Here is a 922746-nt window from a genome sequence, read left to right on the forward strand (position 1 = left end):
CGTGATGCAGTTTCCCCATCGACAGAGCCCGCACTGATAAATCAATGTCGTGCTGGCTGATGGCTTTGCCACTGGATGACAGATAAGCAGCGGGTGGCGCCACAAAAGCAATTTTCGGCGTGTGTTGGCGGCTCTTTGCTTCACTTAGTTCGCTGATCAGACCCATTTTAACCGCACCATATGCGCGGATAGTTTCGAATTTCTCCAGCGCTTTGGCGTCGCTATTGATGACATCCTGTAACTCAGTGCCGTGATAACCAAGATCAGCCGCATTGACAAAAATGGTCGGAATACCGGCGTTAATCATAGTGGCGGCGAAAGTACCAATGCCCGGCACATCAAGGTTATCCACCAGATTACCGGTTGGAAACATAGCACCACCACCGCCTTCTTCATCGGCGGCAGGGTCTAAAAATTCAATCACCACTTCAGCTGCGGGGAAAGTGACACCATCCAGCTCAAAATCACCGGTTTCCTGTACTTCGCCATGGGTCACCGGCACATGGGCAATAATGGTTTTGCCAATATTGGCCTGCCAAATTCGGACAATGCAAATGCCATTGTCCGGTACACGACTCGAATCGACCAGGCCATTGCTGATGGCAAAAGAGCCGACTGCTGCCGTCAAATTACCGCAGTTACCACTCCAGTCGATAAAAGCTTTGTCGATGGCCACCTGACCAAACAGATAATCCACGTCATGATCTGTTTTGGTACTTTTACTTAAAATCACGGTTTTACTGGTACTGGAGGTCGCTCCGCCCATGCCGTCAGTATGCTTGCCATAAGGATCCGGACTGCCAATCACCCGCAGCAATAACTGATCACGAGCCTCACCTGGCTGCTGCGCGGCCAATGGTAAGTCGGTTAAATTAAAAAACACGCCTTTACTGGTGCCACCACGCATATAAGTGGCGGCAATTTTGATTTGTGCTGCAAAAGTCATGACATCACCTTGTTAAAAAGCCGGCGTCTGCAATGCAAACCCCGGCTTGTACTAAAAATTAACAGTTGCTGCTTTACACAGCCCCTCCCAAAAAGTCTTTGGCAAAACGCTGCAATACCCCACCGGCGTCATAAATCGACACTTCTTCGGCGGTGTCTAAACGACAAGTGACAGCAACCTGCAATGTTTCGCCACTGCGACGATGGATCACCAAAGTTAAATCTGCTCTTGGTAAACGCTCGCCAATCACGTCATAACTTTCGGTGCCATCCAGCGCTAAAGTCTGACGGTTGGTGCCCGCTTTAAACTCCAGCGGCAGCACTCCCATGCCGACTAAATTGGTGCGGTGAATACGTTCAAAACCTTCTGCCACTATAGCCTCAACCCCGGCAAGCCGGACGCCTTTCGCCGCCCAGTCCCGCGATGAACCCTGACCATAGTCAGCACCAGCGATAATAATCAGTGGCTGCTTGCGCTCCATATAGCTTTCAATGGCTTCCCACATGCGCGTCACCACGCCTTCTGGTTCAATCCGCGCTAAAGATCCTTGCTTAACTTTGCCATCGACCAGCACCATTTCGTTGATAAGCTTCGGATTGGCGAAGGTGGCGCGCTGCGCCGTTAAGTGATCGCCACGGTGGGTGGCGTAAGAGTTAAAATCTTCTTCCGGCAAGCCCATTTTATGCAGATATTCACCAGCGGCACTATCAAGCATAATGGCATTAGACGGCGACAAATGGTCGGTAGTGATGTTGTCGCCAAGCAGTGCCAGTGGCAGCATGCCTTTTAGCGTGCGCTCACCGGCTAAGGCACCTTCCCAATAAGGTGGCCGGCGAATATAGGTACTCTGTGGCCGCCAATCGTAGAGCGGACTGATTTTTTCACCATAATCCACCGACAAGGCAAACATCGGCTCATACACTTTACGATATTGTTCAGGTTTGACGCTGCTTGCCACCACGGCATCAATCTCGGCATCGGTTGGCCAAATATCTTTTAAGCGGATTTCGCTGCCATCAGCACTAATACCCAGCACATCTTTTTCAATATCAAAACGGATAGTTCCGGCAATGGCATAAGCCACCACTAAGGCTGGTGAGGCTAAAAAGGCTTGTTTGGCATAAGGATGGATCCGGCCATCGAAGTTACGGTTGCCCGATAACACTGCGGTGGCATACAGATCGCGCGCAATCACTTCCTGCTGGATCAGCGGATCTAAAGCGCCACTCATACCGTTACAAGTGGTGCAGGCAAAACCGACGATGCCAAAACCCATCGCCTCCAGCTCGGTCAGCAAATTGGCTTCTTTGAGGTAAAGCTCCACCGCTTTCGAGCCAGGTGCCAGTGAGCTTTTCACCCAGGGTTTACGGCTTAAACCCAGCTTGTGGGCGTTTCGCGCCAATAAACCGGCTGCAATCACGTTGCGGGGGTTACTGGTATTGGTACAGCTAGTAATAGCCGCGATGATCACGGCCCCATCCGGCATCAAGCCCGGCTGATTTTCCACCACACCGCTAATGCCTTTAGCGGCTAAATCGCTGGTAGCAACCCGGGCATGTGGGTTAGATGGACCGGCGATATTGCGCACCACTGTGGATAAATCAAACTGCAACACCCGTGGATACACCGCCGTCACCAGACTATCGGCCCATAAGCCTGCAGTTTTGGCATAGGTTTCCACCAATTTTACCTGCGCAGCATCACGCCCGGTCAGGGTTAAATAGTCTAAGGTTTGCTGATCGATATAAAACATCGCGGCAGTAGCGCCATACTCAGGCGTCATATTGGAAATGGTCGCGCGGTCACCCAGACTTAAACTGCTGGCACCTGCACCAAAAAATTCCAGATAGCTAGACACCACTTTTTGCTTGCGCAAAAACTCAGTCAGTGCCAGCACAATATCGGTGGCCTGAATGCCAGGCTGGACTTTGCCAGTCAGCTCCACGCCAATAATATCCGGCAACCGCATCCAGGACGCCCGGCCTAACATCACACTTTCAGCTTCCAGACCACCGACACCAATGGCAATCACACCCAGCGCATCCACATGCGGGGTGTGGCTGTCGGTCCCCACCAGCGTATCCGGGAAAGCCACGCCATCAATGGCATGGATCACCGGTGACATCCGCTCTAAGTTGATTTGGTGCATGATGCCGTTTCCCGGCGGGATCACATCAACGTTTTTAAAGGCTTTTTTCGTCCAGTTAATAAAATGGAACCGATCATCGTTGCGTCTGTCTTCTATCGCCCGGTTTTTATCAAAAGCATCTTTGTCAAAACCGCCATATTCCACCGCCAGCGAGTGATCCACGATCAACTGAGTCGGCACCACCGGATTCACTTTGGCCGGATCGCCGCCCATTTGTGCGATAGCATCCCGCAAACCTGCTAAATCGACTAAAGCTGTTTGGCCTAAAATGTCATGACAAACCACGCGGGCCGGAAACCATGGAAAATCAAGTTCTTGTTTACCTTCAATTAATTGGCTTAAGTAAGCATTTAACTGGCTCGGTTCAGCGCGGCGGACTAAGTTTTCTGCATGCACTCTGGCGGTATAAGACAAGGTTTCAAAAGCGCCGGCACGTATGCGGTTGACCGCTTCCCGGGCATCAAAATAATCCAGCGCAGTGCCGGGTAACGGTTTACGGAATTCAGTATTCATCAGTATGCTCTCTGCAAAAGCAAGCGAGGGACGCGTTGCCGTCCCTGAATTATTATGGCTTAACCACGGCTGGCAATAGGTTGCACTTCGCGGGGTTCAACCCCGGTGTATTCGGCGCTTGGCCGGATAATACGATTATCAGCACGTTGTTCCATCACATGTGCAGCCCAGCCGGTTAAACGCGAACAGACAAAGATCGGCGTAAACAGCTTGGTTGGAATGCCCATGTAGTTATAGGCCGAGGCATGGAAAAAGTCGGCATTACAAAACAGTTTTTTCTCGCGCCACATCACGCTTTCACAACGCACTGAAACGTCATATAAATTGGTATTGCCACTGGCCTGCGCCAGTTGCTCAGACCAGGCTTTGATCACGGCATTACGTGGATCGGATTCAGCATAAATGGCATGACCAAAACCCATGATTTTATCTTTACGCGCCAGCATCCCCAGCAGCGTTTCTTCGGCATGATCCGGATTTTGCATGTTTTCAATCAGCTCCATCGCAGCTTCATTGGCACCACCGTGCAAAGGACCACGCAAGGAGCCAATAGCACCAGTGATACAAGAATGCATATCCGATAAGGTTGACGCACAAACCCGAGCAGTAAAAGTCGAGGCATTAAATTCATGCTCAGCATATAAAATCAGCGACGCTTGCATCACTTGAGTATGCAGTGGCAGCGGTTTTTCGCCATGTAAAGTCCAGAGGAATTGTTCAGCAATCGAATCAGCGCCCGTTTCCACCGCAATCCGCTTGCCGTGGTGGCTGAAGTTATACCAGTAGTTAATCAGACCTGGGAAAATCGCCAGTAAACGATCGGTGGCATCTTGTTGCTCAGCAAAACTTTGTTCAGTTTCTAAATTTCCCAGCATAGAGCAACCGGTCCGCATCACATCCATTGGGTGCGCCGTGGCAGGAATGCGTTCTAACACTTCGGTGAGTGCCTGCGGCAGGCCGCGCATATTTTTCAGTTTGGTTTTATAAGCACTGAGCTCAGAGGCTGTTGGCAACTCACCTTTTAAAATCAGATAAGCCACTTCTTCAAACTCACAATGCGCGGCTAAATCTTTCACATCATAACCACGATAAGTCAGGCCTGAACCTGTTTTTCCTACGGTCGACAGTGCGGTTTTCCCGGCGATCTGCCCACGCAGACCAGCGCCAGTTAACTGTTTTGCATTTGCCATGATGTTCTCCAGCTTTAAGTTGATAGTTGAAATAATTGATAAATCTGTTTGCTTCACTGCATCGCAATGAGGTTATTTATTTTTGTTATCCGCAAACAACGCATCGAGCTTTTGCTCATAGCTGTGATAATTCAGGAAATCGTACAGTTCCATCCGGGTTTGCATACTGTCGATGACCGCTTTTTGGTCGCCATCGGCTAAGATGTGCTGATACACATTCAGCGCCGCTTTGTTCATGGCCCGGAACGCGCTCAGTGGATACAACACCATTTTCACGCCAACATCGGCCAGCTCTTGTTTGTTAAACAATGGCGTCTGACCAAATTCAGTGATGTTGGCCAGCACTGGTACTTTGATCACCTTGGTGAAGGCCTGATATTGCTCCAGCGTGTAGACAGCTTCGGCAAAAATGGCATCAGCACCAGCTTCGACACAAGCTTGCGCCCGCTCAATGGCCGCTTGTAAACCTTGTTGCTGCAGCGCATCAGTCCGCGCCATAATAAAAAAATTCTCGTCAGTACGGGCATCGACTGAAGCTTTCACCCGGTCAACCATTTCCGCCAGACTGACAATTTCTTTGTTCGGTCTGTGACCACAGCGTTTTTGCATCACCTGATCTTCAATATGAAAACCAGCAGCGCCAGCACGCGTCATCTCCTGCACAGTACGGGCAATATTAAAAGCACCACCCCAACCAGTATCGGCATCCACTAACAACGGCAAAGTCGTGGCGCCAGTGATACGGCGGATATCTTCACAAACATCATTTAACGATGTCATGCCCAGATCAGGCAGGCCAAAAGAAGCGTTGGCCACGCCAGCACCAGATAAATATAAGGCCTGATGGCCAACCCGCTCTGCCATCATCGCAGTGTAAGCATTAATAGTTCCAACCAGTTGTAATGGCTGGTGTGCCGCGATTGCCTGACGCAGTTTCAGACCGGCGCTATGAGTTGCCATGTGCATTCCCCTGTTGTGTTAAATGTTGTTCAATATTGCGTCTGGATGCCGCCACATGCCGGCGCATCAGTAAATCAGCCAGTTCACCATCACGATTGGCGATGGCATTGATAATAGCTTTATGTTCGTCAAATGCTCGCGACACCCGAGGTCCATTCATGCCAAGCTGCACCCGGTACATCCGGACCAGAAAGTACAACTCATCACATAACAAATTGATTAGGTATGGATTTTTACTGCCAAGAATGACACGGTAATGAAAATCGACATCACCGGCCTCCTGATAATAACTTTCACCTTCGCGCACGCGCTGGGTCGATAAATGCTGGTCAAGTAACTGCCGGACTTCGGCAATTTCATGGTCGGTCATATGTTCAGCGGCTAAGCGGCAAGCCAGCCCTTCCAGCGTTTCCCGCAGTTGATACAATGAAATCAAACCGGCCACAGATAATTTCACTACTCTGGCGCCCGCATTCGGAATGCGTTCAATTAAATGGCAACGCTCCAGTCTAGCCAGCGCTTCGCGCAGCGGTGCCCGGCTTAGGTCAAAACGTTTGGCCAGTTCTGGTTCAGATATTTTACTGCCGGCGGGGATCTCCCCTTCGACAATAGCGCGCTGAATTGCCAGTTGTACTCGATCGGCGGCAGTCACCGGATCACGCCAGATAGGACTTTGCATCTAATTGTCGACAATTAAACTTGAATAATGCATTTTTAGCCTTTAGTGATGACCAAGTCAATAATATTGTCGACAAAAAGCTGGATAATGCTGATTTACACTGGCAGTTGTAACAAAAAACTGACAATCACTGGCAATTGCTGGGCAAATTAATTTTTTTAGAATATTTTATTCGCAATAAAAAACTAAATATTACTTTTTGATATGAGTTGACCTTTGACTGCTTTAGGCACAACTCAGCGCTAAGGCTGGATTGTTCAGCTTCGGCCTTGAATAAGCTGGGGATAACTCTGGGATAGACTGGGGAATATTTGGGGAAAACTTACAATTGCAGCACTTTTTCAACGCCTTGGCAGCTTGGCTTTTTAAACGCAAATTTTAAAGGCTTAGCTACACTGAATTCATGTCGCACCACAGCCAATTGCTGTGATGTTCCCCGGTAGCGCACGGCTCAGATGATGAGCCATTCCCCTAAGCCCAGAACAATGCGGATTGGTTCTGGGCTTCTTTTCTTTTAAAATAATCTATTGATTTAACAAGATTAACTTCAGGCGACTGCTCTGTTGGCAGCACGAAACAGCCGGTAAAAATTATCTGTGGTGATGGCTGCCAATTCGGCGACCGGCAAACCACGCAGCTCGGCCACTGCTGCCGCCACAGCACTGACATAAGCAGGTTGGTTGGTCTTACCACGAAATGGCACAGGGGCCAGATAAGGCGAATCGGTTTCAATTAATAATCTGTCGAGCGGTACCTGCCTGACGACATCCCGCAAGGCATCCGCATTGCGAAAGGTCATAATGCCGGAAAAAGAAATATAAAAGCCAAGCTCCAGTGCGGCTTTAGCAGTATCCCAGTCCTCGGTAAAACAATGCAAGACGCCGCCACAGCGCTCTGCCTGGTGTTCGCGTAAAATAGCCAAGGTGTCGGCTTTGGCATCGCGGGTATGCACGATCAGCGGTTTTTGTAATTGATTTGCCACAGCAATATGCGCAATAAAAGCTTGCTGCTGGGTCATTTTGCTATCCGGACTGTAATAATAGTCCAGACCTGTTTCCCCGACAGCGACAACTTCCGGCCTTGCGGCCAGCTGCAATAACAAATCGGCATCCAGCACATCGGTCTGATGGAGCGGATGTTCACCGCAGGAGACGGAAATTTGCCGATAAGGCGCAACTAAGGCCGCCATCGCAGGAAACTCCGCCAGACTGACCGACACACACAACATATGTTCCACTTGTTGCGCCCTGGCTGCGGCCAGCACAGCAGGCAAATCCATCGCCAGTTTATCCAGTTCCAACCGATCCAGGTGACAATGGGAATCTACCAACACAACAACTACTCCAGAATTCTAAGATTAAAGGGTATAACTACTGTCAGCAGAATTTTGTAAGCCACTGATCAGCTTTTCAATTTTATCGCGTAACTGATGTTTATCGTCAATAAAAGCCACGCCGACACCGGCCGGACTGTTGTTTTGTGCGCCCTGTGGGGTCAACCAGGCGACTTTCCCCGACACTGGAATTGCTTCTAATGCATCTGGTAAGGTCACACTTAATGCTAGGGATTGGCCCATTTTGTAACTGCGGGCTGTGCGGACAAATAAACCACCCTGCTTTAAAAACGGCATAAAGGAGCGGTTTAATTCCTTCAAATCAATAAAATCCAGTGGGATCTCTTCCATCATCTGCTCCTTCAGGCCAGCAGTCTGGGCAATTCCAGCAATAATGCGGTGTAAGACAAAGTCTTATTCTGCCCCAAAATCAGTTGCTCGTCACGGTTCCACTGCGCCAGCCGCTGAAACAACTTCAGACGTTGACTATGAAGTGGCTGGGTGGCCAATTGCTGCTTTATCACCCAATGCATTAACAACGGTGCTTCCGGCTCAGCTTCCAGCTGTTTGACCAGCTCGGCCAGCCCCTGTTGCCGCTCAAGATAACTTTGCAATTGCGCTACCAGTTGCAATAAACGCTCAGCACGGCCAGATTGCAGCAGACTGAGCGAACGCAGCGGCGCTCCGGCCGCATAGTGTTGGATAAAATCCAGCACCTCGGCGGCAATAGTTGCACTGTGCTGCTGTTGTAACCAGGCGCGACTATCGGCTGCTGCGACCGCTGGGATTAACCATTGCTGGCAACGGCTTAAAATAGTGGCTAACAGTTGTTGCGGCTGCGCTGTCTGTAACAATAAAAAACTATTTTGCCCCGGCTCTTCTAAGGTTTTGAGCAAAGCATTGCTGGCCGCTTCCGTCATCCGCTCCGCCGCTGGCATCAGCACGACTCTGGCGCCGCCCTGCTGCGGCGCGTGCTGCATAAAATGGCTCAGCTCCCGCACCGCATCAACGCCGATACTCTGCTCCCCGCTGATCGGTAGCAAATCCGGATGATGACCGGCCTGCACCAATAAACAACTTTTACAATAGCCACAGGCTTCGGCCGGCAATGGTTGCAGACACAACAACTGTTTAGCCAGCTGCGCCGCCAGATACTGTTTACCGACGCCGTTGATACCGGTAAATAACAGCGCATGATGCAGTTGACCGCATGATGCCAACTGACCTAATTGCTGTTGCAGCGGCTGCAGCCAGGGCAAAGTATTCACGGTAAATGCGCCTGCAAGGCTTGCAACAACGCTTGTTGCACTGCAGGCAACGGCTGACTGGCGTCAATCACCACAATGCCAGGCTCGCTGGCGGCAATCTGTAAGTAACGCGCCCTGGTGCGCTGGAAAAAAGCCAGCTGTTCTTGTTCAATCCGGTCCAGCTCACCACGGGCTCTGGCCCGCTCCAGTCCAATGGCTGGATCAATATCCAGATATAAGGTTAAATCTGGCCGTACATCGCCCAATACCGCCAGTCGAATACTATCAATCAGGCTATCCGGAATTTGCCGGCCGCCGCCCTGATAAGCACGGGACGACAGATCATGCCGATCGCCCAGCACCCACTGACCGGCAGCTAACGCAGGTTGGATCACGGTGCTGACTAATTGCACGCGCGCCGCATACATCAACAACAATTCTGTCGCAGGCGCCACGACTTCCTGTTGTACCGATTTAACTAAGGTACGGATTTGTTCTGCCAGCGGGGTTCCGCCAGGTTCACGGGTTTGTACCACCGGATGACCTTGCTGCTCCAGCCAGCGCTTTACCGTACTGATCGCTGTGGTTTTACCAGCGCCTTCCAGCCCTTCAATAACAATAAACTGGCCTTTTTTCATGGTTTTTTTCCAAAAATATACTGCTGAACTGCGGCGTTATGTTGTTTTAACGTCGCTGAAAACTGATGCGACCCATCCCCTTTGGCGACAAAATACAGCATCTCGCTCAGCAGCGGGCGGGCTGCTGCCTGTAACGAAGTTGCGCTGACCATGGCGATAGGTCCCGGCGGCAGGCCAAAATGGACATAAGTGTTATAAGGATGCGGATCTTTCAAATGCGCGCGGGTGATATCACCCTGATAACGATCGCCTAAACCATAAATCACCGTCGGATCGGTTTGTAACTTCATTTTTTGTTGCAAACGGTTGACGAAAACCGAAGCAATCAACGGTTTTTCCGCCAATTGACCGGTTTCTTTTTCAATAATTGAAGCCAGGGTTAATAACTGATATGGCGACTCTAACGGCAGCGCCGGATCCCGTTGTTGCCAGGCCTTGTCCAGTTGTTGCAACAAAGCTTTGTGTGCCCGCAGATAGAGTTGTGAGGCTTTACTGTGCGCCGTGTAATAATAGGTTTCCGGGAAAAACAGCGCTTCGACATTCACCGGTTGCCCCGCCCAAGCGGCCGGCCATTGCACTAATGCTTTTAACGCAGCAACATCCGCCAGATCATTGTGCAGATAGGGCGCTGTTGCCAGTTGCTGCAGGCTTTGCGCCACCGTCTCGCCTTCACGCAACATAAAACTGAACTGCGCGACTTTGCCACTGCGAAATAAGGCCAACTGCTGCAACAACAGATCCGGTTTCACCTGATAAACCCCGGCCTGTAACTTACGTAACTCGGGTTGCCACAGACTGAACAACTTCAGTTGCCAGCATTGGCGCCCGCTTAACAGTCCTTGTTGCTGCCAACGCTGGCATAAGGTTGACAAAGAAGTGCCTGGGGTAATTTCGAGGTAGGGACCACTGAGCGCCAACCGGCTTTGCTGAAACTGCTGAATATCATTGCGTACGCCAAAAGCAGCCACCGCCAGCAACAAGCTGACGACCAAAAATGTTCTGAACATCGTTATCATTTCACATCCGTTGAAGCTAGCCGTGCCACCGGCAATAGATCCCGACTGAAATAGTCAGTGGATAGCACGTTATTGTTCTGTTGATTGATAAAATTCACATAAGCCTGTTGCAATGGCCGTACTGGCGCCAGATCCAAGCTAAGGCCGGCAAATTGCCGGACCGGCACCAGTCCCATCAGCGCATTACAGGCCAGCATGGCTGTTGCCTGTTGTAACTGAGCTAACGGGTAACAGCCGGGCGTTATCTGCAGATAATCCAGCAACCATTGCCGGGTGACACCAGCGACACCTGCCTGATGCAACCTGGGGGTATGCCAACGACCCTGCTGATAAAAGAACAAGTTCGCCGCCGACAATTCAGTGACCAGGCCAGTGCTATCACAAGCCACTAAGTCATCTGCCTGACTGCGTTCAACTTCGGCTTTGAGCAACACAGTTTCCAGCCGACTGGTATGTTTGATGCCAGCCAGCAGCGGTTGGGTCCCCAGTTGCAGTGTGGCGACATCTAAGCGTAGCCCCTGTTGTTGCAGGCTTTGGTAATCCGGCATCGGACTGGCACTGCAATAACACTGCACTTGCGCAAAACCAGTCGGACTATAACCCCGGCCGCCCTGTCCTCGGCTGATGATGATTTTCAATACTTGCTCGGGCGCACTAATCTGTTGCTCAGCCTGTTGTTTTAACCAAATTTCATCCACCGCTGGCATGCCAAGGCGCTGCAAAGACGCACTCAGCCGCAGCCAATGATAAGGCCATAACAACAACTGGCCCCGGGAAACCCGGATCGTGGTAAAAACGCCATCACCATACTGAAAACTGCGATCAGAAATGCTTGGCTGCTGCACCGAAATCCCCCGCCGAAAAATAAAGTGGCAGTATGCCTGAAATTTTTCCTGCTGGAAATGCAAACGCCGCACCAGCTGGACTGCTGGTGCGGCGTTGTTGCTTTTGTCGGCAAGGTATTAGATTTTACGGAACAAAATAGAACCGTTGGTGCCACCAAAACCGAAGGAATTACAGAGTGCATAGTCCATCGACACTTGTCGGGACTCATGCGGTACATAATCCAGATCACAACCTTCACCTGGCTGGTCCAGGTTAATGGTGGGGGTCACCACTTGATCCTGTAACGACAAGATCGTAATGATCGATTCAACCGAGCCGGCAGCACCCAATAAGTGACCGATCATCGATTTACTGGAGCTGACCATTAAAGTATCGAGCGAATTGGCAAACACTTTTTTGATAGCCATCGTTTCTGCAATATCACCCGCCGGCGTCGAAGTACCGTGGGCATTGATATAGGCGACTTGCTCTGGCGCTACAGCTGCATCTCTGAGAGCGTTTGCCATCGCATTCGCGCCACCACGACCATCTTCAGGTGGTGAGGTCATATGATAAGCGTCACCGCTCATGCCAAACCCCACCAGCTCGGCGTAAATTTTGGCACCACGGGCTTTGGCGTGTTCATACTCTTCTAACATCACCACGCCGGCACCATCGCCCAGCACAAAACCATCACGGTCTTTGTCCCATGGCCGACTGGCTTGTTGCGGCGCATCGTTACGGGTTGATAAAGCTCTGGCCGCACCAAAACCACCCATGCCTAAATGAGTTGAGGCTTTTTCAGCACCACCTGCCAGCATGGCATCAGCATCACCGTAAACAATCATCCGGGCAGCATGGCCAATATTGTGCACGCCAGTGGTACAGGCAGTGACGATACTGATATTTGGTCCCTGCAGGCCTAGCATGATTGATAAATGACCGGCAATCATATTGATAATGGTCGAAGGCACAAAGAAAGGTGATAACTTACGCGGACCACTGGCCAGCAATTTTTCATGATTTTCTTCAATCAGACCCAGACCGCCGATGCCTGAACCGATAGCAGCACCAATACGACCAGCGTTTTGTTCAGTGATTTCAATGCCGGAATCGCGAAACGCTTGAATACCCGCCGCAACGCCATATTGGATAAACATATCCATTTTCCGCGCTTCTTTGGCTGGGAAAAAGTTTTCAACATTAAAATCTTTAATTAAACCGGCAAACTTCGTGCTGTAGGCTTCAGTATCAAAGTGCGTGATCAAACCGATACCGCTTTTTGCCTGCTGTAAGCCCTGCCAGGTAGATGTAACATCATTACCTAGGGGGGTCAGCATACCTAATCCAGTTACAACGACTCGACGTTTAGTCACTATTATCCTCCGCAAGGAAATTTACTTTCTCTGCTTTACTGCTGCAAACCCATGTTAGGTCAGTGGTTTGTCTGTGCCAGAAATGAAAACGGGTAGCTTAGCTACCCGTCTGCATCGCGCTTAGCTTATTCAGCGTGCGCCTTGATGTAGTCGATAGCAGACTGTACGGTCGTAATTTTTTCTGCTTCTTCATCAGGAATTTCAGTATCGAATTCTTCTTCCAGCGCCATGACCAGTTCAACTGTGTCTAAAGAATCGGCACCCAGGTCATCCACAAAAGAAGCTTCGTGTTTTACGTCTTCTTCTTTAACGCCTAATTGCTCAATGATAATTTTCTTAACGCGTTCTTCGATGTTGCTCATCTTTTCTTCCTTTTTCTCATATAAATCGCAACAATTCGTGCAATTTTGTGTGGCGGCTAGTTTAGTGGCAAGCGCGGTTCGATGCAAGCAATGAGGTGGTCATTTCCTGCTGGTCGAACCTGATTCGCTTAAACCATATACATGCCACCGTTAACGTGAATCGTTTCACCGGTGATATAAGCCGCCTGGCGGGATGCCAAAAAGGCGACCGTTGCCGCAATTTCTTCAGGTTGACCAAGACGATTCGCCGGCACCTGACCAAAGATTGCTTGCTTTTGCTCATCTGAAAGATCTTTGGTCATATCAGTATCAATAAAACCAGGAGCAATCGCGTTGACAGTTATACCACGAGAAGCTACTTCTTTCGCAAGAGATTTTGTAAAACCTAACACCCCGGCTTTGGCCGCTGCATAATTGGTCTGACCTGCGTTACCCATTGATCCAACTACAGATCCAATGGTGATGATCCGGCCATAACGTTTTTTCATCATACTGCGCAGTACCGCTTTGCTCATCCGGAATACCGACGTCAGATTGGTCTGCATAATGTCAAACCACTCTTCATCTTTCATCCGCATCAGCAGATTATCGCGGGTAATACCGGCATTATTCACTAAAATATCGATTTCACCAAAATTTGTTTTGATTTGTTCCAGGCATTGCTCGATAGACTCGGCGTTTGCCACATCCAAAACCAGGCCCTGACCAGTCCCCAAATAATCGGCAATTGCAGCAGCACCTTTTTCAGTGGTGGCTGTGCCAATCACTTTAGCGCCTAAAGCGGCCAACTGTTCTGCAATGGCACGGCCAATACCGCGGCTGGCTCCGGTCACCAGTGCGACTTGGCCTTCTAATGAAATAAAAGCTGTCATAATAATCCTTGCTTAACTTGATGCCGACTGTAATGCGCTTTGCAATGAAGCCACATCATTCACTGAACTGGTGGTTAAATTTTTATCAATACGTTTAATCAACCCAGCCAATACCTTACCAGCCCCTAGTTCAATTACATCAGTGACACCTTGTGCTGCTAACCATTCGATGGTTTCAGTCCAACGTACCGGGTTGAATAACTGACGGATCAGAGCATCTTTGATGGCATTTTGTTCCGTCGCCACAGCTACATCAACATTATTCACCACAGGTATGACAGTGGGATGAAAAGTTAACGCAGATAAATCAGATTGTAATTGTTCCGCCGCAGGTTTCATCAAGGCACAATGCGATGGCACGCTGACCGGTAAAGGTAAAGCTCGTTTGGCACCATAACTTTTGCAAAGTTCACCGGCACGTTCTACTGCAGCTTTGTGACCGGCAATCACCACCTGGCCAGGCGAATTGTAGTTGACCGGCGCGACCACTTCGTCAGCAGCCGCTTCAGCACAAGCTTTGCTGATCAATGCATCGTCCAGACCAATAATGGCGGACATGGCACCGGTGCCGGCAGGGACTGCCGTCTGCATATACTGACCGCGTTTCTCTACCAGTTTGACGGCATCTGCCAGGGGTAAAGCGCCGGCACAGACCAGCGCTGAATATTCACCCAGTGAGTGACCGGCAAAATAAGCCGGCACCACCCCACCTTGTTGCTGCCATAACCGATACACAGCCACAGAAGCGGTTAACAAGGCGGGTTGGGTCCGGTGCGTTTCATTCAGATCAGCTTCCGGCCCCTGGGATACCAGTTGCCACAGATCATAACCCAGCGCAGCTGAGGCCTCGGCAAAAGTATCACCGACAATCGCATATTCAGCCGCCAGTTCTGCCAGCATACCGACGGTCTGTGAACCCTGGCCTGGGAAAACAAATGCAAATTTGGTTGTCATAACAAACTCTCTTTTGATGTCAATGCAAGCGACCGTTGTTAATACTTCACCAGCGCTGAAGCCCAGGCAAAACCACCACCGAATGCTTCCAGTAATAACGTCTGGCCACGTTGAATGCGACCATCGCGGATGGCTTCATCCAGCGCAGTGGGTACTGTGGCGGCAGAGGTATTGCCGTAACGATCAAGATTGATCACCACTTGTTCCATCGGCAAATCCAGTTTGCGGGCAACGGCAGCAATAATGCGCAGGTTGGCCTGGTGCGGCACCAGCCAGTCGATTTGCGATTTATCCAGATTGTTCGCCGCTAAAGTCTGTTCAACCACTTCAGATAACTTGGTCACCGCAACTTTAAATACGTCGTTGCCTTTCATCACACCCCAGCTGTTGTGCACTGAAACTTCATCACCACGGCGTGGATTGTTGACATAAAGCAAATCAGAATATTTGCCATCAGAATGGATATGGGTAGACAAAATGCCTGGCTGTTCAGAAGCTTCCAGCACCACAGCACCGGCAGCATCACCAAACAAAATCACCATACTGCGATCTTCCGGGCTGATTAACTGCGACAGACAATCTGCGCCGATCACCAATATGCGTTTGGCCATGCCACTTTTAATGAATTGGTCGGCCACGCTCAAGGCATAACAAAAACCGGCACAAGCGGCAGAAATATCAAAGGCAGGAATATTGGGAATTTCCAGCTCGCGCTGAACTTCACAGGCCGAACTGGGTAAGGCTGTGGCACCACTGGTCGTCGCGAGCACAATCATGTCAATGCTGTTTTTATCAATGCCAGCTGCTTCAATCGCTTTTAATGAAGCCTGAGTACTCATGGTCGCCACGGTTTCGTGTTCACCAATAATACGGCGTTCGCGGATACCGGTACGTTCGATAATCCACTCATCGGTGGTTTCGACCATAGTTTCTAAATCGGCATTGGTACGGATTTGCGCCGGAAAATAACTGCCGGTGCCTATAATGCGTGAATACATGGGGACCTACGCTTTATCGATTAATACGTGTTCCAACCGGTCTTTTATTTTTGCAGGCACCTGGCGTTCAACCTCGCGCACTGCTTGCCGGATGGCACTTAGAAATGCTTCTTTAGTCGCATTTCCGTGACTTTTCACTACAATTCCGCGCAATCCTATCAGACTTGCACCGTTATAGTGGTCGGGGTTCACGCCGGATCCGATACTTTTTAGCAGTGGTTTGATCATCCAGCCGAATAAATGTGCAGACATGCTGTTTTTTAACGCATGTTCCAGCCGTTTGATAATAAGTTTTGCCACACCTTCACAGGTTTTCAGTGCAACATTGCCAACAAAGCCATCACAGACAATCACATCCGCTTTGCCAGAAAAAATATCATTGCCTTCAATGTAACCGATGTAATTGATATCCGGACATTCTGACAATAATAAAGAAGTGCGTTTGATCTGATCTGAGCCTTTGATTTCTTCTTCGCCCATATTCAGTAAAGCCACTTTGGGTTTGCAGATGCCTTCGACTTCTTCCGCCATCACGGCGCCCATCACAGCAAACTGAAATAGCGTGTCGGCATCACAATTGACGGTGGCGCCCAAATCCAGCATAAATACCGGGCTACCCACTGTGGTTGGTAAAGCACTGACCAAAGCCGGTCTTTCAACACCGCCCAGCATTTTCAGCACAAAATGCGCCATGGCAATTAAAGCACCGGTGTTACCAGCACTGACACAAGCCTGAACTTGTTGCTTTTCGACCAAATCTAACGCCACCCGCATCGAAGAATCACGTTTGGTACGCAAAGCCACTGAAGGCCGATCGGTCATCAGAACTTGTTGGGAGGCGTGTTTGATACTGAGTTGCGGATGGTCAGCATAACCGGCGTTGAGCAGTTGCTGTTGTAGTAACGTGCTGTCACCGCAGAGAATTAAATCAAGAAAAGGGAATTCGGCAACAGCGTCAATAGCTGCTGGAATAGTAGATAGGGGGCCATGGTCGCCCCCCATCATATCTAATGCTAAAGTAAGCCTTGATGGTTGCAACGAGTGCACCGCGACTTATTTAACTTTACGGCCTTTGTAGAAACCGTCAGCAGTGATGTGGTGACGACGATGCGTTTCACCAGTCGTTGCGTCTACAGACAGCGTTGGCCCAGTCAACGCATCATGAGAACGACGCATATCACGTCTTGCACGAGATTTTTTGTTCTGTTGTACAGCCATTGCTATTCTCCTAAATTACTTTTTCTTCAATTCTTGCAATATTGCAAATGGGTTCGGTTTTTCTGGTTCCGGCTCTATATGCCCGAAGCTCGTCTGCAACTTTGTTGGATCGCATTGATCAACATCATGCATCGGGAACAGCGGTAAAGCCAGAATTAATTCGTCCTCAACCAATTGCCTCAAGTTGACTTCGCCGTGTTCGTTTTTTTCGATCACGTCGTAGCGTTCCGGAATATCATCGTGAGCCGAATCATCCCCTTTAACAGGGGTATATGCAAAGCTGCTGTCAATCGCCAGTGACATGAAGTCACCACACCTTTCACAGGTCAGACTAACAGTACAGCGGGCTTGACCTTCAATGAAGACCAGTCCTTGTTCGTCGGTTCCGCAATTTATAAGCACAGCAACATCACCCGCTGAATCTGCCAGTAACTCGGTAAAACGAGTCAGGGTGTTCATCGGAATAATACCATCGTAACTGAGCCTTTTTTGCGCAGTCCGGGTTGGATCTATGGTGATTGGAATTTTTACCTTTTGCATAAGGCGCGCATCATATAGATCAAGGGCTGTACTGTCAAAGGGTTGATCCGATTTTTGTTAATTTTTCGCGCGCTAAGTGCTGAAAAAATCAGTATAGTGCCCGCTGCTGCTTTTTTACTGACTTTACCGGAGCCTGTTATGTCTGAAAATCTGTGGTTAGCTTCAACCTCTATCTACCGCAAAGCCCTATTGGAAAAGCTGACCCCCCATTTTAACACTGCGAAACCTGAGGTCGATGAAACGCCACAACCAGGCGAAAGTGCCGAGGCACTGGTTGCCCGTCTGGCGATCGCCAAAGCCAATGCTGTGGCCGGCGGGTTAAGCACCGGCCTGGTGATTGGCTCTGATCAAGTGGCGTTATTTGGCGATGAAATTCTGGGCAAACCGCATACTGTTGAGAACGCGGTAGCGCAACTGAGTAAATTTAGTGGCCACAAAGTGACGTTTCTGACCGGCTTAGCGGTAGTGAATGCCGCAACAGGCACTGTCAGCCATTGTGTCGAGCCTTTTTATGTCCACTTCCGACCGTTAACTGCTGAGGATATACACTGCTACGTCCAACGCGAACAGCCGCTCAATTGTGCGGGTAGCTTTAAAAGTGAAGGCCTTGGCATCACCTTATTCAGTAAACTGGAAGGTGATGATCCAAATAGTCTGATTGGCTTACCGCTGATCCGGCTGCATCAATTACTTAAAGCCCAGGGCCGCGATTTATTGCTACAGCCTTAGCGCTACTTGGCTTGCCAATGGATGGCAAGCTAAGTTATTAACAGTGCGCTGGTAACTCAGGCAACGAATCAATCACGGCTTTGGGGGCGAAAGGCGCAAAATCAGCCGGACCATGCACACCATGAGTGATTCCGACACGCGGCATCGCTATGGCATGCGCCATCGCCAGATCATGTACCGTATCACCCACCATCAAGGCTTGTGCTGGCTGCAATTTCAAATATGCCAGAATTTGCTGCAGCATTTGTGGATGGGGTTTAGACTGGGCTTCATCAGCACAACAACTGGCGGTAAAAAAATGCCCCGTGTCGGTTTCGTCCCACATCCGCTGCAAACCACGGCGCATTTTACCGGTCGCAACAGCTAACAGATACCCCTGTTGCTGCAACTGGCTGAACACGTCGCGGGCACCGCTAAACAAAGGTGTCGGTGTGTTGTCATGATGCTGATAGGCATCTTTATAAGCCTCTGCCAGCAACAACCGGGTCGCGGCGTCCGCTTGCGGAAATAATCTGGCAAAAGCCGGATCCAGGCTTAAACCGATAATTTGTTTGGCTTCGTCATAACCAGGCACTGCCAGCATATTTTGCGCTGCTGCCATTTGCACACAATTGACAATTTTGCCAACTGAATCCATCACTGTGCCGTCCCAGTCAAAAATCACTACTTTTACTGCTGACATTATTGCTTCTATCTCTTAGCTTACGGATTGGGCTATCGCGACGTGCAACGGGCGACGTAGCGGAAGCCATACATTATTTTTTAACCAATCGGGTCAGAATTTTTTCCAGTTCATGATCCAGCGGCGCTTCCCATTTCATCACCAAGCCGGTATTCGGATGAGTGAACGCCAGCGTTTTGGCATGCAGATATAACCGTTTCAGTCCCAGACTATTCATCTGTGCGGTAAATTCATTAACACCGTATTTATCGTCACAGGCAATCGGATGGCCCATACAAGCAGTATGCACCCGGATCTGATGCGTCCGGCCAGTCACCGGAAAAGCTTCGACCAAAGTACCCTCGGCATAGCGCTGTAAAATCTTAAAGCGGGTTTCTGAAGGTTTGCCTTCTTTTTCATCGACCCGTACCACCCGCTCGCCAGATTGCAGGGTATTTTTCTTCAATGGCGCCGTCACTTTTTTATCGCGCGCATCCCACTGCCCTGCCACCAGCGCCCAATATTTCTTTTCCACGGTTTTGAGCCGCAGTTGTTCATGCAAATTGGTCAGCACTGAGCGTTTTTTGGCTATCAATAAACAGCCTGAGGTATCACGATCCAGCCGGTGGACTAATTCAAGAAATTTAGCGGTAGGCCGCAGCGCCCGCAGTGCTTCAATGACGCCAAATTGCAAGCCGCTGCCACCGTGCACTGCCATGCCGGTCGGTTTGTTCAACACGATTAAATCATTGTCTTCAAATAAAATATGACTTTCTAAATTTTTCACCAGCGACAGTTTAGTCGACACCTGATCTTTCTCTGCTGCCACCACCAACGGCGGCACCCGCACCTGGTCAGCTGACTGTAACTTGTACTCAGGTTTGGTACGGCCTTTATTGACCCGTACTTCACCTTTTCGGATCACCCGGTAAATTACACTTTTCGGCACACCTTTGAGTCGCGTCAGCAAAAAGTTGTCCAGCCGCTGGCCGGCATATTCTTCATCCACATCAATATATTGGATTGGCGTTTTGATTTCATCTGTCATGGATATTTGCTGCTCTGCCGCTGGTAGAATTCACTACATTTAAGTTGCTATTAATGTCTGATTGGTGTGATAATCAGCCCGCTAATTGTGCCGGTGGTCAAGCCACATCAGGCCATTAGGGCGCTCAACAAGACGTAAGAGAAGCTGTGAGGCACCGTTCGGGAAACGGATCATACCTAATTCGTGGTGAAAACCAACGATTTTATCTTTCCTGAACGAGAATAAACGCCAGATGCTTGAGGTAATGCTGCGTAATCTGTTACCAATACCAGCACAACACCGCTTCCGGTCTGTGAGCACAAAAATTAAAAAGACAGCTATAACGCAGCGCTCGTAAGCGATGTGATTCAGAGCAAATTTGTAACACGGCTGGGGTTCCAATCCGGCCGGATTAGCAAGATTGATAATAACAATTGATAATTAATTGATTATTCAAGCATTCCAGTCGGGAGACTGCACCAGAAACATGTTTGACAACATCTGACACGCAAACGAAATGCGCGCTGTTGTTGTGGCTGAACGAACGAGTCAGACACAATGAAAAGAATGCTCATTAACGCGACGCAGGAAGAAGAAATCCGCGTTGCCCTGGTCGATGGCCAGAAACTGTACGACCTGGATATCGAAAGCCCAGGCCATGAACAAAAAAAGGCCAACATTTATAAAGGCCGTATTACCCGCGTAGAACCAAGCTTAGAAGCAGCTTTTGTCGACTATGGCGCTGAGCGTCATGGGTTCCTGCCGTTAAAAGAAATCTCCCGCGAATATTTCCCGCAAGGTTATTCCTTCGATGGTCGCCCGAATATCAAAGAAGTAGTGCGCGAAGGCCAGGAAGTTATTATCCAGATTGATAAAGAAGAACGTGGCCAGAAAGGTGCTGCGCTGACTACTTTTATCAGTCTGGCTGGTTCTTATCTGGTGCTGATGCCAAACAACCCAAGAGCAGGTGGCATTTCGCGCCGGATTGAAGGCGATGAACGGCAGGAATTAAAAGATTCATTAGGTCAGTTAGAAATGCCGGATGGCATGGGTTTGATTGTCCGCACCGCTGGGGTGGGTAAATCTTACGAAGAGCTGGATTACGACTTAAAAGCGCTGATGAAACACTGGTCAGCGATCACCACCGAAGCACAAAACCGCCCTGCCCCATTTCTGATCCATCAGGAAAGCAACGTGGTATTCCGGGCGATCCGCGATTACCTGCGGCGTGATGTTGGCGAAATTTTGATCGACAACAACCGAATTTTTGATGAAGCCAAACTTTATATCCAGCAATTCCGGCCCGATTTCGCCCATCGGGTGAAGATGTATCAGGGCGAAGTGCCACTGTTTATGCACTTCCAGATTGAAACCCAGATTGAAACTGCCTTCCGTCGCGAAGTCCGGTTACCTTCTGGTGGTTCTATTGTCATCGATTCCACCGAAGCTTTAACGGCGATTGATATCAACTCATCAAAAGCAACTAAAGGTGGCGATATTGAAGAAACCGCCTTTAACACCAACTTAGAAGCTGCCGATGAAATTGCCCGTCAACTCCGTCTGCGTGACTTAGGTGGTTTGATTGTCATCGACTTTATCGACATGACGCCAGTGCGGCATCAGCGTGAAGTAGAAAACCGCTTAAAAGAAGCGGTGAAACAAGATCGTGCCCGCGTCCAAATCGGCCGTATTTCGCGTTTTGGTTTGCTGGAAATGTCACGTCAGCGTTTACGCCCATCTTTAGGTGAGTCCGCCACGCATGTGTGTCCACGTTGTCATGGCCGCGGTACTATCCGCAGCACCGAATCTTCGGCGTTATCGATTTTACGCTTAATCGAAGAAGAAGCGATTAAAGACAACACCAGCCAGATTCATGCGCAGGTGCCGGTGTCAGTTGCCACTTACCTGATGAATGAAAAGCGTGAGTCTATCCGCCGCATCGAAAGCCGGTTAGGTGTACGCATTTATATCATTCCAAATGAACATATGGAAACGCCACACTATGAAGTGACGCGTATTCGTATCGATGAAGAGATCGAAGAATCCAGCTACAACATGGTGAAAGCCCCAGCGATGCAAAATGCCTTGTATCAGCCGGTGTCAGATGCGGTGAAAGAAAAACCTGCCATCGCAGCCATGTCGTTACAAGAAGCGCCAGCCACTGCTGCTGCCGCTCCTGTCGCGAAACCTGTGGTCAAAGCAGCCGCGGTAGCTGAAGTAACCGAGTCTGGTTTGATTGGCAAAATTACCGGTTTCTTTAAATCATTATTCGGTACAGCGCCAGCAACTGTTGAAGTGGAAAAAACCGAGCAACCACAACGCCGGGTCAATAACCGCGACAATAAAAACCGTCGTAATGGTCGTAACAACCCGAATCGTCGGCCAGAAGGCCAGGACGAGCGTGGTCAGCAGCGCGATGAACGGGTCCGTGAGGAGAAATCACGTGACGACAAACCGCGTGATGAGCAAAAAGGCAATCGGCAAGAACGACCGAACCGCGGCGAACGCCCGGTACGTCCTGAACGAACCGACAAGGCTGAACGTCCGGATCGTGCTGAACGTGTTGAGCGCACTGAGCGTACCGACCGGCCAGAACGTGCTGACAAAGCTGAACGTCATGACGGCAAGAAACCACAGGCTGAGAAATTGCCAAAAGTCGCAGTCGTCGATAGCGAAGAAGAACTGGTGAGTTCAAGCAAAGTCGCTGAGCGCCGGCAACGTCGCAATATGCGTAAATCAGTCCGGTTAGAAAAAGCCGTCAGTGCGGAGCAACTGGTTGTCGCAACTGAAGCTGTGGTGGCTGATGCTGCAGTGGTTGAAACTGTGGTCGCCGTCCCTGCTGCGGTGGCAGTCGCTGAAGTTGCTACTAACGAAGTTGCTGCTGACACTGCAATCAACAACATTGCAGTGCCTGTGACTGTCACTGAAACTGCCGTTGAAACTGTTGCTGCTGACGAGAGCCCTGAAGAAGTGGCTGAGACGGAACAAAACGCAGAAAATCGCAGCCGTTCGCGTCGCTCGCCACGGCATTTAAGAGCTGCTGGTCAAAAGCGGAAAAAAGAGCAACAAGCTGGTGAAAGCGATGAAGCGGTGACAGCCCGTTACCCTGCGGATGAAGCGACTGAAATTGCCGCCACTGCCGAGCAACAACTGGCGTTGCCGATTGAAACTGCCGTAGTTGACGCCGCTACTGATGTGACTGCACCTGTGGTCACTACCAGCATTGTCGCAGAAAGCCAGACTGCAGAGGTTGCCGTTGCGGTGTCGCCGGACAGCGATACTGCAAGCACCGACAGTACTACTGCTGTTGTGGCTGAGGCCACCGACGCAGCAGTTGAACCAACGCCAGCTAAACCACGGCAACGCCAGCGTCAGCGCCAGCCAGCTGTAGACCCTGTAATTGCGGTTGAAGCTGCGCCGGTGCAGCCGGAAGTCGTGACTGCAGAGACTGTAACCGCTGAAGTGGTGGCATCAGCTGTGCTTGCTGAAGTAGCTGTTGCAAGCGAAACGCCTGTGGAAGCAGTGGTCGTGGCCACTGAGACTGTTGCAGTTGCAACTGAAATCGCGGAACAATCCGCTGATGCAGTACCAACGACAGCAGCGGTGTCTGAAGTGGTGGTGGCGGCTGCACCTGTGGCCGAAGCTCCAGCTCCAGCTCCAGCTCCAGCTCCAGCTCCAGCTCCAGCGAGTAAAGCACGTGCCAACCGTTATGGCAATATGGTGACATCGACGATGACCAAACCTGCAGCAACTGCGGATGAAGTTGTGGTTGAAGCACCAGTGGCAAAACCTGCAGCAGAACGGCCGGTAGTGGTTTCCAGCAGCAGAACTGCTCGTCAGATCAGCACAGCGCCAATGACCAAACCACAATCAGTCGACGAGTAAGCAGACTGACGGAGCACAGCCGCCGCTTGATGTGAACGGCTGATGCAGCTAAAAAGGCCCAGACGGGCCTTTTTTTATGCGCTCTCGTTGCGAAGCCGGCATAGGAGACATCGTCAGCCGCAGCTCAGCAAATCTCCAGCGCTGAAATTCATCCGTCAGCACTCGCAATGTTACCGCCTATTGCAGCACTCAGTGCGGTGAACTTAGTAATAAATCCAACTGCTGGTTCTGTAGTTATAGCCCTTACGTGAATACTGACACTGACCCACTGCACCATACCAATCAATAATAGTGCCGTACTGGCTCGGGTTACCCACTTTTTCCTGATATAAAAACTGCCACTGGCAACTGCTGCTGGTCACAGCCGCTTTTGCAACTGCCGGCTGGGCGGCAGCACCAACTGAACACAAAACTAACGCACACACAGCAGCGCTGATAAATGCTTTCATACATATTCCTTCTGATTGTTGATATAAAACCTGGTGCAGCAGAGCCCTGCTTGTTGCGAAAATGACAACGCTGTCATTTTCTTTGATTAAAAAACCGGGCATATCCCGGTTGTGGCTGCGAACGATGCAGGTCTCTGTCATTGACAATATCAAGCGCAATGGCCGAAGTAATGCTGACAATGCAGTTATTAGTTATTTATCAAAAATTCATTTAAATGCAGCGATATAGCTGATTCTGTGATAATTCAGGCAAGTGGTCCTCTCAGCGTTGACGGCAGTGACCACATTCGGCAACACAACAGTTTGTGCTTACTGGCAAGCACAATATGCGACTGGCCGCTGTAGCAATTTAGCACTGCAACGGCCAGCCAGCAGCTTACTGGATATAACGGGCAAAAAACTGTTGTATGGCCGTCAGCGCCGGCAAACGGTATGCATCAGCTTCGATTAACAGCTCGTGGGCGGCGCCATCAATGACCTTGACCGCCCCACCTTCACAGTGCGGGCCTAACGCCTGACAAAACTGTTGCTGCGCTGCGGCCGTGACAATAGCATCGGCACCGGCCTGAAGTATCAGCACCGGCGTTTTGATTTGACCGGCAATCTGCGGTAATTCCGCAGCAACATGGCAAGCTTCCGTCAGCCAGTGCCAGCTCGGCCCACCCAATTGTACTTTAGGATATTGCTGATAAGCAGCCCGAAAGCGCTGATAACGCAGCTCGGAGTGGGTATAGGGATTATCACTGAAAGTCCCGGCCTGATAGGGCTTCGCAGAAAAGCCGGCATAACAGTCCGGACAAGTCCAGCTCAAAGCCGAAGCCAGGTAACAACCATCTGACGGACCAAACAGCAACTGCGTATTGGCCTGATGCATCGGCGACGCCATTACCGCCGCCTGAAAACTATCCGGATATTGCGCCAGATAGTAGCTCAGAATAGCGCCCCCCATCGAATGCGCCAGCGCCAGCGGTTGAGCACTGAACTCGGGTTGCATCTTTTGCATAAAAACGTGTAAATCATCGACATAAAGCTGGAAGTCTTCCACATGACCGAGCTGCGGATCCGCTAACATCCGGCCGGACAAGCCCTGACCCCGGTGATCATAAGCAAACACGGCATAACCCTGCCGGCTTAAGTCGTAAAACAGTTCCTGATACTTAATCACCGATTCAGTACGGCCAGCAATCAGCACAATACTGGCTTTTGCCGCCGCCGGTTTCACATAAGCAAAATGCAGCGGCACGCCACCTGCCCCATTAAAACTGCCTTGCACCACTTGTTGTTGCCAGAATTGCTCAATCTGCTGACTGTGGCTGGCGAGCTCAGTTTCAGTCAGCCAGGCAACAGCTGTCGCAGGCGCTTGCAATTGTTGCGCTGACAAGCCAGGTACTAGCAGCGTCGCCGATAACAAAACAGCCCGGCAACACAAAGATAAGCGCAATGTCATACTGCTTTTACCTGCCGGCTCAGCTTCAGCAATGCATGCAGTTGTTGCACTATCGCCGACTGAATACGCTCATCCGTTAAACTGCCGTCCGCAGCAAAGGTGCCGGCAAAAGCATTGGCAAAGACTTCTGGTTTGTTGACAAAATGTAAGTCAAGGAACACGCCAATCTGACGCAAATGATACTGAGCCCTGGAAGTTCCCATACCGCCACCGGCCCCCATGATAGCCGCCGCTTTGCCAGCCAGCAGATGATTATCTGGTTCACGTGATAACCAGTCCAGTGCATTTTTCAGCGCTGGCGCCACTGAATAATTGTATTCAGGGCAGCCAAATAACAATGCATCTGCGCTGGCAGCCTGAGCAATCAGCTGTTGTACTGCGGCTGGTTTTTCCGTCAAGTCCGCATTATAAAACGGTACTTGTTGTAAATCAGCCAGTACAATCTCGACACCTTGTGGCGCATGTTGCTGGGCATATTTTAATAAGGTTAAATTGTGTGATTTGGCGCGTAAACTGCCACAAATCGCCAGAATAGTCAGTTGGCTCATCTTCACTCCTTGCTGATTACCAAGCCGCAGCGTTGCGACTCAGGGTTGCGGTGACATTATTCAGCTTGCCAGCCACTGAAGTCAGCACTATGACATCAGTAACCAGGTCTCGCCGGTAAAAATCAGTATGAACGCCAGTGCCGTCACTGACAATGGCTGCTCGATGAAAATCAGCCGCTGGCTCAGCAACTTAAAACAGCCGTAGCGCTTAACGCGTGAGCGGCCATGGATAAGTAAACAAACACAGGTGACTAAAATTCAACAACGCATGGGCCAGTACGGCTAACCATAACCGACCGCTGTGCAGATAAATCAAGCCATACAACAGGCCTGCCACAGTGGCAAGCAGCGCATAAAGCCAGCCACCGGCCAGATGAGCCAGCCCAAACAAGCTGGACGCCAGCACTAAAGCGATCAGCGGACCAAACTTCTGCTGTAATTGCCGCTGCAGATAACCACGGAAAAATGCTTCTTCCACCAAACAGGTCAGCAACAAATTATTCAGTAAAAAAAGCCACCACCAGGTCGGTAATTTCAATTCAGGCCGGATAAAGTCTGCCGACAGCGCTAACGCACTGAGCGCTGTGATGGACAACAGCAGCAATAAGCCCCAGCGCAACCATTCTGCAACTGTCACTGCTGCAGTCGACGGCTGCCAACCGGTCAGCGTTAACCTGGCCTGGTGCTGGTTCAGCTCAGGCAGCATGTAGACTAAGATAAAAAGCGCCAGTGGTTTATCCAGATTCAGATACATAGACCAGAGCGCACTGTCGGCACCGGCTTGTACCTGCGACAGCACCAGCCAGTTATCAAAGCCGGGGATCAAATGCAAACTGAGCGCCAGACAAGCCGATACAGCCAGCAGATGCATCAGTACCAACCAATAACCACCACGCCACCGGCACCAGCGCAGCAGTACCAACAATAACAGCAAGCCGCACAGAGTCGTCCATTGCAACAGCGCAAACCATAACGCCAAGCCAACAGCAGCGCCCAGCAGTAACCAACTGACAGCGGCCGTATCGGTCAGACTGTGCTGAGCTGCACTAGTCAGCCGCAGCCGCGGCAGCCACTGCAACAACATAGCAGCAGCCATAAACAGCCAGACCACAGCTTGTGGCTGCATCAAATCAATCAATGGTCCTGTTACGGCCTCAGTCATGCTGTGGCCCCCGTCGCCTTGATATTAGATGGCAAATACTGCAACAAAATCACATCATTGCCGATAATTTCCAACGAAAAACCATCACGTGTCGCCAGGTATTGAAAAGTCTGCTGACTGAAAAAGCTGACATGAGTCGGGTCATTTTTATAATGCCAGCGTGCAAAATCAGCGGTTTGAGGTCTTAACTTCGTCATTAGTCCAAGCCAGCTACCCGCTTTGAGCATTTGCAGCCATAATTGCCATTCCTGTGCAGGCTGATAAAAATGTTCAATGGCTTCAGTACAGCAAATCACATCATACCTTTGCTGCAGCACGCTTTTGTCGGCGGCAAAATAGGGATCGTACACGGCCATCTGCAAACCTGCTTCGGCCAGCATTAAGGATAATGTCGGCCCGGGTCCTGAACCAAAATCCAGCCCCTGCCAAGGTTGGCTGCTGGCATCAGGCTGCGATGGCAACCTTTGCAATAAAGGCGTGGCCAATTTTGCCAGAAACTGGCGGTAACGCTGATCGGCCGGATCATTCTGATGTTGCTGATAAATCGCCAGCTCCGCCTGACTGTCGAGCAAACTGGCTGGATCGGCAAACACCAGATCACAACATGCACAAAGAAAATAACAGCGTCTTTGGTCCTGACTAAAGAAGCCGCTGTGCGGGCTTTGACAAAGTGGACAGCTCAAAACGCTGGCGTGTGGTAATACAGACATCAATAACCCCATCAACCGCAGAAATACAGCATGATAGCAGACAGACTTTATCTCGGCTGGCAGATTCTGTTCACCGTCAGATTCTGTTAGAATTGCCGCGCCTTTTTTCCATCGACAGAAGAAGTGAACATGACTCTTGCAACTCAGGTCCTGGCGGTCAACGACGATCTGCCGATCCGTACTCATTTACCGGTTCACTCCGGCAAAGTTCGTAGTGTGTACTGGCTGACTCCAGCTGACAGTGCTCGTTTAATCCGCGAAAAAAACTATCCGGTTCCGGCCGATACCGAACTGGCCATTATGGTGATCAGCGACCGCATTTCAGCCTTTGATTGCATCTGGCATGGTCAGGATGGTCTGGATGGCGTACCAGGCAAAGGCGCGGCGTTAAATGCAATTTCGAATCACTGGTTTTCGCTGTTTAAACAGCAAGGTCTGGCCGACAGTCATATTCTGGATATCCCGCATCCACTGGTGTGGATTGTGCAAAAAGCCCGTCCGGTGAAAATTGAAGCCATTGCCCGGCAATATATCACCGGCTCCATGTGGCGTGCTTACAGCAAAGGTGAACGCGAGTTTTGTGGCATCACGCTGCCGGAAGGTTTGCAAAAAGAACAGAAACTGGCAGACATTCTGATCACACCATCGACCAAAGGCATTCTGACAGGTCTGGCGGGTGTTCCTGAAGCTGATGATGTCAATATTGCCCGCAGCGATATCGAACGGCATTATCAGGCTTTTGGTTTTGCCCAAGTGTCGGATATCGATCTGTACGAAAAACTGCTCAAAGAAGGTTTTGCCGTCATTAGTCAGGCACTGCAAGCACTGGATCAGATGTTTGTTGATACCAAATTTGAGTTTGGTTATGTCAAAGCCGCTGACGGTAATGACCAACTGATCTACATGGACGAAGTCGGCACGCCGGACAGCTCACGGATTTGGGATGGATCTGCCTGGCGCGATGGCCACATTGTCGAACAATCGAAAGAAGGTTTCCGCCAGTGGTTACTCAACCATTTCCCGGATCCGGACATTCTGCTGAACAAAGACCGGATGCCAGAGCGCGCAGCGCTGGCGCGCGATAACGCCTTGCCAACCGAGGTGATGATGGATATTTCCCGCACCTATTTGGCCATCGCCGAAAAAGTCATTGGCAAGCCGATTGTGTTATCCGCCAATCCAAAAGCTGAAATTATTGCAGTGCTGACTGAACAGTATCAGTTGATTGATTAAGCTATTGCTTTAAATATGAAAAGCCCGCTTGCTGATGCGGGCTTTTTGTTGGCGGCTAAGCTGTTGGCCTTACATCGAAATACCACCGTCGATTTCGACCACCCGACCGGTGAAAAAATCGTTTTCAAAGATATATTTCGCGGTATGCGCAATCTCAGTTGCTTCACCTAACCGACCGACTGGTTTCATTTTTTCTAACCGATCACGGGCTTCAGGTTTCATCGCATCTGTCATCGCGGTACGGATCACGCCTGGTGCTATGGCGCCAACCCGGATGCCATAACGGCCTAACTCACGGGCCCAGGTCACGGTCATCGCAACCACCCCGGCTTTGGCTGCCGCATAGTTGGTTTGGCCCATATTGCCAGAGCGCGCCACGCTGGACATATTGATAATAACGCCCTGACGACCCCGTTGCACCATCAGGGCTGCCGCTTCACGGCCACACAGAAATACGCCGGTCAGGTTGACATCAATCACCGATTGGAACTGCTGCAATGACATTTTGCTTTGCAGTTGGCCGTCTTTATATTTCAGTAACAGACCATCGCGTAAAATACCGGCATTATTGATCAGGCCATCAATGCCGCCAAAATCGCGATCAATGGCGGTAAAAGTGGCTTCAACTTCGGCTTCGACAGCGACATTCGCGACATAAGTGCGGACAGTGACACCCGCAGCGGCTAAATCTGCGGCTGCATCGGCTAATTGTGCTTCGTTCATATCAATCAGTGCCAGATTGGCGCCGGCTGCGACGCACATCCGCGCCATCTCTAAACCAAGGCCCTGCGCGCCACCGGTGATCACAATAGTTTTGCCTGGTAAATTCATCTTCAACCTTTCTCATAATTGCCTGTACTACAGTTCCAGGCGGTGGATTAAAATCAGTAACCGGCAGTTCGCTGCGCTGGCAGAACTGGCTGTCAGCGCCTGCAGTGTCGGTTATTTGCGGCCAAACAGGCGGAAAATACTGGAGAAGTCCAGCTTGCCATTGCCCTGGCGCTGATGTGTCACATATAAATTGCGTGCCAGCGAACCGAGCGGGGTGGCCGATTGACTTAGCTGCGCACACTCGGCAGCCAGTCCCAAATCTTTTGCCATTAAATCGACCATAAAGCCGCCCTGATAATCGTTGCTGGAGGGCACGTTGGGCTGTACATCAGGGCAAGGATTATACAACTCCAGTGTCCAGTTGCGTCCTGAGCTTTTCAGCATAATTTCCGACAGTACTTTTGGATCCAGTCCGTTATCAATCCCAAGCTGTAATGCTTCACTGGTACCGGCCATTAAAATCGATAACAGCATGTTGTTACAGATTTTAGCCACCTGGCCAGCGCCAATATCACCGGCATGAAACAGGTTTTTCCCCATTGCCGTCAGTACTGTCTGCGCTTTGGCAAAATGCTCAGCACTGCCACCCACGATAAAGGTCAAAGTACCGGCTTTAGCACCGCCAACACCGCCTGATACAGGCGCGTCAATAAAAGCAATGCCCTTGGCTGCCAATCCGGCGCCGACCATACGGGCAGTCGCGGCATCAATAGTGGAACAATCCAGCACCAGAGCGCCTGGCGCAATGGCAGCAGCCACGCCTTGTTCACCCAGATACAAAGCTGCCACATGTTTGCCGGCTGGCAGCATCGAAATGACAAAATCAGCGCCCTGCACTGCCGCCTGCGCTGAAGCAGCCACCTGACAGCCTTCGGCCGCCACATGCTGCAGCGCCGCTGCAGATAAATCAAAAGCCTGCACCTGATGACCAGCTTTATGTAAGTTAATGGCCATCGGGCCACCCATGTTGCCTAAACCGATAAACGCGACTGTTGCCATCTTGTAGATCCCTGTTGTTTGCCGTTGACTGCTTGGGCAGTTCTATGCGCCGGCGCATGGTTAATCAAATGATGTCGAGCACCACCTCTGATGCATCAGAGGTGGAAGTGGCACCGGTAAGCTTTAATGCACCCGGCCCAGCTCCTGTAACGGATGGAGTTCAGCCGCCCAGGGGGAACTGAATAATTCGTCAATCACCACTGTTGGCACAGCTTCAACCGAAGGATAACGCCAGGCTGGCTTTTGATCTTTATCAATCAACAACGCCCGGACCCCTTCGGTAAATTCACCGAGCTTGCCACATTGCACACTCAGGCCAAGTTCCAGCCGGAAACTGTCGGCCAGAATTTTTGACTGCCCCAGTTGCAGCAGCCGGTAAACAATATGAGCAGTAATTGGACTGCCATATTGCAACGACGCTTTGGCTTTACTCAGCCATACATCTTCATTCGGCATCGCTAGAATCGCCTGCATGGCACTGGCTAAATCCTGACACTGGGTTAAAGCAGCAATACTTTGCTGATGTAACCGGATCTGACTGGCCGGTTGTTGATTGCGGGACAGTTCTTCCAAATGCAACAATGCATCGGATAATTTCTGATGATTCAGCGCCACTGTATTGCCCCAGCGAATGGTTGTTAATTTGGCAAAAACAGCCTCTTTTTGATTATGTGGAATAAAATGGTCAGCTAAATCAATCAGTTTAGCATCAGCGGCATTGATGGAAGCGCCAGTAAGTCCCAGAAACAAACCACAACCGGCTGGCATCCGGTTTAAGAACCAGCTACCGCCGACATCCGGATACAAGCCAATGGCCATTTCCGGCATCGCAATCCGTGACGTACTGGTCACAATCCGATGCGACGCGCCCGCCATCAGACCTAAACCACCGCCCATCACAATGCCGTTGCCCCACACCAGCACCGGCTTATCAAAGGTATGGATCAGATAATCCAGGTGATATTCTTTGGTAAAAAACTCTGTGACATAAGGCTGAAACACACCGGGTTGCTGTTGCATATTGTGGTATAAATCGCGGATATCACCACCGGCACAGAAGGCTTTGTCACCAGCGCCTTGCAGCACCACCAGCGCGACTTGCGGATCGTCTTTCCAGGCCTGCAACTGCGGTAATAACAACTCGACCATCGGCAGACTGAGCGCATTGAGTGATTTTTCGCTATTTAACGTGGCCAGGCCAATCAGCTTGCCATTGTCAGCGCGCATGGTCTCAAACAACACCACCTGAGATTGTTGCATAATGTCCGTCATCAGCCATTCACCCAGTTTGGCTGGCGTTTTTGTAAAAACGCATTGACGCCTTCAACCTGATCCTGACTGTCAAACAAGCCGACGAATAATTCACGCTCCAAAGGTAAAGCGGCATTAATGTTGCCACTGCGGCCTTGTTGGATCAGTTTTTTACAGGCGCTGACCGCCACCGGACTTTGCTCAGCCACTTTATCGGCCAGCAATAACGCGGACTCCAGCGCCAGGCCAGTGGCAACTACGTCCTCAACCAGACCAATTTGCAGAGCCTTGGCAGCCCCGATGCGCTCGCCGCATAAAATCATCCGCTTGGCCCAGCCTTCACCGACCAGCCAGGCCAGATGCTGAGTACCACCGGCACAAGGCAATAAACCGACTTTCGCCTCCGGCAACGCCAGTTGTGCCTGTTCTTCCGCAATCCGGATATCGCAGGCCAAGGCTACTTCTAAACCCCCGCCCATGGCATAACCATTGATCGCGGCAATAGACACACCACGAAATGCGGCCAGAGTTTCGAAAGCTTCACCAAAAATACGCGCCATATCGCCCGCCACAGCTTTGTCGCCACTGGCAAACACATTTAAATCAGCGCCAGCCGAGAAAAATTTCGGCCCTTCCCCGGTGATCACCAGTGCATAAATATTTTTATCCTGGGCCAGTGATTTCACCGCATCCCGCAATTGCGTGAGCGTCTCACGGGTCCAGGTGTTCGCTGGTGGATTGCTGATGGTGACAAGTGCGGTATGACCGCGTTTTTCCAGTTTCAGTTGCGACATGGCAATTCCTTGTTCTGGGCAGTACAGCAGCACAGAGTGCTGCTGTACTGCCTTAAGACTATTCTTAAAATAAGTTGCTGAATTTTATCAGCAATATTGCACAATAACCTTACAAAATGTCATTTGCTGCACTATCGAGTAAACGCCGGCCAATAATCAGTCGCATAATTTCGTTGGTGCCTTCTAAAATCTGATGCACCCGCACATCGCGGAAATGCCGCTCTAGCGGGTATTCTTTGATATAGCCGTAACCACCATGAATTTGTAAGGCCTGATCACAGACCTGGAAACCGACATCAGTGGCAAAACGTTTGGCCATGGCGCAATAGGCGGTTTTTTCCGCGTCGTCACAATCCAGTTTAAATGCGGCCAATCGCACCAGCTGTCTGGCTGCCACTAATTCAGTGGCCATATCAGCCAGCTTAAACTGTAACGCCTGAAATGCCGCTATGGGCTTACCAAATTGTTCACGCTGCAGCATATAATCACGGGCGGTATTTAATGCCTGTTGCGCCGTACCAATGGAACAAGTGGCGATATTGATACGACCGCCATCTAAGCCTTTCATGGCAAAGGTAAAACCTTCACCTTCATTGCCTAAAAGGTTGTGCGCCGGAATACGAACGTTATCAAAAGTCACTAACCGGGTTGGCTGCGCATTCCAGCCCATTTTTTCTTCGGCTTTACCGTAAATCACACCCGCCGCATCAGCTGGCACCACAAACGCAGAAATACCTTTAGGGCCGGCTTCGCCGGTACGCGCCATCACCACTAACACTTCAGTGGCGCCAGCGCCTGAGATAAACATTTTTGAACCGTTGATGACATAACTGTCACCGTCTTTTTTCGCGCTGGTGCGCAGAGAGGCCGCATCTGAACCTGATCCCGGCTCGGTCAAACAATAAGACGCCAGCTTTTCACCGGTCACTAAGCCCGGGCACCATTCGTCTTTCGCCGCTGCAGTACCCCAGGTGGCAATCATCCAGGTGGCCATATTATGAATAGTCAGCATTGCGGTGGTGGCGGTGCAGCCCATCGCCAATTGTTCGAAAATAATCGAAGCATCTAAACGAGACAGACCAAGACCACCGGCCTCTTCCGGCGTGTATAATGAGCAAAAACCGAGCTCACCAGCTTTTTGCAGCACGTCTTTCGGGAAATGATGGGTACTATCCCACTCGGCAGCAAAAGGGGCTAACTCAGTTTGAGCAAACTGACGGGCGGTATCGGCAAAAGCTTGTTGATCTTCGGTTAAATTGAAATTCATTGGGTTACCTTCTTCGTACTGATAGCAAATGACTATCGTTGAACTCGTACAACCTTCTTGTTGCTGCTGGTCAGGCGGACAATCAAAAGCCGTGGCGGGTCCGCCTGTCAAAGCCGCTCAGGCGGCTCTGATCCCCAGTGCAACATTAACGCAAGTTAATCGACATATTCGGCCCGGTCGCCGCCATATCATCTTCAAACCAACGGGCAGTAATGGTTTTGGTTTCAGTGTAAAACCGGACCGCTTGTTTGCCATAAGCATGTTGATCACCGTAGAAAGAGCCTTTCCAGCCAGTGAATGAGAAAAATGGCAGTGGCACCGGAATTGGGATGTTAATCCCGACCTGACCCACTTCAATTTCATGCTGATATTTACGGGCGGCATGACCGCTGGCAGTGAAAATAGCAGTACCGTTGCCATAAGGGCTGGCGTTGACTAAAGCAATAGCTTCATCCAGCGAATTAACGGTCATGGTATTGAGCACAGGGCCAAAGATTTCTTCTTTGTAAATTGCCATCTCTGTGGTGACATTAGCAAACACTGTCGGTCCCACCCAGTTGCCGTTTGGATAGCCGTCCACCACAATGGTCGAACCGTCAACCAGACAAGTGGCACCTTCCTGCTTGCCCTGTTCAATCAGCGACAGCACTCTGGCGCGGGCTTGCGGGCTGATTTGCGGGCCATAAGCTGCATTTGGATCGGTATAAACGCCAGGCCGGACTTTGGCAATAGCAGCAGCCACTTCCGGGATCCACTCGGCGGCAGCACCCACAAAGACCGCGACCGAAATGGCCATACAGCGCTGACCGGCAGCACCAACAGATGCACCGACCAGTGCATTGACTACCTGGTTTTTATTGGCGTCCGGCATAATCACCATATGGTTTTTAGCACCGGCAAAGGCTTGCACCCGTTTCAGATTATCAGTACCAGTTTTATAAATGTATTGACCGACATTGACTGAACCCACAAACGAAATAGCTTTGATATCCTTATGGTGCAACAACACATCGACTTGCTCTTTGGCACCATGCACCACTTGTAACACACCTTTTGGTGCGCCGGCCTGTTCAAACAGTTCGGCAATCCGGTTTACTGTCATCGGATCCTGCTCTGATGGTTTGAGCACAAAAGTGTTACCACAAGCAATAGCCATCGGGAACATCCAAAGCGGGATCATGGCCGGGAAATTAAATGGCGTGATACCGGCACAAACGCCTAGTGGCTGAATATAGCTATAGGTGTCAATGCTGCGGGCCACGTTTTCGACCGTTTCACCCATCATCAGCGACGGAATATTGGCCGCTTGTTCTACCACTTCAATGCCGCGCCAGACGTCACCTTTGGCATCTTCGACCGTTTTACCCAGTTCACGACAAATGATATCGGCGATATCGGCCTGGTGTTCTTTTAATAAAGCGGCAAAACGCATCATCAGACGAGCCCGCTCGGAAACCGGCGTTTCTTTCCAGCTTAAAAATGCCTGTTTGGCTGAACTGATCGCCAGCTCCATCTCGTCCATGGTGGCACAAGGCACCTGCGCGATCACTTCCTGCGTGGCAGGGTTGGTTACCGGGATGAATTTTTCACTGGTCGAGTGTACAAATTCGCCGTTAATAAACAGCTGAACCTTGGTCATAGCTTTGTCCCCGTTTGGTCCCGAGGCGAAACTGCTGCGGGACTGATCTTTGTTAGCATTTGTTAACGCTGTTGATTTAATTATTGTTTTGTATTCAGTCACCGGTTTGCATCAGCGCAGCAAAGCGGTGTATTGCGATAGACGCGCTTAGACTTCGACCGCCAGCGCGACCGCTTCACCACCGCCAATACATAAAGAAGCAATACCGCGTTTCAGGCCTCGGGCTTTTAACGCGTGGATCAAAGTCACTAAAATCCGCGCGCCAGAAGCGCCAATCGGATGCCCAAGCGCACAAGCACCGCCATTGACGTTTACTTTGGCGGCATCTAACGCCATTTCTTTCACCGCCAGCATCGTCACCATGGCAAAAGCTTCGTTGATTTCCCACAGGTCAACGTCTGTTTTATCCCAGCCGATCTGCTGCAGTAATTTGCTCATAGCGCCAACCGGTGCCACGGTAAACAGAGCAGGCTCCATTGAATGGGTGGCGTAACCCACCACTTTGGCCAGCATTGCGGTGCCTGCGGCTAAGGCATCCGCTTCGCGCATCAGCACCAGGGCGGCTGCACCGTCTGAAATTGAACTGGAGTTCGCCGCTGTGATAGTGCCGTCTTTGGCAAAAGCAGGTTTTAAGGTCGGGATCTTATCGACTTTGGCATTGCCTGGCTGTTCATCGACGGCAAATACCTGCTCGCCTTTACGGGTCTGAATAGTGACAGCAGCAATTTCCGCGACAAAGGCACCGCTGGCAATAGCTTGCTGGGCGCGGGTTAACGATTGCACCGCAAAGCTGTCCATCTGCTCGCGGCTAAAATCTTGCTCATTGGCGGTGTGCTGGGCAAAACAGCCCATCGCTTTACCATCATAAGCGTTCTCCAGACCATCCAGCATCATATGATCTTTGACTTCACCATGGCCCATCCGCATGCCGCTACGTGCTTTTGGCAACAAATAAGGCGCATTGGACATCGACTCCATCCCACCTGCAACAACCACATCGGCACTACCGGCTTTTAATAGATCAGCCGCTAACATCACGGCTTTTAAACCTGAACCACAGACTTTGTTGATCGTCGTCGCACCGGCTGACAGTGGCAACCCTGCTTTTAATACGGCTTGCCGCGCTGGAGCCTGACCTAAACCTGCCGGTAACACACAACCCATAATGACTTCGCTGACGTTCGCTGGCGCAATGCCTGACTGAGTTAATGCCGCACTGATCACTGTTGCCCCTAAATCAGTGGCCGAAACCTCCGCCAATCCACCAATAAAACCACCCATCGCCGTCCGTTTTGCTGCCACGATGACGATCTGTTGTTGCTGAGCCATGCATTTTTCTCCGCGAAAAGATTTTTGATAAATTGCCGATGAGCCTACACCAAATTTACGTTTACGCCAACGTCAAGCAGTGACAGAATTTACCAATTCCATCGCAGCCACAGCTGTGTCTGTCTGAAGTTTGACACAACAGTTGGCATCTAATCTTTACAATCAACGATTTTCCCAGCTTATTCAGACAGCGGTTGTCGGCTCCAACATGGCAGCTTGCCTTGCAGGTCGTTGAATTTAAAGCTCCGGCTAAAATTCAAATGTTTAAATTAAAACAAAAGTTTAGCGCCTTTGCTTGCACAACATAACCAAAGCCGACGGGTATAAACGCCATTGCCTGCTGCAATAGCAAGCGGCCACCAGCTTTACCTTTACGTAAACTTCACTTATAGTTGTCTGCGATTTTTACGGTGGCCGACATGACAGACAAAGACGATAAAACTTACAGCATCAGTGAACTCGCCAAAGAGTTCGACATTACCACCCGCAGCATCCGCTTTTATGAAGATCAGGGATTATTAACGCCGTTACGGCAAGGACAAACCCGGATTTACAGTAAAAGAGACCGGGTCAGGCTAAAACTGATCCTGCGAGGCAAACGTTTAGGCTTCAGTCTGGCCGAAACCGGCCAATTGTTTGAGTTGTACGATGCAGATAAATCCAGCGTCACTCAACTAACCATCATGCTGAAATTAATCGAACAGAAAAAAGCCGAACTCCATCAGCAGATGGATGACATTAAAGTGGTGCTGATGGAACTGGTCACTGTTGAAAAACGCTGCCGCGAAACACTACAGGGTGCCAAAACCACAGAACCTAAAACTCATAATTACGCGCAAACGGGGACATCTGATGATTAGCAATTATAAATCGCTTAACTTTGATCTGGGCGAAACAGTAGATATGATCCGCGAACAGGTGAATGCCTTCGCCCGGGAAGAAATTGCCCCCCGCGCTGCCCAAATTGACCATGACAATGAGTTTCCAGCCGATCTGTGGCGTAAATTTGGTGATTTAGGCCTGCTCGGCGTCACCGTCGATGAAAAATACGGTGGTTCAGGTTTAGGTTATCTGGAACATATTGTCGCGATGGAAGAAATCAGCCGCGCTTCAGCCTCAGTTGCCTTGTCTTATGGCGCGCATTCCAACCTTTGCGTCAATCAGATTTTCCGCAATGGTAACGAAGCACAAAAACTGAAATACCTGCCTAAACTGTGTTCCGGTGAACATATCGGCGCGCTGGCGATGTCAGAGCCCAATGCCGGCTCTGATGTGGTGTCGATGAAACTGCGCGCCGAACTGCGTGGTGATCATTATGTGCTGAACGGTAATAAAATGTGGATCACCAATGGCCCGGATGCTGACACTTATGTCATTTATGCCAAAACCGACATTCACGCCGGTTCAAAAGGCATCACCGCTTTTATTGTCGAACGTGGTTTTAAAGGCTTCAGCCAGGCCCAGAAATTAGACAAGCTGGGTATGCGCGGTTCGAACACTTGTGAACTGGTGTTTGCAGACTGCGAAGTGCCGGTGGAAAACGTATTAGGTACTGTTGGTTCAGGCGTGAAGGTACTGATGTCAGGCTTAGATTACGAGCGCTTAGTACTGGCCGGCGGCCCGCTTGGTATTATGCAGGCCTGTATGGATATCGTGGTGCCTTATGTGCACGACCGTAAACAATTTGGTCAGGCCATCGGCGAATTCCAACTGGTGCAAGGCAAACTGGCGGATATGTATACCCAGATGAATGCCGCCAAAGCTTATGCCTATACCGTGGCCAAAGCTTGTGACCGTGGTGAAACCACCCGCAAAGATGCCGCCGCCGTGATTTTATACACCGCCGAACTGGCTACTAAAATGGCGCTGGACGCCATTCAGTTACTGGGCGGGAATGGTTATATCAATGAATACCCGACAGGCCGGTTATTACGCGATGCCAAACTGTATGAAATTGGTGCTGGCACCTCCGAGATCCGCCGTATGCTGATTGGCCGGGAGTTGTTTAGCGAGTCGAATTGATTTAACGCGGTAATTTTCTATCAAGGGGATTGCCGCCTACAAAACGCCGACACGCCCATCAACCCCTCCCTGGGGGGCTCGGTTCGCAGCATCCATGCTGCTCAACGGTCGGCTTTTTTGTAGACGACATCCCCGGCGCCGATTGCTGCAGCTGGCGGTACTCTCATTCGACTCTGGGGCTGCGCCCCTGCTTTTTTGTAGCAAGAGCAAAGAGCGCAGTGACGGTGACAGGCACAGCGCGACTTCCAATTTTTTCTATAGGTGACAGAAGTGACCAGATTAACCAGCAAAGTAAATCCCAGATCTGCTGAATTTTTGCAAAATGCCGCGGCGATGCAGGCGGTGGTTGATGATTTGAATGCCAAAGTGCAGCAAATCAAACTTGGCGGCGGTGAAGCCTTGATTGCCCGGCATACTGCGCGCGGTAAATTATTTGTCCGCGATCGTATTCAGAAGTTGCTGGATCCTGGTTCACCATTTTTAGAAATTGGCCAGTTTGCCGCCTGGCAATGTTATGACGACTATGTGCCTGCCGCCGGTGTGGTCGCTGGCATAGGCCGCGTCAGTGGTGTGGAATGTATGATTGTCGCCAATGACGCCACTGTCAAAGGCGGTACTTATTATCCGCTAACGGTAAAAAAGCATTTAAGGGCGCAGGAAATCGCCGATCGTTGCCAATTGCCTTGTATTTATCTGGTCGATTCTGGTGGTGCCAATTTACCGCGGCAAGATGATGTCTTTCCGGATAAATTACATTTTGGGCGGATTTTCTTTAATCAGGCCACTATGTCAGCACGTGGCATCCCACAAATTGCGGTGGTGATGGGGCTTTGTACCGCTGGCGGCGCTTATGTACCGGCGATGGCGGATGAGTCGATTATCGTCAAAGAACAAGGCACTATTTTTCTGGCGGGTCCGCCGCTGGTCAAAGCCGCCACCGGTGAAGAAGTGTCCGCCGAAGATTTAGGGGGTGCCGATGTGCATTGCCGCATTTCTGGTGTGGCGGATCACTATGCCCAAAACGATGAACATGCGCTGCAACTGGCGCGCAATAGTATTTCCCGTCTCAATCGCGTAGCGCCCGAGCTTCGTGATGTAAAACCTTCGCAAGAGCCATTATTTGCTGCCAAAGAGCTGTACGGCATTGTTGGCACTGATTTGAAAAAACCGTTTGATGTGCGAGAAGTGATAGCGCGGATTGTCGATGGCTCGGATTTTGATGAATTTAAGCAGCTATATGGTGCTACCTTGGTTTGCGGTTTTGCGCGTATATTTGGCAATCCAGTTGGCATAGTCGCCAATAACGGAATTTTGTTCTCGGAATCAGCGCAAAAAGGCGCGCATTTTATTGAACTTTGTTGCCAGCGCAAAATCCCGCTGTTGTTCCTGCAAAATATCACTGGTTTTATGGTCGGCCAGAAATACGAAGCCGAAGGCATCGCCAAACATGGCGCGAAAATGGTGACTGCTGTGTCTTGCGCCAAAGTACCTAAATTCACTGTGCTGATTGGCGGCTCTTATGGTGCCGGTAACTATGGCATGTGTGGCCGTGCTTACGACCCCACCATGATGTGGATGTGGCCCAATGCCCGTATTTCAGTGATGGGCGGTGAACAAGCGGCTGGCGTGATGGCGCAGGTGACCAAAGATGGTTTAGCCCGCAAAGGCGAAACCTTGTCGGCGGACGCCGAAGCAGCGCTGAAAAAGCCCATCATCGAGCAATATGAGCAACAAGGCCATCCTTATTATGCATCGGGCCGGTTATGGGACGATGGCATCATCGATCCGGCGCAAACCCGGATGGTGGTTGGTCTGGCGTTAGCGGCATCCCTGAATGCGCCGATTGAAGAGACACGCTTTGGCGTGTTCCGGATGTAGGAGGCTGCGATGACCCACTCAGAAGCTACTTATCAATACATCGACGCGACGATAGATGCGCGCGGCGTCGCGCAGCTCGTACTCAATCGGCCTGACGTTCATAACGCCTTTGATGACATCATGATTGGCGAGCTGATCCAGGCGTTGGATAGCTTTGCTGCTCAGCCGCAACTGCGGGTATTGTTGCTGCGATCCATGGGCAAAAACTTCAGTGCCGGTGCCGATTTAGGCTGGATGCGCTCAATGGCGGACAAAAATTATGCCGAAAATTTGCAAGATGCCGCTGAACTGGCGAAATTGATGCAAAAACTCGACAACTTCCCTGCCCCAACCCTTGCTTTGGTGCAAGGCGCTGCTTTTGGCGGGGCTGTCGGTTTAGTCGCTTGTTGTGATATTGCGATTGCCTCGGATAAAGCCAGCTTCTGCTTAAGTGAAGTCAAAATTGGTTTAATCCCTGCCGTGATCAGCCCTTATGTGGTGCGGGCCATCGGCGAACGGGCCAGCCGCCGTTATTTTTTAACCGCCGAGCGTTTTTTTGCCGCCGAAGCTTTGCAGTTAGGTTTACTGCATAAGATGGTCAGCGACGATGAACTGCATAGCGTGTCAGATGCCATGGTACAAACCTTACTCGCCAATAGCCCGGCAGCGGTCAAAGCGGCGAAAGCGTTGATTTTTGCAGTCGCCAATCAACCGACGACACAAACACTGATTGATGAAACCAGCCGCCGGATTGCTGCCATTCGGGTATCCAGTGAAGGTCAGGAAGGATTATCAGCCTTTTTGCAAAAACGTGCACCGGCCTGGCAGCTTAGCCAAGCTGACGCTCGCGCAGCGACATATCCAGCACCAGGCGCAGCCACAAAACCCAAAGGACAGGCTTAATATGTTTGATAAAATACTCATCGCAAACCGCGGCGAAATTGCCTGTCGTGTGATTAAAACCGCGCATCAGTTGGGCATTCGTTGTGTCGCCGTCTATTCCGAGGCTGACGCCAACGCGCGGCATGTACAAATGGCAGATGAAGCCTATTTATTAGGCCCGGCGCCAAGCAAAGAGTCGTATTTACGCGCCGATAAAATTTTAGCTATCGCGAAAAAATCCGGTGCTCAGGCGGTTCACCCTGGTTATGGCTTTTTATCCGAGAATGAAGGCTTTGCAGCGGCTTGCGCCGACGCCGGTGTGGTATTTATCGGCCCGCCAGTGCCTGCAATTGCTGCCATGGGCAGCAAAAGCGCCGCCAAAGAAATTATGAGCCAAGCCGGTGTACCGCTGGTGCCAGGCTACCATGGTGATAATCAGGATGAAGCCTTTTTAGCCGCACAAGCCGACAAGGTCGGTTACCCTTTGTTACTGAAAGCCGCCTATGGTGGCGGTGGCAAAGGGATGAAAGTGGTCTGGCAACAAGCGGAGTTTTTAGAGCAACTGCAAAGCGCTAAACGCGAGGCGCTGAATGGCTTTGGTAACGATAAAATTCTGATGGAACGTTATCTGACCAAACCGCGTCACGTCGAAATTCAGGTGTTTGCCGACAACTTCGGCAATGCGGTGTATTTACACGAACGCGATTGCTCCATTCAGCGCCGCCATCAAAAAGTGATTGAAGAAGCGCCAGCACCGAATTTCTCGCACGAACAGCGTAAAGCCATGGGCGAAGCTGCAGTCAAAGCGGCGCAGGCCATTGGTTATGCCGGTGCCGGTACTGTAGAGTTCCTGTTTGACGAAGACGGTTCCTTCTATTTTATGGAAATGAACACCAGGCTCCAGGTCGAGCATCCGGTGACCGAAATGATCACAGGTCAGGATTTAGTCAAATGGCAGTTGTTGGTCGCAAGCAATCAGCCGTTACCACTAACACAAGATGAAATCCCGCTGGATGGCCATTCGATTGAGGTACGGGTCTATGCCGAAGATCCGGACAATAATTTCCTGCCAGCCACCGGAAAACTGACCTATTTACGCCAGCCAGATGCCAATCGTCATGTGCGGATTGATACCGGCGTGGTAGAGAACGACGAAGTATCGCCGTTTTACGATCCAATGATCGCCAAACTGATTGTCTGGGATGAAAGCCGTGATCGCGCCATCGCCCGGATGCGCCGAGCCTTGGATGATTACCGTATCGCCGGAGTGAAAACCAACCTTAATTTCCTCACCCGCTTAGTCGAACATCCGGCTTTTGGCCGGGCTGAGCTCGATACCCATTTTATCGAACATCATCAGGCTGAGCTGTTTGCACCTGAGCAAAATGAGCCAACGCAGGCGCTGATTTTAGCCGCGCTTTATCTGCTGCTAAAACAACAGCCGCAAACACAGGCGACTTCGCCGTGGCAGTCGGCTATTGGCTGGCGGATGAACGAAAATGCCAGCGTTAGTTTTAATTTAAGCCAGGGTGAGCAACAGCAAACAGTCTGCATCATGCAACAGGCGGATGCATTTGTGGTCTGTGTGGCAGACTTGTGCTTAACCATCAAAGCACAATTGCAGCAGGATGAACTGCTGGCCAATATCAGCGGGCATCAATGTAAAGTGCGGATCAGCCAGTTTGGCGAGACGGTTTCGGTGTTTATCAAGCAACAGCGCTTTGATTTTGATTACAAAACAGTTGTGGAAGTGGCGAGCTCAGATGAAAGCGCCGGCAGCTTAAAAGCGCCGATGAACGGCACTGTGGTAGCAGTGCTGGTAGAAAATGGTCAAGCTGTGGAAGCAGGCCAAACGCTAATGGTGATGGAAGCGATGAAGATGGAATATGCCATCAAAGCACCTGCCGATGGTGTCGTCAATGCGTTGTTTTATGCAACTGGTGATTTAGTCAAAGATGGTGCCGAATTGGTCGACTTTACCGCGACAGCCGAGGCCTAAGATGAGTCCGTCGAATTTAACACTAAATGACTTGCCCAAAGCGGTACGTATCGTAGAAGTTGGCCCGCGGGATGGCCTGCAAAACGAAGTCGCAGTGCCGTTAGCGGCAAAAATCGCCTTGGTCAATGCCTTAGCCGAAGCAGGTTTAACAACGATTGAAACCGGCTCTTTTGTCAGTCCTAAATGGGTACCACAAATGGCTGATTCAGCCGCAGTATTTGCCGGTATTAAGCGCAAAGCTGCTGTGACCTACACTGCCCTGACGCCAAATTTGCAAGGTTATCAGGCGGCTAAAGCTGCCGGTGCCGATGAAGTGGCGATTTTTGGCGCTGCTTCTGAAGCCTTTAGTCAGAAAAACATCAACTGCAGTATTGCCCAGAGCTTAGCGCGGTTTGAACCTGTCGTCGCAGCAGCAAAAGCAGACGGTTTAAAAGTGCGTGGTTATGTCTCTTGTGTAGTCGGCTGTCCTTATCAGGGCGATGTGGCACCCAGCGAGGTGGCACGGGTCGCCAAGGCCTTGCTAGAAATGGGCTGTTATGAGATTTCGTTAGGCGACACCATAGGTGTTGGCACTCCCGCCAAAGTGCTGGCGATGCTGGATGCCGTGCTCGAAGTGGTACCTGTTAACAAAATTGCAGTACATTTCCACGACACTTATGGCCAGGCGTTAACAAATATTTACGCCGCGCTAAGCCGCGGTGTCGCAGTGATCGATAGCGCTGTGGCTGGTCTGGGTGGTTGCCCTTACGCGGCCGGGGCGTCAGGCAATGTTGCCACTGAAGATGTGGTGTATTTACTGGCTGGGCTTGGCATTGCCCATGGTGTTGATTTAAATACGCTCGTCCAAGCGGGCTGGGCCATTACAGCAGCCTTGGGGAAAACTCCTAGTTCTAAAGTAGGATTGGCGCTTAAGGCCAAATGTCAGCAGAATTAAGCAGCTTCCGGGCAGCAAAGTGGCAACACAGAACATAAAATTAAGAGGACTTCAGATGGCAGGGTTTAATAAAGTCGTACAAAGTTACGACGAAGCGATGGCAGGCCTGCAAGATGGCATGACCGTGATCGCCGGTGGTTTTGGCCTTTGTGGTATTCCGGAAGGTCTGATCGCGCAAATTAAAACAATGGGTACCCGCGATTTAACCGTGGTATCGAATAACTGTGGTGTTGATGGTTTTGGCCTTGGCGTGTTATTGGAAGATCGCCAAATCAAAAAAATGGTGGCGTCTTATGTCGGTGAAAATGCCTTATTTGAAAAACAATTGCTCAGTGGCGAACTGGAAGTCGAGCTGACGCCACAAGGTACGCTGGCGGAAAAAATCCGCGCTGGTGGTGCTGGTATTCCGGCCTTTTTTACCGCCACGGGTTATGGCACGCCGGTGGCCGAAGGCAAAGAAACCCGCGAAATCAATGGCCGTCATTATGTGCTGGAACCGAGTATCAGCGGTGATTTTGCTATAGTCCGTGCCTGGAAAGCGGACCGCTATGGCAACCTGGTGTTTCGCCATACCGCAATGAACTTTAATCCGATGGTCGCCACCGCCGGTAAAATCACCGTGGCTGAAGTGGAAGAAATTGTTGAACCTGGTGAGCTGGAGCCGTCGCAAATTCATACCCCAGGGATTTACGTGCAGCGCGTCATTCAAGCCAGCTTTGAAAAACGAATTGAACGTCGGATGGTTCGCCCAACCGGTCATTCGACAAAAGGAGCAGAATAATGGCCTTATCCCGTGAACAAGTGGCGATGCGTGTGGCGCAAGAGCTCAAAGACGGTTATTACGTCAATTTAGGTATTGGTATTCCAACGCTGGTGGCCAACTATGTACCCGCTGGTATTGAAGTGATGCTGCAATCCGAAAACGGCTTGCTTGGCATGGGTCCGTATCCAACTGACGCCGAAGTCGACGCCGATATGATCAACGCCGGGAAAGAAACCGTCACCGCCATCAAAGGTGCAGCGATTTTTAGCTCAGCCGAAAGTTTTGCTATGATCCGCGGTGGTCATGTTGATTTAACTGTGCTGGGTGCTTTTGAAGTCGATCAAAACGGCAATATCGCCAGTTGGATGATCCCAGGCAAACTGGTCAAAGGCATGGGCGGTGCAATGGATTTGGTCGCTGGCGCGCAAAATATTGTGGTGACCATGACCCACGCTGACAAATACGGCAGTTCCAAGTTACTGCAAAACTGTACCCTGCCGCTGACTGGTGTCGGTTGCGTGAAAAAAATTGTCACAGATTTAGCAGTGCTGGAAGTCAGAGATGGGGCTTTCCATTTACTGGAGCGGGCCCCTGGCGTCACGGTTGCTGAAATTCAGCAAAAAACCGCCGGTCAATTAATCATTACTGGTGATATTCCAGAAATGCAGTTTAATTAACCTGAACTCGGGTTAATGAGTACCATGCTCAAAGATTCACATGAACAGCACGAATGAAAGGTATTGCTTAACCCGAGCTCAGGTTAATTAAGCAAAACCACCAGGCTGCAAACCTGCGTAGCGACAAGGACCACAGACCTTTGTCGCTACGCAGTGTTAAGGATGGCCAGCAATCATCCCCACCCGTTGAATATCACCGCTGATGAGCGCAATCATACCTGGGGTTCTCACCAGGGTAATTTCCTGGTGGTCGCCTATCAGCATGACAAAAGCCAGTTTTTGATTTTGCAGTAAATACCAACCAACTTTATAGCCGGGTAAATGAATGCCATTGACCACAGAATCCGGTGTAAATAAGCCCAGTTCCGAACTGTCCAGCACACTGATGTTACTTTCCGGTAACGTTAAGCCCGTGATATTGGCATGATAGAAGCCAGCTTTAAATTCCAGCCGGTTTTCAAACACCCAGACCTGATTATGACTAAGTGCCCAGGACAGCCACAAAAAGCCACTGGTCAGGCTTAACAGTGACCATAACACTGGCTTTAACAACTGTGGTTTAAAACGATAAAGAGCAATAGCCAGCAATGACGGCAAGGCGACCATCAACAGGAATAACAAAAAATAAAATTGCCAGCCGACACCCAACAAATCCATACATTCACAATTCGCACATATAAAGTTATAAAATTGTATCACAATCACGTCAGAACAGCTGACTACTTGCGGATTTTTTTTATATAGCCATTTAACTGTTCATTAAATATGCAAATATGCTTGTTTAGAATGTACTTTTTTTGTACGGCCATACCGAAAAAAACCGCTGAGGCAACCATTGGCTGTAAGCGGTTTCATTCTAAGCGATTGATTTTATTGAAAGCGCTTTATTAAACTGGAGGTGTCCAACCGGCCACCACCCTGCGCCTGTAATTCGGCATAAAATTGATCCACTAAGGCTGTCACAGGCAGTTGCGCGCCATTACGTCTGGCTTCATCCAGGGTGATAGCCAGATCTTTGCGCATCCAATCAATCGCAAAACCAAAATCAAAGCGCCCTTCGACCATGCTGTAACCACGATTCTCCATCTGCCAGGATTGCGCAGCACCTTTACTGATCACATCCAGCACAGCTTTACTGTCAAGACCGGCCTGAGTAGCAAAATGCAGCGCCTCAGCCAATCCCTGCACGACACCAGCGATACAGATTTGATTGACCATTTTTGCCAGTTGGCCTGAACCGGCACAGCCAAGCAAACGACAACTGCGGGCATAACTTTGCAGCACAGCTTCAGTGCGCTGATAAACCTCAGAGTCTCCGCCGACCATAATGGTTAATTGACCATTCTGGGCACCGGCCTGGCCGCCAGAGACGGGTGCATCCAGAAAACCCAGTTGGCAGTTGCGCGCTGCGGCAAAGAGTTCCCGTGCCAAATCGGCCGAAGCCGTGGTATGGTCGACCAGAACAGCACCAGGCTGCATGCTGGCCAATACGCCACTGTCCCCATACACCACAGAACGGACATCCTGATCATTACCGACACAAAGCATGACTACATCAGCTCCTGTCGCGGCCTGCGCCGGAGTCTGTGCAGCATTGCCACCATACTGAGCCACCCAGTCTTGCGCTTTACTGGCGGTGCGGTTGTATACAGTGACCTGATAACCACGTTGTTGCAGATGGCCCGCCATTGGGTAACCCATCACGCCAAGGCCAATAAAAGCCACTTTGATCTGCTGTGATAAAACTGCCATATAACTGTCTTAATTCTGTGAAACACTGCTCATCAGCTTACAAACTTATGATACAAATAGCAAAAGCCACTTTAACTCAAGCCAGTGTGCTGCTGCCATGGCTTGTGCCGCTGCTGCGTCGTCGTGCTGCTGTCGCACGATATCAACCAATGAATGCCGTTTCAGGAGGTCGCATGACCAATGTCCATCATTTTAAAGTCACCACCAGCTCAGGCGAGCTGCTGGATTTAAGTCAGTTTCGGGATAAAGTGCTGTTGATCGTCAATACCGCCAGCCAGTGCGGTTTTACCCCACAATACCAGGAACTGGAGCAGTTGCATCAGCAGTTTGCCGAACAGGGTTTGGTGATCCTGGCTTTTCCCTGTAATCAATTCGGCGGGCAGGAACCTGCGAGCAATCAGGAGATCCAACAATTTTGCCAACTGAATTTTGGCGTCAGTTTTCCGGTCATGGCCAAAATCCAGGTCAACGGCCCGGATGCCGAGCCTTTGTTTGAGTATTTAAAAGATCAGGCCCGTGGCTTGATGAAAACCCGAGCCATCAAATGGAATTTCACCAAGTTTCTGGTCAATAAAAATGGCGTGGTGGTCAAACGTTATGCGCCAAGAACCAAACCCAGCCAGTTTGTGCAAGCCATCGCAGAAGAACTGGCGTTGTTACCCCAGTCAACTGCTGAAGTGGCCGCAGCAGGCTAACAGGATCCGCAGCAAGCTTTGATCAGGCGCACAGACGGGACCATCACTTTAGGTTAGAGTAAACTTTTCCACCTTCAACGGAGTGTCCAATGAAAGTTGCCGTGTTCAGTGCGCAAAAATATGATCAACAAGGATTCACCGAATGGGCCGATCCAGCACTGCAATGGCGTTTTTTGTCGCAGCGGCTGGATGAAACCTCGGTGCAGGCCGCCGCCGGCTGTGACGCGGTCTGTGCTTTTGTCAATGATCAGCTCAATGCCGCCGTGTTGCAACAACTGCAACAACTCGGTATCCGTTTTGTCGCGCTGCGCTGCGCTGGTTTTAATCAGGTTGATGTAGCCGCCGCCAACAGCCTTGGCATCCAGGTTGCCAGAGTACCGGCCTATTCGCCGGAAGCTGTAGCAGAACACACTGTTGGGATGATGTTGTGTCTGAACCGGAAATTTCACAAAGCCTATAACCGCACCCGCGATAACAATTTTGATCTCAATGGTTTGCTTGGGTTTAATCTGCATGGCAAAACCGTGGGGTTAATCGGCACCGGTCGGATTGGACTAGCGACAGCGCGTATCCTGCAAGGCTTTGGCTGCCAGTTACTGGCATATGACCCAATCCCCGTCAGTCCAGCCCCAGTTGGCATGCGTTATGTCAGTCTAGACGAACTTTATGCCAGTGCCGACATCATCAGTTTGCATTGTCCGCTGACTCCGCAAAGCCTGCATCTGATTAACGCTCAGAGTCTGGCCCAAATGAAAACGGGTGTGATGCTGATCAATACCAGTCGTGGTGCTCTGGTGGATACCCAAGCTGTGATCCAGGCGCTGAAAAGTGGTGCCATCGGTTATCTGGGACTGGATGTGTATGAACAGGAAGCGGATTTATTTTTTAAAGACTTATCAGACCAGGTGATTGCTGATGAGATTTTTCAGCGGCTACTGACGTTTCCAAATGTGTTGATCACCGGTCACCAGGCGTTTTTTACTGCTGAAGCGCTGCAGCAAATCAGTCAGATCACGTCGGAAAACCTGCTGAACTTCGAACGGGGCCAGACTTCAGCCAATTGGTTAACCAAGCGTACTTGATCCCCATTACTCAGTTGCAGCCCCGCCCTGCCAGCGCAAGTCGGGGCTGCCAACTTGGGTTATGGTTTTTTGCTTGCTGACTGCCCGGCTAAAGTGCGGTCAAAAAAGCTGGTGATGGTTTTGTGCAAATGGGTTTGCACCTGCTGACCAAACATGGCGTGTTTGCTGCCAGGGTAAGTCATCATTTCAAACATTTTGCCCTGCTGCTGCAGTTCAGAAAACAGCTTGGTACTATTGCTGAACAAGACGTTATCGTCCGCCATGCCATGATAAATCAGTAAATCGCCTTTTAAACCCGCGGCATAAGGAAACACAGCACTTTGGCTGTAACCTTCGGCATTACTGGCCGGATGGCCCAGATAACGTTCAGTATAATGGGTGTCATACAAACTCCAGTCCGTTACTGGCGCCCCTGACACCCCGGCGGCAAAATAATCGCCGGCTTTAAACATACTCATAATGGCCATATAACCACCATAACTATGGCCATAAACCCCAATCCGGGCCGGATCCACAGCAGCTAAGCTGCGCAGAAATTCGACGCCAGTGATTTGATCTTCCACTTCAACCACGCCGAGTTTGCGATAAATTGGATCTTCGAATTTCTTGCCACGGTTTTCTGAACCACGGTTATCCAATTGGAAAATGATATAACCGCGCTGTGCCATATAATGGAAATACAGGTCACGGCCGCTCCAGCTATTGGTGACGCGCTGCGCCCCCGGGCCGCCATAGACACTGACAATCACCGGATACTTTTTCCCTGCTTGCTTGTCCTTGGGTTCAAACATGCGGTAATGCAGGGTCTGGCCATCTTTGGCTGTTAAAGTCCCAAAGGTCGGCTTGATTAAACCATCCCAATAAGGCGTCAGCGGATGATTCGCATCTAACTCATTGGCTTCCAGTACTGTCAGCACTTTGCCGTTGCGATCATTGAGCTGCACTTTAGGTAAGGCATTGACACTGGAATAACTATCCAGAAAACCACTGCCGTCTTCCGCCACCACGACAGCGTGGCTGGCAGCAGCGGACGTCAGTCGTTGTGGCTCGCCACCTTTGAGCGGCAAGCGGTACAAATGACTTTCCAGCACTGAATCTTTCCGACCGCTGAAATACAATTCGCCGGTTTTTTCGTTCACACTTTCCAGTTTGTTCACCACCCAATCGCCTTTGGTCAGCTGTTGTTTCAACTGCCCCTTCAGATCAAACAGATACAAATGCTTAAAGCCATCGCGCTCTGAAGCCCAGATAAACTCGTTTTTATTGGTCAGGAAATGTAAATCATCATGCAAATTGACCCAGGTATTGCTGGTTTCCGTCAGTAAAGTGCGTTGTTGACCGCTACGTAAATCCGCCAGCCGTAATTCAAGCTTTTGCTGATCACGGCTCTGCCATTGATAACTGAGCAGATTCGGATCCTGGGTCCATTGTACTCTAGGCAGATAGATATCCTGCTCTTGACCAAGGTCAACCCAATTGGCAGCACCACCGGCGACTGGCACCACACCAAGCCGGATTTTCACGTTCGCGGCGCCGGCATATGGATAACGCTGATTGTATAACTTGATTTCCGAGGCGTAGATTTCATTGCGTAATACTTCGGCAACACCAGACTCATCAAACTGGGTAAAGGCTATTTTGCTGTCATCCGGAGCCCACCAGTAACCGGTCATCCGCCCCATTTCTTCCTGTGCCACAAATTCTGCCATGCCGTTTTTGATCGGGCCCTGACCATCTTTAGTTAACTGCTGTTCCTGGCCGGTTTGCAAATCCAGTACATAGATATTTTGTTCACGCACAAAAGAGACAAAACGCCCTTTGGGCGATATTTGTGCATCTGTTTCAAATTCTGGCGTGTTAGTCAGTTTTCGCGACTTTTTACTGCCAAGTTCATAATAATAGACATCGCCGTTCAGCGGAAATAATAAGGCTTTACCGTCTTTTGACCAGCTGTAACTGACGATACCACTGGCAAATAACCGCAGCCGTTCACGACGAGCTTTTTCTTCATCCGATAAGGTTTCGACCCCACTGAACAAGCTATCTGAATCCACTAACAAGCTATGCTGACCGGATTTGATCTGGTACTGCCACAGATCAAGCCGGTTGGCATCACTGGCTTTGCCTTTGAGGTAAGTAATACGGCTACCATCCGGTGAATAACTCAGTGATTTTGGCGTTGGCCCACTCAGCGCCGGATCGGCAAATAACCGCTCCAGTACTAAGGGCTCTGCCGCATGTGTCAGTCCCAGATTTGCCGCAGTAAGTAACGCCAGACTAAGCCCGGCTACAGATTTTTTCATTCGGGTGTTCCTCGTTTTTATTCTGCTGCTATCTAATGTCAGCCGGCATTTTTTTGCAAGCCAATACCGGCTGAGTCACCAATTAAACCGGCTCATTCCTGCGAGATCTGCATTTAGGCGGCAATCTACAGTACAAAACGCGACGGATAGCATAACAACCACCGCTATTTTTTGTACAAATAACAGTCAGTACGATTTCTAGATATGCAGGCTGTTGAAAATTAAAGAAATGTTCCTGAAAAAGGATAGTTCTGTTTTTTAAAGATTATTTACGTTGGCAATTAGACAAGGCCAGAGTTGTTACCTATGGTTTGTCAGAACATAACAAAAATAATTGATTGGCAAACAGAGAATCAGGAACTTTTATGAAACAGCAAAATACGGTGAGTCCACTTGCCAAAGCAATCCACTATGCGCTGGCAACAAGTCTGTCTTTAAGCTTCTGTGCAGTGGCGCAAACCACTGAATCCAAAGCTGAGGACGATAAGATTGAAAAAATTGCGGTGGTGGGCTCCAGAGCAGCGCCCCGCTCTATCGCTGATTCGCCGGTACCCATTGATATTGTCGGCGCCGAAGAACTCACCAAATCAGGCAGCAGTGATATGCTGAATATGATTACCACCACTGTCCCTTCGCTCAATGTGCACTCCATGCCAATCAGTGATGCTGCGACTTTGATCCGCCCCGTTAATTTACGTGGCTTATCTTCAGATAGCACCTTAATCCTGACTAATGGCAAACGCCGGCATAAAGCATCTGTGATTGCACTGCTGGGCGGCGGTATCAATGATGGTGCACAAGGTGCTGATATTTCAGTGATCCCGGGTATTGCGATTAAACAGGTTGAAGTGTTGCGTGATGGTGCTGCTGCCCAATATGGTTCGGATGCCATCGCCGGGGTACTGAACTTTGTGCTCAAAGATGCCGATGATGGCGGCAGTCTGGAAGTTAAAACCGGTCAGTTTTATGAAGGGGATGGTGACAGTACAGAAGTTGCCGGTAACATCGGATTACCATTAACTGACAATGGCTTTGTCAACGCCAGCTTTCAATTAAAAAATGCCGATGCCACCAGCCGAAGTGTGCAACGTCAAGATGCGCTTGGCCTGGCTGCAGCCGGCAATACAGCGATAGCACCGCTGACCCAAGTCTGGGGCTCACCGGAAATTAAAGATGATATCACCATGTTCCTCAACTCCGGACTGGACTTAGGGGATGGCCGTGAAGCTTATCTGTTTGCCAACTACTCAGAACGGGATGTGATTGGCGGCTTTTATTACCGCAATCCGCATAACCGTGGTCAGGTGTATTCAAATGATGAAGGCAAAACCTTATTGGTGGCGCAGCTGAATCCAAATATTCCATGTCCGACCGTCAACATTACCACTGGCAATGTGTTAACCCAGGCGGATTACGCGTTAATTGCCGACAATAACACCGCTGTTGGCAAAAACTGTTTTGCCTTTAATGAAATGTTCCCAGGCGGTTTTACCCCAACTTTCGGCGGTAATGTCACAGATACAGCCTTGGCTATGGGCACCAAAGGCACCTTTAAAACCGGTTGGCTGCACGATGTGATGTACGATTTTAGCGGCACTGTTGGTCGCAATGAATCGACCTATAAGATGACGAACACTATCAACGCTTCACTTGGCCCTGAAACTCCGACTGAGTTTAACCCTGGTCGTTATATCCAGTTGGAAAAAACCTTCAGTGCTGATTTTGTTAAATTTGTGCCGGCTGGGTTATATGAAGATATGACGGTGGCATTTGGCTCACAATGGACCGAAGAAAGTTTTGAAGTCGTCGCTGGTGATGTCGATTCATACCTGGCAGGACCTTATGTGTCACAAGGCTTCAGTATAGGTTCGAACGGTTTCCCCGGTTTTAAACCAGAAGATGCCGGTATTTACACCCGACGTAACTATGCCGTTTATACCGATGTTGAAGCCGATTTTACGGAAAACTTCCTGGCTGGCGCAGCCTTACGCTTTGAAGATTATGATACCTTCGGCTCCACGCTGAATTACAAAATTCTGGCGCAATACCGGCTCAATGACGAATGGGCACTGCGGACCTCGCATAGCACCGGTTTTCGTGCGCCTACCGTAGGTCAGTCCAATGTCAGTAACGTTCAAACCAACTTGTCATCCGGCATGCTGGTAGATTCAGCATTATTGCCACCCACCAATCCGATCTCCAGAGAGTTAGGTGGTAAAGAATTAACCCCGGAAGAATCGGTCAGCTTTGCCGGCGGCCTGGTCTATACCGGCGATGATTTTTTCGTCACGATGGATTTTTACCATATTGAAGTGACAGACCGGATTACCCAGTCCAGTAAAATTAACCTGACACCAACCAACAAAGCTGCGCTCAAAGCCGCTGGGGTGAAAAACGTTGATTCAATTCAGCAAGTCAGCTTTTTTACCAACGACTTTGATACCACCACCCAAGGGATTGATTTTGTTGCAAGTTATAGCACTAATTGGTTCGATGGTGCGACCAATCTGAACTTTGCATATAACTGGACTGATACCAATGTGGATAAAGTAGGTGCGCCGATCGGCGGCCAAGCCATCACTGGTTTTGATAAAATTTCCAGACTTGAAAATGATTTACCCAATCATCGTGCCACTTTAACCTGGAGCCAAAGCTGGGCTGACTGGAACATGTTTGTCCGGCAAAACTATTATGGTGAGTATCAGGGCGTGCATGTCGATTGGGTCGGTACACCTGCTTCACCGGGTACCGAAAAGAACGCAGCAGCCAAAGTCACCTTCGATGTTGAAGTCAGTTATAACTTTAATAGCAACTGGGTCGTGTCAGTCGGTGCACAAAATATCTTTGACACTAAACCAGAGAAAATTGACCTTTCAGCAGCGAACACACCGAGTAATAACTGGGGTGGCTTATATTATGAAACGTCGCCGATGGGCATTAATGGCGGTTATTATTACGCCAAAGGTGTGTATCGTTTCTAAGCCATTTGTCACGCAAGCCCGGTTCCAGCCCATCGGACCGGGATTGCGGCCACAAGCGGCAACCATTGACTTGAATTCAACCCCGGAACATGGCATGGTTTTGCTTTTAGACCAGTTCCGGGTGTTGTGTGCAGTTAGAACGCTGGCAATTTCAAACAAATCGCGGTTTTACGTTGCGCGGTTTTCATTCCGTCCCTTCCGGCAAACCCTTGTTGCATATGCTGCATGGGAACGGTTTTTCCAGCCTGATGTATCAACCCTTGCTCAGCATGCTGAGCGAGCATTTTGATTTATTTTTATCTGATGCCCAAGGCCATGGTGATAGTGATCATGGCGGACTTTTTGTTGGCTGGAATCAAAGTGCAGAGCTGGCACTGGCTGCACTGCGGGCGCATTTGCCATTGTTTGGTGACGTGGAAATTTATGCCTTGGGCCATAGTTTTGGCGCTGTGTTAACAGCCATCATCAACAGTCAGGCCAACAGTCCTTTTCGTCAGGTGATTTTGCTTGACCCGGTGCTATTTACCCCCTGGATGCTCAGAACCATGCAAGGACTGGATCTGCTAGGCTTGTATCGCTTTAATCCACTCGCGAAAAAAGCGTTAAAAAGACGACAACACTGGCCGGATCCAACCCAGGCTGCACAGTATTTAAAGCAAAGAGCGTTATTTGCCAGTTGGCATCCGGATGCTTTATCGGCTTATATTCGACACAGTATGAGGCAGGATCAAGATGGGGTGCGGCTGAAATGCCGGCCTGAACGCGAAGCTGAGATTTTTGCCTCTTACCCGAAACGATTATGGCAGTCTTTACGTCAGCCCTGTAGCGAGACCTTAGTGCTGTATGGTGATCAGAGTTACCCTTTTGTTGCCAAAGCCGTCACGCGCTGGCAGCAATTGAATCAGGCCGTGCATATTCGTCAGGTCCGTGGTGATCATTGTTTTATGCAACAACAGCCCAGTCAAACCGCGGCTTTGATCCTGCAACACTGGCTACCAGCAAAAACAGGCTGAACCGGGTTAAAGATCCGACAAAAATCGCTGCCGGTCATCCGATACTTCCATTATAATGGCGGCAATTTTGTGTCAGCCAGAGCGAGTTGAAGTGATTAAACGTAGTTTCCTGTTAAGTGCCGTGTTGTTATCGGCCTGTACCACAGTGCCAGAACCTAAACCTGCGCCCGTCGCGGCCAAGCCAGCCGAACCCGTGGTGGTGAAGCCAGATCTGGTGCCGGATGAAGTGGTGCATTCTGACAATGCCCAGCCTATTGCCACCGATTTCGGGCTGATTTTCATTGAACGGGATATGACGTTTACCGGCACTTTGCCATGCAAAAAATGCCCTGGGGTGAACTACCACATTAACGTGTACCGGGATGGCAAATTTGAAGCCCGTCGTGAGTACATTGACCGCAATCAAATTGAACTGATCCGGGGCGAGTGGCAACTGGACCAACGCACTTTGCATTTTACCAGTCAGCACACCAGCATCCCTTCTTTCCTGTTTGCCAGTAATCGCCATCTGACCTTGATGGATAGCGCCGGTAAACCTATAGTTTCAGCTGAAAATCAAACGCTGACCCGCCAAAGTGAATTTAAAAAATTGGATAGCAGGTTGCCATTATTGGGCCTGTACCAATTAAAAGACAATCAGGCCAGTTTTACTGACTGCCGCTCTGGCACCAGCCATCAAATTGCCATGACTCAACATCATATGCCGATGATGCGTAGCTATCAGACCAACCCATCACTCAACGGTAAAACCGTGGTCGCGACTTTAACCGCGCGCAAAAGCCCGGAGCAGGACAATACCTTATTTATCGATAAATTCGAGCAGTTCTGGCCAGGTGCGACCTGCCCAGCACAACAAGGTGCTGATAAAGTTGAAGGTATTGTCTGGCGGTTAAACTCAGTGTCGCAGATTGGTGTGCCGCAGAAGCTGAATATCCGGCTGATGTTTGATCAAAATAATAAGGTGTACGGCTATTCCGGCTGTAATAACTTTAATGCCGGTTACCAGAAAAATGACAATCAATTAAAAGTGTTACCGCTGGCTATGACCAGAAAACACTGCGCTGATGCCAACTTCTATGAGCAGCAGTTCACCCGTCAGTTACAACTGGCAGACCGGGTTGAAGTTAATCAGCAAAAACTGCAGTTACTAAAAGATAATCAGGTGATTATGGAATTCAGTCAGGCTGTGAACTGACTGAGTTGCCGCTTGCAAGCTAACAGCTAAAGTGTGATATGACGATGGGGTTGGAATTTATGTGCTGATCCCATTTTTTGGTCATGAAATCACAGGTACAAAAAAGCCACCCGCAGGTGGCTTTTTTACTGCTCAGATTAATTAAGCAGTTAAAGCTTGTTTCGCTTTTTCAACTAAAGCAGCAAATGCGCCTTTGTCGAATACTGCGATGTCAGCCAGGATTTTACGGTCGATTTCAACAGATGCTCTTTTCAGACCATCGATGAAACGGCTGTAAGATAAACCGTTTTGACGTGAAGCAGCGTTAATACGCGCGATCCACAGTTGACGGAACTGACGTTTACGTTGACGACGGTCACGGTAAGCGTACTGGCCGGCTTTGATTACTGCTTGGAAAGCTACACGATAAACACGGCTACGGGCACCGTAGTAACCTTTAGCCTGGTTTAATACCTTCTTATGACGCGCGCGAGCGGTCACACCACGTTTTACTCTTGGCATTTCAGTCTCCTAAATATTATGCGTATGGCAAGCAGCGAGCGATACCAGCGACGTCAACTTTTGCAACTAACGTTTTTGGACCTAACTGACGCTTACGCTTAGAAGACTTCTTCGTCAGGATGTGGCGAAGATGTGATTGCTTACGTTTAAAACCACCAGAAGCGGTTTTTTTAAAGCGCTTGGCAGCGCCTTTGTTGGTTTTCATCTTAGGCATAGTTAAATAACTCGCATTGTTTAATTACAACGAATAATAAGGCGAAAAACCTCATCCCACCGCGTTACCACAGTGGAACAGGGCTTTTACTTGTATGCGCTTATTACTTCTTATTTGGGGCCAGCATCATGATCATCTGACGACCCTCAACCCGACTTGGGAAAGATTCACAAACAGCGATGTCTGTCATATCCTCTTTAATCCGGTTAAGCATCTCAATACCGATGTCCAGATGCGCCATTTCACGACCACGATAACGCAGTGTTACTTTAGCTTTGTCACCCTCTTCAATGAAGCGACGCAGGTTGCGTAGTTTTACCTGGTAATCGCCTTCATCAGTTCCAGGCCGGAATTTAATTTCCTTGATCTGGATCTGCTTTTGCTTCTTCTTCTGCTCTTTCGCAGCTTTACCCTTTTCGAAGAGGAACTTACCATAGTCCATTAACTTACAAACAGGAGGCTCAGCTGTTGGACTGATTTCTACCAGATCACAACCACCTTCTTCTGCCAATTTGATGGCGTCTGCGGTACTTACTACACCTAATTGTTCACCTTCCAGACCAATCAAACGTACTTCGCGGACGTTGATTTCTTCGTTAATACGATTCGGTCTGTTCGTTGGTAACGGTTTCTTTCCTACTTTAATGGTATGTTCCTCCAAGAATTAATATCATCAGACCCGGTTTTTGATTTCTGTCGTCAGTTTGTCAACAAACGCTTCTACAGTCATCTTGCCGAGGTCTTCGCCTTTGCGTGTTCTCAGTGCTATATCACCGGCTTCAACTTCTTTGTCACCGACGACAACCAGATAAGGAACACGTGCCAGCGTGTGCTCGCGGATTTTAAAGCCTATCTTCTCATTTCTCAAGTCCGAAGTTGCTCTAATACCGTGAGATTTGAAAGTTTTTACTAATTCCTTCACATAATCGGCCTGATTATCGGTAATATTCATCACCACAACCTGAGTTGGCGCCAACCATGCCGGGAACAGACCGGCATATTCTTCAATCAGAATACCGATAAAACGTTCCAGCGAGCCCAAAATTGCCCGGTGAATCATCACCGGAATTTGCTTCTCGCCATTCTCTGCCACATAAGTCGCCCCTAATCGGGCCGGCATTGAAAAATCGAGCTGCACAGTACCACATTGCCAGGCTCTGTCCAGACAATCATGCAAAGTAAATTCAATCTTCGGACCGTAGAACGCACCTTCGCCAGGTAAGTATTGGAATTCTATCCCTTTACTGTTCAGAACCTGCGCCAGGGCTTTTTCGGCTTTATCCCAGATTTCATCTGAACCCACCCGCTTTTCTGGCCGGGTGGACAGTTTCACCACAATTTTGTCAAAACCAAAAGTCTGGTAAGTTTCATACACCATGTCGATGCAAGCACCAACTTCAGCTTCAATCTGATCTTCAGTACAGAAGATATGCGCGTCATCTTGGGTAAAACCACGCACCCGCATCAAACCGTGCAATGAACCAGACGGCTCGTTACGGTGGCAGCAACCAAATTCAGCCATTCGCAGCGGTAAGTCACGGTAAGATTTCAGACCCTGGTTAAAAATCTGAATATGACCAGGGCAGTTCATCGGTTTAATCGCGTATTCACGTTTTTCAGATTCCGTGGTGAACATGCCGCCAGCGAACTTATCCCAGTGGCCCGATTTTTCCCACAACGAACGGTCCATCATCAGTGGGCCTTTTACTTCGTCATAATCAAAGGAGCGCAATTTTTCCCGGACAAATTTTTCCAGTTCAGTGTAAATAGTCCAGCCATCGTTATGCCAGAACACCATGCCTGGGGCTTCTTCTTGCCAATGGAATAAATCCAGGGCTTTACCGATTTTGCGGTGATCGCGTTTCTCTGCTTCTTCTAACCGGGTTAAATAAGCGCCGAGCTGCTTTTTATCGGCCCAGGCGGTGCCGTAAATACGTTGCAGCATTTTGTTTTTCGAGTCGCCACGCCAGTAAGCGCCGGCAACTTTCATAATTTTAAAGTGCTGACAGAACCGCATATTCGGCACGTGTGGGCCGCGGCACATATCAATATATTCTTCGTGATGGTACAAACCTGGCTGATCGTCCCGAGCTACGTTTTGCTCAAGGATTTCCATCTTGTAACTTTCGCCACGCGCGGCAAAAGTGTCATAGGCTTGTTGCCAGCTGACCTTTTTCTTCACCACGTCATATTCGGTTTTTGCCAGTTGCAGCATGCGCGCTTCCAGCGTCTGCAGATCTTCAGCGCTGATTGGCCGATCCAAATCGACGTCATAATAAAAGCCATTATCAATGACCGGACCAATCGCCATTTTGACGTGTGGCCACAGCTGTTTGATGGCATGCCCTAATAAATGCGCACAAGAGTGACGTAGAATTTCTAAGCCTTCGTCATCTTTCGTGGTGACGATAGCTAACTGGCTATCTTGCTTGATGATTTCACAGGCATCGACCAGTTGGCCATTGACTTTACCGGCAATGGTGGCCTTGGCAAGACCAGGACCAATAGATTTAGCAACGTCGAGGACAGATAACGGGGCATCAAAAACGCGCTGACTACCGTCAGGCAGAGTAATTACTGGCATAAAAATATTCCTACAGTGGTGACCCCCACAATGGGTCACATGATGATGTTGCTCCTGCTGGCAATAACGCCTTGCGGTCCAGTTGATGACCCCAACGAGTGGTCATTTGGTACACAGCGTGGCGGTATCGTGACTCCAGCCCAGAGTGAATGCCGACTTGGCGGGGGCAAGCTTAGCATGCTGGCCTTTTCTCGGCAAATAGCTGACTGTCAGTAAAAACGTGCTGCGCAGCGGCGAAATCTGCGGTTGTTGACCATACTGTGTTGCAATAACCAAAGGAGTATCTATGTGGCAGGCCATTGCAGAGCATATCAGTGCTGAACTGCAGCAAGACTTTCAGATCAGCCATAAACAGCAGCTACCCACCCATTCCGGTAATTTGTTGTATCAAATTCAAGGGCATTTGCAGCAGGGTCAGCACCGGCAATTTTTTGTCAAACTGAACCAGCGTGAAGTGCTGGATAGTTTTGCCACCGAAGCACTGAGTTTACAGGCGATTTCACAGCGTCACTGCCTGCGTACACCGCACGTGATTTGCCCGGGACAAACCCTGGATAAAGCCTTTCTGGTGCTGGACTATCTGCCACTTTCGAATGAACATCCTTATGGCTGGCAGGCGCTCGGGCATCAACTGGCATTTTTGCATCAGGCGGACGATCAGGCGATGTACGGTTTTGACTGGGACAATTATCTATCAGCCAGCTTGCAGCCGAATCAATGGCAAGCCAACTGGTCGACATTTTTCTCAGAACAGCGGATTGGCTGGCTGTTGCAATTGCTGGCTGAGCAGCAACAACTGTTTGGCAATATTGATTTAATTGTCGAGCGGGTGCGGCAGCGACTGCACGGCCATCAGCCTAAACCCTGTTTGCTGCATGGCGAACTGATGCGCAGCAATATCGGTTTTTTATCTGAAGTGCCTTTTGTGTTTGACCCGGCCTGTTATTTTGGTGATCGGGAAACAGATTTAGCCTTTGCCGGCTGGCTCGACCCATTACCGGAAGCTTTTTTTCAGTCCTATCAACAGGTTTATCCGCTGCCGGAGGGTTTCCTGCAGCGTAAAGATCTTTATAATCTGTACCATCTGTTACACCACGCTTATTTACGCGGTGGCCGTTACAGCTGGCAGGCCAAGGAGTACATCCAGCAACTGCTGGCCTAGGGGCTGCCCTGATGGAGTTGTATGTCGGTTCAGGCGGTCATTTTTGATATGGATGGCTTGTTGCTCGATTCAGAAGATTTCTGGCAACAAGCTGAATTTGAAATGTTTAGTTCACTGGGTGTACCACTAAGCCCAGCCGATACCCACAAAACGCTGGGTTGGCGCTGTGACGATGTGGTGCGTTTCTGGTATCAGCAAGCACCCTGGCAGACACCGACTCAGGCGGAAGTGGCTGACACTATTATCGATCGGGTGATTGCCCTTATCATCAGTCGTGGCAGGTTGTTGCCGGGCGCAGAGCAAGCCCTGCAGTTGTGTCAGACGGCGGGTTTACCGATAGCGCTGGCGACCTCGTCGAATCATAAAATGATGCTGGCGGTGCTGAACCATTTTGCACTGTCGCGCTACTTCCAGGCTACCTGTTCGGCCGAATTTCTGCCGCGTGCCAAACCTCATCCGCAAGTCTATCTGAATGCCGCAGCTGCGCTTGGGGTGGCGCCTGAATATTGTCTGGCGCTGGAAGATAGCGTCACCGGCGTGATTGCTGCCAAAGCCGCCCGGATGCGTTGTATTGCCGTGCCTGATGTCGCGCATCGGAGCGATGCGCGTTATGCCATTGCCGATAAAATACTGCGGTCACTGACAGAACTGCGGATGGAGGATTTCACAGCATGAGCCTGGCACAGACACAAAACCCCGCGCAGACACCAAACAAAGTTGCGCTGGTCACTGGAGCAGCCCGCCGGCTTGGCGCTGCGACAGTGCGGCAATTACATCAGGCCGGTTACCAGATTGTGCTGCATTATCGCTGTTCAGCTGCGGCCGCCATCGCACTGGCAAACGAGCTGAATGCACGGCGACCCGCTTCAGTGTTCTTGCTTGCAGCCGATTTGACCAGCCAAGCCGAACTGTTACAACTGGCCACTGATGCTGTGGCCGCTTATGGCCGGCTGGATCTGCTGGTCAATAATGCGTCCAGTTTTTATCCAACCCCGATGGGTAGCGTCACCGAAGCACAATGGCTGGATTTATTTGCCAGTAATGCCAAAGCGCCATTTTTTTTATCTCAGGCGTTGTTGCCGGCGTTAAGGGAGCACAATGGCTGTATTATCAATATGGTAGACATTCACGCCGACAAACCGCTGGCCGAACATCCGGTGTATTGTATGGCAAAATCAGCACTGGTGATGATGACCCGCGCGCTGGCACGCGAATTAGCGCCTACAATAAGGGTCAACGCAGTGGCTCCGGGCGCTATTTTATGGCCGGAAGCAGGTTTGCCTGATCAAGCCGTGTTACCCACACTGACAGAGCAGGACAAAACCGGCATTCTGGCACAAATTCCGCTTGGGGCTTTAGGTCAACCTGAAGATATAGCCCGGACCGTGTTGTTCCTGGCATGTTCACCTTATATCACCGGGCAAATTGTCGCGGTGGATGGCGGACGCAGCTTAGGGGCTGCCAGCAAAGCTTAGCTTAGCAGGCTGGTGCAGCACGCAGCGGGAAGGAGGCAGCATGGATTTGATCCATAAAACGATTCTGTGCCCGTTTTGCGGTCACCCAACCCATGTCACGCTGGATGTCAGCGGTGATGATCAGGACGATTTTGAAGATTGCAGCAACTGCTGCAATCCGATCCATATTGTCACCCACAAAGACGACTTGCACCGCAGTGTGCAAGTTTTTGTCGACGCCGATGATGAACAATTTTACTGACTGACCCGCTGTACAGGGTGGCAATGTTCAGAAGGCACTGGCAAAAAGTTATCTTCAGGCGCCGGAAAGCGCCGCCAAACCGCCCCCAGCCAGTAATTGTGTCACAGTCCGGTTGACGGTTTGCACTATGGTGATGGTCTGCTGATCAATTTCAATATTGACCCAATCGCCGACCTGACGCTGCCCCAGCGTGGTGATCTGCAGGGTTTCCGGAATAATATGTAACCAGAAGCGCCCTGCCGTCACAGCCCCGACCGTCAGGCTAATGCCATCGATGGCGATAAAACCTTTACTGAACAGATAAGGCTGCCATGGCGCGGCTAATTCAAACTCAATGGCCCAGTTATCGGCCGTCTGGCGGATCTCCAGCACTTTTGCCTGGGTGTGAATATGACCGGATAAAATATGACCGCCAATTTCACTCCCGACAGTCAGCGAGCGTTCAAAATTAACTTCAGCACCTGGAATGAGCGCGCCCAGATTGGTCAGCTTCAGCGTTTCATCAATCAAATCAAACTGCACCCAGCCATCGTCGGCTACGGACTCAGCCAGGCCAAAACCGGTGACGGTCAGACAAGTGCCATTGATGGCAATACTGGCCCCTTGCTGTAACTGCTGTAAGAATCGGTTGGCAACGGCCAGTGTCAGGGTACAAAAGCCGGGTCTGTGCTGAATTTCATCGACGCGGGCGCGGGTCTGGACTATTCCGGTAAACATTTACACCTCGGATTGTGCTAGATTAGGATTTTATATGGCAACACTGATAGTTACGGTGTAGCCACTGTCCGGATCTGTGTGAGTTGCCATGTTACCTTTTTCCCGCTTTGAAGCCAAAACCATTCTGAAACTGTCTGGCCCTATAGTGCTGGCGCAGTTAACCCAGACCATGATGTATGTGATTGATACGCTGATGGCCGGTCGCGTCAGCCCGGTTGATATGGCGGGCATAGCAGTGGCATCAGCCTTGTGGTTGCCGATTATCCTGACCTTTCAGGGTTTGTTATTGGCGTTAACACCGATGATAGCCCAGCATTATGGTGCGGGTCAGCGCCGGGAAGTGACCCAGGTCACCCTGCAGGGCGCTTATCTGGCCGGCGCACTGGCACTGCTGATTTTCCTGCTGATGCAGTTTATCGCCATTCCGGTCGGCATGATGCAGATGGACGATATGCTGCGGCAAAAAGCTTTAGATTATATGGGCTATATTGCCTTTGGTATTTTTCCGGCCGCTGGTTATATGGTGCTGCGCAATCTGTTTGAAGGTATCGGCTATACCAAAGCCACCATGTGGATCAGCTTTGTTGGCATCTTAGTGAATATCCCGGCCAACTATGTATTTATTTACGGCAAACTCGGTATGCCGGCTTTGGGCGGTGCTGGTTGTGGCTTGGCGACATCGCTGGTGTTTCTGGCACAGCTGATTGCAATCTGTATTTATGCCATGACCAGTCAGCGTACAGCACCATACCGGCTGAAACTGGCGTCCTATCGCGCTTCACTGCGCGAAATCTGGCAAATTATTGCGCTCGGTACACCGATTGCGTTTGCCATGTTTTTTGAAGTGACCTTATTCGCCTGTATTCCGCTGATGATTGTGCATCTGGGCCCGGCAGTAGTGGCATCCCATCAGATTGCCAATAACTACAGTGCCTTGGTCTTTATGTTGCCACTGAGTATGGGCATGGCGACCACAATCCGGGTTGGCCACCTGGCGGGAGCCAGAGATGTGCAGGAACTCAGAACAGCCATCAGCACCGCCATTGTCCTGTCGATTGGCATCGCCTTGCTGATTGCTGCATTCACGTACATCAGCCGTGGTCTGGTGGCGTCTTTGTACACCACAGATAGCGCTGTGATTGCAATGGCAAGTTCGATTCTGGTGTTGGCCTGTTTTTATCAGATTTCTGATGCCATCCAGGTGGTCTCCAGCTGCGCCCTGCGCGGCCTGAAATACACCAAACCAATATTTTTTATCACCTTTATCGCCTACTGGCCGATCGGCTTTGGCCTGGGCACAGTATTAGGGTTAACCGACTGGCTGACTCCGGCGATGGGCGCCCATGGCTTCTGGATCGGGATTATCATCGGTTTAACCGTGGCCGCGGTCTTGCTGGCTGCGATGCTAAAACAGCAATTAAACCGGCTGGAGAAAAGCTATGCAGCACAGGCGCTATCGGCACAGGCCACAGACTAAACCAAACCATCTTCAGCCCCTCAGTGCTGCACTCAGCGCTGTGGTCTGGTTATGCAGCCTGCTGTTGCCCATTTTACTCGGTGGCTGCAGTCCGGCTGCAGAATCTATTTTTGAGGATTACCACAGCAGAATGGCCAGAATTTTGCCCTTGCCTGCCCCAACAATCAATCCCATCGCAGCATTACCCGCACTGCCAGCTGTGCGCGAGGTACAGCAGCAATTGCCGGATTTACGGCTTGACTTGCTGGATCTGGTGGCGATCCGCCATTGTGGATTGCAGCAACTGGTGGCCAGTCGCAACAACAGTCTGGGTAAAGTGATGACAGCTGCCAATCAGCTCGGTTATGAACTTGAGTTATTACAGCAACTGTTACCTTGCCTGCGCCATCCAGAGCTCAGCCATCAACTACAACAACAGCTGCAACAGATGTATCAGCAAAAACGACAGGCGCTGCCGCTGGTGCTGTCCAATCTGCTGTTGACCGACGCAACGCTGCGCCAACAACTGCAAGGTTCGCAGCGTAGTCTGAACCCTGGTGCCGCCAGCCTTGGCAGTGATACCTTACAGGCATTACAGCAACTGCAATTGCTCCAGCAGCAGGTGCTAGCGCAAAGTGACACCAATTCAGCAGACACCACAGCAACGAATCAACAGCAGCCGCACATTCCTGAGTCCTGGCACGCAGAACGGATTAATCAGGCGCTGGCTTTGTTATACCAAGGCCAGCTGCTGGCAGATTTGCAATACAGTGTGCGTTACAGCAATAACCAACTACAAACGCTGAACCAGCAATTGATGGCGCTAGATTTGAGTCAATGGTGCGGCAAAGCACGGCTCAATGGTCAGATCGACATTCTGCTGACGGTGTTCGGGCAGATTTACTTAGGCCGGGTGCAACCCTATCTGGCAGAACTGGATAGCCTCAATCACCAGTTGATGCCAACCCTGACGGCGTTGTATCAGCACAGCCCTTTTCAACAGCTGATCACAGCGCGTTTTAACCAGCCAGCAGCAGAACTGCGCCACCAGTTGAAGACGCATGTCCGTTGGTGGCAGCAGTTGCAACAGCAATGTCAGTTACAGCTAACGGCTACACCGGCGCAATAAGCAACCTCCAGTCAGCCAAAGACCGGTCTTTCGCACAAAATAGCAGCAAGCAAGCGACAGAATTGAAAAAAGGCTTGCAATAGCAGGGACGCGAAAATACTATAGCGCTCGTTGTCAGCACAGTCAGCCAGACTGTGAACTATGAAATGCGTCCTTAGCTCAGTTGGTTAGAGCACCACCTTGACATGGTGGGGGTCGGTGGTTCGAGTCCACTAGGACGCACCACACTTCAGCAGAAGTGCGGCAGTTAAAACGATAACAGCGCAATATGCGTCCTTAGCTCAGTTGGTTAGAGCACCACCTTGACATGGTGGGGGTCGGTGGTTCGAGTCCACTAGGACGCACCAAACATTCAAATAAAATTCAACATCGTTTAGCCCAGCAATTTCTACTGCGATGGCGAAGGTAAACCACGGCCACTAGCCTTTTGCAACAATGTTTGTACTGGTTTAGTACTCTGAGCTGTGGTTTTAAACACACTGACCGCATGCATCATGGTTTCGGCTTGATCCCGCAGCGACTCGGTGGCAGCTGCCGCTTCTTCAACCAGCGCCGCATTTTGCTGGGTGACCTGATCCATATGGGTCACCGTCTGGTTTACCTGGGCAATACCAGCACTTTGCTCAATTGAGGCCTGGGTAATTTCACTAATTAACAACCGGACTTTTTCAATGCTGCGTTCAATTTCGGCCATGGTCAGTCCCGCCTGATTGACTTGCTGACTGCCGTGTTCGACCAAACCAACCGAGTTATTAATTAACACTTTGATCTCTTTGGCCGCCACCGCCGAGCGTTGTGCCAACTGACGAACTTCAGTTGCGACCACCGCAAAGCCTCTGCCCTGTTCACCCGCCCGTGCCGCCTCTACTGCTGCATTCAGCGCCAGAATATTGGTCTGGAAGGCGATACCGTCGATGACACTGATAATATCGACAATTTTGCGCGCAGCCTGCTGAATATCGCCCATAGTGTCGACCACTTGGCGTACCACACTGCCGCCTTCTTTGACGATATCCGCCGAAGTCGTCGCCAACTGACTGGCAGCTTTGGCATTTTCGGTATTCTGATGCACTGTGGTCGTCAGTTGCTCAGTACTGGCAGCCGTTTCTTCCAGACTGGCGGCCTGAGATTCAGTGCGGTGCGATAAATCGGCATTCCCCTGAGCAATTTCGGTGCTGACATGGTAGATGGTATGACTGGCACTCTGAATATCACCAACCAGATTTTGCAGGTTATGCACTGTGGTATTCACCGCAGCACTGGTTTCACCAAAAATCCCCGGATAACGGTTGTGAATACTATGCGTCAGGTCGCCATCTGCCAGCGCCGACACCACCCGCATCACATCCCTTAAGCCAGAATCGGTGACCCGCGACAATTGATTCAGGCTTTCGGCTAATTTGAGGGAAAAACCTTGTTTATCTGCGGTGGCAATTTGCACTGAAAAATCCCCCTGTTCAGCCGCAGCCGACACCATCTGATCAACTTCACCAATCACATTGCGTAAGGTAAGCACCGTTTGATTGACACCATGTTTAGTGCGGCCAAAAGTGCCGGGGAAATGTTGCTCGATGGTCTGAGTTAAATCGCCCTGCGCCAGCGCTTCAGAGACCCGCAGAATATGGCTAAACCCATCATCACAGGTCCTGATTAACAAATTCAGGTTTTCCAGCATAGTTCTGAACACAAATTGATGCTGGGTCGGATCTGTTCTGACACTGAAATCACCGGCTGCACCAGCAGCAGATAAACGCTGAATATCATTACTGATGGCCAGCAGCGCTGTTTTCACATCTGCCACCGAATGCGTGATTTGTTGCTTCTCACCGGGTAAATCAGGCATATCATGATCAAAGTTACCCTGCGAATAGTGGCCTATGATAAAAATGGTCTGGTTGATCACATTGATATATTCTTCAATAAGTTCATTGACCTGCTTAGCCATTTCGCCAAAAACCCCTGGATAACGTCCCGCTTCCAGCCGGGCTGTTAATTGTCCGGCGGAATGAAACTGCGTTAATTGCTGCTGAGCCTGCACAAAGTCCTGAATTGAGTTTTGCATTTGTTGCATGGCCAGCATCAATTGACCGGCTTCATCCTGCCGCTCGATGGTGATGATATTATCTAAATTGCCACTCGCTATGTTCTTGGCTATGTGCACAGCGCGGTTTAATGGCACTGAAATGGCACGGATCAGCAGAAAACCTGAAATGGCCGCCAACAATAAACCCACACCAATCAACACCAAGGATGTGTTTCTGACCAAAATATAGCTTTGCTGGGCGCTGGCATATTCAGTTTTAGCGACTGTTAACTGCAGATTAATCAACTCGCCGATTTTAGTGCCTATTGGGTCGATGGTGGCATAGAGCGGCCCATCAAAAGCGTTTAGCTGACCTTTCAAATCACCCGGCTGCTGCTTTAAGAAACTGACTAATTCCGCCACATGCTGATTGGCTGGTTTAAACAGCGCTTGCGCTTGTTGCGCCAGAGTTTGCTCTTGCTCGGTCAGCGTGGTCGACATATATTTTTGCCACTCCACATCGATTTCGTGCGCCGCTGTTTCAACCAGTTCCAGCGCCTCCTGACCAGAAGTTAAACCCGCATTGGCTTTATTCACGGCATCAATGACACTGACGGCATAATGGTCTGAAATGACCTTCAGTTGTTGTAATGGCACAACCCGATCTTCATACACAGTCTTGAGCGCATCATTGACATCAGACAGGGCGTAATTCCCTTTCGCGCCAATCACAATCAATATACTGGCCAGAAAAACGATGGTAATAATCAACCTTGATTTTATTGTAAGCTGCATATCATCCTGCCTCATCCTGCTGCAACTGAGCCTTGTTGGTTTTGCCTGAAATATGTACTGCCGTGACCATAGGTGTAGCTTAAGATGGTTGAAATATCAGGATAGCTGCCTGATTATTTATGCTCTGTGCGATTTAAACCCCAGATCTGTGGTATCTGCCATCATCACAAGGTCATCAAAGCGTCATAGCACGAGCCGCACCTGGAAAAAACATTCAACGCAGCTTTGCCAGTAACATATCAATCACCTGCTTACGCTGTTTTTCTGTTGCTATCGAATCTTCAAACAGCGCTGTCGCAGCTACCATGGAATCCCTGACCACAGTTAATAAGCGTGCTTCTTCATTTTCCAGCAGACTAAACTGGGTGATTTCAGCAATAATGTTGGTCTCCATATCGGCGATAATACGTTCGAACTTTTCCGACAAATTGACATTGCCCTGTTCAATTTCCAGCACCAGATTGGCCAGAATTTTATTCACTGAGGCAATTCGCTGCTGTTTTTCCAGCTCACTTTGGGCGATTAAAATACTGCGACAACGGGCATCAATGCCATTGAGCAACAAACAAACCTGATCTTTCAAAATGCCATAACGTTCTTCATCATCAATTGGCATATTTCTAATCAGTACGGTGAAAAGGTCATAGCTAAAAAAGGAGTATTTTTTCCAGGAAAACAAGCGGCCCTTTGCCCGGGCCGCCAGCATGGATTCAAATTCCAGCTGTGATTTATGTAGATCATCGCGAAAATAAGCCGGTGTATCCTTTAATAAAAACACAATGGTTGATTCAAGCTCAAAATTTCGTAGCGCCGCGAAGGACAAATCGGCCAGTAGCGAAAAATCATCTGCTTGATGGACTTCTTCATGAAAACGCAAAATAGCGCCTAATTCGGATGAGTTTTTCATCGCATCAAAGGCGATTTTCATTGCTGTGGTCGATTGCTCAACCGCATCAGATTGCTGCTGCTTTTGTTCAATTAATTTAGTGATTTTGATAGCAAGCTCATTCAGCCTGACCGGTTTGATCAAATAATCATCCGCCCCTGCGGCGAATGCTTTCATAATGTCTTCGTTATCCATCAAACCTGAGGTAAATAACACCGGCACATTGTCGGTCAGGAAGCCATCTTTGAGTAACTCACAGATTTCATAGCCCGATTTACCGGGCATATTGATATCAAGGATGACGATCGCGACCTTTGACTGACATTGCTGCCGGATCGCGTCAAGTCCCTGCTGCGGATATTTAGAAAAATGACAAAACCGAAAACCTTGCTGACCCAAAAATTCCATCACCAATTGCGCAACGGCCAGTTCGTCTTCGAAATATAACACCAGTAATTGATCTTCCATTGCTTTATCCTTGTTTACGGATCCCACGAATGTGCCCACGAATATCCTCCGCGAACGTACAAAGGCACTGACCAACCCCTCGCCATTCAAAGATAGTCGAAGTACGTCACTATCTGAGGTAAAAGATTGAATATTCTCAGCAAATTTTTAGTCAACTAAAGCTGCCAACTGGGTCACCGATAAACAAGGCTATCGGCAATACCTCACTTCAGCCAAGTGATAACAGGGACGAAACTCGTTGTAACAGTGTGGTCATCGGCACTGGTTTTGCTAAACGCTGTTCATACCATCCCTTTGAATCTTCATCGCAAATCATCGAACTGTCGGCAAAACCACTGATCAGCTGAATTTTTACCGCCGGGAAATCAGCTTTAATTTGCCTGGCCAGCTCTAAGCCATTCATCTGAGGCATCATGATATCCGATAGCAGCAACTGCACCGGCTGTGCTTGCAGCACTGCTAAGGCTTCAATACCACTGTGCGCTTTACACACCTGATAACCGGCCGACTCCAGCAATAATGCATGCATCTCAAGTAACTCTTCCTCATCATCGACCAACAAAATTGCGGCTTTGGTCTGCTGCTGGCGGGGACTTGCGTCCAGGGTTTGCTGCGCTTTAGCCACCCTTTGCTGACGCGCGCTGACAAGCGCCGGCGCAGATACCGCTGTGGGTACTGGGACAGTAGGCAGGTAAATATGAAAACAACTGCCCTGCCCCTCGACTGAATCTACCCTGATGGCACCGCCACAGCGCTGGATCATGCCATAGGCCTGGGCTAAACCCAGTCCGGTGCCCTGTTCACCTTTAGTGGTGAAAAAAGGTTCAAAAATCCTTTTGCGGATTTGTTCTGACATGCCACAACCATCATCGGCAATGGCGATATGGACATACGGATGGTCGGCTAAACCCAACTGTCCAGGTAAATCTGCGGCCTGAGTCAGACAAAGTGAAATGGTCAGGGTGCCATGGCCATTCATGGCATGATTGGCGTTCACCGCCATATTAATCAGCAAATTATCAAAGGCACTGAGTTCAACCTTGACACCGATAGCTTGAACAGGGACTTGCAGCACTAACACGACCCCAGACGCCACTGATTTTTCCAGCAAAGGCCGCAACGCATTGATGTGCTGTCCCAACTCAATGGCGGTGACATCGCGTGCTTTAGATGAAGAAAAATCCAGCAATTGACTAATCATCAAAGAGGCTCTGTCACTGGCTTCAATGATGGGTAAGGACAATCTGGCAACCTGCTCCCCCTGATGTTGCAACATCTCTGCATAACCACGCACAATGCCTAAAATGTTATTAAAATCATGTGCAATGCTACTGGTCAACTTGCCAACAGCGCCCAATTTTTCGCTATGAAGTAACTGCTCTTGCTGTTTTTTGATCTGACTAAGGTCATGACAACAACCGACAAAACGAAGTTGTTCCTGCTCACCAATCACAGCCAGCGATAACGCCACCGGGAAGTCGTCGCCATTGGCATGCAAAGCTTTTATTTCATAACTGGTGCTCAGTTGCCGCTCAGCCTGCGGCTGCGGTGTGGAACTGGCCTGGCGCAGATAATCCAGGATCTCAGCGGATAACAGGCTTGAAATAGGCTGATGCAATAATTGTTGTCGCTGGTAACCAAACATCCGGCAAGTCGCCGGATTCAGGTCCTGGATCAGTCCGTCGCGGTCCAGTGTGATCACGGCATCTGCTAAACTGGCCAGGGTGGCGGCTATTTCTTCTTGCAGTGCCAGCCGATGCTGCTCAGCAGCTTTAAGTTCAGTCACATCATGCAGTGCGCCAATCCAGCAATTTGCTTCATCTTCATTCGTCATCCGCCGGATATCTTTTAACCAGCGATACTCGCCACGTTGCTCCAGCCAGAATCGGTATTCAACCACCTGGACGGTATCAGGCACACCGGCTATCATCGCGCATGCTTTATCATCCGGATGAATATGTTGTTGCCAGAACAAACCTTCATTCAAAATATCATGCTGGCTCGAGCCTAAAATAGCCTCGCAATTTGGGCTGATATAAGTATATTGATGGAATGGCATTGAAATCATCTGGTAAATAATCACCGGGCTGGAATTGAGCAAAAACTGCATCTGCTGCTCCATTTCCATCATGACCTGTTCCAGCAGCGCGCGTTCAGTGACATCCTGCAAAAAAAATGTGCCGGTGGCTTTCCCTGTTTTAGCAGAATGATTGACCACGCCATTGACACTAAAAGTTTTCGGTTCGCCAGAGCCGATAAAGCAGGCATATCTGACATCTTTCAGATCTTGACCAGTGCTAAATATTTTTTTAAATGGTGACTCGCCAAATTTATTGTTCGCCCAATATTCGGCAGGGATCCGGACATTTTTCATGGCGTTTTTAATATCAAACCACTGTAACACCCTGTTATTGCAATAACTGATGTCTCCCTGCTCGTCGAGTAACAGCACGCCGACGTTACCAACGTTAATAATGCTTTCCAGAATATGCCTGCGTTCGTCAAGAATATCCCGCAGCCTGTACCGCTCTGTCACATCGTGAAAGGTTAAAATATAACTTGTCTGATTAAACAAGTTGCAACTGACCGAGAATAAAAATTGCCGCCGATGATTTTTAATATTTAAAATGTCGGTTTTCTTTTTATTGGACAAGGCACAATGTTGCACCAGGTCGATTAAAGAACGGCTGTTTTCCTGACTAAATACACAGCTCAAACTACGACCCTGGTCATTAAGCAGTTGCTCTAGTGCTTTTGGTAGTTGTTGTGCCAATGATAAAATGTGGCCATCACGCTCAACAATAAGATAGATGTCATCCAAATAAGGTAATATTTCTTGCTGCAGCTGAATTTGACCATTGTTTTGCTGGCGCAACAGCTCGTTTTCATTGCCACTGATATCGGTTGACATACTTTCTGCCAACCATTGCATAAATATTTTTTCATCTGGCAACACAGTTTTTGGTTTTGCACTCATCACACCAAAGCAACCCATAAACCGGCCATTGACTGATGTAATCCGGCAACACATAAAGAATTTGATCATCTGTTCAGAAGCCGCACTGAAAATACCCTGAAATGGTTTTTTCACTAGCTGGTCAGTCAACAAAATTTCTGCACCATTGATCAATTGTTCAATTAAGGCATCCGGCTTTACAAACTCATAGGATGAAAATTTCATATCCAAAAAAAGGTCGCCACTATCATTTAACAAGATGATAAACATGGCATGTTCAGGGAACAGCTGCTGCAGCAATTGATAGTATTTATGACAAATAGCACCGTCAGCACAATATGGGAAGTTTTCGACGAATCTTGCTGAAGAAAAATCAAATAACTGCATAAGCAACCATCCATATTAAAACATGCATTAAATCCGCGAATAATTGTTGTGAGCCAGCTTGGACATGGTATTCAAAGAATCAAATTCGATACGCTTGCCCCATTAAATTTAATAATTCGATTAAACGGTAACTGATTTCATCTAATGAACATATTTTCTTCACGCAGCCCGTTTTAATGGCCTCTTGCGGCATGCCAAAAATGAGCGAGCTGGCTTCATCCTGGGCTATGGTAAAACCTCCTTGCTCTGCGATACAGCGGATGCCAAAAGCACCATCTTTGCCCATGCCGGTTAAAATGACGGCAATTGCATTGCTGGCAACAGACTCAGCGACCGACTGGAACATGACATCCACCGAAGGTTTGTGGCCCGACACGCGGGGACCATCATCCAGTTTAATCAGGTAATCGGCGCCACTGCGCACCACTTTTAGATGTTGATCACCTGGTGATAAATAAGCATGGCCCGGCACAATTCGCTCCCCGCCTTGCGCTTCCAGCACCCGGATCCGGCATTTTGTATCCAGCCTTTTGGCAAAACTGGTGGTAAAACCTGGCGGCATATGTTGGGTGATGACGATGCCAGGACTATCAACCGGCATTTCAGTGAGCACCGCGCTGATGGCTTCAGTACCGCCGGTGGACGCGCCGATCGCAATGATTTTTTCTGTGGTCTTAAACCGCAGATGCGCAGTAGGTTTGCTGGGCCCTTTGGCAAATTTAGCAAGGTTAACCTGAGCTGCAGCTTTGATTTTATTCACAATGTCCTGGCGGTATTGCTCGATACCCCGGGCAATATCCAGCTTAGGTTTGGCCAGAAAATCAACGGCGCCTAACTCTAATGCCCGCAAGGTAACATCGGCACCTTGTTCAGTCAGACTGGATATCATCACCACAGGTGTTGGCCTGGCTTTCATCAATTTCTCTAAAAAGGTCAGGCCGTCGACCTTTGGCATTTCTACATCGAGCGTGATCACATCTGGACTAAATTGATTGACTAAATCCCGGGCGGCATAGGCATTGCTGGCAGCGCCGACTAAGACAAAATCGGCCTCCTGGCGAACAATCTCGCTGAGTAAACTTCGGATCAGGGCTGAATCATCGACAATAAGCACTTTAATCATCAAATAACTCCACATCATTGTCATGACTACCCACAGGTTTATTGCGCAGCTGCATCCGATAGGCGATTTCGCGATCCAAAATCGTGTTGTTATGCATATTTTTAATTTTCCGGATCAGCACCTGCCCGGTGTCGGGAAAAAAGTAGACTTTTCGCGGATAAACATCGAGCAAGTCCTTTGCAACCACCGGAATTCGTTCCAATTTTAAGTAGTCCAGCACAAACTCTGCGTTACGCTCACCGATGTTGATGGTCGAAAAACCTTTTAACACATTACCGCCACCAAACACTTTTGCTTCCAGTTGCTCTCGTCTGGCACCTAATTTGAGCAAATGGTTAATCAGAATCTCCATGGCATAAGCGCCATAGCGGGCGGACTCGGACAACACATTGTCCTGACAACTGCCATCATTGGGCAGTAAAAAGTGATTCATCCCGGCAATGCCGGAAATACGGTCGCGGATACAGGCTGAAACACAAGACCCTAACACAGTGACAATTAAAGTATCGGACTTGGTGGCAAAATACTCACCCGGCAGAATTTTGATGGCATCACGTGCAAAATGCCGGTCAAAATACCGATTGGGAGCCACATGCATATTCTCAGTATCAAAGGCAATCATCAGCTGGGCTTCGTCAAATTTGGCAGATAAATGGTCTGCCCTGCGGGCTTGACCAGGTGGCTGGCACTGGCAAAATTCTCGGAGTGTCCGGCGACATAAAGTCCGTGCGGCTGCAGCAGGCTGACCAGCCGTTGCAAAATAGCAAGCTGAGTTGATTTATCGAAATAAATCATCACATTACGGCAAAAAATAACATCAATAGGCCCGCGGATCTCCCAGTCAGGTTCCAGTAGATTTAACTGACGAAATTGCACAAGCTGCTGTAATTCTGGGACCACTTTGACCATGCCGGTATTTTTCCCTTTACCGCGATAAAAAAATTGCTGGCAGCGCTGCGCAGAGATGCCGGCAATACGACCAACGTCATACACGCCCTTCTTCGCAGTTTGCAGTACCTGACTATCGATATCAGTCGCAATGATGTGCACCGGCACATCAAAACGGCCATAGGTTTCCGCCACGACCATGGCTATCGAATAAGGCTCTTCCCCGGTACTGCTGGCGGCACACCAGATGGTTTTGGTCTCTGGATGCGCCATTAAAAATCGGGCAAGGATGTCAAAATGATGCGGTTCCCGAAAAAACGATGTCAAATTGGTCGTCAGAGCATTAATAAATTGTTCGGTTTCAACACTGTGTCGTTGCAAATAGTCCAGATACATTTGAAAACTGTTCAGTTGCAGGGTACGGATCCTGCGCGCTAATCTGCTGTAAACCATCGAGTCTTTACTGTCTGCCAGCCGTATCCCTGTCAGTTGATGCAGCATACGCCGCACCGCCTCAAAATCGGCGCGATTAAAACTAAACTCGCGCTCTGCCATCTGCCGCTCCTCGCTCAAAAGCTTTCCCACTCATCTTCATCCGGCGCGGCCGGTTTCAGTGGTTTGCTGGCCGTTTTGGTTACGGGCTTCGAAGCAGGTTTGGCAGCTGTTTTTGTTGCCACTTTCGCAGCTTGGCTACCAGGCTGCTTGGGTTGCATGACAGCTTTAACGGCAGCTTTCACCGGGCCATCATCCAGCGTAAAACGACCCACATTGGCAGCAAGCTGATCAGATTGCGATAACAGACTTTCTGCGGCGGCCGCTGCTTGTTCGACCAGCGCAGCATTTTGCTGGGTCATTTCATCCATCTGAGTGACAGCTTTACTCACTTCATCCAAACCTGCCGATTGCTCGGCAGAAGCTGCCGCAATTTCAGCCATGATGTCATTGACACGTTTAATGGAGATCACGATGTCTTTCATGGTGTTGCCGGATTTACCCACCAACTCATTGCCATTTTTAATTTTATTGACCGAGTCTGAAATCAGCGCTTTGATATCTTTTGCTGCATTGGCTGATCGTTGCGCTAAAGTACGGACCTCAGCAGCAACCACCGCAAAACCCCGGCCTTGTTCTCCCGCTCTGGCTGCTTCAACGGCGGCATTCAGCGCCAAAATATTGGTTTGAAAGGCAATACCGTCAATCACGCCAATGATGTCAGCAATCTTTTGCGCCGATTCATTAATAGCGGCCATGGTGTGCACCACTTGCTCAATTAAAGAGCCGCCTTCCACGGCAACATCAGCAGCTTTGGCGGCCAGGGTATTGGCCTGACGGGCATTATCAGCATTTTGACGCACTGTGCCGGTCAGTTCTTCCATACTGGCCGCAGTCTCTTCCAGACTCGAAGCCTGCTGCTCAGTCCGGCTGGATAAATCAATATTACCTTGGGTGATCTCACTCGACGCTGTATTGATCGAAGTGACAGCAGCACGAATTTCAGCCAGCATTTGTAGCAAATTTGCTGTGGTCTGATTACAGCCATCTTTAAGTGCCCCAAAGCTGCCCTGGTAATCTGCCGTCACTCTTTGCGTTAAATCGCCATGAGCCAGCGCTGCGAGTACGGTATTGATATCATTCAAACCATCTTCAGTGCTGCTCAGTAACTGGTTCAGGCCCTGCGCTAAGCTGAAGAAAAAGTCGGTTTTATGCTGGAGCTGCAAACGTGAGGAGAAATCGCCGGTCGCCGCAGTCTTAATCACCAGGTTTATTTCATTTTCAACCGTCACTTCGCCGGTCCGATCCAACCATTCCAGCACAACGCCGAGACGCTGACCTTGCGGCGAATAAATGGGGTTAGCGACCAATCTAAAATGTAATTTGCCCAGCTCAATATTGCTGATGAAGGTCTCCTGCATGCTTTCTAATCTACTGAGCAACTGCGACTGCTTGCTGAAAAATAGTTCTAGCTGCTGACCTATCAGTTTATCGACAACAAACTGCGGTAACACTTGCCTTAAATCAGAATCCAAACGTTGGAAAGTTCTATGAATTGTTTGATTAATATAAATAATTTTATGCTGATTATCGGCAATCATCACATTGGCCGAGGTGGTATTCAAAGCCCCCAGCAGCCGGCTTAGTTCCTGCTCGGCAGCGACTTCTTTGGTTCTGTCCTGCCATTCAACGACAGAGCCAATACGTTCACCTTTGGGCGTAATAATAGGATTGGCAATTAACCGAAAACTGCGCCCTGCCACTTCAATGTTACCGGTGTAAGTGTCTTTTAACTCGGCGAGTAAACGACGTTGATGGGCGGGATTTTTATGGAAGATATCCATACTGCTGCCAACAATGGTGCTGACTGAAAAATTAGGTAACGCCGTGCGTAAATCAGCTTCCGCCACCCGCAGCATTTTTTCCACGGCTTTATTCATATAAACAATAGTACGCTGCTCGTCCGCCACCATCACATTGGACGAGGTGGCTTCCAGCGCTGTGAGCAGTTGAGCAGTCAGAATGCTTTGCTTTTTAATGTCGGTGATATCCTGCCAGGTAATTGACGTACCCTGCCGGCGTTGCTGCTCGTCAGTTAACGGATTTAACTGCAGTTGAAAAGTTCTGCTCCCGATGACGATATCTTCGGTATGCATGCCGGACAATCTGGCATAGACATTTTGCAACTGGGTGGCATTTTTGTGGAACATATCGACAGAGCTTCCGACCAGCGCCGCCACTGAGAATTGTGGCAGCTCTTTACGCAAATCGGCCATGACCAGCTCAAACAGCTGATGGAGCGCTGTGTTGACATAAACAATAGTACGAGCCGGATCGATGATCATGACGGCAGCATGACTATGCGCCAATGCCATGGCCTGCAATTTTGCCGCAGCATCGCCCTTGAAACCAAACCAGGATTTTATCGTCATGACACCAGCTCCTGCGAAGACGCAGTCGCGTCAAATAAACCAAGTTCGGCACTAGAGATGAGTTTTTCAATATTGAGCAGAATGATCATCTGTTCATTCACTGGCGCTAAACCATGCAAATACTGACTATCAAAGGCAACACCAAACTGGGGTGGCGGTTTGACCTCATCAATACTGATATTGATCACATCCGACACCGCATCGACCACGATGCCAACGATACGCTCGCCGATATGCAGCATAATCACGATAGTAAATTCGTTATAAGTGGCATCTCCCACCGCAAACTTCAGCCGCAGATCAACAATAGGCACAATATCACCACGTAAATTCAGCACACCTTTGATAAAAGCCGGTGCATTGGCTATTTTGGTGACTGGCTCGTAACCCCGAATTTCCTTCACCTGCATGATATCCAGCCCATAATGCTCATCGCCTAAGGCAAAGGTTAAAAATTCAAGGCGTTTGCTGTCAGTCGCGAGTTGCGCTTTTGCTTGATTGTTCATCCTGCATCCTTTAGTCCTGACGTTGGCTGGACCTGGCTGGACAACGACTCCACATCCAGAATGAGTGCCACACTGCCATTGCCCATAATGGTGGCGCCGGCGACCCCTGGCACCCGACGATAATGTTGTTCCAGACTTTTGATCACCACTTGTTGTTGGCCGATTAAATCATCCACCTGCAGCGCAAACCGGGTTTTACTGGTTTCAATCAACACCAGAATGGCATCCTCGGGTGGTAGTTTTGCATCCGCAATGTGCATCACTGCATGCAGTTGCACTATGGGCCAGTAAGCATCACGCAGCTGCAGCATGGACTGATTAGAGATATATTTCAGTTGCTCCGGGGCTGGCTTCACCGACTCAATAATATTGACCAGCGGAACAATAAATAGCTGCTCGGCCACAGCCACCGACATGCCATCTAAGATGGCCAGTGTCAGTGGCAGGCGAATGTGAAAGGAAGAGCCGAAGCCGGCCACAGACTCAATTTCTAACCGTCCGCCCATCGACTCCAGATTGCGTTTAACCACGTCCATACCAACACCACGGCCAGAAACATCGGTAATTTCAGCTGCGGTGGAAAAACCAGGTGCCATAATCAGTTGCCAGACTTGTTGATCGGTCGGATTGGCTGGCAGTTCAATGCCTTGCTGTTCAGCTTTGGCTAAAATTTTCGCTCTATCCAGTCCACCGCCATCATCCAGCACGCTGATCAGAATATTGCCGCCTTTTTGCTCTGCTTTCAGGGTCAGCGTGCCGGTTTGAGCTTTGCCACGCTCTAATCGTGTTGCCGGTATTTCAATGCCATGATCCAGACTGTTGCGGACCAGATGGGTTAAAGGGTCAACCAAACGTTCAATTAACCCTTTGTCGATCTCGGTCTGGCCCCCTTCAATCACCAACGCCACCTGCTTATGCAACTTGTGCGATAAATCCCGCACCACCCGTGGAAAACGGTTGAAGACAAAGGACAAAGGCAACATCCGGATAGACATAATACTTTCCTGCAATTCCCGGGTGTTGCGGGCCAATTCCGTCAAAGCGGTTTGTAACCGCTCCGCCACCGCACCTTCAACTTCTGCCCCTAACAGGTTGAGCATCGATTGGGTGATCACCAATTCACCGGCCAGATTCACCAGATTATCCACTTTGACAATATCCACCCGAATACTGTTGGTTTCAACCGATTCTGGTTTGGCAACAGCCGGCGTTTTGGCCGCTAATGCCGCAACAGCAGCCACGGGTTTAGGCTCAGTGGCTGCTGGTTCTGATGTTGATGCTGGGGCAACTGTTGATGTTTCAGCCGCAGACGGTTCAGGTTCAAAAAAACCAAAAGCCTCGCTGTCAGTATTGACCAGCGGCGTTTTAAAAAAGCCATAACTGTCATCTTCAACTGCGACGGTATCCTGTGCAGTAAAAAAACCAAAACCTTCATCTTCCACTGGAACCGGCTGCAACAAAGCTTCAACCCGCAGGGTGGTTTGCTCCACCCTCGACCAATCCGGCTCAGCCCCTTCACTGTAACCACTTAATAAAGTGCGCAGCGCATCGACGGCTTGCAGTAACTCATCAATCACATGACTGGTAAACAGAAACTGGCCCTGACGGGCTTTGTCAAACAAGTTTTCCATCACATGGGTGACAGAAATTAATGCTTCAAAGCCAAAGATGCCACTCCCCCCTTTGATTGAATGGGCAGCGCGGAAAATGCTGTTCAGTTCTTCAACGTCAGGATGTTCAATCTGCAGGGCCATTAACAAGCGTTCGATATCATCCAAATGTTCCTGGCTTTCTTCAATAAAAACGCCATGAAACTGGCTCATATCTATTGACATCATCTAGCCTTCCATTGACAGATTAAGGATCTCAGGCGAGCACTTTGCCAGTCATTTGCAGTAATTTGGCCGGATCAAATGGCTTCACCATCCAGCCCGTGGCACCTGCAGCCCGTCCTCTGGCTTTCATATCGTCACTGTTTTCTGTGGTTAAAACGACAATCGGGGTGTTGCGGTAATCTGCCAGTTCGCGCAGCGATTTAACCAGCGTCAGGCCATCCATCCTTGGCATATTTTGATCGGTCAGCACAAAATCGTATTGCCCTTGCTGGCACAACTCGAAAGCTTCCTGACCATCCTTCGCGGCGGTGACCTTATACCTGGCTGTCTTTAAGGTCACTTCAACCATTTGCCGGATCGATGCAGAGTCATCAACAATGAGAATATGTTTTGTCATAAGCGTCCTCAACCGTCATCTTTGCGTCATTGCAAACAAAATCATCGGCTATTTCATCGTATAAAGACTGGCGATAGCTGCCAGTGCAAGAATAGCCGCAGCGCCCAAACCTTTATGTAACAGCGTCTGGCAACAAATTAATTCAGCAGGGCACCGTGAAAGGTGTGACGCCATCCTGCTGGCTGATTGGAGTAGAATGTCAGCGTGGTCACTTTGAACCAATTCAGCAGCGCCGCCATAAATCAGCAACGCATGCCATAACGGCTATTGTTATCCATGCACTTAGGTTTAATTCACCGCGGTATGTTTCACAAGTAAATACATAAATAAATTTATTGCCCGCAGCAGCCGTCGACGCAATAGACTGTAGGCACTGATATATCGGCAATCATGGCACATCGATGCAGAGGTGGGAGGAGAGCATCAGAGCAGGTTAATTAACGCTGATTGTTAGCGTTGTAAAAAAGCCGCTGACAGCAGCGGCTTTGACTTTAACGCTGTGCAAGCACAGCCATTAATCCAGCGTGTAACGCATGCCCAGTGTCAAACGTGGTGCGTACTGTCTGGCGAACAGGAACTGCTCTTCGAAACGACCGTAGCCGCGTTCGGTGGCATCGTTCAGGTTCACGCCTTCGAAGAACACTGTCAGTTCAGGTGTCACGTCATAATTGACGCTTAAATCCCACTGACCGTAAGTTTTGGCAAACTGTGGTGGTGCATCCGATGAACCCTGTGATTGACCGACGCCCAATAAGTACTTGTCACGCCAGGTATAAGTGACCTTCACTGACCAGCCATAGTTTTCATAAAACAGCTGCAGGTTGGCAGAGTCACTTAAACCCGTCAGCGGCGCTTGTTGCTTCAGACTGTTGACATCAAACTCGACGTCGCCATCGACAATAGTGCCATTGGCACCGACACCAAAACCGGTATCCCACAGCAGATGCTGGATAGCCATTTCAAAGCCGTCGACCGATTTGCTATCAGTATTGGCTGGCTGACTGATATTCCATACCATCAGTGGATCATCAGTTGCAGGTTCAATTTTACCTTCGGCATTACCGTTACCATTGGCCAGCATCTGAGCAAACACAGCACTGCTGGTGGCTTGCTCACCGCGGGCCTGCACATCAGCCACGGCCTTTAAATAGCGTGGGCCATTGAGGATATCGCGAATGCCAGGCACTGTGGTTTCAGTAATAGTGGTCTGAATAAAATTATCAACATCCTTTTTAAACCAGCCCAGTGCAGCATAACTGCCTTCGGCGTAATAATATTCCAGGCTTAAATCCAGGTTGGTCGACTCGAACGGCAACAGATTGGTATTGCCCTGACCACCGCTGCGGGCCCCTGGTTTTGGGCTGCCGCTTAAACTTCTGCCGCCGGCTAGTAAACCCAGTGGTGCACGGGAAATGCTTTTACCCCAGGAAAAACGCCCAATTAAATCGTCAGTTAATTCAGCTTTGAAATCAAACATCGGCAACACCACATCATGTTCGCCTTGTTGTTCCAGAAAGCTGGCATTATTACCCTGCTGGTATTTGGTGATCCACTCTGATGGACTCTCCCAGTTCACCTGGGTTTCAACCCGTTGCTTCACCAGACTGGTGACATCGGTTTTTTCATAGCGCACACCGACATTCAGGAATACCGGGATTTGACCGATTTCACTTTCCCACTGTGACTGCAGATAAATACTATCTGTGATTTCTTCTACACTGCTCTGACTGTCAATACCATCGATATAGGGGTCAATCGAATAGACATCGGCCCCCATCAGATCGGCGGTTAAAAACGCCAGTTGCCGCGCTACAGCTTCATCAAAGTTATAGCTGTAATAATAATCTGGTTTCAGCGCACTACCGCCGCCGTTAAAACGGTCAAGGAAATTGGCGGTACTGTGTTTGACAAACATCGCATCGGGGAAAATTTGTGGATACGCCGGATTAAAACCCGGACCGCCACGCAATCCGCTCCAGCCCTGATGGCCCCCCATAGTCTGTTCAGTACGGGCAATGCCCAGGTCAATCCGGGTCAGCGGGATCTTGAAGATGTTATTAGTCCAGCTGCTGTCCAACTGCGCCTGTTTAATCTTCGCTTCACCCGGTGAATGAGTAAACTGGCTGAAGTTCGAGTCAATTTCACCTGGCGTTAGTTGCTCAGTGCCATTTTTCCAAAGCACCAGCGCATGCGGAATCTCGCCCTGACGGAAATCATAAATTTTGCTGACCAGTTGATCAGAACCCAGGATCACCTGGCCCTGACTGCGCAGTCCTTTGTCAGCACCGTTGTCGACTTTATTACTGGAATCGTGATAATCCAGGCTCAGATTAAAATCTTCATGCAGCTGCCAGTCCAGATTCAGACCGACAGAATCGGCTTTGACTTCAGTACTGCCTTTGTTGGCGGTAAAAGAACCATCATTACCACCGATATCGGCGTACAAAGCTGTGCCATTGGCATCTAATTCATAGGCATTGATATTGCTACCAAATTCGTTCCAGATCCCCCAGCCAATACTTTCGCTGCCGGTCATAGCGCGGCTGGCAGTATAATCGACAGTGGCAGTAAAGTTATCGGTCGGCGCAAATTGCAGCGTTAACTGACCATTGCTGCGCTCGCGTTCGATATCTTCGATGCTGTAGTTCATATCTTTCGGGAAAAAATAATTGCCGCTTGGTTTGCCATCAGCACCAACCGGGCGGCCGTCTTTAATTTTGCTGGCCGCGAGATTCTCAGGCAGGCCGACATTGGCTTGCCAGCCCTGGATATTGGCTTGTTGTTTCTGGAAATCACGTTCCTGATGCGATAACGACAGTGCCACGCCAAACTTATCATCCAGCATGGTATCACTGAGCACCAGCGCCATTTCCGGCGTGACGTCATCGCCTTTTTCGTTCGAGCTATCGTAAATGCCTTTCGCCGAGAAAGAAGCCTGCAGACCCGGATTATTCAGCGGCTTGGTGGTAATAATATTCACCGTGGCGCCTAAACCACCACTCGGATTTTCCGCCCGGGCGGTTTTATACACTTCCAGCGCGCTGACCCCCTCGGAGGATAAATTCTCCAGGCTATAAGAGCGGGTATAACCTGTCCCCGGCATCTGGCGGCCATTTAACGTCACCAGGTTAAAATCCGGGCCAAAACCACGGACTGTGATTTGGCTGCCTTCACCATTCGAGCGGCTGACCGAGACCCCGGTGATCCGTTGTAACGATTCGGCCAAATTAGTATCCGGGAATTTACCCATTTCTTCAGCAGAAATGGCATCAACCACACCGCTGGCAGCACGTTTAACATCCATTGAGCGGATCAAACTACCGCGGATCCCTTTCACCTCAATCACTTCAACTTTGTCATCAGCTTTGGCTGTGGTGTCGGCGGCGGTTTGTTGGGCCAGCACCGGCAGAGCTAAACTACTGGCCAGCGCCAGTGATAAGGCGGTCGCGACCCGGCTTGGGGTCAAAATTGTTGTGCGCATAATTACACCTGTTTTAATATTGCTCAGTTTGATCAAGCAGCTTGTCGACCCAGCGGGTGCTGCTTTGAAGGTTGCATCAGTGTCCTGTCTGTGACCAAGCGTTAAGGCATGGAAATGCTGACATTATCCAGCCGATACACCGCGCCTTCGCCCTTGCCCCAGGCTGGGAACACCATCACCACATCAATCGCACTTAGATCCAGACCTTTGGCGGCCAGATCAGCAATCTTGAAGCTGTAAGTCTGCCACTGCCCCACCACCGGTGCTTTCCCTTCCACACTGGCGGTTAAATCAAGTTCAACAAATTCTTTGGCATTATTGGATTCAACTTTAAATTTCCACACTGCATCAGGTGCAGAAGGTGCACTGGTGACTTTCATCTCAAAACGGACCACGCCACCTGCTAATAACGCGGTGGCATCAAAAGCTTTGCCAGCACCACCGTTGGCGGTTTTACTGATAAAACCCATCACTGTGGGTGCTGCACCGATGCTAAATTCAGCCGTCATGCCATGATCGGCATCGTCCATTTGTTCGGTCGGTACTGAACCACCACAACAATCCCACATTGGCCAATCCGCGTTTTTCTGATCTTTAAACAGCAGCAGCGATTGAACCGGCGCGGCAATCTTGACATCATCAACCCGATAGACTGCACCTTCACCAGTACCCCAGGCCGGGAAAATCATCACCACGTCAATGGCAGATAAATCCAGACCGGCATCTGCCAACTTTTTCAGCGGGAAGGTATAAGTTTGCCACTGGCCAACCACTGGCGCTTTGCCTTCAGTGCTGGTGGTAATATCAATCTCTACTGCAGTGGTGGCATTATTACTTTCAACTTTGACTTTCCAGGCCGCGGCAGCATTATTCGGTGCCGATACCATCTGCATGGCAAAACTTAAACTACCGGTCAGCGCCAGTGGCGAAGCGTCAAATGGTGCTGCCACCCCAGCTGGATCTTTAATAAATTCAGATCTGTTGGTAAAACCATTCACAGTGGCAGCGGCGCCTACCTTAAATTCCATCACGCCACCACGGTCGGCATCAGTGACAACAGTAGGAGTTGAACCACCACAGCAGTCCCAGGCAGGCCAGCTTGGATTGATGGACTTGTCAAAAATACTCAGGTTACGAGCCACCCCATCTGAAGGGGGCACCGGAATTGGCGCTTTGCCTTCGACCAGGGCGTCTGTGGTTTTGTCATAACCAGCACGGATGGTTTCACAACCTTTACCTGTGGTCGGATTGGCTGCGCATTCATAGACCCGGACATAATCAATCACAAAAGCCTGACCCTTGGCAAAAGCCGTCGCATCAACACCTTTGTTATTGACATTTTCCGGCCAGTTGCCACCGACAGCGTTATTTAAAATCAGGAAAAATTTCTGATCATAAGGTGCGCTGGTCCAATAAGTGTTCAGCTTGCCACCGATTTGATCATAATATTCAGTAAACCAGCCACGGTGTTTCAGACCCACCGCCTCTTGCTTACTGTTGTAACGCACATCGGACTGGCGCTGCGTGGCATATAAATAGCCGTCGACATACCAACGGATCTCGCCTTCTTGCCATTCCAGCGCATAAGTGTGGAAATCATCAGCCGGATTTTTACCGCCAGGCAATGTATAGGCTTTACCGGAATTGACGTTATTGGGTGCAGCTTTGCCATAATGCAAAGTGCCATGCACGTTGGCTTCAGTTTTACCGTCGGCACCGGTCGTTTTCAGATTGACCGCTTCCATGATGTCGATTTCGCCAGAGCGTGGCCAGTCACCGTACACTGAGTCTGTTGGCATCATCCAGAACGCCGGCCAGCTGCCTTGCCCGGCTGGCAGCTTAGCGCGCATTTCAAAACGGCCGTATTTAAAATCGGCTTTCTTTTTGGTGGTCAAACGGGCTGAGGTATAAGGTTTTTCTGCACCAGCAGCTGCAGGTTTTGCCACAATATTCAGCATACCGTCACTGATAAAGGCATTGTCTTTGTCAGCGGTGTAACATTGTTTTTCGTTATTGCCACCGCCACTGCAATTGACTTCATAATTCCATTTTTTCTCATCAATACTGGCAGTATTAAATTCGTCGCTCCAGACTAAAGCCCAGCCGGTCGCAGGCTTGGTCAGATCAACGGCAGCAATATCAGTTTTAGTCTCACTGCCGCCACAACCTGCTAACAGCGCAGACAGCAAGCCTGCCTGACAGGCCCCGGCCAAAGGTGTTGTTATTTTCATCTAAATTGTCCTGTTGATTATTGTATCCCACAGGCCGGCCTGGCCGGCGCTGTCCGTACATCATGCTGTGTACTTTCAGGCGTTCAGTTAGGTACGCATATATGAAAGCGCTTACACAGAGTATTGTGATTCAACAGGAAGATCAATATGTCTGAAAAAAAAGGCTTTGTTGGAAAAGTGACCAGCGATTATTTGTGCTGAAAATAACCGTTGGCAACGACAGCACTGCTTAGTTGAAACAAGCAGCTGCGCGGTTAGAGCAACACAGATCCAGAGCTCTGGTTACCACAGTGACGCAACCGCCTGCAGTCGCTTTGGATCGCGCAGCCGATTGGATTGAACTTGTTGCCGGCCGTTTTCTGAGCGTAAAATTTGCAGTGGCAATGCTTCAATCCAGTCAGATAACAAAAAATTTACCGCTAATTTTCTCTGCCGATACAGATAATTTTTATAACTTTCAAGTGCGCTCAATTGATAAAAGTTAAAGCTTAAGCTCTGGCTGAGTTGCAGTTCGGCCCGGCCGGCCGGGGTCAGCGCCAGATAATCGGCCGAAGCTTCGAGATGCCGGACTGCCCAGTCCTCTGTATCCAATATCCGACTGACAAATCTCAGCACCAACTGCGGATAATGACGCCATAACAGGCTATCAACAGTCAATGGCTCACTCAACTGCAACTGGGACTGGTACCGGCTGATATCATACTCGGCGAGTGTGAGTTCAGCTCCCTGCGCTGACGTTTTCAATAAGGCTAATTGCTGCTGATCTAACAAAACGGCATCAAACTCATTATTGCATAGCCGCGCATAAAGTTGACCATTGGTTAATTCGATGCCTGACAGAGCAACACTCTGGCTGACCTGGCCAGCAGGCAACAGCGATATCAACTGTTCTGTTGCAAAACCCTGGAACTCAGTGCCTGGCCCGGTGAAGACAGCAAAACGGCATTGTCTGATATCGACTGCCGTTTGCAAGCTTTGGGCTGCAGATAACAACAAGTGCCAGCGTCTGGTCGTTGGCAATAAGCCAAGTAACAAACGACCGGGCTGACCCTGTTGCACATCGCTGGCTTGTTGCTGCAGCGTTGCAGTCAAATCACCTTGACCAAAAGTGGCATAACCGGACATGGCGCCGGTCGCAGCAATAGCGCAACAGCTAATCGCATCGGGACTAAACTCCTGTTCCAGCCATCCCAATTGACCCGCCAGTTGCATTGCTCCCGGGCCCTGACCTGACTGATACCAAATCACCCTGGGTTTATCCAAAGTTTGCAGCCTGGGCGCAATAGCTGAAGGACTATCATAACGGCCACCAAAATGACTCATGCCTGCACTCCTTGTGATTGTTGCACTAAAACCAGGGCTTAAATCTGAAAATCATGTTGGATCAGACGGTAATTTTCCCCCAGAAAATCTTTTTTCCCAATCGCCACGCCGTTATGTCGCAACAGGTTATACGAGGTGGTCAGATGGAAATAAAAATTGGGCAGGACCTCAACCAATAAATACTGACTGCCGTCCGGATATTGCCGCTGCCCAAGCTCATCAAACACGGTGATCGGCTGGATCGCAGCCGCCACAAACTGCTCAGGCTGATGAACACTCAGCAGAATGCGGCTTTGCTGCAATAACTCGATATGGCCTTGCAGGTTGTTTTTATCCAACTCATTCACCGCTTTGGGCTGGTTCAGTAGTATGGCCACCGCGGTTAAGGCTATCTCGCTACTTTGGCGCACTTGTCGTGACAGCTCATACATATCCGGATAAAACCGGCTTTGTAGCAACAATTCGACCGGGTAACCGCGCTGTCTGGCCTGATGACCAGCCTGTTGCAGCAAATGGATCAGATTGGTAAATCCTCTGATAAATACCGGGACTGTTAATTCATAAATGGGAAAACTCATCACATGCCCTTGATTCATTGCTGCTCATGTTGCCCGGTCCGGGTACCGCGCAACGGTTGCCGCGCAACGGGCGCCGAGCGCTGGGTGCCGCGCATCGGGTGCCGAGCGCCGGGTGCGTCACAGTGCTGATACCGCTTACTCAATGCGTACTTTTTCACTTTTTTCCACCTGGACCAGTCTGCCCTGATGAAAGACCAGTTCAACCTTGCCAAATTCAACCCGGCCAAGCAGTAATTCGACTTTTTGCTGCAGTTCAGCCACCAGTTGCTGCTGGTGGCTGGTTTTATTCGATTCCAATGCTTTCATGCTGCTATCACTATCCGTTTGTTGTGGTATGAGCATTAAAGCAGAGCTCAATAATAACCATAAATACCATTAAATTTCATTTATATTCCAAAATGGAATTAAAAACAAATCATGCATGATACTAAAAAAGCGGCCATAAATTGTAAATATCAATATATTTCAATTTTTTAAACTTAAATATCAGCAATGTTTAGCACTACAGTATCCTTCTGACGTCACTGCAACTTTGCCATGTACCCAATACACTGCTTCATATTCCAAATTGGAATATGTAATCTTTATTTCGTGCTTTTTAATTATCCAAAGGCTGCTTAGTATCCAGTTAAAGGATGTTTAGACGTCCACAACAAAAAACAACTGCACTGACCGGACCACCGGAAGTGGCTGTGTTACGACTCAATCACAAAACGGAGTATCTCATGTCAGTGCACACCGAACCTCAAGGGTATTACGGTACCCAGCGCAAAGCGCTTATCCATCCGACCCGCGGTTTTCGCCGCTTAACGCCCACCGCAGCCGCTGTCAGTCTGGTGCTATTGGGCACACTGCCGCCAACACAGGCTGCAGCACCAACAACGGCAGTCGAAGCCCCTGTACTGGAAGTGATCAAAGTCACGGCGCGTAAAAGAGAAGAAAATGTGCAGGATGTTCCTATTGCCATCTCGGTATTGACGGCACAGGATCTGGATAAAACCGGCACTTATTCCACTGAACAATTGACCCGGCTGCAACCTTCTATCCAGTTGATTTCATCCAATCCACGTAATACTGCGGTCACCATTCGTGGTCTGGGTAGCGTGATTGGCCTGACCAATGACGGCCTGGAATCCGGTGTTGGTTTTTATGTCGATGACGTCTATTACGCTCGTCCAGGCTCTGCGATGGTCGATCTGTTAGATATCGAGCGGGTTGAAGTACTGCGGGGTCCACAAGGTACCTTATTTGGTAAAAACACCACGGCCGATGCCTTAAACCTGTCGACCGCTGCGCCGACTTTTACCCCGGAAGGTAAAGCCGAAATCACTTTGGGTGAAGATGGTTATACCCAGGGCAAAGCCATTATTTCAGGTGCCTTAGTGGCAGATAAAGTTGCCGGTCGCTTGGCGGCATCCAGCACCCGCCGGGATGGCACAGTCAAAAACGTTACCACTGGTGCCAAACAAAACGATACCAATAGTCAGGCACTGCGTGGGCAGTTATTGATTGAAGCTTCCCCTGTGGTGAAAATCAAATTGTCAGCCGATTATGCCTATCAGGATCCAAATGCCAACACTCAGGTGTTTGTTCGCTACGGTGCTACCAAACGTTCTGCAGCCTCGCAATTCCCGGCCTTAGCGGCAGCTTTTAACTACCAACCGGCCAGTGAGAACCCCTACGATCGTTTAGTGGACGTCAATTCACCGATCCAGGCCCGGCAGATTTTAAAAGGTACCAGCGCCAAAGTTGATTGGGATTTGGGAGAGGTCAGTTTCACGTCAATCAGCGCGCTGCGCGCCTGGGACTGGACGCCACAGAATGACCGGGATTACACCGCGCTGGCCGTAAGAACTAAATCGAACAACCCTTCAGCGCAAGATCAATGGAGCCAGGAGTTCCGCCTCGCTTCCAACGGCAGTAGCGATGTTGACTGGGTGGCAGGTTTATACGCCTTTGGTCAGGATGTTGAAACCCACGGTACTGAACAATGGGGCAAAGACGGCGCCCGTTGGTTGATTGGTGCCAATGTGCCTTCCAACCTCATCGACGGTTATACCTCCAACACTGACGTCTATACCAGTACTGATTCTTTTGCGGCTTATGCCCAGGCGACCTGGCGGGTCACGGACGCGTTACGGATCACGCCAGGCGTGCGTTATACCAAAGAGGAAAAATCCGGTGACTTTACTCAGGTCGCAGCGGGTGGTTTGGCAACAACGGATACCGCGCTGATCACAGCCAAGCGAGGTATTGCCCGTAATCAGCAATATGCCGCAGATTTTTCTGATTCCAGCCCGACCGGACAGCTGAATATTGCTTATGACTTAGTTGAGGACCAATTAATTTACCTCAATTGGGCGCGTGGTTATAAATCGGGTGGCATTAATGCCGCTGGTATCCCAACGGATGCCGCCGGTAACCCTTCGCTGGTCAGCGCCACAGTGCAACCTGAAAAGTCGACCACGATTGAAGCAGGTTTAAAAACCCAGTGGCTGGAGCGACGGTTGACGGCAAACTTCGCGATTTACCATACCCAAGTCACCGACTATCAGGCCAACGTGGTAGATGCAGGACCTGGAGCCCTGCGTGGCTACCTGGCCAATATCGAAAAAGTCAGTGTGCGTGGTTTTGAATTTGACAGCAGAGCCCAACTGGCGGACAACTGGTCAATCTATGCCACTTACGCCTATACCGATGGAAAATATGATTCATTCCGTAATGGCCCACCGCCACTGGAAGAGCTGGCGTCCGGGACTTCAGCCTTTGACTTGTCCGGCCGGGCCTTACCTGGCGTTTCGAAAAATGCCGGTTCAGTGGGGACCGAATATAGCTGGGGCGGCTCGATAAGTGGCCCCTCATTGAATATCACGGGGGAGTGGTACAGCGCGGCGGATCTGAGTTATCGCTCTGACTGGAACTCGGATGCGTCGGTGTCGAAATATCTGCTGGTGGAAGGGTCAACCTTGGTCAATCTGCGTGTTGGCTTTCGTACCGAACAGGGCACAGATGTTTCGCTTTACGCCCGCAATGCCTTTAACGAAGATTATCTGAGCTTTTTAAGTATCCAGGCCGGTAATTCTGGTGCTGTGTATGGCCATGTTGGTGATCCACGTAACATTGGCATTCGGGTCAAAACTGAGTTTTAAGCTGTGCTCAGCGCACTGATGTCACCACGTCCCTGCAGCCAGGCTGCAGGGATTTTCAACGCGAATATTTTGTTTTTGGAGCACCCTATGAGCAAGTTAGCAACGTCTTTTCAACGCGCGACAGTCCTGTTATCGCTGGGCGTGGTTTTGACCAGCGCGCTGGGATTGAGCCAGGCCATGGCCAAGGAAATTACCTTACTCAATGTATCCTACGATCCAACCCGCGAGTTGTATCGTGATTACAATCAGGCATTTGCCAAATATTATCTGGCCAAAACCGGCGATACCGTCAAGATTGACCAATCCCACGGCGGTTCTGGCAGTCAATCCCGGACTATCATCGATGGCCTGAAAGCCGACGTCGCGACCCTGGCGTTGGCAGGCGATATCGACCCGATAGCTCGCATTGGCAAACTGCTGCCAGAAAACTGGATCAGTGCACTGCCGGACAATAGCGCCCCCTACACCTCAACCATCGTGTTTCTGGTGCGAAAAGGCAATCCGAAAAATATCAAAGACTGGGGCGATCTCGTTAAAGAGGGTGTTGAAGTGATCACGCCAAATCCGAAAACCTCCGGTGGCGCACGCTGGAACTATTTAGCAGCCTGGGCTTATGCTAAACAACAAACCGGCACTGAAGAAGGGGCTAAAGCTTTTGTCAGCAAACTGTTTAAACAAGTGCCAGTGCTGGATTCTGGCGCGCGCGGTGCAACCACCACTTTTGTCCAGCGTGAAATTGGCGATGTGTTGTTATCCTGGGAAAACGAAGCCTTTTTGGCGGTGAATGAACTGGGTGCCGACAAAGTAGAAATTGTGGTACCGTCAATTTCAATTCTGGCTGAACCTTCAGTCGCTGTGGTGCGCAAAAATACCGATGCCAAAGGCACCACGGCGGTCGCAACTGAATACTTGCAGTATTTATACAGCCAAGAAGGCCAGGAAATTGCGGCCAAACATTATTACCGGCCGCGAAATAGCGCTATTGCAGCGCAATATGCCAGTCAATTCCCACAAATTAAACTGGTGGACATCAGCAGCTTTGGCGGGTGGGATAAGGTACAACCCCTGCACTTTGCCGATGGCGGTATTTTTGATCAGATTTATCAGCGCTGAGATCTAAAGCTGCATAAACCCTACCAAGGTCGTCGCTACGAAAGTAGTGGCGGTGTAAGCAGCCATTGAGCTGCCAATCACGGCAAAGCCAAGGGCTGTTGAGCGGCGACCTGTTCGTTGAACGAGCAGGGATTTCGGTTGAAACACTCCCCTTGTGCTGCTGATTGCGGCTAAGCTGTTTGCACAACGATTTAGTTTCAGCTAGCTCATTTGCAGGGAGTTTGTGATGTCAGACCGTAAAACCGCCAAAGATTTTCCGCCGCAGACCTTGCAGCTGTTTGACCGTTATGTGCATGGTGAAATCAGTCGCCGCGACTTTTTAGCCGGGGCGGCCAAATTCAGCGTGGCTGGTATGACAGCTCTAGCAGTGCTGGAAGCCTTAACGCCCAATTATGCGCTGGGGCAACAAGTGAAACCGGATCACCAAGCCATCACCAGCAGCATTGTAGAATTTGCCAGTCCGGCCGGCTATGGCAAAGTGCGCGCTTATCTGGTTAAACCTGCTGTCAGTACGGGCCCACTGCCACTGGTGTTGGTGGTGCATGAAAACCGCGGCTTAAATCCGCATATTGAAGATGTGACCAGGCGTTTGGCGTTGGCCGGTTTTATCGCGTTGGCACCGGATGCCTTGTTTCCACTCGGTGGTTATCCTGGCAATGAAGATCAGGCACGTGAATTATTTGCCAGACTGGATCAGGACAAAACCCGGCAGGATTTCCTGCAAAGTGTGGCTTATTTGCAGCAACTTGGCACTGGCAATGGCAAAGTCGGCGTGGTTGGCTTCTGTTATGGTGGCGGTATCGCTAACTTTCTGGCGACTGAGCTGCCGACTTTAGCCGCCGCAGTGCCGTTTTATGGCCGCCAGGCGGATTTAATCAAAGTGGCCAACATTCAGGCACCACTGCTTATCCATTACGCCAGTAACGACGAGCGTGTCAATGCAGGTGCCAAAGCCTATGACGATGCACTGCAGGCTGCCGGTAAAACCGCGGTCAGTTATATCTACCCGGACACTGAGCATGGTTTTCATAACGATACCACGCCACGCTACGATAAAGCCGCCGCTGAGCTGGCCTGGCAGCGCACGCTTGCATTTTTCCGGCTGCATTTAACCGCCTGATTGTGCTTGCCTGGATCTGCTGCATGCAGACTCAGGCTGATTTTTGCTCATCATTGTTACTGCTCAACGCCGTATCGCTGCTTGGCAAGGTTGCCTGCATACGGCTAAATCTTAGTCAGCAGGTTGATCCTGCCGGTATTTTAGTGCCAATATCTGCTCAACAACCCAGCATTTGGGCAGCATAAAAGGATCTCAATGCAGCGTCGCAACCTGTCATTATTCAGCATTTTGTTCGTATGGCTCTGTAGTCTGCCATGTCTTGATACCAGCGCCGCCAGCAATATCCCAGTGTCGCAGTGGCAACATCGTTTTTGGAATCAGTCACATGGCTTGCCACATATTTCTGTTAATACCATGGCCTATGGCGCCGATGGTCGGTTGTGGCTCGGTACAGAACGTGGTTTGGCCAGTTTTGATGGCATCCGTTTTGATACCCTTTATGCCGCTGATGAACCTGCGCTGCAGTCCGACTGGATTAACCAACTGTTTCTCGACCGGCAACAACGTCTATGGGTAGGTACCTTAAAAAATCTGGCCGTGTTAGAGCAGGGTCAGTTTAAGGCCGTCAATCCGCCGACAGCTGGCCAAATTGGCAACATCAATGGCATCAGCCAGGCCGGCAATCAGATTTGGCTGGCCGCCGACCGGCTGTTTCAGGTACAGGATAATAAGCTGCACCCTCACCCAGACTGGCAAGGCAGCGCCAGCGCACTGTTAGCAGATCAAGATGGCTTGTGGGTGATTGGCCAAGGTAGCGGCGCTGATAATGAACTTTGGTACCTGCCCGCCGGTTCTTTGGCTGAGCAGTCAACAGCGGCTGTGAAATACCCTTTACCGCCCGACATGCGCAAGCTGCGTTTTATCGCGCTGGCCAAAACCGGTGACACCCTCTGGCTGGCATCCAACCATGGTTTATTTAACTTCAGTGCTGGTGTGTTTTCCCGCCAGCCCTTGCCACAGGCCGATCAGAATGTGCTGAGCATAGCAGCCGACCAACAGGACTTGCTGGTCAGTTTTAAGGATGTATTTTACCGGCTAGATCCGCAGCAAATTGTCGAGACCATTAAGGTCGGTGAACCTGCATTTCCAGTCTTCAGCCGCACCCTGCTGGTGGATAAAAACGGTCTCTGGAGTGGCAGTCAAACCGATGGTCTGCGTTATTCATGGCGCAGTGCCGCCAGAGTCGCGGGGCTCAGCGCAGGTCTGCCCAATACCATGCTGTGGTCGGTATTTGCCGAGCCGGATCGGATATTGATTGGCAGTCAGGATGGCGTTGCTCTCTGGCAGCAACAGCAAGCACAGCCGTTGATCAGCAGCGCAGATTTGCCAAATCCAATGGTTTATAACGTATTTTCCGATAGCAAAGGCCGCATCTGGGTTGGCACCCGCAGTGGTCTGGCTTGCTTTTCGGCCCAAGGCCAGGCGTTATTTCAGATCAAAGGATTAGAGGATGCCCAAATCAACGGTATGACGGAGGATCAGACCGGACAGTTGTGGGTGGTCAGTACCAAAGGTGTGTTTCAATTACAGCAAAATCAGGCGCTGCCGATGACAAGTCTGGGATTTTCGCCAGATCGATTTCGGGTGATTGCCAAAGGTCACGATCAGAGCTTGTGGTTCGGCTCAGATCATGGCCTTTATCAACTGCGTGGACCAAGCGCGAGCAAGGTTGACCACCCGATCCTGCAGCAGGCGATGATCACAGCTGTAACCGCATTTGGTACCGGTCAGCTTGCCGTCGGTACTTATGAACATGGCTTGTTTGTGCTGGACCAACATGGCTGGCAGCACTACCCAGGGCCCCCCCAGTTACCCAGTCAGACCATTTTTTCCTTGCTGGCACATCAGGATTATTTACTGCTCAGCACGCCGGAAGGCGCATTTCGGCTGTCGCAGGCTTCGTTGCAGCGCAACGACCAGACTCAGCCTGAGATAGCGTTAGAGGTCCTATTATATGATCCGGGGCAGCGTTATGGCCGTCAGACGCTGCGCTGCTGCAATGGTGCTGGCACCGGCAAAAGTGCCGTGCAAAATGGGCAGGCGTTTTTTCCTTCCACGCAGGGACTGATCCTCATCGATCTGACGCCAGTGTCACAGCAGCCGCCCACCAGCCTGATTTATCGTTATCAGACAGGTCAGCAGCGCTCGACCTACCAGGGACCGGCCACACTGAAATTAGGGGAACGGGCGCTGCGGGTCGATTTTGGTGCTATTGCCTTTACCGACGGTGATTTGTTGCAATTTCGCTACCGGTTAGTTGGCCAGCAACATCAGTGGCGTGAGTTAGCACAAACCGGCAGCATCTATCTGGACGATCTCAGACCCGGTGTATTGCAACTGGAAATCCAGGCCCGTCGTCCGCTCGGAGCCTGGGGCACCCCGGCAATATTAGCATTGACGGTCCCGCCTTATTTTCATGAAACCAAGCTTGCCAAAGGCCTGCTGGTGATCGGCATTTTACTACTGCTGGCGGCGCTGTGGTTTTGGCGCGAACGCCGGCACCAACGGCAAAAAACCGCGTTGGAGGCTCTAGTCAAGCTACGCACTGCCGAATTAACCGCCGCCAATAGTGCTTTGTTACATGCCAGTAATACCGACCCCTTGACGGATTTATCTAATCGCCGTTTTATTCAGGCGCAGCTGGAGAAACTCCAGGCACAACGGAGCCGGCAACAGCCGCAGACACAAAGCATGGGGCTGTTGTTGCTGGATATTGACCATTTTAAACAGGTCAACGATCAGCATGGCCATGCCGCCGGTGATGCTGTGCTTCGTGCTGTTGCTGCGGTGTTACAACAGCAGGTGCGGGAAAACGAATATGCTGTGCGCTGGGGCGGTGAAGAGTTTTTAGTCGTGTTGCCACAGATAGATCCAACTGAATTAAATCAGGTCGCGCAGCGGATCCGCTTAGCGGTGGCAGCGACGCCCTGTGAACCGCGCGTCACTGTGTCTGTTGGCATTGCCAGTTGGCCCAACCCGCTGCCGGAGCTGAGCTATCACTGGCAACAAGCGATCGAAGTGGCAGACTATGCTTTATATCAGGCAAAACAGGCTGGCCGAAACTGTTGTGTCAGGCTTAACTTCCAGTCCGTCGCAACTGGGCACTGGGATGGCCGTGTTGACTGCACTGTGCTTGAACAATGGCAGGGCGCTGGCTTGCTTGAGGTGCATGTTTTGCGCTGAACCATGCCGGATGCCCTTCTGTAGCCATCGGCTCGTCAGCGATTTGCCAGCGCATAGCGGATTGTGGCCATCATGGTCACATGGCATACAACCCATTCAGAAGGTGCAATAACTAAAAATAGAATAAGAAACAAAAAATAAATATTTTTTAGTTATAAAAAAGCATACTTCCGTCTTAAAAACGGGGCCAAAAAAGCTAAACCGCTGTATTTCATAAAGAAACAGTTCTTTCTAATAAAAAACTCATAAAAAACAGCACGTTGACTATAAAGCTGCCAAATAGTCTAATTCACTTAAGGTATTTAATTTAATTTTTTTATATCATTAAGGAATATAAAACATGCAGTTCCCCTCCCGTCTGAAAGTATCAGCACTGTTGTTGTTACAGGCAGGGCTAATCAGCCCGGCGCTGCTGGCAGCAGAGCAAGCCACAAAGCCTGAACCAGCCATTGAGCGCATCAGCGTTGTTGGTAGTAATCTGAAAAAACTGGCACAGGATCAAATCAATCCGGTGACCATTTTTAATCGTGCTGATATCGCCCGGACTGGCGCCAGCTCTGTGTCTGAAGCACTGGCGGCAATTTTACCGCGTGCCAGTTTAGAATATGGCACTGACGGCGGCCGTTTTGCACCTGGGGCAAACTCGGTTTCCTTGCGTCATCTGGGGGCGCAAAATACGCTGATTTTGCTCAATGGCCGCCGTTTCGCCGCCAATGCCTTTGCCAATCTGGATACCAGCGTGGTCAGCCTGAACAGTATCCCGCTGTCAGCGATTGAACAGATTGAAATTCTGTATGACGGCGCCGCCGCTATTTACGGCTCTGATGCGGTGGCTGGTGTGATCAATTTTAAAACCAAAACCAACTACACAGATACCGCGGTAGACGCCCAATATAGTCAATGGCAAGACGGCGATGGTGAGCGGTTGAATTTTGGCGTCGCCACAGGCATTGGTCAGCTACAACAAGAAGGCTACAACTTGTTACTGACGCTGGATGGCGTCAAACGGCTGCCCACCTTCCGGGCCAGACATGACAAACTGCGTGATTTGGATCAGCGGGCTATCGGCGGCTCTGACTCCCGTTTTACCGGGATGTCGCCGGCTGAATACAAAGTTGCCGGAGAACCAAGACAAGCGCCGGCAGATTGCCGTGGCAGCAAAGAAGCTAGTCCAACCAACCCGGTTGATACCCTGTGTTTATCGGAAGAAAACCTGTATCAGGACTCGACCACCAGCCGGATTAACGCCAATGCCTTACTGACCTGGCGTTTTAATGAACAACTGGATGGTTTTATCGAAACGGGCTTTAGTCAGGATAATCTGGATTTTGCAGGTTGGCCTATCAATATTCCGACGGCCAATGGCGTGATTAAACCGACAGATGCAGTGTACAAAACACAGCTGAACGGCAAAGCCACCCTTGGTAAAAATATCACGGTGTACCGGCGGTTATTTGAAGCTGGCCTCAGCCAGAACTCAGTCGACAGCGATGTCTGGCGATCTGTAGTCGGCGTGCGGGGCGTGCGTGGCGACTGGGATTATGAAAGCTCAGTGCTGCATCAGTTAAACCGCAGTCAGCAGTTTCGCGACAGGTTAAATACCACCGCCCTGGCCGACGCCTTTAAAACCGGCAGTTTTGACCCTTTTATTGTTAACCCGGCCAGCAACACCCAGGCGCTGATTGACCAGAGCAGAGCCGATGGCCGCAGCACCTTATCTGTCTTTGAAGTCAGAGCAGGCAACAGTCAATTATTCAGCCTCAGTGGTGGCGATGCCGGGCTGGCATTTGGGGTGGCACTGCAACATGAATCGGCCCGTGAAGCGCGCAATCTGGGCGTACCCAGTACCGATGCCAGCCGGGTGATCAGTTCGGTTTTTACTGAACTCAGTTTGCCATTGGTTGCTAAGCTGGATACTCAGCTGGCGGTCCGTTATGACAGGTACAATGATTTTGGTGGCTCGCTGAATCCAAAACTGGCATTGGCTTATCAATTGACAGAAAATCTGAAAATACGGGGTTCAGTCAATACCACCTATCGGGCACCGAGCTTGCAACAACTGAATATGGCCCCCACCGGCGCTTACTGGTTTTATAACGACTGGGCGCGTTGCAAACCTATGAGCAAAACCCCGGCGGCTTGTACGGCCAGAGTCGATATGAATAACGTCAGTAATGCGGATTTGCAGCCTGAGACCTCCGTCAATCAGACACTTGGCCTGATTTGGGATCTGCAGCAGCACTGGCGTGTCAGTCTGGATTGGTACAACATCCGTCAAACCGATACCATTTCTCGGCTGGATACCCAGTATATCCTGGATAACGAAGAGACCAATCCGGCGTTGGCGGCATTGATCCACCGCAATCCACTGGATCCGGACGAAGCACGGCGTTTTCCGGGACTGAGCAAAGGCACTATCGATGAAGTCGATATTCCGCTGGCGAATATTATCCGGCTGCAAACCTCGGGTTTTGATCTGATTGTGGCTGGTCTGTGGTCACTGGGTAATGCTGGCGAACTGACACTGGACAACAAACTCAGTTACCTGCTGAGTTACAAACAAGGTGATTTACCAACCTCGCCGGTGTTAAGCCGGCTGGAAGGCACCGACTACCCGGACTGGAAAAACCGCACTGAGCTGGCCTGGCGTTTCAGTGAATGGCAATGGTCACTGGTGGCGAAAATTACGCCGGGCAGCCGCGATATTGCCGATATCACGCAACTGGCCACCAACCCTGATGGTTATGTCGGTGCCTACACAGTGTTTGATAGCAACCTGAAATATCAATGGTCGACTGATCTGCGTTTTTCCGGCGGGGTGAAAAACCTGTTTGATAAAGTGGGACCTTATTCGACCAACTATGGCAGTTATCTGGGCCCGTCACAGGGTCGGCAGTTGTACCTGAAAGCTGAGTATGAATTCTGAATTGGAATATAAATATTCAATTTAATTCTTTTATAGAATATATAGAACTGACTACACTGCGCGCGGGACTTTGACTGTCCTGCGCGCAGTGTTGTATTCGCCCGGGCTGGTTCCCCGGCCCGGCGGGCGTACCGATCAGTTGGAGCAGTGTTGATGTTAGATTGGGCCTTTATGGCATCACAAGTACCGGATTATGCCAGGGCTATGCTGACCACGCTTGGCTTGGGTGGGCTGGCTGTGCTGTTATCCTGGTTACTGGGCGTCAGCAACGCCATCTGCTGGTATTTTGGCTATGGTCGCTGGCTGATTGGCGCTTATGTCGAGCTTGGCCGCAACACGCCATTATTGATCCAGTTGTTTCTGCTGTATTTTGGCTTACCGCAGCTGGGGATTTTGCTCAGTGCTGAAGCCTGTGGGGTACTGGCACTGACCTTTTTAGGCGGCGCCTATTTTACCGAAGTTTACCGCGCTGGTTTTGCCGGCATCCCGCTCGAGCAGGCCCAGGCTGCTACTGCACTGGGCTTATCCAAACCACAACTGCTGCAACTGGTGTTATGGCCACAGGTGTGGCAACGGCAATTGCCGGCAGCCGCCGCAACTGGCTGTTTTTTATTGCGTGAAACCACAGTGTTATCTGCCATTGCTGTGGCTGAAATCATGTATACCACCACCAATGGTATTGCCTTGTATTATTTAACTTATGAATTTTTACTGCTGATGACCCTGGCGTGTTTGCTGTTGTTTGTACCGCTCAGTCTCGGACTACGGCGGCTGGAGGCCAGACTGGCATGACCTTCACTGAAATACTCTGGCAATTGCTGCCAGGCCTGTGGCAAACCGTCAGCCTGACCGGACTAAGTTTGTTGCTGAGTTTACCGGGCGGTGTCGCTTATGTGCTGTTGTCGCAAAGCCGCTTTAGTTGGCTGGCAAGGCTTTGGCTCGAATTGTTTCGCACTATCCCGCTGCTGGTGTGGTTATTTTTATTATTTTTTGCTTTACCGCTCTGGACCGGACTGGATATCGGCGGGGTTGGCAGTGCGGTGCTGGTGTTTGTGCTCTGGGGCAGCACTGAAGCCGGTGAAGTGTTTCGCGGTGCCTGGCGCGCCCTGCCGCCAGCCCAACTGGAAGCGGCCGTCAGTCTGGGCCTGACGGCACGGCAACGCTGGCGTTATCTGTTGCTGCCGTTGCTGCTGCGCTTATCTTTGCCACCGCTGATGAATGTCGCTACCCGGCTGATTAAAACCAGTTCGCTGACCGTGCTGATTGGCGTCACTGAGCTGACCAAAGCTGGCCAGCAAATTATTGAACGGGAAGATAACGCGCTGCTGATCTACGGCTTGTTGCTGCTCGGTTATTTTGCCATTTGTTTTCCGCTCAGTCTGGCCGCCCGCCAGCTGGAGCGACGCTGGAGTCTGTTATGAGTCTGTTACAGCTGGAACAACTGAGTCACCATAAAGGCAGCCAGCCGATTTTGCAGGACATCAACCTGACCGTCAGTCGCGGTGATGTGGTCGTGATCCTGGGGCCCAGTGGCTGTGGTAAAAGTACTTTATTACGTTGCATCAACGGTCTGGAACCTTTGTCTGGCGGGCGTTTACAATTTGCTGGCCAGACGCTGGATGCCAGCAGCGACTGGACAAAACTGCGCCGCCAGATTGGCATGGTATTCCAGCATTATCAGCTCTTTCCCCATTTAACTGTACTGGACAATCTCTGCCTGGCGCCTGTGGTCAGCAAAGGTGAAGCGCGGCCAGAGGTAACACAGCGGGCGCTGGCGTTACTGGCTAAAGTCGGGCTGGCTGATAAAGCAACAGCACTGCCTCGTCAGTTGTCCGGTGGTCAGCAACAACGGGTCGCCATCGCCCGGGCGCTGTGTATGCAACCTCAGTTGATGCTGTTTGATGAAATCACCGCCGCGCTGGATCCGGAAATGGTGCTGGAAGTGCTGCAGGTGCTGCGTGATTTGGCCGATGACGGCATGACCATGCTGCTGGTGACACACGAACTCAGTTTTGCACAGGCGATTGCCGATCGGATTGTGTTTCTTGATGCCGGCCGGATTGTAGAAACTGGCGCGCCAGCACAGTTTTTCCAACAGCCAGACACCTTGCGGGCGCAACAATTTTTAAGTCATTTTCAACAATTACAACAGATGAAAAGGAAAAGCCGATGAAAAGGTTCATCACAGCCGTACTTGCCACCCTGCTTAGTGCCAGCGCGTTGCTGCCAACTGCACAGGCCGCTTCAGTGGCAGAAATTAAACAACGGGGCTGGTTAAAAGTGGGTATTTTTACCGACAAACCGCCTTTTGGTTTTGTCGATGCTAAAGGCAACTATGTTGGCTTTGATACCGATCTGGCCCGTCGTTTTGCGCTGGATTTACTGGGGGATGCCAACAAAATCGAGTATGTCATTGTTGAGGCTGCCAGCCGGGTGCCATTTTTACAAAGTGGTAAAGTCGATATTATTATGGCCAATATGACAGTGACGCCAGAGCGCGCCAGGGTGGTTGATTTTACCAACCCGAACCTTAGAGTCGCGACCCAATTGCTGGTGAAAACGGACAGTCCGATCCAAAGTCTGGCCGATCTGGCCGGTAAAACGGTAATTGTCACTAAAGGCACCACCGCCGATATTCATCTGAGCCGGCATTATCGCAGCACTAAACTTTTGAAATTTGAGAAAAATACTGAAGCTTTACAAGCGCTGCAGGATGGCAGGGCCGATGCCTATGCGCAGGACAACCTGATTTTACTGACCTTTCGCAAAAATCATCCGGATTATCGTTTAGTCAATGAGAAACTGGAAACGGATGCCGCCATCGCACCGGCGGTGCAAAAAGGCAATGACAGCCTCAGACTCTGGGTCAATGCCGAGCTGGCCCAATTAGCCAAGCAGCAGTTTTTGCGTCAGTTATATCAGCAATACTTAGCGCCTGGCCTGCCAGCGGATACTAGGGCCGAAACTATTATTGTCGAAGCAACGCACTAGCTCCAAATTTTCAGCCGCCATCGGTGAGTAAAACCCAGGGTTTACCCACCGATGCGGGGCACTTACGCCGTTGTCAGACCGGCGTCAAAAACAACTCACGCTCTGCTTTGCGCCGTCTGGTTAAGCCAGCCACCTGCATGCCACCGGCTTTATCCCAGCGCAGGAATTGCTCCGCCGCACCTGCTACATCGCCGCTGTTGAGTAATTTCAGCAAGGTGCTGTTTTGCAGACTACCAAGCCCAAGGTTATAGCTAAAACTAACCAAAGCATCAAACTGGTGCTGATTCAGCAAAAAAGTGACCAACCGCGCTACGCCCTGTTCAAATCTGCCTAAATCCGCAGCCAGCAATGCTTCAGCCTGGGCGGCACTGATACTGAGACCAGGTCTGACATCAGCTCCGGTGTGACCATAGCCGATAGTCCAGACTCCCACCATATCCTGATACGCCGTTAATTTTAAACCTTCGAAACTTTCGATCAGTTGCCGGCCTGCACTACTGGTGGTGAATTCGCTATTACTCATGTCGCTCTCCCTGTCATTGGCAGCCCTAAATTTAGCTGAAGTACCAAAAAGCGCCAGGCTGGTTTTGCTAGTGTGACCACGACTTTACCGAAAATATCATATTCATTTATGGAATAACCAACCTATATACAAAGCAAAAAAGGAATATTAAGATACATCCATCACTGCAGCAACATCACTGCCGCAGTGAGAGCGGCATGATTGCCATCTGTCATGGTGTTCTAGAGCACCGAACAGCGTAAAAAAGCGACAGCAGCCGTGGGCAAAATAGGACTCAGACAAGGCAAATTTCTGAAGGTTTAGTGAACTAAACCGAAGGAATTTAACGCAGTATGAGGTTATTTTGCCCCGGCCCTGCGGGAGCGCCGGAAAAACACGCATCCGGCGTTGGGCAAAATGAGCAATAGAATGACTATTGCTCAGTTTTCCCGCCTTGCCTGCGAGCTTTTCCGTCAGCTCTGCTGCTCGCTTTTTTAACTGCTCGGTGCTCGAAGTTGAACAGTGTTCCATGCATTCCTCGTCCTGTTGGTATGTTGGTTTATCTGGCATATGTTGCCCGCTGCTATTGCAGCGGGCTTTTTTTTATAACCAAATCAATAAGCCTGCCCACTGAAGCAGCAAACTGAGTTTCTTTGCGCACTTTTGACTCTTTTTAACCGCTGCCACTGGTAAGATAAACACCAACTGCTAACTTTGTACCTGAGCGACCGCCGATATCAATATTCTGGCGCGCTAAACCCTGTTCGCCCGCCGTTGTTACTGGATTTTTTATGCATGAGCAGTCACGACTTCAGATCATTGCCGATTTTGCGTTAGTTAAAGCACAAGAAGATCCAAGCCTCAGTGCCCTGCTGGCAGCATTGGCAACTTTATTTGACATGCCAATCGCACTGGTTTCCGTGATTGGCGAATATGAACAGTTTTTTAAAGGTCGGTATGGCCTGGCTGTCGATAGCACGCGCAAAGAGGATGCTTTTTGTCAGCATGTGGTCCAGCGCCAGCAACCGCTGGTGGTGGAAGATGCCAGCACTGATGCCACTTTTGCCGATAATCCGCTGGTGACAGGCGAACCCGGTATCCGCTTTTATGCCGGCGTGCCGCTGGTGTTGCAACAGATCACCGTCGGGGCTGTGTGTTTGATTGACCGTCAGCCCAGAACTATCACCGCCGCCCAACTGGCAGTACTCAACAACGTCAGTGCCCATGTCTCCCGCTATCTGGAGCTGCTGCGCGAGCATCTGCAATTACAGCAAGAACATAGCCTGATGGATAATTCGCCGGCTGTGTTGATGAAATGGCGACAGCAACGCGGTATGCAACTGAGTTATGTTTCAGCCAATATCGAAACCCTGTTCGGTTTGCCGCTGCAGGCATTACGCCAAAAAACGGCAATTTTTGAAGACTTTATCGACAATGCTGGCCTGAATGAATTTAACTTTCTGTTTAGTAATCATCATGCCGGCGTCAGTCGGGGTGAAACACATTTTCAGCTCAAAACGCCACGACAAAAAAATTATTGGGTCAAACTCATCACCAAAGCATTTTTTAGCGACGATGGCAGGCTGGACGCCGTGCACGCCATGCTGATCGACCACACCGCCAATAAATATATCGAACAAAAACTGACGGACACCAATCAGCAAATGCGATTATTGCTGGAAGCTTCAGGACTGGGCACCTGGGATTGGCACTTGCCATCCGACACCAACAAAGTCAACCAACGCTGGTGCGAGATGATTGGTGTCGATTATGAATTATTTGACTCTGGCAGTCAGTTCTGGCGGCAGTTGGTACATCCGGCTGATATCGGCAGGATTGAGCAAGAGTTGGCACAACATATGGCCGGCGACATGGCGGTCTTTAATACCAGCTACCGCATGCGCCATGCGCTGGGACATTGGGTATGGCTGGAAACTTACGGCAAAATAGTGGAACGTGACTCGCTCGGTAACCCGATCCGACTGGCCGGCACCCACCGCGATATCACCTATAAAAAAGAAGCAGAACTGCTGGAAACCAAACAACGGCAGTTGCTTAGTTTTATTAATAAAGCCCAGGCCGTGTATTTGCAGGGCCATGATTTATCCGCCGCTTGTCGCGAAATTATGCCGGAACTGACCGATATCGCTGACAGTCAGTTTGCTTTTATCGGCCAAATGCAGCGCAGTGAGGGACGACAACGACTTTATATTCATGCCATTACCGAAATAGCTTGGAATGCGCAAAGTGATCAACTGGTGGCCCTCTATCAGCAACGACAGTTGTATTTTGAAAATTTCGATAACTTGTTTGGCCAGGTCATTACCAGCCAGCAACTGGTATTGAGCAACGATCCAGCACAACATCCGGCAGCCCGCGGTACACCCAAAGGTCATCCGAAAATTTTCCGTTTCATGGGCTTACCGATCAAACTCAAAGGTGAACTGGTCGGCATGATTGGGCTGGCCAATAAATTCGCCGATTACAGCAGTGAAGATGCCCGTTTTTTACAGCCGCTCACCGATGCCCTGGCAGGGTTGTATTACGCAGTGGAACTGGAAGAAGCGCGACATAAAGCCGAGGCACAACTGAAAAACCTGGCGATGACAGATCCACTGACCGGTATCCCGAACCGGCGGGCCTTTATCGAACACTGCGCTATGCTGAAAAACTCACCATTTGGCTATGTGCTGGCCATCCTCGATATCGACCACTTTAAGCAAGTGAATGACCGCTATGGCCATGCCGCCGGCGATGAAGTGATCAAACTCGTCAGTCATTTATTGCAGCAACAACTCCGCTCAGACGATTATTGCGCCAGACTCGGCGGGGAAGAATTTGCAATTTTAATTGAAAAAACTGAGATTGATACCGCCAACTTACTGCTGGAGAACCTCAGGCTGATGGTGGCGGAAAACATTTGTCAGTTCGAGCAACAACAAATCAAGGTCACCGTCAGCATTGGCGCCCGTTATGTACCGGCCGAGGAGCAGGAAGATCTGAATAAACAGATGTCCGAAGCAGATCAGGCCTTGTACCTGGCCAAAGATAATGGTCGCAACTGCCTGATGTGGTTTTAGCTTTCGCCAGCACAGCACAAACTTGACAGCAGCAACAGACTGCTGCAGTCTGGCCACAATGTAAGCGCTTGCAAGGGATTTCAAATGGCTCTTTCCAGTTTAGGCTTGCTGCTGAGCCTCGTTACGGCACAACCATTAGCACCAACACCACCAGCGGCAACACCTGCTCTCACCCCGCCACCTACAGCACAAAGTGCCCAGGCCAGTTGCCAGGCGCCCAAGGGCATGCTGGCCATATCCCGCTCGCACTACCAAGCGCAGTTACAAGGTTTTTGGCTTGGGCTGAGTATTGGCAACTGGACTGGGTTGATCACCGAGATGGACAAGATTGGTGGTGCAGGTGCCAGCGGTCAGTTTTATCGGCGTACCGACTGGGGCGGCCCTGACCAGCCCAGTATCTGGGGTCAGGGTATTCCCAGCGAGTTGTCCAAAGTGATCGATTGGTATCTGGTGCAAGAGCCGCAGGCCTGGGGCTCTGATGATGACAGTGATATTGAATATATCTATCTGCAACTGATGCATCGGTTAAAACAGCCGTTACTCAATGCAGAGCAAATCCGCGCTGGCTGGCTGAGCCATATTTATACCGATCAGCAGACGCCACATCGGAATAAAGAAGGACAGCCAGAAAACTTTTTATGGGTGTCCAATCAGCAGGCCTTTGATTTGATGCAACAAGGTTTGCTACCCCCTTTCACCGGCATGGCCGCTTTTAATCCACATTACGATATGATTGATGCGCAGCTGACCACTGAGCTGTTTGGGGCTTTGGCACCGGCCAGACCAGACATCGCCTTGCAACTGGGTTATTTACCAACGCACACCACGGCGGCGGCAGAAGCGGCCGATATCGCTGCTTTTTATCAGTATTTACATGCCATTGTGGCGCAGCGCGCTGGCAACATGCCGCTCAAAACCCAAATGCTGCAGTGGGCTGATCAGGCAAGTACCATCCTGCCTGCCAATCAATATCCGGCCAAAATGTATCAGTGGGTGAAAGCCCAATATCTGGCCGGACTGAGTTGGGAGCAAACCCGCGATGATTTGTACCGTCGTTATCAACTGGAACAGCAGGATGGTTATCAGATCAGCGCGAAGCAGTTGTACTGCAATGGTTGTTTTGCCGCTGGGATCAACTTTGCTGCCAGCCTGATCAGCTATTTTTATGGCGCCGGTGATATGCAACAAACACTGAAAATTGCCGTGCTGGCGGGTTGGGATTCGGATAATCCGGCCGCAACCTGGGGCGGGCTCTATGGTTTAATTCTTGGTAAAAACGGTATTGAACAACTGTACGGTCAAGCCCTGTCGGACCGCTTTTTTATTCATCGCACCCGCCAGGGTTTTGCCAACAAGGGCATGGCTAGTTTTCACAACATGGCAAAACAAGGCGTCGAAATTATTGATGTCGTGGTCAAAGACCACGCCAGGGGGCAGCGCAGTCCGGACGGCAACTGCTGGTTTATCCCGCCACAGCCGCTGTCGCCAGTTCAAACCAAATAACAACAAAGGGCTGAGCGCGACCAGGCTGAGTTCAACCCTTTGCTCAGCCCTTTGCTCAGCCTTTGGTTTAGCCGCGTTACATCGACTCCAGTTTTTTGCCGCGGGTTTCGGTGACAAAACGCCAGACAAAAAAGATGCTGATAAAAGCCGATAAAGTATAAAAACCATAAGCACCGGCCAGACCGACACTACTGAGTAACATCGGAAAGGTCATGCTAATGGCAAAATTAGCCAGCCACTGCGCACTGGCAGCCACAGCTAAAGCCGCGCCACGGATCCGGTTATTAAAAATCTCCCCCAGCAGCACCCACACCACAGGCCCCCAACTGATACCAAAAAACACCACAAACAAATTGGCCATCCACAGCGCCAGTGTGCCCATATCTGCACTCAGCGCCAATTTACCATTGTCGGCAAAACCAGCATTGGCAAAAATCAGCGTCAGGGCGCCGAGCGTCAGTGCCATGCCGACACTGCCAATCAGCAGCAATGGTTTGCGGCCTATTTTATCGATCAGCGCGATGGCAATAAAGGTGGACACAATATTGGTGGTGCCTGCCAGCACATTAATAAATAACGACTCAGATTCGGCAAAACCGGCCGCCTGCCACAGCTCAGCGCCGTAATAAAACACCACATTGATGCCGACAAACTGTTGGAATACCGACAGCGCAATACCAACCCATAACACCGGATGCAGTTTGCCGGTGCCGCTGATGAACAAATCACGCAGGCCACGACTGGCTTCGCCGGTTAAAGATTGTTGCACTTCCTGAATTTGGCTGACTGCTGCTTGCTGTTGTGCGGTGTTGAGCACACCGGCCCCAGCGCCGCTGATGCGGACAAACACCGCCTGGGCTTGAGCGGATTGGCCCTTTGCCACCAGAAAACGCGGCGATTCCGGAATAAAAAATACCCCGAGAAAAAATAACAAGGCCGGCACTAATTCGACCCAGAACATCCAACGCCAGGCCGGGATCTCCAGCCAAAACAGCGCCTGCGCACCGCCCGCCACCGATGCAATCAGATAATTACTGACAAAAGCCGCAAATAACCCCAGCACAATCGCCAGTTGTTGCAAAGTTGCCAGCCGACCGCGTAAATGCGCCGGCGCGACTTCAGCGATATAAGCCGGAGCCAGCACCGAAGCGGCGCCAATGCCAAGACCGCCAAATACCCGGTACAAAATAAAAGCAGTGGCAGATTGGGCATCACCCGAGCCCCAGGCGCTAATAGCAAAGACCAGCGCCGTGATAATCATCACTGGCTTGCGACCATATTTATCCGCCAGTGGTCCGGCAATCAGCGCGCCAACAGCACAGCCTAATAACACTGAGGCAACATTAAAGCCGGTTGCAACTGAGTCGGATTGAAAGGCCTGGCTCAGGGCCGTCACAGTGCCATTGATAACCCCTGAATCAAAGCCGAATAAAAAGCCACCGAGCGCCGCGATGGCCGAGATAAAAAACACATAAACTGAAGTACCGCTTTCACCACTGTTGATGCTGGCTGGGGTATTTGATGTTGTGACCATGTCATTCCTTAGGCGCGTGACAGAATTTCTGGAACAGGCAGCACACCGTGCCTCTGCGCAATTGCTGCATTAGTCTGTTGGGGTAAAACCGCCATCGCAATCTGATAGATGGTTTGCAGCAATGGTATAGCGACAAAACAACGGGCTGAGCGCACTGAAACTTGTTCAGCAGGCCCAGCCCCACAGTACCAGGCAAGTATTACTTCAGATCAAACCGATCCGCATGCATAATTTTGCTCCAGATCCGGCCAAATTCATGGACGAATTTCTCTTTCGCATCCTGCTGGGCATAAACTTCGGCGTAAGCGCGCAGCACCGAGTTCGAGCCAAATACCAGATCAACCCGGGTGGCGGTCCATTTTACCTGGCCACTGTCGCGATCGATAATTTGATACAAATTGCGCCCGACCGGTTGCCAGCGATTGGCCATATCCAGCAGATTGACAAAGAAGTCGGTGCTGAGCACGCCAGGTGTATCGGTAAAGACACCATGCGCAGTCCCACCATAGTTGGTGCCGAGCATCCGCATGCCGCCGAGCAATACCGTCATTTCATGCGCGGTTAACCCCAGTAACTGTGCTTTATCCAGCATCAGCTCTTCCGGTTGCACCTGATAATCCTGTTTTAACCAGTTGCGAAAGGCATCATGCACAGGTTCTAACACCGCAAAAGATTCAACATCCGTCTGCTCAGGCAGCGCGTCACCACGACCCGGTGCAAAAGGCAGACTCAGGCTGACACCAGCAGCCTTGGCTGCTTGTTCTACGGCCGCTGTGCCACCGAGCACAATTAAATCTGCCAGACTGACCGGTGTGGTCAAGCTTGCCTGCAGCTTGGTCAGCGCCGTCAGCACTTTTTGTAACCGCTCCGGTTCATTACCCGGCCAGTCTTTTTGCGGCGCCAGCCGGATGCGGGCACCATTGGCCCCGCCACGGTAATCTGAGCCACGGAAGGTACGGGCACTGTCCCAGGCGGTACTGACTAACTCGGCCACCGACAATCCTGTTGCCAGAATTTTGGTTTTTAAATCAGCAATTTCAGCATCGGTCAGGCAATAACTGACGCTCGGGACAGGGTCTTGCCAAATCAAATCTTCCGCCGGTACATCGGCACCTAAATAACGGCTTTTTGGCCCCAAATCACGGTGGGTCAGCTTAAACCAGGCACGGGCAAACACGTCAGAGAAATAGGCCGGATCGGCATAAAACTTCTCAGAAATTTTGCGATACTCAGGGTCCATTTTCAGCGCCATATCGGCATCTGTCATCATCGGGTTACAACGGATCGATGGATCTTCCACATCAACCGGTTTGTCTTGCTCTTTAATATCAACCGGTTCCCATTGCCAGGCACCGGCCGGGCTTTTGGTCAGTTGCCAGTCGTAGCTCAGTAACAGATAAAAATAACCATTATCCCACTGTGTTGGATGGGTGGTCCAGGCGCCTTCAATGCCACTGGTGACGGTATCGCGGCCAATGCCTCTGGCTTGCTGATTGATCCAGCCAAAGCCCTGCTCACTCAAATCCGCCCCTTCCGGTGCCGGGCCTAAATTTGCTGCATTGCCATTGCCATGAGCTTTACCCACGGTATGACCGCCTGCGGTCAAGGCCACAGTTTCTTCATCATCCATGGCCATTCTGGCAAAAGTCACCCGCATATCCTGCGCTGTTTTCAGCGGATCCGGGTTACCGTCTACCCCTTCCGGGTTGACATAAATCAGCCCCATCATCACAGCCGCCAGCGGGTTTTCCAAATCGCGCTCGCCGCTGTAACGACTGCCTTTACCACCTGAAGGCGCCAGCCACTCTTGCTCCGAACCCCAATAAATATCTTTTTCCGGATGCCAGATATCTTCGCGGCCACCAGCAAAACCAAAGGTTTTCAGACCCATAGATTCATAAGCCATATTGCCGGCAAGGATCATCAAATCGGCCCAGGACAGTTTGTTGCCATATTTTTGTTTGATCGGCCATAGCAGGCGGCGGGCTTTGTCGAGGTTACCGTTATCCGGCCAGCTATTGAGTGGGGCAAAACGCTGATTGCCGGTTCCGGCGCCACCGCGGCCATCCGCAATCCGGTAGGTGCCTGCTGAGTGCCAGGCCATCCGGATCATCAAACCACCATAATGACCCCAGTCGGCAGGCCACCAGCTCTGGCTTTGTGTCATCAGGGCTTTCAGATCAGTTTTGACTGCCGCCAAATCAAGGCTTAAAAAAGCTTCGGCGTAGTTAAAATCGGCACCAAGCGGGTTGGTTTTTTGGTCATGCTGGTGCAGGATGTCTAGATTTAATGCCTTCGGCCACCAATGCATAGTTGCGGCCTGACTGGCGTTGCTGTTGGCACCGTGCATCACCGGGCATTTGCCTGCGCCTGAATGGGTTTGATCCATAGTGTAAATCCTCTTTGTGCTGCACTTAAATGCAGTCTGGGTCTGCTGAAATCGTCTGCCATGATTCGTTTCAGGTACTGATTTGACACAAAAACATGGCCGAACTGGGTCTGTCAGTTAAGATAGTCGTTAAAATATATGAACTAAATCAATTTAAATAGCAAAGAGTTATCGCTTAAATCGATTAGGAGAAGGCAAACCAGGCAGTCCGATGCTATTTTTGCCGTCAGTAGCGCCAGGTTGCCGCTTTATTAAAGCCGCTTTGGCAGGAACCGCAAGCTGCTAACGAGGATTAGAATTTGCGGTGGAGCTGGCCCCGGCGCGAAAAGATGCCAGCTTCGCCGCCAATTGCGCTTTGGATAACAGCCCGGCATGACCATCCACCAGGTTGCCCTGCTGGTCATAAATCAAGGTTAATGGTAACGCCTGTTGCCCCAGCCAGCGGCCAAACTGCCGGTTTGGATCCAGCCACACTTGTTGAAACTGCAATTGTTGTTGCTGCAAAAATTGCGTGACTTCGGCCGCAGTTTCGCCCTGATTGAGCAAAATAAACTGCCCTTGCGGATACTCAGCCTGACTTTGCATCAGCAATGGCATCTCGGCACGACAAGGCGGACACCAGCTAGCCCATAAATTCACCACAGTAAAAGCCGCTTTGCGCTGCGCTAAGAACCCGGATAATTGTTGTTCCTCGCCAGACAAAGTCTGAAAATGGTAACCGGGAGCCCCGGTTGGCAGCGGATAATAATGCCGGTACAGGGCAAAACTGCCAGCCACCCACAGCAGCACCAGCGGCAAACCAAGCCACAACAAGGCTCTGGCCTGGCGCTGTTGATAGCCGTATTGCAGCAGTAATAAGCTAAGCACCAGCATAAAACTATGGCCATCAAAACCACGATCCCGGATATCCAGCAGTTGCCACCAGTCGGCTTGATAAGCGCCGAGGTGCTGCAGGATAAACACCAGTCTGGACAGTAATAGACTCAGCAGCAAGCGCACTAATAGCGCATCGCTAAAGCCAGGCACTGCCGGACGTTTTAATTTATTGAGCAAGCTAAGTAAAAGCCAGCTACTGAGCAGCAATAAGGGTAATAACGGCAAGCTGAAGCCAGCCAGAGTGATAGTTTCCATCAGATGTGTTTGCTGCTGGTTGCCACCACCACCGACTCAGGACTCCACCGGATAACCGGCATCCAGCCAGGCCTGAAACCCACCCTGCACTGAAAACACCTGAGTAAATCCCATCTGTTGCAGACTTTGTGCCGCCAATGCCGAGCGGGCACCGGAGCGACAAATCAGATACAGCGGCTGCTCAGCGAGCGCCTGTAACGCCTGCTGGCTGTCACATTGTGCGGCCACGGCCGGATGCTGGTGTAATTTCATTTCCAGTACGCCACGCGGTAAATTCAGCGCGCGGTCGATATGACTTTGGCTAAATTCTTCCGGCTCCCGCACATCAATCAACCGGCTGTGGTGATCCTGCAGCAGGCTAAACAGCTGTTGCACTGTGATTTCCCGGATCTGGCTTTTAGCGGCCGCGACCAGTTGTTGGGCAGAAATAATCATACAATTGTCCTTCTGGGATGTCCTGGTTAGGCTTTCACCACCGGCATTTTTTGTGGCTGTATGGCCGGTAACCAGCGATAAAAACAACTGACCAGCAGCAGCGTCAACAGCACAGCGACCGTCACTGAGCTAATCCGGTATAAGGCACTGTACATTAAATCCTGATCCGGTTTCAGATACTGGCCAAAAATAATTGCCATGGTGGTCATGCCACCAAAAGCCACGCCTGAGCCTGGACCTTCCAACAGTTGGGCGCGGGCAAACAGCAACATACCAATAAAAAACGCCAGCATCGTCAGCGGCAAATGTTGATAGTTATCGTACAGCAACAACTGCACTGCAATAGCATAAGCGGATCCCAGTAACACGCCGGCAGCGCGTTTTAAACCCGCCTGGATAATACCGCTAAAACTGAGCGGCAACAGGATCAGAATACTGCTGGCTTGCGCTGACAATGAATCCTGTAAGTCCAGCAATTGAAAGCAAATAAAGGACATTGTTGCTAACAACGCCGCCACCAGGCTTTGTTGTTGTTGCTCGGCAACACTTTTCGCCGGCGGCAATTGCAGCGGAGTCTCTGGTAACGGAAAAAGGCTGAGCATCAGACCACAAATCAGCAATGCCAGCAGCACCGCGAGCAGCGCGTTACTGAGCATCTGGCCAGGGTCCATCGCAGGATAACTGGCAAAATGCAGAAAAATACTGCCGTTGATAATAGCGATCGCCGCAAACACAAAATAACTGCCTTGCGCCATCAGCCGGAATAACCAGAGAAAATAGCCAAACACCAGCAAGGTCATCAACACACTCAGAGCACCGAGCCAGCTGTACAGCAACACCATAGCCCCAGCCAACAGATTGGCACTGAGGTATTGCAGAATGACAAAAGGTGTCAAGCGTGGGATCAGCCCCAGCAATAACACCGGGCTAATCACAAAAAATACGCCCCACTGATCAGAATTAGTCAGCTTGGCCAGCAACAGCGCCAGACTGGCACCAAAGGCCAGTCGCAGCACGCGGTTAAAAGGATGGGCTTTGAACATCTGAGCTCCGTCGGTCGGTCGTCACCACAAGGGCCGGCTTAATATACATAATGCAGCAGACTAATCAGCCGGATCTGACTGCGCGCCAGCGCACTGAGCAGCGCATTGTCGGCTGGCAACAGTTGGACTGTGGCTTTGGAGCCGACCACTAAAGACGGCGGCATTTGTTCTGCCATCGCCAGATTGACCTTCAGCCGCTGCGCATCCCGCACCCAGCGACTGCTGCTGTCGGCTTTGGCAAGTTGCCCATCCGGGCTGCGTTGGCCACTGGCGACCCCGGCATCAATATCCCGCACCAAAGCGCTAAACACTTGACCTGGCAAGGCATCATAGGTAATGAGGGCCTGGGTGCCCTGTTTGACATGCAGCAGACTTTTTTCCCGAAATAACGCGCTGATCCAGCTTTGTTGCGCCGATACCAGCGCCACTGTCGGTTGCTGTGCTGATAAATTAGTCCCCACTTCCAGCTGCAGATCGCTGACAATACCGGCGACATCGGCGTAAACCCTGGTGCGTGCTAACGCCAGTTTCGCCAGTGCCAGCTGATTGCGGGCCTGTTTGATTTGCACCAGCTCTTCCGAGGGTAGCCCCAGCTCTGCTTCCAGTTGATTTAATTCCGCCGTGCTGGCCTGCAACCGGGCTTTGGCTTGCAACACTGCAGTCTGGCTTTGATCCAGCAATTGTTTGGCGATCAGTTTTTGCTGATAGAGCTGATGATAACGCCGATCTTCCCGCTGCAGATCCTCCAGCGCTAACCGGCTTTGCTCTACTCTGGCGGCGGCACTTTGCAGCCCGGCCGATAACTGGCGGTTTTGCTGTAAACTCTGCTGCAGCTGTAATTCTGCCAGCTCCACTTTTAACTGATAATCAGTGGGATCCAGTTCAAATAATAAATCGCCCCGTTCAACCGACTGATTATTCTGCACTGCGACCGAGACCACCCGACCTGACACTTGCGGCGCCACTTGCACCACAAAACGTTGCACCTGACTGTCGGTGGTCACCGGCAGATACAGATCAGCCAGGATGTAATAGGCAAACACGGCGACAAAAAGTGCCAGTGTGGCCTTGATCCAATGGCTAAATAATTGTTCAGCGTTCATGCTGCGACTCCGATTTACTATCTTGCGGCTGTTTGGCCACTTGTTGCAGTTGTGCCGCCTGTTGCAGCACTAAATCTAACAGCTGCGGCAACAGCTGTTGCTGCTCTTCGGTTAAGTTAGCCAGCAATTGTTGCTGCAGTAACTGGCGCTGCTGATGAATACTCTGCACCAATGGCGCTGCCGCTGGTTGCAATTGCAGCACTTTTTGCCGTCGGTCATGCGGCGACGGACAACGGGCAATCAATTGCATTTTTTCCAACTGATCCAGCACCGGCACCAGCGAAGGCGTTTCCACCCCTAAAAATTTCGCCAGTTCGGTTTGGGTCACGCCCTGATATTCCGCGATATAGGCCAGCGCAATGCCAGAGCTTTGCGTCAGTCCGAGACTGAGCAATTGTTTATCCAGTAAACAGCGCCATTGCCGCGACAGCAGATGAATTTGTAGCCCTATACTTTGAAAACTCATTATTCACCAACTAATAATTAGGAAACTAACTATATTATGCAGCCAGAGCACCCGACTGACAAGTAAAAATTACCATCACCGGCAAACAAGGAACCTGGGCGCTGTAAAGATCCTCGCACAGTTATGGCACACTCACTTGTCAAACTCAGTGAAAATCCTTATGCTTCAAAGCTATGCAACTTCGAATCAGCCTTGGCTTACAAGCCGTCTTACTTCCGCTGCTGCTGTGGCAACCCGCAGCCGCCGAGCCACGTCTGCGCTGGTGTCTGGACCATTTTCCCGGTATGCATGAATTTCTGCCCGGCCAAAAATCACCCAGCGGCCCTTCAGTGCAAATGATGCAACAATTGGCCAAACGCAGTGGTTTTGTGCTGGAGATCAGCCCACAAACCCCCAGCAGCCGCTGTATCCGAGAACTCGGTAACGGCAGCAGTGACCTGATGGTGAATTTGCTGTACAGCAAAAAAACGGCGCAGCAGGTATATTTGCTCAGATTTGGCGGCCGCTGGCCAGATCGGATTTATCTGGCGGCGCAGGATCAGCGGCAGTTGACGCAGGTTGCCGCCCTCAATCAAATGACACTGACCACGGTGCGCAATTACGGTGTACACCCTAAAATGCAGCCGGTACTGGCGGCTTTACCAAAGAGCCAATGGCAACCCGCAGCGACAGTGCAGTTGGCACTGCAAATGGTCAGCAAAGGCCGGGTTGATGCCGCCATTTTACCGCCCTCTCAGGTCAAACGTGTTTTTGAGCAACAGCCCGAGCTGGCCAGCCAGATCCGTGAAGTGCAGTTTCCGCTCACCATCCTCGAACCCCAGGATGTGTTTGTAGGTTTTTCTCGCCATAGTAAATACCCAGAGCTAAAACAGGTGCTCGAGCAACAGCTCAGTGCCATGCAACAAGATGGCAGTTTGGCGCTGTTACTCGGCAACAAAATGATCTTTACACCAGCGCCAGTCCAGTAACCCGGTCGCGCTATTGCCTTGAAAACGCTTGCTAAATAACCTGCTGCGACAATTTGCCGCATCGGCCTGCATCATCGGTTATGGGACAATAACAGCCATCTTTACTTTCGTTTTCAAGGCTGTGTTGACATGCAATTGTTTCGTTTATCCCTCTTCACGCTGGCTTGCCTGCCGGCATGGTCTCAGGCGGCGCCGCTGGCAGCGACTGTTGCCGCAAATGCGACCGCTGAACGCTCGCTGGAACGTTTAACCGTGTTTGGTCAGCGCCAGAACGACCAGTTTGGCAGTAAATCAGGCATTGCCCTCGCGAAGCTGCCGCAAAGTGTGCAGCTATTAAATGTCACTGAGCTGCGTGCCCAGGGCCGGCAATCCGTCGGCGAGTTATTACTCAATGTGCCAAGCGCTAATGCCGGTTATTCGCGGGTTGGCCCTTATCAGTCCTATAGTATTAAAATTCGCGGCTTTGGTGCCGATCAGCTCAGAAACGGCATGCGCCAGCGTTATTACGAAGATATTGATCCATCGGCGCTACACAATATCGAACGGGTCGAAGTGCTGAAAGGTCCCTCCGGCGTCTTGTACGGCCAGTCTGCCGTGGGCGGCGTGATTAATTTAGTCAGTAAAACACCGGGGCCGGATCACGCTGGCAGCAGCGCTCTGACACTCGGCAGCCATGCGCAAAAAATTGCCAATGCCGATTATAGTTTCAGCGCTGGCGACCAGGTGCAGGCGCGCCTGAGCGCTGAAATCGAGCGCTCCAATACCTTTGTCAGCAGACAACCGATTGACCGCAATCATTTTTCTCTGACATTGCAGCACCAGTGGACTGAAACCGCCACCGGTCATTTGCTGGCTGAATATATCCGCCGCGACAGCAAACGCCATGCTGGTTTACCTGTCTCTGTGGTATTGCCAGAGCAAGATCAGGAGCTGCTGGACGCTGGCAGTCAGTTCGGCGAACCGGCCTTTACCGATCTGAGTTCTTTTGCGCCGCTGTATCAGTACTGGCTGGATATCCGGCTCAATGACAACTGGACTTTAACGCCAAGACTGCAATATCAGGAATTTAACACGGTGTTTGGTCAGGTGAATTTACGGGCCCCGCTCAAAGATCAGCCTACCCTTATTAACCGCACCGGCCGGCATGGCCGCGAAGATGATGATTATAAAATCGCCCAGCTGGATTTAACCGGTACTTTGTCCACAGGTGCAATTGAACACCAACTGCTGCTTGGTTACGAAGGTGCCTGGGAACGTGGCCGTTTTATTCAGTCCAATATCCGCGCTGGCAGCCTGGCCGCTATCGATGTACGCCAACCGGTTTATCAATATGACAGCAAAGCGCCGCTGCTGGATTTTGCCTTTGATAACGCGTATCTGCTGGATTCCGATGCCTGGGTGTTGCAGGATCAATTAAAGCTCACTGAGCAATGGCAACTGATCGGCGCCGTCCGTTATACCGAAAGTCAGGCTGGCAGCGGTCCGTGGCAGAGCAGCATTGAGATGATCCCGGTGTCTTCCACCATCTGGCAACTGGGCATGACCTATCAGCTCACTGAGCACTGGACACTGTTTAGCGGCCATAACACTGGTTTTGATTTAGAAAGCAGCGCCGCTTCCCGCAGCCGCAGCGGCCAGCCGCTGGCGCCGGAAGAATCGGCCCAGCAGGAACTGGGGCTGCGTTTTGCCGGCAGCACAGTCAATGCCAGCCTGGCGCTGTTTCGCATCGAGCGGTTGAACGCGCTGACGGCGGATCCGGTCGATGCTGATTTTAGTGTCAATAGCGGCGAGCAGCAGGTTAATGGCATCGAAATTGAAGGTAACTGGCAACTGGGGGCCCAGCTGCGGTTGCAAGCGGGGTATGCCTATATGGATGGCGAAGTCACCGCCTCCAATGATGATGATCTGGGTCGACGCTTAGGCGATTTAGCCCGGCATCGGCTGAACCTGGCAGCCAACTGGCAAGTCAACGAGCAATGGTCAGCCTTTGTGCAAGGCAATTACAGCAGCGGCCGGCCACTGACCACCACATCGAACTGGCAACTGGATGGCTATCGTTTATTAAGCACCGGTCTGCGTTACCAGCAACCACAATGGTCAGCCCAACTGGCGGTGAATAACCTGCTCAATGAGCACTATTACACCGCCTCCGGCAACGCCTTTGTGGTCTACGCCGGTGAACCGCAACAGCTGAGTTTACAACTGCAGTATCAGTGGTAACAAAAACAACAGGCCGGGACTGTCCGGCCGGTTGCTCGCGCCACCGCAGTGACCTTGCACTGCTGTGCTGCGCTGGCAAGCCGGATCTATCCGGCGCGCAACTTTTACTCAGGCAAGGTTAATGCTATCCGAACCTGATGTGGCTGTTGATCGTCCTGTAACCAGATGCCATCGGCTTCGGTTGCAACGCCATCCAGCCACAGCAGCATCTTCCGCCTGGGGCTGGCCATCTCATCGCTGTAAGTAACCGCTTGCTGCTGTTGCGTGAGCTGCAACTGATATTCAGTCGAACCAAAACGATACTGCAACTGAAAACCCGGCCAATGCGCAGGAATACAAGGTGTTATCCGCAGGAAATCCCCCTCACGCTGGATGCCGGCGACAGAGCCGAGGATCAGCTGATACATCCAGCCGGCTGAGCCTGTGTACCAACTCCAGCCAGCACGACCGACATGCTGCGGCGAAGCGTAGACATCAGCCGCCATCACATAAGGTTCAGCCCGGTAAATGGCCACCCTGGCGGCACTATTGCCATGCTGCACCGGGTTGATTAAATTCAGCAACTGATAACAGCGTGCCGGATCGCCCAGTCGGGCAAAAGCCATAGCCGCCCAAATCGCTGCGTGCGTGTACTGACCGCCATTTTCGCGCACGCCTGGCAAATAGCCTTTGATATAACCCGGATCCAGCGTGGATTGATCAAAAGCTGGTGTTAACAATTGCATCAGGCCATCCCTGCGCCTGATCAGTTGGCTGTCCAAAGCATTCATCGCCTGCCACATCCGCGTTGGCTCAGTGGCACCGGATAATACCGCCCAGCTTTGTGCGATTGCATCAATCCGGCATTCACTATTGGCTGCCGAGCCAAGCACAGTGCCATCATCAAAATAAGCCCGCCGGAACCAGTCACCATCCCAGCCATGCAGCTGTAAATTTTGCTGTAATTGCGCGGCGGCTTGCTGACAACGGTCCACAAATGCCAGATCGCCCTGCGCCGTCGCCAGCGGCATAAACTCGTGCAAGACCTGATATAAAAAGAAACCAAGCCAGACACTTTCGCCTTTGCCTTTGACTCCGACTAAATCCATGCCATCGTTCCAATCACCCGATCCCATCAGGGGTAAACCATGCTCACCAAACTTTAAGCCATATTCAATCGCAAGGACACAATGCTGATACAGACTGGCGCTGACCACAGCCCTTTGTGGTAAATCATAATAAGAGGCTTCATCAGCATTCAGCGGCCGACCAGTCAGAAAACCGATGTCGGTTTGCAGGATCAAGGCATCGCCGCTGTGCCGGACATAACGGCAAGTGGTAGCCACCAGCCATAAGTAATCATCAGAACAACGGGTCCGCACACCACGGCCATAAGGCGGGTGCCACCAGTGCTGCACATCGCCGTTCTCGTACTGCCGCGATGCTGCCAGCACAATCTGTTGTTTTGCCAGTTGGGGGTCCGCATGCAGCAAAGCCTGCACATCCTGCAATTGATCGCGAAAGCCAAAAGCACCACCGGACTGATAATACCCACTGCGGGCCCAGAGCCGGCATGCCAGCGTCTGATAAAGCAACCAGCCATTGGCTAATACATTCAGCGCCGGATCTGGCGTTTGCAGTTGTACCCCATGCAGCGTCTGCGCCCAGAATTGTTTCACTTCAAACAGCGCCTGCGCTGCTTCGCCCGTCTGGCGACAGCGTAAAGCCAGCGCCCTGGCATCCGCCAGATCATGACCAGCGCCCAGCCGGAAAATAATCTGCCGCTGCTGACCTGGTGCCAGCGTAAAAGCCAGCTGTATTGCTGCGCATGGATCCAGCGCCGCGCCAACCCGACCTGACAAATGACTGCGACGCATCGCTTCGGGTGCCGCCAGACTGCCATTTCGACCAATAAACTCGGCCCGGTCTGCCGTCAGACTGCGACTGCTGTCATCGACATCAAAAAACGCCACCCGGCCGGAAAATTCACTGTGATAACTGTTGCGGGCAAATAAAGCGCCACTGCTGGCATCAATTTCGGTCACCAGCTGCGCCGCTGTTTTGGCCGCTAAATCACCCAATACCCACTGTACATAGCCAGTAGCAGATATTTTTCTGCGACGGGCCGATTGATTGCGCACTGTTAACACCGAAAATTTAACTTTATCGACTGGGTGCACATACACCAGCAACTGACTCTGGATGGCCCACTCTTCATGTTCAAACTGACTGTAACCAAAACCATGCCGGATCAGATAAGGTTGCCTGCCGCAGCAAGGCCAGGCGGTCGGTGACCAAAAATCACCACTGTCTTCATCGCGCAGATAAAATGCTTCGCCGCCGCTGGCCGCCACACTGTCATCACTCCAGGGCGTCAGCCGGAATTCATGTGCATTTTCGCTCCAGCTGTAAGCCAGGCCACTTTCGGTAATGACAGTGCCAAACTGTGGATTGGCCAGTACATTGGCCCAGGGTAAGGGCGTGGTCTGACTGTGGTTCGTCACCAGACAATACTCACGGCCATCCGGGCTGAAACCACCAATGCCATTGCCCAATTGTAAATCGGCTGGCAACAGAGTGCTGATGGCCGGTGACGGCTGCTGATGAGAAAAACGCTGCGGCTGCAACAAAGCAGTTTGCACCGGTAACAAAGCCCGCCGGTTCAATTGCTCTGCTAAAGTTCCTCGCTGCTCAACCAGAATAGCGCGGGCGACGGCTTGTAATAAAATGCGGTCTTCATTCGGAATTTGCTCCGACATCCGGACAAAAATACCGCCGGGCCTGTCAACCACCTGGGCTTCAGTGCCGGTTGCTATCAATCCCAGGATCTGTTCCTGCAGTTGTTGCCGATAACCGACATGATCTTCATTCCAAATCACCAAATCCACCGCCAGTCCTTTTAACCGCCAGTAGGCATGGCACTGGATTAACTGACGCGCCAGCTCCATCTGGTTGATATCACTGATTTTTAACAACACTATCGGCAAATCACCGGAAATCGCGTACCCCCACAAACCCGCCTGCCCGCGGCGATTTTGCAGCAAAATGCTGGCATCCGCTCTGAGCTGACTGTGGCTGTACAACACAGCACTGGCGAGGCGCCGGTATAACTCGGCATCCGCTTCACTGGCATTGATCTGGCGTAACATCACGGCACTGTGGGTGCCGGCAATATCAAACACCCGATCGGCAAAATGCCGATCCTGATATTTATCCACCAGCGCCAGACATTCAGCCCGGCTGGCAGCAACCCCCGTGATCCAGTCCAAAGTCGCTGTTTGTTCGGCATCTAAAGTAATCAGGCAACGGATCGCCACTATCGGATCCAGCACCGAGCCCTGACTGCCTGACAACGGCAACTGTTCAGCCAGCGCCTGCGGCGCCTGTAAGGTTTGACCCCGGCCGATAAACCGCATCCGGTCGGTTTCATAACTGACAGCCCCGACGGCGGTGCCATTTTGCGCCAATAAATGGAACATCCAGCAGTTCACTTCACCGGCCGAGCGCGGCCGGCGGGTACACAAAATGGCATGCCGCTCCGGCAGAATTTCGGTTTGCACAAACAAATTGCCAAAAGCCGTTTGCATATCATCTGCGGCTGCTGCAGCCAGCACCACTTCGCTGTAACTGGTCAGTTCGACAGTACGGCGACTGCTGGCTCTGTTGGTGATCCGCACCCGCCGCAGTTCGATATCATCTTCGGGCGATACCACAATTTCAGAATAGGTTTCAAAATCATGCTCGCGGCGACGATATTCGGCGCGGCCTTCGGAAAAGACCGCAGCATAACTGTCAGCCTGCACCAGCGTCGGCTGATGCGCAGCTGACCAGAAATAGCCACTGGCTAAGTCACGCACATATAAAAACGAGCCCCAATGATCACGGGTGCCATCTTCCCGCCAGCGGGTCAGCGCCAGTTGATGCCAGTGGCTGTAACCGCCACCGGCATTCGTCAGCATCACATGGTAACGGCCGTTTGACAGCAACTGTACTTCAGGCACCAGGGTGGCCGCGCCGAGGGGTCTTGGGATGGGCAGCACAGGCGCATCAAAAAAGGCGCCGCCTTGCGAATGTTCGGCCACATGGGCATGCACTATCGTCGATTTCGGCACTTTTTCCTGTAATAACAACAAAGTTGCCTGAAATTGCGGATCGGAGGCAAAACGTTTTTGCATTGGCTGGTCCAGCAGCACACTGGCTATCGCCAGCAACGACATGCCCTGATGATGCGCCATAAAAGAACAGACCAGACTACGACTCTGGCCCCGGCTGAGCCGGCTTGGCGTGTAATCAATGGCCTCATAAAAGCCATAGCGACCGGCAGCCCCCTCGGCACTCAGCCGCTGCAGATTCTGGCAAGCAGGGCTGGCATCAACCAGCAACGCCAGCATACTGGCATAAGGTGCAATCACAATATCTTCCGCCAGCCCGCGTTTTAAACCAAGGCCGGGCACGCCAAAGGCGTGATACTGATAATTCTGACTGGCATCCATAGTGCTGAAACCAGATTCGGACACGCCCCAGGGCAAGGATTGCTGCTGGCCGTAAGCGATCTGACGCCGGACTGCTACTCGGCAACTGTGATCCAGCAAAGTGCCGGGATAAGAAGGCATCACCAGCAGCGGCATCAGATATTCAAACATCGACCCGCTCCAGGACACTAACACAGCTGCGCCGGCAGAGCTGGTCAGCAGACGGCCCAGGGCAAACCAGCTTTGTTGCGGCAATTTGCCTTGCGATATCGCGACAAAAGTGGCCAGCCTGGCTTCAGATGCCAACAAATCGTAATAGCTGTTATCCCGGCGAAATTCATCGATATTGTAGCCAACTGCAAGCAAATGCCGGGATTTATCAAATAAGAACTCATACTCCTGATGGGAAAACTCCTGACATTGCTGCTGCAAAGCCTGACCAAGGTTTTGCCGCTGACCCGCTCTGAGCTGCGCACATTGCAGATACTGCAGCCAACTGGCTAATAAATGACGCTGCGACGCGGTTTGCTCTGACTGCAAGGCTGCAGCAAGCTGTGGTAACCAGCTTTGTGTCATTTGCTGTAACTGTACTAATGTTTCTACCTCTGCCATCGCCGCCACACAATGTTGCAACAAAACATGACTGTCCGGCGTGGCTTGTACCGGACTGCTGCGCTGCTCTGCAGCAGGTCCGGTGACAGTCGCACTGCGCTGCGGTCGTTCACCAGAAGCTAACCAGGGACAGAGCCAGCTCAGCTCCGCCAGCAACGCCTGATGCTGTGCCGACCAGGCGCTGAGCCAAAACTGCAGTTCGGTGCCGGCCTGCTCCGTCGGTGGCAAACCCGGCAACACCGGCAACAGCTGATCCTGGCGCTGTAATTGCTCTAAACAACAATAGCTGGCGGTTAAACTGTGCTCGCTTTGACTGGTAGCCATCGCCTGATCCAGCAACTGCTGCTGCCGGACCGACCATAAGCTGAAAGCCTTAGTCACGGTTAAGGACAATTGCTTTTTCTCAGCCTCAAAAGCAGCCTGCACTAATTGCAAACAGGTCAGTAAACCTTGCAGACTTTGCCGGGGCAACAAAGGTTCGGCCGGCAGGCTTTGCAGACCGGCTTTTAACGTCAGCAAATGACCGGCTAAATTACCGCTGTCCACCGCCGAGACGTAGCGCGGGGCCAAGGTCTGCAAACTTTGGGTATCGTACCAGTTACAAAAATGGCCCTGATAACGCTCAAGTTTCGCCAGGGTGGCAAAGGTATCGGTCGTGCGCTGTAACAGCGCGGCCGGACCAATAAAGCCAAAATCATAAGCGGATAAATTCGCCAGCAAAGATAAGCCTATATTGGTGGGCGAGGTGCGGTGCGCCAGCACCGGGCCTGGCTTTTGCTGAAAATTATCCGGTGCCAGCCAGTGCTGCTCTGCTGTGACAAAAGTCTGAAAAAAAGCCCAGGTTTGGCGGGCGCTTTGCCGCAGAAAACTGCGTTGCTCCGGCGCCAGACTCACCGCCTGCCGCTGCAACGGCCGACTGAGCCACCAGGCATACAGCGGCGCCAATGCCCATAACAATAACACCGGTAAGGCTGCTGGTAAGGCGGCCTGTTGCCAACTGCTGAGCAATAACAACATCAGCAGCGCCAGCAAAGGCGAAAGCCACATCCGTTGATAAAAGGACGCCAATTGCGGTTGTGCTACCGATTGAGCTACCGATTGAGCTAGCAATTGAACTACCGGCTGATCCGAGGAGGTCCAGTCTAATAACCGCCTTGGTGCCCACCACTGCCGGTAAAGGCTACAGCCAATGGCATGCAGGCTAAAACCAGCTTCATAGGGCAATACCGCGAGCTTAAAGCTGGCCTCCTGCAACACGCTGCCAATATGCTGGTAAACCGTATGAAAATGGTAACTCCAGCGCACATCGGCATGGCGGCAAAATAAACTGACCGCCGCAATTAACCAGCCAGGCAACAGCAGGAGCCCGCTCACTGTCAGAGTCCACAACAAGGGGCTGCTGGTCGCCAGCCAGCCAAACAGCAACAGACTCAGTAAAGTCGCCGGCACCAGACTGCGGCGTAAATTGTCAAAAATCTTCCAGCGCGATAACAGCGATAACGGATTGCGGACCTCACCATCGCGCAAGGTCGGTACCTTAGGCAGCAGCCAGGCCAGTAATTGCCAGTCGCCCCGGATCCAGCGCTGTTGCCGCTGCACATCCGTCTGGTAACTGGCCGGGTAGTCTTCATACAACTGCACATCACTGAGCAAACCAGAGCGCAGATAGCAGCCTTCAATTAAATCATGGCTCAGGATCCGGTTGTCCGGAAAACGCTGATCCAGCACCCGGATAAAAGCATCGACCTGATAAATACCTTTGCCAACAAAAGAGCCTTCGCCATACATATCCTGATAGACGTCTGACACTGTGCGGGTATAGGGATCAAGCCCGGCTTCGCTGCTAAATAAGCGGGCATAGCCTGAACTGTTGGCTCCGCTGAGGCTGGTCGCCATTCTGGGTTGCAGTAAGCCATAACCGCCCATCACCAGTGGCTTGTCGCTCTGGCCTGGATCTGCGGCAAACCTGGGTTGATTCAGTGGATGTGCCATAGTGGCAATAAATTGGCGGGCGGAATCACGCGGTAACTGGGTGTCCGTATCCAGCGTGATCACATACTGCACCCGGCCAAGGGCCGCCACATCCCCTACCACCAGCGAAAAGTCGGCCAGATCGCTGCCTCTTAACGCATGATTCAGCGCCGCTAATTTGCCGCGTTTACGTTCATAACCCATCCAACGCTCTGCTACCGCATTCCAGAGTCTGGGCCGGTGGAATAATAAAAACCGCGGCGCTTTCACCGCAGTTGGCTGGCTGCTGGCATCCTTGCAGGTTTCAAAAACGCTGGCATAACGTTGATTAAGCTGGCAAATCCCGGCCTGCATCCGGTCAAGTAACCCTTGATCAGCAGACAGGGTTTCGCTGTCCGCATCGGTAAAGTCGGTCAGTAACGCAAAATAAAGATAGGGATCCTGATTGCCCAAAAAACGCACTTCCAGCGCTTCCAGCAAAGCATCTGTCGCTGTCGCGCTGTGCAACAGCGATGGGATCACCACCAGCGTCGCCTCAGTGGCAGGTAAACCCAGGCTAAAATCAAGCCGCGGCAATGGACCGGGCCGGGTCAACAGTGTCGCCAGCCAGTTCACCAGTACCGAGGCCAGTTGACTGCCGGCCAGCAATAACAACAAGGTCAACAGCCCCAGTTGCCAGGGTGCCATGCCCGCCTGCACCGCCTGCCACAGAAAAAGCGTGGTGAAACCGCCTGTTGCAGTCACAATAGCGCCCGCTTGCAGCAAACCGATGAGCCTGGCTTGCTGTTGCTGACTGCGTTGCGGCCACCAGCGCCGGACAGCGGCAGCCTGCAGTAACAAAGCAAAGCCATCATCAATCAGATAATAACCAACATGCGCCTGATAGGCCTGAACACCATGCTGTTGCTGCGCACTGAGCGCCAGATTGATAGCCAGCTGCGCCAGCACCGCCTCTGCCTGGCCACTTTGTTTGGCTAATCTGTCTATCACCTGCCGGTAACAGTCGCGACTGGCAAAAGCCATTTGCCGGTACTGATCCTGCGGATCCTGCAACAGCAGCCGCTCCACCACACTCATTTGCTCGACAAAAACCCGCCAGTCGGAGGCACCAAGAAACCTTAAACTGCCAATGCTATTGCTGATGGAGACTTGATCGGCGGCTTGTTGCTGGGTTTCACTGCGAACCAGCTGTTCAATGGTCTGGCTGGATTCAGCCAGCCGCTGTTCTATCCAGGTCAGCGGCAACGCCAGCGCCGGTCCATGCCCCTGTAACCGCCGCGCCAGTTCAGCCACAAAAGGACTGACCAGCGGCGGTTGTGATCTGGCCATATCGGCAATCACCAGGATCAGGTTTTTTGGATCGCTTTCGGCCATCGTCATCATCTGATCGGCCCAGTTTTGCGCCAGAGCCTGCTGCTGCCTTGCAACGGCAAGCCTTGCACTGACCCGGCGCAGATTTTCCAGCAGCGCCAGCCGTAACATAATCGGAATGGCCCATAATTCACCCAGCGTCAGATCGGTGACGGTTTGATAAGCCAGTACAAAACGACTCAGCGCTTCATCATCGACCCGGCCATCGCCATGCGAAATCACCGTCAACGCCAAATCATACACCCGCGGTAAACCCGCCGAAGGCCCGGTGGCCAGCCTGGGTAATTCCCGGCTGTAACCTTTGGGTAAATGTTGCCGGGCAGTACTGATTTGTTCTTCAATCAGATAAAAATTATCCAATAACCATTCGCCGGCCGGCGCAATACGCTGCCGCGCTTGCACCGCCTGGGTTAACAAACTGCAGATCCTCAGCAGTACCTGTTCATTGTCGGCCAGCCGGCTTAACAGCAGCTCGCTACCGGCATGCGCACTTAACTGATGACTTTGTGCCAGCGCTTTACCGCGCAGTTCCATCTGCTCGGCACTGAGCAGTTGTTCCCGCAGTGGCAATTGCTCTGCCCCCAGTGGGGGGGATTGCCAGCGTTGTTGCCAGTTTTGCAGCCCGCTATGTAGCCAGCTTTGCAGCAAAGATCGCAGGCAGAACCATGGCCGCAGCCAGATGTTGGGTTGTTGCTGCGCAGCAGGCAAAGGTCTGTTGAACTGTTCCATATGATCCCTATGACAACCGACCTTGCAGTCGCGTTGATGATGGCTTGGCCGCAACCTGAGTGATCAGCCTGGCCTGGTGCAGCCAGATAGCCGGCGAGTTGAATGGCCAACTGAATCCGACCCTTCAGTAGTTGCAGTAAAACTATGACGGCAAAGCAACTGTCGCTTGAGTGCGAAGCTGCAAGTCAGTGCTGTGCCGGGGTTTATGCGGTTTGCAGTTAAAGCGCAAACAGCTGGCCGTTGCGAATGCTGACTTTATCGCCGGTGCGTAACTGGCCAATTTGCTGATAATCAAACTGCTGAAAAAAGCCGCCCGCCAGCTCGACAGTGACGCGATAAATTTGCTGGTTATGTGGTTGCTGCTGTTCGATGGCATTACCGGCCACCACGCCCCCGACAATACCGGCACCTGTGGCCAGAGCCCGGCCTGAGCCGCTGCCAAACTGATTGCCCAGCACCCCACCGAGCACTGCACCGAGTAAAGCGCCGCCGCCAGTGCCGCGATCACGCTGGGCAATAATCTGAATACTGCTGACAGTCCCGCGTTGATCTTGCGTCTGGACTTGCTGCTGCACGCCGCTGCGACCCGGACCATAACCACCGCCTGAGCTACAGCCAGTCAGCAGCAAGGTCGTGGTCAGCAAGGAAGCCAGTACCAGTCGCGACAGACCGCCACTGTCCATCAGCCTGTTGATCTTGGCAGTTAACGTTGACATCTTCATCAGACTTGTCCTGTCATGGCAATAAAGTACAAGCCTAACAAGCCGCTGCCAGCCCGTCTGTGCGCCACAGCACCCAGTGCAGCCGCCGCCACCACACCAAACTGTCGGCCCGGTACTAAGCCATAAGTCTAAGTTTCAGCCGCGGCTTTTTTCGCTACAGTAATCGAACAAAAACCAGACGCAGGATCTCAACCATGCACCCGACAGAATCAACAGACCAAGCCAGCCATAGCGCCAGCGGCTACCAGCAACATTATCAGCAGGCGCTGACCGATCCGGTCAGTTTCTGGCAACACCAGGCCGGCAAACTGGCCTGGTATCAAGCACCAACCCAAATCTTGACTCGGCAGGATCCGCATCATTATCAATGGTTTGCCGATGGCAGTCTGAACAGCTGTTATCTGGCGCTGGACCATCATGTCGAGGCCGGTCGTGGCGAGCAGACCGCGCTGATTTTTGATTCCGCCGTCACCGGCAGCCAGCAACAATTCAGTTATGCCGAATTGCTGACAGAAGTCGCGTTATTTGCCGGCGTGTTGCAGGCACAAGGGGTTGGCAAAGGCGATCGGGTGGTGATTTATCTGCCGATGATCCCACAGGCCGCCATTGCCATGCTGGCGGTCGCAAGGCTTGGCGCTGTGCATTCGGTGGTGTTTGGTGGTTTTTCCGCCCACGAACTGGCGCTGCGAATTGACGATGCCAGCCCCAAAGTCATTATCAGCGCTTCCTGCGGTATTGAAATTAACCGCGTCATTGCTTACAAACCGCTGCTGGATGAAGCGCTGCAACAGGCCAGGCACCCGGTGCCCTGCTGCCTGATTTACCAAAGGCCGCAATTACAGGCCGAGTTAGTGGCTGGCCGCGATTTAGACTGGCAACAGCAACTCAGTCAGGCCAGTCCGGCCGCCTGCGTGCCGGTATTAGCCACAGATCCGCTGTATATTCTGTACACCTCCGGCACCACCGGCAAACCCAAAGGCGTGGTGCGGGACAACGGCGGCCATGCCGTGGCGCTCAATTACAGCATGCAGGCCATTTACGACGTCGGCCCGGGCGATGTATTTTTTGCCGCCTCGGATGTCGGTTGGGTGGTTGGCCACTCTTATATTGTGTATGGCCCGCTGTTTGCCGGTTGCACCACAGTCTTGTACGAAGGCAAACCTGTGTTCACGCCGGACGCCAGCGCTTTCTGGCGGCTTTGCGCCCAGTATCAGGTGAAAGTGTTATTCGCCGCGCCAACCGCTTTTCGTGCTATTCGCAAAGAAGATCCGGAGGCGTTATTACAGACCTACGATTTATCCCGACTGAAATATATTTTTATGGCTGGCGAACGGCTGGACCCCGCCACTTATCACTGGGTACGGGAAAAAATTGGCAAAGCTGTCATCGACCACTGGTGGCAAACCGAAACCGGCTGGCCAATCAGCGCCAATCTGGCCGGTATTGAATTACTACCCGCCAAAGCGGGCTCTGCCACAGTGCCGGTGCCCGGTTTTGTGATCGACATTCTGGATGAAAGCGGTCAACCGCAGCCCGCAGGTCAACAAGGTTTTATCGGCTTGAAACTGCCACTACCGCCGGGCTGTTTAACCACCATTTGGGGCAATGACGACCGTTTTGTTGACGGTTATCTGTCCGCCTTTGCTGGTTATTACGCCAGCGGTGACGGCGGTTATCTGGACGAGGACGGTTATCTGTTTGTGATGGGCCGCACCGACGATGTAATTAATGTCGCCGGTCATCGGTTATCGACCGGCGAAATGGAACAAATTGTCGCCAGCCATCCGGCGGTAGCGGAATGTTGTGTCATTGGCATCCACGAACCAATCAAAGGCCAGCAACCGCTGGCGCTGGTGCTGTTAAAAAATGGTGCCGCCATCAGCGAAGCCGAGCTGGAAGCTGAACTGATTGCCCTGGTGCGCCATGAAATCGGCGCGCTGGCCTGCTTTAAAAAAGCCATCGTAGTACCCAGGCTGCCCAAAACCCGCTCCGGCAAAATTTTGCGCAAGTTACTACGCCAAATCAGCGCTGGCGATGAATATACGGTGCCATCGACCATAGACGATCCGGCCTGCCTGCCCGAACTGGCCGCCTTGCTGGCAGAGCGTCAGTTAATTCAGCAGAACTCGGATTAAGCAACCTTTTATCCGTGCTGGTCAGATGAATTTTTCTGCACTGTACTGATGAAGCCGAGTTCTGGTTAATTCAGCAGAACTTGGCTTTATCAGCAAATAATCAAGCTCATCATCTCTGTAAAAAAGCGGCGCTCGTGATCTCGCTAGCGCCGCTTTTTCCGCCACAGTAAAACGATCAACTGCGCTTATTTCACCTGTTCAATCTTCAACTGCTGCTTGTGCTGCACAGTAAAAACTGAACCGCGCGGGTCCAGCGACTGGATACGGTGCGCAGCTTGCAGCCGTTTAAACGAATGCGGTTTGCTCAACTCGATCAGCAAGGCATCACCGGCATCTGTATCATTCACCACCAGCGTCTGCTCCACCACATCAATAGTGGCACCATTTTCCAGGATCTTGTTCAGCACCTTATTGTTAAACTGGGCAGAATCAAACAGCACAGTTCCATCGCGATCAACCACCGCAATGCGGCCACTATCTTCTCTGATCAGCAGACAAGCTGGGTTCGACACACTGCTTAACATATCCACCCTGAATGAAAAATTGGCATCAGGTAACTGCCATCTGGTGTTGTCAGCCAATTTTGCCACTAACTTACGGTCCTGATTGATCACCACCAAACCTTGCGTCATCGCCACGGCCTGATAAATCGGCTGGGAAGCAAAGCTATACTGTTGTTTCACATCGAATTTGTCGCCTGAATAAAACGTCAGTTCACTGACACTACTGGCACCTGTAGAAAATGGCGCCATCACCAGCCCGGACAGATCTGGCGCGACTGACACTTTTCTGTTTTGTGAAGACTGCGGGATCAGCGCCGATTTCACCACACCTTGCAGTGGATCGATAATATGCAGCAGTGTGTCCTTGCTATCTGCCGCTTGTTGCACTTCTAACGCAAATCTGTTGCTGCCGGCAATTTGATGGATATTTTTAACATCCTGATATTCCTTTAAAATTTTACCATCTTTAATTAACACGGCCTGATTCGGCGCCGCTGGGTTGGGCGCAATTTTCAGCGCTGCAACCAGTACATAATTATCCGCTAAGGCCCAAATATGACTGGCTGGCCACTGCAAAGTGACAGTGGACATGCTGATTTGATCAGCAAAAAATTCGACTTGATCCCGCCGGTCCGCTTTAATCACTGCAATTTGATTGCCGTCCAGCACTTTACTCACCACAGCAGCAGAGCCGGCAAAATGTAATTTTTCAGCACTGAGGTTTAAACAACACAAAGCGGTTGAGGCGATGGCTAATTTTACCAATACATTCATCTGATTGTTCCTTCAATGAGAGGTTAAGGGATAGAGCCCAACACAGTGTCTGCGGTCCAGCTTAATTCGCCGGCAGAGACTGTTGTCGTTTGACAAAAATAAAGTTCCGGCAGCGTATTTGCCGGCAAAGGCAACATGGTTAACACAGCTCAACTTAACCACAAACCAGACAAGAAAGACCATAGACCATAGACCGTGACAAAACGTCACAGCGCACTGCTGAGCTGGCAGCTGTTTAATTTTTCAACCATTGACTCTCACTCCTTGCAATGCTCCACAGGTCCGTCTGTTTCATGTCGCCGCAGCTTCGCTGTATCAATAAGCGAAAAAACTGTCATCATTAAAATTTTATCAACATCAAATGTCAACTTGATAACAAATAAAGATGTGATAAATAACAGATAAACACCGCAAAAATGCTCCTTTATGCCTGCCAGCCTGCCCCAGCGCTGCGCTCTGGGTTCTGGGTTGGGCTGGGCTGGGCGTTACACGCCGAGCTTAGCCCGCCGAGCCAGCGCCAGCCGTAGCGCCTGATTTGGCTGCACAACCTGATGTGATGGTCTGCTCCCGCCTCGGCATCAATCTGCCATCACCGGCTGGCTACATAGCTGGATGCCAGCGCAGCGCAGGCGCGTCAGACCGCCGCATCCCCTTGTCGCCGCCACCACAGCCAGGTCTGATCAGTCAACTTATTGTTTAAAATTCAATCATGTATGACAAATCAATGACCATCACAACTTGCAATCGCAAATGATAATAATTATCATCCGCGCGCTTTTTTATGCAAACTCAACTTTGGAACCTCTGATGAAACTGCTTCAATTATCCAGCGCTATCGCCACTATCCTGGCCACCAACCTCAGCAGCCTTGCCTGCGCCGCCGAACTGCCGCGTAAACCAACTGCACAGGACAAAGACATCGAAGTGATCTATGTGCATGGTAGACAACAAAAAATAGCTGAGATCCAGTACAGTAAAGGCATTTCCAATGCCGATATTTTTAGTGGCAACCCCGCCATTGACAGCAATAACCTGCGCAACGAAGCCGGTGCGCTCGATATTGGCATCCGTGGTGTGCAGGGCGAAGGCCGGGTGCAGATTTTTATCGACGGTACTTTACAATCGACCCATACCAACCGCGGTTATATGGGCAGCTCGGATCGCAGTTATATCGACTCAGAGCTCATCAGCCAGCTGGATGTGGAAAAAGGTGCCACCAGCCGTGGCTCGGTATTTGGCGCCGGTGCCATCGGCGGCACTGTCAATATCCGCACCCTCGGCACGGCCGATATTCTGACCGCAGGCCAGAGCGCCGGCGCCCTGATCAAGCTAAAAACGCATAACAATAACCGGATGCCAGACGTCAGCGGCGATTTTCAGCAGCAAAGTTTTTACCAGGTTGGCAGCGAACAAGGCGTGCTCGATTTTCGCGGTGGCAGCGCCACTGTTGCCACCGCGCTGCAGCAAGACAAATGGTATGCCGTGGCTGCAATGAGCCAGAAAAAAGCCGGCAACTATTTTGCCGGTGAGCATGGTTTTGACAACTTTGTGCAGCGCCACAAAAACTATGATGAACTGCCGCCGGTGGATCGCAATGGCGAAGTGGTGAATACCAGCTTTGAAAGTAAGTCTTATCTGGCCAAATTCGGTTTTCAGTTGAGCGACGCGCATCTGCTGGAACTGAACAGCCGGCTGCACCGGCAGGAGGCAGGCGAAATGCTGGCCAGTTACTGGTATAAACTACGGGCCGGCGAAGAAAAACTCTGGTCTGAGCTAGATAGCAAAGGCAAAAAAGTGTGGAAATCGGCAAAAATTCCCGCTGGCGTTGCGCTGATGCCGCAGTGGAAACCCGGCACCGCCGAAGTGGACAGCCATAACTTACTGTATAACTTTGCGCCGCAGGGCAATGCGCTGGTCAATGCCAAACTGAACCTGTGGCACACCGCGGCCGATCTGGAGCAATACAATGCCCTGGGCAGCAATCTCGGACCAAACGCCGGCCAGTATTTTCACCGTTATCACAATAACCGCAGCGGCCTGGGTCTGTATAACAGCTCGACGCTGGCACTGGCCGACAGTGCCACAGTCACGCTGCTGTATGGTTTGTCGCGCCAGACCGAAGATCTGAAACCGGCCGCCAACTGGCTGGCTGATTTTAAACGACCCAACACACCGGCCGACTGGAAAACCAGCCCGACCACGCGCCATGGCCGCCAGCTGAAACAAAGTGTGTTTGCCAATGCCCAAATCGACTGGGAGCCGGTTGATCTGGCGCTCAACCTCAATCACCACGATTCGGTGAATACCGACCATCAGACCGGGCAACGGCTGGATTTTAAGCCAAAAACGGATCTGACACTGCTGGCCGGTTATCAGCTGTTCAGCCAGACTCGCCTGTTTGTGAAATACAGCAGCGCCTATCGGATGCCAAGCCTGTACGAATCGACGGTGTCCAATGAAGTGTTTTCATATTCGCCGGATTATCCGCTATCACCGGAACATAGCCTGTCATATGAAGCCGGGCTGGAACAGCAGTTCGAGCAGCTCGTGACAAGCCAGGATCAGCTGCAACTGAAGCTGAGCTATTTCCATACCCGGATTAACCAGATGATCGCCACCGGCTTTTTACCCAGCAAAGCCGCCGATGCCAGCCGCTGGGATCAGGTGTTCAGCTTTACCAACTACGACAAATTTATCCTGCCAGGCGCCGAACTGGAGCTGAATTACCGTCAGCAGAACTGGTACAGCCGCGCCGCTTATAGCTATTATACCGACGTCGAAATGTGCTCGGCGCTGGTGGCAGCCGCTGAAAAAGTACCGACCTGTAATCAGACCGGTTTTTCCGGTAGCCTGACGCCGCTGCGTATTCCACCGAACAAAAAATGGTTGCTCAGTGTCGGCCACAGCTGGTTAGAAGGTCAGTTAGATACCGGACTGACCTACCATGGCCATAGCAGCAAAAATCACCCGGGCGGCTTCCTGGCCGGCACGGCAGTGAAAGCATTAAAGCGGATCCCGGCAGGTTATCAGATTGATTTATATGCCAATTACCGCTTTAACCAGCAGTTTTCCGCCTTCGCCACCATCAATAACCTGACCGACAGATACAAAGTGTCCACCGGTTCAGTGGTCGCCATGCCAGAACCAGGTCGCACCATCACACTGGGCGCAGAAATAAAGTTCTAAGCAAAGGCGCAAAGGCTGGCACTTAGTTCAGCAAGCCTTTGCGCTTAGTGCCAAACCGCAGGTTTGATTAAGGTGCAGGCGAGTCAGACCTTGGCCATCGCAACACAAGGAAATGATTGAATAAAACCGCCAGCCACGTATAGTAGAAAGGCTTTGGCAGCAAGCCCCTCAGCTCTTTAAAAATTAGTAAGCAAACTGCTAAATAAATAGCTGATTTTGTTCCGAAAATCATATCAAGAAATTTTGGCTCTAACCTTTTGTTTTTATTGAAATAAAAAACGAGTTGGAGCCAAAGCACCGCCCCGCTGAATTAGGGGATTAAGACTTTTGGTTTGAGCTTGTATTCTTGTGTCGGTTGCCAAAGCACCGCCCCGCACAATGTCGGGATGGCCTGCGGCCGACCCCGACCTACCCGATCTTTAGCTGCTCATTTCAGTTGATGCCAAGCTATCGTAGATACTCTGACTCAGCCGCAGGCTAGTCAGACAATGGCAGCCATCACCCATCAACCACAGTACCCAGGCTTATTTGCGCCATGACATCCGGCTTATGGTATTGTCATGCACCAGGTGCTGATGATAAAGCGCGGCCAGAATATGCAGTCCGATCAAGAAGTAACCTGCGCTTGCCAGGCTTTCGTGGCAGAATTCGAAGAATTCGGCGCTGGCCGGATCGGCGGAGATCAAGGCGGGCAGTTGCAGGCCCAGCAAGGAAATTTGTTTGCCTTCGGCCGATAACAGCAGCCAGCCAAGCAGTGGCATCAGCAGTAAAAAACCGTAGATCAACAAATGTGTCAGCGCCGCCAGTTGATGTTGCCAGGCAGGTGGGGTTGGTACGATCGGCGGATAAGGCTGCCGAATTCGATTGAGCAGCCGCAGCACAGTGAAGACTAAAATGACCAAGCCAAATAAATAATGGCAGGCTTTCATCAACTCCCTGGGCTCCGAGCCGCGCTCAAATACCCCTTTAAATTCCATACTGGCGTAGGCCGCCACAATCAGCAAAAAACTCAGCCAATGCAGGGCTTTGGTCAACCCGGAATAATGATGTTGCATCTGTTGCTCCTTGCCAGCAGCGCTGGCTGATTTACAAATTATTGGTATTACCGCTTCAGCTTTGGCTGCGGTTAGCTTAAAAACTAAAGCTGAAGACATCCTTAAATCACAAGTGCATAGTACTGATTGCGCCGCCCCCATGTCGGCGGATCATGTCGGGATGGCCTGCGGCCGACCCCGACCTACCCGATCTATCGCTGCATATTTCAGTTGATGCCAAACCGCCGCAGGTCCGTCAACTACCCCTACACCGCCGTCAGCGACTGACGAAAGCGTTGCAGTGATAGCATAAAAAGCACCACGCCAATCAGCAGCATCCAGCACAGCGGTTGCCACACCAGCGCAAAATCGGCACCGCGATATAAAATGCCCTGCGCGGCCGCCACAAAATGGGTGGTGGGAGCCAGTAACATCAGTTGCTGAATAAATTCCGGCATACTTTCGCGCGGCGTCACCCCGCCCGATAACATTTGCAGCGGCAGTAAGGTCATAATCAGCAATAAACCAAACTGCGGCATCGATTTCGTTACAGTCGCCATAAAAATACCCAGCGAAGTGGTGGCAAATAAATGCACTAAGGCACAGAGCGCAAATAACGGCACCGAGCCCGCCACTTGCACCTGCAGCACATACTCAATCACGCCGTATAACGACAATACCGTGACTGTCAGCACCACCAGTGCCATCGACCAGATTTTCGCCAGCATAATTTCGGCCGGACTGACCGGCATCACCAGTAAATGCTCAATAGTGCCGTGTTCGCGCTCGCGAATAAGCGCAGCCCCGGTCAGCACAATCGAAATCAGCGTCACGGCATTAATCACTTCCATCAGCGAGCCAAACCAGCTGCCACTTAAGGTTGGATTAAACCTGGCCCGCAGCACTAAATCGACTTTAGGCTCGCTATTGCTGCTAAAACCAGCCAGAAAACGCTGCGTTTCCTGATTGACGATGCGGTCGATATATAAATTGCCGGAAAAAGCCTGGCTCATCCGGGTGGCATCAATACTGAGCTGAATTTTCGGCGCACTGTGCTGCGCCCGCCCTGCCAGCAACTGCTGCTGAAAATCCGGCGGGATTGTCAGCACAAAGGTATATTGACCACGGTCCAGCGCCAAATCCGCTTCGGCCTGGCTAATCAGTTCAGGTTTCAGAAAATGCGGCGGATAAAATGCATCCCGCAGCCGTTGCGATAACGCCGACTGATCTAAATCGACAATTGCCAGCGGTGCTTTATGTAAAGTTTCCGGCATGGCGGTGCCAGCGACATAAATATTCAGGCTAAAAGAGTACAAAATCAGCAGCAGCATCACCGGATCCCGCCACAAGCTCCATAATTCTTTGCCACCCAGCCGGTAAATCCGGTCCAGACTTTGCCAGCAGCGCCACAAGACTTGCCCTTTGCGGCGAGGCGGTGTCGAACTCGGGGTCGGTGTCGAACTCGGGGTGGAGAGAGGTGCCGTCATCTCAGCGCTCCTGTTTTGGTAATAACGCCATCGCCAGCAGCAACACCACAGGCCCGGCCAGCATGATGGCCAGCAGATCCGGCGCCAGCTCAGTCAAACCTAAGCCTTTGTTAAACACACCACGGCTGATGGTCAGAAAATGGCTGACCGGATGCAGCTCGCCAATCAGCCGGCCGCTGCCTTCCAGCGACGACACAGGGTCAATCATGCCGGCAAACTGAATCGACGGGATCATGGTGCCCAGCACCGCAATCACAATGGCCGACACCTGGCTGTTGGTAAAGCTGGAGGCCAGCAGGCCAAAACCAGTGGCAAAAATTACAAAAGCAAAGGCACTCCCCAGATAAAAGCCGAGCGAGCCGGTGAGCTGCACCTGAAATAACCAGCGTGCCAGCAGTAACATCAGGCCAAAACTCACCAGCGCCATGGCGATATACGGCAGCTGTTTGCCAAGCAGAAACTCAGCCCGGCTGGCTGGCGTGACATATAAATTAATCATTGAGCCCAGCTCTTTTTCCCGCACCACCGACAACGCCGTCAGCACCGCCGGGATCATCAGCAGCAACATCGGGATCACCGCTGGCACTATCGCCACTAAACTGCGCACATCCGGGTTGTAACGATAACGCGGCTCCAGCAACGAAACCGGCACTGTCACATCCTGCTGACTGGCCTGTTGCGCCAGCCATAACTGATGCATGCCATACACATACCCCTGCATGGTTTCGGCCCGCTTTGGCATAGCGCCATCCAGCCAGGCTGCTACAACCACCGGGCTGCCGCGCTCAAGATCACGGCCAAAATTCGGCGGTATTTCCAGCGCCAGGCTGATTTGATTGGCTTGCATCTGTTGATCAAGCTGCGCCAGACTGGTCAGCGCCGGCTGCTCAGCAAAATAACGCGACCCGGCCAGTTGTTGCACGTAAGTGCGGCTTTTCACGCTCTGATCATGGTCCAGCACGGCAAACCGGATATCAGCCACATCCATGGTAATGCCAAAGCCGATCACCACCATCAGCAGCAAACTGCCAAGCAGCGCCATCACAGCGCGGATCGGATCGCGGCTTAATTCCAGACTTTCCCGCCGGGTCAGTGCCCATAACCGCCGCAGACTAAACAGCTGCACCGGCGGCGGCTCGGCCTGGTGCTGTTGGTTTGAATTTGCTTGCGCAGTGTCCGCCGCAGCTTCTGCAGCGGCCGGTAACTGCGCATCGGCACCGGCGGCGCGCAAATACTGAATAAAGGCCTGCTCCAGCTCAGCAGTCCCACCCCCGCCAGCAATGGCTGTGGGCGTATCACTGATCAGCACTTTACCGGCGTGCATCAGCGAAATGCGATCACAGCGCATGGCTTCATTCATAAAATGGGTGGAAATAAAAATCGTCACCTGATCACGGTGCGCCAGCTCCAGCATCAGTTGCCAGAACTGGTCCCGCGCCACCGGATCAACGCCTGAGGTCGGTTCGTCTAAAATCAGCAGATCCGGCTGATGCACCATCGCCACCGCCAGCGACAAGCGTTGCCGCATGCCCAGCGGCAGTTGGTCCGGTAATTGCTCAGCCTGCGCCGTTAACCCAAAGCGCTGTTGCATGGCGTGCACCCGCGCTTCGATGTGCTCTGGCGCAACGCCAAATAACCGGGCATGTAGCTGTAAGTTTTGCCGCACCGTCAGTTCGGCATACAGCGAAAACGCCTGCGACATATAACCAACCCGACGCCGTAACGCCAGATCACCGGCCGCCAGCTTTTCGCCAAATAACCAGGCCTCGCCTGAAGTGGCCGCCAATAAACCGGTCAGCATTTTCATAGTGGTGGATTTACCACAGCCATTCGAGCCTAAAAAGCCAAAAATCTCACCGCGACGGATCTGAAAACTGACCTGATCGACCGCGGTAAAATCACCAAATTGCATACTTAATTGCTGCGCTTCGATGGCAATCTCAGTCGAAGGTTCGAGTGCTGGCACAGCCGCAAGCGGCGTGGTGTTCGAAGGACCGGCCGCTTCAGCGCTGGTGTTGGGTAACAACCGGATAAAAGCCTGCTCCAGATCCTGCGTCTGGCTGCGCTGATAAATTTCCGCCGGGCTGCCACTGGCCAGAATGTCGCCCTGATGCATTAGCAGCAACTGGTCAAACTGGCTGGCTTCATCCATATAAGCGGTGGCCACCAGCACGGTCAGCTGCGGCCTTTGTTGCCGGATGCGGCTGATTAATTGCCAGAACTGACTGCGCGCCAAGGGATCAACCCCGGTGGTGGGTTCATCTAAAATCAGCAGATCCGGATCATGAATAAGCGCACAGCATAAACCGAGTTTTTGTTTCATCCCGCCGGACAATTTACCGGCGGGTCGCGCTAAAAATGGCGCCAAGCCGGTAGCCTGGGTCAACTGCAAAATGCGAAGCTGGGCTTGTACCTGAGAATGGCCAAATAAACTGGCAAAAAACTGCAGATTTTCCGCCACCGACAAAGTCGGATACAGGTTTTTGCCCAGCCCCTGCGGCATATAAGCAATGCGCGGGCAGATGCGGTTGCGGTGCGCCTTTTGTTGCATATCGCCGCCCAGCACCTGCAACTTGCCCTGTTGCAGCTTTTTCGCGCCTGCTAGTAGCGCCAGCAAGGTCGATTTACCGACCCCGTCTGGCCCAATCACGCCAATGATCTGGCCGCTGTTAAAACGCAGACTGATGTTGCCAAGCGCCTGCATCTTGCCGTAGCTGTGGCGAATGCCACTCGCTTCGACGACTGCTAGCGCGGATGCACTCTGAGTGACCTGCTGCATCGTTATTGCACCAGCGGCGGTAACTCAGCAGGCCAGCTGTGGCTGGCATCCAGCCGCACCCAAACCACGCCGGGCAGACCGGTTTTCACTTGCTGAATATGCTTTTGCAACAAGTCAGCCGGAATTCTGGCTTTAACCCGGAACATCATTTTTTCCCGTTCACTGGCGGTTTCCACCGTTTTTGGCGTGAACTGCGCCACATCTGCGATATAACTGATGCTGGCCGGAATAGACCACTGCGGCAGCGCATCAACAATAATTCGGGCCTCACTTTGCAACGTCAGTTGACCGGCATAACGGGTTGGCAGAAAAAACGTCATATACACATCGGTCAGATCGAGCAAATTCAGCACCCGGCCACCGGCAGCGATCACTTCGCCCGGTTGCACTACCCGGTATTGAATACGGCCAGCTTTGGGGGCAAATAATTCGGTTTCTTTTAATTCAACTTCTAACCGCTGCACGCCCGCCGCTGCTGCTTCCTGGCTGGCTTTTGCTGCCAGCACCTGAGTCTGGGCGGCATGAATCGCGGCCTGATTGGCCTCAAGTTGCGCCTCGGCTGATGCAATGGCGGCATTGGCGGTTTTCACTGCCGTTTGCTGATCTTCGGCGCTTTGGGCTGACACAGCGCCGGTTTTCACCAGCGCTTCAGTGCGCCGGGCCCGGCTGCTGGCACCATCCGCTTCTGAGCGGCGCTGTAATAACAAGGCTTCTAACGCATGGCGCTCGCCCTGACGCTGCTGTACCAGACTCTCAGCATTGGCAATCTGGGTATCGACCTGGCGCAATTGCGCTTTGGCCTGCTCCAGCGCGGCCTGATGCGCCGCCGGATCTATTTTCGCCAGTAACTGCCCAGCCGCGACAAAATCTCCTTCGTTGACCAGAATTTCACTGACCCTTCCGGCAATTTTCGAGGCGATGGCCACTTCAGTGGCTTCAATCCGGCCATTGGCCTGCTGAAAAGCCAGCAATGCCGGATCCGGTTGCCACCAGGACCGGCCAAACCAGCCCACCGCCGCCAGCAACACGAACGCCGTAGCGCCAAAGCCAAAGCGCTGGGTGCTGATAAAAGGTGCAGGCGGCTTGTTGTTGCTTGCGGTCGTCGCAGGTTGAACTGTCATGTTGTGCTCCATAAATACAATTGCGGCGGTTGCGCTGCCACCGCTAAGTCTGACGGTTGCGGGCAGCCAATGCTGTCGGCTATGCCGCTTAACAAAGCGCCTAAGATAAGCGAAGCGGCAAAAACCGGTGTTGTTCTGCATCAATAAAAGCTGTTACAGGTCAGACCTTTTACAAGGGTTCCAAGCTTTGCTGCTCAGGGCTGGTCGCAATATTCATCCATCGCACCTGTCGGACTGCCCGGCCAGCCGGTCGAGTCCGACCTACTAAAATTTAATTAAATCCGTTGGTTGAAATATTGACCTGTATGCACTGAACGCAAATTCGTAGGTTGGACTCGACCAACTGCAAAGCAGTTGGGCAGTCCAACGCTTGGCGTCCAACGCTGGCGTCCAACGCTTGGCGGCCAGCAACTAAGTGACTTCAAGCGTTTTTGCTGTAACTGATCCTGGCCAGCCAGCAACAACTTTTGTTGCTGTTGCTGTAAGTGACCGACCAGCGGATGTCTGGCAGCAGGATCGATAATCGAACACAAATCGTTGGATTGTGGCACGTATCGCGCTGACCTTACTTGTGCTCGCAGTTGATATTGGTCCAAAGTTCGTGATAAGCACAGCAAAAGGCTTATTCACTCAGAACGGGCTACGCTCAGTCGGACCTGCAAGAGGCTACGGCACAAGCTGATATCGCGGCCCCATAAAGCGGGTCTGTTGCCTGATATCACATTCATGCAGGCAGCCTCGGATTATTCCTGCGAATAATAACGACGTTTGGCATTATTCATGATCTGGGCATCAAATTCCGCCACCATCGAGGTATAGTCGTCCGCATTGGGCAGACCATGTTGACGGGCAAACCAGGTTCGTTCACTGGCAAACTCAGACAAGGTTTCCACTATTTTTTTAAAATTAACCACCTTGGTAAAGTTTTCTGCTGTGACATCATACTCCCCCCAGTGATAACCCTCTTGATCCGGCCCACGCTCCTGCTCCAGCGCATCCAGCATGGTGGTGCTAAAGTTACTGGCTAAAGTGACCAGATCATCATTGCTATTTAACAAGGCCGTCAATTGCAATTGTTGTGCTTCAGTTAAATCCAGCCGCTGCCCTTGTGCGCGATTCACCGCCAGACTGCCGTCCGCCGCCACACTAAAACCCCAGCTTTTATTGTTCGCCAGCTCCGGATGCTTTGTTGCCAACTGCTGCATAAATTCACCAAAGGCCATTTTAATATTATGCAGCGACTTCAACGCCTTGGTTTGTTGTTTGGCCGCGGCTTGGATGCGGGCAAAGGCTTCTTCATTGCTTTCAGAGGGGATCTTTCTGGTCACCACAGGCCGGCGATACACCGGCGACTCCTGATCAGGCAGGGTTTGCGGCGTTAAACTAGCCGGTAGCTGGCTGATTTCTGCTTGCGCAGCGATCATTGGCGCTGGCACTGTCGGGCGTGGTGCTGAGGTGCGCTGTGCTGGGGTATCAGGGCCGACCATGGTCTGCAGATTCAATGAGGGCGGTTTAATATTCATCTTAGCTCCTTGCGATGATGCGGTGTTCCTTTTATCGGCAGCATTGTAATTTTATTTTACAAAAATCACATAATTTATAACCAAAACACCGCAATAAAAGCTGAAGGCGCAGATGTTGAAGCCCTAGATCATCACTTTTCGCAGCAACAGTCCAACCTTGTTGACGGCAAAACTTAGCCATTATGCTTGTCGGACTGTAATCCTTGCTGTGGTTGCCTGGCGGCCAGTAACTGAGTGACCTCGGTCAGCTTTTGCTGCAATAGCGCCATTTGCTGGGCCAGTTGTTGCTGGATAAAGGCTATCCGCTGCGCAGGATCGGTCACGCCAGCAATAGTCTCTGCCAGGCGCTGCAAACGTTTTTGCTGCAACTGGTCCTGGCCAGCCAGCAGCAACTGTTGTTGCTGTTGCTGTAACTGACCGACCAGCGGATGCCTGGCAGCAGGATCGATGATCGAAGACAAATCGTTGGATTGTGGCGGCACCACAAGATTGGGATCAAACGGAGGCTGTGACATCATTTTTCCGCGACTGCAAACACCGGCGGCAACTGGAAACACAGCCGTCAGACCTGAATTGGCTGTCAGTGTAAGCGGTTGCAGGACTAGAGCTTCTTGCGCCAGATCAACAAATTGGCTGTGGCCTTTAGTGCTCTGACCTGTTGAACTTGATGCTGATACGGATGACTTGGGCAACAGGCTTAGCCCAGTTCAAAAGTTGTTGTGATTCAGTTGTCGCAATGTGCCAGCACGCATAAAGTTTAAACCTCTGGCTCTGTGCACTTCTGCTCAGTATTCAGTAAATATTGCGGAATAAAACGACAGGTCAGCAGATGGCGGCCCTGGCTGGTTTGCTGCGTCTGCAATTGCGCTCTTAATTGCTGTGCCCTGTCCTGCAACACCTGCAACTGCTGCGAATATAAGGTGCCAACGCCATTGTCACTGATGCTCAGTTCCAGCAATTGATCCGAAACCAGTTGCAGTGTCACCACCACTTCACTGGCCAGGCTTTGCTGCACCAGTAACTGACAACACTCTTTGACCAGTTGCAGCAGATGAATTTCTTCATGACCATGCAACGGAATATTCAGCAACTGATAATGTAACTCAAATCGAATGCCTGACTGCTGTGCCAACTGCTGCAAGCTATGTTGCAGGGCCTGCTCTAAACCGCCACCGCTGATGGTTAGGCTAAAAGTGCTGAGTAGCTGATAAAACTGCCGGTACGCCACATCCAGGCTTTGGGACAACTCAGTGGCGACATCCAGCAGACAAGTTTGATCGTTCCGGGCCAGACACTTTTGCAATCGATTGGTCTGAATTTTCAAATAAGACAAGGATTGCGCCATTGCATGATGCAGTTCACCCGCAATTAAATTCCGCTCCTGTAACAAGGCCAAACGACAACTTTGATCCTGTTGTTGCTGCAAACTCAATTCCAGTGCCAGTTGAGCTGCAACCGCAGCTAACAACTGCTGCTGCCATTCGGTTAAGGGCTGGTCAGGCGTGGTGCGCGCCAGCAAAATACCAAAATGGCGGAATTCCCGTTGCAACTGAAAACGCCAGACCAAACTGTCTTTTTCCCGCAAACCAATGGCTGGCGCCTGCCGGCATTGCTGGCAATTCCGCTGCTGACAGCTAGTCGTCTGGCACAACTCTGTTTTGAGCTGTAAATAAGGTTCAACCCCATTTTCGGTCATCAGACAAAGTTCTAACTCCGCCACTGCCACCAACTGCTGCAAGTCATTTAATAATTGTCTGAGCTGGGCAGATCCAGCTTGCTGGTGTAAAAACCGCTGGCTTAATTCATATAAAAATTGCAACTGCTGGTGATTGCGCGCCAGGGTGTCACTCTGCTCTGCCACCTGTTGCGCTAAAGTGCCATAACGACTGGCCAGCGCAGCACTCATTTGATTTAACGTCAAAGCCAACAGGCCAAATTCATCCTGCTGTTGCTGCTGCAACCTGGCACTAAAATCCCCCTGGGTGATTTGTCTGGCCACTTGTGTCAGCGCCTGCAGCGGTTGCACCACCCGCTGTTGTAAACCCCGATAAATAATAAAAGCCACCCCGGCAAGCAGCAGCACAGCAATCAGTTGCACCCACCTCAGCAGCGCCAATCTGGACTCAGCGCCCTGCTGCACCTGAGTCACCAGTTGTTCAATCAAATCAACCTGCTGACTAAGCTGACTGACCAGTTCCTCATCGCTCAATAGCTGTTGACTGAGCTTGCCGGCTAACACCAGCCATTGGTAGCGTGCCTGTCGGAATAACTCACTTAGCTTTGCATCCTGATGTTTTAATTGATAAAACACCGGATGCTGCCAAGTGCTCAGCAACTGTTGTTGTGCGGCAGCCGCAGCGGCTGGGTCCGCTTGCTGCTGCAACAAGGCGACTTTATAAGTTTGCATCCGCAGTGAACCGGCAATATTCATCGCCAGCGCATCATCCTTTGCTTGCTGTGACAACCAGAAAGATAACAGCATGGTCGATACGGCCAGCACCACAATGCCAGTCAGGGCAAAACGCAGTTGCAGGATCACTGAAAAATTTTTCATCATAGACATCAACTTTCCCTGATCGACCAATCGACCCCAAACCAGCATCACTAAGGTAATCACACATTAAAGCAGTTGCACTTCGTAACTGGCTTGTGCCAGATCAAAGTTCGGTGCAAAGCGTTTTGCCCGCTGCGGCCGCTGCCAGCCTGCACAGTTTGCAGGGCTTCACGTTTGCTTCACGCTCGGGCTTCTAAGCTAAGAACCATCATCAGAAGGAAACAGCTCAGGAGTTTATGATGCGTCAGTTCAGTTTGTTATTTCTCGCTTGTACCGTCAGTACCCTGGTCGCTTGCGGCGGCAGTTCAGCCCCCACAGCAGCCCAACCAGCCACCACCACAGCACAAAGCGGTGACAACACCAGCAAGCAACCAGCTCAGCAGCCGTCTGCTAAAGTGCAACAAGGTTATTTAACCGAGGTCAATGCGAATAGCGTGTCTTTACTGGGACAACAGCTCACTCTACCGGCCCAGGCCGTGCAGTACGCCGGCCAGAACTTACCGAATCAGTTGTTAGTGCCAGGTTTTCAGGTTCAGACATTGGCAAGCTCAGCAGGAACTGCTTTGTTGCTAAAACCAGATCTGGCCGGTTATGTCAGTCACAGCAGCATTGACCAATTCCGGCTGCAGGATAACCAACTGCAAGCACCGGCACATCAACTGCGTAGCGGTGACTTTGTGTTACTGACGCTGCAACGCGATGCTGCCGGCAGACTTAGCAATCAGGTGCAAGCGGCTATTGTGCTGACCGGAAATCAAATTCCGTTGCAACTGGAAATGACAGGTGCGATCAGCGAGTTACAACCGACGCAACAACAATTCCGGCTCAATGGCCAAACCGTGAGTTATGCCGCTGCCACAACAAAGCCGGGCTTGCTGCAAAATGGTCGTTGGGTTGAAGTCAAAGGTCAGCTCGCTTCCAGCCTGTTAATTGCCGATAGCATCGAAGCAGAATCTTTGGCAGAACAGACGGAAACTGAAATCGGCGGGGTGCTGAGCTGGGTCAGCAGTGATTTGAGCAGCATTGAGCTGAATCAGCGGTTGCGGCTGCAACTGCCAGTGCAGGTCAAGTTTAGTGACGGCAACCACAGCGATCTGCAGATTGGTAAAACCGTTGCAGTGAGCCTGCAATCAAAACAAGGTGAAATGGTGGTGACCGAAATCGACTTTAGCGATGATGTCACCGGGCCAAACCAGGCCAAGCTGGATAAAGCACAATCGCAAGGCCGTAGCTTTCAGGTCATCACCCAGGCCAGCTTACAGGCGGAACAACTGCGTTTTCGCGGTTTTGCTGTGCAACTGGATGCCAATAGCAGCTTTGAGGATGGTTTGACTGCTGAACAATTGGCTGGCCAGTGGCTAAAACTGGAAGGTGTGATGACGGCTGATGGCCGTTATTGGTTGAAAGAAGTAGAAAAGGCTCAAAGCGTCTTAACAAACCAACGCATTGAATTAAAAGGTTTGGTTCAAAACAACACCCTATGGGGTTATCCAGTCAGCGACCAAAGTCTGTTGCCATATGAAGGTCAATGGCAAGAATTCGACTGCCATTTTGACGGTAATACCCTATCCGCCTGCGTCCGGGACTAAGCAGCTATCCGGCTCACTGCTGGGGCGATGCGAAGTCAGCATAGCCCCACAGCAGTTGCGATTGCTGCCACAACACAGGCGGTGGAGCGGATGACGAAGTTGGCATAAGTTCAATCTGATAAAGGGGTACTAATGCAAAACAAACTTGCTTACTCACTAAAGACTGCTAAATTTTTTCACTGAATGACCAACAATACCCAAAGCTGCATTGGTCCGCATCATGGTGAATGATAGGGAAAGTCAGATGAAAATAAAATTGCCCGTCTTAGCTGTTGTCATCAGTGTGTTTACCCTATATAGCTGCGCCAGTTTTAGCCCTGTGATCTTGGATGATCCCGACGCGGAAAACATAAAAAAAGCGCAGGCAATGTGCGACCAGCACCAAATAAAGAAAAAAATCTGCAACGCCCGACAATATTGAGGCAACAAAAAAATATAAACACGCCATTATCAATGGGTATAAGGAAACGAACGAATTTGATAATAATATTCTGGGGGCGGTAACATTAGGTGTCGCAGCAAAATTAGCAAGTGCTCATACTGACGTTTTTAATGTTTTAGCAGTAACTTTAGGTTACCAAACAGCCATCAAGACCTATAACAACCAGTCATTTAAGTTGCAGTTGTATTCAAATGTAATCAGAGCTACACAGTGTATTTATATCAACTCCGACAGGCTTGAAGCTGAAGCTCCAACTGCAGATATGATCAAAACCGCAAGAGACGAGTTTACTAGATTTCAAAACCTTCCCAGCCAGCGTTTAGAAACATTGAAGGGAGTGTATGCGCAGCACTTCGAAAGTAAGCAGGGGGATTTTTCGGAATTTGCGCTGAAAATATCCAAGGCTGAAGCATTAGCAGCGCAAGCGTTGGAGGTGTTTGGATCAGCAGATGTAACCATCATTCAAGCACTGCAAGAAATTGAAATAACAGTCATTCAGCGATTTAATGGGCAATTACCGGATATAAGCCGGATCAGTACCCTGCTTGAACAACAAATTACAGCGAATAAAAAGATTGAAGACGCTGGAACAGTTGCAGGTGTTGCAATTCCGGCAAATGTTAAGGAAAAACCAACTATCGGACTAATGTCTGCAGCGGTAGATAAAATAAATATCGAGAATGAGCACATCACACAGATTAATTCAGTCACCGACCAACTCAACAAACTTGCTGCGCTGCGTTTAGAGAGATACAGCGCTGATATCAACCTTATCAAAGCTTGTCCTACGTTACTCTAAAATGTGCGTACAAATACTCAGAATCACTGATTGTTCATTCTTGTCGTATCTGAGTATCATTTATTTGGTTTGTGTCAGACGCACTAACCCCTTCTGCTGCGGCTAGGTTCTGCGGGCATGCAGCGACAGGTTTAACATTTGCAACCAGTACAGAGCATGCCGGGCCATCCGCGTCGGCAGCTAAAGCCAGCTTGATGCTGCTGTTAGCGGTGAATAACACCGCTCAAAACCAGACTGAGTAATATCAACAAAAGTCCAACCCCCTGGATAAACACATCAATGGGTCGATAGTCGGTTTTGACCTGGAACAAGGTCGAAAACGATAACTTTCGGCTGAAAAAATCAGCAGGCATCAGCCGGATACTGGAATAGCCCAAACAAATAAAACCGGCAGTCTGAAGTAATAACGTTAACTTCTGCCCATTGAAAAAAGCCATCATTGCGGCAATGGCCAGCACAAACCAAAAGATGCTTGGCCAGTGTATCAATCGTTGTTTTTCCATCTTTAACACCTTTGATATCACAAACACAAAATGCATTGAACTTGATGATTGTCAGGTTAAAATTGCCCAGGCAGTCACCAATTTTCCGCTCCAGAACGCCGGCTGCAAATGACACTGATGGTCAACTGTTCCCAAGCATATATACACGAAGCTGTCGCTGCTCTCGCATAACATAAAGGACAAGTACACGCTGTGCATCCTCACGATAAAAAATGCGACATGATGGTACAACAACCTCCCTGTATACCGAATCTGTCAGCTCTGGAGGAATGAGTCCGGATTTGGGCAAACTTTTCAAACCCTCGACCTCATCGAAAACTTCCTTCACCAGAGCGCTTGCAGCCGCAGGGTTGTCCAAAGCGATGTACTCAGCAATGGCATCGAGTTGTTACAGGGCCGGTTCTGTCCAGATTACTTCAGCCATTTACCCATTTTCTCTTTGGCATCATTTTGGCTACAGTGTAGTAGCCTGGTCTGCTGTACTGGCCGCGTACAATGACCTCGTTACCGTTCTCGCCGCACTCGGGATTAAGCACCTTGCGGTTGCGCGAAATGACATCACTCAGCAGCCAAGCCCGAGGGCACTCAGTTTGAGTTTTTCACAGGATTTTCTCACAAGATTTTCCATTTGAGCAAGATGGCCGCCAACGCAGGAACGCCATACAACAGAAGCATAATCGGCAACTCTTCTGCGACCGAGTATCCTGCTTTATGAACACCTACCCACAGGTTGAATCCAGTAAGTGCCAGCCACAGCACCAAGAAGGCGGAGATGGCGAAGTTTCCCGCCGAGGGAAAGTAGTTCGAAAACAACTTTGCCATGATACCTATCACTGCCAACAGCAAAAAACCAGCGAGGATGAAAAGACCAGTGCGCATACTACTCCTTTTTAATGACATGATTAAAGTTGAGAAAACGATGGCGTCAATGACTGAGCGCCATCCAACCTCAGCCATTTGCTGCTTATCGGGTTGTGAAACCACCATTGACAAAAAGTGTCTGGCCAGTGACCCATTTGGAAGCTTCCGAACAAAGGAAGTCAACCACCGGAACTATGTCTTCGATCTTGCCGAGTCGCTTCGCAGGTACCGCTGCGCTTAAATACGCCACTGCTTCGGGTGTCTCTTGGCCATGAAAAAAAGCAGTATCAATTGGGCCCGGTGCTACCACGTTCACGGTGACGCCACGTGAACCGATTTCCTTAGCCAGCGCCCGGCTAAAATCTTCCAGAGGCGCTTTGCTGCCGGCATAAACACCGTAAAAGCCGGTAAAAGCAGCGAGCAGCGAGGTGCCTAAAGAGATGATCCGTCCGTTGTCTTCAATGCACTTAGCGGCCTCCCGCATGACCAGAAAGGCGGCCTTGGTATTCGAATTGAACGAGCAGTCAAAATCTTCATCGGTATATTCTGTAAACGGCTTCTTGATGACAACTCCGGCGCAGTTGATCACAACATCCACCCTGCCAAGCTCAGACTTGACCTTGGTAAATATCGCTGCGACAACGGACGAGTCAGAAAGCTCCCCGGAAACGATCATTGCCTTACCACCAACAGCTTCCACTTCTTTAGCTGCATCTTGCGCATCAGCCGCTGAGCTTGCAGAACGATAGTGGATGACGACAGTGGCGCCTCTTGTTGCGAGGGACACTGCGAAGGCACGCCCCATGTTTTTGGCCGAGCCGAAAATTATGGCAACTTTTGCTGTGAGGTCTTTATCAATTGTTGCGGTCATTTGGTTTTCCTTATTGGCTAATTGCTGATGAAACATGCTGTTTAGCATTGAGCTTCGTAAAGAATAATTCTTAACCGTCACTTGGATAAAGTAGCTAATTTTGCCATCATTAACCAAGTTTTTGGATAATCCCCTCTTTTTAAACAGGCTAACCTCATGACTGATCGGCTGACACAGCTCGAAATCTTTATGAAAGTCGCTCAGTTACAGAGCTTTCAGCAAGCGGCTGACCAGCTTGGAATGCCCCGGGCCACAGTATCCTATGCAATTCAACAGCTTGAGCGATATTTTGGCGTGAAGCTACTGCAACGAACCACCCGCTGCGTTTCGATCACGCTGGATGGTGAGCGGCTACTGCCCGAATGTGAAAGCCTATTAATGCACTTTGAGTCCATCGAACAACTGATCCGGCCACAGAGCGAGGAGCTGCAAGGTTTGATCAAAATCGATATGCCCTGTCGCATCGCCCATCAACTGGTCATTCCGGCCTTGCCAGGCTTATTACAGCTTCATCCGATGTTAAAAATCCATGTCAGTAGTAGTGATCATCAGACGGATATTGTACAAGCGGGTTTTGATTGTTTATTGCGGGTGGGCACACTGGAAAATAGCCGGCTGATCGCTAAAACGATTGGGAAACTAAAGATGATCAACTGTGTCAGCCCAAGTTATGTACAGCGTTACGGACTGCCCACTACATTAGAACTACTGTCACAACATTACATGGTGAATTACAGCAGCATGGCGACACCACAAGCTACTTTTGACTATCAACATCGGCAAGATCAAAACATGCATCGCTTGTCACTGCCGTACCAGATCAGCGTCAATAACACGGAAGCTTACATTAGTGCAGCTTTGGCAGGGTTTGGCATCATTCAAGTACCTCGTTTTGACGTGCAAGCACTACTCGACAGTGGTCAATTGATTGCAGTGCTCGCTGAGACAACCAGCCCACCATTGCCAATCAATCTGATTTATCCCTCTCGAGAATATATGCCGCGACGACTCAACCTGATGATGCAGTGGCTAAAAGATCTGATGCAGCCGCACTGTATGCAGGCATAGTCAGGTTAGGGATTGTGTTGTTTGACAGAAACTATCTGCCGCTGAGGTGGCGGCAAATTTAGTTTGGCAACCAAGGTCATCCCAAGGTACAGAGCACACAAAAGGCCGGACCTGAACCGGCCTGCCAAATTGATGCGTGCTTGTCCAGACGCTTTGCGAATGGGCCGCCACAGCGCAGCCAAAGCATATTGCGTGTTGTTATCTGCCACTACTCGTATGCCTTTAGCGTGTTAAAAATTTCCTGTGACAAGGTTGCAAATGCATTGTGTATAGCTTTAGAAAGCTCTTTATTATCGTCAAAGTTTGGCTTAGCAAGCAGCGTCACTTCGAAAATAGAATACTCCGGCATGATTTCCGGATTTACCCACTTCACACCTTTTAGCTCTTCCCAATATCGAATTTGCACAGCTTTCGTTTGTCCAAGCAGCCAAAGTTCGAAATGCGCCTGCTGATGGTTAAGCACAATGGCTAGCTTTAGCTTAGTCTTTTTTAAATAATCATTTTGCAGATAAAAGTAAGTGAAATCTATGTAACCATGCTGCACATTTGCAACTGAAAACTCATCTTTATATATTTTTGAGAATTCAGTTCTAAGGTTTTGAAAAATACTAACCAGACTTTGGTAAGTTTTCTGAAGCTCGCCGCTTGCGAAAGCCTCTTTGTAGGCTGATATCCGTGCGTTTAAACTTTGACCAGGCATGTTCGCTGTCCTCTGGCTTTAACTAACACATAACTATTGCCTAGACTGCGAGCAACTTTTTACCAGTACAACGGCCAAAGGCCGCTATGTTTAAGGCGTTCGTTATGAACTAAAACTAAAGTAAAAAGAAACTAAAGGCCCAACGCTAACAATAAGTCTAGCAATGTAACCCCAATAATTATTTTCAACATTAAAAGCACAGCGCCAAACGGAAACAATGCTCCAGAAAAGCACAGTTAAGCTAACTATTAAAAAAATCATTTGGATTGATAAATTTTTATCAATTATAAATTGGTCAACTAAATTTGAAACTGCTGCATTAATAGCAACAAAATTAATCCAGTAAGCCATCCATAATTTTTCAAGTCCGTTGAAGCTACGAAGGATGTAGTGTGACTTATGTTTATTTTGTTCTTGAGTCACATTTTCAGAAGTATCCATGTCAAATCCTACTGGTATTTATAACGCCGCAATAACCGGCGCGAAGCACAAGCGTCCGGCGCCGCAGGTGCAAAGTTAATTGCATTGTTATGCGTGCTTCCCAAGTAACTCAATAATATATGGATCATCTTTGCTTTCAGGCCTGCCAATATAATAGTCCGATCGCATTTCTTCTTGCTCGATATTGCCCCAGCCAAGGAGTCTTTCTTCAGGCTCATAATAGAAATTTGGTGGACGCCTATATGTTTCATAACAAAAAGGAGCTCGCCCATCTACAAGAAACGTAGTCTCTTTGTAACGACTAGGCGTGACATCAATATATTCATTATCTTCGCTTACCCACACTGCATGGTGCTGTGCATGAAACATGCTTTGCTGGAAGTCTAATACCCATCCGAAAACAATCTCACCACCATATTTTAGCTTATGCGCCTTACAGTTATACCAACAATACAATGGCTGATAAGGAGAATTTTCAAGTTTTTTTACTTGAATGATAGTTCCTTCATTAGTTTGATTAATCGATGACATTCCGCTGGCGGGAACAACCCTTTGTTTCAATAAAACTTTACTAAATTCTAAAATATCCACTTAATTCTCGACTTTGTATAGAGCATAACTTTTTAATAGAAGGCACAGAACCCGCAAGACGGAAATTTTCCTGCCTTCTTTCATGAATTTTACTCAAGCAAACTTAACCTTTTAACCACATTAAATCAACCAAATTGGAAACGTGGTGAAACGGTTTCTTGCCCACGAGACGGTGGTAAAAAACTCATACAGAGCAATGTATATAAAAGCAGCCCCCTGAGGCATTCCCAGAAGTTGTATCGGTAAAACAATAATTTAGGTGAGGAAGGAAACATTCATGGCAATTCCTGATCTGATCTTTCGCCAAAAACACCTAACCTAAGAACACGCCATGAATATTCCAGCCATGCTCGCCGATTTTCTCAAAATTGTCAGCCCAAAATCTTTCAACAAACATCTTCTGAACTCACTGACGGCATCCTTGCAAAGTCTGCTCACCAACGGTCAGTGCTCGGTCACTGCAATTGGCCTCGGCATTGAAAGTCTGGCGCAAGAAAAGCACTGCATTAAACGCGCAGACCGACTGCTCAGCCACACCACCATGCAACAGGACGTTCCTGTGTTTTACGCGGCAATGACTGGGGCTTTAGTCAAAGGAAAACAACCACTTATCCTGGTTGATTGGAGTAATGCCGACAAAGCGACCAGAAAAGCCAGACTTATGGCCTTGGCAGCAACGCTCATCGCACGAAAAAGAAAAGCCGGTTAGAAGTTCTGCTTCTGCTGGCTGCGCTGGCCAACTGGTTGCATTACATGATTGGGCTAGCAGCTGAATTGGCCGGTAAACACAGGTCGTTTCAAGCGAACTCAGTGAAAACTCGCAGAGTGTTATCGTTCAATTATCTGGGTAAACGACTATACCGATTAGCCAAAGTAGGCATCAGCAGCGAGGAGCTCCAAACTGCAGTCAGGCAACTGCTTGAATGGGCCCGTGTTTTTGACTGGTAAAATGCCAGGAAGGCAATTGCATGATATTGTTAGATTATTTCTGGGGATCCGTCAGCGCAGGCCCCCAGTATTTAGTTATTACTTCGCCATTTAAGGCTTTCTGAGCCTGGTACTGCGAAATGCCAAGCGGACTAAGACCACTGATACCAGAATAGTAAGGATAAAATGCAGGCGGTGTTGGGTACCAAGTACTGGGTACCAAGTACTGGGTACCAAGTGTTGGACCCCAGGTAATGCAGCAGCCGCCTGTAGCATAGCAAACCGCAACAGCAGCAAATGAGATGAAACTGGCGCTGCTTAATGACCAGTGCCGGAAAATAAATTTAATACCAACACGCCACTGATAATTAATGCCATCCCGAGCATGGCAGGCAGGTCAAGTTTCTGGTCATATAACAACCAGGACACCAGTGCTACCAACACAATGCCAAGGCCGGACCACACGGCGTAAGCAATACCCACAGGTAAGGTTTTCAGCGTCAGTGCTAAACAATAAAACGCGATGCCATAACCCGCCACCACCAGCAAGGTGGGGGCTGGCCGGCTAAAGCCGTTGCTGGCTTTTAAGGCTGAAGTTGCCACCACTTCGGCCACTATCGCCACCGCTAAATAAATCCAGTGCTGCATGTTTTCCTCAATAGTTGCCACGAGCAGCGGCGGTCAGGACAAAGTGATCTGATCCAAAGCTGCTGTCAAGACAACAAAGTCACAAAAGGTTTAGCAAAAGCGGCGGCTGGTAAGCCATCTTTGCCTTGCTCTCTGACCAGCCAGCCTTGTACCCGTAATTCTACACCCTTGGCATGGCGCTGAAAACTCAGGGTCAGGAAATGCTCCATGGTCCGGTCCCGCCAATAGGACGAGCCAGGCTGACCAGCTGCAACCGGCACCCGATAATCCAGATGGTAAGTCACAGGCTGCGGCATCACCCCTGCACACTGCTGCTCGGGAAACCAGGCCGGTTGCGCTGCTGCCGTGGCAGTCGCCAGACTATTGATACCGGTCAGATTGGATAACGGCGAGGATACAATTTCCAGCAAGCGCCGGCCAGACCCCGCCAATCTGACTTCAGCCAGCCTGGCAAAATGCACATCTCCGGATAATAACAAGATATCATGCGGTGCTGCGGCCAATGCCTGCACCAGCGCCTGATATTGCGCCGGAAAGCTTCTCAGATTACGTTCGGAGTGACTGAGCGTATCTAACAAGACTTGCGACATCACCAGCACACCGGGGCAAGTCAGTTGTTTGAGCCAATCCAGCAACTGTTGCAACACTAAAGGGGCGACAAAGCCGTCTTTAGTGCGGTATGAACGGACATCCACCAAACAAAAAGCCAGATCCTGCCCAAGGTTAAAGGTACAAAACGGCTGACTTTGCTGAATATTACGCACTGCATCCAATGCCGCCTGACGCCAGGCCCGCCGCACCGGGCTGAGCTTTAACATAAACAAGGTTGGCAGCAGACTGTCGTAAAAGGGGTAATCATTCCAGTACTCATGATCATCCGGCAACATCCAACTGCCGCCCCGGCTATGCATACTGCCAAGTGCCTGCCAATTCAACGCATAATCCTCGGCCACCCGCTGGCGGATTTCACGCGATAACGGTGATAACGAATCCAGCCCGATGTCCAGATACACCTGATCACCCAGCAACAACTTGAGATCGGGCGCCATAGCGCCACCCTGTTGGTACAAAGCTTTATAAGCAGCAGCGGCACGCCCCGCATCGCGGTGCTGGTAAAAACAACTTGCCAGCGCCAGCGTAAAAGGTTTGTCCTGCTGGCCAGGTAAACGGGCCGGTAAGGTGGAAAAATAACCTTGTTTGAGCAACTGCCATTGATCCTGGCCATCATAGCCAGGGCCTGCCAGTTGCTGATAAAAATCCAGCTGATAACAGCGCCCTGGCGTTAAACCCAAAAGCGGTAGCAACTGATAAAAACGCTGTTTTAAGCCTGAAATGGGTCGTTGCCACTGCTGTTGCTGCAAATCAATACGCTGAATTTCAACCCCATCCGCTTTGACAAGCAACCGGGCAAACTGGGGTTGACGCAAGGTAGCAAACAAGGTGCCGAGCCAGACTTGAGCTGTGGTTTGACTGACCTGATGGATCACCAGGCTCCAGTATGAAGTATTGCTATTTAATTCAACAATTTGCATCAATATTCCCTTGGCTTTTACGCCTAACCCGCTGCAGTGAGTCCGTCAGAACCAGCCGCGGTCTCCCCTCACTAAGCTACTGATACTAGCAGATACTTTAGGGCAAGCCAGTTGATAACCGCCGCAGTGGAGCGCTGCTCTGTCCGACAAAAACAGTCAATATTAGCCGTAAGTGTTAAACTTAGCGTTCAGTCGCTGTGCGCCACACTGAACAGCACACGGCATTTATGCAGTACATGGAGTTTTTATGCCACTAAAACAACAAACCCAGCTGATTGCCGACTGGCAGCATTTATTAACAAACTCAGCCGACTTGCTACCGACGTTAAGTCGTTTTATTACAGAGCATGCAGCCGCCCTGACGCAGATTTTTTATCAACAAATGCTGACCGATGAAGCCGCCCGCCAATTTTTATCCCATGATCAGGTTAAAAGCCGGTTGAGTGCTTCGATGGAATTATGGCTGCGGCAACTGGCTGATAGCAGCGATTTGGCGGCCACCCTGGCGCAACAAGTCCGGATTGGTGAAATTCATGCCAGAGTCAATGTACCGGTGCATGTGGTGCTGCGCGGCGCCCGCTGCCTGAAAAATCATTTTGCTGCTTTAGCGCTGGCAAAACCTGAGTTGCAGGCTTGCAGCCGGCTGTTTTCACAACTGGTGGATATGGCAATGGAAGTGATGAGTCAGGCTTATGCGCATTCGCATGATCGCAGCGCCCGCAACGAAGAAGCTTATCGGCTGTTTTCAGTGTCACAGAATCTGGCCGCTGAACGGGACCGGCAAAAGGCGTCTTTGTTAGACTGGGAAAATAAACTGATGTTTGATTGCGCCGTTGGTATTGCAGCGGCGCAATTACCGCGTTTGCAAAGTTCAGAGTTTGGCCTCTGGTACCGGCATAAGGGCGCCCATGCCTTTCAAGGCACGCCTGAGTCTGGTTTGATTATTGATACCATGCAACAGATTGACGAAGCCATTTTACCCTTGTTAAGCCACAATGCAGAATTACCCGAACAACATCTGCAGCGACTGAAAGAGTTGCGTGAACTGACGAAAAGCCTGCGCTACCACCTGGAACTGTTGTTTGAGCAAAACTCCAGCCTGGAAGCTGGCAAAGATGTGATGACCAGGCTGCTAAACCGGAAGTTTTTACCGGCAGTACTCAGTCGGGAGGTGCAATACAGCCGGCAAAATAACAGCCCCTTTGCCTTACTGGCACTGGATATTGATCACTTTAAGCAAATCAATGACAACTATGGTCACGAGGCCGGTGATATGGTGCTGCAACAACTGGCGGTGTTGATGACCAACAGTTGTCGTGGCGGCGACTTTTTATTCCGGTTAGGCGGAGAAGAATTTTTGCTGGTACTGGTCGATGTGGAGCAAGCTGCCGCCTTAGCCGTGGCAGAAAAACTGCGTAAACTGGTGGCAGCTGAAGCATTTTTATTGCCGGGTGGCGCGCAGTTACAAGTTACTGTCAGTATTGGTCTGGCGCTGCACAATGGTCACCCGGATTATCAGTTGACGATGCGCCGGGCAGATGAAGCTTTGTATCAGGCCAAACATCAGGGCCGGGATCAGGTGGTGATCGCAGGTTAAACTCAGCCAGTGCTGCCGTTGCATTGCAGGCCGCATCGGACTTAGGGTCGTTGCAGCCTGCAGCCTTGGGCCTGGTTGGTTTAGTTGTGGCTTAGATCGGTATTATTGTCCTGCATCATAGTGGGCCTGCACGCTTAATGTTTCCCAGAGACCATTCTGATAGAGCACATCGGCTGTGTAGGTTACAATGCCAGGTTTCTGCCGGAACGTTTTCGACGTACAAGTGGTGCCCTGACAAACGGTCTGGCCATTCCATATCACCTGACGAACATTGCCAGTTAAACCACCAATCGCAACATCAACATCTGCCAGCCATTTTTTGCCATCCAATTCAGCTCCCCAACATGGGCTGGCATAACCATTATTTTCAGCGGTAAACACCCTGCATTCCAGATGGGCAGCGGATGCCCATCCAGACATACACAAGGCAGATGTAGCTAACCATAGTTGTAAACGCATATAAATTCCTTTTGTGATCATGGCTGTCAATTACAGCCCCACCACCATAGGACATCCATTTGCAATAAACTTATTCATCAGAAAAATATAAATAAATTATAAAATTTCACTTATAACAGCCAAAAAAAGCTAAAAAAACACATTTAAAACATTAAGTTTACAGAATGCCTTTTATTACGATTTATCAGTGCTCTTCAGCGCCTGTTGCTTAGCCTGAACTACAGCTGGCAACTGTGGTTGCCCAGCCACAGCCTGAGGTAATAACACGGCAATATTGGCATTGGAAATGACTTTTTTTGCTGCTAATGATAAATAAACAAATAACTAACAGTGCGGGCTATCACTTAGACCTGCTCAAATTTCAGCGTTTTCGCTTGATCCTGTCAGGATAAATCAGACTGACAGGATAAGAAGGTGGTTGGTCAGCTTTCCGTTAGTACGCCAGTTCATCGGCAGCAGTGTAGGCAGCTTGCAGAAAAAACAATCCAGTTCGCAATCGTACAACTAACCATGTCATAAATCAGGCGCAGTGGTTTGTTGCACTGACGGCTGTGCTAATTGCTCAGTATTCATCCATAAAAACCATATTAATTAAAGACTTACTCATAACAGCATAAAGAGGCGACAAACTCAAGCGGTCCGCTGTTCAGAACAAAGCGCAACGCTTGCTGCATCGCTAAGGTAGCAGCAGCCGTAACCGGGCCAACTGCGCCGCAATCCTGCTGCGCAACTGATCCCTGAGCAGCAATACTGCCGGGGAAATCTGATTGCGATTGACGCACACCAGATGCAGTTGCTGTGGTGCCGGCAAAAACTCAGGCAGCAGGGGGACCACCCGGCCTGCCAACAGATCTTCCGACATATCCAGCGCCGATTTTAGCGCAATGCCCTGACCACTGACCGCCCAGCGTTTGACCACCTCGGCATCATTACTGATACGGTTGCCGCTGACACTGACGCTAAACGGCTGTTGCGGTCCCTGAAAATGCCAATTGGCAAATGCCCGTTGCTCTACCAGATACAACAAACAATTATGCTGTTGTAATTCAATCGGATGACTGGGTACGCCATGGCGGGCCAGATAAGCAGGTGCCGCACACAACACCCGAGGGATGCGGCCAAGTTCAAATGATACTAAGGAAGAGTCAGCCAGCTCGCCATAGCGGATCGCCAGATCGACCTGTTCACTTTGTAATGCCGAAATCTTATCCGACAACTCCAGCCGTACCGATAACGCCGGATATTGTTGCAATATCTCATCCAGCCACGGCAGCAGTAAATTCCGTCCCAAATCACTCGGCGCTGTTAATCTGAGCTCACCGGCAATCTGACCTGTCAGGCTTTGCACTTCATGCGCGCCCTGCTCCAGCGCCGTCAGCGCATTCTGACAATGCTGCAGAAATTTCTCGCCAGCGGCGGTCAGTTTTAACGAACGGGTACTGCGCACCAATAACGGCACTTGCAGATATAACTCCAGCCGTTTCAGCGCCGCTGAAGCTGCGGCTGGCGTTACATCAAATAAACGGGCGGCGGCACTGATATTGCCACTTTGCACAATTTGCCGAAAAAGTTTTAAGTCCTGAAGCTGCAGCATTTTCAAATAATAATTGAAAAAGAAGTTATATTTAGCCGGTTTTTCTTTACCAGTCAATCCAGCACAATAACGCCATCGCACCTGATAACCTTATTCTTCCTGGAGATTGCCATGCAACCAAGCACAGCTACAACTTTACCCGCCCTGATGCCAGCCGTCGGTTATTTTGAGAACTTAGCTGTCACGGACAGCGCAGCATTACAGGACCTGACTCTGCCACTGCCTGAGCTCAGACCCCATGATCTGCTGGTAAAAGTGGCGGCAATTTCGGTCAATCCGGTTGATTATAAAATTCGCAAAAACAGAGCACCAACCGCAGGCCAGCCGGAAATTCTGGGTTGGGATGCCAGTGGTATCGTGGTCGCAGTGGGGTCCGCCGTCAGTTTATTTCAACCCGGCGATGCCGTGTTTTATGCTGGCGCGCTGGATAGATCCGGTGCCAACAGTCAGTTTCATGCCGTGGATGAACGCTTGGTTGGCCGTAAACCAACCAATCTGACCGATGCCGAAGCTGCGGCATTACCGCTGACAGCGATCACTGCCTGGGAGCTGTTGTTCGATCGGCTGCAATTGCAGCAACCTGGCCAGCAGTTTAAACAAAAAGTGTTATTAATCAGTGGTGCCGCCGGTGGCGTAGGATCAGTGCTGATCCAACTGGCCAAATTAAAAACCGATGCGCTGGTCATCGCCACCGCATCGCGGCCAGAAAGTCAGTCCTGGGTAAAAAGCCTCGGCGCCGATGCCGTGATCAACCATCAGTTGCCACTGGCCGATGAATTGCAAAGAATTGGCGTCAGCGAAGTGAGCCATATTGCCAGCCTGGTCGATACTGCCGCTTATTATGATGACTTTATTCAGGCACTGGCGCCGCAAGGCAAACTGGCATTAATTGACGATCCGACTCAAGCGCTGGATCTGCGCCCATTAAAACTTAAAAGCCTGAGTTTGCACTGGGAGTTGATGTTTACCCGCTCTTTGTATCAGACGCCGGACCAGCAGCAACAGCATCAATTACTGAATGAAGTTGCCGCTCTGGTTGAGCTTGGCCTGCTCAAATCCACAGTGGGCCAACAACTTGGCCTTATTAATGCCAATAATGTCCGGCACGCCCATCAACTGCTGGAAAGCGGTCGCGTGATTGGCAAATTGGTACTGGCGGGCTTTTAAGCAGCACTGCAGTAAGTCCGGTATCTTGCTATCCAGAGGCGGCGCAGGCCGCCTTTTTGGCTAAATTTTCAGCATTCATCAGCTTTTCCTGTTATAAATTACCCTGATATAGGTCCGTAAGCTGTTGTTATGCGGTATATTACCTTACAAAATATAGGCTTATTTAACGCGGATTAATTCAATGAAACTGGCATATCTTGGCAAGATGTTACTGAGCATTCTCGGCCTGTTGTTGCTGCTCACTTGCCTCTTTGTGCTGGCTACTTTTTTACTGAATCGACAGTACCAACAACAAATGCAGCAGTTGCATCAACAAAGTCACACCATCAGCCAGCTCCAGCTGCATCATCTGCAACTGACTGAACATGCCCGCAGTTACCTCAGCACTGGTGACACTAAATTCCTGCATTTTTATCAACAGCTAGTGCAGCAGCAACCGAAACAATGGTCAGCAGCAACAACAGCCGCGCTACTGCCGTTACCGGCGCCAATCCGACAATTGCAGGATGCATTGCTGTTACAGGAACAACAAGCCTTGGCCTTGCTACCGCAACAGACCGAACAAGCCAAAACCCTGTTATTTGGTCCTGTTTATCAGCAACAAGTGGAGTCGCTCAGTCAACAACTGGCATTATTGGCCAGTACGGTGTCAACGCAAAAACAGCAACAACTGCATCAATTAGCCAGCCAGCTGAATATTGCCAGCTATGGCGCTGCCGTGCTGTTGCTGTTGTCGTTATTGCTGATTGGCTTGGTACTGCGGCGATTTTTCCAGGTCTGTGTGCTGACCCCACTGGCTGAACTGACACAAGCTGCGCTGCAACAAGATCAGCCGACGGCGCAACAACAACAGGCGTTACACCACTACCAGCAACGCAATAACGAAATTGGTGCCCTCAGCCGGGCGTTACTGGATTATCAGCGCAGTTTGCAACAACTGGCCGCTCAAAAAATCCGCCAGCAGCAGACCCAGGCCTGGTATCAGCAAATCATCGATTACGCGCCCGATGGCATGCTGATTGTGGATAGTGCCGGCATGATTCTGATCGCCAACCCCAAGGTGCATCAGCTACTCGAATTTGCGCCCGGCAGCCTGGTTGGCATGAATGTTGACGACATAGTGCCCGCGGATGTCAGGCCTCTGCATGCCCAGATGCGGCAAGACTTTATGCAAAACCGCCAGCATCGCAGTCTGGGTGGTGTGCATGGTGAATTCAGAGCTGTCACCAGTACAGGTCGGGAATTTCCGGTTGAACTTGGCTTAACCCGGTTACCGCCCGTCGATGAACACGGTCTTTGCGCTTGTGCCACTTTGCGTGACATCAGTCAGCGCAAGGCCAACGAAAAAACCATTCTTGACCAGTTGGAATTCCAGCGGGTATTACTCGATACCCTGCCCTATCCGGTGTTTTTTAAAGATCAGGCAGGGAAATATCTCGGTTTTAATCAGGCTTATCTGCAGGCTTTTGCCGTCAGCGCCGAGCAACTGATTGGCAAAACAGTGAACGACTTTGCTCAATTACCAGCGGCTGAAATTCCACTCTATCAACAGGCGAATCAACAGGTGCTGACGGAAGGCGGCAGCTTTAAAGCCGAAACTACCTTGTGTTATGCCGATGGGCAGTGGCATCCATCCTTGTATATGTTATCGGCTTTTTATGACAGTACCGGCCGCATCGCAGGTTCGGTTGGCACTTTAATTGATATCAGCGCGCAAAAAGCGGCCGAACAAGCCCACCAGCAAGCCCGTCAACTGGCGGAAGATGCCACCCGGCTGAAATCGGATTTTCTGGCCAATATGAGCCACGAGATCCGCACGCCGATGAATATTATTCTTGGCATGGCGCATTTGGCGCTGGAGCAACAACCGGAACGGCGGCAGCGCAATTATCTGGAAAAAATTCAGACCTCGGCGCAAAATCTGTTGGGGATTATTAACGACATTCTGGACTTTTCTAAAATCGAAGCCGGCAAAATGCATCTGGAACAGATTGATTTTTATCTGGAAGATATTTTGCAGCGGCTGGCAGATCAAGCCATGTTCCGCGCGCAGGAAAAAGGCCTGGAGCTGCTGTTTGATTTAAATCCGCAAGTGCCGACGGCGCTGATTGGCGATCCGCTGCGATTGAGTCAAATTCTGCATAATTTACTCAGCAATGCGATCAAATTTACCGAACATGGTGAAATCACCCTACGCATTCGGGTCGAACAACAGCAGGATCAACAAGTCTGGTTGCAGTTTGAAGTCAACGATACCGGCATCGGCATGAATGCAGAGCAACAACAACGTTTATTCCAGGCCTTTAGTCAGGCCGACAGCTCCACCTCGCGTAAATATGGCGGTACCGGGCTTGGGCTGAATATTTGTAAACAACTGACCGAGTTATTAGGTGGCAGTATCGGACTGGACTCTGAAGCCGGGGTCGGTAGCACCTTTTATTTCCGCTTGCCCTTTGCGCTGCAGCAACAGCAGCGGTTGTTAACGACCGACAGCACTGCGGTGCATGGCATGTCGGTGCTGGTGGTGGACGATAATCCGACTGCCCGCGATATTATTCAGGCTATGCTGCAATCGCTGAAATTCAATGCTGACACAGCTGCCAGTGGCCAGGATGCCCTGCGCCAAATTCAGGCCGCCCATAGTGCCGGGACGCCGTATCAGTTGGTGATGATGGACTGGAAAATGCCCGGCATGGATGGTATTGAAACGATCAGGCAGATCCAGCAACAAGCCGGCCAGCAAGCGCCATTTTTTGTGATGGTCACCGCCTACAACAGAGACGAATTGCTGGAAAAGGCCGCCGAATTATCCATTCAGGCGGTGCTGGTGAAACCGCTGACGCCTTCGACCTTGCTCGACAGTATTTTAACCGCCTTCGGTCAACAGGCACTGGTCTCACCGCGCCGGGTCAGTTCAGAGCAGGCTTACCGCCAGGCCATCACTGCACTGCAAGGGGCCTATCTGTTATTGGTGGAAGATAATCCGGTCAACCAGGAAATGGCAGCAGAAATTCTGCAAAATGCCGGTATTCGCGTCGATATTGCGAATAATGGCGCTGAAGCCATTGCTATGGTAAGCCGTATTCAATATGACGGCGTGCTGATGGATTGTCAGATGCCGGTGATGGATGGTTTTGAAGCCTGCCGCCGCATCCGCTTGTTACAACCCGATGCGAAGCTGCCGGTGCTGGCGATGACGGCCAATGCCATGGTGGGCGATAAAGAAAAATGTCTGGCCGCTGGCATGAACGATCATATCGCCAAACCTATCGAAGTCGAAAAACTGTTTCTGACTTTACAAAAGTGGATTAAGCCCGCCAGGCCCTATTCCGCCTTGGTCACAGCCCAGGCTGAGGTGCCGGCTATTGGCTTAATCCCAGGCCTGGCAGTAGACGCAGCCTTGCACCGGCTTGGCAATAATCAGGCGTTATATCATAAATTGTTGCTGCGGTTTTGCCAGACTCAGCAGGATCTGATGGCGCAATTGGCCTGCCTGCTGGATAACTGTCAGCAAGAGGATGCGGTGCGGCTGATCCACAGTTTTAAAGGCCTGGCGGGCAATATTGGTGCCCGTCAGCTCAGTGAATTGGCAGCAGCACTGGAAACGGCACTGCGTTTTACCGATCATGCACAAATTCAGCAGTTACAGCAAAAGTTATCCCCGCTGTTACAGCAACAAATCAATGCCATCAGGCAAGCGCTGGAGGCGGCGCAGTTACCGCATCCGCTTTCTACGCCAACCGACAGTGCCGAGTTGACTCAGACGGCAACCAGCGTCAGTGCCCCTGATTTGCCACAATTACAGCAATTGTTCCAACAATTACAGCAACTGTTGCAGGAAGCCGATGGCAGCGCCGCCGATTATTTGCTGCCACACCTACCGACGCTAGGGGTTTATCTGAATCAGGCGCAATTGGCAAGCTTACAACGACTGTTGTCGCAGTTTGATTATGATGCCGCTCTGCCCTTGGTCCGGGCGCTGCAACTGCAATTAACTGCGTTATGCCAGCAACAACTTAAGGATCAATAGATGGAACTTCACAATACTGAGCCTGTGCACACCATTTTGTTGGTGGATGATATTGCCGATAATCTGAATATTCTGAATGCCATTCTGGCGCCGTTTTATCGCACCAAAGTGGCAACCACCGGTGAAAAAGCCTTGCAGATTATGGCCGCCGGTCAGAAACCGGATTTGATCCTGCTGGATGTGATGATGCCGGGTTTATCCGGCTATGATGTCTGTAAAGTATTGAAACAAGATCCGGACACCAGTGCCATTCCGGTGATTTTTGTCACGGCGATGAGTGAAACGGCCGATGAACAATATGGCCTGGAACTGGGGGCGGTCGATTACATCACCAAGCCGGTCAATCCGGCCATTGTGCTGGCCAGAGTCAAAACTCAGCTGGCGCTTTATGATCAAAACCGGGCTTTAGAGCAAAAAGTCCGGCAACGCACCTATGAATTGCTAAAAACCCGCCAGCAAATTATTCACCGGCTCGGTCGCGCCGCCGAATACCGGGATAACGAGACCGGCAACCATATTATGCGAATGAGCTTGTACTGCCGCGCTATCGGCCAGGCCGCAGGGTTGAGTGAGCATAAAGTGGCGATGTTATTTCATGCCGCGCCCATGCATGATGTCGGCAAAATTGGCATTCCTGATCATATTTTACAAAAACCTGGCCAACTGACCACGGAAGAATGGGCCATTATGTGCCGTCACCCGGCCATTGGTGCCGATATTATTGGCGTACATCAGGATGAACTGCTGCAAGCGGCTTATACCATTGCACTGTATCACCATGAAAAGTGGGATGGCAGCGGTTATCCGGCCGGCCTGGCTGGCGAAGCGATCCCGTTATTTGCCCGCATCGCTGCTATTGCGGATGTGTTTGATGCCCTGACCATGGCCAGAGTCTATAAAAAAGCCTGGAGCGCGGACGCTGCCCGCGACTTTATCGCCGCAGAAGCTGGTAAGCATTTTGACCCGGCGCTGGTGGCGCATTTTCTGCAGATTTTTGCCCAAATATTGCAGATTAAACATAAATATGACGAAGAGCTGGGACTGGTGGAATCGGACGAGTTGTAACAAGGTCTGGTTTTAGCATACAAAAACGCCCTGCAAACCAGGGCGTTTTAATGAACTACAAACCAGCAAAAGTTGCAGTTACAGCGCCTGCATTTCTTTTAATAAATTGTCGGCTTTATCAACATACTGCATTTGCCACAGCATATAACGCAAATCAACCTGAATAGAACGGGTGTTATTGCTGTTAAAGTCCCAGTCGGAAATAATTGAATCCAGCGTCCCATCAAAGGCCAGACCGACAAATTCGCCTTTGGCATTCAGTGCTGCTGAACCTGAGTTACCGCCGGTAATATCCAGCGTCGCCAGGTAATTCACCGGTACTGACTTCAGACTATCCACGCCATAACGACCAAATACTTTGGCTTTAATGGCCTCAAGCTGGGCTTTAGGTGCATTAAATTCCCCCTCACCTGTGGCTTTGGCTGTGATGCCACGCAAAGTGGTAAAAGCAGTCCAGCTGGTGCCATCTGCGCCATGATCACGGCCTTTGACGTTACCAAAAGTGACCCGCAAAGTGCTGTTGGCATCCGGATAGACCGCCTGACCTTTGCTTTGCAGGAAGGCAATTTTGGCTCTCATATAACTGGCATACGCCTGCTGGATTTTACCGGCCAGCTCTTCTTCCTGTGCTTCACGCTTTAAATCAGCGGCAAATAAAGTGGCGGCGGCTTTCACGAATGGGTCGCTGCTGGCAGCAAAATCTGTTGTCTTGGCAGTCAGCAGTTTTTCCCGATCAGCTAAGTTAGTCAGCGTAGATGCCTGATACCAGCCAGCAATCAGCTGTTTCAGTTGGTCCTGGCTTAAACCATCGCGCAAACCCAGCGCTTTTTCAAAATCGGCATTACGCAGTTTTTTCGGCTGTGCCAGATAAATCGTCAGTTGATGTAAATCCAGTGCTTGCTCGACACTGACATCAAAACTACGTTCAAAGCGGGCGACAAAATCATAGTATCTTGGAATGTCACGTTGCTGGAAACCGGCTTTGCGTTCGGTATCCGGTTTAGTGCTTTCATGCGCCAACCGGTATAAAGCCCGGGCCGTGCCGAGCAGCCGTGGTGTAGCATTATTCAGCGCGAAATCAGCCCGGGTTACCGCATGACGCTCTGCCACTAAAGCTTCAATCAGCTGTAAATCTTTGCTGTAGGCTTTTTTATTGGCACTGTTGCTGTTGACCCAAGCCGTTAATGCCTGATGTTCCGCCGTTTTACGCGCCAGGAAATCACTTTCGCTGTAGCTGTCTAACATGCCCTGGCGGTTTTTCAGGTAGTTGTTAATACCGGCCACCCGGCTGGCATATTTTAACTCTGCATCTTTATTGCCGGCTGTGGCTTTGGCAATCACATCCAATGTTTGCTGCGAATTATCGACAAAAGCCGGGTAATTCCAGTCAAAAGTTTCAGCTACTTCGGACGGTAACCGGTGGCGGTTGGTGCGACCTGGGTAACCCAGCACCATCACAAAATCACCTTCTTTTAAACCATCTTTGGCCAGTTTCAGGTGATGATCAGGCTTATAAGGCACGTTATCTTTGCTAAACGCCGCTGATTTACCTTCCGGGCTGACATAAGCGCGGTAGAAACTGTAATCACCGGTGTGACGTGGCCACATCCAGTTGTCAGTGTCGCCACCAAATTTACCCACGCCAGCGGCTGGCGCGTGCACTAAGCGCACGTCTTTAATTTCCAACTGCTTGATCAGGTAATATTCCAGCCCACCATAAAAACTGGACACTGTACAACGATGGCCGGCATCTTGTTCACAGGCACTCACCAGTTGTTTCTGATTCTGTTCAATCGCATCTAAGCGCTTTTTGCCATTGAGTTTGGCGGTTTTGCTATCAATCACTTCAGCTGTGACGTTTTTCACATCCTTGGTGACAAAAATACGGCTGCCTGGCTCAGCTGGTACTTCTTCCGCCAGCGTTTTGGCTAAAAAGCCATTCGCCAGCAGATCGTTATCAGCCGTCGAATTATGCGCAATGCTGCCATAAGCACAGTGGTGGTTAGTGGCAACCAGACCCTGATCAGAGACAAAAGAGGCAGAACAACCGCCCAGACTGACGATGGCCGCCATTGGGAATTTGGTTAATTGGGTCAGATTATTTGGGTCCAGCTGTAAACCGGCCGCTTTTAATTCAGTAGCGATTTGTGGTAATTGTTGCGGCATCCACATGCCTTCATTGGCTGTTACCATGGAGCTGGCTAAGGCCAGCATGATCAGTGATTTTTTCATAGGACTCTGGTTCTTGTTAGTTTGAGGGTAAAAACAGCTTACTATGGAGTTAAAGTTAGCGTTTTGTAAAGTAGCGGCTGCCAAATTCGAGACCAATCTCCCTGATCAGCAGCTAAATCACCAGTTCCAGCGCGCGAAAAACCAGAACACAGCAAAAAAATAGTCAGCAATACTGCTAGGCGCACGGAAAGATTGCCTTTGTCAGCAAAATCTTCTACATTAACTGTAATTTTATACAGTTAACTTGTCGCATGATCCTTTATATTGCTGAAAAGCCCAGTGTTGGCCGCGCCGTCGCCGAAGTGCTACCAAAACCACACCAAAAAGGCGATGGCTTTATTAAAGTTGCTACCGGTGATGTTGTTACCTGGTGTATTGGTCACTTATTGGAGCAGGCTGAGCCAGAAGCTTATGATCCGGCTTATAAAAAATGGCTAAAATCACATTTGCCCATTATTCCGGTTGAGTGGAAACAGCAAGTTAAACGCGACACCAGCGCCCAACTGACGGTGATCAAAAAACTGATAAAACAAGCCGATCAGTTGGTGAATATGGGCGATCCGGATCGCGTTGGGCAAATTTTAGTGGACGAAGTCATCCATTATGCTGGTGTCAGCAAAGCCAAACGGGAAGCAACGCTGCGGTGTCTGGTGAACGATATGAACCCGGCCGCCATTGCAAAAGCACTGCGCCATCTTAGACCGAACAGCGATTTTGTTCCGCTGGCCACTTCGGCGTTAGCCCGGGCCCGGGCTGATTGGCTTTATGGTATCAATATGACCAGACTCTGTACTCTGCTGGGGCAGGAAGCAGGTTATCAGGGCGTGTTGTCGATTGGCCGTGTGCAGACCCCAGTGCTGGGTTTAGTGGTGCATCGTGATCAGGAGATTGAAAACTTTCTGTCCAAGCCATTTTATGAGGTATGGATCACCTTAGAAACCGCAGACCAGCAACGTTTTCAGGCCAAATGGCAGCCCAGTGCCGCCTGCGAACCTTATCAGGATGAAGATGGCCGGGTGCTGCTGAAAAAATTGGCCGAAACTGTGTTACAAAAGGTGCAGGGACAGAAGGGTCAGGTCAAAACAGTCAAACGTGAGCAGAAGCAACAGCCAGCGCCGTTACCTTATAGTTTGTCGGCACTGCAGATTGATGCGTCGAAACGCTTTAATCTCAACGCCCAGAAAACACTGGATATCTGCCAGCAACTTTATGAGCGGCATAAACTCATTACCTACCCCAGATCAGATTGCCGCTACTTACCGCAGGGCCATTTTGCCGAGCGCCAGGCGGTCAGCAGTGCCATTGCCAAAACGGCAACTGAGTTAGCCAATGCGGTGACCGAAGCAGATTTATCCCGCCAGAGCAAAGCCTGGAATGATAGTCAGGTCGGTGCCCACCATGCCATTATCCCAACATCCACCGCGCTGGATGCCAGCCGGTTAAGTCGAGAAGAGCTGCAAATCTATGCGCTGATTGCCAGACAGTATTTAATGCAGTTCTATCCGCCGTTTGTTTACGCTGAGCATCAAATTGATACCGAAGTGGCTGGCGGGCTTTTTATCGCCAGACAAAAAGCGCTGATTGCCAAAGGCTGGAAAACGCTGCTGACAACCCAAAGACCAGGCGATGACAATAACGAACAGGATGCCAACTTTGCGTCCAAGCCACTGCCAGATGTCAAGCAAGGCGACGCCTTGCGATGTGTCGATGGTCAGCTTGACGAAAAACAAACCAGTCCGCCAAAACACTTTACTGATGCCAGCCTGCTGGCGGCCATGACCGGCATTGCCCGTTATGTCACAGACGCGGCAGTGAAAAAAATCCTCCGTGACACCGACGGCCTTGGCACCGAAGCGACTCGCGCTGGCATTATCGAATTGCTATTTAAACGGCAATTCCTGACCAAGCAAGGCAAAGAGATTCGGGCAACGGAGATTGGCAAAAAGCTGATTAACAGCTTACCAGCACGAATCGTAGTGCCTGATATGACCGCCCATTGGGAAGCGCAATTAGAAGCAATCTGCGAAAAAAGGCTGTGCTATAACGACTTTATGCTGCCACTGGTGGCAGGATTAACCGCTTTACTGGGAGAAGTGGATAATCAGAAACAGCATTTCGCCGGGCTGCACGGCTTGGGCCAGGCCAGGTTTCAGCAACGAAAGTCCCGAGCTGCGAGCGCTGTAAAAAAGCAGCGGCAGCTGAGGACGAAATAGCGTTTAGCATAGTGTGACATCGCACAGCAGATCCCATACCAAGCCGCTGCTGCATCTGATTTGTCTGGTGCCCATGACCAGTCGTGCTGCTGCTCGCTGCCTTGTCAAAAAGTACCTTCGATAACAGCCGCCGTGACTGGGATCTATCTACAGGCAGCAGTATCGGTTATAGAATACAGCTGCTGCCAGGGTGCCAGCAGTTCGTCGGGAATATAATCGACCGACAATAAAAAACGGCACTTGGGGGATAACTCGGTGCGGTGCGGTAAATCATATGGCATCAGTTTCAGCGTGTCGCGATGTTTGGTTAACAGCGGCTTTAGCTCTAAGCCACGCCATAAGGCGGTGATGCATAACAACGTAGCGGTGTGGTAAACAAAACCTTTGACGCCGTTGTAGACAAAGCTACCGGGTTTAGCGGCTTTTTTAGCGTGATAAGCAAGAATTTCATCCATCGCAGCGGCAGCGGTGGGCGCATCGCCGGCAGCAATAGCCTGCAATGCGGCCATAGTGCCGGTAGGGTAGCGACTGGATTTTAATGCTGCGACTTTATCCATCGCTTTTTGATATAAAGCAAAATCGACGGGCTGGCCCAGCCAGAGGCTGGTTAATAACCGGTAAAAAGGCAAATAGTAGTAATAATGCTCTCGTTGATTAGGCTGCTGGCTTTTTTGTAATACGACAGCCCATTCACTTGCAGCTTTCGGATTGCCGCTGAATAGCGCATGTTTAAAGCAATTCATCAGCGAGTCGTAATACTCATAGGTATTGGCGTAGCCAAAAGCATGGCCGGCGGCCACCGATGCTTGCTGACGGGTGTCGTTTGCTTGTTCCGGCTGTTGCAATTGTTGTAACAACCAGCTGTGGTAAAACAGCTGGTTGGAGGTACTAAGCCAGCTCCAACTAAGCATTTCGGGAATAGCCGCAGTGGGATCAATGTCTAAAAAAAACAGGCTGGACTTGAGCCGGCATTGTAGTTCGTCCTGTAACGAGATGGTTGTTTGCATATTTTCCTTTGCTTGTTGTCATTGTGTTTTACACCTCAGCAACGGCTGACAGATGCCGCTGTGGTGTAAGCACTGCGCAGAGCTTACGCTGTATCCATGCTTCACTTATCGCTACAACCTAACCCCCAATTAGGTGACTAACCGTTGCTGTTGCCAGGGTGCCAGCAGTTCGTCGGGAATATAATCGACCGGTAAGATAAAACGGCACTTGGGGGAGAGTTCAGTGCGGTGCGGTAAATCCTGTGGCATCAGTTTCAGCGTGTCGCGATGTTTGGTTAACAGCGGCTTTAGCGCTAATCCGCGCCATAAGGCGGTGATACACAATAATGTTGCGGTCCGACAGACAAAGCCTACTGGGCCGTTGTAGATAAAACTACCAGGTTTGGCGGCCTTTTTTGCATGATAGATTAGGACCTCATCCAGTGCGGCGGCGGCGGACAGGGCATCACCGGCGGCAATCGCCTGCAGTGCGGACATAGTACCACTGGGGTAATAAGTGGCTTTCGTGCTGGCTATTTTGTCCAGGCCCGTGCAATAAGGGCTGAGATCAAGTGCGCCCCCCAGCCAAATGGTTGTCAGCGGCCGGAAAAATGGTAAAAAATAGAGTGTACAGTTGTATTGGTCAGGTTGCTGACTTTTTTGCAACAATGTTGCCCATTCGCTAGCTGCTTCTGCATTGCCACTAAAAAGGGAATGTTGAAAGCAATTCAGTAAAGCACGGTAGTATTCATATTCCTCAACATATCCGAAAGCGTGGCTGGCGGCCATGAAAGCCTGCCGGCGGGCTTCGCTGGCTTTTTCTGGCTGTTGTAATTGTTGCAAATACCAGCAGTGATTTAACAATATATTGGAATGGCCAAACCAAGCAAAATGGCGCATCCGGGGAATAGCAGTCGCTGGATCGTTCGCCAAAGACAATTGACTGGAATTAAGCCGGTACTGTAGCTCTGCCTCTAATGAAATTGTTGTTTGCATAACATCCTTTGCTTTTTAAAGCACAGCGGCATCAAGCCAGCCGCTGTGGTTTGACAACTAATTAAGGTTTAATCGGCAATTCAATAATTGTAACGCCATCAAGTTTTGACGAGCTATTACCACCGCCAAAATCCGGGTGTTTGCTAAATGCATCGGTGACGCCCAAACCGCGATGCTGTTCGGTTACAACCACAAACTGGCGCTTAACTTTTCCAGCCCTATAAGCATCACGTACCTCATCTTTTTGTTGTTGCGTTAAACCAGTGGTGCGGGCAAGAGCACTATCTGGACCACCGTCACGCGCATTACCAAAAATCCAATCATCCGACATCTGACGTTGGCCGTTGGTTGTTTTACTCAAAGATCCCATACCAAAATTGGAGCCGCTGCCGATAAACTTAGCTTCAAACACCACACAGTTACCCTGGGTATCTTTAAATACCGTATCCAGACCATTGCAGTTTGGATTACCGGTACCTAATACGCAGGTCAGCCCCAGTTGTTTAGTGGCATAATCCACCGTAGCGCGCTCACCTACCTGTGCTTAAGTGCCCAACCGTTGATGTTGCCAGGGGGCCAGCAGCTCATCGGGAATATAATCGACCGGTAAGATAAAACGGCACTTGGGGGAGAGTTCAGTGCGGTGCGGTAAATCATATGGCATCAGTTTTAACGTATCGCGGTGATTGGTTAATAACGGCTTTAGCTCTAAACCGCGCCATAAGGCGGTGATGCATAATAAAGTGGCGGTATGGTAGATAAAACCCTCTGGGTCGTTGTAGACAAAACTGCCAGGTTTGGCGGCTTTTTTGGCATGATAAACAAGGATTTCATCCAGAGCGGCGGCGGCGGCGGGCGCATCGCTGGCGGCAATTGCCTGCAATACGTCCATAGTGCCGGTTGGGTAGCGGCTGGATTTAATCGCGGCCACTTTATCCATCGTTTTTTGATATAAAGCAAAATCGACTGGCAGGTCTAGCCAGATACAGGTTAACAATCGGTAAAAGGGTAAGTAGTAATAAACACAGTTTTGTGGGTCAGACTGTTGGCTTTTTTGCAGCAGCACAGCCCATTCGCTTGCCGCTTGGGTATTGCCGCTAAACAAGGCATGTTTAAAACAATTCATCAGTCTGGGGTAATAGTCATAGGCGTTGGCATAACCAAATGCATGGCCAGCGGCCACCAACGCTTGCTGACGGGCTTCGATTGCTTGTTCCGGATGCTGCAACTGCTGTAACAACCAGCTGTGGTAGAACAGCAGGCTGGAGTGTCGGAGCCAGCTCCAACTGAGCATTTCGGGAATAGCGGCGGCAGGATTACTGTCTAAAAAAAACAGGCTGGACTTGAGCCGGCATTGTAGTTCCTCCTGTAACGAGATGGTTGTTTGCATATTTTCCTTTGCTCCTATAAACACAGCAGTGACCGGAGAAGGTCACTGCTGAGGCAAAACTAACTTAAGGCTTAATTGGTAACTCGATAAAAGTAACACCATCCAGCTTGGCCTGGCTATTACCACCGCCAAATTGCGGGTCTTTCGCAAATTTATCAGTCACACCCAGGCCACGGTGTTGATCGGTGACGACCACAAACTGGCGTTTGACCTTGCCGGCACTAAAGGCGGCAACCATTTCTTTTTTGACTTGGTCGCTTAGCCCAGGCGTGCGGGCCAGCGCACTGTCATTGCCGCCTAGTCCGTTACCACCAAACATCCACTGATCTGACATCTGGCGATAATCCTCTTTAGTTTTAGGCAAAGATCCCAAACCAAAATTAGCCCCTGTGCTCGAAAACTTGGCTTCCATCACCACAAAGTTACCCTGGCGATCTTTAAAGACAGTATCAAAGACATTGCTGTTTGGATTCCCGTTACATAATACGCAGGTGAGCCCGAGCTGTTTAGTGACATAATCCACCGTAGCGCGCTCACCTACCTGTGCTTAAGTGCTCAACCGTTGCTGTTGCCAGGGTGCCAGCAGCTCATCGGGAATATAATCGACCGGTAAGATAAAACGGCACTTGGGGGAGAGTTCGGTACGGTGCGGTAAATCCTGTGGCATCAGTTTCAGCGTGTCGCGATGTTTGGTTAATAACGGTTTTAGTTCCAAACCACGCCATAAGGCGGTGATGCATAACAACGTAGCGGTGTTATAAACAAACCCGCCAATGTCGTTATAAACAAAACTGCCGGGTTTAGCGGCTTTTTTAGCGTGATAAGCAAGAATTTCATCCATCGCAGCGGCAGCTGCGGGCGCATCGCCTGCAGCAATTGCCTGCATGATAGCTACGGTGCCGATTGGGTAATGGCTGGATTTTAATGCTGCTACTTTATCCATTGCTTTTTGGTAAAAAGCAAAATCGAGTGGCTGGCCCAGCCAGAGGCTGGTTAATAAGCGGTAAAAAGGCAAATAGTAGTAATAATACTCGTTTGGGTTAGGTTGCTGGCTTTTTTGCAATACGATAGCCCATTCAGTTGCTGCTTTCGCATTGCCGCTTAATAGCGCATGTTTAAAGCAATTCATCAGCGAGTCGTAATACTCATAAGTATTGGCGTAGCCAAAAGCGTTACCGGCGGCCGTCAGAGTTTGCAAGCGGGTAGCGGTAGCCGCCTCAACGTCTTGTAATTGCTCCAGCAGCCAGGCTAGCCTAAAAAGCTGATTTGAACGCCCGAACCAAGCAAAATTGCGCCTGTAATCGACTGCATTTTGCGGATCAATGTCCAACAACTGCTTAGAATTATTAAGCCGATAATTGAGTTCAGTTTCTAATAAAATAGTGGTTTGCATATTTCCCTTTGCTTTGCACTTTGTATGTAACACCACAGCGACGGCAGTTTTATTATGCTGCTGCCGCTGTGGCAAAAACTAACTTAAGGTTTAATTGGTAACTCAATAAAAGTGACACCATCCAGTTTGGCCTGGCTATTACCGCCGCCAAATTCTGGATCTTTTACAAATTTATCCGTCACACCCAGGCCACGGTGTTGATCGGTGACTACCACAAACTGCCGTTTGACCTTGCCGGCATTAAAGGCGGCAACCAGTTCTTGTTTGACTTGGGCGCTTAGCCCTGGTGTACGGGCCAGCGCACTATCTTGACCGCCGTCACGAGCGCTACCAAACATCCAAAAATCCGACATCTGGCGGAAACCGTCATTGGTTTTAGGCAAAGATCCCAAACCAAAATTAGCCCCTGTGCTCGAAAACTTGGCTTCCATCACCACAAAGTTACCCTGGCGATCTTTAAACACAGTATCAAAGCCATTGCTGTTTGGATTCCCGTTACATAATACGCAGGTGAGCCCCAGTTGTTTAGTGGCATAATCCACCGTAGCGCGCTCGCCTAACAGCGATTTGGTGGCGGTGTCCATAGGTCTTCTGGTGTCAATGCCCAGGCTGGCAGCATAACTATGGCCGTCTTTGACTGCAATATTATTAAACTGCAGATTGCCGCGTTTGGCACTGGTGCTGACGGCGTCAAAACTATTGGCCAGCCGCATTGACGTGACACTGCTGATATCAGCGTTTTTATGGAGGTTCGCCAGTGCTTTACTGCTGTCTGTCCCGAGAGATTCATACAAGCGGTGAGCATCAGCCTGACCAATATTGTCAAAATAACCCACTGATAGCTTGTGACCTTTTTTCGCCACATCAAACAAAGGCACTATGCCGGCGACTGCTAGCATCACAGAGCTGCCACTGCCGCCATTAAAGGCATAGTCCCAGCCCGTCATGGCAATGTTACGCACATCGCCGACCACCACCAGATCGGTGGCAAAGGCAGCCCCTTGGCTTAAATGGCGTTCCAGCGGTGTCTGATAGGCAGTACGATCAAACTCGCCATATAAAGCGCCGTTCAACGCAGCTTTGAGGGCATAACCAACATCCTGCAACAGGGTACGGTTGACCGCGGTCTGGTCCATTGGCGTAAAGCTTTGCCGGCCACCTGCCTGGCCGCCATTGATCAAAAAGCCAGCCGCCCCGGTTGTCGGATCCAGCACGATATAACCCAGCCCGAGCCATTTCCCCACTTTCAGTTGCTGTTTCGGCGTGATCACCACCCGCCCGGCAGCAACGGCCTGCTGTATGCTGGTTTTCAACTGCGCTGGTAAATCCAGCTTGGGCAATTGGGTATTGATATTGCTGCTGTTAATGCTGTAAATCGGCACTTCATGACTAGCAGCAAACCGCAGGTAAGAAATGGTCGATACCGACGGCCAGCCCGCTGTTTTTTCAAACACTGAGTGTTCCAGTGCAGAAGCACCATAGCCAACGGCCATCAGCGTCGCAGCCGAGTTAAACGCAGCATCATTGTTACTGCTGAACAAGCTGTAAATATTGCGCGGCGCGTCAATCCCGCGCTGACCAACAGACATCAGAAACTGGCCACTGCCATTGGGCCTGGCAGTCAGATCAATGGAAATCAGTGCTTCTGAAATCTGATGGAAAATAATGCTGTTGCTGCCGCTACCGATGTTGTCAATCACATTGTCTAACTGCCGGAAATACGACATGCCGAGAAAATGCAGGTATTCACCGGCAAAAGCTTCATGCAGCAGATTCTGCTGATATTGATCTTTCAGTTGATTCAGCGCAGTCAGCGAACGTTGCAGTTTGGTTGAACTGACGCGCTGAGTATCCAGTGCAACGGCATAGATACCGCCTGCGGTGACATTGTGATTGACCACATCCGTTCTGTTGTTGCCTTGCCAGAAAGCAACGCTCAGCGTCTGATAGGTACCAACACTGACGGCATTACCGGTGGCAACGACCACACCGGCAACACGCAACTGCGGTTTTAGATTGACCGCTTTATACTGCACATTCAGCAAGCCGCCTGCAGCATCAATTTTGCTCTGATCGGCGGGGGTTGCTGCGACATAATCGACCGTCAGCCGGCTGGCAGCAACTGCTGGCATGCTCAGCTTGTGGTTAAAGCCCGGCACTGCAACCTGCACATGCTGCCGCTCAGCATCCGTCAGACTGTCGAGCCGTTTTGGTGTGCCCTGAATGGTAAAAGGCAAGCTGACTGGCAGGCTGTTCACCGGCTGACTGACCACAGCCCGTTGCACCACCAGTTGTGCAGGGGTCAGATCAGGCCGTTGCCGGGCGTATTCCTGCATGCGTTCTTCATGCTGCTGCGCAATACTGTCAATCAGCTCCATATTAGGTTCGGCAATGCTGTCCCGCTCTGCAAACTGACCGCTGCGGTCCATCTCCTGCAACAGTTCGGCAGGGTTCAGCCCGGCATCCTGCGTCAGATTTGGCCCGCTGATCCGGCTGTGTGGTTTAAAGCTGACATCCAGCGCCTGCCAACTGCTGCTGGAGGTGTTATAAAACTCTACCCAGGTCCAGTTCAGTTCCAGCAGCACCGGGTTCTGCTGCGGGTCTCGGTACAGGGTTGGCTGGTAGCCGGCGGTTGCCAGGATATTGGCTGCGTTAATCACGTCGGCGGTACCAATCCAGCTTGCCAGTTGTGGTGCCGGGAAACGGACCCGGCCTGAGACATAACGGGCCTGCATACCAGCGGCTCTTAAGGTGGCGATCAGGCCTGAGCTGAGATCGACGTCGTTACCCGCTTGTTGCAGCAACGTTTCCTGCGCCCCTTTCAGTGAGCCTTTATAAAAAGGCTCAAAAGTGTATTGCTGTAAAAAGTGGCGATAAATTGCCAGCGGATCACGGTTTAGGCTATCAGCCAGTTGCTGGATATCGCTAGTGATGGTGGTCTCGACGCTGGTGACATTACTCAGACTGGCACGGCTGGCCAGTTGGGATTCGACAGGTTGCAGCGCACTGCTGGGTTGCAGACTGACCGGTTGTGACAGCAGTTGCTGTGTAGCCTGTTGCTGCCGATTTGAGTTCGGCAGGGTACCGGCATCGACAGCCCGTAATGGCCACAATTCGCCGGCAGCGAACCGGCGAGCTTCCACCGCCTGTTGTTTAGCGGCGACCGACGTATTGTGACGCTCAGCGCTGGTTGGATGATTTGCCGTGTCAGCTTGCGCTGCGGCGCTGTAGAGCGGAGGTAGCCACAAAGTGGCCAGAATGGGCATACAGCGCCACCAGGGGCTGCAGACTTTTCGTAACGACAACATAAACAACACTCCTTTTGTTACATGAAGGTGATAAATCGCTAAAATTGTTCCGTAATGGGAACGTGCCGATTCTAGTGTCGCTCAGATGCTGTAGATATGATGGCAATGAACAAAAATGTGATTACACAGTGATTTTTATTTAATATTTTTGTGACAAACATCGTTAGCCGGATGAACCCTACAGCGCAATCTGGCGAAGGATGAAAACACCAGACTAAACCAGGATAAGCGGCGGCTGACTGAGTGACTGGGTTAGTGACTGGGTTTGTGACTGCAGGCGAACCGCGAAGAGCTAAGGCTGCCGCAAAGGCTGAGCAGGGACGTCAGTTATTCCGTCCAGTACCAACTGGTGACGTTATAGCGCCAGAGGTCGGGGGCAGCATTTTGCAGCGGATTAACCCAATGCTCGGAGCCCGCGGAGCAAGGGTCAAATAACACACAACGGTTAAACAGCGGTGTTATCTGCAGCGGCTGAGCGGGTTTTGCGGCAAATACCAGCTCACCGCCCTGCCCCGGCTGCCAATCTTCATTTAAATACAATAACATGCATACTCCCCTGCCCGGTGAATCATCGGCATGCTGATTGATAAAATCACGCGCGCCAAGCCGGAAATAGTTGGTATTAAGCGCTGGATTGGCCAGGTTGAGGTCGGTAATAGCCACGCTAAACATTGCGCTTAATAGCGCCATAAATTCGCGACTGCGTAAAAAGGTCAAAAAATCCAATGCCACTGCCGCAGTTGCATCAGCATCCTGGCGCTGCCAGAGATCCCGTTGCACAAATCTTTGGCTTGGTGGCGTGATTTGCCACTTGGTTTCACTGACATATAACGCAGCATAACTATGTTTCTGCCCACGCCAGGCTTGTTCCTGCCGCAGCACCTGGCAAACTTGCCGCAGTTTGGCCGGATCAAACAAACCATCAATCACCAGATGGTTCGGACAGGTTTCAGTTAAGGTTTTCCGATAACCGGCAATAGCCTGTTCAGTGACAAGCGCTGCATTTAGCCACATGAGGAACGTTTACTCGAAATAGGTCCAAAAATTAACCCTTGCCAACAGCCAGCTGTTAGCAGACCGGCTGTGGCAAAGCGTTATAGCGCGTCAGGGCAACACATCAGGCCGGAAACTGCGCCGCCATCCGTTGCAGCGTGTCACCGGTGACGCGGTTAATGCGCCAATCGTGCAGCATCACAGCACCCAGTGACTGATAAAAATCAATCGCCGGTTGATTCCAGTCCAGCACCGACCATTCCAGCCGGCCACAATCCCGAGCCAGAGCCAGTGTCGCGAGATAAGTGATGAGCGCTTTGCCGATGCCTTTACCGCGCAGTGCCGGATCGACAAATAAATCTTCCAGATAGAGACCTGGTTTGGCCAGAAAAGTAGAATAGTTATGGAAAAACAGCGCAAAACCGGCCGGTTGGCCCTGGAATTCTGCTAACACTACCTCCGCAAAGGCTTTATCGCCAAACAAGGTTTGCTGCAGTTTTTGCTCAGTGGCAACCACTTGATCGGCCAATTTTTCATAGTCGGCTAAGGCCTGAATAAATTGCAAAATTTGTGGCACATCTGCCACAGTCGCCAGTCGTAATTGCAAACCAGCGATGGCGGTGTGAATGGTCGTCGGAACTTGTGTTTGCATCAATAGGTTCTCAAAAAGGCTGGTTAACAGGCCTGATGCTGTCAACAGCAGGCCAGCATAAACGCCATGTCGCCATGACGTCCGATGGGTCCGTTACGAGCGTTCGACAATACCGGCCTGACTAACGCCGCCAGTCAGTTCGACCGCTTTTAGCCGGGCCGCCAGTTCAACTGCAGCCCGATAACGTGGGCTTTGAGCCAGCATGGCGTCCGTCAGTGAGCTGCGATGTTTCAGTTTTTCCAGCCGGCGGCTACTATGCTGCCAGTACTGCTGTGGCAAGGTATCCAGCACTTCGATAGCGCCAGCGCTGTCGTTACACACCAGCACCATATCACAGCCAGCACTGAACGCCGCTTCGGCACGTTGCTGGTAATTACCAGCCTGATGCGCACCTTTCATTCCAAGATCGTCGGAGAAAATCACACCATCAAACTGCATCTCGGTGCGCAGTACGGTTTGTAACCAATAAGGCGAAAAGCCAGCGGCTTTGTCACAAAATGCCGGATAGACCACATGGGCTGGCATTAATGCATCCAGCACGCCGAGCTGCTGTAACTGCCGGAACACCGCCAGATCCAACTGTTCGATGGCGCTTTTACTGCGATTATCCACCGGCAGCACCAAATGCGAATCTTCTTTCACACTGCCGTGACCCGGAAAATGCTTGCCTGTAGTGATCATGCCTGCTTCGCGCATACCCTTGGCAAAGGCCTGCACCATGGCGACCACTTTGTCTGGGTCTGTATGAAAAGCCCGATTGCGGATCACATCACAGGCGCCCCAAATATCGGCCACTGGCGCAAAAGAAATATCAATATCCTGCGCCAGCACTTCGACCGCCATCAGCCAGGCCATTTCAGTGGCGTACTGCTGCGCCAGCTCCAGCTCACCGCCAGCACCAGGCCAAATTTGTCCCATCGCCGGAATTAAACTGAATTGGTGTTTAAAGCGCTGCACCCGGCCACCTTCATGGTCCACCGCCAGCAATAAAGGTTGTTTACTGGCCGCCCGGCTTTGCCGGACTAATTCCTGCAATTGGGCTTTATCATGATAATTGCGGCTGAAATAAATCACGCCACCGACAGCAGGATGCGCCAGGATTTCTTTTTCTTCTGCAGTAATTTCCGGACCTGCAAGATCCAGCATAACGGAGCCGATCATCAATAGGTTCTCTTCTGGTAAAAATACCACCCCGGCATTGGATGCCGGGGTCGTTGCTAAATGAGCGCCTTACTTTACCGGAAGCGCTTGCACAAAAAAACCTGTCGTCGGAAAAAATGCAGGCATCGGTGTTAGCACAGTCTGCAGTGCCCGTGTGAGCAAGGCTCATTTTTCAATTACAGCCTAAACTTCTGCACCAATCCCATTAAAATGGCGGCCATTGATGTCAGCTCCTGACTGGCGACATTGGTTTGATGCGCGCCGGTGGCGGTTTGCACTGATAAATCGCGAATTGTCACCAAACTGCGATCCACTTCCCGTGCGACCTGGGCTTGTTGCTCTGAAGCCGTAGCGATCAATAAATTGCGATCGTTAATATGGCTGATCGAAGTGAAAATTTGCTCCAGCGCCTGCCCGGCTTTACTGGCGAGCGTCAAAGTGACATCGGCGCGTTGTGAGCTTTGCTCCATCGCCTGCACCGCTTGTTGGGTGCCTTGCTGAATTTGCTGAATTAATTGCTCAATCTGACGGGTCGAATTCTGCGTGCGATGCGCCAGTGCCCGCACTTCATCAGCTACCACTGCAAAGCCGCGCCCGGCTGCGCCAGCTCTGGCAGCTTCAATCGCAGCATTCAGTGCCAATAAGTTGGTTTGTTCTGCCACAGCTCTGATCACATCCAGTACCTGACCAATATCTTTGGCCTGCGCCGACAGTTGTAACACCAGCTCGGTTGACTGCAACATCTCATCTGACATCAGCCGGGTTTCGGCAATAGTACGCTGCATTTCCTGCCGGCTTTGCTGCGCCAATTGATTCGAGGCCTGGGATGCTTCCGAAGTAGAGACGGCATTTTGCGCGACATCTTCGACCGCCACCGTCATTTCATTGACCGCAGTCGCTGCTTGCTGCAGTTCAGCATTTTGCACCGTCAAATTGCCAGAGCTTTGCTCAGTCACCACACTGAGTTCTTCTGCCGCAGCGGCCAGTTGACCGGCGGTCTGATTGATTTGGCTGATAGTGTCACGTTGACTTTGTTGCAAATGCTGCAACCCTTCGAGCAGGCGGCCAATTTCATTTTGATGCCTGTTATCAATCACCCGGCTTAAATCGCCGGCGGCCATCCAGTGAAAATGCTGCCCAGCCGCCTGCAGTGGCCGGATCAAACGCTGCTGAATGAACCACCAGCTTAGCGTCAGCATCAACAGGGTAAATAAGATAAATAGCAGCACCAGTGCTGTGGTCAGTTTGGTTCTGCTGGCCGACTGTTGCATCGACTCACTATTGGCCTGCTCGGCGAATTGCATAAACTGATGGACCTGCTCCTGACAAATGGCATTGGCATCGCGCGCCCGTAAATTGGCAGCGATATAATGTTCGACGGATCCGTCACTCAGTGCTTGCGCTGAGTCTTGAATCGCCTTGATATAACTGGCAAAAGATTGCTGTAGCTGCGTTGCCAATCCAGCTTGCTGGCCACTCGTTGCGACGGCCAGGAAACTGTCAAATTTAGCTTTAGCTTCGGTTAAAAACTTTTCTGAACGACCGGCACTAACTTCAGCTTTATCCTTTTCACCGGCCTGTAATTCAACAAAACCGGCGGCCAGCGCGATCCGGCTACGCATCAAGGTGCCATAAGCATCTGTCAGCGGATTCACCTGTAACGCAGAAAGCTGATACAACTCGGTGATACCTTCTTCACTGTGCTGGGCGTTGAGCCAGGCATAACCACTGATCCCAATCAGTGCGGCACCAAATGACAGCAACAACCAGAATATTCCGGCCCGGATGGATAAATGTTTCAACATGAGACTTCCTTTTAGTGGCGAAATCAGCCAAAGATGCCAGGCATCTGAGGCCGGGTGGCTGAACAAAGCGACGAAAAATGCACCAGACTAAAATGGATTTGTTAATTTTGCGGCAGAAACAAGGAATTATCGGATATAACCCTGCTAATAGCAGGGTTATTGGCAAGGCTAAACATTGTTAGCCACCCACAGCTTGGTGGAGCAGACAACTGATCTTACAAAGATTTTTACCGGGCTGAAATAACAAAGCCAGCAGATGCTGGCTTTGTTTAGGCAGGAAACGAACTTAACCTTTGATAGCTAAGCCTTCCAGTTCACCTGGTTTGAAACTATCGACGCTGATAGCAGCAAAACGCAATTCATTCATCTCGTCCAGTTGCGTAGCTTCGGCTGCTGTTAACACACCCAGTTCTAACGCCTTGGCAATAGTTTGCTGCAGCGGTAGCTTACGGGCAATTTTGCCCTCTTTTTGCGCGGCATAAATTTTCTTCATCAACGGCTGGGCCTGATGTACCGCCAGGAAAGCTTGTTCCATCGAGCCGGTCGGATCATCTTTATCTGTCCCCAGGTAACACAGATGAGTCAATCGATCACGGATCACACTTGGTTTAAGCAGTGCATCCGAAATTTGCATCGACACCTCGTCATCCGGCATCTGGTAACCAATACCAAATGGGAATACCAGTGTTTTTAGTAACCGGCCAACCACCGCATTCGGGAAGTTACTGAAGAAACCAGCAAAAGCACGGCCAATTTCATACAAATTACGCTGAATGCTGTAATGAACGAATGGTAAATCAGCAACCTGCCGGCCATTGTCTTCATAAAACTTCAGCACAGTTGAAGCGATATACAGATGGCTTAATACATCCCCTAACCGCGCCGACAGCATTTCTTTGCGTTTTAGATCGCCGCCCAGCATCAGCATGGAAAAATCTGCACTTAATGCTAAAGCTTTACTCATCCGGCTCAGTTGTTTGTAATACTTCGCGGTATCACCACCCACAGGTGAACTGTTAAAGGCTCCTGCCGTCAGGCCCTGGAATAAGGCACCAAAGGTATTGCCCAGTGCAAAACCAACATGTTTCAGTAACAGACTATCAAATTGTTTTAAACCAGCTTCCGCATCCGGATTGGCTGCCGCTTCCAGCTCTTTTAACACATAAGGATGGCAACGGGTGGCGCCCTGGCCGAAAATCATCAGGTTGCGGGTCAGGATATTGGCACCTTCCACCGTGATGGAAATTGGCACGCCCATATAACCATGCGCCAGATAGTTTTTCGGACCACATTGAATGGCACGACCGGCATGGATATCAAAAGAATCGTTGAGTAAAGTACGCGACATTTCGGTCATATGGTACTTGGCAATTGCCGTCACCACCGATGGGCTTAATTTCAGGTCAATAGCGCCTGCCGTCATCACCCGCATGGCTTCCAGGCTATAGGTTAAACCGCCGATGCGGCCCAAGGATTCCTGCACCCCTTCAAACTTGCCAATCGACATACCAAATTGTTGCCGGACATAAGCGTAGGCGCCTGTCATTCGGGTAGCTAAGTGCCCTGTGGCAGTGCCAAGTGCTGGCAGTGAAATACCGCGGCCTGCCGATAAACATTCCACCAGCATCCGCCAGCCACGACCTGCATACGATGGACCACCAATAATCCAATCCAGCGGAATAAACACATCTTTGCCGTAGGTGGTGCCGTTCATAAAGGCCATATTCATTGGGAAATGGCGATCACCAATTTCCACGCCAGGGTGCGAGGTTGGGATCAGGGCACAGGTAATGCCCAGCTCTTCCTTGTCACCCAACAGTTTGTCCGGATCGGATAACTTAAAGGCTAAACCCAGCACAGTCGCCACTGGCGCCAGTGTGATATAACGTTTATCCCAGTTCAGCCGGATCCCGACCACTTGCTGGCCATCAAATTCGCCCTGACACACCACCCCCGTATCCGGAATACCACCGGCATCAGAACCTGCTTCAGGACCGGTTAAAGCAAAACACGGCACTTCAGTACCAGCTGCCAGACCCGGTAACCAGCGGTCTTTTTGTTGTTGGGTACCATAATGCATCAGCAGTTCGCCCGGGCCTAACGAGTTAGGTACCATCACAGTGACAGCCGCCGTTAAACTGCGGGTCGCGATGCGCGATACAATCGTCGAGTTGGCAATGGCAGAAAATTCGCGGCCACCATAGGCTTTTGGAATGATCATGGCAAAAAAGCCATTGGCTTTGATGTAATTCCAGACTTCCGGTGGTAAATCACGTTGTTCATGCACAATTTTATAGTCGTCCAGCATTTTCAGCAGGGTTTCAACTTCATTCTGCATAAAAGCCTGTTCATCAGCGGACAGCTGCGGCTTTGGAATGGCATGCAGTTTTTTCCAATCCGGCTTGCCTTTAAACAGTTCACCATCCCACCAGACATCACCCGCTTCCATCGCTTCACGCTCAGTATCAGACAGCGGCGGCAGAATTTTCTTAAAAATGGCAAAAATAGGTTTAGTGATCAGGTTGCGACGGATATCCGTCACCCCCAACAACACCACCAGTGCGAGAATTAATACAAATAACATAAACATCGGGCTTATCCTTAATCGGAAGGTTTTAGTCAGACTGCAAAGGTGCGGCAATCCCGGCCGCCAGATAAGGGATTAAACGTTTAATCACCCCATCAATTTCCACCACTTCGTTAAAGTCGGCGGCTGCGATATCTTTTAACGCTTCATTGGAAGCCATAGTGAACACTATAGTCCCCAATGAAAAATGCAGACGCCAGAAAATCTCACTGGCAGGTAAATCCGGACAACTTTGCTGCACCAGCAACACAAATTTATCCAGCGTCCGGCCGTAATGATGATTAAAAAACCAGCGCAAGTGCCCTTGCACATCGGTATAACCCCGTCCCAGCAATTGCAGGAACAAGGTGGTCCCGCGTTGCTGAACTTTATTCAGTTCCAGCAAAGGTGCAATAAACACCGACAGCACTCTGGACAAATCGTTCGGCTGTTGTGATGCCAGCAATAGAGTAAATTCCTGATCCAGTCTTGGCATTAAAATCGCCAGATAACGTTGCAATACCGCCTGAATCAATTCTTTTTTGGAACCAAAATGATAGTTCACTGACGCCAGATTCACTTCCGCCATACTGGTAATTTGTCGCAATGAAGTGGCGGCAAAACCGGTTTCGGCAAATAAACGTTCCGCTGCATCGAGAATTTTTTGTTGGGTATTTTGCTTACTGGTCATATCAGTCGATAGATTTAAACAGGTGTTTGAAATGTACGTTTGAAAACATTGGAAGTCAAGATAGCGAATCAATTTTCTCTGCAGCAAAGCAGAGCGCATCCTGCCGATAAAAGCTTAACCGCCGTCCAGTTGCGGTAAATTTTTTGCTTTCCCACTCTTCATTTCCTGCTATTAATGCAATAATGCGAATTGTTATTATTAATAAGCTAACCAAGGTGTGATTGATGGCAAAGTTTTTCTTGCTGCTGTGCTTCTGTTGCTGGAGCTCTCTGGCGATGGCGTCCGATAAACTGATCCAACTGATTGAATATATAGGTGCTGATTATGCAGCCGCAGTGGATAAAGGTGTCATTATCAGCGCAGGTGAATATGCTGAAATGCAGGAATTCTCCAGCCTGATCCTGGCCGAAGCTGAACAAAACAACCTGACAACGCTGCAGCCGCTGGCGACAGAATTACAACAACTGATTGCAAATAAAGCGGAAGTGGCTGAGGTCGGCACTTTAACGGCAAAAATGCGTAAAACAGTGCTAGCTGGCATGCCACAATTGCCGCTGCCAAAGCAAGTGCCGGATTTGGCGCGTGGCCAGCAGCTGTTTAACGACAATTGTATCGCTTGTCATGGTCAAACCGGTCATGGCGATGGTCTCGCCGGCGCCCAAATGGATCCGGCGCCAACCAACTTCCACGAAGTTGAGCGTTATAGCAGCCGCAGTTTATTTGGTTTATTTAATACCATCACGCTGGGTGTCGCCGATACCGGTATGGTTGCTTTTAGTCAATTGGATGAACAAAGCCGCTGGGATTTGGCCTTTTATGTCGGCCATCTTGCCAGCAAATCGTTATCGACCACTGAAGCACCACAAGCACTGGTTCATTCAAGCCAAATCAAACAATTATTAACGGCAACCCCTGCGGATCTAGCGTTACAGTATCAGCAAGGTGGTACCGCCTTAATGGCATTATTCCGCCAACAACCTGCATTATTTTATCAGGCGAATACTGCCTCGCCCTGGGCTGTTGCGGTGAATAATCTGCAACTGGCTAAACAATTACTGTCAAGCAATGCCGTGGCCAGTTATGACCTGACTGTGGCGGCTTATCTGGATGGGTTTGAATTAGTTGAATCGCAATTGGATGCGGTCGACCGCCAACAGCGCAATGAAATCGAGCAGGCCATGATGCAGATCCGGGCCGCGGTTAAAAACGAGCCTACGGCACCTGCCACAGCGGCAGCTATCGATCAGGTGGTCACCGCTTTACAACAGGCTGAGCAGATGTTGGCCAACACCCAATTGTCGGCCCAGAGTATCTGGTTATTATCTTTATTGATTTTGTTGCGGGAAGGTCTGGAAGCTTTATTAGTGGTGGCAGCGATTTATGCAGTCGCCGTGAAAACTGGCCGTACCGAACTGAAAAAAACCGTCCACACCGGCTGGATCGCAGCGCTGGCCTTAGGTGCTGTCACTTGGGTTGCTGCCAGTTATCTGATTAATATTTCAGGGGCGACCCGTGAACTGACCGAAGGTTATACTGCCTTGGTCGCTGCTGCGATGCTGTTTTATATGGGCTTTTGGATGCATAGCAAAACCAGCGCCGGCGAATGGCAACGTTTTATTCAAAGTAAAGTGCAGACTGCTGTACAAGGCTCAACCCAATGGGCACTGGCACTGGTGGTTTTCCTGGCGGTTTATCGTGAAGTCTTTGAAACTATTCTGTTTTACCAATCACTCTGGTTACAGGGTGGCGCGTTGCATCAGACTGCCTTTATTGGCGGTATTCTATGCGGTCTGCTGTTGTTGGCTTTGGTCGCGGTTGGCATTTTAAAATATGCCGTCAAATTACCGCTGAAAACCTTCTTCGGTGGCACTGCCCTGCTGATGCTGCTGCTGGCCATTGTGATGACGGGCAAAGGGATCGCCGCTTTACAAGAAGCCGGTCAACTGACCGCTATCGCACTGCCTGTCCCTGCTTTTAGTTGGCTCGGATTCTACCCAACGCTGCAAGGCGCGATGGCGCAAGGCATTCTGCTACTGTTGGCGCTGGCCTTTTTGCTGTCGGCGCGTCGCAAGTAACAGCATTGATAATACCTGGCGGACTCGGTGTTTTACACCAAGTCCGCCCATAAAAATACGTTTTAAATCAGTTCATTAAGCTCTGCTCCCTGTCAAGCTGACCTGTTACGCCGGGTCCTGTCTGGTCCATTGTTCTACTAATGATGTTTATTGTGATGAGTCCGACTTTGGATGTTTAATCAATGGATGCTAAGACTCGAAAATACCAAGCGTTGGACGCCAAGCGTTGGACTGCCCAGGCAAAGCCTGGCGGAGACACCGAATGATGATTGTCGTGGTGAGTCCGACGATTCATTTCATCTAAATTAGTTGGTTAATTGCATGGAATTCATTCATAAAAAAACCGTGGCAAAAAGCCACGGTTTTTTCAGTCAAACAGCGTGATTATTTCGCGTACACTTCCAGTACTGTGCTGTCTTGCTCTTTGCCTTTGGCATCAAAGAAGCTGGCAACCCCCATGTATGGCAGGCCACCAGTCACCAGACCACGCGTGGTCACAGTGACGATATTTGGCCGGCCATCATTGGCACGGGTACTGGTATTGATAGCGCTGGTCGCCGTATTGGCTTTATCCACCACCCAATAAGCCATGGTGTAGTTGGCGCTGGCTGCACCTTTTAAGTCCTTGCCATGCACCCAAACTAAGTACACATCACCTTTGACATCATCATTGGCTGGTGCCGGATTGACCAGAGTCAGGTCTTCATTGGCTTTATCGCCAGTGGCAGCGCTGATAAATGAACAGCTCCAGTTAGCACATTTGTACAGGTGCATATCCAGGTTGGCATCCGCAACATTGGTCAGGCCATTACGCAGACTGAAACGCGCCACTTTAGTGCCGGCAGGAACTGTAAAGAAATGCAGACCTAAACCTGGCTCATTGAAAGTGAAAGCACCATCGGCATCTTGCGCCACAGTACCACGTGAACCAAAGGCTTGTTGCAGACCCACCAGCTTGGCACTGGTAGCACCGCTGTAGCTCATATTGGCCAGGAATGTCACCCGACCTGATTTAGCTGGCACTTCCACTGTCATGGACGCCGGTACATCAATCAGTTGTGGTTCCTGTGGTTTCACAGCGATTGGACTGCGAACTTTGTGCACGCCGTCACTCAGTGTCATGCTACCGAAGCTCCAGGCGCCAAAAGCCGCATCTGCTTTGCTGGTCAGCGTTAAGGCATACACTGCTTTACCTTCAGCTGGTACTTCCAGACTGTTGGCGGCAACTAATTGACCATCACTGTTCAGGGTTTTAAAGGTCACTTCCACACCGGCCGGCGCCTGGATGCTTGGCGTATAAACTGAAGCAGCACCTGAGACGTTGGTCACTTCACGCACGACAGTACGGCTGCCAATTAAAGAACCAACACCGATAGCCGGCTGATTCAACTGGGCAGATTCTGTCGCATAACCAGCTTCGGTGAAGGCTGCACAGCTATAACCAGATTGATCTTCGACAAAAGCAGTTTTACCGATACCACAAAGGAAAGCGAAGTAATCGTTAGCAGTCGTGTCGTACACCAGACCAGGCGTTGCTGCCAGAACCGGTTGTGCATGGCCTGAACCGAAGTCAAAAATATCAGCTGGTACTGCTGAACTTGCTTTCGTCACGTCTTGACCTGCACTGGTCATCAGCGCAGATTTAATCATGGCTGGTGTCCAGTCAGGATGCTGTTGTTTCAGCAAGGCTGCCATACCGGCAATATGTGGGCTGGCCATAGAAGTACCAGACATATAGGTGAAATTGTTGCCTTTTGGCTTGGTGAAAGTTTCCGGCGTACCAGCCGCCAGCACATTGACGCCAGGCGCTGTGATATCAGGTTTGATGATATCGTTCACTGCTTTGTTCGGGCCTTTTGACGAGAAATCAGCCATCGCATTGCTGACAAAAGATGGATCTAACGTCACAGCAACCGTTTCACCTGCAGTTGCAGCATTGGCAATAAGCTGACCATCCGCCAGGCTGACCATGACGCCAGGGATCACGTTCGCTGGATTGCTTCCGCCCATCGCAATTGGATTACCGGCCGCGTTGTTAAAGACCACCACAGCTTTGGCACCTGCGGCCTGAGCATTGGCAACTTTGGTGACAAAGTCACAAGCACCGCGCTGTAACAGCACCACTTTATCTTGCAGCGCAGCAGCATTGCTCAGTGGCGTACAGGCATTTAGTGGATTCGCGATGGCGATATCGCCAGTCACAGTCCCAGTCAGCGCCAGAGAACGGGTTGCACTGCCTTCGATCGCACTGAGTTTACCATTGACGGACGGTGATGTGGCTTCAATTGCATTCACGGTGAAACCTGAAGCGGCCACACTGATCACCCATGGTGCAGGCGTGCCAACAGTTTCAATGGTATTGTTGTCGCCATCATTACCAGCAGCAACGGCCATCACCACACCAGCCTGAGTGGCCCGTAACATTGAAGCCGCTGAAATAGTGGTTAAATCGGTCAGACTACCACCGATGGAGTAGTTGATGACATCAACACCATCAGCCACGGCCGCATCAATAGCTGCCATAGTATCGCCGTAGAAACAGCCGCGCTCTGCAGTACCATCCGGTGCCACATAATCACTGTTCCAACAGGCTTTATACACAGCAATATGGGCACGCGGTGCAATACCTGTCACTGAGCCTTGCGCTGCACCGCCGATATCAGCAGCAACACCGGCATTACCGGCAGCTGTTGCTGCAACGTGTGAACCGTGGCTGTCTGCATCGCGTGGCGAAATAAACTCACCAGGCTGGATTTCATAAGCAGATTCAAAAGATTCTTTGAAGTAACGGGCACCAATCAGCTTGTTATTACAGCTAACGGCCGGGCTTTCTTCACCAGCGTCACAAATACCTTTCCAGTTTTGTGGCATGGTATAAGTACCATCATCGGCAAAACTTGGGTTTTCTGGCCAAATACCGGTGTCCACAATACCTACGACAATGCCATCACCTTTGATGTTATTGGTGTGCTGACCGCCAGGACCGGTTAAGCCCAGTAATGCAGGCGTTCTGGACGTTTGTACTTGCTCTGGTTTATCTTCCCAAACCCCGATAACTTGCGGGTTGCGACGTAAATTTTCAGCTTGCTCGCCAGTCAGTTGAGCAGAGAAACCGTTAAAGGTGTGGGTGTATGAATAAAGTAAACCTGCACTGCCATATTGTGCAGCCAGTTGTTTATGCAGTTGCGACAGGCCGTTGTTGTGGGCTTTTACCTTCGAACTTTCACTGTTGTACTGGTTTAACGCAGCGCCCACTAACTGACTGGCTGATTTTAATTCGCCTAAATCAGCGGCTTTTTCGATACCAGTTTTACCAGCAACCTGCACGATATAGTTTTTGACTTGTTGATCAGCACCAGCGACGCTGAATTTGTTGGCATTTAATTTTACTTCATAACCATTTGCCGATACTTGTCCGGCAGTGAAGCTGGCTGCAACGGCAAGTGCCAGCAGGGTATATTTTGGTTTAGCCTGGAATTTCATCAAATCTCTCCAATTTGTTATTTTTTGCTGTGGAGTCTGTGGCAGAAACAACTTTCATCCTGCTGTCATGTTCTGGTTTTATACTGACTGCAGTTGCTTTTAATTCAGTGTTGTAAAAATTTCTGACAGACAACATCGCTTCCTTTAGTTACAAATAATTACGACTGTTATGCAGGTGCCACCTTTGCGGCTGGGTTGTTAACTATTTTTCCGTTATTTATTTCAACCCAACTGTAAAAAAAATAGACACCTAATACAGACTGCTAATTATTGTTGCGCTCTGCGACGCAGCATTAAGCCTGCAAAACCCATTAAAAACAGCGCTGCAGTAGCTGGAGCTGACACCACACGAGTGTCAGTTACACTGACACCATTGGCGAAAAGTTCATCGTTGGTGGTGGTGTTGTACAGATCAGCGGCGGCGATACCGTCGGTGTCACTGAAGAAACCTTTAAAGGTCACGTCGTTCAGTAAATCCTGCACATCAAATTGTAAAAAAGTGAAACCCGCTTGCAGATCATCGATATTAAATTCAGCGATGAAGTCGTAAGCGATATCAACTTCTTTGCCAAACAGGGTGAAGCTAGACCAGGTAAATGCTTGATAAATATTGTCAATCCACTGCTGACCATCATCAATATCTACTTTGACTGAACCAATCAGTTGCGAAGAACCATTGTCAAGATTGGCATAGAAATCTTTAACCAGAATGGCGCCAGCATGGGCAGGCTGCATGATACTGGCACCAGACAGGGCAACTACAAAGGCGCTTGCGATTAATTTTTTTAACATATGTTCCTCATTACTTTACTGGATTTTTATAATATTCGGGTAAAGCCGCGCAACGGCTTACAATGTCATAGCATGAAGGGTGCCAACTTTAAAGACAAAATTTACTTAGCACTTACAACTGCGCGTCATTTGTACAAAGGGCAGCTTTTGTGGTCAAAATTCGACCACCCTTTGTCGACATCAACAGAACTGTCGTGAACGCTGTCACAATACTTGATGGCAATTACCACAATCAGCTGCAGCAAAGGCAGGATAATATGAACATAGCCGTCACTGATAAAGCACTGGTGAGCTGCGCCGCTTTGGTTTAAAATACGCCCCCATTTTCTGCAAGGTGTTTTACTGATGTCGCAACCTAAAGTTGGTTTTGTTAGTCTGGGCTGTCCGAAAAATCTGGTCGATTCAGAGCGCATTCTGACGCAACTGAAAGTTGAAGGTTACAACATCGTGCCTTCTTACGATGATGCCGAGCTGGTCATCGTCAACACTTGTGGTTTTATCGACAGTGCGGTGCAGGAATCGTTAGACACTATTGGTGAAGCGCTGGCTGAAAACGGTAAAGTCATTGTGACTGGCTGTCTGGGTGCCCGCGAAGATGAGATACGTCAGGTGCATCCGAATGTGCTGGGGATCACCGGGCCACATGCATATGAAAACGTGCTGGATCAGGTGCATCAGTTTGTCCCAAAACCAAAGTATGATCCGTTTTTACAACTGGTGCCTGATACCGGCGTTAAATTGACGCCAAAACATTATGCTTATTTAAAAATCTCCGAAGGCTGCAACCATCGTTGTACTTTCTGCATTATTCCATCGATGCGCGGCGATTTAGTCAGCCGTCCTATCGGCGAAGTGCTGGATGAAGCAGCACGTTTACAAAAAGCCGGTGTGAAAGAGTTACTGGTCATTTCGCAGGACACCAGCGCTTACGGCGTGGACCTGAAACATCGTACCGGCTTCTGGAATGGTCAGCCGGTGAAAACTTCGATGCAGGCATTATGTGAAGCGCTGGCTGAGCTGGGGATCTGGGTCAGACTGCATTATGTTTATCCATATCCGCATGTTGACGATGTGATCCCACTGATGGCTGCTGGTAAATTACTGCCCTATCTGGATATTCCATTCCAGCATGCCAGTCCGCGCATCCTGAAACTGATGAAAAGACCAGGTCAGGCCGAGCGCACACTGGAGCGAATTAAAAAGTGGCGTCAGATCTGTCCTGAGCTGACCATTCGTTCAACTTTTATTGTTGGTTTCCCGGGCGAAACTGAAGAAGAATTTCAGGAACTGCTGAATTTCCTTGAAGAAGCCCAACTGGATCGGGTCGGTTGTTTTAAATACAGTCCGGTCGAAGGCGCCAAAGCCAATGAATTACCGGATCCGGTGCCGGAAGAAGTGAAAGAAGAACGGTACCACCGATTTATGGCGACGCAGCAGCGGATCAGTGCTGAGCGTTTACAAGCCAAAGTGGGCCGCACTATCAAAGTACTGATTGATGAAGTCGATGACGAAGGCGCTATCGGCCGTAGTTTCGCTGATGCACCTGAAATTGACGGCGCAGTCTATCTGAATGGTTTATTTGACGTGAAACCAGGCGATGTGATTGATGCAGTGGTCGAAGCGGCCGATGAATATGATTTATGGGCCAGCGTCAGCGCTTAATCCGCTATCTGCTTGCGAGTATCAGAGCCCGGTCTGCACCGGGCTTTTTTATTTCCGGCACCAGCCAGCGCTGTTTCGGCTGCGCTTGTGGTTAAATAAGCCTGCTGATATGTTGCCATTTTTACGTAATGTCAGTAACTTAACATCTTTTATCGCCTTATAAACCCGCTGGTTATTCAGATGCGCCAACTCAGTTTTGATGCTGTTATTTTTACCCTGCTTTGCCTGATCTTACTTTGGGCGCCAATTCCGCTTGGTAGTAACAGGCCTTGGGCCTGGTCGTTACTGGAGTTTATGATTGGACTGACTTATCTGCTGCATCTGGCCCATAGTTTTCGCGCCAACGGACCTGCTTTATGGCAAGGCTGGTCTTGGCCTGTGATGCTGCCAGTGGCGTTATTACAACTGTATTTAGCTCTGCAAATCAGTGGTTTAATACCCGGCATTAGTACGGCTGACGCTAAACAGACGGAAATTATGCTGATTAAAGGCATATTTTTCCTGCTCTGGTTACATTTGTTGCATACCTATCTGCATAACAATCAACGGCTGAAAATGCTGGTGCTGACGGTGGTATTGGCTGGTTTTATCCAGGCATTTTATGGCTCGGTATTAAATCTGGCGGATATCAGCCAGTCGCCGTTATTTAATTTGCAGGAAAATGGCCGCGCCCGTGGCTCTTTTGGTTATCAAAATCATTTTGCTAATTATTTATCGCTCTGCCTGGCACTGGCGATTGGTTTGTTGTTATCGCAGTTATCCAGTCAAAAAACGCAATGGCAATTGAAACTTATCCTACGCGATACCGTCACGAGTCTGTTAAGCAGCAAGCTCATGTTACGGTTAGCGATTGTGGTGATGGTGATAGGTCTGGTCCTTAGCCGTTCGCGGATGGGCAATGCCGCTTTTTTTGCTGCGCTCGGTCTGGTGGCCTGTTACAGCTTGTTTTTCTACAAAAGACCACCGGCATTATTAAAGCCGCTTATTATCAGTGTTTTGCTGTTAGATATGCTGATCATAGGTTCGATGTTCGGGCTGGAAAAATTGCAGCAAAGATATCAGGAAACGTCCTTTGCCTCGGAAGCACGGGATAACGTGGTGCTCGACAGCGTACCTCTGTTACAGCAACATGGCCTGGCCGGCACCGGCGGTGGTACTTTTTATACCGTGTTTCCGGCAGTGCAACCAGCGCCTTATTCCGGCTTTTATGATCACGCCCACAATGAATACCTGCAATTTGCCATTGAGTTAGGCCTGCCGGTAACCGCGATGCTTGGCTTGATGTTGTTGTGGTGTTTATGGCAGAACCTGCAGGTGATGCGTGTCAGCGATGACAAACTTCATCGCGGCCTGGCTTTTGGCGCTGCGATGGCCATAGTTCATATGCTGATCCATAACAGTGTCGACTTTAACTTACAGGCGCCAGCCACCGCCTTGTTATTTTTGACCATCCTGGCATTGAGCCAATGCCTGTATCAACGCCGGCTGCAGAAAGTAAGACGCTACAGCCCGCAGTGACCATGAACCATGGTTAGCTGGTTTGACGCTGGTTAAAAGCTGCAAAAGCCTGCTGTATTGCGGTGGCAGCTGTTGCAGCGCCGGTTTTCTGCAGCAACATGGCTGCACATTCCGCAGTGCACCACCCTGCCTGGCGCTGATTGCGTCTCAGCAGATAGGCTGAGCTGTGGCGGCTTTGTAACATCAGCGCGGGCATCTGCTGCAAGTACGGGCTTTGGTTATACATTTTCTGCGCCAGTTGCCAGGTAGCGTCCAGCAAAATCACGCTATGAATGGCATCAGGTAATTCCAGCATGGCAGGCTCATCACAATCCAGCATTGTGGCCTGCGCCGCCGGATACAACAGCGCATAACCTTGCTGGCGTTGTAAAGCAGGATCCGGCGCCACTCTGGACCAGCTCAACCTCTGCACCTGATGCTCGCCAAAAGCCGATAGCGCCGGTGCCAATAATGCACCGGTATTGCTGGCTTTGTTAAATTCGGTCGGATGCGTCAGTAACACCAGCTGCAATGGTCTGAATGTTGGCATTATCGCGTTAACAGCGGCACCAAATAAGCAGGCGCATTGGAAAACTGCAGTTGCGTTGGTGTTGCCGCAGCTTCTGCAGCCAGCGCTGGCAGCAGTTGAACCTGACAAACACGGGTCTGACACTGCACTCTGGATTGCAATGCAGCTGGCGCATGTTCCAGCACGGTATCGGCGTCAAAATGCAGACTGACACCGGTCATTTCCGGCAAAAAATATTTACCCAACCCGGCTAAATCACCTAATAACAATTGAAATTGCTGATGCATCCTGGCCAGTTGTGCCCAACTGATGTTGGCATCCAGCGGCATTTTACTGCGTAAACGGAAATTTAAATCACAGGGCTTAGCCGCTGGGGGTTGTTCAATCACAATCAGCGCTTTGCGGTTATTCAACAGCTCAGAATAAGGCAAAATCAGTTCGCCATTGCTTGCCAGTGTCAAAGGTTCAGCACTGATATCTGTGGTGATCATGGCTTTGTCGATTTGACAGGTATCTGTACTGCCTTGTTTTTGAAGTAAAAAAGCTAATGTGATATCACTGTACTCAGCTTTTTCACTTTTTTTCATCCGGGCGTAAAAGCCATCGTAATTAAACTGTGTATTGGCCGCAGCCGGTAAAGACATACTGGTCGCAACCAGTAACATTAGGGAAAACAAGCGCATTAACTTTGTTCCAGCAGTTTATCATTGGCCGCTATCATATCCTTTATTTCAAGCACATAGCGCTGGCCACGTTCAGAATAACGAATTAAACCGTGCACCAAATGTTCACCAGTCACTTCTTGCTGTTTAGCACGCAAATCTGCCCGGATGGCACGGAGGTCTTCATAGACATAAAAAGTATTCAGGTTATAAAAGTAGGCATTGACACTTTCGGCAATATGTTCAAACATCGCCACTTCATGATATTTACCGGCACTGCGGCGGCTTGGCACCACGCCACAACCCGCTTTAAAGCACCACTGACCGAAAAAGTTATAGCCTTCGGCAGCAAATCGACTGCTGCCCCAGCCAGATTCTTTGGCGGCCTGATTCAGCACTAAACTGACGGGTAATACATCGACCCGCGTCAATAAATCTTGTAAACCACGCGCGTCGGCTTCCGGATAATCCACTTTAAATTCATCAAACAAACTGTAAATAAAGGCATATTCTTCCAGCGTCCAGGCTTGCTGTAACCTTTGTTTCGCCTGTAACTCCAGCACTTGCTGGCGTAATTTGTGTAATCGGCTATTTTCACGTTCGATATAAGGCTCAAGGTAAGCAAAGAAAGCCTTTTTCCGTTCCAGATTATCTTTAATGGCGGCAAAATCCGGTACTGCGGTTAAAGCCGGCATATGATCAGGATAAGTCAGTCTGGCCAATAATTTTTGTTGATCAGCGCCCTGCAAGGCAGATAACTTAGTTGGCACCTGCCAGGGCGCCAGTTGTTGCGCCTCGGACATCACATCGGTGCGAAAAAATGGATAAGCCAGCGCAGCAACAACCGTGAGAGTGGCTGTTCCTTGTGCCAGTATTTTTAACCATAATTTCATCAATAAAGTTCCTAAAATATTTGCAGCATCCAAATTTTCATGTCGTCAGCTGCTTAATTTTTCGGCATGCATTGCAGACAAAAAAAGCCAGCTGCAGCAGCGTTTGGCACGCTATTTTAGCGGCTGAAACCTGTTTTTTCGACCAAAAATTACAAAATAACAGCAAAACCTGGTTATGCCAGAAGCTATCTATTTGAAATAACTAGCTTTAAATTTTGATTAAAAAACGCATGCGACCGCGCTAAACTGCCACTTTTTCGCTGAATGGCAGCTGAAAAAGCGAGCTTGAATTACTTTTTGACAACCGTCAAAAAGCCGCGCTAAAGCGCTGAAAAAACCAGCAACCAACACCAGCTCTGGCTGGCTAACCCACAACCTGTTGCCAGTAAATTTCAGTCCGCCAGTGCTGGCTTAATTCGGCTTTTAAATCAAAAAAACTAGTCACTGTATTGGCTCGTCCGGTGATACAACTACAGCAAAATCTGTGGCAGTTGTTCTGGAGCAGATCATAAGGCTGGTAACTATAAATAAGCTGACTGGCATGTTGGGCGACAGCCGGATTGGCGAAAACCCGTCCACTGGCATCACAGGCCACCAGTAAATGATTGCCGGAGCGGCCTTGTAAAAAGCGAGCGACCGAAATAGCCCTGACCAGTCCTGTGCCAGCTAGCTCCACAATCAGACCATCGCCAAGGTAAATGCCGCTATGTTCGAACAGGTGATAAATTTCACAAACCACTAAACTCCCGGCTGCGACGGCAGACAATTTCAACATCACTCACCTGAACCTTGCATCCGGCAACAACAGCAGATGCATTTTTTTACCAATTTTGCCTCAGTATGATTGCAAATGCCTGCCGGCTGTGTAAAAAGGTGTAAGGAAATTTTTTTCATCATGTGTCCTCTGTCACCCGGGGGCATCCAGTTAATCAGGCCGATGGAGGCAAAAAGGTAAGCGGTATGAAGCCAGTTGAGCGCTCGAAAAAATTAGATGGTGTTTGTTACGATATTCGTGGCCCCGTTGCCCGCGAGGCAAAACGGATGGAAGAGGAAGGCCACCGGATCTTAAAACTCAATATTGGTAATCCCGCCCCCTTTGGTTTTGAAGCGCCGGATGAAATTCTCAAACACGTCATCCATAACCTGCCCACAGCGCAGGGTTATACCGACTCACAGGGCATTTATCCGGCCAGAGTCGCAGTAGCGCAGTATTATCAGCAGCGCGGCATCCTGGGTGCCGGTGCTGATGATGTTTATATCGGCAATGGTGTTTCTGAGCTTATTCTGATGTCGTTACAGGCACTGCTGGATAATGGCGACGAAGTGCTGATCCCCTCCCCTGACTATCCGCTGTGGACGGCAGCGGTCAATCTGGCCGGCGGCAAAGCAGTGCATTATCGCTGCGATGAACAAGCCGACTGGTACCCGGATACGGCAGATATCCGTAGTAAAATCACCAGCCGGACCAAAGCTCTGGTGCTGATTAACCCCAATAACCCGACCGGCGCAGTGTATGACAACCAGATGTTGCTGGATTTGCTGCAAATTGCCCGCGAACATGGCCTGGTCGTACTCAGCGATGAGATTTACGACAAAATTCTGTATGACGGTGCCAGCCATACTTGTACTGCCGCACTGGCTGATGATTTAGTGCTGCTGACCTTTGGTGGTTTATCGAAAAATTACCGTATTGCTGGTTTCAGGGTGGGTTGGTTGTTTATTTCCGGTGCCAAGCAAGCCGCCCGGCATTATATTGAGGGCTTAAACATTCTGGCTTCAATGCGGTTATGTGCCAATGTGCCATGTCAGCATGCGGTGCAAACCGCGCTCGGCGGTTACCAGAGTATTAATGAACTGATAGTGCCAGGTGGTCGTTTGTATGATCAGATGGACTTAGCCCATCAGTTAGTGAATCAGATAGATGGGTTAAGTTGTGTCCGGCCGAAAGGGGCGATGTATCTCTTCCCGAAAATTGACCGGAAAAAATTCCCCATCAAAGACGATGAATTGTTTGTACTGGATTTTTTACGTCAGCATAAAGTGTTATTGGTGCATGGCCGTGCCTTTAACTGGCCGGAACCTGATCATTTTCGCATTGTGTTTTTGCCGCACAAAGAACAGTTAGAACAGGCGCTTAGTAAACTGGCGCAATTTCTGCCGGGGTATAGTCAGTGACCAGCCCAGTGGATGCGGACTCAGCAGGTCAGAGTCATTTTTTTGCCCAGTTATTTCGGATGAAATTGATCCAGCGCTGGCCTTTGATGCGCAATATCAGCAAAGAAAATGTGGCTGAACACAGTCACCAGGTGGCGATGGTGGCACATATGCTGGCCACTATTGGCCGTCAGCTGTATCAGGGCCAGCTAGCACCGGAGCGGGTTGCCACTTTGGCGTTATTCCATGATGCCAGTGAAGTACTGACCGGCGACTTACCGACGCCGGTGAAATACTTCAATCCACAGATTGCGGTCGAATATAAAAAAATCGAAGCCATCGCCGAGCAGCGGTTGCTCGCGTTATTGCCAGCAGAACTGCAACAGGCCTACCAGCCTTTGTTGCTCTCTGAGCAATACAGCAGCGCAGAAAAACAGTTGGTGAAAGCCGCCGATCATTTGTGTGCTTATGTCAAAACCATCGAAGAAATCAGCGCTGGCAACCATGAGTTTGTGCAGGCACAGCGTAGGTTGGAAAAGATGCTGCAAGCTTACCCGCAACCGGAAGTGCAATATTTCCTGCGGGTGTTTTGCCCTAGCTTTGCGCTATCACTGGATGAAATCAGTCAGGAAGACATATGAAACAAGGCGTCGGTTGACGCCTTGATTTTCCGCTCAAAACACAGCAGCAGGGATTGGCCGGCTCTGCATCAACATCCACGTACGGCAATCTACAGCTGTGGTTCAGTCCCTGGTCTTTACTGCTCACTATCGCGACACTCTTCATCCGGCGCTTCAAATTCAACAGTGGTATGCGCCAGCGCAAAAGGTTGTAATAATTGCCGGATCTGCTGTTTGTACTGTTTGAGTTGCTGACTATCAGTGTGTCCGTTTAATACCAAATGCACCGTCAGTACATGTTGTTCGCCATCTAGCGACCACAAATGTAAATGATGAACTTCACTGACAAAAGCTAAACTTTGCAGTTGTTGCTGGATAGCACTGTTGAGCGCCGGGTCCGGGCTGACCTGCAAAAACAGCTGTAAAGTCCGGCGTAAATTGCGCCAGACGTTCAGTAAAATAAAACCGGTAAAGCCAATGCTGAGCACCGGATCGATCCAGGCCCAACCGGTCAGATAAAGCAAAATACTGCCAATCAACACAGCAGCCCAACCCAACACATCTTCCAGCAAATGCCAGCTCAGCACCTGTTCATTCTGAGTTTTGCCAAAACGTAATTTATACACCGCAGCGCCGTTGACCAGCACGCCAAGAACCGCCAGCGCGATCATCCCTTCTGCCATCGGCAATTGCGGTTGCCATAACCTTGGAATGGCTTCAGCTAAAATCCAAACCGACCCCAGCACCAAAATCACACTATTAATCAAGGCACTGAGTAAGGACCAACGCCGATATCCATAGCTGTAGCTGGGGTTGGCAGCTTTACCGGAAACTTTACTGGCCAGCCAGGCAAATGCGATCGCCAGGCAATCGCCTAAATCATGCATCGCATCGGCCATAATCGCCACGCTGTTGGTCAGCCAGCCACCGACAAATTCAATCAGCGTGAAACTGAAATTCAGCCAGAATGCCACCGCGATATTGTCACTTTCATGATGATGGTGATGACCGTGCTGATGCGGGTGACTATGCTGATGGCCAGCATGAGGTGCCTCTTGTTCAGGGGATAGCGGTTGACGATCCGCAGCTGGCTGCGGCGGGGATAAATGTCCATCATGGGGCATAACGAATTCCTTCTGAAGCTATGCTGTTAAGGTATACAGAACCGGCCAGACTGGCAAGCAAAGGCTGGTCGGCCAACCACTGGCCAGTAAAGCAGCAAATTCACGGCATAGGCTCAGAAAAACTTGCAGCCAGCGGGTCGGCACTATAGGCTGGCGGCCTGAGTCTGTGCCGGAGTTTTCCTGTTGTTATCTTTTGTTATGAATGGTCTGTTAGCCGCGCCTTGCGCAAAACTCAACACCTCACCTGCTGTTGCGCTATGGCGTCGCAGCAACAGTGCTGTATTACTGGCACTGGCTGTATTTTCCGCCACTGCGCTGGCAGAGGCCCGTTTTGTCGCGGAAAAGCCCAGCCTGAACCCAGGTCAATGGCCTGATAACAGTCAGGATCTGTGTTTTGTCGCCAACGAAACCGCCAAATATTTGGCCAAGGGCCAGGCTTATGATCCGGCCGCCATCCATGGTGGCAAACTGCCGGGTTTGACGCCTCAGCTGAGTCGGGTACAAGCCACGCTGGCGTTTATTTGTCAGGTGCAGCAGCAAGATTTACAAGCCGGCCGGCCTTCCCGGCTGGCACAACCTGAATTTATCCAACAACACTTTGAATTTGTCCGCTGGTATCCGGACCGCACTGCTGCTGCGAAGCTAAGTAAAAATAAACCACTGCTCGCCAACATTCCGGCCGATAAAATATTGCAGACCAAATATTATGTCCGGATCGCCAGTGGCAGTGAGCAAAAAACCAACCAGCATAATCAGGCACTGTATGGCCTGCCCTTTGATGAAGCCGCCTTGCCGTTGGCAGAGGCCGATCAGCTTGGTAAAAAAATTACCCGTTTTCAGTTGGGTAAACAACAGATAGTGCAAGGCGCACTGGAACAACAGCCACTGCGAGCCCCTGCTTTACTCTGGCTAAGCCGGGCTGATTTGGAAGGTGCTTTATTACAGGGCACTGCTGTGGTGCCGGCAGCCAAAGGCTATCGTTATTTTAACGTGCATCGCCACAATGGTATCGGCTATGACCGGACTTTAACGCCGGAACAACAACAAAGGTACTGGTACTTTAAGGAAGTCAAAAGTGTGCTGGGGTATGGCAAAGATGCCGATTACAAAATACCGATAGCCCCTGAAGTGACTGTCGCCGGTGACATCAGCCATTTTGGGCTGGGGAAACTTGTGCTGCTGGCAACGACCGAAGGCGGAACATTGCATTACCGGCTGAATATTCTGGCTGACACCGGCGGCGCTTTTGCCAACAACCAGTTCCAGCTCGACTGGCTGAGCGGTTATTACCGCGACTGGGATCATTATTATCAGGCCAACAAACATCGTGCTGATTACAGCCAGGCCTGGTTCTTACTGAAAAAACCATAACCGGAGTGCGCTTGATGGCATCTGATGCACCAAAGTACGGCGTTTTGATAGCCGGCTTGCTGTTGGGTTTGGCCTGTAATGCCAATGCCAGCCTTGATTACGCGGCCTGGGCTGGTAGTAACAAAGATGGCAGTTGGACCCGGCAGGCTGAACGTGCTGTCACTGCGGCAGCTTTACCACGGCTGACGCCAGCTGATATTGGTTTTTTCTGCCCCCGCTACCCGGCATTAGCCAGACAGGAACGGCAAAAATTCTGGGTTGGCTTATTGTCCGCCATGGCCAAACCTGAAAGTAACTTCCAACCGCAAAGGTCGTACCGGGAAAAGTTTGTTGACCGGCGCGGCGAGCCGGTGATTTCGCGGGGCTTGTTACAGATCTCGATTGAAAGTGCCAATCAGAAACGCTACAGCTGTGCCATCCCCTACCCGGCAAAATTACATGACCCAGCCACCAATCTGCATTGTGGTGCGAAAATTTTAGCGCGCTGGGTCAGTACCGATGGTGTTATTGCCCACAGTGACGCATTGCCTGCCCGTACCGCCGCTCATCTGGGTGGGGGTCGTTACTGGTCAGTATTGCGGACCAATAAAGGTCATTTACCACAAATCGCCGCCTTTACCAGGCAGCTGCCTTTTTGTCAGTCTAACCGCCCGGCTCGTTACCCTTACGGCCGTTAAATTCGGCCTGCCGCCGGCAACAATTTGTATTTTACCCGTCAGCGACTAGCATTAAATCCAACAGGGACAAATGTTAATATGCACAAGGCAACGGGCGTCGATGAGGAACAGTATTCGCAGCATCAAGCTCAGGCTTACCGGAAAACTGATGGTGGTGATGGCAGCTTTATTGATGTGCTGCCAGCTCATCTTATCCTTATTGCATTTATACCAAAACCGGCAGCAATTGTTGCTGCAGCATCAGCATAAATTACAGAGCATCAGCCAGACCTTAACCCAGAGTATTGCCATTGATGTCTGGAATTTTAATCCGGCCAGCCTGGAAATGCTGGTTGGGCCTTATCTGACAGATCCCGCAGTGCGACAAATTGATATCAGTGATTTACAGGGCAATCATCTGCAATTACCTAATTTGCATTTGCAAGCGACACCTGTGGTGCAGCGCAGTTGGTTTTTACCACAAAGTGCAGCCTGGACTGAAAGCGCCATCCGGCTGAAACTCGCCGGTGATGAACAACTGGTCGGTCATTTCAGATTACAAACTGATCAGAGTTATATCAGTGCGCAGTTGTGGCGGAATATGCTGATCCAGACCGGTGAACTGATTGTATTGATCCTGATTTTGGCACTGGGCTTGTCGCTGGCATTGTCTTACCTGGTGTTACAACCGTTACGCAAACTTAATGCGGCTTTATCCAGCGCCATCCAAAGTCAGGACGGTGTGGTGCAAAACCCACTGCATGGCTTAGAAGATGAGTTTGAAGAAGTTGCGGGTAGTATTGCCGGTTTGTCCGTGCGACTGTCGCAGGATATCCAGCAGATCGGCGATGCCAAAACAGCCTTACAACAGGAAAAAGAAAAAACAGAACAGGCGCTGCTTGATTTGAAACAAACCCAGGATGCGTTATTACAATCCGAAAAACAAGCCTCACTCGGTGCGTTAGTGGCGGGGGTGGCCCATGAAGTGAATACCCCGCTCGGCGTGGTCATTACCAGTATCAGCTGTATTGCAGATAGCATTAATCAAGTGAAGTCTGAGGTAGATAATGGCAAACTGTCCAGGCAACAACTGGAACAGCAGTTAATACGGATGCGGCAAGCGGCTGATCTGACGATCAGTAATGCCAAAAGGGCCGCTGATTTGATTAACAATTTTAAGCTGCTGGCGCAGGAACAACATGGTGAGGCCGAACGCTGGTTTGATTTGGCCTGCTATATCCGCGATGTAACCGAAAGCCTGAGTGTGCCGTTAGCGCAATATCAAATCAAACTCCAGCTAGAGCTGGAGGAAGGCATCCATATCTATGCATCGCCAGGCTTGTTTGGCCAGATCATCAGTGCGTTATTATCCAATGTGATGCAACACGCATATCCACTGGATGTCGGTGGTATCTGCTGGCTGACCTTACAACGACGCAATCATCAGCTATGGTTATGCTGTCAGGACTGGGGAGATGGCATTGATTTAAAACTGCAAAAAAATGTCTTTGATCCATTTTTCACCACCAAGCTGGGGGTCGGCACCAGTGGCCTTGGCCTGGCGATCGTCTATCGGATAGTCAAATTTAATCTCAAAGGCGAGATTAAATTACACAGTGATGTGAACAAGGGGACAACATTTGAAATCTGGATCCCGGACAGCCAGCCGGCTGTTTAATACGCTTTGCTATGGCTGGATCTTGGCAACAGCAAGTTTTGCTGACAGTGCCCGCGCCGACCTGGAATTACATGGGTTTGGTTCAGTGCGGGTTGGTAAAATGTTGCCTTCCGCCAACAACCCAAGATTGGTTGATATGTACGCCACCGAGGGCTTGATTTGGCGTGATGAAACTTTATTTGCCCTGCAACTGAACCATGACTTAGGCCAGCAGTTGCGCCTGACCCTCCAACTGATGGCAAAAGGTTATGCTGATTTTGAACCGCAACTCAGTCTGGCTTTTTTAAGTTATCAATTGACGCCAAACAGCCAGTTGGATCTGGGCCGGATTGCCAATCCGCTATTTTCACAATCTGATACCCAATATGTCCGTTATGCCCACGACTATGCCCGGCTTCCCAAAGCGGTGTACTGGAATTTTGAATTTGAAACCATTGAAGGTCTGGCCTATCAGCACAAATGGTTATTGGGAGATTTAGCGGTGAAAACCCGGCTCGTCAGTGGTGAATTCAGCGGCAATACCTTTAAAAGCGTGACCCCAGCTGGCATCCCGGTGAAAATGCATCAGATTGTTAATCTCAGCAGCGAAATTTCCAGCCAGCACTGGAGCTGGTTCGGCGGCTGGATGCAAGCGGATGCTGACGGTACTGAAGTAAATAACCAGCTGATTTTTCCGCAAATATTACCAGCACTCGCGGCTTCAGGGAGCAGTCTGGCGGCACAACAACAACTTCTGGATGCCATTAGTTTGTCAAAAAAAGCCAGTTATTATTATCTGGGTGCACGTTGGCAATGGCAACACTGGAAAATTGAAGGCGAACGCGCCAGATATGGTGTCCGTGACAGTGCAGATCCGGAAAATACCGGTACTTATATCGCCATATCACGCCGCTTTGAGCCTTTTATCCTGACATTTCATCATGAATGGAACGAACAGGATATCAATGATTTTGGCTTTCTCGACTCAATTAGTGAGCCTGTCTTACGCCAGCTCGGCCAGCAGATCTACCAGCGGCTGGCCGCCCCCAACCGTTTTCGGATGAATGTGTTAACACTGCGCTATGATTTTCAGGACGGTGCCAGCCTGAAGCTGGATTATCTGCAGGGCCACGATAAACTAAGCACTGTTGGTGCATTCCGTGGCTTTAGTCTGGGGGTGGATTTTGTGTTCTAATCACCCTATCGGCAAAAGCATGCTGGCTGCACTGTGCGTCCTGTGGTGCAGTTGCCTGGCCAGCGTCAGCGCGACTGACAGCGGTACCATGCTAGCCGTGGTGGTCCACCCTGATAATACGACGGCACTTGATCAACAGCAGCTAATTCAGCTCTATCTGAATAAGATCAGTAGCTTTCAAAACGGCCAAACCGCCAAAGTGTTACATTTACCACGTAGTTCAGAACAACACCGCCAGTTTTGTCTGCAAATGCTGAATTTATCGGCCAGCCAATATCAGTCCTATTGGTCCAGAATGTTATTCACCGGCGTAGCCAGTGACATGATTTTTATCGACAACAACCAGCAACTGCTGAAATTGCTGCAAACGGATAAAAATGCCGTGGGTTATTTGCCTGCAAACGAAGCCAAAGGGGTACGGATCATTGGTTATCTACACCAGGGCCAATGGCAAGCTGTTAACAGCCAGACACATTAAAAGTGCCGTTCCATCTTAAGCTCTATGCGGAGGCAAATGGGTTGGCCGTCACAGGTCGAGACCTTGTAACTTAGGCAAATGTAACTTAGGCAGATCTGAATAAATAGGTAGATTAAATCAGCTGATAGAATTGGCAAAATGCTGAAAAATATATAAAAATGCGAAGTTATTGCAGTGGTACTGAAGAAGAGTTGGTGGAGCTAAGCGGGATCGAACCGCTGACCTCTTGCATGCCATGCAAGCGCTCTCCCAGCTGAGCTATAGCCCCATCATAATTGCTGCCAACTGGAATTGAGGCAACAAGATGGTCGTGCAGCTAATTTATACAATCACTGGTATAGCACCAAGTGGCGTCCCTTAGGGGATTCGAACCCCTGTTACCGCCGTGAAAGGGCGGTGTCCTAGGCCTCTAGACGAAAGGGACATCCTAGGTGTTGATAGCAGCGTGGCGTCCCTTAGGGGATTCGAACCCCTGTTACCGCCGTGAAAGGGCGGTGTCCTAGGCCTCTAGACGAAAGGGACACAGTGCTGTTATCGGTTGAATGTATTGGCGTCCCTTAGGGGATTCGAACCCCTGTTACCGCCGTGAAAGGGCGGTGTCCTAGGCCTCTAGACGAAAGGGACCCGCGGATACATTCGTGTCTTGTGTTTACTTGGCGTCCCTTAGGGGATTCGAACCCCTGTTACCGCCGTGAAAGGGCGGTGTCCTAGGCCTCTAGACGAAAGGGACACATGGTAAACTTTGGTGGAGCTAAGCGGGATCGAACCGCTGACCTCTTGCATGCCATGCAAGCGCTCTCCCAGCTGAGCTATAGCCCCACACCATCGGACTTGGCAGCATCATCGCTGATTCTGCTTCGTCACAAGACGAGGCGCATTCTATGGGGCAAGCTAAAATGTGTCAACAGCTTTTTTCGAAAGCTAAATTCGTTCGGACGTTTTTTGCCCAGCACGCACAAAATGTGCGCTAAAACAGTAGCATCCGCCGCATTTTTGCTAATTTTCAGCCAAATCCATTGCTTGGCGGCCGGATGCACTGTGCTATCATTCGGACAGTTTCGCATGCACTTCACAGGAATTGCATGCAGGTTCAATCAGGGAAAACAGACCGATGTACGAAGCGTATTACGGATTTTCAGCACGGCCCTTTCAGTTAACGCCAAATCCGCAATGGTTTTTTGCCAGTAAACTGCATAAACGCGCCCTCTCCTATCTGGAATACGGCCTCAATCAGGGCGAAGGTTTTATTGTGATCACCGGTGATGTTGGCACCGGTAAAACCACCATTGCCAATCAATTACTGGCCAGACTGGATCCACAAAAAATAGTGGCGCGCCAAATAGTCACCTCCAGACTGGGACCAGATGACTTATTACGGATGATTGCCTCGGTGTTTGAATTAACAGTGCGCGAGAACAACAATGCCGCTTATCTGGAAGCGATTGCCAATTATCTGACCTTATTACATCGACAACATAAGCGGGCTTTATTACTGGTGGACGAAGCGCAGAATTTACCGCTGGCATCCATTGAAGAGCTCAGGATGCTCTCTAACTTCCAAATTGCTGGCAAACCACTGCTGCAGAGCTTTTTACTCGGCCAAAATGAATTAAATGCCATTATTCAGTCGGATGATATGGAACAGTTCAAGCAGCGCATTATCGCCTCGTCCAATTTAACGGCGCTCTGCGAGGAAGAGACGCAGGCTTATGTTGAATACCGCATCCAGCAGGCGGGTGTCAACCGACCGCTGCTGGCAGCCAACTGTTATCCGCTGATCCAGCAATTTACCAATGGCATCCCACGTAAGATTAATAACCTGCTAGACCGCAGTTTGCTGTACGGCTTTTTAGAAGAAAAAACGTTACTGGATGCCGACGATTTACAACAGGTGATAGCAGAAATTAGCGGTGAAGTGGCGCAACAAAAGCCGATCCCCAAGCCGCCTGTTGCTGTGGCGACGCCTGACACTGCTGCCGTCAAGCCGGTAAATGCCATACCAGCAGCACAAATGAACCCTTATCAGGCGATGTTACAGGAATTATCCGGCTTATTAGACAGCTCACTGCAGCATAAAATTAAGATGGCCAAAGAGCTGGACACTTTATTAAACCAGCAACATCAGCAAATACTGCAACAGGAACAACGCCAGCACAATCAAACCAGTCATGAAGCACAGAATGCACCGACTGACACCAAGCATAAAGGCAGCTAAGGCTGCCTTTATGCTGATTGGTTGTCTCTGCTGTTAAAACTGAAAGCGAAACTCCAGCGATAACCGATTTTCCTGATAGTCATCCAAAGTTTCTTTAAAATCAACTTTGACATGTTTTGCGCTTAGCGTACCGGTCAGTTGCGGACTCATCCGCCGGATCAAAGCCAGTTCGGCACTGCCCTGCTGGCCTTCACGCTGACCAAAGCTACCACCAGCGCCCAGCTGATTGCCAAGGTATTTCACATCAGAAAACGAGGTATTCATCGACAAAGAATGACGTTGTGACAACAGCCAGTTTGCCGACAGATTGGCATAGTTATCTTTGGTTTCAGCATCTTGTTCCAGATAAATATCGCGCCGTGCACCAAGCTGCAACTGTAAGGTCAAACGGCTGAAGACATAACCCAGACTGAAACTGCCATTGCGGCGGATCACCAGTGACTCATTCAGGTTGCCGTTTTGGATGGGTAACAGCGGTATTAATACTTCCGGTAAACATTGATTCTGATAAGGTAAGAATCCCGGTGGGCAGTTCAGCACACCAGTCCCTGCCCCACTAAAACCTAACAGCGAATCGACTGAGTCAGAAAAACTCAGCTGCATATTCAGATTTTTCAGATTATAACTGCCGCTGACCTGCGCGGTACGGCCGAAAAAGCGCCGGTCAAAGTTGCCACTGAGTCGGGTGCGACGGGATGGCTGAAAACTGAATTCAGTACCGATATACTCAGTGCCGCCTTGTTGATCATCAATTTTGTTATAGGTCAGATTCCACCAGGAGCGCTCGGTAATTTTCCACTCTAAACCAGCGCCAACACTGTCATAATCGCGAAAATCGGCAAAGCGGTTGCCAGTACCAATATCGCTGTTACTTTCATAAGAGCCACGCCCAATCAGCGCCAGTCCCGAGAGCAGCGATACACCCAAGGTGGCCGAGCCACGGCGGTTGTAATAATCCAGTTCGTTTTCGCGGTCGGTTTTGGCCGCATTGATATCCAGATCCCAGAATACAGCGGAATTGCGACGGGCAGAATTCAGCGTGATATCGGCACTGTATCTTCTGTTACTCAAATCAAAGGCTGTTAAGCTTGGATCAAGCAGCAATGGATCATTAATTCTATCGGTCGAACTCTCATCCACACTGAGCGCAATCTTGCTGTTCAGCCAGTCAAGTTTATTGTTGGTAAACGCCATTCTGGCACTGTTATTATCCACGGTCGCCATTTGATCACCATTGGTGACCTCATCGGCATAGCGGGAAAACTGATTGCCAGCAGCGCGATGGCTGCGGGCTGAACTGAGTTGAAACTGCAATTGATCGCGTAAAAAACTGGCTCTGTTATCAAAACGAAAATTGCTATAACCACTATTTTCGCGTTGCTCATCACGGTAATAAAGCGCTTCGTGGTCAACACCCAAATTGGACTGTAACCAGGAGCCCTGATAACGTAAATTCAGTCCGGGGTTGATACTTTGCGCCATGCCGCGATCAGTGTCGGCGCCAGCTTGTTTCACGCCATAACCATAGCTGGCGAGACTCAGTGCCGGCATCAGCTCAATTTCTGCCGCCAGCGGCACGGAGAATAGCAGCATCAGCGCAGCCAGTGGCTGCAGAGTGAAACTGCGCTGTTGCCGACCGGAAGCACTGTGGCTTTTATTCCGCATAATATCCATAACCGTAGCCATATCCTTTATCGCGACTGTAATAAGCTTTATTGATGACAAAACCAACGGCCAAATCCTTCGGCAACAGGCTGATGGCTTTGTCCAGTTCATCCAGTTTGGTTTTATTCTCTTCCAGCACCACGACCGCCTGACCACACATGCCGGCCATGACCGACGTTTCATTAACCCCTAACAAGGGTGGCGCATCAAAAATGACGATCCGATCCGGATAGCGGGAAGCAAATTCCTGCACCAAATCAACCATTTTGTCACTGGCCAGTAATTCGGTGGACAAATGGTGTGGTTTACCGGCGGTAATGAGTTTCAACCGTTCGACATTGGTGCTGTACATAATATCGCTGACATCAAGCTTATCTGTACTGAGATAATCCGTCAGGCCACGTGGCGTCGAGATTTGCAGTGTTCTGGAAACATTGGGTCTGAGCACGTCGGCATCGACCAGTAACACAGTTTTATCCTGTTCCAGCGCGATACTCAGTGCCAGATTAACCGACGTAAAAGTTTTGCCTTCACCAGGTCTGCTACTGGTCACCAGGATCAGATTCGGATGCTTGAGCGAACTGCTGAGCGGTCCGAAGGCGTTATTAATCAGCTTGCGCTTAATGACACGAAACTCTTCATAAATCAACCGCCGCTCGGTGGCAATAGCCACAAAGTTGCGCTCACTGAGACTCTGTAAGTCTATTTCAACATAATTGCGATTGACTGCAGTTACTGCCTGCACCTCAGACTGAGCAGCTTTCACCATGGGCTCAGCCGCACCTGTCACGTGCTGCGGAATAACCTGTTCAGCCTCGACCACTGCAGCCAGCGGCACTGCCGTGGCTGCGGCAGACTCAGTTGCCGCTTCTGCAGTCGTCGCTGCAGACTCAGCCGGAAGTATCCCAGCATTGGCCTGCAGATTGCCCATTTTATCCAGCGCTTTTTCAATGGTACTCATAACAGGCGTCCTACAATTTGCGCGGCGGTAATGCCAAACACCAGTTCATTGGTGACTAACAGACAATAGCTGAAGATCAGCATGCCGCTGAGCAGTAAAAAGTACAGCAAGTGCTTTTTGTTCTGCCGTTGTAATTGCGCTTTGCTGGTATGAGAAACCAGACCAAACACCGGGAAGTCGGCAATAGTTTTCAGTTGCAAAGCACTGGTCACTACAGGTGAAATCTGACTGCGGGCGAAGGCCATAAAAATACCCAGTGCAGCCCCAGCCACTAATACCACAGTATAGAGCAAGACACGCGGTGGTCCTGACGGTTTCAGGGGGACATGGGGTGGTTCAATAATCTTAAACTGGACATCCTGCTGCGATTCATCGGCTTTTTGTGACAAGTCAATCGACTCACGCCGGCTCAGTAGTTCTTCATACTTCATTTTAGTAATATCGTAATCGCGGTTTAAACCGGCATAACGGGCTTCGATATCCGGAATGATATTGCGTTGCCGCTCCAGCGCAGCCAGTTTATCGGCATAATTTTGGACCCGGACATTCACCGACGCCATTTCGTTTTCAAGCCGGGCGGCATTTAATTTCATTTCCTGATAAACCTGGCTCTGATTTAAGCCAGAGGAGGCAGGTGATGTTTGCGCCTGTTGTTCCAACACGGCAATTTCTTCATCACGTTGCTGTTTCAGACTGTCCATCAGCCGACGGGTTTCCACCACATCAGGGTGATTGTCAGTAAAGCGGATCAACAAAGAATCCAGCTGGGACTGCAGGGTTTTAATCCTTTCATCAAACTGCGAGCTAAAACCGGCCGGTGCGCCAGAGTTATAGTCAAACATCACCGGATCTTCGCCTTCTAACTGACGTCTGGCCGAAGCCAGCTGACCTTCCAGCTCACGCTGCTGCAGCTGTGCCTCTTCCAGCCGCTGCTTCTCAGCTTCGATGCGGGCATAAAAACCTTGTTCAGCGCCCTGAGTTTCCGCCATCTGCGTTTTCTTAAATTCTGATAAACGGGCTTCAGCTTCAGCCAGCCGTTTTTCATAATCTTTGATTTGCGAGTCCAGGAAGTCGGCGGCTTTACGGTTGTCAGCGACGGCATTCCCCATCCGGCTTTCAACAAACTTATTGACTGTTTCCTGCACCAGCCGTTTCGCCAGTTGCGGCGAGGCGTTGGCATAAGAAATCACATAAAGGTTTTCACGGCCAGCCGAAGTTAGTTTGATATTGTCTTGCAGATTATCAATTAAGTTCTCGTAAGCCGCCTTATCACTGGCGGTAACATCCATATCAGTGGCGCGGGCAATGTCTTCTAAGTTAGGCCGGCTTAATAAAGTCCGTGCCATCAGTTGCACTTCTTCATCAGGGTCATTACGAAGCGTCAGACCTGCCAGAATTGGATCCAGCGCTGAGCGGGTCTCAATATAAATTTTGGCATTGGCTTCATAGGTTGGCGGCAGATTAAAAACAAACAACCAGCCAAGCGGACAAATCAGCCAAGCTGTGATAATAATATATCGCCGCCTCAGCCAAACGCCCTGCAGATAGATGAGCAACATCTCTATTGCCAGGTTTATTTCCTTCATCGAACTACTCCAGCAACAACTCTCAGAACCAGGCTTCCGGAATAATTACGATATCACCAGGCAACATATCAACATTGGCAGAAATATCCCCTTCCCGGATGAGATCATCCAGTTTGATCAGGTAACTCACTTGCTTACCATCGACCGTTCTGACCAGTTTGGCACTGTTGCCACTGGCAAATTCAGTCAAACCACCGGATGCAATCATTAAATCCAGCAGCGTCATATATTGACGGTAAGGATAAGCCTGAGGTTTGGCCGCCGCCCCAATCACCCGAACTTGTTCGCTGTAAGGGCCGACAAAGCCATTCACTGACACAGTGACCACCGGATCACGGATAAACTTGGCCAGAATGGTTTCCATTTCGCGGGCCAGTTGGGTTGGGGTTTTACCAGCAACCACGATGTCTTCAACCAATGAGGTGGTAATTTGACCATCAGGTCGCACAATAAAGGAGCCCGATAGCTCAGGGTTACGCCAGACAAAAATATTGACGGTATCGTTCGGTCCAATCAGATATTTATAATCTGTTACCGCAGTGGTCAGGGAGTTATGTACAGTAGCTGCCGGAAGGGATGAACTGCTACTGCAACCTTGCAACGCAAGGGCTGAGATAAGTGTAAGAAGGGTAAACCGACCAATTGTTGCATTCATATCTTGCGTCCTTATTGCTGATGCGAAAGTAATATAACTGAATTTGACATTGATGTGGCGACCGCCATAAAAAATTAATTTCAGTTTTAAAAACACGAGCGTATACTTCTCCAGCAAGTTCGCTTAGTCAAGCAGACAAAGTGGAAAACTGAATTAGCAGTAGCAAAACCAGGAAGATGTGTTGATGAATAAGGCTGTTCGATTTGGTAAAAATACGTTAGCTGACAAACTTTTTTTGCTCGGTGAGATGCTGTTGTTGTTGGTCTCAAGTTTTGCAGCTTCGTATGTCTATTCCCTGTACCAGCCTGTTGATCAGGAAATGGCCGCTATCAACGCAGTGCTGTTTACTGGCTGTGTGATGCTGTGTGCCTTATCTGTTGGTTTGTATGATCAGAAACTACGTGAAGACACCGGTGGTGTGTTCAAACGCGTGGTGATCACTTTAATACTGTCAGGTATTTTACTCGAACTGGTCATTTTCAGTATCGTGCCATCTTTACATCTGGGCATCAGCTATAGCCTGATCGCGGCATTTTTATCCATGCTGACGCTGACCGCTTTTCGGATGCTGTTTCACTATCACGATGTCACCAAAATCAGCCGGCGCAAGGTGTTGATCCTGGGTTCCGGTGAACGGGCATCTATTATCGAGCGTCGGATGCGACGTAACGTCGATAAACGTAATTTTGAAATTCATGGTTTTGTCTGGATTGAAGGGGACCAACCCGGCCATATTCCAGACAGTAAAACCATTCATTTTGATTATAAAAACACCTTGTATGACTATGCTTTCGAACACGAAATTGATCAGCTCGTCATTGCCTGTGATGAAAGACGCAACATGCTACCGGTTGAACATTTATTTAAATGCAAAACCCGCGGCATTGATGTTATTGAAATTCTTGACTTTATCGAGCAAGAGACCGGTCAAATTGCTGTGAATCTGATTTATCCGAGCTGGGTCATTTATTCCAATGGTTTTGAAATGAACCACAGATTCAAAACCAGTCTCGACCATCGGCTGAATGCCCTGCTGGCGATTTGTGTCTTACTCATTGTCTGGCCATTAATGCTAGTTACGGCTTTGGTGATTTATCTGGATGATGGTCGCCGCACCGGTGCTTCGGTGTTTTACCGTCAAATCCGTATTGGTATCGACGGCAAACCTTTTCAGATCCTTAAATTTCGCAGTATGCGGCCTGACGCCGAAAAAAATGGCGCCACCTGGGCCTCCATCAATGATGACCGGGTCACCAAAATTGGCGGTTTTATCCGTAAATACCGCATCGATGAACTGCCGCAACTGTTTAATATCATTATTGGTGACATGGGCTTTGTCGGTCCAAGACCAGAGCGGCCTGAGTTTGTCGAAAAGTTAGTAAAAGAAATTCCTTATTATAACCAGCGGCATAATGTAAAACCTGGCCTGACAGGCTGGGCGCAACTGAAATATCCTTATGGCTCAACCACTGAGGATGCCCAGGAAAAATTAAAGTTTGACCTGTATTACATCAAGCATCGGACCTTATTACTTGATTTGGTGATACTGATCCGGACCGTTGAAATTGTGTTATTTGGCAAAGGGCGCTGATACAGATGAGTCAGGCGTTGAAGTTTAATGCGTTAACCATTGATATTGAAGACTATTTCCATGTCGCTGCTTTTGAAAATAATATCAATCCATCCGATTGGGATCAGATGGTGCCCAGAGTTGATCGCAACACCCGGCAATTGCTCGATCAGTTTGAACGCAATGGCGCCACTGCGACGTTTTTCTTTTTGGGTTGGGTGGCAGAGCGTTTTCCGGACCTGGTGAAAGAAGTGTGCCGCCGTGGCCATGAAGTCGCCAGCCATGGCTATGCTCACACCCGCGTCCATCAGCAAACCCCAGCTGAATTCGCTGCCGATGTACACAAAGCCAAAGACTTACTGGAGCAATTAACCGGCCAGCCAGTACCTGGTTATCGTGCGCCCAGTTTTTCCATTAACAAACAAAGTGAATGGGCATTCCAGATTTTACGGGATGCTGGCCACAGTTACAGTTCCAGCACCTACCCGGTCAAACATGATTTATACGGCGTACCGGACTGGCCGCAACAACCTTATTTGCGGCCGGAAGGCATTTGGGAAATTCCGATGCCGACATTGACTATGTATGGCCGGCAGTTGCCGATTGCTGGTGGCGGTTATTTCCGCCTGATGCCCTATTGGTTGAGTAAAAGACTGATCCGGCGTTTTATCAACGATGATTTAATGCCTTATATGTTTTATTTTCATCCCTGGGAAATCGATCCGGCCCAACCGCGCATCGCCGATGCCGGGCAAAAATCTAAATTCCGCCATTATGTCAATCTGGACAAAATGGAACATAAGCTTGACCTGTTATTGCAGGATTTTCAATGGCGTAGTCTGGGCCAGGTGTATCAGCACACCTTAGCTGGCTAGCCTTTGCCTGCCCTGCCTGCCATTGGCAGGCAGTTTGATGCTTATTACTCGCGGCCTGGAATTGCGGGCTGCATAAAAAAACCAGCACATCAAGGGATCCAGATGTACCAGATTGCGACCTTAGCCATTGATGACCAACCACGACGTGCCCAGTGGGATGCTTTTGTTGATCAACGCGCCGACGGCACTTTTTTTCACTTGTCCGGCTGGCAGCAAGTCCTGCAGCTGACGTTAGGCCATCCCACTTATTATTTATATGCCACCCTTGATGGTGAAATTACCGGCGTCCTGCCACTGGCTTGGGTACACAGCAAACTGTTTGGCAATTCACTGGTTTCGACGCCATTTTGTGTCTACGGTGGTGCCGTCGGTGAACCAGAGGTCAGACGGTTACTGGAACAAAAAGCGGTCGAGATTGGCACTGAGCTCGGCGTTGACCAGGTGGAACTGCGTTATCGGCAGCCGCAAGACAACGACTGGCTGACCCGCAGCCAGCATGCCACTTTTGGTATGCCACTGGCGCAAGATGATGCGGCGATGCTGGCCGCCATTAAAAAGAATCAGCGGGCTTTGATCCGCAAAGGCCTGCAATCCGAGCTCAGTTGTCAGATTGAACAGGATCCGACTGATTTTTATGCCATTTATTCAGAAAGCCTGCGTAATCTTGGCACCCCGGTGTTTTCGTCGCAACTGATTAAAGCACTGCAACAAGCCTTTCCAGAGCGGACTGATATTCTGACCGTGCGTGCTGCGGGTCAGGCAGTGTCTTCGGTATTTAATTTTTATTATAAAAATCAGGTGTTGCCTTATTACGGCGGTGGTAAACCTGTCGCGCGTGAGCTGAAAAGTAACGATCTGATGTATTACCAACTGATGTGCCATGCCAGAGCCGCCAAAGGCTGTGACTTTTTTGATTTTGGCCGTAGCAAACTAGATTCCGGTGCTTTTAGTTATAAAAAACACTGGGGCATGCAGGATCAATTACTGCATTACCAATTTAAACTGGTGAAGGCGCAGCAACTGGCAAACCTCAGTCCAAACAATCCGAAATATCAGCTCTTTATCCGGTTATGGCAGAAATTGCCCTTGCCGCTAAGCCGCTGGTTAGGTCCGAAACTGGCACATTATCTGGGATAAATGATGGCAAAACCTAAACTGCTTTATTTATGCCACCGTATCCCTTATCCACCAAATAAAGGCGATAAGATCCGCTCTTTTAATATCTTAAAAGCGCTGGCAGTGCATTATGATATTTACCTCGGCTGTTTTATCGATGATGCCTTTGATTACCAATATGAAGCCCAGTTAGCCAATTGGTGCAGCGAATATTATTGCCGGCCACAACATAAGCTGGTCGCAAAATTAAAAGGGCTGAGCAGTTTTTTCAGCGCTAAACCTATTACCCTGCCCTATTATTTTGATCAAAAGTTGCAGCAATGGGTCGACCAAACCATCCGCGAGCAAAAGATTGATACTGTGTTTATCTATTCATCGGCGATGGCCCAATATGTTGATGGTAAAATGTATGCACATTTGCACCGGGTATTGGATTTTGTTGATATTGATTCGGATAAATGGCGGCAATATGCCGAAAAAAATCAGGGTCTGATGCGATTTATTTACCAGCGTGAATTTCGGTTATTAGCCCAGAAAGAACAATATTATTGCAAGACCTTCGATTACAGTTTGTTTGTGTCAGAAGACGAAGCCAGGCTGTTCCGCCAGCAAACGCCGGCCATTAGCCAGTCAAAAGTCAAAGCGCTGCTGAACGGCGTTGATACGGTATTTTTTGACCCGGCGTTTACTGACGCCCGCCAGAGCGAATCAGCACAACAAGAACTGCCCTGTCATCAGCCTTATCTGGTGTTCACTGGCGCGATGGATTATTGGGCCAATGTCGATGCCGTGCGTTGGTTTGTCAATGAAGTCTGGCCTGCGCTCAAACAGCAAAGGCCAGAACTGTGGTTTTATATTGTCGGTGGTAATCCAACGGCTGAAGTGGTGGCGTTGGCGCAACAAGCAGGCGTCGTTGTCACCGGCAGGGTGCATGATATCCGGCCTTATATCGCCAATGCGGCACTGGTGGTAGCGCCACTTCGCATCGCCCGGGGCATTCAGAATAAAGTGCTGGAAGCCATGGCGATGAACAAAGCAATCGTTGCCACCGGCATGGCCATGGAAGGGATTAATGCCCCAAACGGGCCTTATTTGCAACAGTCAGACGATGCAGCTGAGTTTGCCCGTTTTTGTCTGCAATTACTGCAACAAGATGCCAGCGGCAACCCCAACCGGCAATGGGTCATTGACCACTTTACCTGGCCTGCCACCCTGGCACCGCTGCTGAGTATGGTTGGCCGCCAATGAAGATATTATGGCAAGATAAAACTGCCTTAGCACTGCTGTTTCTGGTTATGGCCGGCTGGCTGCTGGTATTCTGGCCCAGTCTGGTGGCGATGGAGGCCGTCTGGCGCGGGTCTGATACCTATACCCATGCATATGCCGTCCCTTTCATTATTCTTTGGTTATTGACCACCAGTCAGCAACAGCTCAGTCAGCGTCCAACCGCAGATTGGCGCCTTAGCTTATTACTATTGCCGCTGCTACTGCTGTGGATAGTGGGTTATGCCGCCGAAGTCGCGGCGCTGAGCCAACTGGCGGCGGTATTGGCACTGCAACTTTTGCTGATCAGTTGGCTGGGACTGAAATTAGCCTGGCAGCTCAAGTTTCCGATTTTTTACCTGATCTTCCTGCTGCCTTTTGGTGAAGAGTTGCATCCGATGTTGCAGGATATTACCGCAGATTTAACGGTGTTTTTCCTGCAACTCAGTACCATCCCGGTGTTTCGGGAAGGTTTGTATATCAGCACGCCGGTTGGCCATTTTGAAGTGGCGGTGGCTTGTTCCGGTTTGCGTTTTTTAATCGCCTCGCTGGCAATTGGCACTTTATTCGCACATCTGACCTTTAAAAGCTTCCGCCGCCAGTGTTTATTTATGCTGGCATTAATTCTGGTGTCAGTGCTGGCGAACGGTTTACGCGCATTTGTACTGATCCTGATCGCGGAACAAACCAATATGGCTTATGGCTTTGGCGATGATCACTATATTTATGGCTGGCTGGTGTTTGGTTTGGTGTTACTGCTGATGTTTTATCTTGGCGGCAAATTTACTGACTTTCCAGCCAGCGCCGCCAGCGACCAGAACGCCACTGACAGCCTTGTGAGCGCAGACGCGGCAACTTTAGCGCAGTTGACTCCAGCACAGCCAAAAAGCTGGTTGCACGCTGCACTCAGTATCAGTCTGTGTGGCCTGTTTTGGTACTGGAGTCAGCAGTTACCGTTACAACAAGCCCCCCTTGCACCTGCGGCGGCTCTGCAGTGGTCTGGCAGTATCAGCCAGAATGGCAGCAGCGACAACTGGGGCATCCATTTTCCACACAGCCAGCGCCAGACTTTGCTGAGCTTGCCAGAGCATCTTGCAGTGTTTCGCGCTGAATTCGGCCATCGCCAATCCGAAGGTGAACTGATTGGCTGGGCCAATCGCTTATATCACCCCAAACACTGGACAGAAACTACCAGCCGTCCGCTGCAACTTGGTGTCATCGATGCAAAACTGACGGTGTTAAAAAGTCTCAGTGGTGAAACCAGGTTGTTGATCCATTGGTATCAGGTGGGTCGTTTTAGCGGCTACAGCGAGCTGAAAGTTAAACTGGCGCAATTGCAGGCGCTCCTCAGTGCAGATGCCAGGCCCGGCCAAATTAATGCAGTGTCAGTGCTGGTGACAAACCAGGCGGTTGACGAAGCCAGATTAGTGCAAGTAGCCACAGAGCTGGCCGCCACGCCTGCTTTACCGGCAGAGCAACCAGCAACGCCAACCCAACTCAGGATGGAACCTTAAGATGAATGTCAGCGCAGCAAGCCATCCGCCTGCCATCCACATCGTGCATTATGTCTGGGGCTTTCATACCGGGGGGCTGGAAAATGGGATCGTCAACCTGATTAACCGTTTACCAGCCGCGCAGTATCGCCACAGTATTGTTTGCCAAAAAGGCCATGATCCGCTGTTTTTCAGCCGGATCACCCATCCGGATACGCAGGTTTATCATTTGGATAAACAAGATGGCCTGGACTTGGCCTTACATTGGCGACTGCTGAAGTTGCTGCGCCAGTTACAACCAGACGTATTTCATAGCCGTAATTTAAGTACGATGGAAGGTCAGCTTGTTGCTGCGTTGCTGGGCGTGCCGCTGCGCGTTCATGGTGAACACGGCTGGGATGTCAATGATTTAGCGGGCAGTAATCTGAAATATCAGCGTCTCAGACGCTGGCTCAAACCGCTGGTGCATCAGTTTGTCGCCTTGTCGAGTGAAGCTGAAGCTTATTTGCGCGACCGCATTGCGGTGCCACCGGCACGACTGCGCCGGATCTGTAATGGTGTTGATGTCGATAAATTTGCCGCAGCGGCTGACAGCCAGGTATCGCCTGCGCTGCCGCTGCCACTTCAAAGCGATGATCTGGTGTTTGGCACTGTCGGCCGGATGGCCGTGGTGAAAAACCAGCAATTATTGCTCGAAGCTTTTATTTTGTTATGGCAACAATTCCCAAACTGGCAGGCGCGGCTGAAATTATTACTGGTCGGCGATGGCAGTGAGCGTGCCCGCCTCGAGCAACGCGTCAGCGATGCAGGCATCAGCGCAGCCGTGATCTTTGCCGGCAACAGCACCGATATCCCGGCGTTAATGGCGCAGATGGATATCTTTGTATTGCCGTCACTGGCCGAAGGCATTTCAAATACCATCCTCGAAGCGATGGCCGCCGGACTGCCAGTGATTGCCTCCCGCGTTGGCGGCAATCCGGAACTTATGCTGCCAGCACATCAGGCCAGCCATTTGTTCGACAGCAACGATGCGCCACAGCTTTGTCAGGCGATGGCGCTTTATCTTAAGGATCCGGCGCGGCAGGCCAGCGACAGTGCGCTGGTAAAAAAACACTGCCAAAACAACTTTAGTCTGGATACTATGGTGCTCAAATATCACCAGCTGTATCAGTCGGTCAGGAAAAAGGAACTTAGTTAGTATGTGTGGAATTGCCGGTATTTATTTGCCAACCAGTCAGCAACTGCCGGATGCAGAGATCCTGCGCCGGATGAATGACCGTCAGTTACACCGTGGTCCGGATGCCGGTGACTATTTCTTTGCGCCCGGTGTTGGCCTCGCACACCGCCGGTTATCCATCATCGACATAGACGGCAGCCCGCAACCGATGCGCACGCCGGATAACAGTGTCTGTGTGGTGTTTAACGGCGAGATTTACAACTTTAAAGAGTTACGCAGCGAACTGCAGGCTAAGGGCTATCAGTTTATCAGTCAGGGCGATACTGAAACTATTTTGCATGCCTGGCGCGAATGGGGTGTGGACTGTGTGCATCATCTGCGTGGCATGTTCGCCATCGGCATCTGGGATCAGCAGCAGCAAAGTCTGTTTTTAGCCCGCGATCGGCTTGGCGTCAAACCGATGTTTTATGCCCTGCTGCCAGGCAACGAGTTTGTGTTTGGCTCTGAGCTGAAAGTGCTGAAACAACATCCGAACTTTGACCGCACCTTGCGTCACAGCGCTATTGAAGATTATTTCAGTTTTGGTTATGTGCCTGAACCTCATACCATTTATCAGCATTGTTTTAAGCTCGAACCTGGCCATCGGATGTTACTGACGCCTGGCATCACCAGCCTGCCAGAGCCAGAACAATACTGGGACATCCCGACGCAGTGGCCAAGCGATATGCCAGCGGCCGAGGCTGAAGCTGAACTCATCAACCGTTTTAAAGAAGCCGTTGGGATCCGGATGGTGGCGGATGTGCCGCTCGGTGCTTTTTTATCCGGCGGTGTCGACTCTTCTGCGGTCGTGGCCATGATGTCGCAATTGCAGACCGAGCCCGTCAATACCTGTGCTATTGGTTTTGATGTGCCGACTTTTAATGAAACTGAATTTGCCCAGCTGGTCGCCGACCGTTATCACACCAATCATCAGGTCAAAGTCATCAGCCAGAATGATTTTGAACTGATTGACCAATTAGCCGGGCTTTATGACGAACCTTATGCCGACAGTTCGGCCATGCCAACCTACCGGGTCTGTGAAATGGCACGGCAACAAGTGACGGTGGCTTTGTCTGGCGATGGTGGCGATGAGTTGTTTGCCGGTTATCGTCGTTACAACATGCATATGAATGAAGACAAAGTGCGCAACACTTTACCACTGGGGCTACGTCAGGCCATATTTACGCCATTGGGCAAATGGTATCCGAAACTGGACTGGGCACCAAAATTCCTGCGTGCTAAAACCACTTTTCAGTCGATGGCGATGGATTCAGTGCAGGGTTATCACAACTCGATTTCAATTTTACGCGCCGATGAGCGCGCTAAACTGTTCTCCAGTGACTTTAAACAAAAACTGCAGGGTTACAACTCACTGCAGGTGTTTCGCCGCCATCAGCAAAAAACCAAACAGCTTGATGCGCTAAAAACAGTGCAATACATTGATTTAAAAACCTATCTGGTCGGCGATATTCTGACCAAAGTCGATCGGGCCTCGATGGCACATTCGCTGGAAGTGCGGGTGCCATTTTTAGATCACAAGTTTATCGAGTGGGCGTTCCGGCTGCAGTCTGATGCCAATCTGGCCAATGGCGTCGGTAAGCTGACGCTGAAAAAAACGCTGGAACCGCATTTGCCGGATGATGTGTTGTACCGCAAAAAGATGGGTTTTGCCGTACCGCTGGCTGACTGGTTCCGCGGACCGCTGAAGCAAAAACTGCAGGATGATGTGTTATCAAGCCGGATGTTAGCGTCAGGCATTTTTAACCCGCAGCAACTGCAGAAGCTGGTGGCTGATCATCTGAGTGGCTTAAAAGATAACAGCGCAGCGCTCTGGACCCTGATGATGTTTGATCACTTTTTGCGGTTGGAATAAGGTAGTACCTGATGAAAATCCTGCATTTATTTGATCATTCCATCCCGTTACATAGTGGTTATACCTTCCGCTCACGGGCCATTTTGCAGCAGCAACAAGCCGCCGGTTACCAGACTTGCCATGTCACCAGCCCAAAACAAGGCCCCTGTCAGGCCGATGTCGAGACCATTGATGGCCTGCAATTTTACCGCACCAAAGCACCAGAGGGCTTATTTAGCAAGCTACCGGTGCTGGATCAACTGGCGCTGATCCCTGCGATGAAAAAACGGTTGCTGGAAGTCATCGCCATCGAGAAACCCGATGTGTTGCATGCGCACTCGCCTGCCCTGAATGGTATGGCGGCCTTACTGGCTGGTCGCGAAACCGGTTTGCCGGTGGTGTATGAAGTGCGCGCCTTTTGGGAAGATGCCGCAGTCGATCATGGCACCTGCCGTGAAGGTGATTTACGTTATCGTTCGACCAAAGCGCTGGAAACTTATGTGCTGCGTCACGCCAATGCGGTGACCACCATTTGCGAAGGTCTGCGGCTGGATATGCTCAGTCGTGGTATCCGAAGCGATAAAATCACTGCCATCCCCAATGCGGTGAATGTCGAACAATTTCAATTACTGAGCGAAAAAGATCTGCAGCTACAGCATCAGCTTGGCCTTGCCGGTAAAAAAGTGCTGGGTTTTCTGGGCTCTTTTTATGCTTATGAAGGTTTAGATTTATTAGTCGCAGCCATGCCGGCTATTTTAAAACAACAACCGGATACCGTGTTATTGCTGGTCGGCGGCGGCCCGCAACAGCAAGCACTGCAGCAACAGATCCGCGATCTGGGCCTGGAGCACGCGGTGATTATGCCTGGCCGGGTGCCGCATACGGTGGTGAATAGTTATTACAGCCTGGTTGACTTGCTGGTCTATCCGCGCAAATCGATGCGACTGACCGAACTGGTGACACCGCTCAAACCCTTAGAAGCGATGGCACAGGGCAAATTACTACTGGCATCCGATGTCGGTGGCCATCATGAATTGATTGAACATGGTAAAACCGGCTGGTTATTTAAAAAAGATAATCTGGCCGATTTAACCAGCCAAATCAGCAGCATTCTGGCAGAACTCCAGCCTGAAACTGTGGTGCTGCCTGAGCGCTATCAGCAAATTCAGCAGCAGGCACTGGCCTTTGTCCGCCATCAGCGTACCTGGCGTAATTCTGTTGCCAATTACCAGCAAGTGTATCAGCGGGCTTTGGCTGCTTTATGAAAATACTGGCGCTGACTTCACTTTACCCCAATGCCAGCCAGCCACGGCATGGCATTTTTATTGAAACCCGATTACGTAAGCTCAAAGCCTTATACCCGGATCTGCAGCTGGAAGTACTGGCACCAGTGCCCTGGTTTCCACTGGCGGGTCGGTTTATCGCCAGTCGAAAAGCGTTAACTGCAGTGCCTGGCACCGAAGTCCGGCATGGCATCCGCTTGTATCATCCCAGATATCTGGCGATCCCAGGGCTTGGCATGTACAGCAACCCATTTTTTATGTTGCTGTCGTTACTCTGGTTTTATTGGCGCCAGCCGGAGGTGCTCAAGAGTGCCGACGTGCTGGACGGTCATTATATTTATCCGGATGGCGTGGCAGCTGGCTGGCTGGCTCGTCTGCTGAAAAAACCTTTGATGTTAACTGCCAGGGGCAATGATATCAGCTTGCTGCCCAACTACCCGGCGATCCGGCCCTTGATTGTCAGAGCGCTGCAACGGGCCGATGTTTGTGCCGGGGTCTGTCAGGCACTGGTTAATGAAATGCGCGAACTGGCACCACAGCAGTCGCATTATGCGGTGCTCCGTAATGGTGTTGATTTGGCATTGTTTAAACCGCTGGCAGCAGCTGAGCGCTCGCAGTTACGCCAGCAGCGCCAGCTCGACGACCAGTATGTGCTGCTTTGTGTGGGGCATTTTATCGAACGTAAAGGCCAGTATCTGATTATCGATGCCCTGGCAGCATTACCAGGCGCCAGCTTACTGCTGGCTGGTGACGGTGAGATGCAAACTGAGTTGCAACAACAAGTGGCACGGCTGGGTTTAACCACCCGAGTGCACTTTCTGGGTCATCGTACGCCTGAGCAACTGGTCAGCGATTATAACTGCGCCGACTTACTGCTGCTGCCGTCCAGCCGCGAAGGCTGGGCTAATGTGTTACTGGAGTCGATGGCCTGCGGCACCCGGGTACTGGCAACCAGCGTCTGGGGCACACCGGAAGTGGTAGCAGCTCCAGCCGCCGGTACTTTACTGCTTGAACGGACAGTGCTGGCACTGCAAGCAGCGGTTGCCGCAGAAATGCAGCAGCCGGCAGATCGGGCCGCCACCCGTCTGTATGCCGAACAATTTTCCTGGGATGAGACTGCGCATAAAATTTATGCGCTGGCGCAACAACTGAGTCAGTCAGATGCTCGATAGTTTGTTTTTACTACTCAACGTTGTGGCCATGATCTATCTGATTTTATGGTCGATTAAACACAATGATCAGGATAAATAACCATGCGTGATATTCTGATTGTGGCGTTATTTTTCTTTGTGATTTACCACTCGTTCCGCCGGCCTTATATTGGCGTTTGTGCCTGGATCTGGATAGCACTGACCGCCCCGACCGCCTGGGCTTTTGGTTTTTCCACCCATTTCCGGATGAACCTGACCATCGTTATTATCACTTTTTTGTCTTATTTGTTTGCCTACAAAAACAAAAGGTTCAGTATCGGTGGTGTTGGCTGGCTGATGCTGCTGTTTTTACTGCAAGCCAGTATTTCGACCATGGCGCACAACACGCTGGATGGTGCTGAAGTCTTTAAATACTTTACCGACCATATTAAAACGGCGCTGCTATTTATCTTTATTGTGCTGATTATCCGCAGCAAAGTAGAAATTATCACTTTTATCTGGTGCATTATTTTTTCTGTGTCAGCCTATGCCGCCATGGAAGGTTTAAAGTTTATTTTGTCCGGCGGCGGTCATGAAATCATTGGCCGTGCCGGCGTCGTGATTGACCGCAACGATTTAGCCGTCGCTATCAATATGAGTATTCCGCTGATTTTCTTTTTAATCAGCGTGACCGACCATAAATGGCTAAAACGTGGCTTATGGCTGCTGGCAATGCTGAATATCGTTGCGGTTGTCGGCACTTATTCCCGTGGTGGTTTTATCGGTTTATGTATTATTGCCGGCGCTGCCTGGCTGCGCAGTAAACACAAAATTGTGCTGGCATTGGCGGCTGCATTGTTGATACCAACGCTATACATGAATACCCCGGAGGAGTGGCGCGAACGTCAAAGCACGGTGTCAACCGCCGCCACGGAGGATAGCTCTTTTATCGGCCGGCTCTGGGCCTGGAAAATATCAACCCTGATCGCATTGAATGATCCAATGACAGGCGGTGGCTATCGTGCCGTGACAGATCCATCCTTATGGCACTATTATGGTGGTTTTACCCCGAACTTTGGCCCTATAGCAACACCGCCAATTCCGGACGAGCTTGCCCCTAAAGCTGCTCATAATATTTATTTCCAGGTGCTGGGCGATCATGGCTTTATCGGGTTAGTGCTGTTTTTACTGATCCTGGCCAATTCGTATTTGAATAATTTTCGCAATTATCGGTATGGCGTGCGGCACAATATTCCGTGGATGGCAAATTTATCCAGTGCGCTTAATGTCTCTTTTCTTGGCTATGGCATTACAGGGCTGAATGTCAGTCTGGCTTATTTTGACTTAGCTTATGCTTTATTAGGTCTTGTGGTGGTGGTGAATCTGGCCAAAGCGACGCATATGCAGCAACAACAGCAATCGGTCGCAGCCGATCGCCATCAGTTGCGGGCCAAGAAAATCAGGATTTAACAGCGCGAAATAGTCGGTAGCTCAGACTGTTACTGCTTAGCAACCAGTACAACCAGGAGCGACCAGGCATAAACCGGTGGCGGAAGCTCTGATAAAAGGCTGCAGCAGCCAAATCGGGCCTGCCACTCCAGAAACACTGGTAGCCATAAGTAAAATGTCGCTCCCCCAGATACTGGTTGACAGTTACATCTGGTAACGTCTGACCGGACGGGCAACTGGTGCCAAACTGTTGTAGGGCTGACTGCAATACTTCCAGACTATAATTACGCAAATGTACTTTATTGGTGGTACTGGCCGGATTCTGCCGGTACAGCGCAAACACCGGCCGCAACTTGGCGATTTGGCCGTAACGAGCCAGCCGCAGCCAGTAATGATGATCTTCACCAATGCGAAAATCTTCTGAAAACAGGCCGACTGCAGTCACCACTTCGCGCCGGATCAAGACCGTAATAGTATGCAGCAAAGACACTTTCAAAAGCGGCAGATACAACCAGCCTGAACCAGCGGTATCCAGTTCACTGGCAAGCTCAGTGCTGGCAGACTGCTGATATTCTGCATCGACTGCCCCACCATCCCACACCAGCCAATGACTGTAACAAGCGACATACTGCGGATGTTGCAGTAAAAAAGCGACCTGCGCGCTGACTTTACCTGGTAACCACAAATCATCACTGTCATGGAAAGCGACAAAGTCACCGGTCACATGACGTAACCCCTGATTCCGGGCCGCCGCAGGTCCGGCATTCGGCTGACAAATCAACCGGATCCGATCGCCGTAACTTTGTAAAATCGCTACACTGTTATCGCTGGAACCATCATCCACGACAATCAATTCCAGATTGGCATAATCTTGCTGCAACACACTGTCGATGGCAGTTTGAATGAAAGCTGCATTGTTATAACTGGGCATCACAACACTGACTTTCGGTAATACAGTGACAGCGCTGCTGTTGTTAACGTTCATGTTGCTGCCTCAGAAGTTGCGCTTTGGCCAATAATCGTTCGGTATTCGTCGCCAGTAAGGTATCGCTGCTTAAATGCCCTGTTGAACGAGTGGCAATCTCAGCCAATGCTGCTGCAGCTGCCTCCATCACCCTGGGACTTGACTGCGCCAACGGTGGTGCTTGCCAGCTATCACGCCAAATGGAGAGCGCTGCCAGTGCCCTTTTGGTTTTATTTTTCAATGTATCCATCGAACTGTACAGCTCATCACCACGATAGACCGGCACTAAGGGCCGAAAACTGGCCTGCACTTGTACTGAGTCCAGCCAGTCCTGCCATTTAAATTCAGAGATATGCGGATAAGCTTTGGCCGGTGTCCAGGGAACCCGGAAGGCATCTGCCAAAATAGCACCATGCATAGCTTCAGTGATCAGATGCTCACTTTGCTTGATTTGCAAAAACACCTCAAGAAAATCCTGGCGCGGGTCAATCAGGTTGACGCCAGCTAAGGCGCAAATTTGCTGCCAGTCACCAAGTCTGGCGCTATCACAATGCGGCATGTAAGAAACGCGGAATTTTTTCTCCGGCTGTCGCTGCTCAAACAAAGGCGCCAGCATGGCTGGGTCGGTGATCGCAAGCGCAGGGTCGAGTCCCAGGGCTTTGGCAGTGCCAGGCCCTCTGACACAATAAAAGGTCCAATCTGGCGTGACCTTCGGTAAACTGCCATAACCATGACCCGAGCCAAAGACCGACACCTTGGCAGCTGGCGGGATCCGATGATTTAATAAGGTGCCAATACCAACCAGTAACTCATCGGTATTGTCATCGAGCACCTGCGGAAATAGCTGACCAAATAACCATGGGTTTAAATCATCGCCGAAATTACCACCCTGGTCTTTAAAAAAATAAAGTTTCATCGCGCTCTCTTAAAACCGAAATTGGATAAGTTCCTGACACTGCCTGCGATTAAACCACCAACTCAGGCTGATATAACACACTAGACCCAGACTACCTTTGATCAGCAATTCCAATAATAACAACCAGTGTTCCGCCAGTTGCAGCTGTGGCAAGGTCAATCCAAAGCCAAAGGTCACGCTTTGTAAGCCCCACTGCAACAATACAAAGGTCAACACGGACAACAGGACAGGTTTATGCACATGTTGCCATAATAACGCCCAGCTAATGCCAGAACGACGGGTCAATAACCACAAAGCAAAAGCTAACATCAAAGGTGTGCTGAACAGCCAACCCCAGGCCAAAGCCATCAGACCATAAGGGGCTGCCAGCCAGGTCATAAGTGCCACCAGCACACAGGAGAAGCTCACATGTTGTAAACCTGTGGCAGGATAACCAAGCGCTTTGAGTAAGGGTGAAAACAGATTACTCAGCATCCGCAGCGGAATAGTCAGAAGAATGAGTTGTAATGGTGCGGCAGCAGTACGCCAGCCTTCCCCTAGCAGCAGCACCACTGCTGGTTCAGCAACAGCGGCAAATAACAAGAAAAATGGAAACACTGTCATGCTGGTCAGGCTCAGCACTTTGGCAAAAATACGTTGGCATTCTTCTGGTTGCTGGCGGATTTTAGCATACATAGGATAAGCAACTTCATTCACTAATGGCATCAATTTCGCCATCGGTAAAATAGCCAGATGCATGGCAAGTGCATAAAAACCCAGCGTTTCAGTCGGTAAAGTTAAACCCGCCAGCAGAATATCTACTTTCATAAACAAACCGAACATCAGGCTGGTAGCGGCCACTGTCAAACCAAACTTTAGCGCTGGCCACATGGTTGAAAAATCAACTAACGGCAGGTAAAACTTACCGATCAGCCAACTGTAACCAAGCGCTCTTAACAAGATATTGAGTAAATTTGACAATATCAGTGCCCAGAAGCCAAACCCCTGCCAAGCCAACACCAAAGATAACAAAGCAGTACCAACAGCGCAGTATAAATCCACCAGTCCGCGACTTTTAAAGTCCATTTGCCGCGCCAGCAAACTGGAGGCCAGCACCAACCAAGGCGTACAGAGAAAAACCAAAGCGCTGAGTCTGAGCACATCAATTAGTGCTTGCTGCTGATAAAATTGCGCCAGCATAGGCGCACTGAAAAACAACAGTGCTGACATCAGGGTTGTCAGACAAATCAACAGATTCAAAATTTTGCGATTAAATTTTTCTTCCGGTTGTTTTTGCTGGATCAGCACATCACCAAGTCCGGATGAACACAATAACAATACCAGGGTAAACACGATTTCGGTCAGTGCGACCACGGCATAATCGGCAGGGGTCAAAAATCTGATGATCAGCAATGAAATCAACCAAGTGACCAACTGCGACAAGCCGCGCAGATATAAAGTCCACTTAAATGCTTGTTTTGCCTGTGAGATATGGCCTGTCATCAATCAGATCTGTCCGGTTTTCATCAGTTCAGCACAACGCGGCAACCCCATCAGAGCGATTTCCCTTTGTGACGAAGCTGCTGTTTTAACCAAGGCAGAGGATAACCAAGCTGGTAGGCTTTTCGGGCATAAATGAGTGCATCATCGTGCTTTTTCAAGCGGAAATAATAAACACCCAACGCATAATTCAAGTCAGCCGATTTATCACGTTGCGCCGGGTCAACCGATAACAACAAATCAATGGCTGGCTGGAGCTGCTTGGTTTTGGCCAGTTGCCGGGATAACTCAATCTTCGCCGGCACATAAGTTGGTAGTTTTTGGATCAGTTGCTCCAACATGGTTTTACTGGCAGCAGCATCCCCGAGTAAAAATGCGGCTTTAGCCTGATTGAGATGGATTTCACCGTATACCCGATGATCTTCATGTACCTTGCGGGCACTAAAACTAATTTCATCCAGTGCTCTTTTATAAGTCGCCATTTTTTTGGCTTGGGATGCTTCTAAGCCAGCTCTGGACATAAAGACCAGACCAGCACAATAGTGCCAGGCCCCGCCCGCTTTTTCAGCATCGTCAAAGGCAGCACGAAAATCGGTCAGACTGTATTTCAGCGTGTAACTCAAATTGCGGCCAACCTGAGTCACCGAATAAAACTTTTTACAGTTCTCACTGAGCATTTTGAATTCGGTTTCGGTAAAAATGACGCTAAAAGCAAAACTGGCTGGACTGAAAAAAATGGCCAATAACGTAGCAGCAGAAAGAACTTTGAAAAAATGTCGCATAAAAGGTTCCTGTTACAGCCTGGCGCAAGCAGAGTCATGCTCTGTTTACCGCCCAAGCCTCCAGCTCAGACTGCCAAAATACCAGTTGAGGTGACTGAATTCAAATGAATAAAAACTGTCTGGTTGGATCCGGCAAGCGACAAAATTTGTCCAGAACGACAAATCGGGTTTGAATTGTGATGGTCCTAACCTGCATAAGCCGAAAAGCCACCGATAACGACCACGATAGCCAGATGACAACTTGGCGAATCTCGCTGGCAATGCTATGCAAATCGCTGGAAAAAAGGTAACTTATTCAGCAATTAAACTGTGCAGGGATATCTGAGTTTGTATGTGGATCCGCAATCAGGACAGCGCTGAGCGCCAGCTGAGTTTCAGTCGTCAGCAAGACGGGCAACAATACCAGTTTAATTGTTATGTCCGCGACCAATTGGCTGTTGCCGAAAATAGCGACGCTATCTTGTTGTTGTTTGGCCGGGTACGACCTTATGGGGCTGATTATGCCGCGCAGTCGCAGGCCGATTGGTTACTGGCGTTGTTACTGCAGCAACCAGAGCAATATTACCCACAGCTGGCTGGTTTTTTCAGTGCCGTGTTGCTGGATAAGCGCGATGGCAGTCTGCGCTTGATCAATGACCATGTCGCGGCAGTGCCGTTGTATTACCATTTGTCTGATGCCGCCAGCGGCTGGTGCAGTGATTATTTAAATCATCCGGCGGCCCGGGCTTTACCGCTGGCGCCGCAAGCGTTATTTAATTACTTTTTCTTTCATTGTATTCCATCCGGCCTGACGATTTACCAGCACACCTATAAATTGCCGCCAGCCACTGAACTGACGTTAACCAGCCATGGCCAGCAACAGCAACGTTTATTGTACCAACCGGCTTATGCGTTATCAGCGCAAAGCGCAGAGCAATTACAACAAAGCTGTCGCGAGGTGATAGCCAATGCCGTGCGCTTGCATGCCACGCCAACCGAAAACCAGGTCTGCGCCGCATTTTTAAGTGGCGGTCTCGATAGCTCCACCGTCAGTGGTTTTTTATGCCAAAATCAGCCGGGCGCCCGCACCTTTTCCATCGGTTTTGAAGCCAAAGGCTATGATGAAACTGAATATGCCTTGATTACCGCCAAACACTTTGGCAGTAATCATCAGGTGCACTATTTAAAACCGGCTGAAATCGTCGACAATTTTGTCGAAGTGGCCGGCTACTTTGATGAACCTTTTGGTAACTCTTCCGCCATGGCCGCTTTTATCTGTGCCCGTGTTGCCAAACAACAAGGCGTTACAGTGATGCTGGCTGGCGATGGCGGTGATGAAATTTTTGCTGGTAATGAGCGTTACGCCAAACAAAAAGTATTTGAACGTTATCAGCAAGTCCCTGCCCTGCTGCGCAGCCCGCTGGAACTGCTGCTGCACAGTCCGCTTGGTAAAGTGCCTGGCTTTAGCAAAGCTCGCAGTTACGTGCAACAAGCCAATGTACCATTACCGGATCGACTGGATAGTTATAATTTTCTCAACCGCTTTGCCCTTAACGAGATGTTTTGCCTGGAGTTTTTACGCCAGGTAGACACTGAACAACCGGCGGCTGCCAAACGGCAGCGTTATCAGGAGTGTCAGGCCACAGATCCGGTCGAACGGATGATGTATCTGGACTGGAAATTTACCTTGGCCGATAACGATGTTGTCAAAGTAAGCAGTATGTGTCAGAAAGCCGGTATTGACGTACGTTTCCCGTTGTTTGAAAAAGAAGTGGTCGATTTTAGTTGCACTGTGCCAACGGCGGTTAAATTACCGGGCAGCGAACTGCGCGATTTTTATAAAAACAGTTTCCGTGGTTTTCTGCCGGATGCAACCCTGGCCAAAAGCAAACATGGTTTTGGCTTACCCTTTGGGGTTTGGATGAAAGAACAACCGGCGTTGCAACAACTGACCCGCGACAGTCTGGCCAGTTTAAAACAACGGGGCATTTTACGGCCTGAGTTTATCGATCAGGCACTAACGACATATCAATCTGGCCATGCCGGTTATTATGGCGAGCTGATTTGGATTATGCTGATCCTGGAATTGTGGTTACAGCAGCATGGGAGCAAGCTCTGATGTTGCATTGGTTACTGCAGCAAAGTGGTCGCGTCCTCAGTCGCGGTAAATTATCTATTCTGATTTATCATCAGGTGCTGGCTGAGTTTGATCCAATGCGGCCAACAGAACCGACCGCGGCAGTCTTTGACTGGCAGATGCAGCTGTTAGCGCGTTACTTTACGCCACTGTCACTGGACCAGGCACTGCAGCATCTGGCTGACAATAGCCTGCCACCCAATGCCGTTTGTGTCACTTTTGATGATGGTTATCTGAATAACCTGACCGTGGCCGCGCCTATCTTGGCCAGATATCAAATTCCGGCCACTGTTTATATTGCGACAGCCTTTAGCACCGGCGCGAATATGTGGAATGACCGGCTGATTGATCTCTGCAGCGATGCAAATCGCAGTCAGTTACAAAGCCCACTGGGGCTTTTGCCGCTGACCAATGCTGCCAGCCGTTATCAGACGTCGTTGCAATTGATTAAACACTATAAATATTTACCGGTCACCGAGCGCCAGCAGGCCGTGGATAACCTGTATCAGCAAAATCAGGCCAGCGAATATCAGCCGCGAATGATGAATGCTAATCAAATTAAACAACTGGCTGCTGCAGGCATCACCATTGGCGCCCATACCAGGCAGCATCCTATTTTAAAAAGTATTCCGGCAACTGAACAACAACAGCAAATTGAGCAGAGTAAAGCCTGGCTGGAACAGCTGTTGGCAAGGCCGGTGCAACATTTTGCCTATCCAAATGGCGTCGAAGGCCGCGATTTTGATGACACCACCGTCAACCTGGTGCAACAAGCAGGTTTTTTAAGCGCCGTGGTCACTGACTGGGGCTATAACACAGCCAGCAGCCCAAGACTGAAGCTAAAGCGCTTTACGCCTTGGGACCAGCAACCGGTTAAATTTCAGTTGCGTTTACTGAAAAATCTGCTGTCATGACCAAGGTTGAAGTAAGCCAACGCTGGGAAATTAAAACTGCTGCCGAAGTAAGTAGCACTGACTTTACCAACTGGCAACAGCTGGTAGAACTGCATCATCAGGGCAATCTGATGCTCAGTGGCAGTTTTGTGCAGCATTTAATGCAAGTATTTCAACCTGAACATTATTTAGCCAGTTGCTATCAGGCCGACGAACTTAAGGTGATGTTATTATTGCAACCGGCTAAATATGGCATTTGGCGGTTAGCACAACCTTCTCAAGCACAATCGGCATTGATCGTCGGAACCCAACATTTTCAAGCTGATTTTGCGCTATTGTTAGCAGCCTTACCCGGTTTGGCTTGGCGTTTTGACTTTTTTTGCCTGGATCCACTGGATCATGCTGCTGTTATTGCATCACTACAAGGCCATTCAATCGAGAAGTCGTTGGATAATATTCAGGTTTCATGTTTGTCTGCTTTCGAAGATTATTGGCAACAACGCAGTAAAAATTTGCGCAAGAATATTCATCGTTACGAAAACAGGCTTCGAAATGAAGGAAAAAAATTTGAATTTGTCTTTCACAGCTCATTAGAAGAAGTAACCGTTGCCGTTGACCGTTATGGTATTTTGGAGAGTCAGGGTTGGAAAGGGAAAAACGGTACTTCAGTTCACCCTTCAAACCTGCAAGGAGTCTTTTATCAGCGCTTTTTAGCTCAACTTTGCAACAATAACCAGAGCTTAGTGATAGAACTTTTTATCGATGGTCAGTTAGCTGCTTCCCGACTTTGTTGTTTTAATAAGAATATTTTCATTATTTTAAAAACAGCATATGACGAAAATTTGAAAGCTTACGCACCTGGAAGATTGTTGTTGATGGAAGTGATCCGTTATGTTTTCGAAAAAAAATTAGCTATTTGTATCGATTTCTATACTCACGCCACCGAAGAACAAATTGACTGGTCAACTGACATCAGAGCCATGTACAACGGCAGCTACTACAAACATCCTGTATGGCTAGTCATGGAAAAACTCCTCAATAATCTAAAAAGAAAGTTCAAGTGAATAAGGATATCTACCCACATTTTTCCAAACTGCCGGCCTGGACACTAAGCGCTGCTAGTTTTTTTTTGCAACCACAATGGTTTGCCCTGTTTGAACGTTGTATTGGTGGGGAAGCTCAAGCTCAGTGGCTGACAACGCAACAAGGTGAGCAACTACAATCTTTACCCATGCTAGCCCGCCAAAATGGTGGTTATCGCAGCCTGCATAGCATGAGTAATTTTTACAGTCCGGAATTTACTTTATTAACAGAACCGGCCTGCACTGCAGCAAGCCTGAATCAGTTTGTCGGACAATTTGCCGCTGAACTGAAACAATATGACAGCATCCATTTATTGCCACTAAAACCAGACCAAGCGCAACTGTGGCAACAAGCGCTGTCAGGGCTGGGCTTTCATTGTCATCTGTATCAACATAGCACCAACTGGTATCAGTCACAGATCCAAAGTGTGCAGCAATATTGGCAACAAAGGCCAAGCCGACTGCTGCATACACTGGAGCGAAAAGGCGGCAAAATCCGCCGCAATCCCGACTATCAGTTGCAGATATTCAGTCAGGGCAGCAGAGACGAATTGATTCAAGCATTGATCCATTATCATCATTGCTACCGCAATAGCTGGAAAAATATCGAGCCAAACCCGGGATTTATTGATGCTATTGCTGAATATGCCTGGCAACAAGGTCAATTAAGACTGGGTTTAGTTTTTTATCAGCAACAGCCGGTTGCTGCACAGTTATGGTTTGTCCGTGATGGTATCGCGAGTATTTTTAAACTGGCGCATCATCAGGATTTTACCCGCCACAGCGTCGGTTCGGTTTTAACCGCGGCTTTGGTTGATCATGTGATTGCACAGGATAACATCCATTATCTGGACTTTTTGACTGGGGATGATGACTACAAAAAAGACTGGATGGATCAGCGACAACCCTTATATGGCTTGCAAGCTAGCAATTTAGCCCGTTGGCGGGGCCAGCTCAGTGCCTTACATAACTTATTGTCGGTGCTGACCAAGCCAGTACGAAAGGATTTATTAGCAGGTCTGAAATAATGACTGAGACTCCCCCTCACTTTGACAAGCCTATTGTTAAGCAAATAACCGGCTGATCCAATCAAGCTCGGCCCTGGTTAAGTTTTGCTGACAAGGAATTTGCACCAATCGGCTCCTATACTGCGCCGCGACTTCACAATTGGTTGGCGCCAACTCCTCCCAACGATAAATTTGCAGCCCTTGTTGTCTGAGCCAATCAAAACTAGCGGCATCATGCAATAAAAATGGCACGACATAAGGCGCCAGAGCTTGGTTATCGATCTGAGTCACAGACCATAACGGCTGACCCAAAGAGGAATGTTCAAGTACCTGCAGCAACTGCCTGGCATGCCGTTGGCGGCTGGCAAAAATAGCTGACAGATTGCTATGGCGCAATAACCACCGGGTCAGACGAAAACAATTTTGCTGCCGATCAATTTGTTGCAAATAACGAAAACTGCCTGCGGTTACGCCAGTTTGCGATTTTACAGCTGCAACTACCGGCCCTGAGTTTGCTGTCGCCAGCTGTCGCATCTTGCGTGGAGGCGATAACATCAAGCGGATAGTTCCCTCCAAACTTGTCTTTAGTCGCGCTGCCAAGGTTTTTAACTCTAAAGACCAGGATGGAGGCGATAACTGCACAGGATAGCTAGCAGAGAAAGCCGGACCGAGAGCTAATAAACCGCCATCTGCAGTAGGGATAAACTTTTTCAGACTACAGATCCGGGCATCCGCTTGCAGTTTAGACTGCAAGAAGACTGGTAAATCATGAGCACAATCATCAAAGGTCCGGATCCCCGCCTGTTGCAACTGCGCTAATAATTGTTCGGTTTGTCCACTATGACCAAAATATCGCACCAACAACACATGACTACAACCTTGTGCCAGTAATAGGTCAAATTCCGGCTGAGCCACCGATAAATCAGCTGCTAACGGATAAAATTCCAGTTGGTATCCCGCTGCAATAAAAGGTTCAACCAGAGCCGGGCAATGATACGCTGGCAACAAAATTTTGTTAAGACCTTCATTTTTTAATAAATTTGCGGCATGAAACAACGCGCTGCGGCCACTGCGATAAAATTGATAGTGTTGAGCAGCCAACCAAGCCGGATTGGAACGCCAGCTGTAGAATCGCCAGGAAAAGCCTGGATGGACTAGCAGTTGCGCAGGAGGATAATTGCTGGCATCCGCCAACGGCGCTGAAAAGTTAATTTGGGTCACAGTAGTCTAGTCCTGCTGATCTTAGCCATCGTTAAAATTTAATTATAAGGCCAAACCACAATACCACAGCCTGGTGTATATTACTGCCAGCAAATTTTGACATTTATGAGTAAAGCATTGCCATGCATAGTGAATTTATCTGTCTGCAGCAACGCCGACTGTTTGTAATCCAAAGCGACGCCAGCATGACAGCCCAGCAACCGACGGTGACAATACTGCTGGGCGCTTTCGCCGAAGAAATGAATAAATCCAGGCATTTATTTAGTCAATGCCGGCAACAATTAGCGGCAACTGGTGCCAGTTATATCCAAATGGATCCTTATGGCACAGGCGACAGCGAAGGCGATCTGGACCAAACCACAGTGCTCGAGTGGCGGGCCGATTTACAAGCGTTATTAGCGCTATTACAACAACGTGGTTATCAAGCCGTTAATTTTATTGCCATGCGCTTTGGTGCCTTGCAACTCTTTGATTTGTTAGCGCAAGCTGAGCCCTTGCCATTACAACTGCATAAAATTGTGTTGTGGCAGCCATATTTGCAAGCCAGCCAATTTTTACAACAGTTTTTCCGGTTAAAAGTGGCAGAGCAAATGGCATTGGGTGAAAAAACCAGCCAGCAGCAGTTGCAGCAACAACTGGACGATGGTGAAGTGCTGGAAATTGCCGGTTATCCGCTGACAGCCGCCTTTGTACAAAGTGTGAAACAGTTGACCGATGTCAATCAGTGGCTGACTACCCAAGCGCAGCTGATGACCCAAACCCATCAACCTGCGACAAAAACCCCTTTATTATGGCTGGAAACGTCTACCCTACCGAACTTAAGCCCGGTGGTACAAAAAAGTGTTGAACAATTATCGGCGCTGTTTGACACTCAGGTTACTTTATTAGCAGGCGCCCCCTATTGGACCGCCACAGAGCTGGTAGCTTGCCCTGAGCTGATTAGCGCCACCGTTGATTTTTTGCAGGAAGAATGATGCAGCACACTGAATTAGCCAGCAGCCAGCTGCCGCAACCAAGCACAGAACAAGCGATTCAATTTAGCAGCAATAAGCAGCAACTGAGCGGAATTTTTACCCCAGGTCAGCAGCCAACCGCCTTACTGCTGGTGGTTGGCGGCCCACAATACCGGGTCGGCAGTCACCGGCAGTTTGTCAAACTGTGCCGGGCTGTCGGCGCGGCAGGTTTTGCCAGTTTGCGGTTTGATGTGGCGGGCATGGGTGACAGTACTGGCGAAGCCAGCCCTTTTTACCTGCAACAAGCCGATATTCAGGCGGCCATCGACCAGCTGTTTTTATTGCAACCTCAGCTGAAGTCTGTGCTGCTGTGGGGCTTATGTGATGGTGCCAGTGCTATTTTACTCAGTCAGCGGCAACAACCAGATCCAAGAGTGAGTGCCATGGTGCTGCTTAATCCCTGGGTGCGGCAACAGCATTCTTATGCGCAAACCCTGGTTAAACACTATTATTTACAACGTTTTAGCCAAAAAGAATTCTGGCAAAAGCTATTTTCCGGTAAGTTTCAGCTGACCAAATCAGTGCAGGCCTTGTGGCAAAATCTGCGTCAGGCGCGTCAGCAAACCAAAGTATCCCCCGCCCTTGAGCACAGCAACGAACAGAATTATGTTGCGCATATGCAGCAAGGCTGGCAGCAATTTTATCAGCGTGCTGGCCAGGTGACTGTCATTACCAGCGGTAACGATTTAACGGCGCAGGAGTTTTTGGATCTCACCAAGGCCGACAGCCAGTGGCAGCAATTATTGCAACAGGCCAACCATCAGCATCTGCCACAGGCCAATCATACCTTTTCTAGTGCACTCTGGCGGCAGCAAGTGGAACAGATCACAATTGTCTGCTTGCAACAGCCTCTTCCTGCGTTTTCTTCTGTTCACAGATGAGGAGCGTTATACTCAAGGTCCCAGCGACAGAATCTGTCTCAAAGGGTATCAAAGGGCTAGAGATATATTTTGGAGTATAAAATGAACAAAAAAATTGAAGCTTATGGTGTTACCGCGGTAGAAAGACCAAAAATCAAAGCGGTCAAGAAACTTGATTTAACCGGCGATACCGGGAAGCAAATCGTCTTGTCAGAAACTAAGTTAGCATTGAGAACTCATAAAAACACCTTCAAAAAACTGGCTGATATGTAATGGATATCATCTGCTTTCCTTTGACTACCTGATTAGACAAAAACACAATCTGGCCATTGTTCAAATAAAGGATTCGATACATGCGCTGGCTAAAAAATTACTTGATGTTATGTGGCCTGTTGGGGCATTTATTGCTGGCTGCGCTCTGGTTGATCTGGCCTGAGTTGGTGCTCAACGCCAAACAAAAACTACGTTTGGAATTACAGGGTGTAGGCTTTATGGCTGCCCCCGCCGCTGTCGCACCTGTTGCCAGCGATTTGCCAGCGCAGATCAGTCAGGTGTTTAAAGCCTGGCAAGCCGATCCCCAGCCGCAACCTGAGAAAACCGGCATTTGGCTTAATCAGCAACAAGTCGCCGATTTAACCACCGCCATGCAACAACTAAAAAACGGCGATTTGCTACAAATTGGTGCAGGCACTTATCAGCAGGCACTGACGATTAACGCCGATGATGTCACCATTGAAGGTCTGGGCGCTGTGTTGTTCGAAACCGCCACCGTCAATGATAAGGCGATGTTTTTAATCAAAGGCAACCGCGCCACCCTGAAAAACCTGCAATGTCGCAATATTAAGGTCAGCGATGGCAATGGTTCTTGTGTCCGGCTGGAAGGCCAGGGCCTGACACTGGAGCATGTGTATTTTTATGCCAGCCAGTCTGGCGTACTGGAAACATCAGGCCAGGGCGGAACTCTGTATGTGAACAACAGCAGGTTTGAGCAACTGGGTCATGGCGGTCAGGCGCATGGGATTTATCTGAATAGTGCCAATTTACATTTTCACCGTAGTCTGATGATAGCGGCCAAAGATGGGGGGCATGGCATCAAAAGCCGGGGCGGTAACACTATTATTAGCGAAAGTATTTTGGCGTCCTTAGGTTCGGATGATAGCCGGCTGGTCGATATTTCGAATGGCGGTGAACTCAGTATCGAAGACTCAATTTTGCAAGAAGGTGCGCAGAGTCAGAATTTTCAACTGATTGGTTTTGGACTGGAGGGCTTGAAGCATTTAACCAACAAAGTACTGCTACAACGCAATCTGATTTTGTCTGACCGCGCAGGCCAGAGTCAGCTGATAAAAGTAGCCAATGACAGTGTCAGTGTTGTTGCTAAAGATAATCTGATCATTGGTGCTGTGTTGCAGGATTACCCGGATAACCGCCTGATTGAGAGCCGGCAACAAGCGGGTATTGCCCCGGCACCAGCACTGCCTTTGACTAAAGCGATTTGTGGTGCTGCCAGCCAGGGTAACCCGCGTTGCCCATTGCAACCCGTAGCCCCGGCGTCGTCTCCATAACAATCAGGGGTTGATGAAACACCCTATCGCCCGCGATCGGATGCGAGCTTGATAGGTAGGTTGGCTTCAGTGATCCGTAGGTTGGACTCGACCCAGTGCAACTGGGGCAGTCCAACACTTGGTGTCCAACACTTGGTGTCCAACACTTGGTGTCCAACGCGTGACGTCCAACATGTGACGTCCAACGCTGTCGTTGAACGCTTGGCGTCCAACAAACATGATGAATATTTTTTCCACCAGCCATGTCGGACTGCCCCGCCGCTGTGCGCCGGCTCGAGTCCGACCTACCAATTGCAGAAGTCAAACCACTGATTTTTATGCCATTTTAGTAGAGTAGGTTGGCTTCAGTGATCCGTAGGTTGGACTCGACCCAGTGCAACTGGGGCAGTCCAACACTTGGTGTCCAACGAGTGACGTCCAGCATGTGACGTCCAACATGTGACGTCCAACGCTGTCGTTGAACGCTTGGCGTCCAACAAACATGATGAATATTTTTTCCACCAGCCATGTCGGACTGCCCCGCCGCTGTGCGTCGGGTCGCACTTCGTGGTGAGTCAGACCTACGGCTAATATATTATAAATCAGTAGGTTGGGCGCCACATCTGTGGCAGCAATTACAATAAAATTTCGCTGACCGCCGGGTGGCCAAGAAAATCTTGTGGACTGGCGGTTGGCCCATAAGCGCCGGATTGAAACACAGCCACCCAATCCCCGACTGCAGCCACTGGCAATTCCATCCGATCAGCCACTATATCCAACGGGGTACATAGCGGCCCCACCACTGTCACTTGTTCGGTTGCTGCTTGTCCCATCCGATTGGCAATGGCCACCGGATAGTTTTTCCGGATCACCTGACCAAAATTACCTGAGTTCGATAAATGGTGATGTAAACCACCGTTACAGACCAGATAAGTGGTGCCGCGCGACACTTTTTTATCCAGCACCTGGCAGACATATAAACCGGCCTCGGCCACTAAAAACCGGCCTAACTCCATCACCAGTTCAATACCGGCAAAATCAGCCTGATACTGCTCGGTCAGTTGCTGTAAACAAGCGCCAATGGGTGCTAATTCCAGCCGTTTTTCACCCGCAAAATAAGGAATGCCAAGACCGCCGCCTAAATTGATCACCTCTGGCCGGTAGGGGCAAGCCGCAGTCAGCCTGGCTGCCAACGCAAAAGTTAGCTGATGGGCTTCCATCAAGGCGTCCGGCTTTAAATTCTGTGAACCACAGAAAATATGAAAACCACGCAACTTAACGGCATAACCGGAAAAATCAGCCAGCAGCGCAAATACTTGCTCTTCATCGATACCAAAAGGTTTGGCACCGCCCGCCATCTTCATACCAGAAGATTTAAGTTCAAATGCCGGATTGACCCGCAGTGCCACCTGCGGTGTTAAAGCGGCAGCGCGACCCAGCAAGTCAATACGATTGAGCTCACCGACAGATTCCACATGCAAGGTCACACCCAGTGTGATGGCTGACAATAGTTCAGCATCACTTTTACCTGGACCGGCAAAACTGATGTCCTTGACCGGCATGCCACTTTGCACCGCCAACAGCATTTCTTTTTGTGAGGCCACATCAAAACCGTCCACCAGAGGTTTTAAATGTTGCACCACCGGCGGATACGGATTGGCTTTCACCGCATAATGCAATTGAATACGTGCCGGCATGGCTTGGCGAAAACGCTGCACCTGGCTTGTGATCACCTGACGGTCATAGGCATAAAACACTTTTTTATCCAGGGCGGCACTAATTTGACTCATCGTCAGGCCACCGACAGTCAGCTCAGCACCTTGCTGCACAAACTGCGTCATATCATCATGTTGCGGCGTCTTCACTGTTTTGCTTAGCTCTGCACTCACTGGGCAGCTCCTGTAAAATAATCCTGATACTGACCTGCCAGTAATTTGCGATCAATTTTGCCATTGGCATTTTTTGGCATAGTGCCCACTTGTAACAACACCTTCGGCAACATAAAACCTGGCAAAGTGCGTTTGAGTTGCAGCAGCCAGGCCTGACTGTCAATCTCTACCTCAGCCTGACAGGCCACCAGCACCATAATCGCCTGGTCCAAATCCGGATGTGGCAAGCCTAAAGCCGCCACATCAACGATACGCCGATCCAGCGCATAGACGGCTTCTTCCACCTCAGTCGGACTGACTCTGTTGCCAGAGGTTTTAATCATTTCATCGCGCCGACCGATAAAATACAAAAAACCTTCGTCATCGTATTTCACCGTATCACCAGACCAAACCGCCAAAGGCCGATGCTGGACGCCGGCAGGCAGCACCGGATCAAACTTAAAGCGCTCAGCGGTTTTCTCCGGCGAATTCCAGTAGCCAAGACTGACCAGAGGCCCACGGTGTACCAGCTCCCCAGGTTCATTCGGTCCGCATAAAGAACCATCTTCGCGCACCACCAAAATTTCCGCATTCGGAATGGCCTTCCCCATTGAACCCCGTTTACGGGCTAAATGTTCAGGCGGTAAGTAGGTGGAACGAAAGGCTTCGGTCAAACCGTACATCAGATAAGGCTGGGCATTGGGGAAGATTTGTTCGAGTTGGCTCAATAACGCCTCCGGCATAGCGCCACCTGAGTTGGTCAGATAACGCACTGAGCTGGTGGCGCCCTCAGGCCACTTTGCTTTGGCCAGTTGCGCCCAGAGTGGCGGCACCGCAGCTAATCCGGTCACCTGATGTTGCGTGATGGCTTTGACCACATCCTGCACCAGAAAAAAGTCCAGCAACACCACGGTAGCGCCACGTAAAAATGCGGTGGTCAGTTGGCTGAGGCCATAATCAAAGCTAAGCGGTAACAGCGCCAACAACACATCATCGGCGGTATTACGCAAATAGTCCGACACACTATATGCACCCACAATCATATTGCGATGCGATAACACCACCCCTTTGGGCTTACCAGTGCTGCCTGAGGTATACAAAATAGCTGCCATATCGGCATCGGTCAGCGCCACCCGTTGCGAAGGCGCCGCCATTTGTGCTGGCTGGTGGAAAGCGGCAATATGCAAATGACCTAATTGTTGCTGATAAGAGCCCGGCACATCGACTAACAACACAGTGCGTAAATCAGGGCACAAAGCCAGTTCAGCTTGCAGACTGGTAAAACGATCCTGACTTGTCACCAGAATACGGACATTACAATCTTGCAAAATATGCTGCACTTGCGTCGGTTTCAGCGCCGGATTGACCGGAACAAAAACACCACCACAGATTGAACTGGCAAATAATGTCGTGACAGTTTCAAATTGTTTTGGCAAATAGACAGCAACTCGTTCCTGACGACTCAGCCCCTGCTGTTGCAAGGTTGCAGCTGCCGCCTGCACCATTTCGGCAAGTTGCAGATAGGTGATTGATTCGCTTTTAAATTTCAACGCAGTACGCGTTGAAAATTGCTGTGCGCCCGACAGCACAATATCATGCAGATTGATAATCATACGACCCTTAAGACAATTCACTTTTAGTCCTTTTGTGTGCAATAATAAAACACTTTAATCAGAAAGCCGACTGTATTTTTTGTTCAGATTTGATTTGTGCCGTGCATAATCATCTCAGGTGATTCAGTTGTTGCAAAAACCGCGCTACTCAAGGAACGATCCATGACACATCAATTACTTACCGATATTCTCAATTCTGTTTTACAAATTGATAAAAGCTATCAGACAGACACTGCTTTATTAGGCGCTATCGCTGAATTCGATTCAGTCGCCGTGATTAGCGTGATCACCACGTTGGAAGAGCAGCTTGGTATCAGTGTCGACGATGATGAAATTTCAGCAGAAATTTTTGAAACTTTTGGTTCATTACTGAGCTTTGTCGAACAAAAACAAGGCTAACAGGAATTGCTGCCGGCGCTGCGATGCCGCAGCTGACCGGCGGACACACTGGAAAACAGGATTTATGGATAATCACTCAGCCTGGCTGAGCCAACCGGAGTCTCGTCATGAAAACACGTAGTATAGTCGCAGCAGGGATCATCGCAGTTCTGAGTACCGGTTGCAGTCAAAAAGACAGCGCCGCGCACTTTGCTGATGCCCAGAAATTTTTACAGCAAGAAAACTATTCTTCCGCCGTCATCGAATTAAAATCTGCAGTGCAACAAGAGCCTGACAACAAAGACTATCGACTGGCGCTGGGTAAGGTTTATCTGAAATCTGGTGATTTGGCGGCAGCCAGTAAAGAATTCGAACGCGCCATTGAACTTGGCGTGGAAAAAGATTTGGTGGTCGCGGGTTTATTCCGCAGTTACTTTGGTAACAAAGACTACAAAGCGGTGCTGAGTAAATTCATCGATGACAGCGCCATTTCGCCAGCCCAGCATGACTATCTCGACTTATACCGCGCTTTGGTCGAAGCCGACTCTGATGATCAGGCCAAAGCTGAGGAAATTTTCCAGCGGCTGAGTAAACAACAACGCAATGCCGATGTCGCCATTTTTGCCGAAGCAGCCATCAACACTAACGCCAAAAACTTACCGGCAGCTATTGCGACTTTGGGCAAAATTACCGATGCCAGCTTGTTATATCCGGATGCTTTAGTGTTTAAAGCACGTTTGCAACAAAGCAATGCCGAAGATAAAGCGGCCATTGAGACCTTCAAAGCTTATTTAACAGTGATGCCGCGCGACTTTGCCGCCCAACTGATGATGACGCAAAGTATGGTGACGCTGGAACAATATGATGATGCTGAAAAAGAATTGGCATTTTTATTAAAAACTTTTCCGGAACAGCCTTTTGCCAACTTTTTAAAAGCTGTAGTGCTGTATGAGCGAAAAGATTTCACCGGTGCGAAAGAACATGCCGAACGGGCGTTAAACAATGGCATGAAAGACGACAGAACCCGTTTACTGGCGGCACTGAGTTCGTTAAACCTGAATCTGGAAACGCAGGCGCTGGTCCATCTGGATGCAATCAAGCATACTTTGGCTGCCAATCCGGAACTTGAAGCCTTACATGCGTCGTTATTGCTGAAAAACGGCCGTGCCGATGAAGTGAATAAAAATTTATTGGCCAAAGATCCAGCCAGTCTGGATTACCGGGTCATTGCCGCAACTTCATACCAATTGATGAAACAAGGCTCAGCCGGTGCCGCCCGTGATCTGATTAAGAAATACGAAAGCGGCGGTATTAAAGATGATGCCGCAGTCTCCATGCTGGCGACCGTCAAACTTGGGGTTGAAGGCCTGGAGCAACAGGGTCTGCAGGAATTGGAAAATGCGTTAAAAACCGATCCAAATGCCGATAGTACTCGGATTGTATTGGCGCAAAGCTATATCCGCAACCGCGAATTTGATAAAGCAGATGCGCTGGCGGATAAATGGCTGGCCGATCCGAAACAAGCACTGGTGGGTTATAACCTGAAAGCTTATATCGACCTGTTACAAAATAATCAGGCCGATGCCAGCAAGATGTTGGAGCTGGCGCAACAAAATACCGCCAATAATCCGTTTACTCTGATGTTGCAAGCCATGGTGGCCGCCCGTGAGAATAAACTGGAACAATCTGCTGCCCTGCTGAAAAAAGCCGTCACTGAAGATCCGAAGTATGTGCCAGCCTTGTCACAATATTATGCCATCAGCAAAGCGTTAAATAATACCGCCGATGCCGTCAAACTGAGTGAAGATGCAGTGGCAAAAAATCCGGACAATCCGGATCTGCGGCTGACTATGGCATCGATTTATTTGTCAGAACAAAAACCACAAGCCACTGTTGAAACACTGACCGGGCCTGGGGTCAAAATGAGTAACAAATCACCGCTGTATTGGGCTTTATTACTCAATGCGCACGCCCAGCAGAATAACCCGCAGCAAGTACTGGCGGTCAGTCGGGAATGGGTAGCTGCCAATCCGGAATCTGCCGATGCAGAGCTGTCATTTGCCAGCGCGCTGGCTGGCACCGGTGATTACAAGCGAGCGATTGAACTGATTGATAAAAACCTGAAAAAATTGCCAAATCATCCAAAATTGCTGCGCAGCAAAGCTTCTTACCTGGCTGAGTCCGGTGATTTTAAAGCCGCCTTGGCGACTATCGAGCAACTGGGTGCGGAAGAAAATAAAAATCCGGAAGTGATGTATCTGAAAGGCCGGTTATTTGCAGCGGCCGGTCAGCAAAGTAAAGCCATTGAATTGTTAGAACAAAGCTATCAGCAAGCGCCAAATCCGGCTGCATTGTCGGCACTGGCCGATCTGACCGCAGCGTACCGCTCGCCAGCGAAAGCGGCGGAAATGATCCAGGCCCATCTGCAGAAACATGGCGATAATGCATCCTTACGTGCTTTGTATGCTAACTATGTGCTGGCTGATAAACCTGAAGAATCCATTGCGGTGTATCAGCAAGTGCTCAAAGATGACAGTAAAGATTTTGTCGCGCTGAATAACTACGCCTGGTTGTTGTCTGAACAAAACAAGCTGGACGAAGCCGTGGTACAAATTCGCCGAGCGCTTAAACTGGTGCCAAATCATCCGGATGTACTGGATACTTACGGTAAAATTTTACTGAAACAGCAAAAATTCCAGCAAGCGGAAGAAACCTTTGCCAAGTCGCTGGAAATCAGACCGAAACATGCTGAAGTACAACTGCATTACGTGGAGTCGCTGATCAAAACCGATCAGAAAAACAAAGCCAAGGCAGTGTTAAGCACGATCGAAACCACAGACCAAGCCTTGTTAAAGCGTAAAGCTGAACTGGAAACGGCAATCTAAGTTAACTCCGATTCTGAACATTGGAAGCCTGGCTAAATGCCGGGCTTTTTTACATGCGCAGCAATAGGTCAGCTTCCAGGATGCGTAGGTTGAATGCCAAACCTTGGGCTTACCACGAAGTGCACCACCAAGTGCACCACGAAGTGCGACCTGTAATGCCCAATGCAGAGCGACAGTCCAACAGTTGATGGCTGAGTCGCGGTAAATGAAAAAGCCGAGGGAGTTTTGGTGCCTTCCAGCCCTTTGCAGAGCTCTGTCCTATTGACCGACCATTCACATTATCAACAGCATGAGGCTGGACGCCAAGCGTTGGATTGGACGTCAAGAGCATAAGCAGGAATAGCATGGGTTCTATCAGAGCAAAAAACCCGGCGAGAATGCCGGGTTTTTTATACTTGCGAAACTGTCGCACTGTAAAAACAGTGCGACAACTGGCAAATTATTGTGCTTTTTTGTTTCTGCGGCTGAAGCCTAAACCTAGCAGGCCTAAACCTAACACTGCAACTGAAGTTGGCTCAGGTACTGAGAACGACAGTGAACCGTCATGCAGGGCGCGAGCTAAAGTAAAGGTCTTAGTTCCGGCGTCATAACCAGTCACAGCTGGTAAGGCAGCTACGTTTTGGTCAACCAGAAAGTTAAACTTCTGCTGTAGACCGTCTAACGCCAACTCGTCATGCAATTCACGGAAAGATTTGTTCACACCATTTGAATTGGTGTTAAACAGATCGCCTGCAACTACACCATTGATACTGTCAGTGGTGTTAAAGTTGGTTAAATAACCAGCCAAAATGGTTGCGCTTGGAATGTTGCCACCAGTGGTCACACTCATATCAAACAACCGGGTAAAACAGGCTGTGTTATTTGCGATGGCACAAGATGACACGTTGGTGGTTGCATAGAAAGAAATAGTACCGCTAGTCCAGTTTACACCACCGAACGCATCGATAGTACCAACCAGATTGTCAAAACCAAAACTCAGTTCCCAGCCATTTTTATAACCATTATTGCTTGGACCAAAGGCGCCAAACTGTTGTGGTAAAAATGAACTGATGGAGTTGTTGCCAAACAAAGCGGCAAAGTTATTAAAACCTGAGCCTTTTAAACCACCGGTAGAAGTGATCACATCACCAGCATCGATAGTTAAGTTGTTGTTGGTATCAACCACTTTTGACCATGAGTTGTAGTTAAACTGCAGCTCTTCTAACCAGCCAGTGGTGGTCACACCATCGACTTTATTGGCGTTACCGCCATAGTTAGCTCCGATATCGATGTAGATTGGTTGCGCAAATACTGGTGCTGCTAACAGTGATGCGACTAACGCTAATGCTTTCACTTTCATTTGATACTCTCCGTTGAATTTGGGTCATGCTCTGCCTTTGCTTAATAGATAAAGCAAAGGCTGTGCCAAGTGTTAAATCATTGATTTTAAATGCATTTAAAAAGAGTGGTTTCACTACTGATAAAAAAGCTGACACCAGGTGAAAAGTTTTGGCCAGAATTATGGAACAGCGTTATCGCACTGGCTCGAGCCACCACCCGACTGAGATAGTACTGAACAAAGTTTAAGATGGCATTGTCTGACATCCCGCGCTGGCTATAAAAAAACAGCCATCATAATAAGGATGGCTGTTTTTGGTCTCTCAAGTCGATTTTGAAGCTGTCAGCTCATTTGCAGAATTTTTTTCAGCCGCCAGAACATATACTTTTGCAGCGGGTTTTTATTGCCAAATGGCCGCCAGGTTTTAATCAGTTTGTTACGATAGGCATCAAAATGTAAGCCGTGCGGCGCATGGATCACGTCGCCGCGTTGCAGAATGATTTTCAGCACATTGGTGCAAAGCACACCAGCTGCCAATGAAATACCCATACAAGTCGAAGGCACTTTTTTCTTGAAGAAATTGACAGAACTGCGTTCCACCAAATAATGCCGTTGTTGCACCGATGGCGAAACGCCAATCACAAAACGCATAATATTGTCGCTGAAGATTTGCTGCCGCTCGGCTTCTGTGGCATTTGCCGGCGTCGCTTGCATACAAAAGTATTCTTCAAAGGTCATCTGGCCCGGCATAAATACCAGCATGGCAGTGCCCATCCCCATCGGCGCTGCCGTGATACAAGGAATGCCTTTTTCATAACAACGTTGAAAAACTTTCCGCCGGATTTCCAGCGCAAAAATATCCAGGCTATCAATATAAATGGAGACGCCATCCAAAAACTCTTCCAGATTATCTTCATTGATACCCTGATCAAAATTACGGATTTTTGCTTCCGGATTGATATTACTCAGGGTTTGCTCCATCACCGCAGCTTTAGGCTGCCCCACCGTCAGCATAGATGCCCCGGCCTGGCGATTGAAGTTAGGAATATCGTAGGTATCCAGATCTGAAATATGAAACTGCCCTATGCCCAGCCTGGCACACACAATCGCATGGTCGCCACCGACACCACCCAAGCCACCGATAGCCACTTTGGTATGACGTAAAACTTGTTGTTCAGCTGCGGTGACCCAACCGATATTGCGGGAAAATGCTTCATTGTAATCAAACTTATACTCAGACACATCAGCCTCCTTGGCTGTTTGCTGCTATCAGGCTAAAGCAATCGCCCGACCAAAATAGTTATCTTCTGATTCTGCTGTCGTGCCATCGTTTCGGAATAAGTCAGCTTCGACACTTTCCAGCAATTTGACATAACCAGAACTCATGGTTTTTTTCAGCGATCGGGAGTCAACATAATAAGGTGCGCGCTTGCCATGAAATTCAATGGTTTCACCAATTTTGGTGAAATTAATACCGACAAAACTCAAACTACGGGCCAATCGCGGCTCCATCATCACAAACACATGATAACGTTTGGTTTTATAAGACATAGCTGCTGCAGCCATATACAAACAGATGGCAATAAAAGGGAAACAACGCAGTTCAGTGGCAGAAAACACCGATTCATCAATCACACCGGTCGCCCCACCTTCAAACTTATCAATTTGACGCTTGCGAAAGGCGGCTGGTACTGCCAAGCGTGACATTTCACAAACTTCTGAGCGGGCAAAATTTTTCGGATGCAGTTTTTCGTCAGTCAGTGAATGTGAACAAAATTGCTCCATTGGCAGCAATTCTTGATCGTCAGAAGAGGTTATCAACCGAACTGTGCCTGCCAGAGCAGAACTTTTCAGGTGACGAATAAAACAGTGAATAGCTCTTGGGTCAAACTCATCAAACTCTTCGTAACCTTGCCGGACATCTTCAAAATGCAATTCTTCACAGTAAACCTGATGTCTAAGCTTGTAAACTTCCCGACGAAGCTCGTCAGATTTAGCAATCTGTGGTTTTAGATACATCGAAAAGTGCTCTGCAATTGAGTTTGCTTCATTACTGGCAAGCGTAGACATGGCCTTTTTAACAAGGGGACCAATAATTGGTTTGTCCGCTAAGCCTTTCAGCTGTTTCATATGATACCTCGTTAAATTAGGATCAGGAAAACAGTATCACGCTGTTTTCCTGCTTTAGCCTGACAGAAAATACCTAACCCTATCTAACCACAACTAATATTTAATTTTCCAAAAAATAACTCTTTAACTTGATTGGAATCACAGAAAATGCCGTGTTGTAGCCAATATCGTACAAATGTTCTTTTTCTGCACTGGTCATATCAAACTTTACCGAAGAAATATGACCAGTATTAATCACCACAGTGTTATGCCAGAATTGCGCGTGTACATACTCTCTGGACACTGCATTCATAAAAGTCTGGATCAACATCAGCAGATAAGACTTAAGCGGAAACAACCTGCTGTGTCTGACCGGTCCAAACTCACTTTCACTTTTCAAACGGAAACATAACACCGGCACGCCCTGACAGGACCAGTCCTGATGTAAAGCATCTTCTGACAACACCACCCCATCCGTCATGATGTGGTCACCAAACTTTTTAAATGAAAACATCAGTGGAATGGACATCGAATAGCGCACCGCCAGCGACACTTTAAAATCCGGGGTATTTTTTTTATTAAATACCACAGGGCCACCACCATTAATATCTGTGGCTAATACATGTAAATCCAATTCCATGTCGGCAAAAGTACGACCACCTAATTGCTGATCCATCCATTGCTCAAAAAAATCACCACTGGACAAACCACCGGTTCGCAATAAGTTAATCAGCGAAAAGCCACGAAACTGACGGAAATCAGTCTCCAGCGCCAGTTGTTTTAATTCCACCAGACTTTTACCTGACGCCAGCAAAGCCGCCACAATACTGCCGCCAGACACCCCGACTACAGTGGTAAATTCCAGTTCTAACTGACGGAGCGCATTTAATATACCGATATAACAAGGGAGTCTGGTACCACCACCGGAAAAAATAGGCACAATTTCACGACTGTTGCCTGCGCTGAACGACGACATCCACACTCCTTTAGCCGGTTTTGCTGTCAAAGTCTGGTTTTGAGTATGAACCAAAATACTAAAGTTGCGAATTTGATTTCCTCAGCCAGCATCCGCGGTTACACTTATTTCCTGCAAAAATCTTAGCCTGAGATGGTATCGAAATGCAAAAAATTTTACTGTTTATCAGTATGTTATATTCATGTGCTCTGCAAGCGGCAGATTTAGTGTCTTTATTGCCTCAGGTCAAACCCGCCGTGGTGGCTATTGGCATCTATAATCCAACCGCAGCGCCAAGGCTGAAATTAATCGGCTCCGGTTTTGCCGTGTCGCCAGGGAACCGCATCGCCACCAACTTTCATGTGATAGAAAAAACACTCAATAGCAGTCAGAATGAAAGTTATGTGGTGTTATCTGGCCATGGCCCTCAACCAACCATGCATCGGATCCAGCACACAGTATCAAGTAGAGAGCATGATTTGGCGCTGCTAACGATAGCAGAAAAATTGCCTTTTCTGGCCCTGGCAAGTTCTGAGCTGATTGCTGAAGGTACCGAAATAGCCTTTACTGGTTATCCTATCACCGGCGTTTTGGGACTATACCCTGCCACCCACCGCGGCATTATCAGTGCAGTAACCCCAATTGCCATTCCGGCGGATCATTCCACCGCTTTAAATCCACGCACCTTGCGACAATTACAACAACCTTTTATGGTGTATCAGTTGGATGCCACCGCATACCCAGGCAATAGCGGTAGCGCCGTTTATCGTCAGTCTGATGGCAAGGTAGTGGCGATCATTAACATGGTGTTAGTCAAATCCAGCAGAGAAGCCGTATTAAGTGATCCAAGCGGCATCAGCTTTGCTATCCCGGTGACTCACTTACAACAGTTATTACAAAAACAATAACAGAGATTAAACCATGTTCGAAGCTCTTGAGTTTGGCCGTTATGGCTTTTTGACAGCAGCCGCTGGTTATCTGGTGTTTTTTGCCTTGTTGTTGACCGTCAGAAGCAAAACCGCGCATAAAAGCCTGCTCCTCAGCTATAGCCTGTTGTCGGTACTCTGGGCTTTGGCCAACAGTCAAATACAGTTTGATCCATATTCTGCGCATTATTCTTTTCTGGTAGAAAATCTGCAGAAAATCGCCTTGTTTTTTTTCTTATTTGCCGCGCTGAATAAAAAAGATCTGTCGTTGCGCGAACTGTTAATGCAGAAAAAAAGCCAGCTTTTGCTGCTGTTGTTTGGCTGCTGGCTAATCATGGGCTCGGTCGGACTTTTGGGTTTACAAATTCAACTCATGTCTGCGTTAATGCTGACCATAGTACTGATGGCACTGATTGAAACCATTTATCGGCAGTCGGCGCTACAAAAATGGCAATTTAAACCGTTAATTATTGCCCTGGGTGTGGTGCTGCTATTTGATTTTTATCTGCTGGCAGAAGCGACCTTGCTTGGCCGGATTAACCATCAGACCTGGCAGGCCAGAGGTTATGTCCACGTGTTAATGCTGCCATTTTTAGTAGTCGCGGTAAAACGGATTAAATCCTGGGGTATTAACGTTTATGTCTCCAGAGATATTGTGTTGCAAAGTTCACTGGTGCTGGCTTCAGGAGTGTACCTTTGTATTTTGGCTCTGGTTGGATATTACCTGAGTTATTTTGGTGGTGATTGGACCACCTTATTACAGGTCGTTTTTATCGTGGGTGGCTGTGTCATCCTGTCAGTGCTGCTGTTTTCTGATGCGATCCGCCGCAAGTATAAAGTTTTTATAGAAAAACATTTTTTTGCTAACACTTTTGACTATCGTGAAAAATGGGTAGCTCTGAGTCGGGAATTAAAACAAATAGAAATTGCCGATCAAAATGCCCCTGCCGTTTGTATCCAGGCCTGGTGCCATGCCATTGGCTACAGTCGTGGTGCTTTGTTACGCTTTGTGCAAACTAAAGCTGAAGTACTGGCAACCACAGCTGATTATCAACCCAACGAGCAGGATCTGGCACTGACCCTGTTATATCAACATAAATTTTCGAAGAAAAACTGGTTGCTTGACTTCGATGACCGCCACGACCCTGATGTGAAAGATTTTCTCCAATTGCAAGCCAGCCACAAACCGTCTTTTTCCTTGCTGGTACCAATCCAGCATAATGGCCAGCTTTGGGGCTGCTGTTTGTTATCGCCTGAAGTGAATGAACGGCTAAAACTCAACTGGGAACTGCGGGATTATCTGAATGCGGTCTCTGAACAAATTTCCAGTTCTTTGTTCATGAGCGAAGCCAGTAAAACTTTGTCAGAGAATGCCCAGTTTATAGCGTTCAGTCGGATGTCGGCCTTTGTGCTGCATGATTTAAAAAATGTCAAAGCACAAATCGATATGCTGCTTAAAAATGCGAAAAAACACCGGCATAATCCAGAGTTCGTCGATGATGCCTTTGACACTATCGAAGCTATGCAAACCCGGTTACAAAATATGCTGGCGCAATTGACCAATAAACAATCCGTTCAGGAACAAAAAAAACAGGTCCAGGTGGCCACCTTATTACAGAAACTGATTGATGAAAGATGCAGTCATCAGGAACCAGTACCGCAATTAATTGTCACTGAAGACTGTAAACTATTTCTTGATGCGGAACGTTTTACCAATGTGCTATTTCATTTGATCGATAATGCGCAACAAGCCACTGCAGCAGATGGTGAAGTCAGGCTGAAGCTGAGCGTGCAGGACAGTTGGCTGCATTTAACCATCAGCGATACAGGTTGTGGTATGAGCGCAGATTTTATTCGAGACCGTTTATTTAAACCTTTTGATACGACCAAAGGTAACGCCGGCATGGGTATTGGTGCCCACGATGCGCTGACCTTTATTCAGCAGCAACTTGGGGCGCTGGAAGTACACAGCGAATTAGATGTTGGTACTACCTTTACCATCAGGCTTCCATTACACTAAGAACACCTTAAACACGGAACGTTGTATGAAAACTTTACTCGCAATTGATGATGATGTAGGCATTCAGAAACAGTTAAAATGGAGTTTAACCGATTATGAACTTATCCTCGCTGGGGATCGTGCTTCAGCTTTACAGCAACTCAGACGTTATGAACCTGCAGTCGTCACCCTCGATTTGGGCTTACCGCCGGATCCGACCAATGCGACTGAAGGTCTGGCTTGTCTGACCGAAATTCTGCAACACAATCCGGACTGTAAAGTCATTGTCATTACTGGCAGCACAGATACAGAGCATGCGCTGCAAGCTGTGGCACTGGGTGCTTATGACTATTATCAGAAGCCGATTGATGTCGATGTGCTGAATGTGATTGTCAGCCGTGCTTTTAAGCTCAGTGAACTGGAAGCAGAGAATAAAGCGCTCAAAGCCAGTAACTATAAAAGCCAGGATATCATCGGTAACAGCGAAGCCATTCTGAAAGCCTGTCGCATGGTGGAGAAAATCGCGCCAACTGAAATCACCACCCTGCTGTTAGGTGAAAGCGGCACCGGCAAAGAAGTGTTTGCCCGCTCGATCCATAAACAAAGTCCCAGGGTAAGCAGACCTTTTGTCGCCATCAACTGTGCATCTATTCCGGATAATTTGCTGGAAAGCGAGTTATTTGGTTACGAAAAAGGTGCATTTACCGGTGCACACAAAACGACATTAGGTAAAATTGAAACTGCGAATGGTGGCACTTTAATGCTGGATGAAATTGGCGATATGCCACTGGCATTACAGGCAAAAATGTTACGTTTCCTGCAAGAGCGGGTTATTGAACGAGTTGGGGGTCGAAGTGAAATCGAAGTTGATGTTCGTGTCATCTGCGCCACCCACCGTAACTTAGCGGAAATGGTCGCTGAAGGCTCATTCCGGGAAGATTTATTCTATCGGGTGAGTGAGATCACCTTAAATATCCCGCCGTTGCGTAATCGTGGTCAGGATATTATCGTGATCGCCAAGTCATTACTGCAAAAGTTCAATGTTGAATTTAACACGAATATTCAGGGATTTACCGAGGATGCCATCAACGCTATGTTAGGGCATCGCTGGCCTGGTAATATTCGCGAATTACAAAATAAGCTAAAGTCTGCCGTCATTATGGCTGACAACAAGTTTATCTGTGCCGAAGACCTGGGACTATCGGCACAACAATCGTCAAGTCCCCCCACCATGACATTGCGAAAAGTGCGGGAATTGGCCGAAACCCAGGCCATTCGGCACGCTTATAATTTGTCAAATGGCAATCTGTCAAAAACAGCAGATGTACTCGGCGTAACGCGCCCGACTTTATATGCGTTAATCGAAAAGTATAAAATGTTGGATTTGCGCAGCTCCGAAATTGAAATCAGCAATGGCTCCGCTGCCAGCGAGGTCTGATAGCAGCAGATGCCGGTTTTATCATTTTTCCAATAGTTGGACGCCAAGCGTTGGACGCCAAGCGTTGGACGCCACGCGTTGGACGCCAAGCGTTGGATGCCACAAAGCCCAGCACTGCAACATTTTCTACCAAACACCTTTCTATGACAGCTGTCAGACTGCCCCGACGCTTTGCGCCGGGTCCAGTCCCTATGTGAACCTACTATATACTGCATGCAAATCAGTAGGTTGAGCTCGATGTGTGTAGCTCAACACGTTGCTGATTGCAGAATAAAAAAAACCTGCACATAAAGCACAGGTTTTTTATTTTACTACCTACTCAGCGGCAAAGATTACAGGCTAATGCCTTTTTTCTCTGCACGTTGGCGGATAATGTTTGACCAGCCGTTGGCAAATTTTGCCTGGCCGTTATCACGTGCTAATTGCGCATGACGATTGGCTTCTTTCAGTTTTCCCTGATCAAAATAGGCAACTAACAAATCAGCATGCACCTTGCCTTTATCTTTGACACCGTTTTCCAGTGCTTTTAATAAGGCATTGACAGCTGCATCTGTTTGATTCGCCAGCAACAGGGCATTACCCTGCCGACGGTATAAATCACCATCTCTTTCAGCCTGAGCGAGTTCACCGAAATAAGCAGCAGCTTTCTTAAAATCACGGGCAGCATTATAAGAACTGGCGATTGCCAGCATATTGGCACGGTCTTTTTTCACCAGACCGGCTTTCATATGCTTTTCTAATAATGCAGCAGATTTATAAGGCACATTGTTGTTGCTATACAGTTGCGACAACAGCTTAATTTCGTTTTCTTTCGTCAGATAACCTTGCTTATAAGCCATATTGAAAATAGCTAAAGCACGGTCATACTGTTCGTCCATCGCGTAGAACTGGCCTAAACTGATCCATGACATCTTTTCCTGAGGGAACAGAGTCACGATGGTTTCAAGCACTTCAATCGCTTTTTTGTTTTGCTTAAGTTCATAATAAGCAACGTACTTCATATCATAAGCAGCCTTTTTAGGCTCTTTGAAGTAAGCGATTGCCTTATCAGCATGCGGGATAATTTTAGCAAACTGTTTTAACTCGTAATAACAGTTTGCAATCCGCATCTCGACATCAGGATTCAGTTCACCAGTAAAATCCAGCCAGGCTGTATACAGCTTGATAGCCTTCTCATACTGTTTTTCCATCAAAGTGATGTCAGCTAAGGTCTTTAACGAAGCCGAATGGTCAGCAAAACTCAGCACATCAAGCTTGACTGCTTCTTCCAGAAAACGGGAAGCTTTGGCCGGATTTTTCTCAGCGTATAAAGAGCCGAGGAATCTGGCGCGAAATGCTTTGTCGAAATCTGTAGTGGCCTGAATCGGCTCCAGCAATGCTATAGCTTCTGCAATTTGATTTGCATTGTATAACTCATATGCTTTCGCAATGGCTTTACCAACTTTTTCACCAACAGCCTGAGATTTGCGCGCTTTACGTTCGGCAATTTTTGCCGCATCAGGTGCAGCAAAAGCTGAACTGACAGGTAAAGCAGCCACACCGACCACAGCAAACACCATCAACGCAGATGTAAGTTTATTAAATTTCATAATTAACCCCCACTGCTATCAAGGTTGAAGTCAAGCTGGATAGTCAGACCTGTTTGTTTTAAGGCCACACCATTTTCAACTTTCGCTGAATATTTCCAACGTTTCATTGCACGAATTGCTTCACGGTCAAATACCCGTTTTGGCTGCGCATCGATGACTTCAATTTCATCAACGCTACCATCTGGCATGATGGAAAAACGCAGTTTAACCCAGCCATTGATGCCATCACGTGCCGCTTGCGGCGGATATTTTGGTTCAATCCGAACGATCGGCGTCGCATCACCATCGCGCATCATCGCTGAAGAAGGATCGTTCAAACCAGCTTCTGCACCACCAATATCAACAGTAGGTGCATTAAAACCGATTGTACCGACATCATTCGTCTGCGTATCCTGCACCATTTGCTGCTTTGGCGGCTCAGGTGGCGGCGGTGGTGGCGGTGGCGGTACCCGAACACGAGTCTGAGCTTTTGATTCAGGCGGTGTCGAGTTTATTTCAATAACGATTTGTTCCTTTTTTGCATTGGTGAACGCATCATCCCCATCAACCAGGAACGCCATCAATACGTATAGGAAAAACGTTATTACCGCACCAAATAATAGTGAGAGTAATAACCTTACCATATTACTTATTCTCCGCAGCGATCGAGATCTTATCGATACCTGCCAGCTTGATTTGGTCCATGACTGAAACTACCACACCATGCTTCGCTTCTTTGTCCGCCAGAACGATTACAGTATCAGTTGGAGATTCAGCTAACAGTTTTTCTATGGTAGCGCCAACACGCTCCACGTCAACAGCACGTTTATCTAACCAGATTTCACCGTTTGCACGGATAGCAACGAAAATGGTTGCTGATGGTTTAGATTGTGCTTTTGCCGCTTTTGGACGGTTAACATCAATACCGGCTTCTTTCACAAATGACGTTGTCACAATGAAGAAGATCAGCATGATGAATACAACGTCCAGCATTGGAGTTAAGTCAATTGCTGCCTCTTCGGCTTCACGTCTGATTCTACGTGCCATAAATTACTCTCTATCAATGATGAGGCAAGCTGTCAGCCAATTTATGAACTGCTGACTTGACCTTACCTTCCAATTTGGACGATACAAATACGCCAGATAAACATGCAACCATACCAGCCATTGTTGGAATTGTTGCCATTGAAATACCTGCCGCCATCAGTCTTGGGTTACCAGTTCCTTGTACCGCCATAATTTCAAATACAGCGATCATACCGGTTACAGTGCCTAACAAACCAATCATCGGACAAACAGCAATTAAGGTATTAATTACATTCATCCGCTCTTTCAGTTTAGATTCAGCTTCTGACACCCACGCATCACGGATTTTATGCGCATACCATGAGGTTGTATCGGTGCGTGCGTTCCAGTCTGCGATGATCTTGTCACGCAGAACTGGATACTCACGGGCGATAAACCAAAAGCGCTCAATGATTAAAACCCACATCATAAAGAGCACAAAGGCGACGATATATAATACATCTCCGCCGGTTGCGATAAAATCCCTGACAGATTCCCAAAGCTCTATCAGGCTATGCATTATGCTTTCTCCTTCTCCGCATGAGCAGCGATGATACCAGCGCTTTGCTCATCCAGGATATGCAGGATTGAGTTAGATTTAGACTGTAACAGTGAGTGGATGAACAGCAGTGGTAATGCACACAGCAGACCCTGAACTGTTGTTACCAACGCCATTGAAATCTGACCAGCCATGATTTTCGGATCACCAGTACCGTGCAGAGTAATCATCTGGAACGCACCGATCATACCAACAACTGTACCTAACAGACCCAGTAATGGACCTACTGCAGCAATCAGCTTCAGAATACCGATACCTTTTTCGATAGCCGGAGTTTCGCGCATAATGGCTTCATCCAGTTTCAGCTCCAGGTTTTCTACGTCAACGTTTTTGTTGTCGTGGTAAACTTTCAGGATACGGCCCAGCGCGTTTTTCTCTGATGGGTTAGACAGGTTTTTCAGTTGACCATTGATACCAGACTGAGCGCTGGTCAGGGCAATGTAACGAACTGCTGCAATCAACAGACCGATGATTAACAGGACAGTGATTACGTAACCTGGAGTACCACCTGAGTGGAACTGTTCTTCCAGCGTAGCTTCCTGAGTTTTCAGACGCAGTAAGTTTCCGCCAGTTGGGTCAACATAAACTGGTGCAACAGAACCTGCAGCTGTGTTTTTGAAACTTACCGCATCAGCAACAATATAATCTTCTGGCTGTTTTGCCAGAGGTTGCATTTGCTGAGTTTCAGAGTTGAATACCAGGTAACCAGTATCAGAGATCAGGTTGAATGAACCAACACGGGTAATATTGCCCTGAGCAGTTTCACCTTCCAGTGTGACATAAGAAGAATCGAACTTAGTGACCTTGGAAGACTCTGTCATTTCAGTTTGCAGAGCGATCCACAGTTCTTCTAATTCATTGATAGTTGGTAATTCTTTTGCAACAGACAGTTTTTTCAGCAGTTCTTCACGGCCTTTATACTGTGCGCTGATGTTTGACGTAGAGATTGCACCGATAGTTTCAGTGGCGTTACCACGGACGATACCAAACATCTCACCTAAAGTACCCTGAGCAGCTTGTAACTCAGCTTCTTTAGCAGCCAGTTTGCCTTCATTGTCAGCAAATTTTTGCGTTAATGCTTTACCACGAGCTTCTTCAGCAGCAAAAGCGGCTTTGGCTTTGTTTAACAGTGCTTGTTTGTCAGCGCGGTCAGACAAAAACTCCTGCTCACGAGCAGTATCCAGTTTAGCTTCGGAAGCGCGGTCTTTTTTCACTTGCTCTAACAGCTGATCCAGCTTGGCTGTATCTGCTGCAGCAGATAAACATACGCCCGCTGACATGGTCATAGCAGCAGCAATGACTAAACCTTTAAACACTTTCTTCATTTATAATTACTCCGCTGCTAACACTGGAAGTTTTAATAAGGCTACCGGAGCTTGTTTACCGGCAACACGAATAGCTAACTTGGTTGACTGCAGGTATTCTTCACCCAGAGCTTCCCACTGATTCGTTTTCTTATTCCACATCCAGGCTTGTTTGTCATCCAGCGTCTGAGCTAAAAACGCAACACGACCAATCACCACGAAGTTTACGGTTTTCTCGCCGCCATCAACATTCAGTTTGTCAGTGTAAGTATTCAGTACTGTGCCTAACTGGCGTTCAGCCTGGTAAGCATCAATAACTAAACGATACATCTCAGAAGTTGCAAAGTTTGAATTTGTCAAGCTGTCACGAACACGTTGAATACGCGCCAGACGCTTTTCCAAGTCGATAGGCATATCAGCTTTCACGAAAGCTTCGAGCGTATCAATCATTTTGTACATTAAAGGAACGATGCCTTGTTTAGTACCTTCGATGGTGCCAATTTGCTTGTCAAAAGAAGCAAGGTTGGCATCCTGATCAGCCACCAGAGTTGCAACGTGGTCGTTGTAAATCTTCAGGTTTTCAGTTTGCTCTACCATAACACGGTATTCAGCCAGTAATTCTGCTGATTGTTCGTAGATGTTATTAACTTTTTCCTGAGACTGAGCTGAAGCTTTAGTGATTTGAACACCAACGTTGGTGATCTCTTTCAATGAAGATGCCTGAGCAACTCCACCGAACATGAAGGCACCAACGACTGCTGATGCGATCAGGCTTTTACGAATTTTATTGTTAGACATAGTTCCCAACCAATAATTGCTGATTAACGTAACCTGTATAGTGAAAGGTCAGACTTGTAAAAAAGTATGACCTGGTTAGAGGGTAAACCGTCCGCATCATTGCAGCAATTCCGGGGGTTGTCAATATAAGCACCACAGCTCCCAGCCGTTGTTTGCTGAAATTTTTGCTTGCAATTTACCCTTGCATGAATGTTTAAAATTTCTCAATTAAAAAATTAAAAAACCATTCATTTTTTAGTTTATTTTATGTTCGGCGTCAGTTTGCCTGAACTATACAACTTCACCATTTGCTCAAGTGAAATGGCTTTGATTTTTGACCCCTGACCAGCAGCGCCAAACGCCTGGTAGCGGTCTTTACAGATCTCAGTCATGGCCTTGACTGATTCCTGTAAATACTTGCGTGGATCAAACTCTGCTGGATTTTGCGCCATAAAACGGCGAATTGCACCCGTCGAGGCCAGGCGCAAATCGGTGTCAATATTGATTTTACGCACGCCGTGTTTGATGCCTTCCTGAATTTGTTCCACCGGCACACCATAGGTTTCACCAATGGCGCCGCCATATTGATTAATAATGGCCAGCCAGTCTTGTGGTACTGAACTGGAACCATGCATTACCAGATGGGTATCCGGAATGCGGGCGTGAATTTCTTTAATCCGTTCAATCGCCAGAATATCACCTGTCGGCGGCCGGCTAAATTTGTAAGCACCGTGTGAAGTCCCTACCGCAATCGCCAGTGCATCCACGCCAGTCGCTTTCACAAACTGCGCAGCTTCTTCCGGATCGGTCAGCATCTGGTCATGACTGAGCACACCTTCGGCGCCAATACCGTCTTCTTCACCTGCTGTACCTGTTTCAAGACTACCTAAACACCCTAATTCGCCTTCGACTGAAACACCACCAGCGTGAGCCATTTCTACAACACTGCGAGTTACATTGACGTTGTAGTCATAATCCATCGGTGTTTTGCCATCAGTCCCTAAGGAGCCATCCATCATCACCGATGAAAAGCCCAATTGGATCGCCTGTAAACAGACCGCCGGTGACGTACCGTGGTCCTGATGCATCACCACCGGAATATGCGGAAACTCTTCCACCGCCGCCAGGATCATATGGCGCAGGAAAGGCGCACCGGCATACTTACGAGCGCCGGCAGAAGCCTGTACTATCACCGGACTGTCAGTGGCATCTGCGGCCATCATGATGGCGCGGATCTGTTCTAAATTGTTGACGTTAAATGCAGGAACCGCGTAACCAAATTCAGCTGCATGATCAAGCATTTGCCGTAACGATATTAAAGCCATAAAGTTCTCTCTTTAGGTAGGGTGCAGAAATTAAGCACTGACGCCAGCGGCTGTTGCTACAGCGCAGCTTGCCGGTTGAACCGATCGTATGGCTGCCGTCAGTACCTTGTATGGTTTAGCCGTTTAAAGCCCGCTGTTGTAAGATTTCTACTGCCGGTAAGGTTTTGCCTTCGAGGAATTCCAGGAAAGCACCACCACCGGTGGAAATATAAGAAATCTGCTCAGCCACACCATATTTATCAATAGCTGCCAGCGTGTCACCGCCACCAGCAATAGAAAATGCATTACTTTGCGCAATCGCTTCGGCGATAGCCTTGGTGCCGGCGGAGAACTGCTCAAATTCGAACACCCCGACCGGACCATTCCAGACGATTGTACCGGCATTTTTTAAAATGTTAACTAACGCAGCAGTACTGTCAGGGCCTATATCAAAAACCATGTCATCGATGGAAATGTCCGCTACTTGTTTTAACTCTGCCACCGCATCTTCGCTAAATGCTTTGCCTGTCACAACGTCTGTTGGCACCGGAATATGGCCGCCATTGGCGGTCGCCGCCGCCATCAATCGTTGTGCTTCCGGGATTAAGTCATTTTCACAAAGGGACTTACCGACATTGTGGCCAGTTGCCGCAATGAATGTATTGGCAATACCGCCACCGACGACCAATTGATCAACAATGCCTGACAGTGACTCTAAAACTGTCAGTTTAGTTGACACTTTAGAACCACCCACAATAGCCACTAACGGCCGTTTTGGATTTTTTAACGCTGCAGCCAGTGCATCCAGCTCAGCGGCTAATAAAGGACCGGCACAAGCCACGGCGGCAAAACGTGCCACCCCATGGGTAGTCGCCTGCGCGCGATGCGCGGTGCCAAATGCATCCATCACAAACACATCACATAAAGCCGCCAGTCTGCGGGATAACGTCTCGTCGTTTTTGCCTTCGCCTTGGTTAAAACGAACGTTTTCAAACACCACCACTTCACCGGCTGCAACGTCAATCCCGTCCAGGTAGTCTGCGGCCAGTCTGACCGGTGCAGTTAATGCGTTTTGCAGATAGTCGACCACCGGCTGCATGGAGAATTCAGCCGCATAAACGCCCTCTTCCGGCCGCCCAAGGTGTGAACACACCATCACTTTGGCTCCTTTATCCAGCGCCAGTTGAATGGTTGGCAGTGCTGCCCGTAACCGGGCATCTGAGGTGACTTTACCGTTTTTTACCGGCACATTTAAGTCTTCGCGGATCAGCACTCTTTTTCCGGCCAAATCCAGATCAGCCATTTTAATTACCGACATGACAAGCTCCTTCTGAGAAATGAGATAAATCTGACTGCATCATGGCACAGGCGGTATCAATCATTCTGTTGGCAAAACCCCATTCGTTGTCGCACCAAACCAAACATTTTACCAACCGCTTATGACTGACTCTGGTTTGCGAGCCGTCAACAATGCAGGAATGTGGATCATGATTAAAATCAACTGACACTAAAGGCTCTTCAGTGTAGTCAAGAATTTGTGGCAATAATTGTTGCCGTGCTTGCATAAAGGCGGCATTAATAGCCTCGACAGTGACATCCTGATGCAGGGTGACACTTAAATCCATCGCTGTGACATTGACGGTGGGCACCCGCACCGCAATGGCTTCGAAACGACCGGCCAGATGCGGCATGATGCGCTCAATGCCGCGTGCCAGTTTGGTATCGACCGGAATGATCGACTGACTGGCAGCACGGGTCCGCCGCAGATCCGGATGGTAAGCATCAATCACCTGCTGATCATGCATCGAGGCATGAATAGTGGTAATAGTACCGCTTTCTACGCCAAAACTGGCATCCAGCACACTCAGCACCGGGATAATACAGTTGGTGGTACAGGAACCAGCCGACACCACCCGCATCGTCGGCGTCAGCTGTTGATGATTAATCCCATAAATAACAGTGGCATCGATATCCTGGCCAGCCGGATGAGAAAATAACACTTTTTTCGCCCCGGCCGTTAAATGCAACATGGCATCAGCACGGCTGGAAAATACCCCGGTACATTCCAGCACTATGTCAACATTCAGCTCAGCCCAAGGTAACAACGCTGGATCAGCCTGATGAAACAGCGCAATGGCATCACCAGCCACCATCAGGGTTTGTTGTTGCAAAACTACAGGAAAGGCAAAACGACCGTGAGAAGTGTCATATTTCAACAGATGAGCCATACCCCTGGCTTCAGCCAGCTCGTTGATGGCGACTACCTGAATTTTATGTTGTAAATTATTTTCATAAATCGCCCGCACTATATTACGGCCGATCCGGCCAAAGCCGTTGATTGCAACTCTGATGGTCATGCTGTTCCAGAACTATAAATAACCTGAACTCAGATTAAATAGACTGAAGGGGCAACATGCCCCTTCAAATTTGCTATTTTAACCTAACAAGGATTCCGCTGCCGCGAGTACTTTGGCGGTGGTAATGCCAAAGTATTCAAACAACTGCTCTGCAGGTGCTGATTCGCCAAAACTGGTCATGCCAATAATTTTACCGTTTAAACCGACATATTTATACCAACTATCGACAATACCAGCTTCCACTGCGACGCGCTTGGCGACAGCTGCAGGTAATACTGCTTCACGATAAGCGGCATCCTGCGCTTCAAACACATCAGTTGAAGGCATAGACACCACCCGAACCTGCCGGCCTTTGGCCGTCAGTTGGGCAGCAGCCTGCACCGCCAGTTCGACTTCGGAACCTGTGGCAATGAAAATCAGCTCAGGCGTGCCAGCACAATCGACCAGCACATAACCGCCTTTACGGATGTTCGCCACTTGTTCAGCTGTCCGTGCTTGCTGAACTAAATTTTGCCGGGTGAAAATCAGCGTCGTCGGCCCTTCGGTGTGTTCAATGGCTGCTTGCCAGGCCACCGCCGATTCCACTTGATCACAAGGCCGCCAGTTCATCAGATTTGGCGTCACCCGCAATGAAGCCAACTGCTCCACCGGTTGGTGGGTAGGACCGTCTTCACCCAGACCAATCGAATCGTGGGTGTAGACAAAAATCACCCGCTGTTTCATCAATGCGGCCATCCGCACTGCGTTGCGGGCATATTCCATAAACATCAGGAAAGTCGCGCCATAAGGCACGAAACCACCATGTAGGGCTATGCCATTCATAATGGCCGACATACCAAATTCACGTACGCCGTAATACAGGTAGTTGCCACTGGCATCTTCTGCACTCACACCTTTGCTGCCAGACCAGATGGTCAGGTTAGAGCCAGCCAAATCGGCCGAACCACCGAGCATTTCCGGTAACAATGGACCAAAAGCATTTAACGCATTTTGTGAAGCTTTACGACTGGCAATAGCCGCTGGTGTGGCTTGCAACTGAGCAATATAAGCATCTGACTGCTGACGCCAGTCGGCAGGTAACTCACCGGCCAGACGACGAGATAACTCAGCGGCCAGCTCAGGGTAAGCAGCAGCGTAAGCGGCAAATTGTTGCTGCCAGCTTTGTTGTAACTGCTGACCTTTGGTTTTGCCATCCCAAGCGGCATAAATGTCAGTTGGAATGTCAAAAGGCGCATGCTCCCACTGCAAAAACTCGCGACTGGCAGCAATTTCAGCATCGCCTAAAGGTGCGCCGTGGCAATCATGACTACCAGATTTGTTCGGGGAGCCATAACCAATAATGGTTTTGCAGCAGATTAAGGTTGGTTTGTCACTGTGAGCACGGGCTTCATCAATGGCTGCGCGAACAGCTTCGGCATCATGACCATCGACATCACGCACCACATGCCAGCCATAGGCTTCAAACCGGGCCGGGGTATTGTCGGTAAACCAGCCTTCGACATGACCGTCAATCGAAATACCGTTATCATCCCAGAATGCAATCAGTTTACCCAACCCCAGCGTGCCGGCTAATGAACAGGCCTCGTGCGAAACCCCTTCCATCAAACAACCATCGCCTAAAAAGGTATAGGTATAGTGATCAACCACGGCATGGCCAGGGCGGTTAAACTGCGCTGCTAATACTTTTTCAGCAATCGCCATCCCCACTGCATTGGTGACGCCCTGCCCTAATGGGCCTGTGGTGGTTTCGACACCAGGGGCATACCCATATTCCGGGTGGCCGGGCGTTTTAGAGTGCAGTTGACGAAATTGCTTTAAATCTTCAATCGATAAGTCATAGCCAGATAAATGCAACAGTGAATACAGCAACATAGAGCCATGACCATTGGAGAGAATAAATCGGTCACGGTTCGGCCAGCTCGGATCCTGGGGATTGTGATGCAGATAATCCCGCCACAGTACTTCGGCGATGTCCGCCATGCCCATAGGTGCACCCGGGTGACCCGATTTGGCTTTTTGTACTGCATCCATGCTCAGGGCACGGATGGCGTTAGCGAGTTGTTTACGAGATGGCATTGTCACTCCTGCTATTTTTGTCTGTTCTGAATTCCGGATGAAAGCCAGACATAATGATGAATAATGTACCCGAGCTCTGCTGGCCGTTTTGATACATTTAATTTTTTTTACATGGTCGCATTAGTTCGGCGGTATTTTCCCAGAGCCATGGCTATATGGCAAATTTTAATCTGCAAACGGGCCTGTTTCAGCTAAGTTTTGATCCAAAGCGCCGATACAGCGTATAGTGACGGCATGAAAGACGTCCGGGCGGCAGAAAAAACTGGCAAAGGACTAGCGCTTTTACTAGAATACACGGCCCAAATTTCCAGCGCCTGGCGCATTAACAACCAACTTGTGGAACTCGTTACATGGCACAACACATTTTTACCTCTGAATCTGTTTCTGAAGGACATCCGGATAAAATCGCTGACCAAATTTCTGATGCAGTGCTGGATGCCATTCTGGAGCAAGATCCAAAAGCCCGTGTCGCCTGCGAAACCTTCGTCAAGACCGGTATGGTGCTGGTGGGTGGTGAAATCACCACGTCGGCCTGGGTCGATATTGAAGAATTGACACGCAGCACTATTCGTGACATCGGTTATGTCCATTCTGATATGGGCTTTGATGCCAATTCCTGTGCCGTATTAAGCGCCATTGGTAAACAATCGCCGGATATTAACCAAGGTGTCGATAAAAAAGACCCGCACGAACAAGGTGCTGGCGATCAGGGTCTGATGTTTGGTTATGCCAGCAATGAAACTGATGTACTGATGCCTGCGCCTATCACTTTCTCGCACCGTTTAGTGCAACAGCAAGCGAAAGTACGCAAAGATGGTACCTTACCTTGGTTACGGCCAGACGCGAAATCTCAGCTGTCTTTTATTTATGAAAATGGCAAACCAGTGGGTATTGATGCTGTGGTGCTGTCTACTCAGCATTGCGACACCATCTCTACCGCTGATTTACGTGAAGCTGTGATGGAACATATCATCAAGCCAGTGTTACCGGCAGAATGGCTGAATCAAAGCACCAAGTATTTTATCAACCCAACCGGCCGTTTTGTCATCGGCGGCCCTATGGGTGACTGTGGTCTGACTGGCCGCAAAATCATCGTCGACAGTTACGGTGGCATGGCCCGCCATGGCGGTGGAGCTTTCTCGGGTAAAGACCCATCCAAAGTTGACCGTTCAGCGGCTTACGCCGCCCGTTATGTGGCGAAAAACATCGTGGCTGCCGGTCTGGCGGAACGCTGTGAGATCCAGGTGTCTTATGCGATTGGTGTGGCTGAGCCAACCTCGATTAGCGTTGAAACTTTTGGCACCAGCAAGCTGGCTGAAGATCAATTGATTGCGCTGATCCGTCGTCACTTTGATCTGCGTCCTTATGGTCTGATCCAGATGCTGGACCTGGAGCGTCCAATTTACCGTGCGACCGCAGCTTACGGTCACTTTGGCCGCAACGAGTTCCCTTGGGAGCAAACCAACAAAGCCGAGGCGCTGCGCGCTGACGCCGGTTTATAATTCTTTTCTGATGAAACATGGAGAGCTTAGCTCTCCATTTTTTTAACAGTAAAAACAAAAAACAATTTATTTACAATTGCCGATTTCTGTTGCTATCCGCCAAAGAAGTTTTTATAACTGTCTGCGGCATTGCCTGATGCCGATTGATTGCAGCAACACTAAAAAGGAAAAAATATGTCTGCACCTACCCAAGCTCACACGCCGCCGCAGGCGCAAAGCTGGTTAAACCGCTGCCTGAATGCTATTGAACGCGTTGGTAATAAACTGCCCGATCCAGCCATTTTATTTGGTCTGTTTATGGTGGCAGTCTGGATTATTTCCTGGGCGCTGTCTGGCACTAGCTTTAGCGAAATAGACCCGCGTACCGGACAACCGATCCAAATCACTAACTTACTGGCAGGTGATCAATTCACCTTGTTTATGTCAAAAATTGTCAGCACCTTTGTCAACTTCCCGCCTTTAGGTGTGGTGCTGGTGGCGATGCTGGGTCTGGGCGTGGCCGAATACACCGGTTTTATTAATGCTGGTTTGCGCTCAATTCTGGCGGTGACGCCAAAGCTACTGTTAACGCCGGTGTTAATTGCGGTCGGTATTTTAAGCCATGTCGCGGTCGATGCCGGTTATGTACTGGTGATCCCGCTCGGTGCGGTGATTTTTTACGCTGCTGGCCGCCATCCGCTAGCGGGGATCGCAGCGGCTTTTGCCGGTGTGTCTGGTGGTTTTTCCGCCTCTTTGTTTATCCCAAGCAGCCTGGATCCGATGCTGGCAGGTTTAACCCAAGCATCAGCCCGTTTATCCGCCCATCCGGCAGCAGCTGAACTAGTGGTCAATCCACTGAATAACTACTACTTCACTTCATTTTCCGCCATTTTAATTATTCTGGTCGGCTGGTTCCTGACCGATAAAGTCATTGAACCAAGATTAAAACAAACTGCGGTCGATGCCGATCCAGCCACTTTACCCACCATGGATCCATTGCAACCGCATGAACGCCGTGGTCTGCGATTTGCCATGCTGTCGATTTTAATCAGCGTGGTCGCGCTGGTCGTTTCTGCTTATCCGGAAACTTCGGCCTGGCGTGGCACGGACGGCAGTTTAACCCATAGCTCAGCCAGCCTGATGCAGTCGATTGTCGGATTGATCCTGCTGCTGTTCCTTATTCCTGGCGTGGTTTATGGCGTGGCTTCAGGCTCGGTCAAAAACCACCGTGATGTGGTGCAAGGCATGAGTAAAGCCATGAGTGGTATGGGTTATTACATTGTGATGGCGTTTTTCTGCGCCCAGTTTATTTATGCCTTTGGCCAGTCCAATCTGGGTGCCTTATTTGCAATTAAAGGCGCAGGTGCCCTGAAAGAAATGGCATTGCCGATGGGCGTGACGCTGGTGGGGATTGTGTTTTTAACCGCTACGGTGAATTTACTGGTTGGCTCAGCGTCGGCTAAATGGGCGCTGATTGGGGCTGTGATGGTACCGATGCTGATGGAGCTGGGCGTATCACCTGATCTGACGCAGGCGGCTTATCGGGTCGGTGATTCATCCACCAATATCATCACGCCGCTGATGCCTTATTTCCCATTGATCGTGGTGTTCTGCCAGAAATATGTCAAATCGACCGGCATCGGTACTTTAATCGCACTGATGTTGCCGTTTTCGGTGACCTTGCTGGTGTTATGGACCAGCTTCCTGCTCGGTTACTGGGCGCTGGGTTTTGACCTTGGCATTGGATCCAGTTATGTGTTTCCGGCCCAGCCTTAATGGTTGCGGTTTAAGTTGAGTTATCACCAACAGCAGGCGCCAATGGCGCCTGCTTTATAGCCGAAATCATCAAAGCTAACGTCCATCGCCCTGCCAGCGGAATAACCAGGCCGCCAGCGTCAGAAACAACAGTGTCATGCCAGCTAACATCAACAGTGGATAAGAAAGTTCCGCAAGCGAAGCGCCATCCGTCATAATTGCACGCGCCGCCGCCACTAAATGCGTCAGCGGCAGGAGATCAGCAAACCACAGTAATGCCGGTGGTGCCCCTTCTAAGCTAAACCAGACGCCGGATAAAATCATCATTGGCCAGCTTGCCATATTCAGCAGTCCACCGGTCAGTTCTTCCGAGCGTGAGCGACTGGCGATAACAAGCCCTAACGAGATCATCGCCATCGCCCCTAACACAGTGACCAGCATTAAATCGACATAACTACCGAGCATGACAAAATCAAACAATAGATCACAGCCGGTATAAATTAGTGTGGCGATCACCAGTACAATCAATAATCTGGAAATGACCTGCGCACTGATAAATTCCAAAGCAGTCAGAGGCGTTGCCTGCAGCCGCTTCAGCACCGAGTTTTTCCGATACCTCACCAGTACATAACCAACACCAAACAGGCAGGAAAACATCATATTCATACCAAGAATGCCCGGCAGCGCCCAGTCAACGTAGCGGATCTGCCGGCCCTGCACGATATTTTTCTGCAGCGTCGGCGCCGCTTGCAACAGCAATTTTTCCGCCAGGTAACCCTTCGCCGACTCTGCATTGAGCCAATAACTTTGCAGGTTAAAATCCACCAGCAGATCAAGCTGGTGGTGCTGCAATTTGCGCAGTGCCAGTTCAGCACTGGTGTATGGCACAAACTCCAGATAGCGGGTCTGCAAAAATGGCTGACTGTTGCTGTCAATCTGCGCCTGCGCCTGCACCACGCCAATCTTAAATTCAGCTTTATTGTTATTGCCAAACATCACAGCAAAACCAGCCACCAGTAACACCGGGAAAATAATATTCCAGGACAATGACGATTTATCCCGCCAGAACTCCAGATTGCGGGCTGTTAAAACGGCCAAAAAACGTCTTATATTCATTAAATTACCCTCATGCTGACAGACTATGGCCGGTTAATTTTAAAAATAAATCATCCAGATTCGCCGATTTGATATACAAACCTTCCAGCGAAAAACCTTGTGCCAGCAAAGCGGTGATAGTTTGTTCAATCTCCACGCTGTTAATCTGTAAATAGCCCCCAGCTCGGTGCCAGGAGGATGAGCGGGCTAACGCAGGATCCTTGCCCTGATCCGGCAACCTTAACAAAGCACCGTTAAAATGGGCCGCCAGCAGGCGCTCCGGGGTGTCATGGGCGATAATACTGCCTTTGTCCATAATCAGAATTTCATCACACAACTGCTCGGCTTCATCCATATAATGGGTGGTCAGGATCACTGTGCGGCCCTGCGCTTTAATCTGTTTAATCAGTTGCCAGAAATTGCGCCGCGCATGGGGATCAAGCCCGGTGGTCGGTTCATCTAAAAAGATAATTTGCGGCTGATTCACCAGCGCCAACGCCAGTAACAAGCGCTGGCGTTGACCGCCGGATAACTTACGATGATCCTGCTGTAAGAAGTCGGTTAAATCACAAAGTTGGATCAATTCGGTCAGATCGGCCGGCTTTTGATAAAAAGCGGCAAATAATTTCAGCGTTTCCAGCACGGTCAAATAATCCTGTAAGGCGGTTTGCTGAAACTGCACACCTAATTGCTGAAAATCCTCCCGCCGCGCTGGACGGCCGTGATAGCGGATCTCACCACTATCGGGTTGCAATAAGCCTTCGAGCATTTCAATGGTGGTGGTTTTGCCGGCGCCATTCGGACCCAGAATACCAAAGCAACGCCCTGCCGCCACCTGAAAACTGATAGTGTTGACCGCCACCAGATCGGCATATTTTTTGGTCAGCGCCCTGACTTCCAGAACATTTGTCATATTTCTCCCGGCTAATAAACCTGTTGTGCCGCCTTATGTTATACCTTTCATTGTCACTGCCTGCTACCATAGTGCTTTATTTTTCCGGAGTCTTATATGCGGATACCGCGAATTTATCAGCCAGGCACAGTGGCAGCCGGCCTGGAACTGGTGCTGGCAGAAGATGCCGCTAACCATGTCGGACGGGTGCTGCGCATGCAAACCGGCGCTGAACTGGTGTTATTTAATGGCGATGGCCAGAATTACCCGGCCGAGATTGTTGAGAGTAGTAAAAAACAACTGCGGGTGAAAATCCAGAGTGCTCAGCCCAATGCCGTGGAATCGCCGCTTCGGATCCATTTGGGCCAGGGCATTTCACGTGGCGATCGGATGGACTTCGCCATTCAAAAAGCAGTCGAGCTGGGTGTCACTGAAATCACACCATTATTTACCGAACGTTGTGGCGTTAAACTGGATGCCGAACGTTTAGAAAAGCGCACGGAACAATGGCAGAAAATTGCCATTGCCGCCTGTGAACAAAGTGGCCGCAGTGTGGTGCCCAAGGTGCATCCGGCGCTGAATTTGGATAAATGGCTGGCCCAACCCACCAGCGAATTAAAACTGACCTTGGATCCCTGGGCCAAAGACACCATTAAGACCTTAACGCCGGTGCCAGCGATACGGCTGGTGATAGGTCCGGAAGGTGGTTTTAGTGACCGAGAAGTCAGCCTGACCACCAGTGCAGGTTTTACCGCCGTGCAATTGGGCCCCAGAGTGTTGCGTACTGAAACTGCCGCCCTGACGGCCATCAGTGCACTGCAACTGCAGATGGGCGATTTAGCTTAAGAGACTGATGCTTTGTCAATTCAACAGTTTAGAAAGGAAAGTGCCGTGATTAAATTAGGTATTGTGATGGACCCTATTGGTTCTATCAATATTAAAAAAGACTCCAGTTTTGCCATGTTACTCCAGGCACAAAGCCGTGGTTATCAGCTGCATTATATGGAAATGGCTGACTTATATCTGCTGGAAGGTCAAGCCCGTGCCAGAACCCGCTTACTAAGTGTCGAACCGGATCCAACCGCCTGGTATCAGTTCAACGGTCAGCAGGATATTGCGCTCAGTGAGCTGGATGTAATTCTAATGCGTAAAGATCCACCTTTTGATACTGAATATATTTACGCCACTTATATGCTGGAACGGGCCGAAGATGAAGGCACCTTGATCGTGAATAAACCGCAGAGTCTGCGCGATGCCAACGAAAAACTCTACACCAGTTGGTTCAGCCAACATACGCCAAAGACGCTGGTAAGTCGGGATGCCGCCAGACTGAAAGCGTTTTATCAGGCTGAGCAGGATGTGATTTTAAAACCGCTGGATGGCATGGGCGGCGCCTCTATTTTCCGGTTAAAACCACAAGATGCCAATGTCAGCGTGATCATTGAAACCCTGACCGAACATGGCCAACGTTATGCAATGGCACAACGTTTTATTCCGGCCATTCAAGACGGCGATAAACGGGTGCTGGTGATTAACGGCGAGCCGGTGCCCTATTGCCTGGCACGTATTCCGGCCAGTGGTGAAACCCGTGGTAATCTGGCGGCTGGTGGTCGTGGCGAAGCCCGGCCCTTATCGGACAGCGATTGGGCCATCGCCAGAGCGGTAGGCCCGACGTTAAAAGCCAAGGGACTGATCTTTGTTGGCCTGGATATAATCGGCGACAAGCTGACTGAAATTAATGTCACCAGTCCAACCTGTATCCGCGAAATCGAAGCCGCCTTTCCAATCAGCATCACAGGTTTGTTGTTTGACCAAATCGAATTGCTGCTCAAAGCTCGGACTTAACAACGCTGAAGCAAACTTTAACCATCAGAGGAACTGCCAATGAGTGAACGCCAAATGCAAAGTTTGCAAAATCATTTACTGATTGCCATGCCTTCGCTGGAAGATCCGTTATTCGGCCGCAGTGTGGCTTATATTTGCGAACATAATCAGGATGGCGCTATGGGTATTGTGATCAATCATCCGATGCCACTGAATGTTTCTGAGTTATTGGCGCAACTGGACATTGAGCACAACAGGAGCAGCCCGGCAGCACAGGCTCAGGTTTGTGCCGGCGGGCCGGTACAACCGGATCGCGGTTTTGTGTTACACACCCCCAAAGCTGGCTTTGCCAGCAGTCTGCAACTGACGGATGAGCTGATGGTTACCACCAGTAAAGATATTCTGCAGCAATTGACCGGCGACAATTCGCCGGAAAAATTTATTCTGGCTTTGGGTTATGCCGGCTGGTCTGCCGGTCAGTTGGAACAGGAAATCGCCGATAACTCCTGGCTGGTGATCCCGGCCGATAACGGCATTATTTTTGATTTAAGCCATGCCGATAAATGGCAAGGGGCCACCCAGAAACTGGGGATCCAAACGTGGCAATTAAGCCCGGTAGCAGGACATGCATAAATGAGTGAAAAACCCAACGTACTGGCTTTTGATTATGGCCTGAAAAGTATTGGTGTTGCTGTGGGTCAGCCATTGACCGGCAGTGCCAGTACCCTCAAAGCACTGAAAGCTGTTGATGGCATTCCAGACTGGAGCCAGATTGAAAAGCTACTGGCAGAATGGCAACCTGGTTTATTGGTGGTCGGTTTGCCATTAAATATGGACGGCACTGAGCAGCCTTTTACCGCGCGGGTGCATAAATTTGTTAATCGGCTGCATGGTCGCTTTGGCGTCAAAGTCGTGACCCACGATGAGCGGCTGACCACCGTCGATGCCAGAGCGGATTTATTTGCCCAGGGTGGCTTTAAAAAACTCAGTAAAGATGCGGTGGATTGCTGGTCAGCCAAGCTTATCTTAGAAAGTTTTTTTGAACAGAGTTACGGCTCATGATTACACCAGGCTGGTATCGACATTACAAAGGCCAATATTATCAAGTACTTGGACTGGTACAACACAGCGAGGAAAATCAACCATATGTGTTATACCAACCCTTGTATGGTGAACAAAAACTTTGGGTACGGCCACTGCAGATGTTCTCTGAACAAGTGCTGGTGGATGGGCGATGGCTTGAGCGCTTTAGCAAAGTTGAGCATTTGCCTGCCGAGCTGATAGCCACCGCGGCCAACTCGCTTTGCCTGAAGCCAGCACGTGGTGATGGCCAATAAGGGTCCATGGCATGGACCTTTTGCTCGGCGGAGCAGTAGACTTTTGCTTTTTGGAATCCGTGACAACGGATGGTGTTTTGGTTTGTAGCCTACCGCTAAGGGCTAGATTTTTTTAGCTTGCAGCTTGCTGGTTTTGAAAAGCTTTCGCCTTTGGCGAGTTTCTTTCTTTTGCTTCGCCAAAAGAAAGAAACCAAAGAAAAGGCGACCCCGGGATCGCTCGAAAGCCCGCAATAAAATCAATAGTTTGAGGCGCTGGCGTAACTCGCAGTTCGCTAGCGTCGAACTGCTCAAACACCCGCCAGCTTAAAACCTCAAACCATTGTTTTATCGCGGCTCGCTATACGGGGATGAACATTACAAAAAAACTGCATCCATTAACATATGGATTTTAAAAGGTGTTTGACAGCAATGCTGTAGCTGCAGTCCAACATTTGAAATATCAGAGAGCCATTTTTTGAGCTGCCAATCTACAAACACTATAGCCAAAAGCAAGGACACCAGAAATTAAATTCATTTAAAATCAATCTATTACATAGGGGTTAACTCTTTCTGCTTTTGGTCCCCGTCAAGCGAGCCGTAATAAAATTGATGGTTTGAGGTTTTAAAACGCCGAGTGTTTGAGCGGGCTGACGCTAGCAGCCCGCGAGTTGCGGCGTTGCCTCAAACTATTGATTTTATTGCGGGCTTTCGAGCGATCAGGGGTCGCCTTTTGTTGGTTACTTATTTTGGCGAAGCAAAATAAGTAACTCGCCGCAGGCGAAACGCTTTTAAAAGCAGCCGGCTGCAAGCTGAACACAAAGCCAACTAGCAGCAAGCTAGAAGCCAAAATACCATCCGTTGTGTCACGGAACAAAGCAAAAGTCGGCTGTCCCGCCGACAAAAAAGGTGCTGCCAATGACCGCAATTGGCAATCCCCTAGCGCTCCGGCTTCTCCAGTCCATCCACAGTGACATTGGCCAGAAAACCGGCCCCAGCGGTTTCATTATTGCGCAGCTTAATCATCAGGCGTAAATCATTCGGTGAATCGGCATGATGCAGCGCGTCGGCATAACTGATTTGATTACGCTGATATAAATCATACAGCGCCTGATCAAAGGTTTGCATGCCAAGCTCTCTGGATTTACTCATCACCGACTTAATTTCGTCAATTTCGCCGCGTTTAATCAAATCTGCTACTAATGGCGAATTCAGCAATACTTCAATCGCCGCCAAACGTTTGCTGCCATCGGCGGTTGGGATCAGTTGCTGCGCCACAATAGCGCGTAAATTCAGCGCCAGGTCAAACAATAGCTTGCCGTGTTTTTCCTTTGGAACTAGGTGCATGATGCGGTCGATCGCCTGATTGGCGTTGTTGGCATGCAAAGTGGCGATACATAAATGGCCGGTTTCGGCAAATGACAGCGCATACTCCATGGTATCCTGGCTGCGGATTTCACCAATAAGGATCACATCCGGCGCCTGGCGCAACGAGCTTTTTAGCGCAGCCTCAAACGACTCGGTATCGATGCCGACTTCACGCTGTGTGATCAGACTTTTTTGATGTTGATGCACGAATTCAATTGGATCTTCGATGGTCAGAATATGACCCCGTGAATTCTTGTTGCGAAAGCCAATCAGCGCCGCCAATGAAGTCGATTTACCAGTGCCGGTACCGCCGACAAACAGTACCAACCCGCGCTTGGACATAATGACTTCTTTTAAAATTGGCGGCAGCCCCAGATCATCCGCTTCCGGAATAGTGGTCACGATGCGCCTTATCACCATACCGGCTTGATCACGCTGAAAAAATGCCGACACCCGAAAACGTCCGGCATCATTGGCAATGGCAAAATTGCATTCTTTACTGCGTAAAAATTCGGCCTGCTGCTTGTCAGTCATGGCAGCCAACACCAGTGCCAGCGCCTGTTCGGCACTGAGCGCTGCTTGCTCCAGTGGTAATAATTCACCATTAATTTTGGCCGACACCGGCAAACCGGCCGTCACAAACAGATCGGACGCTTTGGCCACGACCATTTTTTCCAGTAACGTAATTAACTGCACCATCGGCTCCTACATCCGTCCCATCATCCCAAAGGCATTTTTATCCTGCGCCTTGGCCAACGCATCTTGTTTGGTAATCAAACCCCGATTCACCAGGTTCAGCAGACACTGATCCATAGTCTGCATGCCATGGGCTGCGCCGGTTTGGATCACTGAATACATCTGGGCAATTTTATCTTCCCGGATCAAATTCCGGATCGCCGGTAAGCCAACCATCACTTCATGCGCGGCAATGCGGCCACCGCCGACTTTTTTCAGCAAGGTTTGTGAAATCACTGCTCTTAATGATTCGGACAACATCGACCGCACCATGGCTTTTTCTTCACCCGGAAAAACGTCAATAATCCGGTCGATGGTTTTTGGTGCCGAGGTGGTATGCAAGGTACCAAACACCAGATGACCGGTTTCAGCAGCGGTCATCGCCAGCCGGATGGTTTCCAGATCACGCAGCTCCCCGACCAGTATCACATCCGGATCTTCCCGCAGTGCAGAGCGCAGCGCGTTAGAAAAACTTAAGGTATCGCGGTGCACTTCCCGCTGGTTCACCAAGGACAGTTTGTTGTGATGGACAAATTCAATCGGATCTTCAATGGTCAGGATATGATCATGCCGGGTCATATTGATGTAATCGACCATCGCCGCCAAAGTGGTCGATTTGCCGGAACCGGTCGGACCGGTCACCAACACCAGACCGCGCGGGTTTTCGGCAATAGTACGAAATACCTCAGGTGCAGCCAAATCATCCAGACTTAACACTTCACTTGGAATGGTGCGGAATACCGCCGCTGCGCCCCGGTTTTGCACAAAAGCATTGACCCGAAACCGTGCCAGACCCGGCACTTCAAAGGAAAAATCCGCCTCCAGTTTTTCTTCGTATTCTTTGCGCTGCTTATCCGTCATAATGTCGTACACCAGCGCATGGACATCTTTGTGGGTGAGCGGCGGAATATTCAGTCGCCGGACATCGCCATCGACCCGGATCAATGGCGGCACACCTGCAGATAAATGCAGATCCGAAGCTTTATGCTGTACGCTGAAAGCTAATAATTCGGTGATATCCATGACAACATATACTCCTGTTTGCCAAATAGTTTTTTAAATTAACAAGAAGTCAGGCTTTTATGGATAACAACATAGCAGAACGACTGAATTCAGCCTACCGTCAACTGGCAGAATTTAGCCATCATCCGCAATGGGATGGGCAAAAACCACGGCTGATTGCCGTCAGTAAAACCAAAGCAGCCAGTGCTGTACTCGCCGCCTATCAGGCCGGCCAGCGTGATTTTGGTGAAAATTACCTGCAAGAACTGGTGAGTAAAGCCACTGAGCTGGCGGCACTTGGTGACCTGCAATGGCATTTTATCGGCCCCATCCAGTCAAATAAAACCCGGGATATCGCCCGTTTTGCCAGTTGGGTGCATAGCATCGAGCGTTTTAAAATAGCTGAGCGATTATCAGCCCAACGCCCGGCAGAGCTTGCGCCTTTAAAGTTACTGATCCAGGTTAATATCAGCGCCGAAGCCAGCAAGGCTGGGGTGATGCCAGCAGAAGTGCTGCCCCTGGCAGCGCAAATTGCAGCGCTACCCAATGTCGTGCTCAAAGGGCTGATGGCCATTCCGGCACCGGCCATAGGTCAGGACAACAGTGCGGCCTTTGCTGCCATGCAGCTGTTATCCCGCCAATTACAACAACAACATCCGGCAGCCACAGAACTGTCGATGGGCATGTCAGACGACTGGCAACAAGCCCTGACTTTCGGTGCAACTATGATAAGATTAGGCACAGCCATTTTCGGCGCGCGGGAAACTCAACTACATGAATGAAAATACTGTCGCTTTTATCGGCGCTGGCAATATGGCAAGAGCTGTGATTGCTGCCATGGTCAAACAAGGTTATCCGGCAGCCAATATCATCGCTGCAAATCCGGGTCAGGCGAAACTGGATGCACTGGCAACTGAATTTGCTATCCAAACCACCACAGACAATGTGCAGGCGGTACAACGGGCTGATGTGATTGTGCTGGCGGTCAAACCACAACTGATGGCCGAGGTTTGCCAGGATTTAATCGCCCAGGCGCCAGAAATTCAGGAAAAGCTATTTGTGACAGTGGCAGCTGGTTTACCGGTCAGTAAATATGAAAGCTGGCTTGGCGATATCCGGATAGTTCGTGCGATGCCAAATACCCCAGCCCAGGTTGGGCTTGGGGTGACAGGTTTATACCCAAGCCGTTGTTCAAATTATGAAAAATCTTTTGTCGACCAACTGTTCAGCCCTTGTGGCCTGACCGTCTGGCTGGATGATGAAGCTAAAATTAATGACATTATTGCCGTCAGCGGCAGTGCACCGGCTTATTTTTTCTATTTTATGCAGGCGATGCAGCAAATGGCAGAGCAGCTTGGCTTTGCGCCGGAGCAAGCGCAGGCCATGGTGCTGCAAACCGCGCGTGGTGCCGCCGCCCTGGCGGACGAGTCAGGCCTGGCTTTTGCCGAATTACGCCAGCAAGTCACTAGTAAAGGCGGTACCACCCATGAAGCTATTGAAAGTTTTCGTCGCGATGGACTGGAGCAAAGCGTGAAAAACGCCATGCTGGCTGCCATTCACCGCGCAGAAGAACTGGCCAGAACTTTATAAGCTTTGTTTGAGAGTTTGTTGATAACCGATGATTGGAATAGAACCATGACTGATGCTTTTGTGTTTCTGATTGATACTTTGTTTAATCTGTATTTGATGGTAGCGTTATTGCGGTTATGGCTGCAATCGGCACGGGCTGATTTTTATAATCCGCTCAGTCAGTTTGTGGTCAAAGCCACCAACCCGCTGCTGATCCCGCTGCGTCGTTTCATCCCCAGCATGGGGGCGCTGGATACTGCATCCTTAGTGCTGGCGCTGTTGGTTGCCACTGCCAAGTTACTGACTTTACAGTTACTGGCCGGCAGTGTTTCTGTGCAGCTCACCCTTGTCGGTGCGCTGGCCTTGCTGGTGGCGGAAGCCTTTAATTTAGTGTTTTGGGTGGTGATTATTCGCGCCATTCTGAGCTGGTTCAGCCAGGGCAGAAATCCGATGGAGCATTTGTTAAGCCAGTTAACTGAGCCACTGCTCAGTCCAATCCGTAAAATCATTCCACCGATTGGCGGGCTGGATTTATCCGTCTTGGTGCTGTTGGTTGGCATGCAATTTTTGCAAATTTTACTCAAAGGTTTACTCAGCGGTTTGCTGTGATGTCAAACCTGGCAGCAAGCACTGAAAGCGCCATCCGCTATCAGGGGCAGGATTTGATTTTACAGTTGTATGTCCAGCCCAAAGCCAGCCGTGATCAGTTCATCGGTTTGCATGGCGCTGAAATTAAACTGGCCATTACGGCTCCGCCGGTGGATGGTAAAGCCAATGCCCATATTCAAAAATTATTGGCAAAAATGTTTGCGGTCAGTAAAAGCCAGGTGTTGCTGACCAAAGGTGAACTCAGCCGGCATAAACAGGTGCAGATCATCGCGCCTTTTGTGCTGCCCGCTGCAGTTTTGTCATTAGGAATTTTACCGGAGACTGACTGATGAAAATTCGTACCCTGCTCGGCTCTGCGCTGTTACTGGCAGTACTGAGTCCACTGGCATCTGCCGAGCAAAAACAAAAACTCGGCCCTTGGGATGTGCATTATATCGCCATGCCTTCGACCTTGATTGAACCGCAAATTGCCGCACAGTATCAAATTACCCGCAGTATTCAAAATGGCCTGATCAATATTTCTGTCCTTGCCAGCACTGATCAGCAAGCACAGCAAGTGCGGATCAGCGGTCAGGCGAAAAATTTGCTGGGTCAGATCAAAGAGCTGAATTTTCAGGAAGTCCGTGAAGGCAAAGCTATTTATTATCTGGCGCAACTGCCATTTCGCGGGGAAGAAAAAGTCAGTTTCAGCATTGACATCAGTCAGGGCACTGAACAGCAACAACTGAAATTTGATCATACTTTTTATCAGGAAACGCTTTAAACCAAGCTGGTGTTTACTATCCATCCCAGCCAGAAGAGATGTTGTATGCAAAAAATTGTGCTCGCGACCGGCAATGCCGGCAAAGTCACTGAACTCGCCGCCATGCTGGCACCGTGGCAATGTGACGTTATTCCGCAAACGGCCTTTGCCGTGCCGGATGCTGATGAAACCGGTCTGACCTTTATTGAAAACGCACTGATTAAAGCCCGTCATGCCGCAGAGCTCACTGGTTTGCCAGCCATCGCGGATGATTCCGGTCTGGCGGTCGATGCACTCGGCGGTGCGCCTGGCATTTATTCTGCCCGTTTTGCCGGGGTCGGTGCCAACGATCAGACCAATATCGCACTGTTACTGGAAAAAATGGCGGCGGTGCCGGATGGGCAGCGCCAGGCACAATTCCACTGTGTACTGGTGTATCTGCGCCATGCCACAGATCCAACGCCACTGATTAGCCACGGTATCTGGCATGGCACTCTCACCCATAGCCCGGTCGGCAGCAATGGTTTTGGTTATGATCCAATCTTCTGGCTACCTGAGCTCGGTTGTACCTCAGCGCAACTGACCAAAAGCCAGAAACAACAACTGAGCCACCGCGGTCAGGCACTGCAGCTGTTACAAAACCAGTGGCAAGCCAGGAATGCCGGATGAGTGCGTTACAACTACCACCGCTATCGCTCTATATCCATATTCCCTGGTGTATTCAGAAATGCCCATATTGCGATTTTAACTCCCATGCCGTGAAACAAGGCATCCCTGAGTCTGAGTATGTCGCCCATCTGTTGGCCGATCTGGCGCAGGATCTACCCTATGTGCAAGGCCGGCCGCTGAGTAGTATTTTTATCGGCGGAGGCACGCCAAGCGTCTTTTCGGCCGAAGCCATCGCACAAATCCTGGCAGGTGTGCAGGCAGCTATTCCTTTTGCCGCCGATATTGAAATTACCATGGAAGCCAATCCGGGCACAGTCGAAGCAGACCGTTTTGCCGGTTATGTCAAAGCAGGTGTCAATCGGTTTTCGATTGGCGTGCAAAGCTTTCAAAATCAACAGTTGCAAAAACTGGGGCGCATTCATCAGCGTGATGAAGCCTGCCATGCAGCCAGACTGGCGCAGCAACTTTGTCAACACAGCAGCCTGCAAAGCTTTAACCTGGATCTGATGCACGGTTTGCCAGAACAACAATTAGCAGATGCCTTGGCTGATTTACAGCAAGCGATTGAGCTGGCGCCACCGCATTTATCCTGGTATCAGTTAACGATTGAACCCAATACCGCCTTTGCTTCCAGGCCACCAACCTTGCCACAGGATGAAACCTTGTGGGACATTCAGGAGCAAGGTCATTTGCTGCTGACAGCGGCTGGTTACCAGCAATATGAAACCTCGGCTTACAGTAAAAGCGGCTATCAATGCCGGCACAATCTGAACTACTGGCGCTTTGGCGATTACCTGGGCATCGGTTGTGGTGCGCATGGCAAAGTCACGCAAGCTGCTCGGCAACAGGTGCTGCGCACGGTAAAAATCAAGCACCCGAAAGGTTATATGGATTTGAGCAAAGGCTATCTGGATTCGACCCAGGCTGTTGCCAGCGAGGATTTAGCCTTTGAGTTTTTTATGAACAGGTTCCGCTTACTCGAAGCTTGCCCGCAAGCGGATTTTACCGCTTATACCGGGCTTTCTGTCGCAACAGTCAGTCCTGCGATTGAAAGAGCGCGCCAATTAGGGTTAGTTACAGTGCAAGCCGACCATTGGCAAATTACTGCTCAGGGTGTGCGTTATTTAAATGAATTACTGCAGTTGTTTCTGGACTAACCACTGCACTGGCCGGGCGCTGCCGATAGGCGGCCTGCTCGCAGCTGCCATTTTGCAAGCAAACAACCATAACAAGAGGACATTATGCAACTGACCCACATCGCACTGGCCGTCACGGCCGCTTTTTTGCTGGGCGCTTGTTCGCCGGCGCAAAATCCGGCCAGCGACAGCAACCAAACCAGCACCAGCCAGCCGGCAACAACCAGCCAAGCCAATCAAACTGAAAACGAACGGCTGATGGCATTTTTTGAACAGGCTTTTAACGACCAGGTGGCGCTGAGCCCGACCATGCAGACCCAACTAGGCCTGAAAACAGATCAAGACAAGTGGGATCAGCTGACGGATGAACAATACCAAAAGTCGCTGCAACTGGTGAAAACTCAGCTGCAACAACTGGAACAATTTGATTTTAAAGCACTGGATGCACAAAATCAGTTGAGTTATCAGTTGTTTAAACAGGATGCTGAGCAGCAACTGGCTGACGAACAATGGCGGTTATACAACTATCCGGTCAACCAGATGTATGGCACTCATACCATGGTGCCGTCGCTGCTGATTAACCAGCATCAGATCAGTGATGAAACCGACGCCAAGGCTTATATTGCCAGGCTCAATGGTGTGTTGCCATTATTTAACCAGTTAACAGCGCAACTGGATAAAAGAGCCGAACTTGGTATTATTCCGCCAAAATTTGTCTTTGCCCATGTACTCAGTGCCAGCAACAATATCATTCAGGGCGCCCCATTTACCGAAGGGCCGGATAGTACTTTATTAGAAGATTTCCGCCGTAAAGTCGATGCACTGACCCTGGATGCTGCCGCCAAACAAATGCTGGTGAAAGAAGCCGAAATCGCGCTGGTCAGCAGTGTAAAACCGGCGTACCAGCATTTAATCAGTTATCTGACGACCTTAGAAACCAAAGCCGGTGACGACGATGGCGTCTGGCGTTTTGTCCGTGGTGCTGAATTTTATAATCATGCACTGGCCCGCACCACCACCACCACCATGACCGCCGACCAAATCCATGATTTGGGGCTGGCTGAAGTCAGTCGCATTCATCAGGAAATGCGCGCCATTATGGACAAAGTGGGCTTTAAAGGTGATTTACCGGCGTTCTTTAAATTTATGCGTGAAGACAGCCAGTTTTATTATCCGGACAATGCCGAGGGCAAAGCCGCTTATCTGACAGAAGCGACCCGGGTGATTGACGATATGAAGTCTAAACTCGATCAGCTGTTTATCGTCAAGCCAAAAGCCGATATGGTGGTTAAGGCGGTAGAACCGTTCCGTGAAGCCTCAGCTGGCAAAGCTTTTTACGAAGCGCCATCGATGGATGGCAGCAGACCTGGTATTTATTATGCTAACTTGTACAAGATGTCTGGCATGCCGAAATATGAACTGGAAGCTTTGGCTTACCATGAAGGTATTCCAGGCCATCATATGCAAATCGCTATCGCGCAAGAGCTGGAAAACATTCCTAAATTCCGTAAGTTTGGTGGTTATACCGCTTATATCGAAGGCTGGGGTTTGTATACCGAGTTGTTACCAAAAGAAATTGGCTTATATCAGGACCCCTACTCAGATTTTGGCCGCTTGGCGATGGAACTGTGGCGTGCTTGTCGGTTAGTGGTCGATACCGGCATTCATGCGAAAAAATGGACCAGAGCTGAAGCCATCAGCTATCTGGCCAGTAATACGCCGAATTCGCAGTCTGAAGTCGACAATGCCATTGAGCGCTATATTGTGATGCCATCCCAAGCCACCGCTTATAAAATTGGCATGCTGAAAATTATCCAGCTGCGCGACAAAGCCAAAGCGGCGCTCGGCGATCAGTTTGATATCCGCGAATTCCATGATGTTGTGCTGAAAAACGGGGCTGTGCCACTGGATACCCTGGAACAACTGGTCGACAGTTATATCAGCAGCAAAAAAGCCAAAGCTTAACGCTGTCACTGCGCTGGCAGCGCCTGCATCTGAAGGGCGCTGCTGCGATTGCCCCCTCTGCTGTTGCCAGCCTGAGCTAGCCTCTATCTGATTAATCAAGGAGTTGCCTGATGATTCAGTTGCATTTGTACAACCCACAAACCGACAGCTGGCAAAGTGGTGAGCTAAGTTTGCTCAAACTGCCGTTGCATGGCGACGAAAAAGCCTGGATCAACCTATCTGCAGCCAGCCCGCTGGAACAGCAGTTACTGTTAAAACAGCTTGCTATCCATCCGGTGATTGCTGAGGATTTTTTACGCGAGCGCCATCCGCCAAAACTGGAAGCCAGTGATGAGTTTACCTTGCTGATCATGCGGGCTTTTGCCGGTAAAGATTTTTATGATTATCCGGGGCACGCCCAATTAAGTTTGTTGTTTTCCAAACAAATTCTGCTTTATAAGTGCCAGTTACCGGAACAATCTTATGCCTATGCCTTACCCACATTTAACGTGCATCAACCTGTGATGCCGATTAAAGACTGGGTGAAACATTATATCCACGCCGTCTCGGCCAGTTATTTGGAAAAATTGATCAACTTTGAAGATGAGCTGGGTGATTTTGAAGACTTAATGCTCAGTAATGGTGATGACCATAAAATGGCGCAGATCATGCGTTATCGCTCGGTGTTTCGAAAATTGGATCGCAATCTGGCTTATCAAAAAGAAATGTTTGCTGATTTATTAACACCTGATCAGGAACATCCGTTTATTTCACAGTTCCACAGCTCAGAACTACGCGATTTTTATGAAAAATTTGAACGGCTGCACAGTATGACGCAAATGTATTATGACCAGCTCGGCGATTTGGTCAGTGGGTATATGTCAACCTCGTCGCATCAGATCAACGAACGGATGAAGCTGCTCACCATGGTGTCGACGGTGTTTATTCCGCTCACTTTTATCGTCGGCATGTATGGGATGAATTTTGATAATATGCCGGAATTACATCTGGAAACCGGTTACTATTGGACCCTTGGTGTGATGTTGCTGCTGGCGCTGGCCATGCTGTTAGGTTTTAAAATTAAACGTTGGTGGTAATGCTGCTGGTTGGTCCAGCGAAATATTCAGAAAAATGTCGTTGAATTGACTATAAATCCAAACAACAGCTGCGGTATTATCCGCAACCTTTCTTCATATGGTCTGGCGCTGCCGGATCCGTCAAGAGTATCGCCATGGCTGAAAATCAACTGCTGGATATCAAAGATATTGTTCGCGATAGTTTCGACGAACAGGAAGTTGAGCAGCTTGGTGTTAAACTCAGCCAGTTAGAGCCGGAAGAAATCGCCGTTGCACTGGAGGCCATGCCGCTGGAGCAACGGATCAGCACCTGGCAAAGCCTGTTGCCGGATGAACAAATCCATGCCCTGACCTACATGCGCGATGATGCGCGGCAAAATATTTTTAAGCAGCTTGAAGATAACGAACTGTCCGCGCTGGTGGCGCGGATGGATGTGGACGATCTGATTGAGTTGCTGGATGAATTACCGGCAGCAGTTTATCAGGAAGCATGTTCTAAGCTCGATGCCAGCGAAAAACTCTGGCTGGCTACCGCATTGGCTTATACCGATGAACAGTGTGGTCGTTATGCCGACCATGATGTTTTGACTATCCGTAATAACGCCAAAGTCCGGGATGCCATCCGGTTATTTAAGAAGCTCAATGAAGACGCCGAATATCATGATGCGCTGATGGTGGTCGACCGCACCGGTCGTTATGTCGGTTTGCTGCTGGCAACCAATTTACTCGGCGAGCCAAGTCACTTACCTGTAGTCTCTTTTATCGATACCGAAGCGCCGGTGGTCGAAGGGGTGCTTGAGCTTGGTACAGGCTCTGACATTGTGGCCCGCTCCGGTTATACTGCGCTGGCGGTGATTGACGATGAAGGAAAATTGCTGGGTCGGTTATCCATCGGCGAAGCTCTGGAAAACGTGCGGCGTGATTTAGAAGGCCAGTTTATGCATACCGCCGGTTTGCATGAAACGGAAGACTTGTTTGCGCCGGTCGCGGATAGCGCAAAAAGACGGGCGCTGTGGCTTGGCATTAACTTACTCACTGCTTTTCTGGCAGCCTGGACCATAGGCCTGTTTGAAGCCACCCTGCAACATGTGGTGGCGCTGGCTGTATTGATGCCGATAGTCACCAGTATGGGCGGTATTGCCGGCAGTCAGACGCTGACGCTGATTATCCGGGGTCTGGCGCTGGGTCAAATCACGCCACAAACTTATTGGCCCTTATTGCGCAAAGAGCTTGGCGTGGGTTTACTCAATGGCCTGCTGTGGGCTGCAGTCATCGCCGCTGTCACTTATCTGTGGTTTGATGATTGGATCATCGGCATGGTGATCGGACTTGCCATCATTATTAATATTCTGGTGGCGGCAGCCTCAGGTGTGGTCATTCCGGTGTTACTGGAAAAAGGCAAAATAGATCCGGCGCTCTCCGGTTCAGTGATCCTGACCACCATTACCGATGTGCTGGGCTTTTTTGTGTTTTTGGGGCTGGGCACATTATTGCTGTTGCCCTGAAGCTGGTTGATCTTTGCAAAAAAATCCACGTAAAACAAAACGCTGTGCTGTTTTTTTCCAGTCAGCGCTCTACACTGTGTCAAGTTAAAGGCGATGTGCAGGTCACAGCTGCCCCGGAGTCTGCATGAAAATTGCTTTGTTATCCCGTAATGCTGAATTGTATTCAACCAAACGTCTGGTGGAAGCTGCACAGGCCCGCGGTCATCAGGTTGAAGTGATAGATCCGATTTTGTGTTACATGAACATCAACCACAATGCGTTATCGATCCATTACAAAGGCGAAGCCTTGAGTGGCTTTGATGCGGTGCTGCCAAGAATTGGTGCCTCCATTACCTTTTATGGCAGTGCCGTGCTGCGCCAGTTTGAAATGATGAACGTGTATTGTCTGAATAACGCTGCCGCAATTGGCCGTGCCCGCGATAAACTGAATTCACTGCAGTTATTAGCCCGGGACGGCATCGGCCTGCCGATCACCGGCTTTGCCGACAAACCCGGTGATATTCCGGATCTGATAGATATGGTCGGCGGAGCCCCTTTGGTGATCAAGCTGCTGGAAGGCACTCAGGGCATTGGCGTGGTGCTGGCTGAAACCCGCACCGCGGCAGAAAGTGTGATTGAAGCCTTTATGGGGCTGAATGCCAATATCCTGGTGCAGGAATATATTCGCGAAGCTCAGGGTGCTGATATCCGTTGTTTTGTGGTCGGTAACAAAGTCATTGCCGCGATGAAACGCCAGGCCAAAGCGGGCGAATTTCGTTCCAATCTGCATCGGGGGGGCACCGCCAGTAAAGTGAAATTATCGGCCGCTGAGCGGCAAACGGCCATTAAAGCAGCACGTTGTATGGGTCTCAATGTTGCTGGGGTCGATATACTCAGAGCCAAGGATGGTCCGGTCGTGATGGAAGTGAACAGTTCACCCGGACTGGAAGGCATTGAAGCTGCCAGTGAAGTGAATGTGGCCGATCAGATTATCAGTTATCTGGAACAGCAAGTAGAGCGCCACCAGAGCAAAACAGGAGCCTGCTGATGATAGCTACCGATGAAAATGCAGAACCAAGCCTCACTGCAGCAACAGTGTCTGAGCCTGCGCTGAGCAGCAACACAGCCCTGACAGTGCAGCCTTTTGCTTTTGGTAACAGCATTATCGCCCCGGGCGAGCGGATGGTGGTTGATATCCCCTTTGGCAAACTCTATACCCACACCGAACTGAATATCGGTGCCCATGTGCTGCATGGTAAAAAGCCGGGGCCGGTGCTGCTGATCACGGCGGCCTTGCATGGCGATGAAATTAACGGCGTGGAAATCTGTCGGCGTTTGCTGAAACTGGTGAAAGTGGGCAGTTTACGCGGCACTTTAGTGGTGGTCCCCATCGTCAATACCTACGGTTTTGTCCAGCAATCGAGGTATTTGCCCGACCGACGGGATTTAAACCGTAGCTTTCCCGGCAGCGAAAAAGGCTCACTTGGCAGTCGGATGGCCTGGCAATTTACCGATCGCATTTTAAAAAAATGCACCCATGTCATTGATTTGCACACCGGCGCTATCCACCGTTCCAACCTGCCGCAAGTCCGCGCCACCTCAAGGGATAAAGTATCGCTGAAAATGGCAGAAAGTTTTAACGCGCCTATCATCATCAAAGCCGCCAGCCGCGATGGCACCATGCGGGGTACTGCCAATAACCTTGGACTGCCGATCATTTTATATGAAGCCGGTGAAGCACTGCGTTTTGATGAACCTTCGATCAAAATTGGCGTCCGTGGCATTCTGAATGTGATGCATAGTCTGGGCATGCTTAGAACAGTGCGCAAACAAGATAAAACCAAATCACTGTTTTCGAAAAAAAGTAGCTGGCTCAGAGCCGAGCATGATGGGATTGCCCGCTATTATTTTGGCCTCGGCCAAAAAGTGAATGCCGGCGATACTCTGGCCCATATCTATTCGCCATACTCCGACTTTGAGGTGGCCGTGGTGGCCAGTTTCAGTGGCATTATCATTGGCCGTAACAACTTGCCACTGATTAACGAGGGTGAAGCTTTATTTCATATTGCCGAAGTCAGCGAACTGGAAGAAGCAGAGAAAACCATTGATGCGATTAGTGATGAGGCGGACAGTGCCATGCCGGCAGTACTGGGCAAAGATTTAGGGTTGGTCTAAGCCGGACCAGCTTCGCCGTCTGGCCCGCAACCTTGGCCACACCACAAAGAGCGGCTATTTACTGGTGACGACATCATAAGCAAGCAGTTGTGGCACTTGTTGCTGTAACTGCGTTTCGATTTGATCAAGTTCCAGTAAGCGCTGACAGAACAACACAGATTTAGTCTCCATCTCTTCTGCTTTGGCATCCAGTCCCTGATTAATTTTTTCAATCAGTTGCTCCACACTCTGCCAGCCCTGACTGTCAGTGCGTTCAAAATTATCATCTGTCTGGCGCAAAGCATCCCGCAACGCCCCCCAGACCGCACCCACCGTATTTTTCGCCAGCCCGGTCAGATTGGTTTTCAGTTCGCCATGTAAAAATGCATCCATTTCATGCAGGCTTTGTGGCGCCAGATAAAAATGCTCACCGCTGCGGACAAAACGCGACATCAGTTGATAAGTGGTTTCCCGCACCAGCGCTTGCCATTCTTCCTGCTGCGATTTGTTACCGACGCCAATCAGCATCCCTTCAATCGCTGATAACCCCAGTTCGACACTGTCAACGGCAATCCCCACTACCTGCGGCACAAACTTGCGCATGCCCTGGCTGTACAACGCCAGTAACTCGGTATCCTGTTCAGATAAGGTGATCCATTCGCCCTGAATAAACAATTGCTTATCGTGGTTTATCTGAAACTGAGTCCGATCGTTGGTCAGCACGCGGATTTGTTCCGGTGAGATTAAAATACCATGCCGAAAACCCATCTGACATTCATTGGCAATCACAGACCAGCTGAGTAAACAGAGCACACAATATAACAAACGCAACAGACACCTCAGCACCGGCAAATAATCACCATGGCAGCATACGCCAAATCAGCCTGCAGCACAGCTTGCGATGTCGCATTGATGCAGCCTTTGGTCGCTTTCAAAGCAGAACGGTAGCCAAGGCTGTTTGGTTATAACAGGGGTTCAATCTTCAAATCGCCCGCCAGCACTTTAATCTGACTTGGACCATAACCACGTTTGATCGGTAAGCGCTCACTACCCACAAAGATTTCAACCCCGGCAAACAGCCGTTGTTTCACAATAATCGCAGTTTCGGCCATCAGGCTTTGCCGCTCTGCTTCCAGTCGTTTGATATCCTCAATCAAAGCCACGGCCACAGTTCGCTGCGCATCAAATTCTTCGACAAAGGCGTTGATATGTTCGGTGGTCGCTTCGGATTTTTCCAGTTTTTTCAACTGGTCAATACCGAGCTTAATTTGCTCCATTTCCTGTTTAACCGCGCTGAGATTTTGCCGCAACGCCTGCTGTTTGGCCACCACAGGATCTATCCGGCGATTTAAATCCAGTTGCAAACTACTTTCGGAGGGCGAACCTAACACCCCGCCTTTTAAGCCCAGATCCAGATAAAAACGCCCCCCCACCACTTTACCACTGAGTTTATCCTCTGGCCCTGCCACCACCATTCTGGCATCGACATGACAATGATTGATTTGTTTGGTGGCATGAAAATCACCTTCACACTCGATCCGGACATACTGCGCCAGCAGACAACGGACATCGCCTTTGGCACGCACTATGGTGCTGAAATGTTCGCCTGCGCTATCCTGACTGACCTGATGACCTATCACAGAACCACCAATAGACACATCACCACCGGATTCGATTAATGCGCCTTCCATGGTACCTTTGATAAATACGTTACCACCCGCAACGACTTTCATACTCTCAGTGACGTCGCCATTGACAACAACGCTGCCACGAAATTGCACATGGCCAGTGGATAAATCGACTTTATTGACGGCATACACTTCGTCGACGGTAGCGCCTGCTTCCAGAATACGCGGCATGCCATCCCGACTGGCAAGTAACAGATCGGCATCATTCGGACTGACAAGGACACCCTCGGCTTGTTGCCACTCGACTTGCTGGCCTGGCAACGCCGGACTCACAGCACCCAATACATCGACGCCATCAACGCCGGGGGTTGGCGGCAATCGCCGCACTATAGGCTCTCCCTGCCGCACGGATGGGATCACACCAAAATCACGCAAATCACTGCGGCTTTGACTGGTCATCACAGGTTTATTTAACCGCACCGTCATACCTGGTACCAAGGGTTCGAATCTGGCATTCTGACCAGGCTGCATTACCCGACCCACAGCAATCACTGCCTGCTGACTAATCCCAGCTTCGGCACGACTGGCCGTCGTCACCAGCTGTACCAACTGTTCTTTCAAAAAGCCAAAACAAATACCTTGTTCTTGCGCCGCTTTGACCAGTTCATTAGCAGACACCGGACTGCCGCCCCAAGCCGCAATAATGGTCGCCTGCGCCGTCATGCCATCAGGTGCAATATCAAACTTCAGTTCAGCATTTTTACGTTGCGCAATCCGGCGTTGCATCCGGTAGCCGGGCGGGATTTTTTGCTGTTTTAAATCACCTTGCAGCACCTGATAATCTGCCAGCAAGTTCGTCATTAAATCGGGGACGATGTAACAGCGGCCAAAACCAGCTTCAGACATAGCTTCTCGCACCAACGCAGCGGTTAATGGCAGCAGGGAGATTTCGACGCCAATCGAGATAACGTCTTCTTCGCGACTAAATTGCATTGAAATAGAGTTCACACCGAGATCACAACTATTACCAGAGATAACGGCTACTTGAACAAATTTTTGACAGAAAGGCAAGCCCTGCATGCAATGCAGGGCAATGGCAGACTCGATTAAATGTAGTTTTCCTGATGCACCCGGATAAACAGATCTGTACCGACTTTGCTGTAATCAATTTTATATTCTTTGTTATTCAGCGCCTGTACAAACAATAATGTTTTGGTTTCACCAAACACATCAGAACTACCGATATCAACGATATCCATATAACGTTCTTTTGCTTCCATCCGGTTAACCGGTACTGATTCAGTAAAAATTTTAGCGCCCATTCTGGAGATAATCACCACTGGATCAGTGTCATTATTCACAATAATTAAATCGAGTTTTTTCTGTTTATGAATAATTGTATTCCGACCACTGACCAGAAATGGTCTTTCATATGTACTCATTGGCTCACTCACCTACTTTTGGCATGCTGATGTCAGCATTATGATACAGGTGTAAAAATGTGTCTAGGTTTGGCTATTCTTTAAATAACCCGAGTTCAGGTTAAATAACCTGAACTCGGGTTAAGCAATACCTTTTCATCCGCATCTTTTCGCGCCTATCTGTGTTGCTTTTTCTAGCCATAGCCAGCTATGGCGTACGAAAAAGCGCCTTGATATCCACGAAAATCTACGCATGAAACCTTTCATTCGTGCTGTTCATATGAATCTTTGAGCATGGTACTCATTAACCCGAGTTCAGGTTAAATAGATCAACCGGCTTTGATTGACTTGCTGGCAAAATTCGGCAGCCGGCAAAGGCAAACCCGCAGTTGGAATAAAAAGCTCTAATCCCAACAAAGTCGAGCAATGCTGCATCCGATGGGCAAACATGGCCTGCACCCCATGATACAAGCGGGTTTTGCTTTGATAAGGACCAATTTCCAGCATCAGCTCTGAGGGGCAAGTACCGCTTGGGCAGTTTTGCCTCAGCGCAGTTAACAATAAATGCCTTTGTTCAATCAACAATTTAACAGCAAGCCGTAGCGGTAAGTGTGGCAAAAAATGGTCAATCGCTGTGACTTTAAAACCGATAAAAGCCAATTCGCCCTGCCCGGGTAATTCTGCCACTCTGGCATAAGCAAAAGCCTGCCAGGGTAATAACCAACTGCCAGCGCGATGATGATAAATTAAGCCCGCCGGGCTCAGTTCCACCAAAAACCAAGGCGCGGTCAGTTTATGGTAAGCGACGGCACCAGCCAGTATCAGCAGCATAAATAACATCACCCATGCCTGCGTGGGTGCCAGCTCTGGCATGATCGCCAGCAATATAATCAGACACAATAATACCAGCGCGCTGCTGCACAATAATGCAGCACCACCACGATTACTTTGATCACGATAAAGGTAACGCATTTGTTATTATTTATAAGTCGAGATAATAAAATGTGAAAATTGTCATCAAAATGGTCCAGACCAGATAAAACCGGATCATCTTGCATCTTTCACAACTTTTTTCTGCCATATTCAGCTCCTGATACGACCAACGCCAGCAGTGATGCGATAACTTCAACATCCAGCTCGCCAACTATTCCATACAATACCGCAGATTATTTATTTCTGACAGTAACTGGAGTCAAAGTGCAACCACAACAATCCCGGCTTATTTGGGTCCTCTTCGTGATTTTAGCTTGTTTTATTGCTTATCTCGCACTCGATAACAGCAATAACCAACCCCAGTCCCGCCAGGGCGGCAGTGACATCAGCGTCAAAACTGCCAAAGCTGATTATCAGATGTGGCAACGGCAAATTGGCACGCTGGGCACTGCACTGGCTTATGATTCCGCCAAAATTGTCAGTGCGACCAGTGATTATCTGACCACTCTGGACATCAATGAAGGTCAGCCAGTCAAAAAAGGCAGCCTGATAGCGCAGCTCAATGACACAGAAGAGCAAGCCAGAGTCAATGAATTAACAGCTTTATTAACAGAGCAGAAGCGTCAATTAATGCGACTGAAAAATCTGACGCGGACTCAGGCCAGCGCGCAATCACTGCTGGATGAGCAACAGGCCAAAGTCAACGCCACCCAGGCCCAGTTGCAAGCATTGCAAGCCCGCCTGTCTGAAATGCGGATTTATGCGCCCTTTGATGGGGTGTTGGGGTTACGTCAGGTCAGCGCTGGTGCCTTTATCAGTGCCGGTACCGTATTGACAACGCTGGATGATATTTCAAAACTGAAAGTCGAATTTAATGTTGCTGAGCGTTATATGGCGGATTTGCAACCGAACATGCCGATCCAGATCACCCATATTGCCTATGGTAAGGAAGTGTTTAGCGGCAGTATTCAGGCGCTGGACCCGCGGATTGACCCACTGACCCGGACCATCAGGGCTCATGGCGTGATTGAAAATGCAGATTTGAAATTACGCCCGGGCATGCTGCTAAATGTCACTGTCACCCTGGCGACCGCAAAAGTACTGACCATTCCGGAAAAAGCTTTAGTGCCACTGCAAAATAAACAATATCTGTTTGTGGTCGGCGCGGATAACACAGTGAATCAAGTTGAAGTGATCCTCGGTGAGCGTCAGCCAGGCTGGGTCGAAATTACCTCAGGTTTAACTGCAGGGACTGAAGTGGTGATAGAAGGCACGCAAAAACTACGGACCGGCGTTAAAATCGTTCGGGTGGAGCAATAACAATGTGGTTATCTGATGTCTCGGTAAAAAGACCCGTTTTTGCTACTGTGGTCAACCTGGTGCTGATGATTTTTGGGATTGTCTGCTTCAGTATGTTACCACTGCGCGAATTTCCCGATATTGACTCACCTGTGGTGACCATCAGTACTGATTATCCCGGTGCTTCGGCGGAAATTGTCGAATCAAAAATAACCCAGCCGATCGAGGATATGATCAGTGGCGTGGAAGGGATTAAAAATATCAGTTCCAACAGCCGGGTTGGCCGTTCGAACGTGACTATCGAATTTAATATCAATCGCGATATAGACGCTGCAGCCAATGATGTGCGGGAGCGGGTGTCCAGAGTGATGGACAACTTACCGGATCAGGCGAGGGCCCCTGAGGTGTTTAAAGCCAATAGTGATGACGATACCATCGCCTGGTTTTTGCTCAGCAGTGAAAGTATGACCAATCTGGAGCTGACCGATTACGCCGATCGTTTTATCACTGAACGTTTTTCCGTGGTGGACGGCGTCGCCCGGTTGCAGATTGGCGGTGAACGTAAATATGCGATGCGGATGTGGCTGCACAAAGATGCCATGGCCTCACGCGGCGTAACAGTGCAGGACATTGAAAATGTGCTGCGCAATGAAAACGTCGAATTACCGGCCGGCAACGTGAAATCGGCCGACCGCGACTTTATCGTCCGGGTGGTTCGTACTTATAAAAGTCAGGATGATTTTCGCCGTTTGGTGGTGAAAAAAGGTGACAACAACTATTTGGTACGTTTAGGTGAAGTGGCTGATGTGGTGCTGGCTTCAGAAAACGAAGAAAGCGAATTTAGAAGCGACGGCAAAAGTGTGCTTGGCATTGGTATTATCAAACAATCCAAAGCCAACACCTTAGATGTGGTGAAAAATGCCCGGGCTGAGGCAGAACGCATCAAAGCTACGTTACCCGCAGGCACCAGTATTGAACCTGGTTATGATTCTTCCTTGTTTATTGCCGAATCTATCCGCGAAGTTTACAACACCTTAGGCATTGCGCTGGTGCTGGTGGTGGTGGTGATATTCTCTTTCCTCGGCAGTTTAAGGGCTACTTTTATCCCGGCGGTAACAGTGCCAGTGGCACTGATCAGTGCGGTCACTGTGTTGTTTGCGCTGGACTTTTCTATCAACCTGTTGACCTTGCTGGCCATGGTATTGGCCATCGGCCTGGTGGTGGATGATTCCATCGTCGTGCTGGAGAATATTTACCGCCGGATTGAACAAGGTGAACATCCGCTACTCGCCTCCTACAATGGTTCACGTGAAGTCGGCTTTGCGGTGGTCGCCACCACCCTGGTGCTGATTTCAGTGTTTGTACCGCTGGTATTTATGCAAGGCGATTTAGGCAAACTATTCACTGAATTTGCTTTGGCTGTGGCAGCAGCTGTAGCTTTTTCTGCGGTGGCGGCACTGACGCTGACGCCGATGCTCTGTAGCAAAATGCTCAAACAGGATAAAAAAGAAAGTGGTTTTAGCAAAGTTGTCCATCAGTTCTTTATTCGGGTTGAACATGGCTACCGCGCCCAGTTACAGCACGCCACCCGGCAAAAATGGCCAACGATGCTGTTGTTGTTATTGTGTTTTATCGCCAGTGGTTATTTATTAAAACTGTTGCCATCAGAACTGGCTCCGGCCGAAGATCGAGGCACCTTTTTTGTCATGATGAGTCCGGTCGAAGGTGCCAGCTACAGCAGCAACAGTAAAAATATGCGGCTGGTTGAAGATATTTTATTGCCCTACTACGAAAAAGGTGAGCTGAACCGTTTGTTGATCCGGGTGCCGGGTTTTGGTAACAGTGGCGGTATGGCGATCGTCGGCAGTGAAAACTGGCACAACGGCCAGCGCCGCACGGCCGAATTATTGCCCGAAATCGCCGACAAGCTCAATGCGCTGCCGGATATCCGTACTTTTATTAACCAGCGCAGTGGTTTAAGTGGCGGTCGTGGTGGCGGCGGCCGGCCGGTGCAGTTTGTCATTCAGGGCAATACCTATGAAGAGCTGGCGCGCTGGCGCGATCTGGTGCTGGAAAAAGCCCAGCAGAATCCAAAGTTGTTGATGCTGGATCATGATTATAAAGAAACAGTGCCGCAGGTTTTGGTCGAGATTAACAGTGAGCGGGCAGCTGATCTCGGTATCTCAGTGGGTGTGGTGGGTCGGGCACTGGAAGCCATGCTGGGTGGACGTCGAGTCACCACTTTCCTGGATCGGGGTAAAGAATACGATGTCATTCTTGAAGGTACCGATGCTGATTTCAGTCAGCCAGGCAATATTTCCAATGTTTATGTCCGTTCCAGCGGTACCAATCAATTGATCCCACTGGATAACCTGGTGACCTTGCGCGAAGAAGCCACCTCTTCCACCCTGAACCGATATAACCGGATGCGTGCTATCACTATTTCTGCCAATCTGGCACCAGGTTATAGTCTTGGCGAAGCGCTGACATTCCTCGAAGACATAGTCCGGACTGAAATTGATGTGCCTGTTGGTATCGAGTACAAAGGCGAATCGATGATGTTCAAAGACAGCGGTGAATCAACGGTGATGATTTTTGCGCTGGCACTGATCATTACCTATTTGGTGCTGGCAGCACAGTTTGAAAGTTTTATCCACCCGCTGGTGATTATGCTGACAGTCCCGCTCGGTCTGGCTGGTGCGCTGGGAGGCTTGTATCTGGCTGGCATGACGCTGAATATTTACAGTCAGATTGGTCTGGTGATGATTATTGGTCTGGTGGCCAAAAACGGCATTCTGATTGTCGAATTTGCCAATCAGCTGCGTGATCAGGGGGTGGAATTCTTAGAAGCAATCCACCAGGCTTCTGTGCAACGATTAAGACCAATCGCGATGACCGCCTTTACCACAGTGATGAGTAGTATTCCGCTGATTATCACCACTGGCCCTGGTTCAGAAAGCCGGATGGTGATTGGCATGGTCATTTGCGCCGGGGTTGGTTTTGCCACCCTGCTGACCTTGTATGTGGTTCCTGTGGCTTATGTGGCACTGGCCCGTAACACCAGTTCTCCGGAGACCATTGCCAAGCAACTTGACGAACTGGCAAAACAAAAATCAGCTCGGTAACAGGCAGATTTATCTTCAGTGCCGGCCAGACTCCAATGCTGAGTCTGGCCGGCACTATTTTGTCAGTCCGGCACCAATGAACTGAAATATAAATTTTATATAAAAACAGAAACTTGGCTAAAGTCGCGGCATAATTGTCAAGCTCCAAGTACAATCTTGCGCAGCACCGCTGAAATAAACCGCAAATAAAACTATAGTTTTGCCAGTAACCGCCGATAAAACACACAGATTTCCACCAACCAGTATGCATAGGGACCGACCATGAACCTGCAGCCACTCAATAGCAAAACCACCCCAGTCGCCGCCAGCACTGAAGATAATCAGGTTGTAAAGCAAGAACAACGAGAGCTGACGGGCACGGAAAAATCCCAGGCCAATAAGCAGCAACTGAATGCCACTATCATTCAAAGCCAATTTGAACTGAGCTTAAAGTCTGACAATAAATCACTGAATTTATTGTATAAATCAGTTATTTCTTCGCTAGCTACTGAATTTGAAGATTATCTGCAAAAGGCCACTGAAGCCGGTAAAACCGGTGAAAAGGTCACCAATCCTTACGGCACTGATACCGACACCTCACCTAAAGCCACGGCCGATCGGATCCTGACTTTCGCCACCGGCTTTTATGACACTTTTAAAAAGCAGAATCCAAACTTGTCAGAAGAAGAGGGGCTGGAGCAATTTATCAGTAAAATCAGTGCCGGTATCGATCAGGGATTCGGTGAAGCCCGCGATGTGCTGGATAGTCTGAAACGGCTGGATGGCAAAGTGAAAACCGATATAGATGAGACTTACGACTTAATCCAAAAGGGTTTAACCACCTTCAGGGAAAGTTTTAATAAAAAGCCGGATGATCTGGTGACCACCCAGCCAGTGAAAGACGCCTCGGCATAACGGCCGCAATCAGCTGACCTACCAGCAACCGGTCAAGGTTCATAGCGACGCTGACCGGCTGCCAGTTCAATTGGCTCAACGGCAACAATAAGTGGCCAGCGCCCGCTGTACACCAAGAATATTGCCATCTTTACTGAAAGTTTTGCTGATCGGCTCTGCAGTACTGCTGAGCCAGATTTTCAGCTCGGCATCCAAATCAAAGTGACCTTTGGTTTCAGCACTGAACCTGATCACAGACCGATAAGGGATCGACTGATATTCTTTTTTGCTGCCAGTGAGACCCTGCTTATCCACCAGAATGAGCCGCCGATTAGAGCGTGTTGACCTTTGGTGTGTGAATTTTGTTCAATCGGGGGCCGCCAGCCCGCGAAAGGAGCTGCGAAGCTTAGTGATCTAAGCGAGTAGCGAGTGACAAAGGGCTGGCGAGTCCCCGGTTGAACCCTGCGGGCAGCGTTTGGCTGACCTTTCTACGGCGTTATCGCCCGCTCATGTAGAATAACTACACATCGCGGGCTCTGCCTTGTATAAAAGCCAGCCAAACAGCTGCAAAAACATACACCAAAGGTCAACACGCTCTAGTAAACACAATCAGGTCCCGCACCAGTTTATACACTTGTTCAGGTTTTTCCCCTTCCGCCAAAATGGCTTCCAGTTCAGTTTCCACATCACTGACATCAATGGCTCCGGCTGAGCCTAATAAACTACTGAATAATCCCATTGGCGACTCCCTGAACTTTGTTGCATCGCAGCATCGACCTGACATCTGCTGTTCGCCAGCATAAAAGTATGCAGGCATTGAAGCAATAGTGCAGTTGAATGCCGCCCGCAGTCAAAATGGCAACACCTGACCATCCCAATGCAATAAACATCCATGTTGCGCTGGCGTTAGCCTTGCTGCAACCGCCCATAACCTGCTGGCAGTTGATGCTGGGGCCTGTAGTTGCCCGGCAGGCAGATTACGCAGGAATGGTTCAGCCAGCGCTGTGGCAGTGGTGCCAGGATGCACAGCCACCAGCAGAGTTGCAGGCTGCAAACGCCGCAGCTCAATGGCCGTTGTTTTCACCAGCATATTCAGTGCAGCTTTCGCCGACCGGTAACTGTACCAACCACCCAGTTGGTTATCGCTGATACTGCCGACTTTGGCACTGAGCACCAGCATCCGTACCTGCTGCTGTGACAAATAAGGCAACAATATTTTCAGTTGCAGTGCCGGTAATAAATAATTGACCCACCAACTGCTCAATGCCGCCCTAATTTCGAGTTGACGCAGTGATTTCTCCGCTTTTACTGCATCTTGCTGCAATAAACCCTGACAGCTGATAATGAGATCAGGCTGAAATTGCTGACAAAGTCTGGGCAGCAACTCAGCCAATACCTGCTCAGTCTGTTGCATCTGCAGCTCGCTGCACTCAACATCAGCAACTGTCGCAGTCTGATATGCAAACCAATGCACCCGGGCATCCAGTCCAACCGGCCTTGTTTGCCGGCTGACCGCAACGGCTTGCACTCCTTGGGCGACCGCTTCAGCCAGCAGTGCCTGACCTATGCCACTGCCTGCGCCTAACACCAGCACAGCTCTGGCGATGACATCACTCATAATCTGGCCCCTGCTTGCCCGCTCAGTAACAAAGTAGCGGCTTGCTGCCCCGACAGCCAGGCATTTTCCACCCGACCGCCTAAAGTCCAATCACCGGCGACAGCCAGTCGTAATTTCTGATCAAACAGCACACCACAAGGCGGAACCGTTTCATCATAACTGGCATATAACCAGCGATGGGCCAGCGCAGCTTGCACCTTGAGCGGAAAAGCAAGCACTTCAGCTAAAGCTTGGGTGGCTGCGGCTATCACCTCGTCACTACTGGCTTGTAACAAAGCAACACTGGCTTCGGCAGTCAGATGCACCAACCATTGTTCAGCTGGCTCAGTCGTATGATTGCTCAGACTAAACGGCAAGCGGCCTGGTTTATCATTTTGCCGGGCAGCAAAGCGCAACTTGTGGTCACGGATAAAGATGGCGTCTGCCGGATGTGAAGTCGCCTCTGACAGCTCCAGTAACACAGCCCAGCAAGGTAACAAAGGTTGCTGCGGAATTTGACTGGCCAGCGCCGCGCCTGTTAACAACTGCTGACTTTGCTGCGCCGGGCAGGTTAACAGCAAGGCATCAAAACCACTAAACAGCTCGCCATCTTCCGTGGCAAGTTGCCAACTACCGGCGAGTGCCCGGTCATAAACAAAGCTCAGCTCAGTGATCCGACTGTTATATCTGGTCTCTACGGCACTGAATACAGGCTTAAGTAATTGCTGCAGTTGCGGCACCGCAATAAAACGCTGTTGTTGATCCGGGGAAGACCGCAAGCCGGCTTGGTCATAACAATAAATAGCATCAGGCCACAAACGAACCTGCTGTTGTTGTTGCCACAGACTAAGCTGTTGCAAAAAGGCCGGTTCACGAGCGGTAAAATACTGGGCGCCAAAATCAGCATAACCGGGTTGACATGCTTCACCCGCAGTGACCAAAGCCTGCCCTACTCTTTTGCTGCTAAAACGACCACCCGGACCGCGGGATTTTTCGAACACTGTCAGCTGACAGCCTTTGGTTTTCAGTACTTCAACTGCAGCAGCTGCACTCAGCCCTGCCCCTACCACCGCAACTTTCACATCAGATCCTTTTTCACTGCAACTGACCGCACAGGCGGCAGACGATGGTTGTGATTACGTGATAAGCTCAAACCCAGATCAATACCTCAGCTTCACTCCATCACAAAGGTAATCCCGAATGAACACAGAGATTGCAACTTTTGCCGGCGGCTGCTTTTGGTGCATCGAAGGCGCTTTTAATCGTCTAAACGGTGTCCACAGCGCGGTCAGCGGCTATATGGGCGGTCATAGCCCCAACCCGACCTACGCTGATATTTGCACTGGCCAAAGCGGCCATGCCGAAGTGGTGCAACTGCATTATGATCCTGCTGTTATCAGCTATGCCCAATTGCTGGAAGTATTTTTTTATCTGCACGATCCAACCCAGTTAAACCGCCAAGGCAATGACATCGGCACTCAATACCGCTCGGCGATTTTTTATCATCAGCCCCAACAACAGCAACAAGCTGAAACGTTCTGTCAGCAGTTGCAACAAAGTGGTGAGTATGCACAGCCCATAGTCACCACCATCAATGCTGCCAGTCAGTTTTATCCGGCAGAGACTTACCATCAGGGTTATGCCGCGCAAAATCCACAGCAACCCTATTGCCGCTTGCTGATCGCGCCGAAAATGGCGGCATTTAGCCGACAGTTTGCCGATTTATTGCGAGGATAAATATCGCGTTGTCAGACGCGATAACGTTGCAGCACTTGATCAAAGTGTTGCGCCAATTGCTGCAGTTGCTGACTGGCTGACATGGTCGTTTGAGCGTGGCCAGCATTCTGGCGGGCGCTTTGCAAAATCTGGCTGGTTTGTTGCCGGACTAAAGCCGCCACTTGCACCTGTTCCGCCGCTGCGCCAGCAATACCCGTGTTTAACTGATAAATTTGTTCGATACTGCCAAGCACCTGCTGCATCGCATGACAAGCGGCTTTAGCCTGAGTTTCATGTTGCAGCACATTGTGTTGATATTGCTGATTTTGCTGTTGAATCGCCTTGACCACCAACTGTAACTGCTCAATCATCCGTTTGATTTCGCCGGTTGAGGCCTGAGTGCGCCCTGCCAGCAACCTGACTTCGTCCGCGACCACACTAAAGCCTCGCCCTTGTTCACCCGCTCTGGCGGCCTCAATGGCCGCATTTAACGCCAGTAAGTTGGTTTGTTCGGCAATGCCATTAATCACATCCAGCACTCTGCCTATGTCCTGACTGCTTTGGGCCAGAGTCTCAATCGACGTTGCCGATTCGGCTGCTGCCGCCAGTTGCTGCTCCGTCCCTTCGGCAGCCAGTTGCAGGCTCTGCATCGCCTGCGCTGTCGTTTGCCGGACTTGTTGCGTCGTTTGCTCGGCATCACTGGCATGATTGGCCACCATCTGCGCAGCATCCGCCAGCCTGGAAACGGCATCGCTGGCCTGCTCGGTTTCGTGAGTTTGACGGTTCACTTCAGATCCGGATAGTTGCGCGATATCACTCAGCGCAGCAGCTGATTGTAATAACTGCTTGGTTTGACCGCCTAAAGTCCGGATCGTATCTGCCAGTTGCTGCAACAGCAAATCAAAACTGCGGGCCATAGCGCCAAACTCATCCCGACTGTTGTTATTCAGCCTTTTGGTTAAATCACCACCGCCTTGGGTAATGCCATCAATAGCGACAATACTTTGCTGGACTTTTTGCACCACAATTTTCTGCAGCAAAACAAACACCAGCAGCACTGTAGCAATGCCGCCCAGCACGACAAAAAATGACGTCAGCATCACATCATACCGGACCGTGGCATTGAGCTCCGCCTGGTTGTATCCCAGCACCAGACGGTATTGCCATGGGGCGAATTCATCATGACGTAACTGCCAGCCTGAGGGCTGTGCCACAATCTGGCTGACTTGTTCAGCAGTCAGATGGGCCGAATGGGCGCGGACCACCCCATTGCGATCGAGCAAAGCAACAAACCCTTGTTGCAACAAACGACTATCGGCAACCAGTTTACTCAGGGCTTGTAAATCAGCTTTATAACCAACATAGGCAATCCCTATCACTTGCTGCTGTGCATCATGTAACGGCTCATAAGCGGTGATAAAAGGATTACCCAGAATATCCACTGCGCCATAAAAGGACTGATCCTGCATAATAGCCTTGATCGCAGCGCCATCCGGGGCCAACAAAGTGCCGATCGCCCGTTGATTATTGGTGACCACATTGGTTGAAATGCGGACAAATTTATCGCCATCACGGCTAAATAAAGTGGCGGTGCCGCCAGTAATCGCCGTCAGTTCATCCACCAGTTGAAACTGATTGGCTTGCGGCTGTGCTGCTATCAATAAATCGGCGACCTGCACAGCGCCCACCTGTACCGCAGCCCCCTGACTGACGGCCCCGCTCTGCCGGATGCGTTGTTGCAATAATTTCATACTGCTTTGCACTTGCTGACTCAGCAAAGAGTCGGTCAGCGCCAGACTGTTTTGCAATTCCCGCGCTAACAAAGCACTTTCCCGCTCCACTTGCTGCCGGAGTTCACTCATCCGGCTGATACTGAAAAACACAATGGCCAGTAACGTCACCACACTGACTAACGCGACCAAGGACCAGATGAACTTACGTTGTACAGACATCACACACTCCGAAAATTGTCAGTCAGGGATTAAAAGGTGTTCTTCAACTGTCAGTCCTTGCCACAAAAATTGCCGTCAGAACCTGCAGCAACTAAATTGTTGTTTAGCATAGTCGAATTCAAAGCCATATCAGTGGTTTTTCAGCAGTCATGATGGCGTGAGCCGAACATCAGTTGAAGCAGTGGTTCATCGCATGAAGCCGGCGTGACATGCTGATTGCGCTCGCGCGCAAGGCGCCGTGCCCGGCGCACCAACGAAAAAAGCCAGGCCTGGCGGCACTGGCTTGATAGACTTCATCATTTCATGAAGTTAGAAGTTCAACATTTGTACCGATAAGCCAAACTCACGACCCGGCTGCAGATAATTCTGGTTGGTCTGGTAGGTTTTATTCAGCAAGTTATCCAGTGTCAGCCGGATGGTCAGATCCTTGCTCCAGTCATAACTGACGCCGGCGCCAATTAACAGCACACGGCTTAACACAGTTTGCGTATCCGCGGCGTTGCGCAAGCGATCGCGCTGTTGCAGGTTGCCACTGAACTGCCAGGCATCCCATTGATAAGACGCCAGATAGGTCAATTTATGCTTCGGAATATTTGGCACTGCGCTGTTATCGCTCAGGTCCTGCGGGTTGGCATAGGTCAGATCCAACTGATGATAAACCCCTGCCAGGGTTTTACTCAAACTATATTCAAAACCGTCAACCTGAGCTAAACCAATATTCTGTGACTGCCGCGCCTGAATGTTATAAACAATCATATTGGTCAGATCACGCCGGAAATGCACCACATCCAGTTGGAAAGCACCTTGATAACGTAAGCCAAGCTCCCGCGATAAACTATCTTCCGGTAACAAGTCAGGATTACCGGATTTTGGCCAAAATAACGCATTAAAAGTCGGCACCTTAAAGCCAGTGCCCTGATTAAAGCGTAATTGCAGCGGCGCAATCAGCTGATAAGCCAGGCCCCATTGATAACTGTTATTGCTGCCGTAAGCAGAGACGTTGTCGTTACGCAGCACCAGATCTGTGCTCCAGTCACCGAATTGGGCATCTGCACCGACAAACACAGAATTGCTGATCCGATCGGTTTTGGTGTATTGGGTGCTTAAGCTTTCAACTTCAGCGTTGATGTGACTGAGGCCGGCCAGCACATTCAGCTCAGAACTCAGGGCATAACTGGCCTGATAATCCAGTTCCTGCCGCACTGTTTCATAGCGGGTTGCCGCGCTGTTATTGCCATAATTCAGGCTATCATCGCGGCTGAATGCCAAATGGGCCTGATGCGCTAATTGCCGGTTGGCACCTAATTGCTGCGGGTAGCGCCATTGCAATTGATGTAAATCTTGCTGGCTCTTTGACTCATCGGTACCACCAAAAGTCGGATTGGCATCATATTCACTAAAACCACGATTGAGTTGGCTGTTCCACTGTAAAAAGCCCAGCGCAGTTTCAGCAGAAGCGCCTAATTTAGCGAACCTTTGCTGAAAACCATCACGGTCCGGATCGGCCTTGTCCAGCACATGGATACCATCGGCACGACTGTAACCAACCGAGGCAAATAATTGCGCAGCATCGACCTGATAACGGCCATGCACTGCGGTTTCGGCCAAACCATTGCTGCCGGTTTTCACATTCAGCTCAGTGCTTTTGACTTGCCGGGTCGTGATCGCAATCACACCACTAATGGCATCGGAGCCATAATGCGCTGCCCTGGCGCCCCGGATCACCTCAACTTTTTCAATCAGTTCGATCGGCAACATCGTCAAATCCTGATATCCCAGCGTGGCTGAACCGGTCCGCACGCCATCAATCAGTACTAAGGTATGTTGGGTCCGGCTGCCGCGGACAAAAATGGAACTCACCTGGCCTCGACTACCACTGCGGGCAATCTGAATACCTGGCACCAATTGCAATAATGCGACGAAATCTTTCGGCTGCAGCAGTTCAATATCGGCCCGATCCAACACAGTGACACTGGCATTCACATCCTGCAACGGTTTAGCCTGGCGGCTGGCGTAAATACTGATTTTTTCGATGTTTTGTGCGGTATTGGTAACAGTTGAGGCTGAAGTATCGGCAACTGCGGCATAACTAAGACTACTGAACACGGCTGTGGTCAGCAAAGAGAACTTAAACATTGTAACTCCATGGAGCACGCCCACCGCGTGCAGTTGGTGAATGATATTTTCAGGCCGGTCTCCGGGCTGCACAGGTGGATCTCTCGTTCCACCGACACCAACCTTCCCATCCGAGGACAGTGGTTTTGTGGTATCTGCTGAGTCATCAGCATGTGTTACCGTTGCGGGGGCAGCTCTGGTTTTACACCAGATTCCCTGTTTCACTGTATCGACCGGGTTGTTTTGCCAACAAAACAGCCCTGCCATACAGCACCTGAAAAAAGCGGCCTCAGTGTAGCGGCCGCACCTTGAAAGTCAACAGAAATCCAGATGGCTAATACCACTGAGCACTGACCGAAAGTGGCCAAGCACGCATAGTGCCGAAGGTAAATGAGGGAGTTAAATCAGCCTGGCAATGCAGAAGATATTCGCGCGCGCAATAGTTTCGCTTATAATGGTGCTCTACGTTTTAACCGAAAAAGAGAACCCCATGCCTTCATTTGATATTGTTTCAGAAGTTGATATGAATCAAGCAAATAACGCTGTAGAAAACGCCAAACGCGAACTTGAAACCCGCTATGATTTTCGCGGTGTTGATGCCAAAATTGAGTTTAAAAAAGACCATATTGAACTGACCGCAGAAGCCGATCAGCAAGTGATGCAACTGTTTGATATTTTTGCCACCAAAGCCAGCAAGCTGCAGTTAGACGTCAGTAGCTTTAAACTGGAAAAAGAAGACCGTCACGGCAAATACATTACGCGCCATGTCGTTTTAAAGCAGGGCATTGACAAAGAGATGGCGAAGAAAATCGTTAAAATCGTCAAAGAAAGTAGCTTTAAAGTACAAGTCGCTATTCAGGGCGAAGAGTTACGTGTCACCGGAAAAAACCGTGACGACCTGCAAGGCGTGATGCAATTGGTGCGCAGCAGTAACCTTGGCCAGCCGTTCCAGTTTAAGAACTTTAGGGACTAGTGAGTTCTGTAGACCCCAGTTCATTAAAGCTACGTAACCCTATCAAACAGCTTTCGTTTATTGCAGTGAGGCAGACATTGCCTCGCTGCGGTTGGGTCAACATTGAGCAACAGATAACTGTTGCGATTGATTGTAGCGAGGAAGACCCTATAATCCGAGCATCAGTTTGAGTTGGGAGCTGTCATGTTGTTGACGCCACGGGTTTGCCGCAGCATTTTTTTGCTGTTACTGGTTTTTTGCAGTTATGCCTTTTTAAAAGATGTCAGTGGTATCCCTTCGAGCTGGATGCCAAACGATAAACTGATGCATGCGCTGGTGTTTTTCGCTTTGATGCTGCTGTGGCAAGCAGGCTTTGCCGGCTATGCGCTGCTGGGAATAGTCAGTCTGACCTTATACGGCGGTTTGGTTGAGTTAGCGCAACATTATTACACCAATCGGATGGGTGACTGGTGGGATTGGCTGGCCGACATCAGTGGCTTGCTATTGGCGGTACTGCTATGGCGCTGGTCATTTCAGCATTGGTGGCAGCAATGGCAACGCAACTAACCCCTGTTGTGCCAGCCAGCAAGAGTCTCTGGTGGGTGCTTGGCCGTGGAGCTATTGGTTTACTGGCCGCCAGCCGTTGGACCTTGGCCGGTCAGCCGGTCAGGCTTTGGTTAAAACAACCACAAATGACAAGTTATGGTTATACCTTTAGCGCACAAGACTGCGACATCCCGCTGCAACTCGACTGCAGCCGGCAAGGGCCGGTAGAGCTGGTGCTGTTACCGCTGAAAGCTTTTGATATTCTGCCGGCGTTAGAGCAATTGCTGGCTGCGCTGAGCCCGACCGCACAAATTGTGTTATGCCACAATGGCATGGGCACGATTGACGCCGCCAGGGCGTTGTTACAACCCAGCCAAGGGCTGTGGTTTGCCAGTACCACCCATGGTGCTTTTAAGCCCAACCCGCAGCAAATTTGTCACAGCGGTGTTGGCAGTACAGTGCTGGGTCCTTGTAATCCAGCAGCCCGTCACACAAAAGAACCCATAGCGGCTATGCTGGATCAGGCCTTAGGCCCAGTCCGGCAAGTGGACGATATTGAGCGTTTTTTATGGCGTAAGCTGGCAGTGAATACAGTGATCAATCCACTGACTGCGCAGCATCAGTGTCGCAATGGTGCGCTGGCCGCTGCGGCTTTCAGCCAGCAAATAACCGAGTTACTGACTGAATTCGCCCAACTGGCAGCCGCTGCCGGTCAACCGTTACCACTGCCAGAATTGCAAAGCTTGGTCAAGCAGGTAATCGAGCAAACGGCAGAAAACTATTCGTCGATGCAACAAGATGTCGCTGCCGTCAGACGCACTGAATTGGCCGCCATCAGCGGTTTTGTGTTGCAACAGGCCAGCCAGTTGCAGTTATCGCTGCCAGCCCATCAGGCGTTATACCAACAACTCACCAGCAGACTCGCGCCCTGGCAGTATCAGTAGCAGCCGGATGTTGCTTCTGGCATCAAGGTTTTTGATACACCGAGACATTGGCAAAGCCTTGCTCTTTTAACAGCAAAGCTTGTAAGCGGCTCATCACACCCCGATCACAATACAGATAATAGTGCAGCGACTGATCCAGTGCCGCAAAACCACTGGCAATTTTATAAAATGGCAACAGCTGAACCTGGTGACTATCCAGCTGCAGTGGCGCGCGCTCGGCTTCATCCGGCGCCCGCACATCCAGCACTACCGCGCCTGCCGGCAGCACAGCTTCGGTCAGCACAGTACTGATTTGCTGACTAGCCTGATACTCCACAGTACGGATATCCAGCACTTTGGCAGCAGCACTGACCTGCTGCAGAATGGCAAAATCAAACTGAGCTTCAGCCGCATTCACTGCTGACAGCACCGCATTGACGGTCGGGCTTTTTGAAATCACACCACAGTATTCCGGCATCGTTTTAGCGATATCTTCCACCCCAATAGCGCGGGCTATATCAATAATTTCTTGTTTATCCTGATACACCAGCGGTCGCAAAATCAGCATCTCAGTAACACGGTCAATCACGTTCAGATTGACGATAGTCTGACTGGCAACCTGACCAATACTTTCGCCTGTCACCACTGCTTTGATATTCAGGCTCTCAGCCACAGTGGCGGCAGCACGCATCATCATCCGTTTAAGCACAACGCCCATCAGACCCGAGTCGATCTTTTCTAAGATTTCCGTCACCACCGGGGCAAAATCCACTGAGACGAATTTCACTTTGTGCGACAAGCTGTATTTTTGCCACAGATAAAATGCCATTTGCCGTACGCCGGTTTCATGGGCGGCGCCGCCTAAATTAAAAAACAGAAAATGGGTGCGCAACCCTTTGCGGATCATCAGATAACTGGCAACGGCCGAGTCAAAACCACCAGAAATCAGTGACAATACGTCGCCTTGGGATGGCAACGGAAACCCACCCATGCCCTGGTACATTTGCCGTACCATGATCAACTTATCTTTGCGGATCTCCAATTGCACTTTGAGATCTGGTTGTTGTAACCGCACTGTCGCACTGGCGATATGCTGATTTAAACCGCCGCCAATATAACGCTCTGCTTCGGTCGAAGTAAATTCGTGGTCGCCCTGGCGTTTAACCCGCACCACAAAAGTTTTCCCCTGCAATTGGCTCTGGTAGACTGCCAGCACCTGTTCGAAAATATCGTGCAACGAGCTAAAAGCCGCAGATTGCATCCGGGCAAATTGCACAATGCCTGGAATACATTGCAACTGCTCAGCCATTCGCGTTGCCAGTGCTTCATCCGCCAGATCCAGTGTCACTGTTAAATGATCAAACAGATTGCGAACCACCACCTCAGGGTGCAACTGCAATAAAATCGTTTTCAGATTTTGTTCCAGCAACATCGTCTGGCGCTTGCGCACCGATTTACTTTTAATCGAGATTTCTGGGTGGAGCTTAATAATAAATTCAATCATCAACAGGGCTGCCGGTAAAAACAAGGCGCGTATTATAGCGCTAACAGCGCTGCGGGGCAAAATTGCTGCAGATGCGTTGGCTTAAAGCACTCCCGCTGCGGCAAGCCGGTCAGCGGGAGTTGAAGTTAATGCGACCGCATCAGCCTTGCTTCGCAGGGGGCTGTTCGCTGGCAGGCGGCGGCACAGGATTGTCGCGCAATTGCAGCGGTTGTGACTCTTTTGCTTTACCTTGCAAGATTGAAATCTCTACCCGGCGGTTACGGCGCCGATTCTGATCGGTATCGTTCGGCACCAAAGGTCTGGTGTCAGCCCGGCCGACCACCACCAAACGATCTTTTTCCAGGCCGGTCCCTTTGAGCATTTCAGTCGCAACCGAAACGGCCCGTTTTGCCGACAATTCCCAGTTGTTACTGTTCAGTTCATCTGAAACCTGCTCATTATCGGTATGACCGGAGATGGTAATTTCGCCCGGAATATCGCGTAAAATGGCGCCAACCTGCTGAATAATTGGCTTAAAGCGCGGTTGTAAAAAAGTAGAACCGGATGGGAAAGCACCACTTTCCCGCACTCGAATAATAATTTGCTGACCTAAAGACTCCAGTTCGATAGCACCATCCTGGATCTGTTCCTCCATTTGTTCAGCAATTTTTTTCACCATTTCATTGACCTGTTCCTGCATCTCCGCAGTTTCAGGCTCACTGGGGGACTGTTGAGTCTGCTCATCGGTACTATCACTGGCACCACCGGTTTTATCTTCCCGTTGTTCCTGACGTCCGCCAGCAGAATCTTCCTCGCCAGCCTGAAACTCCATTGTTTGCTGAGTCATATCAATGGTTTGCTGCTGTATGGTATCAATTGGAGTTGGGTCAGGCCGCCCAGGTCTGAACTCCATCGCAATCACGCTGGTACCTTTGGGAATGTCTTTGACTTCAATTTTATTTTGCACACCAAAAGCAAAAGCCATCGAACCGGCGATTTGCTTAAATTTCTGCACATCCATTTCGGAAAAAGACAACAACAACACAAAAAAGCACATCAGCAATGACATTAAGTCAGCAAATGTACCCATATATGCAGGCAGACCCGGTGGCGGGCACTTTGGACATTCAGCCATAGGACCCCCTATTCACCATCAACTTTTGCTTCACGTTTTTTCGACATCAAATAATTACGTAATACCCCTTCGATAACTTTGGGATTCTGTCCATCCTGAATGCCCATAATGGCATCCAGAATAAGTTGATTGCTGGTTTTTTCTTCTTCGTTACGTATCGCCATTTTATCAGCAAGCGGCATACACAGACAGTTCGCTTGCACAGCACCGTATAATGTAGTTAATAAGGCAACGGCCATTGCAGGACCAATCGCTTTTGGATCGGACATATTGGCTAACATGGCAACCAGACCTATTAAAGTGCCGATCATTCCCATTGCTGGGCCTAAATCCCCCAGTTGCTTGAAGATTGCAATATAAATGCCGTGTCGGTTATAGGTTTGCTCAATATCCTTTTCCAGGGTGCCACGGACCACATCAGCATCATGACCATCGACCAACATATTGATGCCTTTTTGCATAAACTCATTCGGTATTTCAGCCTCCTCTAACGCCAAAAAGCCACCTTTTCGGGCAGAATCCGCCAACTGCACCGCTTTTTCAATCAGAACTTCGGGCGAATCGATTTTGAACATAAAAGCTTTGCCAGCAGCTTTAAAACTACCTCCCAACTGCGACAAAGTAAACTTCATGAATACAACGGTAATGCTACCGCCGAACACAATAACAATAGAAATGAAATCATAAAACATCGCCAAATCGCCAGAGGCGCTCAGATACATAGCCCAAACCATCATACCGATAGTGGCGACTAACCCGAGTATTGTTGCTAAATCCACAGAAAACTCCTGATGCTGAGTAAAGCTAAATACTTAAACGATAATAGCTTATCGTGGTTTATCGGCCATTATCCGTCAAGCGTTAAAAAAATTTCCACCGCCAGCTGATTTTAGTTGCCGGACCGACCAATCTGATTGACCATAACACTTTGCTAAGGTAACTTTGCGCACACTTTTATAAGGGGCGGATGATGAGTAAAAAGCAGGCAAATCAGCCACAATTCGAACAAATGATTGCAGATTTGGCATCGATAGTGCACCAGTTGGAACAAGGTGATTTATCACTTGATGATGCCCTGCAGCAATTTGAACGCGGCATTTTACTCGCACGGCAAAGCCAGCAACAACTACAGGCGGCGGAACAAAAGGTACAAATCCTGTTACAGCCCGCCCAACTGGTGCCATTTCAGCCGGAACAAGGAGAATAACGTGTCTTTGCTTTCTTTATCTGTGTTTCAGCAACGGGTTGAACAACAGATGTCGGCTCTTTTGCAGCAACAGCCACGCAATGACCAGATGCTACATGATGCTATGGTCTACAGTCTGCTCAATGGCGGCAAAAGGATCCGGCCTTTTCTGGTGTACAGCTGTGGTGAAATGCTGGGGGCCAGTCTGACTGATTTAGATGCTCCGGCAGCAGCGATTGAATGTTTACATACTTATTCGCTGATCCACGATGATTTACCCGCGATGGATGATGATGATTTACGCCGCGGTCAACCAACCTGCCATAAAGCTTTTAATGAAGCCACCGCCATCTTAGCAGGTGATGCGCTGCAGGCTTTGGCCTTTGATATTCTGGCCAGCCATCCTTATCAACAGGTCAGCGCAACCAATAGGCTGGCGATGGTGCAGCAACTGGCTAAACTAGGCGGTTATCAGGGCATGTGCGGCGGCCAGGCCATTGATTTGGCGCATACCAATAAACAGATGACAGTGACAGCGCTGGAAGCGATGCATCAGTTAAAAACCGGTGCTTTAATTGAATGTACGGTCCGGATGGCCTGGCTTTGCAGCCCGAAACAAGACGCGGCTGAATTAGCTGCGCTGATCCAGTATGCCCGGGCGCTGGGCCTGGCCTTTCAGGTGCAGGATGACATCCTGGATATTGAAGGTGATACCGCCGTGCTAGGTAAACCACAAGGTTCAGATCAACAGGCCAATAAAGCGACTTACCCGGCTTTGTTAGGCTTGTCTGCGGCAAAAGCCAAAGCTCAGCAACTGTTTGAGCAAGCCAACACCGCACTTTCTGTGTTACCTTACGATACCCAACAACTCAGCGCATTTGCTCATTACGTAATTGCACGCAGCTTTTGACCAAGGTTCAGACGATGGCGCCAGATATTCTTGATTACCCTTTATTAGCCAAAGCCAATCTGCCGGCTGAGCTTCGCCAGCTGCCGCAAGACCAGTTGACTCGTCTCAGTCACGAGCTGAGAGATTATTTACTGAAATCTGTCAGTCAGAGCAGTGGCCATTTCGCCTCAGGTCTTGGCACTATTGAACTGACAGTCGCTTTACATTATGTCTATAACACCCCCTTTGATCGGCTGATCTGGGATGTGGGTCATCAGGCTTACCCGCACAAGATTCTGACCGGTCGCCGTGAGCGGATGCCAAGCATCCGGCAATTGGATGGTTTGCATCCGTTTCCTTGCCGGGAAGAAAGTGAATTCGACACCCTGACTGTGGGTCATTCCAGCACGTCCATCAGTGCCGCTCTTGGCATGGCCATCGCAGCCAAAGCCGAACAGCAAAACCGCAAAGTGGTTGCTGTGATTGGTGATGGCGCTATTACCGCCGGCATGGCGTTTGAAGCACTGAACCATGCTGGTGAAGTCAAACCCGATATGCTGGTGATCCTCAACGACAACGAAATGTCAATTTCGGAAAATGTTGGCGCGCTGAACCGTTATTTTGCCAGAATTTTATCCGGTAATTTTTATACCAGCCTGCGCGAAGGCGGCAAAAAGATTTTAAGTGGGGTACCGCCGTTACATGAGCTGGCTAGCCGTGCTGAAGAGCATTTTAAAGGCATGGTCACGCCAGGCACCTTTTTTGAAGAGCTGGGTTTTAACTACATTGGCCCAATTGACGGCCATGACGTGAATAATCTGGTTGATACCATTCGCAATATGCGACAGTTAAAAGGCCCACAATTGCTGCATGTGGTGACCAAAAAAGGCAAAGGTTATGCACCGGCCGAGCAAGATCCAATTGGCTACCATGCAGTCAGTAAATTTGATCCGACTAATACCAGCCAACCAGCGAAAAAAGCTGGTAAACCAACATTTTCCAATATCTTTGGCCAGTGGATTTGTGACATGGCAGCCGCAGATGCCAAATTGCAGGCCATCACCCCAGCCATGCGGGAAGGATCAGATTTAGTGCAGTTTTCTAAATCTTACCCGGATCGTTATTTTGATGTCGCTATTGCCGAGCAGCATGCAGTCACACTGGCTGCAGGCATGGCAATCGAAGGTTTAAAACCTGTGGTGGCGATTTATTCCAGTTTTCTGCAACGCGGTTATGATCAGTTTATTCATGATGTGGCGCTGCAGAATCTGGACGTGCTGTTTGCCATTGACCGGGCCGGCATTGTCGGTGCCGATGGCGCCACTCACCAAGGTGCTTTTGATTTAAGTTACCTGCGCTGCATTCCCAATGTCGTGATTATGGCGCCGTCCGATGAAAATGAATGTCGCCAGATGCTGTATACCGGTTATCAGCACCAAGGCCCTGCAGCTGTGCGTTACCCGCGTGGTTCAGCCACAGGTATAGCCCCGGAATCACAGATGCAGTTGCTGCCGGTGGGTCAAAGCCGTACCATCCGTCAGGGCACAGGCGTCGCCTTACTGGTATTTGGAACTTTGTTACAAAGCGCCAAAACAGTGGCAGACAGCCTCAATGCCACTCTGGTCGATATGCGTTTTGTCAAACCACTGGATTTAGCGCTGTTACAACAACTGGCAGCAGACCACCATAGTCTGGTGACTATTGAAGACAATGCCCTGGCCGGCGGAGCTGGCTCTGGCGTGAATGAAGCGGTTGCAGCACTTCGTTTAAGCTATAAGCTACTGAATTTAGGCTTGCCTGATCAGTTTATCCGCCATGGCAGTCAGGACGAGTTATATGCAGAGCTGGGGCTGGACAGTGCCGGCATGTTGCGACAAATCCAGCAGTTTATCGCCGGTTAACTGCAGTGCTAAACTGAGTTGAATGCAGACTTGTAACGACAATGGGGGCTCAGGCCCCCATTGTCGTTATTGCTACTCAGAACTTGTCTGGCATTTCAATAATACGGCCTTGCCCGACTTTCCCCAGTGTTAACTCAAACCAGGCCACCCCATCAGCCAGAAACTTCTCAACCTGAGCCTCGATATGTTTACTGTCTTCAAACTCAAACGCATCGACTTGTTGATCAAATACAATGGTGGCCACGCCATTGCGACCAGAATTTTTCACATGAAACAACGCCAGTTCAGCCAGCTGTAATGAAATTTCCCAGCCAATCAACTGACCACCCAGCAATTCCAGCGGATAAATCGCATAACCGACCGAACAATTCACCCTGACCACCCGACCGTCTGGTAATTGGAAGGGCTCCAATGCAATTAATTCATTCAGCCGCAGGGCAAATTCTTTCACCAGATCCAGCGGTGTATCCCTGAGCACCAGCATAAATTGCTCACCGGCATAACGCACTACATAATCTGAGCCGCGGGTTTCCCTAATCAATAAACCGGAAATTTGTTGCAGCAGGCCATCACCGGCACTATTGCCGTATTTATCATTCACGACTTTGAAATGATCTAAGTCCAACTGGATCAGGGCAATACACTTGTTTTGCGCCAGCATCGAATCCCGATTGCGTTGATAATGTTCGATATCTTTGGGCAACTGTTCAAACATAAAACGACGATTGCGCAAGCCGGTCAACGGATCTTTATGCGTTAGTTGGGATAACTGTTCGTTTAACTCATTGAGTTTTAAATTGCTGTTTTCCAGTTCCAAGGTGCGCTGCTTCACCAGTTTGGTCAGCGATATTTCCCGCGCCTGATTATTGCGCCGGAACAACCAGAACAAGCCATATAAAATGACCAACAACAATAACAACCACAGGCCACGATAAATCGCGGTTTCGTCAAATCGTTTTGGGATCACCAACGTCAGCTCGGTTTGCTGCGCCAGCTCCCAATTCTGATTATTCAGCCGGCTTTGCAGCTGAAACAGATAACTCCCTGGCGGTAAATTGGTATAAATCGCTTCGCGCCGGCTTCCGACATGATGCCAGTCCGTATCAAAGCCCTGCAGTTTATAGCGAAACTCCTGCGCCGCTGGCATCAAAAACTCAATCGCCGTGTAATGCACCGTCAGATTTCGTTCATCAGTGTCCAGCACCAGCCGTTGTTGCAATGGCTCCAGCAGATAATCCCGCACCGAAGAAATTTTTTGGATCAGTGGCTGGTAATACTGATTCTGAATGGTTTTAAAGTTCAGTGGCACTGTCACCATGCCTTTGAGCGTCGGGTACCATAATTGTTGGTCTAACAGCGCCACTTTACTGTGACCCAAACCATTACAACAACGACCTGGCGCAGTGCCGAGCTGCCGGTCATAGGGGGTCAACACCTGCTCGAACAAGTTTTTATTTTGTTCCCATCGGCCCACATCGGCCGGATGAAAACGAAAAATGCCTTCGAGGGTACTGGCCCAGACAAAACCAGAAATATCGTCCGAAATCAGACTCACCACAGGTTCGTAAGGCAAACCATTGGCGCGGTCAAACTGTTGCCACTTACCGTCAAAAGTCCGGATGAACAAACCATCATCCATAGTGGCTACCAGTAAAGTCCCATCTTTTAATAGCAACAAACTGCTGATGAATGCGTTATATAAAGGCGTGCCAAGCCCAAGCCGGATAAGTTTCTGTTGCTGATACTGATAACCGCCCCTGGTGGTGCCGAGCAGAATTTTGTCTGTCCGGTCATCGATATAAGTGATGACAGAAGACTCCAAATCTTTGTTGGCGGCAAAAGGGGTTAATTGTTGCTGATCATAGCTGTACAGACCGTTGGCGGTACCTAGCCAAAAACCACCGGCTGGCCGCGGTTTAATGACCCGGGTTTTCACGCCGCGCAAACGATCATCAAGCAAGGTTAATTGATTGCGACCGGTGTCAAACCGCATCGGGCCGCTGTCGGTAGCAAGTAACCAGTTGACACCTTCAGGTTGCATATCCTGCACAATAGATAAAGGTTCTTTATTACTCAACTGAACAGGCGTGAACTTGTGATTGGCATCAAGAAAACTCAGATTACTTTGGGTCGCCAGTAATAATCGTTGGTCCGGACCCACAGCCACACTGCGCACCACTTCATCCTGCAACTGTTTATCCAGCACTCTTTTGATTTTACTGCGCGAAGCACGATATAAACCATCACTGAAACTGCCTAACCAGACGTTTTGTTGTTTATCCTGATAAATATCATTAAACAGGGTAGAACTGCCTAAATCGTCGCGGCTAATCACCTGCCAGTTCTGACCTTGATGGCGATGGAATAACTGACTGAAACTGGACACCCAATCGGAATTCTGATGATCACGGAACAGCTTGTAAACCTGAGTGCCGGCGGCAACAGGTAAACTGCAGCGTTCAATCACGCTGCCAGCTAAATGAAAATAACCTTGCTCTGTCGCCAGATGAAGTTTGTCATTGATCAGCAACAAGTCATACACCGGGCGCTGGGCGATATCTGTTGGCAACGGGATTTTCTCCACCAGCCCATTGCGGTCAATTTTATATAACCATTTATTACTGGTCACCCAGACATGATCGCCATCAGCTTCCAACTGACTGACCTGCTCTTTGATTTCATCGACCCTGCTGATTTTGCCAGCTTTGAGCCGAAACAGGTGATCAGCTGCCACCCAGATTTCATCCGGAGCAACTTCGACGATAGCACTGACTTCAGCCAGAATGGAGTAACGATCAAATTTCAAGGTGTCGGTATTAACACCGGATAAACCCGACCGGGTACCTATCCAGATATAACCCTGACTGTCGGTCAGCAAGCGGGTGATGGCATTACTAACCAGATGACGGCTGTTCTGACTGGTAAAAACTTCAAACTTGTTGCCATCAAACCTATTTAAGCCGGTCAGTGTACCGATCCATAAATAACCCTGGCGGTCTTGGGTCAGTGCCCGCACCGAATTATTTGACAAGCCATCGACCGATGTCCATTGCTTAATATCATAATCATAAATGGATTGTGGCTGGGTTACAGCCAACAGCAGAGCAGAATAGAAGCAACAGCATAACAGCAACAAAAACCGGACAATCATAACAGCCTGCAGGATTCAGTCAGATGAACTAAGCAAAGACTAACAATACACCATGCATCAGGCCGCAAGCCAGTATTCCGGCAACAATATCATCCGCCATCACACCAGCACCGCCACCGATGTTGCGGTCACACCAGCCAATGGGTCCTGGTTTAGCAATATCCAGTAACCGGAACAGGCCAAAACCAAGCAATAAAGTCCACCAGCTCAGTGGTACCGCCCACATGGTCAGGGCAAAACCAATGATTTCATCAAACACGATGGCGCCGTGATCTTCAGCCCCAATATCGCGGCTTACCCTGTCACATAACCAGCAACCAAACCAGCTCCCTAGCAGTAACAGCAGCAAAGCAACCGATGCGGGTAAAAAACTCAGGCCATACACCAGCGGAACTGCGGCCAGGGTGCCAACGGTGCCGGGAGCTTTGGGGGACAAGCCACTGCCAAATCCAACTGCCAGCCAGTGTTGCCATTTGGTTAAATCAAACGGATGTGCTGCCATCAGAAATGTTGATAACCCTGATGTTGATAGGCAAAAGCAACATCACCTTGTTTGAGTTCCAGTTTACCCGCCAAGCCGGTGATCCGGCCAATGCAGGTTACAGGAACACCATAAGGTGACAATAATACTTCCAGCGCGCCTCTCTTGTTTTCTGGTACTGTGAACAGGAGTTCATAATCTTCACCACCGGACAAGGCACAATGTAAAGCACTTTGCCAGTCACAGCTGTCTTTCAGGGCCTGCGACATCGGAATCTTACTGACATCAACGATAGCACCGACTTTAGAACGCTGCAGAATATGCGGCAAATCACCACATAAACCATCAGAAATATCCATGGAGCTGCTGGCAATAGTACGTAATGCCTGGCCGAGCGCGACACGGGCAGTTGGATAATGAAAACGTTGTAAAATGTGGGCACGATGTTTTTTACTGACTTCGACCTGATTCTGCACCAGCTTCAACCCAAGCGCGGCATCCCCAAGTGTGCCAGTCACATATAGATAATCACCTACTTTAGCGCCGGCACGGGTCAAAGCTTTGCCTTTTGGCACCAGACCTTTGGCAATAACAGTCAAGGTCAATGGACCCCGGGTGGTATCACCACCGACCAACTGACAGTTGTAATAATCGGCAGTTTCACTTAAACCTTCAGCAAAGGCCTGCAACCAGACTGGGTCGACTTTTGGTAAAGTAATAGCCAGTGACAACCAGCTTGGTTCGGCCCCCATCGCAGCCAAGTCGCTGACATTGACCGCCACCAGCTTGTGGCCAAGTGCTCTTGGATCCACATCCGGAAAAAAATGTACCCCTTCCACCATGGTATCTGTGGTCACCACCAAATCAAAACCATCACGGACCTGCAATACCGCACCATCATCACCCACGCCAATAATCACGTCTGCACGACTGCGACCGGCCTGGCTGAAACATTCTGCTATTAGTTCAAATTCGCCCATAAAAAAGCCGACTTTCGCCGGCTCTCCATCAATTTGGCCGCAGTAGTTTGACTGCTTTATCAAGAATACCGTTGACAAACTTGTGGCTGTCATCGGCAGCAAAGGCTTTCGCCAGTTCTATGCCTTCATTGATAATGACTTTATAAGGCACATCCAAACGGAACTTCAACTCATAGGCTGAGACACGTAAAATGGCTTTTTCCACCAAATCAATTTCTTCAAACGGACGGTCAATAAAAGGCTTAACCGCTTCATCCAGCACGGCAAAATTCACTGCCACACCGCGCAGGATATCCTGAAAGTAACCGACATCAAGGTGTTTGGTGTTTTGTTCCAGCAGCAGCTGTTGTTCAATATCGCCAATCGGGTTTTTGCTGACTTGCCAGCTATAAACCCCCTGGACAGCCAGCGAACGAGACTGGCGACGAGCATTTGGTTTCATCTAAAAATCCTACAGTTGTGCTAACACGTTAACCATTTCCAGTGCAGACATAGCGGCTTCACCGCCTTTGTTGCCCATCTTGGTGCCAGCACGTTCAATCGCTTGTTCAATACTTTCAACGGTTAACACGCCAAAAGCGACCGGAGTGCTGTATTGCATTGAAACCTGGGCAATGCCTTTGACACATTCACCAGCGACATATTCAAAATGCGGCGTGCCACCGCGGATCACTGCGCCCAGCGCAATGATGCCATCATATTTGCCACTGGCGGCGACTTTCTGCACTGCTAACGGCAGTTCAAAGGCGCCAGGGATCCGCACCACGGTAATATCCTGCTCAGCAACATCGCCGACCCGCTTCAGAGTATCCAGTGCACCTTCAAGCAGACTTTCCACAATAAAGCTATTAAAACGTGCCACAACGATGGCAAACTTTTTACCTTTGGCGGCTAAACCTGCTTCAATCACTTGCATGGGTAATCCTCGTATCGTGGGGAGTTGTTCGAACTGTTGCTAAAAAGGCCGCATATGATAACACAACAACGGCCTCATCCGACTAGTGTTTCTTTACTATTGGCATGAAGCTATTATTCGGAAACGTAATCCACCACTTCCAGGCCAAAACCTGACAAAGCATGGTAACGTTTCGGCTGGCTGAGCAAGCGCATTTTACGCACCCCCAGACTGGCCAGAATTTGTGACCCCACCCCAACATTACGCGAAGTGCCTTTCCAGGGGGCTGAGACTGGTTTTTCGCCTTTATCTTCAGCTTCAAAATTCTGCACTGTGGCTATCAGATCTTCGGTACTTTCATGTTTACCGAGTAATACCAGTACCCCACCCTCGTCATTGATCCGCTGCATGGCACTATGTAATGAAAAACTGCGGTTTGCGGCTCGATCAGCCAGCAGTAAATCACTAAAAGTGTTATGTAAATGTACCCGAACTAAGGTTGCTTGTTCCGGCTGGATCTCGCCCTTGACTAGAGCAAAATGGATTTGGTTATCAATGGTATCGCGGAACGTCACCAGGTCGAATACCCCAACTTCAGTCGGTAACTTGCAACAAGCCACCTTTTCGATGGTGGTTTCATGCAGGTTACGATATTCAATTAAATCGGCGATAGTGCCGACTTTGATGCCGTGCTTGGCAGCAAATTTTTCCAAATCCGGCCGGCGCGCCATGGTGCCGTCGTCATTGAGGATTTCCACAATCACCGCTGCAGGTTCTAATCCTGCCAGCCGGGCCAAATCACAACCCGCTTCAGTATGACCGGCCCGCACCAGCACACCGCCATCTTGCGCCATCAATGGGAAAATATGCCCAGGCTGCACAATATCACTGGCTTTGGCATCCCGCGCCACCGCGGCTTTCACCGTTCTGGCGCGATCGGCGGCAGAGATCCCCGTGGTGACGCCTTCAGCGGCTTCAATCGACACGGTAAAAGCGGTGGCAAACTGCGATTTGTTTTTATCCACCATCAAAGGCAAATTCAGCGTTTTGCAGCGCTCGCGGGTGAGAGTTAAGCAAATCAGACCACGACCATGAGTTGCCATAAAATTGATGGCATCCGGGGTAACATAATCTGCCGCCATCACCAAATCACCTTCATTTTCCCTGTCTTCATCATCCATCAGAATGACCATTTTGCCATTGCGGATATCATCGATAATTTCAGCCGGTGTATTTAATTGCATAACTCACCTTAAGGTTGTAACCAGGGTCGGTTTCAGAGGAAACCGCGTTGTTGTAATAATTCCAGACTGACAGCTGATTTGGCCGTGGCGGTTTGGCCTGTCAGCAGCCGCTCTAAATAACGCGCCAACACATCCACTTCCAGATGCACCTGCTGACCTGGCGCCAGTTGCTGTAACGTGGTTTGCAAAGCGGTATGCGGTACTATGGTCAGCCGGAACTCATCCGCCAGCAGCTCATTCACCGTCAGACTGACACCATCAATAGTGACTGAGCCTTTGTGGGCGATATATTTGGCAAGAGCTGGCGGAGTTTTCAGATAAATGTGCCAGGCACGGCCGGTTTTTTCCAGCCGGCTCACGACAGCCACGCCATCCACATGGCCACTGACCAAATGCCCACCCAGCCTTGTGGTCGGCAATAACGCTTTTTCCAGATTAACGCGCTGGCCAGTTTTGTAACTAGAAAACAACGTCAACGCCAGACTTTCGGTGGATAAATCCGCACTGAACCAGTCCTGACCCAGTGCCGTCACCGTCAGGCAAACGCCGTTACTGGCGATACTGTCACCAAGTTTGACATCGGAAAAATCCAGCGTTGTACTCTGGATCCGCACCGTCAAATCACCAGCTTGCGCTCTGAGCTGACTGATCACGCCTGTCGCTTCAATAATTCCGGTAAACATTCGGACTCTCCTGTTAAACGCGCAACTAACCGCAGATCATCACCAATACGACACACATCCTGCCACTGCCAGCGTTTTGCCTGCGCTAAGCTGGTTAATGGCGCTAGCGGCATCATGGGTAATGCACCCAGCCCAAGTAACAATGGCGCCTGGTACAACACAAATTCGTCAACCAGACCTTGTTGCCAAAATGCGGCGGCTAATGTGCTACCGGCTTCAACCCAAAGCAGATTGATCTGTTTGCTGGCCAGCAGGTCCAACAAGGCAGGTAAATTAAATTTGTGGTCGGCATCCAGCGCCACCTCAGCCACTGAAACTTGCCGCTGCGGTGTGCTTAGCTCAACTGGCTCAGACCCGGTCCCAGGCGGGCGTATTAACAAAATATCGCCACCGGTTTGAAAAAGTGCTTCTTGACCGCTTAACTGCCCCTGCCGATCCAGGATCACCCGCAACGGCTGACGGACCTGACCATTGTGCAGTGGCGTCACCTGGTTGGAGCGGACATTCAGCTGCGCTTGATCCGCCAGTACAGTACGGGCCGTGGATAAAATGGCACAACTTTGCGCCCGCCACAGCTGCACATCCTCTCTGGCGGCGGCACCTGTTAACCATTTGCTGTCGCCATTGCCAAGCGCTATAGCGCCATCCACACTGGCCGCCAGTTTCAACCGAACCCAAGGCCTTTGCCGTTGCATTCGCTGTAAAAACCCCGGATTAAGCGCTCGTGCTGCACTTTCCTGACAGCCAACGTCGACCTGAATGCCGGCATCTGTCAGCAGTTTAACTCCGCGGCCAGACACTTGCGGATTGGGATCCTGCATCGCCATCACAACACGGGCTACACCAGCCTCAATCAAAGCCAGCGCACAAGGCGGTGTCCGGCCATAATGACTACAAGGTTCCAGCGTGACATAACAAGTCGCTCCGCATGCCTGACTGCCAGCCTGTTGCAATGCAAACACTTCGGCATGTGGCCCACCCGCCTGCTGATGATAACCTTCACCAATAATCTGGCCATCCAGCACCAGCACAGCACCGACATTCGGATTTGGCGAGGTGGTATAACGACCCAAAGCTGCCAATTCGATGGCGCGCTGCATAAACTTTTCATCATCAGAGCTAAATGGCAATTATTCGTCCCCTAACCTGGCAATCTCTTCACCAAATTCGCGAATATCTTTAAAAGAACGATAGACTGAAGCAAACCGGACATAAGCCACTTTATCCAGTTTCACCAGACCATCCATAATCAGATGACCAATCAGCTCACTTTGCACTTCGCGCTCGCCGGTGGCACGCAATTGTGACTCCACTTTGCTGATCAATAACTCAATGTGCTCGGTCGGCACCGGCCGTTTTTCCAGTGAACGTTGTAAGCCACTTCTGAGTTTATCTTCGTTGTAAGGTTCACGCGAGCCATCACGTTTGATGATACGCGGCATTACCAGCTCGGCAGTTTCAAAAGTGGTGAAACGTTCATGACAAGCGCCACATTCCCGACGCCGCCGTACCTGATGGCCTTCAGCGACTAAACGAGAGTCAATAACTTTGGTGTCGTCAGCACGACAAAACGGACAAAACACAAAGGTGTTCCTTAAAAAAATGGCCGCAGTAGCGGCCATCATATCACTTTTGACAACTGTCTTGCCAAATCAGGCATAAACCGGGAAGCGGGCACAAAGTTCAGTCACCTGACCTTTCACCCGTTCAACGACACCTTCATCACCCAGATTGTCCAGCACATCACAGATATAATTTGCCACCAGACGGCTTTCAGTTTCACCAAAACCACGGCGAGTGATCGCCGGTGTACCAATACGCAAACCAGAAGTGACGAATGGTGAACGTGGGTCATTTGGTACTGAGTTTTTGTTCACAGTAATGTGAGCACGGCCTAACGCGGCATCGGCATCTTTACCAGTGATATTTTTGTCAATCAGATCAAGCAGGAATAAATGGTTCTGAGTGCCGCCTGAGACCACTTTGTAACCACGCGCCATAAATTCATCACACATGGCGACAGCATTCACCAGCACCTGCTGTTGATATACTTTAAATTCTGGTTGCAGCGCTTCTTTAAAAGCGACCGCTTTGGCAGCGATCACATGCATCAAAGGACCGCCCTGACCACCAGGGAACACGGCTGAATTGAGTTTTTTCTCAATTTCTTCGTTTTTGCGAGCCAGGATCAGACCACCGCGTGGACCTGCCAGCGTTTTATGCGTCGTGGTCGTCACGACGTCTGCCACTGGTACCGGGTTCGGATACAGGCCAGCGGCAACTAAACCTGCCACGTGCGCCATATCAACCATCAGGTAGGCACCGACTTTGTCCGCAATGTCACGGAACCGCTGCCAATCAACAATGCCTGAGTAAGCAGAGAAACCAGCAATAATCAGCTTTGGCTTATGTTCCAGCGCCAGTGCTTCAGCCTGATCATAATCAATCACACCAGTATCCGGGTGCAGACCGTATTGTACAGCTTTGTACAGTTTGCCAGATGAACTCACAGTCGCCCCATGCGTTAAATGACCACCGTGCGCCAGGCTCATACCCAGAATGGTATCACCGGCATTTAACAGCGCCAGAAAGACTGCAGAGTTGGCTTGTGAGCCAGAATGAGGTTGCACGTTGGCGTAATCAGCACCAAACAACTCTTTGGCGCGGGCAATCGCTAAATCTTCAGCAATATCAACAAACTCACAACCACCGTAATAACGCTTATGCGGATAACCTTCGGCATATTTGTTGGTCAGTTGTGAGCCTTGGGCTTCCAGCACACGTGGGCTGCAGTAGTTTTCAGAGGCGATCAGTTCAATATGGTGTTCCTGACGCTGAGTTTCGTCCGCAATGGCTTTGGCTAATTCCGGATCAAAATCGGCAATGGTCATATCACGCTTTAACATGCTTACTCCTGCGACGAGGCTGAGGTTAGATTCAAGGATCAACAGATAGAAAAAACTGGGCGCTATCATACATTGAATCAGCGCTCGTTGCACCCATAAAATAGCCATCTAAACTTCCATGTCGGACTATTATGCTGGTTCCAGTACTGGCCTGAGCTGTCATTATTGTAAAGTATTCATTGCAAATCAGCATGTTAGTAAATCTTACTTGACAGAACCGAATTCAAGCGCACAATAAGCTGTATAAACATACAGTTTATTTCTGGTTACCTGCTGATGCGTAAAATCATTCATATTGATATGGACTGTTTTTTTGCTGCCGTTGAAATGCGCGATAACCCGGCATTACGGCAGGTTCCTATCGCTATTGGTGGCAGTCGCACTGAACGCGGTGTCATCAGCACTTGTAATTATCCGGCACGGGCTTATGGTGTCCGCTCGGCAATGCCGACCGGACAAGCGCTGAAACTTTGCCCGCAGCTGATCTTACTGGCGGGCCGGATGGATAAGTACAAAGAAGCCAGTACAGCCATTCAGGCTATTTTCCATCGGTACACCCACTTAGTTGAACCCTTGTCCTTGGATGAAGCTTATCTGGATGTCAGCGACAGCAGTCACTTTGGTGGCTCAGCCACGCTGATTGCTGCCGATATTCGTCGTGCTATTTTACAGGAAACGGGTTTAACCGCCTCAGCTGGAGTGGCGCCAAATAAATTTCTGGCCAAAATAGCCAGTGATGAAAATAAACCAGACGGCTTGTTTGTATTGCCGCCGGATAAAACAGCTGACTTTGTTGCGACCTTGCCACTGCGAAAAATTCCTGGAGTTGGACAAAAGACCGCTGAAAAACTCGCCAGACTGGGTCTGCACTTATGCCGGGATATTCAGCAGGCAGATCTCACTTTGCTGGTGAAAGAATTTGGTAGCTTTGCCGAAGTGCTGCTTGAACGCAGTCAGGGCATTGATCCCAGGGCTGTAGAGCCGGAACGGGAACGCAAATCTGTCGCGGTCGAACATACGTTCAGCCAGGATTTACTCCATCTGGAACAAGGGCATGCCTCGCTGGCTGAGCTTTACCAGAAATTGATCCGCCGGATTGAACGTTGTGAAGCGCAACATCAAATTCAAAAAATTGGGGTAAAACTTAAATTTCAGGATTTTCGTCAAACCACGATTGAACGACAACATCCGGAACTGAATTTCGAAATCCTGCAGCAGTTATTACAACAAGCCTGGCAACGTGGCGACGGCCGCTCTGTGCGCTTAGTTGGCATTCATGTCGGACTTAAAAGTACTGAAGCGCAAGCTCAACTTGGGTTTGGCTGGTAAATTTTCACTGCGCAAGCTGTAGCAAAAAATAGCCCCTGCGGTGACCGCTCAAACACCACATCTCATCTTTACAGCTGACACATTTCGAACGGAAACCTATATCTTCGAAGGGTCAACATATGGTTTGCTGAGAATGGCCTGTAATGCGCAACAAAGCAGTTGTTGATCAGCCGCAGATACCAAGGCTAAATCGCAAACCGCGGTTTACTCAAAATCACTGCATTTTTGGCAAAATTTAAAGACAAAAAGCCGGCTACATGAGCCGGCTCTTTACAGAAACTTGGACTATAGATTGCTATTAAGCAACTACAGTTACGTTCTCAGCCTGAGGACCTTTTTGGCCTTCAGTTACTTCGAAAGTCACTTTCTGACCTTCAACCAGAGTACGACGACCAGTGCCGTTGATAGCGCGGAAGTGAACGAAAACGTCTTTGCCGCCTTCACGCTCGATGAAACCAAAACCTTTATCTTCGTTGAACCACTTAACGGTACCGGAAATTAATTGTGACATAACATTCTCTTACTTTAACTAGATTTGCCATACAACTGGCGACTTAAATATTACCGGCCACGTTCGAGCTAGTACATATTACGACCCCATTATCAGTGAACCTTATAATTGGGTCAATAGGTATTGCTGTTCCAACAGAAAATAAATTCCCTGTGTTCTGACCGCTCCGATTGTCTGAAAAACTTACGTTTACAAACAATATCTTGCCATCAAACTTGTTTGGTTTTTAAGCAGATGACGGAACGAGTGTAGCACTATTTTGTGAATAAAAAACAACCAAATCAGATTATTTTTGCTTTTTTTTCAGTGGTGCTGAACCATCGTCGCCACCCTGGAAAAATTTTGGCGTTTTCTTCACGGCAGCTGTTGCCGCTGTTTTCTCCACTGCACGCTGCGGTTTTTTTACCTTACCGGGGGTGGCATCTGCTTTCTTTTTACTAACAGCTGTAACTGGTTTGACACCATTAAACCTGGCAGGCAAAGTGTCCACAGTCGCCATGTCCAGTGGTCGGCGCAAAAATTGCTCAATCCGGACAAAACTATCCCAATCTTTCGGTCCAACTAAAGAATAAGCTTTTCCTTGTTGACCGGCGCGGCCAGTCCGGCCTATCCGGTGCACGTACTCTTCCGGGTGCTTTGGCATGTCAAAGTTGATCACATGCGATACCTGCAGTAAATCCAGACCGCGCGAAGCGACGTCTGTGGTCACCAACACCTGGTATTTGTGCGTCGCAAATGCCTGCATCACACTATTGCGCTGCGCCTGCGTCAGTTTGCCATTCAAACCTACCGCCGCCAGACCGGTTTGCTGAACCAATTGTGCCAACCGGTCGGTATCCTCGCGGGTCGCAGTAAAGATAATCAGTTGTTTGATAACTTCATGCTTGAGGAAATATCTGAGCAAGGCTTCTTTATGCGTCAGACTGTCGGAGAAATAACATTGTTGGCTGATATCTTTGTGCGGGTCATAACCCGCACCTAAGGCAACCCGATAAGGATCATTTAATAATGACAGCGCCAACTCATTTACTTCGGCGTGATCCAGGGTAGCTGAGAACATCAGCGTCTGGCGTAATCTGTGGCTGGCGGCTTTGTGGATCGCATTCAGTTGCGGCATAAAACCCAAGTCGAGCATCCGATCTGCTTCATCCAGAATGAGCATTTCAAGACCCTGAACAAAAAAGCTTTTATGCTCCAAGTGATCAGCCAAACGACCTGGTGTTGCCACAATAATATCAGGCTGGCGTTTTAAGATTTTTTCCTGATCATTAAAGTTTTCACCACCAACAATAAAAGCAGACGTTAGCCGGGTATTGGCAACAAATAAACGCAACTGTGCATAAATTTGTGATGCCAACTCACGGGTTGGCGCCAGAATGACCGCCCGGGCGTCTTTTTGTGACAAAGGTCGGCTTTTCAACAGCCGTTGCATCATCGGTAATAAATATGCCAGGGTTTTACCCGACCCAGTTTTAGACGATACGATCAAATCTTTACCCACCATCACGGCCGGAATGGCATCTTGCTGGATAGGCGTGGGCTCAGTGAAACCAAGGTGCTGAATGGAACGAATAAGACGTGGGTCGAGTTTTAAATCTTGAAATTGCAAAGCGCGCTCTCTTGGGCTGACATAAACCCTGATAGCATAACCGAAAAGCGCCCTGCCCGTCAGCTTTTCGCTAAGATGCAGCTACTTTGCAAGGCCAGCAGAACATGAAACAATAGCGCTATTCTTCCCGATACCGGATGTAAAGATGAGTAAATCACTGCAAGAACAATTACTAAAAGCGGGCCTTGGCAATGCCAAAAAATTAAATGCCATTAAAAAAGAAAAACATAAAGAGCGGGTGCAGGCTGGCAAACATGGTGTTGTGGTCAATGAAGCCGCAGTGTTGGCCGAAGAAAGCCGGCAAGCACAAATCAGCCGCGATAAAGAATTAAACCGTCAAAAAACCGAAGCGCTGGCGCACAAAGCGTTAGCGGCGCAAGTAAAACAGATTATCGAGTTAAACTCCCTGCCTTATAAAGGTGAGATTGCTTTTAACTTTACCGACGGCAGCTTAGTCAAACGGCTGCATGTCAGCAGCAAAATTCAGCAGCAGTTGGTGAAAGGCCTGATAGCTATCGCCAGATTGGGTGAGCATTACCACCTGATCCCCATTCAGGTGGCCGAAAAAGTGCTGCAGCGACAGCCTGAAACCATTATCGTGCTGAATCAGCAAGATGAAGCCATGCCTGAAGATGATCCATATGCAGACTTTAAAATTCCGGATGATTTGATGTGGTAACCGCATGGTTAAACGACAGGAAAAGGCTCAGACAAGGCCAGGAGCAAGCGCGTGCAGTTTAGTCGCAGTAAAACCAGTGTGATGGCATGGCTGTTGTTTGTATTTTGCAGCCTGGTGGCCAGCCTGATCAGTTTGAGTGCTGGGGTATTTAACCTCAGTTATGCGTTGCCGGCCATGCTGATTGGTTTGACCCTGCATTGGTTGCGTACGGATCGGCGTTATTACAGCCAACCGTTTTATCGTATCGCCTGGCGGGTCAATCTACTGCAGCTGCTGGCACTTGGATCCATTCTATTGTGCTGGCAACTGGACTGGCCGGTCGGTCTGGTTTCGGGTTAACATCATGAATTCAATCCAATTTGATTGGCCACTAGCGCTAACTTTAGCCAGCCCGGATGATTGTGCTGGCCTGATGCTGCACTTTAATTCCCTGCAAGAACTGACAGACTGGGGTGGCGAAGGCTTTCGTTTCCCACCACGCCGGCTGGAATTTTTGCAGCAACTGTACAAAAAAGACAGCCAAAGTTTTATGTTGTCACAACCGCAGGGACCGGTCGCTTTTGGCCAAATTTGCCAGCGTTTTGACCGCCATCACCTGGCACGATTGCTGGTATTACCGCAGTGGCGTGGCCAAGGTCTTAGCCAAGCCTTGTTGTGGAGTCTGATTGCACGCGGTTATCAGCAGGACAGCCAAAAAGATTTTTCCTTATTTGTCTTTAAACACAATCTACGCGCTCAGCACTGCTATCAGACTTTTGGTTTTACCCCTGCCCCCCAACCAGCCACTCCGCATCCAGGATTGCTGTTTATGCAATTGAGCCAACATCAGGCAAAAACCATGTTACAACATCAGCCTAACATCAGTTTGACATCATTATTCACCGGGAACCCTTGACTATGCTCATTTGGATTGATGCCGACGCTTGCCCGAAAGTCTGTCGCGACATGTTATGCCGAGCCAGTGAACGCACCAGGACCGAACTACGATTTGTGTCCAATCATGCCATTCCACTCCCTGCCAGCCCGCTGATTAAAGCTATCCGGGTGCAAGCCGGTTTTGACCGGGCTGACGCCAGAATAGCCAAAGATATTCAAGCAGGGGAATTACTGATCACCCAGGATATTCCACTCGCGGCGCAGGTTATCGCGGCCGGTGCAGTGGTCTTGACGCCCAGAGGTGAATTGCTTAATCGTGATAATATTGCTGACCGGCTGACACTGCGGAATTTTCAGGAAGAATTGCGTGGCAGTGGTGTGCCGTTAGCTGGACCCGCTGTACTGGACAACAAGGATAAACAACGTTTTGGCAATGCGCTGGACTGCTGGTTACAACAACAATAGCAATAGCAACGGCTCCGGACACCATCGGCCTGCCTCAAAGCCTTTGCCTGGCGCTGATCCCTTTCACTGCCGGATTAAAACTATTGGTGAGTTGCCATTTGGGTTTGATTGGCGTCAAGGGTAAAGTGCGTTTACGCGCCACCATCACATAAGCTGCTCCAAAATAGTGCAGATGTTGATCTGCCCAATGCCGGAAGGCTGGCATTGGATTATGCTCAGAGAACAGACTGGAACAGAACAATCGTTGTTCGTATAAAATTTCAAAACCAAGCAAGTGCAACCAGTCCTTCACCCGCGATAGCGTAAAAAAACGTCCGCTCCAGGGTAATTGATGCTGTAACCCTGGCCAGAGCTTTAATAAGCCACAGCTACTGAGCGGGTTAAAACCGCTCAGTAATAAATAACCATCGGGCATCAGCACCCGGTGCGCTTCCCGGATCACATGATGTGGATCCTGGGCATATTCCAGGCAATGCGCTAACAACACAGCATCAACGGCATGTGCGATAAAAGGTAAATCATCCGGATCGGCCACAACTGTTGCCAATGGCGAGGATGCTGCTAACTGAATTTGATGTTTGATGCTACAGGCACTGGTATCGATAGCACAGCTTAACGCCCCCACTTTGAGCAAGTGATAACCAAAAATACGCGGCCACCATAAATTAAACTGTGCCTCCAACTGATGCGCTAGTTGTTGACCTTTGGCAAAATCCTGCCAGTTTTGCGGTACTATGGCCGGCGTTTGTCTGTTTAATGCTGGTTTCATCAAGAACTGACCTTATAATAGCGACCTTGTTGTGACGGGCGTCATCAACCTACTTCCTGGAGCTGCCTGATGTACCATAGCACTGCTTTGCCAGCATTTAAAGACAACTATATCTGGTGTATTCATCATGATAACCTGCCAGCGGCACTGGTGGTTGATCCAGGCAGTGCTGCAGCAGTGCAGGCCTTTCTTGCCAGCCGGCAATTACAACTGGCTGCCATTCTGATCACCCATCATCATTGGGATCATGTTGACGGCATCATCGAGTTGCAACAACAATTCCCTCAGTTGCAGCTGTATTTGCCGGCGGCAGAACAGCATAAAATTCAGCATCTGCCGCAACAGGTAACGCTATTACAAGGTGGCGATGTGCTGCAAATCGAGGCATTGCAACTGAACTTTCAAGTACTGGCGGTACCTGGTCATACCTTGGGTCATCTGGCTTATGTCTGTCATGATGCAGCGACCACGCCTTGGTTATTTTGTGGTGATACCCTTTTTAGCGCCGGATGCGGCCGGTTATTCGAAGGCAGTCCGGCACAGATGTACCAGTCGCTGCAACTTTTACAACAATTACCGGCAAGCACCCAAATCTTCTGTACCCATGAATACACGCTCAATAATCTGAAATTTGCAGCAGTGGTTGAACCTCAGAATCAACAGATAGTCCAATACCTGCAACAACTGTCAGCGCAACTGGCTGACGGTCAAATATCATTACCTTCGACTTTGGCGTTGGAGCAAAAAATTAACCCTTATTTGCGTTGTCAACTGCCGCACTTACAACAGCAATGGCAACAACCGGATGCACTCAATCTGTTTAGCTTTCTGCGTGATTGGAAAAATCAATTCTGACAGAAACTTGCAATCAGCATCACAGCAGGTAACATAGCGGTCTTTTTTTGCTGCCGGCCAGGTGTCGGGTCGTCTCCAAAAAGGTCGTTTTGATGATTAAAAAACTCAGTGGATTATTGTTGTTATGTTGCTTGGCCAGTTGTGTGTCGGCGCCTTTCCCACGACCAGAGTTACCCGCTGAATCAGCTGAAATCAGCAGTGCTGTCCCAGAAGACGGTGAAATGTTGGAAGCGGAACCGCTGCAACCCCCGACTGCAGTGGAACTGACGGACACCAGTATCAGCCAGAGTGACAATGTTGAACTGGCCAAACTGCCTGATGTGTGGCAACGCATTCGCCAGCAAAGCCGGATCGACATTCCAGATAATGCTGAAGTGCGTAAATACCGCCAGTTTTACCGCCGTTATCAGAGTTTTTATGACCAGGTTGCCCTGCGTGCAGACCCCTTTTTATACCACATCGTGATTGAACTGGAAAAACGCCAGATGCCGGTTGAACTGGCCTTGCTGCCGGTGATTGAGAGTGGCTTTAATCCACTGGCGCAAGCTGGTGCACCGGCAGGCTTATGGCAAATGGTGCCGCAGACCGCGAAAAACTTTGGTTTAAAACGCAATCAATGGTATGACGGCAGAAAAGATCCAATTGCATCCACCACGGCAACGCTGGATTACTTACAGTATCTCTATAACGAACTTGGCGAAGACTGGCTGAATGCAGTGGCTGGTTATAATGCCGGTGAAGGTAAAATTCAACAGGCGATTGCCGCCAACAAGCGTGCTGGTAAAAGTATTCATTTTTGGTCATTACGGATCCCATCCCGTCACACCAGCACAGTACCGAAGTGGCTGGCGTTGATTGATATTCTGCAAAACTCCGAGCAGTACGGTATCCGCTTTACCCCAATCCCGAACCGGCCGCGAATCGCTATCGCGTCATTATCAGGCCAGGTTGAACTGGCTGCTGCCGCTAAACTGGCTGGAATTCCATTGGCGGAGCTTAAAAAATTAAATCCGGCGTTTCGTGGTGCTGTCACTTCCGCTTCCGGTCCGCACCGACTGGTATTACCTATCGATAAAGTCAGCTTGTTTGCCAGGCAAAGCCATCAATTACCCCAAGCCAAACATCAGTCAGCCAGCACGGCATGGGCAGATGAAGAACGTACTGGCAAAGCGATAACCACAGCTGGGCGGTATCAGGTGAAAGCCGGTGATAGTCTGAGCCTGATAGCGCAAAAAAATGGCATCAGTGTAAAAACTATCAAACAGCTGAATCAGTTAAGCTCAGACCAGCTGAAAATAGGTCAGTTGTTACGGCTCAGTACCTCGGCCCAAAATCAATCCGTATCCGCAGCTACAGGTGCTCGCCGCAAACTCGATAGCTATCAGATCCAATCTGGCGATAATCTGTGGGATCTGGCGCGTAAATTTAAAGTCGATGTGGCGGCGCTGAAAAAATTAAATAACCTGACTGATAAGTCGGCATTAAAACCTGGTCAAAAGTTAAAAATTCCTTCGTCCACCAAACGTGACAACAGCAGTCAGCGTAGTTATACCGTGCAGAAGGGCGATTCACTGGATAAAATCGCCCGTTCTCATAAAATTAAACTGGCTGATTTGCTGAAATGGAACCAGCTGCAAGCCAAGAGTGTGCTGCAACCCGGCCAACAACTGTTGATTGCTCCCAGCCAGAGCTGAGCGAGGTTGTGCGATGAGATGGTTTTATGCTTTATGTTACCTGTTCACAGCCACCCCGTTACAAGCCGAGTATGAATACGCCGGTCATGGCCATTATATTGATGGCAATGGCAAATCACATCAATTCGATTTCGGTCTGGCGTTGCAAAAACAACAGCATCACTACATGTTCCGTTTGGGTCAGCAGCAGATGGCTGTCGCCGAAAGTCCAAGACGTTATACACTGGCGCTGGTGTTAAATGAACAGCAACAAGTCTGGGTGCCAGATTTCAGCCCAGAGCCAGTATCAGGCTTTAATTGGCAGCTAGGGCAACATCACATTAAGCTTTACAAAGATGCCATCAGCCAGCTGTACCAGCTGCAAATTGACCAACATCTGTACCAGTTTACTTCGAAAAAACGTGGCCAAATTCACTTTGTCCTGTCTGAGACAGGCATCAAAGAAATCCGCGTTGAATCGATGCTGATGCAAAGCCGCTAAAATTTTTGTCGATAAGGTTGAGGCGCTTCACGTTGTAGTTGTAAAGCGGGTAACAAAGCCCACAACAAACAAATCAGCGGCCCCAACCAGCCATACCAGGGTAACTGTAACCAGGTTTGATGGACAAACCAGCCAAACACCAAGGCCGTCAGTTGAAAAATCAAACCGCAGCAGCCCATATAAAATAAAGCCGCATTTAATTTTCGTTTGGGTACCTGCAAAGCCATGGTGCTTTCCTTGATTCAGAACTGCTGTAACCGGCTAAACTCATCCGTTAACTGAAATTGCTGCAAAGCTGTCCAGCATAACACTGGTAGTTGTTCGGCTTGTTGCCGACGAAACAACAACACATAGGAACTCAAATGCATAATCGTTTGCAATAAAGCCGGTTGCGCGACCTGTTGCAAGCTGAGGCGATACATCACGGCTTCACAGACATCTTCAGTAAAACCCCATAATAACAGTAAATAAGCACTGATCAGGCAATGATCCGGAATGCCTTCCTGCAACATATCTTCTTCACTGAGTTGCTGATGACTCAGCGGCAGCTCAGCTAATAACACCAAAGGCCCCAACACCTGCATCAGACCAGCCAAAAATGCTTTATCGGCCAGCTCGGCACCGGCTTGTTGTGTTTTAGCCAGTTGACTGGCCATGCTGGCTAGTTCAAAAGAATTTTCCAGTAACTGCTGGTGTAATTCAGCTTTGATCCGATCTTCATACTGATTATGCAATTGCACAGCGAATAATACGGCTTTAATCCGCATCCGACCGAGTCGGATGACCACTTCGGTAAGATCATGCGTCTGGCGGCTAAAACCAAGGTAAGCAGAATTAGCCAGTTGGATCAGCTTGGCGGCCAGTGGTGCTTCTCTGGCAATGCTGGCGGCAATTGCTGCATTGCTCGATTCATCATCGGACAACAACTGAAGTAAGGTCTGATAATGATTTTGCAGCAGCGGCAGCGTATTAATTTGACCCAACTGGTATCGACTGTGGGCGGTAAATGGCATTTGTTGCAACAGCCGGACACGTTGAAACAAAGCCAAGACCTCTGTTTGATTCAGTGGCACATGTAATAGTAACTGGGTGCTATGGGTGGTTGCCAACAAAGACTGTTCTGTTTCAGGTACGCTGAGCAACACTCTGACAGTGGCAGGACTATGCTGGCAGGCGTGATCCAATAAAGATTCGCCACTGTCATACGGCGTTAACGCTGTGGTCAATAACAGGTCCGGCACTGACAGCGATAGCTCAATTCTGACCGCTGCGGCATCTGGCAAACATAGAACTTGCCAATCCGGCAAACTGGCTGTGATCTGGCAAAATTGCGCCAGCACCTCGGCATTTTCACTGACAAACAAAGCCAATAGTGGCCGTTTTGGGACTTCTCTGATCAATGGGCTGCTCCGTTACCTGACTGTCTGGCACCAAGCAACAGACAGTGATCATATTCATGGCTATGAATATAACCCAGCATCCTGGCGAATTCATCTTTTTCAGCGACAACCAAGCTGGTCTGCGAACAGACTCAGCCTGGCAGATTATTTCTGCGCGTCAGCTTGCTGTTCAGGTGCCGCGGTAATAAAAGCTGGTAACTCAATACAATGGCGATAAATTCGGTTCAGCGTCGGGTAAGGCGACATATCCAGACCAAAACGCAGCGCATTGTATATTTGTGGCACCAGGCAAATATCAGCCCAAGTCACCTGATTGCCAAAACAGCAAGTCCCCGCTTGCTGGCTGAGGCGTTGTTCCAGCGCTTGAAAACCCAATTGTAACCAATGCAGGATCCAGTGCAGTTTTTGCTGCTCCGTTAACTGTAACGGCCCAGTCAGATATTGTAAAACCCGTAAATTGTTCAACGGATGAATGTCACATGCAATATCCAGTGTCACCGCTCTCACTTGCACTGCCAGTGACAGTTCCTTTGGCAACAGCGCAGGTTCAGGATAACAAGCTTCCAGATAGTCCAGAATGGCCAGCGATTGGTTCAGGACTAACTCATTATCAACCAGTGTTGGCACCAACTGGGCTGGATTTAGCGCCTGATACTCAGCCCGACGTTGCTGACCACCATCTTGCAATAAATGCACTGGATGCAGATCAACGGCCAATCCTTTGAGTGCCAGCGCGATCCTGACCCGATAAGCGGCAGAAGACCGCCAGTAACTATAGAGTTCCATTAAATTCTCCCTAGCCTACCACGTAGCGGCAGCTCGATAGCTCAACATAAGATGTCAGCAGCAGATAGCAAAAAGCTACCTGGAACCAAGTAGCCTTTATTAAATACCACGTCAGAGCGAATTAATCCTGACGATAGGGCACAACTTGCTGATCAATAGCACCAAATACTGAGTTGCCATCCTGATCCAGCACTTCCAGTCGGATCTGATCGCCAAACTGCATAAAAGGTGTCGCAGGTTTGCCATCGCGGATAGTTTCAATCATCCGGATCTCAGCGATACAGCTGTAACCTACTCCACCTTCAGCAATCGAAGTGCCATACTCAGTGCCTTGTTTGTTTGACACTGTGCCAGAACCAATGATAGCACCAGCACCTAAATTCCGCGTCTTCGCCGCATGCGCGATTAATTGCGCAAAATTAAAAGTCATATCAACACCGGCATTTGGTTTACCAAAAGCCTGGCCATTCAGCGTCGATAACAAAGGTAAATGCAGTTTATGATCTTGCCAATGCTGACCTAACTCATCTGGCGTCACAGCAACCGGGCTAAAACTTGAGGCTGGTTTGGACTGGAAAAAGCCAAAACCTTTTGCCAGTTCATTTGGGATCAACCCCCGCAGCGAGACGTCATTGACCAGCATCACCAACCGAATGTGCCGCCCGGCTTCTGCTGGCGAAACAGCCATCGGCACATCACCGGTGATCACTGCAACTTCACCTTCAAAATCAATACCATAATCTGTACTGACCACTTCAATCTGATCACGTGGACCAATAAAATCATCCGAACCGCCCTGATACATCAGCGGATCTGTCCAAAAACTTGGTGGCATTTCAGAATTACGGGCCCGACGCACTAATTCAACATGATTAACATAAGCACTGCCATCCGCCCACTGGTATGCCCGCGGCAATGGTGATTCACAGGCGGTCTGATCAAACGCCAGTTCGCCGGCGACTGAGCCATGATTGAGTCCCTGATAGACTTCGGCTAATTGCGGTGCCACTGCAGGCCAGTGATCAAGGGCATATTGCAACGTAAGCGCGATCTGCGGCACTGCAACAGCCCGCTGTAAATCACGACTAACGACCACTAACTGACCATCACGACTGCCATTTTTCAGACTGGCTAATTTCATTGTTTACTTCCTATCCAAAATTGCGATTTCAGGTTGCAGTCAGCCGGCACTCCGAGCTGACTGTCAGCCGACATGGGTCAGACTGCTGACACAGGTTTAACTTTCCAGCTGTTGACATAATCCGGGTTTTCAGTAGCCACCGCAGCGGGTCCGACTTCCAAGGCATCACGGGTATCCAGCATCACCGCAACTTCATCAGTGAATTTCTTGCGATACTCGCGTCCAGCCTGAAAAGCCTTCGGATGCGGACCATGGGTAAAACCAGCCGGATGGAAAGTCACCATGCCACGTTCAATGTTATCGCGGCTGAAGAAATCGCCGGCATGGTAAAACAGCACTTCATCGTAGTCGTCGTTGTTGTGATAAAACGGCACTTTTAACGCACCAGGATCACTTTCAATCGGTCTTGGCACAAAGGTACAGACCACAAAACGTTGCGCCACAAAAGTCGTGTGCGCTGAAGGTGGCAGATGATAACGATGACTCATCAAAGGCCGGATATCACGCCAGTTGATCCTCATGACGGTTAAGTCACCATGCCAGCCAATCGCATCCAGCGGGTTGTACGGAAAAGTGACTGTCGAGACTTTACCATGCCGTTTGATCTGCACTTTAGTTTCTGTTTCAGCATATTGCGCCTGAAAAGCTGCATCAATTTTTGGTGTATCCAGCATCGCCGGGTCAAAAATCGCATGATTACCAACCAAACCTTTCTCCGGTAACTGGTAGGAATCATTGGTTGCTTCAATCATCAGCACAAATAACGGCTCGCTCGGAACTAACCGCCACATGGTTGAGCGCGGGATCACGACATAATCGCCATCACGCAGCGTCAAATGGCCATAATCACAATACAACTCGGCACTGCCTTCATGGATAAATAACAGTTCATCACCGTCGGCATTGCGCACTAAATAATCCATCGGCTGCTGGAGCCGCCAGGTGCGCATTTTACAGTGCGCATTGTGCAGCAGATCCGGCACTGCCCATGGCGAATTGTGCTGATCTTCGGCGATGTGATTAAAGTTAAACAAACGTGGCCGTAACGGTCCTTCCCAGTTGCTCCAGCCGGTCGGGGCATGAGTATGATGCAGGTGGGACGCCGGGCCAAAAAAGCCACTGCGGCCGACTTCGCGCTCATAAATTGCTTGCTCCGGAAAATCGGCGTGCGCCTGGCGGGACACGTCACCTTCTTTTAATGGAAAAGACGTCCACTTACGCATCAGCTAATACCCCACGCCGGATTTGGTCTTCTTCAATAGACTCAAACAGCGCTTTGAAGTTACCTTCACCAAAGCCCTGGTTACCTTTACGCTGAATGATTTCGAAAAAGACCGGACCAATCACGGTTTTGGTAAAAATTTGCAGCAGGATCCCGTCTTTTTCCGGGGCACCGTCAATCAGGATCCGCAGTTCACGCAGCATATCCACGTCTTCGCCATGGCCAACCACCCGGCTGTTCACTTTGTTGTAATAAGTGTCAGGTGTCGGCATAAAGTCCATGCCACGGGCACGCAGAGTGCGCACGGTTTCGTAGATATTCTCGGTGGTCAAAGCAATATGCTGGATGCCTTCGCCTTTGTATTCACGAATAAACTCTTCGATCTGAGATTTATCATCGGAAGATTCGTTGATCGGGATACGAATTTTACCGCAAGGTGCTGTCATGGCACGGGACACCAGACCAGTCAGCTTGCCTTCGATATCAAAATAACGGATTTCGCGAAAGTTACCAATGTTCTCGTAAAAACCTGACCAGAGGTTCATATTGCCACGACGGACATTGTGCGTTAAGTGGTCTAACACTTCCAGACCAACCCCATGGGTTGCCATGCAGGTCTGCCAGTTATCATAAAATTTAAAGTCCACGTCATAGACAGAACTTTGGCCGTAACGATCAACAAAATACAACAGGCTGCTGCCAATGCCGTAGACTGCCGGAATATTGAGTTCCATCGGGCCAACCTGATTGTGATATTCCTTGGCACCATTGGCTAAGGCATGACCTAAAGCTGCGGCGGCATCTTTGACTCTGAATGCCATCGCACAGACGCTTGGTCCGTGCTGGCGGGCAAACTCTTCCGCCTGTGAATTTGGCTCGCCATTGACAATAAAATTAATATCACCTTGCTTGTATAACCAAGCTTGTTTGGAACGATGCTGTGCGACTTCAGTAAAACCCAGTGAAACAAAAAGTTGTTTTAACTTATTGATACCTTCGGCATCAGCCGCAGTGTATTCCACGAACTCAAAACCATCAGTTCCTAACGGATTAATAGGATCGAACATCAGCAAACTCCAGAGATAAGATATTGTTTTGTGCTTGCTATCTTGAGCTGTTTGGCTGAAAAAGAAAGGGTGCTGGCTAACAAGGTGCTAACAGTTGAAAACAGTTGTTTTGTACAAATATTTATACGAAAAGGTATTTTTACCTAAAATAACTAAAAACAGCCGCAAAAATGCCCTTTTGCAGCTGTTACTAGTACAGAGAAGCGCACAAAGCGTAGTTAAATTTTTACACTCTTACGATTAATGCCATATTCACGTAATTTATTTGCGACTGCAGTGTGACTTAAACCCAACTTTTTCGCCAGTTGTCTTGAACTTGGATAGGCAGGAAACAGTTTGCGCAGCAGATTGGCTTCGAACTTTTTAACCGCCTCATCCAGCGTGCCATCAAAATCTTTTTCCAGATAACCAAAGTCATTGGTGTAACTGGGCAATTGCAACTGATCTTTATCCAGCTCATAGCCTTCAAGCAAAGTCACAGCACGGTATAAGGCATTTTCCAGTTGCCGCACGTTACCAGGCCAAGGATATTGCTGGACAAACTGGGCACAATCCTCGGTCATTTTTGGTGGTTTGCGGCCTAACCGGGCGGCAAAGCGGCTGATAAACAACTCACTGAGCGGCACAATATCTTGTTTACGATCTCGCAGCGGCGGTAAAGTCAGTGTCAGCACATTCAACCGATAAAACAAATCTTCCCGAAATTTCCCTTCCCGCACCATACTTGGTAAATCTTTTTGCGTAGTGCAAATGACACGGACATCAACCCGTACTTCATTTTCATCCGCCACCCGGCGAAAACTGCCATCCTGTAAAAACCGCAGTAATTTGGTCTGCAGCTCACGTGACATCTCACCGACTTCATCTAAAAATACCGTACCTTTATTAGCTTGTTCAAAAATGCCTTTTTTGCCTTCAGTGCTGCCGGAAAAGGCATGAGGACCATAACCAAATAACTCAGATTCTGCGACATTGTCTGGCATTGCGGCGCAGTTGACTGCCAAAAAAGGTTTGCCAGCCCGGCTGCTGGCAGCATGGCAGGCTCGAGCCAGCAGCTCTTTGCCAGTGCCGGTTTCACCAATGATCAAAATAGGCGCATCCAACTGCGACATTTTTTTAGCTTCCCTCACCACCCGCCGCATCACATTGCTACTGGCCTGCAAGGAATTAAAACTCTCTTGATCACTTTTCTTAAACACCACCATCTGCTCGCCCAGCCGGCTTTCAGATTTTAAGTTGATCACTGCGCCGGCCAGAATTTCATGGCCTGCTTCATCCGGCACCATCACCGGCAGCACATCAGCAATAAATCTTTTGCCATGAATTTCAAAACGGCGGGTTTGCGCCAGTACATCATCACTTTCCAGCCAGCGTAAAAAATTAAAGCCTTTGACCATAGTCGCCAGTGATTGACCAATAATGTCATCAAAGCCGACGGACAAAGCTTGCAGCGCAGCATCGTTAATAATGGTGACATTGGCTTTGGTATCGATGGCGATAACACCATCAGGTAAGGTTTTCAGCAAAGTGCTGAGTTCGTTGTGTTCACGTTCTGAGGGTAAAAATGCGGTGGTTTTGACATCATCCACCCCGGTGATACGGCGAATTTTTGCCATTAACTCTTGAAACTTTTCAAAATCAACAGTCGGGAATGCTACATACATCCGACCTAACATCGGATCAACTTCAATACCACGCAAATCAAGTTGATAATTCACCAAAATATTCAGGACTTCCTGAGCAATACCGACTCGGTCCTGACAATGAATTTCTAAACGCATCGTCTTACACGCCTTTATCTGTCTGATATCATTTATCATACGGGATAAAAGCGCATCGAGACCAGTGCTTTTTGTAAACTAATATGAACAACCGGCAATTTCGACAAAAAAATTGCCAGCGAAGCCTTGCGTTAACCGGTTGCAGCCGTTACTTGACAGGCGCTATTACTGCGCCAGTAGCTGATCAGTTTTTGCCGCACAGATAAAATCATTTTTATGCAAGCCTTTGATCGAATGTGACCACCAGGTGACGGTCAGCTTGCCCCATTCCAATAATAATGCCGGATGATGACCTTCTGCTTCAGCCAGCTGTGCAACTTGCTGATGGAATGCCCAAGCCAGCTTAAAATTTTTAAATTTATAGCTGCGCTCTAATTGTATAATACCGTCCCGTACTATCGGGGTCCAATCCGGGATCTGACGCATCAGCTCCGGCAGCTCTGCATCAGACACCCGAGGCGCATCTGCCCGACAAGCTTCACATTTCATTACGGCTAATTCAGTCATGGTTGTTCTCTGTGATCACAAGGAAATTATTGAATAGCCAGCTTTAACTGGCTTTTTTCTGTTTTGGCGGAAACTTCGGTGCATGCAAACCAAGCGCTTTGGCTTGTTGCACCAGCGCCATTAAATCGAGTTGACCAATGTCAAACAGGTCATGGATACCGCGGATTTTAAAATAAATCGGCTGCATGATATCAATCCGATATGGGGTGCGGAACACATCAACCACATCCAGCATTTTACGCTCGGGGATCTCTGAGTGCATCGCATACTGGGTTTCGCCCGGCGAAGATAAAATTCCGCCGCCATAGATCCGCAGACCCGCCGCAGTTTCCATCAGACCAAATTCAATGGTAAACCAATACAATCGGGCCAGATAAACCCGGTCTTCTTTGTTGGCAGCCAAACCCAATTTGCCATAAATATGGGTAAATTCGGCAAAGTCCGGATGAGTCAACATAGCGCAATGGCCGAAAATTTCATGAAAAATATCCGGTTCCTGCAAATAATCAAATTCTTCTTTGCTACGAATAAAAGTGGCAACCGGAAACCGTTTATTGGCAAGTAATTCAAAAAAGCGATCAAAACTAATCAGCGCCGGAACTTCGGCACATTCCCAGCCTGTGGTTGCCCGCAGCACTTTGCTGACGTCTTCCAGTTGTGGGATCCGGTCAGTTGGCAATTGCAGCTTCTCAAGGCCGGCCATATATTCATCACAGGCTTTGCCCTGAATACAGGATAACTGCCGCGCCATCAATTGACTCCAGATGGCGTTTTCCTCCTCGCTCCAGGCAATAAAGCCAGTCGCATCGGATTGTTTGGATACGTAAGTTGTCATACTGCTACCTGTTGCAAAATTTTTTAGCCGGCGCTTCTGTGGCGCAGCTTTGATAGCCGGATCCTAGTTGATTGTGATCCGGCTGTTAATCACCCGATTGAAAATCACTTGCGGCAAATCGTAAAGATATCTAAACAGCTGATGCATATAGACAATATATCTTATTGATTTAAAATCATTTAATTTGCTGTTGCTGCATCTTTACTAAGGCTTGCGACAGGTCAGCAATGATGTCGCTGACGTGTTCAAGACCGACTGAAATCCGAATTAAGCCATCACTAATCCCCGCCATTTGCCGCTCTTCTGCGGTATAAGGGCTGTGGGTCATTGAAGCCGGATGCTGGATTAAGGACTCAGCATCTCCCAGACTGACCGCAAGGCTAAGCAATCGACATTGGTTAATAAAATAACGACCATCGGCCAGACTACCGTTCAGTTCAAAAGCTAGCACACCACCGGCAGCGCGCATCTGCGGACCAATAAAACGATGACCGGGATGATCCGCCAAGCCGGGGTAATACACCTGCGCCACCGCCGGATGGGTCGCTAAAAATTCGGCCACTTGCTGGGCATTACTGCAATGGCGTTCCATCCGTACCGCCAGCGTTTTCAAACCCCGAATAATCAGCCAGGCATCGTGCGGACTGATAGTCGCGCCCATATCTTTGAGCGTGGTCAATTTGATGGTCTGAATTTTTTCGACATCAGAGACAATAATACCGGCCACCACATCGCCATGACCGTTGAGGTATTTGGTTGCACTATGGATCACAATGTCGATGCCAAACCGGGCTGGCTGTTGCAATAATGGTGTCAGGAAAGTGTTGTCAATCACCGAAATAATGCCGTGCTGCTGGCAAAACTGCCCGAGAAACTGCAGATCCAGCACCACCAGGTTCGGATTAATCGGAGTTTCAGCAAATAACATTCGGGTGTTCGGTCGCAGTGCGGCCTGCACCGCAGCATGGTCAGTCATATCAACAAAACTGACGTCAATGCCGTAGCGGGCAAACTGATGGTTAAACAAGGCAAAGCTACAACCATAAATGGCTTTGCTGGCGAGCAGGTGATCCCCTTGTTGTAAAAAGGCCATGGTCGCAGCAGCGACCGCGCCCATGCCGGTCGCAGTGGCAGCAGCATCCGCCATGCCTTCCAGCGCTGCCACTTTCAGTTCCAGTTCCCGCGTGGTGGGATTGCCAAGCCGGGTGTAAATATACCCCTGCTGTTCACCGGCAAAACGGGCGGCGCCTTGCTCTGCATTATCAAACACAAAGGTTGATGTCTGATATAACGGCGTCGCTAGCGCACCGTACTGACTGTCTTTCACTTTACCGGCATGAATACACTGGGTTTCAGCATGAGGGCTGGCCGGATGATGCCCGGCATCTGTTGGGGCGATGAAAAAAGTCTCTGCCTGCGGGAACTGCGAACTGCTCATATCAAAATTTGCCTTAGATGAATTTTTTATCATCTAAGCAAATTGGTTATAACAAACACAAGGCATGCAGACATCCGTCAGTCTGCATTTGTCGCTGCTCTGCGGCGACAAATGCGGACGATTGTAAAATTTAGTTTGCAGTTTTACCTGAGGTAAATTTCGTCAGCAGGTCCTGCATCACCTGACGGATCAACCCAGGTTCAGACACCGTTAACGGTAACGGCCTTAATTCCTGTTGCGCAAATTTGCCCAATCTTGCCACCAACACCGCCGCCAGCACGCCCTGACCCAAGCGGGCAGATAATTTACCGGTCAGTTCAGCGCCGACAAAATCACTGCCTAAGTCCACCGCCATCTCGCTGGCACCGGTAAAAAACAGCGTTTGAACAAATTTTTTCAGCAAACGTACACTGCGAAGCCGACCAACCGAACAACCATAGAGACTGGCGATTTCCCGCAGCATCAGACTGGCGCGCCACAACACCAGCAGCATATCCGCCAGGGCAAACGGACTCATCGCTACCGCCACACCAGTTTGCATGGCTGCCAGGCGGATTTGCTGCTGTACCTGGCTATCAGCCGCCTGCACGACCGTCTGCTCAAACAAACGCAGTGTTTCGGCATCACTGAACTGGGCCTGATGCTGAGTCAAAAACTGTTGCCACAAGGTTTCAGTAGCGGTTCCAGCAGGCATCGCGTGGCGGATTTGCTGACATAAAGGTAAGGCTTCCCCAAACTGCACCGAGGCCTGGATCCGTTCAGCAGCTTGTCGCCAGTGCTGGCGTTGCCGCAGTTGCTGCCATAAGCGCCATTCGGTCAGGGCGACACGCCCTACCAGCACTGCCACAAAACCGGTGAGCGCTGTAACAACACCGCCTTGCCAGAGACTGGCCTGCCAACTGGTGCTGATAAAATCAGCCCATTGCCAGCCCGCCAGTAAGAGCGCACAGGCTAAAGCACCAGCCCAGTACCACAGGCTGCGATCAGTCTGTTGAGGTTCAGTGCTCACCACAGGCTCAGCTTGCTCAAAAGCACTGTCATCATAGCGAACAGCCGCCTGCAACTGCAGCGGCTCTGACTGAGCGGGCTTTAACGTCTGAAAATCAGCCGCACTGAATCGACTGGCCTGTTTTAACGGGGGGTCGGTTGGTGTCATCTGAGTTTATCTCCAAGTAAAAATTCCAGCGCCTGATCCAGCCGCAATTGCGGCAGTTGTTGTTGCGACCTTAATACTCTTGGCAAAAAATCAGCAAAAGCAAAGGCATGCTCTGCAAACAACAAGGGGGATGGCATAGTCCAGGGCATTTCGCCCGGATAGATGGTCAACAGCTCACCATCCGGGGCCCGCCGTCCCTGAATACAAGGCTGCTGACCCTCGCTGGTCTGCACCTGGCCCACCTCAGTACAAACCACGGCAGAGAGCGCCATGGCTTCAGACTGGCAATACTGGTAACGGCTGTCCTGCAGGGGTTGCTGCAGCAATTGTTGTAACAGCAAGGTCAGATTTTTATGTTGTTCCGGCGTGAGCTGGTCGGCTTTACTGGCCGCAAACAATACTTTGTTAATACGGGGCTGGAACAAGCGTTGCCACCAACTGGCAGGACCATACTGAAAACTTTGTAAAATTAACATCAGTGCTTGTTGCAGTTCCTGCAGCACATCATAACCAGCGTTGAGCGCAGACAAACAATCGACCAGCACCACCTGACGGTCCAGACTGGCAAAATAACGCTGATAAAAGGGCTCGATCACCAGTTGCTGATAACTTTGGTAATGTTTTTTTAGTCGCAGCAACAATTTTGACGGCCGCTGCAGTTGTGCTGGCAACAATGGCAGTAATTGCAGCAGAGGGGTGCCAGCCAAATCTCCAGGCAGTAACAAACGGCCGGGTTGTAACAAATAGGCGTGGCATTCATGCCGCCAGCGCGATAATAACAGCGCAAATTTGTCGGTTAAATTTTGTAACTGCAACTCAGAATCATCATCCAAATCAATGTTTTGTAGAAATGTTTCAAACTCTGCTGTTAAATCTGCCCGCTGCGGCTGGTGAAATAATTGCCAGCTAAAATCACACCATTGCTGATAATCCATCTGTAACATCGGCAAATCCAATAACCATTCGCCGGGATAGTCCACCAAATCAAGTTGCAGATCACGATAGTCGGTCAAGCGCGCAGCTAAAGTTCCGGTCGGCCGATAACGTAGCTGCAATGAGAGCTGGCTCCAATTACTGGTGGACTGTGGCCATTGCCCCTGGCGCAGTTGCTGCACGTTCAGCTCATAAGGAAAACGCGGTGTTTGCATCGCCTGATCCGGCAGCACTTTGCCGCCCAGATAACGCTGTTGTTGCAAGGGTGAGAAAAATGGCAGTTCCAGTTCACTGACAGGTCCGGTCAGTTGATTGACCAGACTGGTGATAAAAGCGGTTTTACCGGCGCCGGACAAGCCGGTAATACCAAGTCTGACATGACGATCAAGAGCTCTTTGCCCTAATACCTGCGTTTGATGTTGTAGCTTGCGCCAGATGTGCATCGGCCCTCCACAGCAAAAGACAAGGGAAAGCCACCCGAAGGTGGCGATTACAGCCGTCTGAATTCACGATTCAGCTGAAATTTATGCGACGTAACATGTTTTTCCAACTGACGTAGCCGCACCTCAATATGGTCAAACTGTTGTTGCAAATGGCCTAAGGCTTGTTTCGGTGCTTCACCGCGTTGCCAAATACGGGTTTTCACTTCCACCGGTCTGTCCATTTTCGCGACAGGCTGCCGACCTTGCCTGGCTTCAGCGACAGATTTTTTCTCCAGCACTATCCAGCCAGCAATATACAGTACAGGTAAAAATCCACCAAAGCCAAGTAATACCGCCGCCAAAGCTACCACCCGGACTAACCACAACTCCCAGCCAAAGTAATCAGCAATACCGGCACAGACCCCGGCGATTTTGCCATTGCGGTCGTCCCTTAACAGTTCTTTTTTAACTGTGCTCATGCTCGCGTCTCCAATTTGGCGACTCAGCATCCAGAATGGCTTCCAGCGTTTTAATCCTGTCCGCCATTTTTTCTGCTCGGTTTGACAGATCATTCAGTTGGTTTAACTCAGTCTCGGATAAACCTTCTGACATTTTTCGTTTGCTGCGGTAATGCATGATGACCCAGATCGGCGCCACAAAAATCATGAACATCATCAAAGGCACAGCAAAAGCTTCTTGAATTTCCATAATTGACTCCCGAAACGCCTGAAACTCAGGCGTTATTATCGTTGTTCAGCTTTGCTTTTAATGCTGCCAGTTCAGAATCAATTTTATCCTGGGCTGCCAGCTCAGCAAATTCATCGCGTAAGGTCTTTTTGCCTAAATCATAGGATTCAACCTGAGCTTCCAGCGAATCGATTTTTTGCTCATAACGCTCGAACTTATACATTGCATCGTTTAAGCGGTTGCTGTCTAACGTTTTTTTCACTTCAAGCCGGGAAGTCACTGTTTGCTGACGCATCAGCATCGATTTTTGGCGTGCTTTAGCATCTGCCAGTTTTTCCTGCAATTGGCCAACTTCGTCCTGTAATTTGCTGACATGTGCATCCAGATTCTGGATATCGGCAGCCACAGTCGCAGCTTGATCCGCCGCTTTTTGTTTTTCAATCAGAGCAGAACGCGCTAAATCATCGCGATTTTTCGACAGCGCCAGCTCAGCTTTCGACTGCCAATCCTGCACTTCTTCTTCCAGCCGGCTCACCACCCGCTGTAACTCTTTTTTCTCAGCAATGGTTTTGGCAGAAGTAGAACGAACTTCAACCAAGGTATCTTCCATTTCCTGAATAATCAGCCGTACCATTTTTTCTGGATCTTCGGCCTTATCTAATAACGCATTGATGTTGGAATTGACGATATCTGAAAAGCGAGAAAAAATACCCATGATAATTACCTCATTAAATGTCTAAGTTGCTTCAGACTATGTTATTCAGTTTCCTTGCCAACTTGCCAAAATAAACATAAGCAATTGAATAATATCAGTTAATTTAATTTTTAAACAAAACCTTCTTTAATTTGCCATTATGAAATAGACTACAAATTAGTATTTTTCACTAATTTGTAGCAGGGATATGACCAGAGCATTGCAACAAGACAACCTGATTGGTCAGGCGAACAGTTTTCTCAACGTATTGGATCAGGTTTCACAAATCGCGCCACTGAATAAACCTGTATTGATCATCGGTGAGCGCGGCACCGGTAAAGAACTGATCGCAGCCCGGCTGCATTTTTTATCCCAACGTTGGGATCAATCTTATCTGACGCTGAACTGTGCCTCTCTCAATGAAAACTTACTGGAAAGTGAACTCTTTGGTCACGAAGCCGGCGCCTTTACCGGGGCCAGCAAAAGGCATGAAGGCCGCTTTGAACGGGCTAATTTTGGTACCTTGTTTTTAGATGAACTGGCCAATACCCCGGGTCTGGTGCAAGAAAAATTGCTCAGGGTGATTGAATATGGCGAATTTGAGCGGGTTGGTGGCAGCAGAGCTATTAAAGTGGATGTCCGGCTGATTTGCGCCACCAATGAAGATTTGCCTGCAATGGCGGAACTGGGGGAATTCAGAGCCGACTTACTGGACAGGCTGGCTTTTGATGTGATCACCTTGCCACCAATGCGAGAGCGACGCGAGGATATTCTGCTGCTGGCTGAACATTTTGGCATGAGCATGGCGAAGGAACTGAATTTTGAACTGTTCAGTGGTTTCAGCGAAAAAGCCAAACGGGCGTTACTGGATTACGACTGGCCTGGCAATGTGCGGGAATTGAAAAACGTGGTCGAGCGCAGCGTTTATCGCTGCAACAACCCTTATGTGCCAGTCCATGATATTTTATTTGACCCTTTTGCCTCGCCATTCCGGCCAAAACAGCGGGTTAAAACATTGGATCGGCAGTTACAACCTGCAACCACTGCTGGAGTGACACCGGCTATGTCATTGGCGGAAACAACAAGAGTAGCCAAGTCAGCAGCTTCCGGTGATAATGGCTCGCAACCTGCTCTGATAGCACCTATCGCAGCCGATTTCAGCCTGCAGCAGGATTTCAAGCTGTTATCGGAAAGTTACGAAGTAAGTCTGATTAAACAAGCATTGGCGGCCTGCCAGTACAATCAGAAAAAAACGGCAGATGCACTGAACCTGACCTATCATCAGCTACGTGGTTATATGAAAAAATACAAACTGTTAGACAGCCAACAATGAACTATTACCCCCACCTGCTGACGCTGCTTTGCTGTAGCCTGTTGTTATCTGGCTGTGAGACTGAACCGCAATCGGCGGCAGTACAGGGTTTGATCTATTGTGCCGAAGGTTCGCCAGAAAGCTTTAACCCACAACTGGTCACTTCAGGCACCACTATTGATGCTATCAGCCAGCATTTATACGATCGATTGCTGGATATTGACCCCGATACAGGGAGCTTATTGCCAGCACTGGCCAGCAGTTGGCACATCAGTCCAGATGGGCTCAGTTACCGCTTCCGACTGAAAAACGATGTTGAGTTTCATCATACCGGCTATTTTCAACCCAGCCGGCCACTGACTGCACAAGATGTGGTCTTCACTTTTGAGCGGGTGTTATCGGTGGCAAACCCTTTTCATCATGCTGCCGCTGAATATCCATATTTTGATAGTGTCGACTGGCGCCAACTGGTCAGAAGGGTCACTGCGGTGTCAGAGCATGAAGTTGAGTTTGTACTGACCAGACCGGACAGTTCTTTTTTATCGACTCTGGCCACCGATTTTGCCGCCATTTTATCCGCCGAATACGCCGCACAATTGCAACAACAAGGCCATTTGGAACAACTGGATCAACTACCGGTGGGCACTGGCCCGTTTTATTTCCGCCATTATCAGAAAGATGTCATGATCCGCTATTACCGGCATCCGAATTACTGGCGTCAGCAGGTGCAACTGCCACAGTTGCTGATTGATATAGTGCCGGACAACACCAAACGTCTGGCAAAATTGCTGACCAAAGAATGTGATGTGGCACCGATCCCGCGGTTAGCGGAATTGTCATTATTGTCAAAAAAACCGGATTTTGTGGTCGAAGCACAAACCAGCATGAACGTAGGTTATTGGGCTTTTAATACCCAAAAGCCACCGTTTAACCAGGTAAAAGTGCGCCAGGCACTGGCTTATGCCATCAATAAACAAAATATTTTACAGGCGGTTTATTTTGGACAAGCCCAGGCAGCAGATTCATTATTGCCACCAACCTCCTGGGCTTATCAGCAAAATCGGCAAACCCAAGGCTATGATCCGGCCAAAGCCCGGCAGTTACTGGCGGAAGCAGGCTACAGTAAAGGCTTTAAGATGGATATCTGGGCGATGCCCGTACAACGTTTGTACAATCCGAATGCGCTGAAAATGGCTGAATTGCTGCAGGCAGATCTGGCGCAGGTTGGTATCAAAAGCAATATTGTGTCCTATGAATGGAATACCTTCAGACGCAAATTACGTCTGGGCGAGCATGACTCGGTGCTGATTGGCTGGTCAGCCGACAGTGCCGATCCGGATAATTTCTTGCGACCACTGCTCAGTTGTGCAGCGGCAGTATCGGGCAGCAACAGAGCCAACTGGTGTGATCCACTGTACGACGATTTATTGGCCAAGGCGGTGCTCACTGCCGATATCACCATCCGTCGTGGTTTTTATCAGGCGGCACAACAATACCAATCGGAACAAATGCCACTGGTCCCTATTGCTCATTCCAAACGCTTCCAGGTGCATAATAGCAAAGTCAGCGGCATCAAAATTAACCCCTATGGCGGCATCAGCTTTGCCAATGCAGGAAAAGCCTTATGATGCTGCATTATTTATTACGCCGGTTGTTTTTACTGGCATTTGTTTTTGTCGCACTGACCATTTTTGCGTTTAGCCTGAATTATCTGTTTCCCGGCGATGTGCTGAATAATTTTACCGGTTTACGTTACATCAGTCCGGAGCAGGAAACAGAGCTGCGCCAGGTGCTGGGGCTCGATCAAAGTTACTGGCAACAATATATTTATTTTGTCCGGCGTATTTTGGATGGGCAATGGGCTTTGTCATTTTCCAGCCAGCAAAATGTGCTGACGGAAATTTTATTGGTAATGCCGGCAACACTGGAACTGGCCAGTTATGCGCTGTTGCTGTCGATGTTGCTGGGGATCCCACTGGGCATTCTGGCAGCAGTGCGTAAAGACAGGTGGCTGGATAAACTGATTTCATCACTGGCGCTGGTCTGTTATTCATTACCAGTTTTCTGGTGGGCTTTATTACTCATCATGCTGTTTTCACTGACCTTAGGCCTGCTGCCAACTTCGGGCCGTCTGAGCTTATTGTATGAAATTGACCATGTCACAGGCTTTATGCTGGTCGATATCTGGCTTGCTGATGTCAGTTATCAGCAAGCGGCATTCAAAGATGCAATCCGGCATTTATTATTGCCTGCAGTCGTGCTGGCCACCTACCCCACCACAGTGATGATCCGTTTTACCCGCGACTCGATGATTGAGGTGCTGGAACAAAACTATATTAAAACCGCCCGCGCCAAAGGACTGACCCGATTACAAGTGTTGTTCACTCACGGCTTGCGCAATGCGCTACTGCCTGTCACCCGGCAAATCGGCTTACAATTTAGCGCACTGATCACGCTGGCGATGATCACCGAGGTTATTTTCTCTTGGCCTGGCATCGGCCGCTGGCTGATTGATAGTATTTATCAGCGCAATTTCCCGGCGATCCAGGGCGGAGTGCTGGCAGTATCTTGTCTGGTCATTCTGGTGAATATGCTGACAGAAATTTTGCATACCTTATTTAATCCTCTGGCACGGCGGTTCTGAGATGAAAAAAATCCGACTGTATTATGAGGAGCACAACAAAGGCCCACTGAAGTTATTGTGGCAGCATTTTGCGCCACAACATTACGCTTTTTTTGGTCTGATTGCGTTATTGCTGCTGGTATCACTGGCCCTGATCACCCCATTGCTGACGCCGCATGATCCTTACCTGCAAAATTCGCAGTTACTGTTGTTAGCGCCATCCTGGCAGGAGTCTGGTTTAGTCTCTTACCCGCTTGGCACCGATGATTTGGGTCGCGATTTAATGTCCCGATTGATGCTCGGTACCAGTTATACCTTTGGCCTGGCGATCCTGGCTGTATTAGGGTCACTGCTGATTGGCCTGATCCTTGGCAGTTTATCTGGCATGAGTAAAGGGGTTAAATCGAGCATTTTTAATCACTTGCTTGATCTGGCACTGACGATCCCCTCGTTATTACTGGCGATTGTGATTGTCGCAGTGCTCGGCCCTGGCCTGATCAATACCATTTGGGCCATTATGCTGGCGCTGCTGCCGCAATTTGTCCATGGCATCCGCAACGCCATCATGCAGCAGCTGAAACAGGATTATGTCACCGCTTACCGGTTGGATGGTGCCAATAAAAGACAGTTATTGTTTTCGGTGATTTTGCCGAATATCTGGGAACAATTGGTGCTGATGGGCACTATGGCTTTATCCACCGCAGTGCTGGATATTGCAGCACTGGGATTCTTAGGCATTGGCGCTCAGGCGCCAACCCCGGAATGGGGCAGTATGATTGCCGATTCGCTGGATGCTATTTATCTCGCGCCCTGGACAGTGGCATTACCGGGTTTATTAATTTTTACCACAGTACTGGCTATTAATCTGGTTGGTGATGGCTTGCGGGTCGCGATGAAAAAACGGCGGGAAAACTGATGCAGTTATTGGATATCCGTAATCTGACACTGGAACTGGAAACGCCTGATGGCCTGGTCAGAGCTGTAGATCGGGTTAGCCTGACATTAAAAGAAGGTGAAATTCGTGGCCTGGTCGGTGAATCTGGCTCCGGTAAAAGTCTCATCGCCAAGGCTATTATGGGCGTGTTACATCAACGCTGGAAAATCAGTGCGGATCGCTTTAACTGGTGCGGTCAGGATTTGTTGCGTTTACCTTATCAGCAACAGCGTCAAATCATCAGTCGTGATATCGCCATGATTTATCAGGAGCCAAGCCGCAGTATGGATCCTACCGCGACTGTCGGCGAACAATTGGCCGAATCGATCCCAGACCATCTGCTGGAAGGATCCTGGTGGCAACGGGGGTATTACCGCAAAAAACGGGCCTTGGCACTGCTACACAAAGTTGGGATCCGTGATCATACCGTGCTCAGTAGTTACCCCTATCAGCTGTCTGAGGGCTTGTGCCAGAAAATTATGATCGCAATGGCAATCGCCAAAAGCCCAAAACTGTTGATCGCCGATGAACCAACGACAGCGCTGGAAAGCACCACCCAGGCCCAATTGTTCCGGTTACTGGCGAGCTTTAATCAACTCAAAGGCACTTCAATCCTGCTGATCAGTCATGAGCTGGAAACTGTCGCGCGTAATACGGATACCCTCAGTGTGTTGTATTGTGGCCAGTTGGTGGAGGCTGGTGACACGGCCACCCTACTGAAACACCCGCTACATCCGTACACGCATGCACTGATCCAGAGCGTCCCTGAGTTTCAGCCTGATCTTGGTTTTAAACAACAACTCTACGCCCTGCATGGCAGTATCCCAACGTTGCAACATTTACCCATCGGCTGCCGGCTGGGTCCACGTTGTCCAAACGCCCGCAAAGAATGTGTAAAAACGCCGATTATCGAGCGGCAACAAAACCATTTTTACAGTTGTCACTTCCCGATGACAGGAAAATCCAGCCATGAGTAGTTTGATCGAAGTGCGACAGCTGTGTAAAACCTACCAGAAAGCCCAGGGGCTGTTTCGGCATCAACAAGTACTGGCGTTGCAGCACTTATCCTTTCAACTCGATGCTGGCCAGACGTTAGCAGTCGTTGGCGAAACAGGCTCCGGTAAGAGTACTTTAGCCAAAATTCTGGTCGGTATCGAACAAGCTGACAGCGGCGAAGTGTTGTTGGCTGGTAAAAAGCATGATTGCGCCAATTATCAGAGCAATAACCATCTGATCCGCTATATTTTCCAGGACGCCGCCCGTTCACTGAATCCGAATCAGAAAATCGCCGATATTTTGCATGATGTGTTGCGCTACAGCACAGTCCTGAGTTTTGAGCAGCGCGAGCAGAAAATCAGTCAAACCCTAAAATTACTCGGTTTATTAAACGAGCATGGCAATTATTATCCGCACATGTTTTCCGGCGGCCAGTTACAGCGGGTGGCACTCGCGCGGGCTTTGATCCTGGACCCAAAAGTGTTAATTCTGGATGAAGCTCTGACCGCACTGGATCCGTCATTACGGGCGCAGATTGTCAACCTGTTGTTGGATCTGCAGCAAAAAACCGGTTTGGCCTATTTGCTCATCACCAACCAACTCAGATTAGTCCGCCACATCGCCGATCAAACGCTGGTACTGCATCAGGGTCAAAGCCTGGATTATGGCCCAACCCAACAAGTGTTCGAGCAACCGCAACATGATTACAGCCGAAAACTGATGAAAAGTATTCAGTTTTGAGCATAAGTAGTGCTTTGAAACGGGCTTGAATCATTTTACTGCGGATGAGTAAGCGGCCGACTTGATGGCAAAGCCTGGCCGCGTTGATTGACCGCAATATCAGCGAAAATGTATCAGTGCAATAATAACGACAGAACTGGAACAAGCCAGGGGTAGCTTGGTGTGACACCATCCGGCGATACATTGACCCTTTTTTCAGTCCATCTCTCGACAAAAGTTCGGCCGGCAGCATCGGATAACAACCTGGTTCTGACCAAGGTATTACCATTTTGCAACCAATTATGATTAATACGGCCACCAGCACCGACATAATTTGGTGAACCATCCCCCCAGTCAATCTCATAGGTCAGGCTGTCTGTAAACGGATGACAACTTCTACTGGCGACAAGGATAGCACCATCGGTTTTTACAATGTCAGGTAAGGTTATAGCTGGCTCCATGACAGCAGAACCTCCCGAAAGTAAGTCTTTATAATACAAATTTTTACTATAAACCGTTGCTGTCAGATCCTGCTCGGTATACAAGGTGAATTGTTTATCGTAAAGCTTCCAGCCTGCGACTTTGATTTTCAAATCGGTCAGCCATTTTTTTCCACCCACTTTCACCTTCATATAACCATAAATCTGAGCAGTTGCATCCACTAATAAAGCATCGACATGCTCATTCTGACCATCATCATTGGCGTCGGAACACATATTTCCATAATAACCAAACAGAGTCACAGGCAAAGCAGCAACGATGCCAACTTTAGCATTTGCAAGTTCAATGGCTCCCCAGTACATATCAAGGTAGGCAGTAAAATTGGTATCGACATAAGGCGTTAATTCAACTCTTATCTGCGCACTATAATTGGGTTGCTCCATCATAGTTAAATCAAAATCAACCTCATTCCTGGTTTTATCACAACTGGCTTTGGTACAGGTCCAACTGACCTTGGCGCTGCCTGTAACATTATGCGCGGTGTTAAATGCTGTCGCAGCTTCAACCTTGAACTTAACACCAATATCCATTTGTAGTTGTAGTTCCAACTCTAACTGGAAAATATACACCCACCATTGTTCATTGAAGTACCAAAGATTGATTTTATCGATTAAGTTATTTTTTTCATATTTATATTTGGCGTGTCCATCCAGCCCAATTTTGCCTTTCAGATCCGCATCAACATCGATCGCTGCCCGCACAAATTCAGCTTTATAAGGAATGCCACAACGGGTTTTAATCCGATAATAAATACCAGCTTTAAACGTACCTTTACCCTCATAGGTACCATTCAAGGCGGCTTCAATACCATCTTTATTGTAACTGGCAAGTTTTTCTTGTTGTTTGTCAAAGCTTTTGTTAAAAGACTTCTCTTTATCTTTCCATTTTTTGCTACAAAACCAGCCTTGTGGACTTACCCCCAGCGCCCCATTGAGCCTGAGATTATGTCTAGTCGTCATACTTTGCATATTGACGCCATCGTACTGAGAGACTTGGTTCATTGCATCTATATCAATTACGAGTCGATCAATAGGGGCAATCATTTGTTCCGCACTGACTTGCGACCAGTCACTAAAACCGGCGTCTTCTAAAATGTCATGCTCTAACCATTGCGGAAAACCGGCTTCCAGTACCCCTTTTAGGTTATTCACCACCACACTTTCATTAGTTTCAACCGGCGTAGCCACTGTTGCTGCTTTAGCTGATGCTGAAGAACTTTGTTGAGAAAATTGTTGACTGACACTCATTACATCTTTTTCAAAGATCTGATTGTAGTCTTTGTTGTTGATTTTAATCCGCTTATGATGTTCCGTTTCATAAATAACTTCGACATCAGCTGGCACAGCCGCGTAAGAGGCAAAGTTTACCGTAATAAAAACAAAACACAGCAGATAACTATAACATTTATTTAGCACATGAATCCTTTTATGCATTGTTGATAAAGGTATAGATGAATGACGTTTAACTTCTTAAGAGCGACCGGTAGAAGAAGAATTCAAAAACATAACTGAATCTCCATTATTTAGCATTCTCGTCATCAAATTCATCAGTTATACGGCATGAAAAACTAGTCAATTATTGATTGATATATGATTTTTTAACGCGTTGACTGAAATGGATACCAACCTCTTTTTATGTAAAATAATGTATTCAAAAAACTAACATTGATTCAAATCAATTTCAAGTCCGCGGCGGAAGGTATCGCGCTGAACAAATTGTCAGATTTTTACAACCACCAAACCTCTACCAGACGACTTTTCATCACGCGGTTGAAACATCGGCAAGAGAACCGAGCAGTTCAACTGCTTCTATCGTTAAAGACTGTTCCGCTTTCGTTCGCCCATTGGCCGCAGTATCCTGCGCTTGTGCATCATCAATCAACATCGAGGTGCAATGTCCTAATCACGGTTAACTATGTTCAGCCCTTCATGCTATCGGTTTTCAGCACTACTACAGCCTCGGCTGATATGGAGTGTATGCCGGAAAATGTCGACAGCATATCCGGTCTTCTGAGGCCCCATCCCAACACCTCCCGATGTTAGTCGCACTATGACAGATGTTCAGATCTCCCAGGGTAATTCGCGCGACGTTGTTCATCACATCCTTGTGATAAACCCTTCGGGATTACGCGCAAATTCGCTCCAAGCGAATTTGTCCTGCTTATACCTGTCGACTTTACGTTGTAGCATTCCGTACGCGCCGTGCCCGGCGCATCCATAAAAAAAACCGCCGCAGCGGTTTTTTTATTCTTATTCAAGATCGAACAATTACAACTCTTCGCTGGTCATTGCTGGTAATTTTCGAACAATTTCAGCTTGTTGTTTTAACGCTTGTTGCACGGCGCTAAAGTGCGATTGTGCCAGTTGCTGCGCGTACTGTTGCAACTCAGCCACTGGCGGCTCTGCCGTGGTGCTGACGTCGGTCACTTTACTGACCAGTATCACCGCTGAATCACCGGTGGTAAGACTCGTCATGCCAACGCTAACTTTACCAGCTGCGACAGGCTTAGCCAGCTCAAAAGCTTTGGTGCGAATTTCTGCATCCAGACTGCCACCAAAACGTGGCGTTGCAGGCGCGGATTCCAGTTTCAACTGGGATGCAGTGACGATAGCTGCAGCGTTGTCAGCTTTGGTCGCTTCCGCTGCGATCGCTTCAGCTTTGGCTTTGGCCAGCTTGCTACTTTCTTCAGCAACGACTGCAGCCGTGACTTCAGCTTTGACTTCATCCAAGCTTTTCACTTTTTCAGCAACATGCTCAACCAGGCGAGCCACCACCACGTGCTGTGGTGCAATTTCGATCACATCGCTGTTGGTACCTGCGGCAATAAAATCGGCATTAAACACTGTATCAAGCAGTTTTGGTGTGGCAAACACGCCGGCAGCAGTAGCCCTGGAAAACAACGCTTGCTCTTGCACTTTGCCATTCACCGCTGTGGCAGCCTCTGCCAGACTATCAGCAATTTCAAAACTTACTTCAGCCAGTTTTTGCTGTAATTCGGCAAATTGTTCAGCGGCTTTTTCTTGCTGCACTGTTGCTTTAATTGCATCACGGACTTCAGCCAGCGGTTTCACTTTGGCAGCATCAATTTCAGTGAGCTTGATAATGTGATAACCAAAAGAAGTTTTTACCACTGGGCTTAAATCACCTACTTTTGCCAACGCATAAGCGGCTTGTTCAAATTCTGCTTCCATCACATCTTTAGTGATGAAATCTAAATCACCGCCGACTTCAGCAGACACGGTATCAGCCGATTGTGTTTTGGCTAGTTCAGCAAAGTCAGCACCGGCTTGCAGTTGTTGCAGTAACTCTTCTGCTTTGGCTTTGACTGCCGTATCCTCTTCTGTCGCTTCTAACAGAATATGCGACACCCGACGGCGTTCTTCTGACTGATAGCGGCTTTGCTGTGCTTTATAATAAGCGTCAATATCGGCATCGCTGACCGCAATGTCTGCTGCCAGATCAGCAGCTTTTAATTCAACATACTGCAAAGACACCTGTTCAGGAGTCGCAAAACGTTTTTGATTCAATTGATAAAAACTATTCAGTTTGTCATCGGTGATCTCAACGTCTTTGGCAAAGTCAGCCGCTTTTAATACAGCGTATTCAATATCGCGACTTTGTTGCTGTAACGCCATCAGTTGTTTCAGTTCATTCGGTAATGCGAATTCTGAACCTGCCACGCCGGCCAATAACTGAGTACGGCTAAATTGTTCACGCAACATGTCACGGAACTGATTCGCGGTCAGATTATTTTGCCGTAACAATGCCAGATAACGGTCGTTGTTAAATACACCATCCACCTGAAACTCAGTCATTTCACGGATTGTTTTGATGATGAGTTCATCACTGACGGCCAGGCCCATGCTGGCTGCATATTGTTTCATCAGCGTCTCATCAATCAGACGATCTAACACTGAATTACGGAAATTATTCATATAGTCAGGGTTCGCAGCAAGAGAGGCAAACATCTCACCAAATTGCTGTTCCATCCTGGCACGTTCGTTCTGGTAACTTTGCTCAAATTTCGTCCGGGAAATTTCTTCGCCGTTCACGACAGCAACGGACTGGTCGCTGTTATTAGCAAAATAACTACTAACGCCGGATACGGCGAAAGTCAGGATCACCAGGCCCAGAATGACCTGAGCAACAATCCCTTTTGTACCTTCTCTGATCTTTTCTAACATGCTTGCTTTATCTCTTATAACGGCAAATGCGGGCTTAAAAAAAAAGCGCATCTTAACAGATGCGCCTTTTTTAGAGAAGCTGTAACAGAACTATGGATACTTTGCTTATTTGCTTAGTATCACTGCCATTTGTCAGCCAGGCCGCAACATGGTGTTCTTCGCTTTACACACCTCACCGGCGCGCCGGTGTGGTTATCAAGTTTAGTTAACGCTGTCTTTTAACGCTTTACCTGGCTTGAACGAAGGGATTTTCCCGGAAGGGATTTGGATCGGTTCGCCAGTCTGTGGGTTACGGCCTGCACGAGCGGCACGCTCACGCACGGCAAAAGTACCAAAACCAACCAGTGCAACTGAGTCACCTTCCTTTAAAGCTTCAGTAACGGCTTCGATGAACGCGTCAAGAGAACGACCCGCTGCCGCTTTAGAAATGTCTGCACCAGCAGCAATTTTGTCGATAAGTTGAGACTTGTTCACAATATCATCCCCTTCAATTGTTATTATTTTCTAACACAAGATTTAAGTACACTTTTGTAATGTGGACATTGTTATATCAAGCATCCGAAACGCTTGCAAGCACAAATACAACGGACCCGAAAATTTCTTGATGTCCCGCCAGCCCTTGTCACACAAGGGCTGCAACGAAACTGCCCCTAAATTAGCACAGCCTGCGCGTTTGAAAAGCCCCTAAACCACATTTTTTTGGCTTTTTTTAGCTTTTACGCTGGTTTTTTCCACATTTACCACAGACATACCGGTTGGCGGCTCTTGTAATGCCAACTCCAACACCTGTTCTATCCACTGTACCGGGCAAATTTCGATATCGCCTTTAACGTTATCCGGAATATCTTTTAAATCACGCACGTTATCATGCGGTATCAACACCCGTTTAATACCACCGCGGTGCGCTGCCAGTAATTTCTCTTTTAAACCACCAATCGGCAACACTTCACCACGCAAGGTGATTTCACCTGTCATCGCGACATCAGCCCGCACCGGATTACCAGTTAGCGCAGAGACCAGCGCTGTAACCATGGCAATACCTGCACTTGGGCCATCTTTTGGCGTCGCGCCTTCAGGTACATGGATGTGGATATCGCGTTTTTCATAAAAGTCTTCATTGATCCGCAAGGTATCAGCCCGGCTTCTCACCACTGTCATCGCCGCCTGGATCGATTCTTTCATTACATCGCCCAGTGAACCGGTATTGGTTAGTTTGCCTTTGCCAACCACTGCAGCAGCTTCAATCGTCAGTAAATCACCGCCGACCGAAGTCCAGGCCAGACCTGTGACCTGACCGATGCGGTTGCTGTCTTCAGCTTTACCGTAATCGAAGCGTTGCACGCCAAGGAACTCTTCCAGATTGTCCTGGTTAATCACCACTTGCTTGCCACTCTTACCCAGCAGGATTTGCTTCACTGCTTTGCGGCATAACTTGGAAATTTCCCGCTCCAGACTGCGCACACCAGCTTCGCGGGTGTAATACCGGATGATACCGATGATGGCGCTGTCTTCGATGGTCAGCTCACCTTTTTTCAGACCATTGCGTTCAATCTGTTTACTGATCAGATGCTGACGGGCAATATTCAGTTTCTCATCTTCGGTGTAACCAGATAACCGAATCACTTCCATCCGATCTAATAAAGCTTCCGGTATATTCAGACTGTTACTGGTCGCGAAAAACATCACATCGGACAGATCGTAATCAACTTCCAGATAATGATCGCTAAAGGCCGAATTTTGCTCCGGATCCAGCACTTCTAACAATGCTGCAGCCGGATCGCCACGGAAATCCGACGCCATTTTGTCAATTTCATCAAGTAAAAACAGTGGATTGCGTACCCCAACCTTGGCCATTTTCTGGATGATTTTACCAGGCATTGAACCAATGTAAGTGCGGCGGTGGCCACGGATCTCAGCTTCATCCCGTACCCCACCTAATGCCATCCGCACATATTTACGGCCAGTGGCTTTGGCAACAGACTGGCCTAATGAGGTTTTACCAACCCCTGGTGGACCCACTAAACATAAAATTGGGCCTTTGAGTTTATTGACCCGCTGTTGCACGGCCAGATATTCCAGGATCCGTTCTTTGACCTTATCCAGGCCATAGTGGTCACTATTGAGAATTTCTTCTGCCAACGCCAAATTCTTTTTCACCTTAGATCGTTGTTTCCAAGGCACTTGCGTCAGCCAGTCAATATAAGAGCGCACCACTGTCGCTTCTGCTGACATCGGTGACATCATTTTTAATTTGGCCAGTTCTGCAGATGCTTTGGTTTTCGCTTCTTCCGGCATGGCAGCGGCTTCAATTTTGCGGTTAATGGCTTCAAATTCATCCGGCGTATCATCCAGCTCACCCAGTTCACGCTGAATGGCTTTCATCTGTTCGTTCAGATAATACTCACGCTGACTTTTTTCCATTTGTTTTTTCACACGGCCACGAATACGGCGTTCGACCTGCAGAATGTCGATTTCGCTTTCCATCATCGCCATCAGGAATTCCAGACGGGCAGTGACATCAACGATTTCAAGCACTTTCTGCTTGTCTTCCACTTTAAGCGGCATATGCGCAGCCATAGTGTCAGCCAGTCTGGCGGCGTCTTCAATACCAGATAAAGCGGTCAGCACCTCAGGCGGGATTTTCTTGTTCAGCTTGATATAACCCTCAAACTGGCCCACCGCAGAACGGACAAAGACTTCCTGCTCGCGACTGTCCATTTCCGGCGATGCGATGACATCGACATTGGCCATAAACAGCTCTTCAGTGGCGGTAAAGTCGACTAGCCGAGCGCGACGACTGCCTTCGACCAACACTTTGACTGTCCCATCCGGCAGCTTCAGCAGTTGTAAAATAGTCGCGACTGTACCCACCCGATACAAATCGGATTCGGCCGGATCATCCAGCGTGGCATCTTTTTGCGCAACCAGGAAAATCTGTTTATCGTTGTCCATCGCGGCATCAAGACATTTAATAGATTTCGCCCGCCCGACAAACAATGGAATTACCATGTGGGGATAGACGACAACGTCACGTAATGCCAACACGGGCATATGCAAACGTTCGACTGTTGCTTCTGTCATTCAATCTCTCTCGAATTAGTTACTGCAGGCGTGAATAAACAAGTATATGGGGTCTGAATTTCACACTTCAATGCACTGTATAAAAAAAGCAGCGAAAACATCAGGCTGTTTTCAGTTCCTTGCTACAGCAGATACGGTCACTGCGGCCGAACTGTTCACTGGACAGCCAAATAAGCGGTCTTGACTGACGCTGAGGGCAACAGTCACTCCTGTGCTGACAAAGCACCATCCCAGCGCAACAGCAGGCCCCTGCCGCCAGCACATTACTGTTGCCTGGGATCTAGCACTTTAATCGAGTGAAAAAAAAGGAGCCGAAGCTCCTTTTACGATCTGATACCTTCAGGCGCTGAGTTCAGGACTCAGTGCGATTCTGCGACTGCTTTTTCGCTGCTCTGATAAATCAGAATAGGCTGAGATTCACCGCGGATCACGGTTTCATCAATCACCACTTTACTGACATCTTGCATAGATGGCAGATCATACATGGTATCAAGCAATACACCCTCGACGATTGAGCGTAAGCCGCGGGCGCCGGTTTTGCGTTCCATTGCTTTTTGGGCAATGGCTTTGAGTGCATCTTCACGGAACTCGAGCTCCACATCTTCCATCTGGAACAAGGCGGCAAACTGTTTCACCAGTGCGTTTTTCGGCTGGCTGAGGATTTCCATCAAGGCGGCCAAATCCAGCTCGGTCAAGGTGGCCAACACCGGTAAACGACCAATAAATTCCGGAATTAAACCAAACTTCACCAGATCTTCCGGCTCAACATCGCGGAAACTTTCAGTCAGTGATCTATTTTCTTTGCTTTTTACTTCAGCGCCAAAACCAATGCTCGAACCTTTGGCACTGCGCTGTTCAATGATTTTATCAAGGCCTGCAAAAGCACCACCACAAATAAACAGAATCTTGGAGGTATCCACCTGCAGAAATTCCTGTTGTGGATGTTTACGACCGCCTTGCGGTGGTACTGAAGCAACAGTCCCCTCAATCAGTTTTAGCAACGCTTGTTGCACACCTTCACCAGACACATCACGGGTAATAGATGGATTTTCAGATTTACGTGAAATTTTGTCGATTTCATCAATGTACACAATACCGCGCTGCGCTTTTTCGACATCGTAATCGCATTTCTGTAACAGTTTCTGGATAATGTTTTCGACATCTTCACCGACATAACCGGCTTCGGTTAAAGTGGTGGCATCGGCCATGGTAAATGGCACATCCAATAACCGCGCCAGCGTCTCAGCCAATAAGGTTTTACCGCTACCGGTAGGACCAATCAGCAGGATATTACTTTTGCCCAGTTCAACATCCTGTTTGTTACTGACATTACGCAGCCGTTTGTAGTGGTTGTAAACTGCAACGGCCAATACTTTTTTCGCATGTTCCTGGCCGATAACATAATCATCCAGATGTGCGCGGATTTCGCGTGGTGTTGGCAGTTTGTTGCCATCCCGTTTTGGCGAAATATCCTTAATTTCCTCCCGGATAATGTCGTTGCATAGGTCAACGCATTCATCACAGATATAGACCTGTGGACCTGCGATCAACTTACGCACTTCGTGCTGTGATTTGCCACAAAAAGAGCAATATAACAGCTTGCTGTTTTTGTCGCCGTCAGTGCGGTGATCAGACATGGAACTACCTCATTTACCTTGCGCTGCACCCGTCCCGGGACACAGCGCCAATTCAATTATTTTGCTTCGCTTTTGACAAATATCGTGTCGATCAAGCCGTACTCAAGCGCTTGTTGGGCACTTAAAAAATTATCCCGCTCAGTAGCAGACACAATTTCTTCATAAGTTTTGCCGGTATGTTCGGCCATCAGCCGATTTAACTTCTCTTTGATGGTCAGAATTTCACGGGCATGGATCTCAAAATCCGTCGCCTGGCCCTGGAACCCCCCCAAAGGTTGATGGATCATCACCCGGGCATTGGGCAGACAATAACGTTTGCCTTTGGTACCACCAGACAACAGGAAAGCGCCCATACTGGCAGCCTGACCGACACAGACAGTAGCAATATCACATTTGATATAGCGCATGGTGTCATAAATGGCCAGACCAGCAGTGACAGAACCACCCGGCGAGTTGATATAGATGTAGATGTCTTTTTCCGGATTTTCCGATTCCAGGAATAACAGCTGCGCCACAATCAGATTGGCCATGTGGTCTTCGACCTGACCCGTTAAGAAAATCACCCGCTCTTTTAATAAGCGTGAGTAGATATCAAAAGAGCGCTCACCTTTTGCGGTCTGTTCAATCACAATCGGTACTAAAGCGTTGACTAATTCATTCATATTTTGGTTAAACACCATCAGCTGGATCCCTCGAAACTTGCGGCAGAAAATAAAATGGCCCGAACACTGCTGCCCGAGCCATTAAAACCGTCTCACTAACTAATGTCAATGTTAGTTGGCAGCTTGCGGATTCATAATTTCGTTAAACTTGGCAGCTTGTTCAGTAACTTTAGCCTGAGCCAGCACTAAATCAATCGCCTGTTCTTCTAATGCAACGTTACGCATACCTTGTAACAGCTCTTTGTTGCTGTTGTAGTACTGCACAACTTCAGCCGGATCTTCATAAGCAGAAGCGATAGTTGCGATTAACGCCTGAACGCGAGTGTCATCAACTTGCAGGTTGTTGGTTTTGATCACTTCACCTAACAACAGGCCTACTTTGACGCGGTCACGTGCCTGATCAGCAAATAAGGCTGCTGGCAGTTCTGGCAGGTTTTTCGCGTCCAGGTTGTTGCCAAAGCGTTGCAGTGCCTGACGACGTAATACGTCCACTTCACTGTCGATCAGCGCTTGTGGCACTTCTAATTCGTGGTTAGCCAATAAACCTTTGATCACTTGCTCTTTCACTTTGCCTTTGATGGCTTGAGTCAGTTCGCGATCCATATTTTTGCGCACTTCAGCGTGCAGCGCTTCAACAGTGTTTTCCGCCAGACCGAACAGTTTCACGAACTCTTCATTCACTTCTGGCAGCACTTGCGTTTCTACCGTTTGCAGTGTGATAGCGAACTGAGCTGCTTTGCCTTTTAATGCTTCAGCGTGGTATTCAGCCGGGAAAGTTACATCAATGGTGAATTGCTCGCCAGCAGCTTTACCGATGATGCCATCTTCAAAACCCGGGATCATCCGGCCCTGGCCTAAATCCAGGCTGAAACCTTCGGCTTTGCCGCCTTCAAATTCTTCACCGTCGATTGAACCAACGAAATCCATCACAACGCGGTCGCCTGCAGCAGCAGCGCCATCTTTGGCCGCCCAAGTTGCATGTTGCTTGCGCAGTGTTTCGATCATGTTGGTCATGTCTTCGGCAGTAATTTCAACCACTGGTTTAGTCACTTCAACATTGGCCAGACCGGTCAGTGCAACTTCTGGGTAGACTTCAAAAGTAGCCACAAACTGTAAATCCTGGCCTTCAGCCAGTTCACCTGGTGCGAAAGTCGGAGCGCCAGCAGGTGTCAGTTTATTAGCAATAATGGCTTGATAAAAATGATTTTGCATCTGACGGGAAGCAACATCCTGCAGCACAGATAAACCAAACATTTTTTTGATAATAGCTACTGGCGCTTTACCTGGACGGAAACCATCCACACGACGGTTTTTTGCAATTTGGCGCAGTTCTTTTTCTACTTCAGTGCTGATAGCAGCGGCAGGAACCGTGATATTGACACGGCGCTCTAAACCCTGGGTGGTTTCAACAGAAACTTGCATCTTGTTACCTCAAAATCAAAATCGGGCGTAGGCTTTACGCCATCATGCTTAAATCTGGCACATACCGCTTTATCAGCACTTGTCAACCAGATCCATTGTTTAATAGGACGCGGCATTATAGCGAGGCTTTTGTGCAACGTCGAGCATTTGATTAAAATCCAGCATTGGCGCGGCTTAGCAGCCGATTTAGCGCTGATTTTCCGCAAACAAAACCGCGAGCCAGAGGCTGATCACTGTCTGGCAAGAAGCAGCCGGTGTTCGCCCGGCCCATAATAATCCGCATAATACCGCTCACTGACAAAACCAAGTTTTTGGTACAGTTGCACTGCCACCTGGTTATCAGGTGCGACCGTCAGCCACCAGCGCCGGGTCACTGCCGGGCTATGCTGTAACAGATACTGCATTAACGCTTTGCCAACACCATAACCCCGGCTTTGTGCTGACACCGCCAGCGATAAAATGCCAAGTTGCTCCGGGCCTTGCTGGCCTGGTGCCGCCAACAAATAGCCAACCAGTTGTCCGTCTAAAACTGCCACCAGTAAAAAGTCCGGCCACAAATCACGCGCCTGGCGGAAAAAAAACTCCGGATACACCACAGTCTGAAAAACCTGCAGTTCCAATTCGGCCAGTGCCGGGATTTCCGCAGCAAAAGCCGGACGAATTTGCAGCTTAGCTGAGGTGGGTTCTGGCATGGATTGAAGTGAAGACATAAGGGTATTCCTGATAAAAAATAACAGGTTATTCTAGCGGACTATCTGGCAAAGCGGAATCAGTGTGATGACATAGCTAGGTTTCGCCGCTGTCACAGTTGCATGCTCTCTTCGCCTGACATTCACAACTGCAATTTTGCTGCGCAAATTGCAATGGCACAGGTTAAGTCTGCTGTCGTTTTCAGTTGGACTGCGCTGTGTTTGAAGCCAGTGTCATTAATTCAGCCACAGTCACAAAACGAAAGCCGCGTTGTTTCAGGCCACGGATAATATCCGGTACCGCAGCCATAGTCTGTGCCCGGTGCTGATACATCACATGCAATAAAATAATGGAACCGGGTTTGGCTTGTTGCACGGTATAAGCAATCATTTTTTGCCGATCCGCCAGCAATGCCGGCAAGTTCTCGGGCGCCAGATCCCAGGTTACAGTGATCCTTTGGTGTTGTGCCAGATAACTTGGCAATAACCAGAGCTTTTTACCATAAGGTGGCCTGAATAAAATCGGCTCAGGAACCCCAGCGGCTTTTAATAAAGCATCGGTATGCTCAATTTCACTGGCAATAAAAGCTGGCGTCTTAAAAATCATCCGCTGATGGCTGTAACTGTGATTGCCAACCTGATGACCTGCCGCCAGAATTTTTGCCAGCAACAGGGGATGCCGCTTAACATCCTGCCCTAATAGAAAAAATGTCGCCGGGATTTGCTCGTCGGCCAGAATTTGTAAAATAGCTTCAGTCTGGCCAGGTACAGGGCCATCATCAAAGGTCAGCGCTATTACAGGCTCTGTGGTGTCAACCCGATGGACTAAAGAGCCGGTCAGTTGATAATTCTCCAGACTGGATAACCGCCAGATGGCCGCAGCACTAAATAATAAAAACGCCAGTAACGCAATCAGACTGATTTGTTTCATCCCAGTTCTCACCAATCTATCGAGTGCCGCTCAGTTGAAAAAGCGTGTCACAAGACGCAAGACATCACCGCCTGCGCTTGTTGGCCATGTTTATCCTTTACCGACATGACTGCCCTGCTCCCAGGCAGTGCTGGCCAGACTTCCTGACTGCAGTCAAGCGCCAGCCTTGGTATCCGCGGCATGGAACAAGCAAAAATGATGCCTCTATTACAATTGTAAATTAAATGGGGTGCCAAAGCTGTACTGTCGCGGCTTTGTCAGCAACAGCCTGTGCCACGATCGCAAGCAGCGAAATTGACTGTTAAAATGGTTGACACTTTTTTGCCGCAGCCCAGCTTTATCAGGTTGTATCAGCGCCATAAAGCTGGGCAAAATAAAGACAACGCTGTCAATGCTGAAATAACCACCAGTCGCGGTAAATTGCTTAACAAAACTGCAAAACTGGCTGGTCTTTTCAACGGTTGTCAGTAAACTAGCTGCATCTTTGCTGAACCAGATTTGTTATGGCGCTTGAATTTAAAACCCGTACCCAGGTTGTTGTGGAAGCCATCCGCGCTCAGATATTGTCAGGAGAAATCAAGGCTGGGGATCCCTTGCGGCAAGCTGCGCTGGCTGAACAACTACAAGTCAGTCGGATCCCAATCCGGGAAGCTTTGCTGCAGCTGGAAGCTGAAGGTTTGGTCAGATTTGAACCGCACAAAGGGGCAACTGCCACTGAAATCAGTCCGGATTTAATTGATGAATTATTTGAGCTCAGAGCCCTGCTGGAAACTGATTTACTGGCACGCTCTATTCCATTGCTGAGCGAGCAGGATTTGCAACGGGCTGAGCAACAACTGGCCCAACTGGATGCGGCGTTACAAAGTGATAATCATGCCTTAATCTGGCCTGAGCTGAATTCCGCTTTTCATTTATCGCTTTATAAAGCGCAGCGGCCACAAAGCTATGAAATTGTCAGTAATCTGAATAAAAATACCGACCGTTATATCCGGATGCACCTGCAAATGGCGGGGCGTATTTTAAAATCAAACAATGAACATCAGCAGTTGTTAGCCTTGTGCCGGGCACGGGATATTGCAGGTGCTTGTGCTTTACTGAGCCGCCATATCCTCAGAGCTAAATCCGAAATTAAACAGTTTCTGCTCGCCTTGTCAAAGCAGAGCTAACCCAGCTCTGCTGACGACCGTCACCCTGCTTATAACGTGATATGTTGCCTGACCCGCTCCGCTAAACCTAAACCTGCTTCTGACATGGTCAGGTAAGTATGATCAGCCCCTGCGGCCAGGATTTGTGCTGCTTCATCTTTTTGCATACTGTGCGACACAATCAATCCGGCAAAACCGGCCTGACGTAATTTGCGCGACGCGATGAGTTTCGCTTCCACGTCACTCAGACACAAAATCACCGCTTTAATCCGGCCAAGCTGTAACCCCTGCCAAAATACCTGATCCTCGGCATCGGCAAAAAAAACGTTTTGCCCCTGCCGCTGGAAATGCAGTACCCGCGCCGGATCTGAATCCAGCGCCGCCAGATGAGTTTTATGTTGCAGGTATTCATAAGCTGCACTGCCGGTGCGCCCCATCCCCATAATCAACACTTCCGCATCCCCCAGCGACACTGGTTGTTCATCTGGATGATGTAAGTTTCGCTCCAGCGGGATCAAACGATGCGCCAGTCTTTCATACAAGGGATGGGCATAACGGTTCAGCGGTGCTGACACCACAAATGACAACGCCACCGTTAAGGCCAGAGGAATTAAAAATTGTGGCATGGCAACACTGGCCACAATCAGCGCAAACTCGCTGTAATTGGTCAAACTGAGTCCGGATAAAAAAGCACTGCGTGCCCGCAATTTAAACAGGATTAACAGCGCAAAAAACAGTAGCCCCTTCACCGGCAATAACAGTGTCATCAAACCGGCAAATAACCAGGCTTGTTGATCTGGCAGTCCACCCAAACCAATATTCAGGAAAAAGCCGACCAGGAAAAATTCTTTTAAGCCCCATAAGGTTTTTGCCAGTTCACCGGCGCGTGGATGGGATGCCAGTAAAGCGCCAAACACCAGCGCGCCCAGTTCAGAGCTCAGTCCAACCAGATGAAAACCGCCGCCGCCCAGCACCACAGCTAACAACACACCAAATAAAATCTGCAGATCGTCATGGCCGGTCTGGTCGAGAATTTTAAATAACAGCGGTCTTAATAACGGTACGGCCAGCACTAATAAAGCCCAGGGCGACGGCACCACCCCCTGCGATACACTCATCAGTGCCATGGCAAATAAATCCTGCACAATCAGGATCCCCACCGCCACCCGACCATGGAAAGCACGAATTTCCCGCTTGCCCTCCAACACTTTGGCCGCCAGGACGGTACTGGAAAATGCCAGCGCTGCACCGAGCATCAGCGCATGATACCAGTCCAGTTCAAACGCCAGAAACAGTACCGGCGCATACAACAAGGCAGAAATAACAAAATGTAAACAGCTACCGCCTAATACTTCAGGTTTGCCAAGACTGCGCAGATTCAGCTTCAGGCCTACTGTAAACAGCAATAACAACACCCCCAGATGGGCAACATGCTCAATGATATATTTGCCATCCGGCAATGCTAATTCTTTGGCGTTGAGGGTAATGACAAAACCTGCGGCCAGATAACCAATCAGGGGAGGTAAACCAATCAGTCGCACCAACAGACCCAAACTGAAGGCAAATCCAATCCAGACGGCTTCTAGTAACATAACTTTCCTTAATTTTTGGCTGCACTTTTGGTAAAAAGATACCACAGCCTACCAAACAGGGCATTGCGCGCGGTCAATCTCCGCACTGCTGCGGTATGGCCGCTACGCATGTTGCACGCCATCGGCTAACTCAGGCGCTGCAGTTTTTTTTGCGCTAACGCTGCTTTGGCTTGTAGCCACTCCGCCTGGGTAATAGGCGACGTTGCTGCCGAGGTCAATCCGACAGTCGCCAGTTGCTGCTGCCTGATGGCGATTGCCTGATAAATGGCCTGCTGCTCGGGCTCTGTTTTTTTGTTCCAGTCGACAATTTCTTCGATATGTCGAAAGCAACCGAGACAAATTTTATCCGCATTTAGCTTACAACTGGCAATACAAGGGGAATCCATCCGTCGGCTCCAACGTTCAAATCCATAATTATGCCGTAAAAGTACCAGAACGGGTATTTTATCGAGCTGAGTCCGGCTTTGAACGCAGTCATTGGACAAAACCTTTACCTGTCAGCCACTGTTATGGCACCTTAGCTTTGAACAAGTTGCGACCAACAAGCAACCCCTCCCAAGCCCAATTGAAAGGAACATAGATGAAACCATGGTATCTAGCCACACTGGCGCTGGCCGTCAGCACAACTTTGCAGACACAGGCAGCCGACAACAAGCCAGCCTGGCAAGTGAACCAACCGGCCGGTAAATTTGACAGCATCCGGATTAACACCCAAAGCGGTAGTTGGATGAATCTGGATATCAGCCCGGATGGTCAAACCATTGTTTTTGATTTACTTGGCGATATTTACCGGATGCCGGCCAGCGGCGGCAAAGCGACCCGGCTCACCTCAGATATCGGTTGGCAGATGCAACCCAGATTCAGTCCGGATGGCCGCTTCATCAGTTTCACCAGTGATGAAGGTGGTGGCGACAATATCTGGATCATGCAGGCCGATGGCTCCAACGCCCGAGCTGTGACTAATGAAGATTTCCGTTTACTGAACAGCCCAGCCTGGAGCCCGGATGGGCAATTTTTATTGGCCCGCAAACATTTTACCAATACCCGTTCTTTAGGCGCCGGTGAAATCTGGCTCTATCATAAAAATGGCGGCAGCGGTCTGATGCTGGCAGCCAGAGCCAATGATGAAAAAGATTTAGGCGAACCGGCGTTTTCGCCAGATGGCAAATATGTGTATTACTCGCAAGACAATACGCCAGGCAACACCTTTCACTACAGTAAAGACTCAGAGCAAGGCATTTATGTGATTAAACGCTTTGAACGGGAAACCGGTGAAACTGAAGTTTTGCTAGAGGGACCGGGCGGCGCAGTAAGGCCAACCCCGTCGCCGGATGGCAAATACCTGGCTTATATTCGCCGGGTCGATTTTAACAGCAGCTTGTTTTTGTATAACTTAGCCAGCGGCGAACATACTGAACTTTATAGCGGTTTAGACCGGGATATGCAGGAAACCTGGGCTATCCATGGCGTCTACCCGAATCTGGCGTTTACCCCGGATAATTCGGCTATTTTGTTCTGGGCTGGTGGTAAAATTAATAAATTACGGCTGGCAGATAAGCACATCGAGCAAATTGCTTTTCAGGTTGACAGCGAGAAACAAATTCAACGGGCGGTCCGTCAGCAACAGCAATTAGATCAGAGCGACATCGATGTCAAAATGCTGCGCTTTGTGCAGGCCGCACCGGACAGTAAAACTATCGTTTATTCTGCCCTTGGCCATTTGTATCAGGTCAGTGCCAAAGGTGGTCAACCACAACGGCTGACCAGCCAACAACAGCATTTTGAGTTTTACCCGCAATTTTCCCGCGATGGTAAAAAACTGGTTTATGTCAGCTGGCATGATCAGGAGCAAGGCCGGGTCAAGGTACTGGACTTGCTCAGTAAAAAGGTGACTGACGTAGTAACCAGTCCGGGTAAATATGTCGAACCTGTGTTTAGTCCGGACGGCAGTTTTATTGTGTTTCGCAAAACTGGCGCTGGCAATTTGCTGGATAAAAAATGGTCATTGCATACGGGGCTGTATCGGGTCAGCGTGCAAGGTGGTGAACCTGAATTGCTAAGCCGTACTGGTTTCGCCCCGCACTTTGCCGATCGCAACGACAGAGTCTTTGCCCAGGGTTATGGCGAATCCCCGACCTTGCTCAGCATTAACCTTAACGATAAAACCCAGCGCACTTTATACAGCGCAAAACATGGCACCGAATTTAAAGTCTCGCCGGATGGCCGTTATGTTGCTTTTGCCGATCGGTTTAAAGTCTATGTCACGCCATTTACCGAACGCGGTAGCGTGATTGATATCAGCGGCAGCGATCAGCAATTTCCAGTGAAACAGCTGTCGGTCAGAGCCGGCGAAAACATCAGTTGGAGCGGTAATAGCCAGCAAATTTACTGGAATCTGGGACCAGAGCTTTACCACAGCGATATCAGTACTGCCTTTGACATCCCAGCGAAAGACAGCTTTGTCGCTAAAAATGGTCAGCACATTGGCTTTAAACAACCGACAGCAGTGCCGCAGGGCATCATTGCTTTTAGCGGTGGCCAGGTCATCACCATGCAAGGCGACAAAGTGATCCAGGACGGCGTGGTGCTGGTGGAAAATAACAAAATTAAAGCGGTCGGCACCAAAGCACAAGTCAGCATACCAGCGGATGCCAAAGTAATTGATATTTCTGGTAAAACCATTATGCCAGGTCTGTTTGATGCCCATGCCCACGGCAGCCAGGGCGTCAATCAGTTGATCCCACAACAAAACTATATCAACTACGCCAGCCTAGCGCTGGGCGTCACCAGCATCCATGATCCATCCAACGATAGCGGCGAAGTCTTTACTGCCAGCGAAATGCAAAAAACCGGCGCTATTGTGGGTCCGCGTATTTTCTCTACCGGCACCATTTTATATGGAGCTTATGGCGCCGGTTATACCTCGCATATCGACAGTCTGGCTGATGCCAAATTTCATCTGGAACGACTGAAAAAAGTGGGCGCTTTTTCAGTGAAAAGTTACAACCAACCAAGACGCGATCAACGCCAGCAGGTGATCCAGGCCGCCCGCGAACTCGGCATGATGGTGGTGCCGGAAGGTGGTTCTTTGTTGCAGCATAACCTCAGTATGGTCGTCGATGGCCACACCACGCTGGAACATTCACTGCCAGCGGCACGCATCTATGATGATATCAAACAGTTATGGCAACAAAGTGGCACTGCCTACACCCCAACGCTGGTGGTGGCTTATGGCGGGATCTGGGGTGAACATTACTGGTATGACAAAACCGAAGTGTGGAAACATCCAAGGCTGAGTAAATTTGTCCCGCTGGACGAGCTCAGACCCCGCAGTATCCGTCGTCCGACCGCACCACTGCACCATTACAATCATTTTAGTGTAGCTAAGGTGGCAAAAGAGCTGAATGATTTGGGCGTAGTGACCAATATCGGCGCGCACGGTCAGCGCGAAAGTTTAGGTGCCCACTGGGAAATCTGGATGTTTGCCCAAGGTGGCATGAGCCCGCTACAGGCACTGAAAACCGCCACTATCAATCCGGCCCGCACCTTTGGCATGGAGCAGCAACTTGGTTCGATTGAAAGTGGCAAACTGGCCGATTTAATCGTGATCAACGGCGATCCACTGCAAAATATCCAGCACAGTGACCGGGTCGAACTGACGATGGTCAATGGCCGTTTATTTGATGCGACCACCATGCAGGAGCTGAACGGCCAGCAACAAGTACGGCAGCCATTTTATTTTGAAACTGCACGCCCCTGAACTCCCTGGCGCCGGTAAATCCAGTTTACCGGCGCTGAAATAGGGTCATCTCGCCAGTTGTTTGCCAACGAACACTGGCATAAAAGCTAAATTCCCCCATAATTACCCCATAACTGCGCTTAAATTAAATTATTGAATAATGAATAAAAACAACCGCAGCCGTGCTGATTTCTCCGCTAGATGGCGGTCTTTTTGCCAGCTCTGCCTCTGCCTCTGCTGCTGTCTGCTCGCAGTCGCGCCTGTTGTGGCGCAGGAAAAAACCAACGTACGTTTCAGCTCACTGGCCGAAGAATTCCCGAATGCGCCGGTCACCAGTTTTGCCGTCGCGCAGGATCAACAAGGTTTCATCTGGCTGGCCAATCAATTGGATGGTTTATTGCGCTTTGATGGTTATCAACTGGAACAGTTCCAGCTGTTACAACCATCCGGGGCCGAAGAACTCAGTATCAGTACTGTGCAGGTCGATCCACAAAACCGACTGTGGATCGGGACCTGGGGTTATGGTCTGCTGATGCTGGCTCCTGATCGGCAGCAGCAACAACACTGGCAACTGGCTGGCACCCTGGCACAACCTGCCAATGGCCAAAGTGGTAGCCTGGATCAAATTCAGCATATTTATCATGACAGGCAACAGCGGCTGTGGATCGGCACCACTGCCGGCGTTTATTGGCTGGATCCACAGCTACAGCGTCAGCCTTTGCCTGACACCTTAAAAGCGGAACTGGAACATATCCGCATCTGGAAAATCGCCCAGAGCAAGGATGGCAGCTTATGGTTTGCCACCTCACGCGGTCTGGTCCAGGTCAGTGCAGATCTGTCCAGCCACAAAGTATGGTCACTGCAGGATGTGGATTATCCGGGGAAAACCAGTCGCTATCTGGAAATTCGCACCATTCTGCCGGTCGGAGATAAAGTGTGGCTGGCCAGCAGTGATGGCCTGTTTTTGTTGGATCTGCCAGCGCAACGTATTCAACCACTGCCCCATCATCAGCAGCAATTGACCCGGATCAATAAACTCAGCAGCGGCGCCGAGGGGCAGTTACTGATCGGTAGCAGTGACGGCTTCTATCAACTGAAAGCGCCATTCAGTTACCGCCAGCAACTGGATAAATTATTACATGCCGTCGATGTCAGAGATGTACTGACCGATCAAACAGGTTTGATCTGGTTATCCACCCGCAATCGTGGGGTCTTTACCCTCAGTATGCGGCAAGATAAATTTAATTTGCTGACTGACCAGCAGCAGCAATCTCATTTTGAACAGGGTTTGCATCGTATCGCCAGTCAGTATTTACATCAGGGCACCTTATGGCTGGGTTTAGAACAACAAGTTCTCAGTTTTCAGCTGCAAAGCCGACAGTGGCAGCAACACTCTTTTCCGGCTGACAGTCAGGTCAGTCTGGTCACAGGGCTGACGGTTGACACGTCCGGTCAGACCTGGGCGGCAACCAATGCCGGTTTATTCCGGCTGGATGGCAAAAAGGGATTTATCAAAGAAAATCGTCCTTTTAGCGCGCTGGACAGCAGTGTTGATATCAGTCTGATGTCGCTCAGTCACAGTCCGGATGGCACGCTGAATATCGGCAGCTGGCAGCGCGGTCTGATCCGCTGGCAGCCTGCCACCCCTGAACAGCCCGGCCGGCAGTATGCGATTGCCAAGCACCAATCAGACGGGGTACAACAAAGTGCCGTCGCACCAGATGGTGTGCTGTGGCTGGTCAGTACCAGTAGCGGTTTATATCGCTTTGATCCAAAGGACGAAAGCATTGAACATTACAGTATCGCCGACAACTCAGCGGTGGTGTTGCCCAGCAATAACCTGCCTTGTGTGACTGCGGTGGCGACAGACGAGATCTGGTTGTGCAGCGACAAAGGGTTAATCAAACTGGACCCACAACGGCAAACATTGACGCGCTGGACCACAGCGGATGGCCTGCCGGATCAGCGCGTGATTGCAGTGGCGGTCCACAGTGCCGACAGTATCTGGCTGTCAACCCGTCGGGGGCTGGCGCAACTGCAATTGCAACAACCACAAATCCGTAGCTTTGTGGAACAGGATGGTATTCCAAGCTTGTTGCTGGAGCCCAGAGCATTAACAGCCGATCAGAATGGTCAGTTTTTTATCGGCACAGGCCGGGGTGTGCTGAGCTTTGAGCCACGACAACTGCAGCCAACGGCAAAAACCGCACCGCTGGTATTCACCAGCATCCAGCTCGATCAGCAGCGCTGGTGGCAGCAACACAGCTCTGCCACTAAACCTTTGCTGATCCCGGCCAACCATAAACAGTTCACAGTCCAGTTCAGCCTGCTGGATTTTGCCCATAGTCAGCATCACCAGTATCGTTACCGTTTACGTGGCCTGGACGATGCCTGGTCGCACCAGGCCCATCAGAACTCCGCCAGTTTTCACCATTTACCGGCAGGTTTATATCAATTGGAAATCGAAGTCATGTCGGCCAGTAATCCGCCGCCGCCACTGCAGTTATTTCTAAAAGTCGCCAGACCCTGGTGGATGTATAAACTGGTCTGGTTTTTTGCCGCGCTGTGCCTGCTGGTGCTGGTGGCGTTACTAATCCGCTTTCGGCTGCGGCGCCTGCAGGTGATTGCCGCCAGACTGAATGCGCAGGTCGCGGCGCGCACTGCGGAGCTGGCGGCGGCCAACCAGCAGTTGGCACAACAAGCTCGTACCGACTTCCTCACCAAGCTGCCAAATCGGCTGGCGTTTACCGAACAATACCAGTTGATCCAGCGTCAGCGCAGTCGCCACGCTGCACCTTTAGCACTGGCGATGATTGATATAGACTTTTTCAAAAAAATTAACGATAACTACGGCCATGAAGCCGGTGATCTGGTGCTCAGCACTGTTGCAACAACATTGCAGCAACGTCTGCGCAAGCAGGACGTACTGGCCAGATTTGGCGGTGAAGAATTTGTGCTGCTACTCCCCGACACCAGTGCCAGCGGCGCGGTCAGTATTTGCGAGATGTTAAGACTGGCTGTCGCTGAACAACAAATCCATTACCAGCAACAGCTGCTCAGTGTCACTGCCACTTTTGGCGTGGTCGAGCTGGAACTGCGACCCGAGCTGCTCAGCTACTGGCAAAATGCAGCTGATGAAGCCTTGTATTATGGAAAAAAACAAGGCCGGGATCAGGTCGTGTTATACAGCGATTTGCCCAAACCGCCGTGACGACGGCTGTCTGGGGCCGCCAACCACTCAGATCGGGGCGGCAGATTTCAACAAACTGGCCGCCTGGCGCAACAGGCTGAACAGATCTGCTGCAGCAGCCCATTGCCGCTGCATCAATTGCACCAACAGATGCATGCCTAATAAACGTCGATCCAGCCGCTGCAACTGCTCAGTTGGTAATGCGGTCAAGGTTTGTTGTGCTGCGTTCAGACCTTGTTGCTGATACACCCCTAACAGCTGCACTGTCAGTTCGTCGCCATTTTTCGGCCTTGGTAGCGGCGTGATACCCAGTGCCTGCACTGTTGCTTCCGCCATTGACCAGACTGACCAGGGATTCTGACCGCTGATTAACCGGCCATCAACCACCACTTGATCCAGATACAGGGGTCCGGTATTGACAGTGGCGCCTTCGGCTCGTAAGTCATCTTCTAACAGACTGCCAAAGACGGTTTTAGCGGTGGGGATCAAAAAAAGCTCTTCTGCATTACTGAACGCAGTGACTTTACGCCCGGCCAGTAATGGTTTGCCGGCAGCATCCACCACACCCAGCCAGCCAGCCGGGCCATGGCAAACGGCAGCCAGCACTGCACCTTGTTGCCAGCTTTGGCTGAGTAACTGTTGCAACTGGGTATTATGACGAAAATCAAACATCGTGCCTTTACCACCGACCAGATAGATGGCCTGATAAGCGCTGGCATCAACTGCAGTTAACGGCAAGGTCGCTTTGACTTTTGCCATAGCGGTGGCATCATTTAAGAAAGCATAATCATAAGCCCCCATGTCCTCATCATCACGGACATAAGGCGCAGCTCCGCCTTGCGGGCTGGCAATATCCACCACAAAACCATGGGCACTGAACACTGCATAAGCCCGCGCCAGTTCAGTCAGCTCAAAGCCGGCCGGTTTTGTTTTCATCGCATCACCTTTGGGCACTTGCATCTCGCCGGTACTGGTGACAATCGCCAGAATTTTACCGCGCGTCTGAGGCGCGGCAGTTGCCAGATAAGGTAAATCCTGTGGCTGCACCATGGTTAAATCTGCCGGCTCAGACCAATCCAAATATTGCGCCGCCCAGCCAAGCGCTGCAGCCAGTAGTAACACCAGCGCCAAGATTATCCACCCAATTTTTGCCCACATATCTTCACTCCAGTCGTTAGTCCTGACCGGAGCATAGCCTGACAAATGTGAAAAAATAGTCAAAAGACAGCGCTGTGATTAAAGACCGAACCGACAGCTCAGCATGTTTAAGCTGCCCAGACTCCAGCTGTCATTATAAAAGGTCAGTTGATCCTGAGCCTGACTGGCACCAGCAGCATAGAGCAACGGCAAAAAATGGTCTGGATGCGGTACTGCCAATTGCGCTATGGAACCCCATTCGCTGTAACGACAAAGTTCAGCCCAGTTGCGTTGTTGTAATAGCTGGCGCACTCTATCGGCAAATTGCTGCGCCCAGCCCGGCGCAGCAATAGCTTGTGGATCTAACAGCCGCAGGTTATGCACCAGATTACCAGAAGCGGCAATCAACACGCCCTGCTCCCGCAGCAGCGCCAGTCGCTGCCCTAACCGTAGATGCCAGTCGGGGCTTTGCCGGCTGTCCAGTGACAATTGCAGCACCGGAATATCTGCTGCCGGAAAAGCATGACAAAGCACTGACCAGCAACCATGGTCCAAACCCCAGTCAGTATCGAGTTGTACCTCTAGCGGTTCCAGCAATTGGCGGATCTGCTGTGCCAGCGCTGGTGCGCCGGCAGCCGGATAACTAAATTGCTGCAAGGCTGACGGAAAACCAGCAAAATCATGAATAGTTTCAGGCGTCTGTTGGGCAGTTAATTTTAAACCTGGCCCATACCAGTGCGCTGAAATCATCAGGATCGCAACTGGCCGGCGCGGTCCGGTCAAATCTGCAGTCATTTGTGCCCATTGGACGGTAAATTCATTCTGGACCAGCGCATTGATTGGACTGCCATGACCAAAAAACAACACTGGCTGGCGCCAATCGGCGGCGGCTGCACTTTTGGCGGCGGCGGTCACCGCCTGCAACACTGACATTAATAACCTCAACCAAGCTTAGTTCGATAGTTGGATGTCAGTGTAGGTCCGATTTGATAGCTAAAAAAGTGGCATTTTTACCATTAAAACTTCTATTTAATCGAACTGTGAAGGCAAACCACAAGCGCAGCACCAACTAATGTTCAGCCACAGCTTTTTTTTCCTGCAGACGCTCTGTGGCGGTTTGCAGCTCTGCCAGGGTCGCCGTTTGTTGCTGTAATTGCTGTTGTAATGCAGCCGGCAGCGCTGGGGTTGTCAGTTGTAACAACAACAAGCACAATGCATGGAGCAGTAACATCGTCAGGTAACCGGTCAATAATGCCGAACTTAACCGTCCCCAGAGCGGAAATTGTTGCCAGCGGCTCAGGGCCACAGTCAGTAAGCTCATGGTTTTGCTCCTGCGGTTGTGGCTGGATCTGTGCTGGCAGCCGGATATAACCATTGTTTGATGTCAGAGAGCCACAGCGCTTTTTCTGGCGGGTTCAGTTTTCGCTCGACAAAAAAGCCCAGTTTCAGTGCTTTGCTGGATTTAAACAGCAGCACCAACTCAGTACGACCCGGCGTTAAATCCTGAAATTCCAAATCGGCAGTTTTTAAACTGGCGGCCAGTTTCAACACCCGTTGTTGTAATGCTGGCGTCAGGCCTGCACTGGTTTTGACCTCAAGCCGGCATAAAGTATTCCGACATTCGATGTCTTGCAGTGGCAATGGTTCACCTGGTTGATTATCCGCCAGATGCTTGATCAAAAATTCGGTGGCTTCTGCCCAGTGTTGATCACGACTTTGCGCCGAAAATTCATTATTTTCAGTTTGATAGCTGTCATACATCGCTGCCAGCCGGTCCAGTTTTAACTGCGCAGCCAGTGCGGGTAACATGGCGTCCCCCTGTTGTTGATGAAATTCGGTGACCGTTTTGAGCTGCGCCTGCGCAGTCACTTTGTCCATGGTCAATAACTCTAGTTGCCACCAAGGCGTGGCCAATACTGGCAGCAACAGGTAAAGCGCAGCGCCCAGACCACATAACCGCTGCCAGGATAATTGCCTCAACAACCCCAAGCATAGTTGCCCTGAGCACAGCAGCCACTGCGAAAACTTTTTGCCGCTGCGCTGCCAGCGAGCCGTATCAAGCAATAGGGTTTGGATTAGTTTGAACTTCGACAAGGCACTGATGTTCCTGTTTAAATCGACAATAGGTTGAGCAACTGAACATCAACAAGGTTTCAGTAGCCGCGTTATGCTAGTGGGCTTTGGCCGCGACCGCAACTACCAGCAGCAGATCCTGGCGACCGCCCGCCTTGGGTGGCCGTTGATAGGGAGGACTGTTGGCTTCGGCATGCAAGACCGCTGTAGCCGTAACTTCAGTCAATTCACCGCTGCAACTGAGTGCTAAGCTGCAGCGGTGTAGCCAAGCACACTTTATTTATTTTTCGCTGCCGGTTTGCCAGCAGTTTTAGCTTTACCTTTGGTAAAAGAAGCCTGACCGGAAGATTTACCAGTTTGTTGCTGCTTTTTAATCAAAGCGGCTTTGACCGGATTGACGCCGGTGTGTTTGGTCACTGCAATCTGACCGCCAGCTTTTGGCTTTTGTTTCAACTCGTCGCGACTCTCTTCCGGCACCAAACATCCTTTGCCTTTACCAATTAATTTAGCCATCCCCATTGCCCGCAGGGCATCACGGATCATCGGCCAGCCTTGCGGATCATGATAACGCAATAAGGCTTTATGCAACCGGCGCTGCCGCTCGCCTTTTGCCACTGGCACCTTTTCACTGTTGCCTTTGAGGTTTTTCAGTGAATTCAATTCGGTGTGGTAAATAGTGGTGGCATTAGCCATCGGACTTGGATAGAAGTTCTGTACCTGATCCAGTCTGAAATCACGTTCTTTCAGCCACAACGCCAGATTCACCATATCCAAATCTGTGGTGCCGGGATGCGCCGAAATAAAATAAGGGATCAGGTACTGCTCTTTACCTGCTTCACGGCTGTACTTGTCGAACATGGCTTTAAATTTATCATAAGCACCCATGCCAGGTTTCATCATCTTTGACAATGGACCTTCTTCGGTATGCTCAGGGGCGATTTTCAGATAACCGCCGACGTGGTGCTGCACCAGTTCACGCACATAGTTTGGATCTTCCACCGCCAGGTCATAACGGACACCTGAGGCAACCAGCACTTTTTTCACGCCATCAATTTTGCGCGCCGCCCGGTACAAATCGACGGTCGGGCTTTGATCTGTGTCCATATGTTCACAAATGGTTGGATAGACACAAGACGGCCGCCGACAAGTTTGTTCCGCTTTCGGGTTTTTACAGCGTAATTTATACATATTGGCGGTTGGCCCGCCTAAATCGGAAATCACCCCGGTAAAACCTGGCACTGTATCGCGGATTTGTTCAATTTCACGCAAAATCGACGCTTGAGAACGACTTTGAATAATGCGGCCTTCATGTTCGGTAATAGAGCAGAAGGAACAACCGCCAAAACAACCACGCATGATATTGACCGAGGTTTTGATCATGTCATAAGCCGGAATTTTGGCTTTGCCATACACCGGATGTGGCACCCGCTGATAAGGCAAACCAAAGACTGCATCCATCTCTTCGGTGGTCAGCGGAAAAGCCGGCGGGTTAACCCAGATATGCCGATCGCCGTGGCGCTGGAAAATGGCCCGGGCACAACCTGGGTTGGTCTCCTGGTGCAAAATCCGCGAGGCATGGGCATACAATGGCTTGTTGACACTGACCTGTTCAAAAGCGGGTAACTTGACATAGGTCTGTTCCCACGGTTTGGGCTTGGCAGGCTGCACCAGGATCGGCTTGGCTTCGACTTCGACCGGTTTAGACAAATCAATACCTTGCTGCGCGAACTCTGAATAAGAGCTGCAACCGACATCATCGGCGCCATAAGGATTGGGAATAGGGTCAATTTTACCGACTTTATCAATGGCAGTGGAATCGACACCGCGCCAGCCTGGCAGCGCTTCTTTGCGGATCACCGCGGTACCGCGAATATCCTGCATCGTCTCAAAGCTTTCCCCCGCCGCTAAGCGGTGTGCCACTTCAACCAAAGGTCGCTCGGCGTTGCCGTAAATCAGAATTTCGGCTTTGGCATCAAATAAAATCGAGCGACGGACTTTTTCCTGCCAATAATCGTAATGGGCAATCCGGCGCAGGCTGGCTTCAATACCGCCAATCACCACAGGGACGTCTTTATAAGCTTCTTTGCAGCGCTGCGAATACACAAGCACCGCCCGATCAGGTCTTTTACCACCGACATCACCCGGCGTATAAGCATCATCATGCCGCAGCTTTTTATCGGCGGTATAACGATTAATCATCGAATCCATATTGCCAGCGGACACGCCAAAAAACAGATTGGGTCTACCCAAGGTCATAAAGGCGTCTTTGCTGTTCCAATCGGGCTGGGCAATGATCCCAACCCGGAAACCCTGGCTTTCCAGCATCCGGCCGACCACCGCCATGCCAAAACTCGGGTGATCGACATAAGCATCACCGACCACCAGGATCACATCACAGCTATCCCAGCCAAGTTGGTCCATTTCCTTGCGCGACATCGGTAAAAATGGCGCTGTGCCGTAGCACTCAGCCCAATATTTGGGGTAAGAAAATAAATCGCGCTCGGCAGCCATCCGGGCAACCGGTGCTGATTTACGGGATATTGGCGTTGATGTTTGCATGAATAGTGTTGCTCAGTTTAGACAGACAGGCGGTGCCTGAAATAGCCGAGCATTATACTCAAGTATTTCGCCGAATACTAACCTTTCGATGACCAGCTAGGTTGCGTGACGTTAGCAGCAACGCCACCATCCTATTGCAGCCAAGGCGGATGTAAAAGCAAGTTGGCAGCGCAACATGCCTAAGGTCAGATCAAGTCTGCCACTGTTGGATTTTCATCCTTGTTCGTTTTTACCAATACCGGTCTTTGGCGTCGACCTTTTTGTCGGCGGGGCAGCCGACAAAAAGGTCAAGGCCATTGACCGCTAATGGCAAGCAGAGGCTATGGCTCAGCCTCTTACACCTTCACTTGGTCAGTCCTGGCCGGCCACTATAGTGGCAATTCCGAGTAACATAAACACAGCACAGGCGGCGCGGCGCGCCCAGTCCAGTGGCACTCGTTCTAAAATCCAGCGTCCGGCATACACCACAGGTACATTCGCCGCCAGCATCCCCAAGGTGGTGCCAATAATCACCAGCCAGGTTTGTGAATAAGTTGCCGCCAGCAATACAGTGGCGATTTGGGTTTTATCACCGATTTCGGCCAGGAAAAATAACACACAACTGGCGACAAAAGCGCCGTATTGCAAAATCTGACTATCTTCGCTGTCATCTTGATCGGGGATCAATAACCATAACGCCACAGCAATAAAAGAACCGCCCAATAGCCAGGCATGCCAACTGGCCGGAATAAATTGCGCCACCCAGGCGCCAAACCAGGCCGAAGCGGCATGATTGAGTAAAGTGGCCACCAAAATACCGGCAATAATCGAAAGCCTAGAGCGAAAACGCGCCACCAGAAATAAAGACAGTAATTGGGTTTTGTCGCCAATTTCAGCAATGGCCACGCCGGTAAAAGAGTACAGCAGAGCATCCATGATGTTCACTCAGCGGGAAACAGACAAAAGACAACATCACGACTCCCGCATTGGGTCGCGCTATTGTCTCAGGTCTCATCAAATCACCGTGCGCAGTCAGGCGCCGGTTCATGCTGTTGCCATGTGCATTGAGGCACAAGTGTGTTGACAACAACGTTGCTGGCGATACCAGCAACAGATTACTCCCCCAAGCAGGAAGGCGCACATTGTAACGAACAACCAAAGCCGCCTGCAAGCACAAAATCAGCGGCGGTCAAGCGATCGCCGCTGCCATCCAGCAAATCTTAAGCCCGGATCAGCCGATCAACCCGACCGCGCGAACGCAGCACAAAGGCTTGCCACCGTCCCCCCAACCGGATCAATCCCCAGTACGTCAGTGGCACCAGCAGCAGGCTGGTCAGGGTTGAAAACACCAGACCACCGATAATGGCAATCGCCATCGGTGCATAGGAAGGCCCGCCCCCGCCGATATTGGCATCGCCAATCGCCAGTGGGATCAAACCTAGCACTGTGGTCGACACTGTCATCAATATAGGCCTCAGTCGTTCTTCACAGGACAAGATAATCATGCCAACCAGTTCCGCCGCCGGATCTTCCTGCCGGCGCTGATTGATGCGATCCACCAACACAATACCGTTATTGACCACCACCCCCATCAGCACCAGCATCCCAATCATGCCCATCACGCCCATGGTGGTACCGGTCAGTAAAAAAGCCCAGAACACCCCGACAAAAGAGAATAACAAAGAGCCAATCACCGCAGTTGGCAACAACAGCGACTCAAACAAGGCTGCCATCACCAGATAAATCATCGCCACCGCTAACAGCATATTGGTGGCCATAATACCTTCTGACTCATCCTGGCTGCGGAATTTGCCTTCAAACGACCAGCTATAACCAGGCGGCAACTGTAACTGAGCAATAGCTTGCTCCAGTTGTTTCCTGGCATCGTCCATTTTTAGCTCTTCAGATAAATTCATCCCAATGGCCAGCGACGTTTGGCGGTTAAAGCGGCGGATCTCAGCCAGTCGTGGGGTCACCGTCAAAGTCGCAACCTGTGACAACCGCACAGTACCAGTTTCGGTCAGTTGCAGCGGTAAGGCCTGCAGTTGCTCAAGCGATAAGCCAACTTTTTTGTCGAACAACAGCCGCAACTGCACTTCACCCTGTTCAGCGGTGCGGAAGGTGCGTAAATTGGTACCGCGCAGCGCCAGACTCACCACATCAGCCACTTGCTGTGCCGTCAAACCATGCCTTTGCATGGCATCTGGCTGTAGTTTAATCTGCAGCTCATTCTGACCTTGGCTGATATCGGCACGTACATCATTTAAGCCTTTGATTTGCTTTAACACTGGCAGCAAAGTATCAGACAATTCTAACAAGGTGGCGGTAGAAGATCCGCTCAGATACAACTGCAAACCACCACCTGAGTTATCCCAGCCAAATTGCGGTTTGCTGCGCACCATCGCTGGCCAGTCTTTGCTAATCAATTCCTGCAGTTGTTTGGCGGGCATCGGCAGGCCGTCTTTGAGCATCAACGTGGTGGTTGCTTCTTCCGGATTGTAATAACTGTAGACAGATTCAATATGGAATTTATCTTTATTTTTCAAAAGATAATCTTCCATCCTTGTCACTTCCTGCTCCACTTCGGTCAGACTATAATTCGACTGCAACTGGTAATTGATATACAACCTTTTATTGTCACTATCTTCGTCATCGCCAGACGACACTAGGCTCATCGGCAGCGCGATACTGAGCAGCAACAATACAGCGATCGCTGTTGCCGCTTTAGGGTGGCCCATAGTCCAGTGTAACTGCCGGCGATAAAACAGATCGATACGGCTCGGCTGATAACTTTGTTGCTGACCGATGCTTTTGATTTTTTGCGACAATAACGGGATCAGGGTCAATGCAATCAGCAAGGACACCGCCAGTGAAATGGTAATGGCAATAGCCACATGCTCAAGAAAGATGGTCAGCTCAACCTTTTGCCCAATGATATTGGGTAAGAAAACGATGGCGGTGGTGGCAGTCCCGGCCAACACGGCCAGCCCAACCCGATACACGCCACGTTCTGTCGCCCGGCGGATATCCGCATCTTGGCTTCTTTCGCGGAAAATACTTTCAATCACCACCACTGAGTTATCGACCAGCATGCCCACGGCCAGCAATAACCCCATCATACTGAGAATATTCAGGCTATAGCCAAGGGCGTACATCATGCCCAAAGTAATCGCCAAAGACACCGGGACTGATAACACCACCAGCAAGGTGGTTGGCAGATGACGCAAAAACAGAAATAACACCGCAAAAGATAAAATAGCGCCGACCACTCCCGAACTCAGCAGATTGGATAACGAATCGGTGACACTTTCGGCGGTATCGTCCATCACATAAATATCAATCCCTTGAAATGCCGGGTCCTGATCGACGTTTTTCAGCACCGCCAATGCCGCTTTAGACACATCCACCAGATTGGCACCGGACTCTTTATAAATGTTCATCCCAACCGCGCTGGATTGATTAAGTTTGCGTCCTTCGGTCAGCTTCGGTAGCTCCAACTGAATGTCGGCCAAATCAGCCAACACAATGCCGGGTTTAATCGGCAAGCGGCGGATTTCATCCAGCGATGCCAGCTCGCCAACAGTCTTCACCAGAATACTATGTTCTTTGGTGCGAATTTCACCGGCGGTCATGGCAAAGTTTTGTTGTTGCAGGTAGCGCACTAACTCAGCCGCATCAATCTGCAGACTCGATAGTTTTTCCGGCAACAGCCGGATCACCACTTCACGTTTGGCAACGCCATACAACTCGACTTTCGACACCCCGGCCACCCGTTCCAGCGGCCGTTTTACCTGGCGTTCCAGTAAGTCATAGGCCATAGCTAAATCGCGTTCGCTGGAAATCCGCAACTGAAAAATCGGGATATCGCTGGTATTAAACTGAAATACCAGCACCCGCTCGACGTCTTTGGGCAACAAGTGCCGCACACTGTCTAAGCGCTCACGCACTTCAATACTCTTGGTATTGATATTTTCTTCCCAGTTAAACTCCAGCCCTACATCCACCCCTTCTTCGCGGGAGAAAGAGCGCATCACTTTAATACCGGTCACTGTCGACAACGCTTCTTCCAGTGGCCTGGCAATTAAACGTTCCACCTCGGCCGGCGCGGCGTTTGGATAAGGCACATTGACATAAATTTCTGGAATATCAATGCCGGGTAACAGTTCAAGTGGTAGTTTCTGACTGCTGAACAAACCAAACACCAGCAGCGATAAAAACAACATACAGACAGTGACAGGCCGGGTCAGCGCCAGCCTGGTTAAGGCAAAAGGTTTAAAGTCCATTCGAATGCTCCTGCACTGCACGGTCGCGGCAGCTCAGCCGATACAATACCGGGATAAAGAGTAACGTCAGTAAGGTGGCCAGACTCAGGCCAAAAATCACGGTAATCGCCATCGGCGCCCGCATTTCAGCACCATCGCCGCCAAACATCATCGGTAATAAACCAAGCACTGTGGTTAAGGTGGTCATCAGCACCGGTCTTAGCCGGGTCGCCCCTGCTTCGACAATCGCCAAATCGACCGTCATCCCTTCTGCGCGCAGCTGGTTAATCCGGTCAATCAGCACGATGGCATTATTCACCACAATACCAGCCAGCATAATCAGACCGATAAACACAATCACTGAAACCCGGGTACCGGTCAGCCACAGTCCCAACACAGCGCCGGCGCCAGCCAGTGGCACGGTAAACAGAATGAGTAACGGTTGCAGCAGATTTTCAAACTGTGAGGCCATCACCAGATAGACCAGGAACACCGCCAGCGCCAGCGCAATCAACAAAGACTGATAAGAACGGGTCAACTCTTCACTTTGGCCTGCGACCTGTGCCGTGACACCATAGGGGAAACGTAATTCCTTTAACATGGCATTGATGGCCTGGGTGGCCTGTTCAATATCACCGAACGCCAGATTAGCCGACACCAAGGCCACCCGCTGCTGACCAATACGGGTGATTTCACTTGGGCCTATCTCGCGGCTGATCGTAGCCACCGCAGACAACGGCAGTGGCAATTCACTTTGTGGATTAATAATGATCTGAGCCAGCTCTTGCTCTGAATTGCGATATTGTTCTGCCAGCCGCACCCGGATATCCACTTTGCGATCGGAAATCGAATACTGGCCAGCCAGTTCGCCGCCGACATAATTAGCCACCCGTTTTGCCACATCGGCCGCAGTCATCCCAAGTTGCGACAAGCGCTGATGATCAAAATGCAGGGTAATTTCCGGCTGGCCAGCACGCAGACTGGATTTGATATCGGCAAAACGCTGATCTTGCGCCATCCGCTGGCTCAGCAAATCGCTGGCATTTTTCAGCGCTGGTAACTCGTGGCCGGATAACTCAATTTCCATCGGCTTGGTCAGATTAAACAATTGCGGCGCGTCAATTTTTGCCACCACATCCGGCATCGAAGCCACAGTGTCACGAAACAACTGCTGAATTTGTTGTTCAGTAGCAGCATCAGTGCCGGCTTTAAGCACCACATTTAACCGGCCCCAATGACTGCCACCGATAGAAGGATCCACCGTCATCTGCTGACCAGTCCCCGCCTGGGCATAACTGCGTTCCACCGCAGTTTGCGCTGCTGCTACCGCCGCCAATGCCGTCAGGACCTGATCTGTCCGTTCTATGGCCGACCCGACCGGTAATTGCACTTCGACATAAAACTCGCCCTGGCTCAGGGCCGGAATAACATCAAAACCTAGCCTTGGTGCCAGACTGAAACACAAACCTGTCACCGTTAATGTCAGCAATAACACCAGTGCTTTGGCCCGCAACGCAGCCTGCAACGCCAGCCGATAGCTTTGTTCCAGCCATTGCAGGGCCGATTGCACTAAATTCAGCAAAGGTGAAAACAGCAAACGTCCGGCCGCAGCAAGCAAGCGCCAGACTAAAGTGGCGGCAGCAATCAGCCAGGACAACAACAAGCCAAGCAGGGTAAAAGGCAATTTCAGCACAAACACCGGCCAGTAATACCAGCGTTTTACTAAAGGCTCAGTTGTGGTGGGCGCAGCTTCAGGCTCTGCTGCAAGTTTAAAACTGCCTTCACGGGCCGCCATCGTCGGGATCAAGGTCAGTGCCACCAGCAAAGACGCCAGTAACGCATAAGTCACCGTCAATGCTTGATCCTTAAACAGTTGCCCGGCCACACCATCAATAAATACCAGTGGGAAAAACACTGCCACTGTGGTTAAAGTCGACGCGGTAATCGCCATCGAGACTTCGCTGGCACCTTTTTTTGCAGCTTCCAGCGCCGACATGCCCTGATCTTTATAACGCGAAATATTTTCCAGTACCACGATGGCATTATCCACCAGCATCCCAATAGCCAGCGCAATACCACCCAGGCTCATAATATTCAGACTGATATGCTGAGCATGCATCAGGTTAAAAGTGGCAATTACTGATAACGGGATCGAAATTGAAATGACCAGCGTAGTCCAGAGATTACGCAGGAACAGATACAGCACTAACATCGCCAGCACGCCACCAACCAAGGCCGATGATTTAACTTCCGCGATGGCATCCGCGATAAAGGTCGATTGGTTGTACACCAGCGTCAGGGCATAGCCTGACGGTAAATCTTTTTTCAGCGTTTCCAGCGTCGCCAGCACTGTATCCGCCACTTTGACGGTGTTGGCATCACCTTCTTTATAGATAGCAATTTCAATCGCTGGCTGACCGTTGACATAAGTAATACTCTGCCGGTCAACAAAACTATCCCGGACTTCGGCTATATCACTGAGCCGGACGTGACTGCCATTCACGGTGGCAATATACAGCGCGCGCATTTGCTCCAGACTACTAAACTGATTAATAGTTCTGACCAGATAATCATGGCTGCCTGTTTCCAGCCGGCCGCCAGCCTGATTAATATTTTGCTCGGTCAGTCTAGCGTTGACGGTGCTGATATCCAGATTCAACTGACTCAGTTTTTCATTATCAATCAGCACCTGAATTTCCTGAGTCAAACCGCCGTCTGGCCTGACTGCGGCGACACCGGACAAGGATTCCAGTTTACGTCTTAACTCTTCATCGGCAAAAGTACGCAGCGCCACCAACTGTGGGTTACTCAGCGGCGTGGTCAAATCAGTCCGGTTCAGCGCCAGCCTGACCACCGGATCCAAATTCGGGTTAAAACGTAACACCAGCGGCTTTTTCACATCCAGCGGTAAAAACAATACATCCAGTTTTTCCCGCACATCCAGGCCAGCCAAATCCATATCTGTGCCCCATTCAAACTCCATGATGACGTCGGAGCGACCGGCACGGGACACCGATTGAACTTTACGTACCCCCTTAACCACGCCAATACTTTCTTCAATCGGCTTACTGACCAATTGTTCCACTTCTGCCGGTGCAGCGCCCAGATACTCAGTCCGGATTGTCAGCGTCGGATAAGACAGATCCGGTAATAAATTCACCGCCAGCCGGGACATTGCCACCAGGCCAAATAGCATAATACCTAAAGTAAACATCCAGATCGTGACCGGACGGGTCACGGCGAGGTTGACCAGTTTCATCGTTGTGATTCCTTGTAATTGTTGTTTGTCGCAGCTGCCAACAGGCAGCTGCTCAAATCAGAACGGCGGGATTAACTGTGGCTGTTGACCACATTAACTAAACTTTTATCTTTCAGACTGGCTTGACCGGCAGTGACAACTTGTTCACCTTCAATCAGACCTTCCAGCACTTCAATAGCAGCATCAGATTCATACCCAGTTTTAATTTGTTTGCGGCTGACTTTGCCATCTTTCACCACAAAGACTGAACTGGTGTTATCCATTGCCAGCACCGCACGTTTGGGTACCAACAAGGCGGTGGCTTTAGCGTCGTATTGCAGCTCAACCTGGGCAAACATCCCGGCTTTGAGGGTTAAATCAGCATTATCGATGCCAATAGTGACACGGGCAGTGCCAGAGGTCGCATCCACCACAGGTGAAATCCGGACAATTTTCGCCTGTTGCATTGGCAAACCGGCAAAATTCAGATAAGCCGTTTGACCGACACGAGCTTGATGCAACTGACTTTCCGGCAGATTCACCACAGCTTCCAGTCGCTGTTGCGACACCACATGAAACAGTGCTTTTGACGAATATTCAGTGATCAATTGACCAACTTTGACATAACGTCTGGCAATGACACCAGAAATTGGCGCCCGAATTTCAGTGTCGCGCAGCGATAACTCCTGCATGCCCACAGCGGCCGTCATTGATTCAAGTTGCCATTTTAATTTGTCGTAGACATCCGCACTCACCAGCTTGCGCTGATACATCTTTTCAATCCGGGCCATTTCACTTTTAAGCTGACCTAATTCTGCTTTGCCTTGTGCCAGTTGGATGCGTTGCCGCTCAGTATCCAGGGTGGCCAGCACCTGGCCTGCCTCCACATGATCACCTTCTTCCACCAACACAGTCTTCACCAGACCGGTCGCTTTACTGTTCACTTCAGCATCAGCTTTGGCTTCCAGGGTTGAAGTGGTACGGTAAGTACTGCTGATAGCACCACGGCTGACAGACGCAGCCTCTACCGGAATACTGACTTGTTGCTCGGGTTTGGCCGCATCTTCACTGCCAGTGGCGGATTCACAGCCTGTCAGCAACAGCGCAGTGGTGAGCAATGACAAACAAACAGCACTGTGTAAACGGGTTGGGGTTTTCATTATCAATTCCTTGCTTGGATAAGCTTAATTAAACGTCACTGTCAGCGATATAGCATCTGGCATGCCAGACTAGAATATCACCATTTTATGCCTGTAAATCATGAAGATAAATCAATATCGCCTGTTAACTATGCAACAAGATGTTTCCGCCGTTAGCCAAATTGACTAACGATTAGTTAATTTCATCAACTCTGAGTGCGACCAGCGTCGAATCAGGCAAGGTTTAGAGTCTGTACTCTAGGCAAACAACTCTCTATACTGCCCGCCGTCGCAGGTTTGGCCATCAGGTCTGACCATTGCAGCTCACAACCGATAACAACAAGATATACAGCGGAACTGTCCGATGGCAGTGACCAGCTACAGCACTCTCAACAAAGGGGCTCCCATGTTTAAACCAACTGCGGTCGCAGTGTCGATATTCAGTCTGCTTGGTGCCTGCCTGGCCCAGGCCGAAGGCTATAAGTTATACGAACAATCTGTCAGTTCTATGGCAAATGCTTATGCCGGTCGCGGTGCACAAATCACCGACGCCAGTTTAGTCTATTCCAATCCGGCAGCCATCAGCCAGTTACAAGGTGCAGAGCTATCTTCAGGTCTGAACCTGATTAAAGCAGATACCGATTACCGCAACGCCAACGCCAAAAGTGCGGGTGGTTTACCGGTGGTTGGTCGCAGCAGCGGCAAAAATAGTTTGCTCGAAGCCGTCCCTTTTGTGTTTTACAGCGATAAACTCAACAATCAAGTTAACTATGGCGTCGGTTTTTATGTGCCATTTGGCCTGTCATCTGATTACGACGATGATTGGGCGGGTCGTTATTTTGCCGATGAAACTGCCATCCAGGTGCTGGCCTTACAAGGTTCTTTATCCTATCAGCTCAATAACGACTGGGCGCTGGGCCTGGGGCTTTCGGTTAATCGGGCAGCAGGCACTTTATCTAAATTTAAAGATCACAGTGGGCTTTGTGAAACCGGTACCGCCATTAATCAACTGTACCAACGGGATGTCTATAATGCGGCTTATTGCCAGAGCCATTATGAAGTCAATGGCAATGATATAGCGCCTGGCTATAGCCTGGGCCTGTATGGTAAAGTCACGCCCGATCTCAGTCTGGCACTGGTGTACCATGCACAGCTGAAATTTAAGCTTGAAGGTGATTCCGAAATTACCAACACGCCAATCACTGGGGCCAATGTGCAGGGTTCGGCCAATTTTATCGTGGTCAATGCCAAATTACCGGCAATATCCAAAGCGACAGGAAAACTGGCGTCAAGTCCGTTACTGACCGAACAAAGCCAACTGAATTTAACCACACCTGCCAATCTGACATTGAGCCTGGATCACCGGCTGTGGGCTGACTGGTCCTGGCAGGCCAGCCTAAGCTGGACTGGCTGGAGTTCATTTGAGCATATTGAAATTGTCAGTCAGGCTGCTACGCCATCCATTTCGCTATCGACCCAGTTGCCAGAAAACCTGGCTAAAACCGGTTACATTGGCTATATCCCGGAATACTGGCACGATACCCTGTCAGCGGCCTTGGGTCTGACGCATCAATATCAGCCACATCTGACGCTGAAAACTGGTCTGGCTTTTGATGAAAACCCGATTGACAGCAGTCATAAAACCGCCCGGGTGCCAACCACGGACCGCTTATGGTGGACCGCAGGCGCCACTGTTGTCTTGACGCCGCAATGGACACTGGATCTGGCTTACGGTTATATGTGGATGAAAAGCATGAGCATCGTTGAACGCGAATACAATGCCAACGATGTCGCTTTATACAAATCCGCTTTAACTGTGGATTATAAAAACCATGCCCAGGTACTGGGTGCACAATTGAACTATCGGTTCTAAACAGCGCTCACAACTACAGCCACCTTCTGCCCGTGCAGGCGGTGGCTGTACTTCGTCTTAACGGCCTTCCAGTGTTAAATCGCCACTAACCGTCGTCATCTCAACACTGCCTTCGCCCTGACCCAGACTGAATTCCAGGCTACGGCGCGGACCATATTTGCTTTTTTCGGCTTTTTGGCCGGTCAGTTTGTTCTCGATATCACCACCGGCATTCGCATCCAGCTTAAAACGGGCACTGCTGCTTTTTGACAGCACCAGTTTCAGATCGCCACTGACACTACTGGCACTGATTTTCGGTGCCGGACTGTTCTGCAACTCGGCACTGATCTCACCATTGACTGAACTGAACTCCAGTCGTTCAGTACTGTCCAGCAGCATTTTTACTTCACCATTCACCACAGAAACATTGACTTCACTGGCTTTGGTTTGGATGGAAATTTCGCCATTCACCGCTTCCGCTGCCAGTCGGCCACTGGAGCCTTTGTCATCAATTTCACCATTGACCGTATTGAGCCGGATCCGACCGTTACTGCCAACACTGGTGATTTCACCATTGACGGTTTCCAAGGCAATGTCGTTACTCAGTTGGGTGGTGGCAATGGCACCGTTGACGGTCTGAATTTTACTGCTTCCCTGCACGCCTGCCACTGTCACGTCGGTATTAACGCCACTGAATTCCAGCGCCGAGCCTTTTGGCACTTCAATCTTGAGCTTTGAACCATGGGTATTGTTCTCCTCACCACGCCAGTTGTACTGTTGCTGCGGCATTTTGACAATAAAACGGGTAAAACCATCTTTTGAGGTCAGTTCAAAACCTTCGGCTTTTTCATCGAGCTGACCTTTGACACTAAACTGTGCTTTGTCAGTCGCGACGATATCAACCAGACCACGCAAATTTTCGATATAAATTTTTTCATTGGCCTGCACCTGACGTTGTTCATTAATATCGGCCCCTGCCGCCATCACCGGCACTGACAGCAAACTGGCCGCCAACAAACTCAGGGAAAACAGGGTTGCAGTAGAATTTTTCATATAAGCTCCGGGTTAACTCAAGTCCGACTGGACCAGTTTTTGTAAATAAGCGAGTTGTTGTTGCTGTACACGTTGTAATTGTCGTAATAACACCGGCTGGTCCGGCTGATAGCTGAGCGCATGCTGGATTTGGCGGCTGGCTTGCTGCCAAATGGCCAATTGTTGTTGCCAATCGCCGTACTCAGCTGGCACTACTGTTAATTGTTTCAGTAACCGCGCTTTGTCGGTTTCAAATAGCCTGATGAGTTGCCATTCAGCCCGGCCCAAATCAGCACGACCGGCCTTGTTGTCCGATGTTGCTGCTGGCATTGGTGCTGCTGCCACCGGCAAAGCGGCCAGTTCCGGTGTGATCGCGCCTTGCTGCTGGCCCGCCGGAAATTGCCACCAGCCAAGGACCGACAACAGCAGCGCAGCAGCCATGCCATACCACCAACCCGGGCCGTTTGTTGCAGGTTCACGCCTGTCCGCCGCTGCAATCGGGGTTTGCTGCGCCGTGCTGGCCAGTCTGGCGGCCAGGGCTGGCCACAAATCCGCTGTGGGTGCCATTTGCTCAGGCAACTGCGCTAACCGCTGCTCTAACTTGTTATTCTGCATCTAACCACCCCATTAATAACTGCCTGGCCCGGTGATACTGTGCTTTACTGCTGCCGGTGGCGATTTGCAGCATCTGGGCTATCTCCTGATGCTGGTAGCCTTCCAGTGCAAACAATACAAACACGGCTCTGGCCTGGTCCGGCAACCGTAAAATCGCTTTTTCCAGCTCCGCATCCGGATGATCTGCTGGCAAACCGACTTCAGCAAGCTCACTGATATCTGTGCTAAGCCGGCTGACTTTATTTTTCCGCCACAGATCAACCGCAGTGCAACAAGCTATTGGATGCAGCCAGGTACTAAAAGCACTGTCGCCACGAAATTGTGGCAATTGCTGCCAAATTTTCAGAAAAACTTCCTGTGTGGCATCTTCCGCTTGCGCCCGATCGGCACAAAGTCGCAGGCAAATTGCATAAACCTTACCTTTAAACTGTTGGTATAATTGAAAAAAAGCTTGCTGATCGCCTTTTTGCGCTTGTGCAACAAGCGTATCCAACGTACCTGTCATGCCAGTTGATATCCGGTTTTTATTGTTTATAGCCACTAAGTCGCAAGCCAGCGCCACAAGGTTTAAAGCCATGCAAAAAATATTTGCCAAGATGTACAGCATCAGGCCAGCGTTGCCACTAAGCATAAAGCATAAGCTATTGAATGATAAGCCTACTGACCTACAATGCTGAACTCTGTTGCCATGCAGGTATAAAAAAACTGCCGGCTAGGCCCACACCGCATCGGTTCCGGCAGGTAGATGCAGTTCAACATCGCGTTTTTTTAGTATCATTGGTTGGCGAAACAGAATGCCATTCGGCGTTAGTTCTACAAAACCGTCGTTGTTTTCCTGTTGCCAGGCGAACAATTGCCGCTTGCGCAGGCTGAAATAACTCGGGTCGATACCTTGTTGTTTAGCAAACTTGGTCTGTGTTAGACCGCTGGTTTTGTGCTGGTCAAACAGCGCCAGCCATTGTTCGGAGGTTCTGCGGATCATAAAAAAACTTGCTTGGTGAATGATGCAAACAGCGTATGGTGCTTTAGCTAACTGGGGAATGTGGGGTTTGAGTTACGATTACTCTGGATGTCCGGATTTTTCGGCTTTTTGCTTGTTAACATTAAAGAATTGCAGAGACAGTTTTGACACTCGTTCTAAATAAGTTATTAGAAATTACGCTGGAGAAAGGATTGGAGCCTAATTGAACCCAAGTCAGATGATATACAATATTAAATTGGTTATTGATAGGATCGCATTGGAGCAATATTATCCCGCCAGTCAGGTTGTTAGGGTTAATGATTGCTATTTGATCTCTGCCGTTACCAATAAAGTCGCCAGAGATAACTTTCGAGTTAGAATGAAGCCAGTTGTAAATAGTATCTGTAGTTTGGCTATTCCAGTTCTGCCAGAACTTCTGGGTTAATTGGCTGTGTGCATTTATGCCTAAAATCTGTATCATTCCTCCTTGTCCATCTGAATTCAATAGTAGTACTTGATCAAAATTTTCCCCCATAAAGTTTCCGCTTAGTATATGGTCATTGCTATCTGTCCAACCTGCAAGCATAGGGTTATGTGTAGCGTTTCTGGTTGCCGAAGTAACATTAATCAGCTGATTTGTACCGGCCAATTCAAAGATACTAAAGAGTTCTGGTTTGTTGCTGTTTAAGCTTGTTAGATAAAGCAACTGTGATTTTGTAGTGTTGTAAAATTTTCCTACAACCATTGTCCGCCAATTACTCAAAAGGTCTGGCTGGATATCTACCCAGTCTTTCCAATATCTTCTAGTAGTCGTTTTATTAATAAAATTTATATCCAGAAGCGCGATGACTCCATCGTTTTGGCCGTTGTTAATAGTAAGAAGTTGTTGACTACCGTTACCATAAAAGTCTCCAAAAGCGGCATCATCATTAATATCTAACCAGCCAGCAAAGAAGCTCGGATGAAAATTTGACCAACTTATTGAAGCGCCACTTTCTATACCTATATTATCAGATAGAAAAAAATCATATAATCTAAAAATATCTTTACTATAAGAATATCCTCCATCAATTATCATAATCTTTGAGGTTACCTGAGGTGGCTTTGGAAAACTAATATAACTACTATTTATATTTTTTCTAATTCTTACTGATGAATTATCTACAGTACCATCTGATGGCATGTTTCCTCTTTCCAATCCTGTTGGGCAATTCATGTTCTGCCATTTGATACAGAAAAAACTCTTTATTTTATGAGAATAAGAACCTGTTATATTTATAATGATATTTTTATAGTTACCATGTAGAGAAATCCAAGCTAGCATCCTATCTGGGTTTATTATTGAAACATCTCGAATGTCAATTGAATTTTCTACCGTGTTAGTTCCAGAAACAAATCCCTGCCCGGTGTCAAAATTGACAACACCTCCGTTTATTATTAAATCTGAGTTATCCACCCAAAATGCTGTATGATCATCTAAAACGTTACTTTCGTCATTAATATAATAACTAGATGAGTAAGATTCTAATCTGGAGTTTGTTAGCCCAATACAAAAGTAAAAACAATTAACAATTGAATTTTCAATATAAAAATCTGAGTCAAATACCGATAAAGTACCTTTTCCATGAGAATTCAACTTTGCACCCACAACGCTTACAAAACTATTTTTGACATAAATTGCGCGAGAATGTTTATGATATTCTTGCTTGGAATACCTTGTATTATTATTTATTTCTATATTATGAATAGAAAAATTATTGCTGTCTTGTATATTTATAATATTCCCCGTTAAAGCATCTCCTAGGTTATAGAATGATCCTGTTATAACCACATTGCCTTGAGGAGCGGAGATAGAAACATTTCGTGCATATGTAAAGTTCAGCGAGTGATTCAGTGGAAGCGTATAGACCCCGGGTGCTATACAGATATTTTTAGCAACAGGTGTGTTATCTGAAAACTCCCCCATCCTGCTTAACATTTGCGATAAATTTGTTATCGTTTCTGTGCAGTTGTGAGATTTGGCAGCTTGAACTTTTAGGATTAATCCATAAAAAACAATGAAAAACACATATAATGAACATTTAATATTCATGCCAGTTCCAGAATAGTCAAAATTTCCTTTAAAGTGCGTTCCGGATGATGCAAGACTAGGAACCCTGTATGACGATAAGCATTCAATGCAAACATGTAAAGTCAAATTTTTAATATTTAGCTGATTTATATTAACGTGATAGCAACCATCTGGAACTCAAACCTAAGTAAGCTTGTATTGAATGGGTAATGTGGTATCAGCAGGGTGAGAGCAGGCGTGTTTATTTTTTTGAACGACACCTTGCCAAGCGTAACCGTTCATTCTACGCCGTCTTCCAGCCCTAATTCCCGCGCGATAATCTGAACTCCTGAATTTGACAGGAGAACGATCATGGCAAGAATTCATCGCAGTGCCGCCCAGTGGCAATATTTTATTGCGTTATGGCAGGCTTCAGGCCAAAGCGCCACCCAACTTTGTAAAACGCATGACCGGGTTGCCAGGCGAGCAATTGCCGCTTGCGCAGGCTGAAATAACTCGGGTCGATACCTTGTTGTTTAGCAAACTTGGTCTGTGTTAGCTGACGGATCCCCATAAACGCTCTAATCATATCAATAACTTACCGATTTAATACTTTTCCAATCCCACTCTTCAGCCCAAGTCATGATTTGCCTGATGGCAGCTTGGATATCCTGCGCTGAGATTGTCAGCCGTGCCAGACGACATAACCGCATTCCTAGATAATTGCACGACAACACCCGTCGATGTTTGATGCTGTTGGCTTGCAACGACCTATGTTGGCCACTGATTTCCACCGCCAATCCAAGCATGTAATGAATGAAGCCAGTTGGCGAGCGCAGCAAGCATTAACAGCACTTTGAGACGTTCCTTTTTATAGGTCTGATGCGCGTTGCTGCCAAGACCATATGTCTGGCTTTTCTGGTCGCGGAAGCTCTCTTCAATTTGCATTCTGGCGCTGTAACACTTAGCGATTTTTGAAGCATAATCGGTTGTTTGCGCTAATGAACTTACCAGTAACCATGGCTCTTTGTATGACTTATGTTTATCGCGTTTTCGAAGTTTCCAGTGCGTGCCGACTAACACTGCTGTGGTTACATAACGCTGGCTGCTGGTGAGCTTAATTTTACCCAAACACTGCGGCGTCGTTCTGGCTTTTTTGTAGAGCTGGTCCACACTGATAAATGTTCTGGAATCAGATAGTTGCAGCGTCTGATTGCCACGAACCCGCGCAATATAATGCCAGCCCAACTTACGAATTTGTTTCAGCCACGGCACCTTAAAACCGGCGTCGGTGACGATAATCGGCCGGCAATCCGCTGGCAGGCTTGCCTTCAGGCGCAGTAAAAATGCCTGATGCACGCGTGGGCAGTTGTACTCATCAATCGCTTTCACTTCTTGCAGCAAGGTCAAAGAGCGGCCTTCGAGTGCGAGGCTGGCCCGCACGCTTTTTATTGTCGGCGTTACTCCAATCAACCAGGATAAGGGGTTGTTTAGTTTGAACTAATGCCTTCGTCAGTGCCGCATAAATCAGCGGAATGTCGTCCTGTAAACCTTCCTTACTGAGCAGTCGGTCGGCTCTTTTAATACAGCTTTTTTCAGTAGCGGCACTTTGAATTCCGCGACCGATGGCAGTGACCGTACATTTGCCGTTGGTGACTAAACTTTGCAACGACGCGCAAAGTGACGCCATTCTGGTTTTATGGATGTTTTTGGCGTGACAAATGAGAGAAAATCGGCGAGCATTCGTTGAACATTCATGGCGTGCTGCTGGTTAATTTTTTTGGCGAAAGATCAGATCAGGAACTGCAATGAATGTTCCCATCTCGCCTAACTATTTGTTTTACCTACTCCATTTGTGGGGATTCCTCAGCTGTGTTAGACCGCTGGTTTTGTGCTGGTCAAACAGCCCCAGCCATTGTTCGGAGGTTCTGCGGATCATAAAAAAACTTGCTTGGTGAATGATGCAAACAGCGTATGGTGCTTTAGCTAACTGGGGAATGTGGGGTTGGTGTTACGCTCACGGTGTTACGCATACTTTATTACCATTAAAAGGGTCACATCTAACAACAGACATCCTGCTGCCAGAGTCACGCGGGATTGATTAAAAATGTATGGATTAGTTTTAGATGTAAATTTGTTGCGGGTGGGGATTCACGTCTTGTTGCAATTTGACAAACTAAAATCATTAATATCCTCGAATTGGATAGCGGATTTTATTTTTTCTACACTTATAACTGGTTTTTGTATACCAGTTATATGACCTTGCGCATCATCACTTGAACCAATCTCAATAATACCTTTCTTTAACTCAAGATTGTTACATGCTGGCCCTAATCTTCGAATCTGAATACCCGCCCTGATCAGACTTAAAATTACAGCTTTATAATCATCCAGGTTTGTATCTGGACCGTACCAAACAGCATTGGTCAGGTCATTAGCTTGATTGCTTTTTGGTATTTTATTTTCAACTGTAAAACCAATTTCCTTGAGTGCCTGAGTCAGCTCAGGCTGATCCATCTCCTTATTGTAATACCATATTTTGGTTGCTAGTCTCTCTGACGGTGGCCTGCGACTTATTAACTGCATCCTGTATTTATTTGCATCAATTATCCCGCCGGTCACTAATTCATGAGTCGAGACCTGGTCTAAGGGTTTTCCTGCTCGTTCTTCAGTTAAACCAAAATCACGTAGTATTTTAGGTTGAGACAGTAATATGTCGGTAAGGTACGCCGATGTTCTTAATGTTGAAATGGATGAGTTATCTACTAACTTTAAAAGTCTTGATATTTGCTCTTTATTCTCAGTTGATTCTCCATCTGACTTCACCGAATCTAATGCCTGAGATGCTCCCAAAAGCACGACTAATGCTATAAACAAGGGAGCAATCCATTTAAAGTGAGTGCTGTTCTTATCTATATAAAGTCCAAGAATAGCCAAAAAACTTCCAAGAAATATAATCAGATAATTGATATAAGATGAAATTAAAAATTCCATTTCCATATCGAATCTCCGCTTCCAGTCGCTTACGGTCATAACCCGCACAATGTTAGTAGATGAATAGTGTTCTAGCACGCTATGGGAATAAATCTAGTTATTAACCTTATCCAATCAATTCATATAAAATCTAGTCCTACTGGCTGTAAAGCTTATGAAACACAGCTGCGCAAAGCGTGTTATTTTTTGTACGGAAAGTGCACCTTGAGCAAGCGACATTAAAACCGATTCACAGGTGGTACGAACCATGGGACAACCTACAACTATTGAGGGAGGTTGCTCGTTCGCTTTTAGCGTATGGTTTCTTTAAACAGGCGTAATTTAAATCATTATGTTGTCATAGTCGTCGCAGTCATGAAAGTGAACGCGACGGAAATCTTGTTCAAACAAAATGTATCGCAGAGCAAATTACCAGACGGAAAATGCCTGGTAATTCTGTTTATGCTTTAACTGCAGATTTACTTACACGGAAAATGGATAAGCAATCGGATCGTGGTACTGATAGCCCTCAACTTCAAAATCATCCAATGTGACCCAGGTTTCAATATCTTCAAGGCTCTTAATGTTAGGGTTGATGTGAAGCTTAGGCGCTGGGAAGGGGTCACGTTTTAGCTGTACGTTCTTCATCAACTCAAGCTGATCTTCGTAGATGTGAGCGTTCACTATCTTGTGATAGGCTTTGCCAGCTTTATGGCCAGTAATTTGCGCCATCAGAGCAAGTAGAGTAAACACCTGGATCTGATTAAAATTCTGGCCCAGTGGCACATCACAGGAACGCTGCGAAGAAGTGAGGAATAACGTATCTCCGAGCAGAGAAAATGTATGCGTGTGCATGCAAGGACGCAGGCAACCCATCTCAAATTCGCCAGGGTTGAAGAATGTCAGGATCTCACCGCGGTCGTCGATATTATTGCGCAGGTCATCATAGATCTTGCGAAGCTGGTCAATTTCTTGCCCTTCAGAGTTGCGCCAGCGACGTCCCTGCACACCATAGACGCGTCCCATGTCATCTTCGCCCTGCCGGCGCGGGTTAGCGAGCCAAGCTGCGTTTTCGTTGGCATTGGCATTCCAGGTGTTACAGCCTATGGCTCGAAATTGAGCGGCATTGTCATATCCGCGTAAATAGCCCAGGAGCTCAGCAATTGCGGCTTTCCAGTAGCTCTTTCTCGTGGTGACTAGCGGAAACTCGTTTGCTCCAACGTCATACTCCAGATCAGCGTTAATTACAGCTAAACAACGCTTGCCTGTGCGCTCGTTTTTGACCCACACACCTTCATCAACAATACGTTGACACAAATCCAGATATTGTTTCATCAGATGCCTCCTCGTGCACGGCGCTGATAACCCCACATGATCAAACCTAAGCCAGTCAGGATCATCGGTACGCACAACCACTGCCCCATCGACATACCGAGTGACAACAAGCCTAAATGCGCATCAGGTTCGCGGAAAAACTCAACGAAAAAGCGGAAACAACCATAACCGAGCAGGAACAAACCACCGACAGCACCGGCCGGTGGTTGCTGGCGACGGTACAACACCAACATGGCAAACAAGACTAAACCTTCCAGCAAAAACTCATACAGCTGCGATGGATGTCGCGGTAACGCACCGGCATTAGGAAATAACACAGCCCAAGGCACATCTGTGGTACGGCCCCATAATTCGGCATTGATAAAATTACCAATCCGGCCGGCACCTAAGCCAAGGGGTAATAAAATCACCACAAAATCACCCAGTTGCAAAAAGTTTTTGCCGGTTTTTCTGGCAAAAAGCGCCATTGCGGTCAGCACACCCAGCACGCCACCATGGAAAGACATACCGCCTTCCCAGATGCGGAACAAATACGCCGGGTCATCCAGCCAGGCGCCAAACTGATAAAACAGCACATACCCAATACGTCCACCCAGCACCACGCCGAGGAAGCCATAAAACATCAGATCACTGACCTGCTCGCGCGTCCAACCGGAGCCGGGTTTATCGGCCGCTCGGTTGGCCAGCCAATTGGCCAGCAAAAACGCAATAAGATACATCAGGCCATACCAGCGCACGCTGAGCGGGCCTAAACTGAAAATAATCGGATCGATCTGGGGGAAGACAAAATAACTGCTGGACATGGACAGGCCTTGTGCTGATTTTAATCAAAAAACCGCAGTAGCATAACACCCGCAGATGCTTTTTCAAATCTGCAAACTAAAAACGTCCGTCACACAGCTGTGCCATTCCTTGTGGCAGCACTGCCAGCTAAGCCCTGAGCTGATTTAACAACTGTTTCTGATCAAGGAAACGTTGCACCTGCAGTTTGACTTGTTTTGGTGACTGACAAGCCAGAATTTCCGGCAACAATAATTTTAACTCAGACAGATCAATCCGGCGTAACAACCATTTGATCTTCGCCAGATTGCGCTGGTTCATACTGAAACTTTGAAAACCCATCGCCGCCAGAATCAGCACACCGACCGGCTCACCCGCCAGTTCACCACAAATGCTGGTTGGCAGCTGCAAGCCCTGCGTCTGCTGACCTAACTGATGCAAAGCCCGCAATACCGCCGGATGTAAGGCGTCATACAGATTACCGACTCTGGGGTTGTTCCGGTCCACCGCCAGCAGATATTGGGTTAAATCGTTGGTTCCGACCGAGCAAAAATCGACTTTGCGCGCCACTTCCGGCAACTGATACATAATGGAAGGTACTTCAATCATCACCCCGACTTTGGGTTTGGGTACTATGCCTTCACTGTTAAATTCATCATCCACTTCAAACCAGGCTTGTCGGATCAGCCGTTGTGATTCATCAATTTCGGCCAAATCGGAAATCATCGGCAGCAAAATATGCAAATTGCCTTCACCAATATTGGCTTTGAGCATAGCGCGGATCTGCACCAGAAAAATTTCCGGATGATCTAGTGTCAGCCGGATCCCCCGCCAGCCGAGGAAAGGATTTTCTTCCGAAATCGGCAAATACGGCAGTGGTTTATCACCGCCCACGTCTAAGGTGCGCATCACCACAGGTTTACCCGGATAGCCACTGAGCACTTTGCGGTATAATTCCACCTGCTCCAGCTCTGTCGGGAAGCGACTGCGCATAATAAAAGGAAATTCAGTGCGATACAGGCCAACCCCATCGGTAGAATCAGACTGATTGGTTTCCAGTTCAATCGCCAGGCCTGAATTGACCATCAGATTAAATCTCTGACCGCAGGCACTATGGGTATTCAGATGCAATTCGGCCAGATAACGGGCATTGAGCTCCGCATCTTTGCTGATCAATTGCCGGTATTCATGACAAATCGCCTCGGCCGGCGACACCAGGATATGACCCTGATAACCATCCACAATCAAGCGCTGGCCCTGCCATTGCATCAGCGGCAGTTCATCCACCCCCATCACAGCCGGAATACCAAGACCACGCGCCATAATAGCGGCGTGCGAGTTGACTGAGCCTTTTAATGACACCACTGCAACCAGCTGTTGTCTGGGAATTTCTGCCAGCATAGTGGCAGTGACATTTTCCGCCACCAGCACCACAGCTTCCGCCAACTTGTAATGACGTTGTTCGGTATCCAGCAGGTGATTCAGTACGCGCTGACCTAAATCGCGGATATCGGTGCCACGCTCACGTAAATAAGCATCGTCCATGTCGTCAAACTGACGGGCAAATTTTTCCACCACTCGTTTTAGCGCACTTTTGGCGCACCAGCCATCGGCAATTTGCTGCTCAATCTCAGAGCCCAGACTGGCGGCATCCAACAGTTGATGGTAGACATCAAAAATGGCCAGCGCATCCGGTGGCAAATGACCGGACATCCGATCGGCCAAGCGGTTAAATTCAGCTTTGGTGACTTTTACCGCCCGGTAAAATCTGGAGAGTTCACGCTCTGGATCATCGGTTTTTTGTAGCGAAATGGCATCAAAGTCGCTGGCTGGCTGTAATACCAAGCCTTCACCAATGGCAATGCCTGGAGCACCAATCAAGCCCTGCAATTGGCCGACATGCACCTGTTGATTGGAACCCTGACTGGCCAATTGACGCATCTCGGCATGCACCAGCACAGACGCCAGCTGCACGCCCAGGGTCACCAGGAAAGATTCTTCGTCTTCGCTAAACACCCGGGAGGCGGATTGCTGAATCGTCAGCACCCCCAACACTTTACGATGGTGGATAATAGGACAGCCTAAAAAGGCGGAAAAACAGTCTTCACTGACTTCAGGTGTCACTTTAAACCGCGGATGAGTCTGGGCATGCGCCAGATTAATCGGTTCTTCCCGCTGGCCAACCCAACCAATCAAACCTTCGGAAAAACCAATCGACACCTGGCCAATCGCATCCGGGTTGAGCCCGTCAGTGGCCATCAGCATAAAATGTTGTTGCTGATAGTCAGCCAGATACACTGAGCAGCATTCAGTGTTCAGCGCATGCTTAACGTTACTGACCAGGCCAGCCAATGCTTTGGCCAACGCAGGTTCTTGCGCAACATCCTGTACAATACGCCTGAGCTGACCCAGCATAACATCCCCTCGCAAACCCGGATGCAGGGCATCCGGGAATTATTTCTTTTTAACTTCACGACGAATAAATGGCAAAGCGACCGGGGCAAACTCTTTCATCACTTTACGGTAAACTTCCCGTTTAAAAGCGACAACCTGACGCACCGGATACCAGTAACTGACCCAACGCCAGTCATCAAATTCCGGATGTGTCGTTTTTAACAGATTGACATCTTCATCCTTACAGGTCAGACGCAGCAAAAACCACTTTTGCTTTTGTCCGATACACACAGGGCTGGAATCCCGACGAATCAGTCGTTTTGGCAGTTTGTAGCGCAACCAGTGTTTGGTCACCGCCACAATTTCAACGTCTGCCGGCAATAATCCGACTTCTTCATTTAATTCCCGATACATGGCTTGTTCCGGAGTTTCTCCGTCATCAATACCACCCTGTGGATACTGCCAGGAATGCTGGCCAAATCTGCGAGCCCAAAACACCTGTCCCTGGTGATTACAAATCACTATGCCGACATTGGCCCGAAAACCTTCGGCATCGATCACACTAACCTCTGGCTAATTCACAACAGCGTATGAAAAGATTCTTTCATAAAGTCGCGATCACAGCAAACGGTATTTATCGACAGCTTCACAATAGTTATCCACAGATATAACGATTCACCACCAGGCATTGTGCACTTCTGCACAGCCCCTGTAGATAAATCTGTGTGTATCCATGTTTTTATCCCTGAATAACTTTGTTTATGCTGAATAAAGCAACTGCTCTAAAATTATCATTTATTTAAAAATCATGACGTTAGAATCAAATCCACCGAACGAAAACTCAGTTTTCACTGTGCATAAGTTCAATTGCACACGAAATAACCAGTTAAAATCTAAAAAAAATGTTAGTTTGCCGACAAGTAAATCTGAGGTTGACATGCAAACAAAACCCCCTGCCGACATTGCAGAATTAATCAGCAGATCCCAGGCTCTGGCCGGTTTTACCCTGGGCGAAATCGCGGCCCGGTTAGAAGTGCAACTGCCGGCGAACTTAACCCGGGATAAAGGCATAGTTGGCCAGTTGCTGGAACTGGCACTCGGCGCCAGCAGCGGCAGCAAAGCAGAGCCGGATTTTCCGCATCTGGCCGTGGAAATGAAAACACTTCCCGTCGATGCCGCAGGCAAACCGCTGGAGAGTACTTATGTTTGTGTGGCGCCACTGACAGATGTCGCTGGTCAGCGCTGGGAAACGTCCTGGGTCTGTCGTAAATTACAACAGGTGTTGTGGGTCCCTATCTGGGCTGAGCGCCAGGTTCCCCTGGCAGAGCGTGTGATAGGCCAGCCATTTTTATGGCGACCGGATGCTGAACAACAGGCATTGCTGCGACAGGACTGGGAAGAACTGATGGAATTCATCGTGCTCGGTGGCATTGATCAGATCCATGGCGCCCACGGCAAAGTACTGCAACTGCGGCCAAAGGCTGCCAATAGTAAAGCCCTGACCGCCGCAATCGGCAGTCAGGGTCAACCAATTCAGACCCTGCCGCGCGGTTTTTACTTAAAAAGCAGCTTCACCCGTTCCTTATTACAGCGGCAATTTGGTGACCACTTCGCCTGAAGGTTATTGATATTTCGCCAATATCGCCTGATAACTGCCATTTTGCCGGATACTCTGTAACGCCTGATTAAATGCTGCGACCTGGGCTTCAGTGACGGTATTTTTACTGAACATCAGGTAGACGTCACTCTGACCTAAATCTATGCTGTGCTGCCCAATCTGACCGGCCAGCCCCTTACGTCTGAGCATCGAACCTCCGACCAGACTGTCTTCAAACATGGCGTCAATTTCTTCATCTTGTAACCGTTTTAAGTTCAATTCACTCAGCGGCGATTCAATAAAAGCCGCTTTCAGGTTGTCATCGTTGTAAAAGCCGGCCACAGTTTCGCCATAATAATAATCACTGACGATGCCGACTTTTTTCCCGGCGGCTAATAACTCTGCAAGGGTGGCATACTGCGACAAAGCGGTATCGGTTGAACGGATAAACAACACAAATTTCTCATTGCGATAAGGATCAGAGAAATATGCAAAACTTTCTCTGGCCGCAGTTTTGGAAGCGCCTGGCAACAAATCCAGTTCGCCCTTTTTCAGCGCACTGATTAAATCAGTCCAATTGCCCTGACGGAATTCCAACTGACATTTCATCTCATCCGCAATCGCCTGGATCAATTCAATATCGAGCCCGGCGGCTTTTTGTTCCATACCAACGTACTGATAAGGTTCCCAGGCTTCAAAACCAAGCCGGAAACTACAGGCGACAGGTGCAACCACGTCAGCCACAACAGGCGCGGCTGAAGTCTCAGCTACCGGCTGAACAGCACCAGACGCAGGCGCAGTGGCGGGGGGCGCGGATTCTGGCGCAGGTTTGCAACCGGCCAAAGACAATAACAAAGCACAACTACACAGCAAAATTTGAATGTTCATAAGCTGCCTCATTGAGTGGTCAACCCAGACTGGACTGTCCGGATAAGTCTGTTCAAAGCAAGCTTAGTGCATCTTTTTGTAATTTACAGAGTAACTTAGAATTTGTTGCAGCGGACTTCACTGCCGCTTACTGAACTTCAACCAGTTGCCAGACCAGTTCTGTGATCTGCGGCCCTGTGATCGCTTGCTGGCGCCAGATGCCATTTTCCAGACTCCACTGATAGCTGCGGACCTCATTGCTGAAGGCTTCGGAACTGAGTTCAGGCCATTCCTGATACTGACTGCCATCAATGGCAAAACGACCAGCTGCCGCTGTGGGCAATTGCCCGCCGGTTGACTGACTGACCATACTAAAATGCTGATTGGCTATCACCTTGATAGCTTTTAACTGGCTGGCATCCTGGGTTGATAACAAAGAGCCATCCAACGCTAACTGGCGCAATTCCAGCAGTCGCCAGCTACCATCGAGCACTGAGCTGCCAGGCAGGTATTTTTTCTCGCCATGGGTCAAGGCCAGGCCATAAAAAAGACTGGAACAAATCAGCACCAGCCCTAATAAAAAACCTGAATAATAATTCATCTGAATGTCCCGTGCCGCTGACCTGGCGGTGCTGATTTACTGCTGCACCGATACTAGCGACAATTGTGCTGCAGAGCCAGATCTGATACAAAAAAATTTATCAATATCAGAATATTATAATCAGTTCCAGCCTCGCCACTGTGACAAATATCAACCGGCAACACCTGGTGTTGTCTGTCTTGCTGCAGCAGGTAACGAATAGCGCAAAATTCTTGCCAGCACAGTGCCGTATTGCCGGATAAAACTGCCACTGTGGTATGGAATTTGATAACGCTGCGCGATCGCCTGCACCTGAGGCGCCAGTTCCAGATAACGGCTTGCTGGCAAATCCGGGAACAAATGATGTTCAATCTGACAACTAAGATGACCGGTCAGAATATGAAACCAGCGCGGGCCGGTAAAATTCGATGAACCCAGCATCTGCCGCAGATACCATTGACCCCGACTTTCTCCTTCGCATTCTTCGGCACTGAAGGTATAAACCTCAGCAGTAAAATGACCACAAAAAATCACCGTAGCTGTCCACCAGTTGCGGATCAGATTGGCCAGCAAATTGCCGAGCAATACTTGTAAAAACAACGGTCCGGCCAGCAATGGGAACAACAGATAATCTTTCAGTAGCTGGCGGGCGCCTTTACTGAAAAAGGCTTTTTTCAGCTCGCTATCGCTGATCTGACTGTGCCGGTCGGCTTTTTTCCGGCCGGCAAATACCCGCTGCGCGGCCAGCTCATGATAAGAAACGCCCCATTGAAACAACGTACTTAACAGCAGATAAGTCACAAACTGCCACAGATTGCGCAGCCGCCAGCGAAAATCATGACTCAGTCGCAGCAGGCCATAACCAAAATCGCGGTCTTTGCCAATAATGTTGGTATAAGTGTGATGTTCAAAATTATGCGTCCTTTGCCAGGATTTGGCATCACAGGCAATATCCCATTCAAAGCTGCGTGAGTTCAGATAAGGATGATTCATCCAGTCATACTGACCATGTAACACATTATGGCCAATTTCCATATTGTCGAGGATCTTCGCCAGCGCCAGCAGCAACACACCAAGCCCCCACCACCAGGCCGACCAGAAACCGGCCAGCAGCAACAAACGGCCACTGATTGCTGCCAGTCGCTGCACGACTAATAATCGTTGTAAATAACGCGCATCCGACTCACCCAAACTAGCACGGGTGGTGGCAGCCAGTTGATCTAGCTCTGCGGCCAGTTGATCGGCCTGATCGGCCGATAAAAATTGTGATAAAGTTTTCATCAAATTCTCTTATATGCTGTTATCAACCCGCAACGACTGACGATTTTCCGGCTCTGCGGGTTTTACTCAGCCTTGGCTGGTTAAATCAAGCTGCAGCGCTGTCACTGCTTCGGTTAAACAAAGTTGGATCAATTCTGCGCCGTTGCCAGACAGCTCACCTGTGAATAGATTCCGGACCTGCCCTTGTTGTTTCTGACATAAACACTGCATACAAATACCCCGCCGGCAGCCATAACGCGGTGTCAAGCCAGCTTGTTCCAGGCTTTGCAACAAGTTGCCCTGACTCTGGGTTTGCAGAATGCCGCCCGGCGTTTTAATTGCTAAGCTTTGCGCGTCGCCTGTTGCCGTCAGTTGCAGGCCAAAGGACTCCTGCAAAATAGCCTGCTCCGGCACGCCCTGCTGTTGCAGCCATTGCTGCCATTGCTGGCTGAAACCGGTGGGACCGCACAGATAACAACGGCGTTTGGCTAAATCCGGTACCCAGGCCAGTAACATTTCAGGTTTGAGCCGACCTGCCGTCGTACTGTTGAGCTTTATAAACTGCAATAACGGGAATTTTTCCTGCAACCGGCTGCACTCAGCCGCCAGCACTGGATCAGCATCGCGTGAACTGTAAATCAGCGTCAACGGCTGGGTCAGCCGGGTGATGGAGCTGAGCATGGCAAATAAAGGCGTGATACCACTGCCGGCAGCCAGCATTAATAAGGGCTGCTGTTGCTGCTGCAGGACAAAATCGCCAGTCGCTGCCGAGATATAACACTGCGGTTGCTTTGACATTGCAGCAGCCAGAAAAGATGTCAGTTGCCCGCCTGGCTGGATCTGTAGACATAAAGTGATACTGCCGTCTTGCTGAAATTGCTGCAGCGCTGAGCTGATACTAAAAGTCCGGCTGACAGCCCGGCCGTTGATCTCGACCATCAGTGTCAGATGTTGTCCCGGCAGAAAACCAGTCCAGTGGCAGCAGGGTTTTAACCGCAACAACAAAAACTGGCCATGGCGCTGACAGCTCAGCCACTGTACCCGATACCAGCCCGCCCGATAGGCGGGTTGCCACAACCGGATCAAAGGTTCCAAAAAACTAGTGAGCGACGGCTGCACCAACAGAATGCGGCAAAGTTGTTGCCACACGCGCAGGAACCAGCCAAACCAGAACAGTACACCAGCTGGCTGCTTCGTGCGCGTTGTTGCCAGCGAGTTCTGCGCTGCGTTTAAATTAGTCATAACCCCTCCGAAAATTCAGCGCACATTTGTACTCTATTTTAAGCAACTGGTCCAGCCTCACAGCCAAAAATAAACAGACCGTACCCTGCTAAATATAAGGACTTTCATTACAGGAAGTAAGGATAAGCAAAATTCAGCGCGCAGGCGTAACAAAAATAAAATAACAACTGTACTCTGAAAAAACAATTTCAGCCGTCACCGGGTGTAGGGGGTCGTTCAGTATTGGATCTGAAAAATTTGGCCCGACGGCGCGAAGAGCTTATAAATTGCGGACTTTGGGGTTTTACCCTGTTTTGCGATCTACGAATGGTTTTGGACAAACCCTCTCAAAACCACCCAGATTCTGAGATGTTTCGTTCATTTAATGATAGGATTTGGATCGGTTTAAATACCGTTTTGAACAAACCCTCTCAGTTTAAATCCGTTTAATGAACAGGTGGATTTAAACCCCGTTTTGCCATCAAGTTGTCAAAAGTCCGCGCGCGCCGACTTTTGAGTTTAATAACGAAGTTTAAACCCACTTCTTTAAACGTCATTTAAAGCCCGTTTTAACCTAAGTTCACCAGGTCTTTAAATTATCCCCAGAAGTTGCAGGATGCCTACAACAAACACCAATCTGAGTCGGCGTTCGCCACTTTGCACCGTCAGTACACCAGATGCACTGTCATACTGAGCGCCATCCGCTTTGGCCAGCAATCCCATCACATCATTCATCGCTTCCGGCATGCTGCTGGCAATACTGTTTGCAACGGCACCAGACAACATAACAGCCGTGTTTTGTACCTTGACGTTAGCCTTATATAAGGTGGTCACTGCGTCTGGCGGAATATGCCCAAGCACCACCCGGCTTTTTGATGCCCGTTCCGGGGTTTCAGTGGCCATATTTGCCAGCCAAGCTCTAAATTGTGGCACTTGTTGCTGCATTTGCTCATTAACCGCTGCAATAGTCGCTTTTCTGGCTGTGGGCGGCAGCTTCGCTAATTCCCGACCCAATGCGATATCTGGTGCTACCCACGCAACACCTGGATTGTAGTCCCAGCCCAAATCCACGCCAGGGAATTTATCGACCATCTCACCAGTGATGGTATCAGCATGTTTAATCATGCTTAAATCAACATCAGCAGGCTCTGTTATCTTTAATCCCATCCGTTTTATATCCCGCTCAGATAGCGATATAACCTTGCAACGACAGTTCCAACCGTTCGGCGGGTAATGCGTCAACCAGAAGGGATGATCCACAGGTAATAAATAGTAGTGCCATCGCTTGTGATCCGGCCGCACCCTGGTATCAGCTGCCGTTGTGTATAAAAGGTATGGTCGTGTCTTTTTAACTCTTTGCTGCTGAGTCCAGCGCCCGGCAGCATTGGCCGTATTTTTGTTGTTCTGGTAAATAACGTTCGTTCGCCAGCCGCGCTTACCTTTATATGACCAGCCATTCTTTGCCACAGTGGCGTCAAACTTCTTACGAAAGTCCTGCAGGGTGTCACCTTTGCTAATTGCATCAGTTACAGCCTCGTGCAAGTCGTTTAATAGCGCTGCATTCGTAGCGCCAGCCACAGTAAAGGCTTTGGCATGAATTGCGCCCTGCATATCACGCCATTCTTCAGTCGGTATTTGCAACTTCTGCAGGTGAAAGTCGATGGCTTCTTTAAACGGGATAATTGTGGTGCTGTATTGAGGTGATGGCATGTTTAAACCTGTTTAAAGTTGGGTTTAAATCCGTTTAAACCCGTTTAAATTAATACGTTGTAAAGCCCTGGCAGTTGTCGAAAAACTCTATATACATACCCAGATCCAGATTGGATGGAATAGGTAATTCCATCTGTTTTTCACGTAACACGTTTGCCAAGCTCTTCGCTGTTTCGTCAGATACATCCAGAGGATCGTTTGTGAGCGGTGGATTACCCAATAAACGGCTAATTTCGTCCACTTTCAGCAATGAAAACCAATGCACATTTGGAGCACCAAAAGAGAAACAATCCTGACTTTTCGGGTCAAATTCAACAGTCATTTTCAGCCCTTACTGGTCAATCGGTAGATTTCTTGCTGCAGTTTTTCAACCGCCTGCAAATCACCACGTTTTTCATTACCGTGGCTACTGCCGAAGAAAAACGCGATGATGCTGGCGATAATGGTCCCGAGCACAAAGCCCAGGATGGTATCGGCAAATCTGATGCTGGTTTCCGGGATAGTGGTAAATGTAATGAGTGTCACGTATCCGGCCGCAAAACAGCTCCAGAAGATGGTCAGATAGTAAATAAAACGTTTGGCAAAGATGTCGCCTTGCTCCAATGCCGCCTTTTGTAGCGCCCTGGCATCGGCTCTGTCGTTATAGGCCATCCGTTCCAATTCAGTTTCATTAGCCATCACGGCCCGGCTGAACTCAATCTGCAGTTGCTGATCATGTTTAAGCTTTTGTAGGGCAGCTTCCGGCGTTTGAGCGCCAGTAATTGCCTGGGCGGTGGCCATCACTTTTTCAGCGATAGCCGCACCGTTATCGCCGCCAATCCAGCGGCCTAACTTAGTATCCAACCCGGTTAAACGGGCCAGACCGAGTGCAATGGTTATTGGTTCCATAAGTATTCCTTGTTTTCTCTTGGTGGTTTAGGTTTTAACAATCCCTGGCGTGCCAGGTGTTCGCGGTACACTTCGGCCAGCGTGACACTGGCCCATCCTCTTAAAAAATATGCTTGCATCGTCGCGTCATGACTGTGCAAACCAGCAACAGCGCTTTGACTGGCTCCTTCAATGACGGCAATTTCTGCATTTATGCGGGTCTCACGACCTTTTTGATAACTCCAGCTCCAGTTCCTGCCCATCGTCGGCCTCGCTCATGCCACTTAGGTATTCCAGGGTCAGTGCCTGGCGCGTGATTTCAGCAATGCCACTGGCTGTAATGCCGGGCATCGCCTGTTCGATGTGGGTTCTGAGTTCCTGCAGGTCTTTGGCATTTTTCGCAAACTGAAAAATGGCGGCGACTTGTTTATCAATGGCACTATCAAAGCCAGTGAACTCATCATCCTTTGCCGAAAAATCCACTTTGGCCGGTGTGGCAATACCTTTGCCGTCATCGACCACTTCCAGCAGCTCTTCGCCCTCTTTGGGAACCGGGACACCCAGCTCGTTGTAGGCCCATTCCTTGCTGACCGGCACCAGGCGGCCGGTTTCACGAACCCGGCTCACGGTTTCGGAATTCACTTCGCGGCGGTCTTTAAAAATCCACTTCGGCGGCTCGCCGCCGTTAAAGTTGACGCCGTGCAATATCTGCAGGATTTGGTTGCGGCCATCGACCACCAGGGCACGATCGGCCCTTTGGTTTTCACTGGCGCGCCTGGCGTGGGTATCGCTGGCCGCGCGGGCACCTTGGCCGTTTTGCTCTGTGGCCAGCGTCTGGCTGGTCAGCGCTTTGGACATCTCACGGTTACACAGGTCAATCAGCTGCGCCTGCACAGGTTCGCCGCCACCTTTGCGCTCTAAAATTTCAACAGACGCATCATCAGGCAACGCGCCTATACCATCCGTCACCAGCATGGATAAGCCTTCCAGTAGTTTGTCGATGTCCTTTTGGTCAGACCCAACCGGGTATTTACCAATGGGAAATGGCACGCCAAAACGCTCACACAGCTGCACAAAAAACTGGAAGCCACCATGTTTAAAGGTCCATGGCCAGAAACAACTCGATAGCAGCGCCACGCCATAGGCGTTATCCGGGCTTGGCATGTGACGCACACAAAAGAACCGGCGCGGATCCAGTTCAATACCCTGGGGCGATTCTTTGGTTTTCAGCAGCAGGTTATGCTCCGCGTCAAACACAAATCGGCGCGTTTCCCAGGCTTCAATAGATTGCGGCAGCCAGCGGTCATCTGTTTTGATGAACGGGCCTAAATGCACGGACGAAAAACCGAATAAAATCGCGCTATACAGATGCCAGTCAAAGTCCTGCCAGCGCGTATTGGTGCTAGGTGGGCGGTTAAACAGCTTTTTGGCGGCTTCAAAGCTATCCATAGATGCTTTATCACTGCCACCTGGCACCAGTTCCGTCTGAAAGGCCAGCAAACCAGCGCGCATGGTGCGCAGCTCACCAATAACATGGGCGTCACGGCTGATGGCATGGTAAATGTCGGAGTTTTTACCGGCTTTTCTTAAGATAGGATCCGGGTTTGGCAGCTCCCGCAGGTAGGACCATGTTTGCGGATCCGTTGCAACCCGGCTGAATACCGTTTGCAGGTTCACCGCTGCTTTTTTGGCGGCAGGCTGAGGCTGCCGGTACTGTTTTTGTTTTCTCATGATGTGTAACCTCGAATGCCGCTGGTGACTTTTCGGCTGCCGATATTTGGAATGCCGCCCATGCCGGTACTCGATACCATCCATAAAATGGAAAGACCGCAGAGCAAGTCAAAGTGGTGTTCTGTTTGTTTTTGAGGCCAGTTTTCCATCTCGCCTTTAAGCAAAGTGCAGCTTTCATGGATGGCGATTTGGGCGGGATCATCCGTCACAAAAGGCTCCAGCGCGGCGATGCGCTCTTCCTGGCTAATCGTGGCGGTTACGCCTCGCAGTGGCAGTGCAATGCCCTGATCCAGTGCGCGGCTTTTGAAGTCCGTTCGCATATAGTCGAAGGCGTTGTTGTTCTCAAAACCCCAGACGCGGCAGTTGTATTCGCGCTGGGCGCGTAACATGTCTTTGAGTAGCATGCTGGCACCGCGTACCTTGCGGCTTTCAAATTCAACGTGCAGCTTCTTCAGTTCGCGTGACCAGAACCCCACCAGAAAGGCACTAGGGTCGGCAGTGGCTGTTTTACCCATGGATGGGTCACAGGCACCGTAGGGGATCCAGTCAGCCAGCCGGTTGACCCAGATTTCAAACCGGTAAAAAATTTGCTCATCATCACTTTTGGCAATGCCTTGCATTTCACGGTTAAACTCACGCGGATTGCTGGCCCACATGGCCATCAAGTCATACAGACTGCGGACACTGGGCCAGCTCGTTTTCGCCCCTGCAGACATCACCTTTTTATGTTTAAACCAGTATTTAAACGACGGTTTATCTTCTTTACATAACGCCTCCCCAGCGGCGGCCGCCGCCTTTTCTGCCTCTTTATCATCACGAAGCATCATTTCCCGACAGGTCCGCCACCGGTCCATATCGTTTGGAAAATTCACAATAGCTTTAAAGCGGTGCACGATATGCCCAGGTGCATGCTCGGCCCGGCTGATGGGGTCATCACTGTTCAGAACCGTGTTGACGCCTAAGAACTTCACGCTGCCATCTGGTGGACCCAGGTATTGCACCGACGCTTCCAAAAAGCGCCAGCGCGATTCACGTTCGGTGGGTGACTTGGCTTCCGAGTCGGTAATGATGTCATCGGATAACAACAGCTTAGGGCGGCTGGCTCCATGGAAAGCACCCCGTACCGCTTGATCCGCGCCACGGCTTTCAAACCGGACGCCTTGCGCCGTGGTGAATTCACCAATCTTCCAATGGTTGGACGGCTGGCATAGTTCTGGAAAATCCAACGACAGATTGCTGTTGCTCAGCAATTCGGTTTTCACCACTTCCAGCGTTTTGGCTGGCATCTTGGCTTCTGCGCCAAACAAAATGACGTAATCAATGGGCAATGGCAGCGGTTTTAACCCCGTTTCCTTACACACAGCTTCATCATTTAACAATGCCAATACCGCGACATACACCGGCGCTAATTTACAGCCCAGCGTTGATTTGGCTTCGCCCCTGGGCGCGACATACCAATGCTTCCAGCCGCTGTTCAGCATCAGCGCTTTGGGTAGCCAATCCATAAAGTATTGTTGGAACTCAGACGGGCTTGCGCCCTCTTCCAGCCACATGTGATGCGGGAAATAGGTATACACAAAAAACTGAAAATCACCGGACAGCACCCGTTTGCGGCGTGCCCGGATAGCTTCTGGCGAGGGGTCCATTTTGCGGGCTTTTGCCTCGATATCCCGCCGCAACATGGCGGCGATTTTGTCGAGTTCTTCCAGAAAGTCTTTACTGTTGATGTCAGCCATTTTCTGACATCTCACGGTCAATCACCGGACCAAAGGCTTGCAGGATTTCAACAAACTCCGGGGCAAACCCTGGAAAGCGTTTGCTGACAAATTCGGCCAGTTTCTTAATCACCTCAGCCGCAACGGTACGCCTTGCAATATTGGTATTACCGCCGCTGGCCTTCATCACTTTGGACATCATGTCAGTGAGGCTGGACAGGGTTTTGGTGCGCTGCTCCAGGCTGAGCTTGTCGCCCTCGCTTTTCAAAAGCTCGAACGTTGCAGCAACCTGCAGACTGAACTCTTCCACAAAATCCACCGTGAACTCACCCACCGGGCCTTTGGCTCTCCTGGCTGCTGTGCGCGCCAAATCCCAGTCATCCCCTTGGCTACTTGCCTCCGCTTTCCAGCGCCGCGCAGTGCCTTCCGGGACGCCATGGCTGGCCGCAGCAACAGACAGCGCCAGCAGGCTATTGACATAGGCATCGCGCACCCGGTCTTTAATGTCTGATGCGTGCGCCATTACTTCAGCGCTCCTTTGACCAGCTCCGCCACCAGCATTGTCAGAAGCCCGGCAGCACCGCCATAACCAGCCATTTTTACCTTCAGGCTTGATAGCTCATTGGCCTGGTTCTGCTGTAATAATTCAGCTGCACTAAGCCGGTTGTGCATATCAACAAAGCGTCGGTCAATATCGTTTTCCAGCCGATCCAACCGCTCATTCACGGTTGCTGCAGATTCACGAATGGCCGTCTGTTGGGCGCGTAATGCTTCCAAAATGGCTTGCTGGGTTGCTTCAATGGAACCCACGCTATGGAATAATTTGTGCTCTTGTTCTGGCGTCATGGTGCAATCACCTTCACTTCAGCACTGTTGGTGGTCGCCACATCAAAATGCAGCCAGCTGACGTCCCGCTCAATGCGGGTCAGGTGTGGAAAGCGATGCGGGTTGGCCAGGATAAACTTGCGGGCTTGCTCAGCAGTCACATGCTTAAAGTTGACGTCAAAAGCTCGGCCAAACTTGTGCTGGCTGTGGACTGCACCAACCGTGCAATTAAAAGGTCGCCAGCCCCGGTACTGATTCGAACCACCAACAGCCCAGTTGTTGACTGTGGCAGGTCCAAACTCATCCCGTAGCGCCTGCAGCGTTTTCAGTGCCCGGTCATCGAACAGGTTTAGGAACTTCTCTGGCGTTTTTTCAAACTTGCGGTAATAACTTTCTGGCACTAACTCATGCCAGTTAAATGACGGTGCCAACGGGCACTGAATTGGGTTTGTGATCATGTCGCGCGTCCTTGGTAAAGTGGCGACACCATTAGATCAGGTCTGTGATTTTTCTTACGCTGTAAAGTGTTTTACGAAAAGCGGAATAAGGGAAAGCGCTGGGCTATCAGAACAAGCCCAGCTGAGGCTCTGCGGCGCGGTGTTCGCGATAAATGGTGGTGATTTGCTGGCGCGTCAGTTTGTACTTTCTGACCAACTGCTGAATGTTGTGAGTGCGATTATCCAGCGCCCGGCAGATACGCTGATTGCGCACCTGTTTCAGCACTTTGCTGACCATAGGCACCTGCCAGTGGGCTTTGGGCATCCGCTCCGCCCAATGGTCAGCCAGCTTTTGTCCAAACACCTGGACAATCACATGGCTGTCGTTTGGGTTCTCGGGCACAAAGAACATCTGGCCCTGGTACTCCTGCAGAACACGCATAGCGTAATCAAAGTCCAGATGCTCAAAGACTGCCCGCAGACCGTGTGGCAGTGATTTTAAATCAATGTCCAACAGCGGCCTCCCGGCATGTTTTAAAGAGTGCCCGCACATCCGGATAACTCAGCTGGCGCAGGTTCCCTGGGGCGCGTGGTGATACCTCCAGCACTTTGACCATTTCGCGTTTGTGCCACAGCTTTAAGCTATTAATCACAAATGCCGCATCATCAGGTTTTAACCAGGTGCATTCTGATATACCGATGCCACCATTCTTTTGTGAAGTCTGGCGCTGAATATAGCGGTTTAACGCTGTTTCACTGCGATCCCGGATAAAGCCATCATCTGCCATATTCAGCCAAACGGCGCGGATCACACTGCGCTCGTCTGACTGGGCTTTACTGGATGGACTCAGCCGCTTTTTGCCGGTGGCCAGCGGTTTAAAACCCAGCTGCTGAAAGCGGCTCAGCGCCGCCTCCAACTGCAGAATAGTCAATTCTTTACTGCTGGTTTTGCCGTTGCTAACAGCTGCCAGATTGGCGCGGTAACTGTCATCGTCCATCTGCAGCTTGGTTTTGGCTACATGCAGTAGCTTAATTAAATGCGCTTTGCTGTTCACAGATTTGCTGATCGTTTGCGTCATTGGATTGGCTCCGCACCCACAATCATTGCCGCGACTTTCAGCCCTTCGACAAAGCCCTGATGCTCCGGCGTGCCAGGTTGCAATACAGCGCCACTGGCTAAGCGAAACGCTTGGTTCTGATGTGCCAAGATGGCTTTAATTGCGTTTTTTGATTCAACAGCTTCCAGCACTTTATGCAGCATGGGATATCTCCATTAAATTTGTTTTCAGAACCAGGTTAGGGTTTTTCTTAAATTGGCTAACAACGCTTGATGCTGTGGTAAAACAAGGGTCAAACCAGACGTTTGACTTGTGTAAATTCGGAAAGTGTTTCTTGGCATCGCGCTTGCCAAACGCCTTTTCAATCTCTTTGACACGTGCGACTGAATAAACAGCTTTGCTTCTGCGACGCCATACCTTTTCAGTGAACGGGTCAAAGTTCTTCATGTTTTGAAAACCCATACCTGGAGCAAGTTGATTGTCGATATAAACGACGTATGCCACTTTATTTTCACTGACAAAAGCTTTGGTCACTTTAATGTTGCGTCCATCCAGTTCGAACTCGATCGTGTTATACAAGCCCTTCATAAAGTGGGAAATTTGGTCCCACTGCGCCTTGGTAATCATTCGCTGCTCCCGCTATGTACTAATTTGATAGCCGCTGCTGCGACAATCACGAATAAGAAAATCCATTCCCAAAGTCCCATAACCATTCCTTAAAAGTGCCCGATCCGGTCACTGTGATTGCCGTCCAAGCCCTGATTGATTTTCACCTGGCGGCCGTCTTGGATGCCGTCCCAGCGGGCGTTCTTGTCGCGCTTTACATCTTTGCTGTCGCGGCCTTCCAACTGCGGCAGTTCTCCATGCTGTTTGTCACGGAACAGCTTTATCAGCTTCGCTTCCTCGGGGCTTAGCGCCCACGAACGCAAATTACTGGCCACCCCACGGATCCAACCTTCGCAGTACAAATCTGCCCGATTAACCGTTGTTGCCCGCTTCAGCCGCTTATTTAAACCGGCTTGATAGTCACGGCGGGCCTTCACCAGCAATCGACTCAGCACTGAATAGCAATAACCAGCTAATTGGACCCGATCAATCGGTCCGTTGAATTGGATTTTTACGCGCTTAAAACCAAATATCCGCACTGAAAACACACCAAAGGTGCTGTTGACCAAAGTGATTAATGACACTGCCCACTGCGGCGGTTTCTGGCTACTGTTGATGTCCGTGACCGTTTCGCTGCCCATTTCCTGCAGCTCAATGTCTGTCATGGTCAGGTTGTGCTCTGCCATCATTTTTTGAGCCATGCGCAGTGCGTTGGCCGCCTCGTGTTGATTGGCACTTTTGCCCAGAGCCATTAATTTTTTGATTTTTTGCAAAATACGTTCTGACAATTCCTATCTCCTTCGCTGCTCATCAGTACCAAGCCACGACGCCTGGCAGACGCAACCGGCGAACCGGCTGCGTTTCGCTTAAATCGAATCCAGCAGCGTTTTTGCTGGCGTAAAGGTCACGGCTTTTTTCGCTGGGATCACAATTGACTCACCAGTGCGTGGGTTACGGCCAACGCGGCTGGCTTTCATTTTGAATTTGAACTTACCAATGCCGGTCAGTGCCGGTTCGTCACCGCGTGCAATTGCATCCGTAACCACGCTGGTCAGGCTATCCAGCAGCGCAGTCACGTCTGCTTTGCTCACAGCGCGGTCATGGCTGATGGTCATTTTTTCTGTCACAGCGGCGATTAATTGTTGTTTGTTCATGGTCTTTTCCTTCTTAGTGGTTTGAGTTGAGTTGTAAAAAATTCATATACATCCGCGCTTCAGCAATACTTTCACGGATATCTGAAAGCGCTTCGTGGCTGTAGGTTTTATGCTCCAGCGCAGCTGTGGCAAGCTTGGGTGCCCAGTAGCGTGCCGCCAATGCCACAGCAGAGGCGTCAAACTGGCGGTAGTGCAGATATGCTTGCAATGAGGGCATTTGCGCACTGATAAACATCCGATCCAGCAGGATGCTATTACCCGCCATCACGCCGCCGGTTTTGGCTTTGCGGTCATACGCCGCAACGCCATTGTTTTTCAGGTGGCAAAGGATTTGCTCTTCGGCTTGCGCCAGGCTGATGCCGCTTGCACGGCAACGGTCTAACAGGCCGGATTTTGCGTGGGTATCCAGCGCCCACTCATGACAGCGGCCAATGACTGCATCATCGTGGTGAATAGTGATCTGCAGCGGCTCGCCAACTTCGTTGAGCTGAGTGTCAGTAATAATCACAGCCACCTCTAAAATCGGGTAATAGCTGCAACCCATCTGGCCACCTGGCAACAGGCCAGACAGACCACCAGTTTCGATATCAATCCAAACCAAATAATTTTTCATTCGTTCGCATCCCGATTATTCGAAACATACGCCTTCAGCACTTCAAAATCCGGCTGCTCTGTTTCCACAAAATCCACAAATTCCGCGACATTGAGCTGGTAAACTTTGGCAACACCAGCCAGCAATTCGTCATACCCTGGCAGCAACGGCTGCCACTCCATCTGGTACATTTCAGCCAGTGCTATGGCATGGCTTTGCATGGCAACAATGCTGTGCAGCAATGGGTCGTCCAGTGCTGCTGCTTTGAAATACTCCTCAAAGTCAGTCATCATTGCCGCCCAACATAAGGCGCTGTCAGCGGCTCAATGCCTTCGCCCAGGATCCATTTCAGTGCGGCGGCCACGCCATCTTCGAACGTCATATCTGGCGCGTTGGTGCCGTAGGTGGCTTTCAAACGTTGAGCTGCAGCCAGCTCAACTTTGATTTGTTCAGGGGTGAGTGTTGCCATGGCTACTGTGCTCCAAACAGAAACGGGTCAAGCTCAACCGCAGAGAACTGCAGCGTGATTGGGCGGTATTCGCCGTTTTCGCTACGGTAATAAAACAGGTAGTAACTCGCGGTGTCGTGCACCTCCAGGGCGTCTTCCAATGCCTTGACAGCTTGGGTCCACAGCGGATGGTTGATGTCGGTGTTTTTGATGTCGATTAAACGGCTGACGCTGATTTGGTTTTCTTTGCCACCACCAAAGGCGCGACCAACCAGTTTTTTCAGTGCTTCGTCGACGCCTGACGTGGCCATATTCAGATACTGAAAAAACAGCTGGCGCGCGGCTTCAATGTTGGCATTCACCTGCACTTTGTCGCGCATGGTGCGGGCCAGCTTTAAGGTGCCATCAAAGCTGGTCAGTTCGATGTTGCCTTTGATGCGGCTCATTTTCTTAATGCCGTGCTCTTTGGCCAGCGCTGCAATAAACTCTGGGATCACGTTCGACAGTTCGGTTTTCAGCTCGGCCAACTGGCGATTAATAGCCACCGCCTGGGGAATGAACCGGCGCACAATTTCATCGGCCTGGCGCTTGTCAGCAGGCACGTTCTCGATGCGAATAAGGTTGCCAGTGGCATCAAACATGAAACCTTCTGGTGCCGTTGTTGGGTTGATATAGTTCTGAATATTCATCATTGTTTCCTTTAAGGCCAAATTTCATCTTTAAGCTTACTTACAACACGATCCAGCAGTTGCAGTTCGCCCTGGTTCAAATTCTGAACGCCGTAGTCATGTGCTTTGAGCACAACACACTCTTCCTCTTGGTTAAGCTCTACAGTCCTTGCCTTTCCAGCGGCAAGACTTTTGTAATATTCCAGTGATTGCATGTTTTTTTCCTTGTTAAAGTCATGGTTAAAAAGCGTTTAAATGGCTGGTTTATTCAGCACTTGTTTGAAAATTGAGTTGACCAACATCCGGTCCACCCGCTTGGTTTCGTCTCTGCTGCAAACGCTCACCAGGTGCGGCAGCAGGTTTTCGCATAGCAGGCGGGCATTGCCTTCCACGCGCTTATGCAGCCATGTCCACCAGGTTGGATCCGCATCCACCAATGGCAGTGACATCTGGGTCAGGCTCTGGAACAGGTGTTTGATATCTTCGCTATCAAGCTGCCCCTTCGGCGTTGGCCAAAAGCACACGCGGCTGGCGATCAGTTCGTAGCGCTCTTCGGCTTGCAGGCGGTCAGTCAGTTTGGTGTTACCAATCAGCACCACGCCGATTTGGGCGCGGTCGCTAATGGTGCGCAGTGGGTCTAACGCGTTCGGCTTACATTTATCCGTTTCATCTAAAATGATGATGCGATCAGCGCCGTGCAGTGTTCGAATAATCGTGTCCATCGTGCGGCTAGCCGTTTTCAGCTTCGGCAACCCCAGCATCATGGACAGCTCTGCCAGCAGGATGTTGGCGGTCATTTGTTCATGGCCAACAACCAGCAGGGTTTGCGGGTTCTGGCGGATGTATTCCTGCAGGCCGTAGGTTTTGCCAAGACCAGGGGCACCGGCAAATACCGAAAAGCGGCGGGCACGTCTGGCATGAGCACAAGTGTAATCAATCAGTTCAGACATACTGGTTTGCACAAATGGCACATCGCCATAGCGCAAATTCAACTGCGACAGCACTTTTTGCCGTGCCGATGTCGCCGTCTCTTCAGCGGCTTGGGTTGCTGAGGTTTGCTCTGCAATCTGTGCAGGTTCAATCGCGGCCCAGATGGCTCGCAGATGTGCAGATGGATCCGCGTTATATTTGCCATTCACAATCTGGCTGAACCAACCAGCTGTTTTGCCCAGCTTTTTCGCCACGTAACCGGCAGTTACCCCGCTTAATCTCAGCTCTGGCGCATCCAGGCGTTGCAGGATTTTGCGTGAAAGCTCTATGTCTTCAGCTGAATATTTGTCAGTGAATTTGTCGGCCTCTTCCAGCTCAGACATTTTCAGGTCGCCGAATACAATCTTCCACAATTCATCCAGCACTTCCGTTGGATTGTCAGCACTCCTTTCATTCAGCACTAAATCAACTAATTCCATGCTGACCGTTTTGCAATAATCTAACGGTTGCAGTTCACGCGCTTCGATCGCTTCGCGCAGCTTTAGGGCCATCTTGCGTTGAGTAGCGTTGTATCTAAATGGCATTTTTTTTGGTTTATACATAACGTTGCTCCAGTAACTGTTCTAATAAATTCTCTGATTGGCTTGGATGCAGCTGCAGCAGATCTGCCATCAGCGGGGAATGGTCATCCAGCGGTAATTGCAGCGGTGCCACGTTGTCCAGCGCGGGTATGTCTGCGCTGAGTTCTGTCAGTTGCTGCATATCAATGGCTTGGCCCAAAGCCGCGCGGTGGCGCACTTCCGAAATTTTGCGTTGCAGGCGTTTTTCCTGACCCACCAGACGATTTTGCTGCGCCTCTTCAATGCGGCTGGTAGGAATGGCAGACACCTTGGCTTTCAGCTCAGCCAGCATTAAAAAACTGCCGTCCAGGCGCAGCAGCGCAATGTGGCTATCGTTGTGCAGGTCGTATTCGGCCAGCAGCTCTTCGCCATTAAACTGATGCAGATAATTCGCGCTGTAATCACGTTTGTGCAGCCGGACGCGGCCGCGCAGCACGTTAACCTTGGCGCGTGGTCTGATTTGGTAATCAGCCATCCCAACCGGCACCCGCTCCAGCTCTTGCCAGACGTCCCAGCGTGTTTTGCCTGGTACTTCCGGGTGCGGCTGGTGGTGATACCAGTCCAGGAACCCTTTAAAGCCCGCGATCCATTCGTCCAGACTTGGCAGCTGGATTTCGCCGGATTTAGCGCGGCGAAGCACTTCGGCCTTGTGGCGTTCGTCGTGGTCACGGCCGCAGTAGCTGATAAAGGTTTTGCCTAAACGGTCTTCCATGGTTAAGAAAAACCGCTCAATCCACTTGGCGCGGGCATTACCTGGAATGGCAAACAATGGCTCTATGTTGAACTGGGCATAAAAGCCAGCCGTGTCATCGTTCATCATCGCGCTCTTGTAGCCAGAGCCGTTATCCAGATACAACATGGCTGGCACATGGTCATGCGTTGCCATGGCCCGGCTGAGCGCAGTCAGGGTGCTGATAGCACTTTCGGCTTCAGAGATTTCCCAGCCCACAATGACGCGACTGCGAACATCCATAAATGCGGTAAGTTCTGCGCGCCAGGGACGGCCGGTATTTGGGTGCGCCAGGTACACATCAAGTGAATGGCCGTCAGCGTTGTACATAAATCCCGCCGGTATTTGGTCGGTATGGCGGATCCGATGGTCCTTGTGCTTTTCGCGATACAGCTTTGCACTCATGCGATACATGCTGTCTGGCCCAAGCTCATGCGGCATTGAGTTAATAAAAGCGCGGACACGGGCAGCTGTAGCGGTTGAAAAGCCAAGCCTTACCAGGTGATCTGCCACCATTTCAATAGAAGGTTTGTTGGGGCTGTGATACAGCTCAAGCGCCTTGGCTTCCCACAGATGCACTGTGCGGGCCTTGCCTTTGTAACCTGGCACCAATCCATCCATGCCATCTGATTTGTATTGGTTAAACCAGTTATACAGCGTAGAGCGGCCCGGCAATTTACCCAGGAGCGCCAGCGCCTGGACTACTGCCAGACTGGCAGAACCGGCTGTAATTTCAGCTTGCAGTGCAGAGATAGCGATATCCACTTTGCCACCACGTTGGTTGATATCACTGACGATGGCATAACGAGCCTGGGCAGTGCGGCGGGCTTTGTCTGACGCTTTGGCAAAACCGGTATCTGCCGCCGGGTTTGACAGCGCCGGTAATTGAGCGAAACGGGCAACTGCTGGGTGCATTATTTGAACCCCCGCTGCATTTCATACATGGCCAGCATGTATTCACGGTTGGCGATGGCGTTTTGCCATTCCTGGTGGCTAAACGCCGGTAAATGCTCGGCGCCAGCCAGGTTGCTATTGAACTCACCAAACAGATTTTGCAGCATCTGGTTTAACCGCATTTCAACGGCCATCCAGCTATGCCACACCGTTTGCGCGGCGGCTAAACGTTGCTCTGGCGTAAACTGGCGGGCATTAATCAGCTCGTTAACATCAACAAACGCCTTTTCGACAAATTCACTTGCAACAGAGCTTTGGCCCAATGCGTTTTGGCGAATGGTGCCAATCAGCTTTGGCCAGCCCTGAACGTCAGTGCTTTTAGTCAACTGTGCCAGGTTCATCTGATTAATTGCAGCCGCTGCACGCTCTTCGGCCTCGGACTTTTCCACGCGCAGGCGCTTCACTTCTTTGGCCAGTTCGCGGCTGCTGAGTTCGGACAAACCTTCGATGGTTTCATCGTCCATTCTGTCGATAAGTTGAATGGGTAGCTTTGCCATTTCTCGCAGTTGGGTATGGTTCATTCCCAAAAGTCCGCGCGCGCGGACTTTTGAGTCGGGCAGCATAATGAACATGTTGGCAATTGCCATACATTCGAAAGCAACACTGCGAGCCAAACCAGAATTTTCGATTCTTTCCTTGAACTCACCATGCGAACACTGGCTTTTAACCTGCAGCAACAAAAGCCCTTGCTTTAATGAAGCCAGCTGTTTTCTCTCTTCCAAACGCACGACTTCTTCCATAGCTTCATCGGCAGAATCAGGAAAAATCAACTGAACTTGAGTCGCTAGCGCTTCCAGCCGCTCAATTGGCATAGAGGTATCGTTATCAAGGATTACTGGGGGCTTAGCCATACTCACTTACTCCGGCCGAATTAGACGGATAAGTTCGGCGGCCATTTTTTCAGCTGCTTTTGATTTATCAGCCGCATCAATTTGAAGTTCGGCATATTGTTGAAAAAGCTGACCACGCTGATCCACAGCCTTGAATGCAAGTGGTTGAAGTAGCAAATTAACTGGCTCAATGCTTCGTACGGCCCAACAAAAAGCAGGTAACAAATGGACTGGCATAAATTGATCAGTACCTGGACTGAACCATTTATTTAACTTGTTGGCAGACACCACGTTTTCGCCGCCAATAGCGTCATTCATACGATCTGCAAGCAGTGGACGGCTCATACCTGAAGTCCGCATTAGCTTGCTGCATTCGGCTAAAAAAACATGGTAAACATCCATCTGTTGTGGAGTTTCGGAGTTGAAAACGCTTGCTTGTAAACTTTTAATTAATTCATCCATTTGAAAATTCCGCCAAAGTGCTGGTAAAAATTACTAAACAAAAACCCTGTTGCAAAAACGCAAAAGCAATTAGTGTTATTGCAACACTTGATATTCTCTTAACTTGTGTTCTATCTCTGCCCGGCGCTTATCACGCGTCGGTTTTGTACTGAAGTAAGATTCGACATCCCCAAACACTTGTTCGAGTGGAAGTTTGATGAGCGTGCATATCGCTTTGGCGACTTTGATTGAGTAGCTTCTGCGGTGCATCACATTGCTTATATGGCTGTGAGAGCAACCAAGCACAGACGCAATATCACTGATAGTCGTATCCGACTCTTGTAATTTCAGTTTGATTTGCGCGCCAGTTAAATTGGGCTTCGTCATGTGGTAACATCCTTTTGAAATATGGTTTTATAAAAAACTTGCAACGCTTTGCTTTATTGCGTGACTGCAATATACATTTGCATATTTGCAAATGTCAACACCAAAGAGTTGCGTATTAGCAAATATATTTGCGTATAGGCATTGCCAATGATTTTGCAAAAAGATAAAGTTGATAGCGTTAGGTCATCTCGTGTCCTGGAAGAGCTGCAAAAACGTTTAGGCGTAAAAAGCAAATCTGAACTGGCGCGATCGCTTGGCTTGGCTCCAAGTACTTTGCTCAGACAAGAGACAAACGGCGAACTGCCATATCGTCAATTAATTGAATTGGCGGAGATGAATGGCTGGTCAATGGATGAATTGTTATGTCTGAAAGAGTCTGGAAAATCTCAGTCAGCGGATCATTCGTCTATTGAGCTGATGACCCGATATGTAGCCATGGTGGTTCGGGTATCTGAGAAATATCTAAATAGTGTTGAAATCAAAAAGAGGGATTTGGGCGATAAAAAAATTGCCAGTCTAAGGATTGAATTAGCAAAAATCCTTATGGAATTAGCGATTACAACCCAAGGCAATGAAGCTGCCATAGATTTGGCATGTCGCTCAATCCTAACTATTAACAGTGTATAAATGCACAAATAGAAAGGGTTTATAATGAAAAATGGATTGCTTTTAGCTTTAACTTTATTCTGTACAACTTCGGTAATGGCTGAAAACAGAGCAAAAATAGAACACATGACGGTCAATCTTAAACTGCCGGATAATTCTAATTTAACTGTTGATATGAGCTTTGACTGTGGAAGTTATTACGACAAAACCGCAATGATTGTCACAAGTCGCCAAGGTGCTGAAATTTTAGCAACAGCTTATGAAGCACTATATGGTCCGGCAGCTGGTAAAGCTGTAATGGATAAATGGAATAATAAAGCGAAATCGACAGATCCTCGTTTGCCCACCTTCATCCTAGTACGTCCTCCTGTGGGTAAATCATATCTAGTTAAAGCCAACGATGTAAAATCTAAGCGGAGCGATTTAAAGATTGATCCTTTAAATGAGAATAAAATTGAGTTAAAGGCTCCAGCTTTTGATTTGACGGAAGTTAGCGGCACATGTGGTGCTATTGAGCATCCGAATAATTATTAGAGTATAGGAATAAAGGGCACTTCAAGTGCCCTAGTTGAAGGGAATGTATGGAAAAGCTCTTATTAATTGTTTGTATGTTGTTTGCATCTGCATTCTTAAATGCGGCAACGCGACAAAATGTTGAAATACCAATCAGTATTCCTATAGCTGATGCAGTTCAACATCAACAGGACCTGTATTTTGCAAGCCATGTGGGTCTTTTAAAGTTATCAGATGGTAATTTATTCAAGTTGAAAGATTCCGGAATTGATTTAGGCCGTTTACGCCAGGTCGAAATTAGCCAGGACCAAAATCACTTGTATGCAGGTGGGTTTGGTTTATTTCAGCTAAATCTAACTGATTACAGTGTGATAAAAGTATTTCCAGGCTGGGTAAGCCGGTTCGCAATATCTGACAAATATTACTATGTTGATACTGGTAGTGATTTATGGGCACTGCCAAAAGATGAAACCGGAACGAAAACAAAAATATTTGAGTTCCCAATAGTTGCGATTACTCAAGTTGACCGCGAAGTTTTTGCCCTCACACAAGGTGGTCTGTATGCATTGATGAATACGGTGTCACGTCTTGTTAAGCAAGGCCAATTTAAGAGTTTGCTTTCCAACCCGCTTTACATGGTCATGACTGATTCTGAGTTCATGCACGTTTTTAGCCGAACAACAAATCAATGGCATAAATTCACACTCCCAAAAAACGTTTCTAAAATAGAAATGAGTTCACAAGAAGATGCTGTGTGGGTTCGAAGTAATGGCATTTGGAAGAAATTCAGCCTTATCAATTTCCAACTGCTTGACAGCATTGATAAACCAGCAGCATTTTTTTATGACAGTCCATCTGGACCCGTACTTTTTGATGGGACTACATTAACGCTTAATAAAAAAATCTCAATATTTGATATTCAATCAAAATCCTTGGTGGCTTCGGCTGTCATAGAACCTTTTATTTATCAAAGTTCTGCGGGAGTTTTTGCAAGCGGCGTGGGTGGAATTTATTCAGTTACAACTGGTGAAATAGTTTTAAAATCGGATGAGCACATTACTTCATTCGAAACTAGAGATGGAACCAATTTTACAATCGGCACTAATAAAGGCGTTATCTTACCCGATGGCCAGTTAATTAATAACGGGTTTGTATCTGACATTGAGAGATATCAAGAAGACACAATGATAGCCTTTGAGCACAGCATTTATAAATTAAATCAAGGCGCGCTGGTTCAAATACCTACAGATGAGCTAAAGGGTCAAGAAATTCTTAACCTCAAAAGCGAACAAGGTAAATTTTTTGTTTTAACTGATAGCCATATTTTTACTTACGACAATGAACTAAAAAAAATTGCAAGCCTTAAACAAGCTGTTTGGGAAGATGTTGCAGTCATCAAAAACAAACTTTACGCACTCAGCTATAACCATGGAATTTTTGAAGTTGGTTCGGACGGAAGCCTCAATAAAATAGATTCGCTGCAGTCATTACCGAACCGATTTTTTGTTCATAATCAATCAGTGTATGTAATTGGCCGAGAAGGGGTTTGCAGATTAGATATTAACATTGCTTATTGTAAGCAAATATCAGCTAGTGTTACAGGACGTTCTAGCGCTGTTACGAACAACGGTATTTATTATAGTAACCCACATGGCGTTTGGTTACTTGATGAACGCGCATTGGTTTCGAATCCAATTTTGCAGTATGTCGTGTTAAATCAGCGAGCAGTAATAGATAAAAATATTAAGCTCAATTCGGGCCAAGCTATTGTTCTGCATTTCGATAGGAAAGACGGTACGGTTTTTCTCGATGGAAAAGAGTACTCAATCTATAACCATCAAGTTGTACTTACCCCTGAAAAGTCCGTTCAGGTAAACGGGTGGTATATCGATGTAAAGCAACGCATAAGTTGGTTGTGGCTGCTACTTGTACCAGTTATGGGCATTGCTTGGTGGGCGCTCTGGTCTTTAGTCAAGGCAAAATCTGTTGCTAATGCTGAGTTTGTTCGCCTGTCAAGATATCAACTTCACGCCGATGAAATTCGCAAAGCATGTGATATGTCTCTTGATATATCCCATAAACTTAATATGAACAATGAGCTTGCGTTATCAGATGCCATTTACAAGGCTCAAGAGCTTCAAGAAATATTGTCGCCAATAGCTATGAATGCTCGCCTACGTGATACTGACAACTTAACTTTTGCGATAAACAGCCATGTCGCCAGTATATTCAGTATCCACCCTGAACTAGATGTTAGTATCGGGGAGTGCGATAAAATTAACAGCAAGTTGAATGCTGATGCCTTTCATCTTTTGATCCATATGTTGCGGTACGCTATTGACCAGTTGGGAGCAAGCAAAGCTGTGATTCATGTATTACGTGAATCAGAGAACGATTGTCTGTTGTGTGTGGAGCATGACGGCAAAACTGAAACGAAACTCAATCGCTTAATCAGCCGTTCAACAGATCACATGATCATGAAAGCTATTGCCAGGGAGTATGGCCAAACACTGAAATTTTTCAGCAATGAAATAAATGTAATGCTATCTCACAACCCGCAAATCAAAGCAACACCGCAACAAGCTTACTTTTTGGCGTCTGCATCAAAGTTTGGTTTGAAGATTCAAAAATAAAATTCAAGCACTTATGCCACGGATGGCATTTCCCCCACTTTGAATTACCTCTGATTGCCGAGCATCCGCTGTATGTGGCAATATCCATATATTCGTTTCAAGACAAGCGATTACACCGGAAGTCCAAGCACAAACATGGAGACAATATGAAGAAAATTCTTTGCCTGGCATTAGCTATCGCCATATCGGGTTGCACAACTGTTAGTTACAACGGAGCTGATACCGTAACTAGAGGTGTTGATTATCCAAAAGTCGGAACAGAGATGACCGCATATGTTGGCGATCACATGGTCGAAAAGGGGCTGATTGCTGAACAAAGCGTGCTCGTTATACCAAATACTATTGATGGCTCGACCTACGATATTCCTGCAGGCACATATCTGCAGATAGGCGCTGACAAAATACAAAACTTTTATTCGACAGTTACTATAGGGGGCAATTACAGTGTGAAACCAGCACTGCTGGCTGATCCTGCTAAAGCGATATCAGTCAAAAAAGGTCTTGGCCAGGATGTTTGTGTAATTACCCTGTACGGTGTGAGTTCTTGCTTCAAAGGTCAGTATTCAAGAAAGCGGCAACTAGCTGAATCTGCAAAAAGCTTCCAACAGACTTTGATTTACAGTGGTCGGGTTGGCGACAAAATTAATATCGGCTACCGTGAATTCAGCAAAGACATTGCCAGGCCCGCATTCAACAATGATGTCGAATATGATTTATCGACATCAAAAGTAATTGGGTATAAGGGGGCGTTAATTGAAGTTATTAAAGCTGATAACAGCAGCATTACCTACAAATTGATTCGCAACTTCCCATAATGCCGTCAGAGCGCCATTACGGCGCTCTTGACTCTCCAAGCACATCAAATTAACGCTTTTTAAAAAACGCTCCAGAATCGATTCTAAGAACTTCACCACCCGACCCACTACCATGCCTTGACTCGAACCCGTTTAAACAAATTTAAACTATGTTTAAACGGCAATTAAACATGGTCTGCTGCTCCGTCTTGGCTCCGATTTGTACGTTTGCGTTCGTCAGCCAGAATTCATGAGTTTCCATCCAATTCCTAATACAGCTGTAAAGTTCTTTCCAAGCTTTCATAGCTTTGATTCTGAATATGATACCTGAGGCATATTTTTCAGGACTCTTCATGGTGAAGAGTGGCTTTTGCCTTGGAGCAAACCATGCAATACACAGAAATCGCCGTACTAGCGGTTGGCCTTGTATTTGCCAAGGAACCACTTTTAAAGCTTTGTAAAACTTTATTTGTCTCTATACAGACTCTGTGGGGAGCGTACAAAAAATGACTAATACAGATAAAAGCACCATGCAACCATCTACTCACAACACAATGACAAATGAACACGTTTTAAAATGCGTCGTAAATTTATACCAATCATTCGGGCGAGATATATGCCTGTCAGGTGGAGCCCTTTATACAGAATCTAAAGTAATCCTCAATGAGCAACAAACAGAATTACTCAAGTTGCTATTCAAGAATAAATCACAGTTTAGAACTTTTACGCTTGATATTGATTACAGTGGAGTCACTGATGCAGAAGATATTCATCAAGGTGACGAATGCACCGATTTAAAAATAAGATGCCCTGCCGGAATGTTTTTTTTTCGTAACTCGGCTGAGTTATTAGAAAGCAGTTCTGTATACTTGCTGCAAGGAAGTACGCTCCCAGAGTTTTTCTACCTGACTGATATTGGTTACATCAGCACCAGTAGTAAGCCACTACCTAAATTGGTAAAGTTAAAAGCAATACTCCAATGGGTTGAGTATCTTAAAAGCATCTCAGACATTTCGCGAAATACAAGTGATGGTGTTTGTTTATACTTTTTGGCGCATAGCGGCAGTGCTGATGACTCAAACAAAGCAATCGAGATTAATCTGTCGAACATCGAAAAGTTGTGTGTTTTACCTTACATTTCAGAATTGGAAGATGTGAAAAATTTCATAAGCAAATCTGAGTATGGTGATTTTCAAAAAATGTTTTTTCAATTGGCCATCGTCGAAATATTAAAATCGGCTGGAATAGATAACTGTAAACAAAAAGACCAGTCCGAGCTGCTTTTTAACAATCTTGAAAATATAAAAAATGCCTTTTATGAACACAGTGAAGACTTTGTTAAAGCCCAGGCGCGCTTTAACATGAATAGCCTAACCTGGGAAAAATGGCATCCAGTCATTCTTGCAGTCATTGCTGTTGCTGCATGGTGTTCTTTTAACCCCACGTTCTCTTTTGGAAATAATGACCTTTTGAACGCAACACTGAACCTCAGTGCCATTCTGACCGGCTTTTTGGCAACAGCAAAAGCTTTATTAATCACCCTCGATACGCCTGTTATGCAGCGTATCTCAGAGGCTGGCTATATTAAGGAATTGGCTAACTACATGAGCAACGGCATTCACTTTAGTTTTGCTCTTTGCTTGCTGACACTTGTTGGTTATTTCTTGCCGAAAAATAAGCCAGAATGGTTTATCTGGGGATGGATATTTTTGTGTGTTGCATCAAGCTTGGCTTTTTTGCGCGTAACTCGCGTCCTGGTGAAGTTACTTGCCCGTAAACGGACGGAATTCTAACTCCACTGTAAAGTAATTTCCGTCTAACCTAATTTCCAAACCAAAGCATGCTAACCCCAGTCAACTAACTGGGGCTAGCAATGTCTTCCAAAAAACCCAAAAATACCAAATTCGACTGGTTCGAAATTTTCCGTGCTGGCAAGCACACGGACAGCAAAGGCAAAGAGGCTGAGTTTAGCGCGGCCGATTTGCAGTCTGTGGTTAGCAATTTCAAACCCAAAACAGCGCCACTGGTGATTGGCCATCCTGACCAAAACGACCCGGCTTGGGGTTGGGCTGCTGAGCTGAAAATTGAAGGCGACAAGCTGTTTGCCCGCGCTGATGATGTGGCAGTTGATTTTGCCGATGCCGTCGAATCAAAACGCTTTCCTAACCGCTCTGTGCGCCTGGTGAAGACCGCCAACGGCTATGAGCTTGGCCATATTGGCTTTTTGGGTGCTAAACCGCCTGCTGTTGGCGGTATGCAGTGGCAATTCAATGCAGCTGATGCAGAAGCCGTCAGCTTTGAATTCGCCCTGGATGACCAAATCAAATCGCTGACTATTGATACCGGCAACGCTGTGGTGACGCTGTTTCGCAAGCTGAAGTCGTTTTTCATCGAGCGCCATGGCGCTGAGGCTGCCGACAACATGCTGCCAGATTGGCAGATTGACGGCCTAGCCGGTCAGGCGGCTGTTGCTGCAGAAGAAATGTGGAAAGAGCGCTCAGCGGCCAGCCAGACCGAATTTAATGCAGCCCTTAGTGCCAAGGATGTCGAATTACAAGCCGCCCGGACAGAGCTGGAGCAGCTACGCCAGGCCAGCAAAACACTGTCGTTTGCGGCGGCCCTGACTGAGGCACAACAGTTTGTCGCAGAGCTTAACAGCGGCACAGCACCGCGTTTAACTAAAACAGACGGCGTTGCCGATTTTCTGGCGCACCTGAGCAGCCAGGATGCCACGTTTGATTTTGCTGCTGCAGATGGCACCACTCAGCAAAGCAACCAAGCCGCTTGGTTTAAAGACTTTTTAAAGTCCTTACCCGAGCAAACCACTCTGACCCAACCCTTTGACAAGAAAACACCGGTGGAACTGGACGCGCCCGCGATGGCGAAGCTTGCCAGCGATTACCAGCAGTCCCAAAAAGCCCAGGGCATTAGCATCACCATAAGCGGTGCCATGGAACATATCAAACAGCAACAAAAGGTTTAAGCATGAACCCTATTCGCAATTACGAAATTGCCGCGCCCATCACCAAGGGCCGGATTGTGGCTTACACGGCGGTAGAACGTCAGGTCGAAAAAGCCAATACCACTGCTAAGTCCATCTGTGGTGTGACGGATCAGGAGTCAACCAACAACGGCCGCATTGATGTGATCAAGTGTGGCCCGGCGCTGGTTGAGTTCGGTGGATCAATTGATGTCGGTGACATCCTTGTAACCGACGCCGAAGGGCGCGCAGTGGAATTGAACAAAGCGCCACTTGCCGAAGATGCCACCTGTTGGATCCTCGGTGTGGCAGAAGAAACCGGCGTGCTCGGCTCATTCGGCATCGTGTACGTCAACCCGCATATCATTGTGAAATAAGGATTTAGCAGATGTCTAACGGCGTACCATTTACCCCAAATATTGAGCAAGCAGCGATTGCCATCGCCTATCGCAATCGAGCCATGATTGCAGACCAGGTGTGCCCTCGGGCACCGGTCGGTTTAATGCAATTTAAGTACATGGAGTTTGATCCGGCAGAAACCATGACCACAGTGAATACGAATGTTGGTCGTAAATCGTCACCCAACCAGGTTGAGTTCAGTGCCAAAGAAAAGACTGAATCTGTTTCAGATCAGGGTCTAACTGATGTGGTGCCCGGCGATGATATCAAGAACGCTCCTGCGAACTACAACCCGTTGAACCACGCAGTGGAGTCCATCACAGACTTAATTGAACTTGGTCGTGAAGTTCGGGTCGCTCAACTGTTCAGCACTCCAGGGAATTATGGTTATAAGCAATCGCTGACTGCAAACGGCTTTAAAAAAATCACTGATCCTGACTGCAATATCTTTGCACTACTGACAGAAATGTTAGAGCGCCCATTGATGCGTCCGAATTCGATGGTGCTGAACTCATTTGTCGCCACCAAAATCCGCATGAATCCGTCATTGATTAAAGGTTTTAATGGCTCTGTGGCAGATACAGGCATGGTGCCGTGGCAATACATCAAAGATGTCTTTGAGCTGGAGAATATTTATGTTGGCCAGGCACGTGTTAACACCAAAAAGAAAGGCCAAGAAATGGAGCTTGCCAACACTTGGGGCAACTTCATCAGTCTGCCTTACATCGATCCGCTGGCCAACACCAACAACAACCGGATGACCTTTGCACTGACCGCACAATATGGCGACCGTATTTCAGGCAACCGGGATGTGTCTGCTGGTATTCGCGGCGGCGTGGAAGTGATGGTCGGTGAGTCGGTCAAAGAGCTGATCATCGCGAAACAAGCGGCCATCCTGCTGACGGACGTTGTGTAATGCTGACCGCCCAGCGATTTATCGACAAAGTGGGCATCAACCTGCTGGTTCAGTACGCCTCCGGGCGTCTGGCCACGCCAGGGCAATTTATCACTGTGCAGGATGTGCAGCTGGCGCTGATTGACCAGGCGCAGACGGAATTGCAGGAGTCGATTGCGAACTGGTATCAGGTGTCGCTGGTGCATGTGCAGTCGGTGGTGACGGGCTATATCAGCCGGTTTAGCGTGACCAGCGATGAACTTGCACAAAGCCTGGTGCCAGGGCTGGCGATTGATTTGCTGCAGTATGAACTGTGCCCGAATCCATCCGAAGAGCTTATTCGGCGGCGTGATTACGCCACGGCACGCCTGAAGGATATTGAAAAAGGCGTGATTAAGCTGACTGAGCATGATCCTGCCAGAGTGCCAACCACGGGCCTTAAAACAGTCCGCGCTGGCAGTCGGTTTGACTGGAACGGTTATTAATGGCCTGGGTGTTTGTTGGGATCAGCGGTGATGCCATTGATGGCCTTAAAGCCCTGGCGGCGCGCACCGGAAGCGCCCGCGATGTGCTGGATGACATCGGGGCGTTTTTGGACAGTGATGTCCAACTGCGGTTTTTGCAGGAGCAGGCACCGGATGGCACCCGCTGGGAGCAATCTGCCGCAGCTGAAGAGCGCGGCGGCTTAACCCTGACAGACACCCGGCAACTGGCCAGCAGTGTGACGCACAGCGCCACGGATGATGAGTTAATCCACGGTATGGGTGAGAAATACTCCGCTATCCACCACTTTGGCGGCAGGACTGGCCGCAATAAGTCGGTGACGCTGCCAGCCCGGTCCATGATTGGTATCGCGCTGATGCAGCGGGAAGAAATCGACAACATTGTGAAGGATTGGCTGGTATGAATTCCCAACACGCAAGTTTTAACCTGGATTTAAACGCCATTGAACAGCGGTTAAAACAGGATTTAAACGGCCAGGCGCATGTCGGCTTTGCTTCGGACTTTAACGCTGTCAGAAGCCAGGGCGTGCAAATGCCGACGCTGTTTGTGCTGGCGCTGGATGAAGACTACAAGGCCGCTGATGAAGTCACCTGCGAAATCACCCTCAAACTTAACGAGCTGTTTGCCGTGATGATTGTACTGCCGGTGATGGTCGGCAATGCTAATTCTGATTTGCAAATCAAAAACCTGCGCGGTCTGGTGCGCCAAAGCCTAACTGGTTTAGTGCCAGCAGGCTGGTCGCCTATTTTGCCGCACCGGGGCCGCCTGGTGGAGCTAAACCGCGACACCAACAACCTGATTTACCAGGCGCAGTTTATGACCGAGCGCCTGATTGACGTGACCACGAGGCCGCTATGAGCAAACCCAAATCGCAAGACAAACCAGAAGCGCTGACTGCAGATGAAGTGATCGCCCTGGCGCAGCAAACCGGCGAGATTTTAGAGGGTGTGATTGACGCACAGCGCTATCAACCCAAAAACGAGCAACCAAATACGGGAGAACCCGACGATGTGGCGATTTAAAGACAAAACGCTTTTGATGGCGAGCATGGGCGCAACGCTGGCCGTTGCCCATGCCATCTATGCGCTCGATGTTGAGTTTAGTATCGAACATGAGTCCGAAAACGAGCGACCGGCCAGCAATTACAGTGGCGCAGAGCTGCAGACGTTTTATGGCCATCATGTCAGCCTGAACTTTAAAACCCCGCTGGCCATTAGCGGCGTGGCAGGCACAGCACCTGTCACCAGCCCCCTGTGGCTGGCTTGCGGCTTTGCCCAGGTATCTGACGCAACCAAGGTGGTGTATAGCCGGGGCGCGGCCACTCCTGCGGTGGCCAGCTTTATCTTCGGCAAGCACACCCACGCCATTACCGGGCTTAAAGGCAACTTTAGCCTGGCGTTTGAAAAAGGCCGCCCGATGGTGCAGTGGCAGTTTAAAGGCGTCTTTGCGCCGCCCACGGCCAGCGCAGCAGCATTACAGCCGAACTGGGATAACTGGAAAAAGCCCGATGTACTGGGGCCGGAATATGGCAGCAGCTTTAAGCTCAATAACATCGCCATGACGCTGCATAAATTGAGCGTGGACGCGGGTAATAAGGTCATTTATGACCGCACTATCACAAGCTCCGCCATCGAAATCACCGGCCACGAAAGCAAAGGCCAGTTGACTGTGACTGCCACCGAACTGGCCACCTTTAACCCCTTTACCCTCGCTGGCGAAGTGGTGCCGTTTGAGTTTAAGCACGGCTCTGCGGCGGGTAAAAAAATCACCATTAGCGGCCGCTTGCAGCTGCCGGTGCCCAAATACGCCAACCTTAGCAGCGAGCTAACAGGCTATGAGCTGGAGGGAAATTTAATCCCGCTGGTTGGCAACGATGAACTGAAAATCACCTTTGAGTAATAACAGATGAAACTGAAATTTTTAGAAAAACTGGCAAATTACCAGATTAAAAAGCCGATTGAATTCACCTATCACGGCACACTGATTAAATTCACGGCCCACATTAAGCTGGTGAAAACGGACGAACTGCAACAGCTCACCAGCACCGGTGCCAGCGATGCGCAAACCGTACGGGAGCTGTTATTGGGCTGGGAAGGTTTTCAAGATGACGGCCAGGAAGTCACTTTTGATGCCGACACCTTAAACGAGCTTTTGGAATACGGCGGCATCGCCGGACGCCTGGCGGTGGAAGTCGTCAACGCCCAGTACGAGGTGCGCGAAAAAAACTAGCCCAGGTGGCCGCCTGGTATGTCGGTGAAGCCCCAAGCGAAGCCGACAGTGACCTTGCCCAGTTTATGGATAAAGCCGGGCTGCCACCCCCGCCACCGGTTGAAAAAGTAGCCCTGTTATTGCCGGAACTGGAGACCACTGTAAAGTCATTTACTGCCGTGACCACACAGTTTTTAAGAGATAAAGACAACATCGAAATCGCCCTGAATTATCAGGCGGCCGATGTTGCCTGGAGATACCTCGGGCTGACATTGCTGCCCCGCGATTTTGACAACATCCAGCGCATTGAGCGCTATGTATTAAGTCTGATCCGGGACAGCAATGAGCAACCTGAATTTACTGCTGAAATTACGCTACGACGGTAAAGAAGTCAGCTCTGGTGCCAACCAGAGCGTGGCTGATTTGCGGCGTATTGAGCAGCAAACCCGCACCCAAATTAGCACTAATCAGCAAGCGGCCAGCTCAGTCAACACCATCACCAGCGGTTATCACGCCATGGCCGCCGCCATGGGCACGGTGGTCGGCATCGGCACCGCGCAGAAGATTGTTAACGATACCGCGAGCGCCCAGCTGCTTGAGCAGCGGATGAAAAGCTTATCCGGCTCAGCGGCCGAGTATGCGGCTAACCAGGAATATCTGTTCGCCACCGCCGATAAGCTCAATACCAGCTACACCTCCCTGGCCGAATCCTTTACCAGCATGCTGAACCTACAGCGCGCCGGAACTGTCACCATGGCCGAAGGTAAGGCCATCACTGAAGGCTTAACCAACGCATCAAAAGCCCTCGGCGCATCGGATAACCAACTGGCGCTGAGCTTGTATGGTTTAAACCAGGCGTTATCCAGTGGCGTGCTGCAAACGGATGAATTAAACCAGGTTATGGATCCACTGCCTGGCTTATTGGGCGAGCTGGATAAGCAAGTCGCCAAAACCGGCATGACATTCCGGCAACTGACCGGCACGGGCATGATCACCTCGGCCATGTTCAAACAGTATTTGGTTGGCGCATTAGAAACCTACGAAGGTGCCGCAGAGCGCACTGAAGGCACTATTTCCGCGTCCTTTGCTGAGATGGGCAATGCCTATCAGAAGCTTATTCGCGAATACGAAAAAGAAGTGAACTTTGGCGTGGTGGCAGTGGCGGGTGTGCTGACCAGCAGCATGAATGCCCTGCGGGAAAACCAAACCCTGGTCGAAGGCTTAACCCTGTCCGCCTCTGCACTTGCATTAGTGTTATCAGGCCGTTTGGTAGGCGGCCTGAGTATGGCAACAGCCACAAAAATCAGAGACATCCAGGCCACCCGCGCCCAGCAGCTTGCCGAGCGCGAGAAACTGGCGGCCGTGGCGCAAGCGGCGACGGTTGAACATGCCCGCGCCCTGCAAATGCGTGATTATTATCAGTACACCCTCAAAGTCGCGCAGTCTGACCATTTACGTGGCGTGGCTATCACCAACCTGGCTGCGGCCAACCAACGCGCTATTGCAACCCAGCAGGCACTGAACCAGGCAACAGCCAACTATGAAGTGGTGGCCAATAAAGCCACTTTGGCCGCCAGGGCGCTGAAAAATGTCACGGCACTGGTCGGTGGTTTGCCGGGCGTGATCACCATCGCCGGTATGGCGTTGTTATCCTTTGCCGGTGATGCAGATACGGCCGCTGCCAGTATTAGTGGCCTCGATGATCGCGTCACCTCATTGCAGTTTGGGCTGGATAGTTTGGGACCCAAAGGTCGGCTGCAGCGTTTGGAAGAAATGAACACGCTGATGGCGACCATGGGCAATGAATCCAAAGCCCTGGAAGCGCAGCTTAAACAAACCCAAGCCCAGCTTGAGAACGGGTTTAAAATCAAACAAAACCCAGCGTATCAGCTCAACAAGCTGGTGGTGCCCCTCACCACCGCTGAAAAATCCTTGCTGGAAAAGCAGATCACAGAGCTGGACGCACAACTTGAACAAAAGCAAATGAGCCTGGCAGCGCTTAAACTCGATGCCGAGCGCCTGACCAAACCACTTAAACCCAGTGACAACAAAGGCGCACCGGCAAACAACGGTCCTCGCCCGTTGCCAACCAATATCCAGGAGCTGCAACGCGAATTACTGGGCGAAGAAGCCAAAATCAAAGACAGCTACCAGCGCCGCCGCGATATGGTGGCGATGTCGATGGCCAGTGACACTGCAAATAAACAAAAATACACCCAGTTGCTCAAAGCCATTGATGCGGCCGAAGCCAAAGAGCTGTCCGAGCAGCAACAAAAAGCCCTGAACGAAAAAATTCGCGCTGAAAATGAAGCCCGGCGCAAAATCGAACAGGACAAACAAGATGCCCATCAAACTGCCTTAGCAAGCGCTAAAGGCTTTGCCAGCCGTGAAGCCGCCGAAAGCTATGCCAATGCACTTGCAGTTGAACAGGCCAAACTGCAAGGCACGCTGGATGCACAGCGCCGCGCCAGTAAAGGCATTGCGCCCAATGACGAGCTTGGCGAACTTCGCTATGACAGCGAAACCGAAAAACTGCGGATGGCGCGGGAACAGCAACTGCTGTTAGAGCAAGGCTTTCAGAGTCAGCGCGAAGCCGATGCGGCAGCGCACGAAGAGCGCTTATTCCAAATCCGTGCGGAGAAAACCGGTCAGCTACGCGGCACTGTGGTGCAATTTGCCAACTTTGAGCGCAAGACCACCGCCGAAAAAACCGGTGCCATTCTGGAATTGGGTGAGCAAGGCTTTAAGGCCATGGCGAGCCAAAGCAAGACCGCCTTTAAAGCTTACAAAGCATTTTCGATTGGCCAGGCACTGATTAAGACTTATGAGTCGGCCACCGGCGCTTTTGCGGCTTTGGCCCCCATTCCAGTTATCGGCCCCGCTTTGGGTGCTGCCGCAGCAGCTGCAGCAGTCGCTATGGGGATGGGACAGGTACGGATGATCCAGCAACAACAGCCTGCCGGTATCGCGCACGGTGGTTTGGACTATGTGCCGTCAGAATCCACCTACGTACTGCAGCGCGGTGAGCGCGTGTTATCGCCACGCCAGAACGTCGAAATCAGCGATCGGGTGCGCCGTATTGATGAACGGTCACAATCTCAAGGCTCTGGTGGCAACGTCAATTTGACCGTGGTGGTCCACAGCCAGGGCAGCGTCAAAGCCAATGCGCAGATGGAGCAGCGCGGCGATAAAGATTACATCGTGAACCTGTTTTTATCCGATGTGCAAAACGGCGGTGAAATGGCCAGAACCCTTGAACAAACCTATCAACTTAAGAGGGCTAGCTAATGTGGCCCAGTGAACTACCGACCCCACAACGCGACGAATTTGCCCTGCAGCAGCGGCCTAATTTGGCCGTGACGCCGATGGACAGCGGCTATACCCGCACCCGCGCCAGGTTTCGCTCGGTGCCGACCCATGTGCCGGTGATTTATCGCTGTGAAGCCAGCAGAGCTGCGCTTTTTGAAGGCTTTGTGACCCACACGCTCAAAGGCGCAACGCTCACCTTTACCACACCGCTGTTGTTCCCAAGCGGCATGCAGCGGGTCAATGCCAGGTTCCTTAGTAACCCGTTAGAGCAAGCCAAGTTACTGGCCGGTGGCCAGTGGTGGGAATACCGCGCGACTTTAGAGATTGACCGCCCGGTGTTAAGCCCGGAAGACACCCAGTTTTTACTCGACAACGATATCGCGTCCTTAAACGGCGTGATTGATAAAATTAAAGGGGCCATTACCAAATGAGTTTAGCCGCAGCCGCCACCAGGTTTAATGCCATCACCGATGCCATCCGGTCGATGATGACCGCCTCCAGTAGCGCCGATGTCAATATTGAAGGCGTGCTGGTGCCGTCTTTACGCAAACAAATCGCCACGGAAACCGGCACCTTCTTGTTTGCCAAAACTGCTGAAGTGAACGCCTCTGCGCGCCTGGCAGCCAGCTATGCCCAAAGTGCAAGCTCAGCCCTGGCGCTGATGATGCAGGATAAAAACGCCATTGATGCGCTGGCCAGTGATATTCAGAACAAAAGCCGCCAAACCGCGACCCACGCGGCGACTGTGGCGAGCTTATCGGCTCTCACCACCGCTGCTGCGGCCGATATTGATGCCAAGCATGATGAGGTAACCGCCAAAACTGCGCAGGTCTTGTTTGCAGAGCGCAATGTCAACGCCAAAGCAGCCACAGTGGTCGCCGCTGAAGCCGCAACATCCAGCGCCCTGGCGCGGGTAATGGCTGATAAAACTGCGGCTACAGATGCGGCTATGCAAGCCAAAAGGGATGCGCAGCAAAGCACCGCAAATGCTGCGGCTGTCAGTGCCAATACGGCGCTCAGTAGTCTGATGCTCAATGAAGCGGCCGAGATTGCAGAAGGCGCACAACAAGCCGCGCGGGATGTGCTGGCCACCGGCGCCCAGGTGCGTATTGGCCAGACGCAGGTGGCGGTGACTCACTTGAACGTCACTGCGCTCAATCAATCGTTGCAGCAAAGGGATGCGGCCGCAGACACCTCAGCGCGCTTGCTCAATCTCAAAGCCAAAGCGGTTGAAACCTTATCGGTGCTTAATGCGCTCTTGCATAACGAAATAAAAGACACCGCCACGGACGCCCAAAATGCCGTGGGCGCAGCGGCGCATCACGCCAATATCGCGGACCAGTACCGCCAATCCATTCTGCACCACCGCGATGCGGTCAATGCCATTGCCGATGAAATGGCGCTGATTAAATCCAGTTTAAACACCCTTTCAACCGAGTTTACAGCGCAGGCGCAGCACGATATGACGGCGATGTCTGATTTGCTGATGCAGGCCCAAAACGCAGCGGCACTGGCTGTTCGGGTAGCCTTTGATACGTCGCCACTGCAAGAATTGCCCGCACCCGGCAAAGCACCACTGGCCGGTGGCGACAGCCAAATCGCGGAGCAGTGGCTGAACTGCGAAACAGCCTATAGCGCTTTTGTGGTGGGCTTTGCGAATCTGATGAGCGCACAGCTGCAGCTTAAAACCAAAGATGATTTACACAGCCAGGCATTGGCTGATTTTGTCTACCGCACCGACCGCGCTATTGCCCAGATTGACCGGCATTTAGAAAAAGTCCGCACCAGCAACAGTTTGCCGGAAGAGTATTTTCAGGGCTATCACGATGCCGGTAAATCGCATCGCTTGCCGGTTTTTAACATGATGGAGCGGGACTTTTTAGCCGAAGCTGCGCAGGAAGAAGGTTATGCCGAGTTTTTAAGAAGCCAGGGTGCCAGCGGTATCGTCAATACCCGGCAATATCAGGCCGACCGCACCTTTGAGCTTGGGTATCGCGTACATGATGTTAGTTATGCGGCACTCAATATCCACAACCACCCGAACTATAAAAGTCAGCCAGGCATGGCGGAAATCGCGGCCTGCATCAATGGCTATTACTTCAGAACGCGCCATATGGATTACGCCATGGCGTATCCCATCCAGGGCAAATACTTAGAGCGCGTGGCGCTCAATGCGCCCGATATTCCAACCGCCATTGCTGCACTGCCAACCGGCATCAACCCGGACGGCAGCATCAATTTTGCCAACACCCAGGCCGGGTATATGCGGGATGTGAAAACAGCCAACCCGCAGGACTGCCAATGGCACCTGGCCTATTTAGAGTGTTGGCTAGAGCAGTCCGAAGATGATTCACTGGACGATCCCGCCGATTCATTCCGCCATGCCAATGATGCCAAAGGCTATCGCGAGATGTTCGACAAAGGCCGTTTCTTAAACGCCAGCGGCCATAAAAACCGCCTGGAAAACCTCAGCTATCAGCCCTTCACGGTGCGATATGTTGACGCTCAAGGCGTGCCACGTTTTGGCACCCTGCAGTACCGCATCAACAGCTATCCGGTCGGTGATTTACGCGCCCTGGGCGGCGCTGAGCAATCGCCGCGCTTTGTGGTCGGTAACAGCAACAGCCATTACCACAGCCTGGAAGTGGTGCTCACCAGCGCCCAAATGACCTCCATTAAATCCGGCACCGCACTGGAGCTGACCACAAGCAACGACTTTGGCCACACGCACCAGGTCCGCGTCACCTGGGACGGCACGCAGTACCAGGCACTGGACCTGCACGCGGGCCATCAGCACCCGGTAGCCGTTATTGCTGACAGCAATGGCCGTTTACCCTACAACGAAGCCAAAGCGGTGGCGGGCACCATTGATAACACCAATAGATTTAAGTTGGTAAGGGATTTAAGAAGCCGCGCCCATCAAAGCAGCTGGGCCAATTTAGCCAAAAGCCGGATGGCCCGCTTTGAGTGCGTCGACCTGCTGGCCCTTTGCGAAAAGTTACCCGGCCTTGAAGGTGACGGTGCAGTTTTGGAAGAAAGCTACACCCAGTATGGCCTCAATGATGTGCTGGACAGCCACACCGGCTCAGGCCGGTTAAATGCGGCGCGTTATAACCGTCGCTATAAGTTCAACCGGGGTGATGCGTCAGGCCGTGTTGCGGCGAACCGGGGCTTTAATGACCCCACACTTTTTGTCGCAAAAACCAGCCACCCGCGCGTGGTCGGTGGTTTTAGCTGGATGATCCCGTTAGAGCTCATTCTGAGAACGCCAAGAGAAAACTGGAACCCCTACAACCTACCCACCGGCGATTATGCGTTACTCAAAGCCGAAGAAGCCGCAGGCCATGGCACCCAGGCCAAGCCTTTTAGCGGCACGCATCCGCTGCACTTTTACTATGGCACGCCGGTTGGCGTGGTGGCTGAAGTGCCGGGACAAGTCGATCCGGCAGACACGGCCAATACCGCCTGGGTCAAAGACGCAAACGGCACACCGCGCCAGGTGCTGGGCAATGGCATTCGCGTGCAGGACGTCGACGGCATGCGCCAGCGCTTTCCGATTTATCCGCTTTTTAGCGATCACGGTTACAACCAGACCCAGCAACATTGGCTTCGCAAAACCCTCACCGATTTACTGAAAAAAGCCGCTGCTGGCACGTTAACGGCAGCTGATATTGATAACAACCTTTAGGAGTGCCCCATGGCCACCACATCAGAACAACTCGCGCAGGCGGTTTCGTCCATTAATGCGCTACAACAAACATATGCTCAAGAAGTCGGTAAATGGCAAACCGAGCGCTCAGCCCTGACCACATTGCTGGCCAATGCAATTGCGGCTGTACCCGGCATGAAAAAAACATTTTATGTCGACTCCGTTAATGGCAACAACGCCAATGAAGGCTCAGCCACAAAACCCTTAGCGACATTGGATAAAGCGCTGGAATTTGCCAGCGCCATGTACGCTGGCAGTGTCGATATTCTGCTTAAAGCTGGCGTTTATGACGTCACCGTGAAGCGGACTTACTCCAACATTAACCTGGTGATTGCAGGCACTTCTCTGGCGAACGTCGATAACATCGTTGTGAACTGGCAATCCAATGCACATGACTTATTTAATGGCCTGCTGTCTATGTACTATTTGACCATCAATCGAGTGAAGGTGGCCGCTGCACAACACCAACAAGCGGTTTTCAAGCTGACGAACGCAGGCGCTGCTTTTGGCTTGCCTATTGGCGGCGCGGTCAGTTCAACCTATCGCGCGTTTCACTTTATTTCTCAGGAATGTCCACTGGCGAGTGCTGAACGTGTTGGCGGCTTTGTGTCATGCGAGTTTATGTATGCCGAAAATACCGGCGCAACCTCAACGGTCCTCGTCAATCAGCGCCTGATGACCCTGTTATATAAAACCGTTAACAGCATCCTCAGCAACTTCACGACCCCTGCCACTGAAATTAAACATGCGAGCGTATCCTTATGATGTTTTCAATGATGCACAACGCTCTGAACTACCAGGGCATCGACTTAGAAACCCTACTGACCCTCGTTGGCGAAGCAGAAGCCGCAAACATGGTGCGCCAGGAGCTGGTTAAACAAGTCAAAGCAGCCAGCGCTGCAGAACTCGCCAAATACGACTGGATGTATATCCGCGAGTACCGCATGGCCAATACCAACACACCCTCGCCGGTGCCAGCTCATATCGTCGCGCACTATGATGTAGTGCGCAACTGGGTTGACCAGCAGGAGCAAACCATTGCCACACTCACCGCGCAGGCTGGCGTGGATTATGTGTTTCATGTGCCGACGCTTTAAGCTATGAGCCAATTGCTTGAAGTGGTGTACGCCAGCGCGCCGGTGGATGAAATCATCCACCACACCATTGAACTGATTAGCAGTAAAGGCACCAGGCGACTGGTGCAAGGCTATGAAGACCTGGTGGCGACGTTAGAAACCGGAAGCCAAGTGACTTTTGCGCGCTCGTTCTTTGCGGTGAGTTTGCCGCAAAAGTCCATTAAAGGCGCGCAGGAGCTGCAGTTTCAGATTGATAACGTCTCAGGCGATGCCATGGCCTTTATTGAAGCGGCGATGGAAGCTGGCAGCCGGGTGACGGTCATTTATCGGGCCTATTTGGGCAGCAACTTATCTGCGCCTTCTGAAACCCCGATGCGTTTAACCGTTACGGCAAGCTCGGTTGATGTAAAAAGCGCGTCACTGCGGGCAACCTTTCATGATTTGGTCAATGCCCCCTGGCCAAAGCGCCGCTATACCGCTGCTTTTGCGCCGGGGCTGATTTATGGCTAATAGCATAGAGCGTTATCTGCAGGTGCCCTATGTCGACTTTGGGCGGGACTTAACCGGCTGGGATTGCTGGGGTCTGGTGCGGCATGTGCTGCACCATGACTTTGGCCAGCCGCTCTTTGCCGCCTTTGGCACCATCCATCCGCATGATGTAAACAATTTAAACATCGCCTTTAAACAGAGTTTAAACCAGTTTAAACCCACGCAAGCCGAGCCTGGCGCGGTGGCGTGCCTCTTTAAATTTGGCGTGCTGGTGCATGTCGGGGTTTGTATCGACAGCACCGATATTTTACACACCACCCAAAACAGCGGTACGGCGCTTATTAGCCATCGCCAGTTTAAACGCCTTGGCCTTAACACAGAGTTTTATCGATATGATCCGCATTTTCAGCAATAAATTCAGCACCGCACCGGATGAAGTACATCCATTGCCCCATGCCATCAGTTTGAAAGATTGGCTGCAACTAAACGTCAAAAATTATGATGACCGGACAGCACCTTTTAGCTGCACCGTCAATGGCGAATATTGGCCTGAAGCGCGCTTTAATGAGCTGCTGCCGCTCGATGGCACTATTGATTTAATGCTGGAACCCAAAGATGCAGCAACGGCCGTCATTGCCATTATGGCGGTGGTCGGTGGTGCTGTGGCCGCCAAAGCTATGGCCAAGAAAATGCCGGATACTTATAACAGGACGACTCCGGCCGGTTCATCCATTTATGATGTGAACCTGCAGGGCAACCGCGCCCGCTTAAACGGCATTATTCCCGAAATTGCAGGCACCCATGGCGTATTCCCGGACTATTTAAACCAGCCACACCGCTTTTATAAAAACGGCGTGCCTTGTGTTGATTTGCTGTTTTCGATTGGCGTTGGCCAATATCAGCTTGGCGCTGATGATATTAAAATCGCGCAAACACCGATTAGCCGGTATTTGGATAACATCAGCTATGCGCTGTTTGAGCCGGGTGCCAATATCAGCAGCCATCCGGCGTATCAGAACTGGTTCCAAAGCGCGGAAGTGAGTGAATCCGGCTTTGAACTCACTACACCATCAGGCTTGATGGATGGCAATGCCAACACCTATATCGTCACCAACCAAAACAGCTTCACGGTCAGCAAAACCGGCCAGTATGGCCCGGCGGTTGAACTGCTGTTTAAACTGGATGACTATCTCTATATCAATGGCCGCACCAATAACCTGACTACTTTTGAAGGGATTGTGGCGGTGAGCGGCAACATCATTTCAGCGCCAGGTATTGGCCGCCATCAGGTTGCTGGTCAACTCATAGGCTTAATGGCCAAGGACATCAATGGCGGTTATCTGGTGGATACAGTGAGCGCCAATGAAATAACTTTAACCGGCATGGCCGGTGAAGCAGTAAGCTTACCTGCAGCGGTCTCACAATATATCCGCATCGCCAAAACCCGCACCACCGGCATTCTCGGCTTATATAAGGTAACAAACGTCAATAGCAATAAAACAGAGTTCACAGTCACGAAGGTCGACCAGCCCGGCTGGACCGTTTTTCCGACGGATTACCGCTTTTACTACAACACGTATATAGAACCCATCACGGATTTAAAGAACTGGCAGCTTGGCCCCTATCTGATTTGCCCGCAGAATGAAACCACCGACAAAATTGAAGTCGACTTTTTTATCCCAGGCATGGGCCGGATTAATGATGATGGCACCATCAGCACCATTGATGTGTATGTGAACATCATGTACCGGGTACTTGGCACCATCGACTGGACCATTCAGACCGTGAAGTTCAGTCGCCGCTCAATGGATGAATACGGCCAAACTGTGATTATCAGCGTGGCCAAAGCGACCTATGAAGTGGCCATTATCCGCACCACAGCGGCTTTTGATGATATCCAGGTCAAAGATAAAGTGGTGTGTAAGCGCGTGAAAAGCCGCTTAAATACAGTGACGCGCTACAGCGGTATCACCACCATGGCTATGAGTATCATCGGCAATAACGCACTGGCCGACAGCGCTGAAAGCCGCATTCTGTGCAAGCCAACCCGCATTTTACCAAGACTCAGTAACAACAGCTGGATTGAGCCTGGCCCCACCAATGCCATTGCGGACTTTTTTGGTTATGCGGTCAAAGACGCAGGCCATAGCGACAGCACGTTATCCCTGCCCGACCTGCAAACCTTTAAAAACAAATGCACCGCGCAAAACCAAAGCTTTAATGCCGTCTTTGATAACGACAGCACGCTGCTGGATGTGCTGCAGCGCATCCTGTATACCGGCTACGCTGAACCAGTGCTGGAATTTGGCCAGCTCTACCCGGTACGCGAAGACCCACAGACCATCCACCGGCAATTTTTTAGCCCGGACAATATGCTGACCGACAGTTTAAAAATTGAGTTTAGTAACTTTAAACCCGACGAACCCGATGGCGTTGAAGTGGAATACATGGACCCTGAGACATGGAAAACCGCCACCATCAAATGCCTGCTACCAGGCGATGCCGGGATTAAGCCCGAGAAAATCCGCGCCTTTGGGGTGACCAACAAAACCCAAGCCTGGCGCATTGGTATGCGGGTGCGCGCCCGAATGAAGTACGTGCGCAAGTTTATCAACTTCTCCACCGAGCTGGACGCCCATAACGCCCAGTTCGCAAGCCTGATTGCCGTTGCTGATAACATCCGCAACCAATCCGGCCGCGTCACCGCAGTGACCGCTGGCAATAGACTTAAACTCAACCAGCCGCTCACCTGGACAGCCAACGCTCAGCACGTCATTGCAATCCGCCGCCCCAACGGCAGCCTGTTCGGGCCGGTCAATTGCAACAAAGGCAGCAGCGATGATGAAGTGATTTTAGAGCGCAATTTGGACTTTAGCGCCACCACCAACGGCCGGATGGAGCCGCCCTTTTACATCTTCGGCACCACCGACCGCTGGGCGCACAGCATGGTCGTGAAAAACGTCACGCCAAGCGGCCCCGACAAGCTCAAAGTCGATTCAGAGGCTTACGACGAAAGGATATTTGCAAACGACTTAAACTCACCGACATAAAATGTTTAAGCCGGTTTAAACGCAATTTAAACCGGCTTAAAGTATTGCTAGATCCAGAATAACAAGCGGCATCAGGATTGATGATAAAATAAGCAGCAAAGCGTGTATGAATACCAATTCCGCAAAATCCAAAAACAAACGATAATTAATCCAAAATCAAACGTCGCGCGACACCGGGTTCGACATTTGCAGTGGTTTCGGTTGCAGTCAATACCGGAATCAGTACACTCAGTTTTAACCATGTTGCTGATTCAGCAGCGGCTCAGTTGACAGGCATAATATCAGTCGCGCTGACTGCTCCTACCGACCACTATTGCAAAAGGATTTTTCATGACCAACCGGCAGCCCTTCGACTGGCTTTGTTGTCAGGCATTATTAACCAAAGCGCAGCCACTGCTGCTGATGTTGCTGTTATGCTGTGCCATGCTGCCATGGCAACAGGTGGCGGCAGAGCAACAAAGCCTCAGCTCACTGCCTGCCGCGCTCCAGCCTTGGTTACCCTGGGTGCAACAGCGCCATCCGACGGCAAACTGCCCCTGGCATCAGGAAGGTGAAGCGCGGCAATGTACCTGGCCGGTTCGCACAGCGATAGAAGTCAGTGCCAACGGCGGACAGTTTCAGCTTGAAGTGCTGATGTTCAGTGCCGGCTGGCTGGCGTTACCCGGTGATATCCGCCACTGGCCGCAGCAAGTTCAGATTGAAGCACTGCCACTTGATGATCATTTTGCCCGCATCAGCCAGCCCCAAACTCAGTCAGTGCCCGCCCTGATCCGCGACCAGCAAGGACAGCCACAACTACAACTGCCGGCAGGACGCTGGCAAATCAACGGACTTTGGCAATGGCCACAGCTGCCAGCCGAACTGAAGTTGCCGCCACAATATGGCGTGCTGAGCCTTAAACATCAGGACAGCAAACTGCAGCCTGCGATGCTCGACGTCAGGCAACAGCGCTTGCAGCTGGCAGAGCGCAATGACAGTCCAGCGACAGACGACAGCTTACAGATTCAGGTACAACAACTATTTACCGATGATATTCCGGGCCAGCTCACCACTTTGTTGCAACTTGACGTCGGTGGCCAGGCACGACAACTGGTATTGCCCGCGGTGCTGCCCGCCGGATTTAGCGCAGTTGAACTGGACAGTGATATCCCGGCGTTATTTGGCGCTGATGGCAGTCTGACGTTGCAATTGCAAGCGGGTCAGGCGCAAGTCAGACTGCAAAGCCAGACGTTGACGGCCCAATCGAGTATTGAAATCCCGCAACGCGCAGCGCCCTGGCCAATGTCTGAGATTTGGGCTTTTGCCGCCCGGCCACAATTCAGAACCGTGCAACTGTCCGGTGGCAGCAGTCTGGATCCGGCACAAACCTCTGTACCGGCAGACTGGCAACAATATCCGTTGTTGTTATTACAGCCGGGCGAAAAGCTCAGCCTGACCGAACAACAACGCGCCGGCACCAGCCGGCCAGTCAGCATGGCACTGCAGAAAAAACTCTGGCTGAACTTTAATGGCGGGCAACTGACCATCCGGGATCAGATTGATGCCAAAACCGGCCAGCACAGCCGGCTCGACGCCAGTGCCGGTTATCTGCCAGGCCGGATTGAAATCGACGGTAAAGCGCAATTGATTACCCAACTGACTGAGCAGCAAAGTGGCGTCGAAATCCGCCAGTCATCCTTTTTCTTGCAAGCGCTGACCACTTTGCCTCTGCAGTGGCATGGTCTGGGCGTCACCCTCCCCGTCAGTGGCTGGCAACAGGAGTTTGCCAACATCAGTTGGCAACTGGTATTACCGCCTGGCTGGAGTTTGTTAACGGCCAGCCGGGTCGATCAACTCGAGGGTAGCTGGCTACAACGCTGGGATCTGTGGGATATCTTTTTTGTCATGCTCGTCAGTGCTGGCTGTGCCAAACTGCTGCAATGGCAGGTCGGCTTACTGGCTTTTGTTTGCCTAGTGTTAAGCTACCACAGACCGGATGCACCACAATGGCTGTGGTTGAGTTTGTTAGTTCTGCTGGCATTACAACGCATCGCCAGTGGCAAATGGGCGGCATGGCTGCAGAAAGTGCAACTGCTAAACGCCGTGTTACTGCTACTGGTGCTGGGTAATTTTGCTGTGTCGCAACTGCGCCAGGCCATCTATCCGCAGTTGGAACAACCCTGGCAACTGCTACAGGCCGACCAGGTGGCAGCAGAGCCAGCGCCAGCCGCGATGATGACAGGCGCCGCTGCCCCTACCGCAGTCAGCAGTGATGCCAGCATGGCCGAAGCTGCAGCCACTGCCGAAGCGGCCTATCAGGCAGCCAGCCGGCAACAAAAAACGTCCAGCGCGGATAAAGCGGCACAAGCACAGTACAGGGCACAACAACAGCTGGCCCTGTTATCGGCCAGTCTGGCGGATCCACAGGCCAAAATTCAGACCGGCCCGGCTCAACCAGAGTGGTCCTGGCGGACAGTGACGCTGGATTGGCACAGCCCGGTGCGCGTCGGCAGTGAAACCACCTTATACCTGGTCCCGGCCTGGCTGAATCGACTGGGTAACCTAGTCTGCCTGCTGTTGCTGGGTTGGCTGAGCTGGCTGTTACTGCATGCTGCCTTTGTCAAATCCTGGCAACAATTTCAACAAAGCCGGCCGCAGCAGCCCCCCCAGCAATCAGCCCAGCAGCCAGCCAACCCATCCGGTCATGCTGGCACTGTCAGTGCTATCGCGCTGGTGTTATGCGGCTTGCTGTTACCGGCACCTGCTCCGGCTTATAGTTCTGAATTTCCGCCAGCTGAATTACTGACGGAGCTGGAACAACGCTTACTGAGCAAACCAGAATGTCTGCCCAATTGTAGTAGTATTGAACAATTGCAACTGACGCTAGCCGACAATCAGGCCCAGATCAGGCTGCAATTGCATAGTCAGTTGCCACACAGCTGGCCACTGCCGGTGCCACTGGCACAACTCACTCAGGTCAGTATTGACCAGCAGGCCGCCGCTTTGTGGTGGCAGGATGAACAAACGGTGTTATTACTGCCCAAAGGCCGGTTCTGGCTGCAACTGACGCTGAATTTAACCAATCAGCAGCAATTGACCATCCAACTGCCACAGCCATGGCATCAACTCAGTCAGCAATTAACTGGCTGGCAAGCCGAAACTATAGCGCCCGGCAACGATGAAAGTCAGTTACTGCAACAGCGCCGTAGCCTGACGTTCAACCGGCTCGAGACCAGCACGGCATCGACCCAAAGCAAAAACCTGCCAGCATCCAGTCTGGCGGGCAGCGCTGTGTTATTCCGCACCCTGGAGCTTGGTTTGCAATGGCGACTGCATAGCAGGTTCGAACGTCAGGGCAAATTGGATAAACATCTGACGTTGACTCTTCCGCTGCTGCCAGGTGAACAACCTCTGAGCGCGTTGCCACAACAGCAAGGCGTGCTGCAATTGCAACTGGACGCCGGTCAAGCCGAACTGAACTGGAGTTCAGCACTGCCAAAAACCAGCAAGCTGCAGTTAACCGCCGCCACGCAGCAACCTTATGTGGAGATCTGGCAAATTGCCCATAGCAGCAAATATCATTTGGAAAGTAGCGGGGTTCCGGCAATTGAACAGCAAAGCGGACACTTCCCGCTGCAATTCCAGCCCTGGCCCGGCGAGCAACTGTCCCTGGAGATCAGTGAACCGGCGACAGTGCCGGCAGACAATCTGACCATCCGCTCGGTGTCTTTAAAACAACAGCAATACCAAGGGTTTGCCAGCACCACTGTCAATCTGAGTATTGACTCGGGCCAGGCTCAACCTTTTAGTCTGCAATTACCGCCAGGCGCCAGCCTGAAGCATTTACAACTCGATGACAGCCAGTTGGCCCTGCAAAGTGCTGATCAGGCCGGCAAGGTGTCACTGGCGCTGAAAGCAGGTTTGCAACAGCTGCAACTTAGTTTTGAACAGCAGCAGCAATCAGAATTATGGCGGCAAACACCGGCGCTGACACTACCGACCAGTGCGGGCAACCTTTATTTGCAGCTGCAATTACCCGCCGATCGCTGGTTATTGGCTGTGGGTGGCCCGGCCATCGGACCGGCTATTTTGTTTTGGGGCATGTTATTGCTGTTGCTGGGCTTAGCGCTGGTGTTACCCCAAGTGATCCGGACGCCGCTGCAAAAACGGCACTGGTGCCTGCTATTTGCCGGCTTAAGTACCTTGAGTTTCTGGCTGCCATTGTTACTCAGCCTGTGGCTGGCAGCGCTGAGCTGGCGTGGCCGGCAACCGTTAATGGCGGATTATCGCCTGGCAAGACTTAGCCAACTGCTGCTGATCCTGGTCAGCCTGGTGGCGCTGGTCAGCCTGCTATTAGCCATTCCTTATGCCCTGCTGTCATCACCACAGATCTATCTGACCGGCAATGGTTCCAGCGCCGAAGCGCTGTACTGGTATCAGGATCAGAGTCCGACCTTATTAAGCCAGGCCTGGGCTTTGACGCTGCCACTGTGGTGTTATCAACTGGCAATGCTGTTATGGTCGTTATGGCTGGCTGCTGCACTGATGCAATGGCTGCCCTGGGCCTGGCATCAGCTCAGTTTCGCTGGTTTTTGGCCAGGCCCGCTGAGCGGCACTGTGACTGTAACCAGCACACCAACCAGCACTGAAAGCAATGCCAGCAACAAAACCTAAAGGTGTGCAGCCTTGCTTGTTCCCGACCGCAAGGCTGTACCGTCCGTCCCTGGACATGCAGCCTTGCTTGTTCCCGACCACAAGGCTGTACCGTCCGTCCCTGGACATGCAGCCTTGCTTGTTCCCGACCACAAGGCTGTACCGTCCGTCCCTGGACATAAAAAAACCGCAGCGCTGGGATTGCGGCTGCGGTTTTTTATGTCAGCGTCGGTCAAGCAGACCAGCGCTGTGTTGCGATTTAGCTTAACACTGCAACAGCAGCTTCATAGCCTGGTTCATCAGCGGTTTCGGCCACTTGCTCGGTATAAATGACTTTACCTTGTTCATCAATCACCACCACGGCGCGTGACAATAAAGCAGTCAGCGGGCCATTGGCAAAAGCAACACCATAATCCTGACCAAAAGTAGCACGGAAGCTACTGCCATTCAGGACTTGCTCTAAACCTTCAGCCCCACAGAACCGGCCTTGGGCAAAAGGTAAATCCGCGGAAACGTTCAGTACCACGGTATTGTGCAGGCTGCTCAGCACCTGATTAAATTTACGCACAGAAGTGGCGCAGGTCGGCGTATCCACGCTTGGGAAAATATTCAGCACCAGCCTTTTACCAGCAAAATCTGCCAGTTTGACATCAGCCAGCCCGGCACCTGTCAGGGTAAAAGCCGGAGCCTGACTGCCCACTGCCGGTAATTCACCCACAGTTTGAAACGGATTGCCTTTTAAAGTTACAGTTGCCATCGAAAGTGCTCCTTTATCAATATCATCAAGACCAATCCACAACACCAAAGGGCCTGCAGACCAGTCATAAGAAAACCGGGACCAAGAGTACCGCAGCTACCAGCAAAGCAACAGCGCCGCGCTAAAAATATTATCCCAAGCCAAGCCGCATCTTAGGACAAGATCAGCCAGATGCCTACCCCAAGCATCAGGCTGCCAGCCAGCCGGTTCAACAGTCTGACATGCTGCGGCTGGGCTAATATCAACCGCAGCGCTTTCCCACTGCTGGCGTATAACAGCAGACAGGCAAATTCCAGCAGCAGGATAATACTGAGCAAAACCAACAGCTGTGGCCAGAATGGCAATTGGTTATCAATAAAAGGTGGCAACAGCGCCATATGAAAAGCCCAGCCTTTTGGATTTGACACTGCGGTGATAAAACCTTGCCAGCACAACTGACGTCTGGAACTTTGCCGGTTTTCACCTTCTGCCGGGATCGCCAGTTTGCCGATTGATTGCCACATCTGCCAGCCGACATAACACAAATACAAACCACCCAGCCATTTAAACAACAGCAACAGCGCAGGCATACTGAGTAAAATAGCGGCGACGCCGAGGACTGCGGCAGTGGCCACCAGGGCCACCCCAAACAGTTCCCCCCACATCATCCATAAGGTTCGCCGCACACCCACACTGATACCCAGTGTCATCGATAAAGTCATACATAAACCGGGCGTGATCGAAACAAAGAAAAAGGTCGGAATAAAGACCGATAATAACGTCAGGTTAATCATGTGTTCCCCGTTGCTGCTTGCCGCGTAGCGTCGACAAAGACGCTGCCGGCGCGCCGAATAATTGTTGTAGCCGCTGGTACCACCCTTGGCTTTGCCGCCAATCGTTCAGCATATTGCGCCACTCATAAAATGTAATAGTCACAGGATTGACCGATTCAAACGCATCGGTGATGCCATAACGACAAGGTTCTGCCGGATGTTCCGGCTCAAAAGTGCCAAAGATTCGATCCCACACCACCAGCACTCCGGCATAGTTTTTATCGATATACACCGGATTACAGGCATGATGCACCCGATGCCAGGCAGGCGTATTGAACAGATAACCCAAAAAGCCCCAGTGTTTGCCATATTGGGTATGGACAAAAAACTGGAAGGCCAGATTAATCGCCACCACTGCCAGCACCAATTGGACATCAAAGCCAAGCAGGATCAGAGGCGTCCAGAACAACCACATGCCCGATAACGGATAAGTCAAGCTCTGGCGAAAGGCGGTGCTGAAATTCATCAGCCTGGAGCTGTGATGCGCCACATGGGAAGCCCACAGCCAGCGGATCTGGTGCGAAGCCCGGTGGAACCAATAATACAAAAAATCCTGCAGCAAAAATAACAACAGCAGATTGCTGCCATTAAACGGCAACTGATACCAGCTATACTGGCTCAGCCAGTAAAAAAACGGCATTAATAACAGCAATGCCAGCGCGTCGCCAGCCTGATGCATCAACGCCAGTCCAACATTGGCCACACTGTCGCGCCATTGGTACAGGGTTCGGCCCTGTTTAAGGCTGAACCACCATTCCAGCGCAATACAACATAAAAATACCGGACTCAGTCCGATTAAAATCAATTCAACCGGGATCATTCACACCTCAGCAATGCACCGACTGCAGCCATGCTGCTGACAATATCAGACAAAATGCATTTTGGCAGCGACCCCAATGGCAAAAGTCTGCCCGCTCAGATTGCACTAAAAAGGTGAACCTTCGCCTTGATTACAGGCAAAGTGCAGTCAGCAGACTAAAATACAATTTAAAAAACAATTATATCAATAACTTAAATTCAGATGTTATTGGTACAGCAGTTGCTGTCTACCGCTAGCTGCTGCAGAAGCTGCTGGCAACCACTTGGCAGCCGTTGTCCTCGAATTGCCATCTGCTGGCGTTACAGTGTTCGCCAACCGGAGTCTGACGGCAGCAACAATCCAACTACAGTTGAAGGAGCACGCGCATGGCTGAACTATGGCAACGCAATCACCCACAACGGGATCTGCTGGAAAAAGAACTGCAACAACGTTTTTTCCCGGCGTTACAGGCCCCCTGCCGCATCTGTCATTTTATGCTGACGCTGGCACCGAGCTCGCGCCAGGCTGAATTTTTATTGATGCAACAAAGAGCCGCCGCGCTTGGTGTGTTATTAGCAGAAGGGGATACCGATCTGAATCTGCAGTTTGATACTTTTATGCTGCGCTGGGAAAGGCACAGTGAGTTTTCAACCTTTAGTTTTATTTACCCTGGGGCCTGTACTGAATTCCTGCCGCCAGAGCAGTATTTACCAGCCGCTGACTGGTTTGATTTATTGCCAGGTCAGCTATTTCGGGTCGTGCAGTTATTGATAGTACAAGGCGAGCCAGCCGCTGCACATGCACCCGAACTCAATCGCACCTTCACCACTGAACATTGTATTTCCAGTTGGGTGGCCGGTCAGCAAGCCAGGATCTGGACCGACTTTCGCAAACATCCGGAAGGGGGTGGCCGCATTTTGTTATCAGATGCCGGGTTATCCGCCAGCGCGCTGGCGCGGCTGGTGCAACAATTATTTGACCTGGGCAATTACCGCAAACTAAGTTTGCTTGGCTTCCCGCTCAGCCGGCAGGCGGTACAACAATTACATCAGTTGGAACAACAGCTGTCCGATATTACTCACCGCATTGAACAAAAACAGGGCTCGGATGAGCATCTGCTGCATGAAATCAGTCAAATGGCAGCCCAGACTGAACATTTAATTGCCAATAACAGCGCCCGCCTCGAAGCCAGTGCAGCCTATTATCAGTTGACACTGGACCGGCTCAAAGCCTTGCGGGAAAGCCCGGTGCCGGGACTGATGTCATTGCAGGACTTTTCCGAACGGCGCCTCACTCCGGCTTTTCGGACAGCCCAATCGGTGCTGCAACGCCAGGCCAGTTTATCCAGCCGGCTCGGTCGCTCCACAGAACTATTGCGCACCCGCATCAATCTGCAACTGGAACGACAGAATTCCGCCTTGCTAGCCTCGATGGATCAGCGCGCCAGACAACAGTTGCAGTTGCAAAGCGCGGTAGAGCGGTTGTCGACTGTCGCCATCTGTTATTACGCCGTCCAGTTGCTGGATAAATGCTGGAAATCTTTGCTGCCGATATGGCCTGAGTTGCCACTGACTCAGTTGCAAGCATTGAGCTTACCGCTGGTGATCCTATTGCTGGCATTCTGGTGGTATAAGTTGCGCTAACTGGCGACTTTACGTAAGCATACTGCATGGCTGGCTTCCATACTGCGGGTAACCCCCTGCCCGCTCAGGATTGGAACCTGAGTTGCATGGTCGCCTGCAGTCGCTCGTTGTCGCCGCTTGACTCTTTATCACTGCCGCTTGGTTCTTTGCCACTTGGCGCTTTGCCAGTGAGCTGCGACGGGCTGCAGGTCAGACTAAAGCTGGCGTCCATCCGATCCGCCAGGAACATGCAACTCCAGAGCTGCCAGCATAGATCCTCTGCCGCCGCTTCGGGCTGCAGCACGCCCTGCAACAAAGGCCGCCACTCGTCCGCATGCTGCGGCCATTGCGCCAGCTTGGCCGACCACTTGGCATCGATGTCAAATTGCAGCTCCAGCCATGTTGCCTGCGGCAGTACTTGCCGTTGTAGCCACAACGGTGAGCCTGCTGCACGCCAGTCTAATGCTGCGCTTAGCATCAGGCTCAGACATTGCCGCAGTGCCAGCGGACAGACATTCAGTTGCCAGTCGCCTAACGAGGCAGCCAGCCGTAACGGATCATCCCTGAGTTGCCACTGAGCAAGCAGCAGCGGCCATAACGACAGCAATTGCTGGCTCAGATCCAGACCGGGCCAGCCGTCGCCAGCAAGCGGCCAGGCTGATGACTGTAATGCACTCTGCTGCCATTGGCTAAAGTACAGAATTAACTGCTGCAGATGTTGCCATTGCGCCTGACGGCAAACCACACCAGCGTCAGTTGGTACAGCTGCCTGTGCCGGAGCCAGTAACCGGTGCGCCAGCAACAGATTAAAACGACTCAAGGTAGCGATCTGACGCAGGCTGGCCTGTTGTTGCCTGATCCCACTTTCATCAGTGATAGTGCCATATAAAGTCACGGCATCACCAGCATTGTCACGCCGCAGATACAGCCGGAATAAGCCCAGCAGCAACTGGCCCTGACGGTTGCTGAACTGATAATGCTGGCCAAACTCATCCAGCGCTGCGGCCAGTAACAGTTGTAGATCCTGTTGAAATAACCGGCCATCTTCGGCTGGCATGGCGTCTATCAGCAGTTGCTGCTGAGCAATGGCCATTGGTCGCTGGTACCCGAGCAGGCGCCAGCAGGTATCGGAATAAAAGGCATCGCCACTGGTTAAATCAAATTCAAACCAGGCCAGTTGACTGGTTTTCAGCACCAGTGCTTGCCGTTGTTCATTGGCAAGCAACTGTTGATGTTGCTGTTGTAATTGCTGGGTCAATTGCCGTTGCAACAACACCGCCTGATAGCGGCGTAAATTAATCAGGCTCAGGCTGATAAATAGCAACAAGGCTAACGCCAGCGCGGCCAGCAATGCCCAGACATCTGGCTGAGGTAATTGCTGCTTGAAGTAAGCTGGTGGTGCCTTCAGCTCAAGCAAAAACGGCTGACCGTAGAGCTCCAGTTCCAGTTGCTGCTGTAACAGGCCAGGTTGCGCAAAAGCGGCGGACTGAAATAATATGCCCCGGCCCTGTCTTTTTTGCTGATCAGACCAGCGAAACTCCAGTTTTTGCTGCGCCGCGCTGCTGTCTAACGAGCCGAGTAAATCCCCCACTCGAAATGCCACATAGACCAGATGTTGCAGTGCCGCTAGTTTTTGTTCAGCCGATTTCAGTGGCAGTCCACTGCGGTAGACAGGTTGCATTAAAATTAGGCCGGCTTCGGCATTGCCGCTATGATCCTGCACCAGCGCCACGGCCGGTGTTAACGCAGGCTGCGCCAGGCTGGCAGCCCTTAAGCTGGTTTGGCGGCGCATCGGATCACTCAATAGATCATAACCAAGCACCGGCTGATTCAGTGCAGTAAAAGGCTGGATATGGCTGACCACGGCATAACTGGGGCGTTGACCGGCTGGATAGATGGCAAATTCCCGCAATCCCTGCGCCTGCATCCAGCGCTGAAAAGCAGTCACCTCTGCCGCTGGCAACAACCTGACAATGCCAAACGCCTGGATGCCAGGATGATGTTTTTCCAGCGCCAATGCTTCGGTAAATTGTTGCCAGTCCTGTTGTTGCACCTCAGTAGAAGCGCTGACAAAAGCAGCACCACTGTTCACCAGTTGCTCCACCTCGAGCAACCTTTGCCGCAGATCCTGCGCCAGCACAGTGGCATGCTGATGAAAAAGCTGTTGCTGCTGGCGCAGCACTTCAGCCCGGTACGGCAACCAATAGGCCAGGATCAGTACCAGCAGCACCACAAAAACAGTCAACGGCAACAAATTATGCCGGCTGCAACATAAAGCCCAGCCTTGCAGGAGCCTGTTGCTCTGCCCGGTTGCTGGCACCTCAACAGCCATGCGTTGTCCTTAACCTGACCAGGTCAGACTTTAGCACCAAAACACAGATCACCGGCATCTCCAAGGCCAGGCACGATATAGGCCTGACTGTTTAGTTGCTGATCCAGGGCACCCAGCCAAAATGACGCTGGAAAATCCAGCTGTTGCTGTAGCAGCGCCACACCTTCAGGGGCAGCGATAGCTGCAGCAATATGCAAGCTACGCGGTGCCCCCTGCGATTTTAATCCATGCCACACCTTCAGTAGCGAAGCGCCGGTTGCCAGCATCGGATCTATCAGGATCAAATCACGACCGGCAATGGCTGGCGCTGCGCTATAACCTAAAAAGATATCCATTTCGGCACCAGTGCCACCTTCCTGCCGGTAAGCGCCAACAAAACCACTATCGGCCTGGTCAAACATCTCGAGAAAGCCCTGATAAAACGGCAATGCAGCCCGCATCACGCAGACCAGCACAGGTTGTTGCGCTAAATCAGCCACTGTGGCGGTGCCAAGGGCTGTTGTCAGCGGATAATGCTGATAGGGTAATTGTTTTGATACTTCATAAGCCAGCAAAGTGCCTAAGCGCTGTAAATTTTGCCGAAAACGCCAGCGATCCTGCTGTATCTGAGGGTCACGCAGTTGCGTCAGAATAGATTGGGCAATGGAAAGATGTTGTTGTAATTGAAAAATTTGCATAACTGTTCCTGTTCTTTCGTCTGCAACAGTGTATACAAGGTTCGGCAAAATTGCCCGTTTCAACCTCTGGTCATTGCTTGAAAAAAGCAACACCGCCTCCATGTCATTGAGCAGTATTATGGTTAAGGGTTGCCGATGGATCTGAGTATGGGGCTAATTTTTGTGCTGACCGCACTGGTGCTGACGGCAATTTGCTGGCCCTGGTATCGTCAGCAGCAACGGCAGCGGTTGATTGCTCAAACCGCATTTCCAGCCGATTGGCGTAAGATTTTACGGCAGCAGTTACCGCTGTACCGCACTTTACCGGCCGATTTACAGCTGCGGTTGAAAAAACTGGTGCAGTTATTTCTGGCGGAAAAACAGTTTGTTGGCTGTGAAGGGCTGGAAATCAGCGATGAAATCCGCATTAATATTGCCGCGCAGGCTTGTTTGTTGTTACTGAACCGGCCTGGTCCGTTATTTCCGGCCCTGCGGACTATTTTGGTGTATCCGGCCGCTTATCGGGTGCAACAAGCGCAGACTGATCAGGCCGGGGTGGTCAGCAATCATTTGCAGATCAGACTGGGTGAATCCTGGCAACAAGGCAAAGTGATTTTATCCTGGCCGGACAGTCAGCATGGTGCCGCCTTACCGCATGATGGCCACAATGTGGTATTACACGAATTTGCGCATCAGCTCGATCAGGAAAATGGCACAGCCAACGGCGCGCCATGGCTGCCAACCGAGCAAGCCTACCGCGACTGGAGCCAGGTACTGAGCCAGGAGTTCGCTTTACTGCAACAACAACTGGCGCAAGGGCAACAATCGTTGTTTGACCCCTATGCGGCCACCAATCCGGCCGAGTTTTTTGCGGTGATCACAGAAGTGTTTTTTGAACAGCCACAGTTGTTTTTACAGCAACATCCGGCCTTGTATCAGCAATTACGCAATTATTACCGACTGGATCCCAGCTCGTGGTAACCGTATCGTTGTTGATTCAGCCATAATTCAGCCGCAGCGGCACATGCTAAGCATCAAAGGTCCTCAATCCTGAGGCACAACTGGAGATAGCATGATGCGTGGCATAAATGCCTGGTTTAACGCCTGTACCCAATCCGCCCTTTGGTTAGTCGCTACATTAGGTCTGGCCGGCAGCGCTGTCGCCCATGCTGCGGATGTCAATATCAGCCTGCATGGACAAGTGGTGCCGGGTCTGTACGGCCATGTTCGGGTGGGCGAGCCTGAGCGCACTGTGATTTACCACGAGCCGGTGCGGGTCTATCATCAACCGGTTTACCATCACCCAACCACTGAAGTGCGTTATTACCCTGCCCCTGTTTATGTGCAGCCCATCATTATTCACGCCCCGAAACAACACCGCCGTCACTGGAAAAAACATTGCCATGCTTATCATGCTTGCGGCCGTCAGGTGCAGTTTGTTGACGTCTATGAGACCCCACGTTATCGCAGCCAGAGCCGGGAAAGTTATGGCTACGGCCAGTCACGTGCTGAAGTGCGGGAAGAACGCCGCCACTATCATCAAGGCCATCATTAACTGCCAGCAGCGAGCGACTGCATGACAGCCATTGGCAGAAAATAGTCGCACTTTAGCGTTGATAACAGGATAATAGCGACTTTAGTCAACCAGGAACTGAAGATGAAGATTGAACAAAACAGCGTGGTGCAACTGCACTATCAACTGAGTGATGAAACAGGTCTGATTGAAGACTCGGCCAAAGGCGAACCGCTGTTATATTTGCATGGTCACCAGAATATGCTGCCAGCCATTGAAGTGGCGCTGCTTGGCAAAGAAGCCGGTGATGACGTTGAACTGACACTGGCACCTGTAGATGCATACGGTGAACGCCGCTCAGATGCGATTCAAAGCATTCAGGTCAAACATTTACGCGGCGCCAAAAAATGGCAGCCAGGGATGATGGCTGTGGTGGATACCGAGCAAGGCCCACGCCAGGTGACCATCGTTAAAGTCGGTATGTTTAAAGCTGAAGTGGATACCAATCATCCACTGGCTGGCAAAACCCTGACCTTTAAATTTAAAGTACTGGCTATTCGCGCTGCCAGTGATGAAGAAATTGCCCATGGTCATGCCCATGGTATTGGCGGCCATCACCACCACTGAGTGCTGTTGCGACCAGTTATCGCGGTGACAGTCTGAGCTCAGGCGGTCACTGCGATGGCAGACCCAGGTCAATGAATACAGACCTTCAGCAAAATACAGCTGCAAAGCAGGCCCGAACAAGGTAAAATTGTCGTCTTCTGCTGTCGCCGCTTGAAATGGAAACTACGTTGCCTACGCCTTCACCTCTGGATAATATGCAATTCGATAACTACCGCGAACCCACAGCTGCTGTGGTCAGCACGGCCGCACCTGCCACCCCTCGTCGTACCCTGGTGCCATGGTTACTGGTGTTACTGTTGCTGTCTTTAGTGGTGCTGGCTGGCTATGAATTGCATACCTCCTATTACAGCGCGCCGAAAATCAGTCAGTATGCCTCGACTTTAACCTACCAGCTACAGCAAGGTCCGGCCAAACAAGTGGTGTATCCACAAGCAGGCCCGTTTGACGAGCGCCATGGCTACAGCAGGTTGCCAGAACTGCTGAAACGGCTGCAGGAGCGTAATTTTATTATCACAGCCCAGGCTGAATTTTCTCCGGCATTACAACACTATGCCAGCCAGGGCTTTTTTCCGCCTTATCGCGAAAAAGTGCAATCCGGACTATTTTTAGCCGATTGTCGCAACCAAACCTTGTTTGATTTTAATTATCCGCAGCGGGTTTACCGCGACCCGCGCGACATTCCAACCATGGTGGCGCATAGCCTGCTTTTTATCGAAAACCGTAATCTGCTGCAAATGCCGGCGATGGCGAACCCGGTGATGGACTGGCCACGTTTTGTGATGGCGGCGCTGAGTCAGGCTGGCAAAATCGTTGGCATGGGTGGACAGTCAGCCGGTGGCAGTACCCTGGCCACCCAGATTGAAAAATTCCGCCATTCGCCAATGGGATTAACCCAAAGCTTTCGCGATAAAGCCATCCAGATTATTTCCGGCACTATCCGCGTGTACCAACAGGGCGTAAATACCCTGGGGATGCGCACCCGCATTGTGCAGGATTATCTGAACACTGTGCCTTTGTCTTCAGCACCTGGTCATGGTGAAGTGCATGGCATTGGCGATGCACTCTGGGCCTGGTTTGGTTCTGATTTTGACCGGGCCAATCAGTTGTTACGCCAGCCCGCAACGGCAGAGACTGCGACAGAACGGGCGCAGTATTTCCGCCAGGTGGTGGCCCTGATGATTGCCCAGCGCCGCCCTTCTTATTATTTGCTGCAAGGTCACGATGATCTGGAGCAACTGATCAACAGCCATATTCGCTTACTGGCCCGCGCCAAAATTATTGATGCACCGCTGCGGGATTTAGCACTGGCACAGACACTGACTTTCCGTACCGCCAAAGCCAATAAATCCAGAGCAGAACAAGATGCCCGCAAAGGTGTCAACGCGGCACGGCTGCGGCTGGGCAATTTGCTGAATCAACCTATGTACGATTTAGACCGGCTTGATCTGACTGCCCGCAGTACCATTCATGGTGATGTGCAACAAAAAGTCAGCGCCTATCTGCGTAGTCTGGCCAAACCAGAAATTGCTGGCCAATACGGCTTATTGGGAGAGCGTTTGTTAAAAGCCAGCGGCACCGCCGAAGTGCTGTATAGCTTTACGCTGTTTGAAAAAACGCCGGACGGCAACAGAGTCAGGGTGCAAACCGACAGTACCGATCAGCCGTTTGACCTGAACGAGCACAGTAAACTGGAGCTGGGTTCGACCGCTAAATTACGGGTATTAGCTACTTATCTGGAAATTATCGCTGAGCTGCATCAGAGCTTTGTCGATGAATTACCGGTCAATCTGCTGAATCTGGAAATTGCGCCGCAGGATCATATCACCCGCTGGGCTGCCAACTATATGGCCAATACCACCGATCGCAGCCTGACCTCCATGCTGGATGCAGCGCTGAACCGCACCTATTCGGCGTCCCCAGCCGAGCGGTTTTTCACTGGTGGCGGCTCGGCCGTCTTTAACAACTTCGATAAAAAAGAAGACAGCAAAATACCAACAGTGGCGGAATCGCTGCAACAATCGCACAACTTGCCTTTTGTCCGGCTGATGCGGGATATTGTCAGTTATTCCAGCAGTTATCAGACACTGGGCAGCAGTTCCTTATTATTACGCAATGACAAAGATCCAAAACGGGATGAATACCTGCGTAAGTTTATTGATAAAGAAGGCACCGAGTTTTTACGCAAATTCTGGCGTAAATATCAGCAAAAACCGACCGAAGAGCGACTGGAAGTCTTTTTTGATGGCCTGAAACAAACACCTGATCGGCTGGCCGCCTCCCATCGTTATTTATTGCCAGGCTCTGATCTGACGGTATTCAGCGCCTTTTTAACCAGTAAATTACCGGATGAACAGCTGACGGCGAATAAACTCAATGAACTGTACAACAAATATGGTCCGGGTAAATTCAGCCTGCCGGATCAGGGCTATATCGCCAAGGTGCACCCGCTGGAATTATGGCTACTGAGTTATTTAAATAAAAATCCGGAAGCCAAATTTGCCGATGTGGTGGCTGCCAGCAGCGAGCAGCGCCAGCAGGTGTACCGCTGGTTATTTAAAACCAGTAACCGCAGCGCCCGCGACAGTCGGATCCGCATTATGCTGGAAGTTGAGGCTTTCCTCGATATCCATCAGCGTTGGGTTAAACTGGGTTATGCCTTTGACCACCTGGTCCCATCATTAGGTACAGCCCTTGGCAGTTCAGGCGACCGGCCGGCAGCGCTGGCTGAACTGATGGGCATCATCCAGAATGACGGCATCAAATTACCGACTATCCGCATTGATAGTCTGCATTTTGCCGCCCGTACGCCTTATGAAACCCGACTGCAATACAATGCCAACGCCGGCGAACGGGTGATGCGCCCTGAAGTGGCACGGGCGCTGAAAAAAGCGCTGGGTCAGGTGGCTGAGCTCGGCACAGCGCGGCGGCTGAATGGCAGTTTTGTCAAAGCAGATGGCAGTGCACTGAAGATCGGTGGTAAAACTGGTACCGGTGATAACCGCATCGCCACCCAGGTGGTGCGCGGTAAAGTGATGGCCTCGACTGTCAACAACAGAACCGCAACCTTTGTGTTTTACCTCGGCGATAACTACTTTGGCACTTTAACCGCCTTTGTGCCTGGCAAAGGCGCCGATGACTTTAGCTTTACTTCAGCACTGCCACTGCAGGTCCTGAAAGGGATGGCACCGCTGTTAAAGCCTTACGTGGTGAAAACGGCCCCTATGTGTCAGGTGCCAGCTAAAGGCTGAACACAGGGAAGCATCATCCGTACGTCGGACTCAGCCAGGCATAAAACGCTGGGCGGTCCGACGAGTGGCGCACTTCGTGGTGAACCTGAACTAAAAAACACCATTTAAATCAGCAACTTGATTGGCATCACCTGACAGGTGCCACCACAAAGTGAATCCATAATGCCGGTTGGACGCTACTGTTGTTGCGCCTAACCTTGTATTTACGCAATGACTCGACTCAGCGCTAGGGCACGAGTCTCGCTCAGTTGTCTGATGAAAGGGGATTAACTAACCTGAAATCGGGTTAAGCAATACCTTTTCATCCGCATCTTTTCGCACCTCTCAGCGTTGCTTTTTCTAGCCATAGCCAGCTATGACGTACGAAAAAGCGCCTTGATATCCACGAAAATCTACCCATGAAACCTTTCATTCGTGCTGTGCATATGAATCTTTGAGCACGGTACTCATTAACCCGAGTTCAGGTTAACTAATTTCCAGATAACCGTGTGGTACTTTTTGCCGTAAAAACGCTTCCAGTTGAACTTCATTCAGCGGTCTGGCAAAGAAATAGCCCTGACCATAATCACAACGATACTTTTTCAGCAACTGCAATTGGGCGCGGTTTTCCACCCCTTCAGCCACGACTTTCAGTTCCAGGTTTTGCACCATGGCAATGGTGGAGACAATAATCTGATAATCCGCATCATTTTCCAGCATGCCAAAGACAAAACTTTTATCAATTTTAATGATATCAACCGGCATTTGTTTCAGATAACTAAGGGACGAATAACCAGTACCAAAATCGTCAATGGCAAAAGAAAAGCCCATGGCTTTTAGCAGCTTCATCGCCGCCAGCGTGGTTTCGATGTTTTTCACCAGCGTGCGTTCGGTTAATTCCAGCTCAAAATGGTGGGCTGGTAATTTCAGCTCCAGCAGCCACTGCGCCAGTTTGTCTGGTAACGCCGGATCAAGGAATTGCTCAGCGGATAAGTTAATGGCAATACGAATATCGCGATAACCACGGCCAATCAGTTGTTTTGCCAGTTGAAAGCTGCGTTGGAACACCCAATAACCCAACTCAATCATTTGTGGTGAGTTTTCCAAAATACCGATAAATTCATCCGGCGTGACAGTACCGCGCACCGGATGTTGCCAGCGTAACAAAGCTTCAAAGCCAGACAAACGGCCGGTACTGAGTTCTATTTGCGGCTGTAAACTCAAACTGAATTGTTTTAATTCAATGGCTTCTTTAATTTCACTTTCCAACACCAGCCGTTTCGCCAGCCGCTGATACATTTGTTGATCATATAGCTGTGCACTGTTGCCGCCCTGATCTTTGGCTTCATACATCGCCATGTCGGCTTGTCGGATCAATTCGTCCGGCGATGCTTGCGGGTTATCGGTGCTGGTTAAACCAATACTGGTTGAAATATAAAACAGCTGCGAGCCTAAGCTGATCGGCTGTTTAAAGGCCTCAAAAATACGCCGCGCCACTTGCTGCGGATAATCGGGTTCATTGGCCTCAGACAACACCACCACAAATTCATCACCACCAAAACGACAGGCAATATCAGAATTTCGGATACAGGCCCGCAAACGGGTGGCCGCTTCCACCAACAGTTGATCGCCAGCCGCATGACCTTTACTGTCATTAATTTTTTTAAAATCATCCAGATCAAGAAATAACACTGCCACAGTACCACGCTGGCGCTCCAAAGCTGCCAGACACTTTTTCAACTGAAACTGCAGCATGTTGCGATTTGGCAAGCCAGTCAGCAAGTCAAACATCGCAATGTTTTCCAGCTCCTGGGTATTGAGCTCAATTTGCTGATGCAATTGTTCCAGTTCAATGCTGAGCTGTTGTGCTGCCTGAGTCAGCACATCCACTTCATCCTGAAACATCAGCGGCGGATGCGTACTGCGCTGGCGGAACTGCAAAAACTGACGCTGGGCTAACAAAGGTAAATGCCGCGCCAGCGTTAACAAACGACGACTGAGCCGCAGCGTACTGACATAAATCAGCACTGCCAGCAGTAAAAAACTCACCAGGGCAAAGATGATGATCTGCAACTGATAATCGCGCTTGGCCTGCGCAAATTTGCTGGTATCGTCAACCAGCGCCAGATAATGTTCGCCGCCCTGAGTCGCCAGCGGTAACAGGCTGATCAGATAATTCTGACTGTCGAGCCGAACGGCAATACCTTCAGAGAGCACCTCAGCCAGTGGCATTTGTGCGGGCAAGGCCGCAAACACCGGCCGCATCATGCCAGGGTTGGACAGTGACAATAACTCGACTTTTTGCAACAGGGCATTCTGCTGTCTGAGCCGCACAATGGACACTTCTGAACCTATGCCCTGCTTGAGCGATGACAACACATCCACCAAAGTGGTGGCAATAGCCACGACAGCCAACTCGGCCTGCGCATTTTGCACCGGCACCAACACCAGTTTGATACATTGGTCGGCACAATAAATAGCGGTTTGTGGCACCTGCTGTTGCACCACCTCGGCCGCGACCGCCAGCAAATTGGTCGGTAATTGCGGGGTGGAGGCGTACAACACCCGGCTCTTGTCATCAATCAGCCACAAACTTTCCACATTCAGATGCAGGGCAATTGCATCATAATGCGCTGCCAACTGGGCGGCGAAGTCTTGAAAATCCAGCTGATCCCTCAGCAGCACTAAGTCCGTAAAAGACTCCAGCCAGCTGCGCAACTGATTCTCCAGCAGCAAATTCAGATGATTAAATTGCTGCTGACGCAATTGCAATTGTTTGCTTTGTTGCAAACGAAAATCCTGGTCCATTTTCACCAGTGAAAAGCTGGTCAGCACCACCGTCATCAACAGCAGAGCCCCCAGGGTTAAGGCCAGTATTTTCCAGGGCAGGCTTAAAAAGGGCCGCATATCAGAACCAATACATCAGCTGAAAGGCCCATAACGAGTGATGACGGGAGGTATTGACCACCACATCCGGAACCACATTCGGCCCCAGTCTGGCGGTGCCGGTGATCCAATGATACTCCAGTTTCAGCCGCAAATCGGCTCGGAAGTCATGACTTAACGCCAGCGCCGAATCACGCTGATAACCAAAGAAAGGCGCAATTAAACCACCGGACTGGAGCGGTAGCGTGGCACCACGCCTGTCATCCTTATTGGCAAAATAATGATCATGACTGAGATAAAACGTGGTTTGTGGCGTCAGGTTGTACCTGGCCAGTAAATAAGCACCTTGGGCGAACTGCATTCTTTGCATGCCTGGGGCATAAAAACCGTACACCGACACCCGCTCCTGCACCAGTTCACTGGAGAGCTCCCAGTTTTCTTCGCTGTAACGCCAGTTCAGCATTACCCGTTGTACCGTGAAATCACCATCATAAAAAATGTCGGTTTGCGCACGGCGGTAATTAAAGTCAGAATCAAGGAAACTCACCCCCCACTGGTGTTTACTGCCATCAGGCCGGAAAAACACACTGAACTGATGGACAAAGTCCTGCTCGGTTTTGCCGGTAATCATGGTGCTGATCACCCGTTGACTTTGTTCGGTCGGCACCGGCGTGGCACCAATACTCCAGTTAATTTCAAACTCACCCAGACTATTGGTATGGGTCGATTGCAGCGCTATACCATCAGAACCAACCGCGATGTCACGAAATGCATCAAAATAGACCGATTGCGGCAGCACAATCAGTGGCCGGGTAATTGCCACATCACGAGTGCTGGAATACAGCCAATGCATGTTTTTGTAACGGCCAAGATACAGATCAAGCTGCCAGTCCAGCGTATTTAATGCTGTCCAGTTCAAAAACAGATAATCAATGCGCCAGCCTTGCTGGAACCTGTTGCCGCCGTCGAGATACATCACCTGACCTGCCAAGCGCCAGCTGTTGTCTATTTGCCAAACAGAGTTCAGGCCAAATTCAGTTAATTCAGCACTCACTTCGCCAGTGTTATTTAAGAAGTTGCTATTTTTCGCCTGCATCATGCCCTGCGCTACAAAGCCGTGCCAATGCAGATCATCAGCGGCCTGTGCCTGAGAAAACCAGCCAAGACTCAACGCATAACCAACAGCCAACAGCGGCTTAAGGCTTGATGTGGATAATTTTTGCATCTGTCGTCTCGTTTTCTGCAGGTAAATAACCGATGGCGCCAGGGGTGCTCTGGAGCAATTTTAACATCTCAGCCGCCGAACTGACTTCAGCCGGCGGCGTGCCAATTCCGGAGAACGTCAGTTTTTGCCAGGCCCGATCAAGCTGATATGGAAACATTTGTAAATGACTTTGGCTGAATTGACGGTGGGTTGCCGATTTTACCGGCAAAATAAAAACTTTAATTGCCACTCCGTCTGGCCAAATCACCTGCCGTTTCAGGAAAATACTGCGCAGCTGGGCCTGACTCAGGTTATCGACAGGCACAGCCGGATGCACAGCCACCCATGGAGTGGCTGCGGACCCGACAGCAAGGACATCGTGACAACACAACATCGTTAAAACCAGCATCACTAACTTCTTCACAGCACCCTTCTTCGATCAAGGCCGCAGGTCAGTACCAGCAAGGAGGCTATGTTTTTCACAACACAGCAAGTGCCGATAAAAATAATCTGCTTCATGACGGCTGAGTATAGATGAGACATCGTAAAAAAATACCAAATAAAGCGTTTAAAAGCAGCAATTTACATAAATTTATCAAATAAATTGCCATGACAGAACTTTTAATTATACCGACTTCAAACTGATTTGACTGCAATAGATGCCTGCGGAGCGGGTCGTTCATAGCAAAGCTCGCCGAACTATGCCGTTTTCCGGCAAAAAAATATAGCCTGTTGCTTGTAAAAAGCTGGTTTACGGCGACACTATAGGGGTCTTGAGGTCATTCAGGAGAACCTACAGTGAAAGCAGCGGATTATGCCCGACAAGTTGGTGATGTCTTTGTATTGCCGGATACCTGCCTTAAAATCAAGCAAGTGATCGACAATAAAATCAGTAACCTGGAAGAAATTGCTGAATTGATCGTGCTTGATCCTGCCCTGGCGTCACGTCTGCTAAAGCTGGCAAACAGCGCCTTGTACAACTTTCCGCATCAAATTGATTCCGTCAGTAAAGCAGTGTTACTGTTGGGTGAAACTCAAGTTTATAACATGGTGGTAGCCTACGGTGCCGCCGACGCTTTTGCCAAAGCGCCCACAGATGTGGTGGATTTGGCAAGGTTCTGGGAAAGCAGTATTCATGCAGCTTTGATTGGCAAATATCTCGGTCAAATCATTGGTATTAAACAAAGCGAACCGCTGTATTTGTCCGGATTGTTGCATAACATTGGTGAGCTGGTGGTCGCTGAAATTAATCCGGAAGTGGCCAAACACTGCAACCAATACCATCACGGCATCCTACCGTGGCAGCAACAACAACAGCTGCTTGGTTTCAGTTATAACGAATGTTCAGCAGCCTTATTGAGCTTATGGCAACTGCCGAATAATCTGCTGGAGCCGATTCGTTTTTTACATCAGCCACAGTTGCATCCGGACAGCAGAATTGTGCAACTGCTGCATATCTCCAGCCGATTAGCGCTGTTAAACTCGGCCAGCGAAGTCTTTGTGCTCGATGAGTTGCTGGATCTGCATTTATTAGAGCCATTATCGCTGACCCGGGCCGACATCGAAGAAGCCAGAGCCTTCGCCAGCCTGGAAGCTCTGTCAATCCTGAGTATGCTCAATCCAAGAAGCAGCGTAATTTTGTAGCTGGTCATTGCACTTGAAAGCAGTTGATTTAGGCAGTATCGATGATGTTGGACCACACTGAACTGTTTTTGGTACATATTTCAGAGTCATCCGCCTGCCTGTTTAAATGTAGTCTGGAATTGATTGCTGGGTTTAAATGGTAGGACTCTGCTAAACACCGGTTGCAGAGGAGCAAACGACACCGAGTTAAAACAGCAATCGCAGGACATAATACAGCCAGAGCAGCAGACCGCATGCTCGATAACAGCCTAGCTCATCTCAGACGGCGACGCCCCCACAAACATGCCAAACTCAGTATTTCACAAATAGAAAACTTTAATTAACCTGACATTCATCATCGCCAAGTTAATGCTGCATCGCTCGCAACTATAAACCGTTTTGTCTCCCGCAAAGCAAATAGGCTGGTGACAACAGCAGCAATAAAAGGAATTGTTATGTTTCATCCATCCTTCAAGCCAGTATTGAAGTACTGCCTGTTATTGGCTTGCGCCTTGTCGACCCATGCCAGCAAAACAAGCCACCCACTCTTTGGAAACAGTGCAATCAGCTGTTTCTAAAATATGGTTTCTTTGGTCACGATATTTTAAATTCAAGCTTGTCGATGTTGATTTGAAGACTTTAAATTGCAGCAAAAAAGTGCACTTGGCGGGGGGGAACTAACTTTTAGACAGCCGTTATTGCCGCTGCTGCGGTTTCTTATCAATTTTGCGGTGGAAAATTTCGGACTTAGCCAAAACTTCGTCGGCAGGCAGTTTGACCATGCAACCAGCGTAGTCCTAGTTTTTGGCAGAATTGTTTCAGTGAGCTGATAGGGCCAATCACTTGATAAAAATCGGTTTCAAGCTGCTGGCAGTTTTGTAGCCAACAAGCCTCTGAGATACCAAGACGCGCCAGGATGGGAGGTTGTTTCTGGTCAATCACACCGCGTTTGTCATCGCGTAACTGTCGGCCTGTCCACTCAGCAAGTTCAACATAATCAATAAAATGATACGGAACATGTTGCTGTGCATTCTGTTGCTGGCTATTGCCGGCAAATGGCAACAAAGCTCCATGAAAGACAGAGTGGATGGCCTTGCCAAGCCGTTGCTGGATACTGGTGTAGTCAGAAGTTTCAGGCCTTTCGGCCATCTTGGCGCGAATAGGATTTAAATCGACATAAGCCATGGCGGTGAGCAGGGCTTTTTCATCCAGCAGCGCCTGCGATTTAAACCGGCCTTCCCAAAATCGGCCTGTGCAGTGGTCCTCAAGGTTGGCCTGTCTCGCGATATGCTCATTCAGACAGCGCATAAACCAACTAATGTCGCAAAGTCTGGTACGCCATTTTTCCAGAATAGCTTCAGTTACTTGGTTTTCTGCTTCACCACTGGAGCCACCACTCAGATAACGCTCAACCAACACCGGCAAACAAAATAACAGCTGCCAGCGCTTCGCAATCTCCTGAGCGCTCCAGGCGGCTGCTTTGGCCGTATCAACCCGCACCACTAGATGGTAATGGTTCGACATCAGCGCAAAAGCGGCAATATCGATGGCAAACATTTGGCTGAGTAGGGCCAAACGCTCCAATATCCAGCCTCGGCGATGCTCAAAGTTATACCTTTCTGTAATGCCACATAAAAATGCCCGCCGTACACAGCGGCTAACCAAGTGATAATAAGGTGTTTCACTCACACTGATTTGTTGATAGCGTGGTTTGGGCATGGTGTCATCCTGATTGAAAAAACTCATGCCACTAAAAATAGTTTAAAAAAAGTTAAATTAAAGTTTTAATTTGGATGTTTAGTGTGTGGATGTCCAGCTTCTGGCTAGAACGTGTGTGTGGATGTCCGGCTTTTGGCTTCCGGCTTTTGGCTAATCAAACGCCCTGTATCTGTCCTGCAAGACAGGATGGAAACTGCAATAGAAGTATCATTCAATATTACTTGTTCAGCATCAATAACAAACAAAACAATAGTTTGATTAAAGCGAGCTAAGGCTCGCTTTAATCAAGGCTGGTACACCGACTGTTCTCTTGTATACCTATTGTCGACTTGTACACCTAATTGTCAGTTGCCAGACACCACTGGTACAACCGTCATTCGCGGACAATATCCATTTCAGCTAACAGGTTGTCGGCTTTATCAACATACTGCATCAGCCACAACATATAACGCACATCCACGTGGATGGCGCGGGTGACGGCCGGGTTGAAATACCAGTCTTTACTAATGGATTCAAAGGTAGAATCGAAGTTTAAGCCGACCAGCTCACCACGGCCATTCATCACGGCTGAACCTGAGTTACCGCCGGTAGTATCGGCGCTGGATAAGAAGTTCAGCGGTACCGAGTTGACCGGCACTATAGCTGGTTTGGCACAATCCGCCAGCTTGCACAACAATGAGTCTGGCAGTTTCATGCCTAAATCAGCGTGATAGAAACCCTGATATTGCTGTTGCTGGTAGGCGGTCCGCAGTTTAGCCGGCACCTGGAAGGGTGCTTGGGCCTGTTCTTTCGCTAACATACCGCGCACTGTGGTAAATGGGGTTTTATACACGCCATCGGCAGCCGGGTAACCATCAACATGACCAATGGTGATCCGCAGTGTGCCATTCGCATCCGGATACACAGGTTTACCCTGCGCTTGATTATAAGCAATGATCGCCTGCATATAGGCAGGTCTCACCTGCGCATAACGTCCGGCCAGCTCTTTTTGCTGCGATTCTTGCAGCAGCAGGCTGTCAGACATGGCGACCGCCAACCGGATGAAAGGATCATCACTGTTTACAAATTCGGTCGGAGTTTTACCTAACCAGCTAAGCCGTCCAGCACTGGTGCTTAAACTACTTTGCTGATACCAACTGGCCAGTTTTGCCGACAGTGCTGCCGCATCCATCGTAGGTTCCAGTTGCAATGCTGCATCAAGCACCTTCGAGCGCTTCTCTGCAGGAGCTTGCAGGTAAGCGGCTAATTGCTCAGTCCAGACCGCCAGGTCAACATCGGCCCGGAAGCGGGTATCCAGTCGTTTTAACCGACCTTCAAACATCGCCATATCACGCTGCTGAAAACCTGTTTCACGTTCAGCATCCGGCTTTTGTTGTTCCAGCGCTAACCGGTATAAATCGGCAGCCGTTTTGAACAAATCACTACGCAGCGCGTTATCCAGATGATAACTTTGCTGTAAAAAGGCTTGCTCTGCCGCAATCACCGTTTGTAATTGGGTCAGCGCCTGCTGATAGCCAGCTCTTTTACTATCCGCCGCTATCCAACTGGCCAGTTGCTGTTGCTGCTGCAACTTAATGCCATGGATATCAGTGACTTTAAAGCCTGCCAGCAGCCCCTTGAGCTTCTTCATCCGATTATGGTGGCCCTTCACCGTCGAGGCATATTTGACTTTGGCATCGGCATCAGTGGCCCCCATCCGTTCGATAGTCCCAATCATTTGTTCATAAGTGCGGATCGTGGCCGGATACTGCCAATCGGTGGCAAAAGCAATTTCATCGGCCAGTCGGTACCGACTGGTCACGCCCGGATAACCGGCCAATAAAATACCATCACCGGCGCGCACACCGTTGGCATTCACTTTCAGGTAACTTTTTGGCTGATAAGGCACGTTATCCACCGCATAAGGCGCAGGCTTGCCATCTTTTCCTACATAGGCCCGTAAAAAGGCAAAATCACCGGTATGGCGCGGATATTCGTAGTTATCAATATCACCACCAAAGTTACCGACCGATTCTGGCGGTGCGTACACTAAACGCACGTCCTGGATCATCAACTGCTTGATCAGGAAATATTCCATGCCATGGTGAAAACTCACCACATTACAGCGGTAATTGGCATCGGCTTCACAGTCTTTAATCAGTGTTTTGCGATTATTTTCAATGGCTTTATATCGTTCCAGCGCCGACAAATCTGCTGCCAACTGGCCAGAAACGGCAGCAGTTACATCCACCACCTGCTCAGTGATATACAAGCGTTCCTGCGGCCCGGCAGGTAATTCTGCTGCTAAGGTACCAGCCAGAAAACCTTGTTCTATCAGGTTTTGTTCTTTGCTGGAATTTTGCTGAATAGCGCCGTAAGCACAATGATGGTTGGTCACCACCAGACCTTTACCTGAGACAAAAGAAGCTGAACAGTAGCCAAGACTGACAATAGCATTCATTGGATACGTTGATAAATCAGCAAGTTGCTGGCCAGAAATTTGAATACCACGCGCATCCAACTGCGCTTGCAAAGCTGGTAACTGGTGAGGTTGCCACTGGCCTTCGTCGGCCATAGCCGGGAATTGGACCGCTGCCGCCAGGGCCAGCGCTAAATAACGATAGTTCATAATTGTGGGTGACCTGTGTTGGTTGTTATTGTCAGGAAAACGAGACTTGGCAGATTACTGAGAGTTGAGCATGCTGCCCAACCGCTTGCGGTCAACCCACCAGCGCACGCGACATAGTTGTGGTTGCTCATTGACAGTCAAACGGCGATCAGACTGATCAGCGCTTGACTGTCGCAGTAGCCGACTCAGACTGACGCCGTTGCAACGGGCTCTACTGGCTCAGTTTGTGCCAACCGCAGTTGCCGGTTCAGTATTGGGGTCAGTACAAACATCAGCACAGCGGCGCCCACCCCGATCCAGCCGAGGGTAGAAAACACTTCAGCGTAAATCGACAAGGCTGCCGGTACTGGTGTGCCAACTGGCATTGAGGCCATAGCGCCAAAACGACCGGCAATCATTTCACCAAATGCCGAGGCCAGGAACCAGACCCCCATCATCAGACTGACCACCCGTGGCACCGATAACGCCGTCACAGCCGATAAACCTATAGGCGATAACGCCATTTCGCCGACGACGAGCACAAAATAGGCCAGGATAAACCACCAGAAACCGGCCAGACCGTTGTCCAGCGGATTCAGTGCGGCATATTGCAGGATAAAGTGGGCTAAACCGGCAAATAACAGCGCAAAACCAAATTTAGCCGGTGCTGATGGATTGAGCCCTTTGCGGTCTAGCCAAGGCCAGAGCCAAGCGAACGGCAACGCCAACAGAATAATAAACATGGAGCCGACAAAGGTCAGTTGCGATGAATTAAAGGCAAAACTAACAAAGCCCAGATCAAAAGTCTGGCTATCCATCACCCGGTCAGAATAGGCCAGCCAACTGCCATACGTTTGTTCGTACAAGCCCCAGAACACCGCAGAAATAGCCGTTAACACCATCAGCATCACCATACTGGCGCGCTCGACTTTGTCACACTCAATAAAAATAAATTTCACCCACCACAGCATCAGCAACAGGGTCAGCGCCACTGCTACCACTTCAGTGGCGGTAATTTCCGCTCCGGCGGCCAGTCCCAACCACTGACCCAGCACACCAAAATCGATACTGGTTTGCAAAATTTGCTGCACCACCAGTACCCCCAGCAGGGATAACAGATAAATCAGCCACTCACGGCGAACTCCGGCAACTTTCTGTAATAACAGCGCAGGTTGGGCCGGTTCAGCCTGGCCATGCAAATAAGGGCGGCCGGCAATAAATACCGCCAGACCACAGAGCAGGCCAATACCGGCCGAGCCAAAGCCATATTCCCAGCCATATTCCAGCCCTATCCAGCCAACAAATAAGCTGGAGAACACTGCGCCTAAATTAATGCCCATATAAAACAGTGTAAAAGCTGAATCACGCCTTGGGTCTTTTTCGCTGTACAAACGGCCAACAATGGTGGAAATGTTCGGCTTTAAAAAACCGACCCCAACCGCCACCAACGCCAGCGAGGCGTACATAATTTGCAGCGCAACCGTATCAGCGCCGCCTTCTGCCGTAGCCTGGGTGCCTTTATAGGCCATCCCCAGCATCCCCACCGCCATCAAAGCACCACCAAAGGTGACGGCTTTACGCATCCCTAAATATTTATCCGCCAGTAAACCACCGACCACCGGCAAGGCATAAGCCAGACCGGCATAAGTGCCCAGCAATAAATAACCATTTTTATCGGTAAATAAATGATGCTGGGTCAGATATAAAAACAACAGCGCTTTCAGACCATAAAAAGCAAAACGCTCCCACATTTCAGTAAAAAAGCAGACATAAAGTCCAAGCGGATGACCAAACCATTGACGCTGGCTGGCAAGTGCAGGCACGGCAGAATTCATAATAATCCCGGATTGTTAGGTTCTTGGAATAATAAGGTTGGCAGAGCGGGCAATGATGACGGTTACTGCTTCGCGAGCAAGCGTCACAAAAATACAGCACTCAAGTGCTGCACTCTGCCCTGCCAGGACCTTCGGGTACAAAGGCAATACTATAACATTTTGCCGTCAGATAGGAAGCCAGCCGCTTCAGACGCTGGTCACTGCGGGATCAGACTGGCTGGCAGCTTGCTGTTGCTGCCACAATGCCAGTTGCTGCCGGTAATAGTCCCAGACACAAGGACAACAACTGCCAGAGCCACAACATTCGTTACTGGCTGGCGGTTCAGGTTTTTCGATCAGTTTCATGCAATATCCGGCTGTTGCTTTCACACAAAAATGCTATTTTAACCGCAGTTGTGGCTGGCTGCGCCAGCGAATGATGGTTTTTGTGCAGAGATTTTCCGATGTCGTCTCGTTCTCACCTGCAAATTTGGCATACCGTCAGCCTGATCCCCGCCGGCAAAGTTGCCAGTTATGGCCAGATTGCCGATCTGGCCGGTTTGCCCGGTCGCGCCCGGCTCGTGGGCAAAGCCTTACAACTGGCACCAGCTTCAACGGTGCTGCCATGGCACCGGGTACTGCGCAGTGATCGTAGCCTGGCTTTTGCCGCTGGCTCAGCGCAGGCACTGACGCAGCGGCAGTTATTATTAGCCGAAGGGGTGGTGTTCAAAGGCAATAAAGTCAGTACTGACTCGGTTTGGCGACCCGATTTGGCTGCACTGCTGTTTCAGTTACAGTATTAATTGGTTTTGCTGTCACCCTGCACAAAATAACTGACCTGCGCCCGCGGATTCAGATAGGCATAAATTTCGGCTGGCAATGCTGTCGGTTTCAGCACTTTGTCGATGGCGAGTTTACCTTCTTCCAGCGCGATAATAGGGGCTTCCAACCGGGGAATTTGTGGATCATAAATCAGCACATTCGGATACAATAGTTGCGAGCTGTTGACCGACATCACCAAACCAACCCGCTGATCGGATAATTGCACCACAGTACCGGGCGGATACACGCCCATCATCTTAATCAGTTGCGACATTTGCGCGGTACCGAGTTTGCCTTTCATCGTTTTGAACAACGCGGACATGGCGTGGTGCGGCGAGCGCGCTTTGGCCGGGTCTACCGGATGACAAAGGTTATCAAATTCATTCACCACCGCCACCACTTGCGCCAATGGCTGAATGGCATCTGCTGTTAAGCCGGACGGATAACCGCTACCATCAAGAAATTCATGATGTTGCAGAACAATGTCCAATGCCTGTTGCGGAAAAGTATCGGTTAATTTCAGCAGCTCAACGCCATACTTAGTATGCAGCTTTAGCAAGTTAGCTTCGGGTGCCGTCAACCCTTCGGTTTTACGCAAAATTTGACTTGGGATTTTCAGTTTACCAATGTCATGAAACAAAGCACCCAGACCAACAATTTTGATTTCTTCATCGTTATGCCCCAGGTTTTTCGCCAGCATCATCGATAACACCGACACGTTCAGCACATGGTAATAAATATTCTCCTGCTCTTTACCCACCTGAGAAATCAGATGCAGTACCAGCGCATCGGCGGAAATAATACTGTCCGCAATCCGGTTCACCAGTTCAGTGGCTTCTTCAATCGCCTGCAAAGGCCTGCCGGCAATTTTCGCCATCACATTACGCACCTGTACCATCGATTGGGCAAAGGCTTTTTCAGTTTTTTGCAGCTGTCGCCGTTGCTCCTTGGCTTGTTCGATGCGCAGATTTTTTTCCAGGATCATATTATTTTTCAGCAAGGCGGATTGCTCCGCCAGCAAAGCGGCCTCCGGCTCGGCTTCAATCTCGTGATTGATCGAACTTTTTTCCGGAAAAAAATACACAAAATCCAGCTCCAATGTCTGAATAATGGCAATTTGCTGATAATTTTCAATTTTGAATTTATTCGAGATAAAAGGGTGCTTCATCCAGTTCAGCGGTAACTGAATGAAATAACCGATCTTTAACTGATGAGGACTTATTTTAGCAACTGACACCTGACACCCTGCTCTCCCACGACTGACGGCACATCGGCTGGTTTCCCGGTCCGCCGTCAGTTTAGCAACAGAACGGGCAAATGTCTGTGGTCACAACAGGTACTTACACCAAATCAGTTCAGTAAAGCTGATGTAATTCAATAAAATGGCGAATGCAATAAGTGGCATCTTCAGCAAAATGCTGATTTTCGCCATTCAGATACAAACAACTGGGCATGCCAGCACGGCGGGCGGTTTCCAGATCAAACCAATAATCGCCGACAAACAACAACTCGGATACGGGTAGCTGCCATTGTCTGGCAATATGCCATAAGCCAGCGGGATCAGGTTTAGCCGGACAATCTTCCCGGGTCAGCCACAAAGGCACCGGGATCGTTAACCGTTGCCGGCACAATTCGCTGGCAGAGCGCATATTGCGGGTTAATACTGCGGTTGGAATATTCTGCTGCTGCAAATGCCAGAGCAATTGCTCAGCCCCCGGCATCCATTCTGCGCTGGCGGCACCTTGCATTTCAAAGTCACAGATGATCTGCTCAGCATGGACGCGTTCCGCTGGATCAGTTAAAGTCGCCAAATGTTCCAAAATAGCCGTACCTGCCGGCCAACCCAGTTGCTGACAAAGCAAACTAAAATCCAGCCGGGAATCCACCAGGGTGCCATCTAAATCAAAAATAATTCCAAGCTGCTGACCTAACACAGAATGATCCTTTTGCTATCAACATCAGTATAATGCTGCTGTTACGCCCTGACAGGGTAAAACGATCAACCCCTCTGTGTACAGCGCGACACCAAGGAGCATGCCAAGATGAGCAACGGCCGCAGTCTGATGCCAGCGTATCCAAGCCAGTCACCACAGAAAAAAACCGCCCGTCGTCAGGGGGCAACAGCCGGCAGCCAACAACGGATAGATCAGCAAATCTGGCTACTGCATCAGGCGATGGCAACCAAACTGCTGCAACAACCTGAGCTGGCAGCTGAGATCCGGCTCAGACTGGACAACTGGCAACTACAAGGCCAAATCCGGCATAGCGCTTATTTATTCTGGCATTGTTTACTGGATTTATTGCCTGAACCGGAGCAGTTTTGTGCTGAATTATTAAGCTGGGAGCTGCAGATCTGCAAATACCGCCGTCGCACACCATTGCTCGGACTACTCACCGAAACCGAACGGCAAGCCGCACTGCAGCAATCAAGCTCAGTCGTCACCCCAGCCAAAGCATAGTGCCACTGCCAACTGGAAGCCAAAACAACATTTTCTTTTTATTTTGTCTGATTTGCTTGGTACAACTGAGCGGCAGAGCCTGTTAAACTCAGCGCAGTCTGACTGCAAGGATTGTTATGAAACTCAGCCCTCCCCTTTTTGTAAATCTGTTGCTTGCTCTGGCACCGGTGCTGGTATCGGCCCAAGAGGCCAGTCTGCAACAACGGCAATACACCAGCAAATTTGGTAAAACCCAGCTTGAAGTGCTGCAGCAAGCTGACGGCCAACGCGAATTTAAACTGCAAACTGCCTTGCTACCTACCACGCGCAACTGGACCGATGCACCAAATGTATTGCAGCTGCGCACGGAAAATCCGTTGCTGGACGCCCTGTTTAGTCTGGCGCAGCAAGAGATCAGCGAAAACAGTGTCAATGAAATCACCGATTGGGGTTTTAACGATCAACAGCCTGTGCTTTGTCCTTGCTTTGAAACTGGCGCCAAATGGCATTATGTCTGGACCCGCGATTTATCCTACAGTCTGGATTTAGGCTTGAGTTATCTCGATCCAGAGCGCTCTCGCAACTCATTATTGTTTAAGACCTCAAAAATCCGGCCAGAATTAGTCGCCCGTGGTCTGAGCCAAACCGAAGTCGCCTTGCAGGATACCGGCTCTGGCGGCAGTTGGCCGGTTAGCTCTGATCGGGTGGTCTGGGTGCTGGCTGCCAGTGGTCTTAGCAGTAAAGCTGCGGATGGCAGTTCATCGGCCGATGCGCAGCAAGCCTGGCAACAACAATGGTATGCCATTGCCAAAAATACCCTGCAACAAGACCGCCAGTACCTGTTCAGTCCTGATTTAGCTTTATATCGCGGTGAAACTTCATTTTTGGACTGGCGGGAACAAAGTTATCCGGCCTGGACCGCCAAAGATACGGTGTTTTTAGCCGAGTCTTTTGCGCTGTCAACCAACGTGCTGCACTATGTGGCGCTGCAAAAAGCTGCCGCTGCTGCGGATAAGCTGGAACCTGCAATGGCAACTGAGTTTCGCAGTTGGGCTGAGGCACTGAAAAATGCCATTAACAAAGCATTCTGGTTACCGGAACAAGGCTTATATGCCAGTTATCTTGGCCCGGAACAACATCCACAAGCCTTTGCTCAATTTGATTTATTAGGCTTGGCGCTGGCGATTGAACATGGCATTGCCTCCAAAGCGCAGGCGCGGCAAATTTTGGCCAGTTATCCGCTCGCCCCTGCTGGCCCGCCAGTGCTATTCCCGGCACAGCCACAGATCCCGATTTATCACAACAGAGCCGTCTGGCCTTTTGTCACCGCTTATGCGCTGCGCGCCGCCAAGACGCAGCAACACGGTGCTTTATTTACTAAACTGGCGATGTCGTTGTTTCAGGGGGCGGCTTTACATAATTCCAATATGGAAAATTTCGAATGGCTGACCATGCGCGCCCATGTTGAAGACGGTGCCTGGTCCGGACCTGTGGTAAATTCAACCCGCCAGCTCTGGTCTGTAGCAGGCTTTCACGACTTGGTCGCCGGCAATCTGTTTGGCGTGAAAGTGCAGGCCAATCAGTTGCTGCTGGATCCTTATCTGCCCGCTCAACTGCAAAAAGATTTGCAACTGGGCCAACAACTGCAGTTACTGCAGTTACCCATAGGCGCCAGCACGCTGGATATTCATTTGCAGTTACAAGGTCAGGCCAAAACCGCGCAAAGTTACCGTTTGTCAAAAGCACTGCTCAATGGGGTGGCTATTGAGCTGACGGCCCCTCATCAGTTACAGCTGGATATCCATCAGTTCAGTCTGGCGCATAACCAGTTGGAGCTGGAACTGAGCCCTGTCACTGAAACAGTGCAGCCAATCAGGCAATTAAGGGTCGAAAACCCTGCCAGACTTTCTGAGCGCGAGCAGCGTCAGCTATTTGCCCCTGTTGCCCCTATCCTGCAGGCGAAACAAAATGCGCAAGGGCTGCTGGAATTGAAATTTGACGCCAATGGCGTGCGCGACAGCCGTTTTAGCCTGTACAAAAACGGCGTGCTGCAAAAAAGTAAATCCGGTAAAGGTTATGTCGAAAGCAAAGCGTCTGACAAAGCACAATGTTATTCCCTGGTGCAAAGTTACAAAGATACTGGCTTAACCTCATTGCCGGGTAAAACCCTTTGCACCGACACCGGCTTAGAAACCTTTGTTGCCGGCGCTGGTCTGCAAAGTTCTGATCATGAAATCAGCACTTATTTGACACTGCCTGTGTTTAAAAACTGGGGTCAACCGGAGCAACAACTGCAACTGACACTGACGCCGAAACTTGATGCTAAATACAGCCTGCAATTGCACTATTTTATTGATAACGGCCCCATCAATACCGGTATTACCGCAGTGGTCAAACAAGCAGAGGTACAATGTGAAGGCTTGCCGGCACAACAACTAACCCTGGTGATGCCGCATCTGGACACAGCCACTGAAGCCGGTTTTTCCAGCCGGGGTTATTTCCGTGCCAAAGCTGGCAAGCCGTGTCAAATTCGTTTCAAAGACGGCTTTAACATGAGTTACCTGCAACATTTTGAACTCTATACCGGTGGCAAAGGCGGCAAAACAGGTCCATTGAATCAGGCGGTGATCCACGCAGCCAGAATTCAGCCGGTGGCAGACTAACAGCTGCAGGCTGACACCGCCGTTTGTTGCGGCGACATTTAAGCACAGAGGTAGTGAATGAAACTGTATCTGGGGCTGGCGCTGTTATCGGCCATTTTTATGGCCAGCAGTGGTGTCATAGCCCGTTATAGTCAGATGGCTGCCGCTGAACTGACTTTTTACCGGCTTGGCGTCGGCGCTTTATGCGTGTTTATCTGGCTGCTTTGCACCGGTCAAGTCAGCCAACTTCGGCAAAAACCAAATCGCCAGATGCTGCAGAATGGCTTGTTACTGGCCAGCTTTATGCTTGGCTTTTTGCAGGCGATCCAAAGCATCCCTCTGGCCAATGCCATTATGATGGTCTATCTGGCGCCGCCCTGCACCGCCTTGGTGGCGCATTTTTATTTTGCTGAGCGGCTGAATTTGTTCAGCAGCTTGCTGATTATGCTGGCGTTAGCCGGTTTTGCCATGTTGCAGCAATTTCAGTTTGATGTCAGTGCCGATCCGGCGCAATTGGCCGGTTATTGCTGGGCGCTGCTGTCGTTGCTGGCGTATAGCGCTTTTTTACTTTGTAACCGCCAGCCAAGCGCTGGCACTTCGGTCGGCCAACGGACTTTTTACCAGTTATTATTTGGCGCCTGTTGTGTGTTGCCATTATTAACCAGCAGCAGTTTACCCCAGGGCATTGACTGGCTCTGGGTCGGGCTCGCCGGGTTATTTCCAGGTTTTCTGGCCATTGGCTGTGCACTGGCGGCACTGGCGCATCTGCCAAACCGGGTCTATGGCACCATCGCCTATGCTGAACCCGCCGCAGTGATCCTGGCTGGCTGGTGGCTGTTTCAAGAACAACTGACGCCGTTGCAATTGGCTGGAATCAGCCTGATTTTGTTGGCCGGCATCCTGCAAGCGCTGCTGGCAGGCCAGCAACCGGCAGACGCTGACCCATCCCAGCAGCCGGTGGCACCGGCACGGAGTCAGGGATGACCGGCTGGCAGTTATGGTTGCTGCTTGATTGTCAGGTAACACCATGAATTATCTGGCGCATTTATTACTGGCAGAATCCAGCTCAGCGTCTCGGATCGGCAACCTGCTGGGGGATTTTTCCCATGGCGTGGTGTTGTCTGAGCTGCCGCCCGCAGTCAAGGCTGGACTGCAGCGACATCGGGCTGTCGACCGTTTTACCGATCAGGCAGCAGAAGTACTGACTGCGAAAACCTTGTTCAGCCAAGCCCGGCGCCGTTTTGCCGGAATTGCGCTTGATATGCTGTTTGATCATCTGTTGATCAAACATTGGGCTTTGTACCAAGCGCAACCATTTGCCCGGTATAAAACTGAGTTATATCAACAACTGCTGCAGGATCTGCCACAAATGCCGGTGGCGATGGCGGGCACTGTAAGGTTGTTAGTGCTGCAGGACTGGTTTGGTCAGTATCAGGATTTAACCCAGCTAGGCCGGGCACTGGATCGGATTGCGCAAAGGATTAGATTTAGCCATCAGTTTGACGGCGTGATCAACGAAATTCACCCGCAGTTGCCACAGCTAGAAGCGTTATTTTTACAGTTTTTCCCCAAATTGCAGCTTTTTGTCGCCGAACTAGGGCCTGAACTGGCGGAAGAATCTATGCCATCGACCGGCAAAACTTGCTAAACTAGCGCCTTTGCTGAATTTGTGTAACGGAGCACCTGATGAGTCAATTCCCTGATGATGGCAACGGCGATATGCTACAAGCCATGCAAGACGCTGGTCTGGATTTAAACCAGAGTCTGGCACTGGATTTTTACCTGGTTTTCCCGGACAAAACCAAAGCCGAAATGGCATTACAGGCAATGACGGCGTTAGATCAACCCGTTGAAGTTGAATTAAATTTTAATGATCTGGAACAGTGGGAACTGATCGTCAGCCTGCAGATGGTGCCTGAGCATGCTGCCATTAGTGCCAAAGAAGCAGAGCTGGACAAATTTGCCAAGAAATTTGGCGGTCACAACGATGGTTGGGGCGTGATGCAACAGCAGGATGGTGATGACGAATTTGCCGATGATGATCATGAATGTGATGATCATTGTGGCCATCAGCACTAAGCCATAGTTCTGGGCCATAGTTCCGGGCCATAGTTCCGGCCATCAGCCAACCCGCAAGCTGATGTGAACGGGGCAGGCCTGATGCTACAGCCAGAGACCCGTATTTTGTCTGGCAGTGCTAAGCTTTCGCACTGCCTTATCAACAGCTTTCTGCCCGTCACTTGCCTAATGTCAGCTTTTTGACAAACAACAGCGTAAATTCCGGCCCGCTTTTTGCTACAAATTTCGTTCATAAAGCAGCTATGCGAACCCAGCTCAAACGGAAATTGCGATGAAAGCAGACACCAGTTTATTCCAGACCCTCAGCCAGCTCAGAACCCAACAACTGAACCGCCAATATCAACTGGTGGAACAGAAAAAAAATGCCATCGGCAATGGTCAGCAGCCTCAGGTCGACAAAACACCGAACGGCGGTCAGACCAAACCGGCGCAGCCCACCTCCCCCACTCAACCGGCTGAACCCGCGAAAAAACCGACTAAACTGGATTTTCAACAGATGACCCGCGGTCAGTTATCACAGTGGTTTAACCAAGCCGTCGCCAGCGGTAAAATTGCTAAAGATCAACAAACCGCTTTTCGGGTTATGTTATTTAACGGCCAAAGCAGTGACAGCGAACCAGGCAAAGCTGACAATACGCTGATCGACTTTGCCGATAAAGCCAAAACAGGTTTGCAAAGTGCGGTTAAACGTAAAGACCAAAGTTCGATTGAATTTTGGGCCAAGGCTTTAACAGTGATGAAAAAGTTTCAGGGCCAGCCAGCGCAATTGCCGGCAGAGCCAGACAAAAACACCGGCAAAAGCTGAAGCGACTCGCTGGGGGAGGGAGACACCGCTGTTTTACCGACAGCGTGCTAACCCCAGGCTGACGCCACTAGTCGCCGACCTTCACTTTGGTCACCAGCAACTGGTCGATTTTGTAGTTGTCGATATCAACCACTTCAAACTTGTAACCCTGATGCAGCACAAAATCAGTACGCTTTGGGATTTTTCGCAGCATATACATCATAAATCCCGCGATAGTTTCATAGTTTTCATCATCCGGAAATTGATCAATCGACAGCACCCGCATCACATCGTCCAGTGGCGTTAAGCCCTCCACCAGCCAGGAGTCGTCATCCCGTCTGACGATTTGTTCTTCTTCCGAATTAACCAGCTCTCCCATCACGATACTCATCACATCTTTGAGGGTGATCATGCCAACCACTAAGGCGTATTCGTTCAGGATCACGGCAAAATCGACGCCACTGGATTTAAAATGGGCCAAAGCCTCATACAAGGACAAGGTATCCGGAATAATCAGCGGTGTGCGTAAAATGCCTTCTTTGGATAACGAAATCGACTGTTGGTGCAGCACCTGCATCAGAATATCGCGGGTGTCGACATAACCCACCACCCGATCCAGCGCTTCATCACAGACAATAAATTTGGCATGCGGATGCTCGGCAATTTTGGCTTTAATACTGTCAGCCGATTCTTTCATCAGAAAATAAATCAGACTCTCACGCGGCGTCATGGCGGATGTGACTGTGCGCTGGTCCATATCAAAGACATTTTCCAGCAGCTTATGTTCTTGTTGTTGAAGCACGCCGGCTTCAGCACCTTCATCCATCATCGAAATGATATCTTCCGGCGTGATTTGATCTTTGCGCTGCACCGGCACATTAAAGATTTTAAACACGCCATTGGCAATGCCGTTAAACAGCAGCACCAAAGGTTTGAGCACCACCAACAACAATAAAATTGGCCGCACCACTGCAACGGCCACTTGTTCAGGCGCCAGCATCGCCAGACGTTTTGGCATCAGATCGGCAAACAGAATAAACAGCGCAGTGACAAAAAATACCGACAAACCAAAGCCAATCGACTGTAAGGCCGGGCCTTGATAAAACAGCTGTAAAAACTCAACAAAAGTCGGGGTAAAAGCCGCTTCCCCCAAAATACCGCCCAGAATAGCCACTGCATTGAGGCCTATCTGGATAATGGTAAAAAAGCTACCGGGATGTTCCTGCAGGCTCAGTACCTGACTGGCACGACTATCCCCTTCACTGACTAACTGTCGCAAGCGTAATTTACGCGACGCCGCCAGTGCGATTTCCGACATCGAAAAAAAAGCACTGACACTGATTAATAAAATAATAAGCAGAATATGTTCAAACAAAGACATGTGTTCACCAAATCATCGACTTCAGAGTGGCGCGGCACAGTTTACGACGGTTGACTGAACTTTTCATGACAACCACCGCTCGACCGGACCACAGCAGGGACTATCCCTGCACTGACCAAGCACAGTATAGCCGCTGACGGTGTAATTTCAGCATGTTATCTCATACGCTGAAATAATTGCCGCGCTTGCTGATAGACCCAGAGCGCCAATTCAGGGTCATAACGTTCGCCTTCATCCCGCATAAAAGCATGGGCAGCGTTCACTTCATGCCAGCTAAAATCGCAGCCAGCTTCAGTCAGCGCCTGATATATCTGCAACCGGCCGGCCGTTGGAATATGCGGGTCTTGTTTGCCCCAAATCAGGCAAAGCTCTGCTTTGATTTGTGCTGCCGCCGCCAAAGTTTGTACCGAGCCGGTGGCTGGTAAGGTGTCCGAGTGTAAATCTGTGGCATATAAACAGCATGCGGCGCTAATGGCGGGATTCAGCGCGGCGCGAAACGCCAGATGACCACCGATACAGACGCCATAACTACCGGTTTTGCCATTAAAATCAGCGCGGGTCTGCAAATAATCCAGCATCGCCTGGGTATCACTGTCATGCTGCAACAAAGGTTTTTGCCACTTGTCCTGATTGCCTTTATCTTTGCCGGCATCATCGTAAGCCAGCACAGTTCCGGCGGCATTGAGTTCATGAAAGATTTCCGGCACTAATACCAGAAAGCCTTGGCCAGCTAACATGGCTGCGGCTCTGGCAATAGGGGCTGTGATCTGGAAAATTTCTGAATAAAACAAAATGGCGCTAAAGGTGACACCACTGACATTGGGTCGGTAGAACTGACACAGCATGGGCCCGGTTGGGGTGCTGATGGTCAGGTTTTGCATCACAACCTGCATGATAAACTCCGAAAATAGATGGCTGTACGGCCGCTATTATAGGGTCTTTCCGCCAGCAGACAATCTCAATCGGCACTCTGCACTGCAGCGCAAAAAACTGCCTCGCCCTCAAAGATAAGGGCTGGGCTCTGGCAGTGCAACCACAGCCTGGTTCATGTTGTGCTTTGCGCCCAAGCTGGCTGGCGGCTGTTCCAGTCGCTGTGCCGGTAATTGTTGCGGTAAATAGTGCTGCCGGATTTGCTGCAACCGACCTTGCTGATAAAGCCGCTGCCAGCCGCTCACCAGACTGGCCGCTAATTGTGGGCTGACACTGCGGCGGCTGAAACCAAAATACACCGGATTATCATGCACCAGCAGCATCAGTTGATAAGGACTGGGTTGTTGCCGTACCCGCCAGCGCCAGGCAAGTTCTTCTTCCAACACCGCCTGAACCCGGCCAGAATTTAACAAAGCCAGTTTGTCCTGATTGGATAAAATCGGTAGCAAATGGCGTTTAAAATGAACGTCACTTTGTAACTGACGAAACTGTTCGCCAAAATAACCGCCATTGAGCATCGCCAGCAGCCAGCCAGCCGGCCAATACTGTAAATCAGCCAGTTGCCGCAGTGCCGGTTGTGTGGTCGGATCGGCGATTAACCACATCCGTTCCTGATGATGGGGCCCGATAAAATACAAATCTTTACCGCGTTCCGGATTGTACGACAGTTGACTAATCACCTCAATCTCGCCTTGTTGCATCAACTTCAGCGCTCTGGCCCAAGGCGATTTTACCAGCCGCAGTTTGCAGCCGACTTCGGCGGCCAGAGCTTGCAACATCCGGACATTCAAGCCATGTGGCTCTGCTTCATCCAGAATAATATGCGGCGGAAAAGGGGTGTCCAGCGCAAAGCGCAGCACACAAGACTGGGCCGCAGCCGATGCTGTAGACCACAACAACAGCGCCAGCACGACAGGACGAATGCTGGTACTGCTGGCATGGCTTGTGATCAGGTTGATAATCCCATTTAAATTCAACATCTTTACCTTGGAGTCCGCGTTTACTCAGGCACTACCTGACTAACCCCAAACCGGATCCTGACCAGTAACCCGACCTGTTGTGGCAATAACTCAAGTTGCCCGCCGTGGGCCTGTACTATGTCATGGCACAAGGTCAGGCCAATTCCCGAGCCCTGTGGCTTGGTGGTAAAAAACGGCACCAACGCATGCTGCAGCACATTAGCCGAGAAGCCACAACCATCATCCTGCAATTCCAGCGTCAGCTGCTGCGCTGTCTCATGGATCTGCAATCTGGTGCCGGTTGCGGTTGCGCCAGCCTCATGGGCATTTTTCAGTAAGTTTAATAATAACTGACTGAGTTGGGTTTGATCCAGATACCAAGTAAAGACTGGTAGTTGACCCACCAATTCAAATTCATAATGATCCTGTAGCTGATTGAGCAACCGCGGCCATTGCACCTGTTGCGGCTTTGGCGGCGGTAATTTAGCAAACTCCAGATAGCCAGCTAAAAACTGATTCAGTTCAGTGCAACGCAGCGATAAGGTTTGACATAATTGTGCCAGCTCAGGCTGGCTGGCTTGTTGCGCCAGTTGCCGGCCGGAATAAGCTAAGGATGACATCGGCGCCAGGCTATTATTCAGTTCGTGCCCAATCACCCTTAATAATTTTTTCCAGGCATTGAGTTCTTCCCGTTGAATTTCGGCCGTCATCGGTTTGAGCAAATACAACCAATGTTCGCGCTGATTGAGATAAAATCTACTGCAGGACAAGTGCCAGACCGAAGCCGGTTCTCCCAGATGCAACAAAGCACCTGGTTGCTGCGGCACTAACTGACGGATAGCTGTGGCCAGCGCCGGATGTTTTTCCAGCACTGTGGCAAACAGCATGCCTTCTAAACGCTGGCCCGCGGCGCATAATTGCCTTGATGCCGGGTTACTCAGCAGCACCCTGTCCTGCTGATCAGTCAGTACCAAACCAGCCGGGCTGCTTTGCAGCACAGTATCAAGTAATAATTCACGTTGATATAAACTGGCACGCTGCTGGCGTAACTCAGCCGACATGGCATCAAGTTTATCCGCCAATGGCGCCAGTTCGGTGATACATTGTCGATTAGCTCTGCTGTTGAATGCTTGATCCTGCAGGTTTTCTGCGTACAGATTCAGCGCCGCCACTTCCCGTTGCCACTGCTGTAACATTAACTGTGCCAGCAATGCAAATACCAGCAGTACCGCGCACAGTCCAAGCATCAATCTGACAGAGGCAAATTGCCAGCACAACAGTGCCATCGCCAGCAGCAAGAGCGCAAATAACAACTGTAGTTTTAACTGCAGCGCTAACTTGCCATTAAGGTGGAGCAATACCATAAAACTCCATTCGTCGATATAACGCCTGTCGACTGATACCCAGTGTTCTGGCGGCTCTGGCAATCACGCCCCCAGCCGCAGTCAGCGCCTGTTCGATGTCGACCCGCTCCACATCATCCAAGGCTCTCTTGCCAGCAGTGAGCTCAGAGTGCGGCAACCCCAAATCGGTCGCTTCAATAGCAGGGCCTGCCGCCAGTAAGACAGCGCGCTGGCAAACATTTTGTAACTCCCGCACATTACCAGGCCAATGGTACTGCAATAACAACTGTTCAGCGGCTGCGCTCAATGGTTTTTGCCCCTGCAAAAAAGATCTGGCCAGCGGCAAAATATCATCGGGTCTTTGTGCCAAATCGGTCAGTGCCAATTCCACGACGTTTAGCCGGTAATACAAGTCCTGCCGGAACTGTCCACTGGCGATGGCTTTGGCCAAATCACTGTTGGTGGCACTCAGCACCCGCACATCAACTCTGCGGGTTTGGGAGGATCCCAACCGTTCAAATTCACCGGTTTGTAACACCCTGAGTAACTTCATTTGACCTGCCAATGGCAAATTACCAATTTCATCAAGGAAAATAGTGCCGCCATCGGCCAGTTCGAAACGGCCAATCCGGCTTTTATGCAGGCCGCTGTAAGCGCCCGCTTCAGCGCCAAATAATTCGGCCTCCATCAGCTCCGCTGGCAGTGCGCCCATATTTACCTTCACCAGCGCTTTGTGTTTTCGTCTGGAGTTGGCATGCAGCACCTGCGCTATGCCCTCTTTGCCAGTGCCATTGCTGCCGGTAATCAGTACTGCCGCATCCGAAGGTGCCAGCTGTAACGCCATTTGCAACAATTGCTCCATCGCTGTGCTGGCAAACACCAGACCGCATAAATCTTTGCCCTCAAACTGCCGCAACTGCTCGCGCCTTTTACGCACAGCCTGTTGCTGTTGATCCTGCAGGGCTTTTAACTGCAGTGCATTTTTCACCGTCAACAGCAACCGCTCGTCATCCCAGGGTTTGGCGATATAATCCAGCGCCCCGGCTTTGACCAGTTCCACCACCATATCGAGCGAAGTCCAGGCCGTCATCAGGATCACCGGAATGTCAGGGTAACATTGCCTGAGCTGGTAAAATAAGGCTTTGCCGGCGGCACCATCCATTTCACCTTTGGCAAAATTCATATCCTGCACCAGCAAATCGACCTGATGTTGTGACAACAATTCAAACACTTGCGCCGGTTCAGCCGCAATCAGCACGTCATAGTGCTGCAGACGAAACAGCGTCTGTAAAGCCGCTGTAATCGCCTGATTATCATCAATCATTAAAATCGTTGCCATAACTCACATTGTCTTGGTTGCAGTCGCCGGGGCCACTTGGGTCGCAATGCGGGCAGGATACCATGTTGCCAGTGTGACACAAAGCAGTAACACTATGATAGCAAGCAGTGGATACCCAAACGACAAAGACGGGATAGAAATCACTTGCGCTAACAGCTGATTTAAGCCAAACGCGGCGACTAATCCCAAGGTTGTCCCTAACAAAGTCGTGAGCCAGTTTTCACAAAATAACTCGAGTAAAATACTGTTTTTACTCGCTCCTAACGCCCTTTTTATGCCAATTTCTTGCTGCTGTTTTAACGCATGAAAGTGCGCATGGCTATAACTGGACACCATTGTCACCAACAGCATCAAGGCACTTAAGATGGACAATAAAGTGGCCAAACCAAATTCATTGCGATAAAGACGATGATATTCTTCCGCTAGGGTTCTGGTATAAAACACTTCAATATTGGTATCGACTTTTTGCAATAAAGACGGCAATTGTTGCCGCACTTGCTCAGTCGTGCCAACAGCAGTTTTGATCAGCAAGGCGTAGCCCCAATCCACGCTATAAAGCGGTGCCACTTGGATGGCATTAAACATCGGATGATCGGCACGGCGCTGACCATAAAAATCATCCACCACCGCTGCAACCACGGCTCTATTGGTGACGAGACCGGCAGCACTACGTCCTGGAAAAATTTTTTCTGCCAAACTGCGTGTTAACACCAGCGCAGGCGCGGTTGGACCATCCACCGGCATCGCTTGTTGTGGCAAATTGCCTGCTTGCGCTGTTAAACCCAACACCTTAAAAAAATCCGGCGACACCATATAAAAAGGGATGGTCGGAATATTGGTTCGTTCCTCTGCGGCAGGATCAAATAAATTGCCATTATTGCCGCCCTGTTGCGCCGGCCCCTGATTGGCGTAAGCCACGGCTTCAACACCAGGGATGGCTCGGATCGCTTGCATTTGGCGTTCCAGTAAATCACCCAATAAGGGGTAGGCTCTGAGCTCTGGTGACGTCGGTTTTAATTGCACGCGCAGTACTTCAGTCAGCGCTAATCCGGTTGGGGCATTTAATTGTTGGCGGGTTTGATCGGCCAATAACATACTGTTGAGCAAAAGCGCCAACGTCATGGCGAGTTGCAGCAACAACAAAAAGGTCACCACTTTACGTCTGAGTAATGATTTAATAAGCAAATGAAATGACATCAGTTTTATTCCTTAAGCTGCTGATTTAAGCCACCAAATGAAGCGCGAAGCGAGGGATACAAGGTCACCAAATAACTGGCACCAAAGGTCAACCCAGCTAAAAACAGCAACAAATTCAGATCCCATTGACTAAACAGTTGATTACTTGGCCACAAATGATTCAGCAGGGCGATGCCACCAGCGGCGATGATTAAACCACAGAGGCAACACAACAAAGCCATCAGCAACACATCGACCCACAACTGAAATTGTAATTGGCTGCGGCTGGCGCCTAAGGCCCGCCGTAAGCTGAATTCATATTGATTACTCAAATAACGATTCAACGAAAGATGGCTGGCATTAAGTAAACACACGCCTAAAAACAGCAGCGTCACTAAAGCAAAAGCTTTGATATCAGAAGACTCGCCACCAAAATACGCCACAATCTCCCGCATCGGCACCAGCTGATTATTGGGTGTGCTTTGATGCCGGCCAGCTTTTTTCTCATCTGCGACCAGGTTAGCCATAAACTGGCGATACGCTTGCTGCTGCGCTTTAGTATCCAACTGCACCCAAAACTGCAACTGATGCAGCGCACCACTTCGACCTTGGCTGGCCAGCTGACGATGATCGGTATCATCAAAAGTTTGCGATTGTGAATTAGATAAATAATTCAAATCGTAACCAGTTTCTAACGGCAAATAGAGCTGATCACCATCATTCACATGATTGCCGTTATTGGCATCGTACAGTCGCGGTAGCATTCGCCAATCGTCTAACACGCCAATCACAGTAAACAAACGATCATCCAGCAACATTTTTTCGCCCACCACATCAGTGCGGCCAAACATTTTTTCCGCCGTGGCTTTGGTCAAAATGAGTTCGAGCCTGGCTTGATTATCCGGCCAAATATTGCCGTGTAACATCGGCACTTCAAACATCCGGAAAAAGTCTCTTTGCGTAATGCGGATACTGACCGGCGTTGGGCTCTGCTTGCTATCAAGCCGAATATAACCATCCGAGCTATACATGGCGGCTTTGGCAGTTGGAATATCACTTTGACTCAGCTTTTCAATATTGTTGTAGCTCAGCACCCGCGGCGGTTTACAGTCGGTACATTCCCACGGCACCAGGAGTGTCATTGGAAAAAACAATTTATCGCTTTTATGCGGCAACGGATCTGAATTCAGCTGGTAATAAAAAGTCGCATTGGCAAAAAACACCCCGATGCCCAGGCTTAAAATCAAAATCGTCAGCGCATAGGGTAAAGGCGCCCGTTTAATACTGGTGACACTGACTTTCAGATAATATAAAAACTGTTCCATCAGGTGCTCCTTAAGCCGTTTTGATCGCAAGCGGATCATACAAAGCCGCATCGCTGAGCTGACCATCAACAATTTGCACCTGGCGACTGGCGCGCCGCGCCTGATCCGGGTCGTGCGTGACCATCAAAATAGTGCAGCCCTGGCGGTTAATTTGTTCCAGCAGTTCCATCACCTGGCGCGCCATCAGGGAGTCCAGATTACCGGTCGGCTCATCTGCCAGCAAAATCCGCGGCTCACCCGCAATAGCACGGGCAATCGCCACCCGTTGCTGCTGACCGCCAGAGAGCTGCGAGGGGTGATAATCGCGTCGGGCCGCCAGTCCGACCAATTCCAGCGCCTGCTCAGCACGGCGTCTACGTTCACTGGCGGCGAAGCCGCGATAGCGCAGCGGTAATTCAATATTATCTTGCAGGCTGTAGTCTTTGATCAGGTTAAAGCCCTGAAAGATAAAACCAATTTTTTCATTGCGTAATTTTGATAAGGCACTGTCTGGTAAACCTTTCACCGACTGACCGTCCAGCAAATAATCCCCCTCATCAAAGGCTTCCAGTGTGCCTAACACATTGAGCAAGGTCGATTTGCCCGAGCCGGAAGGCCCGGTTAAAGCCACAAACTCACCTTCTTTCACTTGCAGCTCAATCTGGCGCAAGGCATGAGTTTCAATTAATTCGGTGCGGAAAATTTTGCTTAAATTTTTTAATTGGATCATCTTGTTCATCCTTTTTAGTTGAGAGCGATCAACAGGCTAGTGCGCCATATGGCTCTGTGCAGGCTCTGCTATTGATCGCAGCCGCATCTGCACTGCTAATTCAACCGCACTTGCGGCTGGTCTTTAAATTCACTCAAATTCGAAATGATCACCTGATCACCTTCTTTAAGCCCGGCACGGATCTCGACCCACTGCACTGATAAGGCACCGAGCTCGATTGGCGTTTTACTGGCGATGCTATCAAGCAACCTATAGGTCTGACGACCGCCCCCTGAGCTGATAAATTCGCCGCGCGCAACCCTGAGCACATCGGTTTTTTCTTCAAAAATAATCCGGCCGGACAAACGCTGGTTTTGCCGTAAACTGGCGGCATCCTGCGAATTAAATCGCACTCTGGCACTGACCTGCCCTTCTTTCACCTCAGGCGCGACGTGGCTCAGCGTCCCTTGCAACAACTGACCATTCAGGCTGACTTCTACCACCAGGCCTGACGATAGTTCAGCCGCATAATTTTCCGGCACACTCAGTTCAGCCTCGTACTGACTCAAATCAATCACCGTCAGTAAGCCCTGCCCTTCCAGCACATGGTTTTGTTGCTCCACCAACCAGTTACCGACTTGCCCTGTCACTGGCGCTTTAATTTGTAAAGCCGCTAATTTGCGATTGAGCTCGTCGACCACCAATTGCTGACGCGCTAACGCTTGCTGACCGGCTTTTTGTTCAAAGTTCAGCATATCCAGCGCCAGCGCAACTTTGCTTTTGGCATGGCTAAATTCAAGCTGTGCCTGCGTCATCTTGTCGTTAGCGATATCTAAATCCAGTTGGCGCAGCACCCCCAGCTTTAACGATTGTTCAGCGCGGGCCAGTTCCCGCTTCGCTGCCAGCAGATTGATTTGGGCGCTATGTTGCACCTGCTCCATATCCAACTGCTGTTCACGCGCCTGCAAAGTGGCACGCTCTGCCTCAGAGGACATGCTGGCCAATAATGCCTGCTGTTGCTTCACTTCGTTTTCTAAAGCCGGGCTGTCAATCACGGCCAGCAAATCCCCCAGCGTCACGGCTTCACCCGGTTGTTTTAATAACCGAATTTGGCCAGCTTGCTGGCTGAAGAGCGTGGGTGCGCTGGCAGCAACCACTTTGCCCTGCACCGCCAGATCCCGGACAAAATCACCCCGACTGACGGTGGCAATCTGTACCTGCTGGCGCGGGATCACCAAAGCCGCTTGTGGCCCGCTTTGCCACAGCAACAGAGAACCGGTGGCGAGCATCAGACTGATGCCAGCCAGTGCCAACACAAATTTACCTTTGAAGCGGTGTGGTTTGACATTGCGGCGGATGTCCTGCGCACTGGTATCCTGAATTTTCATGCCATCTGGCCCCATAACATTCAACTAACGCTATTGGATAGCAGCTTTGATGCCAACAATGAAAATTAATTAATCAATTGTTTTAAAAGGAAATTTAACAATTTTTATGGTTAAAAAACTGTCCGCGGACAGAAAAAGTGTCCGCCAGCCGCGAATGAAGCTGCCGCGGACACCCGGGCTAATCCAAAGCAAGGTTCAGCCAGTGGCGCCGCTTTGTCGCCGCTTTGTGACGGTCAGCACGTCGTTGTACGAACAGCAAAGAGCAGGCGCTGCAGCCAAGCCCACACTGCCACTGTTACGAGTTGCAAAGTTTGCACATAGCGACCAGCAGCACACTGGCATCGCGGTGAGGAGTCACCCGGTGAGGAGTCACCAACTTGGAACTAACACAGAAACAACCGCAGAAAACCCTAATATAAACAATTAAATATCCAAAATTGAAACATAATTATGCAAAAAATTATAATTAATTTATCAACTCGATATCATGTGACTGACACGATAACGACTAATTTTGCCCCGGCAGGATGCAATCAACCCAGATGGAATATAAAAAAAATCTAAGGAATATTATGAAAACTATAAATAAACTCGTTGTACTAGGTGCAACCGCAGTTTTTACCCTCAGCGCCACTGCTGTGGCCGTCGCAGATGCCACCACTTCAAGCAATCCAGTTTTTGTAGATCTCAGTGACGACAGCACAGTGCGTTATATTATCAAATACAAGAATCAGCAGCTGCAACTGGCAGATGACAGCCAACAAAGCAGCAATGCTGTTGGGGTGTTTTCGTTGCAGCAGGCCGAGTCTGTGATGCGTAAACACAATGCCGAGCCGCTGATGCATTTAAATTCAGTGAATGCCAGTGTGGCTGAACTGACGCCGCGTCAGGTACAGGCACTGACGGCAGATCCGGCAGTGGAATATATCGAAGAAGACCACAAACGCTATTTGCTGGATGTGCCAGGCACACTGGCGCAGACCACGCCTTATGGGATCACTATGGTACAAGCCAATCTGGTCAGTGACGCCAATGCCGGCAACACCAAGGTTTGTGTCATTGATACCGGTTATACGCTCAGTCACACCGACCTGCCAAGTAGCGGCGTCACAGGCTATGCCTTCTCTGGTCATGGCACCTGGAATAGTGACGGCAACGGTCATGGCACGCACGTCGCCGGCACCATGGTCGCCCTTGGCAACAATGATGGTGTGGTCGGGGTATTGCCATCAGGGCAAGCCGGTGTTCATATCGTGAAAATTTTTAATAACTCAGGTAACTGGACCAATGCTTCAAACTTGATCCAGGGGATCCAGTCTTGTAAAGATGCCGGCGCTAAAGTGGTGAATATGAGTCTGGGTGGCAGTAGTTCCAACCAAACAGAAAATACCGCCATGACCAATTTTTATAATGGCGGCATGTTACTGATTGCTGCGGCCGGCAACGGCGGTAACACCAGTTTATCCTATCCGGCCTCTTATAATGCCGTGGTGTCAGTCGCGGCGGTGGATTCCAGCCGCAATCTGGCTAGCTTCTCGCAGCGCAATGCCCAGGTAGAGCTGGCAGGTCCTGGTGTTGGCGTGAATTCTACCTGGAACAATGGTGGTTATAACAGCATCAGCGGTACCTCAATGGCATCGCCTCATGTCGCTGCTGTAGCAGCGCTGGTCTGGAGTAACCATCCGCAATGTACGGCAGCACAAATCCGCAATGCGCTGAACAGCACAGCACAGGACCGTGGTACTGCAGGTCGGGATACTTCGTTTGGTTTTGGTATTGTCCAGGCCAAAGCAGCGCATGATTCGTTAACGGCCAATGGCTGTGGCGGCGGCACTACCCCACCAGGCAGTAGCGCCAGCTTTCCGAATCAGGCTGGCAGTGCTGGCCAATGGTTACACCGCACCGTCACCATTCCGGCCGGCGTGAGCAGTATCACCTTTAAAATCACTGGCGGCAGCGGCGATGCCGATTTATATGTGCGCCAGGGCGCGCAACCGACCACCAGTCAATACACTTGCCGGCCATATCTCAATGGCAACAACGAGCAATGTGTGATTAATAATCCACAAGCGGGCAGTTGGCATTTTAGTATTCAAGGTTATACCGCATTCAGTGGCGTAACATTGTCATATAACTATTAAGATGTCGCAGGCAGCGCCGGCTCCTGGCTGGCGCTGTTTTTCAGCCAAACAGCTGTGACTCACTTGCTAACCACTTCCCTTAGCACCAGCAAATAAAACTTCTTTAAAATCAATCGAATTCATCTAAAATGTTGCATTTTGTTACATTTGGCTACTGCGATGGTCTTGGCTGGCGTGGTTAAATGCTGCTTTTATTCCAAATAAGCGGATCCAACATGACTAAACTTCATCATCTTGCCGTCGCTGTTGCGATGGCAACCAGCTTAGCGGCTTGCCAGCAACAACCAGCCACAGGAACTGATACTGGCTTACCAGCCGGCGTGCAATTGATTAGTGACCAGAGCAAAACCAAGGCAGCAGTCGCCATTCCTTATAAAAAGTATCAGTTAGCCAATGGCTTAACTGTACTGGTGCATGAAGATAGTTCAGATCCGCTGGTGCACGTCGATGTTACCTATCACGTGGGATCAGCCCGAGAAGAGGCTGGTAAATCAGGTTTTGCCCACTTTTTTGAACATATGATGTTTCAGGGCTCAGAACATGTTGCCGATGAAGAACATTTTAAAATCATCACCGAAGCTGGTGGTAACTTAAACGGTACCACCAACTCAGATCGGACCAATTATTTTCAGACTGTCCCGGTCAATCAGTTGGAAAAAGTGCTGTGGCTGGAGGCAGATCGGATGGGTTTCCTGCTGGATGCCGTCACAGAGAAAAAATTTGAAGTTCAGCGTGAAACCGTAAAAAACGAACGGGGTCAACGGGTGGATAACCAGCCGTATGGCCGATTATATGAACGTGTCTCACAGGCACTCTATCCGGATATGCATCCTTATTCCTGGCCGGTGATCGGTTGGATGGATGATTTAAACCGCGCCAACGTCAATGATGTAAAAGCCTTTTTCCTGCGCTGGTATGGCCCGAACAATGCAACTCTGACCATTGGCGGTGATGTCAAAGCCGAACAGATCCTACCCTTAGTGCAAAAATACTTTGGCACTATTCCAGTTGGCCCTGCGGTCGAAGCTGCACCTAAGCAATTATTGACATTAAGCGAAGATCGCTACATTTCAATGGAAGATAACGTCCATTTGCCGTTGCTGTATATGACCTACCCATCCGTCTATGCCAGACATCAGGATGAAGCAGCGTTGGATATTCTGGCCGAAATCCTCGGTGGGGGTAACAACTCTTTATTGTACAAAAATCTGGTGAAAAACCAGTTGGCTGTACAAGCCCAAGTCAGCCACAGCTGCGCTGAACTGGCCTGTAATTTCTCTTTACTGGCACTGCCTCACCCGGCATCCGGCAAAAATCTGGCCGATATTGAACAAGTGATCCGCGCCAGTTTGCTGGAGTTTGAACAACGCGGAGTCACCGATGATGATCTGCTCAAAGTCAAAGCCAAAATTGAAGCAGACAGTATTTTTGGTCTGCAAAGTGTGCAGGGCAAAGTCAGTCAGTTAGCTTATAACGAAACTTTTTTTGGTCAGCCTGATTTGATTGCTGCTGATATTGCCCGTTACAACGCGGTAACCAAAGCAGATGTCAATCGGGTTTATCAGACCTACCTCAAAGGCAAGCATGCGGTGCTGATGAGCGTGGTGCCTAAGGGCAAACAGCAACTGATTGCCCGGGCAGATAACTTCAGCCCGGTAAAACACAATTTTGGCGGACCTTCTACCACCAAAGCCGAAGATTTAACACCACGCCGTGCCATTGATCAATTTGACCGTAGCCAGAAACCACAGCCGAGCGCGAATCCGGCGGTTGAATTACCGGCGACCTGGCGTGCAACCATGCCAAATGGTGTTGCGGTGCTGGGTGCACAATCGACCGAAACTCCGACCACCTCGCTGCTGCTGAAAATTCCGGCCGGTCTTTATTATGAAAGCCCGGCACAGGCGGGCATCACGAACTTACTGGCGGCAATGCTCAATGAAAGCACCAAGAATTATTCAACAGAAGCGATGAGCATGGCGCTGGAAAAACTGGGCAGCCAGATTTATTTCAGTGGTGGTGAACAGTATCTGGAAGTATATGTCGCTTCCTTGACAAAAAATTTACCGGCGACACTGGCGCTGCTGGAGGAAAAACTGCTCAATCCGGCTTTTGCTGACAGCGACTTCCAGCGTCTGCAACAACAAACACTGCAAGGCTTACAAAACGCCGAAAAAAATGCCGGTTATCTGGCGCAACAGGCCTACAGTAAACTGATGTTTGGCGAGCATATCAGCGGTTATAATCCAGCCGGTACTTTAGCATCGGTCAGTCAGTTATCGGTGGCTCAGTTACAGGCATATTATCAACAACAATTGAAACCACAAGGCAGCCAGTTGATTGTGGTATCGGATTTAGCAGCCGCGGAATTAACCGCCCAACTGCAGGGTAAATTACAACAGTGGCAAGGCAAGGCCCCGACGCTGACCATGCAGTTACCGGCACCACAAGCCAAAGCGGGCACTATTTACCTGGTGGATAAACCTGATGCGCCGCAATCAGAGATCCGCATCGGTAAACGCAGCCTGACGGAAGATATCAGCGGCGAATACTTTCGCGCCGGCCTGATGAATTACGCCTTGGGTGGCAATTTCAACAGTAGAATTAACCTGAATCTGCGCGAAGATAAAGGTTATACCTATGGCGCCCGCGCTGGTTTTGACGGCGATAAATTTACCGGTCTGTACACAGCTTCTGCAGCAGTCCGTGCTGATGCGACTGCGGCATCTATCAAAGAGTTTATGAAGGAAATCAGTCTATTCCATAGTCAGGGCATTGCGGATGATGAATTAAACTTTATGCGTCTGGCCATTAATCAGTCTGATGCGTTGAAGTATGAAACCCCCCAGGCCAAACTGGGTTTTATGGGACGGATGTTAGAACATAATCTGCAACCTGATTTTGTCAACACCCGTAACGCCATTGTCAGCAGCATCAGTAAAGCTGAACTGAATGCGCTGGCGGCTAAACATCTGGATCCTGCCAGCATGTCGATTGTGGTGGTTGGTGATGCGAAAAAACTTAAACCAGAGTTACAGGCTTTGGGTTATCCGGTGGTAGATTACCAGCTCTAAACTGAGGTGTTCCAAGGGCAGCCAGCCTGCCCTTGGTGACCTGCCGACTGGCCACTTGATGTCAGCCAATCTTAACCCAACCAGCCTCAGTCAGCGCACTAATTCAGCACCGGCAAACGGGTTTCATCTACAAAATTTTGCGAAAAATCAGCCACACAGCTGCAGCATGATCAACACATTGTGTTAGGCTATTATTCTGAAATTTTCTTCAAAGGTCCGGCCCGTTGTCCCAGCGAAGACGCCTGAGCCTATGCTCCGTATTGCTCCTACTCAGTGCAACATTATCAGCACAACCAAAACAGCCGCTGACCCCTATTCATATTGCTTCAAGTTTAAGTCATACCAAATTATCGCAACAAATCGAGCAGCGATTGCAGGCGGCTTATCTGGCATTGGGTTATCAATTGATAGTGCAACGTCTGCCATCGGGGCGTTCATTACTGATGGCAAATCAGGGCGAATTTGACGGCGAATTATTTCGAGTCGCTGCGGTCGCAGCCCAATTTCCGCAGCTGAAAGCTGTGCCTTATCCGTTGGCAACCATTCAATTACATGCTTATGTACTGGCTGATCCAGCAAAGGATTGGCAGCACTGGCAACACAACGTTAAATTAACAATAGCTTATGTCCGCGGTTTTCAGTTGGCTGAACAATACCCTGTCGCTGGCAACAGAGTCGCAGTCAACACAGTACAACAAGCAGCCCAGATGTTGCTGCAACAAAAAGTTGATTTGCTGTTAGAAGACAACAGTTCGCTGGAGAGTCTGCAAAGGCTTAATCCCAGCTTGCAGCAACTGCCCGCCGTACTGGCCGAAGCCGAATTATTCCATTTTTTACATCATAAACATCAAGCCCTGATCCCGGCATTACAACAACAACTCAGCAAAACCGACGCACACAGCTACTGACCTTGCAATGGAGGCTGCACTGCTGCCTGCAGCGCCTGTCGCTCTGCTTTGGTCAGGACGCGTGGCTGCACCACCGGCAAACCGGTTTGGGCATGAAAAAAGGGGGTATTTTTATAACCACCACTAAGTCTGGCCATCAACATCATCCGGATGATGACCCACAATACGCCAAACAAGCCATAAGCCAGCACCGGCGTTTGACCACTCGCCCCTGCCGTATTGACCACAGCCCGGACCGGGCCGAAACTGCTGTCCAACGTGGCCGGACTTTGTTGCGGCAAACAACAGTGGACGAGTCCAACGAAGGATTTTTTGTGATCCGGCAAGGTGTTACCAATGGCAGTATGACAACAACTGGCGTACCAGCGCATTAAGCCGGTCGGACTTAACCTGACACAAGCCAGATGCTCGCTGCCCTGAGTAAAATGGATATAACAAGGCAACGTCTGAATAATATCAGTGCCACCTTGTGCATTAAGGATGGCGGCTGGTTGTTGCAGAAAATGAGCAAACACCTGACAATCCTGGCAATAACACACTGTTCTGGTCAACTGTACCGGCCGGGTAAGTTTGCCTTGTAGCTTAGTGCAGCGGCATTGGATTTTATGTTCCATGCAAAATATCCCTGTGCTGAAGTCCTAGTTCCGAATAGTGTAGCTGCTTCAGCCATGATAGCCAGCGACAAATTAGCAACAATATTACCCAATATATCGTCATTCATTGTGAAGCAATACGGCTCTCCTTCGCAAACGCAGCAATCTGAGCTATTATGCGCGCCCTTCTTGCATACCGGATCTGAACTGATGTCATCCAGCACGGCGTTATACACTGACTTGTCCGGTTATTATGATCTGATGTGTGCCGATATTAATTATCAGCAACAAAGTCAGGGCGTCGCCAGGTTGCAACAGTTTTTTGGCAATGGTGGCAAGCAGCATCTGGATCTGGCCTGCGGTACTGGCCCCCATCTGCGATATTTTCTTGATGCCGGTTATCAGTGCCGTGGCCTTGACTTGCACCAGCCTATGCTGGACCTCGCCAGTCAGCGTTGCCCTGAAGCAAGCTTCATGCTACAAAATATGTGCGATTTTCAGTTAGCTGAGCCGGTTGATCTGATCACCTGTTTTTTATACTCCTTGCATTACAGTGGTAGCATCCAACAGTTGCAGGCTTGTCTTGCCAGCGTATATGCAGCTTTAACACCCGCTGGACTGTTTTGTTTTAATGCGGTGGATAAAGATAAAATCGACAACCAGAATCGGGTCAGGCATAGCCTGCAACACCAGCACAGTCAGTTTGTGTTTGAATCCGGCTGGTTTTATCCGGGACAAGGTGAGCAGCAGGCATTACAACTGAAAATCAGTAAAACCACGGCAACCAAGTCAGAGCAATGGCAGGACAGTCATGCCATGGTTGCGGTCAGTTTTACCGAGCTGCAACAACTGTTGCAACCCTATTTTGAAGTGCAGATGCTGGAGCATGACTATGAAAAAATTGTGCCTTGGGATCACCACTCCGGCAATGCCTTAGTGGTGTGCATCAAAAAATAATCGCCCGCCTCAGCCACAACCGGCATTGACATCCTGCCGGAAAACATTAGATTGACCTGCTGTTATCCACAACCCGCAGCATGTCGTTATGACCCGCAGCTATTTGCCGCTAAAATCACTGCGCGCTTTTGAAGCCGCCGCCCGACATTTAAGTTTTACCAATGCGGCGATTGAGTTGCATGTCACCCATTCGGCCATCAGCCAGCAAGTCAAAATGCTGGAGGATCATCTGCAATGCCAATTATTTGTCCGGGTACCCCGTGGCTTAATTCTGACGCCGGAAGGCGAAAATTTGCTGCCGGTGCTGCATGAGTCTTTTGATCGGATTGCCACTGTGCTGGATTTTTTTGCCAACCGTCAGCTCAAAGAGAAACTGAAAATTGGTGTGGTCGGCACTTTTGCCATCGGTTTTTTGCTGCGCCGCTTACCCGCTTTTTATCAGAAATATCCGCATATTGAACTGCAAATTTCCACCAACAACAACAGAGTGGATTTGGCGGCTGAAGGACTGGATTATGCCATCCGCTTTGGCGATGGCGCCTGGCACGGCACTGAAGCCAGTTATCTGGCGGACAGCCCGTTATCGGCCTTATGCGCGCCGGATATCGCCCAGCAACTGACGCAACTGTCAGATTTGCTGCAATTTACCTTGTTACGCTCTTATCGGCGCGATGAATGGACGGCCTGGCTGCAAAGTGCTGGCGGCCCCGTGTTGTCTCCGGCCCATCCGGTGATGGTGTTTGATTCCTCTGTGACCATGATCGAAGCGGCGCAGGCTGGTGCTGGCATCGCCATTGCGCCACCACGGATGTTTGGCCATCTGTTACAACAACAGCGTTTGCTGCAGCCGTTCCGACATGAGATCACCCTCGGCGGTTATTGGCTGACCCGGCTGCAGTCCAGAGTGCTGACTGCTGCGATGCAGGATTTTGCCAGTTGGCTGACGGCAGAAATGCAACAAGAACACGCCAAATAAGCGCTCGCCACGGCACCAGCCTAATCCCAACTGATGCCATGCTGTGCCTTGGCTGCCTCTTGCAACATCTCCAATAGCGGCACAGCCCTGAGTTTGATACCAATAGGTGGTGCCGCAGTATCAAGCCCAGTCACAGTCTCAGGCTCAGGCGCAGCCGCTTGTTGCAATTCCAGCCATTGTTGTAATTGCCACAACGCCTGCGGGACATCGTCGGCATAGATAGCCCCCGGCACTTTCGGGTTTAATCCCATGCCTTGCAACAGCTGTAAGGCCACATCGCCAAACATGGTGATTGGATAATAATTTTTACTATGGAAAGTCACCAGCATTGCAGTTGCTCCTGTTTTAAATCATGAGTACCAAACCGCCGCGGCCAAAATGCCTGACAGCCCGTGGCTGGCAATCCGACTATAACGCGGTCACGGCGACAGGTCTATGCGTTGACGCAGATAACCGCCCTTGACGGTAGCTCGCTTAACAACGCGGCGGGCAGTGTCATGCCGATTGCATTTTTGCCTCATATCCGTTATCAATAGGATTAGAGCAAAAACTCAGCCGCAGGTATCCGTATGTCCCAGGCCCAACATATCGCTGAAGTGATCCTGAAAGGCTTTCGACGGCATTTCAGTTTGTTTTTACAAATCACGGCACAAGCCAGACACAGATTTAGCCAATCAGACTGGCAGGGATTTGCCAAAGACAGTTCTGATCGGATTTCATTTTATGATCTGCGGGTGCAGGAAAGTATCGACCGCTTGTTACAAGAACTACCGGCGCAACAGTTGGATCAACCTTTGTGGCAACAGGTGAAACAACATTATCTGCAGTTTTTGCTGTTTCATCCGCAGGCTGAGCTAGCAGAAACTTTTTATAATTCAGTGTTTTGCCGTCTGTTTGAACGTAAATATTTCCACAATCAGAATATTTTTATTGAATCGACGCTCAGCAAACAACGGTTACCGGCACCGGTCGCTTCCGTATACGACAGCTACTTCCCGGCACAGGATGGTCTGCGTAGTTGTATCCGCAAAATTATCGCCAGCTACGCCCTGAGTTTACCTTTTGCTGATCTGGAACGGGATATAAGGCTTATCGTCCAACGCTTCCGGCAGCAATCGGCTCATGGGCGTTATCCGGTCTATCAGATCCGGTTTGATATGCTCAAGTCATTGTTTTATCGTAATAAAGCAGCTTACCTTATCGGCCGGGTGGTCAGCCCGGATGGCCAACAACCTTTTATTATTCCAATCCTGCAACAACAACAGCCCGACGGCACAAGGCTTTATCTTGATACCTTACTGACTGATGCTCAGCAGATGAGCATTATTTTTGGCTTTTCCCGCGCCTACTTTATGGTCGATTTGCCGGTCCCTTCGGCACTGGTGCATTTTCTCAAGGAGTTAATGCCACATAAAACCCTAGCCGAACTCTACGCATCGGTAGGTTTGCATAAACAGGGCAAAACTGAGTTTTATCGCGAGTTGCTGCAACATTTACAGCGCAATACCGATCAATTTGTGGCAGCCCCCGGCATTCGCGGCATGGTGATGATGGTGTTCACCCTGCCATCTTTCCCCTACGTGTTTAAAGTGATCCGTGATCGTTTTGCCGATACCAAAGCCTTTGGCCGTGACACCGTAAAACAGCGCTATTTGCTGGTGAAAAAACACGACCGGGTGGGCCGGATGGCCGATACCATGGAATACTCTGATGTGGCGCTGCCACTGCAAAAATTCAGCCCGGAACTGCTGGCTGAATTAACCAACAGCATCGCGGGCTCCATTCGAATCGAAGATGGCTTACTGGTTATTTCGCATTTGTACATTGAGCGTCGGATGACGCCGCTGAATATTTATCTGGAACAAGTGGATGCAACCGAACAACGCCGCGTGATGCAGGATTATGGTCAGGCGATCAAAGATATGATCGCAGCCAATATTTTCCCTGGTGATATGTTACTGAAAAACTTTGGCGTGACCCGTCATGGCCGGGTGGTATTTTACGATTACGACGAAGTGCAGTATTTGCTGGATGTGAATTTCCGCGCTATTCCCAAATGTGATAACTGGGAAGACATGCTCAGTGCAGAACCCTGGTATAGCATCAGCCCGGGTGATGTGTTTCCGGAGCAAATTGCCACTTTTGTCACACCGCAGCCAGCCTTGCGGCAGATGTTAATCGACAGCCACCCGGAGTTGCTGGATGCCAACTACTGGCAGGCCAGGCAAGCTGATATTAAGGCGGGACGACTGGAAGATATTTTTCCCTACCCACTGTGCCAGCGTTTTGCTGCTGCTCTGCAGCCACCAACCGTCACAGAGACGCCGGCATAAAGGTCATCATCCTCAGTGCTTACCCGGTTTTAACAGAGCTGACCGCTGCCCGCTAAGTCTGGTTGGTTTTCGACACTTGCTTCAAGCCTGTTTTGCCCGCCAGCTCTGCTCGTCACCCAGGCAGTAAAACCTAAACTTCGGATCAATTGCTGTTGATCAGGTTGCCACGGCCGCGCCGGAACTCCCAACAAACGCGCGAGTAAACCAGGCTTTTTCAGCTGGCTGTGCAACGGCTGCGGCAGTTGTAATTGTTGCAGCGTCAGCGTCATTTCGCCGGCTAACTGTCGTAATTGCTGACATAACTGCATATTTTGCCAGACCTTGGTTTTGGCGCCATGACTGAAAATTTCACTAGTTTCCAGCACTAAATAACGATGTTGCAGCTCAGGTTGTTGCAACAACTCCAGGGTCAGCCGGATATCAGATTGCAATTGCGGATGACGGATTTTTTGTAAAAAACGCTGCAGTTCGGCCAGCCCCAATGAAAAATCAGCCAGCACCGCCTGATCCTGACAAGGATGATACAACACCGATGGACAGAGCCTGGTATCAACCGAGCATAAAATTTTAAACAGTAATGGCACTTCACCCGGCCAACTGCCAATTTCCTGTAATTGGTCGCGAGCCAGTGGTTGTAAGCCATCCGGCAATTGATCACTGCCAAATAAGTAACAACGTTTCTCCATCTGATCTGCTCCTGATTATTATTCTTGTTATGCTTGGCCGCAAATCAGCGTGACGTTACTGTATCACTGATGGCAGTGCTCCGTTTGCAAGCTCAGCTTCATCCTAAAGAACTGCGAATCAAAAAAGCAACACTATTTACCAAAAAATCAAAATATTTTCTGGAATGACAACAGCTGGCGGCAACAGGTGCTGGCAGGATCAACTTCAGTTACAATGCGCCCCCCGAGCAGGAGTGTTGTGTGAACCATATCAATTCAGTACTGGCGCTGCGTACGCAGCAACTTCAGAAAACGACCAAACCATTTAACGCCCGCGGCAGCAGAGTGCTGAGGTGTGAACACTGTCTGTTACCGCAAGCGGACTGTCTCTGCGCGAAGAAACCACAACCTTGCGCCCGCAGTGCCTTTTTACTGCTGATGTATACCGGAGAATGCTTTAAACCCACCAACACCGGACGGCTGATTGCCGATGTGGCGTTGGATAATCACGCTTTTGTCTGGGACAGAACGCAGCCAGATCCAGCCTTGCTGGCGTTACTGGCCGATCCACGTTATCAGCCCATTGTGATTTTCCCAACGCAATATGCAGAGCCAAGCCGTTGTATCGACAAACCTGTGGCGGACGGCAAAATTCCATTGTTTATTATGCTGGACGGTACCTGGCGCGAAGCCAAAAAAATGTTTAGCAAAAGCCCTTATCTGGCATCGTTTCCGGTTCTTGGCATCCAGCCAGAAACAGCATCCTGTTACCAGTTACGTGAAGCGGCACATTTACATCAGCTTTGTACCGCCGAAGTGGCGGTTGAGATCCTCAAACTGGCGGACGATCACAGTGCCGCAGTGGCACTGGCTGAGTATTTTCAGCAGTTTCGCCAGCATTATATTGCCGGAAAGCCCCATCTGAATTTTATCACGGCGGAATAACGGTCAGGCAGTTGGTTGGCCACAAGTAGGCCTGACTGATTGCGGATACAATTGACAACAAGCCAGCTTCAGGCGATAACACTCCAATGCCTGACTCATCATGCTTTTTATGAAACAAATCAATATTATCGGCGCTGGTTTTGCTGGCAGCGCCGTCGCGATGCAACTGATCCAACAAGCCCGCACCGCACTGCAGATCCGACTGTTTGAACGCACTAACCAGGCCCAAACCGGAGTCGCTTATGCTGACCAGGGCCTAGATTTGTTGTTGAATGTGCCGGCTGGCCGTATGAGTCTTTGGCCAGAACTGCCGCATCATTTTGTGCACTGGTTAGCGCAGCAAGTCGAATTTTCCGCACTGACAGTACCACAACTGGCCAGCAGCTTTGTGCCACGCAGATGCTATGGACGTTATCTGCAACAACAATGGCAACACAGCCAGCAACTGGCCAAAAGCAAAGGGATCTTGCTGGAATCGATCAACGCCGATATCTGCCAGTTACAAATCCGGCAAGGCAAACCACTGATTTACGGACATCGACTGGACGCTGCGCCACAACAAGGCGAACCATGGCACTTCGACCATTGGCACTCTGATGCGTTAATTCTGGCCTGTGGTAATGAACAACCAGCCGCCCCAGCCGTGATGCCAACCGAGCTGCGACAGCATCCGGCCTACCGGCCTGATCCCTGGCGAGCACAAAGTTATCAGGGATTAACCGCCGACAGCCAGGTCCTGATCCTTGGCAATGGCCTGAGTATGGTGGATGCCGTGCTGTCACTGCGACAGGCTGGTGTGCACCGGCCTGTGCTTTCCTTGTCGCCACACGGTTTTGCCATGCTGGCACACCCGACAGTGACAACTACTGCATCGCCGTCACAGCCACAGCAGCCGCTATTACCGCCAATGGCAGCGAGTTCACCCAGAGCATTATTCAGCTGGTTTCAGCAGCACCGGCAGCCGCATACGGAGGCTGCCAAGCTGGATGCTCAGCAACTGCTGGATGCGATACGCCCTCATAGCCAGCGCTACTGGCGCCAGTTCAGTGACTGGCAAAAACAGCAGTTTCTGCGTCATTTGCGCCACCGCTGGGGCGTGTTGCGGCATAAACTGCCGCCTGAGATGATGGCGACCATCTTTGATGCCCAACAGCAAGGCTGGTTGCAAGTCCGGGCCGGCCAGTTACAGGCTGTCGCGCCTTGTGGGGAACAACTGCTGGTGGAATGGCGCGGCAGAGGGGAAAGTACCCGCCAACAATTACGGGTGGACGCGTTGATCAACTGTACCGGCCCGGCGACCGATTATCGTCGTTTACCAGGACACTGGCTGCAACAAGCGATTGCTGACGGTATCCTGGCCCCAGGCCCGTTAGGCCAGGGGCTAGCGCTGGCACCAACAACGGCCGGGCATGACGACAATGCGCTCGTCACTGCAGAGCTACAGCTGGCGGATGCGCAGGGCCAAGCCCAGGCAGGGCTTTATGCCATGGGTCCGATGCTGCGGGGCGCTTTATGGGAAACCACAGCTGTGCATGAAATCCGCCAGCAAGCCGTGCTGATCGCAACTGCAGTACTCAGCCGTTAAACGGCTGATAAAAGTGTACAGCTTGTTGTAACAACCAGGCCGGATCATCCAGTGCTAGATCGTGCCCCGCGCTGGCGTGTAAATGCAAGGGTACTTGCCAGTGCCTGGCAATGCTGGCACTGGCTTGCCAATGCACCAGCCGATCGGCTTTGCTGGCCACTAACAACACCGGACAAGCCGGTTTAGCCGGCAATTGAAAGCGACTGGCAGCCAGCAGTTGGCGCAGCACATTACTGCGGCTGACCGGAATTTCGCTGGCATAACGCTGCCACTTGGGCAAAGTGGGCTGCCAGACCTGGGGATTATTGGCAGTCAGCTGTAAAATCAACTGTTCCCGCTTCGCCACAGACACAACCAACGCCTGCAATACTTTTGGATAACAACGCCAGTTCAAACGCTGATAAAAAGGCGTCAACCCAGCCGCACTGCTATTGATTAATAACAAAGATTGCACTTGCTTTGGATACAGATCAGCAACAGCCATCGCCACCATAGCCCCAAGCGACATCGCCAGTAAATGGCAAGGACCGGTCTGAGTATCTGCCAGTTGCCGGGCTAATTGTCCGGCCATCTGCTCAATTCGCAGGGGGGACGGGCTGGCACTGGCCTGCCCCATGCCAGGTAAATCCAGCGCCAGCACCGGATTTGGCAGTTGCTGTTGTAATAACTGGCGAAAATCGCCCCAATGCCGTTGTTCCCGCGCCAGACCCCGTACTAACACCACAGGTCTGATGGTCGGTGAGCTAGCCGTTGCCGCTACAGCTGATACCATAATTCCCCCGCCTCACTGGCGTTTCTGCTGCTGACAGTGCCAAGCCAGTCCGGAGCTGCGGCAGTGGCATGCAATAAAAAATCAAACAGGATCAGATGCGAGCGCAACACTCTTTTAATCCGATGTGGTTTCACCGGATGAAATAAACCATGGCTGCGGAATAACTGAAACGGATTTTTCCGCACCCAGTTCCAACTGCCCATTTCCAGCGTCAGCGGTAGGAAGGTTAATTCACTCTGCAACGCTTGATCATAGAGATAATCCCAGATATCGCCATGGCATAAATAATGGCGGCTTTGTGGCTCAAAAATATAATTTTGCTGCGGATAGGTCTGAAAAAACAACTCTCGCAAGCGATGCATTTGCGCCAGATGTGCTATCGGTTGGCGGGCAGATTTGGCATACGGAAACCATAATCGGTCGGTGCGGCCAAACCCGGAATGACAGTCCAGTGCCAGCAAAAATGGCGCCTGAAAATGGCTTTGGGCGTAGCTGAGTAATAACTGATTTTCTTGCTCCAGCACCCCGACTGCACCGCGAAACCAGGGCAGACGCGGACTGTAGCGCTGCCCTCCCAGCAGCCAGGCCGTTTTTTCCTGCGCTTCCACCGGCGCGTTGCGCATCAAATCAACATGGTGATGATTAGAGCGCCAGCCCAGCGCCATGCCAGCCGGATTAACCAAAGGCAGCAGACACAACTGCACTTTATTGAACAAATCAGCAAACTGATGGTCCCACTCCAGCCGACGGCATAAGGTCTCCAGATAAGCCAACACCACCTGAGTGCCGATTTTTTCCAGACCATGCACGCCGGCAGTCAGCAGCATCACTGGTTTTTCCGGTGCCCGCTGACCAATTTCGACGGCATAAAATGGAAAGCTTTGTGTGGTCGTCTGAATGCGGCCAAGCTCAGTGGCGCTGACCTGAGGTGGAGCATTATCCAGCAATAATTCCAGTTGGTGTAGCTCAGGTAATGAATAAGCGACCACGATTAGCTTCCCTGTGTTGAACGTCCGGCCAAGGCGTAATAACAATGGCAATACCATGGCAGTGCAAGATGGCAGTTTGATGAACGATAGATCATGAGCAATTTTGGAAACAACTGCGGTCATTGGCTTGTTCGGTAAAGGCAGTCGTGCCATAGTGCACCGGCAGAGACAACGCGAATGAAAGCTGTAACTCGGGAGAGCATAAATGAAAAAAATAGTGAGCCTGCTCAGTCTCTTGCTGTTGTTAACAGCCTGCAGTACACCACAACGCGGGAGTGAAGAATATTGGTTCAATAAATTACTGGATGAACAACGCGCCCAATGCAGTCAGTTACCTGAGCCCTTGTCGACCAGTTGCCTGACCGATCTGACCAAGAAAAATTATCGGGATTTTATTCGCGGTAAAAATGACAAGACGTTGAATAAATGAGCGACTGAGTAAGATGTTTGACAGGTATATCCATGCATATGACCACCGGCATAAATTACAAAAAGCCGTTGGCATCACGCTGACAACGGTTAGAGCACCGTTCAGTTCAAAAAGCAAGCAGCAGAGCTGACCGAAAAACTCGCATTCGGCGCTGCCGCAGGGGCCGGGGAAAAATATCCTCATACGGCGTTAAATTCCTTCGGTTTAGTTCACTAAACCTTCAGAAATTTGCCTTGTCTGAGTCCTATTTCGCCCACGGCTACTGCCGATTTTTTAAACGGTTCGGTGCTCTAGTGCTAGTGACGATGTGATCAGACAGTGCCTGCTTTACATTGATTTCTGCGTAAACTGTAGTCGGAAATCAGTGGCTTTTTCAAATCAGTCACCACAATATCGGACACCCGAACGCCTGTATCCACTTCCTGGACCCATAACGAAATTTTGTCGCCATCCCGTTCCCGGTTCAGCATATAACTTTTATTCGCTTCGAGTTCAACGTTTAAACTGGCATAAGCTGATTTCGTACTATTTTCAATACTGTCATTTTCAACATTTGCTTTTACCCACAGCAGATGTTTACCTGCTTCATACTGCTTGGGTTGAGACCAGCCCGTTGGTTTATGCAGGTAGCACATTAAATGAACCGACTCATTCTGTGAGCCTTTGATCATTTTAAAATTTTCAAATCTGAACTTGCCGTCTTCGACTTGAGCAGTCATTGGTAAAGTACTGCAACCGGCTAATACAGAGACTAAAACTGACGATACAAACAGCGACAAACTTTTCATCATAGATCTCCTTGAAATGATTTTATGTCAAACGACGCGCTACTACATACGATAAGAAGTTTTGAAACTATGTGTTGGTCCAAAACCATCTCAGACGTAACAAAACATTTACCACATCCAAACTTAATTGCAAGCTAGAGTCACAATAAAACCCATAAAACAGCTAAACAGTGCGTTGTAACTCAGATGTTTCAATTAACATAAAGTTCATCGATTGTTGCAAAAAAAATTATATTTATTTGCTCAAGCTGATTCGGAACAAATCGAGCCATTCTGCTGTCGTCGGATCTTGCACCTGACCACTGGCAGTCATCCCTATATTAACCAGTAATCGTTTTGAAGGCTGATTGTCAGCAGTCACTATCGCACATAACCCGGTTAACGCGGTATGCTCAAAACAGTATTGCAATACGGCAGTGGCCAATTCTGTACCGTAACCTTTACCACAGCTGGTGGTCAACAAGGCATACCCCAGATCCGGACAGGGCAGATAATCCCGAACCACTAAACCACATAAGCCAACAGCTGCGCCATCTGAGCGCTGTTCTGCCAGCCACAAGCCAAAACCATGCTGTTGAAAACTGGCTAAAATGCGTTGTTGCAGATAGGTTTCAGCCTCAGCCAGTGTCCGGACCTGCCGATCGCCGATAAAACGCAAAAAACCTGGGTCGTTCAGTAACTGCAACAAAAAAGCAGCGTCGCTGAGTTCAGGTTGGCGCAGGCTTAATCGCGCAGTGAGCAGTGGCATGTGAAGTCCTCTATACGGTTTAGCACTGAGGCCACAGCGCGGCATGTTGCGGATCCAGTAGCGAACTGCTTTCGGATGGATAAAACAATAGTCAGCAACCGCTGACTATTGTTTTGATTTCATTATAGGTTGTTGGTAATTTACTGCTGATTTTTCACCGGTTCCTGCAAAGCGGCGTTGGCAAGACTAGAGCTTAGTAACTCAGCATCCGTTTTACCTTCCCAGTAATCCGCATTTTTGATACCTAACTTCTCTGGATGAAACACCGGGTCTAACCCTTGTTTTTTCTGGGCTTCATAATCCCGTAAGCAACTGAAAGCGACTTTGTGCATCAACAGAATGGCAATAATATTCAGCCATGCCATCAAACCGACCCCAATATCACCCAATGCCCAAGCCAAATCTGCTGTTTTTACCGCGCCATAAACCGTTGAAGCCATGATGCCTACTTTTAATACAAAGGTCAGCCAGGGCCGGTTTATTTTCCGGTTGATAAATGCAATATTGGTTTCCGCAATGTAGTAATAAGCGACGATAGTGGTGAAAGCAAAAAACAGCAAAGCAATGGCCACAAATAAAGAACCAAATCCAGGGAGTACATTTTCCATTGCGGTTTGCACGTATCCCGGACCAGCCGCGACGCCTTTGATACCGGTAAATAACGGAGTTCCATCTTCAGCCTGCACATTGTATTGACCCGTGATCAGTAACATAAAGGCAGTGGCAGAACAGACAAACAAGGTATCGATATAGACCGAAAAACCTTGGACCAGTCCTTGCTTTGCCGGGTGACTCACGGCAGCGGCAGAAGAAGCATGCGGTCCTGTGCCCTGTCCTGCTTCGTTGGAATAAACGCCGCGTTTGACGCCCCACATAATCGCCATGCCTAAGATAGCGCCAAAACCTGCATCCAAGCCAAAAGCGCTGGAAATAATCAGTTTAACAACCCCGGGTAATTGCTCAATATTCAGCGCCACCACCACACAGGCAACAATAATGTAACTCAGTGCCATAAAAGGCACGACCACTTCGGCAAAAGTCGCAATACGCTTCACGCCGCCAAAAATGATAAAACCAAGCACAATCGCCAGTACCGCAGCCGTGACATTCGGGCTGATACCAATGGCAGTTTGTAAACTTGATGCGATGGAATTGGCCTGGACTCCAGGTAATAACAAGCCAGTCGCAAAAATAGTCGCGATGGCAAATAACCAGGCGTACCAACGGATACCTAAACCTTTTTCAATATAAAAAGCCGGACCACCGCGGTACTGACCGTTAATTTTCTCTTTGTAAACCTGGCCAAGCGTTGACTCGACGAAGGCAGAACTAGCCCCTAAAAAGGCAACAATCCACATCCAAAACACGGCACCAGGTCCGCCAAAAGTAATGGCAGTTGCAACTCCGGCAATATTGCCAGTGCCAACCCGGCCAGCTAACGTCATCGTCAGCGCCTGAAACGAAGAAACACCACTATTGGAACTTTTACCATCAAACATCAGCCGGACCATTTCCCGGACATGGCGGATTTGTAAAAATCTGGAACGGATCGAAAAGTACAATCCAACGCCAAGGCAGAGTGCGATCAGTGCCGGGCTCCAGATAATACTATTCACCGCTGAAACAAATTCGTTCATTCACATATTCCTCGGTTGTTATAGTTATGACAGAACGATGCAGCCGTTCTGACCTGCGCTGTGGAGGATGACTGAGATCCCCTGAAAACAGCTGCAGGCAAGCGTCATAAGATACCCAACCGCAAGCTGCAAGCACAGTATTATTTCGCAGAACCACGGCTAAATCGCAGTTTTTTCAGGCAAAACACCGTCAGATCGGAGCAGTTTTCAATGGTGAGACTGTTGTAAGCGGCGTGATTGAGGAGCCAGCTGTCGCATCTGCCGTAAAATCCAGTGCTGGCGTTTGCTGACATAAGCTGAAGGTTTTTGCACCGAGAAACGATGCGGGTTTGGTAACACGGCGGCCAGCAACGCCGCCTGAGAACGACTCAGTTTCGCAGCTGAAGTACCAAAATAGCGTTTGGCTGCAGCTTCTGCGCCGTAGACACCAGGCCCGAATTCAATCGAGTTCAGATAAACTTCCAGGATCCGTGGTTTGCCCCAGACGGTCTCCAATAACACTGTCAGACCCGTTTCCAGACCTTTACGCAGCCAACTGCGCCCGGTCCATAAGAACACGTTTTTTGCTGTTTGCTGGCTGATGGTGGAAGCGCCGCGGATCCTTTTGCCTTTGCTGTTATAATCCAGCGCTTTTTCAATCGCCTGCAAATCAAAACCATGATGCGACAAAAATTTTTGGTCCTCCGCCGCCACCACCGCCTGCAATAAATGCGGCGAGATTTCGGGCAGTGGAACCCACTGATGACGACGCTGATAAGACGGCTCTCCCTGCCACCAGGCCGCCAACTGCCGTTCTAACATCACCGCAGTATAAGGCACTGGCACAAAGGCAAACAACAACAGCAAACCGAGCCATGCCGCTAGTCCATAACGCAGCAGTTGCAGCAGACAAACCCATATCATTTTGAAAATATCAGTCACAACCGTTCATCTGCCAGCTACAAATGAAAAAGTATAAATTGTTATCTTGCTACTGCATAGTCAAACTGAATCACACACTTGTGCTGACACAAAACCATAACCACGGCAATGTTGAAACATGCTGCCAGCTAAACAATCAGCTAGTTCCAAACGGCGTCATTGGTGAGTGCCGAGTACATTAAAATTTACGTCTGTACTGCAAATCAAGCAAAAATTGCGGCGCAGGGCCAGATTTTCCAACAAACAGTTGCAACGAGCCCAGCCTTCAACTCACACAACCAGCTTACCGGCTTTACTACCAATCTGGCCAGACTCTGTTAAAACTAATAACAGCCTAATGGAAAAAGGGACAATGGTATGTTCACGGGCATTCTGGATTTTCTGCAACTGATGACCACCCCTTGTTTTGTGCTGAATGCAGATGGCGAGATGTTAGGCTGCAGCCACAGTTTTAATGCGGATCCGGTGCTGGTGATGCACCAGCATTTGTTGGTCAGTAAAGCTGCTGCTCAGCTGTCATATCAGGATAGTGCTTTCATTCAATTGACGCTGTTACAACAAAAGTACCTGTTGTCTATATTGCAATTAGATAACGAACAATGTCGCTGCTGGCTGGTGAGCTGTCAGCAGTGCCCGGATAGGTTGGCTACACCCGCGATCCAGCCTGTTGCGGAAATAGCCAATCCAATACTGACGCAACATCCAGTCAAAACTGCCCTGGTGATGGCAGACCTGGTGCTGGAAAGTGAGTTGGCGGAATTCCGCCAATCAGTGAGCTTTTCTGCTCAATTACAGTTACTGATGCAACAGCACCAACTGTATGATTTGGAGCAACAACTGACGCATGCCAGGCAAAACCGGCAAACTTTAGAACTACTGATTGGCACCCAAACGTATACCTTTGTACCGCAGCATCTGGCTGACAGTGAGTGTCTGTTTATCCAGCAAAAGCAGCATTGCCTGCATGACAGCGATTTTTCTGCCTTGCTACAGGCACTGGAAACCTTGACAGGTGGCATAGTACTGATGGATGCCACTGGCAATATGCGTTATTTATCCCGTCAAATTGCGCTAAATTTTCCGCATTTTACTGCCAAACCCCAGCAGCCAGCTTTAGAACAATTGGTCTGTGCCGTTTTACATCACAATTGTAAGACCAAACCGGAACAACTACAGGCAATATTACGCTGGCTGCGGCGACAGTTCCGACAACAGAAAAGAATGCAATTTCAGCTGAAACTGTCGGACGGCCGCACGTTCCAATACCGTGATTACGTCCAGCCCCATGGCAGCCGGGTCGGTGTACTGACAGACGATACCAGTGCCAGTATGCTAGAGCAGTTATTACAATTGGCAGCCAACCAAAGTGAGCATGACCGTCACCGTCAGTTTAACCTGCTGTCCACGCTAAGCCATGAAATCCGTACCCCACTGAATGCGATGACCGGGCTGGTTGAATTATTAATGACCGATCCGGTGCTGAGTCAGCACCAGTACATCAGTACCATTGATAAAACCAGTCGGCATTTACTGCAACTGTTAAATGATGTGCTGGATTTGTCGAAACTAGGCTCAGAGCAAACCAGTCTGCAACTGGCGGAAACCGATCTGCGCCAGCTCTGTGAAGATGTGATGGAATCTTTTGTCGCCAAAGCCAGATTAAAAGGTCTGAGGCTTGAGTTGTTTATTGACCCGGCAATCAATGGTCAGTATCTGTGTGATAGCTTACGGTTACGTCAGGTGTTACAAAACCTCCTCAGTAATAGCCTGAAATTTACCTTAGGTCCGCATGGCAAAGTGCGGCTGGATGTGCTGGCTAAAGCCGAACAGCAACGACAGCAACAACAAATCACTTTTCATATCATTGACAATGGGATTGGGATCAGTCCTGATCAGCAAAAACGGATCTTTGATAGTTTCAGTCAGGCGACGCCTGATATTTATTACCGTTTTGGCGGCACTGGTCTGGGTTTGTCAATTTCAACCTACATTTGCCGCCTGATGGATTGCAAGTTAGTCGTCGACAGCCAGCTTGGGCAAGGCGCAGATTTTCATTTTAGTCCCGAGTTTCAACGACTGAGTATCAGTCCATGGCAATGGCCGGAAAATTTGCTTGATCACCCTGTGTATTGCAATAGCCAGTCGTTACAACAACTCCTTGCGAGATATCAGGAACAGCTGCCTTTCAGGGTATTGTTCCGTAATGCCACTCAAATGCTGCAATCTGGTCAAACATCTGAGCAAGTACGGATCCTGGATTTGCACGACAATACCATCCGCGATAAAGCAGCGTTTCTGGCCCAGTACAGCAGTTTGACCGGACTGAATTTTGTGATCAATTCCAGCCTGGCCAGACAATATCAGCGGTCAGATTTATTGTTGCTCAATACGAACCCTTTCCGGCTGAGCCAGTGGTTGCAGATGTTGCTGCAAAAAAATGCCACGCCGGCACCCCCTCAGTCAGCGGTGCTGAGGCCTCAGGCTCATCGCGCCATCAGGCTGCTCATCGTCGATGATAATCCAGAGAATTTATATGTTTTACAGCAACAACTGGCCGCTCTGGGTTATTGCGCTGATCAGGCGACTGATGCAGAAACAGCTTACAACCTATATCAGTTGCAACCCTATCAGTTGTTGCTGACCGACTATCAGCTCTCAGGCTGGAATGGTGCCGAACTGGCATTTCATTTGCGCAATTATGAGCAACAATATCAGTTACCCGCCAGTCAAATCTGGATACTGACCGGCAATAACACCAGCAGTTGTCAGGCAGAATGTGAAAGTGCCGGGGTAAATCAACTCCTGCTTAAACCTTGTTCGCTGGCTGTGTTACAACAAAAACTGACTGATTTCGTCAAAACCATCCGCCAACCAGCATGCCTGCCAACAACAGCAGCAGTCACCGCAGAAATCCAACCACTTGCTGACACTACAGCAGTGTTGGTTGATCCTGAAACCATTTTTATATTTACCGGCCCCTTGCAGGGTGAAGCGTTAAAACACACGTTAGCCCAGTTCAGGATCCATTTGGAACAGCAACAGCAAAAGCTGCAGTTGGCTTTGCAACAGCATAACCGCCTGCTGCAACTGGAGATTTTCCATAATATTAAAAGTAACGCGCAATATTATGGTTCGATGTTGCTAAGCCAGATGGCTGAACAGCTGGAAACACAGCTATCGGATCCGGCGCGGCCAGCATTGCAACAGACCGATGTCCGCAGTTTTGAACAGCAACTGCGGCTGGTGGTGAATAAATTTACTCAACTGGAGCAAGCTAATGAAACTTAACAGCCACAGCCATGTTGTGTTTTACACCAATGAACGCGACAGTGATCAAATGCTGTTGCGATTACTTGCCCAAAGCGGCGCCCGCATCTCGCTGATTGAAAGTTCTACCCAGTTACAAACTTTATTGACCGAGCGCAGCACGAAGGTGCTGTTTTTGGCAACGGAAAACTTGCAAGCCAGCCTCGATCTGTATTACCGGGCATTTAATGAAGTGCAGAATCAGACGATTTGTCAGCATGCTGTTGTGGCGCTGATTTGTCGGCATGAAGAACAAGATGCATATGACGCTTATTGTGGTGGCTTGCTGGATGATTATCTGGTGGCTCGGCCGTTGTACGAATTACACAGACCCGTGGTTATTTGCACCCATCTGTTTCGCCAGTTAGGCATAGTGTTCTCCCGGCATGGTCATGAGCTGAACAATGAAATTTCTTTAGCCACGACCAACCGGCAAATCAGTAAAGGCATGAAAATCAAAGCTCAAGTCAGGTCAGACATTGAGCATACCATCAGTTTTATCGAAAAATCACTGGATGAAACACTGAAAAAAATTCAGTTACAACAGGACATCAGCCTGAACTTTAATTTACTTCGTCAGACCCTGGCCCAAATTAAATCAGATGAAATCCGGCCGGAACTGCTCAGGTTGCAACATAAGGTCATTGATATTCTGTCGGTGATGATAGCCGAAGATCAACAGACACCTAAAGCCGGTGCAGATACAGACGATGATCAGTTACCTGAATTGCCGGATCCCGTACCTGCAGCTCAGCAATATAACCGGCTGTACCAGTCAGTTAACACTGAAAAAATTGTCAACACAGAATTGAAAAAAATTCGCCGTATTTTGTTGGTTGAAGATGACCAAATCAGCCTGAACCTGACGTTGATGATGCTCAAACAATGTGGTGCAGAAGTAGACACCGCCACCTGCGGACGCATCGCTTTTTCTTATATGAAAAATAAAAAATATGATTTTGTTTTTATGGACATTAATCTGCCAGATACCAATGGTTTGTATGTGCTTGACCAAATTCAGCGCAATGTCGGCACCAATCAGCAAACCCCTTTTATCATGCTGACAGGTAACAAAAATAAAGACATTGTCAAACAGGCGATTGACCGTGGAGCTAAAGGCTATTTGCTAAAACCACTTTATAAAGATGCGGTTGAAAAAATTTTTGATAAATTCAGCCATGACTGCAACTGATGGGTGACTTTGGCCGGCCCCCCATTCAGTAGAGTGAATATTCACTAACTTCGCTCATCAGCCGCTTTTTGCAATAAACGCCGGCTTTCTTGCAAGAATTGCGTCGCCAACCCACCAAAGAACTGCTGGCCTTTGGCAAACTCAGCCATTAAACCTGGTTTATCTTTTGCCGCCAGTAAATGCGACAACTGATTAAAACGGTGCTGATAACGCTGCAATAAACCAGTCACTGCGGCGGAAGACAACATAATGTCGGCATATAATTCGGCATTTTGGGCAAACAATCGTCCCACCATCGCCAGTTCCAACCGGTAGATGGGTGAACTCAGCTCAAGCAACTGCTGTAAATCGGCCTGCTCTTCCGCCAGATGCACGCCATAGACTAATGAACTGAAATGGCGCATCGCCTGGATCAACTGCATCAGTTCATCATGTTGGCTAGCCGTTTTTTCCGTCAGCACAGCGCCCCACACTTTAAATTGTGCTAACAGCCACTGATACTCCGCTTCGCCCCGGCCGTGACAGCAGACAACCACCTGTTTGACGATATTACTGATATCAGGTCCAAACATCGGGTGTAAACCGAGCACCGGGCCTGGATGTTGCTGTAACATCGCCTGCAATGGCTGCACTTTGACACTGGTCAGATCTGCCAATACACAATCTGCCGGCAACGGCGGCAACTGCTCGATCAGTGCCGTGGTTAAGTGAATAGGTACCGCCATCAGCACCAGACAACAATCCGCAACTAATTCAGGCGCTTGCGGCCAATCAGCCGTTTCCAGCACCGCCACCTGATAACCGGAGCGTTGGAATAATGACACAAAACGTTGACCTAGCGCGCCAGCGCCGCCAACCACCACCACTTTACCAGCACCAGCACGGCAACAGACAAAACCGGTTTCCTGCGTTTGATAGGATTCGCGCATCACCCGCCGTAATACATCCTCGACCAACTCTGCCGACACCCCCGCTTGTTCCGCCTGGGCACGTCTGGCTTTGAGCAACGCCATTTCCCGCTCCGGTACATACAGCGGCAACGCATGCTGCTGTTTGACCTGACCGACCTGCGCGGTAATTTTGGCTCTGTCCGCCAGGAGTTGCACCAGTTGGCTGTCAATGTCATCAATCTGCTGGCGCAGTGGCTGCAATGCGGCCATCGGATCAGTGCTGAAATTGCTCATCATTCCCTCTTATGCCGCAGCAACCACCGGTTGCATCTGTAAGTGTAAACCGGCCAGCAACTGCGCTGTGGTTTGCCAGTCAATGCAAGCATCAGTGACAGAAACACCGTATAACTCAGCTTTGCCATTGACGATATTTTGCCGTCCGCCATTGAGGTGGCTTTCCAGCATCAGTCCAATAATAGCTTTGTTTCCGAGGAGTCGCTGTGCCACCACAGCTTCAGCCACCAGCCCTTGCCGGTTATGATCTTTATTGGAATTGCCATGACTGCAGTCGACCACTATCGCTTGCGGTAATTGCAGTCGCTGCAACTGCGCCACAGCCGTATCAATGCTGGTGCTGTCATAATTTGGCTGTTGCCCGCCACGCAAAATGATATGACCATCCGGATTACCGGCAGTCTGCACCAGCGCCACTTCACCGCGTTGATTAATCCCGATAAAGGTATGCGGACTGGCGGCCGATTGCAGCGCATTCAGTGCGATACTCAAATTACCGTCAGTTCCATTTTTAAAACCAACCGGCATTGACAAGCCACTGGCCATTTCACGGTGCGTTTGTGATTCGACGGTACGGGCCCCGATGGCGGCCCAGCAGATTAAATCCGATAGATACTGCGGACTGATAGGATCCAAAGCTTCAGTTGCAGTCGGCAATTCCATCTCGATCAGTTTCAGTAACAATTCACGGCCGCGGGTGAGACCGGTTTCCAAATCAAAGGAGTCATCCAGATGGGGATCATTGATGTAGCCTTTCCAGCCGACTGTGGTACGGGGTTTTTCAAAATAAACCCGCATCACAATATATAGACTATCGCTGTATTGCAGTTGCAACGCTTTTAAGCGCTCGGCGTATTCAATCGCAGCCACCGGATCATGGATTGAACAAGGCCCAGTCACCACCAGCAAGCGCGGATCACGGCCATGAATAATATCGGCGATGTCCTGCCTGGACTGCTGGACAAATAATGCCCCTTGCTCTGACAGCGGTAATACTCTTTTTAACACTAAAGGTGGGCTTAATGGTCGTTCCGCCACAATTCTTACATCATCAACAATTTTACGCATACTGCTAGCTCCAATGAACGGCTGGACTTGCACTGGTTTAGCGCAAGCTCGACCGTAAATTTTTCAATACACAATGTATTTAATAAATTACAATAGACGGCATATTAAAAAGCAAGCCAAGTAAAGTCAATCAAATAAACTAGCAAAAATGCGGCATGCAATTAGGTAACTCAATTTCCAGCAATAAATAATGTGTATAAAAATAATTACATCATTTTATTTTGCTGATGCCACCCTTCGATAACCGCATAAAAAACAGACAAAATTATGCTTCTTAGTCGCCTGTGACATTGCAGCACTGCCGGAACCCCGTTACATTATTGATTCAACGAATAACGAGGTGCCTGATCTGATGCGGCTCTGGCAATACATACTAAATGGTGCTGTGCTGTGGTATGCAGCTGCATCTGAGGCCAAACCACAGACAGTGCGCGTTTTCACTGAGCACCTGCCGCCATATCAGATTGTCAGTCCACAGCAGATCAATGGTTTTGCCACCGAAGTGGTCCGTCGGACTTTTGAACAGGCCGGTGTTGCCTATCAAATTGAAGCTTCAAGCTGGAGCCGGGCTTATCAAATGGCGCTGCGCCAGCCTGCTCGTTGTATTTATTCCATCTCCCACAGCAAGGAGCGGCAGCCGCTGTTTCATTGGATTGGCGCAATTTCATATAACATCACAGCTTTTTATGCGCTGAAAAAACGCCGCGATATCCAATTAAACAGCCTTGCCGATGCCAAAAGTTATGTGACTGCAGTGACGCGGGATGACATCACACACCATTACCTGCTCAAACAAGGATTTAAAGAAGGGGAACAACTCTATTTGCTGGAAAACATCGACATGATGCTGAATTTATTGCAAAGCCGTGATGATATTGATCTGGTGATCCTCAATGACACTATTTTGAAATACCGGGCGGAAGAATCTGGGGTACAACTGGATTCTTTGCAAAAAAAACTGGCGTTACCGGAGTTGCCGCTAGATTTTCATCTGGCTTGTAGTTTAACCACCAGTACAGAAGTGGTTAAACGCCTCAAATACAGTCTGCAACAACTGAAAGACAGCGGCGAGTTTGATCGCATCGTCGCCGGCTGGTCAGAGAAATTGCAACAGCATCCGAAGCCGCTTTGATGCTGGCGAAGGCACAGTTATAAACTTTTTTTCGGCGGTAAGGCAACATTAGCAAAAATAAAGCCTGCGACCAGTGACATAAAAATCAAAAAGGTCTGCTGCCCCAGCTGTTCCGTCGCCACCATATGCTCGCCGGAGATCAACGAATTCAGACCAATATAAGTTTTACTGCCGGGCACCAGCACTATCATGCCTTGTAAGGAAACGATACTGGCGGGCGCATTCATCAGTCGGGTAAACACATTACCATAAACGCCGACCGCAAAAGCACCTACAAAGGCTCCCAGCGCCAGTCCCAGGTAAATACCGCCGACCAAACTGGCACCATAAGCAATAAAACCAGAAGCCAGGCCCCAGAGGATATGTTTAGCGCGGGCCCGAAACACGATAACCAGACTACCACATAAAATCGTCACCGCCAGCCAGGCGGTCCAGGCTGGCACTGCGACGCCAGGCTGGACGGCAACTTCGCCAACGCAGAGCTGACCCAGCGCCATGCCGAGGAAAGCGCCAAAATACAATTTGAATAACAACATCACGGCATCCATGATCCTGGCCGTGCCAGAGACCAGATGACGGGCAGCCAGTTCAGCCAGCCCCAGCGTTAATGCTAAACCTGGAATAAATACAATAATGGATGACAACACCACTAATGGCACATGAATGCCTGCATCAGCATAAGCGGCGATCAAAGTAGCCACAAAAGCGGATACCAGCGCCACTAAAGGTTCCAGCATATTGGTGACGCGACGGCTTTTCTCTGCCCAGAGTACAAACAGATAAACCAATAAGCTTAAGGCACAGGCCCAGAACACATCATGCCAACTGGCGCGCATCAGCATAGCAAAAGCACCACCTGCGGCGCCAAAGGCCAGGAAAGTACTAAAACGGGAATAGGGATTGGGCATGGCCGCAATTTCATTGAGCCGAGCTGTGGCTTCTTCCAGTGTTAATTGCTGACTAGCCAGCGCATCAACAATTTCATCGGTATGAGATAACGAACCTAAATCCAGCTCACCAGGCATGACACGCGCCACATGGGTATATTCATTTTCTTCACCCGGCTGCCAGATCACAAAAGTTAACACGGTCGGCGTGATGGCAAAAGCGGCACCTATGCCTAAAAACTTGGCCACATCCAGCAAATGCACTTCTAACCGGTAAGCCGGTGTGCCAAATTTATGCAACATTTTGCCGAGCTTGATAATAAAACGGCGTTTTTCAATAAAACTGGCACTATGCACAAAGGATCCTTTTGGCGGCCTTGGCTGAATAACAACAATTGTAGTCTGGCTTTGTCACAGAAAAAAGAGTGAACAAAAATAATAACTTACTGGCTTATCGCGATTTTTCAAATGAGGGACAGAGTTGAGCAGCGCGTGTTGTTGGCAGGGCAAAAAAAAGCTGCCCGAAGGCAGCTTTTAAAGAGTGCTTAGTTAAGCTTTTCGCGGATACGCGCTGATTTACCTGAACGATCGCGTAAGTAGTAAAGCTTGGCACGGCGCACTGCACCACGACGTTTCAGCGTGATGCTGTCAATCATTGGGCTGTGTGTTTGGAATACACGCTCAACACCTTCGCCGTTCGAAATTTTACGAACAGTGAAAGCAGAGTGTAAACCGCGGTTACGCTTGGCGATAACAACGCCTTCGTAAGCCTGCAGACGAGTTTTATCGCCTTCTTTAACTTTAACTTGAACAACCACAGTATCACCTGGGCCGAAAGCTGGAACGTCTTTTTTCAGCTGTTCGTTTTCAAGTTCTTTGATGATGTTTTGGCTAACTTTGCTCATAACAATCTCACTTTACCTGGAATAAACTATCGTGTTGCTGCAACGCCTGGTGTTCCTGTTGGAACTCGTCCAGTAATTTGCGTTGCTCCTTAGTCAGAGCCAGGACATTTAACATATCCGGCCGTCTTAACCAGGTCCTACCAAGGGCCTGCTTTAGACGCCAGCGTCTGATGTTTTCATGGTGTCCGCTGAGTAATACAGCCGGAACCTGTTTGCCGTCTAACACTTCTGGTCTGGTATAGTGCGGACAATCAAGCAATCCAGAGGCAAACGAGTCCTCGACTGCTGATAAATCATGCCCCAGTACGCCTGGTACCAGTCGCGACACCGCATCAATCAGCGTCATCGCAGGCAATTCGCCCCCACTCAGCACGTAATCACCGATTGACCATTCTTCGTCAATTTCCGATTCAATTACGCGTTCATCAATGCCTTCGTAACGGCCTGCTACCAAAAGCAGCTTCGAATAAGTCGCGAGTTTTGCCACGCCCGCCTGATCTAGCTTCCGACCTTGCGGTGAAAGATAAATCGTTCTGACGTCGCCACCTGCTGCAGCCTTCGCGGCGCGAATTGCGTCCGTGAGTGGCTGTACCATCATCAACATACCAGGGCCGCCACCAAAAGGTCTGTCGTCGACAGTGTTATGTTTATCCGAGGTAAAATCCCTTGGATTCCAGCACTGTACGTCGATCAGGCCGTTTTTGACTGCCCGGCTGGTCACGCCGAATTTTGTCACAGCATCGAACATCTGCGGAAATAAGGTAATGACCCCAAACCACAATTTAGGCTGTTCGGCCATTAAAATTCAGGATCCCAGTCAACAATGATCCGACCTTGCGTTTTATCAACCGCTTTAATGACAGAGTCAGTTAAAAACGGTAACAAACGCTCTTTCTGACCAAATGCATCATTCCGGTTGGCTTTGACGACGATCACGTCGTTTGAGCCTGTTTCCATCATGTCCACAACCTCACCTAAGTCGTAGCCAGTTTCAGTGATTACTTTTAAGCCCATCAGGTCTTTCCAGTAATAATCACCGTCTTCGAGCTTTGGCAAGGCTGAGGGCGTCACTGCGATGTCAATATTGACATAGAGTTGCGCCTGATCACGGTCATTCACGCCATCAATTTTGGCAATTAAGCCATTACTGTGCCGCTTCCAACTGCTGATCTGCACTGGTCGCCAGTTACCCTGCTGTTGAATCTGCCAGGGTGTGTAATCAAATATCCCTTCCGGGATCTCTGTGTAGGAGTTTACTTTTAGCCACCCGTTGATGCCGTAAACAGCGCCAAACTTACCTAAGACAACTAAATCTTTACCGTTCAAGGTTTAAACTCCAACCAGATTGCTAATTAAGCAGAAGCTTTTTTAGCTGCTTTTACCAGTGAAGCCACGCGATCACTTAAAGAAGCGCCTTGCGCTACCCAGTGGTCAACACGGTCCAGGTCGATACGCGCTTTCTCTTCAGTACCGCTAGCGATTGGGTTAAAGAAACCCACGCGCTCAATAAAGCGGCCATCACGAGCAAAACGGCTGTCAGCGACCACAACTTGGTAAAATGGACGCTTTTTCGCGCCACCACGTTGTAAACGAATAGTTACCATACCGTCCTCTAAATCAATCGTTCAGGTTTTATTGAAATAAAAATCCCTGCAGTCAAACCACAGGGACGCCGAATTGTACGCATTTTTTCCCCGAATGCAAGGATTTTCAGGCTTTGCAGCCGATTCAGCCAGTAGATAAGTCTGTGGATAAGCTCTTGACAAGCTTGCCAGCAAGGGGTTTCGGCAAGGAAAAAAAACTGCGGCCGCAGCACGACTGGCGTCAGTTGCTCGCTGATAACGAGCCGGAAGCTCTAGTGTGAGTCAGGCACAAGCCAGCTGCAAGGAGACTTGTACCACTAGCTGCTGGTAACGACTTCAGATCAAAAAAGCTGCCGAGGCAGCCTTTTACAACAAGAAGCATCAATGCTGGTGTTAGCGTGGTGGCAACATCCCTGGTGGCAACTTGCCGCCCAGCCCACGCATCATTTTCATCAGACCACCTTTGCCACTCATCTGCTTCATCATTTTCTGCATCTGGGTAAACTGCTTCAGCAACTGATTGACATCTTGCACCTGAGTCCCGGAACCGGCGGCAATACGTTTTTTGCGAGAGCCTTTAATTAAATCCGGAAATTGCCGCTCTTTTGGCGTCATCGAATTGATAATGGCTTCCATTTTGCCAAATTGTTTATTATTGACCTGATCTTTGGCACCAGCCGGCAGGTTTTTCATGCCTGGCAGTTTGTCCAGCATCGACATCATGCCGCCCATGTTGCGCATTTGTACCAGTTGATCGCGGAAGTCTTCCAGACTAAAGCCCTGCCCTTTCATCATCTTGGCAGCAACTTTCGCAGCTTGATCGCGGTCAACTTTTTGTTCGAGCTCTTCGATCAGGCTCATCACATCGCCCATACCGAGAATTCGCGACGCAATGCGATCCGGATGGAATGGCTCTAATGCATCAGACTTTTCGCCCATCCCGATGAATTTAATCGGTTTACCTGTGATATGACGAATCGATAAAGCAGCACCACCACGGGCGTCACCGTCCGCTTTGGTCAGAATAACGCCAGTCAGTGGCAGCGCTTCATTAAAGGCTTTTGCCGTGTTTGCCGCATCCTGACCTGTCATGGCATCGACCACAAACAGCGTTTCGATTGGTTTAATCGCTGCATGTAATGCTTTGATTTCATCCATCATTTCACTGTCGACGTGCAAACGACCGGCGGTATCAACTAACAAAACATCATAAAAACCTAACCGGGCCTGACTGATAGCGCCGTTGACAATATCGACCGGCTTTTGGCTGATATCGCTTGGGAAAAATTCAACACCGACTTCTTTGGCCAGCATTTCCAACTGTTTAATGGCCGCCGGGCGATAAACGTCAGCAGACACCACCATGACTTTTTTCTTTTTCCGCTCTTTTAAAAAGCGTGCCAGTTTACCAACAGAGGTGGTTTTACCCGCCCCTTGCAGACCGGCCATCAGTACCACTGCAGGCGGTTGCGAATTCAGCGCCAACTCTTCGTTGGCTTCGCCCATGGCTTCTTCTAAAGCTTTTTTGACAATCTTCAGAAATTCCTGTCCCGGCGTCAGACTTTTACTGACTTCCAGACCGACCGAACGTTCTTTCACCTGCTGGACAAAATCCCGCACTACCGGCAAAGCGACATCCGCTTCCAATAGTGCCATCCGCACTTCACGCAGCGTTTCTTTAATATTGTCTTCGGTTAAACGGCCACGGCCGCTGATATTCTTCAGCGTTCGGGTTAAACGATCGGACAGGTTTTCAAACATGTTTTGTTACCACGAATGTCAAAATGGCGGTGATTATAACCGAGCAAGTGGCTGCCGTCAGCCGTTGGCTCTGTCATTCTTGCAAAGCTTGCAATACAATAGCTTTTCGCGCCTTAAATTGGAATTATTCGCATGTCTTTCGCGCTGTTACCTTTAGTTGCTTTTATCTGTTATCTGTTTGCCACTGTGGCTGTGGCACAACGACTGTATCATCCGCAGGGCCCGCAGTTAAAACTGGTGTTTTCGGCCGCCACTCTGGGCATAGTGCTCCATATGCTGGGGCTGAGTCAGTCCATGTTTGCCATGGATGGCCAGAATTTCAGTCTGGTCAATGTCAGCTCGCTGGTGTGCTGGCTGATCACCTTGTCTTTTACCTTGGCTGCATTACGAACCCCAATCACCTTGTTATTGCCCATCGTCTTTGGCTTTGCCGCCTTGGTGCAGCTCGCCGTTGGCTTGTTGCCCGCCGGTCAGCAACTACAGCATTTTGAACAAAACCCCTGGTTGTTGCTGCACGTGATTGTGGCTTTTATCGCTTATGTGATGCTGATTATGGCAACTTTGTATTCATTTCAGGTCAGTTACATCAGCCAGCGGCTGAAACAAAAAAGCCCGCTGCAAACCGGCTCAGTCTTTCCGCCATTAATGCAAGCCGAACAATTATTATTCCGGCTGGTGCTGCTGGGGACCTTGCTGCTCGGACTGACCCTGTTAAGCGGCGCCATTTTTACTGAAGACTGGTTTGCCAGGCATAATGTGCATAAAAACGTGTTAAGCCTGCTGGCATTTTTGCTGTTCAGCCTGTTGTTGATGGGTCATGCCCGCCTCGGCTGGCGTGGCCGCATTGCCAATGGCCTGACGATTGCCGCCAGTCTGTTATTGACGCTGGCCTATTTTGGCAGTCGTTTTGTGCGGGAAATTCTGCTCGAACGGTTGTAATTCTTGACTCAAAGGCCGCTTTAGCTTATTAAATAAGGTTCTGCGGCTACACAGGTTTATACTCTTGGACGATATATCGACCAGCACCTTGTTTATTATCCTGGGTGTACTGGTATTTTGCTCTGCTTATTTTTCCGCCACCGAAACAGGCATGATGTCGGTCAATCCTTACCGGCTAAAACACCTCTGTAATGAAAATCATCCCGGTGCCAAACGCGTCACTGCCATGCTAAACCGACGCGATCGACTGATTGGTCTGATCCTGGTTGGTAATAATCTGGTCAATGTGGCAGCGTCTTCAATCGGCACTATTATCGGGATGCGCTTGTATGGTGACTTCGGTATTGTCATCGCTGGTTTTGTCCTGACGATCGTGATTCTAATTTTTGGTGAGGTTACCCCCAAAACACTGGCAGCCATCCATCCGGAACGGGTGGTTTACCCAAGTTCACTGCTGTTGCAACCCATGATGAAGGTGCTGTATCCATTGGTATGGCTACTGAACTGGATTTGTAATAACTTCCTGAAATTGTTTGGTGTCAGCACCGAACATCATCATGGCCACAGCCTGAGCAGCGAAGAGCTGCGCACTGTGGTGCATGAAGCCGGCGCTATGTTGCCGCAGGAACACCAGAATATGCTGGTTGGGGTGCTGGATCTGGAAAATGCCACAGTGGAAGATATTATGATCCCGCGCAATGAACTGGCTGGCATTGATATCAACGACGATTGGAAAGACATCGTGCGCCAGTTGGCCAACACTCAGCACAGCCGGATTTTGTTGTATCGTGACAATATTGACGATGCACTGGGCTTTTTACACATCCGTGACATTATGCGACTGGTGTTAAAAGAACAATTGACTAAAGCTACCCTGCTACGCTCGGTCAACGATATTTATTTTATTCCGGAAGGCACGCCGCTGAATACTCAGTTGGTGAAGTTCCAGAGCTCAAAAGAGCGGATTGGCCTGGTGGTCGATGAATATGGCGATATTCAAGGACTTGTGACGCTGGAAGATATTCTGGAAGAAGTGGTCGGTGAATTCACCACCCATATTGCCGAGCAAAATAGTGAAGAAATTCAGCCACAACCGGATGGTTCTTTCCTGGTGGATGGCAGTATTAACCTGCGGGATCTGAATCGGGAAATGCAGCTGAATTTTCCGTTGGATGGTCCGAAAACCCTGAACGGCCTGATCCTCGAATACCTGGAAGAAATTCCGCAAAGCAATTTAGGGCTGAAACTGCTGGGTTATCCGATGGAAATTCTGGAAGTGCAGGACAATATGATCAAAACCGTCCGACTGACACCGAAGCGCCAGGCAGAATAAATCAACGCCCTGACAAAGCGCCGCCCTTCGACGGTAGACCAGGCAAAAAATAATTTATTTTTTTCTGCTTGGTACTGAACTTTTCACAGGGCATTGCTTCTAACTTGCTGCACGGACGCAACCAAGTTTTTGTTTTCATCCCTGGATTCTCTTATCCTTAGTTTACGGCCACTGATGTGGCCGTTTTTTTGCCCAGCGTTTTACATCAGCTTGAGCGCTGAGCAAAGTGCTTCGCTCAGCCCTGACAATCGGTCAGGGCATTTTCAGCAAAATATTGCGTCAGATAATCGTCAAAACTGCCACTATCAGCGGCTTCAATCTGCTGCTGTGCTGCCACAGACTCAGTCGCCCACTGCTGAAATTCAGCCTCGGAATAATACTGATAGTCTGATGTCAGGAGTTGCTGACGATATTGCTCAGACAATTGCAGGCTGACACTGTTGTTGTCATGCTGCGCCGCCAACAGTTGATTTAACACTTTGCCGGAAAAGGTTTGTGCCGGATCGAGCAAACTGAGGTAAAACTGTTTCATCACATCCTGATAAGGCGTCGGCTGCCCTGCCGCAGATGCTGGCGCATGCGCCTGATCGAGCCAGCGCGCCAATGGCATTAAATCAGCAAATAGCTGTTCAGCCCAATCCTGCATCAGTCGTGGCTGAGAGTCTTGTAACAACTCCAGATTCAGCCTGCGACCATCAGTCACCACTTTACGCAGATTCTGGTCCACCTGTGACTGCTCAGCCGCCGACATCAGCGGGCTTTGCTCCAACAGGCAATACAGCAGGAAAATATCCAGAAAGCGCATTTGTTCAGCACTGATGCCAATATTGCTAAACGGATTCACGTCCAGCGCCCGCACTTCAATATATTCAATGCCGCGTTTGGCCAAGGCACAGGTCGGCCTTTCCCCGGACTTGGTGGTGCGTTTTGGCCGGATCGTCGAATAAAACTCGTTTTCGATCTGCAGAATATTGGCATTGAGTTGCTGATATACACCCTCAACTTTCACGCCGATGCTGGCATATTCAGCAGAAGGCGTACTGATCGCCTGCTGTAAACCCGCCACATAAGCCGTTAAGTTGTTATAACTGACATTCAGTGCCGACTGTGCGCTGTTGGTATAACCCAAATCACTCATCCGCAGACTGGTGGCATAAGGCAAATACAAACTGCCTTTGCCTAATGGCTGAAACGGATACGGACTGCTACGACCTTGCAAAAAAGATTTACACATCGCTGGTGAGGCGCCAAACAGATACACAATCAACCAGACATAACGCTTATAGTTGCGAATAAGGCCAAGATATTGCGCTGAGATAAAATCTTGCAACGGCTGCTCATCAGCAAGCAACTGCTGATAACCCTGCCAGAATTCGGTCGGGATGGAGAAATTAAAATGCACCCCGCTAATGGCCTGCATCATACTGCCATAGCGATTTTTTAAACCTTGCCGGTAGACCGTTTTCATCCGGCCGACATGCGACTTACCATAATAGGCCAAGCGGATTTCATCCTGATGGCGAATAAAACAAGGCATACTGCCAGAGCCCAGGCGTTCATCACCGAGCTGGCGCACCGCAAAACGATGAATATCCGTCAGTTGCCTGATAGTGGTTGCAATATCCGACTGCGCAGGTGTAATAAACTCCAGCAAAGCTTCCGAAAAATCTGTGGTGATCAGCGGATGCGTCAACGCCGAGCCCAGGGCCAGCGGGTGATCCTGCTGCGATAAGCTGCCGTCGGGTTTAATCCGCAGCGTTTCACGTTCAATACCACGGCGGATACCGGTGATATGTTGATTCCAGTCAGCCGCTTGCACAGCGGCGATACGATCAAGCAGAAATTGGCTCAAGTGCATTCCTTTTAGGGATGGTGTCGCCGGATCATTGGGTAGCCGGTTAAAAAAAACAAGGTGGCTACTTTAATCTGACAAGGCATTATTCTTCTTCTTCCGCTCTGCGCCGTCTTTTGTGCTGAGCACGGACAATTAATCGCAAAATATCTTTCCAGGACACGATACCAATCAGCCGCAACTGCTCATCGACCACTGGCAAACAGCTGATATTTTTTTCCAGCAACAAGCTGGCCGCAGCCAGAATCGTTGTTTCCTGCCGGATGCTGATCACCGGGCTGGTCATGATGTGTTTTACTTTACGACTCTGGATAAATAATTCAGTGGTTTTATCCGAGGCTGCATCACCGACCGGACTTAAAGCCCGGTAATAATCCTTCACAGACACAATGCCAATCAGCCGGTGGGTGATATCAATCACCGGAACATGCTGGAACTTGGCTTCGACAAAATAAGGTCGCAACGCAGCGACAGACGCATCCTCAGTGATGGTCAGGACTTTTTTTGTCATAATTGCGGCAATGGTCATGCTCGCGTTCCTATTTTCTCTGCTGCTATTCAGTCACTTTATAGTAAACTACTGTATCATCAGCTTAATTAAACTCCAAGTCAGCACAAACTATGAATAGACGTAACCAGCAAACCCAGAACCAGGAAGTTGTGTTTGATAAAAATACCGAACTGGTTTCTACCACAGATTTACGCGGTGTGATCACTTATGCCAACCCGGCTTTTTGTCAGGTGTCGGGCTACAGCGCGGCAGAATTGGTGGGCAAAAATCACAACATGGTACGCCACCCGGATATGCCTAAAGCGGCTTTTGCCGATTTGTGGCAAACACTGAAACAACAACAATCCTGGCGCGGTCTGGTAAAAAACCGCTGTAAAGATGGCCGCTACTATTGGGTCGACGCCTTTGTTACGCCGATTTACCAGCAACAACAATTGGTTGGTTATCAATCCGTCCGGCGGTTACCAGAGCGGCAATTAGTGCAGCAAGCGGAGCAATGTTACAGCCAAATCCAGCAAGGCAAAACCCTGAGCGGCTGGCGGATGCAGTATGGCTGGCGCATCAGCCTGGTACTGGCTGCCACCCTGTTATTGACCCTGTTGGGCTGTCTGTATCTGACCGGCTGGTTTGCTGCAGTGTTGTTACTGCCATTGTTGCTGCTGCTGTGTTGTTATGACGAGCTGGTGGTCATTCCACAGCAATTAGCTGCATTAAGGCAAAAATCGGACTCCGTGAGTCGCTTTATTTACAGCGGCACTGGCCCTTTTGGCGTCGCTGATTTCCAGTTGCAATTATTACAAGCCAAGATCAGCACTGTGTTAGGTCGCACCGGCGATAGCACCTCGCAGCTGAGCCTGATTGCCGACACCCTGGCAGAAGCAGTCACCCAAACTACCCTGGGCATTGATCAGCAACAACAACAACTGACGCAAATTCATCAGGCCAGTGCCGAGCTGAATCAAACGGTCAGCGATATCTCCAGCCGTACTGAACACACCACAGCGCAAGTGCACAGTACCCATGAGATTTGTCAGTTGGCACAACAAGCAATGCAATTAACCGCCAGCACAGTGCAACAATTGGCAAAAGAAGTGGATGGTGCAGCCAGCACTGCCGATGGCTTAGCCGTCGAAGCAGAGCGGATTGGTGCAGTGATGACTGAAATTCAGGGTATTGCCGATCAGACCAACTTACTGGCACTGAACGCTGCGATTGAAGCAGCCCGGGCTGGTGAGCATGGCCGCGGTTTTGCCGTGGTGGCGGATGAAGTACGGGCCCTATCGTCCCGCACCCATAAAGCGACCGAACAAATTCAGCGTTCGATCGGTGAAATCCAGCAAACCTTGCTGAACTGGGGCAAAGTGATGCTGAAAAGCCGTGAGCAAGCCGATAGCTGTGTGCAACAAAGCCATCACAGTGAACTGCAGCTCAATGACATTGTCAGCATGGTGGATCAAATCGCTGCCGCTTCTGCCGAAATCGCCACCGCCACGGCCCAACAAAGTAATGTTGCCGCCAGAGTGGCAGGTCATGTGCAGGATATTCAGCAAATTGCAGCGCGTAATAGCGGCAATATGGCGGTGGTTGCCGAAAACAGCGACGGTTTACATCAAAAAGCGTCCGAGTTGACCAATCTGAATAAAACATTTGGTTAAGGTCATCAACTGAGCCGCCTTTATCGCGGCGTACCATAAAAAACCGCCAGCAGCTGCTGGCGGTTTTTTTTATATCTATCTCAGTGGTTGACTCTGCTACTGACCACAAAGCGGCCGTCTGCAACATCTATCAGCACTGTGCTGCCCGGCAGAATTTCGCCACGCAATAACGATTGGGCCAGGGTGTTTTCAACATACTGCTGAATGGCCCTTTTCAGCGGTCTGGCACCAAACAGCGGATCAAAACCTACAGCAGCAATTTGCTCTAGTGCAGCTTCTGATACCTCCAGCTCCAGTTGCCGGTCAGCCAGTCGTTGCCGTAGCCGTTGTAACTGAATACCGGCGATATTTTTGATCTGGGCATGATCGAGCGGATGGAACACCACAGTTTCATCCACCCGGTTTAAAAACTCAGGTCTGAACTGTTGTGCCAGTACGCCCATCAGCATCGACTTCATCTGCTCGTAACTTTGCTCATGGTAATGTTCCTGAATTAAATCAGAACCCAGGTTGGAGGTCATAATAATGACACTGTTTTTAAAATCGACAGTGCGACCCTGACCATCGGTCAACCGGCCATCATCCAGCACCTGCAGCAGAATATTAAACACATCCGGATGGGCTTTTTCCACTTCATCGAGCAAAATCACTGAATAAGGCCGCCGCCGCACAGCCTCCGTCAGATAACCGCCTTCTTCATAACCAACATAACCTGGCGGCGCCCCGACCAGCCGTGATACTGCATGTTTTTCCATAAATTCAGACATATCAATCCGCACCATGGCATCTTCACTGTCAAACAGGAAATGCGCCAAGGCTTTGGTGAGTTCAGTTTTCCCCACCCCGGTTGGGCCTAAAAACAGAAAAGAACCAATAGGTTTGTTCGGATCAGATAAACCGGCCCGGGAGCGGCGAATGGCATTAGACACCGCCAGTACAGCTTCGGTCTGACCTATCACCCGCAGCCCCAGCGACTGCTCCATTTTCAACAGTTTATCCCGTTCGCCTTCCAGCATCTTGCTGACCGGAATGCCGGTGGCCTTGGACAAGACTTCGGCAATTTCGACCTCAGTGACTTTATTCCGCAGCAGCGTCATTTCATGCATTTCGGCCTGGGCCGCTAAATCCAGCCGCTTTTCCAGCTCAGGAATACGTTCGTATTTCAGTTGCGACATCCGGTTTAAATCACCGGCCCGGCGCGCTACTTCCATATCGAGTCTGGCTTGTTCTAAATCGGCTTTAATACTTTGGGTGCCCTGCAAAGCGGCTTTTTCTGAACTCCAAACTTCATCCAGTTCATTGTATTTGGCGTCCAGCTCACGAATTTGCTCGATAATAAAATCACGGCGTTTTTTACTGGCGTCATCGGTTTCTTTGGACAGCGCATTATCTTCCAGTTTCAACTGAATAATGCGGCGCTCTAGCCTGTCCAGCTCTTCGGGCTTCGAGTCCATCTGCATCCGGATACTGGACGCAGCTTCATCAATTAAATCAATGGCTTTGTCAGGTAATTGCCGATCGCTGACATAACGGTGCGATAAGGTAGCGGCCGCAACAATGGCCGGATCTGTGATATCAACGCCGTGGTGCAGTTCATACCGTTCTTTTAAGCCGCGTAAAATAGCGATGGTATCTTCCACTGAAGGCTCTTCCACCAGCACTTTCTGGAAGCGGCGCTCCAACGCCGCATCTTTTTCGATGTATTTGCGGTATTCATCCAGCGTGGTGGCGCCAAGACAATGCAGCTCACCGCGCGCCAGCGCCGGTTTGAGCATATTACCGGCATCCATAGCGCCATCGGCTTTGCCGGCACCAACCATGGTATGAATTTCATCAATAAACAGAATGACCTGGCCTTCTTCTTTCGCCAGTTCCGATAACACCGCTTTGAGCCGTTCTTCAAATTCGCCGCGATATTTCGCCCCCGCCAGCAAAGCCCCCAGATCCAGCGACAATACCCGCTTATTTTTCAGCCCTTCCGGCACTTCGCGGTTGATGATACGCAGCGCCAGCCCTTCGACAATGGCGGTTTTACCGACACCTGGTTCACCAATCAGCACCGGGTTGTTTTTGGTGCGGCGTTGCAACACCTGAATACAACGGCGAATTTCTTCATCGCGGCCGATCACCGGATCCAGTTTGCCGGCTTCAGCCCGCGCGGTTAAATCAATGGTGTATTTGGTCAGCGCCTGGCGGGTATCTTCAGCATTGGCATCATCTACTTTCTGGCCACCACGCAGTTGTTCGATAGCAGCTTCAACCCGTTCTTTGCTGATCGCAAGCTGTTTAAATAAGGCGCCTAGTTCGCCTTTATCATCACAAGCCGCCAACACAAACAACTCACTGGAAATAAACTGATCTTTGCGTTTTTGTGCCAGTTTGTCGCACAAATTCAGCATATTGATCATACCAGTTGACAGTTGTAAATTGCCTTCTGTGCCTTCCACCTTGGGTAAACGTTCAATGGCCTGGCTGATTTTGGAACGTAAATCATGCAGATTGACGCCAATTTTGCTGAGTAAATCCCGCACGCTGCCGCCTTCCTGATTCAGCAACGCATGGAGCAGATGGACAGGTTCGATAAACTGATGGTCACGGCCCAGTGCTAATGACTGGGCTGTGGCAATGGCTTCCTGAAATTTGCTGGTGAATCTTTCTAAACGCATGAGCTTGTCTCCAAGAGTAACAGCGATGTGCTCTTTAAGATGGTGACCTGCTGTTGCATTTTCAAGCAAGAAACGTCAAAAAATTGACTTGTGTCAATCTTTCAACACTCAGTTTGTTGCTTGCAACCAAATCAGGCTGGCTTGACGACCCGTCTGGCCATCCCGCCGGTAGGAAAAGAAACGTTTGTCAGCGCTGTAGGTACATAAATCACCGCCATAAATAGCAGTCACACCAACCGCCTTCAGACGCATTCTGGCCAATAAATACAGATCGGCCAGATATTTACCCTGCCCTTGCGGTACAAAAGCCCGATTGGCAGCAGCATCTTTGGCTAAAAATGCCGCTCTGACTTCCGACCCTACTGCAAATGCAGTTGGCCCGATAGCCGGCCCGAGCCAGGCCAATACCCCGGCAGGTTCAGCAAAAGTCGCCACAGTTTGCTCCAGCACACCATCGCATAAACCGCGCCAGCCGGCATGTGCCGCCGCAACCTGACGGCCTTGCCGGTCACAAAATAACACCGGCAAACAATCCGCTGTCATCACCAGACATACCTGACCATTCTGCCGACTGACCGAAGCGTCAGCACTGACCAATTCGCCTTGCCAATGTGTTAAATCAAGAACTTGCGTACCATGCACTTGATTTAACCAGGCAGGCGTTGCTGGTAACTGTGCCTGTTGTTGCAGCAGCTGGCGGTTTTGTGCCACCAGCGCAGGATCATCGCCAACATGGGTGCCAAGGTTCAAACTGGCAAACACACCAGCAGACACGCCGCCACTGCGGCTGGTTGATAAAGCCCGCACTGTGGCAGGCGCTGGCCAATCCGGCGTGATCCAGTCTGTTGTCGCACTCATGTCAAAGCGTCCTTATTGATTGTCCATACCGTGGACTGCGGTATCTTCCCGCAGTGCCAGCGTCAGTTCAACCATATCGGCCGGAATTGGTGCATGCCATTCCAGCAATTCGCCGGTGATAGGATGCGCCAGTCTTAACATCGCCGCATGCAGCGCCTGGCGTTTAAAGGCACGTAACACGACGAGCAGTTTTTCATCGGCTTTGCGCGGCGGTCTTGGCCGGCCGGCATACACCGGATCACCAACCAGCGGATAGTTGATGTAGGTCATATGCACCCGAATTTGGTGAGTACGACCGGTTTCCAGCCGCAACCGTAACCGGGTATGATTACGGAACTTTTCCATCACCCGATAATGGGTGACCGCAGGCTTACCACTGGAAGTCACCGCCATATGGGTTCGTTTGGTCGGATGACGGCCAATCGGCTCATCCACCATACCACCGGCAGTCATGGCACCATGGGCAATAGCTTCATATTCCCGGGTAATTTCACGGTTTTGCATCATCTCAACCAGATGCGTTTGCGCCGGAATCGTTTTGGCGACCACCATCAAGCCGGTGGTATCTTTGTCCAGGCGGTGAATAATACCGGCTCTTGGCACTTCAGCAATGCCTGGGCAATGATGGAGTAAAGCATTCAGCAAAGTGCCATCATGGTTACCTGCCCCCGGATGTACCACTAAACCGGCCGGTTTATTGATCACCAGAATATGCTCATCCTCATACACGATATTGAGCTCAATCGGCTCAGCGTCAAATCTTTCGTCTTCCGGCAACTCGGCGTTAATATCAATTTTTTCGCCACCAAGTAATTTTTCTCGTGGCACATCGCAGCAACGGCCATTAATATTGACCCAGCCGGCTAAAATCCATTCTTTTATCCGCGATCGCGAATAATCAGGGAACATTTCTGCAAGAACCTGATCTAAGCGTTTACCGTAAAGATGGTCAGGTACAATTTCTGCAAGTTTTATCTGTTTTGTCATGTCGGAACCAGTTATCCTGTGTGCATACCCGAACAGTCTGGGTTAGAATCGGTGTATTGCGTTTATTTTAACGATTTTATGAACGACTAGACAGCCAGTTGGCTGAAGTAGTAGTGGATTTTTCAATGAAAGCTAAATTTTTAGTAGTTTTATGTATTTCTGCCGCCATCAGCGCTTGCGCCGGTAACAATAAAGAAGAGCAACTGATTAATACCAACCAGACTGCTCAGGCCGCTTATAACGATGCTAAAGAAATTCTCGACTCAGGCTTATACAGCCGGGCCATTGAATTACTCAAAGCGATGGAAAGTCGGTTCCCGTTTGGTCCTGTTGCCCGTCAAGTGCAACTGGATTTGATTTATGCCTATCATCAAAGTGGTGACAATAAACAATGTCTGGCCAGTATAGACCGTTTTATCCGGTTAAACCCGAATCATCCGGATCTGGATTACGTTTATTACATGCGTGGCCTGACCAACCTGAAAGCAGATGACAATGCGTTTCAGGAATTTTTTGGCGTCGACCGGGCCGACCGTGACATCGCCAGTACCAAACAAGCCTTTGATGACTTTAAAATTCTGACTACCACCTTTCCGAACAGCCGCTACGCAGCCGACGGTCAGGCCAGAATGTATCACATCAAAGATAAACTGGTTCGGCATGAACTGATCATCGCTGACTATTACAGCCGCCGTGGCGCTCATTTGGCTGCCGCCAACAGAGCCAAATATATTGTTGAATTCTATCGGGATTCACAGCATGTCCCCCAGGCTCTGCAGTTGATGGTCGACAGTTACGATAAACTGGGCCTGACCAAGTTACGTGATGATGCCAAACAAGTGTTAGCAGCCAACTTCCCGGAGCTGGCGGCAAACTAACAGTGAGCTGACAGCTGCAACAACCAGGGTTGCTCAGACAACCCTGGTTTGATTGTTGTTACAATGCTTCCAGCGCTTCGCTGAGTTTATGCACGCCAATCACTGTCATGCCGGCAATCGGCTCTTTTGGCACATTGGAGGCTGGCACTATCGCCCTCTTAAAACCATGTTTCGCCGCTTCACGCAACCGCTCCTGGCCACTTGGCACCGGACGGATTTCGCCGGAAAGCCCCACTTCACCAAAAACCACCAGATCAATTGGCAGCGCCTTGTTGCGAAAACTCGACACCAGCGCCAGCAAAGTGGCTAAGTCGGCGCCCGTTTCATTCACTTTGACGCCGCCAACCACGTTGACAAACACATCCTGATCCGACATCTGAATGCCGGCGTGACGATGCATCACTGCGAGTAACATCGATAAACGGTTTTGCTCCATCCCCACAGTCACCCTTCTGGGGTTATTCAGCGGCGAATAATCTACCAAGCCCTGAATCTCCACCAGCAGCGGCCGGGTCCCTTCCCATAACACCATCACCAGGCTGCCAGCCGCTTCTTCTTTGCCACGGTTTAAAAAAATGGCCGATGGGTTTTTCACTTCTTTCATGCCCTGACCTGTCATGGCAAATACACCGAGCTCATTGACGGCGCCAAAGCGGTTTTTAGTACCGCGCAAAGTGCGGAATCTGTTATCGCCATCCCCTTCGAGCATCACCGAACAATCGATACAGTGTTCCAGCACCTTAGGACCGGCCAGCGAACCATCTTTGGTGACATGGCCCACCATAATCACAGCCACTTGTTGCTGTTTGGCAAAGCGTGTCAGAAAAGCGGCGCTTTCCCGCACTTGTGACACACTGCCGGGCGCTGACTGGATATCCATCACCTGCATCACCTGAATCGAGTCAATGACCATAATGCGTGGTTTTTCCTGTTGCGCCAGCTGACAAATGGTTTCAACCTGAGTTTCCGCCAGCATACTGAGCTGACTGGTCGGCAAGCCCAGCCGATGTGCCCTTAAGGCCACTTGCTGCAAGGACTCTTCACCTGTGACATAAAGCGCTGGCCCTTGGGATGCCAGATAACACATAATCTGCAGTAATAAGGTGCTTTTACCAGCCCCCGGACTGCCACCAATCAGAATGGCCGAGCCCGGCACTATACCGCCGCCCAATACCCGATCAAATTCGGCAAACCCTGAACTAAATCTGGGTACATCCTGTAAATCGACCTGATCAAGCTTGACTACTTTGGCCACTGTGGCACCGGCATAACCGCCACTGCGACTGGTTTTGGCACTAACCGCCGGCATTCTGACTTCGCTGATGGTATTCCAGGCACCACACTCTGAACATTGGCCTTGCCAACGTACAAAGTCAGCACCACAATCATTACATACGTACGCAGTTTTAATTTTTGCCATTATTTGCACCGAAACGATTGAAAGGCATAATATTTGCTTTTAATGTTATACATGGTATCACAACAAGCAGTATTGATGCGGCAGACCCAAACCAGATGACGACACCCGATCTCCAACCTTATATCGGCGTGATCGAACGCTTAACCCCCTTGGTCAATACCAGTGAGTTTGCCGAGGTGTTTTCGCTTTTGACTGCGGATATGCCAAAACCGAAACAATTCCTGCTGAAGATGGAACTGAAGCGGTTAGCGCAGCCATGCGGTTATTATATTGACCTCCGAGGCAAAGTAGACGGTGAAGTCCGGCCTTTTGAATTTGCCGGCAAAACGCATTACATGGACGATACAGCCATTAAAGCCTTTGAACGTGGTTTAAAGAAATACGGCCGTTATACCGTTGGTTTATATGAAGAAGTCACCAATACCGACAATAATTACCGGGTGCGGCATAAACAACTGACCGAACAACGGATGCAGGCCGTGATCAGCGGCGACACCAATCAGTTGGTGACCATGCCGCAGGAAATCATCGAACCGGACAATGAAAAAACTGGTCCGTCGCTGGTTCAATTTGCCAGCTACTGCAGCCGGGGTGAAGAGCGGATGAACTTCACCATTGATATCGAAGTGGAATTGGAAAACGGTGAAAACTTTCATGCCAGCACTGTCGATTTATCGGTATCCGGTAGCAAACTGAAGATCCCAAGCAGCAGACGACTGACGTCAGGGCAAAAAATTGCCATTTTATTCAAGGGACTGGAGCAAGAATTTGCCCTGGGTTTCCATCATGGTGTGCCTTATCAGGTGATTGACACTGAATTGGTTGACCGCTCGCAGTATGTCCGGGTCAAACGGCTGCCGCTGGAGGAAGAATATGGCTTCAGTGAGTTTTTACGTCAGTTTATCCACGGCAACAAACGCCGCTATAAAGTCAATCTGGACAATACACTCGATGCCGTGGTGGTTAAAGGCTATGAACAATTTTACTTGCCACGGATCAGTTCTTTACCGGTGTTTTTAGCCGTACGGGAAGGCTTGCCTGTGCCAGTCTGCGCCATGACCACTGAAAATAACCGGCAAAATGTGCAGTATTTTCAGGATGAACGGCAACAATCCAGCTTAATCCAGCTGTTATCCGGTAAAAGATTAAAAACCTGCCTGCAAAAAGCGCCGGCAGAACGTTCCACCCTATTGTATTGTTTTACCCATGCCGCTAAAGGTAAATTGTATTTTTACAGCGCCACTGCGGAAGAATTAACGCAATTACCTAAATTACAAAACGTCTTTTTTGGCTTTGGCGCGCAGAAAACCAGTTGGCGGGTGTTTCATCTGGTAGTGCAACGTACCCATCCAAATGATGCCCATGTGCTGATGTCGTTACCTGATACTGCCGATCAGGATGTTGTGAAACTGAATCAGCCGCCTTCACATCTGGTGCAAGGACTGATTAAAGATTTTCGTTATATTGCCTGTCTGACCGACATCACCAGTCAGGAAAGTAGCTTATTGTATCAACAACTCAGTTTTGATGAAGAAAAATTACCGCAGCTGAAAATTTTTGGTCATAGCAAGCTGGATGAAGTTCCGCCAATGGAAGCTGTACCGGTGCAGTACGTCAATTTGCGGGCTGAAGCCCGATTTTTATATAAAACCAAAGTATTATTGAAAATTAACCCGCAACTTTTTATCGAGGCTTTCACCCGCGATTTCTCCTGTAAAGGCTTGCAGGTCGAAACCAGTCAGCAAGTGTCGTATCAAAAAGGCGATAAGTTGATGCTGGCACTACCGGATATGCAAAAAATTTCCAGTAAATACGGTCTGAATGAACTGGAATACGAGGTAATGGCGGTCAGTAAAAGCCAGATGATCATGAACCTGAAAGTGGTGGAACGCGATTTACCGCACCAGGGCAAATTATTTTTTGAACAACTGATCAAAAATAACCGTCATAAGCTGACGCTGGCGGAAGAAAGTCCAAAGTATCCGGGATTGGCGCATGCACTGCGCAATATGTATATCAAAGCATTAAACAGCTTCCCTTTTTATTTGCACCGTCACGGGATCCGCTATGATTTAAATGTGATTGGTCGCGGGGCAGAGCCGAACAATCTGCATCGGTTGCTGGGTTTATTCACTGAAAAAAATCAGAAACTGAATTTACAGCCACTGCTGAAAAACAATGCCACCAACCTGACATTTGCCGCCCAGCTCAAAGCGATGAAACGCCAGGATGCACCAAAAAGCTACGAAGTCTTTATCCGTTACCGGCCAGGTCAGCAAAAACAGGAACAAAGTTTTGTCACTGAGTTTGATTTTGAGCTGAAAACTATGCAGGCACGGCAATATTTTGTGCAGGATGCGCTGGCCAATGACTTGCTGTTTTGCTTTAAAATTTTCTTATCCCGCACTGGCCGGCCTGACACTGAACATATCTCGAAGGAACTGGGTTACGTCAGTGTGTATGCGATCCATAAAGCCAAGGTGCTGGAAGAAGAATTATGGAGTGTGGTTGGTGTGGGTGATGTGGTGGATATCAGCGACGAAGTTTTATATCGCTATGGCATCCCTGCAGAGCAAATTCAGGCGCAGCAACAAAAAAGACTGCAATTTATTCAGTCTGTGGATGATAAAAGTTAAAGCGTCGTGCTGGCGCTTCCTGTCATCAAGCTGTGACTAGCATTGTTGCCGCAGCCAGTCACTTAACCGGCTGAAATGGCCCTGTTTGGCCGCCGGATGGGTTAACATACTGATATGGTCAAAATCAATTGCATCTCCCTGTTGCCTGCCTAACAAGCTAAAACGGGCATCTTGCTGAGCAGTTTCAGCCATAAAGAGTTGCACATCGACCGGATGCCCCAACACCTTATCTTTGACTGCGGCAAAAAACCAACTGGCAGGCCAGCGACAACTGCGGGCCGCAGCGGCGTAATCAAACTGATCGGTGGGATCAATAAAAGCCGGCTGATTGATCCAGTGCACAGTGTCTTGTAAAAACTGCGCCGGTTCATTGTCAGCGCCTAAACGAAACTGTAAAGCAGGCAAAAAGCCGTAACGGCGGCACAACCAGGGCGCCAGCCGATTCCAGACCCAATCAATTTTCAGTCGTTTTTCCAGACTATGCTGGCTGATACGGCGTTTGGTTCCAAAATAACTACAGGATTGCACCAAAGCCGTCAGCTCTGGAAAGCGCGCTAAACTAGCAGCCAATACCACCCCGCCCCAGGAATGACTAATCAGGTGAATTTTTTGCTGATGCTGCTGGTATAAATACTGGATCAGCGCCGGAATATCCTGACAAATCAACTGATGCTGACTGTGCACTAAACCCTTTGCCACCGCCGGCTGCGATAAACCGCGACCAGCAAAGTCAGCACAATAGACCCGAAAGCCCTGATCGGCCAGATAACAACCCAGACCTTTACCGCCCGGATGATGAAAAATCCGGCTATTTTCCAGCACACCATGCAGCATCAATACAGGCGCGCCGTGGCCTTGCAACGGTGTCAGTTGGCGCACATGCAACTGGTACTGCCTGAGATCAACAAAAAATGAGCTTTGCTGATGTTTCATAAGGTCGCAGCCGTGCCATCCAGCAGATACAACAATTGCAATAATGAACCTTGCCGGATCGCCGCTTTGGCTTGCGCCTGCACCAGCGGTTTGGCATGAAAAGCCACGCCAAGGGCTGCCGTTTTCAGCATAGGTAAATCATTGGCACCATCGCCAATAGCGATGGTCTGACTCTGGGCCAAACCATACTCGGCCGCTAATTGTTGCACCACTTCGGCTTTACGCCCGGCATCGACCACGGCACCAAGCACTTGTCCGGTCAGCTTACCGTCAACAATGTCCAGTTGATTGGCAAAAGTCGCAGTCAGTTGCAAGCGCTGTTGCAAGGCATGGGTAAAATAAGTAAAACCACCAGAAGCGATGGCGACCTGCCATTGCTGGCGTTGCAAGGTGCTGACTAACGCTTCTAATCCCGGCATCAAGGGTAACACCGCCAGCACTTGCTGTAACACAGCTTCAGGAGCGCCTGCCAGCGCAGCGACCCGCTGCCGTAAACTCTGGGCAAAATCAAGTTCACCATTCATCGCGCGGGCTGTCACAGCCGCAACTTCAGCACCGACACCGGCTAATTTGGCAATTTCGTCAATACATTCAATCGTAATCGCAGTACTGTCCATATCCATCACCAGCAAGCCAGGCTGATCCAGGTACACAGCTGCCGGCAGATAAACCAGCTCGCCTGCCCAACTTGCGGAAAGGTCTCGCAGTTGCTGCACTGTGGTTTGCGCCAGCGCTATTGGCAGCTCCAGCCGCAGCGCGGGCAGCAAAGCCGGGTGCGGTTGATAGACGGCTAATAACAGCGCTTGCGGCGCCAATGCCGGCTCTGCTTGTTGCAATAATTCCAGCACTGCATCCAACTGCATACCGGTAAATTCTGCGGCAAAAAAACGCAGGCTGCTGCCGCCAAAACGCACTTCGGTTGCAGTGGTGGTTAACTCAAAGCCATCGGGGAGCTGAGTTAAAATCCATTGTTGCTGTTCGGAACTGGCCGATAACAGCGTCACTGCGGTTGGCTGCTGACGCTGCCATCTGAGGAAAAAGCTCACTATACCACCTGTACTTCATTTGCTCGACATGGCATTCTACCGACATTTTCCCGGCTCTGTCAGGGGCATACTGAGTTAAAATGAGCAATTCAGCTGCAAAAATACCAAAAAAATCATCCCGTCTGTTCCGACTGCTGCAACTGTTGCTGGCCTCGATTGGCCTGCTGGTGCTGCTGCAATGGTGGCATCATAGCAGTGCCCAGGGACAACGCTTGTTTGCCGAACAAAGTTCAGTACTGATGCGGGAAACCCTGAAAGCCCTGGCACAAACGGCGGCCTACCTGATTGAAAATGACCAGCTTGATGGCCTGAACGAATTGACCCAACAACTGGCGGCCAGTCCTTATTTGCATGATGTGGTGGTGTACGACGCCAACGGCGTGCGGATGAGCGAATCGCCTGGTAGTGAACCGGCCCGACTGTTATATGCTCCGCAATATGAAGTCGAACTGCAGCCGATGGTGCAGGAAATTTATCAGGGCAAACAATTGCTTGGTTATATTAAAATCAGTTTAAAACAAGACACCGGCTTCAGCGCTGTGTCCAGCGCCTGGCACGAGATGATGGAACAACTGTTATGGATGCTGCTGCTGGCAGGTCTGATTGCCCTGATGGCGCGCAGCAGCCTGCTGCTGTTATCGCACCGGCTGGTCAGCAATAAAACCTTGCACCATGCAGCCTTGGATAGCCATGAGCATCTGGGGCGAGGTTAAGGGGAGACGCTGCTAAGTACTTGTACTGTGACAGCCGTAACCCGGTGACCATCCGCTTGCTACTGTCTGCCGGGAACAAACTTTGTAGCGTCATGCAGCTACTGCACAATCTCTCATAGTCGGTTCCTTATGCCTGCTGACAGCTTGCTATGGGTTAAAACCTTGCTGTATTGCTTGTGCCGTGCTTCAAGAGATCTGCTGTCTGCTAGCAGTTGCTCAAGAAACTGGTCTGTAGTTAGCATGCGTTGTACCTTCAAAGAAGTTGGTTCGAATGCCACTTACACAGATTTTTTTTACTGGCTCCATCTTAGGATTTTGTCAATTCTGGCAGCAGAACCTCGCAAAATACATTCTTAACCGCGAGTAGCTGAACCTGAGCGACCCAGCGCAGTAAAAAATCCCGCAGCATTTGCTCTGCAAACGTTGGGTGTACTTATTTCTGGACCAGCAACTTGTATGGTAAAGTCAATCAATTCTGAAGTTTAAATCTGCCTCATCTGACGCGGCTGAAGCAGTAACATTTTCGGCAAAGGAATCATCGAAGGTGCAACATCATAAAAAAACACTGGTCGCTTTTGCAACCGGCTGGGGACCACAATTTGGTGGGATCAACAGCTTCAACATCGATTTTCTGGTCGCTATTGCCGTCGCATTTCACCAGCATGCTGAAATTTTTTGTATCGTACCCAGCGCAACTGCCGCGCAAATTGAGCATGCCAGCAAACATCAAATCCAATGTATTTCACTTGACCTCCCCAACCCGTCTAGCCTGACCCCTGAGCACTGTATTTACTTAGAACAGAAACTGCAGAGCATTGGCTTTAATGCGCAGCATCGTCAACCCGATTGGCTGGGTCATGATCGGATCACTGGCGCTATCGCCCTGCACGCCGCGCAACAATTCGGCGGGCGTTCGGTATTGATCCATCACATGAGCTTTGATCATTACGAGTCATTCTGTGAAACAAGTCAGATGGCTGACACTAAAAACAAAGAGCAAAAACGTCTGTTCCGGCAAGCAGATATTTCACTGGCGGTCGGCCCGTTGCTGGCAGATGCTCTGGCTGCAATGTTACAACGGGACAGTGCCCCGATGCTGGTGCCCGGACTGGCCGATATTCCTGTCAGCCCAAATGCCCCGAAAAGATTTATTGGTTTTATCAGCGGGCGACTTGGCCATGATGCCAAAAAACTAAAACAAGGCTATTTAGGGATCACCGCATTTGCCAATGCCATCTATAAAGCGGACCAAGATCAAGCACTGCCAACCAGCCTCAATGGTAGCCGTGAACCCATGCTGCTGCTGCGCGGCGTTCAATTTGATACCGATGACACCGCACTCAGCACAAATAGTGAACAAGAATTAAAGCTGTATGCTGAGCAGCATGCTGGCCGGGCATTTACGATAAAAGCACTCCCCTTTACCACTGAGCGCGAAGACCTTTTTGACGATTTGCAAAATGCCTCTATCGCCATGATGCCTTCCTGGCATGAAGGATTTGGCTTAGTTGGCTGGGAAGCGATTGCCGCCGGGGTTCCATTAATCGTCAGCCAGAAAAGCGGGCTCTACAGATTGCTGGATGAACTTGATCATGGCATCTATAAAAACCTGGTGTATCCGCTGGATGTGCTGGGAAGCAATAAAGATCCATATTTTCGGCCGGAGGATCGGGATAAGCTGACGGCGTTAATTTTTCAGGTTGCCAAAGATATCCAAGGAGCCAGAACAAAAGCCTATAAATTAAGGGAGAGATTGCTTGCTCAATACACTTGGCAAGCCTGTGCTGAAAGCTTTGTCACCACCTTAGGCTGGCTTAGCCAAGGCTCAGCCCCACCAGCAGACAATCAACAGCCTATCGTGTATGTTCCGCAACCTGTAGCTGCGTCCGAGCCCACGTCAGTTCTGGAAATGCCCATACCGAAATGGCAACGGGGTTTTAGCGATAGCCGTTTATTGCAAGCCGAAGAAGCAGTGTTACCTTTTGTGGCGGAGCGCGAACCTTTTTTACATGAACAGATGACCTGGGCACAACAGACAGACTATATCATCGCCGTGCGCTTGTTAACAGGTTCAGGCGGTGCCGGTAAAACCCGGCTTGCGCTTGAATTGTGTCAGCGCTTGCAAAAACAAGGCTGGCAAACCGGTTTTTTACCTTCCGAGCAAGGCACAATCAAACAAATGTTGTCTCAGTTGCATAAAGTTCTGCAGCCTTGTCTGTTAGTGATTGACTATGCAGAAACCAGACAAACGGAGTTATTACACTTTATTAAGTTGCTGATTAACAGCGCCGACAGCATGCCACGGGTCAGGATCCTGTTGTTGGCACGGGATGGTGGTGAATGGTGGGATGCGCTGTCCAGTAAAGATGCAACCTGTGAAGCCTTGCTGGCCGGTTCAGCTACTACCGGGCCTTATCCATTACCTAAACTGCACGATAGCCATACCAGCCGGATGGCGGTTTATCAAAATGCCATGCAGGTGCTGGCCGACAAATTGCAACTGGCCGCACAGCCATGTTTACCAAATCTGACTGACGAGCAGTACAGCCACCCTTTATTTGTCCAGATGGCGGCTTTGCTGGCTTTACGAGGTGCCCAGCCTGGTTCAGCAGAAGCCGTCGCCAGAGCCTTTATCGGCCATGAACGACGCTACTGGAAAAAAGCACTGGCTGAGCTTGTCATTGATGATACGACTAGCTATGAAGACCATGCCGAATTGTTGCTGATCCTGGCAACCCTGCTCAATGAAATTCCGCTACGGCAGGATGGGGAAACCTTGTGGCTGCAAGCAGGGGGAGACAAGTTGATTTACCGGAAAATTTATGGCCCTATGGCCATGCTTTACCCCGGTAAACAGGGGATGGTTGGTTTACGCCCTGATCTGTTAGGTGAAGCCTTGGTGGCCAAAGGACTGCTCGCTGAACGCGGTCAGAAACTGCTTGATGCCATTCTGGGGCAGAAGCAGGCCAGACTTCGTCGCAGCGCGCTGACGGTACTGGCGCGTATTCTGCTGCATCGCCCTGCGGTGGCAGAGGTGGTTGAAATGGTGTTAGTGCGCAACTTTGTTAATTGTGCCACCGATTTTGTCGCAGTGCTGACCGAAACCAAAGGTCCGCTGGCCAGAAGCGTGGAGCATGCATATCGGCAACTGACACCGCAGTTGCAAAGTCAGGCTTTTGGCTTGCTGGAACCACACCTGGAAGCATTGTCACTGCCACTGGTCGATTTGGCTGTGCTGGTATGGCAAACCAGACTGACCGCCATTAAACGTAAGTGTTCAGCCGCGCCGAACCAGGAAAAAACAATGGTGGAACTGTCCTATGTGCTCAATCGCCTCTCCATTGCTTTCGCCAGACAAGGCAATGCAGAAGATGCAGCCGATACAGCGCGCCAAGCGCTGAACATTGATGCCAAACTGGCGCAAAACAAACCTGAACCTTATCAAGCAGATTGGGCTCTGTCTTTGAGTAATTATGCCACACAATTAGCTGGAATAGGTCAGGCCGGGCAGGCAGCAGAAAAAGCGCTGCAGGCGCTGAATATTCGGGAGAAACTGACACGTGCGCAACCAGAACGTTTTCAAGCTGATTTGGCTGCATCATTAAATAATTATGCTAATTATTTAAGTGAGCTTGGGCAAACAGAACTGGCGGCAACAAAAGCGCTCCAAGCACTGCAAATTTATGCAAATCTGGCCCAGAACCATCCTGAACGTTATCAGGCTGATTGGGCGCTGTCATTAGGTAACTATGCAAGTCATTTAAGTGACCTAGGTCAGCCAGTGCAGGCTGCAGACAAGGCGTTGCAAGCACTTCATCTTCGAGAAAAACTGGCTCAGGAACAGCCGGAGCGTTATCAGGCCGATTGGGCCGCCTCATTAAGTAACTATGCGAATAATTTATCTGAGCTTGGTGAGGTGGAGCTGGCAGCAGACAAAGCACGACAGGCACTGGAAATAAATAAAAAACTGGCGAGTGAAAAGCCTGAGCGCTATCAGGCAGACTGGGCAATGTCATTAAGTAATTATGCAGGCCATTTAAGTGACCTGGGACAGGCTGAGCCTGCAGCAGAACATGCACGGCAGGCGCTTGAGCTCTATCAACAATTAAACCAAAAGCGACCACGGCTCTATCAGTTTAGTTATCTCGAGGCTCAGCTTAAATCTGTCTGGCTGCAATGGCTGGCAAGCCAGACCCCTCCCGCGGTGGGTATTCCGGCATCTGCGGATTGCAGTCAGCGGCAACAAAACCAGCTCGATTTTATGGCAGCGTCAATTAAGCTGTTTATATCTGAGCAGACTGCCACAGCTCAGTCCTTAGCAATAGTAGCGGCGGCATGGCAACGGATGGATATTGCCCAACAAAACAGCTTTAAGGATTTCCGATTATTGTTGGGCTGTTTCTGTCATCAGGTTGGAATATCCAACAGCCTGACACTGAATTGGCAACAGGATTGGCAGCGCTATTGCAAGCTGAGAAAAAACAGATTGCCAGACTGGTTCGCTATGGTGCTAAAACGGCATGGTCTTCACCTGCCAGAGATGGTCAGCTCCGAGCCGGAGTGCAACCTTCATCAACAATGACCGTCGTCGATAACGCAAACCTCAGCAGGCTGTCAACAAGACCAACTCCCAGCGAGACAGGTTTAACTGGCTGTTCGTGTTGTGTTTTTTCTTTTAGGATAAATTTTAACCGCTACTTGCATGTCATGAGCAGCTCTGACAAGGCATGCTCCAGGCATCCGCATCACCAAAGGACATCGATCATGAAACAAGCCTGTGTTGCACTGGCGCTGGCCTTCAGTCCAGCGGTACTGGCCGCCCAAACCACGACTGCAGCGCAGAGCGCTAGCGTGCTGCCGGAGCGGGAGCAGGCACAACTGATCGATGCCTTATTGCAGCAGCGGCTGACGCAAATCCTGCCCATGCTGATGCAACGCGAAAACATCGATATGTGGCTGTTGATTTCACGCGAATACAATGAAGATCCGGTGCTGAAAACCATGTTGCCAGCCACCTGGTTGTCAGCCCGCCGCCGCACCATGCTGGTGATCGTCAATGCTGGCACCGGCAAAGCGCCAGAGCTTTACGCCGTGGCGCGTTATGATGTTGGCACTGCCTTCAAAAAAGCCTGGGATGTGGAGCAACAACCCGATCAATGGCAAGCGCTGGCCGATCTGATCCGCAGTAAAAACCCCAAACGGATTGGCATCAATCAATCGATGGCTTTCGGCCACGCCGATGGCATGGTGGCGACCGAATTGCAGCTATTGCAGCAAGCACTGGGAAGCGAATGGTCCGGCAAACTGGTCAGTGCCGAGAAATTAGCCGTCGGCTGGCTGGAAACCAGATTGCCGGCCGAAATTGCGCATTACCGGCAACTGACAGCCATTGGCCATCAGCTGATTGCTCAGGCCTTTTCTAACCAGGTGGTGACTCCGGGTAAAACCAGCACTGAAGATGTGGTCTGGTGGCTGCGGCAACAAAGCACCCAACTTGGTTTGCCGGTCTGGTTTCATCCGACGGTCTCCATTCAGCGGCCAAGTTCCGGTAAATTTGACCAGATCAAAGCCTTTAGCAGAATGCTGTCGGACAATATCATTCTGCCCGGCGACTTACTGCATGTAGATTTTGGCCTCAGTTATTTAAGGCTGAATTCTGATCAACAACAACATGCTTATGTACTGCGCCCCGGCGAGACCGAGGCACCTGACTATTTAACACAAGCCTTGCAATTGGGCAATCAAGCGCAAGATATCCTGACCGGCAACTTTCAGACCGGTTTAACCGGCAACGTGCTGCTGGCAAAAAGCTTAGCGGATGCGAAAAACAATGGGTTAAAGGCGACCATTTACAGCCACCCTATTGGTCATCATGGTCACGCCGCCGGGCCGACCATCGGCATGTGGGACAATCAGCAGGCAATCGCCGGCAGTGGCGACTATCCACTGTATCCGAACACGGCATATTCAATTGAACTGAATGTGGCAGTGACACTGCCGCAATGGGGCAATGACATCCGCATCATGCTGGAAGAGGATGGTTATTTTGATGGCCAGCAATTTCATTACCTTGATAACCGACAACAGCAATTGCACTTGATCCGTTCAGACTAGCCTTTTGCCTGATGGCAAGGCGCTGGGGTAGGAGCGCCAACCCGCCGCCCCTACCCCAGCTCTATTGCCAAAAGGGCAACTAATCTTGCCGGACGTCGAGAGTGCCACCTTAATTCGATGGTGCCGTCAGCAAAGTTGCTAGTTCTACTTTTTGTTCAGAGCTCAGGCCGGTCAATAACTTTTGCGCATCTGTAACCACAGCTTGCGCCGCATCCGGTAGTTTAAAATATAAATAAGCGTTGATTAAGGCCTTATGTGCTTCAAAGGATTGCGGATAGTGCTGCCGATTCCAGAGCAACAGTTCTAATGCCTCCTGTTGGCGATTGGAATATTGCAGCCACTGACCATAGCCATTGGCTCTGTCTTGCGGTATTGGCTGCGGCACGCCAATTAACGTGGCGCGCGCCTGATAAATCGCCTGTAAATCCGCCAGGGTTTGCTGCTGATCCGGGATGGCCCAGTGTTGAAATAAATGCTTTAAGCCATAATATTGGCCCACCAAAGTGGTGGAGTCATGACTTTCATCGGTAAACACTTTGGCTGCAACCTCCAGCTTTGCGCTCGGATATTTCTTGGTCAAGTCGACAAATTTTTGCCAGGCAGCCGTCATGACCGGCTGATCTTGCGCAATAGAAATAAATAATCGCCCCTGCAACTTTTGCTGTTGCAGCGCAGTTTCGGCGACTGCGAGCAGTTGCTGATGATCCCAGTACAAGGATGGACTGATTGCTATCACACCATCGAATAAACCCGGACTTTTTACCAAGGCATTGATAGCAAATTGGCCGCCATGCGATGTGCCTGCTAAAGCCTGGTAAGCGGATGTACGATACCGGCTTTTGATCAGTGGGATCACCTCTTGTTCAACATGACGAAGAAAAAGATCCGCCCCGGTCAGGCTGCCAGCTTGCAGGTTTTTTTGTTCAGTTAAAGCCAATTCAGCAGTACGACTCTGCCTTGGATTGACGATACCCACCACAATCATACTTGGCGCTTGCTCAAACTTTGCTAAAAAATCTATCGCCCCCGCGGTATGCGGGCCCTGGATGTCACCATCCGTGATATACAACACCGGGAACTGCTGGCTGGAGGTGGCATAATCCGCTGGCAGAAAGACCACCAGTTGACGGCTTTGCTTTAATAATTCGCTTTCCAGCGTGACTGTGTCCATATTGCCAAATTTCGTCGCCGCACACAGACTAAAATGCAGCAGCGACAGTAGCAGCAGCGTCAAATTCAACGTTATTTTTTTCATTTTGTTCCTGGTAAGCTGTGTTTATTTAAATTCATCTGCAGCGTCACAACAGACTGGCATGCTCTAGGCCCATATGTGCTGTGTGCTGGTTTTTACAAAAATACGCTTACACCATGGCAAGCTTAGGCTCCAAGTTAACGGCTCCCTATATTAAATTCAATAAAATGTTACTTTCAGCAACTTTGCTGTCCCAAGGCGCTGCATCCGCAGTGCAGTGACGCCTGTGCTGGCAGCTGTTAAACTGTCGGACTTATTTGTGACTGGCCTTGGTAGCCCAAGGCAGCTGACTGGAATTAATTGTGATGACAACCTCTTTATCCTTAGCAGACATCGTATTGCAACTGAGCACCGAACAGCAGGTGTCGGCTGATACTGAACAGTTATTGTTTCCAACTGAAGCCTTGCTGGCGGCCAAACACCAGTGGACTGAATTCTGGCCCTGTATCAGCGCCCTGATGCTGCGGATGCAGGCCGAAGAAGAGCTGACGGATGAAGAGTATCAACTGCTGTTTTATGGCGTGATGCTGCTGGTTGATCTGGCTGATATGACGAAGGCTGAGGCTTTTTTCCAGTGGGTGAATACCTCAGATGAGCTTGGCTCAGATCTGGAATACACCCTGGGTGATGCCATGACTGAAGATCTGGCAACCATGTTGTATATTCTGGCGGCAGGCCAGCAGGCGCCATTGTACCAACTGCTGCTGAGTGACAAAGCCGGTATTTATGTCAAAGCAGCGGCGCTGACGGCGTTATTTGCCCAGTTGGAACTGGCAGAGCAACAACAGCAACAAATTGACCAAGACAGTCTCACCAGGGTACTGCAACAAGCAATCACTATCGCGGCCAAACGGCAACAAAAGTTTGTCTTGGCCGAAATCGCCATCTGGTGTATCACTTTTGGTTTGGAACAATTCAAAGCCCAGTTTCAGGTACTGCTGCGGCAAAATAAAGTAGATACCGAAAGCATCCGTAGCCGTGAAATCAACCGCTGGCAGTTGGCTGGGAGCCAGAAACCGCTGGCTGCAGCTTTGGTCAGGACCAGCTTTGATGTGATGGCATTACAGCAATGGGTTGCTTTTCAGCCGCCAGCAGAGCTTGATGCGGACGCGTCCCTAACACTGTTAGACGAACAAGCTGCCATAGAGATCATCAGGACTAAAGTGCTGGCCGGTCGTAATGACGCTTGTCCTTGTGGCAGTGGTAAAAAATATAAAAAATGCTGTTTAAACTAGCGGATCATTGCGGCTATTGACCAAGCAGGTCACTGCATTTCATCGCCCAGCACTTGCACTGTATTACGCCATAACTGCTGGGCTATTTCAGCCGGTGATTCTGATCGCAATTGACAAAAAGCGGCAAAGACAAGGCTGAGCTGGGCTGGGGTATTCACCTGGCCCTGAAAGCCAGCCAGCGGCATGGCTGGGGCATCGGTTTCCAACACAAAAGCACTCAAAGGCAATTGCCGCACCGCTTGCTGGGTTTTGCCTGAGCGCTGATAAGTGATAGTCCCGCCGATACCCAGCTTAAAACCCAGCTTGACAAACTCCCTGCCCTGCTCAGGACTACCGGAAAAGGCATGTAAAATACCGCCCTGCACAAATTGCTGTTGCTTTAGCTCAGCAAGTAACTGCACCATGGATTTTCGATGATGCAAAATCAGCGGCTTATCAAAGCGTTTGGCCAGTGCCAGCTGGGCACTAAATAGCTGTTGTTGCTGACTAAAACTGCTGCTGTCGATGGCAAAATCCAGCCCGATTTCACCGACGGCACTGATCAAAGCCCCATGCTGCTGCAACTGCTGCGCTAACAGCTCAATCACCGCCAGTGATTGTTTGGCGGCCCACCAAGGATGAATACCCAGCGCAATTCGAAACTGCGGCTGGTGTTGCCGCCAATGCAGCAGGTTCGGCCAGTACTCAGGCGCGACTGCCGGGATCAGGCAACGACTGATCCCAACAGCTTGCGCCTGTTGCCAATGCAGTTGCCAGTTATCCACCAGCTCAGGCAAATCCAGATGACAGTGGCTGTCATAGAGTCCGCTTAAGCCGTCTTCTATCACAGCAACCGCTTTAGCATCAGTTATGGACACAAGCGTTCAATAGTCCAGTTGCCATCGGCTTGCAACCGGTAGATAAAACGATCATGTAACCGATGTTCACCGCCCTGCCAGAATTCAATGGCATGCGGCTTGATCTGAAAACCGCCCCAGAACGAGGGCACCGGAATTTCACCATGCTCAAATTTATGTTTAATTTCAGCAAATTTTTGCAGCAAAGCCTGGCGCGTTGACACAGGCCGACTTTGCTCGGATGCCCAGGCCGCCAACTGACTTTCTTTCGGCCGTGACATAAAATACTTCATCACATGGCTGACCGGCAGTTCAGTGGCGGTGCCGTAGACGATGACCTGCCGTTCCAGTGGATGCCAGGGAAAATGCAGACAAACCTTAGGGTTGCCAGCCAGTTCCCGTGCTTTGCGACTGCCAAGGTTGGTATAAAATACAAAACCAGCTGGCCCGACGTCTTTTAATAACACTAAGCGCTGGGATGGCTGTCCTTCGGCATCGACAGTAGCGACACACATGGCGGTTGGATCCGGCAACTCGGCGGCGATGGCATCTCGTAGCCAGCTTTCAAACTGCGTGATGGGATCAGCGGTTAATTTGTCCAGATCCAGCTTGTCTTGGACATAACTGCGGCGAATATCGTCAATTTTCATCAGTTGCTCCGAACTTGTGGCGCTTTATTTTTACAGCGTTTGGTCTTTGAAACGCTTGCTCTGCATCAGGCTTAGCATATAAGGCACAGTGCTGTGCTTAGCAAAAAAGCGCCGAAGCGCTTTTTTTCAGGTTACATCCGTTCCATCACTTCAATGCCGAGCAGGTCAAGTCCCTGCGCCAGCAAGCGTGACACGCCAATGCTCAGCATTAAACGACTGTCGCGCACGGCAGGATCAGTACCTTCTTTTAAAATCGGACAGGCTTCATAGAAGGTCATATATAAACTAGCCAGTTCGTATAAGTAGTTACACAGCAAATTCGGCTGCGCATCTTTCATCACTTGCTGCAAGGTTTCTTCAAATTGCAGCGTTTTCAGCGCCAGTTGTTTTTCCTGCACTTCGGTCAGCACTAAAGTGGCATTAAAATCAGCCGCCACTTCTGCCCGGCGTAAAATACTGCGCACCCGGGTGTAAGCGTATTGCAGATAAGGCGCGGTCGCGCCTTCAAAACTTAACATTGAATCCCAGCAAAAAATGTAATCCGAGGTGCGGTTTTTCGACAGATCGGCAAATTTCACTGCACCAATACCGACTTTTCGTGCCACTTCAGCGATTTCATCGGCAGACAGCTCAGTCGATTTTTGCTCAACCACAGCTTTGGCTCTGACCACTGCTTCTGCCAGCAATTCGGCCAGTTTCACCGTGCCGCCGGTACGGGTTTTAAAGGGCTTGCCATCTTCCCCCATCATGGTGCCGAACGGGCAATGTTCGTAGCCAGTTTCAGCGCGTAATAAACCGGCTTTACGTGCCACCAGTTCTACTTGTTTAAAGTGCAGTGCCTGACGGGCATCGGTGAAAATGATGATCCGATCCACCTTAAGATCCAGACTGCGGTACTGACAGGCCGCTAAGTCAGTGGTGGCATATAAAAAACCGCCGCCGGTTTTCTGGATAATAAAAGGCGATGGATTGCCTTCTTTGTCGGCTAATTCTTGTAAAAACACCACCAGCGCGCCCTGGTCTTCCACCGCCAGCCCACTGTCTTTGAGGGCATCAACTATCGGCTGCAACATTGGGTTATAAGCCGATTCCGGTTTGATATGCTCGTGCCCCAGCGTCACATTCAGCGTGCGATAGACTTCTTCGCTGTGCTTGACCGAGGTGTCGATAAATAGCTGCCATAGTTTCTGGCAGTGGCTATCACCACTTTGCAGTTTCACCACGTAATCCCGTGATTTGTCAGCAAAACCGGCTTCGTCATCAAAACGCTTTTTCGCTTCGCGGTAAAAGTCTTCCAGATCAGCCAGCGCTACCGCTTCTAAATCAACCCCAGCCGCCAGCTTGTCTTCTAAATGGGCGATTAGCATGCCAAATTGCGTGCCCCAGTCGCCCATATGGTTTTGCCGGATCACCTCATCACCCCAGAATTCCAGGGCGCGCACCACGGCATCGCCAATAATGGTGGAACGCAGGTGACCGACGTGCATTTCTTTGGCTAAGTTCGGTGCTGAATAATCCACCACCACTTTCTGTGGTGCGGTATTGGCGCTGACACCTAACCGGCTATCCAATAAGGCCGGTTGCAATTGTGTGGCTAACCAGTCTTTGCGCAGCGTCACGTTAATAAAGCCAGGACCGGCAATCTCAACCTTTTCCGCCAGCTCCGTCAGGTCAAGTTGCTGCAGCAACTGCTCTGCTAAAGCCCGTGGATTGGTTTTTAATAATTTCGCCGCCGCCATAGCGCCATTGATTTGATAATCGCCAAATTCCAGTTTGGTACTTTGCGTCACAGCGGTATTGGTGTCGGCCGGTAAACCAACCGCAATCATGGCGGCTTTGGTTTTGTCAGACAGTAATTGCTTGATATTCATAAATTATTTGCCCTTACTCGCGAAAGTTTGTTCACGAGTTTTATGGAATTTCATTTTTGGATAACGTTCCATTGCCAGATTTAAGTTCACCATGGTCGGTGCTAAATAACTTAAATTGTCGCCGCCATCCAGCGCCAGGTTGGTGCTGGCTTTGTTTTTAAATTCGTCCAGCGCCTTGCCATCGTCGGAATAAACCCAGCGTGCGGTGGTGACGTTGACACTTTCGTAAATCGCATCGACGTTATATTCAGATTTTAACCGGTGTACCACCACGTCAAACTGCAGAATACCGACGGCTCCGACGATTAAATCGTTGTTATCCAGCGGCCGGAACACCTGCACCGCGCCTTCTTCCGATAACTGGACCAGACCTTTCAGTAACTGCTTTTGTTTCAGTGGGTCACGCAGCCGGATGCGACGGAATAATTCTGGCGCAAAGTTTGGGATACCGGTAAAAGAGAATTTCTCGCCGGCTGTGAAGGTATCCCCAATCTGAATAGTGCCATGGTTATGTAAACCAATGATATCGCCAGGATAAGCTTCTTCAACGTGCTCGCGATCACCGGCCAGGAATGTCAGCGCCTGTGGCACCAGCATATCTTTGCCAATCCGGACATGATGCATTTTCATGCCTTTTTCGTATTTGCCTGAGCAGATGCGCAAAAACGCCACCCGGTCGCGGTGTTTCGGGTCCATATTGGCCTGGATTTTAAACACAAAACCAGAAAAACCCGTTTCGGTCGGTTCGACAGTGCGATCAGTGGTACCACGGTGTTGCGGTTTTGGCGCCCAGTCGGTCAGACCATCCAGCATATGGTCAACACCAAAGTTGCCTAAAGCGGTGCCAAAAAATACTGGCGTCAGTTCACCTTTTAAGAACAACTCTTGGTCAAACTCATGGCTGGCACCTTTGACCAGTTCCATTTGTTCACGTAAATCAGCGGCATAATAACCAATACGGGCATCAAGCTCTGGATTGTTGATGCCTTTGATCACATCCAGTTCCTGGATGGTATGACCCAAACCAGATTTATAAAAAATCACTTCATCGCGCAGAATGTGATAAACACCTTTAAATTCTTTGCCCGAAGCAATAGGCCAAGTGATAGGTGCGCAAGCGATTTTCAACACGCTTTCAACTTCATCAAGCAAATCAATTGGATCACGAATGTCGCGGTCCATTTTGTTCATAAAAGTGATAATGGGCGTGTCGCGTAACCGCGTGACTTCCATCAACTTGATGGTGCGATCTTCAACCCCTTTCGCGCCGTCGATCACCATCAGACAAGAATCCACCGCCGTCAGCGTGCGGTAAGTATCTTCCGAGAAGTCTTCGTGACCTGGCGTATCTAATAAATTCACCAGACAATCGGCATAAGGAAACTGCATCACAGAAGTGGTCACCGAGATGCCCCGTTCTTTTTCCATTTCCATCCAGTCAGAGGTGGCATATTGCCCTGACTTTTTGCCTTTGACCGTACCGGCTTTTTGAATTAATTGACCAAATAACAATACTTTTTCGGTGATGGTGGTTTTACCGGCATCAGGGTGAGAGATAATCGCAAAAGTGCGCCGTTTATTCACTTCTTGAAGAAATTCTGCAGAGGCCATGCGTGTTTGGATCCAATAATTTAACGCCGCCTGAGTGGTTGCAACCACAGACGCAGCGGGAGTCGTTCAAAATGGCGGCGATTATAGCAGGAAGCAGGCTGCTGGCACAGCGCTTCATGCAATGCAAACAGGCAAAATATGTCAACAGCAAGGGACTCATTTCGACTGGTGGCCGGCGGGTTTGCCTTGCTGCCACAGCAACAGGCTGTTAAGGTGCGAAAGGTGTGAAGTCCGTTAAAGGAGATAACAGCTGTCTATCTCCCCACAGTGTTGCTATTAAAGCGGATGCTTAGGCTTGTGCTTTACGGCGAAACACCAGTCCCACCAAACCCAGACCTAACAGGGCCAGGCCAGTTGGTTCAGGTACATCATTGACCTGGAATGATAAACGGCCGCTGTGTGCTGCTTTTTCAAAGATAAACTGCTGGTTGACATCGTCATAATCAAAGTTGGCCGGTAACGCCTGAGTGTTCTGGTCAATTTTGAAGTTAAAAGCCGATTTTTTACCTTTGCCATTCATTTCATTGTAAATATCCAGAAATGAGCGCGAGTTATTGCCTTGTTGCATACCAAATAAATCACCGGCAAATCTGCCATTAATGGTATCTGTCAGGTTAAAGTTATCCAGATAACCATTCACTAAGGTCCCATTGCCAATATCGCCACCACTGGTCACCGTCATATCAAACATCCGGATCAAGCAGCTGTTATCGTTGCGATTCCGGCATTCAGCTTTGGTATTGGTGATGTATAACGAAACAGTGCCGCCGGTCCAGTTGATCAGATTAAAATTCACCACTGAACCTGTCAGATTGTTAAAACCTAACGTCATCTGCCAGCCACCAGTGTTATAACCATTACTACTTGGGCCATCATTGTCGGTGTCGCCACCGGCTTGAGAAGGTAACAAAGCGGTAAAAAAATTGCTGTTAAAATCGCGGTTAAAATCAAAACCACCACTCGGATTTTGACCACTGACACCACCGGTGGACATCACCTTATCACCCGCATTCAGTTGTCGGTTTCCATCCACATCCTTGACCACTGAATAAGAGTTATAAGCAAACTGCATTTCGGTAAACCAGCCGGTAGAATTGGTTGAACCGACATAATTACTGTTACCACCATAATCGGCACCAACATTAATATGGATCGGATCAGCCAGCACTGGCGCGGCCATGACTAAAGTACTCAGTACAGCTAAAGTTTTAAGTTGCATCTCTACCCTCCTGGAAATGTATGCGCTTACTAAAACTGTACCGAACTAAGCAAAAATCGAACCACATAATTAACACAATGTTTAATATGAATTTTTATTGTTGCGTTAATTCTAATATGAAAAAAAACTGACAGAAAAACCAAGTTAGGTGACTATTGTAATGGTTATGTTGGAAAATTTATTGACAATGGGGACAGCGATGGCAGGATCCAGCGTGTCAGGCAACACAAAAATCGCTGTACAGCTGATTTTATCCCATCCGCAGGGGTAAACCCATCAAAATCGCATCTTCATGGCCTGTCGCCGTCGGATAATAGTTGGCTCTTTTGGCAGTCTGATGAAAGCCCTCACTCTGATACAACCGGATAGCTTTCTGATTAGATTCACGCACTTCCAGCCAGCAGTCCAGTGCAGCTAACTGATCCGACTGTTGAATAAAATGCTGCAGTAACAATCGGCCAAAGCCCTGACCTTGCGCCGACGGCAACACTGCTAAATCAAACAGACTGGCTTCTCCCGCGATAAACTGACCGATATAAAAGCCGAGCAATTTACTTTCTTGTTGTAACACAAAATTAAAATAACGCTCACCGAAACAGCTTTCAAACAGCGCCTGACTCCACGGATGGCTGGTGGCCTGTTGTTCTATGTCTAGCATCGCGGCGATATCAGCTGGTGTGGCTGGACGAATGATCACTGACATCAGGCATATCCTGTCGTTGAATGAATTGCTGCCAAAGTTGCTTTTTATAAAAACTGTGACAAAGTGCCGCCAGCTCAGGAGTCTGTAACAGCTCGCCCTGCCACTGACTGCGCTGAAACTGCGCCGAAGCTTGCCATTGTGCCCTTGGATACTCGGTCTGCAGCAACAATAGAATATCCTGCGTTAATTGCCGCAACAAAGGATCCGGCAGTGACTGGCTGCTTGCTGCAGTCAGCATCATGCCTGGCGGCGCATTGCTTGCTGTGATCGGCACAATAACCTCTGCGGTCAGCTCAGATGTTGCGGCAATGTGCTGCGAGTCAGTTTGTGCTGGTGTTGCCGCTGGTGCCAGCGCAACAGTAGAAAAACTAGCATGTAGCTGATAAGGCTGGATCTTAAGAAGTTGCAACAATTGTTGCTGATCTGGATTCATCTTGTGCTTTTCATCTGAGTGAAAAGTGGCAGGGGCAGAGGGATTCGAACCCCCAACCATCGGTTTTGGAGACCGCTGTTCTACCAATTGGAACTATGCCCCTAGCGTTGGAGTCGCCATTATACAAAAGCAAACTCAAAGGTAAAGCAAAAAACACGGCACAATCAATCAACTGCGCACAAAAGCAGCATTCAGCTTCATTTTCAGCCATTTCCCACCCGTTATTCTGTTCAAGTCGGTCCGCAACAGCGGCCTTCTGCGGTGACTGCCGCTATTTTTATGACAAAACAGCCAGTGCCAGGCTAAAAATTTGCTAATATAGCATCTGTTTCAGCACCAATACGATAACCCCGGCAGTGAACGCTGGCGGTCAAACTTGCAAGTCGGTGCAGACAAAGCTAAAACTTTTATCGAACATGGAAAAAGACCAAAGGATCCGGCAATGAAGAATTCAGATTGTTCTGTACTGATTATTGATGACGTGACTTCAGTTCGTGAGTATCTGCGTCAAACCCTGATGCTGTTAGGCATTGATAAAGTGAGTGAAGCTTCGGATGGCAGTCATGGCATTCGTAGCTACAGCCAGTTACAGCAAGATGTGGTATTTCTGGATATTGAGCTGCCGGACTGCGACGGAAAAAATTTGCTGAAGCAACTCAAAGACATTAACCCAAGTGCTAATGTGGTGATTATGACAGCACACAGTACCGTTGAAAATGTTCAGCAAAGTATTCTGGCCGGAGCCTGTGGTTTTATCGCCAAACCTTTTTCAGCGAAAAAAGTCGAATCCGTGCTGAGCAAATGCCATAAATATCAGCCAGTGCACTAAATTGCGGTGGTCAGTGAGCTGACAGCACAATGTTGAGCCAGCAATCCAGTCTAGAGAGCTGACCCTGCCGCCTGTGCATTCAGACGGCGGTTGTGGTTTTACCGGTTAAAGCCTCGCCACTAAAACAAATGCCATCCCAACCAGAACGGATAAAATTACGAATATTCTGGTGATTCTCCCCTTTGACATCCGGCAGAACATCCAGCCGGTAATAATCACCAAACAACTGCAATGTTTGTGGTGCCGACAGCTGATGAATAGCGGCAAAAGCAAAAATTTTGCAGGAGCCGTTATTTTCGCCGGCAGCGTTCTGCATGGCGCCATTACTAAAGGCTGTTGGCGTAAAGTCATATAATGCATCAATCAGGGCTATGGTCTGGGCAAAACTGATTGATTCAGGTTCAGTGCTTAGCTGCAAAAAAAATTGTTCTAACATCGACGCTCCTGTCTAAAGTTTAACCAACTCTTGCCGATAACAGAGGTGTTTACTGGTCTGCACCGGAGTTATGTGATGAACATCAATACCGCACAACAACAATTTGCAGTAACAGAACACCATATTAACCAGCAGGGACGAGTTGCACAACGCACTGCGGCCAGCGCTAGTGCCCAAACGGCAGACCCCGCCGAGTCTACGGTATCTGCCAGCCAAAATGAAGAGCAGCAGAACGATGAACTGCAGCCATTCAACGCATTACTGAGTATAGGGGCAGTCAAAAAAATTCTGGAGCAACTTGATAGTGGCAAACTGCTCAGTTGGATTGAAGGATCATTACCGGAAAAACTTTGGGCTAATCAAGCCCAAGCATCCAGCCAAACCGCAGCAGCATCCAATGACAACAGCACAGTCACAGTGGCAGAATGGAGTTACCAGTTCCAGCAAGTGACAGCCAGTTTCACCGGTTCAGCCCAATTAGAGGATGGTCAGTTGCTGCAGTGGTCTTTTGATATTGCCATGCAGTCAGAGCGCTTTAGCTACCACGTACGGCAACAGGCGGCGTTGCAGGATCCGTTGGTGCTTAGTTTAGAACAGACGCCGGTCGAGCTGGCACCAAGCGGCAGTCCTATTGATTTTTATGGCAATGGTGGTCGCCAACAGTTACCCGATTTAGCATCAGGTCAGTTTTATCTGATGCAGGATCGCAATCAGGATCGGCAACTCAATTCTGGGCTTGAACTCTTTGGCCCGGCCACGGGTCAGGGTTTTGCTGAACTGGCAACACTTGATCAAGACCAAAACGGCTTTATCGACGCCCAGGATAGCGCTTGGCAACAATTAGGGCTATGGCGGGCTGACACTGGTTTTCGTGCATTGGCGGATTATCAGCTTGGCGCCCTTTCCACTCAGTCTGCTGCCACCCCTTTTGCGTTGTATCAGGGGGAACAACTTACCGGACGTATCGCCCGCAGTGGGGTCTATCTGACGGAACGTGGTCAGCCCGGTTTAATTCAACAAGTGGATTTAAATATCTAAGCACCGTTAGCAGTCATCGCTGCAACTGAATGCCACGGCGCAAGCTGGCAGACTATTGCCAGCAGCATTCAGTGCCGGATCCGACTAGCCGGAAGATTTTATCTTGTTAAACTAAGCCTATCCGAAATTTAGCGGGTGGCGTCATGCTCAGTCCCATCATTTGCCAGCAAGCCAGATTAAGCCGCGATCGGCGCTTTGATGGCTTGTTTTATCTCGGGGTGAACAGCACTGGCATTTATTGCCGGCCAATATGCCCAGCCAAGTTACCCGCCGAGTCTCAAGTGAGTTATTATCCGACCGCCGCCAGTGCTGCCGCCGCCGGTTTCCGGCCTTGTCTGCGCTGCCGGCCTGATAGTGCTCCCGGCTCGCCAGCCTGGCTTGGTAGCCAAACCAGTTTGCGCCGGGCGTTACAACTCATTGAGCAAGGTGCATTGATTGAAGGTAATCAGCCACAATTAGCCAATCGGCTTGGCATCAGCGAACGTTATTTACGCAAATTGTTTCAGCAGCATCTTGGCGTGTCGCCGCAGCAGTATGCGTTATACCAACAAGTGTTAGTTGCGAAATATTTATTGCATCAGACCGACCTGAGTATCACAGCTATTGCCTTTCAGGCTGGCTTTCACAGCATCAGGCGTTTTAACGCTGCTTTTTTACAACAATTACAGTTAAGCCCAAGCCAAATCAGGCGCCGGCGTATCATAGGAGCGAGCAGTATGCTGACGCTTGAACTTGCGTATCGTCCACCACTCAATTGGTCCTTATTGATTGCTTTCTGGCAACAACGCAGCCTGGATGGCATGGAGTGGGTTCAGACCGCTGCTGAGCGGCCAAGCTATGGCCGGACATTCTGCTGGCCATTGCTCCCAGAGGATCCGGCAATAGCCAGGTCTGGCTGGTTTGAAGTGACGCCACTGCCGGACAGCTGCAGTTTGCAATTAAAGCTGTACTGGCCCTACCCGGACGGTTTGACCCAAGTACTGGCACAAATTCGGCGTTTGCTGGATTTAGATGCCGATCTGCTGACGATAGAACAGCATCTGACGCCGTTATTTGGCAACCAGTTAACCAGCGGCATCCGCATTCCGGGACTCTGGTCCAGTTGGGAAGCAGCGGTCCGGGCTGTGCTGTGTCAGCAAGTAAGTGTTGCCGGTGCCCGTACCCAATTAAACCGCCTGCTGACAGCGCTAGGCAGTCCGTTGCCAGACACCGCAACCAAGCTGCTGTTATTTCCAACGCCGCAACAAGTGCTCGCCAGTGACTTACAGATGCTGAAAGTGCCACAAGCCCGCCGTGATACCTTACATGCACTGGCTGCTGCGGTATTGGCCAATCCTGAAGCGGATCCAACCGACTGGCTGGCGATAAAAGGCATAGGCCCCTGGACTGTGGCTTACAGCAAAATGCGCGGCCTGGCTGATCCGGATATCTGGTTAGCGGGCGATTTGGGGGTACAAAAAGCCTTGCAATTGCAAAGCCCGGATTTTGTGCCGGAGCAACTGGCACCCTGGCGCAGTTATGCCACCTTGCAACTGTGGTTCAGTTTACCGCCCAAGGCAGTCGCAAAGGCTAAAGCGGCAAAACAGCAGGCAGCAAGCGAGAGCACTGAGGCAACAGCGACCATAGCGGAGTGCAGATCATGAGCGCAGCAGCAGTGATAAAGGCAGCCGGGCACAACAGCCACGCCTTATATTTTGCCAGCCCTGTGGCGGGAGAGAGTGTGCAACAACGGCAACTCGCCACCCCACTTGGCCCGCTGCAAATTGTGGCCTGCAGCGCAGGGATCCGTCAGTTGCAGTTTTTATCACCAACGCCGGCGGCTGAACAGCACCTTGCCCGTCAGCAAGCAGTCGGCACAGTGCTTGATGATAGTGCTGAATTGTGGCCGCTACCGCCGCAGTTGACTGATGCCACCTTATCTTTGGCTGCAAGTAAAGCGACTGCGACCATTGCTGCCAGCGCCGAACAGCATCTGCAGGCCGCCGCGACCCAATTACAGCAATATTTTGCCGGTCAGCGTCAGCATTTTCAACTGACGCTGGCACCCGCTGGCACCCTGTTTCAACGGCGCGTCTGGCAATTGCTGGCACAGTTGCCTTATGGCCGGTTTTGTAGTTACGGCTGGCTGGCACAATTATTACAAAACCCGGGTGCCGTCCGGGCCGTTGGCGCCGCTAATGGCCGTAATCCGCTTGCCATTGTGCTGCCCTGCCATCGGGTAGTCGCCGGCAATGGCCGCCTGACGGGGTATGCCGGCGGGCTGGGCCGGAAAAGCTGGTTATTACAGCATGAGCAACATCATCTGGCTGAATCAGCCAGCAACGGCTTTGGCCAACAGCAACTGCCGTTGTAAGCCTGGCAGCCTTGATTCGATTTATTCGAACATTTGCATGGTTTTTTTCCACTGTTCAGCTCAGTTGAAAACAGTTTAACTGCTCACTTTAACCCGAAGTCGCTCAAGTGAGATGTCATGAACGCCATACAAAATAGCAGACCACTGATTAGGATCATTCCGGCACAACAAGTGTCGGATGGCGCTGGAGTGAAAATTCTCCGCAGTTTGGGTTTAACCCAACAATTAAGGCTGGATCCTTTTCTGATGCTGGACTGCTTTGGTTCTGATCAGCCAGCCGATTATCTGGCCGGTTTTCCAGCCCATCCGCATCGCGGTTTTGAAACCGTCACTTATATGCTGGATGGCCATATGCAGCATCAGGATCATCTTGGCAACATAGGTCAGCTCAAATCCGGTGGTGTGCAATGGATGACTGCCGGGCGCGGTATTATTCATTCAGAAATGCCGCAGCAGCAAGACGGCTTGATGCGTGGTTTTCAATTGTGGCTGAATTTACCGGCGGCAGAGAAAATGAAAGCGCCGGCTTATGTCGATTTGACACCAGAGCAACTGCGGCATTTAACGCTGCCAGGCGGCGGTAAAGCCGTGTTGATTGCGGGTGACTTGCAGCTTGGCAGTGGTGAACACTATGCCGGGCCTATTCAGGGCCTGAGCACTGCACCGCTGTATCTGGATCTGCAACTTAAGGCTGCTGAACAGTTAACCATTGCGCTGCCTGCTGACCATCAGGCGCTGCTCTATCCCTTTGAAGGCGAACTGCACTATCAAGGCCATCAATTGAAAAGTCATCAGGCCGGGATCCTCGGTGCTGGCGAAGTGCTGCATTTGCAGGCCGAACAGCCAGTGCGTTTACTGCTGTTGGCGGCACGGCCGCTGGCTGAACCTGTGGTGCAATACGGTCCTTTTGTGATGAACACCGCAGCTGAAATTGAGCAAGCGATCCGGGATTATCAAACCGGCCGACTCACCGATACTGCGGCCGGTACTCTCTCTATCCAGCCGCTGCGCTGAAGATCCTGCGGTATTGGCAGCTTAGGCAACTGTTTCACTGCGCGGCCGGGCTTTTTGGCAGAAAAAACTCGGCAGAAGCAGCGGACTCTTCGTATAATGACGCTTTTTATGGCGGATGAATATGATGCAACTGGTCGGAATTATCGGTGCGATGGAGCAGGAAGTTGCTCTGTTAAAACAACAAATGAACAATATCAGCACAGTCAGTTTTGGCAGTTTTGAATTTTATCGCGGACAATTGCAAGGCTCTGAGGTGGTCTTGGTGCAATGTGGCATCGGTAAAGTGGCCTCAGCCATTGCCACCACCTTAATGATCAGCCAGTTCCAGCCTGATTGTGTGATCAATACCGGTTCTGCCGGTGGCTTTGATGCTGAACTTGCAGTTGGCGATATTGTTATTTCGACCGAACTGCGTCACCACGATGTGGATGTGACAGCTTTTGGTTATGAACCAGGACAAGTTCCGCGTTTACCGGCAGCATTCAGTGCTGATCCGCGGTTAATCCAGGCGGCACAAGAATGTATCGACAGCCTGGGTTTTTGCCAGACTAAAACAGGCCTCATCACCACCGGTGACGTGTTTATGTGTGATCCAGCCAGGATTGCCGCCACCCGTGCCACCTTCCCAACGATGTTGGCAGTGGAAATGGAAGGCGCAGCTATCGCCCAGGTCTGTCATCAATTGAACACCCCTTTTGTGGTGATCCGCAGTTTAAGCGATATTGCTGGTAAAGAGTCACCCACCTCTTTTGATGCCTACCTGGAGGTTGCGTCCCGTCACAGCTGCGCTATGGTATTAGCTTTATTGCCAAGATTGCAGCAAATCGAGTGCTGAGCCTGCTTTGTTAACCCTGCCTCTGAACTGGCTGGAACTGCTGCAACAACCCATGTTGCAGCAGCCGTTACTGGCGTTGTTGATGATCCTGCTCAGCACCTTGCTGCCACTGCCAGCCAGCTATCAACCGCTGCAGCTGTTTCGCTTAGTCGCAGTCGCGATGGCGAAAAAAGTCAATAAACCGGCTTATTCTGCCGGGCAGTTGCTGTTATCAGGCACTCTGGCGTTGCTGCTGCTGTGGTTACCTGTGTTGGCGCTGGCTAGTGCTTTTGCGCAGTTATCGCAATGGCCGGACTTGTGGCAGGCATTGCTGTTGTACTGTTGTCTGGATTGGCAACAACAAAGGCAACAAGCACTGGCCGTCAGCCAGAGTCTGGACAAACAACAACTGAATTTAGCCCGTGATCAGTTACAGCCGCTGCTATTACGGCAAACCCGCCAGATGTCTGCCGTTGGCCTTAGTAAAGCTTGTATCGAAACTCTTAGTTTGCGCTTTGCAAAACAATGGTTTAGTGTTTTGTTCTGGTTTATGCTAGGCGGTGGTATTGCCGCACTGGCCTATCGGCTGTTGCAGGAACTGCAACAATGCTGGAATCCGAAACTTACGCAGTTTCAGCACTTTGGCCAGCCTGCGGCCAGTTTAGTCCGGCTACTGAGCTTTATTCCAGTCGTTATATGCGGTACTTTAATCGCGTTATTACGGCAATGGCGGGCAAGCTGGTTGTATTTCCGTTTTAGCCAGGATGGTCAACTACAGTTACCGCAACGCTGGTTGTTGGCAGCCAGCAGTGCCGCTCTGGCCCGAAATTTAGCCGGTCCATTGTATTACGGCAACGAAAAACAGCGGCGGGTTCGGATCGGGCCCGCCACAGAACCACAGAGTAGTGATATCAGAATATGGCTGAACCTATGTCGCCAGCTCCAAGTCGCCAGTTTTATGCTGATAGCCAGTGTCTGGTTATTACTGCTGGTATCTACCTTGTGAGCAAGACGCTGTTATTGCTCAGTTCCATCTATGCACTCTGCCGGCATCCTCGTTACAGCCTGCTGGCATGCTTGTTGCTGCTGCCAGGCTTGTTACTACCGGCGTCAGCACTACAGCCTTTGCTGGTGCCACTGACCACAGAACAGGGCTTATCCCGCGGCACCATCAACAAGTTATACCTTGATAAGCAAGGATTTTTGTGGATAGCCACCAGTAATGGCCTGAATCGCTTTGATGCGACCCGCAATCAGGTGATCCAAAGCAGCGAGCATGATATGACCGAGCTTAATTTCGGCACCGTGTTCGAAGACAAAACCGGCAAGTTATGGGCGGTCGCCAGCAACCTCGGCTTATTTCAGATTGATAAAACCAGCGGCCAGTCCAAACTGGTGATGGCGCTGGCGTCTTTACAACAGCCGGAACAACCGATGTTATACGATGCCATCAGCCTGGATGCTGAGCATCTGCTGCTGGCCATCAATAAAACCGTCTATCGTTTCCACATTGCCAGCGCAAAATTAGCCCCTATTTATCAGTTGCCTGAACTGAATGCCGGTTTTCACCGCATCCGGCAGCTCTGGTTACATCAGCAACAGCTGTTGATTGGCACCAGCAAAGGTTTATTTCACTATGATTTACATCAGCAGCGTGGTGGCAGTATTGTTCTGGGTGGCAGCGACGAGCCCAATATCAGCCAAACCATTCGTCAGTTATATCCATGGCAGCAACATCTTTATATCGCCACCAGTAACAATGTCTTCAGGTTCGCACTGAGCGACTTGTCGAAGCCGCAGTTGCCAGCCGCAGCATTGCTGTTTTCTGATTTGACCGTGGTGCAGATGCTACAACACCAGCAGCGATTATTACTGGCAACTCAAAAAGGTCTGTTTCAGTGGACAGAAACCCAGCAGCAGCCCGAATTAATCTGGCGTTTTAGCCAAAGTAATCAGCAAATCAGTTCTGAATTGATTGTGGATTTGGTCGCCACTGAAGACGGCGGTTTGTGGCTGGCCAGCCGTGACGATGGCGCTTATTACTGGCATCCGCGCAGCACCAGTTTCCGTCACCTCGATTTGCGCCAACCACAAATGACGCCCTCAGAGCAGATCAGCATCAGTCAAAGCGCTGTACTGACAATAGCCACTGGCCTGCAGCAACAACTATGGCTGGGTGGCTTTCAAGGCTTAAAGCAGCTTGCTCCCGACAGTGATACCCTGACAGACATCCGGCTTCCAGCCGAACTGCCAGCCAAATTTGGCCGCTCTATTAACCGGATTTTTCCAGCAGCAGATGGCAATCTCTGGCTGAGAACTGGCAGTAGCCTGTTCTTGTTCTCACCGACCACAGGCCAATTTTTACCAGCGCCGTTACAAGACCCGACTCAGGCTGCCGTCTTAACCGATAATGCGCTCGGTCACTGGCAAGATCCGACCGGGGCTTTCTGGTTTTACAATCTGGAAAATTATTATTATTACCAACCCGCCAGCGGCGAGTTAAAAATTCTGCCCGGCTTAAGAGAGGTACTGCCGATTAAACTGGCAGGCCGATTCCTCGGCTTGTTACCTGACAATCCGGACAAAATGCTGTTGACCGCAGCGGATCAATTATGGCTGTATCAAATCAGCGACGGCAGTTTGCATAAAGTTTTTGAAGCCGCGCATTATCAGCCGGGTCTGAACCGCTATGCCGATAAATTCAGTATTGATCCACAAGGCACCTTGTGGCTGACCTTTCCGGGCTTGGGTCTGCTGGGTTTTGACAGCAAAAATCTGGTGCTGCGATATCACTTCCACGATGAAAATAAACTGTTGAGTAATATCGTCTTTGCCAACCAGATTGATGACTATGGTCATTTATGGTTTGCCGGGAACTACGGTTTATCCAGGCTTGATACCCAGAGTCTGCGGATTGAACACTTCAGTAAAAAAGATGGCTTGGCCAGCCATAATTTCAGCTATGGCGCCAGTGGCAAACGGGCCAATGGTGAGTTGATCTTTGCCACCAATATCGGCCTGACGCTGTTTGACCCGAAACAACTGATGGAAGAGCCAAGCCCGCCAGAAGTCGTGATCACCGCCATCCACGCCATGAATGAGCAGGTCAGCAACAGTCTGGGTGATATCACAGGCCAGTCTTTTACTTTTAGTCACGAAGCGATGGGCATTGAAGTGCAGTTTTCTGCGCTGAATTTTCGCGACAGCGGTAAACTGAACTACAGATTCAGCTTAAACGGTGCCCAGCAACTGGCTTATCCGGAACAAAGTGTGCCCTCGGTGGTGTTTCCACAACTCAAGCCGGGTGACTATACCTTTGAAGTGGTGGCGGTGTCGCCGATGACCGGGATGGAAAGTAAACCTGCCAGCATCCAGATCCACATCACCTCAGCGCCCTGGCGCTCGCCACTGGCGATTGGCAGTTATTCAGCGGCAGCCTTGCTGTTATTGCTGTTGTGGTTACGTAGCAGCAGCCAGCAGAAACGTTTGTTAGCCAGCGCCCATAAAAAACTGCAGGCCAGCGAACAACGCTTAAAACAGGCGTTGGAAGCGGTCGACAGCGGCGCCTGGGAATGGCATGCCAATAAAAACAGTATGTATGCACTGCGGGTGCACAGCATGCTGGGTTATAACGAAGAACTGAATCCGCTGACGATGCAACAACATTTGTCCTTGATCCATCCGGACGATCGCGACAACTATCAACAAGCCTGGCAACGCTTTCTCAGTGCACCGGAGAAAGGCTTTGATCACACCTACCGGATGCAGCATAAAACCAATGGCTGGCTCTGGTTTCGTGATATTGGCAAAGTCACCGAAATGTCTGACAGCCAGAAAATTGAACGTGTGCTTGGGACTTACAGCAATATCACTGAAACCCGCGCCACCAAAGAAAAAGCCCGCTTATTTGGCGAAGCCTTCCAACAGACCCGCGACTGGGTGGTGCTGTTAGATTTAGAACAACGGGTGATTGCCGCCAACCTGTCATTTAGCGATGTATTTGGCAACATGGACGATTATCTCAGTACCCCCAGAACGCATGAGCTGGGCATCAGTTTAAGCAGACGGCGTTTTTATACCAAAATGCTGGCGTCCATGACCGTCAATCAGCACTGGCAAGGCGAAGAAGTGGTGAAGACGCCGGACGGCACCGAGCGCCCGACCCTGATCAATATCACTGCGGTGGGTGATGATCTACAGGTCGATTTTTTTGTGCTGGTATTCACCGATATCACAGCGCAGAAACAAGCGGAAGAAGAACTGCGTTATCTGGCCAGCTACGATATGCTGACCGGCCTGCCTAACCGCGCCCTGCTGATGGACCGGATTTATCACGGCATCGAAAAAGCCAAACGCGAACACCGCTCCCTGGCGCTGTGTTTTATCGATTTGGATAAGTTTAAACAAATCAATGACAGTCTAGGCCATGATATTGGCGACCAACTGCTGAAAAAAGTGGCCAAACGCCTGACCGATACCCTCCGACTGACCGACTCTGTCGCGCGACTGGGCGGTGACGAGTTTGTGGTGTTACTTGAAGGTTATAAAAATAACGACAATATCAGCCATGTGGCACGCAAAATGATTAAAACCATCGGCGAACCTATGCAACTGGGCGCCCATACCGTGAGTGTGTCGCCCAGTATCGGCATTGCCATTTATCCGGAAGATGCGCACGACGCCAAAGAATTACTGAAACACGCCGATGTCGCGATGTATCATGCCAAAGACAGTGGCCGCAATAATTTCCAGTTTTTTATCAATGAGATGAATGAAAAAGCTTATATGCAGTTGGCCAGGGAAACTCAGTTGCGCAGCGCTTTTAGCCAGAATGAATTTATCAATTATTATCAACCTGTGTATGACAGCCGCACCCAACAAATGGTCGGAGCCGAAGTACTGATGCGCTGGCAAACGGCGCAGGGTCTGGTGCCACCGGCGGAATTTATCCCGCTGGCGGAAGATTTACGCTTAATTGTACCGATGACCCAATTGCTCCTGGAACGGGCACTGACCGATCTGCAGCACTGGCATCAGCAGGGTTATCCGATTTATCTGTCGGTGAATTTATCCACCCGCCATCTGGAGCAGGAAGATTTGGCTGAACAAACCGCCAACCTGTTGAAAAAATTTGCTTTACCGGCCAGTTGTCTGAAATTTGAAGTGACTGAAAGTGCGCTGATGGAAGACCATCAAAGTGCGATTGCCACTATGCTGGCGCTGAGTGAACTTGGTGTGCAATTGGCGCTGGATGATTTTGGCACTGGTTATTCATCGTTAAAATACTTAAAAGAACTGCCAATTGACGCCATTAAAATCGACCGCAGTTTTGTCAAAGATATTGGCATCGACAGCAATGATGAAACTATCATTGACGCTATGCTCAGTATGGCCAATAGCCTTGGTATGTATTGCATTGCCGAAGGCGTGGAAACCGAGCAACAACTGGCCTTTTTCAGCCAGCGCCAGTGTTTTCTGATCCAGGGTTATTTATTTGGCAAACCAATGCCAGCCGCTGAGTTACTGATCCGGCTGGCCGAAGAAGCAGCCATGTAAATGACAAACGGTCGGACTCGACACGGCATAGCTAGGGCGGTCCGACATGAGCTTCTCTCAAGGTTGCATTACCGCAAGTTCAAATAACCGGCCAACGCGCAAGGCCCTACCGGCTAGAGGCTAAGACAAAATAAAGCAGGCCAGGCCGGACAACCAGCAACAGCTCTGCTAAAATCCGCGCCTGTTGTAGCCTCTGATCATCGAGACGGATGAAACCTTTATATCTGGCAGCTGTGCTGTTGTTATTTGCTGAAGCCTGTTTTGTTGGCATTGGTGCGCTGGTCAAACTCAGCAGCCTGCATGCCTCTGAAGCCCAGGTGGTGTTTTTCCGCAACTTTTTTGCCCTCTTAGTGATGATCCCCTGGATCCTGACACAAGGTGTGCAGATCCTGAAAACCCGCCGCTGGTATTTACATTTAAGCCGTGCCACTACCGGCATTATCTCGATGTATTGCTTCTTTTATATCATCGGCCAGTTGCCGCTGGCACAAGCCATGCTAGTGTTGCTGTTATCACCTTTTGTCGTGCCAGTGATCGCGTATTTCTGGCTAAAAGAACGGCCTGGACCTTTGACGTTGCTGGCGATAGTGCTCGGTTTTTGCGGTGTTTTCCTTGGTCTGCCGCCACTAGGCGAACTCGGCAGTCCCGTCATCTTATTGATTGGCTTATGCTCAGCCATTTTAGTGGCACAAACCAAAACCACCATCCGCTATATGTCAGACACTGAACCTGCCGCCCGCACAGTATTTTATTTCTCGTTATTAACCGCCATTATTTCTTTTGTGCCGGTGCCCTTTTACTGGAACCCGCTGCCTGACAGCGCCTGGCTGGCTTTTGCCGGCATGGGCGTGCTGGCTGCAGCCGGTCAAATGGCCATGACCAAAGCTTATTCGTTAGCGCCCGCCAGTGAAATTGGCATCTGGACTTACAGCAGTATTGTGTTTGCCGGTTTGTTTGGTTACCTGTTCTGGCAAGAACCCGTCACCCTTGCATGGGGCGCCGGGGTGTTACTGATTTTTTACGCCGGTTATATCAGCAGCCGGCAACGCTTGTTGTAAGCGCGGCCGGCGGCAATACCAGTTCAAACGCTGCGGGTGGCGGTGGCAGGCGCAATAGCCGCCGCTTTACGGGCCGGATAAAACACCGCCAGTTGGCCCACCACATACAGCACCAGCGCTCCGGTGAGCAACAAGCCTGGTCCCAGCGGTGCCAGTTGAAATTTGCTCACCAGCCAGATATTCAGCCCAATCGCTGCGCCAATCCCCAGCACAATCCCCAGAGTGCTGATTAGCAGATTTTCCAGCATAAAATAACGCATCACCTGCAACCGGGTCGCCCCCAGCGCCCGGCGGGTACCTATTTGTTTTTTGCGCCGGTTAATACTGAACATGGCTAAGCCAACAATGCCAAACGCGGTGATCAATGTCAGTAACACAATGACAAACAGCAGAATATTATTCAGTGCCTGATGACTGCGATAGCTATCCTGCCGGGTTTGCTCTAAGGTGGTCAGATTACGGATAATGCGGTTTTTGTCCGCATTGGCCAAGGCTTGTTCAATCACCGGCATCAGTTCATCACGCCGGCCCGGTTCAGTGCGGATCAGATAACGGCTGTTGCGGTTTTCCAGTTGTACCGGCACCAGCATACTGCGCTCGACACCGTTCCAGCCATTCCAGGGCGCCTGTAAGGTTTTAATGATACCGCTGACCTGCATCGGCTGCTGCTCATTAATGTAGACTGTTTTACCAAGGGCAGTTTCCCAGTCATCCGGAAATAAACTTTCTGCCAGCGCCTTGCTGATCAGCACCTTGGCTGGCCAGTCATCAGAGCCACTGCTGCGCCAGAGTAAATCGGTGTTTTGGAAATTTTCACCGCGAATCAGCTCAACTCCGAGCGTGTTCAGGCCGTGCTCGTCGACCATATAAACCGCACTGCCGGTGATATCTTGGCCAGCGCCTGGTTTGAGTTGCAGCACCATAGACCAGCCACTACCACTCATCGGAATCGCATTGATCTGCACTGCATCCACCACCCCAGGCACAGACCGGATCAGTCGCAAATCAGCATCCACACTGGCTTTAAACTGATAATTGTCGCCAAACACGGTATTGGTCAGATAAAACAGATGAGCTTCATCCAGTCCGCTTGCTCTGGCCATATCCTGACTGCGTTGTTGCATCATAAAAATGGCATTTACCATAATGCTCAGCGTCAGCGCAATTTGCAGTGCAATCAGCACAGCACCGACTTTCTGCCGCCATAACGCCCGTAACATAGGTCCTAGTTCCAGCATTGCAGCGCTCCTTATTGGCTTTTTAATTGTTGCGATGGCTGCACACTACAGGCGCGCCAGGTTGGATACAGGCCAGCCAGCAGACTGGATAACAGCGCCAGCAGCAAGGCAAGTGCCACCATAGCCCAATCAAGTTGTGCCAACCCTTTCATGCTATCGCCATATAACAGCTGCACGCCCTGCAAACCCAGCCAGGCCAGCAACAAACCGAGTAAACCGCCTGCCAGACCAATACAACCCGCTTCTGTCAGATACTGGGCAAACAAGTCGCGCCGGCTGGCGCCCAGTGCCTGACGCAGACCAATTTGCGGAGCCTTGCTCAAAAACTTCGCCAACAACAAGCCGATGGTATTCAGTAAACACACCAGCAGGAATAGCAGCGCCAGCACCATCATTAAACTGGCGTCTTCTGTCACCACTTGCTGTTGCTCCAGCCACTGCATCACAGCACTGAGCCTGTTGTTCAGTGGCCGCCCAAAGCGACCCAGTTTTTGCTGCTCCTGCACATAAGCGGTCAGAAAACTCAGATAATCTTGTTGCTCCTGCTCATTACGCAGTTCAACCCACAGCTGAGTCCAGATACATTCCGAACTCAGAAAAGCCTGAAAACCGGCGCCACTCGGTTTCCAGCAATTGGTATTGCCGCTGCGGCCAAGCTTTTCCTGGGTGATTAAACTAAAAGGCAGAAACAACTCTTCAGTGTCATCAAAAGCACCGGTACTGATATCGTAAAAACGCGGGCTGGGTTGCCAGTGTGCCAATACGCCTACCACCTGATAATAATCGCCGGCAATCTTCACTTTATTGCCAACCGAGTTAGCACCGCCAAATAAACGTTCGTTCAGGGCCTGACTCAACACCACCACTTGCTGCTGTTTTTCATCTGCACTGCGATCCCAGCCACTGCCGTATAAAAACGGCGTTTCAAACATAGTGAAAAAATCCGCACTATTGGCGCGGCCAGCAATCTGAAATGGTAAGCTGTCTTTGCTATCCGATTCCACCACAGCGCTGATCTGCGTTTGCACCACCTGGCGAAAGGCTTTTTGTGCCGCCCACAGCGCAGTCGCATCCTGATAAGTCAGTTGATCCGGCGGCGAGCCATCCTCATCAAAGCCATCATGCGGATCCCAGCTATCCAGTTGCACATAAAACAACTGGCTACTTTTGGCCGGAATAGGATCAGCCGACATTAAATAGTTCACAGTGATGGTGGTCATGGCGGCCCCGATGCCAAGCCCAATCGCCAGCACCATCAACAGACTTAACCCAGAGCTTTGCCTGATACTGAGCCAGGCCAGACGCAGATAATAACTGAACATTTAACGCACTCCTGCCAGTTGCACAGCGCCAGTGCGGCTGGTCACCTGTGACGCAGTTTCAGCCAACTGCTGCTGACTGCTGGCCTGAGTCAGCTCTGAGACCCGACCGTCTTTAATCAGAATTTGCCGACCAGCACGTTGCGCCAGGCCATGATCATGCGTCACCATAATGATGGTGGTGCCCTGGCGGTTAATATCTTCTAATAAAGACAACACACTTTGCGCCATCTGACTATCCAGATTGCCGGTTGGCTCATCGGCCAGTAAAAATCTGGGGCTGGTCGCCAGCGCTCTGGCAATGGCCACCCGCTGCTGCTGGCCACCTGATAACTGACTGGGTAAATGTTTCATTCTTGAAGCCAGTCCGACCAGCTCCAACTGTTGCTCAATCCGACGTTTCCGCTCGGCGGCGGCAAAGCCGCGATAACGCAGCGGCACATCGACGTTATCAAATAAATTCAGCTCAGGAATTAGATTAAAACCTTGAAAAATAAACCCTATTTTTTGATTACGCATTTTCGAGCGTTGCGAGTCTGACAACTGACCGACGTTGTCGCCATCGAGTAAAAACAAGCCTGAACTGGCCACTTCTAATAAACCAGCAATGTTCAAAAAGGTGGTTTTGCCAGAACCTGAGGGGCCTGTCACACTGACAAAATCGCCTTCGTTGACCTGTAAGTCGACCTCACGTAACGCATGGGTTGACACTTCGCCGGTATGAAAAACCTTGCCTAATTGTTTCATTGTTAACATAAAAATTCCCCGGATTATTATTGGTTGAGCTGGATTTGACTGGCACCGCGGAAAATATCAGTACCGGATATAATGATTTGATCACCTTCACGCAGACCACTCAGCACCTCGACGGCGGCTAAACTGCGCGCACCGAGCGACACCGGGGTTTTAATGGCAACACCGTTTTGCACTTTGTAAGCAAATTGACCGTTCGAACTTTCCAGAAACTGGCCACGCGCGACCTGCAGAACCGCATCCCGTTGCTCGAGCAGAATACGGCTGGCCAGCCGCTGACTTTGCCGCAAACCTGGCGGCGCTTGTTGACTGAAACGGACCCGGCCTGTCACCTGGTTGTCAACAATTTCCGGCGATACACTGACCAGACTGGCGGCATAAGTCTGTTGGTCCAACGTTACTTCCACCGGTAAACCTATGCTGAGGTCATCGGCATAGTTTTCCGGAATAGCCAGTTCCACTTCAAACTGACTTAAATCCACCACCGACAACAACAATTGGTTTTTACTCAGGTAGGTTTTGTTTTCCACCGCCAGGTTGCCGATGATGCCATCCACCGGCGATTGCACTTGCAAACCAGACACCTGACGCTGTATATTCGCCACCAATAGCGTTTGCCGTTCTAATTCCTGCGATAAGGCGGTCGATTCAAACTCCAGACTTTCTTTATTCAGCCTGGCATCTTTGACGGCATGGGCATGTTGCAATCTGGTATTGTGCAGATCATCGGCGGCTTTTTCATGATCCAACTGGCTGATCGCTTTGACTGCAAAGCCCTGCTCAGCCCGCCGTTTTTCCCGTTCAGCTGTGGTCAGCGCCACCAGCGCCAAGTCCACCGCTTTTTGATCCAACAATTGCTGTTTGCGCGACTGAATTTTTTGCCGCGCCAGCCCGGTGGCCAAACTGCTGAGACTGGCTTGTTCTTGTTTCAGTTTGCTGTCCAGTTCCGGACTTTCCAGCGCCGCAATCACATCGCCTTTTTTCACTGCGGTACCGGCTTCGGCAAAAAAGCTGACGGTGCCATCCGCCGGGGCGTATAACTTTGGACTGACCGCCGCCACGACTTTGCCCTGGACGGATAAATCCCGGATAAAAGGCGCGGTTTTTACTTGTTCTATTCTGAGCCTGGCTGCTGAAACCGACATATCGGAAGCCTGCCAGCGGCTGAGATGTGGCCACAGCTGCCAACTGGCCAGCGCCAGCAACAAGCCAGCCGCTGTCAGTCCAAGCGGCAACAGACGGGACTTGGGTTGAATTCGAATTTCATCCTGGGCACTGGGTTCGGTAATTTTCATAACGGCTCCTTTGACTGATGTTGATTCAGTCGAAGCTGGCATGAAAATGGTTTACTGGCGGGGAAAAAAAATTTTTGTGGTTAGATAGACAGAAAAAATCCCCGGCCACAAGCAGCGCGGTCAGGGATTGGGAAGTTGGCAGGCAGTCAGAGCTGCCACGGGAAAATCAGCAGAAGAAATTAAAAGCTGGCCAGCACTTTGACAGACTCAGTGACCGCAGCCTTATCGACATAACCAATCAAACTCGGATTCTGACTGATTAAGGCAATCATCTCAGCATCAGACTCGACTTCTTTGGGTGGCGAGCCTTTGCCGGTAAAAACCAATTTCGACCAATAGGCTTTCATTTGACTGCCGGTTTTATTCAACACTTTGTCATTAAACACATTCGTCGCCGCACTGGCCTCCACCTGCGCCACCGGCACCACAGCTTTGCCATCCGGAAAGGTTTTACTGCGACCTAGGTAAATTTTCGAAATATCATCTGTCGTCAGCGTCACTGTATTTGAAGGATGCACCACGATGGCTACTTCGGCCAGCGCCTGAGCGCAGAATAACAACGCAGGCAATACCAGATATTTTTTCATTATCGACTCCGTTTCCACTTCGCTTACCAAGCATTGTAGTAGAGGAAAATCAGTTCGCTCAGGAAAAACAGCAAGATAACGAAAAAAACTGCCTTAAGGGCAGCGTCTCGTTCGAATGTTATCCAGCTTTTGCAGTGCAGGATGCTGGCACTTGCCGGACAGCTCGGGTAAAATGCCAGCCCTTTTGTAGTTGACGACTTTTACAGGCAAGAATTTAGCATGAGCAAAAAGCTGCACATTAAAACCTGGGGCTGCCAGATGAACGAATACGATTCATCGAAAATGGCCGACTTGTTGGATGCCACTCATGGCTATACACTGACCGAAGAGGCAGAAGAAGCCGACGTCATTCTGCTCAATACCTGTTCGATCCGCGAAAAAGCCCAGGAAAAAGTATTTCATCAGTTAGGTCGCTGGCGACCACTGAAAAAGAAAAACCCTAATTTAATCATTGGGGTTGGTGGCTGTGTTGCTTCACAAGAAGGTGCATCAATCCGTGAACGCGCGCCTTATGTTGATATTATTTTTGGCCCGCAAACCCTGCACCGACTGCCAGAAATGATTAATTCCGTCAAAGGTGACCGCTCACCTGTGGTCGATGTGTCTTTTCCTGAAATCGAAAAATTTGACCGTCTGCCGGAGCCAAAAGCTGACGGCCCGACTGCCTTTGTTTCGATCATGGAAGGTTGCTCTAAATATTGTACTTTCTGCGTGGTGCCTTACACCCGTGGCGAAGAAGTCAGCCGTCCACTGGATGATGTGTTGCTGGAAATCGCCCAACTGGCCGATCAGGGGGTGCGTGAAGTCAATCTGTTAGGTCAGAACGTGAATGCCTACCGCGGCGAAACCCATGATGGTCAGATTTGCCACTTCTCTGAACTATTACGGCTGGTTGCTGCTATCGACGGCATTGACCGTATTCGTTATACCACGTCGCATCCAGTTGAATTTACTGACGATATTATCGAAGTCTATCGCGATATCCCGGAACTGGTGGACCATTTGCACTTACCAGTGCAATCGGGTTCAGATCGGATCCTGACCTTGATGAAACGCAATCACACGGCACTGGAATACAAATCAAAAATTCGCAAGCTGAAAAAAATCCGGCCGAATTTAAGTATGTCGTCTGACTTTATCATTGGTTTTCCGGGTGAAACAGCAGAAGATTTTGCCCAGACCATGGATCTGATCGCCAGTATCGGTTTTGATATGAGCTTCAGCTTTATCTACAGTGCCCGCCCTGGCACGCCAGCGGCAGACTTGCCGGATGATGTGTCAGAAGATGAGAAAAAGCAGCGTTTGTATATTCTGCAGGATCGGATCAATCAGCAATCGTTGCAAATAGCCCGCAGCATGTTGGGTTCGGAACAACGGGTATTGGTTGAAGGTCCGTCGAAAAAAGATTTGATGGAACTGACTGGCCGTACCGAAAATAACCGGGTAGTGAATTTTGAAGGCACCCCTGATATGATTGGTGGCTTCGTCGACGTCCGGATCACCGATGTGTTTACCAATTCACTGAAAGGCGTGGTGGTTCGCACGGAAAAAGACATGGGGTTACGCCGCGATGTATCACCGCAGCAGATCCTGGCCCGGCAGCCAAAAGCCGATCCACTTGGGGTACAAAGATTTCAGCCCTGAGTTCGCATAAGTTTTACAGAGGCTGTCAAACCTAGCATCAGGACAGCCTCGTTAACCAGAGACAGGACCCTTGGATAACCCAATCAGCAGCATTGAATTTACTGTAGAACCCACTGACCACCAACGGCTGTCGCTGTTATGTGGCCCCTTCGATGACCATATCCGCCAGATTGAACGGCATTTTCGGGTGCAACTCAGTTTTCGTGATGATAAGTTTCGCCTGCTGGGCTTAAGTAGCCAGCTACCGCTGGTGCAACAACTGGTGCAACAGCTCTATGCTGAAACTGCGGGCAACAATGGCAAACCACATCCTTTGAGCGCTGAACAAGTGCATCTGGCGATCAGTGCGGTTGGCCACCCGGCGGCGCTGGTGCAAGTCGATGAACAGGCGCAGGAAATCAGCATCAAGACCAAAAAAGGTCTGATCAAAGGCCGTAATCCAAACCAGAGCCGTTATGTCGCCAATATCCTGCGGCATGATGTGACTTTTGGTATTGGTCCGGCCGGGACTGGCAAAACTTATCTGGCCGTGGCCTGTGCTGTGGATGCACTGGAAAAAAATCAGGTGCGGCGCATTGTGCTGACCCGCCCAGCGGTGGAAGCCGGCGAAAAACTGGGTTTTTTACCTGGCGACCTGGCGCAAAAAGTCGACCCATACCTGCGTCCGCTGTATGACGCGCTGTTTGATATGCTAGGGTTTGAAAAAGTAGAAAAATACTTAGAACGTGGCACCATTGAAATCGCGCCGCTGGCCTATATGCGGGGCCGTACTTTAAGTGATGCCTTTATCATTCTGGATGAAAGCCAGAATACCACGGTCGAACAGATGAAAATGTTCTTAACCCGGATTGGCTTTAATTCCAAAGCCGTGATCACCGGTGATGTCACTCAGGTCGATTTACCCCGTGGCACTTATTCCGGCTTAAAGCATGCGATTGACGTATTATCGGCGGTAGACGCCCTGAGTTTTAACTACTTTGCCGCCAAAGATGTGGTGCGCCACCCGGTGGTGCAAAAAATAGTCATTGCTTATGAAGCTTTTGAAGCGGCTGCTGCCGCGAAAAAGCAGGCGGAACGCGAGGCCGAACAAGCCGCCAGACTCGCTGCAACGATGCCGGTGCCGACGCCAACGGCGCTTACCAGCGAAACCACGGCAAAAAGCCGCAGCCGTCAAAAAAAGATCATCAACAGCCCCGATACTGAGACACCATGAGTATTATTCTGGATTTACAGCTGGCTTCAACTGCCAGCGATTTGCCGACCGAAAGCCAGATCCAACAATGGCTGGATGCGGCTATTTTGCCCTTTCAGGCCGAAGCTGAAGTGACAGTGCGGATTGTGGATGAAAGCGAAAGTCAGCAACTGAATTTTGATTATCGCGAAAAAGACAAACCCACCAATGTGCTGAGTTTTCCATTTCAGTGCCCACCAGGTATTGAACTGCCGCTACTGGGCGATTTAGTGATTTGCGCTGGCGTGGTGGCGCAAGAAGCCAAAGAGCAGCAAAAAACGCTGACCGCACACTGGGCGCATATGGTGGTGCACGGTAGCTTGCATTTACTTGGCTTTGACCATATAAATGATACTGACGCTTTGGCAATGGAAGCGGAAGAAATACAAATTCTGGCAGAACTTGGTTTTGCCGATCCTTATTTGATGCAAGACTAACGGAGCTGGTTTTTTTATTATGGGTGACGACAATCCACACTCGGGACGCGGTTCTGCCGCCAGAACATGGTTAGAACGTATTGCTGCCATTTTTACTGCAGAACCACAACAAGTATCCGATCTGGAGGAGATCATTGCCGAAGCCAATTCGCGCAATCTGATTGATGCCGATACCAAAGGTATGCTGCAAGGCGTGCTGGATGTTTCCAAAATGCGCGCCCGCGATATCATGGTGCCGCGCTCGCAAATGGCCACTATTGACATTGACCAGCCACTGGCGGAGTTCCTGCCTATTTTGCTGGAAAATAATCACAGCCGCTATCCTGTGGTCAATGAAGATAAAGACCATATCGAAGGCATTCTGATTGTCAAAGACATCCTGCAGTATGCCTTAACACCGGATGTGGAATGGCAACTGCGGGATTTATTGCGCCCGGCCGTGATTATTCCGGAAAGCAAAAGAGTCGATGCCCTGTTAAAAGAATTCCGACAAAAACGCTACCACATGGCGATAGTGGTGGATGAATACGGCGGCGTGTCTGGCCTGATCACCATTGAAGATATTCTGGAACAAATTGTCGGCGACATCGAAGATGAACACGACGATGAAGAAGATGACGATATCCGTAAACTGGGCAGTCATGTGTTTATGGTTAGTGCCCTGACGCCGGTCGATGAGTTTAATGAAAGTTTTGGCACTGGTTTTGATGAAGAAGAAGCCGGTACCATAGGTGGCATTGTGCTGCATGCTTTTGGTCATATGCCGGCCAAAGGCGAAACCATTGAACTGGGCGGTCTGACCTTTAAAGTCAGCAAAGCCAACAGCCGCCGACTGGTGCAACTGCAAGTGGTCCGGCCAAAACCGGCAGCCGAAACCGAAGGCGCTGCCGCAGACTAACCAAGTCACAACAGGACGGACTGGATTGAACAAAGAAGTAAAGCCACAACGGCCCGCCGACGGCGCGCCGCTGCAAACTTATCTGCTTACCACAGCACAGGGCTGGCAGTTGCGATTGGCACAACTGCCCCTGTGGCTGCGAAGTGTGCTGCTGCTGCTGGCGGGACTGTTAAATACCCTCGCCTTTGCACCTTATCAGCAGCACTGGTTACCCGTGCTGACACTAGCACTACTGGCATTACTGCTGCACAGCAGTGGTTCTGCCCGTCAGGCCGCCTGGCTGGGTTTTTGTTACGGCTTGGGGTGGTTCGGACTTGGTATTAGTTGGGTGCATGTCAGTATTGCCACTTTCGGCGGCATGCCATTACTGGCAAGCCTGAGTATTATGGCGTTACTGGTGGCCTACTTAAGTTTGTTTCCGGCACTGGCGGCTTATCTGGCACGTCGGCTGGCACCAGCGGCTGGCCAATTTGCCCTGATCCTCGCTTGTTGCTGGGTGTTAGCAGAAAACTTACGCTCCTGGCTCTTTACCGGTTTCCCCTGGTTGTCATTAGGTTATAGTCAGACTGAAGCCTATCTGGCGCCTTTTGCCCCGCTGATTGGCGAAACGGGCATTACACTGCTGCTGGTGCTGGCCGCTGCGTCTGTGGTGCCCTTGTTGCATCGGCGTTGGCTGGCTGGTCTGTGGATCTGGCCACTATTACTGCTAAGTCCCCTGCTGACAACGTTCAATGGCTGGCAGTATCGCGGCCAGGACGTCAGTGTCGCGCTGGTGCAAGGCAATATCCGCCAGGAACTGCGCTGGGCGCCAGAGCAGGAATTGCCAACGATGACCAAGTATCTGCAACTGACCAAACCGCATTTAAACCGCCAGTTGATTATCTGGCCGGAAGCGGCAATCCCACAGCTGGAGCCGCTGGCGCAGGCTTATTTAATCAATCTGGATCTGCAGGCCGCTGAACAAGGTAGCGCTATTGTCACCGGCATCCTGGATTACAAACGCAATGGCGATGCTTACAACGGCATGGTGGTGCTGGGTCAGCATCAACAAAAGGCCAGCCAGGGCGATTATCGCTACGAAAGCAGCAACCGCTATCAGAAACACCATTTATTGCCGATTGGTGAGTTTGTGCCTTTTGAGCGCTGGCTGCGGGATGTGGCGCCGTTTTTTGATTTACCCAACAGCTCTTTTGCCCGTGGCGCCTGGCAACAACCCAACTTACAGGCCAATGGTCTGCATTTACTGGCAGCATTGTGTTTTGAGATTGTGTTCCCGCGACAAATTCAGGCGAATTTTACCGATCAAACCGATTTTTTATTAACGGTCAGCAATGATGCCTGGTTTGGCGATTCCATCGGCCCTCAGCAACATATGCAAATTGCCCAGATGCGAGCGTTGGAATTTGGCCGGCCTTTGCTCAGAGCCACCAACAATGGCGTGACTGGCATTGCCAGACCTGACGGTAGCCTGCAAGCAGTGCTGCCGCAATTTAGCGACGGCGTGTTAACGGCTGAGGTCAGTCTCAGTCAGGGCCGCACGCTGTACAGCAAAACCGGCGATAGTTTGTTGTTATGGCTGGTCGCTCTGGTATTGGCCTTTCAGTTACTGTGGCCACGCTTATTTCCAGCCTCAGCCACAACTCTGCAAAGAGACTAAGGCAAATGGCTGACACGACTGTGCTCAGCCAAGCCATGCACTGCAACCCAATAAAAAAACGCGACTAGCGCGTTTTTTTATTGGGTTATCACAACAATTACGGTGCGGTACTGGTTGCCATCCATTGTTGCACCGCGGATACCAGCTCATCCGGATGGAATTTGGCAATAAACTGATTGGCTCCCACTTTACTGACCATGGCATTGTTAAACACGCCACTGAGCGAGGAGTGTAAAATTACATGGATATTTTTCAACTGCTCATGGGCTTTAATTTCGGCGGTTAACGTATACCCATCCATTTCCGGCATTTCGATATCGGAAATCAGCAGCGGTACTTTAACCGACAAATCACCACCGAATTCAGCCGCTTTGGCCAGCAACCAGTCCAGCGCCAATTTGCCATCGTTTACGGTCTGAATTTCCACCCCAATAGCACCCAGCGCCCGCTTGACCTGATTACGCGCCACCGCCGAGTCATCAGCCACCAGCACAATCAGATTTTTAAAATCGATATCTTTGGATTTTTCTTTCACCGACTCACTGACGGTTTCATCAACCGGTGAAATTTCGGAAAACACTTTTTCCACATCCAGAATTTGCACCAGTTTGTTGTCGACTTTGGTCACTGCGGTGACGTAGTGCGCTTTGCCTGCCCCTTGCGGCGCTGGCATAATTTGTTCCCAGTTACTGCTGATAATCCGATCAACGCCTGCCACCAGAAAGCCCTGGGTGTGGCGGTTGTATTCAGTCACCAGCACATAAGCATTGGTTAAATCGGTGATGGCTGCGCCGCCTGTGGCCATACTCAAATCAATCACGGTGACAGGCTCACCCCGCAAATGCGCAATGCCCCTGACATTCGGATGGGCACCAGGCAGGCTACTCAACTCAGGGCACTGTAACACTTCCCGTACTTTAAACACATTGATACCAAACGGCTGACTGCCATTGAGCCTGAACAACAACAGTTCCAACCGGTTTTGTCCAACAATATTGGTTCTCTGGTCCACACTGGACAACAAACTACTCATGATTTTCCTCACCCGATCGGTGGCGCGCGCTAAGGGTTCGCTGTCGCCCGCTGAACATGCTATCAAGATAGGCGAAATATGCTAAAAATGCTCGTGCTTTCAAACCTAAAGCTAGTTTTCACTCAAACAATCAACTGCCATCACAGACCAGCACCGGATCAGGCGCAACTGGCCAGCTCCGCCAGCCGCTGTTGCAAAAATTGTTGTTCCGCCGGATCTTGCGTTAAGCTGAGCGCTTGCCGGTAATCGGCTTTGGCCTGCGTCAGCTGTCCCAACTGACGATAAAAATCCGCCCGAATCGCATACAACAGATGATAATGCTTTAACTCTGGCAATGCCGCTAATGGCTGGAGCAAAGTTAAGGCCACCGCAGGCCCCTGACACATCCCCTGTGCCACCGCCTGATTTAATGCCACTACAGCTGAAGGTTCCAACCGATATAACACTTGATATAACGCGGCGATTTGTGGCCAGTCGGTACTGGCGCTATCCCGGCTTTGGGCGTGCAGGGCAGCAATCGCAGCCTGCAGCCCATAAGGCCCGATCCGGCCAGCCGTCAATGCTTGCTCGGTCAGTTGCAAACCTTCGTTGATCATGGCCTGCTCCCATAAACTGCGATCCTGCGCAGCTAACAACACTATCTTCCCTTGTGGACAGCGCCTGGCATGTCGTCTGGCATGCTGTAATAACAACAACGCCAGCAAACCACAACTTTCAGCATCAAAGTGTAACAGCAGCAGTTGCCGCGCCAGTTGGATTGCCTGCTCGCACAAGTTGGGGGCTAACTGTGTATCGTTAACAGAACTGTGCTGGGGCTGTGAGAACTGGGGGTAAGAGTAACCTTCGTTAAACAGCAGATAAATTACTTTATGCACCGCTTGCAGCCGCTCCGGCAACTGCTGTGGTGGCGGGATCTGATAAGGGATCGCCGCCGCTTTAATTTTTTGTTTCGCCCGCACTATGCGCTGCGCCAGTGTTGGGGCAGTTTGCAAAAATGCCCGGGCTATCTGTTCAGTGGTTAAACCACAGACTTCACGTAACGTCAGTGCCAGCTGCGCCTCCACCGCCAGCGCCGGGTGACAGCAAGTAAAAATCAGCCGCAAATAATCATCCGGCCACAGTTCACTCTGCAAAGCCGGATCTGCGTCATCGACCAAAGCCTGGCAAAGTTGCGGCCAGACATCTGTCTCTGGTTGACTGAATAACTCCGGATCCAGCGCCACAAAACGACGCTGTTGCCGCATTTTATCAATGGCCTTAAAACGCCCCGCCGAGATCAACCATGCCAACGGGTTTTGCGGTATGCCCTGCTCCGGCCATTGTTGCAATGCCGCACTGAGAGCTTCCTGCAACGCATCCTCAGCCCGGTCAAAATCACCGAGCAAGCGGATCAATGTTGCCAGCAACTGACGTGAATGCTGTTGATACAAGTCCGCCAGTTGCTGCTGGCATGCCGTCGCCATCGAGGATTACAGCGTCGGCTCAGCAGCCAGTTGCCGGATCGGTCTGACTTCAACCGACCCAACCCGGGCAGCCGGAATGCCTGCAGCCAGTTGCAAAGCTTCGTTTAAATCGCGGGCTTCCACTAAATAAAAACCAGCCAGTTGCTCTTTAGTTTCGGCAAATGGACCATCGCTGAGCAACAACTGGCCATTGCGCAACCGCACAGTAGTCGCCGTGGCAACCGGCTGCAGTGCCTCAGCGGCCAGCATACGGCCGCTGGCGGCCACCTGACTGGCATAGGCCATACATTCGGCATCCTTTGGACTTTGTGGCAACGAATGTAAAAACTGCTCGTTACTGTAAACCAAACATAGGTATTTCATGCTGCTCATTTCCTTATTCAGGCTGTAATGAAAATAAGGTTTCGCCGGTACTGCTGTCAAATGGTACTGAAAAGTGCTCATGCACCACCCGCCACTGCCCATCCAGCAATTGCCAGCATTGGGTACAGCGTAACCAGCTACTTTGCATCTCACCCTCTGCATTGCTGCCGCCACACAAGGTCAGCGCATGACTAAACGCCAGCTCGCTACCGGCACTGATTTCCAGTTGTGCCAGCTCAAAGCATGAAGGACCACAAAGGGATAAGCACAACTGCCAATGCGCCCGATAAGCCTCTAAACCACGAAATTGCAGCTTAGATACCGCATCAAAGGCCCGGATATCCGGCGCATAGATGGCAAGGATCTGCGCTAAATCTTTTGTCGCCACTGCCTGACACCATAAAGTTAATTGCTGACGGATCTGTTGTTCAACCTGTTGCATCAATTGCTCCTGTTGTTTTGACTGCTGTTGCTCTGTTAGTCGAATCGGCTGGCCGCGTTTCGACCAAACGGCAAAAAAATGTCGATGTTGCTGCTGATTGAACATGTCGGCCATAGCATTCAGCTTATGTACAGCCAACCGCGGTTAAATTGCAGCTATCTTCGCCAATTGGCTGTTTTAAGGACATCATCATGAATAATTCAATGTTAGTAGGTTCAATTCTGGGTGCTATTGCTGTAACCGCATTAGGTTCAGTCGCTGGTTATAAATATCTGGATCAGGAACCACAATATGCTGAAGTGGTGAGCAGCAAAGCGGTGCTGGAAAGTTACAGCGAGCCGGTGGAACAATGCAAAGATGTGATTGTGCAGCAGAAAAAAGCCGTACAGGACGATCATCAAATCGCCGGGACCGTATTAGGTGCAGTGGTTGGCGGTGTGCTGGGCAATCAAATCGGCGGGGGGTCTGGTAAAAAAGTGGCCACTGTGGCAGCAGCTGCCGCCGGCGGTTATGCTGGCAAACAAGTGCAACAGGACATGCAAAACAGTGATGTAGAAAGCCGCAGCAAAAAAGTCTGTAAAACAGTGCAGCAGCAAAAACAACGCACTGTTGGTTATGATGTGCGTTACCTACACAAAGGTGAATTAAAAACCGTGCGGATGGAGACTGAACCTGGTCACAAAATTATGTTAAAAGACGGTCAGGTGATAGCTGCCACCTTACCGGCAACCAGCACCCAATAATCTGGTCAACCCGTTGCGCTGTCGCAGTCAGCAACACTTTCCGACTGCGATAGCATAGCTATTGAGCTGTTTTTAATAAAAAATCGCTGACCGACTGATAAAGTTGCTGCCGGTTTTGTTCCAGATGTAGTACATGAGTGCCTTGTTTTATTTCCACATCACGCTTGAGTTTTGCTTTCACTAATGCCTTCAGCAACTGCTTGCTATGCTCCGCCGTGGGATAGTTGTCATATTCACCGCGGATCAATAACACTTTGGCAGTAATTTTCGCAGGATCATAAAACGACTTTCCACGATAAAAATCGTCCACATCCGCTTGCGGTCCTGCCGGAAACAGCACCATCGAATCCTGCTGGTATCGATCAGAGGCCAACCACGCCTGGCCCCACTGCTGGAATAACTCAGCCGCCAGTAAGGGTCTTTGCTCTGCAGGCGCCAGCGCATTTAACGCTGCTACCCTTTGTTGCGGCGTCATTGCCGTATAAGCCGGTACTTGACTGACAGGCCTGCTTTCTTTGCTGACCACTGCGGTAATAGCCGCATACAACACCAAACGATGCACTTTCGCCGGATGTTCGCCGGCAAACCTGGCGGCCACAGCGGCGCCCCAGGAATGCGCGATCAGATCAATCCTGCTTTGTTGTTCCTGGCTCAGAATGAAATCGACCGCTAAATTCAAATCCTCAGCCACCACAGCGCCCCGCCCGAGCGGCGGTGCGGCTTTATGATGTTGCACCATCTCGGGATATCGATCTGAATCGCCATAACCTAAAAAATCGACGGTATACACTGTAAAACCAGCTGCGGTTAACTGATCGACCCAGGACTGGCCGGCCATTTTAAAAGCAAAGGAAAGTTTTGCGGGAAAAGATGAACCATGCACCAATAAAATGGTACCCGCTGGTGTAACATGCTTCGAACTGTAACGCTGCAAGCCAAGCTTCAGCTGAGGGATCCGGCTGCTGATCTGATAAAATTGTGGCACCGTTTTATTCATCTGTATGTTATCCGTTGTTTCCTTCGTGGCGGCATCGCTGCTGATTGAGAGTATGGGCAACAGGCTTAGTGCAGCTAATATTAATAATTTCATTGGGTTATCCTTTGTGTACTGGCAAATTCAGTGGCAGGTAGCGCTTGCCGACGATCAGCCAGGCCATAGTCACGCACCACGGTCGCCACTCTGAGCCGGTAACTGGCAAATAAGCCGTCACGACCCTGTTGCTGCGCCAGTTGGTGCTGCCAATGCTGACGCCAGGCCTGGACGGCCTGTTCATCGCGCCAAAACGACAAGGACAGATAACTGCCAGCCTTGGTCACACTCTCAAACCGCTCTACCGAAATAAAGCCGTCGATGGTTGGCAGCAAGGCTGCTAACTCGGCCGCCAACGAAAAGTAGCGATCGGTACCATCACTGTTGGGGGTCACTTCAAAAATCACCGCGATCATAACGACCTCAATGCAGGCTGCTGCGCAGTTGACGGCACCTGGGTTAAAAAAGAGCGCCATTCCTGCAAAATAAACTGATGCTGTCTGGCAAAAGCAAAATTCTGCAACGCTGCACTATCGTGCTTTAATCTGTGGCGGTAGGCTTCATAGTCGGCCAGGCTATGAAAATTAATTAAGCCAAAGGCCCGATCATTACTGCCTTCATGGGGTAGAAAATAACCCAGCAACTGACCCCCACAGGCAGGTATAATCTGCCCCCATTGCTCGGCATACCTGGCAAATAAATCCAATTTAAACGGGTCAAGCCGGTACTCAATAAAACATGTAATGCTCATCCATAGGTCCTGTTGTTTGTTGTTGCTGCCTGGCAGTGTAATCAAACAAATTTGAAATGCTTCGATGGGCATCGAACTATAGAGAAAACTGAGATGGAACCTAATATTGCCGTCGTGGCCATGCTGATAGGCGACAACGCCCGCGCCAGGATGCTAACCGCGCTGCTGGGGGGGAAAGCACTGACGGCGACCGAACTGGCACTGGAAGCAGATATTATGCCGCCAACTGCCAGCAGTCATTTGGCAAAACTACTAGGTGGCGATTTAATCTGTGTCCGCAAACAAGGCAGGCATAAATATTTTCAGCTCAAAGACCATCGGGTGGCAGCATTACTGGAACAATTGCTGAGCATCAGCGCCAGCAGCAGCCAGCAGGTTGCCACAGGTCCGGCCGATAGCGCATTGCGACAAGCACGGGTTTGTTATGATCATCTGGCGGGTGAAAGCGCAGTCGCCTTGTATGACAGCCTGCTACGCCAACAATTGATTACCGACCATGTCGATCAGGTGAACCTCACCAGCCAGGGCATTGAATTTTTCCAGCACTGCCAGGTCGATTTTTCTAAGCTGAACACCAGCGCCAGACCCCTATGTAAAGCTTGTCTTGATTGGAGTGAAAGACGCAATCATTTAGCAGGTGCCCTCGGCCACTGGATATTGACGGATTTATTAACCAAAGCATGGGCCAGCCGCGAACCTGACAGCCGAGTGATTCGTTTTAGCCCGCAGGGGCTCGTGGCCTTTCGCCGTCGTTATGGCATCACCGGCTGATCTTTAAAGCTGCAGCCACTGCAGTTGGGGCTGGCCTTCACTTCGGCCACGGCCAGCGCATGGGCTTTTGCCACGGCGTCTTTAGCATCGAAAAAATAATCCGGCACCACCCCTTGCTCAGCCCAGCTGGCCGGAGCTTTAGGCTGAGCAATCACGCCATGGCTATATTGCAATGACAATTTGTCGCTGACTTTGACCACAGTTTCCAACTGGTGGATCCCCATCGTGGTTTCACCGACAATCACGGCCTGGTTTCGTTTTTGTAGCGTATCGGCAAACAGCTCCCAGCCGCCTGCCACAAAAGCTGACGTAACAATATAAAGGGGTAACTCCTGCTTCAGCCTGGCCGCAGAAGGAATTGGCGCAGCAATCAGGGTATCGGTATGCTGGTTAAATTTCAGCCTTGCCAGTTCAGTACCCGGCGGCACAAAATAGCTGAGTAATTGCTGTACCAAAGACAGCTTGCCGCTGTCGGCCTGTTGTAGATCAATGATTAACGCATCAACCCCGGCTAAAAACTGTAACTGCTGCGCCAGCACCGCAGCGTTATCCGGGAAATTAAACTGACCGCGTAGTTGTAAGTAACCAATATTATGCGCTGAGATCTCAGCCTTGACAGCATCATGCTGCAAGGCGGCCGCAGCCCGCTGCTTTGACGGCTCACTTAACAACGCAGCATCATCGTGCTCAAATAAGCTCAGACTTGGATCCCGCGTCGATTGCACCAGCCAATGTGTCAGTTGATGCTTTAAATGCGAAATGTCTGAATAACCGTCAAACTCCCCCAGCGCTAACTTTGCCAATAGCTGTGCTGAAACGGTTTTGCCGGTCGCAGGCTCGGCGTAATGATGTTGTAGTTCATCGGCAATATTGCGGATGGTGACCTGGATCTCCGCCTTTGATAAAGCCCCTGCCGCGACGGTTTGTTGCAGTTGAGGTTGCGGTTGCGGTTGCGCCAGGGCTGACCAGCCGCATAACAACAAAACAGCAAACAGCCATTTGAAATGCATCAATGCATCCTTTGCTTTAGTGATTATCATCAGCCGTCAGCGCTAGTTACCAACGGCCTGCCTTAAGTTAAATTTGATACCTGGGCATCAGATTTTATTTTACCCAACCTGCATGCAACTTCAGCAGGTTGGTTATTTTAGCCGCCTCGTTGATATGCAAAAGTGTACAGCAAAAAGCCACCACAGCGCGGCTCAAACTTTAAAGCGGATCACCAGGGCATTTAACTCCACTGCCAGCAAGGACAATTGTTGCGCCGAACTGGACGTTTGATTGGCGCCTGCCGCTGTTTGAGTTGCCAGATCGCTAATGTTGACAATGTTCCGGTCAATCTCACGTGCCACTTTGGCTTGCTCTTCCGCTGCGCTGGCGACCACCAGATTGCTGTCACTGATTTTATTAATCTGGCTGGTAATTTCAGCCAGTGCCTGACCTGCACCACGAGCGACTTTTAAGGCTTCATCGGCCGTTGCGGTACTGTGTTGCATCGCATCAACCGCTTCTTTGGTACCGCCTTGCACCTTCGCAATCATGCCTTCAATTTCGCGGGTCGAAAGCTGGGTGCGATGTGCCAGCGCTCTGACTTCATCCGCCACCACGGCAAAACCGCGACCGGCATCGCCGGCACGGGCAGCTTCGATAGCAGCATTGAGCGCCAGCAAATTAGTTTGATCGGCAATAGCCCGGATCACATCCAGCACTTTACCAATGTCCTGCGCCTGTTGGGCCAGACCGCCAATCAGACCTGATGTCATGGCCACATCTTCTGTCATCCGGACTATAGCACCAACTGTCGCTTCCACTTGCTGCTGGCCCTGGGTCGCCACTTTGGCAGAAGCCACTGAAGATTCAGACGTTTGCGCCGCTGTCTGCGCCACTTCGTCGACCGCCGCACTCATTTCAGTGATTGCAGTCGCCGCTTGCTGAATTTCATCATTTTGTTGTTGTAAGCCGCGCGAGGCATCTTCAGTCACTGAATTGAGCTCTTCGGCAGCTGAAGCCAGTTGATCCGAAGAATTGGCGATATGGGAAATGGCATCACGCAACTTGCTCTGCATTGCAGCCAGCGCAGCCAGCAACCGACTAATTTCATCCCGGCCGCTAACGCGGATTTGTTGGGTTAAATCGCCATCCGCCACCACCTCGGCTAGCTCAACAGCAGCGGCAACAGGTCGCACTATGCTGTTTCTTAATTGCATCGCAATCACCATGCTAAATAACAAACCCAGCACAATCAGCGTCATCATCAAAGTGCGGCTATTGCTGTAAGTTTGCACCGAAGCTTGGCTGCTCTTGCTGGCAAACTCTTTATTCAGTTGCATCAAACTGTAGATTTCTTTGGTCATCGCATCCGAATGCTGATTCAGTAACTCTATCAACTGCTGCACTTTGGTCTTATCATCACTGTCAAAGGCTGCAATGATTTGCTGTTGCTGGTTAAAGTAATCTTGCTGATGGCGGCTGAAGCTCTGATAGAGTTCACGTTCACCCGGATAGGAAATTAATTGCTCGTACTTTTGCTGCGTCACTTTCAGCGTCGCGGTCAATTGGGTGAGCCTACTGCGCACATCAGCGATGGCGGCGTCATCGGTACTCAGTAACAGCCGTAATGTCAGCACCCTGACCCGCATCATATCGACATTCATTGCTGCCAGCGTTTCCACAGACGGCAACACATTATTTTCCACTTCGTCTGCAGCAGTTCGCATCGTCGACATACTGAACAAACCGGACAGCCCGACCGTCAGGATGATAAGAGCTGCTAAGGTAAAAGCCGCCAGCAACCGCTGACCAATTTGAAAATTCCGTAACCACATGCCTGCTGTTCCTTTTGAAATAATAACGACCTGATGACGTCGATAACAGATGATTGCGTGCAATAGTACTTGCGGGCTCGATAGCAAACTCACACTAGCAGCGAATGAACTGCCACCGGGGGCAGCTGCAACTCAACCATATTATATGCAACAAAATGAATATGATAGCTTTCAAAAAGTTCTGCAAATAGTTTCTGCAGCAGTCGACAACAGGGCTAAGTTCACCAGCGGCCAAAATATTGATCGATCAATAAGGTCAGCTGTTCATTCAACTCAGCCTCCAGGCTGTCCGCATCAGCACCGTACAGGGCAAAATAACGCTGCGCTTGTGAAGGGCTCAGGGTCCGGCCAGCCAGTGTGCACTGCATCTCTGGTAAGGATTTGTCAAATCTGGGCGTCAGGATCCAACGCATAAAACCTGCGGTATGGGCAGTCACCAGCGGCTGGGAAAACTGACAAAAATCTTCAATATAATCTTTGCCTTGTGGACCAAGACAACCAGGTTCAACCCGGTAAATCACTTCCAGCACTGCTGCTGCGCTCATGTGGTTCTCCCTGTTTGCCATCAATGCCGCGGTGCACCTCAACCTGGTGTTACATCACGACGAACCCATTAACAACTTTGCCTGATCACCAAATCACAGGCCAATTCGGTTTCACCGTGCAGATCGCCAGCTAACAAACGTCTGGCGGCAACCCGGCCTTTTTCGGCACTATGCTGCTGGATAGTGGTCAGGGCCGGGAAACAACGTTCACCTTCTTCAATGCCATCAAAACCAACAATCACCAGTTGCTCCGGCACAGCGATGGCCAGTTCGCGCGCCACCATCAGGGCGGCCAGTGCAATTCGATCACTCATACAAAGTAACACCGTCGGTCGTTCAGCCTGTTGCAAGGCTTCCCGCGCCGCCATCAGCGCCTGCTCATGTTGATTGACCGGAATATGCCAGACCGCTTGCGCCGGGATCTCCCGCCCGGCCGTTTCGGCAGCAGCCAGATAACCTTCCAGCCGGCGCCTTGATATCGCTTGTTCAGATGCATAAAGCTCATGCGGCTGGATCCGGCACACCCGGTCTGATTCAATTAATCTCAGTCCCAGCACAGCAATTTTACCGGCCATCCGGCTAAACGCATGCAAGGCACTCTGCCTTGCGGTACTAAAGTTATCAATGTTGACCGAAGCCACGCCCGGAATATTACAATCGACGCTAATCAACGGCTTTTGCTGGCGCAGGATCCGTTCCAGCTGCGCCGGGTTATTGGGCGCACCATACAAAATAAAGCCATCTGGCACCGCTTCGGCGCTGCTGCTGTTGCTGTTATGTGTGCCGGATAATAACAACAGATCACGGCCTTGCTGTTGCAACACTTCGGCCACACCTTTGATCAGTTGATTGGCCACCGGATCACTGACGGAATACTCCAGCGTATCCGACAGCAATATAGCCACAATGCCAGATTTACCGGTCCGCAAGCTACGGGCAGCGGCATTGGGTCCGCTGTAACCAAGCTCAGCACATTGTTGCAGAATTTTTTGCCGCAAATCTGCCGACAGTTGATCGGGTCTGTTAAAAGCGTTTGATACTGTGGCCACTGACACTTGTAACGCCGCCGCCACTGTTTTCAGATTATGTCTTTTCGGCGGGCTCGCTGCCATGCTATTAGATTGACTCACCTGTGACCTCATCTGGCTTGCTGTCAGGCAACACCTGCCAGGCTTGTGCTATGACTGTTGCATCGAGGCAATAAACTGGTTGGATTCAGCAATAGCCCGGTTCATTTCCGTCAGTAAGTTGTTGACGTCCTGCTGTAACATACCAAATTCAACCCCAATAGCGCCAACCGCTTTTGCATTTAAATTATGTTTTAAATACAGCACATTATCATTTAGTACCCGCAGCACTGGCGGCATTTTACTTTCCGCCTTACGCATCACTTTCACCAGGCTATTAAATTGGCGCTTGGTATTAAGCAGCTTTTTTTTACTGTCAGTGCGCAGCTGTTTATTCTGGTACTGTGCCAGTTCTGCTTCCCACTCGGCAAATAAATCAAAAGCCACCAATTCTACTTTATCAATGCGTTGACTGACTTCGGCGGCGGCTTGTTTGCTGTCCTGATACTGGCTGGCCAGACTTTCATACTGTTGTTGCAGATTGCCACCATGAAAATTCAGCAATTGGCTGAGCTGGTCCAGCGCATCTTTAAATTCCTGTTGACTGTGTTGCTGCGCATCGCGCGCTTCTTCCACCCGATCGATCAGGATATCGCGTTTATGTACCCCTACTTTTTCCATGGCAGCATAATAGGCCGTGCTGCAACCTGAGCTGAGCAGCAGCGATAACGCCACAGCCCAACTGCGCAGCGATGGCTTGAACAAGCGACTGTTATTCTTCATCTGATTTTCCATTGACTAATTCAGCAATAGCTGCAAGGCGGTTGGTGGTCAGCGCATTTAAGGTTTTTTTCGGGTACTGGCCTTTTTGATTTTTCCCCCCCGCTACCAAACCTGTCAGCAACTCCAGCGCCTCGTCGACGGTTTTAACCACATAGACATGGAATAAACCTGCTGCGACTGCCGCCACCACTTCGTCATTGAGCACCAGATTTAACTGATTGCTGGCCGGGATCACCACCCCTTGCGCACCGGTCAGACCGCGCGATTGACACAAGCGGAAAAAGCCTTCGATTTTTTCGTTGACCCCACCAATGGCCTGCACCTGACCATGCTGGTTAATTGAGCCGGTGACTGCCAGATCCTGCCGGATCGGCACCAGGCAAATCGCCGAAATCAACGCACAGACTTCCGCCAGGGATGCACTGTCACCATCAATCTGACCATAGGATTGTTCCATGGCAATATTGGCCGATAACGTCAGCGCAAAATGCTGGGCATAACGGGCACCGAGATAACCGGTTAATAACATCACCCCTTTGGAGTGAATGGCTTTACCCAGTTCAACCTCGCGTTCAATATCAAGCACACCATTCGAGCCCGGATAGACAGTGGCGCTGATCCGCGCCGGCGTGCCAAAGGCGGTATCACCAATTTCCAGCACCGTCAGGCCATTGACCTTGCCGACGGCCATGCCATCACTATCAATCAGAATCTGACCTTCCTGAATATCTTCCAGAAAAGATTCACTGATGCGGCCGGTGCGGTACTGTTTGCCATGTAACGCCTGCTGCACATGGCCGGCATTGAGTTCAGCATCACCGGCCTGGTTGGCGTAATAACAAGCTTCCCGCACCAGCTCCAGCACATCAGCAAAACGGGCGGACAGTTTGCGCTGATGCTCAGCCTGGCGAAAACTAAATCTGAGCAATTGGCTCAGACCACAGGCGGTTAAAGGCCCGGCATCCAGTGCCTGAATTTGGTCCTGAATTTGCAGCGACATATCTTTCATGGTCTGGCTGCATAACGGCAAATAATGCTCAAAATCGGCCAGCACCCGGAACAGTTCATTAAATTCATCATCAACGTCCTGCACCAGATAATACAAATCGCGTGAACCGAGCAACACGATTTTGACATTCAATGGCACCGCTTTGGGCGTAATAATAGTGGAATTGGTGACGGCATGATCAGACAGGGTATCAATATTGATTTCGCCACTTTTCAGCGCCAGTTTTAAGGCATCCCACACTGCCGGTTGTGACAACAACCGATCTGCATCCAGGATTAGATAACCACCATTGGCTTTATGTAAAGCGCCGGAGCGGATCATCCGGTAGTTGGTGTACAAAGCACCTTGCTCTGAACTGTACTCCACCCGGCCAAATAAGTTGCCATAACTGGGATTGGCTTCAAAGACGATGGGGGCACCGGACATCAGCTCATGGTGCATCAGCACATTGGGCACAAAGTCGCCGATAAACAAACTGCGCAAGTCCATTTCTTCCAGTTTGTCGCTTTCCAGCTCTTCCGGCAGCAGTTCCAGCACCGCCTTGACCAGCTGTGGTTTCATCTCGCGTAAATAACGCAACACGCCCAATTCAGTGACGTAATCGTGTTCGAGCTGTTTCAGTAGCGGTTTAATCGCCTGCTCTATGGTATCGCGGCGTAAGGTGCGTAAATTTTCTGACAACTCCCGTTTCCACTGTGGTAATTCCAGCAGTTGTTCATTGAGAATAGTTTCCAGTTCAGACACCAGACCATAAAAAAACTGGCGTTTTTCGTCCGGCAGATTGGCAAACTCGGTATCGTCCAGCGGCTTGCCGTCGATCACCGGTGAAAAACTGACAGCACCATTGTCTTCATACAACACCACTTGTTTTTCCAGCGCTTTGCGCTCTACCAGCGCAATGGCGGCTTCATATTTGTCATCAAAAGTGGCATGGATGGCTTTTTTCTTGCGCTGATAACCTGGGTTATCAAAAGCTGCCGGGAAGGTATCGAGTAATTCATCAATCAAGGCTTCGATTTTTTTTACCAGCACCCGGCCTTCGCCCGGTAATAACCTGAGCGTCTGGGGGACGCGCTCATCTTCAAAGTTATTGATATAACACCAGTCATCCGGTGTTTCTTTTTCACTGGCTGCACTTTGTAAAATGTCCTGCACCAGGGTAAAACGGCCCAGCGCGGGTTCACCCATCACATACAGGTTATACCCTGGCATATCCATGCCAATGGCAAAAGATAACGCGGCTTTGGCCCGTTCCTGTCCGATAAAGCTGCTGCTAAAACCGGACACGTCGAGTGCGTCACGGATCTGATGTTCGTCAAGCTGAGGACCTAACTGATGAACAGGCAAAGCAAAAGCCTGTAACGAAGTTGAAGCGGCTTTGGTCACGGCCGGATGCGTCATGAATCATTCCCGGAAAAAAAACTGACGCCTATAGTAACAAAAACTGGCCGTAACGAAAGCCTGTCGATTAGCTCAGACCGGTAAGCCCTTGCGACTAAAGTGTAAGCCACCACATTGCAGGCAACTTTGTAATTCGCCAGGATGATAATAAGCTAAACAATGCTGACAGCTGCGACAGCAATATAATCCCATGCCAACCTGTTCACCTTGCGCATAAATACCCTGATGCTCCAGATCCTGCAACAACTCCTGCCATTCAACCTGCGTCTTATCGGTGACTCTGGATAATTCGGCCCATAAAGCTTCCGGCCAGATAGAAGGCCGTTCATCTGCTTCGACCTGGCGGCGCAAGGTTTCAACAAATAGCTGAGTTTCATAAGCAGTTAAATCTGACCCCGCTTTTAGATAAGCACGGATGGTATCCGCCAGCGCCACCAACTGACCGACCTGCTGCTGGCGGGTCTTGTCCAGCTCCTGACTGAAGTGCTGTAACCATTGCTGATATTTCTGTTCAAAACCGGCCATATTAACCTCCTCGCTACAAATCACTGCTTTGAGTGTAGTGAATAAAATCAGTTTTTGGGTTAGCTATTTTTGCTTGAGGCCTCAAAATCCGCGGGCTGCAAAGCTGTTCACGCAACAAGCAAGTTGAGCATTAATTACCCGCAAAAGGAAATTTGACCGCTGATAAGAGGTCGTTGACCGCTTTCACCTTGTGTTGGCATGGCGCTATCTATATTTTTTGCCGGCAACAAAATCGCACCCAAAATGGGTACATAGTTCAGGGTAGAGCCGGTTTTATTGCCCTCATAAGTCACGTATAAAGGAACTCCAGGATGTATTCTTATAACAAATTAAATCGCGCCGTTCGTCTGGCTCTGTTAGTCAGCGCGACAACTGCCGTAGCATTACCGGCCGCTGCCCAACAAAGCACTGAACCAAAATCTGTTGAGCGTATCGCTGTGACAGGTTCTAAAATCAAGCGTATTGGCGAGCTGTCTCCAACACCTGTCACTGTGATTTCAGGTGATACTATGGTTGATGCCGGTATTACCAACGTCGGTGAATTGTTAAGTGACATGCCAAATGCGGTTCCAGGCCTGTCGCCAGAAACCACCAACAACACCTTATTTGCTTCAGGTCTGAACCTGACTGCATTACGCAACTTAGGTTATAACCGGACCTTGGTGCTGGTGAATGGTCGCCGTTTTGTGGGTTCAAATCCAGGTAATACTGCGGTTGACTTAAACAACATTCCTTCCGCCATGATTGAACGCATTGAAGTGACCACTGGTGGTGCTTCTGCCGTGTATGGCTCTGATGCTGTTGCCGGTGTCGTCAACATCGTGACGAAAAAAACCATCGATGGTTTTGAATTTGATGCCGCGACCACACGCCCACAACAAGACGGTGGCGAAGAAAACTTCTACAGCTTCACCTTTGGTGGCGTTGAAGGCGATACAGACTTTATCACCAACGTAACTTATGCTGACCAAGGTCAGGTTCGTGGTGATGCCCGTGATTTTGTCCGCAATGCCGTAATTCCGATTGATAACCCTGCGAACATAAATGGCACCGATGGTATCCCGGCCCGCGTCATTTGGGATAAAACAGGTAACGCCATTTTACGCACATCTCACAACACAGGTGCTTCCCAGTTTGGTTCGAAATTCTATGCCTATGACAGTCAGGGCAACATCAACCCGTTTAACCAAAACGGCGGTATTGATTATCCATTCGTTGCAGACAGCACAGCGCAAAACAGCCGTTACTTAGCCTCAGACAATGGCCCAGGTGATGGTTCAAACACTTTAGCAAACCGCTACTTACGGACACCGCTAGAGCGTCTGAACATCAGCGCCAACATTGGTCATCAGATTAATGACGATCACCGTGCCAATCTGGAACTGTCTTATGCCGAATCAAAAGCGACCGGTGAAAGTTCTCCGGCATTTTTCTCCGGTGGCACCGCGCTGAAACTGAGCCAGAATTATGCATTTTTCTCCGATGCAACCCGTAAATTCTTTACTGATAACAACATTAAAGGTAACGTCCCGGTCGGTTATATCGCCCAAGCTTTTGGCAACCGTCAATACGCTCAGGATCGGACTTTAGCCCGTGCCGCTTTAAGTTTTGAAGGACAGTTAACTGAGGACTGGAGCTACGATGCTTACCTGAACAAAGGTAAAGTCGATGCGGATACCACCTGGTATGGTGAAATGCTGCGTGATCGTTTCTTCGCCGGTTTAACCGCCACCCGCGATGCCAACGGTAAAGTCAGCTGCAATAACTGTATTCCACTGGATATTTTTAATCCGTCAGCTCAGGCTGTGGAATGGATCAGTACTGATGCTGAACGTCTGGCGACCCTGAAACAGGATTCTGCCGCCTTCACCGTCAGCGGTGATTTGTTCGAATTGCCAGCAGGTATGGTTGCATCGGCTTTTGGTGTTGAATACCGCAAAGAAGCCACTGAAACCCGTCCTGATATCAATGTGCAGACAGGTGCTTTGTTTGGCAATAAATCAGCAGCTTACGCTGGCGAATACAGTGTGCGTGAAGCATCAGCAGAAGTGTCAGTCCCGCTGCTGAGTGATTTGCCGCTGGTACAGGACTTAATGTTGGAATCCGCCTTCCGCCTGATGGATTACAACACTTCAGGTTCAGATGAAGCCTGGAAATTAAGCCTGAACTACACCATCAACGATGAACTGAGATTCCGCGTTAACCGCTCGAAATCAGTGCGCGCGCCAAATGTGGGTGAGTTATACAATCCGGCCAGCCAGACCTTCAGCACGCTGAAAGATCCATGTGAGCAGTCCAAAATCACCAACGCCGGTAACTTTAAAGAAAATATCACCAACAACTGTCGTGCTGCCGGTTTACCTGAAGGCTGGAAACCAACGGATGGCTGGTTAGCTGGTGGTAACAAATCTGGTTTTATTACCGGTAACGCCTTGCTGACCAACGAACGTGCTTATGACATCACCACTGGTTTTGTCTATACCCCTGAATTCCTGGAAGGTCTGAGCATTACGGTGGATTACTGGAAATTTGACATTTCCGATATGATCACCAGCCATTCGGCGCAGACAGTGGTTGATAACTGCTACCAACTGGACAGCCTGAACAACCCATATTGTGCGCTGTTTGTGCGTGATCCTGCGACTAAAGACATTATTGACTATACAGTTAAGCCAATGAACTCAGCACAATCTGCGCTGTCAGGCGTTGATATCGAAACTAACTATAAGTTAGATCTGGCTGATTTTGGTGCTTTAGACTTACGTCTGATGGCAACTTACCTGGAAAACTATGAGCAGAATGCGACCGGTGCAGCGAAAGACAACCGCGAATATCAGGGCTCTTATGGTTACTTCCGCTGGAAAGGCCGTTTTACTGCGAACTACAGTATTGAAGATTTAACTGTGGTTCTGGGCACCAGTTACACCCATGATTCTGTCTATGATCGCAGCAGCTGGACGCCTGAAGTGAACAACTTTAACGAAATCGGCTCTTACATCAACTGGGATCTGACCAGCCGTTACAGTGTCACTGACAACCTGCAACTGCGGGCCGGTGTGCTGAATATGTTTGACCGTCAGCCAATCCGTAACCCATCGACCTTTGACCAGGGCGAGTTTTACGACATCCTGGGTCGTCGTTTCACTGTGGGCGTGAACTACAAGTTCTAAACCAAAGTGTACTGACCTGAAAAGGAGAGGCTTGCCTCTCCTTTTTTTATGTCCAGGGATGGACGGTACAGCCTTGCGGTCGGGAATAAGCAAGGCTGCATGTCCAGGGATGGACGGTACAGCCTTGCGGTCGGGAATAAGCAAGGCTGCATGTCCAGGGACGGACGGTACAGCCTTGCGGTCAGGAATAAGCAAGGCTGCATGTCCAGGGACGGACGGTACAGCCTTGCGGTCGGGAATAAGCAAGGCTGCATACCAGCGCAGCGCCCACGGCCTTTTGCGCTTTGCCTGCAACTGAGCAAGTTGGTCACTGTTGCAAACCAGTCGGCATTTTTCCGCAGAGCCGAAATTTCCACTGTTATTCAGCGCCTTTCCTAGGCCTGACTGTTGTTGCCACACCCCCGCTTGCGGTATGCTTAGCGCATTCTGTGCCGGTCTGCCGGCTGCCTTTGATTTGATAAGTTGGAACTTTTGATGCAAGAATCACAAATCCCTGCCCAAAGCTACGATCCGAAAGCGATTGAAACCCAGATGCAGCAACACTGGGAACAACACAAGCTGTTTAAAGTGGTGGAAGATCCCAGCAAAGAGAAATTCTATTGTCTGTCGATGTTCCCTTATCCAAGTGGCCGTTTACATATGGGCCATGTCCGGAACTACACCATCGGTGATGTGATCAGCCGTTTCCAGCGCATGCAAGGCAAAAACGTGATGCAGCCTATGGGTTGGGACGCCTTTGGTCTGCCGGCAGAAAATGCCGCTATCGCCAACAAAACGGCGCCGGCAACCTGGACCTATGCCAATATCGATTATATGAAAAACCAGTTAAAACGCTTAGGTTTTGGTTATGACTGGGATCGCGAGCTGGCAACCTGTCAACCTGAATACTACAAATGGGAACAATGGTTCTTTACCAAGCTGTTTGAAAAAGGTCTGGTTTACAAGAAAATGGCCACCGTCAACTGGGATCCAGTCGATCAGTGTGTGCTGGCCAACGAGCAAGTGATTGATGGTCGTGGCTGGCGTTCGAATGCTTTGGTTGAACAACGTGAATTAGCGCAGTGGTTTATCAAAATTACCGACTACGCCGAAGAGCTGCTGCAAGACCTGGATAAACTGGACGAATGGCCAGAGCAAGTCAAGACCATGCAGCGCAACTGGATTGGCCGCTCCGAAGGGGTGGAAATCAAGTTTGCTGTCGCCGGTTCCAGCTATGATTTCTCGGTGTATACCACCAGACCTGACACCCTGTATGGCGTGACTTACGTTGCCATTGCGCCACAACATCCACTGGCACAAAAAGCGGCCAAGCTAGACAGCGCAGTGCAGCAATTTATTGACGACTGCAAAGGCGGCAAAATTGCTGAAGCAGAAATGGCGACTATGGAGAAAAAAGGCACCGCTACTGGTTTCTTTGCCGTACATCCGCTGACTGGCGAACAAGTGCCTATTTTTGTCGCGAACTTTGTGCTGATGGATTACGGTTCAGGTGCCGTGATGGCTGTACCAGCACACGATCAGCGTGACTTTGAATTCGCCAGCAAATACGGCTTAAAAATCAAGCAAGTGGTGGCACCAGCTGCCGGTTCTGCTGCCATTGTTGATTTAACCAAGGCCGCTTTTACCGACAAAGGTGTGCTGATCAACTCCGCCGAATTCGACGGTCTGGCTTTTGCCGAGGCCTTTAAAGCGATCGCGGCTAAGCTGGCAGACAAAGGCGTTGGCCAGGTTAAAGTGAACTACCGGCTGCGTGACTGGGGCGTATCCCGTCAGCGTTATTGGGGCGCGCCTATTCCGATGCTGACGCTGGAAGATGGCACCCAGGTACCAGTGCCAGCCGATCAGTTACCAGTGCGGTTACCGGAAGATGTGGTGATGGATGGTGTCAAATCGCCGATTAAAGCCGATGCTAACTGGGCTAAAACCAGTTACAACGGTCAACCTGCGTTGCATGAAACCGATACCTTTGACACCTTTATGGAGTCAAGCTGGTACTACGCCCGTTACTGCAGCCCGCAACATGATGGCGCTATGCTGGATCCGGCCAAAGCCAATTACTGGTTACCGGTCGATCAGTATATCGGTGGTATTGAGCATGCTATTCTGCACTTATTATATTCGCGCTTTTTCCATAAACTGCTGCGCGATGTCGGCTTAGTGCAATCAGACGAACCCTTTAAACAGCTGTTATGTCAGGGCATGGTGCTGGCGGAAACTTTCTACCGTGAACATGAGGGCGGCAGCAAAACCTGGTATTCGCCGCAGGACGTCGAAACTGAGCGCGACGACAAAGGTCGGATCAGCCGTGCCATCCTGACAACTGATGGTCAGCCGGTGTTATCTGCCGGGATGAGCAAAATGTCCAAGTCGAAAAATAATGGTATTGATCCACAAACCGTGATCGACTTATATGGTGCTGATACAGTGCGGTTATTTATGATGTTCACCGCCCCGCCAGAGCAAACGCTGGAATGGCAGGATTCAGCCGTCGAAGGTGCCAACCGCTTCCTGCGCCGGGTCTGGACTTTGGTACAGGACTTTAAACAACGCGGCATAGCTCCTGCGCTTGAGATCAATGCACTGAATGCTGATCAAAAAGCACTGCGGCGTGAAATTCACAAAACCATCGCCAAAGTCACCGACGATATTGGCCGCCGTTATACCTTTAACACCGCAGTGGCCGCTATTATGGAGCTGATGAACAAGCTGCAGAAAGTGCCGAATGAGCAGCCGCAGGATCTGGCGGTGTTGTCAGAAGGCTTGCACGCTGCCGTTGCTCTGCTGAATCCAATTACGCCGCATTTATCGCAATACCTGTGGCGGGAACTGGGCCACAGCAGCGAACTGGAACAAACGGCCTGGCCTGTGGTCGATACATCGGCGCTGGTCGAAGATGAAAAACTGGTGGTGGTGCAAATCAACGGTAAAGTGCGCAGTAAAGTGACAGTGGCGATTGATGCCAGCCAGGAGCAGGTGCTGACACTGGCCAAAGCCGAAGAAAACGTGCAACGTTATCTGGAAGGTGTACAAATCCGCAAAGTTATTTATGTACCGGGTAAATTACTGAGTCTGGTGGTGGGCTAAATGCTAGCAGCACGCCGGCCAGGCCGGAGCCTCCGATCATTACTGAGCCGGCGTCAGCTGTGGTTGTCATTGCTTTTGGTCAGTAGCCTGCTGCTGACCAGCTGTGGTTTTCAGCTGCGTGGCAGCCTGCCGCTGGCAAAATATCAGGCGATTTATCTGCAGGGTGACCGCCACTCAGAGTTAATGGAACGCCTCAGCGTGCAGCTTAAACGCAGCCAGGTGCAACTGCTTGAGCAAAGTGATGCCACCCATCCGCTGATTAAGCTCGATAGTGATAGTTTGTCACGCCGGACTTTGTCGTTATTCCCCAATGGTCAAGTGGCCGAATACGAACTGATTTACACAGTGCGTTATCAAATCGTGCTGCCGGGACAAGAACCAAGGCCCTATCAGATTGAACTCAATCGCGATTATCAGGATGATCCCAATGCGGCTCTGGCCAAAGCCAGAGAGCTGGATCTGATGCTGACCGAGCTGCGGGAACAAGCGGTCGCCCGCATCATCCGTCAATTGGGCCGGCTCTGAGCCATGCTCAAACTTTACAGTAACCAGCTGCCAGCCCAGTTAAAAAAAGGGCTGGCCACTGTCTATCTGGTGTTTGGCGAAGAACCGCTGCAAAAAATGGAAGCGCTGGATGATATCCGCCAGGCTGGCAAAGCAGCGGGTTTTGACGAACGGCAGAGTTTTATTTATGAAACCCAGTTCGAATGGGCTGACTTTTTTAATGAAATCAACAGCCTGTCTTTATTTAATCCGCGCCTGCTGCTTGAACTTGATCTCGGCACCAATAAACTGCCTCCTGCGGCACAAGAGCAGTTAAAACTGCTCCCCGCTTTGTTGCATCCTGATTTAATTCTGGTGTTACATGCCGCCAAAAATGCTACCGAATTTAGCAAACAAAGCTGGTTCAAAGCTCTGGCTGACATCGGTGTGCAAGTACAGTTTTATCCGCTGGACGATCATCAGTTTATGCGCTGGTTAAAAGAACGGGCCCAGCAGTTGGGATTACGCCTGCAAACCGACGCGCTGCAACTACTGCAACATCATGCCGCCGGAAATTTACTGGCCGCCCGGCAAGAGCTGGAAAAACTGGCCCTGACCCACTATGGCCAGTGGCTGGATGCTGCTTTTCTGCAGCAGTATCTGGCTGATCAATCCCACTTTACCGTGTTCCAACTGGTCGACGCCTTACTGGCCGGTCAGGGCGAGGAAGCGTTACACAGGTTAGACCGTTTACTGCAACAAGATACTGAAGCTGTGATCATCGGCTGGCAACTGCAAAAAGAAGCATTACAGTTACTGCAATTACAACAGGCGCAGCAGCAAGGCATCGCACTTACCGAGTTATTTAAGAAATTTTCTATCTGGCCCAAGCGTCAGCCGTTATATCAACAAGCCTTATTACGCTTATCGCCACACTGGCTACATTTTCTTATTCAGGAACTAGCCTGCTTTGACCGCGCTTTTAAGTCTGGTCAGTTAAGTTCGACCGAAACGGCTTTGGCCCATCTGGTGACGCTGTTTATTAATCCGGTGCCAAAAGTATTTTCACTGCAGCAACTGACGGAGCCTGATTAATGGCGATGCTCGGTTTTTATGGCGGCACTTTTGACCCTATCCATCAGGGTCATCTGCAACTGGCTTTGTATGTTACAGCGCATTGCCAGTTAACCAGCCTGCAACTACTGCCCTGTCACCTGCCGCCTCACCGGGCCCACCCCGGCGTCAGCAGCGCACACAGAGCCGCGATGGTCGAGTTGGCGATTGCCCCTTACCCGCAATTGCAGCTTAACACTCTGGAGCTTTCGAAAAACTCACCGTCTTATACTGTGGAAACCCTGGAGCAACTGCGGACGCAATACCCAACAGATACCCTGCTGTTTGTCATTGGGATGGATTCACTGAACCAGTTACAACACTGGCACCGCTATCAGGATATTCTTCAGCTTTGTCATTTATTGGTGTTACAGCGACCCGGCTATAGCGCAACAGAGCCAACCACCGCCAGTTTATTGCAGCATTATCAAGCCGTCGATTTGGCGCAATTACAACAACAACGCGCCGGCTGCATGCTGTTACTGCAAAATCCGTTGTATGATATTTCAGCCAGTCAAATCCGCCATGCGCTGCAACAGGACTCGGATCCGGTGCCGCCACAGCTGCAAATCGCCGCGGTCAGCAGCTATATCCGCCAGCATGGCTTGTATCAGGTATAACTGCAGTGAAAAAGCTGGTAAAATGCGCCGTTTTAGCACATAGCCAATGGGGTAATCCGTGCAGACTCAGCAATTAATCGCATTCGTCGTCGACAAAGTTGATGATATGAAAGCAAAAGATATAGTCCAACTCGATGTAAAAGGTAAATCTACCGAAACTGAATGTATGGTGGTGTGCTCTGGCACGTCCAACCGTCATACCCGCTCTGTCGCCGCTTATCTGGTGCAGGAAGCGAAAAAAGCCGGCCTGACCATTCTCGGTATCGAAGGTGAAAAAAGCGGTGACTGGGTGCTGGTTGATTTAGGCGAAGTCGTGGTGCACGTGATGCTGGACGAAAGTCGCAGTTTTTATCAGTTGGAAAAACTCTGGGCAGCCTGAACAGATGAAACTGATGTTAATTGCGGTCGGTCAAAAAATGCCGGCCTGGGTCACGACGGCTTATGAAGAATATGCCCGCCGTTTCCCACGCGATCTACCGTTAGAGCTGGTGGAGATCCCGGCCGGTAAACGCGGTAAAAATGCCGATATCAAACGAATTTTGGACGCCGAAGGCGAAAAAATGCTGGCGGCAGTGCCCAAAGGCAGCCGCATCGTCACCCTCGAGGTTGAAGGTGGCAATTGGAACAGTCCGCAATTAGCACAAAAACTGGAGCAATGGCAAATGGACGGCCGTGATGTCTGTCTGCTGGTCGGTGGTCCGGAAGGACTGGCCCCCTCATGCATTGCCGCCAGTGAAGCCAAATGGTCTCTGTCGGCGCTGACACTGCCCCATCCGCTGGTGAGGGTGGTGCTGGCAGAAAGTCTGTACCGGGCCTGGAGTATCAGTACTAACCATCCCTATCATCGCGAGTAATCATGCGCAAACGCCGGATAGCGATCTCAGATCATGCTGCTGAAGCCATGCTGTTTAACCGGCGGGTGTTGTTTTCTTTTTGCGTGGTCGTGCTGCTATTTGGTATTTTAATGCTGAACCTGTACCAGTTGCAGGTAATTAAATATGATGAATACTCCACTCGCGCTGATGGCAACCGCATTAAACTGGTGCCACTTTCGCCCAACCGCGGCATGATTTTCGACCGCAATGGCGTGTTGCTGGCAGAAAACAGCCCGGTGAGCTCATTGGAACTGGTCCCGGAGCAAGTCCCTGATTTAGCAGCTACGGTGGCAGAATTAGCCAGCCTCATCCAGATTGATGCCGAACTGCAGCAAGACTTCTTCAAAGAAGTAAAACAGCAGCGCCGTTTTAAAAGTATTGCCCTCAAAGAGCATCTGACCGAGCAAGAAGTCGCGATCCTGGCAGTGCAATTACACAGATTTAGCGGTGTCACCTTGGAAGCCCGGCTGACCCGCAATTACCCTTATGGTGATTTGCTCACCCACGCCATTGGTTATATTGGCAAAATTAATGAAAAAGAATACAAAGTACTGGAAGATGCCGGGCTCAGCGCCAATTACGCCGCCAGCCGTGATATTGGTAAAGTCGGGCTGGAAAAGTTTTACGAAACTGAGCTGCATGGTACTGTTGGTTATCAGGAAGTTGAAGTCAACAGCCGGGGCCGGGTGATCCGCACTTTGCGCGAACAACCTGGCATATCCGGTGATGACCTGTTTTTATCGCTGGATCTGGGCATGCAACTCAAGGCGCAGGAAGCACTGGGCGAAAATCGTGGTTCAGTGGTGGTACTGGATCCACGCGATGGAGCCGTGCTGGCGTTTTATAGCAACCCAAGCTACAACCCGAATTTATTTGTGCATGGCATCAGCGGTAAAAACTACCGGATGTTACTGAATTCTCCGGATCGGCCACTGGTCAACCGCATTACCCAGGGCTTGTTTCCGCCGGCCTCCACCATTAAACCGCTGCTTGGCGTACTGGGACTGGAAAATGGCACAGTGACTGAACATACCCGGGTGCCGGATCCGGGCTTTTATCGCTTGCCGAATGTCAGCCGGCCCTGGCGCGATCACTCAAAATATGGCCATGGTTATGTCGATATTTACACCGGCATTATTAAAAGTTGTGATACTTATTTCTACGATCTGGCCTATAAACTTGGCATTGACAAAATCGCTGACTTTATGACCAAAGCCGGTTACGGCCGCCCCAGCGGCATTGATGTGCATGAAGAAAGTGAAGGCAATATGCCGACTCGCGCCTGGAAGAAAGCCCGCCATAAACAGAACTGGGGACCCGGCGATACCATCAATATCGGCATCGGCCAAGGCTACTGGCAGGCCACGCCGCTGCAGATGGCACTGACCACCGCGACCCTGATCAATAATGGCGCCCGGCTCAAACCAAGACTGGGACGGTATTTCCACAACCAGCAGCAGGATCAAACTTTATTACAACCTTTTGAGCAAGCTATTACCGTGGTCAATCCAGATCACTGGGCCATTTCGCGTGAAGCCATGCGACGCACAGCGCAGCAGGAAGGCGGCACTGCCCGGGCGGCGTTTTTAGGGGCCCGCTATAATCCGGCCGGCAAAACCGGCACCCAGCAGGTCATTAACATCGCCGCAGGACAAAAATACAACGCCAAGGCGATTAACGAGCGCCACCGCGACAACGCGATGTTTATTGGTTACGCGCCGCATGACAAGCCGGAAATTGTGGTGGCAGTGGTGGTAGAAAATGCCGGTGGTGGCGGTAGTAATGCGGCGCCGGTTGGCCGCATGATGATGGATTATTATTTTACCCCGGTCGATGCCAGACCGCCGTTACCAACCCTGGCCGAAATTGCCGCGATGCAGCAGCAAAGAGCTGACGACATGCAAAAACGCGAACAGCGTTATGCCGAAGAAAAAGCTGAGCAGGAGCTGCGTAAGAAAAAACAACAACAAGCACCGGCCGCCGCTGAAATTAACGCACCTGCTGGTGGCGCTGCCCCATTACAACAGGCCACCGAGACCCCGAACACCAAACCGCAGCTAAGCACTGAGTCCAATACCGGCGCGGCTGCAGTGCCTGCACAAACCGTCAACCCACCGGCACAATTACCAGCCCGCACTGAGGATAACCCAATCGATGAATGAGCAGGAAAACCGCTCCTTTTGGCTGCGCTGGCATATTGACGGCCCACTGTTTGCAGCCTTAATGGTATTAATTGTGCTGGGCCTGTTTACTCTGTACAGCGCCGATGGTCAGGATTTAGTAAAAGTCGAAGGCCAGGCATTAAAAGTTGGCTTTGCCCTTAGCATTATGCTGTTGCTGGCGCATATAGATCCACAAAGTTACCGCCGCTGGTCGTTGCCGCTGTATCTGGTTGGGCTGTTTTTTCTGGTTTGTGTTGAATTGTTTGGTTATACCGCCAAAGGCTCAACCCGTTGGATTGATTTGGGTTTTACTAAATTCCAACCCTCAGAAATGATGAAACTGGCGGTGCCGATGGCGGTGGCCTGGTATATGGCGAAAGAAGCCATTCCCCCCCGTTACCGCGATGTGGTGCTTGGATTTGTGATTTGTTTGATCCCCACCCTGCTGATTGCCAAACAACCGGATTTGGGCACTTCCATTCTGATTGCGATGTCCGGCATTTTTGTGCTGTTTTTATGTGGCATGAGCTGGCGCATTATTGCGCTGGTCGCTGTTCTGCTGGCTGCGTTTATTCCGCTGCACTGGAACTTTCTGATGCACGATTATCAGAAACGCCGGGTGATGACGTTATTGGATGCAGAGCGTGATCCGCTGGGTGCCGGCTACCAGATTATTCAATCAAAAATCGCCATTGGCTCCGGTGGCATTGAAGGTAAAGGCTGGATGCAGGGTACCCAGTCGCAATTGGAATTTTTACCAGAGCGCCACACTGACTTTATCTTTGCCGTGTATTCGGAAGAATTTGGCCTGATTGGCGTGGTCGCGTTGCTGCTGATTTATCTGTTTATCATTTGGCGCGGCCTGCGTATCGCCACCCAAGCGCATGATAACTACAGCAGATTTCTGGCTGGCAGTATTACCCTGACATTTTTTGTCTATGTCTTTGTCAATATTGGCATGGTATCTGGTATCCTGCCGGTTGTTGGTGTTCCGCTGCCGCTGGTCAGCTTCGGCGGAACTTCTCTGGTGACTTTACTGGCTGGTTTTGGCATTTTAATGTCGGTAAGCACTCACAAACGGATGTTAGCAAAACAATCATGATTCAAGCTCGTGTGTTGCGGTCTGCCGCCAGACCTACCCTGTTTTCTGCCGTGCTCTTACTGGCAGCCTGTTCCAGTGCACCAGACTCCTCTGGCGGTACATCCGGCAGCGCCGGTTATCCGGAGCCGAATAAAGGCCGTTACGCTCAGCAAAAAGACAGCATTCCACTGCGATTCCCGACTGAGCAGGAAATGCAGGATCCGGAACCAACGATTGAGCCATTAAGCCGTGGTGGCAATAAACCCTATAATATTTATGGCGTGGATTACAGACCGATCACCAGCATCACGGAATACAGTGAAACTGGTACAGCGTCCTGGTATGGCAATAAGTTTCATGGCCACGATACCTCCAACGGCGAAAAATATGATGTGTTTGCCATGACGGCCGCCCATAAAACCCTGCCACTGCCGTCTTACGTCCGGGTCACCAACCTGGATAACTACCGCAGCGCCATAGTCCGGGTCAATGACCGCGGCCCCTTCCATAATGGCCGGGTGATCGATTTATCTTACTCTGCGGCCTATAAACTGGGCATTTTCCAGACGGGTACTGGCCGGGTAAAAGTGGAACTGGTGACCTCACCTGCGATGCAAGGCCAAAGCAGTTTTGCCACCCCTATTAGCCGGGATGATTTTTCCGCCCAGGAACAACCGAAAGATTACCTGACCGAAGCCGAACCCGTGCGTCCGGCGGCAGCTGTCACCGGCAAAGCCGCATCCGGCTGTTATATCCAGTTGCTTGCCAGCAGTGATCAAACAAAAGTGCAGCGATTGGGGAACGAATTACAACAACAGTGGTCATTACCCACAACGATTGAAGCGGCCAACGGTTTTTACCGCTTATTAGCCGGCCCCATCCAACAGGATGTCACGGGCTGGCTGCAAAAGATGCAGGAACACAGTTACCCTGATGCCTACATCACTAATAAAAAATTATGTGGTCTGTAATTGGCAGACCGAATCAGCTTCGTGTTAACAAAAGAAAGAGTGTCATGAATCAGTATCGTCGTATTTTTATCGCCAGCACTTTGAGCTGCATCAGTTTTTTCGCCAGCAGCCAGGCCGTTCAGGTCACCCCATCTGCTCCAGAAGTGAACGCCAAAGGTTATATCCTGATTGATTATGACACCGGTAAAGTGCTGGCTGAAGGTAATGCCGACACCTTACTGGCCCCGGCCAGTCTGACCAAAATGATGACCAGTTATGTGGTTGGTACCGAGATTAAAAACGGCAATATCAAACCAGCGGATCTGGTCACCATTAGTGAAAACGCCTGGGCCAAGCAATACAGCGACTCTTCCAAGATGTTTATTGAAGTGGGCGCGACGATTCCGGTCGGCGAGTTAAACCGCGGTATTATTATTCAATCAGGTAACGACGCTTGCGTAGCGATGGCTGAACATATCGCCGGCACTGAAGGTGCTTTTGTCGAGCTGATGAATGCCCACGCCAAGCGCATCGGTATGGACAGTACCACTTACGCCAACAGCCATGGTCTGCCGGATGAAAAACAACGCACCACAGCGCGTGATATGGCCAAATTGTCAGTGGCACTGATCCGTGATGTGCCGGAAGAATATAAAATTTATGCCGAAAAAGAGTATGTGTTTAACGGCATCAAGCAATACAACCGCAACGGTTTGTTATGGGATAAAAGCCTGAATGTCGACGGCATCAAAACCGGTCATACCAGCGAAGCCGGTTATAGCCTGATTACCTCAGCCACCAAAGATGGCATGCGACTGGTTTCTGTGGTGATGGGGGCGGACAGCGCCAAAATCCGCGAAGCAGAAAACAAAAAGCTGCTGACCTATGGTTTCCGCTTTTTTGAAACTTTCTCCCCTTATAAAGCCGGTGAAGTTTTTGCTGAGCAGCGGGTTTGGCAAGGCAACAAAGAAAACATCACCTTAGGTGTATTATCAGAAACACCTATTACCTTACAACGCGGCCAGCGTAAAAACCTCAAAGCCGACTTTAAACTGACGCAGCAGTTAGTTGCCCCAATCAGCAAAGGTCAGGTGGTTGGCACACTGTATTTAAAATTGGACAACGCCGATATTGCTGAATTCCCGCTGGTTGCCCTGGAAGATATTGAACAGGGTGGTATTTTTGACCGCCTGATCGATATGGTGAAGATGCAGCTGATCTGATCTAACAGCGGGCATTAAAAGTATCCACCGAAGTCCCGGCACAGGCCGGGACTTTTTGTTAGAATAGCCTTTGTCTGACGCCACCTGCAGGTAGGCGCTTGTATCCTGATTTGTTTGTGAGGTTAAAATGGCTGTTGAAGTAAAAGACACCACCTTTGATGAGTATCTGGAGTTTCCTTGCTCATTTAATTTCAAAGTACTGGGCATTGCGCACGAAGATCTGGTCACGCATGTGGTCAGCACTTTACAAAAACATGCCGAATCCAACGATTATGCACCAACCGTCAAACCAAGCAGTAAAGGCACTTATCACTCAGTGACAGTCACTGTCACCGTCACCAGCAAAAGCCATATCGAACTGCTTTACACTGAACTTGGCAAACTGGAACTGGTCAGGTATGTGATGTAAGGTCGGGATAATCCTCGACCTTTTAGCCATGATGGCTATAATGCTGCCATTTTCTGCCGAAGGAGTTTTGGGTGCCCGTAGCTGACGCTTTAATTATCCGTGATTTAGGACTGGTTGATTACACCAGCACCTGGCAACGGATGCAGCAATTTACCGATCAGCGGACCGAAGACTGCCTGGATGAAATCTGGTTACTGGAGCATCCGCCGGTGTTCACTCAGGGCCAGGCAGGCAAAGCTGAACATCTGCTGCTGCCGGGCGATATCCCGGTGGTACAGGTGGATCGCGGTGGTCAGGTCACTTATCACGGCCCCGGTCAGTTGGTTGCTTATGTGCTGCTGAATATCAAAAGACGCAATCTGGGGGTTCGCCATCTGGTGACACTGATTGAACAAGTGATTATTCAGACGCTGGCGGCACATCAGGTCAGTGCTTATGCCAAAGCAGATGCGCCCGGCGTCTATGTCGACGAGAAAAAAATTGCTTCTTTAGGTCTGCGGGTGCGCAAAGGTTGTACCTTTCATGGCCTGGCGTTAAATGTAGATATGGATCTGAGCCCATTTTCCCGCATCAACCCTTGTGGTTATGCCGGCATGCAAATGATCCAGAGCAAAGATTACGGCGGCCCTGCCACGATGCAGCAAGCCAAAGCCGATTTAAGCCGCCAGTTTGTCAGTCAGCTGGCTGTGACAGAGCTTTATCAAAAGACAGGGTTTTATGACTAATATCACCAAAACAGCACGGATGGAACCAGGCGTAAAATTACGGGATGCCGACAAAATGGCGTTGATCCCGGTCAAAGTGCTGCCAACTGAACCGGCAGAAATGCTGCGCAAACCTGACTGGCTAAAAATCAAACTGCCACGCAGCACCGATCGGATTGACGAAATCAAAGGTGCGATGCGCAAACATGGCCTGCATTCGGTCTGTGAAGAAGCGTCCTGCCCTAACCTGTCGGAATGTTTCAGTCATGGCACCGCTACCTTTATGATCCTGGGCGCCATTTGTACCCGCCGTTGCCCGTTTTGTGATGTGGCCCATGGCCGGCCTTTACCACCAAGTGCTGAAGAGCCGGAAAAACTGGCACTGACCATCCGCGATATGAAGTTAAAATACGTGGTGATCACTTCAGTTGACCGCGATGACTTACGGGATGGCGGCGCGCAACATTTTGCCGACTGCATCACAGCGATCCGCCGTGAAAGCCCGCAGATTAAAGTGGAAGTGCTGGTGCCGGATTTCCGTGGCCGGATGGACACTGCGCTGAATATCCTGACCCAGACGCCACCCGATGTGTTTAATCACAACCTGGAAACCGCACCGCGGCTGTACAAGCTGGCACGGCCGGGTGCTGACTATAAATGGTCACTGGAATTACTGCGCCGTTACAAAGAAGCCCATCCGGAAGTGTCCACCAAATCTGGTTTGATGGTCGGCCTTGGCGAAACCACCGAAGAAATCATCGAAGTGATGAAAGACTTGCGCGCCCACAATGTCGATATGCTGACCGTCGGCCAGTATCTGCAACCAAGCAAGCATCACTTACCGGTAAAACGTTATGTCTCGCCAGCCGAATTTGACGAAATTAAACGTATTGCCGACGAGCTGGGCTTTAAGCACGCCGCCTGCGGTCCATTCGTCCGTTCCAGCTATCACGCCGACCGCCAGGCCGCCGGCGAAGAAGTTGTGGGTTACAACGCTAAATAGTACTGAACAATGCTATTTTGTACTCCACATCGCTGTTTTGTACTGCGGCCTCAGATTAAAAGAGGCTCGCAGTAAATACATGGGATCCCAGGGTGCATAAACGCTACTTTTAACTTCGGATAAAAATGGCAGGATGACCATGGAATTCAATGTAGAAAATATTCAAACAGGCAGACCAAATGACCTAAAGTTGCACATCAGAGTATCTAGGCTGACTCGAATCGATAGAGTTACAAGCTTTAAGATTGGTATTACTAATGATCCAATTTTGAGAAAAAGCAGCTACACCTCTCATGGTTCTCGATTTTCAGAAATGATTATTCTCTATAAAACAACTTCCTTGAGATACATCCGACTAGTTGAAAAAGAACTAATTTCTTATCACGAAGATTTCTGTGGAAATATTAAAGGTGGTGGCGGCGGAAAATTCGGTAAGCCTCCATACTTTGTATATTTAGTAAGAGAAAATATCAGATAGATGCAAACTCAGTGTGTCACTACAATCTGCACTGGTACTACGGAGCATATACCTTAGCCAATAAGCTTGCTGTGAGGCTATGTTTTATTGACTTATATTCTAGATATAGCAGTTTGAACAAAAACCAGTAGCACTTTTACGCAAATTTGAGCAGTCTTAAAGCAGCCACAGGTAATGGGTAATATTTAAATTGACACCTTCTTATTCGGGTATCTATCACGAAGATACCCGACGCTTCCTCCTTGTTACACAAATCAATTCGCCTAACATAATCAAGTAACTATTTTTTACCGCCAGCACCATCACCACAGCTGATTTATCGAACTGTGGATACATCAGCACCGTCAGGCTCAGACCACAGTATTGCGGCTGGTATCCATTGCAGGTTCACCGGCTGGGTTAATCGCGCTACTGTTAGTTGAAAATCAGCAAATAAGGTGTTGTGCAGCGCAGGCTGCGTGATGTAAACCGTTACCGGCTGCCCGCCCCACTGCAGCTCGATGCTGCCAGCTTGACTGAGCAGGCAACTGTCAATCTGGCCTGGCGGATAATTCAGTCCGGCGCCTAAAGCCTTTAACACCGCTTCTTTAAATGTCCAGATCCGGCAAGCATGTCTGACACGCTCTGTGGCCGCTAATCCTGTTAACCAGCGTTGCTCAGCCAGCGAAAAAAACCGACAGTTCGTCAGCTCAGTGGCAGCCAAGGCTGTTGCGATCTGTTCAACATCAACCCCGACCGCCGAATCTGGCGACACTGTCACAGCAATCACACCATGGCTGTGTGAAAGATTCACTTGCGGTAACGTCGCTATCGCTGCGCTACTGCTGCTTAAGGCTGGTTTGCCGTAAGGCCCAAGCTGCCACTGCAATTGTGCTGGCATCAACCCGCAGCAGTACTTTAATGCCAGTTGTAACACAAATCGACCGCAAATGTACTCGTGCCGGCGCTGCGGCAGGCCAAACTCAAGACAACGCAACTGCTCTGACCTGGTCAGCCGGCTATGCATCTGTGCTAACGAATAACGACTGAGCAACTGCTGTTGATGCAATACAAACAGGCTTGTTGCCGATGCTGGCGGGGTGGCCGCGGTCATTTACATCTGACGAAACAGGCTGACAAAATTACGGCCGACCTGCAGTCGCAGCTCACTGTTTTTCAGGCACACAAACAAACGGCCGCTGAAATCACGCTGAATGTTGTCAATCATCCGGCTATTGACCAAGGTGCCACGGCGCACCTGAATAAACTGCTGCTCATCCAACTGCTCACGTAAGTCTTTGATGGGTGTTCGGATAATATACTCAGCTTCAGCGGTCACCACAGTCGTATATTTATCTTCGGCCTGAAAATAATGGATGTCCGCTGGCGACAGTAAAAATATTTGGTCTTGTCGCATCGCCTTAATCCAGCTTAACTTAGGTTTTGTCACCTGCTGCGCCAGATGTTGCAGCAGATGATGCAGTTGTTCACCGCCCAGGCTGGCTGCCGACGTCGCCTGCAAACGTTTTTTTAACCGGTTGATGGTGTTGATCAACCGCTGTTCCTGCACGGGTTTTAGCAGATAATCGACCGCTTCATGTTCAATGGCAGCCAGTGCATACTGGTCAAAAGCAGTCACAAATACCAGTAGAGGCGGTTGTGTTAATTGTGCCAGTTGCGTTGCCAGTGCCAGGCCGTCCAACTGAGGCATCTGAATATCAAGAAAAATAATCTGTGGCTGCAACTTGTCCAGCAAAGCCAGCGCCTGACCGCCATGATGCGCGACGCCAGCAATAACCAGCTCAGGCCACAACCGCGCCAAATGTGCCTGCAAGTGCTGACACAATAAAGGTTCATCATCCACTAACAGCGCCTGAATGGGCATGACTGACTCCGTTGTCCGAAAAAAAACTGGCTTTGTTTAATGGCAGCAGCAATACCGAACTGACTCCCTGACAGGCCTGTGCACTGACCTGTAACGTCGCGGCAGGACCAAAATAAAACTGCAGTCGTTGCCGTATATTATCAAGACCGATACCATGGCCGCTATGCTGACTCTGCCCCAGCCCGGCACCGTTATCACTGACTTCAATCCGCAGTTGTTGTGCCGTGGTCATGCTTAAACACAGCCGCACCTGGCAAGCATGCTCAACCTGCCCCACCCCATGCAACACGGCATTTTCCACCAGTGGCTGAATTAATAAAGGCGGTAACAAAGTGTCGGCATTGACCTCAGCCGTGCACTCGATGCGAAACTGTAGCCGGCCGCCAAGCCGTATTTGCTGCAGCGCCAGATAAGCCTCACAACCATGTAACTCATCTGACAATGGCAGTAATTCGTCTTTACTGCGTTTCAGACTCTGGCGCAATAAATCTGTCAAATGATCAACCAGACAAAGTGCTTGCAGAGGGTTTAACTCAATACTGGCTTTTAGATTTGCCATGGTGTTAAACAAAAAGTGCGGTTCGATCTGAGCCTGCAACAAAGATAAACGGCTTTGGATCAACGCCTTTTCTTTGGCAAGCCGGGCCAGTTCAGATTCTTGCAACCGACGGTTCAGCTGCGCATCCCGTTCAATTAAAAATAACCAGTACACTGTCACACTGAATACCACCAGCGCGGTCAGCAGTTCCGAAGCGTAATCGTGCAAAATGCCCGTGATCAGCCAGCCAGCGATCAGCAGATTCAGCATCGAAGCCAGCATAAATGCAATCACAGCAGGCAATAAATAACGGCTGAAATTTGAGCCCTGCGGAAATACCTTCTGAGCGACCAGTACCGCACTGTGTGTCAGCAGTCCATAACTGTAACAACTCAGATAAGTTAACCAGCGATAATCAGCGTGATCATCCAGTAGCAGGATAAATTCAGCTAAAGCACTGCATAACAGCAGTACCCGCAGATACTCGCCAAACGCGGTACGAAAAAAAGCCTGCCATGGCTGAAAAAATGAGGTCACCCGCTAAAATCTCCCTTCAAAGCGCAAAAACCACTCCATGTGATGGGGAACCTGGCGATACACCGACTGGACCGGACCGGCAAAATGGCGCAAGCCAACTTCAATACTGTGCGCGGTCAGATAAGGCCAGCTCAGACGTGCCGTCATCACATGCCCCTGATCTTCAGGTGTATACTGCACATCCAGTTTCCCCTGCCAGTCTGGCTGTTCATAAGAAAAATACAACATTAAATTATGCGCTAATAAATTTGGCCTCAGAAACAGCGCCTGCCCGGCACCGAGCAGGCTGGCAGCCTCAGGCTGTTGCGACCATTGCGCAGCCTGGTCAAACACATTCTGCCACTGGCCGGCACTGAGACTGCGGCCATCATACCAATATTCGACCAACAGATTAAAACCAGGCTCCCAGCTGATAAAAGCCCCCATCAGCAGTTGCCAGCCATCCTGCAGTTGTTGCAACTGCACTGGCGCCACCTTCGGCTGCTGCCAGTCTGCAGCCGGCTCAAACTGCGGCTGCCAGCTGCGGTAGCGCCGGTTCCATAACGTTGTCAGATGCAGGGTCGTCGCATCCCCTACCACACCAACAGCACTGCCTCCCAGACTATACTGATGAGTCTCATCAATAAACAGCAACGCCTGCAGATCCCATTGCTGCACTAACTGATAATAACGCAGACCTGCACCATCTGGCCTGGCTGAGGCACCTTGCTGTTGTGAATTGCCACTGGCGGCCAGTAAGGTCCAGACCCCGCTATCCGTGAAACGTTCAGCGCTGATCAGCCAAGCACCTTCATCCACCACCACCCCCGTAGCCATCTGAGTTTCTGTCTGCATGATATTCAGTGGCTGATAAGCATAACCGACGCCCCAGTTCAGTCGTTTTTTGCCAACGGTAATCTCCCAGTCCCGCCAACTGGTATCCAGAAACAGCTCACTGAGGATCAATTCATCGCGGGTGGTAGGCTCGCCATCCAGCCATTGCTTGCGGGCCGCCAGATGACTGCGAAAACCATGTTGTTCCACCTCGGCATCCAGCACCACCTGATGGCGCCTGTCTGAACTTTGTGGAAAAAATAACGATCGCGCCGGCTGATAAAATTCAGCCGAACTGCGATAACTTAGTTGCAACGGCAGCGACTGGGACGCAGAAAGCGGCAGGCCTGTCCAGGTCAACAGACTACAGAGCAACGGCCAGCGCAACGTGCGACGCTGATTTAAAAAAACCATCCCACTCATAAACCCGCCACACTCCAGCCTGATCCGGCAACGACGGCTTAAAAGTCAGCCAGATTACTGCGCAGCAAAAATGCCGGATTAAAAATTTTGTCATCCAGCGGCATCTTTTCAATCGCCGTCAATGTCATGATGGTTTTATTGCCTGGCTGCATGCTGTTTTCAAAGGTCATGGCACTGATCCAGGGCTGATGGTGCAATTCGCCTCGCTCAAAGGTGGCGTATTTCGCTAATTTCCCCGATTTTAAATAAAACCAGGCTCGCAGCGGAAAATTATCGGCTGCAGATAACACCAGCAAAATGCGCTGATAACTGACACCGCCGAGCCGGGCATCCAGCCAGATCGCAACTTCATCTGCCGCCAGCGGGGTCGGCACTTCGCCAACTGCGACAGCAGAAGCCTGATAAGCATCACTCCAGCTTTGTGTTGCCAAATCGCCGACTGAGGCATCGCCCATTAATTTTTGCATCGGTGAAATTCGCAGTGGCTGGCGGGTCTTTGGCATAAAAATCCAGAAATTATCTTGTTGCATCAATACTTTCTGCCCGGCCTGGGCCGCAGATTTAAAAACTGCTAACGAACCTTTCCCCGGCTTACTATAGACATCATACAGCTGTGTTTTTGCCATCTGGCCTGCTTTAAATTCCTTGACCTCAGTCACAGTTTTGGTCGGTTGATCATTAAAACGATAGGTGTCCGCCATTTCCAGCCGTTGTTGCAGGGTACTGGCTGTCGCATACAGCGGCAGTAATAACAACAGAGTCCAGATCCAGCCATGACCTCGCGCTGCCAGTTGTGGCAAAGAAGCTGACATTCTATCGGCAGCAGGCCGATCACAAGTTGGTTTAAACATAAGCAAGTGCCTCAGTAACAGGTTTACGACAACCATTGCGAGCGGCTAACCAGGCTGCCACAGCACAAGTCACTGTCAGGACCAGTGTACAAGTCAGGGTTAACAACCAGGATAAATTGATCGCTACCGGAAAGCCTGTGGTACTGCCCGGCGGCGGTGGCATCTGGATATCAATCAAGGTCAGGCAGACAAACAGCAGCAGATTCACCAGCACGCCACTCAGGGTGCCAAGCAGGCCAACAATCAGACCTTCCAGCACAAAACCGCGGATAATTTCGGCCGGATAAGCCCCCATCGCAGCCAGCGTACCGATCTCCCGGGTCCGTTCCATCACCGCCATACTCATGGTATTGGAAATAGCCAGGAACACCATCAGTACCACAATGACTCCAAGCAGGCCAAAGATCCGGTCAAATAAGTTTTTTACATCTTTATAATAAAATGCCAGCGTCCACCAGGGGGTTACCGCGAGTTCCGGATGATATTGCTGTAACTGTTGCTGCTGATGCAGACTGTCGGCATCCTCAAATAAATGAATGGCGACAGTACTGACGAGCTGACTATCGACTAACTCCTGTGCCGCTGCCAAATGCGTGTAAATCAGACGCTTATTTAACTCAGGCACTGAAGCACTGAAAATACCACGGACCTGAAAATCAATGCCATTCATCATGTTATCAGTGGTAGTACTTAATAAAGTGACAATGTCGCCGACCTGCACTTTTAAGTTTTGCGCCAGACCACTGGCTAATAAAATTTCGTGTGGCTGGCCGGGAATTGGCTGACCTGACAAGGCCTGACCGGCAGTAAAGGTAATAAATGGACCACGGACCTGAAACTCGTTATATTCCACCCCCTTCCCGGTAAAAATCAGCGTTTTGTCACCGTTTGAAATCAGCCCCTGAAACTCAATTTGTGGTAATACCGCCCGGATCTGCGGATCAGCCTGATAACGTTGCTGTAACTCCCGGTAGCCCGGCAACCCATACTGCAACGGAAAATCCTCATCAGCGGCAAAAAATTCCGGCTTAGATAACACCAGATGCCCAGTTTCCCGGGCACTGTCCTCGGCTAATCCCTGATACATATACAGGCAAAAACCACCACCAGCTAACAGGACCACTGTGGCCACCATGGTAATGAGCATGGTAAACATTGAACGGCGGCGGTTTCGCAGCACATTCAGCCAGGCCAGCTTTATACTTTGCATGCAAGGTTCCCCATCTCAGCCTTCACCTGCGCACCATACTGCGTTGCCATGTCAGGCATCGCCTGCACTGGCAATACCGGCTCCATGCTTTGTAATTGCCCATCCAGTAAATGCAGGGCGCTGTCACAACGGCTCATCATCCGTTCATCGTGGGTTGCGATCAGGAAAGTCGTCTGATGCTGATGACCCAGTCGCCGCATCAAATCAATCACCATGGCCGCCGTGACACTGTCAAGATTGGCTGTCGGTTCATCGGCAATCACCAGGGCAGGTTGCCTGACTAAGGCCCGGGCAATGGCCACGCGTTGCTGTTGCCCGCCAGATAACTCATTCGGACGTTGATGCTCGTGGCCAGCTAAACCAACGGCATGCAGGATTTCCATCACCATGTCACGACGACGGGAAGTATTAAATCTGGCCAGCAGCAAGGGATATTCCACATTTTCAAAGGCGGTCATCACTTCAACCAGGTTATAACGCTGAAAAATAAACCCCAGTTGTTCACGTCTGAGCCGGGTCAGGCTGGCAGGCTGCTTTGGCATCCGCTCGCCCTGGAAATATAAAGTCCCTTCATACTGACAATCGATTAAACCGGCAATGTTCAGTAAGGTACTTTTGCCACTGCCAGAAGGTCCGCACAGCGCAATAACCTGTCCGGCGGGGATCACCGCACTGATATCCCGTAGCGCCGGCGTTGCCACTTTGGCTTGCAGATACTGTTTGCTGATATGGTCAAATTGCAACATAGTGATCAGGCTCCAGCCAAAGACTTCAGCAACTCAGCCGCCTGCAGCCCTTCCGGTGTGGCGGGCAACCGTTCGGACAGTGGCTGTAAGTATTTGCGGGCGCTGACCGGATCTTTCAGTTTCTGGGCAGCGCTGCCTGCACACAGATACGCAGCCGCTAATTTCTCAAAAGGAAGTTGCTGTACTTCAGGGCTGCTCAGCACGTCCTGTAACAACCGATAACCGCTGTCCAGCCGGTTAAACATTTCTGGCACGGCGACAAAAGTACAGCCAGCGGTGTTTTTCACCCATACCGTCACGGGTAAACCTTGCACATACCGCTGACTGTCAGCCGGGCTTAATAGACTCAGGCTTTTATCTATCTGGCCCATGCCCGTTTCCAGGTACTTGAGCTGGCGCCAGGGCAAAAAACTGTCGCGAGCCATCATAGTGCCAGTACTGCCTAAAGCCGCCAGCACCAGCGGACTGGCTGGTTTTTGCTGGTACAGCTGCTGGAATGCGGCAAATACCCGCTCAGTGGCGTCACTGTCGCCTGCGACCGCAGTGTCGTATTCCTGCAGCAACTGCGCCGGTATATCCTCATTCAGGGCTGCCATTGCCGGGTTGTAACTGAAGGCTAAAAATACCAGCCATCCCAGCCGCAGCCTGCTTTGTTTCCGATGCTTCATCTGCCTTCCCCTTTTCTTTGCTCTGTAACCAAGCCTAACAAAGAGCCTGCCGAGCTGCTTTGTGATGAGATAAACCGCAGAGAGCGCGGGCAAACGCTGCCAGTCGCGGATAAACGGCAGCACAGCACATCTGAGCCGGTTTTTTTACCGGCCTCACTGCACCAGCTCCGAGCCAGCGGGCAATTCGGACCAGCCAAACTGACGGCGGATGTATTGACAGATCACGGCATATTGCTGGTGAATGAAAAAGTGCGGGCCCCTCAGTTGCACCAGCCGAAATTGGCCACGACTATAGTGCTGCCACTGCTGAACTGCAGGCAGACTGACCATCGGATCCGCATCGCTGAAAATAAAGGTCAAATCGGCATAGGTCAGGCAGCTGGCTGGCTGAACCGGCCAGAGTTCACACAGCTGGTAATCACTGCGCAAAATCGGCAAAAACATTTTTTGTAGTTCCGGCTGGCGGAAAAACTCGGCAGCAGTGCCACCCAGGCTGTGGATCTCCGCTAAAAACTCGGCATCAGATAGCAGATGTAAAGTTCGTGGATACGGCAGATGCGGCGGATTACGGCCAGACAAAAATACCGCTTCAGGTTCTGGCAGGCCTGCCAGCACTATCTGCCTGAGTAATTCGGTCAACACCAGGCAGCCCATACTATGGGCATACAGCGCATAAGGCCGCAACCGGGCTACCCGCGCAATGTCGCTGAGTAAATCTTGTGCTAACACGGCAATCGAACTGGCAAAAGGCTCGATCATCCGACGCCCATGCCCCGGGTATTCCAGCATCACCAGTTCAATTTCCCGCCCAAGCGCTTGCCGCCATGGGGTAAAAATCAATTGCGCGCTGCCCCCGGCATAAGGGAGCGCAAATAAAACTATCTTGGCCATCTGAGTCTCCATCACGGCGATACGGGCATCACGGCATGCGGTTGCCACGGCGAGTCCGGTTCGATGTGCAGTTCCAGCCCAATCAGACTGGTGGCAGGCTGTTGTACCAGTTGCGCCAGCAGAGCCAGAAAAATCTGGCTTAAGCTGGCAATACGACGGGCACTGAACAAGCTGCTGGCGTATTCAAAGGTCAGCTGCAGTTCACCGTCCTGTTCCCGGCAATACAAGGTCAGCGCAAATTCCGCCACCCCGCTGTCCAGTTTTACCTCTGCTAATAACTCGCCAGCAGTCTGCGCCACATCCTGGTTATGCAACACAAAACAGAATGCCAGCGGCGCAGCCTGATCGGCAGCAGAGGACTGAGCCAACAGCGCCAGCACGTCTTCATAGCAATAGTGCTGCTGATCAAAATCGGCCAGGGTATTGGTTTTCAACCGGGCCAGCAGCTGTAAAAAGCTCTCAGTCGGCTGCAGAGACTCGCGCAGAACCAGCATATTCATCAGTAAACCAACCATAGGTTGCAACTGATGGTGCTGCCGGCAACTGACCGGTGTCACGATCAGAATGTCATGGCCAGCCCCAAGCCGGTACATCAACAACCGATACGCCGCCATCAACAGTACAAATAACGAACAGTGACTGCTGACCGCGAATTGCCGCAACAAGTTGCTCAGCGCGAGCGGAACCACCGTATGCCAGTTGCCGCCGCGCGGATCCGGCATTGCCGGCCCTACGAAATCGGTCGCCAGCCTCATGCCGAGCTGAGGCTTGGCTAGTTTTTGCTGCCAGTAAGCCGCCAACTGCTGATAGGGCTCCGTCTGACGTCTGGCCAGCACATCAACCGCATAATCCTGATAATTCAGCGACAACGCCGGCAGTTGTTGCCCCTGACGCAATAACCAGTATTCCCGCAGGAAAATGCCAATCGAGGTGCCATCCGTGATGCTATGGTGGAAATCCAGCAACATAAAATGCCGTTGCACAGCGGTGTTGAGATAACAGATCCGCCACAATGGCCCTGCAGTGAGCACAAACGGCTGCACTTGCGCAGTCACCACTTGTTGTAAGAGGGTACTGAGATCAGCAGATTGAGCAGGAACATCCACAAACTGGACTGGCACGGCCAACTCTGGCAGCAGCCGTTGCCGGATCTCGACTGTGGCCGCGTCGGCGGCCTGACGCTGAAAAAATTCACAGCGCAGACTGCTGTGCCGGGCCGCCAGTTGTTGCAGCACCGCGGTTTCCAGGGCCGGATCAGCCGGATTGGCCAGTTCCAGCAGTACAGTGACATGGTGGACTGTGCTGTGTGGATCTTGTAGCCAGGCCTGAAACAACCGTTGCTGCGCCGGCGTCACCGGATAATCTTCGGCTGCAGGCTGGCCTTGGATCAGTGCCGTGGATGCCGGATCATCGCCGCGTTCCAGCGCCGCAATTGCTTGCTCAAGGCCACGCTGCTGGCGCAGCCGGCTCAGAAAATCGGCCAGACAATCTGTCGCCAGCAGATCAGAAAGTTCGGCCTGCAACGACAGCATCCGGTTCAAAATAAACAAAATACGGGCTGCGGAGATTGAATCACCGCCTAAGGCATAAAAATTCTGACTGAGCTGCAGTTGCTGGTAACCCAGTGTCTGCGCGATGACAAAAGTCACCACCCGTTCCGCCAGTTGCGAGATTGAAGGCGCAGCGGTCGCTGCAGTCTCGCTCTCAGACAACGACAGCACCTGGCTTTTGCGCGCCTGCGGGTACATGGCTCGCGGATCGGCGTCTGTCGGCGCTGACAGCTGCTGGGCAACAGGAGTTGGCGCCATGAAAGCCGCCTGCGGATCAACAAACCAGTACCGCTGCGCTAAAAAAGGTTGTGGCGGCAGATGCAGACGTCTGGCATCCGTTTGGGCGAACAACAAACGCCAGTCGATCTGGGCGCCGGCCAGATAACAGTCAGCCAACTCGGTCAGATTGGCTTGCCGGCCGCTGGCCGTTAAATGCTGCAGTGCCTGTCGGGCCTGCTCACTTTGCCGCTGTTGCTGATAAGGCGGCAATGCCAGTTGTACCCCAGCCGGTAATTCATGGTACGCCGACTGCGACAACAGGCTGACAAGCTGTGCCAGTTGCTGGCTCAGTTCAGGCCAGTCACGACTGCGCAAGGTCAGGCGATAAGCATGATGGCTCCGGCCAACCGCCAGCGTGTAACTTAAATTCAGCAGCGACAAACTTGGCTGTGTCAGCACAAATTGCCAAGTCCGTCGCACCGTTTCCAGCAACAACGCCGGATCACGTGCTGATAACAACAGCAGATAATCCTGTTGTGCTGCCTGGTGCTGCAACTCTGGCTGGTATTCCTGCAGCACCAGGTGAGCATTGGTGCCAATCAGACCAAAAGAACTGACGCCTGCAGTTAACGGTGCTGGCCCTTGCCAGGGCTGGGTCCGGTCTGTGACATAGAGCGGACTCTGACAAAAATCAATAAAACTGTTTGGGGTGACAAAATTCAGACTGGCGGGCAGTGTACGGTGCTCCAGCGCCAGCAGAACTTTAATCAGCGAAGCCAGCCCCGATGCGCCGACGGTATGGCCGATATTGGTTTTCACAGAACCAATACCACAAAATTGCTTCTGGCTGCTATGCTGGCGGAACGCATCACTCAAGGCTTTGACTTCAATCGGATCTCCCAACTGAGTGCCGCTGCCAAAAGCCTCAACGTATGAAATGTGTTCCGGCTTGATCCCGGCCCGCTGCCAGCATTGCAACAACAACTCTTGTTGTGCTCTGGCATTGGGGGCGGTGATGCCATTCGAGCTGCCATCACTGTTCAGGGCGATGCCTTTGATCACGGCGTAAATGGCATCGCCATCTTTAGTTGCCTGTGATAACTCCTTAATCAGCACCGCAGCCACCCCTTCGCCCCAGACCGTGCCACTGGCGCGCTGATCAAAAGTGCAGACCTGTGCCACGGTATTTTCCATGGCACCGACCACATTTTTACCCGGTAAAAAGGTCAGGTTAATACCGCCCACCAGCGCCTGCTGACAATCACCGGCCCGAATGGCTTTGATGGCAGCATCCAAAGCGACCAGACCGGATGAACAGGAGCTGTCAATAACCTGAGCCGGTCCCCGCAAGTTCAGAATATACCGCAACCGCCCGGCCAGTAAGCCGGTCCAGGAGCCTGTCATGGTCTGAAAGTCGCGATGATGCATCGGAATAAAGTGCAGATAATTGTTGATCAGCCGGTGCGTGTGATCGTTGCCGATAAACACCCCCACCGCCTGCTGCGCCAAATCGCTGCGCTGATAGCCGGCATCTTCAATGGTCTCCAGCAACACCTGTAACATCAGGCGCTGATAGGGGTCCATATGCAAAGCCGCTTGTGGCGAGATCCCAAACAGCTGCGGATCAAAGGTATCCACCCGGTCTAAAAAGCCGCCCTGAAATAATGGCATGTCATCCGCCATAACTGCCTTTAAATCAGCCAGTCTTTGCGTCGGAAAGTCGCGAATACTGCTGCGTTCTGCCAGCAAATTCTGCCAGAACTCGGTTTTATTCTCAGCTTCCGGCAAGCGGCAGGCCAGCCCGACAATGGCGATATCGCCACTGGACTGCGGCGTCGGCTCCAACTGCCGATCCAGCAATTGTAAAAATTGTAATGCCTGCTGTTTATCCAGTTGCTGCGTCTGTACCTGCTGCAATAAAAATCGCTGCAAGGCTTTTTTGCTGATCTCGTGCTCTGACATCTGAGCCTGGACTGTCATCTGTTCCGTCTCCTGCGCCCTGTTACAGCTTGGCCATAATGGTATCCACCGACGCATCACCAGCGGTCAGACTATCCATTAATTGTTCCCAGTCAGGCTGCTGAGGGCTGGCTGCCGGTTGTGGTGTGCTCTGGGTTAACTTTTGTGCCAGATATTCCGCCAGCACATCAACCGACGGATAAGAGAAGATATCGGAGATATCCACCAGACCCGGATACTGCTGCTCAATCACCTTTAACAGATGGGTCGCAATAATTGAATTCCCGCCCATATCCTGAAAATTGGCGAATAAATCCAGCTCAGAGATCCCAAGCACAGCGGCATAAATACCAGCCAGCTCGATTTCGGTTGCGGTCATTTCATCCATGGATTTACCCAAAATTTGTAACTGCACAGCGCGTCCCGTCAGTTCGGTCTGCCGTTGCGGTTCCTGCTGCGCGGCCTGCAACAATTGCTGCCGTAATTCAGCGGCTAACCGACAAGGTAACTGCGGACTGAGCTGGTTTAACACGGCTGGATTGATATCGGCTGGCACCAGATACGCCACTGCGGCCGGCATGGCCAGACAGGATTGCACCTGATGTAAACGGGCAAATGCCTGTTGATTGGTCAACGCCTGAAACGGTGTCATCCCGGTGTCGAGCTGATAGTCCACCGCCATACCGGTTTCACTCCAGCTCGGCCAGTTGAGGGCATGCACCGGCAAACCTGCCCGACGGGCAGGTGCCACTATCGCATCCAGAAAAGCGTTGGCAGCGGCGTAATCGCTTTGCCCTTCGCCGCCGAGTAAACCGGTAATAGATGAATACAGGCAGATAAAATCAGTGCTTTGATGTTGCATGGCCGCCAGGATATTCACTGTGCCCTGCAATTTTGCCGCCAGTACCTGGCGGAAAGTGTCTGCTGACTTTCTCAGCACAAAACCATCTCCCGCCACCCCGGCGGCATGGAACACGCCATTGATCCGACCAAAACCTGTCAGTAACGACTGCACCAGCGCCTCGGTTGCCTTGGCATCCGTCACATCCAGCCTGACATAACTCAGACTGGCGAGCTGAGTTTGCAACTGACTCAACAGTGCATATTTTTCGCCGTGCTGGCGCTCTGCTGGTGTTTGCCCCGACTCCGCCAGCGCTGCCCATGCTGCGGGCGGTGCCAGTTCAGCCCGACCAGCCAGCACCACATGCAACCGGCCATGACTGGCCAGTTCGGCGGCGGCTGCCAATCCCAGGCCACCCAGCCCGCCCGTAATCAGATAGACCCCATCCTCGGCATAAGCTGCAGCAGCCTGCGCTGGTAACTGAATGGCAGCCAGTTCTTGCTGATACAGGCTGTGCTGATCCAGCACGAAGATTTGCCCGGCGGGTAATTGCTGGCACAAGTCATACCAGTCCAACGCAGCACTGGTCAGTGCTGCCAGCGCCGCAGCACTGACATCAAGTACTTTACAGGGAATAGCGGCAGCTTCCATGGCAAAAGATAAGGCAAACAAAGCACTGGCGGCAGCCAGCGGGTTGCTGACTGCATCAGTGCCTGCAATATCTGGCTGCGGTGTGTAAGCACCACAACTGAGTAATTGCAAGCCACCACTGAGCCGATATTTGCGCTCAAGCAAAGCTTTGGCCAGTAAAAACAGCGCATCCAGACTGAGTTGCTGCTGCAAGGCATGCACCTCTGGCTGCTTCCAGCTGGCTGTCGGCGCAGCATGTAACTGGCAGGCCCAGACCAGCGTATCAATTCCCTGCGCCAGCGCACTGTCCAGCAAGGTCGCAATGCCATTGGCATCGGCGACAAAACGCCCAGACTGCACGTCGGTGGTGGCACTGGTTAACACCGCATGCCGCACGTCAATCCCGGACGCTTGCCACAGGCTGGCTAATTGCTGGCCATCCGGCTCTGACAGTTGCTCTGCACTAATCAGCAATACGGTTGCCGGTTGCAGGTCTGACCTGGCGGCTGGCCGCTCCACGCTCGTCCAGCGCATCCCGACAAACTCAGGCCGCGCTGGTGTGTCCTGAAAAGCAAAACTATGCACTTTTTTCGTGATATATCCCTCTGCGCGCGCAATCAGCCGACCTGACAGATCGGTCATCACCACATCATAACTATGGGTTTCTTCTTCGCCCGTCATAGGCCCGTTCGCCAGCACTCTGCTATACATCGGACTGCAAAACGGCTGATACAACTGGAAGGATTTATACATAAATGGCAAATAAGTATGGCCCGTGGTCTGGCTGACCAGATTCATCGCATTATCGAGCATCGACGGATGGATTTGATAATCCGCTAACTCAGCCACCAACGGCTCCGGCAACGCCAGCCGGGCCAGGGTTTCAGCACCGGCATGCCAGACCGACCGCACCGTGTCCCAGTGGGGCCCGAACTGAAAGACGCCGGTATCGGCTTCGGCCATATATTCAGCAATAACCATACTGGCCTGCTGCTGCACCCGCTGGTAACCCTGATCCTGCACCTGACTGTCGGTCAAAGGCCGGATAACACCTTCAACATGCTGCTGCCAGTGGCTATCATCCTCGGGCCCGCGACTGCTGATTTGAAAAAGGCAGTTTGTACTGTTGATGTCCCGACTTAATCGCAGGTGCAATACCCGCTGTTGCTGTGTATGCACCACCATAGGTTGCAGAAAAAACATATCCGCCAGCGTCAGCGCACGCAGCCCTAAAGCCTCTTTTGCCGCGACTCTTGCCATCTCCAGGTAAGTGGTACCTGGCACCACGCCAGTGCCATTAATTTTGTGATCGGCCAGCACCCACTGCTCTTCATTGCTGAACAAGGCTGCAAACAACCATTCTTCCGCCTGCTCGGTGCGCTGATGATGCACCAGTTGGCCAAGTAACGGATGCAACTGAGCGGAGAAACCTGCCACCTGACTGACTTTCGTTTCGGCCCAGTAGCGGACCCGCTCCAGCGGATAACCTGGTTGCGCCAGCCGCTGCCGACGTTCCTGCCGATAACATTGCCGCCAGTCCACTTCCGCCCCCTGGCAATAGAACGACGCTAGCTGACTTAATAATTCAGGCTGCGGCTGACTGAGGTAAAGCTGTAAACACGAGGCCGCCTGCTCACTCAGTTGCTTACGTTCGCGCTCTGTCAGATCGCCAGCCTGGCGCTGTGTTTTTTTCTCACTGACCATCTGATGCCCGCCGAAACTGATCCCTGCCGCCACGGATCCATCCAGCACTTGTAACGCCTGTGTCAGCCGTTGCTTCAGCTCAGCTTCGGTCCGGGCCATCACGCAGAGCCGGTGGTTATAATGGCCACGGCCAACCGCAGCGGTATAACAAAGGTCGGCTAAATTCCAGTTGTTGTCAGCAACAAACAGCAGATACCGATTGAGATAGTCCCGCAGAATACTGAGTTTTTTCGCTGAAATCGTCAGGCAATACAGGGATTGTGTCGCCGGCAGAACTGGCCGGGCTGGTGCTTCTGCCACCACCATATGACAATTGGTATGATTAAAGCCAAAAGAGCTAATCCCGGCCCGCCGCACCGCCCCTTCCGGTATTGTCCAGTCTTGCAGACGATCGGCCACATACAGCGGACTGCCAGCAAAATTGATATAGGGATTTGGCTGCTGAAAATTAATCGTGGGTGCAATTTGCCGGTGTTGCATCGACTTGATGACTTTGAATAAGGACGCAATGCCAGACGAAGCCACTAAATGCCCCATATTGGTTTTCAGCGAGCCAATGGCACAAAATTGGGCTTTGTCGGTGTAACGCCGGAATGCCTTGCTGAGGGCTTTAAATTCGATGGGATCACCAAGCACAGTACCGGTGCCATGCGCTTCAATATAACTGAGACTTTCCGGATGGATACCGGCATTTTGCCAGGCTTTGACAATGACAGCTTCCTGCGTCTCCGCATTCGGGGCTGTCAGGGCATTAGAGGCTCCGTCATTATTAATGGCACTGCCATCAATCACCGCGTGGATCGGATCACCATCTGCCAGCGCCTGACTCAGCGGTTTGAGCAGCACCATCGCCACACCTTCCCCCCAAACCGTGCCATTGGCCTGCGCATCAAAAGTGCGGATCACATTATCTTCTGATTCGACCGAACTCATGTTCATGCCGCCCTGGTACTTTGACTTCAGCTCGCCATGCACCAGATTAACGCCACCGGCCAATGCCAGGCTACACTCACCGCTGAGGATGGCTTTACAGGCCATATGCACCGATACCAGACTGCTGGAGCAGGCGGTATCCACCAGCATACTCGGCCCCCGCAGGTTAAACAGATAGGAAATCCGGCTGGCAATAATACTTTCCCAGGACCCCGTCAGTTGCATTGGATCTTTTTTGCTGTTAAAGCGATAAAACGCAACATTGGTGCCTTCCCGGCCAATATACACACCGGTATCAGTGCCAAATAAAGCCTCACCACCATAGCCAGCATTCTCCATCGCTTCCCAGGCCACTTCCAGGGTGAGTCGCTGATTCGGATCCATGTGGATAGCTTCGTTGGGTGGGATACCAAAAAAAGCAGCATCAAATTTATCGACATCCTGCATATAACCGGCAGGGGCAAACACATCATCCAGATCTTTCAGGACCAGCGCATTCCCGGTCAGATACTCCAGATAATAAGGATTACGCATAATAGGTTCGATATCTTTGCGTCGGCCAAGCGGATAATCCACGATACAGTTCAGGCCATCCCTTAATTGCTGCCAGAACGCTTCGGCATCTTCTGCCTGCGGAAAGCGGCCTGCCATCCCAATGACGGCAATCCGTTCTGCGGCTACAGCCGGCATTGGTGGCGATTGCTGTTGTGCCAACTCCAGCAACAGCTGTTTCGCTTCGTCCTGCGCTAATTGCTGAGTTGCCACCTGTCGCAGAATATAAGTTTTTAAGTTATTCATTCGCTTGCAATCCTTTTGTCATGCTATGGCAGTGCCGGCTAACTGCGGCACTGATCCTTAAATTAGTTGCTGAGCTTGTTCAAGGCTGATCTCTCCGGCAGCCAGCCGGGCCAGTTGGGTCGCTAAATCAGCGGCTACCAACTGAGATGCCGCCGGACTGGTCCGACTGGACGTTGTCGTTGCGGCAAGGCTGGCTTGGTGCTGGCGCAGCAGTGCGGCCTGCTGGCGGACTGTGGCACTGCTGAACAAATCCGCCATATCTAGCGCGCCGGGAAAACGCGCGGCAAAGGCTTTGTATTGCTGGGTGACCAGAATAGAGTTGCCGCCCAAGTCATTAAAATGTTCATCTACCGCCAGTTCGCTGACGCCCAGCACCTGAGCCCAGACCTCGGCCACGGCCAGGTCAAACGCATCCGGCTGCGCAATACCCAGCAAGCTGACCACTGCGCTGCCGCCTTGTGCTGTTACAGAGCTTTGCTGCAACTTGCGCAACAAGGCAGGCTCAAACAACAAAGCACTCTGGGTCACGTCGGTTTGTGGCCGGCTCAGATTCAGGTCGGCCGCCAGCACCACGGCCGGGGCCGCTGGATCTGACAGCAGGGTCAGCAACCGTTCCAGCGCGTCTTCAGTCAACAACGGCAAAAACAGTTCCTCCTCACTGACGGCACCGTAAGCTTTGGCGATGCCAGTTTCCCGCCAGGCCGGCCAGCAAATGGATAATGCCGTTAAACCACGCTCCCGCCGCTGCAACGCCAGCGCATCCATAAACCGGTTGGCAGCGGTGTAATCGCTTTGTCCGGCTTGCACAAACCAGGATGCGACTGAGGAATACAGCACAAAAAAATCCAGTTCATCTGCTGTGGTCAGTTGATCCAGCCAGTAAGCGCCCAGCATTTTTGGGGTCATCACGGCGAGGGTGGTCCTGTCGTCTTTATGCAGCAAAAAGCCATCGCCAGCCCGGCCAGCCGCATGGATCACGCCGGATAACCCCGCCACCGACTGTTGCCGGATCCTGTGCAGTAACGCAGCCATGGCAATCGGATCCGCCACATCCACCGCCTGATACTCGACAGTCACTTCGGCGGTTTGTAGCCTGCGAAGCTGCTGCTGTCTGAGCGACACAGCCTCCGTCGCTGTGGTCATTGCTGCATTGTCATCATGCGCTGGCAACGGCGTAGTCCCGGTTAAGATCAACTGGATCTGAACTTGTTGTGCCGCCGCCAGTTGCGTCAGTTTTTCCGCCAGCGCCAGCCCGAGCCCGCCACAGCCACCGGTGATCAGATAACTGCCGCCCGGGCGCAATACCAAAGTGTGTGCTGACGGCGCAGCCTGATAGGCACTGATACATTCTCGGTGCCAGCCGCCTTGTTGCCAGATAAAACTGCTGGCCGCATCCTGCGCGGGCGAGTGCTGCCACAATTGCGATACAGCCGTCAGGACAGCTGCAGGCGCTTCCGACAGGTCAATTTGCAGGTTTTTTAACTGTAACTGCGGATTCTCTGCTGCAGCCACCTGGGTATAAAGCGCCAACGCCGCCTGCAGCGGATCCGCTGCGGTGGCAAGCCCGGAGCAGATCACCATACCGGACTTAGCCGTTATTTTTTGCCGGATACAATGTTGCAGCAGTTGTTGTAAGGCCAGTAAAGCAGCCGGTGCCTGTTCAGGCGACGATAAGGACCAGGCCGCGGTGTAAATCAACAGTCCGAACTCAGCGTCCGCCCAAGCGGCAGAGTCGGCCGACAATAAGTGTGCTGCGGATTGCATGCTGACTCTAGCGCCGGCTTGCTGCAGCGCCTGTTGTAACGCCACTGTTGCCGCATCCTCACCAATCAGCAACACCGACTGCCCCGCAACTGCCACAGGGCTGATGGCTGATGGTGCCGGGCGCAGGTCTAACTGATAAAACTGCGGCTGTAGTTGCCGGTTCAACAACGGCAAGGTGCCAAACTGGCCGGCTTTTTTGATACCGTAGCGACCAACCCGGCCGCATAACTGACCTGTTGCGGTAAACATCAGCACCGAAAAACAGACCACTTCCGCTTGCCGGTCGCCTTCTGGTTGCAGATAAAACCAGCAATCCTGCGGCAAATTCTGCCAGATCTGCAGTTCCTGATAAAAAAACGGCAGATATAAATCTCCCTGACCGACTAAATGGTTCGCCGCATTAATCGCGGTATCCAGCAGCGCCGGATGATAACGATACTGTGATAAATCATCGCGATAAGCTGCAGCAAAGCTGAACTGAAACAAATATCCGCTGGCTGTGGCATCGGTAAAACCAGCGACAAAACTGCCATACCAGCGGGCACTGATTGCCAGACCACGACTGACATCTTCCTGTACCTCAAAGGCAATCTGCTGGCTGCAGCGCTGTTGCAGCTTGGCCAGTTGCAGCTCTGCAGGCAGTTGCGGTGGTGGCTGATGGAGCAGTGGCTGACCAGTGGCGCTGGCGTGTTCCTGCCACTGCTCATCCGCTGCCAAACTGCAGAGACTGATCCGAAAACCATCCGCTTGTGCTTGCCACTGCAAATGCAATTCTGCAGTACTGGCCTCAGCCAGCACCAAGGGCTGCAGAAACTGGATATGCTGAAACAGCAACGCCGGTTGGCTTTGTCGATAATATCGACACGCCAGTTCAAGCATCATTTCGACGTAACAAGTCCCTGGCAACACCGCGACACCGGCAATTTTATGCTCAGCCAGCATCCAGTCCCGCGTACTATGTAATGTTTTGCGACCCAGCCACAGCTCGCGACTGATCACGATGTGATCCAGCAACGGATGGCGCTGCAATGCAGTACCGCCATGACCCGGCTGATAACCACCGCGATGGAGCGCCAGTTGCTCCGCCGCCGCGCTCGGTTTTAACCAGCAGGATTGCATCTCGTAGGGATAACCCGGCAGGGATACCCGCTTGCCCTGATAAGATGGCACCGGTAAATCAGCGCCATGCAGATAACAATCCGCCAGAGCACGGATGACAGTACCGGCTGCTGCCGCTTGCACTGTGCTGCCGAGCTGGCTGGATAACTGCCTGGCCTCTGCGCTGTAATGTCGCTGCTGGCTTTGGGTGACTCGCCACAGCGCAAAGGAACTGGCACTGTCTGTCGGCAGCGCCGTAACGGCCTCATCATCGCTGATCAGCTGAAAAGCGCCACACTGATAACTGCCACTTTGCTCAGTCAGAAAGTGTTGTAATGCCGCCGCAAGTGCTGCCGTATCACGACCCCAGACCGCTAAACGCTGGTTAAAATGGGCCCGGCCAGTACTGGCGGTAAAACACAGATCTGCAGCCGACAGCGCTGGTTGCTGCTGACAGACCCGCAGATAACGTTCTGCCAGGGTCTGTAATGCCGCCGGACTGCGCGCCGATAAAGGTAACAGGTACAGTAACGGCAATTCTGCAGCGGCAGCCGTCGCCACCTGCGCTGGCGCTTCTGCTATCACCAGATGACAGTTGGTGCCACTGAGCCCGAAAGAACTGACGCCAGCAAGCCGGAGCTGACCCGGACTCACCTGCCAGGGTCTGAGCCTGTCATTCAGATACACCGGCGACTGCTCAAACGCAAGCTGCGGGTTTGGTGTCTGAAAATGCAGACTTGGCGGAATTTGCTGCTGTTTGAGTGCCAGCACCACTTTGACCAGTCCTGCCATCCCGGCTGCATTATCCAGATGACCTACATTGGTTTTGACACTCCCCAGCGCACAAAACTGCCGGCGTGTGGTATGTCGGCTGAACGCCTGACGGATGGCACTGAGTTCCACCGGATCGCCAAGTCGGGTCCCGGTGCCATGCGCTTCGAGGTAAGTTAAATCGGCCGGATCTATCCTGGCCGCTTGCCAGGCCGCCTGTAACAAGGCCGCCTGTGCACTGCTGCTCGGCGCCGTTAACCCCATGGAACGACCATCCTGATTCACGCAGCTCGCCTGGATCACTGCATGGATCTGATCACCATCCTGCAAAGCGCGGGATAATGGTTTTAACATCAGCGCAAATACGCCTTCCCCGATCGACATGCCGTCGCTGCGGGCATCAAAAGCCTTGGTTTGCCAGTCCGCCGCCAGGTTGTCGGCAATATCACGGGCGCCTATGCCAGTCTCGGCTTTCATCGGCAAGGGGACCAGATTCACATTCACAGCAGCCGCCAGCGCTTGCTGACAATCCCCTTGCGCCAGAGCCCGGCAGGCCAGATGAACCGCCACTAACGCCGATGAACAGGCGGTATCGACCACTAACGCCGGGCCGGTTAAATCCAGTAAATAGGAGATGCGGCCAGCCATCACAGAACGAATGTTGCCGGTAATGGCAATTTCGGCGGCATCAGGCTGCAAGGTATCAATCAGCGCCCGGTAATCTTCACCAAAATCATGGCTGGCACCGATATACACCCCCGTCTGGCTGCCACGGATAGCTGAGCCGGCATAACCGGCATCTTCCAGAGCATGATAACAATGCTGCAACAATAAACGTTGCTGGGGATCCATCAGACAGGCTTCCTGGCGTGACAGACCAAAAAAGGCAAAATCAAACTCATCAATCCGCGGCAGAAAAGCAGCCTGAAAATAGTCCTGTTGCTGATACCAGCCTTGCGCGGCATTCAGTCGCAAATAATCGGCTAATTGCTGCTGCCGCAGCAATGACAGCTGATCGATATCACTGCAACCGGTGGCCAGCAGTTGCCAGAAAGCGGTTAAATCAGCCTGGTTCCCAACCTGACCCGCCATCCCGATGATTGCGATGGGCAGTGCTGCAGCAGTACCACTGTTGTGCTGCAGTTCTTGCTGTACTGCTGCAGGCTGGAGCTGCTGCAGGGGCAATGGCACCTGACTGGCAGGCAACAACTGATCCAGTGCGATATCTCTAAGATCCACGTTTATGTCCTTCTAAGCCGCATTTGCGCACAGTTAACCAACTGTTAACTAACAATTTCTGGCAGTTCAGCCAGTAATGCTTCCGTTTGCGTCATCCGCAAAATCTCGTACAACCGTTGTTGTTGTTCCTGCTGCGGTACCTGCTTGCTGATCATGATTTGTCGCAGCCACCTTAACCCCTGTTGCATCTGACTGAGATCCGGCGTCGCCTGAGCGGACTCTAATTGCTCATGTAACTCACGCAGCCGCTGGTAAGGCAGCACCACCCCTTCACGATAACTGTGCTCATCAAAATTCTGATTGCGGGTCGCCACCGCCACCGCCAGACATTTGCCTAAAAATGCCGGCCGCTGTGCCAGGTTCCGAATGTCGATTTCCAGCTGTCGCTGTAACGGGGCGGCATCTTCCTGCTGATCCAGTGAAAACACCTGTGCTTTGGGTAAAATCATCTGAGTCAGTTTTTTCAGCACCACCCCAGGCCCGACTTCCAGATAAAGATCAATCTGAGCACTACTGAGTTTCACTGCGCTGAACTGTCCGGCGGCTAACTGCTCCAGACTGTCCTGCCACAACACTGGGGCACAAATTTGCTGCAGCAGACTGCTGGCGATGTCTGCGCCATGCGGATAGGGCTGTGCATTCACATTGGCAATCACCGGAATTTTTGGCGGATGAAACCGAATTTGCTGCAGCAGTGGCTGCAACTGGGCAACGGCTGGCTGCATCAGTGGACTGTGAAAAGCGCCACTGACCCGCAACATAATACAACTGGCCCCAGCGGCTTTGAGCGCTATCTCGACCTGTGATAAAGCAGCCACAGATCCGGACAACACCAGTTGTGCCGGAGAATTATAATTGGCAATCACCAGGCTGCTGCCATAGCCGGGTTGTAACTGACAGATCTGTTCAACCTGAGCTCTTGGCAGCTTGACCACTGCCATCATCGCCATATCACCTGGTGCACAGCAGGCTGCCATCGCTTCCCCACGCGCCTTGGCCAAGGTTAAACCATCGGCAAAATCAAGCGCTTCAGCGGCAATTAACGCACTGATTTCGCCAATGGAATGGCCGGCCAGGACCACAGGTGTTAAACCTGTGCTGGCGACAAAGTGGCGATAGGCTGCCACGGCACACAGCACCAGGGCGGGTTGGGTATATTGGGTCTGATTCAGCACCGCAGCCTGTTCCTGAAAACATAACTTCACCATATCCAGTGCCAGGACTTCCCCAGCCTGCCGGAACAATTGGCGCGTGGCTTCATCTTGCTGGTACAGTTGCTGCGCCATCCCGACATACTGGGATCCCTGCCCAGGAAACAACATTGCGATATTTTTCATAACTATCCCTTACTTCCTTTGATTAAACGGCGACGGATTTTTCGCTGGCAACCGCGGTTTGCAATAACCGCAGATACAAGCTGGCCAGCGCTCTGATTTTGTCCGGACATAAGCGTGAGCCATTAAAGATCAGCCAGCCTGCTTGCGCAGCAGTGTCCATTGTCCAGCTCAAATCAAATCCGGTAGCTAATTCGGCTGGCCCTGCGGCCGGTGTGACTGCCGCCTCAGACCAGAGGATAAACACGCCATGCGGATGTTGCGGCCCCAAGCGAGGACAAGCGGGCCTGATCGCATTTATTTGACGCAACTGATGAACAGACTGCACCAACTGCTCGGTGGTCGATAGTTCGGTAAAATTCAGCTCGATGTGCTGATAACCGCCAGCAGTCGCCAGGCACAGCGACAGCACTTGTTGTGCCAGCAACTTATGCAACAGCAAGGCGTGCATCGCCAGCAACACATCGGCCTCTGTGACCTGTAATGACTTGCTGAAGTGGCGTAACTGACGGCTGACATCGCTGTCCCAGCTCAGCGGTACCTGATACAGTCCAGCCTGGGCCGGATGACTGAGAAAATAGTCTGCCGGTAGCCGCAGCTCAGTCGCGGTCCAGTCAGCGGTCTGCGGCTGCTGCCGGTTACTGATGAACTGAGCCAGTTGCTGCAGTGTCGGATGGGCAAACAAATCGGCAACATCCAGCAGCCCTGGGTAATGTAATTCCAGTTCGTGATGCAGCATCACCAGACTCATCGAATTGCCACCCAGTTCGAAAAAGCTTTTGTCCGCCGCTAACTGGGCATGCCCAAGCAACTTTCGCCATAGCTTGCGGACATTGGTCAGTACTAAATCCGTGTCGTCGGTGGCAGAAGGCAGGCTGCATGCCTGCGCAGATTGCAACTCTGCCCATTGTGGCAACCGACTGCGATCGACTTTACTGTTCGCGGTTAAAGGCAAGGTTTGCTGCAACACAATAGCGGCGGGGATCATCGGCTCGGGTAACAGCTGGCGTAACTGCGCCTGGAGTTGCCGGTTAAATTCCGCAGCATTTAAAGCGCTGCCCGCCTGGCTGGGCGTCGCAAATGCCACCAGTGCTGGCTGACCGGCCAGATCCTGTTGCAACACCACCACTGCCTGAGCCACTTGCGGACACTGCAGCAGTACCACTTCTATTTCAGCCGGCTCAATCCGATGCCCGCGTAATTTAATCTGATGGTCAACCCGGCCAAGCATGATGAGCTCACCATTCTCCTGCCAGCGAACCCGATCACCTGTCCGGTACATGCGGGCACTGTGCGGCGAGCTGGCCGTCGGAACCTGTCCGTCCTGCCGGAATGGATTTGGCAGAAAAACCGCCGCAGTGCGTGCTTTGTCATGCAGGTAGCCGATGGCCAGTCCGGCGCCAGCTATCCATAGCTCACCACTGCAGCCGGGGGCAACTAACTGCTGCTGGCTGTCCAGTACATAAAATTGGGTGTTGCCGATGGGCCGGCCCAGGGTCACCACCCTACTCTGTGTCAGTTCCTTCACCGCTGACCAGACGGTGGTTTCGGTTGGACCGTACATATTAAAAATCCGCAACTTCGGCACTTGCTGCAGTGCAGCCAGATGCTGTACCGGAAAAGCTTCGCCACCGATACATAGATGACTGAGCCCTGCCAGCGCCGTCGTCGTCTGCTGGCCCTGAAGTAACAACTCAAGGCGGCTGGCTGTCATCTGTGCCACGGTAATACGCTGCTCCTGCAACAAGGCCCGCAATAAAGCAGGATCGCGTTGTTGCTGTTCGCTGGCCAAAATCAGCGTCCCGCCCTGACACAGAGTGACAAAGACTTCCAGCACAAAAATATCAAAGCTGACCGACGTTAATCCTAAGGTGCGTGCCTGCGCTGGCCAGCACAGCTGCTCTGTCATCGCATGAATAAAGTTCACAACACTGCGCTGGCTGATCAGAACCCCTTTTGGCTGCCCGGTCGAACCTGAGGTAAAAATACAATAAGCAGGCAACTCCGGCCGGGCCGCGCCCAACACTGAGTTCGCCCTGTCATTGTGCTCGTCCGGGAGCTGCGCCGTCAGGGTGCCAAGCTCAAGTAACTGACCAGAACCACTGGCCTGCCATGCGGAGTCGATATCGGGCTGCGCTGCCAGAGTTTCTGCGGTGGTCAGCAGTACTTTTGGCTGACTTTGTCCGAGCATCTGTAGGATCCGGGCTGTCGGATACGCCGGATCTAACGGCACATAAGCGGCCCCCAACTGCTGCACCGCCAGCATCGCCACAATCAAACCACTCTGCCGGGGTAACAGCAGAGCCACCAAATCAGCGGGACCAACCCCACGCTGAGCCAGCTGTGCACTCAACTGCTGCACGGCCTGATTTAATTGCTGATACGTCAGACTGGCATCCGTTGCCACCAGTGCCAATTGCTGGCAGTGTGTGGCGGCTGTGGCGGCAAATAATTCTGGTACTGTCGGCAGACTGTGATAATCCCGCTGCGTCTGATTGAAGTGAGACAGCAACTGCTGTCGCTCTGCCGGGGTCAACAGACTGATCTGCGCCAGCGACTGGCTGGGTTCCGCCAGCACCTGCTGCACTATCCATTGATACTGACTGGCAAATCTGGCTGCAGTACTGGCCTGAAACAAACTGCTGGCATACATCAGCCGGCCGGTGATCTGGCCGCGTTCAGTGGTCAGTTCCAGGGTCAGATCAAAGGCCGATGCCGTCACCGCGACCGGGACGGTAACGACCTGCAGATCTGCACGCTGTAATGAGCGCTGCTCGCCGGTTTCATAGATAAACATGGTGTCAAACAACGCATTACGACTTAAATCGCGCTCAGGCTTCAGGTTATCAATCAACTGCTCAAAGGGAAGCTGGCTGTGCTGATAAGCCAGTTGACATTGTGTCGCTAACGCCGCCACCAGCGCCGGCACATTTTCAACACTGTCCAGACGGGTTCTGATTGCCAGTGTCTGTGCAAACATGCCTAAAGTTCGGGCAAATTCGCTGTTGCCACGCTGGTCAACCGGCACCCCAACGGTCAGATCCTGCTGACCGCTCAGTTTATGCAGCAACAGCAGATAACAGCTAAACAGCAAGGTAAAAGGAGTGCAGCGTAATTCACCGGCGCGCTGTCGCAATAACGCTGTGGTGTCCGTATTGAACTGGAAATTGCTCACTGCACCACGAAAATCCTGTTGTGCTGGCCGCGGATAGTCGGTCGGTAACTGCAGAGGTTCAGGTAAATCAGCAAATTGCTCGATCCAGAATTGCAGTTGCTGGCGCGATTGTGACGAAGTGCAAAAGCTTTGTTCACGTTCGACATAGGCTGAGTAGTCGGCACCGGGCGGCGGTAACGCATCTCCCGCATACAGACTGAACAGCTCTTCAATCAACAAAGAAACAGAAATACCATCAAAAATTAAATGACTGAATTCCAACAATAACCAGTGCTGCTGTTGCTGTTCATCCATCGACAGTGTCAACCGCCACAAAGGCGCACTGGTGATACTGAGCGGCTCTGCAGCGGGCTGCAGCGGCAACATGGTAGTCGATTCGGCCTGGGCCTGGGCCTGGGCCTTACGGTGCAGAACCCGCAGCGGCAACACAACGTCGGTGCTGACATCACGCCTGACTTGTGCCGTCGTTTGCTCAGTCTGGCGATCACTGACCCACTGATAACCAGTGCGAAGTGCAGCGTGACGCTCAATCAGCATGGTCAGAGCACGCCGGAACTTTGCCAGATCCAATGCACCGCTCAGTTTAAAACCACCATTAATCCGGTAGGCCTGCTCGGCGCCAGGGAAGTGGCTCAGCACAAACATCCGGCGCTCTTCCGACGATAACGCATGGCTGCGTGTCAACAAATCGGCAGCAGAGCCGTTTCTGGCAGGCTGATCAGGACTGAGAGTACGGAAGCTGAACCCACCCTGCCTCAGGGTCACTGTGGCATATTTGATGGCCGCGACTATCTGCTGGATGTCTGCCGGCATATGCGCTGTCGAAAAAGCACCTGCGCGGTTCTCCCAGACGTAACATGCATAAATACCTTTTTGTAACAACAGCTTAAAAAATAAATCTGCTTCCAGCGATAACAATTCTGGCTGCACAGACGGCAGCAGATCATAACGGTAAACCGAGCTGAAATAATTAATCCGCAGCGGTACCTGCTCAGTCAGGAAAAAATCATTCACCTGCTCAGCAAAAGCCGTGGTCAGGTGATCCAACCGGCGTTGCAGCGCACCATCATCCTGCTTTAATCTTGTCAGCACTGCATGCGCCGCAGCCATCGCCAGGGGATGTTTACAGAAAGTTCCGGCAAAAAACGTCGTCTGCACCTGAGGGCGTTCTGCTTTGCGCTGACTGGATAACCAATCACCGCCGTCAATGGCATTCATCCAGCGAGCACTGCCTGCCAGCACGCCAATTGGCATGCCGCCGCCGACAACTTTGCCATAAGTGACTAAATCAGCTTGAATACCAAAGCGTTGCTGGATACCACCAGGATGGCAACGAAAGCCAAATACCATTTCATCAAAAATCAGTGCTATACCGGCATCCGCGGTCAATTGCCTCAGTTTTTGCAGATAAGCCACCGGTTGCAGCGCCGGGTTTCGGCTTTGCACAGGTTCAACCAGGATCGCAGCCAGTTCATCCCGATGCTGCTCGATTTGCAGCAACGACCTCTCCGAGCCATATTTCAGCACCAGCGTATCATCCACCATCGAGGGCACCACCCCGATCGCCATAGGTGCAGTCCCTTCCGCACTGGCCTGGGCCAGCACGCCATCAAAAGTGCCATGGTAGGAGGTGGAAAACCGCACCACTTTACGGCGACCGGTGACAGCCCTGGCCACCCGTAAGGCAGCCATCACTGCTTCGGTGCCCGAATTCGTAAAAGCAACCCGTTCGACGCCGGTCAGTTCAGTAATCAATTTGGCAACTTCGCCAGCCAGTGCCGATTGCGGTCCCAGGATCATGCCTTTATGGAGCTGATGGCTGATAGCCTCGACAATAAAGTCAGGATTATGACCAAACAAGTTACTGGTAAAGCCAAGACAGGTATCGATAAACTCATTGCCATCCAGATCGGTAAAACGACAGCCACTGGCCCGCTCGGCAACGAGCAGATAACCCAGTTCTGCCGTTTCTGGCTGATAATGCGCCCGTAATAACCAATCAGCCAGATGCAGGCTATGCGAACTGGCATTGGCTTTAGAGCTCGGTGTGCGTTCTGTGATCTGCTTTGTTAAATCGTCCACAAAGTGCTGCTGCTGCAGATTTAACGAGCGCGGGGTCCAGCTGATAGGCGCAATACGAGGCAAAACGGTTTCCACGCGCTGCGGCGACCGGACACTGCTTGCTGCTTGCAGGGAGCCGACGTCACTGGCAATCAGCGGCCCCGACGCTGCCGAAGCTCCGGCACCCGCACTGGCCAGCAATTGCAGTTGCTGTTCCATCACTTGCAATTGCTGCTTTATTAACAGTTGCAACTGCGGTATTGCCGCTGGCGGCTGGGCAGTCGATACCGCCGCCACTGGCAGTTGGGCAGTCGCAGCACTGGTCAGATCAGAGTCAGCCACTGCAGTGGCTGACTCTGGCTGCACTGGCATCTGCTCAAGCAGATAGCTCGCTAACCGCAGCGGGGTATATAAGCACTGAAAAAAGTCATTCAGGCTAATTTCAACCTGGAAACGCTGCTGGATGCCCCGACCCAGTTGCACCAGCATCAGCGAATCCAGCCCGAGTGATAACAAATGAACTTCTGGCCCCAGTTCCTCTTCATCAAAACCAGCAATCTCGGCCAGCATCTGACAAATCTGCAGTGCGAGCTGCCCCGCCAGTGCAGTGTCGGCCACTGCCACTGTTGACTGCACGATTTTCGCCGGAGCTGCCAACCGTTCAGCAGCTTCAGACACCTGGACCTCGGTAGCTGGTTCTCGGATCTCAAACCAGCAGGGCTGGCGGGCAAACTGGGTATTTGGCAATAGCGGCAACTGGCAAGGTAAGCTCTGATACCACTGCTGCCAGTCCAGTTGCAAACCTGCCTGATACAGCTGCGACATACTTTCTTGCCAGTGACGCCAATCATCTTTGCCGGAACGCAGCGATGGCACCAGTAACAATTCGGTCTCAGGACAGGTTTCAGCCACCAATGCTGTTAACGTGGCTGTGCCACCAATTTCAATAAAGCAACGTGCACCGGCCGCCACCATCTGCTGTAAGGCCGCGGTAAACTGGACCGGACTCACCAGTTGGCGTTGCCAGTAAGCTAAATCTGTCGCGCTGGCCGCATCCAGTTCAGCGCCGCTGACGCTGGAATAAAATCGGCACTGCCTGGTACCGGACACCAGCGGCGACAGCCCGGCGATCAGGGACTGTGATTCCTCAGTCACCAGCGGGCAATGAAAGGCATGCTGCATTGGCAACACCTCGGTAAATACCCGGGCGCGACTGGCTAGTTGGATCACTGCTGCCAAGGCTTCAGGGGTACCGGCAATGGTCATATTGGTTGGTGAATTCACTGCAGCTATCCAGACATTCCCCACTTGCGCACACCATTGCGCCACCTGGGATTCCGTCGCCAGAATAGCCGCCATCGCCCCTGACGCCTGGCTGTTACGCATTAACTGACCACGACGACTGACCAGCACCACCGCCATCTCCAAGGGTAACAAACCTGCGGTCACAGCTGCTGCATACTCACCAATACTATGGCCAAGTACGGCCGCCGGACGGATGCCTAATGAGCGCCACAACGCGGTTAATGCATAAGCCATACTAAAGGTCAGCGCCTGGCCAAACGCTGGATCTTGCTGCAGTGGCTGTTCAGCTTGTTCGGTCAGGGCCAGATGCAGATTGATACTCAGTTGTTGCTGAAATAACTGAGCGCAAAGATCAAAGGCGGCCCGGAACACGGCTTTTAACGGATACAAGCGCGCAGCGATCGCCGGATAAACCGCGCCCTGGCCGGTAAATAAAAATACCGGTTGTACCGAGGCCTGAAACTTAGGCACAGCCCGCAGTACTGACAGCTCTTGCTGCTGGAATTTGGTTAACTGTCGCGCCAGTTTGGTGCGCAACTCAGCAAAAGAGCTGACAACAGTACTGAATCTGGCCGGATAATCGCTGCGCATCAGATTACTGGCCTGACAAAAACGACCAAATTCAATGCCTTCCAACTGCGGGAGCTGCTGCAACAGATACTGTAAATTGTGGTGTAAACTTGCAGCCGATACTGCGGACCAGCTAAACAAAAACGGCGCTTGCTCTGCTGTGGTGCCAGCACTGTCTGGTTCGGACGACACTGCCGCCGCAGACCAGTGTTGCAGTATTAAATGGGCGTTGCTGCCATTGATCCCGAGCGATGTGATAGCACCGAGCCTGCTGTTGCCTGCGGGCCAGGCCGTGTTTTCCCTGACCAGCTGTAATGGGGACTCAGCCCAGTTGATCAACGGATTGGGCTTTTGCAAATGCAGATTGGCTGGGATCTGACCATGTTGCAGCGCTAACACCAACTTGACTAAACCAGCCATACCAGCAGCGGCTTCCAGATGGCCTAAATTGGATTTAACACTGCCCAGCAATAACGGGCGCTGCCTGCCTGCAAAGACTGCAGCCAACGCCGCAGCCTCCTGCGGATCTCCCAAACGGGTGCCAGAGCCGTGCGCTTCCAGGTAATCAATCTGCCCGGCGTCGCAACCTGCCTGTTGCAATGCCTGACGGATGACGCGTTGCTGCGCAGCGCTATTTGGCACTGTTAAACCGCCATGATGACCATTATGATTCACTGCAACAGCGCGGATCACCGCCAGCACCGGATTGCCATCCTGGATCGCTTGCGCCAGCGGTTTTAACATGACAGCAGCAGCGCCTTCACTGCGGATATAACCATCTGCCGCATCATCAAAGCTGCGGCAACGGCCAGTGGCAGACAGCGCATTCAGTTGGGAATAACTCAGATGACCGTCAGGTTTTAAAATCAGATTGACGGCCGCAACCAGCGCTTGCTGGCAACTTCCCTGCCGCAATGCCTGGACTGCCTGATGCACCCCAACCAGTGAAGATGAACAAGCCGAATCTAAAGCAATACTTGGACCTTCTAAGCCAAAGACGTAGGAAATTCGGCCTGCGGCGGTATTAAACATATTGCCGGTTGAGGCATAAGGCCCAGTCGGGTGGCCCAAATCACGGCCGACCTGGGCATATTCAGCAGAGGAGATCCCGACGAACACTGCGGTGTCTGATCCCTGTAACGCCGGGACCGCAAAGCCGGCATTTTCTATCACTTCGTGACAGACTTCCAGCAACAGCCGCTGTTGGGGATCAATGGCCTGAGCTTCTTTCGGTGCTATGCCAAAAAAGTGCGGGTCAAAACCACTGATATCCGCCAAAAATGCGCCTTCCTGTCCACTGTGCGGCAGATTTTTTTGCGGATCCTGCGACCAGCGGTGGCTTGGCAGCGGAGCCACCGGATCCTGTCCGCTGCAGAGCAATTGCCAGAACGCAGCCGGCGTGGCCGCCTCTCCCGGGAAACGACAGGCCATACCGATAATAGCAATATCCTGCCCGGCAGACAGCCCGGCCGTTGCGCTGTCAGTTGCCGGTGCTGCCGGTGCTGCCGAGCGGGCCGCCAGCATACAACTGGTCAGTGCATCAACACTGGCGTGATCCAACACCGCGACTGCCGCCATTTCAACCGCAAACTCAGCTTCCAGTTGCTGTTGCAGCTGTAACAACCGGCTGGATGCCAGCCCAAGATTAAAAAAACTCTGCTGGTCATCCAGCGCCGACAGGCCGGTCTGTTCCAGCACTAAGGCGCGGATCCGTTGCCGGATGTTTTGTTCAGTCGTCAGCAATTCACCGGCTGACATCGAGGCAGACTCTGCGGCAACAGCCTGCAACCCACTTTGCCGTGACTGCGCTGTAGCTGCCAGTGCTTCGTCAAAATCGCCAGCCAGAAATTGCTGTCGTAACCGGAAGCGCTGTACTTTACCACTGGTGGTTTTGGGGATCCGCTCTACCGGCACCACATAACTGACCTCCAGCGCAAAGTGCTGCCGGATGATGTCGCGTACCTGAATCGCCAGCGGGCTAAAGTCCTGCCACTGTTTTTTATAATAAACAAACACAGCCAGTTGCTCACCGGCATTGGCCGGTGCCGGAATGGCACAGGCAATATACTGATTGAGGGCAGCATCACCAACGACTTGCAAAATGGCCCTTTCAATATCATAGGGAAAGTAATTCACGCCGCCCTGGATAATCATTTCTTTTAACCGGCTGGCAAACACCAACCGGTCTTGCCAGATAAAACCCAAATCTTCGGTATTGACCCAGCCATCGGGCCGGACCGCTTTTTTCGTGGCGGCTGGGTTTCGGTAATAACCTGCTGTGACATTCCCACCGCGGATTTCGATACACCCTACCACCCCTGCCGGCAGTTCTTGTCCAGTTCCATCCGTGATCCGAACCTGCATTGATGGAAACACCACACCACAATCCACTAGCGTGATCGCCGCCGGATGCTCCGCCTCAACCGGCACAAAGCGGTCATGCAGATTGAGTTTGGTTCTATCTGCGATCAGGGTTCGAACGCCATCGGCAAAGTCACACAACGACACCATCAGTGATGCTTCAGCTAAACCATAAGCACAACGCATGGCACCGGCAGGCATGCCGTATTGGGCCATTTCTTCGCAAAAAGCCTGGCACAGCTGGGGTGAAATGGGTTCAGCGCCATTGACGATAGTGCGGATACAGGACAAGTCCCAGTCCCAGCGTTCATGCCGGCGTCGTTTATACAGTTTTAACAAGTGCTGGTAGCCGAAATTCGGCGAACCGAGAATACTGGCGCGATGCTTATGCACGGCCTGTAGCCAGATAGCCGGGGACCAGACATAAGTTTTAGTCGGAATATGTACTTGGGGTAATGCCGCGACCAGCGGCGTCAAATGAAAAGCAATCATACCAAAATCATGTGATTTCGGTTTCCAGGTTAAAAACACATCACTGTCGGTCAGACCAAAAGTCAGCCGCATATCTTCGATGTTCACCAACAAATTACGATGCGTCAGCACCACGCCTTTTGGCTGTCCGGTGGAACCGGAGGAAAACTGGATAAATGCAATGTCATCTGGCCCGATCTTGGCCGGTAGCGCCAACTCGGCGCTGGCAACCTCAGTGTCAGCGATCACCCGCAGCTTCGGCTGCACCTGCTGGCGAAAAAATTCAGCGGCCTGGCCGGTCGGATCAAAGTTGTCGGCATGTTTCAGTAAACGCTCAAAGGTATCAGTCCGATCCGTCACTAGCCATGGTGCCCGTAGCACCGGCCAGACACTGGCAATTTTTTGGGCATGATCGGGTACATCGGCAAAAGCTAAAGGAATGGGGACAATCCCCCCCAGTAAACAAGCCCAATAAAGTTGTAAAAAGGGAGATAAATCATCCAGTTGTAATACCAGCTCATCACCAGGCTGCACACCATGACTGCGCAGCAGACTCAGATAGCGCCGCGCGCCCTGCCATAACCCGTCATAACTGAGAAATTGTTCATCCTGCAGACTATTGGTAAAAAAAATACCGTGCTCACTTTTTGCGGCCTGTTGCAGTGCCTCATTTAACGTTTGATACATAGTGCTTCGTCCTTGCCTGACTCAGGTTTACGTTAAGCTTAAGGGCTGACCAGATGTGCTGCCGCCACGCGACTTGCTGCGACCGGATACTGGGCCTTCAAAGCTGGCCGGTAATAATCGCGCAGCGACTGACCGGCGATCATTAATTGCTGGATTTGAGATGACCCCTCAATAATTTCCAACACTTTAGCTTCACGAAATAAGCGTTCGACCGCGTAGGCTTGCCACAATCCATTACCACCAAACAATTGCACTGCATGATTAGTGACTTCAACTGCGGCTCTGGAAGTAAAATATTTAGCGATATTGGTTTCAGGGACAGCGCTGTCATCGTTGGCCGTGCGCAACGCGGCAATTTTTTCGCATAAGGCCCGGCCACAATGCAATGAAGTCGTCGCATCCGCGATCATGGCCTTGATCAGCTGATTTTGGGCGATTTTGCTGCCAAACTGGCTTCGACTGCGGGCATAAGTCACCATTTCCTCCAGCGCAGCTGTGATGATTGCCAGTCCACCCCAGGCAATACTGTAACGCCCATAAAACAGCGCAGTGTTTGCCACCATGCTAAATCCCATACCGGCTTTACCAAGCATGGCATCGGCTGGGACAAAAGTGTCTTCAAACCAGAGTTCGGCCAGATGGGCTCCACGACTTGCCAGCAAACCTTGCATGGGCCTGCTCTGCACGGCACCCTGCCGGCGATCCAATAAAAAAGCACTGATCTGATCAGAGTCCTGCGCTTTGGCCAGCACCAGCCATAAATCAGCGATAGCGCCGTAGGTAATCCATTTTTTGTGACCTGTCAGCAGATAACCACCAGCAACAGCACGATAACTGCTGGTTATTCCGGCCGCATCGGAACCGGCCCCTGGTTCTGACAAGGCAAAACAACCAATAACCTCGCCACTGGCCAGCTGTGGCAGCCACAGCCTTTTTTGCGCTTCAGTGCCAAGTCTTGCCAGGGTTTCTCCCACCAGGCTGCTATGCACTGTCAGTAGTGCTCTGACCGAATTACATCCTTTGCCAATTTCTGCGGTGATTTCACCATAGGTCAATGCATCACAGCCTTTGCCACCATAAGCTTCTGGCAAAGGCGCGGCTAACAAACCGGCTGTCGCCATCTGCCGGATCAGCGCAGCAGGCACACCTGCTTCCTCGAAGGAACCTGCATGCGGGCGTAGCTGGCTGGCTGAAAAATCCCGCGCAGCCTGCAGTAATTCAGCATGGTCAGACCGCATGTGCCACTCCCTGTAAACGCTGGGTCAGTTGCCACATCGCATCCACGGAACTGAAATTCAGCAGCAGAATTTCGTGATCAGGTACTTCAACAGCAAACTCACGTTCGATAAAAGTTAATAACCGCATGGCAAAGGTCGAATTGACGAAACCGCAACTGAAGATATTACTGTCATCGTGCAGCTCAACATCTTCGTCAAACACATTCATGTTGCTGGTGATAAATTGTCTCAGCTTGTGGCGGCATTCCATTTCAACAACTGGCACAGGATTCTCCTTTCATCGGTTCAGCCAGCACCTGAATGTAAGCCGGATAGCTGGCAATAGCAGTTAATGGGTGTTCAAACAACAGTTGGTCATGGGCGTCGCGGCTGACTTCAACAAAACCGGCGAACTGATAAGTCACCAGCATTTGTCGATTTCTGGCCGTGCGGCGAAAGTCAGCCTGTAATCTTAAATGCCGGGCATTGGCATACTGCATCAGGCAACTGAGTAACACTGAGCCGATGCCGCGGGAAGCGACCCGGCATGACATCAGCAGCAAGCGGATCACCAGCCGATCGCCCTGCTGTTCCGTCAGGACAAGGCCAATTTTGCCGTAGCTACCGTATTTGTCAGTCAGCTCACACACCCATAACTGATGCTGGGCAGAATCCATCAAGCTACGAAGTTGTTCGGCACTGTAGCTAATACCGGTGGAATTAAGCTGATTGGTACGCAGTGTCAGTTCTTCCGCCCTCAGCAGATCGGCGTCCGTCGCAAAACTGATCCGTAATTGCATTTGCAGTGCCGCTAAAAACACCTCAGGCGTACCGCTGAACTGTTCTTCATCTTGCTGACGTTGCTGCTCCTGCTGGTAGCGTAACCGGCGCTGACCGGCATCATCTGCCATAGGCGCCAGCCTGATGCCGTCAAGCTCTGGCAGCAGCAAATAGTGGGCAGCATCCATACACTGAATGGTGGGGTGAACAGCCTGAACTTCTTCCCGTTCAAACGGCTGATCATCAATAAACATAAAAGCATCAATGCCTAAATTTAATCTTGACCGGATCCGTTCAACACTGACAGATTTGGCGTTCCAACTGATTTGCGGATACAGGAAATAGTCCGCCAGCCCAAACTGCTGTAACTTGGCCATCGCATCGTCATGATTATTTTTACTGGCAATCGAATGCAGAATGCCTTTGCTGTCCAGAGTTTGGATCAAAGCTGCGATGCCAGGTCTCAGCTGTACATCATCTCCTTCAGCCAGGATACCGTGCCATAAGGTGTGATCTAAATCCCAGACAATACACTTAATCGGGCGTTGTAACTGACTGGTTAAGGCGGTGTCAGCTGCCACAGATGATAAGGTTGTCATGTCGAGCCCTCTTGGTAATGATAAAAGCCGCGGCCACTTTTCCGGCCATACAAGCCCGCATCTACCATCTTTTGCAGCAATGGGCAGCAGCGGAATTTAGGATCCTGAAAGGCGTCGTATAACACTCTGAGTGACTGCACCACGGTATCCAGCCCGATTAAATCTGCAGTTTCCAGTGGCCCCATGCGGTGGCCATAACCCAGCTTAAAGATACTGTCGATGGCTGCAGGCTCCGCAACCTGGTCCTGCACCAGAAAAGCGGCTTCATTCATAAACAAATGTGATAATCGGTTGGCGACAAAACCAGGCATGTCCTGAACCAGAATGAATTTTTTGCCAAGTTGATGCAGCCATTCGCGGCAGTAGCGGATAGTGGCTTCACTGGTATAAAAACCTTGCATCACTTCAACTGCAGCAGTCACAGGCACCGGATTCATAAAATGCATGCCAATGACCCGGCTGGGATCTGGCATTAACGCGGCGAGTCGGGTAATAGATAAACAGCTGGTATTGATCCCAACATAGGTCTCTGGCCGACAGACTTTGGCAAGTTCCTGATACAACGCTTGTTTAATTTGCCAGTCTTCCGGCACATTCTCGATAATCAGCGCTGTATCTGCCAGCGCACAGATGTCGGTGGTGCCATAAATTCTGGCGGAAATATCCGCTGCTGAACCAGGCTGCCACTCGGGTTGCAGCATACGGTATAACCGCAGCCGACCTGCTAAACTCTGTTTCGCGCTAGCTAAAGCATCTGAACTGATGTCATACAAAACAACCTGATGCCCCGCCGCCGCACAGCACAAGGCGACATCAGCACCCATCACCCCTGCACCTGCAATTCCGATCATATCCATGATTGATCCCGCGTCTGTTTATTAAACCAAGCTGTAATGCCCGAACCGCAAATCCGAGCTATCAAACACATTTTCAGCCTGCAGCATCCGACCGAAAAACAGCAGTCACTGGATAAATCATCGGCTGTTTGATGCCAGCTATTGAACATGCTGTTGTTCTGCAGCGAGTGAACGGTAACAAAAAGAAAATGACAAATGACTAGCAGAGCTGGGATATCACAGTAATATCAGACTTTAATAATTGGTGCAGAGGCACCAGTCCCGATAAGGTTTAACTGTGGAAAAAATATGACTGGCAGCGAATAACAATGACAAAATAAAGTCAGAGCCTTATCAACTGCATCCTGCCACGTTGCACAAAGGGTAAGTGTCACCTCATCATCTGGTTTACAGCAAGACCGTTGTGCCGACTTTATTTCAGCTGTTGACTGGCAAAAATGCAGTACTGAGTTCAAAATAGCCATCTTTACAGGCAAACCGCATCTGAAGTACAAAGCAGACAAATTTGTATTTTCGGGTCAATCTGTGGCAGCAAAGGTAAACTGTTGTTGCCTGCTTTTTTAACTAATTCAGGCTATGCTGTGTAGCAGGTAATCAGGAGTCATTATGGACCACAGACGATTCAGCCGGATCTTATTTAGCAGTGATGCCCGATTATTGTATGTTCAGGATGGACAGAGCCTGCAATTTAAAACGGAGCTGCTGGATTTATCGTTAAAAGGCGCTTTGGTGAAAAGGCCGGAACAATGGCAGTTACCGGATGGTACTGCGCTGACGTTAGAATTTTTACTGAATGATTCTGAGTTGATATTGCAGATGGAAGCTGTGGTTGCGCATAGTCATCAGCAGAGTATTGGCTTACGCTGTGAAAAAATTGATATTGAAAGCGCCAGCCATTTACGTCGCTTACTGGAGCTGAATATCGGTGATGCCGAATTATTAAGCCGCGAGCTGACTGAGCTGTCGAATTAACCTTCAGCGCTGGCCCGCAGCTGCTGCCATGCGGGCTGGTACTGCAACGCCATCACTCTGCTGCAGTGCTGCTAAAGCTTCAATTGCAGCCGGATAACCTGCCTTAGCTGCCAGTTGCATCAACTGCTGCCATTGCGGCCAGTTTTGTTGTTGTCGCGCCAAATAAGCAAAATAATATTGCACTGGCATCAGCAGTTCAGCTTGTTGTAATTGCTGCTGTATCAATTGTAAATACAATGCCGGCATCGCCAATTCATAATGTTGCAAATGACTGTCAGCCGCCACCACCCGATAAGCTTGTTGTTGTAACTGCTGGCAGGTTGTCACTGCGGTCAGTTCAATATCTGTCGCCGCTAACTGCCAATGCTGTAGATAGGCGGCAACATCGGCTTTAGCAAACACTAAATTTGGCGTGATCCGGCCTGGGACACATTCATCCGCAGCCACTGCCGCACTCAATGGATATTCATCCAGAAAACCAAACAGATGACTCAGTTCATGCCTCAGCAGTGCCAAATCGGCAGTGGCTGGCAACTGTAACCAGCCATTGTTATAACTGGCATGGCCACGTCCTGCCAGCACCACCAGTTGGGTGGCTTTGCCTTCTAATACCACAGGTAACAAGGCTTCGGTCTGACAGTGGATCCGTATGCCTGGCTGTTCAGTACAAGCTAACTGACGGCTGTCGATAAACTGTGGCGGATTAAAACAAATGGACAACGAAGATAGTTGGGGATCTTGTTGCCACTGTTGTATCAAACCAAGCCAATTGCGGGCCGAGGCTAAAGTGCTCAACACCGGCTGCAAGGTTAAGCGACAAGCGCTAGCTGACTGCAACTGTTGCAAATAGGGCAACTGCCACTGGTGCTGCAGTTGCTGCGGCAGCAACTGCCAACCGCCCAGCTCAGCCTGCACCTGATGTAACTGCTGTTGTGCAGTTGGTTCTACTGTGGCCGTTTGGGTTCTATCTGCTAATTGCTGTACCCAGGCTAATAAATCCTGACTACTGAGCTGCGGCTGTGCTGCTTGTTGCGCTGCCAGATAAGCTGGTACTGCGGGCCAATAGCCCTGCTCAGCCGCCTGTCGATACAAAGTTGCAGCGGTATCAGGTAACTGCCGCGCCTTCGCAGTTTCTGCCTGCTCAAAGCTGAGCTGACCAGGGATATATGGCGCAGTGGCTGGCTGGCAAGCCGTCAGCAGCAATAAAAAAAAGCCAGCAAGCCGGCTTTTTTGATCCAAAGGCAGACCCTTAATGCGCATGGGGTTCTGCTGTGTCAGTGGCATGGTCGGCGTCGTGTTGACCAAGGCCGTAGTGCTGGCGTAACAACTGCATTTCAACTCTGGCATACCGATATTCAACAAACTCATACACATTGGTGGCTAGCGTCTTTTTGTAATACTCCAACGCCAAGCTTGGGTTGTGCTGACGGCTATGCCATTTGGCCAGGTAAAAATACACTTCGCACAGCTGCTCAGCCAATTTGGTATTGTCACTGGCATCAGTACTGGCCAACTGCAACAATTGCGCTTCACTGATTTGACCGAGGTAAAAAGCAACGATATGGCGAGCCCAGGATTGCTGATCCAATAATGGATACTGAGTTGCCAGTCGTGTTTGAGCGGCTTGCTCTGATATCTCCACTTCCGCCAGATATAACCAGAGTGAGCGGTAAGGATCATCTGCTTTTAACTGCTGAAACTGCTGAAAGTCGGCAATGGCCAAAGCTGTTTTACCATCATATTGCAAGGCAATAGCGCGGTTCAGATAGGCATATTCGTAATCAGGTTGGAGTTCCAGTGCTGAATCGAAAGCTTCATAAGCCTGTTCAAAATCACCGGCTAAACTGTGGTGAATACCAATAATGTTATAGGCATCCGCCATATCCGGTTGTAGCCGGATTGCACGCATAAAATCCAGCCGCGCCAAGGTTGGTAAACCGGCACTGTCAAACATCACGCCACGGTCGTAAAACAGCCGGGCTCGCTGATCTTCTTTTAATTCAGCAGATTGCAGCAGCTCCGAGATACGGGCTATGGCGATTTCAGTGCGATATGGGATGGTCAGTGGTTCAGGTGATAACGGTTGCTCAGTCAATACTACAGGGGCTGTTGCTGCAGTGCTCTGGCAAGCACTCAGACCAACCATACTGAATAACAACAGACTGGCAATTGCCAGTCTGTTGTTAAGCCCGTTCGGCTTAGTTTGCAGCTTCAACATTGGCTGTCGCAGCTTTTTCGCTGGCTTCTTTGATGCTGAGGCGAACACGACCTTGTTTGTCCACTTCCAGCACTTTGACCTGAACTTTCTGGCCAACGCTTAAGTGGTCGGCAACATTGCTGACGCGCTCATCAGAGATTTGAGAAATATGCACCAGACCATCTTTACCCGGTAACACATTGACAAAAGCACCGAAATCAACGATCCGCACCACTTCACCTGAGTACACAGCACCCACTTCAATCTCAGCGGTGATAGCTTCGATTTTGCTGATGGCAATGTTGGCGGCTTGTGAGTTGGTCGCGGCAATTTTCACGGTACCATCATCTTCGATCTCAATGGTCGTACCAGATTCTTCAGTGATTTGACGGATCACTGCACCACCTTTACCAATCACGTCACGGATTTTCTCCGGGTTGATTTTTAAAGTGTAGATACGTGGTGCGTGCTCAGACAATTCTTCACGGTGCGTGCTGATCGCCTGGTCCATCACGTTCAGAATGTGAATACGAGCCGCTTTGGCTTGTTTCAACGCGATCTGCATGATTTCTTTGGTGATACCTTCAATTTTGATATCCATCTGCAGCGCAGTGATACCTGCTGTGGTACCCGCTACTTTAAAGTCCATGTCACCTAAGTGATCTTCATCACCTAAAATGTCAGAAAGAACCACGAAGTCGTTGCCTTCTTTCACCAGACCCATGGCAATACCAGCCACAGAGGCTTTGATAGGCACACCAGCATCCATCAGCGCTAAAGAAGAACCACAAACTGAAGCCATTGAACTTGAACCGTTTGATTCAGTGATTTCTGACACCATCCGCACTGTGTATGGGAAAGCATCAAAATCTGGCATTACAGCCGCAACACCACGTTTTGCTAAGCGGCCGTGACCGATTTCGCGACGTTTTGGTGAACCAACCATGCCGGTTTCGCCAACTGAGAACGGTGGGAAGTTGTAATGGAACAGGAAGTTGTCCGTTTTGTCAGACAGCAGATCATCAACGTTCTGCGCATCACGGGCAGTACCTAAAGTACAGGTAACCAGTGCCTGAGTTTCACCGCGGGTGAATAAAGCTGAACCGTGAGTCCGTGGTAACAGACCCGTCATCACTGACAGCGCACGGATCATTTCATTGTCACGGCCATCAATGCGTGGTTCGCCTTTGATGATGCGGCTACGGACGATTTTTGATTCGAGGTTATGGAAAATTTCGCCGGCTTCAGTGTCGTTAAAGCTCTCGCCTTCTGCCAGTTCAGCTTTGATCTGAGCAAAAACCTCAGCCTTGATGGCACCAATGCGCTCATAACGTTTAGCTTTTTCAGTAATACGGTAAGCTTCACCGACCGCAGCTGCTGATAAAGCTTCGATTTTGGCAATCAGTGGCTCGTTTTTAGCTGGTGCAACCCAATTCCAGGCAGGCTTGCCGCCTTCAGCTGCAAATTCAGCAATAGCGCTGATCGCAGTCTGCATTTGCTCATGGCCATAGACCACTGCACCTAACATCACATCTTCAGACAGCACACCGGCTTCAGATTCAACCATCAGCACTGCGTTGGCAGTACCAGCAACCACTAAGTCTAACTTACTGGTTTTTAATTCGGTTTCAGATGGGTTTAACACATACTGGCCATCGATGTAACCAACACGGGCTGCACCTAATGGACCACTGAATGGAATACCAGAAATAGCGAGCGCGGCAGAAGTACCTAACAGAGCAACGATATCCGGCTGAATTTCAGGTTGTACTGACACCACGGTCGCAATCACTTGCACTTCGTTGGTGAAACCTTCCGGGAATAATGGGCGAATTGGACGGTCGATCAGACGAGAGGTTAAGGTTTCGCCTTCAGAAGGGCGGCCTTCACGTTTGAAGAAACCACCTGGAATACGACCGGCAGCATACATTTTTTCTTGGTAGTTCACCGTCAGTGGGAAGAAGTCCTGACCTGGTTTTGGCGCTTTTTTACCAACAACTGTGACTAATACTGAAGTGTCGCCCATGCTGGCTAACACGGCACCGTCGGCTTGACGGGCAATTACACCTGTTTCTAAGGTAACAATGTGCTGACCAAACTGGAATGATTTTACGATAGGATTCACTGAATTATTTCCTTTCTGTTTTACGCGTGGACTGGGGCCCCAGCGGACCTTAAACGCGGTATATTTGGGGTCGATTTTTCGCGAGACAGTATAGCTTGTAAGACATGACAAAAGATAGCCGCGACTATGGCCATCTGACAGAAAAACTGCTGTGCTAAAACCGGTAACTGCTGAGGAAAAACGGCTGGTAACAACTGGATTGCGAGTGGTCTTAATCTGGCACTGAGCAAAAAACAAGGGAGCCGAAGCTCCCTGGTCATTTTTGCTGTTAGCGGGTCGATTAACGACGCAGGCCTAAACGCTCGATCAGAGTTGCGTAACGAGCTGAGTCTTTACGCTTTAAATAGTCTAACAGTTTACGACGCTGAGAAACCATGCGCAGCAGACCACGACGTGAGTGGAAGTCATGCTTGTGATCAGCGAAGTGAGGTTGCAGCTTGTTGATAGAACCAGTCAGCAGTGCTACTTGCACTTCTGGTGAACCAGTATCGTTAGCAACAACGCCGAAATCGGCCAGAATTTTTGCTTTTTCAGCGGTAGTTAGTGACATAAAATCCTCCAGGATCATAAATAACAGTTGTCGCCAGGCACTAATCCAGCCAACAACCAAAAATGAGCGCGCATTCTAGCACGCTCAGTTCGAAATACAACGACTAATTTGGGCTGCTGTGAAACTGACTGGTATTGAGTAACCGCCGCACCACTAACAGTTGATCTTTGACCGCGCCAATACCAATAAAAACACCGGCTTCGGTATACAACTTAATGGCATCCAGCGTCGGCGCTTGTAGCAAGTGTTGCTGCAGATCATCGGTCAGAATCACGGCCTGGCCATGCACCAGCCGCTGATGCTGCGCACCATCCAGCGTCAAGGCAGCTAAACCTTGTAGCGCCAAATCCATCGGTAATAACAAAGCATCCAGCGAAGCCCAGTCTTGCTGTTGATTCAGTTCGACCAAATCTTGCTCCAGATGCATTTGCGCAGCCTGAAACGGACCGACATGGATACGGCGTAATCCACTGACATAAGCACCAGAACCTAAGGTTTCCCCCAGATCGTCAATCAGAGTACGGATATAAGTGCCTTTGCTGCAGTGCACGACAAAAGTGGCGTCCTGACCGTCAAAGGACAACATATCAAAGCGGAAAATTTCAATAGGTCTGGCTTCACGCGGGACCGTGATGCCCTGACGGGCATATTTATACAAGGGTTGCCCCTGATATTTCAGCGCCGAATACATCGTCGGTACTTGCAACTGCGGGCCACGTGCCTGGATGACAGCCGCCTGTAAATCGGCAGCACTGAAGGCAATAGGCCGCTGGCTGATGACTTCACCAGCAGCATCACTGGTATCAGTGCGGACGCCAAAGCGCGCTTTCACTTCATAGGTTTTATCCGTATCAAGCAAGAACTGACAAAATTTAGTCGCCTCACCAAAGCAAATCGGCAACAAGCCAGACGCCAGCGGATCCAAAGCCCCGGTATGGCCAGCTTTTTCCGCCTGATATAACCAGCGAATGCGCTGCAAAATACCATTGCTGGACACTTCCAGAGGTTTGTCCAGCAAAAAAATACCATTAACCTGACGACGTGCCATGCGATTACTCTTCTTCGTCGGCAGCTTTAGCAGCAGGCAGATCCAGTTCCTGGCCAGCGTCCAGACGCTTTTTCTCATCTGATTTACGCACAGTTTCCACCAAATTTGCCATCCGGATGCCTTCATCCAATGACTTATCAAAGTAAAAACGAATGGTCGGTACAATCCGGGCCTGGATCCGTTTGGCAATCAGACTGCGGACATAACCCGCTGCATCATTGAGGATAGTCAGGTTTTCTTGTACTTTTTCCGCTGCCAGACCTAAAAAGGTGACATGGATTTTACAGTGCGATAAATCGCGGGACACATCCACCGCCGAGACTGTGATCATGGTGTGAAGGCGTGGGTCTTTAATTTCACGTTGCAAAATAACGGCAATTTCTTGCTGCATTTGCTGGGATAACCGGTCAACCCGGCTGAATTCTTTAGCCATATATTTACCTGCTTCAGCAGAACAAACAGGGGCACCAGGCCCCTGTTTCATACTGTTTTATATATCAATCAAGCATTTGCATTACAGAGTGCGAACAACCTGCACCACTTCAAATACTTCGATCTGGTCGCCTTCGCGCACATCGTTGTAGTTCTTCACACCGATACCACATTCGAAACCGTTGCGAACTTCAGACACGTCATCTTTCACCCGACGCAGTGATTCCAGTTCACCTTCGAAGATCACCACGTTGTCACGCAGGACGCGGATTGGCGCATTACGCTTCACCACACCCTCTGTCACCATACAACCGGCGATAGCACCGAATTTCGGTGAGCGGAATACTGCTCGAACCTGCGCCAGACCAATGATCTGTTGCTTAAATTCTGGCGCTAACATACCGGTCATCGCTGCACGAACTTCGTCTAACAGTTCATAAATGATGCTGTAGTAACGTAAGTCCAGTGATTCATCTTCGACGATCTTACGGGCTGTCGCATCGGCACGGACGTTAAAGCCAATGATGATGGCAGAAGAAGCCGCAGCCAGGGTGGCGTCAGTTTCAGTGATTCCACCGACACCACTACCGATGATTTTGATTTTCACTTCATCAGTCGACAGTTTAGTCAGTGAATCACTGATAGCTTCTACAGAACCCTGTACGTCTGCTTTCAGCACGATATTCAGCTCAGCTACATCACCGTCCGTCATGTTGGCAAACATGTTTTCCAGTTTAGCTTTTTGCTGACGAGCCAATTTGACATCGCGGAACTTGCCCTGACGATACAGTGCAACTTCACGGGCTTTACGCTCGTCTTTCACTACTGTCACTTCATCACCAGCGTGTGGTACGCCTGACAGACCTAAAATCTCGACAGGGATTGAAGGACCAGCTTCTTTGATTTCTTTACCGTTTTCATCGCGCATTGCCCGAACACGGCCGTATTCAAAACCACAAAGTACGGTGTCACCCTGACGCAGCGTACCTTCCTGCACCAGGATTGACGCGACCGGACCACGACCTTTATCCAGACGTGATTCCACCACCACGCCACGGGCGATGCCCTGACGGACAGCTTTTAATTCCAGTAATTCAGCTTGGTTCAGAATGGCTTCTAACAAGTCATCGATACCCATACCGGTTTTAGCCGAAATTGGCACAAACTGAGTATCACCGCCCCACTCTTCTGAAATAACACCAAATTGCGATAATTCATTACGGACCCGATCCGGATCTGCATCTGGTTTATCCATTTTGTTGACTGCAACCACCAGCGGCACACCAGCAGCTTTCGCATGCTGAATTGCTTCTTTGGTTTGTGGCATCACACCGTCATCAGCCGCAACGACCAGAATAACGATATCTGTTGCTTTCGCACCACGAGCCCGCATCGAGGTAAAGGCTGCGTGACCTGGCGTATCCAGGAAAGTCACCATACCGCGTTCAGTTTCAACGTGATAAGCACCAATGTGCTGGGTAATACCACCGGCTTCACCGTCAGCCACTTTGGCTTTACGGATATAGTCCAGCGTGGAAGTTTTACCGTGGTCAACGTGGCCCATCACGGTCACAACGGGTGCACGTGGCTCCAACTGGCCTTGACCTTCACGGTCTGCCATCACGGTTTCTTCTAACTCGTTTTCACGGGTTAAAGTGAATTTATGACCCATTTCTTCACAGACAATGGCAGCAGTTTCCTGATCAATGACCTGGTTGATAGTCGCCATGGCGCCCATCTTCATCATCACTTTGATCACTTCTGAAGCTTTTACCGCCATTTTGGCAGCCAGTTCAGCGACAGTGATGGTTTCACCAATTTTCACTTCACGCTCCACAGGCTGCGCTGGTTTGTTAAAACCATGCTGCATACTGGTTGGGGTTTTCTTTTTCTTATGACGGTTAGCGCGGTTGAAAGCGTCTTTATCGTCATCATCTTTTTTCTTGGTTTTGCCAACTGGGGCTTTTTTACCATGACGACGACCACCACGCTCATCGCGGGCATCAACTTCGTCTTCAGCCTGTTTGGCATAAACGTTGGATGTCAGGTGGTAATCACCGGCTTCCGCTGGCGTTTTTTCTTCTTTGGCCCAGCGTTCAGCATTTTCTTCCGCCAGTTTGCGGGCTTCTTCTGCCTGACGTTGCGCATCTAACTCCAGCTTTTTCAGACGTTCTGCGTCTTGCTGAGCGATGATGCGATCCGCTTCACGTTTGGCATCTTCTTTTGCCTGCCGACGTGCCGCTTCTTCCGGATCATCTTTGAGCAATTGAGCACGAGCTTCCGCTTGTTTCTTCACTTCAGCAGCTTTACGTTCTGCTTCCGCTTTTTTGTCAGCTTCTTCTTTGGCTTTACGCTCGACAGCCGCTTTTTCTGCCGCTAATCTGGCTTCTTCAGCCTTGGCCGCTTCTTCGGCCAAGCGGGCTTCTTCTGCGGCCTGGGCTGCAGCGTCATCCACCAGCGGACGTTTTACATAAGTTTTTTGTTTCAGCACTTGTACCTGAATTTCCCGGTTGCGACCCGCACCACCACTGACACTCAGCGTAGTTTTTTCTTTACGTTTTAACGTTAAACGCGAAGGTTCGGTACTGGCACCACCGTGTTGTTTGCTCAGATGATCCAGCAGAGACTTTTTCTCATCTTCTGACACCATCTGACCCGCGTGCTTAGTAATGCCCGCATCAGCAAATTGTTGGACTAACCGATCAACAGTTGTTCCCACATCACTGGCTAGTTTTTCAATCGTTACTTCCGCCATGTCAATGTTTCCTCCGTTGACCTATCAGTTTTCTTCATTAAACCAAACAATATTACGTGCAGCCATAATTAGGGCAGCAGCTTTTTCTTCAGTCATCTTTTCAATTTCAAGCAAATCATCGACACCTAATTCAGCCAGGTCATCCAGCGTCACCACACCTTTGCTAGCAAGCACATAGGCGGTGTGAGTCTCAAGACCCGGCAGGTTCAACAGCGCTTCACTCGGCGTTGAGCCTTCCAGTGATTCTTCACTGGCCAGCGCACGAGTTGTCAGTACGGCCTTAGCACGCTTCCGCAGTTCTTCAACTGTGTCTTCGTCCAGACCATCAATTGCCAGTAATTCAGCTACAGGGACATAGGCAACTTCTTCCAGTGATGAGAAACCCTCATCAACCAGAATGCCGGCAAAATCTTCGTCAATTTCCAGCGCCGACATAAACAGATCCAACACTTTAGAATTTTCTTCCTGGTGTTTTTTCTTCATATCAGACACTGACATTACATTCAGTTCCCACTGCGTCAGTTGGCTGGCTAACCGCACGTTCTGACCAGCCCGGCCGATGGCCATTGGTAGGTTAGAATCTTCAACTGCGATATCCATTGAGTGTTTCTCTTCATCGACGATGATAGAAGCCACTTCAGCCGGAGCCATCGCATTAATGACATATTGCGCCGGATTATCATCAAACAGCACGATATCGACACGCTCACCGCCCAGTTCACCTGAAACGGCCTGCACGCGTGAACCACGCATACCGACACAAGCACCAACCGGGTCAATCCGGCGGTCATTGGTTTTCACCGCGATTTTAGCGCGTGAGCCCGGATCACGGGCTGCGCCGCGAATTTCAATCATTTCTTCGCCGATTTCCGGCACTTCAATGCGGAATAATTCAATCAGCATTTCCGGACGGGTCCGGCTTAAAAACAGCTGAGCGCCACGAGCTTCCGGATTGACAGCAAACAACAAGGCACGGATACGGTCGCCAGGGCGGAAGGTTTCACGTGGGATCATATCTTCCCGCGCTAACATCGCTTCGGCGTTATTCCCTAAATCAACAATGATGCTGTCGCGATTGACTTTTTTCACTACACCTGTGACTAATTCACCCACCTGATCGATATAAGCTTCAACCACTTGAGAACGTTCTGCTTCACGCACTTTTTGCACTATGACCTGTTTTGCCATCTGAGTGGTAATACGGTCAAATACGATAGATTCGATTTGCTCTTCGACGTAATCACCGATTTGCAATTCAGGTTCATCATACTGCGCAGCAGATAAAGTCATTTCGCGGGTTGGATGTTCCATCACATGGTCATCAGCAACCACTTGCCAGCGGCGGAAGGTTTCGTATGAACCGGTTTTGCGGTCAATAGTGACCCGAACTTCGATGTCGCCTTCATTTTTCTTTTTGGTAGCGGCTGCCAAAGCATATTCCAAAGCCTGGAAAATCTTCTCACGCGGTACTGATTTTTCGTTAGAAACCGCATCTACAACCAATAAAATTTCTTTTGCCATGTTTTCTGCCTCACTAAGAGCCGGGGAATTTAAAACACCGGAACTACGTTTGCTTTATCTACGTTATCCATAAGCAAACGATAAGGTTTGCCATCCACTTCAATTACCAGCATATCGTCGACAATTTCCAGCAGCTGTCCTTTAAAACGACGGCGACCGTCCTGCGGGATCGCCAGTTTAACTTCGACTTTTTGGCCAACAACTTTGGCAAAATGAGCAGGAGTAAACAAAGGACGATCCAGGCCTGGCGAGGAAACTTCGAGGTTATATTCGTTCGGGATTGGATCTTCAACATCAAGGATGGCGCCTACTTCGCGGCTGACCAGAGCACAGTGTTCAACAGTCACACCGTCCGGATGATCAATAAAAAGCCGTAAAGTGGAATGACGCCCAGCAGGCACGAACTCACACCCCAACAACTCAAAGCCAGCGGCTTCTACCGTTGGGCTTAACAGCTCGGTTAAGCGCTGTTCTTGTTTAGTCAAAGATACCTCCAGAAATAAAAAAAGGGCCTATAGCCCAGAATATTAGTACAACAATACTTCAGATATAAAAACGCCCCGATAACCGGGGCGAAGTTAAATCCGAAACAACAAGATATCGCCAATCTTGCTGATAAATCTGGGTATCTAATCTGCTACCGGGAAGACAAGAGGTAAACAAATTCAGACACAAACTGGACAATAGTCCATTGTTACGTCTGCTGCAGCTGAACTTAAGGTTCACATTAAGTTGGAGTGAAAAGGAAACTTCACTGAAACACTGCAGAAGTTGGTTGCGGGAGCCGGATTTGAACCGACGACCTTCGGGTTATGAGCCCGACGAGCTACCAGGCTGCTCCATCCCGCGTCCGTAACTGGCGTGCATTATATAGTGCATGGCACTGTATCGCAAGAAATGTTTTGAGCTAACTTCGAATACTTGAGCATTTAATAACACACTGAAGTTTCGATTTTTTTACTGCTTTTATATCAATTGGTGCCGAGAGCGGGACTCGAACCCGCATGCCTAGGGCACTACCACCTCAAGGTAGCGTGTATACCAATTTCACCATCTCGGCATTCAAACTTTTACAACACAGACAGCTGATTAATTGCCGACTGGGATATCTTTTGTTGTATCTTTTTTCTCTGGTACCGCAGGTGCAGTCACTTCTGTCACCGGTGCAGCCAGATTTTCGAATTCAGATTTCTTTTCAATGTGCGTGGTGTTGTAGTTGCCTAACACTAAACTCAGGGCAAAAAACACCGTCGCCAGCACTGTGGTTGAACGGGTCAGGAAGTTACCTGTACCAGAAGAACCAAAAATTGTTGCTGAAGCGCCTGCACCAAAAGAAGCACCCATATCTGCGCCTTTACCGTGCTGGATTAATACCAGACCGATCAACGCCAGAGCAACCAGCAGGTACAGAACTAAAAATAACTCGTACATGTTTATTCCTGTGCACTTAAGCATATGGCAGCAAATTCTGCCGGTTTTAAACTTGCCCCACCGACGAGACCACCGTCAATGTCTGGCTGACTAAACAATGCCTGGCAATTTTCTGCATTGACACTGCCGCCGTAAATAATTCTTATCTGCTGCGCTTTCACTGCATCATATTGTGCCAAATGGTCACGAATAAACTGATGCACTTGTTGCGCTTGTTCCGGACTGGCAGTTTCACCAGTACCTATGGCCCAAACCGGCTCATAAGCAACCACAGTCTGGCCTAACAATTCAGGGTGCGCAGCATACACTGCATCTAATTGCTCTGCAATAACCTGAAAGGTTTTTTCTTGCTGTCTTTGCGCTAAAGTTTCGCCAAAACAAACAATTGGCGTTAATTTAACCGATACAGCCCTTAAGGTTTTTGCTAACACCATCTGGTCGGTTTCACCATACAAAGCACGTCGCTCTGAGTGGCCGACAATCACATAACTGGCACCAGCTTCCAGCAGCATATCAGCACTGATTTCACCTGTGAAGGCACCTTTAGTCTCATTGCTGAGATTTTGACCACCCAAACAATAACGACTGTGTTTTGGAAAGTTCGGCAGAAATATTACAGGTGGACAGATCAAAATTTCAGTTGTCGACGCGGCTAAACCGGCAAGCTGCTGGCTAGTCTGTGCGACTAAATCACAACTGCCATTCATCTTCCAGTTGGCGGCTATCAATGGTCTGCGTTGTGTCATGCGAGCTCCCTGTGTTAAGCGGGCGAGATATTAACGAACCTCGCCCTTTCTCACAAGAGAAAATAGCAAAAATAGCTGCTGGAATTAGCTGGCAATTTTGACTGCAGCAGCAATTTTTTCGGCATAATTCTGTACTTGCTGTTGTTCTCTTCCTTCCACCATAACACGGATCAGCGGTTCTGTACCGGATTTACGGATCAACACCCGCCCCTGACCGGCTAAATCTTGTTCAACCTGAGCTATGACTTCTTTGACATGTAAATTTTCCAGCGGCGCTGTGCCCTTCTCAAATTTAACATTCACCAGCACCTGCGGTAACTTGGTCATACCATGGCTTAATTCGGCCAGCGACAGTTTGCTATCCAACATAGCAGCCAGCACCTGCAATGATGCGATGATACCGTCACCGGTACCGGCATGTTCCAGGTTTAACACGTGACCAGAATTTTCGCCGCCCAGACGCCAGCCTTTTTCATTCAGCAGTTCCATCACATAACGGTCACCAACTTTACTGCGGACAAATGGAATATCCAACTCCGCCAGCGCCAGTTCCAGTCCCATGTTGCTCATCAGGGTTCCAACCACACCACCTTTTAATTGGCCACGCGCTTTTTCAGCGCGGGCAATCATATAAATGATTTCGTCGCCATCAATTTGGCGACCGGTATGGTCAACCATCATCACGCGATCGCCGTCTCCGTCATAAGCGATGCCTAAATCAGCCGCTTGTTCCACCACAGTTTGCTGCAGCAGATCCGTATGAGTCGCACCACATTTTTCATTGATGTTCAGACCATTCGGGCTGCATGCAATGCTATAAACTTCGGCACCTAATTCTCTGAACACATTTGGCGCAATGTGATAGGTGGCGCCATTGGCACAATCGAGCACAATTTTTAGCCCACTCAATGACATATGCTTTGGCAGATGGCTTTTACAAAACTCGATGTAACGACCGGAAGCATCCTCAATCCGTTGTGCTTTACCAAGTTTCTCCGAAGATTCACACACCATCGGCTGTTCTAATTCAGCTTCAATCGCCAGCTCAATCTCATCATCCAGTTTATTACCGTCGGCGGAGAAAAATTTGATGCCGTTATCATAATAAGGATTGTGTGATGCGCTGATCACAATTCCGGCTTCAGCCCGGAAAGTGTGCGTCAGGTAAGATACCGCAGGCGTTGGCATAGGACCAAGTAAACGAACATCAATACCGGCGGCAATTAGGCCAGCTTCCAACGCAGTTTCCAGCAGATAACCTGAGATACGGGTGTCTTTACCAATTAAAACTTTGCGCGTGCCACGTTGTGATAACACCCGGCCTGCGGCCCAGCCTAATTTCATAGCAAATTCAGGGGTAATTGGAAATTCGCCAACCCGTCCACGCACTCCATCAGTGCCAAAATACTTCCTGCTCATTCAAAAACTCCATACATTGTCGCTTCTGCAACCGCAATTGCATGTGCTGTTTGTTTTACATCATGTGCCCGGATAATCCTTGCACCTTTCATGACGGCTATTGTGGCACAGGCAATACTACCTGCCAAACGTTCCGAGGCGGTGATATTTAACAATTGTCCAATCATCGATTTTCTGGACATGCCTGCCAGTAGCGGAAACCCCGCCGCATGCAGGCCGTCAAATCCGGCCAGTAACTGGTAGTTATGCTGCAGCGATTTCGCAAAGCCAAAACCGGGATCAAAAATAATCTGACCTGGCGCTATACCGGCAGCGATACAAACTTCGGCTCTTTGCTGTAAAAAAGCAAGGACTTCAGCATTGACGTCCTGATAGTGCGCCAGGCTTTGCATTGAACCTGGCATGCCAAGCATATGCATCAGACAGACAGGCACCCCTGTTGCTGCTGCGATGGCAACAGCGCCCTGCTCCTGCAAAGCCCTGACATCGTTAATCATATCAGCACCGGCTGCTATAGCTTGCTGCATCACCTGTGATTTATAAGTATCAATTGATATAACAGTATCAAATTCCTGTCGGATCAGCTCAATGATTGGAATGACCCGTTCCAGCTCTTGTTGCAAACTGACCTCAGCCGCGCCAGGTCTGGTTGATTCGCCGCCAATATCGATGATATCGGCACCATCCTGCAACATAGTTTCAACCTGACGTAAAGCGGCCTCACGACCGACAAAATGACCGCCATCGGAAAAAGAATCCGGCGTTACATTTAAGATCCCCATCAGTTTGCAGCGCTGTAGTGACAACTGCCGTTGCCGGGGTAAGGTTAATAACATCGATACCTCATCAAAAATTCAGTTTCTTCACCCTAAGCTTGTGAGCCACAGCACTTAGCGGAAGTTTGAACCAAGGGCTTTCGTCACTTGCACTTGGCTTGCACAGTCTGCCGCAGGCAGAAAAAACCCCGAACAAGTCGGGGTTTTTGTAGTGCAAATCACACAGGCTTAATGGATTGGCGTTTCTGCCGGTTTATCGTCCACTTTCAGCTCAGTTGCAGCAGGGCTATCGCCACCAGCCGACTGATCTGGCTTTTTATCTTTTGGTTCCCAATGCTCAGGCGGACGCACTTCACGGCGTGCCATCAGATCATCAATCTGTTTCGCATCAATGGTTTCATACTGCATCAGGCAATCTTTCATCGCGTGCAGGATATCCATATTCTCTTCAATCAACTGTTTAGCGCGGCTGTAGTTCCGGTCGACAAAATCGCGGATTTCAGCATCTATCAGTTTAACGGTATCCTCAGACATGCTCTTGTTTTTCGTGACAGAGCGTCCCAGGAACACCTCACCTTCTTCTTCTGCGTATAACAGCGGACCCAGTTTTTCGGAGAAACCCCATTGCGTCACCATCTTACGAGCTAAGTTGGTCGCACGTTCAATGTCATTGGACGCACCAGTACTGACAGATTCAAAGCCATAAATAACTTCTTCAGCAATACGACCACCAAACAACGAGCTGATCATACTTTCCAAATGACGTTTGGAATGACTCACTCTGTCACGTTCTGGCAGATACATAGTGACACCCAGCGCACGACCACGCGGAATGATGCTGACTTTATAAACCGGATCATGCTCCGGCACCAGCCGGCCCACAATGGCATGACCTGCTTCGTGATAAGCCGTCATTTCTTTTTCTTTTTCCGTCATCACCATAGAACGACGTTCAGTACCCATCAGGATTTTGTCTTTGGCTTTTTCAAATTCATCCATCGACACCACACGACGGGCATTACGGGCAGCAAATAATGCCGCTTCGTTCACCAGGTTTGCCAGATCAGCACCAGAGAAACCTGGGGTACCACGGGCAATCAAAGATGCATCCACGCCATCGGCCAGTGGCACTTTACGCATGTGCACTTTAAGAATTTGTTCGCGACCACGTACATCAGGTAAACCGACCACCACCTGACGGTCAAAACGGCCTGGCCGTAATAAGGCAGGGTCAAGCACATCTGGTCTGTTGGTGGCTGCAATCACAATAATACCTTCATTACCATCAAAGCCATCCATTTCAACCAGCATTTGGTTTAAGGTTTGTTCACGTTCATCATGACCACCACCTAAACCGGCACCACGCTGGCGACCCACAGCATCAATTTCATCGATAAAGATGATACAAGGCGCTGCTTTTTTCGCTTGTTCAAACATGTCACGGACACGGCTGGCACCGACACCGACAAACATTTCCACGAAGTCAGAACCAGAGATAGTAAAAAATGGCACCTTGGCTTCACCGGCGATGGCTTTGGCCAATAAGGTTTTACCTGTACCTGGAGGGCCAACCATCAACACGCCTTTAGGAATTTTGCCACCCAGCTTCTGGAACCGTGACGGATCTTTTAAATAATCCACCAACTCAGACACTTCTTCCTTGGCTTCATCACAACCTGCCACATCGGCAAAAGTGGTTTTGATTTGATCTTCACCCATCAGGCGGGCACGGCTTTTACCAAAAGACATTGCGCCCTTGCCACCACCGCCCTGCATCTGACGCATAAAGAAAATCCACACGCCGATCAGCAGTAACATTGGGAACCAGGAAATAAAGATTTGGCCCAGTAAGCTGCCTTCTTCAGGTTGCACGCCTGTGCTATCAACACCATTTTCAATCAGATCTTTTAGCAGTCCATCATCGTAGCCGCCTGGGATCACCGTTTCAAAGCGCTGACCGTCCCGCTTGACACCTGTCACAGCGCCAGAACGGTCTACTTTTACTTCACGGATCTGGCCCTGTTTCACTTCGTTAATAAACTGCGTGTAACTGGTGCTTCGCTCAGCCCGTTCATTCGGGCTGAAACTGTTGAACATCGTCATTAAGACGACTGCTATTACCAGCCATACAATTAAATTCTTTGCCATGTCGCTCAAGGTCATAACCTCTTATTACCAGAAAAAGCTTCTGTTGCTACTTTACTAGAGTTTGAAGCCGGTCGCCACGATATAAGTCTCGCTCGAACGTGAACGTGACGAATCAGGCTTACGGATCCGTACAGTGCTGAATACATTACGGACGTTTTGGACAAATTGTTCAAAACCTTCGCCATGAAAAACTTTCACCACAAAACAGCCATTTTTCTTCAGGACATTGCCACACATTTCCAGCGCCAGTTCCACCAGATACATACTGCGGCTTTGATCGACGGTGGCATTGCCGCTCATGTTGGGTGCCATATCGGACAGCACCACATCGACATTACGACCGCCAATGCGATCCAGCAAAGCATTCAGCACGGCATCTTCCCGAAAATCGCCTTGTAAAAAAGCGACGCCTGCCAGCGGATCCATCGGCAAAATATCACAGGCAATCACGCAGCCCTGCTCACCAACCAGCTCAGCTGCGAGCTGTGACCAACTGCCTGGCGCCGAGCCTAAATCCACCACCGTCATACCAGGTTTAATTAATTTGTCTTTTTGCTGAATTTCATCAAGCTTAAATGAAGCCCGAGAACGCAGCCCAAGCTTTTGTGCTTTATGCACAAAAGGATCAGATACATGTTCCTGCAGCCATCTGGATGAACTGGCAGAACGCTTTTTCTTAGTCATGGAACTACTCTTAATTGGTCTTCCATGCAAGATGGCGGTACAATAGCGTAATTTCAAGCTTTCCCAATGGAAAAAGTCCACAAATGAGTTTATCAAACAAACAAAAACAGTTTTTAAAAGCAAAAGCGCACGAATTAAAGCCAATTATTCTGTTAGGTGGCAATGGCCTGACGGAAGGCGTGATGGCTGAGATTGAGCTGGCACTGGAACATCATGAACTAATCAAAGTCAAAGTGCCAAGCGTTGACCGCGACGAAAAAGTTGCCATGATGGATGCGATTGTCCGTGAAGGCAAGGCAGAAAAAGTGCAAGTGATTGGCCACATCCTGGTGATTTACCGCCCAGCTAAAGAGAAAAAGTTGCAACTGCCGCGCGGCTAACTGCACTTGTGTGACTGCAGCTGTGATGCCTGCCCAGGATCACGGCTGCAGAAAATCTGCAGCTGACAGCACTTGCCGTGCCTGTTGATCATCCGCCACTAAATGTCTGATCAAATCGGCCGGTTTCGCCACCTCTGTCGCTTTCAAATATTGCCAGGCCAATAACGCATCATCCGGTTGTAGCACCACCACAAACTTCAACTGATTGGCAAAGCACCACAATGTTACCTCTTTTAAAATATCGATGACCGCCAACGGACTGGGCTGCCAACTGCGTACATCCATCACTAAAGCCCAGGGCGAACCCAGTAATGGCTGCACTAGTTGTTTCAAATCACGCTGATAATCCCCAGCGCTGCGCACCGTCACAATGCCGGTGGCCTTGACCCAGACAGTGCGTTTTTCCAGTGTTAACTGATAGGCTTTATGCTGCTTCATCCAACTCCCCTTCTCACTTGCAGCCTACCCTTTTAGTGCAGACAAAAAAAGCGGCAGAAGCCGCTTTTTTTTATTATTGCGACTAAAGTCGCAGCTTACTGGTAATGAACCGCGGTAATTTCAAATTCAACCATGCCACTTGGCGTGTTGATCGTCACCACATCATCCAGTTCTTTGCCAATCAAACCACGGGCTATCGGCGAATTTACCGAAATCCGGTTATTTTTGATATCCGCTTCATCGTCACCAACAATGCGGTATGTCACTTCTTCCTCAGTATCCAGATTCAGAATAGTCACAGTGGAACCAAAAATAACCTTGCCGTTATTTGGCAACTTGGTGATATCGATAATCTGCGCATTCGACAGCTTGGCTTCGATATCCTGGATCCGGCCTTCACAGAACCCCTGGGCTTCACGGGCCGCATGGTACTCGGCGTTTTCTTTTAAATCGCCGTGCGCACGCGCTTCCGCAATCGCCAGAATAATTGCCGGCCTTTTTACGCTTTTCAATTCATTCAGTTCATCACGCAATGCCTGTGCGCCCTGAACTGTCATCGGGATTTGACTCATCCGTTTACTCTCTTGTGTAACTCCTGCACTGAATTGACAGTGGCAAATGCATTGGCTGCATTGGCTTTACAAGTGGCAAAAGCCGCATTCAGTGTGGTCGTGTAATTTGCTTTATGTTGTAACGCCCCGCGACGTAACACTTTAGAGTCTTCAATCGCCTGGCGTCCTTCCGTGGTGTTCACGATATAGCTGTATTCACCGTTTTTAATCCGGTCCAAAATATGCGGACGGCCTTCAAATACTTTGTTTACCAGCCGGCATGGAATGGCTGCAGCAGTCAGTGCTGCATAAGTTCCGCCTGTGGCATCCAGTTCAAAGCCTAATTCCACCATAGTTCTGGCCAATTCAACCACGCGCACTTTATCGCTATCCCGTACTGAAAGTAAAGCACGACCACCGGTAGGGATCTGGGTACCGGCCCCGAGTTCACCTTTGGCAAAGGCTTCAGCAAAGGTTTCACCCACGCCCATTACTTCACCGGTTGAACGCATTTCAGGGCCAAGTAATGGATCAACTCCCGGGAACTTATTAAACGGGATCACCACTTCTTTCACCGAAAAATACGGTGGAATAATTTCTTTGGTGACACCTTGTTCCCGTAATGACTTACCGGCCATACAACGGGCACCGACTTTAGCAACTGCCATACCGGTGGCTTTTGACACAAATGGTACAGTCCGGGCAGCACGTGGGTTCACTTCAATTAAGTAAACTTCGTTATCTTTGACCGCAAATTGCGTATTCATTAAGCCAACTACGCCCAGTTCCAGCGCCAGCTTTTTCACCTGCTCACGCATCACATCCTGAATGTCCTGGCTCAGACTGTGCGGCGGTAACGAACAGGCCGAGTCACCTGAGTGCACACCGGCTTGTTCAATATGTTCCATGATGCCGCCGATAATGACTTCAGTACCGTCACAAATCGCGTCAATATCCACTTCAATAGCATCGTCAAGGAAACGATCCAGCAACACCGGTGAATCGTTTGAGACACTGACAGCCTCGGTCATATAACGGCGTAAATCGCTGTCGTCATAGACGATTTCCATTGCGCGGCCGCCCAACACATAAGATGGACGGACCACCATCGGATAACCAATATCCGGTGCTTTGTTCAGTGCTTCTTCCAGACTGGTCACAGTGGCGTTTTTCGGTTGTTTTAAGCCAAGCCGCTCAACGGCTTGCTGGAAACGCTCCCGATCTTCAGCACGGTCAATCGCATCTGGCGAAGTACCAATAATTGGCACGCCATTCGCTTCCAGCGCCCGGGCTAATTTCAGTGGCGTCTGACCACCGTATTGCACGATCACGCCTTTAGGCTGTTCTTTTTTCACGATTTCCAGCACGTCTTCCAGCGTAATTGGCTCGAAATACAACCGGTCTGAAGTATCGTAATCGGTCGAAACAGTTTCCGGGTTACAGTTGACCATAATGGTCTCATAACCATCTTCGCGCAGGGCTAACGCCGCGTGTACACAGCAATAGTCAAATTCAATGCCCTGACCAATCCGGTTTGGACCGCCACCGATAATCATAATTTTATCGCGGTTGCTCGGGGCAGCTTCACATTCTTCATCGTAAGTGCTGTACATGTAGGCGGTATCAGAAGCAAATTCAGCCGCACAGGTATCCACCCGTTTGTAGACCGGATGTAAACCAAAACCATGGCGTTTTTTCCGCACTTCGGCTTCTGCCACTCCAAGAATGTCGGCGATGCGTTTGTCGGCAAAACCTTTGCGTTTCAGCACAGTTAACCGGGCTTGATCTAAACCGGCAAAGCCCGCCGCTTCAATGGCCGCTTCTTCTTTCACCAGATCTTCAATCTGCACCAGGAACCATGGGTCAATATTGGTCAGTTTGAAAATATCATCCATCGACATGCCAAAACGGAAGGCATCTGCGATGTACCAAATGCGGTGCGAACCAGGTTCACGCAGTTCACGGGTAATTTTTTCTTTGGCTTCAGGAGCATGGATATCAATGATTGGGTCCAGACCACAAACACCGATTTCCAGGCCACGCAAGGCTTTTTGCAGCGATTCCTGCTGGTTGCGGCCAATCGCCATCACTTCACCAACCGATTTCATCTGAGTGGTCAGACGATCGTTCGCGCCGACAAATTTTTCAAAGTTAAAGCGAGGAACTTTAGTCACCACGTAGTCGATACTTGGCTCGAACGACGCAGGGGTGCGACCGCCGGTAATATCATTGGCCAGTTCATCCAGGGTATAACCAATCGCCAGCTTAGCGGCAACTTTGGCAATCGGGAAACCTGTTGCTTTGGAAGCCAGAGCCGACGAACGGGAAACCCGCGGGTTCATCTCAATGATCACCATCCGGCCATCCACCGGATTGATGCCAAACTGCACGTTCGAACCACCGGTTTCAACGCCAATTTCACGCAGCACAGCTAAACTGGCGTTGCGCATCAGTTGGTATTCTTTATCGGTCAGGGTCTGTGCTGGCGCCACAGTGATCGAGTCACCGGTATGCACGCCCATAGGATCAAAGTTTTCAATAGCGCAGACAATGATGCAGTTGTCGTTTTTATCCCGCACTACTTCCATTTCGTACTCTTTCCAGCCGATCAAGGATTCATCAATCAACAACTCTTTGGTTGGTGACAAATCCAGACCCCGGGTACAGATTTCTTCAAATTCTTCGCGGTTGTAAGCAATACCGCCGCCTGAGCCACCCATGGTAAAAGACGGCCGGATAATGCAAGGGAAACCAATGGTTTCCAGCACCTGATAGGCTTCTTCCAGCGAATGGGCAAAACCAGCCCGCGGGCAAGCTAAGCCGATAGAACGCATCGCTTTATCAAACCGACCCCGATCTTCAGCTTTATCAATGGCGTCTGCCGTGGCGCCAATCATTTCAACATTGTATTTTGCCAGCACGCCATGACGCTCTAAATCCAGCGCACAGTTTAATGCGGTCTGACCGCCCATGGTCGGTAATACAGCACATGGACGTTCTTTTTCAATAATTTTTTCCACCACCTGCCAGTGAATGGGCTCAATGTAGGTGGCATCCGCCATGTCTGGATCTGTCATGATAGTCGCCGGGTTCGAGTTCACCAGGATCACCCGGTAACCTTCTTCGCGCAGCGCTTTACAGGCTTGGGCACCTGAATAATCGAACTCACAAGCCTGACCAATTACAATCGGGCCGGCACCAAGGATCAGAATACTTTTAAGGTCGGTACGTTTTGGCATGTCTCGTCTCTTTTCCTGGCTTAACTGCGGTTTGCTTGGGTCATCAAATCAATAAAATGGTCGAACAATTCAGAAGCTTCATGCGGCCCCGGACTGGCTTCAGGGTGGCCCTGGAAACTAAACGCCGGTTTGTCGGTGCGATGAATACCTTGCAGCGAGCCATCGAATAACGATTTATGGGTGGCACGTAAATGCGCAGGCATAGTCGCTTCATCTACGGCAAAACCATGGTTTTGCGCTGTGATCAGCACTTTTTTGCTGTCCAGATTTTGCACCGGGTGGTTGCCACCATGGTGACCGAATTTCATTTTCAGCGTTTTGGCACCGCTCGCGAGCGCTAATAACTGGTGACCTAAACAGATACCAAAAATCGGAATGTCCGTTTGCAGAAATTGTTCAATGGCGCGAATTGCATAAGCACAAGGTGCAGGATCGCCAGGACCATTGGATAAGAAAATTCCATCAGGTTGCAACGCCAGTACTTCAGCGGCAGAGGTTTGTGCTGGTACCACAGTTAAGCGGCAGCCACGGTCAACCAACATACGTAAAATATTACGTTTGACACCAAAATCGTAGGCAACAACATGAAACTTCGACTCAGGCGCGGTACGATGGCCTTCGCCTAATGCCCAACTGCCTTCAGTCCACTGATAAGTTTGTGTGACTGTGACTTCTTTGGCTAAATCCATTCCGGCCAGACCTGGGAAATTACGCGCTAGTTCCAGTGCTTTGGCTTCATCGATATCACCCGCCATTAAGCAGCCATTCTGCGCACCTTTTTCACGCAAAATACGGGTTAATTTACGGGTATCGATATCAGCAATGCCGAGGATGTGGTGATCTTTGAGATATTGACTAAGAGAGCGTTGATTGCGGAAATTGCTGGCAAGAAGAGGAAGGTCACGAATAATCAGGCCCTTGGCCCAGATTTTACCGGATTCTTCATCTTCGTCATTGGTTCCGGTATTACCAATGTGCGGATAGGTCAGCGTGACCATTTGCTCAGCATACGAAGGATCGGTCAAAATTTCCTGATATCCTGTCATCGAAGTGTTAAACACCACTTCACCAACAGAAACACCTTCAGCGCCAATGGCTGTACCGCGAAATACGGTGCCGTCTTCCAGTACGAGCAGGGCGGACTTAGTCAAGGTAACCTCCAAACAGCAAAAAACGGGCGAAAACTGACAATGTTTTACAACCCGTTCTGACCCAAAATTTGTGTACTCTGTGCTGCTCTGACGCTGTGCCCAGGTGGAAATTCTGTTATTCCACCGTTGCTAACAGACCCTTCAGGCAAACCGCAATATTTTAGGCTATTTGCTGGCTTTGGTCTAATCTTTTTTTGAAAAATTATAAAAATAACGGTTTAGTAGCAATTTTGCAGAGAATTGCTCAAAAACCTATGCTAAGTCAGCTAAACCCAGCACTTGTTGCATAGAATAAAGTCCCGGCTGTTTATTTTGCAACCACAGTGCCGCCCGCATGGCGCCTTGGGCAAAAGTGCTGCGACTGGAGGCTTTATGACTGATTTCCAGCCGCTCGCCGAGGTCAGCAAAGAGTGCGGTGTGGTCGCCAATAATGTCACCCCCCCGGACCGTGGCAAAACCAATGGTCTGCTGATCGCGCTCGCCCGTCATCCCTTCACGGCCATAAACCGCACACTGCGACAAATCACGGCCAAGCGCTTTGGCAATGCTGTTACCAATAGCCAGCGCAGTTCCGCTTGGCGCGTCTTTTTTAAAACGATGGTGGGCTTCAATAATTTCAATATCGGCTGTCTGTCCCATCACTTTGGCGGCGGTCTGCACCAGGTGCAATAATAAATTAACACCAACGCTCATATTTGGCGCCCAGACCACCGGGATCTTTTGACTGGCCGCCTGCACCAGGGCGTACTGAGCATCGGTCAGTCCTGTCACCCCGATGACAATGGCTTTGTTGGCAGCAACAGCAAGTTCCAAATGCGCCAGCATGGCTTCTGGCATGGTGAAATCAATCCAGATGTCAGCTTGTTGCACCGCTGCTAACTGTGTTTCTGTCAATGGCAGCCCCAACTTGCCACAACCAGCAATCTCACCGGCATCCTGTCCCAGCAGCACAGAGCCAGCGCGGACAGTGGCAGCGGTCAGTGTCAGTTGCTGTTCGGCCGCAACCGTCACTAAGGCTCTGCCCATCCGGCCGTTGGCTCCAAAAATACCCAATGACATTATGTATTCCTCATTAATTCAGTTGCACTATTGCAAATTAGCGAAAACAGGCACTGAGTTGGTTTTTTTGCGCTGTTAAATCCAGATACAAACGAATTTGATTCTGCGCACGCTGCAAGTTGTGATCAGGGCGTTTGACGGCAAAATAACTATCACCATTCAAATGATCGGCTAAAAACCGAATGCCAATCATCAAACACATCACCTGGGCCCCCAGCAACAAACTGTCACGTTCTGCAGGCGTTATCACCCCAGCCAGTCCTTGCAGATAACCATCGGCCAGCGCCTGGAAAATTTCAGGCCGGATCCTGACCAACTCAGTATTTAACGAATCTTCAGCTTCCGGCGAACAACAGGTCCGTACCATATCGCCAAAATCAAACATCCAGTAACCCGCCATGCAAGTATCTAGATCAATGGCAGCAATACCGCGGCCTTCAGTAGCCGAGTACAGCATATTATTGATTTTGGTGTCGTTGTGACAAACCCGCAACGGTAAATTTGCGGCCACCTGCGACAATTCAGTCACTAGCTGCTGCTGCGCCAGACAAAGTTCAACCAAATCCCGGCACTGCAACAAGCGACCCGCTTTATCAGCGGCCACGGCTTGCTGCAGTTGCGAAAACCGCATCGCCAGATTGTGAAAATCCGGGATCACTGTCACCAGTGTGGTGGCATCAAAGTCAGCCAGCGCGGCGGCGAACTGACCAAAAGTCAGGGCGGCGGCATGCGCCTGTGCTACGGTCTCGACCACTTCCAGACTGCTGCCATGATCGATGAACTGTAATGCCCGCAAATTGCCCTCCAGCCCCGCCAGATAGCTGCCATCCGCTTTGACTTGCTGCTGCAGCACTTGCATTGGATAACAACCTTGCTGTTGTTTTGCTAATAAATGCCGCTCAATTTTCAGCGCATTTTCAACTAAATCCTTGGCCGATGGAAAAATAGTCGTATTAATCTGCTGCAAAATCATCCGTCTATCGCCAGCGGTCAACAAATAGGTTTTATTAATATGACCATTGCCAAAAGCTTTAATCTGGGTATCGCCTGGCAATTGATAATCTGTCAGCACCGCAGCGGTCACCACTGGATGGGCAGCCTGCTGCTGCACTGCGCTTGTTTGAAGTATTGTCATCAAAAAAATCAGCTTTGCAGCTGTCTCCGATCTTATTGTGGTCACTGCGCTACAGCAGCAGCCGATTATTTTGCATCTTGGCGTTGAAAATAGCCGACTATTTCCGCTAAATCGTCCGGGTAAGTGACGCCAAACCAACGCTGCTCCGACATATAAACCTGCAGTTGCTGACCTTGACTAAGCGCCTGATCCACCACCGCCGGTAAATAACATTCAGCATTACCCGACGGCAACTGCTGTAAAAAGGTCGTCAAGGCTTGGGTTAATACCGGCACAATATCAGGGGTAAAGCCCCAGATATTCATCGAAACCGGCTGCTCTGCTGATAACGGTTTTATGTCACCTGTTGCATTCCTGCCTTGTAATTGTTGCTGCTGGAGCTGGATATCCGTCCATTCAGACACGGATTGCAACTGCCCCTGCCGCACCTGACAGATACCGCGATTGACACCACCAAAGGCAGACAAGGTCTGACAGAGTTGAAAAGCAACCATGGCCCAGCCTGCAACGGCAGTGGTAAAGTGCTTCATCAACAATTGCATCGCTTGCACGTTGTAATAATCGTCGGCATTGATCACGATACAAGGCTGCTGCAGTAGAAAATCGCGGGCACACCAGAGCGCATGCGCTGTGCCCCAGGGTTTTTGTCTGGTGGCGCAATCAACTCCTGCCAGCGGCAAATCATCCAGCGCCTGCACCACCAATTCAACTTGCAAATCAATTGGAAAATAGGGCAACACTTGCTGTTGCATTGCGCTGATAATAGCGCGGCGAACCACCAATACGACTTGCCTGATCCCGGCATCATAGGCATCCATCACACTGAAATGCAATATGGTGCGCTGGGTCGTACCAAGTACCGCCAATTGTTTATCACCGCCAAAACGACTGCCCATGCCGGCAGCGAGCACAACAAGGCAAGGTAGATTTTGCTGACTCATCTTTCGTTTACTTTCGTTATTCAGTTTAAAGGCGACTATGATAACGTCTGAACCAGCAGAATGACACTGGAATCGTAAGCAAAACTAGTCTGGCTGGCGAAATCAGCAGAAGTTCATCGGGGATAAGTGCCAACTTAGCTCATTTACGTTGTGACAGCACTTTGGTATAAAACACTTTCGAAACGAAGGGAATCGCAGCTGTGGTTTGCACCACAGCTGCAGAGCAGCGCAATTACAACGCCCGACTCAAGATGGCTCGGGATACATCCAGCGTAATATCGGCATGTTCACCCAGCTTCAACATCTGATGCTGTTGCAGCTTCACCACCAGAGCATCGACGGCATCGGCACTGATGCCATAATCGGCCAATCGGGTTGGCACGCCCATCTGTTCGAAAAACGCCCGGGTATGCGCAATGGTTTCATCAATCAAGCGCTCTTCATCAGTATGTTGCAGTTGAAACACCCGTCGACCATATTGCAACAGCTTTTCCCGTTTTTGCTGACGTTGCTGCTGGAGTAACGCAGGTAACACGATGGCCAATGTTTGTGCGTGGTCAAGACCATATAAAGCCGTGATCTCATGACCTATCATATGGGTGGCCCAATCTTGTGGGACACCCTGACCAATCAGACCATTCAGCGCCATAGTAGCAGCCCACATCACATTGGCCCGCACATCATAATTATGCGGATCCTTCAATGCCAGCGGGCCCTGCTCCAATAACGTCAGTAACAGGCCTTCGGCAAACCGGTCTTGTACCGCCGCATTCACCGGATAGGTCATATATTGTTCCATCACATGGACAAATGCATCGACCACACCATTGGCCACCTGTTTTGGCGGTAAGCTGTAGGTGACAGTTGGATCTAACACCGCAAACTGCGGATAGACCAGCGGACTGGCAAAGGACAGTTTTTCCTGAGTACTGTAGCGGGTCACCACTGAATTGCCATTACTTTCAGTGCCTGTAGCCGGGAGTGTCAGCACACAACCTAATGGCAACGCTTGTTTGACTGGCGCACGGCGCGCCAGAATGTCCCAAGGATCCCCTTCAAACAAAGCGGCTGCGGCAATAAATTTAGTGCCATCCACCACACTGCCACCGCCAACCGGCAATAAGAAGGTAATGCCCTGCGCTTTGACCAACTCAGTTGCTTTTAGTAAAGTTTCAAAAGATGGATTTGGCTCAATGCCAGAAAATTCAACCACGTCAAACCCTTGCAAAGCTTGCATCACTTGCGAATACACGCCATTCTGCTTAATAGAGCCACCACCGTAGGTCAGTAGTACTTTACTGCCAGCAGGGATCAATGCCGATAACTGTTTGATTTGTCCCTCGCCAAACACAATGCGGGTTGGGTTCTGGTATGAAAAATTAAACATAAATACTCCAGGGCTGTGATTCATTGAAGTCAGTCAAGCGCTGACGCTGTGCACTGGCTGCTGTGGCCAATTGGATATCGGCAGACAGAGTGCGTTGATAGGTTGCTTATGACTATGGTGCTGTTCCGGCAGATTTCAAGCCTTGTTGGCTGGTGTGAGCGCCGAAAATTAGCTTTTGCTTAACTCAGAACTGAAAGTTATTTGACAGGACTTCTGGACGTCTTTATATTCCGCGCAATTATATTTGCGTCTCAATTTGTGAGGTTTAGGAATGAACGCAAGCACATTACCCCAGGCAAAACTGTCGTTATTGCCATTGCTGTTGTTTGTAGTCCTGTTTTTGGGCACTGGCTTGTATTTGCAAAGTCAGGGCGTGGCTTATGCCTTTTATCAGTTGCCTGGACCTGTCGCCATTATTCCGGCACTGGTGCTGGCTATTTGGTTGCACCGCGCGCCTTTAGCGCAATCCATTGAAGTGCTGGTGAAAGGTGCCGGCAACAGCAATATCATCACCATGTGCATTATTTATCTGCTGGCTGGGGCTTTTGCTACTGTTGCGCAGGCGACCGGCGGCGTTGATGCCATGGTCAATGCCGGTCTGAGTCTGGTGCCAGCGGCTTGGCTATTACCAGGTTTATTTGTGATCTCTGCTTTGGTTGCCACCGCAATGGGCACATCAATGGGCACCATCGGTGCTTTAGCCCCTATCGCGGCCGGTTTAGCCAAACAAGCCGGACTGGACCCTGCGCTGGTCGCAGGGGTGTTGTTAAGTGGTGCCATGTTTGGCGATAATCTGTCGATTATTTCCGATACCACCATTGCAGCAACCCGGACTCAGGGCGCTGAAATGAAAGATAAATTTCGCGAAAATCTGAAAATAGCGCTGCCGGCAGCCGCATTAACCTTGCTGATTTTTAGCTTGCTTGGTGATACCCAAAGTCAGATCGAAGTAAAAGACTTCAGCTGGACAGGTGTACTGCCCTACGCCGCTATTTTAATACTGGCGGTGGCGGGTCTGAATGTGTTTGTGGTGTTGTTACTTGGCATTTTGCTGGCTGCTTTACAAGGGGTGGTCTTTGCCGATTATCCACTGGCCAATCTGGGTAAGGACATTTTTAAAGGCTTTGGCAGCATGCAGGAAATCTTCCTGCTGTCGATGTTTGTTGGTGCTTTGGGTGAGTTTGTCAAGCAACAGGGTGGTCTTAGCTGGATCGCCGGTCATATCGCCAACCTGGCCAGCAAAATAGCCTTAGCGGGTAATAAAGCCCAACAACTGGCCATTGCCGCTTTGGTGTTTATCAGTAACTTATGTATTGCCAATAACACTGTGGCTATCGTGATTGCGGCGGATGTCAGTAAAGATTTGGCTGAGCATCACGGCGTCAGTCCGAAACGTGCTGCCAGTTTACTGGATATTTTTTCCTGTATCAGTCAGGGTCTGGTGCCTTATGGCGCACAAGCCCTGTTGTTAGGCGCCAGTTTTGGTTTATCGCCCTGGGATGTGGTCACGCAAAGTTATTATTGCCTGATCCTGGCTCTGGTTGCGATTGCCGCCATCCTGTTAAGCCGTCGCAGTTGATCATACTGCAGTAACAGCGCTGGCCTGAGACAAATGAGTGACAGGCCAGCCAGCAAAGAAACAACGTAACAACCTCAACTATTACCTGTTACATTTAGGCGCACTGCCTTGCGCTACCCGGCTTTGATAAGCGGTTAGTGCAGCAGGCATGTTCTTTTGTAAGGTTTTAATCCGATTTTCCGGCACCGGGTGGCTGGATAAAATTTGCGGGGTGCCACCACTGCCTTGTTTGGCCATATTTTGCCAAAGCATCACAGATTGCGCTGGATCAAAGCCCGCTTTTGCCATCAAATCCAGCCCAATGACATCAGCTTCAGTTTCATGCACCCGGCTAAATGGCAATACCACGCCAACCTGAGCACCTAAACCAAAAGCACTGGATAACTCAGTTTTATAACGGGTATTCATTGCGCTTAACGCAACATCTGCCACCCCTAGGGTCGCTTGTACCGCCTGGTTACTGGACAAGCGCTCATTGGAATGACCAGACATCACGTGGGCAATTTCGTGCCCTATCACCGCAGCGAGCTGATGCTGATTTTCTGCCACCAATAGCAATCCGGTATAGACGCCAATTTTACCGCCGGGTAAGGCAAAAGCGTTCACCTGATCACTTTCAAATACCACAATTTCCCATGGATTTGCCTGATACTTTTCCGGCGTCACTTTCAGCACGGCTTGCGCCACACACTGCACATAACGATTGGCTTTGTTATCTTTGCTGATTGGCGTTTTACTCTTCAGCTCTTCAAACGTCTGGATCCCCAGTTTGCTGACCTGGCTATTATCAAATAACATCAGCTGCGGCCGGCCAGTCGGTGACTCAGCACAACCTGACAAGAACAATACAGCACCGGATAGCAACGCCAGTAAAGTTCGATTTGCAAAAAGTTGCTGCACCATCAGTTTCCTTTTCTGTAGTTTCACAATAATAGCCGCTGTACCTTCAGGTCAGTGCCGGCCATAAACAACACCGCCAGCAACAGCCGGCGGTGTGAACAAGGTCAATGGCAACTCCGAGTCGGGTTTTGACCCAAAGTTCAACAGTTAACCTGTTAAATCATCAAAGAATTTTTTTACACCGTCAAAAAATCCTTTCGATTTTGGTCGGTGTCTGGCTTCACTTTCGCCACCCCAGCTTTCATCCAACTGACGCAGTAAGTCTTTTTGTTTATCCGACAAATTGACCGGTGTTTCCACCACCACTTTACAGACTAAATCACCGACGCCGCCGCCACGCACCGATTGTACCCCTTTGCCCCGCAAGCGGAACATTTTCTCAGTCTGAGTTTCAGCTGGAATTTTCAGTTTGACGCGACCATCTAAAGTCGGCACGTCAATTTCACCGCCTAAGGCAGCGATGCTGAAACTGATCGGCACTTCACAGGCTAAGTTATTGCCATCCCGCACAAAAATCGGGTGATCTTTGACATGGACCTGCACATACAAATCGCCGGCAGGCGCACCATGCATGCCCGCTTCACCTTCACCGGTTAAACGGATACGGTCACCGGTATCAACACCCGCCGGAATTTTAACGGCCAATGTTTTGGTTTTCTCGACCCGACCCTCGCCATGACATTTGCTACATGGGTCTGGGATAATTTTGCCACGCCCATTACAGGTCGGACAAGTTTGCTGCACTGCGAAGAAGCCCTGCCGCATCGTGACTTGACCTGCACCATGGCAAGTCGGGCAAGACTTGGCCTGAGTGCCTTTTTTAGCACCCGAGCCATCACAACTGTCACAGCTGACCCAGGTCGGTACTTTGATATCGACTGATTTGCCGCGCACGGCATCTTCTAAGCTCATCTCCAGGTTATAGCGCAAATCGGCACCACGCTGGGCACGCGACTGGCCACCGCCACGACGGCCGCCACCAAAGATATCGCCAAAGACATCACCAAAGATATCGCCAAAATCAGCGCCACCGGCACCGCCGCCGCGGTTTGGATCGACTCCGGCGTGGCCATATTGATCATAAGCCGCTTTTTTCTGCTCATCCGACAGAATTTCGTAGGCTTCCTGCACTTCTTTAAACTTTTCTTCCATCGCTTTATCGCCCTGAGTGCGATCAGGGTGATATTTCATCGCGAGGCGCTTATAAGCCTTTTTGATTTCTTTGTCGTCGGCGCCTTTGCTGACACCAAGTACTTCATAATAATCACGCTTTGACATAATGCTGCTTCAAGGTTAAGTGAGCGGATAGACAAGCGACCGCCGCAGCGGTCGCTTCACGTTCAGCGCTGAAAACCGCAGCTTAATGCAGCGGTCTTCACCAGACAAATATTATTTGTCTTTAACTTCTTCAAACTCAGCGTCAACTACATCATCGCCAGCATTTTTGGCATTGTCAGCACCTGGTTGCGCCTGACCTTGCTCAGCTGCAGCTTGCAGTTTTTGCGCTGCCTGCAGTAATGCCTGAGTTTTGGCTTCGATTTCAGCTTTGTCGCTGCCTTTGATCACGCTTTCCAGCGCGCTGATAGCGGCTTCGATTTCTTGCTTATCATTGGTCGCCAGGTTAGTACCGGCTTCTTCCACCTGCTTCCGGGTCGCATGCACTAAAGCATCTGCCTGGTTACGGGTTTGTACCAGCTCTTCAAACTTTTTGTCTTCTTCCGCATTCAGCTCGGCATCACGCACCATTCTTTCTACTTCTTCATCCGTCAGACCTGAAGAGGCTTTAATGGTGATTTTCTGCTCTTTGCCGGTGTCTTTGTCTTTGGCTGAAACGTGCAGGATACCGTCAGCGTCCAGGTCAAAAGTCACTTCGATTTGTGGTTCGCCACGACGCCCCGGACGAATGCCTTCTAAGTTAAACTGACCCAATGACTTGTTAGCAGACGCTTGTTTACGCTCACCTTGCAGCACGTGGATAGTGACCGCAGACTGATTGTCATCTGCAGTTGAGAAGGTTTGTGACTTTTTGGTTGGGATAGTCGTATTCTTCTCGATCAGCGCAGTCATCACGCTGCCCATGGTTTCGATGCCTAATGACAGTGGCGTCACGTCCAGTAACAGCACGTCTTTCACGTCACCAGACAAGACTGCGCCCTGGATAGCAGCACCTACGGCAACAGCTTCGTCCGGGTTGACGTCTTTACGTGGCTCTTTGCCAAAGAAAGCCGTCACAGCTTCCTGCACTTTTGGCATCCGCGTCTGACCACCGACCAGAATGATGTCGTTGATTTCGCCAACAGACAAACCGGCATCTTTTAATGCTTGTTTCAGTGGTTCAATGGTGCGCTGAATTAAATCTTCCACCAATGACTCCAACTTAGCGCGGGTCACTTTGATATTTAAGTGTTTTGGACCTGTGGCATCAGCCGTGATGTACGGCAGATTCACTTCAGTTTGTGAGGCAGAAGACAGCTCGATTTTAGCTTTTTCACCGGCTTCTTTTAACCGTTGCATCGCCAATGGGTCGTTGCGCAGGTCAATACCCTGTTCTTTTTTGAATTCGTCAACCAGGTAATTGATGACGCGTGAGTCAAAGTCTTCACCACCTAAGTGCGTATCACCATTGGTGGATAACACTTCAAAAGTTTGCTCGCCATCAACATCGTCGATTTCGATGATCGAGATATCAAAAGTACCGCCACCTAAGTCATACACTGCAACTTTAGTGTCGCCTTTTTTCTTGTCCATGCCATAAGCAAGGGCAGCCGCTGTTGGTTCGTTGATGATCCGTTTTACTTCTAAACCAGCGATACGGCCGGCATCTTTAGTCGCCTGACGCTGCGCATCGTTGAAGTAAGCCGGAACAGTGATAACCGCTTCTGTCACTGGCTCGCCCAGATAATCTTCCGCCGTTTTCTTCATTTTTTTCAGCACTTCCGCAGAAATCTGTGGCGCTGCTAATTTTTTGCCTTTGACTTCAACCCAGGCATCGCCATTGTCAGCTTTGACAATTTGGTATGGCATGATTTTGATGTCACGCTGTACTTCGGCGTCTTCAAAACGACGACCGATTAAGCGTTTGATGGCGAATAAAGTATTTTTTGGGTTGGTAACTGCCTGACGTTTTGCTGGCTGACCCACTAACACTTCACCGTCTTCGGCATAAGCAATGATTGAAGGCGTGGTTCTGGTACCTTCAGCGTTTTCGATGACCCGTGGCTGGTCGCCATCTAAAATCGCAACGCAGCTGTTAGTTGTACCTAAGTCAATACCAATAATTCTACCCATGATTGTACTCCGCTCTTGAATTCGAACAATTAAAATTGTGTTGACCGGTTAATGGGGCTAATCCCTGATCGATTCAAGGTTATTGCGGCAAATTTTTTTGCTTTTTTAACTTCACAGCGTTTTTTCCGCCAGTGAGCGCATTTTTGCAACGCTGTGCCAGCAAGACAGATAAAACCAGTTCGCCTGTCTGACCGTAGCTCTGTATAATCGATTGCACAGACTCTTTTTTGGAACTCAGTTATGCCATTACTTGATAGCTTTACCGTTGATCACACTATTATGAAAGCACCAGCGGTGCGGGTCGCAAAAACGATGACCACGCCACACGGCGATGCAATTACCGTGTTTGATCTGCGCTTTTGTGTACCGAATCAGGAAATCCTCTCCGAAAAAGGTATCCATACCCTGGAGCATCTGTTTGCCGGTTTTATGCGCGACCACTTAAATGGCAATGGCGTGGAAATTATTGATATTTCCCCGATGGGTTGCCGGACGGGTTTTTACATGAGCCTGATTGGTACGCCAGACGAGCAACGTGTCGCCGATAGCTGGCAAGCAGCGATGGCTGATGTTTTAAAAGTGCAGCAGCAGTCTGAAATTCCGGAATTAAACGTGTATCAGTGTGGGACTTACCAGATGCACTCACTGGATGAAGCCAAGCAAATAGCGCAAAACATTATTGACCGTGGTGTCGGTGTTAATAAAAACGCTGAACTGACGCTGTCACCTGAGCTGTTAAAACAGTAAAAGTCCGCCAGCAGTCGTTTTTGCACTCGGGCATCAGCGTTAAAAGTTACTGATAAATAGTTGGTTTGATGCAAAACGGCTTGATGTCATAGCACTCGAAGTAAAACAGCCCTGTCGGGATCACCGCAGGGCTTCAGCATAAACCCCACAAGATGTTCAGGGCCGCTGCAACAACATTCTGCGGCAGTTCACACTACTGCAGTCTGCCGACCACACAAGCAGGGTCTGGCAGCTCAGCCACTCAGGCTTTGCTGCTAACATTATTTAAGGGACAGCAAGGCTGATTAAAAATCATAACCAAAGCGCATACCAAACATCCGTGGCGGATTGTAGGTTGAACGGATAAAACCATCGCGGAACTGAAAGTAGTTGGCGTTACGGACATATTCGTCGGTCAGATTTGACACATAAGCTTCCAGATACCAGCTGTCGCTGGCTGGCATCAGTTTGACTGAAGCATCAATTTTCCAGTAAGCGGTCTGAGCGTCCGATAAATGCGCCCCGTCATAATTATTCAGCGAGGTATACATTTTACTTTGCCAGTGTGCGCTTAACTGCGGTTCCAGCGCAAAGCCTGACTTCAGTTCAAAGGTATGCCGCAAGTTCAGCGTGCCCGACCAGTCTGGTGCATAAGGTAAACTGTTGCCGCTGATATCAATCGGGCCGGTAGCACAAGGTTGCTGCCCATATTCAAGCCGCTCGGCACAATAATAACTGTCTTCAAACGGAATATTGTCAACCCGAGCATGCAGCCAGGCGACATAACCGGAAATTCGGCCATTATTCCAGGGAATATAATCCAGCTCCAGCTCCAGTCCTTTCATCGTGGCTTCACCGATATTGGTCGTCAGGTTGTGGAATTTGTCACTGCCATCAGGTCTGGTGCCGACTTTTTGATTATTGGTGACTTGCATATCGGTATATTCACTGTAAAACAGCGCGGCCGACAGATTCATCCGGCCATCCAGCAGTGCTGCTTTATAGCCGGTTTCATAGTTAGTCACTTCTTCCGGGCCATAAGGTAAATTGGAATACTGACCACAGTCACAGATATCGAAGTCTTCAAAAAAGCCGCCCGCTTTAAAACCGGTCGCAACAAAAGCATAGAGCAAATCCTCTGACGGCAGCCGGTAATCAGCCCCCACTTTCCAGGTGCCTTTTTGCCAGTCTTCTGTGTGATAAGTCCGCCGACCCGCCGTCAATACCTGACCGAGCGGTGGATAAGTGCCCATATTTTTGGTTAAATGATTGGACTGAATACTACCGTTCACCTTCGGATCATAACCGCCATTGTAATATTGATCGCTAAACACCAGCTCATAACCAACACCACCATTGTCAATTTTTTTATCTTTGGTCTGACGGTAGCCCAGCGTCAGTTGCAGCTGTTCTGTCAGGCTGTAATCCAACTGACCAAACACAGCATCAGCATTGGCACGGCGGTCATCCTGCGGATAGGAAAAAGCTGCCGGATGATAACCCAGCGCCGGATGACGCAAACCATGCACCAGCTCGACATCAAACTTGATTTTGTTCTTTTCCCGCATCGAAAACACCCCGGTGACAAATTTCAAATCACTGGCGCTGTAGGTAAATTGTAACTCGTGAATGCTGGAATCAAATTCGGCATTGGTTCTGGCGTAGCGGTCAAACAGTAGCGGATGACTGAAGCTATCTAGCTTGGCACGGGATGGGGCTGCGGCAAAACCGGCATCTTCATCAAACAGCTGATAACGTTCTTGTTGGGCCAGACTAAAACGATAATCGGCTGCCCAACTGTCATTCAGCAGCCAGTTGATGTGTGAACGTAAAGTGTCGATGGTCATATCCATCTCACCTGGAACGTTAATATTGGCGTAAAACTGCGGCTGGTTACATTGATCAACAGTGCCTTTGGCCTGGGCACAATCTTTGAGAAATAACTCGCCGGCACTTTGATCGGCAAAATGCTCCAGCGTCAAATCCCAGCTCAGCGTATCGGATGGGATCCAGCGCGCCAGAGCCCGTATCGATTGTTTATCTGAATTGGTGTAATAATCTTTTTTACTGACTTGATGGTTTTCGCGCTGATCAGTATCGGCAACTCCATCCGCCGCCATAGGTTTGCCGGTAAAGGGATCTTTTAAATCAGGTCTGTTGATATCACGAACATCCATCTCTTGTTTGATATAACCATCGCGCCGATCTGCCATCAGCGCAAAGCGTAAGGCAAACCTGTCATTGACCGCGATATTGGTCATACCGCGTAACTGTTTGTGGTTGTAATTACCATAACCGAGCACCAGATTGCTGTAATTCTGCGTGGTATCAGGTTTATTTGGGATCACGTTAATCGAACCGCCGGTTGAGTTGCGGCCAAACAAAGTGCCTTGTGGGCCCCGTAAAACTTCTACCTGTGACACGTCGTACAACAAGGCCAGTGCACCTTGTGGCCGTGGCGAATAAATACCGTCAATATGCACCCCCACCGCCGGATCGCCGGTTTCGGTGTTATTACCCGAGCGCACACCACGAATAGAGGCCTGAATACCAGAGTCAGTGCCAGACACCACAAACTGAGTATTTGGGATAGCTGTGGTCAATTCGCGCAATTCTTTCACCCCACCTCGGGTCAGTTGCTCCTGACTGAAGGCAGTGACTGCGACCGGCGTTTCCATTAAATAGGTTTTACGTTTGGTGGCGGTGACCGCAATCCGCTCAATTTTGTTGAGGTCAGTGGCAGCTGTCGTACTGGTTTGTTGTGCCTGCAGCTGTGGGCTGACGAGCAGTGGCAAACCACAAGCCAGACCGATACATAAACTCAGATAGCGTTGTTGTGTTGTTTTCATCGATAGTTCCCCGTTTTTTGTTGTTATTCTGCCGGTCCGCCGCAGCACCGCGGCGCCAGACTGAACAGCGACCAGAGGTGAACTGAATGCACAAGGACAGAATTTTGTTGTGTTTAAAATTTAGTCTATTTGTTTTACTAATTATTTGTCAATTAATTTTACTAAATATGCAACCTATGTTTTAACACCACTTAAACAATGATAACCAATTGATTTTATTTAATATCAAAAATTACCTGAGCAGCAGCAATAGCGCTGCAACGACGGCTGGAATAACTGCAGAGATAAGTCTGTAACTGTGGGTAAGCAGCCAGTTCAGTATCAGAACGCAACCCCAGCACCAGCAGTTGCTCTGGCCACAGCTGACAAGCCTGTTGCACCCGTTGCTGCTGAGCTGTTAAATCCAGTTGCTCGCCTGGCAACGGATAATCTTCTGTCACCAGCAGCAATAACTGTTCAGCTGGTAACTGTCTTTGTCCCTGTAGCAACTGCTGCAGTTGTGGCCAGTTCAATAGTTCCAGCCTGATACCATGCTGAGCGGCCGACAGTTGTAGTTGTTGCCAGCAAGCGCTGCTGGCCGGGAGCGGATCATTGGGTCCAATGCCACGGCTGTTACAGATCCGATCATAGACAGCCGGATCGGCAACAAAAGCCACCGTCAGCGTCTGGCATTTTTGCGATGTTAATGGCAAATGACAGGCCTGATTGCGCAACAACCGCACGGCAGCTTTGGCCGCGGTCAGTTCCAGTTGAGTGGGTTCTGCTGGCTTTCCCTGTGGTACCAAACCGCTGGCCGGCACACTGCTCAACTGATAACGTAATCGCAGCCCCCGGCGCAGCGCTTGATCCAGCACAGTTTCAGCCAGTTCACCTTGCTCAACAGCCGCAATCACGCCCTGAATGGTGTCACGCTGCAACTGCTTATAATCAGTGCGTTCATTCTCATAATGCTCTTCGCTCAGCATGATCAGATCTGCACCGGCTTTCAGCGCCTGCACTGCCGCCGCTACTGGCGAATAATGCCGTCGCATCGCCCCCATATTCATGCTGTCAGTTAAGATCACGCCGTCAAACCCTAATTCATGGCGTAACAAAGCTGTCAGGATCGCTGGTGACAGCGTGGCTGGCCAGACAGGATCCAGCGCCGGATACAAAATATGACTGGTCATGATCAGCGGTACCCCAGCGCCAATCGCTGCGATAAAAGGTTGCAGATGGCTGTCGAGTAATTGTTGCCGGCTCAGTGTCACCACCGGCAAACCACTGTGACTGTCAGTGGCGGTGTCGCCATGACCGGGAAAGTGTTTGGCACAGGCCTGGGCTCCCTGCTCTAACAACGCCTGCACTGCGGCGCTGACATGCCGGCTGACCAGCACCGGTTCTGCACCAAAAGCGCGCTGACCAATAATTGGATTATCCGGGTTAGAATTGACATCTGCACAGGGTGCTAACACCGTGTTATAACCCAGTTGTTGCATTTGCTGTGCGTACTGCTGGTACATGGCGGCAGTCAGCGCCACATCATCGGCCACCCCCAGCGCCAGATTGCCGGGTCCAAGCACGGTATGGTGGGTTAACAGACCCCAGGCACCTTCCTGATCCACCCCAAGCAACAGCGGCGCGTCACAAGGTCGCAGCGCCGCTAACTGTTGTAACTGATTGGCCAGTTGCATCGCTGCCGCCGGATCTGGCGCATTATCGTCGGTCAGATAAAAACCGCCGATATGACGCTGCTGTACCAACTCACGGGCATAAGCCAGATCCTGGCCGGCAAAAGCCAGCATAAAAAGCTGACCCACTTTTTCCTGCAGACTCAGGCTAGCCAGTAACTGGCTGATCCGAAGTTCGAGCCCTGGCTGGTTGTTCAGTGTTGACGTTTGCATCTGTTCCTCCTCACTCAGGCCGCGACTGCGGCACCGGTAATTAATGCCACTAAGTCTTCTTTGCTGACATCCGACAGGGCCACATCGGCCACCGATCGGCCCTGATAGAGCACCACGGCCCGATCACAGGTTTCCAGCACGTGTTGCATGTTATGGCTGATCAACAGTACTGCAACGCCCTGTGAGCTAATCAGTTTAATCAGTTCATTCACCTGCGCGCTTTGCTCCACACCCAGTGCTGCAGTTGGTTCGTCCATCATCACCAAATCAGCCCCCCAGTTCACCGCTCTGGCAATGGCAACCGCCTGGCGCTGACCGCCAGATAAACTTTGCACCTTGGCATGAAAGTCCGGCAGACGGCTATTGAGGCGGTGCAACGACTTACGTGCCTGTCGCTCCATTGCCGCCTGATCCAGCCAGCCAAGTGCGCGCAATAGTGGATTTTTGCTGAGAATTTCCCGGTTTAAAAACATATTGGCACTGATCTCAAACTCCGGCACCATCGCCAGATCCTGAAACACAGTTTCAATGCCGAGTTGTCTGGCCTGTTGTGGTGAATTCAGGATCACTGGCTGATTATTCAGTAATATTTGCCCCTGATCCGGCTGGTGTAAACCGGCAATACAACGTACCAGCGTCGTTTTACCAGCGCCATTGTCACCCAATAATGCCACGACTTCGCCTTTTTGCACGCTGAAACTGACATCCTTCAGCGCCTGCACTGCACCAAAACTTTTACCGATATGCCGCAGTTCCAGTGCCACCTGACCTAACTGAGTTCTAACCATGACGCGCCTCCCTTACCCCAATCGCCACCGCCAGGATCAAGATCACACCACGGGCTATCATCTGCTCATTGGTGGAAAATCCGGATAAAATCAGACCGTTGTTGATCATGCCCATCAACCAGGAACCCAGCACAGCGCCGATGATGCAAACCCGACCGCCAAATAAACTGGTGCCACCAATGGCCACCGCCGCAATCACCGTCAGTAAATCGGCTTCGCCTAAGGTGTAACGTGCGCCCTGTAACCGACCGGCGTACAACAAGCCTGCCAAAGCAGCCCCCAGTGCCGAAATCATCAGGGCCTGCACCCGTAACCGCGAAATACCAATGCCCATAGCTCTGGCTGCTGCCGGATTGCCACCCACCGCCAGTAAGTGCCGGCCAAAGCGCAATTTATTCAACAGCAGATAACCCGCCAAAGCGACCAACACTGTCCAAAGCAGCAATACCGGTACGCCGAACAAGTCACCACCACCAAACCAGAAGATAAAATCGTTATTAACCACCGGCACTGATTCCATCCCGGTCAGTTGCCGGGCCAGTCCCGCCAGCACGCTCATCGTGCCCAAAGTGATCAGCAAGGATGACACTTGCAGTTTTTCGGTCAAAAAACCATTGATCAGCCCGACCACTACACCAACGCTGAGCGCACCAGCCACCGCCAGCGCAATACTGCCCTGTTGTAATAACAACGCTGCCACCAACGCACTGACGGCAACCACAGCCCCAATAGATAAATCAATATGTCCAACCGCCAGCGCAAAACAGAGCGCCACCGCCATCACTGTGACAGGTGTGGTCTGGCGGACAATATTCAGCAGGTTATCCAGCGATAAAAACGCGGTGTCATGCAGCACCACGCCAAACATGGCCAGCACCAGCAGAAAAATATAATAAATATACGCATCCCGGCGTAGCAGCCATTGTTTCAGTGGAACACGGGCCAGCAGTGAGGTCATGGTTGAACTCCATCATTGGCCAGCAGTTGGTGGAGCAGAGCCGGTAGCGGACTTTGAAAAGCCTGCTGCCAACCTGCAGCGATATTCTGCTGGGTGACTGTATTAAAAGGCACCAGGGTAAAGGCTGGTGTACTGATCCCCAGTTCACGCAGTGCCGCCACTCTGGCCATGGTTTGACCAATCAGATATGGCTGATCAGCAATAGTTGCCAGCATATTGCCGCCTTTGGCCAAATCCAGCAGGTTATTGACCCCCAAATCATGGGTGATGACTTTAATATCTTTGCGACCGGCAGCTCTGAGTGCTTCCACCACCCCTTCAGCTGCTGCATCCCAGGACACATAAATCACCTGCAGTTTAGGATGTTGTAAAATCAGCGCCGCCGCAATGTCGGCAGTTTCCTGCTCACGGACAAAACCTTGACTGGCGCTCAGTTGCAGTTGCGGATATTTGGCTAGCTGCTGCCGGAATGCCTGATCTCTGTTGTTGGTAATAAAATAATCAGCATCGTGATAAATCATACCGACTTGCAATGGCTTCTCCCTGCTTGAGGTGGCAAAACTTTGCGCCAGCACATCAGCCGCCTGCCGTCCCATGCCAAACATATCGTCAGTCACGATACCAGCGTAATCCTGCCCCAGTACAAAGCCCGGGATCGGGTTACTTAACAGGACCAATTGGCTGCCGGTGTTGACCAACTGCTGGTAAGCCGCTTTAGCACTGGCCGGGTCAACCACCAGCGACAAAACAAAATCGGGTTTAAGCACGGTGACATTTTCTATGTCCGCCACTTGCCTGGCTGGATCAAACTGCGCATCTGTCACCGCCACCACTTTGACGCCAAGCCGGTTAAACTCAGCCGTTGCTCCCGCAGTGACGGCACTGATCCAGGGGCTGGCGCCATGCCAGACCAAAGCGGCAGTGAATGATTGTTGTTGTAATTGCTGCACCTGCAAGGCGCTGAGCTGGATTTCACTGGCGGGCACCGCATCTGCGGATGGATCCTGCAGCGCTGTTGCAGCAACCGCATCAACTGACATCAATCCGCCACTGCACAGCACCGCAGCCAGTGCTGACCGTCTTAATAAGCATCCCAACCACAGACTGACTGCTTTTCGACCATATATTTTCACGCTGTACCTGCTCAGAAATTATTGTTAAGTTGTTTATATTCCAATCAACAATAATATGTCAATCATTTTTACTTAATAGAAAGAGATCACAAATTCATTGCCTTTTCGCGATTGCAGGTAAAAAATGCTGGCCAGCCGGTCAAAGTGACAAATAAGCTAAGGTTCTGATGTTAGGTTCGAATTCCAAACAAAATAAAGCCGTGAATGTGCGGCTGGTGCTGGCGCAAATCGCCACCCAGGGACCGCTGTCCAGAGCTGATATTGCGCGGACCACTTTTCTGAGTAAACAAACCATCACCAATCAGGTCGATGAACTGATTCGATTGCAACTGGTGCAGGAAGCCGGCATCAAAAAAGAGAAAGTCGGCAAACCTTCGACCATGTTGCTGCTGCAGGATCACGCCTACTTTACCATCGGACTAAGACTATGGCCGGATCGGCTGGAATTGGCGCTGTGTAGTTTAACCGGCCAATTGCTGCAACAAAGCTGCAGTGCAGTGCCAGCGGAGCAACAACTGCGCAGTTGCCGGGCCTTGATTGAACAGTTATGCCAACAACAAAATATTGAGTACCAGCAATTACTTGGCCTTGGCATCACCCAGGTGCAAACAGGCAGCAGTTCGCTGATCGAAAAACAGCAACAGCGCCAGTTATTTCAGCAGCAGTTGGCGACCGTATTACAATTACCTGTGGTGGCGGAACAAACCGCCGCCGCTTGTGCGGCCTACCACCTGTTGCATGGTGAAGCCAGACAACTGCAAAGTTTCTGTTATGTCCATATCGGCCAGACCGTTGAAGCTGCACTGGTCTATCACCGCACCTTGCTGCTGGGACAGAATGGTTTTTCCGGCGCGCTTGGTGAAATTTTTGTCACACCAGATCAAGACCACAGCACCGGTGATTTTGGCCGGCTGAACGATTTTGTCTCGACGAATTCATTACAACAATTTATCAGTAAAAAAATGGCCGTACCGGAGTCACAGCAAGCCAGTTTGATCCTGGCCGAAGCATTGACTCCACAGCAAGCCGATAAGCTGGAACCCTGGTTTTTAGCGGCTACAGAGCCGATGCGAGTGGCACTGCATACGCTGGAAACATTATTAAATTGCCAGAGTATTATTGTTGGCGGTGAAGTCAGTGATTGGTTGTTAGACAAACTGATCAGCAAGTTGCGGCCTTTTATTCCGTCCATTGCCCAATATGGCGAACGTCAGGTCCCTAGGTTGATTAAAACTCCGGACGCAGGCGCTGTGGCGTTAAAAGGGCTGGCGACACTGCCACTGCATGCTGCCATCCGTGCAGATGCTTCGCACCCAGTGGCGTTACCCCAGCACAGCAGCATGACCGCAGCCCAGCACTTGTTATTCACCGAAGAGCTCACCGATTAAAGCGGCCACAGGGGTTTGAGCGACCGCAGGGGTTTGAGCGACCGCAGGGTATAACAGCGAATGTCGACCCTGCGATGGCATTTTGCTAAATTTTAAATTGTCCAACCACAGTATTCAGCGCCGTGGCTGAGGCATTCAGCTGGTTGGCTTCGACCGTCAATTCATTGGCATGCCCGGCGGTATTATCCACCAGTTGACTGATCAGATGCAGATTCTGATTGATATCATCCGCGACCACAGTTTGCTGCTGTGTGGCAACGGCAATCTGGCTGCTTTGTTGCTGCACCACGACAATAGCCTGGCTGATGGCAGATAATGCCTGTTGCATTGACTGCGCCCGACCTGCGCTGACTTCAGTATGCTCGCGCCCCCGCTGCATCACAGCTTCTGCCTGACCGGCAATTTGCTGCAATTTTTCTACCATCCGGCGAATATCATCGGTGCTGTCTCTGGTCCGCCCCGCCAACGATCGCACTTCATCTGCGACCACGGCAAATCCTCGTCCTTGCTCACCAGCACGGGCGGCCTCAATGGCTGCATTGAGCGCCAACAAATTAGTTTGTTCCGCAATACCTTTGATCACATCGACCACAGTACCGATATTTTCCGATTCCTTTGCCAGGCCCATCACCACCTGCACCGCTTCGAGCATACTGCGATCAAGTTGATCCATATCCTGCACTGCTAACTCAGAGAGTTTAAAACCATCCTGGCCACGTTGTTGCGCCGCAGTGGCGGCCTGACTGGTTGACTGGGCATTCCGACTGATCTCCTGCACTGTCGCCGCCATTTCAGTGACTGCCGCCGAGACCGCATCCAATTGCACTTTGCCTTGTTGAATTTCCTGATTGGTCAGCACTGCCACCTGATTCAGATGCTGGCTAGACTGATGCACTTGCTGCGCCTGCTGCGAGGTTTTTTGTAATGACAACCGCAGTTTCTGCACAAAGGTATTAAAATGCCGTGCCAGCGCGCCTGTTTCATCCTGCTGCCGGATATCAATCTGCCGGGTTAAATCACCTTCACCACTGGCAATATCGCGCATAGCGGCGGTGAGCTGCTGTAAAGGCCGGATAATCAGGTTGGTGCTGAACAGAATTGTTGCGGCCGTCAGCAGTAAAAAAATCAAAGTCCCGAATAAGGCCCAATTGATGGCACTTTGGATCGGTCCTTCAATCAACTGTGCCGGGATCAGGATCCCAACCAGCCAGGACATTTCCGGAAAGCTCAGCTGCACCGGCTGATAACTGACGAAATAGGGTTTGCCTTGCAGTTGCACTTGCGCAAAGCCAGCAGTACCACTTTTTGCGGCCGCGGCGATGGCGGCAAAACCACTGTTGCTGTCGTTTTGGCTGTCAAAACCGGCCAGATCAGCACTGGTTTTAATCTCCATCCCGGTCTGAGCCGGGAAATGGACAATGTGACCGAGGCTATCGAGTAAAAATGGGATCCCCTCCCCCTGATACCGGATCAAATCAACTTTATCGCCAATCTTATTTAAATGCAGATCCAAACCACCAACGCCCAATAAAGTGCCGTCCGGCAAATACACCGGCCCCTCTACCACGGCAGAAACGACGCCGGTGGTGAAATCTGCCGATGGCGAGCCGACAAAGAATTTATTTCTTTGCATGCTTTCGATGTACCAGGGTCTTTTCGAAGCAAAATAGCCCTGTTCGACTTTACCGGCATTAGGTCCATCCACATCAACCCCAGTGCGGGAATCTTCGCGGAAATATTCATCTGAGCGGGTTAAAGCGAAAAATGCCGATAATACCGCCTCATCGCGGCCACTGACGGTTTTAAAGGTCTGATTGATATCCTGATAGCCAGCCAAGCCTTCTAATGCCGTGCCTCGACCCGGATACTGCACGAACCATTGCTGAAATTGTGGCGCATGCAAAAATGTTTGCGCGACCTGAGCGTATTCTGCAAAAAATTTGCCGACGTTGACCGCTTCTTTTTCCATCAGGCTGTGCACCTGTGCTTCGACCTGTGCCCGGCTCTGGTCGGCCAGATGATTGACCACACCGGCAGCCGCCAGCATAAACAACACAGCCACAGAACCACCGACCCGTAATAGAATTTTATGTTTTATTGATTTTATTGTTGTCGTTTGCATAGAACCCCCAAAGTTGCGGTTCCATCAAAACATAATCATCAACAGAAATCTACCCGACTGATTGCAGAGGACTTTAGCCGTTATCAGCGGTTGCACCATGTTGGATCGCAAGCCAGGCACTACCGGCCCATTACGCCCCGATTTGACTAGTGTCAGTGCCTTTATGCGCTATTTAAGCGCAATAAAATATCCTGCAAAACGTAAAAATCATCGGATTGGAAAGAGAGATATCAGCAGATAACCAGAGCACCACGACAAGGAATTGTCAGCAGGGCTATCGGTTCAGTTATTTGGTGTTGCAGGGAAGTGGCGGACGCAGGAGGATTCGAACCTCCGACCGCTCGGTTCGTAGCCGAGTACTCTATCCAGCTGAGCTATGCGTCCGTAATTATATCTTTTGACTTGCAGTTCAAAGCAGCAATGTATTGCTGATACTCACTGTGGTAAAGCCTGGAAGCTTTAAAACAAAAAACCTGCTTGATGCAGGTTTAGTGGCGGACGCAGGAGGATTCGAACCTCCGACCGCTCGGTTCGTAGCCGAGTACTCTATCCAGCTGAGCTATGCGTCCAGTCTAACTTTTATATCATCCAGCAAAGGTCGTTTCAGATGGCGGACACAGGAGGATTCGAACCTCCGACCGCTCGGTTCGTAGCCGAGTACTCTATCCAGCTGAGCTATGCGTCCATCTAAATCTGAAACAACTGGCGGAGAAAGAGGGATTCGAACCCTCGATAGAGTTTCCCCTATACACCCTTAGCAGGGGTGCGCCTTCAGCCACTCGGCCATTTCTCCGCGCTACGTTGCGGGGCGTATATTAATGTCTCTGGAAAATAAGTCAAACAATTTTTCGAAGAAAAAAGTTTGTTTGCTGACCTTTTAAACAATTTGAGCAATTAATAACGAATACGGGTAAAAATTAAACAACATTACAGCTAAAACAACTATTTAGCGAGTCTCTGGATTTTGAACAGATTACTGATCATCATCCTGAGTGAAACTGCCAGGTGTGCCTTTTTCTGCCTGAATACGCATATAAATTTCTTCACGGTGCACAGAAACTTCTTTTGGCGCATTCACACCAATCCGAACCTGATTGCCTTTTACACCTAATACAGTGACAGTTACTTCATCACCAATCATTAAAGTCTCACCAACACGACGGGTTAAAATAAGCATTCGCTTGCTCCTATCCTTTAAAATTCAATTTTCCGAATGACATCAGCAATTTTCCTGCTGCGTCTATGCACAGAATGATAACCTAGGCTTCAAATTTATGAAAATCCAGAGATTAATTATCTGCAGTTACTAATACTTGATGCAGGCGCGCAGCAACTTTTTCAAGCTGTTCGGCCGCCATCAATGCCGAAAACCGACTTTCAGAATGGGTGATTAAGTACAATTGCACATTCATCTCATTGAAAGTACTAAAAATTTTAGAAACCAGCAGCGGATCTGATTTAATACCGATGCCAACTACCGACAGTTTAGCAAGGTTCTGCTGCGGATGATGCAGAGAAACCGTACTATTTTCTGTCAGTTTCTGCACTGCATCAATCACTTGGCTGAGCTCTGCACTGGCAACAGCCAGACTGAGTGTCAGTTGTGATGGCCAGTCACCATGGTGTTGCAGCATATCTGTTTCAATATGCAGAGTAGCCAACGCAGCCATCACCTGTTGCAGTTGACTGGCCGTCAGACCACTGATTTGCAATAAACTGATGCCCGTTTGACCGGCAATACCGGATATAGTTGGCAAACTCATGCCATCTTCCTCATAAACAATTAAGGTTCCCGCATCAGGTTTAAAGGTCGATAACACCCGCAGCGGCACCCGAAAACGACCGGCATATTCGACAGAACGTGAATGCAGTACCTTAGCCCCCAGACTTGCCAGTTCCAGCATATCGGTAAAAGGCATCAGACTAAGCCGTCGCGCCTGCGGACAAAGCCTGGGGTCAATACTGTAAACCCCATCGACATCGGTATAAATCTGGCATTCATCAGCCTTTAACGCTGCCGCCAATGCCACTGCAGAGGTGTCAGACCCACCGCGCCCCAAAGTAGTGACATTACCTTCAAAATCACGCCCCTGAAAGCCTGCGGCGACCACAATGTGGCCTTGTTCCAGTTCCTGCCATAACCGCTGATTGTCGACTGCAGTGATACGGGCTTTGCCAAATTTATTGTCAGTATGAATACAAATCTGATCCGCCAATAAAGATACGGCCGGAAAACCGCGTTTGATCAACGCCATTGCCAACAAAGCCACTGTGACTTGTTCACCTGTCGCAGCCAGCACGTCTAATTCACGGCTAGCAGCCTTGGGATCAATTTGTTGCGCCAGCCCCAGCAGCCTGTTGGTTTCACCGGCCATAGCAGAAACCACGGCCACCACTTTGTGACCAGCCTGGATACTGCGGATTATCAGCTCGGCAACCCGCTCAATCCGATCGGTGGACCCTACCGAGGTACCACCGAACTTCTGCACCAATAACGCCACTTAAATTACAGCTTCGCACTTAAGTAGTCAGCCACGGCCAGCAATAGGGCTGGCAAAGCTTCGACCTTAGTGCCACCTGCTTGCGCCAGATCTGGCTTGCCACCGCCTTTGCCGCCAACCTGTTCCGCCGCCCAGCCAATCAAAGCACCCGCCTGGACTTTGTCGGTCAGATCTTTGGTCACACCTGCGATCAGACTGACTTTGTCATCGGCTGCTGTCGCCAGCAACACCACGCCTGAACCTAATTTCACTTTCAGTTCATCGACCATAGTGCGGAAACCTTTGCTGTCGGCACCAGGTAAATTGGCAATCAGCACTTTCACGCCGTTAATCAGCACCACTTGTTCCAGCAAAGAAGCCCCGGCGGCACTGGCCATTTTCGCTTTTAATTGCTCCAGCTCTTTTTCCAACTGTTTGCTTTTATCCAGGGTCTGGGTGACCCGGTCAGCGATAGTCATCATATCGCCTTTGAGCATGGAAGCCACCAGTTGCGCCTGCTGCTCTAATTTGTGCAGATAAGCGATAGCCCCTGCACCTGTCACGGCTTCAATCCGGCGCACACCAGAGGCGATGCCACTTTCCACCACAATTTTAAACAAGCCAATATCACCGGTCCGGTCGACATGAGTACCGCCACAGAGTTCAGTGGAGAAATCTCCCATCGCTAACACCCGGACATCATCATCATATTTTTCACCAAACAGCGCCATAGCACCAGCCGCTTTGGCCGCCTCTAAATTCATCAGTCGGGTGCTGACCGCATGATTTTGCTGAATTTGCTGATTCACCAGCACTTCCAGCGCACGGATTTCATCGGCTTTCACCGCTTCAAAATGCGAGAAGTCAAAGCGTAACCGGTCCGGCCCCACTAAAGAGCCTTTTTGCGTGACATGCTCACCTAACAACTGACGTAATGCGGCATGGAGTAAGTGTGTCGCCGAGTGGTTTTTCTTAATGGCATCCCGACGCTGCTGATCAATGACAGCATCAACCCGATCATTTAATTGCAGCGCGCCTGCTAACACGCCTTTATGCGCAAAAGCTTTGCCGACTTTAACGGTATCAGTGACGGTAAAGACACCACCGTCTGCCAGTTGCAGCACGCCGGTATCGCCAGTCTGGCCACCAGATTCGGCATAAAACGGCGTTTGGTCGAGGATAATCAGCGCTTGCTGACCATCAATCAATGAACTGACCGCAACGCCATCGCGCAGGATTTCCAGCACTGTGGCGTTGCCATGGTTTTCGGTGTAACCAGTAAAATCTGTCACTTTGTCCGATGTCAGTGCCTGATTGTAATCAGCACCAAAGTTTGACGCTTGCTGGGCACGTTTACGCTGCGCTTCCATCGCGGCTTCAAAACCTGCCTGATCAACAGTGAAAGCACGCTCGCGCGCGACATCCGAGGTTAAATCCAGCGGGAAGCCATAAGTGTCATACAGCTTAAAGGCGACGTCGCCAGGAATGACAGTACTGCCCCCCAGCTGCGCCAGAGCGTCGTTCAGCAACAACAGACCCCGTTCCAGCGTTTTGCCAAACTGCTCTTCTTCCATCCGCAACACTTTTTCAATGATGGCTTGTTTTTCAATCAGCTCCGGATAAGCTTCGCCCATCTGCGCCGAGAGCTCGGCCACTAATTTACTAAAGAAAATACCTTTGGCACCTAATTGATTGCCATGTCGCACGGCACGGCGGATGATCCGGCGCAGCACATAACCGCGGCCTTCATTGCCCGGCATCACTCCATCCGCCACCAGGAAAGAGCAAGAGCGGATATGGTCGGCAATCACCCGCAGCGACTTGTTATCTAAGTCGGTGACACCAATAATGCCAGCAGCCGCTTTAATCAGGCCCTGAAAGGTATCAATTTCATAGTTGCTGTGCACGTTTTGCAAAATAGCCGCAATCCGCTCCAGACCCATACCGGTATCTACGCTTGGTTTTGGCAGTGGTTCCATCCGGCCATCGGCATGACGGTTAAACTGCATAAACACGTTATTCCAAATTTCAATAAAACGGTCACCATCTTCTTGCGGTGAACCCGGTGGCCCCCCCCAGATATGATCGCCGTGATCATAAAAAATCTCAGTACAAGGACCACAAGGACCGGTATCACCCATGGCCCAGAAGTTGTCTGAGGCATAAGGTGCACCTTTGTTATCACCAATCCGGATGGCGCGCTCAGCCGGCACACCAATTTCTTTGGTCCAGATATCAAAAGCTTCATCATCCGTGGCGTACACAGTGATCCAAAGTTTTTCCTTCGGTAGTTTCACCACTTCGGTCAGAAACTCCCAGGCAAAAGCGATGGCTTCACGTTTAAAATAGTCACCAAAACTGAAGTTACCCAGCATTTCAAAAAAAGTATGGTGGCGGGCGGTGTAACCGACGTTTTCCAAATCGTTGTGTTTACCACCGGCGCGGACACAACGCTGGGAAGTGACCGCTCTTTTGTAACTACGCTGATCTTGACCTAAAAACACGTCTTTGAACTGCACCATGCCGGCATTGGTAAACAGCAAGGTTGGGTCATTGCCCGGGATCAAAGAGCTGCTGGCAACGATCTGGTGATCTTTGCTGGCGAAATAATCCAGAAATGCGCGCCGCAGCTGCGCTGATGTCATATACATAACCAAATCCTAACTGTCTTGATGTTGTATGGCGTATTGGATCTGCCCGGCATTAAAACCACGCCGTTGCAAAAATCCCATTCGTTTTTGTTTGTCCTGAAAATCTTTGATTGCTTTGTCAGCAAATTTTTTCTGGTACTGGCAAAGAGCCAGTGCAAACCAGTCGATGTCGAGTTCTGCCAGGGTGTCCTGTAGCAACTCGCGATCAAGTCCTTGTTCCCGTGCGGCCTGTGACACCACCGCAGGTCCATAACCTTTGGCCACTTTTGAGCGGATCAACATGGCGCAATATCTGGCATCACTCTGATAATTTTGCTGCTGACACCAATCCAGTACAGCGGCAATATCAGCTTCATCACCGCCTTTTTGCCGTAATTTCTGTTGCAACTCACGGCTGCTATGATCGCGACGGCTCAGTAAATCAATGGCAAGACTACGCAGTTCAGCCTCAGTCTTCACTGGCGCTGGCGTAGCATCGGCCGACGACGACTGCCAGTCAGACTTCAAAATAGCCTGCCTGCTCCTGTTCTGAGTTCACGGGTGCCAAGGCAAAGAACTCGGAAAAGGATAAAAAGAAACTAATCGACAACAGCGGCAATACCAGCAACCAGGTCAGCAGCAAAGTCGGAAAACCGGTGCTGAGGAGCGCCATGGCCAGTAAAGCATAAAGCGTTAAGGGTTGCACATTACGCCAGCACGCCATCAGACTGGCCTGCAAAATGGCAAATAAACGTTGCTCCCGCAAAAAGTAGGCAATAGCAACCGCATATGCAAACATCATCATCACCAAAGAGATCGCTATCACGAAGCCCAGCATCAGCCACCAGTCAATTGCCCCCGCCTGCCACTGGATAAATAGCTCGCTGGCCAGCAAAGTGAGCGGGATACTGCACAGCATATTGGCCGCCGCCAAGCGCAAGAAAATAGCGCGGCAAGCAGGCTCTTTTAAAGGTTGAAACAACATGCCAAAACTGACAGTGACACCACGCTGCCGCGCCACAATACAACTGTACAGGCCCGCGGTCAGAAAAGGATTCAGTAAAGCGGCAGCAATACCCAACAGCGGATGTAAGGCGCCGAGTAATGAACAAAAATGAATGGTAAAGACCAGCTGGATCCAAAGAAATGGCTGTTGTTTAAATAACTGCCAGCCTTGTTGTAACCACTTCAGACCCGCATTCAGTGGTGCCCGTCGTACCACTAGTTGTAACTTCATAACTCGCTCTTTAGATGTGACTTAGAAAAAAACTCACCCGGCTGGGCACTGACCATCCATTGGTAAAAGTCGTGAGCGCCAGCATCCTGCTCAGCGGGTGCCCAGTCGGCGAAGTATCTTGCTGCCGCTGGATCAAAAGGTCCTTGTTTAATTTCAATAAACACGGCGCCAGGTTCTGCAGCAATCAGACTGTGATACTGACCTGCGGATACTTCTACCGCACTTTGGGCAGAGCCTGCAGCCAGAGTCAGACGCATCGTCAACTGCCCCCCGACATCAAACAACAACATATCAACACTGCCCTGAAGGACCAGACATAATTCATAAGGCTGCGGTTCCTGATGCAGATGCGGCTGAACATAACTACCAGGCAACATGGCGATGACCACGCGTTGCGCGTTTTCAGCCAATGACTGATGTAAATTATGAGCACATCGTTTCCGGCTTGTTTGGCTTGCTTGTTGTAGCAAAGCATCAAATAGCTTGTGATCCAGTAATTGCAAATTCAGGTCCGTCCAGCTTGATGAAAGCGGCTTATCATACTGCAAAACGGCCTGAATACCAAACAGCCACCAGCGACCAATCAGCCTGACAGTGTTACAGGCGATACCCTCAGCACGAAAGTACCGGCACTGTTAACGGACTATCACCATTTCCTGTAACAACCGACTGGCGCCATCCACTTTGTCCATCTGCCACAACATATAACGGCTATCAAGATGAACAGCACGATTTGTGGCCGGGTCGTAATCATAATCACCAAAGATACTTTCACTGACGCCACCAAGTAACAATCCGACCAGCTCTGCCTGACCGTTTAAAGTGGCAGCGCCTGAATTGCGAACTGTGGTATCGGCTGTCGATAAGAAATTCACCGGTACAGTACTCAACGAAGCCGCCGCATAGTCGCTAACATTGGCCGTAGCGATCGCGCTCAGTTGAGCGGCTGGCGCAGCAAAAGGGACTGTCCCTGTCGCTTTGGCCACTATCCCCTGTACTGTGGTGAACGGCGTATAATAGACACCGTCACGGGGCTGATAACCCTGCACAGAGCCAAAACTGACACGTAAGCTGCCATTTGCATCCGGGTAGGTTTTTTGCTGCTGCGAGGCTTTAAAGTCCTTTAAGGCCGCCATCACCAGAGGCTTTAGCTGCAACAGCTTACCCTCGTTGGTTTTTTGCTGCTGCTCACGTGCCAGCTCGGCCGGGTAAAGCGCTGCAGCCAGCTGTAACAGCGGATCCTGACTCTGACTAAAAGCAGGTGCTGGTTGTTGTTGCCACGCCAACAATGCCGCTGCATCCGTTAACGTTGTTTGTTGATACATCTGCTGCAGTTGCAGCTTTAATTGCAGTAAGGCCGGCTGATCCAAAGCCGTGCCGGCAGCAAGGTGGAAAAACTTATCCAATAAGGGCACACGCTCGGCTGCGGGTAATTGATGATATTGCTGTAGCAGATACCAGGCGATTTCAATCTCAATCTGAGGTGACATCGTGTCGTGAAGCCCTTTGAGCGCAGCGCTTAAACCAGCCTGATCCCGCTGTTGAAAACCAACCTCACGTTCACTGTCCGGTTTTAATTGTTCCTGGGCATTACGATATAATTGACGGGCTGCACTGAACAATTGCACTGAGTCAAAAGCTTGCAGTAATGTATTGCGTTGCAAATTGGAACTTTGTTGCTGCACCAACATTTCCAAATCAAGCAAAGCAGGCAAGAATCTGGCCTGGCGGCCCGGTTCAGCCTTGATCCAGTGTAATAACGCCTGTTGCTGTTGTTCTTTGCGTTGTTGTAAGGCGCTGCTGTGATAAGTTTCTAATAAAATGTGGGTGTTTTTACTGCGGTTTTGCAAACCGGCCAACCTTGACTGGTAGCTCAATAGTTCAGCACTGTTTTCGGCAGTATGTTGCTGAATGAGCCGGATAATGTCAGCGCGGTATTGCTGCTGCAGTGGCAATATTTGGGTAAATTGTAGTTTTAATTCGGCGGCCGTTAAATGGCGGTAAGTTCGAGCCGGATAGCCAAGCACCATCACAAAGTCCTCTGCCTGCACGCCCTTTGCGGACACCTTTAAAAAAGCCGGTGGCGTAAAAGGGACATTGTCACTATGGTAAGGTGCAGGTTGACCATCTTTGCCAACATAAGCGCGGTAAAAGGCAAAATCACCGGTATGGCGAGGCCACATCCAGTTATCAATGTCACCACCAAACTGACCGACACCGGCTGCTGGGGCATACACTAGTCGGACATCGGTAAGCTCGAACTGCTTCAGCAGATAATAGGCCAGTCCACCATCATAACTGTAAAGACTGCAACGAATACCAGCACTGGTTTCGCAGGCAGAAATCAGCTCTTTGCGTATTTGTTCAATTTTGTCAAAACGATCAAGTCCAGATAATTGTGGTGTCAGTTCTTGTCGGATTTGTCGGGTCACATTATCTACTTGCTGGGTCAGCAGAATTTTGCTGCCAGGTACAGCAGGGAGTTCCTGTTGTAACGTCGCTGCGAAAAAGCCGTCTTGTAGTAAGTTTGTTGTATTGCTGCTGTGATGCTGAATACTGTTATAGGCGCAATGATAATTAGTGACGACCAAGCCAGTAGCTGAGACAAAAGAACCGCCACAGCCACCAAGACTCACAACAGTGTTCAGCGGAAACTCGGTAAGTTTGGCAATATTTTGTACCTCAATACGAAGCCCTCTTGCCTTTAACTCGTCTTCTAATTCAGGTAGCTGTTGTGGTAACCACATGCCCTCATCAGCCATCACCGCAGTACTGAAAAACAACAGAGCCAGCCATCTCACTTTATTCATTCCACACAATCCTCAGACCAAACCCACCACATAAGATCCCGATAGCAATGCTGATCCGGCCAGCACTATAGAGATGTGACCATTGTGCGATAATTTTTCCAAATATGCAGCCTGCTTCGGTACAATTGCTGCCAAAGCTTGATTTATCGGCGTGTCAGCACCAGATCGGCACAGTTATAACTGCACAGGTGGATAAAAAATTGATGGAAAAACTGCTTGAAAAACTGATTTACGCTTCCCGCTGGCTGATGGCGCCGATTTATTTAGGTCTGAGCCTGGTGTTGTTAGCGCTTGGGATTAAATTTTTTCAGGAAGTATTCCGTATCCTGCCCGAAATTTTCACCATGAAAGAAGTTGATCTGATCCTCGTGACTTTGTCATTAATAGATATCTCGCTGGTCGGTGGTTTAATCGTGATGGTGATGTTTTCTGGCTACGAAAACTTTGTGTCGCGACTGGACATTAAGGATGACGACGAAAAACTGAATTGGTTAGGTAAAGTTGATTCAGCATCACTGAAAAATAAAGTAGCGGCTTCGATTGTCGCGATTTCTTCGATCCACTTACTGAAAATTTTTATGGATACGCGCAATATCCCGAATGACAAGATTATGTGGTATCTGCTGATTCACATCACTTTTGTGCTGTCGGCCTTTATGATGGGATATCTTGATAAAATTATGAAAGATAAAAGCTAGTATTTGAACGACTTATTAGCCGTTAAAAATGTCAGACTGCTGCTTTACTTCGCATGGGATTGAGTTCAAACGCCGAGCTCAACACATGCTCAATTGTCTGTAAATCAATTGATTAGCCAACTTCAGACTAACCACTGTTCTATGTGCGCTGGCTAAGCATAACAAATGCATAGGCCAACTTATACCATTCCATCTAATTTTCTGTTCTAATTGAGCTATTAGCATCAATACGGCATTCGCATGATGGATCTTACTCCTGAAGACTTACTGAAGCGCTCTCGAGCCGAAAAAAATGCCCGCAAGCGTATGCGCTTGCTGGCGCTGTCTCTGTTTCTTCAATGTAAAAACCGTACATCAGTTGCTGAGCAGCTTAAAATCAGTCGCACCAGTGTGAATACTTGGGTGAGCAACTACCTTGCTTCTGGCCTCGAGGGTTTAGAAGCACGTAAAGCAAAAGGACGTACGCCATTTTTGACTGCCCAGCAGCAAAAACAATTGGGCGACTTTATTACATGCCAAAGCCAGAATGAACATGGTGGCAGGCTGACCGGTGAAAAAATCCTCAACTATATCAAAGCCGAGTTTGGTGTACATTATCACCATAACGCCATTTATAAGTTACTGAAACAACTTGGATTTAGCTGGATAACCAGTCGCTCGCGGCACCCGAAGCAACAACAAGGCGTCCAGGACGCATATATAAAACTTCCAATTGGAAACGATCCTTAACATTCCTGGCACGGTGCGGCTGGAAGATGTCGATGTCTGGTTCCAGGATGAAGCTCGTATCGGCCAGCAGAATACAACCACGCGCTTATGGGCTAGCACAGGCTCTCGGCCACGTGCGGTTAAACAGCAGCAATTTGAATACGCTCATCTTTTCGGCGCCATCTGCCCGGCCAATGGCGCAACAGAAGCATTGATAGTTCCTTTTCTGAGTAAAGAGGTGATGAAAATGCACTTAGCGCAAATTTCAGCCACAACAGCCAAGGGCCGCTATGCAGTGGTCGTGATGGATGGCGCGGGTTGGCATACTGATGATATTGCAGATGATTTTCATAACCTGTCGATATTAAAACTGCCACCGTATTCACCTGAACTCAATCCGATAGAGCAAGTATGGAGCTGGCTACGTCAACACCACATAGCCAATCGTTGTTTCGAGAGCTACGAAGCGATTGTGGATGCCTGTAGCGATGCCTGGAATGACTTTATCAGCGATAAAGTACGGGTGAGCAAGATGTGCTCAAGAAACTGGGCGGTACTGAACAGACTTTAAGATGGAATGGTATAAATAAAAAAAGCCTAGCGAGTTTGGGAGCCTTCATGCCCTTCGCAGAGCTCAGGGCGTTCAATCGGCAAAAAGCCAAATTGTTGGCTTTTTGAAACCCCGATTTCACTGTACTACCTCGCATGGCAATGCCAAGCTCGACCAATATTCCGCCTAGATCCCATAAAGCAAAAAGGCCCAGTCGTTAGACTGGGCCTTTTTGGCTTTATGAGGAGCCTTCATGCCCTTCGCAGAGCTCAGGGCCGTTCAGCCCGGACAACGCCAAATTGTTGGCGTTGTCTGTTTCGGGCTTCACTGTACTACTCTCCAAGTACTCCAGCGCCAGAATCACGATAAATAAAAAAGCCCCAGTCTTTCGACTGGGGCTTTTTCATTTATTGGGAGCCTGGCGGTGTACTACTCTCGCATGGCATCTGCCACACTACCATCGTCGCAGCTGCGTTTCACTTCTGAGTTCGGAATGGATTCAGGTGGTTCCACAGCGCTATTGCCACCAGGCAAAAACTGTTTAGCTTCTTTAACTTAGACAAGCTTTGATTTTTAATCTTTGATAGTAGCTCAGCACAATCTCACTTCAAAACAACTTGGGCGTTGTATGGTTAAGCCTCTCGGGCAATTAGTATGAGTTAGCTTAACGTATCACTACGCTTCCACACCTCACCTATCAACGTTGTGGTCTCCAACAACCCTTATGTGTACTCAAGGTACAAGGGATGACTCATCTCTTGGCCGGCTTCCCGCTTAGATGCTTTCAGCGGTTATCCGTTCCGAACGTAGCTACCGGGCAGTGCCATTGGCATGACAACCCGAACACCAGCGGTTCGTTCACTCCGGTCCTCTCGTACTAGGAGCAACTCCAATCAATCATCCAACGCCCACGGCAGATAGGGACCGAACTGTCTCACGACGTTCTAAACCCAGCTCGCGTACCACTTTAAATGGCGAACAGCCATACCCTTGGGACCGACTTCAGCCCCAGGATGTGATGAGCCGACATCGAGGTGCCAAACACCGCCGTCGATATGAACTCTTGGGCGGTATCAGCCTGTTATCCCCGGAGTACCTTTTATCCGTTGAGCGATGGCCCTTCCATACAGAACCACCGGATCACTAAGACCTACTTTCGTACCTGCTCGACGTGTCTGTCTCGCAGTTAAGCTGGCTTCTGCCTTTGCACTAACCGTACGATGTCCGACCGTACTTAGCCAACCTTCGTGCTCCTCCGTTACTCTTTAGGAGGAGACCGCCCCAGTCAAACTACCCACCAGACACTGTCCGCAACCCCGATTAGGGGCCCACGTTAGAACATCAAACATGCAAGGGTGGTATTTCAAGGACGGCTCCATCGTGACTAGCGTCACAACTTCAAAGCCTCCCACCTATCCTACACATACAGGGTCAATGTTCAGTGCCAAGCTATAGTAAAGGTTCACGGGGTCTTTCCGTCTAGCCGCGGGTATACGGCATCTTCACCGCAATTTCAATTTCACTGAGTCTCTGGTGGAGACAGCCTGGCCATCATTACACCATTCGTGCAGGTCGGAACTTACCCGACAAGGAATTTCGCTACCTTAGGACCGTTATAGTTACGGCCGCCGTTTACCGGGGCTTCGATCAAGAGCTTCGCTTGCGCTAACCCCATCAATTAACCTTCCGGCACCGGGCAGGTGTCACACCCTATACGTCCTCTCTCGAGTTTGCAGAGTGCTGTGTTTTTAATAAACAGTTGCAGCCAGCTGGTCACTGCGACTCTCAGATGCTTACGGAGCAAGTCCTTCACACCCAAGAGCGTACCTTCTCCCGAAGTTACGGTACTATTTTGCCTAGTTCCTTCACCAGAGTTCTCTCAAGCGCCTTGGTATTCTCTACCTGACCACCTGTGTCGGTTTCGAGTACGGTCGACAAGTACCTGAAGCTTAGAGGCTTTTCCTGGAAGCGTGGCATCAACAGCTTCACCACCTTAGTGGCTCGTCTCGTATCTCAGTCTTAGGCGTCCGGATTTTCCTAAACACCCAACCTACATACTTTCACATGGACTACCAACGCCATGCCTGCCTAGCCTTCTCCGTCCCCCCATCGCAGTACTGTCGGTACGGGAATATTAACCCGTTTCCCATCGACTACGGCTTTCGCCCTCGCCTTAGGGGCCGACTTACCCTACCCTGATTAGCATGGGATAGGAACCCTTGGTCTTCCGGCGGGGAAGTTTTTCACTCCCCTTATCGTTACTTATGTCAGCATTCGCACTTCTGATACCTCCAGCATCCTTCACAAGACACCTTCTACGGCTTACAGAACGCTCCTCTACCACTTGCACATAGTGCAAGTCCACAGCTTCGGTGCATGGTTTAGCCCCGTTACATCTTCCGCGCAGACCGACTCGACTAGTGAGCTATTACGCTTTCTTTAAAGGGTGGCTGCTTCTAAGCCAACCTCCTAGCTGTCTATGCCTTTCCACATCGTTTTCCACTTAACCATGACTTTGGGACCTTAGCTGGTGGTCTGGGTTGTTTCCCTTTTCACGGCGGACGTTAGCACCCGTCGTGTGTCTCCCGAGTAGTACTCATTGGTATTCGGAGTTTGCAAAGGGTTGGTAAGTCGGGATGACCCCCTAGCCTTAACAGTGCTCTACCCCCAATGGTATTCGCTCGAGGCGCTACCTAAATAGCTTTCGAGGAGAACCAGATATCTCCGAGCTTGATTAGCCTTTCACTCCGACCCACAAGTCATCCCCTAATTTTTCAACATTAGTGGGTTCGGTCCTCCAGTTAGTGTTACCCAACCTTCAACCTGCTCATGGGTAGATCGCCCGGTTTCGGGTCTACACCCTGCAACTATTCGCCCAGTTAAGACTCGGTTTCCCTACGGCTCCCCTATTCGGTTAACCTCGCTACAGAATGTAAGTCGCTGACCCATTATACAAAAGGTACGCAGTCACCCCACGAAGGGGCTCCCACTGCTTGTACGTACACGGTTTCAGGTTCTATTTCACTCCCCTAACAGGGGTTCTTTTCGCCTTTCCCTCACGGTACTGGTTCACTATCGGTCAGTCAGGAGTATTTAGCCTTGGAGGATGGTCCCCCCATATTCAAACAGGATGTCTCGTGTCCCGTCCTACTCGTTTTCACTGATGAAGACTTTTCGTGTACGGGGCTATCACCCTGTATCGCGGCACTTTCCAGAGCCTTCCACTAATTCTTCACCAACTTAAGGGCTAGCCCCCTTTCGCTCGCCGCTACTAAGGGGATCTCGGTTGATTTCTTTTCCTCGGGGTACTTAGATGTTTCAGTTCTCCCGGTTCGCCTCGTATGACTATGTATTCATCATACGATACCAGATAAATCTGGTGGGTTTCCCCATTCGGACATCTGTGAGTCTAACGTCTCTTACCGACTTCTCACAGCTTTTCGCAGGTTAGCACGTCCTTCATCGCCTCTGACTGCCAAGGCATCCACCGTGTACGCTTAGTCACTTAACCATACAACCCCAAATTGTCTTGGAAATCGTAAGTTTGTGCTTAAGGTTCACAATAAAATTGTTGACCTTTATTTTTACTACTATCAGCTTGCCTAATTGTTAAAGAGCATTTTGAGATAAACTCAAATCAAATCACACCAACAAGTGCGCTTTGATTTGAATTTTGCGAGCAATCAATCAGTTATTCTTTAGAAGCTTTCTAAGGAATGGTGGAGTTAAGCGGGATCGAACCGCTGACCTCCTGCGTGCAAGGCAGGCGCTCTCCCAGCTGAGCTATAACCCCAAATATAAAATTTGGTTGGTCTGAGTAGACTCGAACTACCGACCTCACCCTTATCAGGGGTGCGCTCTAACCACCTGAGCTACAGACCAATTCTAACTTGCCTGTTCGTCTTATTGCTGCGTTGCATTCTTTGCTCACTCAGTCATGTACTACAGTACACTCCTTCGCTCGCTTAGCCTGCGCCTTGCACTAAGCCAAACATTCTTCGTTATAAGCCTGATGGCCTCTAACTGTTTTGCTCTATCTCTGCAATCAATCATCTGTGTGGACACTTCGAAACATCAGTTCGCTATAGGTAAGGAGGTGATCCAACCCCAGGTTCCCCTAGGGTTACCTTGTTACGACTTCACCCCAGTCATGAATCACAAAGTGGTAAGCGCCCTCCCGAAGGTTAAGCTACCTACTTCTTTTGCAACCCACTCCCATGGTGTGACGGGCGGTGTGTACAAGGCCCGGGAACGTATTCACCGCAACATTCTGATTTGCGATTACTAGCGATTCCGACTTCACGCAGTCGAGTTGCAGACTGCGATCCGGACTACGATACGCTTTAAGAGATCCGCTCACTGTCGCCAGCTTGCCTCCCTCTGTACGTACCATTGTAGCACGTGTGTAGCCCTACTCGTAAGGGCCATGATGACTTGACGTCGTCCCCACCTTCCTCCGGTTTATCACCGGCAGTCTCCCTAGAGTTCCCACCATTACGTGCTGGCAACTAAGGATAAGGGTTGCGCTCGTTGCGGGACTTAACCCAACATTTCACAACACGAGCTGACGACAGCCATGCAGCACCTGTCTTAGCGTTCCCGAAGGCACAATCGTATCTCTACAATCTTCGCTAGATGTCAAGAGTAGGTAAGGTTCTTCGCGTTGCGTCGAATTAAACCACATGCTCCACCGCTTGTGCGGGCCCCCGTCAATTCATTTGAGTTTTAATCTTGCGACCGTACTCCCCAGGCGGTCTACTTAGTGCGTTAGCTGCGCTACTCACAGTACAAGACCACGAACAGCTAGTAGACATCGTTTACGGCGTGGACTACCAGGGTATCTAATCCTGTTTGCTCCCCACGCTTTCGCACCTGAGCGTCAGTATCGTGCCAGGGGGCCGCCTTCGCCACTGGTATTCCTCCAAATCTCTACGCATTTCACCGCTACACTTGGAATTCTACCCCCCTCTCACGTACTCTAGTTGGCCAGTTTCAAATGCAATTCCCAGGTTGAGCCCGGGGCTTTCACATCTGACTTAACCAACCGCCTGCGTGCGCTTTACGCCCAGTAATTCCGATTAACGCTTGCACCCTCTGTATTACCGCGGCTGCTGGCACAGAGTTAGCCGGTGCTTCTTCTGCGAGTAACGTCAAAGTTAGCCGCTATTAACGACCAACCCTTCCTCCTCGCTGAAAGTGCTTTACAACCCGAAGGCCTTCTTCACACACGCGGCATGGCTGGATCAGGCTTGCGCCCATTGTCCAATATTCCCCACTGCTGCCTCCCGTAGGAGTCTGGACCGTGTCTCAGTTCCAGTGTGGCTGATCATCCTCTCAAACCAGCTAGGGATCGTCGCCTTGGTGAGCCATTACCTCACCAACTAGCTAATCCCACGTAGGCGCATCCGACAGCATGTGGCCCGAAGGTCCCACACTTTGGTCCGTAGACATTATGCGGTATTAACAGTCGTTTCCAACTGGTATCCCCCTCTGTCGGGTAGCTTCCTACGCATTACTCACCCGTCCGCCGCTAGGTCCGAAAACCCCGCTCGACTTGCATGTGTTAGGCCTGCCGCCAGCGTTCAATCTGAGCCATGATCAAACTCTTCAATTAAAAGTTTTTTCGCTACCTAAGTAGCTGCTCAGTATTACTGACTAAATATTTTACTATCTGGTCACTCATACTCAGTTAATTCGTTTTGCGAATCTCATGAATCGAGTGCCCACACAGATGATTGATTGCTAATTGTTAAAGAGCGCGCTTCAACTTCGAAGCGGGAGGCGTATGTTACACTTCCCAGAATTTAAGTCAAGCAGAGAATTTCACTATTTAAATGAGCTTCTCTGCTCAACCTGCCTTACCTCAGAAACCATTACTGATTTCTACCTCACCACAACTTTCAGACCTTTCAACCTGTCGTCGCTACGAGGCGGCCATTTTAGTCAGTTTTCATTTCGTGTCAAGCGTCTTTTTATCGACATTTTCAACTTTCTTCAAACTCACCCGGCTTGCTGCTTTCGCACCACCCCGTCGGCATGGGGCGCATTATAGGGAGTTTTTCGCCGGGTGCAAGCGCCAATTTAACCCAAACGCACTGACTGCTGCATAATCCAGCACTTTATCGGTAATAGGGATAGAATCGGTTAGTTATCCAACACTTTTAGCATGATTTGATGCAAAATAATGGATAACGACAGACAAACCATGCTGCTGTCGTTATCACGATGAGCTTCAGCGCAGATTTGGCGCCAGCCACATTTCTGCTTCTGGCAGACTAAAGCCTTTACGACTTGCGTAATCTTGCAACTGGTCCTGATCAATTTTACTGACCGCGAAGTATTTACTGTCAGGATGCGCCAGATACCAACCTGAGACTGCAGCACCTGGCCACATGGCATAACTCTCAGTGAGTTCCAGGCCAATTTCCGCCGTAGCATTAAGCATGCTAAATAATGTACCTTTTTCGGTATGCTCAGGACAGGCAGGGTAACCAGGCGCAGGTCGAATGCCCTGATAGGCTTCCCGGATTAAGGCTTCATTATCCAGCGCTTCAGCGGCGGCATAACCCCAATAATCTTTTCGGACCTGTTGATGCAGGTATTCCGCCAGCGCCTCTGCTAAACGATCAGCCAGTGCTTTGACCATAATACTGTTGTAGTCATCATGAGCCGCAGCAAACTCAGCCGCAAATTCGTCGGCGCCAAAACCTGTGCTAACAGCAAAGGCACCTATATAGTCGGCAATACCAGAAGATGCCGGAGCGACAAAATCGCCTAAACAACAATTGGGCGCGTTGTTACGAAGTTGCAGTTGCTGACGCAAATTATATAAACGGTGTTTCTCAACACGACGGCTCTCATCGCTATAGACAATAATGTCATCGCCTTCGCTATTGGCCGGGAACAAACCAAAAATGGCCCGTCCTGTCACTTTGCGTGAACCTATCATCAGATCCAACATGTCGTTGGCATCCTGGTAGACCTTGCGCGCTTCCATACCCACTTCCGGGTGATTCAGAATAGCCGGGAATTTGCCGGATAACTGCCAGGTGAGGAAAAACGGTGTCCAGTCGATAAAATCGCGTAACAACTGCAAATCCACATCCTGCCAGATATGGATGCCAGGTTTTCTAGGTGCGGCAGCGACTTTATTCAGATCGAGCTGAAACTTATTATCACGCGCCTGCGCCAGCGTCAGCATTTTCTCACCAGGCCTGGTGCGCTGATGTTGTTCGACAGCCCTTCGATACTCATCGTTCACCCTTGCCAGATATTCTTCTTTCTGGGTTGGGCTAATCAGCGACTGCACCACCGACACACTGCGCGATGCATTTGGCACATAAACCACACCATGCTGATAATTGGGGGCGATTTTTATCGCAGTGTGAGCCTTAGACGTGGTCGCACCGCCTATTAACAGTGGGATGGTAAAACCAAGCCGGGTCATTTCTTTGGCGACATGCACCATTTCATCCAATGACGGTGTAATCAGGCCAGATAAACCGATGATATCCACTTCAAGCTCTTTGGCTTTTTGCAGTAATGTGGCACATGGCACCATCACGCCTAAATCAATCACTTCATAGTTATTACACTGCAACACCACACCGACAATATTTTTACCGATATCATGTACGTCGCCTTTCACTGTCGCCATCAGCACCTTGCCCTGCGCTTTGCTGCCAGTGCCGGCTTTTTCCAATTCAATATAAGGCTGTAAATAAGCCACTGCTTTTTTCATCACGCGGGCAGATTTCACCACCTGCGGCAAAAACATTTTGCCTTCGCCAAATAAATCGCCGACCACATTCATGCCATCCATCAGTGGACCTTCAATCACATGCAGGGGTCTTTCTACTTGTTGACGGGCTTCTTCAGTATCAATATCAATAAAATCAGTGATGCCTTTGACCAGCGCATGCTCCAGTCTTTTACTGACTGGCCAGCTACGCCAGGCTTCGTCTTCTTTGACCGCGACAGTGCCATCCCCTTTAAATTGTGCAGCAATCTCCAGCAAACGTTCAGTGGCATCATCGCGGCGATTGAGGATCACATCTTCGACCCTTTCTCTTAGCAGTTGCGGAATGTCATCGTACACAGCCAATTGCCCGGCATTCACAATGCCCATATCCATGCCCGCTTTAATCGCGTGATACAAGAACACTGAATGGATAGCTTCGCGCACCGGATCATTACCACGAAACGAAAACGAAACGTTGGAAACACCACCGGAAATTTTGGCGTACGGGCACAAACGTTTAATCTCGCGGGTGGCCTCGATAAAATCGACGGCGTAATTGTTATGCTCTTCAATCCCGGTCGCTACGGCAAAAATGTTCGGGTCAAAAATAATGTCTTGTGGCGGAAAACCAATTTGCGCCACCAGGATTTGATAAGCGCGCTGACAAATTTCCACCTTCCGTTGCTTGGTATCAGCCTGCCCTACTTCATCAAACGCCATCACCACGACAGCAGCACCATAGCGGCGTAACAGTTTGGCTTGCTGCACAAATTGGGCTTCGCCTTCTTTGAGCGATATCGAATTGACGACAGGCTTGCCCTGAATACATTTTAATGCAGCTTCAATCACTTCCCACTTTGAAGAGTCAACCATGATGGGGACGCGGGAGATATCAGGTTCCGATGCCAGCAAATTCAGATAACGCACCATGGCTGCTTTGCTATCGAGCATCGCTTCGTCCATGTTGATATCAATGATTTGAGCACCGTTTTCCACTTGTTGCCGGGCGATCTGCAATGCGGCTTCATACTTGCCATCCAGAATCAGCTTTTTAAAACGGGCGGAGCCGGTGACATTGGTACGTTCACCAATATTGATAAATCTGACTTGTTGCATTACCACTCCAACGAAAAGGCTTCAAGGCCGGCCAGATTAAACTGATTCGAACAGGGTTTCGGTTGACGGGGCCTGAGTCCGGCAACTGCCTCGGCAATTGCCCGAATATGTTCTGGTGTCGTGCCACAACAACCACCAACGATATTCAGAAAGCCCTGTGTCGCCCAATCCTTAATTTCGACCGCCATCTCAGCGGCACCCAGATCATATTCGCCAAATTCGTTTGGCAAGCCAGCGTTGGGATGCACCGAGACATAACATTCGGAGATACCTGCTAAGGTTTCGACATAAGGTCTTAATAAATCGGGTCCGAGCGCACAATTCAAACCAAAACTTACAGGCTCCACATGCGCCAGCGAATTATAAAATGCTTCTGTCGTCTGACCCGATAAGGTTCGGCCAGAAGCATCAGTAATAGTCCCGGAAATCATCACCGGCAATTTATAGCCGATGTCATCAAATACCTTTAATACCGCAAAAGCGGCAGCTTTGGCATTGAGCGTATCAAAGATAGTTTCCAGCATAATAATGTCAGCACCACCTTCAATCAGCGCCAGCGTGGATTCACTGTAGGCGGCGACCAGGGTATCAAAATCTACATTACGATAACCAGGATCGTTCACATCCGGCGAAATAGATGCGGTTCTGTTGGTCGGGCCTAATACACCAGCGACATAACGCGGTTTGTCCGGGTTTAATGCGGTAAATTCATCGCACGCTTGTCGTGCCAGCGCTGCAGACGCACGGTTAATTCTGACCGACAAGTGCGACATGTCATAATCAGCCATCGCAATGGTAGTCGCATTAAAACTGTTGGTTTCCAGAATATCAGCGCCTGCCGCTAAATATTGGCGATGAATATCCAAAATAATCTGCGGTTGGGTCAGCACCAATAAATCGTTGTTACCTTTCAAATCAGATGGCCAGTTGGCAAACTCTTCACCGCGATAATCAGCTTCCTGCAACTGACAGGCTTGGATCATGGTGCCCATGGCACCATCAAGTACCAAAATTCGTTCGCTCAGCAACTGCACTAACGCTGCTGGTGTTATCCTAAGGGAACTGCCTGATAAACTTGCCATTAAACCCGCTCCTGCCCAATTTGCTGAATATCAAAAGGCGTCGCCTGATAGACATAATAGTTCAGCCAATTACTGAATAATAAGAATGCATGGCTTTGCCATAATTTTTGCGGTCCCTTTGCCGGTTCATTGTCGCGGAAATAATTTTCCGGCACTTTAGGCTCCAAGCCAGCCGCGACATCACGCTGATACTCGTCATTGAGCGTGGTTAAATCATATTCTGGATGTCCGGTCACAAAAACCCGGCTGCCATGACTGTTTTGCAATAAATAAGCGCCCGTCACATCGGCTTCCGCCAGCACATGGATATCAGCATGTTGCTGATATTTTTGTTTTGGCACCTGGGCATAACGAGAGTGTGGTACCAAAAACTTATCGTCAAAACCACGTACTAACGGACTGAGTGGTTGCACCACATCTTGCCAATAGACCCCCGACAATTTATCGCCACGAATTTCGCGCTGTAATCCATAGTAATAATACAATGCAGCATGGGCAGCCCAACACAGGAATAAAGTGGAGGTGACATGGCGATCTGCCCAGGCCAGAATTTCCGATAATTGCGGCCAATAACTGACATCTTCATAATCAACCAGTCCAAGCGGCGCGCCGGTAATAATGAGTCCGTCGTAATTTTGCTGCTCAACATCAGAAAAATATTTGTAAAAACAATTTAAGTGACTGGCTGGGGTATGTTTACTGACATGGTTGTCTAACCGAATCAATTCAACATCGACCTGCAATGGACTATTGGCTAATAATCGCAATAGCTGAATTTCGGTGGTTACTTTGTTTGGCATTAAATTAAGAATAGCGATGCGGAGCGGCCGGATATCCTGTCGTAAAGCTCTGCTCTCTGTCATTACAAACACATTTTCAGCAGATAAGGCTTCAACGGCTGGTAATTGATCAATCACTTTAATAGGCATAACAGCTCCTGACAGGATAAAAAGTGCTGCTACTTTGGCGAAAAAGCGACTGATTGTCAACTTCTATACGTTTAGATGGCTATTTATTCTAAAGGATTTGCAGCAAGCTTATTAAAGCAAAAAACCACCATTGCGACGTTTTTGTCACTATGGTGGTTTTAGATAGAGGCCAGCGATTCAAAGCCTGGTGACTGGTATGACTAAAGCTAATTGCGATAAGCAGTAAAGTTAATTGCTTTATACAAATTCTGCGACGTTCAACACTCAGTTTGGATATGGCGCGGCCACAATAAAAGCTACGCCAATTGATTACAGATCCTGTTCCAGGTCAGCTTCTTCTAATAACTCTTCAGCAGCAACCGCTACTGGCGCCTTAGTTGGATCTAGCAACAATCTGTTGCGAAGTTCAGTTTCAATCTCAAGTGCAATGGCTGGATTATCCTGCAAAAACTTCATCGAGTTTGCTTTACCCTGACCAATTTTATTGCCTTTATAAGCATACCAAGCACCGGATTTATCAATCAGTTTTTCTGCAACACCGAGATCGATCAGCTCACCATTTTTGCTGATGCCAGCACCATACTGAATAATAAACTCAGCTTGTTTAAACGGCGGAGCAACTTTATTTTTCACAACTTTAACGCGGGTCTCGTTACCAACCACTTCGTCGCCTTCTTTCACCGAACCGATCCGACGAATATCCAGTCGCACCGAGGCGTAGAATTTTAAAGCATTACCACCCGTGGTAGTTTCAGGAGAACCAAACATGACACCAATTTTCATCCGGATTTGGTTGATGAAAATACATAAGGTGTTCGAACGCTTGATGTTACCTGTGAGTTTACGCAGCGCTTGTGACATTAAACGGGCTTGTAAACCAACATGGCTGTCACCCATATCGCCTTCAATTTCCGCTTTCGGTGTTAAAGCAGCGACTGAGTCAACGACGATGACATCGACTGCGGCAGAGCGAACCAGCATGTCACAAATTTCTAGCGCTTGTTCACCAGTATCAGGCTGTGAAACCAGTAAGTCAGCCACGTTAACGCCCAGTTTGGCAGCATATAATGGATCAAGTGCATGCTCGGCATCGATAAAAGCACAGGTTTTACCCATTTTTTGCGCTTCGGCAACTACCTGCAGCGTTAAAGTGGTTTTACCTGAAGATTCAGGACCATAGATTTCTACAATACGACCACAAGGTAAGCCACCGATGCCAAGCGCAATATCCAGACCTAATGAACCTGTTGGAATAAAATCGATATCCAATGCAGTGCTGTCACCCAGCCGCATAATCGATCCTTTCCCAAACTGACGCTCAATTTGACCTAAGGCAGCGGCCAGTGCTTTTTGCTTGTTGTCGTCCATCTGAATCTCCGGCTAAAAATCTGAAAAGGCATTAAATGCTGTATGCTCATACAGTAGTTGAATGCGTTTGCTCTGTCAACAATAAAATCAATTGCTGCAGCGCAAAATCAACTGATTGCTGCCGAACTGCACTGCGATCGCCATGAAAAACCAACCGGGTGCTGAGCGTGTGCCCAAACAGGAAAAAACCAAAACAAACAGTGCCAACAGGTTTGGTGGCGGTCCCACCATCCGGTCCGGCGATCCCAGAGACTGCGACTGCCACTTGCGCATTCGCTGCGCTAGCCGCCCCTTGTGCCATTTCCAGCACAGTTTCTTCACTGACGGCGCCAAATTGCAGTAAAGTCGCGCTTTTCACCGCCAATAATTGTTGCTTGGCTTTGTTGCTGTAAGTAATAAAACTGCGATCCAGATAAGCTGAACTGCCAGGAATGGCGGTCAGGCTATAAGCAATTCCCCCTCCGGTACAGGATTCAGCGGTGGTGATAGTCGCTTTTTTCCGTAATAATAGCTGACCTAGTTCAGCCGCCAGTTGTTCGGTGTTTGCAGGAACTGTCATTGTTGATCCAAGCAGGAAACCAGACCCCCATTATGCCGTCAGAAAAACCAAGCGGGCAAGTAGCGAACGCCGCACTCAGTGCCCATACCCCGATGATGCAACAGTATCTTGGCCTGAAAGCCGAAAATCCGGACATTCTGCTGTTTTACCGGATGGGTGATTTTTATGAGTTATTTTATGAAGATGCAAAAAAAGCTGCCGCACTGCTGGATATCTCCCTGACCAAACGTGGTCAGTCGGCCGGCGCACCTATTCCGATGGCCGGTATTCCGCATCATGCCATCGAAAACTATCTGGCACGGTTGGTACAGCTCGGTGAATCTGTCGCGATTTGTGAACAAGTCGGCGATCCGGCGCTGAGTAAAGGCCCGGTTGAACGTAAAGTGGTGCGTATCGTCACCCCCGGCACCGTCACAGACGAAGCTTTACTCAATGAGCGGCAGGACAATCTGTTGGCCGCAGTCTATCAGGTGAAGCAGCATTATGGTGTGGCTTATCTCGACTTATCTGCGGGTCGCTTTTTGCTGACCCAGGTTGAGCAACTGGATGATTTATACGGCGTATTGCAACGACTGAACCCGGCTGAATTGCTCTATAGCGAAGATCATCAGTTACCGGAATCCTTGCTGAATCGAAAAGGCAGCCGGCGCCGGCCTGTGTGGGAATTTGAAATTAAAACCGCCGAACGGGCCCTTTGCCAGCAATTTGGCACTCGTGACTTACAAAGTTTTGGCATCAGTGAAGCGCCGGTGGCATTGATGGCTGCTGGTTGTCTGATGCAATACGTCAAAGATACCCAACGCAGTGCACTGCCGCATCTACGCGCTGTGGCACTGGAGCGCGCCCAGGATCATATAGTGCTGGATGCGGCCACCAGGCGTAATCTGGAATTAACTCAAAGATTAAACGGCCAATTTGATCAGACACTGGCTGCAGTGCTGGATCAATGCCAGACGGCTATGGGTAGCAGGTTGCTAAAACGCTGGATCCATGCCCCGCTGCGCGATCAAGCTGCGGTTCAAGCCAGACATCAAGCCGTCGCTGAACTGCAACAGCACTATCTTGAGCTGCAACCGCAATTAAAACAAATCGGCGATATTGAACGTATCGTCGCTAGGCTGGCACTGCGTAGCGCCAGACCGCGTGACTTTGCCAGGTTACGCCAGGCCTTGCAGCAACTCCCTGAATTAGCCGCTGGTTTGCAACCATTGCACAGCCCGTTGCTGCAACAAATCAGTCAGGACTGCCAACCACTGCCAGAACTTTGTCAGTTGCTGGAGCAAGCCATCATTGAAACACCGCCAGTGCTGATCCGCGATGGTGGCGTCATAGCTGCCGGCTATTCAGCTGAACTCGACCAATGGCGGGCATTGGCAACAGGAGCCACTGATTATCTGGAACAATTGGAACAGCGGGAAAAAGAGCGCACCGGCATCGCTTCTTTAAAAGTGGGCTTTAATAAAGTCGCAGGTTATTTTATTGAAACCGGCCGCGCCGCTGCCGACGCAGTGCCTGCAGATTATATCCGGCGTCAGACGCTGAAAAATAATGAACGTTACATTATTCCTGAACTGAAAGAATATGAAGACAAAGTGCTCGGCAGTCAAAGCAAAGCCTTAGCACTGGAAAAACAATTGTATGAAGCCTTATTTGACTTAACGGCTCCACACTTGTTTGCCTTACAGCAATTAGCAGCCCGGTTGTCTGAACTGGATGTGCTGGCAAATTTTGCCGAACGCGCGCTCAGCCAGCATTATCAGCAGCCCATGTTCAGCAGCCAGAGTGGCATTCGCATCGAAGCTGGCCGTCACCCGGTGGTCGAAACCGTCAGCGCAGAACCTTTTATCGCCAACCCATTGTTGATGCAGTCCAATCGTCGCATGTTACTGGTGACAGGCCCGAATATGGGCGGTAAATCAACTTACATGCGCCAAACGGCACTGATTGTGCTAATGGCTTATATTGGTTGTTTTGTGCCGGCAACTTCAGCTGAGATAGGCCCGATTGACCGCATTTTTACCCGCATTGGTGCTTCGGATGATTTAGCCTCAGGTCGCTCCACTTTTATGGTTGAAATGACTGAAACTGCAACTATTTTGCATCACGCCACCGCACAGAGTCTGGTGCTGATGGATGAAATCGGTCGGGGCACCAGTACCTATGATGGTTTATCACTGGCTTGGGCTTGTGCCGATTATCTGGCAACGCGACTGCAAGCGCTGACGCTGTTTGCCACCCATTATTTCGAACTGACCGAGCTGGCGAATCTGTTACCGGGCGTGGTCAATATTCACCTGGATGCGGTTGAACATGACGAACACATCGTCTTTATGCATCAGGTTCAGGATGGCGCAGCAAGTAAAAGTTATGGTTTACAGGTGGCGCAACTCGCTGGCGTACCTAAAACGGTTATCCGGCAGGCGAAACAAAAATTGCAGCAACTGGAACAACAGAGCAGCCAGCCAGGGAGCAGCAATAACCAGACCAGTAGTATTACGCCCGCCCAACAGAGCTTGGCGCTGGAGCCCAGCGAGCACCCGTTACTGGCGCAAATCAGGACGCTGCAACCGGATGAGTTAACACCACGTCAGGCGCTTGAACTGTTGTATCAGCTAAAACGGCAGCTTTAAAGGGACCGGAATTGCGTGAAAGTAAAACGGGAGCCAAGCTCCCGTTTTACTTTCACGCAGCCAAACCGGCTTATTCCTGGAACAAAGTCTCAATATTCAAGCCTTGATGCGTCACAATCTCCCGCAACCGGCGTAAAGCTTCGACCTGTATTTGCCGCACCCGCTCCCGGGTTAAGCCAATTTCACGGCCAACATCTTCCAGCGTAGAAGGCTCAAATCCAAGCAAACCAAAGCGACGGGCCAATACTTCACGTTGTTTTGGATTTAACTCTTCGAGCCACAACACCAGATGCTGGCGGATATCGGCATCCTGTAATTCAGTTTCCGGACCCAATTCTTTTTCATCTGCCAGAATGTCCAGCAGCTGTTTTTCGGATGAACCGGCCACTGGCGTATCAACTGAAGTGATTTTTTCATTCAGCTTCAACATTTTACGAACTTCTTCGACCGGTCTGTCCAGCGCCGCTGCAATTTCTTCCGGCGTTGGTTCATGATCCAGCCGCTGTGACAATTCGCGGGCCGCCCGCAGATAAATATTCAGTTCTTTCACCACATGAATAGGTAACCGGATGGTTCGGGTTTGATTCATGATGGCGCGTTCTATGGTTTGACGGATCCACCAGGTGGCATAGGTGGAAAAACGAAAACCACGTTCCGGATCAAATTTTTCTACCGCGCGGATCAGACCAAGATTACCTTCTTCGATCAGATCCAACAACGCCAGACCACGATTGATATAACGTCGGGCAATTTTGACCACCAAACGTAAATTACTTTCAATCATGCGTTTACGGGCTGCTTGATCGCCTTTGAGAGACAAACGAGAGAAATAAACTTCTTCTTCGGCGGAAAGTAAAGGTGAGAAACCAATTTCTCCCAGATAAATCTGGGTAGCATCCATGGCTCTTTGACTATCATCACGGACAAAGACATCGTCCGGGGTATTTTCTTCTTCGGTGGCTAAAGCAGCTAAGTCCGGTTCGCCCTCTTCATCCAGCAAAACAACATCTTCGGTTAAATCTGACTCTTTAAAATCAACTACTTCGTCTTCATCTTTATGTCCCATATCCTTCTCCCAACTCTACCAGGGTGGTCACACCTTAACAGCCAGAAATCCATTCTGAGCGTTATGAGCTTGTGATGTTTTATTTGAGGTATTTGAGCGGATCAACCGATTGGCCACGAAAACGAATTTCAAAGTGCAGTTGCACACGCTCTGCATCAGTGTTGCCCATTTCTGCAATCGTTTGACCTGCAGACACCTGATCACGCTCTTTCACCAGCAAACGGTGATTGTGAGCATAGGCGCTAAGGAAATCATCATTGTGTTTGATAATGACCAGATTGCCATATCCGCGTAATGCATTGCCGGCATAGACCACCTGCCCTGCTGCAGTCGCTTTGATCGGTGTCCCGACAGCACCACCAATATCAAGGCCTTTATTGCCATGTTCTTGGTAAGAAAACTTCGCCAGGATCGGGCCTTTCACTGGCCACGCCCATTGCGATACGTTTCTGTTACTGGTACCATTGCCGGTTTTTTCAGGTTCTTCGACCTGTTGATTCTGACCATAACGCTTTTGATTTTGCTGTGCAACAACTTTAGCGTTTTTTGATGAAGTGGTTGATTTTATTGGTGGTGAATAATTCTTATTTGCTAATTTACCGCTGCCGGAGGGACCACGGACTGCCGTTCGGTAGTTCCGTTCCGCACTGGTGATCAGGACTTGTCCGACATAAATGGTGTAAGGTTCGGCAATATGATTGATCCTGGCCAGGCTGCGGTAATCCATGCCGGCACGAAAGGCAATTGAAAACAAGGTATCGCCTCTTTTCACCTGATAGGTATCAGCCGTTAAAGTGCGTTTCGGCGCCCTTTTACTGACCCATTCGTCCACAGGTGCCGGGGAATGCTTGCCAGAGCATCCCGCCAGCGCAATACCTGCGACCGCAAAGCTGAGATAGAGGGTAAAGCCGAATCGACGATTAGCCATAAAGCACGTACAACAAGCCGCCAATCGCCACTGTGCCCCAACCAAGCCAGTCGACAATGTCGCGCAATTTTTGTTGCATTTTACTGCCGCCCCAGTACATCAGACCTGCGACCAGGAAAAAGCGGCTGGCGCGGCCAATCAAAGAAGCAATCACAAAGGGCAAAAATGCCATCTGCATTAAACCCGCGCCTACCGTAAACAACTTATACGGAATGGGCGAAAAACCGGCGATAAATACCACCCAGACGCCATAATCTTTAAACCAGCGTTCTACCAAAGCAAAAGTGTCCTGGTAGCCCATATACTGAATAAAGGGTAACACCACGGGCTCGTACAACAACCATCCCAACAGATAACCAAAAATCCCCCCCAGCACCGAAGCTATCGTCGTTAAGGTGGCGTAGCGCCAGGCTTTTTCCGGATGCGCCAATGCCATCGGCGCTAACATCACATCCGGTGGGATCGGAAAAATCACCGATTCGGTGAAGCTTAAGCCGAATAAATACCGCTCTGCATGACGATGTCTGGCCCAGATTAACGCTTTATCATACATCCAGCTAAAAATTTTCAACGACGACTCCATTTTGCCTCAAGCAAGTTCACCCGGAACCAACGGTACAAACCGGACTGACTCCACATCTTTTTGTTTAAATTCATCACCCTGGCGGGTAAAAATCCTTAATACCTGTTCCTGTGCCCCGACCGGGATCACCAAACGTCCGCCTTCGGTTAATTGCTGTAATAACGCTTGCGGCACCTGTACCGGCGCTGCAGTGACAATAATACAATCAAAGGGGGCCTTACTGGCCCAGCCAAGCCAGCCATCGCCATGTTTCATAGCAACATTATGCAAATCAAGCTGTTGCAACCGACGCTTGGCCTGAAATTGTAAGGTTTTTATCCGTTCGACCGTACAGACCTGATTGAACAACTGCGCCAGAATGGCGGTTTGATAACCAGAACCAGTACCAATTTCCAAGACTTTCTGCGGTTGCCATGGCGACTCGTCTGACTGGGTTAATAGCAGTTCAGTCATTTTGGCCACAATATACGGCTGGGAAATCGTCTGGCCCTGGCCAATAGGTAAGGCGGTGTTTTCATAGGCTTTATGCGCCAGTACCATCTCAACAAACAAATGCCGTGGCGTTTGAGCAATGGCCGATAACACCCGTGGATCACGAATGCCATCCTGTTGTAATTTCTGTGACAGCAGCGCTGCGCTGCGCGACGTCGCGACGGCCATTATGCCAACTCAATACCGCTGAGCCAATCACGTAACGGCTCCAGACTACGATAGGCGGTCATATCAATCTGCAACGGCGTCACTGAAGCATAACCATTCGCCACAGCATGAAAGTCAGTGCCTTCACCCGCATCCAGCTCAGGACCCAAAGAGCCATACCAATAAATGGCGCGCCCCCATGGATCTGTGGTGCCAGTCATGGTTTCGGCTTTATGCCGACGCCCCAACCGCGTCACCTGAATGCCTTTTAACTCAGCCAAAGGCACTGCTGGTACATTGATATTCAGGATCTGATCGGCCGGTAACGGATGAGATTTAAGCTTTTTAATCACCTGTAAAGTGACATAGGCCGCAGTGTCAAAAAAATCGTCGTTGTGACCAGCCAACGACACCGCAATGGCAGGCAAGCCCAGATGCCGGCCTTCTGTCGCCGCCGCCACTGTGCCGGAATACAACACATCATCACCCATATTGGCGCCATGATTAATACCTGCAACCACTAAATCCGGCGCCTTGGCTAATAATTGGCTGATGGCAAGATGCACGCAATCGGTCGGAGTGCCGTTGACAGCGATAAAACCATTGTCAAGTTGCTGGGTGCGCAACGGATTAAGCAAAGTTAACGAGTTACTGGCACCGCTACAGTTGCGATCGGGCCCGACCGTGCTGACCTCTGCAATCTGGCTTAATGCCTGTTGCAATACCCGGATCCCTTTGGCATAAACACCGTCATCATTACTTAATAAAATCCGCATTTAACACTCCAACATCACTTGTTCCCGACCCAGATCCTGATACTGCAGTAATTCACGTAACACAGACGTAGCAAAACATCCGGTCGGCAACGCAAATTGCAGCTCCAGTGTATCACCTTGCCACTGATAACTCAGTGCTTTTGGCTGTAACCTAGTAGTACGGCGTTCGGTATTGACATTCAAATCACACAACGCCTGCACCCAATGCTGATAGGGGGCCAGTTGTTGTAATTGCCAGTCGAGCGCAGCGCAACTTTCCAGCACTTTGCCGACGCCGGGTAATACCGCGGTTGGATGTAAATCTGCCAGTGCCAGCCGCTGGTTAATATCCTCGGTCAACTCAGGCACAGTAAACACTGAGCCTGTACCATCCAATTGCACCACAGCACCTGGTAACAAGGTCAAAAACATCCCTTGTTGCACCCGGGCTGACACCTGCTGATTAAATAACATCGAACGACTGGCCGATAAAGCCAGACCGCGTAATTGCCGATCCGGAATACTTTCGCCGGCAAATAACCGTGCGGCGAGCACTAAGTTGCCACCGCTATGGCCAAAACGCTGCTCACCATAATAATTCGGCACACCTTGCTTGATCAGCTGCAAGCGCGCTTCAACCTCGGCGATATCACTAATCTGACGCAATCTTAACCGAAAGTGGTTTTGCTTAATCGAGCCTAATTTTAACCGGCGTTGATGACGAACAGTCTGCAAAATCCGCACACCTTCGATATTCCAATGCTGAAAATCTAATTCTTGTTTAATCGGCACCGGCAGACAAAACCATTGCCGGGTCACGGCATGGCGATCTTTTAAGCCGGCATAACTGACCAGCCGGGCTTTCAGACCGGCTGCCGCCGCAATTTGCTTCGCCACATATTGGGTATTCTGGCCAATTTTTTCGACCAATAACAACAGATGTTCACCCTGACCTGTGGGGGTGAAGCTGAGTTCTTCATCAACGATAAAGTCATCGGCGACAGTACGCAGCTTGCCTGTGACCTGTGGCTGCCCATACAAATAAGCCAGTGGCAGAAAATCAGGCACACTAACAGGACTGCGTTCAGCGCTGGCCGTCATCTGATCATCATGCCGCGTCATGCCGACTGCACCAACAGCACCACAGCTTCCACCGCGATACCTTCTTTTCGGCCAACAAAACCCAGTTTCTCAGTGGTGGTGGCTTTGACATTGACCTGATGTAGCTCACATTGTAAATCCGCAGCCAGCACCTGGCGCATGGCCAGAATATGCGGCGCCATTTTCGGTGCCTGCGCCATAATGGTCACATCCAGATTACCAGTCTGGAAACCGAGCTTTTGCATATCAGCCACGACTTTGCGCAGCAGGATCCGGCTGTCAATACCTTTAAAAGCAGCATCGGTATCAGGGAAATGGTGGCCGATATCCCCTAGTGCCAGCGCCCCTAAGATGGCGTCAGACACGGCATGCAACACCACATCACCATCGGAATGTGCCAGCAGGCCCTTTGCATAATCGATTTTTACCCCGCCCAGCGTGATAGGGCCTTCGCCACCAAAGGCGTGTACATCAAAGCCATGGCCAATACGGAATGGGATCATTGTTGCTCCAGATAAAAACGTGCCAGTACGAGATCTTCTGGCTGAGTAATTTTGATATTGTCGGCCCGGCCCGGCACCAACAACACAGGTTGTTGCGCCCATTCCAGCGCAGAAGCTTCATCAGTGACCACAGCTCCCGCTGCCAGTGCACTGTTCAGACAATGGCGTAATAAGTCCGTAGGGAACAGTTGGGGTGTCAGCGCATGCCACAGCTGTTGTCGTTCCACGGTATGTTGAATATGCAACGGGCATGAGCCAGCGACTGACCTTTTCATGGTATCCCGCACTGGAGTGGCTAAAATGCCACCACGCTGAGCGTCGAGGCACTGATGGATTAACTGGCGAATATCATCCAGTTGGACCAGGGGCCTGGCCGCATCATGCACCAGCACCCAGGGGTATTGCTGGGAATCAATGGCCTGCAGCGCGTTCAGCACTGAATTGGCACGTTCAGCACCGCCAGCCACCCTGATCACTTGTGGATCCGAGACCAGCGGCGTTTGCACAAAATAGGGATCGCCCGCCGATAACGCCAACCAGATGGGGCCAAGTTCAGGCAGTTGCTGTAACCGGTTAATGGTGTGCTGCAGAATGGTTTTGCCAGCCAGTTGTAAATATTGTTTCGGCCGATCGGCCTGCATGCGCTGGCCAACACCAGCAGCGGGAATCACAACAGCAATGGTCATTTTTTACCTTGCGGGGTCAATAAGCGGAAAAAGACTTCGTCTTGACGGACCAGACCCAGTTCATTACGGGCACGCTCTTCAATCGAATCTAATCCGCCTTGTAAATCCGCCACATCGGCTTGCAGCAGTTGATTGCGTTTAGCCAGTTGCAAATTACTGGCCTGGTGACTGGCGAGTTCTTCTTTATGCTGCAGATATTCTTTGACGCTGTGCTGGCCAAGCCAGAGCCGATGCTGTAAAGCGGCACACAGCAGCAGCAGGATCAGGATTAATAAACGCATGGTGCACCTGCAGAATGAAAGTGCAGTTATTATGAAGACTTCAGCCACCGCTGAAAAGCCCTGCCGCGTGTTTTTGCACAGCTGAGCCAATAAAAGCGCTCTTCGCAATGCAGCCTTGGCACTGGCTGAGCAGAACTACAGTTTAGCCAGCGGCGGTATTTTTGTTGCCAGCTATTTTCGCCGGGTGAGGCTTGGCAAAATTTTGCCAGTTCAGCCGACTGGCCAATAACATTTCCCGCAGCGTCAGACGCCTTGGATGAATGCGTTGCTGATTGCGCCACTGATGACCACAACAGACCGCCATCAGGACAGTTTTACCAGGTTTAAGCAGTAGCTTTTGTTGATTATCAGGTTCTTGTGGCCAACCAGCCATGGCGAACCAGCCATGTTCGTTGCAATGAATGCGCTGACCCGCCCGGTCAATTTCGTCAATCGAATCAAGCCGGATTTGTTCCATCTGCTGCTCTTTGACATAAACAGGCACTAACAACCCTAGCTTGGCATATTGATGGTAATAACTGAAATTACTGGCAGATGCATCGATATGTGGCAGCGGACAACGGCGGCTTTGCGCATGTAACCAACTGGCATTGACAGTGTCCAGTTGCAGTGGTGACGGGTGTTTTAACATCAAAAAAGCAGCTTCACGCACATAAAAAGGCAAGCTTTGTAACCGCTTAGGTAGCGTATGCAGCTGTTCAGCCGACGTTTGTGCCAGACGAGCCAATTCCTGCTCGTACAAGGTGTTGCACAGCTCAGTGTAAGTCTGTTGATGTTCCGGGCTAAACCAGAGATCGTTTTGGCTGTTCATGCACCGATGTTCGTTGTTTTCCATCCGGCTGCAACACAGGCCGCTGCAATCACGACAACGGCCTGACTGAGCTGCCCAAACGCCAATACCGCATTCAGGCAGGTGAAGCACTGTTACTGGCCTTTGATTTCAATCCGGCCACGGTAAGGTGCTTTTGCCCCCAATTCCTGCTCAATGCGCAGTAACTGGTTGTACTTCGATACCCGATCAGAGCGGCACAGTGAACCTGTTTTGATTTGACCAGCGGCAGTACCCACGGCTAAATCCGCGATAAAGGCATCTTCAGTTTCGCCTGAACGGTGTGAAATGACGGCAGTAAAACCTGCGTCTTTCGCCATTTTGATGGCGGCCAACGTTTCGGTCAGCGAACCAATCTGGTTGAATTTAATCAGGATAGAGTTACCAATGCCCTGCTCGATACCACGGGTAAGGATTTTGGTGTTGGTGACAAACAGATCGTCGCCGACCAGCTGCACTTTAGCGCCAATTTTGTTGGTCAGATCTTTCCAGCCATCCCAGTCAGATTCATCCAGACCATCTTCAATCGAGATGATTGGGAATTTAGTCGCAAGGCCGGCCAGGAAATCGTTGAACTCATAAGAACTGAATTCTTTACCTTCACCTGACAGTTTGTATTTGCCATCAACATAAAATTCAGAAGCAGCGCAATCCAGCGCCAGGGTGATATCTTTATTTAGCTCATAACCAGCAGCAGCCACTGCTTTAGAGATGACAGTCAAGGCTTCTTCGTTTGATTTTAAATCCGGCGCAAAACCACCTTCATCACCCACAGCAGTATTTAAACCTTGGGCATGCAGTTCTTTTTTCAACTGATGGAAAATCTCAGCGCCCATCCGCAGTGCTTCAGCAAAAGTTTTGGCACCCACCGGCTGCACCATAAACTCCTGGATATCCATGTTATTATCCGCGTGTTCACCGCCATTGATGATGTTCATCATCGGCACCGGCATTGAATACACGCCAGGCGTCCCATTTAAATCAGCGATGTGTTGATACAGAGGGATTTTTTTATCGGCAGCCGCAGCGCGTGCCACAGCTAAAGACACTGCCAGAATAGCGTTCGCGCCTAAGTTGGATTTTGACTCAGTACCATCGAGCTCAATCATGATCTGGTCGACTTTGGCCTGCTCATAAGCTGACTGGCCGACTAACGCAGCTTTGATTGGCCCCTCAATATTGGCCACTGCAGTGCGCACGCCTTTGCCTAAATAACGGCTCTTGTCACCATCACGCAGTTCCAGCGCTTCACGGGTACCGGTCGAAGCACCTGAAGGTGCACAACCACGGCCCATCACGCCACTTGCTAAAAATACATCGGCTTCAACCGTTGGATTGCCACGCGAGTCCAGAATTTCACGGGCGACGATATTGATAATTTCAGACATTATTTTCCCCTGTAGACCAAAGCAAAAAAGCCGTGCACCAGGGCACGGCTTTTCAGATTATTTGGTCGTTTGTTGTTTCTGATATTTATATGCTGCAGCGACAAACCCCTGGAACAACGGATGCCCGTCGCGTGGCGTGGAGTTAAATTCCGGATGGAATTGCCCCGCCACAAACCATGGGTGGTTTGGTAGTTCAATCATTTCCACTAACTGATTATCCGCAGATAAACCAGAAATAATCAGGCCAGCCTCTTCAAGTTTCGCCACAAAGTGATTGTTCACTTCGTAACGATGACGATGACGTTCACTAATCACGTCAGCGCCGTAAGTTTCACGGGCTTTGGTATTGGCCTTGAGGTTACAGTTTTGGCTACCCAGACGCATGGTACCGCCTAAGTCGGAGTCGTCGGTACGAACTTCAACCTGACCTGCGCTGTCCAGCCACTCTGTGATGAGACCCACCACAGGGTAAGGCGTGTTCTTATTAAATTCTGTCGAATGCGCACCTTTCATCCCTGCCACATTGCGGGCAAACTCAATCAGTGCCACTTGCATGCCAAGGCAGATGCCAAGGTAAGGTACTTTGCTTTCACGGGCGTATTTGGCGGCAATAATTTTGCCTTCCACCCCACGTTCACCAAAACCACCCGGCACCAGAATGCCATCAAGGCCAGCCAGAATGGCTGGGCCTTTGGTTTCAACGTCTTGCGAATCAATGTATTTAATCGTCACCGTCAGACGGTTTTTCAGGCCGGCATGATTCAGTGCTTCGTTCACGGACTTGTAAGCGTCTTTTAACTCAACATATTTACCGACCATACCAATTGTGACTTCACCGGTCGGATTACTTTCCTGATACAACACCTGTTCCCATTCGGTCAGGTCAGCTTCAGGGCAGTTTAAGTAAAAACGTCTGACCACTAAATCATCTAGGCCCTGTGATTTTAACAGCGCCGGAATTTGATAAATGCTGGACACGTCTTTTAACGAAATGACTGCACGTTCTTCGACATTGGTAAAGAGCGCAATTTTGGCTTTTTCATTGGTTGGAATAGAGCGATCTGACCGGCACACCAGAATATCTGGCTGGATGCCGATAGAGCGTAATTCTTTTACCGAATGCTGGGTTGGCTTGGTTTTGATTTCACCGGCAGTGCCCAGATAAGGCACCAGGGTTAAATGCATAAATAACGCCCGCTCACGACCAATTTCAGTGCCAAGCTGACGAATGGCTTCTAAAAACGGTAAGGATTCGATATCACCGACAGTACCGCCGATTTCGACAATGGCAATATCATAACCTTCAGCACCAGCAACAACACGGGCCTTGATTTCATTAGTGATATGCGGAATAACCTGAATAGTCGCGCCTAAATAATCACCACGACGCTCACGTCGTAACACTTCAGAGTAAATTTTACCCTGGGTGAAGTTATTCAGCTTGGTCATTTTAGTGCGGATAAAGCGCTCGTAATGACCTAAATCCAGATCGGTTTCAGCACCGTCTTCGGTGACAAACACTTCACCGTGCTGAATAGGGCTCATGGTGCCCGGATCCACGTTGATATATGGATCCAGTTTCAGGATTGTTACCTTCAGGCCACGCGCTTCTAAAATTGCTGCCAGCGATGCTGCGGCAATACCTTTACCTAAAGATGAGACAACCCCACCCGTCACGAAGATGTATCTTGTAGTCATGAGACCCCTGAGGCACGTTGAATTTGGATATCAGATCAAACTGCAATCAATAGCTTAGCTGTGTTTAAACACAGATGCTTCAGACAGATGCAGATTTGATATCAGGACGGGCGGAAAGTATAGCAAAGCTGCCCGTCAGGCTCAATCGAAAGCTTTGGTTAATCTGATTTAAAAAGCAAAAGCTACAGCTGTGCCGGATTATGCTACTTTCAAAGCTCACACCAAAGACATGGAGTCACTATGAAAGTTGCCGTCGTCCTCTTGTTTGGCGTCCTGTTGCTGGGCGGCTGCCTGCAACAACAAGAATTCAGCTCAGGCCATACTGAATTAACCGAGTCGCAGGTCAGTATTACCTATACCGCTTTTGGTATTCCACATATTGAAGCCAAAACCTATAGCGCACTGGGTTATGGCATCGGTTATGTACAGGCCAGCGACAATCTCTGCACCCTGGCCGAGCAGTTATTAAAACTACAGGGTGAAAAATCGCGTTTTTTTGGCGCTGGCAGCCAGCAGAAAAATCTGCTGACCGATTTTGCCTATAAAGCGCTGAATTATCCGCAGCAAGCGCGGCAACTACTCAGTACTTTACCGCTGGATAGTCAATTACTGCTGCAAGGCTTCAGTCGGGGCTGGAATAAACGGCTGGCAGAGTTTGGCAGCCCGGCGGCCTACCCGACACCGTGCCGTGGCATGAGCTGGGTGACTCCTATCACTGCCGAATTACTGCTGGCATTTCAGCTGGATTTAGCCAGTCTGGCCAGCAGTCGTAATTTTTTACCGGCGATGGCAATAGCGGCTCCCCCCTCCGCATCACAACAGTTGGCGACGCCCAACATCAAGATTTCAGCCACTATCGAAGGCATCGGCAGTAATGGTTGGGCACTCGGGCAACAAAAAACGGCCGGTGCCCACAGCATGCTGCTGGCCAATCCGCATTTTCCCTGGGATGGCGAGCTACGTTTTTTTCAGCAACATCTGACTATTCCGGGTGAGCTCGATGTGGCTGGCGTCAGCATGATTGGCATGCCAGCGGTGCTGATTGGTTTTAACCGCCAGCTTGGCTGGACTCATACGGTCTCCCAGGCCAAACGTTTCACTTTGTATCAGTTGGAACTGGATCCGGCCAACCCGCTGCGCTATCGCTATGGCGATGGTTATCGCGACATCAGCGCTCAAACAATGGAGGTTGCCGTGTTACAGGCTGATCAAAGCCTGCAAACGGTGCGTCGTACTTTATACAGCAGCCATTATGGACCTATGCTGGATTTAACCAGCCTGTCACCGGCGCTGGGCTGGAGTCAGCGCAGCGCCATCACCATGCGGGATGCCAATGCCGGTAATGCCAGATTGCTGCCACACTGGCTGGCGCTTGGCAAAGCCAGAAACAAAGCAGAATTTGTGCAGGCTTTTCATCAACAGCAAGGTATTCCCTGGGTCAATACCATCATGGCGGACGCCCAAGGCAATAGTTGGTATGGCGATGGCAGCCAGGTGCCATTGCTGAGTCAAACCGCTGAGCTATATTGGGCTCAGGCGAGCCGCAGTCCGCAGCTGGCGCCGATTTGGCAGGAGGGTGCCGGCAATATTCTGCTGCCAGGCAGCGATCCGGCTTTTGAATGGCAGTTGCATGCGCAAAGTAAAGTACCGGGGTTGGTGCCATTCAGTCTGGCACCGCAGCTGGAGCGCCCTGATTATGTGTTTAATGCCAACAGCAGCCACTGGCTGAGCAATCTGCAAGCTCCGCTGGAAGGCTACAGCCTGGCCTATGGACCTGAACGAACTGAACGCAGCCCACGTACCCGCTACAATGCGTTGCTGATTACGGGCGAGGATAGCCATCAACTGGCGGGCGCTGATGGCAAATTTAATTTTACCGAGCTAAAAGCTGTATTCAGTCAGCAAGGTTCATTGTTTGGCGCTGAACTTCGACTGGCATTGGCGAGTCGTTGCCAGCAATTTCCGCAAATCCAGTACCACGGCACTACAGTTGATTTGACCGCGGCCTGTCAAGCCTTGCAACAATGGGATGGCCTGTATCGCACCGACAGCCGTGGCGCTCATGTGCTGCGCGAATTTTTGCTGGCTTTTCGCCGTAGCAGTGAAGCCAATCTCAGCCCTACTTTATATGCCACGCCTTTTGATCCGACGCATCCAGCCACCACTCCTGCCGGATTAGCGCCTTATACCGCAGCCAGCCCAGAGCAAGATCCGGTGCTGCGGGCGCTGGCAGCAGCAGTGGTCAGATTACAGCAAGCAGGGATTGCACCCAATGCCGCGCTGGCAGACATTCAGTTTCTGCAAAAATCAGCTGCCGCTCCCAAAGTCGCGATGGCTGGTGGCTATTCCTTCGAAGGCTTATTTAATATGGCTGAACGCTTACTTCCCTCGCGCAGTACGGCGGATTTAGCCAATGTCAGCACCGGCGATGCCGTTGTTGACTCGCTATTATCGAGCCAACCCAGCAACACAGGCCCTGACTATGGTTACCGTATCAATTACGGCAGTAGTTTTGTCATGGCGTTGCAATTTACCGCCAACGGACCGAAAGCGGAAATGCTGCATGCGTATGGCCAGTCCCATGATCCGGCGTCACCGCATTTTAACGATTTAACCCTGCTCTTTAGTCGGACTCAGTGGCAACCGATGTTATTTGATCGGGCTGACATTCAGGCAGCTGCGGTACAAGAACTACTGTTAGACACTGCCAGTAGTTCCTCGCCTTAATTTCGCAGCCAGCCGCAGTAAAAACTGCTGGCTGGCGCTTTTTTTGTCAGTTTATCTTACAGTTTTTGTCAGTTTCCTTTTCAGGAGCAACATAACAACATGAAAATTATTAAAATTTTATGAGTTAGCACATTGGCATTATTACTGCTATGTCTGCATTGGTATGTGATTTTGGCTAGAAGGAATTAAATAATGAACAACACCCTCACTCCGCGTAAACTTAGTGTGCTGATTGCAACGCTGTTAGGCGTCAGCCTGCTGCCCGCGCAAGCCACTTTATTGAACTACAACATCCTGACTAACTCCGGTTATAAACACGCGCAGGATGAATCCATCAGCAACGAAAACAACGATCAGTCGCCTGTCAGTAGTTATGTCAGTGATTCGTACTGGTCAAGCGCCACCACTTCGGATGGTGCAGCTGCCGGTAACGATCAAGGCTGGATGTATTCGCGGTCTCGGGGTGAAGGGGCTTATTACCACCATTACTCCAGTGTCACTCAGGTGGTTGATTTACTCAACGACAGCGGCGTGATGCAAAACTACAGTTATGATTTTCGGATTAATTTCGGCTCCCTGACTGCCAGTAATTACGACTTCAGCACCGCCGAAGAGTTTTCAGTGGCGGGTTATATGGTGGATATTCTGCTGAACGGCAGCTCCATCTGGCACAGTATGTATACGCTCACTAACAATCTGGCTGATGGTTTTACCGCCACAGCTTCAGGCACCAATCTGGTCAGTTATACCGATGGCAGTAGCTACGCCAGTTGGGGCGAATATGCCAGTACGCTGAATCTCGGTTTGTTAGGTGCTGGCGACTCGCTGAATCTGTCTTACAGCATCAAAACCTTTGTCAAAGGCAACCATTTACAAGGCTGTGGTGGTGGGCAAGTTCCGACCGCAGTAAATCAACTGCAAAACAGCGATGATACATTCAGCACCAATGCTATCGCAGAAGATTGTTATGGCGATTATGGCTATGGTGGTTATGGTTATTATGGTTTTACCGGCTATTCCTATGCCCAGTTTGGTGATCCAAATGGTTTTAATAGTCAACCAGTTGCTTTTAATGACCAGAATATCCGCATCAGCTCAGTACCTGAACCAGCCCCGCTGTTATTAGCTGGTTTAGGACTGGCCGGTCTGGCATTCCGTCGTCGCCGCCAAAGTTAGTTTCACGCAGTTACAGCAAATCAATGAGGGCATCCCGCATGCCCTCGGTTTGTTCTTGCCGGTCAAAGCCCTGATACATCGCTTTAAATTGCTGTAATTTCGCCACTAACAACTGATCTTGCCGCATCTTAGCGATGAGATCAGGCAGCAGCGACATCGGCGCTTCCCGCATTAAAAAATAAGCCAGATGCTGGCGGCATAACTGCCGCGCCAGTAATAATTGTTCTAATTGTTTTGGTAGTAATAACATGGGTTTACCAGCTAACAACATACCGGCAATAGTGCCATGACCGGCATGACAAATCACCAGATCAGCATCCTGACAAACAGTTTCCAGCCGGATCGGCTGACTGCTCCAGTTCAGACCCGGCCAGGCCGCCATAAAGCTGGCATCGACTTTGGCCAGATGCAGCAACACATCCGCATCCAGCCTGGCAAGTTCAGTCAGTAACTGTGACAACTGCGGATAATCGCGGTGCAGGTAAACAAAAATCCGCATTTGACCATTGCCGCGCCAGACTGGCGTGACACCTTGCCCTAACTCAAAAGCGGGTCCCCAATAGTCGCCATCCTGACGCTGTGGGTAATGGTCAAATTCCGGCAAGGTGGTTAAAAACTGCAGTTCAACCCGGGCAAACAGTTCACTTAACGCAGACAGCTCCGGCCGGCCCGCACCACTGAGCCGGCGGTTACACAACGCCAGCACTTCAGCTTCGGCAGAACTGGCCTCGGCAGTACTTTCCAGCAGATCCGGTAACGGACTTTGCTGCGGCGGAATAAAAAAACCAGTGCCAAGCAGCACTTTTTTCACCCCCGCCAGCTCTGCAGCCAGCAGCGCGGTTGGCGCATAATCCAGCAACATCAGATCGGGCTGTAACTTTTGGATCTGCACAAGCCAGCTGTCGATACGCTCAGAGCAGATGGCTTCATCGGCAAAACCATTGTTATGCAGAATTTCCGCCAGATTGCGGGTGGGCATAAAACGTTTGTGCCGCACAATCGCCGGACATGCCGCCACCAAGACCGCTGCTGGCAATAATGCGCGCGCCGTTTCCGGCTGGCTGACCAGGCAACTGACCCGCCAGCCAGCATCGAGCAAGAGCTGAGCCAGGTGACGAAAGTTCAGCACATGACCATAACCCTGACCTAACTCCCAGCAGTATAACAAATGCGGCACTCTGGCTGGCTCAAATCTGCTCTGCAAAGGACTGATTGTATTCGAAGGGGCTTGGCTATTACTCATCACAGTCTGGCCTGATAGCGTAAAAAGCACAGCATAGCTGTATTACTACGTGACTGACAAATTGCACTCAGCGGGCAGATGATCCCAGGCGCCAACAGCGCCTAGTTAACACTGTTGTTTGGCTTGTTGCCAGGCGGCTTCCATCATGTCCAGACTGGCCTCCCCAACCGGCGTGCTATGCTGCAACAACTGCTCAACCTGGCGAAAGCGCCGTTCAAACTTGGCATTGGCCTGACGTAATACCGCTTCCGGCTCTAAACCATGCTTACGCACCACGTTGACCAAAGCAAACATCAAATCGCCCAGTTCATCGGTCAGCTCCGCCGAGCCAGGCGCAGTTTGTTCAACCTCAAGAATTTCTTCTTTGACTTTTTCCCAGCAGCCATCGACCGAAGGCCAGTCAAAGCCAACACTGGCACAACGTTTTTGTAATTTATAGGCCCGGCTCAGTGCCGGCAGACTGGCCGGCACATTGTCCAGCACACTCGCAAGCCCGGCCGCTTTGCGCTCCTGACTTTTTTGCGCTTCCCACTGTTGCAGTGCGCTCGCTGCATCTGAAGCGCCAGTGTGGTCCGTGGTCCGAAAAATATGCGGATGACGCCGGGTTAGCTTGTCGCAAATGGCTTCGATACAATCGGCAAATTCAAACCGACCTTGTTCAGCCGCCATTTGACTATAAAACACCACCTGAAACAGCAAATCACCCAGCTCATCTTTTAAATCGGCAAAATCGGCCCGCTCAATGGCGTCCGCCACTTCATAAGCCTCTTCAATGGTATAAGGCACAATGCTTTGAAAAGTCTGCGCTTTATCCCAGGGACAGCCAGTTTCTGGATGACGCAAGCTGGCCATAATTGCCAGTAAATCATTGATATTTTTAGACATATAGCATTCCGTTCGAGGAGGGGGCCGGGCTTGTGCGGTACACAAACCCGGCTTTTGGGTGGTTACCCGGCTAATGGGACCTTTTGGCCTCAATCACATCGTCAATCAGACTGACTTTGGTCAGCAATTTATTCAGCGAATCCAGATTATACAGCTCTAAGGTCATATTAATAATGGCGGTCTGCCGCGCAACATCAGAATTACTGCTCATTCTGAGCACATTGGCTTTTTCGTTGGCCAGAATACTGGTGATATCACGTAATAAACCGTTGCGATCATGTGCCACAATCCGGATCGTCACTTCATAGCCAGAGGCATATTGATCACCCCAGGTCGCTTCCACCACCCGCTCCGGATGTTGCTCCTGCAGATTCTTAAACTGATCACAATCATCGCGGTGCACGGCAATACCGCGGCCCTGGGTGATATAACCGACAATGGCATCACCCGGCAATGGCTGACAACAACCGGCCATATGCGTCATCAGGTTACCAACCCCCTGCACCACCACATGGCTTTTGGCAGGCGTCGGCGCCATAGGTTTACTGATCAGCCGTGGATCAATCTCCGGCGGCTCCGCTTTGGCGTATTGGCTTTGAATATAATGCACCACCTGGGTGACTTTAATTTCACCGCCACCAATGCCAACCAGTAACTCTTCCATCGAATTGACATTAAATCTTTGCAGCACTTTCACCGGCTGATCCAGCGTCAGGTTCAGTCTGGATAATTCGGTATCCAGTAAATCTTTGCCGGCGGCATAGTTTTTATCCCGGTCTTGTAAGCGGAACCAATATTGGACTTTAGAACGGGCCCGGCTCGATTTTAAATAACCCAGATTCGGGTTCAGCCAGTCACGACTTGGATTCGGTTCGCGGCCGGTCAGAATTTCCACCTGATCACCGGTTTTTAGCTGATAGGTAAAAGGCACAATCCGGCCGGAAATTTTGGCACCAATACAGCGATGCCCGACATTGGAATGGACATAATAGGCAAAATCCAGCGGCGTGGAGCCGAGGGGTAAATCGACGATATCACCTTTGGGCGTAAAGACGTAGACCCGATCTTCGGTCACCTGATTACGCAGCTCCTCGGCCAGTGACGAATCCACCACTTCTTCCTGCCAGGCCAGAATTTTGCGCAACCAACCGATTTTCTCATCCAGCGCGCCCTCGCGGCCAGCCGGGCCACCTTCCTTGTAGCGCCAATGCGCCGCCACGCCCAGTTCGGCGTCATCATGCATCTGCCGGGTGCGGATCTGAATTTCAATAGGCCGGCCTTGTGGCCCGAGAACCACGGTATGGATCGACTGGTAACCATTTTGCTTGGGCGTGGCGATATAATCGTCAAACTCTTTCGGTAAATGCTGCCATGAGGTATGGACAATACCGAGCACGGCGTAGCAGTCCTGCACTTTTTCAGTCACGATGCGGACAGCGCGGATATCATACAACTGGTCAAACGCCAGATGTTTTTTCTGCATTTTTTTCCAGATACTGAAAATATGCTTAGGCCGGCCATAGACCTCAACCGGCAGGTTCTCGTCTTTCATTCGCTGCCGCACGGCAGCAACAAAATCCTGCATATACTGTTCGCGGCCCAGCCGTTTGTCTTCCAGCAAAGTGGCAATCTGTTTATAAGTTTTTGGATGCAGATAACGAAAGGCTAAATCTTCCAGCTCCCATTTCAGCTGTCCAATGCCGAGCCGGTTGGCCAGTGGGCCAAAAATGGCATTGGTTTGTTTGGCGGCCAGCACCCGAGTTTCTTCATCGGCGTTTTTCACATCCCGCAGATAACAAATTTGCGCCGCCAGTTTAATCACCACAGCCCGGACATCTTCCACCATGGTCAACAACATTTTGCGAAGATTATCCGCTTGTTGTGCGTTCGGTGTCTGGCCTGGTCCCACCGGAATAGTCCGGATCGCTTCCATCTGTTTCACCGCTGCCAGCATCACCAGCACTGGCGGGTCGAACTGATCAGTCAACTCTTCACAGGTTAAAATGGCCGCTTCAATCAACGGAAACAACAAAGCCGCCGTCAGCGCATCTTTGTCCATCCGCAAATCAGCCAGGATTTCCACCATTTCCCAGCCTGTTCTGACCTGGGGACAGGTTTCTTCGGTCAAACCATGCTGCTGCAACCATTGTTCGGCTTCGAGCAAACAGCTAATTTTTTTCTCCGGCAGGCCAAGTGAACTGAGCCAGGCGGTGGTTTCACCCGGATTATATTCAGTGCTGTGCGAATGCCGGACCGTGACCATAACTACTGCCTCGTATGTTGGAATAATGCCATCAGTTCAAGATGACTGGTAAATGGAAACATATCCATCAGACTGATTTTGCAAAGCTGATAGCCTTTATCCAATAACACCTTGGCATCCCGTGCAAAAGTGGTCGGATTACAGGAGACATACAATACCTGTGCCGGTTTCAACCTTGCTATCTCATCAATGGCACCCAGTGCACCGGCACGGGCTGGATCCAGCAATATTTTCTGGTACTGAGGTTGATTCCAGTCAGCTTTGGGCCAGGCTAAATGCAAATCTGCCTGGGCAAACTGCAACTGCTGCAGGCCATTTTGTACCGCATTTTGCCTGGCAGTATCAACCATCGTTTGCACCCCTTCCAAGCCTACCACTTGTGCACCGGCTTGTGCTAATGCCAAACTGAAATTACCAATTCCACAATATAAATCCAGAATTTTTTCATGCTGTTGTGGTGCTAACCAGGCAACGGCCTGCGCCACCATTGCCTGATTCACTTCACTGTTGACCTGAATAAAATCAGTGGGTTGAAAACTCAGCCGCAGACCTGCTGCCAGTTGATAGCCAGGTTGTGGCTGCGCTTCGGACCAAGGCTGCAACTGGTCTGGCTCGGCTTCCCCAAGCCAGTGTGCTGTTGGCCAGGCTTGCTGTAACAACTGTCGATCCGAAGCTGGTAAGGATCGAATATGCCGCACCACCACAAAAGCCTGACCATCGGCATCCAGCACTTCAACATGGGTCACCGCACTTCCCTGCTGCAACTGCGGCAGGGTTTGCTTCAGCACCGCCAGGACTGGCGCAATCACTGGACTCAGCACCATACAATCGGCAACCGGGGTAATTTCTTTACCACCGGCACGGCGAAAACCGACAGTAAACTGGCTGGTTTTTTTCTCAAACCACACACCAATCCGGGCTTTGCGCCGATAGCCGCTGGCATTTGAAACAATCATCGGCTGCCAGGGGATTTGTGTGAGTTTTAACTGATGCTGCAATTGCTGCTCCAGCGCCTGTTGTTTCAACTGACGGGCTTGCTCCGCACCAACATAGTGCAACTGACAACCGCCACAGCTGGCAAAAAAGCGACATGCTGGTGCAATCCGCTCAGGCGCTGGCTGCAATACTTTCACCACCTGGCCTTTTAAATACTGTGCTTTTTGTTCTGTGACTTTAACCCGGACCAGCTCGCCTGGCAAAGCACCTTCGATAAAACAAATTTTGCCCTGATGATAAGCAATACTCTGGGCTTCCTGATCCCAGCGCTGCACGGTCAACTCCAGCTGCGGCATAGTTGCTGCGGTCTTAGCTTTTGATTTATAAATAGTTACCATAAAAATTCCGGCCTTGCCTGCCTGCTCAGTCCCTGATCAAAGCCAGGTCCGGCGGTAGGTTTTTTGTTGTGCTTATGTCATGATGGCGCTTTGACTGACCATTGTAGCAAGCAGCGGGCAAGATGACGAAGATTGGTTTACGCGATTGGATTTTACTCATTACTTTAGTGCCGACTTTGCTGATCAGCTTATGTCTTGGCAGCTATTTCAGTTATGCCCGCTATCAGGATTTACAAAGTTATCTGGAAGAACAGGCCAGTAACATCGCAGAACCTTTGGCGATTGCTGCCGAACAAGGGTTATTACAGGACAACCAAGCTCAATTACAGCGTTTGCTGAATATTACCCACCGCAAAAATTCACCGCTGGTACGCACTATCGCCATTTTTGATCATCAGCATAAGTTAGTGGTTACTTCAAATTTCCACCGTGATTTTAATCGCTTACAACTGAGCAGCAACCAGCCGCTGCCTGAATACCGCCAGATTGATGATCAGGGACCATGGCTACTGATCCGGGTCCCGATCAAACTGGAAACCAGCCATGTGGTGGATATTGCGATGCAGGCCGACCTGACCGGTGCCAGTCTGGGTAAAGTGCTGGATGCAGAAGGCAGGTTGGGTTATGTGGTTGTTGAAATAGAAAAAGATAAGGTGCTGCTGGCACAACAAACCTCATTATTGATTTCGTTATTGATTATCCTGCTCGGACTGATTGTCAGTCTGATCTTGAGTTTGCGGCTGATTGGCCGGCTGAGCCAGCCGTTGCAGCAACTGAATAACCAAATCGAAAAACTGGCTGAAGGTCGTTTTCCCAACCAGCTGGAACAACCTTATTTTGGTGAATTAGATCAGATGCGCAATGGGATTAATTTGCTGGCGCATGAGCTGAAACGCTATAAAGATGACATGCAACATGCCATTGATCAGTCGACCAGCGATCTGACCCACACCATGGAGCAGTTGGAAATGCAAAACGTGGCGCTGGATATGGCGCGGCGTAAAGCACAGGAAGATAACAAACTCAAATCAGAATTCCTGGCCAAAATGAGTCATGAATTGCGAACTCCGCTCAATGGCGTGATTGGTTTTACCCGGCAATTATTGAAAACGACGCTGACCCATCACCAACAGGATTATCTCAATACCATTCAAAAATCCGCCAACAGCCTGCTGACGCTGGTGAATGATGTACTGGATTATGCCAAGCTGGAAGAAGGCCGGATGCCGATTAATCCGGAGCCTTTTTCGCTGCGGGATATGGTCAATGACTCGATTGAATTACTGGCGGCCAATGCTTTTGAGAAACAACTCGAATTGGCTTTATTGATAGAACCGGATTGTCCGGATGATATAATCGGCGATGCACTTCGAATTAATCAGGTACTGATGAATATCGCAGGCAACGCCATTAAATTTACTGAACATGGCAGCATCGTGGTCAGGGTATCTGCCAGCACCATGCATGAAGATAAATTGATGTTGCATTTTTCGGTGCAGGATACCGGCATCGGCATCCCTACGGCGCAACAAGAACAATTATTCTATGGTTTTTCTCAGGCCGACGGCAGCATTGGCCGCCGTTATGGTGGCACAGGATTAGGCTTGTTTATTTCCCAGCGACTGGCCGAAGCCATGGGGGGCAGTATCGGCTTTGACAGTCAGCCGGCACAAGGCTCAACCTTCTGGTTTACCGTCAGTTGTCGCCGTCATCCGCTGAGTGTATCCGAGGCTTTACCGGTCGAGGTGTTGCAACATAAAACGGTGTTATATATCGAGCCGCAAATGTTTTCGCGCGAAGCCACGTTATCCTTGCTCAACAGCTGGGGCATGCAAGTCGCGGCCTGTGCCACAGCCAGCCAGTTACAACTGGCGTTGCAGCAAAACCCACATTTTGATATGGCGATTGTCGGGCGGGCGGTGTCATTGGATCAAGTCAATCAGTTGATGGAACTCATTCGGCAACTGAGCCAGTCTTGTCAGCATATTTATTTACTGGTCAATACTTTATCACCAAATCTACGGGAAGCGTTGCTGCAAACCGGTGCCAATGCCTGTTTATCCAAACCGGCCCATCAACGTAAACTGGCTACAGCGCTGGCGCGGCCTTATTTGCGTCAACAGTTGCAAATCCAACCTGCACCGACCATAGCAAAAAGCAAACAGCGGGTGCTGACGGTAGACGATAACGAAGCCAACCTAAAACTGATCAACACCTTGTTAAGGGAGCTGGTGGAAAGTATTGATTCGGCCAGCAACGGCGCTGAAGCCTGGCAAAAAGCATCGCAAGCCCACTATGATTTGATTTTTATGGACATCAACATGCCAGTGATGGACGGTATCACCGCCTGTCAGCGAATTCGGCAAAGCTCGATGAATGAAGCGACGCCTATTATTGCGGTGACCGCTTATGCCTTAGAAGGTGAACGCGAGCGGCTGATGTCGATGGGATTCTGCGAGTTTCTCAGTAAACCGCTGGATGAACAGATGCTGCATTATGCGCTTAAAGAATATTGCCAGCCGGTGAGTGCAAACCCAACGGCTGGCAACGACAGCGATTTGTCTGGCTTACCGCAAAGCCCACACCTGGACTGGGAACTGGCGTTGGCGCGCGCTGCCGGCAAAATTGAACTGGCCAAAGAAATGCTACAGATCTTATTGCATAGTTTGCCAGCCACGCTGGCTGAATTGGAACAATTGATGCGCAGCCGGCAACTGGATCCCCTGATCCAACTGGTGCATAAACTGCACGGGGCCACTTGTTACACCGGGGTACCACAAATCCGGCAACTGGCTGAACTGATTGAAACCGAATTAAAACAGGGCAAAAGTATCGAACAACTGGAGCCAGAATTATTCGAATTACAAGATCGATTACAAGCTTTGCTGGATGAATCGCTGCACTGGAGCTGGTAGCTGGATCGGTCTGGCATGCTGATATCCAGGCCGTATAACTTTCAGTTGAATACTTTTATATCTGCAACAACCGGATTTGCAGCGAGCGCATCAGCCAGCCGCGTTGCGAAACAAGCCAGAGCTATCAGTAGCTAAATGAGAATACCTCTCATTAAACTGGTTTTATGCGGCAAAATGTTATACTATCACACAAATTTCGCCCTAGCGCTCAGTTGACCCCTGCAGAGATTAAGATGAAAAAAGATCTAGTCGGTATCCTTTTGTCCTTGTTATGCATAGCGCATTGCCTGCTGCCTGCCTTATTGATGTTGCTTGGTGCCGCTGGGGTGCTTAGTTGGTGGTGGACATCAGAATGGGTGCATTATTTGCTGCTGGCGCCGATAGTGCTGGTGTTGTTGCTGAGTCTGCCTGCCTCTTACCGGCGGCATCAGCAGAAGTTACCTTTGCTCCTGGCTGCAGCGGGTCTGAGTTTGTTGCTGCTGTCCATGATCTTGCCGGAACAGTTGGAAGCGATGCTGGCGGTCAGCGGCGGTTTATTGCTGGCAAGTGCACATGGCTACAACCGGCATCTATACCGGCGTTGCCAACAAAGGGCGTTGCAGCCGCTGTCGTTATAGCCCGGGATCCAGTAAAAATAACTCAAAGGTGCGGGCCAGCGTGGCCCGGTCAATGTCGCAGGTAATAAATACCAGCTTGCTTTGACGGTCTTGATCAGGCCATTGTGCTAAAAATGCTGGCGGGTGAAAAATATGCTGCACCCCATGGATCACCATCGGACCTGCATGATCTTTCAGGTGAATCATCCCTTTGAGCCTGAGTAAGTTATGTCCCATCAATTGCATCACTAATTGCAGCCAGCCTTCAAAACGCCCGGCACAAAAAGGCGTATCAAAAGTAAAACAATGCGCCTGGATCTGATCATCATGTCGGTTCACATCTCCTGCGCTGCCAGCCTCAGTGGCCACATTCATCTCACGCAGTGCCAACCGGCTCCGGCCTGGCTTTAGAGGTTTGAAGGGTTGCTGCGGCGCAAAGGCCTGAATATTCAGCCATTGTGTCATCGGCGTTGCACAAAGCTCCGGCTCTATATGATCCAACTGCAGCAACTCAGCGGCTGCCAGCGCACCATCCTGCACCTGTAACAAGCGGGCTTGCGGATTCATCCGCTTTAACCTTTGCAGTAAACTTTGCTGTGACAACTCTGGATCTGTTGCTGCATCCGCTGTCAGATCGGTTTTGGTCAGCAACAGCAAATCCGCCAATCCGGCTTGTTTTTGCGCTTCCGGATGCCGGTCCAGCGTGGCCATTGCATTCACCGCATCTATAGTGGTCACGACCCCTTGCAAGCGGTATTGGCTAAATACCGACCGGTCAGTGAACAAGGTATGCAGCACAGGGGCCGGATCCGCCAGGCCGGTAGTTTCTATGATGACCCGGTCAAATTGCCGCACGCCGTTGCGGGCGTAACGCCAGCTGGCATCACGCAAGGTTTTGGCCAGATCACCCCGAATGGTGCAACACAAGCAGCCGCTGCCCAATTCGACGACGATGTCTTCATTCGCGTGGCTAACGAGCAAATGATCCAGACTGACGGCACCAAATTCATTGATAATCACCAGTGTCCTGGCCATGTCAGCTTGTTTCAGCAGTTGGTTTAACACTGTGGTTTTACCACTGCCTAAAAAACCGGTCAGCAGATAGACCGGGATGCGCGGTGCAGCTAAGCTTGCGGATGTGGTTGCCGTTGTTATGGTCATGACAATCCTCCGGCCGAAAGTTGGGTGACTGAAACAAATAAATCCATCGCTTAATCCCGTAAAAATCGTAAGGGTTGCGGTTTGGCCCAGGCTGCTGGCAAAGGTTGTAGCCGCCCCTGATGATAACGCCGCGCACCATTAACAAAGGTGCTGCAAATTCTAGCCGGCAGGGTTTCCCCGACCAATGGGCTCCACTGACAGTGATACAGCACATCGCTTTGCCGCACCTTGGTCGGCTGGGCTAAATCCACCAACACCAGATCGGCATAATAACCTTCACGCAAAAAACCTCGTTCGGCAATCGCGAAGCGCTGTGCTGGCGCATGGGCAGTTTTTTCCACCAGTTGCGTCAGGCTGAGTTCACCTTGTTGCACTAATTCCAGCAGCGACAACAAGGCATGCTGTACCAGCGGTAAACCTGCAGGCGCCTGCAGATAAGGCGCAGATTTTTCGGTCCTGGTATGGGGCGCATGATCAGTGGCAATAATATCCAGTCGGCCATCGCGCAAAGCGGCGCGTAACGCAGCCCGATCGGCCTGACTTTTCACCGCTGGATTACATTTCAGTAAGTTGCCGAGCCTGGCATAGTCCTCGGCACTATAACGCAGGTGATGCACACAAACTTCGGCGGTAATATGTTTCTGTGACAGCGGTAAAGCCGTGAACAAAGCCAGTTCTTTGGCGGTGGTCAGATGCAACACATGTAATTGACTGCGGTATCGCTTAGCCAGGGCCACCGCATAAGAGGAGGAAGCGTAACAAGCAGCGTCATCCCGGATCAGCGGGTGAAATTCAGCACTGAGTGCACTACCATACTGCTGTTGGATCCTAGCTTGGTTTGCTGCGATCACGCGGCTATCTTCGCAGTGCGTGGCAATTAAAATCGGACATTCGCGGAAAATATGCTCCAGCGCGACCGGATTATCGACCAGTAAATCGCCGGTCGAAGCGCCCATAAAGACTTTCACGCCACACACCTTTTGTCGGTCAACCGCCTGAATTTCAGCCAGATTGTTGTGGCTGGCGCCTAAATAAAACGAATAGTTGCCCCAGGCGCTTTGTGCTGCGATCGCAAATTTAGCGGCCAATGCCTGCCGGTCCAGCGTCGGCGGGCTGACATTTGGCATGTCCATAAAACTGGTGATGCCCCCTGCCACTGCCGCGGCTGATTCGGAGGCAATACTGCCTTTATGAGTTAAGCCTGGTTCACGAAAATGCACCTGATCGTCAATCATGCCCGGGAATAGGTGCAGACCACGGGCATCAATCAGCAGATCAGCCGGTTGCGCCTGCAGATCCGGCGCTATCCTTGCGATTCGATTATTTTCCAGCAGCATATCTGCCACCCATTCCCGGCCTTCGTTCACTAAGCAGGCGTTAAGAATTAAGGTCCGGTAAGGCGCTTCTGTTACAGTTGATTTCATCGGGATCCAGTCCACACCACAGCAAGATTTAATGTGATAATGTAACACATATAAAGTCTGACACAACAGCTGGCCATCGGTCATTGAAAAGGCTATCTGGCTGAACAACAAGCAAAAAGTAATCAGACTCTAGTCGCCTTTGCGCTGGCACTGGTCGCAATCTACTGGACTGCGCGGCCGGATCATCGAAGATGTTTTGATCTTATCCAGAGGAAAAATTTATGCAAAAAACTCAGCTGTTGTCGTTATCCTTGTTGTCATTGGCTTTGCTGCCAGCCCTCAGCGTCCAGGCAGCCAGCCAAATCAGCTTTACCCAACAAGCCACCACTGCCGATACTCAGGTATTGCTGGTGAGTCCAGACAGTCTGCAACAACAGCGCCACCCGCTGCTGCAGGACGCCCGGGTGCAGCAAGCGGTGAAAGCGGAACAATTTAGTGCTCAGCATGGCAAAAAGCTGGAATTACTGGCACCAACTGCCGGGATTTCCCGTTTGTTGCTGGTTGGCACCGGTGACAGCAGCAAGCTGACGGCGGCCAAAAGTAACAGTCTTGGTGGCGAGCTGACCGGTTATCTGCAAAGTAAAAGCCAACTGAGCAACGTCAGCATTGATGCCAGTGCTGTGGCCGAACATGCCGCGGCACTGGCACAAGGTATTGATTTACGCTCTTATCAATTTACTAAATACCATACCCGTAACAAGGCGAAAGCCGAGCTTGCGCTAGCGATGGTGGTGCCGGATCAACGGGCTACTGAAGCTCGTTTTGCCAAGCTCAGCGCCGTCAATGCCGGTGTCTTTTTAGCACGGGATCTGACCAATGAGCCGGCAGATGCCATTTATCCGGAGACTTTTGCTGCTGCCGCCTTGGAGCTGAAAAAGATTGGCGTCAAAGTCGAAGTGCTGGATGAAGCGGCGATGAAAAAACTGGGCATGGGCGCGATACTGGCCGTTGGCAAAGGCAGCAACAGGCCACCGCGACTGGTCGTGGCGCACTGGCAAAACAGTCAACAAGCACCGCTGGCCATTGTCGGCAAAGGCATTACCTTTGATACCGGTGGTTATAATTTAAAAACCGATGCCGCCTCTATCGTCAGGATGACCAGTGATATGGCCGGTGCGGCGGCTGCACTTGGCACCATCAAAGCACTGGCCCTGCAAAAAGCACCAGTCAACGTGGTGGCCATCATGGCGCTGGCAGAAAATAAAATCTCCGATCGGGCCATGCTACCAGGTGATGTCATTACCTCAGCGGCCGGTTTGACCATTCAGGTTGGCAATACCGACGCCGAAGGCCGCTTAGTGCTGGCGGATGGTCTGTGGTATGCCCGCGACAAATTTAAACCAAGAGCCATGGTCGATATCGCCACCTTAACTGGCTCGAAAGTTGGCGCCCTTGGCAGCTATTACGCCGGATTGTTTTCCGAGCACGAAGCCTTGGTGCAGCAATTAACCCTGGCTGGCAGCAAAGTGGATGAAGAAGTCTGGCGTTTACCGCTCAACAGCAAATTTGCCAATGAAATGAAAAGTGATATCGCTGATTTAACCAACAGCGGTAAAACCACAGGTGCCTCCAGTGCCGCCTGGTTCCTGCAACAATTTACCGGCGACACTCCCTGGGCCCATCTGGATATTGCCGGCAATGCGCTGACCAGCGCTGACAAAGGTGTGCATGTCACAGGCGCCACCGGTTATGGCGTGCGGTTACTGACCGAATGGGCGCTGACTCAGCCTTAAGCGAGCAGCACTGCCAACGGCAGCATGCCGCCTTTTATCAAGGAGCGGCATGCTGCTTAACAGGCTTTAATCAGCTTCGAAAATAACAGTGGCGCAGGCAAATGCCTGCTCGTCACTGATGGATAACCAGGTACGACTGATCCCCAACTGGGCTGCCATGTCTTTTGCCGCATCGGTCAGGGTCAGTACAGGCCTACCAAACTCGTCGTTACTGATGGCAAAATGCTGAAACGAAATGCCGCGACCAATGCCAGTGCCAAGTGCTTTAGCCGCGGCTTCTTTAGCAGCAAAACGTTTGGCAAAATAACGGGCTGGCTGCGAGTGCTGCTGGTAAATTTGCTGTTCCGCCTCGTTCAGCACACGCTGCACTAAGCGGGGTGTACGCAGCAAGCTTTGTTCTATCCGACTGATTTCAACAATATCAGTACCGAGTCCGACAATCGCCATCAGACTCTGGCCTCCACCATCAACCTTTTCATTTCGCTGACCGCCGGGCCTAAGCCGGTGAAAATGGCGCGGGCAATCAAAGCATGGCCGATATTCAGCTCATACATCTGCGGAATGGCGGCAATGGCCTGCACATTATGAAAATGCAAACCATGACCGGCATTGACGGTGATGCCAAGTGAGGCAGCATATGCAGCGGCAGCCCGGATCCGTTCCAGTTCAGCACGCTGTACTTTCGGGCAAGTGGCATCTGCATATGCGCCGGTGTGAATTTCGATAAATGGCGCGCCTGCTTTGGCGGTCGCATCAATCTGGGCAAAATCGGCATCAATAAACAACGACACCAGAATATTATCCCGCTGCAAGCTGGTCACAGCCTCAGCAATTTTACTGAACTGACCGGCAACATCCAGCCCGCCTTCCGTCGTCAGTTCCTGCCGTTTCTCCGGCACCAGACAGCAGAAATGCGGTTTTAATTGCTGTGCGATCCCCAGCATTTCATCGGTCACCCCCATCTCAAAATTCAGCCGGGTCTGGATGGTTTGTCTTAATAAAAACACATCCCGATCCTGAATATGGCGGCGGTCTTCCCGTAAGTGCACAGTAATGCCATCAGCACCGGCTTGCTCGGCCAGCAGTGCTGCATGCACAGGTTCCGGATACTGACTGCCACGCGCCTGACGAACGGTTGCGACATGATCAATGTTGACGCCTAAATAAATCGGTTGCATTGGGGCCTCTTTGGCTAAATTCAAATCAAAGCAAAAGGTCAATCAGCACAGCATGGCTGAATCTAGGCTTATTATCGGTGAAACAAAGCCCGACTGACCAGTGGTTTATGACCCAGTAATGGGTTGAGTAAACTGCGGCTCAGCTGCTTGGCAACGCGCAAGGCGTCATCATGCCACTGCTGCTGACCAATCGCCAACAATGCCTGACCAGACCAGCCGACAGCCATGCCCGGACTGGCGGCTGTCGACTGATGAGCAGTACGGATGAAACCCGCTTCCGGTTGCCACTGATAATAACAATCGGCTTGCAGCGGTTCACCCACAGCATCGTGCAGCAAATCAACTGGTAGCCCCAATTCAGCCAGCAAGGCCAGCTCAAAATTACGCAGCACCGGCTGTAACAAGCCCGGATGTGGCTGGGCGGCCTGCAAGGCATGGATACTGTGCTGATAAAGCGCAAACAGCTGCTCACTGCCGACATCCTGTGGCCAGATCCGGCAGATCAGTTCATTCAGATACATGGCGCTGAATAAAAAATCACCATGAAAATGCAAGGCGGGTTGTTGTTCTTCCAGACTACGGACAGTTTTCAGCTCACCACGGCCGCTCAGTTGCAGCGATAATAGGGCAAACTGCGGCCAGTGGCTGCGTCCGCCCTGCTTTTTACCGGGTCGGCGCGCCACAGCTCGCAACCGGCCTAACTCCGGCAGCAGTAAATCCAGCAACAATTTATCATCGCGAAAGGCAATACTGTGCAGCAGATACGCCGGGCGAAAGCCGTCCGGCATGTTAATCTTCGCCGTAACCGAGGCTGCGCAGCGCGCGTTCGTCGTCGGCCCAGCCAGATTTTACCTTAACCCACATTTGCAGAAAGACTGGCTGTTCAAACAAATCTTCCATATCTTTGCGGGCTTCAGTGGCAATGGTTTTGATCCGCTCGCCGGATTTACCAATCACCATCCGTTTTTGCGAATCGCGTTCCACCAGGATCAGCGCGGCGATATGGTAATGTTTTTCTTCCCATTTAAAACGTTCGATTTCCACGGTGACCGAATACGGCAACTCATCACCTAAAAACCGCATCAGTTTTTCCCGCACGATTTCCGACGCCATAAAACGTTGTGAACGGTCGGTAATGTAATCTTCCGGGAAGAAAAATTCGCATGGCGGTAACTGCTGCTGCACTGTCTCGCGTAGCGCCGCTACGTTGGTGCCTTTTTCAGCCGACAATGGAATAATTTGTAAAAACGACAACTGCGAACTCAGCCACTGTAAATGCGGCAGCAGTTCTTCTTTGTCTTTGTATAAATCAACTTTGTTGACCACCAGGATCACCGGCTTTTTTGCCGCGATCAGCCGGTTCAGCACCATCTGGTCATCTTCTACCCAGCGGGTGCCTTCCACCACAAAGATCACCAGCTCTACATCCAGAATCGAACTGGCAGCGGCTTTATTCATCAGCCGGTTAATCGCCCGTTTCTCTTCAGTGTGCAGACCTGGGGTATCCACATAGACCGTCTGATACTGACCGACGGTATCGATACCGACAATCCGGTGCCGGGTGGTTTGTGGTTTTTTCGAGGTGATACTCACTTTCTGACCAATCAACTGATTGAGTAAAGTCGACTTACCAACGTTCGGTCGGCCCACGATCGCCACCAGGCCAGCAAAAGTTTCCGTGGTTGCGGGGATATTATTTGTCATGTGTCAGTTGTTCCAGTACCAGATTGGCACAGTCCTGCTCGGCTTTACGCCTGGAGCTGCCGCTGGCGATCACAGGTTGGAATCCTGCGACGCTGCATTTTACGGTGAAGGTCTGATCGTGCGCCTCACCCTGAATTTCAGTGACTTCATAGGTCGGTAATGCCAGTTTGCGACCCTGCAGATACTCCTGCAATTTGGTTTTGGAGTCTTTTTGCACGCCAGGCTCAATCACCGTCAGGCGGGAACCAAACCAGGCCAAAATCCGTTCTTTGCAAACCTGCTCACCACCGTCGAGGTAAATTGCCCCTAAAATGGCTTCCACTGCATCGGCCAGAATGGACTCGCGGCGAAAACCACCGCTTTTCAGCTCGCCGGGACCTAACCGTAAAAACTCTGACAATTGCAATTCTTTGGCGATCTCAGCCAAAGTCACGCCTTTGACCAAAGATGCCCGCATCCTGGTTAAATCGCCTTCACGGGTTTTCGGAAAATTTTGGTACAAAGCTTCGGCGATGACAAAACTTAAAATCGCATCACCCAGAAATTCCAGTCTTTCGTTGTGCTTGCCTTTGCAACTCCGATGCGTCAGGGCCTGCTCCAGCAACTCAGGCTGCTGGAACTGGTAACCTATCCGGCGTTGTAAAGGTGTTAAAGAAACTTGCATGTCTACCCTTATTCAATAGCGCCCAGTCGTTCAAACCGGACACCGACCGGCACCCAGCCGGGGATCCAGCTGGTTGGGTCTTCATTAAATTCAAAACTCATCCAAATAAATACGGCTTTACCCACCAGATTCTGCTCTGGGACAAAACCCCAGAACCGGCTGTCCGCGCTGTGATCGCGGTTATCACCCATGGCAAAATAATGGCCTTCCGGCACCACAAACTCGCTGGTCTGCAAACCCGGCTGCCGGTAATAATTCTGAATCGGCTCTGATAACATGCCATTTTTCAGGATGTTATATTGCTTCGTCAGACCTTGTTCAGTAAAACGTTTTAACGGATAAGGCCCTAAGAAAAATTCACCTTCCGATTGCAGTTGCTGCGCCAATGGTTCCAAACCAGGACAGCTACTGGCTGTCGCTTTATCACAGGCTTTCTGAATAAATAACTGTTTGTCTTTATAAACAATTCTGTCACCAGGCAAACCAATAATGCGTTTGATGTAATCAATGGTTGGATCGACCGGATATTTAAACACCGCCACATCACCATGCGCCGGTTTACCGGTTTCAATCAGTGTAGTGCGCCAGATCGGGTCTTTCACGTCATAGGCGTACTTTTCCACCAGAATAAAATCACCGACCAATAAGGTTGGCATCATCGAACCGGATGGGATCTGGAAAGGCTCGTACAAAAATGATCGCAAAATAGTAATGATAGCAATCAGCGGAAAAATTGATTGTGCTGTTTCAAACAGATACGGCTGGGGTTCATCCGGCTGACGTTTTGGTTTAAACACCAATGCATCTAACAACCATAACAAACCACTGACCAGCGTCAGAACGACCAGAAAAATTGCAAAATAACCTGCCATGAAAATCTTAATCCTCGTATTGTGCTGTGTTCAGGGAGCTTAACGTGAAACCGGGCTGGCGCAGAGACAGGCCAGCCGATTTTTATTGTTACCAGATATCACCGCGTCGAAACTGGATCCTGTGCTGCATTGTCGCTGACTCCCGGTCAGTACAATATCTGAACCCACTCTGCAATTAAGCAGGCCAGCTTATCGCTGGCCTAAGCGGTGTTATTTACCGACTTTCAGGATGGCTAAGAAGGCTTCCTGTGGCACTTCCACATTACCAACCTGCTTCATCCGTTTTTTACCATCCTTTTGTTTCTGTAACAGTTTTTTCTTCCGACTGATATCACCGCCATAACATTTAGCCAGGACGTTTTTGCGTAATTGCTTTACCGTCGTTCTGGCAATCACATGGCTGCCGATCGCAGCTTGAATGGCGATATCAAACATCTGCCGTGGGATCAGCTCTTTCAGTTTTTCGGCCAGTTCACGACCGCGGCCCTGAGCAAAATCTTTGTGGCTGATAATGGCCAGCGCATCAACCCGCTCACCGTTGATCAGAATATCTACCCGCGACATATCCGAAGTCTGGAAACGTTTAAAGGCATAATCCAGCGAAGCATAACCACGGCTGGTTGATTTTAACCGGTCGAAGAAGTCCATCACCACTTCAGCCATTGGCAGTTCATACACCACAGCCACTTGACGGCCATGGTAGGTCATATTGATCTGCACACCACGTTTTTCGATACAAAGGTTAATCACGTTACCTAAGTATTCCTGTGGTACCAGAATATGAGCTTCCACGATAGGCTCACGGATTTCATCGATGCTGGCAACAGGTGGTAAATCACTTGGGTTATCGACCATCACAGTCTCACCGCCTTTAGTCACCACTTCATACACCACAGTCGGTGCTGTGGTGATCAGATCCAGATCGTATTCCCGTTCCAGTCGTTCCTGAATAATTTCCATATGCAGCATGCCAAGGAAACCAATGCGAAAACCAAAGCCCAAGGCGCTTGAGCTTTCTGGCTCATAAAATAATGATGAATCGTTCAGGCTCAGTTTTTCCAGCGCATCACGGAAATCTTCATAATCGTCAGAAGACACCGGATAAACCCCGGCATAGACCTGCGGTTTAATGCGTTTAAAGCCTGGCAACGGCTCAGTCGCCGCGTTTTTCGCCAGTGTCAGGGTATCACCGACTGGTGCACCTTTGATTTCTTTGATGCCCGCGATGATAAAACCTACTTCGCCCGTGCTCAACACGCCGGTATTTTTAGCTTTCGGCGTGAAGATACCGACTTTGTCGACTTCATACACGGCGCCGCTGGACATAATCTTGATTTTATCTTTGGCCTGAATTTTACCGTGTTTCACTCTCACCAGTGACACCACGCCTTGGTATGGGTCAAACCAGGAGTCAATGATCAACGCCTGAGTCGGCGCATCGACATCGCCTTCCGGACAAGGAATACCTTTGACGATGGTTTCTAACACATCTTCAATGCCCAGACCGGTTTTGGCAGAACATTGCACAGCACCAATAGCTTCAATACCGATAATATCTTCGATTTCTTCTGCCACCCGCTCTGGTTCAGCTTGTGGCAAATCGATTTTATTCAGTACTGGCAACACTTCCAGATTCATTTCCAGCGCGGTGTAACAGTTTGCTACGGTCTGCGCTTCCACGCCCTGACCGGCATCGACCACCAACAAGGCGCCTTCACAGGCTGCCAGCGAGCGGCTGACTTCGTAGGTGAAGTCAACGTGACCTGGGGTGTCGATAAAATTCAGCTGATAAATTTCACCATCTTTGGCTTTATAATTCAGCGTGACACTTTGCGCTTTGATGGTAATACCACGCTCGCGCTCTAAGTCCATCGAATCCAGCACCTGCTCCTGCATTTCGCGGTCCGATAAACCACCACAAAATTGAATTAAACGGTCTGACAGCGTCGACTTGCCATGGTCAATGTGGGCAATGACAGAGAAATTGCGGATATGAGATATTTTGGCCATTTTTTCCAATAAAACTAAGCTGACGCAGCCCGGCACGGGCAAAAGCTGAAACTGACACCTGTCAATCAGGCCGGATACCGGGAAACGAAGATTAAAATTGCCGCGAATTGTACTCGATTTAACACAAGGTTGCTATCGTTGTTCCAAAAGCGCCGCAACAGAACAACGCTTGCCACAGGCAGCTTCAAATCGCCGCAGCAGAGACCGGCAAAGGCAGTTGTCAGCACGGCTGATTGTGCACTTGTAACTGTGGCAACACCGCCAGAATTTCAACCTGCTCAGCAGCACCACCGATGCGCCGGCTTGCGAATCTCGCCAGCAACATGCCCACAGCCCCCGATAACAAAGCCAACAGCAACTGCCAGCCTTCGGTCAGTTGCAGCAGCACACCGAGGCCTGCGCCGCCGATAAAACCAAGTAGGGGTAATAGATAAACAAGCAAGGCTGATTTGAGTAAAACACCATCTGAGATACCTATTCTGACCTGTTGGCCAGGTAATAAGTCGCTATGATTGGGTAAAAAGAACTGATAATCGCGCCTTGTCATCGCTTTGGCCACAACGCCGCTGGTACAGCTATCACTGGCGGTACAGGATTGACAACTGCTGCTGACTTTGGTTTGTAGCCAGACCCCCTTGGCGTCAGTTTTGATGACGGTGGCAATTTCTTCAATCATGATGCTAACACCTATGTTGCAATGCGTATCGGCAATGCTGCTTATTGTACGCCGTCGGCCAATTGACTGGCTAATGCTGCTTGCAGCGGACCTATCACCACAATCTCGACATTGCCACGTGGCTGAACCAATAAAGTGGTAGCGCCATCCCTGAATGCCTGTGCTGGCAAACCATTACCCGGCTGGACAAAGACCGAAATCTGATGCAGACCATCGGTCAGCAACCAGGAAGCCAGCAACTGACTGGTCCTGCCAGACAACGGCATCGCCTGTGGTAACAGCCGATAACCATCCGGCAACCACCCCAGGCTAAAAGCTTTTTGCCCACTGTTTTCCACGGCTGTTGTCACCGGTTCGGCCGGTAAATCGGCAGTCATCAATGGCAATAATTCTGCAGGTAAACTGGGTTTAATCTGCAAGTGCACCACCATCCAGCGTTCCAGCACTTCATTATTTTGATCCACGGTATCTACCCGTAGTGGGAAACCGGTTTCGCCATCCAGCCATAACCAGTAACTGTATCTGCTGTTATGCAGCGCGGTTAAACGCAATAATTGAGCGGTCCGGCCCGACAACGAGGTACTGCTGCCTGGGATAGCATCATAAATAGTGGCGATATCCTGCTGCGGCTGGAATAAAATCGCCGGCAGTTCTTTGATGCTGTGATTCATGGTGACAAACACCGGGCTGGCAGGCGAAGCGTAATACACCCGGTCATTACGACGAAAAATGTCGGTGCCGACTTCATCTTGTGAAATCAGCTGTTCCAGCTCAGTTTTAATCGGCAAAGCACCATTTTGCTGATGGTGACCGTGCAACCAGCGGAAGGTTTGTAACTTATTGGCTTTGACCTGCACAAAAGTGACATCAAAATTATATTTTTTGACCGCATTCTGACCACGTTCAAACTGTTGCCAGCCACTGTCATCCGCCACAACGGAAAAAGCCAGCATCAGGATGCTGGCTGTCATACAAACAACTTTGAACATTGACTATTGCCCGCGATTCGGTTGCTCAGGAGGCGTCTGCGGAGATTTTTGCTGTTGAACCGTTTGTTCTAACAGCCTTTTTTGCTGCTGATGCGCTTGCATCAGTTCTTGTAACCGCCGCTGCTGTTCCAGTTGCACCCGTTGCTGCTGGGCATCAAAACGTGAATCAACCGAAGTCTGACTCAGACTGACCGGTGTCGCAACACCACCAATAGGACTGGTTTGCAGCACAGGAAGTGGCGAAATCAGCCCCTCATCACCAGTTTGCTGGTTTTGTTGCACCCCAACCACCGCCACAATGGCGACGCTGGCTGCAATAGCACCTTGCAACATAGTTTTCAGCCAAGGCTGATTGGCTGCAGTTTTCCACCAGGGCAGTTGTACAGCGGTTGTGGCCGGCACCAATTCAGCCACAACTTCAGGTTGTAACTGATGGGCAGGTTCATCTGCCAATAATAACTCAAACCGATCCGCAAAATTCATATCCAACTGTGTTGGTAATTCATTGCGCATGGCATTGCCAATCATCTGGTAACGTAACCATTGATCTTGCAAAGCAGGGTCTCGTAACAAATTGTCCAGTTCGGTAGCGCTGATGCCTTGATTATCACTCGCGGCAGATAGCCAATCTTGTTTTTCAGACGACATACTTGTTCCTGTCTTAGCTCGTTGGTCAGCTGACCAGAGGTTTCAGCTGAGAGTCAATTGCTTCACGTGCCCGAAAAATCCGGCTGCGCACAGTACCAATCGGACATCCCATCACTTCAGCAATCTCTTCGTAACTCAGGCCATCCATCTCACGCAAGGTAATTGCAATGCGTAACTCTTCCGGCAATTTTTCAATGGTGTCGAACACTACATGCCTGATTTCTTCGGTTAACAATAGCTTTTCCGGAGAATCCTGCACCTTTAACGCTTCACTACCATCGTAAGAATCGGCCTCTTCGGCATCGACATCTGTAGAAGGCGGTTTACGGCCATTTGCCACCAGATAGTTTTTTGCACTGTTGACGGCAATGCGATACAACCAGGTATAAAAGGCGCTATCACCACGGAATCCGGGCAGAGCCCGATAAGCTTTGATAAAAGCTTCTTGTGCCACATCGGCAACGTCGCCATGGTTAGAGACATACCTTGAAATTAAGTTCGCCAATCTGTGCTGATATTTTTTTACCAGTAGATTAAAAGCTGCTTTATCCCCTTGTTGTACCCGCTGGACTATCTGCCAATCCAATTCTTGCTCGCTCATCCGAGCTTGTCCCCTGTAATGCTTACTGCTAAATTTTGCAACCGGCTCTCGTCAAGCGTACCCTTATGACGAGGCCAACATGAAAAAGTTCGGTTTCGATGATAAAAAAGTTACAATAGCTTGATCGTAACTGCTTCAGATGTCATAAAACGCTGTGTTAAGGCCTTGAGCCCTGATACAAAACCTGCCTGGCGGCTCAGTCAGTTTAGCTTTGCCTGCCGGCTATTTATCTAATCAGATTCCGTTTTTGGTCGGACAAGTGTATCGCATGCAACAGCAAAAAGAACATGGTTGTGACGTTTTAATTATTGGTAGCGGTGCTGCCGGTTTATCCTTAGCCCTGGAATTAGCCGATCACCTGAATGTGATAGTGCTGAGTAAAGGCCCGCTGCGCGAAGGCTCAACTTTATATGCGCAAGGTGGCATCGCGGCGGTGTTTGACGAAAACGACAGTATTGACTCTCATGTCAATGACACGCTGATCGCCGGCGCTGGTCTTTGCGACAGCACGGCAGTGCAGTACACCGCTGAACACGCTAAAACCGCGATGGAATGGCTGATCAAGCAAGGGGTGCCTTTTGATCAGTATCGCGATGACGACGGCGTGCTGAAATATCACCTGACCCGCGAAGGCGGCCATAGCCACCGTCGTATTTTGCATGCCGCAGATGCAACCGGCCGCGCGGTGCAAATTACCCTGGTTGATCAGGTCAAAGCGCACCAGAATATTCGCTTGCTGGAAAACTACAACGCCATCGATTTAATCACAGCGCAAAAACTGGGTCTGGCTGGTAAGCATTGTTATGGTGCTTATGTCTGGAACCGCAATTCCGGCCAGGTTGAAGTGATTGCGGCCCGTTTTGTGGCGCTGGCCACTGGCGGCGCTAGTAAAGTCTATCTGTATACCAGTAATCCGGATGTGGCCAGTGGCGATGGCATCGCGATGGCATGGCGAGCCGGTTGCCGGGTCGCCAATATGGAATTTAATCAGTTTCACCCGACCAGTTTGTATCACCCGGATGCACGCAACTATCTGATCACCGAAGCAATGCGCGGTGAAGGCGCTTATTTACGCCGGCCGGATGGTAGCCGTTTTATGCCGGATTTTGATGAAAGAGCTGAATTAGCCCCACGCGATGTGGTGGCCAGAGCGATAGATTTTGAAATGAAACGGCTTGGTGTGCCTTGTGTTTATCTGGATATCAGTCATAAATCGAAAGATTTTATTCTGGAACATTTCCCGACCATTTACGCCAAATGTTTAAGTGTTGGCATTGATATCACCAAACAGCCGATCCCGGTGGTACCAGCCGCGCATTATACCTGCGGCGGCGTGATGACCAACCTCAATGGTCAGACCGATATCGACAATTTATATGCCATTGGTGAAGTGGCTTATACCGGTTTACATGGTGCCAACCGGATGGCGAGTAATTCGCTGCTCGAATGTGTGGTGTTTGCCCAAAGTGCGGCGCGGCATATTTTGCAGCATCTGAACGACAACGCCCCCCGCCCGGCCTTGCCACAATGGGACGAAAGCCGGGTCAGTAATTCAGATGAAGAAGTGGTGATCACCCATAATTGGCATGAACTGCGGCTCTTTATGTGGGACTTTGTCGGTATAGTCCGCACCACCAAACGGCTGGAGCGCGCATTACACCGCGTCGAATTATTGCAGCGGGAAATTCAGGAATATTATCGTCATGTCAAAGTTAGCAATAATTTGCTGGAACTGCGCAATCTGACGATGGTGGCCGAACTCATCATCCGTTCGGCGATGGCACGTAAAGAAAGTCGCGGCTTGCATTACACCCTGGATTATCCGGCGCAGTTGGACGCGCCGGTCCCGACTATTCTGACACCGCCGCAGCGCAACTAGTCTTAACGGACTGCTGCTGACAAACGGCAGTTCAAATTCAAACCCAGTCTCGAGCCTGACAGCAACGAGCATGGACACTCTGCTAACGGGGTGTCCAGCCTACTTTACCACTTAGCCAGCTTTGGCTTGTTGACGATAATGCATAATCAAATACACCACATAAATTTGCAGTGCCGCAGTGGCTAATTGGCCGATGATGGACTGCAATTCGCTGTATTTTTCTGCATAGATGTACAACGAGATATTACCAAGCGCAAATGCCAGCCAAGTCAGGGCTGGAACCCCTTCCGATGTCTTCGTTTTTAACAAATGTACCAGTTGCATCAGAGTGGCGACCGGAAAAATAATAGCCGGAATATAACCGACCAATTCAATCAACGTCATAGATTCTGCTTTTATCAATAATCGCCAGTGGCTGGCGGAGCCGAAAAATATCTAGCCGTAACCAGCAATCAACGCCCTGTTGTTTGCTGCCATTTCACGTTTTGGCAATGCCGTGCCAGAGCCCTGAAATCGCTCTGGCTGAAATTATCGGCATACAACCAGCAGTGATAGCATTGAGCCTGCTCGTCCTGCCAGTACAACCAGATGCCAAAGTGGCAAATCAGCGACTGCGGTAACAAGCGGCCTTGTTGCATGGTGGGCAACACCCGGAAATAACCTTGTTGATCCAGTGACAGCATAGTCCAGGCCAAAGGTTTAGCAGCCTGCTGCGCCAGCCAGTAAATACTGACCAGCGCCGGCAATGCCGCCAGCCCTAACCACCAGCCTGTCAGTGGCAACAGCATTAAGCCAGTCGCCACCGCCAGCATCGCCAGCCGGTATCCCCAAAGTCTGTCATTCGAGGGATGAAGTGCCAGCGCGCTCTGGTACATAAGGCTTAGACCCGGACCCGCCGGATAATGGTATCCACCAGCGCCTGCAAGTCTGCGTCTGTGGATTTACCGTGGCCCATAAACCAGGCAAATAAATCCGGATCATCACAAGCGAGTAGCCGCTCAAAATGCAGTTTTTCAGGGTGACTTAAAGCGTCATAACCCTGTTCAACAAAAGGCGCCAGCAACACGTCCAGCTCCAGCATACCGCGGCGACAAGCCCAGCGCAGTTTGGGTTTACTCATGAGTTCAGCTGTTAATTCAGTCATAACCATCTCTTTTACATCGTTGAGTTGAATTCTAACAAATAATCGGCGCAGGGGTTGTGCTTTTGCACTGATTCCCCAATGATCTGACCATTCTGTCAGAACAGGTTTATGTTGTTATGCAAAGTTCATGGATCAGTGCCGACCAACTGGCACAGTTATCAAATGATGTGGCCGCAGCTTTTATCAGCCCGTTACCTTCTTTTACGGTGATCCGTATCAGTGGACCAGATCAGAAAAAATATTTACAGGGCCAGACCACTTGTGATGTGGAGCAACTGAACGCAGACAACTTTTTACGTGGCGCGCATTGTGATGCCAAGGGCAAAATGTGGGCAACCTTTACCCTGGTGCAACAAGGGGATGATCTGCTGCTGATTGGCTTTCGGGATGAGATGCAGGCGTCGCTGACGCAACTGAAAAAATTTGGCGTCTTTTCCAAAGTCAGTTTCCATGACACCAGCGGCGAATTAGCCGTCCTTGGTGTCAGTGGTCCAGAGGCCGACCAGTTATTGACAAAATTACAGTTACCGGTGCCAGCCGTAGGCGCTGCAGTAGCCGTCGACAGGGGTGTACTGCTGGCAATTGCCGAGCAGCATTATCTGCTGATCCTACAACAAACTGCCGCCCTTGCTTTGCTCGAACGTGATCAGGCCGCTTTAGCAGCACCAACCCGGTTTTTACAACAACATATTTTGCATGGCCTGCCCTATCTGGAACAAGCCGTGATTGGCGAATACGTGCCGCAAAATTTAAACCTGCAAGCTATTGATGCAATTAGCTTTACCAAGGGTTGTTATATAGGCCAGGAAATGGTGGCACGGATGAAATATCTGGGCAAAAACAAAAGAGCTACTTTTATTCTGACCGCGGCCAGTGCAGAAACTCCGGCAGCTGGCAGCGATATTGAAGTACAATTGGAGCAGAACTGGCGACGCAGCGGTGTGGTGATCAACGCAGTCAATATCCATGGAGAGTTAGCTGTGTTAGCTGTCTTGCCAAACGATATCAGTCTGGACGCGCAGTTAAGGCTGGCCAGTGAACCTGATACCAGGTTCAGCATTCAATCCCTTCCTTATTCTTTAAACTAACTGAGGTTTGCATGACCATTGAAACAAACAAAGTTGTTGCCATGCACTACAGAGTCAGTGACTCTGCCGGCAACGAACTCGACAGCTCTTTTGGCGCTGAGCCATTGGTGTTTATCCACGGCAGCGGCTCCCTGATCCAAGGGCTGGAAACTGCACTGGTCGGCAAACAAGCCGGTGACACTTTTACCGTGGAAGTGGTGGCGGCTGAGGCCTATGGCGATCGCCATGAAGAATTAACCCAAGCGGTGCCACGCGCGATGTTTGAAGGGATGGAAGTGGAAGTCGGTATGCGCTTTCGCGCCGCTGGTCCGGATGGCCGCGAGCAGTCTGTGATCGTGCTGGATGTGACGGAAGAAGAAGTGGTGGTCGACGGCAATCATCCGTTATCCGGCATTGATTTAACCTTCGAAGTCGAAGTGCTGCTGGTGCGTGATGCCACTGCCGACGAACTGGCCCATGGCCACGCCCACGGCATCGACGGCCACGCTGGTCACGATCATTAATACGCCTATCAGCCTGGCTCAGGCTGCCAGCTGGCTTAACTAAGCCAGCTAGTAGAAGCCAGTTGGCTGATGTACGTTTACAAGGCCGGCAGTGCAGACTGACCGGCCTTTTGTGTTTTATCATCTGAAAAATAATGCAGCCAGCACCAAGCACTGCGGCAGTCAGCCATGCAGCCTGCGATCTTGCTGCCAGTTACAGCACCGCCGTCTTTAGTTCAGGCAGCTAGCCAGGGTTACTGGCAAGGACCCTCATTGCGCCACACCGCCCACTGGCTGGAGTTTTGCTGCGGGTTCTGATTTTGCGTCCACCATTTAGCGGTATATTTCACGCCCTGATGCGACACCTGGTTGTCCTTCAGGTACACAGTGCTGGCAGACCAGGCGGTTAAACCGGCACAGCCCTGGTTATTGCCTGCGCTGACCGCCACAGTCTGACTGCTGGTATGACTCAGACCTTCTGCATCTGTCACGGTCAGACTGACCGTGTAAGAGCCATCCGCCGCATAAGTGGTGCTTGGTGAAGCCTGGGTTGAGGTTTTACCATCACCAAAGTTCCAGCTGGAGCTGACCACAGCTTTATCGTCTGTTGACTGATTGCTGAAGCTGACTGTCAGCCCATTGACGGTAGCCGTGAATTTCGCCACAGGTGCCTGATTGACCGGCGGATTGCCGCCGCCATCACAGCCATTGGCCAGATAATCGTAAGCCGCTTTAGCATTGACGATACCAAAACCAAAATTAACATCACGACCGGCTGTGCCTTTGTCAGTGGCCGTTTTATTCAGCGCATTCCTGATCTGGCTGCTGCTGCATTGTGGATAATGGCTCCAGACCAGCGCAGCAACACCTGAAACATGTGGCGTCGCCATCGACGTACCGCTGATCGAACGATAGGCACCGTTATTCCAGCTGGAATTCACATTCACCCCTGGCGCGGCAATTTCGACTTGACCGTTAAACTGCGAAAAACTGGCTTTATTGCCGGCACTGTCTACCGCGGCCACTGAGACCACCGCATCATAAGACGCCGGGTAAGACAGACTGCTGTTGCCTGCGTTACCTGCCGCTGCAATATGCAGCATGCCACCGGCATAACTTTGCTCAAACGCCTGCCGCTCTGCCACTGACTGACCACTGCCCCCCAGACTCATACTGGTGACATTAGCGCCAGCCGCTTTACACTGGTTAATGGCAGCAATCAGATCGGAGCCATAGGCCCAGCTGCCACTGTTGTTAAAGACTTTCACAATATGCAGTTTTAACTGGCCATTGCGGTTGACCCCGACCACGCCCTGGTTATTGCCACCGACGGCCGCAATAGTGCCCGCCACATGCGTACCGTGGCCATTTCCATCTTGATACCAGTTGCCGGTATCGTTACTGCCATAACCATCATCGCCAGTGACACCGCTGTTGATCAGATCAGGATGGTTCAGGGTATAACCAGTATCCAGAATACAGACTTTGCGATTACTGACCAGGTTATCCGGCACCTGCAGCGCATTGACCATGGTAATGCCATAGGGGGTTTGTTCCGCCATTAAATACCGTTTTGGATCTTCTTCCACCAGCGCCACTTGCGGATCCTGCTGCAGCGCCTGGCGCTGCGCCTGATTCAGTTCCACACTGAGCATGCCCTGTTCTGCCAGCACATGAGCCGGCGTCAGTTGATGCCGCACACTCAGTTGTTGCAAACTTTGCTGTTGCACTTGCACCGTTGAGATGCCAGCGGCATTTTTCAGCACCGGCGGTTTGGTAATAACGATATAACGCTTGGTTGTTTCTGCTGCGTACACCTGACTGCTCACTAGCACCGCCAGCAGGCTTAACTTTATAGTTATAGATTTCATCTTGTTGCTTCCTGTATTGTTATCGTTGTTTGGCTGATCTCACATCCACCTTCACCTGCGGCAAATAATGACAACGTTGTCAGCGCATTAAGAGCAACAAAACTGTCAGCCACTGTCTTCACTGAAAGCCAATAAAAAAATGATAAAAATGCGATTTAGCAGGGGCTAATGCTGGCTTGAATTGATTGTTTTTTGGCCTGCACGATTATTTTACCGGCATTTGATGGCGGGATTTGGGGTTATTCTTGCATTGGCTACACTGGCAGAAGCGGGCCTGGAACCAACCTTTCCCCGGAACTATTGCCAATCCCGTCGCATAGGTTGGAATTGGCACCTTCAACAGCTTGGCATATTTCAGGTGCTGAGGATGGCTGTGCCGCATTACAAAAATCATCAGTCTGGACCATGGATTTTTAAAAAACGAATGTTGGCTTTGGCTTGCCTTAGGTGCGGACATTCGTTTTTTCGAGAGCTCAGTATGCCATCACACCTATGATCAGGGAGCCGAATTCAGTGAGTCACTCTAGTATTCACATCGTATTTGCACGCTAACGCTGAGGCTGAGGCAATTTTTGCTCGCGATAAAGCGTAGGAGTTGTCCCTGTTACCCGCAAAAACTCTTTGTGGAAATTCGATTTACTAGCGAAGCCAGCTTGCGCGATGATTTCAGTTACTGGCAACTCAGGCATTGAAACTAATAAGTGTTGGGCGTGAACAATCCGCTGATCGTTCAGTAGCACTGAAAAACTGGCGCCATAATGTAAGTTAATCGCATTTGATAATTGTCGGGCTGGTACTTGTAACTTTCGCGCTGCCTGCGCCAGCGTGATGCCATATTCGAAGGTATACAGTTGTTCCTGTTTCAATAGGTCAAGCCAACGCTGCAGCAAAGCAGCAAGTTTGCCATCGGCGTCCTGAACACCCTGCTCGCTGCTTTCTTGATTAATCAATAAACCGTGACAAGCAGCTGTTGGAGTTTCAGGGTTCAATTTTTGCACTTTTCTCTCATGGTTTAAGACTACTTGTCGCTCAGTCACAACCCCGCCTTGAGCAACGGTGTGAACAAACTGCAACTGATACAGCCATTCGAGCAACCGACTCCGCTGCAGAGCGAGTAACACTCCGAGCATATGCACAAGTAAAAATAGCACCGCACCGGACAATAACACCGGTGAGTTAGCTAAAGTGGCCTCATTCAAGTGCTGAAGATTGCTGAGGTCGAGCCATACAAGCACTTCAATGAGTAAATTCGCTCCAAGTAGAATTGCTTGCAAAAGCAAGTAACGCCACGCAATGATGGCATCTTGTTTTAGAGCCACTAACGCAGAGAGCCCTTTGCTCAGTTGATATATAATTGCCAGCAAATAACCAGCAAAACTTGCGAGTAACAGCAGATCAAATAGAGCAAGCAGCGAAGAATCGGTCAATAGTGCCACGCAAGTTGCCGCTGCAGGCACCGCATGTATCCAATCTTGCCAGCACCAATTGCAATCAGCTCGCTGTAGAAATTGCCAAAACATCCAGCTTGCTGGTGCGAGCAACAAAGCGCCAATTGGTCGCAAACTCAGCACCCACACATCAACCGACGCCAGTTGCAATAATAAAAACACACTCTGACAAGCATACAATAAGTAGGTAAACCCCAGTAATAGCAGCGGGGCACGACGCTGTGACGGCGTCAACAGGAAGTGCATTCCCAGCAAGAAACACAGAATTGCAATTGCGCCATGGCATACCATTAAGAGCATAATTTTTTAACTCCTGAGAGATTTAACTCCAGTTGAACCATTGCCTATTGCAAATAAAACCTGAAAAGCCAGTCCTCAAACGCGATTTTGGACGAAACCAACATTTAAACTGCCTATGCTAATCGCATTAAAGTGGCTCGTTGCAACAGCAAACTCCGAGTATCAAAGTGAAACAAAAGGCAGGCTCCATGTTATTTACCATCAATTCACGCCATCTAAATCTAATCTGTTTAGCACTGATAGCATCTGTTCTCAGTATTTTTAGTTCAATCACTCAAGCACAACCCTCCGACTCGCTACCAGTACATTTATGCAAAAAAAATGAGCCCATCAATATCGAGGGTTTTGTGCAGATCGGCGGAATTTCACAGTGGCTGCAAATTCAAAGCGACAACTGCCAATTTCCAATTATTTTGTTTTTACATGGTGGTCCAGCCAACCCTTTAAGTCCTTATGCCGATTCAATTTACAAAGATTGGCAGCAAAAATTTACCCTTGTGCAATGGGATCAACGAGCCAGCGGTAAGACTTGGCTGAAGAACCCAGACTCAGCCTCAACGCCGCTGAGCTTGGCACAAATGGCTGACGATGGTATCACTCTGACTCATTATCTAACCACCGCATTCCCGAACACCCCCATTATTTTAAGTGGAAGCTCTTGGGGGGCCGCACTAGGTGTGGCGATGGTACAACGAAAACCTCAGCTATTTGCCGCCTATGTCGGCACAGCACAACTCGTCAGTGGCAGTGAAAATACCCTGGCAACCTACCAGCAATTACTGCATTTGCTGAGAATCGCCAACGATAATGAGAACCTCGCGTTACTGACGAAGCTAGGCCCACCACCTTACCAAAAACCGAACAGCGTATTGCGTCGCATCACGCGCCAGTATGAAGCCAAAGTTTCTGAAACGGCACCAGCACATTGGTGGCAACCAAGAGATCCGGCAGAGATGATTGCCAACTCCGCAGCCTATGAAGCTGCCGAAGAATACTCATTTTTACAATACACAGGCTATGACTTGCTTACTGGAAAAATCGGAAACGGCATGATGCATGATATTGAATTTCTTAAAAATGCCACTGAATTTAAGCTGCCGGTTTATTTTATTCAAGGAGAAGAGGATTTGGTAACCGTCCCCGCAATAACTCAAGCTTATGTGAAAAAAATCACTGCGCCCGCAAAAAAGTTGGTGATGGTCAAAGCAGCTGGACATAACCCCAATCTGCCGCTAGTTAATGCACAGTGGCAAGTGATGTTGGAGATCAGGGCAACATTATCAGTGCAATGATAAATCCATCCATCTCAACAAACATTTATCTGTCAGTGCGGGCTTGCTAAAAGTATGCAAAACATAACGAGGACCTAGATGCAATTTATTGTACACAAGATCAAATGGATCATGCTGATTTCAGGGCTTATGACTTGCACTATGGTGCTTGCATTCATCGCACCTCAAATGGCACTCCTACCAACCTTTGGGCAGATGCTGGAAGGGCCACTTGCTGAAGTGGTTGTGCGAAGTTGGGGTTCGTTAATAACCTTAATTGGCCTGATGTTGATCTTTGGCGCATATCGCCCGGAGTATCGTTGCTTTATTCTGCCTATAGCCGCAGCTAGCAAATGAGTATTCGTTGGGTCGTTCTTTCGTTAGGTCATCAATACCTCAACATGGCCGGTTTGCCAATTGCAATTGATGGCATATTCGCTTTGATTTTTATAGCTTATTTAGTGCACATTAAAAAACCCATAGCTCAGTCTTTAACTCACTAGCGGGTTTGGTAGTTGAATATCACACTATGTTAAAAATTAGCAGTTTTAGAACTAAGTATTAGTATGGCAATTTCAGATCAACTCATCCTGTTATTCAGTGGCTTGGGCGGCTTACATGGCCTGTTACTGGCTGTTTTTTTATACTTCCGACAGCCAGGAGCATGGAGTAACCGCTTTCTTGCTGGGGTGATTTTGATGCTGAGTATTCGCGTATTAAAATCGGTTTTGTTCCATTTTAATCCATCCATCGGCAAACAAATCCTGCAACTGGGCTTATCAGCCTGTTTTTTGATTGGCCCGTTACTTTATTGCTATAGCTTGCATTTTGTAGGGATGTATCGGCAGTCTTCATGGCATCGGCTGCACCTTTTCATCCCCCTTGTACTGATTATGTTGGTTGGTGGATTTTACCCATATCACCTTAACCAGCAGCTGTGGGGCGAGTTATTTTATAGCATAATTAACTACACTTGGCTGACTTACACTTTACTCGCACTCTTTATATTGTGTCCAAAAATGCTTCGCATCAAGCTGAAGGATTGGAATAAACACATTGATTTTATTGTGATTTTAACTGTAGTATCGAGCAATATGCTGATTTGGGGCGCTTATCATTTCGGCGCTTACACCTCGTATATCTCAGGTGCATTGACCTTCACGTTTTTGCTGTGCGTTGGAGGGTTCACAGTGTTTATAAAGCTGCAGCAACAGAAAATTATCGTGGTCACCCGCTACGCCAACAGGAAAATTGCCACCGAAACAGCAGCACCGCTCGTCGCTGACCTTGAACAGTTTATGCATGTACATCAAGTGTATTTAGATCCCAATCTGGTGATGCCAAAATTAGCAAAAATGCTCAGCTGGCCCACAGCAAAACTTTCGCAATTACTGAATGACAATCTTGCTTTGTCATTTAACGACTTTGTGAATGGTTACCGGATAGAGCATGCCAAAACTTTATTGCTTGGCGAAACGTCGATGAAGATGGACGAGTTGGCGGAAAAATCTGGTTTTAATTCTCTCTCGACATTTTATGCTGCCTTTAAAAAACACACCCAGATGACACCTGCAAAATATAAGGCCTTTCAGTTAGCTGCGACCTTCCCCTCTAAAGAAAAAACAATACCGGAACTATAAATCCGTCATCCTGAATCATCATTCGCGCTGGCTGTTCCGGCGAGTCAATCGTAGGGTTGCTCTGGTTTTTTTCCATTTTAAACAGGAGCAACAATGCGTAAATTATTTACCACCTTTTTGGCGCTTGCCATGGTGATAGTTATACAGCAGCCCAGCTGGGCATCCGACACAACCAGCCAACAGCAGCAACATATAGCAGCTATACAACAAGTGTTAAGCAACTATATCGAAGGGACGTCTTACAACAACAGGCTGCAAATTGCCAAAACATTTCACCCTGCCGCAGATTTACTGTTGGAAAAAAAGGGGCAGGTTTTTAACAAAGTTCCGGTCGCTGACTACCTCAGTTGGTATAAGCCTGCTAGTCATGGCGTATTTAACGGTCGTATTGGTGAAGTTTTGCAGATCGATGTCATCGGCGATCTTGCCACCGCCAAGGTTGAAATCCTATTACCCAACCAACAAGCAAAGTTTATTGACGTTTTTTTGTTGAAATACTGGAACGAGCAATGGCAAATTATCACCAAAGCAGCGACAAAACATGCCTCAATTCAGAATGGCATGCGGGTGTTATTTATCCTTTCTAATGCGCATTACCATGGCAACTCTAAATTACCGGCTGGTGCCAGTTTTCCAGAAATCGTGCACGCATATCATCGCTTTAAGCAAGCAGGCTTCACTGTTGATTTTGTAAGTCCTGAAGGCGGAGCTGTGCCCTTGTCTTATATTGATACGTCGAATGCACTATTTAAAGCCCATGTGTTTGATAGTGATTTGATGTTCGCGTTAAAACACACCAAAAAAGCCGAACAACTCAAAGCGAAGGATTATCGTGCGGTACATTACATTGGCGGCAGTAGCGCCATGTATGGTGTCGCCGATAATGTCGAGATATCTAAATTGGTCATGGATATGTATGAACAGCACAATGGGATCATTTCGGCCGTGTGTCATGGCACGGCAGGTATCGTTCATCTGAAAACCAAAGATGGCAAGTATCTCGTTGACGGAAAAAGAATTAGCGGTTACCCGGAAGACTTTGAAAAAACTTCCGCCGAATATTTCAAACAATTCCCGTTTTTAATTAAACAAACAGTGCTCGAACATAAGGGTAGTTTTCACTTTGGAAAACCCGATCAAGCCTACATTGAAGTTGATGGCCGGATCATCACTGGGCAAAACTATCAATCGTCAGCATTAGTAGCAGACGCAATTATTAAACTAATTCAGACTAAGGAGCGAAGCGAGATATAACTCGGATCATTGCCCGAATCAATGTCAGCTGACTATCACAAGTTAGCTGACGAAATAACCAGAGCACCTGCCAGTTCAAAAGTGAGCAGTAGAGCTGGCAAAAAAACTCGCAGGCAAGGCGGGCAAAATATCCTCATACGGTGTACACCAGTACATTAGCCTTGGCGTGTTGTATGTTATGGCTGCCTATGTAATGTGCTGCTTTTTTAAACAAAAAATCAACCAGCCCTAATGGAATGTCACGTTTTTCAGGTGTTTCCACTTCGATCATTGGTTCAGGTTTACTCTGATGAATAACCTACTCCCGCTGCCTAGCCACAGTCGAAAACAACAGCGGTGCATTGCCAGGCAGTCGAGTTACAACCAGCTTGCCTTGCTCTGCTAGGCTTAGCCCAATTCGATGAAATACTTGTGTTAAATTTTTGCGGTTGTACTCCTTTAATTCGGCATGGCTTGCATATTCTTCCAGCAACTGAGTGCCGGTGTTAAATTCATCACTGGCCAATCAACTTGTCGCAACGACCGCTATTTGAAAGTCTTATTTTTGACCGGTATGGCAAGATGATCAATTCTTGCCATACCTAGTCTGCAACTCACTGCACTTTTACTTAGTCTGCCAATGCCAGCCAAATCTCGGTGCGCAAATCTTTCGGTGCGGTCTGACGAGCATCATTCAGATACAACTCAATACCCGGAACCGAAGCAGGCTCTTCGTTACTTTGTTGTAGCCATGGCCCAATCAACCACTGATAGGCATCGTCAAGTTCACTGTAAGCGCCCTTGTGCTCAATCACGGCAAAGCGCCCTGCAGGAATTTGTACATGATGCAAAGATGCCGGTAAGTCTGACTCGCTGGTTATTTCAACACAGGCGTCAGAGCGTAGCTCGGGGCCAACATGCCCTTGGCGGACATGCTCCGGGTCATCGTAAAATAAGCCGAACCACCGCGGCTGAGCGGGTATCGCTAATTTATCCACTGCCAGCTCGAGTAAACTGAATGCTTCATCGAGATTTAAAAAGGGGCCAAGATGGCGTCGAGCAGCCAGCTGGATTGGGGCATTTAACTTTCGAATTTCAACCTGATACATATCTTTCTCCTGTTTGGTTTTTACTTGGAGGAGATGCAAACGCTGGCGCCGGTAAGCGCCGGGAGTGACGCCATAAGCAGCCGTAAAAGCGCGGACAAAGGCGGCACTACTTTGAAAGCCAGCACGTTGTGCCACCCGAATTTGCGACACTGCATCCACCTTTAAGTCGCGCGAGGCAAAATGCAGCCGCAGACGTTGTTGCGTCGCGCTGACTGTCTCTCCCATCATGTCGCGATAGATCCGGTGGAAATGAAATGCCGAGAAATTGGCGGCTTCCGCGAGTTGCTCCAAAGAATAGTGTCGCGTCGGATCTTGCCAGATCAGTTTAACCACGCGCATCAGACGCCGGGCATAATCCTGTTGTGTACTACGTTTTTGCATAACCCCTCCAGCAGCAAAGATTAAACAAGCGGCGTTGATTTAGGTTGCTCAGTTTTTAATATGCCAGCGTCAGTGAGTTCCTGGTGCTCGAACTGTCTAAATTGCGGGCATAGACAGTCTCATTTGCCTTAGTTGCAGACATTCGTTTTTGAACCAAGCATGTCATACAACCTTTCACTAGGTTGCCAAATTCAATGTACCTTAGATAGCATAAATAGGGCGATGGTCTGTCTACCGCTTTTTATCACCGTCCAGTTGCTGTTATTTAGTGAGTTCACCGATCACTTTTTGATATAAAGCGTGATGCGCGTCATCGCAGGCTTGATAACCGTTGCAATTGACCAACATCGCCACAGTCGTTTTTGTGTCCGGGATGTAGAAGTTGTAAGTTGCATAACCCAGCTCCCGGCCACCATGATGGATCACCTGTTTGCCATTGATGGTTTCTTTAAATAAACCATAGCTGTATGACAGAGTACCAAGACCGGTACTGACAAAGCTTGTTTCGCTCATCAATAACTGATGGATGCTGTGACTGAATTGTTTACCCTCAACAATAAATTTCAGTATGTTAGCCATATCTTGGGCGTTGCCGACCACAGGTGCATCGGCAACGCCGATGTTTTGATAATATTGCCGCGTGTCCAATACTGCGTTTCCCGTGTGAAAGTAACCTGGCACGATGGGACCGTAACTTTTTTCCAGGCCACCGTAACTCAGACTAGACAAGCCCAAAGGTTCGAAAATTTGCTGGCGCATGGCTTGAGAGTGATGCGTACCGAGCACCTGATCCAACACCAGCCCCGTTAAAGTATATCCGGTATTTGAATAACTCCAGCCTTGGCCAGGGGCAAAATTGGCTGGCTGATCCAAGGCAAATTGTAAGGCGAATAGATCGGTTTTTATGCTATCCGGCTCAGCCAGCACAGCGTCATAAAATGCACCATTGGAATCGTTTAAATAATCAAATAAACCGGCGCGGTGCTGTAACATTTGCCTGATGGTTATACTGGCAGCGTTGGCAACTCTGCTGGTCATTGCAGCAGGCAGATAGTTGCTGATAGGTTGGTCTAAATCAAGTTTTTGCTGCTCCACCAGCGCCGCAGCCAGCAAAGCTGTCAGCTTTTTACCGGCACTGCCATTTGGGATCCGGGCATCTATTGGCATCGGTGTTTTATCGTTGAGATCAGCCATTCCGGCCGCACCGTAAAAATAAAGTTGCGGTGACTCGATATAAAGCACCACACCTGGTATTTCGCCTTCGGCTGCTGCATTGAGTAAAGCCTGATAATCAACAGGTTTTACCGGAACAGGAAGGAGGTTATTGTTGGTTTTATGCTCTGAACCACAACCGGCAACTGCCAGCGCTAAACTGCCAATAATCATGCCAGACCGCAGATTGTTCACTTTCATGTTGATGTCCCGTGTTGATAAAGAAGCAGCCACCTTAGCGGGTAGTACCATCGCGGGTTGTATCAGCTTCTAAACGGCTGTGTCAGCATGTATCAAGCTGTGTCCCATCAATAAATCTATGATTATCTTTGGTTTTAATGATACAGATTGATACACTTTGCCACGATCCGATACGGTTAAACTAGCGCTGCTGTATTAGGCTGACTGCAATTTAACCACCAGAAGAAATTGCCATGAAAACACTACTTTTTACTCCCCTCATACTCTGCAGTACCTTGTGCTTGGCCAATCCAGAACCTGCCCAAGTTGACTGGTCGAACGCTTTTAGCAATAAACGTGAAGCTGGTGGCTTTCTGGCGGTGGGGCTTGGCCTCCACAATGAACAAGGTTTGTATCAATCAGCCGGATTTCGGTTACGCGCTGACGTGAGTGGTGCCTATTATTTTGGCAATGGTTTTTTCATTGAGTATCCCGGCTTTGCGAATAAATTCGAGAATATGCCAACCTATGGCTACAACATTGCCAACATGGGCAACTGGGAGTTTGATGCCATTATCTCGGGGGCGCACGGTCGCTTAAGATCCAGCAATGGTCGTGAGAGAGACGCAACCAGCTATTGGGGGCTTCGTACTATCGGTACTATCGCCGGACTGGATGCGATGTTTATTTATGGCATAGCGCCAAACCATGAGGAGGCTGACGATGGGCAGTATGCTGCCGCCTGGTTGGCAAAAAGCTGGAATATTGATAACTGGCAACTTTACACCTCTTTAGGGGCGCAATACCGCAATGCTGCAATCCTCAACTATTACTACGGCGAGCCGGCCAGCGCCACCACGCCTGAACCCTACCAAGCAGAGGGAGGGGTGAATGTTATCTATAAAATCGGCGCCAAAAAACCACTCTCCCAAACCTGGTTAGTCGAGGGCTTCGTTAGCTACACCCATTATGCATCCAGTATCGTCAACAGTCCGTCGGCCCAAAATACCCTGCGTAACTTTGCTGGCAGAAGTGACCAGGGCAGTCAGGTCAACCTTGCCATCAAATATGTATTCTAGGGGTTGAACATGAAAAAACTACCGCATGCAGCCCTTCCGTTCAGCCTGACGTTCATCCTGACCTTAATAGCAACGCCAGGTTTCACTCACGCAAATTCAACTGTTTTTATCGTATCGCCGAAGCAATGTACTTCCTTAAAACAAGGTGACAGCTGTCATATTGACTTAGCGGTTTCCTGGCATGTGCCAACGCCGGCGGCGTATTGTCTTTATGCCGATCAACAGCAACTCAGTTGCTGGAGTGATGCGACTGCGGGTCAATGGCAGCAGGCATTAACGCTCAAAGATGATATGGTGATTAGCTTAAGGTCGGGCAATCAACATCCTCTGTATAGCCACACCATTCGTTATGCCTGGATGCACAAAAAGAACAACAGTAATGCCATGCGCTGGCGACTGTTTTAAGCGAGAGCGGATGACATCAATCGTATTAGTGGAAGATGACCAGGAGCTGGCACAATGGATAGCCGATTACTTGCGTGCTAGGCAGTTTGCAGTCACTGTCTATGGTGATGGTAAACAAGCTTATGATGCACTTTCAAGGAAGCTGCCAGATCTGATTATTCTCGATGGTATGTTGCCTTCCATGGATGGATTCGAAATATGCAAACGGGTTCGGTTGAATTCCAGGGTACCCATCATCATGCTGACCGCCCGTGATGAAGAGATTGATGAAATTCTCGGCTTAGAAATGGGCGCTGATGACTATATTACCAAGCCGGTGCGCGGGCGTTTACTGGAAAGCCGTATTAAGTCACTGCTGCGCAGGACCAAGGTGGCTGACACCTCTATGGCACCACAGCATATTGCACTGGGGGCTTTAGAGATCTGCAAATCTGACTTATCAGTGCATTTACACGGCGTGTCGATGAAGCTGTCGAGCAAAGAATTTGAAGTGCTTTGGCTACTGGCCCAAAATGCCGGTCGGGTCGTCAGTCGGGAAATGTTAAGCCAACAACTGCGGGGTTTTGATTACGATGGTTTTGACCGGACTATTGACTTGCGCATCTCCAGACTGCGCAAAAAGCTGTTGGACGATGCCGCTGAACCCTACAAAATAAAAACCATTTGGGGGAAAGGATATTTGTTGGCAACAGAGGTGTGGCAATAATGTGGCGCTTTGTGCTTGCCCTGCTGTTGGTGGTGATTGTTGGCAGTATCGCGCTGGGGCAACTGTTTGATGCCCTGATACCACAACAAAACGAGCACCGACTAAGTCACGAGCAGCAACATTTGCTCAGCCAGGTTGCGCTGATTCAAAGCGCCCTCAAATCGGGTATTGAGCCTGCGCAATTGTCCGGCTGGTTTGCGTTGGCCTCGGAAGCTTCCCCGGAGCAGAACAAACTGCAATACGAGCTGCAATCATTAAAAGACTACCCCTTACCCGATGCAGTCATGAAACAAATTTATCTTGATAAATCGGTATTTCTTGAATCAAAGGATGGGCTCACCGCTTATACGCTGATCGATGCACAAAGGGTGTTACTGGTGACAAATCGCTTGAAAAACGCCGCCAGCGCGCCAGTCACAGCTGTAACCAATAATCCCTGGCTACTGACAATCGGGTTTTACAGCATTTTACTTGGCCTGTTGCTGGTCTTTTTGGCTCCCTTTCTCATCCGTCTGGCGAAGCTGCGCACTGCGGCCATTGCTGTTGGCGAAGGTAAGTTAGATATCCGCTTGCCCTTAGGCTCTTTTTGGTATCTGCATGAGATTGAGCTGGCATTTAACCAGATGACAGAACGACTTGGACGCTCGATTCAAGACAATAAGTTGCTGGCCGCGGGGTTATCGCATGAATTACGCACACCGCTTGCCAGAGTGAGAATGGGGCTGGATACGCTTTGCGAAACCGAAGATCCAAATTTAAGAAGCCAATACGAAGTCCGGGTGAATCAAAACCTCGATGATATGGAGGACTTGATCAACGCTTTGCTGCATTATTCCCGCCTGCAACATTCACTCGATAGTACGGCGAAATCCAGGATAGATTTAAAGCCGCTGCTACTGCAACAGCTGGAAAAAGCCAATGACCCGCGTCTGGAACTGATGGTCGGGCCAGATCAATATTGGATTTGGGGAGATGAGCATCATGTCAGTTTAATGCTGAGCAATCTGCTCACAAACGCTTTAAAACACTGTCGGGACAAAGTACAAGTGACACTGTCCAGTTCAACTGGCCATGTCATACTTTGTATCAATGACGATGGGACAGGCATTTCTGCCACAGACGCGGACAAAGTGTTTCAACCTTTTGTCAGACTAGCCGAAAACACCGCAGGCAATAAACCAGGATTCGGCCTGGGTCTGGCATTGGTCGAGCGCATTACCCAATGGCTTGATGGTGAAGTGAAAGTTGTCACCTGCCAAAACCTGAAAGGCGCTAGTTTTGTGGTTAGATTTTTATATCGCACAAGGTAAGTGACTACATTCTTATTAGAGCGATCAACTCACTCTCGCAGTATCTATATAGCCTAAAAATCGATGTTCACTTGAAGCCCGCAATGAAAAATGCACGCATTGTTAGCCTTTCAGTAATCAGTGCTGGCTCAAAATTTTCTAGAGCACCCAGTTCAATTATTGTGAGAAATGTCCGCTTTCAGTGAGCTCCTGGCGCTCAGACTGTCTAGATTGCCGGTATAGACAGTCTCATTGTCCTTATTTGCGGACATTCTTTTTTTCGTAAACTAGACATTTAATTGTAATACCACCCTGCACTTAGGTAGCCAGATGATCTCATTAATATAGATATTGGCTTATATCGTGCCGATTTTTAGTGTTTTAACGGCTTGTTGATGCTCAGTAAATACAGCTTTAGAAGGCTCAGGTTCTTCCGCCCAATTCACTTTGTTGCCGTTAGATTTGTCCCAGCGATATAGCCAGTGAATGCCAAATTTGAATGCTTGAGTTGGCTGAGCATATATCGGGTGTTGTAGGGTCTGCTCTAAGCTTTGAAACTGATAACCACGTGATTGCAAGGACATCAGAATTCTATCCAAACTATCAGCGTTTAACTGATTGACATGCAGCATTAATATTTGGGGCACAGGCTGCTCAAACATGCTTTCGTTAGCCTTCTCGTAAAAATCGAATCTACGTTCGCTAAATGCAAGATACTGCTGCTGGTAAGAACTGGCCGCTGCAATCTGTTTATTTTGCAACCTTGCTGTATAGGGCGCATCAAAAACGTAATCTGCATTTTCCATCGTCACAGGGACTAATCTGAGAGCTAACTTTTCCAAGCTTTGCTCAAGCAATTGTTGCGCTGCGTTGGTAGCGCCCGCATGTAAATAAGGCGGGCGAAAGAACTTTTGCTTTTGGTGACCCAGCACAGTTTGTGTTGTTATTGCCCCCTTTTGAATGTCCGCCAGATAAGAGTCTAAATCAGTCTGATGATACGAAATATGTGAAAATGTATGGTTGCCAAGATTGTGACCATGCTTGTGCCAGTCTGATAACAGAGACTGCAATAATTTGCGGTCGTTTTTAAGGTGGCCTTCATTCACAAATCCAGTTGCTTTTATCTTATATTTTTTGAGGGTACTAAGGAGTTGTTGGTTGATCTCTTTGAGTGATTGTTCCGGCAAAGTAAATTCACCGTGTATTGGGACATCATCAAAAGTGATTGAAATATACTTAGGGTATTGCTCCTTTGCTTCCACGCCAGCAAAGGCAAAGCTCACACAAGCGATGATTGATAATCTCAGAAACATTACAATACACATGAATAGCTTAACTCCCCTGAAGGTTCCCCATAAATATGATAACATTATCATGCTATTACCTTCCTGAGATTCGACCAATCAAAAATACTCGCCCATTTTAGTATTTGTCTGGAGGCTGGTTGACACACTTGTTGTTAGACATTTTTTAGCCTCATCAAACGAATACCGCCTACTTCAGCCGAAAAGCCAAATTTTTTATAGAATGGTTCTAACTCAGGCAAACAATAGAGTTCAAAATGTTTTACTACCTGTAACTTGGGATGATTCCTTACTAACTCAATAAGTTTATTACCCAACCCCACTTGTCTTGAGCTATTAGCAACGATGACATCAAAGATGAGAGCCTTGAAAGTGAAGTCTGTTATGACACGAGTAAAACCAATCAAGGAATCATTTTCATCGACAATGCCAATACATATCTGCGAGCCTTCTATGCATTGTTTTGTCTCTTCCAGTGTACGACTTGAAGTCCACCATTCTTTTTTGTACAGTTCGAATAGCTCTCCAATCTGAAATGAACTCAATTCATATATTACTTTCATGAACGCCTCAAAATTCATAACGTCCCGCGCATGCGCGTGAACTTGTGAGCATCACTGGGGCCCAAGGTTCCGAATGACAAGGGTTTTTGCGTTTTTAATCAAGCGGGTACAGCTCAAAATCAACAAACTGTTCCCACTTTTTAAACAACACATAAAACAGGGACACATCATTTGATTCCATTAACTGAAAGCAGATATTTTTTTCTGTGTTTACCCACGAGTTCAAATAATACAAACCGTCTGGAAATTGACGACCTTTAGCGTTGTAAACCTTGTAATTCTCTTCCATCAAACCAGGCTTGAAATTCTTAACAACCATGTACTTTTTGAAATCATCTCCTTAGTGGCACATAACTATATAATTTAGAGCGGTAAAACGCGCAGCCCACGCGAAGCTTAGGCTCTTTAAATTTTTTTATTATGTTGATTGATCGTATCTTGGACTAATCCGTGACATAAGTAATGTGTCAGAATATTGACCTGCTTTAAATGTACTAAGTCGTTTTTTACCTTCAACCAAGAAGTTCATGCGCTCATACAGGGCTATTGCTGTTAAATTATCACTGTGAACTTCAAGCTCTAACCTAACAATGTTAAGCCAATTATCGGCTTGGTTAATTGCCTCTCGCATCAAGGTTTTCCCCACACCTTGCCCATGAGCTGAAGGATGCACGGCGATTGCTATGCTTGCACTATGTTTTAACCTAGCTTTTGTTGTCATAAACAATGATATGTGACCTACAACTTTAGAATTCTTTTCAGCAACTAAGGTATAGCAATCCGGACGACTAAATAAAGATTGGACTGAGTCTGAACTGAGAAATTGAACTTGAGATGTATGTTCCATCACTGATGGTTGATTATAAATGCTAAAAATATCCTGAGAATCTGATGCTTCTAAATGTCTAATTACAATGCTCAAATTATATTCCTTTTTTCAAACGTAGCGGCTCACCAAATGACTCAGAACGCCGATTCTGAGACAAGTGTCGCAATCAATCAAGCACAATGTGCGATAACTGTCGCAATTGAAACGGTCACGCAAACGCACGGTAGTGGCCAACTAATTTTGACCATCTCGTTATCGTCTAACCGCTGGTAACCTGTAGAAACGAGAAATGAATAATTCAGACTTTTTTAGCGTTCTGACAATGCGTTAATATCTCAAAATTTTCGAGAGCCGCGGTCCATTCGGTCTAAGTAACGTCCGCTTTCAGTGAAAGCAACCATTGCCCCTCTCAAAGAAAAGTAATGCAGCAAGATACAGAAGTTTGCCTGTTCACTCACAGCTGTGTTTTCTGCGCTACAGATGGCCGCTCCCCTCTTGGTCAGAGCAGTAAAACCTGCTATAAATCAGTCCACTATATCCATTTGGATTTTCTATGCCTGCTTGTTATCAGCCATTGCTGACCAAAGCGCCGGCACGTTTGATGAACGCTGCCGGGCAGCCGGAATTTGGTTTGTTTACCGGCTCAGTGCCTGAGCTGGCGCTGGCGGAATTTGATTATCGCTCGGTGCTGGATAAACCGCTTGGCCAGTTGCGGCGCTATTTTGCCCAGAAACAGTTTCAGTTTGTCACTGTCAGTGGTCAACAATGGGTGGATGGTCAAGCAAAAGACTGGTTGCTGGCGGTGGCTATTGCGGATGTGCGCTATGTCAGCTCTGGCTTTGTTTATTTGTTTCAGCAGGATCAGCAGGTATTTCAGCACGGCATCTTGCGACCGCTGCAGTTGGGCTGTCGGATGAGTCTGTCACCGCAACGAGGGGCTGCGAGTCTGCAGGCTGGACAGCGGCGCTGGCAGTTGGAGCCGCAATCCACACAATGGTTAGTTGAGATTGACTGTGGCCCGCTGCAGGCCAGCCTGGTGTTGCATCAGGCCGAACCAACCGTGAGTCCGGACAACAGCGCGACCACCTGCCCGCAGCCACCACTGGCACTCTGTGCTCCCACCGGCTATCAGGGGTTTACCTATACCGAAAAAAACAATGCGCTGGCCGTCAGCGGCCAACTCAGTTTTTCTGGTCATCCGATAAACTTGAGCCAGGCACGCGCCGGTTATGATTTTTCCGCCGGTTTTATGCGCCGCCAAACCAATTGGCGCTGGAGTTCGATCAACACTTTATGGCAGCAACGGCCTTTTGGTCTCAATCTGGCCGCAGGCGTCAATGAAACCGGACTGACCGAAAACGCCTTGTGGCTGGATGGTCGGATCCAGCACCTGAGTCCGGCCCGCTTTGTGTTTGACCGTTACCAACCGGACAGCCGCTGGCATATCAGTACATTATGTGGTGAACTGTCGTTACAGTTTCAGCCGGTGTTTTGCCGGCAGGAAAAAATTCAGACCGGCCTGTTAGCCAGTAATTTCCGCCAATATGTTGGTTATTATCAGGGCCGCATCAGGCTCGCTGACGGTCAACAGCTGGAATTAGCCCAATGCCTCGGACTGGCGGAAGATCATTACGCCAAATGGTAAGGTAAGGCAGCAGAATACGCGAAGTGAGCACGCCTGCACGAACAACATCTCAGCGGGCCACCGGCAGATAGTGTGCTGTACCAGATTTATTTACTGACAAGGAGTACCCCGATGAAACTTCAAGTGAAACCATCTTTAGAAAACAACCAAGCTGTTGCGATTGCCCGTTTCCCCCTGCTACTGGCGGGGCTGCTGCTGTTGACCGCCTGTTCCCCCAAGGAAGTCGGCGATGTCAGCCTGGGATTATTCACCACTAAAGATATTAAAATTCAAACCTTTAACGACCCTGATATCCAAGGCGTCACCTGCCATATCAGTCATGTTGAAGCGAATCTGGATTTAGCTGATCCCTCAGATATGTCAATTGCCTGCCGCCAGACCGGCGAAATCACCAAGGCGATGCTGGATCAAATTGATAGGTCCAAATCCGGCGAAGTGATTTTTTCCACCTCCAAAAGTATTCTCTTTAAACACTTAAAAATCCGTCGCATTTTTGATGCTGAAAATCGCACCCTGATTTATCTGTCTTACTCCACCAAAGAAAGTGCCGGCAGTGATAAACACTCGCTGACCACAGTACCGCTGTGGGGCACGCAAGCTTGGCAAGCGCTGGAGTCGGCGAAAAGCGCGGTGAAATAATAGTATGCGCAGTGAAAGTCGACTTTACTTGAGCCGACCAGGCCAGACCTTTAAGATAACGGCTCATTTTAAGGAGCATAGATGTCAAGGCCACTGATTTTATTGATTGAAGATAACCGTGAAGTCAGAATGAGTGCTCGTTTTGTGCTGGAAGATCATGGCTTTGCTATCACTGAATTAGAAAACCCGCCACAGGCGATGGCGTATTTGCAGCAACAGCATGCCGATCTGATCTTACTGGATATGAACTTTGCCCTGGACACCACCTCGGGTGAAGAAGGCTTAAGATTTCTACGCTGGTTGCAACAGCAACAGCTCAGTATTCCGGTAGTCGCCATCACAGCCTGGTCAAACACCGCACTGGTGGTGCAAGCGATGCAACTGGGAGCTGGCGACTTTATCGAAAAACCCTGGCAAAATCAGCGGCTGGTGCAGGTGATTCAGCAACAACTGAAACTGTCGGCATTACAGCAGCGTAACCAGCAACTGACGGAGGCCTTAACCAACCAACAGACCGAACTGGTCTGGCACAGCGTTCAAATGCAACGACTGATGCAACAATTACAAGCCGTGGCCGCGACTGAAGCCAATATCTTACTGACCGGTGAAAATGGCACTGGTAAAAGTCAATTAGCGCAGTTTATTCACCAGCATTCGGGCCGGGCAAAAGCGGCGCTGGTCAGCGTCAATATGGGTGCCATTGCTGAATCTTTGTTTGAAAGTGAAATGTTTGGCCATAAAAAAGGCGCCTTTACCGACGCCAAAGAAAACCGCAGTGGTCGCTTTAGCCTGGCCAGTGGCGGTACTTTGTTTCTGGATGAAATTGCTAATTTACCGTTACCGCAACAAGCAAAGTTATTGCGGGTGCTCGAATCCGGCGAATTTGAAGTGCTGGGGTCCAGTGTCACCGAACAAAGTGATGTCAGACTGATCAGCGCCAGTAATGGTGATTTTGGCCAACTGATCCAACAAGGCTTGTTTCGGCAGGATCTGTATTATCGGTTAAATACGCTGGAATTTCGGATACCTGCGCTGCGGGAACGACCGGAAGATATTCTGCCACTGGCCAACTATTATCTGCAAAAACACGGCGGCCGTTATCAGAAAACCGGCCTGGCGCTAAGCCTGGCGGCTGAAAAGTTGCTGCAAAGTTACCTGTGGCCTGGCAATATCCGCGAACTCAGCCACTTAATTGAACGCGCAGTGTTATTAACACAGCAAAGCCGGATTGATGCCGCCGATTTGGCGTTGCCAGGTCAAAAGCTGGCAGACAGCCCTATCGGCACTGGCCATGGATGTGGTCAGTTGCCGATGATGACACTGGAACTTGCTGAGATGCAACTGATCCGACAGGCGTTGCAACAATGTCAGGGCAATAAACAAAAAACCGCCGATCTGCTGGGCATCACCAAATCCTCGTTATATCGCCGGCTGGAAAAACATGGCCTGGAACTTTAAGAGTTTGCACTCAGATTCGCTGGAAAGCAGTCTGCGCTGGCAGGCGCTCAGTCTGTGGTTGTGCAGTGCGGCGCTGGCACTGCTGATCAGCTGGACCTGGCCAGTCTGGTGGGTCTGGCTGTTGGCGCTGCTGTTGACATTGTGGCTGAACCGGCAACAACAACAGCAAGCCAAACGCCAGCTTGCCGCCTTTAATCGCGCCAGTGTGCAGCTGGAAGCCTTGCAAAATCAAGATTATAGCCTGCAAGCTAAAGCCGCATATAGCGCAGGTGTCGCCGCTGGCTTTCAGCAACAATTGCATCAACTCGGACAACAACTGCAACAGCGCAAAAGCTTTTTTGATGAACAACAGTTTTTATTGTACCGGCTGATCGATCAGCTCAATACACCCATTCTGGTGTTTGACCACAAGCAACAACTTAGTTACGCCAACAACGAATTCTCGTCTTTGTTTGGCCGGCCCTGGCAAAGTATGCGCCACGCCTCCGCCAACTTGCTTGGGCTGCAATCTGAACCTAACTGGCATTTTGTCGATGCGGTGCGGCAACGGCAGTGGCAGATCCGTCACAGCCGGTTTCTGGAACAGGGTCAGCGCCAGCAATTGTTGGTGTTTATCAATATCCAGACCGCCTTACGTGAAACCGAACTCAGAGCCTGGCAACAATTGATCCGGGTCCTGAGTCATGAAATCCGCAATTCGCTGACCCCGGTGCTGGCCTTGTCGGAACATCTGCAACAAAAACTGCCGGATGGCCGCGAACAACAAGCATTGCAACTGATCAGTGAGCGCAGCCGCCATTTGCAGGATTTTGTCAGCCGCTACAGTGAACTAAATAAACCGCTGAGTATCAGCTTGCAGTTGATCAAAAGTGAAAGGCTCTACAATGCCTTGCAACTTTTGTTTGAGGGCCAATTGCAAACCAGCCCAGGCCCTGCCATTGAATTTATCAGTGATATGATGCTGCTGCAGCAGGTCCTGATCAATCTGTTGAAAAATGCCTTTGAAGCTGGCAGTCCGCCCGGCAGCGTCGAAATCCGTTTCCGGCAACATCCGCAGGTGTTGATTGAAGTGCTGGATCAGGGCCAGGGGCTGCTGGCACCGCAAGATTTATTTGTGCCCTTTTACAGCACAAAACCGCAAGGTCAGGGCATTGGGCTGGTTTTATGCCGGCAAATTATTGAACAGCTCGGCGGCAGCCTGAGCCTGGTTAACAGAACAGACCACAGCAAAGGCGCCTGTGCCCAAATTATCCTGCCGCACCGAGCAGCGCTGGTTGACGAGGGACACTTCGTAGGACAACCCGTGGAACACTTCGTGGAACACTTATAACAGTTTACTGCCCAATGGCACCGCCTGATCCGGCACACAAAGCGCCACTGCCCCATCAGCGTTATGGAAACCGGTGATCAGGCATTCCGACATCAGCGGACCAATTTGTTTTTTCGGGAAGTTGACCACGCCAACCACCAGCTTACCAACCAAATCAGCAGCTTCATACAGTTGGGTAATTTGCGCACTGGATTTTTTAATGCCGATTTCCGGACCAAAATCCACCGTTAATACATAAGCAGGTTTTCGTGCCTGCGGAAAAATCTCTGCACTGAGAACCCTGCCGACTCTTAATTCAATTTTACTAAAATCATCCCAGCTAATAGTTTCCATCTGCTCTCCTGTGTGATTGAGGACGCAGCGAACCAGCCGCGTGGCCCGAACTGTAACTTACTCAAGCAATTGGCAACTGGCAAGTCCCTGCCGCAGTGGCATCACCCCGCGCCAGCTAGCAAACCTTTTTCAGTCGTTACCGCGCGCTCAGCACTGTGACACTGTGACACTGTGACACTGTGACACTGTGACACTGTGGCAGCAGAGTCAATGAGTGACACAGGGACGGTCAAGAATCCGACTCTGCTTTACCACCAGACAACATTAATAGATCAATTGACAGCGCTAACAATGAAAACAATTCTCATTGGTTACTTAACCAACAAAAATGTCAGTTAGTCGGTAAATATTAATACTTTTGACTCAATTTTACTCTCAAACCTAGCAATAATCACCCCTTCATCTTTAGCAATTGCCCACAACTGTGTAACGTCAGAATTGAAATGACAGCGATGTCATTCCCCAGTCCGAAGCACCATAGAGTTGCTGACCGCTGGTCATAAATAACGCACCCGGATTGGAAGTCCTGCCAAGCTGCAGCAGAGCAATCCCACAGGTGTAACACCACTACAACAGGGATAATCATGAACCAGAAACATTTCGCCGTGTCACGCCTGGCGTCACAAATTACATTGCTGTTAGCTGCCAGTATCACTTTGCCAGCTGTTGCCCAAACTGCACCTGCCGCCGCTAGCACAGCCGCACCTCAACAAGATATTGAAGTGATGAGTGTGCGTGGTTTACGGGCGTCGCAAGCCAAAAACCTCAACAACAAACGATTGGCAGAAGGTACGATTGATTCTATTACCGCGGAAGACATCGGTAAATTACCTGACATCACTATTGCTGACTCACTGCAACGGGTACCGGGGATCCAGATCCGTCGCTCTGCCGGTGAAGGTTCAACGGTGAACGTGCGGGGTATGCCACAAGTCACCACGCTGCTCAACGGCGAACAATTTTTAAGTGCCGGTTCTATCAGTGACGTTCAACCTGATTTTACCGATATTCCATCAGCCTTAATGGCTGGCATGGATGTGTTAAAGTCGCCGGTCGCCACCACGCTGGCAGGCGGTATTTCCGGTACTATTGATTTAAAAACCGCCCGGCCATTCTCGCTGGAACAAGGCTGGACGCTGGCCGGTTCGGCTGAAGCGTCAACCGGTTCTTACTCCGATGAAAATGACGGCAAATATAGTGCCTTTGTCGGTTATAACGCGGATAAAGTCGCGGGTATTTTTACCGCGTCTTTTGACCAAAGTAATCTCGCCAACTATCGCTTTGGTGCCCCTCACGAAGGCTGGGCATCGGCATTTGGTGAAGGTGGTGGGGCAACCTGTAACTTTTGTGCTGGCGGTACTGGTCGTGATTTAAACCAAGATGGCGATACCAACGATCGCTATTTTGGTTTTATTGATTACGGCAATATGAATCGTTTTAATGAACGGGAACGGACGGGTCTGAGTGCTTCATTACAAGCCGACCTTGGCCAGGGCTTCGAACTAAGCGGTGATGCATTTTACACCAAAATGGAAGATGCTGAACGCAGCCAGGGTCTGGTTGCCGATAACGCCTGGTCTGACTACGCCTGGATCCGGCCGACCAACCTGGTTGACCGTGGCCCTAGCCCGGAAGGTGGCCGGTTATACACGTCAAATCAGGTCACTCTGGATACGCCTCGGGTGAACGCTTATTCCGAAAGCCAGACCAATGACCGCGATTCATTAAACCTCAATCTGAAACTGGCTTATAACAACGGCGATGCTTTGAGCGGTAGTTTCCGGCTGTTACATGGCACCGCTGACCGCGCTCATACTGAAAACGTGGCCCAGGGTTATCTGACCAGCGGTGCACAACACAGCTTAAGACGTCGTGACGCCAATGGCCTGGAACCTGTGAACCCGCGTGGTTATGGTCCGGCACGGCCACAAATCACTTTTGATACCCGTGGTGACCATCCGCAGTTAACTTTCCCGACAGTGAATGGTGAAGTGTTTGGTTCAGATATCAATCGTTACAACATCGTTTCTACCTATTCAGAAAACAACTTTGATGAAGAAGGGACGCTGAATATTGTCAGAGCCGACGGTAATTATAAATTTGATACCGAACACCTGCAGTCAGTCGACTTTGGTCTGCGCCATGGCAGCCGTGATGTCGAACGCAATACCTGGATCATGGTGGCACCATTTACTACTGCTGGAGTCACCAAAGACGTGATGTGGAAAGATTCTGGCCAAGCGATTGCCGACAGCAACGGCGATGGCGATATCAATATTGCCACCGGCGATTTGAGCCTGGGTCGCCCTTGGTACTTTACTGATTTACCGGCGGGCTGGGTCTCTCAGGTCAATAACTTCGGTCCTGTTTCAGGCAACAGCATTTATTTTGTCAATCCAAAAGTGATGGATGATCCATGGGCCTTCCAGAATGCTCTTTATCCGAACAACAAAAAACTGGCGAACCCGAATGACTCATATAAAGTCGATGAACGGACCCAGTCAGCTTACTTTAAAGCAAATTTCAGCAGCTCAGCTGGTGCCATGAGCTACAACGCCAATATCGGTGTGCAATACGTTAAAACTGAACTGGATATCCTGCAAAATGAGTTGGGTGAAAGCAATTGTATGCACTGTACCGCACCGAGCGATGTCGGTGACATCATCACCAAACGAACCTTTAATGACTTACTACCATCTGCCAACCTGGCGGTTAATTTGACCGAAGACCTGATCTTCCGCTCCGCCTATGGCAAAACCATGACTCGGCTGGATTTAGGTCGCTTAGGTCGCGGTCTGTCTGTGGGCCGTACTCGGGCTGCGGATCGGGCTGCTGATCTGGGCGTGTCACCAGATACCATGGTTGCCGTGACCGCAACCCAAAATGGTAATCCGCAACTGAATCCATGGTATTCAGACAATATTGATTTAGGTGTTGAATACTACTTCGGTAGCGCTGGTATGGTCAGCTTGTCAATTTTTAATATGAATATTGATTCTTTTATTGAAACAGGTTCTTCCACCATCCGGGTGAAAGACGGCGACGGGGTGGAACGGCGAGCAGTTCCGGTCACAGGTGAAGTTAACGGCAAAGGCGGCACTATCAAAGGCGTTGAATTTGCTTATCAGCAAAGCTTTGATTTTCTTCCTGATTTCTGGAGTGGCTTAGGTGCAGGCTTGAATATTACGTATGCCCCGAGTGAAAGTGGTGAAGTCGATTTCTACAAAGCGACTTTGCCTATTGCTGATAACTCCGAGCGCTCAGGCAACGCGGTTTTATGGTATGAACGCAGTGGTATACAACTGCGGATCGCCGCCAACTATCGCAGTGAACGACTGGCCAGCAATGGTACTGTATTCGGTCTGGTCGGCAAATTACCAATCTGGACTGAACCAACCACTTATATCGATGTATCAGGAAGTTATGATTTCACGGACTACCTGACCGGCTATGCGTCTGTCAGCAACCTGACCGAAGAGTATGAAAACAATTACCTGCAGTGGGAAGGCAATGTGATTTCGCAAAACGTCTATGAGCGCCGGCTGACTGTAGGGATCCGTGCCCGCTTCTGATAGGCCACATAGCGCCGCATTTTTGCTGCGCTAATACCGACAAACCGCTGCAAGTGATTGCTGCGGTTTGTTATTTTCGACAGTCGGATCCTAAAAGTGAGGCATTGATGCAGCAATCTGCAATCACAGAAATTCAACCGCTACGTTTATTGATTGTCGGTGGAGGTACTGCCGGCTGGCTGACAGCGCTGATGCTGGCCTGGCATTTCCGCCAGCACAAGCAGGTGCAGATTGAACTGGCCGAAGCGCCAGGCATCGCAACTATTGGTGTTGGTGAAGGTTCGACACCAGCGCTGACCCGTTTATTGCACCAACTGGCGATTGCCGAACAAGACTGGATGCCCGCCTGTCAGGCCACTTATAAAAATGGCATTCAGTTTAGTCACTGGTCAACTATCCCTGGTTATCAGCATTATTTTCATCCTTTCCCCAGCAGCACCGACAATGCCGAACTGGCCGAGTTTTATCAGCGGGTGCGCTCGGCGCAGCTGGACCAGAGGGTCACTGTCCATCCAGACCCATTCTTTTTACAGACCACACTGGCACAACTGGGCAAGGCCCCCTTTTGTCAGGCGCCAGCAGTGCAACTGCAATACGGTTATCATTTTGATGCCGGATTGCTCGGCCAGTGCCTGAAAAAAATAGCCATTGAGCGGGGTATTCGCTACCGTCCTCTGACCGTCACCACAGCACAATGCCACAGTGATGGCGCTATTGCGCAGTTAGCCACCGCCGAAGGCGTTTGCTTGCAGGCGGATTTTTATTTTGACTGTACCGGCTTTGCCAGCAAGTTAAGCCGGCAAGCTTTAGGCGGCGTTTTTCACAGTTACCGGCAGATGTTGCCGAATAATGCGGCACTGACCATTGCCACTGCAGCGCAAATACAACCGCGTAGCCAAACGACAGCAACAGCACTGCGGCATGGTTGGTGCTGGCAAATCCCACTGCAACATCGCACCGGCAATGGCTATGTGTTCAGCCGCGATTATATTTCTGCGGATATGGCAGAAACTGAATTACGTCACCACCTTGGTTTATCGGAGCATGAGGGTAGCAGCAGATTATTAACTTTTGAAGCGGGCCGCTTGCAACAGCACTGGCAGCATAATTGTCTGGCAGTGGGTTTATCGCAGGGTTTTATTGAGCCGCTGGAAGCCACCGCACTCTATCTGGTGCAACAAACGGTCGGGCATTTTTTACTGCATTGGCAACAAAGCCAGTATCAGTGCCGTGGTGAACTGGGCCTAAGATCCGAGTACAACCGCTTGATCAACGGCTATTTTGATAATATTGCCGATTATATTGTGTTGCACTATAAAACCAATTCGCGCACAGATTCAGCCTATTGGCAGCACAACAGGCAACGAACATCGATGTCGCCAAGACTGCAGCAATTATTGTTATGCTGGCAAAACGGTGCCGATTTGCCAGCCTTACTGGCCGAGCTGAAGCTGGAACAATATTATCATTCAGTTTCCTGGTATTGCTTATTGGCTGGCACCGGTTCTTTCCCGGCGGTCAGACAACCAGGCCATCATTTGTCTGCGCCAACCACGGCTCAGGATCAACAGCGGCAACAACGCTGGCAACAGTTGGCCGCTTTATGCCCGCTGCAATCCGAGCAACTGGCGCAACTGGCACAACTGGCGGCCTCAGGCCAACTGACCACCGCGCAGCGCTAATTGATGCAACTGCCGTAAATCTGATTGCCGGTATTGGCGTGGCGTCATTTTTTTCAGTTTCAAAAACTGGCGGTTAAAATTCGCCATACTGAGAAAACCACATTTACCGGCAATCATTTCCACCGACCAACTGGTTTTCAGCAACAAATCACAAGCCCGCTCAATCCTTAACTGAATGACGTACTGCGTGATGGTCATTTCGGTTTTCTGCCGGAAAAACCGATGCAAATGATTGGTACTCATATGCACGATGCCAGCCAGTTGAGTGGCACTCAGATCTTCGGTCAGGTTCTGATTGATATAATTGATAATTTTATCAATTTTCCGATGACTGCTGATTTTCTCGGGTTCAGCACTGTCCGGCACTGTCAGTAACTGCACTTGTTCATCAGCACTGAGTAAGGCCAAAATCTGTAACAAACGGATCTGGCGGGTCAGTACATCATCTTGTTCCAGTTGCAAAATCAAAGGTTTAACCGAGTCCACCACTGCCGGACTAAAGCAGGCCCCCGCTTTGGCAAAGGTCAGTAATTGCTGCAAACGTTGTAAAGCAGGATTTAACTGTAACCATTGTTCCAGCCATGCAGCTGGCAACTGCAACACATAGGCATGTTGTTGACCGATTTGCCTATCAGGCGACTGCTGACTTTGCCAGCCATGCGGGACATAAGGTCCGACCAACACCAAATCATTGTCATGATAACTCTGTGCATTGGTGCCGACAAAACGGGTGCCGGCACTATTACAGGTCAGCACCAGCTCATACTCAGGATGACAATGCCAGTTCAGTTCAATGCTATCCCAGCTGTAGTGGAAAAATCGCCAGGATTGTCCCGCTTCAATGATAATTTTTTCAAATTGCAGTTTCATATTTTCATCCTGAAAAGAAACTTTTAGGCTTCTGGCAGTTGTTGCGCTGTTGTAAGCCACCCTGAAAGTTTTCCCCACATCGCACAACAAAAAACAGAACAAGAACACCATAAAAAAATTATATTTTTCATATAGATAAATATAACGGGCCCATATTAGCTGCCGCCAAAACACTATGCCAAACTGCGCAAGGAAAGTACAGGTTTCAGGTAGAAATAGATTACAACATGTTCACAGCATGCCGCAGAATAACGAAAAATCGCCAAGGAACAGCCATGCATATCTCGAGCAATCCCCAACAACCGGCACTGATTTTACTGGTACTGGCCGGCTTTATCACAGTGTCATTTATCACCAATTTGCTCGGTCCGATTTTTCCGGAGTTGATTAGTGACTTTTCGATTGGGCTGATGCTGGCGGGTTTTTTCCCTTTTGCATTTTTTATTGCTTACGGTGTGATGTCGATCCCGGCCGGCCTGTTGATCGAACGTTATGGCGAGCGTGCTATGCTCAGGTTTGCTTATAGCTTGAGTACGCTCAGTTGTTTGTTGTTTATCGCCTTGCCCCATTTTGCCGTGGCGATGTTGTCGCTGTTTTGTCTTGGCCTGGCCATGAGCATATTACAGGTGGCGATGAACCCCCTGCTGAGATTCGCCGCAGGCAGTGCGCATTACTCCTTTATGGCAGTGCTAGGCCAGTTATTGTTTGGTTTGGCCGCCGCCATCACGCCTTTGATTTACCAAAAATTGACAGCGCTGTCTTCTGACAGTTGGTTAGCACCAGTGTTGCAACTGCTACCGCCAACTATGCCTTGGCTGAGCCTGTATCTGCTGTTTGCCGTGCTTTGTCTGCTGATGTTGTTGTGGCTCTGGTGGCTGCCTTTTCCACCGAGCAACAGTCAACTCCCTACAGCGGAATCAGCCCGTAACATGCTGGGTAAACAATGGTCTTTACTGAAAAATCGCACAGTGCAGAAATATTTTCTGGCGATTTTTTGTTATGTCGCACTGGAGCAAGGTATTGCCAATAGTATGGCAGTGTATTTACAGCAGGTGCATCAGCTTGATGCCACCAGCATTGGCGCTACCGCCGTCAGTCAGTTTTGGCTGAATATGACCATAGGTTGTGTGCTGGGACTTGGTTTATTAAAGCTATTTGATTGTCGCTTCATCATCGTGTTATTCAGCCTGGCATCTATCGTACTGTTATTGCTGGCGTTGTCCGGCGACGCCGGCCTGGCGCTCTGGTGCCTCCCGCTGCTGGGCGGCAGTTTATCCGTCATGTGGTCCATTATTTTTGCGCTAGCGCTCAATTCAGTGCCAGCCCACCACGGTGCAGTCGCCGGGGTGTTATGCACCGGTATCATCGGCGGCGCATTTGCCTCACCTCTACTGGGTTTACTGGCAGAGCAGCTCGGCAGCCTGCAGTGGGCCTTGCTGCTGTTACTGCTGCCACTTGGTTATATCTTGTCGATTGGCTTCTGGGCCAGACCGCTGGTCAATAACCAGAACTGGTGGTCAGAGCGGCAGCGGCAATCCGCAGCTGGCGCGGAGGATTTAGCATGAATGTACGTGTTCTCGCCAGCACCGTCATCACCGCATTGTGGTTATCACCGCAAGTATTGGCTGACGCCAACATGGCCACAGCACTCAAAGTACAATACCAGTTATTGCAACCCTCTTATGCCGAATGCCCAAGCAGCAAACTGCGCAAAGAGCCAGGCTGTTATTTATCACGTTTACGTCTGACGTTACCTTATGCCAGCAACAACAGCGGCTGGAAGATTTATTTCAGCCAACTGACCCCAGTGATTGCTTCATTGCATCCGCAATTGCAGATCCGCCATCTCAATGGTGATTTACATGAACTGAGTCCAGCAGCTGGTTTCCAGGGTTTTGCCCCGGATCAGCCAATTGAAGTGGATTTTATCAGCGCTTCTGGCATCTTCAGCCAATCGATGCTGCCGGGCAATTATTTGCTTAAAGATCAGTATGATCAGGTCCATCTGATTAAAAGTACCGCGCCAGAGCAACCAGACGCCAGCGGCACGCCGGCTTTTATTCTGCCTTTTACCGCGAACAATCCGGCTCTTTTGCAGAACCCGGCCGATCAACTGGGCGTAGCCAGCGGCGATCGTTTATTTCAGAGTTATCAGGCTGCGCAGTCAGAATTGGCACAGGCGATAGATGTGAGCCGCCGGCTGATCCCAAAACCGCGACAACAACGTCAACTCAGTACCGAACCGGTCAGCAGCGCAGGCGGTTTTGCCCTGCAACTGAGCGATAACGCTTTGCAACCGCAGCTGGCTGCAGGTTTGCAGTTGTTAACTCAGTTGCAATTACTGCAACCACAGAGCAGCAGGCCACTGCGCATCACAGTGCAAGCCGGCTTTGCATCGCCGGAACATTACCGCTTGCAGATCAGCGCCGCTGGCATTGAGATCAGCGCTGGCGGTGTGGCCGGAGCCTATTATGCCCTGCAATCGCTGGCACAGTTGGCCGAAGTACAGCCACAGCAACTGCCTGCCCTGTTGCTCGAAGATGGCCCGGCATTGCCCTATCGGGGTCAGCATATCGATTTAGCCAGAAATTTTCTTGGTAAAGACTTTGTGTTGCAACTGATCAGTCAGATGGGTCGGTATAAAATGAACCAGTTGCATTTACATCTGGCCGATGATGAAGGCTGGCGCATTGCCATCAAAGCCTTGCCGGAACTGACCGAACTGGGCAGCCGTCGCTGCCTGGACCTGGCCGAACAACAATGTTTATTACCGCAATTAGGTGCAGGCCATCAGCCTGATGCACTGCCGAATGGCTTCCTGAGTCAGCAGGATTATCTGGACATTCTGCACCATGCCAAAGCCCATCAGATCCGGGTGATCCCGAGTCTGGATATGCCAGGTCACAGCAGAGCCGCCGTCAAAGCCATGGCACTGCGCGCCGATAAACTCAAGCAGCAACAAGTCGCAAATTGGGATCAGTATCTGCTGACGGAAGCTGCTGATCGCAGTGACTATTTGTCTATTCAGTATTACCACGACAATACCATCAATGTTTGTCTGGACAGCAGTTATCGTTTTATCGGCACAGTGCTCGACGAACTGATTGGCCTCCATCAACAAGCTGGTATGCCACTGTCGCTGTATCACATTGGTGCCGATGAAACGGCTGGTGCCTGGCAACAATCGCCAGCCTGTCAGCAGTTAAAAGCTGGCGGCGAAACGGATCTGATGCAGTACTTTTTACGTCGTACCGCCCAACTACTGGCGGACAAAGGCGTGCAACTAGCCGCCTGGAGTGATGGCTTAAAACACCTGCAAGCCGGTGAACCGCAAGCGCCAAAACTGCCGACCACCGTCACCTCTTATATCTGGCAAAACAGTTATGACGGCGCCGCCCTGACCGCTCATCAACATGCCAACGCCAACTGGCAAGTGGTACTGGCACTGCCGGATGCCAGTTATTTTGATGTACCTTATCTCAATACTCCTTATGCCCGTGGTAACCACTGGGCCAGCCGGAAGTTAGACACCGAAAAAGTATTTAGTTTTCAGCCACAAAATTTGCCGGCCCTGGCCGCCATCTGGCAGGACGTCAACGGCAAAGGCTATCGCATTGACGATAAAGTGCCGCTGACTGCCGCACACAACATCATTGGCTTGCAAGGCAATTTATGGACTGAAGTGATCCCGGATGCCGCCAGCGCCTGGTCGATGTTATTGCCGCGTTTGCTGGCACTGGCTGAACGCAGCTGGCATAGAGCCGAGTGGCAACCTGCCTACCAGCCAGGCAAGTCCTATCAGCCGGACAGCACTTTATTGAACCAAGCCCAAACTGCCGCTTATCAGGCTGACTGGCACAGTTTTTCCAAGCGATTATGGCAACACGAGGTGCCTGCCCTGCTGGCCGCTGGTTTGCCGGTGCAACTGCCCTGGGTTGGCGTCCGCCAGATTGACGACAAATTACACGCCCTGACCGCTGATGGGCTCGCGATTGAATATCAACAAGGCAATGGCCATTGGCTGCGCTATCAAGGGCCTGTACCGGTACAACCGGGCACCCGCTTTCGCAGCACCTTGCCGGATAACAAACTCACAGCCTTGCCACCGGATCTTGCGGCAAAGCTGGCACACGGATTGAGCAGTACCCATACCACCACATGGTAACCGGGCATGATGCCCATAACACAGGAGAGGAAAATGATGAAAAAGACCCTGCTGGCAGCCCTTATCAGCTGCACAGTCTTATCCGCCCAAGCCGCCGACAAAGGGGTAATTTACCTGACGTTTGACGACGGCCCAATCAATGCGTCCAACCAGCTCGTCAATGAACTGGATGCCGCCGGGATCCGTGCAACTTTTTTCATCAATGCTTTTCATATGTTTGGTGAAGGTGACGAGAACGAGTCACATGCGACTGCGTCGTTACAAAAGATGTTTAACTCAGGCCATATTATTGCCAACCACAGTGACGACCATATGTTACATAACTGTACCGATGGCGTTGAATCTGGTGCTTTTTATTGCAACAGAGTGGGCTTGTGGCCGGTTAAATCCTATCGTTCGGTCGACACCGATTTGACTTATTTTGATAAAAATATTCAACGGGTCGAGCATGAAATTCCAGGCGCTTACCTCTACACCAACTACAAAATGACCACCCTGGCGCGGCTGCCGTACACCAACGGCTGGCGGGTCACCAGCAAGATGAAAGGTGACGGTCGTTGTGCCACTTCTGACACAGTGCCACCATGGGATCCGGCTTTTAGTTGTGATGCCGCCACCTCAACTCAGAGCAGTAAAACGGCCGGGCTGATTGCCGATCAACTGGTCAGTCGTGGTTATAAATTATATGGCTGGGATTTAGACTGGGGTCCGGAAAACTGGGGTGTTGCTTTCCCGGCCGAGACCTTATTGGACGGCGAAGCTTTGTTAGCCCGAGTCAACGAAGTGGTCAACACTTGTGCTCCCCGCACCATGAACCCACTGAATAGCCGGACGCCGGATCTGGACTGCTCTGATGGCATAGCCCGCAATAAAGTAGTGATCCTGGCACATGACTTCCTGTTTGAAGATGGCAAACGTGGCCAGGGTGCCACCATCAACCTGCCAAAAATCAAACGTTTTGTCGACGCCGCCAAACGTCAGGGTTACCGCTTTGACACGCTAGATAACTATGCGCCGCAATGGCAACCCTATGTGGCCTATAAAGCCGGTGATTTTGTCAGTTATCAGGACAAAATCTACAGCATTATTCAACCACACACAGCACAAGTGAACTGGAACCCTGCCGCAACACCAGCGCTGTGGCGCAACGAAATTTAACAGGTTTTGCGCTTTCATAGCATCGGTACCAGCTTTACTCCCATTCCGTTATCGGTGCTTTTTTCTACCGCCAGCAAGTGACCCTTGCTGGCTTTTTGCTATCCAGAGCGCCGGAAAAACAGCCCAGAGTGATTGACAACCTGAGCGCGACCATGTCACTGTAGATTTATGCAAACGACCACTCACTTTCAGCGAATTATTCACATCATTTCTTTTGAGATGGTGGGATAACTTGCGTCTTTAATAAATTCAGCAACCCGCCAAGAGGCGGGTTTTTTGATCCTTCACCTCTTGGCTTAAGCACAGAGGTTAGGATGACAATCACAGACACAACAGCAACAGATACAACGAGCAAGCCGACAACAGCACCAGCCAACCCGGGTTTTTCCTTTGTGGCGGCTGAACATCAGGTGTTGGCTTTTTGGCAAAGCCAGCAGGTGTTCCGGCAATCACTGGCGCAAACCGCCGGCAAGCCTGAATTTGTGTTTTACGATGGGCCACCTTTTGCCACTGGCCTGCCGCACCATGGTCATCTGGTTGCGTCCACCATCAAAGACATCATTCCGCGTTATCAAACCATGCGTGGTTTTCATGTCAAACGCCGCTTTGGCTGGGACTGTCATGGCTTACCAATCGAACATGAAATCGATAAAAAACTGGGCATGTCAGCACGGGAAGCGGTGGCGACTCTGGGGATCAAAGCTTATAACGACGAGTGCCGCAGCATAGTGCAGCGCTATACCGCAGAGTGGGAAACCATCATCAGCCGGCTGGGCCGTTGGGTTGATTTTGCGGATGACTACCGCACGATGGAGCCCTGGTATATGGAATCCGTCTGGTGGGTGTTTCAGCAGCTGTGGCTACAGGGTCGCGTTTATCAGGGCGAAAAAGTGGTGGCATACTCCACCGCATTAGAAACTGTGTTATCCAACTTCGAAGCATCGTCCAACTATAAAGAAGTGCAGGATCCTGCCATCACAGTGCTGTTTCAACTGGCCGATCAGGACTGTTATCTGGCAGCCTGGACCACCACGCCCTGGACTTTACCGGCGAATTTAGCGCTCTGTGTCAATCCAGCACTGGATTATGTCAAGGTGCTGGATCCACAGGTCAACAAGACCATTTGGCTGGCCGCCGAACGATTGCCCGCCAGGCTACAAACCGCAACAGTGTTGGCCAGAGTCAAAGGGGCAGAGCTCGCAGGTCTGCGTTATCTGCCCGTTTTACCGTACGCAGCCACCACAGCGCAGCCAGGTGCCTTTCAGGTGCTGGCGGATGAGTTTGTCAGTGCCGACAGTGGCACCGGTATCGTCCATCTGGCACCCGCTTTTGGCGAAGAAGATCAACGGGTGTGCCGCGCACACCAGCTCAACGCAAGTCCCTGCCCGCTCGATAGTCGGGGGCACTTTACGGCAGATGTCAGCGCGCTGGCCGGGCTTTATTTAAAAGACGCGGACAAAGTGATCATCCAGCAACTGAAACAGCGCGGTGTGTTGTACATGCATGAAAGCATCCTGCACAGCTATCCGTTTTGCCCAAGAACGGACACGCCCATCATCTACCGCACAGTGCCGTCCTGGTATATCAGTGTGGCGCCACTGCGCGATAAACTAGTGGCCAATAATTTGCAAATCCAGTGGGTGCCAGCGCATATCCAGCAAGGCCGGATGGGCAAATGGCTGGAAAATGCCAGTGACTGGGCGGTATCGCGCAATCGATATTGGGGCACGCCACTGCCGATTTGGGTCAATGAACTGTCTGGACAAAGGCACTGCATCGGCTCGGTGGCCGAACTGAAGGCTCTGACCGGGGCTGACATCACTGACTTGCACCGTGATCATATCGATGCCCTGACATTCAGTCTGCCGGATCAACCCGGACTGTACCGCCGGGTACCGGAAGTGTTTGACTGCTGGTTTGAGTCCGGCGCCATGCCTTATGCACAGGTGCATTATCCATTTGAAAATAAACAGCAATTTGAAGAAAGCTTTCCGGCATCTTTTATCGCAGAAGGTGTTGATCAGACCCGCGGCTGGTTCTACACCCTGCAGGTCTTGAGCGAGTGCCTGTTTGGCAAACCGGCGTTCAGCCATGTGATTGTCAATGGTCTGGTGCTGGCCGAAGATGGCCGCAAGATGTCAAAACGACTGCAAAATTACACGCCACCGGCCGAACTGATGGAACAATACGGCGCCGATGCTTTGCGGTTATATCTGATCAATTCCGGTCTGGTGAAAGCAGAAGAGCAAAAATTTAGCGATGCCGGCGTGCAGGACATGGTGCGTCAGGTGTTATTACCCTGGCTGAACGGCTGTAAATTTTTGCAAACCTACGCCGATATCGACCAGTGGCGTTATCAGGCGCAACCTGCCAGCAACAATATCCTGGATCAGTGGATCCTGTCCCGGTTACAAAGTCTGATCGAGCAAGTGAATCAGCACATGCAGGCTTATCGTTTGTATGAAGTGGTGCCACCGCTATTTGCTTTTTTGGAAGATCTGACCAACTGGTATATCCGGTTAAATCGTGCCCGTTTCTGGCAAAGCGGGCTGAACGATGACAAACAACAGGCTTATGCCACGCTTTATTGTTGTCTGCACACTTTTGGCCGCCTGATGGCGCCGCTGGCTCCCTTTCTGGCCGAACATCTGTACCAGCAGTTACAGCGCTACAACACAGACTCGGCCGCGCCGCTGTCGGTGCATTTAACGGCTTATCCCGAATCAACTGCCAACTGGCGGCAACCGGCACTGGAGCAAAGTGTGCAACGTTTCCAGCAACTGGTGGTAATGGGGCGACAGTTGCGTAATGATTGGAAAATCCGCCTCAAAACGCCGCTGCCAACTGCCACTGTGTTGCATCCGGATGCCAAAGTATTGGCAGACTTAACGGCTTTAGCCGGCTATATCCGTGCTGAGCTGAATATCAAACAGCTGACATTCAGTACTGCCGAAAGCGACTTTTTTGATTTATCGGCCAAAGCCAATTTTGCGCTGCTGGGCAAACGACTGGGTAAACAGATGAAAGCTGTTGCCAGCCAGATCGCGGCCATCAGTCCAGCGCAAATGGCCCAGTTACGCCAACAAGGACAACTACAGCTCGGTGAGCTGCTGCTGAGCGAAGCCGAAATCATCCTGCAGCGCACGGCGAAAGCCGGCGCCCACGCGCTGGCGCATCCGCTGATTGGATTGGCCTTGGATCCAACGCTCAGCACTGAACTGCTGGCGGAAGGTAAAGCGCGGGAACTAATCAGCCGCATCCAACAGCTACGCAAACAACAAGGACTGGCAGTGACCGATCAGATCCGACTGTCGCTGTGGATGTCGGCTGCATTACAGCAAGAGCTAGCGCCTTGGCTGACCCATCTGCAAGCCGAAACCTTGTGTACAGCATTGGATTTTGCGCTGGCGCCGACAGAGGGCGAGCTATTGCAACTGGAACAGGAAAGCATCGCCATCCGCTTGTGGCGCTGTTAGCTGCGGCAGGCTGACAGCAAGGTTGCTGTCAGCCGCTGTTGCTGGCTTAGAACTGGTAACTGACACTGAGGCTGTAATTGGCCGGTGCGCCATAGTAGGCTTGTGCCCAGTACAGGCTGTTCAGATAGTTTTCGTTGGTCAGGTTATTGGCATTGACCTGCAGTTGCCACTGCGCATCAATGTCATAACTGGCCATCAATCCCAGCAAGCCATAAGCTTGTTGCCTAGTGATAATGTCCTGACCGGCATTGGCATAAGCAGCTGTCACCACCCCCTGTTTGCGTGAAATGTCGGATTGCCAACGATAATTCAGGCCAACCCTGGCACCTGGTAAGGCGGACAGCTGGTAAACCGCCGCTAGTTTGGCCACTTGCTTTGGGGTATAACCTTTGACTAAGTCGTCGCCGTCAATGTCGACGGTCGTGACTGAGCCGCTCAGTTGCAATTGTTCAGTTAAACTGCCGCTAAGCTCCAGTTCAAGCCCTTTGCTTTGGATCCCCTGAGCAGCTGTGTACACTTTGTATAAACCCAGCGTCGGATCCGCCACGTCTTTAACAAACACCGCTAAATTTTGCTGTTCAATCTCAAAGGCGGCGACAGACAACAGCGCCTGATCATTCAATAAACTGGCTTTTAGTCCCAGTTCTGTCGCTTTACCATCGACCGCAGGTAACAAACGACGGTTGTCGTCACGCTCTTTTTGCGGCTGAAAAATAGCAGTATGGCTGGCGTAAAGGTTAATTTGCGGGGTTAATTCCCAGACAGCGCCGACGTAAGGCACCAAGCCATCTTCAGCGGTCTGTTGATCGACGCCATAAGAAGTACCTGCCACCTTGGCATCAATCCAGCGGGCACCGGTAATCAGTTTCAGACTATCAAGCAGCTCCCAGCGCACCACGGCATAGAGGGCTTGCTGATCGGCATCCACCAAACTACCGGCGGCGCCATCGTTAAAACTGGGCAGCGGCGTATTGCCCTGCCAGCCTATCAATGCCGGCATCAGCGGAAAACCAAGCCCCGTGCTGTAGTCATACAAAGATAAATCTGTGTAGTGTCGATCGGCGATATTGGCGCCTGTCACCAATTCATGCTGTCGACCGGCCAGACTGAATTTGCCCTGCAGATAGAGATCGGCCAGCTGGGTTTTTTCGGTTTTACTATAGAAACTGCCATAACCGGTAGTCCCTAACCCGGTGATCGGATCTATGCCGTGTTCGGCACTGATATAGACATAAAACAGATCGCCAGCCTGCTCGTTATGCAACAATTGATAGCTACTGATCAGTTTCCAGTCGTCATTGAACTGATGGGACAGCTCGACAAAAGAGCGGTTATCTTGTACCTGCCAATAGGACCAATTCGCCGAAGTGCTGGCAGAACGGTGATAAGCAATTGGACTGCCATCGCCATAATACAGACTGAGCGCGCCCCACATGCCACCACTGCCCTGACTATCTTGTGCGCTATGACCAAAGGTGAACAACGTATTGTCGCCAAGGGCGGCGCTTGCCACCAGATAACCAACTGTTTTGTTATGGTTGTAACGATCGAGATAAGAGTCTTTGTCTTCTTTGACCAGTACAGCCCGCAGGTTTAAGCCATCGGTCAATGCGCCCTGAACATCCCCTTCCTGCCGGGTGTTGGCAAAAGAGCCATAACTGGCCCTGATAGTGGCGGCAGTATCGGCACCAGCCCGTTTGCGCACCATATTGACTGTGGCAGAAGGATTGCCAACACCGGACATTAAGCCATTGGCACCCCGGATAATTTCAACACGTTCAAAAATGGCGGTATCAACATCGCCTTCAATGCCACCGCCGGTAAAAGGTAAACCCAGGCCATCCACCTGAAAATTGGTAATATCAAAACCCCGGGCATTGTAGTAAGTCCGATCAGTTTCAATCCGCTCGACGTTGACCCCAGTCGCCTGATCGAGCGCCTGATTGATATTGTTCAGCGCAAAATCCTGCAGCTGTTCTGCCGATAAAATGCTGATGGCTTGCGGGGTATCCTTCAGGCTTAAATCCAGTTTGGTGGCACTGCTATTCTGATCAACCAGATAACCTTGCGCCCGAGTGCCACTGATTTCAAGCCGTTCCACACTGGCTTCCTCTGCCGCCAGCAACTGCGGACTGACCAGCGCAGTGCTGATAGCCAGCGCGATCACAGACCACGATTGACCACCAACCACAGCAGTTGAGTGCTTGAACATTGCACGAGCAGACTTCGACATCAATAAACCCCAATAGATTGTATAAATAGGAATCATTATCACATTTATTCTACTCAAACTCGATTGAAAATCATTCTCAAAAACTTAATTCATTGTTTTTAAATAACTTAAACATGAAAGCCAGATAATATGAATGCGAATGATTGCTATATTTGCTTGGTGTTTAAAAAGAACTCAGGTACATTGACAACTTTCTGCACTCCCCCTGCTCAACGCAAGGCGGTGCTGCGCCGTGGTGCTGACCTCTGGCCAATGGGCCTATGACAGGTATTTTCCGATGAAAATTTCACAAAAATTCTGGTTTCAGCTGCATGGCTGGTGTTCGTTACCGGTCTGGCTGATCTTTACCGCCGTCTGCCTTACCGGCACCATTGCCGTGCTGAGTCATGAACTGACCTGGTTATTTAACGAAAATGCCCGCGCGCTGAATCCGGAAAATTTAGCGGCGAAACCTGTGGCAGAGCTGGTCGCTGCGGTCCTCGCGGCCGAGCCGGGTGCCGCAGTGACTTCAGTGATGGTGATGGAACCTTATTTGGTGACCGCTGTGCTGTTTACCACAGAAACCATGCCGGCAGCCATTGCCTACGTCAATCCTTATACCGCCGTGGTGCAGGAGATTAATCCGGGGCTGAATTTCATCAGCTTTATGCGTAGCTTACATGGCTGGCTGCTGTTCCCATGGCAACACAGCTATAGCCTTGGCTATTATCTGGTCAGCGCGATGTCGTTGCTGATGCTGGGCGCGCTGATCACCGGACTCATCATTTATAAACGCTTCTGGCAATCTTTTACCGCCCCCAAACTGCGACTGCAGCAAGGTAAGAAAACCGTGCTGGCCGACTTGCACCGGCTGGCCGGAGTCTGGTCGATCTGGTTTTTGTTATTGATGTCGCTGACGGGTCTTTGGTATCTGCTCCAGGCCGTACTTTGGCATAACGAGGTTGAGTTTTATTATGAAGTCGAGCCGCTCAGTAGCCTGGCCGTACCAAAAGCGACGGCTGATGGTCAACTGCCAGGCATGATCCCGCTGGCGCAGGCGCTCAGCACAGCGCAGCAATTTCTGCCTCAGTTGCAGCCAGCTTTTATTGCCATGCCGGAACATCCACGCGATTACTACCGCATTTCGGGTTATGGCGATTCGGTTTGGTTTGATCAGTATTCGTATACGGTCTGGCTAAACCCATGGACCGGCGAAGTGGCTGATAGCCGGGTGCCGGCGCAGATGGCCGGGCTGGAAACCCTGATGTCGGTGACGGATCCGCTGCATTACGGCACTATCGGCGGACTCTGGACCAAAGCAATTTGGTTTCTGTTTGGCTTATTAGTCAGTGGCATGGCCATCACCGGCTTTATGATTTGGGGCAGCCGGACTGTGCGCGCCAGCCGCAGCTGTGCTGAACTGAGCAGCATAACAACAAACGACCACCACACTGTGGGCACCTTGCAGCAGACAGGGGCAAAAAGATGAAGCAAGCAACGCAAAAGATTGGTTTCTTTTGGGCCAGATCCAAATTCAAACTCAATGGTCTGGTGTTGATCCTGCCATTTTGGTTTATGTACCAATCGCTGCAACTGCAATTTCCACCGGCGTTGCCCAAAGCACAGCTGGGTCCTTTTGATGTCAGCGTGATGCCACTGACTGAAGATGGCCCTTACCCGCACCATGGTGAATGGGTAAAAGATTATTACCTGCAGTGGTGCAGCGGTTGTGTGGAGAAAATCCGTCAGGGCTTTTTGCTGGTGAGCGACACCCCACCCGATTTAACCACTTTAAGCAAACAGCACAGCAGCTTGTTGCATGGCAATAAACACGGCCTGCATGTGCATGCCAGTACGCCACCACAGTTGCAAAGCGGTGACAAACTCTGGCTGATTATTGAAGACTGGCAGGGCCAGGTCTATAGCCATCACTGGGTGTTATAGGCCCGGCTCAATCCACCTCAAGCTATTTCAACAGCGCACAAGGCAGTAACCAAGCCAATTCGAAATGCCCGTTTCGATAGTCCAGCGCGCAGAGCGAGGCTTTTTTGATCTGCAGCGCTGGGGTTGGCATCCGCAATAAATGGCTGATCAGCAGTGAAAAATCCGGTTCATGCCCAACCAGTAAAGTATGCTGTGGTAACAGCGGCAATAATTGCTGCAGTGCTGACAGAGCCTGCGCTGTGGGTGTCTCCAGCGCCAGCCAGTCACAGGGTTGCCAGGCCGCCAGTGCCGCCTCATAACAGACAATTTCTGCGGTTTGCACCGCTCTGGGATAAGGGCTGGTGAGCACCAGTTGCGGACTGATGTGCTGACGTTGCAATAGCGCCGCCACTTTTTGCGCTTGCAACTGGCCTTTGGCAATTAACTGACGAGGCCTGTCCGGCAGCTCAGGCTGACGCAACTGCGCAGTGGCATGGCGCAAAAAATACAAGGTTTTATCCATCTGTCCTCTCAAACGTCCGATTTCGGAAAAAACCGTCCGGAATCGGACGATAGTGCACCAAGAAGCCGCAAAGCAATAAAAATAACATTAAATATCAACAAATTAAATATGGCACAACCTTTGCTATATTCATTCGTCGTGCACAAAAACCACCAGCAGCGACCACAGCTCAGGCTGGCCGGGAGCTTGAACAGGAGCTGGCCGGACTGGCGAGTGGTGAATTGCAATTTGGCATTAAGAACAACAAGGTTCAACCATGGATGTACAAAAACCGAAAAAATCTGCCCGCTGGCGAAAACCAGCCCTGTTGCTGAGCGCACTGACCCTGCTGCTGCTGAGCACACTGGTGCTGACGTCGCCAGGCCATGCCGTCAAAATTGAGCAAAGCCAGTTACTGTTTGCCGAAGTGAAACAAGGTGATTTAACAGTGACAGTCGATGGTTATGGCGTGTTACGTTCTGACAAACAAAAACTGATCAGTGCGTTAAGCGCAGCGACTGTAGAAGAAGTGGTATTAAAACCTGGCGCCGAGGTCAGCCCTGACTCAGTGATTTTACGCCTCAGTGATCCCGAATTATTGCAAGAAATTGAAGCTGCAACTATGGCAACCACCCAGGAAAGAGCCAACGTACGCCGCCAGCAATTGAACAATCAACGTGATTACCTGACCGAAGAAGGCCGTTTCGCAGAGCTTAATGCCAACTATCAAATGGTGGTGTTGCGCCACGCCGCCGAAGCCGAGATGGCGGCCAAAGGCATAGTCTCGCAACTGACGTTTAACACCACTGTGCTACAAAAATCACAACTAGCGGAACAAGTGAAACTGCAACAAGATCGGCTGGCGCAGTTGAAGTTAGTCAATCAGGAAGCGCTGAATATTTCGCAAGAACAGTTGAACCAAGCCATCGCCCATGAAAGCCGGCTGCGGCAACGACTTGAGCGACTGACAGTTCGCGCCGGTATTCAGGGCGTGTTACAACGGCTGCCGGTGGAGCTGGGTCAAAGTGTGGCGCCTGGTCAGGAGCTGGCGCTGGTCGGTAGCGATCAGGATTTATTGGCGTTAGTACGGGTGCCGCAAAGCAAAGCCGAACAGATTCAGCCGGGACAAAAAGCCCGCATTAACACCAGACGTGAACAAGCCGATGCCATAGTCACGCGGATCACACCGCAAGTGGTCGAAGGCACTGTCGAAGTGGAATTAAAGTTCACCCAGGCGGTACCTGCTTCTGCCAGGCCAGAGCTCAATATCGACGCGCAGATTTTTACCGCCACTCTCAGTCACACTTTGTATGTGGAGAGACCGGTCAATATCCAGAGCCACAGCAAAGGCGAGTTGTTCAAAGTCAGCCCAGATGGTCAGTTGCTGCAAAGCATGCCGATGGAGTTTGGCGATGAAGCAGGTCGGTATTTACAGATTAAACAAGGCGCTAGCTTAGGTGATAAACTGGTGCTTTCGGATATGAGCACTTATCGCGATACAGCAGAAATCAGGCTGTTGTAGCAATAACCCGGGATATAGAGCAGGACAGCCTGCTTTCACTTGTAAAACAAGGACATCAAAGATGCGTGAACATAAAATTAAAATGCAAGGCATCACCAAAGTGTTTGCCACCGATGAAATGGAAACCCATGCGCTGCGGGGCATCGACTTAGACATTTTTGCCGGTGATTTTGTTTCCATTTGTGGCCCGTCCGGCTGCGGCAAATCAACGCTGTTGTCCTTGCTGGGGTTATTGGATATGCCCACTGAAGGCAGTTATCAGATTGAAGGCAAAGAAGTCAGTGGCCTGAGCCTCAGTGAAGCTGCCTTTATTCGCAATGAAAAAATCGGCTTTATTTTTCAGTCCTTTAACTTAATAGATGAACTCACCGTCTTCGACAACGTCGCTTTACCGCTGCGTTATCGCCGCCAAAACGTGCCAAAAGCAGAATTAGAAGCGCGGGTGATGGCTTGCTTAAAAACCGTTGATATGACCCATCGTGCCAGTCACAGACCCAATCAGCTGTCTGGTGGTCAACAACAACGGATTGCGATTGCTCGCGCACTGGTCGGCAACCCTGCACTGCTACTGGTCGATGAACCGACAGGTAACCTGGATTCGAAAAACGGCGATGCGGTGATGGATATGCTGTGTGAGCTCAATAACAACGGCACCACTTTGTGCATGGTGACGCACGATCCGCGTTATGCCGATATGGCGTCGCGCAAGCTGCATTTACTGGATGGCCGAATTTTGGATGCTGAGGGTACGCCACTGCAACAATCCACGCTGCGGCAAGTCGTGCCATCAGCAGCTTGCTGACGACACGCTCTGCCCTGCTCGCTCAGTTGTGGCCGGACAAGGTGCCATAGCACGGTGACGCTGAGCTAAATCAGCAGAAGGATAAACGGATGATTTCCCGCCAGGATTTTTTAACTGTGTTTTGTGCTCTCAGTCGGGCAAAGGGTATGTCACCACTGTGGTGCTGACCTTAGGATTAACGCTTGGCGCTTTGGTTGCAATGTTTAACCTGAACTACCAGATTTTGGCGGCGCCTTTACCCTATGCGGATGAGGAGCTATTGGTGGTAGGGAGCACCGCGTCGCTGGAAAAAGATGGTTCGGTTTTGGATCCGCGCATGATGTCATCGGGCTTGATCCAACAGTTTTATGACAAACCTTCTGACAAACACAGCAACCATGCTTTACTGCGTGATCAAACCTTAGCCATGACCTTACGCGATTTAGCAGATAGTCCATCCATTCATGTTAGCTACAACACGCCAGGTTTTATGCAAATGTTTCAGATGCCGCTGCTGCATAGCCGTGGTTTTAGTGCCGATGAAGATATCGGAAATAACAATGCGGTTGCCGTATTAACAGCACAAATTTGGCGCCATCATTATAACGCTCATCCCGCGCTGGTTGGCCGTCAAGTACGCATCGGTGATATCGATTTTACGGTCGTTGGTATTGCGGCAACCACTTTTAGCGAACCAAAGCTGTTGGGGCATGCGCACCATACCGATGTCTGGCTGCCATCGGGGATGAATCCAAAGCAACAAAATATCGCCTTGTTGTTGGTGGCTAGCCATTATCTGCAACCGCAACTCCTACAACTGCTGGCGCAACAACTGCCACTGTTACTGCTGCTGAGCAGTATCTTGTTAGGCGGTCTGTCGCTAGTGGCATTATTGATGCCACTGCGTAACTGTCAGAGCTGCAGCGCGGATCAGTTGATCCGTCAACAGTTGCAAGGGCAATAACATGATCCTCAGACAAGATTTGCGTACCGCCTGGTATTCGCTGTGCCAAGCGCCCAGCTACGCTTGCACTGTCGTACTGACGCTGGCCTTGAGCCTGGCAATGCTACTGTTGGTCAGTCTGCTGAATTATCAGGTGCTGCTGGCCCCCTTACCCTACCCAGCGGCCGGACAGTTGATGGTCCTGAGTGGGCAAATCCAGCGGCAAGGACAATTGGAGGTCGACGAGACCTTTGTGATGCCGGCACTAACCGAGTTATATCAAGCGGTCTTACCACAAGCAGGTATTCGTCTGCGCGCCATCCAGGGTTATGGCACTGTGCTGTTGCAGCAGCATGCAGAAAAACCCTTAGTGACAACTAGTTACGTCACAGCCGACTATGACGAACTGCTCGCAGTGCCGATGCATTTGGGCCGGTTTTTTCAGGCCAAAGAAGAACTGCAGCAACATCAGCCCGTGGCCGTCTTGAGTTATCAGAGCTGGCAACAACTGTACCAAGGGCGTGCGGATATCCTGTCAAAGTCGCTGCTCATCCAGGGACAAATGTTTCAGATCATTGGTGTCACAGCCAAAGGTTTTATCGAGCCGAAGCTGATGAGTGTCGATCAAAGTGCGACTGTGCTGTGGCTGCCGTTTGATTTTAATCCCGCTAGCACCGCACAACGGCAATCTTGGTCCGCCAGTCGCACAGGCTATTATCTGCTAGCGTCATTGCCATCAAGCATGCAAGAGACGGCCTTACAAACGCAATGGTCTGATTGGCTGGCAACGCAGTTTCGTCAGGAAAATGCCGGGATCGCCCAACTGCAGCCATATTCACCTCGGCTGAAGATGCTGTCGCTACAATCGAAAGTGAACGCCGACAGCCCGGCTTTGTTACGCCGCCATGAATTGGGCATCCGACTGACCATCGGCGCCGCGCCGTCGCAACTGTGGCAACAACTGAGTCGGGCGCAATTGACGTGCGTAACTGCAGGCGCAGCTATCGGCTTGAGTCTGTTGTTGCTGCAGCAATGGCTGCTGCCAATCCGCCAATTAATACCCGAACTGACCGTAAACGCCGTCATCATGCCTATTGGCATGCTGGGTCTGCTGACATTACTGAGCTGCAGTTCAGTGTTATGGCCCATCTTGCGCCAGCCGCCGGCAGTAGCCCTACGCGGTACATAACCAGAATGATCAGCAGGTCAGAACTAAACCGCAAGCTGTGGCGGTCTGTGACTGAAGCAAGCAAGATCTTCAGCGACCATTTCAAGCCCGATTGCCGCAACGAAGCCGCGATACGCTTCAAGACGTTTTACCAAGGATAAGTTGTGAATGCCGTTTGATTTAACCTTACTCAAAGCTGCCGCCGCGGCCTTAGGACAAGCCAAAAGTTACAGCCTGACGCTGATCCTGACGTTGGCATTGACCCTTGGCACTTTGCTGACGGCATTACAACTCAACTATCAGATTTTGGCAGCACCTTTGCCTTATCCAGTGTCTGAGCAATTGTATCTGGTTCGAGGGCAAAGCTATCAGGCCGATAGCATCGAGTATAACAACCTGCTGACGCTGGCCGGCGCGGTGGCGCTATATCGGCAGATGGCAGACTGGTCGCAGCCAACGCAAGGCCAGACAAAAATGCAGCCCCTGGTGCAACAACAAGCTTTAGTCGCCTTTGGCCGCGATGTGGTGCGTAATCGCGATGATAGCCCGGAACTGCAACTGGGTTATGTCAGCCCTGAGTATTTCAGTTTACTGCAGGTGCCGATGGCTGCCGGCAGAGCTTTGCAGCAGCAAGATGGCATTGACCAGCATAGTGCTGTGGTGGTGATTAGCGATCGGTTATGGCAACTGTGGTTTCAGCGCAGTCAAGCGGCACTGGGTCAACAGTTGCAACTAGGCGCGGTGTCGTTTCGTATCATCGGAGTGACGGCGGCGGATTTTATCGAACCTGCTCTGCTGGGACCTGGGCAACAAACCGATCTGTGGTTACCCTGGGATTTTAATCCGACCTACCAGGAATTTAAACACTGGTGGGGAGCATTGGCGCCTGATCATCATCTGCTGCTGAAGCTCAGCTCCGGCACTGAGGCAACCGAACTGGCACAGCAACTCAGTGTGCCATTAAATCAGGCTTATCGCAGTGCAGTGGACGCCTCACCTTATGGCCAGCATTTTGTCCAAAGCCGGATCGGCATCAGTCTGGAACCGCTCCGTCAGGTGATCCAGGCTGGCAGTCAAAGCCATAGTTTACTGAGCTTGCTCGGCGCTTTGTTGTTACTGCTGATTGCACTGCTGAGCCTGGCCCAGCTCTTTCTGGCCCGGCAACACAGCCGTCAGCAGCAACAAGCCATCCGGTTCGCGCTTGGCGCCTCCCCCCGACAAGTAGCACAGCAGACCTTCGCCGAGTTACTGTTACTGTTGTTTAGCAGTGCCCTGCTGGCTTTATTGCTGTCGGCCTGGCTGCTGCCCTGGATCCGGCAATGGGGCCAAGCCTATTTACCCAGAATGCAGGAACTTCAGTTACAACTGCCGCTCTGGTTTGCCATGCTGGCATTGCTGGTACCGCTGGCTTATGGTGCTAGCCGATTCGGCCAAGCCAATGCCAGGCTGTCAGCCTTACAACAACAATTACAGCGCAGTGGTAAAGGCAGTCAGGCACAACATGCCCGCAGCGGACGACTGTTGTTGACCACTCAGGCGCTGATAGCCACTGTGTTATTGCTCTGTTGCCTGCAACTGGCACAACACAGCAGTCAGTTGTTGTGGCAAGCACCGGGTTTTCAACCGCAGGCTGTGCAACAACTGAAGCTGAATCGTGTGGCGGACAGCGCCAGCGCCAAAGCGCCTGTGGCCGAATTACTGGCGATCCGTTCGCTGCTGCAGCAACAACCGGGCGTCGAACTGGCTGCACTGACCAGCAGTGTGATGCTGGATTTTAACGACCAGTCGGTGCAGGACAGCCTGAGCTGGCCTGACAACGCTCAGCAACAACTGCGGCTGGAGTCAAACTACAGTGACAACCAGTTGTTAGCTTTATTACAACTGCCGTTAGTCAGCGGCCGTTATGTCACAGCGCTGGAGATGCAACAGCAAGCTGGGGTGGTGGTGATCAATGTCACTGCTGCCAAAGCCTTGTGGGCAGCCAAACCGCAAACGGGATCCAGCACTATTAGCCAGCCAGACTGGCGCGCCATCGTCGGGCAGCCTTTGCGACTGAACGGTGATAGCGCCGTCACCGTCGTTGGCGTCGTCGCTGATCTGCAACTGAATGGCAAAGCCGAGCCCCCCCGGTTATGGCTGAACAATTTTTATCATTTTTTACCGGATCTGCTGCTGCGATATCAACCCGACGTCAGCAACCTGACAGTACCGCAACTCAACCAGTTGCTGACGCAAGTGGCTCCGGCTTACCGGGTCCAGTCGGCTTTGCTGTTGCAGCAAAAACTGCAGCACAGTCAGTTTTTATGGCGGCTCAGTCTGGTTCTCAGCCTGCTGCTCAGCCTGACGGCGCTATTGTTAGCTTTGCTGGGTAATTATGGCGTGTTGCGTTACCAGCTCAGTTTACGCCGCTACGAGCTGGCGATGCATTTGGCGCTCGGGGCGCGTCCGGCGCAGTTGCTGGGCCGATTGTTGCAGGATTATCTGACACCGGTCGCCTGGGGTTGTGCCCTGGCGCTGTGGCTGATCTTCGTTGGCTGGCACTGGCCACTGCTGCACAGCATTTTGCCAGCCTGGTTGCTGCAGCCCAACTTGCCTGGGCTGGTCGCCAGCATCACCTTACTGCTGGGACTCAGCGGTGCAACCCTCTGCTACTGCAGCCGTGTGTTGTTACGAAGTCAGGTGGCTGCGTTACTACAGCCAGCCTGAGCAGGCCTCAGATCCGCTTAAATTTGGCTGAGGCTTAGCAGTTTTTCTGTATCCAGCACCGCCAGAAATGACTGACCTGGCGTAGCCTGACACAAGTCCAGCACTTTGCTGTTGAGCAGCAGCTCCCCATGACAATGTTGCAGACTGAACCAGTCACTGAGCTGGCCTTTTTGCAGGCTGACTTGGGCACTGCCCACTTTGAGCTGTACTGCATTTGCCACCGCCAGCAAACGCAACCGGTACAGGCCATTTTGCGAGCTGCTTTCGCGCCGCAACACTGAAATTCGCACTTTGCTGTCGTCCTGCCAGGCCACCACTTGCAATGCTTTTTCCGGCGCACTGCTGATTTGCAGAAATTCTCCGGGCGCTTTACTCAGCATATCAAACACCTGGACTGACAATTTGTGATTGGTGTAACTGCGCTTGACCTCAACGTCTTTGGGAGCTTGCCCAACTTCCAGACTGCCGCGATGATATTTTGCTTCACTGATCACGGGCGCGCCATTGGTTTCACTAAAAGATGCCAGATGAAAATCCAGCGCTGTTTGACTGGCATTAATCAGTTGCACCTTGGTTTTATCCCTAAACTGACCCCAGTCATCTGCCAGTTTAAGGTCCAGCTCATCACTACTACAGGCAGTTAACAGCCATACTCCGACGCATAGACCTAACAGACCCGCTGATGTTGTTAATTGCATCCTCACTCTCCCTGCTCTCATCCAACCGAAACTCACTGGACGCTAGCCTAAAGGATGACGGAGCTCGGCGCTGGATGCTGTGATAACAGGTGAATAAACATGACCGGATTGCCGGCAACATCGACGAAAGGTCGGTTTATCAATACCAGAACTCTGCTCAATGAAGGGGAGCAGGTGCAGCTCTGACGCGCATGGCAGGCATGCTTAACCTTGGAGAAAAAACTCAACCGGGACTGTTAATAAATAAGGTGCCGTTAATTCACTGGGTAACGCCGGAAAGGGTGCACTCTGGCGCACAGTCTGTGCTGCCGCGTGATCCAGCAGTTGATGGCCAGAACTCCTGACCAGTTGTACCTGCAGTAATTGCCCGTCGCGGCCGAGTTGTAACCGCAGATAGACCACTCCTTGCAGTTGCTGGCGTAACGCCGACGCCGGATAACGGCGTTGCAGTTCCAGTTTCGCCATCACTTCTGCCTGCCAGCTTGCTAAACCGTGACTGAGTTGTTGCCGCAAAGACTGTTGACTGGCTGAGGCTGCATTTGACTGGCTGGTCGCAGGCTCTTTACTGGTTTTTGCGGTTGCGGTTGGTGCTGTTGTAGCAGCCTGTGCCGCTGGCGCTGGTGCAGCATTGGCCGCTGACGCTGTGATCTGGCGCGGTAACGGCGGTTGTGCCGCGGCTTTAACGCGCTGTTTAACCGGCGCTGGCGACTTTGTGGGCTGTCGCTGACTGGCTTTGGCTACGGCTGCCGGTGTGGCTTTGGCTGCAGGCGTACTGGCTTGCAGCGGCGCTGGTGCACCATCAATCCATTGTACCGCGAGCACCTGGGGTGGCCGCATGGCGACCGGCGCCAGCGGCGGTTCCCGCCAATCCAGTAACCACCACAGCGCCAACAACAGATGCAACAGCAGCGACAACAGTAACATCCGACACCAGGGTTGCGCCAGCAGTGTAAGCCAGCGGCCTTGAACTGGCTTTGGCACTGCTGACGGCAGCGCCAGGTTCGGCGGCAATTGCGATGGCAACTGCCATAGCCAGAGTAACACCGCCAACTCCAACGCAGCCAGTGCCCACAGCCAGGGTTGCGTGCCTTGCTGCCAAAATAACAACAGCCAGCCAGCACTCATACCGACAGTTGCCAGATATTTTGCCCGCCGCGGCACCAGCCGATGCTGTTGCCACTGCTGTAATATCAGACCATAACGCGGATGCGCCAGTAATCTGGCCGCCCGCTGTGGCGACGAACGCCCAAAACACCACAACGCCAGGATCAGAAAAATAGTGGTCGGTAAGCCCGGCAGCAAAGCCCCTAATACCGCCAATCCGACCATCACAAAGCCGGCCAGCAGATACAGCTGCTGCAACCAGCGTTGTTGGACGACCTTGACCTTAGCTATATCTGGCTCGGTTGCCCCCAGTTTTGAGCTTGCTGCCGGCATGAGTCAGACCTCGGCCATCGACGACTGCATTTGTACTGCAACAGCTGGCGAAGCCTTCGGCGAAGCCAGATGCTGTAACAACCATGCCAGATGTTGCCGCACCCGCACAAAGGCATGACGGGCACTTGCAAACATCACCGCCTCTTCTGCTGCAGTGAGCTGCTGCTGATCAAACAATTGCAGCAGCTCACGCCAGGCAGCTCCCCGACCCGCGCCGGGTCCAGCCAGATAATGACCGCCAAATTCGGCGCTGAGCGCCAGTTGACCCAGTTGCCGCCCAAGCATAGCCGCCCCCAGTTTTGAGCCTTCAATCACATAAAGCCAGCCCAGTAATTCCGGTAAACTGGCGCTTAGCGTCAGTGCCGGCGCAACATAAAGCTCTGGCTGTGGCCAGCCCAAGTCAGCAAAGTCTTGTTGCAGCAAGCTAAATCGACTGCGCTCTGCCAAATCGGCGACCAACAATTGCAGGCTTGGATGTTGATACAACACAGCGGCATCTTGCAGTAAAAAATACTGCAAGGTTAAAAACTGGCGATAATGCGCCAAACTGGCAAACGGCGTTTGTTGCATGATCAGCGCGTCTAAACTGTCGTGCGCTGTGGTGGTATGTTGTTTAATTCGCACACTACGGCCAGCCTGGCTGGCGGCGGTAACTGCATCCTTTATCTTATTCATCACAGCTGTCCTTAAAACTTCTGACTCAGCCCAAGCCGCACAGTGCGGCCCGGTGCTGGCATTAAACTGAGGGTTTGCGCATCAAAATAATAACGGTCAAACAGGTTATCAACGCCGGCATTGATTTCCAGGCTGGGCGTCGGGCGATAGCTGGCGAACAAATCCACCACAGTAACTGGCTTGGTCAACACCATAGGGGCCAGGCCAAAATACTCCATCCACTTGGCTTTGGTATCGACTTTGGCACTGGCAGAGCCGGTGTATAAAGTGCGTTGCCCGAATTCAAGCTGTTGCTGCCACAGACGGTAGCTCAGACTGAAACTGGCACTGACTTTCGGTTGCACATGGTTACTGACATACATGCCGGAAAAACCGGCTGGCGTGCAGTTGGGCACTGCTTGCATCCAATCGCCTTTATCTCTGAGCAACTGCGCCGTGGCACTGTCGCAAAGCTCAGTTTTACTGTAGTAGGTCAGGCCCAGCTGCGCCTGCCAGTGCTGCCAGCTGGCTTCGCCCTGTAATTCAACACCTCTGAGCAGATAATGATCGACATTGCCAATCGCCTGACCAATATCGGTACTTGGCACCAGCTTGCGGTCAAGCGGTTTTCTGGTCAGATAATTGTGGGTTTTATGCTGAAACAACGCGACTTTACCGCGCAGCCGCTCTGCCCCTAATCTTTGGTCGGCCAGATAATTCAAACCAATTTCATGGTTTTTACTATGCTCAGGTTTAACCTCAACCAGCTGGATTGACACCGATGACCCCAGTGTACTTTCCATCAGACTTGGCATCCGCAAGCCCTGGCTATGCCGATAGTACAGACTCCAGGCACCGACCGGGTGCCAGTCCAGCGTCAACATCGGTGTGATGCCGTGATCACGCCGGGTTTGGCCCGGGATGGCGTTATATTGACCGGTTGGCAACTCGCCTTCACCGCCAATCCGGGACTGGTCATACTGTAGATTTGCCATCGGCGTCGCTGGAAAATCCCAACTCTCGACGGTGCCAATGCCGTTTAGGCGCGGATCGGTGGCGGCGGTAAACTGACCCGCATCATCCGCCAGCCAATGGATCCAGCCCAGATCAAGTTCGGTGCCATCTGGTTGTAACCGACTGAATTGTAATAGTTGATACCGGCGTTTTTGCGCTTCTAACCGCTCATTATGATCAACGTTTTGAAACCGCTGATAACGCGCACCTATCTGCGCACTGAATGCTGCTGTCGGCGCCCAGTTAAGCGCTGTGAACAGACTTTGTTCCACCCGGTGACCATCCCGCAGCAACCAGTTATTTTGCCGATCGTCCAGGCTGTAGTGCACTGAATCTGCCGGCGCCAACGCTTCCCGCTGCCAGCTCCAGCCATAGTTCAGTTGCACTGCGCCCAGCGCAGTCTGCCATTGCTGCTGATTGCTTAAATCAAAGCCGCTGCGCTGTGATTGCGTCAGCGCCAGATAAAGTAAGTCCACACAACTTTCGCATTCATGATCCCAGACATTAGGTTTGCCCTGACGCGGATTACGGAACACATCACCGTTATAGACCCGCGACTGTAAATCGGTATGCCACAGATTGCTGGTCAGCTGTAACCAAGGCAATGCTTCAGGTGCCAGCTGATAATTCAGACTGAGGCTATTAAGATCAATTTTGCTGTCTTTCCACTGCGGTAATATCGCCTGGGTACTGCGATAAATCTGCGAGCTCATAATCTGGCCAAAATGGCTGTCGGTGTATCTATGACTCAGCTCCAGCTTTTGCCGTGCATCTGGCTGCCAGCGCGCTTTCACTAAGGTGGATGTGGTTTGTTGCGAGGTATTCAGCACTTCATCACCGGCATGGAAAAAAGCGGCAATGCCTTCATCCAGCACCGTCACGGGAACCTCAACCCATTGCTCATCCACATAATCGGTCTGAGTTTCGCGGCGCAGTTGCACATAGTGCTCGCGACCGTTACGACCGGAAAAATAATTGCCCAAATCACGCCGACTGACGGCACCAAGCAAAGCCCAATCAGCAAATTTACCGGCCAGACTCAGGCTGCCATTGCCACCAGAACTTGCCAGTACATCACGACCGCCTTGTCGTGGCGTGACATGAAACTGCGAGGGGCGGCTGACACTATTGCTTTGTTTGGCTAGCTTCAGTCTGGCCCCTAACTTTTGGCCCGGTAATAACACATCTTCCGGCTTTAAGCTGGTCAACCGCACCAAACCGCCAACAGCACCAGCCCCCTGCGCCGATAAACCCGGGCCTTTTTCGATATCCACTGAGCTGATTAAATCCATATCGACATAACTAGCATCCGACATACCGGCATAACCCCGATACGACGACACGCTTTGCAGCGAACCATCCACCAGCACCGGTACCCGGTTTTGTCCTTGCAAACCACGGATATTCACATCCAAAGCGTTACTGTTGCGGGCATCCCCCACCTGCACGCCGGTGATAGCTTTGAATACATCGGCCGGACTGGTGCCACGATGACGCTGCAGGTGTGTACTACTCAGATGGACTTTGGATTGGGCCGCCAGATAAGGCCGATCTGCGGCCTCGACCAAGCCTTCATCGACAAAAGCACCGGCCTGACTGCCCTGCACATTCAGCGTCGCCAGCGTACTGGCCGACTGACTGCGGCGGATTTTTTTCAGCAAAATTTGTCGGTCCAGCACTTGCGCTTCCAGCCCGCTGCCTTGCAACAGCTGCTGCAGAGCATCGCGCAGCGTGTAAGGTCCTTGCAAGGCGGGCGCCTGTAGGCCTTGTAACAAGCGGCTATCCACCAGCAAGCTGAACTGACTTTGTTGAGCCAGTTGATTCAACGCCGCCCCCAATGGCTGCGCGGACATGGACAATTCCAGCACCACAGCACTCGTGGCTGCGGTTTGTTGTGCCATCGCCTGATGCGGCAGTAGCAGCAGGCTACAGGCCAGCAATGCTGGCCTGAGCATAAAAGCAAAAGGGTTTAGTTTCATTCAGCAATTTCCTGTGTTTGAAAAGGGGTTAGCAGGAAAACGTCTGAGAATGCGAATCACTCACAATAATTTGCAATTTATTTTAAGGCTGTCGCTGCCCCCTGCTGGCGGATCAGCCATTGTGTTGGCTGTGCTTCTAATTGCACCGGCAATACAGCGGGCAAAATTGTCGGCAACTGCGATAACTGATCCAACTGAAAAGTGGCGGTCAGCAGCAATGCTGCACTGGATTGATCAGCCAGCCGCAAGGGTTTAGCTAAATAACGATTCAGCGCTATCACCACTTCAGACAACGGCTGTTGGTCAAAACTCAGATAACCTTGCCGCCAGCTTGCGACCGCCGCAACGGGCAACTGGCTGATCTGGCTGTCCGGCTTGCCCTGCAACCGCTGACCGGCAATCAACTGCCTGATCTCACCCGGATAGCTAAATTCCACTTTGCCATGCGCCACCTCGACCTGGCTGTAACTGCCAAACCAGCTAACCGCAAAGCCGGTACCCAGCACCTTGACCTGACTGTCCGGTGTCAGCACGACAAAAGGCCTTTTGCTATCCGGCGCCACTTCAAACCAGGCCTGACCCTGCTTGAGCAACACCTGGCGCTCGTCGGCACCATAGTGCACTTCCAAAGCTGTGGCCGCATCGAGCTTGATTTCACTGCCATCCGGCAGTTGGTAACTGGCGAACTGGCCAACACCCGTTTGCCAATGGCTTTGCAGTTCAGCCGGTTGCGATTGCCAGCCCAGCCAACAGACCGCCAGCATAGCAACACAGGCGGCCAATCTGGACCACCAGATTTGACGACGCTGGGCGCGCTGGCGTTGCAGCACCTGCGGCTGGGCGCCTTTGTCAGGACTTCGTCTAAGACTTCGTCGAAGACTTGGTAGAAGGGTCTGTTGCGCAGGGACGGCCGCAAGCTGACCCAACTTTTCGTTCGCAGCCGCAGACCCAGCCACGACTTCGGTTGCCATGGCAGTGGCTGCGGCAGGCTCATCCGCCCAGCATAAGGGTTCCGCTTGTAATAACTGCTGTTGCCAAACCGGACTCAGGCCCGATAATTGCTGCTGAAGTTCGCAACATTGCTGATAGTAAAGCGGATGCAGCGGATCGGCCGCCAGCCACTGCTGAAATTCGGCTGCTAGCTCTGCCGCCGCCTCCGGTTGTTGTAACCGCAACCACCAACGACTGGCGATATCTGCCGCAGATGCCAACTGCTGTGTTGTCACGGCTGATTGCGGGTTGTTACTGTTCATTGCTCTGCTCCCTGCACCTGCTCTGGGCTCTGCACTGCTTGCCGGGCAGCCTGCATCGCCCGGATCAGATGTTTTTCCACCATACTGACCGATACCCCCAGGCTATCGGCAATTTGTGCATAACTTTGGCCCTGAAATTTAAACATGACAAAAGCTTGCCGGGTCGCGAGAGGCAAAGCGGCCAGTTGTTGATAAACCCGTGCCAGTTGTTGTTGTGCTGCCAACTGCACTTCGGGATCGGCTTGGCGCCCTGCTGGCAAAGTATCCGTTTCCGGCAAGACTTCAGCAGGCTGTGGCTGCTGTAGCTGGTTTTGGCGGTGCTGATCAATCAACAAATTACGGGCGGTGGCAAAAAACAGCGCGCGTGGATTATGCTGCTCCAGCGGCAGCTCACTGCGTTGGCGGTGACGCTCCAGCCGGCTAAAGGCTTCTTGCGTCAGCTCCTGCGCTTTATCGCGATCCCCCAGCCGGTGACAGAGATAATGCAGTACTTCATGGTAAAACGGCAAATACATAAGGCAACTAAATAAGCTTTCGAAAGGCTTATGTTAGCTTATTTTAACGCATTTAAATAGTAATAATTCTCAATTACATTATATTTAGGCCAGTGGCGTCAGCTGTTGCCAACGCCACCAGCAGAAAATGCCGCGCTCACCGGCAATCTTGCGCTATAACTGTGACCATTGCCTGAGCAGGTTATGGTAATGTCCGGTCAAACCCAGCACTTGTGAAGTGTCACCCAACTGCTGTCGTAAAGCCTGAATATGACCATCCAATTCGGCCAGCATGGCGCGTTGCTGATCATCTTTCACCATACTCTGGGTCCAGAAAAAACTACTCACCCGCTCACCCCGTGTCACTGGCAACACCTGATGCAGGCTGCTGGACGGATAGACAATTAAATCTCCGGCCGGCAATTTCACTTCATGCAGACCATAAGTATCGACCACCTGTAATTCACCGCCGTCATACTCTTCCGGCTCTGTCAGAAACAAGGTAGAGGAAACGTCGGTGCGTAAACTCAAAGTGCTGCCCGGTAAAATCCGGATCGCGCCATCCACATGCAAGCCATAATGCTCGCCGCCGCTATAACTGTTAAACAGCGGTGGCACAGTGCGATAAGGTAAAGCTACCGCCAAAAACTGCGGGTGCTGATACAACTTTTGCAAGATGTATTCGCCCAGCTGCAGCGCCAATCTGCTATCAACCGGCAACTGGCGGTTTTGTTTTACCTGCGCCCCTTGCGGTCCCACGGTAGCGCGGCCATCCGTCCAGTCGGCTTGTGCCAATAAGCGACGAAATTCAGCCACTTCAGCTCTGCTGAGTAAGCCTTCAATATGAAACATCATGCTGCTGCCCTCATTAAAATCCTGCAGCGGCCTGCGAGGTGCGTGACGCTGCCATTTAGTGGCTGACTTGCCAGAATAACACAGGCCCCAGCATAGCTGAGGCCTGTGTTGATGGTGCTGATCTGGCGCAAAGATTGCTCCAGCGGCTGGATTAAAATGCCACGTTGACACCCAGTTTGGCCGAACGTTCTTCACCAGGGAAATAACGCAGACCGGCGTTATTCAGCGACGAAATATACACTTTATCCGTCAGGTTATTGATATTCAGCTGGACTGTCACTGACGGATTCACCGCATAAGAAGCCATCATATCAAACACTGAGTAGCTAGGAATTTCCAGCACTGAACGGGTGGCTTTCGCCGTTTCCAGCACCACACTGCTACTGACGGCAGTGGATACATAACGCATGCCACCCGCCACAGTCAGGCTGTCAGTCAACTGATAGCTGTTCCATAAGGTCAGCGTTTGTTTTGGCGACCAGGCAATAGTGCCACCGTCATCCACGCGGCTGCCACCTTTGCTGCCCCGGCTAATTTTTGGATCCAATAAAGCCGCGCCTAAACTCAGTTCCCACTGCGGCAGAATTTTACCGACCACACCCAGTTCCAGACCGCGCACCTGTTTTTCACCGATAGCGCGCACTGTACTATCGGCGTCGGTGACAAATTCATTGTCGTTAACACTTTCAAACACGGCTGCGGTCAGGGCAATTTTGTTATCCAGCAACTGCCACTTAGTGCCCAGCTCCAGATTGGTGCCTTTTTGCGGATCGACGTTTGGTGCATCGGCCCCAACAGCACCGCTGGTGGTCAGTGCGAAGTTATTGCTACCTGGTGGTAATTGTGAGGTGGCATAACTCAGATAGACACTGCCATTGCTGGCTGGCTTGTACAAAGCACCCACTTTGTAGCTCAGCAGATTGTCACTGGCACTGGCTGATTGTGGCAATAAAGTCCCGACCGGAATGGTTTGTACCTGACCTTTTGCCACTTCCCCCTGCGCCACAACCCGACGGGTATCCGTATTAAAATGCTCAGCTCTTAAACCGGTGCTGATTTGCCACTGCTCAGATAAATGCGCGGTGTTATGTAAATACAGGGCGGAAGTCATGGTTTCGCCATCCGTCAGCTGACCATTGTTCAGTACCGCCGGATACGTCACCTTGCTATCTGGCTGATACAGGTTGGTCTGTGGCCGCGCCACGCCATTGGCTGTCGCGACTGTGTTATTGAGCTGGCTTTCGTAGATAAATTCAACCCCTGTGGTCAGGTCGTGTTTGACCTCGCCCGTTTGCAAATGACCGGTCAGGTTGGTCTGGTTGGTGATGATGCGGTTTTCCCGATCAACGCCCTGGCGCAGTAATTCCAGCTTCCACTGGGTTGGATCTTTAATGACTTGCAGATTTTTGTTTGCTTCAGAGCCTGTGCTGAATACGCCGCTAAAAGGCGCAGTTAATGTCATTTCCTGCGTCGACTCACCAAAACGAGCGGTATTGCGGATGGTCCAGTCAGCAGTCAGATCGTGTTCAATTTTGACGGTGAACATTTGTGCTGTCACATCATTCTCATCACTGGCATCGCCGTAGAATTTGCTGCTGTCAACCGGCGTCGGCTTGACCGCACTCAGCGGGCCGCCATTGGCAAAGGAACTTGATTTAACAGGATCAAAAATCGCATTGTAATAACCTGGTAAACCCACTGTCGGCACACCGCCGTCTTGCACATTATTTTGTTTAACATGGAATAGATTCAGGTAGGTACGGGTCGCAGTGCCCAGACCTAAACCTAAAGATGTCGCCAGACCTAACCTGTTATTTTCAACCTGATCACGGCCTGGCACGCCTGAATCCTGCCACAGCAGATTAACCCGTAACGCTGCGTTTTCAATCGCCAGCGTTTGATTGGTATCCAGGGTCGTTCTTTTATGCTGCGCTGAGCCCACTGTGGCGCCCAAAGTGGTGGCATCTTCCTGGTTGGCTAATTTTGAACTCAGGTTGACATAACCTGAAGCCGCACCGCGGCCATTATCGACGCCAGCCGGACCTTTGGCGATTTCAACTTGTTCGGTGTTAAAGGTATCGCGGCTGATCGAGCCCAAATCGCGGATACCATCGACAAAAATGCTGCCTTGGGTATCAAAACCGCGCATAAAAATAGAGTCACCGGTCGCAGTGTTGCCGTTTTCACCCATCAACATGGTAATGCCTGGGGTATTGCGTAACGTCTCTGCCAAACTGGTGGCGGCTTGCTGTTGGAACAGCTCTTTTTTTAACACCACGATCGTCTGTGGCGTATTTACCAACGGCTGGGTATGTTTAGGCGAACTGACTTTTTCCGCGACAAATTCAGGCTCCACCGCATCTGCGGTCACTTTGACCTGCTGCAGACGACCGGTTTTTTGCGGGTCGGCTGGTTCAGCCGCCAGCGCGACCGTTGGAATAGCCACTAATAATGCTGAAGCCAGCGCCGTGCGACTGGCTGTTAAATGTTTTTTTGCCTGAATATACGCCATGTGTTGATTACCTTTATTTTTACCTGAGACAGCGGCTGGCACCAGGTCGCTGGACTTTGTCAGAAATTTGCGCGAATACTAGCGAGAACGATTCGCAATTGCAAATAATTTTTGATGTCAAAGCCAAGTCGGGCGGTCAGGACAGATGGAAACAGCAGATATCAAAACAGCTGGGCGAAAAATAAAGTTAGCGTGAGCCAATATACTGATTTTTACTGCGGGCCAGTTGCTGGTTAAAGGCGTTCACTAAAGCCTGATTCGTCGGGTTGGCGGGAAGCACCAGATGCAAGCTTCGGTGTTCAGTCAGACTCTGACTAAATTGCACCTTTGCTGCCACCGCTTTGAGCTCAGCATCATGCTGCAGTAAATATTGCAGCACTCTTTTATCAATGACGGCGGCATCCAACTGACCAGCAGCAACCTGCAAAATATTATGCCGGTCGGTCAAATTGCGGACAGGTCGGATGTTACCTGCCGCTATTAAGCTATCGAGTTCAGGCATATTCAGATAACCATCCACCACGCCAATTTTCAGCCGGGCTAACTGCTGCACTGATGTCAGCAATAAAGGCGCCTGCACCGGCTCGACCAATCCCAGTTCGGAATAACCAATGGCTGAGGTTTGGATATAGCGCGAGTCAAGCAGTGGATATTCCGGAAAAAAACCACGAAAACCCTGTTGTTGCTGATTAACCAACGCCATCGCATCAGACCAGGGCATCACATCAATCTGCACCTGATAACCTAACTGCCGGAACACCCGTTGTAACAAAAGACTGGTTTCACCTTGCCCTGTCAAACGGGCACCGGTGTAAGGTGGCCATTCCAGCGTACTGAAGCGTAAGGTTTGCACTTTTTGGTCCTGGCGTGTCTCAGCAGCACTGTGCTCACTATACTGCTGTCCAGACTTAGCCCCATCCGGCAGGATCTCAACTGCAGGAGGTGAAGCTGCTTCAACATGCCCCAGCAACAAGCACAAGGCAAAGCTTAGCAACAGAGCAAACCCCAGGCTGCCACTCTCACCTCGTTGCCAAAGGTTGCTGCGTCTGTCCATCGGATCCTTGCCCTGCTGCACTGCGTTGCTCATTTAACTGCGTAATTTTGCCAGTTGCTGATCGATATCGGCCGTGATCTGATCAATAGCCCGGCTGATCGTCAGATTGGTCCCCGACAATTGGTCCAGCTCGCGGGTGGCGTCGTCAATAGCAGTGATATTGCGGTTAATTTCTTCACTGACCTGATTTTGCTCTTCTGCAGCCGCCGCCACCTGAAAAGCATTATCCGCAATGGAGGAAATACCGGCCGTGGCACTGGAGAGCTGCTCATAAGAACTTTCGGCTTCTAACAAGGTAGAACTGACTTTGCTGGTGTTGGCAGTGATTTGACTGACTGTGGTCGCCACTTGTTGCTGTAAACCGTGGATCAGTTTTTTAATCTCATCGGTGGAGGTATGAGTCCGGGCAGCGAGGGAGCGGACTTCATCCGCCACCACCGCAAAACCACGGCCTTGTTCGCCAGCCCGCGCCGCTTCAATAGCGGCATTCAGTGCCAGCAAATTGGTCTGTTCGGCAATCGCCTGGATCACCTCAATAATACCGTTGATCTGCTGACTGCTGTGCGACACAGTTTCCACCGCCTGGCGGGTTTGTTCAAATTCCCCCGCCACAGTTTTAAAAGCCCCAACGGTTGTCTGGAACAACTGATTGGCCTGAGTCAGGGCAGATAAGGAAGATTGTGCCCCTTCCGCCGTCCGGCCTGCCAGACTGGCCACTTCATGCGCTGTTGCCGTCATCTGATGCATGGCCGATGCTACATTCTGTACCTCTGCAGATTGCAGGCTGGTCGCCTGATTAGTTTGACCACTGACACCAACCAATTGCTGACACTGTTGCTGCAACTGACCGGAAGAATGCTTCAGCGCCAGGATCATGGCACGTAACTTGGCGGTAAAGGCGTTAAAACCATCCGCCATATCCTGCAATTCCCGATCTTTACTGCTGGCCAACTGATGGGTTAAATCACCTTCAGAACCGGCCAGTTCTTTCATTAATCGACTCATGGCCACTATCGGCATGGTCGCCGCTTTTAACCAGATGGCCGTGATCAGCACAAAAACGCACAACAACAACACGCCAAGCCCGACCATTTTGCTGGTGGTACTGGCAGCGTCTTCATCCAACTGTTGTGCCAGTTGATTCGCCACCGCCAGTGCCACCGTTTTTGGCACTGTGATCACGACTTTCCAGCCTGCCGACGCCGCTTCCACTGCGAGTTGCCGGCTAATGACTAAATCATCTCCAAACTCAGAAGTCTGCCCGGTTTGGGCTGCCAGATGCGCTGCTAACTTGTCGTCAATTTTCTCTAATGCCTGACCCAGTTTATCCGGATACTGGTTACTGGCCAGCAACAAACCATGGGTACTGAGCAGATAGAGTCTGGCGTTGCCGCCATACAAATTTTGCGCTTGTTTTTCTAATAAGGTCTGTAATACCGGTAAATTCATATCGACACCGGCTACCCCACGAAATTCGCCATTGACCAGCACAGGCGACACCAGCGAAGTCAGCAGTACGCTGTTGCCTGGTGTGATTTGCCACAAATAAGGCTCCATCAGACAAGCTTTTTTCTGATCTTTACTGCACAGGTACCATTCAGCTTCCCGGATGCCAAATTCATTCTTTTTATCGGCATATTTCACCGCTGGATCCGGCGTCTGGACAAATTTCAGCTGACCTTGCTCCCGCACCCAATAGATTTCCAGCGTGCCGGTTTTGGAACTATGCAATTGCTCCAGGCTAAAACTGGCATCGGCATTATCATAGCCGTTTGGCTCAAACTGGCCATAAATCGAACTGATGCCCTGATTCGCACCCAGTAATTCACCAGCCAGCGCCTGCACTTGCTCCCGGCTATAGGAAGGTAACTTACTGCCATGGGCTGTGGCACTGAGCAGCGCGGCGAAGTTTTTCGATAAATCAAAATTGCGGTTGATCAGGGCTTCAGTTTCAAAAGCGATACCAGCCGCAGCATCTGCTAAAGTTAATTGTGCTTGTTGCTGCATCGAAGAGCTCAGCAGCTTGTTGGCGGATGTATTGTTCTGGTTCATCGAATACCAGCCAACGGCCGTCATCACACTGATACTGATGGCAATAAACAAAGCCACCCCAGACGTTAACTTAAAGCGAAGCGAATCAAATTGCATAATAACCCCAAATGTTTACTGCCTGGTTGCCGTAACGGTCAACCTTGAAACAACTTTATCTTGCTGATTTATTACCAGTTAAAAGTTTTTGCCACCGAAAGCGATACTTTGGCATCTCCCAGCACTGGCAACGCCAGATCGGTATCATCAAAAGCCAGGGTCCAGTTCAGGCCAACAAAGCTGCTGCTATAAGCAATCCGCCAGTGATGATAGGTGCCATCGGTATCGCGTAAAAATTTATCAGTTTGGGTCGAGGTAGAACGATCGACCGTCATTAGTAAAGTGCCGTTTTCATGCAGTTGAAAAGTCTGGAATAACGCCACAATATAATGACCACCACCGGCACCAAAATAATCTGATGCATACCAGTAACCCAGTTTGGTATTTTGGTATGACAATTTGACATAGGCTTCAGGAAAATTAAAAGCTTCGCTGTTGGCGCTGTCACTGCCATGGTAGGTATATTGCGCTACCCCGACATCCAGCAGCCAATCAGGGGTAAGTTGGGTCCAATACCCCACAGTCCCATCAAACTCCAGCTCAGTGCCGGGTGAAAACTTTACATTGGAAGCCCACAGGCCAGCATACCACCCCTCCCCACTACTCCAGTCCAGAGTTGGCTGTAAAGCCGGATCGTGCTCGGTCAGCGTGATGCCATTAAACAAATAATTACTGGTGAGGGTTACAGTCGAAGAAACAGCGGCCAAAGCAGGAAAGGAGCAGAAAGTAGCGACTGACAACAGCACAGTGGCTCGAACAGACATAGGCATTCTCCATCAGAGTTGGTCCCACAGCAACGCCAGCACCATGGTAAAGCTGTATCGTAAAGTCATTCACTGAAAAAACAGCACCATGAAACCAGCGGCTTTGGGTTTCAGTTGAATAAGGTATAGCAGAAATGCCCGAAAATGCCTGCGAAAATGTAAAAAAAAATGAATTAACCAATTGAATCAGCAATAAAAAATGTAGCAAGGCACAACAATGTTTCAGGAACAAAGGCCAGCAGCCCTCATTGCCTCCGGTGGCAGGTGGCTGGTGGCTGGTGGCTGGCAACTGCGACTGAGTCGCGGCATGCTCAGTGCGGAAAAAGAATCCCCCGCCGATATGGCAGGGGATTTTGCGTAAACAGTACAGTCGCTTTTGCTGCTTAACCGCTGCAACTGCAAGGCGGTGGCTTACATACCATGTTTGTCAGTATGGCGCATATGCGGGAATAAAATCACATCACGAATGCTGGCGGCATCGGCCAGTAACATCACCAGCCGATCAATCCCAATGCCCTGACCTGCGGTCGGCGGTAAACCGTGCTCCAGTGCAGTGACATAATCTTCGTCATAGAACATGGCTTCGTCATCACCGGCGGCTTTTTGTGCCACTTGTTCATGGAAACGAGCGGCCTGATCTTCGGCATCGTTTAACTCGCTAAAACCATTGCCTAATTCACGGCCACCGATGAAAAACTCAAAGCGGTCCGTGATTTCCGGATTATGGTCGTTGCGACGCGCCAATGGTGAAATCTCAGCCGGATATTCAGTGATAAAGGTCGGTTGTTGCAGCTTGGTTTCGACCAGCTCATCAAAGACTTCCATCAGAATACGGCCATGACCATAATTGGCTTTGACTTCAATGCCTAACGACTTTGCCAGTTCAGCCACAGCTTCACGGCTGGTTAACTGCGCAATGCTCACGTCAGGATTGTAGTGCAGGATAGATTCAGTCACCGACATCCGGGCAAATGGTTTGCCAAAATCAAAAATATGACCCTGATATGGCACTTCAGTGCTGCCCAGTACGGATTGCGCCAGACCGCGGAATAACTCTTCCGTTAAGTCCATCAGATCGTTGTAATCAGCATAAGCCCAGTAGAATTCCAGCATGGTGAATTCTGGGTTATGCCGGGTCGACACACCTTCGTTACGGAAGTTACGGTTCAGCTCAAACACTTTTTCAAAACCGCCCACCACCAGCCGTTTTAAATACAGCTCAGGTGCAATGCGCAGAAACATCTGCATATCCAGCGCATTGTGATGCGTTTCAAAAGGACGGGCCGAAGCGCCGCCAGGAATGCTTTGCAGCATTGGGGTTTCCACTTCTAAAAAGCCTTTACTGTTGAAAAACTGGCGAATGTAAGCCACTGTTTTTGAACGGATTAAAAAGGTTTTACGCGACTGCTCGTTGACAATCAAGTCTAAATAACGCTGCCGGTAACAAGCTTCCTGATCGGTTAAACCGTGGAATTTGTCCGGTAATGGCCGCAATGCTTTGGTCAGTAAACGGATGTCATCCAGCCAAACTGTCAGTTCACCGGTCTGGGTTTTGAACAGCACACCGCTGCCGCCAATGATATCGCCTAAGTCCCACTTTTTAAAACCTTCGTTGTAGACATTTTCCGCCAGACTATCGCGCGCTACATACAGCTGCAATTTACCGCCAACATCGGAAATAGTGGTGAAACTGGCTTTACCCATGATCCGGCGCAGCATCATCCGGCCAGCCACTGTGACACGGATTTTCTTTTCTTCCAGCTCTTCTTTGCTCAGGTGCTCGTACTGGGCATGGATCTGATCCGAAGTGGCGTCACGCCGAAAATCATTCGGAAAGGCATTACCTTGCTCACGCAGTGCTGCCAGCTTATGTTTTCGCTCCGCGATCAGCTTATTGACGTCCTGATGTTCTTCAATCGGATTGTTTTGTTCAGACATTTTAAGTTCCTGATTTTAAGCGAAAATTACAAACCGGCTTTTAAGCTGGCTTCGATAAACTTGTCAAGGTCACCATCTAATACCGATTGGGTATTACGGGTTTCCACCCCAGTGCGCAAATCTTTAATCCGCGAGTCGTCCAGCACATAGGAACGAATTTGACTACCCCAGCCGATATCCGACTTGGTATCTTCCAGTGCTTGTTTCTCAGCGTTTTGTTTTTGCAATTCAAACTCATACAGCTTGGCGCGTAACTGCTTATAAGCGTTATCGCGGTTTTTATGCTGCGAACGGTCGTTTTGACACTGCACCACAATATTGGTGGGTAAGTGAGTGATACGGACCGCAGAGTCGGTTCTGTTGACGTGCTGACCACCGGCACCGGATGCGCGGTAGGTATCAATCCGCAGATCAGCCGGGTTAATTTCAATTTCGATGTCGTCATCGACTTCCGGCGACACAAAGACTGAAGCAAAAGAGGTATGGCGGCGGTTGCCGGAATCAAACGGACTCTTGCGCACGAGCCGGTGCACGCCGGTTTCAGTGCGTAACCAGCCATAAGCATATTCGCCGGTAAACTTGATGGTACAACCTTTAATACCGGCGACATCACCATCTGTGACTTCATACAGCTCAGGTTTAAAGCCTTTAGCTTCACCCCAACGCAGATACATCCGCATCAGCATGCTGGCCCAGTCCTGCGCTTCGGTACCACCAGAACCAGATTGAATGTCCAGGTAGCAATCGCTTGGATCACTTTTGCCGGAGAACATCCGGCGGAATTCCAGCTTGGCCAGTTGCGCTTCCAGATCGGCCAGCTCAGTTTGCGCTTCAACAAAGGTATCTTCATCTTCAGCTTCAACGGCCAGTTCAACTAAACCAGCAACGTCTTCCAGACCCTGATCAAGTTTATCGATAGTGCCGACAATTTGTTCCAGCGCCGAACGCTCCTTGCCAAGCGCCTGCGCCCGTTCCGGATTATTCCACACTGCCGAATCTTCAAGTTCGCGCGAGACTTCTTCTAACTTTTCTTTTTTCGCATCGTAGTCAAAGATACCCCCGAAGCACGTTAGTGCGTTCAGTTAAGTCTTTGATACTGTTATAAACTGGGTTGACTTCAAACATGATTTTTAAATGCGCCATAAAAATAAGGCGGCAATTGTAGCAAAATTTCACCAGCAGGTGCAGCCTTTTACATGCGCTACGCAGCGCAGACACCACAAAATACTCAGCCAACGGCTTAGTGCCTGTTAGCTAGCTCTAGTGCTGAATAACTATAGCCAATATGCTGACAATTCGTATCTAATGCATTTACCTATCTGCCATGGAGTGCAATTTATGTTTGCCAGTAAAGTATTCAGGTTTTGGTTTATTTCTGCCCTGCTGGTGTGGCTGCTGCTATTTAACCTGATGAATGACTTAAATTTTTTAATTGAACATTGGTATTACCCGGCCATTATGGTGCTCGGTGCCTTTGTAGCAGGCGTGACACCGGAAGGCGGTGGCGCTGTCGCTTTTCCGATGCTGAATATTTTTCTCAGTGTGGATCGTGAAATGGCACGGGATTTCAGTCTGATGATCCAGAGTGTCGGCATGACCAGCGCCAGTATTTTTATTCTGACCCATAGCGCCAGCCGACTGGCAACCTACAAACCGTTGCTCTGGATGATCCCTTTTGCATTCAGTGGTTTTATCCTGGGTATGCAGTTATTGCAGCATTTACCTGTGTATATCATCCAGGCTTTATTTTTAAGTCTGATCACCAGCTTTGCGCTGATTTACAGTCTGGGTCAGCATCGCGGCTGTCAGGCGCATTTACCCGTGCTGAAATTGTCGGATCGGGTTTTTCTGGTGCTGATGCTGCTGTTAGGTGGTTGCTGTGCCAGCTTATTTGGCACAGGAGCCGATATCATTCTGTATACCTTGTTAGTGACGCGCTTTCGGATGCAGGAAAAAATTGCCACCCATATCTGTATCATGCTGATGGCCGCAATCAGTGTGCTGGGTTTTGCCTATCGTCATCTGTATGATCAGCAACTGAGCGACTACCAGTTCCAGACCTGGCTTTGTGCCTATCCGGTGGTGTTATTGATGGCGCCGTTTGGTGCTTACGTACTGCACCGGATTAACAAAGAAATTATGCTGCGGGGGGTCGCTCTGCTGAATATTGGTCAGCTCGGGTATTTTATCTGTGTCAAACCAACGCTGGACAAAGCCTTGTGGGCAGCGTTTTTCACCTTGCTACTGTCCATGTTATTTTACTGGTTAATCAGTAGCCTGAGTAAAACTCCCGTCAATACGGTCAAAGAAGCGGAAGTCAACTAAGTTAACCAGAACTCGGGTTAAGTTAACACGATAAAAAAACCAGCGTTCGTTTTATCCAAAACGTGCGCTGGTTTAAGTTACAAGGCGGTCATCTGCCTGACCAATAACTGCAAATTTTGCTGATCCCGAAAATCATTGATATCGAGCTGAAAAGCCAGTTGCACCTGCTGCACATTGGCATTGGGCCAATTCTTGTTGTCAGCGTTAAACCAGATAGCATCGACCAATTTGCCATCACTGGCTTGTAACATCATTTTCAGATGTTTATCGCCCAGCAGCCGCTGTTGCACCAGTTTAAACCGGCCTTCGAACACAGGTTCCGGAAAAGATTGACCCCAGGGCCCGGCTTGCTGCAGCAATTCCGCCACCTCAGTACTCAGGTACTGCGGTGCTAATTCACCATCGGTAAATATCACTGCAGTTAATAACTCGGGCGTCAGATACTTTTTGCTGACAAAATTCAGCGCCAGCTTAAAAGTATCCAAGCGATCTTCTGCTATCGTCAGGCCTGCCGCCATGGCATGGCCGCCAAACTTTTTAATAAGCCCAGGGTACTGACTGGAAATTTCTTCCAGCAAATCACGGATATGCACCCCATGCACTGAACGGGCCGAGCCTTTTAATTCGCCGTCATCGCCTTTGGCAAAAGCAATCACCGGCCGGTGAAAACGTTCTTTCACCCGCCCCGCCAGAATACCAATCACGCCCTGATGCCAATCAGGCTGATACAGACAGAGACAATCCGGTAATTCCTGTTCAGCCAACGACAGCTTTTGTAAAAGCGCCAGCGCTTCCGTTTGCATGCCTTGTTCAATCTCACGCCTTTCCACGTTCAGACTGTCCAGTTCAGCGGCCAGTTGCCGTGCTTTGGGCAAATCAGGAGCCAGCAAACAGGCAATTCCTATCGACATATCATCCAGCCGGCCAGCCGCATTCAGTCTGGGAGCCAGGGCAAAACCAAAATCTGTCGCCGTCAGTTTTTCAGCTTTGCGTTTGGCCACATCAATCAGCGCCTGAATACCTGGCCGTACTTTACCGGCCCGGATCCGCTGCAAACCCTGATGCACCAGAATGCGGTTATTACTATCGAGCGGCACCACGTCAGCAACAGTGCCAAGTGCAACTAAATCCAGTAATTCAGCCAAATTGGGTTCAGCTTGTTGGCTAAAAGCCCCCCGCTGCCGTAACGCCGAACGCAGCGCCAACAGCAGATAAAAAGCCACTCCCACGCCAGCCAACGCTTTACTGGCAAAACCACAGCCAGGCTGGTTGGGGTTGACTATCGCATCAGCTGCTGGCAACTCAGCGCCGGCTAAATGGTGATCGGTCACTAAAACTTTGACGCCGGCCTGCTTGGCTAACCAGACGCCTTCGATGGCAGAAATGCCATTATCGACGGTGATAATCAGCTCAGCGCCCTGCGCCACGGCCAGTTCAGCCATTTGCGGCGATAAGCCATAACCAAACTCAAAGCGGTTCGGCACCAGATATTCCACCCGCCGAAAGCCAAAAGCGGCCAGTCCGGCCAATAACACCGCGGTACTGGTAGCACCATCGGCATCAAAATCGCCGACAATAATAATTTGCTGCTGTTGCTCCAGCGCTGCGATTAACAGCGCTACCGCCTCCGGCATACCTTTTAATTGACTAAAAGGCAATAAATGCGCAGCTGAACGTTGCAATTGCGCTGGCAAACCAATACCACGATGGGCATATATCCGCTGTAACACCGGGTGGACCGGCAACTGAAAAGCCGCCTCGGTCTGCACCGGGCGGACTTGTAATAAAGGCACCGGCTGATTCATCGGATTATTTTGCAACCTTAGTTGCCAAGGCCGCTGCTAAGGCAGCCGCTGGTTGATAACCCGGAATTAAACTGCCATCCGGTAACACAATAGCCGGGGTGCCACTGATACCAAAACTCTGTCCCAATGCATAATGCTCGGCCACTTTATTGCTGCATTGTTTCGCATCAATGCTGTCACCTGCTTTGGCCGCGGTCATGGTCTGCTGCGGATTTTTCGCACACCAGATCGATTGCAACTCCTGATAAGTGCCACCTTGCAGTCCACCGCGTGGAAATGCCAGGTAACGCACGCTGATACCCTGGTCCAGATAGGTTTGCAGTTCGTTATGCAACTTGCGGCAGTAGCCACAGCTGGTGTCAGTGAAGACAGTAATCACATGTTTTTCGTTTTTGGATTTAAATTCAATACTTGAATCCAGATATTTTGCCACGCCTTCTTTGCGCACAGCCTGCAAAATCTGGTCATTTAATAACATTTTATTTTTCAGGTCGTACACATTACCTTCAATCAGGTACTGGCCATTGTTGGCCGCGAAAAACAATCCTTTATCCGTCAGCACCTGCAACATGCCCGGAATAGGTGAATCCGCCACTGAATTAATCTGCAGGCCGATATCGGCAAAAGCAGTCTTTAATGTACTATCTACCGGGACTTTAGCCTCGGCTGCAACAGCACTGAATGCCACCATCAGACCCAAAAAAACACCTTTCATTGTCCTATTCCTGTTTGTGATCCCCACTTCAGCCGACTGACTGCTATGGTGGATGAAGCTGTAAAAATTAAAATTCTGCCATCGCTTGCTGCTGATGAACGGCGATTGATAATTGCCACTTTGGCATAAAATGGCGGCCGGAGCCAGAACGTTTGCCGCGTCAACTGGCCAGCCAGCCGATTGCACCTGCGACAACCTGGATTTATCAAAGTGTCAGCGCCCCCTAGTCCATGCAGCTAGCTTATCCTTGCGCGGAACATGAAGCAAATTATTAACAATAAGTCCGCTCACTGAGCACGCGGCTGGCTTTGTGCTCGCCACGCCATCTGCTAAACTGTGACTCTTTTTGTTGTTGTCAGGCCCGTTATGTCTCTTAAAATTGCGGTTTTTTACGGTTCTACCACTTGTTATACCGAAATGGTGGCAGAAAAAATTCAGGCGCTGCTCAGTCAGGATCCACAATTGCCGGCAGGCAGCAGTGTAACCTTGCACAATTTAAAACAGCAGCCACTGGCGAAAATGACCGAGTACGATCTGTTGATCCTTGGGATTTCCACCTGGGATTTTGGTGAACTGCAAGAAGACTGGGAAGCGAAGTGGGACGATATCAGCCAGGTTGATTTAAGCCATAAAGTAGTAGCACTGTATGGCATGGGTGACCAGCTTGGTTATGCCGAATGGTTTCAGGATGCGCTGGGTATGTTGCATCATGCGATTGCCGAGCAGGATTGTCAGCGCATCGGTTTTTGGTCAACCGAAGGCTATGATTTTATTCGCTCCAAAGCCGTGACTGAAGATGGCGACTGGTTCTACGGTCTGGCACTGGATGATGAAAATCAGTATGACCTGACCGACGAACGTTTATCGGTCTGGTTGCAACAACTAGTGGCGGAAATGACTGATTTGAAACTATTTTAACGGCTTGCCATTTCGTCACAGTTTTTTGCGACTTTATCGCTACTGCTCAAAAAATAGCTTGCAGCTGGCCTCTTCTTTGCATAGAATGCGCGCCACTGAAGGGCAAGTCAGCTGAAAAGCTGATCACGCAAAGCTGCAGGTCTACCGGTTTTATTACCCATGACGGCTGAGCTACCATCGTTTAACGATGTCAGTCAACACTGTTGTTTTGTGTGACTGCGTGCTGGGATCCCACCTGCCTTTCCGAGACCACTTGTTGCATCAACAATTACTTATTGGACCCGGAGCTGGCTATGACACTGAAATTCTTACCTCTGATCGCTGTTTTCACTGCACCATTATTCACCACATCTGTCAGTGCCAACGATCAACTGGCGCAATCCTTTTGTTCTTACGTCGCCAGCAACGACAAAAACAACCTGCGTAAAACCTTGTCTGAAAGCAGAATGCGGCTGAAAAACGTCTATGACGGTATTGCCTGTGATGGTCTGCCGATGATCCGGTTTGCCATCAAGCACAATGCTGCTGACGTGGCCGAGTTCATTATCAAACAGTTACCGGGCAGCCAGGTTGCCAAAATGGGTGATGCTGAGTGGGCCGCCAGCAATGGTTTTGCTGCCTCGCCAATTATTGAAACCATCAAAGCGCGTAGCGCCAGCTAAGGCTCAGACCACGACTGGCGAAGCCGCTGTTCGCAGCTAAAGCTAGCATGGTTAAAAAAAGCAGCTCAGGCTGCTTTTTTTGATCGCCCGGGCCGCACCGCCAGCTCAGCTGGTATTTACCAGAGCTTATCTTCGCTATGGTTTTCAGCCGTGCTGGCAAGCGACTGCAACCAATGGCGTAATTGCGGTTCTGCTTTCACCAGTTGCCAGCGCTGACAACCATTAAAAGCCGCATAATCGGCAAAAGCTCGCACTAAGGCGCGGCCAAAGGCTGCGCGCTGCGGTGGTTGCCAGGTCAGCACCAGGTGTTGTAACAACAGCACTTGCAGCTTTCGATCGGCTTTCACATCAACCTGACCCACCAGTTGTTGCCGATAGACAATCGCCAGATTGTAATAGCCAACTTGACGCTTGGCGGCTGGCAGGTACACTTCCAGTTGAAAATCAGCAGCATACCAATGCTGTACCCGTTGACGCTGGATCAATAAATTATCAAATGGATTGAGCAACCAAACCCTGGCCGGTGCCCGCAGCAACGCTGGCAACTGTTGCCGGTAAAAATACTGCTGTCCCTGCAGGGCAAAACAAGCCAGCTCCCCACCCGCTTGCCGCTCCAGCAATTGTTGCAACACCGCTTTTTTCAAACCTTGGCGTAAATAACTGATCTGGGCTGCGGTGGCAAAACCATGACTATCAAGACAGCGATTGATCAGATAACTGACCATCTCCGACAGATCCGGCAGCCGCTGATCCACTCCCGCTGGCAATACCCTTTCTGTTAAATCAAATACTTTTTGAAACTTGTCACGGCGCAGCACCATCAGCTCGCCTTGCATAAACAGCTGTTCCAGCGCCTGTTTGGCCGGTTGCCAATCCCACCAACTGCCTTTTTTCTGCTCGGTTTTGACAAAATCACTGGCCTTTAGCGGCCCTTCCTGACTGATCCTGTGGCGAACCAGCTGCATTTGTTGATGATCAGCGGCAAACCAGTGCTTTTTGCCCTGTTGCAACTGGGTCTTGCGAAACAAACTATAGCGATAATCGGCCATTGGCAGGTAAGCAGCGGCATGCGACCAGTACTCAAAAATTTGCCCGCTGGCCTGTAACTGGGCCAGCCAGTCCGGCTGATAATCGCTGAGTCTGCTGTGCAGGATATGATGATGGGCTCTTTGCACCACATAAATGGAATCAATTTGCAAATAACCCAATTGCTGAATGAGCTGCAAAGTACGGGCAGGACCGGTGTGCACACTGCCACGACCATAATTTGGCAAATGCAGCCCCTGCAGTTGCTGATTTAATTGCACCAACTCAGCGGGACTGAGTGGTAAATCACTGAGTTGGCTCATTGGGCTCCGGTTAAAATTTCAGATAAAAATCCCGTAATAACTGCCGATAGGCCGGGCTGTATTGCCCTTGCTGATCTCGGATCAATAAAGTTTCAGCGACCGGCTCGGACTGGGGGCGGCCTGTGTCTATTACAGGCCGGCTCAGGGTCAGCAGCCGGCGCAGCGGCGGTTTGGCCGGCACAGTTTGCACCAGACAATGCCTTGCCAACTGCCAGCCAGCAGGCAAGGCTAGCGCCAGCAATAAGCTGGCTTCAGCGCAGGGCAACACCAGACTGAATTGACCATCGGCAGTCAGTAATTGTGCCACCACCCGCAACAAATCAGCAAAGGGCAGCGAATCGGTATGCCTGGCTTGCTGCCGCATGGCATCCGTGCTTTTGAGTGCCCCGACAAAAAACGGTGGATTACTGATGATCAGACGATAGCGGCGTTCAGACGGATGGTCAGCACTGGCCGGATAGGTTAGAATGTCGCCTTTGATCAGCCGCAAGCGTCCGGCAAATGGACTGGCGGCAAAATTCTGTGCTGCCACAGCTGCAGCACTGGCATCAAGCTCAATCGCGTCAATCTGACTTTGCAGACAGCGTTGGGCCAGCATCAGACTCAGAATACCGCTGCCGGTGCCGATATCCAGCAGTGCCCCCTGGGCTGGCACCTGAGTCCAGGCTCCAAGTAACAAGGCGTCAGTGCCGACTTTCATGGCGCAGTCGCCATGATCGACATAAAATTGTTTGCAGCGAAAACCTGTGCTCATGTTCGGCCCGGGACAACAAAAATGAATAGCTCAACGTCCCTGCGTCTGACCTATGTCATTGGCAGTTCAATCTGTGCAGCAGGACTATTTACCAGGTTGGCAGTGTAAGCCATTCGGGCTGAGGTTGTCAGCCCGAAACAGACAAAACCGGCCTGGCCGACTAAAATTAGTAAGTTTATTAAAAAAAAGGTACTGTGACTGTGACTGAAGCAATCAGCCAAGCCGAAATAACTTCATTTAACGATTTCCAGTTTGATGATGACATCAATAAAGCCTTGAGTTTTGGTGGTTTTCAAAAACCAACCAGCATCCAGCAACTGGCAATCCCAGTGGCGATGGAAGGCCGCGATATCTTAGCCAGCGCCCCCACCGGCACTGGTAAAACCTTAGCATTTTTATTACCGGCAATTCAGTATCTGATTGATTTTCCAAGAAGAGACCCAGGCTTTGCCCGCGTGTTGATCATGACGCCAACCCGTGAACTGGCTTATCAGATTTATGAACAAATCAAAATGCTGACCCAGTTCACCACTTTAAACACCGGGGTGATTACGGGCGGTATTAACTACGGCAGCCATAAAGAAACTTTAGAAAAAAACAACGACTTACTGGTAGCCACACCAGGCCGTTTGATTGAATACCTCAATGAAGAAAGTTTTCATGCGGATGAAGTGGAAGTGCTGATCCTGGATGAAGCCGATCGGATGCTGGACATGGGTTTTGTCGGGGAAATGGATCGGATTATCCTCGAAGCCAAACGCCGTCGGCAAACCATGTTGATTTCTGCCACTTTGGAAGGCGTCGCCATCAGTCGTTTTTCCAGCCGGGCTCTGAAAGAGCCAGTATTGCTGGAAGCAGCGCCACCGCGGCGTGAAATGGGTAAAATCACCCAGTGGGTCCATCTGGCCGATGACGCCGACCACAAGCTGGCCTTGTTGATCCATTTGCTAAAACAGCCGGAAATGAGCAAGGTGCTGGTGTTTATCAAAACCAGAGAGCGGCTGGCGACCTTAACAGGTCAACTGGAAGCTGCTGGCATTAAAACTTGCTGGCTGCAAGGCGAGATGCCGCAGGACAAACGGATGCAGGCGATGTCCAGATTCAGCAATGGTCAGGTGCGGATTTTGTTGGCCACCGACGTCGCGGCCCGTGGTCTGGATATTGAGGATATCAGCCATGTGATCAACTATGATATGCCACGCACTGCAGATGTCTATATTCACCGGATTGGCCGTACTGGCCGCGCCGGCAAAAAAGGCATCGCCATTTCGCTGGTCGAAGCCCATGATATTGGCATCGTTGGCAAAGTGGAACGTTACACTGAACAAGCGTTAAAACGGCGGGTTATTGAAGAATTAAGGCCAAAACACAAAGAAGCCAAAGCGCCGGGTAAAACCAAAAAACCAAAATCTGTTGCCAAGAAAAAAGCGCTGAAAAAGGCCGCTAAAGCGCGCGGGTAACCTCAGCATCAGGCGAAGTTGACGACCCTGAGTCAGCAACTTCGCGTTTTGCGGTGTTCCACGAATGTGCTCCACGAATGTGTTGCCTAAAAATGCCATTTCACTAACAGATTCAGATTGGACTCGCGGGTCGGTCGCTGCGGCGTATCCGCCAGTCCGAACCGGTGTCGCCAGTAGACGTACTCTACTCCCAAATACAAAGGTGAGCTGAGATCCAGCAACGGATGCAGCGCCCATTTTAGCTGCGAAGTCCAGTTCAGCTGTGTTTGCTGGCTCCCCGCCGGACTGGCCCAGTCGACAAAACCATCATACAACCACTGCTGACCAAACAGCTGAAACGGCAAACCCCAGACCAGTGTCGCCTGCCAATTGTCGATACTGTGCTCATTTTCTCGTCGCAACAGGTTCAGCTTGCTGTATTTAAAGCCAGGAATAGCAAAATCCAGCCCGACGCCATACAGATAATTAGTCTGGGTCCGTGACATCTCGACCTGTGTTGACAGCAACACATCTGTCAGCATCCCCCTGCTAAGCTGCCTGCCGCTAAGTTTGCTAAAGCTGAACCTGGGTGCCCATTCGGCATAATTATTCCGACTCCCATCCTCACCACGTAAATGATCATAAAATAAAAAACTATCGCCCCAACTGGTGGCTGCACTGTGCTCAAAGGTCAGCACTTGCTGTTTGGGAAAATACACCCGGTAATGTTCCCCTTGCAGCAGGCTGACACTAAAGTCCTGCCACAGAACTTTGGCCGGCACCGCACTGCTTAGCAACAGACAGCACCAACAGCCTAACCTGACGGACATAAAAGCTCCTTGTACATGGCTCCAGCACAGCTGCTCCAGCGCTGCTGTTCCAATACTACTGTTCCAGTACCCCTGCGGTCGTGGTCTGTCAGTTATAGATCAAAGTTCGGCCGGTCGCTGCACAGAGGCACAGAATTTAGCGCAGGGACTGTCAACTGTCGGTAAAAATCTGCTAACCTCAGGCCGGGTCGTTGAAAAAGGAACATCAATGCAATATCACCGACGCAGACCTTTGCTGCTCCTGTTGCTGCTCAGCGTTGGGTTAACTGCGCTGTCAAGCTGGCAACTGCAGGCCGCAGCGCCGGTATTGAAAGTCGGTATTGGCTTTAGTGATCAAATCAATGGCAGCCGGACCGGTCCGGCCAATAACTTTGATATTTTGTTCAGTTATCTGTTACTGACCGAATTGGGTTATCAGGTGGAATTTGTGGTAGCACCATACGCCCGGCTGACGCGTCTGCTCAGCGAAAAAAAAATTGATGTCGCCACCCGCCAGGCTCAGCAATTGCCTGATCTCAGTTACAGCAGCTCTTATCTGCAATTTCAGAACAAAGTGTTTGCCCTGCACAGTTTCAAGCGGTCACTGACGCGACTGACCGATCTGGCATGTTGTCAACTGACCGCTTTTCAAAACGCGCATCTGGCGCTCGGACCTGCTTTTGCTGAGGTCAGCCGTCAGGCCAGCAGTTATCAGGAAATGCTGGATCATACCCAGGCCATTCAGATACTGCTCAAAGGCAGAACTCAGTTGCTGGTGATGGATGAAGCCACTTTTTACCAGCGTTTAGCAGAGCTGAATATCGGCAGAGAGCAGATCCGCAGTTTCCATCTCTTACCGCTGGTGCAATACCGGCTGGCCTTTCATCAGCCTGCACTGCAGCAACAAACAGAAACGAAATTACGGCAATGGCTGCGCACGGATCAGATCCAGAAAATTCGCCGGCGAGCCCAACAATCCCCGACAGAAATCAGCAGTTTACTGCGCCGTCACATGCACTGAGAATATTTCATTTAATCTATTCGGTTAAGCTAAGCTTATGTTTTCAGTGCTGATGCAACACTGCGCAGCCAAATAGATTAAGGATATGCTATGCCACAACTTTCGATCAGCCGCCGCATTATGTTACTGGCGATATTGCCAGTGGCTGTACTGGCGCTGATATTAACTTTGTTTGCCATTCAGCATAGCCAGGCGGTGGCAAAACTCAGTGCTGAGCAACTAAAAAACTCGCTGTATCAGGAACGCAAACATCAGTTAGATGCACTGCTGGAACTGGCAGTCAGTGCCAGTAACAGCACTGACGATACAGAGCAGAAAAAAACCATCTTACGTACTTTGCGTTATGACAATGGCAACAACTATTTTTTTGTTTATGACCAGGCCGGCGTACAGGTCGTCAGTGCGGACAATCCGGAGCGGGAAGGCAAAAATTTTCTGCAATCCACCAGTCCGGACGGGCGCAAACTGGTGCAGGAATATCTGGCAGCCGCCAGCCAGGGCGGTGCTTACGTGCAATATAACTGGCCCAGGGCTGGCAGCTCAGTCCCCTCCCCTAAGCTGGCTAAAGCCATCCGCTTACCTGGTACCGACTGGGTGCTGGCCACCGGATTTTATATTGACGATCTGGAACAAAGCATTGCGGCGTTGCAACAACAAAGCGCCGACGAAATGCGCTCTGGTGTGATCCAGTCCGTGTTGATTGCAACTGCGCTGGTGGCATTAATGGCAACGCTGGGCATGTTTTTTGCCCGTACTATTACAGGTCCACTCAGCGGCGCCGTTGCTGCAATGCAGGATATTGCCAGTGGAGATGGCGATCTGAGCCGCCGGCTGGATAACAGTCAGGGTCATGAACTGGGGGCGTTGGCGGATGCTTTTAATGCTTTTGCTGGTCAAGTCAGTCTGCTGGTGACTAATATCCGTGGGTCAGTGCAGTTATTGCGCCAAGCTGGCGACGAACTGGCATTACTGATGCAAAACACCGCCAGCGGCGTGCAAACCCAGCATGCCGAAAGTGATCAGGTCGCCACTGCAATGCATCAAATGGCCACCACGGCGCAGGATGTCGCCAACAGCGCCAGTGGCGCGGCGCAAGCCGCCCATGAAGCTGCGCGTCAGGTTGAACGTTCAGCCAGTATTCTGGATGCAGCTATCAGCGTCATCCACAGCCTGGAACAACAGGTCGATACTGGCGTCACCGTGATCAATGCCGTCGGGACTGAATCCAACCAAATCGGCTCGGTGCTGGATGTCATCAGGGGTATTGCCGATCAAACCAATTTGCTGGCACTCAATGCAGCTATCGAAGCTGCCCGCGCTGGTGAACAAGGCCGTGGTTTTGCAGTCGTGGCTGATGAAGTGCGGACGCTGGCAGCCCGTACCGCCAGCAGCACCGATGAAATTAATAAAATGATTGCCAGATTACAGCAGGGCGCCAGAGAAGCGGTCGGTGCTATTGGCCAAATCAAACAACAGAGCCAATACACCGTCCAGGAAGCGAGCAAAGTGGAAGCTGCCCTGGCGGAGATCCGCACTGCGGTGACGACCATTAACGATATGAACAACCAGATTGCCAGTGCCGCTGAACAACAAACCACAGTGTCGGAAACCATCAACCAGAATGTGCATCAGATCGTGCTGATTGCTGGTGAAACCGCGACCGGCACCGAGCAGGCCTCACAAATTACCAGACGACTGGCCAGTCTGGCAACGGAGCTGAATCAGCTGGTTGGTCAGTACCGAACCTAACACGACAGAGCCAGGCGCAGCTCAATGGCTGCGCCTGATGGCCACGTATTTACAGCGCAAAGGCATAACTGAATTTCAGAAACACCGAACGCTGATCCCTGGTTAACTGCTGAATTTCGTCACTGCTGAAGGCATTGTCACTGTAACCGGCAAAAAACAAGGTTTGCGGATTCAGTTTGTAGGAGTACAGCAATTGTGAGCCGAGGGTTTTCTCATGTGCTGTAACTTCTCCAATATTATTCAATGGATTATGCCGGATATCGGCATAAATCAGCGCCAGTCGGACAAAACTACGTACCGAAAACTGATAGCTGAGCCGGAGATCGGTCAGATTGGCGGTAAATACCTCTGCATTGGCCGCATCCAGCGTGCGGTAAGTATGGCGGGCCTGCAGTTGTAAATGCCGGTTCAGATGCCATTTCAGTTCCGGCACCAGTTCCAGCCCATCACCGAGCCGGTTATTGCGAAAATCCAGTGTTTTGCCGGTTTCGGCTTCGACCCCGAGAAAAAGCCCGGCCAGTGGCTGAAATTCAGCGCCGGCGCTGAACAGCTTTTCCGCAAACAACGCCGTATTGGCATCAATCTTTAACAGGTTCTGATCTAGCCGGCTGCCAACGCGGTCACGCCGGGTGGCCCCGACAAAACCATTCGATTGCTGTTGTCCTTCCCACTGCAGTTCCAGCTCAGCTTCTTTTTCCAGCAACTCCCCCTCACTGTTATGGCTGATGTCCCAGTCGGCCCAGATTTTAAACCGGCTGAGCCATTGTTGCTGATAAAACCATTGATAACTGCCGCCATGGGTTTGTTTAGTCCAGTCGGTTTGTGGCAGATAACCCAAATCAGCGCGGAAATCTTCCCCCATCGCCTGATAACGGCTGTACCAGCTCCAGTCGCGGTTTTCATGCTCATAAGCCAGATATTGCGCCTGATCGGTCAGGCCATCACCCTGCGTTCTTAAACGCGCCTCCGCCGATAACTGTTGCTGCAGGCTCTGTGGATACGCACTGTCGCTGTAAAGCCACTGTGCAATGACCTTATTCTGGGCATCCAACTGGTATTTTAAATCGGCACCCGTCACATGGTTATGATAATGCTCTGACTGGCGGAAAGTGCTGATCAGACCCAGCGACAAAGCCCGGTTTAAATCATGCCGATAGCGCAGTACGGCGTTTTCACTTTTCTCATCCAGAAAGGCAATATCTGAACTGACATTGCCAGGCACAATAAAGGTGGTGGTTTTATCATTGGCGGCAAAAAAAGCAAAAGAATGCTGTTGTTGCCGGCCGGTTAAACGCACGCCAGCATCCGGTGACGACACATTGCGGGTGTACACCAGATCAAGCGGTGAGGCAAAATAGTCGGCATTATCGAGAAAGAAACTGCGTTTTTCGTTAAAAAACAAGGCAAAAGTATCATTGACTGACACCTGGGCTTCATCGGCTTCAACCTGAGAGAAATCCGGATTTAAGGTGGCGTTAAAATTGATATCCGGGGTAATACCCCATTTTAAATCAAGGCTGGGTTCCAGATTATTGTTGGTCCGCCAGTCTGAGTGACCTTCGCGACTGAGGGTACGCTGTTGGTCGGCACCAGCCACCAAGGCTGGTACTAACGTCAGATTGTTGCCGGATTTAGCGCCGGCAAAACCAGTGGCGGTGCTCATCTGACAGATCCAACAAGGATCCTGCCGCGAAATCTGATTACTGGACAACCGGTGTCTGACATCACGCGGATAAAACCGCAGTAATTCCAGTTTCCATTTTTGCAGCGACTGCTGCTCGTTAAAATTCAGCATTCGCAGCGGGATGGCCACTTCAACCTGATAACCCTCATGGGTAATTTTACCGGCACTGTGCCAGATCCCGTCCCAGGCATCACTTTCCATTTTGGTAATTTCGTTTTCAATCGAATCCGCCTGCACGCCAAGCGGATTAATAAAAAACTGATAGGCCAGTTTACTGTCATGATAGGTATCGATTTTGATACCGACACTATCGTCATCCCAGACTTTATCGCGGTCGCGGTAAAAAGCCCGGATGGCAGTTGGTTCCGGATCTTTGGCGACAAAAGCGACATAAAAATACTTGCCATCTTCCATCACATAAGCCGTGGTCTTTACCGGTGCCGGACTGTTTTCTGCCGGCCAGGTATCATAAAGCAGCTCTATCGGACTGGCTTGTTGCCAACTACTTTCATTCAGCTCGCCATCAATTTCAATCGCCACTGTGGTTCTGGGGATACGAATATCGGCCCAGACGGGTACAGTCAGCGTCAGGCCAAGACTTAGCCCACACAGCAGCGGAGTGATCCAGCGCGGTATTTTTTGCGTTAACACTGTGGCAACAGGCCGTAAAGTAAAACTTGTCATTCTGGATCCATCTGGCAGCAAAGATGTCAGCGGCCGGCAGTGTGCTGGGCACGGCTTCCCTGACAACAGAAAATTGCGACGACTATAAAGAGACCTTGGCGGATTGACAAACAGATGCGGCGAAATTGCGGTTTATATCGACGATAAAAAAACCGGTGTTACCTGACGCACCATAAAGGGTACAAAGGTTAACAAACACCGGTTTTCCAAAGGAACAGACATTAAATCAGCATCTTAGTGCTCCCAACTTAACGTTCCCAATAAGCTTCTTCCAGACTGTCTTCTTTTTCCGGTAATCCCCGTGATAACCGTGGCGCATTTTGCACCAGAATGGCGTAGCTGACCCGATTGGCATATTTACAGATCTGGGCAAACGAAGAGTACGCCAGATAAGGCAGTTCATGTTTGCTCGACAGCGGCAGCGCGTGGCGGTGGTAATGATTGGCGGCAATATCATGCAAAATAGCAGCTAAGGCACCATCACCGGCACCATTGGTATTTTTGATCCGTTCAGGCCCACCCAGATAAGGGTCAATATGTGAAAATACTTTCACCGGTTGTTTGCAATGCTGGCGCTGGACTGGCCGGCTAAATTCAAACTGATTGTAATCGGCAATGGTACCGGATTTTATCGGATTCGAGGTTTCCCGCTTGCCGGCTTCATCGGTGTAACCACACAGATATAAACCTTCAGCTCCAGCCGTGATCAACACCATATCGGTCAGTTCCAGCGCAGCTTCGGCCGCTTGCAATGGATCGGCAAAACCAGTCAGTGCTTCAGCTTCCAATTCGTTCATCGCCAGCACATCCACATACTGCCGCACTGTGGTTAAGATCAGCTCGCGATGTTCTTCCACCAGATGTTTAGTACCAAGACTCATCACCACAGGTACCTGATATTGGTTGGCGACCTGCAATAAACGCAACATCGCCTGCTGGATCGGCTGACCCACAGCCCGCAGCGGATAAGCACTGACCACCACAGCCGCAGCACCGGCAATAATTTGCTCCGGAATATATTCAGGGGTTAACGCATCCATTGCGCCCGGATCGATCACAAAAGTACGTTCGCCATCCGGCGTAATCATGGTGATACCACGACCGATATCGCCATGCACCCCTTGCAAATGGTTCATATCGACCTTGGAACTGGTATGGCACAGATAATGATAAGCCGGGCTACCCAGTTGAATATTGGCCGACATCACCCCCAGCAACACCGATTTATCATCGGCCAGCACTGAATAGTTATGAATGGTATTGCCAATGGTGCCACCGGCAAAATGGTCTGAAATAGCAGCGTTCTGCACTAATTCCTGATAAATCAAATCGGCTTTGCCGTGTTCAACCAGGTTAGATAAGCCTTTGCCAATATTATACTTTTCTAAAAATTGGTCGGAAACATTGGCAATGACATCAACGATGGTCTGATCCAGCCCCACCACATAAGTGTCCAGTTCAGGCCGCACTTCAAAGCTGGGCAGTTGTAATTTAGGCTGGGATACCGGGAAATAATGCTTCAGTTTACGGCGGCCGGGAAATTTCATCGTCAAGTCTCAATAAAGGTCAGGCCAGTATTTTAGCAAATGCCGACTGAAAAGCGCAGCAGCAATTTTGCTGCTGTGCTTTTGCTGCACTGAAGAGCGCCGCAGGTGATGGCAGGATATTATTGGTTAATTCGTTGCAAATCCATCGGACCACTCGTTGCAGCTAACTTACCACCTGAATCAAAACTTTACTCTGATTGCAGGGCCTTAAACGTGAAAAACAGTCAAAATCTCAAAGTGGGGATAGCTACTTCAGAATGTAGCTCCACTTTAGATGTATTGGAAGTGGATAAAAGCACTTGCTACATGTGGGTGTACGGCTGTGGTGTGGAAGGCTCAAACGGTTCAAAACTGGTGCTGTTCGATTACCAAGACGGCCGCAGCGGCCAACATCCCGTACAGTTCCTCGAAGGTTATACCGGCTATTTACAAGTCGATGGTTATGCCGGTTACGAACAAACAGCAGCCACTTTAGCGGGTTGCTGGGCGCATGCGCGTCGCAAGTTTATCGAAGCGCAGCAGGCTCAAGGGAAAGGCAAAACCGGCAAAGCGGACTGGGCATTGAACCAAATCCAAAAGTTGTATGCGCTGGAAAGCGAACTGAAGACCCAATCGTTCGAAGTAAAACAGCAACAACGTCAGCAAGTTGCCGCACCGCTACTGCAGCAACTGTGGGACTGGTTGGAGAAATCCAAAGACACCATCCCCAAAGAAAGCCTGGTCGGTAAAGCTATCAGCTACACCCAAAATCAGTGGCCGAAGCTCATCAGGTATCTCGAAGATGGCCAACTCAACATCGACAACAACCGTGCTGAGCGCGCAGTAAAACCCTTCGTCATCGGCCGAAAAGCCTGGCTGTTTGCCAACACCAGAACCGGTGCAACTGGCAGCGCCGTGCTGTACAGCATGGTCGAAACCGCCAAAATCAATAGCTTGGAGCCTTACAAATATCTCAATGAGTTGTTTGAAAAGCTGCCGACAGCAAATACTCCGGCCGACTTAGCTAAACTGCTGCCGTACTGATCGGAACAACAATCATGCTGAAAGGTGTGGTTGTTGTTACGCTTACGGTTTTCTTAGGTTTTCTGGCGAAACAACTGGAGCCGACTCAGTGTATTCTTCGACTATCCACCTGAAATCCGGAAGGTTATTTACACGACTAACGCAATTGAATCTTTGAATGCCAGCTTACGGAAAGTCACCAAAACCAGACGTTCATTCCCGAACGACGAAGCCGTGCTAAAACTACTGTATCTGGCTTTACATCAAATTGCGAAGAAGTGGACAATGCCGCTTAGAGACTGGAAACCGGAGATGAATCAGTTCATTATCATGTACGGTGACCGTGTATCGCTATGATAAACAGCAACTTACACAGAAAATTTTACATACTCGACCCTTAGGTTTACCATTAATAAAGCACTGGCCGAAGTCAAACAGTCGGCATTGTTTGCCAGCTTGCAAATGCAGTATTTTATTAAAAAGGGGCCGGAGCCAGTAAACCCGCAATAGTGTTATGACGTAAAGTTACATGCTTTTTTCCTTATGACCAACCATGTGCATTTACTGCTCAAGCCAGAAGATGCAGCAGGTATCTCCAGCATGATGCAAAGTGTCGGGCGAGATTGCATACATTATGCTAACAAACACCATCGACGCAGCGGAACCTTATTCGAGGCCTGACACAAAACCATCTTGATTAACAATTCGCAGTATTTATTACAATGCCAATGACACAGAATTCTGAACACCCTCAAAAACTCAGTAACAGTTCAGCTTATTAGCTCCGACTCCTTTTTCATATTAATTATTAAATAACCAAACCCCTTGCAGATCTGTGCGGATACCTGAATTACATATCGCAGTATCGGATACAAATCGGACGATAATTTCCTTATTTGCAAGGTGAGCAGCTAAAACCATTGAATAAATATTTTTAAAATTTACATTGTTTTGTTGAATAGAGGTTGCTCCGCCATTTTTAAAAGAAATCCATAAATAGCCATCGTCACCAACATAAATTCTATCTGTTTTTACTTGGCATTCTTTATACGCATAAGCATTTGATGAAAGTAATAGCAATATAACACCAACTATCTTTGAAATTTTTTTTAGCATGTATTCATCACTCAGTTGATAACAATAAGTTATTTTCATTAAGAGAAAGCTTAAGGAAACACGGCCCCCACCTAATTTAAACCTCACGGAAAAAACCGGACACTCACGCCTGAGGTATCCCCAGAAGTTGTATCGGTAAAACAATAATTTAGGTGAGGAATGGAACATTCATGGCAATTCCTGATCTGATCTTTCGCCAAAAACACCTAGCCTAAGAACACGCCATGAATGTTCCAGCTATGCTCGCCGATTTTCTCGAAATTGTCACCCCAAAATCTTTCAACAAACATCTTCTGAACTCGCTGACGGCATCTTTGCCAAGTCTGCTCACCAACGGCCAATGCTCAGTCACTGCAATTGGCCGGGGCATTGACACCAATTCCGGACATCCACAGAAAGCCACAATTCCGGAAGCCACAATTCCCGAAAAAACCGGACACCCACGCACTAAGCACTCAAATAAAAACTTTAATTTAACTTTTTTAAACTATTTTTAATGTTATGAGTTTTTTGCAGTCAGGATGACACCATGCCAAAACCACGCTATCAACAAATAAGTGTGAGTGAAACACCTTATTATCACTTGGTTAGCCGCTGTGTACGGCGGGCATTTTTATGTGGCATTACAGAAAGGTATAACTTTGAGCATCGCCGAGGCTGGATATTGGAGCGTTTGGCCCTACTCAGCCAAATGTTTGCCATCGATATTGCCGCTTTTGCGCTGATGTCGAACCATTACCATCTAGTGGTGCGGGTTGATACGGCCAAAGCAGCCGCCTGGAGCGCTCAGGAGATTGCGAAGCGCTGGCAGCTGTTATTTTGTTTGCCGGTGTTGGTTGAGCGTTATCTGAGTGGTGGCTCCAGTGGTGAAGCAGAAAACCAAGTAACTGAAGCTATTCTGGAAAAATGGCGTACCAGACTTTGCGACATTAGTTGGTTTATGCGCTGTCTGAATGAGCATATCGCGAGACAGGCCAACCTTGAGGACCACTGCACAGGCCGATTTTGGGAAGGCCGGTTTAAATCGCAGGCGCTGCTGGATGAAAAAGCCCTGCTCACCGCCATGGCTTATGTCGATTTAAATCCTATTCGCGCCAAGATGGCCGAAAGGCCTGAAACTTCTGACTACACCAGTATCCAGCAACGGCTTGGCAAGGCCATCCACTCTGTCTTTCATGGAGCTTTGTTGCCATTTGCCGGCAATAGCCAGCAACAGAATGCACAGCAACATGTTCCGTATCATTTTATTGATTATGTTGAACTTGTTGAGTGGACAGGCCGTCAGTTGCGCGATGACAAACGTGGTGTGATTGACCAGAAACAACCTCCCATCCTGGCGCGCCTTGGTATCTCAGAGGCTTGTTGGCTACAAAACTGCCAGCAGCTTGAAACCGATTTTTATCAAGTGATTGGTCCTATCAGCTCACTGAAACAATTCTGCCAAAAACTAGGACTACGCTGGTTGCATGGTCAAACTGCCTGCCGACGAAGTTTTGGCTAAGTCCAAAATTTTCCACCGCAAAATTGATAAGAAACCGCAGCAGCGGCAATAACGGCTGTCTAAAAGTTAGTTCCCCCCCGCCAAGCGCACTTTTTTGCTGCAATTTGAAGTCTTCAAATCCACATCGACAAGCTTGAATTTAAAATATTGTGACCAAAGAAACCATATTTTAGAAACAGCTGATTGCACTGTTTCCAAAGAGTGGGTGGCTTGTTTTATATTATAGCGTACCAGACTTTGCGACATTAGTTGGTTTATGCGCTGTCTGAATGAGCATATCGCGAGACAGGCCAACCTTGAGGACCACTGCACAGGCCGATTTTGGGAAGGCCGGTTTAAATCGCAGGCGCTGCTGGATGAAAAAGCCCTGCTCACCGCCATGGCTTATGTCGATTTAAATCCTATTCGCGCCAAGATGGCCGAAAGGCCTGAAACTTCTGACTATACCAGTATCCAACAACGGCTTGGCAAGGCCATCCACTCTGTCTTTCATGGAGCTTTGTTGCCATTTGCCGGCAATAGCCAGCAACAGAATGCACAGCAACATGTTCCGTATCATTTTATTGATTATGTTGAACTTGTTGAGTGGACAGGCCGTCAGTTGCGCGATGACAAACGTGGTGTGATTGACCAGAAACAACCTCCCATCCTGGCGCGCCTTGGTATCTCAGAGGCTTGTTGGCTACAAAACTGCCAGCGGCTTGAAATCGATTTTTATCAAGTGATTGGCTCTATCAGCTTACTGAAACAATTCTGCCAAAAACTAGGACTACGCTGGTTGCATGGTCAAACTGCCTGCCGACGAAGTTTTGGCTAAGTCCAAAATTTTCCACCGCAAAATTGATAAGAAACCGCAGCAGCGGCAATAACGGCTGCCTAAAAGTTAGTTTCCCCTGCCAAGTGCACTTTTTTGCTGCAATTTGAAGTCTTCAAATCCACATCGATAAACTTGAATTTACGACGGTAATAGGTCAACAAGAAGAAAGAACAAGACGCGCACTTTGCAGTGCGCGCGGGCTCGTAATTGCTATTGACACTGGAACGGCTAATGGGTGACCCCTTAATCTTCCGGTGGCTTGTTTTGCTCCGCTGTATTTTTCCAATCATTGAAATGAACGACAGGCCAGCGGATTCCCACCTTCGTCAAAACCCCAAGATAAAACAATCTTTGTTTGTGGGTCGACAACGTAATAAACCAAACATTTTCCAATCCATTCTTTGTTCATCGGGGTGTTTGGTAGTATTTCCTGACTAAACACATGGTAAATAAGTTTCCCATCAGAATTGGTATCAATACGGGTTAAGCCCTCTCCTACAATGACATAATCCCCACGATAAAATTGACCAGCATCATCAAATTTATGCGGTCTTTTTTCGTACATAATCTCTTGGCCAACAATGAATTTGTTCGTTAAGTCAATATAATCTTGATGCCCTGCGGCACAAGACATTAATGTTGGCATAAACAATAACGAGATAAAAATTCTGCTTGTAGATCTCAATGTCAGCCCCTTTTATCACGTAGTCGAAGATGATAATAACTCGAATAGGGTTGTGCTGCAGCCAGCAGAGTAACCGCATAAGACGGGGGCATGGTTAGAACTAATGAGACCTGATCTGTTGGCATAAAAGCTAGGTCATGCAGTCCATCGTGAAACTCGGCAAAAGCATCCATGTAAGGCCCTCTCCCCACAGTTTGCATAAAGTTTGACTTGTCGTATGCCCGACCAATTTCTGAGGATTTTAACGTACCATTTTCCCATTTTTCGTATAGCTCTTTAGGTAGTTGTTTACCCACGTCTGACTCACCGCGTTGACCAAAATGAGGCGTACCATCTTCGTTATATGCCTGACCAGTCTGTTTGCTGATCCTTGAGCTAAGTTTTCGATAAATCGCACTCGTCCCCATAGTAACCGTTTGTGTCAACGCCGCCATTCTTGCCCCTTTCGCACAACCGCTACCGGATACTTCACCCGCGGCACATCCACCCAAAGCCGCTCCTCCAATACGGGTTGCAGCATCGCCCCAACCACTAACAGCCCCAGCATTGGCAAAGCCCCCAGCAGCTCCTGAAATTGCCCCCGTCACAGCACCACGCAACGCCCCTGTCAGTTTACCTGTTTGCAAACCACCACCAACAAAGCCGCCAGCGGCACCGGCCATTGCTCCTGCTACCATAGATCCTGCTGTCGTTAATGTGGCCGCAGTGGCGGCTGTGGTTGCCGTCGCAGCTGTTGCCGCCGTCCCCCATGTAGCCCCCCAAGTAGATACCCAGCTTGCTGCCGCTCCAGCTGTATACACAACAACGGCAATCGCAACTGCAGCTTTCCAATATTTCTTAATTGTGCGTTTCAACCCACTCAAAAAATACCCACTCGGATCGGTATAAGTCATCGGGTTATTCAGCACATACGAATACCGATTATAGCCTTGCGAATATTCCGGGAACTGCAGCGTCGGATCCGCCTGCACAAATCTCGCAAGCACCGGGTCATAGATCCGGCCGTTCATATGAATAATACCCAGATCCGCCACATGCTCGTGGCCGGTGTAACCCCGTCGACCGGCGCTGGCCGTCAGCAACTGACTGGCACTGCCGGCCAGAATCTCGGTTTGTTTTCCCCAGGCATCGTGCAGATAATGCGCCACCAACTGGCCGCTGCCATTGGTAACTGCGGCGGTTGACCCCTGCGCATCCCCATGCAGCACTTCATACTGGTACAGACTGCTGTTCTGTTTTAACGCCACCACCACCGGACCCAGATACCAGCGATGTTCTGTCGTCACCACATTGTTTACTTTGCTTTCCAGCAGCTCATAACTTTTACCGACATACCAGGTTTGGCTCTCTTTGCTGCCATTGACATCCTTGCGGTAAATCCGCTGGTTATCCGGGGCATAACTGAAATTGGTGCTGGCACCGGTTTTACTGATGCTGGTCACCATATCCTGCTGGTTATAAGCAAAATTGCGGCTGCCATCTTTAAGCACATTGCCATGCAAATCATAACTCAGACTGCGATTGACAGTGCCGCTGGTGCTTAGCAGCTTAAACGGATTGGCTGTATCATACTGATAACTGCCAACCCCAGATTTACTGAGCAAATTGCCCAGGGAATCGTAGCTGAAAGTTTCAGTCATGGAGCTCACCAGACCACCAAGCGCCGCCGGATTGCTGACCGTCAGTGCACGTCCGGTTAAACGCTGATGACCATCATCGCTATAACTGAAGCTTTCATTAACACTGCTCGCCTGACCGAGACTACGCTGATATACCGCATTGCGGGTTTTTGTATCACCGCGGTTGGTATAACTGTAACTAACCTGATATACATTCTGGCCACCAGCCACTGCCGTGATACTTTCAATAAAACCCCGTTCCGGCTGATACTTGACGCTGCGCGTCGCATTACCGACAAAACGCATTGCGGTGATCCGACCGGCATCATCCATTGCCGTCACCGCTGACAACTCGGTGCCATCCTGCTGCACAATACGGTCCTGATAACCAGCGGCATTATAGCCAAGATAAACCTGCAGGCTATTAGGCAGAATTTGACTACTGACCCGGCCATAACTGTCATAATACTGCCCTTGCAGGAACTCTTTGGCGACATCCACTCCTTCGGGTTTCGACAATATCTGCGTCAGCTCTGGCCGGCCATAACTATCAAAGCTGTGTTTTTCCCGATAATCCGGCGCTACTGTTGTTGCACACTGAGTGGTTTTACTCCGTTGATAACGACTCAGCTCCAGTAATTTACCATTGTCCCGCGTCGCCGGATTACGACCATAGCTGTAACACACCAGCTCAGAGCTATTTTGCTGCGTCAGTAACCGGCCAACATGGTCATAGTTGTTATAGCTAATCTGACCATGTTCATTACGCTGTAATGTAAGCTCATCAAAACCATTGTAGCCATACAACCAGGTGCCTTTAGTCGAATCTGTCTGCTGCAGTTTTCGACCGTAACGATCATAGACATTACTTAGTGTGACTTTATGCCACACTTGAGTGGCTTGAGTTGCCGCAGTCACTCGCTCGGCCGCATCCACCAGGGCAAACACCCGCTGCTGCAACACGTTACCAAAAGCGTCATACCAGAACTGAACTTTACCGGTCAGTGCCGGCTTTACCCCAAGGTAAGGATCCGTGGTTTCAAAAGTACGGCCCAGTGCATCTTTGACTTCATCCCGCCAGTAGCCAGCTTCATCTTTAGTCCGGGTACGCAGGCCCTGATAATCAATCTCCACTGTGCTGCCATCGGCATGGGTGGTGGTCTGTAATCGTCCATAACGATCATAACTATAACTAGTGTATTTGGCGTTGGCCTCCCGCTGTGCCGGTTCAGCCTGATATTCTCTGCTTAAACGGCCCTCGGCATCATAACTGACGGCGGTTTGCTTCCAACTGCCATCAAACCCCTGCTGCAGTTTTTTACTGATCCGACCAAAACTATCTGTAATTTCAGCACGTTGCGGGGCTCCGGGCTGTTGCAGTTGGCTAATCAGCACGTCGTTGCTACCACAGAAAGTGCTAAGACTGCTGCTAGCACAGCTTTGCAGATAGCTGCTGGTCATATTGCCATCGGCACCGATTTGCTGATAAGTCTCACCCCAGGCATTTAATTTGCTGACCGTGGTCAGTTGATTCGGATCTGTCACTGTCACGCTATAGATCCGGCCTGTTGGTGCTGTCGAACCGTTGTACAGATAAGTTTCGGCTAAACCGCCACTGTTAGAACGCGCGATTACTACTCTGTGATCAGCGCTGTAGTTAATTGTTTCAACCCGACTGCCACTGGTCGTTGTGACTGTGGTTTTTTCTTTTAAACCGACCGGAGTGTACTCATATTTTGTACTGCGATAGTTAGTTTGATCACATTGGTCAGCCGCCGGAGCTGCTAACGGGTTTGAAGCAGTTGATTGACACTCGGCAGCAATAGTCTCGGTTTCCAGCATGCCATGCTGGTTATAAGTAAAGTCACTGCGCCGGGTCAGCGTGGAATAGGGCTGAACATTGGCCAGAGTATGCTGAGTTTTCTTCACCGTGGTCTGAGACAAACGGCCAAAGCGGTGACTCTGAGTAACGTCCCCCCAGCCGCCATAGCTGTTATTGGTCTCCGTGGTCAGCAATAATTGCTTTGCCACCCCTGGATTGTATTGTTTAATCACGGTTTTGGTCAGATTCCCCCAGGCATTCTCACCTGTTTGACCCTGATCATATTCATGGCTGGTTTCAACATGCTGTACCTCAAACAGCGCGCCATTGGATCCAAGCTGCGAGCCAGTTTCAACACTGGATTTTAAATAAACAAACACACCGCTGTCCGCTACGGCTTTCATATCCCAGACCGATGTGGCTTTTGCCAGTAATACCTTGCCATCAGCTGTGGTCGATACCGTTTCCACCGGCCGACCGATAAAAGGCCAATGTTGCAGATACTTAGTCGTCGTGACGATGCCGCTTTGTTTGTCAATAGTACTGAGCTCAGCAAACCCCAGCGACCCGCGGCCTTTTTTATGCACCAGGAAACCTTTGTAACGATAATCCACCGTCAGCAGTTGCTCTGTTCCCTGCGCAGTTTTATTGGCCACAGAACTGACGCTGCTGACCAGCCACATGCCACTTTGTGGCGCCAGATAATCCGGATGGACATTGCCATTGGCATCAAAGGCCGGTGCCGGCGTAAACACAGCCCCTTCGCCGCGAACTCCAGCATGCTGATAACGAATAGCAGTGCTGACCCCATAACCATTGGTGATTTTGGTTAACTTATGCACTGGTTTTTGTTCAATCAGGCTGGTTTTATACAAAGTCCAGGCTGAATTTACTGCAGTGCTGCTGGTGTATAAATCCAGATCACCATCACCTTCGGCATCGGCAAGCTGGACTGAGGTTTGGGCACTGACGTTATGAAGCAGTAAGTCGGTTTTCTGGGCAGTGATATACCACTGTCCCTGATGATCCCGGCTCCCCCAGTAGACCGACATTTTCAGCGCACTTCTGACGATGTTTTCCGTCGGGGATTGACCGTTGTCACAGCGATCTTCCTGATTGACTTCATAAGGGGGAATACCGTCATAAGGGTTACCAGGACAGATGTAAGTCCGGGTCGTTTCGCTATTTGGCGCAATTAAGTCCAGAATACCGTTCTGATCGAAGTCCACCCACTGCAGCAAATGCTGTGTATCCTGCCCGGTCACAATATCGCTGAGCAGTAAGGGCGTGGCTGGCTCAAACGGCGCACTATTGCCGCCATTCGATAACCGGTAATACAGAGTGCTGCCCACTTTATAAACAACATCGGTCAGCATATCACTATTTAAATCCACCAATTTTGCGTCAGTGAACTCAGTGTCGAGTGAAACCAACCGATAACTGAGATTTTGGGTGCCGTTATTAAGCAGCAAAACAGATTTTGTGTTTACTTTCGTCGTGCCAATTGGATAAGGCGCGGTGGCTGGGGGGACAAAAACAGCTCTGGTACTGAGCGTTAATAACAGATCGGCATTGCCATCGCCGTTAAAGTCGCCGACCGACTGTTTCGGTACAATCAGATCACGATACACTGCTTGTTTGCGCATACCATTGCCCGGATTGACAGGTTCTGTCGGCCAGTGTTCGTCCAGCAGCGTCATCACTGTTATCGGCTGGCTGTTAAAACTACCACCGAGATTGCGATAGGCTTGCAAGGTTTTGTTAGCGAAAAAAGTCCAGTCGGCCAGACCATCCCCATCAACATCAGCAAACATCGGCATACTGCCGTTATAGGCAATGCCGGTATTGAATTCGTCGGTGTAACCGCGCTGGTAAGTAACCACAGTACAACGCTCCAGTTCCGGGTCGTCTGGCTGGGAGTTTTTATAGCGGGGCAAACATTGGGTTTTCTCGCGGCTGCTTGGGCTATAAGTGCGAATACGCCAGCTACCGCCTGCTACATAGACAAAATCCGGATAAGAATCACCATTCAGGTCCGCCAGGGTAAACTGATCCGCACCAGCCAGCGCAGTGGTGATATTTTCGCTAACACCATTGATCCGGCTGATTAAAGTTTTGCCATCAGCACTGGTATAAATGGCGTCAGTGATACCATCACCATTGACATCGGCAAACTGACTGGTATTGCGAACTGGCGTCGTCAGCACATTCGCGACGCCAGGCCCCATGGCAAAACCCGGTAGTGACTGGTAGTCAAATCGCAGTTCTTTTTTACAATCCTGCCCCTGCGTGCCGCTGGCACTGGCTTCACCGACGGACAAACATTCCTGCACCGAGTTCAGATAATTAAAAGCATTATCCTGATAACCCAAATGATAAAAACGATAACTTTCATCATCTTGTTTAATATGCAAATAATCCAGCCGGTGTTTTCGCTTGACTGCAACCCCATTGCTATAGAGCAGTTGCGGCGAACGGTCAGCCTGGTAAAACGGCAAAATTTTTGCTTTACCATAGGCATAGCTGATTTCTTTTAATAAAAACTCGCCAGCCGTTGCCTCGTCAGGCCCTTGCTGGTAATAACTGAAGTTGATGGCGTTATTAAACTGGTCTTTAATTTGACTCACTGCCCAGCCAGTCGCGACCTGATGACCAGCCAACAGATAATCACTACTGCCACCACCGAACAAATGGGTTTCATTGGCTTTATTCACTAGACTAAAAGCGGTCGGCCCACTGGCATTGTTCGCTGTGATAGCAATCCGGGAAAAATCATCAATTTCCAGCCGATAAAGCGACCCTGCCGCGCCATAATTACCTGAGATGTACATCAGACGCTGACCATCCAGACAATAGGCATCGTCTTTGGTATATTGCGGACTCTGGTTATAACCGTCTTGCACTATGGTTTTACCACAACGGCTGATCATCGAGGTGCCGGACAAACTCCAGCCCATCCCGGCAATACCATCCGCTGCGCCACTGTTGTAGTTCAGCGATACTTGTGGCTGCACGCCGGCAATGCCTGCCGGGATAGCAAGTGGAATACTGTAACTGACCTGACCACTTTCATCGACCCGGAAAGCGCCAGCTGTGATACCGGGATGATTGCCTTCCTGCAAATCGGCGGGTTTACCGGTATACACCACCCGTCCGGCGAGCTGATTCAGATGGACCTGGCCCTGACTGTCAACAATGTCAAGAATACCGTCGTTGTTGACATCGCGCAGGCTAAAACTATTGCCAAGCGCTGGTGAGCCCTGTTCAGCGGCCACAGTGCGGAATCCGCCCTGTTTTTGCCGATAAACTACGACAAAGGGCACTGTTGGGTGACGAATGGCCAATAACATATCTTCCAGACCGTCACCATTCAGATCGGCATATTTCAGCGTTTCCAACGTGCCAGCACCGGGAATTAATCCCAGGCTATGCCACTCCTGTTCGGTCATCACCTGAGTTGACCACTGACCATTGCCCTGGTCCAGCACTTTCAGGTAACCATCAGTTGGCATTACATAGAGCGGAATACTGATATCGCCATGCAACAGCACAAACTGTTTTGGCGCTTTGAGGAAAATGCCACCCTGAGCATTGGTAAAATAGTCATAACTGCGCGTGGCGGCACTGGCCGTCGTTACAACCAGCGCGCAGACAGAAATCACTATTGCTTTTAACCAGCTAGACCACATATTTTCCCTCAATTCAACGTCAAAGTTAACAATTGGTGCTTATGTAAAAAAAATAGCAATATTACCTGTATAACTGTTCACTAAACAATGCATTGACTCATTTTTTTGCACAAAAACCATCCAAAAAAAACAAGTATGAGTCTTCATATTGGCTGACAGAGGATCGATAGCGCGGTGGCGAGCGATAAAAAAAACAACAAAGCTGCCAGGCCAGTGGTTCAGGCCGAAACCTGCTGGACTGACGGCGGTGACTGGTAGTGGTGACTGGTAGTGGCGGCTATTTTTCGCGGCTGGCTGCTGCCAGCACAAATGCAAGGGAAGCTGCTGAACGCAAACTTCAGCCTGAACGTTGTAGCTGCAACAATTGCATGGCAATTTCGTCCGATTGTTGTTGTTCTTGCCGTTGTTGGCGTTGCTGCTGCTGACTATCGCGTTTTGCCAGCACTGTGGCAATGCCTTTGCTGTAGGCGGCCTGTTTTTGACAGACCTGCTGCTGCTGCAGTAACTCTGCACTGGCGGCCGCGGTTTTTTCTTGTTGCTGCTGCTGCATCTGTGTCAGCACCCCTTTCATCGCGGCCAGGTTTTGCAAACCAAGCGCCGATTTCATCTGCGGCGGCGCTTCCAATAACCCTAAATGTTCTGTCAGCAGCTGCAGTCGCCGCTGTTCCTGCTGCGTCTGCAGACTAAGCTGTTGTTGACGTTGACCCATTTGCAGCAACCGGTCTTGTTGCAATGCCAGATACTGTTTTAACATCCGCTCACCTCGCATGGTCTTGCCTGAACAAGCAGCACTTCTTCACCTGCAGCACAGCCGCTTAGCTCAGCAGCCGTGCCAGTTCCTGTTGTGAGCTCTCGACGCTAAAAGATTGCTGCAAGCCCTGACATAAAAACTGTTCAATCGCCGGATACAACCGCACGGCCTTGTCCAGTTCAGCATCTTTGCCGACCTGATAAGCGCCGAGCGGGATCAGCTCCTGTACCTGTAAATACCTGCTGTATAACCGTTTTAACAGATAGGCCTGCCGCAGTTGACTGTCGGGCACTATCTGCGGCATCACCCGGCTGATGGACGCGCCGACATCAATAGCCGGATAATGGCCTTTTTCTGCCAATTGCCGGCTTAGAACTATATGGCCATCCAGAATTGCGCGGGCGGCATCCGCAATCGGATCCTGCTGATCATCCCCTTCTGCCAGCACGGTATAAATGGCGGTCATAGTGCCGGTGCTGTCGGCGCTATTACCGGCTTTTTCCACCAGTTGAGTCAGTTTACTAAAAACGGACGGCGGATAGCCTTTGGTCGCCGGCGGTTCACCGACCGATAAGGCAATCTCACGCTGGGCCTGGGCATAACGGGTTAAAGAATCCATCAGCAGCAATACATTCAAACCCAAATCACGGTAATAAGCCGCCAACCGGTGACTGAGTTCGGCCGAGCGTAGCCTGAGCAATGGCGATTGATCGGCAGGGGCAGCAATCACGATGGCTTTTTGCAGTCCGGCCGGGCCCAGGCTCTGTTCGATAAAATCTTTCACTTCCCAGCCGCGCTCGCCAATCAGCGCCACTATCACCACATCGGCCTGGGTAAAGCGGGTCATCATGCCGAGCAGTTTACTTTTACCCACGCCAGAGCCGGCAAACAGGCCCAGCCGCTGACCACGCCCGACGGTAAACAGGCTGTTGATGGCGCGAATGCCAACATCCAGGCTGTCATGCACGCCTTTTTTCTGTAACGGATTGACGGCCGCCAGGCCCGCGCTGATCCAGTCGCCTGTTGCCAGCGGCGGCAAACTATCCAGTGGCTGCATCAGCCCGTCCAGCACCCGGCCGAGCAAAGCGGTGGAGACCAGTAACTGACTGGCCTGTGGCGCGGCCCGCACCCTAGCACCGGCTTTTAAACCGGCCACCTGACAAAGCGGCATTAAAAAGGCCTGCGCCGGTTCAAAGCCAACCACTTCAGTGTCAAACCACTGGCCAACCTCGCCTTCCACCTGATAACGCTGGCCCAGGGTAAAATCACAACCGGCGGCTGTTAAAATAATGCCGCTGACCCGGAGCAAACGGCCATAACGACAGACCGCATCCACTGGCACCGCTTGTTGCCTGGCTGCAGCTAAAAGGGCACTAAAATTAGTCATCAGCGACGGTCACTCCAGCGGGCCATAACTGCTGACGCAGCGGTTGCAGCGCTTGCTGTAGCCGTATAGCAAAATCCAGCTGATACAGTTGCTGTTGCCCATTAAGCTGCACCACACCTGAAGGCAAATGGGGATCTGTCAGCAGCGGGATTTGTGCCAACTGGCTGATGCCGACAAAAAGCGCCGCGTCTTGCACCGAAACAGCAATAGACTCCAGCGTATCGGTCAGCGCCAGCTCAGGCACTAAAGTCGCCACCGCCTGTTGCAGCAGCCTGGGTTGCAGTTGCAATTCAGCCGCCAGCACAGTCGTTGCCAGTTGCTCCACCAGCAGGTAAATTTCTTGCGCCAGTTGCTCATCCCGCCATTGCAGTTGCTGGTTAAACTGCTGACTTAACAGCGTAAGCGCTTGCGCTTGCCTGGCCGCAGCCTGCTCGGCCGCTAATTGCAACTGCTGCGCCATTAAGGCTTCAGCGGCTTGCTGCCCGGCTTGCAAACCACAGTCATAGGCTTGCTGTTGCGCCTTGGCAATACCCGCCAGATAACCCTGTTGATAAAAATGCTCATTGGGGTGTTGCACCTGTGCCAGGCCATGCTGACGTTGCAATAGCGGAAAACGAAAACTCAGATCGGTCGCGTTGTTTGGCATCTCAACCTACCGTTTCTTCCGGATATAACCGGTATTCATTCCAGCCGCTGGCAATCATTTTTTTCACCATCGCCATAATTTCAGCCCGCGCCGCTTCGACTTTACGCACCGGTTGCGGTTTCATGCTGTCAATTTGCTGCCGGTACACTTGCGCCAGCCGTTTCGGCAACACGCCCAGCAGGTTTTCAGTTAATTGCTGATCGGCGCCTTTGAGGGCCGTCACCCAGAGTTCATCCGGAATATCGGTCAGTAACCGGCTTAATACCTCTTCAGTTTGTCGGCTTAAGCTAAAGAAATCATACATTTTGTCTTCAATGGCTTCGGCCATCCGGGTATCGTGCATTTTTAGCAGATCCATCACTTCCGCTTTATTGCCGCTGTATCTGTTCATAATGTCGGCCACTTGCTGCACGCCGTTCACCCGAGCGCCCACCTGCTCACCAACATAGTCAATACAACGTTCCAGCGTAAACCGCAGATCTTCAATCACATGTTCACTGACTTCACGCATGTTGGCGATCCGAAACAGCATGTCGTCATGCTTTTGCGCCGGGAATAATGCCAGTACCGCACTGGCCTGATCGGCTGGCAAAAATGCCAGGATCAGCGCCTGCATCTGAATATGTTCCTGCTCCATAAAACGCACCAGCAACTCGGCTGGCACCCATTCCAGTCGGCGGATATCGTCCGCCAGCGCGCCACCATAGATGTCATCCAGCATGCCGCGCGCCAGCTTACGGCCGACGGCTTTATCCAGCGCCCGCTCCAGATAGAGTCTGGACGCACCACTGACCCCACTTTCGTTGCGGTAGCAGTCAAAAAAATCATTGAGAATTTGTGCCACATTGTCCTGAGTGAAATTGGCAATCTTTGCCATCCGCTCCGACAAAGCCCGCACTTCATTGCGGCTGAGTTTTTTGATAATACCGGCGGCATTTTCTTCACCCATGCTCAGCAATAAGATCGCAGCACGGTCTAAGTCAGAAATCTGTTTTGGTGCATCAGCTCTTAACGGATTCAATGGACACTCCTCGTTCGATCCAGAATTTAATGACCGCCGTCACCCGATCAGATTCACGGTTGGCGAGTAAATGTAAATGATTGATTTGCTCGGCAAACTCAGAGCCGACCTGAGGTAAATCCAGCGCCGGTTGTAAGCCAGCCTGATTGGCGCTGGCTGTGGCCGCACCCGCGTTGCTATTCGCATCCAGCAGTGCCGGCGCCGCAGCCAGGGCTTGATCATCCGCCGGCTGGCCACTGAGGCTGTCGGCAGTGCCATTGTCAAAACGCCGGTTTGGGTTTAGCTCTTTGTTTTTGCGGCTCACCAGATGATTCACCAGCGGCCTGACACCAAAAATAACCAGCGACAGGCCAATCAAGGCACCAATCAGGTAACGGGAATATTCTTTCACTTCCGGCAACCGCCACCAGGCCATGCCTTCGAGCTGAGCTGCAGCATCAGGCCGGACAAAAGCGAAGCTACTGATATGGAACTGATCGCCGCGCTCAGCCTGAAAACCTGTGGCGGTTTTCACCATCTCACCCAGTTTGGCCAGTTGCTCCGGCGTCCAGCTTTTCACCGTGCTGCTGCCATCTGCTGCCACCACTTCAACTTCATTGATCAGCACCGACACACTCTGGCTGCGAATACGGCCAATCTCAAAGCGGGTGTGAGTGACCGCTTTGCCAGTGGCAAATTGCCGGTTCATTTCATTGCGCTGTGAGGTGCGCTGATTATCATCAAGCTGCGGTGCTGGCGCGCCCTGTTGCTGTTGCACCGGCGGCTGGTTGGCCAGTGAACCCGGAATGCCCATCGCTAGTTGATCCGACATCGCATCGGTTTTACTGGTTTCGCGCGTGAGCACCCCTTCTTTATCCAGCGCTTCGCGGGTTTCTTCCACCACATTAAAATCGACATCAGCCGAGACCTGGATGCGGTAATTACCCTCGCCTAAAATCGGCAGCAACATAATGGCGGCGCGCTCTTCAATATTGCGCTGTACCTTGTCGATAAAAGCGAGTTTTTTATCGGTTTCTTTGCCAACAGGTGTGGCATCAAACAAGTCACCACTGACCAGTTTACCGCGTTGATCCACCACCGACACTTGCCGGCTGTCCAGCCCCGGAATACTGCCGGCCACCAGACTGACAATAGCTTCGACTTGCTCAGGTTTAAGCTGATATCCTGGCGCTAAATCCACCATCACCGAAGCCGCTGATTTTTCTTCCTGCCGGCCGACAAATAAATTGCGTTTTGGAATGGCCAGATGCACCCGCGCATTGCGCACGCCATCCATGGTGATGATAGTGCGGGCTAATTCGCCTTCAAGCGCATGCTGATACTGCATCGACTCCATAAACTGACTGGTGCCCATGCTGACTTTGCCCTGCATCGCCGATAAGCCTTCTGGCATTGCCGCTTTAATACCACGCGCCGCCAGCGTGATGCGGGCATCGGCCAGCCTGTCCTGCGGCACCATAATATTGCCGCTGTCGGTATCAATCCGAAACGGGAACTGTTCTTTGTCCAGCACTTCGACGATGCCGGCTTTGTCATAATGTTCCTGACTGCCATACAAGGGCACATAATTTTTTGCCGAGGTCCACAATATCACCACTATAGTGGCGGCCACCAGCGTTGCCAACAGGGCAATCGAAGCCAGGCTTTTATCTCCCTGCGGCAGGAAATTGATTTTATTCGACATATTGATCACGCGCTCACGAATGCGCTGATCGGCAGTCACTGGCACTGCTTTAGCAAGTTCTGTTTTCATCACAAAGCCTTATAACGACATACGCATGATGTCATCGACACCATTCATCACTTTGTTGCGAATTTGCAGCAACATGGAAAAACTCAAATCGGCTTTCTGGCTGGCGACCATAGCGCCGACCACATCGTCACTGCGGCCGGCATCTACGGCGGCCATCAGGTTAGCGGCAACATTCTGCTCCTGATTCACCGCCCGGATCACCTGACTAAAATCAGTGGCAACGCCACTATCCTGCGGCGCCGGATTGAGGCTGAGTGACTCATTGCTGGCGATTTGCTGCAACCTGGAAAATTCGGTCATTAAAGACTGCTGGGTCAGACCCGGGGTGGAGATAGTCGTGATTGGCGTCATGGTCGGATTTCCTTGAAAGACTCAGGCAACTGCATCAATATCAACGCCATGCTCACGCATAGCAGCCAGTTTGTAACGAAGAGCGCGGGTACTGACCCCAAGCGCTTGCGCCGCCTTGGTGCGATGACCATTAAACTGGTTCAGCACACCCAGGATGTAATCAAATTCGGCGGTTTTTTTGTTTTGTTTCAGTGCGTTCACTGGTATGGCTGTCGCAGCCTGCACCGCGACTGGTAAGTTTAAATCAACCGCTTGTACTTCCATGCCACGCGCCATCACCAGCGCGCGTTGCACCACGTTTTCCAGCTCACGGACATTGCCGGGCCAGCTGTATTGCGTCAGCATCTGCCTGGCCTCTGGACTCAGCAAAAATTTACCTGCGCCATACTTTTGCAGAAAAAACTCAGCCAGCGGAATAATATCGTCTCGGCGTTCCCGCAAAGCCGGCCAGCTGAGTGGCAGCACATCAAGCCGGTAAAACAGATCCTGCCGGAACTGGCCTTTGTCGACCAACTGGCGTAAATCCTTGTTACTGGCAGCAATAATCCGCACATTCAGTTTAATTTTGCTGTGACTACCCAGCCGCTCCAGCTCACGTTCCTGCAATACCCGCAATAATTTTGCTTGTAAGGCATAAGGCAACTCTGAAATTTCATCCAGCAACAAGGTGCCACCATTGGCGGCTTCAAATTTACCGATTTGCTGACTGACAGCGCCGGTAAAAGCGCCTTTGTTGTAGCCAAATAAGATAGCTTCAAGCATATTTTCCGGGATAGCCGCACAGTTCACCGCGACATAAGGCTGCTCGCGCCGGCCGGACACATTGTGAATGTATCGTGCCAGCCGCTCTTTGCCGGTACCGGACTCACCATGCAATAACACTGTGGCATCGGTCTGGGCGGCACGATTAGCCAGTTGCAACACCTGCCGGCTGCCGATAGAGACCGCCACCAGATCTTTTAAACCAAAGCTAACCGAAGCGGCATTGCGGATCACATGCTGTAACTGCAGGCTGTTAAAAGGTTTCAGCAGATAATCAATGGCGCCATACTGCAGGCTTTGCGCCGCCAACTGATGTTGATCTTTGGCCACCAGCACAATAATTTGGCAAGACGGATGACGTTTTTTTAATAAGGTCATCAGTTCAGTGGTGCCAATCTCCGGCAATGGCGCCGCCAGCACCACAATGGCCGGTTCGGCCTCACTGCAGCAATTGAGCAAGCTGGTCAGATCGGATGCATGTTGCAGCTGAAAACCTTCAGCTTTGACACAATGCAGCACTTGTGGCGCTGGCTTGCATTGTTCAATCCAAAGTAAATCTTTCATATTCATCTGCTCTCTGTAGTTAAGCCGGAGTCCGGATCAAACGGATAACAACCCGCCTGTTATGTTTGGTGGCCGCTAGCGGCTGCACCGGCGGGTATCTGTTGCCGTGGGCACGGATTTCAATCTGCTGTTTTGGCACGCCAAGTTCAATCAAGCGGGAAGCGACGTCATCCGCTCTTTGTTCTGATAACAACCGATTTGCCAGACTAGTCGGGGCATCGTCACTGTGACCGTCGATCAGAATTTTGCGGATCTTGCGATCCTGTTTGATATAACTGGCTAACTGGCTTAACCAGGCCAAGGCATTGCTATCGGGTAAAGCCGCACCTTTAGCAAACAAAACTTCAGCATCACGTGCTTGCTCCCAGCGCATTGGCAGCAGCTTGCTGATACAAAGCTGAAACTGTTGCATCGCCTGGTCAAATTGCAGATTAGGCACTTGCAGCTGTAAGGTTTGTCCCGGCATGTCCAGCGTCAGTTGCAGCCAAAAGCCTTGCTGTAATTGCTGCAGCACCACGGGCACCTGCTCGTCAAAGCTGGCATATTTGGGGTAAATAGCAGAAGGAGAAAACCGCAGCGCCGGCGCCAGAGTTTCAGGTTGCCAGCCAGCCGGAACCAGTTGGCCCTGCACATCCTGTAACTCCAGATGGGCGGCATCCAGCTGTAAAACCAGCTGGATCTGACCGCCGGGCTCTTGCTGAAAATTTAAGGTTGCGATGTTTCCCAGCGACTGGGACATCCGGCAGCGGAACTGATCGCCGCTGATCTGCCATTTTGCCTGATCAACGGCTGGCAGATACTGCTGATCGACGGCACTCATTGCCGGTGTCAGCCAAAGATGTAACAGGAGCTCTAGCACGTTTATGTATCCTTTTAACCACATGAACCAACCAGCAAAACCATGCCGGCTAACCATCTTGTTTTAAAAGGCAACGCATAGACCAAGTATTCAGACAGTGTGGACACTCTCTGAGCGCTTGCAGTGACCCATCGGCATCTAAACTGGCATAGTTTGCCAACATGCAGACGTTGGTGTCGCTTGTTCATGCAACCCCGCTATCAATGGGATCCGAAGATCCGGTAGACCGGAGGCTTTGCGTCCTGACTTTTCAGTACAGTTTGCCTTTTAATTCCTAAGCTCTGTGTGCATCAGATGGCAGCATGTTGCAGCCAGACTGAAGTGACTCAAAATCACGAATAAACATACCGCCACCAGTTGCATCACTGGCTGACACTGCCGGACCTGAAAGGTCTGACAAGTCGCGGTAACAGCAGTTGGAACTTGCTGTTTACAAAGAAAAATTTCTTTCAACTTTGTACACTAGCCTCGCAATATAACATGTTCATATTGCGAATCACTACGTTTATTTCGCCACATTTTCGTTAAAACACCGGTTATGAGCGACCAATCTATGTGTTGCGATTTAATTTTGTTGTTTTGTCGGTTGACTAGCCTAAAGTCCCCACAATATTGACTCTGATTTGTTCCGGAATTTCGTTATAAGACAGCACCACCAGATTGCCCTGGGTAAAGCTGCGGGCATAACGCGCCAATAAAGGCCTTAACTGCGGTAACACCACCAGCACCGGCGCATGTCCCAGCCGCTGCATTTGCGTTTTCAGCTGTGGCATTGCTTGCTGGAACTGGCTTAATAAATTCGGTGCCACCGGAAAACTATCCAGCGCCACTTTGCCCGCTTGCATCGCCTGATTCAGCGCGCTTTGTAAGGTTTGCTCCAGCTTGTCATCCAGGCTGTAGGCCGCCAGTTCATCATTGTCACCGAGCAATTGCCGCACCAGTGCCCGCTGCAGGGCACAACGCACATCGGACACCAGTAAAATCGGATCTTTGGTCACTTCAGCACTGTCCAGCAGCGCAGTGGCGATGGTCACCACATCAGCCAGACTGACCTGCTCGGTCAGCAACAGCCGGTAAACTTTTAGCTGTAAATTGGCAGTCAGCGCTTTTTCCAGATTTTCCGCCAGGCTTGGCGCGACCTGCGCCAGCCGCTTATTGAATTGCCGGACATCTTCAAACAAAAACAAATCGGCCAGATGTTCCTTCACCACTTTGCCAATATGGGTGGCAATGACAGTCGCAGTATCGACCACTGAGTAGCCCAGATTGAGCGCCTGGGCTTTTTGTTCCGGTTCAATCCAGACCGCATCCAGGCCATAGGCCGGATCGGTTGCGACTTCACCATCCATCTGGCCATAGGTTTCGCCGGTATTGAGCGCCAGTAATTGCTGTGGCCTTAACTTACCGCCAGCCACCGCCACTCCGGCTAACTTGATTTGATATTCCTGCGGATTCAGTTTCAGACTGTCACGCACCCGCACTTCCGGCAGTAAAAAACCGGCTAATTCGGATAGCGTTTTACGCACACCGCGTAAGGTTTGTAATAAGCTTTCGCCTTGTGTCTGATCGGCCAGATACACCAGCCTGAAACCCAATTCCACCGACAAGCGGTCAACCTGCGGAATATCTTCCCAACTCAAACCAGGCGTTTGCTGACTGATTTTTTCTGTCAGTGCTTCGACTTCGGCATAACTGCGGCCGTGCTGTTTTTTCTGCATCTGCCAGGCGGCAAACAGCAAAGGTGCGGCAAACAATAAAAATGCTGCTGTCGGCATGCCAGGCACTAACCCCAGCACTGTCATCACCAGACCTGCAGTCAGCAGCACCCGTGGCGCTGCCAGTAATTGCCGGCCAACTTCATCCGACATCTCGCCTTCATCATTCATCCTTGTGACGATAATGGCCGCTGCCACCGACATCAGCAGGGATGGCACTTGCGCCACCAGACCATCACCTATGGTCAGCAGCGCATACCGCTGAAATGATTCACCCAGACTCAGGCTGTGCATAAACACGCCGATGGCGATACCGCCGAGCAGGTTGATAATCAGGATAATCAGACCGGCAATAGCATCACCACGGACAAACTTAGAGGCACCATCCATCGAACCATAAAAATCGGCTTCACTGGCAATCTGCTGCCGCCGTTGCTTCGCTTGCTCAGGCCCAATTAAACCGGCATTTAAGTCGGCATCGATCGCCATCTGTTTGCCCGGCATCGCGTCCAGCGTAAAACGGGCCGCCACTTCGGAGATCCGTTCGCCACCTTTGGTGATCACCACAAAGTTGACCACCATCAGGATGACAAACACCACCATACCCACCACATAGTTGCCGCCAATCACCACTTCACCAAAGGCCTGGATCACCCGGCCGGCGACGTCAGTGCCTTCATGACCGTGCAACAACACCACCCGGGTGGACGCCACGTTCAGCGTCAGCCGTAATAGCGTGGCCACCAGCAACACGGTCGGAAACACCGAAAAATCCAATGGCTTTTTACTGGATACCGCCACCAGCAACACGATAATCGACAGCACTATGTTGAAGGTAAACAACATATCCAGTAGCCAGCCGGGCAGCGGCAGGATCACCATCGCCAGAATAGCCAATAACAACACCGGAATGGCGGTATAAGGTTGAGTCAGGGTACGCCAGTTCAATTCAGACTTCCTTCAGGCCGCGGCTGCTGCTGCAGACCGGCGGGTATCGTTAACACCGGCAAAGGTGCGGGTTCACGCCCACGCCCTTGCTTATAAGCTTTGAGTTGCATCACATACGTCAGCACATAGGCCACGGCGCTATACAGCCCCTTTGGCACTTCCTGATCGACCCGGGTCGAAAAATAAATCGCCCGCGCCAGCGGCGGTAACTGCAGGATCTCCAACTGATGCCGCTCTGCCACTTCGCGGATCCGCAGCGCCATCTGGTCAACGCCTTTGGCCACCACATAAGGCGCCTTGGCTTTTTTCTCTGAGTATTTCAACGCCACCGCATAATGGCTCGGGTTGACAATAATCACATCGGCAGTCGGCACCTTGTCATCAATACGCCGGCTGGCGATTTGATACTGAATTTGCCGGATCCGGCCTTTGATCTCCGGATTACCATCCACAGATTTGCGATCCTCTTTCACTTCCTGTTTGGTCATCTTTAATTTATTGCTGACCTTCAACTGCTGATAAGGCACATCAATCACCGCCACCAGCAGCAGCACCAGCGCCAGCATCATCAAACTAAACGACACCAGTTGCAGCCCTTCCCGAGCGGCGGTGGCTAAATCCATCCGTTGTAAAAACAACAAACGGGTCGTCAGGTGGCTCAGCAAGCCCCAGAGGGCGCCACCCAATAACGTCACTTTGACGATGGATTTCGCCAGCTCCACCCAGCTTTCACTGCCAAACATCCGGCCAAGACCCGCAATCGGATCCATGTTGCTCATTTTTGGCCCCAGCAATTTGCCGGAGAAAATCATCCCGCCTGGTAGCATCCCCGCCAGCCAGCTGCCGATAAACAAAGTCAGCAAATAAGGCAAACTGGCACCCAGCATCTGTAACAAGGCCTCCCCCAGCGCTGCGGTCATCAGGTCATCGCGTTTTAACGCGTCTTTGTCCAGTTGCCAGCTGCTTTGCAGCACATTGACGAATAACGCCATCAGCATGTCGGCAAACCACAACAGCGCCGAGCTGCCGAGTAACAACAGCAACGCCGTGTTCAGTTCTTTTGAACGTGCCACCTGGCCGTCGGCTTTGGCTTTACGCAGCCGCTGCTCGGTGGGTTGTTCGGTTTTATCCTGACTGCTGTGTTCACTCATGCTGCTGACTCATGGTGCCAACCTTGAATGCATCGCTTGTTGCATCTGCAGCAACACGTACTCAGACAAGGTAAAAAAATGTTCACCCATCTGGCCTAACGTCAACAGCACACAGACAAAACCTAATAACAACGTCATCGGAAAACCTAACGAAAACAAATTCATACTTGGAGCCGACCGGCTGGCCACGCCAAAGGTTAAATTCACCAGCAACATGGCGATCACCGCTGGCAGTGCCACCAGCAAGGCGGCGCCAAACATCCAGCCAAACAATTTCAGCAGCAGCGCTAAATCCAACTGATACAAACTGCTGCCGACCGGCCAGAGCACAAAACTGTCCACCAGCAGATGCAAACTGATCAAATGACCATCCAGTGCAAAAAACAGCAAAGCGGTCATGATCCAGAACAATTGGCTCAGCACCGACACCTGATCGCCGCTGCCCGGATCCATCATCATCGCCATCGACAAGCCCATCTGCATCGAAATCATCAGGCCGACCAGCGCCAGCACTTCAAACAACATCCGTACGGCACAGGCCATAATCACCGCAAACAGGATTTGTTCCAGCGTGACAATGGCACCTTGTACTGAAAACGGGTCCACTGCCGGCACCTCAAGGCCTGCTGACAGTAAAAAACTTAAAAACAGCGCCAGCAGAATACGGGCTCTGGGTGTCACCGCCGGATTGTCATACACCGGCAAGGCCCAAAAAAACGCACTAAGCCGGATAAAAGGCCACCAGATGCTGCCAAACCACAGCATCAGTTGCTCCACACTTAAATTGAGCAACGCACTCAACCAATAGCTCCCGGGATCAAACGGCTGAGTTCAGCAAAATAATCCAGTAATTTCTGGATCATCCAGTGGCCGGCAAATACCACCATTAATAAGGTCAGCAGCATTCGGGGTAAAAATGTCAGCGTTTGTTCCTGAATGGATGTCGCGGCCTGAAACACCGCCACCAGGATCCCCAGCAGCAAACCCGGCACAATCAACACCAGCAACATTTCGATAATGGTAAAAATGGCTTTACTAATCAGCTCAGTTGCCATGCCCGGATTCATGGTGCAGCTCCAAAAGTCGCCGCCAGGGTGCCTGCCACCATAGACCAGCCATCGGCCAGCACAAAAATCATCAGCTTAAATGGCAGGCTGATAATCAGCGGCGATAACATCATCATGCCCATCGACATCAACACACTGGCGACTACTAAGTCGATGATCAGAAAAGGAATAAACAACATAAAACCAATCTGAAACGCCGTGGTCAGTTCACTGAGCACAAAAGCTGGCAGCAACACCTCAAAGGGCACATCAGCCGCTGCCATAGTGGTTGGTTCATTGGCGATGCGCAGCACCTGCTGTAATTCATTTTCGCGAATTTGCGCCAGCATAAACTGCCGCACCGGCACTTCAGCCCGCGCTATGGCCTGCTCCAGCGTAATGCTTTCGGCCTGATAGGGTTTGACCGCGTTTTGATACACGTCTTGCCAAACCGGTCGCATAATTAACAGGCTCAGCATCAGTGCGATGCCAATTAAAATCCGGTTTGGTGGACTTTGCGCCAGGCCCAGTGCCTGGCGTAAAATCGCCAGCACAATAATGATGCGGGTAAAAGACGTCATCATCAGCACTATGCCGGGTAACAGACTCAGCACTGTCATCAGCAACACAATTTGCAGTTTGACGCTGTAATCCTGCCCCGCCGCTGTCTCATTGACCGACAGCAGGGTCAGCTCCTGCGCTGGGCCAGACAACGGCAGCAACAACAGCAGCAGCAACATGCCGAGCTTCAGCAGCACGGTTTGCCAGTTAGCCATCAACAGCTGCACCTGCAGCAGCCAGGCCCTGAGCGTCACTCTGGCCTGGACCACTCTGGCCTGGACTGACAAACTTCAGACCGTATTTACCATTCACCATCACCACTTCGGCTTTGGCAAATAGCACCCCGTTGACTTTGACATCCAGCGGCTCGCCGACTGCTTTATCCAGCGGCAATACATCACCAGCGCGGGCGTTGGCTAATTCACCCAGCGTCACTTCGCTGCTCGCCACTTCCAGCGTCACCGTCAAGGGCACATCCATAAATTTAGCCATGCCAGCAGCCTGACCACTCGCCTGCGGGGCAGTCACCGCACTGCCAGTCCCAAATAAATCTTCCATTTCCAGCAGATCCAGCTCGCCTAAACTGCCCTGAGTGTTTTGTCCGTCGTTCATCATGTGTTCTCTGCCAATTTGCTGATTTGAAACATTAATTTGTGGCCTTCTTCGGCGATATTGCCATAACAGAGCAGTTGCGGACCGAGCCGCAGCGGCATCTGCGCTAACAGCTCCAGTGGCAATAGCTGGCCTTGTAACCACAACTCAAGTTGCTGCACTGTCACTTGTTTGCGGGCCATTTCGACCTGCGCCCGCACCGGCAAGGGTTGCCAGTCCTTTAGTAACAGTGCTGGTTCGGCCCCCGGGCTGACCCGATCCGCAGCTTCGGTCTGAAATAACCCGACCGGCAGCCACAGGTACCAACTGACCACCACCTTGTCTAAAATAAACCGCACTTTGAGTGGTACATATCGATACAGATCCAGCGTCAGAGCTTGTTTGCAGACATGTGCAGTCAAAGGTAAATGCTGGTTAAACAGCAGTTGCAGCAACACTTGCGCCTGTTTTTGTAATAAACGGCAACTGATGCGCAGCTCCGAACTGCTCAGTTCGGCTTTTTCGCGGTACTGACTGCTGTCCGTCAGCTGCCCACCCAGAAATAAGTCCGCCATCTGATGCACCGCCTGGTGGTCCGCTGCCATCAGACAGTGCAGTTCCTGCGCCTGCAGCAGATCGACATCCAGCAGTAAAGTATCCGTTTGGGCCAACCAGGCATCCAGCCCGACGCCGCTGCATAAACTGACATCGACACTAAAGTCGACATCAGTCAGCATCCGGCCCAGTTCCAGCTGTAAGGCTTTGGAGTAATCCGAAAGCCGGCTTTGCAACAGCTGACTGGCCGCGGTAACTTGACGTTGTTGCCGGGTCAGGGCGTAGACCGGTAAGGCGGCAGCTGCTGAGGCCGGGATCAACTTTTGCGGTGGTTTTTTCTTATTCATCCAGTGTCACTCAGCTTAAAATTGTCGTCTCCGGCCATGGTTCGCAGACACCAGCCGGAAATGATTCTGTTGTAAAATAAAGGCTCTGCGCCGCAGTTTGCGCAGCAAGTTCAGCCGCACCGCCTGATCACGGCCCATCCACTCCAGGCCAAGAAATTCCAGTTTGTCATTGACGGTTTTCCGGTATCTCACCAGCGCCCGCACTTTGACGTCTTTGTCGTACTGCACCCAGCAGCGCTGTGGAATTTGATCTGAGCTCGACACCAAAATACCGCAGCCGCCCATACTCATATCTTTCACCACGGCAAATCCCAGCTCACCACCAAACCAGGAGTCACGCATCAGCGTCACAGGGATGCCTTTGGTCTGGCTATCGAGCGGCTGGGCCGGATCATAAAAGTACCAGCGATAAAACTGACGACCGGCGGTGTGTCGGATCAACGGCATAACAAATCCTAAGATTGGGTTCTAAGTACAGGCGCATTCTGCCGGGCCGCTTCAGCAGCTTGCTCCAGGGCATTGTTTTTATTTTCCGGCGCAAACATCTCCCGCAGCTGTTGCTCGGCTTTGCCGGTCAGAATTAAGATTTCAATCCGTCTGTTGTCACTGGCTCCAGGTTGGATTGGATTGAGCAACATGGTCTCGGCAAAAGCGCTGACCTGCGCCACTCGGGCTGCTGGCATGCCACCGGCCGCCAGCACCTGACGGGCTTGTAAGGCCCGGTCACCAGACAACTCCCAATTGCTGTATTGGCTACTGTTAAAGGCGGTGCCATCGGTGTGGCCGGAAATCAGCAATTTGTTATGAATTTTGCCAAACACCGGCGCTAGCTTCAGCAACAAGTCTTCAAAATAAGGCGTCATCGCCACCTGACCCCGCACAAACATCTGACGGTTTTCACTGTCGCGGATAATGACGCGCAAACCGGCCGGAATTTGCTCCACCACCAGATTGGCTTCGGCCTGGTTCAGTTCAGCAAACTGGCTGATGGCCTGCGCCAGCAGACTCAGATCCGGCGGTGAGTCATACTGACCACTGATCAAAGAATTCAGCTTGTCACCCACCCCAGCCGAAGGTTCTCTTTTGCCTTCGGGGATTTGCAGGTGCGCCGACATCCCCGCGACATAACTCTGCTGCGGTTCATGGGTCGACACTGCCATCTCAACCGGCGACGGCGTGCCGCCTAAATCGACCGGATAAGGGCTATTCATCGCATCAAACGGATGACTGTTACCGCCCAGAATCGACTGAGTGCGCATATAGGAGGCGACTTCAGTCCGCTCTTTCACGGTGGAGACTTCCAAAATCCACAACACCATAAAAAACGCCATCATCGCCAGGGTGAAATCAGCAAAGGCCACTTTCCAGGCGCCACTGCTTTTTTTAGCACTGTTGCCGCTATTGGCGCGGCGCCGCACCAGCACAGTGGCGGGCTTTTGCTCAGAACCAAAATTCATCATGCCGCCTTTTGATTGATCCAGCTTTCCATGTCAGTAAACGACGGTTTTAACTCTGCACTAATCAGTTTGCGGCCTGAATCAGTCGCGACCACAGCGACATGACCTTTCAGATGCGCCACCAGCACAGCCCGCACACATTCGAGCAAAGCGGTTTGCTTTTTGACATAAGCTTCCATCGCATTACTGAGTGGCTCCAGCAAACAATAACAACCAAAAATACCGAGGAAAGTGCCGACCAGCGCCGCCGCTACGTGGTAGCCAATATTGCTGAGCGGACCGTCCAGGTGCTGCATGGTGATAATAATGCCGCCAACCGCCGCCAGAATGCCAAAGCCAGGCATAGCTTCAGCGATGGTGTGAGTGGCTGAGGATGGTTTTAATTTGTGCTGCTCAATGGTCAAAATTTCCTGTTCCAGCACCGCATCCAGATCGTAAGCTGTACCTTTGGTCATACTGATTAACCGGATGTTGTCGCAGACAAAGGACACCAGCTCAGGCTCTGCCAGCACCGCCGGGTAAGAAATAAAAATCGAGCTGGTGGCCGGATTTTCCACATGCTCTTCCAGGCCACGAAAGCCTTTACTGCGAATGGTTTCCAGCAACTGATACATCAGTAATAACAATTCTTTATAGAGCTGGCTCTGATCCGGTTGTTTGACAAACTGGGCCTTGAGCTGACTGAGCAGCTCCTTCAGCACATAACTGCTGTTGCCGACGATTAACGAACCGATGGCTGCACCAAAAATAATGACAAATTCAGCCGGTTGCCACAGCATTGCCACATTACCGCCAGCAATGATAAAACCACCGATCACCGCCGCCAGTACCACGATAAAACCTACTATTCTTTGCATTGCCAATCCTGCCCTGTTACCACTGCGACAATTTTTTATTAAGTAATTCAATTGATTGCTTATGTAGCTGACAAACCCTCGATTCGGTCAGCTCCAGCACCAGCGCAATTTCTTTCATGTTCAATTCATGGCTGTAATAGAGTTGCAGCAACAATTTATTGCGCTCAGGCAACCCAGCCATGGCTTTTTGCAGCGATAACTTCAGCTCCAGCGGCGATAACGAGGTTTCCCCAAGCTCCGGATGCAGTTGTTGCTCCAGCATGGCATCCAGGCTTTCCATCGCTTCCGCCTGATCCAAATACATCAGTTCACTCAGTTGCTGACTGTCAATACCCAGATGCTGACTCAGTTCTTCCTGCGTTGGCACCCGGCCCAGTTGTCGCATCAAGGCCCGACTGTCATCACGAAATTGGTGGGCTTGCTGGCGTAGTTGCCGTGGCCGCCAATCGGTGCGGCGAAATTCATCCAGCATGGCGCCGCGAATACGTTTAAAGGCATAAGCAGCAAAAAGTTCATCCGGCGCCTTGCCGTAACGGCGAATGGCCGATAACAATCCGAGTAAGCCGATTTGCAACAAGTCATCATGGTCAACCACAGGACCAAGCAGACTGCGTAAATGCGCAGCAGCTCTTTTCACCAGCATGCTGTATTGCGCCAGCAAATTACTTTCATTCGCCACCACCTGCCCGGCAAGAGGTTGCGCCGCTTCTGACCAGAGGTTTTCTGCCAGCATCTGGATACCTACTGAATAAAAATATTGGTAATCAAGACCTTGTCTAACTGATGTTCAAATTTATTCTCAGTCAGGCTTTGATTAAAAGTGCTCAGCAACTGTTGCTGTACTTTGTCTATCTGTTGCATCGCCACTTTCACTTCCAAATGGCTGCTGCTGGCAAAATGCGCCACCAGCGCATTGCGTAATAACGGCGTCGCTTCTTTTAAGGCGGCAATAGTGCTGGCTTTATGGCTGACCAGCGTCAGTTCCAGTACCAGATATCTGGACGTTGGATCGCCCGCTACGCTCATAACAAATTTATCCATCGGAAAAAACAGCGGCCTTGCACTGAGTTCCTCCTCTTTGGGGGCACTGAAATACTGCGCAAAGCCAACATAACCAGCGACAGCACCACCAATCAGTAAGGCAATCAGCCCAAGTACCAGTTTATTCATCGAATTTTTCCTTGTTCCTGCATGGCCACAGCCATGGTTAGACTAATTGATTCAAATAGTTACGACGCTCAACTTCAGCAGTTTGCCGTTGCGTTGCCGGCTCGGCTTCAGCACCATTGCTGCTGATCTGCGTTGACACCCAGGCCGGATTGGCATGCTGCGGCAACTGGCCATCGGCGCTGAGCTGTAATTCAATCTGCAGCTCGCTGCCCAGTTTTTGTTGCAGACTGGCACGCAATTGTTCCAGCCCCTGCCCCATCGCCTCTCTGAGCTGAACATTGCTGCTGTGCAGCTGTACCTGCAACTTGTCACCGTCCAGTTGTACCGATAGTTCGATACTGCCCAAACTGGGTGGATCCAGCCGGATCAGAGCTTTATTCAGACCCAGCCCCAACTGCAAATCGACTTTGTCGTGCAGCAGTTGCAGCAAGCGCTGACCAAAACGGGCTGGCTCTGTGGGTAAGGGTTCACTCTGCCACTGTGCCAGCGGGCTGGCCGTAGTCGTGGCCTGTGAGCTCAGCCCATGAACAGCAGCAGCGACCGCTGTACTGTCGGTACTGGCGGACAACACCATGTTCAACTGCCGGTTCATCATGACGGCTAAGGCCATGCTTTGCTGCAAGGTGCCGTGCTGCCCTGCCGGCTGGCTGACAACGAGCGAGCTGGGCGGCAGCTCAGATCCTGTGGTTTGGCTGGCTGTGCCAGTTGCTGCCAGTACCGCCTGCTGCCGCAATGCCTGTAGGCTAGCGGCTGACAGCACATTGGGCAGCTCTGCACTCTGCCGCTGTGTCAGTATTGGCTCAGCCAAGGTCTGACCTGTCACTAAGCTTGTCGTCGCTGCCAATCCCTGTTGCGGCGGCGTCACCATCAGCATTGCGACTGCCGCCTGTGCTGTAGCTGCGCTGAGGTTATCCGCGGGCAGCGCTGACACTGCCAAAGCCGGTGGCAATGGCTGACTGAAGCCTGAGCTTATCAAGGGTTGCCGGTACAATAACGCCAGTTCTTCTGCTGACAGTGGCTGCGACAGCCCTGACCATTCGGCGGCTGGTTGGCCACTGTCTGGCAACTGTGTATCTGTCAACTGTTCTGCGGCATCCTGCTCTGCTGCAGCTTGCTGCTGGCGCAGTGCTTGCTCGTCGGCGTAAGCTGCAACAGGCGCCTGCTCAGTACTTTGTGCAACACTGTGCTCAGTACTTTGTGCAACACTGTGCATCGCTGAACTGGCAGCCGTGGCACTGCGCACCGCAGCGGATGCAGGCACTGTTTTCACGGCCGTGATGGCTGGCAGCGGCTGCATCAGCGCATACTCTCATCAGTTTGCTGATAAGCCAGCACCCCGGCTTTATTGTGCTGGAATTCTTTCATTTTTTGCTCCAGCGCCAGTTGCTGTCGTTTCGCCTGCTGAATAATCTGCTGATAACGCTGCGTCAGCAGTTGTAAATCATAAGGTGGCGCAGCCGCAGCCCCGGCTTGCTGCCGCAGCTGTTTTAAGGTGCCGACCAAAGCAAGGATCTGCCGGTCCAGCGCCTGCACCTGCAGCCACTTGCCAGCCAGCACGGCCTGCTGCAGTTGCAACAACAACTGCTGGATTTGTTTTAACTGCGCTTCTGCTGAACCCTGCACCTGGATGCTCTCACGTTAACCCTTCGAACTTAGTCAGAGCAAAAAGCGAGCCAACATTTAACGCAATGATTTTAAACAACTTAATTTACACACACTGACCTGCACGGAAGTAAAACTTCCGCTTTAGCGGAAGTGTTACTCTCTACTTCCTTTCCGTGAAGATGACTGCTTGCAGCAGTTGTCAGCGGTAGATTGGCATGGCAGAAAAAAGCTCGGCACACCTTTGATACTGCAATGAGTGCCGATCTTGTAAGCGATAAACAGCAGGAAACAGTTGGCGGGGTTGAGTGGTCACGGGCCAAGGTCAAATGACAGGCCAGGCCTTGGCTGCTAACCAGCCTGCCGGCTTAATAAACCCTGCCAGCCTTGTTGTAAATCGGTCATCACAGTGCGGATCTGCGCCAGCTCGCCCAGGTCATTTTTTAAGCTGGCTTTGAGCAGGTTGTGGCCGCAGAATTCGTACAGTCGGTGCATATTCAGCGCCACTTCACCGCCTTTCTCCAGATCCAGTGAAGCATCCAGCCCGCCGAGAATTTTCAGCAGTTTTTCCATACCAATGGCTTTTTTATCAAAACGTTTGGCCTGCATATGGCCTTCGACTCTGGCCAGTTCATCCAGGAAACCATCAAATAACATCTGCACCAGACTGTGAATATCGGCACCTGAAGCTTTCACATTGACACTGGTATGTTGGTAGGCCTGATAACCTTGAGCAAAATCTAACATCTGTACCTCTTTGTCTAACTGGCGGAAAAGACCGACTTTTTATCATTAAGAACCAAATTGTGACATCGAGCCTTCCAACTGCGCTATGGTCACCTGCATTTGGGTAAACTGTGCCAGATATCGCTTGTAAACCAGATCCATCGAATAGTCATGGCGCTTCTGTTTGGTGGTCACCATATCCAGACTGCCCTGTAAACTTTGTTGTTTGTCTTTAAGCACACCAAATCTTTTGGTGTAAGGCTCCAGCACATCTTTAAGTCCGGTGAATAAACTATTGTCAGCCACCAGCATCTGTTCGAGCCGGGCTGGATTATCGGCCAGCGCTTTTTCCAGTTTGGTTTTATTCACCGACAATACGCCATTGCGATCAAATTCCAGCCCAACCGTGGTGAGTGCCGTCCCCTGATAGGTTTTCTGAAAGGCTTGCCGCAACTGATTGCTGATTGCTCTGGCCATACTGTCAGAACTGAGACCACTGTCGCTGCTGATCTGCTTCATCAGCGCATTGTAGCTGTCGACAAACTTTTTCAGCTTCTCTTCCACCGCCGCCGGATCTTGTTTCACTGTCACCTTGACCGGGATATCAGCGCCAGCCTGGGCTTTTTTCAGCTCCAGCGTGACCCCGCTGATGACATCACTCAATTCATTTTTATCGGCAGTCACTGTAATCGGGTTTTGTGCACCGACTTTAACAATGGCATCCTGCGCCGCTTTTAGCTGAGTCGCTCCGGCCACCGCCGCACTGACATCCGCGCCCGTAGTATCAGCCCCTGCTACAAAATTCAGACTGATGGCTTTGGCTGCGCCTGAGTCTTTACTGGTCAGCACTAAAAAAGACTGAGCGCCGCTGCGCATGACTGTGGCCTGCACGCCGCTGTTATCGGCTTTTTTATTAATCGCATCCGCCAGTGCACTGATGCCAGAACCAGCGGGCAGACCGGCGAGATCTACTGCAAACTCCTGGCCTGCCACCGTCAGTTCCAACTGACCATTGGCCGGTAGCAGATCGGTGCTTTGAAACGACAAGGATAACTGATGGCGCTGCGCGAGCTGCTGCACGAAAATTTCATAATCACCGGCCACAGCCTTGCCGGACGTTTTAATCGTCAGCACTTCTTCACTGCTGCTCTTACCGGTGTTACTCAGTAAATCCAGCTCAGTGGTGAATTTTTTCAGCATGTCTTGCATGCTGCCAAGGCTGGTTTCCAGTTTTTTAAACGACGAAATCAGTCCGCTGAAACGATTTTGCTGAGTCTTCAGCACTTCGTCTTTACCGGCCCGTTCAATCTGGGTGTACTGTTTGGCCAAGTAGGCCGGATCTATACTGGAAAACGCCATCGTTTGATCCTGCTGCTGAAAGGGGGGGTCTAAAGCCTTAATCGCCGCACTTACCAGCAGCGACTAAGGCTGAAAACCCCGGCGCTATTGCACCGGGGCCTCTGTATTAACGTAACAGCTGGCTCACCATCTGCGTGGTGCTGTTGGCTGTGCTCAGCACCGAAATACCTGAGTTCAGCAACAGTTGCTGCTTGGTCATATTGGACGTTTCTTTGGCAAAATCAGCATCCATCAGCTGGCTTTTGGCCGCACCGGTGTTTTCGGTCATATTGCCTAAGTTATTGATGGTATGGTCAAGGCGGTTCATGCTGGCACCCAGTTTAGAGCGCGCCGCGCCGACAGCACCCAGGAAAGCATCCAGTGCGGTAATTTCGGTTCTGGCGCCAGTCTGACTAAGCGTAGAACTGGTATCCCAGGCCAAATCGCCCAGCGTTGTCAGGTCAACATCGCCTAACTCTGCAGTAATATCCACAGTTAAAGTTTCGGCCGCTGAAGCACCAATCTGGAAGCTGACCGCAGTAGCAAACTTACCACCTGTTAACAGCTTAGTGCCGCTACCAAAGGAGGTGTTGGTCATAATGTTGGTCAGCTCTGTTTTCAGCGCCTGGAACTCACCATCAAAGGCGGCATATTCAGACTCAGAGTTGGTACCGTTAGCGGCCTGAGTTGCCAGCTCTTTCATCCGGTAAGTGATATTGGTCATCTCATCAAAAGCGCCTTCGGCGGTCTGTAGCATTGAAATGGCATTATTTGAGTTATTGATGGCCGTTTCCTGACCCACTAACTGCGCGCTTAAACGTGAGGCGATTTGTAAACCAGCCGCATCGTCTTTGGCTGAGTTGATGCGAAAACCTGTGCCTAACCGCTCTAACGCCACTGATAAACCATCGTTGGTGCGGTTTAACTGATTGCGAATGGTGGTAGCTGCTGCATTTGATTGAATTGATAAAGCCATGCTGAGTGCTCCTTAATGATGCTCAAAACTATAAAGCGACAAAACTGCAGTGAAACTTGAATAAATTGGCTAAAAAAACCTGGGACCAGCCCAGGTTGCACAAGCCATGCAAAGCACATCAAGGCCGCCGACTGCCAGCGGCCTGACGGATTAACGCAATAACTGACTAACCATCTGCGTGGTGCTGTTGGCGGTACTCAGCACCGAAATACCTGAGTTCAGCAACAGTTGCTGTTTGGTCATATTGGAAGTTTCTTTGGCAAAATCAGCATCCATCAGCTGGCTCTTGGCCGCGCCGGTGTTTTCGGTCATATTGCCTAAGTTATTGATGGTATGGTCCAGCCGGTTCATGCTGGCACCCAGTGAAGAACGGGCGGTGCCGATATTTTGCAATAAAGTGTCCAGCGTGCCGATGGCGGTATTTGAGGTGGTTTGGTTGGTTAATGCACCAGGTGCTGCCACGCCGCTGGTGACAGTGCCCAAAGCCGCCGAAATATTCACCGTTAAGGTTTCAGTACCACTGGCACCGATCTGGAAGGTCACCCCGCCTGCCACACCAAATTTACCGGTAGCGGATAACAGGTTGGTACCACTGCCATAAGAGGTATTTTTCAGAATATTATCCAGCTCACCTGCTAACGCCGTATATTCACCACTTAATGCGGTGTATTCGTCAGTTGAGTTGGTACCGTTAGCGCCCTGCGTCGCCAGTTCTTTCATCCGGTAGACGATATTGGTCATTTCATCAAAAGCGCCTTCCGCCGTTTGCAGCATTGAAATTGCATTGTTTGAGTTATTGATCGCCGTTTCCTGCCCCACTAACTGTGCGCTTAAGCGTGAGGCGATTTGTAAACCAGCCGCATCGTCTTTGGCTGAGTTAATGCGAAAACCTGTGCCTAACCGCTCTAACGCCACCGATAAACCATCGTTGGTGCGGTTTAACTGATTGCGGATAGTGGTGGCTGCTGCGTTTGATTGAATAGATAAAGCCATGTTGAGTGCTCCTTATTGATGCTCACCTCTTAACAGCGACCAGCTCAGGCAGGAACTAAAATTTATTTCAGAATTTTTCGCAGCTGTGTTGGCAATGCATCGTCCAAATGAGACTAGCGCCTATCCGACAGCGCAAATTCCACCAGACTCCGGCTGACATTGCCTTGCGCCATAATGGCTGCCAGCGATGCAGCCGCACCGGTTTGCATTTGTTGCTTAAGCTCCTGGCTGACCACAGCAACATCCTCTGCCGTCTGCCGATTGCCGGCTAGGCGCAGACTATTTAACTTCGCCAGCAGCTCTTGCCGCTCGGCCTGCACCTGGCGTAATACTGTCTGTAATTTTTGCTGCACCTGGCTGATGTCGGCCTGATAAGCCTGCTGATTCTCCAGTTGCAATGCCTGTTCAGCCAGCACCTGCAATGGCCCACTGACAGGCTGTAACCGCACACTAATAGGATTACCGGCGGCGACCCGAATGCCCTCGCCCTGCATTTGCCAGGGCTGGGTTAATTTTTGTGCCTCTGCCGCTTTGGTGCTGAACTGCAACTGCCCAGCCTGGACGCTCACCTGCACACCAGCACCGGTAAAAGCCTGTTGCAACTGCGACAGATTCTGCTCAGCGCTTTGATTGGCCGCCAGCGACAACTGCACTTGCTGACCATCAGCCAGCCGAAAACTCAGTTGTTCGCTTTGCTTGCGCGGACTCAGCAAATCAATTTGATGACTCAGCTTGGCACTGACACTGGTTAAAGGTTGCTGGCTCAGTTGTAATTCAGGCCGCACTGCACTGTCTTTATGCTTAAGCTGGTTTTGCAATTGCAATAATTGCTCGCGCAGCTGTTGCTGCTGGCCAGGGCTTTGTGGTTGATTTAACTGTTTTTTCAGTTGTTCCAACTGCTGATACAGTTGCCGTAATTGCTGCTCTGCCTGCTGATTTTTCGCCAGTTGCCTCGACACATCAGCGCTGAGGCTCCATTGGCTGAGCGTGTCTAGCTGTTGTTGCAAATGGCTGTTGGCACTTTGCCGACCACTGACACCAGTCGCGACCGTCTGCGCTGCGCGGCCAGCCTGACTAGCGGCGCTGCTGGCAACGGCAGAACTTGATTTCAGACTCTCAATCAGCATCAGGGCAACCTTATAACTGGCGGAATAAACTCAGTTGCGACACTGAGCCATAGACTTTGAGCGTGGCTTCATAAGACGCCAGTGCATTATTCATTTCAATATAAGCCGACGGATAATGCACCACGGACAAATCATCGCGTAAGTTCTCAGTAAATAATGAAATTTCGCTGTTGGTATTTTCCAGCGACTCCAGTGAGCTGACGATGCCACCAATTTTGGTGACCGCATTGCTGACATTGCCAAGCACGCTACTGAGTTTATCCAGCATCAACCGCGACTGTGCACCGGCACCTGTGGCTGGTGGTGACTGCAGCAAACTGACATAAGCCTGCAAATCATTTAAAAAAGCCGCGCCTGGCACCACATCACTGCCAATGATATTGGCATCGACCAGGGTATTTTCTGCCACCGCCACCTTGCGGACCAGGCTATCGCCCTGATACTGGTACTGCCCGCTCGCATCCTGCACAAAAGGCGGCTGGTCAATTTCGCTACCAGCAAACAAATAATTGCCATTGCCATCACGGGCATTGAGTAAATCGGCAATGCCCGGCATCAGCACTGCCATCTCGTTGGCCATGGCTTGTAACTCAGTCGTGCCATAAGAGCCATCGGCTGCCGCAGTGGTCAGTGACTGCACCGATAACAATAAATGATTGATACTGGTCAGTTGGGTTTCTTGCTGGCGCAGCGTGTACGTCACCAGCCCCATATTTTCGCCATATTGCTCCAGCGAGGTCAGCTCGGAATTGAGCCGCAATACCAGCACACTGCCCAGCGGATCATCGGATGGTCGGGTGATTTTTTTATTGCTGGCCAGTTGTACCGACAACTGACTGTATTTTTCACTGCTTTGCTGAATGTTTCTGATGGTGGTGTCATGAAACTGACTACTGCTTATCCGCATAAAAATATCCTCAGAACATGCCCATCAGGGTATTAAACATCTGATCAGCCGTGCTGATCACCTTGGCATTGGCTTCATAGAGCTGACGGTAATAACTCAGATTGGCCGCTTCTTCATCCAGATTCACGCCGCTGACGCTGGCGCGGGCAGCCAATGCTTTGTCATTCAGTACCTGGGCGGTTTTCACGCTGGCCTGCACTTGTTTGCTCTGAATGGCTACTTTACCAATCAAACCGTCATAACCAGCAGCACCGCCTTTGAGGGCACTAATCACCTGTACCAGATTGGTATTGTCACCTTTACCACCCGCCGGTTGCCAGCCGCCAGCGCCATCACTGACCCGACCACGAAAGGCCAGCTGTTCCGCTGTCAGCGTTGGATTGATCTGAATACTGCCAAGCGGATCGGCAGCAGCAAAGGTAAATAAAGCCGCCCCAACATTGCCATTTAAATCAAAACCTTCCGCCAGTTTGCTGTTAACCGAGCTGGCGATATTCTGCACCAGCGTACTGAGTTCCTGTCTGGCCGGCACCAGCACTTCCGTTTGTACTTTTAACAAACCGCCTAAGCTACCGCCGGTGGTGGCAGGGACGGCAAACTGCTGCTGATTAAACTGCAAACTGACACTGGTCCCCGCCACCGTTAAAGTGGCAGCGCGGTCTGACATCAGCAGCGGCGCGCCGTTGCTGGTCGCAATCTGGATAGTGCCATCCGCCTGCGGCATTACATCCAACTGGATAAAACTGGCCAGTTGCTGCACCGCCCGCTCGCGATTGTCGAGTAAAGTGGCGGTATCATGACCCAGCGCAGTGGCTTTGCTGATACTGCTATTGAGCTCAGCCAGCTGTTGCAACAAACCATTGCTGTTATCAGTGACAGCTTTGATTTCAAAGCCTAATTTTGCCATCTGGCCACTAAGAGCGCCGTCCAGTTGTTGTAAATTCTGCACCATGGCACTGGCGGATGAAATCACCTGCTGCCGGTAGGCCGGTGACTCTGGTGCCGACAAGGAGGCATTAAAAGCAGAATTTAATTTCGCTACTGCATCGTTCAGATTCAGCGAATCTGTGCCCAGTACTTGTTCCAGATACCCCAGGTAATCCTGATAACTGCGGTAATAACCACTGTCGGACTGGGTGCGCCAGATATCTTCGTTCAGGAAGTTATCCACCACCCGTTCGATTTTGTTGATCTTGACGCCATTGAGCGCCCCTTCGCTGGTCTGCAGCACCACTGTCTGGCGACTGTAACCGGCCACTTTGGCATTGGCGACGTTCTGGCTGACGATAGTTAAGCCCGCACCGGCGGCATGTAAACCCGATACCCCGTTTAACAACATGCTCATGACGTTTTCTCACTGTGACGCTGTGGCACCAGCAAAGGCTGACTCAGCGCTCTGCTGCCAAAATCCTGGTAAGGCCGAGCAGATAACTGCGGCGCTGCCACAGTTGACTCTGACGGATAACCAGTTACAGCGACAGCTTCAGCCGAAAACTTAAATAGCGCTGCCGAATTATTTTGCTGCTGACTGCTGGCAGCTGTGGCTACGCCGTCGGTTGGGGCGGTAAATTGCCGGATTATCTGCGCCGCAAGCCCGGTCTGGCTCTGACCTGCCATCTGCTGCGCCAGCTGGCCGTCGTACATATCGCGAAGCAGTTGCTGCTCGTTGCTACTGAACATGCCTTCGTCGCCGCTCACCGCATCACTGGCGGTGCGCATATTTTTCAGCACCAGTTGCAGGAACAAAGTTTCAAACTGCTCAGCCGCGTGCTGCAGCGACTGGGCGTCATCCAGATTCGGCGCTATCACTTGTTGCGGATCAAACGCCAGTTGCTGGCTGCTGCTCATCAGCGGGAGTCCATCAATTCGTTGCATTAAATCACCACCACATCAGCGTCCAGCGCCCCGGCTTTATCCAGCGCCAGTAAAATCGACATCAATTCAGTCGGAGTGGCGCCCAGGCTATTGACCGCCTGCACTATGGTATCGAGCGAGGTGCCTTCCGGCCACACCATCATATTGGCGGTTTGCTGACTGACATCAACGCCGCTGCTTTGGGTTGGCACAGTCCGGCCCTGACTAAAGGGCAGCGGCTGGATAGCCCCTTCCTGCTCACTGATGGTAATAGTCAGGTTGCCATGACTGACAGCGGCACGTTTGACCCGAACTTCATCGCTGATCACCACTGTGCCGGTGCGGCTGTTAAATACCACCCGTGGCCGCTGTGAACCTTCATCCACCCTGATGTCCTGCAACATCGCCATAAAGGTATTACGGCTGTCGGCATCCCTTGGCGCACTCACTACCAGCTTGGCCCAGTTTTCGGCGCGGGCCACCTTGGGGCCAAACATCTCGTTGATGGCTTTGACCACATTGCGGGCAGTTTTATGATTGGGCTTTTTCAGGTTCAGTACCAGATCGGCGTCCTGCTGCAGCGATTCAACACTGCGCTCAATAATAGCGCCGCCCGGGATAATGCCGGCGGTTGGCACATTGACCGTGACCGAAGAACCATTCTGGCCTTCAGCTTTAATGCCACCGACCACCAGATTGCCTTGCGCCAGCGCATAAACTTTGCCATCGACGCCACGCAGCGGTGTCAGCATCAGACTGCCACCATGCAAACTTTTGGCATCCCCCAGCGACATAATAGTGACATCTATGGCCTGACCCGGACTGCCCATCGGTGGCAGTGTAGCTTGCACCGCCACTGCAGCAACGTTTTTTGATTTAGGTAAAGTCGCTTCATCCAACTGCACGCCAAACTGTTTCAGCATATTGTTCAGCGACTGAGCAGCAAATTTTACCTGCGCTTTATCACCGGAACCAGGCAAGCCGACCACCAGACCATAACCCACTAGCTGGTTATCCCGAATACCCTGAATATCGACGATATCCAGCAAAGGCCGGCTGGCCGCCTGGGCGCCAGCCTGGGCCAAACCGCATAAACACAGCAGCAGCACACTGACGCCAGCCAAGCGCTGACCTGTTGCCCGAAGGCGTGTTGTCGTTAACATCATTACTGGCCGCCTGTCAGAAAAAGTTCAGATAAGAAGAAAACAACTTGGTGAGCCAACCAGGCTCTGCGCCATCGGCCAGCGTGCCTTTGCCGGCATAAGTAATACGGGCATCGGCAATCCGCTGTGAGGAAATGCGATTGGTGACATCAATATCTTCCGGCCTGACCACGCCTTGTAAGCGGATATACTCATCGCCCTGATTAAGTTTGATCCACTTTTCGCCGCGAATGGTTAAAGCGCCATTGGCGGCCACTTCCATCACCCGCACTGTGATAGCACCCCGTAAAAAATTCTGCTGACTGGCACTGCTTTCGCCTTCGAAGTTCTGACCCGACCCCAACTGTAAGGCTAGATCCGACACATTGGCGTTGCCTGCCAGCGGCACCGCCATATTGACTTTACTGCTGCGATCCAGTGCGCTGTCCGCACTTTTGCTCGATTGGGTGCGTTCATCCAGCGACACCGTCAGAATATCGCCAACCCGGTAAGCTCTTTTGTCAGCAAATAAGGTAAACATATAACCATCGGCATACAGACTGCCGGCACTGGCTGGCGGTGCGTCCTGACTGAGCAGCGGCGGTGCGGTACTTTCCCAGTCATCGGCATCGGCCAAAGGGCTGTCCGGCGTACTGCTACAGGCAGCCAGCAGCCACAGCCAGCACAGACCGCCAAGCAGCCGGTACTTGGCGCTGCTGTTGTTGCGGGTCACAGTACCACTGGCTTTCGCAGAAGGCGATATCTTCATCAAGGCGCTCCTCCGGGCTTGGCTTACATGGTCTGGGTGATAAAATTCAGCATGTCATCGGCCGCCGATACCACCTTGGCATTCATTTCATAAGCCCGTTGCACGGCAATCATATTGACCATTTCGTCCACCACACTGACGTTAGAACCTTCCACCGTGTATTGCTGTAACTGGCCAAAAGCCTCTTCACCCGGCACCCCTTCCAGCGCTTCGCCTGAGCCAGCGGTGGCCCGGTACAAATTGCCGCCCAGCGCTTCCAGCCCGGCCGGATTGACAAAACTCACCGTCAGGATTTGGCCTAATTGCAATAATTCATCCTGACCGGCAATTTGCGCCGACACTGTGCCGTCAGTGCCGATGGTCACTTTGGTGGCCTCAGGTGGAATGGTGATATTCTGCGCCAGCGGTAAACCATTGCCGTTGGTCAGCAGACCATCGGCATTAACATGAAACTGGCCGTTGCGCGAATACAACATTTCGCCATCCGGGCTTTCAATCTGGAAAAAACCCTGCCCAGTAATAGCGACATCAAGCTGATTATTGGTGGTTTCAAAACTGCCTTCGGTAAAAACTTTCTGGGTGCCATTGACCCGCACCCCAGTTCCGACCTGGATGCCAGCTGGGACCTGGTTCAGTTCATCGGCCTGGGTGCCAGGCTGGCGCTGCACCTGATAAAACAAGTCTTCAAACACCACCCGATCTTTTTTAAAACCAACGGTATTGACGTTGGCCAGGTTGTTAGAAATGGTGGTCATCCGCATATCCTGCGCCGCCAGACCGGTTTTGCTGACCCATAATGCTGAATTCATTGTCGTTGCTCCGTTAGCCGCTAATCAGTTTATTGCCGGATACCGCCAGCTCGTCGGCGGTTTTCATCATCTTGAGGTTCAGTTCAAACTGCCGGCTGATATTCATGGTGCTGACCATCTCTTCCACCGCATTGACGTTGGACCCTTCCAGCACGCCACTGCGCACTGTCACTGCCGGATCCTGCTCCAGCGGATTGCCGTCTCTGGCTCTGAGTAAACCATCATCGCCTTTGACTAAGACCACATCACGGGCACTGACCAGCTTGATGCGTTCATCCTGCTCAATCACACCACCACCGACCGGCAGCAGATTTAAGGTGCCGTCGGCGCTGATATCGATATCGCCAAACTCCGGCAACTGAATATCGCCGCCCAGTCCCTGCACCGCATAACCATGCACCGTCAGCCGGCCATCGGCGCCCACCTGTAATTCACCGGCTCTGGTATAAGCTTCATTGCCATCGGCATCTGACACTGCAATCAGGCCTTCTGCGCTCACGGCAAGATCCAGATCACGGCCAGTTTCCATCACAGCACCGGCACTTAAGTCGGTGGCCACCGGCTGCAACTGTGCCTGAAAGCGGGTGCGAAAACCTTCGCCTGTCACCTGCAGCGCTTTTGCTTGCTCCATATCGGCTTTAAAACCAACGGTATTGACGTTGGCGAGGTTATTGGCAGTGATGCGCAGCGCCGTTTGCGCCAGCTCAGCACCAGACACCGCGGTATGAATTAACCTTTCCATCTGTTACTCCTAGACCGCATTAAACAGAATTTGCATCATTTCATCAGCGGTGCTGATGGTTTTGGCATTGGCCTGATAACTTTGCTGGAACGACATTAAATCCACCAACTGGCCACTGATATCAACATTCGAGCCCATGTAGGAGCCCGCCAGCAGCTTGCCAAAACTGCCTTCGCCCGCGGCGCCGATAATGGCTGCCCCCGACTGTTCACTGGCGTACCACATAGTATTGTTGGCAGACTCTAAGCCCTGTGGATTGGCAAATGACGCCAGCGCAATCTGACCTTGTAATTTGGTGGCGCCATTGGAGAAAGTGGCCAGCACTTTGCCATCTTCAGCCACAGATACACCGCTAAACTCACCAGAGGTAAAGCCATCGGCTTTGTTTTCATATAAACCAAAGGCACTGCCAAACTGGGTGGATTTGACTAAATTCAATTGGACAGCCATCGGACTGGCACCGTCCGGGTTAAAACTGATACTGACTTTACGCCGACCAGCGGCATCTGTGATGTTGTTATCATCGGCTGGCAAAGTAGCCGGATTCGCCAGTGGCAACAGCTGGCCATCAGTACCGAAGGTCATCCGCAGCACACCGACGTTCTCAACCACATTGCCAGCGCTATCGAGCGCAGCAGTCAGGGTTGGCGTGCCCGTTTTGCCGGTCCAATTCAGCGCATCAGCGGTGAGTGGCTTGCCATCCATGTAATACACCACATCCCACTGATTCGGGCCGCTGTGGTTAAAGTACTGGGTCAGTGTATGGCTATTACCAAGCGAATCAAACACTTCGCTGGACTGAGAATAGTTAAAAGCGCCGCCGTTTTTTGGATCAAAAGCGTTGGCTTTTGGCGTTGAGGCTGTTGGCGTTGTGGTGTTAATTTTCAGCGGAATCAAACCGCTGGCTGAATTTAAATTGAGCGAAAATTGAATATTTTCAGTAGCTTTGGCCGGAATATTGGCCGCTTCAATCTTTAAATCTGTTAACACGCCCGGGATCAGATTGCCTCTTTCATCAATACCAAAACCCTGCAGTTTATTGCCATTGTTATTGATGATATGGCGGTCGGCATCTAAGCCAAACTGTCCGGCCTGGCTAAAGGCCAACCGGCCATTTTCCGCCACCACAAAAAAGCCTTTGCCGGTGATGGCAAGGTCCAGATTCTGGCCGGTTTTGACCAAGTTACCGGTTTTTTCAAAGTTCTCATTCACCGCAGCCACATTGACGCCACTGCGCTGGCCGCCATTATAAATAGCGGAAAATTCACTACTGGCGGTTTTATAACCGGCGGTACTGGCGTTGGCGATATTATTACTGGTCACTTCCAACGCCCGCTGAGTCGAAGACAAACCACTCAGGCCAATGTTAAACATAGACATAACTACATCCTTTAACTTTGTGTTGCCTTCGACAACTGATTGATATCAAACAAGTAGTGATTACCGAGGCCATTGACCTGCAAAATAATGTCATCCGGTCCGGCACCCACCGAGACCCGCTCCACCTCATTGGTCAGGTAAGTCGGCACCGCCTGACTGCCCTGACTGGTGCGCACTTCCGCCTGCACCCGGTAAGCACCGGCCTCTTGCGGCGGGAAAGCAAAACGCACAGTACCAATGGCTGGATTTTCCACCGTCAGCTCTTCGACCAGCTCGCCTTTAGCGTCATAGAGCTTGAGCGTCAGTTGTTCGGTTTTAGCGCCCAGATTGACAGCGCCAGCCACGGCTGCAGTGGTTTCCAGCGACAGGGTATCGGCTTTGACATCAACTTTTTGCCCGACCAGGCTGGTTGCTTCCATCGCCTGCAAACTTTTCATATAACCCAGCTGCTGCGACGATTGCAGACTGATTTTTTCCAGACTCTCCACACTGCTAAATTCGGCCAATTGGCTGACATACTGGGTGCCATCCATTGGATTGAGCGGATTCTGATGGCTGATTTGGGCCACCAGCAATTCCAGAAACATACTGGACATGCCAGCCGCATCCGGCTTGCCATTGGCGGCAATCGCCTGACTGGCACCGGCTTGTTGCGCCGCAGTTTGGGCGCTGTTCAGTGGATTAAGCGTATTCATCACCGACATCAGGCGCTCCTTACTGGCCAAGTTTGAGCAGGCTTTGCTGCATACTGGACACCCGGTTCATCACTTCGACCGAGGTCTGAAAAGCGCGGGATGCCGACATCATGTCTGCCATCTCGGCCACTGGGTTGACGTTGGAATAAAACACATAACCGTCAGCATTGGCGAGCGGGCTATTGGGTTCATAGCGGCTTTGCACAGTGCGGTCCGACTGCACCACGCCAAGCGTTTGCACCTGGGCCGACAAACTGGCTTCATCAAAACTCTGGCTATACAGCGCCGAAAACACCGGTTTAATTGCCTTGTAGGCTTCTGCTTCGCTGGAGGCGGCGGTATCGGCATTGGCCAGGTTTGACGCTACAGTATCCAGCCGCATCACCTGGGCCCGCATGGCGCTGCCGCCGATGTCATAAATGGCAGAAAAAGACATCGTTAATCTCCTTTGATAGCTTTATGTAAACCACTGATTTTCATATTTAAGAAGGTCAGACTGGTTTGGAAGTCCATGCTGTTGGCGGCAAAATTAGCCTGCTCCACGCTGAGCTCAGCGGTATTGCCATCCATCGACGGCTGAAACGGGATGCGGTATTTTTGTTCCGCTCTGACATTAGCATCGGTCAGCACCATGCCATCACGACTGTCAGGGTCACTCAGATTGCTTTCGACCTGCTGCAAAATCTGGCCATAATCCAGATCGCGCGCCAGAAAACCCGGTGTGTCGACATTGGCCAGATTGCCTGAGATAATCTCAGCTCTGTCCAGCCGCAGTTGTAATGAAAACGGATGCACGCCTAAGGCTTTATCAAACATATCCATCTTGGTTCCCGCTTCGTCATCGTCAGTAGCGGGTTAATACAAGAATAATGCCACCCACAAAAGGCTATAGTATTGAATGAGTTACCTTAAAATCACTCCAGCGTTTGCCAGCAAAACGGAAGCTCCCCTTCCGCAGCGGAATATGCTTCACTTCCGCCTCTGGCTATGGCTACTGTGGTTGTTACCATGGCACAGTGCAGCCAGTATCGCCGAACAGGTCAGGCAGCATATCAGCACTGAAATCCGCCACTATGGTCAGGGCCTAGGACTCAAAACTGTGGCAAAACATCAAATTGAGCTGAAACTGCCGGCTGGCCTTAGCGGGAAAAAAAACTGCAGCAAGCTACAGATCAGCCGCAGCAATCCGCAACAAGCGCCATGGGGCCGACTCAGTTACACTCTGCGCTGTCAGGAGCCGGGCCAGCACTGGCAAAGCCGAGCCAGCGCCAAAGTCAGCGTTTGGCTACCACTGGTGGTGGCCAGTCGTAGTATTAATAAAGATGAACTGATCCAGCCTGAGATGCTGAGCAGCCGTTTAACTGAATTAACTCACAGCAAACGGGGCCTGGAGCTGGATCCAAAGCCGCTTTTTGGCATGCAGGCGAAAAAACGCCTGGCGGCTGGCCAGCCAGTCAGCCGGCAACATCTCAGCTCAGCCCTACTTGTCAGTCGCGGCGAGCAGGTGCTGATCACAGTGCAAAGCGACGGTTTTAGTGCCAGCACCAAAGGTCTGGCACTGGCCGATGGCCGTTATGGCGAGCGGATTAAAGTACAAAATTTAACCTCAGGCACTGTAATTGAAGCCAAAGTGGTGGCGGAAGCGACGGTACAAACAATTTTAAAATCAAATTAAAGTTTTCAACCAGAGCGGTCGCTTCAAAGATTAAGCAGCAGAAGTAATTGACAGAACACAGCCCCGAGTCGGACGGGGCAGCAGCAGCGACAGGACTTTCAGATGGTAAAAATCGAGCAGACACTTCCAATCAGACAGTTAGCAAAAGCGGATCAGCAAGCCGCGTCAAGCCACAAATCCGTCGCCAGCAATCCGGCGTCACAGCCACAGTCGGCGATCAGCGGTAGCAGTCAGGCTATTGAGCAGGCGTTTGTCGGGTTGGCAACGCAGCCGGAAGTGGATCTGGCCAAAGTGGCGCAGATTAAACTGGCATTGGCCAATGGCACTTTGACGCTGGATGATGGCCAACTGGCGCAAGCCATCGTTGATTTTCATAAGTAACAGCCTGGTGATGGTGGATTGTTATCAGCAATCGCCTATTTCCCCGATGACGCAGCGGAGACACAGATGGATCAGCAGGCACTGAAACAAATTATCAGCAGTTTGGCACAGGATAGCGAGTGGTTAGCGCAGCTTGGCAGCTTGTTGCAACAGCAATATCTGCTGATGAGTCAGCGCAAATCAGCCGAACTGGACCAGCTCAATCAGCAGGCCCATGCTTTGCTGGCGCAGTTGCAACAGAATGCCAGTCGCCGTGCAGCAGCCATGCAGCAACTGCAACAACCGCTGACCGCGCAAGGGCTGGACAACCTGCTGGCGCAATTGCCGGAACGGATCCGGCTCGGTAGCCAGCAACTGCTGCAAAAAGTGCAGCATCACAACAGTTTATGTCAGCAACTGAACGCTAAAAATGGCGAATTACTGGCGTATCAGCGCCGGCTGATGCAAAAGCTGCTTGGTTTGCCGGATAAAACTCAGTATCCGCAATTGCAGCTGAAATAAGCCATCAGCAAGGCATCGGGACTCAGTCTGCCACTGCCACATTGCAATTTCCGGCAGCACTTTGCTGCGCCGCCGCTAACACCAACATCAATTGCCTGATCTGCAGCGCTGGCACCGGCAGTTCGGCGTTGCCCTGTAACGCCTGACAAAATTGCTGATAAAAGCGCTGATACTGACCTGGCAAGGTCGGCACTCGCTGTGGATCAGGCGCTCGCGCCAGCCACAACTCCCCATCCTGTTCTTCACTCGCCATGCCATATCCTGGTTGTCCCGGCATTAAGCCCGCTTTTAGCTGCGGTTCTTGCGGATCCAGACCAAATTTACGATAACAGCCCAGGTCCCCCTGCAGCATAAAACGCTGCGTATCAAAACCGTTGACCGGACTGGACGCCAACACCACCTCAAGCTCGGCGTAATGCAACTGCAACTGAAAATAATCTGCCGCCTGACTGCCGGTTCTTAACAGCCGTTGCTGGCAACTGACCTGCAGTGGCAGACCAAATAACAACAAAGCCTGGTCGAGCAGATGCGGCACTAAATCATAAAAAATACCACCACCGTATTCGGCCTGCTCTTTCCAGCGCTGCTGCACCTGAGGCCTGAAACGGTCAAACCGCGATTCCATATAATGTAGCCGACCCAGTTGGCCGGACTGCAGTAGTTGTTGCACCGTTAAAAAATCGCCATCAAAACGCCGGTTATGAAATACGGTGATCAGCTTTTGCTGCTGCCGGGCTAGCTGCAACAACACATCGGTTTCTGCCAGCGTCAGGGTAAAAGGTTTTTCCACCAGCACATGTTTGCCAGCCAGTAACGCTGCTTTGGCCAGCTCATAATGGGTATGATTGGGTGTGGTGATCACCACCAGTTCAATGTCCGGCTGCGCCAGTGCCTGGGCTGCTGTCGGGTATATCACAAGCGCTGGCCAGTCCAACTGCGCCTGCGACTGACTGGTGACCAGAGCGACCAGCTCCAGCTCGCGTTGCTGGCGGATAAAGGGTAAATGAAATACTTTCGCCGATAAACCGTAGCCGAACACTGCTGTTTTCATTGCTGCTCCAGGCTGTTGTGGTAGGCGCCGGCAACAGCGCCAAATGCCAAACTATGGCTAACTATGCTGAAAATAGATCCGGTAGGTGGCGGACCAAATCGGGTAATCCACTTCCATAAAATAACAGACAAAGTCGCTTTTCTGTAAACCGGCAAAACGAAACAGAAAATCACTTTGCTCCCCCACCGCAATATCGTCCACCACTCTGGCCGCCGGAGCGGCGGCATGCAAAATAGTTAAATCCGGATAATCCGGTAATAACTCAGTCCACATATCGTCGGCACGCAGTTGACCATCTTCCACTTTCTGATTGCCAGAATAACAGCCGACATTCACAGTGCTGCGGATATCAATTTTCTTATCCAGAAACACCGCCATCACCAGCTTACGGGTTGGCGTTTTAATCGAAATACTGGTCGAACTGCAGCGGCTCTGGTGCGTCAGCGGATTGGCCAGCTCATCTGGATTGCTGAATAAAAAAGTGGCATCAAATGGTACTTCAGCGCCATAGTCAGCAAACAAAATACCGGAATTACTGGCAGAATAACTGCGGTAACGCGCCAGAAAATCGGCAGAAGAATAGGGACGGATCACGCCAATCTGAAACTGCAGCGGATCAATTCTGGATTCCGCGGTGATATCCAGCGGCCGTTCAAAATGGGCCGGATGCGGATGGGTATAAAATTGTACAAAAGGGGGGGCTTCGGCGCGGCGACAATAGTTTTTTTTGCCGATCAAGGCAATTTCCTGCAGAAATTGTGGATCCCGCGCGCTTTCGGTCAACAGGTAACAGGCAAATACCGAGTCGATACTGCTGCCAATCAAATTTTTTGAGCTGGCAAAGTGCTGTTGCCGCAGTAAACGCCGATCGGGCTGTGCCACCGCTGCCGGGCTCAACGCAGGACTGTCAGCCAATAACCGTTTCATCTGGGCATGGCTGCGAAAATACTGACTGCTTAACTGCTGCCACTGCTGCAATTGCTGCATCAGTTGCTGTTGCAACGCCGGAGCCGGATTTTTAACCTGCAATAACTGGCTAAATTGCGCCAGACTGGCCTGGCCCGGTAACTGGCATAATACCTGATGCCCGTTTTCCGTTTGCTGACTGGCCTGTAAAATACGCTGGCAGTTGGAGGCATGATAACCCAGCCACTTCGCCATCCCACTGATGGTTCTGGCCGCAGGCGGAAAACTGGCCAGTAATTGCCTCAGTTGTAAACCGAGGGTGGCACCGAATTGTTCAAGTAACAATAAATCTTGATGCGACAATGACATAAAATTTTGTGACCCCTCCAGACTGGCCTTACCATAGCACAAATCACTTTCGTCTGAAAAGCAGCAGGCGGTACCGCCTGCTACTGGCCTCAATGTGATCAAGCTGGCCGGTTTCGCCTGACAAACAGCTTAACCTGAACTTGGGTTAATTACAGGCACCAAGATTTTCCCACACCGCCCACTGCCCGGAGTTTTGGGCCGGCGACTGGGCCTGGCTCCACCATCTGGCACGATATTTCAGGTTATTCTGTTGCACTAAGCTGCCGGTATTATACACAGCACTGGCGCTCCAGGGCGCAATAGCCGCGCAGCTACCGGTGTCGCCTGTGCTGACAGTCACTGTTTTACTGACGGTATGCGTTAAGCCTTCAGCATCTGTGACCGTCAGCCGCACGTTGTAACTGCCCGCCGCCGCATAAGTCTGCACCGGATTTGCCGTGCTGGCGCTGCTGCCATTGCCGAAGTCCCAGCTGCGGCTGACAATAGCTTTATCATCCCTGCTGCGGTCACTGAAGGTCACCGTCAGCACATTGGCGCTGAAACTGAAATCAGCGACCGGTGCCTGATTGTCACCACTGCCAGCACAATCGCCCAGCAGCGTCCAGACATTCGGATACAGATCTGGCCTGGCCCCACTGGACCACCAACTGGCCTGATATTTTTTCTGCTGATAACTGACCATATCGCGTAACTGATAACTGCTGCTGGCATTCCAGGCCGGAATACCTTCACAACTGCCCGGATCGCCATCGGTACTGACCTGCACCAGTTGCGACACCGAACTGGTTTGCCGCGCGGTATCTGTCACTGTTAACGTTACGTTGTAACTGCCACTGCGCTGATAGGTGTGGCTGGGCGAAGCCAGCGTTGAAGCTGCGCTGCCATCACCAAAATTCCATGACCAGTTGCTGATGCCTTTATCATCAGTGGAACCGTCGCGAAAACTGACATCCAGACCATTGACACTGGCGCTGAATCTGGCCACCGGTTTTTGATCAACCGGGGTGTCATCCCCCGGTTTAATGCCGGTTTTTTGTTCAATCCAGCCGAGGTAACTGCTGGTCCGGGTAAAGACGGTCGCTCCGACACAGGCATTGCCCCAACTGACAGTACCGAAGCTATAGAATTTCCCACCTGAACTGGCGGCATAAGGCCCGCCACTGTCGCCATTACAGGCTGAAACGCCACCCGTGCCGCCACCACAAATCACCGAAGCCGGTAAACCAGTGCGCAGTTCGGTACTACAGCTCTGGTTGCTGATCACCGGCAAATTGACTTCGCGCAGCACATCACTCGGACTGCCCTGGTTACGGGTTAAGCCCCAGCCAGACACGGTGACAGCACGCCCAACGGCCGCGAGCTGATTTTCTATCGCTACGGTTGGTAAACTGGCTGGCTGAATACTGGCTGGCGCCGGCGTGGCTAACTTCAGTACTGCGATATCCCAGCCGGACTGAATGCCCTGGGCACCACGCCAGTTTTCATGGCGGATAATTTGGCTGACCCGCAGGTTCTGGCCATCTCGCCGGCTGATGCTGTGTGCACCAACCTGTACTGTCAGTGAGCTGGTTGACGCGCTGTCCAGACAGTGCGCGGCGGTCAGTACCCAGTCTGGGCTGATTAAGGTGCCGCCACACCCCTGACGGCCATTCATCAGTAACGCCACCTGATAAGGCCGGCTATAAGGTGTGGTTTCACTACCGCCGACCACACTGGGGCTGACCAGTTGGCTGTCTTTTTGTTCCGTCAGTTGTTGTGCCTGTAACGGTGTAACCAGTAATGGTGTGACCAGCAGCAATGCCAGCGCAACTGCGCCGACTCTGCTGTTGATAGGTCCTGCTGATTGGTTGATCTTGCTGCGCATGTTCATGATGTCTCCTTATGATTATTAGAGCGCATCCAAGATATAATCTGATATTTAATTTAGATCAATTTTTGTACAGCATTTATCATAATTTAAGTCATAAATATTCAGCATTCACCAGAACAGGTCCAGCGAATTTCGCAGCGTCGTCACAAAAAAAGCGATTTCAGGGAATGCCCGGCAACAATAGACGAGACGAAGTGGCAACACCCGCCCACTCAGTCCCTGACAACAAACGCTTGAGCACCGTTCAGTTCAAAAAGTGAGCAGCAAAGCTGACGAAAAAACTCGCAGGCAAGGCGGGAAAATTGAGCAATAGTCATTCTATTGCTCATTTTTTCCACGGCCGATGCTGATTTTTTTAAACTGTTCGGTGCTTTAAAAGGTTACTTCAGTTTTGCCGCTTTACGGCCAGCGTCTTCCTGCAACTGCGGCAGGATCTGGCGATGTTTCATACAACTGACAGTTTCAGTCATCACGGCTTTAGCGCCTTTGTCATCGCCATCTGCTTTCATCACATCGGCCAGATGATCCAGCGCGGCAAAATAACCGATATGACCCAGGGTGTCAGCGGCCAGATCACGATTATCCAGCAACAAATGCCGGGTTTTGCCCGCTGCTTTTGGATCGGCGGGCAAAGCCCGGATCTGCAAACCCGGCTGCGCCGGATCATCGGCCAGTACCTTATAGGATTTTAACTGTGCCGCCGATAACGCCACACCGGCATGTAACGCCGCCACAGAGGCTGGGCTACTGGCGATCAGCTCCTGCAAAGTGTCTGCCGCTTTTGGCAAGGCAGGTGCGCCGCCAAAGGCCAGCAGCCGCGCCACATCTTCAGTGAAATAATCCGCTGCCAGCCGGTTTTCTGCCACTGACGCTGACATCGCCACATACAATCTGAGCACATTGGAAACAATCACTTCATGACCAAGATCAAGCGCTGCCTGCACTTTATAAAAACCGGGTTGATCAATCAGCCAGCCGCTGGTGGTGGTGCTGATGGTATGGGCGCCATAAATAGCCGCGCCGGCAGCTAAGCTGTGCGCATGTTCTTCATGGCAGCGACTGATCATTGGCCGCCAGATCCGGGCATCGCCACCTTCGCGCTGGATCAGAATACTGACGTGCTGGCCATCCTGCAGCAGATGTTCATCCATTGCCTGCGCCTGCATGCTGATATTTTTCAGTTTCAGTTCCATCACCACAGGTTCGAGAAAACTGTAACTGTTGTGCTGCCGGTTTGGCCGGATACTCAGTTGCCAGCCGGTCGCTGGCCGCTGCATCTCCAATGCTTCGAAACCATGATTTTCAAACCAGTTACTGTTGCCCATCTGGACAAATCGGCGGGGGGCATGGCGCATAAACATCAGTTCATCATCACTGAAACGGAAACGGAAATTGGCAAAAAATGCGCCTTGTCCACCGCTGACCCGAAACGGATAATTCATAAAACTGCGTGCTTCCGGTTCATTCGGCAAAGGGATCCAGGGATCACCAGGCGCCCCTTGGGCGGCACCCAGTGCTTTCTGCCAGGAATGTGCCAGATTAAAGGCATGCCCCATTTCATGCACTGCAGTCCAGAACACCATCCGCTGCCGCCAGGCTGCCGCCTGCGGATCACCAACCGGCGCGTCCTGGATAAAACTGTCGGTAAAAATGGCGGTCCCCTGGCGGTGATTGCCACCGATATCGTCAAACATCACGCCACCGAGCCCTCGCCCTGAGTCATGCCGGGCGGCATACAGCACCCACATGGCCCACTGCGGTTTATCGGCATATTTTTGCCAGTAACTGACCATGGCATTGTGCATTTCACTGTCGGACCAGGTGCCATTAGCGCCCGTGCCAGCGGTTGGGATCACTGAGGTATGAGGTGACATACTGACATCAAAGCCGGCACGCTGATAGACAGACGCCAGTGAAATGGTTTCAGCCGCCAGATCAGCCGGTTTATTGGCATGGGAAGCGGTATTAAAGGTGGTCACTGGTACCCCGGCATTCGCCACCCGATCGACTTCAAACTCGACACTGTCAAAATACACCGACTGGAAAGTCAGCGCATAACTGTGACTGCTGCCATTACCACTGACCGTCAGCCGGTAACTGTTGTAATTCAGACTGCCACCGGTCCGGCCCGCTTCAAACACCAGTTGCGTGCCTGGCATTAAACTGGCGGAGCCGTCACGATAGAATACCGCAGCTTCGACCCGGCGCTGGTTATAGCCCAGACACTGATCCGAAGTCACCCGGGCAATGATATGGGTGGTGGCTCTGGGGAACAGCCGTGACACTTCAATCGAAATACGCTGCTGCGGATAAAACCTGTCGACATCCACCCGCACCTGTACTGTCAGTAAATTCAGCGGCAGCGCACCAGAGCTGTATCTGTATCTGCCACTGACGGCAGCACAGATCCGCAGCGGCGGCAAGGTAATGATGGGGCCGGGCAACGGAATTGGTAATTGCGGCACTGGCAAACCGGGCAATTGTGGGGTACCAGGTGGCAATAACGGGCCATCTGGCGTTGGCGTAAAACCAGCCACCGCGGCCTGATCATCACTCAGAGTGGCGGCGACATAATCGGGGTGCTGATTGTTGTCCATTAAACTGGCAACAGCCAAAGTTTCAACACTGGCAGTCGCCACTGTTGTTGATTTTTTACTGGCCATCAGAAAATTCCTTCCATTTAACTGAATGCTGTGCTGGCCAGACGCGACATCACACAGCGACAGTGGCGATTCGACTGGCCAGGCCAAAATGGATGATGGCGACAGAAACTGAAAGGAACTTCTGACAACAAACCATCCTGATACTGCAGCACGCCTCTCCATTTGCGCTGGCAAAAATAGCCTGCGGCAGGCCGTTCCACAAGGGCACAGCTTTTGTAAAGCTGATGTTGCAGTGCGACGAAAGTGTCAAGCAGACCGGACGAGTGCTGTCGCTCAAAGCAAGGTTACCAACAGTGACTGACAGCCCCGCGCTGTCGTTTTGTTGCAGTGAAAAGCCGCAGCTCTCTGACTGGCAGCTGTTTTTCCTCGTTTGCCAATAATTGGCGTTGTCAAATTCAGCGCCAGAAAAAACCGGCGGCAAAGCAGTCGGAGCAGCCGCAAGACTGACAACAATTACGGACAGTGTCACAAATAGCAACACAGCTGCACTGCACGGCGCTTTAAAGCTGCTTTAAACCTATGACGAGCTTTTGATTGCCGCAGAACAGCCAAACAGAGTCATGCTGAACTGGCAAACTTCAGCAGACAGACAACCCTGTTCAAATCTACCCGGCGACTTCTGCAGCGAATGGCATCGCTGGCGGCACAGTGCACCCCGGCACTTGTTACAGTGCCAGCAGCGTTGTTCGTATTGACGACAGTATGGCTACAAAAATACCTGGCGATCCGAGTTTAATCAGGGGGCATGGATTTTGCGCGTCAAACACTGCATCGCCAGTGTCGGCGCTGTAGTCACAGTCAGCTTGGCGCAGCTATGTTTCCAGCGTTTATTCAGCAGCCTTCCCAGCTAATAATCAGTTTTTTGACACCATACGGCTCTTTAAGCTCTGAACAGTTAAAAAATCGAGCAGCAGCAGACGGGAAAACTCGCAGCCAAGGCGGACCCACATTTTCACAGTACCATCATGCACAAAAAATGCCGCGTCATTTATGATCGGGGCAATTAAAACGATTATTCCAAATAGGAATAATAAATGAAATTAAATAACTCTTAATTATATAAAATTACCCCTAAAGTCGCTAAGGCTTCAAGGTGTGAAGTAAATGAAATGGATGTAATTTAATGTTGAAAAAAATCAGTTTGCTTTGCCTGGTATTGTTTAGCAGCATGGCGGCTTGCCAGACGCTGGAACAGCAAAAACAACACTGGACACTGCAGGATGAAGTGATCACCCATAAAACGATCAGCCAGCAGCACAGCAGCAACGGACGCATCGGTCGACTCCATTGCCAGCCAACCAACCTGACCGGTAATACAGTTCAAGCAACGGTGCCAGATAAACCTTGTGAGCAGCCCATCCGAGAATTTCAAACGGTTGAACGCTGGTATTCAGATGACAGAGGCATTGGTTATTATGAAGTGACTGAAAAAGCATTATTTGCACAAGATCTGTCAAATTGGGTGATCCTGAGTGTACAGACCTACCGTGAAGACAGCACAGGCTATCAGCCGCCACGCCAGGGCATTCCCAAGCATTAACCGCGGCTAAGGTCCATAGCTTGCCAGTCGCAACATGACCACTGGCAAGCATCGATTTCAGCCAATTCGGATCTGATCACTGTGTTGCTGCCATGGGTATGTGCTCCCGGCTTTCTGCCGCAGCTGGTTCAGGATGTTATCCCGCAACTGTAGCTGCTCCGCCAGTAAACCGCCGCCACCATCCCGGCTCAGCCCAGGCATGGTCTTGGTCGGCAATAACTGGCGAATATCGGGAATATCAGCAAAATTCTGGATATTAAGATTATATTGGCCAGGGCCCTGACTGGCCATCGCTGGTCCACGGTCCAGCGCCAGACCTTCCAGCAAGGCAGTTTTAAAACTGTTGGCCAGTTTTGTTTGCCGCAAAACTTGTGGAACTGGCCAGTCTGCGCTGGTTAAAAAGCAGCATTGCCACGATAAAAGCTGGCCTCACCAACAATCACCTCAGCTTCCTGCTGACTTTGCAGGACAAACTGAAATTTCGTCAGTTGCCGCGCCGGTGCCTGATCCACACTCAGTTGCAACACAAACTGGCGTTGTTCACCGGATTCCACCACCAAAGGCGGTACGTTGTGCAGCGTCACCCCATCCAGGCCAAGCACAGCCAACTGATAGTGCTGAGTTTGCCGACTTTTGTTAATCAGGTTCAGTGTGAAGGTATTTTCCAGCTCGCCCTGCTCATTTATCCGATACAGCTGATTGCGCTCGCGGCTGACCAGCAGCTCAGTATGTTGTCGCAGTTGATACCAGCTCAGCATCGCCAGCAGGGTCAGCATCAAGGCCAGCCCGTAGCCCAGATGCCGCCGCCAGTGCCAGCTGCCGCGCTGCTCTGGCGCATCCGCTGTCGCCGGCTGCAGGCTCAGTGCTTCGTGCTCAGCACTGTAACGGATCAGCCCTTTGGCATAACCGAACTGCTGCATGGTGTCGTCACAGGCATCAATACATAAACCACAGTTAATACACTCGTATTGCAAGCCATGACGGATATCAATGCCGACCGGGCAGACCTGCACACATAAATTACAATCCACGCAATCGCCAAGGCCAGCCGGTTTGGCACTGCTGCGTTTGCGCGGCCCGCGCTGTTCACCACGGGCGCTGTCATAACTGACCTGACGGGTATGACGATCAAACATGGCCGACTGAAACCTGGCATAAGGGCACATATGCAAACACATTTTTTCCCGCACCAGACCGGCATTCAGATAAGTACAAACGGCAAAAAACAACACCCAGCAGAGAACTGCCGCTGAGGTTTGCCATTGAAAAAAGGCCGGATACAGCTCAGTCGCAGGCACAAAATACGACATAAACACCAGCGCGGTCAGCAGTGATACCGCGAACCAGCTCAGATGTTTGGCGGTTTTTTTCCAGATTTTCTGCCAGCACAACCCGGCCCGATCCAACGCCCGGCTATGCTGATGACTGCCCTCAATCCGCCGTTCAATCCAAACAAATATCAAAGTCCAGATGGTTTGCGGACAGGTATAACCACACCAGATCCGGCCATACAATTTGGTAAGGTAAAACAGCGCAAAAGCAGCAAAAATAAAAATCAATGCCACGATCAGCAGATCCTGCGGAAATAATTGCAATGCAAAAAACCGCACCTGCAGCGCGCTGGCATCAATCAGAAAAGCCTGACTGCCCTGATAAGGTACCAAGGGTAACAACACAAAAATGGCCATCAGCAAGACGCCAAGACTGCGGCGAACGCGCTGAAAATAACCTTGTTGTTCGCGGATATAAATTTTCCCGCTGGTATCCCGGGTCGAGAAAATGATGGCTGATTTGGTAGGATCGGACTGCGACATAACACACCTGCGTTGTTGACAACAATGAACAAGGCCGCCTGCCGCTGGTACTGTGACTGAACGCAGCACCACAAGATCAGGACTTCC

General features: G+C 50.2%; 758 protein-coding genes, 17 tRNA genes, 3 rRNA genes, 1 other RNA gene, 6 pseudogenes and 3 riboswitches (1 of these 788 running past the window's edge). Of the genes and pseudogenes, 278 read left to right on the forward strand and 507 right to left on the reverse strand.

The features are described 5' to 3' along the window. The 19 genes from prpF to yceD all read right to left on the reverse strand — a co-directional run. Window positions 1-946, reverse strand: the 5' portion of a protein-coding gene (gene prpF, locus AC53GJ_RS12660; RefSeq protein ID WP_496728066.1) for a 2-methylaconitate cis-trans isomerase PrpF. Its footprint begins 239 nt before the window's first position; 946 of the gene's 1185 nt are visible here — the first part of the coding sequence; its start codon is at window positions 944-946; the stop codon falls past the left edge of the window. Between the two features lie 73 nt (window positions 947-1019). Continuing rightward, window positions 1020-3608 carry a Fe/S-dependent 2-methylisocitrate dehydratase AcnD gene (gene acnD, locus AC53GJ_RS12665; RefSeq protein WP_496728068.1) on the reverse strand — a complete coding sequence of 863 codons (2589 nt, stop codon included), beginning with the start codon at window positions 3606-3608 and terminating at the stop codon, window positions 1020-1022. 59 nt (window positions 3609-3667) lie between these two features. Beyond that, window positions 3668-4798 (reverse strand): bifunctional 2-methylcitrate synthase/citrate synthase, encoded by a 1131-nt coding sequence (gene prpC / locus AC53GJ_RS12670; protein WP_496728069.1) that lies wholly within the window; start codon window positions 4796-4798, stop codon window positions 3668-3670. 72 nt (window positions 4799-4870) lie between these two features. Next, entirely contained in the window at window positions 4871-5758 is an 888-nt protein-coding gene (gene prpB / locus AC53GJ_RS12675) for a methylisocitrate lyase (protein ID WP_496728070.1), read from the reverse strand. Further along, window positions 5745-6437: a GntR family transcriptional regulator gene (locus AC53GJ_RS12680; protein WP_496728071.1), complete on the reverse strand. Its 693-nt coding sequence runs from the start codon at window positions 6435-6437 to the stop codon at window positions 5745-5747. Before AC53GJ_RS12680 ends, prpB begins: the two co-directional genes overlap by 14 nt. A 547-nt stretch (window positions 6438-6984) precedes the next feature. Then, a complete protein-coding gene (locus tag AC53GJ_RS12685) occupies window positions 6985-7770 on the reverse strand; it encodes a TatD family hydrolase (RefSeq protein WP_496728072.1) in 786 nt (261 codons plus the stop codon). Between the two features lie 24 nt (window positions 7771-7794). Then, window positions 7795-8124: a PilZ domain-containing protein gene (locus tag AC53GJ_RS12690; RefSeq protein ID WP_496728073.1), complete on the reverse strand. Its 330-nt coding sequence runs from the start codon at window positions 8122-8124 to the stop codon at window positions 7795-7797. A gap of 8 nt (window positions 8125-8132) precedes the next feature. Beyond that, window positions 8133-9038: a DNA polymerase III subunit delta' gene (gene holB / locus AC53GJ_RS12695; RefSeq protein WP_496728074.1), complete on the reverse strand. Its 906-nt coding sequence runs from the start codon at window positions 9036-9038 to the stop codon at window positions 8133-8135. After that, a complete protein-coding gene (gene tmk, locus AC53GJ_RS12700) occupies window positions 9035-9655 on the reverse strand; it encodes a dTMP kinase (RefSeq protein WP_496728076.1) in 621 nt (206 codons plus the stop codon). Before tmk ends, holB begins: the two co-directional genes overlap by 4 nt. After that, complete coding sequence (gene mltG, locus AC53GJ_RS12705; RefSeq protein ID WP_496728077.1) at window positions 9652-10662, reverse strand: endolytic transglycosylase MltG; 1011 nt, start codon at window positions 10660-10662, stop codon at window positions 9652-9654. The genes tmk and mltG overlap by 4 nt, the downstream gene beginning before the upstream one ends. Before the next feature lie 5 nt (window positions 10663-10667). Beyond that, window positions 10668-11588: an aminodeoxychorismate lyase gene (pabC, locus tag AC53GJ_RS12710; RefSeq protein ID WP_496728079.1), complete on the reverse strand. Its 921-nt coding sequence runs from the start codon at window positions 11586-11588 to the stop codon at window positions 10668-10670. 45 nt (window positions 11589-11633) lie between these two features. After that, complete coding sequence (gene fabF / locus AC53GJ_RS12715) at window positions 11634-12872, reverse strand: beta-ketoacyl-ACP synthase II (RefSeq protein ID WP_496728080.1); 1239 nt, start codon at window positions 12870-12872, stop codon at window positions 11634-11636. 125 nt (window positions 12873-12997) lie between these two features. Next, the gene (acpP, locus tag AC53GJ_RS12720) at window positions 12998-13234 is read right to left on the reverse strand and encodes an acyl carrier protein (RefSeq protein WP_031564929.1); all 237 of its coding nucleotides are present in this window, start codon (window positions 13232-13234) and stop codon (window positions 12998-13000) included. A 128-nt stretch (window positions 13235-13362) separates the two neighbouring features. Continuing rightward, window positions 13363-14106, reverse strand: a complete 744-nt coding sequence (gene fabG, locus AC53GJ_RS12725; RefSeq protein WP_496728082.1) for a 3-oxoacyl-ACP reductase FabG — start codon at window positions 14104-14106, stop codon at window positions 13363-13365. A gap of 12 nt (window positions 14107-14118) precedes the next feature. Beyond that, complete coding sequence (gene fabD, locus AC53GJ_RS12730) at window positions 14119-15060, reverse strand: ACP S-malonyltransferase (protein WP_496728083.1); 942 nt, start codon at window positions 15058-15060, stop codon at window positions 14119-14121. Window positions 15061-15098: 38 nt separating this feature from the next. Then, the gene (locus AC53GJ_RS12735) at window positions 15099-16058 is read right to left on the reverse strand and encodes a beta-ketoacyl-ACP synthase III (protein WP_496728084.1); all 960 of its coding nucleotides are present in this window, start codon (window positions 16056-16058) and stop codon (window positions 15099-15101) included. Window positions 16059-16064: 6 nt separating this feature from the next. Then, a complete protein-coding gene (plsX, locus tag AC53GJ_RS12740; RefSeq protein WP_496728085.1) occupies window positions 16065-17063 on the reverse strand; it encodes a phosphate acyltransferase PlsX in 999 nt (332 codons plus the stop codon). Between the two features lie 48 nt (window positions 17064-17111). After that, complete coding sequence (rpmF, locus tag AC53GJ_RS12745) at window positions 17112-17276, reverse strand: 50S ribosomal protein L32 (RefSeq protein ID WP_031564938.1); 165 nt, start codon at window positions 17274-17276, stop codon at window positions 17112-17114. Between the two features lie 15 nt (window positions 17277-17291). Next, a complete protein-coding gene (gene yceD / locus AC53GJ_RS12750; RefSeq protein WP_496728087.1) occupies window positions 17292-17816 on the reverse strand; it encodes a 23S rRNA accumulation protein YceD in 525 nt (174 codons plus the stop codon). Between the two features lie 138 nt (window positions 17817-17954). Between yceD and AC53GJ_RS12755 the strand changes: the two genes are divergently transcribed. Continuing rightward, window positions 17955-18545 carry a Maf family protein gene (locus tag AC53GJ_RS12755; protein ID WP_496728089.1) on the forward strand — a complete coding sequence of 197 codons (591 nt, stop codon included), beginning with the start codon at window positions 17955-17957 and terminating at the stop codon, window positions 18543-18545. A gap of 37 nt (window positions 18546-18582) precedes the next feature. Here the strand turns inward: AC53GJ_RS12755 and AC53GJ_RS12760 are convergent, their stop codons facing one another. After that, window positions 18583-19227, reverse strand: a complete 645-nt coding sequence (locus tag AC53GJ_RS12760; protein ID WP_496728091.1) for an HAD-IA family hydrolase — start codon at window positions 19225-19227, stop codon at window positions 18583-18585. Between the two features lie 73 nt (window positions 19228-19300). After that, window positions 19301-20254 carry a 23S rRNA pseudouridine(955/2504/2580) synthase RluC gene (gene rluC / locus AC53GJ_RS12765; RefSeq protein ID WP_496728093.1) on the reverse strand — a complete coding sequence of 318 codons (954 nt, stop codon included), beginning with the start codon at window positions 20252-20254 and terminating at the stop codon, window positions 19301-19303. A gap of 537 nt (window positions 20255-20791) precedes the next feature. Between rluC and rne the strand changes: the two genes are divergently transcribed. Continuing rightward, the gene (rne, locus tag AC53GJ_RS12770; protein WP_496728095.1) at window positions 20792-24118 is read left to right on the forward strand and encodes a ribonuclease E; all 3327 of its coding nucleotides are present in this window, start codon (window positions 20792-20794) and stop codon (window positions 24116-24118) included. 203 nt (window positions 24119-24321) lie between these two features. Here the strand turns inward: rne and AC53GJ_RS12775 are convergent, their stop codons facing one another. The 5 genes from AC53GJ_RS12775 to AC53GJ_RS12795 form a co-directional block, all read right to left on the reverse strand. After that, window positions 24322-24567, reverse strand: coding sequence for a hypothetical protein (locus tag AC53GJ_RS12775; protein WP_496728097.1), 246 nt, complete (start codon window positions 24565-24567; stop codon window positions 24322-24324). 376 nt (window positions 24568-24943) lie between these two features. Next, window positions 24944-26014: an alpha/beta fold hydrolase gene (locus AC53GJ_RS12780; RefSeq protein WP_496728099.1), complete on the reverse strand. Its 1071-nt coding sequence runs from the start codon at window positions 26012-26014 to the stop codon at window positions 24944-24946. After that, window positions 26011-26562 (reverse strand): NADPH-dependent FMN reductase, encoded by a 552-nt coding sequence (locus AC53GJ_RS12785; RefSeq protein WP_496728101.1) that lies wholly within the window; start codon window positions 26560-26562, stop codon window positions 26011-26013. Before AC53GJ_RS12785 ends, AC53GJ_RS12780 begins: the two co-directional genes overlap by 4 nt. A 208-nt stretch (window positions 26563-26770) precedes the next feature. Beyond that, entirely contained in the window at window positions 26771-27724 is a 954-nt protein-coding gene (locus tag AC53GJ_RS12790) for a CPBP family intramembrane glutamic endopeptidase (protein ID WP_496728103.1), read from the reverse strand. Next, a complete protein-coding gene (locus AC53GJ_RS12795; RefSeq protein WP_496728104.1) occupies window positions 27721-28434 on the reverse strand; it encodes a class I SAM-dependent methyltransferase in 714 nt (237 codons plus the stop codon). Before AC53GJ_RS12795 ends, AC53GJ_RS12790 begins: the two co-directional genes overlap by 4 nt. A gap of 129 nt (window positions 28435-28563) precedes the next feature. Here AC53GJ_RS12795 and AC53GJ_RS12800 point away from each other — a divergent pair, with 129 nt between their 5' ends. Beyond that, a complete protein-coding gene (locus tag AC53GJ_RS12800) occupies window positions 28564-29667 on the forward strand; it encodes a phosphoribosylaminoimidazolesuccinocarboxamide synthase (protein WP_496728106.1) in 1104 nt (367 codons plus the stop codon). A 69-nt stretch (window positions 29668-29736) separates the two neighbouring features. Here the strand turns inward: AC53GJ_RS12800 and AC53GJ_RS12805 are convergent, their stop codons facing one another. From AC53GJ_RS12805 to AC53GJ_RS12835, 7 genes are all read right to left on the reverse strand, one after another. Next, window positions 29737-30498, reverse strand: coding sequence for an SDR family oxidoreductase (locus AC53GJ_RS12805; protein WP_496728108.1), 762 nt, complete (start codon window positions 30496-30498; stop codon window positions 29737-29739). 111 nt (window positions 30499-30609) lie between these two features. Further along, entirely contained in the window at window positions 30610-31497 is an 888-nt protein-coding gene (gene mmsB / locus AC53GJ_RS12810) for a 3-hydroxyisobutyrate dehydrogenase (protein ID WP_496728110.1), read from the reverse strand. Between the two features lie 123 nt (window positions 31498-31620). Beyond that, window positions 31621-32769, reverse strand: a complete 1149-nt coding sequence (locus AC53GJ_RS12815; protein ID WP_496728111.1) for an enoyl-CoA hydratase/isomerase family protein — start codon at window positions 32767-32769, stop codon at window positions 31621-31623. Beyond that, entirely contained in the window at window positions 32769-33542 is a 774-nt protein-coding gene (locus AC53GJ_RS12820) for an enoyl-CoA hydratase (RefSeq protein ID WP_496728113.1), read from the reverse strand. The genes AC53GJ_RS12815 and AC53GJ_RS12820 overlap by 1 nt, the downstream gene beginning before the upstream one ends. A 109-nt stretch (window positions 33543-33651) precedes the next feature. Continuing rightward, window positions 33652-34809: an acyl-CoA dehydrogenase family protein gene (locus tag AC53GJ_RS12825; RefSeq protein WP_496728114.1), complete on the reverse strand. Its 1158-nt coding sequence runs from the start codon at window positions 34807-34809 to the stop codon at window positions 33652-33654. A 145-nt stretch (window positions 34810-34954) separates the two neighbouring features. Continuing rightward, complete coding sequence (locus AC53GJ_RS12830; RefSeq protein ID WP_496728115.1) at window positions 34955-36448, reverse strand: CoA-acylating methylmalonate-semialdehyde dehydrogenase; 1494 nt, start codon at window positions 36446-36448, stop codon at window positions 34955-34957. Between the two features lie 147 nt (window positions 36449-36595). Continuing rightward, a complete protein-coding gene (locus AC53GJ_RS12835) occupies window positions 36596-37777 on the reverse strand; it encodes an acetyl-CoA C-acyltransferase (protein ID WP_496728117.1) in 1182 nt (393 codons plus the stop codon). A gap of 419 nt (window positions 37778-38196) precedes the next feature. On the opposite strand from AC53GJ_RS12835, the gene AC53GJ_RS12840 reads away from it, so the two are divergent. From AC53GJ_RS12840 to AC53GJ_RS12875, 8 genes are all read left to right on the forward strand, one after another. Further along, a complete protein-coding gene (locus AC53GJ_RS12840) occupies window positions 38197-38637 on the forward strand; it encodes a MerR family transcriptional regulator (RefSeq protein WP_496728118.1) in 441 nt (146 codons plus the stop codon). Further along, entirely contained in the window at window positions 38630-39799 is a 1170-nt protein-coding gene (locus tag AC53GJ_RS12845; RefSeq protein WP_496728119.1) for an isovaleryl-CoA dehydrogenase, read from the forward strand. Before AC53GJ_RS12840 ends, AC53GJ_RS12845 begins: the two co-directional genes overlap by 8 nt. Before the next feature lie 270 nt (window positions 39800-40069). Continuing rightward, window positions 40070-41677, forward strand: coding sequence for a carboxyl transferase domain-containing protein (locus AC53GJ_RS12850; protein ID WP_496728120.1), 1608 nt, complete (start codon window positions 40070-40072; stop codon window positions 41675-41677). Window positions 41678-41686: 9 nt separating this feature from the next. Beyond that, window positions 41687-42559 carry an enoyl-CoA hydratase-related protein gene (locus AC53GJ_RS12855; RefSeq protein ID WP_496728122.1) on the forward strand — a complete coding sequence of 291 codons (873 nt, stop codon included), beginning with the start codon at window positions 41687-41689 and terminating at the stop codon, window positions 42557-42559. Between the two features lies 1 nt (window position 42560). Next, a complete protein-coding gene (locus AC53GJ_RS12860) occupies window positions 42561-44537 on the forward strand; it encodes an acetyl/propionyl/methylcrotonyl-CoA carboxylase subunit alpha (protein WP_496728123.1) in 1977 nt (658 codons plus the stop codon). A gap of 1 nt (window position 44538) precedes the next feature. Then, entirely contained in the window at window positions 44539-45471 is a 933-nt protein-coding gene (locus AC53GJ_RS12865) for a hydroxymethylglutaryl-CoA lyase (protein ID WP_496728125.1), read from the forward strand. A 55-nt stretch (window positions 45472-45526) separates the two neighbouring features. Beyond that, window positions 45527-46252 carry a CoA transferase subunit A gene (locus tag AC53GJ_RS12870; protein WP_496728127.1) on the forward strand — a complete coding sequence of 242 codons (726 nt, stop codon included), beginning with the start codon at window positions 45527-45529 and terminating at the stop codon, window positions 46250-46252. Continuing rightward, window positions 46252-46911: a CoA transferase subunit B gene (locus AC53GJ_RS12875; RefSeq protein WP_496728128.1), complete on the forward strand. Its 660-nt coding sequence runs from the start codon at window positions 46252-46254 to the stop codon at window positions 46909-46911. The genes AC53GJ_RS12870 and AC53GJ_RS12875 overlap by 1 nt, the downstream gene beginning before the upstream one ends. Before the next feature lie 156 nt (window positions 46912-47067). Here the strand turns inward: AC53GJ_RS12875 and AC53GJ_RS12880 are convergent, their stop codons facing one another. Both AC53GJ_RS12880 and AC53GJ_RS12885 read right to left on the reverse strand, forming a co-directional pair. After that, entirely contained in the window at window positions 47068-47568 is a 501-nt protein-coding gene (locus AC53GJ_RS12880; RefSeq protein WP_496728130.1) for a hypothetical protein, read from the reverse strand. A 213-nt stretch (window positions 47569-47781) separates the two neighbouring features. Continuing rightward, window positions 47782-48663: an NAD(P)-dependent oxidoreductase gene (locus AC53GJ_RS12885; protein ID WP_496728132.1), complete on the reverse strand. Its 882-nt coding sequence runs from the start codon at window positions 48661-48663 to the stop codon at window positions 47782-47784. A gap of 173 nt (window positions 48664-48836) precedes the next feature. Here AC53GJ_RS12885 and AC53GJ_RS12890 point away from each other — a divergent pair, with 173 nt between their 5' ends. After that, window positions 48837-49358, forward strand: a complete 522-nt coding sequence (locus AC53GJ_RS12890) for a glutathione peroxidase (protein WP_496728134.1) — start codon at window positions 48837-48839, stop codon at window positions 49356-49358. 89 nt (window positions 49359-49447) lie between these two features. Beyond that, window positions 49448-50440 carry a 2-hydroxyacid dehydrogenase gene (locus AC53GJ_RS12895; protein WP_496728136.1) on the forward strand — a complete coding sequence of 331 codons (993 nt, stop codon included), beginning with the start codon at window positions 49448-49450 and terminating at the stop codon, window positions 50438-50440. A gap of 59 nt (window positions 50441-50499) precedes the next feature. Here the strand turns inward: AC53GJ_RS12895 and AC53GJ_RS12900 are convergent, their stop codons facing one another. Continuing rightward, entirely contained in the window at window positions 50500-52743 is a 2244-nt protein-coding gene (locus tag AC53GJ_RS12900; RefSeq protein ID WP_496728138.1) for a S9 family peptidase, read from the reverse strand. Window positions 52744-53108: 365 nt separating this feature from the next. Between AC53GJ_RS12900 and AC53GJ_RS12905 the strand changes: the two genes are divergently transcribed. The 3 genes from AC53GJ_RS12905 to AC53GJ_RS12915 all read left to right on the forward strand — a co-directional run bounded on the left by AC53GJ_RS12905 (window position 53109) and on the right by AC53GJ_RS12915 (window position 57932). Then, window positions 53109-55724: a TonB-dependent receptor plug domain-containing protein gene (locus tag AC53GJ_RS12905; protein ID WP_496728140.1), complete on the forward strand. Its 2616-nt coding sequence runs from the start codon at window positions 53109-53111 to the stop codon at window positions 55722-55724. A gap of 128 nt (window positions 55725-55852) precedes the next feature. Further along, the gene (locus tag AC53GJ_RS12910) at window positions 55853-56737 is read left to right on the forward strand and encodes an alpha/beta fold hydrolase (RefSeq protein WP_496728141.1); all 885 of its coding nucleotides are present in this window, start codon (window positions 55853-55855) and stop codon (window positions 56735-56737) included. Between the two features lie 55 nt (window positions 56738-56792). After that, a complete protein-coding gene (locus AC53GJ_RS12915; RefSeq protein ID WP_496728143.1) occupies window positions 56793-57932 on the forward strand; it encodes an META domain-containing protein in 1140 nt (379 codons plus the stop codon). 141 nt (window positions 57933-58073) lie between these two features. Here the strand turns inward: AC53GJ_RS12915 and rplT are convergent, their stop codons facing one another. The 4 genes from rplT to thrS form a co-directional block, all read right to left on the reverse strand. Beyond that, window positions 58074-58433: a 50S ribosomal protein L20 gene (gene rplT, locus AC53GJ_RS12920; RefSeq protein WP_496728145.1), complete on the reverse strand. Its 360-nt coding sequence runs from the start codon at window positions 58431-58433 to the stop codon at window positions 58074-58076. 16 nt (window positions 58434-58449) lie between these two features. Beyond that, complete coding sequence (rpmI, locus tag AC53GJ_RS12925; protein WP_068069322.1) at window positions 58450-58647, reverse strand: 50S ribosomal protein L35; 198 nt, start codon at window positions 58645-58647, stop codon at window positions 58450-58452. Window positions 58648-58750: 103 nt separating this feature from the next. Next, window positions 58751-59308, reverse strand: coding sequence for a translation initiation factor IF-3 (infC, locus tag AC53GJ_RS12930; protein ID WP_496728147.1), 558 nt, complete (start codon window positions 59306-59308; stop codon window positions 58751-58753). Between the two features lie 12 nt (window positions 59309-59320). Then, the gene (gene thrS / locus AC53GJ_RS12935; protein WP_496728149.1) at window positions 59321-61231 is read right to left on the reverse strand and encodes a threonine--tRNA ligase; all 1911 of its coding nucleotides are present in this window, start codon (window positions 61229-61231) and stop codon (window positions 59321-59323) included. Between the two features lie 286 nt (window positions 61232-61517). On the opposite strand from thrS, the gene AC53GJ_RS12940 reads away from it, so the two are divergent. Genes AC53GJ_RS12940 through AC53GJ_RS12955 form a run of 4 tightly spaced genes read left to right on the forward strand, consistent with a single transcriptional unit; the run spans window position 61518 to window position 64109 of the window. Next, window positions 61518-62393, forward strand: a complete 876-nt coding sequence (locus tag AC53GJ_RS12940; RefSeq protein WP_496728151.1) for a fructosamine kinase family protein — start codon at window positions 61518-61520, stop codon at window positions 62391-62393. 21 nt (window positions 62394-62414) lie between these two features. Continuing rightward, the gene (hxpB, locus tag AC53GJ_RS12945; protein ID WP_496728153.1) at window positions 62415-63068 is read left to right on the forward strand and encodes a hexitol phosphatase HxpB; all 654 of its coding nucleotides are present in this window, start codon (window positions 62415-62417) and stop codon (window positions 63066-63068) included. After that, window positions 63065-63868 (forward strand): pteridine reductase, encoded by an 804-nt coding sequence (locus AC53GJ_RS12950; RefSeq protein ID WP_496728154.1) that lies wholly within the window; start codon window positions 63065-63067, stop codon window positions 63866-63868. Before hxpB ends, AC53GJ_RS12950 begins: the two co-directional genes overlap by 4 nt. A gap of 40 nt (window positions 63869-63908) precedes the next feature. Continuing rightward, window positions 63909-64109 (forward strand): CPXCG motif-containing cysteine-rich protein, encoded by a 201-nt coding sequence (locus AC53GJ_RS12955; RefSeq protein ID WP_496728156.1) that lies wholly within the window; start codon window positions 63909-63911, stop codon window positions 64107-64109. Between the two features lie 54 nt (window positions 64110-64163). On the opposite strand, the gene AC53GJ_RS12960 is transcribed toward AC53GJ_RS12955, so the two are convergent. After that, complete coding sequence (locus tag AC53GJ_RS12960; RefSeq protein WP_496728158.1) at window positions 64164-64826, reverse strand: riboflavin synthase subunit alpha; 663 nt, start codon at window positions 64824-64826, stop codon at window positions 64164-64166. Window positions 64827-64914: 88 nt separating this feature from the next. On the opposite strand from AC53GJ_RS12960, the gene AC53GJ_RS12965 reads away from it, so the two are divergent. The 4 genes from AC53GJ_RS12965 to AC53GJ_RS12980 all read left to right on the forward strand — a co-directional run bounded on the left by AC53GJ_RS12965 (window position 64915) and on the right by AC53GJ_RS12980 (window position 67758). Further along, window positions 64915-66303 (forward strand): MATE family efflux transporter, encoded by a 1389-nt coding sequence (locus AC53GJ_RS12965; protein ID WP_496728159.1) that lies wholly within the window; start codon window positions 64915-64917, stop codon window positions 66301-66303. A gap of 64 nt (window positions 66304-66367) precedes the next feature. Next, window positions 66368-67411 (forward strand): DUF3080 family protein, encoded by a 1044-nt coding sequence (locus AC53GJ_RS12970; protein ID WP_496728161.1) that lies wholly within the window; start codon window positions 66368-66370, stop codon window positions 67409-67411. A gap of 148 nt (window positions 67412-67559) precedes the next feature. Then, a tRNA-Val gene (locus AC53GJ_RS12975) sits at window positions 67560-67636 on the forward strand. A 45-nt stretch (window positions 67637-67681) separates the two neighbouring features. Then, window positions 67682-67758 (forward strand) — tRNA-Val (locus AC53GJ_RS12980). A 41-nt stretch (window positions 67759-67799) separates the two neighbouring features. On the opposite strand, the pseudogene AC53GJ_RS12985 reads toward AC53GJ_RS12980, so the two are convergent. From AC53GJ_RS12985 to AC53GJ_RS13055, 15 genes and pseudogenes are all read right to left on the reverse strand, one after another. Further along, window positions 67800-70166, reverse strand: a pseudogene (locus AC53GJ_RS12985) (methyl-accepting chemotaxis protein); the annotation flags it as partial. Window positions 70167-70443: 277 nt separating this feature from the next. After that, window positions 70444-71583 (reverse strand): response regulator, encoded by a 1140-nt coding sequence (locus AC53GJ_RS12990; protein WP_496728163.1) that lies wholly within the window; start codon window positions 71581-71583, stop codon window positions 70444-70446. A 208-nt stretch (window positions 71584-71791) separates the two neighbouring features. Then, window positions 71792-74926, reverse strand: coding sequence for a hybrid sensor histidine kinase/response regulator (locus AC53GJ_RS12995; RefSeq protein ID WP_496728164.1), 3135 nt, complete (start codon window positions 74924-74926; stop codon window positions 71792-71794). Window positions 74927-75005: 79 nt separating this feature from the next. After that, window positions 75006-76049: a protein-glutamate methylesterase/protein-glutamine glutaminase gene (locus tag AC53GJ_RS13000; protein WP_496728166.1), complete on the reverse strand. Its 1044-nt coding sequence runs from the start codon at window positions 76047-76049 to the stop codon at window positions 75006-75008. Then, window positions 76042-76671 (reverse strand): chemoreceptor glutamine deamidase CheD, encoded by a 630-nt coding sequence (gene cheD / locus AC53GJ_RS13005; RefSeq protein WP_496728167.1) that lies wholly within the window; start codon window positions 76669-76671, stop codon window positions 76042-76044. The genes AC53GJ_RS13000 and cheD overlap by 8 nt, the downstream gene beginning before the upstream one ends. Continuing rightward, window positions 76671-77492 (reverse strand): CheR family methyltransferase, encoded by an 822-nt coding sequence (locus tag AC53GJ_RS13010; RefSeq protein ID WP_496728168.1) that lies wholly within the window; start codon window positions 77490-77492, stop codon window positions 76671-76673. The genes cheD and AC53GJ_RS13010 overlap by 1 nt, the downstream gene beginning before the upstream one ends. A 14-nt stretch (window positions 77493-77506) precedes the next feature. Further along, window positions 77507-79861: a methyl-accepting chemotaxis protein gene (locus tag AC53GJ_RS13015; RefSeq protein ID WP_496728169.1), complete on the reverse strand. Its 2355-nt coding sequence runs from the start codon at window positions 79859-79861 to the stop codon at window positions 77507-77509. Next, a complete protein-coding gene (locus AC53GJ_RS13020) occupies window positions 79858-80367 on the reverse strand; it encodes a chemotaxis protein CheW (protein ID WP_496728170.1) in 510 nt (169 codons plus the stop codon). Before AC53GJ_RS13020 ends, AC53GJ_RS13015 begins: the two co-directional genes overlap by 4 nt. Then, complete coding sequence (locus tag AC53GJ_RS13025; RefSeq protein ID WP_496728172.1) at window positions 80364-82205, reverse strand: chemotaxis protein CheA; 1842 nt, start codon at window positions 82203-82205, stop codon at window positions 80364-80366. The genes AC53GJ_RS13020 and AC53GJ_RS13025 overlap by 4 nt, the downstream gene beginning before the upstream one ends. A 28-nt stretch (window positions 82206-82233) precedes the next feature. Continuing rightward, the gene (locus tag AC53GJ_RS13030) at window positions 82234-82599 is read right to left on the reverse strand and encodes a response regulator (protein ID WP_496728174.1); all 366 of its coding nucleotides are present in this window, start codon (window positions 82597-82599) and stop codon (window positions 82234-82236) included. A 514-nt stretch (window positions 82600-83113) separates the two neighbouring features. Continuing rightward, window positions 83114-86080 (reverse strand): TonB-dependent receptor, encoded by a 2967-nt coding sequence (locus AC53GJ_RS13035; protein WP_496728176.1) that lies wholly within the window; start codon window positions 86078-86080, stop codon window positions 83114-83116. Between the two features lie 101 nt (window positions 86081-86181). Next, a complete protein-coding gene (locus AC53GJ_RS13040; RefSeq protein ID WP_496728178.1) occupies window positions 86182-88311 on the reverse strand; it encodes a family 16 glycosylhydrolase in 2130 nt (709 codons plus the stop codon). A 282-nt stretch (window positions 88312-88593) separates the two neighbouring features. Beyond that, complete coding sequence (locus AC53GJ_RS13045; RefSeq protein WP_496728179.1) at window positions 88594-89634, reverse strand: hypothetical protein; 1041 nt, start codon at window positions 89632-89634, stop codon at window positions 88594-88596. Between the two features lie 38 nt (window positions 89635-89672). Beyond that, window positions 89673-90230 (reverse strand): DUF1993 family protein, encoded by a 558-nt coding sequence (locus tag AC53GJ_RS13050; protein WP_496728181.1) that lies wholly within the window; start codon window positions 90228-90230, stop codon window positions 89673-89675. 117 nt (window positions 90231-90347) lie between these two features. Beyond that, window positions 90348-90518 carry a DUF2292 domain-containing protein gene (locus AC53GJ_RS13055; protein WP_496728183.1) on the reverse strand — a complete coding sequence of 57 codons (171 nt, stop codon included), beginning with the start codon at window positions 90516-90518 and terminating at the stop codon, window positions 90348-90350. A 419-nt stretch (window positions 90519-90937) separates the two neighbouring features. Between AC53GJ_RS13055 and AC53GJ_RS13060 the strand changes: the two genes are divergently transcribed. The 9 genes from AC53GJ_RS13060 (at window position 90938) to AC53GJ_RS13100 (ending at window position 104694) form a co-directional block, all read left to right on the forward strand. Continuing rightward, window positions 90938-93361 (forward strand): TonB-dependent receptor, encoded by a 2424-nt coding sequence (locus tag AC53GJ_RS13060; RefSeq protein ID WP_496728184.1) that lies wholly within the window; start codon window positions 90938-90940, stop codon window positions 93359-93361. Window positions 93362-93448: 87 nt separating this feature from the next. Continuing rightward, window positions 93449-94474, forward strand: a complete 1026-nt coding sequence (locus AC53GJ_RS13065) for a sulfate ABC transporter substrate-binding protein (protein WP_496728186.1) — start codon at window positions 93449-93451, stop codon at window positions 94472-94474. Window positions 94475-94700: 226 nt separating this feature from the next. Beyond that, window positions 94701-95594: a dienelactone hydrolase family protein gene (locus AC53GJ_RS13070; protein WP_496728188.1), complete on the forward strand. Its 894-nt coding sequence runs from the start codon at window positions 94701-94703 to the stop codon at window positions 95592-95594. A gap of 195 nt (window positions 95595-95789) precedes the next feature. After that, complete coding sequence (locus AC53GJ_RS13075) at window positions 95790-98777, forward strand: ligand-binding sensor domain-containing diguanylate cyclase (RefSeq protein WP_496728190.1); 2988 nt, start codon at window positions 95790-95792, stop codon at window positions 98775-98777. 340 nt (window positions 98778-99117) lie between these two features. Continuing rightward, complete coding sequence (locus tag AC53GJ_RS13080) at window positions 99118-101703, forward strand: TonB-dependent receptor plug domain-containing protein (protein WP_496728192.1); 2586 nt, start codon at window positions 99118-99120, stop codon at window positions 101701-101703. Window positions 101704-101856: 153 nt separating this feature from the next. Continuing rightward, window positions 101857-102495 carry an amino acid ABC transporter permease gene (locus AC53GJ_RS13085; protein WP_496728194.1) on the forward strand — a complete coding sequence of 213 codons (639 nt, stop codon included), beginning with the start codon at window positions 101857-101859 and terminating at the stop codon, window positions 102493-102495. Then, window positions 102492-103124, forward strand: coding sequence for an ABC transporter permease subunit (locus AC53GJ_RS13090; protein ID WP_496728195.1), 633 nt, complete (start codon window positions 102492-102494; stop codon window positions 103122-103124). The genes AC53GJ_RS13085 and AC53GJ_RS13090 overlap by 4 nt, the downstream gene beginning before the upstream one ends. Continuing rightward, on the forward strand, window positions 103121-103876 hold the full coding sequence (locus tag AC53GJ_RS13095; RefSeq protein ID WP_496728197.1) for an amino acid ABC transporter ATP-binding protein: 756 nt from the start codon (window positions 103121-103123) through the stop codon (window positions 103874-103876). The genes AC53GJ_RS13090 and AC53GJ_RS13095 overlap by 4 nt, the downstream gene beginning before the upstream one ends. After that, the gene (locus AC53GJ_RS13100; RefSeq protein WP_496728199.1) at window positions 103873-104694 is read left to right on the forward strand and encodes a transporter substrate-binding domain-containing protein; all 822 of its coding nucleotides are present in this window, start codon (window positions 103873-103875) and stop codon (window positions 104692-104694) included. The genes AC53GJ_RS13095 and AC53GJ_RS13100 overlap by 4 nt, the downstream gene beginning before the upstream one ends. A 73-nt stretch (window positions 104695-104767) precedes the next feature. Here AC53GJ_RS13100 and AC53GJ_RS13105 read toward each other — a convergent pair whose 3' ends face one another. Together AC53GJ_RS13105 and AC53GJ_RS13110 are read right to left on the reverse strand one after the other, a co-directional pair. After that, window positions 104768-105217: a lysozyme gene (locus AC53GJ_RS13105; RefSeq protein WP_496728201.1), complete on the reverse strand. Its 450-nt coding sequence runs from the start codon at window positions 105215-105217 to the stop codon at window positions 104768-104770. A gap of 147 nt (window positions 105218-105364) precedes the next feature. Continuing rightward, window positions 105365-105766, reverse strand: coding sequence for a hypothetical protein (locus AC53GJ_RS13110; RefSeq protein WP_496728203.1), 402 nt, complete (start codon window positions 105764-105766; stop codon window positions 105365-105367). A gap of 221 nt (window positions 105767-105987) precedes the next feature. Here AC53GJ_RS13110 and AC53GJ_RS13115 point away from each other — a divergent pair, with 221 nt between their 5' ends. Together AC53GJ_RS13115 and AC53GJ_RS13120 are read left to right on the forward strand one after the other, a co-directional pair. Continuing rightward, window positions 105988-108276: a sensor domain-containing diguanylate cyclase gene (locus AC53GJ_RS13115; protein WP_496728205.1), complete on the forward strand. Its 2289-nt coding sequence runs from the start codon at window positions 105988-105990 to the stop codon at window positions 108274-108276. Between the two features lie 84 nt (window positions 108277-108360). After that, entirely contained in the window at window positions 108361-109779 is a 1419-nt protein-coding gene (locus AC53GJ_RS13120; protein WP_496728207.1) for an ADP-ribosylglycohydrolase family protein, read from the forward strand. Between the two features lie 76 nt (window positions 109780-109855). On the opposite strand, the gene AC53GJ_RS13125 is transcribed toward AC53GJ_RS13120, so the two are convergent. The 7 genes from AC53GJ_RS13125 to AC53GJ_RS13155 form a co-directional block, all read right to left on the reverse strand. Next, entirely contained in the window at window positions 109856-111313 is a 1458-nt protein-coding gene (locus AC53GJ_RS13125) for a sugar porter family MFS transporter (RefSeq protein WP_496728209.1), read from the reverse strand. A gap of 199 nt (window positions 111314-111512) precedes the next feature. Continuing rightward, on the reverse strand, window positions 111513-113702 hold the full coding sequence (katG, locus tag AC53GJ_RS13130) for a catalase/peroxidase HPI (protein ID WP_496728211.1): 2190 nt from the start codon (window positions 113700-113702) through the stop codon (window positions 111513-111515). 282 nt (window positions 113703-113984) lie between these two features. Further along, window positions 113985-114833 (reverse strand): TlpA family protein disulfide reductase, encoded by an 849-nt coding sequence (locus AC53GJ_RS13135; RefSeq protein WP_496728213.1) that lies wholly within the window; start codon window positions 114831-114833, stop codon window positions 113985-113987. 36 nt (window positions 114834-114869) lie between these two features. After that, a complete protein-coding gene (locus AC53GJ_RS13140; protein ID WP_496728215.1) occupies window positions 114870-115268 on the reverse strand; it encodes a rhodanese-like domain-containing protein in 399 nt (132 codons plus the stop codon). Window positions 115269-115294: 26 nt separating this feature from the next. Beyond that, the gene (locus AC53GJ_RS13145; protein ID WP_496728217.1) at window positions 115295-116311 is read right to left on the reverse strand and encodes a DUF2955 domain-containing protein; all 1017 of its coding nucleotides are present in this window, start codon (window positions 116309-116311) and stop codon (window positions 115295-115297) included. 38 nt (window positions 116312-116349) lie between these two features. Beyond that, window positions 116350-117414 carry an HlyD family secretion protein gene (locus AC53GJ_RS13150; protein WP_496728218.1) on the reverse strand — a complete coding sequence of 355 codons (1065 nt, stop codon included), beginning with the start codon at window positions 117412-117414 and terminating at the stop codon, window positions 116350-116352. Beyond that, window positions 117404-117880 (reverse strand): MarR family winged helix-turn-helix transcriptional regulator, encoded by a 477-nt coding sequence (locus tag AC53GJ_RS13155; RefSeq protein ID WP_496728220.1) that lies wholly within the window; start codon window positions 117878-117880, stop codon window positions 117404-117406. Before AC53GJ_RS13155 ends, AC53GJ_RS13150 begins: the two co-directional genes overlap by 11 nt. A 173-nt stretch (window positions 117881-118053) precedes the next feature. Here AC53GJ_RS13155 and AC53GJ_RS13160 point away from each other — a divergent pair, with 173 nt between their 5' ends. Beyond that, window positions 118054-118848 (forward strand): substrate-binding periplasmic protein, encoded by a 795-nt coding sequence (locus AC53GJ_RS13160; RefSeq protein WP_496728222.1) that lies wholly within the window; start codon window positions 118054-118056, stop codon window positions 118846-118848. Between the two features lie 129 nt (window positions 118849-118977). Continuing rightward, a complete protein-coding gene (locus AC53GJ_RS13165) occupies window positions 118978-121068 on the forward strand; it encodes a TonB-dependent receptor (protein WP_496728224.1) in 2091 nt (696 codons plus the stop codon). Window positions 121069-121172: 104 nt separating this feature from the next. Here the strand turns inward: AC53GJ_RS13165 and AC53GJ_RS13170 are convergent, their stop codons facing one another. Together AC53GJ_RS13170 and AC53GJ_RS13175 are read right to left on the reverse strand one after the other, a co-directional pair. After that, a complete protein-coding gene (locus AC53GJ_RS13170) occupies window positions 121173-130202 on the reverse strand; it encodes a glycoside hydrolase family 94 protein (RefSeq protein ID WP_496728225.1) in 9030 nt (3009 codons plus the stop codon). 218 nt (window positions 130203-130420) lie between these two features. Then, the gene (locus AC53GJ_RS13175) at window positions 130421-130924 is read right to left on the reverse strand and encodes a glycine zipper 2TM domain-containing protein (protein WP_496728227.1); all 504 of its coding nucleotides are present in this window, start codon (window positions 130922-130924) and stop codon (window positions 130421-130423) included. 194 nt (window positions 130925-131118) lie between these two features. Here AC53GJ_RS13175 and AC53GJ_RS13180 point away from each other — a divergent pair, with 194 nt between their 5' ends. Then, window positions 131119-133059, forward strand: coding sequence for a propionyl-CoA synthetase (locus AC53GJ_RS13180; protein ID WP_496728229.1), 1941 nt, complete (start codon window positions 131119-131121; stop codon window positions 133057-133059). A gap of 185 nt (window positions 133060-133244) precedes the next feature. Here the strand turns inward: AC53GJ_RS13180 and AC53GJ_RS13185 are convergent, their stop codons facing one another. Continuing rightward, window positions 133245-134336, reverse strand: a complete 1092-nt coding sequence (locus AC53GJ_RS13185) for a hypothetical protein (protein WP_496728231.1) — start codon at window positions 134334-134336, stop codon at window positions 133245-133247. 807 nt (window positions 134337-135143) lie between these two features. On the opposite strand from AC53GJ_RS13185, the gene AC53GJ_RS13190 reads away from it, so the two are divergent. After that, complete coding sequence (locus tag AC53GJ_RS13190; protein ID WP_496728233.1) at window positions 135144-137522, forward strand: TonB-dependent receptor domain-containing protein; 2379 nt, start codon at window positions 135144-135146, stop codon at window positions 137520-137522. 524 nt (window positions 137523-138046) lie between these two features. Here the strand turns inward: AC53GJ_RS13190 and AC53GJ_RS13195 are convergent. The 7 genes from AC53GJ_RS13195 to AC53GJ_RS13225 all read right to left on the reverse strand — a co-directional run bounded on the left by AC53GJ_RS13195 (window position 138047) and on the right by AC53GJ_RS13225 (window position 148029). Continuing rightward, window positions 138047-138577 carry a cytochrome b gene (locus tag AC53GJ_RS13195; protein WP_496728235.1) on the reverse strand — a complete coding sequence of 177 codons (531 nt, stop codon included), beginning with the start codon at window positions 138575-138577 and terminating at the stop codon, window positions 138047-138049. Between the two features lie 245 nt (window positions 138578-138822). Continuing rightward, on the reverse strand, window positions 138823-140043 hold the full coding sequence (locus AC53GJ_RS13200; RefSeq protein WP_496728237.1) for an ABC transporter permease: 1221 nt from the start codon (window positions 140041-140043) through the stop codon (window positions 138823-138825). Window position 140044: 1 nt separating this feature from the next. Beyond that, a complete protein-coding gene (gene rbbA / locus AC53GJ_RS13205; RefSeq protein ID WP_496728239.1) occupies window positions 140045-142822 on the reverse strand; it encodes a ribosome-associated ATPase/putative transporter RbbA in 2778 nt (925 codons plus the stop codon). A gap of 2 nt (window positions 142823-142824) precedes the next feature. After that, window positions 142825-143943 (reverse strand): HlyD family secretion protein, encoded by a 1119-nt coding sequence (locus tag AC53GJ_RS13210; protein WP_496728241.1) that lies wholly within the window; start codon window positions 143941-143943, stop codon window positions 142825-142827. Window positions 143944-144686: 743 nt separating this feature from the next. After that, window positions 144687-145466 carry a hypothetical protein gene (locus AC53GJ_RS13215; protein WP_496728243.1) on the reverse strand — a complete coding sequence of 260 codons (780 nt, stop codon included), beginning with the start codon at window positions 145464-145466 and terminating at the stop codon, window positions 144687-144689. A 173-nt stretch (window positions 145467-145639) separates the two neighbouring features. Next, on the reverse strand, window positions 145640-145984 hold the full coding sequence (locus AC53GJ_RS13220; RefSeq protein ID WP_496728245.1) for a hypothetical protein: 345 nt from the start codon (window positions 145982-145984) through the stop codon (window positions 145640-145642). A 239-nt stretch (window positions 145985-146223) separates the two neighbouring features. After that, window positions 146224-148029: a HAMP domain-containing protein gene (locus tag AC53GJ_RS13225; RefSeq protein WP_496728247.1), complete on the reverse strand. Its 1806-nt coding sequence runs from the start codon at window positions 148027-148029 to the stop codon at window positions 146224-146226. 227 nt (window positions 148030-148256) lie between these two features. Between AC53GJ_RS13225 and AC53GJ_RS13230 the strand changes: the two genes are divergently transcribed. Both AC53GJ_RS13230 and AC53GJ_RS13235 read left to right on the forward strand, forming a co-directional pair. Then, window positions 148257-149609, forward strand: coding sequence for a DUF5666 domain-containing protein (locus AC53GJ_RS13230; protein ID WP_496728249.1), 1353 nt, complete (start codon window positions 148257-148259; stop codon window positions 149607-149609). 704 nt (window positions 149610-150313) lie between these two features. Continuing rightward, window positions 150314-150850 carry a hypothetical protein gene (locus AC53GJ_RS13235; protein WP_496728251.1) on the forward strand — a complete coding sequence of 179 codons (537 nt, stop codon included), beginning with the start codon at window positions 150314-150316 and terminating at the stop codon, window positions 150848-150850. A gap of 342 nt (window positions 150851-151192) precedes the next feature. Here the strand turns inward: AC53GJ_RS13235 and AC53GJ_RS13240 are convergent, their stop codons facing one another. From AC53GJ_RS13240 to AC53GJ_RS13255, 4 genes are all read right to left on the reverse strand, one after another. Next, window positions 151193-151468, reverse strand: coding sequence for a hypothetical protein (locus AC53GJ_RS13240; RefSeq protein ID WP_496728253.1), 276 nt, complete (start codon window positions 151466-151468; stop codon window positions 151193-151195). Between the two features lie 6 nt (window positions 151469-151474). Beyond that, window positions 151475-151681: a type II toxin-antitoxin system RelE/ParE family toxin gene (locus AC53GJ_RS13245; RefSeq protein ID WP_496732796.1), complete on the reverse strand. Its 207-nt coding sequence runs from the start codon at window positions 151679-151681 to the stop codon at window positions 151475-151477. A 284-nt stretch (window positions 151682-151965) separates the two neighbouring features. Beyond that, window positions 151966-152232, reverse strand: a complete 267-nt coding sequence (locus AC53GJ_RS13250) for a hypothetical protein (RefSeq protein ID WP_496728255.1) — start codon at window positions 152230-152232, stop codon at window positions 151966-151968. Window positions 152233-152317: 85 nt separating this feature from the next. Continuing rightward, a complete protein-coding gene (locus tag AC53GJ_RS13255) occupies window positions 152318-153085 on the reverse strand; it encodes an SDR family oxidoreductase (protein ID WP_496728257.1) in 768 nt (255 codons plus the stop codon). 156 nt (window positions 153086-153241) lie between these two features. Between AC53GJ_RS13255 and AC53GJ_RS13260 the strand changes: the two genes are divergently transcribed. After that, window positions 153242-154153: a LysR family transcriptional regulator gene (locus AC53GJ_RS13260; protein WP_496728259.1), complete on the forward strand. Its 912-nt coding sequence runs from the start codon at window positions 153242-153244 to the stop codon at window positions 154151-154153. 208 nt (window positions 154154-154361) lie between these two features. Here the strand turns inward: AC53GJ_RS13260 and AC53GJ_RS13265 are convergent, their stop codons facing one another. From AC53GJ_RS13265 to AC53GJ_RS13275, 3 genes are all read right to left on the reverse strand, one after another. Further along, on the reverse strand, window positions 154362-154853 hold the full coding sequence (locus AC53GJ_RS13265; protein ID WP_496728261.1) for a DUF7000 family protein: 492 nt from the start codon (window positions 154851-154853) through the stop codon (window positions 154362-154364). Between the two features lie 102 nt (window positions 154854-154955). Continuing rightward, window positions 154956-155294, reverse strand: a complete 339-nt coding sequence (locus tag AC53GJ_RS13270; RefSeq protein ID WP_496728263.1) for a hypothetical protein — start codon at window positions 155292-155294, stop codon at window positions 154956-154958. A gap of 87 nt (window positions 155295-155381) precedes the next feature. Beyond that, entirely contained in the window at window positions 155382-155885 is a 504-nt protein-coding gene (locus AC53GJ_RS13275; protein WP_496728265.1) for a hypothetical protein, read from the reverse strand. 331 nt (window positions 155886-156216) lie between these two features. Between AC53GJ_RS13275 and AC53GJ_RS13280 the strand changes: the two are divergent. Continuing rightward, a pseudogene (locus tag AC53GJ_RS13280) lies at window positions 156217-156833 on the forward strand (hypothetical protein). Window positions 156834-157130: 297 nt separating this feature from the next. Here AC53GJ_RS13280 and AC53GJ_RS13285 read toward each other — a convergent pair. Further along, complete coding sequence (locus tag AC53GJ_RS13285) at window positions 157131-157460, reverse strand: DMT family transporter (protein WP_496728266.1); 330 nt, start codon at window positions 157458-157460, stop codon at window positions 157131-157133. 65 nt (window positions 157461-157525) lie between these two features. Further along, window positions 157526-158992 (reverse strand): metallophosphoesterase family protein, encoded by a 1467-nt coding sequence (locus tag AC53GJ_RS13290; protein ID WP_496728268.1) that lies wholly within the window; start codon window positions 158990-158992, stop codon window positions 157526-157528. Between the two features lie 247 nt (window positions 158993-159239). On the opposite strand from AC53GJ_RS13290, the gene AC53GJ_RS13295 reads away from it, so the two are divergent. After that, entirely contained in the window at window positions 159240-160589 is a 1350-nt protein-coding gene (locus AC53GJ_RS13295; RefSeq protein ID WP_496728270.1) for a GGDEF domain-containing protein, read from the forward strand. Between the two features lie 102 nt (window positions 160590-160691). Here AC53GJ_RS13295 and AC53GJ_RS13300 read toward each other — a convergent pair whose 3' ends face one another. Together AC53GJ_RS13300 and AC53GJ_RS13305 are read right to left on the reverse strand one after the other, a co-directional pair. Next, window positions 160692-161078: a hypothetical protein gene (locus AC53GJ_RS13300; protein WP_496728272.1), complete on the reverse strand. Its 387-nt coding sequence runs from the start codon at window positions 161076-161078 to the stop codon at window positions 160692-160694. A gap of 646 nt (window positions 161079-161724) precedes the next feature. After that, on the reverse strand, window positions 161725-162723 hold the full coding sequence (locus AC53GJ_RS13305; protein ID WP_496728274.1) for a LysR family transcriptional regulator: 999 nt from the start codon (window positions 162721-162723) through the stop codon (window positions 161725-161727). Window positions 162724-162753: 30 nt separating this feature from the next. On the opposite strand from AC53GJ_RS13305, the gene AC53GJ_RS13310 reads away from it, so the two are divergent. From AC53GJ_RS13310 to AC53GJ_RS13320, 3 genes are all read left to right on the forward strand, one after another. Further along, window positions 162754-163809 (forward strand): zinc-binding alcohol dehydrogenase family protein, encoded by a 1056-nt coding sequence (locus tag AC53GJ_RS13310; protein ID WP_496728276.1) that lies wholly within the window; start codon window positions 162754-162756, stop codon window positions 163807-163809. 181 nt (window positions 163810-163990) lie between these two features. Continuing rightward, window positions 163991-167839: a response regulator gene (locus tag AC53GJ_RS13315; protein WP_496728277.1), complete on the forward strand. Its 3849-nt coding sequence runs from the start codon at window positions 163991-163993 to the stop codon at window positions 167837-167839. Continuing rightward, on the forward strand, window positions 167840-168904 hold the full coding sequence (locus tag AC53GJ_RS13320; protein WP_496728279.1) for a response regulator: 1065 nt from the start codon (window positions 167840-167842) through the stop codon (window positions 168902-168904). Window positions 168905-168982: 78 nt separating this feature from the next. Here the strand turns inward: AC53GJ_RS13320 and AC53GJ_RS13325 are convergent, their stop codons facing one another. Continuing rightward, window positions 168983-171136, reverse strand: coding sequence for a S46 family peptidase (locus AC53GJ_RS13325; protein WP_496728281.1), 2154 nt, complete (start codon window positions 171134-171136; stop codon window positions 168983-168985). Between the two features lie 251 nt (window positions 171137-171387). Here AC53GJ_RS13325 and AC53GJ_RS13330 point away from each other — a divergent pair, with 251 nt between their 5' ends. Further along, on the forward strand, window positions 171388-173349 hold the full coding sequence (locus AC53GJ_RS13330) for a DNA topoisomerase III (protein ID WP_496728283.1): 1962 nt from the start codon (window positions 171388-171390) through the stop codon (window positions 173347-173349). A gap of 143 nt (window positions 173350-173492) precedes the next feature. Here AC53GJ_RS13330 and AC53GJ_RS13335 read toward each other — a convergent pair whose 3' ends face one another. From AC53GJ_RS13335 to psrA, 13 genes are all read right to left on the reverse strand, one after another. Next, window positions 173493-174356, reverse strand: a complete 864-nt coding sequence (locus AC53GJ_RS13335) for a hypothetical protein (protein ID WP_496728285.1) — start codon at window positions 174354-174356, stop codon at window positions 173493-173495. Between the two features lie 129 nt (window positions 174357-174485). Continuing rightward, on the reverse strand, window positions 174486-175331 hold the full coding sequence (locus AC53GJ_RS13340) for a hypothetical protein (RefSeq protein WP_496728287.1): 846 nt from the start codon (window positions 175329-175331) through the stop codon (window positions 174486-174488). Between the two features lie 61 nt (window positions 175332-175392). Further along, window positions 175393-175851: a hypothetical protein gene (locus AC53GJ_RS13345; RefSeq protein ID WP_496728289.1), complete on the reverse strand. Its 459-nt coding sequence runs from the start codon at window positions 175849-175851 to the stop codon at window positions 175393-175395. 24 nt (window positions 175852-175875) lie between these two features. Continuing rightward, on the reverse strand, window positions 175876-176721 hold the full coding sequence (locus tag AC53GJ_RS13350; protein ID WP_496728291.1) for a hypothetical protein: 846 nt from the start codon (window positions 176719-176721) through the stop codon (window positions 175876-175878). A 64-nt stretch (window positions 176722-176785) separates the two neighbouring features. Next, on the reverse strand, window positions 176786-177055 hold the full coding sequence (locus AC53GJ_RS13355; RefSeq protein ID WP_496728293.1) for a hypothetical protein: 270 nt from the start codon (window positions 177053-177055) through the stop codon (window positions 176786-176788). Between the two features lie 213 nt (window positions 177056-177268). Next, window positions 177269-178114, reverse strand: a complete 846-nt coding sequence (locus AC53GJ_RS13360) for a hypothetical protein (protein WP_496728295.1) — start codon at window positions 178112-178114, stop codon at window positions 177269-177271. Between the two features lie 83 nt (window positions 178115-178197). Beyond that, a complete protein-coding gene (locus tag AC53GJ_RS13365; protein WP_496728297.1) occupies window positions 178198-181422 on the reverse strand; it encodes a transglutaminase domain-containing protein in 3225 nt (1074 codons plus the stop codon). 327 nt (window positions 181423-181749) lie between these two features. Continuing rightward, the gene (locus AC53GJ_RS13370) at window positions 181750-182436 is read right to left on the reverse strand and encodes a 2OG-Fe(II) oxygenase (RefSeq protein WP_496728299.1); all 687 of its coding nucleotides are present in this window, start codon (window positions 182434-182436) and stop codon (window positions 181750-181752) included. A 103-nt stretch (window positions 182437-182539) separates the two neighbouring features. After that, the gene (locus AC53GJ_RS13375; RefSeq protein WP_496728301.1) at window positions 182540-183067 is read right to left on the reverse strand and encodes a GNAT family N-acetyltransferase; all 528 of its coding nucleotides are present in this window, start codon (window positions 183065-183067) and stop codon (window positions 182540-182542) included. A 93-nt stretch (window positions 183068-183160) separates the two neighbouring features. Then, complete coding sequence (gene nagZ / locus AC53GJ_RS13380; protein ID WP_496728303.1) at window positions 183161-184228, reverse strand: beta-N-acetylhexosaminidase; 1068 nt, start codon at window positions 184226-184228, stop codon at window positions 183161-183163. Between the two features lie 176 nt (window positions 184229-184404). Beyond that, window positions 184405-186033: a methyl-accepting chemotaxis protein gene (locus AC53GJ_RS13385; protein ID WP_496728305.1), complete on the reverse strand. Its 1629-nt coding sequence runs from the start codon at window positions 186031-186033 to the stop codon at window positions 184405-184407. 286 nt (window positions 186034-186319) lie between these two features. Continuing rightward, window positions 186320-188623, reverse strand: a complete 2304-nt coding sequence (locus AC53GJ_RS13390) for an acyl-CoA dehydrogenase (RefSeq protein ID WP_496728307.1) — start codon at window positions 188621-188623, stop codon at window positions 186320-186322. A gap of 25 nt (window positions 188624-188648) precedes the next feature. Beyond that, on the reverse strand, window positions 188649-189290 hold the full coding sequence (gene psrA / locus AC53GJ_RS13395) for a TetR family transcriptional repressor PsrA (RefSeq protein WP_496728309.1): 642 nt from the start codon (window positions 189288-189290) through the stop codon (window positions 188649-188651). Window positions 189291-189514: 224 nt separating this feature from the next. Between psrA and AC53GJ_RS13400 the strand changes: the two genes are divergently transcribed. Further along, window positions 189515-191365: an FTR1 family protein gene (locus AC53GJ_RS13400; RefSeq protein WP_496728311.1), complete on the forward strand. Its 1851-nt coding sequence runs from the start codon at window positions 189515-189517 to the stop codon at window positions 191363-191365. A 384-nt stretch (window positions 191366-191749) separates the two neighbouring features. On the opposite strand, the gene AC53GJ_RS13405 is transcribed toward AC53GJ_RS13400, so the two are convergent. Next, window positions 191750-194848 (reverse strand): S8 family serine peptidase, encoded by a 3099-nt coding sequence (locus AC53GJ_RS13405; protein ID WP_496728312.1) that lies wholly within the window; start codon window positions 194846-194848, stop codon window positions 191750-191752. Window positions 194849-195115: 267 nt separating this feature from the next. Next, the gene (locus AC53GJ_RS13410; protein ID WP_496728313.1) at window positions 195116-195640 is read right to left on the reverse strand and encodes a hypothetical protein; all 525 of its coding nucleotides are present in this window, start codon (window positions 195638-195640) and stop codon (window positions 195116-195118) included. Window positions 195641-195985: 345 nt separating this feature from the next. Between AC53GJ_RS13410 and rimO the strand changes: the two genes are divergently transcribed. Beyond that, the gene (gene rimO, locus AC53GJ_RS13415) at window positions 195986-197302 is read left to right on the forward strand and encodes a 30S ribosomal protein S12 methylthiotransferase RimO (protein ID WP_496728314.1); all 1317 of its coding nucleotides are present in this window, start codon (window positions 195986-195988) and stop codon (window positions 197300-197302) included. Window positions 197303-197482: 180 nt separating this feature from the next. Beyond that, window positions 197483-198820, forward strand: coding sequence for an O-antigen ligase family protein (locus AC53GJ_RS13420; protein WP_496728315.1), 1338 nt, complete (start codon window positions 197483-197485; stop codon window positions 198818-198820). Between the two features lie 13 nt (window positions 198821-198833). Here the strand turns inward: AC53GJ_RS13420 and AC53GJ_RS13425 are convergent, their stop codons facing one another. From AC53GJ_RS13425 to AC53GJ_RS13440, 4 genes are all read right to left on the reverse strand, one after another. Further along, entirely contained in the window at window positions 198834-199349 is a 516-nt protein-coding gene (locus AC53GJ_RS13425) for a tRNA-uridine aminocarboxypropyltransferase (RefSeq protein ID WP_496728316.1), read from the reverse strand. Next, entirely contained in the window at window positions 199349-200011 is a 663-nt protein-coding gene (locus AC53GJ_RS13430; protein WP_496728317.1) for a DUF2987 domain-containing protein, read from the reverse strand. The genes AC53GJ_RS13425 and AC53GJ_RS13430 overlap by 1 nt, the downstream gene beginning before the upstream one ends. Further along, entirely contained in the window at window positions 200011-200883 is an 873-nt protein-coding gene (locus tag AC53GJ_RS13435; RefSeq protein ID WP_496728318.1) for a glucosaminidase domain-containing protein, read from the reverse strand. The genes AC53GJ_RS13430 and AC53GJ_RS13435 overlap by 1 nt, the downstream gene beginning before the upstream one ends. Window positions 200884-201247: 364 nt before the next feature. Then, window positions 201248-201658 (reverse strand): lecithin retinol acyltransferase family protein, encoded by a 411-nt coding sequence (locus tag AC53GJ_RS13440; RefSeq protein ID WP_496728319.1) that lies wholly within the window; start codon window positions 201656-201658, stop codon window positions 201248-201250. Window positions 201659-201843: 185 nt separating this feature from the next. Between AC53GJ_RS13440 and AC53GJ_RS13445 the strand changes: the two genes are divergently transcribed. Both AC53GJ_RS13445 and yfbR read left to right on the forward strand, forming a co-directional pair. Continuing rightward, the gene (locus AC53GJ_RS13445) at window positions 201844-203058 is read left to right on the forward strand and encodes a pyridoxal phosphate-dependent aminotransferase (protein WP_496728320.1); all 1215 of its coding nucleotides are present in this window, start codon (window positions 201844-201846) and stop codon (window positions 203056-203058) included. Further along, window positions 203055-203678: a 5'-deoxynucleotidase gene (yfbR, locus tag AC53GJ_RS13450; protein WP_496728322.1), complete on the forward strand. Its 624-nt coding sequence runs from the start codon at window positions 203055-203057 to the stop codon at window positions 203676-203678. The genes AC53GJ_RS13445 and yfbR overlap by 4 nt, the downstream gene beginning before the upstream one ends. Window positions 203679-203794: 116 nt before the next feature. Here the strand turns inward: yfbR and AC53GJ_RS13455 are convergent, their stop codons facing one another. After that, window positions 203795-204781, reverse strand: a complete 987-nt coding sequence (locus AC53GJ_RS13455) for a cation diffusion facilitator family transporter (RefSeq protein ID WP_496728324.1) — start codon at window positions 204779-204781, stop codon at window positions 203795-203797. Between the two features lie 183 nt (window positions 204782-204964). Between AC53GJ_RS13455 and AC53GJ_RS13460 the strand changes: the two genes are divergently transcribed. The 5 genes from AC53GJ_RS13460 to AC53GJ_RS13480 all read left to right on the forward strand — a co-directional run bounded on the left by AC53GJ_RS13460 (window position 204965) and on the right by AC53GJ_RS13480 (window position 210138). Next, on the forward strand, window positions 204965-206152 hold the full coding sequence (locus AC53GJ_RS13460) for an RlpA-like double-psi beta-barrel domain-containing protein (RefSeq protein ID WP_496728326.1): 1188 nt from the start codon (window positions 204965-204967) through the stop codon (window positions 206150-206152). Between the two features lie 14 nt (window positions 206153-206166). Further along, window positions 206167-206829: a transglycosylase SLT domain-containing protein gene (locus tag AC53GJ_RS13465; RefSeq protein WP_496728328.1), complete on the forward strand. Its 663-nt coding sequence runs from the start codon at window positions 206167-206169 to the stop codon at window positions 206827-206829. A gap of 148 nt (window positions 206830-206977) precedes the next feature. Continuing rightward, window positions 206978-208486, forward strand: a complete 1509-nt coding sequence (locus tag AC53GJ_RS13470; RefSeq protein WP_496728330.1) for a sensor histidine kinase — start codon at window positions 206978-206980, stop codon at window positions 208484-208486. Between the two features lie 22 nt (window positions 208487-208508). After that, entirely contained in the window at window positions 208509-209660 is a 1152-nt protein-coding gene (locus AC53GJ_RS13475) for a hypothetical protein (protein ID WP_496728332.1), read from the forward strand. 19 nt (window positions 209661-209679) lie between these two features. Further along, the gene (locus tag AC53GJ_RS13480) at window positions 209680-210138 is read left to right on the forward strand and encodes a type 2 periplasmic-binding domain-containing protein (protein WP_496728334.1); all 459 of its coding nucleotides are present in this window, start codon (window positions 209680-209682) and stop codon (window positions 210136-210138) included. A gap of 192 nt (window positions 210139-210330) precedes the next feature. Here the strand turns inward: AC53GJ_RS13480 and AC53GJ_RS13485 are convergent. The 6 genes from AC53GJ_RS13485 to AC53GJ_RS13510 form a co-directional block, all read right to left on the reverse strand. Beyond that, window positions 210331-210406, reverse strand: a tRNA-Ala gene (locus tag AC53GJ_RS13485). 80 nt (window positions 210407-210486) lie between these two features. Continuing rightward, window positions 210487-210562, reverse strand: a tRNA-Glu gene (locus tag AC53GJ_RS13490). Window positions 210563-210584: 22 nt separating this feature from the next. Next, a tRNA-Glu gene (locus AC53GJ_RS13495) sits at window positions 210585-210660 on the reverse strand. 26 nt (window positions 210661-210686) lie between these two features. Continuing rightward, a tRNA-Glu gene (locus AC53GJ_RS13500) sits at window positions 210687-210762 on the reverse strand. A gap of 30 nt (window positions 210763-210792) precedes the next feature. Beyond that, window positions 210793-210868 (reverse strand) — tRNA-Glu (locus AC53GJ_RS13505). Between the two features lie 13 nt (window positions 210869-210881). Next, window positions 210882-210957, reverse strand: a tRNA-Ala gene (locus AC53GJ_RS13510). A 292-nt stretch (window positions 210958-211249) separates the two neighbouring features. Between AC53GJ_RS13510 and AC53GJ_RS13515 the strand changes: the two genes are divergently transcribed. Then, the gene (locus tag AC53GJ_RS13515) at window positions 211250-212353 is read left to right on the forward strand and encodes an ExeA family protein (protein ID WP_496728336.1); all 1104 of its coding nucleotides are present in this window, start codon (window positions 211250-211252) and stop codon (window positions 212351-212353) included. Window positions 212354-212386: 33 nt separating this feature from the next. Here AC53GJ_RS13515 and AC53GJ_RS13520 read toward each other — a convergent pair whose 3' ends face one another. The 4 genes from AC53GJ_RS13520 to AC53GJ_RS13535 are packed head-to-tail and all read right to left on the reverse strand — an operon-like array spanning window position 212387 to window position 217220. Next, entirely contained in the window at window positions 212387-214018 is a 1632-nt protein-coding gene (locus AC53GJ_RS13520) for a porin family protein (protein ID WP_496728338.1), read from the reverse strand. Beyond that, on the reverse strand, window positions 214008-214979 hold the full coding sequence (locus AC53GJ_RS13525; protein WP_496728340.1) for an XrtA-associated tyrosine autokinase: 972 nt from the start codon (window positions 214977-214979) through the stop codon (window positions 214008-214010). Before AC53GJ_RS13525 ends, AC53GJ_RS13520 begins: the two co-directional genes overlap by 11 nt. Further along, entirely contained in the window at window positions 214976-216565 is a 1590-nt protein-coding gene (locus AC53GJ_RS13530; RefSeq protein WP_496728342.1) for an XrtA system polysaccharide chain length determinant, read from the reverse strand. The genes AC53GJ_RS13525 and AC53GJ_RS13530 overlap by 4 nt, the downstream gene beginning before the upstream one ends. A gap of 22 nt (window positions 216566-216587) precedes the next feature. Continuing rightward, window positions 216588-217220, reverse strand: a complete 633-nt coding sequence (locus AC53GJ_RS13535) for an XrtA/PEP-CTERM system exopolysaccharide export protein (RefSeq protein WP_496728344.1) — start codon at window positions 217218-217220, stop codon at window positions 216588-216590. 184 nt (window positions 217221-217404) lie between these two features. Between AC53GJ_RS13535 and AC53GJ_RS13540 the strand changes: the two genes are divergently transcribed. The 10 genes from AC53GJ_RS13540 (at window position 217405) to AC53GJ_RS13585 (ending at window position 230488) form a co-directional block, all read left to right on the forward strand. Then, a complete protein-coding gene (locus AC53GJ_RS13540; protein WP_496728346.1) occupies window positions 217405-218811 on the forward strand; it encodes a TIGR03013 family XrtA/PEP-CTERM system glycosyltransferase in 1407 nt (468 codons plus the stop codon). Further along, window positions 218811-219665 carry an XrtA system polysaccharide deacetylase gene (locus tag AC53GJ_RS13545; RefSeq protein WP_496732797.1) on the forward strand — a complete coding sequence of 285 codons (855 nt, stop codon included), beginning with the start codon at window positions 218811-218813 and terminating at the stop codon, window positions 219663-219665. The genes AC53GJ_RS13540 and AC53GJ_RS13545 overlap by 1 nt, the downstream gene beginning before the upstream one ends. 102 nt (window positions 219666-219767) lie before the next feature. Next, complete coding sequence (locus tag AC53GJ_RS13550; RefSeq protein WP_496728348.1) at window positions 219768-220802, forward strand: FemAB family XrtA/PEP-CTERM system-associated protein; 1035 nt, start codon at window positions 219768-219770, stop codon at window positions 220800-220802. Beyond that, on the forward strand, window positions 220803-222029 hold the full coding sequence (locus AC53GJ_RS13555; protein ID WP_496728350.1) for a TIGR03087 family PEP-CTERM/XrtA system glycosyltransferase: 1227 nt from the start codon (window positions 220803-220805) through the stop codon (window positions 222027-222029). Further along, complete coding sequence (gene xrtA, locus AC53GJ_RS13560; RefSeq protein ID WP_496728352.1) at window positions 222026-223558, forward strand: exosortase A; 1533 nt, start codon at window positions 222026-222028, stop codon at window positions 223556-223558. Before AC53GJ_RS13555 ends, xrtA begins: the two co-directional genes overlap by 4 nt. 1 nt (window position 223559) lies before the next feature. After that, entirely contained in the window at window positions 223560-224735 is a 1176-nt protein-coding gene (locus AC53GJ_RS13565; protein ID WP_496728353.1) for a TIGR03088 family PEP-CTERM/XrtA system glycosyltransferase, read from the forward strand. Window position 224736: 1 nt separating this feature from the next. Next, window positions 224737-226626 carry an XrtA/PEP-CTERM system amidotransferase gene (locus tag AC53GJ_RS13570; protein ID WP_496728355.1) on the forward strand — a complete coding sequence of 630 codons (1890 nt, stop codon included), beginning with the start codon at window positions 224737-224739 and terminating at the stop codon, window positions 226624-226626. 11 nt (window positions 226627-226637) lie between these two features. Then, complete coding sequence (locus AC53GJ_RS13575) at window positions 226638-227870, forward strand: TIGR04063 family PEP-CTERM/XrtA system glycosyltransferase (protein ID WP_496728357.1); 1233 nt, start codon at window positions 226638-226640, stop codon at window positions 227868-227870. Continuing rightward, window positions 227867-229060 (forward strand): glycosyltransferase, encoded by a 1194-nt coding sequence (locus AC53GJ_RS13580; RefSeq protein ID WP_496728359.1) that lies wholly within the window; start codon window positions 227867-227869, stop codon window positions 229058-229060. The genes AC53GJ_RS13575 and AC53GJ_RS13580 overlap by 4 nt, the downstream gene beginning before the upstream one ends. Before the next feature lie 81 nt (window positions 229061-229141). Next, window positions 229142-230488, forward strand: a complete 1347-nt coding sequence (locus AC53GJ_RS13585; RefSeq protein ID WP_496728361.1) for a putative O-glycosylation ligase, exosortase A system-associated — start codon at window positions 229142-229144, stop codon at window positions 230486-230488. Here the strand turns inward: AC53GJ_RS13585 and AC53GJ_RS13590 are convergent. The 4 genes from AC53GJ_RS13590 to AC53GJ_RS13605 are packed head-to-tail and all read right to left on the reverse strand — an operon-like array spanning window position 230478 to window position 234608. Beyond that, window positions 230478-231452, reverse strand: coding sequence for a glycosyltransferase (locus AC53GJ_RS13590; RefSeq protein ID WP_496728362.1), 975 nt, complete (start codon window positions 231450-231452; stop codon window positions 230478-230480). The two genes, AC53GJ_RS13585 and AC53GJ_RS13590, sit on opposite strands and share 11 nt — an antisense overlap. Further along, window positions 231442-232347, reverse strand: a complete 906-nt coding sequence (locus AC53GJ_RS13595; protein WP_496728364.1) for a polysaccharide pyruvyl transferase family protein — start codon at window positions 232345-232347, stop codon at window positions 231442-231444. The genes AC53GJ_RS13590 and AC53GJ_RS13595 overlap by 11 nt, the downstream gene beginning before the upstream one ends. A 9-nt stretch (window positions 232348-232356) precedes the next feature. Further along, complete coding sequence (locus AC53GJ_RS13600) at window positions 232357-233829, reverse strand: oligosaccharide flippase family protein (protein WP_496728365.1); 1473 nt, start codon at window positions 233827-233829, stop codon at window positions 232357-232359. 50 nt (window positions 233830-233879) lie between these two features. Continuing rightward, entirely contained in the window at window positions 233880-234608 is a 729-nt protein-coding gene (locus AC53GJ_RS13605; RefSeq protein ID WP_496728367.1) for a hypothetical protein, read from the reverse strand. A gap of 331 nt (window positions 234609-234939) precedes the next feature. Here AC53GJ_RS13605 and AC53GJ_RS13610 point away from each other — a divergent pair, with 331 nt between their 5' ends. The 4 genes from AC53GJ_RS13610 to AC53GJ_RS13625 are packed head-to-tail and all read left to right on the forward strand — an operon-like array spanning window position 234940 to window position 239727. Then, window positions 234940-236706, forward strand: coding sequence for an asparagine synthetase B family protein (locus tag AC53GJ_RS13610; RefSeq protein WP_496728369.1), 1767 nt, complete (start codon window positions 234940-234942; stop codon window positions 236704-236706). Beyond that, window positions 236706-237638: a polysaccharide deacetylase family protein gene (locus AC53GJ_RS13615; protein WP_496728371.1), complete on the forward strand. Its 933-nt coding sequence runs from the start codon at window positions 236706-236708 to the stop codon at window positions 237636-237638. The genes AC53GJ_RS13610 and AC53GJ_RS13615 overlap by 1 nt, the downstream gene beginning before the upstream one ends. Further along, window positions 237635-238681 (forward strand): GNAT family N-acetyltransferase, encoded by a 1047-nt coding sequence (locus AC53GJ_RS13620; RefSeq protein WP_496728373.1) that lies wholly within the window; start codon window positions 237635-237637, stop codon window positions 238679-238681. The genes AC53GJ_RS13615 and AC53GJ_RS13620 overlap by 4 nt, the downstream gene beginning before the upstream one ends. Then, on the forward strand, window positions 238678-239727 hold the full coding sequence (locus tag AC53GJ_RS13625) for a GNAT family N-acetyltransferase (RefSeq protein ID WP_496728374.1): 1050 nt from the start codon (window positions 238678-238680) through the stop codon (window positions 239725-239727). The genes AC53GJ_RS13620 and AC53GJ_RS13625 overlap by 4 nt, the downstream gene beginning before the upstream one ends. A 36-nt stretch (window positions 239728-239763) precedes the next feature. Here the strand turns inward: AC53GJ_RS13625 and AC53GJ_RS13630 are convergent, their stop codons facing one another. Next, a complete protein-coding gene (locus tag AC53GJ_RS13630; RefSeq protein WP_496728376.1) occupies window positions 239764-240927 on the reverse strand; it encodes a hypothetical protein in 1164 nt (387 codons plus the stop codon). 122 nt (window positions 240928-241049) lie between these two features. Here AC53GJ_RS13630 and AC53GJ_RS13635 point away from each other — a divergent pair, with 122 nt between their 5' ends. The 4 genes from AC53GJ_RS13635 (at window position 241050) to AC53GJ_RS13650 (ending at window position 244365) form a co-directional block, all read left to right on the forward strand. After that, complete coding sequence (locus AC53GJ_RS13635) at window positions 241050-241901, forward strand: alpha/beta hydrolase family protein (RefSeq protein WP_496728378.1); 852 nt, start codon at window positions 241050-241052, stop codon at window positions 241899-241901. Continuing rightward, window positions 241898-242821: a hydrolase 1, exosortase A system-associated gene (locus AC53GJ_RS13640; protein ID WP_496728380.1), complete on the forward strand. Its 924-nt coding sequence runs from the start codon at window positions 241898-241900 to the stop codon at window positions 242819-242821. Before AC53GJ_RS13635 ends, AC53GJ_RS13640 begins: the two co-directional genes overlap by 4 nt. 81 nt (window positions 242822-242902) lie before the next feature. Then, window positions 242903-243073: a hypothetical protein gene (locus AC53GJ_RS13645; protein WP_496728382.1), complete on the forward strand. Its 171-nt coding sequence runs from the start codon at window positions 242903-242905 to the stop codon at window positions 243071-243073. Between the two features lie 80 nt (window positions 243074-243153). Continuing rightward, window positions 243154-244365 carry a right-handed parallel beta-helix repeat-containing protein gene (locus AC53GJ_RS13650; protein ID WP_496728383.1) on the forward strand — a complete coding sequence of 404 codons (1212 nt, stop codon included), beginning with the start codon at window positions 243154-243156 and terminating at the stop codon, window positions 244363-244365. A 614-nt stretch (window positions 244366-244979) separates the two neighbouring features. On the opposite strand, the gene AC53GJ_RS13655 is transcribed toward AC53GJ_RS13650, so the two are convergent. Beyond that, on the reverse strand, window positions 244980-246233 hold the full coding sequence (locus AC53GJ_RS13655; protein ID WP_496728385.1) for a pyridoxal-dependent decarboxylase, exosortase A system-associated: 1254 nt from the start codon (window positions 246231-246233) through the stop codon (window positions 244980-244982). Next, entirely contained in the window at window positions 246230-247825 is a 1596-nt protein-coding gene (locus tag AC53GJ_RS13660) for an acyl-CoA ligase (AMP-forming), exosortase A system-associated (RefSeq protein WP_496732798.1), read from the reverse strand. The genes AC53GJ_RS13655 and AC53GJ_RS13660 overlap by 4 nt, the downstream gene beginning before the upstream one ends. A 162-nt stretch (window positions 247826-247987) precedes the next feature. Here AC53GJ_RS13660 and AC53GJ_RS13665 point away from each other — a divergent pair, with 162 nt between their 5' ends. Both AC53GJ_RS13665 and prsT read left to right on the forward strand, forming a co-directional pair. Beyond that, complete coding sequence (locus AC53GJ_RS13665; protein WP_496728387.1) at window positions 247988-248224, forward strand: phosphopantetheine-binding protein; 237 nt, start codon at window positions 247988-247990, stop codon at window positions 248222-248224. Window positions 248225-248331: 107 nt separating this feature from the next. Further along, a complete protein-coding gene (prsT, locus tag AC53GJ_RS13670; protein WP_496728389.1) occupies window positions 248332-251088 on the forward strand; it encodes an XrtA/PEP-CTERM system TPR-repeat protein PrsT in 2757 nt (918 codons plus the stop codon). A 439-nt stretch (window positions 251089-251527) separates the two neighbouring features. Here the strand turns inward: prsT and AC53GJ_RS13675 are convergent, their stop codons facing one another. From AC53GJ_RS13675 to AC53GJ_RS13690, 4 genes are all read right to left on the reverse strand, one after another. Continuing rightward, entirely contained in the window at window positions 251528-252427 is a 900-nt protein-coding gene (locus AC53GJ_RS13675; protein WP_496728391.1) for a PEP-CTERM sorting domain-containing protein, read from the reverse strand. Between the two features lie 321 nt (window positions 252428-252748). Next, window positions 252749-253648 carry a ThiF family adenylyltransferase gene (locus tag AC53GJ_RS13680; RefSeq protein ID WP_496728393.1) on the reverse strand — a complete coding sequence of 300 codons (900 nt, stop codon included), beginning with the start codon at window positions 253646-253648 and terminating at the stop codon, window positions 252749-252751. Between the two features lie 27 nt (window positions 253649-253675). Next, on the reverse strand, window positions 253676-254425 hold the full coding sequence (locus AC53GJ_RS13685; RefSeq protein ID WP_496728395.1) for a PEP-CTERM/exosortase system-associated acyltransferase: 750 nt from the start codon (window positions 254423-254425) through the stop codon (window positions 253676-253678). Window positions 254426-254636: 211 nt separating this feature from the next. Next, window positions 254637-255491 (reverse strand): patatin-like phospholipase family protein, encoded by an 855-nt coding sequence (locus AC53GJ_RS13690; protein WP_496728396.1) that lies wholly within the window; start codon window positions 255489-255491, stop codon window positions 254637-254639. A 143-nt stretch (window positions 255492-255634) separates the two neighbouring features. On the opposite strand from AC53GJ_RS13690, the gene AC53GJ_RS13695 reads away from it, so the two are divergent. The 3 genes from AC53GJ_RS13695 to prsR are packed head-to-tail and all read left to right on the forward strand — an operon-like array spanning window position 255635 to window position 259833. Continuing rightward, window positions 255635-256378: a S1 family peptidase gene (locus tag AC53GJ_RS13695; RefSeq protein ID WP_496728398.1), complete on the forward strand. Its 744-nt coding sequence runs from the start codon at window positions 255635-255637 to the stop codon at window positions 256376-256378. 13 nt (window positions 256379-256391) lie between these two features. After that, window positions 256392-258416, forward strand: a complete 2025-nt coding sequence (prsK, locus tag AC53GJ_RS13700) for an XrtA/PEP-CTERM system histidine kinase PrsK (protein ID WP_496728400.1) — start codon at window positions 256392-256394, stop codon at window positions 258414-258416. 25 nt (window positions 258417-258441) lie between these two features. Beyond that, window positions 258442-259833, forward strand: a complete 1392-nt coding sequence (gene prsR, locus AC53GJ_RS13705) for a PEP-CTERM-box response regulator transcription factor (protein WP_496728402.1) — start codon at window positions 258442-258444, stop codon at window positions 259831-259833. Window positions 259834-260165: 332 nt separating this feature from the next. On the opposite strand, the gene AC53GJ_RS13710 is transcribed toward prsR, so the two are convergent. The 10 genes from AC53GJ_RS13710 to tkt all read right to left on the reverse strand — a co-directional run bounded on the left by AC53GJ_RS13710 (window position 260166) and on the right by tkt (window position 270843). Beyond that, window positions 260166-261422, reverse strand: coding sequence for a tetratricopeptide repeat protein (locus tag AC53GJ_RS13710; protein WP_496728404.1), 1257 nt, complete (start codon window positions 261420-261422; stop codon window positions 260166-260168). 2 nt (window positions 261423-261424) lie between these two features. Beyond that, a complete protein-coding gene (locus AC53GJ_RS13715) occupies window positions 261425-262045 on the reverse strand; it encodes an energy transducer TonB (RefSeq protein ID WP_496728405.1) in 621 nt (206 codons plus the stop codon). A gap of 1 nt (window position 262046) precedes the next feature. Continuing rightward, window positions 262047-262448: an ExbD/TolR family protein gene (locus AC53GJ_RS13720; protein ID WP_496728407.1), complete on the reverse strand. Its 402-nt coding sequence runs from the start codon at window positions 262446-262448 to the stop codon at window positions 262047-262049. Window positions 262449-262461: 13 nt separating this feature from the next. Next, window positions 262462-262986 carry a MotA/TolQ/ExbB proton channel family protein gene (locus AC53GJ_RS13725; protein WP_496728409.1) on the reverse strand — a complete coding sequence of 175 codons (525 nt, stop codon included), beginning with the start codon at window positions 262984-262986 and terminating at the stop codon, window positions 262462-262464. Then, a complete protein-coding gene (locus tag AC53GJ_RS13730) occupies window positions 262986-264239 on the reverse strand; it encodes a MotA/TolQ/ExbB proton channel family protein (RefSeq protein WP_496728411.1) in 1254 nt (417 codons plus the stop codon). Before AC53GJ_RS13730 ends, AC53GJ_RS13725 begins: the two co-directional genes overlap by 1 nt. A 117-nt stretch (window positions 264240-264356) precedes the next feature. After that, entirely contained in the window at window positions 264357-265127 is a 771-nt protein-coding gene (locus AC53GJ_RS13735) for a DUF3450 domain-containing protein (protein ID WP_496728413.1), read from the reverse strand. Between the two features lie 239 nt (window positions 265128-265366). Further along, window positions 265367-266431 carry a class II fructose-bisphosphate aldolase gene (gene fba, locus AC53GJ_RS13740; protein WP_496728415.1) on the reverse strand — a complete coding sequence of 355 codons (1065 nt, stop codon included), beginning with the start codon at window positions 266429-266431 and terminating at the stop codon, window positions 265367-265369. Window positions 266432-266546: 115 nt separating this feature from the next. Then, window positions 266547-267728, reverse strand: a complete 1182-nt coding sequence (locus AC53GJ_RS13745; protein ID WP_496728417.1) for a phosphoglycerate kinase — start codon at window positions 267726-267728, stop codon at window positions 266547-266549. Next, window positions 267715-268767: an erythrose-4-phosphate dehydrogenase gene (gene epd, locus AC53GJ_RS13750; RefSeq protein WP_496728418.1), complete on the reverse strand. Its 1053-nt coding sequence runs from the start codon at window positions 268765-268767 to the stop codon at window positions 267715-267717. Before epd ends, AC53GJ_RS13745 begins: the two co-directional genes overlap by 14 nt. Window positions 268768-268845: 78 nt before the next feature. Next, the gene (tkt, locus tag AC53GJ_RS13755; protein WP_496728420.1) at window positions 268846-270843 is read right to left on the reverse strand and encodes a transketolase; all 1998 of its coding nucleotides are present in this window, start codon (window positions 270841-270843) and stop codon (window positions 268846-268848) included. 350 nt (window positions 270844-271193) lie between these two features. On the opposite strand from tkt, the gene metK reads away from it, so the two are divergent. Beyond that, window positions 271194-272345 carry a methionine adenosyltransferase gene (gene metK, locus AC53GJ_RS13760; protein ID WP_496728421.1) on the forward strand — a complete coding sequence of 384 codons (1152 nt, stop codon included), beginning with the start codon at window positions 271194-271196 and terminating at the stop codon, window positions 272343-272345. Window positions 272346-272519: 174 nt separating this feature from the next. After that, on the forward strand, window positions 272520-274100 hold the full coding sequence (locus AC53GJ_RS13765) for an AbgT family transporter (RefSeq protein ID WP_496728422.1): 1581 nt from the start codon (window positions 272520-272522) through the stop codon (window positions 274098-274100). A gap of 75 nt (window positions 274101-274175) precedes the next feature. On the opposite strand, the gene AC53GJ_RS13770 is transcribed toward AC53GJ_RS13765, so the two are convergent. Both AC53GJ_RS13770 and AC53GJ_RS13775 read right to left on the reverse strand, forming a co-directional pair. Next, a complete protein-coding gene (locus AC53GJ_RS13770) occupies window positions 274176-275195 on the reverse strand; it encodes an ABC transporter permease (protein ID WP_496728424.1) in 1020 nt (339 codons plus the stop codon). A 10-nt stretch (window positions 275196-275205) separates the two neighbouring features. Beyond that, window positions 275206-276087 (reverse strand): ABC transporter ATP-binding protein, encoded by an 882-nt coding sequence (locus AC53GJ_RS13775; RefSeq protein ID WP_496728426.1) that lies wholly within the window; start codon window positions 276085-276087, stop codon window positions 275206-275208. 96 nt (window positions 276088-276183) lie between these two features. On the opposite strand from AC53GJ_RS13775, the gene rsmE reads away from it, so the two are divergent. Genes rsmE through AC53GJ_RS13800 form a run of 5 tightly spaced genes read left to right on the forward strand, consistent with a single transcriptional unit; the run spans window position 276184 to window position 279227 of the window. After that, complete coding sequence (rsmE, locus tag AC53GJ_RS13780) at window positions 276184-276912, forward strand: 16S rRNA (uracil(1498)-N(3))-methyltransferase (RefSeq protein WP_496728428.1); 729 nt, start codon at window positions 276184-276186, stop codon at window positions 276910-276912. A gap of 45 nt (window positions 276913-276957) precedes the next feature. Next, complete coding sequence (gene gshB / locus AC53GJ_RS13785; protein WP_496728430.1) at window positions 276958-277911, forward strand: glutathione synthase; 954 nt, start codon at window positions 276958-276960, stop codon at window positions 277909-277911. 54 nt (window positions 277912-277965) lie between these two features. Further along, the gene (locus AC53GJ_RS13790; protein ID WP_496732799.1) at window positions 277966-278523 is read left to right on the forward strand and encodes a YqgE/AlgH family protein; all 558 of its coding nucleotides are present in this window, start codon (window positions 277966-277968) and stop codon (window positions 278521-278523) included. Then, a complete protein-coding gene (gene ruvX / locus AC53GJ_RS13795; protein ID WP_496728432.1) occupies window positions 278524-278952 on the forward strand; it encodes a Holliday junction resolvase RuvX in 429 nt (142 codons plus the stop codon). Then, the gene (locus AC53GJ_RS13800) at window positions 278949-279227 is read left to right on the forward strand and encodes a DUF1653 domain-containing protein (protein ID WP_496728434.1); all 279 of its coding nucleotides are present in this window, start codon (window positions 278949-278951) and stop codon (window positions 279225-279227) included. Before ruvX ends, AC53GJ_RS13800 begins: the two co-directional genes overlap by 4 nt. A 915-nt stretch (window positions 279228-280142) precedes the next feature. On the opposite strand, the gene AC53GJ_RS13805 is transcribed toward AC53GJ_RS13800, so the two are convergent. Beyond that, on the reverse strand, window positions 280143-281270 hold the full coding sequence (locus AC53GJ_RS13805) for a PilT/PilU family type 4a pilus ATPase (RefSeq protein ID WP_496728436.1): 1128 nt from the start codon (window positions 281268-281270) through the stop codon (window positions 280143-280145). A 6-nt stretch (window positions 281271-281276) separates the two neighbouring features. Beyond that, the gene (locus tag AC53GJ_RS13810) at window positions 281277-282329 is read right to left on the reverse strand and encodes a type IV pilus twitching motility protein PilT (RefSeq protein ID WP_496728438.1); all 1053 of its coding nucleotides are present in this window, start codon (window positions 282327-282329) and stop codon (window positions 281277-281279) included. 59 nt (window positions 282330-282388) lie between these two features. Between AC53GJ_RS13810 and AC53GJ_RS13815 the strand changes: the two genes are divergently transcribed. The 12 genes from AC53GJ_RS13815 (at window position 282389) to AC53GJ_RS13870 (ending at window position 293712) form a co-directional block, all read left to right on the forward strand. After that, the gene (locus AC53GJ_RS13815) at window positions 282389-283090 is read left to right on the forward strand and encodes a YggS family pyridoxal phosphate-dependent enzyme (RefSeq protein WP_496728440.1); all 702 of its coding nucleotides are present in this window, start codon (window positions 282389-282391) and stop codon (window positions 283088-283090) included. Next, window positions 283083-283898, forward strand: coding sequence for a pyrroline-5-carboxylate reductase (gene proC / locus AC53GJ_RS13820; RefSeq protein WP_496728442.1), 816 nt, complete (start codon window positions 283083-283085; stop codon window positions 283896-283898). The genes AC53GJ_RS13815 and proC overlap by 8 nt, the downstream gene beginning before the upstream one ends. 45 nt (window positions 283899-283943) lie before the next feature. Then, on the forward strand, window positions 283944-284486 hold the full coding sequence (locus AC53GJ_RS13825; protein WP_496728444.1) for a YggT family protein: 543 nt from the start codon (window positions 283944-283946) through the stop codon (window positions 284484-284486). Then, on the forward strand, window positions 284486-284815 hold the full coding sequence (locus tag AC53GJ_RS13830; RefSeq protein ID WP_496728446.1) for a DUF167 family protein: 330 nt from the start codon (window positions 284486-284488) through the stop codon (window positions 284813-284815). The genes AC53GJ_RS13825 and AC53GJ_RS13830 overlap by 1 nt, the downstream gene beginning before the upstream one ends. Beyond that, a complete protein-coding gene (locus AC53GJ_RS13835; RefSeq protein ID WP_496728448.1) occupies window positions 284815-285249 on the forward strand; it encodes a DUF4426 domain-containing protein in 435 nt (144 codons plus the stop codon). The genes AC53GJ_RS13830 and AC53GJ_RS13835 overlap by 1 nt, the downstream gene beginning before the upstream one ends. A gap of 45 nt (window positions 285250-285294) precedes the next feature. Further along, a complete protein-coding gene (gene rdgB / locus AC53GJ_RS13840; RefSeq protein WP_496728449.1) occupies window positions 285295-285897 on the forward strand; it encodes an RdgB/HAM1 family non-canonical purine NTP pyrophosphatase in 603 nt (200 codons plus the stop codon). Continuing rightward, the gene (gene hemW, locus AC53GJ_RS13845) at window positions 285894-287054 is read left to right on the forward strand and encodes a radical SAM family heme chaperone HemW (protein ID WP_496728451.1); all 1161 of its coding nucleotides are present in this window, start codon (window positions 285894-285896) and stop codon (window positions 287052-287054) included. The genes rdgB and hemW overlap by 4 nt, the downstream gene beginning before the upstream one ends. A gap of 84 nt (window positions 287055-287138) precedes the next feature. Beyond that, window positions 287139-288998 (forward strand): DUF885 domain-containing protein, encoded by a 1860-nt coding sequence (locus tag AC53GJ_RS13850; RefSeq protein ID WP_496728453.1) that lies wholly within the window; start codon window positions 287139-287141, stop codon window positions 288996-288998. Window positions 288999-289108: 110 nt separating this feature from the next. Then, window positions 289109-290074, forward strand: a complete 966-nt coding sequence (locus AC53GJ_RS13855) for a magnesium transporter CorA family protein (RefSeq protein WP_496728455.1) — start codon at window positions 289109-289111, stop codon at window positions 290072-290074. Between the two features lie 134 nt (window positions 290075-290208). Continuing rightward, window positions 290209-291558 carry a magnesium transporter gene (mgtE, locus tag AC53GJ_RS13860; protein WP_496728457.1) on the forward strand — a complete coding sequence of 450 codons (1350 nt, stop codon included), beginning with the start codon at window positions 290209-290211 and terminating at the stop codon, window positions 291556-291558. Between the two features lie 124 nt (window positions 291559-291682). After that, the gene (rimK, locus tag AC53GJ_RS13865; protein WP_496728459.1) at window positions 291683-292585 is read left to right on the forward strand and encodes a 30S ribosomal protein S6--L-glutamate ligase; all 903 of its coding nucleotides are present in this window, start codon (window positions 291683-291685) and stop codon (window positions 292583-292585) included. Beyond that, entirely contained in the window at window positions 292585-293712 is a 1128-nt protein-coding gene (locus AC53GJ_RS13870; RefSeq protein ID WP_496728461.1) for a succinylglutamate desuccinylase/aspartoacylase family protein, read from the forward strand. Before rimK ends, AC53GJ_RS13870 begins: the two co-directional genes overlap by 1 nt. Before the next feature lie 54 nt (window positions 293713-293766). On the opposite strand, the gene AC53GJ_RS13875 is transcribed toward AC53GJ_RS13870, so the two are convergent. The 4 genes from AC53GJ_RS13875 to AC53GJ_RS13890 form a co-directional block, all read right to left on the reverse strand. Continuing rightward, window positions 293767-294522 (reverse strand): DUF2884 family protein, encoded by a 756-nt coding sequence (locus tag AC53GJ_RS13875; RefSeq protein WP_496728463.1) that lies wholly within the window; start codon window positions 294520-294522, stop codon window positions 293767-293769. 131 nt (window positions 294523-294653) lie between these two features. Next, entirely contained in the window at window positions 294654-296327 is a 1674-nt protein-coding gene (locus AC53GJ_RS13880; protein WP_496728465.1) for a FapA family protein, read from the reverse strand. A 98-nt stretch (window positions 296328-296425) separates the two neighbouring features. Next, on the reverse strand, window positions 296426-296761 hold the full coding sequence (locus AC53GJ_RS13885; RefSeq protein WP_496728467.1) for a hypothetical protein: 336 nt from the start codon (window positions 296759-296761) through the stop codon (window positions 296426-296428). Between the two features lie 294 nt (window positions 296762-297055). Beyond that, window positions 297056-297712, reverse strand: coding sequence for a DUF2982 domain-containing protein (locus tag AC53GJ_RS13890; RefSeq protein ID WP_496728469.1), 657 nt, complete (start codon window positions 297710-297712; stop codon window positions 297056-297058). A gap of 225 nt (window positions 297713-297937) precedes the next feature. On the opposite strand from AC53GJ_RS13890, the gene AC53GJ_RS13895 reads away from it, so the two are divergent. From AC53GJ_RS13895 to AC53GJ_RS13905, 3 genes are all read left to right on the forward strand, one after another. Beyond that, window positions 297938-298993 carry an efflux RND transporter periplasmic adaptor subunit gene (locus AC53GJ_RS13895; protein ID WP_496728470.1) on the forward strand — a complete coding sequence of 352 codons (1056 nt, stop codon included), beginning with the start codon at window positions 297938-297940 and terminating at the stop codon, window positions 298991-298993. 2 nt (window positions 298994-298995) lie between these two features. Beyond that, window positions 298996-302097: an efflux RND transporter permease subunit gene (locus AC53GJ_RS13900; protein ID WP_496728472.1), complete on the forward strand. Its 3102-nt coding sequence runs from the start codon at window positions 298996-298998 to the stop codon at window positions 302095-302097. A 261-nt stretch (window positions 302098-302358) separates the two neighbouring features. Continuing rightward, window positions 302359-302991 carry a DUF5610 domain-containing protein gene (locus tag AC53GJ_RS13905; RefSeq protein WP_496728473.1) on the forward strand — a complete coding sequence of 211 codons (633 nt, stop codon included), beginning with the start codon at window positions 302359-302361 and terminating at the stop codon, window positions 302989-302991. Window positions 302992-303066: 75 nt separating this feature from the next. Here the strand turns inward: AC53GJ_RS13905 and AC53GJ_RS13910 are convergent, their stop codons facing one another. From AC53GJ_RS13910 to AC53GJ_RS13925, 4 genes are all read right to left on the reverse strand, one after another. Next, window positions 303067-303285, reverse strand: coding sequence for a PH domain-containing protein (locus tag AC53GJ_RS13910; RefSeq protein WP_496728475.1), 219 nt, complete (start codon window positions 303283-303285; stop codon window positions 303067-303069). Between the two features lie 271 nt (window positions 303286-303556). Next, the gene (locus AC53GJ_RS13915) at window positions 303557-303709 is read right to left on the reverse strand and encodes a PH domain-containing protein (RefSeq protein ID WP_496728477.1); all 153 of its coding nucleotides are present in this window, start codon (window positions 303707-303709) and stop codon (window positions 303557-303559) included. Between the two features lie 111 nt (window positions 303710-303820). Further along, window positions 303821-304588 (reverse strand): SDR family NAD(P)-dependent oxidoreductase, encoded by a 768-nt coding sequence (locus AC53GJ_RS13920; RefSeq protein WP_496728479.1) that lies wholly within the window; start codon window positions 304586-304588, stop codon window positions 303821-303823. Beyond that, complete coding sequence (locus AC53GJ_RS13925; protein ID WP_496728481.1) at window positions 304585-305649, reverse strand: NAD(P)/FAD-dependent oxidoreductase; 1065 nt, start codon at window positions 305647-305649, stop codon at window positions 304585-304587. The genes AC53GJ_RS13920 and AC53GJ_RS13925 overlap by 4 nt, the downstream gene beginning before the upstream one ends. A 118-nt stretch (window positions 305650-305767) precedes the next feature. On the opposite strand from AC53GJ_RS13925, the gene msrA reads away from it, so the two are divergent. Continuing rightward, a complete protein-coding gene (msrA, locus tag AC53GJ_RS13930) occupies window positions 305768-306304 on the forward strand; it encodes a peptide-methionine (S)-S-oxide reductase MsrA (RefSeq protein WP_496728483.1) in 537 nt (178 codons plus the stop codon). 11 nt (window positions 306305-306315) lie between these two features. Here msrA and AC53GJ_RS13935 read toward each other — a convergent pair whose 3' ends face one another. Then, on the reverse strand, window positions 306316-308235 hold the full coding sequence (locus AC53GJ_RS13935) for a methyl-accepting chemotaxis protein (protein WP_496728485.1): 1920 nt from the start codon (window positions 308233-308235) through the stop codon (window positions 306316-306318). Between the two features lie 309 nt (window positions 308236-308544). Further along, window positions 308545-310371 carry a TonB-dependent receptor domain-containing protein gene (locus AC53GJ_RS13940; protein ID WP_496728487.1) on the reverse strand — a complete coding sequence of 609 codons (1827 nt, stop codon included), beginning with the start codon at window positions 310369-310371 and terminating at the stop codon, window positions 308545-308547. Between the two features lie 44 nt (window positions 310372-310415). Then, a riboswitch (cobalamin riboswitch) is annotated at window positions 310416-310633 on the reverse strand. A gap of 132 nt (window positions 310634-310765) precedes the next feature. Between AC53GJ_RS13940 and AC53GJ_RS13945 the strand changes: the two genes are divergently transcribed. The 3 genes from AC53GJ_RS13945 to AC53GJ_RS13955 all read left to right on the forward strand — a co-directional run bounded on the left by AC53GJ_RS13945 (window position 310766) and on the right by AC53GJ_RS13955 (window position 312792). Further along, entirely contained in the window at window positions 310766-311323 is a 558-nt protein-coding gene (locus AC53GJ_RS13945; protein WP_496728488.1) for a YajQ family cyclic di-GMP-binding protein, read from the forward strand. Window positions 311324-311542: 219 nt separating this feature from the next. Then, window positions 311543-311869, forward strand: coding sequence for a VanZ family protein (locus AC53GJ_RS13950; protein ID WP_496728490.1), 327 nt, complete (start codon window positions 311543-311545; stop codon window positions 311867-311869). Further along, complete coding sequence (locus AC53GJ_RS13955; RefSeq protein ID WP_496728494.1) at window positions 311854-312792, forward strand: ketopantoate reductase family protein; 939 nt, start codon at window positions 311854-311856, stop codon at window positions 312790-312792. Before AC53GJ_RS13950 ends, AC53GJ_RS13955 begins: the two co-directional genes overlap by 16 nt. 22 nt (window positions 312793-312814) lie before the next feature. Here AC53GJ_RS13955 and thiI read toward each other — a convergent pair whose 3' ends face one another. From thiI to pomA, 3 genes are all read right to left on the reverse strand, one after another. After that, a complete protein-coding gene (thiI, locus tag AC53GJ_RS13960) occupies window positions 312815-314275 on the reverse strand; it encodes a tRNA uracil 4-sulfurtransferase ThiI (RefSeq protein ID WP_496728496.1) in 1461 nt (486 codons plus the stop codon). Window positions 314276-314414: 139 nt separating this feature from the next. Beyond that, complete coding sequence (locus AC53GJ_RS13965) at window positions 314415-315389, reverse strand: flagellar motor protein MotB (protein ID WP_496728498.1); 975 nt, start codon at window positions 315387-315389, stop codon at window positions 314415-314417. 8 nt (window positions 315390-315397) lie between these two features. Then, window positions 315398-316168, reverse strand: coding sequence for a flagellar motor protein PomA (gene pomA / locus AC53GJ_RS13970; protein WP_496728500.1), 771 nt, complete (start codon window positions 316166-316168; stop codon window positions 315398-315400). Between the two features lie 188 nt (window positions 316169-316356). On the opposite strand from pomA, the gene AC53GJ_RS13975 reads away from it, so the two are divergent. The 3 genes from AC53GJ_RS13975 to dxs are packed head-to-tail and all read left to right on the forward strand — an operon-like array spanning window position 316357 to window position 319365. Beyond that, window positions 316357-316596, forward strand: a complete 240-nt coding sequence (locus tag AC53GJ_RS13975; RefSeq protein ID WP_496728502.1) for an exodeoxyribonuclease VII small subunit — start codon at window positions 316357-316359, stop codon at window positions 316594-316596. 1 nt (window position 316597) lies between these two features. Further along, the gene (gene ispA, locus AC53GJ_RS13980; RefSeq protein WP_496728504.1) at window positions 316598-317485 is read left to right on the forward strand and encodes a (2E,6E)-farnesyl diphosphate synthase; all 888 of its coding nucleotides are present in this window, start codon (window positions 316598-316600) and stop codon (window positions 317483-317485) included. A 14-nt stretch (window positions 317486-317499) separates the two neighbouring features. Then, the gene (gene dxs / locus AC53GJ_RS13985; RefSeq protein ID WP_496728506.1) at window positions 317500-319365 is read left to right on the forward strand and encodes a 1-deoxy-D-xylulose-5-phosphate synthase; all 1866 of its coding nucleotides are present in this window, start codon (window positions 317500-317502) and stop codon (window positions 319363-319365) included. A 76-nt stretch (window positions 319366-319441) separates the two neighbouring features. Here the strand turns inward: dxs and AC53GJ_RS13990 are convergent, their stop codons facing one another. The 10 genes from AC53GJ_RS13990 to glyA all read right to left on the reverse strand — a co-directional run bounded on the left by AC53GJ_RS13990 (window position 319442) and on the right by glyA (window position 329705). Continuing rightward, window positions 319442-322516 (reverse strand): ligand-binding sensor domain-containing protein, encoded by a 3075-nt coding sequence (locus AC53GJ_RS13990; RefSeq protein WP_496728508.1) that lies wholly within the window; start codon window positions 322514-322516, stop codon window positions 319442-319444. A gap of 28 nt (window positions 322517-322544) precedes the next feature. Continuing rightward, window positions 322545-323018, reverse strand: a complete 474-nt coding sequence (locus tag AC53GJ_RS13995) for a phosphatidylglycerophosphatase A family protein (protein WP_496728510.1) — start codon at window positions 323016-323018, stop codon at window positions 322545-322547. Then, a complete protein-coding gene (gene thiL, locus AC53GJ_RS14000) occupies window positions 323018-323977 on the reverse strand; it encodes a thiamine-phosphate kinase (RefSeq protein ID WP_496728511.1) in 960 nt (319 codons plus the stop codon). Before thiL ends, AC53GJ_RS13995 begins: the two co-directional genes overlap by 1 nt. Before the next feature lie 28 nt (window positions 323978-324005). Then, the gene (nusB, locus tag AC53GJ_RS14005; RefSeq protein ID WP_496728513.1) at window positions 324006-324419 is read right to left on the reverse strand and encodes a transcription antitermination factor NusB; all 414 of its coding nucleotides are present in this window, start codon (window positions 324417-324419) and stop codon (window positions 324006-324008) included. Between the two features lie 9 nt (window positions 324420-324428). Then, entirely contained in the window at window positions 324429-324893 is a 465-nt protein-coding gene (ribH, locus tag AC53GJ_RS14010; RefSeq protein WP_496728515.1) for a 6,7-dimethyl-8-ribityllumazine synthase, read from the reverse strand. Window positions 324894-325006: 113 nt separating this feature from the next. Beyond that, window positions 325007-326116 carry a bifunctional 3,4-dihydroxy-2-butanone-4-phosphate synthase/GTP cyclohydrolase II gene (gene ribBA, locus AC53GJ_RS14015; RefSeq protein ID WP_496728517.1) on the reverse strand — a complete coding sequence of 370 codons (1110 nt, stop codon included), beginning with the start codon at window positions 326114-326116 and terminating at the stop codon, window positions 325007-325009. A gap of 32 nt (window positions 326117-326148) precedes the next feature. Beyond that, window positions 326149-326799 (reverse strand): riboflavin synthase, encoded by a 651-nt coding sequence (locus AC53GJ_RS14020; protein ID WP_496728519.1) that lies wholly within the window; start codon window positions 326797-326799, stop codon window positions 326149-326151. Continuing rightward, window positions 326766-327929 (reverse strand): bifunctional diaminohydroxyphosphoribosylaminopyrimidine deaminase/5-amino-6-(5-phosphoribosylamino)uracil reductase RibD, encoded by a 1164-nt coding sequence (ribD, locus tag AC53GJ_RS14025; RefSeq protein ID WP_496728520.1) that lies wholly within the window; start codon window positions 327927-327929, stop codon window positions 326766-326768. The genes AC53GJ_RS14020 and ribD overlap by 34 nt, the downstream gene beginning before the upstream one ends. Next, entirely contained in the window at window positions 327930-328382 is a 453-nt protein-coding gene (nrdR, locus tag AC53GJ_RS14030) for a transcriptional regulator NrdR (protein ID WP_496728522.1), read from the reverse strand. It abuts the gene before it with no gap. 69 nt (window positions 328383-328451) lie between these two features. After that, the gene (gene glyA / locus AC53GJ_RS14035) at window positions 328452-329705 is read right to left on the reverse strand and encodes a serine hydroxymethyltransferase (RefSeq protein WP_496728524.1); all 1254 of its coding nucleotides are present in this window, start codon (window positions 329703-329705) and stop codon (window positions 328452-328454) included. A 276-nt stretch (window positions 329706-329981) separates the two neighbouring features. Between glyA and dinB the strand changes: the two genes are divergently transcribed. Then, complete coding sequence (gene dinB, locus AC53GJ_RS14040; RefSeq protein ID WP_496728526.1) at window positions 329982-331034, forward strand: DNA polymerase IV; 1053 nt, start codon at window positions 329982-329984, stop codon at window positions 331032-331034. A 298-nt stretch (window positions 331035-331332) separates the two neighbouring features. Here dinB and AC53GJ_RS14045 read toward each other — a convergent pair whose 3' ends face one another. Next, window positions 331333-331545, reverse strand: a complete 213-nt coding sequence (locus AC53GJ_RS14045) for a cold-shock protein (protein ID WP_031565533.1) — start codon at window positions 331543-331545, stop codon at window positions 331333-331335. Between the two features lie 286 nt (window positions 331546-331831). Then, window positions 331832-333154 carry a DEAD/DEAH box helicase gene (locus AC53GJ_RS14050; protein ID WP_496728529.1) on the reverse strand — a complete coding sequence of 441 codons (1323 nt, stop codon included), beginning with the start codon at window positions 333152-333154 and terminating at the stop codon, window positions 331832-331834. Window positions 333155-333299: 145 nt separating this feature from the next. Here AC53GJ_RS14050 and AC53GJ_RS14055 point away from each other — a divergent pair, with 145 nt between their 5' ends. The 4 genes from AC53GJ_RS14055 to AC53GJ_RS14070 are packed head-to-tail and all read left to right on the forward strand — an operon-like array spanning window position 333300 to window position 335174. Continuing rightward, on the forward strand, window positions 333300-333833 hold the full coding sequence (locus tag AC53GJ_RS14055; protein WP_496728530.1) for a DUF2058 domain-containing protein: 534 nt from the start codon (window positions 333300-333302) through the stop codon (window positions 333831-333833). Between the two features lie 51 nt (window positions 333834-333884). After that, on the forward strand, window positions 333885-334172 hold the full coding sequence (locus tag AC53GJ_RS14060) for a hypothetical protein (protein ID WP_496728531.1): 288 nt from the start codon (window positions 333885-333887) through the stop codon (window positions 334170-334172). A gap of 4 nt (window positions 334173-334176) precedes the next feature. After that, window positions 334177-334728 carry a GNAT family N-acetyltransferase gene (locus AC53GJ_RS14065; RefSeq protein WP_496728532.1) on the forward strand — a complete coding sequence of 184 codons (552 nt, stop codon included), beginning with the start codon at window positions 334177-334179 and terminating at the stop codon, window positions 334726-334728. 2 nt (window positions 334729-334730) lie between these two features. Next, window positions 334731-335174 (forward strand): YaiI/YqxD family protein, encoded by a 444-nt coding sequence (locus tag AC53GJ_RS14070; RefSeq protein WP_496728533.1) that lies wholly within the window; start codon window positions 334731-334733, stop codon window positions 335172-335174. Between the two features lie 34 nt (window positions 335175-335208). Here the strand turns inward: AC53GJ_RS14070 and AC53GJ_RS14075 are convergent, their stop codons facing one another. Continuing rightward, on the reverse strand, window positions 335209-335943 hold the full coding sequence (locus tag AC53GJ_RS14075; RefSeq protein ID WP_496728534.1) for a class I SAM-dependent methyltransferase: 735 nt from the start codon (window positions 335941-335943) through the stop codon (window positions 335209-335211). A gap of 69 nt (window positions 335944-336012) precedes the next feature. Here AC53GJ_RS14075 and gloB point away from each other — a divergent pair, with 69 nt between their 5' ends. The 3 genes from gloB to AC53GJ_RS14090 all read left to right on the forward strand — a co-directional run bounded on the left by gloB (window position 336013) and on the right by AC53GJ_RS14090 (window position 338973). Further along, on the forward strand, window positions 336013-336798 hold the full coding sequence (gene gloB, locus AC53GJ_RS14080; RefSeq protein WP_496728535.1) for a hydroxyacylglutathione hydrolase: 786 nt from the start codon (window positions 336013-336015) through the stop codon (window positions 336796-336798). Window positions 336799-336890: 92 nt separating this feature from the next. Next, the gene (locus AC53GJ_RS14085; protein ID WP_496728536.1) at window positions 336891-338492 is read left to right on the forward strand and encodes a lytic transglycosylase; all 1602 of its coding nucleotides are present in this window, start codon (window positions 336891-336893) and stop codon (window positions 338490-338492) included. Window positions 338493-338505: 13 nt separating this feature from the next. Continuing rightward, complete coding sequence (locus tag AC53GJ_RS14090) at window positions 338506-338973, forward strand: hypothetical protein (RefSeq protein WP_496728538.1); 468 nt, start codon at window positions 338506-338508, stop codon at window positions 338971-338973. Here AC53GJ_RS14090 and AC53GJ_RS14095 read toward each other — a convergent pair. The 15 genes from AC53GJ_RS14095 to pspA form a co-directional block, all read right to left on the reverse strand. After that, window positions 338970-339200, reverse strand: coding sequence for a hypothetical protein (locus AC53GJ_RS14095; RefSeq protein WP_496728539.1), 231 nt, complete (start codon window positions 339198-339200; stop codon window positions 338970-338972). The two genes, AC53GJ_RS14090 and AC53GJ_RS14095, sit on opposite strands and share 4 nt — an antisense overlap. Window positions 339201-339215: 15 nt before the next feature. Then, window positions 339216-340373, reverse strand: coding sequence for an HDOD domain-containing protein (locus tag AC53GJ_RS14100; RefSeq protein ID WP_496728541.1), 1158 nt, complete (start codon window positions 340371-340373; stop codon window positions 339216-339218). A 144-nt stretch (window positions 340374-340517) separates the two neighbouring features. Beyond that, the gene (maiA, locus tag AC53GJ_RS14105) at window positions 340518-341159 is read right to left on the reverse strand and encodes a maleylacetoacetate isomerase (protein WP_496728543.1); all 642 of its coding nucleotides are present in this window, start codon (window positions 341157-341159) and stop codon (window positions 340518-340520) included. Window positions 341160-341280: 121 nt separating this feature from the next. After that, entirely contained in the window at window positions 341281-342300 is a 1020-nt protein-coding gene (locus AC53GJ_RS14110; RefSeq protein WP_496728545.1) for a fumarylacetoacetate hydrolase family protein, read from the reverse strand. 77 nt (window positions 342301-342377) lie between these two features. After that, window positions 342378-343523, reverse strand: a complete 1146-nt coding sequence (locus AC53GJ_RS14115) for a homogentisate 1,2-dioxygenase (RefSeq protein ID WP_496728547.1) — start codon at window positions 343521-343523, stop codon at window positions 342378-342380. Beyond that, entirely contained in the window at window positions 343516-344589 is a 1074-nt protein-coding gene (gene hppD, locus AC53GJ_RS14120; protein WP_496728549.1) for a 4-hydroxyphenylpyruvate dioxygenase, read from the reverse strand. The genes AC53GJ_RS14115 and hppD overlap by 8 nt, the downstream gene beginning before the upstream one ends. Before the next feature lie 218 nt (window positions 344590-344807). Next, window positions 344808-346370, reverse strand: a complete 1563-nt coding sequence (gene tyrR, locus AC53GJ_RS14125; protein WP_496728551.1) for a transcriptional regulator TyrR — start codon at window positions 346368-346370, stop codon at window positions 344808-344810. Between the two features lie 165 nt (window positions 346371-346535). Continuing rightward, the gene (locus AC53GJ_RS14130; RefSeq protein WP_496728553.1) at window positions 346536-346877 is read right to left on the reverse strand and encodes a 4a-hydroxytetrahydrobiopterin dehydratase; all 342 of its coding nucleotides are present in this window, start codon (window positions 346875-346877) and stop codon (window positions 346536-346538) included. 43 nt (window positions 346878-346920) lie between these two features. Next, complete coding sequence (gene phhA / locus AC53GJ_RS14135) at window positions 346921-347712, reverse strand: phenylalanine 4-monooxygenase (RefSeq protein ID WP_496728555.1); 792 nt, start codon at window positions 347710-347712, stop codon at window positions 346921-346923. Between the two features lie 175 nt (window positions 347713-347887). Next, window positions 347888-349150 (reverse strand): methionine gamma-lyase, encoded by a 1263-nt coding sequence (megL, locus tag AC53GJ_RS14140; RefSeq protein WP_496728557.1) that lies wholly within the window; start codon window positions 349148-349150, stop codon window positions 347888-347890. A 130-nt stretch (window positions 349151-349280) separates the two neighbouring features. After that, the gene (locus tag AC53GJ_RS14145) at window positions 349281-350306 is read right to left on the reverse strand and encodes a TIGR01620 family protein (protein WP_496728559.1); all 1026 of its coding nucleotides are present in this window, start codon (window positions 350304-350306) and stop codon (window positions 349281-349283) included. After that, window positions 350303-351682, reverse strand: a complete 1380-nt coding sequence (locus AC53GJ_RS14150) for a YcjX family protein (protein ID WP_496728561.1) — start codon at window positions 351680-351682, stop codon at window positions 350303-350305. The genes AC53GJ_RS14145 and AC53GJ_RS14150 overlap by 4 nt, the downstream gene beginning before the upstream one ends. A gap of 47 nt (window positions 351683-351729) precedes the next feature. Further along, window positions 351730-352140 carry an envelope stress response membrane protein PspC gene (pspC, locus tag AC53GJ_RS14155; RefSeq protein ID WP_496728563.1) on the reverse strand — a complete coding sequence of 137 codons (411 nt, stop codon included), beginning with the start codon at window positions 352138-352140 and terminating at the stop codon, window positions 351730-351732. Further along, window positions 352127-352369: an envelope stress response membrane protein PspB gene (pspB, locus tag AC53GJ_RS14160; RefSeq protein ID WP_496728565.1), complete on the reverse strand. Its 243-nt coding sequence runs from the start codon at window positions 352367-352369 to the stop codon at window positions 352127-352129. Before pspB ends, pspC begins: the two co-directional genes overlap by 14 nt. 25 nt (window positions 352370-352394) lie before the next feature. Then, window positions 352395-353063 (reverse strand): phage shock protein PspA, encoded by a 669-nt coding sequence (gene pspA / locus AC53GJ_RS14165; protein WP_496728567.1) that lies wholly within the window; start codon window positions 353061-353063, stop codon window positions 352395-352397. 187 nt (window positions 353064-353250) lie between these two features. On the opposite strand from pspA, the gene pspF reads away from it, so the two are divergent. The 6 genes from pspF to AC53GJ_RS14195 are packed head-to-tail and all read left to right on the forward strand — an operon-like array spanning window position 353251 to window position 359648. Beyond that, window positions 353251-354375, forward strand: a complete 1125-nt coding sequence (gene pspF, locus AC53GJ_RS14170; RefSeq protein ID WP_496728569.1) for a phage shock protein operon transcriptional activator — start codon at window positions 353251-353253, stop codon at window positions 354373-354375. Further along, the gene (locus AC53GJ_RS14175; protein WP_496728571.1) at window positions 354372-355982 is read left to right on the forward strand and encodes an ABC transporter substrate-binding protein; all 1611 of its coding nucleotides are present in this window, start codon (window positions 354372-354374) and stop codon (window positions 355980-355982) included. The genes pspF and AC53GJ_RS14175 overlap by 4 nt, the downstream gene beginning before the upstream one ends. Next, window positions 355979-356998 carry an ABC transporter permease gene (locus AC53GJ_RS14180; RefSeq protein WP_496728573.1) on the forward strand — a complete coding sequence of 340 codons (1020 nt, stop codon included), beginning with the start codon at window positions 355979-355981 and terminating at the stop codon, window positions 356996-356998. Before AC53GJ_RS14175 ends, AC53GJ_RS14180 begins: the two co-directional genes overlap by 4 nt. A gap of 1 nt (window position 356999) precedes the next feature. Next, the gene (locus tag AC53GJ_RS14185; protein ID WP_496728575.1) at window positions 357000-357893 is read left to right on the forward strand and encodes an ABC transporter permease subunit; all 894 of its coding nucleotides are present in this window, start codon (window positions 357000-357002) and stop codon (window positions 357891-357893) included. Then, window positions 357893-358888 (forward strand): peptide ABC transporter ATP-binding protein, encoded by a 996-nt coding sequence (locus tag AC53GJ_RS14190; RefSeq protein WP_496728578.1) that lies wholly within the window; start codon window positions 357893-357895, stop codon window positions 358886-358888. Before AC53GJ_RS14185 ends, AC53GJ_RS14190 begins: the two co-directional genes overlap by 1 nt. Then, a complete protein-coding gene (locus AC53GJ_RS14195; protein ID WP_496728580.1) occupies window positions 358881-359648 on the forward strand; it encodes an ATP-binding cassette domain-containing protein in 768 nt (255 codons plus the stop codon). Before AC53GJ_RS14190 ends, AC53GJ_RS14195 begins: the two co-directional genes overlap by 8 nt. A 113-nt stretch (window positions 359649-359761) precedes the next feature. Here the strand turns inward: AC53GJ_RS14195 and AC53GJ_RS14200 are convergent, their stop codons facing one another. From AC53GJ_RS14200 to AC53GJ_RS14245, 10 genes are all read right to left on the reverse strand, one after another. After that, window positions 359762-361543, reverse strand: a complete 1782-nt coding sequence (locus AC53GJ_RS14200; RefSeq protein ID WP_496728582.1) for a hypothetical protein — start codon at window positions 361541-361543, stop codon at window positions 359762-359764. Between the two features lie 346 nt (window positions 361544-361889). Then, complete coding sequence (locus tag AC53GJ_RS14205; RefSeq protein ID WP_496728584.1) at window positions 361890-362012, reverse strand: hypothetical protein; 123 nt, start codon at window positions 362010-362012, stop codon at window positions 361890-361892. 383 nt (window positions 362013-362395) lie between these two features. Then, window positions 362396-364312, reverse strand: coding sequence for a SurA N-terminal domain-containing protein (locus tag AC53GJ_RS14210; protein ID WP_496728586.1), 1917 nt, complete (start codon window positions 364310-364312; stop codon window positions 362396-362398). Window positions 364313-364513: 201 nt separating this feature from the next. Beyond that, window positions 364514-364786, reverse strand: a complete 273-nt coding sequence (hupB, locus tag AC53GJ_RS14215; protein ID WP_496728588.1) for a nucleoid-associated protein HU-beta — start codon at window positions 364784-364786, stop codon at window positions 364514-364516. A 210-nt stretch (window positions 364787-364996) separates the two neighbouring features. After that, window positions 364997-367393, reverse strand: a complete 2397-nt coding sequence (gene lon / locus AC53GJ_RS14220; RefSeq protein ID WP_496728590.1) for an endopeptidase La — start codon at window positions 367391-367393, stop codon at window positions 364997-364999. A gap of 359 nt (window positions 367394-367752) precedes the next feature. Further along, window positions 367753-369030, reverse strand: coding sequence for an ATP-dependent protease ATP-binding subunit ClpX (gene clpX, locus AC53GJ_RS14225; RefSeq protein ID WP_496728591.1), 1278 nt, complete (start codon window positions 369028-369030; stop codon window positions 367753-367755). Window positions 369031-369086: 56 nt separating this feature from the next. Beyond that, the gene (gene clpP / locus AC53GJ_RS14230; protein ID WP_496728593.1) at window positions 369087-369710 is read right to left on the reverse strand and encodes an ATP-dependent Clp endopeptidase proteolytic subunit ClpP; all 624 of its coding nucleotides are present in this window, start codon (window positions 369708-369710) and stop codon (window positions 369087-369089) included. Between the two features lie 93 nt (window positions 369711-369803). Continuing rightward, on the reverse strand, window positions 369804-371114 hold the full coding sequence (tig, locus tag AC53GJ_RS14235) for a trigger factor (protein WP_496728595.1): 1311 nt from the start codon (window positions 371112-371114) through the stop codon (window positions 369804-369806). Between the two features lie 230 nt (window positions 371115-371344). Further along, window positions 371345-371824, reverse strand: coding sequence for a GNAT family N-acetyltransferase (locus tag AC53GJ_RS14240; RefSeq protein WP_496728597.1), 480 nt, complete (start codon window positions 371822-371824; stop codon window positions 371345-371347). A gap of 181 nt (window positions 371825-372005) precedes the next feature. Further along, entirely contained in the window at window positions 372006-372734 is a 729-nt protein-coding gene (locus AC53GJ_RS14245) for a polysaccharide deacetylase family protein (protein WP_496728599.1), read from the reverse strand. A 503-nt stretch (window positions 372735-373237) separates the two neighbouring features. Here AC53GJ_RS14245 and AC53GJ_RS14250 point away from each other — a divergent pair. Then, a complete protein-coding gene (locus tag AC53GJ_RS14250) occupies window positions 373238-373900 on the forward strand; it encodes a GntR family transcriptional regulator (protein WP_496728600.1) in 663 nt (220 codons plus the stop codon). A 29-nt stretch (window positions 373901-373929) separates the two neighbouring features. Here the strand turns inward: AC53GJ_RS14250 and AC53GJ_RS14255 are convergent, their stop codons facing one another. Both AC53GJ_RS14255 and AC53GJ_RS14260 read right to left on the reverse strand, forming a co-directional pair. Continuing rightward, the gene (locus AC53GJ_RS14255) at window positions 373930-375471 is read right to left on the reverse strand and encodes a cation:proton antiporter domain-containing protein (protein ID WP_496728602.1); all 1542 of its coding nucleotides are present in this window, start codon (window positions 375469-375471) and stop codon (window positions 373930-373932) included. 125 nt (window positions 375472-375596) lie between these two features. Then, window positions 375597-375857 (reverse strand): DUF1289 domain-containing protein, encoded by a 261-nt coding sequence (locus tag AC53GJ_RS14260; protein WP_496728604.1) that lies wholly within the window; start codon window positions 375855-375857, stop codon window positions 375597-375599. Between the two features lie 194 nt (window positions 375858-376051). Here AC53GJ_RS14260 and AC53GJ_RS14265 point away from each other — a divergent pair, with 194 nt between their 5' ends. Further along, entirely contained in the window at window positions 376052-379231 is a 3180-nt protein-coding gene (locus AC53GJ_RS14265) for an amidohydrolase family protein (RefSeq protein ID WP_496728606.1), read from the forward strand. 244 nt (window positions 379232-379475) lie between these two features. Beyond that, window positions 379476-382421: a ligand-binding sensor domain-containing protein gene (locus AC53GJ_RS14270; RefSeq protein ID WP_496728608.1), complete on the forward strand. Its 2946-nt coding sequence runs from the start codon at window positions 379476-379478 to the stop codon at window positions 382419-382421. 27 nt (window positions 382422-382448) lie between these two features. Here the strand turns inward: AC53GJ_RS14270 and AC53GJ_RS14275 are convergent, their stop codons facing one another. The 9 genes from AC53GJ_RS14275 to AC53GJ_RS14315 all read right to left on the reverse strand — a co-directional run bounded on the left by AC53GJ_RS14275 (window position 382449) and on the right by AC53GJ_RS14315 (window position 396808). Then, window positions 382449-383558: a type 1 glutamine amidotransferase domain-containing protein gene (locus AC53GJ_RS14275; protein ID WP_496728610.1), complete on the reverse strand. Its 1110-nt coding sequence runs from the start codon at window positions 383556-383558 to the stop codon at window positions 382449-382451. Between the two features lie 78 nt (window positions 383559-383636). Then, window positions 383637-384470, reverse strand: coding sequence for a 4,5-DOPA-extradiol-dioxygenase (ygiD, locus tag AC53GJ_RS14280; protein WP_496728612.1), 834 nt, complete (start codon window positions 384468-384470; stop codon window positions 383637-383639). Between the two features lie 136 nt (window positions 384471-384606). Beyond that, entirely contained in the window at window positions 384607-384858 is a 252-nt protein-coding gene (locus AC53GJ_RS14285; protein WP_496728614.1) for a hypothetical protein, read from the reverse strand. Beyond that, complete coding sequence (locus AC53GJ_RS14290) at window positions 384855-385631, reverse strand: hypothetical protein (RefSeq protein ID WP_496728616.1); 777 nt, start codon at window positions 385629-385631, stop codon at window positions 384855-384857. Before AC53GJ_RS14290 ends, AC53GJ_RS14285 begins: the two co-directional genes overlap by 4 nt. A 255-nt stretch (window positions 385632-385886) precedes the next feature. Then, window positions 385887-388121 carry a YgiQ family radical SAM protein gene (locus AC53GJ_RS14295; protein ID WP_496732800.1) on the reverse strand — a complete coding sequence of 745 codons (2235 nt, stop codon included), beginning with the start codon at window positions 388119-388121 and terminating at the stop codon, window positions 385887-385889. 399 nt (window positions 388122-388520) lie between these two features. Further along, a complete protein-coding gene (locus AC53GJ_RS14300) occupies window positions 388521-389084 on the reverse strand; it encodes a TMEM165/GDT1 family protein (protein WP_496728618.1) in 564 nt (187 codons plus the stop codon). Between the two features lie 284 nt (window positions 389085-389368). Continuing rightward, the gene (locus AC53GJ_RS14305; RefSeq protein ID WP_496728619.1) at window positions 389369-392431 is read right to left on the reverse strand and encodes an efflux RND transporter permease subunit; all 3063 of its coding nucleotides are present in this window, start codon (window positions 392429-392431) and stop codon (window positions 389369-389371) included. Further along, window positions 392421-395669, reverse strand: a complete 3249-nt coding sequence (locus AC53GJ_RS14310) for an efflux RND transporter permease subunit (protein ID WP_496728621.1) — start codon at window positions 395667-395669, stop codon at window positions 392421-392423. The genes AC53GJ_RS14305 and AC53GJ_RS14310 overlap by 11 nt, the downstream gene beginning before the upstream one ends. 71 nt (window positions 395670-395740) lie before the next feature. Beyond that, complete coding sequence (locus AC53GJ_RS14315) at window positions 395741-396808, reverse strand: efflux RND transporter periplasmic adaptor subunit (RefSeq protein ID WP_496728623.1); 1068 nt, start codon at window positions 396806-396808, stop codon at window positions 395741-395743. A gap of 385 nt (window positions 396809-397193) precedes the next feature. Here AC53GJ_RS14315 and AC53GJ_RS14320 point away from each other — a divergent pair, with 385 nt between their 5' ends. Beyond that, window positions 397194-398660, forward strand: coding sequence for an OmpP1/FadL family transporter (locus tag AC53GJ_RS14320; RefSeq protein ID WP_496728624.1), 1467 nt, complete (start codon window positions 397194-397196; stop codon window positions 398658-398660). A 57-nt stretch (window positions 398661-398717) separates the two neighbouring features. On the opposite strand, the gene AC53GJ_RS14325 is transcribed toward AC53GJ_RS14320, so the two are convergent. From AC53GJ_RS14325 to AC53GJ_RS14345, 5 genes are all read right to left on the reverse strand, one after another. Then, entirely contained in the window at window positions 398718-399692 is a 975-nt protein-coding gene (locus AC53GJ_RS14325; protein ID WP_496728626.1) for a DUF4097 family beta strand repeat-containing protein, read from the reverse strand. A 12-nt stretch (window positions 399693-399704) separates the two neighbouring features. Further along, complete coding sequence (locus tag AC53GJ_RS14330) at window positions 399705-400286, reverse strand: hypothetical protein (RefSeq protein ID WP_496728628.1); 582 nt, start codon at window positions 400284-400286, stop codon at window positions 399705-399707. Beyond that, window positions 400276-400791, reverse strand: a complete 516-nt coding sequence (locus AC53GJ_RS14335) for an RNA polymerase sigma factor (protein WP_496728630.1) — start codon at window positions 400789-400791, stop codon at window positions 400276-400278. The genes AC53GJ_RS14330 and AC53GJ_RS14335 overlap by 11 nt, the downstream gene beginning before the upstream one ends. A 207-nt stretch (window positions 400792-400998) precedes the next feature. Next, on the reverse strand, window positions 400999-401268 hold the full coding sequence (gene tnpA / locus AC53GJ_RS14340; protein WP_496728632.1) for an IS66 family insertion sequence element accessory protein TnpA: 270 nt from the start codon (window positions 401266-401268) through the stop codon (window positions 400999-401001). Between the two features lie 121 nt (window positions 401269-401389). Beyond that, window positions 401390-403339, reverse strand: a complete 1950-nt coding sequence (locus AC53GJ_RS14345; protein WP_496728633.1) for a hypothetical protein — start codon at window positions 403337-403339, stop codon at window positions 401390-401392. A gap of 330 nt (window positions 403340-403669) precedes the next feature. Here AC53GJ_RS14345 and AC53GJ_RS14350 point away from each other — a divergent pair, with 330 nt between their 5' ends. Then, window positions 403670-403807, forward strand: coding sequence for a hypothetical protein (locus AC53GJ_RS14350; protein ID WP_496728635.1), 138 nt, complete (start codon window positions 403670-403672; stop codon window positions 403805-403807). A gap of 80 nt (window positions 403808-403887) precedes the next feature. On the opposite strand, the pseudogene AC53GJ_RS14355 reads toward AC53GJ_RS14350, so the two are convergent. The 6 genes and pseudogenes from AC53GJ_RS14355 to rppH form a co-directional block, all read right to left on the reverse strand. Continuing rightward, window positions 403888-405055 (reverse strand): annotated as a pseudogene (locus AC53GJ_RS14355) (IS4 family transposase). Between the two features lie 393 nt (window positions 405056-405448). Further along, entirely contained in the window at window positions 405449-406297 is an 849-nt protein-coding gene (locus tag AC53GJ_RS14360; RefSeq protein ID WP_496728636.1) for a hypothetical protein, read from the reverse strand. A gap of 456 nt (window positions 406298-406753) precedes the next feature. Next, window positions 406754-407605, reverse strand: a complete 852-nt coding sequence (locus AC53GJ_RS14365) for a thymidylate synthase (RefSeq protein ID WP_496728638.1) — start codon at window positions 407603-407605, stop codon at window positions 406754-406756. Continuing rightward, window positions 407605-408408 (reverse strand): prolipoprotein diacylglyceryl transferase, encoded by an 804-nt coding sequence (gene lgt, locus AC53GJ_RS14370; RefSeq protein ID WP_496728640.1) that lies wholly within the window; start codon window positions 408406-408408, stop codon window positions 407605-407607. The genes AC53GJ_RS14365 and lgt overlap by 1 nt, the downstream gene beginning before the upstream one ends. Window positions 408409-408535: 127 nt before the next feature. Next, a complete protein-coding gene (ptsP, locus tag AC53GJ_RS14375) occupies window positions 408536-410800 on the reverse strand; it encodes a phosphoenolpyruvate--protein phosphotransferase (RefSeq protein WP_496728641.1) in 2265 nt (754 codons plus the stop codon). A 39-nt stretch (window positions 410801-410839) separates the two neighbouring features. After that, window positions 410840-411340, reverse strand: a complete 501-nt coding sequence (gene rppH, locus AC53GJ_RS14380) for an RNA pyrophosphohydrolase (protein ID WP_496728643.1) — start codon at window positions 411338-411340, stop codon at window positions 410840-410842. Between the two features lie 376 nt (window positions 411341-411716). On the opposite strand from rppH, the gene mutH reads away from it, so the two are divergent. Next, on the forward strand, window positions 411717-412397 hold the full coding sequence (mutH, locus tag AC53GJ_RS14385; protein WP_496728645.1) for a DNA mismatch repair endonuclease MutH: 681 nt from the start codon (window positions 411717-411719) through the stop codon (window positions 412395-412397). A 3-nt stretch (window positions 412398-412400) separates the two neighbouring features. Here mutH and AC53GJ_RS14390 read toward each other — a convergent pair whose 3' ends face one another. The 30 genes from AC53GJ_RS14390 to AC53GJ_RS14535 all read right to left on the reverse strand — a co-directional run bounded on the left by AC53GJ_RS14390 (window position 412401) and on the right by AC53GJ_RS14535 (window position 433007). Then, window positions 412401-413264 (reverse strand): substrate-binding periplasmic protein, encoded by an 864-nt coding sequence (locus AC53GJ_RS14390; RefSeq protein ID WP_496728647.1) that lies wholly within the window; start codon window positions 413262-413264, stop codon window positions 412401-412403. 127 nt (window positions 413265-413391) lie between these two features. Next, on the reverse strand, window positions 413392-413844 hold the full coding sequence (locus AC53GJ_RS14395) for a hypothetical protein (RefSeq protein WP_496728649.1): 453 nt from the start codon (window positions 413842-413844) through the stop codon (window positions 413392-413394). 150 nt (window positions 413845-413994) lie between these two features. Further along, window positions 413995-415104, reverse strand: a complete 1110-nt coding sequence (locus AC53GJ_RS14400) for a fatty acid desaturase family protein (RefSeq protein ID WP_496728651.1) — start codon at window positions 415102-415104, stop codon at window positions 413995-413997. A gap of 66 nt (window positions 415105-415170) precedes the next feature. Beyond that, complete coding sequence (locus AC53GJ_RS14405; protein ID WP_496728653.1) at window positions 415171-416325, reverse strand: flavin reductase family protein; 1155 nt, start codon at window positions 416323-416325, stop codon at window positions 415171-415173. Window positions 416326-416895: 570 nt separating this feature from the next. Beyond that, window positions 416896-417882: a phage head morphogenesis protein gene (locus tag AC53GJ_RS14410; protein WP_496728655.1), complete on the reverse strand. Its 987-nt coding sequence runs from the start codon at window positions 417880-417882 to the stop codon at window positions 416896-416898. Between the two features lie 181 nt (window positions 417883-418063). Next, window positions 418064-418336, reverse strand: coding sequence for a hypothetical protein (locus AC53GJ_RS14415; protein ID WP_496728657.1), 273 nt, complete (start codon window positions 418334-418336; stop codon window positions 418064-418066). A gap of 2 nt (window positions 418337-418338) precedes the next feature. After that, complete coding sequence (locus tag AC53GJ_RS14420) at window positions 418339-418902, reverse strand: hypothetical protein (RefSeq protein ID WP_496728659.1); 564 nt, start codon at window positions 418900-418902, stop codon at window positions 418339-418341. Beyond that, window positions 418890-419144, reverse strand: coding sequence for a hypothetical protein (locus AC53GJ_RS14425; protein WP_496728661.1), 255 nt, complete (start codon window positions 419142-419144; stop codon window positions 418890-418892). The genes AC53GJ_RS14420 and AC53GJ_RS14425 overlap by 13 nt, the downstream gene beginning before the upstream one ends. Continuing rightward, window positions 419104-420612 (reverse strand): phage portal protein family protein, encoded by a 1509-nt coding sequence (locus tag AC53GJ_RS14430; RefSeq protein WP_496728663.1) that lies wholly within the window; start codon window positions 420610-420612, stop codon window positions 419104-419106. Before AC53GJ_RS14430 ends, AC53GJ_RS14425 begins: the two co-directional genes overlap by 41 nt. Further along, window positions 420609-422348: a hypothetical protein gene (locus AC53GJ_RS14435; protein WP_496728665.1), complete on the reverse strand. Its 1740-nt coding sequence runs from the start codon at window positions 422346-422348 to the stop codon at window positions 420609-420611. Before AC53GJ_RS14435 ends, AC53GJ_RS14430 begins: the two co-directional genes overlap by 4 nt. Then, window positions 422341-422820: a DUF1804 family protein gene (locus AC53GJ_RS14440; protein WP_496728667.1), complete on the reverse strand. Its 480-nt coding sequence runs from the start codon at window positions 422818-422820 to the stop codon at window positions 422341-422343. The genes AC53GJ_RS14435 and AC53GJ_RS14440 overlap by 8 nt, the downstream gene beginning before the upstream one ends. A gap of 29 nt (window positions 422821-422849) precedes the next feature. Further along, window positions 422850-423173: a hypothetical protein gene (locus AC53GJ_RS14445; protein WP_496728668.1), complete on the reverse strand. Its 324-nt coding sequence runs from the start codon at window positions 423171-423173 to the stop codon at window positions 422850-422852. Then, window positions 423170-423610 (reverse strand): hypothetical protein, encoded by a 441-nt coding sequence (locus AC53GJ_RS14450; protein ID WP_496728670.1) that lies wholly within the window; start codon window positions 423608-423610, stop codon window positions 423170-423172. The genes AC53GJ_RS14445 and AC53GJ_RS14450 overlap by 4 nt, the downstream gene beginning before the upstream one ends. 106 nt (window positions 423611-423716) lie before the next feature. Beyond that, window positions 423717-424103, reverse strand: a complete 387-nt coding sequence (locus AC53GJ_RS14455) for a Mor transcription activator family protein (protein WP_496728672.1) — start codon at window positions 424101-424103, stop codon at window positions 423717-423719. Next, the gene (locus AC53GJ_RS14460) at window positions 424093-424668 is read right to left on the reverse strand and encodes a gp16 family protein (protein WP_496728674.1); all 576 of its coding nucleotides are present in this window, start codon (window positions 424666-424668) and stop codon (window positions 424093-424095) included. Before AC53GJ_RS14460 ends, AC53GJ_RS14455 begins: the two co-directional genes overlap by 11 nt. After that, on the reverse strand, window positions 424665-424850 hold the full coding sequence (locus AC53GJ_RS14465) for a hypothetical protein (RefSeq protein ID WP_496728676.1): 186 nt from the start codon (window positions 424848-424850) through the stop codon (window positions 424665-424667). Before AC53GJ_RS14465 ends, AC53GJ_RS14460 begins: the two co-directional genes overlap by 4 nt. Then, a complete protein-coding gene (locus tag AC53GJ_RS14470; protein ID WP_496728678.1) occupies window positions 424840-425274 on the reverse strand; it encodes a hypothetical protein in 435 nt (144 codons plus the stop codon). The genes AC53GJ_RS14465 and AC53GJ_RS14470 overlap by 11 nt, the downstream gene beginning before the upstream one ends. 89 nt (window positions 425275-425363) lie before the next feature. Further along, on the reverse strand, window positions 425364-426041 hold the full coding sequence (locus tag AC53GJ_RS14475) for a DUF2786 domain-containing protein (protein WP_496728680.1): 678 nt from the start codon (window positions 426039-426041) through the stop codon (window positions 425364-425366). A gap of 9 nt (window positions 426042-426050) precedes the next feature. Continuing rightward, window positions 426051-426121, reverse strand: an RNA gene (locus AC53GJ_RS14480) — hammerhead ribozyme type II. Then, complete coding sequence (locus AC53GJ_RS14485; protein ID WP_496728682.1) at window positions 426120-426407, reverse strand: HU family DNA-binding protein; 288 nt, start codon at window positions 426405-426407, stop codon at window positions 426120-426122. The genes AC53GJ_RS14480 and AC53GJ_RS14485 overlap by 2 nt, the downstream gene beginning before the upstream one ends. Window positions 426408-426420: 13 nt before the next feature. Next, a complete protein-coding gene (gene orn, locus AC53GJ_RS14490; protein WP_496728684.1) occupies window positions 426421-427020 on the reverse strand; it encodes an oligoribonuclease in 600 nt (199 codons plus the stop codon). Further along, window positions 427017-427292 (reverse strand): hypothetical protein, encoded by a 276-nt coding sequence (locus AC53GJ_RS14495; protein ID WP_496728685.1) that lies wholly within the window; start codon window positions 427290-427292, stop codon window positions 427017-427019. The genes orn and AC53GJ_RS14495 overlap by 4 nt, the downstream gene beginning before the upstream one ends. Continuing rightward, complete coding sequence (locus AC53GJ_RS14500) at window positions 427289-427468, reverse strand: hypothetical protein (RefSeq protein WP_496728687.1); 180 nt, start codon at window positions 427466-427468, stop codon at window positions 427289-427291. The genes AC53GJ_RS14495 and AC53GJ_RS14500 overlap by 4 nt, the downstream gene beginning before the upstream one ends. 2 nt (window positions 427469-427470) lie before the next feature. Continuing rightward, window positions 427471-428088, reverse strand: a complete 618-nt coding sequence (locus AC53GJ_RS14505; RefSeq protein WP_496728689.1) for a DUF3164 family protein — start codon at window positions 428086-428088, stop codon at window positions 427471-427473. A gap of 59 nt (window positions 428089-428147) precedes the next feature. Beyond that, on the reverse strand, window positions 428148-428330 hold the full coding sequence (locus tag AC53GJ_RS14510; RefSeq protein ID WP_496728691.1) for a hypothetical protein: 183 nt from the start codon (window positions 428328-428330) through the stop codon (window positions 428148-428150). 36 nt (window positions 428331-428366) lie between these two features. Next, a complete protein-coding gene (locus AC53GJ_RS14515; protein WP_496728693.1) occupies window positions 428367-429647 on the reverse strand; it encodes an AAA family ATPase in 1281 nt (426 codons plus the stop codon). Continuing rightward, window positions 429640-431310, reverse strand: a complete 1671-nt coding sequence (locus tag AC53GJ_RS14520) for a transposase (protein ID WP_496728695.1) — start codon at window positions 431308-431310, stop codon at window positions 429640-429642. Before AC53GJ_RS14520 ends, AC53GJ_RS14515 begins: the two co-directional genes overlap by 8 nt. Beyond that, on the reverse strand, window positions 431310-432200 hold the full coding sequence (locus tag AC53GJ_RS14525; protein ID WP_496728697.1) for a hypothetical protein: 891 nt from the start codon (window positions 432198-432200) through the stop codon (window positions 431310-431312). Before AC53GJ_RS14525 ends, AC53GJ_RS14520 begins: the two co-directional genes overlap by 1 nt. A gap of 6 nt (window positions 432201-432206) precedes the next feature. After that, the gene (locus AC53GJ_RS14530; protein ID WP_496728698.1) at window positions 432207-432641 is read right to left on the reverse strand and encodes a hypothetical protein; all 435 of its coding nucleotides are present in this window, start codon (window positions 432639-432641) and stop codon (window positions 432207-432209) included. A gap of 75 nt (window positions 432642-432716) precedes the next feature. Then, complete coding sequence (locus AC53GJ_RS14535) at window positions 432717-433007, reverse strand: hypothetical protein (protein WP_496728700.1); 291 nt, start codon at window positions 433005-433007, stop codon at window positions 432717-432719. Window positions 433008-433154: 147 nt separating this feature from the next. Here AC53GJ_RS14535 and AC53GJ_RS14540 point away from each other — a divergent pair, with 147 nt between their 5' ends. The 24 genes from AC53GJ_RS14540 to AC53GJ_RS14655 all read left to right on the forward strand — a co-directional run bounded on the left by AC53GJ_RS14540 (window position 433155) and on the right by AC53GJ_RS14655 (window position 460825). Further along, window positions 433155-433634 carry a helix-turn-helix domain-containing protein gene (locus tag AC53GJ_RS14540; protein WP_496728702.1) on the forward strand — a complete coding sequence of 160 codons (480 nt, stop codon included), beginning with the start codon at window positions 433155-433157 and terminating at the stop codon, window positions 433632-433634. A gap of 24 nt (window positions 433635-433658) precedes the next feature. Further along, complete coding sequence (locus tag AC53GJ_RS14545) at window positions 433659-434147, forward strand: hypothetical protein (RefSeq protein WP_496728704.1); 489 nt, start codon at window positions 433659-433661, stop codon at window positions 434145-434147. A gap of 47 nt (window positions 434148-434194) precedes the next feature. After that, entirely contained in the window at window positions 434195-436759 is a 2565-nt protein-coding gene (locus tag AC53GJ_RS14550) for a hypothetical protein (RefSeq protein ID WP_496728706.1), read from the forward strand. Between the two features lie 146 nt (window positions 436760-436905). Continuing rightward, window positions 436906-437574 carry a hypothetical protein gene (locus tag AC53GJ_RS14555; RefSeq protein ID WP_496728708.1) on the forward strand — a complete coding sequence of 223 codons (669 nt, stop codon included), beginning with the start codon at window positions 436906-436908 and terminating at the stop codon, window positions 437572-437574. A gap of 485 nt (window positions 437575-438059) precedes the next feature. Continuing rightward, a complete protein-coding gene (locus AC53GJ_RS14560) occupies window positions 438060-439346 on the forward strand; it encodes a hypothetical protein (protein WP_496728709.1) in 1287 nt (428 codons plus the stop codon). Window positions 439347-439426: 80 nt separating this feature from the next. Next, the gene (locus AC53GJ_RS14565) at window positions 439427-440536 is read left to right on the forward strand and encodes a hypothetical protein (RefSeq protein ID WP_496728711.1); all 1110 of its coding nucleotides are present in this window, start codon (window positions 439427-439429) and stop codon (window positions 440534-440536) included. A gap of 2 nt (window positions 440537-440538) precedes the next feature. After that, a complete protein-coding gene (locus AC53GJ_RS14570; protein WP_496728712.1) occupies window positions 440539-440910 on the forward strand; it encodes a hypothetical protein in 372 nt (123 codons plus the stop codon). A gap of 11 nt (window positions 440911-440921) precedes the next feature. Continuing rightward, window positions 440922-441848 carry a phage capsid protein gene (locus tag AC53GJ_RS14575; protein ID WP_496728713.1) on the forward strand — a complete coding sequence of 309 codons (927 nt, stop codon included), beginning with the start codon at window positions 440922-440924 and terminating at the stop codon, window positions 441846-441848. Further along, the gene (locus AC53GJ_RS14580) at window positions 441848-442312 is read left to right on the forward strand and encodes a hypothetical protein (protein WP_496728714.1); all 465 of its coding nucleotides are present in this window, start codon (window positions 441848-441850) and stop codon (window positions 442310-442312) included. The genes AC53GJ_RS14575 and AC53GJ_RS14580 overlap by 1 nt, the downstream gene beginning before the upstream one ends. Next, on the forward strand, window positions 442312-442734 hold the full coding sequence (locus AC53GJ_RS14585; protein ID WP_496728715.1) for a phage virion morphogenesis protein: 423 nt from the start codon (window positions 442312-442314) through the stop codon (window positions 442732-442734). Before AC53GJ_RS14580 ends, AC53GJ_RS14585 begins: the two co-directional genes overlap by 1 nt. Further along, on the forward strand, window positions 442731-443189 hold the full coding sequence (locus AC53GJ_RS14590; RefSeq protein ID WP_496728716.1) for a phage tail terminator protein: 459 nt from the start codon (window positions 442731-442733) through the stop codon (window positions 443187-443189). Before AC53GJ_RS14585 ends, AC53GJ_RS14590 begins: the two co-directional genes overlap by 4 nt. Further along, window positions 443186-443353 carry a hypothetical protein gene (locus AC53GJ_RS14595; RefSeq protein WP_496728717.1) on the forward strand — a complete coding sequence of 56 codons (168 nt, stop codon included), beginning with the start codon at window positions 443186-443188 and terminating at the stop codon, window positions 443351-443353. Before AC53GJ_RS14590 ends, AC53GJ_RS14595 begins: the two co-directional genes overlap by 4 nt. After that, on the forward strand, window positions 443340-444230 hold the full coding sequence (locus AC53GJ_RS14600; RefSeq protein ID WP_496728719.1) for a hypothetical protein: 891 nt from the start codon (window positions 443340-443342) through the stop codon (window positions 444228-444230). Before AC53GJ_RS14595 ends, AC53GJ_RS14600 begins: the two co-directional genes overlap by 14 nt. A 6-nt stretch (window positions 444231-444236) precedes the next feature. Continuing rightward, a complete protein-coding gene (locus tag AC53GJ_RS14605) occupies window positions 444237-444560 on the forward strand; it encodes a hypothetical protein (RefSeq protein ID WP_496728720.1) in 324 nt (107 codons plus the stop codon). Between the two features lie 5 nt (window positions 444561-444565). After that, a complete protein-coding gene (locus tag AC53GJ_RS14610; RefSeq protein WP_496727845.1) occupies window positions 444566-444925 on the forward strand; it encodes a hypothetical protein in 360 nt (119 codons plus the stop codon). Then, entirely contained in the window at window positions 444882-447827 is a 2946-nt protein-coding gene (locus tag AC53GJ_RS14615; RefSeq protein ID WP_496728722.1) for a tape measure protein, read from the forward strand. Before AC53GJ_RS14610 ends, AC53GJ_RS14615 begins: the two co-directional genes overlap by 44 nt. Then, window positions 447827-448279, forward strand: coding sequence for a hypothetical protein (locus tag AC53GJ_RS14620; protein WP_496728723.1), 453 nt, complete (start codon window positions 447827-447829; stop codon window positions 448277-448279). Before AC53GJ_RS14615 ends, AC53GJ_RS14620 begins: the two co-directional genes overlap by 1 nt. Next, on the forward strand, window positions 448276-451536 hold the full coding sequence (locus tag AC53GJ_RS14625; RefSeq protein WP_496728725.1) for a hypothetical protein: 3261 nt from the start codon (window positions 448276-448278) through the stop codon (window positions 451534-451536). Before AC53GJ_RS14620 ends, AC53GJ_RS14625 begins: the two co-directional genes overlap by 4 nt. 9 nt (window positions 451537-451545) lie before the next feature. Next, window positions 451546-452322 carry a hypothetical protein gene (locus AC53GJ_RS14630; RefSeq protein WP_496728727.1) on the forward strand — a complete coding sequence of 259 codons (777 nt, stop codon included), beginning with the start codon at window positions 451546-451548 and terminating at the stop codon, window positions 452320-452322. Further along, a complete protein-coding gene (locus AC53GJ_RS14635; RefSeq protein ID WP_496728729.1) occupies window positions 452319-452654 on the forward strand; it encodes a hypothetical protein in 336 nt (111 codons plus the stop codon). Before AC53GJ_RS14630 ends, AC53GJ_RS14635 begins: the two co-directional genes overlap by 4 nt. A gap of 3 nt (window positions 452655-452657) precedes the next feature. Beyond that, on the forward strand, window positions 452658-453143 hold the full coding sequence (locus AC53GJ_RS14640) for a DUF1833 family protein (protein ID WP_496728731.1): 486 nt from the start codon (window positions 452658-452660) through the stop codon (window positions 453141-453143). After that, window positions 453136-453537, forward strand: a complete 402-nt coding sequence (locus AC53GJ_RS14645; protein ID WP_496728733.1) for an NlpC/P60 family protein — start codon at window positions 453136-453138, stop codon at window positions 453535-453537. Before AC53GJ_RS14640 ends, AC53GJ_RS14645 begins: the two co-directional genes overlap by 8 nt. After that, the gene (locus AC53GJ_RS14650; protein WP_496728735.1) at window positions 453515-456172 is read left to right on the forward strand and encodes a host specificity factor TipJ family phage tail protein; all 2658 of its coding nucleotides are present in this window, start codon (window positions 453515-453517) and stop codon (window positions 456170-456172) included. The genes AC53GJ_RS14645 and AC53GJ_RS14650 overlap by 23 nt, the downstream gene beginning before the upstream one ends. A 330-nt stretch (window positions 456173-456502) precedes the next feature. Beyond that, on the forward strand, window positions 456503-460825 hold the full coding sequence (locus AC53GJ_RS14655; protein WP_496728737.1) for a hypothetical protein: 4323 nt from the start codon (window positions 456503-456505) through the stop codon (window positions 460823-460825). A 238-nt stretch (window positions 460826-461063) separates the two neighbouring features. On the opposite strand, the gene tpx is transcribed toward AC53GJ_RS14655, so the two are convergent. The 3 genes from tpx to AC53GJ_RS14670 all read right to left on the reverse strand — a co-directional run bounded on the left by tpx (window position 461064) and on the right by AC53GJ_RS14670 (window position 463193). Then, the gene (gene tpx / locus AC53GJ_RS14660) at window positions 461064-461561 is read right to left on the reverse strand and encodes a thiol peroxidase (protein WP_496728739.1); all 498 of its coding nucleotides are present in this window, start codon (window positions 461559-461561) and stop codon (window positions 461064-461066) included. 152 nt (window positions 461562-461713) lie between these two features. Continuing rightward, window positions 461714-462334 (reverse strand): LysE family translocator, encoded by a 621-nt coding sequence (locus AC53GJ_RS14665; RefSeq protein WP_496728741.1) that lies wholly within the window; start codon window positions 462332-462334, stop codon window positions 461714-461716. Then, window positions 462327-463193 (reverse strand): sterol desaturase family protein, encoded by an 867-nt coding sequence (locus AC53GJ_RS14670; protein WP_496728743.1) that lies wholly within the window; start codon window positions 463191-463193, stop codon window positions 462327-462329. Before AC53GJ_RS14670 ends, AC53GJ_RS14665 begins: the two co-directional genes overlap by 8 nt. A gap of 365 nt (window positions 463194-463558) precedes the next feature. Here AC53GJ_RS14670 and AC53GJ_RS14675 point away from each other — a divergent pair, with 365 nt between their 5' ends. Next, window positions 463559-464815 (forward strand): DUF3422 family protein, encoded by a 1257-nt coding sequence (locus AC53GJ_RS14675; RefSeq protein ID WP_496728745.1) that lies wholly within the window; start codon window positions 463559-463561, stop codon window positions 464813-464815. A 64-nt stretch (window positions 464816-464879) separates the two neighbouring features. Here AC53GJ_RS14675 and AC53GJ_RS14680 read toward each other — a convergent pair whose 3' ends face one another. Together AC53GJ_RS14680 and upp are read right to left on the reverse strand one after the other, a co-directional pair. Then, complete coding sequence (locus AC53GJ_RS14680; protein WP_496728747.1) at window positions 464880-467126, reverse strand: CHASE domain-containing protein; 2247 nt, start codon at window positions 467124-467126, stop codon at window positions 464880-464882. A gap of 23 nt (window positions 467127-467149) precedes the next feature. Next, window positions 467150-467803, reverse strand: a complete 654-nt coding sequence (gene upp / locus AC53GJ_RS14685) for a uracil phosphoribosyltransferase (protein ID WP_496728749.1) — start codon at window positions 467801-467803, stop codon at window positions 467150-467152. A gap of 147 nt (window positions 467804-467950) precedes the next feature. On the opposite strand from upp, the gene AC53GJ_RS14690 reads away from it, so the two are divergent. From AC53GJ_RS14690 to AC53GJ_RS14705, 4 genes are all read left to right on the forward strand, one after another. Beyond that, a complete protein-coding gene (locus AC53GJ_RS14690) occupies window positions 467951-468763 on the forward strand; it encodes a M90 family metallopeptidase (RefSeq protein ID WP_496728751.1) in 813 nt (270 codons plus the stop codon). A gap of 91 nt (window positions 468764-468854) precedes the next feature. Further along, a complete protein-coding gene (locus tag AC53GJ_RS14695) occupies window positions 468855-469337 on the forward strand; it encodes a hypothetical protein (protein WP_496728753.1) in 483 nt (160 codons plus the stop codon). Window positions 469338-469439: 102 nt separating this feature from the next. Next, window positions 469440-469922, forward strand: a complete 483-nt coding sequence (locus AC53GJ_RS14700) for an FKBP-type peptidyl-prolyl cis-trans isomerase (RefSeq protein WP_496728754.1) — start codon at window positions 469440-469442, stop codon at window positions 469920-469922. Between the two features lie 194 nt (window positions 469923-470116). Then, window positions 470117-473170 (forward strand): transglycosylase domain-containing protein, encoded by a 3054-nt coding sequence (locus AC53GJ_RS14705; RefSeq protein WP_496728757.1) that lies wholly within the window; start codon window positions 470117-470119, stop codon window positions 473168-473170. A gap of 465 nt (window positions 473171-473635) precedes the next feature. Here AC53GJ_RS14705 and AC53GJ_RS14710 read toward each other — a convergent pair whose 3' ends face one another. The 3 genes from AC53GJ_RS14710 to AC53GJ_RS14720 are packed head-to-tail and all read right to left on the reverse strand — an operon-like array spanning window position 473636 to window position 477663. After that, window positions 473636-476056 (reverse strand): putative bifunctional diguanylate cyclase/phosphodiesterase, encoded by a 2421-nt coding sequence (locus AC53GJ_RS14710; RefSeq protein ID WP_496728759.1) that lies wholly within the window; start codon window positions 476054-476056, stop codon window positions 473636-473638. Window position 476057: 1 nt separating this feature from the next. Beyond that, entirely contained in the window at window positions 476058-477260 is a 1203-nt protein-coding gene (locus AC53GJ_RS14715) for a hypothetical protein (RefSeq protein ID WP_496728761.1), read from the reverse strand. After that, on the reverse strand, window positions 477232-477663 hold the full coding sequence (locus AC53GJ_RS14720; RefSeq protein ID WP_496728763.1) for a type 2 periplasmic-binding domain-containing protein: 432 nt from the start codon (window positions 477661-477663) through the stop codon (window positions 477232-477234). Before AC53GJ_RS14720 ends, AC53GJ_RS14715 begins: the two co-directional genes overlap by 29 nt. Before the next feature lie 374 nt (window positions 477664-478037). On the opposite strand from AC53GJ_RS14720, the gene AC53GJ_RS14725 reads away from it, so the two are divergent. Further along, the gene (locus AC53GJ_RS14725; RefSeq protein WP_496728765.1) at window positions 478038-478883 is read left to right on the forward strand and encodes an HDOD domain-containing protein; all 846 of its coding nucleotides are present in this window, start codon (window positions 478038-478040) and stop codon (window positions 478881-478883) included. Between the two features lie 726 nt (window positions 478884-479609). Here the strand turns inward: AC53GJ_RS14725 and AC53GJ_RS14730 are convergent. The 4 genes from AC53GJ_RS14730 to AC53GJ_RS14745 all read right to left on the reverse strand — a co-directional run bounded on the left by AC53GJ_RS14730 (window position 479610) and on the right by AC53GJ_RS14745 (window position 485348). Then, window positions 479610-480581, reverse strand: a complete 972-nt coding sequence (locus AC53GJ_RS14730) for a transposase (protein ID WP_496728767.1) — start codon at window positions 480579-480581, stop codon at window positions 479610-479612. A 373-nt stretch (window positions 480582-480954) separates the two neighbouring features. Next, window positions 480955-483189: a S46 family peptidase gene (locus AC53GJ_RS14735; protein ID WP_496728769.1), complete on the reverse strand. Its 2235-nt coding sequence runs from the start codon at window positions 483187-483189 to the stop codon at window positions 480955-480957. A 185-nt stretch (window positions 483190-483374) separates the two neighbouring features. Further along, window positions 483375-485003 (reverse strand): peptide MFS transporter, encoded by a 1629-nt coding sequence (locus AC53GJ_RS14740; RefSeq protein WP_496728771.1) that lies wholly within the window; start codon window positions 485001-485003, stop codon window positions 483375-483377. Window positions 485004-485189: 186 nt separating this feature from the next. After that, on the reverse strand, window positions 485190-485348 hold the full coding sequence (locus tag AC53GJ_RS14745) for an oxidoreductase-like domain-containing protein (RefSeq protein ID WP_496728773.1): 159 nt from the start codon (window positions 485346-485348) through the stop codon (window positions 485190-485192). A gap of 98 nt (window positions 485349-485446) precedes the next feature. On the opposite strand from AC53GJ_RS14745, the gene AC53GJ_RS14750 reads away from it, so the two are divergent. Further along, window positions 485447-485785, forward strand: a complete 339-nt coding sequence (locus AC53GJ_RS14750) for an MGMT family protein (protein WP_496728775.1) — start codon at window positions 485447-485449, stop codon at window positions 485783-485785. Here AC53GJ_RS14750 and AC53GJ_RS14755 read toward each other — a convergent pair. Both AC53GJ_RS14755 and AC53GJ_RS14760 read right to left on the reverse strand, forming a co-directional pair. After that, window positions 485782-487041, reverse strand: a complete 1260-nt coding sequence (locus AC53GJ_RS14755) for an HD-GYP domain-containing protein (RefSeq protein WP_496728777.1) — start codon at window positions 487039-487041, stop codon at window positions 485782-485784. The genes AC53GJ_RS14750 and AC53GJ_RS14755 overlap by 4 nt on opposite strands. A 118-nt stretch (window positions 487042-487159) precedes the next feature. Continuing rightward, complete coding sequence (locus AC53GJ_RS14760; protein WP_496728778.1) at window positions 487160-487738, reverse strand: HAD family hydrolase; 579 nt, start codon at window positions 487736-487738, stop codon at window positions 487160-487162. A gap of 108 nt (window positions 487739-487846) precedes the next feature. Here AC53GJ_RS14760 and AC53GJ_RS14765 point away from each other — a divergent pair, with 108 nt between their 5' ends. From AC53GJ_RS14765 to AC53GJ_RS14790, 6 genes are all read left to right on the forward strand, one after another. Beyond that, window positions 487847-488263, forward strand: a complete 417-nt coding sequence (locus AC53GJ_RS14765) for a hypothetical protein (RefSeq protein WP_496728780.1) — start codon at window positions 487847-487849, stop codon at window positions 488261-488263. A 116-nt stretch (window positions 488264-488379) separates the two neighbouring features. Continuing rightward, a complete protein-coding gene (locus tag AC53GJ_RS14770) occupies window positions 488380-490905 on the forward strand; it encodes a glucosidase family protein (RefSeq protein ID WP_496728781.1) in 2526 nt (841 codons plus the stop codon). Window positions 490906-490962: 57 nt separating this feature from the next. Further along, complete coding sequence (locus AC53GJ_RS14775) at window positions 490963-491868, forward strand: DMT family transporter (RefSeq protein ID WP_496728783.1); 906 nt, start codon at window positions 490963-490965, stop codon at window positions 491866-491868. Window positions 491869-491911: 43 nt separating this feature from the next. Beyond that, complete coding sequence (locus tag AC53GJ_RS14780) at window positions 491912-492532, forward strand: acyl carrier protein phosphodiesterase (RefSeq protein ID WP_496728785.1); 621 nt, start codon at window positions 491912-491914, stop codon at window positions 492530-492532. Window positions 492533-492570: 38 nt separating this feature from the next. Next, window positions 492571-492963, forward strand: a complete 393-nt coding sequence (locus AC53GJ_RS14785; protein ID WP_496728786.1) for a ribonuclease E inhibitor RraB — start codon at window positions 492571-492573, stop codon at window positions 492961-492963. 271 nt (window positions 492964-493234) lie between these two features. Next, complete coding sequence (locus tag AC53GJ_RS14790; RefSeq protein ID WP_496728788.1) at window positions 493235-493768, forward strand: hypothetical protein; 534 nt, start codon at window positions 493235-493237, stop codon at window positions 493766-493768. A 67-nt stretch (window positions 493769-493835) separates the two neighbouring features. Here the strand turns inward: AC53GJ_RS14790 and paeA are convergent, their stop codons facing one another. The 9 genes from paeA to AC53GJ_RS14835 form a co-directional block, all read right to left on the reverse strand. Next, window positions 493836-495128: a polyamine export protein PaeA gene (gene paeA, locus AC53GJ_RS14795; RefSeq protein ID WP_496728790.1), complete on the reverse strand. Its 1293-nt coding sequence runs from the start codon at window positions 495126-495128 to the stop codon at window positions 493836-493838. Between the two features lie 155 nt (window positions 495129-495283). Continuing rightward, a complete protein-coding gene (locus AC53GJ_RS14800; RefSeq protein WP_496728792.1) occupies window positions 495284-496021 on the reverse strand; it encodes a dienelactone hydrolase family protein in 738 nt (245 codons plus the stop codon). 108 nt (window positions 496022-496129) lie between these two features. Beyond that, on the reverse strand, window positions 496130-497038 hold the full coding sequence (locus AC53GJ_RS14805; protein WP_496728794.1) for a substrate-binding periplasmic protein: 909 nt from the start codon (window positions 497036-497038) through the stop codon (window positions 496130-496132). 20 nt (window positions 497039-497058) lie between these two features. Further along, window positions 497059-498444, reverse strand: a complete 1386-nt coding sequence (locus AC53GJ_RS14810; protein WP_496728795.1) for a sensor histidine kinase — start codon at window positions 498442-498444, stop codon at window positions 497059-497061. Next, window positions 498362-499699, reverse strand: coding sequence for a sigma-54-dependent transcriptional regulator (locus AC53GJ_RS14815; protein ID WP_496728797.1), 1338 nt, complete (start codon window positions 499697-499699; stop codon window positions 498362-498364). The genes AC53GJ_RS14810 and AC53GJ_RS14815 overlap by 83 nt, the downstream gene beginning before the upstream one ends. 3 nt (window positions 499700-499702) lie before the next feature. Beyond that, entirely contained in the window at window positions 499703-500896 is a 1194-nt protein-coding gene (locus tag AC53GJ_RS14820; RefSeq protein WP_496728799.1) for an ABC transporter permease, read from the reverse strand. A gap of 5 nt (window positions 500897-500901) precedes the next feature. Next, window positions 500902-502200 (reverse strand): ABC transporter permease, encoded by a 1299-nt coding sequence (locus tag AC53GJ_RS14825; protein WP_496728801.1) that lies wholly within the window; start codon window positions 502198-502200, stop codon window positions 500902-500904. Between the two features lie 10 nt (window positions 502201-502210). Further along, window positions 502211-502909 carry an ABC transporter ATP-binding protein gene (locus AC53GJ_RS14830; protein WP_496728803.1) on the reverse strand — a complete coding sequence of 233 codons (699 nt, stop codon included), beginning with the start codon at window positions 502907-502909 and terminating at the stop codon, window positions 502211-502213. Window positions 502910-503004: 95 nt separating this feature from the next. Further along, on the reverse strand, window positions 503005-504276 hold the full coding sequence (locus AC53GJ_RS14835; protein ID WP_496728805.1) for an efflux RND transporter periplasmic adaptor subunit: 1272 nt from the start codon (window positions 504274-504276) through the stop codon (window positions 503005-503007). Between the two features lie 572 nt (window positions 504277-504848). On the opposite strand from AC53GJ_RS14835, the gene AC53GJ_RS14840 reads away from it, so the two are divergent. From AC53GJ_RS14840 to AC53GJ_RS14850, 3 genes are all read left to right on the forward strand, one after another. Next, complete coding sequence (locus tag AC53GJ_RS14840) at window positions 504849-506417, forward strand: S8 family serine peptidase (protein WP_496728807.1); 1569 nt, start codon at window positions 504849-504851, stop codon at window positions 506415-506417. A 215-nt stretch (window positions 506418-506632) separates the two neighbouring features. After that, window positions 506633-509491 carry a M16 family metallopeptidase gene (locus AC53GJ_RS14845; RefSeq protein WP_496728808.1) on the forward strand — a complete coding sequence of 953 codons (2859 nt, stop codon included), beginning with the start codon at window positions 506633-506635 and terminating at the stop codon, window positions 509489-509491. A gap of 260 nt (window positions 509492-509751) precedes the next feature. After that, window positions 509752-510399: a transporter substrate-binding domain-containing protein gene (locus AC53GJ_RS14850; protein WP_496728810.1), complete on the forward strand. Its 648-nt coding sequence runs from the start codon at window positions 509752-509754 to the stop codon at window positions 510397-510399. Here the strand turns inward: AC53GJ_RS14850 and AC53GJ_RS14855 are convergent. After that, a complete protein-coding gene (locus AC53GJ_RS14855; protein ID WP_496728812.1) occupies window positions 510393-511013 on the reverse strand; it encodes a DUF6151 family protein in 621 nt (206 codons plus the stop codon). The two genes, AC53GJ_RS14850 and AC53GJ_RS14855, sit on opposite strands and share 7 nt — an antisense overlap. Window positions 511014-511202: 189 nt before the next feature. On the opposite strand from AC53GJ_RS14855, the gene AC53GJ_RS14860 reads away from it, so the two are divergent. Further along, window positions 511203-511949 (forward strand): class I SAM-dependent DNA methyltransferase, encoded by a 747-nt coding sequence (locus AC53GJ_RS14860; protein WP_496728814.1) that lies wholly within the window; start codon window positions 511203-511205, stop codon window positions 511947-511949. Between the two features lie 88 nt (window positions 511950-512037). Then, a complete protein-coding gene (ampR, locus tag AC53GJ_RS14865) occupies window positions 512038-512925 on the forward strand; it encodes a LysR family transcriptional regulator AmpR (RefSeq protein WP_496728816.1) in 888 nt (295 codons plus the stop codon). 20 nt (window positions 512926-512945) lie between these two features. Here ampR and AC53GJ_RS14870 read toward each other — a convergent pair whose 3' ends face one another. Continuing rightward, a complete protein-coding gene (locus AC53GJ_RS14870; RefSeq protein ID WP_496728817.1) occupies window positions 512946-513254 on the reverse strand; it encodes a DUF1840 domain-containing protein in 309 nt (102 codons plus the stop codon). A gap of 240 nt (window positions 513255-513494) precedes the next feature. Here AC53GJ_RS14870 and aceK point away from each other — a divergent pair, with 240 nt between their 5' ends. Next, window positions 513495-515258, forward strand: coding sequence for a bifunctional isocitrate dehydrogenase kinase/phosphatase (aceK, locus tag AC53GJ_RS14875; protein WP_496728819.1), 1764 nt, complete (start codon window positions 513495-513497; stop codon window positions 515256-515258). A gap of 29 nt (window positions 515259-515287) precedes the next feature. Here the strand turns inward: aceK and AC53GJ_RS14880 are convergent, their stop codons facing one another. Next, window positions 515288-515944 (reverse strand): DUF7822 domain-containing protein, encoded by a 657-nt coding sequence (locus AC53GJ_RS14880; protein WP_496728821.1) that lies wholly within the window; start codon window positions 515942-515944, stop codon window positions 515288-515290. A 240-nt stretch (window positions 515945-516184) separates the two neighbouring features. Here AC53GJ_RS14880 and AC53GJ_RS14885 point away from each other — a divergent pair, with 240 nt between their 5' ends. Both AC53GJ_RS14885 and AC53GJ_RS14890 read left to right on the forward strand, forming a co-directional pair. Continuing rightward, entirely contained in the window at window positions 516185-516868 is a 684-nt protein-coding gene (locus tag AC53GJ_RS14885) for a tRNA-uridine aminocarboxypropyltransferase (RefSeq protein WP_496728823.1), read from the forward strand. Window positions 516869-516977: 109 nt separating this feature from the next. Next, the gene (locus AC53GJ_RS14890; RefSeq protein ID WP_496728824.1) at window positions 516978-518453 is read left to right on the forward strand and encodes an FAD/NAD(P)-binding protein; all 1476 of its coding nucleotides are present in this window, start codon (window positions 516978-516980) and stop codon (window positions 518451-518453) included. Here the strand turns inward: AC53GJ_RS14890 and AC53GJ_RS14895 are convergent. Together AC53GJ_RS14895 and AC53GJ_RS14900 are read right to left on the reverse strand one after the other, a co-directional pair. Further along, window positions 518443-519225: an alpha/beta fold hydrolase gene (locus AC53GJ_RS14895; RefSeq protein WP_496728826.1), complete on the reverse strand. Its 783-nt coding sequence runs from the start codon at window positions 519223-519225 to the stop codon at window positions 518443-518445. The two genes, AC53GJ_RS14890 and AC53GJ_RS14895, sit on opposite strands and share 11 nt — an antisense overlap. Continuing rightward, entirely contained in the window at window positions 519210-520367 is a 1158-nt protein-coding gene (locus AC53GJ_RS14900) for a M14 family zinc carboxypeptidase (RefSeq protein WP_496728828.1), read from the reverse strand. The genes AC53GJ_RS14895 and AC53GJ_RS14900 overlap by 16 nt, the downstream gene beginning before the upstream one ends. A 52-nt stretch (window positions 520368-520419) precedes the next feature. On the opposite strand from AC53GJ_RS14900, the gene AC53GJ_RS14905 reads away from it, so the two are divergent. Further along, complete coding sequence (locus AC53GJ_RS14905) at window positions 520420-520644, forward strand: lipoprotein (RefSeq protein ID WP_496728830.1); 225 nt, start codon at window positions 520420-520422, stop codon at window positions 520642-520644. Window positions 520645-520955: 311 nt separating this feature from the next. On the opposite strand, the gene AC53GJ_RS14910 is transcribed toward AC53GJ_RS14905, so the two are convergent. From AC53GJ_RS14910 to mtgA, 4 genes are all read right to left on the reverse strand, one after another. Further along, window positions 520956-521435 (reverse strand): hypothetical protein, encoded by a 480-nt coding sequence (locus tag AC53GJ_RS14910; RefSeq protein WP_496728831.1) that lies wholly within the window; start codon window positions 521433-521435, stop codon window positions 520956-520958. Window positions 521436-521667: 232 nt separating this feature from the next. After that, window positions 521668-522180, reverse strand: a complete 513-nt coding sequence (locus AC53GJ_RS14915) for a GNAT family N-acetyltransferase (protein WP_496728833.1) — start codon at window positions 522178-522180, stop codon at window positions 521668-521670. 140 nt (window positions 522181-522320) lie between these two features. Continuing rightward, on the reverse strand, window positions 522321-523817 hold the full coding sequence (locus AC53GJ_RS14920) for an alanine/glycine:cation symporter family protein (RefSeq protein WP_496728835.1): 1497 nt from the start codon (window positions 523815-523817) through the stop codon (window positions 522321-522323). Window positions 523818-524024: 207 nt separating this feature from the next. Beyond that, window positions 524025-524738, reverse strand: a complete 714-nt coding sequence (gene mtgA, locus AC53GJ_RS14925; protein ID WP_496728837.1) for a monofunctional biosynthetic peptidoglycan transglycosylase — start codon at window positions 524736-524738, stop codon at window positions 524025-524027. A gap of 357 nt (window positions 524739-525095) precedes the next feature. Here mtgA and AC53GJ_RS14930 point away from each other — a divergent pair, with 357 nt between their 5' ends. Both AC53GJ_RS14930 and AC53GJ_RS14935 read left to right on the forward strand, forming a co-directional pair. Beyond that, entirely contained in the window at window positions 525096-528026 is a 2931-nt protein-coding gene (locus AC53GJ_RS14930) for a hybrid sensor histidine kinase/response regulator (protein ID WP_496728838.1), read from the forward strand. Further along, complete coding sequence (locus AC53GJ_RS14935; RefSeq protein ID WP_496728839.1) at window positions 528016-529236, forward strand: response regulator; 1221 nt, start codon at window positions 528016-528018, stop codon at window positions 529234-529236. Before AC53GJ_RS14930 ends, AC53GJ_RS14935 begins: the two co-directional genes overlap by 11 nt. A gap of 44 nt (window positions 529237-529280) precedes the next feature. Here the strand turns inward: AC53GJ_RS14935 and tyrA are convergent, their stop codons facing one another. Together tyrA and AC53GJ_RS14945 are read right to left on the reverse strand one after the other, a co-directional pair. Next, complete coding sequence (tyrA, locus tag AC53GJ_RS14940; RefSeq protein WP_496728840.1) at window positions 529281-530423, reverse strand: bifunctional chorismate mutase/prephenate dehydrogenase; 1143 nt, start codon at window positions 530421-530423, stop codon at window positions 529281-529283. A gap of 6 nt (window positions 530424-530429) precedes the next feature. Further along, window positions 530430-531488, reverse strand: a complete 1059-nt coding sequence (locus AC53GJ_RS14945) for a 3-deoxy-7-phosphoheptulonate synthase (protein ID WP_496728841.1) — start codon at window positions 531486-531488, stop codon at window positions 530430-530432. A gap of 352 nt (window positions 531489-531840) precedes the next feature. Here AC53GJ_RS14945 and AC53GJ_RS14950 point away from each other — a divergent pair, with 352 nt between their 5' ends. Then, on the forward strand, window positions 531841-532620 hold the full coding sequence (locus tag AC53GJ_RS14950; RefSeq protein WP_496728843.1) for a substrate-binding periplasmic protein: 780 nt from the start codon (window positions 531841-531843) through the stop codon (window positions 532618-532620). Between the two features lie 17 nt (window positions 532621-532637). On the opposite strand, the gene AC53GJ_RS14955 is transcribed toward AC53GJ_RS14950, so the two are convergent. From AC53GJ_RS14955 to ffh, 6 genes are all read right to left on the reverse strand, one after another. Continuing rightward, on the reverse strand, window positions 532638-533864 hold the full coding sequence (locus AC53GJ_RS14955) for a threonine/serine exporter family protein (protein ID WP_496728845.1): 1227 nt from the start codon (window positions 533862-533864) through the stop codon (window positions 532638-532640). 188 nt (window positions 533865-534052) lie between these two features. Beyond that, window positions 534053-534412 (reverse strand): 50S ribosomal protein L19, encoded by a 360-nt coding sequence (gene rplS / locus AC53GJ_RS14960; protein ID WP_496728847.1) that lies wholly within the window; start codon window positions 534410-534412, stop codon window positions 534053-534055. Window positions 534413-534419: 7 nt separating this feature from the next. Next, window positions 534420-535211, reverse strand: a complete 792-nt coding sequence (gene trmD, locus AC53GJ_RS14965; RefSeq protein ID WP_496728848.1) for a tRNA (guanosine(37)-N1)-methyltransferase TrmD — start codon at window positions 535209-535211, stop codon at window positions 534420-534422. Next, on the reverse strand, window positions 535211-535738 hold the full coding sequence (rimM, locus tag AC53GJ_RS14970; protein ID WP_496728850.1) for a ribosome maturation factor RimM: 528 nt from the start codon (window positions 535736-535738) through the stop codon (window positions 535211-535213). Before rimM ends, trmD begins: the two co-directional genes overlap by 1 nt. Window positions 535739-535764: 26 nt before the next feature. Further along, window positions 535765-536016: a 30S ribosomal protein S16 gene (gene rpsP / locus AC53GJ_RS14975; RefSeq protein WP_306520742.1), complete on the reverse strand. Its 252-nt coding sequence runs from the start codon at window positions 536014-536016 to the stop codon at window positions 535765-535767. A gap of 372 nt (window positions 536017-536388) precedes the next feature. Continuing rightward, window positions 536389-537756, reverse strand: coding sequence for a signal recognition particle protein (gene ffh, locus AC53GJ_RS14980; RefSeq protein ID WP_496728852.1), 1368 nt, complete (start codon window positions 537754-537756; stop codon window positions 536389-536391). A gap of 132 nt (window positions 537757-537888) precedes the next feature. Here ffh and AC53GJ_RS14985 point away from each other — a divergent pair, with 132 nt between their 5' ends. Next, window positions 537889-538695, forward strand: a complete 807-nt coding sequence (locus AC53GJ_RS14985) for a cytochrome C assembly family protein (RefSeq protein ID WP_496728854.1) — start codon at window positions 537889-537891, stop codon at window positions 538693-538695. Window positions 538696-538759: 64 nt separating this feature from the next. Then, entirely contained in the window at window positions 538760-540028 is a 1269-nt protein-coding gene (locus tag AC53GJ_RS14990; protein WP_496728856.1) for an HlyC/CorC family transporter, read from the forward strand. Between the two features lie 235 nt (window positions 540029-540263). On the opposite strand, the gene gshA is transcribed toward AC53GJ_RS14990, so the two are convergent. Together gshA and AC53GJ_RS15000 are read right to left on the reverse strand one after the other, a co-directional pair. Next, complete coding sequence (gene gshA / locus AC53GJ_RS14995; protein WP_496728857.1) at window positions 540264-541880, reverse strand: glutamate--cysteine ligase; 1617 nt, start codon at window positions 541878-541880, stop codon at window positions 540264-540266. A gap of 85 nt (window positions 541881-541965) precedes the next feature. Beyond that, on the reverse strand, window positions 541966-542409 hold the full coding sequence (locus AC53GJ_RS15000; protein WP_496728859.1) for a CBS domain-containing protein: 444 nt from the start codon (window positions 542407-542409) through the stop codon (window positions 541966-541968). Between the two features lie 92 nt (window positions 542410-542501). Here AC53GJ_RS15000 and AC53GJ_RS15005 point away from each other — a divergent pair, with 92 nt between their 5' ends. Beyond that, window positions 542502-544046: a methyl-accepting chemotaxis protein gene (locus AC53GJ_RS15005; protein ID WP_496728861.1), complete on the forward strand. Its 1545-nt coding sequence runs from the start codon at window positions 542502-542504 to the stop codon at window positions 544044-544046. 80 nt (window positions 544047-544126) lie between these two features. Here the strand turns inward: AC53GJ_RS15005 and clpB are convergent, their stop codons facing one another. From clpB to rluD, 3 genes are all read right to left on the reverse strand, one after another. Then, on the reverse strand, window positions 544127-546712 hold the full coding sequence (gene clpB / locus AC53GJ_RS15010) for an ATP-dependent chaperone ClpB (RefSeq protein ID WP_496728862.1): 2586 nt from the start codon (window positions 546710-546712) through the stop codon (window positions 544127-544129). 108 nt (window positions 546713-546820) lie between these two features. Beyond that, a complete protein-coding gene (yfiH, locus tag AC53GJ_RS15015) occupies window positions 546821-547570 on the reverse strand; it encodes a purine nucleoside phosphorylase YfiH (protein WP_496728864.1) in 750 nt (249 codons plus the stop codon). 12 nt (window positions 547571-547582) lie between these two features. After that, complete coding sequence (gene rluD / locus AC53GJ_RS15020; RefSeq protein WP_496728865.1) at window positions 547583-548557, reverse strand: 23S rRNA pseudouridine(1911/1915/1917) synthase RluD; 975 nt, start codon at window positions 548555-548557, stop codon at window positions 547583-547585. Between the two features lie 125 nt (window positions 548558-548682). Here rluD and AC53GJ_RS15025 point away from each other — a divergent pair, with 125 nt between their 5' ends. Beyond that, on the forward strand, window positions 548683-549435 hold the full coding sequence (locus tag AC53GJ_RS15025; RefSeq protein ID WP_496728867.1) for an outer membrane protein assembly factor BamD: 753 nt from the start codon (window positions 548683-548685) through the stop codon (window positions 549433-549435). A 58-nt stretch (window positions 549436-549493) separates the two neighbouring features. On the opposite strand, the gene radA is transcribed toward AC53GJ_RS15025, so the two are convergent. Beyond that, window positions 549494-550855: a DNA repair protein RadA gene (radA, locus tag AC53GJ_RS15030; protein ID WP_496728869.1), complete on the reverse strand. Its 1362-nt coding sequence runs from the start codon at window positions 550853-550855 to the stop codon at window positions 549494-549496. A gap of 95 nt (window positions 550856-550950) precedes the next feature. Between radA and AC53GJ_RS15035 the strand changes: the two genes are divergently transcribed. Further along, entirely contained in the window at window positions 550951-553491 is a 2541-nt protein-coding gene (locus AC53GJ_RS15035) for a PilZ domain-containing protein (protein WP_496728871.1), read from the forward strand. Window positions 553492-553527: 36 nt separating this feature from the next. Here the strand turns inward: AC53GJ_RS15035 and AC53GJ_RS15040 are convergent, their stop codons facing one another. Together AC53GJ_RS15040 and serB are read right to left on the reverse strand one after the other, a co-directional pair. Continuing rightward, a complete protein-coding gene (locus tag AC53GJ_RS15040; protein WP_496728873.1) occupies window positions 553528-554424 on the reverse strand; it encodes an alpha/beta fold hydrolase in 897 nt (298 codons plus the stop codon). Further along, window positions 554421-555470, reverse strand: a complete 1050-nt coding sequence (serB, locus tag AC53GJ_RS15045; protein WP_496728875.1) for a phosphoserine phosphatase SerB — start codon at window positions 555468-555470, stop codon at window positions 554421-554423. Before serB ends, AC53GJ_RS15040 begins: the two co-directional genes overlap by 4 nt. A gap of 80 nt (window positions 555471-555550) precedes the next feature. On the opposite strand from serB, the gene AC53GJ_RS15050 reads away from it, so the two are divergent. The 3 genes from AC53GJ_RS15050 to AC53GJ_RS15060 all read left to right on the forward strand — a co-directional run bounded on the left by AC53GJ_RS15050 (window position 555551) and on the right by AC53GJ_RS15060 (window position 562297). Next, on the forward strand, window positions 555551-556183 hold the full coding sequence (locus AC53GJ_RS15050) for an AhpA/YtjB family protein (protein ID WP_496728877.1): 633 nt from the start codon (window positions 555551-555553) through the stop codon (window positions 556181-556183). A gap of 544 nt (window positions 556184-556727) precedes the next feature. Continuing rightward, window positions 556728-560765: a glycosyltransferase gene (locus tag AC53GJ_RS15055; protein WP_496728879.1), complete on the forward strand. Its 4038-nt coding sequence runs from the start codon at window positions 556728-556730 to the stop codon at window positions 560763-560765. Window positions 560766-560947: 182 nt separating this feature from the next. Then, on the forward strand, window positions 560948-562297 hold the full coding sequence (locus AC53GJ_RS15060) for a M24 family metallopeptidase (RefSeq protein WP_496728881.1): 1350 nt from the start codon (window positions 560948-560950) through the stop codon (window positions 562295-562297). 109 nt (window positions 562298-562406) lie between these two features. Here AC53GJ_RS15060 and AC53GJ_RS15065 read toward each other — a convergent pair whose 3' ends face one another. Next, complete coding sequence (locus tag AC53GJ_RS15065; RefSeq protein ID WP_496728883.1) at window positions 562407-563552, reverse strand: alpha/beta hydrolase; 1146 nt, start codon at window positions 563550-563552, stop codon at window positions 562407-562409. Between the two features lie 302 nt (window positions 563553-563854). Here AC53GJ_RS15065 and AC53GJ_RS15070 point away from each other — a divergent pair, with 302 nt between their 5' ends. Next, window positions 563855-564784: a DUF1186 domain-containing protein gene (locus AC53GJ_RS15070; RefSeq protein WP_496732801.1), complete on the forward strand. Its 930-nt coding sequence runs from the start codon at window positions 563855-563857 to the stop codon at window positions 564782-564784. Window positions 564785-564813: 29 nt separating this feature from the next. On the opposite strand, the gene AC53GJ_RS15075 is transcribed toward AC53GJ_RS15070, so the two are convergent. The 8 genes from AC53GJ_RS15075 to AC53GJ_RS15110 all read right to left on the reverse strand — a co-directional run bounded on the left by AC53GJ_RS15075 (window position 564814) and on the right by AC53GJ_RS15110 (window position 572210). Beyond that, entirely contained in the window at window positions 564814-565641 is an 828-nt protein-coding gene (locus tag AC53GJ_RS15075; RefSeq protein WP_496728885.1) for a TatD family hydrolase, read from the reverse strand. Further along, the gene (gene pdxH / locus AC53GJ_RS15080) at window positions 565632-566270 is read right to left on the reverse strand and encodes a pyridoxamine 5'-phosphate oxidase (RefSeq protein ID WP_496728887.1); all 639 of its coding nucleotides are present in this window, start codon (window positions 566268-566270) and stop codon (window positions 565632-565634) included. Before pdxH ends, AC53GJ_RS15075 begins: the two co-directional genes overlap by 10 nt. Before the next feature lie 131 nt (window positions 566271-566401). Beyond that, window positions 566402-568141: an arginine--tRNA ligase gene (gene argS, locus AC53GJ_RS15085; protein WP_496728889.1), complete on the reverse strand. Its 1740-nt coding sequence runs from the start codon at window positions 568139-568141 to the stop codon at window positions 566402-566404. 3 nt (window positions 568142-568144) lie between these two features. Continuing rightward, a complete protein-coding gene (prfC, locus tag AC53GJ_RS15090; RefSeq protein WP_496728891.1) occupies window positions 568145-569752 on the reverse strand; it encodes a peptide chain release factor 3 in 1608 nt (535 codons plus the stop codon). A 289-nt stretch (window positions 569753-570041) separates the two neighbouring features. Beyond that, the gene (locus tag AC53GJ_RS15095) at window positions 570042-570971 is read right to left on the reverse strand and encodes a PEP-CTERM sorting domain-containing protein (RefSeq protein ID WP_496728893.1); all 930 of its coding nucleotides are present in this window, start codon (window positions 570969-570971) and stop codon (window positions 570042-570044) included. A 250-nt stretch (window positions 570972-571221) separates the two neighbouring features. Next, window positions 571222-571674, reverse strand: a complete 453-nt coding sequence (gene rimI, locus AC53GJ_RS15100) for a ribosomal protein S18-alanine N-acetyltransferase (RefSeq protein WP_496728895.1) — start codon at window positions 571672-571674, stop codon at window positions 571222-571224. Further along, window positions 571640-572107 (reverse strand): hypothetical protein, encoded by a 468-nt coding sequence (locus AC53GJ_RS15105; protein ID WP_496728897.1) that lies wholly within the window; start codon window positions 572105-572107, stop codon window positions 571640-571642. The genes rimI and AC53GJ_RS15105 overlap by 35 nt, the downstream gene beginning before the upstream one ends. Before the next feature lie 26 nt (window positions 572108-572133). Further along, window positions 572134-572210: transfer RNA gene (locus AC53GJ_RS15110), tRNA-Trp, on the reverse strand. A gap of 339 nt (window positions 572211-572549) precedes the next feature. Here AC53GJ_RS15110 and AC53GJ_RS15115 point away from each other — a divergent pair. Then, entirely contained in the window at window positions 572550-572936 is a 387-nt protein-coding gene (locus AC53GJ_RS15115; RefSeq protein WP_496728899.1) for a response regulator, read from the forward strand. 79 nt (window positions 572937-573015) lie between these two features. Here AC53GJ_RS15115 and AC53GJ_RS15120 read toward each other — a convergent pair whose 3' ends face one another. Next, a complete protein-coding gene (locus tag AC53GJ_RS15120; protein WP_496728901.1) occupies window positions 573016-573372 on the reverse strand; it encodes a HopJ type III effector protein in 357 nt (118 codons plus the stop codon). Between the two features lie 75 nt (window positions 573373-573447). Between AC53GJ_RS15120 and AC53GJ_RS15125 the strand changes: the two genes are divergently transcribed. From AC53GJ_RS15125 to AC53GJ_RS15160, 8 genes are all read left to right on the forward strand, one after another. Next, entirely contained in the window at window positions 573448-574410 is a 963-nt protein-coding gene (locus tag AC53GJ_RS15125) for an SPM autocatalytic domain-containing protein (protein WP_496728903.1), read from the forward strand. 143 nt (window positions 574411-574553) lie between these two features. Continuing rightward, window positions 574554-576053: an Ada metal-binding domain-containing protein gene (locus AC53GJ_RS15130; protein WP_496728905.1), complete on the forward strand. Its 1500-nt coding sequence runs from the start codon at window positions 574554-574556 to the stop codon at window positions 576051-576053. Next, a complete protein-coding gene (locus tag AC53GJ_RS15135; protein WP_496728907.1) occupies window positions 576050-576763 on the forward strand; it encodes a methylated-DNA--[protein]-cysteine S-methyltransferase in 714 nt (237 codons plus the stop codon). The genes AC53GJ_RS15130 and AC53GJ_RS15135 overlap by 4 nt, the downstream gene beginning before the upstream one ends. A gap of 117 nt (window positions 576764-576880) precedes the next feature. Continuing rightward, entirely contained in the window at window positions 576881-577777 is an 897-nt protein-coding gene (locus AC53GJ_RS15140; RefSeq protein WP_496728909.1) for a pirin family protein, read from the forward strand. Window positions 577778-577898: 121 nt separating this feature from the next. Next, the gene (gene mtnN / locus AC53GJ_RS15145) at window positions 577899-578612 is read left to right on the forward strand and encodes a 5'-methylthioadenosine/S-adenosylhomocysteine nucleosidase (RefSeq protein ID WP_496728911.1); all 714 of its coding nucleotides are present in this window, start codon (window positions 577899-577901) and stop codon (window positions 578610-578612) included. Between the two features lie 7 nt (window positions 578613-578619). Further along, window positions 578620-579597, forward strand: a complete 978-nt coding sequence (locus AC53GJ_RS15150) for a cobalamin biosynthesis protein CobD/CbiB (RefSeq protein ID WP_496728913.1) — start codon at window positions 578620-578622, stop codon at window positions 579595-579597. Continuing rightward, entirely contained in the window at window positions 579594-584147 is a 4554-nt protein-coding gene (locus AC53GJ_RS15155; protein WP_496728914.1) for an EAL domain-containing protein, read from the forward strand. Before AC53GJ_RS15150 ends, AC53GJ_RS15155 begins: the two co-directional genes overlap by 4 nt. A 209-nt stretch (window positions 584148-584356) precedes the next feature. Then, window positions 584357-585205 carry a DMT family transporter gene (locus tag AC53GJ_RS15160; RefSeq protein ID WP_496728915.1) on the forward strand — a complete coding sequence of 283 codons (849 nt, stop codon included), beginning with the start codon at window positions 584357-584359 and terminating at the stop codon, window positions 585203-585205. A 23-nt stretch (window positions 585206-585228) separates the two neighbouring features. On the opposite strand, the gene AC53GJ_RS15165 is transcribed toward AC53GJ_RS15160, so the two are convergent. The 5 genes from AC53GJ_RS15165 to AC53GJ_RS15185 all read right to left on the reverse strand — a co-directional run bounded on the left by AC53GJ_RS15165 (window position 585229) and on the right by AC53GJ_RS15185 (window position 590397). Then, window positions 585229-586443, reverse strand: coding sequence for an ABC transporter permease (locus AC53GJ_RS15165; RefSeq protein ID WP_496728916.1), 1215 nt, complete (start codon window positions 586441-586443; stop codon window positions 585229-585231). Between the two features lie 11 nt (window positions 586444-586454). Further along, window positions 586455-587765 (reverse strand): ABC transporter permease, encoded by a 1311-nt coding sequence (locus tag AC53GJ_RS15170; RefSeq protein WP_496728918.1) that lies wholly within the window; start codon window positions 587763-587765, stop codon window positions 586455-586457. Beyond that, window positions 587766-588518, reverse strand: a complete 753-nt coding sequence (locus tag AC53GJ_RS15175; RefSeq protein WP_496728920.1) for an ABC transporter ATP-binding protein — start codon at window positions 588516-588518, stop codon at window positions 587766-587768. It lies immediately after the preceding gene. 17 nt (window positions 588519-588535) lie between these two features. Next, complete coding sequence (locus AC53GJ_RS15180; RefSeq protein ID WP_496728922.1) at window positions 588536-589810, reverse strand: efflux RND transporter periplasmic adaptor subunit; 1275 nt, start codon at window positions 589808-589810, stop codon at window positions 588536-588538. 179 nt (window positions 589811-589989) lie between these two features. Further along, window positions 589990-590397 carry a phosphate ABC transporter substrate-binding protein gene (locus AC53GJ_RS15185; RefSeq protein ID WP_496728924.1) on the reverse strand — a complete coding sequence of 136 codons (408 nt, stop codon included), beginning with the start codon at window positions 590395-590397 and terminating at the stop codon, window positions 589990-589992. Between the two features lie 219 nt (window positions 590398-590616). Between AC53GJ_RS15185 and miaB the strand changes: the two genes are divergently transcribed. The 5 genes from miaB (at window position 590617) to lnt (ending at window position 596264) form a co-directional block, all read left to right on the forward strand. Continuing rightward, a complete protein-coding gene (gene miaB / locus AC53GJ_RS15190) occupies window positions 590617-592041 on the forward strand; it encodes a tRNA (N6-isopentenyl adenosine(37)-C2)-methylthiotransferase MiaB (protein WP_496728926.1) in 1425 nt (474 codons plus the stop codon). A gap of 70 nt (window positions 592042-592111) precedes the next feature. Beyond that, a complete protein-coding gene (locus AC53GJ_RS15195) occupies window positions 592112-593254 on the forward strand; it encodes a PhoH family protein (protein WP_496728928.1) in 1143 nt (380 codons plus the stop codon). Beyond that, entirely contained in the window at window positions 593251-593709 is a 459-nt protein-coding gene (ybeY, locus tag AC53GJ_RS15200) for an rRNA maturation RNase YbeY (protein WP_496728930.1), read from the forward strand. Before AC53GJ_RS15195 ends, ybeY begins: the two co-directional genes overlap by 4 nt. Before the next feature lie 19 nt (window positions 593710-593728). After that, window positions 593729-594607, forward strand: a complete 879-nt coding sequence (locus tag AC53GJ_RS15205) for a CorC family transporter (RefSeq protein ID WP_496728932.1) — start codon at window positions 593729-593731, stop codon at window positions 594605-594607. Window positions 594608-594632: 25 nt separating this feature from the next. Continuing rightward, window positions 594633-596264 carry an apolipoprotein N-acyltransferase gene (gene lnt / locus AC53GJ_RS15210; protein ID WP_496728934.1) on the forward strand — a complete coding sequence of 544 codons (1632 nt, stop codon included), beginning with the start codon at window positions 594633-594635 and terminating at the stop codon, window positions 596262-596264. Between the two features lie 97 nt (window positions 596265-596361). Here lnt and AC53GJ_RS15215 read toward each other — a convergent pair whose 3' ends face one another. The 4 genes from AC53GJ_RS15215 to AC53GJ_RS15230 form a co-directional block, all read right to left on the reverse strand. Next, the gene (locus AC53GJ_RS15215; RefSeq protein WP_496728936.1) at window positions 596362-597297 is read right to left on the reverse strand and encodes a chemotaxis protein; all 936 of its coding nucleotides are present in this window, start codon (window positions 597295-597297) and stop codon (window positions 596362-596364) included. A 158-nt stretch (window positions 597298-597455) separates the two neighbouring features. Next, window positions 597456-598760: an RNA polymerase sigma factor gene (locus tag AC53GJ_RS15220; RefSeq protein WP_496728938.1), complete on the reverse strand. Its 1305-nt coding sequence runs from the start codon at window positions 598758-598760 to the stop codon at window positions 597456-597458. A gap of 6 nt (window positions 598761-598766) precedes the next feature. After that, entirely contained in the window at window positions 598767-599123 is a 357-nt protein-coding gene (locus tag AC53GJ_RS15225) for a YciI family protein (RefSeq protein ID WP_496728940.1), read from the reverse strand. A gap of 13 nt (window positions 599124-599136) precedes the next feature. After that, complete coding sequence (locus AC53GJ_RS15230; RefSeq protein ID WP_496728942.1) at window positions 599137-599679, reverse strand: YybH family protein; 543 nt, start codon at window positions 599677-599679, stop codon at window positions 599137-599139. A gap of 77 nt (window positions 599680-599756) precedes the next feature. Between AC53GJ_RS15230 and AC53GJ_RS15235 the strand changes: the two genes are divergently transcribed. Beyond that, window positions 599757-600308 carry a glycine zipper 2TM domain-containing protein gene (locus tag AC53GJ_RS15235; RefSeq protein WP_496728944.1) on the forward strand — a complete coding sequence of 184 codons (552 nt, stop codon included), beginning with the start codon at window positions 599757-599759 and terminating at the stop codon, window positions 600306-600308. Window positions 600309-600366: 58 nt separating this feature from the next. On the opposite strand, the gene AC53GJ_RS15240 is transcribed toward AC53GJ_RS15235, so the two are convergent. Genes AC53GJ_RS15240 through AC53GJ_RS15250 form a run of 3 tightly spaced genes read right to left on the reverse strand, consistent with a single transcriptional unit; the run spans window position 600367 to window position 602089 of the window. After that, window positions 600367-601398, reverse strand: a complete 1032-nt coding sequence (locus AC53GJ_RS15240) for an alpha/beta hydrolase (protein WP_496728946.1) — start codon at window positions 601396-601398, stop codon at window positions 600367-600369. After that, on the reverse strand, window positions 601395-601754 hold the full coding sequence (locus tag AC53GJ_RS15245; protein WP_496728948.1) for an antibiotic biosynthesis monooxygenase family protein: 360 nt from the start codon (window positions 601752-601754) through the stop codon (window positions 601395-601397). The genes AC53GJ_RS15240 and AC53GJ_RS15245 overlap by 4 nt, the downstream gene beginning before the upstream one ends. After that, window positions 601751-602089, reverse strand: a complete 339-nt coding sequence (locus AC53GJ_RS15250) for an NIPSNAP family protein (RefSeq protein ID WP_496728950.1) — start codon at window positions 602087-602089, stop codon at window positions 601751-601753. Before AC53GJ_RS15250 ends, AC53GJ_RS15245 begins: the two co-directional genes overlap by 4 nt. Before the next feature lie 93 nt (window positions 602090-602182). On the opposite strand from AC53GJ_RS15250, the gene AC53GJ_RS15255 reads away from it, so the two are divergent. After that, entirely contained in the window at window positions 602183-602860 is a 678-nt protein-coding gene (locus AC53GJ_RS15255) for an ArsR/SmtB family transcription factor (RefSeq protein WP_496728952.1), read from the forward strand. Here AC53GJ_RS15255 and AC53GJ_RS15260 read toward each other — a convergent pair. From AC53GJ_RS15260 to AC53GJ_RS15290, 7 genes are all read right to left on the reverse strand, one after another. After that, window positions 602842-603870, reverse strand: a complete 1029-nt coding sequence (locus AC53GJ_RS15260; protein WP_496728954.1) for a S41 family peptidase — start codon at window positions 603868-603870, stop codon at window positions 602842-602844. The genes AC53GJ_RS15255 and AC53GJ_RS15260 overlap by 19 nt on opposite strands. A gap of 192 nt (window positions 603871-604062) precedes the next feature. Next, a complete protein-coding gene (locus tag AC53GJ_RS15265; RefSeq protein ID WP_496728955.1) occupies window positions 604063-605685 on the reverse strand; it encodes a methyl-accepting chemotaxis protein in 1623 nt (540 codons plus the stop codon). Window positions 605686-605906: 221 nt separating this feature from the next. Then, window positions 605907-606230, reverse strand: a complete 324-nt coding sequence (locus AC53GJ_RS15270) for a hypothetical protein (RefSeq protein ID WP_496728957.1) — start codon at window positions 606228-606230, stop codon at window positions 605907-605909. A gap of 68 nt (window positions 606231-606298) precedes the next feature. Continuing rightward, a complete protein-coding gene (locus AC53GJ_RS15275) occupies window positions 606299-607360 on the reverse strand; it encodes a LacI family DNA-binding transcriptional regulator (protein ID WP_496728959.1) in 1062 nt (353 codons plus the stop codon). Between the two features lie 48 nt (window positions 607361-607408). Then, entirely contained in the window at window positions 607409-608080 is a 672-nt protein-coding gene (locus AC53GJ_RS15280; RefSeq protein WP_496728961.1) for a DUF2959 domain-containing protein, read from the reverse strand. Continuing rightward, entirely contained in the window at window positions 608070-610490 is a 2421-nt protein-coding gene (locus AC53GJ_RS15285) for a Lon protease family protein (RefSeq protein WP_496728963.1), read from the reverse strand. Before AC53GJ_RS15285 ends, AC53GJ_RS15280 begins: the two co-directional genes overlap by 11 nt. 72 nt (window positions 610491-610562) lie before the next feature. Then, window positions 610563-611015, reverse strand: coding sequence for a zinc ribbon-containing protein (locus AC53GJ_RS15290; RefSeq protein ID WP_496728965.1), 453 nt, complete (start codon window positions 611013-611015; stop codon window positions 610563-610565). A 311-nt stretch (window positions 611016-611326) separates the two neighbouring features. Between AC53GJ_RS15290 and AC53GJ_RS15295 the strand changes: the two genes are divergently transcribed. The 15 genes from AC53GJ_RS15295 to AC53GJ_RS15365 all read left to right on the forward strand — a co-directional run bounded on the left by AC53GJ_RS15295 (window position 611327) and on the right by AC53GJ_RS15365 (window position 628370). Continuing rightward, window positions 611327-614185: a TonB-dependent receptor plug domain-containing protein gene (locus AC53GJ_RS15295; protein WP_496728967.1), complete on the forward strand. Its 2859-nt coding sequence runs from the start codon at window positions 611327-611329 to the stop codon at window positions 614183-614185. A 474-nt stretch (window positions 614186-614659) separates the two neighbouring features. Continuing rightward, on the forward strand, window positions 614660-617269 hold the full coding sequence (gene leuS / locus AC53GJ_RS15300) for a leucine--tRNA ligase (protein ID WP_496728969.1): 2610 nt from the start codon (window positions 614660-614662) through the stop codon (window positions 617267-617269). Continuing rightward, complete coding sequence (locus tag AC53GJ_RS15305) at window positions 617270-617794, forward strand: LPS-assembly lipoprotein LptE (protein ID WP_496728971.1); 525 nt, start codon at window positions 617270-617272, stop codon at window positions 617792-617794. A 3-nt stretch (window positions 617795-617797) separates the two neighbouring features. Next, window positions 617798-618847 (forward strand): DNA polymerase III subunit delta, encoded by a 1050-nt coding sequence (holA, locus tag AC53GJ_RS15310; RefSeq protein ID WP_496728973.1) that lies wholly within the window; start codon window positions 617798-617800, stop codon window positions 618845-618847. Next, window positions 618847-619485 carry a nicotinate-nucleotide adenylyltransferase gene (gene nadD / locus AC53GJ_RS15315; protein WP_496728975.1) on the forward strand — a complete coding sequence of 213 codons (639 nt, stop codon included), beginning with the start codon at window positions 618847-618849 and terminating at the stop codon, window positions 619483-619485. Before holA ends, nadD begins: the two co-directional genes overlap by 1 nt. A gap of 58 nt (window positions 619486-619543) precedes the next feature. Continuing rightward, window positions 619544-619864 carry a ribosome silencing factor gene (gene rsfS / locus AC53GJ_RS15320; protein WP_496728977.1) on the forward strand — a complete coding sequence of 107 codons (321 nt, stop codon included), beginning with the start codon at window positions 619544-619546 and terminating at the stop codon, window positions 619862-619864. Between the two features lie 4 nt (window positions 619865-619868). Next, window positions 619869-620339, forward strand: a complete 471-nt coding sequence (rlmH, locus tag AC53GJ_RS15325) for a 23S rRNA (pseudouridine(1915)-N(3))-methyltransferase RlmH (RefSeq protein WP_496728979.1) — start codon at window positions 619869-619871, stop codon at window positions 620337-620339. 2 nt (window positions 620340-620341) lie between these two features. Beyond that, on the forward strand, window positions 620342-622522 hold the full coding sequence (gene mrdA, locus AC53GJ_RS15330; RefSeq protein WP_496728981.1) for a penicillin-binding protein 2: 2181 nt from the start codon (window positions 620342-620344) through the stop codon (window positions 622520-622522). Continuing rightward, the gene (rodA, locus tag AC53GJ_RS15335) at window positions 622515-623624 is read left to right on the forward strand and encodes a rod shape-determining protein RodA (RefSeq protein WP_496728983.1); all 1110 of its coding nucleotides are present in this window, start codon (window positions 622515-622517) and stop codon (window positions 623622-623624) included. Before mrdA ends, rodA begins: the two co-directional genes overlap by 8 nt. Then, window positions 623621-624574 (forward strand): septal ring lytic transglycosylase RlpA family protein, encoded by a 954-nt coding sequence (locus AC53GJ_RS15340; protein ID WP_496728985.1) that lies wholly within the window; start codon window positions 623621-623623, stop codon window positions 624572-624574. The genes rodA and AC53GJ_RS15340 overlap by 4 nt, the downstream gene beginning before the upstream one ends. 44 nt (window positions 624575-624618) lie before the next feature. After that, window positions 624619-625776 carry a serine hydrolase gene (locus AC53GJ_RS15345; RefSeq protein ID WP_496728987.1) on the forward strand — a complete coding sequence of 386 codons (1158 nt, stop codon included), beginning with the start codon at window positions 624619-624621 and terminating at the stop codon, window positions 625774-625776. A 127-nt stretch (window positions 625777-625903) separates the two neighbouring features. After that, window positions 625904-626185: a DUF493 family protein YbeD gene (gene ybeD / locus AC53GJ_RS15350; RefSeq protein ID WP_496728988.1), complete on the forward strand. Its 282-nt coding sequence runs from the start codon at window positions 625904-625906 to the stop codon at window positions 626183-626185. 140 nt (window positions 626186-626325) lie between these two features. Continuing rightward, the gene (lipB, locus tag AC53GJ_RS15355) at window positions 626326-626910 is read left to right on the forward strand and encodes a lipoyl(octanoyl) transferase LipB (protein WP_496732802.1); all 585 of its coding nucleotides are present in this window, start codon (window positions 626326-626328) and stop codon (window positions 626908-626910) included. A 1-nt stretch (window position 626911) separates the two neighbouring features. Beyond that, window positions 626912-627892 (forward strand): lipoyl synthase, encoded by a 981-nt coding sequence (gene lipA / locus AC53GJ_RS15360; protein ID WP_496732803.1) that lies wholly within the window; start codon window positions 626912-626914, stop codon window positions 627890-627892. 139 nt (window positions 627893-628031) lie between these two features. Beyond that, window positions 628032-628370 carry a hypothetical protein gene (locus tag AC53GJ_RS15365; RefSeq protein ID WP_496728989.1) on the forward strand — a complete coding sequence of 113 codons (339 nt, stop codon included), beginning with the start codon at window positions 628032-628034 and terminating at the stop codon, window positions 628368-628370. A 316-nt stretch (window positions 628371-628686) separates the two neighbouring features. On the opposite strand, the gene AC53GJ_RS15370 is transcribed toward AC53GJ_RS15365, so the two are convergent. The 18 genes from AC53GJ_RS15370 to AC53GJ_RS15455 form a co-directional block, all read right to left on the reverse strand. After that, window positions 628687-629463 (reverse strand): 4'-phosphopantetheinyl transferase family protein, encoded by a 777-nt coding sequence (locus AC53GJ_RS15370; RefSeq protein ID WP_496728990.1) that lies wholly within the window; start codon window positions 629461-629463, stop codon window positions 628687-628689. Next, window positions 629464-630234 carry a LytR/AlgR family response regulator transcription factor gene (locus AC53GJ_RS15375; RefSeq protein ID WP_496728992.1) on the reverse strand — a complete coding sequence of 257 codons (771 nt, stop codon included), beginning with the start codon at window positions 630232-630234 and terminating at the stop codon, window positions 629464-629466. Continuing rightward, window positions 630206-631309, reverse strand: a complete 1104-nt coding sequence (locus AC53GJ_RS15380) for a sensor histidine kinase (protein WP_496728993.1) — start codon at window positions 631307-631309, stop codon at window positions 630206-630208. Before AC53GJ_RS15380 ends, AC53GJ_RS15375 begins: the two co-directional genes overlap by 29 nt. Before the next feature lie 3 nt (window positions 631310-631312). Next, window positions 631313-632545 (reverse strand): hypothetical protein, encoded by a 1233-nt coding sequence (locus AC53GJ_RS15385; RefSeq protein WP_496728994.1) that lies wholly within the window; start codon window positions 632543-632545, stop codon window positions 631313-631315. A 38-nt stretch (window positions 632546-632583) separates the two neighbouring features. Continuing rightward, window positions 632584-633396, reverse strand: coding sequence for an outer membrane lipoprotein-sorting protein (locus tag AC53GJ_RS15390; protein WP_496728996.1), 813 nt, complete (start codon window positions 633394-633396; stop codon window positions 632584-632586). Further along, on the reverse strand, window positions 633389-634606 hold the full coding sequence (locus tag AC53GJ_RS15395; protein WP_496728998.1) for an ABC transporter permease: 1218 nt from the start codon (window positions 634604-634606) through the stop codon (window positions 633389-633391). The genes AC53GJ_RS15390 and AC53GJ_RS15395 overlap by 8 nt, the downstream gene beginning before the upstream one ends. Then, a complete protein-coding gene (locus tag AC53GJ_RS15400) occupies window positions 634594-635352 on the reverse strand; it encodes an ABC transporter ATP-binding protein (protein ID WP_496729000.1) in 759 nt (252 codons plus the stop codon). The genes AC53GJ_RS15395 and AC53GJ_RS15400 overlap by 13 nt, the downstream gene beginning before the upstream one ends. A gap of 5 nt (window positions 635353-635357) precedes the next feature. Beyond that, window positions 635358-636020, reverse strand: coding sequence for a hypothetical protein (locus AC53GJ_RS15405; protein WP_496729002.1), 663 nt, complete (start codon window positions 636018-636020; stop codon window positions 635358-635360). A 153-nt stretch (window positions 636021-636173) separates the two neighbouring features. Then, a complete protein-coding gene (locus tag AC53GJ_RS15410; protein ID WP_496729004.1) occupies window positions 636174-636911 on the reverse strand; it encodes a thioesterase II family protein in 738 nt (245 codons plus the stop codon). An 11-nt stretch (window positions 636912-636922) separates the two neighbouring features. Then, on the reverse strand, window positions 636923-640660 hold the full coding sequence (locus AC53GJ_RS15415; RefSeq protein WP_496729006.1) for a beta-ketoacyl synthase N-terminal-like domain-containing protein: 3738 nt from the start codon (window positions 640658-640660) through the stop codon (window positions 636923-636925). Window positions 640661-640682: 22 nt separating this feature from the next. Continuing rightward, window positions 640683-645545, reverse strand: coding sequence for an SDR family NAD(P)-dependent oxidoreductase (locus AC53GJ_RS15420; protein ID WP_496729008.1), 4863 nt, complete (start codon window positions 645543-645545; stop codon window positions 640683-640685). 57 nt (window positions 645546-645602) lie between these two features. Further along, entirely contained in the window at window positions 645603-650417 is a 4815-nt protein-coding gene (locus AC53GJ_RS15425; RefSeq protein ID WP_496729010.1) for a beta-ketoacyl synthase N-terminal-like domain-containing protein, read from the reverse strand. A gap of 44 nt (window positions 650418-650461) precedes the next feature. Beyond that, the gene (gene fabD, locus AC53GJ_RS15430; RefSeq protein WP_496729012.1) at window positions 650462-651754 is read right to left on the reverse strand and encodes an ACP S-malonyltransferase; all 1293 of its coding nucleotides are present in this window, start codon (window positions 651752-651754) and stop codon (window positions 650462-650464) included. 22 nt (window positions 651755-651776) lie between these two features. Then, window positions 651777-662381 (reverse strand): amino acid adenylation domain-containing protein, encoded by a 10605-nt coding sequence (locus AC53GJ_RS15435; protein WP_496729013.1) that lies wholly within the window; start codon window positions 662379-662381, stop codon window positions 651777-651779. Between the two features lie 38 nt (window positions 662382-662419). Beyond that, window positions 662420-663619 carry an acyl-CoA dehydrogenase family protein gene (locus AC53GJ_RS15440; RefSeq protein WP_496729015.1) on the reverse strand — a complete coding sequence of 400 codons (1200 nt, stop codon included), beginning with the start codon at window positions 663617-663619 and terminating at the stop codon, window positions 662420-662422. Then, window positions 663609-663884, reverse strand: coding sequence for a phosphopantetheine-binding protein (locus AC53GJ_RS15445; RefSeq protein ID WP_496729016.1), 276 nt, complete (start codon window positions 663882-663884; stop codon window positions 663609-663611). The genes AC53GJ_RS15440 and AC53GJ_RS15445 overlap by 11 nt, the downstream gene beginning before the upstream one ends. Continuing rightward, a complete protein-coding gene (locus tag AC53GJ_RS15450) occupies window positions 663871-664977 on the reverse strand; it encodes an HAD-IIIC family phosphatase (protein WP_496729018.1) in 1107 nt (368 codons plus the stop codon). Before AC53GJ_RS15450 ends, AC53GJ_RS15445 begins: the two co-directional genes overlap by 14 nt. Then, complete coding sequence (locus tag AC53GJ_RS15455) at window positions 664974-665834, reverse strand: 3-hydroxyacyl-CoA dehydrogenase family protein (protein ID WP_496729020.1); 861 nt, start codon at window positions 665832-665834, stop codon at window positions 664974-664976. Before AC53GJ_RS15455 ends, AC53GJ_RS15450 begins: the two co-directional genes overlap by 4 nt. Window positions 665835-666440: 606 nt before the next feature. On the opposite strand from AC53GJ_RS15455, the gene AC53GJ_RS15460 reads away from it, so the two are divergent. After that, the gene (locus AC53GJ_RS15460; protein ID WP_496729021.1) at window positions 666441-666806 is read left to right on the forward strand and encodes a PilZ domain-containing protein; all 366 of its coding nucleotides are present in this window, start codon (window positions 666441-666443) and stop codon (window positions 666804-666806) included. Between the two features lie 3 nt (window positions 666807-666809). On the opposite strand, the gene AC53GJ_RS15465 is transcribed toward AC53GJ_RS15460, so the two are convergent. The 17 genes from AC53GJ_RS15465 to rlmE all read right to left on the reverse strand — a co-directional run bounded on the left by AC53GJ_RS15465 (window position 666810) and on the right by rlmE (window position 684638). Continuing rightward, window positions 666810-668066 carry a hypothetical protein gene (locus AC53GJ_RS15465; protein WP_496729022.1) on the reverse strand — a complete coding sequence of 419 codons (1257 nt, stop codon included), beginning with the start codon at window positions 668064-668066 and terminating at the stop codon, window positions 666810-666812. Continuing rightward, on the reverse strand, window positions 668056-669024 hold the full coding sequence (nlpI, locus tag AC53GJ_RS15470) for a lipoprotein NlpI (RefSeq protein WP_496729023.1): 969 nt from the start codon (window positions 669022-669024) through the stop codon (window positions 668056-668058). Before nlpI ends, AC53GJ_RS15465 begins: the two co-directional genes overlap by 11 nt. Further along, a complete protein-coding gene (gene pnp / locus AC53GJ_RS15475) occupies window positions 669005-671128 on the reverse strand; it encodes a polyribonucleotide nucleotidyltransferase (RefSeq protein WP_496729024.1) in 2124 nt (707 codons plus the stop codon). Before pnp ends, nlpI begins: the two co-directional genes overlap by 20 nt. Before the next feature lie 280 nt (window positions 671129-671408). After that, window positions 671409-671678: a 30S ribosomal protein S15 gene (gene rpsO / locus AC53GJ_RS15480; protein ID WP_496729025.1), complete on the reverse strand. Its 270-nt coding sequence runs from the start codon at window positions 671676-671678 to the stop codon at window positions 671409-671411. Window positions 671679-671781: 103 nt separating this feature from the next. Beyond that, window positions 671782-672726 carry a tRNA pseudouridine(55) synthase TruB gene (gene truB, locus AC53GJ_RS15485; RefSeq protein ID WP_496729026.1) on the reverse strand — a complete coding sequence of 315 codons (945 nt, stop codon included), beginning with the start codon at window positions 672724-672726 and terminating at the stop codon, window positions 671782-671784. A 4-nt stretch (window positions 672727-672730) separates the two neighbouring features. Continuing rightward, entirely contained in the window at window positions 672731-673159 is a 429-nt protein-coding gene (gene rbfA / locus AC53GJ_RS15490; protein WP_496729027.1) for a 30S ribosome-binding factor RbfA, read from the reverse strand. 81 nt (window positions 673160-673240) lie between these two features. After that, the gene (gene infB / locus AC53GJ_RS15495; RefSeq protein WP_496729028.1) at window positions 673241-675913 is read right to left on the reverse strand and encodes a translation initiation factor IF-2; all 2673 of its coding nucleotides are present in this window, start codon (window positions 675911-675913) and stop codon (window positions 673241-673243) included. 24 nt (window positions 675914-675937) lie between these two features. Further along, the gene (nusA, locus tag AC53GJ_RS15500; RefSeq protein WP_496729029.1) at window positions 675938-677434 is read right to left on the reverse strand and encodes a transcription termination factor NusA; all 1497 of its coding nucleotides are present in this window, start codon (window positions 677432-677434) and stop codon (window positions 675938-675940) included. Window positions 677435-677463: 29 nt separating this feature from the next. Then, entirely contained in the window at window positions 677464-677919 is a 456-nt protein-coding gene (gene rimP, locus AC53GJ_RS15505; protein ID WP_496729031.1) for a ribosome maturation factor RimP, read from the reverse strand. Window positions 677920-678206: 287 nt separating this feature from the next. Beyond that, window positions 678207-678283: transfer RNA gene (locus AC53GJ_RS15510), tRNA-Met, on the reverse strand. A gap of 127 nt (window positions 678284-678410) precedes the next feature. Further along, a tRNA-Leu gene (locus tag AC53GJ_RS15515) sits at window positions 678411-678494 on the reverse strand. Window positions 678495-678523: 29 nt separating this feature from the next. Beyond that, window positions 678524-678865: a preprotein translocase subunit SecG gene (secG, locus tag AC53GJ_RS15520; RefSeq protein WP_496729033.1), complete on the reverse strand. Its 342-nt coding sequence runs from the start codon at window positions 678863-678865 to the stop codon at window positions 678524-678526. Window positions 678866-678867: 2 nt separating this feature from the next. After that, window positions 678868-679611: a triose-phosphate isomerase gene (tpiA, locus tag AC53GJ_RS15525; RefSeq protein ID WP_496729034.1), complete on the reverse strand. Its 744-nt coding sequence runs from the start codon at window positions 679609-679611 to the stop codon at window positions 678868-678870. 84 nt (window positions 679612-679695) lie between these two features. Then, window positions 679696-681030 carry a phosphoglucosamine mutase gene (gene glmM / locus AC53GJ_RS15530; protein ID WP_496729035.1) on the reverse strand — a complete coding sequence of 445 codons (1335 nt, stop codon included), beginning with the start codon at window positions 681028-681030 and terminating at the stop codon, window positions 679696-679698. Further along, the gene (gene folP, locus AC53GJ_RS15535; RefSeq protein WP_496729036.1) at window positions 681027-681866 is read right to left on the reverse strand and encodes a dihydropteroate synthase; all 840 of its coding nucleotides are present in this window, start codon (window positions 681864-681866) and stop codon (window positions 681027-681029) included. Before folP ends, glmM begins: the two co-directional genes overlap by 4 nt. Before the next feature lie 168 nt (window positions 681867-682034). Beyond that, entirely contained in the window at window positions 682035-683954 is a 1920-nt protein-coding gene (ftsH, locus tag AC53GJ_RS15540; RefSeq protein ID WP_496729037.1) for an ATP-dependent zinc metalloprotease FtsH, read from the reverse strand. 54 nt (window positions 683955-684008) lie between these two features. Continuing rightward, the gene (gene rlmE, locus AC53GJ_RS15545; RefSeq protein WP_496729038.1) at window positions 684009-684638 is read right to left on the reverse strand and encodes a 23S rRNA (uridine(2552)-2'-O)-methyltransferase RlmE; all 630 of its coding nucleotides are present in this window, start codon (window positions 684636-684638) and stop codon (window positions 684009-684011) included. A gap of 83 nt (window positions 684639-684721) precedes the next feature. Between rlmE and yhbY the strand changes: the two genes are divergently transcribed. After that, entirely contained in the window at window positions 684722-685018 is a 297-nt protein-coding gene (gene yhbY, locus AC53GJ_RS15550; RefSeq protein ID WP_496729039.1) for a ribosome assembly RNA-binding protein YhbY, read from the forward strand. Window positions 685019-685057: 39 nt separating this feature from the next. On the opposite strand, the gene AC53GJ_RS15555 is transcribed toward yhbY, so the two are convergent. The 8 genes from AC53GJ_RS15555 to AC53GJ_RS15590 form a co-directional block, all read right to left on the reverse strand. Further along, window positions 685058-685456 (reverse strand): hypothetical protein, encoded by a 399-nt coding sequence (locus AC53GJ_RS15555; RefSeq protein WP_496729041.1) that lies wholly within the window; start codon window positions 685454-685456, stop codon window positions 685058-685060. A gap of 95 nt (window positions 685457-685551) precedes the next feature. Beyond that, complete coding sequence (gene greA, locus AC53GJ_RS15560; RefSeq protein ID WP_496729043.1) at window positions 685552-686028, reverse strand: transcription elongation factor GreA; 477 nt, start codon at window positions 686026-686028, stop codon at window positions 685552-685554. Next, entirely contained in the window at window positions 686025-689246 is a 3222-nt protein-coding gene (carB, locus tag AC53GJ_RS15565) for a carbamoyl-phosphate synthase large subunit (RefSeq protein ID WP_496729045.1), read from the reverse strand. The genes greA and carB overlap by 4 nt, the downstream gene beginning before the upstream one ends. Before the next feature lie 20 nt (window positions 689247-689266). Continuing rightward, entirely contained in the window at window positions 689267-690397 is a 1131-nt protein-coding gene (carA, locus tag AC53GJ_RS15570; RefSeq protein ID WP_496729047.1) for a glutamine-hydrolyzing carbamoyl-phosphate synthase small subunit, read from the reverse strand. Window positions 690398-690649: 252 nt separating this feature from the next. Further along, window positions 690650-691459, reverse strand: coding sequence for a 4-hydroxy-tetrahydrodipicolinate reductase (gene dapB, locus AC53GJ_RS15575; RefSeq protein WP_496732804.1), 810 nt, complete (start codon window positions 691457-691459; stop codon window positions 690650-690652). Between the two features lie 34 nt (window positions 691460-691493). After that, complete coding sequence (locus AC53GJ_RS15580; RefSeq protein WP_496729049.1) at window positions 691494-692591, reverse strand: phosphotransferase enzyme family protein; 1098 nt, start codon at window positions 692589-692591, stop codon at window positions 691494-691496. 65 nt (window positions 692592-692656) lie between these two features. Beyond that, window positions 692657-693532, reverse strand: coding sequence for a nucleotidyltransferase family protein (locus AC53GJ_RS15585; protein ID WP_496729051.1), 876 nt, complete (start codon window positions 693530-693532; stop codon window positions 692657-692659). A gap of 232 nt (window positions 693533-693764) precedes the next feature. After that, window positions 693765-694919, reverse strand: coding sequence for an iron-containing alcohol dehydrogenase (locus tag AC53GJ_RS15590; RefSeq protein WP_496729052.1), 1155 nt, complete (start codon window positions 694917-694919; stop codon window positions 693765-693767). Between the two features lie 271 nt (window positions 694920-695190). Here AC53GJ_RS15590 and AC53GJ_RS15595 point away from each other — a divergent pair, with 271 nt between their 5' ends. Next, the gene (locus AC53GJ_RS15595; RefSeq protein WP_496729054.1) at window positions 695191-696498 is read left to right on the forward strand and encodes a Na+/H+ antiporter NhaC family protein; all 1308 of its coding nucleotides are present in this window, start codon (window positions 695191-695193) and stop codon (window positions 696496-696498) included. Window positions 696499-696579: 81 nt separating this feature from the next. On the opposite strand, the gene AC53GJ_RS15600 is transcribed toward AC53GJ_RS15595, so the two are convergent. The 3 genes from AC53GJ_RS15600 to dnaK all read right to left on the reverse strand — a co-directional run bounded on the left by AC53GJ_RS15600 (window position 696580) and on the right by dnaK (window position 700686). Next, the gene (locus AC53GJ_RS15600) at window positions 696580-697401 is read right to left on the reverse strand and encodes a M48 family metallopeptidase (RefSeq protein ID WP_496729056.1); all 822 of its coding nucleotides are present in this window, start codon (window positions 697399-697401) and stop codon (window positions 696580-696582) included. 144 nt (window positions 697402-697545) lie between these two features. Further along, window positions 697546-698676, reverse strand: a complete 1131-nt coding sequence (gene dnaJ, locus AC53GJ_RS15605) for a molecular chaperone DnaJ (protein ID WP_496729057.1) — start codon at window positions 698674-698676, stop codon at window positions 697546-697548. A 111-nt stretch (window positions 698677-698787) separates the two neighbouring features. Then, window positions 698788-700686, reverse strand: coding sequence for a molecular chaperone DnaK (gene dnaK / locus AC53GJ_RS15610; protein ID WP_496729058.1), 1899 nt, complete (start codon window positions 700684-700686; stop codon window positions 698788-698790). A 240-nt stretch (window positions 700687-700926) separates the two neighbouring features. Here dnaK and luxS point away from each other — a divergent pair, with 240 nt between their 5' ends. Then, window positions 700927-701433, forward strand: a complete 507-nt coding sequence (luxS, locus tag AC53GJ_RS15615; protein WP_496729059.1) for an S-ribosylhomocysteine lyase — start codon at window positions 700927-700929, stop codon at window positions 701431-701433. A 284-nt stretch (window positions 701434-701717) separates the two neighbouring features. Here the strand turns inward: luxS and AC53GJ_RS15620 are convergent, their stop codons facing one another. The 5 genes from AC53GJ_RS15620 to AC53GJ_RS15640 form a co-directional block, all read right to left on the reverse strand. Beyond that, window positions 701718-704261 (reverse strand): TonB-dependent receptor, encoded by a 2544-nt coding sequence (locus tag AC53GJ_RS15620; RefSeq protein WP_496729060.1) that lies wholly within the window; start codon window positions 704259-704261, stop codon window positions 701718-701720. A gap of 215 nt (window positions 704262-704476) precedes the next feature. Next, window positions 704477-706144 (reverse strand): glycoside hydrolase family 3 protein, encoded by a 1668-nt coding sequence (locus tag AC53GJ_RS15625; RefSeq protein WP_496729061.1) that lies wholly within the window; start codon window positions 706142-706144, stop codon window positions 704477-704479. Between the two features lie 14 nt (window positions 706145-706158). Continuing rightward, window positions 706159-706932 carry an ATP-binding cassette domain-containing protein gene (locus tag AC53GJ_RS15630; protein ID WP_496729063.1) on the reverse strand — a complete coding sequence of 258 codons (774 nt, stop codon included), beginning with the start codon at window positions 706930-706932 and terminating at the stop codon, window positions 706159-706161. Continuing rightward, complete coding sequence (locus AC53GJ_RS15635) at window positions 706925-707890, reverse strand: ABC transporter permease (RefSeq protein WP_496729065.1); 966 nt, start codon at window positions 707888-707890, stop codon at window positions 706925-706927. The genes AC53GJ_RS15630 and AC53GJ_RS15635 overlap by 8 nt, the downstream gene beginning before the upstream one ends. Beyond that, window positions 707887-708930, reverse strand: a complete 1044-nt coding sequence (locus tag AC53GJ_RS15640; protein ID WP_496729067.1) for a substrate-binding domain-containing protein — start codon at window positions 708928-708930, stop codon at window positions 707887-707889. Before AC53GJ_RS15640 ends, AC53GJ_RS15635 begins: the two co-directional genes overlap by 4 nt. A 260-nt stretch (window positions 708931-709190) precedes the next feature. Here AC53GJ_RS15640 and AC53GJ_RS15645 point away from each other — a divergent pair, with 260 nt between their 5' ends. Further along, window positions 709191-710411 (forward strand): ROK family transcriptional regulator, encoded by a 1221-nt coding sequence (locus AC53GJ_RS15645; protein ID WP_496729069.1) that lies wholly within the window; start codon window positions 709191-709193, stop codon window positions 710409-710411. An 85-nt stretch (window positions 710412-710496) separates the two neighbouring features. On the opposite strand, the gene AC53GJ_RS15650 is transcribed toward AC53GJ_RS15645, so the two are convergent. The 12 genes from AC53GJ_RS15650 to AC53GJ_RS15705 all read right to left on the reverse strand — a co-directional run bounded on the left by AC53GJ_RS15650 (window position 710497) and on the right by AC53GJ_RS15705 (window position 721690). Then, a complete protein-coding gene (locus AC53GJ_RS15650; protein ID WP_496729071.1) occupies window positions 710497-712533 on the reverse strand; it encodes a methyl-accepting chemotaxis protein in 2037 nt (678 codons plus the stop codon). Window positions 712534-712840: 307 nt separating this feature from the next. Then, a tRNA-Arg gene (locus AC53GJ_RS15655) sits at window positions 712841-712917 on the reverse strand. 108 nt (window positions 712918-713025) lie between these two features. Then, window positions 713026-713102 (reverse strand) — tRNA-Arg (locus AC53GJ_RS15660). Window positions 713103-713141: 39 nt separating this feature from the next. Continuing rightward, a tRNA-Arg gene (locus AC53GJ_RS15665) sits at window positions 713142-713218 on the reverse strand. 18 nt (window positions 713219-713236) lie between these two features. Beyond that, window positions 713237-713326 (reverse strand) — tRNA-Ser (locus tag AC53GJ_RS15670). Window positions 713327-713506: 180 nt separating this feature from the next. Then, the gene (gene csrA, locus AC53GJ_RS15675; RefSeq protein ID WP_496729073.1) at window positions 713507-713710 is read right to left on the reverse strand and encodes a carbon storage regulator CsrA; all 204 of its coding nucleotides are present in this window, start codon (window positions 713708-713710) and stop codon (window positions 713507-713509) included. Window positions 713711-713822: 112 nt separating this feature from the next. Continuing rightward, the gene (locus tag AC53GJ_RS15680) at window positions 713823-715034 is read right to left on the reverse strand and encodes an aspartate kinase (RefSeq protein WP_496729075.1); all 1212 of its coding nucleotides are present in this window, start codon (window positions 715032-715034) and stop codon (window positions 713823-713825) included. Window positions 715035-715039: 5 nt separating this feature from the next. After that, window positions 715040-717658, reverse strand: coding sequence for an alanine--tRNA ligase (gene alaS, locus AC53GJ_RS15685; protein ID WP_496732805.1), 2619 nt, complete (start codon window positions 717656-717658; stop codon window positions 715040-715042). A gap of 15 nt (window positions 717659-717673) precedes the next feature. After that, a complete protein-coding gene (locus AC53GJ_RS15690; RefSeq protein ID WP_496729077.1) occupies window positions 717674-718171 on the reverse strand; it encodes a regulatory protein RecX in 498 nt (165 codons plus the stop codon). After that, window positions 718161-718880, reverse strand: a complete 720-nt coding sequence (locus tag AC53GJ_RS15695) for a hypothetical protein (RefSeq protein WP_496729079.1) — start codon at window positions 718878-718880, stop codon at window positions 718161-718163. The genes AC53GJ_RS15690 and AC53GJ_RS15695 overlap by 11 nt, the downstream gene beginning before the upstream one ends. Then, window positions 718877-719383, reverse strand: coding sequence for a WbuC family cupin fold metalloprotein (locus AC53GJ_RS15700; RefSeq protein ID WP_496729081.1), 507 nt, complete (start codon window positions 719381-719383; stop codon window positions 718877-718879). Before AC53GJ_RS15700 ends, AC53GJ_RS15695 begins: the two co-directional genes overlap by 4 nt. A gap of 132 nt (window positions 719384-719515) precedes the next feature. Further along, entirely contained in the window at window positions 719516-721690 is a 2175-nt protein-coding gene (locus tag AC53GJ_RS15705; protein WP_496729083.1) for a S46 family peptidase, read from the reverse strand. Between the two features lie 203 nt (window positions 721691-721893). Between AC53GJ_RS15705 and AC53GJ_RS15710 the strand changes: the two genes are divergently transcribed. Together AC53GJ_RS15710 and AC53GJ_RS15715 are read left to right on the forward strand one after the other, a co-directional pair. Then, the gene (locus tag AC53GJ_RS15710; RefSeq protein ID WP_496729085.1) at window positions 721894-722388 is read left to right on the forward strand and encodes a TIGR00645 family protein; all 495 of its coding nucleotides are present in this window, start codon (window positions 721894-721896) and stop codon (window positions 722386-722388) included. Window positions 722389-722631: 243 nt separating this feature from the next. Continuing rightward, window positions 722632-723667, forward strand: a protein-coding gene (locus AC53GJ_RS15715) for an IS630 family transposase (RefSeq protein ID WP_496732747.1) whose coding sequence is annotated in 2 segments (ribosomal slippage) — window positions 722632-723092 and window positions 723091-723667 — 1038 coding nt in all. Because the reading frame shifts where the segments join, the coding sequence is not laid out codon by codon here. A 395-nt stretch (window positions 723668-724062) separates the two neighbouring features. Here the strand turns inward: AC53GJ_RS15715 and rrf are convergent. The 10 genes from rrf to AC53GJ_RS15765 all read right to left on the reverse strand — a co-directional run bounded on the left by rrf (window position 724063) and on the right by AC53GJ_RS15765 (window position 736441). Further along, a 5S ribosomal RNA gene (gene rrf, locus AC53GJ_RS15720) occupies window positions 724063-724177 on the reverse strand. Between the two features lie 97 nt (window positions 724178-724274). Further along, a 23S ribosomal RNA gene (locus AC53GJ_RS15725) occupies window positions 724275-727157 on the reverse strand. Between the two features lie 206 nt (window positions 727158-727363). Then, window positions 727364-727439: transfer RNA gene (locus tag AC53GJ_RS15730), tRNA-Ala, on the reverse strand. A gap of 12 nt (window positions 727440-727451) precedes the next feature. After that, a tRNA-Ile gene (locus tag AC53GJ_RS15735) sits at window positions 727452-727528 on the reverse strand. Window positions 727529-727735: 207 nt separating this feature from the next. Further along, window positions 727736-729260: ribosomal RNA gene (locus AC53GJ_RS15740) — 16S ribosomal RNA — on the reverse strand. The 16S, 23S and 5S rRNA genes sit together here with 2 tRNA genes alongside, the layout of an rRNA operon. 618 nt (window positions 729261-729878) lie before the next feature. Beyond that, the gene (gene metH, locus AC53GJ_RS15745) at window positions 729879-732503 is read right to left on the reverse strand and encodes a methionine synthase (RefSeq protein WP_496729087.1); all 2625 of its coding nucleotides are present in this window, start codon (window positions 732501-732503) and stop codon (window positions 729879-729881) included. Then, a complete protein-coding gene (locus tag AC53GJ_RS15750; RefSeq protein ID WP_496729089.1) occupies window positions 732503-733585 on the reverse strand; it encodes a homocysteine S-methyltransferase family protein in 1083 nt (360 codons plus the stop codon). Before AC53GJ_RS15750 ends, metH begins: the two co-directional genes overlap by 1 nt. Continuing rightward, window positions 733585-734514: a homoserine O-succinyltransferase gene (locus AC53GJ_RS15755; RefSeq protein WP_496729091.1), complete on the reverse strand. Its 930-nt coding sequence runs from the start codon at window positions 734512-734514 to the stop codon at window positions 733585-733587. The genes AC53GJ_RS15750 and AC53GJ_RS15755 overlap by 1 nt, the downstream gene beginning before the upstream one ends. 309 nt (window positions 734515-734823) lie before the next feature. Continuing rightward, on the reverse strand, window positions 734824-735882 hold the full coding sequence (recA, locus tag AC53GJ_RS15760; RefSeq protein WP_496729093.1) for a recombinase RecA: 1059 nt from the start codon (window positions 735880-735882) through the stop codon (window positions 734824-734826). Between the two features lie 46 nt (window positions 735883-735928). After that, window positions 735929-736441 carry a nicotinamide-nucleotide amidohydrolase family protein gene (locus AC53GJ_RS15765; protein WP_496729094.1) on the reverse strand — a complete coding sequence of 171 codons (513 nt, stop codon included), beginning with the start codon at window positions 736439-736441 and terminating at the stop codon, window positions 735929-735931. Between the two features lie 32 nt (window positions 736442-736473). On the opposite strand from AC53GJ_RS15765, the gene mutS reads away from it, so the two are divergent. Next, entirely contained in the window at window positions 736474-739071 is a 2598-nt protein-coding gene (gene mutS, locus AC53GJ_RS15770; RefSeq protein ID WP_496732806.1) for a DNA mismatch repair protein MutS, read from the forward strand. A gap of 70 nt (window positions 739072-739141) precedes the next feature. On the opposite strand, the gene rpoS is transcribed toward mutS, so the two are convergent. From rpoS to pyrG, 12 genes are all read right to left on the reverse strand, one after another. Beyond that, window positions 739142-740137: an RNA polymerase sigma factor RpoS gene (gene rpoS / locus AC53GJ_RS15775; protein WP_496729096.1), complete on the reverse strand. Its 996-nt coding sequence runs from the start codon at window positions 740135-740137 to the stop codon at window positions 739142-739144. Window positions 740138-740216: 79 nt separating this feature from the next. After that, on the reverse strand, window positions 740217-741065 hold the full coding sequence (locus AC53GJ_RS15780) for a peptidoglycan DD-metalloendopeptidase family protein (protein ID WP_496729097.1): 849 nt from the start codon (window positions 741063-741065) through the stop codon (window positions 740217-740219). Beyond that, window positions 741058-741636: a YqaA family protein gene (locus tag AC53GJ_RS15785; protein ID WP_496729099.1), complete on the reverse strand. Its 579-nt coding sequence runs from the start codon at window positions 741634-741636 to the stop codon at window positions 741058-741060. The genes AC53GJ_RS15780 and AC53GJ_RS15785 overlap by 8 nt, the downstream gene beginning before the upstream one ends. 18 nt (window positions 741637-741654) lie before the next feature. Beyond that, entirely contained in the window at window positions 741655-742308 is a 654-nt protein-coding gene (locus tag AC53GJ_RS15790; RefSeq protein ID WP_496729101.1) for a protein-L-isoaspartate(D-aspartate) O-methyltransferase, read from the reverse strand. Beyond that, complete coding sequence (gene surE, locus AC53GJ_RS15795) at window positions 742308-743063, reverse strand: 5'/3'-nucleotidase SurE (RefSeq protein ID WP_496729102.1); 756 nt, start codon at window positions 743061-743063, stop codon at window positions 742308-742310. Before surE ends, AC53GJ_RS15790 begins: the two co-directional genes overlap by 1 nt. Then, window positions 743064-744164 carry a tRNA pseudouridine(13) synthase TruD gene (gene truD / locus AC53GJ_RS15800; RefSeq protein WP_496729104.1) on the reverse strand — a complete coding sequence of 367 codons (1101 nt, stop codon included), beginning with the start codon at window positions 744162-744164 and terminating at the stop codon, window positions 743064-743066. Then, entirely contained in the window at window positions 744161-744646 is a 486-nt protein-coding gene (ispF, locus tag AC53GJ_RS15805; protein ID WP_496729105.1) for a 2-C-methyl-D-erythritol 2,4-cyclodiphosphate synthase, read from the reverse strand. The genes truD and ispF overlap by 4 nt, the downstream gene beginning before the upstream one ends. Next, window positions 744643-745332 (reverse strand): 2-C-methyl-D-erythritol 4-phosphate cytidylyltransferase, encoded by a 690-nt coding sequence (gene ispD / locus AC53GJ_RS15810; RefSeq protein ID WP_496729106.1) that lies wholly within the window; start codon window positions 745330-745332, stop codon window positions 744643-744645. The genes ispF and ispD overlap by 4 nt, the downstream gene beginning before the upstream one ends. Then, window positions 745329-745613, reverse strand: coding sequence for a cell division protein FtsB (gene ftsB, locus AC53GJ_RS15815; protein ID WP_496729107.1), 285 nt, complete (start codon window positions 745611-745613; stop codon window positions 745329-745331). The genes ispD and ftsB overlap by 4 nt, the downstream gene beginning before the upstream one ends. A 142-nt stretch (window positions 745614-745755) precedes the next feature. Then, a complete protein-coding gene (locus AC53GJ_RS15820; RefSeq protein WP_496729109.1) occupies window positions 745756-746424 on the reverse strand; it encodes a hypothetical protein in 669 nt (222 codons plus the stop codon). A gap of 113 nt (window positions 746425-746537) precedes the next feature. After that, window positions 746538-747830, reverse strand: a complete 1293-nt coding sequence (gene eno / locus AC53GJ_RS15825; RefSeq protein ID WP_496729111.1) for a phosphopyruvate hydratase — start codon at window positions 747828-747830, stop codon at window positions 746538-746540. Between the two features lie 57 nt (window positions 747831-747887). After that, window positions 747888-749528: a CTP synthase gene (gene pyrG, locus AC53GJ_RS15830; RefSeq protein WP_496729113.1), complete on the reverse strand. Its 1641-nt coding sequence runs from the start codon at window positions 749526-749528 to the stop codon at window positions 747888-747890. A gap of 240 nt (window positions 749529-749768) precedes the next feature. Between pyrG and AC53GJ_RS15835 the strand changes: the two genes are divergently transcribed. Then, window positions 749769-752255, forward strand: coding sequence for a penicillin acylase family protein (locus AC53GJ_RS15835; RefSeq protein WP_496729115.1), 2487 nt, complete (start codon window positions 749769-749771; stop codon window positions 752253-752255). Window positions 752256-752447: 192 nt separating this feature from the next. Further along, window positions 752448-753431, forward strand: a complete 984-nt coding sequence (locus AC53GJ_RS15840; RefSeq protein ID WP_496729117.1) for a PEP-CTERM sorting domain-containing protein — start codon at window positions 752448-752450, stop codon at window positions 753429-753431. A gap of 10 nt (window positions 753432-753441) precedes the next feature. On the opposite strand, the gene AC53GJ_RS15845 is transcribed toward AC53GJ_RS15840, so the two are convergent. The 4 genes from AC53GJ_RS15845 to rlmD all read right to left on the reverse strand — a co-directional run bounded on the left by AC53GJ_RS15845 (window position 753442) and on the right by rlmD (window position 759156). Beyond that, window positions 753442-754674, reverse strand: coding sequence for a glycosyltransferase (locus AC53GJ_RS15845; RefSeq protein ID WP_496729119.1), 1233 nt, complete (start codon window positions 754672-754674; stop codon window positions 753442-753444). Between the two features lie 105 nt (window positions 754675-754779). Next, window positions 754780-755559, reverse strand: a complete 780-nt coding sequence (gene mazG / locus AC53GJ_RS15850; RefSeq protein WP_496729121.1) for a nucleoside triphosphate pyrophosphohydrolase — start codon at window positions 755557-755559, stop codon at window positions 754780-754782. Window positions 755560-755629: 70 nt separating this feature from the next. After that, window positions 755630-757822: a GTP diphosphokinase gene (relA, locus tag AC53GJ_RS15855; protein WP_496729123.1), complete on the reverse strand. Its 2193-nt coding sequence runs from the start codon at window positions 757820-757822 to the stop codon at window positions 755630-755632. 2 nt (window positions 757823-757824) lie between these two features. Beyond that, window positions 757825-759156: a 23S rRNA (uracil(1939)-C(5))-methyltransferase RlmD gene (rlmD, locus tag AC53GJ_RS15860; RefSeq protein ID WP_496729125.1), complete on the reverse strand. Its 1332-nt coding sequence runs from the start codon at window positions 759154-759156 to the stop codon at window positions 757825-757827. Between the two features lie 122 nt (window positions 759157-759278). Between rlmD and barA the strand changes: the two genes are divergently transcribed. Together barA and AC53GJ_RS15870 are read left to right on the forward strand one after the other, a co-directional pair. Beyond that, window positions 759279-762071, forward strand: coding sequence for a two-component sensor histidine kinase BarA (gene barA / locus AC53GJ_RS15865; protein WP_496729127.1), 2793 nt, complete (start codon window positions 759279-759281; stop codon window positions 762069-762071). Between the two features lie 233 nt (window positions 762072-762304). Continuing rightward, entirely contained in the window at window positions 762305-762688 is a 384-nt protein-coding gene (locus tag AC53GJ_RS15870) for a MerC domain-containing protein (protein ID WP_496729129.1), read from the forward strand. Here AC53GJ_RS15870 and AC53GJ_RS15875 read toward each other — a convergent pair. Together AC53GJ_RS15875 and AC53GJ_RS15880 are read right to left on the reverse strand one after the other, a co-directional pair. Continuing rightward, window positions 762683-763828 carry a CobW family GTP-binding protein gene (locus AC53GJ_RS15875; RefSeq protein WP_496729131.1) on the reverse strand — a complete coding sequence of 382 codons (1146 nt, stop codon included), beginning with the start codon at window positions 763826-763828 and terminating at the stop codon, window positions 762683-762685. The genes AC53GJ_RS15870 and AC53GJ_RS15875 overlap by 6 nt on opposite strands. 50 nt (window positions 763829-763878) lie before the next feature. Next, window positions 763879-765252 carry a dihydroorotase gene (locus AC53GJ_RS15880; RefSeq protein WP_496729133.1) on the reverse strand — a complete coding sequence of 458 codons (1374 nt, stop codon included), beginning with the start codon at window positions 765250-765252 and terminating at the stop codon, window positions 763879-763881. A gap of 221 nt (window positions 765253-765473) precedes the next feature. Here AC53GJ_RS15880 and AC53GJ_RS15885 point away from each other — a divergent pair, with 221 nt between their 5' ends. Next, entirely contained in the window at window positions 765474-766985 is a 1512-nt protein-coding gene (locus AC53GJ_RS15885; RefSeq protein WP_496729135.1) for a leucyl aminopeptidase, read from the forward strand. Window positions 766986-767051: 66 nt separating this feature from the next. Here the strand turns inward: AC53GJ_RS15885 and acpS are convergent, their stop codons facing one another. From acpS to rpoE, 11 genes are all read right to left on the reverse strand, one after another. Then, window positions 767052-767432, reverse strand: coding sequence for a holo-ACP synthase (gene acpS, locus AC53GJ_RS15890; RefSeq protein ID WP_496729137.1), 381 nt, complete (start codon window positions 767430-767432; stop codon window positions 767052-767054). Continuing rightward, window positions 767432-768163, reverse strand: coding sequence for a pyridoxine 5'-phosphate synthase (pdxJ, locus tag AC53GJ_RS15895; protein WP_496729139.1), 732 nt, complete (start codon window positions 768161-768163; stop codon window positions 767432-767434). Before pdxJ ends, acpS begins: the two co-directional genes overlap by 1 nt. Window positions 768164-768234: 71 nt before the next feature. Then, window positions 768235-768951 (reverse strand): DNA repair protein RecO, encoded by a 717-nt coding sequence (gene recO, locus AC53GJ_RS15900; protein WP_496729141.1) that lies wholly within the window; start codon window positions 768949-768951, stop codon window positions 768235-768237. A gap of 1 nt (window position 768952) precedes the next feature. Beyond that, window positions 768953-769867 carry a GTPase Era gene (gene era, locus AC53GJ_RS15905; protein ID WP_496729143.1) on the reverse strand — a complete coding sequence of 305 codons (915 nt, stop codon included), beginning with the start codon at window positions 769865-769867 and terminating at the stop codon, window positions 768953-768955. Then, complete coding sequence (rnc, locus tag AC53GJ_RS15910) at window positions 769857-770531, reverse strand: ribonuclease III (protein ID WP_496729145.1); 675 nt, start codon at window positions 770529-770531, stop codon at window positions 769857-769859. The genes era and rnc overlap by 11 nt, the downstream gene beginning before the upstream one ends. Before the next feature lie 8 nt (window positions 770532-770539). Next, the gene (gene lepB / locus AC53GJ_RS15915) at window positions 770540-771403 is read right to left on the reverse strand and encodes a signal peptidase I (protein ID WP_496729147.1); all 864 of its coding nucleotides are present in this window, start codon (window positions 771401-771403) and stop codon (window positions 770540-770542) included. A gap of 210 nt (window positions 771404-771613) precedes the next feature. Beyond that, on the reverse strand, window positions 771614-773413 hold the full coding sequence (lepA, locus tag AC53GJ_RS15920; RefSeq protein ID WP_496729149.1) for a translation elongation factor 4: 1800 nt from the start codon (window positions 773411-773413) through the stop codon (window positions 771614-771616). A gap of 220 nt (window positions 773414-773633) precedes the next feature. Further along, a complete protein-coding gene (locus tag AC53GJ_RS15925) occupies window positions 773634-774089 on the reverse strand; it encodes a SoxR reducing system RseC family protein (protein WP_496729151.1) in 456 nt (151 codons plus the stop codon). 41 nt (window positions 774090-774130) lie between these two features. Next, window positions 774131-775060, reverse strand: a complete 930-nt coding sequence (locus tag AC53GJ_RS15930; protein ID WP_496729153.1) for a MucB/RseB C-terminal domain-containing protein — start codon at window positions 775058-775060, stop codon at window positions 774131-774133. A 21-nt stretch (window positions 775061-775081) separates the two neighbouring features. Beyond that, window positions 775082-775726 (reverse strand): sigma-E factor negative regulatory protein, encoded by a 645-nt coding sequence (locus tag AC53GJ_RS15935; protein ID WP_496729154.1) that lies wholly within the window; start codon window positions 775724-775726, stop codon window positions 775082-775084. Window positions 775727-775751: 25 nt separating this feature from the next. After that, complete coding sequence (rpoE, locus tag AC53GJ_RS15940) at window positions 775752-776327, reverse strand: RNA polymerase sigma factor RpoE (protein ID WP_496729155.1); 576 nt, start codon at window positions 776325-776327, stop codon at window positions 775752-775754. Window positions 776328-776595: 268 nt separating this feature from the next. On the opposite strand from rpoE, the gene nadB reads away from it, so the two are divergent. Next, window positions 776596-778206: an L-aspartate oxidase gene (nadB, locus tag AC53GJ_RS15945; RefSeq protein ID WP_496729156.1), complete on the forward strand. Its 1611-nt coding sequence runs from the start codon at window positions 776596-776598 to the stop codon at window positions 778204-778206. 111 nt (window positions 778207-778317) lie between these two features. Here the strand turns inward: nadB and AC53GJ_RS15950 are convergent, their stop codons facing one another. The 3 genes from AC53GJ_RS15950 to AC53GJ_RS15960 form a co-directional block, all read right to left on the reverse strand. Then, window positions 778318-778590, reverse strand: a complete 273-nt coding sequence (locus AC53GJ_RS15950) for a hypothetical protein (protein WP_496729158.1) — start codon at window positions 778588-778590, stop codon at window positions 778318-778320. 68 nt (window positions 778591-778658) lie between these two features. Continuing rightward, a complete protein-coding gene (locus tag AC53GJ_RS15955; RefSeq protein ID WP_496729160.1) occupies window positions 778659-779081 on the reverse strand; it encodes a protein YgfX in 423 nt (140 codons plus the stop codon). 5 nt (window positions 779082-779086) lie between these two features. Further along, the gene (locus AC53GJ_RS15960) at window positions 779087-779350 is read right to left on the reverse strand and encodes an FAD assembly factor SdhE (RefSeq protein ID WP_496729162.1); all 264 of its coding nucleotides are present in this window, start codon (window positions 779348-779350) and stop codon (window positions 779087-779089) included. Between the two features lie 116 nt (window positions 779351-779466). Here AC53GJ_RS15960 and ygfZ point away from each other — a divergent pair, with 116 nt between their 5' ends. Beyond that, entirely contained in the window at window positions 779467-780438 is a 972-nt protein-coding gene (gene ygfZ / locus AC53GJ_RS15965; protein WP_496729164.1) for a tRNA-modifying protein YgfZ, read from the forward strand. Window positions 780439-780449: 11 nt separating this feature from the next. After that, complete coding sequence (locus AC53GJ_RS15970; RefSeq protein ID WP_496729166.1) at window positions 780450-780941, forward strand: FKBP-type peptidyl-prolyl cis-trans isomerase; 492 nt, start codon at window positions 780450-780452, stop codon at window positions 780939-780941. A gap of 233 nt (window positions 780942-781174) precedes the next feature. On the opposite strand, the gene AC53GJ_RS15975 is transcribed toward AC53GJ_RS15970, so the two are convergent. Continuing rightward, the gene (locus AC53GJ_RS15975) at window positions 781175-782791 is read right to left on the reverse strand and encodes a S8 family serine peptidase (RefSeq protein ID WP_496729167.1); all 1617 of its coding nucleotides are present in this window, start codon (window positions 782789-782791) and stop codon (window positions 781175-781177) included. Between the two features lie 548 nt (window positions 782792-783339). Continuing rightward, window positions 783340-784539 carry an AraC family transcriptional regulator gene (locus AC53GJ_RS15980; protein WP_496729169.1) on the reverse strand — a complete coding sequence of 400 codons (1200 nt, stop codon included), beginning with the start codon at window positions 784537-784539 and terminating at the stop codon, window positions 783340-783342. A gap of 188 nt (window positions 784540-784727) precedes the next feature. On the opposite strand from AC53GJ_RS15980, the gene AC53GJ_RS15985 reads away from it, so the two are divergent. The 4 genes from AC53GJ_RS15985 (at window position 784728) to AC53GJ_RS16000 (ending at window position 788704) form a co-directional block, all read left to right on the forward strand. Further along, a complete protein-coding gene (locus AC53GJ_RS15985; RefSeq protein ID WP_496729171.1) occupies window positions 784728-785831 on the forward strand; it encodes an alpha/beta fold hydrolase in 1104 nt (367 codons plus the stop codon). Window positions 785832-785909: 78 nt separating this feature from the next. Further along, on the forward strand, window positions 785910-786167 hold the full coding sequence (locus tag AC53GJ_RS15990; protein ID WP_496729173.1) for a hypothetical protein: 258 nt from the start codon (window positions 785910-785912) through the stop codon (window positions 786165-786167). A gap of 209 nt (window positions 786168-786376) precedes the next feature. Further along, on the forward strand, window positions 786377-787450 hold the full coding sequence (locus tag AC53GJ_RS15995) for an AraC family transcriptional regulator (RefSeq protein WP_496729175.1): 1074 nt from the start codon (window positions 786377-786379) through the stop codon (window positions 787448-787450). Window positions 787451-787543: 93 nt separating this feature from the next. Further along, window positions 787544-788704: a nuclear transport factor 2 family protein gene (locus AC53GJ_RS16000; protein ID WP_496729177.1), complete on the forward strand. Its 1161-nt coding sequence runs from the start codon at window positions 787544-787546 to the stop codon at window positions 788702-788704. Window positions 788705-789312: 608 nt separating this feature from the next. Here AC53GJ_RS16000 and AC53GJ_RS16005 read toward each other — a convergent pair. Together AC53GJ_RS16005 and AC53GJ_RS16010 are read right to left on the reverse strand one after the other, a co-directional pair. Next, a complete protein-coding gene (locus AC53GJ_RS16005; RefSeq protein WP_496729179.1) occupies window positions 789313-790173 on the reverse strand; it encodes an AraC family transcriptional regulator in 861 nt (286 codons plus the stop codon). A gap of 261 nt (window positions 790174-790434) precedes the next feature. Beyond that, a complete protein-coding gene (locus tag AC53GJ_RS16010; protein ID WP_496729181.1) occupies window positions 790435-791586 on the reverse strand; it encodes a serine hydrolase domain-containing protein in 1152 nt (383 codons plus the stop codon). Window positions 791587-791819: 233 nt separating this feature from the next. Here AC53GJ_RS16010 and AC53GJ_RS16015 point away from each other — a divergent pair, with 233 nt between their 5' ends. Genes AC53GJ_RS16015 through AC53GJ_RS16030 form a run of 4 tightly spaced genes read left to right on the forward strand, consistent with a single transcriptional unit; the run spans window position 791820 to window position 795065 of the window. After that, entirely contained in the window at window positions 791820-792644 is an 825-nt protein-coding gene (locus AC53GJ_RS16015) for a MipA/OmpV family protein (RefSeq protein ID WP_496729182.1), read from the forward strand. Between the two features lie 9 nt (window positions 792645-792653). Further along, window positions 792654-793049: a DUF3019 domain-containing protein gene (locus AC53GJ_RS16020; protein ID WP_496729184.1), complete on the forward strand. Its 396-nt coding sequence runs from the start codon at window positions 792654-792656 to the stop codon at window positions 793047-793049. Between the two features lie 10 nt (window positions 793050-793059). Continuing rightward, entirely contained in the window at window positions 793060-793755 is a 696-nt protein-coding gene (locus AC53GJ_RS16025) for a response regulator (RefSeq protein WP_496729186.1), read from the forward strand. Next, the gene (locus AC53GJ_RS16030) at window positions 793755-795065 is read left to right on the forward strand and encodes a sensor histidine kinase (protein ID WP_496729188.1); all 1311 of its coding nucleotides are present in this window, start codon (window positions 793755-793757) and stop codon (window positions 795063-795065) included. The genes AC53GJ_RS16025 and AC53GJ_RS16030 overlap by 1 nt, the downstream gene beginning before the upstream one ends. Window positions 795066-795400: 335 nt before the next feature. On the opposite strand, the gene AC53GJ_RS16035 is transcribed toward AC53GJ_RS16030, so the two are convergent. The 4 genes from AC53GJ_RS16035 to AC53GJ_RS16050 all read right to left on the reverse strand — a co-directional run bounded on the left by AC53GJ_RS16035 (window position 795401) and on the right by AC53GJ_RS16050 (window position 797833). After that, complete coding sequence (locus tag AC53GJ_RS16035) at window positions 795401-796420, reverse strand: polysaccharide deacetylase family protein (RefSeq protein ID WP_496729190.1); 1020 nt, start codon at window positions 796418-796420, stop codon at window positions 795401-795403. 83 nt (window positions 796421-796503) lie between these two features. Then, complete coding sequence (locus tag AC53GJ_RS16040) at window positions 796504-796911, reverse strand: GNAT family N-acetyltransferase (RefSeq protein WP_496729192.1); 408 nt, start codon at window positions 796909-796911, stop codon at window positions 796504-796506. 94 nt (window positions 796912-797005) lie between these two features. Further along, window positions 797006-797230, reverse strand: coding sequence for a DUF3303 domain-containing protein (locus AC53GJ_RS16045; protein WP_496729194.1), 225 nt, complete (start codon window positions 797228-797230; stop codon window positions 797006-797008). Between the two features lie 99 nt (window positions 797231-797329). Continuing rightward, window positions 797330-797833 (reverse strand): GNAT family N-acetyltransferase, encoded by a 504-nt coding sequence (locus AC53GJ_RS16050; protein ID WP_496729196.1) that lies wholly within the window; start codon window positions 797831-797833, stop codon window positions 797330-797332. A 460-nt stretch (window positions 797834-798293) separates the two neighbouring features. Here AC53GJ_RS16050 and AC53GJ_RS16055 point away from each other — a divergent pair, with 460 nt between their 5' ends. From AC53GJ_RS16055 to AC53GJ_RS16070, 4 genes are all read left to right on the forward strand, one after another. Beyond that, window positions 798294-799385: a DUF2804 domain-containing protein gene (locus AC53GJ_RS16055; protein WP_496729198.1), complete on the forward strand. Its 1092-nt coding sequence runs from the start codon at window positions 798294-798296 to the stop codon at window positions 799383-799385. A 111-nt stretch (window positions 799386-799496) separates the two neighbouring features. Further along, window positions 799497-800024, forward strand: a complete 528-nt coding sequence (locus AC53GJ_RS16060) for a CreA family protein (protein ID WP_496729200.1) — start codon at window positions 799497-799499, stop codon at window positions 800022-800024. Between the two features lie 81 nt (window positions 800025-800105). Beyond that, window positions 800106-801482 (forward strand): sigma-54-dependent transcriptional regulator, encoded by a 1377-nt coding sequence (locus AC53GJ_RS16065; RefSeq protein WP_496729201.1) that lies wholly within the window; start codon window positions 800106-800108, stop codon window positions 801480-801482. Continuing rightward, window positions 801466-802812 (forward strand): sensor histidine kinase, encoded by a 1347-nt coding sequence (locus AC53GJ_RS16070; RefSeq protein WP_496729203.1) that lies wholly within the window; start codon window positions 801466-801468, stop codon window positions 802810-802812. Before AC53GJ_RS16065 ends, AC53GJ_RS16070 begins: the two co-directional genes overlap by 17 nt. On the opposite strand, the gene AC53GJ_RS16075 is transcribed toward AC53GJ_RS16070, so the two are convergent. Then, window positions 802807-803145: a tRNA-binding protein gene (locus AC53GJ_RS16075; protein ID WP_496729205.1), complete on the reverse strand. Its 339-nt coding sequence runs from the start codon at window positions 803143-803145 to the stop codon at window positions 802807-802809. The two genes, AC53GJ_RS16070 and AC53GJ_RS16075, sit on opposite strands and share 6 nt — an antisense overlap. A 584-nt stretch (window positions 803146-803729) precedes the next feature. Between AC53GJ_RS16075 and AC53GJ_RS16080 the strand changes: the two genes are divergently transcribed. Next, entirely contained in the window at window positions 803730-806717 is a 2988-nt protein-coding gene (locus tag AC53GJ_RS16080; RefSeq protein WP_496729207.1) for a TonB-dependent receptor, read from the forward strand. Between the two features lie 107 nt (window positions 806718-806824). Next, the gene (locus AC53GJ_RS16085) at window positions 806825-808399 is read left to right on the forward strand and encodes a tryptophan halogenase family protein (protein WP_496729209.1); all 1575 of its coding nucleotides are present in this window, start codon (window positions 806825-806827) and stop codon (window positions 808397-808399) included. Here AC53GJ_RS16085 and AC53GJ_RS16090 read toward each other — a convergent pair. Continuing rightward, entirely contained in the window at window positions 808370-809269 is a 900-nt protein-coding gene (locus tag AC53GJ_RS16090; protein ID WP_496729211.1) for a helix-turn-helix domain-containing protein, read from the reverse strand. The two genes, AC53GJ_RS16085 and AC53GJ_RS16090, sit on opposite strands and share 30 nt — an antisense overlap. Window positions 809270-809544: 275 nt before the next feature. Between AC53GJ_RS16090 and AC53GJ_RS16095 the strand changes: the two genes are divergently transcribed. From AC53GJ_RS16095 to ileS, 4 genes are all read left to right on the forward strand, one after another. Next, complete coding sequence (locus AC53GJ_RS16095; RefSeq protein WP_496729213.1) at window positions 809545-810834, forward strand: MFS transporter; 1290 nt, start codon at window positions 809545-809547, stop codon at window positions 810832-810834. Next, entirely contained in the window at window positions 810831-813434 is a 2604-nt protein-coding gene (locus AC53GJ_RS16100; protein ID WP_496729214.1) for a family 20 glycosylhydrolase, read from the forward strand. The genes AC53GJ_RS16095 and AC53GJ_RS16100 overlap by 4 nt, the downstream gene beginning before the upstream one ends. Before the next feature lie 33 nt (window positions 813435-813467). Beyond that, the gene (locus AC53GJ_RS16105) at window positions 813468-814592 is read left to right on the forward strand and encodes a polysaccharide deacetylase family protein (protein ID WP_496729216.1); all 1125 of its coding nucleotides are present in this window, start codon (window positions 813468-813470) and stop codon (window positions 814590-814592) included. Between the two features lie 314 nt (window positions 814593-814906). Further along, a complete protein-coding gene (ileS, locus tag AC53GJ_RS16110; protein WP_496729217.1) occupies window positions 814907-818068 on the forward strand; it encodes an isoleucine--tRNA ligase in 3162 nt (1053 codons plus the stop codon). Window positions 818069-818114: 46 nt separating this feature from the next. On the opposite strand, the gene AC53GJ_RS16115 is transcribed toward ileS, so the two are convergent. After that, on the reverse strand, window positions 818115-820301 hold the full coding sequence (locus AC53GJ_RS16115; RefSeq protein ID WP_496729218.1) for a TonB-dependent siderophore receptor: 2187 nt from the start codon (window positions 820299-820301) through the stop codon (window positions 818115-818117). A gap of 277 nt (window positions 820302-820578) precedes the next feature. Here AC53GJ_RS16115 and AC53GJ_RS16120 point away from each other — a divergent pair, with 277 nt between their 5' ends. Together AC53GJ_RS16120 and AC53GJ_RS16125 are read left to right on the forward strand one after the other, a co-directional pair. Continuing rightward, window positions 820579-821769, forward strand: a complete 1191-nt coding sequence (locus AC53GJ_RS16120; RefSeq protein ID WP_496729220.1) for a PepSY-associated TM helix domain-containing protein — start codon at window positions 820579-820581, stop codon at window positions 821767-821769. Further along, on the forward strand, window positions 821766-822224 hold the full coding sequence (locus AC53GJ_RS16125; RefSeq protein ID WP_496729221.1) for a PA2404 family protein: 459 nt from the start codon (window positions 821766-821768) through the stop codon (window positions 822222-822224). Before AC53GJ_RS16120 ends, AC53GJ_RS16125 begins: the two co-directional genes overlap by 4 nt. A 22-nt stretch (window positions 822225-822246) precedes the next feature. On the opposite strand, the gene AC53GJ_RS16130 is transcribed toward AC53GJ_RS16125, so the two are convergent. Then, window positions 822247-822726: a SixA phosphatase family protein gene (locus AC53GJ_RS16130; protein WP_496729223.1), complete on the reverse strand. Its 480-nt coding sequence runs from the start codon at window positions 822724-822726 to the stop codon at window positions 822247-822249. A gap of 256 nt (window positions 822727-822982) precedes the next feature. Between AC53GJ_RS16130 and AC53GJ_RS16135 the strand changes: the two genes are divergently transcribed. From AC53GJ_RS16135 to AC53GJ_RS16155, 5 genes are all read left to right on the forward strand, one after another. Then, window positions 822983-824227 (forward strand): HlyD family secretion protein, encoded by a 1245-nt coding sequence (locus AC53GJ_RS16135; RefSeq protein WP_496729225.1) that lies wholly within the window; start codon window positions 822983-822985, stop codon window positions 824225-824227. Window positions 824228-824288: 61 nt separating this feature from the next. Continuing rightward, window positions 824289-825029, forward strand: coding sequence for an ABC transporter ATP-binding protein (locus AC53GJ_RS16140; protein WP_496729227.1), 741 nt, complete (start codon window positions 824289-824291; stop codon window positions 825027-825029). Window positions 825030-825150: 121 nt separating this feature from the next. Then, the gene (locus tag AC53GJ_RS16145; RefSeq protein ID WP_496729229.1) at window positions 825151-825972 is read left to right on the forward strand and encodes an ABC transporter permease; all 822 of its coding nucleotides are present in this window, start codon (window positions 825151-825153) and stop codon (window positions 825970-825972) included. A gap of 1 nt (window position 825973) precedes the next feature. Then, window positions 825974-827140, forward strand: a complete 1167-nt coding sequence (locus tag AC53GJ_RS16150; protein WP_496729231.1) for an ABC transporter permease — start codon at window positions 825974-825976, stop codon at window positions 827138-827140. 147 nt (window positions 827141-827287) lie between these two features. Then, the gene (locus AC53GJ_RS16155; protein WP_496729232.1) at window positions 827288-829825 is read left to right on the forward strand and encodes an ABC transporter permease; all 2538 of its coding nucleotides are present in this window, start codon (window positions 827288-827290) and stop codon (window positions 829823-829825) included. Between the two features lie 17 nt (window positions 829826-829842). Here the strand turns inward: AC53GJ_RS16155 and AC53GJ_RS16160 are convergent, their stop codons facing one another. From AC53GJ_RS16160 to AC53GJ_RS16210, 11 genes are all read right to left on the reverse strand, one after another. After that, window positions 829843-830523, reverse strand: coding sequence for a hypothetical protein (locus tag AC53GJ_RS16160; protein WP_496729234.1), 681 nt, complete (start codon window positions 830521-830523; stop codon window positions 829843-829845). A gap of 204 nt (window positions 830524-830727) precedes the next feature. Beyond that, entirely contained in the window at window positions 830728-831960 is a 1233-nt protein-coding gene (locus AC53GJ_RS16165; protein WP_496729236.1) for a TonB family protein, read from the reverse strand. Window positions 831961-831963: 3 nt separating this feature from the next. Beyond that, entirely contained in the window at window positions 831964-832635 is a 672-nt protein-coding gene (locus AC53GJ_RS16170) for a biliverdin-producing heme oxygenase (protein ID WP_496729238.1), read from the reverse strand. A gap of 11 nt (window positions 832636-832646) precedes the next feature. Then, window positions 832647-835607, reverse strand: a complete 2961-nt coding sequence (locus AC53GJ_RS16175) for a TonB-dependent receptor (RefSeq protein WP_496729240.1) — start codon at window positions 835605-835607, stop codon at window positions 832647-832649. A gap of 77 nt (window positions 835608-835684) precedes the next feature. Continuing rightward, the gene (locus AC53GJ_RS16180; protein WP_496729242.1) at window positions 835685-836860 is read right to left on the reverse strand and encodes a FecR family protein; all 1176 of its coding nucleotides are present in this window, start codon (window positions 836858-836860) and stop codon (window positions 835685-835687) included. Then, window positions 836857-837375 (reverse strand): RNA polymerase sigma factor, encoded by a 519-nt coding sequence (locus AC53GJ_RS16185; protein WP_496729244.1) that lies wholly within the window; start codon window positions 837373-837375, stop codon window positions 836857-836859. Before AC53GJ_RS16185 ends, AC53GJ_RS16180 begins: the two co-directional genes overlap by 4 nt. Before the next feature lie 153 nt (window positions 837376-837528). Then, a complete protein-coding gene (locus tag AC53GJ_RS16190) occupies window positions 837529-838209 on the reverse strand; it encodes a Fe2+-dependent dioxygenase (RefSeq protein WP_496729246.1) in 681 nt (226 codons plus the stop codon). 151 nt (window positions 838210-838360) lie between these two features. Continuing rightward, a complete protein-coding gene (locus AC53GJ_RS16195) occupies window positions 838361-840721 on the reverse strand; it encodes a catecholate siderophore receptor Fiu (RefSeq protein WP_496729248.1) in 2361 nt (786 codons plus the stop codon). A gap of 187 nt (window positions 840722-840908) precedes the next feature. After that, a complete protein-coding gene (locus tag AC53GJ_RS16200) occupies window positions 840909-841808 on the reverse strand; it encodes a substrate-binding periplasmic protein (protein WP_496729250.1) in 900 nt (299 codons plus the stop codon). Next, window positions 841809-843923, reverse strand: coding sequence for a methyl-accepting chemotaxis protein (locus tag AC53GJ_RS16205; protein ID WP_496729252.1), 2115 nt, complete (start codon window positions 843921-843923; stop codon window positions 841809-841811). Between the two features lie 71 nt (window positions 843924-843994). After that, window positions 843995-844687, reverse strand: coding sequence for a TorF family putative porin (locus AC53GJ_RS16210; RefSeq protein WP_496729254.1), 693 nt, complete (start codon window positions 844685-844687; stop codon window positions 843995-843997). A gap of 217 nt (window positions 844688-844904) precedes the next feature. On the opposite strand from AC53GJ_RS16210, the gene AC53GJ_RS16215 reads away from it, so the two are divergent. Beyond that, window positions 844905-845048 (forward strand): hypothetical protein, encoded by a 144-nt coding sequence (locus AC53GJ_RS16215; protein ID WP_496729256.1) that lies wholly within the window; start codon window positions 844905-844907, stop codon window positions 845046-845048. 50 nt (window positions 845049-845098) lie between these two features. Here the strand turns inward: AC53GJ_RS16215 and lysS are convergent, their stop codons facing one another. Both lysS and prfB read right to left on the reverse strand, forming a co-directional pair. Next, window positions 845099-846625, reverse strand: a complete 1527-nt coding sequence (lysS, locus tag AC53GJ_RS16220; protein ID WP_496729258.1) for a lysine--tRNA ligase — start codon at window positions 846623-846625, stop codon at window positions 845099-845101. A gap of 26 nt (window positions 846626-846651) precedes the next feature. Continuing rightward, a protein-coding gene (gene prfB, locus AC53GJ_RS16225; protein ID WP_496732807.1) for a peptide chain release factor 2 occupies window positions 846652-847750 on the reverse strand; the annotation gives its coding sequence in 2 pieces (ribosomal slippage) (window positions 846652-847674 and window positions 847676-847750; 1098 coding nt in all). A gap of 213 nt (window positions 847751-847963) precedes the next feature. Between prfB and AC53GJ_RS16230 the strand changes: the two genes are divergently transcribed. Then, a complete protein-coding gene (locus AC53GJ_RS16230; RefSeq protein WP_496729260.1) occupies window positions 847964-848950 on the forward strand; it encodes a sulfite exporter TauE/SafE family protein in 987 nt (328 codons plus the stop codon). Window positions 848951-849027: 77 nt separating this feature from the next. Here AC53GJ_RS16230 and recJ read toward each other — a convergent pair whose 3' ends face one another. After that, window positions 849028-850755: a single-stranded-DNA-specific exonuclease RecJ gene (gene recJ, locus AC53GJ_RS16235; RefSeq protein WP_496729262.1), complete on the reverse strand. Its 1728-nt coding sequence runs from the start codon at window positions 850753-850755 to the stop codon at window positions 849028-849030. A 4-nt stretch (window positions 850756-850759) separates the two neighbouring features. Beyond that, window positions 850760-851470 (reverse strand): bifunctional protein-disulfide isomerase/oxidoreductase DsbC, encoded by a 711-nt coding sequence (gene dsbC / locus AC53GJ_RS16240; RefSeq protein ID WP_496729263.1) that lies wholly within the window; start codon window positions 851468-851470, stop codon window positions 850760-850762. Between the two features lie 366 nt (window positions 851471-851836). On the opposite strand from dsbC, the gene fldB reads away from it, so the two are divergent. Together fldB and AC53GJ_RS16250 are read left to right on the forward strand one after the other, a co-directional pair. Next, the gene (fldB, locus tag AC53GJ_RS16245) at window positions 851837-852388 is read left to right on the forward strand and encodes a flavodoxin FldB (protein WP_496729264.1); all 552 of its coding nucleotides are present in this window, start codon (window positions 851837-851839) and stop codon (window positions 852386-852388) included. A gap of 91 nt (window positions 852389-852479) precedes the next feature. Further along, window positions 852480-852567, forward strand: a riboswitch (cyclic di-GMP riboswitch). A 114-nt stretch (window positions 852568-852681) separates the two neighbouring features. Beyond that, window positions 852682-853050, forward strand: coding sequence for a DUF3718 domain-containing protein (locus AC53GJ_RS16250; protein ID WP_496729265.1), 369 nt, complete (start codon window positions 852682-852684; stop codon window positions 853048-853050). A 116-nt stretch (window positions 853051-853166) separates the two neighbouring features. On the opposite strand, the gene AC53GJ_RS16255 is transcribed toward AC53GJ_RS16250, so the two are convergent. Together AC53GJ_RS16255 and AC53GJ_RS16260 are read right to left on the reverse strand one after the other, a co-directional pair. Continuing rightward, a complete protein-coding gene (locus tag AC53GJ_RS16255; protein ID WP_496729267.1) occupies window positions 853167-854399 on the reverse strand; it encodes a winged helix-turn-helix domain-containing protein in 1233 nt (410 codons plus the stop codon). Window positions 854400-854409: 10 nt separating this feature from the next. Further along, on the reverse strand, window positions 854410-855153 hold the full coding sequence (locus AC53GJ_RS16260) for a tRNA1(Val) (adenine(37)-N6)-methyltransferase (RefSeq protein WP_496729269.1): 744 nt from the start codon (window positions 855151-855153) through the stop codon (window positions 854410-854412). Between the two features lie 200 nt (window positions 855154-855353). On the opposite strand from AC53GJ_RS16260, the gene srmB reads away from it, so the two are divergent. Then, on the forward strand, window positions 855354-856613 hold the full coding sequence (gene srmB, locus AC53GJ_RS16265) for an ATP-dependent RNA helicase SrmB (RefSeq protein ID WP_496729271.1): 1260 nt from the start codon (window positions 855354-855356) through the stop codon (window positions 856611-856613). Between the two features lie 86 nt (window positions 856614-856699). On the opposite strand, the gene AC53GJ_RS16270 is transcribed toward srmB, so the two are convergent. Beyond that, a complete protein-coding gene (locus tag AC53GJ_RS16270) occupies window positions 856700-857422 on the reverse strand; it encodes an outer membrane protein OmpK (protein WP_496729273.1) in 723 nt (240 codons plus the stop codon). 208 nt (window positions 857423-857630) lie between these two features. On the opposite strand from AC53GJ_RS16270, the gene AC53GJ_RS16275 reads away from it, so the two are divergent. Together AC53GJ_RS16275 and AC53GJ_RS16280 are read left to right on the forward strand one after the other, a co-directional pair. Then, entirely contained in the window at window positions 857631-858422 is a 792-nt protein-coding gene (locus AC53GJ_RS16275) for a transporter substrate-binding domain-containing protein (RefSeq protein ID WP_496729274.1), read from the forward strand. A gap of 90 nt (window positions 858423-858512) precedes the next feature. Beyond that, the gene (locus AC53GJ_RS16280) at window positions 858513-860171 is read left to right on the forward strand and encodes a methyl-accepting chemotaxis protein (RefSeq protein ID WP_496729276.1); all 1659 of its coding nucleotides are present in this window, start codon (window positions 858513-858515) and stop codon (window positions 860169-860171) included. 49 nt (window positions 860172-860220) lie between these two features. On the opposite strand, the gene AC53GJ_RS16285 is transcribed toward AC53GJ_RS16280, so the two are convergent. Continuing rightward, a complete protein-coding gene (locus tag AC53GJ_RS16285) occupies window positions 860221-862539 on the reverse strand; it encodes a carbohydrate binding family 9 domain-containing protein (RefSeq protein WP_496729278.1) in 2319 nt (772 codons plus the stop codon). A 248-nt stretch (window positions 862540-862787) separates the two neighbouring features. Continuing rightward, window positions 862788-864086, reverse strand: coding sequence for an inosine/guanosine kinase (locus AC53GJ_RS16290; RefSeq protein ID WP_496729280.1), 1299 nt, complete (start codon window positions 864084-864086; stop codon window positions 862788-862790). Window positions 864087-864350: 264 nt separating this feature from the next. Between AC53GJ_RS16290 and tnpC the strand changes: the two are divergent. The 3 genes and pseudogenes from tnpC to AC53GJ_RS16305 form a co-directional block, all read left to right on the forward strand. Further along, a pseudogene (tnpC, locus tag AC53GJ_RS16295) lies at window positions 864351-865109 on the forward strand (IS66 family transposase); the annotation flags it as partial. A 63-nt stretch (window positions 865110-865172) separates the two neighbouring features. Next, a pseudogene (locus AC53GJ_RS16300) lies at window positions 865173-865445 on the forward strand (transposase); the annotation flags it as partial. A 186-nt stretch (window positions 865446-865631) separates the two neighbouring features. After that, the gene (locus AC53GJ_RS16305; RefSeq protein ID WP_496729282.1) at window positions 865632-865769 is read left to right on the forward strand and encodes a hypothetical protein; all 138 of its coding nucleotides are present in this window, start codon (window positions 865632-865634) and stop codon (window positions 865767-865769) included. A gap of 120 nt (window positions 865770-865889) precedes the next feature. On the opposite strand, the gene AC53GJ_RS16310 is transcribed toward AC53GJ_RS16305, so the two are convergent. Next, on the reverse strand, window positions 865890-866243 hold the full coding sequence (locus AC53GJ_RS16310; RefSeq protein WP_496729283.1) for a hypothetical protein: 354 nt from the start codon (window positions 866241-866243) through the stop codon (window positions 865890-865892). A gap of 185 nt (window positions 866244-866428) precedes the next feature. Between AC53GJ_RS16310 and AC53GJ_RS16315 the strand changes: the two genes are divergently transcribed. From AC53GJ_RS16315 to AC53GJ_RS16325, 3 genes and pseudogenes are all read left to right on the forward strand, one after another. After that, window positions 866429-866701, forward strand: a complete 273-nt coding sequence (locus AC53GJ_RS16315; protein ID WP_496729285.1) for a hypothetical protein — start codon at window positions 866429-866431, stop codon at window positions 866699-866701. A 32-nt stretch (window positions 866702-866733) separates the two neighbouring features. Then, window positions 866734-867705: a transposase gene (locus tag AC53GJ_RS16320; RefSeq protein WP_496729287.1), complete on the forward strand. Its 972-nt coding sequence runs from the start codon at window positions 866734-866736 to the stop codon at window positions 867703-867705. Window positions 867706-867931: 226 nt separating this feature from the next. Then, window positions 867932-868171 (forward strand): annotated as a pseudogene (locus tag AC53GJ_RS16325) (transposase); the annotation flags it as partial. 637 nt (window positions 868172-868808) lie between these two features. On the opposite strand, the gene AC53GJ_RS16330 reads toward AC53GJ_RS16325, so the two are convergent. From AC53GJ_RS16330 to flgB, 40 genes are all read right to left on the reverse strand, one after another. Further along, entirely contained in the window at window positions 868809-869207 is a 399-nt protein-coding gene (locus tag AC53GJ_RS16330) for a hypothetical protein (protein ID WP_496729289.1), read from the reverse strand. Window positions 869208-869209: 2 nt separating this feature from the next. Next, complete coding sequence (locus tag AC53GJ_RS16335) at window positions 869210-876337, reverse strand: FG-GAP-like repeat-containing protein (RefSeq protein WP_496729291.1); 7128 nt, start codon at window positions 876335-876337, stop codon at window positions 869210-869212. Between the two features lie 337 nt (window positions 876338-876674). Beyond that, a complete protein-coding gene (locus tag AC53GJ_RS16340; RefSeq protein ID WP_496729292.1) occupies window positions 876675-877091 on the reverse strand; it encodes a hypothetical protein in 417 nt (138 codons plus the stop codon). A 61-nt stretch (window positions 877092-877152) separates the two neighbouring features. Next, window positions 877153-878475, reverse strand: a complete 1323-nt coding sequence (locus tag AC53GJ_RS16345; protein ID WP_496729293.1) for a FliI/YscN family ATPase — start codon at window positions 878473-878475, stop codon at window positions 877153-877155. Further along, window positions 878468-879121, reverse strand: coding sequence for a FliH/SctL family protein (locus AC53GJ_RS16350; RefSeq protein WP_496729295.1), 654 nt, complete (start codon window positions 879119-879121; stop codon window positions 878468-878470). Before AC53GJ_RS16350 ends, AC53GJ_RS16345 begins: the two co-directional genes overlap by 8 nt. A 1-nt stretch (window position 879122) precedes the next feature. Then, window positions 879123-880142 (reverse strand): FliG C-terminal domain-containing protein, encoded by a 1020-nt coding sequence (locus AC53GJ_RS16355; protein ID WP_496729296.1) that lies wholly within the window; start codon window positions 880140-880142, stop codon window positions 879123-879125. Then, the gene (fliF, locus tag AC53GJ_RS16360; protein ID WP_496729297.1) at window positions 880123-881895 is read right to left on the reverse strand and encodes a flagellar basal-body MS-ring/collar protein FliF; all 1773 of its coding nucleotides are present in this window, start codon (window positions 881893-881895) and stop codon (window positions 880123-880125) included. The genes AC53GJ_RS16355 and fliF overlap by 20 nt, the downstream gene beginning before the upstream one ends. Before the next feature lie 9 nt (window positions 881896-881904). Next, window positions 881905-882246 carry a flagellar hook-basal body complex protein FliE gene (gene fliE / locus AC53GJ_RS16365; RefSeq protein WP_496729299.1) on the reverse strand — a complete coding sequence of 114 codons (342 nt, stop codon included), beginning with the start codon at window positions 882244-882246 and terminating at the stop codon, window positions 881905-881907. Between the two features lie 21 nt (window positions 882247-882267). Then, window positions 882268-883572, reverse strand: a complete 1305-nt coding sequence (locus AC53GJ_RS16370; RefSeq protein WP_496729301.1) for a sigma-54-dependent transcriptional regulator — start codon at window positions 883570-883572, stop codon at window positions 882268-882270. A gap of 19 nt (window positions 883573-883591) precedes the next feature. Next, window positions 883592-884431 (reverse strand): MotY family protein, encoded by an 840-nt coding sequence (locus tag AC53GJ_RS16375; RefSeq protein ID WP_496729303.1) that lies wholly within the window; start codon window positions 884429-884431, stop codon window positions 883592-883594. Window positions 884432-884615: 184 nt separating this feature from the next. Next, window positions 884616-884706: riboswitch (cyclic di-GMP riboswitch) on the reverse strand. 315 nt (window positions 884707-885021) lie between these two features. Continuing rightward, window positions 885022-887094, reverse strand: a complete 2073-nt coding sequence (gene flhA / locus AC53GJ_RS16380; protein WP_496729305.1) for a flagellar biosynthesis protein FlhA — start codon at window positions 887092-887094, stop codon at window positions 885022-885024. Beyond that, window positions 887091-888245, reverse strand: a complete 1155-nt coding sequence (gene flhB, locus AC53GJ_RS16385) for a flagellar biosynthesis protein FlhB (protein WP_496729306.1) — start codon at window positions 888243-888245, stop codon at window positions 887091-887093. Before flhB ends, flhA begins: the two co-directional genes overlap by 4 nt. A gap of 9 nt (window positions 888246-888254) precedes the next feature. Next, entirely contained in the window at window positions 888255-889046 is a 792-nt protein-coding gene (gene fliR, locus AC53GJ_RS16390; RefSeq protein WP_496729308.1) for a flagellar biosynthetic protein FliR, read from the reverse strand. Further along, on the reverse strand, window positions 889043-889312 hold the full coding sequence (locus AC53GJ_RS16395) for a flagellar biosynthetic protein FliQ (RefSeq protein ID WP_496729310.1): 270 nt from the start codon (window positions 889310-889312) through the stop codon (window positions 889043-889045). The genes fliR and AC53GJ_RS16395 overlap by 4 nt, the downstream gene beginning before the upstream one ends. Next, complete coding sequence (gene fliP / locus AC53GJ_RS16400) at window positions 889309-890067, reverse strand: flagellar type III secretion system pore protein FliP (RefSeq protein ID WP_496729312.1); 759 nt, start codon at window positions 890065-890067, stop codon at window positions 889309-889311. Before fliP ends, AC53GJ_RS16395 begins: the two co-directional genes overlap by 4 nt. After that, entirely contained in the window at window positions 890060-890467 is a 408-nt protein-coding gene (locus AC53GJ_RS16405) for a FliM/FliN family flagellar motor switch protein (RefSeq protein WP_496729314.1), read from the reverse strand. The genes fliP and AC53GJ_RS16405 overlap by 8 nt, the downstream gene beginning before the upstream one ends. Next, a complete protein-coding gene (locus tag AC53GJ_RS16410) occupies window positions 890464-891345 on the reverse strand; it encodes a hypothetical protein (protein ID WP_496729316.1) in 882 nt (293 codons plus the stop codon). Before AC53GJ_RS16410 ends, AC53GJ_RS16405 begins: the two co-directional genes overlap by 4 nt. A gap of 15 nt (window positions 891346-891360) precedes the next feature. After that, a complete protein-coding gene (locus tag AC53GJ_RS16415; protein ID WP_496729318.1) occupies window positions 891361-891792 on the reverse strand; it encodes a hypothetical protein in 432 nt (143 codons plus the stop codon). 8 nt (window positions 891793-891800) lie between these two features. Then, the gene (locus AC53GJ_RS16420) at window positions 891801-892805 is read right to left on the reverse strand and encodes a flagellar motor protein MotB (protein ID WP_496729320.1); all 1005 of its coding nucleotides are present in this window, start codon (window positions 892803-892805) and stop codon (window positions 891801-891803) included. After that, entirely contained in the window at window positions 892802-893659 is an 858-nt protein-coding gene (motA, locus tag AC53GJ_RS16425) for a flagellar motor stator protein MotA (RefSeq protein WP_496729322.1), read from the reverse strand. Before motA ends, AC53GJ_RS16420 begins: the two co-directional genes overlap by 4 nt. A gap of 16 nt (window positions 893660-893675) precedes the next feature. After that, window positions 893676-894392: a FliA/WhiG family RNA polymerase sigma factor gene (locus AC53GJ_RS16430; RefSeq protein WP_496729324.1), complete on the reverse strand. Its 717-nt coding sequence runs from the start codon at window positions 894390-894392 to the stop codon at window positions 893676-893678. Between the two features lie 8 nt (window positions 894393-894400). After that, the gene (locus AC53GJ_RS16435; protein WP_496729326.1) at window positions 894401-894829 is read right to left on the reverse strand and encodes a flagellar basal body-associated FliL family protein; all 429 of its coding nucleotides are present in this window, start codon (window positions 894827-894829) and stop codon (window positions 894401-894403) included. Window positions 894830-894866: 37 nt separating this feature from the next. After that, on the reverse strand, window positions 894867-896126 hold the full coding sequence (locus AC53GJ_RS16440; RefSeq protein ID WP_496729328.1) for a flagellar hook-length control protein FliK: 1260 nt from the start codon (window positions 896124-896126) through the stop codon (window positions 894867-894869). Next, complete coding sequence (locus AC53GJ_RS16445) at window positions 896126-896452, reverse strand: hypothetical protein (RefSeq protein WP_496729330.1); 327 nt, start codon at window positions 896450-896452, stop codon at window positions 896126-896128. The genes AC53GJ_RS16440 and AC53GJ_RS16445 overlap by 1 nt, the downstream gene beginning before the upstream one ends. 330 nt (window positions 896453-896782) lie before the next feature. Further along, entirely contained in the window at window positions 896783-897178 is a 396-nt protein-coding gene (fliS, locus tag AC53GJ_RS16450) for a flagellar export chaperone FliS (RefSeq protein WP_496729332.1), read from the reverse strand. A 45-nt stretch (window positions 897179-897223) separates the two neighbouring features. Beyond that, window positions 897224-898516, reverse strand: coding sequence for a flagellar filament capping protein FliD (gene fliD, locus AC53GJ_RS16455; protein ID WP_496729334.1), 1293 nt, complete (start codon window positions 898514-898516; stop codon window positions 897224-897226). A gap of 106 nt (window positions 898517-898622) precedes the next feature. Continuing rightward, window positions 898623-899471 (reverse strand): flagellin N-terminal helical domain-containing protein, encoded by an 849-nt coding sequence (locus AC53GJ_RS16460; RefSeq protein WP_496729336.1) that lies wholly within the window; start codon window positions 899469-899471, stop codon window positions 898623-898625. A gap of 150 nt (window positions 899472-899621) precedes the next feature. Continuing rightward, window positions 899622-900464 carry a flagellin N-terminal helical domain-containing protein gene (locus AC53GJ_RS16465; RefSeq protein ID WP_496729338.1) on the reverse strand — a complete coding sequence of 281 codons (843 nt, stop codon included), beginning with the start codon at window positions 900462-900464 and terminating at the stop codon, window positions 899622-899624. 113 nt (window positions 900465-900577) lie between these two features. After that, window positions 900578-901591: a hypothetical protein gene (locus AC53GJ_RS16470; protein WP_496729339.1), complete on the reverse strand. Its 1014-nt coding sequence runs from the start codon at window positions 901589-901591 to the stop codon at window positions 900578-900580. Window positions 901592-901601: 10 nt separating this feature from the next. Beyond that, entirely contained in the window at window positions 901602-902498 is an 897-nt protein-coding gene (flgL, locus tag AC53GJ_RS16475; protein WP_496729341.1) for a flagellar hook-associated protein FlgL, read from the reverse strand. 10 nt (window positions 902499-902508) lie between these two features. Next, on the reverse strand, window positions 902509-903843 hold the full coding sequence (gene flgK, locus AC53GJ_RS16480; protein ID WP_496729342.1) for a flagellar hook-associated protein FlgK: 1335 nt from the start codon (window positions 903841-903843) through the stop codon (window positions 902509-902511). After that, window positions 903840-904373 carry a rod-binding protein gene (locus AC53GJ_RS16485; RefSeq protein ID WP_496729344.1) on the reverse strand — a complete coding sequence of 178 codons (534 nt, stop codon included), beginning with the start codon at window positions 904371-904373 and terminating at the stop codon, window positions 903840-903842. Before AC53GJ_RS16485 ends, flgK begins: the two co-directional genes overlap by 4 nt. Beyond that, window positions 904373-905518: a flagellar basal body P-ring protein FlgI gene (locus tag AC53GJ_RS16490; RefSeq protein WP_496729345.1), complete on the reverse strand. Its 1146-nt coding sequence runs from the start codon at window positions 905516-905518 to the stop codon at window positions 904373-904375. Before AC53GJ_RS16490 ends, AC53GJ_RS16485 begins: the two co-directional genes overlap by 1 nt. Before the next feature lie 13 nt (window positions 905519-905531). Beyond that, the gene (gene flgH, locus AC53GJ_RS16495) at window positions 905532-906263 is read right to left on the reverse strand and encodes a flagellar basal body L-ring protein FlgH (RefSeq protein ID WP_496729347.1); all 732 of its coding nucleotides are present in this window, start codon (window positions 906261-906263) and stop codon (window positions 905532-905534) included. 23 nt (window positions 906264-906286) lie between these two features. Next, window positions 906287-907072: a flagellar basal-body rod protein FlgG gene (gene flgG / locus AC53GJ_RS16500; RefSeq protein ID WP_496729349.1), complete on the reverse strand. Its 786-nt coding sequence runs from the start codon at window positions 907070-907072 to the stop codon at window positions 906287-906289. 13 nt (window positions 907073-907085) lie between these two features. Continuing rightward, window positions 907086-907814 (reverse strand): flagellar basal body rod protein FlgF, encoded by a 729-nt coding sequence (locus AC53GJ_RS16505; RefSeq protein ID WP_496729351.1) that lies wholly within the window; start codon window positions 907812-907814, stop codon window positions 907086-907088. 9 nt (window positions 907815-907823) lie between these two features. Continuing rightward, window positions 907824-909194 (reverse strand): flagellar hook protein FlgE, encoded by a 1371-nt coding sequence (locus tag AC53GJ_RS16510; protein WP_496729353.1) that lies wholly within the window; start codon window positions 909192-909194, stop codon window positions 907824-907826. An 11-nt stretch (window positions 909195-909205) separates the two neighbouring features. Next, window positions 909206-909898 carry a flagellar hook assembly protein FlgD gene (locus AC53GJ_RS16515; protein ID WP_496729354.1) on the reverse strand — a complete coding sequence of 231 codons (693 nt, stop codon included), beginning with the start codon at window positions 909896-909898 and terminating at the stop codon, window positions 909206-909208. Window positions 909899-909908: 10 nt separating this feature from the next. Beyond that, window positions 909909-910325 carry a flagellar basal body rod protein FlgC gene (gene flgC / locus AC53GJ_RS16520; RefSeq protein WP_496729356.1) on the reverse strand — a complete coding sequence of 139 codons (417 nt, stop codon included), beginning with the start codon at window positions 910323-910325 and terminating at the stop codon, window positions 909909-909911. 2 nt (window positions 910326-910327) lie between these two features. Further along, on the reverse strand, window positions 910328-910711 hold the full coding sequence (gene flgB / locus AC53GJ_RS16525; protein WP_496729358.1) for a flagellar basal body rod protein FlgB: 384 nt from the start codon (window positions 910709-910711) through the stop codon (window positions 910328-910330). 142 nt (window positions 910712-910853) lie between these two features. On the opposite strand from flgB, the gene flgA reads away from it, so the two are divergent. From flgA to flgN, 3 genes are all read left to right on the forward strand, one after another. Then, complete coding sequence (gene flgA, locus AC53GJ_RS16530) at window positions 910854-911564, forward strand: flagellar basal body P-ring formation chaperone FlgA (protein WP_496729360.1); 711 nt, start codon at window positions 910854-910856, stop codon at window positions 911562-911564. 102 nt (window positions 911565-911666) lie between these two features. Then, window positions 911667-911945, forward strand: coding sequence for a flagellar biosynthesis anti-sigma factor FlgM (gene flgM / locus AC53GJ_RS16535; protein WP_496729362.1), 279 nt, complete (start codon window positions 911667-911669; stop codon window positions 911943-911945). Between the two features lie 66 nt (window positions 911946-912011). Then, on the forward strand, window positions 912012-912446 hold the full coding sequence (flgN, locus tag AC53GJ_RS16540; RefSeq protein WP_496729364.1) for a flagellar export chaperone FlgN: 435 nt from the start codon (window positions 912012-912014) through the stop codon (window positions 912444-912446). Between the two features lie 22 nt (window positions 912447-912468). On the opposite strand, the gene AC53GJ_RS16545 is transcribed toward flgN, so the two are convergent. From AC53GJ_RS16545 to AC53GJ_RS16565, 5 genes are all read right to left on the reverse strand, one after another. Beyond that, window positions 912469-913497, reverse strand: coding sequence for an oxidoreductase (locus AC53GJ_RS16545; protein WP_496729365.1), 1029 nt, complete (start codon window positions 913495-913497; stop codon window positions 912469-912471). Between the two features lie 57 nt (window positions 913498-913554). Continuing rightward, window positions 913555-914772, reverse strand: coding sequence for a hypothetical protein (locus tag AC53GJ_RS16550; RefSeq protein WP_496729367.1), 1218 nt, complete (start codon window positions 914770-914772; stop codon window positions 913555-913557). A 145-nt stretch (window positions 914773-914917) separates the two neighbouring features. After that, the gene (locus tag AC53GJ_RS16555) at window positions 914918-916642 is read right to left on the reverse strand and encodes a trypsin-like serine protease (protein WP_496729369.1); all 1725 of its coding nucleotides are present in this window, start codon (window positions 916640-916642) and stop codon (window positions 914918-914920) included. A gap of 380 nt (window positions 916643-917022) precedes the next feature. After that, window positions 917023-919305, reverse strand: coding sequence for a hypothetical protein (locus tag AC53GJ_RS16560; protein WP_496729371.1), 2283 nt, complete (start codon window positions 919303-919305; stop codon window positions 917023-917025). Window positions 919306-919354: 49 nt separating this feature from the next. Then, window positions 919355-919786 carry a hypothetical protein gene (locus AC53GJ_RS16565; RefSeq protein WP_496729373.1) on the reverse strand — a complete coding sequence of 144 codons (432 nt, stop codon included), beginning with the start codon at window positions 919784-919786 and terminating at the stop codon, window positions 919355-919357. A gap of 642 nt (window positions 919787-920428) precedes the next feature. Between AC53GJ_RS16565 and AC53GJ_RS16570 the strand changes: the two genes are divergently transcribed. Further along, on the forward strand, window positions 920429-920845 hold the full coding sequence (locus AC53GJ_RS16570) for a hypothetical protein (RefSeq protein WP_496729375.1): 417 nt from the start codon (window positions 920429-920431) through the stop codon (window positions 920843-920845). Between the two features lie 57 nt (window positions 920846-920902). Here the strand turns inward: AC53GJ_RS16570 and AC53GJ_RS16575 are convergent, their stop codons facing one another. Both AC53GJ_RS16575 and ccoG read right to left on the reverse strand, forming a co-directional pair. After that, entirely contained in the window at window positions 920903-921211 is a 309-nt protein-coding gene (locus AC53GJ_RS16575) for a hypothetical protein (RefSeq protein ID WP_496729376.1), read from the reverse strand. Between the two features lie 29 nt (window positions 921212-921240). After that, complete coding sequence (ccoG, locus tag AC53GJ_RS16580; RefSeq protein WP_496729377.1) at window positions 921241-922659, reverse strand: cytochrome c oxidase accessory protein CcoG; 1419 nt, start codon at window positions 922657-922659, stop codon at window positions 921241-921243. Window positions 922660-922746 lie beyond the last annotated feature (87 nt).

It is taken from the genome of Rheinheimera sp. B2H12 (assembly GCF_059620065.1).

Bases quoted from the DNA above. Each gene is read 5' to 3' on its own strand.
- acnD (WP_496728068.1), bottom strand. From the start codon at position 3,608: ATGAATACTGAATTCCGTAAACCGTTACCCGGCACTGCGCTGGATTAT.
- prpC (WP_496728069.1), bottom strand. From the start codon at position 4,798: ATGGCAAATGCAAAACAGTTAACTGGCGCTGGTCTGCGTGGGCAGATC.
- prpB (WP_496728070.1), bottom strand. From the start codon at position 5,758: ATGGCAACTCATAGCGCCGGTCTGAAACTGCGTCAGGCAATCGCGGCA.
- AC53GJ_RS12680 (WP_496728071.1), bottom strand. From the start codon at position 6,437: ATGCAAAGTCCTATCTGGCGTGATCCGGTGACTGCCGCCGATCGAGTA.
- AC53GJ_RS12690 (WP_496728073.1), bottom strand. From the start codon at position 8,124: ATGATGGAAGAGATCCCACTGGATTTTATTGATTTGAAGGAATTAAAC.
- tmk (WP_496728076.1), bottom strand. From the start codon at position 9,655: ATGAAAAAAGGCCAGTTTATTGTTATTGAAGGGCTGGAAGGCGCTGGT.
- mltG (WP_496728077.1), bottom strand. From the start codon at position 10,662: ATGTTCAGAACATTTTTGGTCGTCAGCTTGTTGCTGGCGGTGGCTGCT.
- acpP (WP_031564929.1), bottom strand. From the start codon at position 13,234: ATGAGCAACATCGAAGAACGCGTTAAGAAAATTATCATTGAGCAATTA.
- fabG (WP_496728082.1), bottom strand. From the start codon at position 14,106: ATGACAGCTTTTATTTCATTAGAAGGCCAAGTCGCACTGGTGACCGGA.
- fabD (WP_496728083.1), bottom strand. From the start codon at position 15,060: ATGACAACCAAATTTGCATTTGTTTTCCCAGGCCAGGGTTCACAGACC.
- AC53GJ_RS12735 (WP_496728084.1), bottom strand. From the start codon at position 16,058: ATGTATTCACGCATTATAGGCACCGGCAGTTATTTTCCGGCGCAAATC.
- plsX (WP_496728085.1), bottom strand. From the start codon at position 17,063: ATGATGGGGGGCGACCATGGCCCCCTATCTACTATTCCAGCAGCTATT.
- rpmF (WP_031564938.1), bottom strand. From the start codon at position 17,276: ATGGCTGTACAACAGAACAAAAAATCTCGTGCAAGACGTGATATGCGT.
- yceD (WP_496728087.1), bottom strand. From the start codon at position 17,816: ATGCAAAAGGTAAAAATTCCAATCACCATAGATCCAACCCGGACTGCG.
- AC53GJ_RS12755 (WP_496728089.1), top strand. From the start codon at position 17,955: ATGTCTGAAAATCTGTGGTTAGCTTCAACCTCTATCTACCGCAAAGCC.
- AC53GJ_RS12760 (WP_496728091.1), bottom strand. From the start codon at position 19,227: ATGTCAGCAGTAAAAGTAGTGATTTTTGACTGGGACGGCACAGTGATG.
- rluC (WP_496728093.1), bottom strand. From the start codon at position 20,254: ATGACAGATGAAATCAAAACGCCAATCCAATATATTGATGTGGATGAA.
- rne (WP_496728095.1), top strand. From the start codon at position 20,792: ATGAAAAGAATGCTCATTAACGCGACGCAGGAAGAAGAAATCCGCGTT.
- AC53GJ_RS12775 (WP_496728097.1), bottom strand. From the start codon at position 24,567: ATGAAAGCATTTATCAGCGCTGCTGTGTGTGCGTTAGTTTTGTGTTCA.
- AC53GJ_RS12780 (WP_496728099.1), bottom strand. From the start codon at position 26,014: ATGACATTGCGCTTATCTTTGTGTTGCCGGGCTGTTTTGTTATCGGCG.
- AC53GJ_RS12785 (WP_496728101.1), bottom strand. From the start codon at position 26,562: ATGAGCCAACTGACTATTCTGGCGATTTGTGGCAGTTTACGCGCCAAA.
- AC53GJ_RS12790 (WP_496728103.1), bottom strand. From the start codon at position 27,724: ATGACTGAGGCCGTAACAGGACCATTGATTGATTTGATGCAGCCACAA.
- AC53GJ_RS12795 (WP_496728104.1), bottom strand. From the start codon at position 28,434: ATGTCTGTATTACCACACGCCAGCGTTTTGAGCTGTCCACTTTGTCAA.
- AC53GJ_RS12800 (WP_496728106.1), top strand. From the start codon at position 28,564: ATGACTCTTGCAACTCAGGTCCTGGCGGTCAACGACGATCTGCCGATC.
- AC53GJ_RS12805 (WP_496728108.1), bottom strand. From the start codon at position 30,498: ATGAATTTACCAGGCAAAACTATTGTGATCACCGGTGGCGCGCAGGGC.
- mmsB (WP_496728110.1), bottom strand. From the start codon at position 31,497: ATGGCAACAGTCGCGTTTATCGGTTTAGGCAACATGGGTGGCCCGATG.
- AC53GJ_RS12815 (WP_496728111.1), bottom strand. From the start codon at position 32,769: ATGACGGACATTATGCAACAATCTCAGGTGGTGTTGTTTGAGACCATG.
- AC53GJ_RS12820 (WP_496728113.1), bottom strand. From the start codon at position 33,542: ATGTCGCAACTGAAACTGGAAAAACGCGGTCATACCGCACTTGTCACC.
- AC53GJ_RS12825 (WP_496728114.1), bottom strand. From the start codon at position 34,809: ATGAATTTCAATTTAACCGAAGATCAACAAGCTTTTGCCGATACCGCC.
- AC53GJ_RS12830 (WP_496728115.1), bottom strand. From the start codon at position 36,448: ATGACCAAGGTTCAGCTGTTTATTAACGGCGAATTTGTACACTCGACC.
- AC53GJ_RS12835 (WP_496728117.1), bottom strand. From the start codon at position 37,777: ATGGCTCAGCAACAACAGATCGTCATCGTGGCAGCAAAACGGACGGCG.
- AC53GJ_RS12840 (WP_496728118.1), top strand. From the start codon at position 38,197: ATGACAGACAAAGACGATAAAACTTACAGCATCAGTGAACTCGCCAAA.
- AC53GJ_RS12845 (WP_496728119.1), top strand. From the start codon at position 38,630: ATGATTAGCAATTATAAATCGCTTAACTTTGATCTGGGCGAAACAGTA.
- AC53GJ_RS12855 (WP_496728122.1), top strand. From the start codon at position 41,687: ATGACCCACTCAGAAGCTACTTATCAATACATCGACGCGACGATAGAT.
- AC53GJ_RS12860 (WP_496728123.1), top strand. From the start codon at position 42,561: ATGTTTGATAAAATACTCATCGCAAACCGCGGCGAAATTGCCTGTCGT.
- AC53GJ_RS12865 (WP_496728125.1), top strand. From the start codon at position 44,539: ATGAGTCCGTCGAATTTAACACTAAATGACTTGCCCAAAGCGGTACGT.
- AC53GJ_RS12870 (WP_496728127.1), top strand. From the start codon at position 45,527: ATGGCAGGGTTTAATAAAGTCGTACAAAGTTACGACGAAGCGATGGCA.
- AC53GJ_RS12875 (WP_496728128.1), top strand. From the start codon at position 46,252: ATGGCCTTATCCCGTGAACAAGTGGCGATGCGTGTGGCGCAAGAGCTC.
- AC53GJ_RS12880 (WP_496728130.1), bottom strand. From the start codon at position 47,568: ATGGATTTGTTGGGTGTCGGCTGGCAATTTTATTTTTTGTTATTCCTG.
- AC53GJ_RS12885 (WP_496728132.1), bottom strand. From the start codon at position 48,663: ATGGCAGTTTTATCACAGCAGATCAAAGTGGCTTTTATTGGCCTTGGC.
- AC53GJ_RS12890 (WP_496728134.1), top strand. From the start codon at position 48,837: ATGACCAATGTCCATCATTTTAAAGTCACCACCAGCTCAGGCGAGCTG.
- AC53GJ_RS12895 (WP_496728136.1), top strand. From the start codon at position 49,448: ATGAAAGTTGCCGTGTTCAGTGCGCAAAAATATGATCAACAAGGATTC.
- AC53GJ_RS12900 (WP_496728138.1), bottom strand. From the start codon at position 52,743: ATGAAAAAATCTGTAGCCGGGCTTAGTCTGGCGTTACTTACTGCGGCA.
- AC53GJ_RS12905 (WP_496728140.1), top strand. From the start codon at position 53,109: ATGAAACAGCAAAATACGGTGAGTCCACTTGCCAAAGCAATCCACTAT.
- AC53GJ_RS12915 (WP_496728143.1), top strand. From the start codon at position 56,793: ATGGCGGCAATTTTGTGTCAGCCAGAGCGAGTTGAAGTGATTAAACGT.
- rplT (WP_496728145.1), bottom strand. From the start codon at position 58,433: ATGCCAAGAGTAAAACGTGGTGTGACCGCTCGCGCGCGTCATAAGAAG.
- rpmI (WP_068069322.1), bottom strand. From the start codon at position 58,647: ATGCCTAAGATGAAAACCAACAAAGGCGCTGCCAAGCGCTTTAAAAAA.
- thrS (WP_496728149.1), bottom strand. From the start codon at position 61,231: ATGCCAGTAATTACTCTGCCTGACGGTAGTCAGCGCGTTTTTGATGCC.
- AC53GJ_RS12940 (WP_496728151.1), top strand. From the start codon at position 61,518: ATGTGGCAGGCCATTGCAGAGCATATCAGTGCTGAACTGCAGCAAGAC.
- hxpB (WP_496728153.1), top strand. From the start codon at position 62,415: ATGTCGGTTCAGGCGGTCATTTTTGATATGGATGGCTTGTTGCTCGAT.
- AC53GJ_RS12950 (WP_496728154.1), top strand. From the start codon at position 63,065: ATGAGCCTGGCACAGACACAAAACCCCGCGCAGACACCAAACAAAGTT.
- AC53GJ_RS12955 (WP_496728156.1), top strand. From the start codon at position 63,909: ATGGATTTGATCCATAAAACGATTCTGTGCCCGTTTTGCGGTCACCCA.
- AC53GJ_RS12960 (WP_496728158.1), bottom strand. From the start codon at position 64,826: ATGTTTACCGGAATAGTCCAGACCCGCGCCCGCGTCGATGAAATTCAG.
- AC53GJ_RS12965 (WP_496728159.1), top strand. From the start codon at position 64,915: ATGTTACCTTTTTCCCGCTTTGAAGCCAAAACCATTCTGAAACTGTCT.
- AC53GJ_RS12990 (WP_496728163.1), bottom strand. From the start codon at position 71,583: ATGGAAGATCAATTACTGGTGTTATATTTCGAAGACGAACTGGCCGTT.
- AC53GJ_RS12995 (WP_496728164.1), bottom strand. From the start codon at position 74,926: ATGCAGTTATTTGATTTTTCTTCAGCAAGATTCGTCGAAAACTTCCCA.
- AC53GJ_RS13000 (WP_496728166.1), bottom strand. From the start codon at position 76,049: ATGATTAAAGTGCTTATTGTCGATGATTCAGCCCTGATCCGAAGTTTA.
- cheD (WP_496728167.1), bottom strand. From the start codon at position 76,671: ATGATTGCCTTTGATACTGAGAATATGCATGTGGCTCCCAATCGGTAT.
- AC53GJ_RS13010 (WP_496728168.1), bottom strand. From the start codon at position 77,492: ATGGCAGAGCGCGAGTTTAGTTTTAATCGCGCCGATTTTGAGGCGGTG.
- AC53GJ_RS13015 (WP_496728169.1), bottom strand. From the start codon at position 79,861: ATGACGATAAAATCCTGGTTTGGTTTCAAGGGCGATGCTGCGGCAAAA.
- AC53GJ_RS13020 (WP_496728170.1), bottom strand. From the start codon at position 80,367: ATGAACAATCAAGCAAAAGCGCAACTCGCGACTGACAGCAAACGCCTT.
- AC53GJ_RS13025 (WP_496728172.1), bottom strand. From the start codon at position 82,205: ATGATGTCAATAGATATGAGCCAGTTTCATGGCGTTTTTATTGAAGAA.
- AC53GJ_RS13030 (WP_496728174.1), bottom strand. From the start codon at position 82,599: ATGACAAAACATATTCTCATTGTTGATGACTCTGCATCGATCCGGCAA.
- AC53GJ_RS13035 (WP_496728176.1), bottom strand. From the start codon at position 86,080: ATGCGCACAACAATTTTGACCCCAAGCCGGGTCGCGACCGCCTTATCA.
- AC53GJ_RS13040 (WP_496728178.1), bottom strand. From the start codon at position 88,311: ATGAAAATAACAACACCTTTGGCCGGGGCCTGTCAGGCAGGCTTGCTG.
- AC53GJ_RS13045 (WP_496728179.1), bottom strand. From the start codon at position 89,634: ATGAGTCATTTTGGTGGCCGTTATGATAGTCCTTCAGCTATTGCGCCC.
- AC53GJ_RS13050 (WP_496728181.1), bottom strand. From the start codon at position 90,230: ATGAATCAAGGGCATGTGATGAGTTTTCCCATTTATGAATTAACAGTC.
- AC53GJ_RS13055 (WP_496728183.1), bottom strand. From the start codon at position 90,518: ATGAAAGCATTGGAATCGAATAAAACCAGCCACCAGCAGCAACTGGTG.
- AC53GJ_RS13060 (WP_496728184.1), top strand. From the start codon at position 90,938: ATGTCAGTGCACACCGAACCTCAAGGGTATTACGGTACCCAGCGCAAA.
- AC53GJ_RS13065 (WP_496728186.1), top strand. From the start codon at position 93,449: ATGAGCAAGTTAGCAACGTCTTTTCAACGCGCGACAGTCCTGTTATCG.
- AC53GJ_RS13070 (WP_496728188.1), top strand. From the start codon at position 94,701: ATGTCAGACCGTAAAACCGCCAAAGATTTTCCGCCGCAGACCTTGCAG.
- AC53GJ_RS13075 (WP_496728190.1), top strand. From the start codon at position 95,790: ATGCAGCGTCGCAACCTGTCATTATTCAGCATTTTGTTCGTATGGCTC.
- AC53GJ_RS13080 (WP_496728192.1), top strand. From the start codon at position 99,118: ATGCAGTTCCCCTCCCGTCTGAAAGTATCAGCACTGTTGTTGTTACAG.
- AC53GJ_RS13085 (WP_496728194.1), top strand. From the start codon at position 101,857: ATGTTAGATTGGGCCTTTATGGCATCACAAGTACCGGATTATGCCAGG.
- AC53GJ_RS13090 (WP_496728195.1), top strand. From the start codon at position 102,492: ATGACCTTCACTGAAATACTCTGGCAATTGCTGCCAGGCCTGTGGCAA.
- AC53GJ_RS13095 (WP_496728197.1), top strand. From the start codon at position 103,121: ATGAGTCTGTTACAGCTGGAACAACTGAGTCACCATAAAGGCAGCCAG.
- AC53GJ_RS13100 (WP_496728199.1), top strand. From the start codon at position 103,873: ATGAAAAGGTTCATCACAGCCGTACTTGCCACCCTGCTTAGTGCCAGC.
- AC53GJ_RS13105 (WP_496728201.1), bottom strand. From the start codon at position 105,217: ATGAGTAATAGCGAATTCACCACCAGTAGTGCAGGCCGGCAACTGATC.
- AC53GJ_RS13110 (WP_496728203.1), bottom strand. From the start codon at position 105,766: ATGCCAGATAAACCAACATACCAACAGGACGAGGAATGCATGGAACAC.
- AC53GJ_RS13115 (WP_496728205.1), top strand. From the start codon at position 105,988: ATGCATGAGCAGTCACGACTTCAGATCATTGCCGATTTTGCGTTAGTT.
- AC53GJ_RS13120 (WP_496728207.1), top strand. From the start codon at position 108,361: ATGGCTCTTTCCAGTTTAGGCTTGCTGCTGAGCCTCGTTACGGCACAA.
- AC53GJ_RS13125 (WP_496728209.1), bottom strand. From the start codon at position 111,313: ATGGTCACAACATCAAATACCCCAGCCAGCATCAACAGTGGTGAAAGC.
- katG (WP_496728211.1), bottom strand. From the start codon at position 113,702: ATGGATCAAACCCATTCAGGCGCAGGCAAATGCCCGGTGATGCACGGT.
- AC53GJ_RS13135 (WP_496728213.1), bottom strand. From the start codon at position 114,833: ATGGAAACTATCACTCTGGCTGGCTTCAGCTTGCCGTTATTACCCTTA.
- AC53GJ_RS13140 (WP_496728215.1), bottom strand. From the start codon at position 115,268: ATGATTATTTCTGCCCAACAACTGGTCGCGGCCGCTAAAAGCCAGATC.
- AC53GJ_RS13145 (WP_496728217.1), bottom strand. From the start codon at position 116,311: ATGTTCAAAGCCCATCCTTTTAACCGCGTGCTGCGACTGGCCTTTGGT.
- AC53GJ_RS13150 (WP_496728218.1), bottom strand. From the start codon at position 117,414: ATGAACGCTGAACAATTATTTAGCCATTGGATCAAGGCCACACTGGCA.
- AC53GJ_RS13155 (WP_496728220.1), bottom strand. From the start codon at position 117,880: ATGAGTTTTCAAAGTATAGGGCTACAAATTCATCTGCTGTCGCGGCAA.
- AC53GJ_RS13160 (WP_496728222.1), top strand. From the start codon at position 118,054: ATGCAACTTCGAATCAGCCTTGGCTTACAAGCCGTCTTACTTCCGCTG.
- AC53GJ_RS13165 (WP_496728224.1), top strand. From the start codon at position 118,978: ATGCAATTGTTTCGTTTATCCCTCTTCACGCTGGCTTGCCTGCCGGCA.
- AC53GJ_RS13170 (WP_496728225.1), bottom strand. From the start codon at position 130,202: ATGGAACAGTTCAACAGACCTTTGCCTGCTGCGCAGCAACAACCCAAC.
- AC53GJ_RS13175 (WP_496728227.1), bottom strand. From the start codon at position 130,924: ATGAAGATGTCAACGTTAACTGCCAAGATCAACAGGCTGATGGACAGT.
- AC53GJ_RS13180 (WP_496728229.1), top strand. From the start codon at position 131,119: ATGCACCCGACAGAATCAACAGACCAAGCCAGCCATAGCGCCAGCGGC.
- AC53GJ_RS13185 (WP_496728231.1), bottom strand. From the start codon at position 134,336: ATGAATGTATTGGTAAAATTAGCCATCGCCTCAACCGCTTTGTGTTGT.
- AC53GJ_RS13190 (WP_496728233.1), top strand. From the start codon at position 135,144: ATGAAACTGCTTCAATTATCCAGCGCTATCGCCACTATCCTGGCCACC.
- AC53GJ_RS13195 (WP_496728235.1), bottom strand. From the start codon at position 138,577: ATGCAACATCATTATTCCGGGTTGACCAAAGCCCTGCATTGGCTGAGT.
- AC53GJ_RS13200 (WP_496728237.1), bottom strand. From the start codon at position 140,043: ATGACGGCACCTCTCTCCACCCCGAGTTCGACACCGACCCCGAGTTCG.
- rbbA (WP_496728239.1), bottom strand. From the start codon at position 142,822: ATGCAGCAGGTCACTCAGAGTGCATCCGCGCTAGCAGTCGTCGAAGCG.
- AC53GJ_RS13210 (WP_496728241.1), bottom strand. From the start codon at position 143,943: ATGACAGTTCAACCTGCGACGACCGCAAGCAACAACAAGCCGCCTGCA.
- AC53GJ_RS13215 (WP_496728243.1), bottom strand. From the start codon at position 145,466: ATGAATATTAAACCGCCCTCATTGAATCTGCAGACCATGGTCGGCCCT.
- AC53GJ_RS13220 (WP_496728245.1), bottom strand. From the start codon at position 145,984: ATGATGTCACAGCCTCCGTTTGATCCCAATCTTGTGGTGCCGCCACAA.
- AC53GJ_RS13225 (WP_496728247.1), bottom strand. From the start codon at position 148,029: ATGTCTATGATGAAAAATTTTTCAGTGATCCTGCAACTGCGTTTTGCC.
- AC53GJ_RS13230 (WP_496728249.1), top strand. From the start codon at position 148,257: ATGATGCGTCAGTTCAGTTTGTTATTTCTCGCTTGTACCGTCAGTACC.
- AC53GJ_RS13235 (WP_496728251.1), top strand. From the start codon at position 150,314: ATGATCAAAACCGCAAGAGACGAGTTTACTAGATTTCAAAACCTTCCC.
- AC53GJ_RS13250 (WP_496728255.1), bottom strand. From the start codon at position 152,232: ATGCGCACTGGTCTTTTCATCCTCGCTGGTTTTTTGCTGTTGGCAGTG.
- AC53GJ_RS13255 (WP_496728257.1), bottom strand. From the start codon at position 153,085: ATGACCGCAACAATTGATAAAGACCTCACAGCAAAAGTTGCCATAATT.
- AC53GJ_RS13260 (WP_496728259.1), top strand. From the start codon at position 153,242: ATGACTGATCGGCTGACACAGCTCGAAATCTTTATGAAAGTCGCTCAG.
- AC53GJ_RS13265 (WP_496728261.1), bottom strand. From the start codon at position 154,853: ATGCCTGGTCAAAGTTTAAACGCACGGATATCAGCCTACAAAGAGGCT.
- AC53GJ_RS13270 (WP_496728263.1), bottom strand. From the start codon at position 155,294: ATGGATACTTCTGAAAATGTGACTCAAGAACAAAATAAACATAAGTCA.
- AC53GJ_RS13285 (WP_496728266.1), bottom strand. From the start codon at position 157,460: ATGCAGCACTGGATTTATTTAGCGGTGGCGATAGTGGCCGAAGTGGTG.
- AC53GJ_RS13290 (WP_496728268.1), bottom strand. From the start codon at position 158,992: ATGCAAATTGTTGAATTAAATAGCAATACTTCATACTGGAGCCTGGTG.
- AC53GJ_RS13295 (WP_496728270.1), top strand. From the start codon at position 159,240: ATGCCACTAAAACAACAAACCCAGCTGATTGCCGACTGGCAGCATTTA.
- AC53GJ_RS13310 (WP_496728276.1), top strand. From the start codon at position 162,754: ATGCAACCAAGCACAGCTACAACTTTACCCGCCCTGATGCCAGCCGTC.
- AC53GJ_RS13315 (WP_496728277.1), top strand. From the start codon at position 163,991: ATGAAACTGGCATATCTTGGCAAGATGTTACTGAGCATTCTCGGCCTG.
- AC53GJ_RS13320 (WP_496728279.1), top strand. From the start codon at position 167,840: ATGGAACTTCACAATACTGAGCCTGTGCACACCATTTTGTTGGTGGAT.
- AC53GJ_RS13325 (WP_496728281.1), bottom strand. From the start codon at position 171,136: ATGAAAAAATCACTGATCATGCTGGCCTTAGCCAGCTCCATGGTAACA.
- AC53GJ_RS13330 (WP_496728283.1), top strand. From the start codon at position 171,388: ATGATCCTTTATATTGCTGAAAAGCCCAGTGTTGGCCGCGCCGTCGCC.
- AC53GJ_RS13335 (WP_496728285.1), bottom strand. From the start codon at position 174,356: ATGCAAACAACCATCTCGTTACAGGACGAACTACAATGCCGGCTCAAG.
- AC53GJ_RS13340 (WP_496728287.1), bottom strand. From the start codon at position 175,331: ATGCAAACAACAATTTCATTAGAGGCAGAGCTACAGTACCGGCTTAAT.
- AC53GJ_RS13350 (WP_496728291.1), bottom strand. From the start codon at position 176,721: ATGCAAACAACCATCTCGTTACAGGAGGAACTACAATGCCGGCTCAAG.
- AC53GJ_RS13355 (WP_496728293.1), bottom strand. From the start codon at position 177,055: ATGTCAGATCAGTGGATGTTTGGTGGTAACGGACTAGGCGGCAATGAC.
- AC53GJ_RS13360 (WP_496728295.1), bottom strand. From the start codon at position 178,114: ATGCAAACCACTATTTTATTAGAAACTGAACTCAATTATCGGCTTAAT.
- AC53GJ_RS13365 (WP_496728297.1), bottom strand. From the start codon at position 181,422: ATGTTGTCGTTACGAAAAGTCTGCAGCCCCTGGTGGCGCTGTATGCCC.
- AC53GJ_RS13370 (WP_496728299.1), bottom strand. From the start codon at position 182,436: ATGTGGCTAAATGCAGCGCTTGTCACTGAACAGGCTATTGCCGGTTAT.
- AC53GJ_RS13375 (WP_496728301.1), bottom strand. From the start codon at position 183,067: ATGCAAACACAAGTTCCGACGACCATTCACACCGCCATCGCTGGTTTG.
- nagZ (WP_496728303.1), bottom strand. From the start codon at position 184,228: ATGATCGGCTCCGTTATGCTGGATCTTGCAGGTCCGGAAATTACTGCA.
- AC53GJ_RS13385 (WP_496728305.1), bottom strand. From the start codon at position 186,033: ATGTTGAAACATTTATCCATCCGGGCCGGAATATTCTGGTTGTTGCTG.
- AC53GJ_RS13390 (WP_496728307.1), bottom strand. From the start codon at position 188,623: ATGTTTATGTTATTTGTATTAATTCTCGCACTGGTGGTGTTGTTGGGG.
- psrA (WP_496728309.1), bottom strand. From the start codon at position 189,290: ATGACCAGTAAGCAAAATACCCAACAAAAAATTCTCGATGCAGCGGAA.
- AC53GJ_RS13400 (WP_496728311.1), top strand. From the start codon at position 189,515: ATGGCAAAGTTTTTCTTGCTGCTGTGCTTCTGTTGCTGGAGCTCTCTG.
- AC53GJ_RS13405 (WP_496728312.1), bottom strand. From the start codon at position 194,848: ATGAAATTCCAGGCTAAACCAAAATATACCCTGCTGGCACTTGCCGTT.
- AC53GJ_RS13410 (WP_496728313.1), bottom strand. From the start codon at position 195,640: ATGTTAAAAAAATTAATCGCAAGCGCCTTTGTAGTTGCCCTGTCTGGT.
- rimO (WP_496728314.1), top strand. From the start codon at position 195,986: ATGTCGCAACCTAAAGTTGGTTTTGTTAGTCTGGGCTGTCCGAAAAAT.
- AC53GJ_RS13420 (WP_496728315.1), top strand. From the start codon at position 197,483: ATGCGCCAACTCAGTTTTGATGCTGTTATTTTTACCCTGCTTTGCCTG.
- AC53GJ_RS13425 (WP_496728316.1), bottom strand. From the start codon at position 199,349: ATGCCAACATTCAGACCATTGCAGCTGGTGTTACTGACGCATCCGACC.
- AC53GJ_RS13430 (WP_496728317.1), bottom strand. From the start codon at position 200,011: ATGCGCTTGTTTTCCCTAATGTTACTGGTTGCGACCAGTATGTCTTTA.
- AC53GJ_RS13435 (WP_496728318.1), bottom strand. From the start codon at position 200,883: ATGAAATTATGGTTAAAAATACTGGCACAAGGAACAGCCACTCTCACG.
- AC53GJ_RS13440 (WP_496728319.1), bottom strand. From the start codon at position 201,658: ATGTTGAAATTGTCTGCCGTCGCAGCCGGGAGTTTAGTGGTTTGTGAA.
- AC53GJ_RS13445 (WP_496728320.1), top strand. From the start codon at position 201,844: ATGAAGCCAGTTGAGCGCTCGAAAAAATTAGATGGTGTTTGTTACGAT.
- AC53GJ_RS13455 (WP_496728324.1), bottom strand. From the start codon at position 204,781: ATGCCCCATGATGGACATTTATCCCCGCCGCAGCCAGCTGCGGATCGT.
- AC53GJ_RS13465 (WP_496728328.1), top strand. From the start codon at position 206,167: ATGGCATCTGATGCACCAAAGTACGGCGTTTTGATAGCCGGCTTGCTG.
- AC53GJ_RS13470 (WP_496728330.1), top strand. From the start codon at position 206,978: ATGGTGGTGATGGCAGCTTTATTGATGTGCTGCCAGCTCATCTTATCC.
- AC53GJ_RS13480 (WP_496728334.1), top strand. From the start codon at position 209,680: ATGCTGGCTGCACTGTGCGTCCTGTGGTGCAGTTGCCTGGCCAGCGTC.
- AC53GJ_RS13515 (WP_496728336.1), top strand. From the start codon at position 211,250: ATGTACGAAGCGTATTACGGATTTTCAGCACGGCCCTTTCAGTTAACG.
- AC53GJ_RS13520 (WP_496728338.1), bottom strand. From the start codon at position 214,018: ATGCGGAATAAAAGCCACAGTGCTTCCGGTCGGCAACAGCGCAGTTTC.
- AC53GJ_RS13525 (WP_496728340.1), bottom strand. From the start codon at position 214,979: ATGAGTACCATTGAAAAAGCGCTGGATAAAATGGGCAATCTGCAGGCC.
- AC53GJ_RS13530 (WP_496728342.1), bottom strand. From the start codon at position 216,565: ATGAAGGAAATAAACCTGGCAATAGAGATGTTGCTCATCTATCTGCAG.
- AC53GJ_RS13535 (WP_496728344.1), bottom strand. From the start codon at position 217,220: ATGAATGCAACAATTGGTCGGTTTACCCTTCTTACACTTATCTCAGCC.
- AC53GJ_RS13540 (WP_496728346.1), top strand. From the start codon at position 217,405: ATGAATAAGGCTGTTCGATTTGGTAAAAATACGTTAGCTGACAAACTT.
- AC53GJ_RS13550 (WP_496728348.1), top strand. From the start codon at position 219,768: ATGTACCAGATTGCGACCTTAGCCATTGATGACCAACCACGACGTGCC.
- AC53GJ_RS13555 (WP_496728350.1), top strand. From the start codon at position 220,803: ATGATGGCAAAACCTAAACTGCTTTATTTATGCCACCGTATCCCTTAT.
- xrtA (WP_496728352.1), top strand. From the start codon at position 222,026: ATGAAGATATTATGGCAAGATAAAACTGCCTTAGCACTGCTGTTTCTG.
- AC53GJ_RS13565 (WP_496728353.1), top strand. From the start codon at position 223,560: ATGAATGTCAGCGCAGCAAGCCATCCGCCTGCCATCCACATCGTGCAT.
- AC53GJ_RS13570 (WP_496728355.1), top strand. From the start codon at position 224,737: ATGTGTGGAATTGCCGGTATTTATTTGCCAACCAGTCAGCAACTGCCG.
- AC53GJ_RS13575 (WP_496728357.1), top strand. From the start codon at position 226,638: ATGAAAATCCTGCATTTATTTGATCATTCCATCCCGTTACATAGTGGT.
- AC53GJ_RS13580 (WP_496728359.1), top strand. From the start codon at position 227,867: ATGAAAATACTGGCGCTGACTTCACTTTACCCCAATGCCAGCCAGCCA.
- AC53GJ_RS13585 (WP_496728361.1), top strand. From the start codon at position 229,142: ATGCGTGATATTCTGATTGTGGCGTTATTTTTCTTTGTGATTTACCAC.
- AC53GJ_RS13590 (WP_496728362.1), bottom strand. From the start codon at position 231,452: ATGAACGTTAACAACAGCAGCGCTGTCACTGTATTACCGAAAGTCAGT.
- AC53GJ_RS13595 (WP_496728364.1), bottom strand. From the start codon at position 232,347: ATGAAACTTTATTTTTTTAAAGACCAGGGTGGTAATTTCGGCGATGAT.
- AC53GJ_RS13600 (WP_496728365.1), bottom strand. From the start codon at position 233,829: ATGACAGGCCATATCTCACAGGCAAAACAAGCATTTAAGTGGACTTTA.
- AC53GJ_RS13605 (WP_496728367.1), bottom strand. From the start codon at position 234,608: ATGCGACATTTTTTCAAAGTTCTTTCTGCTGCTACGTTATTGGCCATT.
- AC53GJ_RS13610 (WP_496728369.1), top strand. From the start codon at position 234,940: ATGTGGATCCGCAATCAGGACAGCGCTGAGCGCCAGCTGAGTTTCAGT.
- AC53GJ_RS13615 (WP_496728371.1), top strand. From the start codon at position 236,706: ATGTTGCATTGGTTACTGCAGCAAAGTGGTCGCGTCCTCAGTCGCGGT.
- AC53GJ_RS13620 (WP_496728373.1), top strand. From the start codon at position 237,635: ATGACCAAGGTTGAAGTAAGCCAACGCTGGGAAATTAAAACTGCTGCC.
- AC53GJ_RS13635 (WP_496728378.1), top strand. From the start codon at position 241,050: ATGCATAGTGAATTTATCTGTCTGCAGCAACGCCGACTGTTTGTAATC.
- AC53GJ_RS13640 (WP_496728380.1), top strand. From the start codon at position 241,898: ATGATGCAGCACACTGAATTAGCCAGCAGCCAGCTGCCGCAACCAAGC.
- AC53GJ_RS13645 (WP_496728382.1), top strand. From the start codon at position 242,903: ATGAACAAAAAAATTGAAGCTTATGGTGTTACCGCGGTAGAAAGACCA.
- AC53GJ_RS13650 (WP_496728383.1), top strand. From the start codon at position 243,154: ATGCGCTGGCTAAAAAATTACTTGATGTTATGTGGCCTGTTGGGGCAT.
- AC53GJ_RS13660 (WP_496732798.1), bottom strand. From the start codon at position 247,825: ATGATTATCAATCTGCATGATATTGTGCTGTCGGGCGCACAGCAATTT.
- AC53GJ_RS13665 (WP_496728387.1), top strand. From the start codon at position 247,988: ATGACACATCAATTACTTACCGATATTCTCAATTCTGTTTTACAAATT.
- prsT (WP_496728389.1), top strand. From the start codon at position 248,332: ATGAAAACACGTAGTATAGTCGCAGCAGGGATCATCGCAGTTCTGAGT.
- AC53GJ_RS13675 (WP_496728391.1), bottom strand. From the start codon at position 252,427: ATGAAAGTGAAAGCATTAGCGTTAGTCGCATCACTGTTAGCAGCACCA.
- AC53GJ_RS13685 (WP_496728395.1), bottom strand. From the start codon at position 254,425: ATGTATCTAAAACCACAGATTGCTAAATCTGACGAGCTTCGTCGGGAA.
- AC53GJ_RS13690 (WP_496728396.1), bottom strand. From the start codon at position 255,491: ATGTCGTCGTTCAGCGCAGGCAACAGTCGTGAAATTGTGCCTATTTTT.
- AC53GJ_RS13695 (WP_496728398.1), top strand. From the start codon at position 255,635: ATGCAAAAAATTTTACTGTTTATCAGTATGTTATATTCATGTGCTCTG.
- prsK (WP_496728400.1), top strand. From the start codon at position 256,392: ATGTTCGAAGCTCTTGAGTTTGGCCGTTATGGCTTTTTGACAGCAGCC.
- prsR (WP_496728402.1), top strand. From the start codon at position 258,442: ATGAAAACTTTACTCGCAATTGATGATGATGTAGGCATTCAGAAACAG.
- AC53GJ_RS13710 (WP_496728404.1), bottom strand. From the start codon at position 261,422: ATGAAATTTAATAAACTTACATCTGCGTTGATGGTGTTTGCTGTGGTC.
- AC53GJ_RS13715 (WP_496728405.1), bottom strand. From the start codon at position 262,045: ATGGTAAGGTTATTACTCTCACTATTATTTGGTGCGGTAATAACGTTT.
- AC53GJ_RS13720 (WP_496728407.1), bottom strand. From the start codon at position 262,448: ATGGCACGTAGAATCAGACGTGAAGCCGAAGAGGCAGCAATTGACTTA.
- AC53GJ_RS13725 (WP_496728409.1), bottom strand. From the start codon at position 262,986: ATGCATAGCCTGATAGAGCTTTGGGAATCTGTCAGGGATTTTATCGCA.
- AC53GJ_RS13735 (WP_496728413.1), bottom strand. From the start codon at position 265,127: ATGTCTAACAATAAAATTCGTAAAAGCCTGATCGCATCAGCAGTCGTT.
- fba (WP_496728415.1), bottom strand. From the start codon at position 266,431: ATGGCTTTAATATCGTTACGGCAAATGCTTGATCATGCAGCTGAATTT.
- AC53GJ_RS13745 (WP_496728417.1), bottom strand. From the start codon at position 267,728: ATGTCGGTAATTAAAATGGCTGATCTGGATTTGGCCGGAAAAAGAGTG.
- epd (WP_496728418.1), bottom strand. From the start codon at position 268,767: ATGACCATCAGAGTTGCAATCAACGGCTTTGGCCGGATCGGCCGTAAT.
- tkt (WP_496728420.1), bottom strand. From the start codon at position 270,843: ATGCCATCTCGTAAACAACTCGCTAACGCCATCCGTGCCCTGAGCATG.
- metK (WP_496728421.1), top strand. From the start codon at position 271,194: ATGGCACAACACATTTTTACCTCTGAATCTGTTTCTGAAGGACATCCG.
- AC53GJ_RS13765 (WP_496728422.1), top strand. From the start codon at position 272,520: ATGTCTGCACCTACCCAAGCTCACACGCCGCCGCAGGCGCAAAGCTGG.
- AC53GJ_RS13770 (WP_496728424.1), bottom strand. From the start codon at position 275,195: ATGAATATAAGACGTTTTTTGGCCGTTTTAACAGCCCGCAATCTGGAG.
- AC53GJ_RS13775 (WP_496728426.1), bottom strand. From the start codon at position 276,087: ATGACAAATGTTCTGGAAGTCAGGGCGCTGACCAAAAAATATGCCGAT.
- rsmE (WP_496728428.1), top strand. From the start codon at position 276,184: ATGCGGATACCGCGAATTTATCAGCCAGGCACAGTGGCAGCCGGCCTG.
- AC53GJ_RS13790 (WP_496732799.1), top strand. From the start codon at position 277,966: ATGCAAAGTTTGCAAAATCATTTACTGATTGCCATGCCTTCGCTGGAA.
- ruvX (WP_496728432.1), top strand. From the start codon at position 278,524: ATGAGTGAAAAACCCAACGTACTGGCTTTTGATTATGGCCTGAAAAGT.
- AC53GJ_RS13800 (WP_496728434.1), top strand. From the start codon at position 278,949: ATGATTACACCAGGCTGGTATCGACATTACAAAGGCCAATATTATCAA.
- AC53GJ_RS13805 (WP_496728436.1), bottom strand. From the start codon at position 281,270: ATGGTGCAGTTAATTACGTTACTGGAAAAAATGGTCGTGGCCAAAGCG.
- AC53GJ_RS13810 (WP_496728438.1), bottom strand. From the start codon at position 282,329: ATGGATATCACCGAATTATTAGCTTTCAGCGTACAGCATAAAGCTTCG.
- AC53GJ_RS13815 (WP_496728440.1), top strand. From the start codon at position 282,389: ATGGATAACAACATAGCAGAACGACTGAATTCAGCCTACCGTCAACTG.
- proC (WP_496728442.1), top strand. From the start codon at position 283,083: ATGAATGAAAATACTGTCGCTTTTATCGGCGCTGGCAATATGGCAAGA.
- AC53GJ_RS13825 (WP_496728444.1), top strand. From the start codon at position 283,944: ATGACTGATGCTTTTGTGTTTCTGATTGATACTTTGTTTAATCTGTAT.
- AC53GJ_RS13830 (WP_496728446.1), top strand. From the start codon at position 284,486: ATGTCAAACCTGGCAGCAAGCACTGAAAGCGCCATCCGCTATCAGGGG.
- AC53GJ_RS13835 (WP_496728448.1), top strand. From the start codon at position 284,815: ATGAAAATTCGTACCCTGCTCGGCTCTGCGCTGTTACTGGCAGTACTG.
- rdgB (WP_496728449.1), top strand. From the start codon at position 285,295: ATGCAAAAAATTGTGCTCGCGACCGGCAATGCCGGCAAAGTCACTGAA.
- hemW (WP_496728451.1), top strand. From the start codon at position 285,894: ATGAGTGCGTTACAACTACCACCGCTATCGCTCTATATCCATATTCCC.
- AC53GJ_RS13850 (WP_496728453.1), top strand. From the start codon at position 287,139: ATGCAACTGACCCACATCGCACTGGCCGTCACGGCCGCTTTTTTGCTG.
- AC53GJ_RS13855 (WP_496728455.1), top strand. From the start codon at position 289,109: ATGATTCAGTTGCATTTGTACAACCCACAAACCGACAGCTGGCAAAGT.
- mgtE (WP_496728457.1), top strand. From the start codon at position 290,209: ATGGCTGAAAATCAACTGCTGGATATCAAAGATATTGTTCGCGATAGT.
- rimK (WP_496728459.1), top strand. From the start codon at position 291,683: ATGAAAATTGCTTTGTTATCCCGTAATGCTGAATTGTATTCAACCAAA.
- AC53GJ_RS13870 (WP_496728461.1), top strand. From the start codon at position 292,585: ATGATAGCTACCGATGAAAATGCAGAACCAAGCCTCACTGCAGCAACA.
- AC53GJ_RS13885 (WP_496728467.1), bottom strand. From the start codon at position 296,761: ATGAGTACATATGAAAGACCATTTCTGGTCAGTGGTCGGAATACAATT.
- AC53GJ_RS13890 (WP_496728469.1), bottom strand. From the start codon at position 297,712: ATGCGTTACCTTTATCGTGATCAAAGTAATCGTGGTGGTGCTGCATTA.
- AC53GJ_RS13900 (WP_496728472.1), top strand. From the start codon at position 298,996: ATGTGGTTATCTGATGTCTCGGTAAAAAGACCCGTTTTTGCTACTGTG.
- AC53GJ_RS13905 (WP_496728473.1), top strand. From the start codon at position 302,359: ATGAACCTGCAGCCACTCAATAGCAAAACCACCCCAGTCGCCGCCAGC.
- AC53GJ_RS13915 (WP_496728477.1), bottom strand. From the start codon at position 303,709: ATGGGATTATTCAGTAGTTTATTAGGCTCAGCCGGAGCCATTGATGTC.
- AC53GJ_RS13920 (WP_496728479.1), bottom strand. From the start codon at position 304,588: ATGAGTGATGTCATCGCCAGAGCTGTGCTGGTGTTAGGCGCAGGCAGT.
- msrA (WP_496728483.1), top strand. From the start codon at position 305,768: ATGAACACAGAGATTGCAACTTTTGCCGGCGGCTGCTTTTGGTGCATC.
- AC53GJ_RS13935 (WP_496728485.1), bottom strand. From the start codon at position 308,235: ATGTCTGTACAACGTAAGTTCATCTGGTCCTTGGTCGCGTTAGTCAGT.
- AC53GJ_RS13940 (WP_496728487.1), bottom strand. From the start codon at position 310,371: ATGTTTAAGTTCTCTTTGCTGACCACAGCCGTGTTCAGTAGTCTTAGT.
- AC53GJ_RS13945 (WP_496728488.1), top strand. From the start codon at position 310,766: ATGCAGAAGATATTCGCGCGCGCAATAGTTTCGCTTATAATGGTGCTC.
- AC53GJ_RS13955 (WP_496728494.1), top strand. From the start codon at position 311,854: ATGGCAACGCAACTAACCCCTGTTGTGCCAGCCAGCAAGAGTCTCTGG.
- thiI (WP_496728496.1), bottom strand. From the start codon at position 314,275: ATGATTGAATTTATTATTAAGCTCCACCCAGAAATCTCGATTAAAAGT.
- AC53GJ_RS13965 (WP_496728498.1), bottom strand. From the start codon at position 315,389: ATGGCTGAATGTCCAAAGTGCCCGCCACCGGGTCTGCCTGCATATATG.
- AC53GJ_RS13975 (WP_496728502.1), top strand. From the start codon at position 316,357: ATGATGAGTAAAAAGCAGGCAAATCAGCCACAATTCGAACAAATGATT.
- dxs (WP_496728506.1), top strand. From the start codon at position 317,500: ATGGCGCCAGATATTCTTGATTACCCTTTATTAGCCAAAGCCAATCTG.
- AC53GJ_RS13990 (WP_496728508.1), bottom strand. From the start codon at position 322,516: ATGATTGTCCGGTTTTTGTTGCTGTTATGCTGTTGCTTCTATTCTGCT.
- AC53GJ_RS13995 (WP_496728510.1), bottom strand. From the start codon at position 323,018: ATGGCAGCACATCCGTTTGATTTAACCAAATGGCAACACTGGCTGGCA.
- thiL (WP_496728511.1), bottom strand. From the start codon at position 323,977: ATGGGCGAATTTGAACTAATAGCAGAATGTTTCAGCCAGGCCGGTCGC.
- nusB (WP_496728513.1), bottom strand. From the start codon at position 324,419: ATGAAACCAAATGCTCGTCGCCAGTCTCGTTCGCTGGCTGTCCAGGGG.
- ribH (WP_496728515.1), bottom strand. From the start codon at position 324,893: ATGCAAGTGATTGAAGCAGGTTTAGCCGCCAAAGGTAAAAAGTTTGCC.
- ribBA (WP_496728517.1), bottom strand. From the start codon at position 326,116: ATGCAATTAAATACACCGGCTGAAATTATCGATGATATCCGCAATGGC.
- AC53GJ_RS14020 (WP_496728519.1), bottom strand. From the start codon at position 326,799: ATGTTTACCGGAATTATTGAAGCGACAGGCGTGATCAGTCAGCTCAGA.
- glyA (WP_496728524.1), bottom strand. From the start codon at position 329,705: ATGTTAAAGCGTGATATGACCATTGCCGATTTTGATCCGGAATTAGCC.
- dinB (WP_496728526.1), top strand. From the start codon at position 329,982: ATGCGTAAAATCATTCATATTGATATGGACTGTTTTTTTGCTGCCGTT.
- AC53GJ_RS14045 (WP_031565533.1), bottom strand. From the start codon at position 331,545: ATGTCACAATTAATTTCCGGTACCGTTAAGTGGTTCAACGAAGATAAA.
- AC53GJ_RS14055 (WP_496728530.1), top strand. From the start codon at position 333,300: ATGAGTAAATCACTGCAAGAACAATTACTAAAAGCGGGCCTTGGCAAT.
- AC53GJ_RS14065 (WP_496728532.1), top strand. From the start codon at position 334,177: ATGAATTCAATCCAATTTGATTGGCCACTAGCGCTAACTTTAGCCAGC.
- AC53GJ_RS14070 (WP_496728533.1), top strand. From the start codon at position 334,731: ATGCTCATTTGGATTGATGCCGACGCTTGCCCGAAAGTCTGTCGCGAC.
- AC53GJ_RS14075 (WP_496728534.1), bottom strand. From the start codon at position 335,943: ATGAAACCAGCATTAAACAGACAAACGCCGGCCATAGTACCGCAAAAC.
- gloB (WP_496728535.1), top strand. From the start codon at position 336,013: ATGTACCATAGCACTGCTTTGCCAGCATTTAAAGACAACTATATCTGG.
- AC53GJ_RS14085 (WP_496728536.1), top strand. From the start codon at position 336,891: ATGATTAAAAAACTCAGTGGATTATTGTTGTTATGTTGCTTGGCCAGT.
- AC53GJ_RS14090 (WP_496728538.1), top strand. From the start codon at position 338,506: ATGAGATGGTTTTATGCTTTATGTTACCTGTTCACAGCCACCCCGTTA.
- AC53GJ_RS14095 (WP_496728539.1), bottom strand. From the start codon at position 339,200: ATGGCTTTGCAGGTACCCAAACGAAAATTAAATGCGGCTTTATTTTAT.
- maiA (WP_496728543.1), bottom strand. From the start codon at position 341,159: ATGGAACTCTATAGTTACTGGCGGTCTTCTGCCGCTTATCGGGTCAGG.
- AC53GJ_RS14110 (WP_496728545.1), bottom strand. From the start codon at position 342,300: ATGAAATTAGCCAGTCTGAAAAATGGCAGTCGTGATGGTCAGTTAGTG.
- AC53GJ_RS14115 (WP_496728547.1), bottom strand. From the start codon at position 343,523: ATGCGTAAGTGGACGTCTTTTCCATTAAAAGAAGGTGACGTGTCCCGC.
- hppD (WP_496728549.1), bottom strand. From the start codon at position 344,589: ATGTTCGATCCTATTAATCCGTTAGGAACTGATGGTTTTGAGTTCGTG.
- tyrR (WP_496728551.1), bottom strand. From the start codon at position 346,370: ATGCGTTTAGAAATTCATTGTCAGGACCGAGTCGGTATTGCTCAGGAA.
- AC53GJ_RS14130 (WP_496728553.1), bottom strand. From the start codon at position 346,877: ATGACTGAATTAGCCGTAATGAAATGTGAAGCTTGTCGGGCAGATGCG.
- phhA (WP_496728555.1), bottom strand. From the start codon at position 347,712: ATGACAACTTACGTATCCAAACAATCCGATGCGACTGGCTTTATTGCC.
- megL (WP_496728557.1), bottom strand. From the start codon at position 349,150: ATGAGCAGTTCGCAGTTCCCGCAGGCAGAGACTTTTTTCATCGCCCCA.
- AC53GJ_RS14145 (WP_496728559.1), bottom strand. From the start codon at position 350,306: ATGACACCAACCGACCCCCCGTTAAAACAGGCCAGTCGATTCAGTGCG.
- AC53GJ_RS14150 (WP_496728561.1), bottom strand. From the start codon at position 351,682: ATGCACATCTGGCGCAAGCTACAACATCAAACGCAGGTATTAGGGCAA.
- pspC (WP_496728563.1), bottom strand. From the start codon at position 352,140: ATGAGCACAGTTAAAAAAGAACTGTTAAGGGACGACCGCAATGGCAAA.
- pspB (WP_496728565.1), bottom strand. From the start codon at position 352,369: ATGGAAATTCAAGAAGCTTTTGCTGTGCCTTTGATGATGTTCATGATT.
- pspA (WP_496728567.1), bottom strand. From the start codon at position 353,063: ATGGGTATTTTTTCTCGCTTTTCAGATATCGTCAATTCCAACATCAAT.
- pspF (WP_496728569.1), top strand. From the start codon at position 353,251: ATGACCAGAGCATTGCAACAAGACAACCTGATTGGTCAGGCGAACAGT.
- AC53GJ_RS14175 (WP_496728571.1), top strand. From the start codon at position 354,372: ATGAACTATTACCCCCACCTGCTGACGCTGCTTTGCTGTAGCCTGTTG.
- AC53GJ_RS14180 (WP_496728573.1), top strand. From the start codon at position 355,979: ATGATGCTGCATTATTTATTACGCCGGTTGTTTTTACTGGCATTTGTT.
- AC53GJ_RS14185 (WP_496728575.1), top strand. From the start codon at position 357,000: ATGAAAAAAATCCGACTGTATTATGAGGAGCACAACAAAGGCCCACTG.
- AC53GJ_RS14190 (WP_496728578.1), top strand. From the start codon at position 357,893: ATGCAGTTATTGGATATCCGTAATCTGACACTGGAACTGGAAACGCCT.
- AC53GJ_RS14195 (WP_496728580.1), top strand. From the start codon at position 358,881: ATGAGTAGTTTGATCGAAGTGCGACAGCTGTGTAAAACCTACCAGAAA.
- AC53GJ_RS14205 (WP_496728584.1), bottom strand. From the start codon at position 362,012: ATGTTGATTGATGATGCACAAGCGCAGGATACTGCGGCCAATGGGCGA.
- AC53GJ_RS14210 (WP_496728586.1), bottom strand. From the start codon at position 364,312: ATGTTAGAAAAGATCAGAGAAGGTACAAAAGGGATTGTTGCTCAGGTC.
- lon (WP_496728590.1), bottom strand. From the start codon at position 367,393: ATGACAGAAGCAACAGTCGAACGTTTGCATATGCCCGTGTTGGCATTA.
- clpX (WP_496728591.1), bottom strand. From the start codon at position 369,030: ATGTCTGATCACCGCACTGACGGCGACAAAAACAGCAAGCTGTTATAT.
- clpP (WP_496728593.1), bottom strand. From the start codon at position 369,710: ATGGTGTTTAACCAAAATATGAATGAATTAGTCAACGCTTTAGTACCG.
- tig (WP_496728595.1), bottom strand. From the start codon at position 371,114: ATGCAAGTTTCTGTTGAAACCACCCAGGGTTTAGAGCGCCGTGTCAAT.
- AC53GJ_RS14240 (WP_496728597.1), bottom strand. From the start codon at position 371,824: ATGTCTTCACTTCAATCCATGCCAGAACCCACCTCAGCTAAGCTGCAA.
- AC53GJ_RS14245 (WP_496728599.1), bottom strand. From the start codon at position 372,734: ATGAAACAAATCAGTCTGATTGCGTTACTGGCGTTTTTATTATTTAGT.
- AC53GJ_RS14250 (WP_496728600.1), top strand. From the start codon at position 373,238: ATGGCGCTTGAATTTAAAACCCGTACCCAGGTTGTTGTGGAAGCCATC.
- AC53GJ_RS14255 (WP_496728602.1), bottom strand. From the start codon at position 375,471: ATGTTACTAGAAGCCGTCTGGATTGGATTTGCCTTCAGTTTGGGTCTG.
- AC53GJ_RS14260 (WP_496728604.1), bottom strand. From the start codon at position 375,857: ATGGATTCCCCTTGTATTGCCAGTTGTAAGCTAAATGCGGATAAAATT.
- AC53GJ_RS14265 (WP_496728606.1), top strand. From the start codon at position 376,052: ATGAAACCATGGTATCTAGCCACACTGGCGCTGGCCGTCAGCACAACT.
- AC53GJ_RS14275 (WP_496728610.1), bottom strand. From the start codon at position 383,558: ATGTGGGCAAAAATTGGGTGGATAATCTTGGCGCTGGTGTTACTACTG.
- ygiD (WP_496728612.1), bottom strand. From the start codon at position 384,470: ATGTCAGTGTTGCAGGCGGTGACCGCCGCCGCCAAAAGTGCAGCCGCC.
- AC53GJ_RS14285 (WP_496728614.1), bottom strand. From the start codon at position 384,858: ATGAGCTTACTGACTGTGGCCCTGAGCCGCTGGCAACAATTTCCGCTC.
- AC53GJ_RS14295 (WP_496732800.1), bottom strand. From the start codon at position 388,121: ATGGCTGCCGAGCGCGATTTATTTTCTTACCCCAAATATTGGGCTGAG.
- AC53GJ_RS14300 (WP_496728618.1), bottom strand. From the start codon at position 389,084: ATGGATGCTCTGCTGTACTCTTTTACCGGCGTGGCCATTGCTGAAATT.
- AC53GJ_RS14305 (WP_496728619.1), bottom strand. From the start codon at position 392,431: ATGGACTTTAAACCTTTTGCCTTAACCAGGCTGGCGCTGACCCGGCCT.
- AC53GJ_RS14310 (WP_496728621.1), bottom strand. From the start codon at position 395,669: ATGAAACTGGTCAACCTCGCCGTGACCCGTCCGGTCACGATCTGGATG.
- AC53GJ_RS14315 (WP_496728623.1), bottom strand. From the start codon at position 396,808: ATGAAAACCCCAACCCGTTTACACAGTGCTGTTTGTTTGTCATTGCTC.
- AC53GJ_RS14320 (WP_496728624.1), top strand. From the start codon at position 397,194: ATGTTTAAACCAACTGCGGTCGCAGTGTCGATATTCAGTCTGCTTGGT.
- AC53GJ_RS14325 (WP_496728626.1), bottom strand. From the start codon at position 399,692: ATGAAAAATTCTACTGCAACCCTGTTTTCCCTGAGTTTGTTGGCGGCC.
- AC53GJ_RS14330 (WP_496728628.1), bottom strand. From the start codon at position 400,286: ATGCAGAATAACAAGTTAGAGCAGCGGTTAGCGCAGTTGCCTGAGCAA.
- AC53GJ_RS14335 (WP_496728630.1), bottom strand. From the start codon at position 400,791: ATGACAGGTACGTTGGATACGCTTGTTGCACAAGCGCAAAAAGGCGAT.
- tnpA (WP_496728632.1), bottom strand. From the start codon at position 401,268: ATGATCCGCAGAACCTCCGAACAATGGCTGGCGCTGTTTGACCAGCAC.
- AC53GJ_RS14345 (WP_496728633.1), bottom strand. From the start codon at position 403,339: ATGAATATTAAATGTTCATTATATGTGTTTTTCATTGTTTTTTATGGA.
- AC53GJ_RS14350 (WP_496728635.1), top strand. From the start codon at position 403,670: ATGGCAAGAATTCATCGCAGTGCCGCCCAGTGGCAATATTTTATTGCG.
- AC53GJ_RS14360 (WP_496728636.1), bottom strand. From the start codon at position 406,297: ATGGAAATGGAATTTTTAATTTCATCTTATATCAATTATCTGATTATA.
- AC53GJ_RS14365 (WP_496728638.1), bottom strand. From the start codon at position 407,605: ATGAAACAATATCTGGATTTGTGTCAACGTATTGTTGATGAAGGTGTG.
- lgt (WP_496728640.1), bottom strand. From the start codon at position 408,408: ATGTCCAGCAGTTATTTTGTCTTCCCCCAGATCGATCCGATTATTTTC.
- ptsP (WP_496728641.1), bottom strand. From the start codon at position 410,800: ATGCTGGGTCAGCTCAGGCGTATTGTACAGGATGTTGCGCAAGAACCT.
- mutH (WP_496728645.1), top strand. From the start codon at position 411,717: ATGCAAACAAAACCCCCTGCCGACATTGCAGAATTAATCAGCAGATCC.
- AC53GJ_RS14390 (WP_496728647.1), bottom strand. From the start codon at position 413,264: ATGAACATTCAAATTTTGCTGTGTAGTTGTGCTTTGTTATTGTCTTTG.
- AC53GJ_RS14395 (WP_496728649.1), bottom strand. From the start codon at position 413,844: ATGAATTATTATTCAGGTTTTTTATTAGGGCTGGTGCTGATTTGTTCC.
- AC53GJ_RS14400 (WP_496728651.1), bottom strand. From the start codon at position 415,104: ATGAAAACTTTATCACAATTTTTATCGGCCGATCAGGCCGATCAACTG.
- AC53GJ_RS14405 (WP_496728653.1), bottom strand. From the start codon at position 416,325: ATGACTAATTTAAACGCAGCGCAGAACTCGCTGGCAACAACGCGCACG.
- AC53GJ_RS14415 (WP_496728657.1), bottom strand. From the start codon at position 418,336: ATGACTGTTGAATTTGACCCGAAAAGTCAGGATTGTTTCTCTTTTGGT.
- AC53GJ_RS14420 (WP_496728659.1), bottom strand. From the start codon at position 418,902: ATGGAACCAATAACCATTGCACTCGGTCTGGCCCGTTTAACCGGGTTG.
- AC53GJ_RS14425 (WP_496728661.1), bottom strand. From the start codon at position 419,144: ATGGGCAGGAACTGGAGCTGGAGTTATCAAAAAGGTCGTGAGACCCGC.
- AC53GJ_RS14430 (WP_496728663.1), bottom strand. From the start codon at position 420,612: ATGAGAAAACAAAAACAGTACCGGCAGCCTCAGCCTGCCGCCAAAAAA.
- AC53GJ_RS14435 (WP_496728665.1), bottom strand. From the start codon at position 422,348: ATGGCTGACATCAACAGTAAAGACTTTCTGGAAGAACTCGACAAAATC.
- AC53GJ_RS14445 (WP_496728668.1), bottom strand. From the start codon at position 423,173: ATGACGCCAGAACAAGAGCACAAATTATTCCATAGCGTGGGTTCCATT.
- AC53GJ_RS14450 (WP_496728670.1), bottom strand. From the start codon at position 423,610: ATGATCACAAACCCAATTCAGTGCCCGTTGGCACCGTCATTTAACTGG.
- AC53GJ_RS14460 (WP_496728674.1), bottom strand. From the start codon at position 424,668: ATGACGCAAACGATCAGCAAATCTGTGAACAGCAAAGCGCATTTAATT.
- AC53GJ_RS14465 (WP_496728676.1), bottom strand. From the start codon at position 424,850: ATGCTGCATAAAGTGCTGGAAGCTGTTGAATCAAAAAACGCAATTAAA.
- AC53GJ_RS14470 (WP_496728678.1), bottom strand. From the start codon at position 425,274: ATGATTACCAAGGCGCAGTGGGACCAAATTTCCCACTTTATGAAGGGC.
- AC53GJ_RS14485 (WP_496728682.1), bottom strand. From the start codon at position 426,407: ATGAACAAACAACAATTAATCGCCGCTGTGACAGAAAAAATGACCATC.
- orn (WP_496728684.1), bottom strand. From the start codon at position 427,020: ATGAAAAATTATTTGGTTTGGATTGATATCGAAACTGGTGGTCTGTCT.
- AC53GJ_RS14495 (WP_496728685.1), bottom strand. From the start codon at position 427,292: ATGATGACTGACTTTGAGGAGTATTTCAAAGCAGCAGCACTGGACGAC.
- AC53GJ_RS14500 (WP_496728687.1), bottom strand. From the start codon at position 427,468: ATGGCAACACTCACCCCTGAACAAATCAAAGTTGAGCTGGCTGCAGCT.
- AC53GJ_RS14505 (WP_496728689.1), bottom strand. From the start codon at position 428,088: ATGTTTGATGCCACTGGCAACCTTATTCGCATCGAGAACGTGCCTGCT.
- AC53GJ_RS14510 (WP_496728691.1), bottom strand. From the start codon at position 428,330: ATGCAATCACTGGAATATTACAAAAGTCTTGCCGCTGGAAAGGCAAGG.
- AC53GJ_RS14515 (WP_496728693.1), bottom strand. From the start codon at position 429,647: ATGTATAAACCAAAAAAAATGCCATTTAGATACAACGCTACTCAACGC.
- AC53GJ_RS14520 (WP_496728695.1), bottom strand. From the start codon at position 431,310: ATGCACCCAGCAGTTGCCCGTTTCGCTCAATTACCGGCGCTGTCAAAC.
- AC53GJ_RS14525 (WP_496728697.1), bottom strand. From the start codon at position 432,200: ATGGCTAAGCCCCCAGTAATCCTTGATAACGATACCTCTATGCCAATT.
- AC53GJ_RS14530 (WP_496728698.1), bottom strand. From the start codon at position 432,641: ATGGATGAATTAATTAAAAGTTTACAAGCAAGCGTTTTCAACTCCGAA.
- AC53GJ_RS14535 (WP_496728700.1), bottom strand. From the start codon at position 433,007: ATGACGAAGCCCAATTTAACTGGCGCGCAAATCAAACTGAAATTACAA.
- AC53GJ_RS14540 (WP_496728702.1), top strand. From the start codon at position 433,155: ATGATTTTGCAAAAAGATAAAGTTGATAGCGTTAGGTCATCTCGTGTC.
- AC53GJ_RS14545 (WP_496728704.1), top strand. From the start codon at position 433,659: ATGAAAAATGGATTGCTTTTAGCTTTAACTTTATTCTGTACAACTTCG.
- AC53GJ_RS14550 (WP_496728706.1), top strand. From the start codon at position 434,195: ATGGAAAAGCTCTTATTAATTGTTTGTATGTTGTTTGCATCTGCATTC.
- AC53GJ_RS14555 (WP_496728708.1), top strand. From the start codon at position 436,906: ATGAAGAAAATTCTTTGCCTGGCATTAGCTATCGCCATATCGGGTTGC.
- AC53GJ_RS14560 (WP_496728709.1), top strand. From the start codon at position 438,060: ATGACTAATACAGATAAAAGCACCATGCAACCATCTACTCACAACACA.
- AC53GJ_RS14565 (WP_496728711.1), top strand. From the start codon at position 439,427: ATGTCTTCCAAAAAACCCAAAAATACCAAATTCGACTGGTTCGAAATT.
- AC53GJ_RS14570 (WP_496728712.1), top strand. From the start codon at position 440,539: ATGAACCCTATTCGCAATTACGAAATTGCCGCGCCCATCACCAAGGGC.
- AC53GJ_RS14575 (WP_496728713.1), top strand. From the start codon at position 440,922: ATGTCTAACGGCGTACCATTTACCCCAAATATTGAGCAAGCAGCGATT.
- AC53GJ_RS14580 (WP_496728714.1), top strand. From the start codon at position 441,848: ATGCTGACCGCCCAGCGATTTATCGACAAAGTGGGCATCAACCTGCTG.
- AC53GJ_RS14585 (WP_496728715.1), top strand. From the start codon at position 442,312: ATGGCCTGGGTGTTTGTTGGGATCAGCGGTGATGCCATTGATGGCCTT.
- AC53GJ_RS14590 (WP_496728716.1), top strand. From the start codon at position 442,731: ATGAATTCCCAACACGCAAGTTTTAACCTGGATTTAAACGCCATTGAA.
- AC53GJ_RS14595 (WP_496728717.1), top strand. From the start codon at position 443,186: ATGAGCAAACCCAAATCGCAAGACAAACCAGAAGCGCTGACTGCAGAT.
- AC53GJ_RS14600 (WP_496728719.1), top strand. From the start codon at position 443,340: ATGTGGCGATTTAAAGACAAAACGCTTTTGATGGCGAGCATGGGCGCA.
- AC53GJ_RS14605 (WP_496728720.1), top strand. From the start codon at position 444,237: ATGAAACTGAAATTTTTAGAAAAACTGGCAAATTACCAGATTAAAAAG.
- AC53GJ_RS14615 (WP_496728722.1), top strand. From the start codon at position 444,882: ATGAGCAACCTGAATTTACTGCTGAAATTACGCTACGACGGTAAAGAA.
- AC53GJ_RS14620 (WP_496728723.1), top strand. From the start codon at position 447,827: ATGTGGCCCAGTGAACTACCGACCCCACAACGCGACGAATTTGCCCTG.
- AC53GJ_RS14625 (WP_496728725.1), top strand. From the start codon at position 448,276: ATGAGTTTAGCCGCAGCCGCCACCAGGTTTAATGCCATCACCGATGCC.
- AC53GJ_RS14630 (WP_496728727.1), top strand. From the start codon at position 451,546: ATGGCCACCACATCAGAACAACTCGCGCAGGCGGTTTCGTCCATTAAT.
- AC53GJ_RS14635 (WP_496728729.1), top strand. From the start codon at position 452,319: ATGATGTTTTCAATGATGCACAACGCTCTGAACTACCAGGGCATCGAC.
- AC53GJ_RS14640 (WP_496728731.1), top strand. From the start codon at position 452,658: ATGAGCCAATTGCTTGAAGTGGTGTACGCCAGCGCGCCGGTGGATGAA.
- AC53GJ_RS14645 (WP_496728733.1), top strand. From the start codon at position 453,136: ATGGCTAATAGCATAGAGCGTTATCTGCAGGTGCCCTATGTCGACTTT.
- AC53GJ_RS14650 (WP_496728735.1), top strand. From the start codon at position 453,515: ATGATCCGCATTTTCAGCAATAAATTCAGCACCGCACCGGATGAAGTA.
- AC53GJ_RS14655 (WP_496728737.1), top strand. From the start codon at position 456,503: ATGACCAACCGGCAGCCCTTCGACTGGCTTTGTTGTCAGGCATTATTA.
- tpx (WP_496728739.1), bottom strand. From the start codon at position 461,561: ATGGCAACTGTAACTTTAAAAGGCAATCCGTTTCAAACTGTGGGTGAA.
- AC53GJ_RS14665 (WP_496728741.1), bottom strand. From the start codon at position 462,334: ATGATTAACCTGACGTTATTATCGGTCTTTATTCCGACCTTTTTCTTT.
- AC53GJ_RS14670 (WP_496728743.1), bottom strand. From the start codon at position 463,193: ATGATCCCGGTTGAATTGATTTTAATCGGACTGAGTCCGGTATTTTTA.
- AC53GJ_RS14675 (WP_496728745.1), top strand. From the start codon at position 463,559: ATGGCTGAACTATGGCAACGCAATCACCCACAACGGGATCTGCTGGAA.
- AC53GJ_RS14680 (WP_496728747.1), bottom strand. From the start codon at position 467,126: ATGGCTGTTGAGGTGCCAGCAACCGGGCAGAGCAACAGGCTCCTGCAA.
- upp (WP_496728749.1), bottom strand. From the start codon at position 467,803: ATGCAAATTTTTCAATTACAACAACATCTTTCCATTGCCCAATCTATT.
- AC53GJ_RS14690 (WP_496728751.1), top strand. From the start codon at position 467,951: ATGGGGCTAATTTTTGTGCTGACCGCACTGGTGCTGACGGCAATTTGC.
- AC53GJ_RS14695 (WP_496728753.1), top strand. From the start codon at position 468,855: ATGATGCGTGGCATAAATGCCTGGTTTAACGCCTGTACCCAATCCGCC.
- AC53GJ_RS14700 (WP_496728754.1), top strand. From the start codon at position 469,440: ATGAAGATTGAACAAAACAGCGTGGTGCAACTGCACTATCAACTGAGT.
- AC53GJ_RS14705 (WP_496728757.1), top strand. From the start codon at position 470,117: ATGCAATTCGATAACTACCGCGAACCCACAGCTGCTGTGGTCAGCACG.
- AC53GJ_RS14710 (WP_496728759.1), bottom strand. From the start codon at position 476,056: ATGCGGCCCTTTTTAAGCCTGCCCTGGAAAATACTGGCCTTAACCCTG.
- AC53GJ_RS14715 (WP_496728761.1), bottom strand. From the start codon at position 477,260: ATGCAAAAATTATCCACATCAAGCCTTAAGCCGCTGTTGGCTGTTGGT.
- AC53GJ_RS14730 (WP_496728767.1), bottom strand. From the start codon at position 480,581: ATGCCCAAACCACGCTATCAACAAATCAGTGTGAGTGAAACACCTTAT.
- AC53GJ_RS14735 (WP_496728769.1), bottom strand. From the start codon at position 483,189: ATGAACTATCGTTATTTAGCGCTGGCCCTGGCGGCAGCGGTCCAATTC.
- AC53GJ_RS14740 (WP_496728771.1), bottom strand. From the start codon at position 485,003: ATGAATTCTGCCGTGCCTGCACTTGCCAGCCAGCGTCAATGGTTTGGT.
- AC53GJ_RS14745 (WP_496728773.1), bottom strand. From the start codon at position 485,348: ATGAAACTGATCGAAAAACCTGAACCGCCAGCCAGTAACGAATGTTGT.
- AC53GJ_RS14750 (WP_496728775.1), top strand. From the start codon at position 485,447: ATGTCGTCTCGTTCTCACCTGCAAATTTGGCATACCGTCAGCCTGATC.
- AC53GJ_RS14765 (WP_496728780.1), top strand. From the start codon at position 487,847: ATGAGCAACGGCCGCAGTCTGATGCCAGCGTATCCAAGCCAGTCACCA.
- AC53GJ_RS14770 (WP_496728781.1), top strand. From the start codon at position 488,380: ATGAAACTCAGCCCTCCCCTTTTTGTAAATCTGTTGCTTGCTCTGGCA.
- AC53GJ_RS14775 (WP_496728783.1), top strand. From the start codon at position 490,963: ATGAAACTGTATCTGGGGCTGGCGCTGTTATCGGCCATTTTTATGGCC.
- AC53GJ_RS14780 (WP_496728785.1), top strand. From the start codon at position 491,912: ATGAATTATCTGGCGCATTTATTACTGGCAGAATCCAGCTCAGCGTCT.
- AC53GJ_RS14785 (WP_496728786.1), top strand. From the start codon at position 492,571: ATGAGTCAATTCCCTGATGATGGCAACGGCGATATGCTACAAGCCATG.
- AC53GJ_RS14790 (WP_496728788.1), top strand. From the start codon at position 493,235: ATGAAAGCAGACACCAGTTTATTCCAGACCCTCAGCCAGCTCAGAACC.
- paeA (WP_496728790.1), bottom strand. From the start codon at position 495,128: ATGTCTTTGTTTGAACATATTCTGCTTATTATTTTATTAATCAGTGTC.
- AC53GJ_RS14800 (WP_496728792.1), bottom strand. From the start codon at position 496,021: ATGCAGGTTGTGATGCAAAACCTGACCATCAGCACCCCAACCGGGCCC.
- AC53GJ_RS14805 (WP_496728794.1), bottom strand. From the start codon at position 497,038: ATGTTGAATTTAAATGGGATTATCAACCTGATCACAAGCCATGCCAGC.
- AC53GJ_RS14815 (WP_496728797.1), bottom strand. From the start codon at position 499,699: ATGGCAACGATTTTAATGATTGATGATAATCAGGCGATTACAGCGGCT.
- AC53GJ_RS14820 (WP_496728799.1), bottom strand. From the start codon at position 500,896: ATGTCATTTCATTTGCTTATTAAATCATTACTCAGACGTAAAGTGGTG.
- AC53GJ_RS14825 (WP_496728801.1), bottom strand. From the start codon at position 502,200: ATGGAACAGTTTTTATATTATCTGAAAGTCAGTGTCACCAGTATTAAA.
- AC53GJ_RS14830 (WP_496728803.1), bottom strand. From the start codon at position 502,909: ATGATCCAATTAAAAAATTTAAGCAAAATTTTCCGCACCGAATTAATT.
- AC53GJ_RS14835 (WP_496728805.1), bottom strand. From the start codon at position 504,276: ATGAAAATTCAGGATACCAGTGCGCAGGACATCCGCCGCAATGTCAAA.
- AC53GJ_RS14840 (WP_496728807.1), top strand. From the start codon at position 504,849: ATGAAAACTATAAATAAACTCGTTGTACTAGGTGCAACCGCAGTTTTT.
- AC53GJ_RS14845 (WP_496728808.1), top strand. From the start codon at position 506,633: ATGACTAAACTTCATCATCTTGCCGTCGCTGTTGCGATGGCAACCAGC.
- AC53GJ_RS14855 (WP_496728812.1), bottom strand. From the start codon at position 511,013: ATGGAACATAAAATCCAATGCCGCTGCACTAAGCTACAAGGCAAACTT.
- AC53GJ_RS14860 (WP_496728814.1), top strand. From the start codon at position 511,203: ATGTCATCCAGCACGGCGTTATACACTGACTTGTCCGGTTATTATGAT.
- ampR (WP_496728816.1), top strand. From the start codon at position 512,038: ATGACCCGCAGCTATTTGCCGCTAAAATCACTGCGCGCTTTTGAAGCC.
- AC53GJ_RS14870 (WP_496728817.1), bottom strand. From the start codon at position 513,254: ATGCTGGTGACTTTCCATAGTAAAAATTATTATCCAATCACCATGTTT.
- aceK (WP_496728819.1), top strand. From the start codon at position 513,495: ATGTCCCAGGCCCAACATATCGCTGAAGTGATCCTGAAAGGCTTTCGA.
- AC53GJ_RS14880 (WP_496728821.1), bottom strand. From the start codon at position 515,944: ATGGAGAAACGTTGTTACTTATTTGGCAGTGATCAATTGCCGGATGGC.
- AC53GJ_RS14890 (WP_496728824.1), top strand. From the start codon at position 516,978: ATGAAACAAATCAATATTATCGGCGCTGGTTTTGCTGGCAGCGCCGTC.
- AC53GJ_RS14895 (WP_496728826.1), bottom strand. From the start codon at position 519,225: ATGGTATCAGCTGTAGCGGCAACGGCTAGCTCACCGACCATCAGACCT.
- AC53GJ_RS14900 (WP_496728828.1), bottom strand. From the start codon at position 520,367: ATGGCACGACTGCCTTTACCGAACAAGCCAATGACCGCAGTTGTTTCC.
- AC53GJ_RS14905 (WP_496728830.1), top strand. From the start codon at position 520,420: ATGAAAAAAATAGTGAGCCTGCTCAGTCTCTTGCTGTTGTTAACAGCC.
- AC53GJ_RS14910 (WP_496728831.1), bottom strand. From the start codon at position 521,435: ATGATGAAAAGTTTGTCGCTGTTTGTATCGTCAGTTTTAGTCTCTGTA.
- AC53GJ_RS14915 (WP_496728833.1), bottom strand. From the start codon at position 522,180: ATGCCACTGCTCACTGCGCGATTAAGCCTGCGCCAACCTGAACTCAGC.
- AC53GJ_RS14920 (WP_496728835.1), bottom strand. From the start codon at position 523,817: ATGAACGAATTTGTTTCAGCGGTGAATAGTATTATCTGGAGCCCGGCA.
- AC53GJ_RS14930 (WP_496728838.1), top strand. From the start codon at position 525,096: ATGTTCACGGGCATTCTGGATTTTCTGCAACTGATGACCACCCCTTGT.
- AC53GJ_RS14935 (WP_496728839.1), top strand. From the start codon at position 528,016: ATGAAACTTAACAGCCACAGCCATGTTGTGTTTTACACCAATGAACGC.
- tyrA (WP_496728840.1), bottom strand. From the start codon at position 530,423: ATGATGAGCAATTTCAGCACTGATCCGATGGCCGCATTGCAGCCACTG.
- AC53GJ_RS14945 (WP_496728841.1), bottom strand. From the start codon at position 531,488: ATGCGTAAAATTGTTGATGATGTAAGAATTGTGGCGGAACGACCATTA.
- AC53GJ_RS14950 (WP_496728843.1), top strand. From the start codon at position 531,841: ATGCGGCTCTGGCAATACATACTAAATGGTGCTGTGCTGTGGTATGCA.
- rplS (WP_496728847.1), bottom strand. From the start codon at position 534,412: ATGAGCAAAGTTAGCCAAAACATCATCAAAGAACTTGAAAACGAACAG.
- trmD (WP_496728848.1), bottom strand. From the start codon at position 535,211: ATGGCCGAACAGCCTAAATTGTGGTTTGGGGTCATTACCTTATTTCCG.
- rpsP (WP_306520742.1), bottom strand. From the start codon at position 536,016: ATGGTAACTATTCGTTTACAACGTGGTGGCGCGAAAAAGCGTCCATTT.
- ffh (WP_496728852.1), bottom strand. From the start codon at position 537,756: ATGTTTGAAAACCTGTCCGATCGTTTAACCCGAACGCTGAAGAATATC.
- AC53GJ_RS14985 (WP_496728854.1), top strand. From the start codon at position 537,889: ATGTCTTTCGCGCTGTTACCTTTAGTTGCTTTTATCTGTTATCTGTTT.
- AC53GJ_RS15000 (WP_496728859.1), bottom strand. From the start codon at position 542,409: ATGACCATTGCCGCAATTATGACAAAAAAAGTCCTGACCATCACTGAG.
- AC53GJ_RS15005 (WP_496728861.1), top strand. From the start codon at position 542,502: ATGAATAGACGTAACCAGCAAACCCAGAACCAGGAAGTTGTGTTTGAT.
- clpB (WP_496728862.1), bottom strand. From the start codon at position 546,712: ATGCGTTTAGAAAGATTCACCAGCAAATTTCAGGAAGCCATTGCCACA.
- yfiH (WP_496728864.1), bottom strand. From the start codon at position 547,570: ATGAGTGCGACAACAGACTGGATCACGCCGGATTGGCCAGCGCCTGCC.
- rluD (WP_496728865.1), bottom strand. From the start codon at position 548,557: ATGACAAAACAGATAAAACTTGCAGAAATTGTACCTGACCATCTTTAC.
- AC53GJ_RS15025 (WP_496728867.1), top strand. From the start codon at position 548,683: ATGAAAGCTAAATTTTTAGTAGTTTTATGTATTTCTGCCGCCATCAGC.
- radA (WP_496728869.1), bottom strand. From the start codon at position 550,855: ATGGCAAAAATTAAAACTGCGTACGTATGTAATGATTGTGGTGCTGAC.
- AC53GJ_RS15035 (WP_496728871.1), top strand. From the start codon at position 550,951: ATGACGACACCCGATCTCCAACCTTATATCGGCGTGATCGAACGCTTA.
- AC53GJ_RS15040 (WP_496728873.1), bottom strand. From the start codon at position 554,424: ATGAAACATCAGCAAAGCTCATTTTTTGTTGATCTCAGGCAGTACCAG.
- AC53GJ_RS15050 (WP_496728877.1), top strand. From the start codon at position 555,551: ATGAGCAATTCAGCTGCAAAAATACCAAAAAAATCATCCCGTCTGTTC.
- AC53GJ_RS15060 (WP_496728881.1), top strand. From the start codon at position 560,948: ATGAAACAAGCCTGTGTTGCACTGGCGCTGGCCTTCAGTCCAGCGGTA.
- AC53GJ_RS15065 (WP_496728883.1), bottom strand. From the start codon at position 563,552: ATGAAAAAAATAACGTTGAATTTGACGCTGCTGCTACTGTCGCTGCTG.
- AC53GJ_RS15070 (WP_496732801.1), top strand. From the start codon at position 563,855: ATGACAACCTCTTTATCCTTAGCAGACATCGTATTGCAACTGAGCACC.
- pdxH (WP_496728887.1), bottom strand. From the start codon at position 566,270: ATGAAAATTGACGATATTCGCCGCAGTTATGTCCAAGACAAGCTGGAT.
- argS (WP_496728889.1), bottom strand. From the start codon at position 568,141: ATGAATATCAAGCAATTACTGTCTGACAAAACCAAAGCCGCCATGATT.
- prfC (WP_496728891.1), bottom strand. From the start codon at position 569,752: ATGGCCTCTGCAGAATTTCTTCAAGAAGTGAATAAACGGCGCACTTTT.
- AC53GJ_RS15095 (WP_496728893.1), bottom strand. From the start codon at position 570,971: ATGCAACTTAAAACTTTAGCTGTACTGAGTACTTTAGTCATGGCCGCG.
- rimI (WP_496728895.1), bottom strand. From the start codon at position 571,674: ATGTCAGTGATCATTCGTCCAGCCACACCAGCTGATATCGCCGCGATG.
- AC53GJ_RS15105 (WP_496728897.1), bottom strand. From the start codon at position 572,107: ATGAATCCAGATCAGCAACAATTGTTGCAACTTCTTAAGATCCAGCCT.
- AC53GJ_RS15115 (WP_496728899.1), top strand. From the start codon at position 572,550: ATGAAGAATTCAGATTGTTCTGTACTGATTATTGATGACGTGACTTCA.
- AC53GJ_RS15120 (WP_496728901.1), bottom strand. From the start codon at position 573,372: ATGTTAGAACAATTTTTTTTGCAGCTAAGCACTGAACCTGAATCAATC.
- AC53GJ_RS15125 (WP_496728903.1), top strand. From the start codon at position 573,448: ATGAACATCAATACCGCACAACAACAATTTGCAGTAACAGAACACCAT.
- AC53GJ_RS15130 (WP_496728905.1), top strand. From the start codon at position 574,554: ATGCTCAGTCCCATCATTTGCCAGCAAGCCAGATTAAGCCGCGATCGG.
- AC53GJ_RS15135 (WP_496728907.1), top strand. From the start codon at position 576,050: ATGAGCGCAGCAGCAGTGATAAAGGCAGCCGGGCACAACAGCCACGCC.
- AC53GJ_RS15140 (WP_496728909.1), top strand. From the start codon at position 576,881: ATGAACGCCATACAAAATAGCAGACCACTGATTAGGATCATTCCGGCA.
- mtnN (WP_496728911.1), top strand. From the start codon at position 577,899: ATGATGCAACTGGTCGGAATTATCGGTGCGATGGAGCAGGAAGTTGCT.
- AC53GJ_RS15160 (WP_496728915.1), top strand. From the start codon at position 584,357: ATGAAACCTTTATATCTGGCAGCTGTGCTGTTGTTATTTGCTGAAGCC.
- AC53GJ_RS15165 (WP_496728916.1), bottom strand. From the start codon at position 586,443: ATGCTGGAACTAGGACCTATGTTACGGGCGTTATGGCGGCAGAAAGTC.
- AC53GJ_RS15170 (WP_496728918.1), bottom strand. From the start codon at position 587,765: ATGTTCAGTTATTATCTGCGTCTGGCCTGGCTCAGTATCAGGCAAAGC.
- AC53GJ_RS15175 (WP_496728920.1), bottom strand. From the start codon at position 588,518: ATGTTAACAATGAAACAATTAGGCAAGGTTTTTCATACCGGCGAAGTG.
- AC53GJ_RS15180 (WP_496728922.1), bottom strand. From the start codon at position 589,810: ATGAAAATTACCGAACCCAGTGCCCAGGATGAAATTCGAATTCAACCC.
- AC53GJ_RS15185 (WP_496728924.1), bottom strand. From the start codon at position 590,397: ATGAAAAAATATCTGGTATTGCCTGCGTTGTTATTCTGCGCTCAGGCG.
- miaB (WP_496728926.1), top strand. From the start codon at position 590,617: ATGAGCAAAAAGCTGCACATTAAAACCTGGGGCTGCCAGATGAACGAA.
- ybeY (WP_496728930.1), top strand. From the start codon at position 593,251: ATGAGTATTATTCTGGATTTACAGCTGGCTTCAACTGCCAGCGATTTG.
- AC53GJ_RS15205 (WP_496728932.1), top strand. From the start codon at position 593,729: ATGGGTGACGACAATCCACACTCGGGACGCGGTTCTGCCGCCAGAACA.
- AC53GJ_RS15215 (WP_496728936.1), bottom strand. From the start codon at position 597,297: ATGAGTAGTTTGTTGTCCAGTGTGGACCAGAGAACCAATATTGTTGGA.
- AC53GJ_RS15220 (WP_496728938.1), bottom strand. From the start codon at position 598,760: ATGGCGACGGCATGCCAGCAGCAACTGGCGGACTTGTATCAACAGCAT.
- AC53GJ_RS15225 (WP_496728940.1), bottom strand. From the start codon at position 599,123: ATGAAATACCTATGTTTGGTTTACAGTAACGAGCAGTTTTTACATTCG.
- AC53GJ_RS15230 (WP_496728942.1), bottom strand. From the start codon at position 599,679: ATGGCCGACATGTTCAATCAGCAGCAACATCGACATTTTTTTGCCGTT.
- AC53GJ_RS15235 (WP_496728944.1), top strand. From the start codon at position 599,757: ATGAATAATTCAATGTTAGTAGGTTCAATTCTGGGTGCTATTGCTGTA.
- AC53GJ_RS15240 (WP_496728946.1), bottom strand. From the start codon at position 601,398: ATGAAATTATTAATATTAGCTGCACTAAGCCTGTTGCCCATACTCTCA.
- AC53GJ_RS15245 (WP_496728948.1), bottom strand. From the start codon at position 601,754: ATGATCGCGGTGATTTTTGAAGTGACCCCCAACAGTGATGGTACCGAT.
- AC53GJ_RS15250 (WP_496728950.1), bottom strand. From the start codon at position 602,089: ATGAGCATTACATGTTTTATTGAGTACCGGCTTGACCCGTTTAAATTG.
- AC53GJ_RS15255 (WP_496728952.1), top strand. From the start codon at position 602,183: ATGGAACCTAATATTGCCGTCGTGGCCATGCTGATAGGCGACAACGCC.
- AC53GJ_RS15260 (WP_496728954.1), bottom strand. From the start codon at position 603,870: ATGCATTTCAAATGGCTGTTTGCTGTTTTGTTGTTATGCGGCTGGTCA.
- AC53GJ_RS15265 (WP_496728955.1), bottom strand. From the start codon at position 605,685: ATGTGGTTACGGAATTTTCAAATTGGTCAGCGGTTGCTGGCGGCTTTT.
- AC53GJ_RS15270 (WP_496728957.1), bottom strand. From the start codon at position 606,230: ATGAGCGCAGCAGCAGTGCTGGAAGTGATTTACCGGGTTGAACCTGGT.
- AC53GJ_RS15280 (WP_496728961.1), bottom strand. From the start codon at position 608,080: ATGAAGAATAACAGTCGCTTGTTCAAGCCATCGCTGCGCAGTTGGGCT.
- AC53GJ_RS15285 (WP_496728963.1), bottom strand. From the start codon at position 610,490: ATGACGCATCCGGCCGTGACCAAAGCCGCTTCAACTTCGTTACAGGCT.
- AC53GJ_RS15290 (WP_496728965.1), bottom strand. From the start codon at position 611,015: ATGGCCGGTTTTGAACAGAAATATCAGCAATGGTTACAGCACTTCAGT.
- AC53GJ_RS15295 (WP_496728967.1), top strand. From the start codon at position 611,327: ATGTATTCTTATAACAAATTAAATCGCGCCGTTCGTCTGGCTCTGTTA.
- leuS (WP_496728969.1), top strand. From the start codon at position 614,660: ATGCAAGAATCACAAATCCCTGCCCAAAGCTACGATCCGAAAGCGATT.
- AC53GJ_RS15305 (WP_496728971.1), top strand. From the start codon at position 617,270: ATGCTAGCAGCACGCCGGCCAGGCCGGAGCCTCCGATCATTACTGAGC.
- holA (WP_496728973.1), top strand. From the start codon at position 617,798: ATGCTCAAACTTTACAGTAACCAGCTGCCAGCCCAGTTAAAAAAAGGG.
- nadD (WP_496728975.1), top strand. From the start codon at position 618,847: ATGGCGATGCTCGGTTTTTATGGCGGCACTTTTGACCCTATCCATCAG.
- rlmH (WP_496728979.1), top strand. From the start codon at position 619,869: ATGAAACTGATGTTAATTGCGGTCGGTCAAAAAATGCCGGCCTGGGTC.
- mrdA (WP_496728981.1), top strand. From the start codon at position 620,342: ATGCGCAAACGCCGGATAGCGATCTCAGATCATGCTGCTGAAGCCATG.
- rodA (WP_496728983.1), top strand. From the start codon at position 622,515: ATGAATGAGCAGGAAAACCGCTCCTTTTGGCTGCGCTGGCATATTGAC.
- AC53GJ_RS15340 (WP_496728985.1), top strand. From the start codon at position 623,621: ATGATTCAAGCTCGTGTGTTGCGGTCTGCCGCCAGACCTACCCTGTTT.
- AC53GJ_RS15345 (WP_496728987.1), top strand. From the start codon at position 624,619: ATGAATCAGTATCGTCGTATTTTTATCGCCAGCACTTTGAGCTGCATC.
- ybeD (WP_496728988.1), top strand. From the start codon at position 625,904: ATGGCTGTTGAAGTAAAAGACACCACCTTTGATGAGTATCTGGAGTTT.
- lipB (WP_496732802.1), top strand. From the start codon at position 626,326: ATGCAGCAATTTACCGATCAGCGGACCGAAGACTGCCTGGATGAAATC.
- AC53GJ_RS15365 (WP_496728989.1), top strand. From the start codon at position 628,032: ATGGAATTCAATGTAGAAAATATTCAAACAGGCAGACCAAATGACCTA.
- AC53GJ_RS15370 (WP_496728990.1), bottom strand. From the start codon at position 629,463: ATGACCGCGGCCACCCCGCCAGCATCGGCAACAAGCCTGTTTGTATTG.
- AC53GJ_RS15375 (WP_496728992.1), bottom strand. From the start codon at position 630,234: ATGCCCATTCAGGCGCTGTTAGTGGATGATGAACCTTTATTGTGTCAG.
- AC53GJ_RS15385 (WP_496728994.1), bottom strand. From the start codon at position 632,545: ATGAGTGGGATGGTTTTTTTAAATCAGCGTCGCACGTTGCGCTGGCCG.
- AC53GJ_RS15390 (WP_496728996.1), bottom strand. From the start codon at position 633,396: ATGTTTAAACCAACTTGTGATCGGCCTGCTGCCGATAGAATGTCAGCT.
- AC53GJ_RS15395 (WP_496728998.1), bottom strand. From the start codon at position 634,606: ATGCAAAGTATAAAGCTGGCCTGGCTGAATGTGCTGCGAAACCGCCGC.
- AC53GJ_RS15400 (WP_496729000.1), bottom strand. From the start codon at position 635,352: ATGTTGCAATTTGACCATATCAGCAAACAGTATCTGCAAGCCAAAGTG.
- AC53GJ_RS15405 (WP_496729002.1), bottom strand. From the start codon at position 636,020: ATGAAGCATCGGAAACAAAGCAGGCTGCGGCTGGGATGGCTGGTATTT.
- AC53GJ_RS15410 (WP_496729004.1), bottom strand. From the start codon at position 636,911: ATGGCCAAGATAGTTTTATTTGCGCTCCCTTATGCCGGGGGCAGCGCG.
- AC53GJ_RS15415 (WP_496729006.1), bottom strand. From the start codon at position 640,660: ATGACAGTCCAGGCTCAGATGTCAGAGCACGAGATCAGCAAAAAAGCC.
- AC53GJ_RS15420 (WP_496729008.1), bottom strand. From the start codon at position 645,545: ATGAATAACTTAAAAACTTATATTCTGCGACAGGTGGCAACTCAGCAA.
- fabD (WP_496729012.1), bottom strand. From the start codon at position 651,754: ATGAAAAATATCGCAATGTTGTTTCCTGGGCAGGGATCCCAGTATGTC.
- AC53GJ_RS15435 (WP_496729013.1), bottom strand. From the start codon at position 662,381: ATGTATCAAACGTTAAATGAGGCACTGCAACAGGCCGCAAAAAGTGAG.
- AC53GJ_RS15440 (WP_496729015.1), bottom strand. From the start codon at position 663,619: ATGCGGTCTGACCATGCTGAATTACTGCAGGCTGCGCGGGATTTTTCA.
- AC53GJ_RS15450 (WP_496729018.1), bottom strand. From the start codon at position 664,977: ATGACAACCTTATCATCTGTGGCAGCTGACACCGCCTTAACCAGTCAG.
- AC53GJ_RS15455 (WP_496729020.1), bottom strand. From the start codon at position 665,834: ATGGATATGATCGGAATTGCAGGTGCAGGGGTGATGGGTGCTGATGTC.
- AC53GJ_RS15460 (WP_496729021.1), top strand. From the start codon at position 666,441: ATGGACCACAGACGATTCAGCCGGATCTTATTTAGCAGTGATGCCCGA.
- AC53GJ_RS15465 (WP_496729022.1), bottom strand. From the start codon at position 668,066: ATGCGCATTAAGGGTCTGCCTTTGGATCAAAAAAGCCGGCTTGCTGGC.
- nlpI (WP_496729023.1), bottom strand. From the start codon at position 669,024: ATGTTGAAGCTGCAAACTAAGCCGAACGGGCTTAACAACAGACTGGCA.
- rpsO (WP_496729025.1), bottom strand. From the start codon at position 671,678: ATGTCACTAACTACCGCTGAAAAAGCAAAAATTCTGGCCGATTTCGGC.
- truB (WP_496729026.1), bottom strand. From the start codon at position 672,726: ATGGCACGTCGTCAGGTTAATGGTATTTTTTTGCTGGACAAACCTCTG.
- rbfA (WP_496729027.1), bottom strand. From the start codon at position 673,159: ATGGCTAAAGAATTCAGCCGGGTTGACCGGTTATCCCAGCAAATGCAG.
- infB (WP_496729028.1), bottom strand. From the start codon at position 675,913: ATGGCGGAAGTAACGATTGAAAAACTAGCCAGTGATGTGGGAACAACT.
- nusA (WP_496729029.1), bottom strand. From the start codon at position 677,434: ATGGCAAAAGAAATTTTATTGGTTGTAGATGCGGTTTCTAACGAAAAA.
- secG (WP_496729033.1), bottom strand. From the start codon at position 678,865: ATGTACGAGTTATTTTTAGTTCTGTACCTGCTGGTTGCTCTGGCGTTG.
- tpiA (WP_496729034.1), bottom strand. From the start codon at position 679,611: ATGACACAACGCAGACCATTGATAGCCGCCAACTGGAAGATGAATGGC.
- glmM (WP_496729035.1), bottom strand. From the start codon at position 681,030: ATGAGCAGGAAGTATTTTGGCACTGATGGAGTGCGTGGACGGGTTGGC.
- folP (WP_496729036.1), bottom strand. From the start codon at position 681,866: ATGTTATTAACCTTACCCCGGCAACGGCAGTTGTCACTACAGCGCTGC.
- ftsH (WP_496729037.1), bottom strand. From the start codon at position 683,954: ATGGCAAAGAATTTAATTGTATGGCTGGTAATAGCAGTCGTCTTAATG.
- rlmE (WP_496729038.1), bottom strand. From the start codon at position 684,638: ATGACTAAGAAAAAGCGTTCTGCCAGTTCATCCAGATGGCTGCAGGAA.
- yhbY (WP_496729039.1), top strand. From the start codon at position 684,722: ATGAGTTTATCAAACAAACAAAAACAGTTTTTAAAAGCAAAAGCGCAC.
- AC53GJ_RS15555 (WP_496729041.1), bottom strand. From the start codon at position 685,456: ATGAAGCAGCATAAAGCCTATCAGTTAACACTGGAAAAACGCACTGTC.
- greA (WP_496729043.1), bottom strand. From the start codon at position 686,028: ATGAGTCAAATCCCGATGACAGTTCAGGGCGCACAGGCATTGCGTGAT.
- carB (WP_496729045.1), bottom strand. From the start codon at position 689,246: ATGCCAAAACGTACCGACCTTAAAAGTATTCTGATCCTTGGTGCCGGC.
- AC53GJ_RS15580 (WP_496729049.1), bottom strand. From the start codon at position 692,591: ATGACAATACTTCAAACAAGCGCAGTGCAGCAGCAGGCTGCCCATCCA.
- AC53GJ_RS15585 (WP_496729051.1), bottom strand. From the start codon at position 693,532: ATGAGTCAGCAAAATCTACCTTGCCTTGTTGTGCTCGCTGCCGGCATG.
- AC53GJ_RS15590 (WP_496729052.1), bottom strand. From the start codon at position 694,919: ATGTTTAATTTTTCATACCAGAACCCAACCCGCATTGTGTTTGGCGAG.
- AC53GJ_RS15595 (WP_496729054.1), top strand. From the start codon at position 695,191: ATGAACGCAAGCACATTACCCCAGGCAAAACTGTCGTTATTGCCATTG.
- AC53GJ_RS15600 (WP_496729056.1), bottom strand. From the start codon at position 697,401: ATGGTGCAGCAACTTTTTGCAAATCGAACTTTACTGGCGTTGCTATCC.
- dnaJ (WP_496729057.1), bottom strand. From the start codon at position 698,676: ATGTCAAAGCGTGATTATTATGAAGTACTTGGTGTCAGCAAAGGCGCC.
- dnaK (WP_496729058.1), bottom strand. From the start codon at position 700,686: ATGGGTAGAATTATTGGTATTGACTTAGGTACAACTAACAGCTGCGTT.
- luxS (WP_496729059.1), top strand. From the start codon at position 700,927: ATGCCATTACTTGATAGCTTTACCGTTGATCACACTATTATGAAAGCA.
- AC53GJ_RS15620 (WP_496729060.1), bottom strand. From the start codon at position 704,261: ATGAAAACAACACAACAACGCTATCTGAGTTTATGTATCGGTCTGGCT.
- AC53GJ_RS15625 (WP_496729061.1), bottom strand. From the start codon at position 706,144: ATGCAAACGTCAACACTGAACAACCAGCCAGGGCTCGAACTTCGGATC.
- AC53GJ_RS15630 (WP_496729063.1), bottom strand. From the start codon at position 706,932: ATGGTTAGAACTCAGTTAGGTCAGGTGGCACTGGAACTGCGGCATATC.
- AC53GJ_RS15635 (WP_496729065.1), bottom strand. From the start codon at position 707,890: ATGACCTCACTGCTGGCCCGTGTTCCACTGAAACAATGGCTGCTACGC.
- AC53GJ_RS15640 (WP_496729067.1), bottom strand. From the start codon at position 708,930: ATGTCAGTTGATGCGGTTGCTGCAACAGCGCTGCAGGATCCATCCGCA.
- AC53GJ_RS15645 (WP_496729069.1), top strand. From the start codon at position 709,191: ATGTTAGGTTCGAATTCCAAACAAAATAAAGCCGTGAATGTGCGGCTG.
- AC53GJ_RS15650 (WP_496729071.1), bottom strand. From the start codon at position 712,533: ATGCAAACGACAACAATAAAATCAATAAAACATAAAATTCTATTACGG.
- csrA (WP_496729073.1), bottom strand. From the start codon at position 713,710: ATGCTTATTTTAACCCGTCGTGTTGGTGAGACTTTAATGATTGGTGAT.
- alaS (WP_496732805.1), bottom strand. From the start codon at position 717,658: ATGACATCAGCGCAGCTGCGGCGCGCATTTCTGGATTATTTCGCCAGC.
- AC53GJ_RS15695 (WP_496729079.1), bottom strand. From the start codon at position 718,880: ATGAAGTTACAACTAGTGGTACGACGGGCACCACTGAATGCGGGTCTG.
- AC53GJ_RS15705 (WP_496729083.1), bottom strand. From the start codon at position 721,690: ATGAATAAAGTGAGATGGCTGGCTCTGTTGTTTTTCAGTACTGCGGTG.
- AC53GJ_RS15710 (WP_496729085.1), top strand. From the start codon at position 721,894: ATGGAAAAACTGCTTGAAAAACTGATTTACGCTTCCCGCTGGCTGATG.
- metH (WP_496729087.1), bottom strand. From the start codon at position 732,503: ATGCAACAAGTCAGATTTATCAATATTGGTGAACGTACCAATGTCACC.
- AC53GJ_RS15750 (WP_496729089.1), bottom strand. From the start codon at position 733,585: ATGGCAAGTTTATCAGGCAGTTCCCTTAGGATAACACCAGCAGCGTTA.
- AC53GJ_RS15755 (WP_496729091.1), bottom strand. From the start codon at position 734,514: ATGCCTATTAAAGTGATTGATCAATTACCAGCCGTTGAAGCCTTATCT.
- recA (WP_496729093.1), bottom strand. From the start codon at position 735,882: ATGGACGACAACAAGCAAAAAGCACTGGCCGCTGCCTTAGGTCAAATT.
- AC53GJ_RS15765 (WP_496729094.1), bottom strand. From the start codon at position 736,441: ATGACAGTTCCTGCAAACACCGAACAACTGGCGGCTGAACTAGGTCAG.
- mutS (WP_496732806.1), top strand. From the start codon at position 736,474: ATGCCGTCAGAAAAACCAAGCGGGCAAGTAGCGAACGCCGCACTCAGT.
- rpoS (WP_496729096.1), bottom strand. From the start codon at position 740,137: ATGGGACATAAAGATGAAGACGAAGTAGTTGATTTTAAAGAGTCAGAT.
- AC53GJ_RS15780 (WP_496729097.1), bottom strand. From the start codon at position 741,065: ATGGCTAATCGTCGATTCGGCTTTACCCTCTATCTCAGCTTTGCGGTC.
- AC53GJ_RS15790 (WP_496729101.1), bottom strand. From the start codon at position 742,308: ATGGCCGTCGCGACGTCGCGCAGCGCAGCGCTGCTGTCACAGAAATTA.
- surE (WP_496729102.1), bottom strand. From the start codon at position 743,063: ATGCGGATTTTATTAAGTAATGATGACGGTGTTTATGCCAAAGGGATC.
- truD (WP_496729104.1), bottom strand. From the start codon at position 744,164: ATGACGCGGCATGATGATCAGATGACGGCCAGCGCTGAACGCAGTCCT.
- ispF (WP_496729105.1), bottom strand. From the start codon at position 744,646: ATGATCCCATTCCGTATTGGCCATGGCTTTGATGTACACGCCTTTGGT.
- ispD (WP_496729106.1), bottom strand. From the start codon at position 745,332: ATGACCATTGCTGTTGTGATTCCCGCTGCTGGTGTTGGCCAGCGCATG.
- ftsB (WP_496729107.1), bottom strand. From the start codon at position 745,613: ATGCGTTTATTAATCCTGATCCTGCTGCTGCTGTGTGCCGCTTTACAG.
- AC53GJ_RS15820 (WP_496729109.1), bottom strand. From the start codon at position 746,424: ATGAACAGCCAAAACGATCTCTGGTTTAGCCCGGAACATCAACAGACT.
- eno (WP_496729111.1), bottom strand. From the start codon at position 747,830: ATGTCTGAAATTATCAATATCGTCGCCCGTGAAATTCTGGACTCGCGT.
- pyrG (WP_496729113.1), bottom strand. From the start codon at position 749,528: ATGACTACAAGATACATCTTCGTGACGGGTGGGGTTGTCTCATCTTTA.
- AC53GJ_RS15835 (WP_496729115.1), top strand. From the start codon at position 749,769: ATGAAAGTTGCCGTCGTCCTCTTGTTTGGCGTCCTGTTGCTGGGCGGC.
- AC53GJ_RS15840 (WP_496729117.1), top strand. From the start codon at position 752,448: ATGAACAACACCCTCACTCCGCGTAAACTTAGTGTGCTGATTGCAACG.
- AC53GJ_RS15845 (WP_496729119.1), bottom strand. From the start codon at position 754,674: ATGAGTAATAGCCAAGCCCCTTCGAATACAATCAGTCCTTTGCAGAGC.
- mazG (WP_496729121.1), bottom strand. From the start codon at position 755,559: ATGTCTAAAAATATCAATGATTTACTGGCAATTATGGCCAGCTTGCGT.
- relA (WP_496729123.1), bottom strand. From the start codon at position 757,822: ATGGTCACGGTCCGGCATTCGCACAGCACTGAATATAATCCGGGTGAA.
- rlmD (WP_496729125.1), bottom strand. From the start codon at position 759,156: ATGGTAACTATTTATAAATCAAAAGCTAAGACCGCAGCAACTATGCCG.
- barA (WP_496729127.1), top strand. From the start codon at position 759,279: ATGACGAAGATTGGTTTACGCGATTGGATTTTACTCATTACTTTAGTG.
- AC53GJ_RS15870 (WP_496729129.1), top strand. From the start codon at position 762,305: ATGAAAAAAGATCTAGTCGGTATCCTTTTGTCCTTGTTATGCATAGCG.
- AC53GJ_RS15875 (WP_496729131.1), bottom strand. From the start codon at position 763,828: ATGACCATAACAACGGCAACCACATCCGCAAGCTTAGCTGCACCGCGC.
- AC53GJ_RS15880 (WP_496729133.1), bottom strand. From the start codon at position 765,252: ATGAAATCAACTGTAACAGAAGCGCCTTACCGGACCTTAATTCTTAAC.
- AC53GJ_RS15885 (WP_496729135.1), top strand. From the start codon at position 765,474: ATGCAAAAAACTCAGCTGTTGTCGTTATCCTTGTTGTCATTGGCTTTG.
- acpS (WP_496729137.1), bottom strand. From the start codon at position 767,432: ATGGCGATTGTCGGACTCGGTACTGATATTGTTGAAATCAGTCGGATA.
- pdxJ (WP_496729139.1), bottom strand. From the start codon at position 768,163: ATGCAACCGATTTATTTAGGCGTCAACATTGATCATGTCGCAACCGTT.
- recO (WP_496729141.1), bottom strand. From the start codon at position 768,951: ATGCCGGACGGCTTTCGCCCGGCGTATCTGCTGCACAGTATTGCCTTT.
- era (WP_496729143.1), bottom strand. From the start codon at position 769,867: ATGACAAATAATATCCCCGCAACCACGGAAACTTTTGCTGGCCTGGTG.
- rnc (WP_496729145.1), bottom strand. From the start codon at position 770,531: ATGCAAGTTTCTTTAACACCTTTACAACGCCGGATAGGTTACCAGTTC.
- lepB (WP_496729147.1), bottom strand. From the start codon at position 771,403: ATGGCAGGTTATTTTGCAATTTTTCTGGTCGTTCTGACGCTGGTCAGT.
- lepA (WP_496729149.1), bottom strand. From the start codon at position 773,413: ATGGCCAAAATATCTCATATCCGCAATTTCTCTGTCATTGCCCACATT.
- AC53GJ_RS15925 (WP_496729151.1), bottom strand. From the start codon at position 774,089: ATGATTGAAGAAATTGCCACCGTCATCAAAACTGACGCCAAGGGGGTC.
- AC53GJ_RS15930 (WP_496729153.1), bottom strand. From the start codon at position 775,060: ATGACAGCCAGCATCCTGATGCTGGCTTTTTCCGTTGTGGCGGATGAC.
- AC53GJ_RS15935 (WP_496729154.1), bottom strand. From the start codon at position 775,726: ATGTCGTCTGAAAAACAAGATTGGCTATCTGCCGCGAGTGATAATCAA.
- rpoE (WP_496729155.1), bottom strand. From the start codon at position 776,327: ATGAGCGAGCAAGAATTGGATTGGCAGATAGTCCAGCGGGTACAACAA.
- nadB (WP_496729156.1), top strand. From the start codon at position 776,596: ATGCAACAGCAAAAAGAACATGGTTGTGACGTTTTAATTATTGGTAGC.
- AC53GJ_RS15950 (WP_496729158.1), bottom strand. From the start codon at position 778,590: ATGACGTTGATTGAATTGGTCGGTTATATTCCGGCTATTATTTTTCCG.
- AC53GJ_RS15955 (WP_496729160.1), bottom strand. From the start codon at position 779,081: ATGTACCAGAGCGCGCTGGCACTTCATCCCTCGAATGACAGACTTTGG.
- AC53GJ_RS15960 (WP_496729162.1), bottom strand. From the start codon at position 779,350: ATGACTGAATTAACAGCTGAACTCATGAGTAAACCCAAACTGCGCTGG.
- ygfZ (WP_496729164.1), top strand. From the start codon at position 779,467: ATGCAAAGTTCATGGATCAGTGCCGACCAACTGGCACAGTTATCAAAT.
- AC53GJ_RS15970 (WP_496729166.1), top strand. From the start codon at position 780,450: ATGACCATTGAAACAAACAAAGTTGTTGCCATGCACTACAGAGTCAGT.
- AC53GJ_RS15975 (WP_496729167.1), bottom strand. From the start codon at position 782,791: ATGAAATCTATAACTATAAAGTTAAGCCTGCTGGCGGTGCTAGTGAGC.
- AC53GJ_RS15980 (WP_496729169.1), bottom strand. From the start codon at position 784,539: ATGCTCTTAATGGTATGCCATGGCGCAATTGCAATTCTGTGTTTCTTG.
- AC53GJ_RS15985 (WP_496729171.1), top strand. From the start codon at position 784,728: ATGTTATTTACCATCAATTCACGCCATCTAAATCTAATCTGTTTAGCA.
- AC53GJ_RS15990 (WP_496729173.1), top strand. From the start codon at position 785,910: ATGCAATTTATTGTACACAAGATCAAATGGATCATGCTGATTTCAGGG.
- AC53GJ_RS15995 (WP_496729175.1), top strand. From the start codon at position 786,377: ATGGCAATTTCAGATCAACTCATCCTGTTATTCAGTGGCTTGGGCGGC.
- AC53GJ_RS16000 (WP_496729177.1), top strand. From the start codon at position 787,544: ATGCGTAAATTATTTACCACCTTTTTGGCGCTTGCCATGGTGATAGTT.
- AC53GJ_RS16005 (WP_496729179.1), bottom strand. From the start codon at position 790,173: ATGCAAAAACGTAGTACACAACAGGATTATGCCCGGCGTCTGATGCGC.
- AC53GJ_RS16010 (WP_496729181.1), bottom strand. From the start codon at position 791,586: ATGAAAGTGAACAATCTGCGGTCTGGCATGATTATTGGCAGTTTAGCG.
- AC53GJ_RS16015 (WP_496729182.1), top strand. From the start codon at position 791,820: ATGAAAACACTACTTTTTACTCCCCTCATACTCTGCAGTACCTTGTGC.
- AC53GJ_RS16020 (WP_496729184.1), top strand. From the start codon at position 792,654: ATGAAAAAACTACCGCATGCAGCCCTTCCGTTCAGCCTGACGTTCATC.
- AC53GJ_RS16025 (WP_496729186.1), top strand. From the start codon at position 793,060: ATGACATCAATCGTATTAGTGGAAGATGACCAGGAGCTGGCACAATGG.
- AC53GJ_RS16030 (WP_496729188.1), top strand. From the start codon at position 793,755: ATGTGGCGCTTTGTGCTTGCCCTGCTGTTGGTGGTGATTGTTGGCAGT.
- AC53GJ_RS16035 (WP_496729190.1), bottom strand. From the start codon at position 796,420: ATGATAATGTTATCATATTTATGGGGAACCTTCAGGGGAGTTAAGCTA.
- AC53GJ_RS16040 (WP_496729192.1), bottom strand. From the start codon at position 796,911: ATGAAAGTAATATATGAATTGAGTTCATTTCAGATTGGAGAGCTATTC.
- AC53GJ_RS16045 (WP_496729194.1), bottom strand. From the start codon at position 797,230: ATGGTTGTTAAGAATTTCAAGCCTGGTTTGATGGAAGAGAATTACAAG.
- AC53GJ_RS16055 (WP_496729198.1), top strand. From the start codon at position 798,294: ATGCCTGCTTGTTATCAGCCATTGCTGACCAAAGCGCCGGCACGTTTG.
- AC53GJ_RS16060 (WP_496729200.1), top strand. From the start codon at position 799,497: ATGAAACTTCAAGTGAAACCATCTTTAGAAAACAACCAAGCTGTTGCG.
- AC53GJ_RS16065 (WP_496729201.1), top strand. From the start codon at position 800,106: ATGTCAAGGCCACTGATTTTATTGATTGAAGATAACCGTGAAGTCAGA.
- AC53GJ_RS16070 (WP_496729203.1), top strand. From the start codon at position 801,466: ATGGCCTGGAACTTTAAGAGTTTGCACTCAGATTCGCTGGAAAGCAGT.
- AC53GJ_RS16075 (WP_496729205.1), bottom strand. From the start codon at position 803,145: ATGGAAACTATTAGCTGGGATGATTTTAGTAAAATTGAATTAAGAGTC.
- AC53GJ_RS16080 (WP_496729207.1), top strand. From the start codon at position 803,730: ATGAACCAGAAACATTTCGCCGTGTCACGCCTGGCGTCACAAATTACA.
- AC53GJ_RS16085 (WP_496729209.1), top strand. From the start codon at position 806,825: ATGCAGCAATCTGCAATCACAGAAATTCAACCGCTACGTTTATTGATT.
- AC53GJ_RS16090 (WP_496729211.1), bottom strand. From the start codon at position 809,269: ATGAAACTGCAATTTGAAAAAATTATCATTGAAGCGGGACAATCCTGG.
- AC53GJ_RS16095 (WP_496729213.1), top strand. From the start codon at position 809,545: ATGCATATCTCGAGCAATCCCCAACAACCGGCACTGATTTTACTGGTA.
- AC53GJ_RS16100 (WP_496729214.1), top strand. From the start codon at position 810,831: ATGAATGTACGTGTTCTCGCCAGCACCGTCATCACCGCATTGTGGTTA.
- AC53GJ_RS16105 (WP_496729216.1), top strand. From the start codon at position 813,468: ATGATGAAAAAGACCCTGCTGGCAGCCCTTATCAGCTGCACAGTCTTA.
- ileS (WP_496729217.1), top strand. From the start codon at position 814,907: ATGACAATCACAGACACAACAGCAACAGATACAACGAGCAAGCCGACA.
- AC53GJ_RS16115 (WP_496729218.1), bottom strand. From the start codon at position 820,301: ATGTCGAAGTCTGCTCGTGCAATGTTCAAGCACTCAACTGCTGTGGTT.
- AC53GJ_RS16120 (WP_496729220.1), top strand. From the start codon at position 820,579: ATGAAAATTTCACAAAAATTCTGGTTTCAGCTGCATGGCTGGTGTTCG.
- AC53GJ_RS16125 (WP_496729221.1), top strand. From the start codon at position 821,766: ATGAAGCAAGCAACGCAAAAGATTGGTTTCTTTTGGGCCAGATCCAAA.
- AC53GJ_RS16130 (WP_496729223.1), bottom strand. From the start codon at position 822,726: ATGGATAAAACCTTGTATTTTTTGCGCCATGCCACTGCGCAGTTGCGT.
- AC53GJ_RS16135 (WP_496729225.1), top strand. From the start codon at position 822,983: ATGGATGTACAAAAACCGAAAAAATCTGCCCGCTGGCGAAAACCAGCC.
- AC53GJ_RS16140 (WP_496729227.1), top strand. From the start codon at position 824,289: ATGCGTGAACATAAAATTAAAATGCAAGGCATCACCAAAGTGTTTGCC.
- AC53GJ_RS16150 (WP_496729231.1), top strand. From the start codon at position 825,974: ATGATCCTCAGACAAGATTTGCGTACCGCCTGGTATTCGCTGTGCCAA.
- AC53GJ_RS16155 (WP_496729232.1), top strand. From the start codon at position 827,288: ATGCCGTTTGATTTAACCTTACTCAAAGCTGCCGCCGCGGCCTTAGGA.
- AC53GJ_RS16160 (WP_496729234.1), bottom strand. From the start codon at position 830,523: ATGCAATTAACAACATCAGCGGGTCTGTTAGGTCTATGCGTCGGAGTA.
- AC53GJ_RS16165 (WP_496729236.1), bottom strand. From the start codon at position 831,960: ATGCCGGCAGCAAGCTCAAAACTGGGGGCAACCGAGCCAGATATAGCT.
- AC53GJ_RS16170 (WP_496729238.1), bottom strand. From the start codon at position 832,635: ATGAATAAGATAAAGGATGCAGTTACCGCCGCCAGCCAGGCTGGCCGT.
- AC53GJ_RS16175 (WP_496729240.1), bottom strand. From the start codon at position 835,607: ATGAAACTAAACCCTTTTGCTTTTATGCTCAGGCCAGCATTGCTGGCC.
- AC53GJ_RS16180 (WP_496729242.1), bottom strand. From the start codon at position 836,860: ATGAACAGTAACAACCCGCAATCAGCCGTGACAACACAGCAGTTGGCA.
- AC53GJ_RS16185 (WP_496729244.1), bottom strand. From the start codon at position 837,375: ATGTATTTGCCGTTTTACCATGAAGTACTGCATTATCTCTGTCACCGG.
- AC53GJ_RS16190 (WP_496729246.1), bottom strand. From the start codon at position 838,209: ATGATGTTTCATATTGAAGGCTTACTCAGCAGAGCTGAAGTGGCTGAA.
- AC53GJ_RS16195 (WP_496729248.1), bottom strand. From the start codon at position 840,721: ATGGCGTATATTCAGGCAAAAAAACATTTAACAGCCAGTCGCACGGCG.
- AC53GJ_RS16200 (WP_496729250.1), bottom strand. From the start codon at position 841,808: ATGAGCAACGCAGTGCAGCAGGGCAAGGATCCGATGGACAGACGCAGC.
- AC53GJ_RS16205 (WP_496729252.1), bottom strand. From the start codon at position 843,923: ATGCAATTTGATTCGCTTCGCTTTAAGTTAACGTCTGGGGTGGCTTTG.
- AC53GJ_RS16210 (WP_496729254.1), bottom strand. From the start codon at position 844,687: ATGTCTGTTCGAGCCACTGTGCTGTTGTCAGTCGCTACTTTCTGCTCC.
- AC53GJ_RS16215 (WP_496729256.1), top strand. From the start codon at position 844,905: ATGTTTCAGGAACAAAGGCCAGCAGCCCTCATTGCCTCCGGTGGCAGG.
- lysS (WP_496729258.1), bottom strand. From the start codon at position 846,625: ATGTCTGAACAAAACAATCCGATTGAAGAACATCAGGACGTCAATAAG.
- AC53GJ_RS16230 (WP_496729260.1), top strand. From the start codon at position 847,964: ATGTTTGCCAGTAAAGTATTCAGGTTTTGGTTTATTTCTGCCCTGCTG.
- recJ (WP_496729262.1), bottom strand. From the start codon at position 850,755: ATGAATCAGCCGGTGCCTTTATTACAAGTCCGCCCGGTGCAGACCGAG.
- dsbC (WP_496729263.1), bottom strand. From the start codon at position 851,470: ATGAAAGGTGTTTTTTTGGGTCTGATGGTGGCATTCAGTGCTGTTGCA.
- fldB (WP_496729264.1), top strand. From the start codon at position 851,837: ATGTCTCTTAAAATTGCGGTTTTTTACGGTTCTACCACTTGTTATACC.
- AC53GJ_RS16250 (WP_496729265.1), top strand. From the start codon at position 852,682: ATGACACTGAAATTCTTACCTCTGATCGCTGTTTTCACTGCACCATTA.
- AC53GJ_RS16255 (WP_496729267.1), bottom strand. From the start codon at position 854,399: ATGAGCCAACTCAGTGATTTACCACTCAGTCCCGCTGAGTTGGTGCAA.
- AC53GJ_RS16260 (WP_496729269.1), bottom strand. From the start codon at position 855,153: ATGAGCACAGGTTTTCGCTGCAAACAATTTTATGTCGATCATGGCGAC.
- AC53GJ_RS16270 (WP_496729273.1), bottom strand. From the start codon at position 857,422: ATGTCCGTCAGGTTAGGCTGTTGGTGCTGTCTGTTGCTAAGCAGTGCG.
- AC53GJ_RS16275 (WP_496729274.1), top strand. From the start codon at position 857,631: ATGCAATATCACCGACGCAGACCTTTGCTGCTCCTGTTGCTGCTCAGC.
- AC53GJ_RS16280 (WP_496729276.1), top strand. From the start codon at position 858,513: ATGCCACAACTTTCGATCAGCCGCCGCATTATGTTACTGGCGATATTG.
- AC53GJ_RS16285 (WP_496729278.1), bottom strand. From the start codon at position 862,539: ATGACAAGTTTTACTTTACGGCCTGTTGCCACAGTGTTAACGCAAAAA.
- AC53GJ_RS16290 (WP_496729280.1), bottom strand. From the start codon at position 864,086: ATGAAATTTCCCGGCCGCCGTAAACTGAAGCATTATTTCCCGGTATCC.
- AC53GJ_RS16305 (WP_496729282.1), top strand. From the start codon at position 865,632: ATGACCAACCATGTGCATTTACTGCTCAAGCCAGAAGATGCAGCAGGT.
- AC53GJ_RS16310 (WP_496729283.1), bottom strand. From the start codon at position 866,243: ATGAAAATAACTTATTGTTATCAACTGAGTGATGAATACATGCTAAAA.
- AC53GJ_RS16315 (WP_496729285.1), top strand. From the start codon at position 866,429: ATGAATGTTCCAGCTATGCTCGCCGATTTTCTCGAAATTGTCACCCCA.
- AC53GJ_RS16320 (WP_496729287.1), top strand. From the start codon at position 866,734: ATGCCAAAACCACGCTATCAACAAATAAGTGTGAGTGAAACACCTTAT.
- AC53GJ_RS16335 (WP_496729291.1), bottom strand. From the start codon at position 876,337: ATGTGGTCTAGCTGGTTAAAAGCAATAGTGATTTCTGTCTGCGCGCTG.
- AC53GJ_RS16340 (WP_496729292.1), bottom strand. From the start codon at position 877,091: ATGTTAAAACAGTATCTGGCATTGCAACAAGACCGGTTGCTGCAAATG.
- AC53GJ_RS16345 (WP_496729293.1), bottom strand. From the start codon at position 878,475: ATGACTAATTTTAGTGCCCTTTTAGCTGCAGCCAGGCAACAAGCGGTG.
- AC53GJ_RS16350 (WP_496729295.1), bottom strand. From the start codon at position 879,121: ATGCCAAACAACGCGACCGATCTGAGTTTTCGTTTTCCGCTATTGCAA.
- fliF (WP_496729297.1), bottom strand. From the start codon at position 881,895: ATGAAAACAGAACTTGCTAAAGCAGTGCCAGTGACTGCCGATCAGCGC.
- fliE (WP_496729299.1), bottom strand. From the start codon at position 882,246: ATGACGCCAATCACGACTATCTCCACCCCGGGTCTGACCCAGCAGTCT.
- AC53GJ_RS16370 (WP_496729301.1), bottom strand. From the start codon at position 883,572: ATGAAAGATTTACTTTGGATTGAACAATGCAAGCCAGCGCCACAAGTG.
- flhB (WP_496729306.1), bottom strand. From the start codon at position 888,245: ATGAGTGAACACAGCAGTCAGGATAAAACCGAACAACCCACCGAGCAG.
- AC53GJ_RS16395 (WP_496729310.1), bottom strand. From the start codon at position 889,312: ATGAATCCGGGCATGGCAACTGAGCTGATTAGTAAAGCCATTTTTACC.
- fliP (WP_496729312.1), bottom strand. From the start codon at position 890,067: ATGGCTAACTGGCAAACCGTGCTGCTGAAGCTCGGCATGTTGCTGCTG.
- AC53GJ_RS16405 (WP_496729314.1), bottom strand. From the start codon at position 890,467: ATGATGAACGACGGACAAAACACTCAGGGCAGTTTAGGCGAGCTGGAT.
- AC53GJ_RS16410 (WP_496729316.1), bottom strand. From the start codon at position 891,345: ATGAATAAGAAAAAACCACCGCAAAAGTTGATCCCGGCCTCAGCAGCT.
- AC53GJ_RS16415 (WP_496729318.1), bottom strand. From the start codon at position 891,792: ATGCCGTTGATCCGACACACCGCCGGTCGTCAGTTTTATCGCTGGTAC.
- AC53GJ_RS16420 (WP_496729320.1), bottom strand. From the start codon at position 892,805: ATGATGAATTTTGGTTCTGAGCAAAAGCCCGCCACTGTGCTGGTGCGG.
- motA (WP_496729322.1), bottom strand. From the start codon at position 893,659: ATGCAAAGAATAGTAGGTTTTATCGTGGTACTGGCGGCGGTGATCGGT.
- AC53GJ_RS16430 (WP_496729324.1), bottom strand. From the start codon at position 894,392: ATGCTGGCAGAAAACCTCTGGTCAGAAGCGGCGCAACCTCTTGCCGGG.
- AC53GJ_RS16435 (WP_496729326.1), bottom strand. From the start codon at position 894,829: ATGAATAAACTGGTACTTGGGCTGATTGCCTTACTGATTGGTGGTGCT.
- AC53GJ_RS16440 (WP_496729328.1), bottom strand. From the start codon at position 896,126: ATGCAGCCGCTGCCAGCCATCACGGCCGTGAAAACAGTGCCTGCATCC.
- fliS (WP_496729332.1), bottom strand. From the start codon at position 897,178: ATGTTAGATTTTGCTCAAGGTTATCAGGCCTACCAACATACCAGTGTC.
- fliD (WP_496729334.1), bottom strand. From the start codon at position 898,516: ATGGCGTTTTCCAGTATAGATCCGGCCTACTTGGCCAAACAGTACACC.
- AC53GJ_RS16460 (WP_496729336.1), bottom strand. From the start codon at position 899,471: ATGGCTTTATCAATTCAATCAAATGCAGCAGCTACCACCATTCGCAAT.
- AC53GJ_RS16465 (WP_496729338.1), bottom strand. From the start codon at position 900,464: ATGGCTTTATCTATTCAATCAAACGCAGCAGCCACCACTATCCGCAAT.
- AC53GJ_RS16470 (WP_496729339.1), bottom strand. From the start codon at position 901,591: ATGCTGATTGAGAGTCTGAAATCAAGTTCTGCCGTTGCCAGCAGCGCC.
- flgL (WP_496729341.1), bottom strand. From the start codon at position 902,498: ATGCGGATAAGCAGTAGTCAGTTTCATGACACCACCATCAGAAACATT.
- flgK (WP_496729342.1), bottom strand. From the start codon at position 903,843: ATGAGCATGTTGTTAAACGGGGTATCGGGTTTACATGCCGCCGGTGCG.
- AC53GJ_RS16485 (WP_496729344.1), bottom strand. From the start codon at position 904,373: ATGCAACGAATTGATGGACTCCCGCTGATGAGCAGCAGCCAGCAACTG.
- AC53GJ_RS16490 (WP_496729345.1), bottom strand. From the start codon at position 905,518: ATGATGTTAACGACAACACGCCTTCGGGCAACAGGTCAGCGCTTGGCT.
- flgH (WP_496729347.1), bottom strand. From the start codon at position 906,263: ATGAAGATATCGCCTTCTGCGAAAGCCAGTGGTACTGTGACCCGCAAC.
- flgG (WP_496729349.1), bottom strand. From the start codon at position 907,072: ATGAATTCAGCATTATGGGTCAGCAAAACCGGTCTGGCGGCGCAGGAT.
- AC53GJ_RS16505 (WP_496729351.1), bottom strand. From the start codon at position 907,814: ATGGAAAGGTTAATTCATACCGCGGTGTCTGGTGCTGAGCTGGCGCAA.
- AC53GJ_RS16510 (WP_496729353.1), bottom strand. From the start codon at position 909,194: ATGTCTATGTTTAACATTGGCCTGAGTGGTTTGTCTTCGACTCAGCGG.
- AC53GJ_RS16515 (WP_496729354.1), bottom strand. From the start codon at position 909,898: ATGTCGGTGATGAATACGCTTAATCCACTGAACAGCGCCCAAACTGCG.
- flgC (WP_496729356.1), bottom strand. From the start codon at position 910,325: ATGTCTTTTTCTGCCATTTATGACATCGGCGGCAGCGCCATGCGGGCC.
- flgB (WP_496729358.1), bottom strand. From the start codon at position 910,711: ATGGATATGTTTGATAAAGCCTTAGGCGTGCATCCGTTTTCATTACAA.
- flgA (WP_496729360.1), top strand. From the start codon at position 910,854: ATGCTTCACTTCCGCCTCTGGCTATGGCTACTGTGGTTGTTACCATGG.
- flgM (WP_496729362.1), top strand. From the start codon at position 911,667: ATGGTAAAAATCGAGCAGACACTTCCAATCAGACAGTTAGCAAAAGCG.
- flgN (WP_496729364.1), top strand. From the start codon at position 912,012: ATGGATCAGCAGGCACTGAAACAAATTATCAGCAGTTTGGCACAGGAT.
- AC53GJ_RS16545 (WP_496729365.1), bottom strand. From the start codon at position 913,497: ATGAAAACAGCAGTGTTCGGCTACGGTTTATCGGCGAAAGTATTTCAT.
- AC53GJ_RS16550 (WP_496729367.1), bottom strand. From the start codon at position 914,772: ATGTCATTGTCGCATCAAGATTTATTGTTACTTGAACAATTCGGTGCC.
- AC53GJ_RS16555 (WP_496729369.1), bottom strand. From the start codon at position 916,642: ATGAACATGCGCAGCAAGATCAACCAATCAGCAGGACCTATCAACAGC.
- AC53GJ_RS16560 (WP_496729371.1), bottom strand. From the start codon at position 919,305: ATGGCCAGTAAAAAATCAACAACAGTGGCGACTGCCAGTGTTGAAACT.
- AC53GJ_RS16570 (WP_496729375.1), top strand. From the start codon at position 920,429: ATGTTGAAAAAAATCAGTTTGCTTTGCCTGGTATTGTTTAGCAGCATG.
- ccoG (WP_496729377.1), bottom strand. From the start codon at position 922,659: ATGTCGCAGTCCGATCCTACCAAATCAGCCATCATTTTCTCGACCCGG.